The organism is Mycobacterium sp. 23 (assembly GCF_048287075.1).
Taxonomy (GTDB): domain Bacteria; phylum Actinomycetota; class Actinomycetes; order Mycobacteriales; family Mycobacteriaceae; genus Mycobacterium; species Mycobacterium gordonae_B.
This window is the reverse complement of record NZ_JBLVUX010000005.1, coordinates 1541289-2448491: the sequence shown is the minus strand read 5'-3', so window position 1 is coordinate 2448491 and position 907203 is coordinate 1541289. Positions and strand designations below refer to the sequence as shown.

Here is a 907203-nt window from a genome sequence, read left to right as displayed (position 1 = left end):
ATGTCGGCTACGCCGGGGTGTCGATGGACAAGGTGGCCGCAGTAGCTGGGGTCGGCACACAGACGGTGTATCGGCGCTGGCCGTCAAAGGCGCCCCTGGTGGCCGAAGCCGTCATGCAGCAATACCCGCCCGCCGACTTCACACTTCCCGACACCGGCGATTGCGTCGATGACCTACGAACCTGGATGCGCGAATACGCGGCGCGCACGGCAGCACCGGACAATGTCGCACTGATCCGGGCACTCGCCGCGGCGGCTGCTGAAGACCTCGACGATCGAGACAGCCTCTACCGGCAACTCACCGGTCGCGTTCACCACGCGGTGCAGGACCGGTTAACGAAAGGGATAGCTCTCGGTCAGATTCAGGCCAGCGCCGACATCGAGGCTGTGGCCGACGCCCTGATCGGAGCGATCCTGTATCGGATACTCAGTGCGACAACGCCCGTGAGCGAAACGCTCGATCGGTACGACGGGCTAATCGACACGCTGACAAGTGGACTCGCTCCCCGCTGACTGCGGGGCGCGGGCAGCTGTCAGACCTGCCCGTCACCGCCGTCATTACTGACCGCGTTGCCCCAGCCTGAGCCGCCGAAGCCTCCGACCCCGACAGTGCCGCCGTGACCTCCCGCGTTGGGGAAACCGCCATTGTTGGCACCGGGGCCACCCATCCCCCCACCGGCACCGGCTGTGCCGGCGCCCCCGGTGAAGGGGAACCCAAGGGTCTCGAGGCCGCCGCCCCCACCGCCGCCGCCGGTGCCGGTGCCGCCGTTCCCGGCCGCACCCCCGGCCGCAAATATGGCGGCGTAGGACGCGGAACCTCCGGTGCCGCCGGCTCCCGCGGCGCCGCCGGCGTACGCGGCGCCTCCGCCTCCGCCCCCGCCTCCGGCGCCGGCGGCTTGCAATACCGCGGTGCCGCCGGCGCCACCGCCGCCGCCCGTGCCTGACCCGCCGCCGGGTGCGCCGGCGCCGCCGCCGCCACCCAGGCCGCCAACTGCCTTGGCGACGACGTTGCCGCCGGTTTCGGTGGTGGCGGTGCCACCGGAGCCGCCGGTGCCGCCGATGCCGCCGATCCCGTCGCCGCCGGCGAAAGCCCCACCGCTACCGGCGTGGCCGCCGCTCCCGCCGGCGCCGCCACCACCCCCGCCGCCGGCCACGGCCGCAATGAGGCTGGCTGCGTCGTTCTTGGCGGTACCGCCGAGGCCGCCGGTGCCGCCCTTACCCCCGCCGCCGCCGGTGCCGTTGACTCCGCTGCCGCTGGTGTTACCGCCGGCCCCGCCGGCGCCACCGTGACCGCCCTGGCCGCCCTGGCCGGCGTAATCCTGAGCAAAGGAGCCGTCGTTCGAGCCGCCGGTGCCGCCGATACCCCCGGTCCCGCCGGTGCCGCCCGCGCCGCCGTTGCCGGCCTGCCCGTAATACCCTCCTCCGGGCGAGACCCCGGCGCCGCCGGCCCCGCCGGCACCGGCGGCACCACCATCGCCCCCGGCGCCCCCGGCTCCCGCGGTCAGGCCGCCGCTTCCGCCGCTGCCGCCGTGGCCGCCCACGCCGCCGTTGCCGCCGAGACCGCCCACCCCGCCGGTGCCGCCCAGCAGTGCCAGATTCGCGCCGCCGGCACCACCGTTTCCGCCCGCCCCACCCTGATAGCCGTTCCCGCCGGCGCCCCCGGGTGCGGCGTTGTTGACGCCGGCATCGCCGCCGCCGCCGCTGCCACCCGCGCCTCCGGCACCGCCGGCACCGCCGAACAGGGAGAACAACTGCCGGTTAGCCCCACCGGCGCCGCCATTTCCGCCATGGCCCCCAGGACCGTTGAAGATGTTCACCCCACCGCCTCCGCCCGCCCCGCCAGCCCCCGGCGCCCCGCCGCCGAGCAGCCCGTTGGCCCCTCCGGCACCGCCGCTTCCGCCGGAGCCGCCGAACAGCAGCAGGCCCTTTCCGCCGGCCCCGCCGTCACCGCCGTGGCCCCACAAGCCCGCCGATCCGCCGGCGCCACCCGCCTGCCCGGTTCCGCCGGAGCCCCCGTTGCCGCCGTTGCCGATCAGCCACCCGCCGTCGCCGCCCCGCTGTCCGGTCAGCGCGGCCCCATCGGCTCCGTTGCCGAACAGCGGGCGGCCCGTCAACATCTTGACCGGGTCGTAGTTGAACAACCCCGTGGCTTGGACCTGACCGACCAGGGTCGTCAACGGGTCCGCGACGGCTGCCGCATTGGCCGCCTCCGCGGTCGCGTATGCCCCAGCCCCCGACGTCAAGGCCCGGACGAATTGCTCGTGAAACAGCGCCGCCTGCGCGCTGAGCGCCTGGTACTGCTGGCCGTAGGCGCCGAACAACTGAGATATCGCAGCCGAAACCTCGTCCGCCCCCGCTGCCAACACCGCCGCCGTCGAGCCCGACGCCGCCGCCCTGGCGGCCTGCAGCGTCGTCCCGACGCTGGCCAAATCTCCTGCAGCCGAATCGATTAGCTCCGGTGCCACGTTCACAAACGACATGATGTCCAACCTCCCCTAGGACGAGGTGCCCTGTTGGAAGATGCCGGCGAGGTTGTGGCCGATGTTCTCTACGCCCGACACAAAGTTGTACGCAAGCCCGGCGCCCAGTTCGCCGACGTTGCCCATGCCTGATACGGCGTTGCCGAAGTTCATGAATCCTGAGGAAATCTGGCCTGTGACGTTGACGCCCGAGGTGCCAAAGTTCAAGAACGGGAACGGATTTGTGTTCTGGTAGCCCGAGACGAAATCGCCGCTGTTGGCAAAGCCGGAGCTGCCGCCGAGGCCTGTGTTGAAGAAGCCCGACGAGGGGGCGGCGGTGGTGTTGAAGAACCCGGGCGCTGCCGGAATGTTGATTTGCGCGATCGTGACAGGGTCCGTGGTGACGCTCGGGACGTCGATGGCCGGCGCGTCGAAGGGGAAGATGTTGACGCTCTGAATAACCACCGTCGGCGTGAGGGGGCCCGGGGGGATGGTGATTGTCGGCGTGTCGAAGCCGCCCAGGTTGATGGGCGGGACGGTGAAACTATTCGTCGAAATCACCGGTGTGTTGTAGCCCCCGGGCGCCCCAATGGTGATGATCGGGGCGTTGAACGACGTCAAACCGATCGTTGGCAGGTTGAAGGCGGAGATGAAACCATTGGAACCGAATTGGGTTATCTCGTTACCGCTGCTATTCATTGAAAAGTATTTTATTGGAACCCCCGGATCACCTATGAGGATCGGCGGGATAAAAACGTTCGTGAGGTTAATGTAGGTGCCGAGCCCGTCCAATTTCCCGAATGTCTGGGCCGGGTCGCCACCGACTTGGAAGTTCGCCGCGAGTGGAAGATACATGGACGGTAGTTGTACGAAGGGGAGGTTGAACTTCCCGATAGATATCGTCGGTGCGGTGAAACCGCCCACTGCTATCGGCGGTGTCTGGAACTGCGGAATGTGCACGCTCGGAAGGTTTATTCCCGGAATCGTTATTGTCGGCGCCGAGAACCCACCTATATGAAATGAGGGAATGGAGAACTGTGAGTTGTTGATGATCGAAGGTATGACCATCTTCGGCGCAAAAAATCCGCCGAGATGGGCGGACGGGATATGTATCGGGGGCAGGGTGACGGCGGGTACGCCGATCTGAACGTGCAGACTGCCCTGGAAATTGCCGGTATAGAACATGCCGTTGTTGAAGTTGCCCATGTTGAACATGCCGTTGTTGAAACTGCCGGTGTTCAATGCGCCGGTGTTGACGTTGCCGGAGTTGTAGGAACCGGTGTTGAAGCTGCCGATGTTGAAGTCGCCGGTGTTCACCCAGCCCGGGTTGAAAGATCCGGTGTTGTAGCTACCCGCGTTGTAAGCACCCGTGTTGACGGCACCCGAGTTGAAGATGCCCGTGTTGAGGTTTCCGGCGTTGAAGAAGCCGGTGCTGGCCAACCCCGAATTCCCGATGCCGGTGCTGAAGTCTCCCGAGTTGAAGAAGCCGAAGCTGCCCTTGCCCGAATTGAAGAATCCCACACTTCCGTCACCGGAATTGAACAGGCCAAAGCTGTTGACGCCCGTGTTGAGCTGGATGCCGACCTGATTGTTGCCGGTCAGGCCGATGCCGATGTTGTGGTCGCCTTTGTTGGCGATACCGATGTTGAAGTTGCCCAGGTTGGCGATGCCCTGGTTGTTGCTGCCCAGGTTTCCGAACAAGAAGTTGTGGCTGCCGACGTTCGCGGAGCCGACGTTTCCGTCGCCGATGTTTGCGGATCCGACGTTGGAATTACCGAAGTTCGCGTTGCCGATATTTCCAAAGCCGAAGTTTCCCATGCCCAGGTCGTTCATCCCGGCGTTCGCCAGGCCGAGGGCGAAGTCAAGTGACCTGGTGGACGCGGCGGGCAATGCGGCAGCTGATGCCGCCGCCGGCGATCCGGCGATCGGCAGCAACGCGGCAACAGCGCTCGAAGCGTCGGCGTAATAGCCCAGCATCGCGCCGACATCCTGGGCCCACATCTCCGCATAATCGGCCTCGACTGCTGCGATGGCCGGGAAGTTCAGACCGAACAGGTTTGTCCGCGCGAGCGATGACACCACCACACGGTTCAGTGCGATCAGGTCGGGGTGAACCGTCGCCGCCTGCACCTTCTCGAATGCCGCCACCATAGTTCGCGCGGCCGCGGCCGTCTCATCGGCTTGCGCGGAAACCGTGGTGAGCCAGCCGACATAAGGCGCGGCGGCCTTCATCATCGCCTGCGATGCCGCACCCTGATAGGACGCGCTGGTCAGCGTCGAGGTCACCCCGCCGAAAGACGTTGCGGCTGACCCTAATTCCGCGGCTAGATTGCCCCAAGCCTGCGCGGCGCCATACATCGGTTCGATCCCGGCACCGCCGAATATCTGGGCCGAGTTGATCTCCGGTGGCAACACTAGGAAGCTCATCGCCTCAAACCTTCCGTCTCCCAGCACTTTCGGCATTCAGGGTGGCGCGCGCACCGGCCGCGGTAAAGGGGTCGAAATACCCCATCGGCGGGACGGCCGGCCCGTGTGGGTATTTATTACGGTGGTCGGGAGTGGATCGCGCATAAGTGAGAGACTTCTGTCTACCGAATGGTTTTGGGAAGTGATGCCGTGGACGGTCTGGAGATGGCCACCGCCGAGCGCACGGACTTAGCTGATCTGCTGGAGACGTTGACGCCCGGGCAGTGGGAGGCACCGTCGCTGTGTCAGGGCTGGCGGGTACGGGACGTGGTCGCTCACGTCATGAGCTTTGACGGAGTCAGTCTTCACGGCATGTTTCGCCGCGCCATCCGCGGTCGGATTCTCCACATCAACCAGGCGGGTGTCGACGAACTCGCATCCCTCACTGCCGAACAGCTCCTGCACAGCCTGCGGGCTGGTCTCCGACCGCAGGGGCTGGCCACGATTCTCGGGGGCCGACTCGCCCTGCTGGACGTCACCATCCATCACCAGGACATCCGCCGTCCACTGGGTATGCCTCGGCAGATCCCGGCCGAACGGCTGCGGTGGGTCCTGGGGGCCTGCCTGTACAGTCCCGAACTGCCGGCGTGGCACCTCGCCCGGGGTTTACGCCTGACCGCGACGGACCTGGACTGGACTCACGGCTCGGGGCCGGAAGTCACCGGACCGGCAGAAGCTGTGCTGATGGCGATCACCGGTCGGCCGAGTGCCATCGGGGAGCTGGCCGGCCCGGGGCAACCGGTGCTGAACGCCCGGCTTGGGAATCGGGGGTGAGCGGCCTATCGGGCCAGGCGCAGAGTTGTGGCCCCGGCACTCGGGTGTTCGTGCCCGATTTGCTCTTCCAGCAGCCCCAATTCCATTGCCAGAAGCGTTAATTGGGGGCGGCGTCGGCGCCCGGTCTTGTCGCGGATCCGATCCAGGTGCGATCGCACCGTGCGCAGCGATATGACCAAGGTCTGGGCGATCTGCTGATCTGTGTTGCCGTGGGCAAGCAACGCCAGCAGCTCCAACTCGCGCCGGCTGAGCTTGTGGGGCGCACGGGCTTCTTTCGACGATGCGGCCGCCGGCGTCAGCCTGGGGGCCTCGGCGAGCCGATTGCGGTAACCCGCGGCGATCGCGCGGTATCCCGCGGCCGAGGCGGCATCGGCGGCCTCCTGGTACAGCGCGACGGCATCCTCCAAGTCGCCGCGGTAGGCAGCGAGGTCGGCCGCCGCGCCTACGGCCAGCGGATGGCGGTCCGGACCAAGAGTGGCGTTGACACAGTGCTCGGCCTCGGCTGCGGACCCGGCTGCCAGCAAGACAGGCACCACGGTGCTCACGACGAAGGGATCTTTAGCCAGCACGGGCACCTGTGCCAGCAACCTTCTCGCCACATCGGCAGCCCCCTGTGGGTCCCCGCCCCGGGCGGTCGCCAGTTCCACCCGGGTAGGGCCGCACATACGGTGCCACCAGCCGTCCCGTGGCCCGAGATCGTCCAGCAGCGCTTCGGCCTCGGACAGCCGGCCCTGCTGCAGCCGCACCCAGGCCAGGAGTTCGCGCCCGAGGAAGGACGACATCCCGGTGGGAACGGCTTCGGAGGCCTCGAGCACCGCCAGCGCGGCCGCCTCGGTTCGGTTGATGTCGCCCAGGAACCGTCCCGCCACGGCATCGACCAGCGAAGCCAGCACCTCCGGGGCCGGGCCGACGTTGAGCGCGCGGGCGCCGCTGCGGATCAGGCCGACTACCGACGACAGCTCGCCTGCCCGCATCGCCAAAGCCTTCTGCAGAACGCTGATGATGACGCCGGCGCCGAATTCCTCGGGCAGCCTCAGCCGCACAGCCTCCGCGATTCCACGGTCGATCACCGCAATACCCTCGTCGCGGCGGCCCAGCTCACACAGCGCTGCTCCGCGGTAGATCAACGCCGCGGCGCGGGCATGCTTGGCATCGGATTGCTCGGCCAGCGCCAGCGCGCGATCGGCGCAGGCCAGACCAGCCTCACCTTCGAGGTTCGAGTCGTGCCACATCGCCAGGCGCGCGTACAGCAAGGCCAGATCCGGCCCCGGCAAAGCGGTTTCGAGTATCAGACGCGCCCGCTCGAATGCATCGAGCGCGCCCTGCTGCTGGCCAAGAGCCAGCTGCACGGATCCGAGAACGATGAGAAGCTTTGCCGCCAAGCCGTTTCCGGCTCCTTCCAGCAGTTCCACGCCCTCTTCCAGTGGCGTGATCGCCGCCGCCGGATCCCCGCTGGCCAGCAGCATGCGACTCCGCTCGCACAGCAGATTGCCGCGCTCGACCGGATTGTCTACGTTTACCAACGCGTGGTCGTACAGTGCCGCCGCTTCGGCGAACGCCCCCGCCCGCGAGTTCATCTCAGCCGCCTGCGCGCACAGGGGCGCGGCGTCGGCCGCACGCCCGGCGGCCAGGAGATGACGGCTGCGCTCGATCACCGGCGCCGGCGGAACCGCCGCAGCGAGTGCGTCGGCGGCCCGGCTGTGCAGGGTTGTGGCTTCCCAGACCGGCACCGCGTCACGCACGGCCTCATGGGTGAGGGCGTGCCGAAACCGCACCCGTCCACGGTGAGCCGGGTCGGACTCCACCAACCGTGCGCGAGTCGCGGCGGTCAGCGCTGCCCACACCACCGAGGCCCGCAGCCCGGTCAGCTCCGACAGCAACCCGGGATCGAAGGTGTTTCCCAGCACCGCCGCGGCCATCACGACGCGCTGGTGTTCGGGCTCGAGGCGACCGAGTCGCCGCAAGACGCCGAGCGCCAGCGTGTTGGGCAGATGAAACCCGGAAAGCTCCGAGCACTGCCACCCGCCGTCGCGCCTGATGACATGTCCTGATCTGATCGCCGCTTCCAGCAACTCCTCCACGGCGTACGGCACACCCTCACTGCGGTGCACCAGCATGTCGACCAACTCGCTGCTGACCCGCTCGGCATCGAGGCGGGCGCACACCAGACGCTGGACATCGCCCCTGGCCAGCGGCGACAAATCCACCACGCCGGCCAGGCCGGCGCGCCGCCACCCGTCCAGCATCACCCGCACCGGGTGGGTCGCACCGCCCTCGTCGGAGCGGTCCGTCACCACCAACAGCAGCGGAAGCTTGCGGGTGCGCCGGGCAACGAAGTCGATCAGCGCGCGGGTCGATGCATCCGCCCAGTGCACGTCCTCGACCACCAACAGCGCACCCGACGGGGCCGCCACGGTGCGCAGCACCGTCACCACACCCTCGAAGAGCCGCAGCCGGATCGGGGCACCGAAAAGATCGTCCACCGGGGGCGCCCCGTCGGACAATTCCGGGACGATCGCGCCCACCGCACCGGCCGCCGGCCCGAGCTGTTCTCGAAACGCCGCCACATCGGCGGTGGCCAGGTAGCTGTCGATCGCTTCGGAGAAGGGCAGAAACGGCAGCGCGAGCTCCAGCTCCCGGCATCCACCCCACAGGGCGGCGCAGCCGCGCTCCTCGGCCCGGCGGCTGAGCTCGCGAGCCAGGCGCGTCTTGCCCATGCCGGCATCGCCGGCCAGCACCCGCACCCGGCCCGTTCCCCGTCGGGCATCGTCGAGTGTTTCCTCCAGCGCCGCAAGGTCTGCGTCCCTCGCGATAAGCGGGATCACCGGAGCCGACCAGACATGCCGCTGCGGCTCAGCATCGCGATGGTGTTGTGCATGCCAGGTCCCTTCGTCTCACTTCTGTCCCGAATGCGCAGTGCGGGTTGGCCAAGCTTTGACGACAGAGCGGGCTACCGATCCCAAGTCGCAGTTCAGGTAGCTCACATCATCGTGCGTCCGAATGTGGATATTCGGCACGAATTCAATAAGGGTGAAGGGAGGACCGGGACAGAGGGTCAGCGGGCTTAGCGAAACCACTGGAAGCCGCGAAAAGTGTCTGGAACTGCCAACTGTCGTCCCGTAGCAATACGTCGGCTCGTTGCAGGTGAATCATCGCGGCCTCATCGGCGGCGCGGCGGTGTTGCGCCGAACGCTGTGAGGGTGCGTCGTACCGACCCTTCGAGCAGATCTTCATCCAAGGGCCGATCCAGCAGGAGCAGCCGCACGTAAGTCGGGGCGACGAGGTACTCGATGAGCGTGTCGGGGTCGGTGTCGGGACCGAGTTCGCCCCGTTGCGCAGCACGCTCGACGATGACAGCAGCACCAGCGAAGCGCTTCTGCCAGAACGACTTTCGGGATTCCACCGAGCTGGGGTTGGCAGTGTCCAAAGCTGCCGCGGCGCGCAGGATCCGCTCGACTTCCGGCCGGCGCAGCAACTCGGAGATCTGCGACAGCAGGGCGCGGAGATCTTCTTCGAGGGTGCCGGTGTCCGGGACGGGATTGTCGGCTTCTGCCAGGTGGCCGACCGCGCCGGCCGCGAGGTCGGCAGGTGTCGGCCAGTGTCGGTAGACGGTGGTCTCCGCTACGCCCGCGGCGCGGGCAACGTTGGCGACGGTCAGGCCCTCATACCCGTGGGTGACGAGTTGCTCGAGCGCGGCGTCGAGCACGGCAGTGCGTACCCGCGCGGACCGGCCGCCGGTCCGGCGTTTCATCGCAGCGTCACCGCTGGGCACGCGACACCTCCCGGGGCCGGCCTTGACGTACGGACGAAATGAGCCTAGCGTGTCCTTAACGACAGAAAACTAGCGTTAAGGACAAAAGGTGCGTGGTGCCTCTCCGTTGCCGATCATCAGCGAGATTCGCGGCCGTACCGTGACGCGCGACGCGGTTCTGCGCTACGAGGACCGCCGAATCACCGCCGCGGCAAAGAAACTGGGGGTCAGCGTGCCGATTGGTGGCGATCTGGCCGAGCGCCGGGAGGCTTTCCTGCGGACCAAACTGGAGCTCGGCAGCGACGAGATACACCGCCTACTCCGCCGCGACGCGACGATTGCCGGCGCGATTGCCAAGGTGCAGGCACGGCTCAGTGGCCGGCGTCGATTCAGCGTCACGGACCTGTACGTGCCGGCCGGCTCGGCGACGCAATTCGTCGAGTTCTACTGGGACTGCGTACGGCGCAACGACGAAGCCGAATTGCTGCGCGCGTGTCCTGATCACTTCGTCCAGCGCATTGGGGCCGACGGGCGGCACGAGGTTCTCGAGACCAATGGGGGCAGTCCGCTCGCCGCGCTGTTTTTCATTGACTACGAGGATCTTTCGCACGTGGTGACCCCGGTCGATCGGGCCTTTCCCGGGCAGCTCGCCGGCGTTGCCTACGCCGACGGCATCCCAATCGGGGCGGTGCGCCACCAGTTCCGTGACACCGCTGACGGCTTCCATGCCCGCCTCACCGTCGAGTTCCCGCTGCCGACCTTGGGTCGCATGGTTGCCGGGCACCGCTGGCATCTGGCATGCGAGTTCTCCAACTGGATCGAAGCGGCATTCAAGTGAAAGCAAGAATCGAAATGGAACAGCGCGTCGAATTCCCCAGCGACGGAGAGACTTTGGTCGGTCGGCTATTTCGGCCCGACGATGCGACCGGTCCTTTGCCGACCGTGGTGGCCGCGGGCGGATGGTGCTACACCAAAGAAATCGTCCTACCCCATGTGGCCCGCATTGTTAACGAATCCTCGGTGCAGGTATTGACATTCGACTACGCCGGTGTCGGTGAGAGCTCGGGAGGGCGAAGGCAACACCTGGACCCGTGGCAGCAGATCTCCGACTACCGTAACGCCCTGACGTATGTGGAGTCCCGCGAGGACGTCAACCCCGACAAGCTCGGTGCGTTCGGCATCTCCTACAGCGGCGGCCACGTACTGATCCTTGCGGCGATCGATCCCAGGGTGAAAGCCGTGGTCAGCGTTGTGCCCGTGGTCGACGGCCACGCGACGATGAAGCGGGTTCACGGTGAGGCTCGATTCGCCGATTTCGAGGCCAAGATCCTCCATGCTCGTCGGCAGGCTCCGCTGGGCACAGATGACCGCATCGCCTTCGCCACTTTGACTCCGGCTGAGGAACTCTCGGTGTGGCCGTTCCCTCGGATCTACGAGGTGTTCAACCAGATCAAGGCCGATGAGGCCCCGTTGCATGAGCATTGGAGCACCACCGAGTCAGCCGAATTGCTGCTCAACTACAGCGTTTTCAATTTCCTGCCGCGAGTGCTCGACAAGAAGGTGATGATGATCGTCGCGGAGGGCGACAACATCACGGCGTGGGATCTGGAGATCGCCGCCTTCAACCAGGTCGCCTCGCCGTTCAAGAAACTCGCCGTCTTGCCGGCCGTCAGCCATATGAGCCTTTACGCCGAGCGCAGCGACACCAACATCGCCGCAGCGCATACCCGGGACTGGTTCGGCGAGCAGTTGTCCGAAGGCGGTCGTATCGGGTCCCTCGCGCCGGTCACCGGGCCCGACCTCTCGAAGCAGGACGCCCTGCTCGCTCAGTGCGGTCAGCTGACCGGCACTGAGCTGGCCGGACCGGCAGGAGGATGAGGTTCCAGCCGATCGGCCAGCCACGGCAGCGTTTCCGCAAAAGCCCCGGCCGCCGACGGCCAGTCGTGCTTGCCCGGCAATCCCATCACGCCGCACGAAATGCGGCTGCCCTGAGCGGCCTCACACAGCGCCTCGGCGGCGTCCTGCCCGACGCCGTCGCGACCGCCATCAGTACCAGGGACCGCGAACAGGCCGGATAGGCCGGTGTATGGGCCGTGGCGGCTGATCGCTGTCGCCGGGTCGAATCGCCAGTACGCCTCGGCGTCACCGCCGAACAACCGGTCGATCGTCTGTTCCCGCGTGCCCGAGTTAGGGCCGATGTCACCGCCGATGTCCACGAAGGCGCTGAACGTTTCGGGATGCATGACCGCCAAGTCGACGGCGCAGGTGCCGCCCGCGGAGAACCCGACGACGCCCCACTTCGGTTGAGCGCCCAGGCCGAACAGCTCGCCGATCTCGGGAATCACCTCGGACGTCAAATGCGCGGCGGCGTGCCCGCGCGGGCCGTCGACGCACTCGGTGTCGACGGTGAATCCGCCTGTGGCGTCCGCGAATACGGCGATCGGGGCGTTACCGTTGTGTGCCGCGGCGTAGGCATCGAGAGCTGTGGTGGCGTCACCGACGCGAATCCAATCGGCGGGGGTGCCGAACTCGCCGCCCAGCATCAGGATCGCCGGAAGCTGCTTTCCGCTGAACCACGCCGGAGGCAGGTAAACCCATTCGCGGCGATGTGAGAAGCCGGATATCCGACTGCTCGTGGTCACCGCCACAAGCTTTCCGCGTTGTAGCGCAGCATTTTTGCGCTGCATTTCGAAGGCTGTCCCGATGTGGACCTGACCCCGCAGTGGACGGTTGGTGAGTTGGCTCCACGCGGCATCAACGGTGGGGAAGTAGCCCAGCCAGCCGTTGATCGTCAGTCCCGCACTGAGCAGGCAGAACGACATCGCGAATACCGCCGCGTTGCGTCGCCAGCCGCTCGCACCCGACCAGCCCGCGACAACGGTGGCGGTGGCCAGCCCGAAGAGATAGACCCAGAGCCAGAGTTGCCATGGCGCGGGCTCACTGGCGATGCCAAGTGTCTCATACGTCCAGTGCGCCACCGCTACGGTTGCCGCTCCCGCGGTCACGCCGACCGCGAAAACTCGCCCACGCCACCCGATGGCATAGAGAAGCGCCGCCGTGGTCACGAATTGCACCACGGCGGGAATCAATCCGTGCATTAGCGAGGTGTACAGACCGAGAGTTTTACCCGCAGCCGAGCGTCGAAAACGTGGCACGCAGCACGCCGAGTTCGGCGATGGTCTTTTCGGCCTCGGCGGCGCTGTTTATCATGATGCCGATCGCCGATATCAGGTTTTTGTCGGCACGACTTGGGAAGGTGATACCTGTAGCGGGCGTGGCTCCTGGAGGGGGACGTGACGTCGATGTTCGACACAAGGAAACGACCGGCATGACCGCGTTGAGAACGGGTGAGGGGTTCCCCGACGTCGTCGTCACCGGGGTGGCGTCCACGACGTCCCTCGCGCCGGATGCCGAGGAGACCTGGCAGCAGCTGCTGCAGGGCAGCAGCGGAATTCGTAAATTGGACAAAGATTTCGTCACCGAATTCGACTCACCGATACGGATCGGCGGTCCGTTGCGCGAAGACCTGGACGAGCAATTCGGCCGCGTCGAACTGCGCCGGTTCGCGTTCATGCAGAAACTGTCCGCGGTGGTGAGCCGGCGGCTGTGGGAGCAGGCCGGGTCGCCCGAAGTCGATACCAATCGGCTGATGGTCTCGGTCGGTCTGGGCCTGGGCAGCACCGAGGACATTCCGCTCTGGCACAACATCTGGAAGGTCAAAGGCCTCAAGGCGATCTCACCGATCTCGGTGCAGAAGTACATGCCAAACGCGCCCGCCGCCGTGATCGGGCTCGACCGTGAGGCCAAGGCCGGCGTCGAGACGTCGGTGATGGCCGACGCGTCGGGTACCGCGGCCATCGCACAGGCCTGGCAGAACATCGTCCTCGGAGAGGCCGACATGGCGATCTGCGGCGGCGTGGAGACGGTTATCGAGGCCGTGCCGATGGCGACGTTCTGGCAACTGGGCATGCTGTCCACCAACAACGACGACCCGACCGGAGCCTGCCGGCCGTTCGACAGGCACCGCGACGGCATGGTGTTGGCGGAAGGCGGCGCGATGCTGCTGGTCGAAACCGAGGAGCATGCCAAGGCACGAGGCGCGCCCGTCCTGGCCCGGCTGATGGGTGCCGCCGTCACGTCGGACGGCTGCGACGCCGTGATGCCGGACCCGAGCGGCGAACGCGCCGGTGACGCGATTGCCCGCGCGATCTACCTGGCCGGACTGGCCCCGAGCGACATCGACCTCGTCAAGGCGCACGCCGTCGGCACCACGTTCGGGGATGCGGCCGAGGCGCGCGCCATCCGCCGGGCGCTGGGTGACCGCTCACCGGCGGTCTACGCGCCCAAGTCGGCGCTGGGCAATTCACTGGGTGCTGCCGGCGCGGTCGAGGCCGTGCTCACAGTCCAGGCTTTGCGTGACCAAATCGTGCCGCCCACTTTGAATTTCACCGAACCCGATCCTGAGATCGACCTCGATGTGGTGGCCGGTGAGGCACGTCGCGGGAATTACCGCTATGCCGTGGCGGAGTCGTTCGGCTTGGGCGGGAACAACGTCGCAGTGGTCTTCGGCGCGGCCTGAGTCAGGAGCGCACTTCGACGTCGTCGACTCTGGTGACGTCCTTGTCCTTCGGTCCGTGCGCACGCCCGATGTGCGCTTCTTCACGTATGCGCTTGACCATGTGCGGGTAGTGCAGCTCGAAAGCCGGTCGCTCCGAACGGATTCGGGGCAGCTCGTTGAAGTTGTGCCGCGGCGGCGGGCAACTGGTTGCCCACTCCAGCGAGTTGCCGTAACCCCACGGGTCGTCGACGGTCACCACTTCGCCGTAGCGCCAGCTCTTGAAGACGTTCCACACGAACGGGAACATCGACAGGCCCAGGATGAAGGCCCCGACGGTGGAGACGATATTCAGCGTCTGGAAATTGTCGGTCGGCAGATAATCGGCGTAGCGGCGCGGCATGCCCATGTCGCCCAGCCAGTGCTGCACCAGGAACGTGGTGTTGAACCCAATGAAGGTCAACCAGAAGTGCAGTTTGCCCAGCCGCTCGTCAAGGAGTCGACCCGTCATCTTCGGGAACCAGAAATACGTTCCGGCGTAGGTGGCGAACACGATGGTGCCGAACAGGACGTAATGGAAGTGGGCGACCACGAAATAGCTGTCCGTCACGTGGAAGTCCAGCGGCGGGCTGGCCAGCATCACTCCGGTCAGTCCGCCCAGCAGGAAGGTGAGCAGAAAGCCGATGGAGAAAAGCATCGGCGTCTCGAAGGTCAACTGGCCCTTCCACATGGTGCCGATCCAGTTGAAGAATTTGATTCCGGTTGGCACCGCGATCAGGTACGTCATGAACGAGAAGAACGGCAGCAGCACGGCTCCGGTGGCGAACATGTGGTGCGCCCACACCGCTACTGACAAGGCCGCGATCGACAGCGTCGCGTAAACCAGTGTGGTGTAACCGAAGATCGGCTTGCGTGAAAAGACCGGGAATATCTCGGTGACAATGCCGAAGAACGGCAAGGCCACGATGTAGACCTCCGGATGGCCGAAGAACCAGAACACGTGCTGCCACAGCAGAACTCCGCCATTGGCGGGGTCGTAGACGTGGGCGCCGAGGTGCCGGTCGGCGGCCAGCCCGAACAGCGCCGCCGTCAGCAGCGGGAACGCGATCAGCACCAGTACCGAGGTCACCAGGATGTTCCAGGTGAAGATCGGCATCCGGAACATCGTCATGCCTGGTGCGCGCATACACACGACGGTGGTGATCATGTTGACCGCGCCCAGGATGGTGCCCAGACCGGCGATGATCAGGCCGGTGATCCACAGATCGCCGCCGGCGCCGGGGGAGTGGACGGCGTCACTGAGCGGGGTGTAGGCGGTCCAGCCGAACTCCGCCGCGCCCCCGGGTGTGATGAAGCCCGCGAGCACGATCAGCCCGCCGAACAGGAACAGCCAGAACGACAGGGCGTTCAGGCGCGGGAACGCCACGTCGGGCGCACCGATCTGCAGCGGCAGCACGAGGTTGGCGAAGCCGAACACGATCGGGGTGGCATACAGCAGCAGCATGATCGTGCCGTGCATGGTGAAGAGCTGGTTGTATTGCTCGTTCGACAGGAACTGCAGGCCGGGCGCGGCCAGTTCGGCGCGCATCATCAGCGCCAGGAGGCCACCGATGAAGAACATCGTGAAGCAGGTGACGACGTACATGATGCCGATCAATTTGTGATCGGTGGTGGTGACGAGCTTGTAGATCAGGTTGCCCCTGGGGCCGAGCCGGGCCGGGAAGGGACGACGTGCGGTGAGCTGGGCAGCCTGCGGCTCCGCGATCGACATAGCGGTGCGGATTTCCGGCTTTTGCGGCCTCAAACATCGTGTTTGAACACGAACGTAACGGCTAGGCGGAACTGGTGACCACAATCGATCTCTACCTCGACCCCGTCTGCCCGTATTCCTGGGTGACCTCCCGGTGGCTGTTGGGCGCTGCCGAAAGAACGGGACGGCCGGTCGTGCTGCGTCAGATGAACCTGGCGGTTCTCAATGAGGGTAAGGACGCGGACGAAGCGCACCGGCGCATGTTCGAGCGCTCCCGACGTTTAGGACGCCTGTTCGCGGCGACCGCGGAGCGCTACGGGGCCGAGGCTTTCGCTCGCCTCTACGAGCCGGTCGGCGCCCGTCTGCACGTGCAGAAGGACGAGGTCACTCCGGGTGTGGTCGCCGATGTGCTCGACGGTCTGGGACTCGATGAATCACTGTCGGAGTCCCTCGGCGAGCCCGAGCACGACGAGGCGGTCAGGCGGGCGCATGCAGCCAGCCAGGACGCATTGGGCGACGAAGCAGGAAGCCCGATCATCGCGATCGACGGCCACGCGTTTTTTGGCCCCGTCCTGATTGGTGTGCCCGAAGCTGGTGAAGGCGTCGCACTCCTGGACGCGGTCGTGACCGCCGCCGGCGTTCCCGAGTTCGCCGTCCTACAGCGCCCGCACGGCTAGACACACCGGCGTGGGCATCGGCCCGGTCTTGCCCTAGACCCCAACCTGACACTTATTATTCGTCGGGTGTTCACCGGCGACCTGCGAAGCGTGCAATGGCGCTCTCAGGCGACCCGCCTCTGGGGGCCGACCGCCGTCGTGCTCATCGCCGCCGTGGTGATCGGCCTGCAGATCACGGCCACCGGAGCGGGGTTCGTGGGTCCGCTGCGCAGCCTGGCCGGCGACTATTTCGGCACGCCGACATCGGCCACCGTGCCGTGGGTCGGCCTAGGTGTGGCCATGGTCGGGCTATCCCGCCGGTACCGGGTCTGGTCGCTGTCGGTGGCGGTGGCGCTCGATGTCGTTCTCGCGGTGCTGAGGGTGGCGCGCGGCGGTGCCTGGACGGTCGGCAACGGTCCGCTGATCGTGCTCACCGGCTTGGCGGTGATCGTCGGATGGCGGCGCTGGGCCAGGGACGAACACTCCACGGCATTGCGGGGAGTCGCGTTCGGCCTCCTGCTCGTCATCGCCACCAAAGTCGGCGACAGCTGGTTGCGTATCACCGCGATCCTGCGGCCGGTGGTCCTGGACGAGTACGCACTGCTGGCCGATCACGCACTCGCACAACCCTCGTGGCTGCTGGGCCGGCTCCTGCACGCGGGCGGCCCTGTTATCAATGCGGCGTTTCACTGGGTGTACATCGAATTGCCCGTCGCGGCAATGGTGGTCGCGATCTATCAACTGCGCAACGTCAGCATCGGCGGCTGGCCGCGGCACTTTTTGATCCCGACATTCCTGGTGCTTGGCCTGATCGGGCCGCTGATCTACGTGTTCTTCCCGTTGGTCGGCCCGGACTTCGCTTTTGGAAGCGAGGGCCGGGGATTCGAAATCGGCGACTTCTGGCCGCACGCCGTGCCGCGGATCAATCTGTCCCCCAGAGCAATTGCCTTCGACGGATCGACTCCACGCAACTGCATGCCGTCGATGCACACGGCGTGGGCGCTGGCGGTGTTCCTGCACTCCCGCGGGGGACCACGCTGGCTGCGGATAGGCGGCGCACTGTGGCTGACGTGCACCGTCGCGGCGACCCTCGGCTTCGGGTACCACTACGGCGTCGATCTGCTGGCGGGCGGATTGCTCTGCCTGACGGTGGAATCGGCGCTACGGGAGCCGGTGCGCGACCGGATCGGGTGGCGAATAGGAATGACGGCTTTCGGAGCCGCGTTTCTGGCTGCGCTGCTGGTGTGTTGCCGGTACTTCGCGGCGGAAATGGCGCGCTACGCGGTGCCGTTCGGCGTGCTCATCATCGGCACGCTGGTGGCATTCAGCGCCGCGTTCTATGCGACGTACTTCGCCCGCCCGGCCCGACCAGCGAAGGACAGGAGCCTGCCGGTACCAGGCGTCTTCGCCGGGCAGGGCTCATCGGCTGTGTCCTGATACGCCGCAACGGAAAGGCGTTCATTCCGAGTCTGATTCGGTGAAGATGCCGCAGTCTTGTCGCGTATTGCACCGCAGTCCCAAAGGTCTTAGTGTCTTTACACACCATGAGCGATCTGTCACGGCCCAGCGACGAGCCCCCGGCACCCAGGCCGCCCGACGGCGACTGGCTGGGAACACCTTTCCTGAAGTTCACCCGAGAGGGCGCATTCGGAGTCTGCACGCTGGACCGGCCGGAAGCCCGCAACGCGATGACGCCGGCGATGTACTTCGGGATCAAATACGCGGTGAATCACGTCGGCAGCGATCCGGATCTGGCGGGCCTGCTCATCACCGGCACCGGCGATGTCTTCGCGCCCGGTGGCGACATGGGCGGGGGCGGCGGTGACAACTGGCTGACCTTCGGCTCAGCCCTCGGCATGGACGCTCTGCCGTTCGACACCCTGCGCCAATCCGCAAAGCCGGTGGTCGCCGCGGTCAACGGGCTCTGCCAGGGCGGGGGACTGCAGATCGCGCTGTGCGCCGACCTCGCCGTGGTCAGCGATCGCGCCACTTTCCGGGTGCCCGAGCTCTACCGCGGCATCGCCGACACCTATTACAGCCAGATGCTCGCACGGCTCATCGGACCGGTCCGCACCCGCGACCTGATGTTCACCGGACGCACCCTGTCCGCATCGGAGGCGCTGGATTGGGGGATGGTGGCGCGCGTTGTCCCGCACGTCGAGTTGGCTACGGCAGCAAGGGAAGTGCTCGCGCAGTGCTGCCGGACCGCTCCCGGCGCCCGCACGGTCATCAAGTCCAGTCTGGACAACTACCTGGGCCTCTACGACCGGATCGGGATGCAGTCCAGTCTCGGCTCCCCGGAGGCGATCGAGGGTTTCATGGCCTTCAAGGAACGCCGGTCGCCGAGCTGGGTGCACCCGGACTTACGGGTCGAGGGTCGGCTGTAGGGCGGCGATCACTTCGGCGGCGGCCCGCCGGCCGGCCTCGATCGCCCCATCCAGATAGCCGGGATGTCCACTGGCGGTTTCCGATCCACCCCAATGGATGTCGCCGACCGGACCACACGGCATCGGCACGAATCCCTCGGTGGTGCCGGGTTTCGGCAGCGCCACATAGCCGCCTTCGACGAATTCGTCGAGGTGCCAAGACTTCTCCTGCCAGTCGACCGGCTCCAGCACCTCCGGGCCGATGTGCGGCACCAGCGGCCTCAGCACGGCCTCGCGGCGCGCCGCGGCGTCCAGCGCGGACAGCTCTCGTGCGTCGGGACCGCCGACAAGCACGCACAGATGGCCCGGCCCGCCTGGCGCGGTGGTGTCGAAAACCGCGCTGCCCGGTCTGTCCAGGACAATGAACTCCCCGCCACCCCGTTCTCGCCAGAACGGCCGGCGATAGACCGCGACCGCCTTGTACACCGACCCCATATATGTGTTGTGCTGCAACGCAACCATATTCGAGGGCAGCGCGGGCTCGAACGTGATCCGGGAAGCCACCGGCGGCGGTGCCGTGACGATCACCTTGTCGGCCTTCACATCGCCCGACGCCGTGCGCACCAGCACCCGATCGCCACACACGATCGAGATCACCCGATGCCCGGTACGCACCCGCGGGCCCAACTCTGCCGCCAACCGCTCGACCAGTGCTCCGGCGCTTTCGACCAGCAACGATTCCTGGGCGCCGCCTTTGGTCCCCAGAATCGTCAACAGCCCTCCCTGATGACGAATCATGTCCGTGGCGGCGCGCACCGACAGCCGGTCGAGGTCCCCGGTCCACGAGATCAGGGCCACCACCTCGAGCAGTCGCCGAGCGGTGCGTCCCGGCACCCTGCTCAGCCAGCGGTCGAGGGTCGACGCGTTGAGTCTGGCCGGTGCTCCGAGCCGCGCCAGCACGCCGATCCCGGCCAGCGCCAAGGCCGAGACGAGCATCGAGGGCCCCAGTCGCGAGACCCGCCGCTGCCCGTCGATCACCGTGGGCAGGGTCGCGGTGTGCATCGGGAACATCGTCACGCCGAGTTCGGCGGCCAGCTCCGCGATCCGGTGGTGGTCGTGGCCGATCCACTGTCCACCCAGGTCGAAACGCGAACCCAGCGCACTGGTCCGGCCCAGCACGCGTCCGCCCACCCGATCGGCCGCTTCGAGGACGATCACGTCGATGTCCTGTCGATGCAGCTCACGCGCCGCGGTCAGTCCGGACAGTCCGGCGCCCACCACCACCACCGTCGACTCCCGCATCGGTACCTCCAAGTTCCATCCTAAGTCGGACAACCGACCAAATCAGTAAGCCACAGGTCGGTCATGCGGCGCAACGCGGGTCACCGCGCCCCTTTGACCGGCTGCGGGTCGGCGAACATCACCAGCATGTCTACGGCGCGTTCGAGATCATGCCGGGCCCGGGCGGCGTCGGTGCTGGCCACGTACTGCACGATCAGGCCGTCCAGCACTGCCAGCGTCAACCGGCCGAGCGTCGGGAAGTCCACGGCGCACCGCTCGCCGGCCGTCCGTGCAGCCTGCTCAAACAGCGTGCTGACCAGCTCGGTGTACCGGTCGTACTGCAACTGGGCCAGACCGCCCGCGCCTTCGGTGCGCACCGAATACATGGCCAGCTCATATTGCATGACCTGCAGTCCGATCTCACGCTCGACCAGCTTGCTCCAGAACATGGTCATGCTCTCCCGCAGCGCGTGCGCGACCCCGCGGTCAGGCTGCAGGCCGGGCTGCACGGCCGACACCACGTCGTCGATGACCGCCGTGATGACCGCGCGCAACAGCAGGTCCTTCGTCGGAAACACATAGTGCAACGTGCCGAGCGGGATGCCGGCCTCGGCCGCCACCGCGCGCAGAGTCGTGCCCGGAACCCCGACTTCGCTCAGTACCCGGACCGCGGCGGCCACGATCTCGTCCTGGCGCTGTTCCACCCGCACGTATGCCATGCACGGCTCCTTTCGTCATGGAGGTTCATAGTCGGACAACCGTCCGAAGTGTACGGCCGGGATCGGGGTCTGGCATCCAACTCCGTGACGGGGTGGAATAGGCGTGTGAAGCGACTCACTGGTGTGGACGCCCTGATGCTGTACACCGAGACACCCGAGATTCACATGCACACGCTGAAGATCGGCATCCTCGACGTGTCAAACATGGAGCGGGACTACGACTTTGAGATCTTCCGCGAGGTGGGTTACCAACGGCTGATGGCGCTCGAGCCGCTGCGGTACCAGTTGCTGGACATCCCGCTGAAGTTGCACCATCCCATGTGGCTGGTCAACGAGGACATCGACCTCGACTATCACGTACGCCGCGCGCGGGTGCCGGCGCCGGGCGGGCGACGAGAGCTCGACGAGTTGATCGGCCACATCGCGAGCACGCCGTTGCGCCGCGATCACCCGTTGTGGGAGATGTACGTCGCCGAGGGGCTGGCCGACAACCGGATTGCCATCATTCACAAGGTCCACCACGTACTGGCCGACGGCAAGGCTTCGGCTAACCAGATGGCTCAGGCGCTGTCGCCGCACCAGCCCGAACCCCGGCGGTTGCCGCGCGAACTGCCGACCCGCTCGCACCTGCTTAAGGAGGCCGCCAAAGATCACGCGGGCCTGATCCGCAAGCTGCCGCGCCTGCTCGGCGAGACGGCCTCGGGCATCTCCCGGGTGCGCCGCCGATCGAAGGAGCGGGGCCCCATCCCCGACCTGGCCCGCAACTTCGCCCCGCCGCCGTGCTTCATCAACCACCGGGTCAGTCCCGGGCGCCGTTTCGCCACCGCGCCGCTGGCGTTGGCCGACGTCAAGGAGACCAGCAAGCATCTCGGCGTCACGCTCAACGACGTCGTGCTGGCCACCGTGGCCGGGGCACTGCGCCGACTGCTGTTGCGCTACGACGGCCACGCCGATGTCCCGCTGATCGCCGGGGTGCCGGTGAGTTACAACCCGGCACCAGACCGCCTGGCGGGCAACGAGTTCACCTACATGACGCCGTCACTGCCGGTGCATGTCGAGGACCCGATGCAACGAGTCCGGCTGACGGCCATGGCAACCAGGATCGCGAAGGAGAACCACCAGCTGCTCGGCCCCACCGTGCTGCCCGCCTGGATGTCCTATCTGCCGACGGGGTTGGCGCCGCGCATCTTTCGCACCCAGGCCCGCCGCATGGAGTCGGCCAGCGTGATGAACCTGGTGGTGTCGAACGTGCCCGGGCCGCGCGAACGCGGCTGCATCGAGGGAGCCACACTCACCGAGATCTATTCGGTGGGGCCGATCGTCGCGGGCAGCGGCATGAACATCACCGTGTGGAGCTACGTCGACCAATTCGCCATCTCGGTGCTGACCGACGATCGCACCCTGGACGATCCGCATGAGGCTACCGATGCGCTGATCGACGCGTTCCGTGAATTGCGCAGCGCCGCCGGACTTTCCGAGGATCTCACACCGCTCGAGGCCAGCCTGCCGCTGGCCGCGGCGCTGGGTTGACGGCAATGGGCGGACAGGGCTGGCGCCGGCACGTCGTCATCCGGCTGATCGTCGCGGCACTCGTCGGCGCGGCGGCGGTGGTGCTGTTCGTGACCACGTCGGGATGGGCCTACGCACCGAGCGTGGGCTGGATCGCCGCGGCGTTGGTGTACCTGGTGTGGACGTGGATCGTCGTGCTGCCCATGGACGCCGAGAGCACGCGCGAACACGTGGTACCCGAGGACCCGCCGACCGGCTGGTTGATCGACGTGGTGATCCTGTCGGCGAGTGTGGCGAGCCTGGCCGGGGTGGCGCACCTGCTCACCGCCAGTTCCAAGGCGGGAGTGGAGAAGAACATCGCCGCGGGCACCGGGGTAGTCTGCATCGCCGTTGCCTGGTGCGTCGTCCATACCGTCTTCAGCATCCGCTACGCCGATGTCTATTACTCGAACTCGGCCAGTGGCATCGACTTCAGCGGCACCGAGCACCCCCGATTCCTGGATTTCTTCTATCTCGGATTCACCATCGGGATGACCTATCAGGTCTCGGACACCACGCTGCAGACCGGTCAGCTGCGCCGCATCGCGCTCGGCCAGGCGCTGCTGTCCTACCTGTTCGGTGCGGTTATTCTGGCTGTCACCATCAATCTGGTTGTCGGACTGAGTAATTCATGAAAGGAGGGCTCATGGCCGATCCCGGCCGGCGCGCACATCAGGAAGCCCGCAAGGCTCGCGTCATCGAGCACATGCAAAGCGAGAACGTGCAGGAGTGGGACCGCACGATGGCCACCTTCAGCCACCCCCGCTACGAGTTGCCCGACGGCACGGTGTTCGACGGCGCCGACGAGGTGATGCGGTACTGGATCGACGGGCGCGCGCTGGTACCCGACCAGACCAACGAACTGATCGAGCTCACCCACCTCGATGACGGGCAGGTCCAGATCGAGTTCTGGCTGCGCGGTACGCCGACCACGGCGACCGAGCCGTTCGAGGTCCGGCTGTGGGCCGTCTTCGGTTTCGATGAGTCCGACCTGATCACCGGGGAACGCGTATTCGTCGCTCCGCCGACCGCCGAGCAGCTCGCGGGATGAATGTTTCCCGCCGCTCCCCGAAGGGAACGAGGACGTGTGCCGAATAGTGAGGAGCAGTCGGGTCCGATCCGCAGCCTGATTCCCGCCCGTATCGACCGATTGCCCTGGTCGCCGTTTCACACCCGCATGGTGGTGGCGCTCGGCGTGGCGTGGATCCTGGACGGCTTGGAGATCACGGTGGCCAGTGCGGTGGCCGAGACGCTGACCGAACCGCAGACACTTCATCTGTCTTCGGCCGCCGTCGGGTTCGTCGCCACCGTCTACCTGGCCGGCGAGGTCGCCGGGGCGCTGTTCTTCGGCCGCCTGTCCGACAAGCTGGGGCGGCGCAACCTGTTCATGATCACCCTGGGCGTGTACCTGCTCGGCAGTGCACTCACGGCGGCGACGCTGGGCAACAGCGCGGCCTGGATCGCCTTCCTCTACCTGACGCGATTCATCGCCGGGATGGGCATCGGCGGGGAGTACGCGGCCATCAACTCGGCGATCGACGAGCTGATCCCGGCCCGCTTCCGGGGCCGCGTCGACATCGCGGTGAACGGGACCTACTGGGCCGGGGCGGTGTTGGGCACGCTGGGCACATTCGTCTTCCTGCGGGCCATCGAGCTGAGCCTGGGCTGGCGGTTGGCCTTCCTGATCGGCCCGGTCCTGGCGCTGGTCATTCTGCTGGTCCGGCGCAACCTGCCGGAGAGCCCGCGCTGGCAGGTGATGAACGGCCGCACCGAGGACGCCGAGCGCACCATCTCCCACATCGAGGAGGAGGTGCGGGCCACCGGTGCCTCCCTGCCGCCGGTCGACGAATCCACCGCGATCGAGTTGCGGCCCGCACAGGAGATCGGTTACCTCGCGTTGACGCGTGTGCTGTTCCGCGACTACCCGAGCCGCGCCGTACTGGGCGCCGTGCTGATGATCAGCCAGTCGTTCCTGTACAACGCGATCTTCTTCACCTACACCCTGGTGCTGGGCAAGTTCTACGGCGTGCCCTCAGCCTCGACACCGCTCTACCTCATCGCATTCGCGGTGGGTAATCTGCTCGGACCGCTGACCATCGGGCACTTCTTCGACACGATCGGCCGGCGCAAGATGATCGCCGGGACCTATCTGGCGTCGGGGCTGCTGCTGGCGCTCAGCGCGGCCCTGTTCCAGGCCGGTGTGCTGAACGCCATCACTCAGACCATCGCCTGGTGCGTCATCTTCTACATCGCCTCGGCCGGGGCGAGCGCGGCCTACCTCACCGTCAGCGAGATCTTCCCGCTCGAGGTGCGCGCCAAGGCGATCGCGGTGTTCTTCGCCATCGCACAGTGTTTCGGTGCGCTCGGGCCGGTCATCTACGGCGCACTCATCGGCGACGGCTCCAGGCCGCTGCTGCTGTTCCTGGGCTACCTGCTGGGCGCGGCGGTGATGATCGCCGGCGGCCTGGTGGCGTGGTTCCTCGCTGTCGACGCCGAAGGCAAATCCCTGGAGGACATCGCCACACCGCTGGCGGCCAGGTGAAGTCATACTGAGTATCCGGTTCCGATGACAGGAGAGGCAGGTCAGTGGTCTTTCGCGCAGACCAGGAGATAGGCCGCGATCTGGCTGCCGTGGACTGGGCGTCCACTCCGCTTGGGCCGGTTGAGGACTGGCCGCAGAGCCTGCGCACCGCCGTCGACATCCTGCTGTCGTCCCAGTTCTCCATGTGGATGGGCTGGGGGCCGGAACTCACCTTCTTCTGCAACGCGGCCTACCGCCGGGACACCTTGGGCCGCAAATACCCCTGGGCACTGGGCCGGCCCGCCAGCGAGGTCTGGGCCGAGATCTGGCCGGATATCACCCCGCGCGTGGAGCGCGTCCTTCGCGAGGGCGAGGCGACCTGGGACGAGGCATTGATGCTCATCCTGGGACGGTCCGGCTACCCGGAGGAGACCTACCACACGTTCTCCTACAGCCCGCTGCGCGACGACGACGCGCGCGTCGTCGGGCTGCTCTGCGTGGTCAGCGAGGACACCGATAGGGTCATCGCAGAGCGGCGCATGGCGACCCTGCGCGATCTGGGTTCGGACCCGAGTGTCATCCGCACCGAGCGGCAGATGCTCGATTTCGCCGCCGACCAGCTCAACAAGAACCCCTACGATCTCCCGTTCACCCTCACCTACCTGTTCGACGAGCAGGGCGACGCACAGCTGGCCGGAGCCAGTGGCATCGCCCCCGGTCATCCCGCGGCCCCGGAAACACTGCCGGGCGGCGGTGACTCGCTGTGGCCGACCGATAAGGCGGCGCAGGGCGACTGCGAGGTGATCGAACTCGACGGCCTCGCAATGAATCTGCCAACTGGCGCATGGCCCGAGCCACCGAGCCAGGCGCTGGCGGTGCCGCTGCTGCAGCAGGGTGGGCCGCCGGTCGGATTCCTGGTGGCGGGCCTCAACCGGTACCGCGAACTCGACGACGGCTATCGCGGATTCGTCGAACTGGTGGCCGGTTACCTCGCGACCGGGGTGAGCAGCGCGCGCAGCTACCAGGCTCAGCAGCGGCGCGCCGAAGAACTTGCCGAACTGGACCGCGCGAAGACCACCTTCTTCTCCAACATCAGCCACGAGTTCCGCACCCCGCTGACCCTGATCCAGGGGCCCGTCGACGAATTGCGGGCCCGGGCCGACGGTCTGGACGAGACCGCCCGCCAGGAACTGGAGTTGGTGCACCGCAACGGATTACGGCTGGCCAAGTTGGTCAACACGCTGCTGGACTTCTCGCGCATCGAGGCGGGCCGGATGCAGGCCCGGTTCGAGCCGGTCGACCTGGCGACCGTGACGGCCGATTTGGCCAGCGTGTTCCGCTCGGCGATCGACCAGGCCGGCCTGACGCTCACGGTGGACTGCCCGCCGCTGGACCAACCGGTTTACGTGGACCGCGGGATGTGGGAGAAGGTGGTACTCAACCTGCTCTCCAACGCGCTGAAGTTCACCTTCGAAGGCGAGATCACGGTGCGGGTCGCCCGCGACGACCGGCAGGTGGTGGTCACCTTCGCCGACACCGGGGTCGGTGTGTCGGCGGCCGAAATGCCGCGGCTGTTCGAACGTTTTCACCGCATCGAGACCACTCGCGCGCGATCCACCGAGGGCAGCGGCATCGGGCTGGCCCTGGTGCGGGAACTGGTCGGGTTGCACGGGGGCACCATCACGGCCGACAGCCGGGAGGGCGAGGGAACCACCTTCACCATCCGGTTGCCGTTCGGCACCGCGCATCTGCCGGCCGACGAGGTGGCCGAACCGCGCGACACCCGCATGGCTGCCAGCGCGGTCGCCGAGCCGTACGTGCAGGAGGCGTTGCGTTGGCTGCCGGACGAATCCGGCGCGGCGACAACAATTCTGGAGTCCCAGCCGGCCCAGGCCGGGGGCGGCGGCCCGCGGGTGCTGGTGGCCGACGACAACGTCGACATGCGCGCTTATCTGACGAACCTGCTGGGTGCGTCCGGGTATCAGGTGAGCGGCGTGGGTGACGGCGAGCAGGCGCTGGAGGCCATTCGCGCCCAGCTCCCCGATCTGGTGATCAGCGACGTGATGATGCCGAAGCTGGATGGTCTGCAATTGCTGGCCGCGCTGCGGGCCGATCAGCGCACGGCGGCACTGCCCGTGCTGCTGCTGTCGGCGCGGGCCGGCCAGGAAGCGTCCATCGAAGGCTTGTTGGCCGGCGCCGACGACTATCTGGTCAAGCCGTTCGCCGCCGCGGAACTGCTGGCGCGGGTGCGCGCCAACGTCGAGTTGGCGCGGATACGCAACTATCACGTCCGGTGGCGCACGGCGCTGGTGGACTCGCTGCAGGAAGCCTTCTTCGTCATCGACGAACAGGGCGCGGTCATCGAGGTCAACGCGGCTTTCGCCGATATCCTCGGCTACGGCCCCGAAGGACTGCCGTACGAAGCGCCCCACGCCTGGTGGCCGGACCCCGAAGTCGATGTCGTGGCCCGTCAGTTGGTCGAGGACGAGTTCGCCAAGTCGCTCGGCGAATCTGAGGGCAGCTTGAGCATTCCGGTCACCCACCGCGACGGGCACCGGTTGTGGATCGCGGCCAACTTCAACCATGCCCACGACCCCGATTCGGGACGCCGGGTCATGGTCGGGACCTTCCGCGACATCACGGCCGAGCACTATGCCGTACAGAGCCAGAGCGCGCTGGCCGAGCTCAATCAGCAACTCGTGCAAGCCGATACGCTCACCGACGCGCTGCAGGGTGCCGCCGAGGTGCTGCGCCGGGTGTGGCAGGCCCGGCGCGTTTTGGCGGTCACGTTCGCCAGCGCCACCGAGAGCGCGCCGCACGTGGTCTGCGCCGGAGAGCCCGCGCAGTGGGCCGACCTCTCGCCGCAACTGCGGCAGCAGATCGGGTCGCTGCGCGAGACGGATCTTCTGAGCACCGTCACCGTCGACGCCGGCGCGGCCGGCATCGCGTCGCAGCATCCCCGTGGCCTACTGGTCATCTGGGTCGAATTGTCCGAGCACCGCCGGTTCACCCGGGAAGACCAGACCCTGCTCGCGGTGCTGGCCGGCCGGCTCGGGCAGGGGCTGCAGCGCGTCTACCAACTGGACGAGCAACGGGAAACCGCTGTGGCACTGCAGCATGCGATGTTGGGGCCGGCGTCGCTGCCCGAGGGGTTCGCGGTGCGGTATCTGCCCGCCAGCCATCCACTGCAGGTGGGCGGCGACTGGTACGACGTCGTCGATCTCGACGACGATCGCGTCGCGTTGATCGTCGGCGACTGTGTCGGTCACGGCTTGGCGGCGGCCACCGTCATGGGTCAGCTGCGCAGCGCCTGCCGCGCGCTGCTGCTCGAGCACCCCAGCCCCGGCGCGGTGCTCACGGCCCTGGACCGCTTCGCCGCGCGACTGCCCGGCGCCCGCTGCACGACCGCATTCTGTGCGGTGCTGACTCAGCAGACGGGCGAACTGGTGTACTCCAGCGCCGGGCACCCGCCGCCGATCATGGTGTACGCGGACGGCAGCACGGTGCTGCTGGGCGAGGAACACGGGCTTCCCCTGGCGCTGCGCCCGAGTTGGCAGCGACTCGAAAGCCGCATCACGATGCCGCCGCGTGCCACGCTGTTGCTCTACACCGACGGTCTGGTGGAGCGGCGCGGGCACTCTCTCGACGACGGCATGACGCGGGCGGCCGACCTGGTGCAAAGTGGGCGATCGGAGGCGCTCGAAGAGGTGGCGGATCGGCTCATGTCCCAGTTGGAGCCCGGCGGCGGGTACCCCGACGACGTGGCGATGTTGCTCTACCGCCAGCCCGCGCCGTTCTCACTGGAATTCGTCGCCGATGCGAGCAACCTGGCCGATAGCCGAAATGCGCTGCGCGGCTGGCTGACCCGTGCGGGCGTCGAGCCGGATCAGATTCAGGACGTGCTCATCGCGACGGGTGAAGCCGTCGCCAACGCGATCGAGCACGGTCACCGCGACCAGCGGGTCGGCACCGTCTCGCTGCGTGCGACCGCGATCGTCGACCGGTTGCAGGTGACCATCAGCGATACCGGAGCCTGGAAGACGCCGGCCCATACTGCCGAATTCAGCCGCGGGCGTGGCATTTCCCTGATGCGAGTCCTGATGGAGGACTGCAGCATTGAATCCAGCGAAGCCGGCACGACCGTTTCCATGCATGCAAGGATCACGTGATGGCAACACCGCTCACCTTGAACACCGACCGCGGCTCCGACGGGGCGCACCGCTTGACCGCGGTCGGCGAGATCGACCTGAGCAACATCGAGGTGTTCAAGCGGGCCCTTTCCGACGCCAACGCCGGCACCCGCGACCCGATCACGATCGATCTCAGTGCCGTCAAGTACGTCGACAGTGCGGGCATCAACGCGCTGTTCGACCAGGCCGACGCGGTCGACCAATTACATGTGATCGTCCATCCTCTGCTCGTCCGTGTGCTCACCGTCAGTGGGTTCAGCAAGATCGCGAGTGTTGAGGCCGCGGCTAAGGCCGACGGCTGAACTGCATGTCGAGGCTGCGCAGGTAGGTCTGCAACCCGGCGTCCTGGACGGGAATCAGATGCGCCGGCGCGCCGGACTCGTTGTAGTGTGCGTGCCACATGCCGGGCGGCGTGGTGAACGCGCCGCCGGCCTGCCAGTCCACCCGGATCGGATCGGCGATCCGGCCACGGTCGTCGAGTTCGGTGCCCAGCAGCGTGTAGCACCCGGGCCGGGCGTCCAGGATCAGGTCCAGGGCGACCGACTGGTGGCGGTGCGGGCGCTGCTCCTGACCGGGCGGCAGCACACCGAACATCGCCCACAACACGTGCGTCAGCGTGAGCGTCTGCTCCTGCTCGGCGTTGGCCAGCAGCACGCTGACCCGGTTCTTCTCGTTGGCTCCCGGCTGCGAGGCGATGTGCTCGAGTTCGGCGATCACATCCGCGCCGCGGAACTTGGTCGGGCGGAAGCGGGGTTCGGACGCCCGGACGCCGAGGTGGCGAAGCAGCGGCTCGTCGTGCACCCAGTACATCGCCGCGTCGTCGTCGGCGTGGAAAGTCGCCTCGGCGCCGGCCGGCAAGGTCAGGAAATCGCCCTTCTCCCAACGCACCTGGTGGCCGTCAACAACGACGGCGCCGCGGCCGGACAGCACGTAGTACATCTGGGAAGTGGCGTTGGGGCAGGTGTCGATCCGCTCGCCCGCGCGGATCCGCACGAAGTTCGCGAGCAATGCCGGACTGGTCGCCGCGCCCGTGCTGATGCCGAGGTCGGCGGACAGGTCCAAGGGCACGACACCGGTCGGCTGGTCCAGGTAGATCTCCGGGCCGAACTGCACGATCGGCACCCGGGGTGTGTGGCCGGACCCGATGGGGTCGGCAGCCTGGGTGTATTCGAAATAGCGGGCGTCACGGGCCCACGTCGTTTCCAGGGTGGAAGTTTCGAGGGTGGAAGTCATGTCTATATCGTATCTATCTTGTATCTATGATGCAACCCGTTAGAGTTTCCGGTACTACGCAGGCGCAGAGGAGGGCCATGACGTTGGAAGTCACCAGCGGTCCCGGCGCGGCCAAGGATCGTGCGCTCGACTACGTCAAGGCCAAGGTGCTGACCGGGGAATTTCCCGGCGGGGAACTGATCAGCGAGGGGGAGGTAGCCTCCGCCCTGGGGATGTCGCGAACCCCGGTCCGCGAGGCGTTCCTGCAACTTGAGGCCGCCGGTCTGCTGCGGCTCTATCCGAAACGCGGGGCGCTGGTGGTGCCGGTCTCGCCGCGTGAGGTCCGCGCGGTCTTGCAGGCCCGGCTGGTGCTGGAAGAGTTCGCGGTTCGGGCGGTGATCGAGCGCGGTCCCGAGGCGTGTGCGGCTGTCTACGAACGGCTTTCGGCTCAGGTGCAGCGCCAGCGCGAGGCCGCGGCCGCCTCCGGACTGCACGAATTCCTGGAATCCGACCGTGCCTTTCATAACGCCACCCTGGAGGCCGCCGGCAACGACATCCTGGCCGGCTTCTACTCCACCCTGCGGGACCGGCAGATGCGGATGATCGGCGAATCGGCGCGCAATCCTCAGCGACTGGCCACCATCATCGAGCAACACGAAGGCATCGCCCGGGCACTTCGCGACGGGGACGGTGATGCCGCGCGAGCCGCGGTGCGGGCGCATCTGGCGGGCACCATGCGGGCACTGGGCCTGGCCAGCGAGGGGGAACTGTGAAGCAGCGTGTTGTCGTGGTGGGCGGTGGGTTGGCGGGCCTGGCCGCGACGGTGTGGCTGGCCGAGCTCGGCTACGCCGTCACGCTGGTGGAAGGCAACGGCAAGCTGGGCGGACGCACCATCGGCCTGACATCGGGGCACGGCGATGCGATCGAAAACGGGCAACACGTGCTGGCCGGCTCCTACGACTGCATCTTCCGCTACCTCGATTCGGTTGGCACGCGCCATCTTCTGAAGTTTCCCGACGAGTTCGGCGTGCGGTATCCCGGTGGGCACGTCGAGACGTTCGGTCTGCGCCCGCGTCATGCCCGCCGGATGTTCCTCGGTCAGGTACGGGGCCTGGGGATGGTGGATCTGCTGCGGGCCGCGCCGGCGTGGGCCCGGTTGATGCGTGACGTGGTGCGCTTCGACGATGCCCTGGACGACATCACCGTGGACGAGTGGTTCGACCGCCTCGGGTTTCCCGCCGCGGTCCGCCGAATCATGCTCAATTCCATGGTGATCGGCCTGCTGAACGAGCTACCCGAGTACGCGTCGGCGCATGCTTTCGCCGCTCTGTTGCGGACCGGCGCTGAGCGGGTGCGGCGCGGCGGCGGGACGGCCATGCGCATCGGCTATCCCACCGTCGACCTGGAAACCCTGTACCTCAACGGCGCTCGCCGCGTGATGGCCGAACGCGGGGTCCAGGTGCGGTTGCGGACCCGGGCGGTAGCGGTCGCGGTGGACGACGGTCGCGCGTCCGGGGTGCGGTTGGCCGACAGTTCGGTGATCGACGCCGACGCGGTGGTGCTGGCTGTGCCGTCCTGGAATCTGCGGTCGCTGCTGGACGAGGTGCCCGGGTCCGAGGACGTCCGGTTGGCGGCCAAGCAACTCGAGCCGATCCCGATCATGAACGCCTACGTGTTGCTGGACCGACCGCTGGGCACCGTGGCGCCGTGGGAATCGTTGCTGGACAGCGACATCGGCTGGGTCTTCGACCGCGACCGGATGCACGGGCCGCGCGGCGACGGCAACCATCTCTACGCGCTGACCACCTGCGCCGCCTACGACCTGATGACATTGAAGAACCCGGAGGTGGCGGATCGCCTGGTCGGCGCACTGCGCGCCAGCTACCCGGCCGCGCGCGAGGCCCGGGTCCTCGACGTCACCGTGGTGCCCTGGCCGAAGGCCACGTTCTCGTCCCGGGTCGGTATGTCGACCATCCGCCCCGGCAACCGCACGTCGTTGCCCAACCTGGTGCTGGCCGGTGACTGGACGCACAACGACTGGCCCACCACGATGGAGGGCGCTGCCCAAAGCGCCTCGTACGCAGTCGATCTCGTCCACGAGGTGCTGCGGTCCGGGAGTTGAGCGCAACCGGGCGCCCGCGGTATGAGATTCTGGGCCGCATGGCGAAGCTGCGGGGCCGACGGGTGGCCATCACCGGAGGGGCCCAGGGCATCGGCCGGGCGATCGGTGAGGCGCTGATCGCGGCGGGCGCCACGGTCGCCCTCGGCGACGTGCAGGAAGCCGCCGTCCGGCAGACCGCCACCGAGATCGGGGCCGAGGGCTATCACCTCGACGTGACCGACCCGGTGAGTTTCGAGGCCTTCCTGGACCAGTCCGCCGCGGATCTCGGCGGCCTCGACGTCCTGGTCAACAACGCGGGCATCATGCCGATCGGGCCGTTCCTGCAGGAGAACCCCAAAGTCACCAGGCGCACCATCGAGATCGACGTGCTGGGCGTGCTGACCGGCACCCGGCTGGCCGGTGCCCGCTTCGCCGGGCGCGGGTCGGGCCACATCGTCAACATCGCCTCGGTGATGGGCACCCTGGCCTCCCCGAACGCGGCCACCTACTGCGCGTCCAAGTACGCCGTCGTCGGGTTCAGCGAGGCGCTGCGCCAGGAGTGGCGGGGCAGCGGAGTCAAGGTGTCGGCCATCTGCCCGGGTTTCGTCCGGACCGAGTTGATCGCCGGGATGTCGGCGCCCGGACTGCTGGAGCGATTCCTGGTGGTCAACCCCGAGGACGTCGCCACCGCCGTGGTGGCCGAACTGGACAAGGGAGCTTCCCGCACGGTGTTCGTGCCCAAGTTGGTGGGTCTGGTTTCCCGCGGAACGGTCACGCTGCCGGCGCCCCTGGTGGACGCGGCCTTCCGGTTGTCGGGCGGTAACAAGGTCACCGCGGAGCTCGACCGCGAGCAGCGGGCCGCCTATCAGGCGCGTATCGAGGATCAGGAGTAGGCATGGGGGACAACGACACTCGGATCGAGCTGACCGGACTGCGGGGTGTGCCGGAAAGCGCACTCAGTCAGGCGCTGGTCGCGACGCTGCCGCGCAACGAAGCGCCCGCGCCGTGGGAGTGCCGCTGCTCGGCCCTGCTGTGGCTGGGCCGCGGCGGTCGCGCCGCCGCCTCGGTCCTGCCGCCGGCGCTGGCGGGCAGTCCGGCGCTGGTCACCCTCGGTGCGTTCGTCCGCTACACCGACACCCCGGTCGGCGCCTACGACGAGGTGCTCGGCATCGTCGGCTCGCGGAGCGGCCTGCGCCCCTGGGGCAATGTGGCCTTCATGTCGGTCGACTCCGAGACCAGCCTGGTCGGCGGCCGCACCAACTGGGCGATGCCGAAGACGCTGGCCCGCTTCGACGGGGAGTTGGCCGACGGCAACCTCATCACCGGCAGCAGCACCGATGAGCCGTCGTGGACGGTCAGCGCGACGCCGCGGATCAAGGGGCCGGCGCTGCCGTTGAAGGTCAAGGGCAGCGCGCGCCAGCAGTTCGCGGACGGTCGCATCGGCGACTCGCTGCTGACGTTCAACGGCCGGATCCGGCCGGCCCTGGTGACCGTCGGCGTCTCGTCGTCGGGCCCGCTGCCGACGTGGTTGCGTCCCGGACTGCACCTGGGCGCCTTCGTCGAAGAGGCGACCTTCACCCTCGGCGAACCGCGGTTCTGACGGCGGCGACCCGCTGCGCCCGGCTGCGCCGCGCTTGCGATCGCCGCGGTTTGCGGGCTAGTCCAGCTCGCCGTACTCGTCGAACCAGTGCGCAAGCTTGCCGCGCCGGCTGACGGCGCGCAGTCTGGCCTCGGCCGCGGCGCGGGTTTTGCTGGTGGTGATGATCAGCAGCTCGTCGCCGCTCTCGATGCGGGTATCGGGCTCCGGGACGAAGGTGTGGCCGTCGCGAATGATCAGGGTGATGACCGCCGGGTCGGGTAGCCGCAGTTCCAGGATGGTGACGTTGTGCAGCCGCGACGGCCGCTGCACCCGCATGGTCAGCAGTTCGGCGTCGAGCATGTCCAGCGGCGCGGCTTCCACCTGAATCTCGCGGGTCGCCTCGCGCGAAATCAGGCCCAGGACGCGGGCGATGGGCCGCAGGCTGGGGCCCTGGATCAGGGTGAACACCACGACCAGCACGAACACGATGTTGAGCAGCCGGGAGCTGCCCGGCACGCCTTCCACGATCGGAAAGGTCGCCAGCACGATCGGGACCGCGCCGCGCAGGCCTGCCCAGGACAGGAAAGCCTGATCGCGCCAGGGCGTTCGGAACCAGATCAGCGTTCCCACCACCGACAGCGGCCGCGCGACCAGCAGCAGCACCAGCCCGATCACGATCGCCGGGATCAGGTCAGCCGCCAGATCGCTCGGGTTGACCAGCAGCCCGAGCAGGACGAACAGGCCGATCTGGGCCAGCCACCCGACCCCTTCGGCGAAGGACCGGGTCGCCGAGCGGTGTGGCAGCCCCGAGTTCGCCAGGACTACCGCGGCCAGGTAAGCGGCGATGAAGCCACTGGCGTGGGCGTCACCGGCGGCGGCGAACGCCACCAGGCCCAGGCCGAACGTCGCGATGGGGTACAGGCCGGAGGCCGGCAACGCTATGCGCCGCAGTCCGAACGAGCCGAGGTAGCCGACCAGCAGCCCGATCACGGACCCGCCGAGCAGCTCGTACAGCAGGTCGGTGACGGCGCCCTCCGGTTTGAGCACGAAGGGCACCACGCTGAACATCAGGACCAGGATCACCCCGGGTGCGTCGTTGAACCCGGACTCGGCCTCCAGCAGTCCGGCCAGCCGCCGCGGCAACGGCAGCACCCGCAGCACCGAGAACACCGCCGCCGCGTCGGTCGAAGACACGATGGCACCGAGCAGCAGAGCGAGTTGCCAGTCGAAGTGCAGCAGCAGGTGCGCGCCCACGGCAGTGACCACCGTGCTGATGACGACGCCTACCGTGCCCAGCGCGGCCGCCGGCGCCAGGACCTTGCGGATGTCGCTGAACCTGGTGGTCAGACCGCCTTCCACCAGGATGACGGCCAGTGCCGCGATGCCCACGTTGCGGGACAGGATCACGTCGTCGAACTGCAGGCCCAACCCGTCCTCGCCGATGACGACACCGACCAGCAGGAACAACAACAGACTCGGGAAGCCCACGACGGTGGCCACGCGGGTACCGACGATGCTGGCCAGCAGCACGAGGCCGCCGACCGACACGGTCAGGTACAGCTGTTCCAGGGTCATGTGGTTCCACTTCAGACGAGGCGATGTGGTGCGGACGAGGCCGCCGGCATCGGCGTGCTGCCAGTAAATCAGCCCGCAGCCGACGGCCGCGCGTTGCACAGCGGGAAGTGCCGGGTGTCATGGCATACGCAAAGATGGTCGTGTGACCAAGCGGAAGTTGCGTATCGGGATTGCCGGCGCCGGCAATGTCGGCCGCTCGGTCGCGCAGGAATTGCTCGACGCCGGGCACAAGGTCCTGCTGATCGAGCGGCAGCGGCGCAACTTCGAGCCGTACAAGGTGCCCGACGCGGACTGGCTGAACGCGGATGCCTGCGAGATGTCGGCGCTTCAGGAGGCCGGCGCGCAGACGTGCGACGTGGTGATCGCGGCGACCGGAGACGACAAGGCCAACCTGGTGGTCGGGCTGCTGGCCAAGTCCGAGTTCGGCGTGCCCCGCGTGGTGGCCCGCATCAACGACGTCCGCAACGAGTGGCTGTTCGGCCAGGCGTGGGGGATCGACGTGTCGGTCTCGACGCCGGGTGCGATGGTCGCGGGGATCGAGGGCGCCATCGACGTGGGGCACCTGGTCCGTCTGATGGGGCTGCAGGAAGGCCGCACCGCGCTGACGAAACTGACGCTGCCCGACGACAACCCGGCGGTCGGCAAGCAGGTGGGCGAGCTGGGCCTCCCCAAGAACACCGCACTGGTCACCGTGGTGCGCGGCGGGGACGTGATCGTTCCCCGTGACGACGAGGTGCTCGAGGGCGGTGACGAGATGCTCTTCGTCGCAGACAATGCCCGCGAGCGCGCCCTGTGGGCCGCCATCAACCGGGTCAAGCCGAAACCCCGGATGCCGATGCGCCCCGACGCGTGGTGAGATGCCCGGATGTCGGTTGCCCTGCTGCGTGAGATGTTCGAGCGGATGGTGGTCGCCAAGAACGGCGACCTGATCGAGCACTACTACCACCCCGACTTCGTGATGTCCTCCGATGGACTGACGCAAGGCTTCGCCGATTTTCGCGACAGTCACCGCAAGCTCTATGCCACGTCTATCGCCTATTCGGTCGAGTACGACGAGCAGGCCTGGGTGGAGGCGGGCGACCGGATCGCCGGCCGGTGCTGGATCACCACGTCACGCCCCGGTGAGGAGCCGACGCGGATCGAGGTGATCCTGATCGCCACCTACCGCGACGGGCGGATCCACCGGATCTGGGAGACCACCTGGCCGAGTTGGCGGGGCGTAGACGCGTTGGAAACGTATTGAAAGCCAGCCTGATTCACGGTTTCGGCAGGCGCTGCATCAGTTCCGCGGCGGCGTGTCGTCCGCTGAGCAGGGCGCCGTGGACCGTCGCAGGATTGTCGGCTCCCACCGCCTCACCGGCCAGGTAGAGGCGGTCGCCGATCGGTTCCTGCAGCCGGCGCCGGTCGTCGAGACCCGAACCTGGTGCGTGGAAGGAATACGATCCCAACGCCAGCGGGTCGGTGGTCCAGCTCGACGACCGTACCTCGACGACATCGCTGCCGAACAGCTGCCGGGCTACGGGCTGGGCACTGGCCACCAAATCGGTTGGGGGAGTGGACTCTACGGTGCGACCGCGGGACCCGGGGTTGAACGCCAGGACGATCGGCCCGGCCGCGGCGGGCAGGGTGAACCACTGGGCCCACATCCCTTTCCCGGAGCCGTCGCCGGAACTCAGATATTCGTAGAAGGCGTTTTCGGTGTCCCAGGCTCTTTTCTGAAAACGGAAGTAGCTCTTGGACAGCACACCGAAGCCCAGCGCGTTCACCGCATGCGTATGTCCTTCGGGCAGCGGCGGATCGAAGGTGATGCTCGCGGCCTTCAGCACGCCGAGCGGCACGGTGACGATGGCCGCGGGCCCCTCGAAGGTATGGTCGCCCGCCCGGACCTGTACTGAATTCTGTTGGTGTGAAATTGAGTTGACGGTGGTGTTCAGTGTGATCGGAAGTCGGTCGGCCAACAGCCGCGGGATGGCGTCGTAGCCGCTGGTGATCACCGACTGCGGCCCGTCGGTGAACTTGCCCGAGTCGAAGGTGGTGGCCGAAAGCTGGCCCGCATCGGCGGCGTATTCGTCCTCGATCTCGGTGGTGACGTAGAAGTCCAGTTCGGCGCGCTCGCGGCCGGTGAGATCGCCGGCCTCGGCGGCAATGGCCGCGCCCAGCGAACCGCCGGTCGCCTCGTCCCGGGCGTCGGACACCAACCGGCTCCAGGTCTTCGGGTTGAACGTCATCGGCTGCAGCCGCGGATCGATCACCAACTTGGTCGAGTCGTCGTAGTCCGTGGACACGACGTCGGCATGCACCCGCTGCGCTAACTCGGTCAACGGGTTGTTCGTGGTCCCGTGTATCCAGGACGCGCCCATCTCGAGCGGCACCCCCCAATCGCGGGTGGTGTGTACCCGCCCGCCGATCCGGTCCCGGGCTTCGAGCACCCGCACCGGCCAGCCCGCGTCGGCGAGGCTGCGCGCGGCCCCCAGACCGGCCATTCCGGCACCGATGATCAGGACAGATCTGGTGTCCGGGGGCGCGGGGGAGTTCGGCGCCGTCGACCGCTGGGCCGGCCGGGTGGGTGTCGCGCACCCACCGGCCAACAGGGTCGTGGCCGCTAAAAACCCTCGGCGGGATAACTCCGGCACGGTTTCGCCGTTATCTGATCGTGTTCTGGTTTGTGACGGACCGCACATTACGGTCAGGTAAAGTCGCGGGCAACTGGATGGCGGCAACGGAGCCGTGACCAAGGCGGGAGCGGTGATGAGTGCTCGGATGACTACCCGTGAAAGATCGGTCCGGCAGTTGCCGGCCGAGTTGCCCGAGAGTCGTAGCGTCAAGGTTCGCGCAGCTGACGGCACCGTTCTGCATGCCGAGGTGTTCGGCCCGCCCGAGGGTTATCCCATCGTCCTGACGCACGGTTTCGTATGCGCCATCCGGGCGTGGTCGCACCAGATCGCCGACCTGGCCGGCGACTACCGCGTGATCGCCTTCGACCACCGCGGCCACGGCCGCAGCTCCGTGCCCCGCCGCGGCGGATACAGCCTCAAGCACCTTGCCTCCGACCTGGACTGCGTGCTGGATGCGACGCTGGCCCCGCACGAGCGTGCGCTGATAGCCGGGCACTCGATGGGCGGCATGACGATCCAGGCGTGGTCGGAACGCTATCGCCACAAGGTCCGGCGCCGCGCCGACGCTGTCGCGCTGATCAACACGGCCAGTGGCGACCTGCTGGACAAGATCAAGCTGTTGTCCGTGCCGCGCGGGTTTTCGCCGGCGCGGGTCGTGGCCGGGCGGACGCTGATCAGCGCGGTCGGCGGTCTGCCGCTGCCCGGAGCGGTCCGGATTCCCAGCCGGTACCTGGTGTCGATGATGGCGGTCGGCGCCGGCGCCGACCCGGCGGTCGTCGAGCTCGTCTACGAACTCTTCGCGCAGACCTCACCGATGGGCCGCGGCGGTTGCGCACGGATGCTCATCGAAGAGATCGGCTCGCGACACCTCAACCTCGAAGGCCTGACCGTGCCGACGCTGGTCATCGGCAGCGAACACGACCGGTTGACGCCGATCAGCCAGGCCCGCAAGCTCGCGCGCACCGCCCCCAACGTCGTCGACCTGGTCGAGCTGCCGGGCGGGCACTGCTCCATGCTGGAACAGCCCGACGCGGTGAACCGGCAGTTGCGCGGCCTGGCCGAAGCGGCCGTCGAGCGCCAGGCCCGCGTCACGCTGATCAGCTCATAGCAGAGCGGCGACCTCGGCGGCGGCCCGCTGGCCGGACCTGACCGCACCGTCGAAGTATCCGGTCCACTCGTCGGCGGTCTCGGTGCCCGCCCAGTGAATCGGGCCGACCGGCTCGCGAAGCAACCTGCCGTACTTGGTCCATGACCCCGGCGGCACTGCCGCGGTAGGTCCGCCCGGTGCGAATTCTTCTGTGCCCCAACGAAAATCGGTGTAGTCGAGCGGGCTGAGCGCTTCCTCGCCGTACAGCGAGGCGAAGCAGCGCAGCGCGTCCCGGCGGCGCTGGTCGGCCGGCAGCGAGTCGAAGGCGCGCGGGTCGACGAAGCCCAGCAGGACGCCGGGACCGTCCGCCTGCGGGCTGACGTCGAAGGTGATGAACACCGGTCCGTTGTCCAGCAGGGCCTGGCCGGAGAAGCCCTTGGCCCGCCAGAACGGTGTCTCGTAGGCCGCGTAGGCCTTGGTGAGCCTGCCCTGCGGCCAGTTCCGGGCGAGTTCGGTGTACTCGGGCGGCAGCGGGGGGCTGAACTCGATGGCGGCGCGGTGGGCGGGCGGAATGGCGACGATGACGAATCCGGCCTCAGCCTGGCCCTGGTCACAGGTGACCGTCACGCCCGACCCGTGCCGCTCGATACGCCGGACAGGGGCGTCCAGCACGACGCGGTCGCCGAGTTCGGCCGCCGCCCGATCGGCGATCTGCTGAGTGCCCCCCGGTATCAGGTCTTGCTGGGCACCGTTCTCGGTGTCGAGCAGGCGGTTGAGTCCGCCGGCCGCACGCACATACCGGGCGGCGTGCAGCATCGACACGTCGTCAGGTTCGCAGCCCCAGGTCACCCGGGTCATGATCGCCATCAGATCCCGCGACGATGCGGTGGCGCGCACCATGCCCAGCCACTGTCCGAGCGAGACGCCGTCGAGCTGGCGGGCCCGCTTGGCATGCCAGGGCGCCGCAATCGGCACGGTGCGCGAGATGCGCTCGAACTGCCACTGCAACCGGCCGATGTCGAGCAGTCCGACCAGCGAGAGCCGGGGAATGGTGCCGCTGTAGGCGCGGGCGGCGCCACGCCAGTGGATCACGTTCTTGCCGTCGTGGTAGGTCGGAACGGTGGGCAGCCCGAGCTCGCTGATCAGCTTGAGCACCGCGTCCTGGGTGGGGCCGACGAAGGAGCCGCCCCGGTCGATCGGCAGGCCGGCGACGCTGCCGCTGAACGAGCGGCCGCCGACCCGGTCGCGGCCCTCGAGCACCAGCACGTCATGGCCCTGTTGCGTCAGTTCCCGAGCTGCGGCGAGTCCGGCGAGGCCGGCGCCCACCACGACGATGTCGACATTCCAGGGTGGGTTCGGCACGTGCTCCAGTGAACAGCATCGGCCGCCGGTTACGTAGGGTGGCGGGCGATGAAGGTCTTCACAGCTTTGTACGGTCTTGCGGACGCGGCCGAGCGGGCGCGCGAGCTGCGCGAGGCCGGGGCAAGCGGTGTGGCCACCTTCGAAGGCCCGCACGACGTGTTCGCGCCGTTGACGCTGGCCGCCACGGTGGGTGGTCTGGACCTGATGACCAATGTCGCGATTGCGTTTCCGCGCAACCCGATTCACCTGGCGCACCAGGCCAACGACCACCAGCTGCTCAGCGAGGGCCGCTTTCATCTGGGGCTGGGCACGCAGATCCGCCCGCAGATCGAGAAGCGGTTCGGCGCGCAGTTCGACCGCCCGGTGCAGCGGATGACGGAGCTGATCGCGGCGCTGCGCGCGATCTTCGAGACGTGGAACTCCGGTACGCGCTTGGACTTTCGCGGTGATTTCTATCGTCACACGCTGATGACGCCGACGTTCAATCCCGGCCCGAACCCGTACGGCCCGCCGCCGATCTACGTAGGAGCGCTGGGACCGCGGCTGACCCGGGCCACCGCCGAGCACGCCGACGGCCTGCTGGTGATGCCGTTCGGTTCGAAGCGTTTCCTGCACGGCAGCACCATGCCCGCCGTGCGGGCCGGGCTGGAGGCCAGTGGCCGGAGCGACTTCAGGATCATCCCCGAAGTCATCGTCTCTGGAGACTCGCCGGAGGCGGTGGCGGGTACCCGGCGGTTGCTGTCGTTCTACGGGTCGACCCCGGCGTATCGGCCGGTGCTGGCGGCGCACGGCTGGGAGGACCTGCAGCCCGAGCTCAACGCGATGTCCAAGCAGGGTCGTTGGCAGGAGATGGGCTCGCTGATCACCGACGAGATGATGCACACCATCGCCGCGTGCGGCACGCCGGCACAGATCGCCGCGCATATCCGCGACCGTCTCGACGGCGTCTCGGACACGGTGTTCCTGTATCAGGCTGCGCCCATCGGCCTGTCCACGCTGGCCGAGATCATCGACGAGTTAGGGCGCGACGGTTAGCCAGTCGGCGAACCCGGACGGGTCGTGCCGGCCCAGCGCGCCGTGCTCGTAGAGACCCCAGCCCTCGACCGGGTCGCCGTCTCCGTCCCGGCAGACCGCCCGTCCGACATGGTCGATGACGCCGAAGCCCGAGCGGGCGATGATGCCGGGGTCAGTCATGTCGTAGGTCAGCCGCTCGGCGAACTTCTCGCCCTTCCAGAGGCCGTGCGTCCAGTCCGAGTCGCCGCCGTAGCCGCCGCCGACATGGATCGGCACCGGCAGCTTGGACTCCACGTCGAAGTGGACCGGGGTGCCGTCGGGCGCGGTCGCGTCGATGGTGGCACCGGTCGGGATCCGGGTGCCGGAGCGGTAGTGGATCTTGACCCGCGGCCAGCCCAGCTGCTCGACGCGGCCGTCGCGCCAGACCCGGGTGCAGTCGTTGAGCGAGCGGAACCCGTTGGGCTCCTCCTGGATGATCAGCACGATCGCGAAGTCCTCGAACGCAATCGGCACGTAGAGCCACCACATGCCCTCGAACGGCGGGTCAGCGGGCCGGCCGGCCGGCTCCGGCTCGCCGATCGGGCGGATGCCCCAGGACCGGTCGCGGCTACCGATCCAGACGGCGGGGTCGACGGTGATGTCTTGGCCGTCGATGCTCAGCTGTCCGCTCCAGCTGCCGAGCTGGGCGAACCGCTGGGCGTTGAGCGTGACCCGGTTGCCCGACCGCAGGATGTGCGGCTGCTCCTGGACCACGTCGAACAGCCCCTCCCAGGTGAGATCGGCTGCGATGCCTTCGGTTTCGTCCAGCACGATGCGCAGTTTGTGCAGTGGCTCGACGACTTCGATGCGGTAGCCGTTGACATGCTGGTTCAGCCGGTCCTGGTCGATGGCATCCGAAAGGTGCACCGCCGTCTGGGTTTCCCCGCGCCGGACGAGCAGGAACGCGTCCTTGACGCCCAGGTTCGGGTAGTAGCCGATACCCGTGATGACGAAGATGTCTCCGGTGCGGTCGTGGGCGTTGAAGTAGGAGCGGTCGTAGAAGTTGCGGTCGGACGAGCCGGGCCAGGCGATCGGCTGGGGAATCTGGTGTACCGGATACTCGTCTAGTGGGCCGAGTGATTGCGGCATTATTGCTCCTCTCCGATAAGACGTCTCATCAATCCGGCGTGATAGAAGAGCGTCTCCACGTCATCTGGTTTCTCCACTTCACCGAAGTGCACGCGCCGGGCGCCGGTGCGCATGAACACGCACGCCCACATGACACCGGAGTACACGTAGAACCAGTTCAGGTCGCTGAGTTCGACGCCGGTGAGTTGCTGATAGGTGGCCCGCACGTCCTCCTCGCGCATCACGCCGGGCAGGCCGGGCAGTGTCGCCAGCCCGGCGAGTTCCTGAAAGACCTTGTGCGCGAATATCATCCACGCCACGTCGAGTTCCCGGGGGCCGAGTGTCACCATCTCCCAGTCCAGTACCGCCACCGGCTGGAAATCCTGGTACAGTACGTTTCCCACTCGGGCGTCGCCCCAGTTGAGCACGGGCCGGCGCGCATCGGCGTCGGCCGGCCAATTGTCTTGCAGCCATTGGAAGGTGCGCTCCACCAAGGGGGACCGGCCGATGTCGGGGACCGCGAAGTCATACCACGATCTGACCCAGCCGAAGTGCTTGCGCAGCGCGGTTTCGCCGGTGAGATCCTCGGTCAGGAAGCCGAACGTGTTCTCGGCGTTGGGAATCGAATGCAGGGCGGCCAGCACGTTGACCGAGGCGTCTTGGAGCTTGCGCTGTTGTTCGGCGGGTGCGTCGGCGAACCAGTTGCCGCCGAACGTATATGGCATGACGTCGGGAGGTACCACGCCCTCGACGTAGTCCATCAGGAAGAACGGGGCTCCCAGCACGTCCCCGGTGTTCTCGATCCAGCGCACCCGGGGTACCGGTACGTCGGTCAGTTCGCCGACCTGCCGGATCACCTCGAACTGGTGGTCCAGTCGGTACGTCGGGAAGACGGGGACGTCCTGCGCGGTGGGCGCGACCCGGGCGACCAGTTTCTGTTCGTTGCCGTCCCAGCGTGCGGTCAGAATGAGAGTCTCGGACGACATGCCCGTCGAGTCCACGCCGCTTTCCACGGTCACCTCGGGCTTTACCGGCAGCTTCGTCGCCAACCATTCAGACATCAGGGCCGGGACGGTGGCGGTATCGCGGCTCGAGCGTTGCATGCGGCCCACATCTTCGAGAGCCGGTTCATTGGCCACGGGTACTTCCTTTGCGGGGTAATTACGATACGGTAGGTAGCGTTATGAAAGCAGACCCGTCCACCCTTGACAAGATCCCCGGCGCCGGGCGGCCGCGGGATCCACGCATTGACTCTGCCATCCTGGCGGCGACGGCGGAACTGCTTGTCAATATCGGCTATTCGAATCTGAGTCTGGCCGCGGTGGCGGAGCGGGCCGGAACGACGAAGTCGGCGCTGTACCGCAGGTGGTCGAGCAAGGCGGAATTGGTGCACGAGGCGGCCTTCCCGGTGGCGCCGACGGCGTTGGTTGCCCCGGCCGGCGATTTCGCCGCCGACATCCGGATGATGATCGAGGCCACCCGTGATGTGTTCACCACCCCGGTGGTGCGGGCTGCGCTGCCTGGTCTGGTGGCCGACATGACCGCCGATGCCGAGCTGAACGCGCGGGTGATGTCTCGTTTCGCCGGGCTGTTCGCCGCGGTGCGGATACGGCTACGCGAGGCAATCGAGCGCGGCGAGGCGCATCCCGACGTCGATCCGGACCGGCTGATCGAATTGATCGGAGGAGCCACCATGCTGCGGATGATGCTGTACCCCGACCAGAAGCTGGACGACGCCTGGGTGGAGCAGACCGCGGCCATCGTCGTGCACGGGGTGACCCGTTGACCGCCATCGTCACCGGTGCCAGTCGCGGTCTCGGGCGGGCGATCGCGCTCGCGCTGGCGGCCGACGGCGAGGCCGTGGCCGTCGTCGGGCGCACCGAGGCCGTCTGGGATGAGCGGTTGCCCGGGACCATCGGCGAGACCGTCGCCGACATCGAGGCGGCCGGCGGCCGGGCGGTTGCGATCCGGGCCGACCTGACCGAACATGACGACATCGTCCGGCTGGTCGACGAAGCGCGAGATGCTCTGGGACCCATCAACATTCTGATCAACAATGCCGCGTTCACCGCGCCGGGACGGCCGGGTGGCACGCCGCGGGCCAAGAAGGTTCCAGCGGACAAGGCCCGGTACCCGGGTTTCGTGAGCGTCCCATTGGCCGCCTACCGCCGGCATTTCGAGATCTCGGTGTTCGCCGCGTACGAATTGATGCAGCTGGTCAGCCCGGACATGATCAGTGCCGGGGGCGGTTCGATCGTCAACATCACCTCTATCGCATCGCGGCTGGGCGGGGGTCTGCCCGGATACGGTGGTTCCAAGGCGGCGCTGGAACACCTCACCGGTTGTGCCGCACTGGATCTCGTTGACCACAACATCGCGGTCAACGCACTGGCGCCGTCCAAGCCGATCATGACTCCCGGCCTGTCCTACTACGCCCACGGTTTCGACGACGAGAGCACCGCCGAGGAATTCGCGCAGGCGGCACTGCAACTCGCGCGGGTGAGCCCCAGCGTCGTGACCGGCCGCACGATAGGGCATCTGGAAGTGCTCGACGGGAGCTTCGCGCCGTTCATGGTGTAAGCGTTCAGGCGGCATGGTGGTAGGCGAGTCGGACGCCGATCGCGTCTTCGATCTCACTGACATCGAAGCGCTGGTATATCGGTGGCGCGACGGATCGGTACCGCGCGTCGGTGGGGGTGATGTATTCGGTGGTGTGTACACCGTTGTCGTCGTGCGCGGTGACGCGCCAGCCGGGTGATTCTTTGACGTAGTTGCAGCGTTCGCACAGGCCTTGGCCGTTGGTGGCGGTGGTGGGCCCGCCGTGGTGGGCGGGGGTGATGTGGTCGCGGTGGCGGATGGGGGCGTCGCAGTAGGGGGTGCGGCAGGTTTGGTCGCGCAGGTTGATGAATTCGGCCAGACCGCGGGGGAAGGTGCGGGCGCGTGATTCCATGGCAACCAGGGCGCCGGTGGTGGGGCTGGCGTAGAGGCGGCGCAGGGTGGCCAGGGAGTTCTTCTCGGCTAGCGCGGCGGTGAGCCATCGGCGGGCGACCTCGGCGGGGATGGGCCCGTAGCCCTCGAGCAGGGCGGGATCGGTGTCCCCGCCCAGGAGGGCCCGGTCGGAGATGACCACATTGAGGGCGATGGGGGCCGGGGTGGTGGCGGGGGTGGCGGTGATGCGCTCAATCAGAGTGTCGGCCATGACCTGGCCGCGACTGCGTCCGTCGAAGGTGGTGTCGGCGGCGCGGCGTAGTGCGGCGTAGACCCCGACGCCCTGGGCCACGGGCAGCAGGGCGCTGACCCAGGTCATGGTGTCCGGCGCCGGGCGGATGGTGACGGTGCGGTCGTGCACGGCCCGGGCGGCGCGATCGACGACGGCGCGCGCGTTCAGGCGGTAGGCGATCTTTCGGGCGGCGGCGGTGATCCGCTTGTCGCCCAGGCCCACCAGCGTGTCCATCTCGGCGCACAGTTCGCGGTCCAGCGTGCGGCGGTCCTCGACGTCCAGGCAGGCTGATTCCCGCACGATCAGGGTGGCCCGCCATTCGCTGAGCGCGCCGTGTTCCAACGCGGCCAGGGTGTGGGGCATCTCGTGCACCAAAGCTGTGGCGAACCCCAGGTGCCGGCCCCCGCGGGCCGGGGAATCGCGCCGGGCCAGGGCGACCTCGCTGGCCACCCCGCGGCCCCGCTTGGCCGCCGGCACTGCCGCGGCCGATTCCGCGGCACGCCGGACCGCATCCAGGGCGGCCGCCGCCCGCGCCTGCCCCGCGGCCGCGGCGGATTTCACCTGCTCCAACTCGGTGATGCGCGCGACCAGTTCGGCTTCGGTGGCACCCGGGTCCACCTGCGAGAACCGCAGCATATCGAACACATGTTCGAGCATACCTGAACCCGGGGACACGCGCCCGCGACTGGACCCGGGCAGCCCCGCGCCACTAGCCTTCGGCTATGGGGCGCAAGCCGCCAGGAAGCTGCCGCTGATGTTCGACAAGCCCACCACCCGGGTGGTGGCTCTGGTCGCTCTGCTGATGCTGGTCGCTGCCGCGCTGCGTGGGTATCTCCCGGCGCATCAAGGACGCCGCATTGCCGAGGAGGGGCCCAGCAAGACGGCGCTGATGTTTCTCGTCGCCGCCATCGCGGCCACGCTGGCGTTGCTGGCGTTCTCGATCATCGCCAGACTGCGCGACCCGCGCACGGCGGCGCCCAGTGCCGGTGCATTGCCCGACATGCTGGGCGGCGGTAGTGCCCGGCCGAGCTGGCGCGTGGTGCTGATCGCGCTGGGAGTGATCGCGGCCTGGCTCTTGGTCGCGATACTGATATCTCGGTTGTTCACCCCGCCCCAGATCGGTCTCGATGCGCCGCAACCAGATTCGGGTGCCACTCCGTCGGGCGCCGGACGCGCCCCGCAACCCAAACAGCCTGCGCGGCCAAGAGACAGCCCGGACATGTTGGGGTCGCTGCTGGCATTCGTGCCGGTGCTGCTGATGCTGTTCGTCGGCGGCTTCATCGTGTCGCGCCGGCGCCGGCCCACGGCGACAACAGGATTGGCAACCGATGTTCCCGCCGAATTGCCGTCGCCGGAGGTCGCTTCGGAGTCATTGGTGCGTGCCGCCGAAGTCGGGCTGGCCGAAATGGCGGACCTCAGCCGCGAACCGCGTGAGGCGATCATCGCCTGCTACGCGGCGATGGAACGTGAGCTCGCCAACGTCCCGGGAGCGGTGCCCCAGGAATTCGACACCCCCACCGAGGTGCTCGCCCGCGCTGTCGAACAGCGTGCGCTGCGAGCCGAAAACGCCGTCCAGCTGGTGAATCTTTTCGAAGAGGCGCGGTTCAGCCCGCACGTGATGGACGAAGAGCACCGCGAGACGGCGGTCCGCGTACTTGAACTGGTTCTGGACGAGATCGCTCCGCGATCCGGCAGGGCCGCATGAAAAGACTGATAGCACTTGGCATCTGCCTTATCGTGGGCATCGAGTTGCTGGGCCTGATATTGCAGGACCGCCGATACGTTCTGGTCGGCGCCGGCGTGGCCCTGGCCTTGGTGTTGCTCAACGTCCGCCGAGTGCTGGGCCATCCCAGTGAACCGGAAGCCGAAGCGGAGTCCGACGATCTCGGCGACTCGCTGCGTCGCTGGTTGTCGAACACCGAGACGATGATCCGGTGGTCGGATTCCAGCCGCAAGGACTGGGATCGTCACTTGCGCCCGATGCTGGCCCGCCGCTTCGAGCTCACCACCGGTCAACGACAGTCGAAGGATCCGGCGGCGTTTCGTGCGACCGGTGAAATGCTGTTCGGCCCAGACCTGTGGGAATGGGTTAATCCGAACAACGTCCGGCACGCCGATGGCGGCCAACCGGGACCGGGCCGCGCGGCGCTGGAGGAGATTCTGCGAAGGTTGGAGAAGGTATGACGATGGAGCACAGATGACGACCCCGGCGGCGATGCCAGTTGGTACGACCACCGCCCAGTGTGAGGCGGTCCTGGATGAGATCGAACGCATCGTGGTCGGGAAGCGCTCGGCCCTCACGCTCATCCTGACCGCCTTGCTGGCCCGTGGGCACGTCCTGATCGAGGATCTGCCCGGACTGGGCAAGACGCTGATAGCGCGGTCGTTCGCGTCGGCGCTGGGGCTGGAATTCACCCGAGTGCAGTTCACGCCCGACCTGTTGCCGGCCGACCTGCTCGGTTCGACGATCTACGACATGCAGTCGGGGCGTTTCGAATTCCGCCGGGGCCCGATCTTCACCAACCTGCTGCTCGGCGACGAGATCAACCGCACACCTCCCAAGACGCAGGCGGCACTGCTCGAGGCGATGGCCGAGGGGCAGGTCAGTATCGATGGTCAAACTCACAAGCTGCCAACGCCTTTCATCGTCCTGGCCACCGACAACCCGATCGAGTACGAGGGCACCTATCCGTTGCCGGAGGCCCAGTTGGACCGCTTCGCCATCCGGCTGGAACTGCGCTATCTCTCCGAACAGGACGAGGCGGCGATGCTGCGCCGGCGCCTGGACCGAGGTTCGGCGGAACCGGTGGTCAATCAGGTTGTCGACGCGACCGACCTGCTGGCCATGCGCGAGGCGGTCGAGCAGGTCACCGTGCACGAAGATGTGCTGCAGTATGTGGTGTCGCTGGCCACCGCGACGCGCCACCATCCTCAGGTCGCCGTCGGCGCCAGTCCGCGCGCCGAACTGGATCTGGTGCAACTCGCCCGTGCCCGCGCGCTGTTACTCGGCCGCGACTACGTGATCCCCGAAGACGTCAAGGCGCTCGCCGTTCCCGCTGTCGCCCATCGCATCACGCTCCGTCCGGAGATGTGGGTGCGCAAGATTCAGGGCGCCGACGTGGTCGGGGAATTGTTGCGGCGCCTACCCGTACCCCGCGCCGACCGCCCGCCCACGTGATCACGCAGCGCGACGTCGAGATCCGCTGGCGTGCATCCCCACTGACGTTGGCGATCGCCACCTGCGCCGGAGTGGCGCTGGCGGCCGCGGTGATGGGCGGACGGTGGCAGCTCGTCGCATTCGCGGCGCCGCTGCTCGGGGTGCTGTGTTCGCTCAGTTGGCAATCTCCGGTCCCGGCGGTCCGGGTGCACGCGGAGCCCGATGCGCAACGATGTTTCGAGAACGAGGAATCGCGGGTGCGGGTGTGGGTCACCACGGACGCCGGCCCGGCCGCCGTCGACCTCGCGGTCTCGGCCGTCGACGGGATGGAACTGGAGGAGATCGAAACCGATCCCCAAGCGAAAACGGTTGCCGCGGTGGCTAAGCGGTGGGGACGCTACCACCTGCGGGCCCGGGTCGACGTCGTTGCGCGTGGTGGGCTGCTCAAAGGGGTCGGAACCGCCGACGTCGCCGACATCATCGTGTTTCCGCTGACACCGCCGCAATCGACCTCGATCCCGCAGATCGAGTTGCTCGACCGGTTAGGAGCCCACCTCACCCGGCATATCGGACCTGGCGTCGAATACGCCGACATCCGTCTCTATGTTCCGGGTGATCAACTGCGCGCAGTGAATTGGGCGGTGAGCGCCCGGCGGGGACGACTGCACGTGACGCAGCGGCTGACCGACCGTGCCGCCGACGTGGTGGTGCTGATCGACACCTATCGCCAGCCGGCAGGGCCCGCGACCGCGGCCACCGAACGCGTCGTGCGCGGTGCTGCCCAGGTGGTGCAGACCGCGCTGCGCAACGGCGACCGGGCCGGCATCGTCGCCCTCGGCGGCAACCGACCCCGCTGGCTCGGCGCCGACATCGGTCAGCGCCAGTTCTACCGGGTGCTCGACACCGTGCTGGACGCCGGCGAGCGGTTCGAAACCACCACCGGCACCCTGGCTCCCCGCGCGGCAGTGCCCTCGGGTGCGATCGTCATCGCGTTCTCGACGCTGCTGGACACCGAATTCGCCCTGGCGCTCATCGATCTGCGCAAGCGCGGGCATGTCGTGGTGGCGGTGGACGTGCTGGAGAGCTCCCCGTTCGAGGGTGAGCATGACCCGCTGGTGGTCAAGATGTGGGCGCTGCAGCGTTCGGCGATGTACCGCGACATGGCCACCGTCGGCGTCGACGTGCTGTCCTGGCCGTCGGATCGCTCACTCGAACAGTCCATGGGCGCGCTCCCGGACCGCCGGGTACGCGTGCGGGGCAGGCGCTGACATGCTCGCCGCGTCCGGTACCCGGGTCTTCTCGGTGGCGTTCGGTCTGCTGATGGTGGCAGCGGCGGCCATCGGATCCCACGGGCTACCGCTGATGGTCGCCGCCGCGGCAGTGCTCGCCGTCGGGCTCGGAACGGTATTTCGTTCTGCCGCAACGATTGCCGTGTTGCTGGCAGTGACCGTCGTCGTGGCGTCGGACCCGTCGCACATTCTCGCGGCGCTCTCGGGACTGTGTGCCGCGGCCTACCTGGTGTGCCGGCACGCGTCGGGCGACGTCGTCACGGGCAGTTGGCCCACGATCGTCGCCGCCGTCGGCTTCACCTTCGCCGGACTGGTGGCGACGTCATTCCCGGTGCAGGTGCCCTGGTTGCCGTTGGTGGCGCCGGTCGCGGTGCTGGCGATTTATGTCCTGGCGACCCGCCCGTTTCTGAATTAGGGGAATTTGACGGAACCGCATAAAGCGGCCACCGGTTTCTTCTATGGTTCGTGCTGACGAAACGTGTCGGGCGCGAATCTCGGTAGCAGTGAGGCTGCGCCCTGTTCTGCGGAAGGGGTCGCCTGATGAGTTTCTTTATGTTGCCGCCGGAGATCAATTCACTGCGGATATTCACGGGTGCGGGTCCGGCGCCGATGCTGGAGGCCGCGACGGCGTGGGACGGTCTGGCGCAGGAACTGGCAACGGCCGCTCAGTCGTTCCAGGCAGTCACGTCCGGCTTGGCCGGTCAGGCCTGGCAGGGTGCCGCGGCAGAGCGGATGGTCGCGGCCGCCACCCCCTACGCCGGGTTGCTGAATGAATCGGCGTTACGGGCGTCCTCGGCGTCCTCGGCGGCCAAGGCGGTAGCGAGTGTGTTCGAGGCGGCACGGGCGGCCGTGGTGCATCCGCTCGCAGTTTCGGCGAATCGAAACGCGTTCGTGCGGTTGGTAATCAGTAATCTGTTCGGTCAGAATGCCCCGGCCATCGCGGCCGCCGAGAGTGTGTACGAGGAGTTCTGGGCCGCGGACGTGGCGGCGATGGTGAGCTATCACAGCGGCGCGTCGGCTGCGGCCGCTGCGTTGTCGTCGTGGGGCGATGCACTGGCTGGCCTGCCCGGGTTGGGTCAGGCAGCTGCCGCCGCGGCCACTATTCCCGACGTGAACACAGGTCTGGGCAACATCGGCTCGTGGAACTTCGGTGGCGGCAACAACGGATTCTTGAATCTGGGCAACGGGAACACCGGAAGCGTCAACGTAGGGGGCGGTAACCTCGGCAATCTGAACCTGGGCAGCGGCAACTTCGGGTCCTTCAACCTGGGCTTCGGAAACACGGGCTACACCAACCTCGGCCTCGGAAATGCGGGCCGACTGAACGTGGGATTCGGCCATTCCGGCAACGGCAACGCCGGTTTCGGGAATCTCGGAAACAGCAACCTCGGCGGTGGCAACCTCGGCACCCTGAACTTCGGCAATGGAAATCTGGGCTCGTTCAACCTGGGCAGCGGCAACCTGGGCTTGTCCAACATCGGTTTCGGCAACAACGGCAACTTGAACTTCGGCTTCGGGAACCATGGCAACAACAACATCGGGTTCGGGCTGACCGGAGACAACCAAATCGGTATCGGCGCGCTCAACTCCGGGACCGGCAATATCGGCTTCGGGAACTCGGGCAACAACAACGTCGGGTTCTTCAACTCCGGCAACGGCAACTCCGGCTTCTTCAACTCCGGTAACGGAAACTTCGGGTTCGGTAACGCAGGAGGCTTGAGCACCGGTTTCTGGAATGCGGGTGACACCAATACGGGCTTCGGCAACGCCGGTTTGCAGAACTTCGGGTTCGGAAATTCGGGGAATCTCAACGCGGGCATCGGAAATTCCGGCGGATTTAACATGGGCTCGGGGAACACCGGGGTCCACAACACCGGATCTTTCAACTCGGGAGACTTCAATACCGGTCAGTCGAACAGCGGTGGGCTCAACACCGGACTGGGTAATTCCGGCAACACCAACACCGGCCTGCTGAATTCAGGTGACTTCAACACCGGTGTCGGAAGTGCGATTACGCCGGCGGGAGCGACCGGTTCCGGTATCGGCAACACCGGATTCAACAGCTCCGGGTTCTACAACACGGCCAACTTCTCGTCCGGTTTCCAGAACTCCGACGCCGGCGTGGGAGCCACGTTGATGTCAGGTTTCAGTAACTCCGCCGCGAGTGCCGTCGGGTGGTACAACACCGGTCAGGACACGGTAGGAATCCTGAACTCCGGCAACCTCAGCGCAGGTATCTCCGTTGCCGGAGTGGGTAGCTCGGGTATCAGTATTCCCGGTAACTCGAGCTCTGGGTTCTTCCACCAGGGCAATAACCAATCCGGCATCTTCGGCCAGGCTGCGGCGCCCGCGGTCCTGCTCGGCCTCGGACCGCTGGCCCCGGTTCTGGCAGCGTTGCCTCAAGCGCCGGCACTGGGCCTTGCCCTGCCCGACGTCAACACCGGCTTGGGCAATCTGGGCGTCTGGAACCTGGGCGGCGGAAACATCGGCGACTTCAACCTGGGCATCGGCAACATCGGGAACGTCAACCTGGGCGGCGGAAACCTCGGCAATCTGAATCTGGGCAGTGGCAACTGGGGCTCCTACAACATCGGTAGCGGCAACGTCGGCAGCATCAACTTCGGCAGCGGCAACTATTTCGGGAATCTGAACTTCGGCGGCGGAAACTACGTCGGCAGCGGCAATTTCGGCTTCGGCAACCACTTCGGCGACGGAAACCTCGGCAACGGAAACTCGGGCAGCGGCAACATCGGCAGCGGAAATCTCGGCGCGTTCAACCTCGGCAGCGGGAACTTGGGATCGTCCAACTTCGGGTTCGGCAACAAGGGCAGCTTCAACTTCGGAATCGGGAACAACGGCAACAACAACATCGGCTTCGGACTCACCGGCGACAACCAGTTCGGCATCGGCGCGTTGAACACCGGCACCGGCAACGTCGGCTTCGGCAACTCCGGCAACAACAACGTCGGTTTCTTCAACTCCGGTGACGGGAACTTCGGCTTCTTCAACTCCGGCAACACCAACACCGGCTTCGGCAATGCCGGAAACGTCAATACCGGCTTCTGGAACGGGGGCGGGCTGAACACCGGCTTCGGCAATGGCGGGTTTACGAACGTCGGATTCAGCAACGGCGGCTTCGACAACGTCGGCGTCGGCAACGCCGGCACAAGCAACATGGGCTCCTTCAACGCGGGCTACGCCAATACCGGCGACTTCAACTCGGGCGGGATTTCCGGCGGGCTCGGGGCCAATACCGGATCGTTCAACGCCGGCTCGCTGAACACGGGGTTCGGCAACTCCGGCGACCTGAACACGGGGCTGTTCAACGCCGGCAACGTCAACACTGGTGTCGGCAGCGCGACCGATCAGGCCGGGACCGTGTCCGGATTCGGCCACGCCGCCGGAGCCACGAATGTCTCCGGGTTCAACAACTCGGGTGACTCCATATCAGGACTCCAAAACGTCAAACCCAGTGGCTTCCTGCCGATCTCGGGCATCAACAACAATGGCTCAGGTTTGGTCGGGTTCAACAACATCGGAGATTTCAACGTCGGATTCGGCAATACCGGATCATTCAATGCCGGGTTCAACATTTCGGGCAAGTTCAGCTCCGGCATCGGCATATCCGGCGACGCAAGTTCCGGCATCTCGAACTCGGGCAACGCCAGTTCCGGGTTCTACAACAAGGGCGACGACCAGTCCGGATTCTTCGACCAGACGTAAGTCAGTTCAGGAACGTTGCCGCGCGCTCAGCCACGTCCAGCACCGGCTGCGGGAAGATGCCGAGCAGCACCGTGACCAATGCGCAGACCGCGATGGCCGCCTTGCTCAGCACCCCGGGCGTCATGACATGCGGTGTGTCATCGGTGGGCTCGGTGAAGAACATCGAGACGATCACCCGCACATAGAAGTACGCGGCCACCCCGCTGGAGATCACACCGATCACCACCAGCGGCACGGCACCGCCCTCGGCGGCGGCCCTGAACACCGCGAACTTGCTGATGAAGCCACTGGTCAGCGGGATGCCGGCAAAGGCCAGCAGGAACATCGAAAGCATCACGCCCACGATGGGGGAGCGCTGACCCAGGCCGGCCCAGCGAGACAGGTCGGCGTCCTCGACGTCCTCGGAATTGCGTACCAGGCCCACGATCGCGAACGCGCCCACCGTGCTGAAGCTGTAGGCGATCAGATAGAACAAGGTGCCGGAAAGCCCGGCCGGGTTGTCGGCGATCACACCGGTGAGGATGAATCCGACGTGTGCCACCGACGAATACGCCAGCATCCGTTTGACATTCGTCTGGGTCACCGCGGTGATGGTGCCTACGGTCATGGTCAGGATCGCGATTCCCCACAGCACCGGACGCCAGTCGTGATGCAGCGGAGGCAGCGCGACGTAGACCACGCGCAGTAGCGCACCGAACGCCGCGACCTTGGTCGCCGCCGCCATGAAGCCGGTGATCGGGGTGGGTGCCCCCTGATACACGTCCGGAATCCACGAATGGAATGGGACGGCTCCCACCTTGAACAACAGACCGACCGACAGCAGCGCCACTCCGACCAGCGCCATGGACGTATCGCTGTCGCCCGCAAGCGAATCGCGGATCCCACCGAGTGTGAGCGTGCCGGTCGCGCCGTAGAGCAAGGCGACACCGTAGAGGAAGAAGGCCGACGAGAACGCGCCCAGCAGGAAGTACTTCAACGCCGATTCCTGCGACACCAGGCGGCGGTGCCGGGCCAGCCCGCACATCAGGTACAGCGGGAGCGAGAGTACTTCCAGCGCAACGAACATGGTCAGCAGGTCGTTGGACGCGGGAAACACCATCATGCCGCCAACCGAGAGGGTCAGCAGCGGGAAGAGCTCGGTCTGAGCCACACCGGCGCGTTCGGCTTCGTGCTCGACGTCGCTGCCTGGCACCGCGGAGGCTTGTGGGGTGAAGGAATCCAGTCCCGCGAATACCTTTTGCTTGGTGTCAACGGTTCGCTGGCTGCGCTCGGCGACGAAGATGACCGCCAGCACCGAGACCAGCACGATGGTGCCCTGCAGGAAGAGTGTCGGCCGGTCCACGGCCACCGCCCCGAGCACGGCACGGCGGCCCTCGGCCGGAACCGACTTCGCTACTGCCACAACGGCGACGAACGCGGCGGTCAACCCGGCGAGGGCCAGCACCAGCTGCGCGCCGTAGCGGAGCCGACGGGGGAGGAAGGCCTCGACCAGCACCCCGACGACCGCGATGCCGAAGACGATGAACATCGGGGACAGCAGGAAGTACTCGATGCTGGGGCTGGGCAGCGTCATTGGTGCGGTCCTTCGGCTTTACGGGGGACGGCGTTGATCGGAACCGTGGGTGCGGGATCGTGCTGACCGATGGTGGTCATGGTGCTCTCGACCGCCGGGTTGATGATGTCCAGCACCGGTTTGGGGTAGACGCCGAGCACGAACAACAGCGCGAGCAGCGGTGCGACGACGATCATCTCGCGTCCCACGAGATCACGGATCTTCTCGTTGCCCTTGGCGACCGGGCCGGTCATCACGCGCTGGTAGAGCCACAGCATGTAGATGGCCGCGAGCACCAGGGCCGTCACGCCGAAGGCCGCAGCCACCCAGTAGCGGTTGAAAGTGCCCAGCAACACCAGGAATTCGCTGATGAACGGCGCCAGGCCGGGCAGCGACAGGGTGGCCATGCAGGACACCAGGAAGGTGCCGGCCAGGATCGGGGCCACCTTCTGCACGCCTCCGTAATCGGCGATGTTGCGGCTGCCACCGCGGGAGACCAGGAACCCGGCGATCAGGAACACCGCGGCGGTGGAGATGCCGTGGTTGAGCATGTAGAGCGTCGAGCCGCTCTGCCCCTGGGTGGTCATCACGAAAATGCCGGCGATGATGAACCCGAAGTGGGAGATCGAGGTGTAGGCAATCAGCCGCATCATGTCGGTCTGGCCGATCGCCACAATGGCGCCGTAGATCACGCCGATGATGGCCAGCGTGACGATGGCGGGACGGAAATAGGTTGAGGCGTCCGGGAACAGCTGCAGGCAGTACCGCAGCATGCCGAAGGTGCCCACCTTGTCCATCACCGCGGTGATCAGCACCGCGGTCGCTGGAGTGGATTCGACGGCGGCGTCGGGCAGCCAGCGGTGCAGCGGCCACAGCGGGGCCTTGATCGCGAACGCGAACATGAAGCCCAGGAACAGGGCCTTGAACACCGCCGGGTCGACACCGGCGAGGCGGCCGGCCTTCACGTCGTCGACGATCCGGACGAAATCGAAGGTGCCGCCGCCGTGCTGGCTGGTGACCACGTAGAGGCCGATGACCGCGGCCAGCATGATCAACCCGCCGAACAGGTTGTACAGCAAGAATTTCACCGCGGCCCGCGAGCGCTCCTTGCCCTGTCCGAACCCGCCGATGAGGAAGTACATCGGGATGAGCATGGCCTCGAAGAAGACATAGAACAGCAGCACGTCCAGGGCGACCACGGAGATCAGCACCATCGACTCGATGGCCAGCGTCAGCGCGACATAGGCGTGCGGGCCGCGGGGATTGGTTTCTCCGCCGTCGTTCCAGCCGGCGACCAGCAGCAGCGGGATCAGCACGGTGGTCAGCACCACCAGGATCAGTGCGATGCCGTCCACGCCCAGGGAGTAACTGGCGCCGAAAGCCGGTATCCAGGTGCGCTTTTCGACGAACTGATAGGTGTCACCGCCGGGTTTGAACCCGACGGCCACCACCAGGGAAACGGCCAGCGTCGCGACGGCGACCACCAGGCCCGTCCACTTGGCGACCTGGCGCAGGCCCGGAGGCAACAGAATCACCAGCACCGCACCGGCCAACGGAACCAGCCAGAGCACACTCAGCCAGGGCACATTACTCACCACAAGTTCACCGCCAACAGCGCTCCGGCGACCAGGGCCGCACCCGCCAGCATCGACAGCGCGTAGTTGCGGGCGAAGCCGGTCTGCAAGCCCCGCAACCCGTTTGATGTCCGGCCGACCAGCGCGGCCAGTCCGTTGACCGACCCGTCCACGCCGGCGTTGTCGACGGCGACCAGCCTCTCCGTCAGGTGCGCACCCGGGCGCATGAAGACCTCCTCGTTGAAGGCATCGCCGTAAGCGTCGGCGCGTGCGGCCGTTGTCAGCACCGAAACCTGAGCCGGGGCGACCCGCGGAATCTCCGCCTTGCCGCCGTACATCCGGTAGGCCACCGCGATACCGACGACCACCACCCCCAGGGCGAGCGAGGTGCTGACCCAGGCCGGTACGGCGTGCGCGGTCTCCTCGTGCGCCCCGACGACGGGTTCCAGCCAGTTCTTGAGCGTCCCGCCGATGGCGAACAGGGCGCCGGAGAATACTGAACCGAACGCCAGGATGATCATCGGCCACGTCATCAGCGCCGGTGATTCGTGCGGATGGGAGCTTGGCGCCCAACGCTTCTGGCCGAAGAAGGTCATCAGCATCACGCGGGTCATGTAGAAGGCGGTGATGCCGGCGCCCAGCAGCGCGGCCCCGCCCAGCACGTAACCGCGGGCGCCGCCGGCGCCCAGCGCGGCTTCGATGATCGCGTCCTTGGAGAAGAATCCCGCGAACGGCGGCACGCCGATGATCGCCAGGTAGCCCAGGCCGAACGTCACGAACGTGACCGGCAGGGCCTTGCGCAGCCCGCCATAGCGGCGCATGTCCTGCTCTTCGTGCATCGCGTGAATGATCGACCCGGACCCGAGGAACAGCCCGGCCTTGAAGAAGCCGTGGGTGAGCAGGTGCATGATCGCGAACGCGTAACCGGCCGGGCCGAGGCCGGCGGCCAGCACCATATAGCCGATCTGGCTCATCGTGGACGCGGCCAGGGCGCGTTTGATGTCGTCCTTGGCGCAGCCGATGAACGCCCCCAGCATCAGGGTGACGGCGCCGACGACGACGACGGCCAGCTGAGCGCCGGGAGCCAGGTTGAACACCGGGTTGGACCGCACGATGAGGTACACACCGGCGGTCACCATGGTTGCCGCGTGGATCAGCGCCGACACCGGGGTGGGACCCTCCATCGCATCGCCCAACCAGGCCTGCAGCGGAACCTGGGCGGACTTGGCGCAGGCGCCCATCAGCAGCAGCAGGCCCATGGCGTTCAGCACGCCCTGGCTGGCCGCCGGTGCCCCGGCGAACACTCCCGCGTAGGACACCGTGCCGAAGGTGGCGAACATCAGGAACATCGCCAGGGCCAGGCCGGCGTCCCCGACCCGGTTCATCACGAACGCCTTCTTGGCCGCGGTGGCCGCCGACGGCTTGTGGTACCAGAAGCCGATCAGCAGGTAGGACGCCAGACCGACACCTTCCCAGCCGACGTAGAGCAGCACATAGTTGTCGGCCACCACCAGCAGCAGCATCGAGGCCAGGAACAGGTTGAGGTAGCCGAAAAACCTTCTGCGGTCTTCGTCTTCGGCCATGTAGGCGATCGAGTAGACGTGGATCAGTGACCCGACGCCGGAGATGAGCAGGATGAAGCACATCGACAGCTGGTCGATCTGCAGCCCGAAGTCGACCTGCAACTGGGCCACCGGCATCCAGGTGTAAACCGTCTGATGGATGACGCGGTCGTCGGCCGACCGGCCCAGCAGTTCCGTCAGCAGCGTGACGCCCACGCCGAACGCCGAGAGGGCGGCCAGCGTGCCGAGCCAGTGGCCCCACGCGTCGGTACGTCTACCGCCGAACAGCAGGATCGTGGCACCCGCCAGCGGCAGCGCCACCAGCAGCCAGGTGTAGTGGATCATCTTGGCGTTCTCAGCCTTTGAGTAGATTCGCGTCGTCGACCGACGCCGATTTGCGGGCACGGAAAATCGTCATGATGATGGCCAGCCCGATGACGACCTCGCACGCGGCGACCACCATGGTGAAGAACGCGATCATCTGTCCGTCGAGCTTGCCGTGCATCCTCGCGAACGTGACGAACGCCAGGTTGACGGCATTGAGCATCAACTCGACGCACATGAACATGACGATCGCGTTGCGCCGCAGCAGCACTCCGGAAGCCCCGATGGTGAACAGCAATGCCGAAAGGTAAAGGTAGTTGGCCGGATTCACGAGGCACCGCCCTTCACGGCTTCCGGTGAGGGTGTTTCCAGCCCGTCGGCCCCGCGGGTGCGCAGGATCTTGGAGACCGACAGGTCCGAGTAGGAGCCGTCGGGCAGCAGCGCTGCCACGTCGACGGCGTTGTGACGCGCGTAGACGCCCGGATTGGGCATCGGGGTGGCGTGACCGCCGGGCCGGAAGCGCTCTTCGGAGAGTTCGCGCTGGGTCTTGCGTCGCTCGAAGCGCTCCCGGTGCGCCAGGATCATCGCGCCCACCGCGGCGGTGATCAGCAGCGCGCTGGTCAGCTCGAACGCCCACAGGTAGCGCGAGAAGATAAGGGCCGCCAGCCCTTCCACGTTGCCGTTGGCGTTGGCGCCGGCCAGGCCGGAGAAGCCGCCGGTCGCGACGTTGCCGATGCCGGCGATCAACAGCACGCCGAACCCGACACCGGTGACCACCGCGGCCACCCGCTGTCCGCGCAGGGTCTCTTTGAGCGATTCCGCGGAGTCCACGCCGATCAGCATCAGCACGAACAGGAACAGCATCATCACCGCGCCGGTGTAGACCACCACCTGCACGACGCCCAGGAACAGCGCGTCCTGGGCCATGTAAAAGACCGCCAGGATGAGCATCGTCATCGCCAGGTACATGGCCGAGTAGACGGCGTTGACCGCCAGCACCACCCCGAGCGCGCCGATGACCGCCGCCGCGCCCAGCACCCAGAACATCACGGCTTCACCGGTGGAGGTGTGGGTCAGAGTTTCTGCTGCGAGGGTGACGATCATCGGGCGTCCTGGCTCTCGCGCAGGCCGTGGGCCGTCACGTTGCCCAGGTAGTAGTCCTTGTCGGTGGCGCCCTCGGCACGGGGGTGCGGTGGCGCGAGCATGTCTTGCAGCAGCGGCGCCAGCAGCCTGTCCTTTTCGTAGATCAGGTCCGCGCGGTTGTCGTCAGCCAACTCGTAGTCGTTGGTCATGGTCAGCGCCCGGGTGGGGCAGGCCTCGATGCACAGCCCGCACCCGATGCAGCGCAGGTAGTTGATCTGGTACACCCGGCCATAGCGTTCGCCGGGAGAGTAGCGGGCCTCTTCGGTGTTGTCCGCGCCTTCGACGTAGATCGCGTCGGCGGGGCAGGACCAGGCGCACAGCTCGCAGCCGATGCACTTCTCCAGGCCGTCCGGGTACCGGTTGAGCTGGTGACGGCCGTGATAGCGCGGGGCCACCGGGCCGGGCTTCTCCGGATACTCCTCGGTGATGTTCTTCTTGAACATCGACCCGAAGGTGACGCCGAATCCGGCAACGGGATCGATGAGGCGCTTGAAAATGTTAGCCACGTGCCTTCTCCTTGCTCGCACCTACCGGCCGCTCGAGGGTCTTGAGCGGCAGCGGCGGTGTCGGGAATGCCGGCTCGTCGGCTGAGCCGCTCGGGGTGAGGCTGACAACCTGCCTTCGGCGCTTGCGGGGGCTGGGCGCGCTGAACGGTTTTCGCAACGTGGCGATCAATGCCACGGCGAAGACCAGGCTGCACACCACCAGCAGGGTGGTCCAATGCGCGTAGCCCTGGTTGCGCAGCGTGCGGATCACCGCCGCGATCATGATCCACACCAGCGACACCGGGATCAGCAGCTTCCAGCCCAGCGACATGAACTGGTCGTAGCGGAACCGGGGCAGGCTGGCGCGCAGCCAGAAGTAGATGAACAGGAACGTCCACATCTTGAGGGTGAACCAGAGCACCGGCCACCAGCCGTGGTTCGCGCCCTCCCACATGTTCAGCGGCCACGGCGCGTGCCAGCCACCGAAGAACATGGCCGCGGCCAGCGAGGACACCGTGAACATGTTGACGTACTCGGCCAGCATGAAGATCGCGAACTTCAGCGACGAGTATTCGGTGTGGAAACCGGCGACCAACTCGCCCTCGGCTTCCGGAAGGTCGAACGGCGCCCGGTTAGTTTCGCCGACCATTGAGATGAGGTAGATCACGAACGACGGCAGCAGCAGGAACACGAACCACACCCGGTCCTGGGCGGCCACGATCTGCGACGTCGACATCGAGCCCGCGAACAGGAACACCGCCGCGAAGGACAATCCCATCGCCACCTCGTAGGAGATCACCTGTGCGGTGGAGCGCACCCCACCGAGTAGGGGATAGGTGGAGCCGGAAGCCCAGCCGCCCAACACGATTCCGTACACGCCGATGGCCGACATCCCCAGGATGAACAGCACCGCGACCGGAAGGTCGGTCAGCTGCAGAGGCGTCCAGTGACCGAACACCGACACCTCAGGTCCGAACGGGATGAACGAGAAGGCGGTGAACGCGGGAATCGCCGAGATGGCCGGCGCCGCGAAGTACACGAACCAGTCGATGCCCTTGGGGGTGATGCTCTCCTTGAGGGCCAGCTTGATGCCGTCGGCGAGGCTCTGCAGAGTGCCCCACGGTCCGGCCCGGTTTGGGCCCGGCCGCAGCTGCATCCAGCCCAGGATTTTGCGCTCGAGCAGGATCGCCACCAGCACGTTGAGCATCAGGAACACGAAGATGGCCAGCGCCTTGCCCAGCACCAGCCACCAGGGATCGTGTCCGAAGGCGGCCAAACTGTTCACTTTCCGACCCCGATCTTGACGACGGCGCCGCTGGTGACGCCGAGTTCCTGGTGCACCGCCGAGCCCGGGGAGTTCAGCGGCAGCCACACCACTCGGTCCGGCATGTCGGTCACGTTGAGCGGCAAGGTGATTGAGCCGCGGTCGGTGCTGACCGTCACCGACTCGCCGTCGGCGGCGCCGATCTCGGCGGCGGTACCGGCCGACAACCGCACGACGGGTGTGCGTGCGGTGCCCGCAAGATGCGGTTCGCCGTCCTGCCCGCGGCCCGCGTCCAGCAGCATGCGCCAGCCGGTCAGTACGGCCTGGCCCTGCTCGGGCTGTGCGCCGGCTTTGGCTTCGACGGTGGGGCTGGCGGCGTGCTTGCCATCCCAGGTGCCCAGTCCGGCCAGTTCTTCGCGTGCCGTTTCGACCGTCGCGCAGTTCAGTTGGATGCCCAACTCGTCGGCCAGCGTGTCGAGCACCCGGTGATCGGATTGGCCGGCCTGCAGCATGCTGCCCTTGAACGCTGGTTCGAAGGCGCGGTAGCGGCCCTCCCAGTTGACGAAGGCGCCGGCCTTCTGGGTGGTCGGGGCGACCGGGAACACGACGTCGGCCCGCTCGGTGACCGCGCTGTGCCGCAACTCCAGGCTGACCACGAACGGGGCCGCGTCCAGAGCGGCCAGCACCGCGTCCGGGTCGGCGAAGTCGCCGGCTTCGATGCCGCCCACCAACAGCGCGCCGAGAGTTCCGTCGGTGGCTGCGGCGAAGATCCCGTCGACGTCGCGGCCTGTTGCGGAAGGCAATTCGTCGACGTGCCAGGCGGCGGCGACCTCTGACCGGGCGGTGTCGTCGGCGACCGGACGGCCACCGGGCAGCAGTGCGGGCAGGGCACCCGCTTCCAGCGCGCCGCGTTCCCCGGCCCGCCGCGGCACCCAGGCCAGCCGGGCTCCGGTCGAGTCCGCCAACCGGGCCACCGCGGACAACCCGCCGGGCACGGTGGCCAGCCGCTCGCCGACCATGATCACCGCGCCGGTGGTGCTCAGCAGGTCGCCTACTTCGCCGGTGGCGAGGTCGTCCAGCGCCGCGGGCTCACCGCCGGGCGCCGTCTGCAGCAACTGGCCCGACATCTTCTCCAGCGCGCGGGTGGCGAACGGGGCGATCGCGTACACCGGTACGTTGTTCTTTCGCGCCGCCTTGCGCAGCCGCAGGAATACGATCGGCGATTCTTCTTCCGGTTCGAATCCGACCAGCAGCACCACCGGCGCCGACTCCAGGTCGGCATAGCTGACGCTCACCGGCCGGCCGGCGACGCGGGCCGCCAGGAAGTCGGCCTCCTCCGCGGACTGTGGGCGGGCACGGAAGTCGATGTCGTTGGTGTTCAAGACGATTCGCGCGAACTTGGCGTACGCGTAAGCGTCTTCCCAGGTGGCCCGGCCGCCGACCAGCACGCCGGTGCGGCCCCGTGCTGCCTCCAGGCCCTGCGTGGCGGCCACGATCGCGTGGGCCCACGAAGCCGGCGTGAGCTCTCCGTTGGAATCCCGGATCAGCGGGGTGGTGAGCACGTCCGGCTGGGTGGCGTAGTTGAACGCCCACCGGCCCTTGTCGCAGTTCCACTCTTCGTTGACTTCCGGGTCGTCGCCGGCCAGGCGGCGCGTCACCTTCCCGCGGCGATGGTCGGTGCGCTGGGAGCAACCGGATGCGCAGTGTTCGCACACGCTGGGGCTGGACACCAGGTCGAACGGGCGGGCCCGGAACCGGTATGACATGCCGGTGAGCGCGCCGACCGGGCAGACCTGCACGGTGTTGCCGGAAAAGTAGGAGTCGAACGGCTCGTTGGCGTAGATGCCGACCTGCTGCAGCGCGCCGCGCTCCTGCATGTCGATGAACGGGTCGCCGGCGATTTGGTTGGAGAACCGGGTGCAGCGGGCACACAGGATGCAACGCTCGCGGTCCAGCAGCACCTGTGCGGAGATGTTGATCGGTTTGGCGAAGGTGCGCTTGACGTCGGTGAAGCGAGATTCCGCACGGCCGTTGGACATTGCCTGGTTCTGCAGCGGGCACTCACCGCCCTTGTCGCACATCGGGCAGTCCAGCGGGTGGTTGATCAGCAGCAGTTCCATCACGCCGTGCTGCGCCTTGTCGGCGGCCGGAGACGTGAGCTGGGTGCGCACCACCATGTCGTCGGTGCAGACGATGGTGCATGACGCCATCGGCTTGCGCTGTCCCTCGACCTCGACCATGCACTGCCGGCACGCGCCCACCGGGTCGAGCAGCGGGTGGTCACAGAACCGTGGGATCTGGATGCCCATCAGCTCGGCCGCGCGAATGACCAGAGTTCCCTTCGGAACGCTGATTTCGGCGCCGTCGATGGTCAGCGTCACCATGTCCGGCGGCTTGACCTCGTCGCCGGTATCCGTCTTGGCCGCACTTGTCATTGCAGCGTCAGGCCTTTCCGTTCAACGTCGCTGGCTTGGAGGTCAGCATGGAATCTTTGGGGTCAAACGGGCACCCGCCGGTTTCGACGTGGGCGATGTATTCGTCGCGGAAATGCTGAATTGACGACATCACCGGGCTGGCCGCGCCATCTCCCAACGCACAGAACGACTTTCCGAGGATCGCATCGGAGATGTCCAGCAGCTTGTCCAGGTCTTCGCGGGTGCCCTGGCCGTTCTCCAGGCGGGCGTAGATCTTGTCCAGCCAGAAGGTGCCCTCGCGGCACGGCGTGCACTTGCCGCAGGACTCGTGCTTGTAGAACTCGGTCCAGCGGCGAACAGCCCGCACTACGCAGGTGGTTTCGTCGAAGATCTCCAGTGCCTTGGTGCCCAACATGGATCCCACAGCGCCGACGCCCTCGTAATCCAGCGGCACATCCAGGTGCTCGTCGGTGAGCAGGGGAGTCGACGAACCGCCCGGCGTCCAGAACTTGAGCCGGTGCCCGGCCCGGACGCCGCCGGCGTAGTCGAGCAGCTCGCGCAACGTAATACCGAGCGGGGCCTCGTACTGGCCGGGCCGGGTGACGTGCCCGGAGAGCGAATACAGCGTGAAGCCAGGCGATTTCTCGCTGCCCATCGACCGGAACCAGTCGACGCCGTTGAGGACGATGGACGGGACGCTGGCGATGGTCTCGACGTTGTTGATCACGGTGGGGCAGCCGTAGAGGCCGGCGACCGCGGGGAACGGCGGCCGCAGCCGGGGCTGGCCGCGGCGGCCTTCCAGCGAGTCGAGCAGGGCGGTCTCCTCGCCGCAGATGTAGGCGCCCGCGCCGGCGTGCACCACGAGCTCCAGGTCGTATCCGGAGCCACCGATGTCGCGGCCCAGATATCCGGCGGCGTAGGCCTCGGCCACCGCATTCTGCAACCGGCGCAGCACCGGCACCACCTCGCCGCGCACGTAGATGAACGCGTGGCTGGCCCGGATCGCGTAGGCGGCGATGATGACGCCTTCCACCAGCACGTGCGGAGTCGCCAGCATCAGCGGAATGTCTTTGCAGGTGCCGGGTTCGGACTCGTCGGCGTTGACCACCAGGTAGTGCGGCTTGGCCGCGGGCCCCTTGTCGCCCTGGGGAATGAACGACCACTTGGTGCCGGTCGAGAAGCCGGCCCCGCCACGGCCGCGCAGCCCTGAGTCCTTGACGGTGGCGATCACGTCGTCGGGATTCATGGCCAGGGCCTTTTTCATGGCCTGGTAGCCGTCATAGCGTTCGTAGGTCGCCAGCGACCAGGACTCAGGGTCGTCCCAGTAGCGGCTGATGACCGGGGTCAAAGGTGTTGTCATGCTTGGCCTTCCGGACCAGGGGGAGCCTGCATGTCGTTCTCCTTGGCCACCCGCAGCCCGGCCAGGGTGGCCGCGCCGGGCCCGCCCTGTCCCTCGTCGGGACGCTCATCGCGCAGACCGGCCAGGATGCGTGACGTCTCGCGGAACTTGCACAGCGGTGCGCCGCGGGTCGGCTTTGCGGGCTTCCCGGCGCGCAGCGAGTCGACGAGTTCGCGGGCGGACTCGACGGTCTGGTTGTCGTAGAACTCCCAGTTGACCATCATCACCGGCGCGTAGTCGCAGGCCGCGTTGCACTCGATGTGTTGCAGCGTGACGGCCCCGTCGTCGGTGGTCTCGTCATTGCCGATGCCGAGATGTCCTTTGAGGTCTTCGAATATCGCGTCGCCGCCCATCACCGCGCACAGCGTGTTGGTGCAGACGCCGACCAGATACTCGCCGGTGGGGCCGCGGCGGTACATCGTGTAGAAGCTGGCCACCGCCGAGACCTCCGCGCCGGTGAGGTCCAGTTGCTGGGCGCAGAACTCCATCCCGGCCGGGGTGATGTAGGAGTCCTCGCCCTGCACCAGGTGCAGCAACGGCAGCAGCGCCGACCGCTTGTTCGGGTACTTGGCGATGATCTCCTTGGCTTCCACCTCCAGCCGCGCGCGCACCTCGGTGGGATAGGACTCCGGCGCACCCTCCACCACGAACTGGCTGGGTTCCTCCGGTGGCGGGCCGAGCCGGAGGAAAACCCGCTCGCCGCTGCCTGATTCGCTCATCGGTCCACTCCGCCCATCACGGGGTCGATGCTGGCGACCGCGGTGATCAGGTCGGCCACCATGCCGCCCTCGCACATCGCGGCCACCGACTGCAGGTTGGTGAACGACGGGTCCCGGTAGTGCACCCGGTAGGGGCGGGTACCGCCGTCGCTGACCATGTGCACGCCCAGCTCGCCGCGCGGGGATTCTACGGCGACGTAGACCTGACCGGCCGGAACCCGGATGCCCTCGGTGACTAGCTTGAAGTGGTGGATCAGGGCCTCCATCGAGCTGCCCATGATCTTGGCGATGTGCTCCGGTGAGTTGCCCATGCCGTCTGGGCCCACGGAAAGGTCTGCGGGCCAGGCGATCTTACGGTCTTCGACCATCGTCGGGCCGGGCTTGAGCTTGTCCAGGCACTGCTCGACGATCTTGATCGACTCCCACATCTCATTGACGCGAATCATGTAGCGCCCGTACGCGTCACACGTGTCCTCGGTGATTACGTCGAACTCGTAGTTCTCGTAGCCGCAGTAGGGTTCGCTCTTGCGCAGGTCGTGCGGCAACCCCGTGGAGCGCAGGATCGGACCGGTGATGCCCAGCGCCATGCAACCGGTCAGATCCAGGTAACCGACATCCTCGGTGCGGGCCTTCCAGATTGCGTTCTCGTTGAGTAGTTCGCCCATCTGGCGCAACGGGATCCGCAACTCCTTGAGGGCGGCCGCGATGTCGTCGACACCGTTGGGCGGCAGGTCCTGGGCCAGGCCACCGGGACGGACGTAGGCGCTGTTCATGCGCAGGCCGGTGATCTTCTCGAAAAGGGTGAGCACGATCTCGCGGGCCCGGAAGCCGACGAACATCGGCGTCATCGCACCCAGTTCCATTCCGCCGGTGGCCAATGCGACCAGGTGCGAGGAGATGCGGTTGAGTTCCATCATCATCACCCGGATGACGTTGACCCGCTCCGGGATCTCGTCGGTGATGCCGAGCAGCTTCTCCACACCCAGGCAGTAGGCGGTCTCGTTGAAAAACGGTGCCAGGTAATCCATTCGGGTGACGAAGGTGACGCCCTGCGTCCAGTACCGGTATTCGAGGTTCTTCTCGATGCCGGTGTGCAGGTAGCCGATTCCGCACCGGGCCTCGGTGACCGTCTCGCCCTCGATCTCGAGGATCAGCCGCAGCACGCCGTGGGTGGACGGGTGCTGGGGTCCCATGTTGACGACGATGCGCTCGCCGGGATCGGCCTTGCGGGCGGCGTCGACGACCTTGTCCCAGTCCTGGCCGCCGGCGACGACGAGTGTCTCTGCTGGTGCGCTCATCAGTTATAGCCCCTGCGTTCGTCGGGCGGCGGGATCTGCGCGCCCTTGTACTCCACCGGGATGCCGCCCAGCGGATAGTCTTTGCGTTGCGGGTGCCCGTGCCAGTCGTCGGGCATCTCGATCCGGGTCAGCGACGGGTGGCCGTCGAAGATGATTCCGAAGAAGTCGTAGGTCTCGCGCTCGTGCCAGTCGTTGGTGGGGTAGACGTTGAACAGCGACGGGATGTGCGGATCACTATCGGGCGCAACGGCTTCCAGCCGCAGCCGACGGTTGTGCGTGATCGACTTCAGCGGATACACGGCGTGCAGTTCGCGCCCGGTCTCGTTGGGGTAGTGCACTCCGCTGACGCCCAGGCACAGCTCGAAGCGCAGTTCCGGCTCGTCCCGCAGCCGTTGGGCGACCTGCGGCAGCAGATCCCGGCGCACATAGAGGGTGAGCTCGTCGCGGTAGACCACGACCTTCTCGATCGCCTCGTTGAAGTCGAGGCCTTCGCGGTCCAGGGCCTCGGCGAGGCGGTCGGCGATGTCGTCGAAGTAACCGCCGTAGGGCCGCGGACTTTCGCCGGGCAGCGCGATCTCGCGCACCAGTCGTCCGTAGCCGGAGGTGTCGCCGGTGCCGCGCACGCCGAACATGCCGCGGCGGACGTTGATGACCTCTTGCCCTTCCGGCGGAATGTCGGCTCCCGGAGTCAGTGTCGCGCCCTGCGGGTCCTTGTCCGGTGAGCTCATCGCAGCAGTCCGCGCATCTCGATCGTCGGCCGGGCCGCCATGGCCGCCTCTTCGGCCTCGGCGATGGCCTTCTCGCGGTTGACCCCCAGCGGCATTTCCTGAATCTTCTCGTGCAGCTTGAGGATTGCGTACAACAGCATCTCGGGCCGGGGTGGGCAGCCGGGCAGGTAGATGTCCACCGGCACCACGTGGTCGACGCCCTGGACCACCGCGTAGTTGTTGAACATGCCGCCGGACGACGCGCAGACACCCATCGCCAGAACCCATTTCGGCTCGGCCATCTGGTCGTAGATCTGGCGCAGCACGGGCGCCATCTTCTGGCTGACCCGGCCCGCGACGATCATCAGATCCGCCTGCCGCGGCGTCGCCGAGAACCGCTCCATGCCGAATCGGGCGATGTCGAACCGCGGCCCGGCGGTAGCCATCATCTCGATCGCGCAGCAGGCCAACCCGAACGTCGCCGGCCACAGTGAGTTCTTGCGGACGTAGCCCGCAACTTTCTCAACTGTGGACAGCAGGATTCCGCCGGGTAACTGTTCTTCCAGTCCCACGTCCTACCTACCTCAATCCCACGTCAGGCCGCCGCGGCGCCACACATATGCGTAGGCCACGAAAACCGTGAGCATGAATATGACCATCTCGACGAGCGCGAAAGTCCCCAGCGAATCGAAGCTAACCGCCCACGGATAGAGGAACACAATTTCAATATCGAAGACGATGAACAACATTGCGGTCAGGTAATACTTGATCGGGAAGCGCTGCCCGCTCGCGGCGTGCGGCCCGCTGAACCCGGTTTCGGTGGGCTCGATCCCACACTCGTAGGCCTCGAGCTTCGATCGGTTGTATCGGCTGGGGCCGGTGATGCTGGCCAGGAATACCGAACCGATGGCGAAGGCCGCGGCAATGCCCGCCATCACCAATATGGGTATGTAGACGTTCACTTGCTCCACGTTTCCGTCGTTTGGGCTGTCGACAGCGGCCAAGCGGCGACCAGGTGTGACGAAACCGGACTGGGGTACCCCGACATGACCTTGAGCACAGCCTAGCCAGGAACGCCTCGGTGGTCGCGCCCACCCTGCCGATGCGTCAAATTCGCAGGTTGGGCACCGGTGTCAGCTGTTCTGGCCGGGGCTGCCGTTGCCGAATCCGTCCCAGCCGAGGCCGCCGGCGCCGCCGGTGCCGACGGTCCCGCCGTTGCCACCGCTGTTGCCTGCAGCATCACCATTGCCGCCGTCGCCTCCTATCCGGCCGATGCCGGGGTTGCCGTTGCCGGCTCCATACGACGAGGTGGAGAGGGCGCCGCCGCCACCACCGCAGCCGACGCCCGTGCTGCCCATCGCACCAGAGCCGCCGAAGAAGTACCCGGCATCACTGGAAGCGTCGCCGCCAGTACCGCCGAGGCCGCCCGCGGCGCTGGCATCGCCGCCTGCACCGCCGCCCCCGCCGCCGCCGCCGACAGCCCAGTCGAGGGTTACGCCATCGGAATCGAAAACGCCACCGCCGGCGCCGCCCCCGCCCCCTGCGCCGCCGACAGCGCCGCTGGTGCCGGTGGCAGCAGCACCGCCGCCACCGCCCCCGCCGCCGCTGCCGCCAAATCCGGTGATCGTCGAAAAGGCGCTCGTGGCGGTTCCCCCGGTTCCGCCACCGCCGGCGATGCCGCCGTTGCCGCCGAGGCCACTAGCACCGGCGCCGGTGCCGGCGTTCCCGCCGGTGCCGCCGGCGCCGCCGCCGCCCCCGCCGCCGCCATAGACGGGGCTTCCAATGAAGGCGACCGAGTTGCCGCCCCCGTCGCCGCCGTTGCCGCCGGTGCCGCCTGCACCTCCGTTGCCGTTGGTTCCGCCAGCCGTGGCGGCGCCGCCTTGACCGCCCATTCCGCCCTTGCCGCCGGTGCCACCTTGGCCGCCGACGCTTAGGTAGCTGCCGTCGCCTTTGGCGCCGGTGCCACCGTCGCCACCGTGTCCGCCGCTTCCGGCATTGCCCCCGACACTGCCGGCGCCAGTGGCGTTTCCGCCGTTTCCGCCGGCGCCGCCATCGCCGCCGGCTTTGCCCGCGTTGCCGGTGTTGCCGTTGCCGCCATTGCCGCCGTTGCCGCCGGTCCCGCCGCTGCCCGGGGTAGCGCCGGTGCCGACCGTACCGGCGTCGCCACCGTTGCCGCCTTTGCCGCCGGGGCCTCCAGCCCCGGAGTTGCCTCCGCCAGCGCCGCCGTCGCCGCCGTTGCCGCCGCTTCCGCCGTTGCCGGCGTTGCCGCCGATTCCGGAGCCGGTGGCGTTGCCGCCGCTGCCGCCGGCGCCACCGTTGCCCCCGGCGCCGCCACCGCCAGCGGAGTTGGTGCCGTTCGCACCAGCACCTCCGTTGCCGCCAGCGCCGCCGTTGCCGGTCCCGGAACCGAAGCCGCCGCCGCCGCCGTTGCCGCCGGCGCCGCCCCACCAGCCGCCGAACCCCGGCTGGCCGCCGGCGCCACCGTTACCGCCGGTGCCGCCAGTACCTGATGTCAAGGCGTTGCCGCCGAAGCCGCCGACTCCGCCTTGGCCGCCGAAGCCGCCCGAGGCTCCGCCGTTGCCTGCGTTACCGCCGCGCCCCCCGTCGCCGATCACGGCCGCGCCGCCGTTACCGCCGTTGCCACCAACACCGCCCTGAGCGGCGGTCGCGGTGCCGGTACCGCCGTTGCCTCCCGCGCCGCCGGTGCCGCCGTTACCCGACATGTTGGAGTTTCCGCCGGCGCCTCCGTTACCACCGTTACCTGCATAGCCGCTGGCCGCGCCGCCATTTCCGCCTTTGCCGCCGGCGCCTCCGTTGCCGACTTGTGCGGCGCCGCCGGCGCCGCCCGCCCCTCCGGCGCCGTTAGGGCTGCTATTGCCGCCAGTGCCGCCGCTGCCGCCATCACCGCCCGCGCCGCCGTCACCCAAAACCGTGGAGGCGCCGCCGTCGCCACCGCTGCCGCCGCTGCCGCTCCAAGCGCCGTTGCCGCCGTGGCCACCGGTGCCGCCGCTTCCGCCGTTGCCGGTGGCTGCGCTGCCCCCGGCGCCGCCGCTGCCGCCGTTGCCGCCGTTGCTGTTGCTGCCCGTCCCGCCGTTGCCGCCGTTGCCGCCAGTCCCCGCAGTCTCGGTGATGTCGCCGATGCCCGCAGCGCCGCCGTTGCCTCCCGTGCCGCCGTTGCCGCCTGGGCCTTGACCGGAGCCGCCGTTGCCGCCGACGCCCCCGGTGCCGCCTGCCCCGCCGGCGAGGCTTGAGAAGGTGCCGCCGGTGCCGGCCGTGCCGGCGTCGCCGCCGTCGCCGCCGTTACCGCCGTGGCCGGCGGGGTTGAAGCCGCTCCCAGCAGCGCCGTTGCCGCCGTTGCCGCCGTTGCCGCCGGCGCCGCTTGCGCCGTTGGTCCCGCCAGTGCCGGAGTTGCCGCCAGTGCCGCCGGTTCCGCCAACGCCGCCGCTGCCGCCAGCAGCGCTCGGAGTGGTGGCATCGCTGCCGGCACCGCCGTTGCCACCGGTCCCCCCGGCGCCGCCCTTGCCCCAAGTCGCCCCGCTGCCGGCGCTGCCACCTTTGCCGCCGTTGCCTCCGGCGCCGCCCTGGGGAGCAGATGTCCCGCCGGAGTCGGCGCCGCCATTGCCTCCGTTGCCCGCGGCACCGCCCGCGCCGCCGTTGCCGCCAAGGCTGCCGATGCCAGTGGCGGCCCCGCCGTTGCCGCCTTGACCGCCGGTGCCTCCGTTGTCGCCGGCGAAGCCCGGATTGCCGGCATTGCCAGTGCTGCCCGCGCCGCCGTTGCCGCCGTTACCGCCGTGGCCGCCGATGCCGCCGATGCCGGGCGTGCCGGCGTCGCCGCCACTGCCGCCGTTGCCGCCGGACGGGGCGGTCGTGCCGCCGGTGCCAGCGTCGATGCTGGCGTCGGCGCCGTTGCCGCCGTTGCCGCCGCTGCCCGCGTTGCCGCCGGTGCCTCCGCTGCCGCCGGCGCCACCGTTTCCGCCGCTACCGCCGATGCCGCCGGCTGCGCCGGTCGCGCCGTTGCCACCGCTGCCGCCGTTGCCGCCGTTGCCGACGGTTCCGCCGTTGCCACCGGCCCCGCCGCTGCCGCCATTCGCGCCGGGCACTACGGCGGTGAAGCCGTTGCCTCCGGCGCCGCCGTTGCCGCCGCTGGTGACCGCGCTGCCGGCGGAGCCGTCGGCGCCTTTGGTGCCGCCGCTGCCTCCGACCCCGGCTGCGCCGCCGGTTCCACCGGCCCCCCGGATGCCGGGGTTGCCGCCGTTGCCGCCGGCGCCCCCGTTGGGGTTCAACAGGGTGCCGGCCGCACCGGCTCCGCCGTCGGCGGGTGCCCCTGCGTTACCGCCCAGGCCGGCGGCGCCGCCGTTGCCGTTGATTCCCACGGTTCCATTCGGGGCGGCGCCGCCATTCCCGCCGGCCCCGCCGTTGCCGCCGCTGCCGCCGTTGCCGCCGGATCCACCGGCTTGGCCGGCACCGTCGTTTACTCCTGCCACCCCGGCTGCGCCGGCGACGCCTTTACCGCCGTTAGTGCCGTAGGCGCCGGCGCCACCAGCGCCGCCGTTACCGCCGTTACCGGAGATTGACCCGCCCTGGCCCCCGGCACCACCAGCTCCGCCGGCCCCACCAGCACCGCCGTTCATGCCGGAGTCGCCCGGGTTGACGCCGTTGCTGCCGGCTGTGCCAGTAGCGCCGCCGCCGCCGGCCCCGCCGTTACCGCCATTGCCGAACGACCCGCCGTTGCCGCCGGCACCACCGCTGCCACCGTTGCCGCCGTTAAGGCCAGCGATAGCGGGGGCCGCGAAGGCGCTGCCGCCGTTGCCGCCGTTGCCGCCGTTTCCGCCGCTGGTCACCGCCGTACCGTCCAGCCCGTCGATACCCATGCTGGCGCCAGTCCCGCCCGCGCCGCCCATGCCGACAGCCCCCGGGTTGCCACCGCTGCCGCCAGCTCCGCCGTTCTTGCCGCTGACGCCGTTGCCGCCGGCTCCACCGTTACCGCCGGTGCCGCCGTTTCCTGCGGAGCCGGCGTTGCCGCCTGCCCCGCCGCCGCCGCCCGCGCCTGATCCGGCAGCCGCGCCGCCGATACCGCCGTTACCGCCGCTTGCGCCGCCGCCGCCGTTGCCGCCAGTTCCGCCGTCAGCGGCCAGTTGGCCAGCCGTGAAGCTGGACCCGCCGTCGCCGGCGGTGCCGCCGTTGCCACCGGCGCCTCCGGCGGCGGCGGCGCCACCGCTTCCGCCGTTGCCTGACCCTGCGGCCGTGCCGCCGGCCCCGCCGTCCCCGCCTTTGCCGGCGACACCCCCGTTGCCGCCATTACCGCCAGTGCCGGCCGGACCGAGGCCGCCGGTGGAAATGTTGCCGCCGTTGCCACCGGCACCGCCAACCCCGCCGTCGCCGCCTTTGCCGGCGGCGCCACCGTTGCCGCCATTGCCCGAGCCAGCAGCACTCGTGGAGTTTCCACCGGCCCCTCCGGTGCCTCCTATTCCGCCGGTCCCGCCGGTACTCCCGTTTCCACCGTTGCCGGGGGCGATGCCGGTCCCGCCGCCCTGACCGATGAAACCAGCCCCGCCGGCTCCGCCCCCGCTGGCGGCGCCTCCGGTCCCGCCGTTTCCGGCCGTGCCGGTAACCGAGTTGCCACCGGCGCCACCGTCGCCACCGTTACCGCCGGTCCCGCCGGCGCCACCGGGCCCGCTGTTACCCATTGCGCCGCCGCCAATGCCGAAGTTGGGGCCGCCATAGCCACCTTGTCCGCCGGCACCGGCTGTACCGGCGATTCCGCCGTTGCCGCCGGCCCCGCCGGTGCCTGACGCCATGGCCGCGCCGCCAGCACCGGCTGTGCCGCCGGTGCCGCCGACTCCGCCGGTGCCACCGGTGCCGCCTGTGCCTCCCGGACGGCCGCTGGCCGCCTCGCCGCCAAAGCCGCCGAACCCAGCCGTGCCGGCGGATCCGCCGCTGCCGCCAGCCCCGCCGGCGCCGCCGTTACCTGTCCCCATGGCAGCGCCGCCGCTGCCGCCGGTGCCGCCTGCGCCGCCAGAGCCGCCTGCGCCGCCGGTTCCGCCGCTGCCCGCCGGCGCGCCGGCACTGGCCGTGGCTCCCTTGCCGGTGAAGCCGGCTTGGCCGCCTTGTCCGCCAAAGCCACCGGCCCCGCCGGCGCCGCCGTTGCCTGATCCTGTGGCCGTGCCGCCGGCTCCGCCGCTGCCGCCGGCGCCGCCCGTTCCCCCGGCCCCGCCGTTGCCGCCGTTCAAACCTGTACCGGCGCCGGCTGAGCCGCCGTCGCCGCCGAGTCCACCGCGGCCACCGCCGCCGCCGCGCCCGCCATTGCCACCGCTGCCTGGCCCATTGCCTTGGCCGCCGGCACCGCCGGCGCCACCGTCGGGACCGGTCCCACCGGGTCCGCCGTCCTGAGCGGTGCCGCCCGAGGTACCTGTCGTACCTACACCGCCGTTGCCGCCGTTGCCGCCGTTGCCGCCGTTGCCGACGGCACCACCGTTGCCGCCCGTGCCGCCTTTGCCGCCCACCGCCCCGAACGAGGTGGCATTGGAGCCGGTGCCGCCGTTGCCGCCGTTACCGGCCGGACCGGTGAGCGCCGTGCCAGCCTGGCCGTCGAGGCCTTTGGTGCCGCCGGTGCCGCCGATGCCTTGGTTGCCGCCGGTGCCGCCGGCCCCGATCAGGCCGGGGTTGCCGCCGTTGCCGCCGGCGCCGCCGTTGATGTAGGTGGCGTTTCCGGCTGCGCCGGTTCCGCCGTCGCCGGGGGCTCCGGCGTTGCCGCCTTTGCCGCCGGCGCCGCCGTCGCCGTTGGCGCCGAGGGTGCCGTGGGCGGCGGAGCCGCCGTCACCGCCGGTGCCGCCGTTACCGCCGGCTCCGCCGTTGCCGCCCGAGCCGCCGGCCTGTCCGGCGCCGTTATCGAGCCCAGCGGTTCCGGGGTTGCCGGTGATGCCGGCTCCGCCGTTGCCGCCGGCCGCGCCGGCGCCGCCTTTGCCGCCGGCCCCGCCGTTGCCGGAGACGGTGCCCCCGGAGCCGCCGGCCCCGCCGTGGCCGCCGGCCCCGCCGGCCATGCCCGGGTTGCCCGGGTCGCCGGCGGCCAGACCGTCGGGTCCGTTGGTGCCGGCGGCGCCGTTGCCGCCGGCACCCCCGGCCCCGCCGTTGCCGACCGAGCCACCGTTACCCCCTGCCCCGCCCGAACCGCCGTTAACACCGGGGGTGAGCGCGGTAAACCCGGCGCCGCCGGCGCCGCCGTTGCCGCCGGCGGTGATCGCGGCCCCGGGTCCACCGTCGGCGCCGTTGGTGCCGCCGCTACCGCCGATGCCGTGGTTGCCGCCGGTTCCGCCGGCCCCGAGGGTGCCGGGGTTGCCGCCGTTGCCGCCGGCCCCGCCGTTGACGTACAGGTCGGTGCCGGCGGCGCCGGCCCCGCCATCGCCGGGGGCCCCGGCGTTGCCGCCTTTGCCGCCGGCGCCGCCGTCGCCGTTGGCGCCGAGGGTGCCGTGGGCCGAGGAGCCGCCATCGCCGCCGGCCCCGCCCGCTCCACCGGCGCCGCCGTTGCCGCCCGAGCCGCCGGCTTGGCCGGCGCCGTTGTCGGCCCCGGCGGTTCCGGCTTTGCCGGTGATGCCGGCTCCGCCGTTGCCGCCGTCGGCGCCGGCGCCGCCGTTGCCGCCGGCCCCGCCGTTTCCGGACACGGCGCCGCCGGACCCGCCGGCCCCGCCTTTGCCGCCGGCCCCGCCGGCCATGCCCGGGCTGCCCGGGTCACCGGCCGCCAGGCCGTCGGGTCCGTTGATGCCGGCGGCGCCGTTGCCGCCGGCACCACCGGCCCCGCCGTTGCCGACCGAGCCGCCATTACCACCGGCGCCGCCGACACCGCCATTAGCGCCCGCACTCACCGCGTTGAAGCCGGCCCCGCCCGCGCCGCCGTTGCCGCCGGCGGTGACCGCGGCCCCGGACCCGCCGTCGAGGCCTTTGCTGCCGCCGGAGCCGCCGATACCCGGGTTGCCGCCGGCCCCGCCGGCGCCCACCGTGCCGGGGTTGCCGCCGTTGCCGCCGGCGCCGCCGTCGACGAATCCGGCCTCCCCGGCCGCGCCGGCCCCGCCGTCACCGGGGGTGCCGGCGTTACCGCCGCGCCCGCCTTGACCGCCGTCGCCGTTGACTCCGGCGGTGCCGTGCGCGGCCGCGCCGCCGTCTCCGCCGGTGCCGCCGGCCCCGCCCGCGCCGCCGTTACCGCCCGAGCCGCCGGTCTGGCCGGCGCCGGCGTCGATCCCGGCGGTCCCGGCCTTGCCGGACAAGCCGTCCCCGCCGTTGCCGCCGGGTGCGCCGGCCCCGCCTTTCCCGCCGGCCCCGCCGTTACCCGACACGCTGCCCCCGGCCCCGCCGGACCCGCCGTGCCCGCCAGCCCCGCCGGCGATACCGGGGGAGCCGGACTCACCCGGGTTCACCCCACTGGGACCGGAGGTGGCGGCGGCGCCGTTGCCGCCGACACCCCCAGCACCGCCATTGCCGACCGCACCCCCGTTGCCCCCGGTACCCCCCGCGCCGCCGTTGGCGCCCGCCGCGACCGCGTTGAACCCGGCCCCACCCGCGCCGCCGTTGCCGCCGCTAAGCACCGCCAGCCCGGCCGCCCCGTCGGCGCCGGCCAGCGCGCCCGCACCCCCGGGCGCCCCGCCATGCCCACCGGCGCCGACCGCGCCGGGGTTGCCGCCCTGACCGCCGGCCCCACCATTGATGAAGCTGGCCGTCCCGCCGGCGCCGGCGCCGCCGTCACCGGGGGACCCGGCGGCCCCGCCGGCCCCGCCGGCCCCGCCGTTACCGGCGACCCCCGCCTGCCCCAACAATCCGCCGCCCCCGCCGGCCCCGCCGGCCCCGCCGTGACCGCCGGCACCCCCATCAGCGCCCGACCCGCCCACACCGCCGCCGGCGCCGTTGTCGACCCCAGCCACCCCGGCCGCCCCGGCCACCCCACTACCACCGGCCCCGCCAGCCCCCCCGACCCCACCCAAACCCCCCGCGCCGCCATCCCCGACAAACACCCCACCGCGGCCACCGGCACCACCCATCCCGCCGTTGCCCGCATTGCCGCCACCGGTCCCCGAATCACCCGGATTGACCCCATTACCGCCCGCGCTGCCGTGCAGACCCGCACCACCGACCCCGCCCAAACCGCCATCACCGAACACCAACGCCTGCCCACCGGCACCGCCGACACCCCCGACCCCACCCAACGTCAGCGCAGCGCCCCCGGCACCCCCCGCCCCGCCGTTACCCATCAACCAGCCCCCCGCACCCCCAGTCCCGCCGGCCCCACCGGCCACCCCCGCACCCCCGGCCCCACCCGTGCCGATCAACCCCGCCGCACCCCCAGCACCCCCGGCCAACGGCGTGGTCCCGGTCGGGCTGTAACCCGCCCCACCATCGCCGAACCACAACCCGCCCGCACCACCAGTCGGATTGGCCGCCGTGCCCGCCGCCCCATTACCGATCAAAGCCCGGCCCAACAACAGCTCCGTCGGGAAATTCAAGATCGGATCCAAAACCTGACCAAACACACTGTTGATCCACCATTGACTCACCGTGTGCGTCGGCCCATACACCAACAACTGGAACAACCCAGCCACCGGAGACGCCGTAGCCGCTGCCGCCGACCCCTGCAGCCACGCCGCCGCACCGACCTCCGCCCCGGCATACTCGCTGGCCGCCGACCGCAACGCCGCCACGAACTGGTCCTGGTATTCGGCCGCCTGCGCCGCCAACGCCTGATACTCCCGCGCATGGGTACCGAACAAGGCCGCAATCGCCGCCGACACCTCATCGCCCGCGGCCACCGCCACCTGCGTCGTCGGCATCACCGCCGCCGCACTCCTGGCACTGACATCGGACCCAATCCGCGCCACATCCGCCGCCGCCTGCGAAACCAACTCCGGCGAAACACTCAAAAACGACATCGCCAGACCGCCTAGATTCCGCCCGCTCCGCCGGCGCCCGGAGCGCCGCCGCCACCGCCGGCGCCGCCGGTCTGACCGATGGGACCGCTACCTGCTTTACCGGTGCCACCGGTGACGCCTGTGTCGCCGGCGCCGCCCGTGGAGCCGGTGCCACCGTCACCGCCGTCACCGCCGTCACCGCCGTCGCCGCCGGTGCCACCGGTACCACTGCCGCCCGAGGTGGACCCGCCTTGCCCGCCGCTGCCGCCGGCACCAGCGAAGCCGCCCGTGCCGCCGTTGAAGCCGGAGCCGATCGCCGCGTCGCCGCCGGTTCCGCCCTTGCCGCCGTGACCGCCGTTGCCGCCGTGGCCGCCGACGGCTCCAGGGCCTTGAGCCAGGCCTCCGGCTCCGCCGGTACCACCGCCGCCGCCGAGACCGGCATTGCCGGGTGCGGCGGTCAACGTGCCGGCAGAGCCGCCGCCACCGACGCCGCCGGTTCCGCCGTTACCGCCAGTTCCGCCGAGGTTGCTGGCCAGGCCGCCGACGGATACGCCACCGGTGCCGCCGTTGCCGCCCCTGCCGCCGAATCCGCCTTGTTGACTGAACCCTGCCGGCGGGGTTCCGCCCGTGCCGCCATTCCCGCCGTCGCCACCCGTGCCGCCGGTTTCCACGAGGTCACCGGTGCCGCCGCTGCCGCCAGAGCCGCCATCACCGCCGGCGCCGGCGAAGAACCCTTGCGGGGCCGCTGCGCCGCCGTTGCCGCCGTTGCCGCCGTGACCGCCGGTGCCGCCCATGGGGCTTGCGTTGGTACCACCGGTGCCGGCCGTCCCGGCGTTGCCACCGGCGCCGCCGCGGCCGCCGCGGCCGCCGTCGCCGTTCGTCGCGTCGGAGCCGACGCCGCCGGTGCCGCCGTAACCGCCGGCGCCACTGGCGCCGTTTGTGCCGCCGGCACCGGAAGCGCCACCGTTGCCGCCACCACCGCCGGCTCCGCCCATGCCGCCGTCATGGCCCTGAGAGAAACCAAAGGTGGTGCCGTTGCCGCCGTCGCCGCCTTGTCCGCCAGTGCCGCCGGCCCCGCCGGTGCCCCACTTTCCGCCCGAGCCGGCCGCGCCGCCGTTGCCGCCTTTGCCTCCGGTGCCGCCCATGTTGGCGCCGGTTCCGGTGTCAGCGCCGCCGTGGCCGCCGTAGCCGCCGTACCCGCCGGCGCCGCCGTCGCCGCCGACACCGCCTGCGGCGCTACCGCCGCTGCCGCCTGCCCCGCCGGCACCGCCGGTGTCGCCGACGAGGCCGGGGTTGGCGATGTTGCCCATGCTTCCGGTGCCGCCGACGCCACCCCGGCCGCCGATGCCGCCGTTGCCCACGGTGAAGCCGATGCCCCGCGATCCGGCGTTGCCGCCGTTGCCACCAGCGCCGCCGGCTGGGGCGACTGCTCCGCCGGAGCCGGTGTCCTGGCCGCCCATACCACCGTTGCCGCCGTTGCCGCCGTTGCCGGCATTGCCGCCGATGCTGCCGTCCCCGTTGGCAGTCCCGCCGCTGCCGCCGGCACCGCCCGCACCGCCCGTGTCGCCGACCTTTCCGGGGCTGGCGACGTTGCAAGAGGTGCCGTCGCCGCCGTTGCCGCCGTTGCCACCGATGCCACCAGTGCCTGCCTTGGCGCCGGTGCCGGCCGTTCCGGCATCCCCACCGTTGCCGCCCTTGCCGCCGGCCGGGGCAACGGTGCCGCCGGTTCCGGTGTCAAAGCCGCCGTGGCCGCCAGTGCCACCGGTGCCGCCGTTGCCGGCCTGGCCGCCGACGCTGCCGATACCGGTGGCGTTGCCGCCGTTGCCGCCGGCCCCGCCAGCGCCGCCGGAGTCACCGGCAAGGCCGGCGCCACCGTCGTTGCCGTTGCTGCCCGGGCCTCCGGTGCCGCCCGTGCCACCGGTGCCGCCTTTGCCCGAGATGGCGCCGGTGCCGGCCGTGCCGGCGTCCCCGCCGTTGCCGCCCTGGCCGCCGGCCGGGGCGACGGTGCCACCGCCGCCGGCGTCTGGGCCGCCGACGCCGCCGGTGCCGCCTGCACCACCGTTGCCGGCGTTGCCGCCGGTGCCCGTCAGGCCGCCGGAGCCGCCGTTGCCGCCCTTGCCGCCGGCCCCGCCGCTGTACCCGGTGACGCCGGTGCCACCGGCGCTGCCGTTGCCGCCGGCCCCGCCGGTGCCGCCGGCCCCGCCGTTGCCCGCGAGCCCGGAGCTGCCGCCGCTACCACCGGTGCCCACGGTCCCGCCGGCGCCGGCATCACCGCCGGCCCCACCGGTTCCGCCCGTCGCGCCGGCCGCACCCACACCGGTAGACCCGGAACCTCCGTTGCCGCCGGCCCCGCCGTTGCCGCCCTGAGCGCCGGAACCGTTAGTGCCACCGCTGGAGGCGCCGCCGTTGCCACCGGCACCGCCGGCTCCACCCTGGCCGCCAGAACCACCGACGAAGCCCTTACCGAGCGCAGCGTTGCCGCCGCCCCCGCCCATGCCGCCCACGCCGCCGACGGCGCCGTTTCCGCCGGTGGCCCCCGCGCCGCTGGCGAAGCCGCCGTCTCCGCCGAGGCCGCCCGCCCCGCCCTTGCCGCCCCCGCCGGGCGCGACGCTCGAGGCCGGATCCCCGCTGCCGCCGGCACCGCCGGCGCCGGCTGCGCCACCGGCTCCACCCGTGTTGGAGGCGACGCCGCCGGTGCTCGCGCCTCCGGCGCCGCCGTTGCCGCCGGCGCCTCCAGCGCCGCCGGTGATGGTTGCGCCGAACGGCACGGTGATGTTTGCGCCGCTTCCGCCGGCGCCGCCCTGGCCGCCGGTGCCGCCGGTCTCGACGAGGTCGCCGACACCACCTGCGCCGCCGGCCCCGCCGTTGCCGCCGGCGCCGCCGGGTGTGCCGGTAGCGCTGAACAGCGCGCTGTTGTTGGCGCCGTTGCCGCCGATGCCGCCATTGCCGCCGTTGCCGCCGGCACCACCGACGGGGCTCAGGGCACCGCCGGTGCCGGCTGTTCCGGCGGCTCCGCCGTTGCCGCCGTTGCCACCGGTTCCGGGAGGTCCACCGGCGTAGGCGCCGACTCCGCCGTTGCCGCCGTTGCCGCCGTTGCCGCCGGCGCCGCTGGCGCCGTTGGTGCCGCCGGTTCCGGAGTTGCCGCCATTTCCGCCGATGCCGCCGGCGCCGCCGTTGCCGCCGTTGTCGCCGGCCGTGGTCCCGCCGCTTGTCCAGCTGTAGCCGGTGCTGCCGGTGCCACCGTTTCCGGCTTTGCCCCCGGCGCCGCCGTTGCCCCAGGTGACGGCGTTGCCCGCGATGCCGCCGTTGCCGCCGTCGCCGCCGGCGCCGCCGGCCGGGGCGGTGGTTCCGCCGGTTCCGGTGTCGGTGCCGCCGTTGCCGCCGTCGCCGCCGATGCCGCCGCTGCCCCCGTTGCCGCCGACGCTGCCGGTGCCGCTTGCCACGCCGCCGGTGCCGCCCGCACCGCCTCGGCCCCCGGTGTCGCCCGCGAGACCAGGACCGCCGGTGTTGCCGGTGCGCCCGGCGCCGCCGGTACCACCGTTGCCACCGGTCCCGCCACTGCCGGCGATATCGCCGGTGCCTGCTGAACCCGCGTTGCCGCCGTTGCCGCCGTTGCCGCCGGCCGGAGCGACGGTGCCGCCGGTGCCGGTGTCGAGGCCGCCGTTGCCGCCGTTGCCGCCTTGCCCACCGCTGCCGGCGTTGCCGCCGACACTGCCGGTACCGGTGGCATTGCCGCCGCGGCCGCCGACGCCGCCGTTGCCGCCGGCGTCACCGGCCAGGCCGGCGTTGCCGTTGTTGCCGGCGGTGCCGTTGCCGCCCGCGCCGCCGTTGCCGCCGGTGCCGCCGCTACCCGCGGTGGCTCCCGTGCCGGCCGCGCCGGCGTCGCCGCCGTTGCCGCCGTCGCCACCGCTGGGGGCGATACCGCCGCCGAGGAGCTTGTCGGCTCCACCGTTGCCGCCGCTGCCGCCGGCGCCACCGTCGCCGGCCCTGCCGCCAATACTGCCGGTGCCGGTCGCGGTACCACCGGCACCACCGGCGCCGCCCGCGCCACCGCTGTCACCGGCGAAGCCGCCGATTCCGGCGTTGCCGTTGCTGCCGGCTCCGCCGTTGCCGCCTTTGCCGCCGATGCCGCCGTTGCCCTTGGTGACCGCGACACCGGGCGTGCCGGCCGCTCCGCCGTTGCCGCCCGCGCCGCCGGCCGGGGCGGTGCTGCCGCCGGTGCCGGTGTCCGTGCCGCCGGCACCGCCGTTGCCGCCGGCTCCGCCGTCACCCGCGTTGCCGCCGATGCCGCCGAGGAAGACCGACCCGCCGCTGCCGCCGGCCCCGCCGGCCCCGCCTGCGTCACCGACGAAGCCGGGGTTGCCGGCATTACCGTCGCTGCCGGCACCGCCCTTCCCGCCGTTGCCGCCCTTGCTGGTGAAGTCGTTGAAGGTCCCGTTGCCCAACGCCCCGGCCTTGCCGCCGTTGCCCCCGGCACCACCGGCCGGGGCGGTGCCGCCGCCCGTGCCGGTGTCGACGCCGCCGGCACCACCATCGCCGCCGTTGCCGCCGTCGCCGCCTTGGCCGCCGAAGCCAACCCCGCGACCGCTGCCTGCGCTGCCGCCCTTGCCGCCGATGCCGCCGTTGCCGCCGGCGTGGCCGGCCTCTCCGGCGCCACCCGCGTTGCCGCTGCTGCCATCGCCCCCGGTCCCGCCGTTGCCGGCGGCGCCGGCGATGCCGTTGCGGGCAGAACCCTCGCCGGTGCCGCCGTTTCCGCCGTTTCCGCCGATGCCGCCTGCGCCGCCGTTCTGACCGCCGGTGCCGATGTCCGCGCCGCCCTTACCCCCGGCGCCGCCGACGCCACCGGTGCCGGCATTTCCGCCGTTGAGGCCGTTTCCGCCGGTGCCGCCGTTTCCGCCGTTTCCGCCGTCAAAGCCGACGCCGCCGGGATTGCCGGTCGCGCCGCTACCGCCGGCGCCGCCGTTGCCGCCGGCCCCGCCGATGCCGGTGATTCCTGCCCTGGAGCCAGTGCCGGCGACACCGGCGTTCCCACCGTTGCCACCCGCGCCGCCGGCCGGGCCGCCTGCAATGCCGGCGCCTCCGTTGCCGCCATTGCCGCCGGTGCCGCCGTTGCCCGACCAGCCGCCCCAACTGCCGACGCCGGTGGCGTTGCCGCCGTTGCCGCCGGCCCCGCCGTTGCCACCGGCGTCCCCGGCCAGACCAATGCCGCCGTTGTTGCCGTTGGTGCCGTTACCGCCGTCGCCGCCGGCGCCGCCGGTGCCGCCGAGTCCGGCGGCGGTCCCGACGCCGAACGCGCCGGCGTCGCCGCCGTTGCCGCCCTTGCCGCCGCTGGGCGCCATGCCCCCGCCAGGCAGTTTGTCGATACCGCCGTTGCCGCCGCGGCCGCCGGCGCCGCCGTTGCCCGCAATGCCGCCGACGCTGCCGGCGCCGCTCGCGTTACCCCCACTGCCGCCGGTGCCGCCGGTACCGCCGTCGGTGCCGTTACTGGAGCCGGAAAAGCCGCCGGTCAGACCGGCTCCTCCGGTGCCGCCGTCACCGCCGGCGCCGCCGGTACCGCCCTTGCCAGTGGTGAACCCGAACCCGGCCGTGCCGGCATCGCCGCCATTTCCACCGTTGCCCCCGGCTCCGGCGCCGGTCCCCGTGTCAGCACCACCGACGCCACCGGCGCCGCCACGGCCACCGTTGCCGGCGTTACCCCCGATACCGAGGTTGCCGGTGGCGTTGCCGCCGCTGCCGCCTCGGCCACCGTCGCCGCCGGTGTCACCGGCTAGGCCGGCATTGCCGTTGTTGCCGGCGCTTCCGGCACCGCCGCTACCGCCGTTGCCCGCGACGCCGCCGCTGCCGATCAGGCCGGCGTTGCCGCCGTCACCGCCGTTGCCGCCGCTGGGTGCAACCGACCCACCTGCCCCCAGGTCGATACCGCCGGCTCCGCCGTTCCCGCCATTGCCACCGGCACCGGCAGTACCTGCGCCGCCTGCGTTTCCGCCCTTGCCGCCGGCGCCGCCGTTGCCCCCGCTGGCGCCGACGCCACCGTCTGCGCCGTCGCCGCCGATTCCGCCCGCTCCGCCGTTGCCGACGGCTCCGCCGTTGCCGCCATTGCCGCCGGCACCGCCGTTGGCGCCCGGAGTGGTCGCGGTGAATCCGGCGCCGCCTGCGCCGCCGTTGCCGCCGGTGGTGACCACGACCCCGGCTCCGCCGTCGGTGCCCTTGGTGCCGCCGGTGCCGCCGGTGCCGGGGTTGCCGCCGCTGCCGCCGGCACCCAGGACGCCGGGATTGCCGCCGTTGCCGCCGGCGCCGCCGTTGATGAAGGTGGCCGTACCGGCGGCACCTGCTCCGCCGTCTCCGGGGGTGCCGGCGTTGCCGCCTTTGCCGCCGGCGCCGCCGTCGCCGTTGGCGCCGAGTGTGCCGTGGGCCGAGGCGCCGCCGTCCCCGCCCGTGCCGCCGGCTCCACCGGCGCCGCCGTTGCCGCCCGAGCCGCCGGTTTGGCCGGCGCCGGCATTGAATCCGGCGATGCCGGCCGCGCCGGTGACTCCGTCCCCGCCGTTGCCTCCGGGGGCACCGATGCCGCCGGCCCCGCCGGCCCCGCCGTTACCCGATACGGCGCCGCCCGTCCCGCCGGCCCCGCCTTTGCCGCCGGCTCCGCCCGCTATACCCGACGTTCCAGATTCGCCGGGGGTGGTCCCGCTGTTCCCGTTGTTGCCGGCGGCGCCGTTGCCGCCGGCACCCCCGGCGCCGCCGTTGCCGACGGCTCCGCCGTTGCCTCCGGCGCCGCCGTTGCCGCCGTTAGCGCCGGCGGTGACCGCGGCGTAGCCGTTGCCGCCGTTGCCGCCGTTGCCGCCGGCGGTGACTGCGGCCCCGGGTCCGCCGTCGAGGCCTTTGGTGCCGCCGGTGCCGCCGATGCCTTGGTTGCCGCCGGTGCCGCCGGCCCCGATCAGGCCGGGGTTGCCGCCGTTGCCGCCGGCGCCGCCGTTGATGTAGGTGGCGTTTCCGGCTGCGCCGGTTCCGCCGTCGGCGGGGGCTCCGGCGTTGCCGCCTTTGCCGCCGGCGCCGCCGTCACCATTGACACCCACGGTGCCGTGGGCGGAGGAGCCGCCATCCCCGCCACGTCCGCCGTTGCCGCCGGCTCCGCCGTTGCCGCCCGAGCCGCCGGCCTGTCCGGCGCCGTTATCGAGCCCAGCGGTTCCGGGGTTGCCGGTGATGCCGGCTCCGCCGTTGCCGCCGTCGGCCCCGGCGCCGCCTTTCCCGCCGGCCCCACCGTTACCGGAGATCGCGCCGCCGGAGCCGCCGGCCCCGCCGCGCCCGCCGGCCCCACCGGCCATGCCCGGGTTGCCCGGGTCGCCTGCGGCCAGCCCGTCGGGTCCGTTGGTGCCGGCGGCGCCGTTGCCGCCGGCACCCCCGGCCCCGCCGTTGCCGACCGAGCCTCCGTTACCGCCTGCCCCGCCGGCACCGCCGTCGGCGCCCGCGCTCACCGCGTTGAACCCGGCGCCGCCATTGCCGCCGTTGCCGCCGGCGGTGACCGCGGCCCCGGGTCCACCGTCGGCGCCGTTGGTGCCGCCGCTACCGCCGATGCCGGGGTTGCCGCCGGTGCCGCCGGCCCCGATCAGGCCGGGGTTGCCACCGTTGCCGCCGGCGCCACCGTTGACGAAGACTTCGGTGCCGGCCGCGCCTGCCCCGCCGTCGCCGGGGGCCCCGGCGTTGCCGCCTTTGCCGCCGGCGCCGCCGTCGCCGTTGGCGCCGAGGGTGCCGTGGGCCGAGGAGCCGCCATCGCCGCCGGCCCCGCCCGCTCCACCGGCGCCGCCGTTGCCGCCCGAGCCGCCGGCTTGGCCGGCGCCGTTGTCGGCCCCGGCGGTCCCGGCTTTGCCGGTGATGCCGGCGCCGCCGTTGCCGCCGTCAGCCCCGGCGCCGCCGTTGCCACCAGCGCCGCCGTTACCGGACACGGCGCCGCCGGACCCGCCGGCCCCGCCTTTGCCGCCGGCCCCGCCGGCCATGCCCGGGGTGCCCGCATCACCCGCCACCAGCCCGTCGGGACCGGCGGTGCCGGCGGCGCCGTTGCCGCCGGCACCACCGGCCCCGCCGTTGCCGACCGAACCGCCGTTACCCCCGGCGCCGCCGCTGCCACCGGAAACACCCGCGGCGACGGCGTTGAATCCGGCCCCGCCCGCGCCGCCGTTGCCGCCGGCAACGATCGCGGCCCCAGGCCCACCGTCGAGGCCTTTGCCGCCGCCGCTGCCCCCGATGCCGGCGTTGCCGCCGGCCCCGCCCGCCCCGATCAGGCCGGGGTTGCCGCCATTGCCGCCGGCGCCGCCGTTGACGAACAGGTCCGTACCGGCCGCACCCGCCCCGCCGTCGCCGGGGGACCCGGCGTTGCCGCCGCGGCCGCCGGCGCCGCCATCACCGTTGACCCCGACAATGCCGTGGGCGGCCGCGCCGCCGTCCCCGCCGGTCCCGCCGGCCCCGCCGGCTCCGCCGTTGCCGCCCGAGCCGCCGGCCTGTCCGGCACCGTTATCGAGTCCGGCGGTCCCAGCTTTGCCGCTGATGCCGGCCCCGCCATTACCCCCGGCCGCGCCGGCCCCGCCGGCCCCACCGGCCCCGCCGTTGCCGGACACCGTCCCGCCCAGACCGCCGGCCCCGCCGTGACCCCCCGCCCCACCGGCCATGCCGTGCGTGCCGGACTCACCGGGGTTCACCCCGCTGGGGCCAGAGGTGCCGGCGGCTCCGTTGCCGCCGGCACCCCCAGCGCCGCCATTGCCGACCGCACCCCCGTTACCCCCGGCGCCCCCGGCCCCGCCGCTGGCGCCCGCGGCGACCGCGCTGAACCCGGCCCCACCCGCACCGCCACTGCCGCCGCTGATCACCGCCAGCCCAGGGCCGCCGTCGGCGCCGGCAATCGCACCCGCGCCGCCGGCCGCACCGCCGTGCCCGCCGCCACCGGCCACCCCCGGGTTGCCGCCGTTACCGCCGGCTCCGCCGTTGACAAAGCTCGCCGTGCCGGCGGCACCGGCGCCGCCGTCGCCGGGCAACCCGGCCGCCCCACCGGACCCGCCGGCCCCGCCGTTACCGGCCACCCCGGCCTGGCCCAACAGCCCGCCCGCCCCGCCGGCCCCACCGGTGCCGCCGTCACCGCCCAGACCCCCGTCGGCACCGGAACCGCCTTGCCCACCAGCGCCGTTGTTCACCCCGGCCGCCCCCGCTGGGCCGGTCAGCCCGCTGCCGCCGGCCCCGCCGGCACCGCCCGCTCCGCCCACACCGCCCGAGCCGCCGTCGCCGACGAACACCCCGCCCCGGCCCCCGGCCCCGCCCATGCCGCCGTTTCCGGCGCCGCCGCCGTTGGTGCCCGAATCACCGGGGTTGACCCCGTTGTGCCCGGCCGTGCCGGACAGGCCGGCACCACCGAACCCGCCGATGCCGCCGTCGCCGAACACGTAGGCCTGCCCGCCGGCGCCGCCGACGCCCCCGACCCCGCCCAGAGTGACCGCCGCGCCCCCCGCGCCGCCGGCGCCGCCGTTACCCATCAACCAGCCCCCGGCGCCACCGCTGCCCCCGGCACCCCCGGCCACCCCGGCACCACCGGCCCCGCCCGTGCCGATCAACCCCGCCGCACCACCGGCCCCACCCGCCAACGGCGTGGTCCCGGTCGGGCTGTAACCCGCACCACCGTCCCCGAACCACAACCCGCCCGCACCACCCGTCGGGTTGGCCGCCGTGCCCGCCGCCCCGTTGCCGATCAAAGCCCGGCCCAACAACAACTCGGTGGGGAAGTTCAGGATCGGATCCAGAACCTGCCCGAACACACTGTTGATCCACCACTGACTCACCGTGTGCGTCGGCCCGTACACCAACAGCTGAAAGAGGCTGGCAACCGGAGACGCGGCCACCGCCGCCGCCGACCCCTGCAGCCACGCTGCGGCACCGACCTCCGCGCCGGCATACTCGCTGGCCGCCGACCGCAACGCCGTCACGAACTGGTCCTGGTAACTGGCCGCCTGCGCCGCCAGCGCCTGATAGTCCCGCGCATGGGTACCGAACAAGGCCGCAATCGCCGCCGACACCTCATCAGCCGCGGCGGCCGCCACCTGCGTCGTCGGCATCACCGCCGCCGCATTGCCGGCACTGACATCCGCACCGATCCGCGCCATATCCGAAGCCGCCTGGGTCACGGTCTCCGGCGACACACTGAGAAACGACATAGTCCGAAGACCCCCTGCACCCGAATTCACTTCTGCCCGTACGTCACTTCAGTCACACCCCGTGGGGTATCCAGAGAACGACGTTCTCCGATGAAACGATTTCGGTTGCCGGATCTTTAGGGCCGAAAGTCCCTCCAGCCGCGTCCGATAGTCCTGAGCCCGCTCCGTCGGGTGCGGTTGGCGATCCCGCTGGGCGAAATACGATTGATCTGCGCGACGGCCAGACGTGTGGAGCGCTTGTTGTTACTGTTACAAGGGGTCGCTGCTCACTTTTGCGAGGTCAGCGCGAGTATGCCGATGGCCGATCTGGGAGGACGGGGTCTGTGAGTTTCTTTACACTGCCGCCGGAAATCAACTCGTTGCGAATGTTCCTCGGTGCTGGAAGCGCACCGATGTTGCAGGCCGCGGCGGCGTGGGACGGACTGGCGGCTGAGTTGGGTACCGCAGCCCAATCGTTCGGTTCGGTGATCTCCAACTTGGCCGGACAAGCGTGGCAGGGTGCCGCGTCGGCAGCCATGGCGGCCGCGGCCGCCCCCTATGCGGGCTGGCTGGCTGCGGCCGCCGCGCAGTCTCAGGGTGCCGCCGGGCAGGCGCTGGCGGTGGTCAGTGCGTTCGAGGCTGCCCAGGCAGCCACCATTCACCCGGGTGCGGTGGACGCCAACCGGAACGCCTTCGTGAATCTGATCATGACCAATCTGTTCGGACAGAACGCGCCCGCGATCGCCCTTGCCGAGAGCATCTATGAAGAGATGTGGGCTCAGGACGTCAGCGCGATGGCCAGCTACTACTCCGGGGCGGCAGCCGCTGCCGCCCAGGTCGTGCCGTGGCAGTCGGTGCTGCAGAGTTTCCCGGCCCTGGCGGGCGGTATTGCCAGCGGCCTGAGCGGCGCCGCCGGCGGCGGCGGTGGTGGCGGCACCGCCGGTGCCGCGGGTGCGGGTGGCGGTGCGAGCGGCGGCGGAGGCGCCCCGCCTGGAACCACCGGTACTGAGGGCACGGCAGCCGCCGGCGGCGGCGGAGGCGGCGGAGTCGGCAGCGCAGACGGCGGACTGGCACCGGCGAGCTATACCGGCGGCGACGCGGGTGCTTACACCGGCGGCCCCGCCGCTGGAACCGACGTCGGCAGCGCGGCGGCGACCACCGCCAATCCCGGTGTGGCCAGTTCTGGTGTCGGCAGCTTCGGCATGATGCCGATGCCCATGCCCATGGGGGCAATGACCCGCAGCGCCGGTCTGCTCGGCGACGGACCCTCGATGCCGGTGCCCGCCAAGGCCGAGGAGAAGGAAGAAGAGGCCGCCGCTGTCGAGGAAGCCACCGCGGAAGCAGAAGTCACGGCCGAGGCGCCGGAGGCAGAAGTCCCGGCCATGAGCGTGCTGCCCACCGCGGTCCCCGACGCCGCGGCGGCGGCGGCTCCCGGCGAAGCGAAGCCGGCCGCGCAGCCGGCAGCGGGAGCATCCAGGATTCCGGCATCGGGATTCCGCGCGTCGGACGCAGTCACAGAGGAAGCCGAGGAATCGGTCGCCACGCTACGTCCGAAGATTGCCCCGGGCGAGTTTCGCCCCCGGGCCGAGGAAGAGGAAGAAGCGCGGGTCCAGATCCCCGGCGCTTGACGCGTCGCTAGTGCGCGGGGGCGCGCAGCAGGCTCAGCGCCGTGCGTCCCAGCACGATGGGGTCGAGCGGATGCGGCACCGCCGCCTCGGCGCGTGACCAGCTGGCCAGCCAGGCATCGTCCGGACGTCCGGTCAGCACCAGAATCGGGGGGCACGACGACAGCTCATCCTTGAGCTGCTTGGCGATACCCATGCCGCCGGTCGGCGCAGCCTCTCCGTCGAGGATGGCCAGGTCGATGCCGCCCTCGTCCATCGTGCGGATCACCATCGGGCCGGTGGCGACCTCGACGTAGCTCAGTTCGGGCAGGTCCGGGTGCAGCCGTTTACCCAGGGCCTGCTTCACCTGTTCGCGGGTGTGGACGTTGTCGCTGTAGACGAGGATGCGCAGCGGGCTGGAGTCGGGCACGGTGCAGATGTTAATTCACGCGGTCTGAGCCGGGTGCACGAAGACGGCTTCGGCGGACACCGTAACCGCGTTGGACATCACGCCGAGTTTGTTCCAGTCCAGGTCGAACCGGGATCGGTCAATCTGCGTCCGGCCCGAAACTCGTACCGACCCGTCGTCGAGTTCGGTGATCGTCACCGGGAGGGACACCGGTTCGGTAATGCCCTTGATGGTGAAGTGGGTGTGCAGTTCGGCGGACTTTCCGGTAGCCGGGTGCAGGGCGTTGACGACGACGGTGATCTGGCCGAAGCGTTCGACGTCGAAGAAGTCGGCCGAGCGCAGGTGCTTGTCGCGGCGTGCGATCCCGGTGTCCAGGGAGGCGACCTGGATGTCGATCCGGCCCGACACCTCGCTTTCGCCGGTGAGGCGGCCTTCGCCGCTGAACTCGGTGAAGGCGCCTTTGACGGGCATCAGGCCCCACATGTTGCGGATCTTGAAGGTGACCGCGGAGCGGTCGGGCACCAGAGCCCACGTCCCGGCGGATTCCGGGTCGGTGAGCAGAGTTTCCAGTGTGGTCATCGTGAGTCCCTGACTAGTAGGGGCGCGAGGTCTGCGGGGTCGAAGTACTCGTCTACGTGGTTGATAAGACCTTCTTTGTCCACCTTGATCACGATGCAAACCCGCATCGCGATCGATTGGCCGCCGTGGCCGGTGGCGTGCAACACGTGCTGCTGGACGAATCCGTTCTCGAATACCTGGCGGTCCAGGATTTCGTAGCCGCGCGTGGCGGTGGTCGAGAGGAACCAGTCGATGACGCGCAGTGCCCGCGGCTTGTCATCACAGGTGGTCGGGTCGCGGCGGCCGTCGGTGCGCCAGACGGCGATGTCGTCGCCCCACATCGAGGCGACGGTCTCCCGGTCGCCCTTCTCGATGGCGCTGAACAACCGGTCGGCAACCTCGGTGATCGTCATGAAGCGGGCTCCTTGTCATATCCGGCGGCGTCGTATCCGGGATGGGCGGCCGCCAGTCGATGTCGTACCAGCGTTCGCAGGCACGCGGCGACGTCGTCGCCACGGTCGTCGAGTTCGCCGGCGCGGATCGCTGCGGCCAGGGCGGGTTCGTCGGCGAAGCCGAGGCCGGTCAGGGCGGCGCGAACGTCGGTCTCGCCGGGGTTTTGCAGTTCGCGCTCGACCATGCGCAAGGCGTTCGCGGCCACTCGGGCGTGGAAATTTACCTGGCCGGTGGTGGCGTCGCGCACGTCGTTCTCCAGGAACTCAGCGACGGCGGCGACCAGTTCGGCCGCGGTGGGCCGGCCGTGTAGGTTCACGAATCCTCCAACAGCTCAAGCAGATCCCACTCGTTCTCACACACCCGGCGACCGATCGTCGCCAGCTCCACCGAACGGGTCTGCCCGCTCAGGTGGCGTTCGGCCTGATAACGGCAGATGACACCCCAGCGCAACGTGGCCAGCACCAGCCACCAGTGGAAGGCACTCCGGTCGACCGTCGTTGCACCGGCCTCCTCGTAGCAGCGCAGGAAGCTTTCGATGCTGCCCAGCCCGCCCGCCGCCCGGCTGGCAGGCGCGCCGAACCGCCATGCGCGCACGCAGAACCAGGCCAGGTCCTCGTAACGCTCGCCGACGTGCACCAGCTCCCAGTCCAGCACGGCGGCCAGGTCGGAGCCGTCGACAATCAGGTTGCCCATCCGGAAATCGCCGTGCACCAGCACGGTGGGCGACGGAGCGGGCCGGTGCGCGCTCAGCCAGCGGATCGTCCATTCGAAAGTCGCTGTGGTGTCGCCCATGTCGTCGAGCTGCTGGCGGGAATGCTCGACGGGGTCTTCGTGGGCGAGGTCGGGATCGCCGGCGTCGGCGCGATGAATCGCGGCCAGAGCGTGCGCGCACTGCCGCAGCAGCCGCTGCGGGTCGTCCAGCTGGCGGAAGATGCGCCGGACGATGGTCTCGCCCTTGATCTCCTCGCATATCAGAAATGGGTTGCCAAGCGCCGCAACGGAATTATCGGCAGTCAACACGTGCGGCACCGGTGCCCCGGCGGCCGCCGCGGCGGCCTGCACCCGGGCTTCCAGTTCCATGCCGGCGTGGATGTCGTCGGGTGGCCCGGTACGCAGAATGAGCGGTCTTCGATTGCTGCCGGTGACGGCGTCGAACGCCCAGGTGGTGCGGCTGGCGCCGCCGGTGAGCACCCGCAGGTTGTCGATCGCCACGCCGTCGCCCAATACCGGCTCGAGCAGCCCGGTCAAGCTTTCGGACAGTGTCATTTCTAGGTCACTTCTTGCCGAACTTGAACAGCCGCTGGGCAACCCGGCGGATCTGAATCTCCTCCGCACCCTCGGTGATCCGGTAGCGCCGGTGATGGCGGTAGATGTGTTCGAGTTGCTCGTGCCGGCTGTAACCGATGCCGCCGAGCACCTGCATGGCGCGGTCGGCCGCATCGCACACCAGCCGGTTGGCCCGGTAGTTGGCCATTGACACCTTGTCGGAGACCTCCATGTGGTGGTTGCGATCCAATTGGGTGGCGGCGTAATACACCAGCAGTCGCACCATCTGCGCCTCGGTCTGCAGTTCCACCAGCGGCCACTGCACCGCCTGGTTCACCGCCAGCGGCTTGCCGAAGACGTGACGTTCGCCGGCGTAGGCCACGGCGCGGTCGATGCAGTACTGGGCGGCGCCGAGGCTGCTGGCGGCCTGACGAATCCTGTTCTCGTGCAGGAAGGTCTGTCCCACTTCCAGTCCGCGGTCCACCTCGCCCAGGATCGCATTGTCGGGCACCCGGACGTCCTTGAGCTCAACCTCGGCATGGTCGGTGGGCATATTGAACGTCCACCAGTAGTACGGGATGGTGAAGCCGGGCGAGTCGCACGGCACCAGAAAGGCCGTGATGCCGCGCGCTTGGCCGGGTTCGCCTGAGGTGCGGGCGAACACCAGGTCGTGGGTGGCGCGATGGACGCCGGTGTTGAATCGCTTGGCGCCGTTGATCACCCAGTCGTCGCCGTCGCGGACGGCGGTGGTTTCCAGCCAGGTGGCATCCGAGCCGTGCTTGGGTTCGGTCAGCCCGAACGCCATCGACCGCTCCCCGGTGATCAGCGCCTCGGTCCATTCCTTCTTCTGCGCGTCGGTGCCGAACCGGTCCATCATGATCACCTGCGGGAAGTTGCCCACGATCGACGATTCGTCCTGCAGGTCGTTGTGCAGGCCAAGTCCCTTGTGTGCCAGATGCTCCCGGATGACCGCCATGTCGATGTTGGTGCCGTCGCGTCCGCCGAACTGCGACGGCAGCCCGTACCGCAGCCAGCCGGCCCGGTCGGCGCGCCTGCGCATCTCGCCGAGCAGGTCTTCCCATTCCCGGCGGGGGATGCCGCCGTTGTCCCAGTCGGTGCGGGCATTCTCGCGCCGATGGTCGAAGTACTGGATGTTCTCGCGTTCCAGCGGCTTGATCTCGGTTTCGATGAACTCGTCCATCTCCGCGAGCAGACCCGGAAGGTGTTCGGGCAGGCTGAAATCCACGTTGATCTCCTTTGTCTTGTCAAGCGCCGTACAGAGTCTTCTTCCAGATCCGCGACAGCAAGGCTATGGCGTCCTCGTCGGTGATCGTGACGCCCAGGTCGGGCTTGCCGACGAACACGGTGGTGAAGTTCTCGAAGAGCAGTGCGATGGCCGCCGCCGTGTGCTCCGGGTTGAGCTCGCTGCCGTGGCCCTGTTCCTGCGCGCGACGCACCGAGGCGGCCACGATGTCCATTCCGAATCGGCGGAATTCGTTCTGGACGTCGGCGAACCGTTGTTGGGTGGCGGCCAGCTGAGCCACCGCGATCATGATGCCGATGTTCTGCTTGAACATGGCCCAGTAGCCGGTGACCACGGAGGTGAAGAAGGCGTCGTCGTCCGGTGATCCGGGCAGCTGAACCCGCAAGCCGGACGGCTCGACGACGTCGTGCAGGAACGACTCCGCCAGGGCGGCCAGCAGATCTTCCTTGTCGGTGAAGTAGCGGTAGAACACCGCCGACGACTTGCCGGCGGCAGAGGTGATGTCGGCCAGGGTGGTCCCGTGAAAGCCCCGCTCGGCGAACAGCTTCCGCGCTGCGAGCTCGATGGCCTGGCGCGTCTGCTGGCCCTTGGCGCTGAGCACTTCTGCCGGCATCAGGTCCGCATCCGGTCTCCCGCGCGCAGCAGGGCGCTCGGCAGGTCATGTCCGACGGCCGCCTTGGCAACCTGCGCGGCGGCGATCGCGGCCGGCAGGCCCACGTCGACGTCGAATCCGCTGTCGGTCAGCAGGTACACCAGGTCCTCGGTCGCGATGTTGCCGGTCGCACCCGGCGCGAACGGGCAACCGCCCAGTCCACCCACCGAGGCGTCCAACCGGGTGACACCGGCCGCCACAGCGGCGTACGCGCTGGCCAGGCCGGCGCCGCGGGTGTTGTGGAAGTGTCCGCCCAGCGGTAGTTCCCCGATCACCGGATGTAGTTGCCGCACAAGCGAAGTCACCCGCCCCGGCGTGACCGTGCCGATGGTGTCGGCGATGCAGAAGCGGTCGGCACCCCGCTCGCGCGCCGCGGCGGCGATCTCCAGCACGCGGTGCAGGGGAGTGGGCCCGTCGAACGGGCAGTCCCACGCGGTGGCGACGATCACCTCGACGGCCGCATGGGCGTCGTGCGCGATGGCGACGATCTCGCTGATCTGCTCGGTGGCTTCGGCGCTGGACCGCCCGACATTGGCTTGGCTGAAGGCATCTGACGCGGCGACCACGTACTCGATGGATCGCAGCCCGGCGGCGATCGCACGCCGGGCTCCGTTCGGACTGGCCACCAGCGCGGAGAACTCGATGTCGGGGTAATTGTGCAGTTCGGCGGCGAGCTCGGCGGCATCGGCCATCGACGGTACCTTCGACGGCGACACGAAGGCGGTGGCCTCGACCTCGCGCACCCCGGTGGCGGCCACCGCGGCCAACAGTTCCAGCTTGGCCGACAACGGGATTGGCTTCTCGATCTGCAACCCGTCGCGCAGCGCCACCTCGCGGATGTCGACGTGGGTGCTCATATGACCTCCTCGGCCACCAACGACGCGACTTCGTCGGCCGTCTTGCCCAGCAGCCCGGTATAGACGTCGTCGTTGTGCTGCCCCGGGCGGGCGGGACCGGCATTGCGCACGCTGCCCGGCGATTCCGAGAGCACCGGCACGACGCCCGGACCGAGGACGTCGCGGCCCAGGCGTTCGTCGTGGTGCGGCACCAGCATGTCGCGGGCCCGTAACTGCGGGTCGTTCACCACCTCGGCGACCGTGTTGATCGGGCCGGCGATCACGCCTGCGGCGGAGAGTGTTTCGATGATCTCGGCGGGTGCGCGCTGGGCGGCCCAGGCGCCGATGATCTCGTCCAGCTCGTCCTGATTGCGTCCGCGGGCGCCGTGGGTGGCGAACCGGTCGTCGGTGACCAACTCCGGACGGTCCATCGCCTTGCACAACCGGGCGAACACGGTGTCCTGGTTCGCGGCGATCACCACCCACGAGCCGTCGGCGCTCTGATAGATGTTCGACGGCGCGATGCCCTCCAGCCGGGTACCCGACGGACCCCGCACCACACCGCCGACGTCGTAGTCCGGGATGGTGGATTCTTGTACCGCCAAACAGGATTCGGTCAGCGCGACGTCCACCACCTGGCCGTGCCCGGTGACACTGCGGCGGTGGAGCGCGGCCAGTGCGCCCTGGGCGCCGAACATGCCGGCCAGGGTGTCGCCCAGCGACAGCGCGAGCCGGGGTGGCGGGCCGCCGGGGAAGCCGTTGAGGTGTCGCAGGCCGCTGGCCGCCTCGGCGACCGACGCGTAGCCGGCCTTGCGGGCGTCGGGTCCGGTCTGGCCGTAGCCGGAGACGCGGACCACGATGATGCCGGGATTGCGTTCGCTGAGCACGTCGTAACCCAGGTTCCACTTCTCCAAGGTGCCGGGCCGGAAGTTCTCCACCACGATGTCGGACTTCTCGACGAGATCCAGGAACAGCTCGCGCCCCCGCGGCTTGCGCAGGTCGAGGGTGATGGCCCGCTTATTGCGGGCGTGCACGGTCCAGAAGACGCGATGGCCGTCCACTTCGGCCTGCCCCCAGGTCCGCAACGGGTCCGGCGCGCCCGGCGGTTCCACCTTGATGACGTCGGCGCCCATGTCTCCGAGCAGTCGCCCGACGAACGGGCCCGCGATCAGGGTGCCGAGTTCGAGCACCCGGATACCGTCGAGAGCACCGGTCACTGCGAGCCCACGAAATCGTGCCGGGTCAGCCAGTCGGTGACGATGTCCACCGCCTGGCGCAGCTTGTCCCGCTGGTCGGGTCCCGCGTAATAGTGTGTGGCGCCGGGGATTTCGTGCATCTCCTTGTCCGGGTGCCCGATCGCCTCGTAGAGCCGACGGGTGTGGCTGGGTGTGCATGCGTCGTCGCCCAGGTTACCGATCACCAGGGCAGGGATCGCGAGGTCCTTCCCGCACGCTACGCCGTCGCCCCGGGCCTCGTCATAGCTCCACTGCGACAGCCACCCGCGCAGCGTCGAGAACCGCGCCAGGCCGACCGGGCTCATGTTCACCACCTGGGGGTCGCCCAGGTAACAGGTGCCCGGCGTGCGCTCGTTCGGGTCGACGGTGGGATCCAGCCAGCGCGGGTCGGCCATGGTGCCGTGCACGACGAAGCAGAACTCGGCAACGTCGCTGCCAGGGAGGCCGCCGCGTTGCAGTTCGGCCAGCTTCTCGCGGACCCACGCGGTGATCCGGCGGTTGCGGTCGATCTGCGCCTGCCGGTAACGGGCCAGGAACTCCTCGCTGTAGGGCGGCTGATTGGGGTTGTCCGGGTTGTAGAGATCCAGCTCGGGGTCGCGCTTAGTCGGGTCGGCTTCGTCGAGTATCGACGCGTCCAGCCACTCGGTCAGGGTGCCGTGCCGGCTGATGTGCGCGGCCAGCAGCATGACGCCGTCGGCGGCCGGCAGTTCGAGCTGGGTCAGGTCGGGTCCGTCACCGGAGGGGCTGGCGGTGATGGTCGCATGCTGGGCCTGCTGCTGGTAGAACACCGACAGCGACCCGCCCCCGCTCCAGCCGGCGAGCACCACTTTGCGGTAGCCCAACCGGTTCTTGGCGTCCTTGATGCATTCGCCGAGATCCTCGACCACCTTCTCCATCAGCAGTGCGGAGTCGGTGCCGCGGAAACGGCTGTTGCAGTAGATGACATGATGCCCGGCGCGGGCCAGCGCGTTGATCATCGGCAGGTACGCGCCGCCACCGATCGGATGCATGAACACCAGCACGGTGTCCGACGGCCGGTCTTTCGGCTTCAGTAGATAGCTTTCCAGCACCGTGATTTCGGCCAGCCCGCCGTAGACGTCGCGGACGCCGGAATTGTTCTGGAAGGCAACGAGATACGGGATGCGCTCGTAGTCGTGTTTCATGAGTGCTGCCCCAGGTCGTGCGCCAGCACCTCGGCCGACGGGATCAGCCGGCGACGGGTGTCGATCGCGATCACCTGCCAGTCGACGCTGGAGTACTCGTCGAATTTGCGCCGGGCGCGTTCGCGTGCCTTCTCCGGTGCTCCGTGGTGAACCCCTTGCGGCGCGTGAGATATCAGGCCTGGTGGCATCGGGATACCGTAGAGCGAGCCGCCGTGAAAGAACGCGATTTCGTCGTAGTCGACGTTGCGGTGATACCAGGGCGTGCGTTCGGTGCCTGGGACGGTTTCGGCCGGTTTGGGCAGGAAGTTCATCACGTAGACGCCGGTCGCCTGCATGAACAGATGGACGGTCGGCGGCAGGTGCATGCTGTCGGAGGTGATGACGTTGTAGTCGGCGATGTTGAACGTGAACGCGAAGTTGTCGCCGCGCCAGCCTTCGACATCAATCGGATTGTGTTGGTAGTAAAGGGTCGTCGGGCCACCCTCATGGATCAGCCGGACTTCGTACTCGTTCCGGCCGTCGTCGTCGATCGGCGCCGGTTCCGGAATGACCGCCTGCGACGGATCGAAGGGGAAGTGCCGTCCCAACGGGCCGGGCGGCGGCACCCGGAACTCGTCGGTGGCCTCGATCATCAACATCGTGGTCTCGCTGTCCGGAATCTGGCGCCAGGTGGTCGCTTTCGGCAGGTACACCCAGTCCCCGGTGCGGTAGCGCAACGGCCCGAACTCGGTCTCCAGCAGGCCGGCGCCGTTGTGCACGAAGCACAGCAGGTCGCCGTCCACGTGGCGGGTGTAGAACGGCATCTCCTCGTGGCGCCGGCTCAGCAGCACCCGGCAGTCGGCGTTACTGAACATCAACAGCGGTCCGCCGTTGGCGTCGGTGGCGTCACTGGGTTTGAGCTGCTCGGCCAGGACGTCGACGGGGCGCAGTGGGCCGACGGCGCGGTAGGCGGTGGGGTCGTGGCGGCGGTAGATGTTGGCGGTGCGCCCGGTGAAGCCGCCGCGGCCCAGTTCGTCGTCTTTGAGGCCGTCGAGGTCGGCGTGAACACGGCGCGGTGTCCTGCCTTTACGCAAGTGGACAAACGATTCCATGAAGCGGCCTCCAGATAGCGTGCAGAAAGTAAAAGTGACATTACTTTCTGTTTTGCCCGTAGGCAAGAGGCGGGCGCCCGTGGGGCCGGATTTAGCGGACCCGCAGTACGACCTTGCCCTTGGCGGTGCGGTTTTCCAGCGACGCCACCGCTGCCGCCGCTTCTTCGAGCGGGAAGACCTCCGGCTGCGGGGCGCTCAGCTTGCCCGAGGTGAACAGCTCTTCCAGGGCCGCCCACTGCTCTTCGAGCGAGCCGGGGTGGCGGCCGGCCCAGGCGCCCCACCCCACGCCGACGACGTCAATGTTGTTGAGCAGCAACCTGTTTACCTTGACTGTCGGGATCTCGCCGCCGGTGAAACCGATCACCAGCAGCCGGCCGGCCGGAGCCAGTGAGCGCAGCGAATCGGTGAACCGGTCACCGCCGACGGGATCCACCACGATGTCGACACCGCGGCCACCGGTCAACTCCTTGACCGCGTCCTTGAATCCGTCGGCGAGCACCACGTCGGTCGCCCCGGCGGCCGTGGCGATCTGACCCTTCTCCTCGGAGCTGACCACGGCGATCACCCGCGATGCGCCGAGCGCCGGGGCCAGTCGCAGCGCCGACGTCCCGATTCCGCCGGCCGCCCCGTGCACCAGCACCGTCTCGCCGGGTTGCAAACGACCGCGGACCGCCAGCGAGAAGTACACGGTCAGGTCGTTGAACAGCACGCCCGCGCCGGCTTCGAAGCTGAGGTTGTCGGGCAGCTTGAACAGCCGGTCGGGCGCGAGCACCGCGACCTCGGCCATACCGCCGGTCAGCATTGTCAACCCGAGCACCCGGTCGCCGGCCTGGACGTGAGCGCCCTCCGGCGCCGAGCGCACCACCCCGGCGATCTCGGCGCCGAGGGTGAACGGCGGGTCCGGCCGGTACTGATACAGCCCCCGGGTGAGCAGTGCATCGGGGAAGGCCACCCCGGCGGCGTGCACATCGACCACCACACCGTCCCCGGTGGGTTCGTCGATTTCCGTCACCTCGATCGCTTCCGGACCATCCAGCCGAGTCACCCGTGCTGCGCGCATGCCGATCACCCTACTTCCGGCTCAGAAGCCACCCGCGACCCGTACGACGGCCCGGCCCGTGAAGGCCCCGGCACGCACCTGGTCGAGCACGCCGACCACATCTTTGACGTCAACGTCGGTGGTGACCGCGTTCAGGTGACGCGGCCGCAGCGAATCGCCCAACCGCGCCCACAGGTCGCGGCGCGGACCGATCGGCAGTTGCACCGAGTCGATGCCGAGCAGGGCGATGCCGCGCAGGATGAACGGCATCACCGTGGTGTGCAATGCCACGCCGCCGGTGAGTCCGCTGGCGGCGACCGCGCCGCGGTAGTCCACAGCGCTGAGCACGTCGGCCAGCGTCGCCCCGCCGACGCAATCCACCCCGGCTGCCCAGCGCGCCTTGGCCAGGGGCCGCGGCTTGGCGTCCGGATCGGCCGGCAACCGGCCGATAACCTCCGCAGCGCCAAGCCGTTTCAGTAGTTCCTCGGCCGGTGGCTTGCCGGTGGACGCCACCACCTGAAAGCCGGCAGCGGCCAGCAGGTCCACGCTCACGGTGCCGACGCCACCGGACGCACCGGTGACCACGACAGGCCCGTCTCCGGGCGTGATGCCCCAGTCGGTGAGGGCCTGCACGCTCATCGCCGCCGTGAAACCCGCGGTCCCGATCGCGGCACCGTCGCGCGGACTCAACGCTCCGAGCGCAACCACCTGGTCGGCGGGCAGTCGCGCGTACTCGGCGTATCCGCCGTGATGGCCGGTGCCGATCTGATAGCCGTGCGCCACCACCGCATCACCTACCGCGAAGTCCGGTGACTGGGAATCGACCACCTCGCCGGTGAGGTCGATGCCGGGCACCAACGGATAACTGCGCACCACGCCACCGCCCGGCGTCAACGCCAGCGCATCCTTGAAGTTGACGCTGGAATACAGAACGCGGATCGTCACTTCGCCGGGCGGCAGGTCGGTTTCGGATAGCGTCTGGACTGTCGTGGAAATCTGGTCGCCCTCTTGATGCGCCACCAGCGCGGGGAATTTCTGCATAGGACTCGACGCTAGCCTCAGTTATGGATTCCTTTCCACTTGGTCGTTTTTCGGTTGCCCGGGTCGGCTTCGGAGCGATGCAGCTTCCCGGGCCAGGAGTGTTCGGTCCGCCTCGCGACCGTGACGCGGCAGTAGCCGTGTTGCGGCGGGCAGTCGAACTCGGCGTCGACCACATCGACACCGCCCAGTTCTACGGGCCGGACGTCGCCAACGAGCTGATCAGGGAGGCGCTGCACCCGTACCCGGATAACCTGGCGCTGGTGAGCAAGGTCGGCGGACGCCGTGACGAGGCGGGCGCCTGGCTGCCGCTGGCCGATCCCGCCGCCCTGCGTGCCGACCTCGAAGCGAACCTTCGGACGCTGGGTGTCGACCAGCTGGCGGTGGTGAATCTGCGGTTGATGGACAGCGATGAGCCGGATGACCTGTTCGACGAACAGCTCTCGGTGATGATCACGGCCCGCGACGAAGGACTGATCGGCGGTATCGGGCTGAGCGAGATCACGCACCGGCATCTGCTGCACGCCCTGGAGCGCACCGAAATCGCCTGTGTGCAGAACGCTTTCAACCTCGTCGACCGGTCGTCGGCTGCGGTGCTGCAGGAGTGCACGGCACGCGGCATCGCGTTCGTGCCGTTCTTCCCCCTCGGTTCGGCCTTTTCGCCGTCGAATCCGGTGCTGGGTCACGAGCTGGTGCGCAGCGCCGCCGAGCGGCTGGGTCACACCCCGGCGCAGGTCGCGCTGGCCTGGACCCTCGGTGTGGCGCCCAATGTGCTGCTGATCCCGGGCACGTCGTCGGTCGGTCATCTGGAAGAGAACGTGGCCGTCAGGGACATCGAGCTCGACGACGAGCTGCGCGCGGAACTCGACGCGGTCGCCTAGCCTGGCGCCGAGCGTGACGTCAGGGCGCGAAAATCGCGAAAATCTCGCCCTCAGTTCACGTTCGGCGAAGAAAATCTGTCGCCAGCGACTCACCGTCGATGCCCGGAAAGCTTTCCAGGTTGTCGCTGAACATCTTCCCGACGAACGACGGCGCGAAAGGATAGTCCGAACCGAAGGTGATGTGACCGGGCTTGGCGAACGCCAGCAGCGAAGGCAGGGCCGCCGGGCTCGACGACAGCGCGGTATCAAAATAGAAGCAGGACAGTTCGTCCAGAATCTCGAACGGGTCCCGACCGGTTTCGGCGGTGATCGCCATGGCCATCCGGTAACTGGCGTATGGGACGAAGCCGCCCCCATGGCTGAGGATGAACCTGATGCCGGGATAACGCCGACGAATACCGTTGCGGACCAAAAGAAACGCCGCACGCGTGGTGTCGAGCAGGAAGTCGGTGGCCCACGGCGCGACGCCGGGCACCGTCGGGCCGGGTAGCTCGGCAGGGTGGATGAACACCACGGCCTGCCGTTCGTTCAGCGCGCTGAACAACGGGTCCTGCCCGTCTTCGCCCAGGTACACCCCCTCGTTGTTGGCGAGCAACACCACCCCGTCGGCCCGTAGCTCGTCCAGCGCACGCACCGTCTCGGCCACGGCCGCATCCAGGTGGGGCAGCGGCACCGTGGCGAACAAGCCGAACCGGGCCGACATCAGTTCGGCGCCATAGTCATTGATCTCTCGGGCCAGGGCCGCCGCCGATGCCGCGTCGGGAAGGAAGCTGGTACCCGGCGCGGACACCGAGAGGATGGCGGTGTCGACGCCGAGTTCCGTCATCGTCTGCAGCGATTCCTGCGGGCTCCATTGCGGCAGGTCGCGCCCGCCGGCACCGTCGATTCCCGCCTCCCGCAAGGCCGTACGGTAGAAATCCGGGATCATGTGGTGATGGGTGTCGACGCGCGGCACGGACAAGCTCCTCACCTGTAGCGTAGTGATCGCTACACTAATGTAGCAGGTGGTACGGAGGAGGGCGAAGTGCCTGACAAGGAGCCCAAGCGCAAACGCAGGGCCGACGGGGAGTTGTCGCGCGCTCGGATCCTGGACGCGGCAACCGAGATCGCGGCCGAGCGCGGTTATGAAGGGACCAGTATCGGCCTGGTCAGCGCGAAGTGCGGGCTGCCGGCCAGCTCAATCTATTGGCATTTCAAGGACAAAGACGACCTGATCGCCGCTGTCATCGAGCGCAGCTTCGGCACCTGGCTGGCCGCGTGGAACCTCGCGGAACCGACGGACACGTCCGATCCGCGGGAGCTGGTCGCCGGGCTCACCGAACAGACCGCCAAGGCTCTGCTGGAGGCGCCGGACTTCCTGCGACTCGGCCTGATGCTCGCCCTCGAGCGCCGCCCGGAAGAACCCCGTGCCAAGACGATGTTCATTCAGGTCAGGGCCCGCGCGTTCGACCAACTCAAGAACAACTTTCGGGCGGTCATGCCGAAGTTGACCGAGGCCAATGTGCACCAGCTCGCGACCTATGCGATGGCCGGCGCCGACGGCTTATTCATCGCCAGGGAACTCGGCGGTGACGCCGTCGACCTGATCGCGTTGTTCGAGCTGCACGGGCGGGCCATCTACGACCTCGCCCGCCAGCTCACTTGAGCTCGGCCGACGACAGGCCCAGCAGGCGGCGGGCCACCACCAGCTGCTGAATCTGTTGTGTCCCTTCGAAGATGTCCAGGATCTTGGAGTCGCGGCCCCACTTCTCCAGCAGCATCTGCTCGGAATATCCGGTGGTGCCGGCCAATTCGACGGTCTTCAGAGTGACGTCACTGGCCATCCGGCCCGCCTTGGCCTTGCTCATGGATGCTTCTTTGGAATTGGGGATGCTGTTGTCGGCCTGCCATGCCGCACGCAACGACAACAGGTAGGCGGCCTCCCAGTCCGATTCCATCCGCAGGAATTCCGCCGCGGCCGCGCTCTGCACGTGTGCGGGCCGGTCGTAGTCGATCTCGACCCCGGCGTCGGTGAGGATCTTGCGGATCTCCTCCAGCGCGGCGCGACCGATCCCGACGGCCATGGCGGCGACGATGGGACGGGTGTTGTCGAAGGTCTCCATGACACCCGAGAAGCCCTTGCCGACTTCGATTTCCGGGTTGCCCAGCAGGTTCTCCTTGGGGATGCGGGCGTTGTCGAAGCGAATCGCGGCGGTGTCCGAGCCCTTGATGCCGAGCTTGTGCTCGAGCCGCTCGACGGTGACCCCGGGGTGCTCCCGCGGCACGATGAACGACTTGATCGCCGCGCGGCCCTTCGACTTGTCCAGCGTGGCCCACACCACGATGTGGGTGGCGCGCGAACCGGCTGTGACGTAGATCTTTTCGCCGTTGATCACATATTCGTCGCCGTCGAGCTTCGCCGTAGTGGACACCGCGGCCGAGTCCGAGCCGAAGTCCGGTTCGGTGATAGCCATGGCGGCCCACACCTTACCCAGACGCTCCAGCTGCTCCTCGGTGGCCACCGCGGAGATCGCGGCGTTGCCAAGTCCCTGATAGGGGATGGACAGCATCATGGCCACGTCACCCCAGCTGGCCTCCAGGGTCTGCACGAGGGCGGCCATGTTGGCCCCGTTGTGGTTGTCTTCCTTCTTGTCGCTGCCCCGCAGCTCGCCGGCGCCCGCGAAGCTGAACGACTCCGACGCGCCCTCGAAAAGGTTGATCAGCGTGTCGAGTTCGACCGGGTAAGCGTGTTCCCGGAGGTCGTACTTGCGGGCGATGGGCCGCACCAATTCGGCGACGCCCTGGTGGGTCTTGGTGACTACCGCTTGCAACTTGCCGGGCAGTTCGAGATTGATTGCCATGATTGATCTTTCGCCTTTGAAATATACGAAGTCGTAAACGAGTTAGATGACCACTACACCTTCGGCGACGCCGATGGCCCGCAGATCGCGGTACCAGCGCTCGACCGGGTGTTCCTTGGTGAATCCGTGGCCGCCGAGCAGCTGCACGCCGTCGAGGCCGATCTGCATGCCCTTGTCGGATGCAAACCGCTTGGCCAGGGCCGCCTCCCGGGCGAACGGCAGACCCTGCTCGGCGCGCGACGCGCCACGCCAGGTGATCAGCCGCAGGCCGTCGAGTTCGATGGCGATGTTGGCGCACATGAAGGCGACGGCCTGACGCCGGGCGATCGGCTCGCCGAAGGCTTCGCGCTCCTTCACATACGGCACGACGTAGTCGAGCACCGCGTGCGAGGTGCCCACGGCCAGTGCCGCCCAGCCCAGCCGGGAAAGTGCGATCGCCTCGGAGTAGTCGTCGTCGGTGGCCGCCTCTTCACCCAGCCGGGCGTGCAACGGCACCGAAACACCGTTCAGCTCAACCTGTCCCAACGCGGCGGCGCGAATCCCCATGCTGGGGTCCGCCTTGACGGTCAGTCCCTGAGCGGAGGATTCGACGATGAACAGCGCCGGCTTGCCGTTGAGCTGTGCGCCGACGATGAACAATTCGGCATCGGCGGCGGCCGGCACCAGCGACTTCACTCCGTCGAGGCGGTAGCCGGACGGGGTGCGTACCGCGGTGGTCCGCAGCCGCGTCGGGTCGAACAGCGGGTGCGGCTCGGCGATGGCCACGCACGCCTGCGGGACGCTCTCGCCGGCGAACTCGCGCAGGTAGGTTGCCTGCTGATCGGCGCTGCCCCAATGCGTCAGCGCCGCAGCGACACCGCCGGGCGCCAGGATGGGCAGCGCCTGGCCCATGTCGCCGTAGGCCAGCGCCTCGGCCACCAGCACGTTCGTCACCGCCGAACGGTGTTCGGCGATGCCGTCGAAGTCCTCGGGGATGTTGATCGCGGTGATGCCCAGTTCGGCGGCCTTGGCGATCAGGCCGCCCGGGTAGGTCGCGGCCTCGTCGGCGTCGTGGGCGGCCGGGCGCAGGATCTCCGCGGCGAATTCCTCGACGGTCTCGACGATCATCTTCTGGTCGTCGTCGGGCGTGAGGTCGAAGTAGTTCTTGCCGCTCGACTTCAGCCGGGTGGGGGTGCCGCGCAGGCTCTGCACCCGCTTGAACTGGCGGCTGGCCGCGGCGGTGGTAGAGAACACCTGCTTGGTGCCGTAACGCAGTGTGCGGTTGAGCGGGTCGCGCAGCTTGTACTTGTCCAGGAACTCCTGGCCGACCAGCGGCGTCAGCAACGCGATGGCGATGTCGACGCCGGTGCGCTTGTGCGGTTTCATCCCGATGGTGGTCTGGGGGTCGCGGCGCTTCTTGGAGCGCGTGCCGGAAGCAGGAAGTGTGTCGGTCATATCAGCAGCCTCTGTCGTTGGGGCGATGCGAATAACCGTATCTTACTCCGGAGTAAGATAGATGGCACGTGTTAGCTAGTTCACAGCGGGCCGCAGCTGATTCAGCACGTCTTCGTGCAGCAGACCGTTGGTCGCGACGGCGCTCCCGCCGTGCGGACCGGTGGTGCCGTCCAGGCTGGTGAACCGCCCACCCGCCTCGTGCACCAGGACGTCGAGGGCGGCCAGATCCCAGACCGACACCTCGGGTTCGGCGGCGATGTCCACCGCTCCTTCAGCGAGCAGGCAGTACGACAGAAAGTCGCCGTAGGCCCGCACCCGCCAAACGGCGTCGGTCAGATCGATGAATCGTCCCCGCAACCCCTTCTCGGCCCAGCCGCTGAGACTGGAAAACGACAAGCTGGCCGAATCTAGTTGCGCCACAGCCGAAACCGATAGACGGCGAGGCGGGTCGCCGGCGACCGACGCGAAAGCGCCCTGTCCGCGCGCCGCCCACCACCGTCGCTGCAGTGCCGGCGCGCTCACCACCCCGACGACCGGGATGCCGTCGTCCAGCAACGCGATCAAGCTGGCCCACACCGGAACTCCGCGCACGAAATTCTTGGTGCCGTCGATCGGGTCGATGATCCACTGCCGTCCGTGCCAGCTGGTGGTGCCGCCGAATTCCTCGCCCAGGACGCTGTCCCCGGGCCGCCCGGCGGCGATCGCCTCGCGCAGTTGCGTCTCCACGGCTTCGTCGGCGTCGGTCACCGGCGTCAGGTCGGGTTTGGTGTCGACGCGTAGGTCGAGGGCGCCGAATCGGGCGCGGGTCAACTCGTCCGCCCGGTCGGCCAGTTCCAGCGCGAACTGCAGATCCGTCTGCTCCACCCCAGCAGTCCTACCATGGCGGGATGTGGGAATTCATGGTGCTGCTCCTCCTGGTGGCGGTGCTGGTGGTGTTTCTGGCGCCGCGGTTCATCCGTCCCGGCCCGCGCGGCGCCCTGGCCAGCGGCACGCTGCTGGTGACGGGTGTCAGCCCGCGCCCGGATGACATCACCGCCCAGGGCGAGCAGTTCGCCACCATCTCCGGCGTCATCAACGGGCCCACGGTCAACGAGCACGCCGTGTACCGGCGCATGGTCGTCGACGTCGACCAGTGGCCGGTGACCGGCCAGCAGTTTCCGGTGGTCTACTCGCCGAACAATCCGGACAACTGGAACTTCGCGCCGCCTGAGCCGACTGAGCCGACTGAGCCGCCTGAGCCGGCTGACTGAGCTGACCCCTCAGCCGACCGCCGGCGACGGCCACATCACCCGCAGCCGGCGTCCGTACCGGGGGACGACGATCGACGGTCGGGACACCTTCATCCCCGGCATCCCTGGCATCCCCAGCCCGGGCGCGGCGGGTTCTGCCGGTGCGGCAACGCTTGGCAGGGCGCCTTTGACCGGCACACCGGCCCAGCTCGCCGGCACCGACATCGATCCGATCGTGCCGGCGCGCGATAGTGTCGCGGTCACCTCGCCCAGGGCGGCGCCACCGCGCGCGACGGACGCGCTCAGTCGAGGCGCCGGGGTGACGACGGGCGTCTCCGCGGTCAGCGCGGGCAGAATGCCGAGATTGTGCTCGGCTCCGATGACACCGCATGCGGTCAGATCGAGCTTGGTGGCGCTACCGATCGTGGTGCCCACGACGCGGATCTCGTCGAACACGGTGGCATCGAGATAGAACAGCGACGACGGGTCGAGCGCGGTATACAGCGCCCGCAGCGACAGGTCACCGGCAGACTCCTCGGCGGCGGCTGGTGCCTGGGCGGCCGCGGTGGCCCGCTCAGGCGAGGTGAACGGCGTCAGCTCCGATGCCGCCGCGGAGCCGGCCGCGTAGCCGTGCATCGCGGCGGCGTCCTGCGCCCAGTACTCGGCGTACTGCGCCTCGGTGGCGGCGATCGCCGCGGTGTTCTGGCCGAAGAAGTTCGTCGCGATCAGCGCGGCCAGCGCAATGCGGTTGGCCGCCACCACCGGCGGGGGCACCGTCATCGCATGGGCCAGTTCGTAGGCGGCCGCCGCCGCCCGGGCCTGCATGGCCGTCTGTCGCGTCTGCCCGGCGGTGACCTGCAGCCAGCCGAGGTACGGGACGGCGGCTGCCGTCATCGCCGCCGACGCCGGCCCGTGCCAGTGCAACCCGGTGAGGGCGGAAAGCACCGAGTGACAGCTCTGGGCCGTGGTTTCAAGCTCAGCGGCCAGCGAGTCCCAGCTCTCCGCGGCCGCGAGCAACGGCCCCGATCCGGGGCCGCTGTACATCCGCCCGGAGTTCACCTCCGGCGGCAGGAAAGCGAAATCGATCATCCAGCAGCCGGCGGGCGAGCCATCACGGTAAGCCGGGCACCGTACCGCGGCGGCGACCCGGCGCCGCGCGCCGCTGTCGCCGACGCCAGCCCGGGATAGCCGGGGTATCCGGACACCACCGCGTCCTCGGTACCGGGAATCACGGTGAACCCGGCCGGCTCCAGCGCCGAGAACCGGCTCGTCGACGGTGCCGCCCAGCTCGCGGGCACCGACATCTGCCCGATCGTGCCGGCCCGGCTGAGAGTGGCGGTGACGCTGCCCAGACCCGCCGCGGCTCCCACCGGCGGCGGGGCCGCCGCAGCTGCCGGGGCGGCGTCGGCCGCCAGAGCCGCACCCGCCTTCGGAAGCACGCCCAGATTGTTCTCGGCGCCGATGACCCCGGCGGCGAACGCTTCCAGGTAGTACGTGGAGTTGATGGACGTGCCGACAGCCGCGATGACATCCAGGGCGGTCAGGTCGTCCGGGATGATCGACCCGGTGAGCGACTGCAACCCCTGGGTCGCCGCATCGATCAACTGAGACACCGGGTCTGACGCGGCAGCGCTCGCGTTGGCCTGGGCGACGGCCGCCTGTTGAGCGGTTACTCCGGCCTGGTTGGAGGTCTGCGCGGGGGAGGAGAACTGCGGCAGCAGCTGTGTCAGCGTCTGCGACGACGCGGCGTAGCCGTACATGGCGGCGGCGTCCTGGGCCCAGTAGTCGGCGTACTGCGCTTCGGTGGCGGCGATCGCCGCGGTGTTCTGGCCCAACAGGTTCGTCGCGACCAGGGAGCTGAGCTGAGTGCGGTTGGCCGCCACTGCCGGCGGCGGCACGGTCATCGCGTAGGCCTGCTCGAAGGTCGCGGCCGCGGATCTGGCCTGTGCCGCCGTCTGCTTCGTCTGTTCGGCGGTGCCCTGCAGCCAGCCCGCATAGTGGGCGGCAGCGGCGGTCATGGCCTGCGAGGCGGGGCCGCTCCACTGCCAGGTGGCCAGAGCGGTGAGCACCGCCTCGTACCCCGCTGCGGTGGTGGCGAGTTCGGCGGCCAGCGCGTCCCAGCTGCCGGCGGCGGTCAGGAACGAACTCGGGCCGGGGCCGGCGTACATCCTCGCCGAGTTGACCTCCGGGGGAAGAAAGGCGTAATCCATTGTGTCACTTCTCCTTCGTGGTGTACGCATGAACTACCAGACGGGTGCCGGACGGAACAGCATTTGATTCAGTCAGGTGTTTTCCGGCGGCGTGAACTAAACCTGCCAAGGCCGGCGACCAAAGTAAGGCGAATTCGGCAAATTCCTGGTGCCGTCAGCATGAATTCCGGTCAGATGAATTCAATATCGCGCCGGACGTGCGCGGCCCGGGCGATCACCCGTGGTTGTTGCCCAGCACGCCCCGCAACATTTCCGGATTGCGCAGGAACGGCGTGATGATGTCGACCGGCAGCGGAAAGACCACCGTGGAGTTCTGGTCGGCACCGAGCTCCAAAAGGGTTTGCAGGTAGCGTAATTGCAGTGAAGCCGGGCTCTTCGAAAGGGTTTCGGCGGCTTCCCGCAACTCCTCGGACGCCTGCAGTTCCCCGCGTGCGTTGATCACCTTGGCGCGGCGCTCGCGTTCGGCCTCGGCTTCGCGTGCCATCGCGCGTTGCATCGACTCGGGGATCTCGACGTCCTTGATCTCGACGACGCGGACCTGCACCCCCCACGGCTCGGTCATCTGCTCGATGATGGTGCGCAGGTCGCTGTTGAGGTCCTCGCGGTGTGCGAGCAGGGTGTCCAGGTCGGCGCGCCCCAGCAGTGAGCGCAGCGTGGTCTGCGCGATCTGTGAGGTAGCTACCGCGTAGTTCTCCACGGCCAGAATCGCTTTCAGCGGTTCGGTGACCGCGAACATCACCACCGCGTTCACCCGGGCCGGCACGTTGTCCCGGGTGATCACCTCCTGGGGCGGGATGGTCAGCGTCACGAGACGTTGATCGACACGGATCATCCTGTCCACCAGTGGAATAAGGAATCGCAGGCCGGGCTGGTAGAGGGGGCGCACGTGGCCCATCCGGAACACCACCCCCCGCTCGTACTCACGCAGCACCGCCAGGGACGGCACGGCGAGCACGGCCAGCACCACGATCACGACGGCAGTCACGCCCAGCGCCAGCCCGGTCATGTCCGGTCCTCCTTGCCTGCCCAGCCGCCCCAGCGGGTGGAGTAACGATCGATCGCGGCGGCCACCTGATCCTCGATCGCGGTGCGGTGCGGGAGGTGGTCCGGCGCGTTGGCCGGGGTGTTCCACAGGTGCCGGGCCAGCGGCAGGCCGAGCAACAGCACGACGGTCATGGTGCCGGCCAACACCAGCACCTCGGACAGCGAATGATTGGCGATCAATGTCGCCGACGGCAGCACGATACCGAATCCGGCTACGCTGCAGGCGATCCCGCGATGAAAGCGGCCCGCTTCCGAATGCGGCCACGGGTCCACCTCGTGGCTGATCTCCCGGCCGTGATCCGACGTGGTGCAGGTGGCCTTGACCGGACAACGGTTGCAGACCACCGGCGACGCGCGATAACGCATCACCCGGTGTTGGGGATCGAACGATGTCGGCCACAGCCATTGATCCTCTGGGCAAACCCAGGCGTCGTGGTCCGGCCGGTAGCTGAATTGGCCTGTGCGCCAAGCCGCGGCACGCGCCGAGGCGTGCCGTGCCATCGCGTCGAAACACCATCCGACGGCCAGCAGCATCAGCGAGTATCCGGCGATGAGCCACACCGAGGTAGCGGGCAAGGACACGGCTTCAGTCCTTCGCCGGTGTCTGAGCTGCTGCCGGTGTCTCGGTGTACAGCGGATTCTCCGGCAGCTCCTCCGTCGTGTTCCCGGCGCGAAAGTGGCGCAACGCCGTCCAGGCGATCCAGACGAACGGCAGCACCCCGCCGGCGATCAGGATGACATCGCCGGGCATCCGTAACCATTCGAGCACCGCATTGCCCGGCTTGGTGATGTAGCCGAGCGATCGGGCCTCGTAGTAGCCGTCGTTGACCGAATGGAACAGCTGCATGACACCCAGCGGCAGCAGGGTCACGAACACCATCCAGGCCAAGCCGATGTTCATGCACCAGAACGAGGTTCGCGCCAACCGCTCCGGCCACCTGTCGGCCGGGATCACGTAACGGAACGCGAACATCGCCAGCCCCACGGCGAGCATGCCGTATACGCCCATCATCGCGGCATGGCCGTGATTGGCTGTCAGCGCGGTCCCGATCTGATAGTAGGACACCACCGGAAGGTTGATCAGGAACCCGAAGATACCCGCCCCCAGGAAGTTCCAGAAACCGACTGCCACCAGGAACATCACCGCCCAACGGTGCGGGAAGGGATTGACGTCCCCGGACTGTTGGCGGGCGCCGAGCTGCAGGAAGGCCCACGCCTCGACGGTGAGAAAGGTCAGCGGGATCACCTCTGCGGCTGAGAAGAACGCGCCGAGTGCCATGTGCTCGACCGGAGTGCCGGAGAAGTACAGGTGGTGCATGGTGCCGATGACGCCCCCCGCGGAGTACAGGATGACGTCAAGGAATATGACGCCCAATGCAATCCGCTCGCGCACCACTCCCAAGAGGACGAACATGTAGGCGACCATCACGGTGGTGAACAGTTCGAGAAAGTCCTCGACCCACAGGTGCACCACCCAGAACCGCCAGAAGTCGGCGACGGTGTAGTGCGTGTCGCTGCCGGCGAGCAGGCCCACGGTGTAGAAGACCGGAATCGCCAGGCCGGAGAAGAAGAACAGCCAGGGCATGTTCATCTTCGACTCGCCCTTGAGCCGGGCGCGCATGCCCCGCCAGATGATCGCAATCCACACGAACATCCCGACGATCAGCAGCACCTGCCACAATCTCGGCAGGTCGAGATACTCCCACTGCTGGGAGAGTAGCCCGCCTTCGGGAATGATCCCGTAGATGGACAGCGCTTCGCTGATCAGCGAGCCGAACACCACCAGTGCCACCGCGCCCAGCAACACGTAGGCAAGCAAGGCCTGACGTTTCGGCTCGCGGCGGGCGATGAAGGGCACCAAGAAGATTCCGCCGGCCAGGAAGGCCGCGGCGGTCCAGAACAGTGCGAGTTGCAAATGCCAGGTGCGCGCCAGGTTGTACGGCAGCACACGGGCCAGGTCGATTCCGAAGAAGGTCGACAGGTCGGCCCGGTAGTGTTCGGCCGCCGCGCCCAACAGCGTCTGCGCCAAGAACAACACCGAGACCACCGCGAAGAACCAGATGCACGCCCGCTGTGCCGGAGTGAGGCTCACCTCGCCGGGTTGCCGGAACGACAGCGTGGGCGATTCGGCGCCGTGCCAGCCGACCTTCTGGCTCCAGCGCCCGTAGATCGCGAACATGACCCCGATGCCGCCCAACAGGGCGATGAGCGACAACGCCGACCACACGATCACCGCCGCGGTCGGACCGTTGTCCACGCGCTGTTCGGCCGGCCAGTTGTTGGTGTAGCTGTACTTGTGCCCGGGCCGTTCGGCGGCGGCGGCCCACGCGGTCCAGGCGAAGAAGGCGGTCAACTGCCGGATCTGGGTCTTGTCGGTGATAAGCCGGGGCAACAAGCCGTATCTGGTGGAGTTCTCGCCCAGGATGCCCGCGTAATGGCTCTGGATACGGTCGAACGCCACGGCCTGCTTGTTGGTGAACACCAGCGTCCCGGTCCCGGCGTCGTAGCGATTGGTGCGGAATTCAGTGACCACCCGCTGACGGGGCTCGGCCACGCCTTCGGCGCGGAACTGGTCCGCGACGTCGTCGGTGGCCATCCGCAGGTAGTCGGCGGTGTAGTCAGGTCCCAGGTAGGCGCCGTGGCCCAGCACCGAGCCGTACTCCATCAGGCCGCGAGCCTGGTAGAGCTCCTGCCCTTTGGTGATGTCGCCACCCGTGAACAGCACCTGGCCGGACTCGGTGACCACCTTGTCCGGCATCGGCATCGCCGCGGTGTAGGTCCGGTAGGCGAGGATTCCCATCACCAGGAAGCCGAAGATCATCACCAGCGCGACGCCCTGAAGCCAGCCTTTACCCACCAGTGGCTGCGACGGCGGCTGGGCGGACTGAGGAGAGGTCTCTTTGACGGCCATGGCAGCAACCCCCCGGTACGCGACGAAACTTCTGCCCGGGCGCTTGGTAAGACGCGTGTGGGCGCCCTCACCTATCAAAATGCGGCCGGTGCGGCGCTGGCAAGAGTCGACGCGGATCGCTTCGCTCTAGGGACCTAAGGCCCCGATCCGGGGACCTATGCCTCTGGGTTCCTGGCCCGCGCGTCAATAACGTTCGGGTTGGCCACGTTGATGCCAGGGTGATCGAGTGAAGGAGAGGCCGCGATGACCAGCCGCGAGTCGGGTCCCGCAGTCGTGGTGGGTATCGACGGTTCGAGGACGGCTCTGCACGCCGCCCTGTGGGCGATCGACGAGGCGGTCGCCCGGGACGTTCCACTGCGCCTGGTCTACGTCATCGAATCGCCACCGGTGTCGGGCGGTATCGCGGGACACCAGGCGGCCGCCCGCGCTGCGTTGTTCGACGCCCAGCAAGCCATCAGGGCGACGGGCAAAGAGGTCGTGGTCGAAACCGAAATTCTGTGGGGCCGGCCGCTGACCAAACTCATGCAGGAGTCGCGGACGGCGTCGATGATCTGCGTCGGGTCGATAGGGCGCAATCACGCGCACAGTGGTGAGGGCTCGGTGGCCGGGGCCCTGGCCGGATCCTCGCTGTGTCCGGTGGCGGTGATACACCGGTCGCACGACGGCACGACCGCACCCACGATCAGGCGGGTCGTCGCGGAAGCGGACAACGGAGCCGTATTGCGCCATGCGTTCCAGGAGGCCCGCCTTCGGGGCGTGCCATTGCGTGCGGTCTCGGTGCAGCGGCCTCACTCGGCGGACTCACCCGGCGACGGAAACCGCTTGGCACAAGCGCAGTTACACCGCAGGCTGACCCGCTGGACGCGGCTGTATCCCGATGTGCGGGTGGAGTCGGCCATCGTTCGGGGGCGCGAGGGCCGCTACATGGCTGACAATGAGGCGCCGGGTCAGCTCTTCGTCACCGACGCGCACGCCGCCCAGGTGCGCAGCGTGTACAACGCGGGGTCCTCGGTGTTGACCGTGCGCAGCGGCAACCTTTAGCAGCGACTTCGGGAGTGATGCCTTGGTAAGAGTCTTCCTGGTCGATGACCACGAAGTGGTGCGACGCGGCCTCATCGACCTCCTCGGTGCCGACCCCGAACTCGACGTCGTCGGCGAAGCCGGCTCGGTCGCCGAAGCAATGTCGCGGATTCCGGCGGCGGATCCGGATGTCGCGGTCCTCGACGTCCGGCTGCCCGACGGCAATGGCATCGAACTCTGCCGGGACCTGTTGTCACGCATGCCCGAACTCCGGTGCCTAATCCTGACGTCCTACACCTCCGACGAAGCGATGCTGGACGCCATCCTGGCCGGCGCCAGCGGTTACGTCGTCAAGGACATCAAGGGCATGGAACTGGCCCGAGCGGTCAAGGATGTGGGCGCCGGCCGGTCGTTGCTGGACAATCGGGCGGCCGCGGCCCTGATGTCCAAACTGCGCGACGCCACCGAGAAACAGGACCCGCTGTCGGGCCTCACCGAGCAGGAGCGCGCACTGCTGGCCCTGCTCAGCGAGGGCCTGACCAACAAGCAGATCGCCGATCGCATGTTCCTCGCCGAGAAGACGGTGAAGAACTACGTGTCCCGGTTACTGGCCAAACTGGGCATGGAGCGGCGCACCCAAGCCGCGGTATTCGCAACGGAATTGAAGCGCTCGCAGGGTGCCGGCCGATGACCGTCGGTGAGCCGGTCGAGACCGGTCCCGACGAGGTCGGTCTGCAACCATTCCGGCAAACCCTTTCCCAGTTGCGGTTGCGGGAACTGCTCGTCGAGGTGCAGGACCGGGTCGAACAGATCGTCGAGGGCCGTGACCGCCTTGACGGCCTGCTGGAGGCCATGCTGGTAGTCACCTCGGGACTGGAGCTCAACGCCACACTGCGTGCCATCGTGCACTCGGCGACGGAACTGGTCGACGCCCGCTACGGCGCCCTGGAAGTGCACGACGGCGAACAACGCGTGATGAACTTCGTCCACGAGGGCATCGACGAAGAGACGGTGCGCCGCATCGGCAACCTGCCCCAGGGCAAAGGCATCATCGGCCACTTCATCGATGAGCCGAAAGCGCTACGGCTGGACGATCTTTCGAAGCACCCGGCGTCGGTCGGATTTCCGCCGCATCATCCGCCGATGCGGACGTTCCTCGGGGTGCCCGTGCTGGTGCGCAATGAATCTTTTGGAACCCTGTACCTGACCGACAAAACCAACGGACAGCCGTTCACCGAAGACGATGAAGTGCTGGTGCAGGCCCTGGCGGCAGCGGCGGGTATCGCCATCGCCAATGCGCGACTGTATCAAGAGGCCAAGGAACGGCAGTCCTGGATCGAGGCCACCCGTGACATCGCCACCGAATTGTTGTCCGGCACGGAACCCGCTACCGTGTATCGCCTACTCGCCCAAGAGGCGATCAAACTGACCGCCGCGAATGCGGCCCTGGTCGCCGTCCCCCTCGACGAAAACGTCTCCCATACCGACGTCGCGGAACTGATGGTGATCGAGACGCTCGGCTCTGAAGTCGAAAATGTTGCGGGACAGACCATTCCCGTCGTCGGCACGGCGCTGGGAGAGGTGTTCATCAAAGGTATGCCACGCCAGATCGAACGGCTGGACACCGAGGGCCTGGCCGGCCTGAATGATGTCGGCCCGGCGTTGCTGCTACCGCTGCGGGCCACCGGCACCGTGGCGGGCGTGGTCGTCGTCCTGGGCCGAGGCGGTGCGGGATTCTTCACCAACGACCAACTCGAGATGATGGCCGCATTCGCCGACCAGGCCGCGCTGGCACTGCAGTTGGCGACGTCGCAACGGCAGATGCGTGAACTGGATGTGCTGACCGACCGCGACCGGATTGCGCGGGATCTGCACGACCATGTGATCCAGCGTCTGTTCGCGGTAGGCCTGTCCTTGCAGGCCGCGGTGCCCAGAGCCAGCGAACCGCAAGTGCAGCAGCGGCTTTCAGGTGCGATAGACGAGCTGCAAGGCGTCATCCAGGAGATCCGGACCACGATCTTCGACCTGCACGGAGCCTCGCAGGGCATCACCCGGCTGCGTCAGCGCATCGACGCGGCCGCCGGTCAGTTCGCCGACTCCGGGTTGCGGACCAGCGTGCAATACATCGGGCCGCTGTCGGTGGTCGACAGTGCACTGGCCGACCACGCCGAGGCCGTGGTGCGCGAGGCGGTCAGTAATGCCGTCCGGCACGCGAGAGCGACCGCGTTGACGGTGCGCGTCAGGGTCGACGACGACCTGTGCATCGAGGTCGGCGACGACGGTTGCGGGATGCCCGAGGAGTTCACCGGCAGCGGCCTGACCAACCTCAGGCGGCGCGCGGAAGAGGCCGGTGGCCAGTTCACCGTCGACACACCGGTTTCGGGTGGGACGCTGCTGCGATGGTCGGCACCGCTGGTTCAGTAGTCACTCGGGCCAGAGTCACTCGGGCCAGTCGACGACGCGGACCAGTCGGCGCCGCGGGGTGGCTGGCAACGGATCTGCGTTGATCGGGGCCCAACCCACCCGAAGCAGCATCTGGGGATAACCGCTGTCGCCGAACACGTCGGCGCGGACCGCGGCGCGGGTCTCCGCAATCTCCAAAGGCTCGGTGATGGGGCAGCACGCCAGACCCAGCGCCGTGGCGGTCAACAGCACGATGCTGGTCGTCTCCCCGGCCCGCAGTTGCGATAACCGATCGTCCTTCTCGGTACCCAGTGCCAGGATGACGCCGCAATCGTCGGCCGGTGAGATGCCGGTCGGCTGGGCCAGCCCCGGGCCCGCGAACAACCGTGCGGGGATCGGCGAGTGCGGGTCCGACGGCGGCGCGTTGCGCGCCGGCACTCCGGCCACCGCGCCGTATCGTCCGCTCCACGTGGTCAATTCGCGCATATAGGCGTCGTCGCTGGCATGGTCGGAAACGGCGCGCGCCACAATGCTTTTCATTCTCGCCAGCGAGTCGACCTGGCGGAGCATGACGCCGCTGCGCGCCGCGCGGGCGGCCATCTGCGCGATGTCGCCACCCGGTACCGGCCACGAACTGTAGGCGCGCCGGTCGGTCCGGCGCCGGGGGATGGCCGCTGCCAGGGCGATGTCGGACTGGTCCGGCGCCTGCGGAACCACTTCAATGGTGGCCAGGTGGCGCGGATCTGCGGGTTCGGGAAAGCGACTTACCCTGGCGTGCCAGCCCATTGACGCCAGTGCGACGACACAGTGATGCAGCGCGACGCCACAGCTGATGATCAGGTCCCGGCCATCGGGATCGGTGCTCTGCAGCTGCATGTCCGGTTCGGAGAACAGGTCCAGGCTTGCCGCGCCCACCCGCCACCGCCAGGGCTGCGTGTTGTGGATCGAAGGAGCACGGGTGGCCAGGGTGAGGACCGTTCGCAACGTGTCGGCGTCGGGGAATTGGGCGTTCATCGGGGCCGAGCCCTTCCTGTCCATGACTGTGGTCACGCTCTCCAGGATTGTCGGCACCGCGCGACCCGCGTCAGAGGACGAAGCCCCGGCAGCGTGGGACCTTTGGCCCTGCTCCCGGCACCGCTGACAGCGGATAGTGAAACTGAGAGTTGCACATAACTGGGAGGCGCTGATTCATGGATCACCTGACGACACTGGACGCAGGGTTCCTCAAGGCCGAGGATGCCGATCCGCGGGTCAGCCTGGCGATCGGGGGTCTTGCGGTCATCGAAGGGCCGGCGCCCGAGCAGAGTGAGTTGATCTCGGTTTTCGCGCAACGGATCCGGGGTTGCCCGCGGTTCGGTCAGCGCTTGCGACTGCACCCGTTGGACCTCGGTGCGCCGGAGTGGGTGGATGACCCCGGCTTCGACATCCAGCGCCACGTGCGCCGGGCCGCGCTGCCACATCCAGGTGACGACCGCGAGCTGCACCGGTTGATCGCCGACGTGATGGCACGGCGTCTGGACCGCGATCGGCCGCTGTGGGAGGTATGGGTCATCGAGGGACTCGCCGACGATCGCTGGGCGATGCTGACCAAACTGCACCACTGCATGGCGGACGGCATTGCCGCCACGCATATCCTCGCCGGTTTGTGCGACGACGGGGTCGGCAGTGTGTCTCATCGTGGGCCGTCGGCGGCCAGGAAGATCGTGAAAGAGCGCCCCGCGCAACGGACACCACTGCTGGGCGGTTTGGCGCAGGCGTCGGCCGCCCTGACTGCCGGTGTCGTCCGTGCCGTCCAGGGCGCCGGTGAGATCGCCGCGGGTCTGTTGATTCCGTCCGCATCTTCCCTGAACGGTCCGCTCAGCGATCAGCGCCGGTACGGCGGGGCGCGGGTGGCGATGGCCGACATCGAACTGATCGCCTCGACGTTCGACGTCACCGTCAATGACGTTGCGCTGGCGGCGATTACCGAGAGCTATCGCAATGTCATGGTGGAACGTGGGCTCAAGCCGCTGCGCGGCTCGTTGCGGACACTGGTGCCGGTGTCGGTGCGGTCGGCCGGTGCGGCCGGTGTGACCGACAACCGGGTGTCGTTGATGTTGCCGAATCTGCCGGTGGACGAGGAGAACCCGGTGGAGAGGCTGCGGACGGTGCACGACCGGTTGGGCCGGGCGAAGTCCAGTGGTCAGCGACAGGCGGGAAATGCGTTCTTGTCCTTGACGAATCGCATCCCGTTCGCGGTCAGTGCGTGGACCGTCGGGTTGTTGATGCGGCTGCCGCAGCGCGGTGTGGTCACGGTGGCCACCAATGTGCCGGGACCGCGTCGACCGCTGCGGATCATGGGCAGGCAGGTGACCGGGCTCTATCCGGTTCCGCCGCTGGCGATGGACCTGCGCACCGGTGTGGCGATGCTCAGTTACGCCGGCGACCTGTTCTTCGGAATTCTCACTGACTACAACGCGGTCGGGGACGTCGATCAACTCGCGCGCGGCATCGAGGCTGCGATCAGGCGGCTGGTGGCAATCAGCAAGCGCCGCAGGAACCCTCCGACCCGTGGGCCGCTGTCGTTGGTGGTCTGACGGTGCCGGCACGTGATCTGGTCGATCGCGCGGATGTCGAGGCATTGCTGTACCGGTTCTACGGCACGGCGTTACACGACGAGGTGCTGTACGACGCCTTCACGGAACTGAGAGCCGCCGGGCTGGACGGACACATCCCGACGATGAGCGACTTCTGGGAGACCGTGCTGTTTCGCGCGGGCCGCTACCAGGGCAGCGCATTGACTGTGCACCGGGACCTGCACAGCCGAACTCCGTTGACGGCAGGCCACTTTGTTCGCTGGTTGACCCTGTGGAACGAGGCCGTCGACGAACTCTACAACGGACCGGTGGCCGAGCACGCCAAGCTGCAGGCCGCCCGGATTGCCTGGTCGATGAACCGGAGGTTGAACGGTGCCGACGCGCGTGAGCTTGACGCGCTCCTCACGCGCTGAGTTCTCAGGAGGCGGTCGCGTTGTGGTCCGGTTCCGGACCGAACACGAAGCGGCGGCCGGTGATGTCATTCGGGGTGATGCGGACGAAGTTCGGCTTGGCCGTCGCCACCCACGGGTACAAGCCGGCCTTGTCCGCCTGCTGGATGTCGGCGTCGGCCTTCAACAGCTGCGCACGACCGCGCACGATCACACTCCAGCCTTCGGCGACATTATGGTCGTCGGCCTCGAAGATCACCGTGCGATTGGCGACGGCCGAGAAGAGTTTGGTGCCCTCGGCCGTCCGGAACAACACGGTCCGGTTCTGCACCACGAAATTGACCGGGAAGATCTCCGGTTCTCCGCCGAAGTTGGTCACCAACCGGCCGAGCGAGGCCGTGCCCAGCAGATCCCAGCTCTCGCTTTCGGACAGGACGGTGATCGGCTCATTGCTCATTGGCTCATCCTTTCGGAGTGTCTGGCGTGGGGCGGATTTCGAGCACGGCATGCAGGGGACGGCGTGGTGTCGGTGCGGGCACAGGTTCCATTGCCGGGGCGATGCCGACCCGGATCAACACCTGGGGCTCGCCGCGCCGGCCGATCAATTCCCGCACGATGTCTCGGCTCTCACTCGATTCGATCAGGTGGGTCAATGTGCAGGTCGCCATTCCGGCCATGGTGCATTCGAGTAGCACGCTAGAGAGTACTTCGCCGCAGCGCAGAACATCGGCTTTGGTGTCGGTGGGTGTCGACAACACGAGAATCTTCGACCAGTCGGTCGCGATCCCCGGGCGCCGATCCTGGTGGCCACGGACCGGGAACTCCCGGGCCACATCAACCCGCAGGCGTTCAGTGTCGGACGCCAGCGAGGACGGGGGCATGCCTTCCGATAGGGCGAATGGCGAAGTCCACCAGTCGAGTTCGGCATGATATGAAGCGTCGTCACGGCGCAGTTCCTCGCTCAGCTGCGATGCCTCGACGAGCCTGAGGCGCTGCTCGTCGGCGAGCACGTGCAGGGCGGCGACCTCGTCATCGAGCGCTTCGCGCAGCACCGGTTCGAAGTGGTCCCAGTACATGGGCCGGTCGAACGGCAGCCGATCGGTGTAGCGCTGCAGGATCGCTTCGGCCCGATTGCGATGTGCCGAGGTGACGAGATCGATCGGGTGGAATCGCAGGGTGGCCAGATGCCCGGGGTTGTTCGGGTCGGGCAACCGGGTGATGGTGGCCCGCCAGCCCGCCGCCGCCATGGCGACCTCGAGATGATGGAGTGTCGCGCCGCAGCTGATCAGTGCGCTACGCCCGGAATGGTCCGTGGCGGGAACGGTCCGGTTGCGATCGGCGAACAAGTGCACGGCGTCATGGTCGACGACCCAGCGCCACGGTTGACTGTTGTGGATGGACGGCGCCCGGCAGGCCAGCAAGACTGCGCTCTTGACGGTCTCGATGTCCACGCCAGGCACGTTACGGTCGGGCGGTGGCTTGGGGTAGGGACCTTGGTCATTCGGCGGCATGCCGTGTGTCACCGTTCCGGCAGCGACGTTCGACGGTGGAAAGTGATATCGCCGGTGATATCAACATCTTTCGGCTCTCGCGGCGATCCGGACTTGTCAGTGGCCCTCCATAGAATTGGGGCATGGCATCGAGTACGCGCGAGGAGATCATCGAGGTCTTCAACGCACTCGACACCGCCGTTGATCGCCTGTGTGACTTGACGTTCGACGCGTTGACCACCCCGGAGTTCCTGCGCGGGATGGAGCGCCTGGAAAAGGTGCACCGGCGGATGCGCACCCCCCAGCACGCGTTGATCAACCACCTCAAAACCCAAGCGACCGAGGAAGAACTCGGCGGTAAACTGCCCGCGGCGTTGGCTGAGCGGCTGCGGATCGCCAGAGCCGACGCCAACCGGCGCATCGCCGAAGCCGACGACCTCGGCCAGCGCCGGGCACTGACCGGGGAGCCGTTGGCGCCGTTGCTGACCGCGACCGCGCAGGCTCAACGCCGGGGCCTGATCGGCGACGCCCACATCAAGGTGATCCGCGACTTCATCGCCCACTTGCCCAGCACGGTGGATGTAGGGACCTGGGAGGCCGCCGAGAAAGACCTGGCCGGCAAGGCCTGTGACTTTCGCCCTGACCAGGTCGCCAAATACGCCCACGAACTGATGGCGCTGCTGCACCCCGACGGCGACTACACCGAAGAAGAACGCGCCCGCACACGCGGCCTGACCCTGGGCCCCCAGGAATACGACGGCATGTCGCGGATCAGCGGATTGATCACCCCGGAACTTCGGGCACTGCTCGAAGCCGCCTGGGCCAAACTCGCCGCCCCCGGCGCCGGCGTCCCGGACGGGGACACCGACAGCCGCAGCCAACCGCAGCGCAACCACGACGCCATGGTCACCGCGATCCGGGAACTGTTCGCCTCCGGCGAGTTGGGCACCCACAACGGCCTACCCGTCAGCATCATCGTCACCACCACCCTCAAAGACCTCGAGGCCGGGGCCGGCCGGGCCCGCACCGGCGGCGGCACCCGCATCCCGCTGCCCACCCTGATCGGCTGGGCCGCCACCGCCCACCACTATCTGGCGGTGTTCGACGGCGCCAAACCCCTGGCGCTGTTCCACGCCAAGCGGTTTGCCAACCTCGCCCAGCGACTGATGCTGCTGGCCAAAGACGGCGGCTGCACCCGGCCGGGCTGCGACGTCCCCGGCTACCACACCCAGGTGCACCATGCCAGCGGCTGGACCAACACCCACGTCACCGACATCCACGACCTCACCCTCGCCTGTGGGCCGGATAATCGCCTGGCCGAAAAAGGCTGGACCACCCGCAAAAACGCCAAAAGCGACACCGAATGGCTACCGCCCGCCCATCTGGATCACGGCCAACCGCGAATAAATACATTCCACCACCCAGAGAAACTGCTGGCACCGGATGACGACGAACCGAGTTGACCGCGCTTCGCAATGCGGCCCGCACCTGGCATCCTGAACGGATGGCAGGCAATGAGCTGGACCCCATCCGGGCTAGAAGCGCTCTGGCAGTGATCAAGCAGAACCCCGGCATCGTGCTCTTCGCGGTGTCACCGCTGATCGCGCTGGTGGCTGTCACCTGGTACTTCGCCGGTGCCGGCTGGGGAATCATCTTGGCCCTGGTGCTGCTGGTCGCCGGCGGCGCACTCGTTCTCCGCAAGCGCTGACACCACCGGTATGCGTTCCTGGTGGGGGTGGGGCACGCTCGAACAGGCCCTCACCGAGCAAGAGACCAAAGAACTGGTGGCACGGGTAGCGGCCATGTTGCCCGGTCACGACCTCACCGACCACCCGCCGCCCGACCCGAACGCGCTCGGGTTACCCAGCCCGCGCATCACCCCGCCGCAGTCCCTGGCCGCGTTGTGCTCCGCCCAGGTGGTGGACCGGGCCGGGCACGCGCGGGGCAAGGCTTTCCGCGACGTCGCACGCAATCTGCAGGGGCGCCTGGATCATTTGCCCGACCTGATCGTCCGACCGCGGCGCGAACAGGACGTGATCGACGTGCTGGATTGGTGTACCCGCGAAGGGATTCCGGCGATTCCCTACGGCGGAGGCAGCTCCGTCGTAGGCGGCGTTGAGCCCCGCTTCGACGGGCCCGCAATCACCCTCGATGTCAGCGCAATGAGCGCGGTGGTCGAGGTGGACCAGGTCAGCCGTGCCGCAAGGATCCAGGCCGGCGCGCTCGGTCCGTGGATCGAAGACCAGTTGCGCAAACACAACCTGACACTGCGGCATTTTCCGCAGTCCTTCGCGTTCTCCAGCCTCGGCGGCTGGTTGGCCACCCGCGCCGGTGGACATTTCGCCACCCTCTACACCCACATCGACGACCTGACCGAATCGGTGCGCGTGGTCACCCCGGCCGGCGTCAGCGAGTCGCGCCGGCTGCCCGGGTCGGGCGCGGGACCGTCCCCGGACCGGCTCTTCGTCGGCTCGGAGGGCACCCTCGGCGTCATTACCGAGGCATGGATGCGCCTGCAGTACCGCCCGCGCTGGCACGTCACCGCGTCGGTGGCCTTCGAGAGCTGGCCGGCCGCGGTCGCAGCCACCCGCACCGTCGCCCAAGCGGGTCTGTTTCCCGCGAACTGCCGGTTGCTCGATCCCGCGGAGGCATTCCTGAACGCCGGAGTGCCGGTGACCGGTGGCCTGCTGGTGCTGGCATTCGAGTCCGCCGACCATCCGATCGACCCCTGGCTGAACCGGGCCCTGGAGATCACCGCCGAACACGGCGGCACGGTCATCTCGCGGCGCAACCGCGAATCCGACAGTGAGAGAACAGAAGACGACGCGTCGACCAACTGGCGCTCGTCGTTCCTGCGCATGCCTTACCAGCGTGATGCCCTGGCGCGCCGCGGTGTCATCGCCGAGACATTCGAAACCGCTTGCACCTGGACCCAATTCGAGGATCTGCATAACGCGGTGACCCGCGCCGCCACGGACGCGATTCAGAAGGTCTGCGGCACCGGTGTAGTGACCTGCCGGTTCACCCACGTCTATCCCGACGGCCCGGCGCCGTACTACGGCATCTATGCCGCCGGCCGCTGGGGCGCCCTGGACGCGCAGTGGGACGAGATGAAATCCGCTGTCTCCGAAGCGATCAGCGCCACCGGAGGCACCATCACCCATCACCACGCGGTCGGTCGCGACCACCGCCCCTGGTACGACCGGCAGCGCCCCGACCCGTTCGCCAAGGCACTGCGCGCGGCCAAGCACGCGCTCGACCCGGCCGGCATCCTCAATCCCGGAGTGCTTGTCGGCTAGCGGCGGCCCGTGCTCAGCCGTGCCCGATGTGCAGCAGCCGAGCGAGGTTCGGCAGCTTGACCCGGGGGCGGCCATGCGGCTCACCGGCTGAGCGCTCGAACTGATCGATGACGTCCCAGTGGGCCGAGGTGATCACCTTGGGCTGCCGTTCGGTAAGCCAGTCCGAAATCCGGTCGGCGTGGTCGTCGGGGAACTCAGCCAAGGAAGCACCGGCCAGATCGGCGATCAGCGTGTCGACGGTCTCCTGGGAGTCGCTCTTGTTGGTGCCGATCACTCCGGTCGGCCCGCGCTTGATCCAGCCCACGACGTATTCGTTGCGACTGCCCTCGACGCGGCCCCCGGTGTTGGGAATGGTGCCGCGCTTCTCGTCGAACGGCAGCCCGGGGGTCGGCACACCGCGGTATCCGACCGAGCGGACGACCAACTGCACGGGGAGTTCCTCGCGCTCACCGGTGTCCTTGGCCGATACCCAACCGCTTTCGTCGGTGACCAGTTCGTTGCGGCCCAGCACGATGCTCTCGACGTGCTCGTCGCCCTTGATCTCGATCGGAGAGGTCAGGAACCGGAACACAATCCGTCGGTGGCCCGGACGCGGCTCGCGCTCCGTGTAGCCGCGCAGCACCTTGATGTTCTGTTTGGTGGTCTTGCCCGCGGCCTCGGCGTCCTCGTCGGTGATGCCCTCGAACTGGGTCGGGTCGACGATCACGTCGACCCCTTCGAGCTCGCCGAGTTCACGCAACTCCAGCGTGGTGAATGCCGTCTGCAGCGGACCGCGCCGGCCGATGATCACTACCTCTTCGACTCCGCGGGGGCGCAGCGACTCCAGCGCATGGTCGGCGATGTCGGTGAGCGCCAGCACGTCGGGGTCGGTAACCAGAATGCGGGCGACGTCGATCGCGACGTTGCCGTTGCCGACTACCAGGGCGCGGGCGCCCGACAAGTTCGGTGTCTTTTCCTCGAAGTGCGGGTGGGCGTTGTACCAGCCGACGAAGTCGACCGCGGAGATGCTGCCCGTCAGGTGCTCCCCAGGGATGTTGAGTGGCTTGTCCGACTGAGCGCCGACGGCGTAGATCACCGCGTCGTAGTGCTCGGCGAGTTCGTGCGCATGGACGTGTTCACCGACGGCGACGTTGCCGAAGAACCGGAAGCGGGGGTCGGTGGCCGTCTTCTCGAACTGTTTGCTGATCGACTTGATCTTCGGGTGGTCGGGTGCGACGCCGGAGCGCACGAGGCCCCACGGTGTGGGCAACATCTCGAGCATGTCGACGGCCACATCGATCTCGTCGGTGGTGTCGGCCGCCTTCAGCAGGGACGCGGCGGCAAAGAAGCCCGACGGCCCGGAGCCGACGATGGCGACGTGATAGGGACGCATGTAGAAGGATGCTAGACGGTGGTGCCGGTAACGTTGTCGCCTGTGGAACCTGACCGTCAAGCAGATATCGCCGCACTTGACTCCACCCTGACCACGGTGGAGAGGGTGCTTGACGTCGAAGGTCTGCGCACCCGCATCGAAAAACTCGAGCAGGAGGCGTCCGACCCCAACCTGTGGGACGACCAGGCGCGCGCGCAGAAAGTGACCAGCGAACTGTCCCATACCCAGGGCGAATTGCGCCGCGTCGAGGAGTTGCGGCAGCGGCTCGACGACCTGCCGGTGCTCTACGAACTGGCCGCCGAAGAAGAGGGGCCGGCGGCCGACGCGGCCCTGGTGGAAGCCGACGCCGAGCTCAAGGCGCTGCGCGCCGACATCGAGGCCACCGAAGTCCGCACTTTGCTGTCCGGCGAGTACGACGAACGTGAGGCATTGGTCACAATCCGCTCCGGTGCGGGCGGGGTCGACGCCGCGGACTGGGCCGAGATGCTGATGCGCATGTATATCCGCTGGGCAGAGCAGCACAAGTACCCCGTCGAGGTGTTCGACACGTCCTACGCCGAAGAGGCCGGCATCAAGAGCGCGACCTTCGCCGTGCACGCACCGTTCGCCTACGGAACCCTGTCGGTGGAACAGGGCACCCACCGCCTGGTGCGAATCAGCCCGTTCGACAACCAAAGTCGACGTCAGACGTCTTTCGCGGAGGTCGAGGTGCTGCCGGTGGTGGAGACCACCGACCACATCGAAATCCCCGAAGGCGACCTGCGCGTGGACGTCTACCGGTCCAGCGGTCCCGGGGGGCAGTCGGTGAACACCACCGACTCGGCGGTTCGTTTAACCCACATCCCGACGGGTATTGTCGTGACTTGCCAGAACGAAAAGTCGCAACTGCAGAACAAAGTTTCAGCGTTACGAGTGCTTCAGGCAAAGTTGTTGGAGCGCAAGCGTTCCGAAGAACGCGCGGAGCTGGACGCCTTGAAAGGCGACGGCGGCAGCTCCTGGGGAAACCAGATGCGGTCATACGTGCTGCACCCCTACCAGATGGTCAAGGATCTGCGCACCGAGTTTGAGGTGGGCAACCCGGCGGCCGTCCTGGACGGAGACATCGACGGATTCCTGGAAGCCGGAATCCGGTGGCGCAACAGAAAAGATGACGACTAATAACCTCGCTTTCCACGTGAAATACATCGCCTCCGCGGCGCAGCGGTGGCATGACTTCTGGCGTGGCCCGTTCGGTGAATGGATCATCACCAGGGGACTGCGTGTTGCCATGCTGGTCATTGCCGCGGTGCTGGCTGCGCGCTTTGTCAGCTGGGTAGCCCAGCGGATCTCCCGCCAACTCGACCTGGGCTTCGCCGAGAGTGACGCGCTGGTGCGCTCGGAGGCGACCAAACACCGTCAGGCCGTGGCCTCGGTGATCCGTTGGGTGTCGATCGTGATCATCGCGATCATGGTGATGATGCAGATCGCCGACGTGCTGCAGTTCTCGGTGGGTGGCCTGGTCGCACCGGCCACCGTCGTGGGCGCGGCCCTCGGCTTCGGCGCCCAGCAGCTGGTCAAGGATCTGCTGTCCGGGTTCTTCATCATCGTCGAGCGTCAGTACGGCTTCGGTGACCTGGTGAAGCTGACCATCCAGGGTTCGACGACGGACGCCACCGGCACCGTGGAGAACGTGACTCTGCGGGTGACCAGGTTGCGATCGGCCGATGGCGAGGTGTTCACCGTGCCCAACGGCCAGATCGTCAAGTCGGTCAATCTCTCCAAGGACTGGGCGCGTGCCGTCGTCGACATTCCGGTCTCGACGAACGCCGACCTGAACCGGGTCAACGAGGTTCTGCATCAGGAGTGCGAGAACGCCCAGAACAACCCGTTGCTGGGCGAGTTGCTGCTGGATTCGCCCACCGTGATGGGCGTGGAGAGCATCGCGGTCGACACCGTCACGCTGCGCCTGGTGGCCCGCACGCTGCCCGGAAAGCAGTTCGAGGCCGGCCGGCTGTTGCGGGTGCTGGTGATCCGCGCGCTGGCGCGCGCCGGGATCGTGACCGCGGCGGACGCGACGGTCGGAGTGGTCGACGACGCCGGGATGCCCGCGACCGACGAGGTGACCGACGCCGACACATCGGTGACGAAGCGATGAAACAGATCGGATTGAACCTGGTGCAGCGCGTCCGGGAGAGCCGGGAGCGGCGGACGCCCAGCCATCTGTTCGGCGGCCGGGTCCGCACGTCGACCGTGGTGCTGATCGTGGCGTTCTTCGCGCTGTGGTGGACCTACGCCACTTACCGTCCGCAACCGGAGCCGCCGCGCAGCAACACGCCGCCTGGCCAGGTGGTGCCGCCCGGGTTCGTGCCCGACCCCGGCTACACCTGGGTGCCACGCACCCGGGTGCAGCAGCAGCCTGTCACCACCACCCCCACGCCGACGCCGACCACGACGACGCCCCCGCCTCCTCCGCCGACCACCACGACGACCACACCAGGCCTGCCGTGCCTGCTGCCGCCGCCCTTCTGCCCGGCATCGACGACCCCGACCACACCGCCCGCCAACCAGCAACCGGGGCCAGGTTCCTCGCCTGTTCCGGGGCCCAGCTCACCGGCTCCGGCGCGCTGAGTTTCGCCCCCCGGCGAACCACCCCGCTACACTGGCGTGCCGTGATGATCACCCTGGAACATGTCACCAAGCAGTACAAATCGTCGGCACGTCCGGCCTTGGATGACATCAACGTCAAAATCGACAAGGGTGAGTTCGTTTTCCTCATCGGTCCGTCGGGCTCGGGCAAGTCCACGTTCATGCGGTTGTTGCTGGCCGCAGAGACCCCGACCACCGGTGACATCCGGGTCTCGAAGTTTCACGTCAACAAGCTGCGCGGGCGCAACGTGCCCAAGCTTCGCCAGGTGATGGGCTGCGTCTTCCAGGACTTCCGGTTGCTGCAACAGAAGACGGTGTACGACAACGTCGCCTTCGCGCTGGAGGTCATCGGCCGCCGCGGCGACGCGATCAACCGGGTGGTTCCGGAGGTGCTGGAGACGGTCGGCCTGTCGGGCAAAGCCAACCGGCTGCCGCACGAACTCTCCGGCGGCGAGCAGCAGCGGGTCGCCATCGCCCGCGCGTACGTCAACCGGCCGCTGGTGCTGCTGGCCGACGAGCCCACCGGCAACCTCGACCCAGACACCAGTAAGGACATCATGGATTTGTTGGAGCGCATCAATCGCAGCGGCACGACGGTGTTGATGGCCACCCACGACCACCACATCGTCGACGCGATGCGCCAGCGTGTGGTCGAGTTGTCACTGGGCAGGCTGGTTCGCGACGAACAGCGCGGCGTCTACGGGATGGATCGCTAAGTGCGCGTCGGATTCCTACTCAACGAGGTCGTCACCGGCCTTCGTCGCAACGTCACCATGACGATCGCGATGATCCTGACCACCGCGATCTCCATCGGCCTGTTCGGCGGCGGTCTGCTGGTGGTCCGGTTGGCCGACAACTCGCGGGCCATCTATCTCGACCGGGTCGAGACGCAGGTGTATCTCACCGAAGACGTGTCGGCCAACGACCCAACGTGCGGCGGCGACATCTGCAAGGCGCTGCGTAACAAGATCGAGAGTCGCCAAGACGTCAAGTCCGTGCGGTTCGTCAACCAGCAGGACGCCTACGCCGACGCGATCAAAAAATTCCCGGAGTTCAAGGACGTCGCCGGCAAGGACTCGTTTCCCGCGTCGTTCATCGTCAAGTTGAGCAACCCGGACCAGCACGCCGAGTTCGCCGCGGCGATGGAGGGCCAGCCCGGCGTGCGCGGCATCCTCAACGAGAAGCAGCTGATCGACCGGTTGTTCGCGGTGCTGGACGGATTGAGTAACGCCGCGTTCGCCGTCGCACTGGTACAGGCCATCGGCGCGATTCTGCTGATCGCCAACATGGTGCAGGTGGCCGCTTACACCCGTCGCACGGAGATCGGCATCATGCGTCTGGTCGGCGCCAGTCGGTGGTATACCCAGCTGCCGTTCCTGGTGGAGGCGGTGCTCGCCGCGACCATCGGTGTGGTGATCGCGATTCTGGGCTTGGTAGCGGTGCGGGCGTTGTTCCTGGAGGGGGCGCTGAGCCAGTTCTATCAAGCACATCTGATCGCCAAGGTCGACTACGCCGACATCGTCTACATCTCTCCGATCCTGCTGCTGCTCGGCGTCGCGATGTCGGGGTTGACGGCATACGCGACGCTGCGCCTCTACATACGGCGGTAGCGGTGGCCAAGAAGCCTCCCGGCCGACAAATCATCGCCAGCAACCGCAAGGCGCGGCACAACTACGCGATCCTCGAAGTGTTCGAGGCCGGCATCGCGCTGCAGGGCACCGAGGTCAAGAGTCTGCGCGAGGGGCACGCATCTCTGGTCGACGCGTTCGCCACCGTCGACGACGGCGAGATCTGGTTGCGCAACGTGCACATCCCGGAGTACCGGCACGGGAGCTGGACCAACCACGAGCCGCGGCGCAACCGCAAGCTGCTGCTGCACCGCCGCCAGATCGACACCCTGATCGGCAAGATCCGCGAGGGTAACTACGCGTTGGTGCCGCTGTCGATGTACTTCTCCGACGGCAAGGTCAAGGTCGAGCTGGCGCTGGGGCGTGGCAAGCAGGCGCACGACAAACGTCAGGACATGGCCAAGCGCGACGCTCAGCGTGAGGTGATCAGGGAACTCGGTCGCCGGGCCAAAGGCATGGGCTGATGACCGAAGACCCCGTCATCAGGGAGCTCTCGGCGGCGGTCGAGCGCAGCCCGGACGTGGTCGAACTGCGGGTGCACCTGGCCAGGTTGCTGGCGGACAAGGGGCGCTACGCCGAGGCCGTCGGACACTGCAGCGCCGCGCTCACTCACGATGCCGGCAATGCGGACGCGTTGAGCCTGCTGCAGCGTTGCAGCGCGGCGCTGTCGGGACCGGGACCGGCTGAGCCCCAGTTCGATTGGACGAGTGCCGAGCAACAGCTGGCGGACATCATCGAACCGGCATTCGTGGAGGGGGGCGGCGAGGACACCGCCGACGTCGTGCACGAAGGCGACTACGACGTGCTGCAACGCAGCACCGTGCGCCTGGCCGACGTCGCCGGCATGGCCGAAGTCAAACAGCAGCTTGAACTTTCACTGCTGGGGCCCATCCGCAGCCCCGACCTGATGAAGGCGTTCAAGATAACCGCCCGCGGTGGGCTGCTGCTGTACGGTCCGCCCGGATGCGGCAAAACCCATATCGCCAAAGCCATTTCGGGGGAGCTCGGCGCCGGCTTCTACCACGTGGGAATCGCGGACGTGCTGAGCCGCTGGCTGGGGGAGAGTGAACGCAGCATCCGCTCGGTCTTCGACGTTGCCCGCCGTAATGCACCCTGCGTGCTGTTCTTCGACGAAGTCGACGCGCTGGGTCACCGCCGTTCGGCACTCGGCGGCAACTCGGGGATACGTACGGTGGTCAACGCGCTGTTGGAGGAACTCGATTCGGCCGGTTCGGCGAACGACGGCGTGTACGTGCTGGGCGCCACCAATGCGCCTTGGGATGTCGACCCGGCGCTACGGCGCCCCGGACGTTTCGACCGGACCGTCTTCGTCGGGCTACCCGATGCCGAAGCCAGGGCCGGCATCGTCCGCTACCATCTGCGGGATCGGCCGGCGGCGGGCATCGACCTCAAGGCCGTGGCCGGACGCACCGAGGGATTCTCGGGTGCCGATCTGGCTCATGTCTGTGATAGCGCAACACAATTGGCGATGGCCGACTCGATGCGCAGCGGACAGGTGCGCCCCGTCTCGATGGCCGACGTCACCGCGTCGCTGGCGCAGATCCGTCCCAGCACCGGACCGTGGTTCGAGACCGCGCGCAACGTCGTCGAATTCGCCAACAGTGACGGCAGCTACGACGAGTTGGCAAAGTATTTGCGGCGCAGGAAAATTCGGTAATGACATCGGGCGCGGACCCGGTGGCCGAGGCCATCGTGGTCGCCGACGCGTACATCGAGTCGAAGAACTATCAGCGTGCGCGTGAGGTGCTGCGGCAGGTGCTGGCCGAACACCCCAACGATCCCGGGTTGTTGGCCCACAATGCCCGCGCCGAGTACCTGCTCGGCGACCATGCGCAGGCGGCTTCCAGCGCCTATGCCGCCCTGTCTGCCGCACCGCACGACGAACTTGCCATGCGGATCTACGCACTCGCGCTGGATGGGCAGGGGCGCGGTCCGGAAGCGGTGTGGATGGCCTGGCGAACGGTGACGCAGCACCCTTATGAGGTTCTGTCCCATCGCCTTTACGCCCGCGTACTGCAGAAGGCGCACCGGTACCACGACGCGCTGATCGAGGTCGACGAGGCGCTGCGGCTCTCGCCCGCCGATGTCGACACGCTGGTGCTGCGCGGCACCATCCTGCACGACCTCGGTTACATCGCAGAGTCCTCGGCCACCTACGAGCGGGTGTTGGCGCTTGATCCCGCCAATGCCGAGGCCCAGAACAATCTGGCCGTCAACCGGCTGCGCGGCGGAAAGTTCGGTCATGCGTTGCGCGGTTTCCTCGGAGCCGCGGGCAGCGACCCGACGCTGGGAAACCTGGTGCGCCGCAACATCGGTGCGGTCCTCGCGACGATCCTGCGCCGCGTCACCGTACTGGCGGTAATGGTGGGTATCTTATGCGCGTTCGTCGGCTCGTCCCACGGCCGCACGGATTTCCGCACCGTGATGATGCAGGTGCTGATCGTGATGGGCGTCGTGGTGCTGATCGGGAACTTCGTCTGGCTGCTGCGCGCGGTGCCGCGCCGGACTTTCGTTTCGGCTGCGCGCGGCCGCGCCGGAGTTGTCGCGCGCATCGTGCATGCGGCGCTGGCGGCGGTTGTGGGGGCGGGTGCGGTGGCCTTCGGCGGGCCCTGGGCAATCCCGGCGGGAGTATTGGTGGCCGTCAGCGGGCTGCTTATCGTGCGGTTCGGCCTGCTCGTCTAGGTACTATCCACCCATGGCCGACCGTCCCGTCACCCTGCTCGACAAGTCCGACGTCCTGGCGGGTCTGTTCGCCGTCTGGGATGACCTCGATGCCCTGCTGGCCGGGCTGTCGGAGGCGGATTGGGAGAAGCCGAGCGCGCTGGCCGGCTGGGACATCAAGGCGGTGGTGTCGCACATCATCGGCACCGAGTCGTTCCTGCAGGGCGTCAGTCCTCCCGAACCCGACATCGACGTCAAAGCGCTCGACCATGTGCGCAACGACATCGGGGTGATGAACGAGTGTTGGGTGCGCCACCTCGGTGGGGAACCGGGCGCGCAGGTGCTGGGGAAATACCGCGAGGTCACCGGTGCGCGCCGAAAAGTATTGGAGGCCATGACCGACGAGCAGTGGAACGCGGTGTCCTTCACCCCGGCCGGGCCGGACAGCTACGGACGGTTCATGCGGATTCGGGTGTTCGATTGCTGGATGCACGAACAGGACATCCGGATCGGTCTGCAACGACCGTCGTCGGACGAGGAACTGCTCGGACCGGCGTTGCGGTTGTCGCTGGACGAGGTCGAGACCTCGATGGGGTTCGTCGTGGGCAAACTGGCAAAAGCACCCGAAGGCTCGCGGGTCCTGTTCGACCTGACCGGCCCGCACGCGCGCCAGATACGGGTCAGCGTCAACGGCCGGGCGCAACTGGTCGACGACTTCGGTGACGCGGAGCCGACCGCGACGATCCGCGTCGACGCGTTGCAGTTCACCCGGCTTGCCGGCGGTCGCCCGTTATGCCCCGCACGCAGCCAGGACGTCGGGCTCGACGGTGATCGGGACGTGGCGGGACGCGTTGTCGAGCGAATCAACTTCGTTATTTGACAAAGCTTTTCGTCGCACGGAGCGAGGTGGATCACACCTGGGATATGGATGTTGACTCGTCGGCCGAGATGGGTAGCCGACAGTTACGGGCGCCATCGCGCCACCCACATCCGTAAGACTCAGGGAGGTCTACAGATAATGACTGCACCAGATACGACCAGACTGCTCGCGCAGCTCCGCACTCTGCTCGATCTGACGAATACCGAAATTCAGATTGCCGAAACCCGGGTGATTCAGGCTCGCACCGAGGCGGTACGCCGGGAGCTGAGCCAGAACGCCGAGCATGGCCGCGAGCGAGCCGAAGCCATCCAGGCGAGGATCCGGGACCTGGGCGGCTACCCGGACGTGATCGGCCCATTCCTCGGACGCGCTGCCGCGGCCGTCAAGGCGCTGACCGAGCAGGCCGAGCCGTTCGACGAGGCACTGCTGGGTGACCTGGCGCTGGAAGACCAGCTGCTGGACCGGGCCCGCTACACCAAGGCGCTGGCGATCGCTGCCAAGAACAAGGACGTCGAAAACCTGGCCGACCGCCTGATCACCGCGCACACCGCGACGGTGGAATGGCTGACTACGGTGCTTGCCGAGGACGCCCTCGGCGGTCCGGCAGCGCTGCGCCGCACCCCCGTGCAGGTGGCTGCCGGCACCGCGGTGAAGCTTGTCAACCTGCCAGTGACCTGGTCGGCACGCGGCATCGACCGCGCTGTCGAGAGCCTGCGCACCGCCGGTCCCGCGTTCCGCGAGCTCGTGGAGCGAGGCGGAAACGCCGGCGAGATCGCTGCCAAGGCGCTGTCGGCCTCGCAGAACGCCGCGTTGCGGGCCGCCGAGCGCGTCACCCGTAACGAGGGAGCCGACGGTGCCGCCGACGCGCTGCACGAGGGGCGTGAGACGGTAGGCGTCCTGGACGCCAGTGAGTTGCCGATCGCGAACTACGACGAGCTGAACATCAGTGACGCCGTCGCGGCGATCAAGGACCTGACCACTCCTCGCGACGTCCGCGTCATTATCGCCTACGAGGAGGCGCACAAGGATCGGCAGCGGATCGTCTCCGCCGCGCAGACCCGCGTCGCCGCCATCGCCAAGGAGGCCGTCGGCATCAGCTAGCACGATGTTTCGATCGAGTCCCCCGGGCCGCTAACCGGGGGGACTCGGTTGTCTGCGGCCGTTGCGGCCGATGCGGCCGTTGCGGTCGGGAAGATAAATGCGTTGCCGCTGGTTGATAGAGGCGTACCATGAGTTGTCCTGCCGGGGAACCGGCAGGGATGCACGAAGAAACAAAGACAAGGGGCTGAACGGTTTCGACTTCGCGCATCGAATCAAGGGAAGCGTGCCGGTGCAGGCAAGAGACCACCGTAAGCGTCGTTGCAACCATATAAGCGCCGATTCACATCAGCGCGACTACGCTCTCGCTGCCTAAGCGACAGCTAGTCTGTCGGACCGGGAACGCCCTCGCCCCGGACCCCGGCATCAGCTAGAGGGATCAACCGATGAGTTCGGTCGCGGGACTCATCGGGACACCAACAGCGACTGGGATCGTCATCCTGGCTAGTTCGCGTGACCAGGAGATCCGAGCAGAGACATAGCGGACTGCGCACGGAGAAGCCTTGAGGGAATGCCGTAGGACCCGGGTTCGATTCCCGGCAGCTCCACTGAAAGTAGCAGGTCAGACACTACGAAACAAGCTCCAAATCGTTATTCACCAGATTATTCACCACAGCGGCTAGAGTAAGCCGCATGGCTTCGATTCGCAGCAAGCAACGCGGCGACGGCACGTGGGCGCACCGCGTGTACTTCCGGTACGCCGACGGCACCCAGAGCTGCTACACCTTCGACACCGAGCAGATGGCCGAGGCGTTCAAGGCTGCGGTCAACCAGCTCGGCGCAGAGAAGGCGATTGCGCTGCACAGGCTGGAGCGTCAACAGCGGGCCAGTGGGGAGGCAATGACCGTCGCCGAGTGGGTCAAGCACTACATCGACCACCTGACGGGTATCGACAGGCGCACCATCGCCGACTACCGAGGCATTCTCCGCAAGGACATCACCCCTTCAATGGGTGCAATCCCACTGACTGAATTGTCACGTGACGACGTCGGACGTTGGGTGCAGGGAATGGAGCTGGCCGGATCAAGCGGCAAGACGATAGCCAACAAGCACGGAGGGCTACTGTCGCCGGCACTGGCCGCCGCAGTCGAGGCTGGGCACATCCCCAGCAACCCGGCATCCCGCACGCGACTGCCTACCTCAGTGCGCATGGAGATGGTGTTCCTGTCGCACGAACAGTTCAACAGACTGCTCGCCGAAATTCCTGAACAGTGGAAGCCCCTCACTGAGTTCCTTGTGACCTCTGGGGCGCGATGGTCGGAAGCGACCGCGCTATACCCGGGCGACGTCAACCGCACCCACAACACTGTGCGGATCTCCCGGGCGTGGAAGCGGCAGCCCTACCGAATCGGGACCACCAAGACCAAGCGTTCAAATCGAACCATCAACGTGCCGCCCGCCGTGCTCGACAAGCTCGACTATTCCGGTGACTACCTATTCACCAATCCTGGCCACGGTAACCGTGGAGCAGGCGGCCCGGTGCGCGCTCCGAACTTCCGCGCGAATGTTTGGTGGCCGGCCACCGCGCGGGCCAAGCTCATTCCCCGCCCCCGCATCCACGACCTGAGACACACGTGTGCTTCCTGGCTGATAGCGGCCGGGATGCCACTGCCGGTCATCCAAGCCCACCTCGGCCACGAATCAATCAAGACGACCGTCGACATGTATGGCCACTTGGACCGACGCAGCTTCCAGGCCGTCTCCGACGTCATGGACAAGCTGCTCGCTGGCCCCAGCGAATCATCCATACCCGACTGACGTCCTTTTGAATATAAGTCGGGCACTAGACCACATGCAGTACTGTCAACTGTCAAATAAGCGCTATTGGATACGTGTAGTATCGCGTAGCCGTTGACCAGCGGTTTTAAACGTGACCTAGCCGCCAAACATCCCGCAAAACACCTGTTACCAACGCACATCGAGAACTGACTAACGGGCCAGTTAAATTCTTGAAAACATTCATTGTCACGCATTCAAATACTCGCCAAAGCGCACATTGGACCATCCAACGATTCACCAGGAGGACACCCCTGTGGAGCGCCCCGGCGAAGACAACCCATCAACAGACCGCGTCATGGCCGCCCTCCATATCGCCCTGACCGCCGCCCCCGTCGACACCTGGGACGCCACCGAGACCGCTCAGGTCCTTGACACGGTCCGGCAAATCTCGGTTGACCGCCGCGGCCGGGTCATCCCCTTCCGTCGCCGCTAAAACCTCCTGGCCTTGCTGCGCTTCGCTCGATGCTCCCGCCGCCGCGCCACCTTCCACTGCATCTCCATCCTCCTTGTGTTCATCCACGCGGGCATATTCCCGCCGAAGCTCCTGCATCCGACTGAACCCACCAACCTCGGACTCCGCGAACAGGGCCACCTGCCGCGCCAACGCCACAGCGGCGTCAGTGAACCGCGCAGGGGCCAGAGATTCGGGGTTGCTCACGCGATGAGCCAGCAGCCAGAGGGCAACGAGTTGGGCAGCGCGCTCATCTTCCACTGCTTGGTGATGCCGATACTCTGCGTCCGCCAGCTCCGCTTGCGTCGAAGCGAGCCGGCCAATCATCACGTCGAGCTCAAGCTCTTTCGCCGTAGAAAGGCCCTCTGAGGACTGCTGCTCCTCGCGCAGCATTTCAATGCCAGCTCGGAGAATGGCGGCCTGCTGGTGCAGGGATTCGGTCGTTACGGGGAGCGGCGTGGGCTCACCGCCACCGAGGGTCGCGTCGACGCTTCCCTGCTGCCACTCCAGCGCGATTTCCAGGCGAGCCTTCGTGCCGGGGGAGTAGTTTGTTCGGCGGCCGTTCTCTACGTCACCTAGAGCGCGGGGAGTCATCCCGACCCGCTCGGCCAGTGCTTTTGTCGTTCGCATGCCCAGCTGCTCACGACGTTGCACCACCCGGCTGCCGAGGCGTTTCCCATCCAGACCTGTCATGGCGCTAATGGTGCAGGAAACAGAAAGAAACATCCAGATTGGCGAAACCGTTCCTAATGCCAAAAACCCGGAAACCCACGCCTGAAACTACAGGAACGTGGTTCCGCTTTGACCTGCGCAAATAGGTCTCAGAAGGACACGTTTCCGAACCATGCTTGACACAGTTCCTTTTCGTTCCTACTGTTGCCAACATGGAGCAGAACGACGATCCGGTTCGGACCGGAGCCACCATCAAAGCGCTCCGTGAGGCATACGGCTGGAAACTCGGAAAGTTCGCCGTCGCCTGCGGAACCACCCACCCGCACATGTCCAACATCGAGTCCGGGCGTAAGCGGTGCACACCCGAAATGGCCCGAAAGGTCGCTCAGGTCCTGGGTGTACCACTGGCCGCGATTACAACTTCCTTCCCAGTGGACGAGGTCGCCTGATGACCTCAGCCGTTGCCGTGATGGCCGCGGAGGATGCCCGCGTTCTTACCGACCGGATCAAGGTCGGCGTGGAAGCCGTCTGGGAGCTCATCACCCGTGCGTACACCGAACGGGCATGGGATGCCTTGGGCTACTCATCGTGGGACGACTACTGCACCCGCGAGTTCGGCACCACCCGGTTACGGCTGCCGCGCGAAGAACGTGCAGAGGTCGTTGCGTCGTTACGTGAATCCGGGCTGAGTATTCGGGCGATTGCATCGGCAACCAACGAGCCGGTCATGACTGTTCAGAATGAGCTGGCACGTGTACGAAGTCGTACACCTGAACCCGATGTCGAACCAGATCAGCTGGCCGACGACCTGATTGTCGCTGAGCAGCATCTGCCTCCGCTGCCCGAGAACTACATGAACATTCCGGGTGGGGTCACGCCGTCAACTCCCGGTCAGACGGATCGAATGGCGGAGGCGCTGGCGAAGGCGGGGTCAGCCGCACCAGTCGCTGATCCGCCCAAGCCAGTCACCGGACTGGATGGCAAGAAGTATCAGCCGGCCCGCCCGGCACCTAAGCCTTCGCAGGAGCCGGCCACCCCGCGTCGGCGGCCCTTGACCGACGCCGCCCGCGAAATCGGCTTGGACTTGAAGAACCTCACTTCGCGGATGGAAAGGCTTCTGGCAGACGACCGGTTCGCCAGAAACAAAGACGAGGTAGCTCCGCACTTGCGGCACTACCTCGTCGAAGCAATCAAGGTCTGCCAGGACCTCAATCACCAAATCAATCCGTAAGGAGTCTATCTCATGGCGCGCCCAATCAAACAGGTCATCAGCATCAGTAAGCCAACCGCGACTGTCGAAGACATTACGCCCGCGATGGCTGAACAGTGGCTCGGAAAGAACAAGGTCAACCGGCCGCTGCGCAACCGGAAGGTGATGCAGTTTAGCCGTGACATGAAGAACGGCAATTGGCGACTCACGGGCGAGGGAATTAAGTTTGGTCAATCCGGCAACCTACTCGACGGGCAGAACCGTTTGTGGGCCGTCATCGAATCTGGCTGCACCATCACCATGTTCGTGATGCGTGGCCTGGAGGACGACACTCAGGCGGTCATGGACAGCGGTACGGCTCGAACCGCGAGCGACAACCTTGGGATGGCCGGATACAAGAACTCCACCATCCTCGCCTCCATTGCCCGCCGCCGTATCACCACCACCGCGTTCAACGACGTAACCAACTCCGAAGTCCACGACTACGTAGACGCCAACTCCGACAACGCAATTCAGGCGGCTGAAATCGCCCGCAAGTACGCCAAGCGCTGCGACATCACTCCTTCCACCGTCGGGCTGGCGGCGTGGCGCATCGCGGAAGTCCACGACTGGTACACGGCGGAAGACTTCTTCTCGGCCGCCTCAGAGAAAGTCGGTCTGGCGCCGGGAGACCCCGTCTTGGCCATGACGGCGTTCTTCGCGGACAGTAAGCTTCGTCGCCGCAAGCTGGATTTGCGCACCCAACTGTCGGTCATTGTGCGTGCGTTCAACGCCCGAATTCAGGGCAAACCGCTTCGCGTTGTCAGGATTGCGTCACCCAGCGGCGGCGTCATCCCCATTCCTCCGGTGAGCCCGCGGTGAACAACGACCTCATCACTCAGTCCAGGCGCCGGTACCTCGCTGATAATCCGTTGCGGTTCAGCGAGCTTCCGACTATCAGCGGTGAAACCGGTAAGCCGACGGGCCAGAGCTGGACGTTCCCGAATATCGGCGATGTTCAAATCATCGGCGCGAAGCTGGGTATGGAGTACCTGGCCATCTGCCACGACGACGAAGCGGTTGAGGAGTGGATTCAAACCGCAATAGCAATCGTGAAAGACCCGGAGATGATGGGGATTCTGTTCGCCAACGTGTTCCGCGGCGTGAACATCATCATCGGCAAAATCATCGAAGAGGCCGGCGCGCGCGAGCAGATGCAGAAGATGGCGGTCGATGCCTGGCGGAAGAACTTCGGCGGTGACACGGCATGACCGAGCCCACCTACGAACTGGAAGCCGTTGTATCGGAACATCTCCCGGCCCGGTGGAAGCCGGAGTACGCGCGGCGGTGGCTCGTCAGCAGACTCAACCGTGGGGAGCTGCGCGGTGTGCGGTACGGCCGGTGGGACTGGCGGATGCGGGAGAGCGACATCGAGTTCATGCTGTCGCGCTACAGCAACACCGCTGACACCGTGGCTCCTGTCCCGGATTCGTCTCCCGCGTCGGTTGCCGATGGCCTGTCGGAGCGGTCTCGGCGGCGACTAAGGAGCGCGTGATGACCGCCATCCTGTCCGTGCTGTTCTGGCCACTGCATAAAGCGGTGGGGTTGTTCGACTACGACACCTATTACAAGGCCGCTGACGAATTGTGGCTCCGCACTTCGTCATCCAGGAAGGGGAAGCCATGATTGCCGGTTTGCAGGCGTTCGCGTTCGCTATCGCCGCCGCGGCGACGGTGAATGGGACGGTGTCGTGGTCAGCGGAGATGCTGTCGGATTCCAAAGCGTGGTGGGTGCTGGCGTTGGTGTGCCTGGGGGTGTTCCTGGCGTTGAAGCATGTGGAGGTCACCCGTCGGCGGCGGGAGGCGCGGCGCAGGGAGTGGATGCGGGATTACCGGGGTGCGTGGTTCGCGAGTTTTGAACGCCGGCAGCGGGTTATCGCAGCGAGGGAGGCGGGACGGTGATGCGGCTGGTTCATCGTCTCGACAATCCGTGCGTGTGTGGTCATGCGGTGTGGTTGCACACCAGTCACTGCCTGGCGCGGGTGCGGGTGCGTAGTCATCAACGGTGCCCGTCGGCGTGTGGGTGTGGGAAGTCGTTGCAGGAGTTGAAGAAATGAACTTGCTAGAACTCTTCATGGTTTACCTCGGGGCCAGCCTGGGTTCGTTCTTCGGGGTCGGTGCCTTCTTTTACCTGGGCTGGCGTGCGGCGCGGAAATATGCTGCGGTGCAGACTTTGTCGCAGCTCGGGGCGGAGCAGCGGAAAGCTGAGTCCGGGGAAGCGAAGCCGAAGACGCTGCGGTTGGTGACGGATGAGGGGTCGGCGTCGTGACCGCTCCGGAGACTCCTGACCTGCTGGCCGCGCTGCGGCACGAAAACGCTTACCTCCACAAGCTCCTCACTCGTCAGGGTCAAACGATTGACGAGTTCGCGGAGACGATTCTCGCGGCGATGCAGGCGGGGTTTGTGCCGGGGTTAACCACAGCACGAGACCTCACCAGTGGGGGAGCGGTATGAGCCTGTACAGCGCAGCGCGTGGTTTGTGGTGGGTGGCGTCTGAAGTGGTGGACGCAGCCCGACAGTTGTTGGAGTTCCGGTCCGACGAGCATTCCGAGCATGTGCATGTGGCGGTTGGCGCTGCCGGGAAGCGGGCAGGACAAGACCTCGCTGACGGGTTGGCCGAGTATGAGGCTGGGGTGGAATGCCTGGAAGCGCAGGCCTGCCCGGTTCATGGCCAGTGGTGTCAAACCCCTGGACCTGAGCCGTGGTGCCGACAAACCACCGAGTCTTCCGCTGCGCCGGGTGTGTCGCCTGTTGAGGCAGCGGACAAAGACCCCGGAGCCCACCCCCCGACCCGGGCTCCGGGGTCCCAACTTTCCCTGAGTGAGCTCGACTTTCGCCGCGCCGCGAACGTGGTGAGTGGTTACGCAGAGCAGTGCCGACGTGGTGACAACCGGGACACCTTCAGCCGGATAGCGACGGAGTTGTACGCCGCTGCAGACGCATTGAAGCACGCGACTCTCGGTCAGGACCCTGCTTCTGTTCATGACCGCACCATGAGGCAACGACACAACGAAGACCGCTGACTTTAGCTGGGACAGCTAACGAGAGGTACGGCAATGAAGTTCACCACGCCAGAAGGCTACGAGGTCGAGGTTGATATGCGCTTCGGGTTCCAGGTGCATAACCAAGATGGCACGTCGGCGCAGATAGTCCACCTGGAAAGTCCCCGGGTCCTAAATCCGCCGCCCATGGGTCCTGGCGGTCCTGGCGAACCCATACCTAAACCCAAGGCGGGTTGATACCACGTCTCAGCTTCCCTAACTAAATGCGGCTCCGGCTGCGGGAACAGCCGGAGCCTCTACACCAACAGAAAGGCAGTTCTGCAGTGAGTATCAAACATCCTACCCACCCCCGGCCGGTCCTCTACGTCCGAGCCCCACTGGACCTGAAACATGTTCGCGTCAACCCCATCCCCAACAGCCCCGGCCGCTACGCCGTCCACCTCGCTGAAATGAGTGACGCCAACTTGCATGTGACTGCTGCTGAGTGGGATGTCATTGATGCGAAGGTGCGGGCGGGGATTATCGCCGCGCAAACCCGGGCGGTCTCACTGTGAGCGACATCATCGGCGGCAAGTGGGAGCTGCGGGAACTGTTGGCGGTCACCTGGAACGACGAGATGGCGCAACGGTTCCCGAACGCTGAGCACCACTTCTGCCGCCAGGAAATGCGCCCCACCGAGACGGGCTTCGAGTCGTTCGACCCTCCCCATTGCATCGGCTGGCATTGCAACCGCTGCGGCGCCGCCACGAACAGCTTCGGGCACCACAAGTGCCCTGACAGACCGGAGGCGTCATGACTCTTCCTGGCTGGACTCGGACTCTCGCCCTGTGGCACCGCGCCGCGAACGCCCGCGCCCTTCAACAGCTTCCGACTATCACGTTAGGGCCGTACATGTCTGATGACGATGTGGAGTTCCACTCCGCCATGCTCGAACTCCACACGATGTTGGAGGAGTTGCATGACTTGTGTATTGAGTCGGGGGAGAAGCTGCGGGGCTGGGTGAACCTGACGGGTGCTCACCGGTTCGGCCTGGACCATCCGTGGCCGGCGGATGAAGCCGAAGCACTGCTGCAGGCATGGAGGGCAGCATGAGCGCCCCGGATTTGTCGAAGCTGTCGTCCCGGATGCGTTACGCCGCTGACGTGTTGGAGGAGTTCAACACCGACCACCCCAACCTCTACAACGCGGACGCCCCCTGGCGGCCCTCGGAACTACTCAGGGAAGCCGCGCATGTGGAGGCTGAGGAAGCCCTAGTGGAACAGTTGGCGCGGGAGTTGTTCGCGGCGCAACGCAGATGTTTCCCCGACCGCCCTGATTTGGAGGCGTGGGAGACGGCGTGGGGGTCGACGCGGCAGAACTGCATCAACCTCGCCGAGATGCTGGTGGAGTCCGGCTGGCACAAGGGGGCGGCGTGACTGTCACTGAGCCTTTTCCGTTGCGGGAAGCGCGTTTGGAGTTGCAGGACTACGACCTTCACCGCGACCTCTACGAACGCCGGGAACGAGTCCACTACCTGACACAGATGGGGAAGACGGCGGAGGAGATAGCCGAGGAACTGGGCCTGGCTTCCAGGAGCGTGGTGCGGCACCGCATCGCCCCACCAGCACCCCAACCCACACGACTCTATGACTCCTCCACCGTCACCGATGAGCGTGCCGCGGACTTGGAGGACGGCGCAGACCTTGCCCTACGCCTGGCCGCGGTGTTGCGGGATGAAGACCCGGCGTTGGTGTGGGGGAGCCTGATTCGTTTGGACCGGCGGAAGTTGCAGGAACTCTGCGTCATCGCCCTGTGTGCGATTCCGGTGCAGATGACCAGGGAGCAACTGTTGGGGTGGGTTCGGCCGTTGGCGGGGGAGGCGTCGTGAAGCTCGTTGGCCCCGGTAAGGAACAGGTATTCGACCTCGCCAAAGAGAAGCTGGGTGACCGGTTCAACGCGTGGCTGGTGACTCCCCGACCGGAATGGCATGGCCTGCATGACGGGACACCCCGGGGGTTGTTGGAGTCACAGTGCCCGACATGTGTGGACGAAGTACTGCGCGCTGTGGAGGGGATGCCTGATGGCGATTAGGACCAGGAAACCAAAGCTGGCAGGAATCCCCAGCAGATTCCGCGCCAAGATCGACTTTTGGGGGCCGCAGACGACCCGCGTTCCCACCCGTTGCTGGCTATTTACAGGAGCCAACTCGGGCGGCGACGACCCATACGGAGTCACGTGGGACGGACAGCGGAGGGTCAAGGCTCATCGCTTTACCTACCAGCACATGTTCGGGGAAATCCCAACTGGCCTTGTTATAGACCACCTCTGCAAGACACATCGGTGCGTCCGGCCGACACACCTTGAGGCCGTTACTTCTCGCGAGAACATTCTGCGTGGAGATGCACCTGGCCCGTCCGCTATTCGTACCAACCAGTGCAAGCGCGGCCACGAGTTCACTGCTGCGAACACCATCCAGCGTAGCGACGGATACCGCGAGTGCCGCACCTGTTCTAACGAAAAACACCGCGAAGGGAAGCGGCGGCGCAGGGCTGCCAGAAAGGAGGCGACGAATGGCAATTAGGACGCGTCGGCCGACTGGCATAGCACCCTGGCCTCTAGTTCTCATTGAAGGCGGAGAAAAGGTAGGAAAGTCCTACGCCGCAGCGCAATTCACCGCTTCCGACAGACTGGGGCAGTGCTACTGGCTGGACCTAGGGGAGGGTGCAGCCGATGAATACTCCCAGATTGAAGGTGCCAACTACCTGATTGTCGACCACGACGGGACGTGGCACGACATCATCGGCCAGGTCACCGAGATACACACCGCGGCCAAGGATTCAGACAAGCCGGTTCTGTTGGTCATCGACTCCATGACCGCCGAGTGGGAGATGCTGAAGGACTGGGCTTCGAAACGCGCTAGGGAGTCGAAGTTCGCCCAACGGAAACTCCGCGAGGACCCGAACGCTGAAATCAAGCCGTCGATGAATCTGTGGAACGACGCCGGCGACCGCCACCACCACCTGATGCGGCTCCTGATGACCTTCCCAGGCATTGTCGTAATGACCGCTAGGGGCAAGGAAGTCGCCGCCCTAGATGGGGATGGGAAGCCGATCCCGAACGCGAAAGAGTATCGGGTCGAAGGGCATAAGACACTTCCTTTTGATGCGTCGGTGTGGGTGCGGTTGTCTAGGGATGAGCCGCCCACGATGGTGGGCTGCCGCTCTGTTCATGCGGGGTTGCGGCCTGGGGTGGACAAGCCGCGCCGGTACCCCAGTTTCACTCTTGAGCACCTGATTTTTGAGGTGTTGAAGATTGACCCGAAAGCCGCGCAAGCCCGCGAACTGACGGATTTGGTCTCCGACGAAATCGCGTTGGCCAACCAAGCCCGGGCCGCGCTGGGGGACTTCCTGCGGCTGAAGAAACTCCCGTACAAGCCTGTCGCTGAACGGTTCTACGCCGAACAGGGGGAGGAGTTGGAGACAACCCTGGACCCGACTGCGGTGTTCAACTTCCTCGACACTTTGAAGAAGGAGGCGGCGTGAGCCGTATATACATCGCCGGCCCTATGAGCGGACTGCCCAACCACAACTACCCAGAATTTCATCTGGTTGCCGAGGCGCTACGCAAAGAAGGGCGGGAGGTGTTGTCGCCGCACGAGATTGATGGCGGCAGCACCGACCGTGGGTGGGTTTGGTATATGCGCGAGGCCCTGAAGATGCTGCTTTCCTGCGACGAGATAGTACTGCTCGACGGATGGCAACACAGCAGGGGCGCCCAAATCGAGAGAGGTCTAGCGGAGACCCTTGAGATGCCGGTCTCTGAATGGCTCCAACGGGGGGCGTCGTGACGGGTTTCTCTCCGCAGGTGCGGGCCATCATCACCGAACGCTCCGGCCGGTACTGCGAAATCGGTTTGAACGGCTGCACCGACCGAGCCGTCCACAAACACCACCGCCGCTGCCGCGGCATGGGGTCTACCAAGCGCCCTGAAACAAACCAGGCGGCAAATGGTTTAGATGCTTGCCTGCACTGCCATGAGTGGGTGGAATCCCACCGCCGGGAGGCGTATGAGTACGGCTGGCTGGTGCGGCAGACAGAAGAACCCCGCGACATCCCGGTGTTGTATCGCGGGACGTTGGTCCTGTTGGACGACTTCGGGAACCTCGAGGATTACCCGGGTAGTGGGGTAGTCGCATGAGTGGCGACCTGCGGCAACTACTTGAAGCTGCCATTGACCAACACCATCAGGCTGACGAGTGGGGTTACCCCGTCGAAGACTGCTGCTGCGGCAACGACCGCGACGGCACCGAAACGTGGGCAGCTCACCTGGCTTTCGTCATCTCCGACCTACTCATTGACCTTGCTGGGACCGGGCAGTTGCTCGCCAGCATCGACAGGCTTTACCGCGGCGGTACAGGACAGGAGACACCATGAGCAACCTCGTGGGCAGCATCTGGGACTCGAAGAAGGGAATGGCGCCGGTTGAGGTTCTGGCAGACCCTAGCCCTTCCAGTGCTATGCGGTGGCTACTCGTGAAGGGCGGTGGCCGCAGGAGACACATCACGTTGGACGGGTTGTCACGAAAATACGTCCGCCGCGTCGGACTGACAGAGGACGAAACAGTATGAGCGCGAACGAATACTGGATGGCTGACGCTGAATACGTAAGCGTTGGCCAGCACAGCGCATGGGTCATCGGCGAGGACGAGAACGCCGACTGGTGGGTGCCATACCGCGACGGGCGTGTGCCGTGGCGCACGGAATGGCTGTGGCAACGATTCAGCCGCTGGAATCCACTGCATTGGCTGCGCTACTGGAACTCGCGCCGCCGCAACCAGGTTGTTTTCCTGTTCGGGGGTCCGGGCGATGACTGATACCGAATCTGTTCTCCGGGGTGTTCTTGATGTTGTTCGCCGTGACGGCTGGAAACCCAACGGGTGGGGGCTGGTAGGGCCTTACTGTCTGCGGAGGGCGTTGGGGTGGGTTATTTCCCAACAAATCCCACCCTCGGAACGCGACGACGCGAACACCGCTGCACGCCAGGCCATCTCCCAAGCTATTGGGCAGCCGTTGGGCGCAATCATGTGCTGGGAGAGCGACAAAGGCCGCACACAGCGGGACGTCGAGGACGTGCTTGAGAAGGCGATTGCGGGGTTGCCGTGATTGCTTTCGATTCTCTCCCTGAACCCCCCGAACCCACTGAGGTGGACCGGTTGCGGGATGAGAACGCGGAGCTCGTGATTCGGGTCATGGAGTTGGAGACCGAAAACAGGGGCTTGTTGGAGGAGCTGGATGGGTTCCGGTGGGGTCAGGGCAGGGAGGCAAGCTGATGGACACCGTAGACGCAGTAGCGCGGGCGCTCGCGAACGCCATTTGGGGCGGCAGTCCTCTTGTTGAGGACGCTTTCGAGTCCTTGTCGGACGGCGAGCAGGACACGTATCGGAGCTGGGCGGCCCGGGCTGCTATCGACGCACTCGGACTCACCACGCAGGAGCAGTTGCTTCGCAACGGCCATACGGTGTGCTCCCGGCTGGTGTCTGGGTGGGTACGGAAGGACAACACCAATGAGTGACGACATCATCGCCCGCGCCGAAGCTGTGGAGCGGTGGCTGCCCGTAGTCGGTTTTGAGGATCGATATCAAGTCTCTGACCTGGGCCGTGTCTACAGCCTCATTACAGGCCAACTGCTCTCACTCCGTACCACCGACCGTGATGGACGTCCCAGGGTGTCGCTAACCGGCGGCGCCAAGGTGCGCACACGTCCAGTGCACAGGCTGGTCTTAGAAGCGTTCGTGGGGCCATGTCCGGATGGTATGGAGGGTTGCCACTCGAATGGCGATACCAGCGACAACAGGCTGGTTAATCTCCGCTGGGACACGAAGTCCGCCAACATGCAGGATTGCCTTGCGCATGGCCGACACGGCAAGCTCCGAAAGACTCACTGCCCCAAAGGACACCCGTACGCCGGCGACAACTTATATCAAAACAGCAACAGCCGAAAATGCCGGACCTGTCAAAACGCGCGGACCCGTGTAAAAGCCATCAAGCCGGGCGAGGAATTGAAACACGGAACGGTAACGACTTACACCCGCGGCTGTCGCTGCGATGACTGTAAGGGCGCTTCTGCCTTGGCGGCCCGCAGGCTGCGGGCGCGCAAAAGAGAGGCCGCACAGTGAGTTTCGACGATCTGATTTTGAAAGCTGAGCGCGTCCTGGAAGGCGTCACAGACGGGCCGTGGGTTGCCGAGTACTCGGGCGAGCAAGGCAACTGCGTTATTCCGCATGACGCCCAGTCCACGCGGGAAGCCGTCTGCACCACCCATCTGTACTACCAGGTGGCCGACGCCGAGTTCATCGCTGCTGCCCGCCAGCTTGTCCCTGAGTTGGTTGCCGAGCTGAAAACCACACGGGCGCAACTGCGGCAGGTCGGACGCCAGCTCGGCCTATTCCTCGAAAACGGCGAGCGGATCCGCGTCATCGTCGCGCTCGCAATCACCGACGACAAAACAGAGGAGAATTAATGACTGACCTCGTGCCATCTGAAGATATCGAGCGCATCGTTGGCGTGTCTCGGAAGCGCGATTTGCACTACGGGCGCGCGGTATCCGACGAGCAGACGGTTTACATCCTGCACTCAAAAGAGTGCCTAAATAGCGGCATTGACCTACGCGAGTGCCGATTCTCCATAGCCCTGGACCGCGGGATTGACCTACGCCGCTGGGATGGCTACGAGGATGTTGCGGTCGCACTCGGCGTGTGGGAGACGAAGTTGGTGCCGCTCACGGGGACAGAGGTGCGCAATGTCTGACGTCCTCCGCGCGAGACTCGCCGAAGCACTGCTGGCTCACACAGGCAAGCGGCATGTAGGTAGCGGCGCGATCTTCTGTACCGACGGCCCCGGCGGGCTTGTGCACGCCACATCACCAACGTGGCGGGAATGGGCTGAGCACACAGCCAACGCGCTGCTGTCTCTGGAAGGCGTCGCCATCGTGGCACTACCGGAGCCCGACGACACCGGCAGCGGCCAGGGCGGTGAGTTCGACGCATGGTGGGGCCGATACCCCGATAACGATCCTCACCACGCACCGCGTTGGGCCGGCTACGACGTGTGGGCAGAGCACGGCAAGGTCCACACCAGCGCGATTCACGAACACACGCCCGACCAGGCCCGCGCTCTCGCCGCTGTGCTCTTGGCCGCTGCTGACGCTGCGAAAGCGGCGGGCGGTGAACACGACCCAGAGTGTGAGCACAGGGGCCGTTACGACCGCTTCGAGGGCGTCGACTACTGCGCAGGCTGCGGGGCGGCGCAATCATGAGCGCGGAACCCTTGGTGACGGCGGGCTTAATGACAGACGTCCCGCCATGCATCTGCAGACGTGAGGTCGCCGCGTCGTGCGTTCATCACGGCCCGGCATGGATACGCATCTGCGAACGGCTGAGTGAGTTACGCGCTGCAGAGGCGGTGAAGCGGTGAGCTGCAAGCACTTCAGTTGCACCTGCCAGATCCAGGGCTGCGGCCTAACCCACCCCACGGACTGGACACCCGTCATGAAGGCCTCGATCAACGGTGTCGTTGTCGCCGGTGACGACCCCGCCGACTGCATCGCGCACTACCTACTCCGCCTTGGCTACCCAACCGACCGTCCGGAACACCTGCGCAAAGTTGCCGAGTCCATGGCGGCCAGGCGGCCGATCAACGCTGCAGAGGCGGTTACTGATGCCTGAGCAGAGCACGGACCTCAAGTCGATCATGCGGTCCCACCAACTCACCGTCGACATCTGCAACGACCCCGACCTCGACGGCGACGCAAAACTTTTCGCGATCCTCGTCGTCACACTCATGCACCAACGCCGCGTAGCCGGACGCAAAGACCTCAAGCGGCGCAGCATGTTCCAACAAATCGCGCAGCTATCCAACAAGCGCGACCCCAAATTTTGGATCCGCCGCGTCATCGAAAAAGACATCCCCCGCTACGAACCACCCCCCGCAGTCGACAAGGGCTGCCTCGCCCCGATGATCCAGCGGGAAGGACCCTGCGGCAAGAGAGCCATCATCAGCGGCTGGGATCGTGACCCCTACACCGGTGTAGCCACCCGATACGCGTTCTGCTCACGCCACCGCAACCACGCCGACGACTGGCGCATCAAACAGAACATCAAGCAGTGGATCGACAACGGCCAGCCCTCACCGCCACCCAACTCGGGTGGTGTCCTGAGACGCTACTTCGCCGCCGACTGGGACGCGCTCTACAAATGGGCCGCACCATATCTGACACCACTTGAGGGCGAGAAACCACCGACCTTGCCGAAGCCGAACCTGCGACTCATCACCGGAGGTGACAGTGCCTGAGCCGTACCAACCCCACCGCTGGCACTACGACCAACTCAACGGCTGGTGGGCGCACTGCTCCTGCGGCTTCAGTAGCGGTGCTTTCTTCCTACGCCGAGCTATGGAGAAACACGTCCGGGAAGCCACCGAGCGGGACTACCTCGAAGTGCAGATAGAGCGGGCTAGGAGGGGCGATGCCTGAGCCGTACTACACCGACGAGCAGGTCACTGCCGAGACTGACGACGAACGGCGACGCCGACAAGGGCGCGAGCGTCAGCGCCGTTGTCGTGCACGAAAACGTGGCGAACAGGTTCCCTGGCAGCCGCGTCCGCGTGGCTACAAGCAGACGCCGCAACATATTCAGAACCGTGCCGATGCAATCCGTGGTGAAAATCATTACGGGTGGCAAGGCGACGATGTATCCGAGCGCGGCGGGCGGGCGCGGGCATTGCGCGCATACCCCGACATAGGTCCATGTGAAAAATGCGGCGCGGCCAAGTCGGAACGCCACCATAAAGACGGCAACACGGCCAACAATAATCCGGCGAATATTGAAATCCTCTGCCGCCGCTGCCATATGACGGAAGACGGCCGCCTCGATGCGGTGCGACGAACCCCATATAAAGGGTGTGCGCTATGACGCTGTACTACCAAGATGAGCATGTTGAGCTACACCTAGGCGATTGCCTCGAAAACACCGAATGGCTGCATGCCGATGTGCTGGTGACAGACCCGCCGTATGGGATCGACTGGCGAGCGCCGAAGGGTTGGACCAACGCCTACGGCGGCGGCGGTCACCGTTCGAGTGGGAATGCAACATCTATCGAGCAGGACAAAGACACCAGCACCCGCGACCACGCCTTGGCCCTCTGGGGCGATAGACCGGCAGCGGTCTTCGGGGATTTACTGCGAGTAGCACCCGCCCGTGCTCGCCAGGTATGCATCTACGCTAAGCCATTCGACGCCGGTATTCGCGGGGCAACTGGGGGATTCCGCCGGGACGCCGAAGGCGTTTACCTCACAGGCAATTGGCCAATGGGCATCGGCGGTCGGTCGTCGGTGCTTCAGACCGCAGGATATATGGCCGGACCGCGAGGGGTTGCAACGCGCGCCGGGCATCCCCACGCGAAGCCGATTGACGTTCTTGAGCAACTGATTAACGCCTGCCCCGATGGAACTATCGCGGACCCGTTCGCCGGTTCTGGCTCCACTCTCGTCGCCGCCCGCAATCTCGGCCGACGCGCCATCGGCGTCGAAATCGAAGAACGCTACTGCGAAATCATCGCCAAGCGCCTTGACCAGATGTGCCTGGACTTCGGGAGCGGCGCATGAGCGGCAGGCAGTTATTCAGCGCGGCCTACCGTAATCACTACGACGAAATCTGCACTGTCGGCACACCTGACCCGTCGCTTGACCGAATCGCTTGCGTGGTTCGCCGCGCCAATCAGGACGACCCCGATACGCGATTCTTCATCGCCGAAACTGTGCAGGTGTGGCGTCAGTGGCACGCTATTAGGAACATAAGAGCAAAACTGACATGCCCATCGTGTCTCTACACCGAGCTAGTCAGCTTCAATGACTACCACCTCTGCCCCCACTGCGGCTGGTCCACCCGCGCAAGGGAATTTACCGCAGACAGCCCTGCTGGGCTTTTTCGGCAAGCCGCCGACTGCATCGCCGATTGGATCAACGGAGCGCCTTGCACCGACCCGGCCCTAGCGCGGTCATTGATAAACCGACTAGACGAGGCGGCTGCGGTGTTGGACTTCGGGAGCGGCGCATGACTGAGCCGTACTACACCGACGAGCAGGCCCGCGAGGAGCAGAGCGCCGGACTGCCGATGTCACTGTGCCCCGAACTCACCATGCAGGGCCACGGCACTGCCGTGATGACCCGCCACTACGCCGACGACGGACGCACAGTCGACTACATCACCGTCGACCATGCCGACCCGCACATCCGAATTTCCGACGAGTTTCTTGTTGAACTGTTTCAGACAGGCACCCACCCATACCGACCGGACATCCGTCTTGAAGTCCAGTACGAGCACAAATTCACTGAGTGCCGACTTGATGGGCGGTGCTTCAACAGCGCCCTACTGCACATAGACGGGCGCAATAGGCATGTGGTGTACCGCATCGGCGCATACGTCCCCGAAGACAACACCTGGCGGGCTTCATGGCCGGATTAGACCGCGAAGAACGTGCCCGCCGCTACAAAGCCCACTTGTGTGTGGACTGCGGCAACCAACCCCACAGCGCCGGAAGACCCCGATGTGGGCCATGCCATGTCGTTTATGTGGCCACACGACACGAACCACAACAGGAGGCAACCGGCTGATGCGTATCCGCACCACGCGTCCGACGTTCTGGCGGTCAAAGACGATTGCCCAACTCGACTGGACCACAAGGCTTGTCCTCAAGGGCCTGGAGTCGTATGTGGATGACAACGGGGTGGGTAAGGATTCGGTCCCGCTGATATGTGCGGACGTGTTCCCCTATGACCTTTCGCGAGACCCTAGCGAGACTCTCGCGAATGTCTCGCGAGGGTTAGAGAGGCTTGCTGCGGCGAATCTGATAGCCCGCTACGACGTCGACGGCGAGGCCCTGATTTACATCCGGCGCTGGAAGCAGCTTCAGAAAATCGACAGCCCCAACGCCGGCCGTTTTCCGCGCCCGGACGGAACGATGGAATACAAAGACACCGTTGATGAGACTGTTTGCGCAGGTCAAAGCCCATCACTGGTTAACGGTTCGCTGGACTCTAGCGAGGACTTAGCGAGGACCTCGCTAGAACCTCGCGAGGTTCCAGCCACTGTAGTAGAGGAGAAGGGGAGTAGGGGAGTAGAGGAATCTTCTTCTCTTACGTTGGTAGAGGGGGGTGCGGGGGGAGACCCGAAACTTCCCGTCGCGGCCAAAGCCGCTCCGGCACGGACGAACACACGAGGACTTCGTCTGCCTGAAGATTGGCGGCCGTCCAACAACACCATCGCGGCGATGAAAGCGGAATTCCCACACCTCGACCTCAAAGCCGTCCATGTTGAGTTCTGCGATTACTGGCGTGCCGTACCCGGGGCCAAGGGACGCAAGACCGACTGGGACGCCACTTGGCGCAACCGGGTCCGCGAAATCGCATCCCGGCACGCACCACGCAACGGGCACGCGCGCGCGCCAAGTGGCCAGGACGAGAAGGTCATGGATTTCCTCGCCTACGCCAACCGCCCATCACTACCGGAGATTGAACAATGACCGACTACCGCCAGACCGCAGCTCTCGCTTTGGCGAAGTGCGCCGCTTACGACCCGTGGTTCCCGAAAGCGTCCCAGGCTCTGGTGGATTCCTGGTCTGAGGCAATTGCGAAGTACAAGCTCGGGCAGTACGACGTGTTGGCCGGCGTGGCGAAGATGTACGCCGACAACGGCTCAGGGTTCCGTCCGCTGCCGAAGGACTTGACGGACGCGGCGCGGGCGGTGCGCCGTGAGCGTGGTGAGCGTGAGTCTGAGCAGGAGCGCCGAGCGCGGGAGGACCGCTACGACGCCGAGCTGGCCGAGCGTAATCAAAACCGCTTGGCCGCGCTCATCGCCCCCATCGCTGAATCGAAGGGCCTACCAGGGTGATTGATTGGCGAGGTTCCACGGACCAACAGCACGCACTCACCGTCCCTTGCCGTTTCTGTGGTGCTGCCCGGGGTGAGCGGTGTGTCCGTGACAGCCACCCCTTGCGGGCGTTCCCGGCTCATCAGGGACGTATCAAAGACGCCACGAAAGCGGCGAACACGAAAGGAAACACAAATGAGTGAAATGAACGAGGTTCAAGGACTGGTCTCTGGACTGCTCTCGGGCATGTCTGGCATATCCACTGATGCGGCGCAGAGGTCTTTCGGTGTGTTGCTTGAAAACACCTTCGGTCAATTGGGTGGCTTCATCGAGGACCTGCAGCGGCGTGTGGAAGCGCTGGAAGCACGCGCGGGCGACTGAGACGCCACGAAAGCAAAGGAGCAACAGTGAGCGCACCCACGAAATGGACTATCCGAAAGCACGACAACCTCTGGTACGTCTGGCGACCCGGCGAACGGAAGCCGGTTACCTCATTCGGGACTTTCGCCCAGGTGCTGTCCTGGCGGCCAGACTGCGAACGCTTCCTCCGAGGCTGGTGCCAATGCCGGTTTGAGTGCGCGCAATGAAGGGGCAGGCGGGGGCAGGAACCATGCCGAAGGAGCAAGGATGAGCTGGAAGCTGTTCGACGCGAGGTATCCGGGCCGTTGTGACGCCAATGGTTGCCGCTTCGAGCAAGGTGACCGCATCGGTTACGCCGACGGCTACGACCGGCCGCTGTGTGAATCCTGCTGGTGCGCAGACAAGGAAGAGACCACGCCGCCCCAGGTGTGCTCGAGCTGCTTCACCATCCACGCAGGGGAGTGCTTGTGAGGTTGTCTGCTCTACAGCGGGCTAATGCTGCGAGGAACGCGGGGGCGGCGAAGAAGGCTGCGGAGGCGCGGCGAGTGGCGGCGGAGCAGTCGATGGATTGGGACGCCGCGATTGCGCGCTTGAAAGCGATGTTGGACCGATTCGAGTCTGAGTGCCCTCAGGAGGCGTCGTGAGTGTCATGCCCATGCCCTTACCCACCGAACGGTCTAACGGGCGCTACACAGCGCCTAGGAGGCGCAAAACGGGGCCTTCCACGCTGGGCACGATGGACGACACGGCCGCCTGCACCCTCCGACCCGGCCTGCCGTGGGTTGCAGAACGGACCCCCAGCGATTTCCACCGGTCGCAAATGCGGGCGGTCTGCAACTCCTGCCCCATCCGCCGGAAGTGCGCCGAATACGCCGCCCGGGAGGCCTCGTCCGGGTTCTTCGCCGGGGTTTGGATACCGGACGGCCCACGCGGCAAGGAGATAGCGGTGGAACGGCTCAAGCGCATAGCAGGCGGTGAAGCGTGAACGACGAGGAGTTCGCCTACGACTTGGTGATGCCGTTCATCCCAGTGCAATCCAAAGGAGGCCCGTACGACGACGACGCGTTCGTCGCGGGATACGAGATGGGCTTACTCGATGCGCAACTCAGCGGCAGCACCTTCACCCAGGGGCACGCTATCCGGGCTGAGAACCAGCATCAGGCGGACTTGATTGCGATGCGGCACGGGTATGTCGCGGAATTCACCACCACGGAGGAAGCACCCGGCTGGGTGTGCATGAAAACCCGACGCGTGGCAGGAGGAACAGCATGAGCGACACCGACGTCGTGGCTCTCTCGGAGCGTTACGAGCACCTACTGAAGTCGCAGCGCACCGCGACTACGCCAGCAGAGCTGGCATGGATACGGATTCAGATGACCTTGGTCGAACTTCAAATGCGCACCTCTAGCACCGACTTCTTCACGAACCCGGAGGCCCTGTGACTGTGACAGCTACCCGCCCCGCCCTGTGTTTCACGGTTCGTTGTGATGACCGCCGGTATTGCGCGAACGGCACCCTCACCCTCACCGCCCGGGATGAGGCCCACGCCCACGATTTGGCGCGTGAACAGGGTTGGGAAATCACCCGGTACGGCGACACCGCCGTGTGCCCGGCCTGTTTGAACCGGCAGCACCCCAGGAGACACCCGTGAGCGACCACCGATGCTCAGCGGGCCGCGGTTGCCGCAACGCGGAAACCATCGACGACACGGGCCGGAAAACCCGTGCAGGGGCTGTCATCGCCGAACCCACAGGTTTGTGCCCCGCATGTACCAACAACGTCCGCAACGCCATCGAAGACCTCCCCGCCGACTACGTGGCCCTGCACATCTCATTGGGTGAAGCCACCGGCAGTAGCGGGGCGAAAGTGTCCTCCACCCCCACCCCACCGATTCCGATTGACGTCAACAAGTATTCGCTGATGACGGCGATTTCGGAGAACCTCGATAGGGCCGCGGAAATCGTTTCCGAAGCCCTGAACTGCAACCCGCCCGCGGGGAAGATTGCGCACCGCCTCCACCGCGCCGCCACCATGGTCTCCACCAACCTCCCGAAACTTCTTGACCGGGGAGCGGTGGAGTTGTGGGTGTGGGAGAAATGCGACCCGCGGTGCGGCGAAAAAGGCTGCCAAGCCGGCGAGCATTTACGCATCTCGCATCGCACCGGAATTGAAACAGGGTTCGTCCTGCGGGATTTGCACCGCCGCACCCGCGCCACCGTCGGAGAGTTCGACAAAGTCATCCGCATCGAAGCGCCGTGTGGGGAATGCGGCGCCCCGTCCCTGCAACAAAACCCTGCCACCGGAAACGTCACCTGCCGCGACTGCGGCCACGAATGGACCGAGGAACTCCTCGGCCTGGCCGGCCGGATGATTCGACGCCAACAACAGGAGAAACACGACATGGCTGTCAACGCCGAACTCGAACAACGCGCCAAACTCGCGGAGTGGCGGGCCGCGGAGTTGCAGTGGAAACTCACCCAAGCACTCCGGCTCATTGGCTGCCCCGACATCACCGAACAGCAATTCACCCAAGAACTGTTGGCGGCGCAGAAATGAACCAACACGTTCACGTCTACGCCGCCACCCGCGAAGAACGCCTCCTCCAGTTGGTGTTCTTCCTCTGGGCGCAACTACCCCCACACACCCAGGATGAGTTACGGGAGGACATCGAAGCCGAACACATGGGCTGGGCCATCCCCTGCTGGGAGCGCCGCAACCCCGACGACTGGCTCACCCTCACCGAACTCACCGCCGAGCTCGGCATGACCCCCTCCGGCATCCGCAACTGGCAAAACCGGTACGGGCTCACCCCCGTCAAAGGCCGCTATCGGTGGGGGGATGTGGAGGACACCCGCCGGAAACGCATCCTGCGGCGCCGGAAAGGCGCCGAAGCGGGATGACCGCCAGGTTTACGAATCGCCTGCATATCGGTAGCCAGCAAACAAGGGAGACATCGTGACCGAATACCTCGACATGCAGGGCCGAGTCCTGCTCGACGGCACTACGCAGCGCCAGATCGCACGCATGAGCCAGCCCGCGCGCTGCCTGCGATGCTTCAAGGTCTACGACCTGGGAACCGTTGTGATCACCGCACGCTATGCGGACTGCTCCGTCTGGCGAACGCCATGCTGCAATCAGGCTGTAGACGACCGGGGCGAAACGGGTTGGACTACCCGCCGCGACTACGAGCGGATCAAACTGGCCCCATGACCAACGCAACTGACCAGGCACTACACGAACTCGACACGTTCATCGGCGCGTGGATCGGGCCAGCCGCGCAACGCTACCTGTTCGACCCCCGCGAACGCGCCACCGCGAGGATTCGGGACGCCATCACCGCTATCGCGGCCGGGGAGAACCGGCCACCGCCGTGCGGGTTCGTCGTCTGCCGACGTGAGCATGTGACCCGCGAGCACCCGAACTACCGAGACCACAAATCAGGCTTCGTCTACGTGCCGATCAGCGCCGTATTCGAGAACCCCGTCCGCGCCGACTACACGCTCGAATCCTGCGCGGAACGTCAAGGGCACCACGTTATTTGCGAGATACAGGAGAGGCAACGATGAGCGACCACAGGTTTGAGATTGACGTGAAGTTCAGCATCTACGGCCAGGACTTCGACTGGTATGCCTCGCTGAACTGGAACAACCCGGGCGGATTAGACACCCGCATCGAGGAATGGTTTCTCAACTGCTACGCCAAAGCCCGCAGCGGCTACAACACCCTCGTTGAAATGCAGCGAGCAGAGGAATGCGAGCGCCGCGAACGCGAACAGCTAGCGCGCCTCAAAGCGAAGTACGAACCCGACGGCGGGCAAACCACTACCTGACAGAAGAACGGAGGATCGGCGTGGCTCACTTCCGATGCCGGAAATGCACAGTGTTGATCGACGGGCTTGGCTCGCCATGTCCGGCCTGCGGAACGCCGCAGCGCGTGCCGGTCACCTTCGCTGACGGACAGGTGCGATACCTGCCGCAGGGGATGAAACTGGCCGAGTTCGACGCATGGCTCAACCGGACATAGGAGGGGCTACTCGGCGTGATGATTGTTAAACGCCTCATCATCGACTGGCCTGCGGTCAAGGACACCTTTTGGGAAGGTCTGGCGAAGTACCCGCCACCCGAGGACCGCTGGCGGCACATCATCGAACACGCCGAGACCGCGAGCATGGATGACGTAGTTGCCGATGAGAGCCTATTCGCGTCATCCGACGACCCTTACGAAATCGCGCTCAAGCTGATGGTGTTCGGCGAATGCCAGGTTGTCTCAGGCTCTACGTAAAACGCTATCGGCCCTGCTTGCGTGACAAGCGATTGTGTTCATGGATACACTTTGAGCAAGTTCCGCCATGCCTAAAACGGGTAGGGCGGTTTTTTTGTGCGCCGAAAATCGAGGGATGTGACTCATGGCCGCGAGAACTTCGAAGCCCGCTGACGAGGCCGACGCCGAGGTTGGTGCGCCGCCTGCGCCGCCCGTGGAAGCGGCCCAGCCCGCCCCCGAACAGCCCGCCGATGGTGGCAACAGCGTCACCACGCGTGTGTGGGCGGCGAAAGGGCAGGTCCCGAAGGCGTCCGTTCTGCAGGCCGCTATCCAGTCGGTGCGTAACGCCATCCCCGTCGTCTACGAGCTGGACGCGCAAATCACCGGGGCGGAGAAGAAAGACAACGACGGCCAGCCCGGCACCGAGTTCGAGGTCACCATCACCTACACCCCCCGCGCGGTGGAGGGGAAGACCGACGAGGTGGATGTGGACAAGGTCATCCGGGGTTTGGATGTGCCGCGGACGTTCGACGGTATCGGCGGCGTTGAGGGTGACCCCGAATTCCATGACCGGAAGCCCGCCGAGTTCTGATGACCGCCCCCGGCGACCCGACACCGCAGGACGCTGCGATGGCTGAGTTGCGTGACGCCACTGAGGCTGAGCGCGCCGCCTACAACGCTCTCATCGCCGCACAAACCCGCCTGTACGCCGCGAGGGACGCTGTCGCGAAATACGCCCAACAGGGAACCATCACAGACAAAACAGGCGCTGTCGGTATCACCGGATAGCATCCAAATAAAAGGCCCCGGCGGCTGCGCCAACAGCCCCGGGGAGTGAGCCGAACTAGTTGAGGAGTTCGACTGATGGCCAAGCGTACCCCCACACGCCCATACCACGACCAGCTAGCCTTTGACCTGCGCGTCCAGACCTGTCTGGCGTGCCAGCGAGAGTTGGCAGGTTGGGACTTCCCCCAAAACAAAAAGCGAAAGCAAGGCCTAGCCGGATACTGCTATGCGTGCTGGCGGGAGAAGCAACGGGCCTACTACGCCAAATGGATACAGGACGCCGACTACCGAGAAAGCCGTAGAAACAAGTGGCGTAGGTGGCGGCAAAGCAACCCTGAAGCCGCCCGGGAAAACGGGCGGAAGTACAGATTAGCCAACCGCGATAAGTTGCGGGAGAGCTGCCGCGCATGGCGAAGGGAAAACCCCGAAGCTAATCGCGCATCGGTCAGGTTATGGAATCAGCGACACCCAGAGGCGGCAAGGTCCTACGAGGCACTTCGCAGGGCACGCCAAAGATCAAGCACAGTGGTCCCATTCTCTAGGGATGAACTAGCCCAACGTTGGGCTTACTACGGCAACAGGTGCTGGATATGCCGTGAAGCGGCGAGCGCTACCGATCACGTGAAGCCACTATCGAAAGGGGGCGCCCACATGCTTTGCAACCTGCGCCCCATCTGCAAACCGTGTAACTCCGCTAAGCACAACAAATGGCCATTTACACCGGAAATGATCGCCGGTCGTCGTGGCGCTTAGCTTCTTCACCCTCACCGCCAGATTGACCGCCGTGGTCGTTGACTACGTCGACATAGGGACACAGCCGGACCTCCAAGGCATCAGCGCGACAGTCGAATTTAGGCCACGGATAGGCACTGGAAAAATCGTGTGGGCATCCGGAGCAACGCCGCCGCAGGGCTTTGCGTTCGCACCGTTTAAGGCCCGATTCGACACAGACGGCGTCCTGCGCACAATCCAGAACACGCCCGTGAACGAAATCCAGACCGTGACCGTCACCGGCAACCCATTCACCCTCAGCTTCAACGGCAGCCCCTCAACCGCGAACCTGCCCGACACCGCAACCCCTGCGGCAGTCGAAACCGCCCTCGAAGGACTCTCCACCGTTGGCGCGTCAAACGTGAACGTCACCGGTCCCAATGGTGGACCTTATGACGTGACTTTCAATGATGCACTGGGTAACCAGGATGTCCCACTGATGAGTGCGACCAACGCAACGGTGACAGTGAAGCGCGCCGGCACCCTAGCGGCGGGTGTCGAACTCGTCGCCAATACATCGGACCTCGGACTAGGAACGTATGACCCTGCTACCGAAACCGGCGGGTTGGTGTACGACGTGATCCTGACGAACGTCCGCTTCAATAAGTCCGCCCAGGAGATACACCCCTTCGCGTTTGCCGCCCCCACTACAGGCGGTGGAACTGTCGACCTCGCCACCGTCGCGAAGCTGCCACCCAAACCACCCAACTGGTACCCCAACAACTAAGAAGGGGTCGCGATGCCAGCAAAGAACGAGCAGCAAGCTGAAATCGAACAACGCGGCAAGTTCTACTGGTCACATGGCCGCGGCGGGAAACTCATCGGCTGGGGAACCCCGGGGGATTTTGAAAGGTGCGTCAAACTCGTAGGCAAGCACCTACCCGAACGAATGGTCAAAGGCTACTGCGCGGAACGCCACAAAGAAGCCACCGGCTACTGGCCGGGCCACGCACCATCCGAACAAGGGGGAAAACACTAATGCTCATCCTCGGAATCATCCTGCTCATCATCGGCTACGTCCTACCCATCCCGGCGCTGGTCACCATCGGATGGATACTGCTCCTCGTCGGCGCCATCCTCTGGGCCATCGGCGCAGCAGGCCACCCCATCGCCGGCCGCCGCTACTGGTACTAACCCACATGGGTTGGGGCCACAGCCGCCGCTCCACCACAGTAAGAGACCAGCACCGCAGACAGCACCCACCCGAACGGTGCGCTGGCTGCGGTGCCACCAACGTGCCACTCATCCAGGACCACATCACCAACCTCGCAGCAGGCGGCATCGACTGCGTCCCCAATCTGCAATGGCTTTGTCACCCATGCCATGACGTGAAATCCGCCAAGGAACGCAGGACCGGGTACGAAGCCAAACAGCGCTACCGCAACCAACGCCGCCACCTACCCCAACGCCCACACCCAGGCGACTAGAACCGGTACCGGTCCCCAGTCACCGCAATGAACCTGCCGCGGCTGTAGAACGACACATGCTCCGCCACCGTGCCCTTCTCCTCCGGGGCGTGGACGAACACATGCAAACCCCGGCCCGACATCGACCGCTCCACCCACAACGCCGAACCACCAACCTCCTCCAGCACTGCGACAGCATCAGGATGCAGCGACCCATCAGGGCGAATCACATCATCCAGGTCATAGCAGCCCAGGCCCCCGCCGAGCATCACACCATGCGGCCCATGACACACAGTCCTGTACGCCGCCCACGTACGGGGATTGGTGGTGGATGCGTTGCGGCCGTTCAACTGGACCGGCTTCTTCCCGTCCCGTGCTGACCACCGCGCCAGCCTCGTCATCGCCTCAGGCAACGGTGGGCGCCGCGACAACCTCTTCCTGCATCGTTGACCACAACAAGCAGGACGACGACCACGCCCAGACCATGTGAACCCCCGCCCACACACCACACACTCCACCCCTACAGAATACCCCTCTGACCAGCACATTGTCACGATAACCACTGGTCAGACAGGGTTACAGGGTGCATAACCGCAGGTCAGGGGTGGGGGAGGACTCCCAACCGGCCCACTCCCGCGCCCTAGCGTCATAGCGCCTCGGGGTGGCTACGGGTTTGGAAGCCGCGGGGGTGCCAGAAAACCGCTGGTCGCACCTGCGTTTGTGCAGGTCACGTGAAATCGGCTGCCCTGGCGGCAGTTACGGCCCAGGAGGTCATCGATATGGCAGTGAGTAAGCCGCGCGGCCCGGTGCCGAAGCGTTCGGAGGACCGTCGTCGGGCGAATAAGCCTGAGTCACAGGGTGATGCGGTGACGGTGTCTGGTGCGGCGGGTGACCGGCCGGATGGGTTGGGGTTTGAGGCTCATCCGATTGTGCAGAAGCTGTGGGATGTGCTCGGCGAGTCCGCGGAGGCGAAGTTCTATTCGGCGGCGGATTGGCAGCGGGTGCGGCTCGAGCTGTATTTCGCTAGTTACACACTGTCTTCGGAGAAGATCAGTTCGATGGCGTGGGCTGCGGTGCAGTCGGGGTTGTCGGAGTTGCTGATTTCGCCGGCGGATAAGCGGCGGGCGGGTATTGAGTTGAAGCCGAAGACCGCGGATCCGGATGAGGAAGCTGCGGTTGTCCAGCTCGCCCAGTACCAAGCCAGTCTCGGCGCTTAGCCGCCTCGACACTCTCCCGGCGGAGCTTCCTGAGCTCACGTTGGGGTGGGAGGCGGCGAAGTGGTCGGCGAAGTACCTGCGTCAGCCGAACGGGCCGCGGGCTGGGCAGCGGTTTGTGTTCACAACGCGGCAGTTGCGGTTCCTGCTGCACTGGTACGCCCTTCACCCTGACGGGAGTTGGGTTTATCACCACGGTGCCCGACGTTTAGCGAAGGGGTCGGGGAAGTCGCCATTTGCGGCTGCTTTGGCGTTGATTGAGTTTTTGGCGCCGGTGCGGTTGAAGGATTTCGACCCAACTAGTCCGGGTGGGTGTGTGGGGCGGCCGGTGGCAATGCCGCTGGTGCAGATAGCAGCAGTTTCCGAAGACCAAACCGAGCACACGATGCGCATGGTTAGGGCCTTTGCAAAGAAGGGCTCGCGGCTGGTCTCGGATTACAACCTTGACCCGGGGCTGACGCGGTACAACAGCACGGATGGGCGTCTGCATGTGATGACGTCTTCAGCGAAGACCGCTGAGGGCGGTGAGGCGACGTTCATCGTCGGGGATGAGACGGAGTGGTGGCTCGGCAAGGACGGCGCCGAGTTCATGAACACCCTGGCGGACAACCTGGCGAAGTCGGGTTCGCGGATGTGCGAGACGAACAACGCGTGGAAGCCTGGGGCCGGTGGGGCGTGGAAGCCTGACGGTTCGGGTGGCAGTCAGGCCGAGGCGACGTGGGACACGTTCGTTAAGCAGGAGGAAGACCTGCTGGAGTTCGGGTCCACGAAGTCGGGGTCGTTGATGCTCTATGACGCGGTGATTGCGCCCCCGGACACGGATATGTCGGACCCGGCCTCTCTGGAGAAGGCGCTGCGGTTCGTTTACGCGGATTGTGAGTGGAAGACCGACCAGGAAATTCGGGCGATTATGACCCGCATCTGGCACCGGTCGTCTCGGGCTGATGATTCGAAGCGGAAGTATCTGAATTGGCCTACCGCATCGGAGGATGCGTGGTGTGACCCGCAGGCGTGGGCGAATCTCGCCGCCGATGGGGTTGATGGGCGGGAGTTACGCGAGCTCGTTGATGGTGAGCGGGTGGTGTTGTTCTTCGACGGCTCCAAAACCCGGGATGCGACAGCGTGTGTGGGGTGCTGCCTGTCGGATGGGCACATCTTCACGGTCGGGGTGTGGGAGCCGAAAGATGATGTGCCGGTGGACGCCCAACAGATCGACAACCGCCTGATTTCCTACTTCGAGCGGTTTGAGGTGGTCGGCTTCTTCTCCGATGTGCGGGAGTGGGAAGGGTTCGCGAAGGTCACCTGGCCGGAGCGGTGGAAAGACCAACTCGATGTGTGGGCGGTTCCGGGGGGGAAGATGCCGGAGCCGATTGCGTGGGATATGCGTTCGCATAGTAAGGATTTCGCGCTGGCCGCCGAACTGGTGGAAGCCGAAATCCTGGAGGGGGCTTTCGCCCACGACGGCAACCCCATCGTTGCGAGGCATGTGGGGAACGCCCGCCGGTATGAAACCCGCTGGAATGGGGCGATTTCGGTGAAGAAAGAGACACCGAACTCCCCGGACAAGATTGACGCCTGCGTGTGCGTGATTGGTGCCCGCATGGTGTATCGGCTGGCGTTGGCCGGCTCTGAACCTGATGAACCCAGTGAAGTTTACGTAGCCAAAAGGTGGTGATGAGTGGACCGTAGGAAGGTTATCGACGCGGTCCGCGAAATCCTGGCCGGTCCACGGTGCTTTGAACTGGAACGCTTGGAGCGTATCCATGACGCGTTGAAGCCGTGGACGCCTGATTCTGCGGCTAGGTATTTGGAGCGTGCCGGGGCCACGAAAGAGCCTGCGGTGGGCATGAAGTGGCGGTCGCAGACGAATTTCCTGCCTCTGGTGTTGGATGTGTTCTCCCAGTCGATGAAGGTCGACAACTATCTGGCGTCGGACACCAAGGAGACGGCGTCTCCGTGGAAGTGGTGGCAGCGGAACAAGTTCGATGCACGCCAGACGGGGGTTATCCGCTCGGTCCTGGAGTATGGGGTTGCGTATACGACGGTGTTGCCGTCGCTGAACCCTCAGGGCGGGCAGTCGGGGGCGTTTATTCGGGGGTTGTCGCCGCGGCAGATGACGTGCCTGTACGGGGAGCCGGTCGCGTGGACGCCCGGGGAGACGCCGGTCGATGATGACTGGCCGATTTTGGCTTTAGAGATTAAAGACACCGCGATTCGGTTGTATGACGAAGAGAACGTGTATTTCGTTGGGGCGAAGGTGGTGCCGCAGTCCGCTATGGGCTGGAAAGACCCGAACTATCTGGCGGTAAACAACTTCGAGTTCATCGAGGCCCGCCCGCACGGGGTGGGGGTGTGCCCGGTGGTGCGGTTCCGTGACCGGTGGTTGTTGGATGGTGAGGAGCAGTACGGCATCATCGAGCCGCTCATCAACATTCAGGCCCGCATCGATGACACGACCTACCAAATGTCGGTGGCGCAGTACTTTACGGCGTTCACCGAGCGGTGGGTGGCTGGGTGGAGACCGCAGAACGACGCTGAAGCGTTGGCGATGTCGGCCGGCGACGTCTGGTACTTCTCCAAAGCTGATGTGAAGGTCGGGCAGTTCCAGGCGGGTGACCCCAAGTCGTATCTAGACCCGCGGCAGTCCGCGATTCGGGACTTGGCGGCTATCGGCCAGGTGCCCGCGCAGAACCTGGGTCTCGATGCTTTGGTGAACATTTCCGAGGCGACCCTGGCGGGGCTGGAGACCGGCAAGGAACGCAAGTCGGCGGAGATTCAAACCTGTATGGGTGAGTCGTTTGAGCAGACGTTGCGGACGTGCGCCCACATCACCGGTGATGAGAAAGCCGCTCAGGACTTCCAGTCTGAGGTGAAGTGGCAGGACACCACTGCCCGGTCGATGGGCGAGCAGATGGACGCGTTGGTGAAGATGCGTCAGGGCCTGGATGTGCCTGAAGAGATGGCGTGGGAAGAGATTCCGGGCTGGACGAAGCAGAAGGTCGACCGGGCTAGGCAGCTTCGGAAGCATGAGGTTGCCCAAATGGATGTCACGGTGCCGCAAACCGGCCAGCCTGTCCCGGTTGGCCCGCCGGTGCCCCGGCCCGCGAACTAGCCGTTGACTCAGCCGGATTCGCAGCAACAGCGAACCCCGGCCGCTGTTGGGCCGGTCATTTACGGCGCGTACGGGCTACGGCAAGCCCAAGATGCGGCGCTGAGACCACTTTTGACGCGTATCCGGCAGCAGTTCCACCTGCGGGGTGTTCCGGTGACCGCGGAGCAGCGGGCGGCGATGGTGCCCTATCTGTGGCGGCCCATGACGAATGCCCGGATACGGACTTACACAGCCTCAGTGCAGTATCTACGCGGCCAGGGTGTGACTCAGGTTCCGGTGTTGCGGCCGTATGAGCAGCAGGCGGTGGAGAAGCTGCTTGCGGACACGGTGGAACGCGTCACGGTGGCGGGTGAGCCCATCACTGAGGACAACCGCACCGACGGTGTGGCGATTGAGCAGGCCCGGAAAGCGGTGTCTAGGGCGGCTTCCCGGCACGCGCAGCAACCCGCTAGGGAGACGGTGATAGCGGTCGCCGAACCGCCCCCGGAGGGTGTCGAGCAGGACAACGACCCGGTCGGGCCGATGGAAGGCCCGCAGAAGTTCCGGGACATGCTGGAGGAGAACCGGGGGTCTCGGTGGGCGCGGATGCTGACCGGGCCGACGTCATGCGCGTTCTGCGCCATGCTCGCCTCCCGCGGCCCCGTATACCGCACCTACCGCGGTGCCCGCGGCGAGAGAACCAAGGGCGGGACGACGGTCGCCGACACCCACGACGGGTGTGACTGTGTGTTCGTCCTCGTCACCGACTACACGACGTGGGAAGGGCAGCAAGCCCACCTAGCTTTGTCGGACCTCTGGTATGAGGCGACACCCAGACACTCGAATCACGAGGCTGTGAAAGCTTTTCGCCGGACGTGGGACAAGAAGGTCCGCGACGGCGAATCCGGCGACTACATCGCCGAAACAATGAAGCCCCCAGGCGGGGCCTAAAACCCCAGGAGGGTACGTGACACAACCCATCGAAGCTGCGGAGCAGCCGACAGCAGCTGCGCCTGCTGAACCGCAGACCCCCACCGAGCCCGCAGAGGATCAGAAAGGCCCGCGGTCCCCGGAGGACTACGAAGCCGAAATCCAGAAGCTGCGGCGCGAATCGGCGGGATACCGCACGAAACTTCGTGAGGCCGAACCCATCGTCAAGGCCCACCAGGAACGCGAAGAAGCCAACAAAACCGAACTGCAAAAGGCCCAGGAGGCTCTTGCGACCCGGGAGAGGGAGTTCGCGGACCTGCAAGTCGGGTACACCCGGCTGGAATTGGCGGCCATTCACAATGTGCCGCCGGATGATATCGACCTTATCGGCTCAGGTAGCCGCGAGGACATGGAAGCCAGAGCCGCCCGCATCGGCGCGCTCCACGCAGCCAACACGAAAACCCCTGCCCCGCCGTCTGACCGGCCCGTGGAGGGGTTACGGCCTGGTGCCTCCCCAGAGCCTCCGAAGCCGGAGGACGACAGCTATCCCACAGCGTGGGCGCCCGCCCACGTGAAGAACAACGTAAGGAGCCATTATGGCCAATGAGTGCATTCCGCTCTATCGGCCGGGTCTCGACATCACGGCCGTCACCACAGGAGCGGTGACCGGCAAGACGTTCGTCGACTACTCGGCTGCTCTGACTACCGGGCTGGTCTCGGTGAACACCGCTACCGCGGCGGGGAAGGTCGCAGGTGTCGCAGCCTACGACGCTGCTTCCGGCGCCCGCGTGGCCGTCATCCGCGGTAAGGGCCAGATTGTGCCCGTCACCGCCGGCGGCACCATCTCCGCCTTGGCTGAAGTTGAGGTCGGATCCGGCGGGAAGGCTGTCGCCTACTCCGCCGGCGTGAAGGTTGGCCGCGCCCTGTCCGCGGGCTCGAACAACAACGACGTCTTCATCGAGCTGTACTGAGAGGAGTTGACTGATGCCTACTTTCGAATACCCTCTCGGCAACCCGACAGTTTCGGGCACCACCATCAGCGTCGACACGATGCTGAACGAGCCGACCCGCATCACCCGCTACCTTTCGGACCTGACCCTGCGCGGGTACTGGGCCGACAAGGTGTTCACCCCCGGCGGGGGTGTCTCCGGCGGGGCGATTCTGTACACCCAGTTGACGCAAAACGAGTTGTTCGTGGCGTCCGGGCGGGATGTGCAGAACGTGGAGCCTGGCGCGGAGTTCCCGCTGGTGACGTTCGACCGTCCTACCCCGCTGGTGAAGCCGGTGGAGAAGTTCGGTGGGAAGTTCTTCGTCACCGACGAGGCTCGGGACCGCAACGACCCGTTGATGCTGCAGCAGGGTGCGCAGCGGTTGGCGAACACCATCAACCGGCGCATCCACACCAACGCTGTCGCTGAAATCGACGCCCAAATCACCGCTTTGGGTGGTTCGGCTCAGACCGCTACCGGTAACGACTGGTCGGCGGTGGTGACGGGTGGTTCGTCGCAAACCAACGCGACGGGCTGGCCGGCTGCCGACTTCGCGAAGGTGCAGCTGCTCGCCGACCAGAAGGAGCTGGGTGTCCAGTTCGACACCTGGATCCTGAACCCGGTGAACGCCAACGAGTTCAAGATTGCCTACGGCAACGAGTGGCGGGCGGTGCTCGAGGACAACGGAATCATGTTCGTGGTGACCAACCGTGTCACCGCGGGCACCGCGTATGTCATCGAGTCCGGTCAGGTCGGCCAGATGCGTTTGGAGAAGCCGCTCGGCACGGAGACGTGGCGTGAGCAGGCCACCCAGCGCACCTGGGTGCAGTCCGACGTGCGCCCGGTGTTCGTCATCACCAACCCCTACGGAATCGCGAAGGTGACGGGACTCTGATGCCGAAGCGGACAATCAAGACAGCGTTGGCAACCTACCGCGACAAGGACGGCAACGCAGGCGCGTTCGGGTTCCGCGGCGACGAGGTCGAGGTGCACCCGGATGATGTTGAGCGGTTCGATTCGCTCAACTCCCAGCCGGGTGGCGACGACGAGCATGAGCCGACTCGGTCGCAGGTCAGTTTGGTGTCCCCGGCCGCCGGTCCCGCAACAAGCGGGACGGGCTCGGGGCTCAACACCACCGTGACCGACGAGGATGTCGCCGACTCGACGGCCGGCGACGACACCAAGTCGCGGCGCAGGGGCAAGTAGCGGTGGACCCGTACGCCGAGCTGGCCGACCTCACCGCAAGGTTTCCGCGCGACTTGACCTCAGCTGAGGCCGACCGCGCTCCGACCTTGTTGGGTGATGCGTCGTTCTGGCTCGGCGTATGGGTTCCCGGTTTAGCCGAGGCTGTGGCATCGGATGAGCAGGTCGCTGAGGCGGCGAAACTGCTTGTCGTGGCGATGGTCAAACGTGCCCTGCTGGCGCAGATTCCGGACAATCCCGGGGTTCAGTCGATAACGCAAGGGGCGGGGCCGTACAACCAGTCGGTCACCTACCGCAACCCGGAGGGGAACCTGTACCTGTACGCCGGGGAGTTGGACAGCATCACAAGGTTGTTGCGGCCGTCGGCGGTCTCGTTGAGGTCCCCGGGACTATAGAGATGGGTTTCCTGCCCACCCCGTTCACCATTCAGCACGCCCCCTTCATCGGTGGGACCGGCGGGGGGGTGGATGACACGTCGGAGGGCTACCCGGATGCGGATGATTTCGGGGACCCGGTGGACCGGCCCGCCTACGGTTGGTACCCGGGTCAGGGGTCGGGTACCTCAGCGTCGTCCGCTTCGGATACGGGTGGCTCTGATTATGAGCGGCGGCTGATTTCGTACCGCATCGTGCAAGTTCCGGACGCATCGGTGTATGCGGTGCGGGACAAAGTCATCATGGACGGTGAGGAGTTCTTCGTCGCCGGTGATGTCATGAACTACAACACGGGTCCTTTCGGCTTCCAGCCGGGTGGGGAAGTGTTCGTGGAGCGGGTGATTGGGTGAAGCGTCACATCAGCGCCCATTTCGCGATTGACTTCCCGTCGAACAGTCCGGTGTGGCGGGAGATGCGTAACTCCGCGGGTATGGATGAGCATTGGGAGAAAGTCGGGCAGGAGACAGTGGCCCGGTGTAACGCGGATTTACATGCGGCGCAGGCGAAAAGGAACCAGCCTGCGGAGGATGGCTACGACTTCTCCATCAGTCACGGCACCCGCGCCCGCCTGCATGTGTTCCCGACGACCGCGCGTGCGATGGCGCACGAAGCTGTGAACCAAACGATTTTGAAGAACCTGCCCGTGGGTGCTGCCGCCGCGAAGGCCGGCGCCCCGAATCATGATGTGCCGCGGGAACTACAGCAACGCCGAAACAAGACAGTGCAGGCGCGGGACGCGGTCACGGGCCGGTTCACCCGAAACGACACCAAATGAGCACCATCCCAATCCTGGGGACGCCGTCGGCGTACCGGTTGACCCGCAACTACTTCCTCGCTGAATGCCCCCAACGGGGTTGGCCGACGAACATGTCCCAAAAGGTGCCGTCGCCGCTGCCCACAGGCCGACGCTTCTGGACCCTCGCCCGCATCAACACCATCAAGCCGAACCGGTTCACCAGCTCTCAACTTTTGCAGTTGCGGTATTACGACCCGAACGGGATGCGGGCGGAGCAGGTTGCGGATGAGGCGTTGGAGTTGTGGCTGGTGATGCCGTCGTTCGGGCTTGTGCAGGATGTGGAGCACGCCGGCGGCCCGGTGGAGCAGTCCGACCCCGATTACCCGGACTTGGAGCGGTATCTCATCACCGCCTGGGTCACGGTCATGAACAGTCAATTCGCATGAACCCGGACAACGTCCACGTGCTGCCTGTGAGCGACTTAATCGAGCACGATGAGGTCGGCGATGATTGCCCGTGCGGGCCGACTGTCGAACCCGTTGAACGGCAGGACGGCTCGTTCGGATGGTTGATCATTCACCACAGCCTGGACGGGCGAGAGCGTGGGTGATGTCGTCGAGTTCCGGCCTCAGCGGTATGAGCCGGAAACGACCAACCTGCTCTGCAAATGCGGCAGCGAGTGGTGGACAACGCACGTCGTCTTCAGTAACGACATGACCCGAGTTACAGGCTGGGCCGTTGGCGGAAACGGCACGGAACCGCGTTGCACTTCCTGCAACGAGCCAATCTATCGCTAAACCCAAGAACCCTCGGCAGCCTTCGCCCGACGGCTGCGTCAGGAAACGAACCCCGCTGAGGCGGGGTTTTTTTATGGAAGGAAATGCCCGTGGCTGCACCAACATTCACCGGGAACGTCAGCAACATCGTTCTGCCCTCGCCGAAGGATTTGCCGTCGGTGGGAGGCATCTACTGGGGGCCGCTGACCGCGGCTGTCCCGGACGCTGATTTCACCATCGCCAACACCATGAAGCACCTCGGTTTCGTCGGCGCCGACGGGTTCGACGACAAGGAAGACCGGTCGGTGAAGCCGATTTACGACTGGGGCGGTGACACCATCGCGAACCCGCAGGAGAACTTCGGGAAGACCGCGACGTTCACCCTCATGGAGTTCCTGAACGAGGATGTCGCGAAGTTCGTGTACCGGGCGGCGAATGTGACGGCGACGGCGGCGACCTCGACTCACGGCGACCAGCTGGCCATCAAGGTCACTTCTGACCGGTTGGACAACGGCACTCTGTTGGTGGACACGTTCGCCCCGGGTGGTAAGCGGGTGATGCAGTTCTTCCCGCTGGCCAACATCGAGTCGAAGGACACGATGAAGTGGGCGCGGACGGATGTGCTGGCTTCTCGGGTGACGGTGCGGTTCCTGCCGGACTCGACGGGCGCGTACTGCTACATCCGCACCGATAACGGGCTGCTGTCGGCGTGACCGCGGTAAAGAAGCGGGCGCCGGCCAAAGCGGCGGCGCCCGGTGATGCACCGAAGCGAACCCCGAAGCCTGGGGACAAGGACTACGACTGGTCCCAGGATTACCCGGGTGAAGAGGTGTTTGTGTTCACCGCCTCCGACGGCACCACCATCGGTTTGACCGTGCTTGGGCCGACGCGGAAACCGAAGCCCGGCAAGCTCGCCCGATTTGAGCGTGAAAACGTCAACGGCTCCGGCGGCATCAAAGTGCTGTGGTACTTCATCGAGCTCGTCTCCACGCCCGCATCGTTGCGGCTGCAGGAAGAGTTGGAGGAAGAGGACTACTCCGCTATGTGCCGTCAGTGGGCCGAGTTCGCGGGTATCGAGCTGGGGGAATAGTCGCCCTCATCGGGGTCCTTGCTGAGCATTGGGGTCCCGTTGGGGGCGATTTAGCCCGCGCCGGGTACGCGTGGGACGACGTCGGCGACCGGCTGCCGTTCACGCAGTTCGTTCAGATGATGGTGTACGCCCCACCCACCTCGGCGGTGTATTACGCCACGCACAAAGGGTGGGACCGGCTCACCTACAAGATGACCGACCTGATTGATGTCGTGAAGTGGATTGCGTGGACGAAAACTGAGGACGCGCAACACAACCGAAACCAACCCCCGCCTGAGTGGCGGCCGGGGGACCCGGTGCCGAATCAACAACCTGTCACAACGATCCGCGACTACATGCGGCTCGTCGGAATGGAGGGAGCAGACGATGACTAACACCCTCCAGAGGACTCCATGCCGGCGATAGCGGAGCTGTACGCCACGGTTCTCCCTGAAACGTCGAAGATTGCTGACGGCATCACGCGGGCGTTCCGTGAGGTGGACCCGAAAGCCGCTGAAGCTGGACGTCGTTGGGGGCGTGAGATTGAGCGCAACCTCGACAGCGTCAAGGTGGAGCTGAAAGCGGACACCGCGAAGGCGAAGGCTGAGATTGACGAGGCCGCGAAGGACCGCAAAGCCTCTGTGGAGGTGGATGCGGATACCGCGAAGGCTGAGGCGCAGATTGATGCTGTCGCGCGGGACCGTAAAGCGACGATTGAGGTTAACGCTGACACGTTGATGTCGTCGGTGCAGCGGGTGGGGTCGCAGTTCGGGCAGTCCCTGGTGAGTGCCGGGACGAGTGCGGCGCCGCGGGTGGGTAGTTCGCTGTCTGGGGCGATGGGCACCGTGGGTACGGCGTTGACTGCGGAGTTGGTGGCGGGTGCGGTGGCGGCTGCTGCGGGTGTGGCGGCGGCGTTGTCCGGTGTCGTCGGGTTGATACCGGCCGGTATTGCGGGCGCTGGCGGTGTGATTGGCACGTTGGTGACGAGCCTGGATGGGGTGAAAGACGCCTGGGATGCGGCGGGGAAGGCCGCGGATTCGGCGAACAAGGACCAGGAGGAGAAGGCGAAATCTGTTGCTTCGGCGCAGAAGTCGCTGAAGGATGCGGTGCGGGATGAGGCGAACGCGCAGAAGGATGTGGCGAACGCCCGCCGTGACGCCCGCCAGCAGCTGGAGGATTTGAATATTCAGTTGCGGGGCGGGGTCATTGATGAGCGCCAAGCCATCCTCGACGCCCAAGCCGCTCGGAGGGATTTGGCGACGGGCCGGTTCAGGGACTCCATCGAGTATGAGCAGGCCCGCCTTCGGGTGGAGCAGGCCGACCAGAGGTTGTTGGAGTCCCACGAACGTAACGTGCAGTTGCAGGACAAGGCGACGGAAGCCAACGCTAAGGGTGTTGAGCAGTCCGACCTTGTTGTGTCGGCGAATGAGCGGCTTATCAGGGCTCAGGAGCAGGTGGCTGCGGCGCAGTTGGCGGTGGCTGAGGCGCAGTCGAAGTCGTCGTCTAATGCTGACGCTTTCGCGCAGGCGATGGGGAAGATTTCCCCGCAGGCGCAGCAGTTCATCACCACCCTGCAAGGGTTGAAACCTGCGTGGGATGCGCTCAAGTTCAGTGTGCAGGACGCGTTCTTCGCCGGCTTGGGGCCTGAATTGCAGAGGCTGGCAACGCAATACATGCCGGTTTTGCAGGGGGCGATGACGAACCTTGCGGGGACGATGAACACCGCGTTCAAGGATGTTGGGGCGTGGCTGTCGAAGCCGGAGACGATGGCGTCGATTCAGCAGATTATCGCCAATATCGGTTCGTCATTTCAGATTTGGTCCCAATCGTTGGTTCCGTTCTCCCAAGCGTTCCTGACCATCACGCAGGTCGGTTCCGGGTTCCTGCCGCAGTTGGCGCAGATGATTACCGACGGGGCGAACGCGTTCAACAACTTCATCCAAGAGGCAGCGAAGTCGGGGGAGTTGCAGCAGTGGATGCAGACCGGCATCACCGCGCTGCGGGAAATGGTGAAGCTGGTACCGATTTTGGGCAAGATTTTCCTGGACTTCGCGCCTATCGGTATCCCGGTGTTGCAGACCATCGGGACGGTGTTGACGACGTTGGAGCCGCTGTTTCGTTGGCTGGGTCAGGCGGCCGGTGAGGGCCAGACGCAGATCAACAACTTCTGGAAGACGCTGGGCAATCTCGGGACGAAGGTCAGTGAACTTGTTCATGTGGTGTGGCCGCCTCTGAAGGCGATGCTCGACACCCTTGAGCAGACGTTTCACCGGGTGTTCGACAACGTCACGAAAGTCATTGAGACGGCGTGGAAAATCATAAAACCAATCTTCGACACGTTCGGCTCCGCGATTAAAGGCTTGGGCCTGGACACATTGGTGAAGACGCTGGGCGGGTTGCTGCCCGGCGGGTTCCCGAACGCCCCCACCACCCCGCCGGGTTCGGGCGGGTCGGGCGGATTGCCGTCTCTGCCAGCCATCGGCGGCAGCGTCGGGTCCACAGGTTTGGGTGGGTTGAACTGGGACGAGCTGGCGAAAGCCGAATCGGGTGGGAACTGGGGCAACCGGTCGAACCCGAAGTACATGGGCGGGTTGCAGTTCGACGAGCCGACGTGGAAGGCGTACCGGCCTGCTGGGGCGCCGGATAACCCGGCTGATGCCACGCGGGAGCAGCAGATTCAGGCCGGCATCAACGCCATTCAGGCCCGTGGTGGGCCGCAGGGGTTGTGGCCGCAGAACTGGGGCAAGCTCGGCTGGTCCCCGGGGATGATGGGGACCCCTTCCACGGTGCCGTCCGGGCAGGGCGTGGGAACGTTCTGGGCGCGGAACCCCGGGGCGCCGACGCAGGCGGGAACGTGGGGCGCGCTACCTGCCGCCCCGACCACTGCACTCCCCGGGGCGATGCCTTACGGGCTGCCGACGGGTGCGAACAGCGGCGGATACGGTGGTGGTGGGGCGCAGTTCCCCGACTGGGTGAACCAGATAGCTGCCGCGTTTGGAATCAAACCCTCCACCTACCCGGGGCATCAGGAAAGCGACCGCCACGAACCTGGCTACGCCCCCAATCCAGGGCACCAGAACCGGGCTATCGACTGGTCAGGTCCGACGGAGAACCTGCAGCGGTTCGCCGAATACCTTCTCTCTGTCCAGCAGGGCATGGAGCAGGTTATCTGGCAGAACCCTCAGACGGGGCAGCAGATCGGCATCGCCGGCGGGAAGGTCGCCCCCGCAGGGTATTACGCGGGCGACTTCGGCGGGCACACGACTCACGTCCACTCCCGCCAGTCCATGCCCATACCCCTTCCCGGCTCGGGAAACCTTTCGGCGCCGGGGTATTACCCGTCGGCGATGATGCCGACAATGGCGTCCCCGTACGGCATTTCAGCGGACGGCAGGATGCCGTTGGGCACCCAGAACTCCCCGATGTATGTGCAGCCGGCGAGCAACGATGCGGCGAAACAGTTGGGGCAGGATTTGCTGGGTGGAATCCTGGAAATCTTCGGCCTCGACGGGTTGATTGCGAATCCGCTTGGTACGCCGGTGTTTCAGGGGTTCAAGGGCATCATGTCGATGCTCACCGGCGGAGGCAAAGGTGGGGGCTTGCCGGCGTCGGCGTTCCAGGCGATGGGCGGGGACGGGGCGGCGTTGCCGCAACTCGGCGCGGGTGGGGACATGCTGGGCGGGTTGGCGTCGGCGGTGCTGGGGAATGTTCCCCAACCGTACGGGCCGCTGGGAACGCAAACCCCCGACGAGTTCGCCCCCGTCGCGTCGGGTATCCCCGGGATGTCTGCCCCAGGCAAGACGGTGGGTCCCGCGTCGAACCAGGTTGACCAGAGCATCAACTTCTTCGGCCCCGTCGGTAACCCGCAAGCCGTCGGGCAGGTCGCGACGGATCTGAATGTGCCGCGGGCGCGGCAGGCTGTGAAGGGCTTCTGATGCCGTCGAAACTGATTAAGCCGCAGGAACAGCATCTCCTCACTGATTGGGATTCAGCCCGCCGGTATTTGAAGATGCCGACGGAGACGACCCGCAACGTGTACTTCGGCCCGAACGGGCGCCGCTGGGACTTGTCCGGACGTAACAAGGGCCGGCAAGGTGCCCGGTTGGCTACCCATTTGCAGGGGGACTACCACCTCCCGATAGACCAGTTGTTCACTGAGGGCGCGTATCAGGTGGGGGCGATTTATGAGCGCACCAATATCCTGAAAAGGATCATCAATGTTGGTGTGACGTTGGGTTTTAACTGCTCTGAGTTGCAGTACCGGGCGATTGAGTCGAACTGGTGGGACTCCTGGCCGAAAGACACCCCCGGGTGGTGGGCGCGGCACACCCCGTTCTCCGGGTGGCGGTGGGCGCAAGTCATGTTAGCGAAGCACCCCGACACGGCGATGCCGGTCGACCCGACCGCGTTCGGGAACAACGGCTTCACGTGGGACATGCAGATCGTGGCCGCGAAACCGTGGTGGGCGAAACGGATGCTGTTCGACCAGTGGACCGCGGCGGCGGACAGCATCGCGTTGAACGGCACGGATGAGCACACATTCTCCATCGCGAACCGGGGAACGATGGAGGCGTGGCCGAAGTTCATGTACACCGGGCCGGGGAAGTGCTGGGTGCAGGACGGCATGAGCGACACCATGATTCCCCTCCCCACGTTGGCGGCGGCGGACGGGTACGTCACGGTGGACACCGACCCGTCGGAGCGGACGTTTAAGGGCTCGAATGATCCGATAGATAACGACTTTTACCGGTTCATCCGACAAGCCGGGATTGCGAATTTCATTCTGCATGACCTTGCTGACTTGGGCTTGCCTGTGTGGCGTCGTGCCAGGGGGATCCGTTTCCAGTGGCCCATCCCCCCGAGGACTGTGGCTCATTTGAAGGTCCGGCACACCGAGCCGGGTGGGCAGGTGTTGGTGTTTATGCCGCAGAGGTATGCCCGCCCCTCATGACGGTGGATGACCTGTTCCGCGGGCCGCTCGAGTTCACCAGGCACATGCCGCAGGTCATGCAGGACATGGTGGTCGGGGCGTTGGGGCGGCCTCTGCCGGCCACCGACCCTCTCGCCGCCTACCGGTACAACGAATCCCGCGCTAGGACGCTGCAGAATGCGTTCCGGCAGCGACCGTTGTTGCGGATGCAGGACAAGAATTTGGAGCACATCGCCCAAATCGGTGGGGAACGGTCCGTCCGTTTTGAGGAAATCGCTACCGACACAGGCGAAGCGGGGATTGTCTTACGCGGCGGCTCCGATTTGGCGGACTTTGTCCGTAACCAGGTGCGGCTCGAAGAAGACCTGCATTTGTCGATTGATATCAACCCCACCAGGTTGTCCTATCTCACTCGGTGGGGCGGGAAAATCACCACCATCAACTCCAAGCGTGACTCCTCCGGGATTCACACTGTCGAGTTGATCGCCTCCGCCCAGAGACAGCACTTAAAACACGTGCTCGTCGGAAGCACACCGTTCATGCCGCCGGAAGTGCAGCCCTTGTCCATGTGGATGCTGCCGGCTAACTGTAGGACTGCTTGCGCGTCAACGCTGTTCATTAACTTGTTGCGGCAGTACGAGCCGCACATGTCGATTTTGACGAACATCATGAACCCGTTCGGGTGGTTAAATCCGTTCGGTGTGGGGGCGGTGCAGAACATCAACCCCCTGTACTGGCCTATCCAGGTGCAGTTCGTCAACCCTCTTACTGACCAGTCGCGGACGACGGTGTTGACGGGGCAGTGGAACGACTTCCATTCGGCGACAGCCGACATCATGCGCGATGCCGGGGTGACCGCGCGGGCGTACACGGTGTTTAAAGAAGATGTTGACCATGCGCAGCCCGAACTGGCGGGGCTGCTGCCGGATGTTCCGTTGCGGTCCATCCCCATCGTCGGACCCTTGATTGGGATGGTGGACGCGTTCCTCGAGCGCACTGGGTTGGGGGACATCCCGGATGGTGCGACGGTGTCGGATCTTGTTCGGCCGGTACGCAACCACGTCCTCGTTGCGTTTGAGGACCACTCCGGTTATGCCGGCCCGACGGGGACGGCTGCGGATGGGGCTATCAACCTGTTCGCCTCCACCCTCGATGACCTCATTACCACAACGGTTTTCCCTGTCGTGGACGGTCATGTGGATGGGGTGGTGGACCCCGAGGTGGAGGTGGATCCCATCTTCAAAAGACTGTTCGGGGTTGCGCCTCCGGTGCCGTGGGCGGTGTACAGGGATGGGCAGCATTCGGGGATTATCGAGTCGAATTACACGCAGCACAAAGGCCCCGTCAAAACCATCATGACCGGCGGCCGCAGCCCGAAGCTTGTGAACGATTTGCAGACCTTCTTCATCAAGTACGGTCTGTCGCAGTTGCAGACATCCATCGTTGTTGGGTGGGGTGCGTCCACCGGTACCGCCCCCATCGGCTCCGGTTTGGAAGAGCTGTACCAAGGCCAGCTGGATAACAAACTCCTTGCGTGGCAACGCTACACAGACCCCATTGTCGCTTTCTATACGGGCGACATGGCGTATTTGGAGAGCTTCGAACGGGGTAACGCCGCCTACACCATCTCCGCCATCCTGACATTGAGGCAGGGGCGGCATAAAACTCGGGCGTTCCGGTCGTTCAAGACGTCCATCATGCAGTCCCAGCCGTACACGATTTACCACGACATCATGCTTGATGACCGGGTGGGTTTTGAGCAGGACGGCATCATCTACGTCGACCGCGCCCACGCCATCAAATACGAGTACGACCGGTCCAAGCCCATCACTTTCGTTGTGTCCGTGGGGGATGACTCGAAGAACGAAGACCCCTTCACCCAAGGCATCCACGCCCTGCAGGGGTTGGGTTCGGTCCTGTCCGCCGTCATCGGCGGCGACATGCTGTTTTAGCGAAAACGGGGTTTGGCCTGTGGATGTTGACGAAGCCGAGAAGGTGCGGGAGCTCATCACCGACATCGAGACCGCAGGTTTCGAGCTCGCCGAAGATTTGAAATACCCGGAAGGCCCACCGCCGCCAGGGCAGACGAAAGGCCCTGTGGCGCTGCTGAATCATCTGCATCCGGATTTGATGCCGCTGATTGTGTACCACCTGATTCGCTGCGGCTGGCGCAAAGACCATTCGAAGGCGCAGGTGAAGCGGCGGAAGGTGGTCGGCTCCCCCTACGGCGACCTGGTCGCCTACGTGCCTTTGACAGACCCCGATGAACCCATCATCGCCCCACCTTCTGAGCCGGCGAAGCCGTGGTCGGTGAAACCGACACTCAACGAGATAGACGAGAAGAGGAACTGATGACGCTGCCCATCGGATCCCGCCAGTATTTGGGGAGTTTCGACGCCACCATCCACGCCTACGGTGTCATCTCCGACCTGGACACCCCAGACATGGTGGAGTACAGCATTGAGGGGTTCGGGCCGAACGCGATGCTCGAGACGTCTGCCATCCAAGGCGAACAAGGCCCCCCCGGCAGTAACGCCCCACTGGGGCAGCGGATGTTCCCCATCCTGGACTCGATGGACGACCTCCCCCAGAACCTCACCGACGACGATGTGGATTTGGGGAAGTATTGGATTGTCCGGGTTTTCGATGAGGACAACAACGAAGTCGGCTCCAACTGGGCGATGTGGAACGGCGCCGACTTCGAAGTGTTCAAAATGGGGATGCCCGGGCAGGCCGGCCCCGTCCCCCGCATCACCCCCGTCTTTCACGTCGTCACCCAGGATGAGACGGATTCGTGGGCGAACTCCGACAAAGCCAACGGCTACCGGATAACGAAGACCGGGAGCAACGCGTCCCCGACGTGGACGGCGGAAATCAACCGCGAAATCATCCGCGGCCCCGCCGGGGTGGGGTCGGACTGGACGCTCTACACCTACGGCGACGAACAAGTCGGGGCGTTGCCGACGTGGGACGGCTCCAAATACAAGCCCGTCGTCCCTTCTCATGCGGTGCCGAAAGCGTTCTCCTACCCCGAAGGGCACTTCGCGAGTGTGGGGTTGGCCATCGGCACCCGAATCACCATCGGCACCTGCCTGATACCGCCGATTGATTGGGATGTCGTTCCGTGGGTGCAGGGCCGGTTCCGGCTGACCGGTATCGAACTCGACACCACCCCCTTCATCATCGGCGTGGAAGTCAGGTTGGGGAGCCCGACCGGTCAGGTTGTTGCTCGGGGGTACGGGAACATCACCGGCTATGTGAGTGTGGGGCCGCACTTTTCGACCGCGTTCACCCCGAACGACGCCATCACCCCCGACAATGGGCGGGCGGTCATCCCCGCCAACTCCACCGGGTCCGCCTCGACACTGTTTGTGAACGCCTACAACGACGGCGCCGCCGGCCTGTACTCCTTCGATGCGGGCGGCGCGCAGCTCGGCGCGCTGATGATTCCGGTCTAATGCCGACTGCAGGGGATCCGTTCCTCGGTGCGGGTGGGCTGCCCATCTCCCACTCCCCTTTGGAGCGGATCGGCTACTTCCCGAACCGGCCTGAAACGCCGTCTCTGGATGACTTGATTGACGCGGTGCAGCAGTGGGTGGCGGACTTCCTGTTCCCGGCCATCAGACGCTATACCGGCATCGATTTGTCCCCGTTCCTGCCGATCCTCAACAACGTCGTAGACAACCTGCAACTGCTGTTCGGGTTCCTCGACCAAGACACATCCACTTTCGACAAGGTCGCCGCCGGGGCGTACCTGATCGAGAACGTCCTGCAGTACACGGGCCTGATGGCCACGATTGAGCAAATCGGCACGTTCATCACCGGCATCGACGCCGCCACCGGCGGCATCATCTCCCAGTTCTTCGCCGACATCCGCTACATCATCGGCGACCCCCTCGGGTTGGGGACAGGCACAGTCATTATCGGGTCAAGCCCGTTCGACATCCCCATTTTGGCGCCGGTAGCAGACCTGGTGCAGCAGCTGATTGACGGACTGTTCCAGGCGCTCGGCGGCACCGGCCCGGGCACTGTTTCCTCAGTGGTGTCCTACCTGACGAGCGTGGTCGGGGATGTTTCCGGTCTGCTGTCGGACATCGCGGCGTTTGTCGCTGCGGTGGGCGGCGGGAACATGTCGGGCGCGGGAACAGCGTTGGCGGGTGTGGTTTCGGAGTTCAACGATTTGGCCTCAAACCTCACGGCGTTCCTCACCGCCACCGGGCAGGCGACGTGGGCGGCGTTGGGTGCCCTCATCAACTCGTTGATTGATTTCCTCACAACTGTTCCCGCGGAACTGATTTCAGGAACCCTGACCGGGGCGGTCGAAGTCGGTGGCCGCGCCATCGACGTTCTTGTTCAGCATCTGAACGCCGCCGGCCAGTACGACGCCGCCTACCTACTCGGGGAAATCGGTGACGCCGTCACCGTCGGCGGCACCGGCATCGCCACGACCATCACCGACGTCTTCGACCAGATACAAGCAGTCCTCGACGCCATCTTCCAGGCCATCAACGGCGGCCTGTCCACGGGAAACACTGTCGCCGCGGTCAAAGCAGCGTTGGAAGCCATCCCCGGCGCCAACATCCTCATCTCCGGGGCGAACACCCTGCCTAGTTATTTGACGAACATCGTCTCCACCGGCCTGTACGACGCCTCCGCCGGCTTCCAAAACCTCGCTACGTCGCTGTTGAAGAATTTGACCCCCACCGGGGGGAACATCGGCCAGTTCAACGCCGCCGGGTTGACGGGGGCATTCAACACCGCTGTCACTATCGGCGGCCAAGCTATCAGCAGTATCTTCAACGGCTCCGGTCAGTTCATCGGCGTCCTGAACTCCGCCGCCACCGGCGCATTGAATACCGCCGTCACAGTGGGCGGGACGTCCCTGTCCACTTTGTTCACGAACATCAATTCCTCTGGGCAGCTGCTCCTTTCAGGCGCTACGGGGGCCTTGAACACGGCTGTCACCATCGGTGGACAAGCAGTGAGTTCCTTGTTCAACGGGTCTGGGCAGTTCATCGGGGTCATCAACTCCGCCGCCACAGGAGCTTTGAACACCGCGGTGACGGTGGGTGGGGTTGCCCTCAACACCTTGTTCACCAACATCAACTCCTCCGGGCAGCTTCTCGGAGCTGGAATTACCGGGGCCATCAACACCGCTGCCACGGTGGCGGGCCAGACCGTCGGGACTATCCAGGCCAACGCCCAAGGACTCATCAACGGCATCAACAACGCTGCTGCGGGCCTACTTTCGGGTGGTAGCACCGCTCTGGCCGATGCGCAGACGAACCTGAACCTATTGCTGACTGCCCCGGCGCAGTTCTTGCAGGGACTGTCGGGTGTCTTTGGGATTACCCCGACGCAGGATGCTTACGCGGCGGCTGCGGCGGCTGCGGCGGCACAGGCGGCGAACCTTGCCCAGCAGCAGTCGGCGTTCAATGCGGTGTTCAATGTGTCCCCGGCGTCGGCGGGGAATGTAAGCGTCACCGTTGACTTCTCTGGCATGGCGAACGCCGCCAATATGTCTGGGGTTATGTCGCCAGGCACTAGCGGCATCGGGATTACCTCCGGTGCGGCGCAGCACCAAGGAACGTCTCCGTATGGGGCGAATCAATCTGAGGTGTTCCCCACCCAGACCGCCACTGAATATCAGGTAATCACCGCCACCCTAGGGCCTTTGAACTCGCTTCTCAGTGGGTTGGGGATTCAGACCGCAATTTGTGGGCGGGAAAATTCTTCTCGGACGACCCGGGTTGCCGTGCTGACCGCTAAGAACTCAAGCACTGGTGTGGCCAGGCTTCAGTTGGGGTGTTATGTGAGCGGCACGTTCACCCATTTTGCCTACTCTGCCGATTTACCAGGTTTGGCGTCCGGCGGTGTTGTGAGAGTTATTTTGGGAGACCCGTCATCGTCTAGTCAATATGCGATGCAGGTGTTGTATAACGGGACTCCGGCAATTACTTACACCGATTCTTCCCATATCTCGCAGCTGGGTGCTTCGTACCTTTATGTCGGCCTCGACATGCTCGCCGCTAACTCGACGACGCTGTCCCCGGCCATCCGCGCTGTCACCTACCAGGACAACCCCCCACCACCCGCCGCCTACCCGTTCAGCGGTCGCCCCGCCTCCAGTGTCGACGCCAAAGGTCGCCAGTACGCATCGAGCGACTGCGGGCGCATCGACCGCGACAACGGCGGCGCCTGGGAGAACATCTATCTCGGGCCGAAAGCCTTTGCCACCGAACCGCCCTCGTCGGGTTGGTCAACCACAACCCTCGGCTCTGCGTCATTCTCGGTATCCGAGGATGCCCGGAAGCTCACCCTTCCTTCTGCAGCTGGTGATAACTGGCGCGTGGAATACCGCACACCCGCAGCGACATCGAATTACACCATAACCGCCTATATCGAAGTGTCGGCCCTGGCGGGCAACTATTTCAATAGCGGCCTAGTGCTAAGAGATGGCAGCGGAAAACTTATTGACTTCGGTATCCATTGCGACAGCGCGCAGGGCGGATTCCACCTGAATGTTTTCAAGTGGAACTCGGCAACCAGTGCTAGCGCCAGCTATGTTCAGAAGAAAATCCCCGCCGATATTCTAGCTTTCCCGAACTGGCTGCGTGTCCGAGACGACGGAAGCAACCGCTATTTTGAGTATTCACTTAATGGTGTCGACTGGAATTTGGTCTACTCGGGTGGGCGTACAGATTTCCTCACGATGACTCAAATCGGTTGGGGTGGTAACAATTCCGGCGGCAATAGCGCCGTCGTCCGGCTGCGGTCACTTTCTGGAATTTAGTTAAGGATAAACATGACAGAACTTTCCGGGTTCAGTGCTGTCCAACCGGCGGCGAACGTCGCCCCCCAAGCACTGCAACTTCCCACCAGCCTCGCCGACGTCTGCACCTGTGAATCCAACTGCGGCGCATCGCAGATACTCAAAGGACTGGCGCAAATCGTCAAGAAGGGCCTGACGAACCTCATCGAGATTGACGTCCAGGCCGTCCCCACCCCCGAAGGCGTACAGGTCGCGGTAATCCCGTGGGACAAAGACGGTGTCGCCAAGAACGGTGTCGCCCTCCCCGGCGGGTATCTGGCGATTGACGGCACGAAGGTCGTCGGAATGTCCCCGAAGCAGCACGCCGAATGGCTGGGGATTCCGTGGGAAGAACCGGCGCCGGAGGTTGTGCCGGAGCCTGAGCCTGAGGTCCCCAGTGACCCCGCGGCGTAAGTGCCTGTACTGCGGCCACCACCGCCCCACCGTGCGCGAACGCGCCTTCAACGCCCTCGTCTCCGCGCTACGCCACCTGAAAGGGCGCTGATGGCACGCCGCACCGTCTACGGCAACGACTGGTCCTCCAACGGCTGGCCGATGGTCGACGAAGGCTCCTGCACATGGGTGATAGTCCCTGGAACCAACCCTCCTGTCAGCCTCCAAATCCAGAACGGGCAACCCCTGCAAATCCTGCGGGCCTTCGCAGCAGACTTCAACGCAGAAGTAGAGCCGCTACGGGACGCTGACTCGGCGTCCTGGACGGCAGGCAACTCAGTCGGCGACTCAAACCACCTGTCCGGCACCGCAATGGATTTGAACTGGGATTCACACCCGTTCCAGGTAGCCGACGCCGGGTTCAACCAGGCGAAGCTGGCGAAGGTACGGGAGCTGCTGAATTGGTATGAGGGCATCGTCTTCTGGGGCAACGACTGGACTTCACCCAAGGACGCTATGCATTTTCAGTTGGCGTCTCTCGCCAACGGCGGGAACATCAACACCTACGGCAACCCGTTCGTGGACGACTTCATCAGCCGCAAGATAGGCCCAGACGGCTCCTCCGCCCGCCGCGGCGCCATACCCCAGCAGCCTCAACCTTCTCCCGCCCCGGACGCTCGCGCCGCTGCTATCACCGCCCTCTACGACGCCGTCCCCGTCATTGACGAGGACCGCGCCGCGCAACTCATCGACCCCCTCATGGCCGGTTTGAAGCTGGCCGAGTGCAACACCGTCAACCGGATAGCGATGGCACTCGCCCAGTGGGGGCACGAGTCCGACGGGTTCAACACCACCGAGGAGTACGCGAAGAACGGCCGCTACGCCCCCTACATCGGGCGGACGTGGATACAAATCACCTGGCAGGCCAACTACGCCGCATTCGGAAGGTGGGCCGCACAGGAGGGTCTGATTGATGACCCGAACTACTTCGTGGACAACCCTGTTGCGTTGGCGGATTTGAAGTGGGCCGGCATCGGCCCAGCGTGGTTCTGGACCGTCGCCCGCCCCACCATCAACAGTCTCTGCGACAACAGAGACATCGTCGCAGTCACCCAGCTCATCAATGGCGGCCAGAACGGAATCACCGACCGCCGCAACCGATACCAACAGGCCCTCAGCGTGGGGGACCGGCTGCTGACTCTCATCGCATCCGAACCGGAGGAAGGCCCGCTCATGGCACTCACCGACGACGAACAGACCGAACTCCTGACCAAGGTCCGCTACATCTTCGACCAGCTCGGCCCCAAACACCCCGACTGGAGCGCAGATTCGTCGATGGGCGTCAGTATCAACGGCGACGAACTGACGCTGCGTGACGGCCTGGCCGCGATGGTGCGCAAGGTCGACTCACCCGAAGTCGCCATCGTGACATTCCAAACCGAGAAGCCCTGATGCCCCTTAAACTCGGCGACCGCAACGAAACGGTCCGCCGTTGGCGGCAGGTCATGGACGCCATGTTCCACGGCTACGGCCGCACCCTCGGCCCCCTTGACCCGAACACCGACGAGTACGGCCCCCGGGCTATGTCGTGGCAGAAGGAATATCAGTTCCGTACCGGACAGGCCCCGTCGAGGGAATCCGCCAGCGGCATTGTCTCGGACCAGGACCTGATTGACCTGAAAATCGTTCGCCCGCACCGCCCTATCTGGTGCTACTCCGCTCCCGGGTCGGGTGTTCCGTGGTGGGTGGGTCCGCCGTTCGACTTGGGCGAATGGTGCAAAGCGGTGCTGAACTTGAACCATCAGCCTGTCGGCTACCCCATCGGCGGGTACCTCGGCTTCATGGGCGGTGACCCGTCACTGTCCTACAACGACGTCATCGCCTCCGAAGATGCCGAACTGGAACGCCTCATCAGCCTCAACCCCGACCTGAACGACCCAAACGTGGAGTTCTGGTTCTTCTCCTACTCCCAGTCCGCGGAGGGCATGAAAAGGTCGGTGGCAAGGTTGTTCGGCGACGGCGGCCGGTACGCGCATCTCCGCCCACGCATCAACGGTGTCATCGCGTTCGGCGACCCCACCCGCAAGCCCGGACCCACGAAGGTTGGCAACAATCCCCCCGGTTCTGGCATCTCCGGGTGGCGTGCACCGGACTGGCTGGAAAACCTCACCTGGTCAATCACCAACCAGTCCCCGACACCGGACTTCTACGCGGCCTGCCAATCCAAGATTGCCCGCCTAGCGTACGAGGTGATTGTCCGCGCCGAAACCGAACTGCCGTTCGTCATCTACCTCGGACAAATCGCCATCCCCGCCCTACTGAACCTGATAGCCCCATTCGTCGGCAACCTCACCAGCCCGCTCGCGTTGCCTATCCTGTCCGGCGCCGCGGGACTCCCAGTAGGGGCCTTGGCGCCCATCGTCGGCGGCATCACCGGAAGCGGTGAACAACCCGACCCCGAGCTCATCAAAACACTGTCAGTTCAAGGGTTGCTGACCAGCATCCCTGACCTACTCGGCCTGTTGATGGCGCTACCAGGAATCGGCGTGCACGGGGACTACTACGCCCCGAAAGACGAGTTCGGCGGGCGCAGCGGGTTCGAGGTCGCCTGCGACATCGTGGCGTCTTTCCGGCGCTAACCACCATCGAAGGGAACGCCATGACCACCCCCGACTACTTCGCGCCCTCGTTCTGGCGCAGCACACTCAACCACATCATCTTCGGCGCCGCCACCAACGCCATGAACGCCTGGATATTGGGCGGTATCGGCTCGGTGGATAAAGACACCCACCTCAGCATCCCCGGATGGGGTGTGGCTGCCGCCGCGGGCGCGGGGGCCATTCTGGCGCTGCTGCTGTCGCTGCTCGGACAGACGCTCCCCGGCACACCGCCCGCCTCGTTCGTTCCCGCCGACAAGGTCAAGCCTACGCGCCGACGCAAGCCTCCCCAGAAGACGGTGACCACAGCCGACCTGTTGCAACCACCCCCCGATGCCTAGATTCCGGGCCGCCTCATCGAGGCTGCTCAACCGGTTCTGGGAAGTCCTCGACGCCGACAACATCGTCCTGTTCCAGGCGGTGTTCGGGGCCGCGTTCATCCTCTGCGGATTGAACGGCTTGTTCGTGTCCCACTTCCAAGCCCCCCTCACCCTGAAAGGGCAGATGGGGCAGACGTACGTCGCGCTGTGGTATGGGCTGCTCGTCCTCGGACCCCTGGCGTGCCTGGTGGGGAAGTCCCTGCACAACCGGCTCATCTACGCCGGCCACCTCCTGCAAATCACCGGAGACGTCACCGTCGCCCTCGTTCTGCTCGCCTACATCACCGGGACCGTCCAGTCTGAACCCATCGGGCACGGAGGGTTCGGCGCCTTCGGTGGGACAGCGTTCTTCGTCTCGGCGTTGTTGTTCATCACCCGCGACGTCCGGCGGTTGCGGGCTGTGGAGAAAAGCAAATGAACCTCGCCAGCATCATCACCGCCGCCGCCACCGGCCTGTTCAGTGGGGGCGTGGGCGTGGCCCTCATCAATGCCATCTTCAACCGCGGCGGGCAGAGGGCCACCGCGGCGAAAGACCTCGCCGAAGCCTCGAAGGTGGAATCCGAAGCGGCGAAAACGAAAGTTGAAACCCTCGCCCGGGACCACGGCCTCTGGCAGGAAGAAGCAGCGCAGGCTTACCAGCGGATAGCCGGGGAATGCGCAGCCTGCAACCGGCGCCTCAACGTCATCTCCAAAGCCTTCTACGAACTCCTCGACGACCTCAACGACCTCGACGGTGACGACCCCCGCACCCTGCGCTCCCAGGTCCGCTCAGCGGCCAGGAAAGCCCGGGCGGTGACAGCGGTGGACCTGTGAACCGGCCCCGGATACCGCAGGAGGAGCTGATGGTCATCGTCTCCGCATTCCTCGCCATGCTCGGGATTGTCGCGCTCAGTGTCGCAATCATGATTGTGTACGGAGCACTGCAACCCAACGCGTAACCCGCCCCGCACTTACCCCCCCGTCTAGCCTCACTGCTCCGAGGCTAGGCGGGGGCATTTGTCGTTTCCGGGGGGAACATCCCGCCCGTCATTTCCCCGCCAGGAACTCCGGAGAGACCTGAGCGTCCCGCAGCGCATTCACGATGCCCGCAATCATCCGCCGCTGCCCTTCGCTGGGGTTCTCTTGGAGAAGCCCTTCGACCATCCGAATTGCCAGTCCCAAACCGTCCGACAATCCCCGCTGGCGAGCCTGCGCTAGGTACTCGGCCATGCCCGCGTCAAGGTTTTCCAGCAGCCCGGGGTGGCGGCGTCGTATCTCTGCGATACGCGCAGGCTCCGGGATGCTCACCACGGCCACGGACCGCCAAGTAGTCCGTTACCGCCGCGGGGGCTAGTACCGGGGAGCAGCAAGCCGGGGCCGGCGAACCCTCCCGTGCCGATGAGGATGCCTGAATCGCCACCACGGCCCCCGTACCCAGCGAGAGGCGTGATAACGGGGACGCCATCTTCGATGCGCACCAGCGACCCTCCCGCTCCGCCAGTGCCGCCGTTTCCGAAGAAGAAGGAGCCCTGGCCACCCGCGCCGCCCATTGGGACGGGGTGTACCGACAGCGGGACTCCGCCGACGATGGTCAACTCGCCAGGCCCCGCGTTACCGCCCGCGCCGCCATTGCCCCACAACAGGCCGCCGTTTCCACCCCTGCCCCCGACAGCTCCGATGGCCGTGCTGTCACCACCCCTACCTCCGTTGCCCCACAACAACCCCCCGGCTCCGCCGTTGGTGCCGTTCCCTGCGGCGTCGGTGAACCCGTTGGCCCCGTCCCCAATCAGCGGCCGCCCCAGGAAGGTTTGGAAGGGGCTGTTGATGAAGTCCAGGAGCGGGTTCGCTGAAGCGGCCTCCGCCGACACGTACTGCCCGACGCTGCCATTCAACAAAGCGACGAACTGGTCGTGGAACGCCGCGACTTGAGCACTGGCGGCTTGGAACGCTTCGCCGTGCCCGGAGAACAGGGCGGCGATAGCGTGGGAGACCTCATCGGCTGCGGCGGTGACAACACCCGTTGTCGGGGCGCTCGCTTGGGCGACAGCCTGCCGGATGGACTCACCAACCCCAGCCAAGTCCGCTGCTGCCGCGGTGGCTGCTTCCGGGACGATTGTGAACGACACCTGGACCCCCTCAAACCCTTCGGCGCTTCAACAGCATGGTAGGCACGGCGACCTGCACGCAGGGCCGAAACCGGAGAATGTGCCTTGGTGAAACGTTCACCACACCTCCACGTTTATGCACGTCGCTGCACGCATTTAGACGGGGATGGAAGCCTAAAACCGCAGGTCGCGGAACGATAGACCCGAATTCGATTCCCGGCAGCTCCACCAAGAACAAGCAGGTCACAGCACTAAAGTACCACCGGAAATTCCTCTGTCAATCGTTTGTCAAAGAATGCCCATGTTAGGGTCTGCTCGATGGCATCGATTCGTGAGAGACCCCGCAAGGACGGCGTGACCTACGCCGTCCTGTACAAGATGGCTGACGGCCGCCAATCCTCGCTGCCCTTCGCCGATCGCAAACAAGCTGAGGCTTTCCGTCAGGCCGTCGAAGCCTACGGCGCCGAACGCGCCTGCCAGATGTACGACGTCCGGCCCGAGCCCCGCCGCCGCGACCGCACGCCCGAGACCACCGTTGCCGAATGGGTCACCCACCACATCGACCACCTCACTGGTGTCGACCCACGCACCGTCGAGGACTATCGAAGCTACCTGCGCACCGACATCGGACCCGGCGTCGGCGCGATCCCGCTCACACAACTGTCACGTGACGATGTGCGGCGCTGGGTGCAAGCACTCGAGCGATCCGGCGCCAGCGCGAAAACCATCGCCAACAAACACGCCCTACTCTCAACCGCACTCTCATCCGCCGTCACCGCCGGCCGCATCGGCGCCAACCCCGCCGCCGGCACCCGCCTGCCCCGCGGCGAACGCCAAGAAATGGTGTTCCTCACCCACGAAGACTTCGACACCCTGCTCGCCGAAATCCCCGACCACTGGAAGCCACTCGTTCGGTTCCTGGTGGCGTCCGGCTGCCGATGGGGAGAAGCCACCGCACTCAAACCCGGCGACGTCGACCGCAAGCGCAACACCGTGCGGATCTCCAAGGCTTGGCGCCGCGGCGGCGGCGGCTACCGCATCGGGCTACCGAAAACCCGCCGCTCAGTGCGAACCATCAACGTCCCCGCCACGGTCCTCGACAAGCTCGACTACACGGGGGAGTGGCTGTTCACCAACCCCGGCCGCGGTAACCGCGCCGTAGGCGGGCCCGTGCGGGCACCGAACTTCCGCGCCAACGTGTGGTGGCCAGCCATCAAACGAGCCTGGCCAGAGGTTGACGACCAAGGCAACCCGATCGCCAACCCGCTGCGGCCCCGCATCCACGACCTCCGCCACACCGCCGCGAGCTGGTTCATCCAAGACGGAAAACCCCTACCCGCCATCCAGCAGCACCTCGGACACGAAAGCATCAAAACGACCGTCGATGTCTACGGCCACCTCGACCGGCGCAGCGGCGAAGACCTCGCCGACTCCATGGGCAAGTGGCTCACCTAAGGACTTCGGAATCGGTTCGTCGGCGATTGCGTGACGACGTGCCACGGCGCGGGGTTCTTCGGCCGCACCGCCGGCGGAGAATCGCCCAGTTCCGGCTGCCACGCTTGAGCGCGCATCTGATCCGCGTCGGGCACACCATCAGGTTCCAAGCGCGGCGGCTGAAACACTCCGAACACACCAGCTTCTAGATCGCCGCGCATCAACGCTGAATGCTCCCGGTCGGCGCGCGCCGCCAACGCTGCTTCGTGACGGCGTCGGCGCTCCCGATCTTGGCGGCTCCGCCGTGCGCTCCTAGCCGCATAGGCCGCGAGCACCGCGACTACCGCGACGCCAGCGGCCATGATCCCGACACCCGCGACCGCCCGCCATCTCCCGTCTATCGAAAAGCCCAACGCGAGATTCCCGAAGATGAAGACGTACACCACTATGGCGAGCAGTTCCGGCGTCGAGAATCGCGTACGACGACGCCGATCAAACGGAGCGACCGGGGCCGGCGGGTCCGCAACCCTGTAAACAGTCCAACACCGACCGTCCCACCAACGCCAAGCCCGTGCGCCCGATGGATCCGGATACCAGCCTGGCGGTACCTGCCACGTCATAGACCTCGGACATTACGTGGCGCAGTGAGCCGCCGGAGCCGATTCACCGTCACCGGGTCGTACGACAGCGCAGCATCCGAAGCGAGCAGCTGGTTGAGCCGCTGGTAGTACCGGATCGGTATCATCCCGAGGTGGTCGCGGATGGTTTCTTCTTTCGCGCCCACGGTCTTCCAGAATTGGCGCTCCATCGCCAATATGGCCCGGTCGTGATCTGTCAGGCTATCCATAGCCAGTCTCCGTTCAGATGATGCTCAAGCTCGGCCACCTCAAACGGATCAAGGCTGGCCATGCGCGCACGCAACGTGGGGAGGTCCACCCACAATTCCTCGGCGAGTTCGGGTGGATTGCCGTCCGGGCACCACCGGTACGCGTCGATCAACGCCGCGATGGGGATTAGCCGGCGCGCCGCCAGCTCGGAGACGGTCCGCTCCTCTCGGGCCCGCGCTCTGGGCTCGTCCGGCACAGGGCCGCGCTCAAGGTGGATAAGTTCATGCGTGAGGGTGCAGCGGCGCCGGACTTGGTTGAGCTTCCTGCACAACCAGATCATGTGACCGATCTGGATCCCCCACACGCGGTCGGGGAGTTCCTGCTGACAAGAGATCGTGACATGCGGGTAGTGCTCTGCCGCATGCTTCCAGGGATGCCACCGTTGGCTCATGGGACCGAACGCTAAACGCGGCCACTGACAAGAAACCTACCGTGACCAGCAATTACACGAGTGTAATTAGCAAGTGGCCAGATCAGCGGGGGTAGGTTGCAGCGTGATCCGCTCCCAACCGGGGGTGGGTGCACCAACAGCGTGCAGCGCCGTGCGGGCAGCTGCTACAGCCCGCACGAAAGCAGACTCATCGCTGGCGTCGTCTAGAGACAAGTGAATGGTGATGGTCTTCTCGGCGAGATTGGCGCTGACATCGCCGTCGATACCGTCTGTGAGATCGGCGACCTGCTCCGCGAGAGCGTCGAGCATGGTTTCCATCTGTTCTGGTTTTGCGTCGTCGGCGAGGACCAGGTCGAGCTCGACCAAGTAGTGGCTAGTCGTCATCCTGCACCTCCCAGCACGTTTGCTTCCTAAACCAACTCTTCAGGTGTGCTAGATACATTCTGCCTGATGGTGTCAGGTGAATCGTCTTAATGTGCTCATCCTCGCACGGGCAGTACGCCTTGTAATACTTCCGCCCCTTCATCACCCGCCAGTTACGGGCCTCTATCTCCTGGATCACAGCTTCGAGGTCCTTATCCGGATGCGTCGGCCGGTTCGCTGGGACATCCTTGCGCCCCGTCACGACTCGCCGCCGGGGTAGTCATCTTCCTTCGGGTCATCCTCTTCACGGGCCGCCAGCCCAAAGTCCGACCAACTCAGCTCAGGGTCGTGCGATGCCAACTCAGGACGTCTGGACATAACACGGCGTGCTTCCGCCACGTGGTACTTATCCAACTCCTCCTGATGATGCGCCTCCCACTCCGCCGCGCGCTGCTCATCGCCCTCACGGTTCTTCCGTACCTTCTCGATATCCCAAGAAAACCCGATCTTGCTGATGCCACCCACGTTCTGTTCCACGATGCGCCACCACTCGGCTTTCCAGGGCTCTTCGCCATCTCGGAACTCGGGACCAGGATTCCACGGCGGTGTCCACGGGCGGCCCGTACCGCTGCGATTGTCATCGACCATCTGAAGCACTTCGACCAGCTCATTTGCCGCATCGTCAGGATCGATCTTCCGCCCTATCGCATACTCCAACTCAAGATTCAGCAGCCGCGCCCGCGCGACCATCCACTCATTGAAAATCTCTTCGAAAGACCGCGACCGGAAGGAAGACCAACGTGGTTGGCGGGACGCAATAGCGTCCTCCGGAATCCAGTCGGCGTCCTCGACTACGTCGTCAAGAGAGTTGACGCCTTGACGGTGCGCGAGTTCCGTCAGCCGAGATCGCTCGGCATCACTCGCAGCTAGCCACGCCGCCTCCTCCTCTGTCCTCAGATCCTCAGGCTTCTGCTCGATGACCAAGCGCCAGCGAAGACTATTCGTGCCACGGAAAGGTGGCACCTCAGCGAGCGGCGGCAGGGGAGACGGGACACGGAGCGGTGTTGGCTCACCGCCATCCAGGATTGCTCCGATGCTCCCCGGAGCCCATTTCAGCACCCTCTCCAAGTCTGCACCGGTACCGTCACGAAACTCTGAGTGCTTCCCGCCTTCAATCAGGCGAAGCGTCGCAGTGGATGGGCCGCCGGCCGCGTGGACATCCGCCTGGGTCATCTTGAGAGCTTTTCGCTGGGCCCGAACGAGCCGACCCAACCGCATCTCCGGGGTCTCACTAGTCATGGCAAAAGGCTCCCAAACGCAGACGCGACAGGTCTAGTTAGGTTTTGACAAGTCTAGCGCCAGTTCAGTCGCTAGAAACGCTACTTACGCGCTTGTCATTTCGCAGGTTGTCAGTACTTTTCAGCGATTTTGCTTGCGATACTAGCGATGGTTGTCTAGGGTTGTCGCTATGCCAGCGATAGAACCGCTAGGACCGATGATCCGAATCAAAGATCTCCGCCTAGCCCACGGATGGAGCCAGACAGATCTGGCGCAGCGCATCGCCGAATTCGGGGTTGAGGTCACCGACGCGGGGATCTCGAATGTCGAAAACGGAAACAAGAAGGCCAGCGACAGGCTTCTCACGGCTTGGGCCAAGGCCCTCGGCGTAGAGCCACTCAACGTCTGGCATGGGCCCCTGCGGCCGCCTGTGGAGCCGGCCAAGCCTCCGCGCACTCGCGCATGCGCCCCCACGACGGATCGCCGCACGGCATGAGCGCCGATCTGGTTCAAGCTGCCTCCGGCGGCTCGCCGTTTGACGCGATCCGCCGTGTCCGTGCCAACGGTTCGGAGTATTGGACCGCGCGCGACCTTTGCAACGTCGTCGAGTACGACACGTGGCGGAACTTCGCCGCGGCTATAGAGCGTGCCAAGTACGCCATCACGAACGCCGATCAGCCTCTGACCAGCCACGTTGTCGGCGCCAACAAACTGGTCGAACGTCCGCAGGGCGGCTCTATTACCCGGGAGGACTACGAGTTATCCCGATACGGCGCGTACATGGTCCTGATGAACGGCGACCCGCGTAAGCCGAAAATCGCTGAGGCACAGGCTTACTTCGCGATCAAGACGCGGCAGGCCGAGATCGCTCCGCGGCAGCAGGCCGAGTTGGTAACCAAGGCGGACCTCGCTCGCATGGTCCTGGAAATCGAAGAAGAGAAAGCCACCATCGCCGCGGCCCTCGAATCAGCCGCCCCAATGATCGCGTACCACGACCGCTACATCTCCAACGACGATGCCGTGCTGGTCGAGGTGTGGGGGGCGCAGTTCGGGCTGACCCGCCCCCAGGCGTTCGCCCTCCTGGTTGAGCACAAGATGATCTACCGCCGGCTGATCATGAAGCGGTACTCGAAGAAGCAGGGCCGCGTCGTTGACGAGTACGAGTACCGGGCCTACGCCCGGTACATCGACTGGTTCGACCTTCGACCGCAGCACGACGTTGCGCGCCACCATAACGGGCAGGTCCGCCAAACCCTCTATGTGCGGCAGGAATTCGCGCTGCAGATCGCAGACAAGCTTGGGTTGGGGGCCAAAAAATGAGTGATTTCATCCGGACTGATCCGGCACAGCCAAATCTGTTAGACGGCACTATCTACGCCTACGAACTCCGTGAAGGTGGTTGCTACATCACCGTTGCCGGCAATGACGAGACGCCGCTGATCCTGTCGACCGACCTGGAAGACATTCAGAGTCTGCGTGCGATTGCGGCCCACTATCCGCCCAACACGATGCCGGGATTCAGCTTCTATGCCGAGCCTGTTGAGGTCGCCGGCCAGAAAGCACAATCCGTCGTTGGGCTCGGGTCGGTGGGAGATACCGAGTACGCCTATGTCGGCGCAGGAGGGAAGGGTGTCTGCTACGGCGAAGTCCTTATGACGCGTGAACAACTGGGCACGTTGATCGGCGAACTCCGTGACATTCACGAATCAATGGGGCCCGCCTCATGAAGCACCCGTTGCCTGAGGCCGCCCGCCGTATCTGCGGCCAGAACCACGGCCTGCGTGATCCGGAGCGTTGGGTGGCGACGCAGCTGAAGCGGAAGCGGTTCCGAGGGCAGAAGATTGGCCGGGTCTGGTTCATGACGGATGCGGATATCGCCGCGGCGGAAGAGGCGCTGTACAACCGACCCGAACATCTTCCTGAGCCGGTGGAAGCAATGCCCACTGAGCCAGCCGCTACCACGATCGCTGACGGGTTGACCTCGCGCGGCCGGCGCCGGCTACGGAGCGCCTCATGACCGCCACGGCGTCCGAGGTGGTCACCGCGGCCTCTGTGTACTCCCGGCTGGACGCCAACACGCGGGAGCTGACCGCGTTGCGCCGGGAGAACCACCGGCTGCGCAGTGAGAAGGCGAATCTGCAGGCGTGTCTGGAGGCGGAGCGGGCTGAGGTTGCGCGGTTGCGTCGGGAGAACCAGCGGGTGTGCGCGGAACGCGACACCGCGAAAGCACTAGCCACCACAGGGGGAACGCGATGACCGAATCATCCGAGATGTACAGCGAGTTCGCGGTGTTCGTCGAAGGTGTTGGGGCCGTCGTTGGGGCCGTGTCGGCGCCCATATCGCCGATCATCAGCCCCGCCGTGGGCCCGGATAAGCCGACAGTGTTCGACCGACGCGACGACGCCGAACATCTCGCACGCCGGATCTGCACGGACTACGAGCGCATGGGGATGCCGCAGATGGCTCGGAAGGTCCGGGTTTTCGTCCGGACGGTGACGGTTACGCGTGGCGGCTGGTTGTTCGCGGCGACGGACGGGGCGTCGCGATGAGCAATGCGCCGATCGTGACGGTCTACACCAGCGGCCCGGGCTGTATGGCGTGTGTGCAGACGAAACGTCACATGGATCGCCGGGGGATCGCTTACACCGAAGTCGTCATCGGTGACGACGAATTGACGATGGAAGCGATCGCGTATCTGGGGTTTCGGACCGCACCGGTGGTGTGCGCGGCAACGAAATCCGGTGAGCAGGTTTGGGACGGGTACCGGCCGGATCGGATCGACCGGCTGACGATGGCGGTCGCGTCATGATCGGGACGCTGTTGCGCGCGGCCGGTGGTGCCGCCTCGTTCACTCTGGGCAGTTTGTGGCCGATGCGCTGGCCTGCGTTCCCGGTGGCGTTTTTCGACTTCGACATGTTCAACGAGCCGGCCGATGCGTTGTGGGCTGAGGCGCGGGAACGGTGTGCCCGGGAGGCGCGCGCCCTCGACGCGCAGGCGCGGGAGTTGGCGGCGCAGACCGCGATCCCGCCGCAGGTGGAAGACCCGACCGTCGTCGCCGCCAGGGCTGTCCTCGCGATGGTGTCGGGGGACATCACCGCCGCGGCCCGTTATCTCGACGACCTCTACAAGTGGGCCGCCGACCAGTTCGACCAGATCGCCGGGTTCACTGAAGCGTTCGGCATCACCCTCCCACTGACTTCTGCTGCCGAGCCGGAGCGTCCTGCGACAACGTTGCCCGCGGACCCCTCGCCAGCAGACGGCCCCGCGCTCGGCTCCCTCCCCCCAGAGGCCAGCGCGGGGCAACCAAACTTCACCCGTCGGAGCTCGAAGACGCCGCGTACGCGGTGCGCCGCCACATCACTGATCGTGTCGCACCTACTTCGGTGATCGGGGCCGAAGCGTGGACGCACCTGGCCGAAAAGCTGGAAGCCGCAGCGGTTTCCAAGTAGTAAGGCCCGCCCCCGGCGCACACCGGGGGACGGGCCAAGTGTCCACAACCAACCCCGCGAAAGGAATGTCATGGACAAACCAGAGGTTACCCGACCCGCGCAGCGCCGCAATTACGCGTGTTTGGGGATGTACGTCACACCCGATTCGCCGCCAACCGCCGTCGTCTACCGCGACGAACAGGGCCCGATGATCCGGACCAGCCCGTTCGGGCAGTCCGACGGCGTGCACCTGACCATGACGATCGAGCGTTGGCGGCAGTGGAACGCGATCGTGGAACAGGCGATCGCCGAGTCGGTGTCGCTGCGGCTGGCGGGGGCGTCGCTGTGAGGCCGCTCGTTCCTGTGCTGGTCGTCGGCGCCGGCATCGCGACCGTCGCCGCGGCGACCGGACTGGTCACCGGCATGGACACGGTTTTCGCCGTGGGCGCGGCCATCGGGTTCCTGTGCTTGGCCGCGACGGCGGGGATTAACTTCCGCTTCGAACGGTGGCGGGCCCGCCAGGAACGCGAGCATCCGGCCGACTGCTGGTGCACGGTGTCGTCCCGGTTCTACCTGGACCCGGTGTGTGCGCGATGAATCCTGAAGCGTTTCAGCAGTTCATCGACAACGTCCGTAAGTCCGGTTTGCCGGGCGCGGAGGTCATCATCGCGTTCGCGGCGGTCGCATCCGGGTTCACCCTTGCCCGCGTTGAGGGCGGCGAGCTGCAGGCGGTGCGCTCATGATCCGCCCGCGCACGCTGCTGCTGATGCTGTTCGGCGCGCTCATCGCCGCCGCAGCCTGCAACGCCCCAGCGCACGCCGATCCGGTTGCCCCGCAGGTCATCAACTACGCGCCGACGCCGAAAGGACAGTTCGCGTGATCGAAAATTGGAAACCTGTTCCTGAATGGGAAAAGTTGTACGAAGTTTCGGACCTGGGCAACGTACGCAGCTTGGATCGCTGGGTTAGAAACGGCGGCGGCGGGTTCCTGTACAGAGGCCGATTACTGCAGCCGTCTGTTGGCAAGAGAGGGTATCTGGTTGTCGGTCTAAGTGACGGAGCGGCCAGAACGAGGGCTGGCGTCAAAGTTCATCGACTTGTATTGGCGGCGTTCGTCGGACCGTTACCCGACGGAATGATGGGACTGCACCAGAACGGAAACAAGCTCGACAATCGGCTGACAAACCTGCGCTACGGCACCAACGCCGATAACCAGTACGACTCGATGCGGCACGGGACTCATCCTTGGGCAAGTAAGACGCATTGCCCTGCTGGGCATGAATATTCGGCGGAGAACCTCGTTGTCAGCACTCGGGGCGACGGTAGGGAATTCCGCGCGTGCAGGACGTGCCGGAGGAATCACGACGCGGCTCGCCGACTGGCTGCCGGGATGCGCCCGCGTCGTTTCAAGTCACGCGCACCGAAAGGCCAACTCGCATGAGCGACACCCTGCACTTCCCCGGCGATCACCGGAACTTCGATCCGGAGCACATTTACGGGCCGGATCTGTTCGGCGGCTGCTACCGCGCGTTCGACGCCGACTACCAGCCCGGCACCGACCAGACCGCGCTGCATCTGGTGCCGATCCCGCACGGCGTCATCCAAGAACGCGGCATCATCAAAGCCGTTGAGGCACAAGCCCAACGGGACATGTTCGAACGCATTGAGCACGTGTTCGGGACCGGTGCAGCATGACGACCACCGCGGTCGACACCGCCCGATTCCTCGCCCTCTGCACCGAATGCGGCGGCGGCCGCTGGGTCACCAGCCCGCGCGCCGCCGACCTCTGGGAGCGCCACCACACACACGACAGTGAATGCGGTGCAGCATGACCGCGGCCACCGAACGGTACAACCCCGCCCTGCGCGCCACCCGTCAACACCTAGCCCACTACGACCGCAACCGCGACGACCTCGACCAAGAACGCCGCGTCCGACACCTAGCACTCGTCGGCGCATCAGAAGTCGAAACAGCCGCCGTCACAGGACTATCCACGCAAACCGTCGGCCGCATCCGCAACCGACCGCCAGAACCAGACCGGCCAGAAGTCCCCGACGGACGCGTCACCGACGCACGCGCCGCCGAACTCGAAGACACCGCCGACCTCGCCCTGCACCTGGCGATGCTGCTCCGCGACGAAGACCCGAACCTCACTTGGGGGACCTTGTCGCAACTCCGACGCCGCCAACTGCAAGAACTCACCGTCATCGCCCTCGCGTCCATACCGATCGACATGACCCGGGACCAGTTACTCACCTGGGTTCACGACCTCCCCGCAGCAAGGACAGACATATGACCGCAGTCGCCCCCGCGCCCCGCTGGATCAACCCCACCTGCATCGAAGCCCTACACGCCAGCAACCGCGTCCGCACCGAACACGCAGCCCTACACACAGTCCCCGCCGCGCGGAAAGCCGTACGCGTCATGCGGAAATGGGCCGGGCACCCCGATACCCGCAAGCCTGCCGGCATGTTCAACCGCTACTACGAGGCGCTGAACGCCCGCGTCGACCACCCAGACGCAAGCCTCGCCGAAATCGCCGCCTGGCTCGGCCTGCGGAAAGACCAATACTCCGCCCGCTTACGCCGCGCCATCGCCTACGCCCAAAGCCTCGAGGCCAACGCATGACCGGCTTCCGACCCGGGGAACACGTTTGGTGGAAGACCACCGAATCGTCCGTACTCCGCGGCACCGTCCGCGAGGCCGCCGAACGGCCAGGCGTGCAACCCGACGGAGAAACAGACCTGCTCTACCTCGACGCCGAACAACTCCACCGGGCGTTCACCCCCGGTGTCTACCGGCCCGGGCAGCCCGGCTACATCGAACCCGGAACCCCCGACTGGCTGCAGGCGATCACCCCGTCGAAAGTCGCCGCGATCCTGGGTGTTTCACGCTGGGAGTCCCCGTACCGGCTATGGCACCGCATGAAGGGCTTGGTCGACCCGGAGCCGCCGAAAGACATCTTCGACATCGGCCACGACTTCGAGCCCGCCGCCGCGAACCGGTGGCGCCGCCACAATCCCGGATGGCGGCTCTCGCCCGGCGAGGTCCAGTTCGTCGATTACCCGGCCGGCTACCCGACAGTCTGCACCCTGGACCGGCGCGCCGTCCGCGGCCGCGGGCGCCGCGTAGTCGAGTTCAAAACAGCCCGGCATCTCGAAGAATGGGGCGACGACTTCACCGGCGAATGCCCCGAAGACTATGCCGCGCAATGCATGGCGCAGATGATGTTCACCGGCTGGCTCACGAACCCCGCCCACCTGCTGGTGTTGGGCCCGTACTTCAACGACCACATCTACACCATCGACTACGACCCCGAAGTCGCCGAATGGATCTGGTCGAAGTGCGGCGAATTCCACGAATCGCTAGCCGGGGACGAGCCACCCGATCTGGACGACAGCGTCGCCACCTACGAATGCGTCCGCCAACTACACCCCGACATCGACGGCAGCACAGCCGAAATCGACCCCGATCTGGCCATGGCCGTGCACAACGCCAACGACGACCACAAAGCGTCCGAAGCGCGCCTACGCGGCCTGAAAACCCGGTTGCTCGACCAGATGGGCAACGCCCAGCACGCCGTCAGCGGCCAGTTGAAAGTCGCGACCCGAAGCACACACGCCCGCGGCGGCGTCGCACTGAACCTCGCACGCAAACACCCCGCCATCCAAGCCCAGGAAATGAGGAGCAAAACAGCATGAGCAGCACCGACATCGCCATGATCGACGAAACCAGCACCGACATAGTGCCCGGCCAGGTCGGCTTCAACTCCGCGCAACGCGCCATGCTCGCCCAACTCGGACTGTCCGACGCCCCCGACGGCGACCTGATGCTGTTCTCCCACGTCTGCCAGAAGACCGGCCTCGACCCCTTCCGACGCGAGATCTACATGATCGGCCGCAACACCCAAGTCACCCGCTACGAGAAGGTCGACCCGAACGACCCGGAATCCAACCAGCGGAAAGTAACCCGCTACGAAACCGTCTACACCATCCAGACCGGCATCCAGGGATTCCGGAAGCGTGCCCGCGAGCTCGCGGAGGAAAAGGGAGACCAGCTCGGGTTCGACGGCCCGTACTGGTGCGGCGAAGACGGTGCGTGGAAGGAAGTGTGGCCCGAGACTGAGAAGCCGGTCGCCGCGAAGTACATCGTGTTCCGCAACGGCGAGCCGGTGCCGGCGGTCACGCACTTCGCCGAGTACGTGCAAACCGTCAAGGTCGACGGCAACACCGTTCCGAACTCGATGTGGTCGAAGATGCCACGCAACCAGATCGCGAAATGCGCCGAAGCGTTGGCGATTCAGCGCGCCTACCCCGATGAATTGTCCGGCGTTGTCCTCGAGGACGCCGCTCAGGTCATCGACAGCGACGGGCACGTCATCCGCGAAACGCAGCGGCCACCCGCCCGGGCCCGCGGCGCCGCCGCGCTGCGCGACCGCGCCAAAGCCGAAACGCTGTCCGGCACGCACGCAGCCGCCGCGGATGCCCCGGTCGAAGCCGAAACTGTCGAACCTGGGTCGGCTGAGACCAAGACCGCGCCCGACGACCAGATGAGCACCGCGACGCGCCGCAAGTGGCTGAACCGCATGTTCCAGCTACTCGGCGAAGGCGACTGCGGCGACAGGACCGACCAGCTCATCGTTATCGCCGCCCTGGCCGGTCTCCCGGTCGGAAGCCTTGAGCACCGCGACGGCATCGACGACGACCAGCTCCGGGCAGTCGTGAAAAAGCTCAACGAATACGACAAGAAAGGCCGGCTCGGCGCGGAGATCACCGAAATCTTGAACACCGCCACGTTGGCCGAAGCCAACACCGAAAGCGGCGAACAACAAACCCTCGACGGCACCAACTGAAAGGAACCATCATGGCCGAAAACAACGATCAAGCAACCGAATTCGCCACCCTGCTGCTCACACACGCCAAGGGCCGCGCCCACGACGAAGCCACGAAGAAACTCCGCGAAGCTGTCGAAGCCGTACAGCAGACCGGCAAAGCCGCCTCGGTAACCGTGAAGCTCGACATCAAGCCAGTCGACAAGATCCCCAACGCATTCCGTATCCAAGACTCGATCACCGCCAAGATCCCCGAAGACACCCGCACATCCATGTGGTTCGGCGACGACCAGGGCGGCCTGCACCGCAACGACCCGAACCAGCGATCCCTTTACGACGACGACGAACCCGCCGACAAGAAATCCGCCGCCGCCGGCCGCGACAACTAACCCCTCACCCAACCCCCTCTGGAAAGACCCCTCACCCAACCCCCTCTGGAAAGGCAACTCTGAACATGGCAAGCATCAGCGACGACACCGCAACCGAACTCGGCGTTATCAGCTACGACGGTCCAGCCGGGGCGATCGTCCGGACACCGCATGAGGCGCAGATCATCAACGGCCTGCTACCGCACCAGAAGCACGCGGTCGCCGTCACCGAAGAACACGGACTGCAGGTCACCGACATCGCAGTCGACCCCACCGAATTCCCGTTCCCCCTGCGGGTAAAAGGGGAGCGCACCGTCGCCGAACTCGAATCGTTCCTCGCGGAACTCGCCCGCCGACCCCTCGACCAGATCGGCGACACCGGAACCCTGTGGGGAAGCGCCAAGCGCGGCGTCCTCACCGCCATCTACAACGACCACAACACCAACGGCACCGACGCAGGCTGGCGCGACGACAAACTCACCATGAAACTCACCGCCGACGACGACTGGGCCGCATGGCACGCCATGTCCGGACGCCTCTACCCGCAAAACGAATTCGGCGACAAGATCGAAGAACTGCTCCACACCATCACCAGCCCCGACCAAGCCGAACTTCTCGAAGTCATCGACAGCATCCGCTCATCCACCAGCGGCGAATTCGAATCGAAAGTCGAACGCGCACACGGCGGCCTGAAACTCACCTACCGCGAAGACCACACCGTCACCGCCGGCAAAGGCCGCGAACTCGAAGTACCGCAGGTCATCATCCTCAACCTGCGCCCATGGGAAGGACACCCCGAGACCTACCCCGTCGAGGCCAAGTTCCGCACCCGCGTCACCAACGGCTCCCTCGGACTCGCGATCAAGCTGCAACCGACCGCCCAGATCCTCCGCGAAGCCTGGCACACCATCACCCAAGCCGTGACCGGGCAAACCGGCAAGCCCGTTCTCGCGGTCGCATGAGGTTCCGCGACATCCGCGCCGGTGTGACGGGCGGCAACCCCGTCCCGTCACACCTAGCCGCGGCCACCACACCCGCCCGCCCCAAATCCACCGCACTCAAACACCCACCCGCCTGGTACGGCGCCCGCATCCAAATGGCCCGCGACACAGCCAACCAACAACCCAAACGCTCACGCCGCCAACGACAAACCCGCAAACCCCGCGTCGGACGGTGGAAATGACCGACCAACTCGCACGTCATTCGGATGAAGGCAGGTGACTGATGCCGACGGGATACTGCCGCCAATGCTCCCGGCCGTTCGTTGATCTGCGTCACCGCCTGTGCGGCCGCTGCTATCAGCGGGCACGGAAGCGCGGGGAGATCCAGGGTTGGGTGGACGCCGCCCCGGTGCGGGCACACATCGAGGCGCTACATGCGGCGGGGTTAGGGCAGAGGCGCATCGCCGAGCTGGCCGGCCTCGATCGCTCCCAGGTGCGCAACATCTCCGTAGGCCGGCGCGCCCAAGACAAGACCTATGACGGGCCGGCCAAGTTCTGCCACCCTCGCACCGCCGCGGCCATCCTGTCCGTGCCTGTCCCTGAGCTGGACCCGAAGGCTGTTGAGTGGCGGGAGCTGCGGGCCGCGCTGAACCCCCGCCGGAAGCCGCGTCGGAAACCGAAGCAGCCCACCTGGGGTGAGCGGTACGCCGAGCTGAACCAGTTGGGTTACAGCGACATCGAGATCATGCGCAAGTTCGGTGTCAGCGCGCCGTCGATGCTGCGGCAGATGGACCGGTATGGACTCACCCCGCAACCTGCGCTAGTGGCCGAGGCTGTCATTCAGCGCAGTAAGCAGAGGGCATCGTGACCCTGTTCCCAGACTACGTTATCCCCGGCTGTGTGAACCCTGTCGCCGCGCAGGGGGAGCCGTGCGGGGACTGCAGGACCGCGTTCGGACCGATACTGCGCGAAACCGACGGCCCATCGCTGACCGCCCAGGACATCGCTGAGCGTGACCGGTACGTCCGCACCGCCTACGCCCTGCAATGCGAGGTGGCGTGGTGACCGCCACCGACTGCCGCGCCGGCCGCTGCTCCTGCGCCGCCATCGAAGACCGCCGCGTCGGCGGCACCACCGTCCGGCAACGCGCCCAGACCGGATACCGCGCACCGGACGGCCAAATCGTGTGGATGCTGCAGCCATCCAACGCCTGGGTATCGCCCGGCTGGGCGAAACACATCGAAGCCCTGCGCACCGCACCGAAAGTAACCCTCGGCTGGATCGACGGCTGGCTCGTCTACCGCACCCACCCCCACGAAGACGAACTACGCGACTACGCGTTCGGCCGGATCCGGTGGGAGCACAACGCTGAAACCACACCACCACTCTTCGAGGTGCCAGCATGACCAACATCCACTTCGCTGCCGCACTGTTCCCCCAGCACGCGAAGTCCGGCGCTGACGCGCTACTCACCGCGGCCGACAACGCCGCCGCGCAAACCCAACGCCTGCAACGCTTCCGCACCCAGGTCGCGGACCTGCTCGGCATCCCGGCCAACGCGGAGGATGCGTTCGTGCTCAACGAGATTGAGCACATGTGCCGGCGGGCAGAGGAATGCGAACACGACCATCGGGGGGTGCCGCGTGGGTGACAAGACCAGCATCGAATGGAGTGATGCGACGCTAAATCCGGTCACCGGATGCACGAAAGTCTCTGCGGGGTGCGATAACTGCTACGCCGAGACGTTCGCCGAACGGTGGCGCGGCACACCCGGCCACTACTATGAGAACGGCTTCGACGTCCAGCTCCGGCCGGACAAGCTCGAGCTGCCGTTGCGTTGGAAGCGTCCCCGCCGGATCTTCGTCAACAGCATGAGCGACCTGTTTCACGACCAGGTGCCGGACGACTACATCGCCCGCGTCTGGGGAGTGATGGCGTGGTCCCCGCACCACACCTATCAGATCCTGACCAAGCGCCACGCTCGGATGCGGTCACTGCTGAACAGCCGCGCGTTCAAGTCTGCCGTTGACGATGCCTGGTACGACCTCGGCAGGCGACTCAAGCTCAGCCGACCGGACGGCCCGGCGCACCCCTACGACCGCTGGCCGCTTCCGAATTGCTGGCTTGGTGTGAGCGCCGAGAATCAGCAGTGGGCTGACATTCGCATCCCCGCGCTGCTCGACACCCCTGCCGCGGTCCGGTTCGTCAGCGCCGAACCGCTGCTGGGGCCGATCGAACTTGAACAATGGCTTCACGATTCGAACTGCCTAGCCCCACAGCTCGGGGATATCGAGGACCACTGCATCTGCTCAGAGCCGCGTGAGGCGCACATCAACTGGGTCATCACCGGCGGCGAGTCCGGCCCCGGCGCCCGCCCCGCACACCCCGACTGGTTCCGGTCCATCCGCGACCAATGCCAAGCGGCCGGTGTGGCGTATTTGCACAAGCAGAACGGCGAGTTTCGGCGTTGGCGGCCAACCGATCCGCCTGGTCGGCTCCTATATGTGCACCGTGAGACTGGTGCCACCACCAGAGATCCATACGACAGCGACCAGCTTTCGGGGCTCTGGACTGCCATGTTCCGCGTCGGCAAGCACCGCGCCGGCCGCGAGCTGGACGGGCGGACCTGGGACCAATACCCACAGGCGGTGACGCATGGGTGAGAAGGAGAACCGTCGCCGAAATCAGCGGCGCCGCATCTTCTACCGCGACGGTTGGCAGGACGACCACGGCGACTGGTTTGCCATGTGCGCCGTGGGTTGCGGTGCGGTGCTGTCATTCCACAGCGCCGGCACCCGTCTCCGCGACAAGACCATCCCCGGCCGCCCGGACGGCAACATTGAGCTGGTTTGCAAGGCAGGGTGCAACCCGCAAGGGGCCTTGAAGATTCAGGTCCGCTGGCGTCGTCAGGCAGCCGCCAACGCCGCGAAGGCTGTGACGCATGGCTGACACCGTAGACGCAGTAGCGGCGCACCGCCCGTACGGCCTGGATTGCAAGTGCGGCAGGCCGATTAATTCCGACGCTGATTGGGCGCGGCACCTCATCGACGCACTCGGACTCACCGAGGAAACCAAGGGGATGGTCGCTTGCGAATGTGGCCACCCCCGAATCGACCACCGCCCAGCCGATCCGGGGCCGTTCCGGTGCTACGGGCGGCAAGGAAAGTGCGCCCGTAAGACGTGGAATCGGCGCCTGCAATTCCGGCTGGTGTCTGGGTGGGTGCGGAAGGGCAACACCAATGAGTGACGACATCATCGCCCGCGCCGAAGCCGCGCTGGAAGGCGTCACAGACGGGCCGTGGGTTGCCGAGTACTCGGGCGAGCAAGGCAACTGCGTTATTCCGCATGACGCCCAGTCCACGCGGGAAGCCGTCTGCACCACCCATCTGTACTACCAGGTGGCCGACGCCGAGTTCATCGCTGCTGCCCGCCAGCTCGTCCCTGAGTTGGTTGCCGAGCTGAAAACCACACGGGCGCAACTACGTCAGGTTGCGCGCCAACTCGGACTGTTCCTTGAAGACGGTGAGCGGAACCGCGTCATCGTCGCGCTCGCAATCACCGACGGCAAACCGGAAGGGAACGAAAATGTCTGAAGAGCCTAGCGACTTTCTTATTGACCCTTCTATGTGCCCCTGTGACGAGTGCTTAACAGGGCCAGAGAAACCGCCTGGACCTTCCGAAAGAGAGTGGACCGTCCACGTGCTCGGCCCTGACGACATCATGCCCGCCACCGACTACGCCGCCGCGGTGCGCCAGGCCAACGAGATCAACAAGACCGTCGAGGATGGCTTGCCGACTCGCACCGAATACCACCCGTTCGTGTGGGCCATCCCAGTTCGCCAGGGCTACTACGCCTATCCGCTGAAGCCCGGGGAGACATGCTGATGGGCTGCTCACATTTCAGTTGCACCTGCCAGATCCAGGGCTGCGGCCTGACCCACCCTGCGGACTGGACACCCGTCATGAAGGCCTCGATCAACGGTGTCGTTGTCGCCGGTGACGACCCCGCCGACTGCATCGCGCACTACCTGCTCCGCCTTGGCTACCCAACCGACCGTCCGGAACACCTGCGCAAAGTTGCCGAGTCCATGGCGGCCAGGCGGCCGATCAACGCTGCAGAGGCGGCCACCGATGCCTGAGCAGAGCACGGACCTCAAGTCGATCATGCGATCGCACCAACTCACTGTGGACATCTGCAACGACCCTGACCTTGATGGCGACGCGAAGCTGTTCGCGCTTCTAGTTGTGACGCTGCTCTACCAGCGCCGCGCGGCCGGCCGTAAAGACCTCAAGAGCCGCAGCATGTTTCAGCAGATCGCGAAAATGTGCAACAAGCGCGATCCAAACTTCTGGATCCGCCGCGTCATCCAAAAAGACATCCCCAGCTACGAACCGCCGCACCGATCGGAGCAAGGGTGCCTCGCTCCGATGATTCAACGAGAAGGCCCCTGCGGTAAACCGGCCATCGCTCACGGCTGGGATCGCGACCCTCTCACAGGGGCAGCCACCCCCTACGCGTTCTGCTCACGCCACCGCAACCACGCCGACGACTGGCGCATCAAACAGAACATCAAGCAGTGGATCGACAACGGCCGACCCTCACCGCCACCCAACTCGGGTGGTGTCCTGCGTCGCTACTTCGCCGCCGACTGGGACGCGCTCTATAAGTGGGCCGCACCGTATCTGACGCCGCTTGATGGCGAGAAGCCACCGACCTTGCCGAAGCCGAACCTGTCGCTAATCCGGGGCGGCAGCGCATGAGCACCAGCCTGTTTGACGCCCGTTATCCCGGACGCTGTGACGCGAACGGCTGCCGCATCGAAGAGGGCGACCGCATCGGATACGCCGACGGCTACGACAAGCCGTTGTGCGAATCCTGCTGGTGCGCCGACAAGGAAGAGACCGCGCCGCCCCAGGTGTGCGCTAGCTGCTTCACCGTCCACGCCGGGGAGTGCTGGTGAGCACCCGCGACGAGCAGAACGCGCGGTACCGGGCCGGGTTGTGCGTCGACTGCGGCGAGGTGGAGCACAGCGCAGGACGGCGGTGCGACAACTGCCATGACAAGTACCTCCGAAACCCGTTAGGAGACAACCAGAATGCATGACAACGACCCATTCGCACGCACACCATCAAAGCAGCAGCCGGACCACCCGTTCCTCACCCTCGCAGCGGCATGGCTCGTCGTGTTCAGCGCCGTCCTTGTCGCACTCTGGATCTGGTTCTGATGCAAGACGACATCATCGCTGCTGTCGCACAAGCCATCTGGCAGGCGGACCCGTTCAAGATGGGCGACCCCGACACTTGGACCGGCAGCGGGGAACAAGCCGACTACCTGGGCATGGCCCGGGCCGCCATCGCCGCGCTCGGATTGCAAGTGCAGTGGGGCTGGCAGCTCGGCGACAACACACCATCCGTCTACCCCAGCGAACAGCAAGCCCGCGACCGCGTCACCTACCTCGACACCGCGTTCCAGATCGGCACGGAACGCCACATCGTGCACCGCTACACCACCCCCTGGACCCGAGAGGACACCGGATAGTGGTCGACATCCCGAACACCCCTCTCACACAACGTATGCGGGCGCTGTGGCTGTACACCGAAGGTGATGAGACATGGGAGCAGTGGTATGCCCGTCACTGCATCGGCGGCACCAACGGGCGCGCGATCGCCGCCGTGCTGTTCGGCCGAGCGTTGCGGTACTGGCCCGATTTCTTCACCCCAGAAGACCAGCCGGCTCTGGCGGCATGGTCGGAAATCATCGACAAATGGCATCCGTTCATCACACCGGACGTAATCAAGCGCGCCGTCGACCAAGTACACGCGGACGGTGTCCAGCACCCATGCCCAGGGCACTTCACCCAAGCCGCCGAACGAATCATGGAGGCAGACGCTTCGTGACTACCCGCGAGTACGCCAAGAACCTGTTCTCCAAATGGATCGATGACGACTGGCTCGACCAGCCGCGCTTCGACAAGCTGTTCTGGGAAGCCCTCAACGGAACCCGATCCGTCAACCTGATCGGCGTCGCACCGATCAACTTCACCCGCTGGCGGCGCATGATGCGCGACGGCCCGCAGCTCGCCACCGACCTGGAACTGAAAGCGGCACTGATCCGCCTCGGCCGGCGCCGATACGTCTACGTCGACGAGAACACGGGGGAGTACCTGATCCGGTCGCGGATGCGCCGAGACGACCTCGACAAGCAGCCCACAAGCTTCCTGTCCGCGTTACGGATGATCGCCGTGTTGGACAGCCGCCGATTCGCTGTACCGCTGCGATCCGAACTTCAACGGCTGAGCCTGCCGGTCATTTCGACGGCCAAAAACGAGGCCGCAGCAAACAGGTTGCAGGACGCTTTGAAGCGGGCATGGGACGCCGCCCGTAGTCATCTCGACACCCTCGCGGAAGGGATGCCGGATCCCTTCCCGGATCCCTTCCTAGAAGACTTCCCTGAAGGGATACCTGTTCCCACCCCGAGTGGGATGCAGCGACCTGCGGAAACGCAAACCGCTCAGATCCCACCCGGGATGGGATCCCACATCCCACCAATTTCAGGTTCAGGTTCAGGTTCAGGTTCTTCCACCCTCGTAGGTGGTTACGTGGGGGAGGGCGCAAGCGAAACCCGGACCGGACACTCGGCAGCCGCGCCGGACTCAAACGAGCCCCCCTCGAATTGCCCCAAGCATCGAGACGACCCCGCCCCACCCGCGTGCGGGGCGTGCGGCCGACACAACGAGCGCCGCAAACGGTGGCTAGAGCAACGCGCCGACGAACTCGAAGCAGCGAAGCGCGCCGCAGCCGAAGCCGAAGCCGCCCGCCGCCGCGAAGCCGCCGAAGCAGCCGTCCAAGCCATCGCCGCCTGCGAGCTCTGCGGCCCTGACGGCTACCGCAGCGGCGTCGTCTGCGACCACGTCGACCGCACCGAAACCGCCCGCGCCGGCGCCGCCCTCGTTCGCGCGGCACTCGCCAAACCCAACCGCAACGACGACCAGGAGCACAGCGATGCCTGACGAAACCAGCGGCCCGGGCTATCCGACACCCGAACTCGAGCCACAGCCCGACCCGGAACGCGAAGCCAAGATCAACTCCGCCGTCGAACACCTACGCGCACTCAACGCGAAGCTCGAGGTTTTCCACGCTGCACGCCGCATCGCCGACAACCGCGCGCTGCTGTCCTCACGGGCGGTCGAGCAGATCCGCGCCCTGTACGCCGACTACGACACCAAACACCCCACGCAGGAAGGGCAACAGCAGTGAGCAAGAACTCCGGAGTCCCAGGCAAGACCGTCCCACAGCTCGCCAGGTCCATCGCCGCGGACAAACGCGGCGAACTGCGCGAGCTGCGCACCGACGCGGACCAACTCGGGCTGCTTGACGAGCGGCCGGGGAAGTCGGCGCGCGAGCGGAAGCGGCTCACGCGATGACCGCGCCGAATCCGGGCCCGTGCGTCTGCGACGACCTGCTGATCGCCGACGGCCAAGTCATCGGCACGTACCAGCATGAGCATGCTGAGTTTGAGCCGTACGCGTGCGCGGACTGCGACTGCGAAGGTTTCCGGCCACCCGGAAGTCACACAGAACCCGCCCAGAATCGAGCCCAGATCAACGGAGACGGCCAAACGCCCCCTCCCGCGGGTGATCGGCCACACCTGACCATCCCCGCCGTCCTCGACTTCAGCGCCGAACGCGTCCACGACACCGCCCAACACCTAGACCAAACCATCACCCAAATCCGCGGAACCTTCACCGACCCAGACGACCCCCTCGCCGTCTGCGCACTCGCCGACATGCTCGAAGCAACCTGGCCCGACCACGCCGACAACTGGGTCGCACTCGCCCTCGCCACACGCCGACTCATCGACGCCACAAACCACGCACGCCCCCGCCGGGCGGCAGCACTCGACGCCATCCGCCGAAAGGTCGAACGATGAGCACCGACAACGATCGCCCGCGAGGACTGATCGTCCTCCGCGACGACAACGGCGAAATAGCGGATTCGTACATGGCGGACTGCGCCTGCAACCACGCCTGGGAAACCCACCCAGACACGGGCTGCTCTGGCCTCGACAGCTACGGCTGCGAATGCGAATGCCCCGGCTACGAACCCAGCACAGCGCCGGAACTCGTGTGCGACGACTGCGGAACCTGGACCGGCGGCGGCGACTGCCACTGCCTAATGCCACGACAGGAAAGCAAAACATGAGCGCAGAAACACTCCAAGCCATCGAAACAGCGATCCGCGCACACATCGCCGACGCCAACGGCGACCTCGCCGCACTCACCGACTGGTTCATCTCCTACGGCGTCATGACCCAATCCGACGACTCACCAAACGGCATCTCCTACGTCACCGGATACGCAACCTCCGACGCATCACCCCAAGGCGCACTCGGCGTCGCAGCACTCGGAATCCGCTACCTCACCGACGACTTGGCAGGCCGCGCCGAATGACCACGCAGCTTCCCTACACCATCCGCTGCGACGACCGCCGCTACTGCGCCAACGGATCCATCACACTCCCCGCCGACACCCCACACGACGCACACCAGCAAGCCCGCCAACTCGGCTGGGAAATCACCGCGCTCGCCGACATCGCCATCTGCCCCGCCTGCACGAATCAGCAACACCCACGGAGAAACGCATGACCGCCATCAGACACCAATTACAATCACACTTCCCGATGATGCGGCAACGCCGGGTAAGCGGCTTCGACGACATCCTCGGACTCGTCACCGACCCCGACCGCGACTGGCAAGACCAAGCCGTCTGCGCCGAAACCGACCCAGACGCGTTCTTTCCCGAAAAAGGCGGCAGCACAAAAGAAGCCAAGAAAATCTGCCTCGGCTGCGACGTCAAAGACGAATGCCTGAAATACGCGCTCGACCACGACGAACGATTCGGCATCTGGGGCGGTTACAGCGAACGCGAGCGCCGCCGACTGCAACGCGGCGAAACCATCACCCCCACAACACGACACGGCGGCCACCAACCCAGCTACGCCTGCTACCAACGCGGCTGCAAAACCCCCGAATGCCACCAAGCGCGCCTCGCCTACGAACGCGACCTACGCGCCCGCAAGAAACAACAACTCACCGGCGGCGCCGCATGACCGAACCCTCAACACTGCGCTGCCTCGCAAGCCCCAACTGCCGGAACGCCGTCACCATCGACGGCCAGCGCCTCGGCGCCATGAACGAACAACCCCACACCCTCTGCCCGGCGTGCGACAAAGCCATCCACTCAGCAATCCGACAGCTACCCCGCGACTGGGCCGAACTCCGAGCCGCGCTCGGCGAACGCTCCACCACCACCGGCGCGAAAGTCAACTCCACACCAACCCCCGCCATGCCCATCAGCGCCCGCAAAGAAGCACTCATGGCCGCGATCGTCGACCTCACCGACCACGCCGCCGACATCGTCTCCGAACAACTCGACATCCAACGCGCCAGCGCACTACGCAAACCACCCGCCGACGCCGAAGAAGGATCAATCGCCTGGAACGCCGCCGAACACACCCAGGCTGAACCACAGAAAACCCTTGCCGCCGCGATCGCACTCATCGAACCCCACATCGAACTACTCGCCGCCGCACCTGAACAACCCACACTCGCCTGGCAATCGCCGAGCCGCTGCGCATTCCACGCCGCATGGATCGAATCAGCCGAACGCCAACTCGCACAATCGATGAAGATGCCCGGACTAGCCGACGCAGAACCCAAGACCATCCGGAAATTCCTGCGAACCAAATTCCGGCTCAAAGCGAAACACCCCGCCAAAGTGCGCGGCTACCTCGACGCGCTCAACGACGCCTACCGCAGCGCCGGCGGCTGCGAACACTGCGGCGGCTGGTGCAACGACGGCCAAGCCCGCGAAGTCATCGAACACACCGGCGCCGAAATCCTGCAGCAGCTCATCAACCTCCACCACCAGGCCCGCGCCGAACTCGGCCACACCCGCCTACGCCACCGCTACCCCATGCCCTGCCCTCGCTGCGGCGGCCGCGTCGGACGCGACGACGGCCAAACCATCGTCACCTGCGACGACCGCGACCAGTGCAAATCCTCATGGACAGAACGCGAATACCAATTCCTCGCCGGACTCATCACACGCGAAAGGTACGACATGGAAATCACCAAATACCTACTCGCCGAAGCATATGCACGCCTCGACGACATCCAACGCCGCCTAGGCAAACTCACACCAGCAGACCTCGCCCTACCCGGCGCCGGCGTGATCATCGCGGAAGCGATCCGCCAAGCCATCGACGGCCACAAAACACCCGAACAACGCGCCATCACCACCAACCGCAAAGCCACCGAACAACGCCAAGACGCCGAAGACACCTGGGCATGGGGCGGTAACGAAACCCGCTACCAACGCCCCAAACCACGCCCGAAGAAAGCCCGCCGCCCCGCCGGCCCCCCAATCCACCCCAGCTCGCTACTCACCGTCATCGACACCGACGAGACCGCCGCACTCAACGGCCGCCTGAAATGCCCCGACTGCAACCTGATCCACCCGGGCGACTGCGCATGACCACCCGCGCAGAAGCATGCCAAGCACTCGAGAACGCCATACGCGCCCTCGCGCAACACGCCCTCGACGCCGACGACATCGTCACCGACGCCGTCATCATCCTCGGAGCCCAATACATCGACGACGACGGCGACCGCATCGGACGCGTCGTCACCTTCCCCCGCCACGGATCACAACCCACCTACATCACCCTCGGACTCATCGACTCCGCACAAAACCTCATCCACAACGCAGAACGCGAAGCATGACTGACTTAACCGTCCGCCTGCATATCGGTAGCCAGCAAAAGGAGTTGAGATGGATCAATGCGGTTGGTGGGTTGGTCCCAACTGGAAGTGCGATGGAGAAACCGATGTGTGCGTGCTGCCCAGAGGGCACGAGCTTCCGCATAGGTGCTCATGTGGGGCAACCTTCGAGGGTTGCGGGTACCCGCCTGAGTATCGGAAATCGGAGGATATGACGCCATGACTAACGCAACTGACCTGGCCCTTCACGAACTCGACACGTTCATCGGCGCGTGGATCGGGCCAGCCGCGCAACGCTACCTGTTCGACCCCCGCGAACGGGCTGTCGGCCGAGTGCAGGACGCGATACGGGCGATCGCGGCCGGGGAGAACCGGCCACCACCGGCCGGGTATCTCGTCTGCCGCCGCGACCATGTGACCCGCGAGCACCCGAACTACCGCGACCACAAATCCGGCTTCGTGTACGTGCCGATCAGCGCCGTATTCGAGAACCCCGTCCGCGCCGACTGCACGCTCGAATCATGCGCGGAACGTCAAGGGCACCACGTCATCTGCGAGATACAGGAGTGGCAACGATGAGCTGGCGCAAGATCACTTGCCAGGAGCGCGACACCATTTTCCACGCCGAGCGGCCAGAGGAACTGCGCCCGCTGTCATCGTGCACCGACATGTCCGGTGAATTTCACAGTGAGCCACAAATGGACATCACCTGGGGCATTTACTCAACCGACACTCCGGTACTGCGCGAGACCCGGTATCCATCCCGCAATGGCGGTCCAGACCGGAAACCATGCGAGCACTGGCAGTTTCAGGACGACGGCTGGTGACGAGAAAACCACTACCTGACGCAAGAACGGAGGATTGGCATGAGCGACAAGAACCGGTGTCGTCCCGTTGAGGTTGACGGCGAAATGATCCGGGTGCGCGGTGATCGGGAGATGGACGACGCCGACCGGGCCGCACTAGCGGAGGTCGTCCGTGCGGCCAAACGACACCTCGAAGGTTGCACGGCGGTCAACGCAGACGGCCACCGCTGTGAACGCCGCGATGACCACGACACGCACACCCACCGGTTGCCGTGTGGCTGCACCGTCACATGGGCCGAGCAAACCACTACCTGACGTAAGAACTGATTATCGGGAGACACCTATGAATATTCCTGCAGCGGAACCGATTTCAGTGGTCACGAGGTACGGGGTATCGGCCGTAAGCGTGCGCTGCCCCTATTGCCGATCCACACACGCGCACAACGTACGAACAGCCAGCGACGCCACCAGATGCGCAGCGCCCTGCGGGAAAGGCGCGTACTACATCTACAAATCCCCACCACCGCACGAATATGACGACCACGTCCTATACCGGTTCTTCAGCGAAGATGGCGCACTGCTGTACGTCGGGATCACCAACAGCCCCCGCGACAGATTCAGCCAACACCGATCCACCGCGCCCTGGTGGAAAGAAGCCACCAACATCACACTCACCAGATACACCAACCGCAACGAACTGGCCGCCGCCGAAATCCAAGCCATCAAGACCGAAAACCCTAAATACAACCGCACACACACTCAACCCCCACCAGCACAGGCCAACAGGCCAATCCGGAAACTCAGAAGCAGCAACGCAAGACGCGGTGAACCGATATCCAATCAGGCCAACGCATTCCAAGCCCCGGATGCAATAGCATGCGACGGCTACCAGCCCCCGCAAGACAAACTCCCGCTAGCAGCAGCCAGGAAGACATGGGCGCTGCCATGCCCGGATTGCAACAGCTCGCCGGTCTATCAAGAACCTGACGGCCTGATCAAGTGCACCCACTGCGGCAACATGTGGCTCTACGACGAGTGGGCAGTCCTAGTCGGCATCAGACTCCCCCCGCTTCCGGAGTCGGCCGATGAATGACGACACCGAATTGAAGAAGAAACGTGGAATCACGAAGCGCCCTCGGCGGGCTATCAAACCGTGGCCATCCCCCGGCGAAAGCCGGGAAGAACGCGCATGGCACGTAGCACGCTCCTACCGCAACCTCGTCTTCCAAATCAGCCAAGGCCGCAGCGACGACCCAGCCGGCGACCTCCACCGACTCGACCGACACTGGGCCGAATACGGCATCCACCAACTCAACACCACCAACGCCGACCTACTCACCGAACCAGACAAATGGATGAACGCCCCAGACCTCGCCCACGCCATCGGCCGAACCCGCCGCGACATCTACAACTGGGCACGCCTCGGGCATATCGAACAACGCTGCGGACCCGACGGCGCGCCCGAATACAAAGTGGGATCGGTTCTCGAATACCAGAAGAAACTGCGGCAACGACGCATCGGAAACCGAGATGCGTGACAACACAGGTGTTAATTAGTACGCTTGGCCCTGTCTACCGCTGTGCCCAGACCCGGGCATAGCGGTTTTTTGGTGCACCCGAGAGGCTCGACATGGCCGCACTCACACGCCTATTCGCCTACGCCCGCGAACACCAAGAACAAGCCCGCACCGCAGGCAACGAACTCCGCGCCGAACAGTGGAACTCGATCCTCGACAAACTGATCGACCGCTGGGACTAGCCACGGAGTACTACGTCAGGGTATTCGGGCACGGGCCCGGAAAGGGGAAACACTGATGGTCACGCTCGGCATCGTCCTGCTGCTACTCGGCTACGTCTTCGGCGTCGCACCGCTCGTCACCATCGGCTGGATCCTGCTACTCGCAGGAGCAATCGCATGGGCACTCGGCGCCGCAGGCCGGCCCGTCTTCGGCCGCCGCAACTGGTACTAACCCGCATGCCACGTGCACCACGCCGCTGCCCAGGCGGCGCAGGCACGTGCACAGAACTAATCATCAACCGCCCATACTGCCCCGAACACACCCAAGCATGGGCAGGGCCGCGCACAGCCTCAAGCCGCATCACATCAACGCGGCAATGGCGCGAACTCGAACCCGAAATCCTGCGGCGCGACGGCTACGCCTGCCAGATCCGATACGCCGGCATCTGCACCGGATACGCCACCGTCGTCGACAAGATCACCCCCGCAGCTCGCCGGCCCGACCTCGCGTTCGTCGCATCCAACCTGCGCGCCGCCTGCGCCGACTGCAACGACGAGAAGGCACGCACCGCCGACCGCGGACGCGCCGAGCCGCCACGCATCACCACATAGACAACCGCGACTGATCATCGCGGTTAGAGCAGCCCCGCAACCTCCCGGTGCGGGGCTGCTCGCATAACCGGGAGAACAAATGCACACCACACCGTGTGCAGTCTGCGGTGCGCTATTCCAGCACAAACGTCAAGGCACCCAGTACTGCAGCAACCGATGCGGAGCCAAAGCGTCATACGAGCGCCGCAGGGACGCAGGCACATTCGCCAAGCCAACACACCAACGCACCTGCGTGGTATGCGGCAAGCAATGGCAGACCACCGCTCCAAACGCGAAGTACTGCTCACAGACCTGCCATTACGCCGTGCTTTACCCGGCAGACCGCAGAGCCAAGCAACCGCGGATGAGCGAGCGCGTCAAGGCAGCACGACGCAAGCAACGACGCGCCGCACGTGGAACCACAGGCAAGGGCGTGCTGTGGACGCAGGGACCGTGCAACAGGTGCGGGCAACCGTTCACATCGCGATCGTCTTCACGATGGCCCGGCAAGTATTGCTCAACCGAATGCAAGCACGCTGATATCTGGGACCGGCGACGCGCCCGCCTTGCCGCAGCAACAGACGCCGAATCCGAACCAGTGCAGCGATGGCGGATCTTCGACCGCGACCGCTACCGATGCCACCTGTGCGGCAGGAAGACCGACAAGACGAAGACCGTCCCGCATCCACACGCGCCCACCATCGACCATCTCATCCCCATCGCGCTCGGCGGCCGACACGAGCCAGCCAACTGCGCCTGCGCCTGCTTCCTCTGCAACAGCAGGAAGGCGGCGACCGGCGCAGGTGACCAGCTCGCGCTCATCGGCTGACCCCCATACCCCCCAGGGGTGGGAGGGATCCCCCGGGGGGTAGGGCGGCAGCCGCGCAGTTCTGCAACTTTCGCTGGTTACGGGTTGGGGAAAAAATTCGAATGCTGGCGGGGACAGCGCGTGAAACCGGTTGCCCTGCAAGGCTTTTCGGTACTTGACTTTTGTTGTGTTGCAACGCTTTTCGACTCTCCCGACATGGGAACCGCTTTTCCTGACATAGGAGCCTGTCATGCCCGGACCGCCTGCGAAGCATTCATCTGTGCGTGCTCGCCAGAACAAGACGAGTACCCGCGCGACGTTGACGAAGCCTGCGCAGGCCGATGGCGACGTCGCGAATGACGTGGATGAAGTGCAGGCGCCGCAGCTTCCGGGGACGATCGAGTGGTACCCAGACGTGTTGTCCTGGTGGGATGACATGTGGGCGTCGGAAGCGCGATCTGAATGGCTCGACGCCGACAGGCACTTGCTGATCGTTGGTGCGCGGGTCTATCAGATGATGCTTGACCCGGCGACTAAGGTGACGGCGGCTAAGGCACTGGCCAGTGAGTTCCGACAGATTATGGTGCAGTTCGGCCACACCGCGATGGCGCGGCGCACGCTGCAGTGGGAAGTTGCGAAGCCCGACGGTGCGGGCGATGCCAAAAAGCCCGCGAAGAAGGTGCCGGCCAAGAAGGCTGCCGGCAAGTCGGGCTCGGATCCGCGGTCGCGGTTCAGGGTTGTCGCTGGCGGCGGCTAGCGCCGCATGGACCTCGCGGTCCCGCCGATCGAACCGGAGGGGCAAGAGTTTCCGACACTGGGCGACCAGGTGTGCGCATTTCTCGAGGAACGCGCTTGTTACGGCCCCGGTGACCTCAAGGGGCAGGAACTCAAGCTAGATCCTGACCGGGTAGCGATCATCTACCGCGCCTATGAGGTTTGGCCGCTGGGCCATAACCGCGCTGGGCGTCGCCGGTGGAAGCGGATCGCGGTGTCGGTGCGGAAGGGTTTCGCGAAGACGGAGCTGATGGCGCTGATCGCCTACGCCGAGTTGCATCCGGAGTCGCCGGTGCGGTTCGACGGGTTCAACCGTGATGGCAGCCTGAGGCAGGGCCGCCCGGTATTCGACCCGTACATTCCGATGCTGGCGAACGCGAAGCTGCAGGTGTCCGAGTTGGCGTTCGGTGCGCTGAAGTACATCTGCGAGGAAGGCCCGGACGCCGACTTATTTGATTCGTCGCTGGAGCGGATCATTCGGCTTGATGGCCGTGGCCGCTCCGACGGCAAAGCTGTTCCGCTGGCGAATGCGCCGGACTCTAACGACGGCGGCCGCACGACGTGGCAGGGCTTCGATGAGACGCACCGGCTGTATTTGCCGTCGGAGCGCAACGCGGTGACGACGATGGAAGCGAACCTGGGTAAGCGGGTGGCGCAGGATCCGTGGTCGATGTCGACGACGACGGCGGGTGAGCCGGGGCAGAACTCGGTCGCGGAAACGGATCATTTCGAGGCTGAGGCGATGGCGCGCGGCGATATCAAGCGGCCGCGGATGTTCTACTTCCACCGGCAGGCGTCCGACCGGTGGGACATGGACAAGTTCGAGGACCGCGTTGAAGCGATCCGCGAAGCGTCCGGCCCCGAACTGGCGGCGCGCACCGACCTAGAGGATTTGGCGTCGCAGTGGGACATCCCCGGCGCCGATAAGCCGTATCTCGAGCGGGTGTGGTGTAACCGGTGGACACAGCAAGGTTTGCAGGCATTCAACCTGGGGCTATGGAAGGATTTGGCCCGCCCTGGGCAGCGGATCCCCCGCGGCGCCTACGTCACGGTCGGATTCGATGGTGCCCGGTTTCGGGACGCGACGGCGTTGGTGGTCACCGACGTCAAGACAGGTCTGCAGGAACTGGTGTTCCTGGCTGAGCAGCCACTGAACGACGACGATTGGGAAGTTGACGAGGCGGCGCTGACGGCGAAGTGGAATGAGATCCGCCGCACTTACAAGGTGTTGCTGTGTTACGGCGACCCTGCCTACTACACAGCGACGCTAGGTAGTTGGGCTGCGAAAGCGGGTGTCAATCTGCTCACGAAACAGCCTGTAGTGCAGGAGTTTTGGACGAACAAGCAGGACCGTATGGTTAAGGCGTTGCTCGGGTATGAGTCGGCCATCAACTCAGGCATTGTCACCTACTCCGATGTTGACTACTCGACTGGTGAGCAGACGAAACACGGCGACTTGACCAGGCACGTCGGCAATGCCGGTAAGAAGCTGCTGAACATGGTGGATCTGCAGACCGGGAAGAGGAAGTGGATCCTCGGGAAGTTGCACCGCGACCGCAAGTTCGATGCTGCGATGGCGGCGGTGTTGTCGTGGGAAGCGCGGATGGATGTGTTGCCGAAGTTGCCGAAGCCGAAGAAGCGAGTGATCGCGCGAATCAGATAGGAGGGTGTCGTGGCTGATCTGTCACCCTCGGAGTGGTTCGACAAGCTGAATTCGCGTTTCACGAAGGCGACGCGGCCTGAGTGGCAGGACCGTTTGTGCCGGCCGGTGGCGATCCGGCCGCGGAATGAAGTGCTGGACACTTTGTGGTCGTACAACGTGGGGGATGCTCCGCTGCCGCAGGTCGCCGAGGGCTATGAGGACGTATTTCGGGACGTGATGCGTACGGCGCGGTGCAATTACGCGCCGATGTGTGTGTCGGCGATGCTGGATCGGATGGAGTTGCAGGCGGTGTCGACGCTGATCGACTCCGACACCAACGCTGATGACATCGCCGCGCAGATCATGGATGAGTCCGGGTTCGCGGCGATGACGAAAGACCTGTTCGGCTACATGTTTTCGATGGGTGAAGCGTTCGCGATGGCGGTCGACAACCCGGGCGGCCTGCCGACGGCGTATGCGATCGATCCGCGGCGCTGCGTCGGTATCCCTGACCGCACGAACCCGATCCGGTTGCAGGCGGCGCTGGTCAAGGACTGGGATCCGGTTGACGAAGTGCAGAAGGGGCACCTGTTCCTGCCGGGGAAGCGGTACGACGCCTTGTTCAAGGACGGGAAGTGGACCGTCGACGACTCGAAGTTCGAGGAAATCAAGGGCATCGACGCGGTCGGCGGGATCCCGATCGTGCGGTTTGAGAACGCGCACGGGCTCGGCGAGTATGAGCGGCATCTGGATCTGTTGGACCGCATCAACGACATGACGCTGAAGCGGCTGATCATCGTGGCGTATCAGGCGTTTCGGCAGCGGGCGATCATCGGCGATGAAAACGACGACGACGATGACGACGACACCGCTGAGGCGCCGAACTGGGGCGACGGCGTCGACGGCGGCAGCCTGGACGCCCAGAAGTGGGAAGACCTGGCCAGCACTATTTTCCGGGCGGATCCGGGCGCGTTGTGGAAGGTTCCGGACGGGTTCAAGTTCTGGGAGTCTCAGGCGCTGGATCTGGGTTCGATCCTGAACGCCAAGCGCGATGACGTGAAGGAATTCGCGGCGGTCACGTCGACGCCGTTGCACCTGATTACCCCGGACGCGGCGAACGGCTCCGCGGAGGGCGCCGGGCTGATGCGTGAGTCGTCGACGTCGAAGGTTCGAGACCGCCGTACTCGGGTGACGCCGCAGATGAAGCTGTTGTGGCGGATCCTGTTTGGGTTCGCCGGCCAGCCTGACCGGGGTAAGCAGATGAAGCTGCACTGGGGGCCGATTGAGTTCCGGACGTTGGCTGAGAAGGCGTCGGCGTCGTCGCAGGCTGCGGATACGTTGTCGTTGGAGCAGCGGTGTGAGCGGATTTGGGAGATGTCGCCTGCGGAGACGCAGGAAAACATCGATCAGCGCGCGGCCGAGGCGATTCTGATTCCTGCGCCGCCGGGCCCGGCCAGCACCGGCCAGCAGCAGCCGTCGGCGCCGCCGGATGCGGGCCCGACCGGTGTCAGCGCCGCTTAACGCGCCCGCCCGGCCCGTCTCGTATCGAGAGGCGGTCGCGATGGCCGTGGCCGCCCGCCAGGCACGTAAGCCGCGCGAGAACGTCGAGCAGGTGCGCTCGCTGACCGCGGCGGGAGCCGAAGCCGCCATCACGGCACGGGAGCGCGCCGCAGCGCATGCACAGCAGGCCATCGCGGGGCTTTGGGCATCGGTGAACCCCTACAACCGCGACGATGTCACGGCGTTCGCGGGTCAGGCGGCCCGCATCATGGGCACCGCGCAGTCAGCCGCCGCCAGGGCCGCTGCGGTCACGCAGGCCAGGCAGTTGACTGCGATGGGTGTGAAAGCGTCCTCAGCGCAGCAGGTTCCGTTGGATGTACGGGCGCAGGGCGCGAAACTGGTCCGCGGCAGGATGGTGTTGCAGCGCCCCGACACGAAGGTCGACTACGCAGGCGACCGGGTGACGGTTGATGCGGAGAGCATGACCACCAGCAGCGTGTTTGAGCGCCCGGCGGCGGTGTACCGGTGGCTGATATCGCAAGGTGAAGGCGACGCGGCGGAACAGTCAATGCTCCGGATCCGGACGCTGGTCGATGACAACTTGATGTTGGCGCAACGGCTTGCCCAGCAGGAAGTTCTGGCCCGGGCAGCAGTCGATTTGGACAACCAGGGCGGCCGGGGCCGTCGGCGCCCGCAGATTGTCGGATACCGGCGGGTGATCCACCCCGAACTGTCACGCGGCGGCACGTGCGGCATGTGCATCGCGGCCAGCGACCGGATCTACAAGATCGGGACGTTGATGCCGATCCACGCGCACTGCTGGTGCACGATCGCCGCGATTACGGAGGAACACGACCCGGCCGACGACCTGAACGCCGTCGACCTTCGGGCGCTGTACAAGGATGCTGGCGGGAACACCGTCGCGCACCTGAAGCGCACTCGGTATCAGGTCGATGAGCACGGCGAGCTGGGGCCGGTTTTGGTGCCGCAGAAGAAGTACAAGCCACGAACCGCCCAGTCTAAGAAGAGGGCCGGCAAAAACACCGGTTCGGAGCTGGCGGGGCCGGAGTCGAAGGCCGATGTCGCGGCGCGTCACCTGCCGCTGCTGGAAAAGAACCTGGCCGATCTACGAGCCCGCGGACTCGCGGAGGATTCACCGCAGGTCACCTACCACCTGCAGCAGATCGCGAAGTTCAAAAAGGAACTCGCGCAAAGGTAACTGACTTCCGCCATCTTTCGGCGGTTGACCCGTCATGGGTTCCTATTTGTCCCGACAGGGGAGTGAAAGTTGTCTCAGCCAATCGCAGACCCAGCAGCACCCGATGCGCCGCAGACCGATCCGCAGCCGAGTGTAGATCCGCAGCCCGACAGGGGTTTCCCGGACAGCACGCCGATCGCGGAGATGACGTCGGAGCAGCAGGCCGCTTACTGGAAGTTCCACGACCGCCGCAAAAGCGACACGCTCAAGTCGTATGGCGGTATCACCCCGGAGCAGGCGAGGCAGAACGCGGAACGGCTTCAGGAGTTGGAACGCGAGCAGATGAGCGCCAGCGAGCGCGCTGTTACTGAGGCGCGTGAGCAGGCCGCCCGCGAGGCGGCTAACACTGCGTTGCAGCAGTGGGTTCCGGAACTGGCCAGCGAGATCGTCGGCCAGTTCGTCACCGATGAAGACCAGCGCGCGAGCGTGTTGGCCGGCATCGATCCGATGAGGTTCGTCAAGGACGGCAAGTTCGACAAGACCGCACTCATCGGGCATCTGACCGGGTTGTCGGCCGCCTTCGGCGGCGGCGGTGCCGGTGATCAACCCAGACAGTGGGGCCAATCAGGATCGCAACCCCCGGCGTCGTCCGGACGCGATGAAGGACTGGCCGAGGCACGTCGCCGCGGCTACATCAAGGACTAGGAGTAATCGATGTCGACTGACATTTCTGTGCGCTCCAGCTCTTACCAGGTCGAGGACCGTTCGTGGCTCGTCGGAACTCACGGCGTGGACATCACCCCTGGTATCACGCTGGACATCTCGAAGTTCACCAAGGCAACGCACTACGCCAACGGGTACATCCCGTCGGGCACGTTGCTGGGCAAGGTGACCAGTGGCGGCCTGTACGGGCCCTACGACGACGCCGCGAGCGACGGCCGTCAGGTCGCGGCCGGCATCCTGTTCAGTTCGGTGCGCGCCATCGACAACAACGGGACCACGCTGACCAAGGTCGGCGGCGCCCGATTCATCCACGGTGCGGTCAACACCGCGAAGCTCCCCACGAACTCGGGGATCGACGCGAACGGTAAGGCCGACCTGCCACTCATCGTGTGGCTGTGAGAGAGGACTAGATCATGGCAATCGTTTACGACGGTCCCATCTCGCCGGACGCGCTCACCACGTTCATCCGGAACGTGCCGGTGGAGTCGCAGTTGGCTCTGGTCAACCTGTTCCCCACCCGCTACGTCAGCAGCAACCGGATCGACTGGGCCGAGTTCGTCAAGACGAACCGCACCGCGGCTTACCGGTCCTTCGACGGCATCATCCACGTGTCGTCGCGTGACGCCGGCAGCGGCAAGTACGTTGAGCTGCTGCCGTTCTCGGACTCGCTGAACCGCGGCGAGTACGAGACGATCGCGACGGAGATCGCCCGCCTGGGCGGGACGAACCGGGCGGCGCAGGTTCAGGCGGCCTACAACGACGCGGAGCGTCTGGTGGGCACGATGAACAACCGGCGCGAGCTGGCGTGGGGCGACGTGCTCACCGACGGCAAGCTGACGATCAACGAGAACGGCTTCAACGGTGAGGCCGACTACGGTGTGCCGGCCAACCAGATCGTGTCCGCTGGCACGGTGTGGTCGGATCACACCAACGCGACTCCGCTGCAGGACTTGGACGCGTGGCAGGAAGTGCGGATCGCCAACGGCTACGGCCGGGCGGCCCAGATGGTCCTGTCGCGCACCGTGGTCGGGCACCTGCGCCGGAATAAGGAGATCATCGACGCGGTGTACGGGGCGACTCAGGGCCGCACGATGGTCAGCCTGGCTGACCTGAACACGGTGCTGGAATCCAACGACCTGCCGCGGGTTAGCCTGCAGTACGACACGTCGCTGAACGTGGAAGGCTCGAACACCCGCGTTCTGGCGTCGGACAAGGTCATCATCCTGCCGGAGAACCCGGGCGACGTGGGCGCGTTCTTCTACGGCCTGTCGGCTACCGCGCTCGAGCTGGCCCGGTCGAACCAGGCCGAGATGACGTTCGGCGACGCCGCCGGCATCGTCGGCGTCGTGGAGAAGGTGGGCCCCCCGTACCGGGAGTTCACGTTCGTCGACGCGGTCGGCATGCCGATCCTGACGAACGCCGGTCTGCTGACCGTGGCGGACGTGCTCTGATGGCTGAACTCGTTGCGCACGTGGCGTTGTTCGACCCGAAGGGCAACCTGGCGCAGTTCGCGCCGGGAGACGATGTGCCGGCGTGGGCGCGGAAGAAGCTCACCAACCCCGCGGTGTGGGACAGTGAGCCGGCTGAGGACGGCGGTTCCGGTGACGGGCCGCCGCCGCAGTCCGGGCGCGGGTCGAGCCGCGATGCCTGGGCGGCCTACGCGGAGGCGCACGGCGTCGACGCTGACGGCAAGGACCGTGACGAGATCATCGCGGCCTGCCAGGAAGCCGGTGTCGCGGTCGAATGACCACACCGGTGCCCGACGGTAAGTTCGCGACCATAGGGGATGTGACCAGCCGGTTCGAAGGGACGATCCCTTCGGACCGGCTGGACCGGGTCAAAACCCGCATCCTCGACGTCGAGTACGAGCTGATGGGCAAGGTTCCGTCGCTGCGTAAGCCGGTCGCCGACATCGACGCCGACTCCGCAGCGGCGGGCGACCCGGACCGCCGCAAGCGCGTCACAACCCTTGTCGTGGACAAGGTTCTGGACCTGTACCGGCACCCTGACCGCGGCGAGAACCAGTTGACTCGGACGACTCCGGATGTGACGACGAGCCGCACGTGGGCGCCGGACGCCACAAGGGGGCGGGTTGCGTTTACCGATGATGAACTGGATTCGGTGCGGCTGCGTAAGCAGCGGCGCAGCCGGTTCGGCACTGTCGGTGTGGCACCGTTCGCGCCGACGCGGCCGCCGCGGGTGTGGTAGTGGCCATCCCTGCGGATCTGATGACCGAGGACGCCCGCGCGGCGATCGCCGAACTGCTCGAGTGGCGCGGCCAGCCGATCGCGCTGACCCCGGCAGCCGGTGCGGTGACAGTGAAGCCCGGCGGCGGGAAGGACTACACCCCGGGCGCGGCGCGGCCGGCGCAGGTGTTCGCGAAGTTCAAAACGTCCGGACTGGATGGCGCTGAGCATTCCCAGACCGATCGGGGCACGGTGCGGAAGTTCCAGTTCGACCTGATCGGCGCCTATGACGCGGTGATCAGTGAGGGCGACACGTGGGAGGACGACGCCGCGAAATACGAAGTGCAGGTTGTCGACCGCACCCAGCCGTACCAGGTGAAAGCGACGGTGACGGGTTTCCTGAAGGTCGCTGGGCACAGCTTTGGCTAGAGCCTATGGTCGCCTGACGGAGTTGAATCGCGGCCTGATCAAGTTGCGCGGCAACGTGTCCGAGTTGAAAGACGACTACGAGCGGACCATCAACTCGGTTATGGGTTTGACCGCTGTCGACGGCACCGCGTACATGAAGCAGCACGCCCGCTGGCGCGATGACACCGGCAACCGTAAGGACCGGATTCCCGGGGCGGCCCGCGCCGGGTTGAAGGCGGTGCCGGAGCTGAAGGGATCTTACAAGTCGATCTGGTTCCTGCACGGTGTGGATTACGGGATTTGGTTGGAGATCAAGAACAACGGCAAGTGGCAGATCATCATGCCGGCTGTCGCGGAGATGGGTAAGCGGATGATGAAAAGCCTTCGCGGATCGCTGTCCCAGGTTCGGAAGAACGCCGGATAGATGGCGCGCGACGCGGTCTGGACGATGCTGAACACCGACGCCCAGCTCGCGACGCTCGGCGGCGCGGGGTTCAAAGCGATCGCGCAGTACTCCGAGGATCAGCGGCCGGAGGCGGCGGCGTTCATCGTGATCTGCTGGCGGAACACCGAATTCGCCGAAGAAATACAGGCCAACGGTCCCCGCCACTTCGACCTGTACGTCCATATCCCGGTGAAGGTGTCGACGGACTTCGTGCGGATCGAGAACATCATCGACCGCTGCGACGAACTGTTCAAGGCCGTCGAGGATGCGACGGATCCGGTCGTCGGCGACGACGGATGGCAACTGGACTATGTCGGGTTCGAGGGCCGCGGCCTGGATTTCGAGGACGAGGGCTACCAGACGATCTGTAAGTCGGCGTCGTATGTGGCGTTGGCCAGCAAGGTAATTGCGCCCTGAACGGGCGTGCAACGCAAAGGAAAGGGACCAGTGATGGCAGCAGGGCAACCGCGTAGCGGCGGCAGCACTCCACCGATCGAGTCGACCGAGGGCGCGGCGCCGGCGGTGTCGGAGGACGAGAAGGCGCAGGCGCAGGCGCAGGCCGCCGAGCAGGGCGAATCCGGCGACAGCGACGAGCGGTTCGTGCAGTACGTGGTTCCGCTGCGCGCCGCCGCGCAGGTGGTGTCGCGGCCCAGCGGGTTCCAGGGCGACGGCAGCCCGTCATCGCGGGTCGGTGTCGCATCCGCAGAAACCACCATCAGCCCGCAGCAGTGGAACGCCGTCGGTATCCCCGCGAGTGAGCCGCTGGTGTGGAACTTCGACAACAACTGGCGGATCCCGGTGTCGAAGCTCTCGAAGCTGCAGTTGAACTACCTGCTGGTCGATGACCGCAAGTACAACGGTGTGCGGTTCGAGTTGGTCGACGGCGCCGGCAACAAAGTCGACCAGTAGCCCGTGCAGCCGCAGTTCCTGGCGCCGCAGCCCGAAGCGACTGAGCGTGAGGGTGTCATCGAGGTCAGGTGTCAGGGCGGGCTGCATTTCAAGGTCGTCGACGGCGACACGATCGAAATCAAGTGCAAACACTGCAGTGACCGCGAGTCCGTTGTGCTGCACCGTATTTCAATGCATGACTTCAGCGTGCAGACGTTGAGGTTGAAAGAACTCAGAGGCCGTGGAGCCCGTTCCCCCCGAAAGGAAAACCCTTAAATGGTTGCATCACTTGGGAACCCGGACACCAAGCCTTACGGTCTTCACCGGCTCTGGATCACCGGCTACACCGACGTCGACGGCACGATCCTGGCTGACACCTCCTACCGGCTGCCGCTGGCGCGGACGCTGGCGTTCACCGAGAACGAGGACACCGACACCCTCGACGGCGACGACCGCGCCGCCGCGGCGATCCAGGGCAAGGGTTCCACCGTCTCGGGCACGCTCGAGGGCGGCGGCCTGGACCTGACCACGCTGGCGATCATCGCCGGCGCCCAGTTGATCGAATCCGGTGTCGGGCCGACGCTGAAGCGGACGGTCCGCAAGCGCGGCAGCGACCAGAGGCCCTACTGGCGGGTCGAGGGTCAGGTCATCTCCAACGGCGGCGGCGACAACGTCATCCGGATCTTCCGCTGCAAGGCGAACGGCAAGATCGCGCTCGACTCGAAGTACGGCGCGTTCATGGTCCCCAGCATCGACTTCATGGGGACGCCGATGCCCGGCGATGACTCCGACTACCTGTGGGAGATCGACTACAACGCGACGAAGACCACGCTGGGGTCGACGCCGTCGCCGAACCCGCTGCCGATTCCGATGAATCTGACGGTGGGCACGATCGCCGCGACCACGGTGGCGTTGTCGTGGACGGACATCCCGACCGCAGACGGCTACAAGGTGCAGCGGTCGACCGACTCCGGCGCCACCTGGACCGCCGTCACTTCCGGTGCTGGCGGCGAGCCGACCACGCCGAGCACCACCGTCACCGGACTCACCGCGGCCACGCCGTACCAGTTCCGCGTCGCGGCCGTGTTCGGATCCACCACCGGCGAGTACTGCACCCCGGTTTCTGCCACCACTGCCGCCAGCTAGCGGCTGTCGCTGCACCACCACATTTGAGCCCGTAGGAGGCCGTGATGACATCACCAATCGAGAAGCAGCAGAAGGTCACATCAGTCCCCGCCGCCGCGGTGCGGCGGGACTGGTGCTGCGGAAGCCTGGTCACGGGCCCGCATGTGGCCGGGTGCGCGTACGAGCCGAAGGGCCCGATCGACTACACCGCGCCAGTGCAGATCATGGAGCCGCCGGCCGCCGACCCCCAGCCGGGGTCGGCGCCGGCGGCTTCGCCTGCGTCTGAGCCGCCTCGGCAGCGGACGTACGGGTTCCGCAAGCGGCCGGAGTTCGATGTCGAACTGCCGTCCGGCTCGTTCGTGCGGGTCCGCCAGTTGACCATGACGCAGGTCATCGAAATTGGTGTGTTGAACATGAAGGACTCGTTCGCCGCCGAACTGTTCCAGGGCGTCGAAGACGACGGCGGGTTCTCCCAAGAGGCGGTGCTGAAAGCTGAGGAGGCGCTGCAGGATCCGGGCAGCCGCGAGAAACTGTTCGGCCCACTGAATCGGGTCATCGCGGCCGCCGTCGTCTGCCCCACGGTGGTGCTGGCCGGCCCGACGACCGACGAGCAGATGAACGTCGACGAAATCGACCTGGTCGACAAGCGGATCATCTTCGAATACGCCATGCCCGACGAGATGAAGACCGCTGCGTTGGAGGCGCAGCACGACGCACTCAAAAGGGTACGCCCGGAACAAGCCGCTGGTCTGGGAAGTGTGGGAGACGGCCAAGACATTCGGGAAGCTGCCGAGTGAAGTCGCGCTATTCGACTGCGAGCTAACCGAATTCAGCAAATTCTGCTTCAACCGTGATGTGGCCGCGTTCGGGCAGGCGGTGCAGACGAAGGTCCAGAAGGCGGCGACATCGAGTAATCCGGTGATCGCGCAGACACAACGTGAACGGGAATGGGAGAGGCTGATGGGCGGTGACATGAGCACGTCGGGTACCGGGTTCGCCGACCCGACCGAATCGGATTCCCCGTACGTGCGTGTCGTCGGCCAAAACCCAGACGACCCCGACGAAATCAGCGTCGACGGCTGGACGATCTGACGTGGCTGCCTCACTTGCCCAACGGTTTTGGCAGAAGGTATCCAAGGATGGCCCGACCATGCCGGGTATGGAGACCTGCTGCTGGGAGTGGACGGGATGCGCGCCGGAAGTCAGCGCGGGGTTCCGGTATGGGCAGATCAGGGCAGAGGGCAAGACAGCGTACGCGCACCGAGTCGCTTACCTGTTGCAGACCGGCGACGATCCGGGGCAGTTCGATGTTGACCACATTTGCCACAACACGTTGTGCGTCAGGGGAACTCATTTGCGGCTAGCGACGCGCTCGCAGAACAACCAGAACGTACGCGGCGCGCGCCGGGACAACCGTTCGTCCGGGGTGTTGGGGGTTTACTGGCACTCGAAGCTGTGCAAGTGGTACGCCCGCGTCGGCCACAACAACCAAGACCACTATCTCGGAGTCTTCGACTCGGTCGAAGCGGCTGAGTCGGCTGTCATCGCGAAGCGTTGTGAATTGTTTTCGCACAACGACAGAGACCGCCGAGAGTTGGCGATCATGGGCGAAAAGGCCAGCTAAATGGCAGATTACAACCTCGGCCGGGCACACGGCTCCATCCAGATCGATTACGACGGCAGCGGCGCGGACCGGGCCGCCGAAGGACTCGATAAGGTCATCGTTTCGTCGGAGAAGACTGATGCGTCGCTGACGAAAACCACTCGCACGCTTTCGGATACCGATAAGCAGTTGCAGACGTCGGGGAATTCGGCGAAGGCGTATGAGGCGCGGCTGAATGAGGTTCGGCAGGCCAGCGAGAATGTTGCTCAGGCTGAGCGTCAGCATCAGCAGGTTTTGCTGAACACGAAGTCCACGATGGACGATATCGATGCGTCGTATCGGCGGGTGGAGGAAGCGAAGAAGCGGCATGTTCGCGCCACGCGTGACGAGCGCGACGCGCACCGGGCGCTCAGTAGTGAGCTGAGCGTTGGGCATCGGGTGATGGGGGCGTTCCGGGATCTGATCCCTGACGTGAACTCGCATCTGACGCGACTGGGGAATACGCAGACTGATCTTGCGAATAAGTCCAACGCGTTGGCGAAGGTGCTCGGCATCGCTGGCAAGGCGGTGTCGGTACTAGGCCCGGAGGGCAGGGCCGCTGGTGTTGGCCTTGAAGTGCTTTCGAAGAGCGCATCGGGTGGTGCTGACAACTTTGAACAGCTCGGTTCGGCGGTGTCACGTAGCGGAGAGCATCTGCGGAACTTCATTCGCGACATCGCATCGTTTGAGGTCACGTTCGGCAAGATCGCCGGCCTGAGCTTGGCGCTGCCGTCGCTGGGTGGCCTGGCCGGGCTCGGTGGGGCGGCCGGTGTGCAGGGCATCATCGAAATCGTCGAAGCCGTACGGCAGTTGTCCGGCGTGCTCGGGTTGCTGCCCGCGGCGATCTCCGGGGCTGCGTTCTCGATCGGGACGCTGAAGCTCGCGTTCTACGGCGTCGGTGACGCGCTGAAGGACATGATGGACTCCGACCCCAAGAAGTTCTTGGAGGACATCGCGAACATGGCGCCGGCGGCGGCGCAGTCGATGCTGCAGATCGCGCAGTTCCGCGACATGTTCAAGGCCGGCGCGGGGGCCGTGCAGCAGTCGTTCTTCGAGAAGATCGCCGCCGATATTGCGCCGCTGATCCAAACGTGGTTCCCGACAGTGATTTCGGCGATGTCACAGGTCGCTGGTATCTTCGGGGACTTCGCGCGCCAGTTCGCCGGGATCTTGGCGCAGCCGCAGACGATGGCGGCGTTCACCGCGTTCATCGACAACATCAGCAACGGCCTGCGTGCGCTGCAGCCGGCGTTGGCGCCGATGGTGAGCATTTTCACCACTCTGACGCAGGTGGGTTCGTCGTTCTTCGAGCAGATCGGCGGCAACATTTCCCAGTTCGTCGGCCAGTTGGCGCAGATGGTGAACCAGGCCGCCGCGAGTGGCCGGTTGCAGGAGTGGATTCAGACCGGCATCAACGCGTTCGGGAATTTGGTGCGCATCGTGGAGAACGTCGGGTCGGCGTTTAACACGGTGATGACGATGGCTGATCGGTTCGGCGGCGGCGGACTGTTGGGCTGGCTGGACAAGGTGACAGCCGAGTTTGATCGGTGGACGCAGTCGGCTGAGGGGCAGTCGACGCTGACGAATTTCTTCCAGACGTTGCGGACGGCGACGGATGCGTTTGTGCCGATGCTGAAACCGCTGGTGCAGGGTTTGGCGTCGCTGGCTGAGGCGTTCGTCAAGCTCGGGATTGGGATTGCGCCCGGGTGGCAGACGTTCTTCGACTCGTTCCGCGATTCGATGGCGCAGCTCGGCCCGCAGATCGTAGGCATGGCGCCGGCGTTGAACACGTTCCTGACGGGTTTGGCGCAGTCGTTTTCGCAGTTGATGGCGCAGGTCGGGCCGCAGTTGCCGCAGATTTTCCAGACGTTGGCGAACGCGTTCGTCGCCTTGTTGCCGCAGTTGCCGCCGCTGGTCGACGCCTTTATTCGACTGGTGCAGAACGTAGGCCCGCAGTTGCCGACCCTGTTCCAGGCGGTCACCGACGCGCTTAACGCGATTATTCCGCTGATGCCGCAGATCATTGAACTGACCCGCGAATTCGTTTCGGTGATCACGAAACTCGTTGAGATCATCGGCACCGTCATCGACGGCATTCGCGGCTTGAACGACGCGCTGGGTAAGGATCTGCCGCAGGCGATCCGCGGGATCTGGGACGCGTTCACGAACTTCATGGGTGATTTGCCGAACAAGGCGATGGACTGGGGCAAGAACATTGTCCAGGGACTGATTCGCGGCATGCTCGACTCCGGCGGCCTGGGTGGGCTAGGTTCGGCGGCGAACTCGATCGTGGACCAGATCGCGCAGTGGTTCCAGCAGTCACCGGCCAAGGTGGGCCCGTTCTCCGGGTCTGGTTACACGAAGGTCCGTGGCCGGATGATGGTCGAGGACATGGCCGCCGGTATGGCGTCGGCTCAAGGGGCGGTGTCGGCGGCGGCCGCGGCGACGGCGGATGCGGCGGCGGGCGCGATGTCGGCCGGCACCGCCGGCGCGGCCGGAGCCGGGCGGCGCGCGGCGTACGCCGGCGGCGCTGAAGGTCTCGGCGGGGCGCTGCTGCCCGACAACATCGCCGGCGCCGACACCAGCATCCTGTCCGCTTATCTGCGGCGCCAGTTCCCCGAGAACCGCGGCCTGAAGGGGCTGGCGAAGGATCTCGGCGCGTTGGTGCAGAGTTTCCAGTCGGGCACGAATTTCCTGATGCAGTACGGCGTTCAGCAGGTGTTGCAGACGTTGACGTCGCTGCCGGGTGGTAATCAGCAGGCGTGGCGGAAGATGTCTCCGGAGGCGTTCGCCCGCCAGCAGACTGAGGATCTGATACGTAAGGCGGGGCAGCGGGGACCGTCGTGGAACGACGTTCTGGGCACCGGCGGCCCGGCAAGCGGTTTGGCGGGGAATTTGGCGCCGATCGACGTCACCGCGTCCTCGTCGAAGGAGCAGATTCAGCAGGCCATCATTGCGGCGGGGAAGGCGCGCGGCCTGGACGATGCGGCGATTCAGACGGCGCTGGCGGTCGCGGCCGCCGAATCCAGCTTCAACCCCACGATCTCCGGTGGCGTGCAGGGCAGCGCCGGTCTGGTGTCTGGGTTGTTCCAGCAGTCGCCGTCGTCGGGCTGGGGGACGTTGGATCAGGTCAACGACCCGAAGTATGCGATCAACGCGTTCTATGACGCGTTCACCAGGGAGTTAGCGAAGAACCCGGGTAATCCGCTGTTGGCGGCGGTGCTGACGCAGAACCCGCAGTTGGGGTCCGGCGCTCAGGGCTCGAAGTACATGCAGGACGTGATGAACCAGCTCGGGCTGGCGAAGCAGATCATGGGTCAGCAGCCGACGTGGCCGCAGGTTACCGGCGGCACCGGTGCCGGCCCGGCGCCCACCGTGCCGCCGATCGCAGTACCACCTACGACGCAGGGCGGGATCGGCTTGAATCCGGCGTCGCAGGCCACTCGGGTGCCAAACGCGCCGAACGTGGAGGCCGGTATCCGGGCGATCGGCGGCCTGCCCACCCTGTATCCGACCAGCGGCCCGAACGCCTACCAGGTGCCGCAGTGGGCGCAGGAGCTCGCTGCCGCGTTCAACCTGACTGCGTCGACGTACGCCACCGGTGGCAGCCTGCACCAGATGGGCTACGCGTTCGACTTCAACGACCCGGCCGTCCCGAACGGGCCGTCGGCTAACAAGGAAGCGTTCGCACAGTTCATCGCGAGCGTGCTGGGCCCGCAGACGCTGCAGTTGATCTATCGCGGCCAACGGGACTACGGCATCGCCAGCGGCCAAGACGTGTCTGGCAGTGGGTATTACGCGGGGGATCTGTCCGGCCACACCAATCACGTTCATTGGGGCACTGACGTTCCCGTCCTGTTGAACGGCCAGGTCCCGCCGGGGTCGATGGCTGGTGCTGCGACTGGGCTGGGTAACGCGAATCTGCTGCTGCCGTCGGGCAGGCAGCTCGATCAGCTTGTCGATCCCAGCGGCAAGACGATGACGATCAACCAGCAGCAGTTGCAAGCCTATTTGCAGGGCAACCCGGCGCTGGCGTCGCAGATCAACGCCGCGCAAACCCCCGGCGCCGGGGACCAGGCAGTGCTCGGCGCGCTCAACGGCATCGACACCACCATCGCCGGGCTGCGCGCCCAAGACGCGCTCGGGAACCAGAACCTCATCCAGTCGTTGCAGTCGACGCAGCAGCAGATCGCGCAGAACCAGGGGTTCGCGCAGGGCCCGAACGCGATGCAGACGTTCTCGTCGTTCATGGGTGGCGCGTCGAACGTGGTCAGCAGCGTCCTGCAGGCCGTCCAGGGCGGCCTCGACAGCCTGGCGGCGACCCAAGACATCGCCGACAGGCTCGTCTACGGCGTCCGCAATACCGAGGACGTCAACAAGATCATCGACAATGTGCAGAAGTACATCACGTTCGCCTCGCAGGTCGCCCAAGCGACCGGCAGCGTGTTGTCGATGATCGGCGGTCTAGTCGGCGCCGGCGGCTCGGGTGACCCCTCTGGTGGGTCGCAGGGGGCGGCGATGGCGTTGTCGGCGGCCGGGCAGATCGCGCAGATGATTTCGGGGATCCTGCAGGGCGTGAACGCGGCGATCGATTTCGGGCAGCAGGTGTATCGCATCGCGGGAACGTATGTGGGTCGGTTCTTGTCGCAGTTGACTGCTGGCGCGTTGGGGACGCCGTTGATGGGTGATGTTCGGTTCCTGCTGAACAAGAACACCGGGCAGTTGATCTCGTACTCGCAGGACAATCCGGGGAACCAGAACGTGCAGAACGTGCCGTCGTGGATGAACGGGTTGTACGACTTCAGAGGGGGTGGTAATGCGAATCCTGGTGTGGGTGAGTTGAATATCTACGCTGGCCCGGGCCAGTCGCCGTACGACATGATGTCTGAGGCGATGTGGCTGGTGAACACTGGCGCCACCGCCGGCGCCCTGGCCCCAGCCAACTTTTGACATGACGACGACATCCGCGATGGGGTCTCAAAATGATTGAAATGCGTTGGTGTGGAGAACAATACCCGGATTGGCATGCAGATAGTGAGGGCCGCGTCTACCGATGCGGGGTAGAGGTAAAGCCATACTCGATCGACAACGTGTTAGCGAACAGGTACGGGGTAAGCCAGCGCCTAATCAGCGGCATTGTGCGACGCGAAACGTGGATTTACGTCGCGGATGACGAACTGCTCGCGGTTTGGAAACGCGGTGTCCCCGATATCGTCAGCGCGGCGAATTTCTGAGATGTCGAAGAATCTGGTCCGCGGTCAGTGGCAGATCGGTGATCTGGTGATGGGCCCGGGCACCCAGTACGAGGTGATGCCGCCGAAGATCGGCTCCTACAACGTGCAGAGCCAGGACACCCAGATCCCGTTGTCGGACACGATGCTGTTCGGGCAGGACACATTTCAGGGTGGCACCCTGACGTTCAAGATCGGCGTGAAGGACAACGCCCCGGTCCGCTATATGCCGAACACGCTGCCTGCGGATTTGGTGACGAAGTCCTCGAAGCTGCTCGGCGTGCTGCAGGGGGAGTGGAAGGCCGACGAGGTCAAGCAGCAGTTCGGGGGGGCGAAGGCGCTGATCCACTGCGACCGCTACGGCGTGACGAAGCAGATTTGGGGTCGGCCGCGGAAATTCGAGTACACGCCGAAGACGCAGACGAGTCAGTGGCGGACGGTGAACGCGGAGTTCGTGCGGCTGGACACGTTGTGCCACGCCGATAGTGAGACGTTGGCGTCGCTGACGGTGGGCGCCGATCCGGTGTTCTACGCGACGGGTGGGGATGCTCCGGCGTGGTTCCGGGTGCTGCTGGTCGGGCCGCAGTCGCATCCGATCGTGAACGTCGGGAACAACGAGATCGAGCTGGATTTGGACATTCTGGCCGGTGTGACGGTCGAGGTCAGTTCGTATCCGTGGATGCGGCGTGTTGTCGACTCGAATGGTGTGAATTGGCGGAACAAGCTGATCGGGGCGACGAAGTACCTGGACCAGTTGCGGCTGCCGGCGGCGTCGCCGGTGGCGATGTCGTGGGAGGCGTCGTCGACCAGCTCGGCGAGTAAGTGCTTGGTGTTGTGGCGCGACGCCTACCACACCATCTGACCGAATCATTCACTGTCACTTGATTGTTGGGGTACTGGCATGGGTTTATCGAATTCTGCGATGGTTGACGGGGCGAACGGTATCCGCGCGAACCTGGGCGGCGCGCAACTGCACACCGAGAACCCGGGAACCGGGGGGGCGGCGAACAAGTCCAGCGCGGCGATGGAAGTGCCGTCCTGGACGACACCGACCGCCGACGGAGACTTCGGCCTGGCAGCGCCGATGGTGTTCGAAGGCGGCACACCCAACGGCCTCGTCACCTGGATCTCGCTGTGGTCCAACACATCCGGCTCCGGAGTATGGAAGGGCAACTTCGCGTTGACCGGTGACAACACGTTCGACTCCAACGGTGTGATCACCATCGAAACGTTCGACCTGAACGGCTCCGCCACCTAACATGACGTCAGCCACCGCTGCCGGCGACTACACCTTCACCGGCAGCGTCGCCGCGCGCCGCCCAGCCAACGCCCAGGCCACCGGCACCTTCGCCTGGGACGCGGACGTGGTCGGGATCAGCACCAAACACGCCGGCACATCCGGCAGCTTCACGTGGACGTTCATCGAATCGATCGCCGAGAACGGGGTGTTCCTGCCGACCGATGACCGTTGGCGCATCAGCGTTCAGGAGTCCCGCGGCACCCGCGAAATCGTCACCTACGACCTCAACGTCACCAAGCTGCGGATCACCCGTGCCCTGTCAGGCCCGTTCGATCTGCAATGCGACGTCAACCCGAACGACCCTTCGGCGGCCGGGATCTACTTCAAGCCGTGGCGGCAACTCGTCCACGTCGAGAAGATCATGCAGGGCAAACGCCGCCTCTGGGGCACCGGGATCGTGCAGCCCTCAGACATCGACGAGAACAGCGGCGTCCTTCAACTGAAAGCCAAGGGATTCTCCTGCTACCCCAAGGGAATCCCGTGGCTCGAAGATTTGAACTGGTTGGCGAACGACGTCTACCGGCCCGTCGTGGAAATCTGGCGGCACCTGCAGAACGACTTCCCGAACGGCGACCTGGGTGTCGAAATCTATCCGACGACCGCCGGCGTGGAGATGCTGCCCGGGTACGCGTTCGACGGTGACCTGCTGAACCTGAACTTCTTCGCCACGTTCGTCCGCCAAACCGACCGTCTCGACTGCGGCGACTACATCGATGCCCTGGCCCGCGACGTCCCCTTCGACTACGTCGAGCAGTCCGCGTGGAACGCCAACCGCACCGACGTGGTGAAGAAGATCAAGCTCGGCTACCCCCGGTTGGGGATGATTCAGGAGAATTTGGCGTTCATCCTGAACGAGAACGTGATTTCGGCGAAGCCGCACACCGAATCTCAGGTCGACTGGGTGTCCGACGTCGGCATCACCGGATACTTCCCGGGCCAGGAATACTCGGCGAGGTTGGCGAATGCGGATCCGGATCGGCTGCGCCGCTACCTCGATGAGGACACCGCGTTCATCGACTCCAACGAACGCTCCGCCGCCTGGGCCAACAGGCGTTTGGCGCGCCGGCAGACCCCGCCGTATTGGGAGACGATCACGATCCTGCCGAACCATCCGAACGCGCCGCTGGGTTCGTTCGATGTCGGAGACTCGATCATCGTCAAGGGCAGTATGCCGTGGGTCGGTGAGGTCGCCCAATTCCACAAGGTCATCGCGATCACCGTTGACACCGAAAAGGGTGTGGTGCAACTGGCTTTGAAGGCTGAGGGGGCGTTCAACTACGACCCGATCTTCTTCCCGTCCGGTGTTACGAACATCATCTTCAACTCGGCTTTTGACCTGAATTTGAACGGCTGGACTCCGACGGGGCCCGGCTGGGCGCACGACCCGGCGCAGGGCGCGAACCGGTTGGGGTCGGTAACGATCCACGCCGACGGCGCCCACCACGACCTGATGACGCAACCGTACGGCTTAGCGCCGTTCCAGATCTTCCCGATGGGGGTGTCAGTGAAATGCGCGAACGGCGTATCAGCAGGCGCGGCAATACAATTAGTTGCCCAGTTCTACGATGAGGACGACAACCCGATGTCGGCGTTCCTGGTGGGCGCGGTGAGCGGCAACGGGCAGATCCCGTGGACCAGGTTGGCCGGTAATCTGCTCGCCCCGACGGGGGCGGCGTCGGTGGCGATGCGTCTGCATGTCGACGCGGCGATGACCGCCGGCCAGGTGTGGTTCGACGACGCGAGCATCCAGATATGACGCGCCCCAATTTCGGCGGCCGCCAATACACCGGGTCGGAGTCTCGGGCACTCACGTCGATCGTCGACTCGCCGGGGATTGGGCAGGACACCGACTTCACGCGGTTGCTGCAGCAGCATGACGCGCAGATCAAATACCTTGCGGGCAACCAGAAGAAGCTGCAGCAGGGCGTCAACGAGGCCACGCAGAACCCGATTCAGCAGTTGCAGCAGTTCGTCGCCGACATCATCGTCCTGATGGGCGGCGGGCAGCTCGCCGAAGGGCTGCTCGACTTCGGTGACCTGCAATACATCCTGCCCACGTTGGGTGCGCTGTTCGGGCTGGGTGACGGCCCGTTCCCGCTTGATTTGTTCGAGGCGGCGCAGCGGTTCTTCCTCGGCTATGTCGTGCCGACGCGGCAGTTCACCGACGTCGTGAACAACATGATCGGCGCGTGGATGGGTGTGTTCGGCATCGACGCGAAGTTCGTCAAGGACACCAAAGCGTTGATCACCGCGATCGGGGATCTGTTCGACGGGATCGGTGGCCTGCTGCCGTCGATCAACGAACTGTTCAGCGTGCTCGGGATCACCGCCGCGGGCTTGGGGCCGTTGGGGCTGGTGCTCAAGCCGATCATCGACTTGTTCTCCGGTATCGACCTGGCCCGGTTCGGCAACGCGATCGAGTTCATCACCGACGCAATCGACCCGTGGATCGTGCAGTTGACCGCGATCATCAACTTCCTCAACGAAGTGATCCGCGTGCTCGGCGCCGGCGGGAATGTGCTGAATTCACCGCTGCCGGAACTGACCATCCCGTTCCGGAACCTGATGCAATTCCTGGGCAACGTCAGGTTGGGTATCGAGTCGTTCAACCCGATTGCTGCTGCGCAGCAATTCATTTCGCGGCTGCTGATCCCCGCCGGATCGATCAGCAACGTGCAACCGAACCTGCAACTCGATCCCGGGTTCGACGATTCAGAGTCGCTGGGCGACGAGGGGCCGGCGTGGACGCGGGAATACCCGGACCCGCTGATCACCGACCCCGACTTCGTGTGGGACCTGATCGGGCATACCGCCGACGGGTCGGCCACCGTGCGCGCGACCGGCACCGAACACGGCTTGCAGGGGTCAGTGGTTCCCGTTGAGCCGGGGCAGACGTTCGACCTGGCGGCGTGGGTGACGTGGGCCGGTGTCACCGCGACCGGGTCACCGTTCGCGCTGCAGGTGATGACCGACACCGGCACTATCACCGACATCGCGGCGATCGCATCACCGGGCGCGTCGGGCGGGTGGGCGCAGATCGCCGGCTCCTACACCGTGCCGTCCGGAGTCGAGACGATCCGGATCCGCCTGTGCGTCAAAGCATCCGCGACGGTGGGGCAGGTGTGGTTCGACGACGCCACGATCCGCCGCACATCTTTGATGCAGAAAGGCTTCATCTCCGGGCTGGTTGATGACCTGACGGAGATTTTCGCGAACTTCGCGGCGATGATCGACGGCATTTTGGGCACCGGCTACACGTTCGGGCAGGTTGTCACGTTCATCTCATCAGGGCTGTCGACCGCGGCCACGGTGGCCGACAACTTGGGTGCGATGCTGACAGAGCTCGGGCTGTCGACACTGTCGCAGTTGGGGTCGCTGATCGACAACCTCGACACCGGGTTAGCGGACGCGGCGGACACGATCAGCGACATCGGCGACGACATCACGGCGCTGCTCTCCGGCGCCGGCCAGGCCACAATGGCCGCGTTGGGTACGTTGATCTACCAGCTTGTCACGATGCTCAACCAGATCAGCGCCATCTTCAACGGCACCGTCGTCGAACCGATCAACACGACGGTGCAGCAGATCCAAACCTGGTACAACACCAACGTCGCCTACTTGGCGAACATCCCCAACACGGCTGTGCAAGGACTCGTCGGGTTCGGAACCAACATCGGCAACTCAGTCACCGCGCTCAGTGACGGTGTGTGGCAGGGGCTTCGGGCGTTCCTCGGCATCCCATCCGGCATCAGCCCGCCGCAGGTGTCCACGGCGGCGCAGCAGGTCCGTACGGACCTAAACAACGCCTCAGAAATCGCTGCAACGGCGGCCGCGTTCCAGGCGAAGCAATCCATCTCGAAGCAGTCGTACCTGTCGATCGACCCCTCCGCGGACCCCGTGTTCCCGCTGTCCAACATCAACGGCGCATCGCCGTCGACAGTGCCCGTGACTTCCGCCAAAAGCGTTATGGGCATCATCGGACTTCCGGACAACGGGTTGAAGAAATCTGTCGTGTGGCTTGGCGGTTCACTGACTGGGATCACCGGCGTCTACGTCAACATCTACAAGGTCAACACCACGACCGGAGAATTCACCCGCACCCACCAGTCGTCGAACATCATCGGTTCGCTGACCACCCCGCTCCCTGGCTACAGCTACGGATGGCAGTTCTACAACCTGCCGATGACTGACTTCTTCCCCACCCTGCAGGGTGAGTGGTACGTCGCCGAGATCCAGGTCACGGGGACGGGCACGTACAACATTGTCGGCGTCAGCAGCGCGTGGATGCCCACCCACACCGGTGTGTATCCGAAGGCACTGGGCGCGACGCGGGGTCCGGCCGGTCCGACATTCAAGTCGGCGGGAACCGGCATCAATTTGAATAGCCAAGCGGGCGGCACGAAGACCTGGACGCACAACATCGAATCCGATGCCGACTTCATCGTCCTTGTCGTGAATGCGCAAGGAACCACAGCGGTATCCGTCACGAATGTGAAGGTCGGTGGTGTCGCGGTAACGGCCGGGCCCGGCGTCAACTTTGTCACCGGGAGCCCGAACTCGTCGTGGCTTCTCATCTACTACCTGCAACTACCGCCGACCGGCAGCAACAAGACGGTGCAGCTCGACATTAGTGGTGGTGCAAGCGTCAACATCATCGCCAATTCGTTTACCTACTCGGGAGTTTCAAGTGTCGGGGCGAGCGGAACGACAAGTGGAAACTTCTTCGGAACACTCAGCCACTCCGTTCCCACTGCCGCTAACCAGACCGTTCTCCACGCCTTCGGAAACATCGGAACCCTCACCGCCTACAACGCGGCGAACGTGCGATGGAACACGGCGAACGCAACCAAGGTCGGCGATTTCCCCAGCACCGGCTCGAACGTCAACGTGACCGCATCGAACGCCTCAAGCGGTTTCGGGCACTGGGGATCCGCCTACCTGCAACTCAACGGTGTGGTACCTAGCCCGCCGAGCTCCATCGCCACCCCCGTCTATGACGCGAACGTGCCTTGGATCTCCCTGGCGGGCGGCGCCGGCCGATCCCAACACGTACCCGAGACAGCCGAGTTTGAGACCGCTGGCACGTTCACCTACAACGTGCCGTCCTGGGTGATCGACGGTGACTACATCGACGTCGTCCCCATCGGAGCAGGGGCGGGGGGCTCGTACTGCGGTCTTCTCAACTCAGCTGGACAACCGCCTGCACCGGGATACGAGGGCGGCGGTCCGGGGCAGTGGAACCCGATTCGTCTCCGCTATGGCGACGCCTATGACATTACCACTGGTACAACATCTTTCACCGTCAACATCGGCGCTGGCGGCGCTGGTGGGCCATACCCGGGGGAAACGCACGTACCAGCACACGGCAGTAACGGCGGCAACACCACGGTCGTCATTACCGGGCATCCGACGATCACCGCGAACGGCGGAACCGCAGACGGAAGCACTTCACCATCGTCGACGACCCGAGGTGGTTCGCCGGGCAACGTTGCGCATCAGGGAGTCACCTACTTCGGTGGAGCGGAAGCCATTAACCCAGGCGAGGCTGGCCACGGCCCAGGCGGTGGCGGCGCGCGCGGCGACTCCATCCACCGGCCCGCCATCATGCAATACCCCGCACTCAACCGTGACGTCAGCGGCGGGGCCGGTGCTCCCGGCGCCTGCTACATCACCGCAGTCCAAGACATATAGGAGAACGCACCCATGCCGATGCTGATCACCCCGAAAGCGCCTGTCGAGACGAAGGCATACAAGATTCCGGAAGACCTTCCGGACCTGGCGAAAGTGTGCACGCCACTCGGCTACACGCTCGCGAACAAGTGGTATCTCGACCCGTCGCCGTCAGCGCCTGATCACATCCTGTGTGCGGTCACGCTGCGCCCGACGAACGGCATCGCGACAGATCAGAACACGCTGAAAGCCACTGAGCAGGACTGCATCACGTGGGACGGCATCAACTTCGTCGTGAAACCGTACACGGAAGTCGCCGCGGTATACGACATCAAAGCCGCCCCGCCGGAACCCGACCCGGTCCCGCCGACGCCGCCCGCGCCGGAACCAGCACCCGAGCCGGAGCCCGCGCCCACACCTGAACCTGAGCCGGTGCTGGCCGAGCCGGAAGACCAGCCGCAGCCATGACGAGCTGCGCCGCCGCCGACGGATACAACCTCGGCCGCGCGCACGGCCGACTGGCCATCAACCCCATGCCAGCACCGGAAAGCCGGTGCATGCAATGCGGCTGCCCCCAACGTGACCACGTCCCACTGCGCTACGCCCTGCGCGTCCTCGCCCTGCACCTACTCCCCGCACGGATCTGCCGCTGGCTCCGGCCACTACGGCGCCACTGAAAGGACCCCACATGGCCGTTATCCCGTTCCCCCAACCAGAACCGGCCGACCAGCCGAAATCGTTGCCCCTGAACAACATCCTTGGGACGGTGCTGCTCGACGTCCTGGTCCAAGTGTGCGGTGACATGACCGTCGGCGACGCACTTCAGGAACTCTCGAAAGTGCCGCTGAAAGATGTGATGCGCGAACTGTTCGGTATCGGTGGCGAATAAATGGCGCGCCGCAATGTCTACGGAAACGACTGGTCCTCCAACGGATGGCCGATGGTCGATGAAGGCTCCTGCACCTGGGTAACCGTCCCCGGTACTGATGTCAGCCTCCAAATCCAGAACGGGCAACCTCTCCAAATCCTGCGGGCGTTCGCCGCTGACTTCAACGCAGAGGTTGAGCCGCTGCGCGACGCCGACTCGGCGTGTTGGACACCCGGAAACTCTGTCGCCGATTCCAACCACCTGTCCGGCACTGCAATGGACCTGAACTGGGAATCGCACCCGTTCCGGATCGCCGATGCCGGATTCGACGCGGCGAAACGCGCCAAGGTCCGAGCGTTGCTCGACTGGTACGAGGGCATGGTCTTCTGGGGCAACGACTGGACAAACCCCAAGGACGCCATGCACTTCCAGCTCGCGTCCCTCGCTAACGGCGGCAACATCAACACCTACGGCAACCCCGCCGTGGACGACTTCATCAAGCGAAAGATCCGCCCCGACGGCTTCTCAACCCGCCGCGGGATCGGGATACCGCAGCCGCAGCAGCCTCCGCCGGCGGCTCCGGACGCGCGCGCGGCCGCGATCACCGCCCTCTACGACGCCGTCCCCGTCATCGACGAGGACCGCGCCGCGCAACTCATCGACCCCATGATCGCCGGACTGGCACTCGCCGAATGCAACACCGTCAACCGCATCGCGATGGCACTCGCGCAGTGGGGCCACGAATCCGACGGCTTCGCCACCACCGAGGAATACGCCAAGGACGGCCGCTACGCCCCCTACATCGGCCGGACCTGGATCCAAATCACCTGGCAAGCCAACTACGCCGCATTCGGACGCTGGGCCGCCACGCAAGGGCTGATCGCGGATCCGAACTACTTCGTCGACAACCCCACCGCACTCGCTGACCTGAAATGGGCCGGCATCGGCGCCGCCTGGTACTGGACCGTCGCCCGCCCCACCATCAACAGTCTGTCCGACCAGGGCGACATCGTCGCCGTCACTCAACTCATCAACGGCGGGCAGAACGGAATTGCCGACCGCCGCACCAGATACCAGCAAGCACTGGGCGTCGGCGACCGGCTGCTCACCCTCATCGAACCCCGCACCAATCAACCGGCGGAAGGACCGCTCATGGCACTCACCGACGACGAACAGACCGAACTTCTCGCGAAGGTCCGCTACATCTTCGACCAACTCGGGCCCAAACACCCTGAATGGGGACCGGACTCGTCAATGGGCGTCTACCCCAACGGCGACGAAATGACCCTCCGTGACGGACTCGCCGAACTGAAGCGGAAAGTCGACTCACCGGAAGTCGCCATCGTGACGTTCCAGACTGAAGCGACGCCCTGATGCCGCTCCAACTGGGCGACCGCAACGAAACCGTCCGCCGCTGGCGGCAGGTCATGGACGCCATGTTCCACGGCTACGGCCGCACCCTCGGCCCGCTGGACCCCAACACCGACGAATACGGTCCCCGTGCCGTGTCGTGGCAGAAGGAATACCAATTCCGCACGGGACAGGCCCCGTCGAGGGAAGCCGCCAACGGCATTGTCTCCGACCAAGACTTGATTGACCTGAAAATCGTTCGCCCCCACCGGCCCATCTGGTGCTACTCAGCGCCTGGGTCTGGTGTTCCGTGGTGGGTGGGGCCGCCTTTCGACCTCGGCGAATGGTGCAAAGCGGTCTTGAACCTCAACCACCAGCCCGTCGGGTATCCAATCGGCGGGTACCTCGGCTTCATGGGCGGTGACCCGTCGCTGTCCTACAACGATGTCATCGCCGCCGAAGACGCTGAACTGGAACGCCTCATCAGCCTCAACCCCGACCTGAACGACCCGAACGTGGAGTTCTGGTTCTTCAGCTACTCCCAGTCCGCGGAAGGCATGAAACGGTCGGCCGCAAGGTTGTTCGGCGACGGCGGCCGGTATGCCCACCTGCGCCCGCGCATCAACGGCGTCATCGCATTCGGCGACCCCACCCGCAAGCCTGGGCCCACCAAGGTCGGCAACAGCCCTCCCGGTGCCGGGATATCCAACTGGACCGCCCCCGCATGGCTCGAGTCGCTGACGTGGTCGATCACCAATCAGTCCCCGACGCCGGACTTCTATGCGGCCTGCACGTCCAAGATTGCCCGCCTCGCGTACGAAGTGATTGTCCGCGCCGAGACCGAGCTGCCGTTCGTCATCTACCTCGGCCAGATCGCCATCCCCGCACTGCTGAACCTGATAGCACCGTTCGCCGGCAGCCTCACCAGTCCTCTGGCGCTGCCAATCCTGTCCGGCGCCGCAGGCCTACCCGTGGCTGCGCTCGCACCCATCGTCGGAGTCATCACGGGCAGCAGCGAACAACCCGACCCGGAACTGATCAAGACGCTCACGGTGCAGGGCTTGCTGACCAGCATCCCCGACCTGATCGGCCTGCTGGTCGCGCTGCCTGGCATCGGCGTCCACGGCGATTACTACGCCCCGAAAGACGAGTTCGGCGGCCGCAGCGGCTTCCAAGTCGGCTGCGACATCGTCGCCGGATTCCGCCGCTGACGAACTCTAAACCAGCTCTAAACCGCGACGAAGCGCGTTCGGGCCGCTGACCTGCGGGTACCTGACTACTCGAAAGGAACTGGGCATGGCCAACAGCGAGTTGTTCACCCTCACGTTCTGGCAAGCCACCATCGCCCGCATGGCCCACTACGCCGCCACGTTCGCACTCGCCGGCTGGGGCTTGGGCGCCGTCGGCTCAACCGACACCCCCGCACACCTGAGCGTCCCCTCCGCAGGCGTCGCGATCGCCGCCGGACTCGGCGCGCTATACGCACTGCTGATCTCCGTCGCCGGCGCCAAACTAACCCCCGGGGCAACCCCCCTCGGACTGCTGTTCCCCACACCGAGCCAGGTACTTGAGGTCCGCCAGCGGCCACGTACAGAGCACCGCGGCCACGTGCATACCGCCGTGGACCCGCCAGTGGGAAGCGCGCCAGCGACGACGTACGAGCTCCCGCCCTGGGCCAAAGACGACGCCACCTACCTCGACGTGAAAGCCAGCGGCGGCGGCGCAGGCGGCCGCGCCGACACACAGGACTCGATCGACCCGGCCGCATGACGTACCGCTACGTCGACGAGCGCGCGCTGCGCTACGGCCAGATCGCCCTGCTCGGCGAAGCCGTCGCCCGCGGACTGAACTACATCATGTCCCCGGCCGGCCAATTCGCAGCCATGAATCAAGTCGAAGACAGCGCCCCCCTCTGGGCGTGGGGAGCCATCTTCATCAGCCTCGGCGTCATCGGCTGGTTCGGCGAAGCACTCATGTCCGGAGCCGCACCCGTCCGCGGCCCCAACCCCCGCGCATGGGTGTCATTCCTCGCGCACCTGGCGTTGCTCTGCGTCTACGCCGCGATGACTCTCGGATCGTTCGTCACCGTCATGCAGCAACACCCCAGATACGGCTGGCTCAACACCTACGACCTTCTCGGGATGGCCGTCGCTAACTGGATCTTCGCCAGACGGCGGCGCCGCGATGCTTAGCGAAGACTGGCTGAAATACGTTCCCCAGCAGTGGGTCGGCATCTTGGCGCTGGTCATGTGCTTCGCCACGCTCACAACGCACCTGATCGAGAAGTACCCAACGATCGCGAAGATCCTCCCGCTCGGCACCTGGTGGCACGACCGCGTCAAACGGAAGCGCCGGACGAGCGAATACATAGCTGAGGACAACGAGGTCATCGCCAACCTGAGTGAACAGGTGGAGTTGCTGGCCAAGGACATGCGGGAGATGCGTGACGACCTGCGGTGTCTGCGCGCCTGGTCTGTCTACGACGCCCGCTGGCACCATCAAGCCGACATCGCCAGCGCCGAATGCGATTACGAGCTGCCCCGGCACTACGACTATTTCGAATTCGAGCGCATCTGGCGCGGCGACCCGCTCGCGGCCGCGCGCCTTTCCTTCCTCGAGGAAACGTTGGAGGGTCCGAAAGAATGAGCCGCATCATCGTGAAGTTGCAGCCCACCGACATCGCGTGGCTCGGTCTGATCGCTTACGTGCTCGGCGTCAACATGACGCTGCCCGAGCAGCTTTCGATGGCGATGGACCGCTATCTGAAATCGCATAGGTGGACGTTCGAGGCGGTGCTGTTCGCGGTCTACGCGCACCTATCGAACAAGGTTCCCGATAGGTTCGACCCGATCCATCTGCTGTTCGTCGTGCTCGTCAAGGCGCTGCGCCGACACCCACGCATCACCATCGTCGACGACTAGCCCCCGCACAAACGTAACGCCCCCGGCTTCGGCCGGGGGCGCTTTTCGTCGTTCTACGGCAACAGGGCTCCGCTGGCCCCCATCCGCCCGTTCGGGAAGATCCCGGGCAGCAAGTTCGGGATCCCGCCACCGACACCGCCCGGGCCGCCGATACCCGGCATAGAGGCCGGGAAACCCGCCTTCGCGTCCCCACCGGTCCCGCCGTCCCCACCTTGCCCGAACAACAACACCGCCGAGCCGCCGAAACCGCCCCAGCCGCCCATCCCATTACTCAAACCCACCCCACCGGTGCCGCCGGTCCCGCCGTTCCCGAACAGCCAGCCGCCCTGGCCGCCACTGCCGCCCGCGCCGGCGCGGAACTCCACCGGCGTCGGCACACCGTTCTTCACGATCACCACCTGACCGGACGGGCCGCCCGTGCCGCCCATACCGCCATTCCCGAACGTCCCGCCAGCACCACCCGAACCGCCCGAGCCGCCGATCCTCGTCGCGTCGCCGCCCCGGCCACCGTTGCCCCACAACAGCCCACCCGCCCCGCCCGCAGTGCCATTCCCGAACTTGTCGGTGTACCCGTTCGCGCCGTCACCGATCAACGGCCGCCCGAGCAGCGTCATCGTCGGAGTGTTGACGATGTCCAACAGCGCCTGCAAAGGGTTCGCCGCCGCGGCCTCAGCCGACACATACCGGCCCACACTCGCATTCAGCAGCCCCACGAACTGATCATGGAACGCCGCCACCTGAGCCGAAGCAGCCTGGAACGCCTGACCATGCGAGCTGAACATGGTAGCGATGGCCCCCGACACTTCGTCGGCCGCAGCCGCCACGATCCCCGTCGTCGGCGAACTCGCCGCCGCCGCCGCCTCACTGACCGCCGACCCAACCCGCGCCACATCCCGCGCCGCCGTCGAAACGAACTCCGGAACAATCCCGAACGACATTGTCTCTTCCCCCGGTTAGTGCTTGATTGGTTGAGTGGGCGACCAATGATCAGCCCCACGTCGGCTCCGCAACCGCGGCCGGTCCCCGAAAACAGCGCGCGCCATCAGGCTACGGTGATCATGATCCGCCCGGGCCAAAATCGCTGAACGCCTCCGCTGCCGCCGGTCCACCCACACCGCACACGAAACGATGAGCAGCGGAACGAAAACCCACGGATGCGCGACCAGCGCAGCGACCACCATCCACACCGACGGCACCGCGATCACCACGGTCGCCGCCGGGTGCCGCTCCGGCCACGACCCGGCGGTCTGGAACCCGCACCGCGGGCACTCGTGCACCGACATCTTTCCCATTGACATTGTCAAAGCAGCTCCGTGTTTCCGCATGTCGCGCTCTGCCTTTTCATGTCGCGAATCCGAATGACAGCGTTGTGTTTCAGCAGCTCAGATGCGGTGTACTGGGCATTTGCAGCGGGTTCGATTCCCGGCAGCTCCACCGAGAAATAGCTGGTCAGAGTCCGAGACTCTGGCCAGTTTCTTGCTCATCGCCTGTGGCTGACTAGCTCCCAGCAGAATCCATCGTGATCGGGGCTCTGGATAAAGTAGTGCTCGTGAATTGTCGCCTTGCTATCGGGTTGCTCGCCGCTGTGGCGGTGGTGCTCGCTGTCCCTACCCAGGGCCATGCCGATCCGCCAACGAAATGTCTGAGCAACACCCCCAAAGGCAAGCAGGTCTACGTGCCTTGCGACTTACTCAACGCCGGCGTGAATTTCCCGCCGGGGCAGCGTTGTCCTCTACCGCTCGAGCAGTACCCGAAAGATGTGCAGGACTGGTGTGGCGAAGGCCCGGGCCTTGCGAGTCCCACGCTGACCAGTCCTACGAGTCCGACGAGTCCTACAAGCCCGGCAACCCCTACCAGTCCGAAGGCTCCACCGACCACGACCGGTCCTGCGAGCACGACGAGTCCTACGAGCCCGAAGACTCCAACAAATACGACGAGTCCGTCAAGTCCGACCAGTCCGACCAGTCCGACGAGTCCGACCAGTCCTGCGAGTCCTGCGAGCCCGGGCGGTAGATCGTGAGCATCGACGCCGTCAAGACCCGGAAAACACCATATTGTGCGACGGCATCGCGGACGTGGGGATGGTGCGGCGACGCTATCGGTCGTTGCTGACTCCCACGACCGCAGGCGCAGCGGTTCCCGCGAAACCGTCGCGTGCTGTGTGGCAACGACATAAGCTCCGGCTAGGCGGACGGTGCCGGCTGGGCACGTGACCAGTTGCTTCAATGAGCGGAGCTGCTCGATGTCGTATGTCGTTGCGTTGCCCGAGGCGATGTCCGCCGCCGCCACGGACCTCGCCTCGATCGGCGAGGTGGTCGCGACGGCCGGCCGGGCCGCGGCGGGTGACACCACGGGGTTGCTCGCAGCTGCAGAGGATGAGGTGTCAGCGGCGATCGCGGCCGTGTTCTCCGCCCACGGCGCGGGATTTCAAGCTCTCAGCGAGCAGGCGGCGGCGTTTCATGAGCGGTTCGTCCAGACATTGTCCGGCGCAACCGGAGCGTATGCCGCCGCCGAGGCGGCCGGTGCTGCGCCATTAGCGGCCTTCGAGCAGGCGGCGGTCGCTATTCAGCGGCTTCCTGCCGAAGCGGCCACCGGATTCGCATCCCTATTTTCAGTGCGAAGTTCGCCGATCTTGCAGCTGCTGGCGAGCGACATTCCGCCGTTCTCGTGGATCGTGGGTAGCAACTCGCCGCCACCGCTACTGAATTTGCTACTGGGACAGACGGTTTCGCGTACCACGTACGAAGGGATGCAGGTCGTCCAGATCACGCCGGCTCATCCGACCGGCGAATACGTGGTTGCCTTGCACGGCGGCGGGTACATCATGCCGCCGACAGTCTTGCACTGGCTGAATTACTCGGTGAATTCCTACCTGACCGGCGCGACGTTCCAAGTGCCTATTTACCCGTTGATCCAGCAAGGCGGCACCGCCGGCACGGTGGTACCAGCGACGGCCAATTTCATCTCCTCGCAAATTGCTCAACACGGGTACCAGAACGTCAGCGTTCTCGGCGACTCCGCGGGCGGCAACCTCGCACTCGCGGCCGTCCAACACATGCTGCAGACGAACCCGCTCGGCCCCCTGCCGTCGTCCATGGTTCTACTGTCGCCGTGGCTGGACCTGACGCTTGGACGCGAGGTCGGCATGTGGTGGGGCGACAACCTTTCCGTTACCAACCCCATGGTTAGTCCGCTCTATGGATCACTTGCCGGACTACCGCCAACGTATGTCTATTCGGGTGGGCTGGATGTACTCGTAATCTCCGCTAATGCCCTCCAGCAGGCGGCCATTAGCCAGGGTGCCCCGTTCAGCTTCTTCACTGCGCCTTTCGAACATCACGACTGGGCTCTGGCGGATTGGCTGCGGTGGCCGCAGATCAACCGTGAACTCGGTATCGCGGCCTGATCGCTGGTCAGGCGAGGCGGACTACCGACGAAACCGTCAGCCCTACAAAGTCTTCTGGTCGACCGAGGCTCCGCCCGTCGGTGCTCTGTTTCCGCACGACCGTTGCCGGCGTTGTGCCCAGCGGGCCCGGAGCGCGCTTACGAACCGCAATTGTCGGTTGTCGCGCCCGGGCGCCCAAAGCCCGATCAGGACAGCACTGACGGCCACGAACACAGCGAGCACCAACAGCGAGGTATTCATAGCTTCGATGAAGGCGACCTTGCTGAACTCGGCCAGGCGGTCACCCGCGGGCCCTAGCCGCCGGGCAACTTCGAGGGCTTGCCCCACCGAAGTCGAGGCGGCGTCGCTGACCTGCTGGGGGAACCCGATCACCTTGGGAGCTAGCATCTTCGGATAGCTGGCGGCCAACATCGACCCGGCCAGCGCGATGCCGAGCGCGGCGCCGATTTCCCGCGTGGCGTCGTTGACCGCCGACGCGACCCCCTGCTTGTCGTCCGGAACAGTCGTCATGATGACCGACGTCGTCGGTGCGGTGCACAGGCCGATGCCGGTGCTCAGCACCAGCATGGGCCATGCGGCCCTCCAGTAGGTCGAGCCCAGCTCTACTCCGAGCAGGCAGACCAACCCGAACGCGATCAGCATCAGTCCAGAGAAAACCACCGCGCGCAGCCCGAGCCGGGGTAGGTACCAGAAGGACAGCAGTGACAGCACCAGCAGCGGTCCCATGATGGGAGTCAGCGCAAACGCGGTCTTGATAGGGCTGTAACCGAAGATCAGCTGCATGTACTGCATCAGCAGGAACATGTAGCCGAACATCGAAATGAAGAACACCGTGATGGTGGCGGCGCCGGTGGCGAACGCTGGAACCGCGAACAACCGCACGTCCAGTAGCGGATAACTCTGCCGCACCTCGACAAATCCGAAAGCGACGCCCATGGCCAAACCGGCGCCGATGCTGCCGAGGACCAACGGGTGAGTCCATCCGCGCGCCGGCGCCTCGAGGATGCCGAAGACGAGTGCCGCCACCGCGCCGCCGATGACGAAGGCACCCCGCCAATCCAGGGGCCGCGCCTCGGATTGCTTCGAGCTCGCGATCGTCAAAGTGAGGACGAACAAGGTCAACCCGCCGCCCGTGAAGGCCCAGAAAATGGAATGCCACGACCAGAAATGCAGCAGGGCCCCGGACCCAAGCATCCCGACGACCGCGCCGGCCCCGGCAACCCCGGCCCAGATGCCAACTGCCTTGTTGCGCTGATCCTTTGGATGAGCCGCCGTGATCAACGACAGGGTGGCGGGCATGATTAGCGCCGCGCCCACTCCGGCAGTCGCCCGGGCGAGGATGACGATCGTGGGGTCAGACCAGACCGCCGGCACTATCGATGCCAGGCCGAACACGGCGAGCCCCACCAACATGGCGCCGCGGCGTCCGTAACGGTCGCCGAGTGCTCCCGCCGGTAATAACAGGCAGGCCAGGACGAGGGTGTAGCTGTCCACGATCCAGGTGAGCTGAGTCTGGGTAGCCGACAGAGCGGTCGCCATGTCCGGAATGGCGGTGTTCAGCGCGACCATCGAGGACATCACCAACAACACACCGAGGGACGCCACGGTGAGTAACCAGCTCCGTGCGCGCACCGACAAATCGGCGAGCGCAAAATCGTCTACTTGACTTGGCCGCGCCTGCGTATCGACCACGCCCCACCCCCTCGGCGGATACGATCGAAATTTGAGACTCCCCGTCTATGAACGAGACTAACAGTCTCGTTCGGCGGTGACCACCGCGAGCTATCGCGGATCACAATCAAGGCCTCATTCGACGAACGCGGCGAGACCGGTGATCCTGCTGAGCTTTACACCTGTCCTGAAACGACCCTCCGGCGAGACCACCGGCGACCATCTGTCAGGGTGGTGAGCATGACTGCACAGAAGCCCGAGATCGATTTCCCCGGCGGGGAACCGCCCGCCGACCTGGTTATCACCGATGTCGTCGAGGGCGACGGAGCGGAGGCCGCCTCCGGTAATACCGTGGTGGTGCACTACGTCGGCGTGGCCCACTCCACCGGTGAGGAGTTCGACGCTTCCTATAACCGCGGTGAGCCGCTGACGTTCCGACTCGGCGTCGGCCAGGTCATCCAGGGCTGGGACCAGGGCGTGCAGGGCATGAAGGTCGGCGGTCGCCGGCAGCTGCTGATCCCCGCCCACCTCGCGTACGGCGACCGTGGCGCCGGTGGCGTCATCAAGCCCGGTGAGTCGCTGATCTTCGTGGTGGACCTGCTCGAGGTCAGGTAGCGACGCGCCGGTCCCTGCCTCGACCCGATCAGATCAGCCCGGGTATCAACGCTTTTCGCTCGGGCGGGTAGTCGGGAAACTTCTCCTGGTACCACTTGTGAGTGGCGAACGCCCGCGGGATCAGATTGCCTGCCGTGATCAGAAATATGATCACCCCGGCGAGCGACCAGGTCAGCAGGGAGAATCCGGCCCATGCGATCAGCTCGCCCAGATATGCCGGGCTGGTGACGAACCGAAACCCCCCGCCGTAGGGAATCTTGTACTCTGTCGCGCCCGGGTTCGCCTTGTCGCGCAGGTTGCGCACGATCGACTCCGACCGGACCAGTAGGACGAATCCGCCGAGGTAGACAATCAGCCCGATAAGAAACCGCGGATCGGTCAACCATTCGACGCCGTACTGGTGCTTGTAGTCGTGGCTGAAGAACGCGCCGTTGAGGTAGCCGTGCATCGTGGTGATCACCATTCCGAAGGCGAGCACGACGATGTTGAAGCTGCCGCGTTTGCCCGGCACCTGTCTGATCGACAACGGGAAGAACCAGCCGCGGTTGCCGTAGTGCATGAGCCAGATGGTCGCGAGTACGAGCGGCGTCGTGTCGAATCGGTGTGGCCCGGTGAGATAGAAGATCGCGAACACCACGGTGGCGGGTATCTCCATCAGCCACCAGCCGAGCTTCGGATTGAGATTCACCCCGCGCCCCGTTGCGCCGAATCGGCCGTAAGGACTCTGCTGGAACAATCCGCCGATGATCACCAACGCCGCGATGACCAGACCTATCGTCACCACGGTGTCGTAAGTGGTGTTGCCGGTGTACCAGTTCATCAAGCTCCCTTCGAGAGCCGACATCGTCGAGCATGTCGAGCAAGCGCCTGCCGCAGTAGAACAACTTCTATCAGCACGCGATCGGCAGAGCGTGCGAGGGACTGTCAGTGTCCGCTGCCTACGAGCAGAAGTCGCACGAATCCTCCTTTACGGGAGGCGGATTGGGTCCGTCCCACACATCGCTCGGCAGCTGCCCCCGGTAAGGGACGTTGCCGGCCGAGTTCCGGACCCAGTACCAGGTGTGGCAGACGTTCATGTCCCATCCGTAGGCCACTCCCGGGCCGGACGACATGTCGTAGCGGGAGTACACCATCGAGTCACCTGGACACCAGGTGTGCGGCGGTAAGGGGTCCCGCCTGCGCCGGAGCTGCCAGCCCTAATCCACAGCCGGTCAACACAGCGGATGCGAGTGCCGCGATTCGTCGGGCCATGTTCCGGTCTCTCTCGTGGTTGGTCACCACAGCGTGCGCCTGACGCCTTGCGGAACTCTTGCGCGGGCGCGGCGGCGCTATGTTGGTCGTAACGTCGCACGACACCCGAAGGAGCCATCGGTGGCTGTGGAGTTCCGTTGAACGGAGACCGACCCAACTGGGGCTGGGGGGACAAAGAGCCTGTGCCCATGTTCACCGAGGCCGAGATCCGATCGGCCTGCAAGGACTTCGGGCTGCAGGACATCGACACGGACAGCGTCATTGCGCAACTCAATGAGAACCGTCAGAGCGAGCGAGCTGCCGGGCGAGATCCAGGCGAAGGCGGACCGTCCGAACTTCGCCGCTGAACGAACATGAATTGACGCGTTGCATGTATCGTCCGAGCCCGCGGTGGGTAACTGCTTATTACACAGCGGTCCACTAGGCGGAGGCGGGTACACGATGAGCAGAGCTACTGTCAGTGCACAAAGCCATGCGGGAGACGTCAGATCCAAAGTTGCGCGGGTAGGCCTGATCGGCAAGGGATCGCTGTATGTGCTCTTGGGTTTCCTGGCGATCAAGGTCGCGATGGGTGACAGCTCCGCGGCCGGTGCCAGTAAGACCGGGGCGATCCAGACCGTCGCGCAAGCGCCGTTCGGCAAGTTCCTGCTGATCGCCTTGACGGTGGCTTTGATCGCACTGGTGGTGTGGAAATTCAGCCAGGCCGTCTCGGGTGACCCGATCGAAGGGTCGGACGGCAGCGATCGGGCCAAGTACGCGGGCAAGGGCGTTCTCTACAGTGGCGCGGCGCTCGCGTCGCTGTCTATTCTCATCGCGAACTGGGGCGGCGATGCCGGTGCGGTGCCAGGTGCCGGGGGAGGCGGTGGTGACGGCCAGCAGCATGCCGCCGGGGTGGTCATGGGTCTGCCCGGCGGCCGGTGGATCGTGCTGATCGTCGGTCTCGGCGCAATCGGCTTCGGTGGCTACGAAATCTACAAGCACACCATCAACTGCGGCTTCATGAAGCGCACCGGAGCGCTGAGCCGCGACAAGCGGAAGGTCATCGAGGCGCTGGGCCGGGCGGGCTACGTGGGTAGCGGCCTGGTGGCCATCGGTGTCGGCTTCTTCTTCGTCGTCGCAGGCCTCACCTTCGACCCGGAGAACGCCAAGGGATTGTCCGGGCTATTGGCCGAACTCGCCGGCCAGAGCTGGGGGCAGGTGGTCCTCTGGCTGATCGCCGTCGGCCTGTTTGCCTACGGTCTGTTCTCGTTCGCCGAGGCGCGTTACCGCCCCGCCACTTAGCGCGGATTGCAGACAAGCCTTTGCGCCGAAACCTATGCTGCGCGGATGAACGAGTTTCGCGCATCGGCAGCACCGGACCTACCGGGCGTCCCCTCTGTCGAAGGCTTGCTGCCCGGGCCCGATCAGCTGCTCGGCCGCCCCCGCGCGTTGCCGGTGGACTTGCTCGGCGAATTGCACGGTCCGCTGTTCTACGCGGACTTCGCCGGCGGCATCAGGAAGCTCTACGCGTGTTCGCTGGAGCTGGTCACCGAGCTTTGCGACGAGAGTCGCTTCGCCAAGAACCTCACCGCAACCCTCGCCCGAGTCAGACCGTTGGCCGGCGACGGCCTGTTCACGGCCTACCACGGCGAACCGAACTGGCAGCGGGCCCACGACGTGCTGCTACCGGGTTTCAGTTACGCGGGCTTGCGGCGGTATCACGACGCGATGCTCGACATCAACTGCAAACTGACCGACCGGTGGGACGCCACTGTCGGGGTTGGGCCGGTGGATGTGTCGAACGACTTGCAGAAGCTGGCCATGGACACCGTGGCGCTCGCCGGATTCGGTTCGCGATTCGACTCTTTCGAATGTCCGGGGCTGGCTCCGATTCCGCAGAGCTTCACGACGGCCATGGGGGAGTTGGGATCTGGCGCGACCACGCCTGTCTTCAACGAAGAACTGGCCACCTTGCACGCGTTCATGGACGGACTCATAGCGGAGCACCAATCCGGCGACAGTGAGTCTGAGGACCTGTTGGCGCTGATGCTGCAACAGGATTCGAGCGGCCAACCGGTGCTGGACACCGACAACATCCGCAACCAGATCATGACCTTCCTGATCGCCGGACAGCTCACCACGTCGGAGTTGATGCCCAACACGCTGTACAACATCATCAACGATCCGGCGGTGCTGCATCGCGTCCAGGCCGAAGTGGACACCGTATTCGGAACCGACGACGACTACCTGCCGCGTTACGACGACATCGGCAAGCTGACGTATCTGCGCCAGGCCATCGAGGAAACCTTGCGGCTGTCCCCGCCGGTGCTGCAATTCGACCGAATGGCTTTGGAAGACACCGTGATCGGCGGTAAGTACCCGATCAAGCGCGGTGAGGCGGTCACGGTTCTCACCGGCGCTTTGCACCGTCAGCCGGGGTGGGGTGACAACGTCGAACTGTTCGATCCCGACCGCTTCGCGCCCGAACGCTCGGCATCCAGGCCGACCGCGTTGTTCAAACCGTTCGGAACAGGGGCACGATCCTGCATCGGCCGCCAGTTCGCCCTGCACGAGGCGGCCATGGCGCTGGCCCGGGTCATCCATCGCTACCGCCTCATCGACGCCTATCACTATGTGCCGCAGTGGGAATCGCCGAACAGCCGCCGACCCGTCGGGTTCCGGCTCGATGTCCTGCGACGCACCCCGCAGGACCGCCAGGCCGATGTACCGGGCCGCGAAGCCGCGGCCGTGCAGAGCACAGCGCAGCAGCCAACGGCGATCACAGCCGGCACCAGGCTGGCCGTCCTGCACGGCTCCAACCTCGGCACGTGCCGTGCCCTGGCCCGCCAATTCGCGGACGATGCAACGGCATTGGGCTGTGTAGCGACGGTGGCGCCGCTCGACGACGCCGTCGGCGGGTTCCCCGAAGCCGAGGCCATCCTGATCATCGCCTCCTCGTACAACGGACAACCAACCGACGATGCGCGCGCCTTCCTTACCTGGCTGCTCGACGCCGACACCACCTTGGATCCGGCACCCAACGTCGCGGTTCTCGGTGTGGGTGACCACAACTGGGCCGACACCTACCAGGTGGTTCCACAACGCATCGACGAGCGCCTCGGCGAGCTGCAAGCCAATCGGTTGGTTCCGCGGGCGGCGGCCGACACCTCGGGGGACATCGTCGGCACGATCGAGGAGTTCGCCGCCGCGCTGTGGTCGTCCCTGACCGAACGCTTCGGTGACCCCGACGCCGCACCGCTGACGGACGCGGCCGAACCGCTCTACGAGTTGCGCCGGATCGTCGGCCCCGTGACGGCGGCGATGGACGCACGGTCGTCGGTGATCCCGATGACCGTCGTCGAAAGAACCGAACTGGTCAGCCCGGGGCTGGGACAAGCCAAAACCAATATCCGCGTTGAACTTCCGGACGGCGTCGATTATCAAACGGGCGACCATCTCACGGTGATGGCCGACAACCCGCCCGAGGTTGTCGACAGGGTGCTGACCCAACTCGACCTCGATCCCGGACTGCGGCTGGCGATCAACCCCCGGCGCAGCTCCAGACGGCTCATCGCGCTGGACCGAGAGGTCAGCGTCCGGGAACTGCTCACGCACTTCGTCGAATTGCAGAAACCGGTGACCAGCAGTCAATTGCGCAAGCTTGCGGCAGCCAACACCAGTCCTGCCGAAAGTCAGCGGCTCACCGAACTTGCCGATGATCCAGACGGCTGCCCGCTCAGCGTGATGGAATGTCTCGACGAATTCCCCGCCTGCGCTCTCACCGGTGCCGAACTCCTCGAACTGCTCGACCCCATGGTTCCCAGGCATTATTCGATCGCGTCGTCGTCACTGTTGTCACCACGCACAGTGGGGCTGATCGTCAGCGTCCTGGACGCACCGGCCCGCTCCGGGCACGGCCTGTTCAAAGGTGTCGCGTCCAACTACCTCGCGACCGTTCGGCCCGGACAGCTGATCCGGGCGCGCGTGGACCCGGCCCGGCAGGCGTTCCGCGCCGGTGCCGATCCGGCCAGGAACGTGATTCTGGTCAGCGCCGGTACCGGCGTCGCGCCTTTCTGCGGTTTCCTCGGTGATCGGCTGGCCGCAAAGAACGCCGGAACGCCGGTGGAGCCCGCGTTGTGCTTCTTCGGCGTACGTGACCCGGAGGTCGATTACATCTTCCGAGACCAGTTCGAGCAGGCCGAGGGACTCGGCATCGTCCAGATGCGACCGGCGTTTTCCCGGGCACCGCAGGACGGGGTTCGCTACGTACAGGACCGCATCGCCGCGGACGCCGACGACGTCTGGAACCTCTTGGGTGACCCGGGAAAGGACGCCCACGTCTACGTGTGCGGCGACGGCGCGCGGATGGCGCCGGCGGTGCGCGGGTCCTTCCTCGACATCTATCGGGCGCGGACGGGTGCTGATGATGGTCAGGCCCGCGACTGGCTGAACGGTCTCATCGAAACCGACCACTACGTCGAGGACGTCTGGGCCGGGTGACTGGAATCGTCAGGACGGCAGTTCCTCGATGAGTTCCTCGAGGAATTTGCCGGCCTCCCGTCCGGCTTCTTCGACGTCCCGCGCGGCGATCGCATCGATCAAGCCGCCGTGTCGGATCTCGCGGGGTTCGTGCGTCACGCTGGTGGCTGCGACGCTGGCTGCGACGACTTCGGTGAGCCCGCGGTAAAGCTCCGTCAGGACGGAGTTCCCGGATGCCTGCACCACGGCGAAGTGCAGGGCTGCATCGGCTGCAACGAAGGCGGCGCGATCTTCTCCGCATTCCAATTCATCGCGGCGCCGGAGCAATTGCCTGAGCGCGGCGACGTCTTCGTCGGTGCGCGCAGCGGCAGCCAGTCTCGCTGCCTCGACCTCCAGGCAGCGGCGCACCTGCAGTACCTCGCGTAGCTCGGACCCGCACAAGCGGCGCAGCGCCCCGGAGACTTCGCTGGTGGCGCGCACGTAGGTGCCGTCCCCCTGGCGCACTTCGAGGATCCCGGCGTGCGCCAGGGCGCGCACCGCCTCCCGCACGGTGTTGCGCCCCACACCCAGCGCCTGGGTGAGGCTCGGTTCATTGGGTATACGCGTTCCGACGGGCCATTCTCCGGAAGCTACGGACTGCCGCAGCTGATCGATGATCTGCTCGACCAGCCCTGTCCGGCGCGTTGTTGCCAATGGCACAGTATCCTCAATTCATCCAATCATGGGATGTATGACACACTAGCTGAGTGAGTGCGGAAGTGGCAGGAATATGCGCCGAAGCGGACGGCCGCGCAGCCACTGCCGAAGAGATCCATCCAGCCGTCCGGTTGGCGGGCGGTGGGCTACTGATCGCCGCGGTGGTCCTGACGGCGCTGAACCTGCGCCCCGCGCTCACCAGTGTGGGGCCGCTCCTGGGCGCGATGCGCGAATCGCTCGGCGCCTCGGCCACCTGGGCGGGCGTGCTCACCACGTTGCCCGGATTGTGTTTTGCCGCAGCGGGACTCGCTGCGCCCTGGCTGGCCCGCCGAGTCGGCTTGCAGCATGCGATCAGCGCCGCGTTGGCGATATTGACCGTCGGCCTGTTGCTGCGCGTACTCGGCGGTCCCTTCGTCGTCGTCGGGGGGACGGTGGTGGCCACCGCCGGCATCGCGTTGGTCAATGTGTTGATTCCGGTGGTGATCAAGGGGTCGTTCCCGGCTCAGATCGGGGTGATGACGGGTATCTACACCGCTGCCCTGCAGGGTGGCGGCGCGATGGGATCAGCGCTGACACCGCTGATGGAGTCCGCGTTCGGAAGTTGGCGTGGTGCGCTCGGCGGCTGGGCCGTCCTTGCGCTGCTGGCGCTCATCGCCTGGCTTTTCGGCGCCCGCAGAGTGAGTACCGTCGAGCTGCCGGCCCGCCCCACCGGCGGATCGCTGCTACGAAATCGCTTGGCATGGACGGTAACCCTGTTCTTCGGCTTCCAGTCCACACTCGCGTACATCATATTGGGCTGGCTGCCCGAAGTGTTCATCGACAGCGGTGTGCCGAAGGCGACCGCCGGGATGCTTGCCGGCCTCGTGTCGCTGATCGCCGTGCCGATCAGCATTTTCCTCGCGCCGATGGCCGCCCGATCCGGCAGCCAGAGCGGCTGGATCGTGGCGCTGGGCGTCATCGGACTCGTCGGCGTCATCGGCCTGCTGGTTGATCCGGCAGCGGCGCCGCTGTTGTGGAGTGTGCTCGTCGGCCTGGGCCTGAGCGTATTTTCGTTGGCGCTCACCGTGATTGCGCTACGCGCGCGCACCACCGAGGATACCGCTCAGTTGTCAGGGATGGCGCAGGGCTTCGGGTACCTGCTTGCCGGCATCGGGCCCTTCCTGTTCGGGGTGCTCCATGATGTCACCAGTGGGTGGACCGTGCCGTGGATCTTCGTCCTCGTGATCTATGTGCTGCAGATGACGATGGGCGCCCTGGCGGGCCGCAACCGCTACGTCTGATACCGACGGCAGGCGCCGCGATAGATTGCTCTTCGTGAGCGAAGACAGAGTCCGGGTGCGGATCGACGACAACGGTGTGGCAACGGCAACGATGGTGCGCGCCGACAAGCACAATGCGCTCGACCAGGCGATGTTCGAAGGCCTGGTGGATGCGGCAGAGCAGCTGGCAGCGGATACGTCGGTCCGCGCGGTCGTTCTGCACGGTGAGGGCAAGAGCTTCTGCTCGGGTCTGGACGTGGCGAGTTTCATGGGCGGCGATCGCGGCACGGGCGTGCTGTTGAGCCGGGACGAAGACCGGCCGGCGAACCTCGCCCAGCGGGTGAGCTACGACTGGTCTCTGGTACCCGCGCCCGTCATCGCCGCAATACATGGCAACTGCTTCGGTGGCGGTCTGCAGATCGCGCTCGGCGCAGACATCCGGATCGCCGCGCCGGACGCCAAGCTCAGCATCATGGAGATCAAGTGGGGACTCGTTCCCGACATGGGCATCACCCAGGCACTGCCGAGACTTCTGCCGATCGACGTCGCGAAAGAGTTGACGTTCACCGGCCGCATCGTTTCCGGCAGCGAGGGTTCCGAGCTCGGCCTGGTCACCCGGACGGACGCGGACCCGTTGGCGGCAGCCCTGGCACTCGCGAACGAGATCGCATCAAAGTCGCCGCATGCGATCCGTGCCGCGAAGCGCTTGTATGACGAAACCTGGGTCAGCAATGACCCCAGGGCTGCTCTCGCGCTCGAATCAGAGCTGCAGACCGGACTGATCGGCTCGCCCAACCAGATCGCTGCGGTAATGGCTGGAATGTCGGGGGAGCGCCCGGTTTTCGCCGACCCCGCCTAACGTCAGCCAGGCCCCATCCGCCGTCAGGGCTGACGCGCGACGATCACGGGGACTTTAGCCTTGTTGACCGCCGCCGCCCCGACCGATCCCAGCAACGTGCCGCGGAGCCTGCTGCAGCCGTGGCTGCCGACCACGAGCAGTTGCGCCCGTTTGGACGCCTCGATCAGGCACCGTGCCGGGTCGCCGATTTCGATGGTGCGGGTGATCGGTACATCTGGATAGCGTTCGTGCCACCCCGCCAGCCGTTCGGCAAGGCTCTCCTCTTCTTCGGACAGCTGAGCGTCCCATTTGGAGTCTTGGAAGGATGGCCTGGAGCTGGAAACCCAGGGTTCGGTCCAGGCGTGCAAAGCCATGAGGCCGACACCACGTCGGGCGGCTGCCGCTAATGCGATAGCCGTCGCCGCTTCCGAGGCCGGCGAGCCGTCGATGCCCACCAGCACCGGTGCCCGCGCGACATTGCCGATGTCGGTCTGGTCGTCATGGACCACGGCGACCGGGCAATGCGCGTGGTAAACCAACGCCGAACTCACCGACCCGAGGCCGCCCCGGGCAGACACGCCGCCATGTCCCCGGTAACCGACCACGACCATCTCCACGTGAGCGGACAGGTCGACAAGCGTCGGGATCGGGGCCGAATTGAGCACCTTCGTGTCGATCTGTAACGGACCGTACCCATCGGCGCTCGCCTCGGCGACCCGGACCGCCGCGTCGATGACATCGTCGGTCCGATCGCCCTGCCGCTGCCTACCGCCGGCCGCGAGCCACTCCGGTAGGGGAGCGTCGGAGAGATGGACCAGAGTCAGCGGCGCATTCTGCAGTGCCGCGTCACGGGCCGCCCAACGGACGGCGCCCAGTGCCGCTGCCGAGCCGTCAACGCATACCAAGAACGCGCCTCGTGGTGGTTGCCACATGTCCGCAGCATCACCGAGGGAGGCCGCGACCAGCAGGGCCGAAGAGACGCAAGCAGAGGGACCAAAGACACCGATCGAAATGCCGGCCATTGCCGATTTTCTCCGCATTCCACTAACGATTTGGCGACGCCAACGATAGATTTCGTAAAGGCGGGTGACTCGTCCGAGTCGGTTTGATGAGCGCGGCAGGCGGATCGATCTTGACTTCTGCCTGAAAAGAGTTGGGCCACAGGGGGATTGAGGGGGATTTGTCATGTCGTTGATGGTTGTGCCGGAGTGGGTTAGCGCCGCTGCAGCGGATGCGGCGGACGTCGCCTCGGCGATCGGTGCTGCCAACGCAGCCGCGGTAGCGCCGACGACCGGTCTGCTCGCTGCTGCCGAAGACGAGGTATCGGCGGCCATTGCGGATCTGTTCTCCGCTCACGGCGAGGGCTATCAGGCGCTGAGTGCCCAGGTCGCACGGTTTCACACCGAGTTCGTGCAGACCCTGACGAACGCCAGCGGCGCCTATGCCGCCGCCGAGGCCGCCAGTGCCGCGCCGCTGCAGACGTTCGAGCAGACCGTTACCCTCTTCCAGCGGGAGATCGCTCAGTTCCCCACCGGCGTCGCCGCGGGCGTCAACCGGATAGCCAACGAAGTCTTCACGACGATCTTCGGCGCGACGGCGGGTCCGCCCATTCCCGCTGGGCAGACGGGCACCTACACCGGCTCGCCGTCGTTGCTCACGAGATTCGAAGAGGCGTTGCTCTACCCGGTCAAGCCGCTGCTGAGTCTGTCGGGGCTGGACACCTACATCGCGACGCCCGGTAACCCCATATTGCAATTACTGGCCAGCGACGTTCCGCCGTTGTCCTGGTTCCTCGGCAATTCCCCGCCGCCGTTGTTGAATCTGCTGCTCGGGGAGACGGTCTCCTACAGCACCTACGACAATCCCACCGGCGGAACCATGAGCGTCGTGCACATCACGCCGGCCAATCCCACCGGCGAGCAGGTTGTCGCCATTCACGGGGGCGCCTTTATTTTCCCGCCGTCCTTCCTGCACTGGATTCACTATTCGGTGATGGCCTACCAAACCGGCGCCACCATTCAGGTGCCGATCTATCCGTTGCTTCAGCAAGGAGGTACGGCCGGGCTCGTCGTGCCGATGATGGCGAACTTTGTCGCAGCCCAAACCGCGCACTATGGCACGCCGTACGTCAGCGTTATCGGCGACTCCGCGGGCGGAAATCTCGCGCTGGCGGCCGTCCAGCAGATGGTGCTCAACGGTGCGCAGATGCCGTCGTCCATGGTCCTGCTGTCTCCCTGGCTCGACCTGTCCATGACCAACCCGAACATCGCGTTCGTCCAGGACCCGTTGCTGCCCGTCGGGCTGGCCCAGCAGTTCGGCAGACAATGGGCCGGCAACCTGCCCATCAACAATCCGTGGGTTAGCCCGATCAACGGATCGCTGGCCGGCCTCCCGCCGACGACGGTCTATACCGGCAATCTGGACATACTGTCCCCGGATGCATTGGTGCTGAAGGCAAATGCCGCGATCGCCAATGCGCCGTTAAACTTCGTTCTGGCCAACGGCCAAATTCACGACTGGCTCATTCTCACCCTGGACGGGCCCGCATACTGGCACCAGATCAATCAGGAACTCGGTATCGCGGCCTGATCGCGCATCGGGCTGTGCGGGGCACTCTTGTCCAATCGAGCGGCGGAACCCACCGATGACGGGCACTACCTCGTCATCGACGGTCGCAGGTGGCGCGCGACCGATCCGCTGATTCCCGAGGATCGCCGGCAGGAACTCGTCCGGATCTTGATGGCGTGGCGGCGAGAGGTGCGTCGTACCAAGGGAACGCCTGAAGAATCAACGGCCCGAGCGGGCGTGCATGCCGCGAAAGTCGCTCTCGGAGAACGTGGCTCACCGCCATGGTGGGAGGCGAGCGCGGAACAACGGCGCGCCCGATGGCAGGCCGAGGTGGGCGAGCCCCGCTGAGCCAGAGACTCAATCGGTGGTGCGACGGCCGACGCTGTAGAGCAGGGATCTTAACAGGAGCTCGAACGCTCGGTCGTCGTGCTTCTGCGTCAATCGCCCGAGAAGTACCGAACCCTGGACAAGCTCGGACAGCGCCGCGTACGTCTCCTGAGCCGTCTGCTCGTCGAGACCGGCACCGATCATGCTGGCGATCGCCTTCTCCGTTTCCTGTGCGCCGAGTCGGCGGGCCAACGGGCTGAGTGCCCCGCGAATGAGGATGAGATCCGTCAACACCGGATCGCCGAGGAACGTGTGTCGCACTCCCCGGGCGTGTGCCAGCAAAGACTCGCGCCAGTCGTCGGACTCGACGAAGGTGGGGAATCCTTTGCGGCGCAACGCCCGATCGGTCATGGCGTCGAGAAGCTCCGACTTGTTGCGGACATGCCAGTAGATGCTGGTGACTCCTACGCCCAGCGATTTGGCGACCAGGGGGATGCTCAGCTCGTCGACTGACGACTCGGCTGCTATCGCGAAGGCGGTATCCACGATGGTGTCTGCGGTCAGCGAGCCTCGCGCTCGTCGTTGTGGCGGCGCCTTCTGGCGCGGCGTTGCCATCTCAGCGGCGGGTCTGGCGGGTCACGATCGAGGGACCGGACAGGGGCGCTGGCACGAGTCCGGGTGGGGCGTCGATCACCGCGGGTATTGCGTTGACCGCCGCCATGGCCGTCGCCGCGACGCCAGGGTTCGTGGTGTCGCCCGGCGTCGGGTCGAGATGGAGGTCCAGGGTCATATTGGGCGAGCCTTCGACGCGGAACACCATTCCGCCTCGGCCGGGTTGTGCTGGGCGCGGCCAGGATTCGGGCCACGGCGTAGAGGTCACCGTGGCGAAGTACTGAACCGACACGACCGGTCGCTCGTCGTGAATCGCGGAGAGCTGCCAGCGGTGAGCGCAGATCGTGTCCTTCGGAATCACGCCGAGTGCGGTGTCGAGGTCGTGCGGAGCCAGGATCGTCTCCCAGTCCAGCGCCACCGCGTCGACGTCGACGCCGAGCGTGTCAGCAACGTAGCGCACCACGGGTTCCCAGTCGTTGTTCACCTTGCCGACCGCGATGCGGATAGGAATGTGGCCGTCCGGCTTTCCGAAACCCATTGACTCGTGCAGGACTTCCCATATCGGGTAGGCGAGGTCGAGGTCGAGCGCGTACTCGTCCATCCGGTACGAACTGACCACGCCGGCGCCCGCCAGTAAGGCTGTGGGCAGGTTCAGGCTCACGAAGCCCGGTTCGCAACCGGTCGCATAGAAGGTCGCGCCCCCCTTTTCCGCGGCTCGCTCTATCGGTTCGCGCCAATTCGCCGGGGCCGCTTCGGGATAGACCATCGGGATCGCGGAGATGGTGACGACGTTGATGCCGGCTTCCAGGTAGCCGACGATGTCGGCGATCACCTCGTCCTCGCGCCTGACAGCGGTCGCGCAGTACGCGACGCAATCCGGCTTCGCGTCCAGAACTTCAGTGACGTCGCCCGTCGCCGTGATGCCCACATCGGGACGCCCGCACAACTGACCAGCATCCGCGCCGATCTTCCCCGGCGAGGACACTTTGACCCCGACCAGGTCCAGTGCCGGGTCATCGATGATCGCGCGCAGCGCCACGCTGCCGGTCATGCCGGTGCCGACATGGACCACCCGCCGCCGGGCGGCTGTACTGCCACGAGGTTGAGCCACAGGCGTTGCCTCCCAAACGATGCCGCGATCGTCACCGATACTGTAGACGAATCCAGTAACCTTTACTAGTCAACTACTCGACAACAATCCGGCTCGTGCCGCATGGAGTGCGACGCTCACCGCCCGGGCGATGAGGGCTGCCGCCGGAGGTCAGGCCGCCGATCCCGTTGCCGGTCATTCCGGGGTCGGACGTGTCGGGTGTCGTCGAGGCGGTTGCGCCCGACGTGCACGAGTTCTCCGTCGGCGACGACGTCTTCGGCATGATCCGCTTTCCCAGCTTCGGTGACAGCGCGGCCTATGCGGAGTACGTCGCCGCGCCTGCCTCCGACCTGGCGCACAAGCCGGCCGGCATCGATCACGTCCATGCCGCAGCCGCGCCGATGTCGGGGCTGACCGCTTGGCAATTCCTGATCGATCTCGGCCACGACGAAACGAATCCGTTGCAGCCGCAGGTACATCGCCCGGTGCCCCTGGACGGCATGACCGTATTGGTCAACGGCGCCGCGGGTGGCGTCGGGCACATCGCCGTGCAGCTAGCGAAATATGAAGGGGCACAGGTGATCGCGGTGGCGTCGGGCACGCACGAGTCGTTTCTGAGCGACCTCGGCGCGTACGAGTTCATCGACTACACGAAGAACCGCCCGGAGGACGTCGCGCACGACGTCGATCTGGTCCTCGACACGCTCGGAGGGCCCGCCACCAGGCGCTTCCTGCCCGCAATAAAGCCTGGCGGCGCGTTGTTTCCAGTATTCCCAGGCTTTTCCGACGCCGCGACGGCTGCGGCGCGCCACATCACCGTCTCGATGACCCAGGTTCGCTCCAACGGTTCACAGCTCGCAGAGCTTGGGCGCCTGCTTGACGCGGGCACCGTCCGAGTGGCGATCGACAGCACTTACCGGCTGGCCGACGCTCGCGCCGCGCATGAGCGCGCCGAGCAGGGGCATGTGCGAGGCAAACTCGTGCTCACCGTCGCCTAGCTGTCCGGCTGAACGACCGCGGGCCGCCGGCCGCTACCAGAGCACGCCGTGCTCAGTCGACAGGATGAAGCCGTGGTTGCCTTCGGTCTGGCAGTGCACGGCCCCCTGCTTGTCGACCGCGCAGGCACCGCCCAGGGTCTGCACCCGGTATCCGGCGGGCAGCACGCCTAAGTTGCTGGTGAAAGTCTTTGTGTCCGAATGGCGGTACTCAGCGGGATGCATCGCGTCGGCGAAAGTTTGGTTGGTGCCGGGAGGGGCGTCGGCGGGCACCGCGTCGCAGCCGACCGGGCCGCCGTTGGGCGCGAGGCCGCAGGACCGCCCGTCCGGTGTGGTGAAGTAGACCCACGAGCGGTACGAGGTGGTATAGGTGCCCGGCGCGAGCGGATAGCCGTCGAGGTTGTCCGGTGGGCCGTTGTCATCACCGGGCGCGGCTCCTGCCGGCGCGACGGAGATCGCCATCGCGCTCAACATGGCCAACACCCCGAACCGCCATCGCCACATCCGATCACCCTATGTGTCCCGGACCTGGATGTGTGGCGACTTAGGGCCCGAAGTCCAGGGTCCTTAGTCTCTAATCGCGGCGTGTTCAGACGCCGATACTGGTGAGCCTGATGTGGGCAAACTTATTTCGGGCCGTTGCGGCCGTGTCGACGTTACTCGCGCTGGCGGGCTGCGGTTCGACGCCGAATAAGCCTGCGGTCGCGCCGTTCACGATCATCACCGGACCATCCGGCACCACCACCTCGCGGGACCCGAACGGCGCCGGCCTGCCGCCCATGAAGCACTTCCAGATCGGCGGTGACAGCTACGGACCGGTGCAGGACTGCCACGTCGTCGACGTCGCGGTGACCTGCACGGCGAGCTGGGACCAGCCCTATCAAGCGGATACCTACACCGGAGGTTTCACCGGCACCCTGTCGGGGATGACGATGACGGGGACGTGGACGACACGTCAGACCGGCCACGACGCGAAAGACCCGCGCTGCCGGTGGCAGACCGAGACGTCTGTGCCAACGACCTTCCAGTTCAGCTTGGACGGAACCGTGGTCGACCATTCCGGTCCGGGGCAATGGCGGACAACCCACAGCGGTAGTTGTTCGGGGGAGGAGTCCGGCACCAGTTCGGCCGCGGAGGGCGGTCCCAGCGCCTGGAAAGTGCTCGAATAGGTTACGCGTTGCCCAAGACGATGTTGTTGAACAGCATCGCCGCCCAGTAGGTCGCCAGCAGGGTCGACGCGAATCCCAGCAGCGCAAGGAAAATGGGCGGGGTCAGGATGAGCGCGCCCAGCTGGACGAGGAAGGTCCAGGGATTGTCGTCTGCGGCGGGCGCGGCCGACGCCAACACTTCGACGTTGGAAGCCTCCGCACTCGCGTAGGCATTCCCGCCCCCGGCGAGGTTGCGGGTGAACTGCTCATGGAATGCCGCCGCCTGCGCGGAGACTTGCTGGAATTCCTCGGCGTGCGAGCCGAACACGCCGGCGATTGCCGTCGACACCTCATCGCTGGCGGCGCTGGCGATGTTGGTTGTCGGCGCCGCAGCCCTCAGCTGGGCGAAATCCAGATCGGATCCGATGGCTGCCAAATCGTGTGATGCGGTGATGAGACTTTCCGGCGCGACCTGCATCTTCGGCAGCATATCCACGACGGCAAAGCCAGATATGGGTTTCCGGCAAACCGCTCCCTGAATGCTCGATCGCGACATAAGCTCCCGGCAATCGGGCGATCGAAGGGTGGAGCGGCGCTGTGTCATATGTTGTTGCGTTTCCCCAGCTGATGTCCGCCGCGGCCACCGACGTGTCTTCCATCGGTTCGGCGGTTGCGACCGCGAACCGGGGCGTGGCGGGTGCCACCACCGCGGTGCTGGCAGCCGCCGAGGACGAGGTGTCGGCGGCGATCGCCGCCCTGTTCTCGGCCCACGGCGAGGGCTACCAGGTTCTGAGCGCGCAAGTGGCCGTCTTTCAGGAGCGGTTCACGCAGGCGTTGACTGGCGCGGCCGGGGCATACGCCTCCGCTGAGGCGGCAAGCGCCGCGCCGTTGGCGGCTTTCGAGCAAGTGGTGCTCGGCGTTCAGCAGATCCCTGCGAACGTGGCCGCGGGGTTTGCGTCGCTGAGTTCGGTGCAGGGTTCTCCGCTGCTGGCGCTGATCGCCAGTGACGCGCCGCCCCTGTCGTGGTTCCTGGGTAACTCGCCGCCACCGCTGCTGAACGCACTGCTGGGGCAAACGGTCCAGTTCACCTCGTATGACGGGATGCGGGTCGTCCAGATCACGCCCGCCAACCCAACGGGCGAATACGTCGTCGCCCTGCACGGCGGCGCGTTCATCTTCCCGGCGTCGTTCTTCCACTGGATCAACTACTCGGTGACGGCCTACCAGACCGGCGCGACCTTCCAGGTGCCGATTTACCCGCTGCTGCAGGAAGGCGGCACCGCCGGGTGGGTAGTGCCTCGGACGGCGGGCCTGATCTCCTCGCTGATCACCCAACACGGGGTCCAGAACGTCAGCGTTGTCGGTGATTCCGCGGGCGGCAATCTCGCTCTGTCCTCCGTTCAGTACCTGGTCAGCCACGGCGCCCCGGTACCGGCGTCGATGGTGCTGCTGTCACCGTGGCTGGACGTCGGGGCCGGCGGCCTCGGCGCGGTCTGGGCGGGCGGCCTTTCCACGACAAACCCGATGGTGAGCCCGCTCTACGGGTCACTCGCCGGGCTTCCGCCGACCTATGTGTACTCCGGCGCGCTGGATCCACTCGTTCAACAGGCGGCCGTCCTGCAACAGGCAGCCATCGCTCAAGGGGCCCCGGTCAGCTTCATCCTGAACCAGACCGGGATTCACGACTTCATCCTGCTCACTCCGAGCGGTTGGCCGTACTGGCCGGGGATCAACCAGCAACTCGGCATCGCGGCCTGACTGCGATCTGCCTAAACGGTTGCCGCGCTCTTCGCATCGGAGGTCGCGGGCTCGCGCTCGCCCGACGAGATGTGAGCGGGCACCGGGTCGAACGCCGCGGGGTCGGCAAGGTACTCACGAAAGATGCGGGCCATCGTCGCGGCCTGGTAGCCGTCGACGAACCGGTGGTCCAGGTTGATCGTCAGCGGCAACACCGGACGGACGACGGGTTGACCGTCGCGAGCCAGCACCTTGTCGGTCACGGCACCTAGCAGGATCGTGATCGGCACGTGGCAGAAGTTCGGCACCGGGGCAGCGGCCGAATCGAGGCCGTAGGTGCCCACATTGCTGACGAGGATGGATCCGTACGGGCGGGCCTCGAGTCCGGTGAAGGGAAGGGGCAGCTGCAGACTCTCGGTGACGAATCCGACGCCCGCCATCAGAGGGCGCAGTAACAGCGGCGGCAGTCCCTTGACCATCGCCTTCATCTTCTTGAACTGCGGGTCGTTGTCGTGGCGGATGCGGCCCGCGCGGTCGGCCAGCTCCTTGGCGATTGCCCAGGGCGGCTTTTCATTGATGCGGCGCACGACGGTGCCCGACAGATCGGTCCTGGCGGCCTCAACCCCTGATACCGGATCGGTCCGCAGCGATACGACGAAGAAGCAATCGATGGTGGGAGAAGGCAAGAAACTGCCGAACACCACCCGGCCGTTCAGCCCCGGCAGGGCCTCGACGACCTTGCCCGCGGCCCGACCGACCAGGTCGACGGGCGTGATGTGCTGGCCGGTCGCTTGCCGAACCTGGTCGATGTAGTCGAGCAATTGACCGGCTTCGATGTCGATCGTGGCCGAGATCGTCGGGTCCGTCCGGGGACGCCAGGTCGCCATGGCGATCTTGCGCCAGACGGAGAACGGGATTGCTGACGGGGTCTCGGTCATCCTCTGAGAATCTGTGACCAGAGCCACACGCGGCCAGAGGACAAGGTCACCGGCCGGCGGGCCTTTCGGACGAAAGCTCCTCGCGACCGGCCTTAACCGGCTGCCTGCAGGGTGATATCGGAGAGCTCCGTGCGGCTCTGGCCGTTGGTGGAGCCGAGCGTGGAGATCCACACCAGCACATTCGACGTCTTCGTCTGGTTGGTCACCGTGATGCGGTTGCGTCCCGGTTCCAGTGACGTGGTCGGGGCGATTTCGGTGGTGTCGGCCAGCTTCGCGGGCTTTTCGGTGGGGGACGAGCGGATCTGCACCTGGGTCCCGGTGCTGGGCACGTCGAGGGTCACCACACTCAACGCGGTCGGTTCGGCCAGATGCAGCATCAGGCCCATTCCCTGGATGAACTTCGGGAACGGAACGGCGTCCGTGTAGGTCACGGTGGACCAACCGGTGTTGGGGTTGCCGTCGATCGCCAACTTGGCGTCCTGCGGGTTGTCGGGTGTGCCGTCGGGTGAGAACACCGTGGCGCTGATCGGCTTGACGACGGGGCCGGGGCGCGTCTCCTTGCTGAAGGCGTGTGTGAAATACAGCACGCCACCGGCGGTCAGCACCAGAACGGCGAGAACGGCAAGGGCAGCCAGGATCCAGACTTTCCTGCCTTTAGGCGACTTGTCGCTCGGCGCGATCGGAGCCGTCGGCGTCGGCGAAGGCACCTCGGGACGGGGACGCTTCGGGCGCGCGCCGGCCGAAAGGTTGACGATCTTGTCGGCGTCGAGGATCTCGCCGTCCCACATGCCGGTGACCTCGACCTCGTCCCCGTCGGTCAGCTGACCCGGGACGAGGTCGGTTTGTATCTCGACCGGCAGCAGAGCGGGCAGATCCTCGAGGGGCTCGTGTGGCACCACGTGCAGCGACAAGGTTCCGAGGTCGTCGACGCCGGCCCGACTGGATTGCACGGCGCGGGCGGTCCCGCTGACGATGAGACGTTCGAGGCGCTGGGTCGTCGGACGTTCGGCCGAGCGTGGGCTTTCGGTGGGACCCGCTTGCGACAACGCCCGGGCGAAATCCGCACACGTCGGGTATCGCTTGTTCGGGTCCTTGGCCAGTGCCTTGGCCAGGACGGCGTCCAGGTGCGCGAGTTCGGGCCGGCGCTCCGATATCCGCGGCGGCGGCGAATTGAGGTGGTGGCTGAGCACCACCGCGCGGTTCGAGTCTTGGAACGGCGGAGCTCCGGTGAGCAGGAAGAACGTGGTGGCAGCCAGCGCGTACTGGTCCGCTCGACCGTCCAGCGACTTGCCCAGGAGTTGCTCGGGGGCGACGTAGCTGATGGTCCCGACGGCGACGTTGGCCTCGGTGAGGTTGCTGACGTCGTCGATCTTGCGGGCGATGCCGAAGTCGGTCAGCAACACTCTGCGGCGGTGGCCGTCGGCAGCCGCCACCAGGATGTTCTCCGGCTTGACGTCCCGGTGGAGCAGACGGCGATCATGACCGAAGTCGAGGGCATCGGCCACCGCGGTCACGATTTCGGTCACATCCTGTTCGGGCATGCCGTCCGGGTAGCGATCCCGTACCAGCTGGCCGGCATCCATGCCGTCCACGTATTCCATTGAGATCCACAGCCGGCCGTTGAACTCACCGCGGTCCAGCACTCCGACGATGTGCGGGTGCCACAGTGTCGCGGCCAGTTCGGCTTCGCGTTTGAACCTCGCCTGAAACTCCTGGTCGGCGGTGGCGGCCAGGGACAGCACCTTCAGCGCGTCGTGACGAGGCAGACGCGGGTGCTGTGCGAGGTAGACCTCGCCCATCCCGCCAGTGCCGAGCAGCCGCTCGATCACGTAGCCAGCGAAGACCTCGCCGTTTTTGAACGGCATGCCCGAAAGCCTACAAACCGGCACGGCGGGGGAGCGAATTTCGCTCCCGAGCGACCGTGCCGGCCGGCGGCGATCACTCAGCGGGTGGCTTGCCCTCGGTCTGCTTGTGCAGCGTCTCGTTGGCGCTGCTCACGACGCTGCGGATGAACTCGTACTGGGTCTTGACGAGCTTGTCCGCCATGTCCAGGGCGGCGTCCACGATCGTGTTGCGTCGTGACGGGTGGTCGTCACCGTGTCCGGGTATCGAATCCTCGACGGTGCCGACGAACTTCCGTACCGCGTCGATCGCCGCTCGTTGTCCGGATTCGACCGATTTGAGGACTTCGTCAGACAGGCCGGCCGCTCTATCGGTCAGGTCTGCCGCGAGTTCGGCAACGGTCTTCTTCTCGGTGTCTGTGTCTGCCATGATGGCGCTCCTCCCGATTTGTGCAGTGCTCAGCATGCGCTTCGATCGGGCGGCTTCTGTAGGGCCAATGGTCCCTGTCCCAAGGGCTCATCGGCCGCAGTGGGATGCTCTGCCGCAGCGATTGGCATCGGTGCAGACGGGATGTGGCAATGGGCACGGTGTTCGGATGAAATGTCGGGGTGCGGTGTTGCGGGGCGCGGGCCGTGAATGGGAGATCGACGAGATCGACCTGGACCCGCCAAAGGCCGGTGAGGTGCTGGTGGAAGTGGCCGTCGCCGGGATCTGTCACTCCGATGACCACTACGCGACGGGCGACGGTGTGGCCGGTGAGCGCCTCGCGGCGATCATGCGGACACACGGAATTCCGGTGCCCGATCTGTACCCGATGCTGGGCGGGCACGAGGGCGCCGGCGTCGTCGTCGAGGTCGGCCCGGGCGTGCGGTCAGTCCAGCCCGGTGACCGGGTGGCGACGTCGTTCATCCCGGCCTGCGGGGTGTGCCGGTGGTGCTCCTGCGGTCTGAGTTACCTCTGCGACCTCGGGGCCGGCACGGTGTCGAAGGAGATGACGACCGATGGCACCCCGCGCCGGCACCTGGGCGGGGATGCGCTGACGGCGATGACCCAGCTGGGCACGTTTGCCGAGTACGTGGTGGCCGCGGAGTCGTCAGTGATCAAGATCGACGACGACATCCCCTTCCACGCGGGGTCTTTGGTGTCCTGCGGCGTCATGACCGGCTGGGGTTCGGCGACCGTCGGTGCCGGCACCGAGGCCGGTGACACCGTCGTGGTGATCGGTGTCGGTGGTGTCGGCATGAATGCGGTGCAGGGCGCGCGGGCCGTCGGGGCCAAATACATAATCGCGGTGGATCCCGTTGTTTTCAAACGTGATTCGGCGATCTCATTCGGCGCCACCCATGTCGTGGCGTCCGTCGGGGAGGCGGCGCCGCTGGTGCGGGAGCTGACCCGCGGCGTGATGGCCGACCGGGTGGTGCTGACTCCCGGTGTGATGCCAACCGAACTGCTGTCGCCGGCGATGATGTTGACGCGCAAGGGCGGCACCTGCGTGCTCACCGGACTCAGTCGCTATGAGGAGTTGCCGGTGCCGCTCGTGCTCAACGACATGGTGTTGTCGGCCAAGCAGCTCAAGGGAGTGCTGGGCGGCGGCATGAATCCGCGCGCGGGCATCCCGATGCTGTTGTCGATGTACCGCGAGGGCAGGCTAAAGCTCGACGAACTGGTCACCCGCCGTTACCGGCTCGAGCAGATCAACGAGGCGGTCGACGACATGCGGGAAGGCCGAAATATCCGGGGGCTGATCGACTTTCAGTGGTGAATCACGATGCTTCCACGGGCTTGGGGCGGCGCTTGTCCTCGTACATGGCGGCGTCGGCCCGGCTGAGCAGGTGGTGTAGTTCCTCGGGCGCCGACGCCAGAGCAACGCCGATAGAAGCGCCGATCGTCAGCCGGAGATCCGGGCTTATCGCAATCGGCTCGCGCAGCGACTGACGGATACGCTCTGCCACCAGGGCGGCGCCCGCGGCATCCGCCCCGGGCAGCAGCACGAAGAACTCGTCACCACCCAGCCGGACCGCAGGCGGGCTGTCCGCACCGGCGCGAATCACGACGTCGGCCCCGGCCCGGGTGACCTCGGCGATGCGCCGGGCCGCCTCCCGCAGCACACAGTCGCCGGCTTCGTGGCCGTACTTGTCGTTGACCGCCTTGAACCGGTCGAGGTCGATGAAGATGGCGGCCACCGGAGCCGCTGACGATGCCCCCGCCAGCATGTTCGCCATGACACTGCTCAGGTGGTGGCGGTTCGGCAGCCCGGTCAGCGGGTCGTGCATACCGAGGTGCGCCAACTGGGCCTGAGCACGGCTGAGCTGCGCCGATTCGATGTCATATGCCAGCAGTCGCGCCGCCCGCAGGTCGGCGTCTGTCCACGGCACACTCGAGCCGGTGACCTGCTGAAGCCAGGTGTCGAACGACTTGCGCGGATTCAGCAATCCAGTGGCGTGCGTGCGCGGATCTCCCAGCCAGCGGAGTTGTTGCAGACGGTCCCGCCGAAACCAGATCACGAAGTCGTCGGGCGCACTGAGCGCGACGAACAAACAGCCGGCCGCACCGAGATCGTCTGCCGTCTGCTGTTGCAAGCGATCGGAGGCCCAGGGCGAACCCGGCGACCTGGACGCGCGGATCTCGCTCGCGAGTCGTCGCACGGCCTCCTCGGCCGGCGCTGATCCGATCGAGCGGTACTGCCCGTCCACAGATGCGGCCGCGCTTTCCGCCTGGCAGAGCTCCAGCAGGTCTTCGGCAGCCGTCGTGAGGCCTTCGGGGATGGCCGGGGCCGCCTGCATCGCCGCCCGCAGGCGGTTGCGGATGGATTCCCGCCGGGCGGCATCGTTCAATCTGGAGATCTGTTCGGCCGCGGAGACCTGAAGCTTTGCCTGCAGGACCAGCAGTTCGCATGCGCGCCGCATGGAGCGCGAAAGCCATTGGGGCTTCTCGGATGTGCACGAGACGAGGCGGGTAAGCCGGCCCCCGTCAGCCATCGAGAACGACACGCTGGCCGCGGTGTCCATGTTGCGCATGAACTCGAGGTGGAACGGGGAAACACTGCGCAGCGCAGCGTGACTCAGGTCGAGGCTGGTGCCGGCCATCCGCGTCGAGGCGATCACGGCGACGTCGCCCTCATCGACGTCGGGGATGTAGCGCGACGCTTTGCGGGTGTAGATGTGACGGGCTTGCAGCGGGATGTCGCTCGCCGGGAAGTGGTGTCCGAGATAACGAACCAGTCCGGGAAGGCGATCCTCGGAGAGGATCTCCCCGTGCTCGTCTTCATGGAACCGGTAGACCATCGCCCGGTCGAAGCCGGTCAAGGCCCGGACGGCGCAAGCGACGGCCAACTCGATTTCGGGCACGCTCTTGGCTTCGCCGATCTCCTGCGACGCATACAGCACCGGAACGAGATTGGCCTGATCGTCCCCGCGCGATTTCTCGATCTCGATGACGATCTGTCCGGCCACCTGATGCAGGATCACATCGACCCTGCCATGGGACTCGGCCGCCAGGCGGACGCCGTACAGATCCGGGGAGGACGGCCGGTATCCGCTCTGCTCCATCGCCTGCTCGAGGCGCTGCAGTTCGTCCGCGGAGAAGATGCTCGTCAGCGGCGCGTCGAAGAGCTGATCCGGCGCGGCGCCGATCAAATTCTCGGTGTTGGCGCTCGCATAGTTGATGCGACGGTCTTGCAGGTCAGCGGCAATCAGCGCCCCATGGGCCTGAATCCGGCCGGACAGGTGCAGCTGCTCACTCGCGCAATCGGCCAAAGCCGGTGCGCTCGGGTGCGCTTCGCTGGTCATCCCGGACCTCGTGCCACTCTCGAAGGATAAATGTTCGGCTGACAGCAGTTAACCCTTCGCCGCAATTTGCACCGGAGCGGGCGCTTGGAGGTGCCGGTTTTCACGCGGGAACGGTTGTGACTCACGGGAAATGGCGAAGAAGCGGGCGCCGGCCGCAAAGGTGCCCCCGAATTCTTGCGTCAGTTGCCGGCCTCGATGGCGGCGACCTTCGCCGCCCCCTCAGATCCGGACAACCGCTGAAGGTCGATTCCGCCGGAGGCCTGGAACCCGTCGATACGGCGCTTGAGGTCGCCCGAGGACAGGTATGCGTAGAGGTTCTTGCCGGGGCACGACGTCTGCGCGAAATCTCGATGGCCCGCCAGCGTGGACGTGGAGAGCTTGTAAGTGCTCGCGGCCCAGGCGAATATCCGCGCCGCGCCGTCAACCTGCGTCTCTGGCACGACTTCCCGATCGAAGTCACCCTCGCAGATGACCAGGAAATGGCCGATCGTGTTGTAGTCGGTCGCGGTGTCACCCGCAATCTCGGGTCTGCGCAGTTCGTAGATGTTGCCGTTCCCGTCGACGCCGAAGTGGTACGCGATGTCGATCCAGCCCAGCGTGTCCTGGTGGTAACGCTGGTCCGCACGGAACCGGGCCGGAGCGTTGCGGTTGTCGCCCAGGGCCACGGCGGCGTGGTGCAGGGTCATGCGCGTAATCGTTTGGGGCGTACCTCCGGGGCGTGCGGGACGGGCGCCCCAGGCGTCGCGGCTGATCACCTGTAACGCGACGGGTCGCGCGGGATCCGCAGCCGTCCGGCCAACACACGCGCCGACTGAGGCCGTCAACCCCAGGCCGCCCGCCAGTGATAGCAGCCGGCGGCGGCTGACGCGATCCTCTTCGGCGGCCATGTGCTAATCCTGCTCGGTTCCCAGCAGCCGCAACGGGTGCAGTCCGTCCACCGCTCCGACGAACGGCGGATGGATGCTGTAGCCGAGCATGCGCTGGATGTCGTCGGACACCGTTCGGGCGATGTCGCGCGACACCGACAGGGTGAAGGCCTCCATCGGTCGCAGCCACGGCTGGCAGTACTGGGCGGTGACGGCCAGACGGTCGTGCGTGGACGTGTTCGCGCCCCCGCCATGCCACAGCGTGCCGACGAAGAAGACACAGGAACCGGCGGGCATCACGACCGGCAGAGCGGTGTCGTCCGGGCCGGGACGGCGCTTACCCCACCGGTGGCTGCCGGGTATCACCACGGTGGCGCCGTTGTCGGCCGTGAAGTCGTCGATCGCCCAGATCGTCGCTGCCGCAAGAGGTTCCCGCGGGCGCGGTATGGGATAGAAGCCGTCGTCGTGGTGCGGCAGCTGGGCTGACTCGCCCGGCTGAATGTTGATGGCCTGTAAGGCCGAAAGCAGATAGTTGGGCATCAGCAAGCGGTCCAGCACCGCCAGCACCCGGGGGTTATCGACGAGCCGGTCACACACCCTCGTCCGACTCAGCACGCTGTAGACGCGTTGCGTGCGCCTGCCTTCAAAGGAATTGCGTCCGGTATGTCCCAGCCACGGACGCACGGTTTCCCGGATCTCCCGGCACTGCTGTCCATCGAGCAGGTTCTCCCAGATGACGTAGCCGTCGCGGGCCAGGGTCGCCACGTCGGCTTCGACCACAGCGCTGTCGACGGTGCTTCCGCCGCTGGGCGTCCACTTGTATCGCTGCGCCAGGTCGCCTCGTAGATCTTCCAGCGTGGTGACGGACTCTTCGTCGGTGTTCATCTGGTCCGTGTCCTTCGGCTAGTGCTCATGACCACACTAAGCTGAAAACGCTCCATCCATATCCGTGAACGCGGGGAATAACGCTGGGAATCACGTGAACCGAAAGGTTGTCGCCCTCGCGACGCTCCTGGTTGCGGTCGTCGCGGGATGCTCGCACGACTCTGCAGCGCACACCGCGGTGAGCAACGGCGGCCAGGCAACGCCCGCTCCCGCCCACGTCCACGCACCGTCGCCGGCGCTGCCCGAAATGGCCGACGCGCCCGGCTTCGGCGCCGTCTCCAAGCTGGTCAACGACGCGATCGCGGCAGACAAATTGCCCGGCGCCGTGATCGAGATCGGGCACGGGGGCGCCGTCGCACTCCACCAGGCCTACGGCTTGCGCAAGCATGCCGGCGAAGCCGGCCTGGACGGCCTGCCGTCGCCGGCCGAGCCGATGACCGAGGACACGATTTTCGACCTGGCGTCACTGACGAAGAACCTGGTCACCGCCACCGCCGTCATGCAGCTCTATGAACAGGGCAAGGTGCGGTTCGACGATCCCGCCCAGCATTACCTGCCGGACTTCAACCCGGCGAACGACCCGCGGCGCGCCAAGGTGACGATCCGGATGTTGCTCACGCACACCTCGGGTGAACCGGGAGACGTCGAACTCAAAGATCCGTGGGGACTGAACGGCCCCGACAAGGCAGAAGGCCTGCGGCGCGCGCTGAGCACCCCGCTGCAGTCCGGCCCCGGCGACGGCTTCCGCTACTCCGACATCAACTTCATCCTCCTTGGTGCGCTGGTGGAAACGGCCAGCGGTGAGGCTCTCGATGTGTATGCGCAGCAACACATCTTCGACCCACTCGGAATGGACGACACCCGGTTCCTTCCTGCGGCCAGAGCGTGCGGGCCGCACGCGACGTACGGGTCCGCGATTGCCTGGGCACCCGGGGCGGGCCAGCTGCCGACCACCTGTCCGGCCGGCACGTGGAACACCGGCCTGCTGCCGCGCATCGCACCGACCGCACGGGACGAGGAAGGCAGAGCCGATCCCGGCAAGAACCCCGATCTCGATCACCTGCTTCGGGGCACGGTGCATGACACGACGGCGCGGCGGATGGGCGGGGTGGCCGGCCATGCCGGCGTGTTCTCCACGGCACACGATGTCAGCGTCTTCGCCCAGGCCCTGCTCGACCGTCTCGCCGGCCGCCCGAGCCAATTCCCGCTGCAGCAAGCGACTTTGGCGATGATGACCTCACCGCAGCAGCCGGGACACACGCCCCAGCAGGTCGAAGCGGCCGACCAGGCTGCCCGTAAGGCGCTCGCGCAGCGGCCGAGCAATACGCATTCGCTGCTCGCCGTGCGCTACCCGGCGATCGCGGGCCAGAACCTGCGTGGCTTCGGCTGGGACATTGACACCGGTCAGTCCGCGCCGCGGGGCGCGGTCTTTCCCGTCGGCAGCTTCGGCCACACCGGCTTCACCGGAACCTCGTTGTGGATGGACCCGGCCTCCGACACTTACATCGTGCTGCTGTCCAACTCGATTCACACCCGGGGCAGTCCACCGATGTCGAATCTGCGGGGAGAGGTGGCGACGGCTGCGGCGCGGGCTTTGGGCCTCTGAGCTCAGGGCCGCTCGAAGTGCTGGTAGTCGATCGGCGTGGTCCAGTCGCCGCCCCAGCGCCAGCCGTGATCCGTGAAGGCCCGCACCGCGGGGTCACCGCCGTGCAGAATCCCGGCGTCGGTGCGGTTGCGATCCAAATATATTGCCGCATTGTGTGGTTCGAAGGTGCCGTCGGCGTAGCGGCACGGGTTGAGGCGCGGATTGAGGTCGATCGCCCGGCCGTACGCGTGTTGGGCCCACCGGCCGGTGCCCGGGATGGCCCGGCAGTTGAATGCGGAGGTGTTGTTGTCCTCCATCGAGAGCTCGTCGTCGGCACCCGGATAGTGGTCGACAGTCTGCATCCGCTCGATGCGATAGCCCAGTCGGTAGAGCTGCTCGAAGATGTCGGTGACGTCCGCGACCAGGTCTTCCTGCACGACCAGCTCACCGATGTGCGTCTGGCCGTCAAAACCTATGTGGCGGGGACGGATTCGTCGTAGGTGCGCGGGTTCGACGGGGCAGCCCGGACGCCAGCTCGCCCCCAGATCCGCGGCGCTGACCGCCTCCGCCGCAGCCGTGGCCGGTGCCGCACTGGCCGACGATGACGGAGAAAGCGGCGCCGGAGTGACCGGATGCGGAGGCTCCGCAGGCGCGCACTGCACCACTGCGGCGAGCAGCGCGAGCAGGGTGAGCGCCCGCAGGCACGAAATCAACTGGGCCCGATCAGCAACGTCGGTACCCTGCAGGTGCCGTCCTTCACACTGACTACCCGCGTGCCGGGCTTGCGCCCGGGACGAACCTCGGAGACATCGAGGCCGGCCGCAGCCAGCCGCGCCCGCGCCGCATCGGCGTCCGGCACCCGCCAGGACAGACCCCACAGCTGGTCGGTGTGCGGCGGCAACGGCGCGTCACGCAGCGGTTGCGCGATCTCGACGGTGACGCCGCCGACCCGCATGAAGACCAGCCGCATGCCCCAGTCCGGGAAACTGCGGTCCAGCGCGAGACGCAGGCCGAGCCCGTCGCGGTACAGCGCGATCGCGGCGTCGGCGTCGGCGCTCTGCACGACTGCGTGGTCGATTCCGGTCACGACGGCGTCCGTGTCGCCGACCGGCACGGCCTCCGGCAGTCGATTCGGGAATTCGTGCTGGACCGCGATGATCAGCACGCCGCGGGTGTTGGATTGGGGGAGCAGCACGCTGCGCCAGTGCCGGACCATTCCGGTATCGGTGTCGATGCCCTGACCCGCTGAGACCGGTGGCGGCTCAAGTTCGTTGGCGATGAGCTGGGCGTGCGCGTCATCGAGATCCGCGCTGGCGAACGCGAGCCCGATAGGTCCGTCGCCGCGTCGGTCCAACTGCGCCGCGACCGTGCGTCCGAGAGGGCCGTCGCCGTGTTGCGAGATCAGCTCGAGGTAGGTGTTGTCGAGTCTGAACAATGCGTTGGCCGTGCCCCAGCCGGGATGTTCGCCGCGCCACGAAGGGCTGCGCGACAGCAGCGCGGCGTAGCGGCGCGTGGCGTCGCTGAGATCGCGGACGGCGACAATGACGTGGTCGAGGGCGTCGAACACGGACTCAGCATGCCGCATCGCGTCTCGCGGATCTGTTTGGGTCGCGGTTGCGTGGCTATCCCTGGTGGCATGCCGGACACAGCACGGGAACGCGCGGCCGAAGGTGATCGAACGGCGCAATTGAACGAGCAGATTGCCGAGGGGCACGAGTGGGCCACTGACGCGAAGCCGAACAGCACCGGCGACCTGCACAGCGACGCCGCGACCAAACATCGGCGGGTGGCGGGTAAGGGACGTTCCAAGGCTGAGTGCGCCAGGAACGAGGACCATGACTGAGCATTCCTGGACCGTGGAGGTCGGTGAAGCGGCCGAACCCGGCAGCGTCGGTGTGCCCCCGGTGCCGACCACCGTCTATGAGGGCGGGGAAGCCGGCGCGAAGCAGGCCTATGCCGACTCGACCGCGCAGGCGAGCACCATGAACTACCGCTACGTGCTGCTGCGTCATGTCGGTGAGGTCGTCGACTGCTGGGGAACGCCGCCGGCGGTCGGTTAACCCGGGGCGGTCAGCAGCAGTGCGCCGCCGACGCCCGCTTCCACGATGAAGTAGAACCAGTTGGGGTAGAACGGGGTCCTACCGTCGATGACGGCCGAGACGAGGCGACCGAGTGCCATGCCCGCCAATGCCAGTCCGACGGTGATCATGATCCCCGTTCGCGCCGGGCTCGGCTGGAAGGCCGCAAAGGTCAGCACACCCGCGATCGCCACACCGAAGCCGCCGTAGACGGCCCGCACCTCGGAGCGGGAGTCACGCGTGGGCAGGGTGATGCCGAACACCTGGATCATTCTGGCCGGCGCGGCCAACGCGTAAAGGCCCATGCCGAGAAAGAACACGGCGGCGAACGCGCTCACCGCTGTTGCCATTGCAGCCTCCTCGCCGCGGTTGCGGACCGGTGAATCACAGATCGACGATGGTGCCTGCTGTCGGGTCGACCTTCCCGTCGAGCAGCTCTAGGTAGGCCTGCTGGATCTCGTCCTCGCTCGAAATCCGGTCGATGCGAAGCCAATTCGAGGCCCAATCGGCGAACGGCGCCCATGACTCGGCGACGTTCTGGTCGAGTTTTGCGGCGCCCCAGTCGGCGCCGCGCTTCTGGATGCGGTCCGGGGCGAAGAAGAAGACGGGCTTAGGCCCGGCGAGATCGGTGCTGCCTTGCGCCATCTGTGTCCAGTGGGTCATGCCGACGGCGGAGCTGTGGGCGAGGCGGTCGCCGTAGCGGGCGTGCACGTCGGCGCGGACCGCGCCGTCACCGGAGATGTCGACGTACACCGCACGGTCGCCCGGCAACTCAGAGATGTTGTCGTACAGGTGAACTGAATCATAGACGTGGAGTCCTTCGACGAACGTCCGGTTGCCCGCCGACGTCAGGCCCACCACGTGGATGCCCTCGCGCTTGGCGAGCAGGTATGCCGCGATGATCGCGGTCTTCGACGAGGCGCTGGAGATCACGATGGTGTCCGCGCCGAAAAAACCCTCATCGGCGACGAAGTCATCGATGAGGAAGGACGTGAAGAAGAGCGGGAAGAACAGGATGTGCTCGGCTTCGCGGTCGGCCGAATAGACGGGATCGGTGGTGACGTCGCGGTAGCCCTGGTAGGCCGAGGGCAGCGGTAGCCGATGCGGCGCGGCGTCGATGAACCCTTTTTCGTTGATGCGGTCAGGGGTGATCAGCAGCTGGCTCGCGCACGGTAGGTAGCCGTAGACGCGCATACCCGGCGCCAGGTCGGGGTGTCGCGATTCCTCGACATGGGCGTAGCCCCAGACGTTCAGCTTGCCCCAGTCCGGGTCCGACGCAGGGAAGAAATCCCAGTACCGCATCGCTTCGCCGAAGACGGCGTAGGTGATGTTGTTCGACGTCAGCCCGAAGGACTCCACCCGCAGCAGGGCTTCGCCGTCAGCCGGTGTCGGGGCGTCGGCGGATGCGAACCGGGTCTGGTGCAGATCCTTGCGGAGTATTTCGAAGTCCATGGAACGAGAGCCTATGACGCTCTACGCGAGTCTGGTCAGTTCCTGTCGAACGCGCTTTTCGACGAGCAAGGGGATGAAATCCCGGATGGGGCTCGCGGCGAACCGGGAATGATGTTCGCGGACGGTCTCGTCGAGGAACGTGGCATTGACCTGGGGGAACTGCTCCATCAGGCGGCGCTCGATCTCAGCGATCCGGGTCTGCTCACTGATCCGTGCGCGCGGCGGCATGCAGAAAGGATTGCCTGGAAGGTGACGCTTCGTCAAACCGAAGATGAACGGTCGCCGGCGCCAAGCGCCTTCCCGGTAGCGTTATGACGGTGAGCGCACAAACGCTTCCTTTGAAACATGTTGGTAGCGTTGCGTTGAACGACTTAATCGGTATGTGCGGCGAGTCTGGTGACGGTGTGCCGTACCCATTCTGGCGGACCAGAAGGGAACCGTACTGGGGCGAGCTTGAACAGGCGTCGGTGCCCTTCGTGGAGCGGGTGCGTGGTGAGCTCCGGCACCTTCGCGAATGGGCGGAAACGTACCGGGACGCAGATATCTGGGTCGAGTGCCGCCTCAAGCCGTTCGCGCCGGGAATTTCCGCGGTTCGGCTGATCGCTCATCGGGCAGGCGAGGCTGGTTTCATCGCGGTGCAGCGTCCAGAAGCCGAAGTCGTTGACGTGTACCGACTTTCACCGCTGGATTTGGGAGCCGGGGTCGCGGGCCTGGCCGGGTTGGCGCAAGCGGGGAGGCGTCCGGCCATCCGCATTCCTGGCTTCCTGGAAAACTTCACCGGCCAGACCGCCGGGCTCAGGCGGGTAGCCGACTTCGACGACGACGACGGCGTCGTCGACGTCAACGTCCGTGACCGCACCACGGGTCCGGGCGTGGACACGATCGCAGAGTTCAACGACGTCAGCCTGATGGCTACCGTGCAGTCGCGGTGTGAACCGTCAGCGGTCCGGGGTGTGGACTGGACACGAGGAGTTGTCGTCTGGGTCCGGATCGAGGGGGACGGTGACTATGTGTACACACCGGACCGCAGCCGAGCAGTACCGGTGACGGCGCAGAGCCTGCGGACGCGGATCGACGAGCTCATCGCTGCCGATGTTGCCGTGCTGCGGCGGCGTCGCGGCCTCGTCTGAGGCGTGCCTCGCCCGCAGCCGCGGGGATTATTTGCCGACTTTGGCCAGCGTCCTCTTGGCTTGAAGACGCACTTCGCTGTCGGGGTCGTCCAGATACGGTTCGATTTTCGGACGCAACGACGCCGGCAGGTGTTTGATGACCCGCAGTGACCGAAGGATGTATGGCCGGACCGATGGGTCGTCGAGTCCATCAAGGGCGATGGGGAGGGCGTCCTCCGGGTCGGCGCGGAGCAACCACTCGATGACCGGCGCTCGGCCGGAGCCCAACGAACGGTCGGTAGCGACTTCGCGCATCCGTGCATAGTCCGTCGGCGCCGCAAGGTAGCTGAGCGCGTTGCCGATCGCACCCAGTGTCGTGGCCGGTGCGGGCGGCACCAGGTAGAGGCTGTCGAACAAGAGGGGCACCGCGTCCGTCCCCATCGCGTCGATCGTCGTCAAGGATCGGTACAGGCCGTTTCGGAACCGATGTAATTCGACGGGGTCGGTGAGGCCACTCTTTGTTTCGGTGTTCTGCAGCCAGTCGACGAGTACTGGGATGAGGCTCGGGTACCGTTCGTTGGTATTGATTAGATCAGCATTGGTTCTGAATGGCAGCTTGTTCCGTTTAGCCGTTTCAGTTATATCCGCGCTCAGACGTTCATGGGCGCGTGCCCATTCGGGTGTGGGAGGCATCAGTTGAGCGCCATTCGCAGCAGCTTCAATTTTCCACCGTCGATAAGCGCCTGGAGGTTGCTTGAGATCGTTGTTCGAGTGTCAACAATCAGCGTCATCGTGTAACCCTCCTGGCTCGCATAATCTAGCATGTCCTGTATCTGTTTCGTCTTGCCGATAGAGTTGACGTTTTTCACCTCGACCAGCTCCATAGCGGCGTCATCGATCCGGTCCGGAACTCTGACCCGGCCATTGATTTGAATTTCCGTCTTTGGCGCTTTGGGATCGATCCCGGCTTTCAGCTCACCGATCCGGCCCTTCAGGTTGTTCTTCAAGCCTTGCGTTCGTGCGCTCTTCAACTGCATCTGCAGGAACCTGACGAGCTTCTCGTTCTGGCTCGACGCGCGGGATCCCTCGAAAAACTCGGAGATTTTCTTGAATGCCTTCAGCCTTTTGACAGTCTGAATGACGTCTCTGATTTTCATGGCATAACGGGCTATGGTGGCGGCGGCCTTCCCGCCGGCGAGCGCGGCACCGGCTCCGAAGGAGACGAATGACGACAGGATGCCGATTGCGGCGGTAACGGCCAGGTCAATCGCAAGTGACTCCAGAATATCGGTAAGTTCATTGCGCAACTCGGTGAGATATTCACGATGGTTTGCGCACGCGTCTTTGAGTGCGCTGGCGAGACCGGTGTAATCCTGGATCAGCGAATCGAGTTCTTCGAGGTCCTCGACGATGATGTCGACCTCGTCGCCGTTGAGTTCGTCGAATTTCGCTGAAATCGCACTGATCTTGCCGGCGAAGCTCGCCGATTGATCCGATCCCAGTTTGGCCCAGGCGGCTTCTGCTCTTTGAAGTTTGTCGGTGTCGCCGTCGGGTACCGGGATGCCGATCTCTTCAAGCAGGCCGATGTTCTCCATCAAGCCGTCGCTGTTGCCCCCGCTTGCCCGCGGCATGTTGAGGCATGGCGCGATGAGCTCGCCGGGATCTGCCGGCGGGGGCATCGGCGCGCCGCCGTTGATATTCGAATCGGCCTCCGCGCCGGCATGATTTATCCCCGCTTGGCGCAGCACGCGACCGTAGTTGCGTACGGCTGCGGCCAGATCGCGGCCGAACCTCTCGATTTGACTGGCTTGCTCGTCATAGGCGTCGCCGAATTCTCTGCCGCGCTCGTCCTTGCCGGCCATGCCTTCGGTGCCGGATAGGTCAGCGGCAAGGGTCGACTGCGCCCGCTGCAGCGCCGAGGCAACGTCGAAAAGTGCGGTCGCTCCGTCGAAGTAACTCTGGGTGTTGATCCTGTCGACCACGGACTACCGCCCGAGCATGGCGCGATTGGCGGCCTTGGCCGCCGAATAGTTGTCATGGGCCCGCTGCGCCGCGGCCCGCATCTCCGCCATCTCCCCGTTGGCACGCGTAATCGTCTCCGACCATTGGGCATGCTTGTCCTGAAACGCACTACCCGTTGCCCCTTGCAGCGCCTCCTGGCACGGAGTCGCCACGTCGCTGTGCACTGTCTCGATCGCCGTCGTGACATCTCGAACGAGCCGCTCGATCCTGTCGGTCGTTTCCTGAAGCAGCTTGAGATCGACCGAATACTCGACCACAGAAGTCACCCCCCAGCCGTCACTCGACCTGATCTGACTGCACAAATGCGGCAGTGCTGCGACTGACGTGTTCACCGAGCCGATCCAGCTCCGTGGCCATCGACTGCAGCAGTGGCAGGAGATCGTTCCAGGCATCCGAATAGGCCTGTGCGGCATCGCCTTTCCACGTACCAAGCAGGTCGTGCACATCACGATCGACGGACCTGAGGTAGGCGGTCACCGTCTGCGACTGTTCCTGGGCAACCGCGCCCGCGCGCAGTGCCATTCCCGGATCGACGTAGAGCGGCCTGCTCACTAGAGGTACTCGCCGGTGAACAGGCGGTGCTTCGCTACCGCCGAACGGGGGGCGCCGAGGTCGAACGTGGACGTATTCGGGACTTCGTAGGGGAATACCATTTGAATGGCGATGTCACGGTGCTCGAGGTGGATCTCGATCAACTTGTCCGTCGATTCATCGCTGACCCTGCTAACGATGGCAAAAGATCTGATCGCCGGCGCGGAACGCGTCAAGGACCGGGCCAGTTCGTCGCGGCTGGACAGGCCGTGTGAGTCCTCAGCCATCACCACGGACTTGCCACCGTCGGCATCGACGGCAATGGCCGTCGGGTCCAACCCCCAGTTCCGTACCAAGTTGTTCGCCGCGATGTCGATGCACTCGTCCAGCAGCGCATCAAAATCGGCCTGACACTCGTCGCTGGCCGTTTCTCGCCACGACACACTCATCAGTTCTCCGCTCTGATCTCCTCGCGGGGCGGTCGACCGATGCCGGCCCGCCGTTGCCTGCTCCGCGAGCTTCCGAGCCAGCCCCCGCTGCGGATAGCTCCGTCCCACTGTGTAGTGGATCCTAACAAGGCGATGAGCCGATTTTCGGCGCCGATTTGTGCCCGGACCTGTCGGCCGGCCCCGACGGGATGTACCATTTGGTACATGATTACTGAGAGCGGCGTCGAGATCGCCGCACCTGCGAGTCTGGTGTGGGACGTGTTCAGCGACGTCGAGCGCTGGCCCGAATGGACCGCCTCGGTCACCGAGTTGATTGCTTTGGACGGCCCCGGTCTCGCCGTGGGAAAGCGGTTCCAGATCAAGCAACCAAAGCTGCCGAAGCTGGTGTGGGAAGTCACCGACGTCGTGCCGGGGGCGTCGTGGACCTGGGAGCAACGTTCGCCCGGCGGGGCCACGTCCGCTCTGCATTCGCTGACACCGATGGCCGGCGACCGGACGTCGGTGCGTCAGGTACTCGACCAACGGGGCCCGGTAGGCGCGCTCATTGCCCGGTTGATGATCCGCACCACCCGCCGGTATCTCGAGATGGAGGCTCAGGGACTCAAGGCCCGCAGCGAGCAACTGCGGCATTCACTTGGCCCGCACTCCTGACGCCGGGCGGCGCCGGCAGCTGCTCGATGCCGTGATCGACGAGTTCGCTTCCGGCGGCATCGGAGACCGGTCCCTGCGTGACGTGGCGGCCGCGGTCGGAACCAGTCACCGAATGCTGTTGCACCACTTCACGTCCCGCGATGAGTTGCTGCTGGCGATCGTCGCGGAGGTCGAACTCCGGCAGATGGCGGTGCTCGCCGAGTTGCCCACCGACCCGGCCGAGAGTTTCGCCGCGATGTGGGCCACCCTGTGCCGGCCCGAATTGCGTCCCTTCGAGCGGCTGTTCTTCGAGTGTTACTCCCGGGGCGCCCAGGGCGAGGAGCCGTTCGCCCGGATGGTGCCCGGGGCTGTCGACGACTGGCTGGCCGAAGCGGCGAGAGTCGCCGGAGCCGCCTACGACCCGGCGCTGGTGCGGCTCGGTCTTGCCGTCATTCGGGGACTACTGCTGGACCTGGTGGCCACCGACGACGACGCGGGCATCACCGGCGCCGTGCAGGCTTTTGCGGATCTGCTCCGGGCGCCGGGACTGAAATAGCGGACGCGCCGCGTTGCACCCCTTGTGAAAATTCGCTTCGGGGTCGGTCTGGGCTCGGACACCCCGCCCGATCACCTTGCCGCGATCATCGACCAGTTGGAGTCCAGTGGGGTTGACTCGCTCTGGTTCTCCGAGCTGGTCTATTCGCCGGCGGTCGATCCGATGGTCGGAATGGCTTACGCGTTGGCGCGGACCACGCGGTTGAAGGTGGGTACGTCGGTAGCGGTGTTACCGGGGCGCCACCCGGTGCTGGTGGCGAAACAGTTGGCATCGCTGGCAGCGCTGGCACCGAAACGGGTGCTTCCCGTCTTCGGGCTGCGCTCGGCGATCCCGGCTGAGCGTGAGGTCTTCGTGGTTCCTGACGGCGAGCGGGCGGCGGTGTTCGACGAGTCGCTGCGGATCCTGCGCGCGGTGTTGGCTGAGGATGCCGCCAGCTATCGCGGGAAGTTTTTCACGGTCACCGGGGCCGCGGTCGCGCCCCGGCCGTCGCCGCCGCTGGACATCTGGGTGGGCGGCTCGTCGCCCGCGGCATACCGGCGCATCGGTGAGCTGGCCGACGGCTGGCTCGGAAGCTTCCTCACTCCGGACGAAGCCCGGCAGGCGCGCGAGGCGATCGAACACGCCGCGGCGCAGGCAGGTCGGCATGTCGAACCCGACCATTTCGGCATCTCGTTGGCGGTGGCCGACAGTGAACTGCCCGCGGAACTGGCGGCGGCGGTACGCCGGCGTCGTCCGGATTGTGCCCCCGAGGAGCTGGTCGCCGCGGGCTGGGACCAGCTGCACAGGCAACTCGACGGCTATCTGGCAGCCGGGTTGACGAAGTTCGTTATCAGGCCGGTGGGTGCGCCGGCCGTGGACGGCTTCATCGACCGCTTCGTCACCGAGCTGCTGCCTCGCCAGAACTGAGCACGCTCGGGTGATTGATTCCTGAGTCTTTGTGGGTACAGCATCCGCATGGACCGCCCCGACACGATCATCGAGATTCATCGTGAACGCGTCCAGGACCAGACGGTCGAGATGTTCAGCGGTGACAAGCGCACCGAGTCCGTCGATGGCACGGGTTATTCAGCAACCGCCACTCTGGACCTCACGCTCGACCGGGTCTGGTTTATCGTCGACTCCCATGAGCGGCCGTGGCAGGAACAGGTCGACGGCGAAAACCGGGACCCATTACGGCATTTCGCGATCGATCTGGTGATCTTCGATTCGAGCATCGTCATCGATTCGGTGACCTGTATTCCGCTTGTCGAGCTTCCCCCGTCGACCATCACGATCCCGGACGGGCCGCGGGCCGGGGAATCTCGGGAGATCCCCTACAACGAGATCCCGCTGTTCGGGCGACTGATCATTCACGACCAGCTCGAGCGGCACGAGATCGAGCCGGGAAAGCAGACCATCGCGCTGAACTTCACCGCTCAGGATGCTCCGGTGCTGGTGGCCGGGCCGCCGGCCGACGAGTTCGCGGCCCGATTGTTCGGGCCGGACGTCGAACGCCGCGCCGACGGCACCACCGTGTTCACCGGACAGGACCCGCGGATCAGCTGGGAAATCGACTACGCCGAAGCGCACTGGATCACCCACAGCATCGCGGGCCAACTGCTGGTGAACATGGAGAAGCTGCAGCATCCCAGCCTGTCTGACGACGAGGCCAGAACCCGGGTGCTCGACTCGCTCGCGACGCAGATCGCCGACGCGGTCCGCCCGCAGCTGGCCGAGATGGGCGACAACGGCATTCAGAGCCTGCTGCCGACACCCCTGGACGTCGACTCGCACGCGGACGACGACAGCACGGTCAAGGCTCTCGACGCCGTCGTGCAACGCTTCGACGTCGGCGAGACCACCGAGGAGTCCATGGTGGTTCAGCTGCAGACACTGCGCGGGCTGCCCGCCGGTGAGCAGCTGCCGCACTCGATTCTGGCTGAAAACCCCAGTGAGAAAACGGGATTGGCCACCACCGGATGGGGCATTCTGCGCCAGGTGCGCGACACCGTGCGCAACAGTTTCGACCTCGACGAGACCGACTTCGACCCTGACGCGCCGTGTCTGTTGCGGGGGCCCAAGACCGTCAGCATCGGTGGCGAAGAGCGCAGCCTGGACTCACTGGACGCCGACATCCTGCCCCGCACCGGCGACGGCCGGCTGGTGGTCGACGGAACCGTCAGCGCCGAGACCAAACTCTACGACTTCAAGGCCAGCTTCAAGGTGACCTACGAGATGGGCCTTGACGAGATACCGCGCGACCCGAAGGTGGAAGAGAGCCGGCGCGCCAACTTCAAAACCGTCGAAAGTCTGGAAGAGGCACTGCAATCCGCGGGTGAGAAAAAGCGGGCCGGTGAGCTCAGCGGCGAGGAATACGAGGCGGAAGTCAAGCGGGTCAGTGAGCTCTTCGACGAACTCCCACGCACAGTCGGGGTGCGGCCTGCGCAGAATCCACCGGAGCCCGAAGTGAATCCGGACTTCAGCCTCACCGCGGCCGGAAAGGTGGCGACCGCGGCAGGCGCCGTGGCCGTCGCCGGCCTGATCGCGCTTCCGGTGACCGCCGCGGCGGGCGCGGCGGGCGTCGGGGTCGCCGGTGCGGGTGGCCTGCTGACCCTGGCGATCGCGCAGTACCTCACCACCGTGTTGACGATCGACTGGTTCGGCACCGGGCTCGGATCGCGTCAGGTCAAGAAGTCGCTCAACGACCAACCCGAGGGCACGTCCCTGCCGCCCATCGGCATACCGGTCGACGTCGATCTGAACCGCCAGCGGCTCGCGGTGTACTTCCGCCCGCTACCCGGCAAGTTGTGGGTGAAGTGTCTACAGGCGGAGGAATCCGAAGACGCTGAGCGCCTGGACATTCGGACCGTCGGCGGGGTTTGGCCCACCGACGGCCAGCCGTGGAAGCTGTCCAGCGACGACGCCGTGGCGTATGTCGATTCCGGAGAACTGGAACTCCTCGTGGAGCCGGATACGGCCGGGGCCAACGAACTACCCATCAGCGTTGCCACGGATGACGACGGACAGCCCTACTTGTGGGTCGAGGGAGATCCCGACCGGCTGCGCCGGCTACCGCGAGAATAGGTCCTCAGAACTTGGCCACGGCCCCGGCATCGACCGGCAGCGCCGCGCCGGTGATGTACTGCGACTCGTCGGAGGCGAGGAACAGCACGGCATTGCTGACGGCGCGAGCCTCGATCAACGGCTTGGGCAGCAGGTGGAACTGTCCGATGATCTCGCCTGCGTCCTGCACGGTGGGGTTCGGCAGGTCAGGTCTCAGTGTCCGGACGAACCAGTCGTTGTCGAGCATCGGCGTCAACACGTTGCCCGGGTGAATCGAGTTCACCCGGATCCACTGCGGTGCAAGCTCATTGGCCAGCGAGTTCATCAGACCGACGACGGCGTGTTTGGCGGAGGCGTAGTGGGCCATGTAACCGCCGCCGCGAATGCCCAGCATCGAGCTGATCAGGATGATCGAACCGCCGCCGTTGGTCATGTGCGGCAGTGCCACTTTGACGGTGTGCCACACCCCGGTCAGGTTGATGTCCATCATCGTCTGCCATGCCGATTCTTCGATCATCGCCGCGGGTGCGGGAACCCCGCTGATGCCGGCGTTGGCTACCACGATGTCGAGCGGGCCCAGCGCGTCCACCCCCTGTGCGACCGCGGCACGCAGACTTTCCACGTCCCGCACGTCGGCCTTGGCGGTGACGATGCGGCGGCCCGACTTCTCGACCAGGTCCGCGGTGTCGGCGAGGTCGCTGTCGGTGGCTCCCGGGTAGGCGACGCCGTCGATGTCCGCGCAGACGTCGACCGCGACGATGTCGGCGCCTTCCTCGGCCAACCGGATCGCGTGTTCGCGACCCTGGCCCCGTGCCGCGCCGGTGATCAATGCGACCTTGCCGGCGACTCTGCCGACCCTGGTGTCTGCCATAGCGATAGATCTTCCCATGGCGGCCGGGAGCGGCTCAGGCGTCGTCGATGCCGAAGATGTCGGCAAGTTGACGGCCGATGCCGTTGAGGCGGCTCTTGGTGGTGACGGCCACGGAGGTGCACGATGCACTCATGCGGCGCGCCACCGACATCGAGGCACCGGGATGACCGGACTGCGAGTCGGGTTCGCGGGAGTGGGGTCGCAGGGCGGCCCGATGGCGCGCCGGATCGTGGAGGACGGGTTTCAGACGACACTGTGGGCGCGCCGCCCCGAGTCGCTAGAGTCCTTTGAAGGTACCGGCGCCGTGGTTGCCGCCGATAAGCGTGCGCTCGGGGCCGCATCGGATGTGTTGTGCCTCTGCGTCATTGGTGATTCTGATGTCGACGAGGTGTTGCGTGGCGACGACGGCGCGCTCTCCGGAATGGCCGCCGAGGGGATCGTGGTGATTCACAGCACCGTCCATCCCGATACCTGCCGGCGTCTGCAGGCCGACTTCCCGCACCTGCATTTCGTCGACGCCCCGGTGTCGGGCGGCGGGCATATGGCCGCGGCGAAGGCGTTGCTGGTGATGGTCGGCGGCGACGACGACGCGGTCGAGCGCTGCCGGCCCGTGCTGGAGACGTTCGCGAATCCGCTTGTGCACCTTGGTGGCCTGGGTGCCGGCCAGGCGGCGAAGCTGTTGAACAACGCGCTGTTCAGCGCACACCTCGGGCTGGCCGCCAGCGTCTTCGCCGTCGCCGACGGACTCGGAGTGGACAAAGCAGCCCTCACCAGCGTCCTGTCCAAGGGGAGTGGCCGCAGCTACGCCGCCGAGGTGATCAGCGGCTCCGGGCACGACCTCTCGGTGATGGCGCAACTCGCCGGCGCCCTGCTCGCCAAGGATGTCGACATTCTCGCTGACCTGGTCGGTCGGGATTCCGCGGAAGTCGTCCGGGTGGCCACGAATACCATCGACGCCATGAATCTCGGCGCCCGGTGACGCCCGGTCCTCTTCCGGCCACCGCCCTGCAATTGTTGTTGGCGCGAGGCCGGTTCGTCGACCAATCCGGCAATCCGGTATCACCTCGGCTTCAAGCGTGACCTGCTGCGCGCGATCTTCACTTATCGTCTCGGGGATCTGACGCAACACCGCGTGCTGCTGCGGACCCGCGCGGCCGAAATGACCTTCGTCCGCGGAGACTCAGCAGCTGCTCGCCCCTTAAAGCGCAAATAAACCGCGAATTCGGGAAAACGCGAAATCACCGGTTCGGATGGCGTTATTCTCCGCTTCTGCGGCTTGGTATTCGGGGCCGTGACGTTTTCTTGTTTGGACCTATTCGGGCTGGTCGTACTCGGGAGATGTCATGTCATTTGTTGTTGTGTCGCCGTCAATGCTGGAAGCGGCGGTTTCGGAAATAACCGGTATCGGTTCGGCGCTCAGCGCGGCCAACACGGCCGCGGCGGGCGCGACCACCGACCTGGTGGCCGCCGCGGCCGACGAGGTCTCGGTGGGCATCGTTGCGCTATTCGGTTCGCACGCGGCGGAATATCGGGCGGTCAGTGCCCAGGCAGCGGCATTCCACGGTCAGTTTCTGCAGGCGTTGAATGCGGGAGCGGGCGCATACGCCAGCGCGGAGGTGGCCAGTGCCGCACCGCTGGACGGTCTGCAGCAGGTCCTGCTCAATCTCATCAACGCACCCGCACAGGGTCTTTTCGGGCGCCCGTTGATCGGTAACGGGGCCAACGGAGCACCGGGAACCGGCGCGGCAGGGGGAGCGGGCGGGTTGCTGTTCGGCAACGGCGGAGCAGGCGGTTCCGGCGCCGCGGGCCAGAACGGCGGGGCCGGCGGTGCCGCCGGTCTGTTCGGCGCCGGCGGAGCCGGCGGGGCGGGCGGTGGTGCCGTCGCCGGCGGGATCGGCGGCGCCGGAGGCGCCGGGGGCGCGGGCGGTTTGTTCTATGGCACCGGAGGCGCGGGTGGGGTCGGTGGCAGTGCCAGCCCCGGAGGCATCTTCGGCGTCGCCGGTGGGGCGGGTGGTGCCGGCGGTGTGGGCGGGCTCTTCGGCGGCTACGGCGGGGCCGGCGGGGCCGGCGGGGACGGCGGCCAGAACGGCAGCGGCGGGATTGGCGGTCAGGGTGGCGCCAGCCCGCTGTTCGGCAGCGGCGGCAACGGCGGCAACGGCGGCACCGCGGGCCTGGGTGGCGGCAACGGCGGGGCCGGCGGTACCGGTGGCGCGGCCGGTGCGTTGTACGGCACCGCCGGTGCGGGCGGCGCCGGCGGTGCCGGCAATGTCGTCGGCAACGGCGGCGCAGGAGGGGCCGGGGGGGCTGGTGCGTTGTTCGGCGACGGCGGCGCGGGTGGGGTCGGCGGCGGCACCCTCGCCGGCGCCGGCGGAGAAGGCGGGGTCGGCGGAGCGGGCGGTGTGTTCGGCGACGGTGGTGCCGGTGGTGCTGGTGGCGGCAGCAACGGCGGCATCGGCGGTGCCGGCGGCGCCGGCGGCGCGGGAATGCTCATCGGTGCCGGTGGCGCCGGTGGTGCCGGTGGCGGCAGTGTCGCGGCGGCCGGTGGGGTAGGTGGCGCCGGCGGCGCCGGCGGTGTGTTCGGCGACGGCGGGGCGGGCGGTGCCGGCGGCGCCAGCATCTCCTCAATCGGCGGCGTCGGTGGTGCCGGCGGTAACGGTGGGTTTGTGTTCGGCGCCGGCGGTGTGGGCGGCGGCGGCGGCGCCAGCTCAGCCACCGGAGGCAACGGTGGAGCAGGTGGCAACGCGTTCGGGTTCGGTGCCGGCGGGGCCGGAGGGGCGGGCGGCAGCGGCAACACCGGCAACGGCGGCGACGGCGGGGCCGGTGGCAGCACCATGTTCAGCGGTGCGGGCGGCGCCGGCGGCGCCGGTGGCTTCAGCGAAGCGGGCGCCGGCGGTGCTGGCGGTAGCGGTGGGTCCGGCGGCGTGCTGAACGGGGCCGGCGGGATAGGTGGCGCCGGCGGAGTGAGCGAAGCCGCGGCCGGCGGCAACGGCGGGGCGGGCGGCCAGGGCGCGCTGCTGATCGGCAGTGGCGGTGCCGGCGGCGCCGGCGGGCAAGGAAATGCCGGTGGTGCCGGCGCCGGGGCCGGCGGGTCGGGCGGCGCTGGTGGCAACGGTGCGCTCATCGGCAACGGCGGCAACGCCGGCGTCGGCGGGACCGGCGACACCACGGGCGACACCGGTGTCGGCGGCACCGGCGGGCTGCTGTTGGGCCTCGACGGATTCAACGCGGCGGCGAGCACCTCACCGCTGCATACGCTTCAGCAACAGGTACTGAATACGGTCAACGGGCCTTTCGAGACCCTGACCGGGCGGCCGTTGATCGGCAACGGCACGCCCGGCGCCGCGGGTAGCGGTGCCAACGGCACGCCCGGTGGGTGGTTGTTCGGCGACGGCGGGGCCGGCGGTTCCGGCGCGGCAAACATGTCCGGCGGTAACGGCGGTAACGCCGGGCCGTTCGGTGCGGGCGGCACCGGTGGGGCCGGCGGCGCCAGCACCACCACCGGACCCGGCGGGTTCGGCGGCAACGGTGGGTTCGGCGGCCTTTTCTACGGGGCCGGTGGTGCCGGTGGTACCGGCGGTAGCGCGGGCGCCACCGGTAGCGCGGGTGGCGCGGGCGGGTTCGGCGGCCAGGGCGGGTTGTTCGGCGGATACGGCGGGGCCGGTGGAGCGGGCGGAGTCGGCGGTGTCACAGGTGTCGGCGGGGCCGGCGGCCTCGGCGGTGCCAGCCCGCTGATCGGGACCGGCGGTGTCGGCGGGGCCGGCGGACTCGGCGGCACTACGAGCGGCTCGGGTGGAGCGGGCGGCGGCGGCGGTGCGGCCGGCGCTCTCTACGGTGGCGCCGGTGCCGGCGGCGCCGGCGGTGCCAGCAATGGCGCCCCTGGTGGAGCGGGCGGGGCAGGAGGCGCCGGCGGAGCCGCGGGCTTGATCGGTAACGGCGGGGCCGGCGGGCTCGGCGGCGGCAGCGTCAACGGCGTCGGCGGGATCGGCGGGAACGGTGGCTCGGGCGGGGTGTTCGGCAACGGCGGTATCGGCGGTACCGGCGGGGCCAGCAATGCCCTGTCGGGTGGTGCGGGCGGGGCCGGCGGGGCCGGCGTGCTGTTCGGCAACGGCGGAGCCGGCGGCGCCGGCGGCGCCAGTTCCTCGGGGGTCGGCGGCGCTGGTGGCGCCGGGGGTGACAGTGCGCGCCTGTTCGGTCGCGGCGGGGCCGGCGGGGCCGGCGGGGCCAGCGTCTTCACCGGCGGTGTCGGCGGGGCGGGCGGCAATGCGCTCGGGTTCGGTGACGGCGGATTCGGCGGGTCAGGAGGGGCGGGTGCGATCTTCGACGGTGGGGCCGGAGGGTCCGGCGGCAACGCCAGATGGCTCGGCAACGGCGGCGCCGGCGGGACCGGCGGAGTCACCGGCAACGGCACTGGCGGCGTGGGCGGGACCGGCGGCAACGCACTGTTCAGCGGTTCCGGCGGCGCCGGCGGGGCCGGGGGGCTCAGCCTCATTGGCATCGGCGGCAACGGCGGTAACGGCGGCTGGGCCGGGACATTCAACGGGATCGGAGGTGCCGGCGGTTCCGGCGGCGTGAGCGTCCTGTCGGTCAGCGGCGGCAACGGCGGCGCGGCGCCGGGGATCATCGGCTTCGGTGGCGCCGGAGGCGCGGGCGGCAACGCCCCCGAACTCACCGGCGTCAACGGAGTCGGCGGAACCGGCGGCGTGGGCGGCAGCGCCGGGCAGATCGGCAACGGCGGTAACGGCGGTAACGGCGGGGACACCGCCGCCCCCGGCGTTGTCGGGGCGGGCGGTCAGGGTGGCGCGGCCGGGCCGCGGATCGGTGCCAACGGTCTGAACGGGTCGCCCGGGCTGCTGAGCTAGAGTCGCGCCTGCCGCGAATTCACCTGTGCCGGTGCAGGAATCCGTGCAGGCTCGCCTGCACCAGCTCGTCGACGATCGCGTCGCGCGACGGTTGGTGGTCGCCGAAGAACGCCGAACGTAATGCGACCATGCCGACGATCATCGCCACCGTGGAGTGCGCCGGCAGCTCGGGACGGGCAGAACGCAGACCACGTAACTGCATGCCTTCGGTGCTGATCTTTCCGAGCACCGCGATGGCCGCCCGGATGTCGCCGATGCCGGCTTCGGCGATCTCTTCCTCACTGAAGGCCTCCGATGCGGCCAGGGTCAGCAGCAGGCCCCGATGTTCGACGATCACGTCGTAGAGCTGTCCGACGAAATGGCGTGCCAGTTCGTCTTCGTCGGTTTCCTCGGGTACCACTTGCTGCCAGGTCCGGCCGAACTCGTCGACGAAACTGGTGAAGGGAACGACCAGGGCTTCGCGGAAAAGGCCGGCCTTCGAACCGAAGTTGCGGAACAGCAGGTATTCGGTGACGCCGGCGGCCGCGGCGATCTCACGTGTGGTGGTGCTGCGATAGTCCTTGCGCGCGAACAACTCCCGGGCCGCGTCGAGTAGTAGCCGCCGCGGCTCGCCGCGGGCTCTGCGCGCTGCGGCCGGTCTCCGCTCAATTGGGCTCGAGGGCACGGTCTTTGACGATAGTCGCGCTTGACCACGACCTTAAGATAGTGTCCACTATTAATCGTGGGCGCAGTCATCATGCTCGGCACGCTGTTCGGGCTGATCGCCGTCATCTATGGCGTGGTCATCTACTTCGACCCCGAAGCCCGGCGATGAGCTCCGGGCTGACCCCGTTGCTGACAGGCGCCGTCATCTTCGGCTGGGGCAGCGGCATCGCTTTCACCGCGGCCGGCGTGTATCTGAGCATCCGTCGCCGTCGGCTGCATCCGCTGCTGCTGCTCTGCATCTCGGCGATCTCGTTCTCCTGGATCGAGGCGCCATACGACTGGGCGATGTACGCACAGTTCCCACCGGCTCTGCCGCGGATGCCGGCATGGTGGCCACTGAACATGACCTGGGGTGGGCTGCCGTCGTCGGTGCCCGTGGGCTACATCGGATACTTCGTGTTGCCGGCCACGATCGGGGCAGCGCTCGGGCGACGATTGAGCGCGCGGTTCGCGTGGAGCAGACCGATCACGCTTCTCACGGTCGGCCTCGTCGTCGGCTTCTGCTGGGCCTTCGTCTTCAACGCGTTCATCGGCGCTCGGCTCGGAGTCTTCTATTACGGCTATGTGATACCTGGACTCGCCGTCTTCGAAGGGACCAGGCATCAATACCCGATCTACGACTCGCTGGCGATGGGCGTGCAGATGATGGTGTTCACCTACCTGCTGGGGCGCACCGATTCCGAAGGCCGCAATGTCATCGAGTCATGGGCCGACCGGAAGACGACGGGGTCCCGGCAGTCCGCGCTGTTGTCCATCGTCGCGGTGGTGATCGTCGGAAACCTGATGTACGGGGCCGTATTCGCGCCCCACCTGGCGACCAAATTGGGCGGTTGGGTGACGTCGGGCTCTACCGAGCAGTTGTTCCCCGGCGTGCCGAACCAGCCCGCGCGGTGACCGGTCGCGTTGGTCACTTCTTCGACACAATGTCATAGCGGTCCTACCAGCCGGGATTAAAACAGCGCGACGATTGACTGCAGCCGACAGGGAGGCAGTGTTTCGATGCGAGCAGTTGTCCTGAGCGCGCTTGTCGCCGCGCTCTGTGTGTTGAACCCGCTGGCATCGCCCGCCCGCGCCGATCCGACGTCTACGTGCGGGGTGAATCTCAACGCGCCGCAGATCGAAACGGCGCTCGGCTCGTTGCCGGCGCTGCCGGAAGGCTCGGCGTGGGACCACAACGTCAAGAGCTTCGACCCGAGCAGCAACTACAACCCGTGCGCGACGCTGTCGACGGTCATCATCACCGTCGTCGGCGCTACCGGCAGTTCGCCCGACCTGGCGTTGTTGTTCCACAAAGGCAGCTATGCGGGCGTGGCCACGCTCAAGGCGTACGCGTTCACCTCCGTCAACGCGGCCAAGACGACAGATGACACCGTCGCCCTCGACTACAAGGACGGCAGGGAGGTCTGCACGGCCTGTCCGGGACCGATCACCACCGTGCGGTACCAGTGGCAGAACGACCACGTCGCGATGCTGGACCCGGCGCCCGCCTGGTGAGCGATGGGCCCCGAAGGCCCACGAGCGCGCGCATGTGTTCGCCGACACGCCGTGAATGCCGTACATTTGCGCGCCTTCGGCGGTCAGGAGTTACCCCGGCTTCCTCGAGTGGGCTAGCAACGGACAAGATGGAGAGCGGAATGCCCGCGCGAGCCGACGACGCCGGCTCGCTGAATGTGTTGAGGTCGACATCATGGACGTTCGCCGCTGGAATCTGCTGAGCCGTGGAACGCGTTGTAGCGCAGCATTTTTAGTGGTACTGGCGGCGGCCGTTTCGCCCTGGCAAGCGTCCGCCGCCCCGCGCCCCGCGGCGCCCGCGCTGGCCGCCGACCCGGCGCTGCTGGCCCGCGACCTGGTCGCCGATGAGCAGGCCCTGCGTGACCCGTCGTCGTCGGATGCCGTGTTGCAGGCAGCCGCGCTTCGTCAGCAGGCGGCCTACCGCGCCATCGGACGCCACCCCGAGTGGGAGCCGATCGTGCGGCCCGTCATTCCCGCATCGCTGACCGGGATCTACGACCTCAACGTCGACGCGCGACACCACCTGATGGCGCTGAACGCCGGGGAGGCCAAACCCACGCTGCCCGCGTGGCGTATCGACGCGCCCGTTCCGCTCGGCGAACTCGTCGGCGACTACCAGGCCGCCGCGGCAGCGAGCGGCGTCGACTGGAACTATCTGGCCGCGATCAACATGGTCGAAACCGACTTCGGCCGCATCAACGGTGTCAGCACTGCCGGCGCGCAAGGGCCGATGCAGTTCCTGCCGTCGACGTTCGCCGCGTACGCCGAGGGCGGCGACATCCACTCCCCGCGCGACAGCATCATGGCGGCAGGCCGGATGCTGGCCGCCAACGGCTTCGCCGGCAATCGGGACAGCGCCGTTTACAGCTACAACCACTCCAGCCACTACGTCGGAGCGGTCAAGGACTACGCCGCCGCGATCGCCGCCGACCCGGCCGTCCTTCCCGGCTATCACCGGTGGGATGTCTACTACCTGACCACCTCGGGTGACGTGCTGCTGCCCGTCGGGTACCTGGCCTCCGAGCGGATTCCGGTGGGCGACTACCTGGCCGCACACCCGCAGTGACCATGACAGGCGAATAGCCACGCACCGCGCCGCTGCGACGGACCGTCGCGGACGGCTCAACCGGGGGAAGGGATCATCATGCGAATCAATCTGGCCAGCATCCTCGTCGACGACCAGGACAAGGCGCTGCGTTTCTACACCGAGATTCTCGGCTTCGCGACCAAGGCCGACATCCCGATGGGTGGGGCCCGCTGGATCACCGTCGTGTCACCGGAAGACCCGAACGGCACCGAACTCGTCCTCGAGCCCGACGGGCATCCGGCGGTCAGGCCGTTCAAGGAGGCGCTGGTGGCCGACGGCATTCCCTTTACGTCGTTCGCCGTCGACGACACCCGGGCCGAATACGAGCGGTTGACGGGCCTCGGCGTGCGCTTCACTCAGGAACCGGTCGCCATGGGCCCGGTGATCACGGCCGTGCTCGACGACACCTGTGGAAACCTGATCCAGATCGCGCAACTGACGGGCTGACCCCCGAGCCGTCAGAACGACTTCACGTTCTCGATGCTGACGAACATGCCGTGGCCGGTGCCGTCATTGGTGAAGCGGGTGCCGTCGCTACTCGGAACGATCGTCCAGCCCAGAATGTGGTACGTCTGACCGTAGTTGAGCACCAGATCGTTTCTGCGGTGTCCCACCGGCGGCGAACAACACCAACCCCGCCAAAATGACTGCTGCGCGGACCATGTCGCCTCCTCGGCGCCGACCCTACTCTGATATCACCCGCGCTATCGCGTATCAGGCAGAGAATCCAGGACCCGCTTCGGGGGTCACATTGCGCGCGGTGATCTCTTCGCCGCAGTGGGCGCAGATCAGCCGTGGGTCCGCAACCTCGCCACAAGCCTGGTGTCGCAACACAATTGGCGGCCCATCCGGGTTCGGCAGGTGTTCGTCGCCCCACCGCATCAACACCACGACGGCGCCGAACAGATCGTGCCCCACCTCGGTGAGGCGATACTCGTAACGCTCCGGATCCTGCGAATAGCGCACCCGTTCAAGCAGACCCGCATCGACGAGCATTCGCAGGCGTGAGGATAACGTGGGCCGCGGGATGCTGAGATTGCGGGCGAGCTGGCCGAAGCGCTGCACCCCGAAAAACGCCTCGCGCAAAATCAGCAGCGTCCACCGTTCGCCGACCAACTCCAGCGCGCGGCCGACCGACTCTCCTTGGAAACGGTGGGACAGATCGGCGGCCGCCATAGTTCAGTCACTGTACCGGTTCAATAACTGAACCGCACGTGATAACTTGTCTGCACCGTCACCACCACCGGGAGCCGCCGATGAATCACGCAGAAACCCCCGAGGTCCTCGCGGAGAAGATCGCCCTGTCGGCCCGCGAGTCGGCATCCGAGATCGATCGGGAGCGCAGGCTGCCGCCCGAACTCGTCGCCCGTCTCAACGAGGCCGGCATGTTGCGCGCCACCATGCCGCGCGAGGTGGACGCGCTCGAACTGTCACCGCCGACGGCCCTGCGGTGTGCCGAGGCGATCGCGCGCGGCGACGCGGCCACAGGTTGGTGTGTGTCGATCGCGATCACCAGTGCGCTGCTGGTGGCCTACCTCCCGGATGCGCCCAGAGGCGAGATGTTCGGCGGCGGGAAGGGTGTCGCGGCCGGGGTGTGGGCGCCGCGGGGCAGGGCCAAGACGGTCGACGGCGGCGTGATCGTGTCGGGGCGCTGGCCGTTCTGCAGCGGAATCACGCACGCGGACATGCTGTTTGCGGGTTGTTTCGTCGATGAGGCCCGAGTGCCCGCTGTGGTCGCGCTGCCCAAAGAAGATCTGCGGGTCCTCGACAACTGGCACACCCTGGGCCTGCGCGGCACCGGCAGCCACGACACCGTCGCCGAAGAGGTCTTCGTCCCCGCCGACAGGGTGTTCTCGGTGTTCGACGGGCCGGCGGTGGACCGGCCGTTGTATCGATTCCCGGTGTTCGGGTTCTTCGCGCTGTCGGTCGCCGCGGCCGCGCTGGGCAATGCCCGCGCCGCGATCGACGACCTCGTCGAGTTGGCCGGTGGCAAGAAGGGACTGGGGTCGACGCGCACCCTGGCGGAGCGCCCGGCGACCCAAGCCGCGGTGGCAACGGCGGAGTCGGCACTGGCTGCGGCCCGCGCGCTGTACTACGAGGCAACCGAAACCGCCTGGCAGGCAAGCCAGGAACCCGAACCCGTATCCGTTGCCCTGCGCAGCCGGTTGCGCCTGGCGGCCACCCACGCCGCACGTACCTCGGCCGACGTGGTGCGCACCATGTACGACCTGGCGGGCGGCACCGCCATCTACGACACGTCGCCCCTGCAGCGCCGGTTCCGCGACGCGTTCACCGCCACCGCTCACTTCCAGGTGAACGAGGCATCCCGCGAACTGCCCGGTCGCCTGCTGCTCGACCAGCACGCCGACACCTCGATGCTGTGACGAAACTCGAAGTCGTCCTTCCGTTCTGGCTCGACCGGCCGGACCGCGAGGCATTGGAGATCGCGCGGACGGTGTCGGAATCCGGGTTCGATGCCCTCTGGGTCGGGGAGATGGCAACCTACGATGCGTTCGCTCTGGCGACCGCGATCGGGCTGCGCGCCTCGGAGTTGCCGCTGAAGATCGGACCATTGGCCGTCGGTGTGCGTGGCCCGGTGACTCTCGCACTCGGCGTCAGCACCGTGGCCTCCCTCACCGGCAACCGCGTCGACCTCGCCCTGGGAGCCTCCAGCCCGGCCATCGTGACCGGCTGGCACAACCGCGGCTGGGCCCACCACGTCCCCGTCATGAGGGAGACCATCGAATGCCTGCGGCCGATGCTCGCCGGCGAGCGTGTCAGCTACCACGGCCAGCACGTCAGCAGCAATGGTTTCCGGTTGCGCAACCCGGTTCCGGAGGCGCGAATCGCGTTGGGCGCGTTCGGTCCTGGCATGATCGCGCTGGCGGCACGACTTGCCGATGAAGTGGTGCTCAACCTCGCCTCGCCCGGGCGCGTGGCCCAGGTGCGTCGAGCCATCGACCGTGCCGCGGCGGGCCGCCCCGCCCCGCGGCTCACGGTCTGGGTGCCGGTCGCGCTCGATCCCGGTCCCGCCGCGCACGCGCAACTGGCCGGTCAGCTGGGCGTCTACCTGGCACCGCCCGGCTACGGAGAGATGTTCAGCGCGTTGGGTTTCGGCGAACTGGTGCAGCGGGCCCGCGCCGGTGCCTCCCGCCGCGATCTGGCGGCCGCCATCCCCGTCGAGCTGCTGGATACGGTGTGCGCCCTGGGGTCTGCGAACCGGATCGCGCAGCGTCTGCGCGAGTACCGGGAGGCGGGGGCCGACTGTGTCGCAGCGGTGCCAGGCACAGCAGAGGATGCCGGCGGCCGTCGGGTTCTCACCGCGTTGAGTCAGGAGATGCCATGACGCTCACCAATACCGTGTGCCGGCTGGCCGCCCGTCCGGTCGGACTGCCGAAGGTCTCCGATTGGCAGATCAACGATGAACCCGCCGCGGCTCCGGTGGAGGGCGAGTTCCTGGTGCAGGTCGAGTACCTGTCGGTCGATCCGGCAATGCGGACGTGGATGAATGCCGGCCGGTCGTACGTGCCGGCGGTGGAGATCGGCGAGGTGATGCGAGCCGGCGCCATCGGGCGGGTCATCGAGTCGCGGCACCCGGATTTCGCGGAGGGCGACGAAGTATTCGGAACGTTCGGGGTGCAGCGCTACGCGGTCTCCGACGGCCGCGACGTGACCCCCGTCGACACCACGCTGGCGCCCGCCCCGGTGCACCTCGGCGCGCTGGGCATCAGTGGTTTGACCGCCTATTTCGGGCTGCTCGACGTCGGTCGGCCGCAACCCGGCCAGACCGTCGTCGTCTCCGGCGCCGCCGGATCGGTAGGCAGCATCGCCGGTCAGATCGCCCGCATCAAAGGTTGCCGGGCTGTCGGCATCGCGGGCGGTGAGGACAAATGCCGCTGGCTGGTCGAGGAACTCGGCTTCGACGCCGCCATCGACTACAAGGCCGGCGATCTGCGCAGGCAGCTCAAGACACACGCGCCCGACGGCATCGATGTCTTCTTCGACAATGTCGGGGGAGCGACCCTGGAAGCGGCGCTGTCCCGGCTGGCCCGTGGCGCGCGCGTCGTCATCTGCGGCGCGATCTCGCAATACAACGCCAGCGAGGAGCTGCGCGGCCCGGCGAACTACATGCAGCTGTTGGTCGCACGCGCCTCGATGACCGGCTTCGTCATCTTCGACTATGCCGACCGTTACCGCGAAGGCGTTGTGCAGCTGGCGAATTGGCTGCGCACCGGCGAATTGCGCTCGCGGGAGCAGCTCATCGAAGGAGGCGTCGGCGACTTCCCCGAGGTCCTGCTGAAGCTGTTTCGCGGCGACAACACCGGCAAACTCATTCTGGCGCTCGGTTCGTAGCACCGACGGGTTTTGTTTGCCCTGCCAGCGGCTAGTTATCTTCCATGGGCAAATACCAGGTCGTGGTGGTCGGGACCGACGGGTCCGACACGTCTTTTCGTGCCGTTGACCGGGCGGCGAAAATCGCAGCGGAGTCGGGTGCCAAGTTGATCGTCGCGTCGGCATATCTGGATGAGGATCGGGGCGGCACCGATCCCGACCAGGCTCGCACCGTCGAGTATCGAACCCAGGGCAATGCCCCGGTCTACGACATGCTGCGGTCCGCCGCCGACCGGGCGAAAGAGGCCGGTGCCGCCGACGTCGAGGAGCGCGCGGTGGAAGGCGCTGCGGTGGACGCGCTGGTGCAACTGGCCGATGACGTCGACGCCGACCTGCTGGTGGTGGGCAACGTCGGGACCAATTCGATCGTCGGAAAGGTCATCGGTTCGGTTCCCAAAGCGGTCGAGCGTAAGGCGAAGACCGAGGTGTTAGTCGTCGAGACCGACGACTGAGTTTCCAAATCCGTTGTAGCTGCGGACAACTGGTAACCCGGCGCTCGTGGCGAACCCGGGCGGCGCGTCACAGACTGCCGACACCGCGTTGAGTACCTGCATCGCGGTGGCGACACTGGCGGAGCGGACGTGCTCGGCCATGGTCGCGGACCGGGTGAAGCTGGCCAGCGCGAAGAAGTGGGCTCGCATGGACGGGTCGCCCTCGATGGTCAGCGTCCACCCATGCTCGGGTTTGGGCCAATGCCCGGGATACTCGCCGCCCACCGTCCACAATGTCTCGATCTCGATGAGCGTCTGCCCGCCGCGCCGCCCGGACCACGTCCACCGCTGGCCGGCGGTGGTTCCGGCGCGCAGGAGGTGCTCGAAAATCTGATGGTCACTTTGGGCGGGCACCGCTTCCACCGCCGCGACCACCTCGTCGATGCCGGCGTTCAACTCGTCGGCAATAAACCAGACCTGCTCTTCGAAGATCGAGCTGTTGAAGGCCAGGAATTCGCTTGCGGTGGGACTTATCTGATCGACCGGCTGCCCAAAAGCCATGTTGTCGAACGTGATCGAGGTGCTCTCGTACACCGACCAGTCGGCGCGCTCCTGCAGGGTGACCTTGTCGATGGTGCGGCTCATGCCTGACAACGCCAGCGGCAGGACCCCCGACAGGTTGCCGGGATTGAGACCGCTGCCGTGCACCGAGGCATGACCCGCTCGGCAGGCCGCCGCCAACCGGTCCCGGTCGGCGGGCGGGAGGCGCCGCGGATGAAACAGGAACGCAGTGGTGGCAACGTTTTTCCCGCTTGCCAGTAGCGCGCACACCTCGTCGAGGTTCGCGTTGCGCGGCGTGTAAAGCACGCAGTCGGCGTCGAGAGCCAGAATCGCGTCGACGTCGGTGGTGGCGGTGACACCGATGGGATCGCGTCCCGCCAGGGTGCCGACGTCGACGCCGTCCTTGCCGGCGGAGTAGACCCGGGCACCGACGATACGCAGGTCGGGGCGGTGGTCGAGGACGGTGGTCAGCATTTCCTGGCCCACCGCGCCGGTGCCCCAGAGAATGATTCGGCGCATCTAGATGTTGAACCGGCCGGCGAACGCGCGCAACGGCAGGTCGGCACTGGTGAGCAGACCCGGAGGAGCGGCGACGACCGACCTGATCGAATTCAGCGCCGGCAGCCCGGTGACCGTCATGCCGATGGACGCGAAGTTGTCAGGGTTGGACAGATCGACGCCGGGCTTGGGGAAGATCATGTGCTTGTTGTAGATGCACGGGTCGCCCTTGATCTGAGTGATGTAGCACCCCTTGATATCCCAGCTGGGGTCGGTGTGCGGGGTCATCTGCCACTCCAGGTGCGTCTCCACCCTGGGCACGCCGTCCACCATGCCCTGGTACTTGATGTAGTTGCCACCCAGCGAACCCTTCGGCAGTGTGTACCAACCCAGGTCGACGTCCTTGGTGCAGGCGCCCAATTCGTAGTCGAATTTGACCTCGTCGAGCGTGAGGTCGAAGCAGTCGGCCATCATCAACACGCTGTCGGCGAAGACGCGCGTGTACTTCTCCAATTTGCCCGGGATGGACGGATCATCCACGGGCAGTCCGTAACCCACCTCGATCCAGGTGTCCTTGGAGTGGTGGCACGACACGTCGACCGACTCGATGGTGGTGACGTTCTCGATCTCGGCCACATCGGCGGAACAGACCACACCGAGGATCTGGTTGACTCCGGGGTTCATACCCGTCCCGTAGAACGTGGAGCCACCCTTGTGACAAGCCTCCGCCAGCAGCTGGGTGACGGGCTTGCCGGAGTGGTGCGGATGGTTGCGATCGCGGTGCCAACCGGTGATCCAGTCCGCCGTGGTGACGATATTGATTCCGGCCTCAAGGACTTTCACGTACAGATCCTCGTCGGGAAAGACGCCGTGGAAGGTCAGCACGTCAGGCTCGGCGGCGATGATCTCCTCGACGCTGCCGGTTGCCACGACGCCGCTGGGTGCCAACCCGACCAGTTCGCCGACATCGCGCCCGACCTTCTCCGGTGAGTAACAGTGCACCCCGATCAATTCCAGGTCGGGATGCGTCGCGATGCGCTTGATCATCTCGGAACCCACGTTGCCGGTGGCGACCTGGAAGACCTTGATCGGGGACGTCATGGTTGTGCCTTTCCGGAGTTGCTGAGTTCGGCGGCGCTGCCGCCCTTTCCATCGGGGTAGAACTTCTTGGCCCAGTTGCGGATCGCGGTGAACCCCTCGAACTCGGCGTTCGCGAGCGCCGGCGGGTCGGAATACCGCTGGTGCGCCCAGATGTGCACGTCCTGGGTGAACTGCCGGATGATCTCCTCACCGAACATGCGGGCCTTGGCTTCGGCGCGCTCGTCGTCCCTGCCGGGAACTCTGCCGATGTAAACCATGAAGCGGACGTCGGACGTCCGCTCGTCGACCGGGGTGATCGCCGAGATGGTGCGGTTGTCGACCATGCCCCAACTCCTGGTGACGGCTACCCCCAGGCCGCCGTTGATGGCCTCGACGCCACTCTTGACGTCCTCGATGCTCTGCTGGTCGTCGCCCTCGAAGGTGATGGTGAAGTCGACGTAGGACACCGGCTCGTCGAAGTCGTGCCGGGTGAAGATCGGCACGATCGGCGTGTTGTGCACGTACTTGAAGTGGGCGAAGTCGACGCCGTTCTCCAGCACGTACTGCGGATGCAACTCCAGGCCTTCGCGGAACAGTCGCTGCTGCGGGTAGTAATCGGCACGCCCGCGACCGTCGGCGAAGTCGGCGAAGATGTCGGGCGCCTCGAAAAACGGCGCCCGGCCTTCGATGTCGTGCCAGATGTAGACCGACTCGTTGCGCTCCACCACCGGGTAGGTGCGAATGCGGCGGCCCTTGTTGGGCCGGTCCTGATACGGGATGCAGACGTTGCGGCCCTGTTGACTCCACTGCCAGCCGTGAAAGGGGCACTGCAGCACGTCGTCGACGACCTTGCCGCCGTAGCCCAGATGCGCTCCGAGGTGCTCGCAGTACGCGTTCATCACGGTGAGCCGGCCGGAGTCGGCGCGCCAGGCCACCATTTCCTGGTCGAAGTACTTCATCGAGTGGACGTCGCCGATGCCGATCTCGTCGGACCACGCAACCTGGAACCAGCCGGTAGGTTTCATCGACAAAGGCGGCTTGGCCATGCACGCGGTCCTTTCCGTCCGATCATCAAGCACTCTATGAAAAAGTCATAGACGAGTCAACGAAACCTGTGCCGCCGCGTTAGGATTCCGGCATGGCAGTGGCGGACAGCGCGAATCGCAGGGCCAACAAGCGGGGCCTGGCGACGCGGGAGGCGATGCTGCAGGCCGCGGTGACCGCCCTGGCATCCGGAGACCCCGGAGCGGTTTCGGCGAACCGGATCGCCAAGCAGATCGGCGTCACCTGGGGCACCGTGCAATACCAGTTCGGGGACGCCGACGGATTCTGGGCCGCGGTGCTGCACCACACTGCGCAGCGGCGGGCCAACGTGTTTGCCAATCCCGACACCGGGGCGTCGTTGCAGGAGCGGGTCGCGGAGATCATCGACACGCTGTACGACGGCCTGACCGCCCCCGACTCGCGGGCGATCGAGAACCTGCGCGCGGCGCTGCCGCGGGAACCGGGCGAGCTCGACCGGCTCTACCCGCACACCGCCGCGGAATTGCGGTCGTGGGGGCAGGGCTGGCATGCGACCTGTCAGAAGGCCTTCGCCGATCTGCAGGTCGATCCGCAGCGGGTGCGCGAGATTGCCACGCTGATCCCCGGGGCGATGCGCGGCCTTGTCTCCGAACGGCAGCTCGGCAGCTACGCCGACCTCGACGAGGCGCGGCGGGGGTTGACCAACGCGATCGTGGCCTATCTGGCGGAGTCGGCCGCCCCGGTTCGTCGACCGTGTCGTCAGGGTGGAAATCTGGCCGATTCTCAACCCTGAGGTCACGCTCGGTGACTGGGACCGCCGGCCGAACGGCAGCAGGTTCAATTAGGAGGGTGTGGGGTACCAAAGCTGGTGTGAATGTCGTGGGTTCTGCAGCACGCGCTGTGCTCGGGCTGGTTCCGGGGCTCGTGTTGCTCTACCGCCGAACCGGCGCCGACGTGCCGTTCGGCGATCCGGTCCCGTCGCACGGGACCGAGATGGAAGGCTGGTTCTGGCGGCTCTCCGACCAGGACGAGGGACGGGTGGTGGTCGCCCTGTGCAGCGCCAACCGGCAGGCTGACGGCGACTGGTCCACGGCCGCGATAGCGCTGCATCCCGGCGGGGTGGTGCGCTCGGCCGCGGTCGACGGCGTCACGGCGAGTCAGGCGCGGTTCAGTGTGCAGGCGGAGTCTGGTGGCAATCTGATCGATGCCGGAGGCGAGCGGCTCCGGATGGTTCTCGGTGACACCGCAGTCGACCTGAAATTTCACGATGCCTATCAGTGGCCCAAACCGTTTGGCGGTGGCGGAGTTTTCTCGTCGGTGCCGTTTCTCAACCAGTACTGGCACCCTTATCGGCTGGGGGGCAGAGCATCCGGCACGGTGACCCATCAAGACCAGCGTTGGGAATTCACCGGTGCCAGGTTGTACTGCGAACGAAATTGGGGAGCCGGTTTCCCACTGCGTTGGTGGTGGGGACAGGCGCACGACTTCGGCGACGCCGACGTGTCGGTGGCGTTCTCCGGCGGTCTGCTCGAGCTGGGTCCGCTCAACCGCGATGTCACCGGAGTCGTTGTGCGACTGGGCGATCGAGTGATCCGGATTACTCCACCGGCACTGGTCTCTTCAAGCTGCGACGTCCACCGCTGGGACATCGATGCCCGCACCGTGCGGTACCGCGTCGAACTCGAGGGCCGCGGCACGCCGGACGGACCGCACGTGCTGCCCGTACCCCTGCCGGCCGAGCGCCGCAACATCGACACCGACTACGAATATCTGGCCGGCACGCTGCACTGCCGGGTGCGTGAATGGGGGCGTGTGATCTTCGAGGGCACTTCGACATTGGCCGGCCTCGAGGTCGGCAGCCGGCCTTCCTGATGAACGCAGCGACGAGCCGAATCAGGCGCAGCCCGGTACGCTGCAACGCCATGAGGCAGACGCGATGAGCGCGGGTCTGTTCGGCCTTCTCGACGACGTGGCGACGCTCGCGCGACTGACCGCCGGCTCGCTCAACGGCGTCGGGCCCGCCGCGGGACGGGCGACCGCGAAGGCCGCCGGTGTGGTCATCGACGACACGGCCGTGACGCCGCAGTTCGTCGACGGAATTTCCGCCGAGCGTGAGTTGCCGATCATCAAGCGGATCGCGCTCGGATCGCTGCGTAACAAGATCCTGTTCATCCTGCCCGGCGCGATGCTGCTCAGTCAGTTCGCGCCGTGGCTGCTCAGCCCGATCCTGATGCTCGGGGCGACGTATCTGTGTTACGAAGGCGCCGAGAAGGTTTGGAGCAGCCTGCGTGGGCACGGCGATGGCGACGAGCAGCCGGACAACGAGCGTCACGTGGTGGCGGGCGCGATCCGCACCGACTTCATCCTGTCCGCCGAGATCATGGTGATCGCGCTCAACGAAGTGGCCAGCCTGGCGTTCGTGCCGCGGCTGGTGATCCTGCTCATCGTTGCGCTGGTGATCACCGTCGCGGTCTACGGCGTCGTCGGGGGCATCGTGAAAATGGACGACGTCGGCCTGCATCTCGCCCAGACTTCGTCCCGCGTCGGCAGGGCGGTGGGCCGTGCTCTGGTGGCCGGGATGCCCAAACTGCTCTCGGTGCTGTCTGTGGTCGGAACGGTGGCGATGCTCTGGGTGGGCGGTCACATCCTGCTGATGGGCGCTGATCACCTCGGCTGGCACACGCCGTACGGGCTGGTGCACCACGCCGAGCATTGGGCGCATCACGCCGTGGCGGCGCTGGGCGGCGTCCTGGGTTGGTTGGTCAACACCGCGATGTCCGCGGTGGTCGGATCGGTGGTCGGAGCGCTCGTGCTGGCCGTCGTGGCCGCATTCCAACGGATTCGGCGCCCGCGCACCAAGGTTTAGCGTTTTTGCCGCCGCCCGTCCCAGAGCTGTTGGGTCTCCCGGCCGACCGACCGGTGATGGGTCTGCTGAAAGTTGCGGCCACCGCGGCGGAACGTCGCGACGACCGCGCCGGGCACCTCGGGCTCCAGTAGCGGCTCCGTGAGCCAGGTGCAGCGGCGTACGTGCACCAGATCGACGGCCACGGCGCCGTCGTCATCGTCACGGAAATACGGCCCGTCGAGCCGGCCGAGCCAGAACAGTCCGTCCGGGTCGCGTGTCCACACGAAGGAGCCGTCGGCCGCAGCGGCGAACCGGTCCACCCGACGGGCCAGACGTTCCTCTTCCGCCGGATTGGCCACCAGCTCTCCGAATCCGCACAGGCCCAACCGACGGGCGCGTTCGGACGTGGCGCGCGCGTCGATGGCGTTGCTGCGGGATCGCATCGGCGCGCGGTAGACATCGGCCATGCCGCCCATTGTGCGCGATATGCTCCTGACGATGTCCACGTTCAAGCGCTACCTCGCCATCCAGGCGATGGTGTTCGTATGCGGCATCGTCGGCCCGATCTTCTTGATCATCTTCTTCTCCGCACCAACGGATCCGCAGATGAAGTGGGCGTACTGGTGGGGACTGATCATCACCTACATCGACGTGATGATCGCGATCGGAATCACGGCGAGCACCCGGGAGAATATTCAGGTACCGCAGAAGGTTCGGTAGACACCGAAGTCCGTGGGCGCGGGTGATGCGTACCGCTGCAGCCCGGGCCGTTCGGTGTACGGCTGGCTGACCGCATCCAGCAGTCGACCGAACGGACCGAGGTCACCGTCGGTCGCCGCCGTCAGCGCTTCCTCGACGAGATGGTTACGCGGGATGTAAATCGGATTGACCCGGTCCATCGCGTCGGCGTCCGGTCCCAGAGCCCGCCAGCGCCGCGCCCACTCGTCGAAGCGGGCGGGATCGACGAACTGTCCCCGCGCCGGTTCGTCGTTGCCCCGGGCGGCCGAGGCGAGATGGCGGAAGAACGAGGTGAAGTCGACGTGGCTCTCCTGCAGCATGGGCAGCAACTCGTCGAGCAACGGCAACACGGCGTCGACGTCGGTGGCCACGCCGAGCTTGGCGTGCATACCCGAAAGCCACGCGGAGTGGTAGGCGTGGAACCCGTCAAAAGCGTGCTCTATCAGAGCAATTGACTCGTTGACATCATCGCCGAGCAACGGCAGCAACGTCTCGGCGAACCGGGCGAGGTTCCAGGCCGCGATCGTCGGCTGATTGCCGTAGGCGTAGCGGCCCCAGGCGTCGATCGAACTGAAAACGGTGTCCGGGTCGTAGGCCTCCATGAACGCGCACGGCCCGTAGTCGATACTCTCCCCGGAGATCGTCATGTTGTCGGTGTTCATCACCCCGTGGATGAACCCGACCATCATCCATCGCGCCACCAGTGACGCCTGCGCCGCGACGACGGCTTCGAACAGTGCGAGGTAGGGATTCTCGGCCTGTGCCGCCTCCGGATGGTGGCGACTGATGGCGTGGTCGGCCAGTCGACGCAGTAGACCGAGATCGCCTGTGGCGGAAGCGTATTGAAAACTACCCACCCGGAGATGACTGCTGGCCACGCGCACCAGCAGGGCACCGGGCAGCATCGTCTCGCGTGCCACCGGACGCCCGGTGGCGACCACCGCCAACGACCGGGTGGTAGGGATCTCCAGTGCGTGCATCGCTTCGCTGATGACGTATTCCCGCAGCATCGGGCCGATGGCCGCCAGGCCGTCGCCGCCGCGGGCGAACGGGGTGCGCCCGGAACCCTTCAGATGGAGATCGCGCAGCTGCCCTTCGGCGTCGGTGAGCTCGCCGAGCAGCAGGGCGCGCCCGTCTCCCAGCCGCGGCACGTAGCCGCCGAACTGATGCCCGGCGTAGGCCTGGGCTACCGGCGCGGCACCGGTGGGCACCAGGTTGCCCACCAGGAACCGCAGACCTTCCGGGCTGCGCAGCCAGCTCGCCTCCAGACCGAGCTCGCCGGCCAGCGGCTCGTTGAGCACCAGCAACCGTGCCTCGGGCGGCACTTCGGCCTGCCAGGGAACCGCCATCTCAGGCAGCTCGCCGGCGAAGCGGCCCTGCAGGTTGATGGTGATGTCGGGGGTAACGCTCACTTGTCACACACTACGGAGAATCAACCGTCCTCGTTGGTGGCCAAACCTTCCGGCGGGGGCGTGGAGTACGCCGGGTAGGCGGGTGGCGAGACGACGCTGTCGTCGCTGCTTTCGGTGGTCTCTTCCCGATCGTCCGGTGTTTCGGGGTGACTCATGTTGCTCCTAGCTGACGGCTTGCTTGATCAGGTCACGGGCGCGGTCGAGCATCGACGCGAACGGGCCGACCGCGAAGTTCAACTTGGCCGACTCCACCCCGGCGTGCGGCCGGGTCGGTGCAATGGCTTCGGCAAGCTTCACCGCGGTGCCCAGCCGCTTGAGTTCCTCGGGGCCCATGTCGGCCTGCAACTGTTCGAACTCTTCGAGTTCTTCATGCTCGGCATGGGCCAGCACGGCTTCCCGCAGTTTCGTCAACTCGTCGATGAACTCCTGCGAGGTGATCTCGAGCCCCTCGATCTTCGACAACTGCTCTTTGGCGGAGTGCTCTTCGGCCAGCAAACTGTCGACGACCGCGTCGCCCGAATCCACTTCGCGCCGCGCGCGCGGGTGCACGAACATCTCCTCGGCGGTCTCGTGCACCGCGAGAAGCTGACGCAGTTCGACGAACGGCTTCTCGCGGGCCTGCGGATCCGACGCGAGCAGCACCTGGTCGAACATGTCCTCGATCAGGTCGTGCTGGGCCTTGAGGAAAGCGATGACTTCTTCGGGTGTTTCAACAATCATTTCGGACATAGCGAATAAACCTCCGATGAGGGGGCTCGGAAAGAGCGGGCGGGGGGCTGTGCACCGCTGTTCGGCGCATACCCGGGCGACCGGGTGCTAAAACTCCGGCCGCCGTTCCACCAGGCGTTTCACTTCGTCCAGTTCGTAGGGCGCACGCAGCCCGAGGATGAGGTGTTCGGCCCCGGCTTCGACCAGTGACTTCATCAGGTCGGGGTCGGCGTGCTCGATCCACACGGTGCGTTCGATCTCGCGCGGGTCGCGTCCGACCTCATCACACCACCGATCGATGACCTCGTTCTTGGCCCGGATCGTGTCGGCGTCGCCGTAGCCGTTCCACATGTCGGCGTGTTGGGCCACCAGGCGCAGCGTGCGTCGTTCTCCGTTGCCGCCGATCAGGATGGGCAACCGGCCGAGCGGTCCCGGTTGCAAAACGGCAAGGCGCCGTCGGATGCGGGGCAGCGTCTCGGCGAGCAGGTCCAGTCGTTGAGCGGGCGTGCGCACCGGATAGCCGTATTCGATTTCGTCCCGGTCCATCCAGCCCGACCCGATGCCCAGCACCGCTCGGCCCTCCGACAAGTGGTCGAGGGTGCGGGCCATGTCGGCGAGCAGGTCGGGATTGCGGTAGCCGCACCCGGTGACCAGCATCCCGATCTGAGACACGTTCGGCGCGGTGACTGCCATCGCGGCCAGAATCTGCCAGCCCTCGAAGTGGGCTTCGTCGGGCCTGCCGTACAGCGGGGGGAAGAAGTGGTCCCATGTCCACAAACTGTCCACTCCGAGTTCGTCGACAGCCTGCCACGCCGCCCGCAGGTCCGCCATGGTCGTGTTCTGCGGATGTATCTGAACACCGATCTTCACCATCGGCTCGAAATCTACCGGTGCTGCTGAGCCTGCCGGGCAATCCGTTCGTCGTGAATCCGGACGAGTTCCCGGAACCCGAGCCGGTGGTATTTCGGTACCGGCTGGATTCCCCACACGTCGCGTGCGGTGTCCTTGCCGGCGACGCCCTCCGGCGGTCCGAGCGGCGGGTAGGGGTACTTGCACTCCAAAGTGTCATCGGAGTAGCGCACTTTCAGCAGTTCGCTGCAGATCTCGGTGAGACTCAGAGTCGGATATCCGTAGTAGACGGCCATGAAAGGCAACGTGAACGCACCCTCGATGACCAGCGCCACCAGGCACACCAGTACGGCGCGCTTGATCCACTTGTGCATGCGCGCGTAATAGGCAGTGGTGCCCGGGGGCAGGTCTTCGGTTCGGTCTGCTGTCTTGTGTTCAGCGGGTGAGGCCATCGTTCTGGTCCTATCAGTCGGAGAAGATTTCGCGGTTGACGGTGTGGAGGTAGGGGATGGCCAGAAAGGGTGTGATGTAGAAGATGTCGTACAGCCACCAGCCGATGACCGGGAACACGACACCGGCGTACCGCACATCGGCGTACATGGTCATGTTGAAGACGTAGGCCGTCCAGATCACCACGCCCATCCAGCAAGTGACCACCATCCACTGGTGTCCCCAGCGCTTCATCTGCAGGAAGCCGATGGCCGCCGCCACTCGCATCGAGAAGACGGTGAGGATAAGCCCTGCCACATAAGCCTTTTCGCCAGGGCCGGCGGCACCACCTACCCACAGCTCGTTGTAGTGCCAGAAGTAGCCGGCGTCGAACATGTTTCCCCAGCCGACCATCAGCACCCGGTTGATCAGAGTGTGGTTGGCGACCAGGTCCAGCGCCCAGCCGAGGCTGTTGAGGCAGCCGTCGATCAGAACGAGGTAACCGATCAGGGTGACGATCATGGGCCGCACCGCAAGGCCGGCGCGTAATGCCTGGCGCTGCAACCAGACTCCACGCATGAAGATAGGGAAGCCGATGACGCCCGGCGCCCACATACCCATCAGCGCGGCTCCGGCAATCATCCACTTGTCAGCCCGCCGCTGCGCGTCGCGGGACGCCTCCTCGTGGTCGGGGGGATCGGTGGCGGTTGAATTGCTCTGCAGCGATGGTTGATTCACAACTCCCACCAGCCACGCGCAAAGGACATGTACAGCTGGATGGCGAACATCACCAGCAGGTAGCCGTAAATGAACAGCTGAAAGACGATCAGCGCCCTCTTGCGTTTGTGCTCCTGTTCGTTCATGTCTCGCTCCTCTCAGTGCAGGCTGGCGGCCGCGATTTCACGCAGTCCCTCGGCGATGGCGCCGTCGGTGCTCAGCGGCGCGAGTATGCAGGCGTGCGCCGCGTCCGTCTCGGAAGCTCCCGATGCGATCAACTTCGCCGCGGTGACCAGAACCCGGGTGGACGGTGGCTCGAAATGGAAGATGTCGTCGGCCTGGCGGATAGCTATGGCACAGTGCACAAGTCGTTGTGCGACAGCCGCGTCGACACCCGATTCCGCGACGATGACGGCCGCTTCGCGGTCGGCCGGCAGATAGGACATGGGCAGCGTGGCGAAGCGTTGCCGAAACGACGGTTTGAGATCTTTGAGCGAGCTGCGGTAGGCGGGGTTGTAGGAGCAGACGAGCATGAATGAATCCGGCGCTTGGACGACTTCACCCGCGCGGTCCAGATAGAGAGCGCGGCGGTGATCCGTCAGCGAGTGCAGAATCGCCAGTGAATCGTGGCGGGCTTCCACGACCTCGTCGAGATAGCAGAGGGCGCCGTCCTTGACGGCTCTGGTCAGTGGACCGTCCGTCCACACCACATCACCTCCGGTCACCATGAACCTGCCGACCAGATCCGAACTCGTCAGATCGTCGTGGCAGCTGATGGTGACGACCGGCCGGCCGAGGAGTGCCGCCATGTGCTCCACCAACCGCGTCTTCCCGCAGCCGGTAGGTCCGGTGAGCATGAGCGGGATCATCTGCCGATACGCCTGCTGAAACAGCCGCACTTCGTTGCCGCTGGGTACGTAGCCGTCGGTCATGCGGCAACCAACTCACGATGAACATGTGCCAGCACGCGCGGAAGTTCCTCGACGCGCCGAATACGTTGCGAGCGAAGCGGACCGAACACCTCCGGCAGAGGGTCGACCCGGGTAGGCCCGACGCCCACGTAGTACACGGACACGCCCGCGTCGCCGGCCTCGTCAACCGCGTGCGCGACGTCGGCCCACGCGTAGCTGCCCTCGTAGCCCTCATCGGACATCAGACCGTCACCGAGCACGATGAGCAGGCGTCGTTCAGCGGGTTGCTCCAGCAGCCGGCTGGTCAGGTGACGTATGGGCGCGCCCAGCCTGGTGTAGCCGCCGGTCGTCAGGCCGGCGCCTCCCGGTGCAATGAACCGGCGCTCCGCAAAGTCCTTCAGGCAGCGCACTTCCACGTAATGACGGCTGTTTCCGGTGAACACGAAGATCCCGTGCCGTTCGCGCGCGTCGGTCATCGCCCGCGACAGTGCGTCGGCGCAGTCCAGCTCCAGCCGGAATGTGCGGCCACCATGCACGCCCAGGGACATACTCCCATCCAGGAGCAGCGCGGTGGCAACATCGCGACCGGCGGGTGCCAGCTCTCGAAAGATGGGGGGCGGGAATGCTTCTCCGGCCTTGGTGTCGACGTGATAGCGGACGTACGCGTCGACGTCGATATCGGATCCGTCTTCGCGGCCGTTGACCACGGCGCGATGGGTGTGTTCCTCGAACCACTTGCGAAGGTCGGCCGGGACGTGGTTGGGCCGGCGAACGGGCACCCCCTGCCTGCGCTCAACAACCGCCACATGGTCGGACAGAAAGCTCTTCGTCCAACAGTTCCACTCGGGGTAGGGGATGCCCTGTCTGCGTTCAGGACTGAACTCGAGATCGTTGTCGTCGGGTCTGCTGGGCGGCGGCAGGTTGGGATTGCGTACGCCGCCCTCGCCTCCGACCGGCACCGAGTAGGGACGGGGACGGCGCTTTTGCGTTGTGGTCCAAGGCATCCGGCCGCGCCGGCGCATGGCGGAGGCCCACCCGCGCTGCTCGAGGCGGGCAGCCGGCAGACTCCCGAGCAATGGGTGCTCGGGCAGTTCTGTTCGGGCACGCGCTAATTTGATGGCGCGGTCGAGCATGACGGCGGCGGCCGTGTCGGCCGCGATGATGTCTACATCGGGAATCGCACGCCTTGTGTCACACAACAGTCCGGGCCACCGGGAGGCGATCCATCCGAGTGCGACGCCTGCCTCGACGAGGGTCAGCGCGCGTCGTTCACGCGCCGACAACTCATGCAGACGGTAGGCGGCGATGCGTTCCTTCGACGGCGAACATTGCAGTGCCACTCCGCATGTCAACGTTCGACGGGTCCAGTGCGGGTCGGCCACGGGGTAGGGCACGTGCACAACGCGCAGGCCGGCGTCCAGTCCGAAGCCGCGCTTGGCGCCGGTGGTCAACCGCGCGTCTGCTCGGCGCCGTTCGCTCAAGGCGACAGCGGTCAGTGCGCAGCTGCGTTCGATCGAACCTGCGGTGGTCTCCACTTTTTCAGAAGGTGCCGATGTTGGAGAACATCCAGTACCAGAACCAGATGATCAGGCCGGTGCCGCCCCACGCGGCGACATACCGGAGAAGTTCCCACCACATGAATGACCTCCCTAGTCGGAGAAAATCTCCCGATTCACGGTGTGCAGATAGGGGATCGCCAGAAACGGCGTGATGTAGAAGATGTCGTAGAGCCACCACCCGATGACCGGGAGTACGACACCGGCGAAGCGCACGTCGGCGTACATGGTCATGTTGAAGACGTAGCCGATCCAGATCACCACACCCATCCAGCAGGTGACGACCAGCCACTGATGGCCCCAGCGCTTCATTTGGAGAAACCCGATCCCGGCGGCGATACGCATGGTGAACACCGTCAGGATCAGCCCGACTTCCCAGCCCTTTTCGCCCGGGCCCGCCGCACCGCCCACCCACAGTTCGTTGTAGTGCCAGAAGTAGCCGGCGTCGAACATGTTGCCCCAGCCGACCAGCAGTACCCGCCCCAGCAGGGTGTGGTTGCCGACCAGATCCAGCGCCCAGCCCACCGTATTGATGGCAGCGTCGATGATCACGAGGTAACCGATCAACGTGATGATGACGGGTCGAACCGACAGTCCCTGCCGTGCGGCGCGTCGTTGCAACCAGACTCCGCGCAGGAACAGCGGAAGGCCGAAAACGCCCAGTGCCGCAGTGCCTATCAGCAGGCTGCCGCATATGAGCCACCGGTCGGCCTGACGCTGCGCGACGCTGGACCGCTCGGCATGCTCGTCGAGGCTGAGTGCGCGATCGCTGCCGGCGCCGGAGCGCCCGGGCGCGCGCAGCTTCGGAATCAGACTTGAGGTCAGATTCAAGGTCCCTCCCGAGATGCGCCCGGAACGTCGGCTCCGACGGTCGCGTGGCGTGTCGAGCTTGGCACGCTTCACTGACTTGAGTCAATAACCCAGGCACGCCGTGGTGGCCGGACCCTAGATCGAAATCAGGCTGAGGGTCCGGGAGCGACCAAGCTCCACATCGTTCTTTTCACGTAGTCCTCGACCATGGCGTCGCGCACCGGCCAACCGGTCGTGGTGGTCAGCAACGCATACAGTCCGAGTAGGAAGAACACGGCACTGTTGATGGGGTTGACATCCGGATCGACTTCGCCGCGTTGTTGAGCGGCTTCGATTTCGTGTGCGACAGCAACGATGATCGGATGGTCCCGGCCCACTTCGGCGGGCGGGCGGGTCTGTGAAAAGTGCAGTGCAAGAAAATTTTTGAACAACGCGACGCCCAGACGACGCTCGAGTCCGACTATCAGACGGACGGACTCGTTCAGGGCGCCGGCAAGATCGTGCTCCGATTCCAGGAAGCGGGCGAACCTGTCGGCGATACGCTGCTCTTCACGCTGTTCGAGTTCCAGCAGCACATGTTCTTTGGTGGGGAAGTGAAAGAAAAAGGTGCCGTGTGCGACGCCGGCGGCGTCCACGATGGCGCCGACATCCGCGTCGGCCATGCCTGACCGCTTGAACTCCGCCACTGCGGCGCCCAGCAGCCGCTCTCTGGTCTGCTGACGCTTGGACTCGCGCGCCGAAAGTCCCTTGACCGCTGCCATATTCGCTCTTCTCGTCGCGGGATACTATCACTGATTTCAGTCAGTCAACGATACCTGCGCCGGGTTCCGCAGCGGGAAGCGCCAACGCAGCGCCAGCGACACGTACACCAAGGCCACCAGCACGGGCACTTCGATCAGAGGTCCGACTACACCGGCGAGGGCTTGCCCGGAGGTGGCGCCGTAGGTGGCGATCGCGACGGCGATGGCCAGTTCGAAGTTGTTGCCGGCGGCGGTGAAGGCCAGCGTCGTCGTGCGTTCGTAACCCAGGCCGAGCGCGGCGCCAAGGAGGTAGCCGCCGCCCCACATGATCGCGAAGTAAGCCAACAGCGGCAGCGCGATCCTGGCGACGTCCAGCGGTCGGTTGGTGATCTGTTCACCTTGCAGCGCAAAAAGAATCACGATGGTGAACAGCAGCCCGTAGAGTGCCCACGGGCCGACGATGGGCAGAAACCGCTCCTCGTACCAGTCGCGGCCCTTGGCGCGCTCGCCGAAGCGGCGCGAGAGGTAACCGGCCAACAGCGGGATCCCCAGGAAGATGAGAACGGATTTTGCGATCTGCCACGGAGACGTGGAGATCGAGGTCTGGGGCAGGCCCAGCCAGCCGGGCAACACCGACAGATAGAACCAGCCGAGCGCGGCGAACATCAGCACCTGGAAGACCGAGTTCAGTGCGACGAGCACGGCGGCGGCCTCGCGGTCACCACAGGCGAGGTCGTTCCAGATGATGACCATGGCGATGCAACGGGCGAGCCCTACGATGATCAGGCCGGTGCGGTACTCGGGCAGGTCGCCCAGCAGCAGCCAGGCGAGGGCGAACATCAGCGCCGGACCCAGGACCCAGTTCAGCAACAGGGAACTGACGAGCATTCTGCGGTCGGCGGTGACGGTGTCGAGGCGGTCGTAGCGCACCTTGGCCAGCACGGGGTACATCATGATCAGCAGACCCAGGGCGATCGGCAGCGAAATGCCGTTAATTGCAACCTTTTCCAACGCGGTGTTCAGCCCGGGTACCCCTCGGCCCAGTAGCAGACCGGCGGCCATAGCGATGCCGATCCACAGCGGCAGGAAGCGATCGAGGGTGGAGAGTTTGGCCACCACCGGTTCATGGGGTTGAGCTGGTGCTTTCGCGTCGGTCACGCTGTTGCTCCTGACATGGTTGAGCTGCGGACGGCGAGGGCTGCGGACAGGATGTGCACTGCCTCTGGAACGACGGCGTAGTACACCCACGAACCGCGGCGCTGCGATGTCAGCAATCCGGCGTCGCGCAGCACCTTGAGATGGTGAGAGATCGTGGGCTGCGAGACGCCCACACCCTCGGAGACCTCACAGACGCAGGCCTCCCCGCCGGCGCGGCTCGCGACCGCGCTGAACAGCTGGAGCCGGACCGGGTCGGCCAGCGCCTTGAGTTTCACGGCGAGCTCGGCCGCCTCCCTCGCCGACAGCGGTTCCGCCAGCAGCGGCGCGACTTCGCAGCCGCTGTCGGCGGCAAGCACACGGTATTTCGACACCCGTCGATATTGACAGGCATCGAATACCGGGGCAAGCCTGGGCGGGGTACGGCTCACCGGCTCTGCTGGCGCGGAATTCCACCACGTAACAGCTGATGGGTGGTGGCGGTGGAGGTTTTCAGCCACAGGCGCAGCAGGTGTCGGCGGCGCGCTGGATCGGCGGCGTCGGTGTAGGCCTCCCGCGAGTGCAAGACGATCGCGTTGTTGAGCAACTGAACATCTCCGGGCTCGAATCGCATCTCGATGTGGAAGGCCGGATCGTTGGCGATGGCCTCGACGAGATCCAAAGCCGCGCATTGATTCTCGGTGAGTCTCGGTGCGCCGGGGTGACGTTGGGAATCCCGGATGTACCACGCGATAAAGAACAGTCGCGGTGTCCCGCCGAGGTCGGTGATGGGCGGCAACTCGAAGAAAGCCGGCTCGCCGGCACCCTGCTCGTCGTTTCGGTCCCACGGCATCGTCTGGTACATGACCTCGACCAGATCCGGTGCGCGCTCGAGCATCTCGTTGTAGACGGCGTGCGCACTGACGATCCTGGATTCACCACCGGTCGCCGCCGGGTGCAGACACAGCAACCCGACGAGGTCGGAGCCGTCGCTGTGGAAATCCTGACGCAGATTCGTCCGGTACTTGCGCACGCCGGTGGCGGCGGACAGACGTTCATCCCGGATATGCGTGAGAACGCTGGCATCGCGGTCCTGGCCGACCGGCTCGCCGAGCAGCCGGCCCAGGCCGAGGTAGGCAACCTCGGTCTGGGACTCGGTGAGCTCGTCGATGGGGAACTGCCGTAGCCGCACGAAACCGGGCCCGTGGGTGAGCACTTCACTCCACTGTCGCGCGGCCGTGGCGAAGTGCCTTGCCAGATCTTCGATTTGACCGCCTCGGCCGTATGCGATCAGGGCCTGCCGGTCGGCGCGGGACAGCTCGAATGACCACTGCGTCTCGTCGGGGAAATCGCGGGGTGTCCACACCGAGGGCACGTCCGCGCCGACCGCGGACCTCATGACACGCTCGCCTGTGCGCCGCAGCAACGGGCCTCTTCTACCTCCGGCTCTGACGCGAAGAAGGTGTCCGAATCGGCCAGCTTGGTGTAGATCTCCCAGCGGTGTCCGCCCGGACCGTTGACCCATACCTTGTCTTGCTTGGCGAAACAGCATGTGGTGCCCAGCTCCTCCTCGGTGAAGAGTCCCTCGGTGGTCAGGCGAGCGATCTCGGCGTGTACCTGGTCGCTGGAGTCAACCTCCATCCCGAGGTGGTTGAGCGTGCCGCCTTGGCCGGGATTCTCCAGTAGAACCAGCTTCAGGGGCGGTTCTTCGATGGCGAAGTTGGCATAGCCCGACTTGACCTTGGCCGGCGCCGTGCCGAACAGCCTGGAGTAGAACGCGATGGCTTCGTCGATGTCATCGACGTTGAGCGCCAACTGGATACGGGACATAAGATGCCTCCTCAAACCTTTACGACATATGTCGAACTAACCGAACACTGCATAGCATGCCACTTTTTCGATATATGTCAAATGTTGTGGCATGATGAAGTCATGCCCAAAGCGCTGCCGGTGATCGACATCTCCGCGCCGGTGTGTTGTGCGCCGGTGGCGGCAGGTGTGATGAGCGATGACGACGCCCTGCAGGTCGCCCTGCGACTCAAGGCGCTGGCAGATCCGGCGCGAGTGAAGATCATGTCGCTGTTGTTCGGCAGCGCCAGCGACGGCTGCAATAGCGGGGAATTGGCAGCGGCGATCGGGGTGGGCGAGTCGACGGTCAGCCATCATCTGAACCAATTGCGAAATGCCGGCCTGGTGGAGTCGACCAGGAGTGGCACTAACGTCTACCATCGCCCGCACCGCGCCGCGGTGGCCGCCCTGGTGGGCGTCCTCGACCCGGATTGCTGTCCCTAGAACGATTTTCAGCGTCTCGCGGTATCGGGCAGTAGCTCGGCGATGAGGTCTTTGACACGCGCCTCGATCTGATCGCGGATTGGTCGCACCGCTTCCACGCCCTTGCCGGCGGGGTCCTCTAGAACCCAGTCGCGGTAGCTCTTGCCGGGAAAGAACGGGCAGGTGTCCCCGCAACCCATGGTGATCACCACGTCGGAGGCCTGCACCGCGTCGGTGGTCAGAATCTTCGGGTTCGCGCTGGAGATGTCGATGCCGACCTCGGCCATGGCCGCTACGGCGGCGGGATTGACCGCGTCGGCCGGCGTGCTGCCCGCCGAACGCACCTCGATGGCGTCACCGGCCAGCGCCGCGAGAAACCCGGCGGCCATCTGGGAGCGACCGGCGTTGTGGATACAGACGAACAACACCGAAGGTTTGGCGCCCATCGACATGCGTCTATATTGATAGGCATCGAATCAGCTGTCAATCCGACGGCGACGGCGGAGTCGGCTCACGCGTCCGCGATACTCGGTGAGTGATCGGTACTGGCATATGACGGATCGTCCGAAACTCACGGTGTACCTGCGCAACTTCAGTGACGACCCGAACCCCGACTGGAACACCACCCTCGATACCGCCCGGGCGATGGATGCCGCCGGGATCGACCGGGTGGTGGTGTCTGACCATGTGGTGTTCGGCGAGAACCTCGACGCGTACGCCGATCCGGCGGTGGGAGGCACCACGGGTGGCAGACAACCGACCGGCCCCGACGGCCAGTGGCTGGAACCCCTCATCCTGCTGACCGCGATCGCCGCGACCACCACGCGGATCAGGCTGGGAACGTCGGTGCTGCTGGCCGCGCTGCGACGGCCGGCCGTGCTGGCCAAGCAGTTGGCCACCATGGATGTGCTGTCCGGCGGACGGATCGATCTGGGTGTCGGAATCGGTTGGCAACGCGAGGAGTACCAGGCCGCCGGGTTGCCGTTCGAGCGTCGCGGTCGTCTGCTCGACCACACGCTGGAGGTGTGCCAAGCGCTGTGGACGCAGCGGCGGGGCGTCTACAGCTCGCCGGAGCTGTCGTTCGACGGCATTCATCAGATGCCAAAACCGATGCAGCCCGATGGAATTCCGATTTGGGTGAGTGGCACCGTCAATCCGGCCGTCGCCAAGCGGTTGAGCAGGTTCGGAATGCGCTGGATCCCGTGGGGCCCGGCGATCACCGATCTCCAAGGCGCGATACCGGCGATGAAGCGCGCGATCGCCGATACGGGTGCAGACCCGGATGGGCTTCGGGTGCAGGGTTCGGCGGTCCTGGTCAGAGGCGCCGATCGCCGGATCGATGTGGATGCCTCGGCGGCGGTGGTCCCGCGCATCGTGGCGGACGGCGCCACCGACATCCGCTTCTCGGGATCGGTGCCCTCCGATCCCGAACAGGCCCGGGAGATGCTGGCAGGCCTGGTCGGCGCCGTCCGCAAGGTCACCGACTGATCAGATCGCGGCGACCAGCTTGCTGTACTGCGGGCAGTAGGCCCGGACGGAGATGGCGACGAAGTCCTCGGCGTGGGCCGCGAAGTCCGGGCTGCTGGAACGGAATTGCGCGACCACCTCTTGCACCGTCATGCCCTGTGCGATGTTCTGGCACACCGTCTTGCCGTTGAAGACGGCGGCTTCGGGGTTGGCGAACTGGATGCCCTTGTCGTTGAGCGCGGCGATGTACCGGCTGTCCTGGTCAGCCGTGGACGAGACGGTGGTAGTGGCCGGTGCCGTGGTGGTCACCGGCGCGGCCGTGGTTCGCGTCGGCTCCGAGGCTGTCTCGGACGTGTTGTTCTTGTGCATCAACCAGCCCGCGACCACGATCACCACGGCCAGGGCCAGACAGATGAGCAGGACGGTGGCGGCCCGGGTCCACGCCGTGGTCCAGGACTGGTCGACGTCGGCATCTTCGGGGACGGCGGCGGGGTTCGCCCGGCTGCCGGGCGCCGACGCGCTGTCCTGAATGTCCGGCAGCTCGTTACCGCTTGACCACGCGAGGTTCGCCGACTCTGCCGTCTCGCCCGCGTTGTAGTCGGCGCCTCCGACCCGGTCGACCATGGGGGTCATGGTAGTCCGGGCGGACCGTCTCAGGTCAGGTGGCGGTTGCGCCAGCGGGACAGGCGACCGCTCGGAGACTGAATCGCGGCCATCACCGAGCTCATCGACGATGCCACCGACTTGGCGTGTTCCTGCGGGTGTGCGGTGGGAACCGCGGGCGCGTCGCCCACCCACCAGGTCGGCGACAACAACGCCGATGTCACCGGAATCGCCCGCTCGACGCTGGCCCGCCCCCACCGGTAGGCGCGGTCGATCGCGGTGGTGGACGGGGCGAGGTTGATCGGCGACAGGGTCGGCTCGAAGCGGACGAGGTGGTCGGCATAGGGCAGGTTGCGCAGCATCTGCAGCTGGATCGCCTGCAGGATCGGGGCCAGCCACAGATGTCGCGAATCCCATTGCGGGTGAAAGCAATCGAACGCCAGGTAGCAAGCGTTGCGGGTGCCGATCTTGCCGTCGCGCACGCGCTTCCAGGCCAGCTCCACGGGTACGTTACTGGCCGCGCCGCCGTCGACCAGCGCCGCGATATCCCGCTCGGCGAACAGGTCCTCGAGCAGTGGCAGCATCCGTGCGTCGCTCGTCTCGTGGTGCAGCACACCGGGAATCGCCGAGGAGAAGGACGCCGCGTCGAGGACGTCGAAGTCGAGTGCCGGATCGTCGCCGGAGATCACGATCGGTTTGACCACCCGCAGGTCGATGAACGCCGAGACCTGCCACATGCGGGCCGCCACCAATGGCCCGATTCCGATGGGGCGGAAGGGAAGTGAGCGAAGTTGTAAAGCCGCCAGCTCGGGGCGGCGAAACCGTGAGGGCAGCGCCGCGTACGGTTGCCGGCGGACTCCGGCGACCACGACGTCGAACGGAATCGCCAGATCCGACATCCGCATGCGCTCGCCGTCTTCTGTGCTGAGCAGGGCGTGCGCGAACTGGTCGAAACGCAGCGCGAACAGGCCGGCCATCCCGTGGCGGCGCCGCACCCGCTCGGGCCCGAGGATGGCGCGGTAGGACACCGTTTTGGCCCAGGCCACGTACTCCTCGATCGGCACCGGAAGTTCGCGGGCGACCAGGCTGCCGATGATCGACCCGAACGACGAGCCGATCATGTAGTCGGGCACCTGGCCGGCTTCCAACAGGCGCGCCATACCGCCGATGTAGACGAAGCCGGCGCCGCCACCGCCGCCGAGTACGGTGACGAGCTTCTTGTAGCCCACCTCGGCGTCGAGTTCGGCGGCCGAGAAGTCGTTGCGGTGGCGATCGATGAGTACCTGTCGCTGGTCTTCCTGGTCGTCGGCCAGGCCGGCCAACACCTCGCGTGCCGCCGTCAACGCCTTGACCTGGTCGGGTTCCTCGCGCAACGGAGCGAACAACGCATCGACGACCCTGGATCGCCACGGTCCGATTTCCGCGCCGACCGAGATGTCCCCACGGCCCCGGGTGCCGCCCGGGCCCGCCACCCCCGGTTCGAAGTCGGCCAGCCGGGCGAAGTTCAGGATGTAGCGCAGTCTGCGCAGTTGCTCGTCGCTGAGTACGTCAGGGTTGGCCAGGTGGTTGCGCACCAGCCGGTTTTCCATCTTCTGCAGCAGCAGGGCCGGGTCCGCCGACGGCAGGTCGACGGTGTCCAGGGCGGCATCGGTGGCTTTGGTCTCGTCGTCCTCGATGTCCTCGAGGGCCGGCACGAGGTCGAACGCGGGCGCTCGGTGACCCCTGCTGGCACCGAATCGGCCGCGGACTATGTCGGCGAACGGGATCTCCATGAGGAACCACCCTCTCATGGGTGGCTCCCGCTGGTGCCTACCGTCCGGGGACCGGGACCGTGGGCATGGCCGTGGTGCCGGGCCAGCAACCCAGCGGGCTGATGCCCTTGTTGATCGCGGCCGTGATGCAGTTCTGGACGACCACGTTGGGGTCGTTGCTGATAGAGCGCGACAGGATCTCGTTCGCCTTGGCCTGAGCCTCGGCCGTGCGCTGCGACTCCACCGCGATGGAGGTTTGCGCGCGCTGCTGGTTGAGCTGATTGATCTTGTCCTCGGTGCCCTGGTCGTACTGGATGGTGGGCACGTTGATGTCGAAGATGTCGACCTGTTCGCCCACATCCTTGCGCATCAGGTCAGCGGCGCGCTTGGCGAGATTGGGCAACGGCGAGACGTCGAGGTTCTGCGGGTCCAGCGGGTTGAACGCGGCGAACACCTCGTTGAGCGCCACGGACAGGTTCCGCTCGATCAGATTGACGCGCACGTTGTCGAATGTCTTGTACTGCTGGAAGAGTTCGGGCGCAGCGTGCTGTTTGAGCTGCCAGCGGATGCTGACGTCCGCCCAGGCGGTGGATTGATTGCCCAGTCGCACCATGATGCGCTCGTCGTGGTTGCCGTCTTTGACGTACTTGTCGATCTGCACCGCACCGTCCATCTGGTGGGTCATCTGCCACGGCCACTTGCCGTGAAATCCGTTGTTCAGACTCACCCCGGTGGGGCGGCCGAAGGTGGTGACGATCGCGATCTGCCGGGTACCGACGATGGTGAAACAACCCAGCAGGAAGAACAGGATTGCGGTCGCCAGCGCGCCGAACACCACCGTCCTGCGGCGGTTGCGGGCCTTGTCCTCCCGGCTGATCAGCCAGCCCAGCGCCGCAACGCCGGCCACGATGAGGCTCACGACGAACATCACGATCTGCCACGTCATCCCAGACTCCTTCTCCTGTGGTGTGGGAAGACTCTAAGCTGCCGCCATGGCCATCGATCGTGCCGCACTCATTGCGGGCAGTATCCGACTCGCGTCGGGGATCTCGTTCCTCGTCGACCCCATCAAGGCGAACAAGCTGTGGGGGGACCCGGACGACCAGACTGCGACGGCGCAACTGCTGTTACGGTCGATGGGCTACCGCGACGCGTTGATCGGCGGGCTGCTCGCCACATCGGCCTTGCGCGGCAAGAACACTCGCGGCTGGTTCCTGGCCTCCGGCGGCGCTGACGCGGCCGATCTGCTGGGTGGGCTGTCTGTGCATGGTCAGCTCAAGCGTTCCCAACAGATCATCGGGCTTGGCGGCGCGATTGTCGGTGTCGGAGTGGGACTTTGGGGTGCGGCGCGGCCTGGCAGGCGGGCACCTGAGCCACCCGCTGCCGTTTAGCCCCAGGGGCCGATGCCGCCGACCTTATCGATGCGGATGCGGGTGAGGAATCCCGGCGGTGCACCGGCCGGCGGGAACACGGCTGGGTCCGACAGGGTCTGCGCGAGTTCGCGCAACAGTTCCGGCGCACCGCCTTCGACAATGCGTGCCGTGCCGTTGATCGCGAGGTACGGCCGCATGTCGCCGTGCGGGTCGTCGGTCGAGACGATGGTGACCGCAACGCGGGGATCGTTGCGGACGTTGCGCACCTTCTTGTGTTCGGCCAGATGGGCGGTGACGAGTTCGTCTCCGTCCGGCGTCGACTGCAGCGCAACCCAGACCACACTCACCTGGGGGCTGCCGTCGGGATTGAGGGTCACCAGGGTGGCGTCGGCGCCCTTGCCGATCAGTTCACGTGCCGCGTCGTTGAGCTTCATGCGTTGTTCTACCGCCGCGGTCAGGAATTAATTCCCACCAGGAGGTCTTCATGTCAGAGTGGACGCGGCGAGAGGGAACGACATGCGCTACGGGGTTCTGACTTTTAGCACCGACGAGGGCATCAGGCCCGACGAGCTGGGCCGGGCGCTCGAGCAGCGCGGCTTTGACTCGCTGTTTCTCGCCGAGCACACCCACATCCCCGTCAACCATGACAGCCCTTTTCCCAGCGGTGGCCCGATTCCCCGGAAGTACTATCGACCGCTGGACCCGTTCGTGGCGTTGACCGCGGCGGCGGTCACCACCGAAACTCTGCTACTGGGCACTGGGATCGCTCTGGTCCCGGAGCGGGATCCGATCGTGACGGCCAAGGAAGTCGCGTCTTTGGACCTGTTGTCGGGCGGCCGATTCATCTTCGGTGTCGGCGTGGGATGGCTGCGCGAGGAGGTCGCCAACCACGGCGTCGATCCCGCGGTACGTGGTCGGGTCTCCGATGAACGGCTACGCGCGATGATCGAGATCTGGACACGGGAGGAGGCTGAATTCCACGGGAAGCACGTCGATTTCGACCCGATCTACAGTTGGCCGAAGCCGGTGAGCAAGCCTCATCCGCCGATTTACGTCGGCGGCGGTCCGGCGAGCTTCAAGCGGATCGCGGCACTGAACGCGGGGTGGATCGCGATAACCCCGTCGCCGGAGTTGCTGGCGGGGCCGCTCGAGGAGCTGCGTGCGATCGCCGGCCCCGACGTTCCGGTGACCGTCTGCCAGTGGGGTGACGCCACGGCCCAGACCCTGGAGGGTTATGGGCCGCTGGGGGTGGAGCGGGTTCTGCTCGGGCTGGAGACAGCGCCGCGTGAGGAGTCCTTGCGAAGCCTGGACGAGCTGGCCGGGATCGCTGGATTGGCTTGACGTTTCAGGCGAAGACGATGCGCAGCCGCTCCCAGCCACGCACCGTCGAGGTCGGCGCGAGCTTGAGGCTGTCGTAGTCGACGTTCCATTCGGGCCACCGGTTCAGTAGTTCGTCGAGGGCGACCCTGCCTTCCAGTCGGGCCAGGTTGGCTCCCAGGCAATAATGCACGCCCTTGCCGAAGGTGAGGTGCGAGATGTTGTCCCGGTGCAGGTCGAAAGTGTCAGGATCCTTGTAGCGCAACGGATCCCGATTCGCGGACCCGAAGAGAAGCAGGACGGCGCTGCCCGCCGGGACGGTGGTGCCGTAGGCCTCGAAATCGCGGATGGTGTAGCGCGCGACGTGCGGGCCGGTCGGCTCGAACCGCAGCGTCTCATCCACCGCGCGCGTCAACAGGGAACGATCCTGCTCGACTTCCCGACGCTGATCGGGATGCTCGGCGAGCACCTTGGCCAGCCAGCCGATCAGCCGGCCCGTGGTCTCGTTACCGGCCCCGGCGACGACCTGGGTGTAGTGCAGGACTTCCTTGCGGGTCAGCTTCCGCGTCACGCCACTCTCGTCCTCGAACTCGACATTGAGCAACGCGGTCATCAGATCGTCGGACGGGTTCTTGGCGCGCCAGTCCACATAGTCGGCGTAAATACGCCCGTCGGCAATCGAATCCGGGTCTGCCACCTTCATCGGTGTGCCGGGCTTGGTGCGCAGATTGGCGTCGTTGGCGTCGCGCACGCCGATCTGGTCGTCCTCGGGAATGCCCAGCAGCATGCCGATGACGCGCATCGGCATCATGGACGCCAGTTCGGCGATAACGTCGAATCCGTCCGAGCCGACCAGGGGATCCAGGCACCGGACGCAGTAGGCCCGGATCTGGTCCTCGATGGCGGCCATCCGGCGCGGAGTGAAGACCCGCGACATGACCCCGCGCAACATGGTGTGTGTCGGCGGGTCTTCGAACATCATCACACCCGGCGGCATGGGGAACTTGGACTGGATCAGCTCCAGGATGTCACTTCGACTGTTGGAGAACGTTTCCCAATCCGACAGCGCCTTCTCGACGTCGGCGTGCCGGGAGATCGCCCAGAAGTTGTAGCGCTCGTTGTAATACAGCGGTGCCTCGTCGCGCAGCCGGGCGAAGGTGGGGTAGGGATTGGCGGTGATGTTGACGTCATAGGGGTCGTAGTAGACGTCGGTGTCCGAAGTGATGGTCACGGCGGGTCCTTTCGCTACTTCAGGCAACTTCCCGCCTCCACGGGCCGGCGGTGATGTCGGCGCCTTCTTGCGTTAGTCGCACGGCGTGGCTAGGGCCCTGGCCACGCGCCGCGCCGGTGACGAACGCGACCTTGCCTGCTACTCGGCCGGGCATCGGCACCCTCCCCGTTGAGTAACCTGGTTACTCCCGGTACGGTAACCTCGTTACTGGGTCAGGGCAAGACTCGAGGCAAGAGGCGGACGTGGTTAGCGCTGAGGTCATGACCGAGGAGCCCGACCCCATCCTCGATGTCGTCGTCGAGATCCTGGAAATTGAGGGCTACGACGCCGTGCAACTCCGCGAAGTCGCCAAGCGTGCGCGCACCTCGCTGACCACCATCTACAAGCGGTACCCCACCAGGGACGCGTTGATTCTGGCCGCCCTGCAACGCTGGATGGACGAGAACCGGTATGCCGGTCTGGCCTCGCAGACACCTGAACCCGACGAATCCATATACGACGGCTTGATGAGGGTTTTCCGGACCATTTTCGAGCCCTGGGAACGCCATCCCGACATGTTGCGCGCCTACTTCCGCGCGCGGTCGGCGCCGGGTGGGCAACGTCTCGTCAGCCGCGGTGTGGATGCGGTGATACCGGCCGCGATGGCCGTGCTCGCAGGCGCGGAACCGGATCTGGTCGAGGAGCTGCCGCCGATCGTGTCCAACCTCGCATACGGTTTGGTCGCACGATTCGCCGCCGGAGAAATCCCGATCACCGAGATCCTGCCGACGCTGGACCGCGCCCTGTTCCGGCTGACCGCTAACGCGGCGAGAGGATGATCACCGGGATCTCCCGGTCCGTCCACCGCTGGTACTTCTCGAAGTCCGCGTAGAGATCGACCAACCGCGGCCACAACGCGGCGCGCTGCTCCGGCGAAGCGACATGCGCCGAAACCTCAAGATTGCGTTGCCCTTTCACGTGAATCCGGGTGTCGGGGTCGGCGACGAGGTTGAAGTACCACTGCGGATTCTTGGGATGGCCGCCCTGCGAGGCGACGATGACGAAGTCGTCCCCGTCGCGCATATAGAGCAGGGGAGTGGTGAACAGTTTTCCCGATTTGCGGCCGCGGTGCTCGAGAAGCAGGGTCGGCACCGGCTTGTCGAAGCCGGCGCCGATGCGCCACTTGTTGCCGATGCGGCCGTTGGTCATCTTGAAGACCGCGACGTGCGCCTTGGCCGAGTACTTGATGATCTTGGCCGTCGCCGGAGAGGCCAGGCCCTCGGGTTTTTCTTCGGGCAGCGAAAATTTCGGCATCTGGCTATCGGTCCCTTGGTTTACGACGCCTTGGCGTACCGGCGAACCAGTTGGCCTTCTCGGAACGTGCTGGAGTGGTCCCGGCCGTTCTTGTCGCGACCGAAAAAGGTCCACCTCGTCGATCCGGCCTGCGGGGTGCTGATCATCTTGACCTGGTAAGGGAGATGTTCGGAGTCCACCGTGCCAATGGTGTCACCTACCCGGATCTCCGATGGATGAATCTCGGGTGCATCGCACCAATTGTCTGTGGGCATGCACCCATCCTCCACTATGTGCGCAGGTGATCGTCGCCGATCCCTATTCATGGCCCGCGGTGGAAGTGCCTGGGTCGTGGCGTAGCGTCAGGCCCGAGCCTTTTCGTTGTCAGCGATGGTGACCAGTAGCCAGCTACGGGCCGTGCCTCAGGGCAATGCGATTCCTCCGTCGTCCCGCACCCGCGGGACGGACGATGCCGAGCATGAAGGAAGAGCCCCGGTGAGCACCGTCAACCCTTCGCTGGGGATGCGACGCCAGTCCACCCCGATACGTCTCACTCTGGCGAACGAGCTGGGCAATGACATCGACGGGGCCTGGTGGCCCCGGACCGACCGGATCGGCGTTGAGTTGCCGGAGCTCATCCTGGCGCTGCGGGCGCGACTTGGTGAGATCACGAACATCGCGGTCAACTGGCCGCCGCTGCAACGACCGCCCGACTTGAACTGGCAGGGCTGGCAGCACAAGCAGCAGCACGTGATGACGGTGACGGGTGCCGACGCGCTGGCCAACGTCCTGATCGTGCCGTACTCCACCAACGGCACCCTGGCGTTGATGATGCTGCGCCGGGCCGCCGACCTGCCCATCGCCACCGCCCACCGCGACACGGTGCCGTTCCAGACCGCAGGCTCGATCCTCTACGCGGCGCGCCAGCAACGCGCGACCACCTGAACGCGGGCCGGCCGGGCTCAGGTCACGTAATCGCCCCGAACGCGGCGGCGTCGCGGGCGAATTGCTCTGGCGCGTCGGGTCGGGCATCGGGGCCTTCGAGCCGGAACGAACTCGGTGCCAGCGGGCCGAACAGCAGCGCGCGCCGCAATTGCGGCCAGTTGTCCAGCTGCGGCTCCACTCCGGCCGCGCGGGCGAAGGTCAGGGCGACACGGTCCATGCGTGTCTTGCCGTCGCCGGCTTCGATCCGCTGGACGGGCTCGGTCGGAGCGGGGATCGCGCCGCCCCAGGTGTATGCGATCCACCGGGCCTGAAGCTCCAGCGGCACGAAGTAGCCGCCGGACTGATCCCACAGACCCACGAACGCCAACCCGGGCAGATCGGGGTGGAAGGTGTGGCGGTCGGCGTCGAAGGAGGTGGTGCCGGCGTTGAGCACCGCCTTGATGTCCTCATCGAGGAACGGCAGGCTCAGCCGGTAGCCGGTGCCGAACAGGATTGCGTCGAACTCCTCAGCATGTCCCTCGGCGAAGGTCACGCGCGATTCCGTGACCGATGTTATCCACGGCCGCACCGTGATTCGGCCCGCGGCGACCAGCGGCAGATACCCGTCGTTCAAGGTGAGACCGGCGACGGCGATCGACGGATCGGGTGCCGGTGCCCCGTAGTCCGCCGGGTTTCCGCCGGCATCGATCACTAATTGCTTTAATTGGCAGTCGAATTCGTCCGGCGGTAGCGATTCACCGGCCAAGGCGTGGTAGCGGGTGAACATCCGGTGGTCCGACGGCACACCGGCCACGAACTTGGGCAGGACGTAGCGCTGCCGTCGCTGCGTCACCGTCACCTGAGCGGCACCGCTTCGGGCGAGCTCCGTCGCGACCTCGAGGGCGCTGATCGCACCGCCGGCCACCAGCACACGCCTACCCTGGTAACGCGCAGGCCCGCGATAGTGATAGGTGGACGCGCAACCGAGAGTGCCGGAAAAAGCTTCCAGCCCAGGAACATTCGGGATAGCAGGCAGACGAAAGCGGCCGGGGGCCACGACGACGCGATCGAAACGTTCGTCAGTGCCGGAGTGGTCAAGCAGCCAGCCCTTGTTCACCTGTCGGAGCCGGTCGACACGCGTGCCGAACCGAATACGCGGCGTGACCTCGAACATGTCGGCGTAGCGGTGCAGGTAGGCAAGGACGTCGTGATTCGACGGGTAAGCCGGGCCGTCCTCGGGTGCCAGGTCGCCGAATGCGGTCATGATCCGGCTGCTGTTGGTGTGCATCGCCGGCCACACGCCGCTGCTGCCTTGCAGGCCTGCCCACTGGCCACCCAGCGTCGGCGCCTGTTCGAAGATGGTCGGGTCGAAGCCCTGCGCCAGTAGCCAGCGCGCCGCGACGAGCCCGCCGGGACCGGCCCCGATCACCGCCACGCTGTCTGGCACACAGGGAACTCTCGCACACCGCGCCCTCGGATCGCCGAGATTGCACCCTTGGTCGCGATTCGCACGCCGGCGCGACCCCTGCGGCAATCTCGGCGAACGGCGCTACTTGAAGCGCCCCAGCACCCGGCGCACCAGACCCTCGGACTCACCGGTCGGAGGCTGCCGGTTGACATACGGCCACGGCTGATTGCGCTCGGGCACCGACGACGCCCGGGCCTGCTTGAGCTGCATCCGCAGGTGCTGCCGCAACTCGTGCAGGTCGGGGTCGGTCCAACGGTTCTGTGCCTCAACGGGATCGGCGGTCAGGTCGTAAAGCTCCCACTGGTCGTCGATCGGGTCGGTGCGGTAGGCCTCGCCACCGATCCCGTTGGCCGCGAGATGCCGCACGCCGGGTTCGGTCCAGGTGGCCGGATCGTCGAAGGTGCGAACCAGCTTCCACACATGCCCCGACCCGCCGTCCTCGTCCGATACCCGCACGACCAGGCCCTCAAAGTTGGAAGCCACGTGCGCCGGAAGCTTGATGCGAAGCGGCGCAGGCGGATTCACGTCGCGGCCCAGTTGGCGGGACAGCGCGGAAGCGCCGGTGTCGCCTTCGAGCACATTGTCGCGGGTCATCAGGTAGACGGCGCGGTCCGCGTCGGCGGGCGCGCCGTCGACGACCGGCATCAGGTCGCGGCCGGGCAGCGGGTGAACCTCGGAGAATGACTCGGCTAGTTGTTTCGCCACCGCATCGACGTCGACGCCGGCCGCGCCCAGCAGCGTCGGCACCAGGTCGACATGCGAGGTCGGCGCCGCCACGCTGCGAGCCCCGGTCGCGTTCGCACCGATGCGGGCGATCACGAACGGCACCCGGGTGGCCTCGTCGTAGAGGTTGAACCATTTCTGGTGCAGCCCGCCGTGGGCTCCGAGCAGGTCACCGTGGTCGGAGGTGCGCACCAGCACCGCATTGTCGGAGCCGCCGTCGGTGACCGCCCGGCGCACCCGGTCGATCGGTGTGTCCACCTCGGCGTGCAGCCGGTAGTACAGGTCGCGGTAGCGCTGGGTGTTGCGCTTGTAGGACCGGCGGATTGCTGGTGACGGGCCGTACCCGGAGTAGTAGGCCTCGCGGAAGGCGATCTGCGCGGCCGGCTTGGTGGACAGGTCCTCATCCGCGGTGGGCGGCGGCGGCACCTGCGGCGGGTCCAGCGGGGAGGGCTGGATCGGGCTGCGCCGCACCCAGGCCGGGAACAACACGATGTCGTGTGGGTTGACGAAGCTGGCCACCAGCAAGAACGGGCGTTGGGCGGCCGCGTCGCCGGCACGCCGGCGGGCGTAGCGGTCTTCCAGCCAGGCAACCACCCGATCGGCGATCAGCGGGTCGCGGCGGTAGCCGCTGTTGGCGTTCCCGGCGCCGTGCGGCTCGGGGCCAACCCAGCCCGAGAAGCCGTAGGCATCGAGCCGGTCGGCGTCGAGGTAGCGCTGAACCGCTGCCTGGTCGACGACGCCGTCGTCGTCGTTGGTCGCCAGCGACCCGCCGGTTGCCGGGTCGTCGAGGTCGGCGTGCGAGATGTGCCACTTGCCGTCGTAATGGGTGTCGTATCCCGCCGCACGGAACCAGTTGCCCAGCGTCGGCACCTCGCCGGCGCGCAGCCAGCGCAGCCGCGAGTCGTCGAAGCGCTTGCCGATGCCGTCGGTCTGGGTGACCCCGTGCAGGTCGGGGTACTGGCCGGTGAAGATCGTCGGACGGCTCGGCACACAGGCCAGCGAGCCGGTGTAGTGCCGGGTGAAGTTCACGCCGTGCTCGTCGAACCAGCGCCGGCCGGCCAGCGTCTGCTGTCGCCAGGCCAGGAGTTCGTCCGACTCGTACGGCGGCACCGCCCGCTCTTCGTCGGTCATCACGATGACGATGTCGGGGCGGTCAGACATGCGCGTTCTCCATTCGTTGTGCCAGGCCCGCCAGCAGCGCATCGGACTGCTTGGCCAGGACCCGCAGCGCCACCCATTCGGCCATGCGGGCCGGCCGGCCGGTCCCGACCTCGACCGAGCTGATCAGGGCGACGGCGGTCTGGGCACCGACCGGGCGCAGCGTCCAGCGGTTGGCGACCCGGCGCAACCGGGCCGGCAGTCCTTCGATGTCGTAGGCGAGGGTCACGGGCGGATCGAAGTCGGTGATCCGCTCCACCAAGGTGTTCGGCCCCACCTGCACCCGGCGGGTGGTGCCCAGCGGCCCGCCGTCGGGCCCGTGATTGAGGATGCAGGAGTGGTCGACGCCGTCCGCCCAGGAACTCAGTGCTCCGAAGTCGGCGAGGACATCCCAAATCGCCTGCGGCTGCGCCGCTATGGTCCGACTGCGGCTGATATCTCCCACCCCGCCATCCAACACCATGACGCCAGTCCTGTCGGCCGATCGGGCCGAGCGCCGCGCGCACACCCGCTACCAGCGCTTTTTCACGCGCGTCCGCGATGAAGGGGAGGTCTGGTTGCTCCGTGGTGGGTGTCGCTACGGTAATGGGCGACTAGTCCGACACCGACCGGCACGAGAAGGCGGCAGAGCACGCAATGTATGACCAAGCGAATTTCGACGCGACGGATCCCGCCGACGTCGGCTCACGCATCGATCCGGTTCTGGCCCGCAGTTGGCTGTTGGTCAACGGTACGCACGCCGACCGATTCGAGGCGGCCTCGCACTCGCGCGCCGACATCGTGGTGTTCGACATCGAGGACGCGGTGGCGCCCAAAGACAAGGTGAGTGCCCGCGACAACGTGGTGCGGTGGTTGGGCGCCGACAAGAACGACTGGGTTCGGGTGAACGGCTTCGGCACGCCGTGGTGGGCCGACGACCTAGCGCGGTTGGCCGATACGCCGGTAGGCGGGGTGATGTTGGCTATGGTCGAATCGGTCGACCACGTCACCGAGACCGCCAAGCGCCTGCCTAATGTGCCGATCGTCGCGCTGGTGGAGACGGCCCGCGGACTGGAGCGCATCACCGAGATCGCGGCGGCGAAAGGCACCTTCCGGCTCGCGTTCGGCATCGGCGACTTCCGGCGTGACACCGGCTTCGGCGAAGAGCCGGCCACGCTGGCGTACGCGCGGTCGCGGTTCACCATCGCCGCCAAGGCGGCGGGCCTACCCAGCGCGATCGATGGCCCGACCATCGGCTCCAATCCGCTCAAGCTGATTGAGGCGACCGCGGTGTCCGTCGAGTTCGGTATGACCGGCAAGATCTGTCTGTCGCCGGACCAGTGTGCCGTCGTCAACGAGGGCCTGTCCCCGTCGCAGGACGAAATCGGTTGGGCGAAAGAGTTTTTCGCTGAGTTCGAGCGTGACGGGGGAGAGATCCGCAACGGATCGGACCTGCCCCGCATCGCCCGCGCCACCAAGATCCTCGATCTGGCCCGGTCGTACGGCATCGTCGCATCGGAATTCGAGGACGAACAGGTGCACTCGCCGGCCCCCTCCGACACCTACCACTACTGATCGATCGTGCCCGCGGTCCTCAGGTGAGAGGATCGTGGCATGCAGCTGGGATTGCATGCGCTGGGAATCGGGTCTGGCGCTGACCGGACGGTGATCGACGCCGTGGCCTCGGCGGCTGATGACCACGGGTTTGCCACGCTATGGGCCGGCGAACACGTAGTGATGGTGGACGACTCCACGTCCCGCTACCCGTACTCCGACAGCGGCGTGATTGCCGTTCCCGCGGAGGCGGATTGGCTGGATCCCATGATCGCGCTCAGCTTCGCCGCGGCCGCATCGTCGCGGATCCGGCTGGCGACCGGTGTGCTGCTGCTACCCGAGCACAACCCGGTGATCGTGGCCAAGCAGGCGGCGAGTCTGGACCGGCTCAGCGGCGGCCGGCTGACGCTGGGCATCGGCGTCGGGTGGTCCCGCGAGGAGTTCGAGGCGCTCGGGGTGCCGTTCGAAGGACGCGCTGCGCGCACCGCGGAATACATCGCCGCGATACGCACGCTGTGGCGCGAGGACGTCGCGTCGTTCAGTGGGCAGTTCGTCGCCTTCGGCTCGATCCGGGTTAATCCGAAACCTGTTGCCGGAAAGGGTATCCCGATTGTGGTCGGTGGCAACAGCGACGCCGCGCTGCGCCGCGTCGCCGCTTGGGGCGACGGCTGGTACGGCTTCAACCTCGACGGGGTCGACGCGGTTCGGGACCGGATCGGCCGGCTCGAGAAGTTGCTCGAGGAAGCGGGTCGTGACCGAGCGGGGGTGCGGGTCGCAGTGGCCCTGGCAGCGCCCCGGGCAGCTGATGCCGGTGCGTTGGCCGAGCTCGGCGTCGACGAGCTGGTACTGGTGCAGGCGCCACCGGACAGTGCCGACGCTGTGCCCGAATGGATTTCGACTCTGGCAAACGAATGGATTCAGTAGTCGTACTCGGCCAGCGGCGTCTCAGGTGCGCGCGGCGTGCCGTCCAGTGACGTGGCCGCCGGGACCATCTCGCTGGTGACCAGTCCGTGGCGGGCCGTCAGCTCGTCGATGATGGTGAAGCTGCGGGCGATCGCATCGGGGGTGTCGACCACGATGGTCATCAGCGGCACCTTGCGAGCGAGCTGAAACAGCCTGTCGCCGTGTGGTTTATGATCGCCATGAAAGCCCCAGATGCCGCGTAGCACGGTCGCTCCCCGGGCCGTGCGGGAGCGCATCAGTTGTTGCACGATCGCGCGGTGGATCGGCTGCCCGTCGTAATGGTCGTCGTCGCGTTCGCCGTCGGCGGTGTGCACCATCAGCTTCTGCCACAGCGTGCGTCCCTGGCTGTCGGTGGGCGGAAGCTCTTGAGGACGGGCGAACAATTCGCCGTCGCGCTTGCACAGCCGTACCCGCTCGATGGTCAGCAGCGGGTTGGGCAACACAGTGGCGAGTTCGGCGGCGGCGGCCGACACCTGCGGAGGCAGCCCGATGCCGATGATCATCTGCGGCACGTTGACGTTGCGGCCGAAGAACCTGGCCCGCTCTCGCTGACCGTGCGCGGTGCCGTCCACACCGAGAAGCACCGTGGCGCCGGCGAATCCGTGGCGGTACAGCAACTCGCAGACGGCCAGGTGGGCCGGTTTTCCGGCAACACGCACCTGCCGGCCGACGTAGATGGTCAGCTTGGCGGCGTCTCCGGTTCTGCTGTCGATCTCGCTGAGCGCGTCGGTGCCGCTGTCGCGGGTGATCAGGCGCGCGCGTTCGAGTGTGACCAGCCCATAGCCGGTCATGGCGGTGACGTCGTTGACGAGGTCACGGACCTTGGATTCGACGTCGACGGCGGCGATCGTCACCGGTGGGTCCTCGGACAGGCTGAGCGAAACGTCGCTGTGCAGGCCGCCGGTGGGCCCGAAGCTGGCGACTCCGCGCATCATCACGCTCGTCGCCACGCCGCGTGCCCCGAAGAGGTCCAGCATTTCGTCGGCCAGGAAGCGCCGCGGTTTGCCGACGGCGCGCTGCCGCTCGCCGAAATAGGCGGTGAGCTTCAGGCTCTTCTCGCTCATATCAGCCCCGCGATCCGTTGTCCCAGCAGCACCGCGCCCAGTCCGAGCAGAACGCTGACGGCGATGTTGGCGAACGCGGCCAGCAGCTGGCGTTCCTCGCCGAGGCGCTGAGTTTCCAGCATCCAGGTGGAGAAGGTGGTGTAGGCGCCCACGAACGCGGTGCCGATCAGCAGGGACACGTCCTTGGGCAGCGCCAGGCTGGTGAGGAACCCCAGCAGCGCCGCGCCGGTGATATTGACGGTCAGGGTGCCGTAGGGGAACGGGCGGCCTACCCGCCGAGCCACCGTGCGATCCACCAGAAACCGCGTCACCGAACCGATGCCGCCGATGAGCATGACTCCGAGCCAGACCAGGACCGTCGTCATCGGATGCGCACCCGGCGTACCAGGGCGGTGGCCAGGTATACCGCGACGAGTCCCAGCGCGATGCTGACGACGGTGTAGGTGGCGGCCAACACCCAGTGACTGTGTTCGACCATCTTGATGGTTTCGACCTGCATGGTGGAGAAAGTGGTTAAGCCACCGCACAATCCGGTGCCGAGCAGCGGGCGCCGATAGCTCGACAGGGGCAGCCGTTCCAGCAGTCGGGTGGTGAAGTAGCCCACCAGGAACGCGCCGAGGATGTTGACGACGAAGGTGGGCCAGGGCCAACGCCCGGGGTCGGGGACGGCCAGGGTGGCCAGGGTGGCTCGGGCCAGCGAACCGAGCGCACCGCCGGCGAAGATGGCCGCCAACTCGCGATAGTCAGGCCGTGCCACGGGCTGTTTCCTTCCGGTCTGCCAACTGTGCGCCTACGCAGCCTAAAACGTGTTGGGGCTTGCGGGCAGAATTGGTCACCATGGCCAACCCGCGAGCCGGTCAGCCGGCCCAGCCCGAAGACCTCGTCGACCTGCCGCACCTGGTGACGGCGTACTACACGATCACGCCCGACCCCGACGAAGTCGCACAACAGGTGGTGTTCGGCACCTCGGGTCATCGGGGTTCGGCGCTGAACGGTGCGTTCAACGAGGTGCACATCTTGGCGACCACCCAGGCGATCGTCGAGTACCGGGCGGCCCAGGGAACCACCGGGCCGTTGTTCATCGGCCGCGACACACATGGGTTGTCAGAGCCGGCCTGGGTGTCGGCGTTGGAGGTGCTCGCTGGCAACGACGTTGTGGCCGTTGTCGATTCGAGGGACCGCTATACGCCGACACCGGCGATAAGCCATGCCATCCTGACCTACAACCAGGGCCGCGCCGAGGGGCTGGCCGACGGGATTGTCGTCACGCCGTCACACAACCCGCCGGCGGACGGGGGCTTCAAGTACAACCCACCCAACGGCGGTCCCGCCGACAGTGCGGCGACCGGCTTGATTGCCAAGCGCGCCAACGAAATTCTGCGGGATTTGTCTTCGGTGCGGCGGGTGCCGTTGGCGCGGGCTCTGGGTCTGGTGCAGCGCCATGACTATCTGAGTGCCTATGTCGACGACCTGGTCAATGTGGTCGACATCGACGCGATCCGCGCGGCGGGTGTGTGCATCGGCGCGGATCCGTTGGGCGGGGCCAGCGTCGACTACTGGGCGGCTATCGCCGATCGGCACGGTCTGGACCTGACCGTGGTCAACCCGTTGGTCGACGCGACGTGGCGGTTCATGACGCTGGACCACGACGGCAAGATCCGGATGGATTGCAGCTCGCCGGACGCGATGGCGGGACTGATCGCCAACCGGGATCGGTACCAGATCGCCACCGGCAACGACGCCGACTCCGACCGGCACGGCATCGTCACTCCGGACGGGGGGTTGCTGAACCCGAACCACTATCTGGCGGTGGCGATCGACTATCTGTACACCCACCGGCCGTCGTGGCCTTCAGGAGTGGGCGTCGGCAAGACGGCGGTGAGTTCGTCGATCATCGACCGCGTGGTGGCCGGCATCGGCCGGGACCTGGTAGAGGTGCCGGTCGGATTCAAGTGGTTTGTCGACGGGCTGATCGGCGGCACCATCGGGTTCGGCGGTGAGGAGTCGGCGGGGGCGTCATTCCTGCGGCGCGACGGCTCGGTGTGGACCACCGACAAGGACGGGATCATCCTGGCGCTGCTGGCCTCGGAGATTCTGGCGGTGACGGGTCTGACGCCGTCGCAGCGGTATGCGCAGTTGACGGCGGCGTACGGGGCGCCGGTATACGCCCGGGTGGACGCGCCCGCCACCCGCGATCAGAAGGCCCGGCTGGCGCGGTTGTCAGCGTCGGAGGTGACCGCCACGTCGTTAGCGGGGGAGCCGATCGTGGCGAAGCTGACGGCGGCGCCGGGCAACGGTGCGCCGCTGGGTGGGCTGAAAGTGACCACGGCCAACGCGTGGTTCGCGGCGCGGCCGTCGGGGACAGAGGATGTGTACAAGATCTACGCCGAGTCGTTCCTCGGCGCGGAGCACCTGGCGGAAGTGCAGGCCGTGGCCCGGGAGCTGGTCAATTCCGTGATCGGGTAGCTTTTGGCGTCACATACGTCACACCAGTACCTTCTTTCAGGTGGTGGGATGTCTGCGGATTTGATATCGCCGGCGATATCACTGCGCTCAGCAGCGACTTTGAACGCGTGTGGCTGGTGGTGTAGCTTCGATGAGCACGACATCTTGGGGCTATGGCGCAGCTGGTAGCGCACCACACTGGCAGTGTGGGGGTCAGGGGTTCGAGTCCCCTTAGCTCCACCGAGAAATAGCAGGTCAGAGAGTTTCGCTGATTTTCCCGTCAACATAGCGGTCAACATCAGGCGTATTCTGCCTGCATGGCGACACTTCGACTGCGCACCCGCAAGGACGGTAGCTCCTATACGTCGGTGCTGTTCCGAGCCAATGGCAAGCAGTCGTCGCTGTCGTTCGACGACCACGTCAGGGCAGTCCGGTTTCAGGAATTGGTCAATCAGGTGGGCCCGGCCAAGGCCCTCGAGGTCATGGCTGTCACCGAACGTCAGGGCTTGTCGCTGACGGTCGAAGAATGGATCGACCATCACATTGACCACCTGACCGGCGTCGAGCCTGGGACCTTGCGCCGCTATCGGTCGTATCTAGCCAACGACATCGCGCCCGTGTTGGGTGTCATTCCGCTGGCGGCGTTGTCCCGTGACGACATCGCGCTGTGGGTGAATGCGATGTCGGAGGAAGGCGCGTCCGGCAAGACAATTGCTAACAAGCAGCGGTTCTTATCCGGGGCGATGAATGCTGCCGTTGCGGGCGGGCACATCGCTATGAATCCATGTCGTGGACTGCGGCTGCCTCGATGGGAGCGGCGGGAGATGGTGTTCCTGACCGAATCCGAGTTCGCCGTCCTTCGGAATGCTGTGACCGAGTATTGGCGGCCTCTGGTCACTTTCCTCGTTGCGTCCGGGGTTCGGTGGAGCGAGGCAACGGCATTGCGACCTGACGACGTTGACCGGGTGCAAGGCACTGTGCGGATATCCCGGGCCTGGAAGGCCGACGACGAGGGCGTCAGACTTGGACCTCCGAAGTCGGCTAAATCCGTGCGCACAATCAACGTCGCCGACAATGCCCTCGCGACGCTGGACTACTCCGGCTCGTGGCTCTTCACTAATCGGGTCGGGGACTATGTGCGCGCACAGGGCTTCACGCGGCGGGTGTGGGCCCCGGCTGTCAAGCGTGCGGCGCTTGGCAAGACACCTCGGATTCACGACCTGCGGCACACCTGTGCCTCGTGGATGATCGCTGACAACGTGCCGCTGGCTGTCGTACAGCAACATCTGGGACACGAGTCGATCGAGACGACCGTAGGGACGTACGGACATTTGGACCGGCGGAGCGCGCAGGCAGCCGCCAGTGCCATAAGCGCTCGGTTGGAGATTGGGCGTGCGTCGACCACGTGACGTCGCCTGTGCGGAAAATTGGTTCGCGAGCGATGTCGCGTTAAGCGAATCCAGGGCTTAGCGTAGATGCATGGAACTGTCGGCATCGATTGCGCTCTTGGGCAATCGATGTCATTCGGTTCGTGCAAGGACAGCTTGTCTCGCAACAGGTTTCATAAAGACACGGGATCCATCTTGACTGGGCCGCTGACATATGATCTTGCCGAGGCCGCCGAGCGAATCGGCGGCGTGTCGGAGAAATGGTTGGCCGCTCAACTGCGGGCGGGCAAGCTACAGGGGCGAAAAGTCGGTAGGAAGTGGCGGATGACCCTCGGCGACATCGAATCGGCGGTGGAAATGTTTCGTGTTGTGCCGCAAGATGTTTCGGCAGAGCAGTATCAGCCAGGCGAGGTGAAGTCGTCAGGCCTGACCCAAACCAGTCGTCGTCGCTTCGCGTCGTAGAAGCCAGTCGACGCACCGGGGGCTGCGCATGTTTTGATTTCGACATCAGAAACCCCGCCTTGCGGGCTTTGAGGGGACTGTGTGACTCAGCCCGCGTCGGCGTTCTGACTAAGTCGTTAGTCGGACGAGATTCGCACACTGAAGCGACATTCCCGTGCAGCTGCGCCCTCTGGCACCATTATCATTGATTCCTAGCAGGAGTTTGCACGTCCAACCCCGCGTACTTTGCCCACGATCGAAAATGACCGCCAACACTTCGCGTCGTTCCGTCGGTCCACTTTGAATGAGCGGCGCTCGCAATTGCCTGTCCCACATCCCGCGGCGAGCAACGCGGATTAGCCTCGATCGCGGCGAGGCCCTCCCGGCCGCCGGGCACACCGGCTAGCAGCTGTTGTAGATGGCCGGGGTTTACTTGCCCATCTTGCACGACTTCGGCGACGGCAAGCCGACATTTGCGATCCACCGATACACTGACCGCCCCGAGGGCTACCAAGGTGCCAAGGGCTTCCCGGTCTTTCGCGTGGCTGGGCATCTCAATCTCAACTTCTACCGAGAGCCGTTTCAACAATTCAATCGCGCGCCGGGGAGCGATATAGGGAACTCCTGCCCTCACACGCAATGGCGTCCGTTGGCCGAGTAAGCGGAGAGTCGGAGTAGATAAGCCCTCATTGGTCGGGGAATACTCGGTTCCCTGACGAATTACAAGACCCGCATACTCAAACCAGAATAGAAATGCTCGTGCGTACGCTATCCAAGAACTAGAAGCAACATCGACGGCGGGGAACGCGTTTGGTAGCTCTCTCGCAAAGCTATCGAGAGTTACTACATCGTCATTACGCTCAGCTAACGTCCGCAGAGTTGAATATGCGCGGTGCCTTCTGAGTGAGTCGGCAACGAGTCTCCGCATTGCAGACTCTCGGTCGCTTGAAGCTAGTACTTGCTCGACGAGTTTGACTCGATTCGGTTCCTGCGCAGTCACGCCGAGCAGCCGAAGTTCGCGGGACAGGTTAAAGATTGCACGGTCGCTGGTGCCGAGCTCAGTCTCAAGTCGTTGAACACTGATGTCCCCGCCCGCCGCGACCACTAAGGGAAGCAGCCTAGCAACACTACGGGGTGTCTGCCGAAGAATGTACGAGTCCTGAACAGGTATCCGTCCGGTATTGAGAAAGTCGCGAAAGGTGTCCCAATAGGTGTCGAGGCGGTCACCAACTTGGACCAATAGCCGCCGATCGACCAATGACTGAACTGGATCCGGGCCGAATCGTTCAGTAACTTCGCGGGCCGAAATTGGAGCATATCTCGCCACGTGGCGAACAACCTCGTGTTCTGTCGGGTTGAGTTCCGCCAGGTCAGCCGAAAATAGACCAACAACGTTCAGCGATTCGGCCAGCAATTGTTCCTGTGTAGCACCCTCTCTTAGTTCTTTGAGTACATGGTCTGCAAGTTTTTTCAGTAGCCACGGTAGTCCCTGGCTGTACACGCGTAAGCGTGACCTCAAATCAGGCAATAGGCGCGTGAGCGCTTGATCAGCTAGACGCTTGAGCAGCACCGTCACTTCGCTGGGTCCAAATGTATCGATTACGACGACCGAACCTGCCGACCGGATATCATCACGTAATTTATAGGGGTGGTTTTCCGTCCAGCCCACCAAGTCGGTTTTCCAAGCAAACCCCACAATGAGAGGACCATCAATTTCCCGACAGCTAAGTGCCAGGTCCCTGAACGTACGGGTCAGTTCAGCATTGCTGAAAACGTTTTCGAATTGGTCGAAAAATATCAATAGTGGGCGATCGGTTTCTAGCCACTTAGCTTCGATCAGTGTAGCGACAGCACTGTCGAGACTGGCCCAGCTAGCGTTACTCGGCAATTCAAGTATCCCCGCAGCGTGCGCTTCGGTACCAGTCTTCCGCAGGACCTCTACCACGTACCTAGGTTGATCAGCCGTTCTTGTATCGAGAACGATCCCTACCCCGCTAACTCGCCTGACAAGGTCTTGCATTTTAAGGGCTAGACTTGACTTGCCCCAACCTGATTGCGCATTTAGGACGACGATGCTCCCAGTCTCGGCGGTCAAAAACCCGCGCAGACGATCCACCGCAATGCGCCGACCAACAAAATACTTCGGCGACGCTGGCAACTGATACTCAAAATCAGAGGTCGATCCTGCAACTTGCGCTAGAAGCACATTCTCTGTCTGAGGAGTGAGCGAACTCACCGGAGGTGGGCCGCCACCTCCCACATCAAGAACCGAAAGCCCGGTTGAATATTCGGACGCGCGCATCAACTCGATTACCGAATTGGGGACTTCGCCTTCACTGCTCCACATCCCAACATTTAACGGAGTGCGTTCGACGGGATCCAAGACTATCGCAGCTGCAAAAACACCAGACTCCGTAATTACTACAGTGAAATCGCTAGTATCCGCAGTCGATGGAGGCTGCTGGACTATTAACCCAGCTTGCTTCAAGGCAGCAGCGATTGCATTACCGCTTAAGTATTGAAAATTGTTGTCGTTGCGGGTGATTTCTTGCGCCTTCTCTTCACCCTCCGGCGTCAGCCGTGGTAAAGCGCACATCAATCCGAATGCCTGCGGATCTTCGAAACGTTCAATTATCAGCTTGCCGTAGAAGTTTGTCAGCTCGGCAGCCCTGACATTTCGACTGAATGCCTTACATTCAGCGATCGCGGTACCGCGAGTGAGCTTGTGTTTTGCCTTGACGTCAAGCTCGATTCCGTCGGAGGTGACGTTGAGGTTCTGGGTTTGAGGTTCCTCAAAGCCGAACTGATTGGCCAGCAGATTCGCAATGAAGCGCTCGAACAACTCGCCTTTAGCCTTGTTTGTAGAGGAGGGCGGCAAGACGAGCACCTGTGCATCCTGGACTGCCAGTGACTTCATGCGGCTACCGTACGTGCTTCGTTTCAGCGGGACCACCAACGATCGACTACCTCAGCTCAGCTACATGCCTCTCCGACGCTTACACTCACGGGTTGGTTCCACATCTGATCGGCAGCATTGCTTCAGGGCTTTGAACGGACAGAACGCCGGGCAGAGTGTTTCCACGCGAGACTTTAGACATGCATCGATGTCCGCCCCCGCACGGATTTGCAGACGCTCGACCAGGCTGTGCTCCAGCGTTCGAGTCCATCTTCTACAACTCCAGTCCGCGATCGCTACGGTCGATGTGGCGGCCTGGGGTGGTGAGGTTGTCGATGTGAGCGGCGGCTTGGGCGATGGCACGCAGGCGGCCGAGGATCTGGGTGCGCTGGCGTAGTAGTTCGATGGCCTGGTCGCGCAGGGTGCTGGTTGCGTTGGTGGTGGCGAGGTGGTGTTCGGCGCGTTCGAGTGCGGTGCGTTGTTGCGGGTTTGGGTCGGGTTCGGGTGTGCCGAGTTGGTGGGCGGTGGTGGAGTTGTGGTGGAGCGCGGCGAGCAGGGTGTGGGCGGGTTGGTAGTGGTGGTCGGCGGCGGTGGTGATGAGGATGAGTTTGGTGTTGGTCGTCGCGGCGGCGTTGGTGAGCCAGTGCAGGTTTTCGGTGCTGAGGTGGTCGGCGTCGTCGATGACGATCAGGCTGCCCAGAGGAAGTTTCAGGGGCGTCTTGCCCAGTGTGGTGCGGGCGCTGTCGATGTGGCCGCTGGCGTCGGCGTAGGGGTGTTGGGCGGCGTAGTCGCGGGCTGCCGGGCTGGCGGTCAGGGCGAGCACGCCTTGGTCGTGGTGGTGTGCGGTAGCCACCAGCGCGGCCAAGGCACCGTGCTTGTCGGCGCCGGGGTGCAGGTGCAGTGCTTGCACGGTGTGGATGTTGGCGGTAATCGCGGTAACGACGCGGCGGTGGGTGTCGTCAAGATCGGCCACTGCGGTCTCGGGTGGGTAGTAGAGGGCTCCGGGGCTGACGGTGCTGGCGGCCTGCAGGAAGGCGACCTCGGCGCGTAATGCGTTGATGTCGGTGGCGAGATCGTAGGTGTGGGTGGGGCTTTGGGCTAGGGCGCGGGCCGCAGCAGCTTCGGCGCGGCAGAGTTGGTCGTCGAGGGTGCGAGCGTGTCGGCGGGCGTCGTTGAGCGTGGCGGTGTCGGCGGTGATGGCCTCGCTGCGGCGGGTGTGGATGTGGTGTTCGGTGACGATTCCTGCGGGGCCGCCGGCGGCGTCGAGCAGGGCAGTGCGGGCGTCGTCGAGGCGGGTGCGTGCGGTGGCCAGGGCAGCGTTGATGCGCTCGGTGTTGTGGGTGACCTGGTCGTGGTGGGCGCGGTAGCGCGCGACGGCGCCGTCATCGCCGCGGTGAGTCGCCGCGGTGATCACCGCGTCGAGCTGGTCGAGCAGCTGGGCGTGCAGCGCGGCGGCATCTTCGGCCTGCACCCACCGAGTGTGGGCGTGGGTCAGCGCCTCGTGCAGGGGCCGCTGGTGGTGGTAACGGCGGCCCAAGTCGGCGAGGTGGGCGGCGGCGGCGTGTTCGGCGGGTCCACCGCCCCCGCCGAGGATGGCTTTTTCCAGTTCGCGGACACGGCGATAGGCGGCGTCGCGCCGCGCGCGCAATGCCGGGATGTCGGTGGTCTGGGCCTGCTGAGCAGCCAGAGGCCGGTGGTGGGGGAGGTCGTCGAAGTCCAGACCGGCGAGGTCCTCCTCGGCAAAGCTGTAGGGGTAGTCATACGGGTCGGGTGGCGGCTCTGCGAGGTCCTCGTTGTGGCTGTAGTCGCCGGTGGCGTTGTCGAGGTCGAGATGGTCTCCCACCGCGGGATTGTGGGGGGCCTGGGCGGGGTGCGGAATATCGCGGTCGAGGGTGGCGGCGTGGTGGGTGAGCAGTTCGACGCGGTAGGTCAGCAGGCGCGCGTATTGGTCGGGGCGCAGCGGGTGCTCGGCGTTGATGTCGTGCAGGTGTTCGGAAGCGGCGGCGAGCAGATCAGCCGGGGGCCAGTCCGAGGCTGCCACCGCGGCGACTAGCGATGGCCAGGCGTGGTCGGTGATGATCGCTTCGGCGACGACGGTGCCGAACAGGGCGTGCAGCGCCGCGGTCCAGGCCGGTCGCAGGGTGGTGTCGGCGCGATCTAGCGATGGTGGTGCCAGGGTGCCGGCCAGGCGCCACCACAGGGCTGCGGCGGGCATTTCGGCGGGCAGGGGGCCGTGTCTGGTGATGGCCTCGCGCAGGAGGGTGTCGATGTCGGCGCCGGCGTGGGCGGCGTCGCCCAGGTGGGTGGCTAGGCGCGGCCAGAAGGGGTCCGCAGTGATGTTTCGGTCATGGTTTTCGGCGAGCTGGCGCCAGCGTGCGGCGTCGGTGTTGGCCCGAGTGAGGGCGGCGTCGAAGCGGGCGTTGATGAGGTGTTGGAAGACCTTGGAGCGGTTGGGGTGTTGTTCGGGGCCGGTGATGCGGGTGTCGGCGGGATCGACGCCGTGGGCGGCGCGAAAGACGGCGATTTCGGCCATCAGCGCGGTGCGTTGACCGAGCAGTGGGCGTGCCCAGGCCGGTGCGGTGGCAGGCTCCCACGCGCGGGCGGTGGCGCGTACGGCGTCGGCGAGTTCGGTGACCAGTTCGGCTCGCGCGGCGAGGTAGGGACCCCATTGGGGGTGGGTGTGTAGGGCTAGGGGTGTGGGGTGCAGCCAGCGCAGCGGGGCGGGTTGCGCCGCAGACGATTCGCCGCAGATAGGCAGGCGCCAGTCCAACACGGCGGCGGGGTCGATCACGTCACCGAGTCCGGTGGCCGCGGCTTCGTGCAGGGCGGCGACGGGGTCGGCTCCGCTCAGGGCGAGCAGGGCCAGGTTGCGGCGCAGCACCGGCCACCCGGGGGCCTCGGTGACACGGGTCCCCAGCCTGGCGGCGGCGGCGTCGATGGCGGCCATGGCGGTGGTGCCGGCGTGGTGTTCGGCGCCCGCTGAGAGCGCATCGGCGTACATGGCGGCGGCGTGGTGCAGGCGGGTGAACGGGTCGGTGTCGAGGGCGTGGGCGGTGTAGGCGGAGGTTTGGGCGCCGTCGCGGCCCAGGATGGCGGTGAGGATGTCGACGGCGGTCGGCGGGTGGGTGGCTTTGGGGGCCAGGATGCGGTGCGGGTCGGATTCTGCGGTGGAGCCGTAGAAGTGGTTTTCGGTGCGTCCGCGGGTGGCGGCGACGTAGAACTGTTGGCGGGTCAGCCGGTCGGAAATGACGGTGTGGCAGGTGCCTTCGATGGCGCGCCCGCCCGCGGTCATGCCTTGAGCGGCGTCGATGGTGCAGGCGTATCCGAGGGTGGTGTGGGTGGTGACGTAGTGGGCGGGTAGCCGTACCGGGGTGGCGGTGCCGCGCAGCGGGACGACGGTCAGCGAGCCGTCGTTGTGCACGGCGCGAATGGTCCAGCGGTGGCCGTTTTTGACCCAGCCGCCGCGGCTGGTGGTGGGTATCCAGCGGGCGTTTTTGCGGGTGGCGATGGTGTCGCCGGCTGAGGCGGTCAGGCCGTCGGCCAACGTGACGGTCGCCGAGGCTGATGGCGGGCTGGCGGCGGCGCTGGTAGCGGTGAGTCGGTCCAGGCGGGCACGTTCGTTGAGTTGGGCGACCAGCTCGTTGGTGGGAGCCAGCAGGATAGAGTCGCGGCCGGCGGCTCGGTCGGCGGCCCACGCGTGGTAGGCCATGTCCGCGGCGTGTTGGTCGGCGCCGACGTGGACACGCCCGTGGTCGATGTAGAAGCCGATGCCGGCGGGGTCGCCGGCGCGGATTGCGAGGCTGGCGGCGGCTTCGGCTTGCCCTGTTTGGGCGTGGGTGAAGCGTACGACGGTGCTCAAGGTGACCGCGTTGTGCCGGCCGGCCAGATCGCGCAGCACACCGCCGGCCGAAATCGATGCCAGTTGTTGGTCGTCGCCGATCAGGCGCACGCTGGCCCCTCGGGCCAGTGCATGAGTAATGACGGTGTCCAGGTCGGCAGTCGAGGCCATGCCGGCCTCATCGACGATCAGCAGCGTCTGCGCATTGATGGTGTCGAACCACCGGAGGGCGGGGTCGTCGTGGGGGGCTTGGGGTTGGTTTGCGCGGGTGCCGGTGAGCTGCACCAGTTTAGCGATGGTGTCGGTGCATGAGCCGAGGTCTTCGGCCAGAATTTCGGCCGCTCCGGCGGTGGGGGCCAGTCCGATGACGGTGCCGCCACTGCCCCGCCAGGCCGCGGCCAGGGCGGCCATCGCGGTGGTTTTCCCGGTGCCCGCCGGTGCCAGCGCGAGCTGCACACGTGCCCCGGAGGTGGCCATTTCGCGCACGAGTGCGGCCTGCCCATCGTTAAGGGGAAGGCCGGTGTTGGCGTGGGCTTCTAGCAGGGCCAGACCGATGCTGTCGGCGTCGACGACGCGGCCGTCGGTGCGAGCTGCAGCGGCCAGGATGCGCCGCTCGGCGGCCATGATGGCCTCGCTGCTGTAGAGGGTCGAGTCGTGACGGGTGTAGACGCTGGCGCCGTCAGCGCGGCGCAGGGCAGCAGGTTCGTTTTTGTCGGTGTCGGCGCGGCTGGTCAGAATCAGACTGTGCTCGCCGAGGGCGTCAGCGACGATGCGGTCGACGAGCTCGGGTCCGCCGGGGTGATCGGCGTAGCGCAGCTGGCGTTGGGCTTCGGCGCGCACATGGTTGATGGTCCAGGTGGCCCGATGCCCAGAGACGGTGTCGATGACGCGAGCGGCCTGCTGGTGCACCCAGGTGTCGGTGACGTTGATCTGTGGTGGCGGTGAGTGATTGGTGATCGCGGCGACCATGTTGCTCAGCGCGCGCTGGCTGCCCAGGACCTCAACGGCTTGCACGCGCCAGGTGTGGCGCTGCTCGGCCAGCGAGCGGGGTTCATGTTTGGCTTGGCGGGTTTGCAGGGTTGCTTGCTGGGTCAGGGCGAGCATCTCTACGGTGGTGGGTTCGCGGCCGTGTTCGGTCTGGAATTGTTTGGCCAGCTCGCCCACACGGTGGTCGATGGCGGCGCTGCGTGAGGAGTACTTCTCGAGTAATTCGGCCGGGATGCCGTCGATTTCACGGATCGGTCGTTTACCACGTTTGGCCCCGCGGGCGGTGAACCGCACCCGTAGTTTTTCGACCAGCAACGCTTCGATGCGGGTGTTGTAGAACTCCGAGGCCGCGACCGCGGCGCGGTGCAGGGTGGCGCCGTCCAGGGCCCGCCAGCGGCCTATTCCGTCGGGGCCAATGACGTGGACTTTGTTACTGAGGGCGGCGTGGGTGTGCAGGTTGGGATCCCCGGCGCGGGAGTCGCGGTGATCGAAGGCGGCCACGATCAGTCCGGCGGTGTCGACCTGGGCGATGCCACCGGCTCCCATGCGGGAAAAGGCGGCGTGCTTTTCGAGGAATCCGACGGTTTCAGCGACCGCCTGGTGGTGGCAGTCTTCGACCGCGGTGGAGATTGGCGGTGCGCCGATGGCCCACAGCGCGGAGACCGATTTGACCGGGGTAAAGGTGAGGTCGTAGCCGGCGATCGCGGTCGATGCGGCGCGGGAGTTGGCGGCGATGAACCCGGAGAGTTCCCGGGCGTCTGCCGGTGGGCGAGCGTAGGTTTCGGCGAACAATTCCTGTCCTACGGCGGTGCGCAGCCGGGCCCGGATATTGGGTTCGATGCTGGCCGAGGCGTCGGCGCCGATGGTGTGGTTGTAGTCGCGGTAGGTCTGGCGCAACCGGGTCAGGAAGCGGTTTTCGGTGCCGTGAACACCGAAGGGCCGGCCCAGCCGCGCGGCCATCCTGGCTCCGGCCGCACCGGCGCCCAGGGTGGTCAGAAGGCGGGTGATCTGTGCGGCGTTGGGGTGCAGGCCCTCCCCGAACAGCGCCTTCATCTGCGCTTCGCTGACCTGCGAACCAGCCGGCACGCCCCAGTATTTGGCGACCAGCGGATCGCAGGCGTAGCGGGCCAGCGGAGTGCCCAGTGCTGCCAGTCCGCGCCCCATCCACCGGCCCGGGGATTCGCCTTTTTCGCTGTAGTACTGCGCCAGGGTGGGGCGGCCACGCTCGGTGGCGTCAGAGGCGGCGACTTGGCGGATCAAATAGAGATAGCCGTCGCCGGCGGTCAATTTGTGTAAGCCCATCACTGCGTCATCACCTGAACCTGAAATTAGGGGCGGCAAACTCCCCAGATAACGGCCGTGACCGAACCGTGACCCTGAGTGCAAGAGGTGTGATGTTCGGCGGGAGAGAGAAGTTAGGGCACCCTAAGTGCCGTTCGGGTGGGCGGTGACGGGTCGGGTGCGAAGCCCGGTGATGGGTGCGGTGCGGAAAGATTCTTGGCTTGCGTTGCGGCGCTGGGGGGTTGGTGGGGCTTAGCGTGTGATCCATGGCGAACACAGTGATCAGCAAGCAGGCCCGCCGCGCAGCGCGGCAGGCCGCCAGCGCCGCCCAGGACGACGTGGTGCGCCGCACTCGGGCCAACGTCGAGGATTTGGGAAGGTACTTCTCCGCCCGCGAGCGCCTCGAGGCCGTCGACGGGTGGCTTGCAGCGCGCCAGCAGGTGTTGCGCGAGGACGCCGAGCGCCGCCGCGACGCGCAGCGTGTGGTGTGCGGGCAGGCGCTGGCCGCGATGCGCGATCGGAGGGAAAGTCTGCGTGAGATCGCGCGGATGGCCAAGCTCTCCGAAAAGCAAGCCCGCGAACTGATTCGGGAAGCCGAGGCCGCCGCATCGAATGCCACGCTGCCGGCCGCGGACGACGCGGCGGTACCGACGGTCGCCGACCGGGTGGTCGGTGCTGACGAGGCCAGCGAGGGGCTGGCGGTGACGACCGGAGACGCGATCCAAAGCGGTGCCGCTGTAAAGCCGCTGGCGCCGTCATCGGCGTTGGCCTAAGGCGGCGGGGTCGGTGGGCGCGGCGATGTTTTGACGGCTCGCGTTCTGCTGTGAGGCAAGTTGACTCGCCGCTCATCGAGCAGGGCTAGAGAGTCGGCGGCGGTCTCCGGATAAACCTGACGGGTGTCTCCGTGTAGTGTGGCCGCACTCGCAGCGGCAGCCGCATCGATGCGGTCATCCTTGCGACGACCCCCCCGGGAGAGCCTCCCCACCCGGGCGGTGGCGGCCGTCAGAATGTCCATAACAACCTCACCGCGAGCCAGCAGCCACAACGCCAAATGGTGCTCGAGTCCGTCGGCGTGCTCGATTGCCCAGGTTCGCTCCGGCCACGCCCTCGCTCAGCCGATCAGTCTCTGGTATTCGGCCACCGATGCCTCAATACACACGATGGATTCCAGTGAACGTCGCGACACCGAGATTGTCCGGAGGTAGTGATGGGTAGAGGTCGGCGTCGCAGTTTCGTGGTGACGGAGAAGCAGCAGAAGTTCGCCCGGCTGATCGCGCAGGGCGTGGGAAATGCCGAGGCGTGCCGCCGAGTCCGAGTCGCGCGGAGTACGGGGATTTATCGGCGGCACGGGCGTACGGTCCGCAATACCGCTGGTGAGCGGGTGCATCATCCACCTGTGCATCAGCTCGCGCCGCCACGCGCCGCGCCATCCCCGGTACCTGTCTTTGGCGGAGAGAACGACGATCGCTGATCTGTGACGCGAGAAGAAGACGGTCAGCCAGATCGCTCGCGAGATCGGCCGTTCACAGTCGACGGTGAGCCGACAATTGCGTCGCAACGCCGATAGTTCCGGGCGATATCGGCCTGGTACTGCCGATCAACTCGCCGTCAGACGCCTGGGACGGCCACGTGCACGTCGCCTGGCTACCGACCTCGCATTACGCCAAGTGGTGGAGGAATTGCTTGGTAAGCGTTGGAGCCCAGAACAGGTCGCCCACGAGCTGTACGTGAGGTTTCCCGAGGCGCCGCGGCGACGATTGTGTTGCGAGTCGATCTATCAAGCGATCTACGATCCTGACCTGCCCTTGACGCGGCCGGCCAAGCGTCGGCGACGCTACCCGGCGGCGAAGGGTGCAGGGGCTGCTGCGGGTCGCCCGGTTGTCGGGGATGACGATGATTGCTGACCGCCCATCAGAGGTGGAAGACCGTGTCCAGGAGGGGCATTGGGAGGGTGACTGCATCATGGGTGCGGGGAATCCGGTCGGCGATCGCCACGCTGGTTGAGCGCCGCACCCGCTACCTGATCCTGATCGGCGCTTTTGACGGGCGGCCCACTGCCGTGGCGATGCTCGACCACATCGCATCCGCGTTGTTGTTCTTGCCCCCGCCGTTGCGCCGCACGCTGACCTGGGACCGGGGCAAGGAACTCGCGCATCACCCGGAGATCACCGAACGCACCGGCACACGAGTGTTCTTCTGCGACGCGCACTCTCCGTGGCAGCGCGGCAGTAACGAGAACATGAACGGCCTGCTCCGCGACTACTTCCCCGAAGGCGTTGACCTCAGTCATATTTCGGCGCGAGAGCTGCGCCAGCTAGCCGACGAGGTCAACGACCGCCCCCCGCAAGACTCTGGACTGGGCCAGACCAAAGGATCTGCTCACCCACATCGCGATGACCGATTTGCCCATCTGAGTACCGTCGTTCGCTCGGACGCCGACCGGTCACGTTAGCGCTGAGCCGGGGAAGCCGCGACACGGGTGGATCTCATAGGTGAACACCCCGGCGACCACGCCCGGGTCGGCGTCCATGATCCGTCGGGTCTTGTCCGGGTCGGTGGCGAACAGGGCGAACCCGGCGGGTCCTTCGGGTGAGGTGACCGGGACGATCACCGGGGCGATGCCGGCGTCCATCAGACCCATGTTGCGTCTGCCGTGCGCCCAGATGATGGGGTCGACTTGCGGCTGCACCAACCGATCGGTGGCGAGCAGGATGACCATGGTGTACGCCTTCGATTGGTTGAGTCTGCCGAGCATGGCGTCGTCGTCCACCCACGGCAGTGCCGGCGCGCCGCGCAGAGCGGCGGCAAGACCGTTCAGATTCCACCCCGACGACACGGCGTCGCGCATTCCTTCCCAGCCGTCGCCGTGGCGGTCGAGGTGGCGATGGGTGAGGACCACTCTGGTGCGCTCTGGGGTGACGCTGTCGAAGGTGATCTCGACCTCGCTGGCCTTGGCGGGATCCGTTTCGAGTTCCCACGAGGTGCTGATGTCCCACGAGAACACCACGCGACTCGGCGGGTCGTAGGCGAGGATGCGTGCCCACGCACACGTGGACCCGTCGGTGCCGTGGTCGACGATCTGTCCACCGACCCACGGCTGGAACTCCATCCGCGCCAACGGAGCCCGCAGGATGTGCTTGTCGGCGTCCCACCAGGTGCCGATTCCGATCGTGAAAACCTCGAACGCACGCGTCAGCGGGGCGTCTACCGTCGCCTCGACGCTAGTGGACGTTCGCGCGGTGTCGGTTGCGGGATTCGAAGTCATTCGTCCTCCTCGGGTGGTTTGGGGGCCGACCGGCGGTCACCGTCGGCGGGCTGGTCGGACGTGGATTCGGCGGCGAGGCGGAAGGCAATGAGCGACTGCTGCCAGAAGTCGTTGAACCAGTCCCGGACCGCAGCCAGGGCGTCGGGCTGCACGGCGTAGATCCGCCGCGTGCCCACGGAGCGGACGGCGACAAGACCGACGTCCTTCAACACCTTCAGGTGCTGTGAGACCGCCGGTCGGCTCACCGGAAGGGCGTCGGCGATCGCGCCCACCGCGGCCGGCCGCTCACACAAGAAGGCGACGATTGATCGCCGAGTCGGGTCGGCCATCGCCTCCACCATCGCGGCTCGGTTCAACATTCCGTTCGTCGTCACTTACGTAAGTGTGAACGAACGGAGTGTTGGTGTCAATCGAAGTCCGGCCTCCGCGGAGCGACGTGGGGTGGGCCAGGAGCCGACTCGCCGAGCAGGTCCCCGAACCCGAACGCTCCCGGACACGACGTTGGCGTCGTCCCCACGACAGGACATCCGAGTCAACTGGTACCGGCCTCCGTTGCCACGCTGGGCTGGTCCGTGCGACGACTCGAGGAGGTGGTACCCGTGAACGGTGTGACATGGGTGCTCCCTCGAGGGGTCGCGGTCGGGCGATAGGTCGTCCGGGAGCGCCGATCACAAAGGACTCCCCGAAAGGTACGACCATGCACGTCACTTCTACTGTGCGCCACGACGACAGTCTCCTCGTCCTCCTCGTCGAGCGTTCCTTCGTTCTCGGCGAGATTCCCGGGATTTCTCTGGACGCCGGAATCGGCTGGCTCGACGCCTGTTCCATTGATCCTGCTGGGCCAGCAAGGTGGGTTGGAGCAGATGTATCCGCGGCTTCTGCCGCGGGTACAAGCGTCTGCCCGCGACGGATTCGCCACCGCTGCTGTCGAGCTGCCCGGCAGCGGAACACGGCCCCCGATCGCGGGATTCGAACAGGCCCGCGCGGACCTCCGTGCGGTGGTGACGGGCGGTGCAACGCCGGACGCCGAGCTGATCGATCGGCTGATCCTGCCGCTGGTGGACCGAGCAGTTCCGGAATGGCGGTCGGCGCTCGACACGCTGCTTGAGCTTCCCGAGCTGCGTGAACCGGTGGGCATCTCGGGTGGCTTCATTTCGATCGCGGTGCGGATGGCGCGCGTGATCAGCGGATCGCCGCGGCCAACTTGTTCGCCGGCAGCTTCGTCCCGCAATCCATCATCGCGGAGGCCCGCGAGATCACGATCCCGCTGCATGTCCTGCTTCAGTGGGACGACGCGGCCAATCACCGGCAGGTGTCGCTCGACCTGTTCGACGCATTCGGATCGGCGGAAAAGACGCTGGTCGCCAACATGGGCGGACACACCGGTGTTCCGCCCTGGGCAGCCAAGGAAGCCGGACGATTCTTCATTAGACACCTCCGCCCGTACGTTGGATAAGCGGGGAGTACTTCAGCGCCGATAGCGTTCCATTGAGTGGTGGCCTTCGCGCCGTCCCACCGAGCGATCGGAAAACCCAGTCCCGCGCGGAAAAATCTGACCGCGAGTTACTCGCGGTAGCGGCCGGCGCTCCACGATCACTACCTCCAGCTCAACCCGAACCTGCACCGGCGACACGGTCGTCGAGCACGAGCAACAAAAGTCTCCGGCAGCCCCCCAACCCGACTAACGTCCCACCCATACCTTTGCGACGTTCACTGGATTCCGCCCACCGACCCGACATCGCAGTTGGTGGCTGGGTCCAAGGCAGTAGCGGTGTGACTGGACTTGTGCGGATCGATGCCAATGACGATCATGGTTGCGGGTTCCCTTCATTGATGTGATGTGGGGAATCCGCGGCGGACAATCCGACTTCAAGTACCTTTCACAACAGCTCATGGTCATGCCTCTCTTCAGTCACGCCGCGAACGCAGACCGAAGGGGTGACACCCCCACCAGGGTCAACCCGCACTTGCGGGTGAGAGGAATTTCGCGAGTCATTCCTCCGGCCTGCTACGACACGCTGTGGGCTGGCAATCTCATTCGCCGTCCCGTGACACCCATGCAAGTCGGAATTACGTGGCGGCGGGTGAGGAATTACGTAACGTACAACCCCTCAAATCTGGGGAAAACGTGACCGCTGACAATTAAATGGTGGCGGTTCTTTTTTTATCACCCACTTTCATGCTCGCTGGTTGACCGGCGGTGATCAGACGCGCGATGGCCGCTAGGTCTTGCCGGTACGCCTTCATGGTGTGCGCGGAGGGCTTGCGAATCTGGCGATCAAGCAGAAAGCCGTTGAACCAATCGGGGTTTCGCTCAGATTCCGCCGGTCCCACGGCGGATCGCGTTTCGTCGCTGAGGGGAACCCGCGTGGTATCACGACCTTCCTATTTTGGCCGTGATTCGGCGAAGCCGGTGGTCGCTACTTACGTACTGCTACTGGTGAAGGCAAGCCGCGTTACGGGTTGTCCGGTTATCGCGGCGATGGTGTCGAAGTCTTTGTCGACGTGCAGGACGGTCAATCGTGCCAGCTCGGCGGTGGCCGCGATGACGAGATCGGGGATCGACGGCCCCCGGTGTTGGCCGCGATCGGCCAGCAGCAGCTGGACTTGCAATGCACGGTCTTCAATTTTCGGCGTCAGGTACTCGACTGGCATTGCAGCCAAGGGGGATTCGCGGAACTCTCGTCGAGCGACGTCACCGGACTGAGCCGAATACCCGATTTCTAGACGGGTCAGATTGCTGATGTGGACTAGTCCGCGCTCGATTCGATTGCTCCAGATTTCCGGCTCGTGGCTGTGCGCGAGGCGCGCCAGGGCCGATTTGTCGATCAGCCATGACGCTTCCGTCATTGCCAGGCCTGGTTCATCAGGTCGTCCTCGGCCAGGCCCGCAAGGTTGCGCCCCATCCGATGGAGGTCTTCGTGGGTGACCGACACACGTGGCGCGCGAGCGTCTTGAGCAAGGCGACGGCGAATGTACTCAACGCGCGATAAGCCCAACTCGGCAGCTCGCGCATCGAGCCCAGCGAGCACATCGTCAGGAACATCGCGGATCAGCACGTCGCTCACCACACCATGATATCACCCGATATCGGCGAGCAGGGGCGCTGACACGCAACTCGAGCATTTGACGGTCAGAAGCGCTGCAGCCAATACCGAGTTTGCGGACATTCGTTTGATCGAACGATTCTTTAAGCATGTCGATGAATGGCTAGCCGGGGCCGGTGAAGGCGCACAAGTCATCATCGTAAATAACACCCCGCCGGAAAACGTGATCGACCATGTCGTCGTGCGGTACACGCGGGACCCGGAGACGCCTCCGCTCGGCGTCATCGATAGCGAAACTGGAGGGGGTCGTGGTGAAGAAGACTCGCTGTCGGACCCAGACGATGATGGGCAACAGGACGGGGACCCAGGACAAGTCGAATGGAATAGGGCGATCCGCCCAGCCCGACCTAGCCCGAAGCGGCGGGGACAGATCACATGGACCAGTGCACGTGGTCCGGTCACGGGAAGCATTTCGATGAGGCCTATCACGAGCCACGAATCTGCAACGGGGTCGGGCAGGCTCACATCAAGCCAACGACACAAGAAAAGGGCGCGCTGTCGCCTGCGAAAGACGAAAGCTCCCAGGAAAGACGATGTCACGTATGGCCAGACATGTGCGAGTCGCACCTAACCAGGACGGCGACACTTATCTTTGTCAAAGCGCCGAGGCAACCATTTAAGGCTTTCGACACTTTCAGTATGGCGGTCGTCGCGGATAGTGGCAGTCGGTCAACGGTGGGTGGGGATGCAAAGCGCGATCAATCGAGATTCACTTCGAAAACCGGGATGATCCGGTCCGTTGATGCTTCGTAGTGGGCGAAACCATGCGCGCGCTGTTTGATGATCCCGAATATGAGTTCGCGTTCGGCGCGGGCCAGCTCTGCTGTGGTTGCGGCGGCGGCTGGATTGCCGCCTATTTCCACCGTCACATGTGGGTCGGCGCGAATATTGGCGACCCAGGCCGGGTTTGCATCTCTGCCTGCTGCCGAGCCAACAATGTACATCTTGCCGTCGATGTCGAAGTATCCGACCGGGTTGACACGCTCGGCGCCGGTTTTGGCACCGGTGCTGGTGAGTAGTAGCAGCGCGAAACCTTCGAACTGGCCGCCGACCTTCCCTTTGTTGGCCCGGAATTCGGCGATGTTTTTCTCGTTGAACGATCTCTCCGATTCCATAGCGTCGTTGCTGTCGTTGTTGCTCATTGGCCCTCCTTGGATGGTCTCGTTGCGCCTCTAATCATGTGATTGGTAGTGGGTCACCAATGGGCGTCCCAGGCGTCCGGAGAGACCAGGCAATGGCCGGTAGTCATTGCTCATCGGTCCCTGCGACCTGCGTCTTGGTGAAGTTCTGGTTGCTGGCCAGCCATTCGTAGAACGGCAGGTGACCGCCAAAGACGTTTTTGAGTGTGCCTTCGGCCACTGGGCGTCGCCAATCCCATTGCAGCATCGCCGCGATGACGGCCCAGTTGACGACGATCGCACCTGCTTGCGCTAAGCGCATGCAAGACGTTAGTTCGCTCATCATGTCCCAGCAGCCCGAGGCGTCGTAGACCGCGTACACGTCGTAGCCGGCGGCGAGTGCGGAGACGACTGGGAAGTACAGGCATACGTCGGTGGTGACGCCTGCCATGATCAGCTTTTTGCGTCCGGTATTTTCTACCGCGGCTTTAAACTCGGGGTCTTCCCAGGCGTTGATCCAGCCGGGCCGGGCGATGTAGGGGGCATCAGGGAACAACTCGAACAGTTCGGGCAGCAAGGGTCCGTTGGGCCCTTCGGCGTAGCTGGCCGTCAGCACGGTCGGGAGGTTGTGCACTTTGCCGATGTTGGCTAGCGCCAAGACGTTGGATCGGAACTGGTCGAGGCGGATGTCTTGCACGCCCAGCATGGTGCCGGTCTGATGATCGATCAGCAGCAGGGCGCAGTTGTCGGGGGTGAGGAACTCCAGGTAGCGCGAGTCGGTCATTGTTTCGTTTCTCCGGTGGGTCGGACGCTTGGTGACCGAGATAGCGGCCCCCCCAGCGATCTGCTTGGTGTGCGTATGGCGCGCCGATGTCATTACGGTGAGTTGATCACATCCATCCTCCCGAGGCGTCGATGGTGGCACCGGTGAGGTAAGAGGCGTCCGGGGAGAGCAGGAAGGCGACGACGGCAGCGATTTCGCCGGGTTGAGCCCAGCGGCCCAGTGCCACGGTGGATTCGGTGAAGGTGCGGATGTCGACGTCGGACAGCGCGGGGTGCACGTAGCGTTGGGTGTGTTCTGCTGCCATGTCGGTGGCGGTGCCGCCCGGGGCGATGGCGTTGATCGCGATGCCGCGTTCGGCCAGTTCGGGTGCCAGGTTGAGGGCCATCGCAGAGACCGCGGCCTTACTGGCCGCGTACAGGGTGTGTTGATAGACGGCGACGCGAGCGCTGATCGAGGCGGTCAGCGTGATTCGTCCGCCGGTGCTCATCGCCGCAGCGGCGGCCTGGGTGGCGAATAGCTGTCCGGCGACGTTGATCCGAAAGACGCGGTCGAAATCAGCGGGAGTGATTGAGCCCAGGGCGCCGAAGTGTTCGACGCCGGCGTTACTGGCCAGCAGGTCCAGCCCGCCGAACTCCGCAACCACCTGCGCCACCAGGTTGTGGGTTTGGGCGGCGTCGCTGACGTCGGCTTGAAACGCGGCGACCGGGTGGCCCTCGGCGCGCAGTTCGGTGACGAGCGCGTCTGCCGAGGCGGCGTCGTGGACGTAGTTGACTGCGACCGCAGCTCCCTCTGCGGCCAGTCGCCGCACGATGGCTGCGCCGATGCCGCGTCCTCCGCCGGTCACCAGGGCTCGTTTGCCCTCTAGCCTTCGGGGCTCTGCCATGACTGGACCCTCTCGTCACGCGGATGGGCGTATATCTCCGCGCCCCTAGTCGATCGACGCCGCCACCAAAGCCGTGCACGGCAACGCGCAGCTATCCAAGCCGCAATCGGCTGCCAGGCGGTGAGCTGGGGTCGTCGGTGGGTGTTGATTGCCTCGCAGACCCAGTGTAGTCCGCAAGTAGTTTGTGCGCGAACCAGATCTACGATCAATCTGTTCGACAGTGTCGGGCTGCACGATGAGGTTGGGCACTAACCTGTGACTCGGCTGGCGCGCCGATGAAAGGCGCGGCTCCGCACTCATGGTCGCAGGTGCGACGCAAGCTGCGAGCGCGGACTTACTAGCTTCCCCGGACCTTGGGCGACCGTCCCGAGCTTGCGCCATACACGGCGAAGGTCGGCGAGGTCGTGCTCAGTGAGATGATTAAGAAACAGCTGATTAATCAACGTTGTGATGGTGTCGTTGGCCTTGAGCAACACCTTCCACCCGCTGCCGGTGATACTGGCATATGCGCCGCGCCCGTCGATGCAGTCGGCGGAGTCTCGTCGGACAAGTCCCGCCGCTTCCAGGCGCCCGACCACGCCGGTTAGCCCCGAGCGGGTAATCATGACCTGCTCGGCGAGCTGACTCATCCGTAGCCGCTGCCCGTCGGCTAGCGCGATATGGCGCAGAACGTCATAACTCGTCAAAGCCAATCCGTGCTGGTCTTCGAGTTCCTGACTCATCGCGGCCATGATCAGCTTATGAGTGCGAAGCAGTCCGCCCCAGGCCTGACTATCACTGGCGGACAACATGTTCAGGTCGTCGGCTGATGGCATGCCTGATCACATTACGCGGAGCAGCGGCTCACGAGCGGCAAAGTGCGCGAATGGTTCAGCGCGGTATCGCACGCTGCAGGCCATTGACGTTCATTGGCCTCACGCGGCAGCTGGGCCTCGACTGCGCGTGAATCACTCACGGACGCTGATCCTTAACGCTTTCCGGCCTATGGACTAGGCGACCTCGTGGGGTTGCTCATTGGCGACCGCTGCCGTCGAGAACGCGATCGCCTGGGCCAACTCCGGCCTTGGGCTGTGACCAGCTCTTGTCGGCCTGAGCGCACCAGTAGTTGTTGTAGAACAGTCGGAATACGTCCTCGCTCGGAGGCGGGAAGTCTTTGGGCGGCAGCTCTCGGGCCGCGGCGGGCGTTCCCGATCCCTTGACGACCTGTTCAAATCCCGCGGGTGTGTAGGCGTTGAGCACATGGCAATCGGTCATCGAGGTGAACACATGCACGGTGTTTCGCGGTATCCAGAGAGAATCGCCGGGCCCGGCGGTGAAGCGATCGTCGCCGACAGTGAAGTCAATTTTTCCTTCGAGCACGTAAAACCACTCATCGATGAAAGCGTGGACGTGGGGGATCGGGCCTGATCCTTCCCGCATGTACTGCTCGATGAGCGAGAAGCTGCCGCCGCTGTCTTCGCCGTCGACCAAGATGTACCAGACGATGTCGATGAGCCAGTAGGCGGGCGCGTTAGCGCGGCTTTTGGCGAAGGGTGCGCTGACCTGGGGAATCATATCTATTTACCTCAATATCCAGTAGTGCCACTCGACAGGTTCGACGCGGCAGGTGTAACGGCGCCGCACAACAAGTTCGGCTGCGAATTAGTTTAGATCAGCATTCGTCGCTGTCCTTGAGAGACTCGGAGGTCAATAGATCTGTCTTCCGATGCCGGCCTCAGCGACGGCTCCCGGCCGGTCCCCCAGTGCATGGGGAAACGCTCGCGCGGGGCGCGCCGTCCGACATATCACGAGCCAACTCGCGACGAAACCTGGTAGTCCCGCCAGCCTAAATATCTGCCCTGCTGCGTCAGGGTCACACTCATCAGCTAGTGGGTCCGAATCCCACCCGATCCCACGCGCGTCAAGAGCACGGTAAGCCGAATTAGTGACTTGGCATTCCAGCGGCCATCAGCGGTTCCACGAGCATGACTGTCACACACTGCGGCGCCCCTGCCGAGGGAGTGAACAGTCCTGTACTTTTGAAATGCGACCGCTTCGAGCATCCGCGGCGACGCTCGGTATGAGATCTTCGGACCGAGCCTCGTCAGGTCCGGGGATGCAGCGGTGAGCCGCGTCTGACTCGCCGACCCGCCATTAGGGATTATGGTAGTCCTGATGCCGAACGTTAGCCTCGCTAAGACCGCCCAGCTGCCTGCCACTGATCGTGGGCGTCGCAGTCGCGCGGCCATTATCGACGCCGCAGCGACCATAATGTACCAACGGGGTGTAAGTGCCGCCAGCCTCGATGACGTACTGGCCGCCGCGGGCTGTGGCAAGTCGCAGCTCTACCACTACTTCACGGATCGCTCGGAACTGGTGCAGGCGGTGATCGACCGCCAGCTCGAACTCATTCTCGCCAACCAGCCCGCTTTGAACAAAGTCGACTCGTGGGCAGGTCTGAGGCGTTGGGCCGACCAGATCCTTGACAAACATCGAGTTCCTGGTGGACCTTTCGCCTGCCCGCTAGGCTCCATGGCTGCCGAATTAAAGAACGACGAGGCCTATTTGCCAGCCCTTGACGCCGCATTTGATCGCTGGGAATCGGCTCTGGCGGCGGGCTTGGAGAAGATGCGTGAGCGCGGTCAGCTTCGCAAAAGCGCCGACCCGCACCGCCTTGCTGCTGCGCTACTCGCAGCGTTGCAGGGTGGAATGCTGTCCGCACGCGTTCACAACGACATCACTCCGCTTGAAGACGCGGTCGACAATGCCTTGCTGGCGCTGCGCCATAAGGCGGCGGCGCCGCGAATTGTCAAGCGCTAATGCCGACACTGCTCGGAGCGCACGGCCCTCGTCGACGTGCTCTCAGACGGTCTCGAACCTGTCAATACGGCTGTCAACTCTTCAAGTCGAGCCATGCACTCGAGCCGACACTGGCAGCAGAGGTGCAAGGCTCTAGCCACTGCTCCACCTCGATCACAACAACGTCAGACTCCCGACGGCAATAAGCTGCATGGGTGATTGCGACTCGCCCGGCGAAGGGAAGCTGCCACGTGGGTACCGCAGTCTGGGACTCGATAGGCGTCATCATCGCACGCTCTGCGATGCGCTTGCCCGTTGCTGATCAATTTCTGGTGGTGTGGCAAAGATCTGCATGCCCCAACGTGGCGCCAGATCGATGAGGCGTGCTAGGTCTTCGGCGGTGGGTGCCACGGTTTGAGTGCTGCCGTCGGGCATGGGTGTCCCCGCGGCTGCGAAGTAGCTTTCCACCCCGGCGGGGGCGGCGATTACGAATGTGCGTGCAGGATAGGCTGTTTCATTCTTGAATTGGTGGATGACGCCCAAGGGGGCGGCGACGAAGTCGCCGGCGGTTGCGTCTACGCGGGTGCGGTTGGCGCCGACGTAGAAGGTCAGCTCGCCTTCCAGGATGTAAAAGCCTTCATATTCACGCTCATGCAGATGCGGTGGGGGACCCCCGCCGGGTGGCACAAAGAATTCGAACGCCGCGTAGGCGCCTCCTGTGTTGTTTGCGGCGGCCTTGATGATGTAACTGTCACCGGCCATCGTGTAGCTAGGGCCTGTGCCGGCGCGGGCAATATGTGCGGTGGGCACCGCCACGCTGCTCATGTCGATGACAGGCTCCTGCTCGCCGAGTTTGTCGACCCACGCCGCGAGTCGATCCAGCAGCATCGTGATGAACCGACGAGTGGGTTCATCATGCAGGCTGCCGTCATCGCTGAATTTGTTTTTGGCGCTGTCGATCAGCACCTCGGGCTGGTTGACGGGCAGCATGTCAAGGTAGGACAACACCTGTCGCAGATGGAGCTGGGCCCGCCCGGATCCGGATCTGCCGGTAGATGCGCCGATTAAAGCGACCGGTTTGCCGGCCAATACGTGCTGCCCGGGAGGGGCGCCGATTGGCGTTCGTGACAACCAGTCCAACGCGTTCTTGATAGGTGCTGAGTAGGAATGGTTGTACTCGGGGGTGGCGATCAGCAGCGCGTCGGCGGCGGCTACCCGTTGTGCCAACCGCGTCACGGCAGGCAACAAGCCGGCGCTTTCGGTGTCTTCGTCGAACATCGGCATCGCAGCGAGACTTTCGATCTCGATTGTCATGCGCGTCGGAGCCAGTTCTTGGGCAGCCACCAACGCGGCGGTGTTGTAGGAAGCGCGACGCAGGCTACCGGAGAGTGCTAGGACGCGAATATTGCTTTCTGTCATGGTGATTCACTCACTTCGGGGCTGATCTGAAACTCGTGGGCGGTGAGGACTTCCGCGAAGAAGTCGAGCATGCGTTGCCAGGAGCGTGAGTCGGCCTGGGGATCGAGAACGGCTTCGGGGGTCCGTTCGGCGCCCAGCGATCCTTCGCCGGTGAAACTGTGTTTGGCGCCGCTATAGATGCCGATTTCCCAGTCAGCCTGAGCGGTGCGCATCTCATCGCGAAATGCGGAGACCTTTTCGAACGGCACGACAGGATCGTCGTCACCGGTTAAGACGAGGACTTTGGCGAGCAGATCACCTGGGAACGCGGGAAGGGGTGTGTCCAGCTCGCCATGGAAGCTGACCACGCCGCGCACCGGTGCCTGGTCGCGGGCTAGCTCGAGTACTGCGTTGCCGCCGAAGCAGTAGCCGATCGCAGCAACCCTGCTTGCGTCACATTCCGGTTGAGCGCACAACGCGTCAAGCGCTGCCCGGATGCGCCGCCGCAGGTATCGGCGGTCCGATCGGAAGGGTGTGACGACGGGGCGAGGGCCGGCGTCGAGATCGGTGATCGGGTAACCGAATACGTCAGCGGCCATCGTCGCGTAGCCCGAGGCCGCCAGCTTGTGCACGCGGTCTCGAATTGAGTCGGTGATGCCCAACCAGGCCGGCACCACTAATACGCCGGGGCGCGGTTCGTCTGCTGCCGGCACAAAATAACCGCGGAGACTCTCTTCGCGGTCGTGGTAATCCACCGGTCGACCTGACGCTGTCGTTGTCATCGGGGCTCCTGAGTCCTCGCGGTCACGCCGGGGTGTGGTTGCGGCGTGGGGCGGCTGGCAGTAATCGCCGGGATCAATGGCCGAACGGGACGTGACGTGCGCTCGGTGACAGCGTGACCCACTTGGTCTGGGTGTATTCGGCCCAATTGACCCGCGCGCCGTATCGGCCGCCGTTTCCGGATAACTTCACGCCGCCGAACGGCACGTAGGCGGCGTCGTCGACGGGCTTGTCGTTGATGTGCACCATGCCTGATTCGATGGCCAGCCCGACACGGCTCGCGCGCTGCGGGGATCCGTAGACCGCCGCCGACAAGCCGTATGGGGTGTCATTGGCCTTATCGATCGCTTCTGCGTCGGTGTCGAAGGCGGTGACAGCGGCAATCGGGCCGAAAATCTCCTCTTCCCAAGCGCGCATTCCCGGCGCCACCCCGGACAAAATGGTGGGCGGGAAGAAGGGGCCCCGCTTGGAGCCGCCTAAATGCAATGTTGCACCTTTGCTGACGGCGTCGGCGACGATTTCCTGCATGCGGTCGACCGCGCCGGGCAGCGTCATGGGGCCATACGATGCCTCGGGGTTGGCCCACGGGTCGTCGACGACCAACTTGGTCGCTTCGGCGGCCAGTGCTTCGATATACCGGTCATGCAGCGCGCGGTGCACGAGATGTCGGCCCGCGGCCATGCAGACTTGGCCCGAAAAATAAAACGATGCGTACAAGGCGGCCGAAATCATCTCGTCGAAGTTCTCGACATCGTCGAGAACCACGAACGGATTCTTGCCGCTGCCGCTGATGGAGACGTGCTTGAGGGTTCGGCTGGCCGCTTCGGCGACTCGTTCACCGGTGGCGGTGGAGCCGGTGAAGTGCACCATCGAGATCAACGGGTCGGTTTCGAACGCTTCGGCGTCGGCGCCTTCAGCAGGGATGCAGTGGAAGAGATTCTCGGGGAATCCGGCTTCTTCCAGGACGCGTGCGAAGACGAACCCGCTGGACATGATGGCTGTCTTATGAGGTTTCAGCAGCACAGCGTTGCCGGTAGCCAAAGCCGGTGCCACGTAGCGGGCGCCCAGGGTGAGCGGAACATTTGACGGAGTGATACCTGCAGTGACCCCGAACGGAATCTGCAACGCGTAGCTGTGGCGGTTGTCGCGGTCGGCGAGGATCTCACCGTGGCTCTGGGTTGGGTACGACGCGGCCTCAAGGAACTCGTCGGCGAGGAATTCGATCTCGAATCGGGCTTTCGATCGTGGTGCGCCGACCTCGCGTACCACCCACTCTGTGTACTCCTCAGCAAAGCTGCGCATCACTTGTTCGGCGCGAATGAACAAGCGGCGCTTCTCTTCTGGCGGGACACGTACCCACTCACGTTGCGCTTGGGCGGCCATGCGGGCCGCTTTGGATACGGTTTCGGCCGATCCCAATCCGACGGTGGCAAGTACCGCACCGGTCGCTGGCTCGACGACGTCGACCCGGCTATCGCCCTTAACCCACCCGCCGCTGTAAATCGCACCGTCCAGCATGTGTAGGTCGAAGAGCCTGGGTGTCGTTGTGGGCGCAGGGGAGTCCATAACTGAGGACATATGTTCATCCATCCGTTTCGTAGTGTGATTATTTCTGTGGCGGTTTCAGTCGCGCGCGGCGAGCTGATGGGTGATAAACCCGAAGTTGGGTACCCGTCGTGCGTATAGGTCCGCGAGCGGGGCGGCGAACTCGCCGCCCCAGTCGCTCAGAATTTCGGCGATCACCATGTTTGCGTTGGCGATCTTCACTCCGGCTTGACTCATCCGCAACATTGCTGCAGACAGCGCGTGGTGGTTGAGCGTGCCCGAGGCATCCATGACGGCATATACGTCATAGCCGTCACTAACGGCCCCGAGTGCCGGGAATGTCAGGCACACGTCGGCCGTCACACCGGCCATGACAAGTTTGGTTCGGCCGGTGATACGTACAGCCTCGACAAAAGCGGGATCCTGCCAGGCGTTGATTTTCAACCGGTCGATGACGGGCGCGGTTGGCAGGGCGGCAAGCAATTCCGGGAACAGCGGACCATTAGCTCCGTCTGGGTTGCTGGTCGTCAAGATGACCGGTAGCCGAAATGCGGCCGCCGATTCCGCCAACCACAGCGTCTGATTCTTCAGTTGTAGCGCTTCGACATCGGTCAAACCGAAATTCATTGTGCCGACTTGGTGGTCGATCAGGAGCAGCGCGCAATTGTCGGCCGTCAGGGTCTCGAAGAAACGCTCAATCATCTGCTGCCCTCATCGTTGGTTGCGGGGCACGCCCCGTTGATCGCCGACGAGCGCCGGCAGGGTGTTCATGGACGAGCCACCCCGTTTCTGTGGTGCAGTTCCGTCAGCGTGTGCCACGGCCCTCATGTACCCAGCGTGTCAGGGCGCGGCGCTGTGCCGCCATTCCGAAAGAGTTGGGTAGCGCGGTGATCGATCGGGTGAAGGCCACCCTGTCCGAAAGTACGGAAAACACGGTGCCGGACGGCGCCCTCCTAGGGGTTGGCCGCGCACAGGGGTCAGCGCGCGGTCCCGTCTGACGAGCAGGAAAAGCGGATCAAGACCGCACCGACCCATACGGCGGCACCATCTGAACGCCCCAGTACCGACGCTGGCCACGCACCCGGTTCGGGGTGGAGCATCTTGCGCGGATGGATTCGCACGCCATCACCGGACGCGGGTAGACGAGTCGGCGTACCAGCGTGATCGGCGCGACCTCGCGCCGATGAACTCGTCACGGGTGTAGACGGCGACTGAATACCATGACGCGGCACCTTGCTGTCGGCTGTTCAGCTTTCGGTTGCCGTTGACAGATGTTGATTCCAGCCGACCCAAGCCCGCCGCCTGCGGCGAAGGTAAACGGGAATCATCAAATCTTCTCGCAATGTCATGTCTGGTGCTTTGAGATTGCGGTGGGGTGGTGAGTCATCCCCAGCCGATCCAGCCGCCGTGGACTTCGACCACGATCCCGCTGGTGAAGCTGGCATCAGGAGAGGCTAGGTACACATATGCGGCGGCGAGTTCTTCGGGTTGTCCGATTCGGCCGGTAGCGGACATTTTTGGTGCGGCGTGCGGGAATGCTTGAGCCGTTTGCGGAGTGTTCAGCGCCACCTGGAACGGTGTCCAGATGGCGCCAGGGGCAACGGCGTTGACTCTGATGCCGCGGGGCCCCAGGTTGAGCGCAAGGGCTTTCGTGAAGGCATCGATTGCTCCCTTAGTTGCTGCGTAGTCGACGAAGTTGGCGGCGCCGTAGACACCGCCGACGCTGGACGTCGAGATGATCGCGTCGCCCACCGTCATGTGAGCGAGCGCGGCCTGCGCCAAGTGGAAACACGCCAGGATGTTGACGTCAAAAACGCGCCTCAGTTGTGCCTCGTCAATGTCTTCGAATCGTTGCCGCTCGCGCCCGTAGGCGGCGTTGTTGACGAGTATGTTGAGGCCTCCCAGAGCATCGGTTGTCTCATCTACGGCGTGTCGACAACCGTGGCGTGTGGCCAGGTCGACCTTGAGTGCAACGCAACGGCGACCCTCCTGCTCGATCAACGTCTTGGTCGTTGCGGCGTCTTCGTCGGCGATGTTGTAGGCGATCGCCACGTCGGCGCCCTCTTTGGCGTAGGCGATCGCGACCGCGCGACCGATGCCGCTGTCGCCGCCGGTGATCAGCGCCACTTTGCCGTCCAGCTTTCCCGCTGCCCGGTAATGGGCGAGGTCACTGATCGGACGGGGCGTCATTTCGGCCTCGATGCCTCAATAGGGTTGTGGATCAGGTTGAAAAGTGTTGGGGTCGGTGGGGTATCGGTCATTTTGAGCGCTCATCGGTCTTCCTCTCGTCGGTCGAAGAGTGCTTGTCGCCGCGTGTCTGCGCGTCGCGCGGTATGTCGTGCGGTGTGTCACCAGGGGATCGGTGCTGCGTCGCGGAAGAATCCGCCCGAGGGGCCGTCGTCGGGCAAGTCCACCGCCCACATGACACTGGCGGCGCCATCCTGTATGGACCGTCCGCCGCCACCGCCCATGTCTGTGGCCACCCATCCGGGGCAGACGGCGTTGACAAGCACGTTGCGATTGCGCAGGTCGGCGGCGAGTTTGACGGTCAACATGTTTAATGCGGCTTTGGTAACGCTGTAGATCGGTGTGGCGCCGCTGCCGGCCGTTTCGGTGAACGAGCCAGCGCCGCTGGATACATTGACTACTTTCGCGCCGCGGCGCAGCAACGGCGCCAGCGCTTGGGTGATGCGCCAGGCGCCGAACAAGTTCACTTCGATGTCGCGGTGCGCGCGTGCCATGTCCACGTCAACCGCGTGATTGTCGTCGTCGTAGTCGACACCGGCGTTGTTGATCAGCACGTCGATGTGACCGACCTCGGCACGCAGGTGTTCGGCGGCTCGCCGGACACTGGCGTCGTCGGCGACATCGAGCGCACACACCAGCACACGTCCGGGCGGACCTGCCAAGCGCCGTGCGGCGTCCTTGCCTTTGGCGGTGTCACGAGCGCCAAGGACTACGGTGCAACCGCGGCGCGCCAGTTCGCTAGCCAGTTGTAGGCCGATGCCTCGATTTGCGCCCGTGACCACGGCGACGCGGTGATCAGCCATCAGTGTGCTCCGGTGAGGACTCGGTGAGCCCGGAGCGGTCCCCCGTCTCCCAGATCGGGGTGATGACGCAGCCCGACAACTTCCACCCCTGCTCCCTGCGCGCGAACTGATAGCGGTAACGACCGCCCAGTGCCCACTTGCGGGTGTGCTCGCCGTCGCTGCGGCAGTGCATTGCAGCAAAGTTGACCCAACAGGTGGCGCGGTCACCGTCGATGTCGATGACGTGGTTCGTCACGACATGCTCGATGCCGTCGATCAGGCGATGGTCGCTGCGGACACGCTCGATCAGCGCGGTGGGATTCGCGGGCAAGACCTCGCCATTTAGTGCCCTGTAGTCAAAGTGCACCCGCTCATCGAGTTGACGGACCGCGCCCACGTAGTCGCGGGTATCGATGCAGAGCAGAAATCGGTGCAGCACGTCGCGGATTGTTGTGAGAGCCTCAACATCGCCGCACGGCCTGCGTTCCGCTGCACTTGCAAGCTCGTTCATCATCGTCCCTTCAGTCGTCGAAGGTAGTGTGGCGGGCTGCCTGTTCCCACTGCCGCAGTTCAGCTTCGACCGCGTGCAGGTGCTCCAGGATGCTGTCGACGGCATCAGAACCCAAGGGCAGCCGCAGGGGGGTGCGTTCGGCGTCGAGGGCGGCCACGATAGCAGCGGCGGCCTTGGCCGGATCACCTGGTTGCGTGCCGCCGCCGGTGGTGACGTAGTCGCGGGTGGGTCCAACGGTAGCGGCGTATTCGGTGATCGGCTGGGACAGATAAGCCGCGTTCGCGCCGAACAGATTGGTGCGAAACGCCCCTGGCTCGACGATCAGGAACCGCACTCCAAAGTCGACTTCTAGGGCCAACGTTTCCGTCAGTCCTTCCAAAGCGAACTTGGTGGCGCAGTAAGCGCCGAATCCGGGGCCGGGCACCTGGCCCCCGACCGACGACATTTGCACCACGGCGCCGCCGCCGCGGGCGCGCATGTGCGGTAACGCCGCCCTGGTCAGCGCGGCCGGAGCGAAGAAGTGCAGCTCGAACAACTCCCGCAGCTCGGCATCGGTGGTCTCTTCCAGCGCTCCCACTTGGGTACGCCCGGCATTGTTCACCAACACATCAAGGCGCCCGTATCGGGCAACGGCGTCATTGAGCGCCGCCACCGCCGCCGCAGTGTCAGCGACATCCACTCGCAGCGGCTCGACCTGATCCGGATGGGCGGCGACAAGATCATCGAGGCGGTCTACGTGGCGGCCCGCGGCGATCACCACATCACCGGCGGCGACGGCTGCCGACGCCAGCTGCCGGCCAAAGCCGCTGGTGGCACCGGTAATAAACCACACTCGCTGCGCGACTGGTGCAGTCATCATCATCAACTCCTTTAACCTTCGGCGTCTCAACCCTGGGATCTACCATCGGCGTGTGAGCGGGTAGCCGTCCAATATCTTCTGTGATAACCATCGGATATGGACGTGCACGTGCGGGACTTGCGTTACTTCGTCACTGTCGCGGAGCTGTTGCACTTCACCCGTGCTGCCGAGGCGTTGTTCATCAGCCAGCCCGCCCTGTCGAAACAAATCCGTACCCTCGAAACCCAGCTGCGCGCACCGCTTTTCGTACGCACCAAGCGCACAGTCGAACTGACCGCCGCCGGTGCCGCGCTGCTGCCCCATGCCCAACACATGCTGGCTGTCTGGGCGGATGCCGAACAGGCCGTGGGCGCCGCCGCGGTCAACCAGGACGCCACCCTGGTCGTCGGATTTTCGACCAGCGTGGGGCGCGGCCTGCTGCCCGCTATTCGGGCTCGCCTAGCCAACCACGCCCCCCATGCCCAAGTACGGATGCGCCAAATCCCTTGGGGCGACCCCACCGGCGGTCTAATGACTTCGGGCCATCAGCGCACCGACGCCGCCTTCGTCTGGCTCCCTCTACCCCGGCCGGAGTCCTATCAGTGGCTGCAGGTGGCCACCGAAGCCCGCATGGTCGCCCTGCCCCCCAAGCACCGCCTCGCCGACCGCGACACCATTGCCTTCACCGACCTGCTCGACGAGCCCTTCATCGCCCTGCCGCCCTCAAGTGGAGTATTGCGCGATTACTGGCTGGCTCTCGAGGCCCGTGACGGGCGTCCCGTGCGCATCGGCGCCGAAGCCGCCAGCACTGACGAAACCGTCGAAGCACTCAACGCTGGGCTGGGCGTGTGCCTACTTGCCGCTGGCAATGTCCCACTGATCGACCGCGACGGCGTCATCATCCGCCCCGTCACCGGACTGAGCCCGAGTCAGCTCGTCCTCGCCTGGCGCCGCAACGATGACAGACCCCTACTGCAGGCTTTACGCCGGGCGCTAGCAGAAGCGAATCTGGCAACCCGGGACCCTCTGTCCCACCAGTAGAGACTCTGAGAAACCAAATCCGTTGTCAGTGTCGCGCTTACAGGAGCCAGTTATGGTCGGGAGGAACGAGAGCCGGCGATCGCCGTGCGGCTGCTGAGTAGCGGTTGTGCCGGTGCGGCCGCGACCGCACTGCAGTTGTTGACCGTGCGTTCGGCGGCCACGCGCAGCTGACGTCAAGTCCAACGCCCGACACCCGGTCTTGCACCGTAATGTACCCGCCGGTACGATCTCGATCAGGGTGGTACTACGGTGTACCACGGATGGGACGGCGAGTATGCGCGACGTGGTGCCAGTCGCACCGGTTCGGCACACTACGTCCACGGCGAAGTTGCCGCCCGCCCTGCCATGGCCCAAATCGTTAGCGGGAATTGGCTTTTCGATATCGCGTCCTTGGACGCTCCGCCAGGGGGTGCGCCGCTGCGGCAACGTTTTTACTCTTGATATTCCCGTGTTTGGCAACACCGTTGTGGTAGCCGACCCCCTGCTCGCCAAACAGGTGTTCGCGGCGAGCACCGACGATCTCGTTAATATTCAGCCGAACCTGAGTCGAGTGCTAGGGCCGGGATCGGTGTTCGCCCTTGACCGCCAGCAGCACCGCGACCGCCGCAAACTCCTGACACCACCGTTTCACGGCAGGAGCATCAAAAGCTACCAGCGGATCATCGAGGAAGAGACGCTGCGAGAAGCGTCGCGCTGGCCGATCGGACAGGAGTTCCGAACACTGGAGCCGATGAACCGGCTCACCCTGAACGTGATTTTGCGCGCCGTATTCGGAGCCCAAGGCACCGAATTCGAAGAACTGCGGCGGCTCGTTCCTGGATGGGTCACGCTGGCCTCCCGGCTGGTGCTATTGCCGCGGCCGTCGAGCGGTTTAGCCCGCTACGGCCCGTGGGGGCGCCTGGCGCTAGCACGGCGCCAGCTTGACGAAATCATCTATCGATTGATTGAGAAAGCCAGAGCTGCAACAGATCTCGGCGAACGCAGCGACATCCTTGCATTGCTGTTGCGCAGCCGCTGCGACGACGGCTCAGCGATGTCTGACGCGGAGATCTGCGACGAGTTGCTCACGTTAGTGGGCGCGGGCCATGAGACAACGGCTTCGACGCTGGCCTGGGCCTTTGAGCGGCTGCGTCGACACCCGGCAATCGCCACAGCACTGGCTGCCGAAGCCGCCGGCGAGGGCAATCAGCTGCGGCAGGCAACAATTTGTGAGGTCCAGCGTGCGCGCACGGTCATCGATATGGCGGGTCGGCGTGTGGTGACTGCGATGTTCGAACTTGGCCAATGGCGCGTGCCGCAAGATTATTCGATCCTGATCAGTATCGCCTCGCTGCATGGGAACACCCGTGCTTTCTGTGAGCCTGACCGATTCGACCCCGACCGTTTCATCGGCGATCGTCCTTTGAACTTTGCCTGGTTGCCGTTTGGTGGTGGAACCCGACGCTGCGTCGGCGCAACATTCGCCAACTTCGAGATGGATGTCGTGTTGCGAACGGTGTTGCGCCACTTCATTCTCGACGCGACGACCGACCCAGGCGAGAAAATGCACTCGCGCGGCGTCGCGTACACACCGAAAGACGGCGGGCGCATCGTGCTGCAGCGCCGCTGATGTGCGGAACCGGCACGGCGTTACGCGGGATAAAGGCAGATCTATCGCGCCCACACACCCGCAAGAGCCGCGCTCGGGCAACCGCGGCCGTGACATGGTGTTAGCAGTGAAATTCCGAATGACCGCAAGGAAACAGGATGAGTTGGGATATCCGGCGCAGAGATCGCGTCGCGGTAGTGACGATGACAACCAATCTCGTCAACGCGCAGAACCGCGCGTTCTTCGCCGACCTACACGAGGCCTTCGACACTCTGGAACGCGACCACGCTAGCTCGCCGGTGGTGCTTACCGGAAGCGGTACGCGGTTCTCCGCAGGTCTGGATTTGGGGGAGCACTTCCCGCTGTTCGCAGGTGATCGCGCGCCCGTCGCGTCGTGGTTCGAGCAATATCGAGCCACGAACATGCGCGTGTTTACCTATCCACGCCCGGTGGTGGCGGCGCTCAACGGGCACGCCTTCGCGGGCGGCTTGATCACGGCGGCCGTCTGCGATTACCGGGTCGCCATCAGCGAGGGTGCACGATTCGGTCTCAACGAGGTGCCGATCGGAATCCCCATGCCGGCAGTATACGTCCGAATGCTTACTCACGCGTGGGGCGAGCCAGTGGCGTCACGTACCAGCCTGCTTGGCGAAACCTTCTCTCCTGCAGAAGCTTACGCGCTGGGGATGGTTGATGAGTTGGTGCCGGCCCACGCGCTGCTTGATCGCGCCGTCGAAGTGGCTGAACGGACTCCCGAGGACTGTCTCGAGCAGTACGCCTTCACCAAGCGGGCCTGTCAGGCCGCTGCGCTGCGTGACATCACCGAACTCGCTGATTCACTCGATGAAGACCTTCCCGACTACATGACCGCCGCGCCGGCCCGTCGGGCGCATCGGCGCTACTGGCAGCAACTCAAAGGCCGTCCCCCGTCATGGTAAGTCGCGCCGCTGAGTCGACGCTGCCACCCTGGACGATTTGGCAACGCCGGCCGTTCCCCGACACCAACCTGCTGTTGATCGCCGGTCGTGAGCCGGCGCTGGTCGACAGTGGCTTTATCGGCCACGCCAAGCAGACGGTCGCCTGGGCCAGTGCGCACAGTCGGCGCATTCGATGGGTCGTCAACACCCACTGGCATTCAGATCATGTCGGTGCGAACGCGCTCCTTCAGGCGATGGGAGCGGCGATCGCCGCCAGCACTCCCGACGCTGATGCGCTCGCCCGACGCGACCCGGGATGCTGCCAGGCGGAATACCTCGACCAGCCGGTCAGCCCCTACGTCGTCGACATGTCCTTGGAGGACAACGCAATCCTCAGGCTTGGCGACTGCGACTGGCAAGTCATCCGCACGCCTGGGCATACGCCGGGGCACCTGTGTCTGTGGCAGCCCGACGAGCGGCTCCTGGTAACCGGTGACGCGCTCTCTGATTACGACGTTGGCTGGGTCAATCTGGCGTTGGACGGACCCGATGCAGCCGAAACCGCTCTCACCTCACTGCATCGCATGACTGATCTGCGTCCGCGGGTGCTGCTGCCAGCGCACGGGCCGATTCCGTCCGACACGAGCGCCGCCCTAGCCGCAGCGCGCCGCCGAGCCCAGCGCCTCATCGACGATCCCGAAAACGCGGTGTGGTACGGTGCTCGCCGAATCTTCGCGTTCGCGTTGATGATTCACGACGGGATCGCGGTCAACGCGGTCGAGTCTTATCTGCATAAACGGTTGTGGCTGGTTGATGCGGCGCGCCTCTTGCGGACCACGCCGGAAGCTTTCGCAGCCGAGCTGATCGAGGCCATGCTGGCAAGCTCTGCCATCGTCTGCCGCAACGGTCTCCTGTACGCCGCCGCCGAATACACCCCGGTCGAGATGTTGCCGGTGGGCGTGCCCTTTCCCCGCTCTTGGCCGCCGTGAGGCGAGCTCTACCGCGAAGCCGTGCCAGCCAAGTTGGAAGATCAAGCAGACTCACGTATCTCAGCGTGTGTTCGGGTGTGCTGGGCGAGAAATCATTCAGTCGCGCAGTCCGCGCATTGCCGCCAGAAGCCTAGCGCGGAAGTCTGGGTCCAGTTCCTCCTCGGTGATGCGGCCTAGCGCGCCCACCGTCGCCCGAAATTGCTCAAGATAATGTCGACAACCCTCGCAGTCACCCAGGTGCGCATCAAAGCGGGCGCGGCGTCGAGCGTCGAGCCCGTCGTCGAGGTATTCAGAGACAAGCTCCACTAGCTCATTGCAGTTCATAGGCTCGCGCGTCATGGTTGTCCTACAAGATAGTCCTCGAGGCGCTGCCGAACGACCGCCCGCCCACGATGCAGCAGCACGCGCTGATTGGCAAGGCTGATGTCCAGGAGTTGACAGACCTCATCGGAGTCGAAGCCCAGCACATCGCGTAGTGCGACTACCAGCTTTTGCCGCTGCGGGAGTTCACTGAGTCCCTCATTGACCACCTGCAGCAACTCGCCGCCGAGTAACGAACCCTCAGGCGTGAGGGGAAACGGCGATGGATGCTCTTTCCAGTGCCCCGGAGTCGCATCCTCCGGGCCTTCAAAGCGCGTCGGGTCAACCGTGTGTGCTCGCTCCGACTTCTCGCTTTCGCGGCTTTCCGCCACGCCGCGTCGTTTGGCGAGATTGACCAAAATGGAATACAGCCAGGTCCGCAACGCCGATCGACCCTCGAAGCGGTCAATCCCTTTGAGCACGGCAATCCATGTCTCTTGAACGACGTCTTCGGCGACCTCGCGACTGGGAACATATGATTGCGCGATTCGTAACATCGGGCCGGTGTGCTGGTCCACCAGCCTGGTGAACGCCCAGTGCTCGCGGCGACGCAGCGCGTCGAGCAGCTCTGTGTCGTCGGTGGCCTGTCTTGCCGTCATGGCCAGTGACCTCCGCTGCCGGTAGTGAATCGGTGACGGGTGTCGAAAGACATCCCAATGTGTACTGGACAGTACAGCATCAGGCGGTGTGTGACGGGCCCTGGCATGAGCGCGCTTCGGTAGGTACCAAAAGGCGGTGCCACTCGATGGGTAACCGCTGACGAGTTCTCTGGGACTGTTTGTGGCCGTGTACCTGCAGCTGCTGAGCCACGCCGCGCGTCGGGGCCATCGCCGTCGCATCTCCGTCGGCAGGACAGGCGGTATGCGTCGCCTTGAGGGTCGACGAGTCAATTCCGATCCTGCGGAGCGAAGATCGCTTTCCGGGATCGGATGAGACCCGCAAGCATCAACGCGACGTAGCTGTAGGGCATGACGATGATCGGTTGCCCAGTGGCGGCAAAGAATCGGGTGGCGGCGAATGCGTCGTGAAGCCCGATCCACAACAAGCAGAAGGCCAGGAACCACCAGGCCCACCGCTGGCCGGCGCGCAGCCCGAACCGTGCGACCACGCTGACCGCGACGGCCGCGGCCGCGACGTTGACACCGCCGACCGATCCGGTCAATTCGGCCCACTGCTGAGCACCGTTTCCTGCGGCCGCAAGTCTGTTGAAGGTAAAACCCAAGCTGCTCAGGCCGGTCGGCCACGGAGCATCAGGGCGTGCCACGCCGAGCTGCGTGGTCACAAAAGTGATCAATCCCGCGGTGAACGGGATGGCGCCGGCGGCGAAATTCAGACGCCAACCGGGCACCACCTGTGCGCTGTGTGACGTCGTCGCATCAACGGGACTGTGGTCAATGAAATCGCGGGGCTGGGACACGGACGCTCCTTAAGTGTTCGGTGTTCTCTTCGTTGAGTGCACCGCAGTACGCAATGCGTTACACGTCCCATCTGCCGGACAGATCCTGCTCGCATGAGCTGGCTCCGTACGAGGTTGGTCATGTCTTCTAAGTGCGGCAGCGTAGGGATGACGGTCAGCGGTGACGAACTGGGAGCCAGCCAACCGTGACCGCGAGGTCGAACTCGGTTGCGGCGCATGCCGCTAAACGTCGACGCGCACTACCCTGTCGATCTCCAACGCAAGGTCGTACCCCCAGGCGCTGGCTGGTGTGTGCACGCCGGGGGGCGCGTCACCGGCCAGGATGCGCCGCATGCAGGCGGCGGCGGCTTTGGCGGTGAAGATGTACGCGTCGGGACCGCGTAGCACCGCGGTGGTTTGAGCGCCGCCGGTGCCAGTTGCTCGTGCCCACACCGCACTGCGACCTTGGGCCAAAGCCTCGTCGGTGGGGCCCTCGGGCAGGCGGCGGGCCACCGCGCGTAGTAGCCCGCCGTGGGGAATGCCTATCATCATCCGTACCGGGGTGGGGAAAGCCATGTAGGTGTCATAGGACGGAGCCGCCGGAACCGAGGCCACCAGGTCTGCGCGCCACGGGTTAGTGACAACAGTGGTCAGACCATCACCGTCGCCGAAATCGACTTTCATGCGTGCCCGGCCGGCCCGGCAGGCGACGAGGGCGCCGCTGCGCCTGCGCACACCCGGGCGGCGCAGCGAGCCGAGCACTACTTCGGCCGTTCCGCGCGACACTGCGCCCACCGTCTTCAATGCCACTTCAACCCGAACCGGTGGGCCCACCAAGGTTTCCGCGACGTAGGCGGCGAGGCAGTCCGAGGCCACGATGCCATACCCGGCGCCGGGCATCACCAGGACGCCGGCTGCGCGCGCCCGGTCGTTCCAGGCCGCTGCTGCCAGGTGCTCGTCGACCTCGCCGGCGAGATCAAGATAGGCCACGCCCGCGTCCACACAGCGGCGCAGCAACGGCGCTTGGGTCCGTCCAAAAGGGCCGGCGCAGTTGAGCAACGCCTGCGTAGCGGATAGGTCGAGGTCGTCCAATCCGCCGATCCGCACGTCGAGGCCCAGCGGATCGGCGACCGCGCGAAGGGCGTCTTCGCGCCGCCCACTGAGCACCGGCTGCAAGCCTTGCTCGGCGAAGGTGCGCGCCACCAGGCGCCCGGTGTAGCCGGTGGCGCCGTAGAGCAGGATCACGGCCGCCGCCCGCTTTCGGCGATGCGGGCGAGGTTGTCGACCCAGCGCTGGTGCATGCGCCGCATCGCCGGCGCCAGGACCGGACTGAGCAGCTTCGAGGCTGCTCCGCGTTGGGTCTCCTCGGTGCGGATGTCGGTACCGCCGTCGCTGCGGGCGGTCAGTACCCAGGCGTGATGGCCACGTGAACCCAAGCCGCTGCCCGTCCAGGCGAGCCGCTCCTGGGGTTCGTATTCGGTGATTTCGGTAGTGACCGGCGCGCCGAACGTCACCCAGGAAAAGCGGCTGCCCAGCTCGACGCCGGGCCACGGGCCGCCGCGGGAACGCATCCGCTTGGCGTTGCCGTAGTAGTCGTGCCAGCGGTCAGGTCGCACCAGCCATGCCCAGACCGCCTCGGGTGCGGCGCGGCTGGCTCCGAGGTTGGTCTCATGGATCGCGGCGCCGGCCGGTTCGTGGCCCGCGGGCCACTGGACAGTGCTCATTTCGTGCTCCCTCCAAAACGATTCGTCACAGTTCCGATCCGCGGCACGATGAGCTTGACTGTCGCGCCGGGCGGCGGTAACCGGCCCAGCTCAATTCCGCTACAACCGGCCAGGGTGCCGGTGGACAAGAGTTCACCCGCATACACCGTCTCGCCGGCGCACGCGCGGTGGAGGCACGCCTGCAGCGAGTGCGCGAAGTCATCGGCGCGACCGTGGCACCACTGTTGGCCATTGACTTCCACGGTCCCCGACAGCGAAGCAATATCGTCAACCACGTCGTCGGCGGTGAGCACCTCATTAGACATGGCAGTGGCAAACGACTTGCACTTATTCACCGGGCCGAGCGGGCTGCCCCGCACTTCCTCCCATTGGGTGTCACGCAGTGAGATGTCGTTGAGCAACACGAGTCCGCCGATCGCGTCGCGGCAGGCGCTGACGGTGGCGTCGCGGACCTGATGGCAGACCACGAAGCCCAGTTCCAGTTCGAAGTCCAGATCGTGGCCGTACGGGGGCACCGGGATGGGTGTTCCGTCGGGAACCAGCGCGCAATGGTTGCCTTGGTAGAGCAGTGGGGTGTGAAGCATCATGGGCCGCACCCGCAACCGGGGGATTGGGCGGCCCGCGAGGCGCTCGTACACGCCGGCCACGCGGGCCGCGCGTGGCGCGTAGCGTGCCAGCATGCCTCGGGCGACACCCTCGGAATGACTCGGTGAGAGCAGGAAGGGCCGCAGCGAGCGCGCGGAAAACGGCAGCCGTGAGCTCAGATCGGGCGTAAAACGCTGCGACGCAACGTGCTTGGCCAGCTCGCGTACCGCCGCGCGGGCCGGGGCACCGGCAGCAAGAAACGTCACCACGTCGCTCGAACAGGCACTCAGCACCGCACGCAGCGATGGAGACACCTCGGGGCGGGCCAGCGCGTCCGCGATCGGCAACCACCGCTCACGCGGCTCATCCCACGCCGCGACGGTGTCCCCGCCGGATCCGCCGACCACGCGCAGCCTCATAGCTTGCGGCCTTGGCGGTGCCCCTCGTAGACCGCCTCGTAGGTGCCGCGGGGTGCGACGGCGTCACCGATGGCCTCGAACGAGACCTCGCGTTCCCGCAGCGGTTGTGCGAGTGCGTCCTGGGAGTGACGCGCGGTGGCCATCACGATCCAGTCGGCAGTGACCTGCCGGGTTGTGCCGCCGGTAGGGTCATGCACCAGCGACAGTGTCACCTGCTTGCCGTCGATGCCGGTGATCCAGTGGTCGCGCACCATTTCGACACCGGCGGCATACAACTGGGGGTAAATCCACTCAAGGTAGACGTCGAGGATCGTCTCCATCCCCACCATCGGCCACCGCGTTACCAGCGACACCTGCGCGCCGCGCTGCGCGAGCAGCACGGCGGTCAGAGGGGCCACCACATCGGACTGATCGTCAACGACCACGACAGTGCCGTCGGGTGTCACGCTGCCCTCAGCTACCTCATCCCAGCCCGCGGTGCGGCCGCTCTGCCACCCCGGCACCGGCTGCCCGGTCCAACCCTGGAAGCCGTCGCGGGCGGCGCGCGAGCCGGTAGCCAGCACCACATGGTCGGGCTGCAGCTCGGCCAGCAGCTCGTCAAGGAGAGCGCCATCCACACGCACCCCGGTACGTATTTGCGCGCCGTTGCCGACGGCCTGCTCACCCAGCCAGGTACCGATGCGTCCGTACTCGGCGCGGGTGGGCAGCCGCGACTGCAGTAGCGCGTGACCGCCGACCTGGTCGGCGGCCTCCACGACGGTGACGGTGTGCCCGCGTGCCGCTGCTACCCGCGCGTACTCGAGGCCTGCGGGACCCGCCCCGATGACGAGCGCGCGGCGCGGCGCGTCGGCGCGACGGAGCGTGCCTCGACCCCATGCTGCTTCGCGGCCCATCGCCGGGTTGTAGACACACTGCACGCGACGGCCCTGCATCGCAGTCTTCCAGCACAGGTTGGCCGCGACGCAGCGGCGGATATCCTTTGGCCGGCCTTGTTCGGCCTTGGTGACCCAGTCCGGGTCGGCAAAGAGCTGGCGCCCCAAGCACACCGCGTCGCCGTGGCCCTCGACCAATAGCTGCTCGGCCACCCGCGGCTCGGTGATGCGTCCCACCATCAGGACCGGCTTCCCCGACACCGCCTTGATCGGGGAGGCCAAGTCGCGCTCCCAGCCCTGCTCGAAATGCATCGGGGTGTGGATGAATGCGTGGTGGACCCCGGCGGACACCGACACGTAGTCCACGTCGCAACGCTTTTCAAGTTCGCGTACCACCTCGACCACGTCGGGCGTCTCAAGGTCACCCGGCCAAAATGACGTGGAGTTGATCCGGTATCCGAGGAACGGCTGGTCGCCGACCGCGGAGCGCATCGCGTCCAAACAGCGGACCGGGAATTGCAGCCGGCGCTCAAAATCCCCGCCCCATGCGTCGTCGCGGTGGTTGTAGAGCGGGGACAGGAACTGCCATGGCAGGTAACCATGGGAGAGGTGGAATTCGACGCCGTCCAGGCCTGCGGCGACCGCCCGCGCCGCCGCCGCACCGAAAGCGTCGATGATCTCTTCGATCTCGCCATCGTCCATGGCCTTCGGCGTCATCGCCCCGGGAGTTTCGCCCAGCGGGATCTGCGACGGTGCGCGCGAGAACCACTCCGCGTCCGGGTCAAAACGGGTGTCCTGCTTGAACGCCAGCATCGATCGAACCCCGGTGTGCAGCAACTGAATTGCGAGCTTGGCGCCCTCGGCATGCACGGCCTCGGCCACCCGGGCCAACGGCGGGATCGCGCGATTGTCATACAGCGAGCCCACCGTGAGCGGCGCGGCCAAAGAGGACGGGTGAACGTGGGTGGCGCCGATGATGATCAACCCCACCCCGCCAGCGGCACGTTCGCGGTAATACGCCACCGCCTGATCGGTGAAGCGCCCCGACCACGGATCGTCGACCCAGGTGGGACAGGTCGGTGGGAAGACGACGCGGTTACGGATCTGGCTGTGGCGAATCCTCCACGGCGACAGCAACCTCGGGAACCCGGACTCCTTGACGACCATCCAATAATCGTTTACGAAACCAATAAAAGTGTCAAGATATTGTTGGGCTCTATACTCTGGCGTGTGTCAGCCTCCGAAGGGCAGCTGCGTGGGACGCGTGCACGCGATGCCATCGTGGATGCCGCCCGCCGTCAATTCCTTGAGGTGGGTTTTCGCCGCGCCTCCATCGAGTCAATCTCTGCGGCCGCCGGAGTCTCCCGCCCGACTGTCTACGCGCACTTCGCCTCCAAACAGGAGGTGTTTCGCACCATTGTCGCGCAACTGCATGACGACCGCATCCGCGCCATGGCCGATGCCGCCGTCCCCGACGCGCCAATCGCCGATCAGCTCTACGCCGTCCTGTCGGCGCGCTTTGCGCCGTTCGTGGCCCTGACCGCCTCGTCGCCCTATGGTGCAGAGCTACTCGACGAGAACAGTCGCACCTGCGGGGACATCACCCGTGACTCGCGTCAACGCTCCACGCGGCTGCTGCGTGAGCTCTTGGCCAACGCTGATCGTGCCGGAACCATCAACCTGAGCGACGTCGGTCTCACACCAGCGACCGCCGCCGACGTCATCTACGACGCCGCCCGAGGCGCCAAAGAAGACGCAACACTGACCGTGCAGGCCTACCGGCGCCAACTGAGCCGGCTGGTCACCGTCCTCGCCCGCGGCCTGGGTGCCGGCCGCTAACCACTTCGTTTGTGCCATGCGAGCGTTGACCGCAAGTTGTTGGCGCTGCCGAGCATTCGAGTGATATAGAACGGGCGGCCGACCATCGCCGTCGGTCACACAGTCTGTATCGACACCCTGGCCGATCGACGCTCCCAAGCGGCACGCAGCGCCTCACCCAGCGTCCACGTGGCCGCACCCAGCAGAGCAATGTCTTTGATCAGAAAGCCGCCGGTGTCGGTGAGCAACGGAACATATACAGACGAATTCTCGACCACGCCTGGGGTAGTAAACAAGAAACTGAGCGTCGACAGGAAAAGGAAGACGGCGATGGCACTGCCGGTGGCCGCGGCCCAGGCCGAGACCGGCCGGCTCGCGATCAGTACGGCGGCGGCGATCTCGATAGTGCCCAGCGCACTGGACAACCCCTGAAGGCTGAAGATGTTGTACAGCCAGCTCATCAGGGGTTGGTTGTTGATGAACAGACTGATTGCCTGGGCCTCCTGAATCGTGAACTTCTGTAAGCCGATCCAGGCCAGCGGAATGCACAGTCCGTAGCGCAATATGACTCCGCCGAGAGTGCTGATGACATCAGCAGCTTTTGCCAGGGGTGCGTGCGGAGTGTGCATCAGAACTCCATCCAAGAGGTTCGGTGAAAACGGGTCACCGGTTAGTGACCGCCAGAGTGCAGAGCGTTACACCGGTGCCAGACCCACGCCTGCAGCTGCCTATGGCTTCGAAGCCGCCGTGATCTGGTCGCAGTGACTCCGGGCAGAGGAGGCCAGAAAGTCGCCATCGATCTACAGGCTGCGGCGTAAGCGTACTGCACGGTACACTTCTGCTTGACGCAGTCAGAACGGTCGCCGACTACTGCCCAACACGAGATGAGGCTCGAGTCCGACGTGACGACCTCTACACCGCCCGAAGGCGATTCGACCGCTTCTCCAACTGGCCGCGCCGAGAATGGCGCTCCTTCATCGGCGCCAACTGGCGAACACGTCGAGGGATATGGCTTTCCCGCGGCGTTATGGCGGGCACTGGAAAAGCGTCCTCCGCCGGGTCTTTTGCTGATCAGGTGGCGCAGTCCACTACGGGGTCCGTGGCTGACATCGGTGTTCGGACTCATTCTGTTGGTCGTATTGCCTGTCGTCATCTTGACCGGTCTGCTGTCATACATTGCTTATGGCCCCCAATTTGGCCAGGCCATCCCGTTCGACGTGGGCCTACTCAAGCTGCCTACCTTCGACTGGCCCACCAGGCCGAGCTGGCTGTACCGCCTGACACAGGGCCTGCACGTCGGACTGGGGCTGATCATCATTCCCGTAGTTCTCGCCAAGTTATGGTCTGTGATCCCACGCCTTTTCAGCTGGCCTCCGGCGCGATCAATCGCCGCCATCCTCGAGCGCGTCTCGCTGCTGATGCTGGTGGGCGGAATACTGTTCGAGATCGTCACCGGCGTGTTGAACATCCAGTACGACTACATCTTCGGTTTCAGCTTCTACACCGCCCACTACTTCGGGGCTTGGGTCTTCATCGCCGGTTTCGTTGCCCATGTCAGCATCAAGTTCAGCAAAATGATGACCGGTCTACGCTCACGATCGATGCGAAGCGTCCTGGCAACCTCGAGAATTGACACGGTCCCGGAACCGTCCGATGAGGACGGACTGGTGGCGCGAAATCCCGATCCGGCGACTCTGAGTCGCCGCGGCATGCTGGCCGTCGTCGCCGGTGGGAGCGCGCTTGTCGGAGTGCTGAGCGCGGGCCAGACTATCGGGGGAGTCATGCGTCGCGCGGCGGTGCTGCTGCCACGAGGACGTAGCTACGGCACGGGCCCAACTGATTTCCAGATCAACCGCACCGCAGTTGCCGCAGGGATCGATTCGAGGTTTACCGGAGCAGACTGGCATCTGCGACTCGTCGGCGTTGGCGATATAGCACTGGATCGCACGCAGCTGGCGGCGATGCCGCACCACACGGTGAAACTGCCGATCGCTTGTGTCGAAGGGTGGTCGACAACGCAGGAATGGACGGGGATCCGGCTCGGCGACCTCGCGGCGGCGGTCGGACTTCCACGGCCTGGTTCTGCACTCGTGTCATCGCTGGAACGTTTCGGAAGCTTCAATCACGCTGTGCTGCAAAGTAATCAAATCGTGGACCCGCGATCGCTTCTGGCGTTCCAAGTCAACGGCGCCGACCTTTCGCTTGACCACGGTTATCCGGCACGAATCATTGTTCCGGCTCTTCCTGGTGTGCATTGCACCAAGTGGGTGTCTTCTATCGACTTCCGGACGACATGATGCGTTACCTGCTAGGTGTGGGACGACGACTGTACGGTGAGCGATTGCTGCACCTCATCGTGTTGCTCTCCGCGCTGGCACTTGGGGGTTACGCAGTATCAATCCTCGGCCTCGAAGAACTTTTCAACCGGAGAGTTTGGTGGCAGTCGATCGCTGTCTGGTTCGCTGTCGCCATCATCGCTCATGACTTGGTCCTGTTTCCGCTTTACGCGATGGCGGAACGCCTGATCCCTGCGAGATCATTACCGAATGGGGCCGTTCGTCATCGCTCGGTACGCGATATTTTGATCGTCAATTACATCCGCTTACCCACCGTGGCAAGCGGGTTGATCCTCTTGCTCTTCCTGCCTGGCATCATCGAACAAGGGGCGTCGACATATCAGATGGCGACAGGGCTGACTCAGGCGCCGTACTTCTCGCGTTGGTTGTTGCTGACTGCCGGGTTCTACCTCGTGAGCGCAATCTGTTTCGTAGTGCGGGTAGCGCTGACCAAGCCGGTCGCCGGCGAGAACGTTGAGGGCGACGATGTTCGGGTGCCGGTAAGTGCCGACGGCCGGCGAACCGACAATCCGCAATGAATTCCTCACTTCGCGCACCAACACGAGCATGTCATGTCTTTCGACGCACAGAAGGTCGAGTACTTACCTAAGCTACCGAAATAAATTGTTGCACAGAATATCTCATCGTTTATATGAAAGCACCGAGTTGAGGAGAGGGTTCGCGGCGTCAGTCACCCAAAGTGTGTGCTGGGTCGCGACAGCAGCGCTTGGTCGACGTAGATGTCTAGCTTCTCGTTGTAGAACGCGACCATCCCGGCGATTTCCACGACGGAGATCGTAGGATGCCGATATGTCCAGGCCAGATCCGGGTGAAGACGCTCTCCGATCTCCACCGACCAATAGCCTGAGGTGATCCCCTTATACGGACAAATGGTCTGTGTTGGACTGGGCTTCAGATGCGAGAAGTCGATGTCGGTGCGGTCAATATAGTAGCGAGTAGGTAAACCCGTCTCGAAAAGTAGTACAGGACACTCGGTTTCCGCCAGTAGGACATCGTCGAGTTCGATTCTGACGTGACGGTGCGAGCGTAGCGCATCCACCCGGACATACGGGCTGCGCGGGTGGCCGATGAGCGGTTGGTCCTCCTCGAACCAGTCGAGCGCGTCCCAGTCGAAGCGGAAACTCCCCGCGAGCGGACCGGTATCGTAAAGGCGCGCAGCAGACTTAACCGTGCGGTTGCCGTCTGCCAGCGAGAACAGCCGCGAGGACCCTAGCTGGAGTTTCTGGGTGTGCTGCTCGTCGACCAGGCACAACGTGTCGACGTCCTCGATAGGCACGTAGTACTGCGGGTAATACGCCACCTCCCAGACGTAGTGGGCCGCCTTCGTGTCGAATACCAGGATCCCGTTGAAGTAGCCACGAACCCGGCGTGGGACCGGTTCGATGCGCCCACGGTCGGCCGCCATCTGAGGGTAGTCCCGGTGCGGATTAGTGGATTCTGGAATCATCACAGCTCCTTCGGCTGGCTGGGAATGGTCGTGACGCGTTGATGGCATGGCGCAGAACCTCGGTACTCGAGACCGAACCCGCCGATGAAATATTCGTTGGACCACCTAGCGTTTGAATGCTTCGGGGTGCATCGCGGCCACTCAAGCGAGGCTGTTTTCAGACGAGATAACGGGCCTCACTTCGCGTCGGCTCTTCTTTCTGTACGTAATGGTACAGTGCTGGTCCTGACCCACAACGCCTCGGCTCGACGAAGCCTGCCAAGCAGATGCTTCGTCGAGCCGAGGCGACGATCACGCTGACACGACAGGGAAGTCGATGTCGGTGTGGGCGACATTGTTGAAGTAGTTGGTCAGGACATTGAGCCCTACGTGGCCAATCACTTCGGCGATCTCAGCGTCGCTTGCGCCGGCGTGACGTACGGCGGCAAGGGCAGAGTCATCGATCTGTCCGCGGTGTTCGTTGACAGTCACAGCAAACGTGAGAAGTGCTGCGGTCTTCGCGTCGTCGGCGTCGCCCTTGCGCGCTGCGGCCACCTGCTCAGCGCTGAGGCCGGCGACCTTCTGCCCGAGGTAGGTGTGCGCCGACAAGCAGTAGGAGCACGCGTTGGATTGGGCGATCGCGATGGCCAATCGTTCGCGGGTGGACCTGTCGAGCGTGCCGCGGTCGAGGCCGCCTGCCAGGCCCAAATAGCCGTGCAGCAGCGCGGGGCTGTGTGCCATCGCGCGGGTCAGGTTGGGGACTGCGCCCATGGCTTTCTTGACCGCGGATAGGGCCGCTGCTTGGTCGGGAGCCGCAGTGGCGTCGGTTACGAGGGGCAGGTTGCTCATGATGTTCTCCTTCAGCGGGTGAATCTTTCGGGAACCGCGGCGCAGTTGGCGCAGCGGATACTGTGTAGTGACGATCGTGTCCGATTCCGTTACAGCCGCAGATGAAGGAGTTCGATACCGAGGTGGTGGTCGAAACGCGGACGGTTCCTGACGATCGGTGGAAAACCGAGGCCGATCTGATTACGGCGCTGAAAGCCGGCGATGCACAAGCATTTAGCGCCCTTGTCGAAACCCTGCACGCTCCGTTGGTGCGGATGGCCAGCGTCTATGTTCACGCAGCGATGGCCGAGGACGCAGTGCAAGATGCATGGCTCTCGGTGGTGCGGTCCATCGGTAAGTTCGAAGGTCGCGCGAGCCTCCGCACGTGGATCGTGCGCGTCGTCCTCAACCGTGTGCGCAGCCTCGCGCGGGGTCAGTTCAATACGGTGCCGTACGCGACGGCCGGGCCCGAAACCGACGTGCGGCCGTCGGTTGATCCGGATCGAATGGCCCATCCTGAACTCGGAGCACACTACTGGCGTGATGTGCCTGGCCGGTGGGACCTTTTACCCGAGCAGCGGCTGATGTCGGCGGAGGTTCGTGCGGTGGTACTTGATGGGCTGCGCAGGCTGCCGAGTGCTCAACGTGAGGTGGTGTCGATGCGTGACATCGAGGGCTGGTCGAGCGAGGAGACATGCGAGGCGCTCGGCATATCAGCGGCGAACCAACGTGTGTTGTTGCACAGAGGCCGCGCCGTACTACGCAACTTGCTGGAGGTGTACCTCGATGAGCGCTGACGACGCCTTCATCGCTAACGACTTGCGCATTGCCTGCGCGGACGCCGTCGCGTTGGTCACTGATTATCTCGAAACGGCCCTAGTGGCAACAGACTTGGCTCGCTTCGAGCAGCACACGAGCCTGTGCGAAGCGTGCAGAGTGTACGTAGACCAAATTCGACGGACGATATGGATTACGCGAGCGGCGCGGCAGGAGTCGATCGAGATCCGTCCCACCAACTTCGACGCGCTGATGGACGAGTTTCGCCGACATAGTCACGACTAGCGAATGACGGCATGCGCAACTCACCCGAGTCAGTTGGCGGCCTGGTATATACGGCAGAAGCGCCGATAGATGACCCATCTGTCGAAGCGCTACCGGAGCGATTGACGCGGTTGCCGACCGATCGGCGATTTGCGGCTGACGAATCCCAGCGGCAAACACGATTCTCACAGCAACGCTTGAGTGGTTCACGAGAGGCCGTCGGTCGGCCCCCGGGAAAGTTGCCGTCACCGGAAGGCGACTGAAACTTTGTGGGTGAAGTTGCTCGATGGTTGTAACGGGGCGGGGGTCTTTGATGTCTAATCTCTGCTCGTCGCAGTTGGGCGGCGAGTCCGAACAAATGAACGGAGAAAGAGATCCATGTCCACCCACTCGCGCGCCCTCGTCAACATTGCCGGGGCCAGCGGCTTCGCTCTCGACGGCTTTGATCCGGTCGCTTTTGTCACTGACAACGAGCCCGTCAACGGTGATCCGAGCATCACCGCCGAGCATCACGGCGCGCGCTACATGTTTGCCACCAGCGCACACCAGCAGATGTTCAACGCCAACCCGGACAGGTACGTCCCACAGTTTGGCGGCTTCTGCGCATTCGGGGTCTCGGTGGGCGCCCTGTTCCCGGCCGACATCATCAACACCTGGGAGGTGCGGGACGGCAAACTCACGGTGATCTTGAACGCAGGCCTCCGCAGCGAGTTCGATAAGGATTATGACGGCAACCTGGCCAAGGCCGACGGAAACTGGCCCGGCCTAGTCGGCGAGCACGGCAAGTAAGCAGAGGTAACATCTGGCCGGGCTTGGCGGACGTTCGACATGCGAGGGTCTGCGGTCCGCCAAGTCCAGCCCCAGATGTCCTTCGCTCGGCCGAAACGATGGTTGCCCATGAGACAGTTGCCCACGAGACGGTTTAGGGCACGGGATAGGCCGGTCGTAGTCCATCGGCGGCCATCGATAGCGCTACCGTCATTGCTTGACCTGTGTGTTTGGCTTCCAGTCATAATCGACGCCAAGTTTTGACAACACTCGCAGACATTGTAGGGAGCCATGGCATCGTTTCAGCAATCTCAGCCCGCGCGGCGCGCCAGTGCTGAGCGCACGCGGCGTCGGCTCATCGAGGCCGGACTGCGCATGGCGGAAGTCACCGGCTTGAATGACATGAGCGTCAATGCTGTAGTCCAATACGCAGGCGTCTCAAAGGGAACATTTTTCCACCATTTCAGCGATCGTGGGGCATACCTCGTGTCGCTGCACCGTCACTTCCACGACGCAATGTTCGAGCAGGTGCGGTCCGTGGCGACGACGTTGCCCGCCGGCCCGGACCGTCTTAACCGGATGGCTACGGTGTATCTGGATTACTGCCTCGAGAATCACGGAGTGCGCGCATTGATCCTAGAAGCCCGCGGTTCGCTGGCGATCCAGGATGAGGTGCGAGCGCGTTCGAAGCTCAGCGCAGCGTTCGTCGCGACGGACTTTGCCGCCATGGGCTGGCCGGAGCCCCAGCGAGCGGCCGATTTGTGGGTCGCCGCTGCCGGCGAGTGCGCCCTAATCGAGTTGGAGGCAGGCGGACCCGACCTCGCGACTCGTCGAACACTGCAATATGCGTTCACGCTTCCTCGGCAGGAATGAAGTTCACAGATCCCGGCAAGGCGCGTGCTCAAGACGGTCAACGTCGGAGTCCTCGCCAGAGCTCGCGCTCGCTGAACACATAGCCGGATCACTCCGGCGCAGCGCGGGAAACACCTCGGCAACAATCATCACCGGACCAAGCAACAGATTTTCTGGCCGCCGGGTGAACTGCGGGGCCCTTCGTTCGAAGAATACATGTCCGACGAACTGGACCGCCCACCCAGCTACAAACGTGGCCGCGAAACTCGTTACAGCATAGGCTGTTTCGCACTGGGTCGCCATGGCGTCCGCTATTCCGCAGGAGATCGTGCTAAAGGCGAGGAAGCCTATTCCGGCACGCACAGACCAGCGCGTTACCACCAACGAGGCCGCTGCTACTGCGACGGCCGCCCCGTTGATCAACGTGGCTGCGCCGTGATCAGACATCCGTACCAGGCTGAGCATGCCCAGCGCCGAGATTGCGATCATGGGAATACCGATTGCATGCAACGCCCGATTGGCCGGTGAACGGTGAATCGATTCGTACGACGCCATGATTCTGTTGAAGTCCGTCATTGCCGTTCCTGTACCGTTTCGGCGATGAATTGAGCGAACTCTGCAGCGAATCGGTCGGGTTCCTCCATAAAGGCAGAATGACCCGCGTTAAACTGCGTGACCCGCCTGCGGCGGAACGTCTCAGCGGCGGCTCTGGAACGACGCCACGACACAAATCGGTCTCGTTGGGCCCACGCCAGCCACACCGGCGCCGCCACGTGGGGTGCCAGCGCCCGGAGATCGGCGTCAGGCTCGCCAAAACCGCGCCACGCGTCGGCCAGCAGAGGCGCAGCGGCGCTCCCGGCGCTGATGATGTTGCGACGTTGCTCCTTGGCCGCCGCACGCGGTAGGACGAGGCATCGATAATAAAAGCCGAAAGCTGCTGGGAACCATTTGGCTTCGCGCGCGCCCGCTTCGAAGAACCAGGCCATCAGCGAGGTGGCCAGCCGAGCGGTCCGATCGACCGGCGCCAGTCCACCGGCATTGCATAGCACGACCGCCGCGAACGCCTCGGGCACGGTTGCGGCGGCAATAAGCGCCGCCGCACCACCGATCGAGTTGCCAACAACGATCGGACGCGTCAATTGGAGCCGATCCACGACCGCCAGTGCAAGTTCGGCGAAGTGCTGGGGGCGCATGGGTCGGCCGTCGTCGGGTGAGTGGCCGTGCCCCGGCCAATCGACTGCCACGATTTCGAAGTGGTTGCCTAGACGGGAAGCCATAGACGCGAAGTCTCCGCTGCCGTGACCTATCGCGTGCAGACACAACACTGGTACGCCGTGACCCCACCGCTTGATGGCTACGGATGAGCCACAGGCGTCGATGATCTCGACTGGGCGCGCTGCGCCCACGGCAGCTTTCAGAGCAATGCCGGCTGCGAGTCCTCCGGAAGCGGGCCGCGCGCACCTGACCGACTGCCGATTCATAAAAATTCCTTCCCACGCGTTCCCTAAGTGACCGACCAGTCGGTCACTATTCCAGGTCCCGCAAGCTCGCGCAACTGGCCCGCTCCTGCTTTCGGGTCACGCCGGGGACGCCTAAAGGCGGTTCGCGGGGTTAACTCTTCCCGCTCGACGAGGGCAGGGGCGAGGCTCCGCTGTCGCCGCCGACCACGTAGTCATGCAGCCATCTGCGTCGGGTCGAAAGTGGAAGGCTTTGGTCGCCGCGTCGAGTCGGCGCCTGAATAGCACTGCGGGTATTTCGAGCACGGAAGCGTAACGGTGCTCGGCTGCCTGCAACGCTGGGCAGCAGCAATCAGTAATGCAAAGTTCCGGCCTCGGGAGGATGGCAACAGCAACAACGAGTTGTACTGTTGAGTCTAGTCTCTGCTTGCCGTCGATCGTCTCCATCGAAAGGAACATATTGCCCTCTGTAGCAAAGGAACACGCCGCTGCTGCGCAGCAGAGCGGACACGTTGTCGCGACTCGGCCTCCGAGATGGTTAGCGGCCGCGCCGACAAACTATGTGACACTTCGTTACTCACGATGAGCTCTCTAGTGCGCCCGATCCGGCGTGACGACGTTGCCCAAATCAAGCGCATTGTCGAGGCGGTCGGTCTGTTCCCGTCGACGATGCTCGAGAAGATGATCGAGCCCTACTTCACACGACCCGACAATCGGCAGATCTGGATTGGACACCAAGCCGGTCAATTTCTTGCTGGCTTTGCGTTCTGCGAACCCGAACGAATGACAACCGGTACGTGGAATGTCCTCGCAATCGGTGTCCTGCCGCAGCTTCACGGGCGAGGCATTGGCGCTGAACTCATGGGTCATCTCGAGCGGTCTCTCGCCGATGCTGGTGAACGCATTCTGCTAGTCGAGACATCATCGCTTCCGGAGTTTGAGCGTGCCCGCCGCTTCTACCGCACGCTCAATTACACTGAGGAAGCACGCATTCGCGAGTTTTACGACGACGGCGACGACAAGATCGTCTTCTACAAGCGCCTCGGCTGACGCCCATCAACGGGTAACTGGAGTGACTCGGGACAGCTACGCTCTGTGACTCCGCCCCACCGCTTCCGGCCGCGAGGACGATTTGGATGCCTCGGCGCGGTCGACCTAGTCTGAGAACTCACCCTTACTATCGTGTGTCTCGCCAACACCGCCCCAGCGCGAAGCAATGTCCTTCGGCGTCACCGTCAGAGTTGTTGTTTACCGGCGTTAAAGTTGTCCAGTCGGCGGGAAACGACGTCCCACGCCACAACATTCCACCAAGCGTCCAAATACTCGGCTCGGCGGTTCTGATATCGCAGGTAGTAGGCGTGCTCCCACACATCGCAAGCCAGCAAACCGGGTCGACCGTAGAGCAAGACGCTGTCCTGGTTAGGAAGCGTGAGGATCTCCAGCTTCTTGGTGCCGGGGTTGATCACGAGAAATGCCCAGCCCGAACCGAATTGCTTGGCCGCGGCGGTCGCGAATTGCTCCTTGAATGCGTCAAGACCGCCGAAGTCGCGCTTGAGTGCGTCGGCCAAAGCACCTTGCGGTGTCGTGTCGCGCGGTGGCCCGATCACCTTCCAGAAGAACTGATGGTTGGCGTGTCCACCACCTTGTTCGCGCACGGTCTGGCGGATCTCGTCTGGCACCTCATCGAGGCGGCGGAGCAGATCTTCGATGATCAGTCCGTGCAACTGTGGGTACGGGGCGATCGCGGCGTTGAGTTTGTCGACATAAGTTTGGTGATGCTTGTTGTGGTGCAGCTCCATCGTGGCTGCATCAATGTAGGGTTCCAACGCGTCGTAGCCGTAGGGCAACGGGGGCAGGACGTACCCGGTGAAAGCATCGGCTTGCGTTCCGCTCGACATGGGGTGAACTCCGTTCGTTGACGTCGGATTCCCAAATTTTTTCTGCGCCTGCATCTGCACGGCCAGATCAAGCGTGCGCCTGATGCCGCCAACCTGCCAGTGCCCGGACGGTCACAGCTGACCCCATCGATCGGTCTAACCGCGCGCTATCCAAAAGTTGTAGAGGAGGACCGCTGTGCTGTTGCACAGCTGAGCCGCACCTTACAACCGAAACCGGAGCCGAGACTGTTATCCAACGACACTGCGCACAGCTCGGCGAATCCGGTGCTTCCTCCCAGCTGTAAAACGCTGCGGGACAACCCAGCACGGAACGCATAAGGCTTGTGGCCAGAGCGTGCGTTGTCACGACAGAAGCGGTCGCAGGGTCGGATCGACCCTGACGCTCAACAGCATTGGCCCGTCAGCGGCAAGGGCTTGCTCGAACGCGGAGCGCAGCCCCGCGTACTGTTCCACCCGGATGCCGGGTACGCCGAATCCTTCGGCCAGCTTGACCAGGTCTACGCCGGGTGTGTCCAATCCCGGCTGGTCATGACCAACGCCGAGGTAATCGCCGGATTCCTTGAGAACGGCGTAACCTGCGTTGTCGAGGACTACCACGACTATGCGCGCCTGATGTTGGGCTGCCGTCCATAAAGCCTGCAACGTGTAGAGCATCGCTCCGTCACCGGTTGCGCAAATGACGCGGCGGTCAGGTTGCGCAAGTTGCACCCCTACCGCGGTGGGCAAGCCATTGCCGATACCGCCCACGCCGGCGTAGAAGAAACCTTGTGGCACGGTGATCGGCATTCGCATGTGCATTGCCGAGGCGTGAGAAGACGCCTCCAACACCACGGCACCATCTTTTGGTCGAAGTTCTTCCAGTAGAGCGAATAAGGCGTGCGGTTGTATCGGATCCCCCGTAGCCGGGGTTGGCATGTTGGGTGTTGTCTGCGGCCAGGTGGCAGTCGTTTCCGGCACCGCCTGGGCCAGGGTCGTAAGCGCTAACTTGACGTTGCCCAGCACAGCGTCGCCTGCGGGCGCGCGGGCGGCCTCTTCGGGATCATCGGTGAACAGCAATAAGTCGCTATCTTCGGGCAGGACCGGACCCATGCCTCCCATGTCGAAGTCGAAAACCGCTGCGCCGACCACGACTAGCAAGTCGTGATCCTCAAGCCAATGACGGAGCAGTTCCCGGTCAAACACCAAAGCACCGCGAAAGAGTCGATGGTTCTCGGGAAAAGCCGCACGACTCGCGGCCGGCGCGCCGTACACGGCGGCACGCAACTTTTCGGCAAGCGCGACCATCTCATCCCACGCTCCCGCTCGGTCAATCGCGGCCCCAGCGATCAAACAGGGGTTTCTGGCGGCCGCGATACGCCCTGCGGCTGACGCCAATGCCTGCGGGTCAGGCGCAACGCGGGTAGAGACCCGACGAATGACGAGTGGCAACGGGTCTGCTTCGCGCTCCCAATCATCTACCGGCAGCACCAGAAAGACAGGCCCCTGCGGCTCTTGACAGGCGATGTGGATCGCGCGCTGGAAGGCGGCGGGAATGTCCTGCGCGCGTTGAGGTTCGTAGGACCACTTCACATACGGCTTAGGCAGGTCGCGGGCGTCCCGGTTGTAAAAGCCCGGCTCGTAAAGGCACATATCACGGCGCTGCTGACCACAGGTGATGATCAGCGGCGTCTTGTTGTGAAACGCTGTCTTGAGATTGCCCATCGCGTTGCCCACACCTGGTGCATTGTGCAGATTCACAACCACCGGCATACCCGTCACACCCGCATAGCCGTCAGCCATACTTACGACGGCCGCTTCTTGCAGACCTAGGTAGTAGGTGAAATCCGCCGGAAAGTCGGTGAGAAAAGGCAACTCGGTGAACCCAGGATTTCCGAAGAATGTCGTCACTCCGTGGGCTCGCAGCATGTCGTAGGTCCGCTGGCGCACCGTCGGCATCAGAGGTCTCCTCAAACTCACGGGTCCGTCAACCTAGCGCATGCCCGTCGAGATGGCGAGGCCATCACGCGAGCCAACGCGGGCAGCGCGTTGCCGCACTGTACTGATCAGTCTAAGCTACCGTAGCGTATCGGTGGAACGTCCGAACTTCGCGCGCACCACAGAGATATACCGTGTGTCATTGGCCCGACCCCGCAGCCCGATGCAGGATCGTCGGCTTGAGATCGAAAGGTAGGCTGTGACAGCTCTCGCCGCGCGGTCGGTCGCCATGGCAGATCGCCGCGTCGGCCATGCAACAAGCAACGCGAGCATCCACATGCGACCAGTTTCTGCAGTCGGGCATGTCAAAGGGCTACGGCGGACGGATGGATCGGAACGGTGCCGATGAACCGCCCGGCATGCTCGAACGTGCTTCGGTCGGCTGAACGCGCGGAGTGCCGGCCAAACCCGCGTACGGTGTGGCTTTCGGATCCGCACCGGCAGTCCTGCTGCCGTGTGGACCGCTGGCTCGACGAACATCTCAGCAGGCTCAATGACGCCGACGCCTCGGTCCCGCTCGAGAGCCAGTCGGGGAAAGGGTGACGTATCGATGGAGACCTACGATCTCGCGATCATCGGAACCGGTTCGGGCAACAGTATTTACAACGAACACTATGCGGCCAAGCGGGTGGCGATCTGCGAGCAGGGCACCTTCGGCGGTACGTGTCTGAACGTCGGGTGCATTCCGACCAAGATGTTCGTCTACGCCGCCGAGGTGGCCAAAACGATCCGGGGTGCGGCCCGGTATGGCGTGGATGCGCATATCGACGGGGTGCGCTGGACGGACATCGTGTCGCGGGTGTTTGGGCGGATCGATCCGATCGGGCCCAGCGGCGAAGACTACCGCCGGTCGGCTCCCAACATCGACGTCTACCGCAGCCATACGCGTTTCGGGCCGGTCGCTGCCGATGGGCGTTATCTGCTGCGTACGAACGTCGGCGAGGAGTTCACCGCCGACCAGGTGGTGATCGCCGCAGGTTCGCGACCGACGGTTCCGCCGGCAATCACCGCCTCCGGGCTCAGATACCACACCAGCGACACCATCATGCGGATACCCGCGCTGCCCGAGCACCTGGTCATTGTCGGAAGTGGTTTCGTAGCGGCCGAGTTCGCCCATGTCTTCTCCGCCCTAGGTTCACGCGTGACACTGGTGGTCCGTGGCAGTTGCCTGCTGCGGCACTGCGATGACACCATCTGCGAACGGTTCACCCGCGTGGTGGCGGACAAGTGGGAACTGCGGACCCACCGCAATGTCGTTGGCGGACAGAATCGGGACTCGGGTGTGTCGCTGCAACTCGACGACGGAAGCATCCTGGATGCGGACGCGTTGCTGGTCGCAACAGGGAGGGTGTCCAATGCCGACCTGCTGGACGCAGAGCAGGCCGGAGTCGCCCTCGAGTACGGCCGCGTCGTCGTCGACAAATTTCAACGGACCTCCGCCCATGGGATTTTCGCACTCGGCGACGTGTCTTCGCCGTTTCAGCTCAAGCATGTCGCCAACCACGAGGCCCGTGTCGTGCAGCGAAATTTGCTCTGCGACTGGGATGACACGGGGTCGATGGCCGTCACCGATCACCGGTTCGTTCCGTCGGCGGTGTTCACCGATCCCCAGTTAGCCAGCGTCGGATTGACCGAAAACCAAGCCGTGGCAAACGGGTTCGACATCTTGGTCAAGATCCAGGACTATGGCGCTATCGCCTACGGGTGGGCGATGGAGGACACCACCGGACTCGTCAAGCTGATCGCCGAGCGCAGCACCGGCCAGCTGTTAGGCGCGCACTTCATGGGCTACCAGGCGTCCTCGCTGATTCAGCCGCTGATCCAGGCGATGAGCTTCGGCCTCACCGCCCACGAGATGGCCCGCGGCCAGTACTGGATCCACCCCGCGCTGCCCGAAGTGGTGGAGAACGCCCTACTGGGGCTGAGCTGACTCCCTCCCGGCACCCTGGGCGAATCCTAAAGTCTTGGATTGAAGGTCGGCTCGACTGCGTCATTGTCCAGCGGCAGGATGGTAGAGCGGCGCCGGCGTGTGCTGGTAATCCTCTGCGAGGATTGACAAGCCGCGGGCTGGCATCGAGCCGACCCAATAGCGCAACGCTGCCAACAAGCTCCGTGCAGTAGGTCGAGAACTGCTGGGGGATGCTGCGGTTTCCACGCTCCGTCCGCGAGGCCGCAGTGCCATGAGGCGCTGACGTCTGGCAGGCCGCCTACACCGACTCGCCGCCGGCCCCGTCTTCACCCGAGGCGATGCTGTCACCACATCCTCAGGAATCAGGAGAAGTATTGCGAGGGCGCCTGGAAACCAACTCGGACTGCTCAATTCTCCGCCGGAACCGACGGACCTGTCCGGATGGGCAGGGTCAAGCCCGGTTGTCTGACGGTGGCGGGGGCTCAACGTACAGGCGATGGTGCAGGCAGTGTTTGTGGGAAAGGCTGAAGTGGTGGCTGAACAGCGAAGGGCCTCGGGAGCACGCCGTTTCCAACACAGAGCCGAAGTCTGTGAACACACCACCGCGCGCGACTTCGGCGATCAGAAGGTGGCCACGCGTAGTGGCGGCCTTGCGTCTTTGCGCGATGGGTTCGGCACCTCTAGCGGTGGGTACGCAACGAAGCCAGAAGTCTTGCCTTGCGGAAGGATTCCACGAAAGTTGTTAACACGAAGGTGTCAGTCTTCGCCGATCTACAGGGAGTTCGAGCCATGTCGCATTCTGGACGGTTGACAGGAAAGCGTGCGTTGGTAACCGGTGGCGGCCGGGGTATCGGTGCCGCGATCGCGCGACGCTTAGCAAGCGAGGGTGCACGAGTCGCGGTCAATTACGTGCGTGATGCGGCCTCTGCTGAGGCATTGATCCGTGAGCTGGGCGGGGGTGATCGGGCGCTTGCGGTCCAGGGCGACGTAAGCGATGCTGCCCAGACCGCTGATCTGGTTGCTCAGGTAGTGGCGGCGTTCGGCGGGTTAGACCTGTTGGCTAGCAACGCTGGTGTCGAGCATTTCGGGCCTTTGGAATCAATTACGCCGGTCGATGTAGATCGAGTGTTTCACGTCAATGTTGCAGGGCAGCTTTTCGCGACCCAGGCGGCGGTCGCGGCGATGACGCAGGGCGGCCGCATCTTGCTCACCTCGTCGATCAGCGCTCGGATTGCGGTGTATCAGCACACGCTGTACGCAGCCAGTAAGGCCGCGGTTTCAGCGATGGTGCTGAATCTGGCGCCAGAACTGGCCGAACGCGGCATCGGCATCAATGCGATCGCCCCAGGAGGTACGAACACCGACATGGCAGCCAAGCACGCCGCAAGCTACACACCGCCAGTGCTGCGCGACTTGGCGCCCGAGGTCGTCGTTAAGTCAATGAATTCGCTGGGCCGATGGGCCGAGCCAGCTGAAATTGCCTCGGTCGCAGCATTTTTGCTCTCGGATGACGCGTCATACATCACAGGAGCAACCATCGACGCCGCGGGCGGCTGGATGTAGGGCGCGGCTATCGCATCAAGCCGGGGCATCACGCTTGGCATCGAAGGACCACTACAGCCAGCGTCGCAGTGGTCCTTCGATCAGTCGTTGCCCGCGCTGGCGACGATGCAATGTCCGTACCACTAATGATGTGGCGGACAGGCGCGTTGACTGAGCTGGCCACGCGATGACGATCACGGAAAGCGCTGCCATAATTGGATATTGAGCAATGAGCTGGTCGGAGCTCCAGTAGGAAAGTAGGGTCAGTATCGAGCCCATCGCCGCAGGCAAGCTGAGCACTCCGACAATCAGCGCGATTCCTAACGTGGTTTCGAGTAGCGGAATCATTACCCCGAACAAGCCTGCGTTGTCGCGAAGCACCGATTCCGAGAGAGCTGTGAAGTAGTCGGGGACCCTGCTATTGGCCTTCGCGCCGTCGACAACGAGCAAGATGTCGGCGCGACCAAAGTGTGCGCGATATTTGAACCAGCCCTCGTGCAGCCATAAGATGCCTAGCGCCGCCCTTGCCGCGCCGAAGGCGATCCATGCCAACAGCGCGGCAGGGCGTGCCTGAGAACTCATGAGAGCGTGGCGGCCCCGAAGGATGCCTTGGCCTTGTCGCAGTGAATCACTACGGTGGTGTACTTCGATTCGTCGAGGCCGCTGAGCGGGAATGTCTGCGAACTCTTGTCGAAAGCGACGCTGGCGATCACCTTGCCCGCGGCGACGGCGCTCTCGTCAGTGCCATTAGCCAGGTAGATGTGCAAATCCGGCCCTTCGTCGGAGGAAAAGTTCGACAACACGATCTGGCCGTCGGTCACTGTGACTTTGCCCGCAACCTGCTTACCGTTGAGCCCGGTGAATGTGCCTGAACGCGACGCGGCAGACCCCTGGGGAGCCGTCACGCTCGACTGGGATGACGAGCTCGATTGGCCCCCTTTGCTCGAGGAACTGCATCCACTTAACAGCAGGGCTACCGACAACAGTGCTGCGGAGATGAGTGCGGTCAATCGCATCGTGAAGTCCTTTCGGTGAGCGCCATAACGACAGCAGCCTATATGTACTTATCGGTACAGGGAAGCTTGTCGCCGAAATATCCTGCAACCGTGTGGGTGTGTGTGTGACATCGGTCAGGGTTCCCAACCATCAGGGCTCGCGGGCTGGCGGCGACACCGTGCCGCGACAGCTGTGATGAACGCGTGCTGTGCGATTTCGGAGCTGCGGTGTCGCGGCGCGCGGTGATTGAACGACCAGTAGGTGTATGTGTGCCTGGGGCCGCACCGAGCACCATTCGATCAGGGAGGTCGGTTTTGGTCGGCGCTCCCTGGTCGCCTGCGCAAGCGTCGACGTCGAGGGCCTGATTGGGGCAGGGCCAGCAGCCGCAGCGCTATCGGTGGAAATGTTAGGACGGACAACATCCCCGCGCCTGCAATGGCGGTGGATGTCGACCGAGACAATAAACCCATCTGCAGACCAACTTGGGCGGCTGTGAGAAGAAATGGCAGCGAAGTTGCCTGCAACAGGGCAGACGCGAGCAACTGAGTTTTGGATAACTCCTGCCAGAACACGACGACAGGCAGACCCCGCACCGCCAACAGTGCTGCGAGGAACAGAGCCATTTCCGCCAGGGTCGCGGGCTGCTGTGTCAAGCCTTCCACGTCGAGCGCCATTCCGCTGCGGATGAAGTAGACCGGCACGAGTAGTCCAAAGGCGATCGCTTCGATCTTGATGCGATAGAGCGGGTGGGCACGTTGGGGTTCGGGGTCGACGGTACGGACCAGCACCCCGGCCAAGAATGCGCCGAGGATCGATTCGAAGCCCAGACGTGCTGCCGCGAAGGCGATTCCCGTCACCACCAACACGGTAAGACGAATCCGGATTTGGGCGCTGGTATCAGCGAGCCGTTGAATGAGAAAGACGATGCGCGAAGCATGTCTGGCACCTGCTAGAACTGTGCCGACTCCGCCGACAAGGGTCAAGAGCAAACCGAGAAGGAGCAGTCGTCCGATGAGGGGGGTCGGCGATCCGGCCACCCCTAACGAGAACGCCACTACTGCTGCAACTTCGCCGGCGGACGCGCATGACACGGTGATGACGCCTACAGGTTGGCGGGCCACCGCAGCGTCTGCCAAGACGGGCACTACAACTCCGAGCGAGGTCGCCAGCAGGGCTATACCGACCAGAAGGCTGCCCTGACCGATCCTCGCATCCATCGTTACCATCGTCGCGGCGCTGAGCAGCATCGAGATGAGCAACGACATCATCACCTTGGGTCCGATCCTCGTCCTGAAGCGACGCACGTCGACTTCGAAGCCGGCCAAGAACAGTAGGAACGACAATCCCAACGTTCCCAGCGTGTTTACCAGTTCATCCGGCCTGGCCCAGCCGAGCGCCGCAGGACCAATCAAGATACCGGCTAGCATTTCCAGGACCGGTCCGGGCAGTCGCAACTTACCGGTCATGGTGTAGACGAATGGCACGACGGCCCCGAAAGCCAAGACGACCACCAGATTGCTCGATATCACAGACCCTACCTATGGCCTAGGGCAGCGGAGCTTCCGCCGTCAAGGGGTGAATACCAGCCTCGGTATTCACGACTGATGCAAAATTTTGACTACCACAACAACATCTTCGACCGCGAGACACATTGTACTGGTAGGTACATTTAGGCCGGCTGGTGAAATCCGGCTCGCCAGTGCTCGGCAAAAAGGTGGTCGCGCATTAGTCCGATCGAGTCGGCGCTACATGAGTCTGACGATCAGGTACCTGCAGGCGGCTTACGAACTTCACCAGCGATGTTGTAAAGCCCCAATTCGGCGGTGGCATGTGTCGCCACGATCGCGTCAACGGGCCGCTTTCGGATGATGTGCCGGGTTGTCCAAAGTCCGTTCTGCTTGGGGTCAGCCTCTGGTGTGCCGCCGGGCGCCCCGGCGCCGAGAGCCCTGCCGATATGGGCCGTAGCGATCGGACCATTTAGCACTACGCGAAACAAGAGCTCATCGAATGCGGTTGGCTGTCCGACCTCGACCGGGCTGAGCAGGCCGAGCCGACGGCAATTATCGAGTCCGTCTCGAGTAGAACGCAAACGGAGTTGCGCAACCGCCATCGGTGGAGGACGCGTATCGAGTCGGCCAACGCGATCTTCGAGTTCCAAGAGAACGTCCTAAAGCGCCAACGGCGTCACTCCGCGCTCGGCATACGCACTCCGAGGGAGCTCGAACTGCTCCTACAATCCACCGACCCCGTGGCGTAAAACCAAGTATGACAACACCGTTGAGCGTGAGCGCGGGATAGACCAAATTCTCCGGGGAAACCAGGACAACCAATCGGATCGTAAGCCGCGACTTTGCCGAAGCTATCGCAGCTAATGGCAAACGATTCGCCCGGCATGATTGGGTACATCACCTGCGCGTCGGAGAGGCCTCTAGCTGCACGCCGCAGCATCAACACCCTCCGGATCCGAAAGGTCTGTATGAAAAATAGATTTCGCGGACTGCGGCATGCCCTACCGGGTGAGGTCCCGGGTCAATACTTTTCGACCCTGGTCGGCAAAATTCCTCTTCGCGTAATAGCTGACAAGATGCGCGACGTCGTTGGCCTTCGGCACTACGACCACTTCGAGGGCCTGGCAACCGCGAGACCGAGCCCAATCGCAGCTGTCGTCAATGAGCGCGGTCGCGACTCCCGATCCCCTTGAGGCCGGTGCGACGAACAGATCCTCAAGTTCAGCGATAGCACCATATTCAAGCCCGAAGCTAAGGGTTGTGATGGCAAAGCCAACGATGTCGTGCTGCCGGCCCGCCACGGCGACGCGGGCGGCATGGCTGTGCAGCAGAAAGGCCAGGTTGTCACGGAGCTGTGAAACCGGCGTCGCAAATCCGTCTTCGAGGTAGAAGGCGGCAGCCAAGGTCAGCAGGCGCGTAAGCTCGGTCGAGCCCGCCGCGCGGATGTCGAAACCAGTCATCATGCGCCTCGCAAGGGTGTATGCCAGTCATATCCGCTATCGCGGCTCTGCCCGCCGCGCAAAGATGCTGCTTGACAACGGTAGTGCAGTTCACTGTGTACTGCGTACTGTGGCGGGAAGGAGGGGCCATAGCGGCATTTTCGCCGCAGAGCAGGCAGACATCCTGACGCGCCAACGAAGCTGATCTGACAAGTTATTACTGCAATGCGAACCCAGTCAATGTACCAAAGAGTACACTTAATGTGCCACCCGAACACGAGCAAATCGACCGACGATGCGCCGTGAAACTTTCTCGCGCACTGATTTGTTGGCGTTTCTTGCGTCCGCCCTCCGCAAGATGCGGTCCAGTGCACTGCTGCGTCGCCACTACCACGCCCGACCTCACCGCGGTTGTGGGGCGGCTCCGATGAGCATCGGCACTCAAGGGACGGGTCATCAGAGCATTACACCTCCGGGTTGATCGGGTTAATTGCCCCGTCACAGCCCGGGTCGACCAAGCAGAACAATTCTGATCCGCGGGATTCGTTGTGCAACAGCGACTCCGACTGAAGGAAGGCGTGAATTGCAGTGAGCGTAGACCTGTCTCATTCGGGCTGCCATCGCAGGTCCGGATTGAATTCCCTATCTCGCAATGATCGTCTTCGTCACGATGTGTCGGCTGTCACGTCCATGTGGGAAGCCCACCGACTGCGCCTCGCAGTGTACCAAAGCGTACAGTACAACTATGACCGTGCCGAGCTTGAAAGGATACGGGCGACGTGACGTCACATCTCGCAGCAGTACTAGTTACCGGGGCAAATACGGGATTGGGTAGGGAAGTGGCGCGAACGCTCGCTCGCGTCGACGGCGTCGAGCGCGTCTACGTCAGCTGTCGATCTGAGGAAAAGGCATACAAGGCCGCCGATAACCTGGGCCGGATAGCCGGCAGGCAGATCTATCAACCGCTGATGATGGATCTCACTGAACTTAGGTCGGTGACCGCTGCGATCGACGGCCTCGATGACTTTGTGGACGGCATTATCATGAATGCTGGCGGAACCGGGGGGCCGACGCCGAACGCGCGGACGACCGCAGGCGTTACTCACATCTTCGCGGCAAACGTGTTGGGACATGCCGCTTTGCTAGAGGGGCTGATGCAGCGCGGGGCGTTCGGCGGCACTGCCGTACTCGTCGGCAGCGAGGCGGCCCGCGGTGCGCCGAAGCTGCGTATCCCGAGACCGATTTTCCACGTGGGCTCTGCCGCCGAGTATTCATCCGTTGCCGACGGTTCTTTCTGGTCGCGTGGCGGCAGCGTGATGTCGGCATATGCCGCGGTCAAGCATGTCGGCGCCCTCTATATGAGCGCAATGGCGCGACGGCACCCAGAGTCGCGTCTGCTCACCGTCAGTCCCGGCAACACGGCGGGCACCGACGTCCTCCGGGATATGACGCCGATCGTGCGGCTGTTGATGGGCGGGTTGCTCATGCCTTTTGTCCTGCCTGCGTTCGGCATCGCGCACACGCTTCAGACTGGGACCCAGCGGTTGATCCGAGGGCTGATTGACGACGCACTGCTCAGCGGCGGGTTCTACGCGAGCCCGGCCAGCGCCCTGACCGGACCGCTAACTGATCAAGCCAAGATTATGCCCGACTTCGCAGACGAAGCACGCCAGGACGCCGCGATGGAGGCGATACACCGTTTCCTTTCGCCCTCGCCCACGGCGTCAGGTGTTTAGCCCCTGGACGCATCTGGACTGCATGCCGTCGCGCGGCTACGGGCGCAACGCTCGAGCCGCGCTTGGCGGCAACACGTGGACGCCAAGGCGTCGATCAACTCATCGTCTGAGCTTGGGCTGCCACGCGACGGCGACGGTGCTGTGCGGCAGTTTCAGGAGGCGATAGGTGATCCCGGGCTGAGCGTAATACCCTGCGGCCGAGTCACAGGCCGGCGAGTCCATGGCCTCTTGGAACGGCTGCGAAACACATCGGCTCCGTCATCAAGGCCTCCATGCGCAGTTTGTTCACGGCGGGTACCGGCAGCCGCGCCTAAAGGCCCGTCGCTGATCGGTTCTCTCCGAGCAGTTTGCGGCGCATTCCGGCGCGGAAGGAGTCTCCGGTGAGGTGAGGGGAAGGACTTTTGCGCGACGAAGACTTGCAACGAATTCCTAATCGTTGCAGCATGAACCGTCCGCGCTGCCCCATTGGCACCCGGCTGCAACCCGCTACTCCGGCCGCATCACGCGTTCGACCAAGAGTTGTCTGTAACATCTGAAATTGTTGAAGTCTTTTCTCTCGCGTATTCACCAGACGCACGCGAAGCGCAGCCCGCAGCGATTTGTCGTTCCTGAGATTGACTCCTGAACGTACACACCAAGACTTACCACCCGAATCCCACGGCGGCGACGAAATCCATTGCGACTAATATAAAGTCGTGCCAGTCGTTCTCGGTCGGCACTGGCAGCGTTTCCACGCCATCATTAGGCGTTGGTCACGTACCGTCGAAGTCGGGAATCCCCGAGGCTTTGGTCGGACTCGAGCTTGGGATGTAGAAGGCCTATCGAACTGTGATATCCCCTTGCGCCAACGCGGCTTACCGTGCTGTTCCGGAATCGTTGTTCGACGCGGTCGTCCGTGCTCTGGCGGACTTCGATCGAATATCGCTGCGTCAGAACCGAAGTCCTAGACGTCGATGACGCGAAACAATACGGGAATGTAATCAGACGCGGCCGTGGGCAGCTGCCAGCTCGACCGCTCGCTCACGGGCTCTGTCGAAGCCACCGTCGGGATCAGGGGTCAGCAACGAAGGTTGAAATCGCAGCTCGTCGATTTCTGTCACCCCCGCCTCGTTGAGCCACGCGCGCAGATGGGTCGAGTGGTGGTCAACGCCGAACGATGAGGGAACGCCCTGAGCGTAGACGCCTGAGGTCAGCACAAGTGTTGCGTGCTTGTTCTTCAGAAGTCCGTAGTAACCGGTCTCTGGGTTGAGTCCCCACAGGAGGCCGGGCTGGTGTATCAGGTCAATATAATGCTTGAGGCGGTACGGGACGCCGCCGTTCCACATCGGCGCGGCAATTAGGTAGCGGTCGGCAGAAATGAATCTGGCTGCCACTGCCACGATTTGATCCCATGCCGTCTGCTGCTTGTCGTTCTGGTTTTGCTCAGTGATGACGTTCATCTTGGCTGCCACCTTATCGCCGTCGAACGCCGGGAGATCGGTCTCCCAGAGTTCAAGAATATCGATGTTCAGGTCCGGGTTGTTCACCCGCAACGCATTGAGGTACGTCTGGGCGATCTGAATAGACTTTGACGCGTTCTTGCGCGGGGAGGCTTGCAAGAAAAGTAGATTCGACAAGAGTTCAACTCCGTTTCGGGTGTCCAGGATGCTGCACGGCAGCCACCAACACTCTGCAAAGTAGGCATACCAGAAAAGTACCGAAAGGTACAGTCACCGGTTGACGCGCGAACGCGATCGAGCATCTACCAGCTCGCGGCAACAAGACGTACCATTCTGCTCATGAGCGATCGGCTGTATGGCATCCCGCGAGTCGATCCCACTGCAAGGCCGGGTGTGATGCGGCGCGCTATCGGCCGGTTCATGTCCACGCACACGGGATCAGCGATCCACCGCAGGCTCTTGGCGCCGCTCGACAACCGTCTAGTTCGGCTTACTCACGGACGCGCACATTTCGCGAAAGGAGCCATCCCCCTTGTCTTGGTTCGCACGACCGGAGCTAAGTCGGGATTGTCGCGAGACGTGATGCTCACCTACTTCACCGATGAAGACGACGTCATCGTGATTGCCTCGAATTACGGCCAGGCCAGCCACCCGAGCTGGTACCACAACTTGCTCAAGAATGCGCAGTGCCAGGTGTTCGCCGATGGCCGTCCCGACCGGGGCGGCGACTTCATCGCCCGCGCGGCCGAGGGAGAGGACCGTAACCGCTTATACGCGCTTGCTGAGCGATATACATCAAATTTTTCGGCGTATGCCGCGAACACCGACGGACTTCGCGCTATCCCTGTACTTCGGCTCACTCCGCAAAGTTCCTGACCCGTAGATGGTTTCGCGAGCACGGCGGGGAGTCGGTGTTTGACTCCGCGGTGTCGAGGCCCGTTGCCGGTTCCTCATTGTTCGGATCTGACTCGGGCATGTCCGTAACGCCGGTTGAGGGCCTCGGCGTATCGAGGGTGGCAGTATTCAAACTGGCTCCGGTGGCTCTGCAACGTGGCCATCCCGCGACACGACCGAGGAGCCAAGCCGTGGCGGGCGTACGGCCAGTCCAAGCTGGCCAATTTGCACTTCGCGGTCGAGCTTCATCGACGTCTGACGGCCGTGGGTCTACCGGTGTCCAGCTTGGTGGCGCACCCCGGGTTGTCCAACACCGATCTGCAGACCGTGAGCGCGGCTCAGAGCGGCGGCTTCTCGCAGCGGTTTTTCAAGAACCTCGCCGGGGCGGCGGGCATGTCCGCAGCGAACGGCGCACGTCCCTTGCTGCGGGCGGCGACCGACCCGAAGGCCCGCAGCGGGCAACTTTACGCTCCTCGTTTCGTTAACAACGGAGCCGCCGTGCACACCGTCCGCTGATGGGGCGATCGCTGAACCGGCGAGCCGCGACCACACGCTGGGAGGTCTCTGAGCGCGAAACAGGCAATCGACTTCGACATCCAGGCAACCGCTAGGACACAGCGATAGGCTCTCGAAACAAGCCACGCGTCGATGAGGCCAGGCGCGCAGATCACTTCGTCGCAGATGCCTAACGCTGAGGGACTTCCCAGCTCACTACACCGCGGACGGGTCTGCTGCACGAATAGGTGACATCTGAGTTGGCTTGCCCAGCAGGGGCAGGCTGGAAGGATGTGTTTGTGCCCAGGCCTTACCCCCAGGAGTTCCGCGACGATGTCGTCCGGGTCGCCCGCAACCGTGAAGACGGCGTGACGATCGAGCAGATCGCGACCGACTTTGGTGTCCACCCGATGACGCTGACCAAGTGGATGCGCCAGGCCGACATCGACGAGGGCACCAAGCCCGGCAAGACCACCGGAGAGTCCGGTGAGCTGCGCGATGCTCGGCGCCGGATCAGGCTCTTGGAGCAGGAAAACGAAGTCCTGCGCCGGGCCGCGGCCTACTTGTCGCAGGCCAACCTTCCGGGAAAAGGCTCTACCCGCTCGTGAAAGAGCTCGCCGCCGACGGGATTCCCGTGGCGGTGACGTGCCGGGTCCTCAAGCTCGCTCGCCAACCGTATTACCGCTGGTTGACCCAGCCGGTCGCCGCCGCCGAACTCGTCGAGGCCTACCGCGCCAACGCCTTATTCGATGCGCACCGTGACGATCCGGAATTCGGCTACCGCTACCTCGTTGATGAGGCCCGCGACGCCGGCCAGGCCATGGCCGAGCGGACGGCGTGGCGGATCTGTTCGGGCAATGGCTGGTGGAGCGCGTTCGGCAAGCGCAAACGCGGAAAGAACGGCAAATCCGGTCCACCCGTTCACGACGATTTGGTGGGCCGCGATTTTACCGCTGATGCACCAAATCGATTGTGGCTCAGCGATATCACCGAACACCACACCGGCGAGGGAAAGCTTTACGTGTGTGCGATCAAGGATGTGTTCTCCAATCGTATCGTCGGCTACAGCATCGACTCCCGGATGAAATCCCGTCTGGCCGTCCAGGCTCTCAGCAGTGCGGTGGCCCGTCGTGGTGAGGTCGCCGGCTGCATATTGCACAGCGACCGCGGATCTCAGTTCAGGTCAAGCAAATTCGTGCATATGCTGGGTCGCTACGAGATGGTCGGATCCATGGGCCGCGTCGGGGCGGCCGGTGACAACGCCGCCATGGAGAGCTTCTTTTCCTTGCTGCAGAAGAACGTCTTGAACCGCCGCCGCTGGGACACCCGCGAGCAACTGCGCATCGCGATCGTCACCTGGATCGAACGGACCTACCACCGCCGGCGTCGCCAAGCCGGCCTCGGCCGGTTGACCCCCGTCGAATTCGAAGCCATCATGACCACACCGGCCAGTCAGGCCGCGTGACCGAAACTGTCACCTGATCGTGCAGCAGACCCGACGTTTTCAATCACTCTCTGGGAGGAAGGTCGCATGCTCACTCACCAGGCTCCGATCAACAGGGCCGACATGTCACGGGTTCTTGCGGCGGCGTGATTCTGCGATACGGGCTCTAAACCGCTCTAACCCTGGTTCAAGGTCCGGTCGGTTCTTCTCGCTGACCGTGCTTGTCGGCCGATGGTGTTGCGGCGCAACTCGATTCTCCCCACGCTGCGGTGGGCGGAATGGTTTCACCCGCAGCTACTCTGCGCAGGATCTGCAGAAGAACTTGTGGAGCAACATCTTTGAACAGGCACGCCTTCGCCCCGGCAGCCAGGACGCGCTGAATTTGATGGTCGGTGGCACTAGTCGTCAGCACGAGAATGCAGGCAGTCGGATCAGCCGCCAGCACGCGACAGACAACTTGCAAACCGTCAAGATGAGGCATACGTAAGTCGAGGACCAGCACGTGAGGCCGATGGCACAGGTAAGCGGTCAATGCGCCTTCGCCGTCGCTGCTTTCAGCAACCACGTCGGTGCCCCCGAGAGTTTCGAGAATACTTCGCAGGCTCTGCCGAAAAGCTACGTGATCATCAGCGAGCACTACCCTTAAGCACGCGTCGGCGTTGTCTGCGATCATGGCGGCGGCAGCGGGTAACTAACCGAAACTCGCGTTCCGTGCGGCTGCACCCGCGTCACGGTGAGAACGCCGCCGCCAGTCGCTGCTCGCTCGCGCATTGCACGCAAGCCTCCTCGTTCCCTGGCCTGCGAAATGATGTCCTCGGCAATCCCGGTGCCATCATCGTCGACAGTGACGGTGAGTTGACCCTGGGTAGCGCCGACGTGGACGACGATGGTGCGCGCGTCAGCATATTTGAGGGCATTCTGCAGCGATTCTTGCACGATCCGATAAGCGGAATCTTCCAGCGCGGGTGTCAGATGCAGAAGGGGACCGTGGGACTGCAACTGGCAGTCGATTTGACCGGTGATAGCGCAGTTGTCGACTAAGCGTGTCAATGCGGCGATCAGCCCGTCAGCCTCTAACGTCACCGAGCGCAGTGCGAAGACGGAGCGACGCGCTTCGCTGACCCCGTCGGCTGCCAGCGCTTCGATCCTGCGGAGGAAAAGGTGGCGGTGCGAGTCCTCGTCAGAAAGCAGTGCTGCGCGGGCCTGCATCAATATTGCCGTGAATCCCTGCGCGAGTCCGTCGTGAATCTCGCCGGCCACCCGGCCACGTTCGACGTCGAGAGCGGCGGTGCGGGCGTCTTCGGCCAATCGGGTCAGGCGCACCGCGAGCACGGCTTGTTGAGCTAGGACCTGCGCTACCTCGAGTGTGTTTTCATCGAGAGATAATTCAGCCGATTTGTCGAAACACAACCCGAGGAACCCGATAGCGGTGCCGCGATAGATCATCGGCACGTCAGCGACGTACCGGTGGCCCAACGCGCGATGAAATTGCAGCGCCTCCGGCCAATCGATTGGCGAAGGGTTGTCGTAGTCCATCCACAACACCTTCTTGTCGACGGCCATTGCGCCCCAGGCCGGATCATCCGCTGTCGACCGGGGAGCGCGGAACGCAGCGCCCAAAGGATCGGTAGCGACGTTGACAACTGCACCACGCATAATGAACGCTTCAGCACTCAGCGTCTGCTTTGCGGCGTCATGGATAAACACCGCTCCGCTCACGGCGCCGGCAGCGTTGATCGCCTCCATCAGCACGGCGGTCAGAAAGTCGGATAAGCCCTCGCCGGACGCGAGCTGGGCGGTTGAGCGGGTCAACGCGGCATTGGCCTGGGCCAAGGTATCAGCTCGCTGGCGGGCGGCGCTTTCTCTCTCCCGCAGTACCACGGCCTCTCGCGCCTTCGCCGCGGCCTGTTCGAGCGCTGCCACCAAACCGAGCTGATTGGCCAGCGCGCGCAGCAACGCACTGGTCCGCCTGTCAAACACTGGGCTGTGCACGAAACCGAGGCCGAGAATGCCGATCGTTCGGTCACCGTGGCGAAGCGGCACCATGGCCAGCGCCTGGTGGCCCTGGGCGTAATGCCAGGCGTTGCTCGGCGGCCAGAGCCGCGGCGCCAGCGCGTCGAGTTCTTCGGCTACCAATTGGTCATCCGACAGTGCGACGCCGGACGGAAAGTCAGACCACTGGCACGTCTGCCGGCACATGGGGTGAGCCCGATCGCTCTGAGGGTCCACCGGCTCGCCGTCGAGGAAAAGCAGCGGCATGGTGAGGCCCCTGTCGGGCTCTTCCAGCATCAGGGCGCTGCATTGTGCCCCAGCAATGTCACCGATCTCTTTGACCATGCGGGCCATGAGCACGTCGGTCGTTTCCTCCACAGTGGCGTGACTTAACGATCGACTCAAGACCGCATTGGCGCGGGCCAATTCGGCGGCCTGCTCGGCCGCGATAGCGGCCTCGCGATCACGCTCGGCCAGACGGTTGACTTGGATGGCGAGTGCGACTTGCTTGCCGAGCGTTTCCCCCAGGGCAACCTCCCCGGTGCTGAAGGGCTGCTGCTCATCGCGGTGCAACGTGATTGCAGCGCAACTAACGCCGTTAACCATCAACGGCACGTTAAGTTCCCACGCCCACCCGCGGCTGCGGCAGAAGTTGTGTAGTGCTGGCGACGCGGTCGCCTTGGTATGGTGCACGACACTGGGCGAACTGCGCCGTCGGTAGTCAACGCCTAGGTGCGCAGGCGACACGGTGAACCCGGACGCCATCTCACGAACAGTGGTCAAGTCGTCGCCGTTGAGGCTGGGTAGCTCATCCGGCCCGTAGACGACGCCGTGGTCGAGCCAGAAGCGCAGAAAGATGGTATCGGCAGGGTGCTCGAAGTAACCCGCACCGGACGCATTAAGGGCCTCGGCGACAATGCGCAAGGCCTTCGAGATGAAACCTTCAAGGCCGTCGAGGCTAGCTGTCGCGTCAACCAGACGCTGCAAGGCGACGTTGGCAACTTCCAGTTCTGCCGCCCGCGCCTGCGTCGCGGCCTCACGTTCGCGCGTCACCGCCAGCTCACGCTCGTGCTTGCCCGCCCGGATGAGCTGCACTGCCAATGCGGCTTGGTGGCCAAGAGACTGCAGCAGATCAAGTTCGTCTTGCGTGAGTTCGCGACGCCGAAGAAATGCAACGCCAAGAAACCCGGCAAAGCGGTCGCCGTAATGGAGAGGTGTCACCAACACCGTCTGCGAGCCGAAGCGACGGTGATACTCGACTGTTCCCGGCCAGAAGTTCTGGGGCTCGCGGTCAAGGTCGAAGTAACGGGGCGTGCGACGATCGCGGAGCACCTCGAAGCATCCCGCGCCGCTGGCCTGAATTGTTGCCGGAAATTGGAATCGCTCGGGTTCATTCTTGGCCACGCCCGCGACGGTAAACAGCTCGTCCTTGGCCTCGTCGTACAGCACAAGCTGACTGCCGTCCGCGTGTAGCCGTGAGGTCACCTCGACTGACAACGCATCCGAAAGTGTATCGAGATCGGAGCCACTAGAGAGTCGAAAGAGCAGGGCATTGAGTGACGCGTCATTAGGCGCCGGCTCGGCGGAATGGCCGGCGCCCTCGGCGTCGGTCGCCTGATCCCGAGAATTGCGCCGTAACTGACCACGTCGTGCGACGCGAGCCATGATGATCGCCGCCGACTGGAGAATCTGCCTTTCCGACGCGTCGCAGCGACGAGAAGTAGTATCGTCGAATCGTACCCACCCCCAATAGTTTTCGTTGACTTGGATGGGGCAACAAACCACGTATGCCACTTTCGCTTCCTTCAGCACACCGCGAAGTGTTTTGTCGGGTAGATCGCCGATCAACGCATCCAGAGGGTGGTCACTGTGGATCGATGCGTCGATCCATGGACGCATGTCGAGTAACGCCAACGAGTTACCGAGAGGTGTTCGGTCCCGGGCACCCCATCCGGCTAGGAGTTGCGGACGCGGTCGTGCTGCCCCACCTTGGTCATTGAGTTCGATGACGCAGGCTGAGGAAAATTCGCCCGCGTCAGCGATTGCTGCCAGGGCGTTCTGCAACGCCTCTTCTGTCGCGTCAGCCTCGGTCAGGACCGTAACGGCATCGCCGATCGCTGACCGCATCTTTGCTTGACGAAGTCTTGCCGCAGACAAGTCGGACGCTTGGCTGCGCGTGGGGCATTCGGTCGTGCCGCGAGTAGTTCCCTCGAAGGCGGTCTGTCTCACCACCGACATGGTATGTGCGGTGGCACGAAAACGCTGCTGGTCTTGGACCAAGTCTGGTCGTTGGTTGCGCCTGCGCCTAGAACTAAAGGTGAGGCAGACCCCAAATTGTCTCGGGTAGCACCAACGGGTAGACAAGTCGGGCCCGGCAGGGGAGCTTTAGTGAACTTGATGGTACAGTCCGAGGGAGTGGACGATGTCGGGTGGGGGACGAGCACACCGTCGCTAGGTTGCGGTAGACCGGAACATGAGTAATAGCGCGGCTCGGATTGCGGTGTTGTTGGCTGACGACCACGAGGTGGTTAGAGCTGGCGTAGCTTTTATGGTCAATCGCCAAGCTGACATGGAAGTGGTCGCCGAAGCAGCTAATGGGCACGAGGCGGTCGAAATGTATGCGGCCCGGCGTCCCGACGTTGCTCTCATTGATCTGCGGATGCCTGGCGTTGACGGGGTGGAGTGTGTTAGCCGGATCCGCGAAATTGATGCAGACGCGCGCGTGGTGATCCTCACGACGTTCGATGCCGAAGCCGACATTCAACTCGCTCTGCAAGCCGGGGCCAAAGGCTTTCTGCTAAAGGATGTCGCAGAAATCGAGTTGGTGCAGGGCATTCGAAGGGCGGCCGCAGGTCAGATGTGCGTTTCGCCCGCGGTGGCCACCAAGCTGGCCGAGCGGCTTCAGCGTGCGCAGCCCACGGCCCGCGAACTCGACGTGCTCAGGTTGATGGCGGAAGGAAAAACCAATCGGGAGATTGCCGGCGCCTTATTCATTGCCGAGAGCACCGTTAAGTTGCACGCCAACAACCTGTTTGCGAAGTTGGGGGCATCGACACGTACGGAAGCGATGCGGATCGCAATCAGACGGGGGCTAGTCCGTTTTCCCGACTGAATGTGTCAACGGCGCGAACCTTGCGCGCCGGCGTCACCGTCATGATCGGACCGGACGGAAAGGACTTCCCTTGATGGAAATCGTCCGCCCGCGTCGAAAAGCTGCCCATCAAGCGCGCGTCGCTTGAGGGCTTCGGCGATACGGCAGATTGCCGCCCCGTGGTGATAGACCGCGTCGAGCGCCTCTTCGGGCAACTCGTGAGGTTGCAGTGGTGTCATGTCGTCAGAAGTGACGCGGATGTGCGGGCCCCAATGCATTCCGGCAACGTCAAAACCTCGGGTGCATTTCGGGAATGGGACCATGACGCAGCCCATTGCTGCCAGATTGGCCAGCATGGACAGCTGCGCCATTTCGCATCCGCCACCAACGTTTCCGTGCCCGCCGCCAGTAGTGAACACGCCGCAAGCCCTGCCCACCATGTCGTCGTAAAACCACGAGGGCTCGCACAGTTCATCGATGAACTTCTTCATCGGCCAGCTCATTCCGCGTTGGTGCACCGGCGACCCCAAGATCAGGCCGTCAAGGTCACGAAAATCGCTGCGGTGACAGCTTGTGACTTGGCGGAGTCGAACATCGGCACCGGCAGCGCGCGCTCCCCGGGCCAGATGTTGACCGGCATAGGCGCAATGCCCATCAGAGGTGTCATAAGCGACGAGCAGTTGAATCGACATCGAGCTCCTCTCTATCGTCCGCCAAGGCCAACCCGAAACGGTTTCGTCATCGGTCGCGAAGCGGCACGCTCAGGGAATACCCAACTGTCATGTAGGAAACCGTGACCCACTGATTGCGCAGTCCCACGATCGGAGGCTGCTACGTAGTCGGCGAGTAGGGCCGTGCACCGGGGCGGATTCATGCTCGAAGTACCGATCGGTACAGTACTAGTTCGCGACGATCAACGGCCAGCGGGTCTTGCGCATGGACCGAAAGGAGCTCCGATGCATCAATGCAGCGTCGACCCCAACTGCGTGCGACACTGTCCTGTAGGAGAGCAAGTCGGGATCCTCAGGACTGCGGAGTCGAACCCCAAGCGGTCGTTGTGCCTGCGATGGACTACTGGATGCGGACTCCGATGGCCAGCCCTGCTGACAGCAGTGGTAGGGCTCGGGCTGCTTCTGCAGCCTCTTCCCGAGGCCCAGGCTGCACAGTGTCCTAATGTCGCTCTCGTGTTCGCGCGCGGCACCTTCGAGCCACCGGGGATAGGTGTTACAGGGGAGGCATTTCTCGACGCCCTCAGGACGCGCCTTGGTGGCTTGACAGTGGAACCCTATGCTGTCGATTACCCTGCATCACTGGATTTTTGGCGTGTTGCCGAAGGGGTTGTTGATGCAAGCCATGAAGTCGTCACCCTGGCGTCAGACTGTCCCGCCACCAGGATTGTGATGGGTGGATACTCGCAAGGCGCCGCCGTAGCGGTCTACACCACAACGGATGCTGTCCCAGCAGGTTACGTGCTTCCGGACGGGCTCGCCGGACCCCTACCGTCAGGAGTCGCGCAGCACGTCGCCGTGGTAGCACTATTCGGCAAACCACGGGACTCGTTTGTGCAGCTAATAGACGGCGGCGCGCCGCCCCTGACGATCGGTAACCTATTTGCAGCTAAGACCATTGACTTGTGTGCCCCCGCAGACCCAGTGTGTTCGCCAACAGGCACCGATCGCGCCGCCCACCGTGCTTACCCCGTCAACGGGATGACGAACCAAGCCGCCGACTTTGCGGCGCAAAGGCTTAACGTCACTCGCTGAAAACATCAATGAGCACCAGTCGTCCCAGCGATATGGCCGCAAACCGCCGATCCAGATGGTCGGCAATAGTGATCCGGCGACGCGAGCTTGGGATACATCGTCTGTGTGCTATCTGGTACAGTCAAATCCCCTACGATAGCTGGGCCGATGCTTGTATGCGCAGGAGGGTCAGGTTTACGCAGCATGTCGTCATGACCAGACAGATTTTGGCCTCTGAATGTGATCTGGTTGACAGCCTTATCTTTTCGACGGGTGCATCGTTGGTCGTCAAGTCCGCGACAGACTTTGCGTAACTTGGGCCAAACAAGTGGAAAGATCGATGACAGCTGACCTCAGTATGATTGGCACGATTGACGTCATTTATCGAGCCGCTGCCCAAGGTACGCGCTGTTGGGTGCGTAATGATCGTGGACAGGTACGGGAGCTTCCAATGGCGCGCTTCATGGGCTCGTCTGAAATCGCCGCTTCTGATCGTATTGTTGACGAACACGTTATTGCGTGTTGCTCGCAGCACCCAACACTTGACTTGGGCTGTGGACCAGGACGATTCACGGCTTCGCTGCATCACCGCGGATCGCCTGCACTCGGCGTCGACATGTCAGTCGCTGCCATCGAGCTGACGCGTTCGCGAGGAGGAGCGGCAATTTGCACCGACCTTTTCGGTCCGCTTCCAGCCGAGAGGTGCTGGCAGCAGGTGCTTTTGGTCGACGGGAACATCGGCATCGGTGGCAACCCTGTCCGAGTGCTACAGCGCGCCGCCGAGATGCTCGCACCGCAAGGGATTGTCATTGTCGAAGTCGATCCTCGCCCCTTAGCAGTTAGCCATGAAATGTTGCGCTGGGAGACTACAGACCACACCAGTCCATGGTTTCGGTGGTCGCGAGTGGGGGCAGGTGCTCTTGGGACCGTAGCCGACGCCGCGGGACTCCTCGTGACTGACGTACGCAGCATTCACTCGCGGATGATCGCCGTGCTTGCCGCCGTGGGAAGCACCGTCAAACACTAATTTGCACGCGCTGGCTTTGCGGTGTTCTTCTCGCGGTCAAGAGGATTCGACCGTGTGATCCAAATCGGCTATTCCAGTGGATTCACAACTCACTAGCCGAACAAATCCGACGGGTTCGGTAAAGCCCTTAAGTGCCACCGTCTCGCGGCGCTGGGTCACGGTGGATAACATCTCTCGCACCGCGGGATCGCAGGCAAGCGCTTGCGACAGTACGATGTCCCCACCCGCGCTCTGACCTTGCAGGCGCGCCGTCATGTTCACCGTGGAGCCGAAATAGTCGAGGCGGTCATTCAACGTCACCACGACGCTCGGTCCGGCATGAACGCCGATCTTCAACACCAGCGGCTCGGCGCCGGATGCTGCCGCGACGATCCGGTGCTGCATAGCCAACGCCGCCCGTACCGCTTGTGCGGGGTCGTCGAAGGACGCCATCACGGCGTCGCCGATCGTTTTCACGACCGCGCCATCGTGGTCCCGTACGACCTCGGCGAGTAATGTGAAGTGCTCGCGAACTAGGTTGTAGGCAGTGGCGTCGCCGACGCGTTCGTAGAGTTCCGTGGAGCCTCGCAGGTCGGTAAACAGCAGTGCCACCTGGCTGATGCCTGCATCATCGCCCGGTCGCAGCGTTGCCTCGGCGAACAGATCGCGGAAGACTTGCAAGGAAAGCACTTCCGGTGCAGTAAGTGTCTCGCGTGTCCAGGTCCGTTCCTCGATCAGCGCTGCCAACTCGAAGCCAGCGTCGTTGACGAACGTCACGGTCCCGGGCCGGTCGGTCGGCTCAGATGTCGCAAGCAACTCTGCACCGGTTGCAGTGATGTGCAAACCGGGAAAGGCGCCCGCTTCATAATCGACTTCGACAGCGTGGCCAGGGTGCAATGTGCGCAGCCGATAGGAACCGGCTGGCAGGTCAACGGGAACGGTGCGGCGCTCTCCCGGGCGTAGCAGGACTTGCACAGCCACATGCTCGGTGCTCATCGGGCCGGACAGGCAGAAGTCGCCTTCTGGCAGGGGACGTACCGTCGGCGACGGTGTAAAGGTCAGCTCGACATTACGTTCGAAGTCGCGATCGTAGTCGATGTTGCACGATGAACAATGCGCGCCGTGGGGTAGCTCGGCGAGTGTCGGAACGCTGGCCTTGGCCCCACGGCAGTTCGGGCACAACAGATCCCACCTCATGCCGAGCAGTCCGGCCCGCACACCGGCGAGACAGGCCTCGGTCGCCGCTCGCGGCGGCACCCCCAACTCGCCGGCCAGAACCTTTGGCCGCAGCCTGGCGAGATCGGCCGCCATGGCATTCAGCACCCGCTCGACGAGGCGGTCGCCGAGTCCGTTCCCATACGGGCTACTGTCGATGTCGCGGGCCATCGCGGTGGCCCGTTCACGTGCGCTCGGAGGCATTACCGGCTCCCGAAGCACGAACGGGGTCAGCCGCTCGGGTTCGGCGGCGCCGTGCGCGAACGTGACTGCCTCCAGGATCCGCCTTTTCACGTTCTTCCCGGCCTGCACGGCAAGTCGTGTGCCGAACAGTCGCCCCGCCAAGTTCAGCGGCTCCCACTCCAGGGTATAAGACACACGCGAACCGCCTCGGCCGTCCGGCTCGACATCGAAGACCGGGCCAAAGCGGCGGAATGGTCCCTTGCTGAACACTCGCCGCTGGCGAAAGTGTCGACCCGCGATCCATTCGTAGGGTTTTTCTTCCCACTCCTGCGCGAAACCCGCGGCTTTGGCCCGTCCGCGGCGCAGGATCGTGCCGTTGGGTTGCGGTGTTTCCTCGAGGGTGTACGGCGGCAGACCTAGCGCCTCGTTGAACCGCTTCGTGTCGGCCAGGACCGGCCAGAGTTCATCTGGCGGTAGGTCGAATGTCCAGGCCCACGAGCGACGCATCGACTCAAACTTCACGCTGCCCCCACCTCTGTGCGGTGTCCAAATGAGCAGGTACCCTCCTCAGCAACAAACCGGACCAGCCGGTTTCGCGCAGCATGCACGCGCCATCCAGGTTCTTTACTACGGTTCTGGCCACTGTCTAAACTCCGCCTGAACCGCGATCTGACGGTTCCTCCTAAACCAACCATCAGACCAAAACGTCAGTGCCACAACGTTTATCGCGCGCTGAGCGCCCAGGAAAAGCAACGGGTGAGTGCGGTAGCACAGGCAGTGCCAATCGACCTGAGTATCCATGAATGTCCGACCGCGTTGAGAGAAGTATGTCCACCGGCTCGCATAACGCTTGTCAATCGTGGACGAATTCGGCAATGACTTGGGCTAGTTGGGGTCCGCGATCTTCTTGGAGGAAGTGCCCGGCCCCGGAGATAGTGACCGGAGCAATATTTTTCGCGCCCGGAATGTGCTCGCGAAGGACCGCGTCAGCTCCCCGAGTGATGGGATCCTGGTCAGAGAATGCGCACAGGAAAGGCCGCGTGAAGCGGCCAAGCGCCGCCATCGCCGCGAGATTGGCCGGCGCGGCGGGATCGTCGGGCGAGGTGGGAACCAGCATCGGAAATTGGCGCGCCCCAGCCTTAAAGGAGTCACCGGGAAACGGCGCGTCGTATGCTGCAATGACGTCGGGAGTCAGATTCGTCGTACAGCCGCCGTTGACGATCCTGCCTGCATCGAAAGACGGTGTTTCTTGACTGTAGCGCTGCCATGCCAGAAAGGCCTTGCCCCGTTGTTCCCCCGTCGGTAGAAACGTGTTTGCGGCAACCACACGGCTAAAACGCTCGGGCTCCTCGCCGACGATTCGCAGGCCGATCAATCCACCCCAGTCTTGGCCTACTAACGTGATTTCGTCCAAGCCGATTGTGTCGAGGGCTTCTTTAACCCAATTGACGTGCGCCAGGTACGTGTAGTCCGAACGCATCGCGGGCTTGTCACTGCGGCCAAATCCCACGAGGTCCAGCGCCACCGCCCGCAATCCTGCGTCGACCAACACCGGAATCATGTGTCGGTATAAATATGACCATGATGGTTCGCCGTGCAACAACAAGATGGCCGGAGCGCGCCGCGGACCCTCGTCGAGGTAGTGCATTCTCAACGCCACGCCGTCGCCGCGGTCGACCGCAACGTAGTGAGGTGCAAACTCGTAATCCGGCAGCCCCTCGAAACGAGAATTCGGCGTTCGCAGGACACGCATGGACAAACATCCTTTCACCATCGCGTCGCGGATCGACCGGCCTCGACGTCCCAGCTTCGCCTACCACAGACTGTACCGGAAAGTACATCATGAGACGCGCAGGTCGCTCAAGCTGATCCTGCAAGTCTTGGAAACCGCAGCCCGCGTGCAGGCGGCCAAGCACACCGTTACTGTGCTCGCCGCGCGACCACAGGAAGTCGCCAAGCGAACCCGAGTGCGCTCGACATCCGCAAAACGAACACATCACCACCCCGCGCGCCTGTTTCAGGGTGTCAAAGACCAAGGCAGTCATACGATTACGGGTCAACACCGGTGTTGTCGGCCGCTCCGTCAGGCTAGCTGATGCCGCTGGCGCCTGTTACTGTTGCCGCAAGTTGAATTCGCAGCCCGATAGTCTTTTCCCGGCGCTCTGTTAGTTTTGCTGGATTTGTTGCGACACCGTGAACCGATAGGGCGTTTCTTGTGACCTTGCGCAGCAAAGTCGGCTCTCGTCGCATCCACCGCCATACCTTAATCGACTGCGCGGGGGCGCAGCTGGATGTTCCCGCGCGCAGCTTAGCCATCGTAGTGAGAGTCGATGGAGAGGTTGACGCCGCGAACACCGAGATTGTCGATCGCGAGGTCCTGCGCTTCGCGCGACTCGGGTCTCCACTCATTGTGGATTACTGCCGTGTGCAATTTCTGGAGATCGCCGGATTCCGAGCCCTCCTGAAGCTCGCTGACTTCCGACGTAAATCCCGTCTACAATTTAGCGTCATCGCCGGTTCAGCGATGCAACCGCCGCTGCGGGTCATCACCGATCACGGCTTGCCCCTCGCGGCATCCGTTCCTGAAGCACTGCAGCAGATCAACGACACGACTGCGACGCACCGCGAGTCTTTGACTGGCATGGTAGGTCAACGACAGCGAGGCGACGCGGCCTCTTCTGCGCAGCCAGTTGGACTATGTTGCGAAGAACGCTCCGAGGGCTGGCGAGCCGCTATTCAAGCGTCGAGTGCAGCGGCAGTTCGGTGCCTAGCGCGACGCTTCTCCGACGGCAGTGATACGGAGATCGAATTGCATGCCGGGATGAGCAGGTCAGTGTCAACAACCTCGGCTAGCCAGAGCATAGGGTGACTGCGCTGATGGGGGAGCAAGACGACCGCGAGCGGGTTATTGACGCCGCCTTCGATCTTTGCGAGAGATACGGCTTCGAGGCTACAACTCTGTGCGCGATTTCCGCCGGCGCCGAAGTGGCACCAGAGCAGCTTGCGCGTCACTTCGCCTCCAAGGATGCGATCGTGATGTCCGTCGTTTATTCGGTCTTAGAACGCATCGCCGCAGCGCTCGGGCAGGTTAGGCCCACGGCCAGTCCAGAAATTGCTCTTCTGGTCGCCACCACCGAGGTCTTGACCGCAATTATCGATGGGCGAGGCGTGATTACGCGAGAACGGATGCTGGCGATGGCTCATGTCGTCGCAACGAGTCCTAGGCTTGTGAGGCAAGCGTCAGCAGCTCGGAAGGAAGTTTTAGGCTGGGCACTTGCTGACAGGATGGGTGTTTGTATTGCTGATCGGCGCGTGCGTCGCGCGGTGACGATTTGGTCAGCGATCGCGGCTGGCGCTTATTTGAGCCGCGTCACCACCCCTTCCCATTACGATCCGCTCCGGGACAATCGATTGTCAGAGAAAATGTTCGAGGAGCTGGCTGGTACCTTCGCCGAAGTGATGGGCGACGATGTATGACGCGACAGCGGCGCGCCGTAGAACGGTAAGTTGAACGCCCACGCCTAGCCCAGTAATACCGGTTCCGCTAAATGAAGCACGAGCTGTAGGCGGTGTCACGGCACAGCGGGCGGCGACATGTGGGCCGCGCAGCCAATTACGCTGGCGGTGGTGGGACAATTCGGTCTCGACGGGATCGCCGTGCCCTCGGCGTAGAATTACGAGATCGCGATAAAGGCCAGGCCGACGGGCGTCATGGGCCGCGGAGTACGGTTCTGCCTGCATCAGCACGTGTATGTGACTCGACATACTTCGTGCTGGGTGCCGAATGGCACTGTGGTCACGAATTAACCGATATCAATGACCGCGGTGACAGGTGTGGATTAAACGCAAAGACCTCAAAGGACTTACATGTCAACGGCAACCGAGAACGGACCAGCGGGCGGCAAGGTGGTTTCAGAGGGCGGTCGCAACACTATCTCTAAGTTCTGAAGGGTCATTGACCCACGGCGCGGTGACCTCGACCGCGCCGACTGCCTCAGCACCTTCCGCAGTGCGCACCTCTACGAGCCCCGGTCCGCAGCCCTCGTGGCGGCGCCATGGCCACCATGATCGCTGGCTGCCACCGCCTTTACCCTCGGCGTTGCGCTGGTCACTTGGAACACTAACGACGTTGACAACCTCTGCCTGTGCGGCGACGGGGTGAAGGCGGCAGGCGGGTGTCCCATCGCGGGCCTGCATCGCCAATCCGGTGGCCCTCAGCGGTCATTGGCCGTGGATCCTATGCGCTGAACGGCAAGTCGCCCCCGTACGGGTCTTTGCCGCCTGCCGAGAAGTTGGAGCGGCTGGGCCACGGCCGTTTTGGAGTCAGCGGCCGTCGCGGTCACTCGACAGCAGCCGAGGCCGCCGCCAGGACTTCGGCGGCTAGGTCCGGGTCGCTGGCGCGGGCGATGACGACGGCGCCGACGAGCATGCTGAACTGTTGCAACGCGGCGGTACGGCGCTCCTCGGGTGCACCGTCCATGGTTGCGGCGAGGGCGTTGACGGTGTCCTCGACGCCGCGGCTGAAAGCCGCTTTGATCTGAGTTGTTCCGCGGCCGACGTCCATACCGAGCGCCGGGACCGGGCAACCGTTTCCGGGGTTGTGGACGTGCGTGTCGGAGAGGTACACGTCCCGCCAAGCCTGCACCGCGCCCGGTCCACCAGTTCTGAGTATCTCGGTGAACGTCGCGAAGGCCGTCTGCAGCGCGGTTTCCACGAGAGCGTCCTTGCTGGCGAAGTGCTTGTAGAACCCCCCATGGGTCAAGCCGGCGTCCTTCATCACCTCTCCGACGCTGGCACCGTCGATGCCGCGCTCGCGTAGCAGCCGGGACGCACTGGCCACGATCCGGGCGTGGCTCTTGTCCTTCTCCGCCTGGGACATCCGCATGTCCATCGACTCCCGTCTGATTCGGCTTGACATTTTGGAGTATAGACATAATCCTTATTGGATTACTACCAACATCTAAAAGGAGACTGCGATGGCGATCAAGCCTACGATCCTGGTCACCGGGGCGACCGGAAAGACCGGCGGGGCCGTGGTGAATGCCCTGCTCGCCCAGGGATTCCCGGTCCGTGCCATGGTCCGCAGCCTTGACGGGCGCGCCGAGGCACTACGGGGGGTGGGCGCCGAGTTGGCGGTGGCCGACCTGTTCGACCCGGATCAGCTGGTCGCCGCCATGCGGGGCGCCCAGCGCGCCTACTTCATGGCGCCCTTCCATCCGCATGCCTTGCAGAGTGCCGTCGCCTTCGCCGTGAGCGCACGCTACGCCGGCCTGGAGTCGATCGTGCAGATGAGCCAATGGACCTCTCATCGCAGCCACCCGGTCAACTTCACGCGGCAGACCTGGCTGATGGACCGGGTGTTCGCCGACCTGCCAGGGATCGCCCACACGATAGTCAACCCCGGTATGTTCGCCGACAACTTCCTGCGCACCATCGACTTTGCCGCTCTGCTCGGCATCTATCCGGTCCTCAGCGGTGACGCGAAGGCGGCACCGGTCTCCAATGAGGACATCGCCCGCACTGTCGTCGCGGTCCTGCGGGATCCCGGCCGTCACGTCGGCAAGACCTACCGCCCGACCGGCCCGGAGCTGTTGTCCGGCAAGCAGATGGCCGCTGTGGTGGCCGAGGCGGTGGGCCACCGTGTCATCCCGGTGTCGCTGCCCTATTCGCTGTTTACCAAGGTCGCCCGCCAGCAGCGTGTCGACCCCCTATCGGCGAGTGTGTACCTGCGCTACATCGGCGGCGACATGAAAGCCGGGGTGTTCGAATTCGAAGGCGGCGTGACCGAGACCCTCCAAGAGCTGACCGGCGCACCGGCCGAGAGCTTCCTGGCGACGGCACGCCGCTATTCGGCGATGCCGTTCGCCCGCCAGACCGCGGCGAACCGACTCGCGGCGATGGCGAAATTCATGGCCGTCCCGTTCCTGCCGGGCTACAACCTGCGCCGTCTGGATCGTCAGTGGGACCTGCCCATTCCCCCCAATCCGACACTGGGGATCCAGGACGCCCGCTGGCGCGAGGAGCACACCGCCATGATGAATTCCCGCCCGCTGCAGTCTGTACCCGCTAGCTGACAACGGTGACCACGCGCAGCCGCACGCCGACTCAGTCGATCAGCATCAACGCCACGCCGCACAAAGTGTGGGAATTCCTCACCCGTATTGAGACCATCGCCACCTGGTACGACGCCTGGGAACCGTCCTGGTGACCTCAGCTGCCGGAAAGACCGGCCCCCACACCGCCATGGCCCTGCTAGACAAAGGATTTCCGGTGCGGGCGATGGTGCATCACGACGATGCACGCGCCGCGGAATTACGCGACCGCGGCGGGGTGCAACGACTCACGGGACGAGCACCGAAATCCATGGAGACCATCGCCCGGCGTTGCCCGACCACCATGCCGGGCACCACCCGCGGACTCTCCGGTATGGCCAGTGCGATAACCACGCTGACCAAAGCAATGCCCGCTCCCGCTCCTAACACCGACCGGTATCTGCGAATGTTCCAGGACGGCAAGGAGATCGAAACGCTGGCCGTCGACTCGCCGACCTGGCATGCCACCCACAATCCGGACCGTCAACTGGCGCGGTGACCGGCCATTTTCATCACGAACGAGGAGCAAGAACATGACCTACACCGAAACAGGCGTGCAGCAGACCGTAGAGCGGCTACTCGCCGAAGCCGATCTGACCGGCCCACTGTCCCCGGAGCAGCTGAATTTCCTTGACCAGTACCACATCGGTGGTATGGCCGCCGTCGACCGCACGATCGGCCCGATGCACCTGACGGCGGCCGATCGGGTGCTGGATATCGGATCGGGTTTCGGCGGACCGGCCCGGCGGATCGCCGAATCGACGGGGGCCAGCGTGCACGGCGTCGACATCACCGCAGGCTATGTCGACACCGCCACGACGCTGACCCGCCGGTGCGGTCTGCACGACCGAGTCACGTTCGAACACAACCCTATCGAGGATCACCACCCCCAACGGCCCTACACCGCCGCGATCAGCATGCACGTCTGCATGAACATCGCCGACAAGCCCCGCTGGTACCGCGCGATCGCCGACCGACTCTGCGACGGCGATCAGTTCGGGATCTGGGACGTCGTCCGCATCACCGATGGCCCCGTGACCTTTCCGATGCCCTGGTCGATCGATGGCACCGACAGCCACCTCGACTCTCCCGAACAGGTGCAGACGGCGATCACCGGCGCTGGATTCGAGACTCTGGAGTGGGTCGATGAGTCCGGATGGGTTCGCGACTGGGTCACCCAGACCTTCGGTGCGGGGCTGCACCCCGGCCCCGGCATCCCGATGGTCATCGACGACGGATTCACCCGCACCGTCAACTTCGGGGCCGCCTTGGCCGCTGGCACCCTCGGTGTCTATCGCGGCTGCTTCACCAAAACCACACCCTGACAACAACTCCGCCGATTCCCGTCCCCAAAACCACGAAAGAATCACGACGATGACTACCAACGCTGCCGAACCAGTCAAGATCACCACTCAAACCAAGTTTCTCGTGGTAGGAGCCACCGGACACGTCGGCTCGAAAATCGCCATCCTTCTGGCGGACAAAGGATTCGACGTCACCGCACTGGTGCGCAGTGACGGGGCCAAGATCCGCGACCCGTACCACGGTGTCATCCGTTACGTCACAGGCGACCTCGCCGACGATGCGTCAATGGCCAAAGCCGTCGAGGGGATCGACGTCGTTGTCTCAACGGCCAACGGTGTTGTTCCGCAGAAGAAATCCGACAATGCTGCCAGCGTCAACGACCACGCCCTGGGATTCATCGAGATCTGCGAGAAGGCGGACGTCCAGCGCTTCGTCCAATCGTCGACCCCGAGCTATCCGCGGGAGCAGCGAGTACCCGAGTTGGCCGGCAAGCGCCGGCTCGAGCAGCGCCTCCAACAATCGCCCATGCAATCAGTCATCGTGCGCAACGCCGCGTTCATGGACGTCTTCCTGGTATTCGGCGGCTTCAAAGGGGCCGTCGACTCCTCTGCTCACGCCACCGTGCTCCGCAACCACGGCTTCACCAAATTCTGGGGATCCCTGACCGGGAACCTGGCCGAGAAGTACGGCTTCTTTCTGGCTCCCGGCGGCGCCTCGCACGGCACCCCGATCATCGCTACCCGCGATGTCGCCGAGATGATTACCGGCGCCGCACTTTATACCGGCAGCGAGGACCTCCTCATCGAAGCCAACGGACCGCAATGGCTGACCTGGCGGCAGATCGCCGACACCATCGCCGCCACGACCGGACGCAGCAAGGTGCGGATCATCCCGCTGCCGGCTGGGGTGGCCTGGCTCAATCAGACCCTCGCCCGACCATTCTCCCCCTCAGCTGCGAACATTTTCGCGCTCATGGGGTTCGTCGCCGAGTACCAGCCGCACTGGGACTCCGCACCCGTCGTTGAGCAACTCGGTCTGCCCCCTCAGTGGACACTCGCCGACTACCTCGACCACAACTGCGGCGCTCCTGCCAAACGATGACCGACGACGCCAATGGCGAAGAGGCCCGGTTCCGCTACGTCAACGTGGCGCAGTGGACCGATCAGGCGGCCTTCAGTCACGCACAAAGCGGAATGATGCGGCGTTTCGCCGACGAGTCACTGGATCGCGTCGGGTACTGGAAAACGTTGGGCATCAACATGAATGCTGCGACCTTCCACCCCGCACGGCGCTTTTATCCCCCCGCGTCGAGACCTTCACCGACACAGGGGACCACCAATCGACGGTCGATGTAGCAACCGCGCTGCGCAACGGGGACACCGGCAACTTCGAGCCTCAGCTGAACATGCTCACCGACGACTTCCAACTCTGGGCGCTTGCCGGCCCCTTGCGGGGAAAGAATATCGGCCGACAGGCGGCCGCCGAGAACTACGGGCTCATCTCCGGAGCCGCGGACACCCACATCACCCTGGAACAACCATCCTCCACACTCTGCGCGGCAAACCGATGAGCGGTGACAACACGCACCCGGTGCGACGCTCAATGATCTTGAGGTGATGCCGGCGGGGGCTCGGCGACCTGTTTGATCGACCGAGCGGATTATGGATGTGTGAATAGCCATCTTTTTGCCGGGGGAGTCGGTAATCCGTTTGCGGCGAGGGTCGTCACCGATGGTGTGGTAGTGGAGGAACGCGCGCAATTGAGCGGGCAATGTGAGCAGCAGAATTCGTCGGCGCATGTGTTTGTGCTGCAATCGATCCCCGTGGCGTCTGCGCGGCAGGTGTGGGTGGATTCGAGTCGCGAGGGGAGCATGTCGGCGGGCCAGATGTCGATTATGCCGGCGGGACTTCCCATGTTGTGGGAGTGGCAGGGTCCTGTCCAGGCACTGCACGTCTCAGTAAATCCGCGTGTGGCTGACCTACTGGCGGCCGACCGTCTAGGGCGTTCATATGTCGAGGTGCCTGCTCTGTGTCTGTTCGATGACCGGTTTGTTCGCCATCTGCTGGAGCTGCTGCGTATGGAGGCCGTGGCCGGTGCCGAACCGCTGCGATCTCAACACCTCATTCAGCGGCTCTTACTGCGGGTCGGCATTGGTTCTCGCAGAACCATGAAGCCACCCACCGGGGCACTGCGGCCGGACGGCGTGCGCGCGGTGACCGACTGGATTGAAGAAAACCTCGCCGACCCCATCTCGGTCATCGACCTTGCTGCTTTGGCTGGTGTGGAAGCATCCTGGTTTACCCGTCTGTTTTCGCGGGCCGTCGGGTGCTCCCCGTATCGCTACGTGTTGGAACGCCGTGTCCTGCGCGCCCAGATCGCCCTGCGCAGTGGGATGTCAGTCGCTGCAACGGCATCGCTGTGCGGGTTTGCCGACCAAGCGCATCTGAGCCGCCATTTTCGTCGGCAAGTCGGCGCCACCCCGGCTGCCTGGGCTCGGATCTCGCGCAACTGAAGCGCGAAACGTACAAGATCGTGGTGACTGTCATCGGGTATCAAAAGTGAGTGAGATATGGCATGCGCGGTCTCACCCGATGTGGTGAGCCATCGTGTTTTCCGGTCATCGTGTTCCACAACTGCGGCGGTGATATGCCGTGAGCAAGCCGCTGGACGGCAAGGTCGCAGTCGTTACGGGGGGCTCGCGGGGCATCGGTCGGGCTATCGCGCTGCGGCTAGCCGGCGACGGTGCGCTGGTTGCTATCAACTACATGTCCAACGCCGCCGCGGCCGAGGCGGTGGTTGCCGCCATCGCGGCCGCGGGCGGTGAAGCCTTCACCGTGCAGGCCGACCTGAGCTCATACGCCGGTATCCGTGCGTTGTTTGACACCTTAGACGGCGAGCTGACCTCCCGCCGTGACGATTCTGGCTTCGACATCCTGATCAACAACGCCGGCACCGGCCGGGCAGGGACCCCATCGGACACGTCGGAAGCCGACTTCGACGCGGTCTTTGCCACAAATGTCAAAGGACCGTTCTTCGTTACTCAGGCCGCCATCCCACGCTTACGCGATGCTGGCCGAGTCGTGTTCATTTCTTCCGGGCGGTCGAAACGCCCGCTGGTGTCTACCGCCGCCTACTGCATGGCCAAGGCGGCAGTGGACACCTTGGCAGTCATGCTCGCCGCCGAGCTGGGCCCGCGTGGCATCACGGTTAACGCATTGGCACCAGGATGGACGGTGACCGAGTTGAGCTCAGAATTTCTCGGCGACCCGCACAATCAGCAGGCCATCTCGGAGATCAGCGCGTTGCGGCGGTTAGGACAAGCCGACGACGTAGCCGCCGTGGCCGCGTTCCTGGCTTCTGACCAGGCGGCCTGGATTACCGGCCAATACATTGAGGCAAGCGGTGGATTCGACTTGGTCGCCACCAGATGAGGAATCCGTAGTGCGCATCGGTGTCGTCAACGCTGGCAACATCGGTCGGACATTAGCGCAGGCGTGGCTTCGCGCGGGTCATGATCTCCTGCTCGCCAAGGACGGATGCCAACGCAAGCTCGACGATTTTATCGTCGACCATCCGATCGCACGTCGCGGCACACCGGCTCAAGCTGTCGCCTTCGGCGATGTCGTGCTGTTCTCGGTGTACTGGCCGCGGCTACCCGCCGTGCTATCGGCGACCGGTCCGATCGCCGGCAAAATCGTCATCGACACCATGAACCCGCTGCGGGTCGACGAGCATTTCCAGCACAGCCACGATCTCGAGTTCATGGCCCGCTCGTCGACGACCGAAAAGCTGCAACGCGAATTGCCCGACGCTCGGGTGGTGAAAGCGTTCAGCACCATGCCCTCACAACTTCTCGACATTCGGCTCTGGCATGACACGCCCACCCCGCCGCCGGTGTTTCTGGCCGGCGACGATACTGCAGCCAAAGCGGTCGTGGCCACGCTGGCCCGCGATGCTGGCTTCACAGCACTTGATACCGGGCACGCGGCGGCCGCCCGCAGCATCGAGCAGCTCGGGGTATTGACCCACCAGGTCGGGAAACACAACTTCGGCGGCGAATATCAGAACCTGGCGCCGGCGATACTGCGTGCCGGCCCGGCCGTTGCTATCGGGGCGAAATGACGACAGAAAAGGACGCACCGCGATGAGTGAACACGACCAAGGCGACGACTTGCCGGCGCGCATACGGCGCAGCATCGGTGAAAACAGCCCTTTCGGACTCCAGACGATCGTGCGGGCGAAGACCAGCAAGCCGCAGACAGACTCGCCGAGGTCCTGCGAGCCGTGGCCGTCCCGTCACGCGCGGAACCGGGCAATCTTCTATACACCGTCAGCCGCGGCGAAGACGGCCTCACCTTCTACCTCCATGATCGGTGGGCCTCGATCGCCGCGGTCGCCGAGCATGAACAAAGCGCGCACTTTCGTTCGTCCATCAAAGAATTCGGCGCTCTCATCGATCCGGGCTCTGCGGTAATTGATGTCCTGAAGATCATCGATAATTAACTAACCGTCAGCGGTGGGAGGAGAGAAATCGATGCGTTTGACCTACGAATTTGAGTGGACCGTCGCGGCCGAACAGCCCTCCGACATAGGTCGACTCGACAACGGCGTGCTTCACCACCATGTACTTCCCTCGGCACGGCTCATCGGTGACCGATTGAACGCAAACAGCGTTCACCCCGGCACCGACCTGTTCCGCCAACTCGATGACGGCTACGCCGCCATCGACGTGCGCGTCCTGATGCAAACCGACGACGGAGCACTCATCCACGTCGCGTACCAAGGCTTCGTCGAACCCACCGAGGCCTTCTTACAGGCCGTCCAATCGCTCACACCAACCGAATTCACCGACCAATCGATTCGCACCACCTGGACGCTGACCACCGGCGATCCGCGCTACAACTGGGTCAACCGTGCAGTCTTTATCGGCGAAGGCCGTCTACTCCCCGCCGGCGACAACCGACTGGGCATGCAGCACAAGGTATACCGAGCCGCATAGACGAGCTCAGAAGCGTGTCGGACTTTCCTCAGGCCCGTGACACGGGTGTTTTGGTGAGGCGCGAAACGAATGATGCTCATATCTCGGGAGCACAGGCCCTGCGGAGTGGGTGGCCCGATCAACCGCGTTGGGGCGGAAGAGTTTTCAGATCCTAGGATTGAGCCTCGGAGTACGGGCTGGGCTGCCTCGCCAGCCAGCGCGACAGATCCTCTACGTCGTCGCCGAGGTCGCGAGTACGAGCGAAATCGGCGCGATAGGAAGGCGGATCGGAGAACCAACGAAACATAGCTCTGCCGTCGTCATCGTCGCCGAATACATCGAGCGGCAGCTCAACGAATGTGGCAGATTCACCAAACCGCTGAGCCACCAGGTTGGCGATCTGCTCGCCGCTAACTTCGTCGCCGGCAATCTCCACCGGCGCAGCGGCGGAGTCGCGGCGAACCAGTAGAGTCGCGGCCACGCTACCGATGTCGCGAACCGAAATCATCTGCAGCGGAACGTTTCCGGGCATGGCCATGCTGAACGCCAGCTTGCCATCCTTTCTATCGATCATCTCCAACAGGTTCTCCATGAAGAACGCCGGCCGGATGATGTTCGCGGGCACCGCGCCGATCAGAAACTCCTCGACCCGCCTCTTGCTCTCGAAATGGGGCACCCCGGACTTGCGCTCGGCACCACCAACCGAGCTGTACACGAGAAATGGTAGTTGGGCGGCGTGCGCCGCCTCGACGATAACTTTGCCGTGCGCGACCTCACCGTCGACGCCGCGCGGTCCCAACAAGCTCGTCATCGCGAAAGCGGCTCCGGCGCCCTCGAAGGCACGCCGGATGGAGTCCGGCGCATCCAACTCGGCCTCAACGACTTCCACTCCACGTCCGGCCAGCGCCCGCGCTGCAGCGCTGTCGACGCTGCGCGTAAGAGCGCGGACAGCCATCCCACGATCGACCAATGCGTCCACCGTTGCCGAACCCTGCTGGCCGGTCGCTCCAATGACCACGATGGGATCTTTACTGGTATTCGTCATGAAATCCCCCGCTATTTGCGTCTTGGTATTCGGCTGAGATGGCGTCGTGAGCGAACGCACTGTCACTGGGTGCTGCCCGGTTTGAGGTTCGCAGCGACGGCGAGATGATCGACCTGCTCGGGATCGGCGATGCACGGAAACATGATCAGCTCGTCGCAGCCCGCCGCGCTGAAGGCGCCGATGGCTTCGACCACCTCATCGCGGCTCTTCATCGCCCCCGAGATCACGTGCTTGGCATACTCACCGCTGAAGCCGTAATAGTGACCCAGGTAGGTCCTCGCGGCCACGGCGGCACCATCCCCGAGCGCGAAATAGCCCAATGCGACCAGCCGAGGCGAACCGTCTCGACCCGCCTCCTTCTACGCAGTTCGCACTCCGCGCGCGGTCTGAGCGAATTGCTCCACGTCGCCACCACCAGAAATCCACCCGCCCCCGAACTCGACGACCCGTCGATTCGTGGCGTCCCCCCGCCCCGATCAGCAGCGGAGGCCCACCTTCGTGGCGAAATATGGCCCATCCAAGTCGATAGCAGCGGCAGCTGCGCTTGGACGTCGGCGCCACCGCGATAGCACTCCAGAAGAGTGCGCACTGCGAAGGAATGACGCAGATCACCGACCCTCGGATGCGGCTGGCCGGTGGTGGTATGGATTCCGGCGGGACCGAGCAGATCGGCGAAGGTGTAGTCGATCGTGTTGACCACCAATCGGCCGCTGGCCGAGACGAAAAACGCTGACCACCCCTCGGTGCCGGCGGTGTGCTCTCGCAGCTGGCTGTAATCGCGCAGCACCGCAATTGTGGTGTGGTGCAGCAAGATCTGCCTGGATTTGTCGTATTTCGAGTTAGCGATGCGCACCACACCGGCGTCGAGGTCGACATGATCACGGTCCAGGCGTGCTGCTTCGCCAGCCCATGAACCGGCAACAACGATGACTTGCCCAGCATCAGCCCCCTTGTCGCATACATAGATTCGAGCGTGTTGCTACCCGTTGATAACGGGCGGGGCCACTAAGACGACGTTGTCTCAGATCGTCGCGCACGGCCTCGGCATCCCAGCCGGCCTTGTCCCAGTAGGTGCAGGTCGTCGGGGGTGGTGTCCGTGTGACAGGTGGCAGCACCCGCGGTGTTCGGCGATGGTCGAGTTATTTTTTCGGTCCAAGCCTGAGACCATCGCTGAAACAATGGAGACGTTGCGCTGTGTTGACGCCGTCAACGCGCCGAACCGAAAACCGCAGGTGACGAATTGCACTGAAATCGATCGAGTAAGGTCAAAGGCCCAGCTAGTGGGGTTGACGAGGACCAGATCCAGGGGTTCGAGTCCCCTTAGCTCCACCCACAGAAACCCGAAGTCAGATGGCTTCGGGTTTTTTGCTGCGCCGAAGTTCGTGAGGTGAGCCTTCCAAACCGCTCCCCGCAACTCGATACGACAGGGTCGCGTTACGCTCAGATCGACCGATCGCCCAACGCAGGATCTACCGAAAGCCATGATGTCCGAGGAACAGACGAAAGACGTCCCGCCGGATCGCCTCTCCATTGATCCACGCAGCCCGTTCTATAGCGAAGAGGCCCTGAGCCGTGACGTGGGTATTCGCTTCAACGGCGTCGAGAAAACCAACGTTCACGAATACGACGTTGCCGAGGGTTGGGTGCGTGTTGAAGTTCCCACAGCCAAAGATCGCCGCGGAAATCCGATGGTCATCAAGCTGAGCGGTACGGTCGAACCGTATTTCCGCCTGGCGGAATAGCGCTACCGCCCCGTCCCGGCGACCACGACGTGCCGTGGATTGAAGCTCACGCCGCGTCCGGTGTGAACCTCCCCGGCGGGCGCGCTGCCGTCCCACGTCAGAGTTGCCTCACCGGACAGCTGAAGTGTTGTCCCGGTGTCGAAGTCGATGAACAGCAGAGCGGCGCTCGGGCGACGGCGATGTTGCCGAGACTGTTGAAGAGGTTGTTGCCGGCATAGTCGGGAAACCACAGCCCATCGTCGACGGGGGTCACGAAACCTGTTGGGCCACCGCGGTGGGAGGAGTCGGCCCCCGCCGTCGGATGTGACGTGCCCAGAAAGAACGTGTCAGCGCGTTGGATGAGCAGGCGGTCCTGTGCACGTAGGGTGGACCCGGCGAAGATCGGATTTCGTTGCGGCACAAGCGAACTGGAAGGTGTGGTGAGATTGCGCATCGTGATGTACTTCGGACAGTTGCCGAATGACTGGTCGACCTCGAGATCGAATCCTCCGGAGCGGCCGGCGCTCACCACGCCGTTGATGCGCCAACGACGCCGGGTGGCGAAGTCGATGACGATCATGCCGGCAAGCTGACCGCTGGGCATGTCGCTCAGCGGGTCCGCCGTGGGAAGGCGGCTGTCGACGTGCAGCGTGCCCGAGTCGATCGCCGACAGAAAGCCCGGCTCTCCGAACAGTGGTGAGCTCCACAGTGTGCCGCTGGGGTCGCGGGCGGTCACGACCGCCAGCCGCGCAGCACCTAGGAAATCCGCTGTTCCAGAACGGAGTTGGCCGCGACCCACCATCGCGGAAAGCCGTCCGGCCTGACTGCTCACACCGGCCTGCTTCTGAACGGCGAGCTCGCCGCTGTGGAATCCCACAGCCGCGCGCCGGCTTTCGTTCGTCCTCACAACGGATGCCGACCCGCGAAGGCGACTACTCGCTGAGTTGGCGTTGCCGTCAAACCCGGTGCGACGGCTGGGCCGAAGAGGTTCTGCGGCCGCAGGGCGGGGACGAGTTGGGACCCGACGGCTTCCGCCAATCCCGCTTCGTCGGCCTCGAACTCGACGGGCACGTCGACGGCGACCGCGAGATCCCAGCTGTGCACCAGGGTGGAGTAGGTGATGATCCCGATGGCCTGTTCGGCGGGCATCTCGCCAAGTACGGTCGCGACCGGAGACTGCCAGTCGGTGATGGTCGACCACGCGCGATGAGACCGCGCGATCGAGTGCTCGACGACCGCGAGCGGGGCCGCGCCGAGGATGTCGGAACCGCTGAAGAGCTCTTCCTCGGTGGGGCCGCCCTGTCCGTCGATGGCGGTGGCGAAGGCGTCGATCGACGCGACGGTGTGGCTGAGCAGGGACCGGACATTCCACCCCGTGCACGGGCTGGGGCGGTTCAGGTCGGCGGTTTCGAGATTAGCGGTCAGGCCGGCGAGGCGGCGATCGGCACGCTGGAGGAGGTTGAGTACGGTCACTGGGGATGTCCTAACGTTAACAATAATAGTTTGACGTTAGCCATCTTCGGCCGCCGGTCTAACGGTGTCAAGTTTTTGTTATCGTTAGGACATGGATCCCGAGTTGCGGCTCAAGCGCGCCCAAGCGGCCGGCTATTTTGTCGCGGGGGAGCCGCTGGCGGTGGACCTGGCGGACACGATCATCACGGTCCATGACCCACCCACCGACCTTCTGCCTGATGAGGCCGCCTGCCGAAGGTGGTGGGACCTGCAACGGGATCGCCTGCCTGAGGTCGCACCGCCGCCACCCCTGGCGCCAACGATCGAGTTGCGCCGCGCCGTCCGGGACATTCTCGACGCACAGCTGACGGGGGCCGCACCGAAAGCGGACGCAGTCGAGCTCGTTAACGACGTCGCCGCCCGGGCCGCCGCGACGCGACGGGTGGCGCGCTCACCCTCGGGATGGCGCGCCCTCACGCAATGGCGGGCCGCCACCGACCAACCCCACGACATCGCACTGGCGGTGGTCGCCGACAGCCTCATCGACCTGCTGGTGGGGCCCGCACGCGGGCGCCTGCGCCGGTGTCAGAACCCGGCCTGCAGCATGCTTTTCGTGGCCGCCGATGCCCGCCGGAAATTCTGCACCCAGAACATCTGCGCCAACCGGACCCGAGTTGCGCGGCACTATCGCCGCCACCGCTCCGACTAAGGTCGGAGTCATCCTGGGCCGTCGGGACCGCTCAGTTTGCCGATGGTTTGAATCTCGCTGTCCCGGTAAGGCTTTCCATCCGGCTGGAGCAGGTCCTGAAACCACGTCTCGGGATCCGTCTTGTACGGATGATCCCATGAGTCCCAGGGCAGGTAGGTCTGGGTCTTCCCGGCGACGAGACCCCAATTGATCGCACCTACGTTGTAGCGCTTGGCAATTGGCAATATTCCCTCGACGGTGCTGCCGACCGTCCGGGCCAGGTACTCGGTGCAGATCATTGGCCGCCCCAGCGGGGAGAGTTCGGCGATCCGAGCCTCAAATGCCGCTGGTCGGTCATAGCTGTGAAATGTGATCACATCGGAATTGTCCAGTTGTATGTTGGCAATTGTGCTGCGGCGGTTAGGGCTTCCCCACTCGCCTTGCCATACTCCACTCGTCAATGGCTGAATCGGATCCACCGAACGTGCCCAATCGAACGCCAGTGAGAGCAGGTCGGCGACCCGCTCCAGCTTGTCCTTCCGCTCGACCTTGCGGTACGCACGCGCTGGATTGTCGGGCTCATTCCACAGATCCCAAGCCAAAATGCGATCGTCGGAGCGGAATTGCTTCAACACTCCCGTGACGTAGTCGTGCAGCGTGCGGCGGTAGTCCAGATCGTCGAGGTGTTCAGCCCCCGGGCTTTGCACCCAGCCGGAGTTGTGCACGCCGGGCGTCGGCGCCCGCTGCGGACCCGGCTTCGGAAACGGATCCCAACACGAGTCGAAGAAGACGAATATCGGCTTGATGCGATGATTCGCCGCGATGGTGACAAACTCCGCCAGACGCATCCGGAAGCTCCAGGGATTCTGGGCCCAGAGCTGATCGTGCAGGAATACCCGCACCGTGTTGAGCTTGTGCTGCTGGGCCCAGCCGAGTTCGACATCGATGCGGTGCGGGTCGAAGGTGTCGGCCTGAAACATCTCGAGCTGATTGATGGCGTTCGAAGTGATGTAGTTGGCGCCGACGGGCCAGGCTTGCGCTTGATACCAACGGTTGGCTCGGTCAGCCGACCACCGGCTCTGCTGTGCGGCGGCGCGCGGCACGTGCGTCAGCGCAGACCCTGCCCCCAGCAGCACCGGTAACTTCAGCACAGTTCGACGCCGCACCTATTGACGATAGTTCCCCGACTGAGGTCATTGCGCGTCTTTGATCGATTTGCAACCGTTTGAGTTGCGCTGGCAGCGACGGGGTTACGGCGCCGATGCTTCCAGATCACTCACCCGAGCGCCCGGGCGCCTCCGGCAGCCCGGGTTCGGGTGATCGCCGGCCCCGCGAAGCCGGCGTCAGACGCTGCCCGGCGCACCGCCTCGCCGACCCTATCCGCGAGGTCGATCGGCACTAAGGCGATCACACAGCCCCCGAAGCCGCCGCCGGTCATCCGGGCACCCAGAGCCCCGGCATCGATGGCGGCATCGACGATCAGGTCGATGTGCGCGGTGGTGATTTCGAAATCGTCGCGCATCGAGGCGTGCGAGGCGCTCATGATCCGACCGGCTTGAGTGAAATCCGAATCACCTAGCGCAGCAACGAAGTCAAGCACCCGGCGGTTCTCGGTCAGCACATGACGGGCACGACGGGCGGCGACCGGGTCGGTCACCGCGGCCAAGGCCGACGGGCCGCGGTCTTGAACGTCGCGCAGTGATGACGCCTCCAGATCGGCAGCCGCCTTCTCGCAGGATGCGCGTCGGGCGGCATACTCCCCGCCGGCATGACGGTGGCGTGTGCGGGAGTCGATCAGCAACAGCGCGACGCCGGCAGTGTCGGGCTCGAATGCGACCGGTGTGACGGTGAGGCTGCGAAAATCGATCAGCAGCGCCGTGGCCGGTTCACCGAACAGCGATGCCAGCTGGTCAAGCAAACCCGTTGGCGCGCCGACATAGTCGTTTTCCGCCCGCTGCGCAAGGCGTGCCTGTTCCATTCGGTCGATGTGTGCATCGGCTGCCGACGCGATCGCGCCCAGGGCCGCACACTCCAGCGCAGCCGACGAAGACAGTCCCGACCCGATCGGCACGTCGCTGGTGATCGACATCGCGCCGCCGGGCACTGGGTGGCCGGCTTCACGCAGGGCCCACATCACCCCGGCGATGTAGCCGGCCCAGCCCTCGATGTAGCTGTCGGGGTCACCGGGTGCGGTGCCCAGCGGAATGCGCACGGAGCCGTCCGCGCGATCGCTGCTGACCGTGATCGCACGGCTGTGGTCGGGGGTGAAAGTGACGGTGGTGCGTTGCGGTAGCGCGATCGGCAGTGCAAAGCCGAGGTTGTAATCGGTGTGCTCCCCGATCAGGTTGATCCGACCGGGTGCGGCGAAACGGACCGTCATCCGAGTTCCCGCAGCCGCCGGACCACGCTTTCGGGCGTGACGTCGCTGATGAACGCGCCCATCGCGGACTCGGAGGCGGCTAAGTATTTGAGCTTGTTGGCGTCGCGTTGGATTGACACCAACTCGACGTGGAAGTAGCCGTCGGCCTGGGCGTCGGTCGCGGTGAACTGATGCAGGGCCGACATGTAGGGCAGCGGAGTGGGGGCATACATGCGGTCGAATCGCCCCAGCACATCGAGGTAGAGCTGCGCGAACCCGTCCAGTTCGTCGTCCTCAAGATCGACCAGACTGCGCACGAACCTGTTCGGGTAGAGGTGTACCTCAACGGGCCAGCGCGCAGCGAACGGCACGAATGCGGTGAAGTGCTCGGTGCGCGCCAACACGCGACTGCCATCGGCCACCTCGCGCGCCAACAGGTCAGCAAAGAGGTTGCCGCCGTAGCGCATCCGATGTTCACGCGCCTGCCCCAGCATCGTGGTGATGCGCGGCGTCAGAAACGGATAGCCGTAGATCTGACCGTGCGGATGGGTCAGCGTCACCCCGATTTCCTCGCCACGGTTTTCGAAGCAGAACACCTGCTCGATGCCCGGTTCGGCCATCAGTTCAGCAGTGCGGTGCCGCCACGCCTCGACAACCAACCGGGCATGGGCCGGCTCCAAACCCGCGAACGACCCGGAGTGTTCGCTGGAAAAACAGATCACCTCGCACCGGCCGTATCCGGGCGCGGACACAAAGCCGCCATCCGCAGGCGCCAGGATCGGCGCGGGACTTGACGCCAGGGTCGACCGTGCGGCGCCGGAGAGGCTCGGGAACTGGTTCTCGAAAACGACCACGTCATAGTCGGGGGCGGGCACCTCGCTGGTCAGTCCGGTCGGACCCGGACACAGCGGGCAATGGTCGGCGGGCGGCTTGTAGGGGCGGTCTTGGCGTAGCGCGGCGACGATCACCCACTGTCCGGTTGACCGGTCGAAGCGCAACTCCGACTGGTACCCGTCATGCTCGAGCAACGGCCGGCGATCCGGAACCGGCGCTGGACGGTGCCCGGGCAACGAGAAGAACAGCAAGTCACGGCCATCGGCCAGCTTTGCCCGCATCGGCGGTTCCACGACGTTGAAGGTTAGCTTGGCCGACGTGGATGATGCAGCCCCCGATGGCGTGTAGGTTCCGCCGCATCCTCGGTAAGCACGTCGTTGACGTCGATTTCTCGGGTCCCTCGGGGTCGATCTTGCTGCCGGACCAGGCTTTGTAAACGGCATCTGCACGCTCCTGGCAGTGTGGGGGTCACGGGTTCGCCAGGTTTCCCTGGACTTACCCAGTAACGATCGGGGTATCTAGCCGATATGGATCGCGATGCAGGGGCCGGCGTGCACACGGTGCTCGCCGACGCCGACGCCGCCCCGTATCGGTCGTTGCGGCAGCGGCCGGTGACACGGGCCGAGCGCTACGCGCTTGGCAAAAGTCTGCGTAAGCGCGTGCCGCGCAAGTCGCTGGCCGACTGGACGGCGCCTTCCAACCGTCCCGACCCCGTGGAACTGATCAACATCAGTCACCTGGGTAGGGACGACCGGCTGATCCCGATCCGGGTCGGCCGCATGGTCGACTCGCCGTACGGCTTTCTGCGCGGGTCCGCGGTGGTGATGGCCGAGGACGTCGCGCACCTGCCGGCAACTGGTATCTCACCCGTGGTGTGCGGCGACTCGCACTTCGGCAATTTCGGGTTCTATGCATCTCCTGAGCGGGATCTGGTGATCGACCTCAACGATTTCGACGAGGCTCACCCAGGCTGCTGGGAGTGGGACCTACGGCGGTTGGCCGCGAGCATCTGGGTGGCGGGGCGCCAGAACGGGACGTCGGAAGACGACTGCTGCGATGCGGTGCGGTCCTGTGTGGCGTCGTATCGTCACGAATTGCGGCGGCTTGCCGAATTGCCTTTGTTCACAAGATCTTTCATCAGGCTTGATGTTGACAGGCTGGCAGCCGAGACGTCAGGCCGGCTCAAGAAACAGGTCGTGAGGTCGGCGAAGCGGGCGCGCCACCGCACCGGCGACCGGGCGTTGCCGCGCTTCACCCACGAGGTGGATGGCGAGCGGAAAATTGTCGAGGAGCCACCTTTGATCACCCGGTTGTCCTCCGGTGAATCGGCGTCATTGGCCAAAGCCCTCGACGAGTATGTCGAAACCCTGCCGTCGTACTGGCGACGCGTGCTCGGTGGCTACACATTGGTCGACGTTGCACACAAGGTCGTCGGGGTGGGCAGTGTCGGCCTGCGTGCCTACGTGGCGCTGTTGGAAGGCTCATCGGAAAAGGACGTAATTTTCCTACAGCTCAAACAAGCTCGTCGATCGGTGCTTGCGCGCTACGTACACGGTGAATCGGCATGGCACGCGCACCAGGGGCAGCGGGTGGTGGAATACCAACAATCACTGCAGACGGTGAGCGATCCATTGCTGGGTTGGACCACGATCGACGGCTTGCAGTACTACGTGCGGCAGTTCCGAAACATGAAGGGAAGCATACCTTTAGAGGCGATTGATGCGGCCGCGCTGGCGGACTACGCCGGAGTGGTGGGTCAGCTTCTGGCCAAGGGGCACGCCAGGACAAGCGGCGCCTCGATGATTGCCGGTTACCTGGGGAGTTCCGGCCGGGTTGATAGGGCGCTGTGCACGTTCGCGCGGCGCTACGCTGATCAGACTGAAAAAGACCATGCAGCATTGGTCAGCGCTGTCGATCGAGGATTGCTGCCAGTTGAACGCGGGGTTTAGCCAGTTCGTCACGCGTCGGAGAGAACAGCGCGGGAATTGCGAAACCACTACACCGCCTGCGTGTTCCACATCGCGTCCAACCGGACGTGTGTCCACATGACATCCGTCCTCGGGTCTTACGTCCGAAGGCCGCGCACTTAGGGGTCCAAAGTCCCTGCCGCATTTCGCCTTCAGGCCCGATGATTGGCGTCCTAGAGACGGCGGCGGAGCCGTGGCGAGGAGCCTGGGTCGGTTTGAAAGACGGGTTTTCAAGTCGCGGTAGCAGTCGCGGTCTGGTGATACCACGGAAATTCAAGCAGATATGGCTGAAACGATGAAACAGTTCGTTCGCGCCGTCACCCGGCGACAATTCATGAATTACACGCACCGCCTCTGCCCGAAGAACCCGGTGTCGTGGACCAGTTCGGCGAAAGGGAGCAAATGTCCAATCGATCCGTCTCATACCAGCGTTAATTGCACCGCTAGTTAGAAACGCCAGGTGGGGCCACCGGTGGCAGGTTGTTGGCGAAACTGCCGAGACGTTCTCCGGAAGGCTCGCGCTGCCCTCGTCTTCGTCTTATTGGCGTCCATGGCAATACCGTCGTCCTCGCCCCGGATCTACTCCCTGGCCGGTGCCGAACGACAAGTCGAACGACGCATCCTTGCCGCGCATGCCGATGTCGCTGTTTTCTTCCGCCCCCTCGGTGGTGGATCGGAGTGGTCTTACAAACCCGACGACACATTCCACGCCGCCAGCACCATGAAGGTCCCCGTCATGATCGAACTCTTCCATCAGGCGAAACAAGGCAAGCTCGCCCTCGATGATCCGCTCCTCATCCACAATGAGTTTTTTTCGCTGGTCGATGGATCTGCCTTTTACCTTGATCCTGGCAACGATTCCGACGCCGACCTCTACAGGTCCGAAGGTCAGACCCGAACCCTTCGCGAACTGTGCGAACTGATGATTACGATGAGCAGCAATCTCGCAACAAATCTGCTTATCAAGAAGCTCGGCATAGAGAACATTCGCGCCATGGTTCATCTCCTCGGTGCGGACGGCATGAACGTGCTTCGCGGCGTCGAAGACAACAAGGCCTACGACTTGGGTCTCAACAACACCACGACTGCGCGCGGACTGCAGATCCTGTTCACCGCAATCGCCCAGGGTAGAGTCGTCGACCCCGACTCATCACACCAAATGGTAGAGATCCTCAAACGCCAGCACATAAACGACGGCATCCCTTCCGGCCTGGACCCCACCATCCCGGTCGCCCATAAGACCGGCACTCTAAAAGGAATTCACCACGATGCGGCAATCGTTTACGCGCGGCAACCCTTCGTACTGGTGATCCTCGTCCGCGGCATGACCACCGCTGAAGACAGCTCCGCTCTCATGGGCGGCATCACCCGCGCGTTTTACCGGGCTACTCAATAACGGTCCCGGCGGGAAATTGGGCCCGACTACGAGGGTCAAAAGGCACTATCTCCCTGACTCTTCGACCGCCGACACTGAGTAGCCAGGGTTGGAACGCTGGCGACAACTCGGGTCCGGGGTGAAGTCTCTCGAAACCGAGAAGGGCGGCAGCGAAGGAGATTTCGGTGGAGGACACGCCCGAAAGCCAAGGGAGAGGTGAAGACCCGGACGCCGCCATCAGACCTGCCGCGGTTACGCAGCCGAAGCGACGCCGCGCGCTCATAGCCGTGCTCGCGGTGACGACTGTAATCGCTCTGGTCGCCGCCGTGGTCGGCTTCGTCATGGCGTCCAGGCCAAGCGACGGGCGGATCGGAGTCTTCTCCAGGCGACCGGCCTTCGCCTGGCCGACGAAGCTCAGTCGATTTTGGCCCGTACCCGCCCTGGAACGGCCGTCACGGCCTTCCAAGGGCTGGTCACCGCGCAGCGACTTGCGCAAATGCCTGACGACGATCCGCTGCGCAGGGTCCTGGAGGACAACGCCCGGGCCCTGAAGATCATCGAGGCATCCTTTGCGCCACCCAATGAAGTCACCGCGGTCGCGTTCAGCCGCGACGGGCAACGGATTGTCGCAGGAGATGATTCGGGCGTGTCGATCTGGAACGCCGACACCGGCCTACTGGTTGGTGAGCGGACCCATCTCGACTATGTCCGGAGTGTGGTGGTCAGCCCGGACGGTACGCGGGCCGTCGCCCTCCTTCGGACCACCGCGCAGGTGTTGGACGTTCAGACCGGCCATCCGATCGGCGATCCGCTGAAGGTCAACGGTCCTGTTATGGCGTTCAGCCCGGACAATTCGCGAATAGCGTGCGGCGCCAAAGACGGCACCATTCAGATCTGGGATGTCAACACCGGCCGAACCGTCGGGAAGCCTCTAACAGGCCACCAGGACGCGGTGCTCGCCGTGGCGTACAGCCAGGACGGTAGCCGCATCGCCTCTGGCGGTGGGGACAAGACCCTGCGGGTGTGGGATGCGGTCACCGGCCAACCAATCGGTCAGCAGATGACCGGGGGCTCAATTCGCAGTGTGGCCTTCCACCCCGACGGCACGCGGATCGCCTCCGGCGACAGCGAGGGCACCATCCAGTTGTGAAACGCCGATGCGAGTAAGGCAGTCAGTCCACCGATGACCGGCCACACGAAGAACGTGTACAGCGTGGTGTTCAGCCCCGACGGCAAGCGAATCGTCTCCGGAGGGGAGGACGAGACCGTGCGGCTGTGGAATGCCGACACCGGCCAGCCCATCGGCCGCCCGTTCGCTGGCCACCAATGGAGCGTCGGGACCGTGGCGTTCAGTCCCGACGGCAAGCGGATCGTCTCCGGCAGCGGGGATAGGACCATCCGAACATGGAATGCTCAACCAGTCCCGCTGGTTGGCCAGACGCTGACCCCGCCCGGCTGGGTCCCGCTGTCCCCGGGCACGGTAGCGGAGGTCGTAGTGGCCGTCAGTCCCGACGGCACGTGGATCGCCTCCGGCGGTGACGGCATCGCACGATGGGACCCGGCCAATGGCCAACCCGTCGGCGTCCCGCTGACCGAGTACGGGCAATTCGTGGCATTGAGCCGCGACGGCACGAAGATTGCCGCGAGCGGTGATGGAAAGACATACGTGTTGGAGGTGGCCACCGGCCGACCCTTCGGCAGGCCGATAGAGAGCTGGGACGTGCGAAGGGTCGCCTTCAGCCCGGACGGTACGCGGCTCGCCTCGGGCGGTGGCGACAAGACCGTGCGGCTGTGGGACGTGGCGACCGGCCAACAAGTCGGAAACCCTATGTCAGGCCACAATTCCGATGTAAAGGGTGTTGCATTCAGCCCGGACGGCACGCGCATCGCTTCGGGCAGTACCGACGGAGTGCGTTTGTGGGACGTGGCGACCGGCCGGCAAATCGGTGACGTGATGAACGTCTCTGGCCCGGAAACGAGGGGTGTCGAGAGCGTCGTATTCAGCCCCGACGGCAGCCGGATCGCCTCGGGCGAGGTCCTGACCAGAGGCGACACGGTGCGCTTGTGGGACGCGGCCACCGGCAAACCCGTCGGCCGGCCGATGACTGCGAAAACGGTGACGAGCTACCCGGGCCTGGTTCTGTACAACATGAGCGTGGCGTTCAGCCCCGACGGCAAGCGCATCGCTTCTACTACGTGGGATCGCACCGTGCTGCTGTGGGACGCTGACACCGGACAACCCGTCGGCGCGCCGTTGCGAGGCCACACGGCGGACGTGACGAGCGTGGCATTCAGCCCCGACGGATCTTTCCTCGTGTCCGGTAGTGAGGACGGAACCGTGCGGCTGTGGCTCAACTATCCCGACGCGGCATCGGCAATGTGCGCCAAACTCTCCACGAACATGAGCCGCCGGCTGTGGCAGGCCTGGGTGTCACCCGATATCGACTACACCGAAGCCTGCCCGGGACTTCCGATCAAGAAGGAGTACGAGTGGTAGGTAGGCCGCTACAGTTCGTTGTTCGCATCCGGGTTTGCGCTGAGCGTAAACCATTGTCCGGTAACGGGTTTTAAGGCCGCGGCCGTGTAACGAGATGCTTTTCGCGCTACTACGGCAGTACACCTGGCCGTACCGAGGACTGATCGCGGTCCTTGTGTTGTATTTGTGCGCGGTGAACTGGCGCCCGCCAGGACCGCCGACGGCGAAACGTCCACCAGGGGAACAGATTTAGGTGGTGCGACGGCCCGGCACCGATGACGCCGCCGCCGGGCGTCGGGCTGAAAGCGGGCACCGTGCCACACGGGTGAAGGCGCCCGCCGCGAATGGACCTTCGTCCTCTTCTTTGGTGCCGAAGGTGCCTATCAAGTGTGGCCAGGAGCGCCTTATGGTGAGTCGGCTGATGGGCTGGACATTCGGGAGGGCTCGATGGCCGAGACCTCGTTTGAGCGCTACCCAGAGTGCGCCGCGCCACGGCGCCGTCGGGCCGGTCGCGCCGGCATCCTTGCCGCTGTGCTGGTCGTCGTGGTCTTCGCATCGATCGTGGCCGTCATCGTCTTGTCGCGCCGGTCCGCAGAAGAATCGACAGCCGCACCCGCCGGCCCCCTCGATGGCACTTTTATTGCTGAATTCGGCCCCCGGACTGACATCTTCGGCAACGCCTATCAAGGGAATGTGGTAACGGAAAATTTTGACGGGCCATGGTCAATCCGGTCGATGTGTCGAGCTAATGGCTGTCTGGCGACCGCATCTTATGGTCGGCAGAATTCCAAGTTGTCACGTTTGGTGTTCGACGAGATCGACGGACGATGGCTGGCGGTCGCGGTGGCACCAGGCACATGTGACACGGTCGGCACCGATGTCTGGGTGATATTTACGGTGCAACCCCGTCCCGATGGAACATTATCCGGTGAGTATCTCGAGGCCCCTCAAATCCAGTGCGGCGCCCCCGGCATTCGGGGATCGAGCCTGCCCGCGAAGCAGATCCTGACGTTTCGTCGTAGCGGGAACGTCGATTCGAACGTCCAGGTGGCGGACTCCGAGGCGCAACCACCGCGACTCCGGTCGCCGGCGCAAGGATTGCACGGTCAATATCTGGAGACAATGCAACAGATAACGGGCACCTATACCCTTAGTCATTCCGTTAAGACGTATTGTGTCCGCACCGGAGACCACTGCATAGGTCTCATCTACACCGCCCTCGACTTTACGCCGCTGGTCTTTGCCGGCAAAAAGTGGACCGTGAATCTTGAACGCGATATGAGATGTGCGAGTGGTGGCGCGGGGCGTTATACGGACTTCCGGGAATTCCCGTTGCCCCCTTTGCCCCAGGATCCGATTCCCATCCTCACGGGGCGCGCCCACCAGCAGGTGACCGGCGGTACCCCCTGCGACAGCGTCTACGACTTCGACGACAAATTCGAACGCACTGGAGAATGAATTGTGAAAAGCCTGGCCCTCTTCCCAAGCCTCGTTAGGCTGCAACGCCGACCCAACCGCCAACGCCCGCGGCTGGCCCGGATCCCGTTGCGCACCGGTGTGCTCGCGGTCATCGCAGCCGTCGTGTTCGCAATGGTCTTGGCTGGATGCCGGGGCTCTACCGGGGGCCAGGCTTCGACGGTGAGTTCCGCGCCGGCCGCGCCGTCGACAAGCAAGCCCGATCCCAATGGGGCAGGTCCTTACACCGTCGCGGCCACCATATCCGTCGAAGGCGGCGCGTTCGGCCTGGCGTTGGACCCGGGCACCCACACCATCTACGTCGCCAACGCTGACAACACCGTGTCGGTGATCGACGGGGCGACGCGCACTGTGACCGCTACCGTGCCTGTCGGCAAGAGCCCAGTCGACCTGGGGGTGGACTCGAACACCCACACCCTCTATGTCGCTAGCTTGGACAACACGGTGTCGGTGATCGACGAGGCGACCCGCACCGTGACCGCCACCATGCCCCTCGGCAACAGCCCTGTGGACTTAGCGGTGGACTCGAGCACCCACACCGTCTACGTCACAACCGGACGCATGTGCGGCAATGCAGGGTTCTGCTACGGCGACGGCACCGTTTCGGTCATTGACGGGGCGTCGCGAACCGTCGTCGGCACCATGTCCCTCGAAAAAGGTGACACAACCGACGTGGCGGTGGACCCGGGTACCCATGCCGTCTACATCAGCACGTTCGGCGGCGTGGCAGTGATCGACGGCGCGAAGCGCACCGTCACCGCGACCGTTCCCATCGAAGGTCCCCATCCGGACAACCTGGCAGTGGACCCGGCAACCCACACCGTCTACGGCACCGCGGGCGACGGCGTGTCGGTGATCGACGGGGCGACGCACACCGTCACCGCCACCGTGCCCTTGCACGTCGACAGCGGTTCGGTGCACTCGTACCCGTACGACCTCGCGGTGGACCCAGGCAGCCACACCGTCTACGTCACTTACGGCTACAACGACACATTGTCCGTGGTTGACGGATCGACGCGCACCGTCACCGCCACCATGCAGCTGCCCACCGGCAAGGAAACGCTGCACATGCTGGCGGTGGACCCGGGCACCCATGCTGTCTACGTCAGCAGCCCGGTTTACGGCGCCAACCAAGGCAGCGCCACGGTGCTGGTGATCGAACGTCGATAGGTTGTATCGGCGTGCGAAGCTCACCTGTTGCGCGTCCACCAGTCATACAAACCGGCGAGATCGGGTCCTTCGGCGATGCTGAGGAGCCGGTCGGAGTCCCGCGTCCACATGATGGATTTCGCTTCGGCATTGCCGTGCACCGGGCCGTAGACCTTGCCGCACACCATCCAGCCGGCAACCTTGTCGGGCGCGCGATTGTCACGCCAGGTCGCCGCGGCTGCGGGACCGGTTCCCTGCTGGCCAGGGCACGGTAGGAACCACCAATAGGCCTGGCGGCTGGCATTTTTTTCCGCCGAAAACGCCTTGACCAGCTTTTCGTCATCCGCGTAGAGCCTGTAATAGGCGTAGGTCGGGCCGCCAGGCAGGGAGTTGTCCCGACATTCAAGGGCGGCCAGGGCAAGCATCGACTGCGCCACTCCCGTAGGTGACGACTGATTGTTCGGCGACTGGCACGAGGCGGGGTCATAACCAGCTGGCAGCACGCTTCTCAGCTGTTCCTCGGGGCCGGCGCCGGCCGTGGGAGCGGCACCGATGGCGGTCGTCGCAACGGCTCCCATCACCGCAAGGGCTCGGATTGCCAAACACCGCAACGGATTAGATGCTTTCCCCAACTCATGACCCGTTCTCTAGGGAATCACGCCCTCCCAAGCGGTGGGACGATTTCGCTGCGTCGGGTTGCGGCGCGAGATGACGAAATCGGTTATCAATAGCCGCTATTCGGGACTGGATTAGCAGTTCTTCAGGCAATTGGTCAGGCACGAGAGCTGTGAGGAGGTGCGGCAGTAGACGTCCCCGCAACAGCGTTCGTAACAGGTGTCGCTGCAGCTACTACTCTCTTCACTGCAGGGCGGGTCGGGGTCAGGGTCGGCGATGGCTATCGGAGCAAATCCCAGCGCGGCCGCCGCGACGGACGCTGCGGCAAGTAATGAGCGAATCATAGGAGCGAATTTTCTCGATAAGGTGATGTCCCGCTAGGGCCTTTCGTCCCTGATGGGGCATCGGCGTCACCTTCGTCAGAAGCAAAATAGCCGTCCACCGGTCGTAAAGATTGGCAGGGGCGGGTTCCCATGGCAAGGGCGAGAACAAGTTTCGATTGGTTTGTCCACTCCATGGCGAGGTCCGCCCCGCGGACCTGGGCCGATATTGTGGTTAGCGAGTGAATCTGCTTGGTGGTCGGGGACTTATGGCACTACTTACGCAGCAGCACTGCGGCTTAATGTGCCGTCTATAAACTCCGGCACTTTCACCGATAGGGGTCCGCATGTCCTCCCCGCCGCCACCGCGAGAGTGGCAACAGGCACCCATAGCGGGAGGACTGCCACCCGACGACCCTTGGCCGCTGCCGCCAAAGCCACGAAAGGGCAAGGGCCTTGCGCTGACGGCCCTCCTGTTCGGCATCTTCGGTACTTGTCTGGGGCTGCTTCCCGTGGTCGGGATCATGGCCTTGCCGGTCGCCGTCGTGGGCCTTGTGTTCGGCATCATCGCGCTGGTCGGCGCGATCAGAGGAGTGCGCGCGGGCAGAGCCGGGGCCATTGCCGGCACATTGCTCTGCGTGCTGGCGCTGGTCCTCGGGAGCTTCTGGATCGTCGTCATCCTCAACTCTTTCAAGGACAGCCGCCCACCAATGGAGTCCATCACGGGCCAGGACACCGACGTGATTCTGCGCAATGATCTCGACGTCGAGTTGGGCCAATTTGTCACTGACAGCGATCCGGGCAAGCCCGGCAAAATGGTTGTGACCCTGCGCAACAAGAGCAACAGCAGCCAGTCCTTCAGCGTCGAAGTTGAAGCTCTTGACGCCAACGGAAATCGCATCGCAGACGACACCGCTTTCGTGGACATCCTGGCGCCTGGCGAAGCCGCCCAGAGGGACATGTTCGTTTTCGTCACGAGAGACAGGCGCGATGCGATGAAGAAGGCAAGCTTCAAGATCGTCGCGGCGTCGAAGTATGCACCGGTACCGCCGCCGGCGAAGTAAGAGATTTCAGATATGTTGCAATGCAATGCTTCACGGCGCTACCGCACCTCTACCCAGCCGTCTTTGTCGGTCGATGTGGCCACCGGCTAGTCTCACCTAACAGCGTGGCGATGGCAGGGACAGTGACGGTTCGGACGACGAACGTATCCAGCAGCCAGCCCGCTACCAATAATGAACCCGCTTGGATCATCATGCCGACGGGGCCGATCATCAAGCCGAACATGCTGGCGGCGACGATGATCCCCGCCGAGGTGATGACGGACCCGGTGTTGGCGACGGTGCGTAGGACGCCGACGTGGAGTTGTGATACGCCGACGGCGACAAGCAGGATAAAAGCCAAAGCGGTACGGGCCAGCCGATGTGGTGGCCGAACCCGTACTGGAACACGAGAACCCCGAATCCCAGGGCAGCGAATTAGTTCACACAACGGTGCCCAGCAGGTGCGCGGGGCGACCAGAGCGCGCAACAGCGGACTCAGGGTGTGAACTCCCGTCGCGAGTGCCTGCGCGCCCGAGTCGATCCCCTTCCGCGCCTGATCCCGGTGTCGCGCGCGCCGGAACCGATCCGGTCGGCGAGCAGCGCTAGAGACCGGAATGTGGCCTCAGCGGCTCACGGATGCAGGTGCCACTGACCGCAATCCGCGGCAAGGATGTCGTTGACGTCCACTTCTTGTCCTCCCACTTTCGGGCCTGGGTTCGACGCCGTACTCACCACGCGTTGGTAGAGGACCGCGGCGGGGTCGATCCTGCTACCGGACCAGGCTTTGGTCTGCCAGGCCCACCGATGGCCGGGGGTGCGCGAGTTTCCGATGACTCCGTCAGCGGCTGCCCACTGGCATACATCGATCCCGCCGTAGACACCGGTCCGCTGCACGCCCAGAACGGAGTTGATTCCGCGAAACCACTTCAGCGCCAGATTGTTCCAGGTGTCGTGGTTGATGTCCTCGTCGATGGTGAAGAAGATCGGGGCACTCTGACCGCCACCCGCCGCCGTGTGCAACTTCCAGGCGGTGCGGGCATCCTCGACGCCACCGGCGAACCCGCGCTTGAAGTCCGACGATGCCGTGCCGCCCGGCTTGCCGTACTGGTAGTTGCTGACGATCATCAGCCCGGCAGCGGTCAGCTGCTCGGCGTAGGACCGGGTGATCGGCTTGGCGCCGAAGGACGAGCCGGGACGCGACAGCGAGACATAGTTGATGACCCCGGAGTAGCCGGCGGCTTTGATGTGCTCGGCTGGAATCTGGTGCATGGCGAAGTCGATCAGTTTGGGTGCGGCGGCAGCCGTCGCAGGTGCCGTTGTCGAGGCCACGTATAAAGCCGGCAGCGTGGAGAAGGCGACGGCATAGCGCATGAAGTCACGACGAGCAACAGGGCGCGCTTGCCGTGTCCAAAGATTGATCGAGCAGTCCCGCATCGCGTGATGCTATGTATGTGACTGTCGGAGATAGAAGTGGCGTGTGTGACCTGATACCAAATCGGTCCGTGCGGTTAACCGGACAGAGTTGAAAAGGAGTGGACCGCTCGCGCGAGAGCTAGCCGGAGAGCGCTTCCCGCAGGCCCCGGGTTGCCAGTTCGTCCGCAAGTTCGTTGTCGTCGATACCTGCGTGCCCCTTCACCCAGAACCACTCGACGCGGTGCCGGGCGCAGGCTGCCTGGAGCCTCACCCACAGGTCGACGTTCTTCACCGGTTGCTTCGCGGCGGTCATCCAGCCGTTGCGCTCCCAGCCGAGAACCCACTTGGTGATGCCGTTCCGGACGTAGGTGCTGTCGGTGTAGAGGTGGACCTGCACCGCTCGGGTCAGTGCCTCCAGCGCCATGATCGGCGCCATCAGCTCCATCCGGTTGTTGCTCGTCAGGCCGGGTTCGCCGCCGTACATCTCGCGGACGTGGTGACGCTGGCGCAGCACGGCGCCCCACCCGCCGGGGCCGGGGTTGGGTCTGCACCCGCCGTCGGTGTGAATGACGACGATGTCCGGGGCGGTGTCGACCATGCGCCGAGGATAGGCAACGGCGATCGCTGGTATGCGTGCGACACGACGCACCTGCTGATCAACTCCGAAACACCCGCCTGAAGATATCGTCATTCACGAATGGCGCTATTTTTGAAGAAAGCTTCATAACCTAGGAGCCGACGCCCGTGTCTGATGACCGCCCACTCAACCGCCTGGAAAGACGGAAGAAGCGCACCCGTGCGGCGCTGATCGCAGCCGCGCAGGAGTTCATGGCGGCGGGCAAGCTCAACGTGCCGATCCAGGACATCAGTCAAGCCGCTGACGTCGGCGTCGGCTCGTTCTACAACCACTTCGAGACCAAAGAAGATCTCTTCGAAGCGGCCATCAATGAGGTCCTCGATGCGCACGGGGCGTTGCTTGACGCGCTGACGGAGTCGATTGACGATCCGGCCGAGAAATTTGCATTCAGTTTCCGGCTGACCGGGCGGATGTTTCCCCAGCCGGCGAGCCGTATCGTCCTCAACCACGGACTGGCCCTCATCACCGCCGACCGGGGTCTGGCGCCGCGCGCCCAGCGCGACATCGCCGCCGCGGCCGCAGCCGGCAGGCTCCACGTCGCGGATCCGAAACTGGCGATGGCCGTCACCGCCGGAGTGTTGCTGGGGCTGGGCGAACTGCTGCAGGCCGAACCTGAGCGTGACGCGGCACAGAACACCGACCGGGTCGCGGAAGACCTGCTGAGGATGTTCGGGATGTCGGCCGACGAGGCTCACCAATTGTGCTGCAAGCCATTAGATTTCGACGCGCTTGGCCAATTGGAGGCGGCGGTTCAGCCGTAGACGGCGCGCGCCGGACGGCTTTGGGACACCGTGTCGCAGAAGTCGCTCAGCGCGTCAACGGTTTCCTGTGGCGCCTCGAACGGCCAGAAGTGCCCGGTGTCGAACAGATGCAGGCCACTTCCAGGCGGCAGCATCTCCAACAGTGCTGAATCCGCGTAGAATTCGCGGGGCTGCAGCGGATCGTGGGCGCCCTGCAGCAGCAGCACCGGAGCCGTCCAGGACCGAATCAGCCGGGTGCGCCGGTCCACCCATTCCTGACGAAACGACGAGGAGTGGAAATAGCGGGGGACCGCGGTAGCGATTCCCGGGTAGCTGAACTCCGCGCAGGTGCGCAGCAGATCCCGTTCGGCGACCGGCCTTTCGGTGAGCCACGAGTACACGGTCAGGACGAAGCGGCGTGCCTCGGTGAGCATGGCCGGTGCCTCCGGCGACTGCATCAGTTGTTGTTGCGGGTGCAGACTTGGGTGCAAATGCCAGAAGTGTTGCTGCCCACGGCCGTAGCCGCGGATGCGGTCGCCCTGCGCCGCGACGAGGTGGTCACCGACGGGGCTGCCGCGGTCGTGGGTGATGAGGGTGAATTCGCCGACTTGCAGCGTGTCGAGCAGAGCGCCGAGCTGCTGCGCCACACCCTCTTGGCGGTAGTCGCCGCTGCGTTTGTCGGACTGACCGTAGCCCTTGAGGTCGATGGCCAGGCAGTGATAGCGGGGGCTGAGTGCCTCCAAGGCGTAGTGCCATTGCCACCACGAGTCCGGCAGTCCGTGCAGAAACACCACTGTGGGATCTGACGGCGTTCCGGATTCCACGACGTGCCAGCGGACCGTTTCGCTGTCGCCCGGGGCTTCGACGAAGCGGTGGACCACGCTCACATCGCCCAGTTGCTCGGCTTCACCGTCGTGACCGGGGCGGGGCGGTTCCTGTTCACCCAGGGCCGTGACGAGATCGTGCGCGGTCTGCACTGCGGCCGCGAGGCCGTCCTGCAGCTTGTCAGCCACCCGCCGCGGCGGCTCGGTATAGGTGAGTTCAGACGTCGTAGCTGACACAGGCGACCTCCGGTGAAAGGGGTAATGAAGATATCTTCAGTCACGAGGTAATCGGCAGTCAAGGCGTTTAATGAAGAAATCTTCAGAAGCTACGTCACGGCGCAAGCAGGGCAACCAGCAGATCGACACGGTCGGCGTCGAGGCCGGGGCGTAGCCGGCGAGTGCGGGACAGGCTGACCAATCCGTGCAACGCCGACCAGAGCACCTCGGTCAGGGTGTCCGCATCGCGGTGCTCGGCAATGGCCGCGACCACCTCGCGCAGTTCGGAGAAGGCCGCTGCCAATTCCGGCGGCGTGTCCTCGGCGGCGAAGTGCAGGGAGGTAGCCCGGGTGAACATCGCGTCGTAAAGGGCAGGGTTCTCCTGGGCGAAATCGACGTACCCGTGCGCAACCCGCCGCAGCGCGTCGGTAGTCGTGGCGGCGCCGGCGCGCGCGCCGCGCAGTTTCTCGGTGAGCTCACCGAACCCCTCGAGGGCGACGGCCTTCGCGAGTTCGTCCATGTTGGTGAAGTGCGAATACAGCACGGGTTGGCTGTATTCGATCTCGGACGACAGACGGCGCGTGGTGACGGCGTCCCACCCTTCGTTCTCGGCCAAACGGCGCGCGGTCGTCACGATCAGCTGCTGTCGCGCGGCTCGTTCACGGGTGCGACGGTCCTCGGCGGGCATGCGCAACAGTAGCATTGCTAGTTCCAATAGCACCGCTATTGACACGTGCGGCGGACGGGCTTAGCGTTGCTAGCATATCTAGCAGTGACCAAAGAAAGGCCTCGCATGTCCCTCGTTCAGTTCGCTCAACTTGCGGCGCTGATCGCCGTCGTCGCCAACGGTGCGGTTTACGGCACCGATGTGTTCTGCGCGATCGTGTTGCGGCCCGCCCTGGCCCAGGTTGACGACGAGGCGCTGTCGGCGGTCAGCGGTTTCGTGCACCGCTACGGTGACCGGCGAATGCCCGTGCCGGGGGTGGTGGGCGTCGTCGCTGCCGCCGCCAGCGCCGCAGTTGCCGCGGCCGCGGCGCACTGGGCCCAGGCGATCTCGGCCGGCGTGGCCGTAATGCTGTTGTTCGCCTGGCTGATGCTCTACCTCCGCGTCAGCGCGCCGATCAACCGGCAGCTCACCGCCGCCGCCGATCGGGGTCGGGTATTGCCGAATGTGCGCGTGCTGCAGGCAGATTGGGACCGGATCATCAATGCCCGCGCCCTATTGCAGGGGCTAGCGCTGGCCGCCTTGTGCCTCGCTCTGATCGCCTGACCCCGCGCCGAGGCGAACCCGGAAGGAATGGACCGATGACCACACGACCGAAAACCCTTGGGCGACTGCTGATGCGCGCCGCTCCGGTGATCAACGCGCCGGTGGCCGCAGTGGCCAGGTCACCGCGTTTCGCCGGACTGGTGAATCGAAACATCGCCATACTCAGTTACACCGGGCGGCGTTCCGGACGCAGCATCAGCATCCCCGTCGCATATCGCCGCACCGGTGACGAGGTCACCGTCAACGCCAACCTGCCCGAGACGAAAACGTGGTGGCGCAACTTCCTCGGTGACGGTGGCCCGGTCACACTGCAACTCAGGGGGATCGAGCGCACCGGTCATGCGGTGGCCACCCGTGACAGCGAGGGCCGGGTCACCGTTACGGTTCGGCTGACCGACACCGGAGGTCAGACGACAGCGTGACTCCCGATCGCGCGGGCGACCAGCTTGCCGTCCTGAAACACCTCCGCCTCCGAGGCGACGACGCGGCGACCGGCCTTCGTCGTCCGCGCCTTGCAGGTGAGAAGCGTCCCTGCGACCGCCGGCCGCAGGTACTGGATCATCAGGTCGAAATGCGGAGCCGCCCTCTCTTCATCGAGTGCGGAGTGAACCGCCAGTCCGGTGCTGGTGTCCAACAGGGCCGCAAGGAATCCGCCGTGGACGCTTCCGCGCTCGTTGCAGTGTTCGGCGCCTGGCAAGGCCTCCACGATCGCGTCCGGCCCTTGCGACGGCACGTAGCGGAAGCCGAGGAACTGGGCGAAATTACGCGTCATCGCCAAATCGTTTGCCTCACTTGCGTTGCTGACGCGTGGATTCCCGCACCGCTTCGGCCGCGTCGCGGAAGATCTGCCCGAAGTCAGGTACCCGGGCACGCGCGGCGGGCAGCGGGGCCGTCGGACGCTGCGTCTCGGCCAGGTCCAGAACCAGCCACGCGCCGAACTGGTGGGGTTGCACGCGCAGCAACAGGGTGTCCAATTCGTCTTCGAGCACCACGGGAACGGTCACGAATTCGCCCGGTTGCGCCTTGTCGAGGCGGCGGCGCACATCCGTGACATCGGCATCTTCGGCGAGGCGCCACCGAAGCTCCTGGCCGGTTCGGTGGGCCGGCGAATACAGCACGAGATATTTCCCCACGAGACGAAGCGTAAGGCCTGTTTCCGACGATGCGTCGCTCAGTCCAGCAAATTCCAGAACTCGGTCAGGGCCGCCGCGCCGCGCGCCGGGTCCTGCACCATCCACCAGTGCCCGAGGCCGTCAAGCACTGCGGTGCGGGCGCCGGCCCGCTCGGCCGCCCGGCGCCTGGTTTCTTCGCCGCCGATATACGGGTCGTCGGTCGCCAGCAACGACAGCCCGGGCCGGGCCGCGGCGTTCTCGAGGGCCCGTCCGGCTTCGGCCATCGCCGGCTGGGCGGCCGAGCGGTAGAGCGTCAGAATCGCCCGGCCCATGGCCGCGTCCTGTTCCCGCGCGATCGCCGTGGCGATGTCGGCCGGTATGCCGAGCGCACCCATCTGCGCGGCCCGGTCCTCGACGGTTCCACCCAGCATGGTGTCGACGAGTTGCTCACCGTCGCCGGGCGTCTGCCAGATCTGCGCCATGTCGTGCCAGACGTAATCCGGGTCGAACAGGCCGACGGCGTCGCTGGCCCAGCTGCGGACCAGCTCGGGCCGGTGCATCACCACATTCACCACGTGCCCACCACCCCAGTCGTGGCCGACCAGGTCGATCACGCCGCCGATGCGCTCCAATTCGCCCTCGAGCCAATCGCGATAGGCGACATAAGTCGCCGGTAAGTCCTCCGGCAGAGGTGCGCCGAATCCCGGCGGGGACAGCCGCACCACGTCGTCGCGTCCCAGCGCGTCGATCAACGGACCCCAGATCGCATCCGTCTCCGGATTGCCATGCACCAGAACAATCGACACGCTGCCTCCTTTTCCGAGTTCCGATTAGGTTTTACTCCGGAGTCGCATTAGTCTTGCGCGCGGTCCGTCATCCGACTCAGGAACACACCTATGCCTCTTCAGCCCACTCTGCGCCGCCCACATTCGACGCGCAGAGGTCGTACGCAGCGTATGAACTGCGTGACTGTTGGCCAGTGCTTCGACATCGACATCAGCCGTGACGCCGACGGATGGTTGATCCGGATACCCGAGGTGGACGGGATCGCCCGCGCCGCTCGCCGGTCGGCGGTCGAGCTCGCGGCGCGCCAGTGCATTGCACGCAAAACCGGCATTCCCATCGGTTACGTCGCCGTCTGGGTCGCCAACGAGAGCCGTTAGCCGGTCGCCGTTTCTGCCCGTCAGTGCGAGAAGACGGTCAGATCCCCGGGCTCGTTGTCGAGCACTTCGCGGTTGAAGATCATCATGTATCCGAAGTACAGGGCGCCCGTGCCCAGCAGGCCGGCCACGATGATCATCGGTACGACCGCGGAGGCGGGGGAGAGCAGGATGATCAGCGCGCAGATCGACCAGATCAGCGCCGCAACCGCGATCGGCAGCTCGAACCGCCCGATATCGAAAGCACCTTCCTGACGATCCAGTCGTTTGCGCACGACCAGGTACAGCACGACGATCATGCCGTAGGTCAGCGCCGGGAACACCGTCCCCGAGGTGATGAGCTCCAATAGCGCGTCGCCCGGCAATGCGGCCAGCACCGCCACGCCGATGACCACAGGCACGACGGTCGCCGGAATCGGCGTCTGAGTCCGGGAATTCACGCGTCGCATCAGCCGGTGGGCGGGGAAACGGTCGTCACGCGACATCGCGAAAATCATCCGTGAGCAACTGGTCAGCGTGACCATTCCGCCGCCGAAGAAGGCAATCGCAATGGCGACCAGGAAGATTCGCTCGGTCACCGTGCCGAGTTGATCGTGCATGATCATCGCCACCGGCGAACCGGCGGCCGAGACATGCGGGATGTCGTCGATGGCGACCGTCAACGCGATCAGGAACAGCAGGCCCAGCACGCTGGCCGCGGCCACCGACCCCACGATGGCACGCGGAACGCTGCGGAACGGGTCCTTGGCCTCCTCGGCCATATTGGCCGCGGAATCAAAGCCGACCAGCGTTCCCAGGCCCACGATCATGACGGCCATCAGGCCGCCGCCGAAGGCGAAGTAGTTCGGCGCCCCCTCAGTGATACCGCGGGACGTGAGGTTGCCGGCCGAGCCGTTTCCCGTCACCGACACGACAACGACGAGCGCGATGGCCAGCACCACCACGATGGACAACTCGATAGCCACCGCCGCCGAATTGATCAGCGCCACAATCCTTGTCGACGCAATCGCGAGTACAGCCTGGATCACCATCACCGTCACGGTGATCAGCCGCGCGGTACCTTCATCGGGCGCGATGTTGAACAACGGCATCAGGCATGTGCTTGACATCGCGCTGTCGATCGCCATCAGCCCGGTGATCAGGTAGCAGAAGGTCAGCCACCCGAAGAACCAGCCGATCTTCGGGTTGGCCAGGCGCGACCCCCACTGATAGGACGAGCCGCTGAGCGGGATGCGGGCGGCGAACTGTGCGATCACCAACGCGATCAACAGCTGCCCCACCGCGGCGACGATCCACGTCCAGATCCCCACCGGACCGGAGTTGCGCAACAGGTCGTCGTAGGTTCCGAAGATGCCCACCGCCACCGAGATGAAGGCGAACGAGACGGCGAACACCTGGAAGGAACCCAGGGTGCGTTTCAGTTCGGGCTCGTAACCGTATTCCTCGCTGAACTCAGTCATTGAGCCCCCGTATCTTCCTCAGATCTTGACGGTCAGCGGCCACACTTTCCAGATGTCTTCGCAGTATTCGGCGATGGCGCGGTCTGAGGAGAACTTGCCGCTGCGTGCGGTGTTGAGAATCGACATCTTCGTCCACGCGTCCCGGTCCTGCCAGGCCTGGCTCACGCGCTCCTGACATTCCACGTAGGACGCGAAGTCGGCACACACCAGAAAGGAGTCGTGGTAACGCAGGTTGTCGACCAGCGGCCGGAACACCTGGTGATCGCCATGCGAGAACGTCCCGCCCGCAATCAGGTCCAGTACCGCGCTGAGTTCTTCATTGCCGTCGATGTAATCCGCGGGCCGGTAGCCGCGCGCCTTGAGCGCTTCGACCTCGTCCACGGTCAGGCCGAACAGGAAGAAGTTCTCCGGGCCCGCCTCCTCGCGGATTTCGACGTTGGCCCCGTCCAGGGTGCCGACCGTCAGCGCGCCGTTGATCATGAACTTCATGTTGCCGGTGCCCGAGGCCTCCTTCCCCGCCGTGGAGATCTGCTCGGACACATTGGCCGCCGGATAGATCAGATGTGCGTTCTGCACGTTGAAGTTCGGGATGAACGCCACCTTCAGGAACTTGTTGACCTCCGGGTCGTTGTTGATGGTCTCGGCAACGGCGTTGATCAGCTTGATGATCCGCTTGGCCAGGAAGTACCCGGGTGCCGCCTTGCCACCGAAGATGAAGGCGCGCGGGGGAATCGACAGCCCGGGATTCTGCTTGAGCCGGTAGTAGAGCGCAACGATGTGCAATACGTTGAGGTGCTGACGCTTGTACTCGTGAATCCGCTTGACCTGGATATCGAAGATCCATTCCGGATTGAGTTCCACGCCCGTGGCCGACCGAACGAAAGAGGCCAGGCGCGCTTTGTTGTTGCGCTTGATGTCTCGCCACTGCTCCCGGAAGGACGAGTCATCGACGAACTGCTCCAGGCCACGCAGCCGGCCAAGATCGGTCAGCCACCCGTCGCCGATGGTGCGGTCGAGCAATTCGCGCAGCCCGGGATTGGCCAGCGCCAGAAAGCGGCGTGGCGTCACGCCGTTGGTCTTGTTGCTGAAGCGCTCTGGCCACATCTCGTAAAAGTCTTTCAGCACACTGTCTTTCAGCAGTTCGGAGTGCAGCGCGGCGACCCCGTTGACGGCATGGCTGCCGACCGTGGCCAGGTGTGCCATCCGGACGTTCCGGCCACCGTCCTCACTGATCAGCGACATCCGGCGGACCCGTTCGTGGTCACCGAGGAACCGGGTTCGGACTTCATCGAGGAACCGGCGGTTGATCTCGTAGATGATCTCGAGGTGACGGGGCAGCGACTCGCCGAACATCTCCAGCGGCCAGGTCTCCAGCGCCTCGGGCAGCAGCGTGTGGTTGGTGTAGGCGAACGTGGCAACGGTGATGTCCCACGCCTCCTCCCACTCCAGGTGGCGCTCGTCGATCAGCAGCCGCATCAATTCGGCGACCCCGATCGACGGGTGAGTATCGTTGAGCTGCAACGCAAATCGCTGAGGAAGTTCGCGCACCGACACGTCGGCCAGATCGTCCATGATGTGCAGCACGTGCTGCAGCGAACAGGACACGAAGAAATGCTGCTGCAGCAGTCGCAGGCGCTTGCCGGCCTCCGGCTCGTCGTTGGGGTAGAGCACCTTGGTGACCGTCTCGGAGGTGACCTCGTCCTCGACCGCCTTGTAGTAATCGCCGGTGTTGAACGCTTCCAGCGCGAACGACTTCACCGCCCGCGCACTCCACAGCGTCAGCACGTTGCAGGTGTTGACGCCGTAACCCTGGATGGGGGTGTCGTAGGCGACGCCCTTGAGCATCAGGCCCGGCACCCAGCGGGCGCGCTCGCGCCCAGAGTCGTCGGTGTAATGCTCGACGTAGCCGCCCCACTTGACCAGGTAATTGACGTCGGGTTTTGCTATCTCCCAAGGGTTTCCGCTGTCCAGCCAGTTGTCGGTCTGCTCGACCTGCCAACCGTCGTGGATCTCCTGATCGAAGATGCCGAACTCGTAGCGGATGCCGTAGCCGATCGCTGGGCGCTCCAGGGTGGCCAGCGAATCCAGGTAGCAGGCGGCCAGCCTGCCCAGACCGCCGTTGCCCAGACCGGGTTCCTCTTCGCAGGCCAGCACCTCGTCATAGTTCTGGCCCATCGCGGAGAGTGCTTGTTTGGCCGCTCTTTCCATGCGCAGGTTCAGCAAGTTGTTGCCGAGCTGAGGACCCATCAGGAACTCGGCCGACAGGTAGCAGGTCACCTTGCGGCCGAGATCGAGGGACACCTGCGTCGAGGCAACCCGGCGGTCCTGCATGCGATCACGCACTGCGAGCGCGAGCGCGCGGTAGTAATGCTCGGGCCGCAGCGCGGCCGCGGGGCGGCCGATCGAATACCGCAGATGATCGGTGATCGCACGTTGCAGCGCGGCGGCGCCCATGCCCGTCCGGGAGTGCTCGATCAGTTCGGCCCGCCCGGTGGCAGGAATCTCGTCGGAGGGTGTCTGATCAAGATCAGTCATGGTGGGTCCTATCCCTGGAAATCTCGCCGGCGCACGGGGGGAAACAGGCAAAGAGGCCTGCAGCGATGTTTGCACACCCGGCGCGGGAATGCCGTCCGAACACATGAACAGCTGGCTATGTACTCGTTATGCATTAGTCTCACGCTACGATGAAACAGATGGCCAAGAAGGCGGTGACTCCCGGGCCGCGCGACGAGCGCGGGGTGCTGCAGGCCCGAATCCTCAACTCCGCCAGGCAGGAATTCGCCACGCACGGCTGGGCTGGAACCACGATCCGGGCCGTCGCCCGCACCGCCGACGTAGACCCGGCGCTGGTGTATCACTACTTCGGCTCCAAGGAGCGCCTGCTGGACGCGGCGACGGACCCGCCGGCCAAATGGCTGGAAACGGTCGCGCAGACATGGGCCACGCCCCGCGGCGAGCTGGGCACCCGGCTGGTCCGCACCGTGCTCGGCGCTTGGGCAGACGACGAGATCGGTCCGGTCCTGCGCGCCGTGGTACTCACGGCCGCGCACGACGAGCGCACCCGGGAAAAGCTGCGCGCGGTGGTCGAGCGCAGCCTCATCGGTGGTTCGACGCTGGGTACCGACGAGACGGATCGGCTGCGGCGCAGCGGGTTGATCGCCAGTCAGCTAATCGGCTTCGCCCTGATCCGCTTCATCTGGAAAATCGAACCGGTGGCTTCGATGTCCGAAGAGGACGTGGTAGCCGCCGTCGCGCCCAACATTCAGCGGTACATCGACGGAGACGTCGTCGCCAGGCCGTCCAGCACCGGCGGCAGCGGTTCCTGATGGACAACGCAGAGGCGCTGAGTCGCGCGGGTGAGGGCGACGTAGAGTTCGGCGGCCCCGCGAGGGCCGTCGGCCAGGATCCGCTGCGGATCCACCACCAGAACGGCGTCGAACTCCAGCCCCTTGGTCGCTGACGGGAGCACCGCGCCGGGGACACCGGGTGGCCCGATCACCACGCTGGTGCCCTCGCGGGATCCCTCGTCACGCACGAAATCGTCTATGGCAGAAACTAATTGACTTTTATCTACCCGTCTTGACCACGGCCGGACGCCGCACGCGCGGACCGACTCGGGCGCCACGACGTCGGGTGCGAACTCGGCGAGCAACGCGGCGGCGACGGCCATGATCTCCGCCGGCGTGCGGTAGTTCACGGTCAGCGACCGGTAAATCCAGCGGCCGGGCACGTAGGGCCGCAGCATCGCATCCCAGGACGTCGCACCGGCCGCGGACCGTCGCTGCGCGAGATCGCCCACCACGGTGAAGGATCTGGCCGGGCAGCGACGCATCAAGACCCGCCAGTCCATTTCGGACAATTCCTGCGCTTCGTCGACCACCACGTGCCGATATGTCCAATTCCGTTCCACCGCAGCGCGTTCCGAGAGTTCACGCAGATCGCGTTCGACGAATCGGTCGGCCAGGTCCTCGCCGTAGAGCAGGTCCTGGGCGAGCAACTGGTCTTCGTCGTCCATCAGGTCTTCGCGACTGACCATCAGGTCCAGGACGCCGGCCGCATAGGCCGCCTCTTCGGCTTGTTCCTGTGCGGCGGTCTTTCTGGCGAGTTCCTCGGCCTCTTTGTTGACGCCCAGCAGATCCACCAGCTCGTCCAGCAGGGGCACATCGGACACCGTCCACGCGTCACCACTCTCGCGCCACAGCGCGGGATCGGCACCCGCCGCGCGCAGCCTCTCGGGCGACTCGTACAGCGCGGACAGCAGCGCGTCCGGGGTCAGGATCGGCCAGAGCTCATCAAGCGCGGCGGCGAACGCGGCGTTGTCCGCGAGTTCCTCGATCAGCTCCTCGCGAAGCTTCTCCCACGCGTTGCGGTCCGACCGGGTCAGCCAGCCGCGGCCGATCTTGCCGATCGCCCGCTCGGTCAAGACCCACGTGATGATGTCGGTGAACGCGGCGCGGGCCGCATTGTGCGACAGCCCGGTGGCGCGCGCCTCCTCCCTGGCCCACTGCGCCGTCTCGGCGTCGATACGCAGGGTGACATCGGACAGCTTGATCAGCAGTGGATCCTCCGGCAGCCGTTGGTAGTCGGCGATCGCGGCGGCGAGCACATCGAGGATCTGCAGTGAACCCTTGAGGCGCGCGGCGGTTGGCTCATCCTCGGCCGTGATGTGCAGACCGGGAACCAGATCGCCGACCGTCATGAACACCACGGTGGATTCGCCGAGTGAGGGCAGGACGCGGCTGATGTGGTCCAGGAATGCCGGATTGGGGCCGATGACGAGCACGCCGTGGCGTTCCATCCGCTCGCGCTGGGTGTAGAGCAGATAGGCGACGCGGTGCAGCGCAACCACCGTCTTGCCGGTGCCGGGACCGCCCTCGATCACCAGCACCCCGGAGTGGTCCAGACGGATGATGGCGTCCTGCTCGGCCTGGATGGTTGCCACGATGTCGCGCATCCCATCACCGCGGGGTGCGTTGATCGCGGCGAGCAGGGCTGCGTCGCTTGAGCTTTCGCGCTTGTCTCCGTCGTCCGCGCGGCCGAGCACCTCGTCGGTGAAGTCGACGACGCGACGCCCGCGGGTGTGGAACTGGCGGCGCCGCCGGATGTCCTCGGGGTTGGCTGCCGTCGCGGTGTAGAACGGACGCGCCGCCGGCGCGCGCCAATCGATCAGCACCGGTTCGTACTCGTTGTCCTGATCGAGCAGGCCGATGCGCCCGATATAGGACCGGTTGCCCGAAACACCGTCCAGCCGACCGAAACACAGCCCGTCGTCGGCGACGTCGAGGCGCTTCATCCGCCGCGCCAGCGCCCGCACTTCGACATCGCGATCCATCGGCGTTTCGCCGTCACCCCGCAAGGCGGCGCTGTACCTCGATTTCGCCTGCGCCCGTTCGGCGTCGAGCCGGGCATAGAGGCCGGTGACGTAGTCCTGTTCGAACCGCAGTTCGTCGTCGAAGCTGGTAGCTGACTCCCGCAATTCACCCCCCAATCCATGGACCCCGACCCACGCGGCGGCGTCCGGCCAGCAATTGTGCGGTATGACCCGGGCCTTGCCGCAAGCCCCGGGGGCCGTTATAAGGTGAAAAGGGCTTGAAAAGGCTTTGCGCGCAACCTCGTCGTCTGGAGTCCCCATGACCGGACCGCCGCCCGACAACCCGTACGGTGGCTATCAGCCACCCGGGGAATATCCGCCGTATCAGGGCGGCGGGTACCAGCCGCCACCGCCGCAAGGACCTTATGGCGGCTACCCACCCCCGTCGCCGCAGCCCTACGGTGGGTTCTCGCCGCAGGGGCCCTACGGGCAGCCGATCAAGCCCAACAATTACCTGGTGTGGTCCATCATCACGATCTTCCTGTGCATGATCCCGGGCATCGTGGCCACGGTGTATTCCAGCAAGGTCGACGGGCTGTGGGCACAGGGGCGATGGGCGGAGGCGAGCAGGTCCGCGAACACGGCCAAGACCTGGGCCATCGTGGGAACGGTCCTCGGTGGACTGCTCTGGTTGTCCTACCTGGGCAGGCTGGGCTCTCACGTCTCGTAGTCAGTCGCCGCCAGCCGGGCGATGGCGTCGGCCAGCGCGTCGGTGCTCAGCGGGGTGCCGGTAGCCAGCGGATGCAGCATGGCGCCGTCGAGAAACACCGCGATGGCGTCCGCGGCCCGCCGTCCGACCCGCGGCTCCAGCAGTGCGACGACGCCCTCGTTCCACACCCGGGCCAGGGGCCGCAATTCGTCCCGGTAACTCGCCGCCAGATACAACTCGTTGAGCGTCCGGTACCGGTCGTGGTCGGCCAGGTAGTCGGCGGTGAGCCGGGCCAGCACGGCCGGCAGGTCGGGGTCGGCGTCCAGTTCCTGCCGCCACTGCTCCAGGTGCTCGGCCGATGTGGTGGCGGCGTGCGCCAGGGCTGCTTCCCGCAGTTCGCCCAGGTCGCTGAAATAGTAGGTCGTCGACCCCACCGGGACGTCCGCCTCGGCTGCGACCAGGCGGTGTGTCAGCTGGCCGAGTCCGCGGCGGGCGATCACCCTGGTAGCCGCCTCAACGATCGCCTGACGGCGGCCGGCCGGGTCGCGCGGCCGGCGTTCGGGTGCGGTGCTCAATGCGCACCGCCGAGGTTGAGCGTTACGACCCCGCCGATGATCAGTCCGACACCGATCAGCTTCGCCGCCGACAGGGGTGAACCGAGAAACGCCACGGCGATGAACACGATCACGGCCGTCCCGATCGCAGACCACAACGCGTAGGCGACATCGGTCTGCATCCCGCGCGAGATGGACAGCGCCAGCAGGGCAAATGACACCGCGTAACCGGCCAGGCAGATGACGGTCGGCCACAGCCGGGTGAAACCCTCGGTGCTCTTGAGCAGGCTCGTCGCCGCTACCTCCGCGAAGATGGCGACCAACAGGTATAGATATGCCACGACACTCTCCCTCGTGTACAGATGTACATGTACAAATGTACACTACCGTCGTGGCGGGTCACCACCGGTCGGCGGTCAGTTTCCCCATCGGCCGAGGGCGGCCATCTGTTCCAGCAGGGTGATTCCACCGTCGCGGCGTTCGCGCAACACCTCGCCGGCCATCGTGTACGGGAGCGCCGCCTCGGGACTGCGTTGCGCCTGAGCGGCGATCGCGTCCATCAATGACTTCGCCATGGCCAGGCGTGGGTAGCGGGCATGGATGGCCGCGGCCGCCCGGTCGTCGATGAAGTCGGCGTTGCGGCCGAAATCGATCCCCACGCCGCCGTTGACCAGGTAGCAGATCGGCCCGCGGCGCTGGGCGATTCCGAATGAGCTGTGCAACGCAATCGCTTCCCACACCGCATCGATGACCGCACGTTCACAACCCTGCTCGGTCAGCAGGTTGGCCGCCAGGTCCGCGCCTTCGATCTCGAAGCGTTCCTTGCCGGCAGCGGCCGTGCCGGCGCCGAGATCGTGCAGGACACAGCCCAGGAACAGCGTCTCGCTGTCGAAATCCGAGCCGGGTTTCAAGCCTTCGTGTGCGGCGAGCAGCTCGCCGAAAAGGTAGCTGCGCACGCTGTGGTTGAAGACGGACTCCGATTCGGTTGATCGGGCTAATTCAATTGCAGCGCAGGCAACTTCAGAGCTCAGGAGTGATGGTACCGGTTGCATGAACACGACTGTACGAGCCGCGGCGGTGGCGGCGTGAGTGGCGCAGCAGACACCGATCCCACTATTTCGGCCATGTCGGGCCGCGACCGTAACGTGGGCGCCATGACAAACGACCTCAACCACCGCGTGGCCGGCTTGTCGCCGGCAGTTTTAAGCCTGTTCCGGTTGGTCTACGGCTTCCTCTTCGCCGGCTACGGCTCGATGATTCTCTTCGGCTGGCCGGTGCCATCGGGGCAACCCGTCGGGGTCGGCGACTGGCCGGGCTGGTATGCCGGCGTGATCGAACTGGTCACGGGGCTGTTGATCGCTGCGGGACTGTTTACCCGTGTCGCTGCCTTCGTGGCCTCCGGCCAGATGGCGGTCGCGTACTTCTGGATGCATCAACCGCTGGCGCTCTGGCCGATCAGCAATCCACCCGACGGCAACGGTGGAACTCCGGCGATATTGTTCTGCTTCGGCTTCCTGCTGCTGGTTTTCACAGGGCCCGGTCGGTACGCGGTGGGCGGTAGACGGTTGCGGCTCAGATGATTCCGCTGACGCGTTCGCTGCAGTAGGTCCGTTTGGGCTGAGGGAATGTGACGGTGCGCGCCCCCGATGGGCAGGCCGACGTGTCGACCGTATTGTCCAGCCGCGTGGTGATCCGCACCACGGTGCCGCCGGCGCCGCAGCTCACCGCGCGTATCGTCTCGCCGTTGTGATCGGACGAATAGCAATGGCTGACAAGCAGATTGGGTATGAAGCAGCGTCGCAAACCGTCGTGCTCAACGGATAGGTAGGAGCTGCTGTCGAGCTTGCCGTCCGGACAGTTGCCCGTGGAGTCCGCTTTTGCGGCGTATTCGAGCACCGCCTCGGGATTGCCGCAACTCTTGGACTTCCAGCGCTGCTTGTCCAGGATTTCGTTGGTGAAACAGTCGCCCACCGCCAGTCGGGTGCTCCGGCCGGCGGCCAGGGCCACCGTGCCGACGACGCCGAGGGCGCTCACGGCGAGCAACACGACACCCGCGACGATCAGGCCTGCGCCCGACTTGTGGGGTGGAGGCGGCAACGGCGGGTAGCCGCCACCGGGGTAGCCCGGGAATGCGGGCGGGTACCCGCCCGGTTGGCCGGGCAGGTGGCCCGGCGGGAACTGGGCCTGAATGCGCCGCGCCGAACGCCTTCGCAACCCGATGATCAGCAGCGTCACACCCATCGCGGTGCAGACGAGTGCGCCGAGAGCCCCCGCCGCCAGCACCGCTCCCTGCATCAGCTGTCCAGATTGGTGCTGGTAGTGAACTCTTCCCAGGCCGCGATCTCGGTCGCTCTGCGTTCGGCGATGTGGCGGTAGGAGAACAGCGCGTCCTCGCCGAGCAGCAGGAAGGCGGGTGGCTCGTCGGACTCGACTGCGGTGATGATCACCCCGGCCGCCTTGGCGGGGTCACCCGCCTGACTGCCGTGCATGGTGTCGTTCTCGATCCGGCGGCGCCCGGCGGTGTCGGCGTAATCGTCGATGACGGAAGAGGATTGGGTCAGCGAACGTCCGGCGAAATCCGTTCGGAAAGCGCCGGGTTCGACGACGGTGACCGAAATGCCCAGCGGCGCAAGCTCACCGTGCAATGCCCCGCTCATGCCTTCCACGGCCGCCTTGGCGGCCGAGTAGTAACCCGATCCGACCGGTGTCAGCTGCACGCCGATCGAGGAGATGTTCACGATCGCACCGGAGCGGCGCTCCCGCATGCCGGGTAGCACCGCCTTGATCATGGCGACGGCGCCGAAGAAGTGGGTTTCGAACAGGGCGCGCACATCTTTGTCGTCACCTTCTTCGATGGCGGCGCGATATCCGTAGCCGGCGTTGTTCACCAGGACGTCGATGCCGTCGAACCGATCCTGAGCCTGCTGGACGGCCGCGCCGACCTGTTCGGCGTCGGTGACATCGAGGGCCACGGCCAGCGTGCGCTCGGATGCGGTGTCAGCAAGGTCGGCGATTTTCGAGATGTCGCGTGCGGTGACGACGACGTTGTGGCCGGCGTCGATTACCGCCTCGGCGAGGGCTCGGCCCAGGCCGGTCGAACAACCCGTGATGAGCCAGGTGGACATCGGCGACCTTCCTTCCGGTCAGAGGCGTTAAAGCCAGTAGGCGGAACGGAATTTGCGAGTTGCGCTGACCGAACTAGAATCCCATCTTCCGGCATTTGACGTTCTGGTTCTGACAGTACATTCCGCTGCCGGTCCAATCCTTCGGTCCGGCCCCTTTCTCGGTGGCGTCGCGGTCGCGGGGATCGATGGTCAATCCGGGGATGACGATGAGCAGGTCGTCGATGATTTCGGGTACCGCATCATCCGGATCGGCGCGGGCTACGCCGGCGCTGCCCGCCAGGGCCGACATCGCGATCAGGACGGCCAACAGGGCGGAAGCGAACCTGTGACGTGTCATTGGTCGCCCTCCCTGCCGATTGGCGCGAACGGTCAACTGCGGAGTCTACTCGCGACACGGTTTGTCCAGCCTCCCGTCTTTGCATCGCGAACCAGCTACAAACGCGCAACAACTTCGAGTTGCTGCCTCGCGCAAACCCGGACAGTAATCCCGCCGTGCCTAGCGTGTAGGCCGTGATGCCGATTTCCGCGGTTGTTCGCCGTGCTGCGGTATTCGCTGTGTGCCTTCTGTTGGTGACGCCCGCTGCCGCGGCGACTGCGCAGCCCGGCGCCGAACCGGTGTCGGGCACGGGATCACCGGCCGACGGTGTCCTGCCCCCTGGCACACCCGCGCGGGTCAACACCCCCGATGGCTGGACGCTGGCCCTCGGTGCGAAAGACGAGAAACAGGTTCCCGTCGCGCCGCTGACCACCGCGGCGTCGTCGCGCGAATACCTGTCCAGCGGGGTGTTCGTCGCCTCGCTGCAGGGGCCGGAACCACCGCACGGCATCCTGGAAGTCGGCTATGAAATCGGCTGCGGCATCGACATGAGCACCGCCAACGGCGTCACCATGGCCAACGGCGGCGGTATCGCCCCGTCGCTCGGCGCGGAGTTGCCGTTGGGGCCGGGCCAGCCACCGGTGCTGCTGCCGCTGATCACCGGCTCGTACAACGGGGTGGTGAGCGTGGGCATGAAGCCCGGCTTCGTCGTCGTGGTCCCGGTCGTGCGAAAAGAGTTCAAGGGCCCGAACCCCTGGATCATGATCAGCGACTTCCACATCAAGATCGACGGATGCGTGGGACAGTCGTTCATCCGCTCGTACTCAACCTTGACCCGCATCACCGATGAATCTGACGTGGTGGTGTCCTACGTCGGCACAACCAAGGCCGTCTGAGACGCGCGCAGGGGTCAGCCGTCGAAGACCGGCCCGTCGAAACGTTCCAGAGTCACGAACTCGGAGACCGGCCGGCGGCGCAGTTTGGTCAGCTGGTGCCGTGGCTTTCCGAGCGGCACCAGCGCCGCGACCGCGTGCGAACCCGGAATTTCCAGCAGCTCGCGGACCGCGTCTTCGCGTGCAATCGCCATCGTGGTGATGGTGCCGCCATAGCCTTCGTAGCGGACGGCCAGCAGAATGCTCCACACCAGCGGGTACACCGAGGCTCCGCCGGCCAGTCCGGCGCGGTCCAACTCCTGATCCAAGGCGGCCACCACGTTCAGGTCGACGGAGACGACCAGGACGACGGGGGCGTTGATCATCGGCGCGATGAACGTCTCGGGAACCGCGGTGTCATCGATGACGTCTTGCGGCACCGCGGTGGGATGCACCGCATTCCAGGGGTTTTCACCGGCGGTCAGCTGGGCGAAATAGCGACGGGCGGCCGGTACCCCGAGTTCCGCGAGTCGCCGGCGGGTACCGGCGTCGCGCACCACCGTGATGTGCGAACCCTGCCGGTTGCCACCGCTGGGAGCAAACCTGGCATTGTCGAGGATGCGGTACAGGACGTCGTCAGGCAGTGGGTCGTCGGTGAATTCCCTTGCGGCGAAGGTGCTTCGCAGGACGTCATAGAACTCCATGGCCCCGCCGTTCCAGCCGGAAGGTGCGTTGGATGCCGGTCGGCTGGGTGGTGAGGGTGACTTCCACCGCGCCGGTAGGGCCAACGCTGTAGATCTCCTCGACGTCGGGCCCCTCCTGCCAGCGGCCCACCGGCTGGCGCCGCAGATCGTCACGGTCGCTCAGGGCCGGGTCGAACGGGAACAGGACCGGATCGTACGGTGTGACGTCGCCGTCGGGGCGCCCGTCGACCACGCGGCTGCACTCGACGAACCGGAAGTGCCCGATGTTGTGCGCCGCCCGGTACTTCCGGCTGACGACCAGCGGTGTGCGTCCGTCGGCGGGAAGCGCGGCGTCTTTGGGCACGATCGGGTCGAAGACCACGTCGGCGCCGGCGTGTGCCTCCCGGAAAACCCCGAAGTGCCGCGAAAAACGTTCGGAGAGAACGAAACCCGACTCCGTGTCCAGAAAGACGGCAAGTCCGATGGCGGTCGCGGCGAACGGGTGCGGTGAGCGCTTGACCCGCTTGTCGCCGAAGCTCGCGCGCAGCATCCGCGACACGATCGGGAAGCTGCCCGCGCCACCCACCACGTAGATACCCGCCACCTCCGACCACGGGACGTCTCTGCCGTCACCGACCGGGTCGTGCAGGACGCGCGAAAGAAGCTCCGTGGTCTTGTCGACGAGCGGTGCACACGCGGCGTACACATCGTCGATCGGGCAGGAGAACGGCGGGCGGTCAGCGCCGTCGACGACGCTCAGGTCCACCAGGAAACGCCGGGTCTGCGGACCGACCGCTTCCTTGCGCGTGGCGCACTCCTCCACGAGCAGTTCGTAGGCTGAATCCCACACGCCGGGCAGTTGTGAGTCGGCAAGCACCAACTGCGCGATCGCGTCGTCAAAGTCGTCACCGCCGAGCCGTTGAATTCCCTCGCTGACCACGACTTCGTTGACGTGCCCGGCCATTTTCAGCAGCGAGGCGTCGAACGTGCCACCGCCCAGGTCGTAAATCAACACGTATTCGCGTTTGGCGGTGATCGTGGAGCGGTACCGGTGGGCGTATTCCAGTCCCGCGGCGGACGGCTCGTTCAGCAGCGCGACGACCTCGAACCCCGCCGCGGCGAAAGCATCCAGAGTCATAAAGCGTTGAGCGCTAGACGAATTGGCAGGCACGCTGATGGCAGCTTGGACGGCCTCACCGCTGGCGGCGCCGGCATTCGAGCGCTCGATGAGATCGCTTTTCAGCTGGGCCAGAAACCCGGTGAGCAGATCGGTCAACCGGTATTCACGGCCGGCCAGCCGCACCATGGTCTGCGGCCCGGCGTCGTTGAGCAGACGCTTGAACGACCTGAGCACCTCCCAGCCGGGTTCGTGGCGCACCGCCGCCGCGTCCAGGCCGTAACGCAACTCGCCGCGGGGATCGGCCGCTATCAACGACGGCCACGTGTCGACGCCGTCGTAGGAGACGACCGGGTAATTGCCCCGGTCGACGATCGCTGCGACGGTGTGGGTGGTGCCGAAGTCGATACCGACTCTCATTCCGCACAATTCTAGGGCCCGGCAAGGCAGTTGGGCACCACCCCGCCACCAGCGCGCCGCGGCGGGTGCGGCGACGCGGCGCGGAATCGTTCCTGGCCAGCCCATACGCAAGTGTTTTCGGGAACGCAAGTTGGCGACCTAAGTCCCTAGTGCGACGGCGTGGGCGTTGCGCAAGCTGAACCGGCCGGCATTGCGCAAAGTAGAGGAAGCCGCCGATGGTTTCAGTTGAGTTGGAGAGGGTCACCAAGCCGCTGCGATCCGTCGGCGAGTTCTTCGCGATGTCACTGGACACGTTCGTGGCCATGTTCAAGCTGCCGTTTCCGTGGCGCGAATTCCTGCTGCAGAGCTGGTTCGTGGCACGGGTCTCGCTGATTCCGACGCTGCTGCTGACCATTCCGTTCACGGTGCTGGTGGTGTTCACCCTCAACATCCTGTTAGTGGAGTTCGGTGCCGCCGACTTCTCCGGCACCGGCGCAGCGACCGCCTCGGTGACCCAGATCGGCCCGGTGGTGACGGTTCTGGTCGTCGCCGGCACCGGGGCCACCGCCATGTGCGCCGATCTCGGTTCCCGCGCGATCCACGACGAGCTCAACGCATTACGGGTGATGGGCGTGGACCCCATTCGCCGGCTGGCGGCGCCCCGGGTGTTGGCTGCCACCGTTGTCGCGGTGTCCCTGGTGTCGCTGGTGACCCTGGTGGGTCTGGCCGGCTCGTTCGTCTTCTCGGTGTTCGTTCAGCACGTCACACCCGGGGCCTTCGCCGCCGGTCTGACCCTGATCACCCACCTGCCCGATCTGATCCTCGGCCTGGTCAAGGGTGCGCTGTTCGGGATGGCGGCGGCCTTGATCGCCTGCTACAAGGGCATTTCCGTGAGCAAGGGGCCGCAGGGCGTGGGCAACGCCGTCAACGAGACGGTCGTCTACTCTTTCATCGCCCTGTTCCTGATCAACATCGTCGCCACCGCGGTCTTCTATACGGGGCCGCAATGAACGTGGTGGCGAGCTGGAATCACGTTGGCGCCCAGGTGGCTTTCTACGCCCGGACATTCGCCGAGATGCGCACCGCCTTCCGGCGGTATGGCAGGGAGATGGTACGACTCGTCGCCCAGATGAGCATGGGCACCGGAGCGCTGGCAGTGATCGGCGGGACGGTGGTCATCGTCGGCTTCCTGACCCTCTCGACCGGAGCCGTGATCGCCGTTCAGGGCTACAACCAGCTGTCGGGCATCGGCGTGGAAGCGATGACCGGCTTCATCTCCGCCTACGTCAACGTCCGGATCATCGCCCCGGCGGTGGCCGGTGTGGGCCTGGCCGCCACCATCGGGGCCGGCTCCACCGCGCAGCTGGGGGCGATGAGCATCGCCGACGAAATCGACGCGCTGGAAGTCATGGCGGTCCGCTCGGTGGCCTACCTGGTCTCCACCCGGGTGGTGGCCGGTGTCGTCGTGGTCATCCCGCTGTACTGCGTGGCTGTGGTGTGCGCCTTTCAGGCCGCGCGATTCGGAACCACCAGGCTCTATGGACAGTCCACCGGCGTGTACGACCACTACTTCCACACCTTCCTCAACTCGATCGATCTGCTCTGGTCGTTCGTCACGGTGATCGTCGCGGCGATCGCAATCATGTTGGTGCACACCTATTACGGCTACACCGCACGCGGTGGTCCCGCCGGGGTGGGGGAGGCGGTGGGCCACTCCGTGCGCACTTCGTTGATCGTGTTGACCCTTGTGGTGCTTGCGATTTCGCTGTCCGTCCACGGCCAGTCCGGTCACTTCAACTTGTCGGGCTAGCGGGCGGATCGGAGTCGGCATGCAGGAGTCACGACCAGGGGGAATGCATCCCGCATGGTGGACCCTCATACTGCTCGTGTCGACGATCGGCGTCGTCGCGGCGACCTCGGCGCTGTTCAGTGGGTCGTTCAAATCCTATGTTCCGGTCACCTTGGTCTCGGACCGGGCCGGCCTGGTGATGGACCGCGGGGGCAAGGTCAAGATGCGCGGCGTGCAGGTGGGCCGGGTCGGCGCCGTCAGCACCGGCAAAGACGAGGTGCGCCTGCGGCTGGACATCTACCCGGCAGAGATCAGGCACATCCCGGCGAACGTGCGGGCCCGCATCAGGGCGACCACGCTGTTCAGCGCCAAATACGTCGACCTGGTCTACCCCAGTGACCCCAGCGGCCGACACCTGGCCGCGGGCGCTGCGATCAGGGTCGACAGCGTCGGCACCGAGGTCAACACGATGTTCGCGAACCTGGTCAAGGTGCTCAGCCAGATCGACCCGGCCAAATTGAACGGGGTGCTGTCGGCGCTGGCCGAAGGGCTGCGCGGACACGGGGCAGCCATCGGTCAGGGCATCACCGATGCCAATGAGGTGCTCCGGGCGGTCAACCCGCGCGCAGAGACGATCCGCGCCGACACCCGGGCGGCCGGCAGCGTCGCCGACACGTATAGTGCTGCGGCACAGGACATTCTGCGAACACTGGACACAGCCAGCGTCACCAGCTCGACCCTCTCCGACGCACCCGACCTGGATGCGTTGCTGACCAATGTCATCGGCCTGTCGCGCAGCGGAATCCAGGTTCTGGGAGCGAACCGGGACAACCTGATCAAAGCCGTGAACCTGCTGGAGCCCACCACCGGCCTGTTGATGAAGTACAACCCCGGACTGACGTGCATGCTGGTCGGCGCCAAGGTTGCCCTGGACACCGGTTACCTGGAAGCAACCGGAGGCGCGAACGGGTACTCACTGGTCATCGACAGCACTCCGCTGTTCGGCGCCGATCAATACCGCTATCCGCAGAACCTGCCGATCGTCGGGGCCAAGGGCGGTCCGGGCGGTAAACCGGGTTGCGGATCCCTGCCCGACGTGGCAGCGAATTGGCCGCTGCGCCAACTCATCACGAACACCGGCTGGGGAACGGGTCTGGACATCCGGCCCAACCCCGGCATCGCGTTCCCCGCCTACGCCGACTACCTCCCGGTGACCCGCGGGATCCCCGAGCCGCCCAGCATCCGCTACCCGGGCGGCCCGGCGCCCGGACCGATCCCGTATCCCGGGGCGCCGCCCTACGGCGCCGCGCAGTACGCCCCGGACGGAACACCGCTCTACCCGGGCCTACCGCCGGCGCCCCCGCCGGGTGCACCGCGCGAACCCGGGCCCGCGCCTCCGGGATCCGAACCGTTCGTGCCACCGGCGCCCGCTGAGGTGCAGCCCACCCCGAGCGGCCACTAGTACTCAGGAGCAGACCACGTGAGAATGACTGTGCTAGGGGCGATCTGGCGGCTCGCCGCTTTCATGGCCGTGTGCGTGCTGGGCCTGATTGCCATGCTGGCGATCTTCGCCGACCTGCGGTTCGGTAAAGAGAAGCAGTACCACGCGACGTTCAGCAACGTCTCCGGGCTGGAGGCCGACAACTTCGTGCGCATCGCCGGAGTCGAGGTCGGCCAGGTCAAGAAGATCTCGATCCAGGACGACGGCACCGCCCTGGTCGACTTCAGCGCTGACGATTCCGTGGTCCTTAACGAGGGCACCCGGGCGGTCATCCGGTACCAGAACCTGATCGGCGGGCGTTATCTCGCCCTGGAGGAAGGCCCGGGCGGCGCAAGGCAACTCACGCCGGGCGGCACGATTCCGCTGGCCCGGACCGCGCCCGCGCTGGACCTGGACGCGCTGATCGGCGGCTTCCGGCCGCTGTTCCACGCGCTGGATCCCAACCAGGTCAACGTGCTGTCCAGCGAACTGATAAAGGCATTCCAGGGTGAGGGCGCCACCATCAGCTCGGTCCTGGTGCGCACCGCGGCACTGACGAACACGCTTGCCGATCGGGACACGCTGATCGGGCAGGTCATCGGGAATTTGGACACCGTGCTCGGATCGCTGGGCGACCAGAGCACCCAGTTCGCCAAGGCCGTCGACGCGTTGGCGCAATTGCTCGCCACATTGGCCGACCGAAAGCAGGACATCAGCACCTCGCTGGCCTACAGCAACGCGGCGGCCGGCTCCGTCGCCGATCTGCTGGCACGGGGACGGCAGCCGCTCGGGAAAGCCCTGCACGAGTCGGACCGGATAGCGGGTCTCGCCCTGGACGACCACGACTACTTCGACGATCTACTCAACACGCTGCCCGATGCCTATCAGATGCTCAATCGCCAGGGCCTGCACGGCGACTTCTTCAGCTTCTATTTGTGCGACCTGATCTTGAAGGTGAACGGTAAAGGGGGGCAACCGGTTTACGTCAAGGTGATCGGTCAGCCGTCGGGGAGGTGCACGCCGCGATGAAGTATTTCTCCGAGCGCAATCCACTTGTCGTCGGCGCAGTCGGCGTGGTGGTCGTCGCCGCGGCGGTGGTGACCGCCCTGACGTACAGCAAGCTGCCGTTCTTCAAATCCGCCAAAGAGTATTCGGCCTACTTCGCCGAAGCGGGCGGGCTGTTGATCGGGACGGCGGTGCAGGTCTCGGGATACAAGGCGGGCAAGGTCGACAGCATCGCCCTGGACGGGCCCCGCGTGCTGGTCACCTTCGAGGTCGACAAGCACATCCGGCTCGGCGAACGCACCGAGGCATCCATCAAGACCAAAAGCCTGTTGGGCGCCAAGATCCTGGAGGTGACGCCCCGGGGCGACGGCCGGCTGCGCGGGCCGATTCCGCTCGAGCGCACCACATCGCCCTACCAGCTTCCCGACGCACTGGGGGATCTGGCGGCCACCATCAGCGGACTGGACACCAACCGCCTGTCCGAATCGCTGGGGGTGCTGGCCGACACCTTCTCTGACACCGCGCCCGACCTCAAGATCGCGCTGAGCGGCGTGGCCCGGTTCTCCGCGGTGCTGGCCGACCGGGACGCGCAACTGCGAAATCTGTTGTCCAACGCCAATAAAGCGACAACGGTGCTGGCCGGGCGCAGCGACCAGATTGTGCGTCTGGTTGCCGACAGCAATGCCGTCCTCACCCAATTGCGCAGCCAGAGCCGGGCCCTGGATCAGATATCCGGCAACATCGAGGCAGCGAGTCGTCAGGTCAAAGGCTTCATCGCCGAACACCGGCAGACGCTCAAACCGACGCTGGACAGACTCAATGCGGCGCTGGCGATCGTCGACCGCCGCAAGGAGCGGATTGCGCTGGCAATCAAGAAGTTCGACGACTACGCGCTGTCGCTGGGCGAGTCCATGTCCACCGGGCCGTGGTTCAACTTCTACATCGCGAACCTGATCCCCGGCCAGTTCATCCAGCCCTTCGTCGACGCGGCGTTCTCCGACCTGGGGCTGGACCCCAATGTGCTATTGCCCTCGCAACTCACGGACCCCGAAGTCGGTCAGCCCGGCACACCGGCGTTGCCGATGCCGTACCCGCGCACCGGCCAGGGCGGCGAGCCACGGTTGACCCTGCCGGACGCCATTACCGGTAACCCCGGCGATCCCCGCTACCCTTACCGCGAACCGCCGCCCGCACCACCGCCAGGCGGGCCGCCACCGGGACCACCGGCATTGGCGCCCGGTCAGACGTCCCCACCGCCGGTGCCGACGCACCCGCCGGTGTTCGTGCCGGCTCCGGGGGAACAGCGATGAACCGCAACGTCATTCGCCTCGGACTGGGTGCCGTCCTGGTGTTCACCCTGATCGCCGGAGTCGCGGCGGCCTGGCATGGCCTGGCGGCTTCCGGCAAGACCAGGGTGGTCGCCTACTTCCAGAACAGCAACGGCATCTTCGCCGGTGACGAGGTGCGCATCCTGGGGGTAGCCGTCGGCAAGATCGACACCATCGAACCCCAACCCCGACGCGTCAAGATCACCTTCTTCTACGACTCCAAGTACCAGGTGCCCGTCGACGCCAAAGCGGTGATCCTGTCGCCGTCACTCGTCACATCGCGGGCCATTCAGCTCACGCCGGCCTACACCGGCGGCCCGCAACTGCCCAACGACGCGGTTATCCCCCTGGAGCGCACCGCCGTACCGGTGGAGTGGGACGACCTGCGTTCGGATCTGGAAAGACTCGCGCAGATGCTGCAGCCCACCCGGCCCGGCAACGTCAGCCCCCTCGGCGCGGTCGTCAACACCGCGGCCGCCAACCTGCGGGGCCAGGGCGCGACCATCCGGGACACCCTTCTCAAGCTCTCCCAGGCTGTTTCTGCGATCGCCGACCACAGCAACGATCTCTTCAGCACGGTGCGCAACCTGTCGATCCTGGTTTCGGCGCTGCAGAGCAGCGCGGACCTGATGACGCGGCTCAACGAGAACCTCGCCGGGGTGACCGGACTGCTGGCCAACGATCCCAACGAAGTCGGCGGTGCCGTGGCTGCCCTTGCCGAGGTGACCCGTGACGTCACGGGATTCGTGGCTGAGAACCGGGAAGCGCTGGGCACTTCGGCCGACCAGCTCGCGTCGGTGTCCCAGGTACTCAACGCCAGTCTCGGCGACATCAAGCAGGCGCTGCACATCGCCCCGACCGAACTGCAGAACTTCATGAACATCTACCAGCCGGCTCAGGGCACGTTGAGCGGAGCGCCGGCGTTCAACAACTTCGCGAATCCCATCGCTTTTCTCTGCGGAGCCATCCAGGCGGCGTCGCGGCTGGGGTACCAGCAGTCGGCGAAGTTGTGTGTGCAGTACCTGGCGCCGATCATCAAGAACCGTCAGTACAACTTCCCGCCGCTGGGCGAGAACACCGTGGTCGGTGCCGCGGCGCGACCCAATGAGGTGACCTACAGCGAGGACTGGCTGCGGCCGGACTACGTTCCACCACAACCGAATACGTACTTCGGAGCCGGACTTGTGCCGTGGCCGGCCGAGATCCACGCCACCGATCCCGCCGACGGACTGCCGGGACTGCTGCTGCCGGAGGGGGGTAACCGATGATTCGCCGTGCGAGGGCAGCTCTGTTGTTGGGGGTGGTTGTGCTGGTTCTGGGTGGCTGCGGATGGCGCGGTCTCAATTCGTTGCCACTGCCGGGCAGTGTCGGAAACGGCGCCGGCTCGTTCATGATTCACGTCCAAATGCCCGACGTCGGGACCCTCGAGCAGAACTCCCGCGTCCAGGTTGGCGATGTCACCGTCGGCAACGTCACCAGGATCGAGCGCCAGTCCTGGCATGCGCTGCTCACCATCAGGCTCAACGGTGACGTCGACCTGCCGGCCAACGCGACCGCGACGATCGGACAGACCAGCCTGCTCGGTTCGCTGCACATCGAACTGGCACCGCCGACCGACGTCCCGCCGCAGGGCAAGCTGAGAGAGGGATCGCTGATCGCCCTGGCGTCGGCCGGCAGCTACCCGTCGACCGAGCAGACCCTGGCAGCTATCTCGTTGCTGCTCAACGGCGGTGGCATCGGCCAGATTCAGGACATCACCGAGTCGTTGAGCACGGCTCTGTCCGGGCGGGCCGACGACCTGCGCAGCCTGATCGGGCAGCTGGACCGGTTCACCGGCTCGGTGAACGATCAGACCGGTGACATTCTGGCCGCCACCGAACACCTGAACAACCTGGTCGGCCAGCTCGCCGAGCAGCGTCCGGTACTGGACCGCGCGCTTGCGACCATGCCGAATGCGCTTGCCACGCTCAACCAGGAGCGCCAGCAACTGGTCGAAGCCCTCGATCAGATCGGCAAGTTCAGCGCCCTGGCGGCCGACTCCGCCAACCAGACCAAGGACGCTCTGGTCAAGGAGCTGAAAGACCTGGGGCCGGTGCTGGAATCACTCGCCAGTGCCGGTCCGGCACTGACGCGCTCGCTGGGACTGCTGCCCACCTACCCCTTCCCGAAGGACACCATCAGCAAGTGGGCCCGCGGCGATTACGCGAACCTGACCGCGATCATCGACCTGACATTGAGCCGGCTCGACGCCTCCTTCCTCACCGGCACCCGGTTCGAGGGCAATCTGACCGAACTCGAACTACAGTGGGGCCGCACGATCGGTCAAATGCCCAGCCCGGCTACTGCCGGCAATCCCCTTGTGGCGCCTTACCATTGGGATCAGGGACCCTGATATGCCGCCGCTGACAAGGCGAATCCTGATCCAGCTGGCGATCTTCGGGGTGGTCGCGCTGGTGGGTGGCACCGTGATGGCCCTGGGTTACATGCAGTTGCCGGCGATGTTCGGCGTGGGACGCTACCAGGTCACCGTGGAGTTGCCGCAGGCCGCGGGTCTCTACGTCAGCGGGAACGTCACCTATCGCGGCACCGAGGTCGGCCGCGTCGAGAGCGTGCGGCTCACCGACACCGGTGTCGCGGCGGTGCTTTCGCTCAAATCGGGCGTCGACATCCCTTCGGATCTCGATGCTCAGGTGCACAGCCAGTCGGCGGTAGGGGAGCAGTACGTGGCGCTGTTGCCGCGCCGGGATTCCCGGCCGCTGCGCAACGGGGACGTGATCACCCGGGACCGTGTGTCGGTGCCGCCCGATCTGGACACCTTGCTGGACTCGGTCAACAGGGGTATGGAAGCGATCCCGCGTGACAACCTGAAAACCGTTGTGGATGAGTCTTTCACGGCCGTGGGTGGCCTGGGACCTGAGCTATCCAGGCTGGTGACGGGCACCAGCGCGTTGTCCAGTGACGCCCGCAAGAATCTGGGGCCGCTGCTCACGCTCATCGACCAATCCAGGCCGGTGCTGGACAGCCAGGCCGCGTCCCCGGACGCGGTAACGCAGTGGGCCGCCCATCTGTCCGACATCAGCTCGGGACTGCAGCGAAACGACGGCGCCCTGAAAGACGTGCTACGTGACGCGGGACCCGCGGCGATCGAGGTGCGCCGGCTGTTGGACCGGGTGAACCCGACGCTGCCGATCCTGCTGTCCAATCTGATCGGCGTCGGCCAGGTCGCCCTGACGTATCACGCCGGAATCGAACAGCTGCTGGTGCTGCTTCCCCAGGCCGTCGCGACCATTCAGGCCATCGGCGTCCCCAACCGAAACACCAAACAGGCCTACCGGGGGGCCTTCCTGAGTTTCAATCTGCGGCTCAACCTGCCACCGCCGTGCACCACCGGCTACCTGCCGGCCCAACAGCAGCGGGTGCCGTCCTGGGAGGATCACCCGGACCGGCCGCCGGGTGATCTGTACTGCCGCGTGCCGCAAGATTCGCCGAACAACGTTCGCGGCGTTCGCAATACACCGTGCGTAGCACAACCGGGCAAACGCGCGCCGACGGTCGCGATGTGTGAGAGCGATCAAACCTATGTACCGCTCAACGACGGCTACAACTGGAAGGGCGACCCGAACGCGACGCTGTCGGGTCAGCCCGTCCCGCAGCTGCCACCGCCGTTACCCGTCCCGGCCGCCGAATACGACCCCGCCACCGGCAGTTACGTCGGCCCCGACGGGCGCGTTTACACCCAGTCTGATCTGGCCATCGCCGGTGGGCAGCGCACCTGGCAGTCGATGCTGCTGCCGCCCGGCAGTTGATCGGGGTAGTCACGCACATCGGCCGAGCATTGTGGCAGCGGCACAACGGGATTAGATTCTGCCTGTATGGAGCCTCAATGGCGGCCGCTTCGGGAGCCGGCCGCCCGGCGCGTGTGGGAACAGGTGTTACGGCCGGTCGCTGCCCAATTACGCTCGGAAGCAACAGCACTGGCTGCGGAGATAGTTGAGCGGTACCAGGCCGTAGTACCCACGGTAGTGCCCGACCCACCGGCTGTGTCCGAGCAGCTGATCAGCGTCGAAGACAGTCTGCGCCAAGTGGCCCAGTGCATCGATACGGGCGACGACCCGCGCGGGCTCGAACTCACCCCATCCACCGTCGTCATCGCGCGCTCCGGGGTGCAGCGAGGGATACCTCTCAACGATCTTTTTCGATCCGTGCGTCTGGCGCACGAGAGAGCGTGGCAGTGGACGTTCAAACAGATCGTGACGAGGGCACCGACACCCGAACAGGCCGCGAGCCTCGAGCTTGTGAGCACCTTCTTCTTCGCCTATGCCGACGTGATTCTGCTCGAGGCCGAGCGCCACTACGAAATCGAGCGCGAAGCTTGGCTGCGAGGCACGGCTGCCGCGCGGGCAGCGGCGGTGGAAGACATCCTCGCCGGAACCGAAGTTGACCCTCAACGTGCTTCGAAACGCATGCGCTATGACATCAACCGCCACCACCTCGGTGTCCGCGCCTGGCTCGATAGCTCGAGTGACGACCCTGGGTTGCAGAGCACACTCACGGCGGCGCTGTGGCGGCTCATTGAGGCGCTGTCGGCGCAAAGTCCCATGATCCTTCCCGCTGGTTCGATGGCAATCACAGCCTGGCTCAGCCGGCCGCAGGCGTTCACCGCGGCCGAGCTGGCGTCCTTGGGCGATGACGCTCGATCCCCCGACGGGGTGTCGGTGGCGGTCGGTGAACCGGGATGGGGGATCGGCGGCTTCCGCCGCACCTATCTCGAAGCCTCGCATGCCCACCGACTCGCCTCGTTGCTGGGCGAGCGTGCCGCGGTCGTGACTCGCTACCGAGACGTCGCCGTCGCGGCGCTGGCCAGCGCGGACGACGAGCATGCCGTGGCATTCGTCAAGCGCGTCCTCGGACCGTTGGCCGTCGACGATGAAGCGACGTATCGGGTAGCCGCAACCCTGGCGGTCTACCTCGAGGAGAACCGCAGCCCGGGCAGGGCCGCGCAACGGCTCACCGTGCACCCCAACACCGTGAGCTACCGCGTTCACCAGGCGGAGCAACTCCTCGGCCGCCAGATCGACAACAACACCGTGGAGCTGTCGGTGGCCCTGGCGTTGCTGCCCGCGGTGCGGGGGCTCACCGAGCACGGTGGTTTTGTGACGGCAACACAAATGCGTTGGTGAACTCTGTCGCCCTGCCCCGAGCTTATGGCGCGACCGTTGCTTAGCGTCTTGCGGCATCGGTGAGCGTGCCGATCCGGGATGAGGAGGAGCAGATGCAAGCGCTACAGGAACTCGACGTCAACTACATGAACGGGTCCGACAATCCGTGGGTGCCGTTCACGCCACTGAGTGACCAGGTCTTCTTGAAGTACTGGAAGATCGATCCGGTGCGCGGCGAGCTCATCGTCTCGATGAAGATCCCCGCCGGGGCGGAGATGGGAGCCCACTATCACACCGGAATCGTTGTGGCGCATACCATTAGCGGAGCGTGGCGCTACCAGGAGAACGACTGGGTCGCGCGGGCCGGAGACACCCTGTACGAGGTAGCGGGCTCGTCGCATAGCCCCGAAAGCTTCGAGGACACCGAGATTTTTTTCGTCCTGATCGGGGAGTTGTTGTTTCTCGACGAGGACAACAGATCCTGTGGCAGGAAAACCACAAGACCAGCCTCGAGCGCTACCTTAACCACTGCGCTGAGAATGGCCTACCGGCAAGGGATCTGACTAGCTGGGGCGCCTAGCGGTCATCGCATCCCATTGACGCTGGACATCGCGTTCGGCCGGGGTAGGGATCAAGCCGGCGGGGGCGAACCGGGTCGAGTCCACCGAGTCGTCCTCGGTCACCGGGCGCCCCCCGCCGCGAATCATCCTGACTACCGCGATGATTGCGGCGACGACCACCACCACGACCACGGTGGCGAAAACGATCGACAGGGTGCCCTGAATGAAGGTGTTCCTGATGACCGCGTCGAGTTGATGAGCGTCCGTCGCAGATTTGAACGCCGTCTTGCCTGCCCGTCGTGCGGCTGAGTACTGGGCGAACTGGGTCCAGTAGCCGACGGCAGGGTCGGACGAGAAGATCTTCTGCCACGATGCGGTCAGCGTGACGGCGAGATCCCATAGCAGCGGAATGCCCGGGACCCAGGCCCATTTGAGCAGGCCCGTCTTGATTACGACCACGGTGACGACGGCCAGTGCGATCGCTGCGAGTAACTGGTTGGCGATGCCGAAGAGGGGAAACAGCGTGTTGACGCCCCCGAGCGGATCGGTCACTCCCATCAGCAGGATGCTGCCCCACAGTGCGACCACGGCGAGGCTGCAGACCCACACGCCGGGCCGCCAGCTTGGATTGCGCAGCTTGGCCAAGGGGCCGCCCAGGTTTCCCAGCGCGTCGGAAAGCATGAATCGATTGACGCGGGTGCCCGCATCGAGGGTGGTCAGGATGAACAGCGCCTCGAACATGATCGCGAAGTGATACCAGAACGACTTCATGCCAGCGCCGCCGAATACGCGGTGCAATATTTCGGACATTCCGAATGCGAGTGTCGGTGCGCCGCCGGTACGCGACACGATCGAGTGCTCGCCGACGCTTGCGGCGGTCCGGCTGATTTGGTCAGCGGTAGCCGGTGTCCCGGACAGGCCGAGTTTGTTGACGTAGTCCGCCGCGGTGGCCGCGGTGCCGCCGGTCTGCGCGAGCGGCGCGTTGAGAGTGAAGTACAGATGCTGGTTCAAAATCGACGCCGTGATCAGCGCCATGACTGCGACGAATGACTCGGTGATCATGCCGCCGTACCCGATCAGCCGCATCTGGCTTTCCTTCTCCAGCAACTTCGGCGTCGTCCCGGACGAGATGAGCGAGTGAAATCCGGACAGCGCGCCGCACGCGATCGTGATGAAGAGAAACGGGAACAGCGAGCCGGCGAACACCGGTCCGGTGCCGTTCGTGGCGAACCGCGAGACCGCGGGCGCCTGCATGACCGGGTGCGCGATACAGATGCCGACTGCGAGCAACCCGATGGCCCCGACCTTCATGAACGTGGACAAATAGTCACGCGGCGCCAGCAGCAGCCACACCGGCAGCACTGACGCGGCGAATCCGTAGACGATCAGGCACCAGCACAACGTGACCGGGGACAGGCTGAACCAGCTTGCCCCCCAAGATGTTTGTGCGATCCAGTTACCGGACGCGACAGCGGTCAGGAGCAGCGCGAAGCCGATCAGTGACACTTCGCCCACCCGGCCGGGACGCAGGAAACGCAAATAGCAGCCCATGAAGAGGGCGATTGGGATGGTCATCGCAATGGAGAAGACACCCCATGGGCTTTGGGCCAGGGCGCCCACCACGATCAGCGCCAGCACCGCGATCAGGATCACCATGATGACGAGCACTCCGACGAGGGCTGCGGCACCGCCGGTCGCGCCGAGCTCATCGCGAGCCATCTGCCCCAACGAACGACCACGCCGCCGCGTGGATATCCATAGGACCAGGTAGTCCTGCACGCAGCCGCCGAACACCGCGCCGAGGATGATCCAGATACTTCCGGGCAGATAACCCATCTGGGTGGCCAGTACCGGACCGACGAGGGGTCCGGCTCCGGCGATGGCGGCGAAGTGGTGTCCGAACAGCACCCGCCGGTCGGTCGGCACAAAGTCGGTGCCGTCATCGAGCACTTCAGCAGGCGTCGCATGGTCGTCGCGCGGGCGAACGATCTTCGACTCGATCATTCGCGCATAGAACCGGTATGCGATCACGTAGGTGCAGATGGCGGCGACCACGAACCAGACCGCGTTCACCGTCTCGCCTCTCGCGAACGCGATGATTGCCCAGGCGCTGGCACCGAGCACTGCGATGACTCCGAAGACGATCTTGTGCCGACTGCTGATCGGGGAGCGATCGACGATCGCGACGGGCGGTAGGTTGGGTTCGGTGCGGATGTAGCTGACGTCGCTGTCCACCCGGGCTCCCTTCCAGCGGCCGATAGCGACTGTGAATCTACCGACGCCTCTGCGGCGTGTCGCGTCGTGAGGTTCCCACTCGGCGCCGGACCAGCGGCGGGTCAGTACATGGCGCGCACGGCGTCGATGGTGTCGGCCTCAGCGGGGCTCTTGTCGTCGCGGTAGCGCAGCACCCGCGCGAACCGCAGAGCCACGCCGCCGGGATAGCGGCTCGAGCCCTGCACCCCGTCCAGGGCGATTTCGACCACCTGCTCGGGTCTGACCGCTACGACGTACCCGTCGGTGCCGGCGGTCGCCAGCTCGGTGAACCGCCGGGTCTGCCACTCCAGCATGGCGTCGGTCATCCCCTTGAAAGTCTTGCCGACCATGACGAAGCCGCCGGATTCCGGATCCCGGGCGCCGAGATGGATGTTGGACAGCTTGCCGCGGCGACGTCCCGAACCCCACTCCACGGCCAGCACAACCAGGTCCAGGGTGTGCACCGGCTTCACCTTCAGCCAGCCCGCCCCGCGCCGCCCCGCCTGATACGGGGCGTCCGGCGCCTTGGCCATCACACCCTCGTGACCTGCGGCCAGCGTCGCGTCCAGGAATCCGGCCGCGGCCGTGGCATCGGAGGTGACCAGCCGATCCACCCGGTGCTGTGTGGGCACCAGCGCGTCCAGCGCGGCGAGCCGCTCGGTGGTCGGCGCATCCAGCAGGTCGACTCCGTCGCGATGCAGGATGTCGAAGAAGAACACCGAGAGCGGCTGCTTGTCGCGCGCGGCAACCACATCCACCGATCGCCCGAATCGTGACGCGGTGACCTGGAAGCGGTGCGGCCTGTTGTCCGGGCGCAGCGCGATCGCCTCCCCGTCGGCGATCAGGTCGGACACGGGCAGGGCCAGCGTGGCCTCCACCACCTCGGGCAGCCGGGCGGTGACGTCATCGAGGCTGCGAGTGTAGACGGTGACATCGTCACCGCGGCGGTGGATCTGCACTCGCGCGCCGTCCAGCTTCGCTTCGAAAATCGTTGTGCCGTCGTGGCGTTCGAGCGCACCGGCGACATCGGTCGCGGTCTGCGCCAGCATCGGCCCGACCGGTCGGCCGACCTGCAGCGTGAAGGCGTCCAGTGATCCGCCGGTCAGGGCCGCCGCGGCAACGGCCGGCAGATCCCCGCCCAACATCGCCGCTCGTTGTATCGCGGCGGCGGGGAGTCCGGCGGCCCTGGCCACGGCGTCCGTCATGATGCCGATCAGCGCGCCCTGGCGCAGTTCGCCACCGAGCAGACGGACCAGGAAGGTCTGCTCGGATTCGGTTGCCGCGACGAACAGCCCGGTGAGCAGGGCGGCCCGCCGCGCCTGGGAACCCTTGCCCGCGACGGAGCCGATCTCGGTGAACGTGGCATCCACCTGCCCGACGGTGAGCGTGGCTTCCGGCGCGGGAGGAGGTAGCGAGCGCAACGCGGCCCAGCCGACGCCGATCTGGCGCTGTCGGAGCTCACCGGAGAGCCACGACACCACGGTCGCCACCAGTTCGGGATCGGCCGCGGCACCGCGCAGCAGGTCGGCGATGTGGGCCACCTTGGTCAGCCGCGACGAGGTGGCGCCCACATTAAGCGAAGTGCTTGCTACATCGACAAGGAGCACGTCTCGAGCTTGGCATGGCTCGGTGACAAGGTGTCCGAGCCGACCGGCTACCGTGACGGGTTAACGTTACAAATCTCAGTCAAAGTGACAACCCAGATATTGGAGGTTCGGGTGGAGATCAGCGGGAAGAAGGTCGTCGTCATCGGCGGCGCCTCGGGGATGGGACGTGCCAGCGCCGAACTTCTGCACCAGCGCGGTGCCCAGGTGGCGGTGCTCGACCGGGAGAGTTCGGACGGCAAGGCGGTAGCCGACGGGATCGACGGGAAGTTCTATCCGGTCGATGTCACCGACTTCGCCGGCACCGAGCAGGCGTTGCAGGCCGCGGTCGACGATCTCGGTGGCCTGCACGTCACCGTGACGACCGCCGGCGGTGGCATCGCCAAGCGGACCATGACCAAGTCCGGCCCGCACGACCTGGAGTCCTTCCAGTCCGTCATCGACCTGAACCTGATCGCAACGTTCAACATCAGCCGGCTGGCCGCCGCGCACATGGCCAAGAACGACCCCGAGGATGAGGAGCGTGGCGTCATCATCAACACCGCGTCCATCGCGGCGTTCGAGGGCCAGATCGGGCAGGTCGCCTACACCGCCGCCAAGGCCGGCATCGCGGGCATGTGCCTGACCATGGCGCGCGACCTCGGGTCGCTGGGGATCCGGGTGCTGGCGATCGCGCCGAGCCTGTTCGCCACGGGCCTGACCCAGGGCATCCCGGACGAGTTCGCCGCGGCGCTGACCAAGGACGCGGCGTTCCCGAAGCGTCTCGGCCGGCCCGAAGAGTACGCCAAGCTGGTCGCCGCCATCGTGGACAACCCGATGCTCAACGGCCAGTGCCTGCGGCTGGACGCGGGGCAGCGCTTCGCGCCCAAGTAGCACCCCGGCCGGGGCGGCTCCTCACGGCGCATTGAGTACACTCTTTAGGGAATCAGCAGCGCCGCGAGGAGGACCCGCATGGGTATCGCATTGACCGACGACCATCGCGAACTCGCCGAGGTGACCCGCGGGTTTCTGACCTCGCAGAAGGCGCGGGCGGCGGCGCGGTCGCTGCTCGACGCGCCGGAGGAGACGCGGCCGTCGTTCTGGCAGGGCTTGGCGGAACTGGGTTGGCTCGGCCTGCACATCGGCGAAGAGCACGGCGGGTCCGGCTACGGACTGCCCGAACTGGTGGTGGTGATCGAAGAACTCGGGCGGGCCGTCGCGCCGGGCCCGTTCGTGCCGACGGTGATCGCCTCAGCGGTGATCGCCCATGGCGGCACCGCCGATCAGCAGGCGCGGTTGCTGCCCGGACTGATCGACGGAACCGTCACCGCTGGCGTCGGTTTGGCTGGCGGCGTACGGGTTTCCGACGGTATCGCCGACGGCGAGGCCGGGGTGGTGCTCGGCGCCGGGCTGGCCGACGTGCTGTTGCTCGTCGCCGGTGACGACGTACTGGTACTGGACCGCGGACGGTCCGGCATCACCATCGAGGTGCCGGAGAACCTCGATCCGACGCGACGCTCCGGGCGCGTTCGCCTGCAGAACGTGAAGGTGACCGACGACGACATCCTGTCCGGCGCCGCCGCATCGGCGCTGGCCCGGGCGCGCATACTGCTGGCCGCCGAGGCCGTCGGCGGTGCGACCGACTGCGTCGAGTCGGCGGTGGAGTACGCCAAGGTGCGCAAGCAGTTCGGCCGCACCATCGCGACTTTCCAAGCGGTGAAACATCATTGCGCGAACATGCTGGTGGCCGCGGAGTCCGCGCTGGCCGCGGTGTGGGACGCCGCCCGGGCGGCCTCCGAGGACGAAGATCAGTTCCGGCTGGTCTCGGCAGTCGCCGCCACGCTGGCGTTCCCGGCCTACGCGCGCAATGCGGAACTCAACATCCAGGTGCACGGCGGCATCGGATTCACCTGGGAGCACGACGCACATCTGCATCTGCGGCGCGCTCTGGTGTCCTCGGCCCTGCTCGGCGGCGACGGGCCGGCCCGCGATGTCTTCGATCTCACCGCCGCCGGCGTCGTGCGGGAGAACAGTCTGGACCTCCCGCCGGAAGCCGAGGAACTGCGGACCCAAATCCGGGCCGACGCCGCCGAACTCGCCGCGCTGGAGAAGAAGGCCCAGCGCGACAAGCTGATCGAGACGGGCTACGTGATGCCGCACTGGCCCAAGCCGTGGGGCCGGGCCGCCGACGCGGTGGAGCAACTCGTCATCGAAGAGGAGTTCCGTGCGGCCGGCGTCAAACGCCCCGACTACGGCATTACGGGCTGGGTCATCCTCACCCTGATCCAGCACGGAACCGACTGGCAGATAGAACGATTCGTCGAGAAGGCGCTCCGAAAAGACGAGATCTGGTGCCAGCTGTTCTCCGAACCGGAGGCCGGCTCGGATGCGGCGTCGGTCAAGACCCGCGCCACCCGGGTGGACGGCGGGTGGAAGATCAACGGGCAGAAGGTCTGGACCAGTGGGGCGCAGTACTGTGCACGCGGCCTGGCCACCGTGCGCACCGACCCGGAGGCGCCCAAGCACGCCGGCATCACCACCGTGATTGTGGACATGAAGGCGCCCGAGGTCGAGGTGCGTCCGCTGCGCCAGATCACCGGCGGTGCGGAGTTCAACGAGGTGTTCTTCAATGACCTGTTCGTGCCCGACGAGGACGTCGTCGGCGCACCCAACTCCGGGTGGACGGTGGCGCGCGCCACGCTGGGCAACGAGCGGGTCAGCATCGGGGGCAGTGGCTCGTTCTACGAGGGGCTGGCCGGCGAATTGGTGAAGCAGGCGCAGCGTCGTGCAGATCAGTTGGCGGGCGCGGTGATTCGGGTCGGGACTTACCTGGCCGAGGAGAACGCGCTGCGGCTGCTGAACCTGCGCCGTGCGGCCCGCAGCGTGGAGGGGGCGGGCCCGGGGCCCGAAGGTAACGTCACCAAGCTGAAGCTGGCCGACCACATGATCGAGGGCGCCGCCATTTCGACGGCGCTGGCCGGTCCGGAGACGGCTCTGCTGGACGGACCCGCCGCGCTGGCCGGGCGGATGGTGATGGGCGCGCGCGGTATGGCGATTGCCGGTGGCACTTCAGAGGTCACCCGCAACCAGATCGCCGAGCGGATTCTCGGCATGCCGCGCGACCCGCTGATCAACTGAGGCGCGCGCCGAGCTGGCGAGGAGCACCGCGGCGGAGCACCGCGAGCAGAGCACCGCGAGCAGACGCAAAATCGCATCAAAATCCTAGATTTTGTGCGATTTTGCGTCTGCTCGCGCAACTAGGCGACGGGCGCGAATAGCGGGGCTCCGCTGGTGCCCCGCTCCGGGCGGATGGCGACAGGCATCCCGCACGTCACCGAATCCGGTTCGCAGTCAACGATATTGGCCGCGACACGGAGGCCGCTCTGCTCGGCCAGCTCGACCAGGGCGATCACGTACGGTGTCGGGATCTCCGGGTTATAGGGGTGGTGGTTGACGGTGTAGGTGAACACGGTCCCGTGGCCGGAGACAGGCTTGGCTGTCAGGGGCCCGCCGCAGTCGCGGCATTCGCCTGCGGCGGGATGAACCCAGCGTGCGCAGCTGTCGCAGTGCTCGACGAGCAACGGGGAAGTCGACACGACGAATACAGTACACTCATTTCGAACTGGTATTTGTTCGGGTCAACGGACGGTGCAGATGGACTACTTCGAAAAAGACGCGATCGTGTCCGGCATCGGTATCTCGCGTATCGGCCGTCGCACCGGCATTCCCGGGCGGGATCTGACCATGGAGGCGGTGCGGACCGCCATCGACGACGCCGGCCTGCGCTCGGCCGATATCGATGGCATCGCGACACTGGGCGACACTCCGGCGGCCGAGGTCAACGCCGAACTCCGGATCGACGCCGCCGACTGCGGCAGCGGGTTCGGCACCGGCGGTCTGCTGAGCCCGGTCATGTCCGCCTGCCGTGCCGTCGCCGAGCGGCGGGCACGCCATGTCGTGGTCTATCGCACCATCCAGATGTTGGGCGGCACCATTCTGCAGGACAAGGACGCCCCGGCACCACCGCTGGCGCGCATGTTCGATGCACCCGAGGGCGACCGTCCTGCCGTCGGCGCCATGGACGACATCAACGATCTGGTCGCCGCGCACGCCTACTCAGCGGCGAACTGGCTTGCCCTGAACTGTCGTCGGCACATGGAACTGTACGGCACCACCAAGGAGCAGCTGGGCTGGATCGCCCTCAACGGCCGCCGCAACGCCGTGCTGAATCCCCTTGCGGTATATCGGAATCCGATGACGATGGCGGACTATCTGGGCGCCCGTCCGGTGTCCACGCCGTTCGGCCTGCTGGATTGCGATGTGCCCATCGACGGTTCGATCGCCGTGGTGGTTTCCCATGCCGACTACGCCGCAGACTGCCCGCACCGTGCCGTGAAGGTCGAGGCCATCGGCGGCTCCGACGGTGCCGGCGGGTGGTTTCACCGCCCTGACTACCCGAAGATGGCGATGTCGGACGCGACGGCGCAGATGTGGTCGCGGACGGAATTGACACCCGCGGACCTCGATGTCGCTCAGCTGTACGACGGCTTCACCTACCTGACCCTCTCGTGGCTGGAAGCCCTCGGAGTGTGCGGCGACGGCGAGGCCGGGCCCTTCGTCGAGGGGGGTGCCCGCATCGCCCGAGACGGTGAGCTGCCGCTGAACACCTACGGCGGACAGCTCTCGGCCGGTCGCATGCACGGCTACTGGGCGCTGCATGAGGGCTGCCTGCAACTACGCGGCGAGGCCGGGGAGCGGCAGGTCGAGCGCCGCCCCGAGGTCGGCGTGGTGTCCGTCGGCGGCGGTCCGGTGGCAGGATGCATGCTGCTCACGTGCTGAGCCGGCAGTGACCGTCGAAGCGGATCAAGTCCGGGCGGACAAGCGGGCCGCAAAGATCGCCCGTCGTATCGAGGAGGACATCGTCCGGCGCGGCTGGGCAGTCGGGGAGTCGCTGGGCTCGGAAGCCGCTCTGCAGCAACGCTATGACGTGAGCCGGTCGGTGCTGCGCGAAGCCGTCCGCCTGGTCGAGCATCACCAAGTCGCCCGGATGCGGCGCGGACCCAACGGCGGCCTGCTCATCTGCGAGCCCGACGCCGGGCCGGCGACGCGTGCCGTCGTGATCTACCTCGAATATCGCGGCACCACCCTGGGCGATCTGCTCAACGCGCGGCTGGTGCTCGAGCCGCTGGCAGCGGCACTGGCCGCCGAACACATCGACGAAGCCGGAATCGCCCGGCTGCGATCGGTGCTGAGCGCCGAAGAACAGTGGCGTCCCGGCCGGCCCGCGCCGCCCGACGAATTCCACATCGCCCTGGCCGAGCAATCGAAAAACCCTGTGCTGCAACTGTTCATCGATGTCCTGACGAGACTGACGAAGCGCTATGCGCGCGCCTCGCGGACCGGGTCGGCGGCCGAAGCGGCCGATGCCGCCCACAAGATGCGCGGTGCGCACGCCGACATCGTCGCCGCCGTCACCGCCGGCGATTCCGCACGGGCCAAGACACTGAGCGAACGACACGTGGAGCGCGTGACGGCCTGGCTGGCCGAACACCGCGACCCGTCACTTCGCGGAAGGCCGGGCCGCAAGCGGCTCACCTCGGAAGCGCCGCGCGGCAAGCTCGCCGAAGTGCTGGCGGCCAACATCGCCGACGACATCGCCGCCAGCGGCTGGCACGTCGGGTCCGTGTTCGGTACCGAGACGGCGTTGCTGGAGCGCTACCGGGTGAGCCGGGCGGCACTGCGCGAAGCCGTGCGACTACTCGAGTATCACGAGGTCGCGCACATGCGCCGGGGTCCCGGCGGCGGGCTGGTCGTCGCCAGGCCGCGCGCCCAGGCGAGCATCGACACCATCGCGCTCTACCTGCAGTACCGCAAGCCGACCCGGGAAGACCTGCGTTGCGTGCGCGATGCCATCGAGATCGACAACGTGGCAAAGGTGGTTGCCCGTCGCTCCGATCCGGAGGTGGCGGATTTCCTGAACCCGCATGACTGGGCGAGTGCGGCCGGCAATGCCAGTGACGATGTGCGCACCGCCGCCGTTGAGGAGTTCCGCTTTCACGTCGGCCTGGCGCATCTGGCCGGGAATGCGCTGCTTGATCTTTTTCTGCGAATCATCGTCGAACTGTTCCGCCGGCATTGGTCCACGACCGGGCAGGCCCAGCTGACGCCCGCGGACACGATGGCCGTCGAGAACGCTCACTTGCGCATCCTGGAAGCGATCGACGCCGGTGATGACAGCCTCGCGCGCTACCGCATCCGGCGCCATCTGGACGCCGCCGCGTCATGGTGGCTGTAGACGCGACACGCTGAGCGGCAACGCCGCGCATAGCAAAGCCCTGGCCGGGGTACAGGAATACTCAAGTGATGGCGACACAAAGGCGTGCCGGCTGACGTTGGGTGGGAGTCTCTATGACTACGAGCATGGAGATCAGGCCCCTGGGCTCGACGAGGGGATTCGTGCATTCGGCGCTGTTCTTCCAAAGCGAACGGGAATATCTGGATTCTGTGGTGCGGTTCGCCGCCGACGGCTTCGCGCTCGACGAGCCGGTGCTGGCTGCGGTGCCGGGTGACAAGCTCGCGATGCTGGGACCGGCTCTCTACGGCGCCCGCGCCGGATCTGACGCCGAACTTCGGCTGACCGACATAAGCGAAGTAGCGCGCAACCCGGGCCGGTTCGCGGCAATGGAAAGTTCCTTTGCCGACAAACACGCCGATCGGACCGTCCGGATCGTGCGACAGCTCGTCTGGCCTGGGCGCACCGCGGACGAGTGTCTGGCCTGTATGGAGCACGAGTCGCTGATCAACGGCGTGCTGAAGAACCCGAACGTCATGGGGCTGTGCCTGTACGACGCGACCCACCTGCCCGACGATGTGCTGGCGGATGCCCGGCGCACCCACCCGATGCTGTGGCAGGGTGGATCGGCTTGCCCCAGTTCGGAATACGCGCCTGAGGATGTCCTGGCGCGCTGCAACCAGCCGCTTGATACGAACCCGGGCGCGGTGACGTACACGGTCCGCGGCAGCGCGGACCTGCGTCCGGCGCGGTCGTTCGCCGCCGACTATGCCGGCTGGGTCGGTCTGTCCAGAGACGGTCTGGACGACCTGCAAATGATCGCCACCGAACTCGCTACGAACAGCCTGCAGTACGCCGGGGGCTCCTGCCGGCTGGCCTTCTGGCGGCACAACGAGCACCTGGTGTGCGAGGCGCGCGACCGTGGGCGATTGAAAGACCGGTTCGTCGGACACAGGCGACCGAGTGCCCGCGGCACCGCCAGTCGCGGGCTCTTCCTGGTCAACGCGATGGCTGACCTGGTGCGCACACACACGAGCGCAGACGGCACCACCATTCAGGCGTACCTGAGGCTTGACCCCGCGCGGGACTGCTGACCGGTTGCGGTTACCGGGCTAATTGCGGTGGCTGCGTCTCCACCGGCACCGGCAGCGGCGCGGGAGTCGGGGCCTTCATGCAGCCGACGGACAGTAGGGCGTACCCGGCGAATATCGCGGCGCCGATAACGGCTTTCACCTTGGTTCTTGCGCTCATCGTTGAGCCCTCCTCAAGGATGCACCGGCAAATTTACGCCGATGTAAGAGTGTTACCTGTGTCACACTAGCTGGTCGGCCGCCGTCGCGGAATACCCAAAACGGAAGGCGAGTTGCGTTGCGGCACAACGACCTCGCACCCGACACGGGCCGGCCCGACCCGGGTTTGATCGAGTCCCGACCGAACGCTGCCGGTGTGTTCAGCCGAGCTGACCCGTACCTCCGCCCCCGACTTCAGGGGTCCGCACCGGATCCATCGTGTGACTGCAACCGACCGCGAACAAGGCGAACGCCGCAAGGATCAGGGCTCCCACCGCCTGGACGGTCCTCCGCTTGGTGCGCATTCATCTCGCCTTTCTCCCCCGTGCCGGGGCGCGCTTGACGTGACTGGCGCCTGCGATGCTATCGCCGCTCAGCGGTTAAGGAGAGGGTTTTCGGCGAATTGTGGAAAATCCCGAATGAATTCAATCGAATGGGGTGATCTGCCATTTTGGTTTTGGGGGTCCAAGCATTCATTCGGTACGTCAGCCCGCTGGGAACCGACTGCAGGTGCAGCGGTTCCCAGCGGGTTCCCCCGACGCTCGCAAGAACGTTTCTACTGAGTTTCAGGCGGGACCGGGTTGCCGATCGTGCCACCAACGGAACCTGCGGTTTGTGCTGTACAACCCGCCGTCGTCAGGGCGAAAGCGGCGGCCAGCACGGCAACCACCACCTTCACGGCCTGAATCCCCCGGCCAGATTTACGTACGTTCATCGGCTACCCCCTTCATTCGCTGATTTCCCCGGTTAGCGATTTGCACCGCTATCTGGATGCTAACTCCGGCAATGTGTATCGCGAGCTGTTTTGCCTTGAATCAGCGAATTTCGAATGAGATTCCGATATCGACAACTTATAAAATGCAGTTGCGCCGGGCGGCCCCGCCGTCTAATGTCTGCGCTCGTGCGTCCTTCACCGCGTGCCGTAGTAGCCAGCACCCGCAGCGGGGTCTGATCTAGACCGACCCCCCGCTGTGGGTCGGAAGCTACTACCGTCGGTCGCTCCTTCGAGCCAGAGAAGACCGGCACAATGACGAACCCGAAGACGAATCCCAGCCAGAACACCCACCGATTCCGCGAATCCGCTTCCGCCAATGCGTGGTTCGCTCACCACTTCGGGGTGGCATTGCCGCGCGGGTTGGGCGAACCCGGCGACGCCATGCCGTGGGAGCTTTTCGTCTCTGTCTACGGCCATACCGCCGGCCCGGTGCGTTTGGGGCACTGGTCGTGTACCGACGCCGAGCGGCCGGCCACTCGAATGGGTCCGCAGGCGCGCAACTTTCGTGCCGTGATCGCCGTCGGCGACCGCATCGGCACGTCGACAGCGGCGGCCGGTGGAGCAGTCGCGGCGCTTACCGCGATGTTGCACGGCCGCGGAATCCGCGTGGAGACGTTGAACTTTCACCAGATGTGCGCGGGAGGCGACACGGCGACCTTCGTGCGCGGTACCGATGGCGTGCGCACCGAATGGGCCATGGGGTGGGCTCAGGACTCCACCGAGTCCGCCTTGCGCGCGGTGGTTGCCTGCGCCAACCGACTTCGCGAGTGATCCTCGCCGCTACAGCGGGCGCAGGACGATGTGCATGCCATCCATCGGCACCGGCATGCCGCCATAGTCCCAGCGCGGCTTGTAGTCGGGCCGCGGCAGCTCCAACCGGTAGCGCCGAAGCAGGCGGTGCAGGATGGTCTTGACTTCGAGTTGACCGAACACCATGCCGATGCACTTGTGCGCACCACCGCCGAACGGAGTGAACGCGTACCGGTGCCGCTTGTGCTCATTGCGCGGTTCGGTGAACCGCTCGGGGTCGAACTTCATCGGGTCGGTCCAGATTTCGGGCAGTCGGTGATTCATCCCGGGGAACGCAGTGATGTTGGTGCCCTTGGGTAGGTAGTAGCCCAGCAGTTCGGTGTCGCGCACCGTGCGCCGCATCGCCCACTGGACCGGCGTCACCAATCGGATGGACTCGTTCATCACGAGGTCGAGGGATTCCAGCTTTTCCAGCGATTCGATGTCCAGCGGGCCATCACCGAGACGGTCCGATTCGTCACGGCAGCGCTGCTGCCACTCCGGGTGTGCGGCCAGGTGGTAGATCATCGTCGTGGCCGTCGAGGTGGAGGTGTCGTGCGCGGCCATCATCAGGAAGATCATGTGGTTGATGACGTCTTGGTCGGAAAACCGGTTGCCGTCCTCGTCCTCGGTCTGGCACAACACGGTCAGCAGGTCATTTCCTTCTTTGCCGCGGCGTTCCTTGACCCGCTCGGCGAAGTAGTTCTCCAGCAGTTCCCGCGCCTTGAGACCGCGCCACCAGGTGAACGGTGGGACGCCCGTGCGGATCACCGCGTTGCCGGCACGCGTGGTGGTGGTAAACGCCTTGTTGACCTTGGTCACCAGCTCCCGATCGGTGCCGGGTTCGTGGCCCATAAACACCATCGAAGCGATGTCGAGCGTCATCTCCTTCATCGCCGGATACAGCAGGAAGCGCGGGTCGTTCGTCGCCCAGTCATCGGAGATGACGTGCTGCACCACCTGGTCGATGTGCTCGAGGTAGCCGACCAGTCGGGAGCGGATGAACGCCTCCTGCATGATCCTCCGGTGAAACATGTGCTCTTCGAAGTCGAGCAGCATCAATCCGCGGTTGAAGAACGGCCCGATCACCGGGACCCAACCCTGCTGGGAGAAGTCTTTGTTGCGGTTGGAGTAGATCGCCTGGGCGGCGTCTGGTCCCAGGGCCGTGACGAAGGGCAGGAACGGCGAGTCGCCGAAGATCAGGGGGCCCCTGGTCTCGTAGAGAAACATCAGGTAGTCGGGCCCGCCACGCAGCATCTCGATCATGTGCCCCAGGATCGGCAGGCCTGCGTCCCCGACGATCGGTTTGAGACCACTGCCCGGGGGCGGGTCGGCGAGCTTTTTCTCCGGGAACTGGGTGTTGCGCAGCTTGCGCTCGACCAGTCCCATGCCGGGAAAGTTGTTGAACGACGGCGTGAACCGGCGCCTGGCCTGATCGAGGAGATAGTCGGGGGTGCTGATGGTCGTCGCCATTGACGCGCGCTCCTAACCGGTTGTGGTCACCGTCACTGATCCTCAATATTTCGGACGACTTGACGCCTGTCAAGTTTTCTTTTTGGATTGATGTGGTGCAAGGTCAGGATGTGATCACCAGTGAGTAGTCCAGCCGCCGACGAGGGGCAGGGGGCGCCGGTATCGCGCCGTCGTGGTGACAAACACCGGCAAGCGATCATGCAGGCGGTACGGGAGCTGCTGCAGGAGGTGCCGTTCTCGGAGCTGTCGGTCAGCGCCATCAGCCTCCGAGCCGGGGTGGCCCGCTCCGGCTTCTACTTCTACTTCGATTCCAAGTACTCGGTGCTCGCGCAGATCCTGGCCGAGGCGGCCGAAGAGCTCGAGGAACTGACGCAGTACTTCGCCCCGCGGCAGCCGGGGGAGTCTCCGGAGCAGTTCGCCAAACGAATGGTCGGCAGCGCCGCGGCGGTCTACGCCGACAACGACCCGGTCGTCAACGCCTGTAATGCCGCCCGCCACACGGACGTCGAGATCCAAGCGATTCTGGATCGGCAGTTCGACGTGGTGTTCCGGCAGATCGTCAGCGTGGTCGATGCGGAGATGAAGGCCGGCACCGCCCGGCCGATCAGTGATGACCTGCCCACGCTGATTCGCACCCTGGCCGGGACCACCGCGCTCACGTTGACGGGTGACCCGCTGCTGGTGGCGAGTGATCTCTCGCGGCGGGTAAAGGTTCTCGAGCAGATGTGGCTCAACGCGCTGTGGGGCGGCCCGGCGCGGTAGGTCCGGTACCGCCGGTATCGTTCCGACCATGGTGCAGAGCGGCTCCACGGAGTATTTCGCGGGAAAGCGGTGTTTCGTGACCGGCGCGGCCAGCGGCATCGGCCGGGCCACGGCGCTGCGGCTGGCCGCGCACGGCGCCGAACTGTATCTGACCGATCGCGACGGCGAAGGCCTGGCGCAAACCGTGGCGGACGCCCGCGCGCTCGGCGCGCAGGTGCCCGCGCACCGGGTGCTGGACATCTCGAAGTACGACGAAGTGGCCGCGTTCGCCGCCGACATCCATGCCGGGCATTCCAGCATGGACGTGGTGCTGAACATCGCCGGTGTGTCGGCCTGGGGGACGGTCGACCGGTTGAGCCACGAGCAGTGGAACAAGATGATTTCGATCAATCTGATGGGCCCGATCCACGTGATCGAATCCTTTGTTCCGCAGATGATCGCCGCGCGCAGGGGCGGGCACGTGGTCAACGTTTCGTCGGCGGCCGGAATCGTCGCGCTGCCATGGCATGCCGCATACAGTGCGAGCAAGTACGGACTGCGCGGACTGTCCGAGGTGCTGCGTTTCGACCTCGCCCGGCACCGCATCGCGGTGTCGGTGGTGGTGCCGGGCGCCGTGAAGACTCCCTTGGTCAACACCGTCGAAATCGCCGGCGTGGACCGGGAAGACCCGAAGGTGGCTCGCTGGGTGGACCGCTTCAGTGGCCACGCCGTGTCACCGGAACGGGCCGCCGAGAAAATCCTGGCCGGGGTCGCGAAGAAGCGCTACCTGATCTACACCTCGCAGGACATCAGGGCGCTCTATGCGTTCAAGCGGCTGGCCTGGTGGCCCTACAGCGTGGCGATGCGGCAGGTCAACACGATCTTCACGCGGGCATTGCGCCCGGCGCCCCCGCAATTGGAGCGTTAGGCCGCCATTCCCGGCTGTAGTGCCTGCAGCACAGGCACGTTCGCAGCCTCACGATTTCGGCTCTGCGGCGATTCTGACTTCCCGTTACGCGCCCTGACGATCTACCTTCTCAGTGGGGGCCGACACATCGGCGGAGGTTGGCGTGGACAGCGACGTCGCAAGGATTGTTGCCCGGCTCGACCAGCAGGCCGCCGCGATCAGTGATGCCCTCTGTGCCGCGGCTCAGGAAGATGTTCCGGAACTTCCCCGCGACGCCAGGATGAGTGAATTGATGCGCGCCGCAATGCGCGACCAGTTCCACACGATATTCCGCGCTCTGCTTCAGGACATCGACGTCAGCAGGATCGCGGTGCCCGCAACACATACCGAGTACGCCAGAACTCTTGCCCGCCGGGGTATTCCGATCAAATCGATGATGCGGGCTCACCGCCTCGGGCAGCGCCGTTTGGGCGAGGCGGTGTTCGCCGAACTACAGGCCGCCGGGATGGCGCCCGAAACCCAGTCCACCGTCGTGGAAACCCTCGCCAGGACGTTGTCGAAATACGTCGACGTGCTGTCACAGCAGGCCCTTGCGGCCTACCAGGGCGAGCACGAGCGACTGACGGCTCGGCACATCGCAACCGAAACCCAGATTCGGGGCGTGCTCGATGGACCCGAATCCTTTGACGTCGAGGCGGTTTCCGCGGCCATCAACTATCCGCTGAGCTGGGAACACCTCGCCCTCATCGTATGGTTTCCGCACGTGGACGCGGAACACGACCGGTTGGCCAGTGTGTGGGAGTTCCTTCGTGCGTTGGCGGTGGCCGCGGACACGACGGCACGCCCGCTGCTGGTTGGCGCCGGCCGGGCCGCTTGGTGGGTCTGGTTGCCCTACCGCTCGGTGCCAGGTGACGCCATCGTGAACATCCGCGAATTCGTCCGGCTACGAACGGATGTGCCCAACGTCGCGATCGGGGCGATGGGTTGCGGCGTCGAAGGATTCCGCCGATCTCATCGTCAGGCGCAGCGCGCGCGCAAGGCCGCGGAGGGCCGCATCGGTCAGCCGAGTGAGGTGGTCGCGGCGACCGATGCCGGCATCGTCTCCGCGGCGCTGCTGGACGTGGACCTCGAAGAGATCCGCGGATGGGTGACCGACGTCCTCGGCCCGTTGGCCTCCGATACCGACGACGACGCCCGTCTGCGTGAAATATTGCGGATCTATCTCCATTTCGGTCGGCCCTTCCGGGTCGCAGAAGAACTGCAGGTGCCTCTCGAGGCCGTCAGGGATGACGTGCAGCGAGCCGTCGCGAGACGTGGCCGTCCGATCGAGGACAAGCACGGCGTCGAACTCGCCCTGCGGGCCGCTCAGCGATATGGCGCCGCCGTCCTGAGGCCGCTTCACGACTGACAGGTCATGCGACCTCGAGGTCAGGACGGCATTTCCAGTTCCAGGCGCACCCCGAGCAGCCGGATGGGGCGGTCGAGTTCGAACAGGTCAAGGATGCGCAGGGCGGCCGCGGCAATGACGTCGGAGTCGATGGTCGGAGCGCCCAGTTTGCGGATCTTGGTGCGGGTGTAGAACGTCGCGGTCCGGACGGTGACCGCCACCCGCGTCACGATACGCCCTGAGGCGACGACGTCGTCCAACGCTCGTTGGGCCAATTCGGTTACCGCAGAATCCATTTCGGCACGATCGGTGAGGTCGCGCGGGAATGTGACGACGTGGCTGCGCGAACGCGGCACCCACGGCTGGGAGCTGACCTCGGTGTCGCCGCCACCCTTGGCGAGAAGCAGCAACCACAGCCCGGTGCGGGGGCCGAACGTCGACGTCAACAACTCGCCATCGGTACGGGCCAGCTGCCCCACCGTGCTGATATCAAGGGCGGCAAGCTTTTTCGCCGTCTTCGGGCCGACCCCCCAGAGCGCGTCGACGGGCCGGTCGGCCATCAGCGCCATCCAGTTGGCATCCGTGAGCTGGAAAACCCCGGCCGGTTTCGCGAAACCGGTGGCGACCTTGGCGCGTTGCTTGTTGTCGCTGATGCCGACCGAGCAGGACAGTCCGGTCTCCGCCGCGATGACGCTGCGGATGGTTTCGGCGACGTTGACGGGGTCACCCGGAGCCGCCACGTACGCCTCGTCCCAGCCCCATACCTCGACGGGATGGCCCAGGTCGCGCAGCAGGCCCATCACCTGCTCGGACGCCTCATCGTAGGCGGCCGGCTCGGAGGCGAGGAAGGTGGCGTCCGGACAACGGCGCGCTGCCGCGCGCAACGGCATGCCGGCATGCACCCCGAATTCGCGGGCCTCGTACGAGGCGCAGGTGACGACCTTGCGCGGTTCGGTCGGGTCGCCGCTGCCGCCGACGATGACCGGCAGCCCGACCAGTTCGGGGTGGCGGCGCAATTCGACCGAGGCGAGGAACTGGTCGAGGTCGACGTGCAGGACCCAGCGCGTCATGCCTGGGCTCAGCGTCCGCAGAGCTTGCGGGCCAGGCCGGCCCAGCCGTCGGCCAGTGTCTCCGGCGTGTGGCCGCCCTCGGTGATCTGGTGCTCGACATAGCCGATATCGAGCAGCGCCAGCAGCGCGTCGGTCTGGATGTCCAGGTCGCCGCTGGTGTGCGCGGCCTGCAACAGCACCCGCACATGGGTCCGCAGCACCAGGGCGGCGCCGACGTGTCGCATGTGCGGGTCCCGGCTGGCCGCGGACATCAGCTCGCGGTGGGCGTGCGCGAAGGCGATGCGTTCGCGGCCGAATGCGATCAGTCTCTCGAGAGGTGGCGCACCCGGACCCAACGGCGGCGGCCCGAAAAGGAATGCCTGCTGGCTGGCCTTTTCGTCTTCGTCGAGCAGCACCAGCATCAGGCCGGACCGGCTGCCGAACCGGCGGAACAGGGTTCCCTTGCCGACACCCGCGGCGGCGGCGATGTCGTCCATGGTGACCGCGTCGGCGCCACGTTGGGTGACCAGCTGACGCGCGGCCTCCAGCAGCAGCGCCCGGTTTCGCGCCGCGTCGCTTCGCTCCGGCAGCGGCTCCCCGGCCAGGTCTTCGTGCGCAGCGAGCCGCAATCCGCCTCGGTCCGCAATACCGCTCACTCCTGCACTTTATCGCGGCGGGAATAAAGCGGACTATAGTCCGTTTTAACGATGCAAGGATGGAGACCAACGAACGAAGGGAACGGACAGTGACAGGAATCAAGATCTTGGCCCTGGTGGGCAGCTTGCGTGCGGGATCGGTCAACCGGCAGATCGCCGAACTGGCGGCCGAGTTGGCACCCGAAGGGGTTACCGTCGCGGTGTTCGAAGGGCTGGGGGAGGTTCCCTTCTACAACGAGGACATCGACGATGCGATGAACGGCGAACTGGACCAGGCGCCGGCGCAGGTGGTGGCGTTGCGGGCCGCGGCCGCCGAGGCCGACGCCGCGCTGGTGGTCACCCCGGAGTACAACGGGTCCATCCCCGCCGTGGTGAAGAACGCGATCGACTGGCTGTCGCGGCCCTTCGGCAACGGCGCGTTGAAGGACAAGCCGCTGGCCGTGATCGGCGGCTCGCTGGGCCAGTACGGCGGGGTATGGGCGCACGACGAGACGCGTAAGTCGTTCGGCATCGCGGGTGCGCGGGTGAGCGACGCGATCAAGCTTTCGGTGCCGTTCCAGACGTTGGGCGGTAGCGCCCCGGCCGACAACGCGGAATTGTCGGGCAATGTGCGCGACGTGATCGGCAAGCTGGCCGCGGAGGTCGGCTGACCCGTTTGCATCGAGCCGGCCGCGCCCGGCTCAACCCTCTCGTCAAAGCCGCCGGCGGTCTCGCCGGCGGCTTTGCTGGTAGATGTCGGCCAGGTCGTGCGCGACGGAGTTGTCGGTGGCCGCTGATATACCTCTGTTCATGGGCGCCTGCATGTCGGATCAGATATACCAACGCGGCGATTTTGTGATCTGCGACACGCCGGGGCGACACGCCAGACGTGCCCTGCTACCTGGGAATTTCAGGAATGTTATTCAGAACATCTTGTATCTCTTCATGTTGTCACCCCCTAGGTGTAGTGTTTCGAGGACCAGCAGATCCCAGGTTCACCAAGTCCCGATCAGGTTCCGACCGACCAGGCGGGGCGTGATGAACTTCCCGGAATCGGACGGCGCAGCTCGAGCAGGGTCAGCTCGAAATCGGCGCCCTCCCGATGGGAATCTGGGGGCTCGCCGGGGCGCTGAATATAGCGCGGTTGTGCCAATCCAGTCGTTGCCAGTCTTATCAACCCCCTCATCCGCAAAGGAGCGGTACGCCCATGAGCATCACCGTCTACAGCAAGCCGGCCTGCGTGCAGTGCGTCGCCACCTACAAGGCGCTCGACAAGCAGGGCATCGACTACCAGAAAGTCGACATCACCCTGGACCCCGAGGCGCGCGACTACGTGATGGCGCTGGGCTACCTGCAGGCACCCGTCGTGGTGGCCGACAACGCACACTGGTCCGGTTTCCGGCCCGACCGCATCAAGGCGCTCGCCGAAACGGCGCTGAGTGCGTAGTTCGTAACCGGATAGATAGATAGAAGGAAGGGTTGCGGTGCCCGATGGACATCTCAGATATCGCGGGTACCAACCTGGTGTACTTCTCCTCCGTGTCGGAGAACACCCACCGCTTCGTGCAGAAGCTGGGTGTTCCCGCCACGCGGATACCGCTGCATGGCCGCATAGAGGTGGACGAACCGTACGTGCTGGTACTCCCCACGTACGGTGGCGGGCGGGCCACTCCGAACATCAATGACGGTGGCTACGTCCCCAAGCAGGTCATCGCCTTTCTGAACAATGAGCACAACCGCTCGCTGATCCGCGGCGTCATTGCTGCGGGCAACAACAACTTCGGTGCCGAATTCGCCTACGCGGGCAACGTGATCTCCCGCAAGTGCGGTGTTCCGTACCTCTACCGCTTCGAACTCATGGGTACCGAGGACGACGTGGCCGCCGTTCGCGCAGGCCTCGCTCAGTTCTGGGCTCAATATTGGAAGGAACAGACGTGCCACCAACCGTCACTGCAGAGCCTGTAACCGCCGGCGTGCACGGCTTGCCCGACGAGACGGACTACCACGCGCTCAATGCCAGGCTGAATCTGTACGACGCGGACGGCAAGATCCAGTTCGAGAAGGACGTGCTGGCCGCGCGCCAGTACTTCCTGGAGCACGTCAACCAGAACACGGTTTTCTTCCACAACCAGGACGAGAAGCTCGACTACCTGATTCGCGAGAATTACTACGAGCGTGAGGTTCTCGACCAGTACTCACGTAACTTCGTCAAGAGTCTGCTCGACCGCGCCTACGCCAAGAAGTTCCGCTTCCCGACCTTCCTGGGCGCATTCAAGTACTACACCTCATACACGCTGAAGACCTTCGACGGGAAGCGCTACCTGGAGCGTTTCGAGGACCGCGTCGTGATGGTCTCGCTCACCCTGGCCGCCGGAGACACCGGGCTGGCCGAGAAGCTGGTCGACGAGATCATCGACGGCCGGTTCCAGCCGGCCACCCCGACCTTCTTGAACTCGGGCAAGAAGCAGCGCGGCGAGCCGGTTTCGTGCTTCCTGCTGCGCATCGAGGACAACATGGAGTCGATCGGGCGATCCATCAACTCCGCGCTGCAGCTCTCCAAGCGTGGCGGGGGAGTCGCGTTGCTGCTCAGCAACATTCGTGAGCACGGCGCGCCGATCAAGAACATCGAGAACCAGTCCTCGGGTGTCATCCCGATCATGAAGTTGCTCGAGGACTCCTTCTCCTACGCCAACCAGCTGGGTGCCCGGCAGGGCGCCGGCGCGGTGTACCTCAACGCCCATCACCCCGACATCTACCGCTTCCTGGACACCAAGCGGGAGAACGCCGACGAGAAGATCCGGATCAAGACGCTGAGTCTGGGCGTGGTGATCCCGGACATCACCTTCGAACTGGCCAAGAAGAACGAGGACATGTACCTGTTCTCGCCGTACGACGTCGAACGGGTCTACGGCACGGCGTTCGCCGACATTTCGATCACCGAGAAGTACTACGAAATGGTCGACGACGGCCGCATCCGCAAGACCAAGATCAAAGCCCGCGAGTTCTTCCAGACACTGGCCGAGCTGCAGTTCGAGTCCGGTTACCCGTACATCATGTTCGAGGACACGGTGAACCGGGCCAACCCGATCGAGGGCAAGATCACCCACTCGAACCTGTGCTCGGAGATCCTGCAGGTGTCCACGCCGTCGTTGTTCAACGACGACTTGTCCTATGCCAAAGTGGGCAAAGACATTTCGTGCAACCTGGGGTCGCTGAACATCGCCAAGACGATGGACTCGCCGGACTTCGCACAGACCATCGAGGTGGCGATCCGCGCGCTGACCGCGGTGAGCGACCAGACCCACATCACCTCGGTACCGTCAATCGAGCAGGGCAACAACGACTCCCACGCGATCGGCCTGGGTCAGATGAACCTGCACGGCTACCTGGCTCGCGAGCAGATCTTCTACGGCTCCGAAGAAGGCGTCGACTTCACCAACATCTACTTCTATACGGTGCTCTACCACGCGCTGCGCGCCTCGAACCGCATCGCGATCGAACGCGGCACGCACTTCAAGGGTTTCGAGAGGTCCAAGTACGCCTCGGGCGAATTCTTCGACAAGTACACCGAGCAGGTCTGGGAGCCCGCCACCGATAAGGTGCGCCAGCTCTTTGCCGATGCCGGCATCCGCATCCCGACCCAGGAGGACTGGAAGCGGCTCAAGGAGTCGGTCCAGACGCACGGCATCTACAACCAGAACCTGCAGGCGGTGCCGCCCACCGGGTCGATCTCCTACATCAACCACTCGACGTCGTCGATCCACCCGATCGTGTCCAAGGTGGAGATCCGCAAGGAAGGCAAGATCGGCCGCGTCTACTACCCGGCGCCCTACATGACCAACGACAACCTGCAGTACTACCAGGACGCCTACGAGATCGGCTACGAGAAGATCATCGACACCTACGCCGCGGCCACCCAGCATGTGGACCAGGGGCTGTCGCTGACGCTGTTCTTCAAGGACACCGCCACCACGCGTGACGTGAACAAGGCGCAGATCTACGCGTGGCGCAAGGGCATCAAGACGCTGTACTACATCCGGCTGCGTCAGATGGCGCTGGAAGGGACCGAGGTCGAGGGCTGCGTGTCCTGCATGCTGTAGGGCAATTCGGGTCAGGGACTTCAGCCACCTGGGCCGCTCGTCGCGGCGAACCAAGCCGTGGTCACCGAGTGCGTCTGCGGGGGTGGGAAGTGCGCGTCGCCGGCTCCGAGCGGACCCACCTTGACCGTCCACAGCGGCTGGGATCGATCGATAGGCGTCGAAGCGTCGTCGGTTGCCACCAGGACGACGTCCTTGCCGCTGCATCCGTAGGCGCCGACCAGGCCGTCGTCGCGGCCACCCCAGGCGCCTCCGTTGCGGATTCGGCACTGCACACCGTCGTCCAGTAGCAGCGCGAACGGCTGTGGCAACGACACCGGTTGGATGGAAGGCGGCGGTTTGGTCGCGGTCACTCGGTGAAGTTCCTTTTTCCATGGATCGCCGACGCACAACAGGGTCGGTGCAGTCGATTTCCAGCAGACGTCGGCGCCCGCTGCTGACGGTGAGCATCGATAAATGCCGGGGTCGACCGCTGAGGGCGAGGCGTCACACATCTCGACGGTGCCGCTCACTTCTCCGGCCGTCACGTCGCGGTAGCCGTTGGCGGGTTGACCGTTGACGACCGCAACGACATTGATGACCTGGGTTTTGGCGGCCGCGGGCGCGGAAGCTGCAGCGCTGGGCGACCCCACCACCGAAGAACTCGGAGGCGTAGGGGTGTTAGAGGTCTGGCATGCGGTGACCGCGGCGGCGACTACGACACACGCGGATATGGTTGCGCGGCGTGGCGATCGGAGTTCACAGGCGACGAGGCGCGTTCGGTGCATCTGGTGATTCTGCGCTACGCGTCTTCCGGCCCGACAGTGAATCCCACGACGCTCAATGCGCGTGTCGCGTTGGCCAATTCACGCGCGGCTGGGCCGTGAGCAGCCGGTCTGCGCAGGTCAGCGGCTCCCAACCGGTAAGGTGCATGACGTGGTGAGAATGCCTCGACCCGCTTTACCCCACCCGAGCGCGAAGCCCGGTGTGAAAGTCGACGCGCGCAGCGAGCGTTGGCGCGAGCACCGCAAGAAGGTGCGCGCCGAGATCGTGGATGCCGCCTTCCGCGCCATCGACCGCCTCGGTCCGGAGTTGAGCGTGCGGGAGATCGCCGAGGAGGCCGGCACCGCGAAGCCGAAGATCTACCGCCACTTCACCGACAAGTCCGACCTCTTTCTGGCCATCGGGGAACGACTGCGCGACATGCTGTGGGCGGCGATTTTCCCGTCGATCAACCTGGCCACCGACTCGGCCCGCCAAGTGATAAACCGGGCCGTTGAAGAGTTCGTCACCCTGCTTGACCAGCACCCCAACGTCATGCGGGTCTTCATTCAGGGCAGTTCCAGCGCCCAGTCCAAGGCCACCGTCCGGACACTGAACGAGGGCCGCGAGATCACGCTGACCATCGCCGAGATGTTCAACAACGAGCTGCGCGACATGGAGCTCGACGCCGCCGCACTCGAGCTCGCCGCGTTTTCTGCGTTCGGGTGCGCCGCGTCGGCCACGGAATGGTGGCTGGGTCCCGAACCTGACAGCCCACGCTCGATGACCCGCGAGCAGTTCGTCAGCCAGCTGACAACCATCATGATGGGCGTCATCGTCGGCACCGCCGAAACGCTCGGCATCGCGATGGACCCCGACAAGCCGATCCACGATGCGCTGCCGGCCGCCCTGCCGTGAGCTGAGCCCCAGCAACGTTGACATCGTCCCGGGTTTCCATGACACTCGGATATATCCGATACCCCGGGTACTGGGTATCTGCGTCTCAATGAGCACGCCAGCCCTCTAGCGGCCACAACAGGAAAGATCACCATGACCGACGTCGTGACCTCGGCTACCGAATCCGCCGAGAAACCGCAGTCCCAGCCGACTCACACCCGCACCCTGATCATCGGGACCGGATTCTCCGGCCTCGGCATGGCCATTGCGCTGCAGAAGGAGGGCGTGGACTTCATCATCCTGGAAAAGGCCGATGATGTCGGCGGCACCTGGCGCGACAACAGCTACCCCGGCTGCGCATGCGACATCCCGTCGCATCTGTACTCGTTCTCCTTCGAGCCCAAGCCGGACTGGCGGAACCCGTTCTCATTCCAGCCCGAGATCTGGGACTACCTCAAGGGCGTCACCGAGAAGTACGGGCTGCGCCGCTACATCGAGTTCAACTCGCTGGTCGATCGCGCCTACTGGGACGACGACGAGTACCGCTGGCACGTGTTCACCGTCGACGGGCGGGAGTACGTGGCGCAATTCCTGGTCTCCGGAGCCGGCGCGTTGCACATCCCGTCGGTCCCGGAGATCGAGGGTCGCGACGAATTCGCCGGTGCCGCTTTCCATTCCGCGGAATGGGACCACAGCGTCGACCTGACCGGCAAACGGGTCGCGATCATCGGCACCGGTGCCAGCGCGATCCAGATCGTGCCGGAGATCGTCGGGCAGGTCGCCGAACTTCAGCTCTACCAGCGCACCCCGCCGTGGGTGGTGCCGCGGTCCAATCCCGACATTCCGCCGACGCTGCGCGCGGCCATGGAGAACGTGCCGGGACTGCGCGCGCTGACGCGACTGGCCATCTACTGGGGTCAGGAGGCCCTCGCCTTCGGCATGACCAAGCACCCCAACGCGCTGAAGTTCATCGAGGCGTACTGCAAGTGGAACATCCGACGCTCGGTAAAGGACCGCGAACTGCGTCGCAAGCTGACGCCGAAGTACCGGATCGGCTGCAAGCGGATCCTGAACTCGTCCACCTACTACCGTGCGGTGGCCGACCCGAAGACACAGCTGATCACCGAGGGCATCACGCGGATCACCCGCGACGGCATCGTCACCGCCGATGGCCGCGAGCACAAGGCGGACGTGATCGTGTACGCCACCGGCTTCCACGTCACCGACTCCTACACCTACGTCCAGATCAAAGGTCAGCGCGGTGAGGACCTGGTGGACCGGTGGAACCGGGAAGGCATCGGGGCCCACCGCGGCATCACCGTCGCCGACGTGCCGAACCTGTTCTTCCTGCTCGGGCCCAACACCGGACTGGGCCACAACTCGGTGGTCTTCATGATCGAATCGCAGATCCGCTACGTGGCCGACGCGATCGCCCAGTGCGACAAGAGGGGTGCACAGGCGCTGGCGCCGACCCGCGCAGCGCAGGACCGGTTCAACGCCGAACTGCAGGAGAAGCTGTCCGGATCGGTATGGAACAGCGGTGGCTGCAGCAGCTGGTACCTCGACGAGCACGGCAAGAACACCGTGCTGTGGGGCGGCTACACCTGGCAGTACTGGATGGCCACCCGGTCGGTGAAGCCCGAGGAGTACCAGTTCCTGGGAGCAGGCAAGAAGTCTCGCAAGTCAGTGGCGTGACAACTGCCGTTCCGTGCGGGGCGCACTGTCGGCAAACGACCGCAGGTTGCGGCTCACGATACGGTCCAGCAGCCGGTCGGGTAGCACCCGGCTGAGCCGCACCAGGATCGCGGCGTCGCGTCCGATGGTGTAGCGGGTGCGGGGACGAGATGCGGTGGCGGCTTTGGCAATAACTCGCGCGGCTTGTTCGGCCGGCACGCCGGTCTCGATGAACGACCGCGCCTGCGCCGTCACTGCCGCGTTGAGCTGGCCGTAGCGCTGCAGCTGTGCGGCGCTCATGGTCGCCGTGAGTTCCTCCGCCGTCGCGATCCCGCGCTCCGGCATCGCCGTCTTGACCGCGCCGGGTTCGACGACGACCACCTTGACCCCCAGTGCGGCGACCTCCCGCCGCAACGCATCACTGGCGGCCTCGAGGGCGAACTTCGAGCCCGCGTAGGCGCCGTAGGTCGGCAGCACCACCTTCCCGCCGACCGAGCTGATGTTCACCACGGTGCCTGAGCTGCGTAAGAGAGCGGGAAGCAGCGCCTGGGTGATCGCGATGTGGCCGAAAAGATTGACCTCGAACTGCCGGCGCCACTGCACCAGCGGAAGCGTCTCGACCGGTGAGTTGATCGCGATCCCGGCATTGTTGATCAGCGCACGCAGCGGGCGCGGGTCGCGCCCGACCCGATCGGCGATCGCAGCCACATCGGCATCGACGGTGATATCCAGGATGTGCGGCTCGATCCCGTCCGCGCGCAGCGCGTCGGCGTCGATATCCCGTCGCACTCCGGCCAAAACCTGAAATCCTCTGCGCGCCAGTTCTTTTGCGGTGGCCGCCCCCATGCCGGTGGACGCGCCGGTCACGACGATCAGTTCATTGCGTTGCTCGGATGATGTCACGGCGGCCTCCGTCGAGTCTGAGTATTTGAGTTGACGCTGTCATCTCAAACTAGCAGTTAAGTTGACGTTGTCAACTCAAGTGCGGCATATGCTCAGCGGGTGATGACACGAGCGGAGAGTGCGGCGGCCACGCGCCGGTCGCTGCTCGAAGCCGCGGGGGCGTTGCTCGACCGCGGGGGAGTCGAGGCAGTGACGCTGCGTGAGGTCGGCGCCCGTTCTGGTGTGTCCCGGTCAGCGGCCTATCGCCACTTCGAGGCCAAGGAATCTCTGCTCGCGGAGCTGGCGATGAATGCCCTCAACGAACTCGGTGATTCACTCGAGGTGCTGGCCGCCAGTGACGCTTCGCCCGAGGAGGCGTTGCGGTCCGCGCTGCTGTCGCTGATCAATCTCGGTCGCACGCGACCACATCTGTACCGCCTGATCTTCACGACGCCGCCGGCCGACATCGCCGCCGCGGCGCAGGCAGGGGAGCGCACGCAACATCTGTTCCTCGACATCGTTGGTCGCGTCACCGGCCCGCAACAGGCCAGGCGCTACGGCGCGCTCCTGCTGGCCAGCGCCCACGGGATCGCGGGCCTGGATCTGAGCGGCCATCTGGATCTGGACAAGTGGCACACCGACGCGGAGGAACTCGTCGACACGATGATCGCCATGCTCTCGGCCGCGACGGGAGATGAATGAGGGCCGGAAGTCGTTGCAGGGCAAGCCGGTTGCTGGGCGCACTGTGCGTGCCACTGCTGCTGATGACCGGTTGCGGTCATCCCGGCGGGGCACCGGAGGCGGGTTCGGCATCCGTGCCAACCGAGGGCAGTCGCCCCCCCGACGCGGGACTGCCGCAGGCGGCTGAACCGCGTGAAGCGCCGCCACCCGTTGCGGCCCCGGCGGGCCGGACTGTCGCGGTGGGCCGCGCGCCGGAAGGGATCGTCGTCGACGCGCGGACCCGGACCGTCGCCGTCGCCGTGCGCGATCCCGATGAGTTGGTGCTGCTCAACGCCGACTCGGGCGCCGTCACCGGCCGGGTGCCACTTCCGGGATCAGTCCGCCATCTGCAACTCGCCGCTCCCGGTGGTCCCGTGTTGGTGCCGGTGGAAACCGCCGACGTCTTGATCCGCGTCGACCTGCCGCAAGGTCAGGCGGGGCCGGCCATTCATACCGGGGCGCATCCACACGACGCGGCCGCCGCGTCCAACGGCACGGTCTTCGTCGCCAACGAACACGGCGGGACGGTGGCCGTCTTGCGCGGCGATCAGATCGTCAAAGTGTTCGCCGACAGTGTCCAGCCGGCCGGGACGGCGCCGGTGGGGACGTCGATGGGGGTGCTGGATGTGCGCAAGAACGACCTCACCGTCTACGACGCCGACCGCTTGACGATTGTCGGGTCCGCACCGGCCGGTGCGGGACCGACGCACCTGGTTGCCGACCGGCACGGGCGAATGATCGCCGCCGACACGCGTGGAGACGCGGTCCGGGTGTTCCTGCCGTTGCCCACGCCGCACGAGGTAGCTGTGGTGGCGCAGCCGGGCGGGCCGTACGGCATCGCCTACGACGGGACACATGACCGGCTCTGGGTTGCGTCGTCAGGAACCAACGAGGTCGTCGGGTACGACATGAGCGATGCGATTCCTCATAGGCTGCAACGCTTTCCGACGGTACAGAACCCGTACACCGTCGGCGTCGACGCCAAAACCGGTCGGCTGTTCGTGGCCGGGGTGACCGGTGGCGTGGTGCAGATCATCGACGCCGGCGCTTGAACCGGAGGCGGCGGGGTACCCGCTGGAATGCATTTCGTTCGCCGCGGTGAGGGCAAGCCACTGCTGCTCGTCCACGGACTCGGATCCAGTTGGCGCAACTGGGATCTGGTGTTGCCAACGTTGTCGGCGCAGCGGGAGGTGATCGCGGTGGATCTGCCGGGCTTCGGCGAGAGCGCGCCGATGGCGGGGCCGGTGACCATCGCGTCGCTGACCGACTCCGTGGAGGCGTTCATCGGGGAACACCGACTCGGCGATGTCGACATCGTGGGCAGTTCCATGGGTGCGCGCATGGTGCTGGAGATGGCCCGGCGCGGACATGGCGGCACGGTCGTGGCGCTGGATCCGGGCGGGTTCTGGACCGACGGCGAACTGAAGGCATTCGGCCTGACGGTCGGCGCTTCGATCGGGTTGGTGCGCCGCATCCAGCCGCTGTTGCCCGCGCTGACCCGTAGCCGCGCGGGGCGTACGGCCTTGCTGCTGCAGTTTTCGGCCAAGCCTTGGCGGTTGCCGGCCGGCCTGGTGTTGCAGGAACTGCGCAGTTTCACCCGGGCGACACGACTCGACGAGGCGCTGGACGCTCTGGTGCACGGGCCCAAGCAGCAGGGCGCGCCCGCTGGGTCATTGCGCGGCAGGGCGGTCATCGGGTGGGGTCGCAAGGACCGGGTGACGCTGCCCCGCCAGGCCCCGCGCGCCCAGCAACTCTTCCCGGACGCCACCGTGCACTGGTTCGGCGATTGCGGGCATTTTCCGCACTGGGACCAGCCCGAACAGGCCGCTGAGCTGATTTTGGCGACGACATAGCGACACGCCGCAAAACACAACTTATTGTGTTGCGCCGGCTTGTCGGACACCAGGGGTAGTGTTTGAGGCCTAAGCACGTCCGGCGCTGCCGGCAGCCAAATCGGCCTGGTGAAGTGGGGTTTCGGTGAGTGGAAATGCAAAGCTGATCGACCGCGTTTCGGCGATCAACTGGAACCGTCTGCAAGACGACAAAGACGCAGAGGTCTGGGACCGGTTGACCGGGAACTTCTGGCTGCCCGAGAAGGTGCCGGTGTCCAATGACATCCCGTCCTGGGGCACGCTGAAGCCCAGTGAGAAGCAGCTGACGATGCGCGTGTTCACCGGCCTGACGATGCTGGACACCATCCAGGGCACCGTCGGCGCGGTCAGCCTGATCCCCGACGCGCTGACTCCGCACGAAGAGGCGGTGTACACCAACATCGCGTTCATGGAGTCGGTGCACGCCAAGAGCTACAGCCAGATCTTCTCCACCCTGTGCTCGACCGCAGAGATCGACGACGCGTTCCGCTGGTCAGAGGAGAACCCGAACCTGCAGCGCAAGGCCGAGATCGTGCTGCAGTACTACCGCGGTGACGAACCGCTCAAGCGCAAGGTGGCCTCGACGCTGCTGGAGAGTTTCCTGTTCTACTCCGGGTTCTACCTGCCGATGTACTGGTCGAGCCGGGCCAAGCTGACCAACACCGCTGACATGATCCGGCTGATCATCCGCGACGAGGCCGTGCACGGCTACTACATCGGTTACAAGTACCAGCGCGGCTTGGCCCTGGAAGACGAGGCCAAGCGCGCCGAGCTCAAGGACTACACCTACGAGCTGCTGTTCGAGCTGTATGACAACGAGGTCGAGTACACCCAGGACCTCTATGACGAGGTCGGGCTGACCGAGGACGTCAAGAAGTTCCTGCGCTACAACGCCAACAAGGCGTTGATGAATCTCGGCTACGAGGCGCTGTTCCCGCGCGACGAGACCGACGTGAACCCGGCGATCCTGTCGGCGCTGTCACCGAACGCCGACGAGAACCACGACTTCTTCTCGGGTTCAGGGTCGTCGTATGTGATCGGCAAGGCCGTGGTGACTGAGGACGAGGACTGGGACTTCTAAAGCTGCCTGCTGCGACCGTCGGGCGCGCGCCAGCTAGCTTGCTACAGAAACGCACCGAATGTAATGAGATGCGCAAGCAGTAGCGGAAAGAACGGCGCCATAAGCGCTTGGTAGAGAGTTGGATACACCTCGTAAATCGGGCTGATCACGTCGATCCAGAGGCGCAACAGGGGGCCGGAGACATAAAGACCGGCAACCAGCGGTCCACCTATCAGGAACAACGGTAGTGCGCTGTACAGATAGCCCGGGTCGGTGAGGTAGAGCTGATTTAGTTGCCCCGCCAGGCCCGGTAACGAACTGCCGATAAATCCTATGCGGCGCACTGCCTCGCCCAAGTAGTAGAAAATGGTCGACGGGTCCGCGGCTGCCGTGGCGATCGTGTTCGTCACGGCAGTGACGGGTTGCAGCAGCGACGCGACGTTGGCCGCCTCGGCGAGGGCATACGAGCCCGCACTGGCGGTCAAGTGCTCCACGAACTGCTGATGAAATGTCGCCGCCTGCGCGGCGAGCTTCTGATAGTCCTCGGCATGACCAGAGAACAGGTGCGCGATGCTCGCCGACACCTCGTCGGCGGCCGCCGGCAGCAACGATTGGGTCGAGGATGCCGCCGTTAGATGGGCGGCATCGAGCGATGAAGCAATAGCGCCTAGATCCGTTGCCGCCGCGGCTATCTGTTCTGGCGCCGCGATTACCTGCCCCATTTCACTGCCCCTGCTCGTCGGACATTGGCAAACCGACGCGCAATGGTCGGTCGCACACCAACTAGCCTTGCAAGCAACGACTGGCCTGGCCTAAGTATTCGACTACCTAATCGGGCTGGCGCGGGCGCTGGAACCGCACTGTCAGGCGAGGTGACCGACCGGCTGCGGCACCCAGGTCTGCAGAACCTTCCGGCCGATCAACTGGCAGCCGTGGGTGCGCGCCAATTGTTTTGCGGCTGAGGTGAATTCCTGGTTGCTGACGACGATGCTGCGGGTGCAGCCGTGGTGGCGCGCGCCGGCCACCACTTCCTGGACGGCCGCGACGCCCACCGGTTTGGCGTACCGCTTGCACTGCACCGCCACATACCGGCCGTCTTTTTCGGCGATCAGGTCGACGCCGTAGTCGCCGACGGGCGGGGTGAACGTGACCTGCCAGCCCGCCCGGCCGAGGCGGGCGGCGACGTAGCTCTCGAACTCGGCACCGTCCATCGCGTCGATGTCTCGCAGACTCGTGACGCGTTCCGCGCGGCGCGGCCACTTCCGGTTGGCAAGCCACCCGACCAGCACCACGCACAGCAGCGCAAGGTAGAACGCCAGAACGCCGGCCGCCAGGCTGTGCCTGAGGATGCCGGCGACCACCGCGACAACCAATGGGATGGCAAGCAGGGCTGCCGTCATGCTGGGGTCATCGCGAAAACCGTGCGCACCAGGCGAGGATAGTGAAGCCCGCCGACAAGCCGGTCCCGGCTCGCACGTGTCAGGAACGACTTGCGGCCGGCTTCACCGGGATGAAGCCCCAATTCTCGAACCGGGCGTCACGGCCATGCTGGCTTCTCGAGCCGCTACCGGCCGGCTAATCGGGTCAATGCCGCTGCCGATATCGCCGACTGCGTACAACCCGGCCGCCACGTGTGCGCGTCGTGAACGAAGCGTGAATTGTCTGCTCAGCACGCCTTCGCAAGTGGCGTGCTCGACGTCGGTTTCGGGACACTGGGCGGGTGACGAAAGACCGTAACGATGGCGCCCACCCCAACTTCTTTCGCTCGGTGATCCGCTGGCTGCAGGCCGGCTATCCCGAAGGCGTGCCCGGGCCCGATCGGGTCCCGCTGTTCGCCCTGCTGCGCAGCACGCCTCTGACGTCCGACCAGCTCAAGGAAGTCATCGACAATCTCACCGCCAAGGGGTCGCCCGCGGTGGCTGACGGCGTGATCGACGGCAACGAGATCGCCGAACAGATCGCGGAATTGACCCACCACGACCCCGGCCCGGAAAACGTCCGGCGGGTGGCCGCCACGCTCGCCGCCGCCGGTTGGCCGCTGGCCGGCATCGACGTCAGCGAGGTGATCCCCGGGGACGAGGACGGCGAAGCGGCCGAAGAGGTGGCGGCGCGGCTGCGCGCCGCCCTTTGACGTTTACCGGGGTCGCTTACAAAGTCGAGATGTCGATGACGAAGCGGTAGCGCACGTCGCTGGCCAGCACCCGCTCGTAGGCCTCGTTGACGTAATCGGCTTCGATGACCTCGATTTCGGGCGTCACGTTGTGTTCGGCGCAGAAGTCGAGCATCTCCTGGGTCTCCGCGATCCCGCCGATGTTCGAACCGGACAGGCTGCGTCGTGCCGCCGCCAATGCGAACGCATGCACCTCCATGGGGTGCTCGGGAATGCCAAGCTCCACCATGGTGCCGTCGACGTCGAGCAGGTTCATGTACTGCCCGAGGTCGAGGTTCGCCGAGACAGTGTTGAGGATCAGGTCGAAGCTGCCGCGCAGCTTCTTGAAGGTGTCCGGGTCGGCGGTCGCGTAGTAATTGCTTGCGCCCAAACGCAATCCGTCTTCCATCTTCTTCAAGGACTGCGACAGCACGCTCACCTGGCAGCCCATCGCGGCGCCCAGCTTGACGCCCATGTGGCCCAGGCCGCCCAATCCGACGATGGCCAGCCGGGTGTCCTTCCCGGCTTTCCAATGCCGCAGCGGGGAGAACAGCGTGATGCCGGCGCACAGCAGCGGCGCCGCGGCGTCCAGTGGCAGCGACTCGGGGATGTGCACGACGAAGTTCTCGTCCACCACGACCGCTTGGCTGTAGCCGCCCTGGGTGGGGGTGCCGTCCTTGTCGGTGGAGTTGTAGGTGAAGGTGGCGCCTTTCTTGCAGTACTGCTCGAGGCCGGCCTTACAGCTGCTGCACTGACCGCAGGAGTTCACCATGCAGCCGACGCCGACGTGGTCGCCGACCTTGTGCTTGGTGACCTCGGAGCCGACGGCGGTGACCACGCCGGCGATCTCGTGGCCGGGCACCACCGGGTAGTTCGGTACGCCCCATTCGGCTTTGACGGTGTGGATGTCGGAGTGGCAGATTCCGGCGAACTTGATGTCGATGGCCACATCGTGCGGGCCGGGTTCGCGGCGTTCGATCGTGGTCTTGCTCAGCGGTTCGGTTGCCGACGTGGCGGCGTATGCGGAAACGGTGCTCATCATCATCCTCTGCGTCTGGTTGCTCTATAAAGGTTAGCTAAGGTAACGGTCTGCCCGCCAATCGCGGCGGCGTTGCGCTGGTCACTCTCAGTTGATCGGCGCGTTGATCCAACGCAGATCATTAACGATGCCCCGGGCGGCGATCATTCCCTCACCGGTCTGCCAGATCTCGTCGTTGACGATGAAGATCCGGTTGTCGCGGTTGGCGCCGAGCCGGCGCCAGGGGCCGCTGTCCAGGACAGTGGCCGCGCGGTCGGCGGCCGCGGGCCCGGCACACGACACATAGATGATGTCGGCGTCGGCAGCCGAGAAGTCGGGGTTTCTGGCCAGGTCGGTGTCGGTGGTGCCGAACTCCAGGTAGGGCTTGTCGGTGAACCGCTGCGCCGCGGGACGGTCCACGCCGACGGCGCTCAAGACGCTGGCGGGGAAGTTGTTGGACCCGTAGACGCGCAGCGTGCTCGTGGTCAGCTGCACCACCGACACCTGGAAGTGGGGCGCATCGTGCTTGGCGCCGATATCGGTCGCGCGCTGCCGAAAGCCGTTGATCAGCGCGTCGGCGGCGGCACCGCGCGAGGTAGCGGCGCCGACCCCGCGCAGATTGTCCTCCCAGGCAGGACCCGGGGCCGCGGTGAACACGGTCGGCGCGATCGCGGCGAGCTGCGGATACAGCGCCGGCGTCAGCGCCAAAGAGCCGAGGATCAGGTCCGGGTGGGCCGCCGCGACGGCCTTCAGATCCGGGGCGTTGCGCGGGCCGGCACCCGGCGCGTCGTGAATCACCTTGCCCAGGTAGGACGGCTGACTCGACGATCCGTCGGGCAGTGCCGCGGCGACGACCCGGGATTGCAGGCCGAGCGCGCACAGCGAGTCGAGCTGATCTCCGGAGAGGACCACGATCCGCTGGGGGTCGGCCGGCACCTGAACCTCGGCGGGGCCGGCCCCTGCCACATTGCGGGCGGGCCGCGGGGGACCGGGGTCGGGCGCGGCGGCATCCCGGGCGCACGACTCGTCGGGCTTGCGGTCGTTACCGAGCACCCCGGCGCCGGCGATCTGGGTGGTCGGCGTGACCAGTGACGACGTGGCCGCGGGTTTGTCCGAACCGCATGCGGATGTCAGGACCAGCGCGGCCGCCGCCACGGCGCTCAGACTGGTTCGGAAGCCGCCGGATTGCACGCGTCCGACGGTAACATCCGGCCTGCTCAGACCCCGCCGGTCGGGCGACTCGCGGGCGGGTGCCGAATCAAATACGACAGTTTGTAGGACCAGGCCTACCGGCAGGCTGAACGCGGGCTAAGATTCCACTCAGCACTGTATGTGCGCCCCTGTCCGGATGGATGTTTGGAGGATCTGTTGACAGCCGAAGCGCCCCCACGGGGAGAACTCGAGGCAGTCCGTCCCTACCCGGCTCGCACCGGACCCAGGGGCAACCTGATCTACAAGCTGATCACGACGACCGATCACAAGCTGATCGGCATCATGTACTGCGTCGTCTGCTTCATGTTCTTCTTCATCGGCGGCCTGCTGGCGTTGCTGATGAGAACCGAGCTGGCCGTTCCTGGCCTGCAGTTCCTGTCGAACGAGCAGTACAACCAGCTTTTCACCATGCACGGCGGCATCATGCTGCTGTTCTATGCCACCCCGATCGTGTTCGGCTTCGCCAACCTGGTGCTGCCGCTGCAGATCGGTGCGCCCGACGTGGCTTTCCCCCGGTTGAACGCGTTCTCGTTCTGGCTCTTCCTGTTCGGTGGGTTGATCGTGGCCGCCGGTTTCATCACCCCGGGCGGGGCCGCCGACTTCGGCTGGACCTTTTACACACCGCTCAGCGACGCCGTCCACACGCCCGGCGCGGGCGCGGACCTGTGGATCATGGGCATCATCGTCGGTGGTCTGGGCACCATCCTGGGCGCGGTCAACATGATCACCACCGTGGTGTGCATGCGCGCGCCGGGAATGACGATGTTCCGGATGCCGATCTTCACTTGGAACATCCTGGTGACCTCGGTGCTGGTGCTGATCGCCTTCCCGCTGCTGACCGCAGCTCTGTTCGGGCTGGCCGCCGACCGCCACCTGGGCGCGCACATTTACGACCCTGCCAACGGCGGGGTGTTGCTGTTCCAGCATCTGTTCTGGTTCTTCGGCCATCCGGAGGTCTACATCCTGGCGCTGCCGTTCTTCGGCGTCGTTTCGGAGATCTTCCCGGTGTTCTCGCGTAAGCCGATCTTCGGTTACACCACGCTGGTCTACGCGACGTTGTCCATCGCCGCGCTGTCGGTCGCCGTGTGGGCGCACCACATGTTCGCGACCGGTGCCGTGCTGCTGCCGTTCTTCTCGTTCATGACCTTCCTGATCGCGGTCCCGACCGGCATCAAGTTCTTCAACTGGGTTGGCACGATGTGGAAGGGGCAGTTGACGTTCGAGACGCCGATGCTGTTCTCGGTCGGTTTCGCGGTGACGTTCCTGCTCGGCGGTCTCAGCGGTGTGCTGCTGGCCAGCCCGCCGCTGGACTTTCACGTCACCGACAGCTACTTCGTGATCGCGCACTTCCACTACGTGCTGTTCGGCACCATCGTGTTCTCGACCTACGCGGGGATCTACTTCTGGTTCCCGAAGATGACCGGACGGCTGCTCGACGAGCGGCTGGGCAAGGTGCACTTCTGGTTGACGTTCATCGGGTTCCACACCACGTTCCTGGTGCAGCACTGGGTGGGCGACCAGGGCATGCCGCGTCGATACGCCGACTACCTGCCGACCGACAATTTCACCACGCTGAACATCATCTCCACCGTCGGCGCATACATCCTGGGCGTTTCAGTCCTGCCGTTCGTCTGGAACATCTTCAAGAGCTGGCGCTACGGCGAGGTGGTCACCGTCGACGACCCGTGGGGGTACGGCAACTCGCTGGAGTGGGCGACGAGCTGCCCGCCGCCGCGGCACAACTTCACCGAGCTGCCCCGGATCCGTTCGGAGCGCCCGGCTTTCGAGCTGCACTACCCGCACATGGTCGAGCGGCTGCGCGCCGAGGCCCATGTCGGGCGCAGTCACGGTCCCTCCGACGGCGATGTCACCAGAGCGGACGACGTCAGCGTCCGCACCTGATGACGGCCGGCGCGGGTGAGTAAGTCACCCCGGGTGTCGGTGCTGATCACGGTTACCGGCGTCGACCAACCCGGTGTGACGTCTGCACTGTTCGGCGTTCTCGCCCGGCACAAGGTTGAGCTACTCAACGTCGAACAGGTCGTGATACGCCGGCGACTGACGCTGGGCGTGTTGGTGTCCTGCCCGCTGGACCCGTCCGGCGGCGACCTCGAAGGCACCGCGTTGCGCGAGGACGTCGAAGCCGCGATCCGCGAGGTCGGGCTGGACGTCACGATCGAGCGCAGCGACGACCTGCCGGTCATCCGGGAGCCCTCGACCCACACCATCGTCGTGCTCGGCCGCCCAATCACCGCCGGTGCCTTCGGCGCGGTAGCCAGGGAAGTGGCCAAGCTGGGCGTCAACATCGACTTCATCCGCGGTGTCTCCGACTACCCGGTCACCGGGCTGGAGTTGCGGGTGTCGGTGCCGCCCGGCGCGTACGGCCCGCTGCAGAGCGCGCTGACCAAGGTCGCCGCCGACGAGCAGGTCGATGTGGCGCTCGAGGACTACGGTCTGGAATGGCGCACCAAGCGGCTGATTGTGTTCGACGTGGATTCGACGCTGGTGCAGGGCGAGGTCATCGAGATGCTGGCGGCCCGCGCCGGCGCCGAAGGCAAAGTCGCGGCGATCACCGAGGCCGCGATGCGCGGTGAACTGGACTTCGCGGAGTCCCTGGAACAGCGGGTGGCCACCTTGGCCGGCCTGCCCGCCTCGGTGATCGACGACGTCGCCGAGCAGCTGGAGCTGATGCCGGGCGCCCGGACCACGCTGCGGACGTTGCAGCGGTTGGGTTTTCGTTGCGGAGTGGTCTCCGGCGGGTTCCGGCGCATCATCGAGCCGCTGGCCGAGGAACTCAAGCTGGACTTCGTCGCCGCCAACGAGCTGGAGATCGTCGACGGCACCCTGACCGGGCGAGTGGTGGGAACGATCGTCGATCGGGCCGGCAAAGCCACCGCGCTGCGGGCTTTCGCCGCGCAGTACGGGGTACCGATGGAGCAGACCGTCGCGGTCGGCGACGGGGCCAACGACATCGACATGCTGGCGGCGGCGGGCATGGGTATCGCGTTCAACGCCAAGCCCGCGCTGCGTGAGGTTGCCGACGCTTCGCTGAGCCATCCGTACCTGGACACCGTGTTGTTTTTGCTGGGGGTGACCCGCGGCGAGATCGAAGCCGCCGACGCGGTCGACGGCGTGGTGCGCCGCGTCGAGATTCCTGCCGAATAGAGCTGCGCGAGCAGACACAAACCCGCGTCGGAGCGCGCGTTCCAGTGCGAGTTTCCGTCTGCTCGCGGTGCAGAGATGACCATCACCTGATAAATTCTTCAATTGTTAAATTGATGAATCCTTAGCGAGGTTAGGTGTCGGAGCCGCTGTACAAGTTGAAGGCCGAGTTCTTCAAGACGCTGGGGCACCCGGCGCGGGTCCGCATCCTGGAGCTGCTGTCGGAACGCGACCACACGGTCGCCGAACTCCTGCCCGAGGTCGGCCTGGAGTCCTCGAACCTGTCCCAGCAACTCGCGGTGCTGCGGCGGGCCGGGGTAGTGACGGCGCGCAAGGACGGCAACACGGTCATCTACTCGATCACCTCGCCGCTGATCGCCGAGCTGATGGCGGTCGCCCGACGGGTGCTGACCGGAATGCTGACCGGCCAGGTCGCCATGCTCGAGGACCTGCGCGCCGACGTCCCCACGGCTCGGCGGTAAGCGCCGATGAGCTGGATCGGCAGGATACTGCGTCTGGGCCGGGTTGCCGAACCCGCGGGCGAGCGGCCCGCATCGGGCGTCGCGCCGCCGACCGGCGTGTCCGGCTCGTTGCAGGTGCGCCACGTCGACGCGGGTTCGTGCAACGGCTGTGAAGTGGAGATCTCCGGGGTATTCGGCCCGGTGTACGACGCAGAACGGTTCGGCGCCCGGCTGGTCGCGTCGCCCCGGCATGCCGACGCGTTGTTGGTCACCGGCGTGGTGACCCGAAACATGGCGCAGCCGTTGCGCAATACCGTGGCAGCCACGCCGTTGCCCCGGGTGGTGATCGCCTGCGGGGACTGTGCGCTCAACCGCGGCGTGTTCGGTGACGCCTACGGGGTAGTCGGTGCGGTCGGTGACGTGATACCCGTCGACGTCGAGATCCCCGGTTGCCCGCCGTCACCCGATCAGGTGGTGGCGGCCCTGAGATCGGTGACGGGCAGGTGACGGCGACCCTGGCGCCCGCGGCTGCACCGGAGGACCTGCGCCGCAACGGTATCGGCGCAGCGTTGAGCGGGGTTGCGACCGCGGTGACCGGTATCGCAGGTGCGGGTTTGGGCGTGGCGGCCGTATTCGGTTCGTTGCCAACAGTGTGGCTGCCCTGGCTGCTGCCGCTGAGCGGTGTGGAACTCAGCGTCAACCGGTTGGGCGGGTTCTTCATGGCGTTGACCGGGGCGGTGGCCGTAGTCGTCGGCATTTACAGCATCGGATACCTGCACCGCGAGCGACTCGGCGTCGTCGCGCAGGTCACACTGCCGATGTTTGTCGCTGCGATGCTGCTGGTGCCCGCCGCCGGTTCGGTGAGCACCTTCCTGCTGGCCTGGGAACTGATGGCGGTCACCTCGTTGATCCTGCTGGCCTCCGGTCATGCCCGCGCCGAAGTACGCTCCGCCGCAGTGTATTACGCGGTGATGACGCAGCTGGGTTTCGCGGCGATAATGGTTGGTCTGATGGTGGCGGCCGCGGCGGCGGGCACCGACCGGTTCGCCGGCATCGCCGGTGTGCAAGCAGGGACGCGCAACGCGGTCTTCCTGTTGACGCTGCTGGGATTCGGCTCCAAAGCCGGCCTACTGCCGCTGCATGCGTGGTTGCCGCGCGCCCATCCGGAAGCGCCGAGTCCGGTTTCGGCGTTGATGAGTGCCGCCATGGTCAACCTCGGCATATACGGGATCATCAGGATTGACCTGCAGTTGCTGGGACCTGGCCCCCGGTGGTGGGGAGTCACGTTGCTCGGCATCGGGGCCGTCTCGGCCGTATACGGGGTGCTGCAGGCCTCGGTGGCCGCGGATCTCAAACGGCTGCTCGGGTATTCGACGATCGAGAACATGGGGCTGGTCATCCTGGCACTGGGCGCCGCCACTCTGCTGTCGGCTTGCGGCGCGGTTGCGGCCGCAGTGATCGCGATGACGGCGGCGCTGCTGCACCTGATCGCCCACGCCGCGTTCAAGAGCCTCGGGTTCATGGCCGCCGGTTCGGTGTTGGTGGCCACCGGTGAACGCGACCTCGACCGGATGGGTGGACTGGCCCGGCGGATGCCCCTCACAACAACGCTTTTCGGGATGGCCGCGCTCGGCGCGTCGGGGTTGCCGCTGGGCGCGGGATTCGTCAGCGAATGGCTGTTGGTGCAGTCGCTGATTCACGCACGGCCGGAACACAATTCGCTGCTCGGACTGGTGACACCGGTCGGCGTCGGCGCCGTGGCACTGACCACGGGGCTGGGTGTGGCGGCGATGGTCAAGGCATTCGGCACCGGCTTCCTGGCGCGAGCGCGCTCCGAGGGTGCCGAGCGGGCGCGCGAGGCGCCGGCCAGCATGATCATCGGCATGGCCGGTGCGGCCGTCGGCTGTGTCGTCCTGGCGGTGCTGCCATCGGTCGTCACCGCAGCCCTGCAATCGGTGCTGCCCAGCGTGCCGGCCGCCCGCGACGCCGATCTCCGTGGACTCGGTATCGTGTTGCGGCTGACCGGGATTCACGGCTCTATGTCGCCCGCCCTGCTGGCTGCGGCACTGGCCGGCGCGGTGCTGGTCGTCGTGGCGCTGGCCAGCTGGGGCGCACGGCACCGCCCCGAGCCGGTGACATCGCCGTTGTGGGCCTGCGGCGCAGACGGTCTGACGCCTCGGATGCAGTACACCGCAACATCATTCGCGCAACCGTTGCAACGGGTTTTCGATGACGTGCTGCGCCCGGATAGCGGTATCGAGGTGACGCACCTGGAGGAGACCCGTTACCACGTCGCGCGGATCGCCTACCGCACCAACGTCTCGGACGCCGTCGAAGACCGGGTCTACGCGCCGGTGCTGCGCACGGTCGCGAGGTGTGCACAGGCGGTCCGCCGGGCGCACAACGGGAGTGTGCATCTGTACCTGGCCTACGGCGTGCTCGGTGTGTTGATCGTTCTGGTGGTGGCGCGGTGAACGTCATGTCAGCGGTTGCCGGTGCGGCCCAGATCGGCGGTGTCATGGTGGGCGCACCGCTGATACTGGGGTTGATGCGCCAGGTCCGGGCCCGCTCGGAGGGGCGGTGCGGCGCGGGCGTTCTGCAGCCGTGGCGCGATCTGCGTAAGCAGCTGCGCAAGCAGCAGGTCACGCCGTCGGGCACCACGCTGGTCTTCGCGGTCGCGCCGGTTCTGCTCGCGGCCACCACGTTGCTGATCGCCGCGATCGTGCCGCTGGTGGCAACCGGCTCGCCGCTGGACCCTGTCGCCGACCTGTTCGCTGTGGTGGGTCTGCTCTTCCTGGGCACGGTGGCCCTGACGTTGGCGGGCATCGACACCGGCACGTCCTTCGGTGGCATGGGCGCCAGCCGCGAGATCACCATTGCCGCGCTGGTGGAGCCGACGATTCTGCTCGCCGTCTTTGCGCTGTCCATTCCCGCCCGCTCGGCCAACTTGGGCGCGATCGTCGGGTTCACCCTGGCCAACCCGGGCGAGGTGGTGTCGCTGGCGGGAATCCTGGCTTTCGTCGCGCTGGTGATCGTCGTGATCGCCGAAACCGGGCGATTGCCGGTGGACAATCCCGCCACGCACCTGGAATTGACCATGGTGCACGAGGCGATGGTGCTCGAATATGCCGGGCCCAAGCTGGCACTCGTCGAGTGGGCGAGCGCGATGCGCCTGACGGTGCTCCTGGCGTTGCTTGCGAATCTGTTTCTGCCGTGGGGGATTGCCGGCGATCAGCCCACCGCGCTCGGCGTCGGCATCGGCATAATCGCCATCAGCATCAAAGTCGCCCTTGCCGCCGTCGTTCTGGCCGGCGCTGAGGTGTTCATCGCCAAGTTGCGGCTCTTCCGCGTGCCGGAGTTGCTGGCCGGGTCTTTTCTGCTTGCTCTGCTCGCGGTGAGCTCAGCGAACTTCTTTGCGGCGCAGGGGTGATGCGATGACCAATCTCGACTATGCGGGAGTGCTCGATCTGGCGCCCGGTGGACTGGTGCTGACGGCGGTGCTGATCGTGTGGCGCCGCGACCTGCGTTCGATCGCGCGGTTGCTGGCGCTGCAGGGCGTGGCCCTGGCCGCGATTCCGGTCATTCTCGGTGTGCACGGCCGGGATTGGGAGCTGGTCGGCGTAGGGGCGGCCCTGTTCGTGCTGCGCGGCATAGTGCTGCCCGGATTGCTCGCGCATGCGCTGGGCGCCGAGGAACGCCAACAGCGCGAGGCCACACCGTTGGTCAACACCACCGCATCGCTGCTGATCGCCGCGGCGCTCACGGTGGTCGCCCTGGCGGTCACCCGCCCGGTGGTCGACCTGGACCCCGGCGCCGCCGTCAGTGTGGTCCCCGCGGGGCTGGCGGTGGTGTTGATCGCGATGTTCGTGATGGTCACTCGGCGCCACGCCATTTCTCAGGCCGCGGGTTTTCTGATGTTGGACAACGGGATTGCGGCCACCGCCTTCCTGTTGACGGCGGGGGTGCCACTGATCGTCGAACTCGGCGCGTCGCTGGATGTTCTGTTCGCCCTGATCGTGCTGGGGGTGCTGACCGGCCGATTGCGGCGCATGCTCGGCGGCGCCGACCTGGACCGGCTGCAGAGATTGCGGGATTGATGACAGGATCGATCACAGCGGGCCTGATTCTGGCGCCGATACTCGCGCCCGCGGTAGCCGCGATCGTCGCGCTGGCCGGTGGGTGGCGACGCTGGACCACGGCGCTCACCGTGGTGTCCGCGTTGGTTGTGCTGGGATCCGCAGCGGCACTGGGCGTCACGACCGGCGCCCAGCCGCGGCTGGCGCTGGGCGGGGTGTTGCGCACCGACGCGCTCTCGGTCACGATGCTGATCGTCATCGGCGTCGTCGGCACCCTGGCGACCTGGGCGAGCATCGGCTATATCGACGCCGAACTGGCTCACGGCCACACCGATCGGCGCGACGCCCGCTTGTACGGCGCCCTGACTCCGGCGTTCCTGGCGGCGATGGCGGTCGCGGTGTCGGCCAACAACATCGGGGTGATCTGGGTGGCCGTCGAAGCCACCACAGTGGTCACTGCGTTCCTGGTTGGCCACCGTCGCACCGCGACCGCGCTGGAAGCCACCTGGAAGTACGTGGTGATCTGTTCAGTGGGCATCGCCGTCGCGTTCCTGGGCACGGTCTTGTTGTACTTCGCCGCGCGTCATGCCGGCGCCGACGGGGCGAGCGCGCTGAACCTCGATGTCCTCGGCTCGCGCGCCGCACATCTGGACCCGGCAGTCACCCGGCTCGCCGGCGGGCTGCTGCTGATCGGGTACGGCGCGAAGGTCGGGCTGGTGCCGTTCCACGGGTGGCTGGCCGATGCGCACAGCCAGGCGCCGGCGCCGGTTTCGGCGCTGATGAGCGGAGTGCTGCTCTCCGTTGCCTTTTCGGTGCTGATCCGGCTGCGGACGATCATCGACGCCGCCGTAGGGCCAGGCTTCCTGCGGGCCGGACTGCTGACGGTGGGACTGGCCACCGTATTGATCGCCGCGCTATTGCTGACTGTCGCAACCGATCTCAAGCGGATGCTGGCCTACTCATCAATGGAGAACATGGGATTGATCGCGGTGGCGGCGGCCGTGGGCACCAAGCTGGCGATCGCGGCGCTGCTGTTGCACGTGCTGGCGCACGGCGTCGGTAAGACGGTGCTGTTCCTGGCCGGTGGGCAGTTGCAGGCCGCGCACGGCTCGACGGTGATCGACGACATCAGCGCCGTGCTGTCCCGCTCGCGCTTGATAGGCGTGTCATTCGCCGCTGGAGTTGTTGTCCTGCTTGGCTTGCCGCCGTTCGCCATGTTCGCCAGCGAGATCTCCATCGCGCGGTCGCTGGCGGACGCCCGGTTGTCCTGGGTGCTCGGCGCCGCGCTGCTGCTGATGGTCGTGGCGTTCGCGGCCCTGGTCAGCAACTCCCGGCGCATTCTGCTGGGAACGCCGGACGAGCATGCGCCGCCCATTGCGGTACCCACCGCGGTGGCAGGTGCTCTGGTGTGCGGCGTGGTGGCGTCGCTGGTGCTCGGTGTGACGGCGGGTCCGTTGACGGGATTGTTCAGTGCGGCCGCCAGCCAGTTCGGAGCCGGGTGATGGAGCGGCGTGAGGTCACCGGCGACGAACTCGCCCACGCGGTAGGGGAGTTGCTGGACAACGGGTTTCGCTTGGCGTTGGTGGCGGCTCACGATGACGGCGATGCGGTCCGGGTCGTGTATCTGCTCCTGGCCGGCGCGCCGGACCGCCGCGTCGAGCTCATCCTGACGACCGACGCAACCAGCCCGTCGGTGCCGTCGCTGGGGCATCTGTCGATTCCCGCGGGCCGCTTCGAGCGGGAGATGATGGACCTCTACGGGGTGAAGCCGGTCGGCCATCCGCAGCTGCGGCGGTTGGTCAGCCACGCGCACTGGCCGCAGGACTGGCATCCGATGCGGCGTGATGCCGGGCGGCCGCCGGAATTCGCTACGGTCGGCGCATTTCCGTTCGTGACCGTCGACGGCACCGGGGTCTACGAGATCCCGGTCGGACCGGTGCATGCCGGTCTGATCGAGCCCGGACACTTCCGGTTCTCGGTGATCGGTGAATCGGTGCTGCGGCTTAAGGCGCGACTGTGGTTCGTGCACAGGGGAATTGAAAAGCTCTTCGAAGGCCGGGCGGTCGCAGACGGTGTCGAGTTGGCCGAGCGGATAAGTGGCGACAGCGCCGCTGCTCACGCGCTTGCATACTGTCTGGCCGTGGAGGACGCGCTCGGCGTCGAAGTACCCGAGCCGGTGCACCGGTTGCGGGCCCTGCTGGTCGAACTCGAACGGCTCTACAACCACGCCACCGACCTGGGTGCACTCGCTAACGATGTCGGCTTCGCACTGGCCAACGCGCATGCTCAGCGGGTCCGCGAGTCGGTGCTGCGGATCAATCGTCGCCTCACCGGACACCGGCTGCTGCGTGGCGGGATACGGCCGGGAGGCGTTGTGCTCCAACAGCTCCCGGATCCCGCGGAATTGCGGGTGCTGGCCGCCGAGATTGCGGAGATCAGCGAGCTGACACTGGGCAACCCGGTGATCTACGACCGGTTCGCAGAGACCGCGGTGCTGCGTCGCGACGACGCCCGCGCCCTCGGTTGCCTGGGCTACGTCGCCCGCGCCAGCGGCATCAGCACCGACGCCCGCCGCGACCACCCGACTACCGACCTGCCGATCTCGACCGCGCACGGCGGCGAAGGCGACGTGCTGGCCCGCTACACGATGCGGCGCGACGAGTTCGCGGCGTCCACCGAGCTGATCGCGGCGTTGGTTGACCGGCACAGTGGGCCGTTGGAATATCGCGCACCGGTGCCCACGGCGGGGACCTCGGGAGTGGGGATCGTGGAAGGGTGGCGAGGCACCGTGGTCCACCGGGTCGAGGTGGACGCCGGGGTCGTCACCCGATGCAAGGTGGTCGACCCGTCCTGGTTCAACTGGCCCGCCCTGCCCGTCGCGATGGCGGACACGATCGTGCCGGACTTCCCGCTGGCCAATAAGAGCTTCAACCTCTCCTACGCCGGCAACGACCTCTGACTCGCGAACGGCCCCCCGCGAGCAGACGCAAAATCACCCGGGAGCGAATGCTCCACGGTGATTTTGCGTCTGCTCGCGAGGTAACGCGACCCGGCAGTGAAAGCGGGCACGCGGTACGGCACGATGGGCGGGTGCCCGAACCCGGCTCGCTCGAGGCCGATCCCGACCTGCTGATCGACTTCAGAAATGTGTCGCTGCGCCGCGGCGGTCGCACCCTGGTGGGCCCACTGGACTGGGCCGTCGAACTAGACGAACGCTGGGTGATCATCGGCCCAAACGGCGCAGGCAAGACCTCGCTACTGCGCATCGCGGCCGCCTCCGAGCACCCCACCAGCGGCACCGCCTTCGTGCTGGGGGAGCGGCTCGGCCGGGTCGACGTCAGCGAACTGCGGTCGCGGATCGGTCTGAGCTCCTCCTCGCTGGCACAGCGCATACCGTCCGACGAAGTCGTGCGCGACCTCGTGGTGTCGGCCGGCTACTCGGTGCTCGGTCGCTGGCGCGAGCAATACGAAGACGTCGACTACCGGCGCGCGGTCGACATGCTGGAAAGCCTGGGCGCCGAACATCTCGCCGAGCGCACCTACGGGACGCTGTCCGAAGGCGAACGCAAACGGGTGCTGATCGCGCGCGCGCTGATGACCGACCCGGAGCTGCTACTGCTCGACGAACCCGCGGCCGGCTTGGACCTGGGCGGCCGCGAGGAACTGGTGGCCCGGCTGGCCGATCTGGCCGCCGACCCCGACGCGCCGGCCCTGGTGCTGGTCACCCACCACGTCGAGGAAGTGCCACCGGGATTCAGCCATTGCCTGTTGCTGTCGGAGGGTCAGGCCGTCGCGTCGGGCCTGCTGCCCGACGTGCTGACCGCCGAGAACCTCTCCAAGGCGTTCGGACAGCGGATTGCGCTCGATGTGGTTGACGGCCGCTACTTCGCGCGCCGCGTGCGGACCCGTGCAGCTCATCGGAGAAGCTCATGAACGAACCGCAACTACCCCTGCCGGCCCGCCCGGCCGCCACCGTGATGCTGGTCCGCGACGCTCCCGGCGGCCTCAACATCTTCCTGATGCGACGGCACTCCGCGATGGAATTCGCACCGGGGGTCATCGTGTTTCCCGGTGGCGGGGTCGACGACCGCGACCGCAACGCCGATATCGCGTGGGCCGGCCCGCCGCCGGAGTGGTGGGCGCAGCGGTTCGGCATCGAGACCGACCTGGCGATCGCGCTGGTCTGCTCGGCGGCCCGCGAAACGTTCGAGGAATCGGGCGTGCTGTTCGCCGGACCGGCCGACGACCCCGACGGTATCGTCGGCGACGCCTCGGTCTACCGCGAGTCGCGGCACGCGCTGGCCGACCGCACGCTGTCCTTCGCCGACTTCCTGCGCCGAGAGAAGCTGGTGCTGCGCTCGGATCTGCTGCGGCCCTGGGCCAACTGGGTCACCCCGGAAGCCGAGCGCACGCGCCGCTACGACACCTACTTCTTCGTGGCGGCCCTGCCCGAGGGGCAGCGCGCCGACGGCGAGAACACCGAGTCCGACCTGTCCGGCTGGGCACTCCCGCAGGACGCCATCGCCGACTTCGAGGCCGGTCGCAATGTCCTGCTGCCGCCGACCTGGACCCAGCTGGACTCGCTGGCCGGCCGCAGCGTCGCCGAGGTGCTGGCCGTCGAACGCCAGATCGTGCCCATCCAGCCACTGCTGGAGAAGCGCGGCGACAACTGGGTCTTCGAGTTCTTCGACTCCGACCGCTACCACCGGGCGCGCGAGGCCGGCGGATCGATGCAGTGGCCGCTTTGAGTGAGTTCGTGAGCGTCGTGGTCAGCGACGGCTCCCAGGACGCCGGCCTGGCCATGCTGTTGCTGTCACGGCCACCTACCAACGCGATGACCCGGCAGGTCTACCGGGAGGTCGTCGCCGCGGCGGAGGAGTTGGGACGGCGCGACGACGTCGCCGCGGTGATCCTCTTCGGCGGGCACGAGATCTTCTCCGCCGGTGACGACATGCCCGAACTGCGGACATTGAACCCGGATGAGGCCGGCACCGCGGCCCGGGTGCGGCGCGAAGCCGTCGCCGCGGTCGCTGCGATCCCGAAGCCCACCGTGGCCGCGATCACCGGATACGCCCTGGGCGCCGGGCTCACACTGGCGCTGGCCGCCGACTGGCGGGTCGCCGGCGACAACGTGAAGTTCGGCGCCACCGAGATCCTGGCCGGCCTGGTGCCCGGAGGTGACGGCATGGCGCGCCTGACCCGCGCCGTCGGGCCGAGCAGGGCCAAAGAGCTGGTGTACAGCGGCCGGTTCTTCGATGCCGAGGAGGCGCTGGCGCTGGGCCTGATCGACGACATGGTGGCCCCCGACAACGTCTACGACGCCGCGGCGACGTGGGCGCGGCGCTTCCTGGACGGTCCGCGGCCGGCCCTGGCCGCCGCGAAAGCCGGCATCAACGCCGTGTACGAGGGTTCCCCGGCAGCCGAACGCCACGCCGCCGAAGATCGTCGCTACATCGAGGTTTTCGCCGCTGGTCAGGACGCTGACGCGAAAGCCGACAGCGACGGCGGTTAGGCTGCCCTGCATGACGAGGAGTTCTGAGATCCCCGCTTCCAACCCGCACGCCACCGCCGAGCAGGTGGAGGCGGCCCGGCACGACAGCAAGCTCGCCCAGGTGCTCTACCACGACTGGGAAGCCGAGAGCTACGACGACAAATGGTCGATCTCCTACGACCAGCGCTGCATCGACTACGCCCGCGGCCGCTTCGACGCGATCGTGCCCGACGAGGTGATCCGCGAGCTGCCGTACGACCGTGCGCTGGAACTCGGCTGCGGCACCGGCTTCTTCCTGCTCAACCTGATCCAGGCCGGGGTGGCGCGGCGCGGGTCCGTCACCGACCTGTCGCCCGGCATGGTCAAGGTCGCCACCCGCAACGGGCAGTCGCTGGGCCTGGACATCGACGGCCGGGTCGCCGACGCCGAGGGCATTCCGTACGACGACAACACCTTCGATCTGGTGGTCGGGCACGCCGTGCTGCACCACATTCCGGACGTCGAGCTGTCGCTGCGCGAGGTGCTGCGCGTGCTCAAGCCGGGCGGCCGGTTCGTGTTCGCCGGCGAGCCGACCACCGTCGGCAATGGCTACGCCCGGGCCCTGGCGGACCTGACATGGAACGTCACCATCCGCGCGGTGAAGCTGCCCGGGCTCGGGAGCTGGCGTCGCCCGCAGGAGGAGATCGACGAAAACTCGCGGGCCGCGGCCCTGGAATGGATCGTCGACCTGCACACCTTCGACCCCAAGGACCTAGAGCGGATGGCCGCCAACGCCGGCGCGGTCGACGTCAGAACCGCCAGCGAGGAGTTCACCGCCGCCATGCTCGGCTGGCCGGTCCGCACCTTCGAGTCGACGGTCCCGCCCGGAAAGCTGGGCTGGGGCTGGGCGAAGTTCGCCTTCAACGGCTGGAAGGCGCTGAGCTGGGTGGACGCCAACGTCTGGCGGCACGTCGCGCCGAAGGGCTGGTTCTACAACGTGATGGTCACCGGGGTCAAACCCTCCTGACGCTCTTCACCTGCGACGACGTCGGTTATCTGCGCTCGGAGTCGGGCACCGCGGCGCTGGCCGCCGTCGCCGAGTTCGAGTTGAGCGACACCACCCTGATCGCCGACATTGCCGCCGTGCGCCGGCGTTTCGGCGAGCGGGCTCCGGTGCTGGTGGAGACGACGCGGCTGCGTCGCCGGGCCGCCGACAAGCTCGGCGAACTGGGTGATGTGTCGCGGTGGCTGTTCACCGACGAAGCGCTGCAGCAGTCCACCGCCGCACGCGTCGCCCTGCACCGCGCGCGCCGGTTGGCCGGACGGGTCGTGCACGACGCGACCTGCTCGATCGGCACGGAACCGGCGGCCCTGCACGGCGTGGCCGAGCTGGTGATCGGCAGCGACATCGACCCGGTACGGCTGGCGATGGCGCGCCACAACCTGGGGCCCACGTCGGTTCTGTGCCGAGCCGATGCGCTGCATCCGGTCAGCCGCGACGCGGCCGTCATCGTCGATCCCGCGCGGCGCAGCGGCGGCCGACGCCGCTTCAGCCCGGCCGACTACCAGCCCGCCCTGGGCCCGTTGCTGCAGGCCTACCGTGGCCGGGACCTGGCGGTGAAGTGTTCTCCTGGAATCGATTTCGACGAACTCGGCCGACTCGGATTCGACGGGGAGATCGAGGTGACGTCTTACGGCGGCTCGGTCCGGGAGGCGTGTCTGTGGTCGGGCGCTCTGGCGGGAGCGCGCCGGCGCGCCAGCGTTTTGGACCGCGACGAACAGATCACCTCGGCCGATTCCGACGACTGCCCGGTCGGGCCGGCGGGCCGGTGGATCGTCGATCCCGACGGCGCCGTCGTCCGCGCCGGGCTGGTCCGGCACTACGGCGCCCGGCACGGATTGTGGCAACTCGACCCCGATATCGCCTACCTGTCCGGTGACCGGCTGCCGCCCGGAGTGCGTGGGTTCGAGGTCCTCGAGCAACTGGCCTTCGACGAACGGCGGTTGCGTCAGGCGCTGACGGCACTGGACTGTGGTGCAGCCGAAATCCTGGTGCGCGGCGTCCGGGTTGACCCTGACGCCCTGCGTCGGCGACTGCGGCTGCGGGGCGGTGCGGCGCTGTCGGTGGTGATCGCCCGGATCGGACGCAGCGGCGCGAAGAGCGCCAGCCATGCGGTGGCCTACGTTTGCCGTCCTTCTCGGTAACGCCGGGTACGCTGACGGCGATTACCTCATAGGGCGTACTCACGCCACTTTGGTGTGCAAGAACTGCAAGGACAGAAACGACGATGCGTTACCTGATAGCGGCCGTGATGTTGGCTGCTGCCGCCATGACGGGCTGGCCGGCCCATGCCGCACCGCCGTCGTGTGCGGCACTGGGTGGTTCGGTCGAGGCTGCGGAGAGCTGTCATATCCATCAATCCAGCGCCACCTACACGCTGGACATGACGTTTCCCGTCGACTATCCCGACCAGCAGGCGCTGACCGACTACATCACGCAGAACCGCGACGGCTTCGTCAACGTCGCGCAGAGTTCGGGCGGCCGGCGCGACCAGCCCTATCAGATGGACGCGACCAACGAACAACACAGCTCCGGACAGCCACCCCGCACCCGCAGCGTGGTGCTGAAGTTCTTCCAGGACCTCGGCGGAGCCCGCCCGTCCAACTGGTTCAAGGCGTTCAACTACAACCTGGGGACGAAACAGCCCATCACGTTCGACACGCTGTTCGCGCCCAACACCAACGCGCTGGACGCCATCTTCCCGATCGTCCAGCGCGAACTGGAACATCAGACCGGCCTGGGCGTGGCGATCTCGCTGGGCGCCGGCCATGACCCGACCAATTATCAGAACTTCGCCATCACCGACGACGCGCTGATCTTCTACTTCGCCCAGGGCGAGTTGCTGCCGTCCTTCGCCGGGGCCACTCAGGTCCAGGTGCCGCGGGCCTCGATCCCGCCGCTGGCGATCTAATGCCCGTTCACTCTGCGCCTGCGGCGACGAACTACGAGTAGCTCGCGCCATCAGCGCAGAGTCAACGGTCAGACTGGGTCGAAGGCATAGATCTGGCCGTCGCTGGTGGCGGCCACCACCCGCCGGTCCTTGCCCACCGCAACGCCCAGCGCCGACCCGGTGGCCGCCGGCAGCGGATAGCTGTTGACGGTGTGGCCGTCGCGCGGGTCGAAGACCAGCAGGGTCATGCCCGCGGCCACGGTGTAGCCGACGTCGCCGGCCACCGACGACGTCGAGAGTGGGGTGACGTCATCGCGTCGCCAGGCGGGTTCGGCATGGTCGCCTCTGTCGCGGAAGGCGGCCAGTCGGGTGTCGGGGCCGCCGCCGGAGACGATCAGCCCCTGCGGGGTGACGCTGGGCGGCGTCTGTGCCGTAAAGCCAAGCGGCACAGACCATTTCACCTTTCCGTCCGCGGCCTGCAAAGCCCACAGCCGTTGGTCGCGTCCGTTGACATAGACGGTGGTTCCGTCGGCCGACAAGACTGGACTGGCCAGCACCCCGGCACCGACGGCATCGCTGGTCCACTCGCGCGACAGCTGACCCCCGCGATACTTCAGGCCGATCAGCCCCGCGGCGGGCGCTCCCGGCTGCCAGACATTGACCACCACCGTCCCGCTCGTCGCCGAGAACGCGGGTGCGGCCGCTACCGGGCAACCCGCCCGCGCCGGCGCGCAATCGGCCAGCCCGCGGGTGGCATCGGCCGGGTCGACGCCGTCCACCAGGTCCAGTGCGGTGCCTACGACGGCGCCGCGGTGCGTGTCGAACACCAGCATCTGGCCCAGGTGCGTACTCACCAGCAGGTGGCCGTCGCCCAGGAACCGCGGAGTGGTCGGCATCCCGATCACCGGCTCCCGCCAGCGGGTCCACTGAGTCGGCGGGAATGAGATGATCGCCCCGGGCTGCCCGACGTAAAGGTTGTCGAAGCCGTCGAACAGCGGGCCACCGAAGCCGCCGCCCTGCACCAGCCGGGTGCACCAGCGTTGCCGGCCGTTATTGACTTCCCATTCCATGAACGAGCAGCCGCCGGGGGTCTGTGCGTTGAGCGCGAGGAAGCCGCGCGCTCCGAGCGCCGGTCCGGCCGCCAGGCTTCCCTTGGCCGAACGGGTCCATCGCAGCACCAGCTTGCCGGCCCCGGTGGTCGGGCTGTAGCTGCTGTTGGCCGCATCGCCGTACTGTGCCGGCCAGCCCAGCGCGGGCGCCGCGTCCACCCAGGAGTCGGTGTTGCCGCAACCGCCGAGCGCGAGGGTGAGGATGGTCACCAGGACAGGCGTCAGGAGACGTCGCGCGAGCACACGTGAGGGTATCGCGCGGCGCCTTGGGTAGGCTTGCGGCCCATGACGAGCATGTGGGGTGCTCCGCTCCATCGCAGGTGGCGCGGAGGGAGGCTCAGAGACCCGCGCCAGGCTAAATTCCTGACGCTGGCTTCGCTGAAATGGGTGCTGCGCAATAAGGCCTATACACCGTGGTATCTGGTGCGATATTGGCGGCTGCTGAAGTTCAAGCTGCAGAATCCGCACATCATCACCCGCGGCATGGTCTTCCTGGGCAAGGGCGTCGAGATCCACTGCACACCCGAGCTCGCGCAGCTGGAGATCGGGCGCTGGGTGCATATCGGGGACAAGAACACCATCCGGGCGCACGAGGGTTCGCTGCGGTTCGGCGACAAGGTCGTGCTGGGCCGCGACAACGTCATCAACTGCTACCTCGACATCGAGCTCGGCGACTCCGCGCTGATGGCCGACTGGTGCTACGTCTGCGACTTCGACCACCGGATGGACGACATCACGCTGCCCATCAAGGACCAGGGCATCATCAAGTCACCGGTGCGGATCGGGCCCGACACCTGGATCGGGGTGAAGGTGTCGGTGCTGCGGGGCACCGCAGTCGGGCGAGGTTGCGTGCTGGGTTCGCACGCGGTGGTCCGCGGCGTGATCCCGGACTATTCGATTGCGGTCGGCGCGCCGGCCAAGGTGGTCAAGAACCGCAAGTTGTCCTGGGAGACCTCGGCGGCGCAACGTGCCGAACTTGCTGCCGCGCTGGCTGACATCGAACGCAAGAAGGCCGCTCAATAGGGAAGGCTCGCTGACGGCCGCGACACTGACAGCACGCACACGACACACCGACGCGGGTGTACACAGCCTCAATCTCGACGGCCACGACGTGACGGTGACAACGGCTTACTCGGGGTGGTCATCGACCTTGAAGTCGAAGTTGACGTCGCCGCCGACCACCTCGGTGACGGTGACGTTGATGCCGTACTTGGAGCTGCCGTCGGTGAGTTGGCAGCGCAGCGTGGCGCCCTCGACCCCCTTCAGGTTGTCCGGGCAGGTCACCGCATCCGGCCGCTGACCGACCTGTTGGTAGAGCTTGTCGCTGATGATGTGGGCCACCTGGTCCTTGTCGACCGTCTCGACCATGTCGAATTTGACATCCTTGCCTTCGACGCTGGTGACGGTGACGTTGACGTTGTAGGTCTCGTCCTTGACTTTCATTTCGCAGTTCGTCTGCGCGCCCACCTTGGCCGGCAGGTCGTCCGGGCAGCTCACCGAGCTGGGCTTGTTGCCCTTCGCGTCGGTCATCTTGGTGATGATCTGGCCGGCGACGTCCTTCTTGCTGACCGTCTTGGGACCCGACGATCCGACCGAGCACGAGCAGGCCCCAGCGCTGGCCATCAGGCCGACGGCGGCCCCCGAGACCAACAGCGTCCGAACGAACCGAGCCATAGCGCCTCCCTGGCGTGTGCAGAACGTTGAGTCGGGGAGATGATTGCACGCCGAACAAAATCTGGGAAGCAATCCGGCGAAACGGTCTCTCGTCAGCTGATGTCGCGGTAGCGGCGCAAGGCCTCGGTCCGCTCGGCGGCGTGGTCGACGATCGGTTCCGGATACCCGTCCGGCCGCTGCCCCTTCGAGAGATGGACATCGTCGGTGTCCTTCAATTCGGGGACCCAACGACGAATGTAATCCCCTGCGGGATCGAACTTTTCGCCCTGCTTCGTCGGATTGAACACCCGGAAGTAGGGCGCCGCGTCGGTGCCGCAACCGGCGCTCCACTGCCAGCCGTGTTGATTATTGGCCATGTCGCCGTCCACCAGTTGCTCCAGAAACCAGCGGGCTCCCCACTGCCACGGCAAGTGCAGGTCTTTGACCAGGAAGGAGGCGACGATCATGCGCACCCGGTTGTGCATGAACCCGGTCTCGCGCAGTTGGCGCATCCCGGCGTCCACGAACGGATAGCCGGTCTCACCCGCCTTCCAGGCCTCGAACCGCTGTTTCGCCTGGGCGTCGGTGTCGGTCTCGATGGCGTCGAAATCGCGGTTCCAATTCCACCAGACGCTGTGCGGCCAGTGATGCACGACCGCGGCGTAGAAATCGCGGAATGCCAACTCCCGCAAGTAGGCCGAGTCGCCCTGGCGCCGTCGGTTGAGGTCGGCGACCATGGTTCGGGGGTGGATGGTGCCGAACTTGAGGTGCGCCGACATCCGGCTGGTGCCCGGCAGATCCGGCCGGTTGCGGTCGTCGGCGTAGCCTTTGACCCCGTCCTCGAGGAATGTCGCCCACTGCGAAAGTGCCGCTGCCTCACCGGCCGCGAGATCCAGCTCGACGCCGGGATCGGGGGCCTTCACCTGTTTACGGTTCTTGACCTCCGACGGGTCCAGCCAGCTCGCGGAATCGGCGCCGGTCGCGGCGGGGGAGCGCCAACCGGTTTCGCGCCACCTGCCGAAGAAGGGTGTGAACACCTTGTACGGGGTGCCGTCGTCCTTGGTGACCCGACCGGGCGAGACCAGGTACGGCGAGCCGGTGGCGACCAGCGGGACCGAGCCCAGCTCGTCGCGCACCAGCTCGTCGCGGCGCCGCCCGAACGGCGTGAAGTCCTCGGAGATGTGCACCGACGACGCGTCAATCGCTTTGGCCAGGGTGGGGATTCGCTCTTCGGGACGTCCGCGGGTCACCAGCAGCCGGCCGCCCAGATCGTCGTTCAGCCCGCGCAGTGAGTCGCCCAGAAACTGCAGGCGCCGTGGGCCCGACGAGGCTTCCAGCCGCGGATCGAGAACGAAACAGGCCAGCACCTCATCGTTCTCCGCGGCAGCCGCAAGCGCCGGATGATCCCCCAGACGCAGGTCGCGTCGAAACCACAACAATGCCTTCATTTTTCGTTCCCCCTTCAGCGGTTGAGCCCGTCAGCGATTGAGCCGCCACACACTCGTTGCCAGCACCGTGGCGAATCCACACCACAGTGGGTACGGCAGTAACGCCCACCCCTTACGCGGGTCGGCGTCGACGGCGCGGCGCACCAGATCGGCACTGCTGACGGTCAGCGCGGCGGCACCCACGGCGGAGGGACCCAACTTGTGGTAGCGGAAGAACAGCCAGCTCCAACCCGCGTTGATGGCCAGGTTGACCCCGAGCGCGGCGATGTAGCCGCGGGCTTCCTCGTCGCGCCCGTCTTCGCGGAACCGGTCGATGGTGTTCGCCGAGGTGACCGCGATATCGGTGTAGAGGCTGGTCCAGGCGATCGGGAAGGCGACTTTGGGTGGCTGGAAGCTCGGCTTGCGGAGTCGGTCGTACCAGCCGGGGGTGCGGTTCGGGCTGGCGACGCTGCCGGAGGCCGCCGCGGCGGTGACAGCAAGGGCGGTGCCGGCCAGAGTTGACTTATTCATGGTGTTTCCCTTCGGTTTCGGCGTGGGTAAGGTCAGCCGGCCACCAGATGCGGTCGCCGATGAGGGCGAACAGTGCGGGGATCACCAGGGTTCGGACGACGAAGGTGTCCAGCAGGATGCCCAGGCCCACGATGATGCCCAGTTGGGTCATCACGATCAGCGGCAATACGCCGAGGACGCAAAACACCGCCGCGAGAACGATTCCCGCGCTGGTGATGACACCGCCGGTGGCCGACACCGCGCGAACCATGCCGTCCCGCGCGCCGTGCCCGGCTGCCTCCTCTCGCGCACGGGTGACCAGGAAGATCGTGTAGTCCACTCCAAGCGCGGCCAGAAAGAGGAACGCGTACAGCGGTGCGATGTTGTCCAGCGCAGGGAATCCGAACACGTGGATGCTCGCCCAGCCGCCGAGGCCCAGCGCGGCCAGCGCACCCAGAATGGTCGCCGCCAATAGGGTGGGCGGGGCCAGGGCAGACCGCAGCAGCGCGTAGAGGACGACCAGGATCACCAGCAGAATCGCCGGTATCAACAGGACTCGATCGTGTACCGCGGCGTCTCGGGTGTCCAGTGCCTGGGCGTCCGGCCCGCCCACCAGTGCCTCGGGCGTCACCCCCCGGGTCGAATCTCGCAGCGCCGCAATGGTACTGAACGCTCGCGGGGAGGACGGCGCCGCATCGGTGACCACCGACCACTTGGTCAGACCGCTCCCCGAAGTGCCGGCCGGATTGGCCGAAACTACCCCCGGGGTGGCGGTGATGGCCTGTTGCACCTGCGGTGCCTTGTCGGTCGGCGCGATCACATCGGTCGGATTGGCCAGCCCCGCGGGAAAATGTTGGGCCACGATATCGAAGCCTGTCACCGAATCCGCTTTGACGCGAAACTGTTCCGTCTGGGACAAGCCGACGCGGGTACTGAGCAGACCGGTGGCCAGCACGCCCAGGAGAACAATCGTGACGGAGGCGACCAAGACCGGACGGCGCGATACGGCTTCGGCGACCCGGTGCCAGATGCCGGTTTCGGTTGCCTCGTGCTTCGTGTCATCGGGCTGAGGTACGAACGGCCAGAACAGCCGCCGTCCGCACACCGCCAGCAGCGGTGGCAGCAGCACCAGCACCGAGACGGCGGCAACCAACAGCCCGCACGCCGCCAGCGCTCCCAGGCTGCGGGTGCTGGGGGTGGACGCGAAGACCAGGGTGAGCAGCGCCAGCACTACGGTGGCGTTGCTGGCCACGATCGCCGGTCCGGCCATCCGGACCGCTCGGCGCAACGCGTCCCGGTGATCCCGGTGGCGCCGAAGTTCCTGCCGGTAACGCGAAATCAGCAGCAGCGCGTAGTTGGTGCCCGCACCGAACACCAACACGCTGGTGATGCCCGAAGTGGAACCGTCGAAGTTCAAACCGGTCAGCGACGCCACCGTGACACCGACGGCGCTGGCCAACCGGTCGGCGAAGCCGATCACCACCAGGGGCACCAGCCACAGCACCGGCGAGCGGTAGGTGGCGATCAGCAGCAACGCGACCACCGATGCGGTGACCGCCAGCAGGGTGATGTTGGCATTGCTGAAAGCGTTGGCGATGTCCGCCCCGAACGCCGGCCCACCGGTGACGTGTGCCGTCATTCCTGCGGGCAAGCCCTGGTTGGCGGCGGTGCGCAGCGCAGCCACTTCTTCGTTGAGCGGCAACCCGGACAGCTCGGCGCTGATCGGTACGACTCCGATCGCCGCCTTGCCGTCGCCGGACACCAGTACCGGCGCCCCGGGCGCACCGTCGTGGATAGTCGCCAGCATCCGGTCGCGGGCGCCTTCGCAGGCTTGCTTCAGGGCATCCGGGGCGCCGGATCCGTTCACCACCACGATCAGCGGCACCCGGTCACCACCGGGGAACTGGTTGGACAGCTTCTGCACCTTCGCCGAGTCAGAATCGGTAGGCACCGACAGCGGCGCCTGCCCCGCTGCGGCATTCCCGCCGACCAGTGCCATGAAACCGGCGGCCAGCACGAAGACGCCGAGCGCGAGCAGCCAGGAGCGGCGTCGGGTCAGGGTTGCGGCAAATCCGTCCCACACAGCACTAAGCATTTCAGTAACTGAAATATTAATCAACTGAAATTAGGGCCGAAAAACGATATGCTGCTCATCGGTATGCAACCCGACGAGCCGGCGTGCCACCGCGCAACCCTGGAATCGCAGATCACTGCTGATCTGCGGGAGTTGTCGTCTGAATCCGACCAGATCGGGCGGATCTTCGCAGTCTCCCACGATGTTCGGCCCACTGACTTTCGGGCACTGCTGCACATCATGGTTGCCGAGACCGCCGGCCAGCCCATGACGTCCGGGGACCTGAGTCAGCGAATGGGCCTGTCGGGCGCGGCGATCACCTACCTTGTCGACAGGTTGATCGACTCGGGTCACATACGTCGGGACTCTCATCCCGCTGATCGGCGCAAGGTGATCCTGCGCCACGCGGAGTCGGGCATGCACACCGCGCGGTCATTCTTCACTCCGCTCGGCCAGCACACCCATGACGCGATGGCCGACCTGCCCGACGCCGATCTGGCTGCTGCGCATCGGGTTTTCGACGCATTGCTGGTCGCGATGCGCCAGTTTCAGGCCGAACTGGGCCCCACCGATTCCTGAAACGCCCGCGGTAATCCGCGACGGGGTGCCACGGTGAAAGTCCGCCGGTGCCACTTGGCCAGGTGCCTGGGCGCCCACCAGTTGAGCCGGCCGAGCACGTGCATGAACGCCGGGACGAGAATCATGCGGATAACGGTGGCGTCTATCAGGATCGCGATCGTCAACCCGACGGCGAACATGCGCATGAACGAAACCCCGGCGGACATGAGGGCGGCGAACGAGATCGACATCAGCAGGGCCGCGGCGGTGACCACTCGACCCGTGCGGGCGATACCGAGAGCGACGCTTTCGTCGTTGTCGGCGTGGGTCTGCGTTGATGCGAGCCAGTATTCGCGGATCCGGGACAGCAGGAATACTTCGTAATCCATCGACAGGCCGAACGCGATGCAGAACATCAGCACCGGAACGTTCACCGCCAGCGTCCCGGTGGCAGTGGTACCGGCCGCCCCGAGGTGGCCTTCCTGGAAGATCCACACCAGCGCGCCGAACGTCGCCGTCAACGACAACATGTTGAGCAGGACGGCCTTGATCGGCAGCACCACGCTGCCGGACAGCAGGAACAACAACACCAGCATCACGACCGCGATGAAGCCGAATACCAGGGGCAATCGTGAGGTGATGCCGTGCACGCAGTCGCGATTCGTCTGCGCCAGACCGGTGACCAGAACCCGCTTGCCCGCGGGCAGTGCGACCTCATGCACACGGGCCAGTTGCTCCTCGGACTCTCGCGTATACAAGGCCGCGGTGCTGTCCACCGTGAGAAACGCTGCGCCGTCGGCCATTCCGGTCGGCGCCGACGGAGGTCCCTTGGGTTCCCCGGCGATGAAAGTGCCGGTCGGCGCCGACACCGACGAGACTTCGGGCACCCGCGACAACTCCGCGGCGTACGTGTCGATATCCGAGCGGCTCAGTCCTGCGGTGTCGGGGATCACGATCTTGACCCGCGTCGTGGAGTTCGACGGGAACTCCGATCGGATCCGGTCATTGGCCAACCGCGCCGATGACGTCGCGGGCAGCACGCGGTCGTCGGCATACCCCCACTTCACTCCGAGGAAGGGTGTGCCCAGCGCAAGCAGCAGCACGATTAGGATAAAACCCAACGGCATCGCTTGCCTGATAACGAATTTCGCCATGCGATACCAGAAGGTCTGTTCGAGCGGCGGGGCGGCCCGTTGCGGTAGACGCAGCAGCCGGCGCGCCAGGCGCCGCACGTCGAACGCATCGATGCGGTGGCCCAGTAACACCAGCGCGGCCGGTGTGATCGAGACGGCGGCGGCAGCGGCGAAGGCCACCACCGCGATGCCGGCATAGGCGAACGACTTGAGAAAGTACATCGGGAAGAAGATCATCCCGAGCAGCGCCAGCGCCACCGTCATCGCGGAGAAGAGCACGGTTCGGCCGGCGGTGGCCATGGTATGCACCACGGCCTCATCCGGTGGTACCCCGTCGCCCAGCTCGTCCCGATAGCGGCTGACGATCAGCAGGGTGTAGTCGATGGCCAGCGCGAATCCCAGTGCGACAGAGACGTTCAGTGCAAAGATCGACACGTCGGTGAACAGAGCGATCCCCCGTAGCGCGGCGAGTGAGCCCAGGATCGCGAACCCGCCCACCGCCACCGGCAGGGCGGCCGCCAACAGACCTCCGAACACCCATACCAGCGCAATGAAGCTCAGCGGGATGGCGATGACTTCCATTCGCAGCAAGTCGTTTTCGGTTTGTTTGTTGATCTGTGCGTAGACCATCGCCGACCCACCGGCTTGCACAGTGACCCCGTCACGTTCGCCGGCGAAGCGGTCCGCCAGTGCCTGGGCGTGTTTGGCGCTGGTGTTCTCGTCACCCTTGAGCGTGGCGATGATCATGGCCGTTTTGCCGTCGCCGCTGACCGTGCCCGGGGCGGGTTGGGGCTGCCAGGGCGAGGCGACCTGGGAAACGAAGGTCGATTCGGCGAGTTGTCGAGTCAGGTCGGTGCCCACCAGGTGCCCGGGACCCGCTTTTACGCCGTTCTCGGAGCTGACCAGCAGCACCAGTTCCATGTCACCCTGGTGAAAGGTGTCGGCGAGCAGCGTCGATGCCCGGGCCGATTCGGAGGTGGGATCGAGAAATCCTCCGCCGGAGAGACTGCCCGCGGCCGGGATGCCGAACACCGCGGCCGCGATCATCACTAGGACGGCAGCGGCAATCACCCGCCGCGGCGCGGCGACGGAGACTCGGGCAAGTTGCGCAAGCATGGTCCGTCCTCGTGATGACGTATCTCCAGCCAACCGAAGCAACGGTTAAGATTATTAAACATTAATCTAATGAAGCGACGGTTGCTAGCTGTAACGAGGCGGACGTGCCGCTGGTTCAACAGTATTGCGGCAACGAGTTGCCGTTTTCGGTTAACCGCCCAACTTCAGCGCTGTGACCAGCGTGTCTGGATCGGCGACCGTGACCGTCAACGCCGAATGATCCCGGAATCCGATAACCCTATTAATGCGCGGTTCGAAGTGAATGCACACGCCCGCCTTCGCGTTCGTTCCGAAGGTGAGTCCGTCGTCGGCCATCGACAGGCGCGGGCCGACGGCGGTCCACCATCGGTAGGGTCCGGTGACGTGCGCTTCGACCACGTCGGACAACGGCGCTTCGACGCGCCACGGCCCGTACCGGGCGGCGAAGCGGCCATCGTCGGTCAATGTCACACCCTGTTCGCCGGGCCAGCGGAAGGGGAGCCACAGCGGCGCCAGGCGTGGGTCGTAGTGGTAGGGGAAGTGTCGGGCGGTCTTCCCGGGTGAGTTCATCGCCCTACCGGACCAGTCCTGGCGCCTGACGCCGAGTGGCAAGGGCGTCCTCGATCAGTTGCAGCGCCTCGGGCACGGATCTCACCAGCGGTAAGCCGTGATCGCGGACCACCCTGATAACCGTGCGTAGGGCCGGGCCGCTGACGATGTTGCAGTACAAGCCGGCTGCTTGATGCTGATGATTGAAGGCGAGAAGTTGCTGGAATCCTTCGATGCCGAGGAAATCCAGTTGGCTGAGATCGACGATCAAAGGCGTGCACGCCTTGGTGAAACGTCGGACTTCCGCAGCGATCTGTGCGGCGTTCGACGCATCGATCCCGCCGTCGATGCGAACTACCGTCGCCAGACTTCGGGCGTATACGAACATCTGTGCCCCATCGCAATTCACGACGTAGCGGTAGCGGGGGCGTCGTTGGTCTTGGGAATCTGCAGCGTGCATCGGCAGGCCTGTCAAATTGTGGGTGAAACCGGTGGAACTCGATGTTCCAGAGTTCCGGGACTGTAGCTGCGGACTCAACTGACACCAGCCTAGACACAATCTGGCCGCTTGGTTCTTGCAGTGATGCGGGCAACACCGATGGGGGTCCGCAGGCGCTCGGTTCGCAGGGAGCTTAATTGATTTAAACATTCAGTAACTTAACAAAGTCGCACGATCCGAGTATGCTGAACGTGCCGAGGCTAGTGCCCGGGTGGTGGTTCAGCAGTGACGACGCCGGTCTGAGTTACTGGCTCAGTTGTGGGCGCCGAAAATTCGCGACACCATGGAACCGATGAGGGAAAGAGGCGACCTTGTTCAAGTCTATTGGAGCAGTGGTGGGGCAGGTCGCTGAAGCGGCCGGCATGGTCGTGGGGTACCGGCACAGCATCGAAGAGCCTGCTCACACCACCGAAAAGCTGACGCGCGACGTGGAGCTCCGCCACTACGGGGATCGGATCGCGGCCCAGACCACCGTCGTCGCTGATGAGGAATCGGCCCGCAATGTGGGGTTCCGACGGCTGGCACGCTACATCTTCGGGGCGAACAACGATCGCGAGAAGGTCGCAATGACGGCTCCGGTGGCACAGGAGTCGCGCAACAAGGGAGAGTGGGTGATCCAGTTCTTCATGCCCTCGGAAAAGACGATGCAGACACTGCCCTCGCCCGACGACGGTGATGTCGAGTTGGTGACCGTGCCGCCCTCTACGGTTGCGGTGCACAAGTTCACCGGCATCCCCAGCCGGCGCGCGGTCGCCTCTCACACCAAGCAGTTGATGGACACGCTGGGGGAGTTGGGATTCGAGGCGACGGACTCTCCGGCGGCCTGGTTCTATGACCCGCCCTGGACCGTTCCGGCGTTGCGCCGCAACGAAATCGCCGTGCCGGTCAAACCCAGGAGTGGAGTCTGAGCATGCTGACCGGTAGGGCCGGAGTTCCATGACGTCGCCGCGCCGCGACATGGCGTCGCGCAAGCTGCGTCATATCGACGCGTGCCTGGACGGCGACGTCACGTATCACGGGGTCACAACGGGCCTGGAACGTTACCGGTTGCCGTACAACGCGTTGACGCAGACCAGCCTTCACGACGTCGACCTGTCGACGGAGTTCCTCGGGGTCGGGCTACGGGCGCCGGTGCTGGTGGGCGCCATGACCGGAGGTGCCGAGTTGTCGGGCACCATCAACCGGAATCTGGCCACCGCCGCGCAACGACTGGGCGTCGGGATGATGCTCGGCTCCCAGCGGGTGATGCTGGAGAGTGCCCTGGGCGAGCAGGCCGCGCCCAGCTTCGCGGTGCGCGACGTGGCACCGGACGTGCTGCTGGTGGGCAATATCGGACTGTCGCAGTTCGTCAAGGACGCGATCCCTGAGATCATCCGGGCACTCGACCGGGTTGGGGCGAATGCGCTTGCGGTGCACACCAATCCGCTGCAGGAGGCGATGCAGGACAACGGTGACACCGACTTCGCCGGATCGCTGGACCGACTGCACGAGCTGACCCCGATGCTGGATTACCCCGTGCTGCTGAAGGAAGTGGGACACGGCATCGGCGCCACCGCGGTCGCCGATCTGCTTCGCCTGACCGGAGAGCCGCCGGTGGCGGCCATCGACGTCGCAGGGGCCGGCGGGACGTCGTGGTCGCGTGTCGAGCAGTTGGTCCGTTACGGCGAACTGCGCTATCCGGACCTGGCCGACTGGGGGATACCCACGGCGCAGGCGCTGCTCGAGGTTCGTGCGGCACTTCCGCGGATCCCGCTGGTCGCCTCCGGTGGGATCCGCACCGGTATGGACGCGGCCAAGGCCCTCGCCCTGGGCGCCGACGTGGTAGCAGTCGCCCGGCCGCTGCTGGCCGCCGCTATCGAGTCCGCCGATGCGGCAACGGAGTGGCTGCAAGGGTTTATCGACGAGCTGCGTATCTGTCTGCACGGTTGTGGTGCCGCCGATCTGCCGTCGCTGCGCAAGCTCGGCGCGCTACCCGTCGCCTAGGCGCACGCATGGCGGTGATTCTGGCTTACGGTTCGCCCGCGCTGGGTCATCTCTACCCGATGGCGGCTCTGTTGGGGGAGCTGACCGCGCGCGGCCACCAGGTTCACCTGCGAACGATGAGCAGCGAAGTCGCCGGCATGCGCGCGGCCGGCGTGCACGCAGCCGCCGTGGACCCGCGGATCGAGGCGATCGTCGGAGATGATTGGTTGGCGCACAACGCGTTAGGTGTGCTCAAGCGGTCCATCGACGTACTGTGCCGACGGGCTGTCTTCGAGGTCGATGATTTTCGAAGCGCGATCAGCGAGGCGAGGCCCGACGCGGTCATCGTCGATGCGAACTGTTGGGGCGCGATGTCGGCGGCTGACGTCGCCGGCTTGCCGTGGACGGTGTTCTCGCCGTTCACGCCATATCTGCGTTCGCAGTTCGCGCCACCGTTCGGGCCCGGGCTGCGGCCGCTGCCCGGCCTCATCGGGCGCGTCCGTGACGCGTCGATGCGGCCGTTCGTCAGATATCTGTTCGATCGGCCGATGTTGCCGCGGATCAACGCGCTTCGCGCCGATCTCGGAGCGCCGGCGATCCGTTCGGTGGACGAGTTGATGCGCCGGGCGCCGCTGCTGTTGGCGGTGGGCGGTGAGCCGTTCGAATATCCGCACCCCGATTGGCCGGAGTCGGTGCAGTTCATCGGAGCGTGCGTACCCCAACAGCCCGTGGGGACGGCGCCGGACTGGCTGGACGCCATCGACCGGCCCATCGTGCTGGTGAGCACCTCTTCGATCGCCCAGGGTGACGCGAAGTTGGGCCATGTTGCGCTGCAGGCGTTGGCTGACGAGCCGGTGCACGTCATTGCGACGTTTCCGGCGGGGGTTCCCGGCGGTCTGCCCCAGACGGCGAACTCGACGGTGTGTCAGTTCCTGGAGCATGGTCCGGTGCTCGAGCGGGCGGTGTGTGTCGTCACGCACGGCGGGATGGGCACCACGGTCAAGGCGCTCAACCGTGGCGTTCCGGTCTGCGTGGTGCCGTTCGCGCGGGACCAGGGCGAGGTTGCGCGCCGCGTCGAGGTTGCCGGCTGCGGCACCCGCTTATTGCCCAAGCGGCTCACTCCGGCACGGTTGCGGGCCGCGGTGCTGGGTGCGGCGACCATGACGGGTGGAGCTCGCCGAGTCGCCGCCGGATTCGCCGCGACGGGGGGAGTGGCCCGAGGTGTGGATCTGATCGAGCGGCGGTTGCTCTCAGCGCCTCGGCGCGCCGGACCGAGCCGCACCCTGCCGCCGCTTGCCGGCCGACGACGAACCCCGAGCGAGTTCCGCTGACTCCTCGTGCTGTTCGGGCACGGACAGTTCGTTCTCAAACGTGGCCATCGCCTCGATCATCGCCATGAACACCCGATGTGCCGCCACCAGGTCCTTGTCCGGCATGTCGGCCAGGGCCTCCCGGATATGTCCCCCGAGCGGGGTGAAGAACGTGTGCGCCAGCGTCATCCCGCGCGTCTCGTACCGCAGGAGCCACTTGCGGCGGTCCTCGGGGTCCGGCTCCCGGCGGATGTGGCCCGCCTCGATCATCCGGTCGACCAGGTAGGTGATGGCCGGCGGGGACACGTCCATGCGCTGCCGCAGTTGCGCCAGGGTCAGCGGGGTACCCGCGGTCTCAGCCACCATGATGTGCAGCAAGGCATGAAAATCGCTGTTGCTGACGTCGTTGACGCGCGCGTAGTGCCGCCCGACGCGATCAGAACGGGCGGTGATTGCGCGAATATCGGCCGAGAGCTGCCTCTCCAGTTCCGCCCGCCTCGGCGGCGGCTCGCCCGCGCCCCGCTTGCTCACTTACCCGCACCCCTTCGTCAACCATTCAGAGTACGGCGTGATCGCTCATTAGTGCTCAAGCCGGTCCCGCGACTTCATCTTTCCGTCGGGTCTCGACTCGCAGGATGTCGACGGGTCGTCAAGTGTCGCGGCGCAGGGCATCCGGCTTGTGTACCGCGTCTTTGCCGGTCTTGTCGCTGCGGACCTGGTACTGCGGGTCGTCTTCGGAAGCCCGAACGGTTCGCCCGGCCGCTTCGGTGTCCGACGTGATCTTGCGTTCCACCTTGCCTTTGACGGTGTTACCGTGGCTCTTCCACTCGACCTTGTCGCCCTTGCGCAGATTGTCGTCGCTCAATTGACTTCGCTTCCCTCACCCTAGATTTCCCATCGGGTACCCGCCGACTCTGGATCAGTAACGCGATCCAGGACAGCGCGGCGGCGGTGAAAGCGAGCGCCTGAGCGGTTCCGGTGCGGTTGGCAGGCAGGACTCCGCCGTCGACGTAACGGCCGATAAACCCGTTCTGGGGAAGGGCACCCATCCCGGCCCGGGCGCGGGCCCAATCTTCCAGTGACGTCAACGGGCACCGGAGATCAAGCGCCACAACGGCGGCGCCCCAGCACACGGTCGGAACGTGCAACCAGAATGTGCGCCGCCAGCGCAACGCCAGAAAGCCACCGCTCGGCAGGTAAGCCAGATAGGCGAAGTGCGCGGCCACAGTGGCAACGACAACGGCGAAATATCTTCTTTTCATCGCCGATTCAGCCTAGAGGACCGAACGGCGGTGCGTTGCTCAGCCGCCGCTGCGCAGGCGGTACCGGCGCTCGGCGTAAGCAAGGTCGTCGCGCCACAATCGGTTGGCGGCGTAGCGCATCAGCGGGGTCACCAGCGGGGCGACCGAAAGTGCCGCTTTGAACCCGGGCCGCTGCGAATGTGCGACGACCGCTTCGATCACGGCGACGCGGGGCTGCCCGTCGGGCCCCGGACCCACTGGGGTGGCATGGGTTTCGACGACGCTTCCGGCGCCCTCACCTTCGACGATGCGCATCACGATGGTGCGCGCGTCGGTGCAGGTGAATTCCGCGATGGTCGGCACCCCGAAGCGGCCAACCCGGAAGGTGACCGAGACGACGAACCGGTCGTCCTCCTCGGTCGGGGTGGTGAGCACCTCGAGTCGGGTGAACGAGTAGGGGTGGAACCAGCCGCCATGCCACGGGTCGAGGCGGTTGGCGATGATGTCCTGCGGTTCGGCGGTGCCTTCGACGCGGGCGACGGCGGGCAGCGTGGTCCCGGTGGGCCGCTCCGGGATCACCGGCACGTCCAGCGGCGTTTCGCCGCCGACGGCGTCGAGTCGCACCCAGGCCAGCACGCCGTCGTCGTAGCCGGGTAACGGAGCCCAACCCAGCTTGCACGACCGGCCGTCCAGGGCCAGCCCATGCCAGCGGCAGAACAACACACCGTCGGAAACCGTGCCGGTGGCCAGGTCCGCGCCCAGATGTGGGCAACCGGCCGGGCCGACCGTCAGATGGCCCAGTCGGTCACGCCAGGCGACGAGTTCGACACCGGCCACCCGGACGCCGAGTGGTCGAGTCGCGCGCACTGCGCTACTGGCCGCGAACACGTACCAGTTGCCGGTGGCACGGCGCCGCGACCTTTCCAGGGCGGCGTTGATGATCCCCGGCTGGGCCTGACCGTAGGTGGGACGCTGCTGCGTCCACGCCGCGCGCGGAACCAGTTGCAGCGGCCAGTCTTTGGGCCACCGCTCGCGGAACTGATCGCCGACGCTCATTTGCGCCCTCGGATTTGCCGCAGCGCCAGCGATCTCAGCAGCACCGATCGGCCGCGGGTGGGAACGGTGAACAAATCATGACCACTCACGCCCCATCGCGAGAGCAGCTGGTTGGCCGCCACCCAGCCGGTGGTGGCGGCGCGCTCCATCAACGCCACCGGCAGGTCCACCCGGATGCCGTCACCGGCCAGCACCAAGCCGGCCTGCGGCGTCGCCACGGTAGGTCGCCGGGTGTAGGTACCGGGCGTGAACAACGGGCAGTCACTTCGGCGCAGCACTCGTTCCTGAATCACGTTGGCGGCAGCGGTCTCCGGGTACAGCTTGTGCAGTTGCTCGATCGCGGCGTCGCTGGGTGTTGCGGAATCCATTGCATAGGAGTGTAATTCGACGACGGACCCACCGGTCTGGCGGGCCCAGGCGGCGGCCTCGGCCTCGTAGCGCTCCAGCACACTGATGTTGTCGAGCGGTGGGTGGCCCGCGGTACCCAGGAAGGGTGCCCGGTCGGATCTGACCGGGCGGTCCAGCCACAGCCGGTGCACCACGAACGACGGGGCGGAGCGCAACCGCCGAATCTGCGCGCGCCACAGGTCGTTACCGAGATCCCCCGACGCGGCCAGGACCTGTTGCAACCCGCCCACGTCGAGCGCCAGCACCACCGCGTCGGCGGACAGCGTGTCGCCGTCGGTGTGCACGCGGAATTCGTCGTCGACGGCGTCGACGCGCTGCACCGGCGTGTCGAGCCGGAACCGGACGCCGCGTTCGCTCAGGTAATCCCGCAACGGATTCCACAGGCTGACATCGAAATTGGCGTTGGCAACGTCGAAGATCAGTCCCTCGCTGGAGCCCAGGAAATAGATGTGGAACATGGTGGCCAGCTCACCGGCAGACAGCTGGGTCGGGTCGGCGAAGAAGCTGCGGGAGAACACCTCGAATGCCAGGTGACGCGCCGACTCCGGGAAATTGATGCTCTTCAGGAACGTTTCGGCGTCGATGTGATCCAGCTGGTGGTAGATCTCGGGAACCGAGACCGCCGCCAGCGGTGCCGACGCCCCGGCGTCGATGCGCATCAGGTCGGAAAGCCGGAAGGTCGGGCTGCGCAAGGCGAAAACCAGGGCGTTCCAGGGCGGCGTCCGGGGCAGGCCGCGGAAGGTGTCGCGCCGGCCGGCCCCGTCGATCAACGGGTAGTCGGTGACCGGTGTCAGCATGCGCAACTGCGGATCCACCCGACTCAACAGCGCCCGCAGGTTGTAGTACTGCCGGAAGAAGGCGTGGAACCCGCGGTTCATCGGCACCTCGGAACCCGGGCCGGCACCGTCGTGTTCGGTCCAGCCCCCGACCCGCCCGCCGAGGTAGGGCTCCTTCTCCACCACCTCGACGTCGACACCGCGTTCGGCGAGTCCGGTGGCGGCGGCCAGGCCGGCGATCCCGGCCCCGACGACCACGACGCGCGGACGCGAGGACAGTGAGGCGGCGTCGGCCAACCCGGGCGTTGCCGAGTGTCGTTCGCGGCGGCGGTCGGTCACAGCGGCACCTCCCCGATAAAGGTATGGACGATGTTTCGCTCCCAGCCTGACATGGTTTCGCCGCGCACCGAAGTGAATCCGGCATCGGACATGCGTTGGCGGAACCGCTGCGCCCCGTCGAAACTCAGCACGCTGCGCCACAAGTGTCGGTAGAGGGTGGTGCTGCGGGTCCGCAACCAACCCGACGGGATGATGATGGTCCAGCACACCGCGTGCCAAATCTTCACGGCGGCAGGGGAATCGCGCACGGAATACTCGTGCACCGCCAGCGTTCCGCCGGGCCGCAGCAGTCCTGCGAAGGCGCGCAGCTGCCCATCCGGGTCAGCGAGGTTGCGCAGCAGATAAGCCGCCAGGATGGCGTCGAACGGGCCGGTGATCCCGTGTTCACCGAGTTCTTCGATCGGGGTGTGCACGAACCGCACCGAAGCCGGCCACGACTTGGCGCGCGCGGCCTCCAGCATGCCGGCCGATGCGTCGACGGCGATGATCTCGGCTTCGGGAGCCGCTGCCAGCAGCGCGGCCGTGGATGCGCCGGTGCCGCAGCCGGCGTCCAGCAGTCGCAGGCCGCGCCCGTTGTCGGGCAAGCGCATGCGTTGCACCGAACGCCGCAGGTTCGTGTGATAGCCGGGGTTGGCGCCCACCAGTCGGTCGTAGGCGTCGGCGCCGACGTCGAACGCGTCCGGAACGTCGCCGCGAGCAAGGCCTGCTTTATCCATCATCACCGCCGTACACGTTGATACTCCCACAGCAACAGGACTCCCGTGACCAGCGCGAAGCCGAACAGGAAGTCCTCGACCGGAATGTCGAAGGGGAAGCGCAGCCCGCTGGTCTCCCGCTCGTCGTAGATGACCACCGGGGCGCTGAGCTTGGTCAGCCAGCCGTCGACGGGAACCTGAAATCCCAGCACGATCACCATCGACAGCCAGTAGGCGAGCTTGCGGAACAGTCCGGTGCGCAACACCGTGAACTCGAGCGCACACACCGCGAGAACCGAGACGACGGCCGGGACGGTGTAACCCAGTCCGGTCATCGGCGCCGGCTCCAGCCGAGGATGGTGCTCACCGCGCTGTAGGTGAGCAGCCCGCACACGGGGATCACCAGGAAGAACAGCACCTCCTCGATGGGTATGCGAGGCGGCAACTCGATGCCGGTGATGTATTTGCCGTTGTACCACCATATTCCGGCGGCGATCGCGATGGCATCCCACACCAGGAACACCGCCGCGAACGGCACCACGGAACGCAACAGGCGCCCGGGTTGGCGGTATACGCCCTTGCCGAATAGTTCCAGCGGCAGGGTGATCAACAGGCACAGACCCAGGACGATCAGATATTGCCAGTGATCGCTCACGCGGCACCGGATTTCCGGTGATCGGGCAGCGTCCGGCGGATGCGCCAGGCCTCGAACAGCGCGCTGCCGGCCACCTGGATGCGGCGCGCCTTGCCGACGGTGGCGCGGTGGCTGAACACGGCGAAGTCGCTGTCCTCGATGCGGTCCAGGATCTCGGAGTACAGCGTGAGCGCCGTTGCCACACACGGGCGTGAACGGGGTGCCAGCAACGGAATGCCTTGCGCGGCAAAGTCGTAGATCTCCCGGGTGATCTTGTGCTGCTCTGCCAGTGCGTCCCGGACCCGGGCATCGGTGCGCCGGTGCATGTGACACCACAGCATCAACTCGCGGTCCACACCGTGAGCCGCGAGTTCGTCGGCAGGCAGATATACCCGGTCACGCAACAGGTCCTCGTCGACGTCGCGCAGGAAGTTGGTCAATTGGAACGCGCGGCCCAGCGCTTCGGCGTACGGTGCCGCCTCGCCCGGGTCGGAGACCGTGCCCAGTACCGGAAGCACTTGCAGGCCAATGACTTCCGCTGACCCTCGCATGTAGCGGTTGAGGGCGGCGCGGTCGGGATAAGCGGTGACGGTCAGGTCCATGCGCATGGAGTCCAGGAAGTCCACGAACAGCTCCGCCGGAATGCGGTAGCGGTTGATCGTGTGGTCGACAGCCGTCAGCACCGGCTCGTCGCGGTGCACACCGCCGGCGAAGAAGCGGTCGGACAGCAGCTGCAGCCGATCGGCCCGCGCCGCGGCGTCCAGGGTCGGATTGAACTCATCGAGAATGTCGTCGGCGAGGCGGGCGAAGGCGTACAGCGCATGGATAGCCGGACGCTGGTCAGGGGCCAGCAACCTGGTCGCCAGGAAATAAGTGCGACCGTTCTGCGCCGCGATCTTGCGGCAGCTGCGATAGGCGTCGCGCAATGCGGGATCGTCGATGCCGGCGGCGTCCAGTTCGGTGCGGATCATGGCAGTGGGGCTTTCAGATCCAGGTGAATAGAAGAGCGGTCCGGAGTGCCGGTGACGCGGTCGGCGGCCAACCGCCCGGAGATCAGGGTGGTCGGCACGCCCACGCCCGGGGTGGTCGACGACCCGGCCAGCACCGCGTTGTCGATGCCGCGCACCAGGTTCGCGGGGCGGAAAGGTCCGGTCTGGGCGAAGGTGTGGGCCAGCGCGAACGGGGTGCCCGAGGTCATGCCGGCGCGGGCCCAGTCGGCCGGGGTGTCCACGTGCAGCACCTCGGCGCTCTCGCGCAGGTCCGGCAACAGTCGTTGCTCCACCGCATCTAGCATTGTCTGAGCGTATGGACCGGAGGTGGCCGACCAGTCGATACGGCCGCGGTCCAGGTTGGGCGCCGGTGCCAGCACGTAGAGCAGGTCACGCCCGGGTGGGGCGAGAGTTGGATCGCTGGCCGTCGGCCGGGTCACCAGGAGCGAGGGATCCCGCATAAGCCTGCCGTCGGTGATGATGTCGGTGAAAGTCTGATCCCATGCGTCGCCGAAAAGGATCGTGTGGTGGGCCGGCGGCGGTTCGATGGCGCGGCAACCCACATGCATGACGACCGCCGACGGGGCCGCGCGCAGCTTGAGCGGGCGCCGGGGCCGTCGGCCCAGCAGTTCGTACGTCAGCGGTAGCTCGGTGGTCAGAACCACAGCGTCGCACGCGATGCGGTCGCCCTCGGCGGTGATCACCGCGTTGACGCGCTCACCGCTGCGCTCCAGCGCGGTCACCGTCGATCCGTACCGGAACTGCACCCCGGCGTCTTGGGCTGCCGCGGCAAGCGCGTCGGGCAGGGCCCGCACACCGCCGCGGGGGAAGAACACGCCCGACACGGTGTCCATGTAGGCGATCACCGCGTACACGGCCAGCGCGTCCTGGGGAGCCACCCCGGCGTAGAGGGCCTGAAACGTGAACACCCGCAGCAGCCTCGGGTCGCTGATATACCGCTTGACCATGGTCTCCCAGCGGCGGAAGCCCCCGATTCCGGCGAGTCTGGCCAACTGCGGGGTGACCATCGACAGCGGCGAATCAAAATTGGCGCTGATGAAACCCGCGAACTCCGTCCGGTAGAGCTTGTCCAGCCAGTCGCGCAATGCGCGGTAGCCGGCGGCTTCCTGCGGCCCGGCGAATTCCCGCACCGAGGCGGCCATCCGCTCGGCGTCGGTGTGGACGTCAAGGGCCGCACCGTCGGCGAACATGGCCCGGTAGGCCGGGTCAACCGGCAGCAGGTCGAGTCGCTGCGCCAGGGACTCGCCGACGGCGGCGAATGCCTCGTCGATCAGGTCCGGCATGGTGATAACCGTAGGGCCGGTGTCGATCAGGTAGCCGCCGATATCGCGGCGACCCGCACGACCACCCGGCCACGGTTCACGCTCGACCACCGTGACTTCCCGCCCCCGGCCGGCCAGGTGCAGTGCCGCCGACAGGCCGGAGAGCCCCGCTCCCACCACGACCACCCGATCGGTGCGGCCCCCTACCGTACGCATCAGCATTCCTCCCGTGCGATCATGCGGCACGCCTTGTGCACACGCCGGCCATACTTGCAAGCGCGCCACTGATCGGGCCGTCGATTCCGCTGCTGTCCAGTGCTTTCTGGGCGATCTCAACGCGATCGGTGATGAGTTCCTCGATCCGCTGCACTGCGCCGGTCGCGAAGATCAGGGAGCGCCAGTGCTCCAGATCCTCCGCGGTGAGCTGGTCGCGGTCGACCAGTTCGCCGAACTGCCGTCGCGTCGAGGTGTCGGCAAGCTCGTAGGCCGCGACCATCAGGCTGGTGGCTTTGCGTTCGAGCAGGTCGCCACCGTTGGGCTTGCCGGTGGTGCCCGGGGACCCGAAGACGCCGAGGATGTCGTCGCGCAATTGGAAGGCTTCACCCACGGCGCTGCCGTATTCGCCGAGCCGTGCCAGGGTGTGCTCACTGCAGCCGGCCATCGCGGCGCCGATCTCCAGGGGGCGGCGCACCGTGTAGTTGCCGGACTTGAGCCGCGCCACGTTGAGCACGGCGTCCAGGGTGGGCAGCTTGCGGACATCGAGGGTGAGGTCGGCGAACTGGCCGACTGCCAGTTCGGTTCGCATCGCGTCGTAGCGCGGCCAGGCGCGATGCAGCTGATGACGGCTCAGCCCGCAGTCGCGCAGCATCTGTTCGGCCCAGATCAGGCAGAGATCACCGAGTAGCACCGCGGCTGATTCTCCGAACCGACGTGACGAGCCGGACAGACCGCGCTGGCGGTGCCAGCGCTCGAACTGGATGTGTGCGGCGGGCAGTCCGCGCCGCGATGGCGAGTCGTCCATCACATCGTCCTGCAGCAGTGCGAAAGCGTGCAGTAATTCTAAGCTGGCGGTGGCTGACAGTGCCGCGTCGCTAGGCGGCGCACCCGACAGCCAGCCCAGGTACATGAACGTCGACCGCAGGCATTTTCCGCCCTTGACGAACTCCATCAGGACTTCCCCTGCGGCGTCGACGCCACAATCACCCAGAGTGTCGTTGCAGCGGGCGGAGACGAACGCCTCCACCTCTTCCAGCACGGCCCGGCGCAGACTGCTTCGCCACTCGTCGAAGTTATCGGTGGCTGACAGTCCCGCTGGGTCTCTGCGTGCGGCTTCGGCGAGGGCTACCCGCGGGAACTCGCGCACATCTCCCACGACGGCTCCCTTGAGTTCGGCGTCGGCCGCTGTCATCGGACGGCTCGGATTCACGCGCTGGTACCCCCTTGACGAGATGCCAAACCGCGCGCTGGCGGCGGTGGCCGGGTCGGACGATTATCTTCATTTATTTAATCGTTAACTTAGTGAATGATTCTTTGGTTCGCCACTCGTGCGGGTCGGGCCCCGACTATTGAGCACACGTAGCAGAGCCGGCTTCGGTTCAACCGGTTTTCCTGTGAACAGAAGGGGAACCCGGCGCCGGTGAATGTTTCTGATCTTGTCGCCCTGCCGTTCCAGTGGGGTTCCGCCGCCCGGGGCAAGCGGTTCTTTCATCCGCTCGGCGTGGTTACAAGAGGTTCCTTGCAGCGCACCGCACCCGATGGCGAGGGTCTGCCGATCCCGTCCTCCGATGTGGTTGGCCGATTCTCCAAGGCGACCGGCACGCCGGCTCGCCTACCCGATCTCATCGGACTTGCCCTGCGGGTGGACTCCGGCGTCGGACCGTGGGACATCCTGCTGGTGTCGGCTGGATCCGGAGTGCTGACGCGTGCGGTCGCGCTTCGGCCCGTCGCCTCCTGGTCGGGCCATGACATGACCACACTGATGCCGCTGAGTTACCGCGGCAACAAATGGTGGCTGCGGGCCCGAATCGACACCGGAGTCCACGGGGCCGGCCTCTCCCTCGACGACGTCCGGCAGAAAGTGGAGGACGGCGGTGTCGACGTCGCGCTCGACCAGGCCTGTGGCAGCTCCGCATTCCGGGAACTGGGCCGGCTTTCGTTGACGAAGGTGGTCGAACTGCCACCCGGACAGGATGTCTCGTTCGATCCGGTGCTCAATACCGCGCCCGGGGTGAAGCTCTATCCGGGTTGACTGGCCGATCTGCGAGCGAGCGCCTATGCGCGCAGCCGTGACGGCAGGGAGGCACACGACAGCGGTGACCGGCGTTGACCACGTCGCGGGGCGTAGCCTCTCAGGACTCGCGTCCGAGCAGGTGTCGCAGCGCGGACTCGAGGTCGGGCCGGCGGAACGGGTGCCCCAGGTTGTTCAGCCGGGCCGGAGCGACCCGCTGATTCGCCAGCGCGAGTTCCCGTGCCCCCTGGGCGCCGAGCAGGACGCGTGGCCCCAGCGACGGCACCGGCAGGATGGCCGGGCGGTGCAGCACACGAGCGAGCGTGCGCGTGTAGTCGGTGTTCCGAACCGGTTGTGGCGCAACGGCGTTGATCGGTCCGGAGAGGTCCTCGTCCCACCAGCCCCGGTGATAGATGTCGATGAGGTCGTCGATCCCGATCCAGGAGAACCACTGCCGGCCGTCGCCGAGCCGGCCGCCCAGCCCGGCGCTGAACAGCGGCCGCATCAGCTGCAGCGTGCCCCCGGCGGGGGACTGGACGATGCCGGTGCGCACCTTCACCACCCGGGCTCCGGCCTGCTCGGCCGGCGCCGTGGCTGCCTCCCAGTCGGCCACCACGTCGGCGAGGAACCCGTCGCCGCGCTCGCTGTCTTCAGTGAGGGTCTCGTCGCCACGGTCGTAGCCGTAGAAACCGATCGCCGACGCCGAGATCAGCACCGGGGTTTTGCTGCGCGCCACCAGTTCGGCCAGCCGCCGGGTCGGCCCGATCCGGCTGTCCCGGATGGCTTTTCGATGCTTCTCGGTGAATCGTCCGGCGATCGAGGCACCCGCGAGGTGAACGACCGCGTCCACTCCGGACAGCAGGTCGGGGTCGGGGTCGTCGGTGTTCCACTGTCGCTCATCAGGACCGTGCGCCGTGCCGCGGACGAGTCGGATGACGCGGTGGCCTCCGGTACTGAGGAACGCCGACAGGGCGGTGCCGACCAGGCCCGACGAGCCCGTCACGGCGACCGTTGAGGCGGCCAGACCGTGCTCAACGGCCCTGTGGTGCGCGGCCAGATCGTCGGCCAACTGACGGTGCCGGTAGACGAACATCGGCCGCAGCGCCCGCTCGGGCACCGGCGTGTCCACCCGGTCGATGACGCGGGTCTGCTCGGCGCCGACTTCCTCGAAGTCGTGGGTGTGCCGCCAGTGTCCGATGATGCGCGGGGGCAGCGAAGCCAGACCGTCGCTGCTCAGGACGTCGACGAAACGTGTTGGCGGGTCATAGGAATCTGCCTGGTGCTGGGCCACCCACCGCAGGCCGCCGGGTAAGCCGAGGATGGCGCGGCCGTCCTTCAGCGAGTCGGCCTCGCTGACGAGCCGCATCGGCGACCACGGCGGTGAAAGCCTGGCGAAGGCGCCGGGTCGGGTGTGCCAGGCGAAAACCTCGTCGCGGGGTGCGTCGATCACGCTCGAATAGATCAGGCCCATGCGTGTGACGTTACCGACGAATGACACGGCGCGCCGGTGCGGCATTCTTGTCAGCATGGGTGTTCGCGACGGAATCGTTTCGCTGTTCGACGCCGTGCTGGACCGGGCGGTGGTGCCGGGCTATACCCGGATCGGCTATCGCCTGCGCACTCTCGAGTGGCCGGATGACCCACCGGCGGACGCCCTGCGTGGGGGCACCGCGCTGGTCACCGGCTCCAATCGCGGCCTCGGCAAAGCCATCGCCGCCGGTCTGGCCGGGCTGGGTGCGACCGTGCTGCTGACGGTGCGCGACGGGGCCAAAGGGGAGCAGGCGCGCGCGGAGATCCTCGCCGAGCACCCCGGTGCCGACCTTCGCGTCGAAGTGTGCGATATGTCGGACCTGGCCGCCGTGCGTGCGTTCGCCAAGGATCTGGCCGGGCGGATGGCCGGCCTGGACGTGCTGATCCACAACGCGGGACTGCTGCCGGCCGAGCGCACGGAGACCAGCGACGGCCACGAGATCACGTTGGCCACCCACGTGTTGGGTCCGCTGCTGCTGACCGAGGGCCTGTTGCCGTTGCTGCGCGCGTCCAGCGACCCGCGGGTGATCCTGATGTCGTCCGGCGGCATGTACACCCAGCAGTTGCCGGTCGAGGACCCCGAGTACCGGACGGGCCGATACCGCGGCGCCATCGCCTATGCCCGTAGCAAGCGGGTCCAGGTGGCGTTCACCCCGATCCTGGCCCGCCGGTGGGCGGGCATCCGGGTGTACTCGATGCACCCCGGGTGGGCGGACACCCCTGGCGTGGCATCCTCGCTGCCCGGGTTCCGGCGCATCACCGGGCCGTTGCTGCGCACGGCCGAGGAGGGCGCCGATACCGCGGTCTGGCTGGCCGCGACCAAACCGGCACCGCCGACGGGACTTTTCTGGCATGACCGACGGGCGCGCCCGCAGCACTACCTGCCGACGACCTGGTACAGCGACGACGAATTGCAGCGCATGTGGCGGTACTGCGCCGACGCGGTCGGGCTGGACTAGCGATCCGGCAGCGCGTGCTCGACGATCGGCCGCCGCGGCTGTGGTTGCCGCTCAAGGCGTTTGGCGGACAGATAGACCTGTGCCGTCTCGCGGGCCACGGTCCGCCAGTCGAAGTCTGACGTCAGCCGCTCACGGGCGGCGCGGGCCCGGCGCTGCGCCGCCGCGGGGTCGTCGAGCACGGCGCGGACCTTTTCGGCCAGGCCGGCAACGTCGCGGGGCGTGAACGACATTCCGGTGACGCCGTCGATCACGGCCTCGCCCAGGCCGCCGGTGTTGGACGTCACCAGCGGAATGCCGGCCGCGGCGGCCTCCAGCGCGGCCAGTCCGAACGGTTCGTAGTGGCTGGGCAGCACCGCGGCGTCGGCCCGGTGCAACGCGGCCAGCAGTTCGTCATGGTGGAGATGTCCGACGAAGCGGGTTGCCTTGCGCACCTTGTGTTTACGGGCTTGCTCGACGAGCCAGTCCTGCTGGGTGCCGTCGCCGGCGATGGTCAGGGTGGTGCCCGGGTGGGCACGTCTGATCCGGGGTAGGGCGGCGATGGCGTCGTGCACGCCCTTCTCGTATTCCAGCCGTCCGACGTAGAGAAGTTCGGCCGGCCCGGTGCGGGGGCGGCGTTCGCCGAACGGCCATCTGGCGGCGTCGATTCCGTTGCGTATCACGGTGGTCTCGGACAGGCCGGGGCCGAACAGTTCGGTGATCTCCTCCCGCATCGAGGCCGAACACGTGATGAGTGAATCGGATTCGCGGACCAGCCACGACTCCACGGCGTGCACCTGCCGGCTGATCGCCCCGCTGACCCAGCCGGAATGCCGGCCCGCCTCCGTCGCGTGAATCGTCGAAACGATTGGCACGTCGTAGAATTCGGCAAGGGCTAGGGCAGGGTGGGCCACCAGCCAATCGTGTGCGTGCACCACGTCGGGGCGCCACTGCCGTTTGTTGCCGGGGCTTTTGATGGACAGTCCGGCACGGATCATGGCATGGCCCATGGCCAGCGTCCAGGCCATCATGTCGGCGCCGAAGGCGAACTCGTGGGGATCCTGCGCGGCGGCGATCACCCGCACGCCGTCGTGGACCTCGTCGGAAGTCGGGTGGCTGCTGGGATCGGTGCCGGTGGGCCGGCGGGACAGCACGACGACTTCGTGGCCGGCCTCGGCGAGTGCGGTCGACAGGTGGTGGACGTGTCGGCCGAGGCCGCCGATGACGACCGGCGGGTACTCCCACGAGATCATCAGGATCTTCATGCGGGCGGGCTTCCGGGGTGGCGCGAGCGACCGCAGAATGCCGGGCGGTGCGGCGTGTTGGTGGCGACACGCGGGCGCTCGGCGGGGGGGTGGGGTGTGCGGTGGCGCGAGCGACCGCAAATTGTCAGGGGGTGCGGCGTGTCGGTGGCGACACGCGGGCGCTCGGCGGGGGGGTGGGGTGTGCGGTGGCGCGAGCGACCGCAAATTGTCAGGGGGTGCGGCGTGTCGGTGGCGACACGCGGGCGCTCGGCGGGGGGGTGGGGTGTGCGGTGGCGCGAGCGACCGCAAATTGTCAGGGGGTGCGGCGTGTCGGTGGCGACACGCGGGCGCTCGGCGGGGGCGCGGGGGGCGGCCGTGGACCAGGCGGTGATCACTTGGGGAGTCTCCGGGCGTCCAATGCGCCGAACAGGCCGTCGGCCCGGTTCCAGCCCTGCGCCAGTCGCTGCGCGGAGTCCCGGCGGCCCGACGCCAGGGCCCCGGCGATCTCCCGGGTGGCATGCGCGTGCAGGTGGGCGCGGTAGCGGGCGTAGTCGGCGGCGGAGTCCTTGCTGACCATGAACGGCCAGTCGCTGGACACGGTCAGCAGCGTCTCGCGCAGGATCTGGTCGGCGACGTGATCGCGCGGGATGGGCCCGTCCAGCGACGCCGTCTGGGCCAGCGCCTTGTCCACGGTGGTCAGCGCCGTGTCGACCACTTCGGAGTTGAGCTGAACCAGGTCGGCTACCTGCTCGCCGTTCCATACCTGCCAGTCTTTGCCGGAACCCCAAGAGCTGGGCGGCAATTCGACCGGTGAGCCGACGAACCCCGCCGACATCGCCTCGCGCAGCGTCCCCACCCGGACACCGGCCTCGGGCAGTGCGCGCAGCACGCGCGCCAGCCAGGTCGGGCCCTCATACCACCAGTGGCCGAACAGCTCGGTGTCGAACGCGGCCACCACGTGCGCGGGCCGGCCGATCCGCTCGGACTCGGACACCAGCCGGTTGCGCACCACCTCGACGAAGTCGGCGACGTGGATGTCGACCGCGCGGTCGGCGCGCTCGGGGTCATAGGGAGCCTTGCCGTCGGACCCCACGTTGCGGCCCGTGACGCGCGCCGGCTTGAGCCCGGTCAGGTGGTCATAGGTGTGGAAGTCCCGGTAGGCGGCGTGCCCGGGGTAGCCGGACTTGGGCGACCACACGCGGTAGCTGACCTGCAGGTCACGTCCGAATGCGACCACTCCGCTGGCGCCGACCGGGCGGCCCAGCGCCGTGTCGCCGTGCAGGGAAGGCCCGTCGACCATGAAGTGGCTGACCCCGGCCGCGGCATAGTCGTGCTCCATACCGGGGGCATAGGCGCACTCGGGCGCCCAGATCCCGGTGGGGCGGGCAGACATCCGCAGACGCGCGTCGGCCAGACCTTCGCGCAGCGCGAACTCCCGCAACCGGGGATTCAGCAGCGGCTGGAACGGGTGGGCCAGCGGTCCGCCGAGCAGCTCCACCGTGCCGGCGTCGATCAGGCCCCGCAGTAGTGGGCTGCCGCCGTGGCGCCACAGCGTGGCGAAGTCCTCGAGTGCCCGATCGGCCTCCTGGCATTCGCGAACGCCGAAGGCCCGCAACGCTTCCGGCGTGCAGGACAGATAGTCGGACGATTTCGACCGCGGCAGTGACCGCACGCTGGCAGCTTCGAAGGCGCGCAGCCGCCAGTTGGCCAGCCAGTGGTACATGCCGTCCAGGCAGTACGGGTCGTCGAGCTGCGCGTTGACCACCGGCGTCATGCCCAGGGTGAGCAGGCCGCCGCGATCCTCCTCGGCCAGCGCGCGCAGCACCCGGAACAGCGGCAGATAAGCGGCCGCCCACGACTGGTAGAGCCATTCCTCGCCGACCGGCCACCGACCGTGGTGCGCCAGCCAGGGCAGGTGGGTGTGCAGCACCAACGTGAACATGCCGGGTATCCGGGCGGATGAATCGGTCAACGGCGCACCGCGATCGCCACCAGATCCAGGCTGTCGTCAATGTCACAGTCGGACCGCTCGAGCAGGTCGAAGTCGGCGGTGGCCACCGCCGCGACGTCGGCCACCAACTCGGGCGACCAGGGCGCGTCGGCCACTGCCCGCTCGATCTGCGCGTCGATGATGGAGCCGCCGTGGCGGGCATCCATCTCCCGCAGTCGCGGCCCGTGGAACAGCCCGCTCATCGACACGTCGCTGAAACCGCCCTCGACCAGCAGTTGGGTGAGCTCGTCGGCGTTGAGTTCGCGGGTGTGGAACGGGTTGATCGGGGTGTCGCGGCCGGGGGAGAAGGTGATGCGATTCGGCGTCGACACCATCAGCACACCCCCGGGCGCAGCACCCGCGCGCACTCGCGGATGAACTGGCCCTGGTCCCACAGATGCTCGATGACCTGGAAGTTCACCACCACGTCCACGGATGCGTCGGGAAGCGGCAATTCGGTCAGGTTGGCGTGCAGCACCTGCACCCGGGGATAGCGGTGGCGGACGTGGGCGACCGCGGACTCGTCGTAGTCGACGGCTAACACCCTGGCGGCCAGCTCGGCGATCAGGTCCGCGCCGTAGCCCTCTCCGCAGCCGGCCTCCAGCACGTCACGGCCCGCGCACCGCGGCGCCAGGCGCTCGTAGACCACCTCGTGCCGGCGGAACCAGTAGTTCTCGATGTCGAGGTCGGGGATGGTGCGCTCGCCGGTCAGCGTCAACCCCGGATCGGCCGCGTGGTCGATCCGGTCCGGAGTATTGGGGACGATTGCGCTCATTGTTAAGGCAGGCTAATGCCTGGCCTCTGATTCGCGAACCGGACCGGGGAACAACGGGGAAGCCCAGGGCAATCGGCCCAGCAAGGACCCGCTATGGTGAGTGGGCAGACCGCGATAAGTTACCTGCTAGTAACATGGCCTATGCGGTCAAGAAACGCGTTACCGAGGTCCCGTAGTCGACGCTCCGGGACTCCTTCGAGGAGGACGAACCACACTCATGACGAACATCGTGGTCCTGATCAAGCAGGTTCCAGACACCTGGTCGGAGCGCAAGCTCTCCGACGGCGACTGGACGCTCGACCGCGAGGCCGCTGACGCGGTCCTGGACGAGATCAACGAGCGCGCTGTGGAAGAAGCGCTGCAGATCCGGGAGCGGGAGGGCGGCGACGGATCGGTCACCGTGCTGACCGCCGGTCCCGAGCGCGCCACCGAGGCGATCCGCAAAGCCCTGTCGATGGGCGCCGACAAGGCCGTCCACCTCAAGGACGACGGCTTGCACGGCTCGTGCGTGGTGCAGACCGCGTGGGCGCTGGCCCGTGCGCTGGGCACCATCGAGGGCACCGAGTTGGTGATCGCCGGAAACGAGTCCACTGACGGCTCTGGCGGCGCGGTGCCGGCGATCATCGCCGAGTACCTGGGCCTGCCTCAGCTCACTCACGTGCGCAAGCTGTCCGTCGAGGACGGCAAGATCACGGCCGAGCGCGAGACCGACGACGGCCTGTTCAGCCTCGAGGCCACGCTGCCCGCCGTGGTGAGCGTCAACGAGAAGATCAACGAGCCGCGCTTCCCGTCCTTCAAAGGCATCATGGCCGCCAAGAAGAAGGAAGTCACCGTGCTGACGCTGGCGGAGATCGGGGTCGAGGCCGACGAGGTGGGCCTGGCCAACGCCGGTTCGTCCGTGCTGTCGTCGACACCGAAGCCGCCGAAGACCGCAGGCGAGAAGGTCACCGACGAGGGCGAGGGCGGCAGCGAGATCGTCAAGTACCTGGTCGGCCAGAAGATCATCTGAGCCCAAACTCAACGTAGAGAGCGAATAACCCATGGCTGAAGTTCTGGTGCTCGTCGAGCACGCCGAAGGGGCCCTGAAGAAGGTCACTTCCGAATTGATCACCGCGGCACGTGCCCTTGGTGAGCCGGCTGCCGTCGTCGTCGGTGCGTCCGGTACCGCCGCACCGCTGGTGGACGGCCTCAAAGAGGCCGGCGCCGAGAAGATTTACGTCGCCGAGTCCGACGTGGCGGAGAACTACCTGATCACGCCGTACGTCGACGTGCTGGCATCGCTGGCCGAGTCCAACGCGCCCGCGGCGGTGCTGCTGGCCGCCAACGCCGACGGCAAGGAGATCGCCGGCCGGCTGGCCGCGCGCATCGGGTCGGGTCTGCTGGTCGACGTGGTCGAGGTGCGGGAGGGTAACAAGGCCCTGCACTCGATCTTCGGTGGCGCCTACACCGTCGAGTCGCAGGTCAACGGCGACACCCCGGTGATCACGGTGCGGGGCGGCGCCATCGACGCCGAGCCCAAGGCCGGCGCCGGTGAGCAGGTCAACGTCGAGGTTCCGGCCCCGGCGGAGAACGCGACGAAGATCACCTCGCGCGAGCCGGCCGTGGCCGGCGACCGCCCCGAGCTGACGGAGGCCAGCGTCGTGGTCTCCGGTGGCCGCGGCGTGGGCAGCGCGGAGAACTTCAGCGTGGTCGAGGAGCTGGCTGACTCGCTGGGTGCCGCTGTGGGTGCCTCGCGCGCCGCGGTGGACTCCGGCTACTACCCGGGGCAGTTCCAGGTGGGCCAGACCGGCAAGACGGTCTCGCCGCAGCTCTACATCGCACTGGGCATCTCCGGGGCTATCCAGCACCGGGCCGGCATGCAGACCTCGAAGACCATCGTCGCGGTGAACAAGGACGAAGAAGCGCCGATCTTCGAGATCGCCGACTACGGCGTGGTCGGAGACCTGTTCAAGGTCACCCCGCAGGTGACCGAGGGCGTCAAGGCCCGTAAGGGCTGATCTTCACGCGAACGGCCCCGCGGGTTTACCCGCGGGGCCGTTCGCGTCTCATTCGTCATCTGACGTGCATCGACACGTCAGCGGGCCGATGCCGGTTAGCTGACCGCCTGCGCCACGTTGGTGCCATGAGCATCGCATCCGTTCTCATACCCAGCGACAAGCCACGAGGCCCGGCGACACGGTCGTCGTCCGGACCGCACTATTCCCTGTTGCTGTCCACCGATCCGAGCCTCATCGAAGCGGCCCAGCGCCTGCGCTACGACGTGTTCAGCAGCACCCCCGGTTTCGCCCTGCCCACCGCCGCTGACGGCGGGGCCGGCCGCGATATCGACCGGTTCGACGAGTACTGCGACCACCTCCTGGTCCGCGACGACGACACCGGAGAACTGGTCGGTTGCTACCGCATGCTGCCCCCGGCCGGCGCCATCGCCGCAGGCGGCCTCTACACCGCAACCGAATTCGACGTCCGGGACTTCGACGCGCTGCGGCCGTCACTGGTGGAGATGGGGCGCGCGGTGGTGCGCGACGGCCACCGCAACGGCGGGGTGGTCCTACTGATGTGGGCGGGCATTCTGGCCTACCTGGATCGCTGCGACTACGACTACGTCACCGGCTGTGTCTCGGTGCCGGTCCAAACCGGCGGCGAGGCTGCCGGCAGCCAGATCCGCGGCGTGCGCGACTTCGTCCTCAGGCGGCACCCTTCGCGGTACCGGGTACGGCCGTACCGGCCGGTGTGCCTCGACGGCGTGGCTCTCGACGACATCGCGCCACCCGCACGGCCTACCGTCCCGCCGTTGATGCGCGGTTACCTGCGACTCGGCGCCCGGGCCTGCGGCGAACCCGCGCACGACCCGGACTTCGGCGTCGGCGACTTCTGCGTGCTGCTGGGCAAGAGTGACGCGGACACCCGCTATCTCAAGCGATTGCGGTCGGTGTCGGCCGCCGGCGAAATGGGCGGCGCGGCAATGGGGGGAGCGGCCCGGTGAATACATCGGGCGGGCACTCCTGGCTGCCCCGCGCATCGTGTGACGTCGGCTGTCTGGACGCCGCGGCGGTGTCTGGGCCGGCGGTGCGGTTGCGGGCCGCGTTGCGCATCACGCTGGTCCTGCTGCTGGCCCCCGGCCTGCCGTTGCTGGGCATCCCGCTGCCGGGCTCCACCCACCTTCAGCGCGCCTACTGCCGGTTGATGCTGCGCAGCCTCGGCGTGCGAATTTCAGTGTCAGGCAATCCAATTCGCAATCTGAGCGGAGTCCTGGTGGTGAGTAGCCACGTGTCGTGGCTGGATGTCTTCGCGATCGGCGCGGTGCTGCCGGGGTCATTCGTCGCGCGGGCCGACATGTTCACCGGCCCGGCGAGTGGCGTCGTCGCGCGGATCCTGAAGATCATCCCGATCGAGCGGAGCAGCCTGCGGCGGTTACCCGCCGTGGTGGACGCCGTCGCGCGGCGGCTGCGGGCCGGTCAGACGGTGGTGGCCTTCCCGGAAGGCACCACCTGGTGTGGCGTGGCCTTCGGCAGCTTCTACCCGGCCATGTTCCAGGCCGCGATCGACGCGGGCCGTCCGGTGCAGCCGCTGCGCCTGACCTACCACCACCTGGACGGGCGGATGTCGACCGCACCGGCCTACGTCGGCCGGGACACCCTGCTGAGCTCGGTCTACCGGGTGGTCTGTGCGCGCCGCACGGTGGCCCGGGTGCGGGTCGAGTCGCTGCAGCTACCGGGTGCCGACCGGCGCGCCCTGGCCCGGCGCTGCCAGTCCGCGGTGCGCTCGGGCGCTCCGGCGGCTCTGGACCACGCGCTGGTGGCCTGAAAGCTCCTCCGCGTCTCGGTGGACAATGGAGTTCGTCGAGCGCGGAGGTACCCATGAGTCGTTGGCCGAAGCCGGATGTCGCTGGTCCTGGGCAAGAGTCGGTGTGGGACTATCCCCGCCCGCCGCGGCTGGAAGACTTCAGCGGTTCGATCACGATCGAATTGGGTGGTCAGCAGATCGCGTCGACCCAGCGCGCCTGGCGGGTGCTGGAGACCAGTCACCCGCCGACCTACTACCTGCCCCGCGAGGCCTTCGCCGAGGGTGTGCTGCGGCCGGCCGCCGGTTCCTCGTGGTGTGAATGGAAGGGCCAGGCCAGCTACTTCGACCTGGTGACGCCCGCGCGGGTCGCTTCGCGCGCGGCCTGGACCTACGCGCGGCCCACCGCCGGGTTCACGCCCATCGCGAACGCGATCGCGGTGATGGCCGCGCAGGTGGACCGCTGCACCGTCAACGGCGAAGAGGTGATTCCGCAACCGGGCGGGTTCTACGGGGGTTGGATCACCAGCTGGATAGTCGGCCCGTTCAAGGGAATTCCGGGATCGATGGGTTGGTAGTCGGCGAATGGGAAACCTGGATCGATGACGTTCAGTGTGAATCGGTTCGTTGCCGCGTCCCCGGAGGCGGCGTGGGACCTGCTCGTCGACCTCGACGCCTGGCCGCGCTGGGGGCCGTCGATCAGCGGCGCCGAACTCGACCAGCCGGGGAGGCGCCTGGGTCCGGGTGTCACCGGCACGGTCCAGACGGCGCTGCTGGTCCGGCTGCCGTTCGTCGTCACCGACTTCCAACCCGGCAGGTGCTGGGTCTGGAAGGTGGCCGGGGTTCCGGCCACCTGGCACCGGGTGGATCCGGCGGACGGCGGCGCACGGGTCACCTTCGGGGTGCCGTGGTGGGCTCCCGCCTATCTGGCCGTGTGCGAGATCGCGCTACGCCGCATCGAGAAGCTGCTGACCTGATGGACTTACGGCGCGTCGTCTCCGAGGCGACGCTGCTGGGCTACCACCTCGTCCAGGTCCTTCAGCCTGCCCAGGCCCGCCATCGGTTGCGCCATCCGCCGGTTGCGTCCCAGCTCCTCTGTGTTGCGAGCCAGAAACCACCAGTAACCGCCGGTGAAAGGGCAGGCGTGCTCGCCGACCCGCTTGCTGGGCTGGTACCGGCAGCCGCCGCAGTAGTCGCTCATGCGGTTGATGTAGGCGCCGCCGGACGCATACGGCTTGGTCGCCATCAATCCGCCGTCGGCGTGCAACGACATGCCGACCACATTGGCCACCATCACCCAGTCGTAGCCGTCGACAAAGGATCGGTGGAACCAGTCGGTGACGGCGGCTGGGTCCCAACCCCGTTGCAGCGCATAGTTGGACAGCACCATCAAGCGCGGGATGTGGTGGACCCAGCCGTGGTCGCGCACCTGCGCCAGCACGTCGGAGAGGCAGTTCGCTTCCACCGCATCGGCGTCCAGTTCGGTGAACCAGGTCGGCAATGCGGATTTGGCATGTAAAGCGTTGCGGTGACGGTAGTTTCGCCCGAAATGCCAGTAGACATGCCAGATGTAGTCGCGCCAGCCGATCAGCTGGCGGATATATCCCTCGACGCTGCTGATCGGCGCGTCGCCGCTGCGGTAAGCGTCCTCGGCGGCGTAGGCGCAATCCAACGGGTCCAGCAGGCCCAGGTTCATCGGCGCCGAGAGCAGGCTGTGGGCCATGAAGCGGTCTCCGGTGAGCATGGCGTCCTCGTGCGGGCCGAAGTGCGGCAGCCGTTCGCGGACAAAGACTTTCAGCGCCTGCTGCGCTTCCGCCGCGGTGACGGCGAACTCCCGAGGGCCGTCGCGTCCGACGAACGACACCGCCCCGTCGCGCTCCCAGCGGTCCAGGTCGGCGCGGACCTGTTCGTCGATCTCGTCCTCTTCGGGCTGCCACGGCGGCGGAATGCCCAAGCCTTCAGCGTTCTTGGGGGCGGGCTCGCGATTGTCAGCGTCGAAATTCCACCTGCCCTCGACGGGCTGGTCACCGTCCATCAACAGGTCGAATCGGCGGCGAGCGCTGCGATAGAAGTTCTCCATGCGCAGGGTGCGCTGTGATTTCGCCCACTCGTCGAAATCCTCCCGGCTGGTGCAGAACCCCCGGGCGGGCAGCACGTCGACCGACGGCAGCGACCGGATGAACCGGTCGGCCGCCCACGAGGTGGGCTGGCACACGCTGACCGGCTCATTGAGCTGATCGAGTGCCTCCCGATAGCTGCTCGTCTGCAGAAACACGGCCTGCTCACCGAGTTCAGCTGCCCGGTGGCGCAGCGCCGAGAGCACCAGATGAGCCTTGCGCCGGTGGAAACGGCGACGCGCGAACACCGCCTGCGACTCGATGAGCAGCACCGGCTGGGCCGAATCGTCCAGAAAGTGGGGGCCGAGTTGATCGGCGAAGCACCACCGCCGGACGTCGGCGCTCATGCGGTCCCGCGCTTGGTCGGCAGTACGGTCAACTGTCCCCCTGTGGCAGTACTGAACACTTTGTTCACTACGTTAACAGGCGCTGGCCTTTCCGCTGTTCCGGCCGGAATCGTCGCAGGCGGTGCTGAACGGTCCTGCTCCTCATCCGGCCGTTCCGGCCGGAATCGTCGCAGGACGAGCCGGTATCGTGGGGCGGGTCATGGTCTACCTCGATCACGCCGCCACCACCCCGATGCACCCCGCCGCCATCGAGGCGATGACCGCTGTGCTGGGCACCGTGGGCAATGCGTCGTCGCTGCACACCACCGGTCGCACGGCGCGCCGGCGGATCGAGGAATCACGGGAACTGATCGCCGACAAACTCGGTGCGCGCCCCTCGGAAGTCATCTTCACCGCGGGCGGCACCGAAAGCGACAACCTGGCCGTCAAGGGCCTGTACTGGGCCCGTCGCGACGAGAACCCGAACCGCCGCCGCATCGTCACCAGCGAAGTCGAACACCACGCCGTACTGGACAGCGTCAACTGGCTCGTCGAGCACGAAGGCGCCGAAGTCAGCTGGCTGCCCACCGACTCCGACGGTTCGGTGTCGGCCGCCGACCTGCGCGAGGCGCTCGACGGCGGTGACGACGTGGCGCTGGTATCGGTGATGTGGGCCAACAACGAAGTCGGCACCATTCTGCCGACCGCCGAATTGGCAGCTGTGGCAGCCGAGTTCGGCGTCCCGATGCACTGCGACGCCGTGCAGGCGGTCGGGCAGCTGCCGGTCGACTTCGGTGCCAGCGGACTCTCGGCGATGAGCGTGACCGGGCACAAGTTCGGCGGCCCGCCCGGGGTGGGTGCGCTGTTGCTGCGCCGCACCGTCGCGTGTGTGCCGCTGCTGCACGGCGGTGGCCAGGAGCGCGACATCCGTTCAGGCACACCGGATGTCGCCGGTGCGGTGGGAATGGCCGCGGCGGCCCGCATTGCGGTGGACGGGCTGGAGGCCAACAGCACTCGGCTGCGGGCACTGCGGGACCGGCTGGTCGAGGGTGTGCTCGCGCAGATCGACGACGTCCGGGTCAACGGAGCCTCCGACCCACGGCGGCTCCCTGGCAACGCGCACTTCACCTTCCGCGGTTGCGAAGGCGACGCGCTGTTGATGCTGCTGGACGCCAACGGAATCGAGTGTTCGACCGGGTCGGCCTGTACCGCCGGGGTGGCGCAGCCGTCGCACGTGCTGATCGCGATGGGCGCCGACCCGGCCAGCGCCCGCGGATCGCTACGACTTTCCTTCGGGCACAACAGTGTTGACTCTGATGTCGACGCCGCGTTGCAGGTACTGCCCGGTGCTGTGGCCCGAGCGCGGCGTGCCGCCCTGGCCGCCGCGGGGTCGGCCCAGTGAGGGTTCTCGCCGCGATGAGCGGTGGGGTGGACTCGTCGGTGGCCGCCGCCCGCATGGTGGACGCCGGACACGACGTGGTCGGCGTGCATCTGGCGCTGTCGACCGCCCCGGGCACCTTGCGTACCGGATCACGCGGCTGCTGCTCCAAGGAGGACGCCTCCGATGCCCGCCGCGTCGCCGACGTCCTCGGAATACCTTTCTACGTATGGGATTTCGCGGAGAAGTTTCAGGCGGACGTCATCGAGGACTTCGTTTCCTCCTATGCGCGCGGGGAGACGCCGAATCCCTGCGTCCGCTGTAATCAGCAGATCAAGTTCTCGGCCCTGTCGGCGCGCGCGCTGGCGTTGGGTTTCGACCAGGTGGTCACCGGGCACTATGCGCGACTGTCCGGCGGACGGCTGCGCCGCGCCGTCGACCGCGACAAGGACCAGTCCTACGTGCTGGCCGTGCTGACCGCCGAGCAGTTGCGGCACGCGGCCTTCCCGATCGGCGACACCCCCAAGCCGCAGATCCGTGCCGAGGCGGCCCGGCGCGGACTGGCGGTCGCTGAAAAGCCGGACAGCCATGACATCTGCTTCATCCCGTCCGGCAACACCCAGGCCTTCCTCGGCGAGCGGATCGGCGTCCGGCGCGGGGCGGTGGTCGACAAGGACGGTGCGGTGCTCGCCGAACATGACGGCGTGCACGGCTTCACCATCGGTCAGCGCAAGGGTCTGGGCATCGCCGGGCCGGGCCCGGACGGTCGTCCCCGCTATGTGACGGCGATCGACGCCGATACCGCCACCGTGCACGTCGGCAGTGCGACCGAACTGGACGTCCACACACTGACCGGCCGCGCCCCGGTCTTCACTGGCGGGACGGCGCCCACGGGCCCGATCGAGGGCGCGGTGCAGGTGCGCGCACACGGCGAAATCGCCGACGCGGTAGCCGAATTGGTCGACGGTGAGCTGGTGGTGCAGTTGCGGGCGCCACTTCGCGGCGTGGCGCGCGGTCAGACGCTGGTGCTCTACCGTCCCGACCCCGAGGGCGACGAGGTGATCGGCAGCGCCACCATCGCCGGCACCGGGCAGGCCTAACTTCCCGGCACGTTGGCCGCCATGTTCGTCATGACGATCTCCGAGACCGATTCCGGGAAGCCGCAGAAGGTGACTTCCAGCAGGGCCACCGAGAGCACCCGGTAATCGCGACCGCACGAACCCGGCCGCATCCGTAGCGAATCGGTGCCGGCGTCCCACGAGTTGACGAACAACCAGCCCATCGAGCTGTCCGCACAACCCTTGACCGTGGACACCAGCCCGTCGAAGGCCCGCCGGGCGGTACCGGCGTCGTGGTAGCTCGCGGCACCCTCGGAGATCAGCCGACCATCGGGCGGGTCCTGAAAGGTCGTCTTGTGGAAGGCCTTGACGTCGGGGCCGAACGTGGCCGTCTCGGCGAACACGAACCGGCATTCTGCCGGCGCGGTCGTGGCGAGTTCCTCGATGTCCACCGGGTATCTGCCGTCCATCGAGGGAATGATCGTCAGATGCTCGCCGGCGCCGGTGATCGACCGCATCCGTGACTGGTCCAGCAGGACCGTACCGGCGTCGAGCACGCCCAGAGGGACGGCACCGAAGGCCGGCAGCGCCTCGCCGCTCACCACGCGAGTGCAGGCCGTCGCCAGCACCACCGCGCCGCACGCCAGGAGCAACCGCGTCGATCTCGCCATGTGCCGCCCTTCCGGTTCGAAATCTACCCGCGTCCAACAGTGCTAAACACCCCTGGTCGGAGGCCCATTGTGTGAGGTCGAATACGGTTGGCCGGTGAGTGGTTTCGCACAGGGCAGCGGCATCGGATCCTGGCCCGGCACCTCCGCGCGCCAGGCCGCCGAAGTCGTCGTCGGTGAACTGGCCGGAGCGCTGGCCCATCTCGTCGAGTTGCCGGCCCGCGGGGTGGGTGCCGACATGCTCGGGCGTGCCGCGGCCCTGCTGGTCGACGTGGCCCTGGACACCGTGCCGCGCGGCTACCGCATCGCCTCCCGTCCGGGTGCGGTGACGCGCCGGGCCGTCAGCATGCTGGACGAGGACATGGACGCGCTGGAGGAGGCGTGGGAGACCGCGGGCCTGCGGGGCGGGGACCGCGTGGTCAAGGTGCAGGCGCCAGGGCCGGTGACCCTGGCGGCGGGGCTGGAGCTGAGCAACGGTCACCGCGCGATCACCGACGCGGGGGCGCTGCGCGACCTGACCGCCTCGCTGGCCGAAGGGGTCGCCGCCCACCGCGCCGCGCTGTCGCGCCGGCTGGACACCCCGGTGGTGGTGCAGTTCGACGAACCGACGCTGCCGGCCGCGCTGGGCGGACGGCTGACCGGTGTCACCGCGCTGAGCCCGGTGCCCTCGCTCGACGAGGCGGTGGCCGAGACCCTGCTGACAACGTGCGTCGAGGTGGTCGGCGTCGATGTCATGCTGCACACCTGTGCTCCGGACCTCCCGTGGGACATGTTGGGGCGCACCGGGATTGACGCAGTATCGGTGGATGTCAACACGCTGCGCGCCGCCGAGCTGGATGGGATCGCGGCTTTCCTGGAGACGGGGCGCGCCGTGGTGCTGGGGGTGGTCGACAGCAGTGCGCCCGAGCGCCGGCCGTCGGTCGAAGAGGTGGCCACCAGGGTGGTCGGGGTGACCGACCGGCTTGGGTTCGGGCGTTCGTCCCTGCGTGGACGCGTCGGTGTCAGCCCCGCGTGCGGGTTGGCGGGCGCGACGCCCCAGTGGGCGCGCACCGCCATCGGGCTGGCCCGAGACGCCGCCGAGGCGTTCACCCGGGATCCCGACGCGATCTAGATCCTTGCGCAACCATTTGGTTGCTTTTCTGGGCCTGGCGTGATGGGGTAATACGCAACCAGGAGGTTGCGCATGGAGAGTGATCGGATCGAGAAGCAGGTCCTGCTGCGGGCGCCGCTGCAGCGGGTGTGGGCGGCGATCAGCGATGCGGAGCAGTTCGGACGCTGGTTCGGCGTCCGGTTCGACGGTCCGTTCGTCGAGGGCCGAGAGGTCACCGCGACAATTACGCCCACCGAGGTTGACGCCGACGTCGCAAAGCGTCAGGAGCCCCACGCCGGCGTCGCCAGCCGCTGGCAGATCGTCGCGGTGGAACCGCCCAGGCGGTTCGCCTACCGCTGGCCTATCGACCCCGACCGCGAGGACACCACGCTGGTGGAGTTCATCCTTGCCGAGGTTTCCGGCGGGGTATCGCTCACCATCGTCGAGTCGGGCTTCGACGCGATACCGGAGGCGCGCCGCGGTCCTTCCTTCGAGGCGAACTCCGAGGGCTGGGCGATTCAGACCGATTTGGTGCGCCGCTATCTGGATCTCGCATGACGGCCGTCGGCGCGCCGCTGTTCGATGCCCTCGGCGACGCCAACCGGCTGCGCATCGTGGTGCGGCTGTGCGAGGTGGGTCCGAGCTCGACAACCCAAGTGACACAGGCCATTCCGGTCACCCGGCAGGCGGCCAGCAAGCATCTGCAGCTGCTGGAGTCGGCGGGAGTGGTGAGCAGCTGCCGGCGCGGCCGCGAACGAGTGTGGACGGTGCGGACCGAGCCGCTGGCCCAGGCCGGCGACTATCTCGCCCAGTTGTCGCGGCGCTGGGACGCCGCGGTGGACCGGCTGCGCGCTTACGTGGAGGACTAGGGCCCGTTCGCCGACATTGCCGGGAGGGCTGTGATGTCGTCCCTGGCGCGACCATGACGGCAATGTCGGCGCGAGCGGATAGCCTGCCAAGGTGACGTCTCCCGAGGTGCTACGGCCCGAAGTGATGCGCGCATGGCAGGACCTGGCCGAGGAGGTACGCGAACACCAGTTCCGCTATTACGTGCGCGACGCGCCGGTCATCACCGACGCGGAATTCGACCAGCTGCTGCGCAAGCTGGAGGCGCTGGAGGCCGAGTACCCCGAGCTGCGCACACCCGACTCGCCCACCCAACTGGTCGGCGGCGCCGGGTTCGCGACGGAGTTCGAGGCGGCCGAGCACCTCGAGCGGATGCTGAGCCTTGACAACGCGTTCAGCGCCGAGGAACTGAGTGCCTGGGCGGCCAGGGTGCACGCCGAGGTCGGGGACGAGGCGCACTACCTGTGCGAACTCAAGATCGACGGCGTCGCATTGTCGTTGGTGTACCGGGACGGACGACTGGCGCGCGCGGCGACGCGGGGAGACGGCCGCACCGGCGAGGACGTCACCCTCAACGCGCGCACCATCGACGACGTGCCGCTGCGCCTGGCCCCCAGCGACGAATACCCGGTGCCCGATGTTCTCGAGGTGCGCGGCGAGGTCTTCTTCCGGGTCGACGACTTCGCCGCCCTGAACGCGAGCCTGGTAGAGGAGGGCAAGGCGCCGTTCGCCAATCCGCGCAACAGCGCCGCCGGCTCGCTGCGCCAGAAGGATCCCGCCGTGACCGCCCGCCGGAAGCTGCGGATGATCTGCCACGGGCTGGGGCACACCGAGGGTTTCCGGCCGGTCAGTCAGCATGCGGCCTACCTGGCGCTCAAGGAGTGGGGACTGCCGGTGTCCACGCACACCACCGTCGTCACCGGCCTGGCGTCGGTCCAGGAGCGCATCGAGTACTGGGGTGAACACCGCCACGAGGTGGACCACGAGATCGACGGTGTGGTGGTCAAGGTCGACGAGATGGCGTTGCAGCGCCGGCTGGGTTCCACATCGCGGGCCCCGCGCTGGGCGATCGCCTATAAGTACCCGCCGGAAGAGGCCCAGACCAAGTTGCTCGACATCCGGGTCAACGTCGGCCGCACGGGCCGGGTCACTCCGTTCGCGTTCATGACTCCGGTCAAGGTGGCGGGCTCGACGGTGGCGCAGGCCACGCTGCACAACGCCTCGGAGGTCAAACGCAAGGGCGTGCTGATCGGCGACACCGTGGTGATCCGCAAGGCCGGCGACGTGATCCCCGAGGTGCTGGGCCCCGTGGTCGACCTGCGCGACGGCTCGGAACACGAATTCGTCATGCCCACAACGTGTCCCGAGTGCGGCACCACCCTGGCGCCGGAGAAGGAGGGTGACGCCGACATCCGGTGCCCCAACGCCCGGGGTTGCCCGGCGCAGTTGCGCGAGCGCGTTTTCCATGTCGCCAGCCGGAACGCACTGGACATCGAGGTGCTTGGTTACGAGGCCGGGGCCGCGCTGCTGCAGTCCGGGGCGATCTCCGACGAAGGCGACCTGTTCAGTCTCACCGAAGAGGACCTGCTGAGCACCGAGCTGTTCCGGACCAAGGCCGGCGACCTGTCGGCCAACGGCCGGCGCCTGCTGGCCAACCTGGACAAAGCCAAGGCCGCGCCCCTGTGGCGGGTCCTGGTGGCGTTGTCGGTCCGTCATGTGGGGCCGACGGCGGCGCGCGCGCTGGCGGCCGCCTTCGGCAGCCTCGACGCGATTGCCGAGGCGACGACCGACCAGCTGGCCGCCGTCGAAGGGGTGGGCACCACCATCGCGGCCGCGGTCACCGACTGGTTCACCGTCGACTGGCACCGCGACATCGTCGACAAGTGGCGCGCCACCGGTGTACGGATGGCCGACGAGCAGGACGACAGCGTGCCCCGCACCCTGGCGGGGCTGAGCATCGTGGTGACCGGCTCGCTGGCCGGCTTCTCCCGCGACGATGCCAAGGAGGCGATCGTCAGCCGGGGTGGCAAGGCGGCCGGTTCGGTGTCGAAGAAGACCTCGTTCGTCGTGGTGGGGGACTCGCCCGGCTCGAAATACGACAAGGCCGTCGAACTCGGCGTGCCGGTCCTCGACGAGGACGGGTTCCGCAGATTGCTGGCCGAGGGACCGCCGGAAACCGAGCCCGAACCGGAGTGAATCGGTACGGTACTGGACCGTACTAGGGCCGGAGTCCTATCGTGGGCGCTATGGCGGGCACGGCGGAACTCCCCACGGACGCATCTCCGTGGTCGCCGCGTGAAGCCGAGCTGCTGGCTGTGACGTTGCAGCTGCTGGCCGAACACGGGTACGACGGGTTGACGGTGGACGCCGTCGCCAACACCGCCCGCGCCAGCAAGGCCACCGTCTATCGCCGCTGGCCCTCGAAAGCCCAACTGGTATTGGCGGCCTTCATCGAGGGTGTCTGCCAGGTCGCGGTGGCTCCCAACACCGGCTCACTGCGAGGCGACCTCGTCAAGATCGGCGAAACCATCTGCGAGCACGCAGCCCAACAGTCCAGCACCATCCGCGCGGTGCTCGTCGAAGTGTCGCGCCACCCGGCCCTGGCCGACGCAATGCAGCATCAGTTCCTGGATCAGCGAAAAGCGCTTATTCAGGGCGTATTACGGCAGGCGGTCGACCGGGGCGAAATCGCGGAGGCGGCCGTCACCGACGAGTTGTGGGATCTGCTGCCGGGGTACCTCATCTACCGTTCCATCATCCCGAACCGGCCGCCGGACAGCCGCACCGTGCGGGCCCTGGTGGACGGCTTCATCCTGCCCGGCCTGACCCGATCGGTCTGACACAGCCCGCCACCGGCGGTTAGCAAAGTGCACGCGCGCGTCTCTTGTGCAGTACGGTCCAGTACCGTACTGTCAAAGCCAGAGAACGTGCCGGCGCGCCGGTGGAATCGCCCGATCATCGAAAGGTCAACGGGTGAAAGGTGTTTCGCGGACATCCTGGTTCAGGAGGGGATGGATGGCGCTGGTCGCGGTCGTCGTCGTGGTGACCGCGGGATTTGCCATCTACCGCCTGCACGGCATGTTCAATGCCGGCAAGAGCGCGTCGGCCGGCCACGGCATCTCCAATGAGATCGTCCCGTTCAACCCCAAACACGTCGTTCTCGAGGTCTTCGGCGCCCCGGGGGCGACGGCCACCATCAACTACCTCGACGTCAACGCCCAGCCGCAGGAGGTCGTCAACGCCGTTCTGCCGTGGTCGTTCACCATCACGACCACCGAGCCGGCGGTCCTGGGAAACGTTGTGGCACAAGGCAGCGGTGACACCCTCTCGTGCCGGATCACCGTCAACGGCGACGTCAAGGACGAACGCACCGTCAACACACCCAACGCCTACACCTTCTGTTTGGACAAGTCCGGATGAGCAACGAGCAGCTGCCCCGAATTCCGCACACCATCCGCCGGCTCTCGGTGCCGATACTGCTGTTCTGGGTGGTGCTGGCCGGTGTCTCCAACGCGCTGGTGCCGCAACTGGAAGAGGTGGGCAAGACCCACAACGTGGCGCTGATCATGGCCGACGCGCCGTCGCTGCAGGCGACCAAGCGCATCGGCCAGAAGTTCCACGAGTTCGACACCGACAGCACCGCCATGGTGGTGCTGGAAGGTGATCAGCCGTTGGGGGCCGACGCCCACCGGTATTACGACACGCTGATCCGCAGGCTCGAGGCCGACCGCAAACATGTCGAGCACGTTCAGGACTTCTGGGGCGACACGCTGACCGCCGCCGGGTCGCAGAGCTCCGACGGCAAGGCCGCCTACGTGCAGCTGAATCTCGCCGGCAACCAGGGTTCGGCGCTGGCCAACGAATCCGTCGGCGCGGTAAGGGAAATCATCGAACACCTACCACCCCCGGCGGGTGTCAAAGCCTACGTGACCGGCGCGGCGCCAGTGATCTCGGATCAGTTCGACGTCGGAAGCAAGGGGACCGCGAAGGTCACCGGCATCACCGTCGGGGTGATCGCGTTGATGCTGCTCTTCGTCTACCGCTCCTTCTTGACCATGCTGCTGGTGCTGGTGACGGTCCTGATCGAGATGGCCGCGGCCCGCGGCATCGTCGCCTTCCTCGGCAACGCCGGCATCATCGGGTTGTCGACCTATGCAACCAACCTGCTCACCCTGTTGGTGATCGCCGCCGGGACCGACTACGCGATCTTCGTCGTCGGGCGCTACCAGGAAGCGCGCAGCGCAGGCGAAGACCGGGATACGGCCTACTACATCATGTTTCGCGGCACCGCCCACATCGTTCTCGGCTCGGGACTGACCGTGGCGGGTGCGGTGTTCTGTCTGAGTTTCACCCGGCTGCCGTACTTTCAAAGTCTGGGCATACCGGCGGCACTGGGCATCCTCGTCGCACTGGTCGCCGCGTTGACACTGGCCCCGGCCGTGCTGACCCTGGGCGCCCGGGTCGGCATCTTCGAACCCAAACGCGCGATGCGGACCCGCGGCTGGCGCCGAATCGGAACGGCCATCGTGCGCTGGCCGGGTCCGGTGCTGACGGTGGCGTGCGCCCTGGCCTTCATCGGCCTGCTCACCCTGCCCGGATACAAAACGAGCTACGACACCCGCCCCTACATGCCGGAGAGTGCGCCGGCCAACGTCGGATACGCCGCTGCCGAGCGGCATTTCTCGCGGGCCCGGCTGGAACCGGAATTGCTGATGCTCGAAAGCGACCACGACATGCGCACCCCGGCCGACATGCTGATCCTGGACAGGGTTGCCAAGGCGGTGTTCCACCTACCGGGCATCGCGCAGGTGCAGTCCATCACCAGGCCGTTGGGCACTCCGCTCAACCACACCTCGCTGGCGTTCCAGATCAGCGCGCAGAGCGCCAACCAGACCGAAAACCTGCGTTACCAACGAGATCGCGCCGACGACCTGCTACGCCAGGCCGGTGAGCTGTCGAAGGGCATCGACATCCTGCGCCAGCAGTACACCCTGCAGCAGGAACTTGCGGCCACCACGCACAGCGAGGCCCAGAGTTTCCGCGACACCGTCGCCATCATGAACGACCTGCGCGACAAGATCGCCAACTTCGACGACTTCTTCCGGCCCATTCGGAGCTACTTCTATTGGGAGAAGCACTGTTTCGATATCCCGGCCTGCTTCGCAATCAGGTCGGTGCTGGACGCCCTGGACGGGATCGACCAACTCACGTCACGGTTTGAGGACCTCACGTCCACCCTGGAGAAACTCGACGCGCTGCAGCCCAAACTGGTGGCTCTGATCCCGCAACAGATCGCCAGTCAGGAGACCAACCACGACCTGACGATGGCGAACTACGCCACGCTGTCCGGAATCTACGCGCAGACCGCCGCGGCCATCGAGAACTCGACGGCGCTGGGGCGTGCCTTCGACACCGCCAAGAACGACGACACCTTCTACCTGCCGCCGGAAGTCTTCAACAACCCCGACTTCAAACGGGGGCTCAAGCTCTTTCTCTCGCCCGACGGCAAGGCCGCGCGAATGATCATCACCCACGAAGGCGATCCCGCCACACCGGAAGGCATTTCCCATATTGAGCCGATCAGGAACGCCGCGCACGAGGCCGTGAAGGGCACGCCGATGGCCGAGGCGAAGTTCTATCTCGGCGGCACCGCGGCCACCTATTCGGACATCCAGGACGGCGCCAAGTACGACCTGATGATCGCCGGAATCGCCGCACTGAGCCTGATTCTGTTGATCATGATGATGCTGACCCGCAGCCTGGTCGCCGCGCTGGTGATCGTCGGCACGGTGGCGCTCTCGCTGGGCGCCTCGTTCGGGCTGTCAGTGTTGGTGTGGCAGTACATGTTCGGTATCAAGCTGTACTGGGTGGTGCTGGCGCTGGCGGTGATCCTGCTGCTGGCCGTGGGCTCGGATTACAACCTGCTGTTGATCTCCCGGTTCCGCGAAGAGATCGGGGCCGGTCTCAACACCGGAATCATCCGGGCGATGGCGGGATCAGGTTCCGTGGTCACCTCGGCGGGCCTGGTGTTCGCGGTCACCATGTGCGCCTTCCTGTTCAGCGGTTTTCAGGTGCTGGGTCAGATCGGGACCACCATCGGGCTGGGCCTGTTGTTCGACACGCTCATCGTGCGTTCGTTCATGACGCCGTCAATCGCGGCGCTGCTGGGGCGCTGGTTCTGGTGGCCGCAACGCGTGCGTCCGCGTCCGGCCAGCCAGATGCTGCGACCGTACGGCCCCCGGTCGGCGGTCCGGCAGCTGCTGCTGTGGGAGGACGACGATCCGGTGGTGAAACCCCAAGCGCACTAACGCAATCCGGTGTCGATTGCGCCGACGGCGAGCAGCTGTCGGGTTGCCGAGGCGGACAGCGGCCGGCGGAACAGGAAGCCCTGAGCCCGCACGCAGCCCTCCTTCAGCAGTGTCCGGGCCGCACCTTCGCTCTCGACGCCCTCGGCGACCACGTTCAGGTCGAGCGCCTCGGCCAGCCCCATGACGGCCCGGACGATGGCCAGATCGTCGGCGCTGACGTCGAGATCCCGGACGAATCCGCGGTCGATCTTCAGGGTGCTCACCGGCAGTGTCCTGAGCAGTCCCATGCCGCTGAACCCGGTGCCGAAGTCGTCGATGGCGATGTCGATGCCGAGGTCGGTGAGTGCGCTCAGCGTGGCCCGGGTGCTGGCCACGTCTCTGATGAGCATGCTCTCGGTGATCTCCAGCCCGATCGCCATGCCGGTGAGGCCGAACTTGCCGACGATCCTGCTGACCGTGTTCACCAGGTCCTGGGCGACGAGCTGGGCCGGGGAGACGTTGACGCGCAACATGGTATCGAGGCCGACGCCTTCGGACCGCCACTGTGACAGGTCGGCGCAGGCCGCGTTGAGCACCCACTTGCCCAATTCGCCGGCCAGGTTCAGCGATTCGGCGATGGGGATGAACACGTCGGGCAGCAGGAGTCCCCGGGTCGGGTGTTGCCAGCGAGCGAGCGCCTCGACCGCGAGGATCTTGCCGGTCAGCATGTCTATCTCGGGCAGGTAGAGCACCGTCAGCGCATCGGTTTCGATGGCGCCCGGCAGGTGCAGCTCGATGTCGGCGCGCATCTTGCGCCGGTTGATCACGTCGGTGGAGACGACACCGATCCGTTGCGCGCCAGTGCCTTTGGTGCATTGCAGTGCGTCGTCGGCGTGCCGGAGCAGGTCCAGGCTGGAGTCCTTCCCGGGGTCGCCGGTTGCGACGCCGACGCTCACCGTGCGGTTGAGCACCTCGCCGCCGATGGCGACGTGATCCGTCAGGCGGGAGCTCAGCCGCTCGGCCAGGCGCCTCGCCTCGGCGAGGTCCATCGTCACCGCCGGCACGACGACGAATTCGTCGCCGCCGATCCGGGCGATCAGGCCCTGCCCCTGTATTGCCGCACTGGTTTCGGTGGCGAAGTCGCGGATGAACGCATCGCCGGCGTCATGCCCGAGGTAGTCGTTGATCGCCTTGAGACGGTCGAGATTGAACACCAGCACCGTCACCGGGCCGGGCTGGCCCGCGGCCAGACGCCCGTCGAGGTGGTTCACCAGGGCGCGCCGGTTAGGCAAGGCAGTCAGATCGTCGTGGCTGGCTTGATAGCTCAACTGATTCTCGATGCTGATCCGAGCCTGAACCTGCGCCAGCATGGTGGCCACCACGGTCAGCGCGTTGATCTCGTCGTCGCTCCAGCTACGGTCGCCGTATTTGATGAAACCGAGTGTCCCGGTGGTGACATCGCCGGACAGCAGTGGAATTGAGGCCAGCGAGACGGCCGGAAGGCCGCTCGCTTCGGAGATGGTCTGCTGGTATTTCTCGTCCTGGGATTCGGGCCGCAGGATCACCGGTTCCTTGGCGTTCTCGGCGAGCGCGAACACCGGGTCGGCATCGGCGAAATAGATGGTGTGCAACGGGTCGGGGTCCGGAATGTGTGGTCGCGGCGGCCATTCGGCCACCAACACGGTGGCGCGGATGGTGTGGTCGTTGTGCCGCAGAAAGCTGACATCGACGTCGAGGTAACGAACGAGCTCAGCCAGGACCTCCGTAGTTTTCGCCATGGCGGTGCTGCTGGTGGCGCCCAGCAGCTTGGTGGCCACCGTGGTGATGATGGCGTGCAAACTGGCCGGTGAAGGGTGGCTCTGCATGTGGCGGCTATCGAGCTGGTTTGCTGAAATCGGTCCGATGCGAACCCTAACAGCACATTCGTCCAGCCCGGCAACATTTCGTATATTTGCCAGGTAATTCGCTCCGCGACCTGGATGGGAGTGGCGGGCCGACTCGGGCGTCCAGATTATGCTGATGAAATCCGTTGTGGCGCAATCGGTCGTGCCGTCTTCAGCGCAGCAGGGTGGCGACGATGCCGGCCAGGTAGCCCAGGCGGGCCACCTCCGACGGCCGGAATTCCGGACCCGGCCGGCCCAGCACCACGGCGGTGTGCGAGTCGCCGAGCGGGGCCGCGACCATCGTCGTGTCCATATCGCGCCAGGCCTGCGGCACCCATTCGGCGCTGCCGTCGAGCGTCAGGGCATGTTCGATCGGCAGCCAGGGTGCCGAATCGGCCCGTGTTTCGGGTGCACCGGTGCTGCCGGCCAGCCGCTGCACCTTGCCCTGGGTATCGCGCAGTACCGTGCACCAGCTCACCCGCAGGATCCGCGGCGCCTGGTCCGCCAGAACCTGCAGCCTGGACGCGTTGTCACCGGCGGCGGAGACGAGGTCGAGCAGTTCCAGCTCGCGGTGGGCCTCGAGCAGGCCGGTGTGCGGGCGCACGCTGTCCACGCGGACTCCGGGCAGCGATTCGGCTGCAGTGATCAGGGTGTCCGGCATTGCTCCCGGGGGCAGTTCGATCACCAGGTCGTCGATCGCGTATCCGGCGGCGCGCTCCACGACATCCAGCGACAGGATGTCGGCACCTACCGACCCGAGCGCGACGGCGAGCGACCCCAGACTGCCTGGTCGGTCGACCAACTCGATGCGCAACAGATACGACGGCACGGCCAACACTGTTGCACAGCAACGCGCGAGTGGCATGTCGGCAGGTGCCGCCGGACGGTCCCCCTACGCGAGCGTGAAGCCGTCTTCACGCTGGTAGGCGGGCGTGAAGCCAGCTTCACGCCCGCGGCACGTTAGGCTTTTCGCTCGTGTCCCAGATCTCCCGCGACGAGGTGGCCCACCTGGCCCGGCTGGCCCGGCTGGCATTGACCGAGACCGAGCTGGACAGTTTCGCCGGCCAGCTGGACGCCATCCTGAGCCACGTCAGCCAGATTCAGGCCGTCGACGTGACCGGCGTCGAAGCCACCGACAACCCGCTCAAGGACGTCAACGTGACTCGTCCGGACGAGCCGGCGCCCTGCCTGACTCAGCAGCAGGCGCTCGCCGCGGCGCCGGAGGCGGTCGACGGGCGCTTCGCGGTGCCGCAGATCCTGGGGGAGAGCCAGTGACAGACATCATCCGGCTCGACGCTGCCACCCTGGCGGCCAAGATCGCCGCCAAGGAATTGTCGTCGGTCGAGGTCACTCAGGCCTGTCTGGACCAGATCGAGGCGACCGACCACCGCTACGGCGCCTTCCTGCACGTCGCCGCCGAACAGGCGCTGGCGGCCGCTTCGGCGGTGGACGAGACGGTGGCTGCCGGCGAACGGCTCCCGTCAGCCCTGGCCGGGGTGCCGCTGGCGCTCAAGGACGTGTTCACCACGGCCGACATGCCGACGACCTGCGGCTCCAAGATCCTCGAAGGCTGGCAGTCGCCGTATGACGCCACGCTGACCGTGCGGTTGCGGGCGGCGGGCATCCCGATTCTGGGCAAAACCAATATGGACGAGTTCGCCATGGGCTCGTCGACGGAGAACTCCGCCTTCGGCCCGACCCGCAACCCCTGGGACGTCGAGCGCGTTCCCGGCGGTTCCGGCGGCGGCAGCGCGGCCGCCCTGGCGGCGTTTCAGGCGCCCCTGGCCATCGGCTCCGATACCGGTGGCTCCATCCGGCAGCCGGCGGCGCTGACCGCCACCGTCGGGGTCAAACCCACTTACGGCACGGTGTCGCGCTACGGGCTGATCGCCTGCGCGTCGTCGCTGGACCAGGGTGGGCCGTGCGCCCGCACCGTCCTGGACACCGCGTTGCTGCACGAGGTGATCGCCGGCCACGACTTCCGCGACTCCACCTCGATCGACGCGCAGGTGCCCGACGTCGTGGGCGCGGCTCGGGCGGGCGCGTCGGGCGACCTGACCGGCGTGCGCGTCGGCGTGGTACGCCAGCTGCACACCGGCGAGGGCTACCAGCCCGGGGTGCTGGCGTCGTTCGAGGCCGCCGTTGAGCAGCTCAAGTCGTTGGGTGCGCAGGTCAGCGAGGTCGACTGCCCGCATTTCGACTACTCGTTGCCGGCGTACTACCTGATCCTGCCGTCCGAGGTGTCGAGCAACCTGGCCCGCTTCGACGCGATGCGTTACGGCCTGCGCGTCGGCGACGACGGCACCCACAGCGCCGAAGAGGTCATGGCGATGACCCGGGCGGCCGGCTTCGGGCCGGAGGTCAAGCGGCGCATCATGATCGGCACCTACGCCCTGTCCGCCGGCTATTACGACGCCTATTACAACCAGGCGCAGAAAGTGCGCACGCTGATTGCCCGGGATCTCGACGAGGCGTACAAGTCGGTGGACGTGCTGGTGTCGCCGGCGACCCCGACCACCGCGTTCCGGCTGGGGGAGAAGGTCGACGACCCGCTGGCCATGTACCTGTTCGACCTGTGCACGCTCCCGCTGAACCTGGCCGGCCACTGCGGCATGTCGGTGCCGGCCGGGCTGTCACCGGATGACGGATTGCCGGTGGGCCTGCAGATCATGGCGCCCGCGCTGGCCGACGACCGGTTGTACCGTGTGGGCGCGGCTTACGAGGCCGCCCGCGGCGCCTTGCCGACCGCGATTTAGACCTGGCGAGCAGACGCAAAGTCGCATGAAACCCTAGGTTTCTATGCGATTTCGCGTCTGCTCGCGCCAGGTAGGGGGCCACAGGGCAAGATGAGGACATGCGGATCGGAGTTCTCACAGGCGGTGGTGACTGTCCCGGCCTCAACGCGGTCATCCGGGCGGTAGTACGCACCTGCGACGCCCGCTACGGCTCGTCGGTGGTCGGATTTCAGGACGGCTGGCGCGGGCTACTGGAGAACCGGCGCATGCAGCTGCGCAACGACGACCGCAACGACCGGTTGCTGGCCAAGGGCGGAACGATGCTGGGGACGGCCCGCGTGAACCCCGCCAAGTTGCGGGCCGGGCTCGATCAGGTCAAGCAGACCCTCGACGACAACGGCATCGACGTCCTCATCCCGATCGGCGGCGAGGGCACCCTGACGGCCGCGCACTGGCTCTCGGAAGAAAACGTCCCGGTGGTGGGCGTGCCCAAGACCATCGACAACGACATCGACTGCACCGACGTGACCTTCGGGCACGACACCGCGCTGACCGTGGCCACCGACGCCATCGACCGCTTGCACAGCACCGCCGAATCCCACCAGCGCGTCATGCTGGTCGAGGTCATGGGCCGCCATGCCGGGTGGATCGCGCTCAACGCCGGCCTCGCCTCCGGTGCACACATGACCCTGATCCCCGAGCAGCCCTTCGACGTCGAAGAAGTGTGCCGGCTGGTGAAGCGGCGCTTCCAGCGCGGCGATTCACACTTCATCTGCGTGGTCGCCGAAGGTGCCAAGCCGGTAGCCGGCTCGATCGCACTGCGCGAAGGCGGGCTCGATGAATTCGGCCACGAGAAGTTCACCGGTGTGGCCGCCCAGCTGGGGGCCGAGGTCGAAAAGCGCATCAACAAGGACGTCCGGGTAACCGTCCTGGGCCATGTCCAGCGGGGCGGGTCCCCGACCGCCTACGACCGGGTGCTGGCCACCCGGTTCGGGGTCAACGCGGCCGACGCGGCGCACGCGGGCGAATACGGGCAGATGGTGTCGCTGCGCGGGCAGGACATCGGGCGGGTGCCGCTGGCCGACGCCGTGCGTCAACTCAAGCTGGTGCCGGAGAGCCGCTACGACGACGCGGCCGCGTTCTTCGGCTGAGTCTGTTGGCTCAGCGGTAGTCCAGCCTTCACCTTTTGGCAGGTTTTTCGTTTTTAAGAATCGGCTATACGTCAAATATGAACAACCGCGGTCCGTATCGCGGAGTCCTTGAGCGGCCCGTTTCACCGGCCCGGACACAGGGTGGTCCGGATCGAGATCGGCGGGTGAACGGCGATAGCGGGGCCATCACGGTGCCCCAGCCGCTCCGCCGGGACACATCCGCGTCTCAGCCACCTGCACCACCGCAGCCCCGCCCGGACCGGTTCAGAGCGCCGGTCGCGTCCAACCCTTCGGTCCCTTCGGTCCGGGTTGCCCCACCTGTGCGCCGCGAGCGCGTTCCGGGCGGAACTGCCCTGGATGCGATTGAGCCCGAGGTGCCCGACCGTGGGGACTGGCGGAAGCTGGTCAGGCGGTATGTGGGCGTTGACCTGGGTCTGGGCCGCGAAGCTGCACGCGAGAACGCGCTGCGCGAAGAGATTTGCACCCCGGTCGGCGGGGCTTTCCCTATCGCGGTGCTCAACCTCAAAGGCGGCGTCGGCAAGACCGCCGTCGTCGAGGCGCTTGGGTCGACCTTCGCCAGTCTGCGCTCCGACCGCGTCATCGCCGTCGACGCCGACGCCGGCGACCTGGCGGACCGGCACGGAAGGCGGAACAGCCTGAGCATGGCCGAACTGCTGTCCGACCCGTCGGTGGCGCGTTATGCCGACGTGCGGGCGCACACATATATGAACAGCTCCGGCCTGGAGGTGCTCGGCCCCCCGGACTACGCCAACAGCCACTGGAGCATCGGCCGCCGGGATTTCGTCAAGGCCTACTCGATATTGCGCAGCCACTACTCGCTGGTGTTGGTGGATTGCCCCAAGACACTCAAGTCGGGCGTGATGGAGGCGGTGTTGCCGGAGTCGCGCGCCCTCGTGGTGGTCACCAGCACCTCGATTGATGCCGTGCAGAAGACTCATATCACGCTGGAATGGTTGCGCCACAACGGATATGGCAAGTTGCTCGAGTCCACCGTGCTTGCTGTGAACCATGTCGAGCGGACCAAGCTGAGCGCTTTGGCGGCGAAGGAACTCGAGTTGTTGTCGGCGCGGGTGGCGGCCACCGTGGTGCTGCCGTTCGACCGGCACGTGCACCGGGGGACGGAGATCGGGCTGGACCGGTTGAGCAAGGAGAGCCGGCGCTGCTATCTGGAGGTGGCCGCCGCGGTGGCTCGGACGTTCCCGAGGCGCTAGCCCGGCGACCCGCTTCGCCCGGCTCCGCCGCGCTCGCGATCCCCACTGGGTCGATGGTGGCGACCCGCTTCGCCCGGCTCCGCCGCGCTCGCGGTCCCCATTAGGATCAATTGCTATGACGGTTGCTGGTGCTGAGCTGCTCGAATACGACGAGGTCATCGAACGATTCGATCCGGTACTCGGACTCGAAGTCCATGTCGAGCTGTCAACAGCCACCAAGATGTTCTGCGGCTGCACCAACACTTTCGGCGGCGAGCCCAACACCCAGGTGTGCCCCGTCTGCCTCGGTCTACCCGGCTCGCTGCCGGTGCTCAACCGGGTCGCGGTCGAGTCGGCGATCCGCATCGGCCTGGCGCTGAACTGCGAGATCGTCGACTGGTGCCGGTTCGCCAGGAAGAACTACTTCTACCCGGACATGCCGAAGAACTACCAGATCTCCCAGTACGACGAGCCGATCGCCATCAACGGCTACCTCGAGGCGCCACTGGAGGACGGCACCACCTGGCGGGTGGAGATCGAGCGCGCTCACATGGAGGAGGACACCGGAAAGCTCACCCACATCGGGAGCGAAACGGGCCGAATCCACGGCGCGACGACGTCGCTGATCGACTACAACAGGGCCGGCGTACCGCTGATCGAGATCGTCACCAAGCCTATTGTCGGCGCCGGTGAGCGCGCCCCGCAGATCGCCCGCGCCTATGTGACGGCGCTGCGGGCCCTGTTGCGCGGGCTCGACGTATCCGACGTGCGGATGGATCAGGGTTCGATGCGGTGCGACGCGAACGTGTCGCTGATGCCCAAAGGCACCACCGAATTCGGCACCCGCACCGAGACCAAAAACGTCAACTCACTCAAGAGCGTCGAGGTTGCGGTCCGCTACGAAATGCAGCGTCAGGCCGGGGTTCTGCTGGCCGGCGGCTCGATCGTCCAGGAGACCAGGCACTTTCACGAGGCCGGCTACACCAGTCCCGGCCGCGCAAAGGAAACCGCCCAGGACTACCGCTACTTTCCCGAGCCCGACCTCGAACCCGTCGCGCCCAGCCGCGAGCTGGTCGAGCGGTTACGCCAGACCATCCCTGAGCTGCCGTGGCTGAGCCGCAAGAGAATTCAGGAGGAATGGGGTTTCTCCGACGAGGTGATGCGGGACCTCGTCAACGCGGGCGCCGTCGAACTGATCGCCGAGACCGTCAAGTACGGAGCGGCCAGCAAGGACGCCCGCTCGTGGTGGGGAAACTTCTTGCTGCAGAAGGCAAATGAGGCCGGCATTAGCCTGGAAGAACTGGCGATCACCCCGAAGCAGGTGGCCGAGGTGATCGCTCTGGTGGACCAGGGCAAGCTGTCCAACAAGCTGGCGCGCGAAGTCGTTGAGGGTGTGCTGGCAGGGGAAGGCGAGCCGGAAGCCGTGATGACGGCGCGCGGTCTGGCGCTGGTGCGCGACGATTCGCTCACCCAGGCCGCGGTGGATGAGGCGCTGGCCGCCAATCCCGATGTGGCAGAGAAGATTCGGGGAGGCAAGGTGGCCGCGGCGGGCGCGATCGTCGGTGCGGTGATGAAGGCCACCCGCGGGCAGGCCGACGCGGCGCGGGTGCGCGAGCTGGTACTGGCTGCCTGCGGCCAGGCCTGACGATCGGGTTATCGGCTTCAAGCGTGTCACCGATTGCGGCTGCCAAGTGACCGCTTAGGACTTCAGTAGGAAAAGACCGGAAAGAGTCCCGCGACGGCCGCGGCGCACTCATCATGGTGGAGTGATGGGTGAACCGTTCGACGACCTGATGTCGATGCTGGACTCTCCGGTGTTCATCGTGACCACGGCGGCCGACGGTATCCCGTCGGGCTGCCTGGTCGCCTTCGGCACCCAGACCAGTGTGCAGCCGCCCAGCTTCATGGTGGGCCTGCCTGCCGGCAGCGGCACCCACGAGGTGGGCAGCCGGTCCGAGTACGTCGCGGTGCACGTCGTGCCGCGCAGCCGGCAGGTGCTGGCTGAGCTGTTCGGGAATTGCCCGGACGACCCGTTTGCGCACTGCTCGTGGCGGGCGGGTCCGCTGGGAATGCCGATCCTTGACGACGCCGCCGCGTGGTTCGTAGGCCGGACGGTGAGCCGCAGCCCGGTCGCCGACCATGTGGCCTATCTGCTGGAGCCCGTCGCCACCTGGGCTCCCGAAAACGCCGACGAACTGCTGTACCTGTCGGACCTCGATGAGGAGTTCGAGCCGGGGCAGGAGGAGCAGCAGCGGCTCTACAGCGGTGAGCGGAACTCGGCGCAACCGAACTACGGCATGCGGTTCACCCTCAACGCGCCGTTTTAAAGGGCCGCGAGAAGACGCAAAAGCGCCATGGAGCATGCGCTCCCGGGCGCTTTTGTGTCTGCTCGCCAGGGACCGGTCAGGTCTTGTCGTCGTTGTTGCGCGGGAAGCCGCCGCCCTGCGGGAACAGCGGGAACACCACGTCGTCGAGCTTCTCAGCGTCGCCGGCGGTCTTGTTGACCGTCGCACCCCAGACGTTGCCGTCCGGCGACATCCGAAGCGCCCAGGCGTGCGCGTGCGTGTCCTTGCGGACCACGTCGGGCTCGCCGGTCACCGCACCGGTCTTCGGCGCCAGCCGCACCGCCACCGTCAGCTTGGTGTTGATCAGGTTCACCAGGACCGTGCCGTCCATCGCCGCGCAACCGGCGACGCCGGGCTTGTCCGGCCAGGTCCACACCGTGGAGACCTCGGATTTCTTGGTGATGCGCTGTAACCGGTCGGCGCCCGGCGTGCGGTCGGCGACGTACAGCGACCCGTCCACGGGGTCGATGCACATCCCCCCGCCCGAACCGATGCCCGACAACGCCGTCGTCGGGGGCGCCTGGCCGAGCGTGGTGGGCTGCTCGATGCGCAACACCTTGCCAGCCAGTGATCGGGGGTCGGCCGCCATCGCGGGGTTACCGGCGTCGCCGGTCATCACCACCAGGGTGGTGGGGGTAGTGAAGATCAGCGCGCCGGTATTGCCGGTGGCGCCTTTGGGGATTCCGGTCAGGATGTCTTTGGGGACGTCGCCTTCAGCGATACGGATGACGCGGTTGTCGGTGGGTGTGCTGACGTAGGCGTACATCAGCCGATCCTGCGAGAACGTGGGCGACAACACGATGTCCATCAGGCCGCCGTCGCCGGACGGGTCGACCGGGATGACCATCTTGACCTTGGGTTCGGCGCTGACGGAGATCTCCTTGACCGCGCCGGTGGTGCGCTCGGCGACCAGAGCGGTCTTGCTGTCGACGCCCATGATCAGGCCGCTCGTGCTTTCCAGGCACCCCTGCATCACCCCGGGCGCCGGGCACGCCTTGGGAAAGGGGGTGGGCGGCAACGGCGGCGGCGGGGGAGGCGTGGAGCTGGGCTGCGGCTTCAGTTCCGGGTTCGTCGTGAACGGCTGGGACTGGGCGTCGTTGAAACGGGCGCAGCCGCTGGACAGCAGCACCGCCGCAGACAGCGCAGCCAGCGCGCACCGAACCGACCGCCTCATCCGCATGACCGACAGGCTACGGAATCGGCGGTGAGGGCCGCCACCTGCTGCCGCCGCCAGGGCTTTCGCCGCGCAAATCCCCTGGTGTTGGCGATTGCCGCGAAGGGACGCCTTTCGTTCTCCAATAATTGCTGTGTGCTCGATCAGTGGCCGCGGCCACGGCTGTCGAGGCCGGACATGCGCTTGCGCACAGCGAACAAAGCAACAGCGGCAACGATGGTCTCGGGTTCGGTGGCGGCGGAAGAGGCGGGGTGTCCGGTACCGGGGCAGGAATGCGCGGCGGCAACGGCGGCAGCGGCGGTAGTAACTGAGGGGCTGGTGGGGCCGGGATTGGACCAACCGCGGATTTAACAGGCGGAAGCGCCGCTCAAATCCCAGCTTCCAGCAAAAAAGCCCTTACCCTGACACGAGTGACCAGTTCGAATGATTCGCATTGGCAGCGGCCGGACGGGCCCGCAGTGCCAACCTCCGGCCGTCCCGCCTCGGCAAGCCTGGTCGACCCCGAAGACGACCTGACACCCGCCGGCTACTCGGGCAACTTCGCCAACACCGGCACCACGACGATCATCCCGCCGTACGAACCTCAGACCGGCGGCTCGTCCTACAACCTATTGGACGCCCAGGAGCCGTTGCCGTACGTGCAGCCGCAACCGACCAGCAGGCAGATCCCCGCCGCTTCCCCACCCGTCGACTTCGACGAAGAAGACGAGCGGATGCGCGCCGCCGGGCGGCGCGGCACCCAGAACTTCGGCCTGCTGGTGCTGCGAGTCGGACTCGGGGCGGTGCTGATCGCGCACGGGCTGCAGAAGCTGTTCGGTTGGTGGGGCGGATCCGGCGTGAACGGATTCCGGAATTCGTTGCACGACATCGGCTTCCAGCACGCCGACGTCCTGGCCTACGTCAGCGCGGGCGGCGAGATCGTCGCCGGCGTGCTGCTGGTGCTGGGGTTGTTCACCCCGATCGCGGCCGCGGGAGCGCTGGCTTTCCTGCTCAACGGTCTGCTCGCATCCGCCTCGGCGCGTCCGCGCACCAACACCTTCACCTACTTCCTGCCGGACGGGCACGAATACCAGATCAGCCTGATCGTCATGGCCGTCGCCGTCATCTTGTCCGGTCCGGGGCGTTACGGCCTCGACGCGGGCCGGGGCTGGGCCCACCGGCCTTTCATCGGGTCCTTCGTGGCACTGCTGGCCGGTATCGCCGCCGGGATCGCCGTGTGGGTGCTGCTGAACGGCGTGAATCCGCTGGCCTGACGGGCCGCGCTTTTCGCACCTCGTCCGCGCGGATGAACTAGCGTGGAGGCGGCCCGTTCACGTGCTGCGCAGATCGGCGCGGTGTTGCATGACCCGATGGGGGGACACCGGTGAGCACACCCCGCGATTACAACCAGCCGCCCTGGCCGCAGCAGCCGCGGCGAGGGCCCGATCCGGGGCCGGCGGCCGGAACCCCCTGGTACCAGCAGCCGGTGGCTCGTCCGCCGTATCCGCCGGCCGGCCAGTACGGTGCGCCTGGCCAGTACGGCCGACCCGGCCAGTACGGACCGCCCGGCCAGTACGGACAGCCGCCCCAGTGGGGTCAGCCCGGTCCCACACCCTCGCCTGACACGTCAAAAGCGAAGGGCTCCAAGAGCAAACCCTTTCTGATTGCCGGTGCAGTCGCGGCGGTGCTGATTGTCGGGGTGGTTGTGGTGCTGTTGGTGTCATCGGGATTGAACCGGGACAGCAAAAAGGTCGCCGTGGCCGGAGTCCAGACCCAGGTCGAGCAGACCCTGGTGGACCGGATCACCGGGTACAGCTCCGGCGACATCTCCGACGTCAGGTGCAACGACGGTCGAGACCCGACGGTGAAGAAGGGCGGGAGTTTCACCTGTGACGTCACCGTGCGAGGTCAACGACGTCAGCTGAAGGTGACTTTTCAGGACGACAGCGGGACCTACTGGGTGGGCCTGCCCCAGCTCGAGGGTGGCAAATGAGGGCGTTCGTCCGGACCGTCGTCATATCGTGCGGTGCCATGCTGGTGCTGGCCGGCTGCGGCGGCGGAACAACGAGCATGGTGAGCGGGCGGGCGGTTTCCGGTCTCTACGACCCTGCCGCTGCGGGCGGCCTGCCGGTGAGTGAGGGCCCGAGTGGGCCGCGCAGCGATGCGCCGAAGCCGACCGGCACGGTGAAGAACACCGACAATGGCGAAATCGACCACCTGGCGATGCTCGCGCTCAATGACATCGAAGAATTTTGGCAGAACAACTGGCCGGTTGCGGCCAAGAAGCCGTTCAAGGCCGTCGGCACGGTGGTGTCCTACGATTCCACCGACCCGTCGAGCCCGATAGTGTGCCGCTCCAAGACTTACAAGGTCATCAACGCCGCCTATGCGTTCAATTGCAATCTCGTGCTGTGGGATCGGGGGCAACTGTTTCCCGCGGCCAAGAAGTACTTCGGCGATATGGCGGTGGTGGGAATTCTTGCCCACGAATTCGGGCACGCGCTGCAATTCAATGGGGGACTGGTCAACATCAGGACCACCCCGACTCTGGTCGAGGAGCAGCAGGCGGATTGTTTCGCGGGTGTCTATATCCGGTGGGTAGCCGAGGGCCACTCGTCACGGTTCACGGTGAACACCGGCGATGCGCTGAGCCATTTGATCGCCGGAATGCTCAAGACATCGGACCCGATCATGTCGGAGGCTGACTTCGAGCAAAGTGAAGACGATGCGCACGGGACCGGGCTCGATCGGGTCAGCGCATTCCAGATGGGATTCGACAGCGGGTCCGCCACCTGCGCCAAAATAGACATGAACGAAATCAAAGAACGCCGCGGCGACGAGCCGTTGGCGTTGCAGACCGACTCCTCGGGCGAAACCGACGCGGGAGAAGTGGCCATCGACAATGGCAGTGTGACCACGCTGATCGACATTTTGAATGCGGTCTTCACCCCGAAATCGCCGCCCACATTGTCGTTCAGCACCTCGACGTGTTCGGATGCCCAGGCCACTCAGGGCGCCTCGTACTGCCCGGCAACCAACACCATTACCGCTGACCTGCCCGCTCTGCAGCAAATCGGTAAGCCCGGCGGCCGGAAAGGAATGACCGACCCGCAGATGTTGCAAGGCGACAACACCGCGATGTCCATCGTCACCTCCCGATATGTGCTGGCTATTCAGCACGAACGGGGGCTACCCCTGGACACTCCCGTGAGCGCGGTGCGCACGGCGTGCCTGACCGGCGCCGCCCAGCGCAACATGGCTCAGCCGGTCAGCATCGCCTCGGGCAAGCAACTTGTGTTGACCGCCGGCGACCTGGACAAGGCAATCATCGGACTGCTGGTGAACGGCGTGGCTGCCAGTGATGTCAACGGTGCGAATATGCCGGCCGGCTTCACCCGCGTTCTCGCCTTCCGGGGCGGCGTTCTCAACAACATCGACGAGTGTTTCGACAGGATCGCCTGAGCCGGCGGTTTCAGCGGTAGGGGTTGGGCACCCGGCCCGCGCTGGCCTCGGTCAGCTGCGGGAGGGTCGCGAAGGTGACGGCAGGTAAGCGCAACTCCGAGCCGTTCTTCAGGTGCGCGCGCGCCCAGTTGCCCCGGTGGAACCGCAATCCGTCGATGTCCTCCCAGGCCACCGACTGGCTGCCCAACAGCGTGCGCGCGGTCACGCCGCGGTCGTCGGCGACCGTGCGGAACCGGATGATCAATGCGGACAACAACACCGGAATCACCAATATCGGGGCGGTGAACGGGAAGGCCGTCACCGGCACCAGCAGGCAGAGGGTCAAAAACCCGACGGCGATATGCGCCATCGGCGAGAGCTTGATGACTACGGGCGACTCGGTAACCACCCTCGCATCATTGCACCGCCTGCATCTCGGGTCGCTTTCGAGCGTGCCGACATGACTTCGGGCGTGCAACGGTGGCGGCTATCCGGCTTGTTTCCAGCCCACGATGCACATGCGATGCCGGCATCGCATACTCGATCCCAGGTGCCGGATTTGACGGTTGAGCAGTGCGAAGGCTACCGTCGGACGCTATGGAGTTCGGAATGCTCGTAGTAATTAGTCGGCGCGTTGGTGCCTGACTAGCTCTATCGAGCACCAACGCGACCCTCGTACAGCAGCTGAGCTGACGGGGGTTTTTTAATGCCCCGAGACGCCACATACGAAAAAACCGAAGAGGAAACAGTGAGCGCACCCACCAAGCCAGCGGCACCGGCCGCGACCCCCGCTTCTCAAGAGGCGGCCGAGATCGCCTCGGACGCCGGGAAAGCCACCGCGAAGCCGGCCACTGGCCAGCCGAAACGTATTGCGCCGCACCAACTTACCGGTGCGCAGGCGGTCATCCGGTCGCTGGAGGCATTGGGCGTCGACGTCATCTTCGGCATCCCGGGTGGCGCAGTATTGCCGGTGTACGACCCGCTGTTCGACTCCCAGCAGCTGCGCCACGTCCTGGTGCGTCACGAGCAGGGCGCCGGCCACGCCGCCAGCGGCTACGCCCACGCCACCGGCCGGGTCGGCGTGTGCATGGCGACGTCGGGTCCCGGGGCCACCAACCTGGTCACCCCGCTGGCCGACGCGCAGATGGACTCCATCCCCGTCGTCGCCATCACCGGTCAGGTCGGCCGGCAGCTGATCGGGACCGACGCCTTCCAGGAAGCCGACATCTCCGGCATCACGATGCCGATCACCAAGCACAACTTCCTGGTCCGCACCGGTGACGAGATCCCCCGGGTGATCGCCGAGGCCTTCCACATCGCGGCGTCCGGACGGCCGGGCGCGGTTCTCGTCGACATCCCGAAGGATGTGCTGCAAGGTCAGTGCACGTTCAGCTGGCCGCCGCGCATGGAACTGCCCGGCTACAAGCCGAACACCAAACCGCACAGCCGCCAGATCCGCGAGGCCGCCAAGCTGATCGCCGCCGCGAAGAAGCCGGTGCTCTACGTCGGCGGCGGCATCATCCGTGGCGAGGCGACCCAGGAGCTCCTGCACCTGGCCGAACTCACCGGCATCCCGGTGGTGACGACGCTGATGGCGCGCGGTGCATTCCCGGACAGCCACCGGCTGAACATGGGCATGCCCGGCATGCACGGCACCGTGGGTGCGGTGGCGGCGCTGCAGCGCAGCGACCTGCTGATCGCGCTGGGCACCCGCTTCGATGACCGGGTGACCGGCAAGCTCGAATCGTTCGCCCCGGAAGCCAAGGTCATCCACGCCGACATCGACCCCGCCGAGATCGGCAAGAACCGGCACGCCGACGTGCCGATCGTCGGTGACGTCAAGAACGTGATCACCGAACTGATCGAGATGCTGCGGCACTATGACACTCCCGGCAACCTCGACATCACGGACTGGTGGGAGTACCTGGAGGGCGTCCGCAAGACGTACCCGCTGAGCTACGACCCGCAGAGCGACGGCAGCCTGGGCCCGGAATTCGTGATCGAGAAGCTGGGCCAAATCGCGGGTCCGGACGCCATCTACGTGGCGGGCGTCGGCCAGCACCAGATGTGGGCGGCGCAGTTCATCAAGTACGAAAAGCCGCGCACCTGGCTGAATTCCGGAGGTTTGGGAACCATGGGCTTCGCCATCCCGGCGGCCATGGGAGCCAAGATCGCGCTGCCGGACACCGAGGTGTGGGCGATCGACGGCGACGGCTGCTTCCAGATGACCAACCAGGAGCTGGCCACCTGTGCCATCGAAGGCATCCCGATCAAGGTGGCGCTGATCAACAACGGCAACCTGGGCATGGTGCGGCAGTGGCAGACCCTCTTCTACGAAGAGCGGTATTCGCAGACCGACCTGGCCACCCACTCGCACCGCATCCCGGATTTCGTGAAGCTGGCCGAGGCGCTCGGTTGCGTCGGAATGCGCTGCGAGCGTGAGGAAGACGTCGAAGAGATGATCAACCGCGCGCGCGAGATCAACGACCGCCCGGTGGTGATCGACTTCATCGTCGGCGCCGACGCGCAGGTCTGGCCGATGGTCGCCGCGGGCACCAGCAACGACGAGATCCAGCACGCGCGCGGCATCCGTCCCCTTTTCGACGACATCACCGAAGGGCACGCGTAATGGTCAACGGATCGCCTAAGACGCACACACTTTCGGTCCTGGTCGAGGACAAGCCGGGTGTGCTCGCCCGCGTGGCGGCGCTGTTCTCGCGGCGCGGTTTCAACATCGAGTCCCTTGCTGTCGGTGCCACCGAGCAGAAGGACATGTCGCGGATGACCATCGTCGTCTCCGCCGAGGCGACACCGCTCGAGCAGATCACCAAGCAGCTCAACAAGCTGATCAACGTGATCAAGATCGTCGAGCAGGACGTCGACAACTCGGTGGACCGGGAACTGGCGCTGATCAAGGTGCGCGCCGACGCCGGTACCCGCAGCCAGGTCATCGAAGCCGTGAACCTGTTCCGCGCCAACGTGATCGACGTGTCGCCGGAGTCGCTGACCGTGGAGGCCACCGGCAACCGCGGCAAGCTGGAGGCGCTGTTGCGGGTATTGGAGCCGTTCGGTATCCGCGAGATCGTGCAGTCGGGTGTGGTGTCGATGGCCCGCGGGCCTCGCGGCATCGGCACCGCCAAGTAAGTTCTAGCTGTTTAACAAGAAGGAGTAATACCCGTGCCGCAGGCATTAGAGATGTTCTACGACGACGACGCAGATCTGTCGATCATCCAGGGCCGCAAGGTCGGCGTGATCGGTTACGGCAGCCAGGGCCACGCGCACTCGCTGAGCCTGCGTGACTCCGGCGTCGAGGTGAAGGTCGGGCTGAAAGAGGGCTCGAAGTCCCGTGCCAAGGTCGAGGAGCAGGGCCTCGAGGTCGACACCCCGGCCGAGGTGGCCAAGTGGGCCGACGTCATCATGCTGCTGGCCCCGGACACGGCGCAGGCCGAGATCTTCACCAACGACATCGAGCCCAACCTGAAGGCCGGTGACGCCCTGTTTTTCGGGCACGGGCTCAACATCCACTTCGGCCTGATCAAGCCGCCGGCCGACGTCACCGTCGCGATGGTCGCTCCCAAGGGCCCCGGCCACCTGGTGCGCCGTCAGTTCGTCGACGGCAAGGGCGTGCCGGCGCTGATCGCCGTCGAGCAGGACCCGACGGGCAACGGCCAGGCGCTGGCGTTGTCCTACGCCAAGGCCATCGGCGGCACCCGCGCCGGCGTCATCAAGACCACGTTCAAGGACGAGACCGAGACCGACCTGTTCGGTGAGCAGGCCGTGTTGTGTGGTGGCACTGAGGAATTGGTGAAGACCGGCTTCGACGTCATGGTCGAGGCGGGTTACCCGCCGGAGATGGCGTACTTCGAGGTGCTGCACGAGCTCAAGCTGATCGTCGACCTGATGTACGAGGGCGGCATCGCCCGGATGAACTACTCGGTGTCCGACACCGCGGAGTTCGGCGGCTACCTGTCGGGTCCGCGCGTCATCGACGCCGGCACCAAGGAGCGGATGCGGGAAATCCTGCGCGACATCCAGAATGGCGACTTCGTCAAGAAGTTGGTGGCCAACGTCGAGGGCGGCAACAAGCAGCTCGAGCAGTTGCGCAAGGAGAACGCCGAGCACCCTATCGAGGTCACCGGTAAGAAGCTGCGCGACCTGATGAGCTGGGTCGACCGGCCCATCACCGAAACGGCCTAATAGGCCGAGCAGACGCAAAAGCCCCTTGGAACGCGCGTTCCAAGGGGCTTTTGCGTCTCTTCGCGGGGCTGCCTCAGGCCGGCCTCGTCCAGACTGAATCCTGGCACACCTTCCGCGGCGTGTCGTGTGCGTGGGTTCAGTGTCGCGCGGGCATCAGGCGCTCAGCCGCCCGGCGGTCTGAACCACCCGGCGCGCCAGGTGATCGAGGGCGTCACCCGTGGCCGAGTCGAACTCGTTGATGTTGTCGTGCGTCGAAACCAGGCTCGCCCCATAGGGGTTGCCGTCGACGAACTTAGACGGGTCGGTGTATCCGGGCGGCACGATGATGCCGCCGAAGTGCATCAGCGTGACGTAGAGCGTCAACAGCGTGGTCTCCTGACCGCCGTGCAAAGTGTTCGAGGATGTGAAGCCGGCATACACCTTGTCGGCGAGCTTTCCTGCGGCCCACAGTCCGCCGAGCCCGTCCAGGAAGTCCCGCAACTGCGAAGCGACCGAACCGAAGCGGGTGGGGGAGCCGAAGATCACCGCGTCGGCCCACTCGATGTCCTCACCGGCTGCGGCCGGAAGATCCTTGGTCGCCTCGTAATTTGCCGTCCAGGCCGGGTTGTGCGCGAACGACGCCGGGTCGCGGGTTTCGGCGACGTGGCGGACCCGGACTTCGGCGCCCGCGGCTTCGGCCGCCGCGGCGACACGTTGCGCCATGGAGGTGCCGTGGCCCGTGGCGGAGTAGTAGATGATCGCGAGTTTCGTCATGGGCTCAGCTTAGGCAGCTCTTTGATGCCGAATTCGCGCCGCAACGCCGTGCGCGCGGCGTAATAGCCGCCCATGCCGTGCACCCCGGCGCCGGGCGGGGTGGCAGCCGAACACAGATAGGCCTTGGGAATCGGTGTGCTCCAAGGATTTAGCCGCGGCGTGGGGCCCAACGTCGCGCGTAGCACCGAGGCCCCGCCCACGGCGATGTCCCCCCCGACGTAGTTGGCGTTGTGCTCGGCCATCCGTGCGGCGGGCACACTGCGTACCGCCACCACTATGTCGCGGAACCCGGGAGCGAACCGCTCGACGACGGCGGTAACGGCCTCAGTTGCGTCCTCTGTCGATCCTGCCGGCACATGCGCGTACGTCCAGAACGGGCGGTGACCGTCGGCGTCGATCCGGCCGGGATCGACAAGGTGCGGCAGGGAGGCGAGCACCATCGGCATTGGCGCGTGACGTCCGGCGGCGATGTCGGCTTCGGCCCGCGCCATCTCCGGGCGCGTCCCTCCGAGATGCAGGGTCGGCGCCTGCTTGAGCCGCGGGTCCGTCCACGGGATCTCGTCGCTGAGGACGAAATCGACCTTGGCCGCTCCCGATCCGAATCGATAGTGCTGCAACGCTTTGGCGTAATTACCGGGAATCGTGTCGCGGTATACGCGCAGCAGTGTCGTCGGGGAGGTGTCGAAAATGGCCACACCTTCGGGCGGGGAGTCGACCTCTACACCCGACGTCAGTTCGCCCCCATGCGCACGCAGATCGGCGATCAGGGCGTCCGAGATCCGCTGGGTCCCGCCCACCGGTATCGGCCAGCCAACGGAATGGGCGAGTGTGGAGAGCATGAGCCCCGCACCCGCGGAGGCCAGCGAAGGTAACGGCGTAATCGCATGGGCGGCAACGCCGGTGAATAAAGCCTGGGCATCATCACCGCGCAACGCGGCCCACGCCGGGGTGCCCTGGGTCAGCAGGCGCAGCCCGAGGCGAACGACGGGGACCAATGACGTGGGCACCGAACGTTTGTCCCCTAGTAGGAACGCGACCACCGCATCGGAGTTCGACACCAGTGGGCCGAGGAAGCGCCGCCATGCCGCGCCGTCATCCAACTCGGCGCAAGTCCGCTCCAGGTCGCGATACGCGATCGCCGCCGGCCGGCCCGGCAGTGGGTTGGCATAGGAAATCTCCGGGACCGCCAAAACGACTCCGCGCGCGGACAGATCGAACTCGGCGAAGAACGGCGACGCATAGCCCAGTGGGTGCACCGCCGAGCAGATGTCGTGCAGCACTCCCGGGAATTCGACATCGGCCGCGCTGCGCGCTCCGCCGCCGAAGGTGGGCTGTGCCTCGAGGACCTGCACTTTCAATCCCGCGCGGGCACAGATGACGGCTGCGGCGAGCCCGTTGGGCCCGCTGCCGACGACGGTGACGTCCATCTGTGAATTACAGCCGACGAACGTCGTTCAAGGAAATCCCGCAACTACCGCAGGCCGGACGTGATGCACAACACCTCATCGAGGCTGGCGGTCGCGAACCCGGACGCGGCGGCTCGCCGGCCCAGTGCGGCGAGCGGATCGGGGTCATCGGCACGGAAACCCCCGGCGCGGTCGAGTCGGGCCGTGTCGAACATCGCCGGGCCGTGCGCCACGTGCCCGCCCAGCACATAGCGTCCGGCGCCGGGCGCTCGGCTCACCGTGTCCTCCGTCGCGCTGGCACCCCTCAGCGTGCTGGCATCGCCGAAGTTGATCGCCACCTGGAACACTCGTGGTTCGGCTTCGAGCACCGCGTTGAGTCGGGCGATGAAGTCTTCGGGTGCGTAGAATTGCCAGCCCTGTCCGAGGTGCAGCCAGAACCGTCCGTGGATCTGAGCGCGCAGGTAGGCGAGATGGGCGCCCGGCCCGCTGCCGGGGGCGGCATCGGTGAACTCGAGAAACCCATAGCGCTCAAGGAGGTTGGCCCGTTCCGCGGCTGACAGGCCGGCATCGATTACCAAGAACCGTCCGACCCGCGACACGTCGGTGCAGCAGTTCAGGAATGAGTTCAGGGTCAGATCGGTGCCGGCGGGATCCGGGCCGGCGACCAGGCTGACGCTGACCTCGGTGTCGCGCGGACCGGCAAAGAGGCTTTGCGCCAAGGCCTCCGGGTAACGAGAAGCCGCCTCGATCATCGGCGGCGCACACACGTCGAGGTTGGCCGCCATCCGTTTTCGGTCATCGGCGGGGATGTCAGGCCGGGCCAGCACCCGCCGCCAGAGCGCGAACGCGCGAGGCTTCTCGTTAATCCAGGACGCGCACACCGCCTGCTCGTCGAGCGCGCGCCAATGGTAGATATCGGCGGCGACGAAGACGATGTCGTCTTCGGGGTAGGGGATCTCGGCAGCGCGCTTGGCAAACATATAGCCAAGTTGATAGCGCTGCTGCCTGCAGTACCACCGCGCGATGGCATAGAGGGGCTCGGCCCGGCTCGGCCGGTATTCCCAAGCCTTCAGGTAACTGTGCTGTACCTCAGCCCACGGCTCGCCGAGTTCCGCCATCGACGCCGCGACCCGCAACAGCGAGTAGAAGACCTCTTCATCCCAACCCCCCATCTCGGCACGGCGCTCATACCACTTTCGCGCGTTGGCGTAATCGCTCATGCAGAAGTAACTCTGGGCGAGATAAAAGACGGACCGAGAATCGTTGGGACTGCGTTCGACCTCGGCAAGCAGCAGATCTCGGTCGCGGGCGTGCTTGCGATTCGGGTCGCTGTTGCGCGCGCCGAGTCGACGAGATTCGACGTGGTAGTCGCCGTCCAATCGGTCGTGGCGGAAGCTCACGTCGTCCGTCACGTACTCATGTACAACGCCTTCGTAGCGGACCGGCAGCCCGTCACGGAATAGCTGTGGTCGCCAAAAAGTGTTGGTGTCTGAGTCTCGGCACCGCAGCCAGGTGATGTCGGCGCCGAGTCCGCTGAAGTCGATCGTGCCTTCGATGGTGTCGTCGGCGTCCATGACCCAGATGTAGTCGCCATGGCCTTGGGCTAGGGTCAGAGCCTCAGACCGGTTGTGGCCGAAGTTGCGCCAGGGTCGTTCGTGAAGCTCTCCTGGGATGCCAAGTCGGGCCATCTGGTTGCGGACCAGGTCTTGGGTACCGTCGTCGGAGCCGGTGTCGACGATGACCCACGAACTGATGTGCGGGGCTACCACGTCAAGCACTTCGTGGACGATATGAGCCTCGTTGCGCACGATCATGTTGAGGCAGATCGCGGGGCGGGCGCGCACAGCGTCGGGCACGGCGAGATCCTAGCTCTGCGTGGGTGTGTCGCGGTTCAGTCGTGGGGCGACAGGATTCGGCGACGCCGTATTGAGGCACAACACCTCATCGAGGCTGGCGGTCGCGAACCCGGCCGCGGCGGCTCGGAAGCCAAGTGCGGCGAGCGGATCGCGGTCATCGGCACGGAAACCCCCGACGCGATCGAGCCGGGCGGTGTCGAACATCGCCGGGCCGTACGCCGCTTGCTCGCCGAGCACATAGCGTCCGGCGCCGGGTGCGCGGGAGACGATCTCGTCGGGCGCGCTCGCACCGATGAGTGTGTCCGCGTCGGCGAAGTTGACCGCCACCTGGTACACGTTCTCCTCGGCCTCGAATACGCTCGTCAGGCGGGTGATCAAGTGCTCCCGGGCGTAGAACTGCCCGCCGTGTCCCAGGTGCAGCCAGAACCGTCCGTAGATCTGGTCTCGGATCTGCGAAAGAAGGGCTCCCGCAGACTCTCCGGCGGTGATTGGACAGAACTCCAGAAACGGATACCGCTCCAGCAGTACCGCGCGATCGGCCACAGGCAGGCCGGCGTCGAGCACCAGAAAGCGTCCGATCCGCCACATGTCGGTGCAGCAGTTCAGAAGTGAGTTCAGGGTCACCTCAGTGCTTTTGATGCCGTCACGATCCGGCCCCGCGACCAGGCTGAGCACCACCTCGGCGTCGCGGCGGCGGCCCGGCAGGTGCAGCGCAAGCTCACCAGGGTAAGACGCGGCCGCTTCGAAAGTATTCGGGGCACTGTTGTCGCAGTTGTTGGTGATTCGCTGCCGATCGTCGTCGGGAATGGCGGGCTTGGCCAGGATGCGCCGCCAGAGTTCGATCGCCTCGGCGTGCTTGCCGATCCACGATGCGCAGACAGCCGCCTCGTCGAGCGCGCCCCAGGTGTAGGTATCCGCAGCGACAAGCAAGGTGTCCTCAGCGGGGAACGGGATCTCGGCGGCATGCTTGGCGAATAGATAGCCGAGCCGGTAACGCTCGTCGAGACGGTAGCGATAAGCGATGGCGTACAAGGGTTCCGCGCGAGTCGGCCGGAACTCCCAAGCCCGTAGGTAGGCGTCCTGTACTTCCGGCCAGGGCGCACCCATCGACCACATCGACTCCGCGACGCGGTACATCGATTGGTAGGTCTCCTCGGCCCACCCGCCCATGTCGACGCGGCGCTGATACCACGTGCGGGCATTCTCGAAATCGCCCAAGTCGAAGTAACTTTGCGCCAGATAGAATACCGACCGCGCATCATCGGGATTGCGTTCGATCTCGGCCAGCAGCAGGTCGCGGTCGCTCTCGAACTTCTGCTGCGGATTCTGGTTGCGCGCTCCGAGACGGCGAGAATCGATGTAGTAGTCACCTTCGAGGCGGTCGTGACTGAAATCGGAGTCCACCATGACGTATTCGTGGACCACGCCTTCGTAGCGGACCGGCAATCCGTCGCGAAAGAGGTTCGGCCGCCAGCAGATGTCAGAGGTTTCGCCGTACCGGAGTTGGTAGAGATCTTTGCCCAAGTGGCCGAAATCGAGGTTGCCTACCACCTTGTCGTCGGCGTCGAGGACCCAGATGTAGTCACCATGGCCCTGGGCGAGGTCCAACGCCTCGGACCGGTTGTGCCCGAAATCGCGCCACGGTCGCTCGTGGAGCTCACCGGGAATGCCAAGACGGGCCATGTGATCGCGGATGACGGCCTGGGTCCCGTCGTCGGAGCCGGTGTCCACGATCACCCATGCACTGATGTACTGCGCGATCTCGTCAAGGGTTTGTCGGATGATCGCCGCCTCGTTGCGGACGATCATGTTGACGCAGATCGCCGGGAGGACAGGGGAGGACACGGCCGGATCGTACTCAGCGGCGCCGGTTGTGGTTAAGGGATTGGCCCGAGTGATGTGCGGCAGCGGCTTCGCCGCGCTCGCGATCCCCGCGGGGTCTGATGGCGGGGGACCCGCTTCGCCCGGCTCCGCCGCGCTCGCGATCCCCGCGGGGTCCGATGGCGGGGACCCGCTTCGTCCGGCTTCGCCGCGCTCGCGATCCCCGCGGGGTCCGATGGCGGGGACCCGCTTCGCCCGGCTCCGCCGCGCTCGCGATCCCCGCGGGGTCCGATGGCGGGGACCCGCTTCGCCCGGCTCCGCCGCGCTCGCGATCCCCGACTACGCTGTCCGCGTGAACTTGCCTGTTGTATTGATCGCCGACAAACTCGCCCAATCGACCGTCGCCGCCCTGGGAGACCAGGTCGAGGTGCGCTGGGTAGACGGGCCAGACCGGGAAAAGCTGCTGGCCGCGGTGCCCGAGGCCGACGCACTGCTGGTCCGCTCGGCCACCACGGTCGACGCCGAGGTGCTCGCCGCGGCCCCCAAGCTCAAGATCGTCGCCCGCGCCGGGGTCGGACTGGACAACGTCGACGTCGACGCCGCCACCGCCCGTGGCGTGCTGGTGGTCAACGCCCCCACCTCCAACATTCACAGCGCCGCCGAACACGCGATCGCCCTGCTGCTGGCCGCGTCCCGCCAGATCCCAGCCGCCGACGCCACGCTGCGCGAGCACACCTGGAAGCGCTCCAAATTCTCGGGCACCGAGATCTTCGGCAAGACCGTCGGCGTGGTCGGCCTGGGCCGCATCGGCCAGCTGGTCGCCCAGCGGATCGCCGCCTTCGGCGCCCACCTGGTCGCCTATGACCCGTACGTGTCGCATGCCCGCGCCGCCCAGCTGGGCATCGAACTGCTGCCGTTGGACGAGCTGCTGGCCCGCGCCGACTTCATCTCGGTTCACCTGCCCAAGACGCCGGAGACGGCCGGGTTGATCGGCAAAGAGGCGCTGGCCAAGACCAAGCCCGGCGTCATCATCGTCAACGCGGCCCGCGGCGGCCTGATCGACGAAGCCGCCCTGGCCGAGGCCATCACCAGCGGCCACGTGCGCGGCGCGGGCCTGGACGTGTTCGCCACCGAACCCTGCACCGACAGCCCGCTGTTCGAGCTGCCCCAGGTGGTCGTCACACCGCACCTGGGCGCCTCGACCGCCGAGGCGCAGGACCGGGCCGGCACCGACGTCGCCGAGAGCGTGCGGCTTGCGCTGGCCGGCGAGTTCGTTCCGGACGCCGTCAACATCGGCGGCGGCGTGGTCAACGAGGAAGTGGCGCCGTGGCTGGACCTGGTGCGCAAGCTCGGCGTCCTGGCCTCAGCGTTGTCCGACGAGTTCCCCGCGTCGCTGTCGGTACAGGTGCGCGGAGAGCTTGCGGCCGAGGACGTAGAGGTGCTGAAGCTGTCGGCGCTGCGCGGTCTGTTCTCCGCCGTCATCGACGAGCCCGTCACCTTTGTGAACGCCCCGGCGCTGGCCGCCGAGCGCGGCGTCACCGCCGAGATCGGCAAGGCCACCGAAAGCCCAAACCACCGCAGCGTTGTGGACGTGCGCGCCGTCGGCGCCGACGGCTCGGTCGTCAACGTCGCGGGCACGCTGACCGGGCCACAGCTCGTCGAGAAGATCGTCCAGATCAACGGCCGCAGCTACGACCTGCGCGCCGAGGGCATCAACCTGGTGATCAACTATGCCGACCAACCCGGCGCCCTGGGCAAGATCGGGACGCTGCTCGGCGCGGCGGGGGTGAACATCCAGGCGGCGCAGCTGTCCGAGGACACCGAGGGCCCGAGCGCCACCGTCGTCCTGCGCCTCGACCAGGACGTGCCGGCCGACGTGCGCTCGGCGATCACCGAGTCGGTAGGCGCGAACAAGCTTGAAGTGGTTGATTTCTCGTGACGAAGCTCGCCGTCATCGCCGGCGACGGGATCGGCCCGGAAGTCATCGCCGAGGCCCTCAAGGTCCTCGACGCCGTCCTGCCCGGGGTGGAGAAAACCGAATACGACCTGGGCGCGCGGCGCTTCCACGCGACCGGCGAGGTGCTGCCGGAATCGGTGGTCCCCGAGTTGCGCCAGCACGACGCGATCCTGCTCGGTGCCATAGGTGACCCGTCGGTCCCCAGCGGCGTGCTGGAGCGGGGATTGTTGCTGCGCATGCGTTTCGAGCTCGACCACCACGTCAACCTGCGCCCGGCCCGGCTGTATCCGGGAGTGACCAGCCCGTTGGCCGGAAACCCCGACATCGACTTCGTCGTGGTGCGCGAAGGGACCGAGGGGCCGTACACCGGAAACGGCGGCGCGATCCGCGTCGGCACCCCCCACGAGGTGGCGACCGAGGTGAGTGTCAACACCGCGTTCGGCGTGCGCCGGGTGGTCAAAGACGCTTTCGAGCGGGCTCGTAAGCGCCGCAACCACCTCACCCTGGTGCACAAGACCAATGTGCTGACCTTCGCCGGGGGACTCTGGCTGCGGACCGTGCAGGAGATCGGCGAGCAGTATCCCGACGTCGAGGTCGCCTACCAGCACGTCGACGCGGCGACGATCTTCCTGGCCACCGACCCCGGACGATTCGACGTGATCGTCACCGACAACCTGTTCGGCGACATCATCACCGACCTGGCCGCGGCCGTGTGTGGCGGAATCGGCCTGGCCGCCAGCGGCAATATCGACGCGACGCGCACCAACCCGTCGATGTTCGAGCCGGTGCACGGCAGCGCTCCCGACATCGCCGGACAGGGCATCGCCGATCCCACCGCGGCGATCATGTCGGTGGCGTTGCTGCTGGCCCATCTAGGCGAGGACGAGGCGGCTGCCCGCGTCGACCGTGCGGTGGCGGCCTACCTGGCAACTCGCGGGGACGAACGGCCTCCCACCAGCGTTGTCGGCGAACGGATTGCAGCCGGGCTCTAGGCTGCCTGAGGGTCCAGGTCGGGCCGCTGGGTTCGCGCATCACTCGGCGAGGTGTGTCTGGCCTGTCGGCGCCCGGTATGCAGCGGCACGATCGGGAGTGCCAGCAAGGGAAACAGCCCGCAGACCGCGAACGCCAACGGATATCCCGCCAACTCGATCACCTCGCCGAACACCGGCGGTCCCGCTGCCGCGGCAATGGTCTGCGTGGTGTTCTGCGTCGCCATTGCCCGTCCGCTCCAGTGTCGGCCGGCGAATTCCGCAATAGCCGTGAAAGCCAAGCCGTTGTCGAGGCTGGTGATCACGGACGCGGCCACCATGAGCGGGACCGCGAATGGCGACTGCAGCAGATCCGTGAGTGCCGTAAACAGCAGGACGACGACAGCGGACGCCGCGATCCTGCGGATTGGCGAGGTGCGCGAGCCGATCCGGTCAGACCATCGACCGACGACGATGCGGCCCACTGCTCCGAGAAGCTGTGACACGCTGACGACGGCGCCCGCTGCTGCGACTGACCAACCGCGCGCCTCGATCAACCACACCAGCATGAACGTGAAGACCACTGTCTGCGGCACCATCAGCAGTGCTGATGCGAGATGGATGCGCCAAAGCACGGACGTACCGCGATAGGGACCGACGCTGGCATCTCGGCAAGCGTCCGTCGTCTCCGGCCAGGCGGGGTTGCGGACTGTGACGGCGCATAACAGGGCGGCCGAGCCGCAGAGCGTGGCACAGAAGACGAACGCGCTCGACAGACTCCGGTCACCGAGCTCCGGCAGAACCATAGCGGCCATGGCAACCCCGAGCGGCGGTGCGGTCTGGCGGATCCCCATCGCCAGGCCGCGTTGGTGCGGCGGAAACCAACCCGTCACCAGTGGACCGCTGGCAGTGTAGACACTGGCCGCAGACATGCCGCCGACGAATAGGCATAGTGCCTGCGGCCAACCGGAGGGTGGCACCGTTGCGGCGCCGAACGCGGCGCAAGCCGTCAACGCCAGACCCGTCGTCAGTACGGTTCGCTCGCCTGTCCGGTCCAGCAGATAACCCCAGCCGATGTGAGTCACCAGCATTCCGGCACCGGGTAGGGCAGACATTAGAGCGGCCCCGGCAAGGGAAACATCGTGTTCACGATCCAAGACGGGGATGAGGAAGGCGATTCCTTTGACAAACACCGTGGCACACAGGGTGGCCATAAGCGAGACACCCAGCATCACCCAGTGCCGTCTGCTGTTGTGTAATTCCGCTGGCACCGGCTGATGGTTACAGCAGTCCCCTTAAGTGACGGTTTACGCAGCGCAAACGCGGGCCTACAAACTCCGCTCAACCCGGCGGTGTCGTGGCAGTTTGGTCGTCTCGCCGCACACGACGGTCGCGCGGCCTACCTGGCAACTCGCGGGGACGAACGGCCTGCCACCAGCGTTGTCGGCGAACGGATTGCAGCCGGGCTCTAGTCTCCAGGCCCGGCGGCAGCACCCGGGTCGGCACCAGGGGCACCGCGGCCAGGGGGAACAGCGCGCACAGGCCCCAGGCCAGCGGGTAAGCGGCCGCGCTGATCAACGCACCGAACATCGGCGGTCCGGCCGCGGCCATCAACCGCTGCGTGGTGTTCTGGGTGCCCAGCGCGCGTCCACTCCAGTACGGTCCGGCGAATTCGGTGATGGCGGTGGCCTCCAGCCCGTTGTCGAGCACCGCCAGCACCGAGGCGGTGATCATCAACATCACGTCGAATCGGGAACCGACACGGTCGCTCAGGGCCAGCAGGAGCAGGGCCAGCGCGGCCGCGAGGGCGATGATGCGGACCGGGCGCATTCGCGAGCCGACGCGATCGGACCACCGACCGACCATGATGCGGCCGACCGCGCCGATCAGCTGCGAAATGGTCACCAGACCACCGGCTGCCGCGACCGACCAGTGATGCTCGTTGATCAGCCAGACGAGCATGAAGGTGACCGTCACCGTCTGCGGCATCATCAGCAACGCCGAGGCCGCGTGAATTCGCAACAACACGTTCGAACCGCGGTAGGGGCTGGCCAGTTCCGCGTGGGTGGCCGTGCGGCGGGATTTGCGTGGCGGGTCGACCACTCCGAAGACGCTGACCACCGCCGCGATGGCACACATCACCGCCGGGAACATCAAACCCGCGTGTGCGCCGTCCTCGGCCAGCTCGGGAATCACCAAGGCGCCCAGAGCGATTCCGAGCGGTTGGGCGGTCTGCCGGAAGCCCATCGCCAGGCCGCGCTGCTCGGGCGGAAACCAACCCGACACCAACCGGCCGCCGGCGGTGTTGCAACTGGCGGCGGCCATCCCGCCGAGGAACAGGAAAACGCCCATCAGCACCAGCGATTGAACCGAAGCGGCGGCGTAGGCCGCCAGCGCCGTCAAGGCCGAGCCGGCGGTCAACACGACGCGCTCGCCGACGCGGTCCAGCACATAGCCCCAGGCGACCAGGGTGACGACCATGCCCCAGCTGGGCATCGACGCCAGCAGCCCCGCCTGGGCGAGTGGCGTTCCGCGCGCCGCCTCCAACCGGGGGATCAGGAAGGCGATGCCGTTGATGAAGAGGAAAGAGCTGGTGGTCGCGACCAGCGAGACCGCCACGATCGACCAGCGTGCCACCGCACTGGCCGGATCCCGAGGCATTCGTTAATGCTTGCACAGCAACGGCGTCGTTCCGGTCGCCGCTGTGTCGTCGAGCCGGCAGATCTGGCGCGCGCCACTCGCACTTTCCCTGCAAATTTGCAGCCTGGGCGGACCAGATAGGCTCATCCGAATGCGCCTTGGACGAATCGCCAGCCCAGACGGTGTCGCTTTTGTCAGCATCGAAGGAGACCTGGACAGCCCCGACAGCCTGACGGTCCGCGAAATCGCCGAGCATCCGTTCGGCACACCGACCTTCACCGGCCGGTCCTGGCCACTGGCCGACGTCCGGTTGCTGGCCCCGATACTGGCCAGCAAGGTGGTCTGCATCGGCAAGAACTACGCCGACCACATCGCCGAGATGGGTGGCCAGGCCCCTGCCGACCCGGTGATCTTCCTCAAGCCCAACACCGCGATCATCGGACCCAACGTGCCGATTCGCCTGCCCGCCAACGCATCACCCGTGCACTTCGAGGGTGAGCTGGCGGTGGTGATCGGCCGGGCCTGCAAGGACGTCAGCGCCGCCCAAGCCGCCGACAACATCCTCGGTTACACCATCGGCAACGACGTCTCGGCCCGCGACCAGCAGAAATCCGACGGACAGTGGACCAGAGCCAAGGGGCACGACACGTTCTGTCCGGTCGGCCCGTGGATCGTCACGGATCTGGACCCCGGCGACCTGGCCCTGCGCACTGAGGTCAACGGTGAAGTCAAACAGGACGCCCGCACCTCGCTGATGATCCACGACGTCGGCGCCATCATCGAGTGGATCTCGGCGGTAATGACCCTGCTGCCAGGCGATCTCATTCTCACCGGAACCCCGGCGGGAGTCGGGCCGATCGAGGACGGCGACACCGTCTCGGTCGCCGTCGAGGGTATCGGCACTCTCACCAATCCCGTTGTCCGCAAAGGAAAGTCGTGACCAACGCAGAGCACGTCCGGGTTCGGTTCTGCCCGTCTCCCACCGGCATCCCGCACGTGGGGATGATCCGCACCGCGCTGTTCAACTGGGCCTACGCCCGGCACACCGGCGGCACCTTCGTCTTTCGCATCGAGGACACCGACGCCGAACGGGACAGCGAGGAAAGCTATCTGGCACTGCTCGACGCCCTGCGCTGGCTCGGGCTGGACTGGGACGAGGGACCCGAAGTGGGCGGACCCTACGCCCCGTACCGGCAGTCGCAACGCCGCGAGCTCTACCGCGACGTCGTGACACGGCTACTCGAGGCGGGCGAGGCCTACTACGCGTTCTCGACACCGGAAGAGGTGGAGGCCCGGCACGTGGCCGCCGGACGCAATCCCAAACTCGGCTACGACAACTTCGACCGTCAGCTGACCGACTCGCAGCGCGCGGCGTTTCTGGCAGAGGGGCGCCGGCCCGTGGTCCGGTTGCGGATGCCGGACACCGACCTCGCGTGGGAAGACCTGGTGCGCGGCACCACCACCTTCGCGGCGGGCACCGTGCCCGACTTCGCGTTGACCCGCGCCAGCGGGGATCCGTTGTACACCTTGGTCAATCCGTGCGACGACGCGTTGATGAAGATCACGCACGTGCTGCGCGGTGAGGACCTGCTGCCGTCGACCCCACGCCAGATCGCGTTGTATCAGGCCTTGATCCGGATCGGGGTTGCCGAGCGCATCCCGGAATTCGGTCACTTCCCGCCGGTATTGGGGGAGGGGACCAAGAAGCTGTCCAAGCGTGACCCGCAGTCGAACCTGTTCCTGCACCGCGACCGCGGGTTCATCCCCGAGGGTCTGTTGAATTACCTTGCGCTGCTTGGCTGGTCCATCGCGGACGACCACGACCTGTTCAGCCTCGACGAGATGGTCGCCGCTTTCGACGTGGTCAACGTCACCTCCAACCCGGCTCGCTTCGACCAGAAGAAGGCCGACGCCATCAACGCCGAGCACATCCGGCGGCTGGCCCTCGACGACTTCACCGCCCGGCTGCGCGACTACCTGGAAACCCACGGCCACCGAGTTGACTTGGAAGAGTCGGCGTTCAAGACCGTCGCCGAATTGGTGCAGACCCGCATCGTGGTGCTCGGGGACGCCTGGGAATTGCTGAAATTCTTCAACGACGACGAGTACGCCCTCGATCCCAAGGCCGCCGCCAAGGAGCTGGGTCCGGACGCCGCCCCGGTGCTCGACGCCGCCATCACGGCGCTCGACGGGATCACGGACTGGACGACGGAGCACATCGAAGGGGCGCTGAAAAGCGCTCTGATCGACGGGCTGGCGCTCAAGCCGCGCAAGGCCTTCGGACCGATCCGGGTGGCCGCCACGGGCACCACGATCAGCCCGCCGTTGTTCGAGTCACTGGAGCTGCTGGGCCGAGATCGCACCCTGGGCCGGTTGCGCTCGGCGCGCGCGCACGTCGCCACACAGTAGGCGTGCGTAGCGTGCCGCAAGTCTTTGGTAGTGTGCACTGCGGCTTCAAAGGCATAGGACGGCTGGATCCAGCGGTGCCAGGACGCGGGTAGCGAACCCGGGAAATGGGCTCTGACCAGCGGTTTTAAGTCTCGAATGGGGTATGGTGTAATTGGCAACACAGCTGATTCTGGTTCAGCCATTCTAGGTTCGAGTCCTGGTACCCCAGCAAAGCTCCGCCTGCTCGCGTGATTAGGTGGGGTATCCGGGTTGGGCTATGCTGACTGCTCGGATCATGTCCGGCCCCGTCGTCTAGCGGCCTAGGACGCCGCCCTCTCACGGCGGTAGCGTGGGTTCGAATCCCATCGGGGCTACAAAATCACTGAGCGCCGCCTTTGGGCGGCTGCATATCACTCAGCGCCGCCCTTTGCGGCCGGCGCCGTGGTACCACCCACCGGCATGCTGGGCAGACCCAGTTTGCGGTGATCCCACGACCGGCTGCGCCGGCCCACGATGCGCACCCCTACCCGCTTGTTCATCATCTGGTCCACGAACGGCTTCATGTCGTCGCTGTAGGGGCCCGTGTAGCGCTCCCACACGCTGACGCCGACGCGGTGCAGCGCGTCGGGGTCGTCGACGATCTCGGCGACGCCTTCGAACGACACTCCGCGCAAGGTGTCGTAGGTGTCGCCGTCCTCGAGCAGGAAGCTGACCCGCGGGTCGCGTTTCAGGTTCACCGCCTTCTGCGACTTGGCCTTGGTCTCCAGCCAGATCTCGCCGTCCACCACCGCGTACCACATCGCCGTCAGGTGCGGCTGTCCGTCGGGCCCGATGGTCGCCAGGGTTCCGGTGCGGCTGCTGTTGACGAAGTCGGTGATTTCGGCCTCGGACATGACGATGCTCGCGCGCTGATTCGTTCCCATGGCGTCAGTGTGTCAGGCGCCCATGCGTCGCCTCTGCACTGGTGGCGCCGAGCTTGCGCTCACGGTCGGCTCAAGCCTCCGTGAGTGACCCTGGACGCAATCTCGGCGCAGAAATTACAGCCGCCGCGTCAGCGCCTCAGCGGCGGCCAGAAGGTCGGCGGCCCACCGTGCGCCGGGTCGCCGCCCCATCCGGTCGATCGGCCCCGACACCGAGATGGCGGCGACCACCACGCCGCGCCCGTCACGCACCGGCGCCGAAACGCTTGCCACGCCCGGCTCGCGCTCGGCGACGCTTTGCGCCCAGCCACGTTTGCGGACTTCGGCGAGCACCCGGTCGGTGAACATCGCCTTGGGCAGCACCGCTTTCTGGGTAGCGGCGTCGGAAAAGGCCAGCAGCACCTTGGCCCCGGATCCGGCGGTCATCGGCAGCCGGGCGCCGACCGGGACCGTATCGCGAAGCCCCGCAGGTGGTTCCAGGGCGGCGATGCAGATTCGCGAAGTGCCCTCCCGGCGGTACAACTGGACGCTTTCCCCCGTGGTCTCCCGCAACTGAGGCAGCACCGAGGCGCTGGCGGCCAGCAGTGGGTCGCTGACGTACGACGCGAGTTCGGTGACGGCGGGCCCGAGACGCCACCGGCCGTCCTCGTCGCGGCCGGCCAGGCGGTGTACCTCCAGCGCGGCGGCCAGGCGGTAGGCGGTGGCCCTGGGCAGGCCGGTGCGTTCGCAGAGTTCGGCCAGCCCGCAGGGCGATTCCGCGATCGCGTGCAGGATGCCGACCGCTTTGTCCAGGACGCCGATGCCGCTATGCTGTCTCACAAGAAGATACTAGCGTCTCGCATCGTGAGATCACACTCCGGACCGATCGGCGAGCCGCGAACTGACGAATCGAGTTGAAGATGGCATCGCAGACGCACGACCCCGGCGCCGGCCGGCCGCGCACGTTGGCCGAGAAGGTCTGGGACGACCACGTTGTGGTGTCCGGCGGCGACGAGGCGCCGGACCTGATCTACATCGATCTGCACCTGGTGCACGAGGTCACCAGTCCGCAGGCGTTCGACGGCTTGCGACTGGCCGGCCGGCCGGTGCGGCGGACCGATCTGACGATCGCCACCGAAGACCACAACGTGCCGACCGTCGACATCGACAAGCCGATCGCCGACCCGGTGTCCCGCACGCAGGTCGAGACGCTGCGGCACAACTGCGCCGAATTCGGTGTCCGGCTACACCCGATGGGCGACATCGAACAGGGCATCGTGCATGTGGTCGGTCCGCAATTGGGTCTCACTCAACCCGGAATGACGATCGTGTGTGGGGATTCTCACACCTCCACCCACGGCGCATTCGGCGCAATCGCCATGGGCATCGGCACTTCTGAGGTCGAACATGTGCTCGCCACCCAGACGCTGGCGCTGCGCCCGTTCAAGACGATGGCGGTCAACGTCGACGGTGCATTGCCGCCGGGGGTCACGGCGAAGGACGTCATTCTGGCGCTGATCGCCAAGATCGGGACCGGCGGCGGCCAGGGTCACGTCATCGAATACCGCGGCAGCGCCATCGAATCGCTGTCCATGGAAGGCCGGATGACGATCTGCAACATGAGCATCGAGGCCGGCGCGCGGGCCGGCATGGTCGCCCCGGACGACACCACTTTTGAATTCTTACGCGGTCGGCCGCATGCGCCGACCGGTGCGGACTGGGACGCGGCGCTGGCCTATTGGCAGCAGCTGCGTACTGATCCCGGAGCGGTTTTCGATACCGAGGTGCACCTCGACTCGGCGTCCCTCACCCCGTTCGTCACCTGGGGAACCAACCCCGGACAGGGGGTGCCACTGGGTGCCACCGTGCCAGATCCGGAGTTGATGACCGATGACGCGCAGCGCCAGGCCGCCGAGAAAGCGTTGGCGTACATGGACCTTCAGCCGGGGATGGCGATGCGCGACATCGCGGTCGACACCGTCTTCGTGGGGTCGTGCACCAACGGCCGGATCGAGGATTTGCGGGTCGTGGCCGACGTTTTGCGTGGTCACAAGGTTGCCGACGGTGTGCGGATGCTTGTGGTTCCGGGTTCGATGCGGGTTCGCGCGCAGGCGGAAGCCGAAGGGCTCGGCGAGATTTTCACCGCCGCCGGCGCGGAATGGCGGCAGGCGGGTTGCTCGATGTGCCTGGGAATGAATCCCGATCAGCTTGCGCCCGGCGAGCGTTGCGCCGCGACGTCCAACCGCAATTTCGAAGGGCGGCAGGGCAAGGGTGGTCGCACGCACCTTGTTTCGCCGGCCGTCGCCGCAGCTACCGCGGTGCGCGGCAAGCTTTCCGCGCCGGCAGATTTGAACTAGCCGACTTGAATTCACATTGAGAATTAGGGGAACAGCATGGAAGCCTTTGACACCCACACCGGCATCGGCGTACCGCTGCGCCGGTCGAATGTCGATACCGATCAGATCATTCCCGCGGTCTACCTGAAGCGGGTAACCCGAACCGGTTTCGAGGATGGCTTGTTCGCGAGCTGGCGGTCGGATCCGTCATTCGTGCTCAACCTCAGCCCCTTTGACCGCGGGTCGGTTCTGGTCGCCGGACCGGATTTCGGCACCGGATCCTCGCGTGAGCACGCGGTCTGGGCGCTGATGGATTACGGATTCCGGGTGGTTATCTCGTCCCGGTTCGGCGACATCTTTCGCGGCAACGCCGGCAAGGCGGGGTTGTTGGCGGCCGAGGTCGACCAGGATGGTGTCGAACTTCTCTGGAAGCTGATCGAGCAGAGCCCAGGGCTGGAAATCACTGTCAATCTTCAAGATCGAAACGTCACCGCGGGAACGGCGGTGCTGCCGTTCAGGATTGACGATCACACCGCGTTCCGGCTGCTGAACGGACTCGACGATATAGCCCTTACGCTGCAGAAACTCGACGAAATCGAAGCTTTCGAGGCGGCCCGCCCGGCCTGGAAACCGCGCACTTTGCCGGCCTCCTGAAGCACGGAACGGCGCGGAATTTGCGCGCCGATCCGGGGGCATTTCGCGGTGGCGCCAGCGACCAAGGGCGGCAATCGGATTGCCGAAATGGCGACTTTCCGGCAGCAATAGCGGGCTGAAATTGCGCGTGGCTCTTGGCAATTTGCCAGTTGAGGGTTTACCGTAGTGCACTAGTCGGTTCCAAAAGAGGACCACTGGCCTCGGAGGGTTGGATGAATAAAGCAGAGCTCATAGATGTGCTCACACAGAAATTGGGCTCAGACCGTCGGCAGGCGACCGCCGCCGTCGAGAATGTCGTCGACACGATTGTGCGCGCGGTCCACAAGGGTGACAGCGTCACGATTACCGGTTTCGGCGTCTTCGAACAGCGTCGCCGCGCGGCTCGCGTAGCCCGCAACCCGCGCACCGGCGAAACGGTGAAAGTCAAGCCGACGTCTGTTCCGGCATTCCGTCCGGGAGCTCAGTTCAAAGCGGTTGTGGCTGGCGCACAAAAGCTCCCGGCCGAAGGACCCGCAGTGAAGCGCGGCGTGGTTGCCAGCGCGGCCAAGAAGACGACGGCCAAGAAGGCCCCCGCCAAGAAGGCCGCCACCAAGGCTCCGGCCAAGAAGGCTGCCACCAAGGCTCCGGCCAAGAAGGCTGCCACCAAGGCCCCGGCCGCGAAGAAGGCCGCGACCAAGGCTCCGGCCAAGAAGGCTGCCACGAAGGCTCCGGCCAAGAAGGCCGCCACCAAAGCCCCGGTCAAGAAGGCCGTGACCAAGGCTCCGGCCAAGAAGGCCGTCACCAAGGCTCCGGCCAAGAAGGCGGCGACCAAGGCTCCGGCCAAGAAGGCTCCGGCCAAGAAGGCTGCGAGCACACGGCGCGGCCGCAAGTAGTCAAATCAAGCAGATACCCTCCGGCGGGCAGCGATGCCCTCGGAGGGTATTCGCTTGTCAGGCGCGCACGTTGGCGGCCAGCGCGCCGCCGATGTGGTCGGCGGCGATCAGCCGGCCCGCCGACAGCGACAGCACCCAGGTGCTGCCTTTGAGGTTGCGCGACTTGTCGGGACGCACTCCGTCGCGTTCGCACCACCACGCGATCAGGTCCGGAATCACCTTCCCCTGCGTGCAGATCACGGGCGTTCCGGCCCGTTCGGCGATTTGCAGAACCCGCTGCCGGCCGCGCTTGGGGTTCTTGGCGTACGCCTCCTCGGTCAGGTTGGGCTCGTTGTGAATATCGACACCCAACTCGGCGGCCAGCGGTTCCACCGTCTGGTGGCACCGCACCCGATCGGCCGCGTACACCCGGTCGGCGCCGAATGCCAGCAACTGACCCACCAGCGCCTCGGCCTGGGCGCGGCCCTTCTTGTCCAACGGCCGTTTGGTGTCGTCGCCGCGATAGCGTGACTTGCTGCCCGCGGTACCGTGCCGCACCACCAACACGGTCTTGGTGTCCGGCGGCTGTTTGACGAACCGGCGCAGGACCTTTCGATCCGGCGCGTAGTCGAGCTTCTTCATGGCGTCGGCGACCGGCAGCCAGATCAACTCGTCGACCTCGTGTCCGGGGGCGAAGGTGCCTCCGGTGCTGCGCGCGGCCCAGTAGTGCACCCGCTTGATGCCCTGGTCGATCGGGTACGTGATGGTGGTCAGGCAACGGCCGAGATGGCTGTGGTGGCCGGTCTCCTCGAGCACCTCGCGTACGGCGGCGACCGCTGCGGTCTCGCCGGGGTCGACCTTGCCCTTGGGCAGCGACCAGTCGTCATACCGGGGTCGGTGAATGACGGCGATCTCGAGCGATTTCGTCGGGTTGCCCTTACCGGACCGCCACAACACCGCGCCGGCTGCGTAGACGACCCGGTCTCCGGGGCGTCGACGGTCCGACGAGTTCTGGATCGACACCTTCACTCCTGCAGGTCAATTCGGCCAGGTGGCTCATGCTGGTGGAGGTGGCCCCGGAGGACACCACTGGACTACGGGCTGCGGTGCCGTTCCATGAGCGAAGCCTGGTGGTCGCGGACGCTCTCGCCTTCCTGCGGCGACGCCGTCCACTGCCCGTCGGACCCGAGCTCCCAGCACCGGGTGGACGGGTCCAATGCGGACTCGAACAGCTCGTCGAGTTGCGCTGTCAAACGCGGGTCCTTGACCTGTGCCATGACCTCGACGCGGCGGTCCAGGTTGCGGTGCATCATGTCGGCGCTGCCGATCCAGAATTCGTCGATGGCGTTGAAATGCAGAATGCGCGAATGTTCCAGGAACCGGCCGAGAATCGAGCGGACTGTGATGTTTTCGGAAAGGCCTTCGGTGCCCGGGCGCAGCGCGCAGATACCGCGCACCACCACCTCGACCCGCACCCCGGCCTGCGATGCCCGATAGAGCGCGTCGATGACCTGCTCGTCGACCAGTGCGTTCATCTTGAGCCGGATCCGCGCGTCGTTGCCGCGACGATGGGCCTCGACCTCCCGTTCGACGCGCTCGATGATCCCGGTGCGGATGCCGTGCGGGGCCACTAACAGGTTGCGGTAGGTCAGCTTTCGCGAGTAACCGGTCAGCGTGTTGAAGAGGTCGGTCAGGTCCGCACCGATGTTGGGGTCGGCGGTCAGCAGGCCCACGTCCTCGTACAGTCGCGCCGTCTTGCCGTTGTAGTTGCCGGTTCCGACGTGGCAGTACCGTCGGATGATGGGACCTTCACGACGCACCACCAGGCAGGTCTTGCAGTGCGTCTTGAGTCCGACGAACCCGTAGACGACGTGCACGCCCGCCTGCTCAAGGGTTCGCGCCCAACGGATGTTGGCCTGCTCGTCGAAGCGCGCTTTGATCTCAACCATTGCCACAACTTGTTTTCCGGCTTCGGCGGCGTCGATCAATGCCCGCACGATCGGGGAATCCCCGGAGGTGCGGTAGAGCGTCTGTTTGATGGCAAGCACATTCGGATCTGCCGCAGCCTGTTCGACGAACCGCTGCACGCTCGTCGAGAACGAGTCGTAGGGATGGTGCACCAGCACGTCGCCTTCGCGCAGCGTGGCGAAGATGCTCTTGGGCGTCTCCCGCTCCGCGAAGGCGGGGTGGGTGGCGGGCACGAAGGCCCGGTCCTTCAGCGCCGGCCGGTCGATGCCGTAGATCTGCCACAGCGACGACAAATCCAGCAGCCCAGGCACTTCGATGACATCACCGGGATGCACGTCGAGCTCGCGCAGCAGCAGCTCCAGCATGCTCTCGGTCATGTCGTCGGATGCTTCGAGCCGTACCGGGGACCCGAACCGGCGTCGCGCCAGCTCCCGCTCCAGCGCCTGCAACAGGTCCTCGTCCCGGTCCTCTTCCACCTCGAAGTCGGCGTTGCGGGTGATCCGAAACGCATGGTGCTCCACGATTTCCATACCGGGGAAGAGCACCGGAAGGAAGGCCGCGATCAACTCCTCCATCGGCAGGAACCGCACGGCCACCTGGTCTTCGCCGTCGTCGTCCTTGGCGTCCAGTTCGACGAACCGGTCCACGTTGTCGGGCACCTTCACCCGCGCGAAATGCTGGGTGCCGTCCTCGGGCTGCTTGACGGTGATGGCCAGGTTCAGGCTCAGCCCGCTCACGAAGGGGAAGGGGTGGGCCGGGTCCACCGCCAACGGCGTGAGAACGGGGAAGACCTGCTCGTGGAAATAGGTCGACAAGCGCTCTTGCTCAGCCTCATCGAGGTCGGCCCACGTGACGATGTAGATGCCTTCCTCCTCGAGCGCGGGCAGTACCGAATCGAGGAACACGCGCGCCTGCCGGCTGGCGATCTGTTGGGTCTGCTCGCCGATGCGCCGCAGTTGCTCGCGCGGGGTCAGTCCGTCCGCGGAGCGCACCGACAGGCCCATCTCGTCGCGCCGCTTGAGACCCGCGACCCGGACCATGTAGAACTCGTCCAGGTTGGAGGCGAAGATGGCCAGGAACTTCGCGCGCTCGAGCAGCGGCATCGAATTGTCGTCGGCCAGTGCCAGCACGCGGGCGTTGAAGTCGAGCCAGCTCAGTTCCCGGTTGAGGTAGCGCTCTTCCGGCAGCGCGTCGATGATCGCCGCGGGAGTCGCGGCCGGAGGGGCCGTGGGAGCCGAGTCGCCAGGGTGCCAAGCGTGCTCGTCGGGACGTGCCTCTGCCTCTGGGGTGGCTTCGATTTCGGTCACCCTGCGATCATTGCCTATCACCCGGCGATGCGGCCAGCAGTCAGCAGAGATCCATGTGCCGTTGGGCTGGCATTCACCTGGCGGCCCGGTTCACCGCGCGGAGCGATGCGCGATGGCGCGTGCGGTCGCCGGGCCCACCCCGAGCTGGCGGGCGGCCGCCAGGTCGGCTGGTGTGTCGACGTCGCAACGCAGCCCGGGCCAGGCGCCGGTCAATTCGATCGCGCCCGAACGACGGTGTCGCGCTGCGGAATCCGGGCCGAATCGCGGGTCGAGCGAGGTCCCGAACGCGCACAGCACCGCGGTGCCGGTGCCCAGCCGGTCCGCGACGAAGCTGCGCTCGTGGTGTCGTGCCGCCGAGATGGCCTCGGTGAGCTCCTGGGTTTGCAACGCGGGCAGATCGCCCTGCAGGACAACAACATTCGGGACGTCGACCGCACCCGCTGCGGAGCTGACCGCGCTGTTCAGCGGGTCGGGATCGTCCGGCGCCGTCGGGTCCGCCAGCACCTGGGCGCCGAGCTCGGTGGCCGCGGCCGCGGCGACGTCGTCGGGCGTGATGACCGTGATCGAGTGCAACGAACTCACCCGGGTTGCCGCGGACAACGTGTCGACCAGCATGGCCAGGACCACACTCTCACGCGTCGGGGCCGAGAAGACCGGAGCCAGCCTGGTCTTGGCGGCGGCCAAACGCTTCACGGCGATGATCAGCCCGACATCCCCGTGTGCGCCGCCCATGTGAAACATCCTGCCAGCGCAACGCCGCGGAAGGTGACGGCGCCCGGTTCCTGGGACTAGTGTTTAGCGGCTGCCGTCGCCGTAACGGGGCACAGGGCTAGATATAAGGGGTGGTTGATGGCCGGCACGGGAACCGTCGCGGTGATGGGCGCGGGCGCATGGGGCACGGTGCTGGCCAAGGTGCTTGCCGATGCCGGGGGCGACGTCACGTTGTGGGCGCGGCGTGCGGATGTGGCCGACAAGATCAATAAAACCCGGTACAACCCCGACTACCTTCCGGGCACTCTGCTTCCGGCGGGCGTCCGCGCCACCAACGACGCGGAGGAGGCGCTGGCCGGCGTCACGACCGTGCTACTCGGGGTCCCGGCTCAGACCATGCGCGCCAATCTCGAGCAGTGGAACGGCATGTGGGCCGACGGCGCGACTCTGGTCAGCCTGGCCAAGGGGATCGAGCTGGGCACGTTGATGCGGATGAGCCAAGTGATCGTTTCGGTCACCGGAGTGGACGCATCCCAGGTCGCGGTGATCTCCGGACCGAACCTCGCCAGTGAGATCGCCGAGAGCCAGCCCGCCGCCACCGTCGTCGCGTGCAGCGACTCCGGACGTGCCGTGGCGTTGCAGCGGTTTTTGAACAGTGGCTACTTCCGTCCCTACACCAACTCCGATGTGGTGGGGACCGAGATCGGTGGCGCGTGCAAGAACGTCATCGCGTTGGCCTGCGGAATGGCGGTCGGGGTCGGGCTGGGGGAGAACACCGCGGCGGCCATCATCACTCGCGGGCTGGCCGAGATCATGCGACTGGGGCTGGCGCTGGGCGCCAAGGGCGCGACGTTGGCGGGGCTGGCCGGGGTGGGTGACCTGGTGGCCACCTGTACCTCTCCTTATTCGCGCAACCGTTCGCTGGGCGAGCGGCTGGGACGCGGCGACACCATGCATACGGCCCTGCACGGCAAGGACGGCCACGTCGTCGAGGGCGTCACCTCCTGCGAGTCGGTGCTGGCCCTGGCGTCCAGCTACGACGTCGAGATGCCACTGACGGACGCCGTGCACCGGGTCTGCCACAAGGGGCTGTCGGTCAACGACGCCATTGCTCTGCTACTGGGCCGCAGCACCAAGCCGGAGTGAATTGCAGTAGTCGCCGGCGGATCCTGCGCGATTTTGCAGTAGTCGGACCCGGATCGAATCCGCCCGCGTTGGCGTGACAATCAGCTACTAATAAGCGGCGGCAAGAAGCGTCGCCGCGCGAATGGCTGTATTCGATGACCGGTGCCTGTCGGGGAGCGTGGGGGAAGTCGGGCTGCGCGCGGACAGCGTGCCCCGGAGTTCGCGACTCATGACTGGGCCGTTTGACCCCTCCGGGTCGATTGGAGCTCCCTGATGTCGCCCTTCCTGATCGCTGCCCCCCAGGCTGTGAGCGCCGCGGCCGCCGACCTGGGAGCGATCGGGGAAGCGGTCCGGCAGGCGACCGCGGTGGCGGCGCCGACGGCGGCGATCCTGCCCGCGGCCGCCGATGAGGTGTCGGCGGCCATCGCGGCCTTATTCGGCACCGTCGGTCAGGAGTATCAAGCGGTCAGTGCACAGGCAGCGGAGTTCCACGCCCAATTCGTGAGGGCGCTGGCAGCGGCGAGCGGCTCTTACGCGGCTATGGAAGCGGCCAGTGCCGACGCCCTGGGCTCGCTGGAGGAGCAGGTCTTGGGTGCGATCAACGCGCCGGCGAATCTGCTTTTGGGGAGGCCTTTGATTGGTCCGGGGACCGACGGAGCGGAAGGTACCGGCGCAGCGGGCGGCCCCGGTGGGCTGCTGTGGGGGCGCGGCGGCAACGGCGGCTCGGGCGCGGCCGGGCATGCCGGTGGGGCCGGCGGCGCCGCCGGGTTGCTGGGTGTGGGCGGAGCCGGCGGTGCCGGCGGCGCGGGTGCCAACGGTGGAACAGGTGGCAGCGGCGGTTGGTTGTGGGGCAACGGCGGTGCCGGCGGCATGGGTGGGGTCGGCGGTAACGGAGGCACCGGCGGCAACGCGTTGCTCTTCGGTTCCGGTGGTGCCGGCGGGGCAGGCGGGACCGGCCTCGGCGGCTCGATCGGCACACCGGGCAGCCCAGGCAGCGCCGTGGCTGCCGGCGGCGTCGGTGGCGACGGCGGCAGCGGTGGCAGTGGGGGCACTGGTGGAGCGGGCGGGCGCGGTGGACTGATCCTGGGTGACGGCGGTGCCGGCGGCGTCGGTGGCTCGGGCGGCGCCGGCGGTGCCGGAGGATCCGGCGGAGCCGGCTGGACGGCGACCACCGCGGGCGCTGACGGAGGCGATGGCGGCGACAGCGGCACCGGCGGGTCGGGCGGTAACGGGGGTGCCGGCGGTGTCGCCGGGGCGAGCCGGAGTCTGTTCGGTCACGCAGGCGCCTATGGCTCCGGCGGCGCCGGCGGGGCTGGGGGTAGTTCGGGCGTGGCCGGTGACGGCGGGGCCGGTGGGGCGGGGAACGCGATGACCGCCGCCGGAGGTAAGGGCGGCATGGGTGGTGACACCGGCGGTGTGGGGGCCGGCGGAACCGGCGGCGCGGCCGCGGGCCCGAGAGCTGTTGCCGGGGCTGACGGCGCCGCGGGAGTCCTGATCGCCGGCGGCAACGGCGGTATGGGCGGCGCGGGCTTCACCGGGACCGCGGCGGGCGCCGATGGTGGGGCCGGCGGTGCCGGCGGCGCGGGTGGCAGCCACGGGAATGGCGGAGCCGGCGGGGCCGGCGGTGACGGAATAGCCGGGAACAGTGGAACGGCGGGCGCGGCGGCCGGTCAGTCCGGCGGCGACGGCGTGGATGGCGGGTCCGGTGGCGCCGGTGGTGCTGGTGGTGCGGCTGGCTCGGTGCGCGGTGATGGCGGTGCCGGTGGGGCCGGTGGGCACGGTGCGCGTGGTGGCGACGGCGGGGCCGGCGTCACCGGTACGAGCGCAACGGCGGCCGGTGCCGATGGCCAGGCCGGCGGCTCTGGCGGTAGTGGCGGTGCCGGCGGCGATGGCGGCAACGGCGGGGCCGGAGGTTCCTCGGCGCATGGAACTGCCGGCAAAGCGGGTGCCGGGGGCAATGCCGGTAGCGGCGGCAATGGCGCGACCCCGGGCGACGGTGGGGCCGGTGCTGCCGGTGACGCCAACCATCTGGCCGGCGGGGCTGGTGGTGCCGGTGGTGACACCGGGTTGGGTGGCAAGGCCGGCGTTGCCGGCACCGGCTTCAGCACGGGCGCAGACGGCGCGGACGGCTCCACACCCACTGGGATTCTGGGCGACGGCGGCAAGGGCGGGGCCGGGTTCAACGCCACGACACCGGGGGCGGACGGCGGCAAGGGTGGCGCCGGCGGCGCGGGCGGCAACTTCGGTAGCGGCGGGGCCGGTGGCGCGGGCGGGGATGGGGCGGCCGGTGGTAATGGCGCGGCCGGTGTCGCGGCAGGTGAGTCCGGTCGCGACGGCGTGGATGGCGGGTCTGGCGGCGCCGGTGGTGCTGGTGGTGCGGGTGGCTCGGACCGTGGCGACGGTGGCGCCGGTGGGGCCGGCGGGCAAGGTGCCCGTGGCGGTGACGGCGGTGCGGGGGTCAATGGCGCGGCCGCGACGACACCGGGCGCCGATGGGCAGGCCGGGGGTTCGGGCGGTAAGGGCGGCGCCGGGGGTGACGGCGGCAACGGCGGGGTGGGTGGTACTGCGGCACATGGCGTTTCGGGCACTACGGGCACCGGCGGTAATGCCGGCAACGGCGGTAACGGCGCGACCCCCGGTGATGGCGGAGCGGGTGCGGCCGGTAGTGCCACTCATCGTGACGGCGGCGCCGGCGGGCACGGTGGCAACACCGGAGTTGGCGGTGCGGCCGGCACCGGCGGTAGCGGACGCATAACCGGTAGCGACGGAACCGCGGGTTCCACGCCCGGCGGGATTCTGGGTAATGGCGGCAACGGTGGTGCCGGCTTTAGCGCCACGGCGTCGGGCGTGGACGGCGGCAAGGGTGGCGCCGGCGGTGCGGGCGGCAACTTCGGTAGTGGTGGGGCTGGGGGTGCCGGCGGCGACGGGGCCGCCGGGAGCAACGGCGCGGCTGGGACCAAGGCCGGTGATTCCGGCGGTGACGGGGTGGCCGGTGGCGCTGGTGGCGCCGGGGGCGATGGCGGCGCGGGTGGTTCGGTCCGCGGGGACGGTGGCGCCGGTGGGGCCGGCGGGCAGGGTGCGCGTGGCGGTGACGGCGGTGCGGGGGTCAATGGCGCAGCCGGGACGACGCCGGGCGCCGATGGGCAGGCCGGGGGTTCGGGCGGCAAGGGCGGCGCTGGCGGTAATGGCGGCAATGGCGGGGCCGGTGGTGCCTCGGCACATGGCATCGCCGGGACCACCGGTACCGGGGGTAACGCCGGGAGCGGCGGCAATGGCGCCACCCCAGGTGACGGCGGCGCCGGTGCGGCGGGCGGCTCACTGACCGGTAACGGCGGGGCCGGTGGGGCGGGCGGCGATACCGGGTTCGGCGGGGCCGGCGGACACGGCGGGAGTGGGCGGACGACGGGAAGTGATGGTGCGGACGGGGCCACACCGACCGGTGTGATGGGTAACGGTGGGGCCGGCGGGGCCGGGGCGCATGCCGCGGCTGCCGGGGTCAGCGGCGGTGACGGTGGCGCCGGCGGTAAGGGCGGAAACTTCGGCAACGGTGGCGCCGGTGGCGCCGGTGGAGACGGGGCAGCCGGCGCTGCCGGCGTCAACCCGACGCCGGTGGCCCCGGCGGCCAATGGGGACAACGGCACCGGCTATCCACAGTTGTTTAACCAGGCGACCCCGGGTACGAACGGGACAAGCGGCACCGTAGCCGGCCAAGCAGGAGGCACCGGCGGCAACGGCGGCGCATATGTGAGCACCAACGGGGCCGGCGTCGGGGCGGCCGCCGGCGACGGCGGCAACGGAGGACTCGGCGCCCCCGGCGGTAACGGTGGTAATGGCGGTGCCGCTGGTTCGCTGGGGTTGGGTCAGGCCACCGGAGTCAACGGTGGTGCCGGCGGCCGCGGCGGTGACGGCGTAGCCGGTCAGACCGGCGGCGCCGGGGGTGCCGGCGGGGCCGGCGGCGAAGGCGGTTCGATCCGCGGCAGCGGCGGTGCCGGGGGCGCCGGCGGCAAGGGCGGGGCCGGCGGCGCCGGGGCCGCGGGCGAGACCGGTGGTACCGGCGGCGCCGGAGGTAGCGCGAACTCCACGGACTTTCCCGTCCAAACCCAGGTCGGTCCCTCGACCGGCGGTGACGGCGGGGTCGGCGGTGCCGGTGGCACCGGCGGGGCGGGCGGCACCGGTGGCAAAGGTGGCGCCGGCGGCGTCGGCGGCGTTCACCACGGCACCGGATTCAGCGACGGCACGCACGGGATCGGCGGCGACGGCGGCACCGGCGGGACCGCGGGGGCCGGTGGCGACGGTGGCGTCGGCGGGGCCGGCGGCGACGCGGCCACCGCCGGAAAGGGTGGCACCGGCGGGCACGGCGGAGATGCCGGCGCAGTCGGTCTCGGCGGAGAGGGTGGCGACAGTGGTGGCGGTGCCACCGGCGCCAAGGGCCTCGCGGGCCAGCTCCCCGACGGAACCTCCGGTCATGGCGGGAAGGGCGGTGCCGGCGGCAACGCCACCGCGGCGCCCACCGGCGAGCCGCCGGGAGCCGGCGGAACCGGCGGGGCCGGTGGTGACGGCGGCAACCTGGGCAACGGCGGACAAGGCGGTACCGGTGGCACGGGTGCGAACGGCGTCCGCGGAATCGACGGCGTCAACCCCGGCGACTCCGGAACAGGGGGTGAGACCGGCGGCGCCGGCGGCGCCGGCGGCAAGGGCGGCCTCGGCGGGGCGATCCGGGGTGACGGCGGCACCGGCGGGCTCGGCGGCCACGGCGGCACCGGTGGTGACGGCGGGGACGGGGTCAACGGCGCTTCGGGAAGCGCACTCGGCCAAGCCGGCCAAGCCGGGGGTAATGGCGGCAATGGAGGAACCGGCGGGGCCGGCGGGGCCGGCGGAAACGCCGGCGGCGTCGCCGCCGGCGGGTCAGGCACCGCGGGCGTCAATGGCACCGGCGGCACCGGCGGCAACGGTGGCGCTGCCGGCAAGCCCGGTGACGGAGGTAACGGCCAGGTCGGCGGGTTTGGCCATGCGGAGGGTGGCCGCGGCGGCGACGGCGGTAATCCCGGCAACGTGGGCGCCGGAGGCGCCGGCGGTGACGTGGGCACCGGCGGGACCGGCGGCGGCAAAGGTACCAGCGGCCTTAGCGGCGCTGCGGTCACCAGCGGTGGCAACGGCGGCGACGGCGGTCTGGGCGGATACGCCGCTGGTCCGCAGGGTCTGGGTGGCGACGGCGGTGCTGGCGGCAACGGCGGGGCCGTCGGTAACGGCGGCAAAGGCGGCGACGGTGGCAAAGGCCTCGATGGCTCCTACGGGCAGAGCGGCGGGACGGGCGGTGCCGGCACCGCCGGCACCGACGGCGCCCAAGGCGGTAAAGGCGGAGCCGGCGGCAACGGCGGTTCGATCTCAGGTAACGGCGGCGCCGGCGGCGCCGGGGGAGCCGGTGGCGCGGGCGGCGGTGGCGGCGGTGGCGGCACCGGTGAGTCGGACACCACGTTCCCCTTCACCAACTCCGGCGGCCCGGGTGGGGCGGGCGGCGGCGGAGGTAACGCCGGGGCCGGCGGGGCCGGCGGCGCCGGCGGACAGGCCCTGGGGTCTGGAAACGGCGGGGCCGGTGGCGCCGGCGGAGCCGGGGGCATGGGTGGCAGCGGCGGATCCGGCGGCGACGGAGGCGCGGCCGGGGAATTTGCGATTGGCGCCTCAGGCGGTGCGGGCGGTACCGGCGGCGGTGCGGGCAAAGGCGGAGCCGGCGGCCTGGGCGGCGACGGCGGTGCGGCCCACGGGTCCGGCACCGGAGGTCTCGGCGGTAACGGTGGATTGGGCGGCTTCGGCGGGAACGCGGGCAATGGCGGCGCCGGTGGCCCTGAGGGCGGCAGCACCCAGGGCGGCAACGGTGGCGCAGGCGGCGCGGCGGGCGACGCGGGCGCCGGCGGCGGTGGCGGCCGCGGCGGCGATTCCGCTAAGGGTCTGGCCGGCGACGGCGGCAACGGCAGCGGCGGCGGCATAACCGGGCTTACCGGCGCCGGTGGCGCCGGTGGCGCCGACGGAGGAGCCCCGGGGGCAACCGGTAAGGGCGGTACCGGCGGTGCCGGTGGCGGCGGCGGCGATGGCGGAGACGGAAACCCGGCGGCCGGGCCGTCCGGCAACGGTGGCGCGGGCGGGAACGGCGGTTACGGCACTAACGGCGGCGGCAGGGGCGGCGCAGGCGGGGACGGCGGCGCAGTCGGCAGCGGCGGCAAAGGCGGGGACGGCGGCTTCGGCGTGCGTTCCGACGGCGCCGACGGCGGTGCCGGTGGCGATGGCGGTGCGATATCCGGCAACGGCGGCGATGGTGGCACCGGCGGCGGCGGTGCCAACGGCGGCGACGGGGGAGCAGGCGGCATCGCCGGCCCGCAGTCGGGCAACGGCGGCAACGGCGGCGCGGGCGGCTACGGCTTCGGCGTGGCCGGAGCCAACGGCGGCGACGGCGGCGCCGGCGGCAGGGCAGGGCTGTACGGCAACGGCGGCAACGGCGGTGACGGCGGAGCGGCCCTCGACGGAGCCAACGGCGCCGCAGGCGAGCCGTACAGCAATCCGGGCCAGGCCGGCACGGCAGGCGGCAATGGCGGCAACGGCGGGGCCGGCGGCGAGGGCGGTCTGGTCTCCGGAAGCGGCGGCAACGGCGGCATGGGCGGCAATGGTGGTAACGGCGGCAACGGCGGGGCCGGTGGACCCGGTAAGCCGGCCGGCTTCCTCAGCTCTGGCACCGACGGCGGTCCCGGCGCCAGCGGCGCGGTGGGCGGTAACGGCGGGACCGGCGGCGCGGGCGGTGCAGGTCACGGGGCAGGCAACGGTGGCGCCGGCGGGGCCGGAGGCATTGGCGGGCAGGGCGGCAACGGCGGTAGCGGCGGTGTCGGCGGCAACGGCACAGGGTTCCTCAGCGTGGACAACGGCCACGGCGGACCCGCCGGAAATGGCGCCAACGGCGGGGCCGGCGGCGCCGGCGGCGCGGGTGGCGCGGCCGACGGATCAGGCGATGGTGGTGCCGGCGGTGCCGCCGGTGCCGCGGGTTCCGGCGGTAACGGCGGTGTCGGCGGCGACGCCGGCGACGGATATGGGCCTCCCGCGGTCGGCGGAGGGATGGGCGGGGCCGCCGGTAACGGCGGCAACAGCGCCGTTGGCGGTGCCGGCGGCAGCGCCACCAATGGCGCCGGGGGCGTGGGCGGTGCCGGTGGTGCCGGCGGCGGTGGTGGTAGTGGCGGTAATGGCGGACGCGGTGGGTACTACGACGGGGGATCCGGCGGCTCTGCCGGGGACGGCGGTAACGGCGGTCATGGCGGCACCGCCAGCGCGGGCGGTGCCGGCGGTGCCGGCGGCAACTCGGTCTCAGGATCCGGCGGTGCCGGCGGTGCCGGCGCCGGTGGCGGCGTCGGCGGTAATGGTGGCTTCGGCGGTGCCGGTGGCCAATCCGTAGTCGGGAGTAAAGGTGGCGGCGGCGCCAATGGCGGTGGCGGCGGCGCCGGGGGCTCCGGCGGTGCCGGCGGCAGCGGCGTCATTGGCGGTGCGGGCGGTGCCGGCGGCTCGGGTTCGGCAGGCGGCGCCGGCGGCGGTGGGGGCAACGGCGGCAACAACTACGCGACAGAATCAGTTGCCGGTTTTGGCGGCAATGCCGGCAACGGCGGCGTCGGCGGTGGCGGCGGCTCGGGCGGAGCCGGTGGCTTTGGCATCACGCATGGGGGTGCCGGCGGTGCCGGCGGCTCGGCATCGAAGGGTGGCGCCGGTGGTAACGGCGGCAGCGGCGGCCAGAACTTCAGCGCGGGCACCGTCTCCCTCGGCGGTGATGGCGGCATCGGTGGCAACGCCGGCAACGCTGGCAACGGCGGCAGCGGCGGCAGCGGCGGGGACTCCGCCGTCGGTGCTGCTGGTAACGGCGGGAACGGCGGCGACGGCGGCTTGGGCGGCGCTAATGGCCACGGCGGTAGTGGCAGGGATGGCGGAAATACGGGTGCCCCGGGTAAGTCCGGCATCGGAGGTGACGGCGGTGCCGGCGGTGCCGGCGGCAATGGTGCGGCATCGGCCGGCCCGTCCGGTAGCGGCGGTGACGGAGGTGCGGGCGGTGCCGGCGGCACCGGCGGAGCCGATGGCGGTGGTGGCGGTGCCGGCGGTGATGGCGGGTCATTCGGAAACGGCGGAAACGGCGGGGCTGGTGGATTCGGCTCGGCCGGTGCTACCGGCACACACGGCCCGGACGCATACGGCTACGCCGGCTACGGAGGGTTCAACGGCGGGAATGGCGGCGCTGGCGGAGCCGGAGGCGCCGGCGGATCGGTATCCGGCGATGGGGGTGCCGGTGGGATCGGCGGCGTCGGCGGCAATGGCGGTGATGGCGGGGGCGGCGGCAACGGTGCCAGCGACTTCCAAGGCGGCATCATCAGGAACGGCGGAGCCGGCGGCGCCGGCGGCATCGGGGGCAACGGTGGTGTCGGCGGCGCCGGCGGAGATGCCCTCGGCGCCGGTACCGGCGGTGCCGGCGGCGCCGGCGGCGATGCGGGCAAGGGCGGGTCCGGCGGGGCCGGCGGTCTCGGTGGTTCGCTGCCGTCCAGCGCGGCCGGCGGTAATGGAGGCAACGCGGGCAACGGCGGAACTGGCGGAACCGGCGGTAACGGCGGTGACTCCGCGTCCGAGAAGGCCGGCGACGGTGGCAACGGTGGCGCCGGTGCGGTGGCCGGTTCAAGGGGCACCGGCGGTACCGGCAACCCAGATTATTCGGGCGCCAACGGAAGCCCCGGCATGGTCGGCGTCGGTGGTGCCGGCGGCGGCGGCGGTGCCGGCGGCACCGGCGATTCGCCCGCCAACGACGGGGTCGACGGTGCCCCCGGACCCGATGCCCCGTGACCGCCCGCCGGGTCGCCAAAAACGGCCTCCGGATCGCCGACCCGGTAGCCTCTCCAGGTTGTGACTGCCAGCAACCGCGTCCGCGTTGCCGTCGTATTCGGCGGGCGCAGCAATGAGCACGCCATCTCGTGCGTGTCGGCGGGCAGCATCCTGCGCAACCTGGACCCGGAGCGGTTCGACGTCGTCGCGATCGGTATCACGCCGGAAGGCTCCTGGGTGCTCACCGACGGCGACCCCGCCGCACTGTCGATCAACAACCGTCAACTGCCCGGGGTCAGTGCCGAGTCCGGCACCGAACTCGCCCTGCCGGCCAGCCCCCGGTCGGAGATTCTGGGCGCCGTCGACGTCGTGTTCCCGGTGCTGCACGGACCATACGGCGAGGACGGCACGATCCAGGGACTGCTCGAACTCGCCGGTGTCCCGTATGTCGGCGCCGGGGTGCTGGCCAGCGCCGCCGGCATGGACAAGGAGTTCACCAAGAAACTGCTCGCCGCCGAGGGACTCCCGGTCGGCGCCTACACGGTCCTGCGGCCGTCACAATCGACGCTGCACCCCGAGGAACGCGAACGGCTGGGCCTGCCGGTGTTCGTCAAGCCGGCACGGGGCGGCTCGTCGATCGGCGTCAGCCGGGTGGCCAGCTGGGACGATCTGCCCGCCGCAATCGCCGCGGCGCGCAGCCATGACCCGAAGGTCATCGTCGAAGCGGCGATCAACGGCCGCGAGCTGGAATGCGGTGTTCTCGAAATGCCCGACGGCACAATCGAAGCCAGCACGCTGGGGGAGATCCGGGTGGCCGGGGTGCGCGGACGCGAAGACGGCTTCTACGACTTCGAGACCAAGTACCTCGACGACGCAGCCGAATTGGACGTGCCCGCCAAGGTTGCCGACGACATCGCGGATACGTTGCGCCAGTTGGCGATTCGCGCGTTCGAGGCCATCGGCTGCCAGGGCCTGGCCCGGGTGGACTTCTTCCTCACCGACCACGGGCCCGTCATCAACGAGATCAACACCATGCCCGGGTTCACCACCATCTCGATGTACCCGCGGATGTGGGCGGCCAGCGGGGTGGACTACCCGACGCTGCTGGCCACCATGGTGGACACCGCCCTGGCCCGCGGCGTGGGTTTGCGGTAGTACCTCGTCGACGGCAGTCGGCAGCCGATCGGCGCCGCCACGACGGTGGCATCGGGCACCCATCTGGATCCGGACGTCAGACCCCGTCAATTTTGTTGTGGTAAAACCGGTTTGGCATTTCGGATCTGGTGTGCGAGCGGGGTCTTCAGGGTCCGCTCATCGAGTAATCGGGCTGTTTATGTTCTGGCTAATTCGCCGCTCGTCTATTACAGGAAACTTTGCTGGGAGTTGATGATCGTGTCTTCTTTTGTGGTTGTGGCACCGGAGTTCTTGTCGGCGGCGCTCTCGGACTTGGGTGTAGTCGGGTCTGGGGTCAGCGCTGCCGGGTCGGCGGCAGCGATGTCGACGACGGGACTGGCGGCGGCTGCTGGCGATGAGGTGTCTGCGGCGATCGCGGAACTATTCGGCGCGTTGGGCCGCGACTATCAGGCGGTCAGTGCCCAGGCGGCGGTCTTCCACGCGGATTTTATGAGGTCGCTGGCGGCGGCGGCGAGCGCTTACGGAGATGCGGAAGCGGCCGGTGTGTGGTCGCTGGAATCGTTGGGGCAACAGGCTTTTGGGGCGATCAATGCACCGACGGACTTGTTATTGGGCCGGCCGCTGATCGGGCCCGGAGCCGATGGAGCGGCGGGCTCGGGGGCCGCCGGTGGCGCCGGTGGACTTTTGTTCGGGAGGGGCGGTAACGGCGGGTCCGGGGCAGCGGGGCAGGCAGGTGGAGCCGGCGGTGCCGCTGGCTTGTTCGGTTCCGGCGGTAACGGGGGCGCCGGCGGGGCCGGTGCGTCGGGTGGCGCGGGCGGCAACGGGGGCTGGTTGTCCGGCAATGGGGGTGCCGGCGGCATGGGTGGGATCGGTGCTTCCGGTGGCGCCGGGGGGAATGCGTTGTTGGTCGGTTCTGGTGGTGCTGGCGGCATGGGCGGTTACGGTTCGGGTGGCGCGGCAGGGTCGGCCGGAGCACCGGGGACGGCGGTTGCCGCCGGGGGTACCGGTGGTTCGGGCGGCGACGGCGGCGCCGCCGGCAACGGTGGTGCCGGGGGCCGCGGCGGCATGGTGTTCGGCGACGGCGGAGCGGGCGGCGCCGGTGGGGTCGGTGGTGTCGGCGGTTCCGGCGGGGCCGGTGGCGCGGGGTGGGCGGCGACCGCCGCCGGTGCTAACGGTGGTGACGGTGGCGATAGCGGTACCGGCGGGCATGGCGGTAGCGGTGGTGCCGGAGGAGCCGGTGGGCAGGGTCACGGCTTGTTGGGACGCGCGGGCGTCAATGGTTCCGGGGGAACCGGAGGTGCCGGCGGTAACGCAGGGGCTGCCGGTAACGGTGGGGCCGGGGGTGCCGGAGACGCGCTGACCGCCGGTGGTGCCGGTGGTGGTGGAGGCGACACCGGCGGTGTCGGCGCCGGCGGGATGGGCGGTTCGGCGGGCGGCCCGGGTGCCGCCGCGGGCGCTGTTGGTGCGGCGGGGACATTGGTGGCCGGCGGCAACGGCGGGGCCGGCGGAGCCGGCTTCAGCGCTACTCAATCAGGCGAGTCAGGCACTGGCGGGGGTGCTGGTGGTGCGGGGGGTAGCCATGGCAACGGTGGTGCCGGGGGTGCCGGCGGCGACGGTGCGGCGGGTGCCGACGGCGCCGCCGGGGTGGCGGGGGCTGAGTCGGGCGGCAATGGTCGGGCCGGTGGTGCTGGTGGTGCCGGCGGGGCCGGGGGCGCTGGTGGGTCCATCACCGGGAGCGGCGGAGTCGGTGGGGCTGGTGGACACGGCGCGCGCGGTGGTGACGGCGGGGTCGGGGTCACTGGCGCGGATGCGAGCACGCCGGGTGGGGCGGGGCGTGATGGCGGTTCCGGTGGTGATGGCGGGCGCGGCGGTAACGGGGGTAATGGCGGGGCCGGGGGTGTGGCCGCTGATGGCACGGCCGCGGCTGCGGGTGCCGGCGGTAACGCTGGGAGCGGCGGCAACGGCGCCACCCCGGGTGATGGCGGCGCCGGTGCTGCCGGGGATGCCGATCATCGCCAAGGTGGGGCCGGCGGCAAGGGCGGTGACACCGGTGTGGGCGGCGGCGCGGGTATCGGGGGCAGCGGCAGCAGCCGCGGCGCCGACGGCTCTGCGGGTACTGGGCCGACCGGGGTGCTGGGCAACGGCGGTCATGGCGGCGACGGGTACAGCCCGACGACCGTCGGTGGCGGTGATGGCGGTGCTGGGGGTGCTGGTGGTGCGGGCGGTAGTCGCGGCGACGGTGGTGCCGGGGGTGCCGGCGGTAACGGTGCGGCGGGTGCCGACGGCGCCGCCGGGGTGGCGGGGGCTGAGTCGGGCGGCAATGGTCGGGCCGGTGGTGCTGGTGGTGCCGGCGGGGCCGGGGGCGCTGGCGGGTCGATCACCGGGAGCGGCGGAGTCGGTGGGGCTGGTGGACACGGCGCGCGCGGTGGTGACGGCGGGGTCGGGGTGACTGGTGCCGATGCGAGCACGCCGGGTGCGGCGGGCCGTGATGGCGGTTCCGGCGGTGATGGCGGGCGCGGCGGTAACGGGGGTAATGGCGGGGCCGGGGGTGTGGCCGCTGATGGCACGGCCGCGGCTGCGGGTGCCGGCGGTAACGCCGGGAGCGGCGGCAACGGCGCCACCCCGGGTGATGGCGGCGCCGGTGCGGCCGGCGGCTCACTGACCGGTCACGGCGGGGCCGGCGGGAAGGGCGGCGATACCGGCTTCGGCGGTAGAGGCGGACTGGGCGGGAGCGGTCTGACCGCTGGGACCGATGGTGCCGACGGGAACACACCGACCGGCGTGATGGGTAATGGCGGGAACGGCGGGGCCGGGGCGCATGCCGCGGCCGCCGGGGTCAGCGGCGGTGACGGAGGAGCCGGGGGTGCGGGCGGTAACCGGGGCAACGGCGGCGACGGTGGTGCCGGCGGCGATGGAGCCGTGGGCAAGACCGGCGACGATGCCGTCGCCGACGGCGACGCAGGCTTCCAGGGTGGGATCGGCGGGACCGGCGGGGTCGGCGGGGCCGGCGGCTTGGGCGGTTCGATCTCCGGCCATGGCGGTGACGGCGGTGCCGGTGGCAAAGGCGGAACCGGCGGAACCGGCGGCGCCGGTGCCAACGGTGCGGACGCGACCAACGCCGGTGGGCAGGGTCAGCAGGGTGGTGACGGCGGCAAAGGTGGCACTGGTGGCACCGGCGGCGCCGGCGGCAACGCGGGCGGGGTAGCCGCGGGCGGCTCCGGCGCGGCGGGCCTGAACGGCGTCGGCGGCGACGGGGGCACCGGCGGAACCTCGGGCAGCGCCGGTGACGGCGGTAAAGGCGGGACTGGTCTGCCCGACGGCGGGCGCGGGGGTGACGGCGGTGACCCGGGCGCGGGCGGTGACGGCGGCGTTGGCGGGGCGGCAGGTACCGGCGGTAGCGGCGGCGGCACTGGCCACACCGGCGCTACCGGCGCCACTGCCACCACCGGCGGCAACGGCGGGCGGGGCGGCGACGGTGCCCAGGGCGCCCCCGGCCAGGTCGGCGGCGCAGGTGGGGCCGGCGGTAACGGCGGGTCGGTCGGCAATGGCGGGACCGGCGGCACCGGCGGTAGCGGTGCGAACGGCGTAGCCGGCACTGACGGTGCGACTGCGGGCGCGTCCGGGGGCGAGGGAGGCACGGGTTGGGCCGGCGGTGTCGGTGGCGCCGGCGGCTTGGGCGGTTCGATCTCCGGCCATGGCGGAACCGGCGGGACCGGTGGTGTGGGCGGTACGGGCGGAGTCGGTGGGGCCGGGATCGACGGAGCGAATGCGTCCGCCCTGGGCGCCGACGGCGGCAATGGCGGTAACGGTGGTGCCGGCGGCACCGGCGGCACCGGCGGGACCGGTGGCGCCGGTGGCGGCGTTGCCCAGGGCGGTTCGGGTTCGGTGGGAGTCAACGGCACCGGCGGCGCCGGGGGCACCGGCGGCGCGGCCGGCACACCCGGTGACGGCGGGAACGGCGGCAACGGCGTCCCCGACGGTGGGCGCGGGGGTGACGGCGGCAACCCCGGAGCCGCGGGCAAGGGCGGATCCGGCGGAGATGCGGGCACCGGCGGCACCGGCGGCAGCAAGGGTGACGACGGCGGCATGGGTGCCGCCGTGACCAGCGGCGGCAACGGCGGCAACGGCGGCCAGGGCGGCACCGGCCCGACGGGAGCTCAAGGCGGGCAAGGCGGTCAGGGCGGTGCCGGCGGCAACGGCGGATCAGTCGGCAACGGCGGTAACGGCGGAGCAGGCGGAGCCGGCTCGAACGGCGCCACCGGCACCCAAGGCGGGACAGGCATTGCCGGAGGGACCGGAGGAGCCGGCGCCAGTGGCGGCGCCGGCGGTGCCGGAGGAATGGGTGGCGTGACCTCGGGGAACGGCGGCACCGGCGGTGCCGGTGGCACCGGCGGTAACGGCGGGGCCGGTGGCGCGGGCGGCAACGGCGAGTCGCACTACTTCTTCCAAGATGGCGACCCCGGCCAGATCGGCGGGACCGGTGGTGTCGGCGGGACCGGCGGTGCCGGCGGGGCCGGTGGAAAGGCTTTGGGATCGGGTGACGGCGGAGTTGGCGGATCCGGCGGCGCTGCCGGGCAAGGCGGTGTCGGCGGCGTCGGCGGTGTCGGCGGGGAAACCGGTGCTCCGGGGGTAGGCCAGTACGGCGGCGCCGGCGGCCAGGGCGGCACCGGCGGGGCCGGCGGAGTCGGCGGCCTCGGGGGCGTCGGCGGCGCGGCTGACGGGTCAGGCACGGGTGGAAACGGCGGGACTGCCGGTGCCGCCGGGTCCGGCGGCCAGGGTGGCACCGGCGGCAAGGGCGGCGGCTCAGGCGGAGTCAACTACAACGGTAACGGCGGAGTCGGCGGCACTGGTGGTGTCGGCGGGATCGGCGGTGCCGGCGGCAGCGGCGGCAACTCGGCCGATGGACTAGGCGGTGTCGGCGCCGACGGTGCCACCGGCGGCACAGGCGGAGCATTCGGCGGCGCGGGCGCAGCAGGCGGCGACGGCGCAAAGGCCGGGTCTTCGGGCGCGGCCGGTGCCGGTGGCGGCGGCGGTGCGGGCGGCGACGGCGGTCAAGGCGCCACAGTGTGGTCCGCAGCCGGTAACGGCGGCAACGGCGGCGTCGGCGCTGCCGGCGGCGGCGCCGGTGGGGTCGGTGGTGACGGCGGCAACGGCGGGTCGCTCGGAAACGGCGGCGACGGCGGAGCCGGTGGCCATGGCGTAGCGGGTGGGGTGAACGGCGGTGCCGGGGGGGCCGGCGGCAACGGCGGGCGAGTGGGCACCGGCGGCGACGGTGGTGCCGGGGGCAACGGCCTGGCCGGTGCCGCCGGTGCACACGGCATCGACGGGCAAGGTACCGCCGGCGGGTCCGGCACCGGCGGCGGGAACGGCGGGGCCGGCGGTGCCGGCGGCTCGGGTGGTTCGATATCTGGCAACGGCGGGGCTGGCGGCGCCGGCGGAAGCGGCGGGAATGGCGGTAACGGCGGCACCGGCGGCAACGGTGGCCCGGGGGACTTCGACGTCTTCCTTCAGGACGGCGGTTACGGAGGTAACGCCGGGGCCGGCGGCAACGGTGGCGCCGGCGGCACCGGCGGAACTGCTCTGGGATCCGGCAACGGTGGTGTCGGCGGGGTCGGCGGCACCGCAGGACAAGGCGGGGTCGGGGGTGATGGCGGGGCCGGTGCGACCCGGGTCGGGGCCTTGCAGCTCGCCCCCGGCGACGGCGGCGTCGGCGGTACCGGCGGCGCCGGCGGCGTCGCCGGCGCGGGCGGCACCGGCGGTACTGCTGCGGGGTCGGGCAATGGCGGCCACGGCGGCGGGGCCGGCCGCAGCGGGACCGGCGGCGCCGGGGGCAACGGTGGTGCCGGCGGGGACGACGACAACGGCGGCGGTGACGCCGGAGCCGGCGGTATCGCCGGCGACGGAGGTTCCGGCGGCAATGGTGCTGCCAGCGGCGCCGGCGGCCTGGCCTACGGGACGGGCGACGGCGGTGCTGGCGGGGCCGCCGGGGCGGGCGGCGACGGTGGTCATGGCGGCAATGGCGGCCGGGGCGGCGAGACCCTGCTTGGTGACGGCGGAGCGGGCGGGGCCGGTGGCAACGGCGGACACGCCGGCAACGGCGGCCTCGGCGCCCAGGGGGGCACGGCGCTGGGATCGGGCGATGGAGGTGCCGGCGGCGCTGCCGGCGCAGCGGGGAACGGCGGTGGTGGTGGCACCGGAGGTACCGGCGGAAACGCCACCCACGAGTCCGGGCAGACCAACGTGGGCGGTGTCGGCGGCAGCGGCGGTAGCGGCGGCGCCGCCGGTGCCGGCGGTAACGGTGGCTTCGGTGGCAATGCCATTTCGGGTGCCGGCGGCAATGGCGCCGGCGGCAGCAACGGCGGCACCGGGGGTGCCGGCGGTGCTGGTGGCTTCGCCGGTTCGGCAGGCGTTTTCAACAATGCCGGCGGTGCCGGCGGCGGCGGCGGTGCCGGCGGTGCTGGTGGCGACGCCGGCGACGGCGGCATCTCTACTTCCGGCCCCGGCGGCAACGGAGCCCACGGCGGCAACGGTGGCAGCGGCGGAAACCACGGCGACGGCGGTTCCGGCGATCCGACCGGGGCTCCCGGTGCGCCCGGCGGCGGCGGAGTCTTCGGCGCCGGCAGCTCCGGGGGTGCGGGCGTCCCCGTCGGTGTCCCGGGCACCGACGGCCACGACGGCGCTGCCGGCACGTGATGTCCACTGCCTGGTTCCCAAGGGCATTGCAGAAGCGTTGCGGCAGTCGGGATTCGGGTGTTGCAGACCAGCGTGGGCCAGCGGCTGGCGGCTAGCGAGCCGGTGCCGGGTCGATCGGCACCGCGGTGATGATGCGGTCAATGATGCGCGAAAGATCCTGAATCGGAACAGGTCCCGATCCGGTGGGCAGCGTGAGCGCCACATACACCGGACGGTCCACGGTGTACCAGGTGGTGGTGCCGGCATCCGTCGACCCCCGGTCACCTACCCGAAACCACTGGACCGTGTCGACGACCTGGATCGGGGAACCCACCACGAACTCGTCGGGGCGCTCCAGGCCACAGCGCATGATGACCGGCTCCGCGTTGTTGACCGACCGCCAGGCGCCGGCACTCTCGGGCGCCGGCTGGGCTATCTCGGCGCGCCGGAAACTCCCGAGTTGCTCGGGTAGCGCGTCGATCAACGCTTTGCAGGCGGGACTGGCGGCGTGCGGTGCCGCCACGGCAGGCAGCGTCACCAGTTGCTGCCGCGGGTGCCGGGTGGCCGCGAGCACCAGAATCGCCCCGATGGTCGCCACAGCCAGGACCAGGGCGGCGATCATGGCGGCGCGTGGCGGGCCGCCGGATTCGGCCGCGCCTGTCACCTGCCTGTCACCTGGCTATCTCCTCTGCGATCCGACGCACGGCCACGACTACACTGGCCCGGTCCACCCGAATGGGCTGAAACCCAACTTACCGCAGGTCGGACGGCCGTCCGGGGGGCGTCACACGGCCGGGGTGCGCAGAGATGAGGTGACGTGCGCGACGACGATGCGGGGGAGTCCCTGACACTGCGGCAGGTCGGCGAGTTCGCGGTGATCGAGCGGTTGGTGCGAGACCGTCGGCAGCCCGCCGCCGTCACGCTCGGTCCCGGCGACGACGGGGCGGTGGTATCGGGCAGCGATGGACGCACCGTGGTGTCGGTCGACATGTTGGTGCAGGATCGGCACTTTCGGCTGGACTGGTCGACGCCGTACGACGTCGGGCGCAAGGCGATTGCCCAGAACGCCGCCGACATCGAAGCGATGGGCGCCCGGCCCACCGCGTTCGTCGTGGGTTTCGGGGCGCCGGGCGACACCCCGGAGACACAGGCCGCTGCGCTGGTGGACGGCATGTGGGACGAGGCCCGCCGGGTCGGCGCCGGTATCGCGGGCGGTGACCTGGTCAGCTGTCCGCAGTGGGTGATATCGGTGACGGTGCTGGGAGATCTCGAGGGCCGCGCGCCGGTGTTGCGGTCCGGCGCGCGGCCCTGCTCGGTGCTGGCCGTCGCCGGTGATCTGGGACGGTCGGCTGCCGGATACGAGTTGTGGCGCAAGGGAGTTGAAGATTTTGACGGCCTTCGCCACCGGCACCTGGTGCCATTGCCACCGTATGGCGAGGGGGCGATGGCCGCGGCCGCCGGCGCTACGGCGATGATCGACGTCTCCGACGGCTTGGTGGCCGATCTGCGGCATGTCGCCGAGGCGTCGGGGGTGACCATCGACCTGTCCACCGAGGCGCTGGCCGTCGACCATGACGCGGTGTCGCGGGCGGCCGAGGCCGTCGGCGCCGATCCTTGGGAGTGGGTGCTCGGCGGCGGCGAAGATCATGCCCTGGCGGCGTGTTTCGCTGATGCGGCGCCGGCCGGTTGGCGGGTGATCGGGCGCGTTCTCGAGGGACCGGGCCGGGTGCTGGTCGACGGCAAGGAGTGGGAGGGATACGCGGGGTGGCAATCGTTCCAATAGGGTGGCGACGATGACCGTCTACGCGATCGCCCAGTTGCGGTTCACCGATCGAGCGTCCTATGACCGGTACCAGGCGGGATTCATGGACGTCTTCCGCCGCTATTCCGGAACAGTGCTCGCCGCCGACGAGTCGCCGGTGGTGGTCGAGGGGGATTGGGACCGCGAGAAGGTGGTGCTGATGTCGTTCCCCGACGAGACCGCCTTCGACGATTGGGCGCAATCACCGGATTATCAGGAGATTTCGCGGGACCGCCGGGCCGGTGCCGACACCGTGGTGCTGCTGGTCAAGGGTCTGTCATGACCGCGCGTCCGCTCAGTGAACTCGTCGAACAGGGCTGGTCGACGGCGCTGGAACCGGTGGCCGACCAGGTAAGCCGGATGGGGCAGTTCCTGCGGGACGAGATCGCGGCCGGTCGACGGTACCTGCCCGCCGGCCCGAACGTGTTGCGCGCCTTCACTTATCCTTTCGACGACGTCCGGGTGCTGATCGTGGGCCAGGACCCCTATCCGACGCCCGGCCACGCGGTGGGTCTGAGTTTCTCGGTGGCGCCGGACGTGCGCCCGCTGCCCCGCAGCCTGTCCAACATTTTCGACGAATACAGCGCCGACCTCGGTTTCCCGCAGCCCTCCAACGGCGACCTGACACCTTGGTCCCAGCGCGGTGTGATGTTGCTCAACCGGGTGCTCACCGTGCGTCCCAGCAATCCGGCGTCACACCGGGGCAAGGGTTGGGAAGCCGTGACGGAGTGCGCCATTCGCGCACTCGTCGGACGTGACCAGCCGCTGGTGGCGATCTTGTGGGGGCGCGACGCATCCACGCTCAAACCGATGCTGGCCGAAGGAAACTGCGTCGCCATCGAATCGCCGCACCCGTCGCCGCTGTCCGCCTCGCGTGGCTTCTTCGGGTCGCGGCCGTTCAGTCGCGCCAATGGACTGCTCACCGGAATGGGGGCCGACCCGATCGATTGGAAGCTGCCGTGACCGAGATGACCGCATTGCGGGCGCACCGCCGCGGCGGCCCGGAAGTGCTGACCGTCGAGTCGGCGCCGGTACCGGTCCCGGCGCCAGGCGAACTGCTGGTCGCCGTGCATGCCGCGGCCATCACGTTCGACGAGTTGACGTGGGAAGAGACGTGGACGCGCGACGGGGTCGATCGGACGCCGACGATCGTGTCGCACGAAGTGTCGGGCGTCGTCGCCGAAATCGGGCCGGGGGTTCGGGATTTCCAGCCCGGCGACGAGGTGTACGGACTGGTCGGATTCGACCGCGACGGCGCCGCAGCCGAATTCGTCGCCATGCCGGCGACCGACCTGGCGGCCAAACCGTCGACCGTGTCCCACCCGGTCGCGGCGGCGCTTCCGCTGGCCGGGCTCACCGCGCTGCAGGCTGTGGTCGACCACGCCGCGGTTCGTCCCGGCGAGAAGGTACTGGTTCACGGCGGTGCGGGGGGAGTGGGTGCTTTGACGGTCCAACTCGCGGCCCGGTTGGGAGCCGAGGTCACCGCGACCGTGCGCAGCGACACGCGCGAACTCGTCCGCGGGTTCGGTGCCCGGCACGTGATCGACACGCGCACAGACGATTTCGATGACGCGGGCGCGGCCTACGACGTCGTCATCGACACCGTGGGCGGTGAGACCCTGGACCGGTCGTTCGGCGTACTGCGCCGCGGTGGCCGCCTCGTCACCCTGAGCGCACCGCCGCCGCCGGGCAAGGACACCGAATTCGGCGTAACCGCAACGTTCTTCATCGTCATCGCCGACCGGCGCCAGCTCACCGAACTAGCTCAACTCGTCGACGGTGGCCGGCTGCACGTGGAGATCGCCCGCACCTTCCCGCTCGCGCAGGGCCGGGAGGCCTTCGAAAGCGGCAGCCGCCCCGGCCGGCGGGCCGGAAAGACCGTCCTCGTCGTCCGCGATTGACCCTGTCAGGATGAAGCCCGTGTACGACCTCGAGGACACCATCCGTCGGCGCCGGTCCAGCCGCATGTTCCTGCCCGACCCGGTGCCGCGACAGTTGGTCCAAGAGTCGCTGGAGCTGGCGATGCGTGCTCCTTCCAACTCCAATGTCCAGCCATGGCGAATGGTTTTCACCAGCGGCACCGCCAGAGACCGGTTGGTTTCGGCCCTGTTAGCCAAGGCCCGCGCCGAACCACCCCGGGTTCCGCAACTGCCACCGGCCTTTGCCCACCTGCGGCGCGAGCTGGGTGCGCAGGTCTACGGCTCCATGGGCATCGCCCGCGACGACGCGCCCGGGCGCCAGGAAGCGGTGCTGCGCAACTGGGAATTCTTCCGCGCCCCGCTCGGCGGGGTCGTGTTCATGCACGAGGACCTGGATGTCGTCGACAGCATGGGTGTCGGGATGTTCCTGCAGAACCTGTTGCTGGCGTTGACCGCTCGCGGCCTGGGCACCTGTGTTCAGGTGTCGATCGCCGGCTATCCCGAGATCGTCCGCGAGCAACTGGGCATCGGCGCGGACATGCGTATCCTGTGCGGCCTCGCGGTCGGCTACCCCGACCCGAACTTCCCGGCCAACTCGTTACGGATCGGCCGCGACAGCCTGGACAAGCACGTGGTGTTCCTCGACGAATGACCTAGCTCCCCGGGAAATTCACGTCCTTCGTCACGGCCTTCCACTCCTCGATAGACGCGGATAGCGCGGCAATCTTGTCTCGCATCGCTTTCAGCACGTCACGTCCCAGCAGCAGCCGCAACGGGGGATCGTCGAGTTCGGTCACCATCAGCACCGCCTCGGCGACCTTGCGCGGATCGCCCGGAAGATGGTCGGCGAACTGCTTGATCAGGTCCTTGCGCGCGGCGACGTCGGCGTAATCAGCGATCGGCGTGCCGGTTTCCTTCATCGATCGGGTCGCCCAGTCGGTGCGAAACGCGCCGGGTTCGATGGCGGTCACCTTGATCCCGAGCGGACGGACCTCGGTGGCCAGGGCTTCGGTCACCGCTTCCAGTGCGAACTTGGTCGACGAGTAATAGGCGTTGGGCGGGTTGGCTACCAGGCCGGTCATCGACGAGATGTTGACGATGTGCCCGGCGCGGCGGGCGCGCATCGCGGGCAGCACCGCCTTGATCATGTCGACCGCGCCGAAGTAGTTGACGTCGAACAGTTTCCGGACCTCCGCGTCCTCGCCCTCCTCCACCGCCGACAGATACCCGTGACCGGCGTTGTTGACCAGCACGTCGATCCCGCCGAAAGCCTGCTCGGCCGCGCCGACCGCGTCCGCGATCTGAGCGGCGTCGGTGACGTCCAGAGCCACCGCCAGAGCCCGATCACCGAATTCGTCCGCCAGGTCCTGCACGGCGTCGGCCCGCCGCGCGGTCACCACCACGCTGTGACCGGCTTGCAGAGCGCCACGGGCGATCTCGCGGCCGAAACCGGTGGAGCAGCCCGTCACCAACCACCGCGCCATCTCAGGCCGTCCCTTCCGGCAGGCGCCGCAGATACGCCGCTCGCCGGTCGGCCAGCTCCGCTGCCCGTTGTTCGGAGCTCACCCGCGGCAAATCAGGTACCTCGGCGTCCAGCCGGTCCAGCTTGACCACGCGCCCGTGCGCGCCGAGACCCGCGCGCGGTCCCGTCGCACCGAATTCCGCCATCCGCAGCGTCAGGATGGCTTCGCGCAGCCCGTCGGTGTCGATCCAATTCGCCACGCCCGGATCGACCGGCGAGATCACGTAGGTGTAGGTCCCGTCGTCGTTGGCCACCGACTGCGCCTTGTTGAGGCTGCCGGTGCGGTCGACGATGTCCAGCGTGGTGCCCCAGATATTGCTCAGCGGCACCGTGAAATATTCGGCGCCACCATCATTGAGGTCGACCACGAACGCCTCGTCGGGCGCCAGGTCAAACCGGCCCATGACGTAGAACTGGTTTCGCATCGCGCCGTCGGTGTCCGCGGACCAGGCCAGGTCGAACCGGTTGGCCGGCATCTTGTACACGCCGTGGCTGAGCTTGCCGGTGAAGTTCGCGAAGTATGCCATCATCGACGCCGTCGCCTCCGCTTGCTCGTCACGAGTGCGGGCCGGCGTCGCGGGTGGGCCGCCAAGGCGCTGTATCGCAAAGTGATTGGGATCGTCGCGAGCCCAGTCGAGCAGCACGTCGCGGATGTAGAACTCGTGCGCTTGCGGGGTGCTCTGTACGTGGTTGGGCCGGCCGCCCGCCGGGTCGGCGTCGACGGTGATGGTGAAGCTGCCGTCGGAGTCGACCTCCATGGTGCGGCCGTTGAGCACGTCGACGGTGCCCATGTGCGCGTCCCACAGGGTGAAGTAGTTCTCGGTCATCCGGTGCTCACCCACCCGCCCGTGGATCTCGTAGCGTTCGTCCCCGGAGATCGGTATCACCCGGTACACGCTGTCGGGATTGTCGATGCCCCAACGGGACCCAGGGATGCGCCGGCCGTCCACCGGATGGGCCAACCGGGTGATGCAGCTGACCTTGGGCCGCAGCTTGTCCTGGTTGGACGACCACACCGCCGCCGAGAACATCACCTCGGCGAAGGCGTCGTCGAACCGCTCGCGCATCGCCTCGGACGCCTTCGCGCGGCCCAGCCACGTCTGGGCGACGTCGTGGTAGACGGCCTTGACGGTGGGATGCTCGATCAACTCCAGCGCGGCCAGTTCCTGTTCGCGCTGGGACGCCGTGGACACCGGGTGGTCGGTCATGCGTTGCTCCTGTCTCGGAAACGCTTGTTGTACAACGTGAATCGTTCGTCGACCTGCTCGGGCCCCAGGCCGTATTCGGCCAGCCGGTAGGGCGGGCGGGACGCTTCGCGCGGGCGCACCCGCAGCCAGTGCCGCATGGCCTGCTGCGCCTGATCGGTCAGCGGCTCGCCGATGGACTCGTATACGCGCGCCACCTGTCCGATCGGATCGGCCACCGCGTCGTCGAACTGAATGTCGGTGACGCAGCCGGAGTCCCAACCGTCCCGTACCGTCATCGCCCGGTCGTTGCTCCATCCCATGCGTTGCAACCACTCCGCGCCGACCCGGTATCGGTCGACGGTGTCGGCGTGCATCGCATGCAACGTCGCGTTCAGGCTGGCTCCCGACGCGATCGTGGTCCGCGGGTCGCGGTGCATGTGGACCAGGTGCAGGCCGGGGAACCTGGCGCGCAACAGATCCAGATAACCCAGGTGGGCCGGCGATTTGAGCACCCAGCGCCGCCCCGGCACACCTCGGCGGCGCTTCTGCCACTGCAGAAACTGCAGCATGCGGTACAGGTAGTCGTAGGCGGGCGTGAAGTCCTGCTCGTCGAGCCAGGACCGGTAGTGCGGCAGATGTGCACCGGACTCGGGGACGTGTGAGAGGAAAGCGTCGGCCAGGAAGACGATCTCCTCCTCGGCTTCCCGCGCATACATCGGGTGGATGGTGAAGAGATCCGGCGCGAGTTCGCGCGACTTCGCTTCGCGCGCTTCGCTGATCGCGATGCGGGGGTCGGTACCGGTGAACGCCTCGTCGAGCTTCGGCGCGGCCTCGACCACCTCCCAGCCGTAAGCGCACAGGAAGCGCGGGTCGGCCGCCAGCAGTCGCTGCACCAGAGTCGTTCCGCTGCGCATCATTCCGACGACGACGATCGGGGTGGCGACCCGCTCGTCGAGGATTTCGGGATGCCGCCGGATCCACTCCTGCGTGCGCAGCCGCATCCGCAGGCTGTGCACGATCCCGGACCGCAGGATGTGGGTGCCGATCATGTTGAGGTCGGCACGCGCATAGTCGGCGAGCAGCACCCGCAGCGGACCTTCGAAATCGCCCGGGCCCCAATCGGTCAGCGACTCCTTGCGTTGCGCCTCGGCCAGCACCGCCGAGGCGTCGAACGGCGTCACCACTAGAACTTCAGATGCCGGCTGACATCGCCAACCTGATCGACGAACATGGTGCGGCTGTCGAACCACCAGGTGCCGTCGAGTCGGTGAAACGTGTCCTTGTAGTGCCCGGTCACTATCACCTGCAGCGGCAACTCGGGGGTGGCCTGCGTGACGCAGTAATACGACGTGCTGGTCGCGGTTCCGGCGGCGTCGTCGATGTGCAGCTGCACGTTGGTGGTGTTGTGTTTGGTCTTGGGCGTGCCGTCCTCGTAGATCCGGGTGGCCATTTCATACATCTGGCGCACCCGGGCGGCTCCGGCGAATACCGTCTCCGGCGGACCGTCCTCGACGCCGCAGATGCGGCCGTGCTCGAAGAGCCTCGCGACCCCGTCCAGGTCGCCGCCGTCCAGAAGTTGCGCGTAGGTGTAGATCAGGTTGGTGATGGCGATAGCGCTGTCACTCACGTGGAACCACCTCGGCTGTACTCCGTTGTTTACGCCAAACCCTCTGGTGACGTTACTTGGAGGCCGGGGCGGACCGGCAATCGCACTTCCGCTGCAGATTCACCGGGTGGCGAGCCGCGGCGAGCGAGGCCTCAGCCGCGGGTGACCTTGCCGGCCTTGATGCACGAGGTGCAGACGTTGAGGCGCTGCTTGTTGCCGCCGGGACGAGTCACGGCGTGCACGGTCTGAACGTTCGGGTTCCACCGGCGGCTGGTGCGGCGGTGGGAGTGCGACACCGACTTACCGAAGCCGGGGCCTTTCCCGCAGATATCGCACACAGCGGCCATGGTTCAAACTCCTCAAGTCTGTTGCTGGGGTCCGGTGACTCCGTGAACGGGTCCGGGAAACTGAGCCGGAATAGCCCAGGATAGCCCAGGGGAGTCCCAGGATACCGACTGTGGTCGGCAACCTCCAAAACGCCTCCCGGCGGCTGTCGCCCCGGCTGACTAGGCTCTTGCACGGTTACTCTGGCGCGCACCGGGGGCCCGGAACGTGCAATAAGGAGGTGGGGTCGGGTTGGTCACGTCGGATCGTCCGTTGGACGGCTTGGCCCTGCGCGACTGGGCGCACACCGCGGTCAGCGACCTGATCACCCACATCGACGAGATCAATCAGCTCAACGTGTTCCCGGTCGCCGACTCCGACACTGGCGCAAACATGCTGTTCACGATGCGTTCCGCGCTGGCGCAAGCCGACACGGAAGCCGATCGGGACACCGACGTGGCCCGGGTGGCCGCCGCGCTGTCGGCCGGGGCGGTCACCGGCGCGCGTGGCAATTCCGGGGTGATCCTGTCCCAGATTCTGCTGGGTATCGCCGAGGTGACCGCGGATGCGGCCGGCGACGCCGGCGGCGACCTGCCCGCCATGGACGCGGCAACGCTCGGTGCGGCGCTGTGGCGCGGGGTGGAGCTGGTGGTGGCTTCGATGGGGGGCGACGAGGTTCCGGGCACCATCGTTTCGGTGTTGCGGGCGGCGGCCACTGCCGTCGAGCAGTCCGCGGCGGCCGGCGACACGCTGCCCCGCGCGGTCATCGACGCGGGTGACGCGGCGGTGGTGGCCCTGGAGAAGACCACCGAGCAGCTCGACGTACTCGCCGACGCCGGCGTGGTCGACGCCGGCGGCCGGGGTCTGCTGGTCATGCTGGACTCACTGCGCTCGACCATCACCGGAAGCGCGCCCGCACGGTCCGTCTACGAGCCCTCGCCACAGTCGCGTCCCGCCGACACCGCCGCCCGGCGTCCGGCCCCGCAGTTCGAGGTGATGTACCTGCTGGCCGGCTGCGACGCGGCGGCGGCCGACACGCTGCGCGACCGGCTCGGCGAACTCGGCGATTCGGTCGCCCTCGCGGCGACCCCCTCGGACAGCTATTCGGTGCACGTCCACACCGACGACGCCGGCGCCGCCATCGAGGCCGGGGTCGCGGCGGGCCAACTGAGCCGGATCGTGGTCTCGGCGCTCAGTTCCGGCGCCACCGGCCTGCCTCCGGGCAGCTGGACCCGCGAGCGGGCGGTGCTGGCCGTCGTCGACGGGGACGGCGCCGACGAGTTGTTCGCCGGCGAGGGTGCCTGCGTGCTGCGGCCGGATGAGGGCACCGACATCACCGCCCACCAGCTGGTTCGTGCCGTGGTGGACACCGGCGCCGCCCAGGTGATGGTGCTGCCCAACGGGTACGTGGCCGCCGAGGAGCTGGTGGCGGGCTGCACCGCCGCGAACGGCTGGGGCGTGGACGTGGTGCCGGTGCCGACCGGGTCGATGGTGCAGGGGTTGGCCGCACTCGCCGTGCACGACCCCGACCGCCAGGCCGTCGACGACGGTTACTCGATGGCGCGAGCCGCCGGGGCGGCCCGGCACGGGTCGGTCCGCATCGCCACCGAGAACGCGTTGACCTGGGCGGGCACCTGCAAGCCGGGTGACGGCCTGGGCATCGCCGGCGACGAGGTGCTGATCGTGGCCGCCGATGTCGCCGCGGCGGCCATCGGCCTGCTGGATCTGCTGTTGGCGTCCGGCGGTGACCTGGTGACGGTGCTGACCGGGTCCGAACTCGCCGACTCCGACATCGCGGCGGTGGGCAGCGTCCTGGAACGGCACATGCATGACCGGCATCCGGGCAGCGAGCTGGTGGTCTACCGCACCGGGCATCGCGGCGACGTGCTGTTGATCGGGGTGGAGTAGTGGGCGTAGGGCTGGGTGATCGCCTCGACCTGGTCATCGGCGCGAAGTCCGCCGGCCCGCTGGACGACGTGTTCGGCATCAAAACCGTCGGCGACCTGCTGCGTCACTACCCGCGAAGCTACGTCGCACGCAACGGCACGCGCGGCATCGAGGACGAGCGGCCCGAGGAAGGCGAGCACATCACCATCGTCGACGTGATCACGGCCGCGTCGCCCGGCTGGATGAAGAAGCGGTCGCCGAACCAGAAACAGCGGAAATTCCTTCGGATCACCGTCGGATCCGGCCGCGGCAAGGTGACGGCGACGTTCTTCAACGCGGAATACATCATGAAGGACCTCACGGAAGGCACCAAGGTGATGCTTTCCGGCGAGGTGGGCTACTTCAAAGGAGCCATGCAGTTCACCCACCCGGACTACCTCATCCTCGACTCGCCACATGGAAGGACTCACGGCAGTAAATCCCTGCGCAGCATCGCCGACGCCTCCCGAAATTCCCGCGGCGAAGTGGCGATGGAGGAGTTTGAGCGTCCCTTCTACCCGATCTACCCGTCCAGCGCGAAATTGCAGACCTGGGACATCTATGCGTGCGTGCTCCAGGTCCTCGCCGTCTTGGATCCGGTGCACGAACCGCTGCCGGCGGACCTGCGGGCCCGCTACGACCTGATCGGTGAAGACGAAGCGCTGCGCGCCATCCACCTCTCCGACGTGGAATCGCTGCGCGACAAGGCCCGCCGCCGGCTGACTTTCGACGAGGCCGTCGGTCTGCAGTGGGCGCTGGTCGCCCGCCGGCACGGCGAGCTGTCCGAATCGGGACCGGCGGCGCCGCCGCGCCAAGACGGCCTGGCGGCGGAGTTGATGCACCGGCTGCCGTTCGAACTGACGAAAGGCCAGCGCGATGTCCTCGCGGTGGTGTCCGACGACTTGTCCGCGACCCGTCCGATGAACCGGCTGCTGCAGGGTGAGGTCGGTTCGGGCAAGACGATCGTCTCGGTGCTGGCCATGATGCAGATGGTCGACGCGGGTTATCAGTGTGCGTTGCTTGCGCCGACTGAAGTGCTTGCGGCGCAACATCTTCTGTCGATCAACAGCGTGCTGGGCCCGTTGGCGATGGGGGGTCAGCTGGGCGGGGACGACCGGGCAACCCGGGTGGCGCTGCTCACCGGGTCGATGACGGCCGGGCAGAAGAAGAAGGTCCGCGCCGAGATCGCGAGCGGCGAGGCGGGCATCGTCATCGGCACCCACGCGCTGTTGCAGGAGGCGGTGGAGTTTCACAAGCTGGGCCTGGTCGTGGTCGACGAGCAACACCGATTCGGTGTTGAACAGCGAGATCAGTTGCGCGCCAAGGCTCCCGCCGGAATCACCCCGCATCTGCTGGTGATGACGGCGACGCCGATACCGCGCACGGTCGCCCTCACCGTGTACGGCGACCTGGAGACGTCCACCCTGCGGGAGCTGCCGCGGGGACGTCAGCCGATCACCAGCAGCGTGATTTTCATGAAGGACAAGCCGGCATGGCTCGATCGGGCCTGGCAGCGGATCAGAGAAGAGGTTGCCGCCGGCCGCCAGGCATATGTGGTGACACCGCGGATCGACGAAACCGAGGCCGACGCCAAAAGTGAAGAGCGGCCTTCGGCGACAGCCGAGGGGACGTTCGCCCGGCTGCACGCCCGGGAACTGGCGGACCTGCGACTGGGTCTCATGCACGGACGGCTGCCGGCCGACGAGAAGGAAGACGCGATGACGGCGTTCCGTGCCGGCCAGATCGACGTGCTGGTGTGCACCACTGTCATCGAGGTGGGCGTCGACGTCCCCAACGCCACCGTGATGCTGGTGCTGGATGCCGACCGGTTCGGTATCAGCCAGTTGCACCAGCTGCGTGGGCGCATCGGTCGTGGGCAGCATCCCAGCCTGTGCCTGCTGGAGACCTGGAGCTCGGAGGGCTCGCAGGCCGGTAGGCGGTTGAAGGCCGTCGCCGCAACCATGGACGGATTCGCGCTCGCCGACCTGGACCTCAAGGAACGCAAAGAAGGAGATGTGCTGGGCCGCAACCAGTCCGGCCGGGCGATCACGCTGCGACTGCTGTCGCTGGCCGACCATCTGGAGTTGATCGAGGCCGCCCGCGAGTACTGTCTGGCCGCTTACGAGGAGAACCCCGCCAACCCCGACCTGGCCCTGGTGGCAGCGCCTTTCACCAACGCAGACCGCATCGAGTACCTGGACAAGTCGTGAGACCACGGATGTTGTGGTGGCTGGCCGCCGTCGCGGTGCTCGCCCTGGTGGTCGCCTATCAGGCGTTGGGATCGTCGGCGGCCCGCCATGCCGACGAATTCGCCGCCCGCGCAGACGTTCCCACCGTGGCGCCCGGCGCCGACGTGCTGGAGGGCATCGCCGTGGTCCCGATGCGACTGCACCGCTATGACTATCTGCGCTCGGCGTTCGGCGATGCCTGGACCGACGACAACGACGCCCCGGGCGGCCACAACGGTTGCGACACCCGCGACGACATCCTCAACCGCGACCTGGTGGACGTCACGCACGTCTACACCAAGCGCTGCCCCGAAGCGGTGGCCACCGGCATCCTGCACGACCCGTACACCAACTCCGTCATCGCGTTCCAGCGCGGCGCCAAGGTGGGCGAGGCGGTGCAGATCGACCATCTAGTGCCGCTGTCCTACGCCTGGGACATGGGCGCCAACGGCTGGCCGGTCGCGCAGCGGGTGCGCTTCGCCAACGATCCCGCCAACCTGCTGGCCGTACAGGGGCAGGCCAACCAGGACAAAGGTGATTCGCCGCCGGCGCTGTGGATGCCGCCCAACGCCGCATTCGCCTGTCAGTACGCGGTCCAGTTCATCGCGGTGCTGCGCGGTTATGCGCTGCCGGTGGACCAGGCCTCGGGTGACGTACTGCGCCGCGCCGCGACCACTTGCCCGGCCGGCTGAGCCGCCGAGCGTGAATTTCGCGACGCGACGCGCCGAGGCAGCGTCGTGTAAGTCACTCTCGGCGAAGCGAGGGTACTCAGGTGCCGGCGTAGGTCTCCGGGTCCGGACGAAGCCGGGTGCCGTCGTTCAGTCCGTTCAGCGCATTCATGTGCTCGGCGGCCAGCTCGAAGCCGAACACGTCCAGGTTGCCCGCGATGTGTTCGGCATTGGCCGAGCGGAACACGACCGAGTTGCCCAACTGCACGTTCCAGCGCAGCAGCACCTGCGACGCCGTCTTGCCGTATTCGCCGGCGATCGAGGTGACGGTCGCGTTGTCGGCCAACCGCCCCAGCGCCAGCGGGGTGTAGGCCTGTGTGACGATCTGGTGCCCCTCGTTCGCCTTGCGCACTTCCTCCTGGTTCAGCAGCGGGTGCAGCTCGATCTGGTTGACGGCCGGCGTGACGAACGTCAGGTCGATCACCATCTCCAGGTACTCCGCGGTGAAGTTGGACACGCCGATCGAGCGGGCATGTCCTTCACCGCGGGACTGGATCAGTCCTCCCCAGGAGTCCACGTACTTGCCCTGCGCCGGCGCCGGCCAGTGGATCAGGTAGAGGTCGACGTAGTCGAGACCGAGCCGCTCCAAACTGGCCTTGCAGGCGTCCTGGGCGAAGTTGAAGCCGTGGTTCTCCGTCGCGAGCTTGGTGGTGACGAAAAGCTCAGCTCGCGGGATACCGGAGGCGGCGATCGCACGACCCACCGCGGCCTCGTTGCCATAGGCAGCGGCCGTGTCGATGAGTCGGCAGCCCATCTCCAGCGCCGCCGACACCGCGCGTTCGGTCTCGTCCTCCGACAGTTCCGCGGTACCGAGGCCAAGCACCGGAATCGTGTTCTCGTCGTTGAGGGTTATTGAGGGAACCGCCGCGGCGCCCGACTCGCCAGTCACGTAATTTCACCTGCCTGTTTGAAGTGAATGCTCTCCGATCTCGGGACCACGATATTACTGAGCTATATAAGCCACCTAATCAACCCGCTGTGAGTGTCCGAATTCGCCGATATGGCCACGACGTACAGTTGGTCGCGGGGTACGCCGGAATCGGTGAGTCGTCTAGCGTCACGAAAGTTCTTGTAGGGAGCGGCCCATGACCAAAAGTCTGCCAGGCACGCAAGACCTCCATCCCGGGGCAACGGATGCGCCGACCGGGTGGTTGACACGCGTGCAGAACACCATCACCACCACTGGCATGAAAGTCATTCCGTGGATCCCGTCCGCCGCGAAACGGCTGCTGACGCGGGGCCGCTCGGTGATCATCGACGGCAACACCCTCGACCCGACGCTGCAGCTGATGCTGACCGGCATGCGCGCCGCCGGTATCGACGGCCTGGTGGTCGACGACGACCCGGGATCCTCCCGGACCCTGATGCACGACAGCATGGTGGCGCTCCCCGGACCGCAGATCCACGTCGAGGTCACCGAGATCTCGCTGCCCGGACCGGCCGGCGAGATCCGGGCCAGGCATTACCGTCCGCCCAACGGCGACAACGCGCCCCTGCTGGTCTTCTACCACGGCGGCGGATGGGTCATCGGTGACCTGGACACCCACGACGCGCTGTGCCGGTTGACCTGCCGCGACGCGGGTGCCCACGTGTTGTCCATCGACTACCGCCTGGCGCCGGAGCATCCGGCGCCGGCCGCGATCGAAGACGCCTACGCCGCTTTTCAGTGGGCCTGCGAGAACGCCGCCCAACTCGGCGCCGCTCCCGGGCTGGTCGCCGTCGGTGGCGACAGTGCGGGCGGGAACCTGGCAGCCGTCGTCAGCCAGCTGGCCCGCGACGCCGGCGGCCCGGTCCCGGTGCTGCAGTGGCTGATCTACCCGCGCACCGATTTCACGGTCAAGACCCGCTCGATGAGCCTGTTCGCGCGCGGATTCCTGCTGACCAAGCGCGACATGGACTGGTTCCAGGCGCAATACCTGCGCGGTTCCGGCATCGACACCACCGATCCGCGGCTGTCGCCGGCGCTGGCCGAATCGCTGTCCGGGCTGGCGCCCGCGCTGATCGCCGTTGCCGGATTCGACCCGTTGCGCGACGAGGGCGTGGACTATGCCACGGCCCTGCGGGCGGCCGGCACCGACGTCGACCTGCGCTACATGGGGTCGTTGACGCACGGGTTCGCCAATCTTTTCCAGCTGGGGGGCGACAGCGCCGTGGCGACGACCGAATTGATTTCGGCGTTGCGGGCGCACCTGAGCCGGTGCTGACCCGCCTCACCAGTGCCGTCGGTAGTCTAGAGGCGCCCGACTGCGGGTAAGTCAACGAAACGTGAGGATCTCGTGGCCGACAAACCCAAGCGCCCCGCCCGACTCGACCTGAAGTCCGGTGACGGCAAGTTCGGCAGGCTCATCCAGATCGGCGGCACCGCGATCGTGGTGATCTTCGCCGTCGTCCTGGTCTTCTACATCGTGACGAACAATCACAAGAAGACCCCGGTCAGCGGAGAGGGCGCCGTCCGCGTCACCTCCAGCAAGCTGGTCAGCGATAACGGCAAGCCGAAAGCCCTGGTCGCCTTCTACGAGGACTTTCTGTGTCCGGCGTGCGGCAACTTCGAGCGTGGCTTCGGGCCCACGGTCTCCAAGCTGATCGACATCGGCGCCATCGCCGCGGACTACTCCATGGTCACGATTCTTGACAGCCCGCGAACCCAGAACTACTCCTCGCGGGCCGCGGCCGCCGCTTACTGCGTGGCCGACGAGTCCATCGAAGCGTTCCGCCGGTTCCATTCGGCGCTGTACAGCAAGGACATCCAGCCCGAAGAGACCGGCACGAAATTCCCCGACAATGCGCGACTGATCGAGATCGCCCGCGAGGCTGGTGCGGCGGGCACGGTGCCGGACTGCATCAACAGTGGCAAGTACATCTCGAAGGTCACCGGCCTGGCAGCGGCCAGCAACATCCGCGCCACCCCGACGGTCCGGATCAACGGCGAGGAATACGATCCGTCGACACCCGAGGCCCTGGTCGCCAAGATCAGGGACATCGTCGGGAACATCCCCGGCATGGACGAGGCTTCGGCAGCGTCGAAGACCTAACCGATGTCAGTCGACGTTGTCGCCGAGGAATCCGGCGAACTGAAACCGACGGGCACGGGTGTGCCCGTGCTGAGCGCGTGGTGGGTGTTGATCGGCGGCGTGATCGGCCTGCTCTCCTCGATCACGCTGACCGTGGAAAAGATCGAGCTGCTGCGCAACGCCGCGTACGTGCCGACCTGCAACATCAACCCGATCTTGTCGTGCGGCTCGGTGATGGTGACCAAACAGGCGTCGGTGCTCGGCTTCCCCAACCCCCTGGTCGGCATCGCGGGCTTCACCGTGGTGGTGGTCACCGGGGTGCTGGCGGTAGCGAAAGTGCCACTGCCCCGGTGGTTTTGGACCGGCCTGGAGGTTGGGCTGGCGATCGGTGCGGTGTTCGTGCACTGGCTGATCTTCCAGAGCCTGTACCGGATCGGGGCCCTGTGTCCGTACTGCATGGTGGTGTGGGCGATGACCATCACGCTGTTGGTGGTGGTCGCGTCCATCCTGCTCCGTCCGACGCTGGACGACCGCGGCCTGTTGCGGTTCCTGTTCGGGTGGCGGTGGTCGTTCGTCACGTTCTGGTTCACCGCGGTCTTCCTGCTGATCCTGGTCCGCTTCTGGAACTATTGGTCAACACTCATCTGAGTTAGGGGTCAAGGGTGATCTCCAAAGTGCTGGTGGCCAATCGCGGCGAGATCGCGATCCGGGCGTTCCGCGCCGCTTACGAACTCGGCGTCGGCACCGTCGCCGTCTACTCCTACGAAGACCGCAACTCACTGCACCGGCTCAAGGCCGACGAGTCCTATCAGATCGGTGAGGTAGGGCACCCGGTGCGCGCGTACCTGTCGGTGGACGAGATCGTCGAGACGGCCCGCCGCTGCGGAGCGGACGCGGTTTACCCGGGCTACGGATTCCTCTCGGAGAACCCGGATCTGGCCGCGTCGTGCGCGGCAGCCGGTATCGCTTTCGTCGGCCCGGGCGCGGAAGTGCTTGAGCTGACCGGAAATAAGTCCCGGGCCATCGCGGCCGCACGGGAGGCGGGCCTGCCGGTGCTGGAGTCGTCGGCGCCGTCGTCGTCGGTGGACGAACTGGTGGCGGCCTCTGAAGCTATGCGGTTTCCGTTGTTCGTCAAGGCCGTTGCCGGCGGCGGCGGCCGTGGGATGCGCCGCGTCACCGACAGCGGGGCGCTGCCCGAGGCGATCGAAGCCGCCAGCCGGGAAGCCGAGTCGGCGTTCGGTGACCCGACGGTGTACCTGGAGCAGGCGGTGTTGCGTCCGCGCCACATCGAGGTGCAGATCCTGGCCGACACGCACGGCAACGTGATCCACCTCTACGAGCGCGACTGCAGCGTGCAGCGGCGCCACCAGAAGGTGATCGAGCTGGCACCGGCGCCGAACCTGTCGCCGGAACTGCGCGACAAGATGTGCGCGGACGCGGTCGCCTTCGCCCGCCACATCGGTTACAGCTGCGCGGGCACCGTCGAATTCCTGCTCGACGAGAGCGGCGACTACGTCTTCATCGAGATGAATCCGCGGATTCAGGTGGAGCACACCGTCACCGAGGAGATCACCGATGTCGACCTGGTCTCCAGCCAGCTGCGCATCGCCTCCGGCGAGACGCTCGAAGACCTCGGCCTGACCCAGGATGCCGTGCGGCCGCACGGTGCCGCCCTGCAGTGCCGCATCACCACCGAGGATCCGGCCAACGGTTTCCGCCCGGACACCGGCCGGATCAGCGCCCTGCGCACCCCCGGCGGGGCCGGCATCCGGCTGGACGGCAGCACCAACCTGGGTGCGGAGATCAGCGCGCACTTCGATTCCATGCTGGTCAAGCTCACCTGCCGGGGCCGGGATTTCCAGACCGCGGTCAACCGGGCACGACGCGCCATGGCGGAGTTCCGGATTCGCGGGGTGTCGACGAATATCCCTTTCCTGCAAGCGGTTCTGGACGACCCGGACTTCCAGGCCGGTCGCGTCACCACGTCGTTCATCGATGACCGGCCGCACCTACTGACCGCGCGCACCTCGGCGGACCGCGGCACCAAGATCCTCAACTATCTGGCCGACGTCACCGTCAACAAACCGCACGGCACCCGGCCGTCGAAGGTGTACCCGCAGGACAAGCTGCCCGATATCGACCGGGACACCCCGCCGCCGGCCGGTTCCAAGCAACGGCTGGTCGAGCTCGGCCCGGAGGGGTTCGCCCGATGGCTGCGGGAGTCACCGGCCGTCGGGGTGACCGACACGACGTTCCGTGACGCCCACCAGTCGCTGCTGGCGACCCGGGTACGCACCAGCGGATTGCTGATGGTGGCACCGCATCTCGCGCGGACCACGCCGCAACTGCTGTCGGTGGAGTGCTGGGGCGGTGCGACGTACGACGTGGCGCTGCGTTTCCTGAAAGAGGACCCGTGGGAGCGGTTGGCCGCCCTGCGCGAAACGATCCCCAACATCTGCCTGCAGATGCTGTTGCGGGGCCGCAACACCGTGGGATACACGCCGTATCCGGAGATCGTCACGTCGGCCTTCATCGAGGAGGCAACTGCCACCGGCATCGACATCTTCCGCATTTTCGACGCGCTCAACAATCTGGACTCGATGCGCCCGGCCATCGATGCGGTACGCGAAACCGGTTCCGCGATAGCCGAAGTCGCGATGTGCTACACCGGCGACCTGTCCGATCCGGGGGAGCGGCTGTACACCCTCGACTACTACCTGCGCTTGGCCGAGAGCATCGTGGAGGCCGGCGCGCATGTGCTGGCCATCAAGGACATGGCCGGCCTGCTGCGGGCACCGGCCGCGCACACCCTGGTCAGCGCTTTGCGCAGCCGGTTTGACCTGCCCGTGCACGTGCATACCCACGACACGCCCGGCGGCCAGCTCGGCAGTTATGTGGCGGCCTGGCAGGCGGGGGCCGACGCGGTCGACGGGGCGGCCGCGCCGATGGCGGGCACCACCAGTCAGCCGTCGCTGAGTTCGATCGTCGCCGCGGCGGCGCACACCGACTATGACACCGGCTTGTCGCTGGAGGCGGTGTGCGCGCTGGAGCCGTACTGGGAGGCGTTGCGAAAGGTGTACGCGCCCTTCGAGTCTGGGCTTCCGGGCCCGACCGGGCGGGTCTACCACCACGAGATTCCGGGTGGCCAGTTGTCGAACCTGCGCCAGCAGGCGATCGCGCTGGGGCTCGGTGACCGGTTCGAGGAGATCGAAGAGGCGTACGCGGGGGCCGACCGGGTGCTGGGACGGCTGATCAAGGTGACGCCGTCGTCGAAGGTGGTCGGCGACCTGGCGCTGGCGCTGGTCGGTTCGGGCCTGTCCGCCGACGAATTCGCCTCGGAGCCATCCCGTTTCGACATCCCCGACTCGGTGCTCGGTTTCCTGCGCGGCGAGCTGGGCGATCCGGTGGGTGGCTGGCCGGAGCCGCTGCGTGAGAAGGCGCTGGCCGGTCGGGCGCCGGCCAAGCCGGCGCCCGAGCTGACGGCCGATGACGAGAACGCGCTGTCCGCACCCGGCCCGAAACGGCAGGCGACGCTGAACCGACTGCTGTTTCCGGGCCCGACAAAGGATTTCGAGGAACACCGGGATATCTACGGCGATACTTCGCAGTTGTCCGCCAACCAGTTCTTCTACGGCCTGCGCCAAGGCGAAGAGCACCGGGTGAAGCTGGAGCGCGGCGTGGAGTTGTTGATCGGGCTCGAGGCGATCTCGGAACCCGACGAGCGCGCCATGCGGACCGTCATGTGCATCATCAACGGCCAACTGCGGCCGGTGCTGGTGCGCGACCGGAGTATCGCCAGTGCGGTACCGGCCGCCGAGAAAGCCGACCGCGGCAACCCGAATCATGTAGCGGCGCCGTTCGGCGGGGTGGTCACCGTCAGCGTGTCCGACGGCGACGAGGTGAGCGCCGGGCAGACCATCGCCACTATCGAGGCGATGAAGATGGAAGCCCCGATCACCGCGCCGCACGACGGCACCGTGGAACGCGTCGTGCTGTCGAGCACCGCGCAGGTGGAAGGTGGAGACCTGCTGGTGGTGCTGCGCTGACGCGTCGGCGACGATGCAGAGCGTTAGCGATGTGGGGGCACCGCCCGCTTGCGGGGGAGAGGAGCGGCGCAGATGCCTAGGCTCATCGGGGGCGTCGCCGGGGGCCGGCGGCTCACGGTTCCGCCGCGCGGGACGAGGCCGACCACCGATCGGGTGCGCGAGTCGCTGTTCAACATCCTCTCGGCGCGCCTGGACCTGACCGGCCTGGCCGTGCTCGATCTCTACGCGGGCTCCGGCGCACTGGGCCTGGAGGCACTGTCGCGCGGGGCCGCGTCGGCGGTGTTCGTGGAATCCGACCAGCGCACCGCGGCCGTCCTGGCGCGCAACGTCACCGCCGTCGGTCTGCCCGGCGCGGTGGTGCGCCGTGGCCCGGTGGCCGCCGTCCTGGCGGCGGGGGCGGCGTCACCGGTTGACCTGGTGCTGGCCGACCCGCCATACGACACCGAAACCGCCGATGTCGACGCGGTTCTGGCCGCGTTGGGCACCCATGGCTGGGTGCGGGAGGGGACCGTCGCGGTGGTGGAGCGCGGCGTCGGCAGCGCGCCGCTGACCTGGCCGCCGGGCTGGTCGGTGTGGCCGGAGCGGGTTTACGGCGACACTCGTCTGGAGCTGGCCGAGCATGAGTGACCTGCCCTGCTAGCGTCATCGGTTATGAGCGGCGCGGTATGCCCCGGGTCCTTCGACCCCGTGACGTTGGGCCACATCGACGTCTTCGAGCGCGCCGCCGCCCAGTTCGACGAGGTAGTGGTCGCGATCCTGGTCAACCCGGCCAAGAAGGGCATGTTCGACCTCGACGAGCGGATCGCGATGATCGAGGAGTCGACGGCGCACCTGCCCAACCTGCGGGTGGAATCCGGCCAGGGGTTGGTGGTCGACTTCGTCCGGTCCGTGGGGATGAACGCGATCGTGAAGGGTCTGCGCACCGGAACCGATTTCGAATACGAGCTGCAGATGGCGCAGATGAACAAGCATGTGGCCGGGGTGGACACGTTCTTTGTCGCGACCGCGCCGCGGTACTCGTTCGTCTCGTCGTCGCTGGCGAAAGAGGTCGCGATGCTGGGCGGCGACGTGACCGAGCTACTGCCCGAGCCGGTCAACCGCCGCATGCGGGAGCGGATAGCCCAGCGTTAGGCGCCGCACTGCCAATAGTTCTCGGCTCGGATGGTAGTTTCGCCGGACCAACGGTAGGCGGTCAATTTGCCGCCCTTCGCCGCGCTGAAGTCCACGCAGGCGCAGTGCGCCGTCCAGTCTCGGGCGTGTTGCGGGCTGCCGTTGCGCCAGTAGTGGCCGTAGAACGCCGGTACCGTCTGCGTGTAGGTGTAGGAGCGCTCTTCGGGTGAGACCTCGATGTCCGGCAGGTCGGGGTAGGGCGTGCCGTCTGCAGCGGTGAAAGTGTCTGCGATCTCCGCGATTTGGCGCACCGTGGTGGCGTTGCCGTCCCACCAGCGGATTCGCGCACTGCCGCGGAGGTGATTGTCCTTGTCCTTAAAGGGTGGCAGGTCGCGGGCCGTGAGGCTGATCTCGGGACCCTTGAGTAGCACTTCGACGGCCTCGTAGAGTTCGTGGCCTTTGGTGGCGGCGTCGACGAACTGGTGTGCGGCGTCGAAACGGTGCGAACCAAGTTGTCGTTCAACTGTTTTCATCGACTCGTCGTGCCAGCAGGCGTGTACCACGCGCAGATCGCCGAGGTCGAGCCACAGCGGGAGGGTCGCGAACCAGGCCACGTAGTGGGCCCGCTGGTCGTCGGTGAGCTGGTCGAGGAACTGCTGATGCTGGCGGGTGTTCTTGTCGCTGTGTTCCCGCAAGTGGCGCCCACTGCCGGACGGATGCTCGGTCGCGTACCCGATCGCGTTGAATTCGTGGTTGCCCATGACGATTTGAGCGCTGCCGTCGTCGACCATGGCCTTGACGATTTCGAGGACGCGCAGTTGCTCGCTGCCGCGGTCGACCAGGTCGCCGACGAAGATCGCCTGGCGCTGCGGATGCCGGAAGACGCCGTCCCCACCTTCGTACCCGAGCTCGATCAGCAGTGTCTGCAGAGCGGAAGCACAGCCGTGGATGTCGCCGATGATGTCGTAACCCTGCACGAACCGATCATCGCACTCGGCACCGACAGGGCCGGGTATAGCGCACCGGTCACCGGTTGCGTTACCGTCCTGCGCAGAGTTGCTTGACGGGATCGAGGACTGTCATGTCGGGAACCGTGCTGATCACCGGTGCTTTCGGTCTGGTGGGTACTGACACGGTCAGACGATTCGCGGCCGACGGGTGGCAGGTGGTCGCCACGGCGCATCGCAGAGCCTACGACGAGCTGCCGCCGCGGGTTGAAACGCGGTGGACCGACCTGACCGACCCCGCGCAGGTGCGGACGGTAGTTTCCGAGGTGTCGCCGGACGTGATAGTCCATCTGGCGGCGGTGATTCCGCCGCTGGTGTATCGCGATGCCGGTTTCGCGCGCAAGCTGAACGTCGGTGCCACAGCTGCATTGGTTCAGGCCGCGACGGATCAACCGAACCCGCCCCGCTTCCTGCATGCGTCCAGCACCGCGATATACGGCTCCCGAAATCCCCACCGTCATCCCGAGTTGATCACGTTGGACACTCCGATTCGGCCGTGCGAACTGTATGGCGGCCACAAACTCGAAGCCGAGCAACTCGTTCGGTCTTCGAATCTGGATTGGGTGGTGCTGCGGCTCGGGGGCGTACTGAGCACCGACCCGAGGGCCATGCCGGTAACCCGCGACATAATGTATTTCAGCAGTGCGCTGCCGTCGGACGGTCGCGTGCATTCCGTCGATACGCGCGATGTGGCAGCGGCGTTCGCGGCCGCAGCTCGCGACGACGTCGTCGGCGAAATATTTCTGATTGGAGGCGACGATTCGCACCTGCTGCGGCAGGGGGATATCGCGGCAGCGATGGCGGCTGCCCAGGGCATGCCCGGTCTGATGCCGCAAGGACGGCCCGGTGACCCCGACGACGATACCGGCTGGTTCCCCAACGCCGACTGGATGGATGTGGTGGCGGCGCAGAAGGCATTGCAGTTTCAGCACCATTCGTGGCCGGACATGCTGGCCGAGATGCGCGCGCAGACCGGTTGGAGGCGTTATCCGCGAAGGCTCGTCGTTCCGTTGGCCCGCCAGTTCATCAAACGGCAAGCGGCATACCGTAAATCGCCGGGGGAGTATGCCGATGCATGGACGGCACTGGGGGCGCGATTCGGCAACACGGCGCTGGACACCGCCCAAGCCTAGAAGACGATGGTCTGGTTGTTGTGCACGATGACGCGGTCCTGGCAGTGCCACAACACCGCACGCGACAGCACCGCGCGTTCCACGTCGGCCCCGACGCGCACCAGGTCTTCGACGGTGTCGGTGTGACTGACCCGCACCACGTCCTGTTCGATGATCGGGCCCTCGTCGAGAACCTCGGTGACGTAGTGCGCGGTGGCACCGACGAGTTTGACGCCGCGTTCCCGGGCGCGCTTGTAGGGCGCCGCTCCGATGAAGGCGGGCAGGAACGAGTGATGGATGTTGATCAGCGGACACCCGACACCCGACAGAAACCCCGGAGTCAGGATCTGCATGTAGCGGGCGAGGACCACCAGATCCACGTTGCCGCTGAGTAATTGCAGCTGCCGCTGCTCCGCCTCGGCACGCGTGTCACGGGTGGCGGGAATATGGAAGAACGGCACCCCGAACGGACGGACCTGCTCAGCCAGGTCGGGGTGATTCGCGATCACCATGGAGATGGACATCTGCAGTTCGCCACGGCGGTTGCGCCACAACAGGTCCAGCAGGCAGTGGTCGTCCTTGGAGGCCATGATGGCCACCCGCTTGGGTTTGGCGGCCTCGGTGAACCGGTAGTCGATTCCGAACTTTTCGGCTACGGCAGCGGCGAACTCGCGTTCTAACCCGTCGATGGCAGCGGTCAGGCCCGGCAGGTGAAAGATCGCCCGTTGCAGGAAAGTTCCGCCCTCCGGCGCCGTCGAATGCTGGTCCAGCGAGATGATGTTGGCCCCGGCCTGCGTGAGGAAAGTGCTTACCGCGGCAATGATTCCCGGTCGGTCGCTGCAGCGCAGCAACAACCGTCCAATGTCGGCGGGCTCGTTCGGTTTTGACACCCAGGTCCCTTTCGCCGTGAATTTCCGCAGGCCACGATACCGCTGCGGGTGGGCATCTCGGCAGCTATGGATCGTCTTCGTCGTCGTCGGGTGCGAAGAGTTTTTCGGGGTGGTGGAAGGTGTTGATGCGCGGTTGCCCGTGGTCCAAGTGGGCGGGCGGTAGCCATTCGGTGTCACTTTTGGCGTTTTTGCGGGTGGTCCAGCCTTTTTCGGCCAGGCGATTATCCGGACCGCAGGCGAGGGTGAGGTCGTGGATGTCGGTGACGTGGGTGTTCGTCCAGCCGCTGGCATGGTGCACCTGGGTGTGGTAGCCGGGGACGTCGCAGCCCGGCCGGGTGCAGCCGCCGTCTTTGGCCAGCAGCATCAGTCGCTGGGCCAGGTTGGCGAAGCGCTTGGCGTGGAACAGGGCCAGGGGTTTGGCGCCGTCGAAGACCGCCAGATAGTGGTGGGCGGTGGCGGCCCAGCCGATCAGGGTGGGCAGGGGGATGCGGGTGCCGCCGCCGGTGCGGGCCCGGCCGGCCCCGGCTTCGAGATCTTTGAGGGTGGTGGTGACGATGATGCTGACGGGTAGGCCGTTGTGGGTGCCCAGCTCGCCGGAGGCGAACAGCTCCCGGATCGCGGTGACCATCGCATCGTGGTTGCGTTGAGGTTGGCTGCGGGTGTCGGTGTCCCCGTCCGGGACGCCGGCGCCGGGGGCGGCGAGTTTGGCCCAGGCGGCTTCGAGCAGTGCCCGTAGTTCGGGGGTGATCAGGCCGCTGATGCGCGACATGCCGTCGTATTCCTGGGGGCCCAGGGTCAGGCCGCGTTTGCGGGCGCGTTCTTCTTCGGTGTAGTCGCCGTCGGGGTGCAGCAGCGTCATGAGTTCGTGGGCGTATTTGGCGACCTGGTCGGGGCGAAAGTCACAGGCCTTGCCGGCCAGGTCTTTTTCGGCGGCTTCCCAGGTGTCAACGTCGATGGTGGTGGGCAGGTGGGCGATGAAGTTGCGGATCACTTTGATGTGCGCGTCACCGATCAGACCTTCGCGTTGGGCGGCCGCGGTCGCGCCCAACAGTGGCCCTAATGGTTCGCCTGTCAACGCCCGTCGTTCGCCGAGGTCGTCGGCTTCGGCGATGCGCCGGTTGGCGTCGGCTTTGGTGATGCGCAGTCGGTCGGCGAGTGCGGCGGGGAGTTTGCCGCCGAGTTCTTCCTCGGTGGCTTGGGTGTTGAGCTGGTTGATCAGGGCGTGACGTACCGACCGCGAGCGGCGTTCCCGGCGTTCCTCGCGCTCGAGGGCCCGCAGCAGCTCGGGGGTGGTCAGCGCGTCAAAGCTCAACGCGCACAGCCGGTCCTGCACCTCGTCGGACGCGTCGAAGACCTCCACGATCTCCTCGCGCGTACTCGATGCCATGCCGCAATTCTACGAAGGACCACCGACAAGTCCGGATCGCCGCCAGCGCCGAAAGGTGTTGATATCACCGGCGATATCACTTTTCAGAACCTGGTGCCACTCATCTCAAGTTACTGATGTGACACCTGGGAACGGTCGGTAATCAGGCTGACTCAGTCACCCGAGGCGGGGTGACTCAGTGGCACCCCGCCCCGTGCCCGCCGTGCCCGCCGTGCCCATGCTCGGCCTCGGGCGAGCCACCCATCATGCGCAGCATGGGCATCCCGCCCGAGGTGAAGAACCGGGCCACCAGCATCGCGGCGATCACCAGGAAGATGATGTTCAGCCAGGTCGTGTAATTCCAGGTGATCCCGGCCGACATCACCATGGCATTGCGCTGACTGGGAATGAGACCCGCTGTGCCGAAGATCAATTCGACCAGATAACCGGCTACCACCATCGCGGCGTAAAAGGTGCCGAGCAGTGTCAGCATCATCCGGGTGCCGTAGTACTTACGGTAGATGTTCAGGATCGGCAGGATCAGCAGGTCGGCGAAGATGAACGCAATGACCCCGCCGAAGCTGATGCCGCCGTTCCACAACACCGCGGCGAGTGGCACGTTGCCGATCGAGCAGACAAACGACACGATCGCCACGAACGGCCCGACAATCGGCCCCCACACCACCGACCAGGTCGGGTGATTGGTCAAAAAGAATTCCTGCCAGAAGGTTTCGGGCACCCACGCCGCGATTGCGCCCGCGATGAGCAACCCGATGACCAGGTCACGCAAAATCGCCAGCCACTCCATGACGAACACGTGCGACACCGACGTGAACCCCCGCCCGGAGATCAGCCGGCTCCAGAACGAACCGTCACCCTGGATCGACATGTCCATGGCCGCATGGCCTTCCATCGAGCCGGCCACGCCTTTCTCGGCTTCCTCGCGTGCGGCGTCGATCAGCCGCTGGCGCACGAACAGCCGGAACAGCAGCGCCAGGACGATGATCATCAGCGGCCCGCCGACGAACTCGGCAGCGGTGAACTGCCAGCCCATCAGCAGCGCCAAGATGATGCCCAACTCCACCACCAGGTTGGTGGAGCCGATCTCGAACGCCATGGCGGCGGTGAAGTTGGCGCCCTTACGAAACAGCGACCTGGCCAGCGCCACCGCGGCATAGGAGCACGACGACGATGCCGCACCAAGTCCGGCCGCGACGGCCAGGGTCCGGGGCCGGTCGTCGCCCAGCAGTCCGACGATTGTCGAGCGACGCACCACCGCCTGTACGACCGCGGACAGTGCGAATCCCAGGATCAGCGCCCACAGGATCTCCCACGTCATCGAACCGGTCAGTGCCAGGGCATGCCCGAGGGCGCCGAGGGCTTTGTCTGCCATCAAGAACTCCGATCCTTCGGTTCAGTACCCGGAACATATACCCCGAGGGGGTATATGTCAATCGCGGGCGGGCCGCGGAATCCCGGCTTCCGGCCTCCGGGTCGGCGCAGGCCACTAAGCTTGGCGGTTCGTGCGCCGGGAGTGAGGCTCCGCACACCGGCGCAGCTGAGACGAGGAAACGATGAAATTACGCGTGAAGATGTCTGCGGCATCGGCTGCGATGCTGACGGTCACCGTGCTCTTGCTGGCCGGATGCGCTTCTGCCCCAAAGGAATCCGAGGGCCCACCCACCACCGGCACGACCACCGATTCGCCCCTGATGGCCGACATCCGGCAGTCGGTGGACGCGACCAAGGCGCTGACCAGCGCGCATCTGTCGGTCCGAACCAATGGTCAGGTCGACAGCATGCTCGGCATCACCAATGCCGACGTCGACGTCCGCGCCAACCCGCTCACCGCCAAAGGTTCGTGTACCTACAACGGCCAGGCTGACGTCCCGTTCCGGATCAAGGACGACGCCATCTCGGTCAAGTTGTTCGACGACTGGACCAACCTCGGTTCCGTGTCGGACCTCTCGGCCACCCGACTGCTGGATCCCGCCAACGGCGTGGCGAAAATGCTCTCCGGCATCACCAATCTGCAAGCGCAGGGCACCGAGGTGATCGACGGAATCAACACCAACAAGATCAACGGAACTCTGCCGGCCGACACCGTCAAGATCATCGATCCCGGTGCCAGGCAGTCCAGGCCGGCGACCGTGTGGATCGCGCAGGACGGATCGCATCGCCTGGTCCGGGCGAGCGTCGACCTGGGATCAGGCTCGGTTCAGGTCACCCTGTCCAAGTGGAACGAGCCGGTCAACGTCGATTAGTCGCGCCATCGCCGTCAGCAGCACCAGTCCTACCAGGACAACAGTGCCGATCTGAGCCACCGCCCACGACGAACCGAACAGCATCAGAACGGCGCCGAAGGCCCCGCCGGCCGCCGCGAGCGGCGCCATGACGCGCCGGATCGGCACCAGCGCGGCGACCAGGCACGGCGCGCCGCACGCCACCAGAACGGCGAATGCCGCCGGCACGCCGGAGGCGTCCACCGAACCGTGCAACAGGTACTGCCACACCGCAACGGTCACTCCGAGGCCGGCCAGAGCGGAACCCACCAACCCCAGCGCGACCGCCAATCCGGCGCCCACCCCGCGCCACATGCCGGCCAGGGCCGCAACCGTCACGACCGTCAAGGCGAGCAGAATCGCGTCGTGCTCCAGCGCGCCCCGGGCCGCCGCGGCCATCGCCGCCCCCCCGGCGACGGCGACCTCGCTGTCGAGAAGGCTGCCGTACTTGGTCGCGTTGCCGACCGCGCTTTCGATCTGGCCCACGCGCGACGCCGCGGACAGGTCCAGAACGGTCTGGTCGGAATACACCAGCAGCCGGGCGGCGGTGCCGTCGGCGGAGAACATGGTCTGACGTACGTGCTGGTAGGACGGATCGGCGAGCGCCTTGCGCGGCAGGTAGAACCCGCCCGCGCCGGTGTCGGCGAAGTCGATGCTGAGGTTCTTCAGGAACGCCGACAACTGAACGACCTGGGGAATGGTGGTCTCGATGGTCGTCTGCAGTGTCGGAACGAATGAGCGCAGCTGAGTGAGCGCCGACCGCATTTCGGCCACCGCGCGTGGCGTCCCGGCCAGGGCGTTGGTCGTGCGCGCCGACCCCGCCGCCAACCGGGTAGCGCCGTCGGAAAGCACCGTGACGTCGGCGATCACCCGATCGAACGGGTCGATCGCCTTCCGGGCGGCCGAGCACAGCATGTCCGCGGCACAATCCTGGACGCCGCCCATCCAGCCGCGTACCGGGTCGAGGTAGCCGGAGACCTCGGCGGCGGTGTCCTTGATATTCCGGGTGCCGGACACCACCGAGTTGATGGCTTGCTGCAACTGGGCGAGCCCGCCCACGCCTGCGCTCACGCTCGCTTCGAGCTCATTGACCGAACCCGAGACCTGGTCCAGCACCGAACCCAGGGTCTTGACCGCGGTGACCTGCGGCACGAACGAGGCGGCCTGACGATCCAGCTGATCGCTGAGCCTGCCCGCTGCCGAACTCAGCGAGGCGTCCGTCCACGGAACGCCGGCCGGCCAGGCCGCCGACTGCACCTTGCGGACACCGGGGATCTCCATCAGCCGCCGGCTGACGGCGTCGATGGCGATGAGCCCGGCCGGGTCGCGCAGGTCGTGGCTGGATCTGACCACGACGACATCGGGCAGGCGGTTGTCCGCCGTGAACTGCTTGCCGGCCCGGGCCGGGACATCGCCTACGCCCCAATGTATTCCGAGGACGGGCAAGGCGCAGACGGCCGATACCAGCGCGACGGCGACGACAGGATTGCGGACCGCACGACGCACCGGCGCCGGCAGCGCCCACGAACGGGCCGGCGGCGCTGCGGACTTCGTCGACAACGCCGGCAGCAACGTCAACGAAGCAGCAAGTGCGACAACGACACCCAGCGCGGCCAGGCCGACGGCGTGCACCCCAGGGGTCTGCGCGAGCAGCAGTGGGGCGGTGAGCAGCGTGACTCCCGCCGCCGGCGCCGCCAATACGGGCAGCATCGCGCGGTAGCCGTCCCGCTCGGCCGCGGTGAGCAGCAGCGCGGACGCGGCTATCGCCCCGGTCATCAGCACGGAGGCCACCGTCCAGCAGAACAACCCGACCAACGCCGCCAACGGCCATGCGACCGCCACGGACAGCGCGGCGGTCAGTGTCACGATCACAACCGACGAAAGCCCTGACCGCAGCAGGAACAGCGCGGCGACCAGCAGGGCCGCAGCCACGATCAGCGCCGCCTGCCACGGCGCCAGCCGCAGCCCGGTGCCGCGCGCGGCGGCGGGCACGGTGATGCGGGCGCGTAGTCCCGCGTTCGGCGGCAACTTGCGCACCAACGAGCGCGCCGCGTCGAGAGATTCGGCGGCCTTGGCGGTACCGGCCTGGCCTCGCAACCAGATCACCGCGGACCCCGTCCGCCCGTCGGGACTGGTTCCCAACGGAGCCATCAACGGGTCCGACCACCAGTCCAGGACCGATCCCACATGGGCGGTGTCGCCGCGCAGGGCGCGCACGGCGTCGTCGTAGTACTGCCGGTCGGCGTCTCCCAGCGGATCACGGCCGTCCAGCACCAGGTAGGCGATCGCGTCGGTGCCGGTACCCGGAAACGCTTGCGCGATATGGCTGTTGGCGGTGGCAATCGGCCCGTCGGAGGGCGGCGACGAAGTGCCGGCCATGGCGAGCGTGATGACGTTCGCGGCCACCGCCACCGCGACCCACGCCAGGACGACGACAAGCTTGGTGAGCGGCCTCGACACGATGATGCTAAACGTCCAAGCGGGCGAACTTGTCCTGCCGATACTGCTCGACACAGGCCGCCCGTCTGACCTTGCCGCTGGTGGTGATCGGGATTGAGCCCGGCGGCACCAGGACCAGATCCGCGGCGCTCAGACCATGCGAATTCGACAACGCCGAGTTGACTTCCCGCTTGATCTCGCCCAGCCGGTCCATCACCTCCCGGTCGGATTCACCGCGCTTGCGCAGTTCGATGATGGCGACCAGTTTCTCGGTGCTGCGCTCGCCCGGCACCGCGATGGCCGCGCACCGGCCACGGGTGATCTCCTGGATGGTCGCCTCGATGTCGTCGGGAGAGTGGTTGCGCCCGTAGACGATCAGCAGGTCCTTGATCCGGGCGATGATGAACATCTTGCCTTCGGAGAAGAATCCCGAGTCTCCCGTCCGCAGCCACGGACCTTCGGGCGTGCCGTCAGCGGGATTGAAAATTTTTGCGCCGAAGGTACTCTCGCTCTCCTGCGGCCGCTCCCAATAGCCGGTGGCGACGTTGGGGCCGTGCACCCAGATCTCACCGACCGTCCCCTCGGGACACTCGGTGCAGGTCTCGGGGTCGACGATCCGCACCTCGGGCGCATCCGGTATGAGGTAGCTCACCAGCGGTGTGCCGCTGCCGGCGGGGCACCGGACCGCCTGCCCGGCAGCCAGTTTCGCGGAGTCGAAGTTGACCAGCTCCGGCGGCTCACTGGGGCTGCCCGTCGCCACGAAGACCGTCGCCTCCGCGAGCCCGTATGACGGCCGGACCACCTTGTGTTGGAGATTGAAGCGCGCGAAGCGATCGGTGAAGCGTTTGAGGGCGGCCGGCTGTACCCGTTCACTTCCGCTGAGGATGGTGTGCACGTCGCCCAGATCGCGCCCCGCCATGTCCTCGTCGGAGACCTTGCGTGCGGCCACTTCATAGGCGAAGTTCGGCGCCGCCGAGAAGGCCCGGGAATTGTCGGCCAGCATGTGCATCCAGCGCGCCGGCCGCTGCAAAAATGCGACCGGGCTGGTGACCACCGCGGAGAATCCCGCCAGGATCGGCGTACAGATTCCGCCGACCAGACCCATGTCGTGATAGAAGGGCAGCCACGACACGATGGTGACCCCGGGCGGTGGCACGCCCCCATCGTCCGCGGCGAAGTAGCCGGCCATCAGCTGTTCGAAGTTGATCCGCAGATTGTCGTGGGTGATGACGACGCCGGCGGGCTCACGTGTCGATCCGGAGGTGTACTGCAGGTACGCGGTGGCCGGATGGTCTTCGGCGCCAGACCGGTTGGGAGAGTCCAGGTCCAGCCGGTCGATCTCGATGATCGACGGGGCGGGCGAGGCACTGTCCTGGGCCGAGACGCGCCGGGCCACATCGTCGATGACGGGGGACGTGGTGAGGACGGCGACCGGAGAGGCATCGCGCAGCACCGAATCGACGCGCTCGTCGCTGGCACCGCCCTGCGGCACCGACAGGGGAACGGCGATGCGCCCGGCCTGCATCGCGCCGAGGAACGCCACAATGTAATCCAGGCCTTGCGGCGCCAGGATCACCGCGCGGTCACCCGTCGAACCGACGCGGTTCAGCTCCCTCGCGACGTTGAGGGTGCGCCGGTACAGCTGTGCCCACGTCAGGGTCGTCGGTACGCCGTCCCAGTCCCGGTCGTAATCGATGTAGGTGAAAGCCGGGTCATTCGGTTGGATCCGGGCCCAGGTGCGCAGCACAGCTGGGAGGGAACGCGCATTCATAGGCAAGACGGTACCGGCGCGCCGCAGGTGCAGGCGCCGAATCGGATCGACGGGGCGGCCCGGCCGGCAATCCCCGCCGAACCGGCTGCAATCGGTGCTGGTCAGGGTCCCGGGCAACGCTGTCACCTGGGAATTGGCTGAGTTTAAGCACTCACGGCGGCTGCGGCGTCTAAGCTCGGCAGCCAAGACGGTGTCGAGGTCCCGTCAGCCCGGGGGTTTGCCAGACCGGTGCTGCACTATTCCGCTGCCCGTACCCCTATCCGGTGCTGCGTCGGGTCCGCGCCGGTTGAGCTGAGACGAGGTCGTAGAGCGATGGAAACACGCTTCACCCCCATTGCGGTGATCGGTATGGGCTGTCGGTTGCCCGGCGGGATCGACTCGCCCGAGAAGCTGTGGGAATCGGTGTTGCGCGGCGACGACCTGGTCACCGAGATTCCCGCCGACCGCTGGGACGCCGACGCCTACTACGACCCGGAGCCCGGGGTTCCCGGCCGCACGGTCTCGCGGTGGGGCGGTTTCATCGACGATGTGGCCGGCTTCGACGCCGAGTTCTTCGGGATCAGTGAGCGGGAGGCGACCTCGATCGACCCGCAACACCGGCTCCTGCTCGAGACCGCGTGGGAGACGATCGAGCACGCCGGTCTGGATCCGGCGTCGCTGGCCGGGTCCGCGACGGCGGTGTTCACCGGCCTGACGCACGAGGACTACCTGCTGCTCACCAAGGGTTCCGGCGCTCTGGCCAGCCCGTACGCGGTGACCGGACTGAACAACAGCGTGGCCTCCGGGCGCATCTCCCACGCGCTGGGCCTGCACGGTCCCGCGATGACCTTCGACACCGCGTGCTCCTCGGGTCTGATGGCCGTACACCTGGCCTGTCGCAGCCTGCACGAAGGCGAGAGCGATCTCGCGCTGGCCGGCGGTTGCGCGGTCCTGCTGGAGCCGGACGGCAGCGTGGCGACATCCGCGCAGGGCATGCTCTCGGCAACCGGTCGCTGTCATTCCTTCGACGTGGACGCGGACGGATTCGTGCGGTCCGAAGGCTGCGCCATGGTGCTGCTCAAGCGGCTGCCCGATGCGTTGCGCGACGGCGACCGCATCCTGGCCGTGGTGCGCGGGACGGCGACCAACCAGGACGGCCGGTCCGAGACGCTGACCATGCCGTCGGAGGACGCGCAGGTCGCGGTGTACCACAAGGCCCTGGCGGCGGCGGGCGTCGCCGCTGACTCGATCGGCGCGGTGGAGGCGCACGGTACCGGCACCCCGGTCGGTGACCCGATCGAATACCGCGGACTCACCCGGGTTTACGGCACCGACGGCAGCCGCTGCGCGCTGGGGTCGGTCAAGAGCAATATGGGCCACAGCGAGTCGGCGGCCGGCGCGGTCGGACTGATCAAGGCGATCCTGTCGCTGCGGCACGGCGTGCTGCCGCCGCTGCTGCATTTCAACCGGCTGCCCGACGACCTTGCCGCAATCGAAACGGGAATCTTTGTGCCGCAGGCGATCACGCCGTGGCCGGAAGGTGACGGGCCCCGACGCGTCGCGGTGTCGTCGTTCGGCATGTCGGGCACCAATGTGCACGCCATCGTCGAACAGGCCCCGGAACCGGAGCTGCCAGATGCCGCCGCGGCCCAGGGGCCGCTGGTGTACGCGGTCTCGTCCTCGTCGGCTGACGGTCTGCGTGCGAGCGCGCTGCGCCTAGCCGAATGGGTTGAGGCTCAAGCGGATTCGGTGACTCCGGCCGATCTCGGCTACACGTTGGCGCGGCGGCGGGCACACCGGCCGGTGCGCACCCTGGTGGTGGCCGACGGACTGACCGAACTCGCCCAGAGGTTGCGCGAGGTGGCCGACGGGGAGGACGCCCTGTATCAGGCTGCCGTGGCACACGACGACCGCGGGCCGGTGTGGGTGTTCTCCGGTCAGGGATCGCAGTGGGCGGCGATGGGCGCCGATCTGCTCGCCGGTGAACCCGTGTTCGCCGCCACCGTGGCCGAACTGGAGCCGCTCATCCAGCGCGAGTCCGGATTCTCGGTGACCGAGGCGATGACGGCGCCGCAGACGGTGACCGGGATCGACAAGGTGCAGCCGACGATCTTCGCCATCCAGGTAGCGCTGGCCGCCACCATGGAGCGTGCGTACGGCGTGCGTCCGGGCGCGGTCGTCGGGCACTCGATGGGCGAGACCGCCGCGGCCGTCGTCGCCGGCGCGCTGTCGTTGCAGGACGGTGCCCGGGTGATCTGCCGCCGCTCGAGGCTGATGGCCGGCATCGCCGGCTCGGGCGCCATGGCGTCGGTGGAACTGCCTGCCAAGCAAGTGAATTCGGAGCTGATGGCGCGCGGCATCGACGATGTCGCGGTGGCCGTGATGGCGTCGCCGCAATCCACGGTGATCGGGGGAGCCGCCGAGCAGGTGCGCGACCTCGTCGCCCGCTGGGAACAACGCGACGTGATGGCGCGCGAGGTCGCCGTGGACGTGGCATCGCACTCGCCGCAGGTCGACCCCATCCTCGACGAACTAGCCGCCGCGCTGGCCGATCTGGAGCCGAAAGAGCCGACGGTTCCGTACTACTCGGCCACCCAGTTCGACCCGCGCGAACGGCCGGTGTGCGACGCCGATTACTGGGTGGACAACCTGCGCAACACCGTGCAGTTCGCCGCGGCCATCCAGGCCGCGCTGGACGACGGCTTCCGGGTTTTCGCCGAGCTGTCGCCGCACCCGCTGCTGACCCATGCGGTGGATCAGAACGCCCGCAGTCTGGACATGACGGTGGCGGCGCTGGCCGCGATTCGTCGGGAACAGCCGCTGCCGCAAGGGCTTCGGGGCTTCCTGACCGATCTGCACAGCGCCGGTGCCGCGATCGATTTCTCCGTGCTGTTCCCCGCCGGGCAGTTGGTGGACGCGCCGTTACCCGCGTGGAGCCATCGGCATCTGTTCATCGACGCCGACGGCGGCGACGGCCGGACGCAGGGCGGCTGCACCATCACCGTGCACCCGCTGCTGGGTTCCCACGTCCGGCTGGCCGAGGAGCCGGAACGGCACGTGTGGCAGACCGACATCGGCACCGCGACCCTGGGCTGGCTCGAGGAGCACCAGGTGCGCAATGTGGCGGCGCTGCCCGGCGCCGCGTACTGCGAGATGGCGCTGGCCGCCGCGGCGGAGGTCTTCGGCGACACGGCCGGAACCTCTCCGGAAGCGCGCGACATCGTCTTCGAGCAGATGCTGCTGCTCGACGAGGAGACCCCGATCGACGCGGTTGCCACGGTGCAGGCACCCGGGGTCGTCGGCTTCGTGGTGGAGTCCGCGCAGGACGGGGAGACCATCCGGCACGCCACCGCATCGCTGTGCGCCGCCCAGGACGACTCGGTACCGCCCGGCTACGACATCGCCGCCCTGCTGGCTGCGCACCAGCACAGCGTGAAAGGCTCCGAACTGCGGGAGTCATTCGTGGAGCGGGGCGTCGCGCACGGTCCGGCGTTCAGCGGACTGTCCACCGCGCACACCACGGAATCCGGCGGCAACACCGTGCTGGCCGAGGTCGCGCTGCCGGCCTCGATCCGTTTCCAGCACGCCGCCTACCACGTGCATCCTGCGTTGCTGGACGCCTGCTTCCAGTCGGTGGCCGCCGGCGTCGGCAGTGCCGCCGGTGACGGTCTGCTGCTGCCGCTGGGTGTGCAGAGCCTGCGCGCCTACGGGCCACTGCGCGATGCCCGTTACTGCTACACCCGGGTGACCAGGGCGGACGCGACCGGCGGAGAGGCCGACCTCGACGTGCTCGACGAGCACGGCACGGTACTGCTGGCGGTGCGCGGGTTGCGGATGGGCACCGGCACCACCGCCGGTGGCGAACGGGACCGGGTACTGGGCGAGCGGCTGCTGACGTGCGAGTGGCAGCAACGGACGCTGCCGGAGGTCGACGCCGAAGAAGCAGGATCGTGGCTGCTGATCGACACTGCGCAGGCCGCCGAGATCTTGGTCGGCTCGTTGAACGATGCGCTGAAAACCCAAGGCGCGGAATGTTTCAGCCTGCAGCTGCCGGTCGGGACCGACGTGGAACCGTTGCGCGCCCAATTGCGCGCGCGCTCCTTCACCGGGGTGGTCGTCCTGTGTGGTCCGGTCGGAAGCGCACCCGGTGACGGTGGTCTGGAGCAGGGGCGGGAACAGGTGCGCCACCTGGTGCGCCTGGCCCGGGAACTGCCCGAGCTGGAAGGGGAACTGCCCCGACTCTTCGTGGTGACCAGGCAGGCCCAGTGGGTGTGTTCGGGCGACGACGTCAATCTCGAGCAGGCCGGACTGCGGGGGCTGCTGCGGGTGATCGGCAGCGAGCATCAGCTGTTGCGCACCACGCAGATCGACGTCGACGAGCACACCCAGGGTGAGCAGGTGGCCGCGCAACTGCTGAGTGGATCGCCGGAGGACGAGACCGCATGGCGTGGCGCTGAGTGGTACACCGCTCGGCTGTGCCCGGCGCCGTTGGTTCACGACGACCGCCGCACCAGGGTGATCGACCACGAGACGGACGGCATGCGTCTGCTGGTCCGCACCCCGGGTGATCTGCAATCGATGGAACTTGCGGCGTGCGAACGTGTTTCGCCCGGTCCGGGTCAGATCGAGGTGGCGGTCGCGATGTCGACCATCAACTTCGCCGATGTGCTGATCGCGTTCGGCAAGTTCCCCGTCGTCGACGACCGGGAGCCGCAGCCGGGCATGGACTTCGTCGGCGTGGTGACCGCCGTGGGCGAAGGCGTGGAGGGCCACCGCGTCGGTGACCGCGTTGCCGGCTTCTCCGAGGGCGGTTGCTGGCGCACCTATCTGACCTGCGACGCGAACTTGGCCATCACCCTGCCCGCGGGGCTCAGCGACGAGCAGGCGATCGCGTCGGCCACCGCGAACGCCACCGCGTGGTACGGGCTGAACGACCTGGCCGGCATCAAGGCCGGCGACAAGGTGCTGATCCACTCCGCGACCGGTGGCGTGGGCCAGGCGGCGCTGGCGATCGCGCGGCACGCCGGGGCCGAGATCTTCGCCACCGCCGGCAACGACTCAAAACGACAGATGTTGCGCGACATGGGTATTGAGCATGTCTACGACTCGCGTAGCGTCGAGTTCGCCGAGCAGATCCGGCGCGACACCGGTGGTTACGGTGTCGACATCGTGCTCAACTCGTTGACCGGTGCGGCGCAGCGGGCCGGGCTGGAGCTGCTGGCCTTCGGTGGGCGGTTCGTCGAGATCGGCAAGGCCGATGTGTACGGCAACACCCGGCTGGGGTTGTACCCGTTCCGGCGTGGCCTGACGTTCTACTACCTGGACCTGGCGCTGATGTCGGTGCTGCAACCGGAGCGGGTCCGGGAACTGCTCGAGACGGTGTTCAGGCTGACGGCCGAGGGCGTGCTGGTGGCGCCGCAGACCACGCACTACCCCTTGGCCGAGGCGGCGAACGCGGTGCGGGCGATGAGCAACGCCGAGCACACCGGCAAGTTGCTGCTGGACATGCCCCACACCGGGCGGGCCAGTGTGGTGGTGCCGCCGGATCAGGTCCCGGTGTTCCGCCGCGACGGCGCCTACATCATCACCGGCGGCGTGGGCGGCCTCGGCCTGTTCTTCGCTTCGAAGCTCGCTGCAGCCGGGTGCGGCCGGCTGGTGCTGACGGCACGTTCGCAGCCGAATCCCAAGGCGCGTCAGATGATCGAGCGACTGCGCAGGGCCGGGACCGACGTCGTGGTGGAGCTGGGGAACGTCGCCGAAGCGGACACCGCGGTGCGGCTGGTGGAGGCGGCGACCGCCACCGGGCTGCCGTTGCGCGGTGTGGTGCACTCGGCGGCGGTGGTGGAGGATGCCACGCTGACCAACATCACCGACGAGATCATCGACCGGGACTGGGCACCAAAGGTTTTCGGCACGTGGAGCCTGCACAAAGCCACCCTCGGGCAGCCGCTGGACTGGTTCTGCCTGTTCTCCTCGGGCGCGGCGTTGCTGGGGTCGCCCGGTCAGGGCGCCTACGCCGCGGCCAACAGCTGGCTTGACGGGTTCTCGTATTGGCGCCACGCCCAGGGTCTTCCGGTCACGACCATCGCGTGGGGCGCCTGGGCCGAGGTCGGTCGCGCCACCTTCCTGGCCGAAGGTGGCCAGCTGATGATCGCTCCGGACGAAGGCGCGTACGCCTTCGAGACGCTGCTGCGTTATGACCGCGCCTACACCGGTTACATCCCGATCATCGGCGCGCCCTGGCTGGACGACGTGGTCCGGCGTAGCCCGTTCGGTGAGATGTTCAAGTCCAGCGGGCAGAGCACGCGGGGTCCGAGCAAGTTCCGCGCCGAGCTGATGACGGTGCCACGGGATGAGTGGGCCGGGCGGCTGCGCCGCCTGATCACCGAGCAGGTCGGGGTGATCCTGCGGCGCACCGTGGACGCCGACCGGCCCTTCGTCGAGTACGGCATGGACTCACTGGGCATGCTCGAGATGCGCACGCATATCGAGACCGAGACCGGAATCCGGTTGAGCCCGAAGGTCATTGCCACGCACAACACCGCCCGGGCGCTGGCTGACCACCTGGCGGACACCCTCGCCGAGGAGCCTGCCGCCTAACTGGCGCGAGGTGGCGCGAGGTGGCGCGAGGTGGCGCGAGCTGGCGCGAGGTGGCGCGAGCTGGCGCGAGCAGACGCAAAATCGCACTATTTTGTACCGAAATGTGCGATTTTGCGTCTGCTCGCGCCGTGTGGGCGCGTTACTCGACCGCCCAGCCGTAGTCCGACGGCGCGGTGCACAACATCTCGCGGATGGCATCGAGTGAGTCCTTGCGCTGCGGCGAGTGGCCGTGGTTCTCGATCACCAGGTGATCGCCGGACATGCCGCACCCGTAGAAGTCCAGCGGCACGGTGATCGAGCAGTAGAACTGTCCGCGAAAGCCTTCCAGTTCGATGCCGGCCGGCATCCGCACGTCCGGCAGCGCGCTGACATCGGTGCAGAAGACGAGCGGCGGCAGACCGGCCGGTGTTCCCTCGAATGCCACGCCGAAGTTCAGCCCGGACTGCTGCACGACGCCATCGGCGATGTCGGACCGGAAGGTGGCGCCGATATCGGTGGCCAGGTCGACGATGTCGGTGTCCGGCCCGATCTCGGCGAGGTAGGTGGCCACCCCCACCAGGTTGGTGGCCTCGGTCGGAGCGACCGGGGGGCTCAGGAAATACCGCAGGTCGACGGGGTACACGTAGGGGATGGGTACGTGCGGCGTTTCCCGCAGCCGCCACTCGGTCATCAGGATCGCCGCCGCCACGACGGTGTTCACGCTCACCCGGTTCTCGTGCGCGAACTCCACCAGGTCGGCCGTCTCCTGCGCGGAAAGCCGGACCCGGGTGACCGGAACCGGTTGCGGGAGGCCAGGAGTCGCGACCAGGGTCGGCTTCACCGAGGGTGGCAGGTCGTAGGCGAACATCACCGGCAGGAAGCGTTCGACGCCGGTCATGCCGAGCTTCTTGACGCCCCGTTGTTCCAGCACGACTTCCAGCGGCTGCGGCGCGGGCTGCGGGTTGACCGGGCCCGGGTCGCCGGTGGTCACCACATCGGTGTAGCGGGAGAACAGCTCGTCGAAGAGGCCGGCGCCGTGGTGGCCGTCGGCAATGCTGTGATGGAGAAAGATGGTGAGCTCAGAAGCGTCGTCGTGCAGCGTCAAGCGCAGATTCAGTAAGGTCTGGGTTTGGTCCAGCGTGATCTCACGGACATCATCGGCCCTCTCCTGCACCACTATTCCGCTGTGCAGCATGTCGTCGGCGACCAGATTCCAGCCGCCGTCCGGACTCTGCTCGAGGTGGCTGGCCAGGATCGGGTGGGCATCGACGAGGGCGTCAAAAGCTTCCGACAGCGCATCGGCGTCGACCCGGCCGCGCAGTTCGACCGTGACGGCGGTGAAAACCTCGTACTGCGCGAATACTTCCTCGCTGCGGGACAACTTTCGGATCACCGATCCGGAAAACACGTGGAAATCCAGCCTTTCGTGTCAGTGCGTGCTGGCTCGTCGGTAGCCGATGGCCATGGGGACGGCGCAGACGCCGGCGATTCCGGCGCTCCACAGCAGCGTCGCGATCATCGGCGCCAGCACCGGGCCGCCGGCCGACAGCCCGCGCATCGCCGTGATCGCGTAGCTCACCGGCTGGTGCGCGACGACGGGCCGGATCCACTCCGGGTACTGATTCACCGGTAGCAGGCCGGTGGAGAAGAAGATCAACAGCAGCTGCCACAGCTCGACCGCCTCGACCACCAGGGTTTTGGACGTGAACAGCGCGATGGTGGTGGTGAGTGCGGCGAAGGCCATGCCGAGAATCACCGGGACGCCCAGCCACATCAGGGTGGCCAGCGCGCCGCCACGGAAGCGGAAGCCCAGGGCCACACCGGCGCCCAGCATCACGCCGGTGGTGACCAGAATCCGGATTGCCTCGGCGATGATCCGGGCCAGCGGTCCCGAGGCCCGGTGCACCGGCATCACCCACAGCCGGGTCAGCAGGCCGCTCTGCTGCTCGCGCATCAGGTCGATCGCGACGAACGCCGAACCGCTCACCGCCCCACCGAGCGCCAGCAGCGGCACGATGCTGTAGAGCGCGCTGTCGTGGGTCATGGCGTAGATCAGATTGCCCAGCACGATGTAGAGCACCAGCATGAAAGCGACCGGCAGCACCAGCGCCTCCATCACGGTGACCAGGTCGCGTCCCCACCGGGTGAGGATGCGCTGGGTCTGCACCAGCGTCTGCGTCAGCAGCAGCCGTGCCGAGCCGTCCGGCGCCCGCAGCGCGGTGGTCGCGGTCATGGGCGCCGGGACAGCACGAAGACCGACATGGGCACCAGGAACAACGCGAAACCGGCCAGCCACAACAGCGGCGGCGTCATGACCGACCACGTCACCGGCACGGGGGATTTCACCGTGTCGCCGGCCAGTGCGCGCAGCGCGATCACCAACTGGGAGATCGGCTGGTTGCGCACAATGGGCTGAATCCAGTGCGGAAACATCTTGAGCGGTTGCAGGCCCACCGACAGCAGCCCGAAGATCAGGATCGGCATGGTCAGCAGGGGCAGCATCGCATCGGGATTACGGCTGGCGGTGCCGATCAGGTCGGCGCCGAACGACAACAACACCCCGATCACGATCGCCAGCACGCAAAAGCCCGCGATGTACGGCGCGCCGTGATGGAACCGGAACCCGATCACGTGCGCGGCGATCAGCGACACGACCAGGCCCACACAGCACCGGTACACGCTGGCCGACACGCGCGCCAGCACCGGCGTCAACGGCGCGATCGGCATGGACCGGAACCGCCGGTTGACCCCGTGCAGGGAATCGGTGGCGGCCCGGAACGCCGACGAGATGGCCGCAAAGGCGATGGCCTGCAACGTGACCAGCGGCGTGATGTACTGCCCCAGGTTGCTGGCGATGCCGCTGCCGGGTCCGCCCACGTAGTGATTCCACGGGATGGAGAACGGGACGTAGAAGCCCACCGCGAAGGACAGCGAGGCGCCGATCGCGGTGATCAGTTCGCCGTTGCGCAGGGTCGGTGCGATGAAGCGGGTGGTCAGTACCCACCACTGCTGCAGCATCGACGGCTGCGACCGGCTCACCACGGCCGCGCTCACCGCACCGCCTCCGGGGTCAGGTGGCTCAGTGCCCGGGCTTCACTCGGATCGGCTGTCATGGACAGGAATACGTCGTCGAGGGACGGCCGGCGCAGCGCGATGTCGGCGGGTTCGAGGTGGGCGGCATTGAGCAGGCGCACGGCCTCGATCAGGGTGCCGGTGCCCTCGGCGGCCGGCATGATGATCCGGTCGGACTCGGCGGCCAGCACGGCCCGCTGGTGTTCGGGCAGCAGCGGGCCGAGCGCGGCGACCATCGCCGGCAGCTCCTTGACGTCGCGGGGCACGATTTCGCAGAAGGTGCCGCCGGCGCGGTGCTTGAGCTCGTTGGCGGTGCCTTCGGCGATGATGGTGCCGCGGTCGATCAGGATGATGCGGTCGCTCAGTGCATCGGCCTCCTCGAGGTACTGCGTGGTGAGCAGCGTGGCGATGCCCAGTTTCTTGAAGTTGCTCACCAGATCCCAAATAGCCTGTCGGCTGCGTGGATCCAGCCCCGTGGTGGGCTCGTCCAGGAACGCGACCAGCGGTTGCACCACCAGGCCGCAGGCGATGTCGATGCGGCGGCGCATGCCGCCCGAATAGGTGCTCACCCGGCGTTTGGCGGCCTGCACCAGGTCGAACTGCGCAAGCAGTTCGGCCGCGCGGTTGCGGGCGGCAGCCTTGGACAGACCGTAGAGGCGGCCGAACATCACCAGATTCTGCTCGCCGGAGAGCATGTCGTCGAGGGCGACCTGCTGCCCGGTGAGCATGATCGAGCGGCGCACTCCGGCCGCGTCGGAGACGACGTCGCGCCCGGCGACGCTCGCCGATCCCGTGGTCGGTCTCGTCAGCGTCGACAGAATGTCGACCATGGTCGTCTTGCCGGCGCCGTTGGGGCCGAGCAGACCGATCACCTCGCCGCGGCCGACCTCGAAACTGACGTCGTCGAGCGCCACCACCTGCCCAGAGCGGGTGCCGAACGTCTTGCCGACCCCCTTGACGACTACCGCTGCGTCACTTGACATTCCAGTCCCCTCAGTCAAAGCTCGACAGGTCCACCAGGGCGCCCGCCTCGGCCACGCCGGTCATCTCGCTGTCCAGCTGCTCGGCGGCGATACCCTCCTGGATCAGCTCGCTCAGTGACTCCGGGAAGGTTCGCGCCAGGGCCTGCACCGTGTCCGCCGTGATCCGCCGGGAGTCGTACCACCAGTCGAGATGGGTGGAGCCGGCGAACCGGTACACACGCACCTCGAGAGCGTGGCCGAGTCCCGGGATGGTCTCGCGCACCGGCATGGTTACGTCGGGCTCGAACTGCACCGGCGCGTCGACGGGCGGGAGCTCGGGAATCGTACCGGCATAGCGGAAGTGGATGTCCGGCGTGCGCTGGGCGCCGAAAGTGCGTCCGGTCGGCGCATAGAGGTAGCGCAGCAGCCCGTACCCGATGCCGTAGTGCGGCACGGCTTTCAGCGTGTTGTGCACGGCGTCGAGTTGCTCGACCACCGCCGAGCCTTCGCCGCCGGCGCAGGCCAGCGGCACCGGGTAATAAGTCGTGCACCAACCGGCGGTGCGGCGCAGGTCGACGTCCGGGCGCAGCACCGAGCGACCTTCGCCCTCGAGTTCGACGGCGACTACCCCCTCGCCGACCGTCCGGGCGATGGTGCGGCCCAGCGCGGCGAGCAGAATCTCCTGAATCGAGCGGCGGAACCGGCGCCGGGCGTCGTCGAGTTCGGAGGTCTGCCCGACGTCGAGGGTGCCCGACAGCTTGACCAGGTCGGCGCCGGTCGGCGGCGTCGCCGCCGGCTCCGCCAGCCAGCGGGTCACCTTGGCGGCGTTGTCGATCCAGAAGTGCCGGGTGTCCAGCGCCGCCGGATGCGTGGCGAGCGCTGCCATCCGCTGCGACCATTCCCGCCAGCCGGTGGCCGGCGGTTCCAGCGTGATCTCACCACCCGCCAGATGCTGGCCGAAGGCGATGACGATATCGCTGCCCAGGATCTGATGTGAGGCGGTGTCGGCGACCATTGCGTGCACGCCCAGCCCCAGGTAGTTCGGGCCGCCCGAGGGGTCGGTGATGTGCACCGCGATCAACGGCACGGTCGAATCGCTCTGCTCGGCAATCACTTCGGCCAGCACTGCGTAGGGCTCGCTGCCGTCGGTCACCGACCGGGTCACCAGGGCCGTGAAGTCCGCGGGCGGGCCGATGTGCTGTTCCCAGACGCCGTCGTTGTCGACCAGCCGCAGCCGCAGCGCGTCATGGTGGTTGGACACCGCGGTCAAAACCGTCCGGATGTCGTCCGGGCTGACCTTCGGGTCCAGTCGCAGGATCAGCGGCACCCGCCAGCGCCCACCGTCATGCAGTCCGTGTTCGAGGAAGTACGTGGTGTTCGGCAGCATCGCTGGGTTCGATTGCGGCTCAGGCGCTTTGGCCAGGCCGCTGGCGGCGAAGGCGGCATCCACGGCGGCGGTGAGCGACGCCAGCGTGGGGTGCTCGTAGAGATCCTGCGGGGTGATGCTCAAGCCTTCGTTCGAGGCGGTCATCGCGATGCTGATCGCCATCAGCGAATCACCGCCGAGGTCGAAGAAATTGGCGTTCGGGTCGATCGAGGGCACCCCGAGGCACTGCTGCCACACCCGTTGCAGGGTGATTGCGGTCTGCGTCGGGCCGCTCGCCTCGACGGGCACTTCGGTGTGGGGGCCGACCGCAGCACCGTTCACGGGTGCCGGCTCCCAGGCGGTGCGCTGCGGCTCGATCCAATGCCGTTGACGCGCAAACGGATAGCCGGGCAGCGAGACCAGCCGCGGCGGCACCGGGTGCCTGGGGGACCAGTCGACGTCCACACCGGCCGACCACAGTTCACCGAGTGCGCGCAGGAAGGTGTCGCGATCGTCGGCCTGCTGGATGGGGTGGCGCATCAGCCGGACGGAGCGGTTGCCGCCCGACCACCTCGGGTGCCGGATCGCCGAACCTGTCAGGCTGCCGCCGGGGCCGACTTCGACCAGGATCCGGTTCGGGACGGACAGTACCGTATCCAGCTCGTCGGCGAACCGGATGGTGGAACTGATCTGGCGGGTCCAGGTGTCCGGGTCGGTGGCCTGCTCGTCCGTCAGCCAGGTCCCGGTGAGGTTGCTCAGCAGCCGGGTATCGGGAGTCTTCAACTGCCGGCCACCCAGGAATTCCCGGAATTCAGCTAGCATGCCGTCCATCTGGCTGGTGTGGAAGGCGTGGGTGGCGCGCACCCGTCGCACCGGAACGCCGTGCTCGCCCAGACGTTGGGTGAAGGCGCGGATCGCGTCCTTGGGCCCGGCGACCACACAGTTGCCCGGGTCGTTGACCGCGGAGACCTCTGCCCCCGGTACCAGGTGCTGGGCGACATCGACCGGGCTGAGCGCGACCGCGACCATGGCGCCGGGGGGAGATTCGTGCATCAGCCGCGCGCGCAGCGACACCGTCTTGACCGCGGTCTGCAGATCGAAGACGCCGGCCAGCGTGGCCGCGATGTATTCGCCAGTGCTGTAACCGATGTAGGAGCCGGCGCGCACGCCGTAGCTGTCGACCAGCTTGGCCAGCGCGTACTCGACGGTGAACAGCGCGGGCTGGGAGCGGTCGATGCGCTCCAGATCGGCTGTGCTGCCGGCAAATATCGCCTCGTGCAGATCCAGGCCCAGTTCCGTCTGGAAGGCCGTGGCGCAGGCGTCGAAGTGTTCGGCGAAGACGGGTTCGGTGTCGTACAGCCCTTTTGCCATGCCGGGGTGCTGGGCGCCCTGGCCGGGGAACAGGAACACGACCTGGTCGGTGGTTGCGCTGTCGGAGGGGGACTCGCCGACGAAGACGTTGTCGTGCTCGGCGGCGCGCAGCAGGGTGACCGCCTGGGCCCGGTCGGCGGCGACGGCGGCCATGGTGACGTGGTGTCTGCGGCGGCCGGCCAGCGTGTGGGCGACGTCGGCGAGGGACGGGGCGTTCGGGCGCTCCAGCGCGGTGGCCAGGGCCGTCCGCGCCTCGCCGAGGGCTTCGGCGGTGCGCGCCGAGAGCAGCAACACCTGCGGCCCCTCGGGTGCGGACTGCGCCGCCACCTCCGGCGCCTCCTCGACCACCAAGTGGGCGTTGGTGCCGCCGATGCCGAACGAGCTCACCCCGGCCCGGCGGATACCGTCGGATTCCCAAGCGCCGTAGCGGCTTTGCACGGTGAACGGTGTCTCGTCGAGGTGCAGTTCCGGGTTGGGGCTGGTGTAGTGCAGGGTCGCCGGGATCGCCTTGTTCTTCAGACACAGGATGGTCTTGATGAGCGCCGCGATTCCGGCGGCGACTTCGAGGTGGCCGATGTTGGACTTGACCGAGCCGATCACACACGGTGCCGACCGCGGTTGCTCGGACGCCTCGAATGCCGTCCGCAATCCCTGGATTTCAATGGGGTCGCCCAACGGCGTTCCGGTGCCATGGGTTTCGACGTAGCCGATGGTCGAGGCGTCGACGTCGGAGACGGCGTGGGCTTCGGCGATGCAGTCCGCCTGCGCCGACGCGCTGGGTGCCGCGAAGCCCATTTTCGCCGAGCCGTCGTTGTTGATCGCCGATCCGCGGATGACGGCGTGGATCCGGTCGCCGGCGTCGAGGGCGGCCTGCAGCGGTTTGAGCACCACCAGGCCGACACCGCTGCCGAAGACGGTGCCGTCGGCGCGCACGTCGAAGGGCCGGCAGTGCCCGACCGCGGACAGCATCTGGCCCGGCGAATGCCAGTATCCGACATGGTGTGGGACGCAGAGGGATACGCCACCGGCCAGCGCCATGTCGCATTCGCCGGACAGCAGGCTCATGCAGGCCAGGTGCACCGCCACCAATGACGACGAGCACGCCGTCTGCACCGCGAGGCTGGGTCCGCGCAGGTTGAACTGGTGCGAGATCCGGGTGGCCAGAAAGTCCTTGTCGTTCTGCAGGAACATGCTGAGCTGGTCCCAGTTCAGGCCCTCGGCCAGCACGGCGTTCGGGTCCTGGTGCGACAGCAGGTTGTGCAGCAGATAGCCACTGGGAGAGCTGGTCCCGTACACGCCGATGGACCCGTCATAGCGGGCCGGATCGACACCGGCGTCTTCGAGTGCGTGCCAGGCGCACTGCAGGAACAACCGGTGCTGCGGGTCCAGGGACCGGGCGACCAGCGGCGGGAAGCCGAAGAAGTCGGCGTCGAACTCGTCGACGCCGTCGACGATCGGCGCGCGCCGGACGTAAGACGGGTTCGCCAATGCCTTATCGCTGATGCCGGCGTCGCGCAGTTGCTGCTCGGAGAGGGTGACGATGGATTCCTTGCCGCGCCGCAGGTTGTCCCAGAACGCCGACACGTTATTGGCGCCCGGGAACCGGCCGGCCATGCCGACCACCGCGATCGCGTTGTCGGGAATGCTCACTGGTTCGGTCCTCCATGTAGTTCAGAACGGTTGCGTCGCCGCTGTGCGGCTCCTTGTCGCGCCGCCGCGCGCTGCTGAGCGCGGTCGCGGACGGTGGTACTCGTTTCGGTGGCCGGTTCGGGGCTCGACAGCCCGAGTTGGCGCATCAGGTCGGCGGTCAGGTCGTGCAGCGTGGCACCCTGCAGCAGCAACGCCACCGGCGGCTCGGCGCCGAAGTCGGCGCGGGCGGTGTTGCGGATCCGCACGGCCATCAGCGAATCCATGCCGAGATCGAGCAATGGCAGGCCGGGGTCGACGGCGGATTTGTCCGCGTACCCCATCACCGCCGCGATCCGGGACCGCAGTAGGTCGGTCATCACGCGGGCGGCCTCGGCCGGGTCCAGCTCGTGCAGCGAGTCGGGTCCGGCCCAATCGTCTCCGCCCCCGGCGGCTTCCAGTTCCCGCACCACGGCCGAGAAGAAGTCGTGGTTGCGGATTTCGGGAAAGGCGATCAGTGCCCGGTCCGCGCGCAGGCGCGCGACACCGGTGTGGCTACGGTCGCTGGACAGCAACGATTCCATGGCCGCGAGTCCCTCGGCCGGCGTGATCGGGTCCAGCACGCTGCCGGCCAGGGTGCGGGCCATGCCGACATCCGACCACGGACCCCAGTTGATCACCGCGGCCGGCAGTCCGGCCGCCTTGCGTGCGGCGACCAGTGCGTCCAGCCACGCGTTCGCGCACGCGTAGGCACCCTGCCCGGGTGCGCCGAGCAGCGCGGCGGTCGAGGAGAAGCCGACCCACCAGTCCAGCGGGCGGCCTGCGCTGGCCTGGTGAAGCCGTTGTGCGCCAATGGCTTTCGGTGCCCAGACACGGTCGAGGCTGTCCTTGCTCATCGAGTACACCAGGGCGTCGTCGATCACGGCGGCCGAGTGCAGGATGCCGCGCAGCTGCCGGTCGCCGTCCTCGGCCGTCGCGACAAGTTGTTCCGCCACCCCGGGCGTCGCGACATCGCCGAGGACGACCACGATTTCGGCGCGGCCCTCCAGTTCGGCCAGGACCTTGCGTTGTTCCTCGCCGGGCTCGCTGCGGCCGTTGAGGACGACCCGGCCCGCGCCCCGGTCGACCAGCCAGCGCGCCACCACCAGGCCCAGGCCGCCGAGGCCGCCGGTGATGATGTAACTGGCACCAGGCCGCACGACCGGATTGGCCTGGGCGCCATCGAGGGTAGCCCGGGTGAGCTGTTCGACGTAGCGGTGCTCACCGCGGTGCGCGATGACGGTGGTGAGAAGGTCGGTGTCGGGCGCGCTGAGTTCGGCGGTCAACGCGCCGCTGCCTGCGTCGTCGAGATCGACCAAAGTGGCGCTCAATTCGGGATGCTCGTAGGCCAACACCCGGATCAGGCCTTTCAGCGCGCCGACCGAGGGTTGCCCGGCTTCACCGTCCGCGACCACCAGGCCGCCGCGGCTGACCAGCCACAGTCGCGGCGGTTCGCCGTGCCAGCCGCCGACGATGGCGCGGACCACGGTGCTGATCGACCAGACCAGATCGCGAGCCCCGGTCACGTCGGCGGCGTCCTCGACGAAGACGACGACACCGGCGGGTGGGTGTACGGGGTCGCCCGCGGTTTCGGCGAATGCGGCCAGCATCGCGGGTTCGTCGTCGAGATCCGCGGTGAGCACCCGGTGCTCTTCGGAGCGCCAAGCGGCGGCGAATTCCTCAGCGCGGGCCCGGGTCGCGTCGGTGGCCAGCAGCAGCCAACTGCCCGGTGCCGGCGTGGCGGCTTCGCCCCCGAGCGGCTGTTCCACCCATGCGGCTTCGAAGATCTTCTGCCCCAGCGGCAGTGGCACGCTGCGTCGCTCCACCGACCGCAGGAAGATGTCGTTGACCTCCGCGGTCACGTTGCCGGCGGCGTCCATCAGCACGATCCGGCCGAGCTTGCCGGTGCCGCCCGCGTCGAGGCTGGTGAGGGTCGCGCGGCAGCGGGCGTAGCGCCCGGGGTTGCCGTATACCCGCAGGCTTTCGAAAGAGACCGGCAAATAGGTGGATGCGCTGCCGGCCTCATCCGAAGGCATCGCCGCGGCGAGGCTCTGCAACGCGGCGTCCAGCAGGGCGGGATGGATGCGGTAACCGGGGTGTCGAGGCGCCTGGTCGGGCAGGGTGATCTCGGTTTCCACCGAGCCGTCCGACAACCGGTCGATCCGGGTCAGACCGGCGAAGGCCGGGCCGTAGTGCAGTCCCGCCTGGCGCAGCAGCGCGTAGAAGTCGGCCGGTGCCACCGAGGTCTGGGATTGTCCGGTGGCGGGCACCGGTCCGGGGCCGGCCTGCGTCGGCTCCACCTTGGCCAGGGCGTGCCGGGTCCAGTCACCACCGGATGTGCGGGAATGGATCTCGATGCGAATCTTGCTGTCGCCGTTGCGGATCAACTGTGTGGTCAGCTGGGTGTGCTTGTCCAGGGTGAGCATCTGCTCAACCTCGAGCTGGTTGACCGCCAGGCTGTCGACGGGTACTCCCAACCCGTCGCTGGCCGCGGCCAACGCGATCTCGGCGTACCCGGCGGCCGGCATGATGGGCTGTCCGAACACGCGGTGGTCGGCGAGCCAGCCGGAGACGTCGGTGCCGACGTCGGCCTGCCAGACGTGGTCACGGCTGGACGGCACCTCGACGTGCAGGCCCAGCAGCGGGTGGTGCAGCACCAGGTCGGCCATCGACGAACGGTCCTGCACCCAGAACTGCTCGTGCTGCCAGGCCGTGGTGGGGATATCGGCCAGCCGGCCGCCGGTACTGATCGGCGGGTTCTTGGCGACCTGCGCGAGCTGGGTGCGGAAGGTCACCGTGTCGTCGGTGTCGCGCGCCAGGGTGCCGACCGCGCGGTACTCAGGGCTGTCGAGGGTTTCGGTGATCGCTTGCGTCAGCAGCGGGTGGGCGCTGACCTCGATGAAGGTGTGATGCTGCTCGCCGGCCAGCGCGATGCCCTGCTGGAAATGCACCGGGTTGCGCATGTTGACGGCCCAGTGCTCCGCGTCGAAAAGGGCGGTGGTGTCGGTGCTTTCGTAGGTGGTGGAGATGATCGGGATGCTCGGGGTGCGCGGCTGCAGGTCGGCCAGTTCGGCGCGCATCGCCGGCTGCAACGCGTCCATGGCCGGATTGTGCGGGGCCACTTCAATATTGACCCGGCTGGCGAAGCGGTCCCGGGCCCGTACTCGGGTGATCAGTTCGTCGATCTGCCCGGTGGGCCCGGAGATCACGGTCTGGCGCGGTGAGTTGTAGATGCCCAGCGTCACCTGCGGATAGTCGGCGGTCAGCGCCTCGGTGGCCGCGGCGTCGAGTTCCAGCAGCGCCATGGCGCCCTGCCCGGACAACGGCGCCATCAACCGGGCGCGGGTCGCCGTCACCCGCAATCCCTCGGCGGGGGTGAGGGCTCCGGCGACCACCGCGGCGGCCACCTCGCCCATCGAGTGCCCGATCACCAGATCCGGCTCCACCCCGTAGGAACGCCACAATGCGGTCAGCGCCAACTGGATGCCGATCAGGCCCAACTGGATCTGCTCGATCCCCACCAGTTCCCGGCCCTCGGCCAGCACGTCCTGCAGCGAGAAACCCGCCTGCTCGACGAACACGGGCTCCAGTTCGGCGACGGCAGCGGCGAAACCCGGTTCGTCGGTGAGCAATTGGCGGCCCATGCCGGCCCACTGCGAGCCCCGCCCGGAGTAGACGAACACCGTGCCGGGACCGGATGCGCCGTTCTGGGGGCCGACCACACCCGGCGCCGGTTTGCCGGCGGCCAGCGCGCGCAGCCCGGCGACGGCCTGGGCGCGCTCGCGGGCCACCACGGCGCCGAACCGCGCGTGCCGGGCCCGGTGGTGGCTGAGGGTGTGCGCGACGTCGGCCAGGGACACGTCAGCGCCGTCCATCCAGTCCGCCAGCGCGCCCGCCGCGGCGGCCACCCGTTGCGGCGTCTTTCCGGATACCACCAGCGTCGACACCTCGGGGTCGTTGCCCGCGGGGGCCGCAACGACTTTCGGCGCCTGCTCGATCACCACATGCGAGTTGGTTCCGCTGAGCCCGAACGAGGACACGGCGGCGCGGCGCGGGCCGGAGGCGTCGGGCCACGGCGTGCCCTCGGTCGGCACGAACAGCCGGGTCGAGGACGCGTCGATGGCCGGGTTCCACCGGGTGAAGTGCAGGTTGCGTGGAATGTAGCCGTGTTCGACGGCCAGGATCGCCTTGATCAGCCCCGCGATTCCAGCCGCCGCTTCCAGGTGGCCGAGGTTGGTCTTCACCGCTCCGAGCGCGCAGCGGCCCTCGCCCCGTCCGTAGGTGGCCGACAGCGACTCGAACTCGATCGGGTCGCCCAAAATGGTGCCGGTGCCGTGCGCTTCGACGTAGTGCACGCTCTCGGCGGTCACCTCGGCCTGCTTGAGCGCGGTGGTGATGACGTCGCGCTGGGCCAAGGCGTTCGGCGCGGTCATGCCGTTGGACCGGCCGTCCTGGTTGATCGCCGATCCGCGGATCAGCGCCAGTACCCGGTCGCCGTCGCGGGTGGCGTCGGACAACCGTTTGAGCACCACCACGCCGCAGCCCTCGCCGCGGGTGAAGCCATCGGCCATGGCGTCGAAGGCCTTCGAGCGTCCGGTCGGCGACAGCGCCGACCACTTCGACACCGCGATCGCGGCGAACGGCGACAGCGCCAACTGCACCCCGCCCGCCAGTGCCACATCGCTTTCCCGCAACCGCAGCGACTGGCAGGCCAGGTGCACCGCGACCAGCGACGAGGAACATGCGGTGTCCACCGCGACCGCCGGGCCGCGCAGCCCGAGCAGGTAGGCGATGCGGCCCACGGCGGCGGCGTGCGGGGTGCCGGTGGACAGGTAGGCGTCGATCTCGGCGCGACGCTCGATGTTGACGATGGTGTAGTCCCACGTCGAGAGCCCCATAATCGCGGCGGTCCGGCTGCCGCTGAGCGAATCCGGTGCCAGTCCGGCGTGTTCCAGCGACTCCCAGGCCACCTCGAGCAGGACCCGGTGCTGCGGGTCCATCGCGGCGGCCTCGCGCGGGGTGATGCCGAAGAAATCCGCGTCGAATCCCGCGACGTCGTCGATGAACCCGCCCCACTTGGTGGTCATCTTGCCCGGGGTCTCCGGGTCGGGGTCGTAGAAGGCGTCGCCGTCCCAGCGGTCGGCGGGTACCTCCCGGATGGTGTCCCGGCCGTCCAGTAGCAGTTGCCAGAAGTCCTGCGGCCCATTGACATTGCCGGGCAGCCGGCAGCCCATGCCGATCACCGCGATCGGCTCGGCGACGTCGGTGGGAAATGCCGTGCCCGCACGCACCAGTTCACGCGCGAGGACTTCGCGGGCCTTGGGAGACATTTGGGCGGCGCGTTCGGCCAGACTCGTCATTACTCCGCGCCTTCCGTCGCCGCTTCCAGCTCACTGGCCGCAACCAGGTCAGACAGCAGATCCAGTTCCTCGTCCGATAATTCGGGCTCTTCCTCGGTGCTCCCGGCGTCGGTGGCTTCCGACTCGTAACCCAGCCGCTCACACAGGGCGCCGGCCAGGTCGGTGATGGTCGGGTAGGCCCAGACCAGGGCCACCGGCAGGGTGGTGCCCAGGCTCGCCTCCAACCGGTTGCGCAGTTCCAGGGCCATCAGGGAGTCCAGACCCAGCGACTCCATCGGCCGGTCGTGGTCGATCGGGTCGGTCGAGCGCAGCACCGCCCGGATCTCGTCGGCGATGGCCGTCGCGAGCCGGCCCGGGCGCTCGGCGGGATCGGTCGCGTCCAGTTCGGCGCGGATACGGCCACCGCCGGTGCGCTGCTCGAGGGTGATCGACTCCTGCAGGGTGGCGAACAGTGACGATCCCGCCGCGGCGGGGAAGGATTGAAACCACTGCCGCGCGTCGAGCGCGAACACACCGGTGCGGGCCCGGTCCGCCGACACCACCAGCTCCATCGCGGCCAGCCCCTGCGCCGGGGTGATCATCGAGACGCCCAAGTCGGCGAAGAACTGAGCCCGGCCCACCTCGGCCCAAGGGCCCCAGTTGATTCCGGTCGCGGGCAGCCCCAACGACCGGCGGTAGGCGACCAGTCCGTCGATCCAGGAGTTCGCTGAGGCGTAGGAGCCCTGACCCGGCGCGCCGACCAGTGCGGAGACCGACGAGAACGACACCCACCAGTCCAGGTCGGCATGCTTGGTCGCTTCGTGCAGCCACCAGCCGCCGGCCACCTTCGGGGCGAACACCCGCGCCGACGCCGAGTCGGAGATGTTGAGCACGATCTCGTCGGCCAGCACCATCGCGCTGTGCACCACGCCGGCCAGCCGGAAGCCGGCGTCGCCGACCGCGGCCACCAGGCGCCGCGAGGTTTCGGGGTCGGCGAGGTCGCCGGTCACCACCTCGACGCGGGCGCCCGCGCCGTTGAGGTCGTCGATCGCGGCCTGCACCTGTGCGCCGGGCGCCGAACGTCCGTTCAGCACAACGAGTCCCGCACCCTGTTCGGCGAGCCAGCGGGCGGTGACGAAGCCGAGACCGCCCAAGCCGCCGACGACCACATACCCGCCGTCCGGACGGACCAGGGGCAGGGCCGGCCGTGGCGCCAGTGCCGGGACGCTGCCGGTCTGCGGTATCGAGATGGCGACGCGGCCGGTGTGGTCGCCCGATCTCAGCAGCCGCAATGCCTCGTCCGCGTGATCGAGGGCGAACTCGGAGACCGGCAGCGGCGTCAAGCGGCCCGTGACGGCATGCCGCAGGACCTCTTCGAGGTAGCCGCGGTAGCGCGCGGGCTGCGGGCGCACGACCGCAAAGGACGCGTCGCGGGCCAGCCCGCTCAGATCGATCGCGCTGTCGGTCCGGCCCAGCTGGAGGAACCGACCACCCGGGGCGAGCAGCCGCAGGCCCGTCCGAATCGACTCTCCGGGAGACGAATTGAGAACGACGTCCACGGATTCCTCAGGTGCGGCGGTGAACACCTGAGCGCCCATCATGGTGGCGATGGCGGCGGCCGCCAGGTCCACACCGTCACCGCTGCGGTGAATCAGCACCTTCTCGCCGGCCGCAATCTGCCCGACCGTGCACAGCGCATGCCATGCCGTCAGATAGGGCAGCCCGAAGCCGGCCTCCTGCGTATCCGACAGAGTCTCGGGCACGGGTACGACGAGGTCGGCGCCGGTGGTCAGGTAGGAGCCGGTTGCGGTGGATCCGAATGCGATGACGCGCCGGCCGGTCTCCGGCCCGCGAACCACCACCCCGAGGCATTCGGCGACGTCGCCGTCGTCGTTCAGCAGAGCGGTGAGAACGCGGACCTCGACCTGGCCGTCGGCCGGTTCGGTGCGCCCGGCCGCGTACGCCTGCAGGCCGCCGTCGAGCGCGAACGCGCCGCCGGCATCGAGATCGACTGTGATGAAACGATTTTCCGGGATCAGCTCACCGGATAGCAGCGGCGTGGGCACCAGGCGGCTCACATACCGTTGCCCGGCGCGCAGTGCGACCTCGTCCTGAACTGAGACGTCCTGATCGGAGCCCGCCAGCAGTTCATCGACCAGACCCGCGAGCGGTTGCATGCCGTCCGGGTCGACGTCGACCAACGTGGTCTTCAGCTCGGGGTGCTCGAAATTCAGCACGCGGGCGATGCCGCGAAGTTGCGTCTGTGCCAGGGTGACCGACTCGGTGGGATCCAGCTGTTGCGCCCCGCGCGTCACGATCCACAACCGAGGGCTGTTGCGGGCACCCACGCGCGACACCGCCCGCACGATGTCTGCGACGCGCAGCGTGCGGGTGTGCGCCAGGTCGAGCTGGGTCTGGGTGGGCTCGGCTTCGTCAGACGCGCGGGGCGGGCAGACCAGCACGATGCCGTCCCACGTGGTGTCGCGCTGACCGATCGCGGCCCGCATGGCCTCGTCGTCGGAAACCACGTCGCACCGGCCGATGCGGCCGGTCAGCTCGGACCGCAGCCCGGCGGTCAGGTCATCGGAGCCGACCAGCAACAGCGCCGCGGGCGCGTCGGCCCCCGTCTCCAGCGCCGCGGGCCGCCATTCCACCGAGAACAGGCGATTGCCGAGTTCCCTTGCACCGCTGGGCGATCGCAGCACCGCCATCTCGACGCGGTCGATCTCCAGGACGGGGCGTTCGTCTTCGTCGAGCAACAGCACCCGGCCGGCCAACCGGTCCGGCGTGCCGGTCGGGGCGAGGGACGCGACCGCGGTCGCGCCGTTCACCACGTCGCCGTGCACCCGGACCCCGGCGAAGCCCACCGGCAGCACGATCGCCTGCTGGCCACCGGTGGTCAGCTCGGTGGCGGGCGCGGTGGCGCCGAGCGCCTGCATCGCGATGTCCATCATCACCGGATGCAGCAGAAACTTCCGGGCGCCGGCCTTCGCCGCAGCCGGCAATTGCACCCGCGCGTGAGCGGCGCCGGACGGCGACACCGACAACCCGACGATGCCCTGGAACGCCGGACCGTGCTGTTGCCCGGCGGCACGCAGCCGTTGATACAGCTCCCCGGGATCGAGCGCGGTCGCGCCTTCGGCGGATTCCGGCGGCTCCGGCGGGGCCGGCTCTGCGGGCACCAACGTGGCGGAGGCGTGTTTGATCCATCCGGAACTGGCGCTGCGAGTGCGGATTTCGACCCGGCAGGACTGTTCGTCGCCGGTGAGCGTGGTGGCGATCACCGTGCTGTCGGTGACGTGCATCAGCTGATCGAGGGTGAGTTCGCGGATCATCCAGGGCGCGCCGGCGAAGGTGTCGGTCGCCGCGGCCAGCGCGATGTCCGCATACGCGGCCCCGGGAAGCACGCACACGTCGTCCACGCAGTGGTCGCCCAGCCAGAGCAGATCGGGGCTGATCGCGCACTCCCACACGCGGGTGCCGTTGGTGGGGTCGTGCACGCCGACGCCGAGTAGGGGATGGCCGTGAGCTCCGGTGGTCGAGCCGGCGTCGATCCAGTGCCGGGTGTGCTGCCAGGGCGTGCCCGGCAGCAGCGGGTGCGGTTCGGGCGGGTGCGGTGTGTCGGGCGGGCGGGCGCCGTGCGTGGCGTTGAGGTTGCTGTGGAAAGTGACCGTGTCGTCAGTGTCGCGCTGCAGGGTGCCTAACACGCGCGCGCCCGCTTCGCCCAGGGTGTCGGTGATGGCGTAGGTGAGCAGCGGGTGCGGGCTGACTTCGATGAAGGTGTGCTGGTGCTGCGCGGCCAGGCTGATGGCCTGGTGAAACCGAACCGGGTTGCGCAGGTTGGCGGCCCAGTAGTCGGCGTCCAGCAGCGCCGGCGTCGGTCCCTGGATGGCGGTGGTCAGCATCGGGATAGCCGGCGCTTCAGGTGCGAGACCGGCCAGCGTGCAACGCAATTCGGGCAGAATCGGGTCGATGATGGGGTGGTGGGAGGCGACGTCGACGTCGATGCGCCGCGCCAGCAGGTCCTTGGCCGCGACCGCGGCGATCACCGCATCGACCTGATCCGGGGGTCCGGCGATCACCGACTGGCGCGGTGAGGCGTGCACCGCCAGGGTCAGCGCCGGATGGTCGGCGATCGCGGCCGCGGTGTCGGACGCGTCGAGTTCCAGCAGCGCCATCGCGCCCTGTCCGGCCAGTGCCGCCATCAGCCGCGAGCGGGTCGCGATCACCTTCAGCCCGTCGGCGGGGGAGAGCGCGCCGGCCACCACGGCCGCCGACACCTCACCCATCGAGTGCCCGATCACCGCGTCGGGTTTCACCCCGTAGTGCCGCCACAGCGCGGTGAGCGCGAGCTGAATGCCGACCAGCACCGGCTGGATGTTCTCGATGCCCACCACCTCGCGGCTGCCGGCCAGGGTCTGCTCCAGCGAAAAACCAACCTGCGCAAGGAAATCCGGCTCCAGGTCGGCGACGGCGGCGGCGAACGCGGGCTCGTCGGCCAGCAGTTGGCGGCCCATGCCGATCCACTGTGAACCCTGACCGGAGTAGACGAACACGGTGCCCGGCCCGACGGACCCGTCATTGCAGACCGGGTCGGCCGCCAGTGCGCGCAATCCCGCGACGGCTTGCGCCCGGTCCCGGGCCACCACGGTGCCGAACCTGACCTGCCGCGCGCGGTGGTGGTTGAGGGTGTGCGCGACGTCGGCCGGCGTCAAGTCGGCGCCCGGCCCTTCCCACCAGTCCGCCAGGGCCGCCGCGGTGGCCGCGACCCGCTGCGGGGTCTTGCCCGAGACCACCAGGGTGGAGACGGGCGGTTGCGGGGCAGGTTGCGGCGCAACCGGATCGGGTGCCTGCTCGAGCACCACATGCGCGTTGGTGCCACTGACACCGAACGAGGACACCCCGGCGCGGCGCGGGCGCTCGGTCCCCGGCCAGTCCATGCCCTCGGCGGCGATGGCGAGCCGGGACACCCCGTCGCTGACGTGCGGTGTCAGCTGCCGGAAGTTCAGGTGCCGGGGGATGTGCCGGTGGCCCAGTGCCAGCACGGTTTTGATGAATCCGGCGATGCCGGCCGCCGCCTCGAGGTGGCCCAGGTTGGTTTTCACCGAGCCCAACACCAGCGGTTGCCGGCCGTCGCGGTCGCTGAAAACCTTGCTCAGCGAGTCGAGTTCGATCGGGTCGCCCAGCGGCGTCCCGGTGCCGTGCGCCTCGACGTAGTCGATGTCGGCGGGCGCCAGCTTGGCCGAGGTCAGCGCTTTGCGCAGCAGCGCCTGCTGCGCGGGGCCGTTGGGCACCGTCACGCCGCTGCTGGCGCCGTCCTGGTTGACCGCCGAACCGCGGACCACGGCCATGATCCGGTTGCCATCGCGCTGCGCGTCGGCCAGCCGTTTGAGCACCACCATCCCGGCGCCCTCGCTGCGCACGTATCCGTCGGCGGTGGCGTCGAAGGTCTTGCACTGGCCCTCCGGGGACAACATGCCCCACCGTGAGCAGGCGATGCTCGGTCCCGGGCTCAGCAGCAGGTTGGTGCCGCCGACCAGCGCCATGTCGCTCTCCCGGGACCGCAGACTCTGCGACGCCAGGTGAATCGCCACCAGCGAGGACGAACAGGCGGTGTCGATGACGACCGCGGGCCCCTGTGCGCCAAGGAAATACGCCAGCCGGCCGGCGGTGAAGTTCAGCGCGTTGCCGGTCGGGATGTAGGCGTCGAGGTCCTCGGGCCGCAACTGGCCGGCCAGGGTGACCATGTAGTCGTATGAGGTGACGCCGACGAAGACGGACGTCTGGGTGCCGCGAATGGTGTGCGGCGCAACGCCGGAGTTCTCCAGCGACTCCCAGGCAACTTCGAGGAGCAACCGCTGTTGCGGGTCCATCGCCGCGGCCTCGCGCGGCGAGATGGCGAAGAACTCGGCGTCGAACTCCTCCGGTTGCCAGCCGGTGAGGAAGCCGCCCTCGCGACTGCAGATGGTGCCGGGCACGGTGTAGTCGTCGGTGTAGAAGGCGTCGGCGTCCCAGCGCTCATCGGGCACACGGATGATGCCACTGCGCCCGTCGCGCAACAGGTCCCAGAACTCGTCCGGGTTGCTCACACCGCCGGGGAAGCGGCAGCCGATGCCGATGACGGCGATCGGCTCGCTGTTGGCCGCTTCGGCGATCTCGAGGCGTGCGGTGAGATCGTCGATCTTGCGCAGCGCCTCGGTGATGATCGCCCGGCGGTCCGGTGTGGGGGCAGTCTGACTAGTCACAGCGGTCAGGTCAGCCTCTCCGAAAGTTGCCGCAGCAACTCGTCTTCGCTCAGGTCCTCGTAGTCGTCGGGTGGTCCCTCGGCCGCTTCCTCGGCCGCCAGGGCGAGTTCGGCGAACTCCGGCAGCACGGTGGCCAGGTAATCGGTCAGGCCGTACACCGTCGGATAGTCGAAAACGACCGAGGCGGGCAGGTATTCGCCGAGGGTGTCCGACAGCGCCCGCTGCAGCGTCACGCTCATCAGCGAGTCCATGCCCAGCTGGAAGAATCCGGTGGACGGATCGAGGATCTCGGTGGCCGGCATACCCATCACCGTCGCGGCCAGCAGTCCGACCTGGTCGAGCAGCATGTCGTGGCGATGGTGCGCGTCGGCAGCGCGCAACGCTTTGCGGAACTCGCTTTCCGGCAGCGCGACGCCTGTCTGCGCCGGCAGCAGGTCATCGACGATGCGCAGCGATCCACGGGTGCGGAAGGCCGCCGCCAGCAACGGCCAGTCGGCGGCGACGATCGCGGTGCGCACCGCTGCCCCCGGGGCCAGCACGGAAGACAGTGCACCGATGGCGGTTTCGTCGTCCATGGGCGTCAGCCCGGATTCGGCGCTGACCTGGCTGGCGTCCCGCTGCGCGTCGGCCAGCGACTTCCACAGTCCCCAGTCGACGACGGTCGCCGGTAGGCCCATGGTGCGCCGCGCATAGGCGAAGGTGTCCAGGAAGGTGCTGGTCGCGGTGTAGTGGGCGAGCCATCGGGAGCCGAGCAGGCCGGAGACGGAGGAGAACAGGACGAAGTGGCGCACCGGGTGATCGGTCAGATGGCACAGCGACAGCCGGTGCAGCAGCGCCGCGGCGTCGAGTTTGGGCCGGAACATGGCGGTGACGTCGTCCCCCGACATCTCGCTGAGCAGTACCGGCCCGCCGGCGAAGGCCGCGAGATAGATCCCTTCCAGCGGAGGTAGGTCGGCGCCGAACCGGTCGAACAACGCGCTCATCGCCGCGGGGTCGGTGGCGTCGGCGGCGACCTCGACGAGTTCTGTTCCGGCCGTACGCAATTCGTCGGCCAGCTGCTGCAGCGCGCCGGGTTTGCGGGCCACCGCGACGACGGTGGTGGCACCCATCCGGGCGAGCTGGCGGATCAGATGCGGCCCGATGTTGCCGGTGGCGCCGATGACCAGCTGACTGGTGTCGCCGCCGAGCTGTGCCGCCGGGGTGCCCGCGTCCTGCGGTCGCCGGTGCAACCGGGGGACGTGGCGAACCCCCGACCGGTACACCACCTGGTCCTCACCGTCGGCGAGTCCGGCGGCAGCCAGCACGTGCTGCGCGGCGAGCTCCGCGGGCATGGTGTCGTCGACGTCGATCAGGCCGCCCCAGATGTCGGGATGCTCCAGCGCCAGCGAACGGCCCAGGCCCCACAGCACCGCGTGGACGGGATTGGCCCGTTCGCCTTCGGCGACCGGCTGTGCGTTGCGGGTCATGACGAACAGCTTCTGCGACGAACCGCCTGCGACCATCGCGGCGACCAGCGCGCGGGCGGTGTCGAACATCCGGTAGGCCGCGGCGATGTCGAACAACTCACCGGCCACCGGCGGTGCGTAGAGCACGTTGTCCACGCCGTCCAGCGGAATGTCAACGGCGCCTTCGGTAATCACCCGGGCATCCGCGGCCTCGACCATGGCGTCGGCCAGTGTGGGTTCGGCCAACACCAGCCAGGAGGCGCCGCGGGTGATCTCGTCGGCGGGCGCGGGGCTCACCGGCCAGTCCAGCTGATGGATCCAGGCTTCGACGGTGCCGCCGGGAGGCTGAATCCGGTTGCGAATAGGACGTTCCGGGCTTACCACGTCCATGTCGATCCAGTGGTGGGTGTGCTGCCACGGGGTGGTGGGTATGGCCGGGTGCGGCTCGGGCGGGTGCGGGGGCTCCGCGGGGCGCACCGTGTAGAGGTTGGCGCGGAAGGTGACGGTGTCGTCGCTGTCGCGCTGCAGAGTGCCCACGGTCCGGTAGCCGGGCCCGGGCAGGGTTTCGGTGATGGCCTGGGTGAGCAGCGGGTGCGCGCTGATCTCGACGAAAGTATGGTGCTGTTCGGCCGCTGCGGTGATGGCCTGCTGGAAGCGCACCGGGTTGCGCATGTTCACGGCCCAGTGCTCGGCATCGAAAAGGGCCGTGGTGTCGTTGCTTTCGTAGGTGGTGGAGATGATGGGGATGTTCGGGCGGCGCGGCGCCAGGTCCGCCAGCTCCGCACGCATCGCCGGCTGCAGTGCGTCCATCGCCGGATTATGCGGGGCCACTTCGATATTCACCCGGCCGGCGAAGCGGTTCCGGGCACGCGCCGCGGCGATCAGGTCGTCGATCTGTTCGGTGGGACCGGAGATCACCGTCTGGCTGGGTGAGTTGTAGATGCCCAGTGTCACCTGCGGATAGTCGGCGATCAGCAGCTCGGTGGCCTCGGCGTCGAGCCCCAGCATGGCCATCCCGCCCTGCCCGGACAGCGGTGCCATCAGCCGGGACCGGGTGGCGGTGACCCGCAGGCCCTCTGCGGGCGTGAGCGCGCCGGCCACCACCGCGGCCGCCACTTCACCCATCGAGTGCCCGATCACCAGGTCGGGCCGCACGCCGTGGGAGCGCCACAGTTCGGTCAGCGCGAGTTGCATGCCGATCAAGCCCAGCTGGATCTGCTCGATGCCGACCAGTTCCCGGCCGTCGGCCAGCACGTCGCGCAGGGAGAAGCCGGCCTGCTGCACGAAGACCGGTTCCAACTCGGCCACCGCGTCCGCGAAAGCCGTTTCCTCAGCCAGCAATCGGCGTCCCATGCCGGCCCACTGCGAGCCGCGCCCGGAGTACACGAACACCACGCCCGGCCCGGGCGAATCCTGGCAGGGCACAACGCCCTGGGCATGTTGTCCTACCGCCAAAGCGCGCAAGCCGTCGACCGCCTGCTTACGGTCGCGGGCCACCACGGTCGCGACCTTGCCCTGCCGGGTGCGGTGGTGGTTGAGCGTATGGGCGACGTCGGCGACGGCAACCTCGGCGAGCTCCAACCAGTCGGCCAGCGCCCCGGCCGTGGCGGCCACCCGCTGCGGCGATTTGCCCGACACCAGCAACGTGGACACCCCGGCGTCCGACCCGGTCACCGGCGAGAGGTCGGGACCCTGCTCGATGACGACGTGCGCATTGGTGCCACCCAATCCGAACGAGGACACCGCCGCCCGGCGCGGACCCGCGGCGCCGGGCCAGATGGTGTTCTCGGTCGGCACGAAGAATCGGGTCGCCGCGGCGTCGATCGCCGGATTCCACTGCGAGAAATGCAGATTCGGTGGGATCTGGCTGTGCTGGACGGCCAGCACAGCCTTGATGAAACCGGCGATCCCGGCCGCGGCCTCGAGGTGGCCGAGATTGGTCTTGACGGCGCCCAGCGCGCACGCGCCCTCGCTCTGATCCTTGACCTGGCCGTAAGTCGCTGCCAGCGCCTCGAATTCGATCGGGTCGCCGAGCACCGTTCCGGTGCCGTGCGCCTCGACGTAGTTGACGGTCTCGGGCGCCACATCGCTGGACCGCAGCGCGTCCGCGATCACATCGCGCTGGGCGGCGGTGTTGGGTGCGGTGACACCGTTCGAGCGGCCGTCCTGGTTGACAGCGGAGCCGCGGACCACCGCGAGCACCCGGTCGCCGTCGCGCACCGCGTCGGTCAGTCGCTTGAGCACGACCACGCCGGCGCCTTCGCCGCGCACGAAACCGTCGGCGGCCGCATCGAAGCTGGCGCAGCGGCCCTGAGGGGATAGCAATCCCCATGCCGAGATGGCGATCTGGGTTTCCGGGCGCAGCGTGACGCTCACACCGCCGGCCAGCGCCACATCGGTCTCCCGCAGTCGCAGGCTCTGGCAGGCCAGGTGCACCGCCACCAGCGAGGACGAGCACGCCGTGTCCACCGCGACCGCGGGGCCGCGCAGCCCCAGCAGGTACGAGATGCGGCCCACGGTGATGCTGTGCGCATTCCCGGTTCCGGTGTAGGCGTCCACCGTGTCGGGGTTGGCGGCCAGCATGGACTGGTACTCGTTGAAGTACACGCCCATCATGACCCCGGCGCGGGTGCCGGACAGCGAATCCGTCGGTATCCCGGCGTGTTCGAGAGCTTCCCAGGCCACCTCCAGCAGCATCCGCTGCTGGGGATCCATCGCCGCGGCCTCGCGCGGCGTGATGCCGAAGAACTCCGCGTCGAAGCCGGCGATGTCGGGTACGAAGCCGCCCCACTTGGTGGTCATGTGCCCCGGCGTCAACGGGTCGGGGTCGTAGAATTCGTCGGCGTCCCAACGGTCGGCGGGCACCGGCGAGATCGCGTCGCGGCCCTGCACCAGCAGGTCCCAGAAGCTGTCCGGCCCCGCGACATCACCGGGAAACCGGCAGCCGATGCCGACCACCGCGATCGGCTCGGCCACCGCGATCCGGGAGATCTTCTCGAACTCGTTCGACAGGGCGGCGCGCTGCTGCGCGCTCATACCGGAGATCCGGCTGAAAGCCGTGCGCATCACGAGGGCCTTTCGGCCTCGGAAGATGTCGACTCGATGCGGTCGAAAAGGCTGTCCAACACACTGCCTGCCGACGCGGAAAGCGCCGCCATCTCGTCCTCGCCCGAATCCTGCTCGGGAGCAACCCGATTGGCCAGGTAGTTCGCCAGCGCCGCCACGGTCGGATGGTTGAACAGCATGGTCGCCGACAGTTCGATGCCCACCAACTGCTCGGCCTCGCGCCGAATCGCCATCGCCATCAGCGAATTGAGCCCGAGTTCGGCGAACGGACGGTCGCTGTCCAGGTCGGACTCGGGCAACCGGAGCTCGCGGGCGATGATGCCGCGCAGCCCGCTCTCGAACTGGTGGCGTATCTCCGGGGCGGAGAGCCCCGACCAGTCGCGGGCCGGGATCAGGTAGCTGTCCTGGATGGCCGACCCGTCCGACGTCGAGGGCACCGGCAGCACGACCGCCTGCGCGACGTCGTAGCCGTCGATGTGCTCCCACGCGGTGAACGCCTCCTCCGGCGTGATGTCGCGGGACCCCAGGCGGGCCAGTTCGTCGCTGACGATCCGCGCGTCGGCGGCGAACCCGAGGCCGCGCCAGGCCACCCAGTCCAGACTCACCGTGTGGCAACCCTGTTGGTGCCGGGACCGTGCCAATGCGTCCAGGTACGCGTTCGCCGCGGCGTAGGAACCCTGCCCGGGGATTCCGAATATCGTTGCGGCCGAGGAGGTCAGGAAGAAAAAGTCGACGCTGCCGGGCGGGAAGGCGTGGTGCAGCACCTGGCTGCCGCCGATCTTGGACCACGCCACCTCGCGTACGGCGTCTCCGGTCATGGCGGTCACCAGTTGGTCGTTGGTGACACCCGCCGCGTGGATGATCCCGCGGATCGGTGCGGCGCCGTCGGTGTCCCGCCGCTGCAGCAGGGCACGCAACTGGTCACCGCAGCCGATGTCGAGGGTGACGGCTTCGATTGCGACGCCGCGCATTTCCAGGGCGCGGATCGCGTCGATCTTGTGCCGCAGTCCCGCGTCCAGGGTGTCCGCGTCCCAGTCACGTCTCGGCGGCAACGGGGTACGGCCGGTCAACACCAGCCGCCGGGCGCCGCGGTCGGCCAGCCAGCCCGCCATCAGCAGGCCGAGCGCGCCCATCCCTCCGGTGATCAGGTACGCCGCATCGGGCCGGCACCGCACCGGCTTGCGCACCGGTTCGCCGCGCAACGCCGCCAGTGCGGGCGCCAGGACGGTGGTGTCCCGCAGCACCAGCACGGATTTGCTCGGACGCTGGATCAGGTCAGCGAGCGCGGAGTCGTCGGGCACCGCCGCCTCGGCCAGATCGACCAGTCCACCCCACAACTCGGGGTGCTCGGTGGCGATCACCCCGGCCAGGCCCCACAGGAAACTCTGACGCAGCGCCGACGGGCTCGCCGACTCGTAGACCTCGCGCGTGACGATCCACAACGTGACGGGATCGGTGCGCTGCGCCAGCGTGCGGACCGCAGCGCTGACTTCCGCGCACACCCGGACCGCGAAGTCGACGTCGGTCTCGGCGGCGTCGGTCTGGGATTCCGCGACATACAGCACGTACCGCGCGTCGGCAACGCCGCCCGGCCCGAAACCGTACTGCGCCAGGCCGTCCCGAAGAGCGCCCGCGTCGCCGAGGACCGCGAGGGTTCCGGGACCCAGCGCCTCGGTGGGATCAACGCGCGGTTGCCAGTCCAGCGTGTGCGCGAACGTCCGTGCGTCGGCATTCTCGGTGGCCGGCGTGGCGGCGAAGTCCAGCGCCCGATAACGCAGCGACTGCACTGACAGGAACGGCGTTTCGCCGGGCAGCCCGGCGGTGATGTCGACCGTGATTCCCTCGGCGTCGCGGCCGGTGTGGGTGATCAGCACTGAGCCGCGAGTTTTGGAGTCGTTGCCGCGCAGCCACACTCGTTCGATGCTCGCCGGAACGTACAGGCGGGCGTCGTCGACCTCGGACAGCGCGCCGACGATCACGGCGGCGTCCAGCAGCGGCCCGGTGGAACCGTCCGGCAGAGCGTCCGGTAGTTGGATCGCGGCGCGCACGCCGTTCGCGGTGCTCTCCCAGGCGTCGAGGGTCCACGTGAACGGCAGCCCGTCCACACCGCGCAGCGCGAGTTGTTCGGTGATGTCGGGCGGGTCGTCATTGAGGAGGCGCTGAGGCCGTGGCGCGACAACCGGTGCGGGCTCCGGCACCGACGCCGACAGCCGTGCCGTCACATGACGTGTCCAGCGGTCGGTGTCGGCGGGGCGCGAGGCCAGGCTGATCGACCGGTCGTCGGCCACCACCTGGATCAGCCGGGGCTGATCGGCGAAGACGGGCTGGTCGAACCGCACCGCGGACAGCGCCGGGTACCCCAGTTCGTCTGCCGCGCAGAGCAGTGTGCGCAGGACGATCGAGGCCGGAACCACCTCGACACCGTGGAACCGGTGCCGGCCGCGGTACGGCTTGGCCTCGGGTGCCAGGCGGGCTTGCCACAGGTGCGACGGCGGGCCACCGGACACGGCCGTGACCGTGCTGTGCCGGCCGAGCAGCGTTCCGGGCGACGGCGCCGCGATCACGGAGCCCGCGGCACGTCTGGGGTCGATCCAGTGCCGAGAATGCTGCCACGGCGTGCTGGGCAGCGGCGGGTGCGGTTCCGGCGGGTGCGGAGTGTGCGGTGGGTGTGCGGTGTGCGCCGTGTTGACGTTGGTGCGGAAGGTGATGGTGTCATCAGTGTCGCGCTGCAGCGTGCCGATGCTGGTGTACCGGGTGCCGTGCTGTGCGCTGTGCAGGGTGTCGATGACCGCCTGGGTGAGCAGCGGGTGGGCGCTGACCTCGATGAAGGTGTGATGCTGCTCGCCGGCCAGCGCGATGCCCTGCTGGAAGTGCACCGGGTTGCGCATGTTGACGGCCCAGTGCTCGGCATCGAAAACGGCGGTGGTGTCGGTGCTTTCGTAGGTGGTGGAGATGATCGGGATGCTCGGGGTGCGCGGCTGCAGGTCGGCCAGTTCGGCGCGCATCGCCGGCTGCAGCGCGTCCATGGCCGGATTGTGCGGGGCCACTTCGATATTGACCCGGCTGGCGAAGCGGTCCCGTGCCCGTACCTTCGCGATCAACTCGTCGATCTGCCCGGTGGGCCCGGAGATCACGGTCTGGCGCGGTGAGTTGTAGATGCCCAGCGTCACCTGCGGATAGTCGGCGATCAGCGCCTCGGTGGCCGCGGCGTCGAGTTCCAGCAGCGCCATGGCGCCCTGCCCGGACAACGGCGCCATCAACCGGGCGCGGGTCGCGGTCACCCGCAATCCTTCGGCGGGGGTGAGGGCTCCGGCGACCACCGCGGCGGCCACCTCGCCCATGGAATGCCCGATCACCAGGTCGGGCTCCACCCCGTAGGAACGCCACAACGCGGTCAGCGCCAACTGGATGCCGATCAGGCCCAACTGGATCTGCTCGATCCCCACCAGTTCCCGGCCCTCGGCCAGCACGTCCTGCAGCGAGAAACCCGCCTGCTCGACGAACACGGGCTCCAGTTCGGCGACGGCAGCGGCGAAACCCGGTTCGTCGGTGAGCAATTGGCGGCCCATGCCGGCCCACTGCGAGCCCCGCCCGGAGTAGACGAACACCGTGCCGGGACCGGATGCGCCGTTCTGGGGGCCGACCACGCCGGGTAGATGCTGCCCGGTGGCCAGTGCGCGCAAACCCGAGATTGCCTGCGCGCGGTCCCGGGCCACGACGGTGCCGAATTTGGCCTGCCGCGACCGGTGGTGATTGACGGTGTGGGCGACGTCGGCCAGGGAGACGCCGGCTCCGGCGCCGTCCATCCAATCCGCCAGCACTGCGGCGGTCGCGGCCACGCGTTGCGGGGTCTTGCCGGCCACGATCAACGTCCAGACGGCGGGTTCCGCGTCTTGCTCAGGCGGTGGGGCGACCTCCTGCCCCTGCTCGATCACGACGTGTGCGTTGGTCCCGCCGAAGCCGAACGACGACACGCCGGCTCGGCGCGGATGTCCCGTTTCCGGCCAATCAGTCTGACTGTCAACCACTTTCATCCGCAGATCGGCGAACGGGATGTGCGGGTTGGGGCTTTCGAAGCGCTGGTTCGGTGGGATCTGGCCGCGCTGCACCGCGAGGACGGCCTTGATGAACCCGGCGATTCCGGCCGCGGCCTCGGTGTGACCGAGGTTGGTCTTGACGGCGCCCAGCAGCAGGGGAGCCTCGGCGGGTCGCCCGCGACCCAGTACGGTGCCCAGGGCCCGGGCCTCGATCGGGTCGCCGAGCAGGGTGCCGGTGCCGTGTGCCTCGACGTAGTCCACTTCGGTGGGCCGCATGCCCGCATTCGCGTACGCGGCGCGCAACACGGCCATCTGCGCGGCCGGGTTGGGCGCCATCAATCCGTTGGACCGGCCGTCCTGGTTGACCGCCGAGCCGCAGATGACCGCGAGAACGCGGTCGCCGTCGCGCTGGGCGTCCGTCAACCGCTTGAGCACCACCACCCCGGCACCCTCGCCCCGGACGAACCCGTCGGCGGCGGCGTCGAAGGCGCGGCAGTGACCGGTCGGCGACAACGCGCCGACCTGATCGAAACCGCGAAAAACGGCCGGGGACAACAACAAATTGACGCCGGCCGCGATCGCCAGCTGTGAGTCCTGGGTGCGCAGGCTCTGACAGGCCAGGTGAATGGCCACCAAGGACGAGGAGCACGCGGTGTCCACCGCCACCGACGGCCCGCGCAGGTCGAGGAAATACGACAGGCGGTTGGCGATGATGCTCATGGCACCGCCGGTGTTGCTCCACCCGTCGATTTGCTGAAGGTCGGTGGCGGCGATCGCCCCGTATTCGCTCAAGCACGATCCTGCGAACACGCCCGTCTGCGAGCGGCGCAGGGAGTTGGGCGGAATCCCGGCGTGCTCCAACGCTTCCCAGGCCACTTCCAGCAGCAGCCGCTGCTGCGGGTCCATCTTGTCGGCTTCGCTGGGTGAGATCTCGAAGAACTCCGCGTCGAACGCATCGATGTCGGGCAGAAAAGAACCCCACCGGGTGGTGCGGGCCAACACGGCTCTGACTTCCGCGGAACCGTCGTCGAAGAGTTCCCACCGCTCGTCAGGGACCTTGCCGATGGAGGAACGCCGCTCACACAGGAAGTCCCACAACGCATCCGGCCCGGAAATCCCGCCGGGGAAGCGACACCCCATCCCGATCACCGCGATCGGCTCTTCCAGTGAATTGCGGCCCGGACGGTTGAGCGCGGCCGCTTCGGGCTCCGGTTCGGGGGCGGTGAGGTGGGCGGCCAGGTCGTTGATCGTCGGATGCTCCCAGAAGTCGATGGGTGAGACCGTCCTGCTGAGCAATTCGGTCAGTTCGCCGGACAGCACGACGGCATCGCGCGAGCTCACGCCGAGGTCGGCCAGCGACAGGTCGGGGTCGACCTCGTCGGGTCTGCATCCGATGTTGGTGACCAGATAGTCGACGAGCCAGTGGCGGAGGTCGGCCTCCCCGCTGATGCTCGCCGTCATACGCTCACGTCCAGCCGCTTGAAGCCGTCGCTCCGATAGCGCTCGACGCAGGCGGAACGCCGGATCTTGCCGCTGGTGGTGATGGGAATGGAGCCCGGAGACACCAGGACCAGGTCGGCGACCCGCAGGCTGTGTGACCGCGAGATCGCCGAGGTGACTTCGCGCTTGACCGAGCGGAGCTTGAGCATGGCGTCCTCGGCCGACGCGCCGCGGCGCTTCAGCTCGATGATGGCCACCAACTGCTCGGTGATGTCATCCGGAACCGAGATCGCGGCAACCCGGCCGCCGGTGATCTCCTGGATCGTCGCCTCGATGTCGTCGGGGTAGTGGTTGCGGCCGTCGACGATGAGCAGGTCCTTGATGCGGCCCATGATGAACAGCTCACCCTCGGACAAGACGCCCAGATCGCCGGTGCGCAGCCACGGTCCTTCCGGAGTACCCGGGGCCGGGTCGACGATGTGGGCGTTGAAGATGCGGTTGGTCTGCTCGGGCTTCTGCCAGTAGCCCAGGGCCACATGGTCGCCGTGCACCCAGATCTCGCCGACGTCGCCGGACATGTTTTCGACCATGGTCTCCGGGTCGACGATGCGCACCGCGGACGGGTCGGGGCACCCGTAGCTGATGAGTTCGGTGCCGACGGTGCCTTCCGGGCCACAGCGCTTGGCCTGACCGGCGGACAGGTGCTCGTAGTCGAACCGCACCGTCGTGGGCGCCGTTCCAGGTTCGGGTGCGGCCACGTACAGCGTGGCTTCGGCGAGTCCGTAAGACGGCCGGACCGCGGTGGGGCTCAGGTTGTATTTGGCAAACCGCTCGGTGAAGCGCTTGACGGTCGCCACATGGATCCGTTCGCTGCCGCTGACGATGCCGACGACGTCGCCCAGGTCGAGACCGGCCATGTCGTCGTCCGACGTTCGGCGCACAGCCAATTCGAAGGCGAAATTCGGTGCGGCGGAAAAGGGTGACGGGTTTGTGGCCAGCAGTTGCATCCAGCAGGCCGGGCGGCGCAGAAAGGCCATTGGGCTCAGCAACACCGCACTGCGTTCGGCGACCATCGGTGCACAGATTCCGAGGATCAGGCCCATATCGTGAAATAGCGGCAACCACGATACGACGGTTCCGTTGGGAATCTTGGCCAGGTCGCCGAAATAACCGTAGAGGCTCTGTGTCACATTCGCGATCACGTTTTTGTGCGACACGATGACGCCGGCCGGTGTGCGAGTGGATCCGGATGTGTATTGGAGATAGGCCGCCCCGCTGGCTGGCCGGGGGACCATTGACGGTTCTCGCGGCGAGTCCAAATCCAGCAGATCGACTTCGATGATGAAGGGCGCGGCCTGTCCGTTTTGCGCGGTTGCATATTTCGACACGTCACTCACCACGGACGAGGTGGTGAGAATGGCGACCGGCCGGGAGTCCCGCAAGACCGCGGAGACGCGGTCGTCGTGGATGCCGTACTGCGGTGTCGACAGCGGAACGGCGACGAATCCGGCCTGCAGCGCACCGAGGAATGCGATCACGTATTCCAGGCCCTGCGGGGCCAGAATCGCCACCCGGTCACCGGGTGCGCCGCACAGCGTGAGTTCGTCGGCGATGACGCAGGCCCGGCCGTAGACCTGCGACCAGGTCAGCGTCTCAGCAAAGCCGTTGGGATCCAATCCGTAATCGACGAACGTGTACGCCGCGGTATCGGCCTGTTGATCGGCCCGCTGTTTCAGCAAAGCGGGTAGGGACCCGTCAGTCACCGGCATCGCTTTACACTCCCGTTCGAACATTTGCCCTTGTGCACTATTGCGGCCTCGCTGCAATCCAAGCGAGGCCGCATAGCGGTGCGACCAGTGCCGCTAAACGGCACGTACGAGTTGCGTAGCCCGAGCTGACGATTATTTGCTTCCCCACCGAAGCACCACCGTGTGCCGCCGGATGATCGCCCCTGGACTAATTCCGCTCCCCTTACAACTAGTCGCGTGTGCAACGGTAATCATCTCTCGGTACGGGTGGGGGCATTATCGGAAAATCCACACGCTTCCCACAGGTCTCACAGAGGTCGCAGCTTGATAGCGCAAATGGCTGATCTGCGCTGAATCTTATTCACTCCTGCCTGGCGCTGTGGTTGATGTGACATGTGATACGCGGGTGGCGGATGTTGGCGTCGCGAGACCTGAGCCTGATGTTTCGGAGGCCACACTCGCCGGTTTTCTGGGACCAGCGTCCCGTTGTGACGAGAGTAACACCACTGGCGGAGGTGCTCGGCGACGTCTTTCCGATCCTTGCCCGCAGACGGCGGGTCCCGCTGGCCATCGAACCGGTACCGCGCGTCGATGCGATGGTTGCTGCCAGGCCGTGCGATCTTTGCCACGGGCGGACCGGCCGCGCCGGGACCAGTGGTCAGCACCGGCCGACGCCGGCAGTCGGCGAAACTCAGTCAGCCCACTCCAGGGTCCTGGTCTCGATGTCGTTGACCAGTTCCGGCAAATTGTTGTTCAGGTAGAAGTGGTCGCCAGTTAACACTCGCAGGGCGAACTCGGAGGTGGTTCGGTCGCCCCACGGCGCCATGTCGTCCCGGGTCGCGATCCAGTCCTTGTCGCCGATGTATGCGTAGATGGGACACGCCAGCCTGGTCTCCGGGGGGCTGTCGTAGCCGGCGATGGCACGTGCCGCCCGCAGGGTCGGCAGCACGCCCACCAGAAACTCCTCGTCGTTGAAGAATTCCGGATTCATACCGGTCATCTGCGCGACCAGGTTCAACATCTCGCTGTCGGACATCCCTTTGATCTGTTTGTAGCGAATGTGTCCGGGCGCCGAACAGGCCGACACAAAAAAAGCGAGCACGTTATAGCCGGCGGACTGGAAGCGTAACGCGACCTCGAATGCCAACATTCCGCCCATGCTGTGCCCGAAGAAGGCAACGGGAACATCGGGGCTGGCGGCCGGCTTCATCATCGCGAAAATTTCGTCGGCTAGGCCGGGAATGCTGGACAGCGGCGGCAGTCCGGCTCCGTCCCGTTGGCCGGGATACTGAACGGCGACGCGTTTGATATTGCCCGAAAATTCGCGGGAGAACGGAACGTAATCCTTCGCGGTCCCACCGGCGTGCGGGAAGATATACAGCGTGGGTTTATCGGAATTCTCACCTTTGTCGGTGTTGGCCGAACTCCCGTGCACCGCGCCAGCATAGCGTGGCTTCGGAAACAGGCTGATCGCTTTCGCGGCGACCGGGACGAGGCCGACCCTCGCCAATGCCCTGCCCCGCCCGGGCCTGCGGCGATACTCTGGTGGGCAAACCATGTGAGGACGGAGCGTCTGCGGCCGCCGGGGCCGGGCCGGTGAAAATTGAGGCCGACACACCGGCGTCATCACCACTGTCACAGACGTAACACCAGGCACACTGGTAACAACAAATAACGCCAGGAGGGTATGGCCGTGTACCGAGTCTTTGAAGCGCTGGACGAGTTGAGCGCCATTGTCGAAGAAGCCCGTGGCGTGCCCATGACGGCGGGCTGCGTTGTGCCGCGCGGCGATGTGCTGGAGCTGATCGACGACATCAAGGACGCGATCCCCGGCGAACTCGACGATGCCCAGGACGTGCTGGACGCGCGTGATTCGATGCTGCACGACGCGAAGTCGCACGCCGACTCGATGGTGTCCTCGGCGACGACCGAGTCCGAGTCGATGATCAACCATGCCCGCGCCGAGGCCGACCGGTTGCTGTCCGACGCGAAGGCCCAAGCCGACCGGATGGTCAGTGAGGCGCGTCAGCACAGTGAGCGGATGGTCGGCGAGGCGCGCGAAGAGGCCATGCGCATCGCGGCCTCGGCGAAGCGGGAGTACGAGGCCAGCGTCAGCCGCGCCAAGACCGAATGCGACCGGCTGATCGAGAACGGCAACATCTCCTATGAGAAGGCCGTGCAGGAAGGCATCAAGGAACAGCAGCGGTTGATATCGCAGAACGAGGTGGTTCAAGCCGCCCATGCCGAATCCACGCGGCTCATCGACACGGCGCACGCCGAGGCCGACCGGTTGCGCGGCGAATGCGACATCTACGTCGACAACAAGCTGGCCGAATTCGAGGAGTTCCTCAACGGCACGCTGCGCTCGGTCGGTCGGGGCCGTCACCAGCTGCGCACCGCAGCGGGCACGCACGACTACGTAACCCGGTAGTCCCCGACGCCATAACCGGTGGACCCGGGCGCTGCGCGCCGTAGGATTCCCCGTATGGCAAGGCAGCACGGCCAGACGGCGCAGCGACGCGCCATCACGCCGTTGACCATCGATGTCGCCCGATTGGGACGACGTCCGGGTTCCATGTTCGAGGTCCATGACACCGTGGACAGTCCGTTACGCATCGGGGTGGAGTTGATCGCCATCCAGCCCGGCGCGCCGCTGGACCTGGATCTGCGGGTGGAATCGGTGTCCGAAGGCGTGCTGGTGACGGGCACGGTGGAAGCGCCGACCGAAGGCGAGTGCTCCCGCTGCCTGTCACCGATCGAGGGCCGGGTGCAGGTGGGGCTGACGGAACTGTTCGCCTATCCGGACAGTGCCACGGAGGCCACCACCGAGGAAGACGAGGTGGGCCACGTCGTCGATCAGACTGTCGACCTCGAGCAGCCGATCATCGACGCCGTGGGCCTCGAGCTGCCCTTCTCTCCGGTGTGTTCGCCGGATTGCCCGGGGTTGTGTCCGCAGTGCGGGGTTTCGCTGGCTGCGGAGCCCGGACACCGGCATGAGCAGGTCGACCCGAGGTGGGCCAAGCTGGCCGGGATGCTGCCGGATCAGCACGACGGGGACACCGAAGAGCGGGGTGAGGAGTGAGCCTGTCGCGACAGACACTGCTTGATGCGCTCGGTGTCGACCTGCCCGAGGAACTGCTTTCGCTGGCACTGACGCACCGCAGCTACGCCTACGAGAACGGCGGGCTGCCCACCAACGAGCGCTTGGAGTTCCTCGGCGACGCGGTGCTGGGGCTGACCGTCACCGACGAGCTGTACCACCGGCATCCGGACCGTTCCGAGGGCGACCTGGCCAAACTGCGGGCCAGCGTCGTGAACACGCATGCGCTCGCCGACGTCGCGCGCAGCCTCACCGACGAGGGACTGGGCGCACACGTGCTGCTGGGCCGCGGTGAGGCGAACACCGGTGGCGCCGACAAGTCCAGCATCCTGGCCGACGGGATGGAATCGCTGCTGGGTGCGATTTACCTGGAGCACGGCATCGAGGTGGCGCGCGAGACCATCCTGCGGTTGTTCGGCCCGCTGTTGGACGCCGCTCCGACGCTGGGCGCCGGCCTGGACTGGAAGACCAGCCTGCAGGAGTTGACCGCGGCGCGGGCGCTGGGTCCGCCGTCGTACGTGGTGACCTCCACCGGCCCGGACCATGACAAGGAGTTCACCGCCGTCGTGGTGGTGATGGAGACCGAGTACGGGTCCGGGGTGGGGCGCTCCAAGAAAGAAGCCGAGCAGAAGGCGGCCTCGGCGGCGTACAAGGCGCTGGAGGCTTTGGAGGCACTGGACTCTGCGGGGAAGTCGTCCGCGTGAGGTGCGATGCCCGAACTACCTGAAGTCGAGGTGGTGCGGCGCGGCCTGCAGACCCATGTGGTGGGCAAGACGATCACGGGCGTCCGGGTTCACCACCCCCGCGCCGTCCGCCGGCACGAAGCCGGGCCCGCGGACCTCACCGGGCGCCTGCTCGACGCCCGCATCACCGGAACCGATCGCCGCGGTAAGTACCTGTGGCTGACGCTGAGCACCCCGGACACGGACGAGGCCGAGCCGGACACCGCGCTGGTCGTCCACCTGGGCATGAGCGGCCAGATGTTGCTGGGTGCGGTGCCGCGGGCCGAGCACGTCCGGATCTCTGCGTTGCTCGACGACGGCACGGTGCTGAGCTTCGCCGATCAGCGGACGTTCGGCGGATGGATGCTGGCCGACCTGGTGACCGTGGACGGCAGCGTGGTTCCCGAACCCGTCGCGCACCTGGCCCGGGATCCGCTCGATCCGCGATTCGACGCCCGAGCGGTGGTCGAGGTGTTGCGGCGCAAGTATTCCGAGATCAAACGGCAGCTGCTGGACCAGCAGGTGGTGTCGGGAATCGGCAACATATACGCCGATGAGGCGCTGTGGCGGGCCAAGGTCAACGGCGCGCGGATCGCCGCCACACTGTCCCGCCCCAAGCTGACGTCCGTGCTCGATGCGGCCGCCGAGGTGATGCGCGAGGCGCTGGCCAAGGGCGGTACATCGTTCGATTCGCTGTACGTCAATGTCAACGGTGAATCGGGCTACTTCGACCGTTCGCTGGACGCTTACGGCCGCGAGGGCGAGAACTGCCGGCGGTGCGGAGCGGTGATGCGCCGGGAGAAGTTCATGAACCGCTCGTCGTTCTACTGTCCGCGGTGCCAGCCGAGGCCGCGGCGTTGAGTCGCGGCCCGGCCGCCGCCCTGCAGCGCGGCGAGCGCCCGCGTGTTGCCGGTGACACGCCGTTGCGGCCGGCATCTTGCGGACGCTCGCGACCGGCGCGGCCCGGCCGCCGCCCTGCAGCGCGGCGAGCGCCCGCGTGTTGCCGGTGACACGCCGCTGCGGGCGGCATTTTGCGGACGCTCGCGACCGGCCAAACCCGGCCGCCGCCCTGCAGCGCGGCGAGCGCCCGCGTGTTGCCGGTGACACGCCGCTGCGGGCGGCATTTTGCGGACGCTCGCGACCGGCCAAACCACACCGCACAGTAAAAAGGGAGCCATGACGGAACTGTGGGTGGAGCGCACGGGCACACGCCGGTACACCGGGCACAACTCGCGGGGAGCGCAGGTGGTAATCGGCAGCGAGGACGTCGACGGCGTGTTCACCCCCGGGGAGCTGATGAAGATCGCACTGGCCGCCTGCAGCGGCATGTCCAGCGATCAGCCGCTGGCCCGCCGTCTCGGCGACGATTACCGGGCGGTGGTCAAAGTGTCCGGTGCCGCTGACCGGGACAACGAGATCTACCCCCTGCTCGAGGAGAAGCTCGAACTGGATCTCTCAGGTCTCACCGAGCAGGAGAAGGAGCGCCTGGTCACCGTCGTCAACCGGGCCATCGACGCGGTCTGCACCGTCGGGCGCACGCTGAAATCGGGCACCACCGTGACATTCGAGGTTGTCGATGCCTGAGGTGCGGTTGACCGCCTGGGTGCACGGCCATGTCCAGGGCGTGGGATTTCGCTGGTGGACCCGCTGCCGGGCGCTGGAGCAGGGCCTGACCGGATATGCGGCCAACCAGGCCGACGGCCGCGTGCTGGTGGTGGCCAACGGCCCGCGCGCGGGCGGCGAGCGGCTTCTCGAACTACTGCGGGGCGACAGCACGCCGGGCCGGGTGGACAAGGTGGTCGCCGACTGGTCGGAGCCGACGGAGCAGTTCAGCGGTTTCGTCGAGCGATAGCCGGGCTGGTGCCCATGGTGTCAGAGAGACTCGATTGGCCAGCGGTGTGAAAGTGGCCCGATCACCCACTGCTGACACGCCCCGAGCGAGCAGGGGTGCGGGCCCGCAGCGGTAATCTGGCCCCTCGTGTACCTCAAGAGTCTGACGCTGAAGGGCTTCAAGTCCTTCGCCGCGCCAACGACTCTGCGTTTCGAGCCGGGCATCACCGCCGTCGTAGGGCCCAACGGATCGGGCAAGTCCAACGTGGTCGATGCGCTGGCCTGGGTGATGGGGGAGCAGGGGGCCAAGACGCTACGCGGCGGGAAGATGGAAGACGTCATCTTCGCCGGTACCTCCTCGCGCGCGCCGCTGGGCCGCGCCGAGGTCACCGTCACCATCGACAACTCCGACAACGCGCTGCCGATCGATTACTCCGAGGTCTCGATCACCCGCCGGATGTTCCGCGACGGCGCCAGCGAGTACGAAATCAACGGCAGCAGTTGCCGTTTGATGGATGTGCAGGAGCTGTTGAGCGACTCCGGCATCGGCCGGGAGATGCACGTGATCGTCGGCCAGGGCAAGCTGGACGAAATCCTGCAGTCGCGTCCCGAGGACCGTCGGGCCTTCATCGAAGAGGCCGCGGGCGTGCTCAAGCACCGCAAGCGCAAGGAAAAGGCGCTGCGCAAACTCGACGCGATGGCCGCGAACCTGGCGCGCCTGTCCGATCTCACCACCGAGTTGCGGCGCCAGCTCAAACCGCTCGGCCGCCAGGCCGAGGTGGCTCGCCGGGCCCAGACCATCCAGGCCGATCTGCGCGACGCCCGCCTGCGGCTGGCCGCCGACGACCTGGTCAACCGCCGCTCCGAGCGGCAGGCGATCTTCGACACCGAGACCACGATGCGGCGCGAGCACGACGAGGCCGCCGCCCGGCTGTCGGTGGCGTCCGAGGAGCTGGCCGCGCACGAGTCGTCGCTGGCCGAGTTGTCTCAACGCGCCGAAGCGGTCCAGCAGACCTGGTTCCGGCTGTCGGCCCTGGCCGAACGCGTCGGCGCGACGGTGCGCATCGCCAGCGAACGTGCCCACCATCTCGACATCGAGCCGTCACGGACCAGCGACGCCGACCCCGATGCGCTGGAAGCCGAGGCCGAGCAGGTGGCGTTCTTCGAGGAGCAGCTGCTGGCCGAGCTGGCCGAAGCCCGCACCCGGTTGGATGCCGCCCGTGCCGAGCTGGCCGAGCGGGAGCGCCGTGCGGTGGAGGCCGACAAGGCGCACCTGGCGGCGGTTCGCGCGGAAGCCGACCGGCGGGAGGGTCTGGCGCGGCTGGCCGGTCAGGTCGAGACCATGCGGGCGCGGGTCGAGTCGATCGACGACAGCGTGGCGCGGTTGTCCGAGCGGATCGAACACGCCGCCGCCCGGGTGGAGCACACCCGCGCCGAGTTCGAGGGCGTGCAGAGCCGGGTCGGGGAGCTGGACCAGGGTGAGGTCGGCCTCGACGAGCACCACGAGCGGACGGTGGCCGCACTGCGGCTGACCGACGAACGGGTCACCGAACTGCAGGCCGCCGAACGTGCCGCCGAACGCCAGGTCGCGTCGCTGCGGGCTCGCATCGACGCGCTGTCGGTGAGCCTGGAACGCAAGGACGGCACCGCGTGGCTCGCCCGGAACCACAGCGCCGCAGGGCTTTTCGGTTCGGTCGCGGAACTGGTCAAGGTGCGGTCGGGTTACGAGGCCGCGCTGGCGACGGTACTGGGGTCGGCGGCCGACGGGCTGGCGGTCGACAGTCTGGGCGCCGCGCGCACCGCGGTCGCCGCGCTGAAACAGGCCGACGGCGGCCGCGCGGCGCTGGTGCTGGGTGACTGGCCGGCGCCGCCGCACCCGGCGATCGGTCTGCCGGGTGGCGCGGTGTGGGCGCTGGACCTGATCGAGGCGCCACCGCGGTTGCGCGGGGCGATGGTGGCCATGCTCTCCGGCGTTGCGGTCGTCGACGAACTGGGCGCGGCACTGGAGCTGGTCGCCAACCATCCTGCGCTGCGGGCGGTGACACTCGACGGCGACCTGGTGGGTGCGGGTTGGGTGAGCGGGGGATCCGACCGCAAAGTGTCGACGCTGGAGATCGCCTCGGAGATCGAGAAGGCGCGCGACGAGTTGGCGGCCGCCGAGTCGCAGGTAGCGCAGCTCAGCGCGGCGCTGTCCGGCGCGTTGACCGAGCAGTCCGCCCGCCAGGATGCCGCCGAGCACGCACTGGCCGCCCTCAACGAGTCCGACACGGCGATCTCGGCGATGTACGACCAGCTCGGCCGGCTGGGGCAGGAGGCCAGAACGGCCGAGGAGGAGTGGAACAGGCTGCTGGCGCAGCGCGAGGAGCTGGAAGCCGGCCGGACCCGGACACTCGAGGAGGTCGTCGAACTCGAGACCCGGTTACGCAACGCGCAGGAGACCGAGCACGTCGAGCAGGCCGAGCCGGTGGACCGGCAGGAGATCGCGGCTGCCGCGGACGCGGCACGCAGCTTCGAGGTCGAGGCCCGGCTGACCGTGCGCACCGCCGAGGAGCGCGCCAACGCGGTGCGGGGACGAGCCGACTCGCTGCGCCGCGCGGCGGCGGCCGAGCGCGAGGCGCGGATCAGGGCCGAACAAGCGGCGGCCGCCCGGCTGCGCGCCGCGGCGGTGGCTGCGGCGGTGGCCGAGTCCGGGCGGCTGCTCGCCCGGCGGCTCAGCCGCGTCGTCGACGCGGCTTCGCTGATGCGCGACGGGCTGGCTGCCGAGCGGCAGCAGCGGTCCACGGCCCTGACCGCGGTACGGGAAGAGACGAACCTGCTGAGCGCGCGGGTGGCCGCACTCACCGATTCGCTGCACCGCGACGAGGTGGCCAACGCGCAGGCGGCACTGCGGATCGAGCAGCTCGAGCAGATGGTGCTCGAGCAGTTCGGGATGGCGCCGGCCGACCTGATCGCCGAATACGGCCCGGACGTCCCGCTGCCGCCGACCGACCTGGAGATGGCCGAGTTCGAGCAGGCCAGGGAGCGGGGGGAGCAGGTGGTGGCCCCCGCTCCGATGCCGTTCGACCGCACGTCCCAGGAGCGCCGGGCCAAACGGGCCGAGCGTGAGCTCAACGAGCTCGGCAGGGTCAACCCGCTCGCCCTCGAGGAGTTTGCCGCCCTGGAGGAGCGGTACAACTTCCTGTCCACCCAGCTCGAGGACGTGAAGGCGGCCCGCAAGGATCTGCTGGACGTGGTCGCCGACGTCGACGCCCGGATCCTGCAGGTGTTCAGCGAGGCATTCGTCGACGTCGAGCGGGAATTCCAGATCGTGTTCACCGCCCTGTTCCCCGGCGGCGAGGGCCGGCTGCGGCTGACCCAGCCCGACGACATGCTCACCACCGGGATCGAGGTCGAGGCCCGCCCGCCCGGCAAGAAGGTCACCCGGTTGTCTTTGCTGTCCGGCGGCGAGAAGGCGTTGACCGCGGTGGCGATGCTGGTCGCCATCTTCCGGGCCCGCCCGTCGCCGTTCTACATCATGGACGAGGTTGAGGCGGCGCTCGACGACACCAACCTGCGCCGGTTGATCAGCCTGTTCGAGATGCTGCGGGACCGGTCGCAGCTGATCATCATCACCCACCAGAAGCCGACCATGGAGGTGGCCGACGCGCTGTACGGCGTGACGATGCAGGGCGACGGGATCACCGCCGTCATCTCGCAGCGCATTCGCGGTCAGCAGGTGGACCGGCTGGTGGCCAACTCTTCGTAGGTTGCCCGTAGCGTGGGGCTGACAGTCGCCACCCCGTAGTTCTGGGAAGGATTCATCAGCGTGTCGCAAGGTCTTTGGATCGCCATCGCGGTCATCGCCGCCCTGGTCATCATCGCCGCGCTGGTCTTCGGCCTGGTGCGCTACCGCAAGCGCCAGATCAAGTTGGCGCCCAAGGTCACGCCCGACGCGATCGACCGCTCCGGGGGCTACACCGCGTCCTCCGGCATCACGTTCAGCCAGACCCCGACGCTGCAACCAGAGCGGATCGACACCACCGGACTGCCCGCCGTCGGTGACGACGCCACCATTCCGCGCGACGCGCCCAAGCGACCCATCGCCGAGGTCCACCTTCCCGAACCGCTGGTCGAACCGGTGGCCGAACCCGAACCCGAGCTCGAGGCTGAACCGAAGCCCGAGCCCGAGCCGGCCCCCGAGCCCGAACCCGAAGCGCCGCAGATCGAAACGATCGAGCCCCCGGAAGGACGGCTGGAGCGGCTGCGCGGACGGCTGGCCCGGTCGCAGAACGCGCTGGGGCGCAGCATGCTGGGTCTGATCGGTGGCGGCGACCTCGACGAGGATTCCTGGCAGGACGTGGAGGACACCCTGCTGGTCGCGGATCTGGGCCCGGTGGTGACCGAAGCGGTGGTCTCGCAACTGCGAACCCGGCTGGCCAGCAGCAACGTTCGCACCGAAGCTGACGCGCGGGCGGTGCTGCGCGACGTGCTGATCAAGGAGCTGCATCCGGAGATGGACCGGTCGATCCGGGCGCTGCCGCACGCCGACCACCCGTCGGTGCTGCTCGTCGTCGGCGTCAACGGCACCGGAAAGACCACCACGGTCGGCAAACTGGCGCGCGTCCTGGTGGCCGACGGGCGCCGCGTGGTCCTCGGTGCGGCCGACACGTTCCGGGCCGCCGCGGCCGACCAGCTGCAAACCTGGGCCTCACGGGTCGGCGCGGAGGTGGTGCGCGGCGCCGAAGGCGCGGACCCGGCCTCGGTGGCGTTCGACGCCGTCGACAAAGGCATTGAGGCCGGCGCCGACGTCGTCCTCATCGACACCGCGGGCCGGCTGCACACCAAGGTCGGCCTGATGGACGAACTGGGCAAGGTAAAACGCGTGGTAACCCGCCGTGCCGCGGTGGATGAGGTGCTGCTGGTTCTGGACGCCACCATCGGGCAGAACGGGCTGGCTCAGGCCAAGGTGTTCGCCGAGGTCGTCGACATCACCGGCGCGGTACTGACCAAGCTGGACGGAACGGCCAAGGGCGGCATCGTGTTCCGCGTCCAGCAGGAACTGGGCGTGCCGGTGAAGCTGGTCGGGCTGGGCGAGGGTGCCGACGACCTGGCGCCGTTCGAACCGGCGGCATTCGTCGACGCGCTGCTGGGCTGAAAGCTCTTACACAGCAACTTTTACGTTAATCCTGACGAAACACGGCGGCTCCATTGCCGCAACAACTTATGCGCATGGTTCTCGTCAGGTCACCAGTCATCTTCTGGGGCCCTCCCAACGCTGACTGGAGGTGATAGCGAGTGAGTTTCCCTGTTATGGGCCAGCCCAATACCGGCGATACGGCCTGGATGTTGGCGAGTTCGGCACTCGTGCTGCTGATGACGCCGGGCCTGGCGTTCTTCTACGGCGGCATGGTTCGTGCCAAGAGCGTGCTCAACATGATCATGATGAGCATCAGCGCGATGGGCGTCGTGACGGTGTTGTGGGTGCTCTACGGCTATTCCATGGCATTCGGCAACGACACCGGCAACGTTGTCGGCAGCCCGACCGAATACTGGGGCCTCAAGGGGCTCATCGGTGGCAACGCGGTCGCGGCCGATGCGTCCAAAGGCGTCGCGGCGACTGACATCCCGCTGGCGGGCACGCTGCCGGTCACCGTATTCGTGGCCTTCCAGTTGATGTTCGCGATCATCACCGTCGCCCTGATCTCCGGCGCGGTCGCCGACCGGCTCAAGTTCAGTGCCTGGCTGGTGTTCTCCGGCCTGTGGGCCACGTTGGTGTACTTCCCGGTCGCGCACTGGGTGTTCGCGTTCGACGGGTTCGCCTCGGAGAAGGGCGGCTGGATCGCCAACAAGCTGCACGCGATCGACTTCGCGGGCGGAACCGCGGTGCACATCAACGCCGGTGTGGCCGGCCTCATGCTGGCGCTCGTCCTGGGCAAGCGCAAGGGCTGGCCGACGACGTTGTTCCGGCCGCACAACCTGCCGTTCGTGATGCTCGGCGCCGGTCTGCTGTGGTTTGGCTGGTACGGGTTCAACGCCGGTTCGGCGACCAGCTCCAACGGCGCCGCGGGGGCGACGTTCGTCACCACCACGATTGCCACTGCGGCCGCGATGCTCGCCTGGCTCCTCACCGAGCGCATCCGGGACGGCCACGCCACCACCCTGGGTGCCGCTTCGGGCATCGTCGCCGGACTGGTCGCGATCACTCCGTCCTGCTCATCGGTGAACGCGCTGGGCGCACTGATCATCGGCGCCGTCGCGGGCGTGCTGTGCGCGCTGGCCGTGGGGCTGAAGTTCAAGCTCGGCTTCGACGACTCGCTCGACGTCGTCGGCGTGCACCTGGTCGGCGGGCTGGCCGGCACCCTGATGGTGGGTCTGGTTGCCGCACCCGAAAGCGTCGCGATCAACGGCGTGACGGGCGTGTCCAAAGGACTGTTCTACGGCGGCGGATTCGACCAGCTCGAACGCCAGGCAGTGGGCGCGTTCGCGGTTCTGGCCTACTCCGGCGTCGTCACGCTGATCCTGGCGCTTATCCTGAAGTACACCATTGGGCTGCGGTTGGGAGCAGAGCAGGAATCGGCGGGCATCGATGAGTCGGAGCACGCTGAAAGCGGCTACGATTTCGCGGTCGCCAGCGGTTCGGTTCTTCCCCGTGCCAGCCTGCCGGACACCCCGAACGGCCTGCAGGCACGAGTGGCCGAGAAAGTTGAGGCGGAATAGAAATGAAGCTGATCACCGCGATCGTCAAGCCGTTCACCCTCGACGACGTCAAGACCAGCCTGGAGGACGCCGGCGTCCTGGGCATGACGGTCAGCGAAATCCAGGGCTATGGGCGGCAGAAGGGCCACACCGAGGTCTACCGGGGCGCTGAGTACTCGGTCGACTTCGTGCCCAAGGTCCGGATCGAGGTCGTCGTCGACGACTCCATCGTCGACAAGGTCGTGGACAGCATCGTCCGGGCGGCGCGAACGGGCAAGATCGGCGACGGCAAGGTGTGGGTCAGTCCCGTGGACACCATCGTGCGGGTGCGCACCGGTGAGCGCGGTTCTGACGCCCTGTGAGGTAGACCGACCTTGCTGAAGTCAGGCAGACGGGCCGGCCGGGTGTGACACCGAACCGGTCGGACCCCTCGCCCTCGGAATCAGAAGAAACGCAAGCAGGAAGCGCCGCTGCGGCAGTCGATCTGGCTGCCGCGCGGCGCCAACTGTTGTCTGACGGACTGCGCGGGATGAAGCCTACCGAGATGCGGCAGGCGATGCTGGACCTGCACGAAACCTGGCTCACCGCAAAGGCTTCGGAAATCGGCATCACCGACGACAGCGGCTTCGCGATCGTGGCGGTCGGCGGTCTGGGCCGCCGTGAGTTGTTGCCCTACTCAGACCTCGACCTGGTGCTGGTGCACGACGGCAAGCCGCCCGAAGCGCTAGGTCCGGTCGCGGACAAACTGTGGTACCCGTTGTGGGACGCCAACATTCGGCTCGACCACAGCGTTCGTACGGTGAGCGAGGCGCTGGCCACCGCCAACGCCGATCTGACCGCCGCCCTGGGCATGCTGGAAGCGCGGCACATCGCGGGTGCCGAGGCCCTGTCGACCGAACTGATCGACGGGATCAAACGTCAGTGGCGCAGCGGAATCCGTTCCCGCATGGACGAACTCGTCGAGATGACGCATGCCCGGTGGTTGCGGCTGGGCCGTATCGCCCACCGTGCCGAGCCGGATTTGAAGTCGGGTCGCGGCGGACTGCGCGACGTGCAGCTGCTCAACGCACTGGCCCTGGCGCAACTCATCGACCGCCACGGCATGTCTCGGGCCGACACCGCGGTCGGGTCGCTGGACGATGCCTACCTGACGTTGCTCGACGTCCGCACCGAACTGCATGTGGTGTCCCGCCGGGGCCGCGACCAGCTGCTGGCGCAATTCGCCGACGAGATCAGCGAGGCGCTGGGGGTCGGTGACCGGTTCGACCTGGCGCGCATGCTGTCCAGTGCCGGGCGAACCATCAGCTTCCATGCGGTCACCGGCCTGCGCACCGCCGTCAACGCGCTGCCCAAGCGGGGCCTCACCGCCCTGATGCGACGGCCCAAGCGGCGACCGCTGGACGAAGGCGTCGTCGAATACGCCGGTGAGATCGTGCTCGCTCGCGACGCCCGCCCCGAGAGCGACCCGGGGCTGGTGTTGCGGGTTGCCGCCGCCGCGGCGGATACCGGCGTCCCGATCGGCGCCGCCACCCTGAGCCGGCTGGACAGCGCGCCGCCGCTGCCGACGCCGTGGCCGCGCGAGGCGCTGGACGACCTGCTGGTGGTGCTGTTGGCCGGTCCCACCGCGGTGGCCACCATCGAGGCGCTGGACCGCACCGGGTTGTGGGGCCAGTTGCTGCCCGAGTGGGACGCGATCCGTGACCTGCCACCGCGCGATGTCTCGCACAAGTGGACCGTGGACCGTCACGTTGTGGAGTGCGCCGTGCACGCGGCGCCGCTGACCACCAATGTGGCGCGACCGGACCTGCTTGCCCTGGGCGCACTGCTGCACGACATCGGAAAAGGCCGCGGGATGGACCACTGCGTGCTGGGGGCCGACCTGGTGGTTCCGATCGGCCAGCGGCTCGGGTTGTCGCCGGCCGACGTCGACACGATCTCCAAGATGGTGCGTCACCACCTGCTGTTGCCCATCACGGCCACCCGTAGCGACCTGAACGACCCCAAGACCATCGAGGCGGTCTCCGAGGCGCTGGGCGGTGACCCGCAACTGCTCGAGCTCATGCACGCCCTGTCGGAGGCCGACTCCAAGGCGACCGGCCCGGGTGTGTGGAGTGACTGGAAGGCGTCGCTGGTCGAGGACCTGGTGCGTCGCTGCCGTATGGCGATGGCCGGCGAGGTGCTGCCGCAGGCGGAACCGACTGCGCCACATTACCTTTCGCTGGCCGAGCGGCAGGGCGTACACGTGGAGCTGCAACCGGGCGACGGGGAACGCCGGTGCGCGGTGATGGTGGCGCCCGACCAGCGCGGGCTGGTGTCCAAGGCCGCCGCCGTGCTGGCGCTGAACTCGCTGCGGGTGCATTCCGCGTCGGTGAACATTCACGAGGGAGTGGTGATCACCGAATTCGTGGTGTCCCCGCTGTTCGGGTCCCCGCCTGCCGCGGACCTGTTGCGGCAGCAGTTCGTCGGCGCCCTGCACGGCGACATCGACGTCTGCGCCATGCTCGAGAAGCGGGACAGCGAGGCCGCCCTGTCGGCCACCGCCCGCGCCGGGGAGGTGCAGGTGGGAGTGCCGGTCACCCGTTCCACCGCACCGCCGCGCATCCTCTGGCTGGACACCGACACCCCCGGTCAGCTGATTTTGGAAGTCCGCGCCATGGACCGGGTGGGTCTGCTGGCCCTGCTGGCCCGGGCGCTGGAGCGCGCCGAGACCGACATCCTGTGGGCCAAGGTCAACACGTTCGGGTCGACGGCAGCCGACGTGTTCTGCGTGGCGGTGCCGCCCGAGCTCAACGCGCGGGCCGCGGTGGAGAAGCACCTGCTGGCGGTGCTGGGCGCGCCGGCGGTCGTTCTGGAGGACGAGCCGGTCGGGGACTAGCTCTGCTCCGCGTTTAGCTGGCGCACGGCGTCGATCCTCGCTTTGAGCTGATCGCTGGTGGCCGCGGCGATCGGCGGCCCGCCGCAGCGTCGGCGCAGCTCGTTGTGGATCCAGCCGTGCGGCTTGCCGGTGCGGTGGTGAGCGACCGAAACCAGGGCGTTGAGTTCGCGGCGCAGCTCCCGCAGTTGCCCGTGGGTGGTCATCGTCGCTGCCGGAATACCGGTCTGTGCGCGTCGCTGCAGCTGCTCATCCTGGCGCCGATGCAGCAGCGCGCGCATCTGTTCGGCGTCGAGCAGGCCGGGAATGCCCAGGTAATCGGCCTCCTCGTCGCTGCCGGCGGGGGTGGCGGTGCCGAATGAGGAACCGTCGAAGATGACCTGATCCAGCTCGGCGTCGGCGCCCAGCGAGGTGAAGCCCTTCTCTTCGCCGGGTTCGTTCTGGGTCTTGGTGGCCGGGTCCTCGTCGAGCGGGTCGCCCTCGGATTCGCGGTGCGGTTTGCCCAGGACGTGGTTGCGCTGTGCCTCCAGCTCGCTGGCCAGTTGCAGCAGGTTGGGCACCGACGGCAGGAAGATGCTCGCCGTCTCACCCGCTCGGCGGGATCGCACGAACCGCCCGATCGCCTGGGCGAAGAACAGCGGCGTCGAGGCGCTGGTGGCGTAGATCCCGACCGACAGGCGCGGTACGTCGACCCCTTCGGAGACCATCCGCACGGCGACCAGCCACCGGCTGCTGCTGGCCGAGAACTCCGAGATGCGGGCCGACGACCCGGGGTCGTCGGACAGGACCACGGTGGGCGCCTCGCCGGTCAACTTGGTGAGCAGGGTCGCATAGGCGCGGGCCGCGGTTCGGTCGGAGGCGATTATCATCCCGCCCGCGTCGGGCACATGCTCACGCTTCTGGCGCAGCCGCTGGTCGGCCGCCGCGATCACCGCCGGCATCCATTCGCCGGCCGGGTCCAGGGCGGTGCGCCAGGCCCGCGCGGTCTGCTCGGCCGACAACGGTTCGCCCAGCCGAGCCTCATGCTCCTCGCCGGCGCTGTCCCGCCAGCGGGCCTGTCCGGAATAAGCCATGAACACCACCGGGCGGACCACGCCGTCGGCCAGGGCCTCGGCATAGCCGTAGGTGTGGTCGGCCTTGGATCGCATCAGGCCGTCGGCGTCGGGTTCGTAGTTCACGAACGGGATCGGACTGTCGTCGCTGCGGAATGGGGTCCCGGTCAGGGCGAGCCGGCGGGTGGCGTCGCCGAAGGCTTCCCGGATCGCGTCACCCCAGGTCTTCGCGTCGCCGCCGTGGTGGATCTCGTCGAAGATCACCAGCGTCTTGCGCTGTTCGGTGCGTACCCGGTGCAGGGTCGGGTGGGCAGCCACCTGGGCGTAGGTGACCACCACGCCGTGGTACTCCGGCGAGGTCTGCGGGTTGGAGTTGGAGAACTTCGGGTCCAGGGAGAGCCCCTGGCGTCCGGCGGCCTGCGCCCACTGGATCTTGAGGTGCTCGGTGGGCACGACGACGGTGAGCTGCTCGACGGCCCGGTGTGCGATCAGCTCGCCGGCGATCCGCAGGGCGAAGGCGGTCTTGCCGGCACCGGGTGTGGCCACGGCCAGGAAGTCCCGCGGCTCGGTTCCCAGGTACTTCACCAGGGCGCGACGCTGCCAGCCACGCAACGAGCGAGTGGTGTCGGCAGGGAAGTGGCTGACCGGCTGCAGCGACACATTCCCCCCATCGAACTCGGGCCTGGCGGCTCGGCCGCGCGCAATGGCGCAGTGGCTGTGAAATCTAGCACGGCAACGCTTTTCGGCGCTGCAACGACGTGGCCCGGGGCTCAGATTGGCTGGTCGCGGGTCTGTAGCCAGTCGTGGATCCGGGAGGCGACGTCGGGCCAGCCGGGTTCGAGCATCATGTTGTGGCCCATCGCGAAGAACTCCGGTTCGGTCCGGTAAGCGGCTGCCGTCGCCCGCACTTCCGCGGTGCTGACGAAGCCGTCCTGCTCGGCGCCCAGGACCAGCATCGGGGTGGTGACCAGTGCCGTCCGGACCCGCCGGATCATCGGGTCGAGCGCGGCCGCACGCAGGCTTTCGGGCCCGGCCTGCGATCTGCAGGCTTCGACGACGGCGTATGGCGTCTGCGCGCAGAACAGGTAGTCGCGCGCCATTGCCGGCGTGTCGACGAATTCGAGCAACGTGCCGCCGGCGAACGCCCGCAGGGCGATCAGCGGGTGCCGGCGCCACACACGCATCGCCAGTTTGAGAAAGCCCCTCGGGGGTACGGAGCCGACCAGCACGGCGGCCGGCGCGCGGCGGGTTTCCAGATACCGCTGCACGGCGAAACCGCCCAGTGAATGGCCGATCAGCACGGGTTGGCCACCCAGCGAATCGGCCACGGCGCGGACGTCGTCGACGTAGTCGGCCATGGAGCATCGGAGCAGCGCCTTGGGAGCGGTACTGGCGCCGTGGCCGCGCAGGCTCACCGCCGCCGCGCGATAGCCGGCGTCGGCGAAGTAGTCCAGGAAGTTCTCCCAGCACCACGCCCCGTGCCAGCCGCCGTGCACGAACAGCAGCGGTTGCGCGGTGCGCGAACCCTTCTCGACGACTTCCAGCACTACCGCGCACCCACTGGGACGGCGTCGCTCCGGCTCGTTGCCGTCGCCGCCCCCAGCCCGAGCAGCATGGCCAGCACAACCGGGAACTCGAGGTAGGCGTGATAGCTGGCGAACGCGGAGTACGCGGCTTTGCCGGAGGCGTAGTCGGTGACGAACACCACGGCCAGGGCCACACCGACGGCGGCTCCCAGCGTCCATGCCCTTGCGCCGGTCAGCCACGGAGCGCGGACCTCGAACGCCCGGGCCGCGTCGGGCGCGTAGCGGGGGAAGAAACCAACCCAGACGAAGTAGTGCATCGTCTGCAGGAAGGCGAACACGACGAGCAGCCGCACACCGGCCTCGGTCAGCACGGCTGCGGGCGGCGCGCTGGCCGCCACGATTGTCCGCGGATTCCCGGCGAACCCCGCCAGCGAGGAACTCGTCCCGCCCAGATGGCGGTCGAGAACACCGGAGAGCAGTACGGCGGGCACGACCAGAACCCACCCGATCTGCACGGACCGAAACCACCGGCGCAACGCCGGGGTGGGCAACCGGGCCGCCCACTCCCAGAGGAAGAACAGCGGCACCACATTGTGCAGATGAGACAGCACGACGAAGTGGTACGCGGGCCAGCTCAGCGAGGCGGCCGTGGCGAGCGCCAGCACCACCGCCGCCGCGATCAGCGACGGGCCTCGCAGCCCCGCCACACAGGCCGCGCCGAGCACCGCATAACCGACGACGATCTCCGCCAGCCGGGCCGGTTCGCCGACGACCATGCCCGCCAGCCGGCACAACACGATCACGGTGATCAGACCCAGTAGCCACCAGAGCAGCCGGCCGGACAGCACCGCCGCGAAACGTCCAGTGACGTAGCGCAATTCCAGCACGTTGTGCAAGACCCCGAACGCCATCAACCCCAGTACGGTAGTGGCCAGCGGTGCCCGCATCGCGACGGCCAGAGCCACCGCCGCGGCCCCGGCGAACACCCAGATCACCCGTAAAGTCATCGCGTGTCCCAACTGACCGCTTTCGTTGTCACGGTCGCGGTGGAATCGCTGTGGTACGTCGGCGGACTGGTGGGCATCGTCGGGCTGCGGTGGTGGTCGGCGCTGTTGCTGGCGATCGGTGTCAATGCCGTCACCCATCCGGTGGCGTGGTGGGTATTGGCGCCGGACCCCTCGCTGCCGGCGCTGGCGCTGACGGAGCTCGCGGTCACACTCGCCGAAGCGGTTGTGCTGGCGGTCGCCGTCCGGCGTGAACTGGGCACGCTGGCGCTGCTGAGCGTGGGCGCCAACGCCTCGTCGCTGCTCACCGGGTTGCTCCTCAACCGGTAGGCGGGCCCGGCGGAGGAGACGGCGGCTGTTGCGGCGGCCACCCCGGCGGAGGACCCATCGGGGGCGGGCCCCACTGTGGCGGAGGCGGCTTCGGTCGCCGGGAGCGGCGCACCAGGATCGCGACAACCACGATGGCCGCTAACACCACGACCAGCAGCAACACGACCACCAGCAGCACCGGAGACGACGACGATTTAGCAGGCGCCAGGTCTGCGAGCACAGTGACCACGGGGCAAAACTAACGCCTGTCAAGTTCAAATGAAAGGGTCGACGGGCTTGCGCCGAGACTGAAACCAGGCAGGGCCGCGCCGGCGTGTCGGCTGCGTCGTTGCAGTGTCGCGAGAGCACGGGGATGCGCCGGTCCGCGCCCCGACCATTAGGCTGGCGGTCGTGTTTGAATCGCTCTCCGACCGGTTGACCGGTGCCCTGGCGGGGTTGCGCGGCAAGGGCCGCCTGACCGACGCCGATATCGAGGCCACCACCCGCGAAATCCGGCTCGCGCTACTGGAAGCCGACGTCTCGCTGCCCGTCGTCCGGGCATTCGTCCACCGGATCAAGGAGCGCGCCCGCGGCCACGAGGTCTCCGGCGCCCTCAACCCGGCGCAGCAGGTCGTCAAGATCGTCAACGAGGAACTGATCGGCATCCTCGGTGGTGAGACACGTGAGATCGCCTACGCCAAGAACCCCCCGACGGTGATCATGCTCGCCGGTCTGCAGGGTTCCGGTAAGACGACGCTGGCCGGCAAACTCGCCTTCCGGCTCAAGAACCAGGGCCACACGCCGCTGCTGGTCGCTTGCGACCTGCAGCGCCCCGCCGCCGTCAACCAGCTGCAGGTCGTCGGCCAGCGGGCCGGGGTGCCGGTGTTCGCGCCGCACCCCGGAGCGTCACCCGAGTCCGGCCCGGGCGACCCGGTCGCGGTCGCCGCGGCGGGTATCGCCGAAGCCAAGGCCAAGCATTTCGACTTCGTCATCGTCGACACCGCCGGCCGCCTCGGCATCGACGAAGAGTTGATGGCCCAGGCCGCGGCCATCCGCGACGCCGTCAACCCCGACGAGACCCTCTTCGTCCTGGACGCGATGATCGGCCAGGACGCCGTCGCCACCGCCCAGGCCTTCGGCGAAGGCGTCGGCTTCACCGGTGTGGTGCTGACCAAGCTGGACGGCGACGCCCGTGGTGGCGCGGCCCTGTCGGTCCGCGAAGTGACCGGCGTACCAATACTTTTCGCCTCCACCGGCGAGAAATTCGAGGACTTCGACGTCTTCCACCCCGACCGGATGGCCAGCCGCATCCTGGGCATGGGCGACGTGCTGAGCCTGATCGAACAGGCCGAGCAGGTCTTCGACGCCCAACAGGCCGAGGCTGCCGCCGCCAAGATCGGCGCCGGTGAGCTGACGCTGGAGGACTTCCTCGAGCAGATGCTGGCCGTGCGCAAGATGGGCCCGATCGGCAACCTGCTCGGCATGCTGCCCGGCGGCGCGCAGATGAAGGACGCGCTGGCCGAGGTCGACGACAAGAGCCTTGACCGCATTCAGGCGATCATCCGCGGCATGACGCCGGCCGAGCGGGCCGACCCGAAGATCATCAACGCCTCGCGGCGGCTGCGCATCGCCAACGGCTCCGGCGTCACCGTCTCCGAGGTCAACCAGTTGGTCGACCGCTTTTTCGAAGCCCGCAAGATGATGTCCTCGATGCTCGGCGGCATGGGAATCCCCGGGCTGGGCCGTAAATCGGCGACGCGCAAATCACGCAGCTCGAAGGGCAAGAAGGGCAAGAAGGGCGCCCGCGGACCGACGCCGCCGAAGACGCGCAGCCCGTTCGGCGCGGGCATGCCCGGCATGCCGGCAGGGTTCCCGGACCTGTCGCAGATGCCGGAGGGCCTCAACGAACTGCCGCCCGGGCTGGCCGACTTCGACCTGTCCAAGCTGAAGTTCCCCGGCCAGAAGTAGCCGCGCAGTGCGGCTGCACGTGCGGGGGCTGGGCCTGCCCGGCGACGTCGTCACCGAACTGTGGATAGTCGACGGCCGCATCAGCGCCGAACCGGTGTCCGGCGCCGACACCGTCTTCGATGGCGGCTGGATCCTGCCGGGGCTGGTGGACGCTCACTGCCACGTCGGGCTCGGCGAGCACGGCCCCGTCGAACTCGACGAAGCGATCGCCCAGGCCGAAGCCGAACGTGACGCCGGGGCACTGTTGTTGCGCGACTGCGGCTCACCGATCGACACCCGCAGCCTCGACGACCACCACGACCTGCCCCGCATCATCCGCGCCGGACGGCACCTGGCCCGGCCCAAGCGCTACATCCCCGGTCTGGCCGCCGACATGGAAGACGAATCGCAGCTGCCGGACGCCGTCGCCGAGCAGGCCCGCCGCGGCGACGGGTGGATCAAGCTGGTCGGCGACTGGATCGACCGGGGGATCGGCGACCTGGCGCCGCTGTGGTCCGACGACGTCCTCAAAGCCGCGATCGACACCGCACACGCCCACGGTGCCCGCGTCACCGCGCACGTCTTCGGCGAGGACGCGCTGCCCGGCCTGATCAAGGCCGGGATCGACTGCATCGAACACGGCACCGGCCTCACCGACGAGACGATCGAGCTCATGGTCGAACACGGCACCGCGCTGGTGCCTACCTTGATCAACCTGGAGAACTTCCCGGGCATCGCCGATGCCGCGGTCCGTTACCCGAAGTACGCCGCGCACATGCGTGACCTCTACGACCGCGGCTATCCGCGGGTGGCCGCGGCGCGTGACGCCGGCGTCCCGGTCTACGCCGGCAGCGACGCCGGCGGCATGATCAGGCACGGGCGCATCGCCGACGAGGTCGACGCTCTACGCCGGATCGGCATGACCGCCGAGGAAGCGCTGGGGGCGGCATGCTGGGACGCCCGCCGCTGGCTGGGCCGGCCGGGTCTGGACCACGGCGCTTCGGCCGACCTGGTGTGCTACGCCGACGATCCCCGCCGGGGTCCCGACGTGCTGAATCAGCCGGACTTGGTGATCCTGCGCGGCACCGTGTTCCGGCCCGGACGATCCTAGATTTCGCTCAGTGTTAGCCGTGCGCTGCCACACCTGGCCGCGCCGAGATGGTTACCATCGCTAAATGGCGTTGGCCAGCGGCGCAACTTTTGCCGGTTACACCGTCGTACGCATGCTGAGATCGTCGGCGACGGGCGAGTTGTACCTGGCCCAGCGCCCGGATCTGCCGGGGTGGCGGATGCTGAAGGTGCTTCCGTTCACACTGTGGGCTGACGGCGACTTCCGCGCCCGGTTCCACCGCGAAAACGTGAGCGTCGCCAACCTCTATCACCTCAACATCGTCGAGGTGCACGAGCGCGGAGAGTTCGACGGACAGCTCTGGTTCGCAATGGATTACGTCGACGGCACCGACGCGGCCCAGTTGATGGCCGATCGTTTCCCCGCGGTACTGCCGGTCAGCGAGGTCGTCGCGATCATCACCGCCGCGGCCGCCGGCCTTGACTTCGCCCATCTGCGCGGCGTGCTGCACCGCGACGTCCGGCCCGCCAACCTGTTGCTGACTACCCCGGGCGCGGGTGAACCGCGAATCATGTTGTCCGACTTCGGGTTACAGCGCCCGCCGGGCGAGAGTGGGTATGCCGCCCCGGAGGAGTCGGCCGGCGCGGCCACCGACGGCCGCGCTGACCAGTACGCGCTGGCCGCCACCGCGGTGCATTTGTTCACCGGGGCGCCGCCGGCGCAACCGAAGCCCCCCAGGCTCAGCGAGGGGCGCCCGGACCTGGCCCGATTGGACGAGGTGCTCGCCAGGGCGCTGGCTGAAGACCCGGCGGATCGATTCGGCAGTTGCCGCGAGTTCGCCACGGCGCTTGCGGAACGAGCCGGGATCGTCGACCGCGAGGTGCCCGTCGCGCAACCGGCCGTCGAGCCAGCGTATGTCGTCGACTACCCGGCTTACGCCTGGCCGGAAGCCATTCCCCAACCGTCCGGCGCCGAACCGGCCGCCGGCCCCCCGAGGGGCTTGCTGCGGTCCGCGGCGGGTTCCGCGGCCCGGCGCCTCGACGCGTTCTCGACCGGTTCCCGGGGACCGAGGAGGTTCGGCCCGCGCCGGCTGATGATCGGCGCCGTCGCGCTGTTGTTGCTGGTCGGGTTGTTGGCAGCCGGCATCGCGATCGGGCGCCAAACCAGCGAACCTGCCCCGCAGGCCGGCGGTCCGGTGACCACCTCGAGCACCCCACCCGGCAGCACCCCGGCGGCCGCCCCGCTGCCACTGAACGGCACCTACCGGATCGAGGTGCAACGCTCCCGGCAGACCTTCGACACCAAGCCCACCCCGCAGCCGCCGGACGTCGAGACCTGGTGGGCGATCCGCTCGTCGTGCACCCCCACCCGCTGCCTGGCCGCGGCGACGCTGCTCAGCGACGGCGACCATACCCGGGAGAAGTCGCCGGACGTGCACCCGCTGCTCCTGGAGTTCATCGACGGCCAGTGGCGATCCCGGGCGGAGACCACAAAATTCTCCTGCGTCGGTCCCACCGGTCAGGCGAGCGCCCAGACCACCATCCAGGTGCTCACGCTGCAGCCGCAACCGGAGGGTGACCTCGTCGGGGAGATGGCCATCACCGTGAAGAGCAATGAATGCAGTCAGCTGGGCGGCCTCATCCGCATCCCCACCGTGGCCAGCCGCGACGGTGACATCCCACCCGCCGTGAACGTGCCCGACCCCGTGACGGTCACTCCGGCGACGACGCCCGCAACGACGGCGACGACGCAAACGCCGACGTCAAGGCCCTCGGGGCCGGGGGGTTGAACGACTCCGATAAAAAGATTGCGAGCGTTCACTCTCTATGTTAACTTCGAGCCAAGCCCATTCGACTTGGAGGAACAGTGACTTACGACGTGATCGTCCGCGACGGCCTGTGGTTCGACGGAACGGGTGCCAAACCCCAGATCCGGACGCTGGGCATCCGCGATGGCGTGGTGGCCACGGTCTCGGCCGGTCCGCTGGACGAGAGCGGCTGCCCCGAGGTGATCGATGCGGCGGGGAAGTGGATCGCGCCGGGATTCATCGACGTCCACACCCACTATGACGCCGAGATCCTGCTCGACCCGGGCCTGCGGGAATCGGTGCGGCACGGCATCACCACGTTGCTGCTGGGGAACTGCTCGCTGTCGACGGTCTACGCCAACTCCGAAGACGCCGCCGACCTGTTCAGCCGCGTCGAGGCGGTGCCGCGCGACTTCGTCTTGAAAACGCTGCAGGACAACAAGACCTGGTCCTCGCCCGCGGAGTACATCGCCGCTTTGGACGCCCTCCCGCTGGGGCCCAACGTGAGCTCGATGCTGGGCCACTCGGACCTGCGGGCCTCGGTGCTGGGTCTCGAGCGCGCCACCGACGAGACCGTGCGGCCCACCGACGCCGAGCTGGACAAGATGGCCCGGCTGCTCGACGAGGCGCTGGATGCCGGCATGCTCGGCATGTCCGGTATGGACGCGCCGATCGACAAGCTGGACGGCGACCGTTTCCGCTCGCGGGCGCTGCCGTCCACCTTCGCGACATGGCGCGAACGGCGCCGGCTGATCAAGGTGCTGCGCAAGCGCGGCCGCATCCTGCAGAGCGCTCCCAACGTCAACAGCCCGGTGTCTCCGCTGATGTTCTTCCTCACCAGCAGCCGGCTGCTCAACCGCAAAAAAGGAGTGCGGATGAGCATGCTGGTGTCGGCGGACGCCAAGTCGATGCCGCTGGGGGTGCACCTGTTCGGACGGGGTACCCGGTTGCTCAACAAGGTCCTGGGCGCCAGCGTGCGCTTCCAGCACCTGCCGGTGCCGTTCGAATTGTATTCCGACGGAATCGATCTGCCGGTCTTCGAGGAGTTCGGCGCCGGTACGGCCGCCCTGCACCTGCGTGATCAATTGCAGCGCAACGAGTTGCTGGCCGACGAGGAGTACCGCCGCCGGTTCCGCCGGCAGTTCGACCGCCGCAAGCTCGGGCCGTCGCTGTGGCACCGCGATTTCCACGACGCGGTGATCGTGGAGTGCCCCGATGAGTCGTTGATCGGCAAGAGTTTCGGCGCCATCGCCGACGAGCGGGGACTGCACCCACTGGACGCCTTCCTGGATATTCTCGTCGAGAACGGCGAACGCAATGTGCGGTGGACCACCACCGTCGCCAACCACCGGCCCAGGCAGCTCGACAAGCTGGCGGCTGACCCCAGCATCCACATGGGCTTCTCCGACGCCGGCGCACACCTGCGCAACATGGCCTTCTACAACTTTCCGCTGCGGCTGCTCAAACGTGTGCGAGACGCGCAGCAGGCCGGGCGGCCGTTCCTGACCCCCGAGCGAGCGATATACCGCCTGACCGCCGAAGTGGCGGAGTGGTTCGGGATCAACGCCGGCACGCTGCGCGAGGGTGACCGCGCCGACTTCGTGGTGATCGACCCCGCTCATCTGGACAGCTCGGTGGACTCCTACAACGAGGAGGCGGTGCCCTTCTACGGCGGCCTGCGGCGCATGGTCAATCGCAACGACGCGACCGTGATCGCCACGGGTGTGGGCGGTGCGGTGGTGTTCCGCAGCGGCGAGTTCCGCGAGGGCTTCGGTCAGACCCTGAAGTCGGGTCGCTACCTGCGCGCGGGTGAGCGGCGGCCGGCTTCGATGAGCCTGTCTGCCTGACATGGCACGGACCCAGCAGCAACGCCGGGAGGAGACGGTCGGCCGGCTCCTGCAGGCCTGTATCGACACCATCGTCGAGGTCGGATATGCCCGTGCCTCGGCCGCCCTGATCACCAAGAGGGCCGGAGTATCGGTGGGCGCCCTGTTCCGCCACTTCGAAACGATGGGCGATTTCATGGCGGCAACGGCGTCGGAGGTGCTGCGCCGCCAGTTAGAGACGTTCACCAAACAGGTCGCGGAGATACCGGCCGACCGGCCGGCGCTGGACGCGGCGCTGGCGATCCTGCGCGACATCACCTCCGGTTCGATCAATGCGGTGCTCTACGAGCTGATGGTCGCCGCGCGCACCGACGAGAAGCTCAAAGCCACGTTGCAACATGAGTTGTGGCAGTACCGGGCGAAGATGTACGACGCTGCGCGGGCAATGCCCGGGACGGAGAACATTCCCGAAGACACTCTTCCGGTACTGGTGGCATTGCTGACCAATGTCTTCGACGGCGCGGCCGTGGTGGAAGGCGTACTGCCGCAACCCGAGATCGCCGAGCGACGGATTCCGGTGTTGAGCGAGCTGATGACCGCGGTTTGGCGGCCACCGGCCTGACGCCGAGCAGACGCAAAGTCGCCCTGGAACACGTGTTCCAGGGCGACTTTGCGTCTGCTCGCGGGTGGTAGCCGGGTGGTGGGCGGGCCGCTATTTCTGCAGGGTGAACTGGTTGACGTCGATATAGCCGTCCCGGAAGAGCTGGGCGCAGCCGGTCAGGTAATGCATGTAGCGGTCGTACACCTCTTCGGACTGGAGTTCGACGGCCCGGTCCTTGTGTGCGGCGAGGGCTTCGGCCCACAGGTCGAGAGTCCGCGCGTAGTGCGGCCGCAGTGACTGGTTGCGGGTCAGCGTGAAACCCGCACCGGCGGAATGCTCTTCGACCATCTCGACGATCGGCGGGGCGCCGCCCGGAAAGATCTGGGTCTTGATGAAGTGGAAGAACCGGATCACCCGCAGGGTCAGGGGCAAGCCCCGGTCGGTCATCTGCTGCTTGGTGAAGCCGGTGATCGTGTGCAGCATCAGCACTCCGTCGGCGGGCAGGATCCGGTGAGCCTTCGCGAAGAAGTCGGCGTGCCGGTCGTGACCGAAGTGCTCGAAGGCGCCGATCGACACGATGCGGTCGACGGGTTCGTCGAACTGCTCCCAGCCCTGCAGCAGCACGCGCCTGGCGCGTGGGCTGTCCAACTGGTCGAACGACTTCTGCACGTACGCCGCCTGATTCTTCGACAGCGTCAGGCCGACGACGTTCACGTCGTACTGTTCGATGGCCCGGCGCAGGGTGGCGCCCCAGCCGCAGCCCACGTCCAGAAGTGTCATCCCGGGCTGCAGACCCAGTTTGCCCAGTGACAGGTCGATCTTGGCGATCTGCGCCTGTTCGAGCGTCATTTCGTCGCGCTCGAAGAACGCGCAGCTGTATGTCTGGGTCGGGTCCAGAAACAGCTGGAAAAACTCGTCAGACAGGTCGTAGTGCGCTTGCACGTCGTCAAAATGTGGCGTCAGGGCGTTAACCATAAGGCTGGTCAGCGTACGCCGGCACCGGACGCGCGGACCCGGAAAACGCGGCGTGATGCTTTGCTGTGACCGGAGCGTGCCCCGCTGTTACAACGAGCCGATACCGGCCTGCGGGCCGAGCGCGAAGCCCCAGTCGAACAGGCTGGCCGCCTGGTCCCAGTACGTCGGCCCGCCCTCTTTGACCAGCCCGTACATCATGGCGATCACCAGCCGGCGGCCACCACGGGCTGCCGCGCCGACGAAAGTCTTGCGCGCGGCGTTGGTGAATCCGGTCTTGCCGCCGATGGCGCCCGGATACCGGGCCAGCAGCTCATCCTGGTTCAGGATTGGTTGGTCCCCGTTCTCGCCGGGAAACATCGCCGACGGCTCGGCGGTGATGTTGGCGAAAGTCGGGTTGGCCATGGCCGCGCGGAAGATCACCGCGAGGTCGTGCGCCGTCGACCAGCCGGAGTCGTCGGGCCCGTCCAAACCGGAGGGCGTCGCCGCGTGGGTGTTCGACGCCCCCAGCGAGGCGGCCTTCGCGTTCATCTTGGCCACCGCGGCTTGTTGGCCGCCCAGCATGTCGGCCAGCGTGTTGGCGGCGTCGTTGCCCGACACCAGCAACAGACCGTCCAGCAGCTGGCGCGCGGTGTAAGTGTGCCCGACTTTGACCCCGACGCAGTTGCACTCCACCGCGGTGTCCGTCAGGTCCGCGACGACCGTGGTGTTCAGCGGCACCTCATCGAGTACGACCAGCGCCAGCAGCACCTTGATGGTGCTCGCCGGCGGGTGGGCGACGTTCTGCTCGCGTCCGGCCAGGACCTGACCGCTGTCCATGTCGGCGACGATCCAGGTCTGGGCGGGGCCGTCGGGGATCGGCATCGAACCCGCCGCCTGCTGAACGTCGGTGTCGGCGCCGGAAACCGGGGCCGCGCCGAGGAAGGTGACGCAGAGCAGCGCGGCGGCGATGGCCATGAGCTTTCGCATGGGCGCAGATTTTATCGCCTGCGGCCGCGGTGTTGAATCGAGACATGTTGAGCCTGGAAGAGATATCCGACCGTCTGGAGATCCAGCAGCTTCTCGTCGATTACTCGTCGGCGATCGACCAGCGCCGGTTCGACGACCTGGACAAGGTCTTCACTCCGGACGCGTACATCGACTACACGGCCCTGGGAGGAATCGCCGGCGAGTACCCCGAGGTCAAGAAGTGGCTGTCGGAGGTGCTGCCGAACTTCCCGGTGTACTCGCACATGCTGGGCAACTTCTCGGTCCGCATCGACGGTGACACCGCGTCGTCGCGGGTGATCTGCTTCAACCCGATGGTGCTGGGCGGGGAGAAGGACCAGATTCTGTTCTGCGGGTTGTGGTACGACGACGAGTTCGCGCGTACCTCCGAGGGCTGGCGGATGACCCGCCGCGTCGAGACCAAGACCTTCCAGAAGGTCATGTAGCCGGGCTTAGCCTCGGGTCGCTCCTCGCCGCGGGCGCCGAAATTGCCGGCAGGGCTGTGTCGCGGCCCCGGACACGACCATGGCGGCAATCTGGGCGCAGCAGCGCTCTCGCTTCGGGTCCAACGGTGGCGACCCGCAGCGCCCGGCTCCGCCGCGCTTGCGATCGCCACGGCAATTAACGCCGGGGCACCCGGTTCTGGCACAATGGGCCGCTGTCCGCCCCGCGATCACGATCGCCGGGTGGTCACACACGCGAGGCAAAACCGGACCCGGGCAACCCGCCCCGGTCGCTGAATTGCAGCGTGACACCACAGGAGAGTCGCTTAACCATGGCTGTGAAGATCAAGCTCACCCGTCTTGGCAAGATCCGCAATCCCCAGTACCGCATCGCCGTCGCCGACGCGCGCACCCGTCGCGACGGCCGCTCCATCGAGGTCATCGGCCGTTACCACCCGAAGGAAGAGCCGAGCCTGATCGAGATCGACTCCGAGCGCGCGCAGTACTGGCTCGGCGTCGGCGCCCAGCCCACCGAGCCCGTCCTCAAGCTGCTGAAGATCACCGGTGACTGGCAGAAGTTCAAGGGCCTGCCCGGCGCCGAGGGCCGCCTGAAGGTCAAGCCGGCCAAGCCCAGCAAGCTCGAGCTGTTCAACGCCGCGCTGGCAGCCGCCGACGGCGGGCCCACCACCGAGGCCACCAAGCCGAAGAAGAAGTCCGCGCCGAAGAAGGCCGCCAAGGGCGACGAGGCGGCTGCCGACGCACCGGCGGAGGCGCCGGCCGAAGGCACCGAGGCCGCCACCGAGACCGAGAGCTGATCGGCGCCATGAGCACCGTCGTGGTCGACGCCGTCGAACACCTGGTCCGTGGCATCGTCGACAACCCTGACGATGTCCGGGTCGATCTGGTGACCAGCCGTCGTGGGCGCACTGTCGAGGTTCACGTCCATCCTGACGACCTGGGCAAGGTGATCGGTCGGGGTGGCCGTACCGCCACCGCGCTGCGCACGCTGGTCGCCGGCATCGGTGGCCGCGGCATCCGCGTCGACGTGGTGGACACCGACCAGTAGCAGCGCTCACATGGAGCTGATCGTCGGGCGCGTGGCGAAAGCGCACGGCATCTCCGGCGAACTCGTCGTCGACGTCCGCACCGACGATCCCGACGTCCGGTTCGCGCCGGGCGCCACCTTGCGTGCCAGGAAGCCCCGCGACCCGGGTCCCGCGCGCGGCTACGTCGTCGAGAGTGCACGACCGCACGGGGCCCGGCTGCTGGTGCGCCTGGCAGGCGTCGATGACCGGGATGGCGCTGATGCGATGCGGGGCAGCTTGTTCGTCATCGATTCCGCAGAGCTGCCACCGATCGACGAGCCGGACACCTACTACGACCACCAGTTGGAAGGATTGCGGGTCCGCACCAGGGCGGGCCAGCAGATCGGCGTCGTCGCCGAAGTCCTGCACACGAACGGCGGTGAGTTGCTGTCGGTCAAGAGCGAATCCGGTGAAGTGCTGGTGCCCTTCGTAAGTGCGATCGTCACTTCGGTGTCGCTGGCTGACGGCACGCTCGAAATCGAACCGCCAGAAGGCCTGTTGGACCTGGGATGAGAATCGACGTCGTCACGATCTTCCCAGCGTACCTGCAGCCGTTGCGAGAATCGTTGCCGGGCAAAGCTATTGCGTCGGGTCTCGTCGACCTGCAGGTGCACGATCTGCGCCGGTGGACCTACGACGTGCATCATTCGGTGGACGACTCGCCCTACGGCGGGGGCCCCGGCATGGTGATGAAGGCGCCGGTCTGGGGCGAGGCGCTGGACGAAATCTGTTCGGAAGAAACGCTTCTGGTGGTTCCCAGCCCGGCCGGCGTGCTGTTCGACCAGACCACCGCGCAGCGGTGGAGCTCCGAGCGGCACCTGGTCTTCGCCTGCGGCCGCTACGAGGGCATCGACCAGCGCGTGGTCGAGGACTCCGCGCGCCGGATGCGGGTCGAAGAGGTGTCGATCGGTGACTACGTGTTGCCCGGCGGTGAGTCAGCGGCCCTGGTGATGATCGAGGCCGTGCTGCGCCTGATGACCGGAGTGTTAGGCAATCCCGCCTCGGCCCAACACGATTCGCACTCGCCGGCGCTGGACCGGCTGCTCGAGGGGCCCAGCTACACGCGCCCGCCGAGTTGGCGCGGCCTGGATGTCCCGGAAATTCTGCTGTCGGGCGACCACGCCCGAATCGCCGCGTGGCGCCGCGAGGTGTCCCTGCAGCGCACCCGCGACCGCCGCCCCGAGCTGCTGGACTGATTTCCCTCGCGAGCAGACGCAAACTCGCATGAAATCCGCCGATCCAGTGCGAGTTTGCGGCTGCTCGCGCCAGAACTAGATGCGGCCGTTGGGGAAGATTGTCTTGACGGCTTGGGTGATCGTCTCACGTGCCGTTGCGTCGTCGGAGGGCTGCAGCGACTCGATCACCATGATGTAGCGACGGTCTTTACCGATCACACCGGTCGACAGATGCATCCAGTCGGCGCCGATGCAACACATCCAACCCTGCTTCACCGCAACGGGTTCGGCATACAGCCCCTCAGGAATGCCGAATCGCTGGGGGTAGCCGTCGACTCCCGTCGGGGTCGACTTGGCCAGGTCGTTGACGATCAGCCGGGCCCGCTCCACGGGCAATCCGCCCGAGCCGTCGAGCAGCATTTCGTAGTAGCGGATCAGGTCGGGCGCCGAACTGATGGTGTTCCACCACCGCCCGTCGCTGGGCGGCGCCGTCGACGTCAGCCCGTACCGGCTCGCCACCTGCGTGATGATGGAGTCGCCGCCGTCCTGGCCCCAGAAACGCTCTGCCGCGCCGTCGTCGGACGACTGCAACATCACGTCCAGCGACTGGCGGTCGTCGGGGGAGAGCACTGACCTGCCTTCGGCCTCGCGCAGCAGCAGATCATCGGCGATGAACAGCTTGGCCACCGACGCCGTGGCGATGATCTGGCTGTTGCCGTTGGAGACCAGCTCGTGCGTGGCGCGGTCGAAGATCGCCACCGAGAGGGTCGCTCCGCTCGCCGCGGCCTGGTCGGTGGCCTGCTTGATGCGTGCCTGCACGCCGGCCAGCCCGCCCGCGGCCAGGGTCGTCGGCAGCGCCATCGGCTGTCCGGTCGGGGTGATGGAGCGCAGCAGCAGCTCGACCAGCTGCTGCTGAGGCTGTGGCTGGGGCTGAGCCGCGGTCCGGTCCGTCGAGTAGCTGAACGCCTTCGCGTGCACCGTCGCCTCGCAACCGGCGGCCACCACCAATGCCGCCGCCGCCAGGGCGGAAAGCAACGTCAGCGGCCGGGCTCGCATGGCACTCCTTCGGCATCCTCGGGCTTCTTCAAGGCATCCGTTCGGGGCGGGCCGCGGCGCATTTCCGAGTCAGCTGCCCCGGGAATCCGGCTCGGCGGGTCCTTGGCAAGGGTTCGGATCCGCGCGGTTCGACCCCAGCTATATGTACCACTTGCAGGCGGTTTAGGGCGGGCGCGAACCACTACAGTTTCCTGTGATTTTCACTGCATGCGCCCCGTCTGGCACAATTGGCCAGTTGTCTTTTAGCGGTTGTCGGCGGGCTGGGTGCCTACCGCCTGCTGAGAGGTACACCCAAGAAGCCCTAACCATCGGCTTGGTGACCGTCGCACGCCTGCGTGCGCGCGGCTCGCGAAGCCGCGACCCCGAGGAAGTGTCTTTCCAATGAACAGGCTGGACTTCGTCGACCAGGCGTCGCTGCGCGACGACATCCCCGCCTTCAACCCGGGCGACACCATCAACGTGCACGTCAAGGTGATCGAGGGCGCCAAGGAGCGCATCCAGGTCTTCAAGGGCGTGGTGATCCGTCGGCAGGGTGGCGGCATCCGCGAGACGTTCACCGTGCGCAAGGAGAGCTACGGCGTCGGTGTCGAGCGGACCTTCCCGGTCCACTCGCCGAACATCGACCACATCGAGGTGGTCACCCGTGGCGACGTCCGCCGCGCCAAGCTGTACTACCTGCGTGAGCTCCGCGGCAAGAAGGCCAAGATCAAGGAAAAGCGCTGACCGCGGTCGCGACCCGGCGTCCGCAGCCGTACGCCCTGTGCTGGCTACGCTGATCTCGTGACTGACACTGAGGATTCCCCTCCGGAGGACTCACCCTCGGAGCGCCAGCCGGACGCCGGCAAGTCGGAGTCGACCGTGCCGAAGACCGACACGTCGGGCGAGACCGACTCGGATCCCAAGCCGAAGGGCAAGAAGGAAAAGCCCGAGAAGCGTTCGACGCTGCGCGAGTTGACCACGCTCGCGGTCGTCGCGATCGTTCTCTACTACGTGATGCTGACGTTCGTCGCGCGTCCGTACCTGATTCCGTCCGAGTCGATGGAACCCACTCTGCACGGCTGCTCCACGTGTGTCGGTGACCGCATCATGGTCGACAAACTGACCTACCGGTTCAGCTCTCCGAAACCGGGTGACGTCATCGTCTTCAAGGGACCACCGTCGTGGAATGTCGGCTACAAGTCGATCCGTTCGTCCAACACCGCGCTGCGCTGGGCCCAGAACGTGCTGTCCTTCATCGGTTTCGTGCCGCCCGACGAGAACGACCTGGTCAAGCGGGTGATCGCGGTCGGTGGGCAGACGGTGGCCTGCCGCGCGGATACCGGCCTGACGGTCAACGGCAAGCCGGTGAAGGAGCCGTACCTGGACCCGTCCACCATGATGGCCGATCCGTCGGTCTATCCCTGCCTGGGCAGCGAGTTCGGCCCTGTCAAGGTGCCGGAGGGACGGCTGTGGGTTATGGGCGACAACCGGACCCACTCGGCGGATTCGCGCGCGCACTGCCCGATGCAGTGCACCGGTGACCCGACGGCGGGCACCGTGCCGGTCGCCAATGTCATCGGCAAGGCCAGGTTCATCGTGTGGCCGCCGAAGCGATGGGGTGGTGTGGGTTCGATTGACCCCCAGCAGGGTCAGTGACCATGGCCACCACCTGGCCGCCCCGCACGGTGATCCGCAAGTCCGGAGGGCTGCGCACCTTGGAATCGGCGCTCTACCGCAATGGTCTGGGCCCCGTCGCCGGAGTGGACGAAGTGGGCCGCGGGGCCTGCGCCGGGCCGCTGGTCGTGGCGGCCTGCGTGCTGGGCCCTGGACGGCTGGAAAGCCTTGCTGCTCTTGATGATTCGAAGAAGCTGACCGAAAAGGCCCGGGAGAAGCTGTTCCCGCTGATCCGCCGGTACGCGCTGGCCTATCACGTGGTGTTCATCCCGTCGACCGAGGTGGACCGCCGCGGTGTGCACGTGGCCAACATCGAGGGCATGCGGCGCGCGGTGGCCGGTCTGTCGTTGCGGCCGGGATACGTCCTGAGCGACGGCTTCCGGGTGCCCGGCCTGTCGGTTCCGTCGCTGCCGGTGATCGGTGGTGACGCGGCGGCCGCCTGCATCGCCGCGGCCAGCGTGCTGGCGAAAGTCAGCCGGGACAGGTTGATGGTCGCCATGGACGCCGAGCACCCCGGCTACGGTTTCGCCGACCACAAGGGCTACAGCACGCCCGCGCACAGCCGCGCGCTGGCCCAGCTGGGTCCGTGCCCGCAGCACCGGTATTCGTTCATCAACGTGCGGCGGGTCGCGACCGGCGGCACGGCCGAGTTCGTGGCCGAGTGCCCGAGCGATAGCGGCGATTTCCGTTGAGAGAAGATGGGGCAGCAGCTCCGGGAGAAGGACGTCTGAACTGATGAGTGCAGAGGATCTCGAGAAGTACGAAACCGAGATGGAGCTCTCGCTGTACCGCGAATACAAGGACATCGTCGGTCAGTTCAGCTATGTCGTGGAGACCGAGCGTCGCTTCTATCTCGCCAACAGCGTGGAGATGGTGCCGCGCAACGCCGACGGCGAAGTGTATTTCGAACTGCGGCTGGCCGACGCGTGGGTGTGGGACATGTACCGGCCGGCCCGCTTCGTCAAGCAGGTGCGGGTGGTCACGTTCAAAGACGTCAACATCGAAGAGGTCGAGAAGCCCGAACTGCGGCTGCCCGAATAGCGGTAAGGCTAGGACGCGTCCTCTTCGGAGTCCGGCAGGTTGCCGCGGGACTCGATGACCTTGCGGGCGACGTCGGCGAGCTTGATGTTCAGGCCCTGCGAGTGGCGGCGCAGCAGATCGAAGGCGTCGTCCTCGTTCATGTCGTGCAGCATCATCAGCATGCCGACAGCCTTGCCGATCTCCCGGTTGCTCAGCAGCCCCCGGCGCAGGCTGGTGGCGTCCTCCCCGTGCGCGATGGCGTTGATGGCGACGCTGGCGAAGGAGGCCAGCACCGCGGCCCGGCCCGCGGCCTCCGAGTCGAAGACGTTGGGCTTTTCGCTGAACAGGTTCAGTGCGGCGCCCTTGCGCTTGTCGATCAGCAGCCGGAACCCCATGGCACCGCGCACCGGTGTCTCCTCGACCAGGCGGGCGGCGAAATGTGGCCACTGGTTCGGCTTGGTCAGGTCCGGCTCGACCTGCGGCGTTTCTTCCTCGATCGCATCGATACAGGGGCCGTCACCGGAACGGCGTTCGAGGTCGTCGACACGGTGGGCGAGCCGCGAACTGGCGCCGACGGTGACGTAGCGGTCGTCGCGCTTGACCAGCAGGCTGGCGTGGTCACAACCCGGGACCACCAGGGTGGCGGCCACACAGATCGCGGCATACATCTGGGTCGCATCCGAACCCTGGTAGATGATCTCGGCAAGGGCGGCGAAAACCGTTGCCGGGTCAGCCGTGAGTGCACCCGGTGCTGCACTGGCGGCGGTGGTCTCGTCGGCCACGTCGCTTCCTCCCTTCGGCGCTGCTATGGCCGTAGAGTAGCGGGACCGCGCGCGGCCTCACACGCCGACGGCGCGTTCGAGATCTTTCAGAGACGTCTCCAGGTGACTCAGCATGCGTTGCAGGTGCGGCACACTGCCTCTGGCGCCGACAAGTCCGAAGTCGAGATTCTCGGCGTTGTGGGTCACCGTGATGTTCATCGCCTGACCGTCCAAGGTAATCGACAGCGGGTAGTTGCCGACCATCTGCGCCCCCCGCCAGTACAGCGGCTCCTTGGAACCGGGCACGTTGGAGATCACGATGTTGAACGGTGGCGGGGCGGTGCGGATGAAACCGGGGATGAGTCCGAGGAACAGGCCACCGGTCATGAAGGCGGACAGCGCGAGCTGCTGAACCTTGGGCAGCTTGTTGAACACCTCTTTCTGCTCGCTCATCGACGAGCTGATGCCTTGGATCCGCTTGCCCGCGTCTTCGATGTGGGTGTTCAGGTTGCACAACACGGTTCCCACCGAGTTGCCGCCGGTTTCGGCTTCGCCGTCCTTGCGAAGGCTCACCGGCACCATCGCGATCAGCGGAGTGTCCGGCAGCGCGTTCTGTTCGATCAGGTAGGTGCGGAGTGCACCGGCTGACATGGCCAGCACGACGTCGTTGAAGGACGCGTTGGCCGCGTCCTTCACCGCGAAGATCCGTTCCAGTGGCCACGACTGGGCGGCGATGCGGCGGGCGCCGCCGATCCGGACGTTGAACATCGTCTTGGGCGCCCGGAAGGGGAGCGTCAGCTGCTGTTCCAGTAGCGCCGCACGGGCCAGTGACAACGTGGACGGCGCGAGGGCGGCGGTCGATCGCACGGTGTCGGTCAGCGCATCCAGCGGCGACGACTTCTGACCGCCTCCGGGGCGATGGCGCGGCTTGAGCTCCCAGGGCACCCGCACCTCGTCGTCGTCCGGATTGTCGGTGAAAGCGCGTTGCATCAACCGCAAGGCGGACACGCCGTCCATCAGCGAATGGTGGAACTTGGTGTACACCGCGTAGCGCCCGTCGTTGAGGCCCTCCACCAGGTGCGCCTCCCACAGGGGCCGGTGGCGGTCGAGCAGGCTGCCGTGCAGGCGGGAGGCCAACTCGAGCAGCTCGCGGACCCGACCCGGCCGCGGCAGGGCCGAGCGCCGGAAGTGGTAGTCGAGCTCGACCTCGCGCTGATGCGACCACGCGAGGTTGGTGACCGGCCCGAAAAACGCCGGGTGCTTGCGGAACGTGGGTTGAACGTCGGTGCACCGCAGCATGGACTCGTAAGCCTCGGTCACGAAGTCGTCGTCGGCGCCTTCCGGCGGCTTGAACAGCTGCAGAGCGCCTACGTGCATGGGGTGTTCGCGGGATTCGCCGACCAGGAACATGGAGTCGGCCGGTGCTATCAGCTGCATGGTCCCTCTTTCGCCGGGGTGCCCGATGTGAACGCGCTATGAATAACCATCTGCCGCAGTTCGCACACATCTGTGACCTACGACTTTTTGCGTTTGGCCAGTGACGGCTCTGGGAAGTTTCGTTCAAATGGGAATTACTGTCGCCGTTACCGGCCCGACCGGAGAGATCGGCATCTCCGCCGTCACGGCCCTGGAGCGTGAGCCTGCGGTCAGCACAATCATCGGGATGGCACGCCGGCCGTTCGATCCGCTGTCGCGCGGTTGGACCAAGACGACCTACCTGCAGGGCGACATCCTGGACCGGGAGGCGGTCGACGCGCTGGTCGCCGACGCCGACGTGGTGGTCCACCTGGCCTTCATCGTCATGGGATCGCGGGAGGAGAGCGAACGGGTCAACCTGCAGGGCACCCGCAACGTCTTCGAGGCGACCGTGGCCGCGCAGCAGGCATCCGGTCAGCCGCGCCGTCTGGTCTACACCTCGTCGGTCGCGGCCTACGGCTACCACTCCGACAACCCGGTGCCGCTCACCGAGGACGTGCCCACCCGGGGTTCCGACGAGCACTACTATTCCGCGCAGAAATCAGCGTGCGAAGCGGTGCTCGCCGAGGTCACCGCGGATTCACCCCTGGACGTCTTCGTGCTGCGGCCCTGCATCGTCACCGGCCCCGAGGCACCCGCCCTGGCCGACGCGATGCCGTGGAACCAGCTACCCGCTCCGCTGCGCGCGGTGTCGAAGGTGCTGCAGAAACTCAAGCCGGTGATCCCGGATCCGGGTGTGCCGCTGCAACTGGTGCACCACGACGACGTCGCCGCCGCCATCGCGCTGGCGGCGGTGGCCCCCGCCCCGCCCGGTGCGTACAACATCGCCGGCAACGGGGTGGTGACGATCAGCGATGTCGCCAGGGCCCTGGGCGGACGGCCGGTGCGGGTTCCGGCAGCAGCGGCCTCGGCGGCCTCGGCGGCGATCTCCCACCTGCCGTTCGTCCCGTCGCTGCTGGAATGGCTGCACGTGGCACGCGCGTCGGTCGTGATGGACACCAGCCGGGCCCAGCGCGACCTCGGCTGGCACCCGACCCACACCTCGGCGGAGGCGCTGGAGTCGCTGGCGTCAGCGGTGTGACGCCGGCCTCCTGATCCCAGTGGAGGTACGTTGAGGCCGTGACAGCCGAGACTGCGGTGCCGGGCGGGAAGACCCGGTGCGGCACCTGACCGCGCGGCGGCGGGTCAAGCATCTGGCTGGCGCCCGGGAGACCACCCGTCAGGAGACCCTCGCCGTCGAGGAGCCGCTGGAGATCCGTCTCAACGGCGTGCCGACCACCGTCACCATGCGGACCCCGGGTTCGGATTTTGAACTCGCGCAAGGGTTTCTGCTCACCGAGGGGATCATCGCGCAGCGCGACGACGTGCTGGCGATCCGCTACTGCGAGGGCCGCGACGACGACGGTGTCAACAGCTACAACGTCCTGGATGTGACGCTGGCGCCCGGCGTCGAACCACCGAGTGTCGACGTCACGCGCAACTTCTACACCACCTCGTCCTGCGGGGTGTGTGGCAAGGCGTCGCTGGAGGCGGTGCGACTGATCAGCCGGCACGCGCCCGGAGACGATCCGGTGACCGTCCCCGCGGCTGCGCTGCGGGCGATGCCCGATCAGCTTCGGTCCGCGCAGAAGGTCTTCGCCGCGACCGGAGGTCTGCACGCCGCCGCCCTGTTCACGGCGGACGGGACCATGCTCACCGTGCGCGAGGACATCGGCCGGCACAATGCGGTCGACAAGGTCATCGGGTGGGCGTTGGAGCGCGGCCGGGTGCCGTTGGCCGCGACGGTGTTGCTGGTCAGCGGGCGGGCGTCGTTCGAATTGACGCAGAAGTCGCTGATGGCCGGCATTCCGGTGCTGGCCGCCGTCTCGGCGCCGTCATCGCTGGCCGTCGCGTTGGCCGAGGAGTCGGGGATCACGCTGGTGGCGTTCCTGCGGGAGCACTCGATGAACGTCTATAGCCGGGCGGACCGGGTTAAGTGACCCCCGGCGCGGGTAGCCGCTCGAAACCACACACGGGAGGAGACGGCCATGCTGCATGAAATGGTATTAGCCGCGCAGAGCAATCCCGAGGCCGCGGGCTTCATCCTGCGCGGTATCAAGGGGATCTTCGTCGCGATTGGCAGCGTCATCGCGGCCGTCATCTGCGCCGTGGTCGCGTCGATGAAGGGCCGCAGCGCCCTGTTCTGGGGGATCCTGGGGTTGTTCTTCAGCATCTTCACGCTGATCGTCGTCATCATCATCCCGAGCAAGAAGACCTAGATTTCGAGTTCTCCAGCGCGTGATCGAGGCTTGCTTGGGGATAGCTGCGTAACTGTGGACAACCGGTAGGCCCTTGCGCCTGCGGGCCTGTTGTGTGCCGGCCCGTGTCGCCGCCAACGTGCAGTTTGGGCGGCATGACGACCGAAAGAACCATGACGCGGGCCCAGCTGGGGGCGTGGGGCGAACAACTGGCCGCCGATCATCTGACCAGGCTCGGGCTGGCCGTCCTCGGCCGCAACTGGCGTTGCCGGTACGGCGAACTGGACCTGATTGCGTGCGACAGAGTCCGCCGCACAGTGGTTTTCGTCGAGGTCAAAACCCGCAGCGGGGACGGGTACGGCGGCCTCGCCGAGGCAGTGACCGGAGCAAAGGTGCGCCGGTTGCGTCGCCTGGCCGGGCTCTGGCTGGCCGGTCAGGATGAGCGCTGGGCAGTGATCCGCATCGACATGATCGGGATACGGATCGGTCGACGACCGGTGCCGGAGCTCACCCACCTGCAGGGCATCGGCTGATGGCACTCGGGCGTGCGTTCTCCGTCGGCGTGCGAGGGCTGGACGGCGAAACCGTGGAAATCGAAGCCGACATCTCTTCGGGGCTGCCGGGTGTGCACCTGGTGGGACTGCCGGACGCGGCGCTGCAGGAGTCCCGCGATCGGGTGCGGGCCGCGGTCGTCAACTGCGGCAACGACTGGCCGCAGGCCCGGCTGACGCTGGCACTGTCGCCGGCCACCTTGCCGAAGATGGGCTCGGTCTACGACATCGCCCTCGCCGCGGCAGTGCTGTCCGCGCAGCGGAAAAAGCCCTGGGACCGGCTGGAGAAGGCGGTGCTGTTGGGGGAGTTATCCCTGGACGGCCGGGTGCGGCCGGTGCGCGGGGTACTGCCCGCGGTGCTCGCCGCCAAGCGAGACGGCTGGCCGTCGGTCGTCGTCCCCGCCGACAACCTGGCCGAGGCCAGTCTGATCGACGGCATCGATGTCTGGGGTGTGCGCACGCTGCGGCAGCTGCGAGGTTGGCTCAGCGGATCGGCGGAATTGGAGCGACGGATCACCCCGTCGGCCGCCCTCGACGAGCCACCGGTGGATCTCGCCGATGTGGTCGGGCAGTCGCAGGCCCGCTTCGCCGTCGAGGTCGCCGCCGCGGGAGCGCATCACCTGATGCTCACCGGCCCGCCCGGGGTCGGCAAAACGATGCTCGCGCAACGGCTTCCAGGCTTGTTGCCGCCGCTGTCCGACACCGAGTCGCTGGAAGTGACCGCGATTCACTCTGTCGCGGGGTTGCTGTCAGCCGACACCCCGCTGCTGCGCAGGCCACCGTTTGTCGCACCCCACCACAGTTCCACCGTCGCGGCACTGGTCGGGGGCGGTTCGGGAATGGCCCGGCCGGGCGCGGTCAGCCGCGCACACCGCGGCGTGCTGTTCCTCGACGAGTGCGCGGAAATCAGCGTCAGCGTGTTGGAGGCACTGCGAACACCGTTGGAAGACGGCGAGATTCGCCTCGCCCGCCGGGACGGCGTGGCCTGCTACCCGGCGCGGTTCCAGCTGGTGCTGGCCGCCAACCCGTGCCCGTGTGCGCCGGCCGATCCGCAGGACTGCATCTGCGCGGGAGCGGTCAAGCGCCGCTATCTGGGCAAGCTCTCGGGTCCGCTGCTGGACCGGGTTGATCTGCGCGTGCAGATGAATCCGGTGCGGGCGGGCGCGTTCGGAGTCACCGCAGGGGAATCGACGGCGCAGGTACGCCAGCGGGTGACAGCGGCGCGGGACGCGGCCGCCGAAAGGTGGCGCCCGCACGGTTTCAGCACCAACGCCGAAGTCAGCGGGCCGTTACTGCGCCGCAAGTTCCGGCCCAGCAGCGCCGCGATGAAGCCGCTGCACCAGGCCCTGGACGACGGAGTGCTCAGCATCAGGGGGGTGGACCGCACGCTGCGGGTCGCGTGGAGCCTGTCCGATCTGGCCGGCCGTACCTCACCCGGGCTGCCCGAGGTCGCGACCGCACTGAGTTTCCGGCAGATGGGAGCACGGCGATGAACGACAACGCCACCATGCGGGCCTGGGCATACCTGTCGCGGGTGGCCGAACCGCCCTGCGCCGAGCTGGCCGACCTGGTCCAAGGCGTCGGGCCGCAGGAGGCCGCCGAGCGGGTCCGTCGCGGCCTGGTCGGCGACGAACTGTTGCGGCTGACCGCGGCGCGGCGCGAAATCGACCAGGCTGCAACAGATCTCGACGCGATTCTGCGCCGTGGCGGCCGGCTGGTCACTCCCGACGACGACGAGTGGCCAGTGCTCGCGTTCGCCGCGTTCGACGGCATCCGGTCCAGGAACACGATGCCGATGGTGCTGTGGGTCGCCGGCCCCGCGCGCCTGGATGAGGTGAGCACGCGCGCGGTCGCACTGGTGGGTACCCGGGCCGCGACGGCATACGGGGAACATGTCGCCCACGACCTGGCCACCGGTCTGGCGCAGCGTGATGTCGCGGTGGTGTCCGGCGGGGCCTACGGCATCGACGGGGCTGCTCACCGCGCGGCGCTGGCCGCGGATGGAGTCACCGTCGCGGTGCTGGCCTGCGGGCTCGACGTCCCCTACCCGGCGGGGCATTCCGCGCTGCTGCACCGCATCGGCCAACACGGTCTGGTGTGCACCGAATACCCGCCGGGCGTGCGCCCGGCGCGATTCCGGTTCCTGACCCGCAACCGCCTGGTGGCAGCGCTGTCCGGCGCGGCGGTGGTGGTGGAGGCGGGGTTGCGTAGTGGAGCCGCCAACACCGCCGCCTGGGCGCGATCGCTGGGCCGGGTCGTGGCGGCGGTACCCGGGCCGGTGACGTCGTCGGCGTCGGCGGGTTGTCATGTGCTGCTGCGCAGCGGTGCGGAGCTGGTCACCCGGTACGAGGAGATCGTTGAGTTGGTCGGCCGTATCGGCGAGCTCGCGCCCGACGAGCCGCGGCCCACCACAGCCTTGGACGGGCTGGACGAGGCCGAGCGTCGGGTCTACGAGGCGTTGCCCGGCCGGGGTGCGGCCGCGGTGGACCAGATCGCCGTCGCCGCCGGCCTACCCCCGGAACACGTGCTGGGGCCGCTGGCATTGCTGGAATTGACGGGCCTGGTCGAGTGTCGCGACGGTTGCTGGCGGATCGTGCGGAAACGGCGCGGCCAGGCTCGGCTCGTATAGTCGACGAGGGGTCAGATCACGACAGGAGGATCAGTGGCAGGCCGGCCTGTACAGGCTTTTGAAGTGGTCAGTACCGAGCAGCTCACCCCGCACATGATGCGGGTTGTGCTGGGCAGCAACAACTTCGACACGTTCGTGCCGAGCAAGTTCACCGATTCCTACGTCAAATTGGTGTTCGTCTCCCAGGACGTCGACGTAGCCGCGCTGCCGCAGCCGCTGACGATCGACAGCTTCGCCGAGCTGCCGCCGGAAAAGCGCCCGCCAGTGCGCACCATCACCGTTCGCCGCGTCGACGAAGACGCCGGCCAGATCACGGTGGATATCGCCGTGCACGGCGAGCACGGGGTCGCGGGGCAGTGGGCCGCCACTGCCCAGCCGGGCCAGCCGATCTACCTGATGGGACCCAGCGGCGCCTACAGCCCCGACCCGGCCGCCGACTGGCATCTGCTCGCCGGCGACGAGGCCGCGCTGCCGGCCATCGCGGTCGCGCTGGAAGCGCTGCCCGACTCCGCGGTCGGGATGGCATTCATCGAGGTGGCGGGTCCCGACGACGAGATACCGTTGACCGCCCCCGACGGCGTCGAGGTCAACTGGGTGTATCGCGGCGGGCGGGCGGACCTGGTGCCCGAAGAACGCGCCGGTGACCACGCGCCGCTGATCGAGGCGGTCACCACCGCCCGCTGGCTGCCCGGTCAGGTGCACGTCTTCATCCACGGCGAGGCGCAGGCCGTCATGCACAACCTGCGGCCCTACATCCGCAAGGAGCGCGGCGTCGACGCCCAGTGGGCGGCGTCGATCTCCGGCTACTGGCGGCGCGGCCGCACCGAAGAGACGTTCCGGCAGTGGAAGAAGGAACTGGCCGAGGCGGAATCCCCGGAGCGGTAGCGCCCGCGGATTCCGTCGGCTGGCATTCTCTAAGTCATGGCATTCGGCGACTATCAGCTCGAAATCTATTTCCAGGGCCTGGCCGGGGTTGCGCCCTCGCTTCCGATGTCCTTCGCCGAGCTGGAGGCCAGAGCCGAGATGGCGATGCCGCCGTCGGTCTGGTCCTACGTCACCGGGGGAGCCGGCGACGAGCGCACCCAGCGCGCCAATCGCGAGGCCTTCGACCGCTGGGGCCTGATGCCCCGCATGTTCGTCGGTGCCGCCGAACGCGACCTGTCGGTGCAGATGTTCGGCCTGACGCTGCCCTCGCCGCTGTTCATGGCGCCAATCGGGGTCATCGGACTGTGCGCCCAAGACGGCCACGGCGACCTGGCGACCGCACGCGCGGCGGCCCGTACCGGGGTGCCGATGGTCGTCTCGACCCTGACCGCCGACCCGCTGGAAGACGTCGCCGCGCAGTTCGGTGACACCCCCGGGTTCTTCCAGCTCTACACACCCAAGGACCGGGACCTGGCCGCCAGCCTCGTGCAGCGCGCCGAAGCCGCCGGCTACAAAGCCATCATCGTCACTCTGGACACCTGGATCCCCGGCTGGCGCCCGCGCGACCTCACCACGGCCAACTTCCCCCAACTGCGTGGCCACTGCCTGAGTAACTACACCAGCGACCCGGTGTTCCGCGCCGGCCTGCAACGGCCGCCGGAGGAAGACCCGCAGGGCACCGTGCTGGCCTGGGCGCAGACTTTCGGCAATCCGCTGAGCTGGGACGACCTCACCTGGCTGCGGTCGCTGACCGACCTGCCGATGATCATCAAGGGCATCTGCCACCCCGACGACGCCCGGCGCGCCATCGACGGCGGTGTCGACGGCATCTACTGCTCGACCCACGGCGGCCGGCAGGCCAACGGTGGGCTGCCGGCGCTGGACTGCCTGCCCGGCGTCGTCGAGGCGGCCGGCGGGCTGCCGGTGCTCTTCGACTCCGGTATCCGCAGTGGCGCCGACGTCGTCAAGGCGCTGGCCATGGGCGCCACCGCGGTCGGCGTCGGCCGGCCCTACGCCTACGGAATGGCACTGGGCGGGGTCGACGGCGTCGTTCACGTGCTGCGCATGCTGCTCGCCGAGGCCGACCTGACCATGGCCGTCGACGGCTATCCGGCGCTCAAAGATCTCACCCCGGACACGCTGCGGCGCGTCATCTGAAAGACCGCACCGCATCTGTCAGCGTGGGGGAGTGCAGGCGGTCCTCGACGAATTCGACGAATACCTGGAACTGCAGTGCGGCCGTTCGGCGCACACCCGCCGCGCCTACCTCGGCGACCTGCGGTCGCTGTTCGACTTTCTGGCCGAGCGCGGATCCGACCTGCAGACCCTGAGCCTGCCGGTGCTGCGGTCCTGGCTGGCCAGTGCCGCCGGCGCGGGGGCAGCCCGCACGACCCTGGCCCGCCGCACCTCCTCGGTGAAGGCCTTCACGGCGTGGGCGCTGCGCCGCGGCTTGCTCACCACCGATCCCGCCGCCCGGCTGCAAGTGCCCAAAGCCCACCGCACGCTGCCGTCGGTGCTGCGCCAGGATCAGGCGCTGGCCGCCATGACGGCCGCCAAATCGGGAGCAGAACAGGGCGACCCGCTGGCCCTGCGCGACCGCCTGATCGCGGAACTGCTGTACGCCACCGGAATCCGGGTCAGCGAACTGTGCGGCCTGGACGTCGACGACGTCGACACCGCGCACCGGGTGGTGCGGGTGCTCGGAAAGGGCAACAAGCAGCGCACCGCGCCGTTCGGGCAGCCCGCCGCCGAGGCGCTGCGGGCCTGGCTGTGCGACGGGCGTCCGGCGCTGGTTACCGCCGAGTCGGGGCCCGCGCTGCTGCTGGGCGCCCGCGGCCGCCGGCTCGACGTGCGGCAGGCACGCACGGTGGTGCACCAGACCGTCGCCGCGGTGGACGGCGCACCGGACATGGGTCCGCACGGGCTGCGGCACAGCGCGGCCACCCATCTGCTCGAAGGGGGAGCGGATCTGCGGGTGGTCCAGGAATTGCTCGGCCATTCCAGCCTGGCCACCACGCAGCTCTACACCCACGTCGCGGTCGCCCGGCTGCGGGCGGTGCATGACCAGGCGCACCCACGGGCCTGACCCGTCAGCGGCTTGAGCCGCACCGGCGTCGCCGCCAGCAGTCCCAGCGGGTCGACGTAGTCGGCGCGCGACGCCGGACCCCACATTGCGCCCCAGTGCAGACACGCCGCTATCGGGCAGCCGGCGTGCCCGGCCAGCAGCTCACCGATGACCGTCCCGGATGCCACCGCCTGACCGGCCCGCACCCTCGCGCGCACCGGCTGGTAGCTGGTATGCAGGCCGCCGGGGTGGCCCAGCGACACCACCGGCAGGCCGGCCAGCAGGCCGGCGAACACCACCGTCGCATCCGCCGCCGCGTACACCGGCTGGCCCGCAGCGCCCGCCAGGTCCACGCCGCGGTGCCCGGCCTGCCAGTTGGGCGACGGCGCGTCGAACACCCGCAACACCGCCGGCGCAGGACGCAGCGGCCACTGCAACCGCCCGCCGGAGGCGTCGGCCGGGGGCGCGTTGTGCAGCGCCCACAGCAGGGCCAGGACCAGAAAGAGCCATCGCACCCGCGTATCGCACCGCCGGCACCCGACGCCGGCCAGTCGCCCGGCCGGGCACTGTGGACGGGTCAGGCCCCTGTGGGCAGCGGGGAAAAGCACTCACCGCAACGGTGTAAACTCCACAACGCAGCTCGTGAAAGCGGGCTGACTTCGCGCGCCTGCATCGCGGCCCGGTACTTGAGGGACCCGCACCAGCATGCCGAGCGGTCCCGTAGCCCGGTCCAAAACCGGACGCGGGTTCGGCGACGCAGCAGACGCCAGGGCCCGGGCTCAACCGATTCCGGGCGACAACCGACATTGAAAGCTGGGCATTGCCATGGCTGTTGTGACCATGAAACAGCTGCTTGACAGCGGCACCCACTTCGGGCACCAGACCCGTCGCTGGAATCCCAAGATGAAGCGGTTCATCTTCACCGACCGCAACGGCATCTACATCATCGACCTGCAGCAGACGCTGACCTACATCGACAAGGCGTACGAGTTCGTCAAAGAGACGGTCGCCCACGGCGGCAGCGTCATGTTCGTTGGAACCAAGAAGCAGGCGCAGGAGTCCGTCGCGGCCGAGGCGACCCGCGTCGGCATGCCCTACGTGAACCAGCGCTGGCTGGGCGGCATGCTCACCAACTTCTCCACCGTGCACAAGCGGCTGCAGCGCCTCAAGGAACTCGAGGCGATGGAGCAGACCGGTGGCTTCGAGGGTCGCACCAAGAAGGAAATCCTGATGCTGACCCGCGAGAAGAACAAGCTGGAACGCAGCCTCGGTGGTATCCGCGACATGGCCAAGGTGCCGTCGGCGATCTGGGTCGTCGACACCAACAAGGAGCACATCGCCGTCGGCGAGGCACGCAAGCTCGGCATCCCGGTCATCGCGATCCTGGACACCAACTGCGACCCCGACGAGGTCGACTACCCGATCCCGGGTAACGACGACGCGATCCGCTCGGCCGCCCTGCTGACAAAGGTGATCGCCTCCGCGGTCGCCGAGGGCCTGCAGGCCCGCGCCGGGCTGGGCCGCGGCGACGGCAAGCCGGAGGCCGAAGCGGCGGAGCCGTTGCCGGAGTGGGAGCAGGAGCTGCTCGCCGGCGCCGCCGCCACCGCCGCGACCGAAGCGGCCGGCACCCCCGAACCCACTACAGACGCATCCTGAGATATCTCAAGAAAGGCTGAGCATTGGCGAATTTCACCGCTGCCGACGTCAAACGACTTCGGGAGCTGACCGGTGCTGGAATGCTCGACTGCAAGAACGCGCTGGCCGACTCGGACGGCGACTTCGATAAGGCGGTCGAGGCGCTGCGGATCAAGGGCGCCAAGGACGTCGGCAAGCGCGCCGAGCGCGCGACGGCCGAAGGTCTGGTCGCCGCCAAGCAGGGTGCGCTGATCGAGCTGAACTCCGAGACCGACTTCGTCGCCAAGAACGCGGAGTTCCAGGCACTGGCCGACCAGGTCGTCAACGCCGCTCTGGAGTCCAAGGCCGCCGACGTCGAGAGCCTCAAAGCAGCCAGCATCGGCGACAAGACCGTCGAGCAGGCCATCGCGGAGCTGTCGGCCAAGATCGGCGAGAAGCTGGAGCTGCGCCGGGTGCAGTACTTCGACGGAAACGTCGAAACCTACCTGCACAAGCGCGCCGCCGACCTGCCGCCGGCCGTCGGCGTGCTGGTCGAGTTCGAGGGCACCGATAACGACGCGGCCCACTCGGTCGCGCTGCAGATCGCCGCGCTCAAGGCGCGCTACCTGTCGCGCGACGACGTCCCCGAGGACGTGGTGGCCAGCGAGCGTCGCATCGCCGAGGAGACTGCCAAGGCCGAGGGCAAGCCGGAGCAGGCGCTGCCCAAGATCGTCGAGGGCCGCCTCAACGGCTTCTTCAAGGACTCGGTGCTGCTCGAGCAGCCGTCGGTGTCCGACAACAAGAAGTCGGTCAAGGCGCTGCTCGACGAGGCGGGCGTCACCGTGACGCGGTTCGTGCGCTTCGAGGTGGGTCAGGCCTAGCCCGACTCATGGCCCGGGTACACGCTTTCGGCGACGACGCGCTCGGCGACCTGGACGCTGTCGGTCTCGCCGACGCGATCCGGAGCGGCCGCGTGGACCGGGCCGAAGCCGTCGAGGCCGCCATCGCGCGCGCGGAGGCCGTAAACCCCGAGTTGAACGCCCTGGCCTTCCGGGCATTCGACGAGGCCAGGGCGGCAACCGGACGCTCCGGCGAAGGCTACTTCGCCGGAGTGCCGACGTTGATCAAGGACAACATCGACGTCGCCGGACAGCCGACGATGAGCGGCACCGACGCATGGCAGCCGCGCCCCGCGCGAGCTGACAGCGCTGTCACCAGGGTGGTGCTCGACACCGGGCTGATCTCGGTCGGCAAGACCCAGCTGTCGGAATTCGGGTTCAGCGCGGCGGCCGAACATCCGCGGCTGGGACCGGTCCGCAACCCGTGGAACACCGACCACACCGCCGGCGCGTCGTCCTCGGGTTCGGGGGCGTTCGTCGCCGCGGGCGTGGTGCCCATCGCGCATGCCAACGACGGCGGCGGGTCCATCCGGATTCCCGCGGCGTGCAACGGGCTGGTGGGCCTCAAGCCGTCCCGCGGACGGATGCCCCTGGACCCGCAGTATCGGCGCCTGCCGGTGGGCATCGTCGCCAACGGCGTGCTCACCCGCTCGGTGCGGGACACCGCGGCCTTCTACCGCGAGGCCGAGCGGCTGTGGCGCAACCCCAAGCTGCCGCCGATCGGCGATGTGACGGGACCGGGCACGCGGCGGCTGAAGATCGCCGCGGTGACCAGCTCGGTCCTCAGAGAGGCGAGTCCCGAGGTCAAGGACGCGACCCTGAAGTCGGCCGCACTGCTGGAGGAGCTGGGACACCACGTCGAGTACATCGACAACGACTGGGTGCCGGCCAGCTTCGTCGACGACTTCGTCCTGTACTGGGGTTTCCTTGCCTTCGCCCAGGTCGGCACCGGCCGCCGCCTGTTCGGCGACAGCTTCGACCGCACCAGGCTGGACAACCTGACGCTGGGACTGGCGCGCCATACCCGGCGCAACATCCACCGGCTTCCACTGGCCATCGCGCGGCTACGCGGGCTCAGGCGCCGCAGCGCCCGCTTCTTCGGCGACTACGACGTGCTGCTCACTCCGACGCTCGCCGAGGAAACACCCTCGGTCGGTTACCTGGCGCCCACCGACTATGACCAGGTCATCGATCGGCTGATCAACTGGGTCGCGTTCACGCCGCTACAGAATGTGACCGGTGAACCCGCGATCTCGTTGCCGCTGGCTGAGTCCGCCGACGGTCTGCCGGTGGGCATGATGCTGGCGGCCGACACCGGGCGCGAGGCACGGCTCCTGGAGTTGGCCTATGAGCTCGAAGAGGCCCGGCCGTGGGCCCGGATCCACCACTAGCTCAGTCGGATCCGAGCTGCTCCAGCATGCTTTTGAACTCGCGCTGCTGACTCTCGCTCAGCCTGCCCAGGATGCGGGCGTCCGCGGCGTGCACCACGGCCTCGGCCCGCCGCAGCAATTCCTGGCCGGCGCCGGTCAGCGACGCCGGCAAGGCACGGCCCGAGGACACCGACGCCGGTCGCGCCACTGCGCCGAGGTCTTCGAGTTTGCGCAGCACCGTATTCATGGCCTGGGGCGTGACACCGGCGTGGCGGGCGAGTTCGGCGCTCGACAGACCCGGCGTCATGGACAAAATGCGCAGGCACACGAATTCCGGCAGTGTGAGCCCGAGCGGGCTCAGCGCCGCGGTCACCTCGGGCCGCAGCGCGACCGTCACCCGGTACAGCAGATATCCCAGCGGCGCATCCTGGACCGAACCCATATCAGGGATATTGACATACACGCAGTCCAGCGGAAAGTCCGGCAACAAATGCGCGTTATTTCGCTAATTGCGCAATCTCATGTCAAATTGCGCATCGGTAAATGGGTGACCGGAGTTACGCGAGTGGGCCCGGCAGGAAGTGTGGCCCAAATCAATTTTGCGCCGTTTTCCCAGCTAGAAGGGCCGCTTGGGACGATTTGCGCGGCAATGGGTGTTTGCGGGGTGTTTGAGCCCGCGTATCACCGGCAATGCGAACCGAGTGCGGTTGAGTGCCCAACGCAGGACGCACGCCGCCTCGAACGACACCAACGGAGAGGATTCAGCGTGAAGTTCACCACCACCACTGCTAAGACTGCAATCGCTGCCGCGGGAATAGCGGCGGTAAGCCTGTTCGGTGCCGCGGCCGCCTCGGCCACCCCCGGTGTGCCCGAGGGACTCGGTACCCCCCAGACGCTGGTCGACGGCCCGCTGGTCACTGACTACACCGTCAGCAACCTGCAGCCCGCCGGCGTGACCATCCCCGGTTACACCCCGCAGGGTCAGCTGTGGCAGGCCGACATCAACGCCCGCGCGAACAGCGGCGTGGTGACACCCGTCGTGTCCAACTTCAACGCCCGCGCCGGTGAGCAGACCTACCGCGTGATCAGCGCGCCGGCCACCCCGCAGGGCCTCAGCCCCGCCCCGATCACCCAGGGCGGCACCTCCAACGGCAAGGTCTACTTCGACGTGACGGGTGCGGCGCCGACCGAGGTCGTCTACAACGACGGCATGCAGGACGTGCTGGTGTGGGACACCAACCCGGCGGGTGCCCCGGCTCCGAACTCGATTCCGGGTCAGCAGCCGAACGTCGGCCAGCCGAACACCATGCCCGGCCAGCCGAACGTCGGCCAGCCGAACACCATGCCCGGCCAGCCGAACCCCGGCCAGCCGAACCCGGCGCCCGGTATGGCTCCCAGTGCGCCTGTCCAGCAGAGCTAATCACAGCTGATCAGCATTGCCCCCTCCCCGCGCCACGGCCATGGCGCGGGGAGGTTGCTGTTCGGGCGCCGCAATGTGCCGCTATATGAGTTGTCTATGCGCGATCTGGGTATGCGCTCGCTATGACCCACAGCACAGACCACCGGCCCGGCGAAGTTGTCGACCAGGCGCAGCGATTCGCCGACGATGCGCGCGCAGCGATGCAGGAGAAGCGCGACAAGCAGGACGGCGGAGTGAGCGGCTGGGTGGCACAGCGCGCCGGCGACTGGGATCTGGATGGCCAGGACGAAGCCACCATGCACCGGCAGAAGTTCTTCTGGAACGCGCTGGTGGACTACTGGTTTCGGATGGAGATCGACGGCTGGGAAAACGTCGGACAGGCACCGGTGCTGCTGATCGGAATTCATTCGGGTGCCCCGTTTGTCTGGGACGCATGGACCGTCGGCCTGCAATGGTGGCGACGGTTCGGCCCCGACCGTCCGTTGCACGGCACCGCGCACGACGCGCTGATGGCCATTCCGGGCATCGGACGGTACTTCCGCTCCATGGGGGTGCTGCCCGCCGCACCGGACGCGATCGCGACCGCGCTGGCCGAAGGCCGCGATGTGGCGTTGTGGCCCGGGGGAGAAGTGGACTCGTTGCGTCCGTGGGCGGAGCGCGACTGCGCTAATCTGGCCGGCCGCAAGGGGTTTGTGAAAATGGCGATCCGCGCCGGAGTGCCCATCGTGCCGATCGCCACCGTTGGTGGGGCCGACGCCATGCCGGTGCTGATCCGAGGCGACCGGCTGTCGCGAATGTTGCGGCTGGACAAGCTACTACGGCTCAAGGTGTTCCCGGTGGCGATCTCACTGCCCTGGGGTATCGCACCGGCCGCGCTGCCGCAGTTGCCGTTACCCGCCAAGATCAGGACCCGATTCATGCCGCCGATCGAACTTGATCACGACCCCGAGCGCGCCGAGGACGAAGACTACGTCGACGCCAAGTATCGCGAGGTTGAGGACAGCATCCAGCGGGGAATGGACGCGCTGGCCCGCAAGCGGGCCCTCCCGGTGTTCGGCTGAGGGTCTACTGGGCGATCGAGTCGCGGTCGAGTCCGGACCACGCCGGATTGAGCACCGGCTCGCCGACGATCCACCGCGGCTGCGGCGGCGACACCGCCATGTACCCCACGCCTCGGACGGTGTCGACCATCGACTCGTGCTCGGTGCCCAGCTTGGCGCGCAGCCGTCGCACGTGCACGTCCACCGTGCGCACCCTGCCATTGCTTTCGTAGCCCCAGACCTCATGCATGAGGCGCGTCCGGCTGAACGCCCGGCCGGCATGCTGCACAAGGAAATTCAGCAGCCTGAACTCGGTCAGCGTGAGGCCCAGATCCTTGCCGTTCAGGGACACGGTGTAGCTGGCCGGGTGCAGGATCAGGTCGCCGAACTGCAGCGTGCCACCGATGGCTTTGCGCCGGCGCGTGATGGCCAGGCGCAGCCGCGCCTGCAACTCGGCGGCTTGGGCAGCAGGCAGGAGCACGTCGTCGAAGTTCCAATCGACGTCCACCTCGACGAAGTCGGCCGGTGCGACCACGGCCACGACGGCCAGCGCTGGTTGGTTGGCCGTCAGGTGCCGACAGGCCGAACGGGCGGCGATCAGGTCGTCACGGGCATCGATGATGGCGACATCCGCGCCGTCGGTCAGGCTGATGTCGCCCTCGCCCAGGGGTGCTGCCCGGACGGTCAGGGCGAAGGTGTCCAGGTCGGGCAGCGCGGACTGGAAGTCGGGCTGATTGGTAAGCAGCAGAACGTCCAACCGCCATCTCCCAACCTTCTGAGGGTGGTGCCCACAGTCGCACCGACTTTCCCCCGACCCCGGCTCGTTCGTCACCTCCGGTGGAGATGTGACCTGACAGAGGGTCGAATACCCCGTTCAGCGTGCGATTATTCCATTTTTGATACCGCTGGTATCGCAAAACGGCGAGTTCCCCGCAAAGTTCGATGGGCCCGGTCCGTGTGTACACAGACCGGGCCCATCCTTGAGACAAGCTCTACTGGTTGGACTTCTGGCGCTCCTCGGCCACCTCGGCGGCACCGCGAGCGGCCTCTGCCTGGGCTTCCTTCTTCGCCGCGTCGCGCTGGGCCTCCGCCTTGTCCTGCTGCGCTTCGCCCTCGTTGACCAGGTCACCACGACCGGTGACGGTGCCGATGGCCTCCTTGGCCTTGCCCTTGACGTCTTCGACGACGCCCTTGACCGCTTCGGCCGGGCCCGAGTTGCTGTCCGCCATGGTGTTCCTCTCATTGGTCGCCGCATCGGCGACGGTTGGTGTACAGCGGTGAATTCACCGATCGAAGAAACGACCGGCCTGCTTCATGGCGATGCGGGTCCTTCTTCTCAAGACCTCGTTCATCGCCGCGTGCTGCGGATTCCCGAACCGTCCCGCGGTCAAACATGAGCGGTCGGTTTGTGCACCCCGCCCACGCTGAAGCGGGACAATGAGGCAGGATGAGAGGCGCCGTTCCGGGGTGGTCACCGGGATGGCACTCTCATGCGAGGAGACTGATGACGGAGTCCAGGGAGCCCCAAGCCGCCGGCTCGGCGGCCCCGAGGACCAGCGCCAACGGCTCGTCGTCGAAGTACTCACGCGTGCTGCTCAAGCTCGGCGGCGAGATGTTCGGTGGAGGGCAGGTCGGGTTGGATCCCGACGTCGTCGCGCTGGTGGCCCGGCAGATCGCCGAGGTGGTGCGCAGCGGCGTTCAGGTCGCGGTGGTGATCGGTGGCGGCAACTTCTTCCGCGGTGCGCAGCTGCAACAGCGCGGCATGGAGCGCACCCGGTCGGACTACATGGGCATGCTCGGAACGGTGATGAACAGCCTTGCGCTGCAGGACTTCCTGGAGAAGGAAGGCATCGCCACCCGCGTTCAGACCGCGATCACAATGGGTCAGGTGGCCGAGCCGTACCTGCCGCTGCGGGCGGTGCGCCACCTGGAGAAGGGCCGGGTCGTGATCTTCGGCGCCGGTATGGGACTGCCCTACTTCTCCACCGACACCACCGCGGCACAGCGGGCGCTGGAGATCGGTGCGGACGTGGTGCTGATGGCCAAGGCGGTCGACGGCGTGTTCGCCGAGGACCCCAGGGAGAATCCCGAGGCCGAGTTGCTGACCGCCATCAGCCACCGGGAAGTGATCGACCGCGGCCTGCGGGTGGCCGATGCCACGGCCTTCAGTCTCTGTATGGACAATGGCATGCCGATTTTGGTGTTCAACTTGCTGACCGACGGCAATATCGCGCGGGCGGTGGCAGGTGAGAAAATCGGGACGCTGGTCACCACCTGACGGGAAGGACGCAGCCATGTGGGGGTATGCCCAGAACAGGAGCGGCGCACGTGATTGACGAGGCTCTCTTCGATGCCGAGGAGAAGATGGAAAAGGCCGTATCGGTGGCCCGGGACGACCTCTCCACCATCCGGACCGGTCGTGCCAACCCCGGCATGTTCTCCCGCATCGCCATCGACTACTACGGCGCGATGACCCCGATCACCCAGATGGCCAGCATCAATGTCCCCGAGGCACGGATGGTGGTCATCAAGCCGTACGAGGCCGGCCAGCTGAATGCCATCGAGGCGGCGATCCGCAACTCAGACCTGGGAGTGAACCCCACCAACGACGGCACGATCATCCGGGTGGCCATACCGCAGCTGACCGAGGAGCGTCGCCGCGAGCTGGTCAAGCAGGCAAAGGCCAAGGGCGAGGACGCCCGGGTGTCGGTGCGCAACATCCGCCGCAAGGCGATGGAGGAGTTGCATCGCATCCGCAAAGACGGCGAGGCCGGCGAGGATGAGGTCGGGCGCGCGGAGAAGGACCTGGAGAAGGCCACCCACCAGTACGTCGCCCAGATCGACGATCTGGTGAAGCACAAAGAAGGCGAGCTGCTGGAGGTCTAGCGACCACCCCGCAGCCCAGTCCCTTGAAGTCCGTGGCCACCACCGATGCCGGCAACCCGTCCGACGAACCGGGTGACGTCTCCATCCAACCGGTGAAGAAGACCTCCCGAGCCGGGCGCGATCTGCCGGCGGCAATCGCGGTGGGTGCCAGCATCGGCGCCGTGCTCATCGCGACGCTGCTGTGGTTTCCCCATGTCTGGGTGGTGTACTGCGCCCTGGCCACCGTGGTGGCCAGCCACGAGGTGGTGCGGCGGCTGCGCGAGGCCGGGTATCTGATTCCGGTCATTCCGCTGCTGATCGGCGGGCAGGCGACCGTCTGGCTGACCTGGCCGTATCGTGCCGTCGGGGCGCTGGCCGGCTTCGGAGGCATGGTCGTGGTCTGCATGATCTGGCGGCTGTTCATGCAGGAGAAGTCGGCCGGCGAGGATCAGGTGGCGGGCGCCGACGGTGTGCCGCCGGCGAGGAACTACCTGCGCGACGTCTCGGCCACCGTTTTTCTGTGCGTCTGGGTCCCGTTGTTCGCGTCGTTCGCGGCGATGCTCGTCTATGACCCCAAGCACGGCCCGGGATGGGTGTTCTGCATGATGATCGCCGTCGTGTGTTCGGACACCGGCGGGTACGCCGTGGGGGCCTTATTCGGCAAGCACCCGATGGTTCCGATGATCAGCCCGAAGAAGTCCTGGGAAGGGTTCGGCGGATCGCTGGTCTTCGGCATCACCGCGACGATCCTGACGGCAACCTTCCTCGCCGGCAAATTGTGGTGGGTCGGCGCGCTGCTGGGTTTGCTGTTCGTCCTCACCACCACGCTCGGCGACCTGATCGAATCCCAGGTGAAACGAGATCTGGGGATCAAGGACATGGGCCGGTTGCTGCCCGGCCACGGTGGTCTGATGGACCGCCTCGACGGCATCCTGCCGTCCGCGGTGGCGGCCTGGACCGTGCTGACGCTGTTGCCCTGAGATACTGGACCGGTCATGGTCCAGGAGTTGGTGTTCGAGGCGCCCCGCCGCGGCAAGCCGCCGCGGCACCTGGCTGACCTCGATGCGGCTGGCCGCGCGGACGCCGTCGCGGAACTGGGGCTGCCCGGGTTTCGGGCCAAGCAACTCGCCAACCAGTACTACGGCCGGCTGATCGCCGATCCGCATCAGATGACTGACCTCCCCGCGGCGGCGCGCGATGCTGTGGCGACGAACTTGTTCCCCGTGTTGCTCACCGCGGCGCGCGAGGTCACCTGCGATGCCGGCCAGACGCGAAAGACGTTGTGGCGGGCGGGCGACGGCGCCACCGTCGAGTCGGTGCTGATGCGTTACCCGCAGCGCAACACCGTGTGCATCTCCTCGCAGGCCGGTTGCGGCATGGCGTGCCCGTTCTGTGCCACCGGCCAGGGCGGGCTGACCCGCAACCTGTCGACGGCCGAGATCCTCGAGCAGGTGCGGGCTGCGGCGGTCGCCCTGCGCGACGACTTCGGCGACCGGTTGTCCAACGTGGTGTTCATGGGCATGGGGGAGCCGCTGGCCAACTATTCGCGGGTGGTGGCTGCGGTGCGACGCATCACCGAGGCGCCGCCGTCCGGCTTCGGGATTTCGGCGCGCTCGGTGACGGTGTCGACGGTGGGCCTGGCCCCGGCGATCCGCAAGCTGGCCGACGAGCGGCTGGGGGTGACGCTGGCGGTGTCGCTGCATACACCCGACGACGAGCTGCGTGACACGCTGGTGCCGGTCAACAACCGGTGGAAGGTCAGCGAGGTACTGGAGGCGGCCCGCTACTACGCCGACGTGACCGGCCGGCGGGTGTCGATCGAGTACGCGCTGATCCGCGACGTCAACGACGAGCCCTGGCGGGCCGACCTGCTGGGTAAGCTGCTGCATCGCGCGCTGGGCGCGCTGGCGCATGTGAACTTGATTCCGCTGAACCCCACCCCGGGCAGCGACTGGGACGCCAGCCCCAAGCCGGTGGAGCGGGAGTTCGTCAGACGCGTTCGCGCGCAGGGTGTTTCGTGCACGGTGCGGGATACCCGCGGCCGCGAGATCGCAGCGGCGTGCGGACAGCTGGCCGCCGGAGGCGGGTAGCTGGAGCGCGCGCCGTTCGGCCTGCGGTGCGGACAGCTGGCCGCCGGTGGCGGGTAGCTGGAGCGCGCGCCATTCGGCCTGCGCGTGCGGACAGCTGGCAGCCGAGGATTTGAACCTTTCCCCGGCGTCAATACGTCGTCATAGCAAAGCCGGCGAACAGAGGTGTGCCATGAAACTGCATTTCCCCCTGAAGATGTTGATCGCCGCTGTCGCGGTCGCCCTGACGCTCGGCCTGGCGGCCGCCCCGCGCGCAACGGCCGCGGACGACCGCTTGAACTTCACCGGGACCACCCTCAGCGGTGCCCCGTTCAACGGCGCCACCCTGCAGGGCAAGCCGGCGGTGCTGTGGTTCTGGACGCCGTTCTGCCCGTTCTGCAATGCCGAGGCCCCCAGCCTGAGCCAGGTGGCCGCAGCCAATCCAGGCGTCACGTTCGTCGGCATCGCGGCCCATTCGGACGTTGGCCAGATGCAGGGCTTCGTGTCGAAGTACGGCCTGAACTTCACCAATCTCAATGACGCGGACGGCGCGATCTGGGCGCGCTACAACGTGCCGTGGCAGCCCGCCTGGGTGTTCTACCGCCCCGACGGCTCCTCCACGTTTGTCAACAACACCACCTCGGCCATGTCGCAGCAGGATCTGCAGGGCCGGGTCGCCGCCCTGACGTCTTAAGGGTGAACCACGCGCTGATCGGCTTGGCCTTCGCCGCCGGACTGGTGGCCGCGCTGAATCCGTGTGGATTCGCCATGCTGCCCGCTTACCTGCTGCTGGTCGTACGCGCTCGCCCATCGGCAAGCCCGCTCTCGGCCGCCGGGCGGGCGCTGGCCGCGACGCTGGGAATGGCGCTCGGGTTCATGACGGTCTTCGGCGTGTTCGGCGTGCTGACCATCGCTGCGGCGTCCACGGTGCAGCGCTACCTGCCGTATGTGACGGTGGTGATCGGGGTTGCGCTGACCGTGCTCGGCGCCTGGTTGTTGTCGGGCCGGGAGTTGACCGGGCCGGCGCCTTTCGGCCCGCGCTGGGCGCCGACCGCGCGGCTGGGTTCCTTCTACGGATACGGCGTCAGCTACGCGATCGCCTCGTTGTCGTGCACGGTCGGACCTTTTCTGGCTGTCACCGGAGCCGGGCTGCGCAGCGGGTCGGCGCTCGACGGAGTGGCGGTCTACGGCGCCTACATCGCGGGGTTGACGCTGGTCGTCGGTGCACTGGCGATCCTGACAGCAACCGCCCGCTCGACGGTGGTCGCCAGGATGCGTGCGGTCCTGCCGTTCGTCAACCGGCTCAGCGGTGTCCTCTTGATCCTGGTGGGCGCCTATGTCAGCTATTACGGCGTGTACGAGGTGCGGCTGTTCGGCGCGAACGCCAGCCCGGAGGACGCGGTGATCGCCGCCGCGGGCCGCCTGCAGGGCACGGTCGCCGGTTGGGTGCACACTCACGGCGCCTGGCCCTGGGTGTTCGTGCTGGCGATCGCGCTGGTCGGCGCGCTGGCAGGCACCTGGCGCCGGAGGCGCCGTGGCCGTGACACCACAACTGGTTGTACATGACACCAAAGTAGTGTCATCATGACACTGTGGATTTGCAGCCGTACATCGACACCGTCCGCAACGAGCTGCATCTGGCCGCCTCGGCGGCCGGCGCAGAGGCGCAGGAGCTGGCCGAGCGGCTGACCGCTCCGCTGGAATCCGCGCTGCGGCTGGCGCTGCTGGAAGCCCTGTCGGCGGCCGGCGAGGAGATCACCGGCGAACTGGCCCCGGGTTCGGTCGAACTTCGACTGCGGGGCCGGGATCCGGAGTTCGTCGTCACCACGCCACCCGACAGCGTCGACGACGCCCCAAACGCCCCGCTGGTCCCGTCCTTCGACGACGACGATGACCACGGAGCCACCTGGCGGGTCACCCTCCGGCTACCGGAGCGGTTACGGGCCTCCGTGGAAGCGGCCGCCCGCCGCGACGGTGCCTCGCTGAACAGCTGGTTGGTACGGGCCGCGGCCACCGCGGCGGCGGGCGAACGGAACACCGCCCGGCCGCCCCTTCGCAATGCGCACCGCCTCACCGGCTGGGCGCGCTGAACACTCACCAAGGAGAAAGCAATGTCGTTATTCACCACCCCGGATCCGATCAGCGTCCGAGTCGAGGCCGGCGCGGGATCGGTCCGGCTCAGTGCGACCGAGCGCGCTGACACCGCCGTGCAGGTGCGCCCGGACGATGAAACCTGCGACGCCGACGTATGGGCTGCCGAGCACGTCCGCGTCGAGTTCCGTGACGGCCGGCTGACGGTCTCGACCCCCAGACGCGCGCGGCACCGCGCCGGGGCCGTGCAGATCGAGGTCGCACTGCCATCCCGGTCGCGCCTCTATGCGACGCTGGGATCAGCGGATCTGCACGCCGAGGGCGAGTACAGCGATGTGCGGCTCGCGACCGCCACCGGAGACGTGGAACTCGAGGCGGTACGCGGAAAGCTGAAGGCGACCAACGCATCTGGATCCCTGGCTGCCCAGGCGATCGAGGGCTATGCGTCGATCGCGACGTCCTCGGGTTCAGTGCGTGTGGAAAAGCTCGATGGCGAGCTGAAGTTCAAGGGCGCCAGCGGAACGCTGTCCATCGACGCCATGTGCGGTGCCGTGAAGTCACGCACCGCCTCGGGATCGGTGATCATCGAATCCGGCGTCCGGGGCGTCGTCGATGCGCACACCAGCAGCGGAGAAGTGGCCGTCGGCGTTCCGAAGGGCACCGCCGTCCGGTTCGACATCGTCACCGGGTCCGGTATGGTCACCAACCGGCTGCAACCGGCCGACGGACCCGAGGGCGATGACGAGACCCTCGTCCTGCAAGTCCGCAGCGGGTCCGGCGACGTTCACATACACCGGGACCCGGTCGCCGCGCCGGCTACCTGAGCCAGCCGCGCCGGCGACCCCAGATGTCGCGGACCAGCACGAACAGCGACAGCGCGGCGAACCCGATCAGAAACCAGTCCTCGACGTGGCCGACGTGGTTACCGCGCAGCATCGCCAGCAGGAAGATGACGACGAAGATCCCGACGGCATGCCACGTGCGGTAGTTGATACGGCTCCAACCCCAGCGCGCGGACGGCACCTCGGCCTCGTCGACGCCGGCGTACGGCTCCACCTCAGTACTGGCCACGGCGATCCCTCCGGTTGTCACTCGGACTGACACTGCCTGAACATTCTGGCACAGGCCGTTCGTCCGCGGTCAGGTCTCCACCCGAAGGGATCGCCGCGACGCAGCTGCCGCAGCTGTCACGCAGGCGGCATCAGCACCGTGTCGATCATGTAGACCTGCGCGTTCGCCGTCGACACACCGCCGCAGACCACGCCGGCGTTGTTGACCCGCAGGTTGTTACCCATGCCGGTGACCGTCACGTTGGCGCCCTGCAAGGTCTTGTGGGTGCCGATCACCCGGCTGGGGCTGGCCTGCCCGCTGACCACGTGGTAGGTCAGGATGCTGGTCAGCAGATTCGAGTCGGTCTTGAGCTGCTCGATGGTGGCCGGCGGCAGCTTGCCGAACGCGGCATCGGTCGGCGCGAACACCGTGTACTGACCGCTGTTGAGGGTGTCGACCAGGTTCACCTGCGGATTGAGCTGACCGGACAGCGCCGACGTCAGCGTGGTCAGCATCGGGTTGTTGGCCGCCGCCTCGGTGACGGGAACCATCGACATGCCCTGCACCGACGCGGGTCCGGTGGGGTTGGCCGCGGCGTAGTCCGCGCATCCCGGACCGACCAGGTCGCTGGCCGCCGCGGTCGGAGCCAGCGCAACGCCGCAGGACATCAGCGCCGCTGCGAAACCAGCTGCTGCCATTGAGGTTTTCGTCTTCATGATTAGTTGCTCCTCGTAGTTGAGTGCCGTGAGACCCCTGACATCAAGGCATTCGGAGCCAACGAATGTCCGGATGGGCGTCAGCCGTAAGTGAAGGAGAAAACCTGCAGCCCCTTGCTGGGGTGCACCTCGATGGTTCCCGACGACTGGCTGGGGTCGGCAACGATCTGATGCGACGTCGGCGGGCCGTCGACCGCCACGCTGGTGGGCTTGCCGTTGCGGGTCACCGTGAGCGTGCCGGTTCCGCCGACCACGACGTAGATGTCCTTGGCGTGGTAATTGAGCCTGATGGCCGAGTCGTCGCCGGTTGCCGTGGCGCCCTGGTAGTCCAGCGCCCAAGGGCCGCTCAGGGCGAAGCTGTCGGCGGCGAGGTTGGGCGGATAGCGGAACGTCTGGGCGCCCTCGTCGTACTCGCCGCCACCGCCGTAATTGACGGCCTTACCGACGGCGAAGTAGGTCTCGGCAGTGGTGATCGCTTTCGGCGTGAGGTCGGGCGCGCCGACGGGGCCGGGCAGCGTGACGCCGGGTCTGGCATCGGCGAGCAACTGCCTGATCAGCTGTTCGGTGTCGTCGTAGCCGCCCTCGCCGAACTTGAGATGCCGCACTGTGCCGTTGGCGTCGATCAGGTACTCGGCCGGCCAGTAGCGATTGCGGTAATTCGTCCACGTCGAGTAGTTGTTGTCCAGTGCCACAGGGTATTTGATCCCCAGATCGGCCGCGCCCTTGGCGACGTTCTCCGGCACCTTCTCGAACGCGTACTCCGGGGTATGGACACCGATGGCCTCGAGGCCGGCGTCCTTGTAGGCCTGATACCAGCCGACCACGTGCGGGATGGCCCGTTGGCAGTTGATGCACGAGTAGGCCCAGAAGTCGATCAGAACGACCTTGCCGCGCAACGATTTCAGTGCGATGGACTGGTTGCCCGGCGTGTTCAGCCAATTGGTGATGCCCCGCAGATCAGGTGCGGGGCCGCAGTTCTCGAGCTTGGTGCCGCCCTGGGTGCAGTTCGACAGGGCCATGTTCTGGTCGGTGACGATGCCACCGAGCTTCTCCTGAACCTGGCTGGATCCGCCGACCTTCTCCTGCAGGGATGCGGTGTAGTCGGGAATGGCGCGCTGCAGCACGGCCGGAAGGTCGAACACCAGCGCCACCGCCAGCAGTATCGTCACGATTCCCGCGCCGATCCGGATCTCACGCTGGCGTCGCCGAAACGCGCTGACCCGCTGCGCGATTCGTTGGCCGGCCAGCGCGAAGAACAGCAGCGGCAACGCGGCGCCGACGGCGAACGCGGCGGTGAGCACCACGGTTCCGGCGCCGATCTGCGCGGTCGCCCCGGCCACCACGATCGCCGCCAGGACCGGCCCCGCGCACGGCACGTACAGCACCCCCAGTGCCAGGCCGAGGCCGAAACCGTTTCCGCGCGTGGCGATCTGCTTCTGCGGGATGCGGGAGAAAGGCCGCTCGAGCAGCTGCTCGAAACGCGGGAAGATCAGACCGGCCCCGATGGCCACCAGCGCGACGAGCGCCACCCAGCGGATGGCGTCCTGCGGCAGGTGCAGTGCCGAGAGCAACGCCGAGCCGAGCAGCGTCACCACACTGAAACTGAGCACCAGGCCGCCGATCACCCGATAGGGGCGCGACGCCTCTGACCGGGTCGGTTTGGCTTTGACCGCGACCCCGACCGCGCCGGCAGCCGGCGCCTCGCGCGCGGTGCTGTTCGCACCCGAGAAAAAGATCACCGGCAGCACCGGCAGGATGCACGGTGAGATGCCGGTGATCAGACCGCCGAGAAAGCCGATCAGCGCCAAGGTCCACATGTCAGTTATTCGGCACGGCGGCGGTCCCGGATTGGTTCAACGCCAACGAAAAAGGCAGCCCACCTGGGGTGGGCTGCCTTCGTCCGGAGAGATGTCACTGACCAGGGGGCATCAGCACGGTGTCGATCATGTAAACCGTGGCGTTCGCGGTGTGCACCCCGCCGCACACCAGGCCCGAGGTGTTGACCTTCAGGTCGTTACCGGCCCCGGTCACCGTCACCTCGGCGCCCTGCAACGTCTTGTGGGTGCCGGCCACCTTGGCCGGGCTCGCCTGCCCGTTGACCACGTGGTAGGTCAAGATGCTGTTGAGCAGCTTGGCGTCGGTCTTGAGCTGGTCGAGGGTGGCCGCCGGCAGCTTGTCGAAGGCGGCGTTGGTGGGCGCGAACACGGTGTACTGCCCGCTGTTCAGCGTGTCCACCAGGTTCACCTGCGGGTTGAGCTTGCCCGACAACGCCGACGTCAGCGTGGTCAGCATCGGGTTGTTCGACGCCGCCGTCGCGACCGGGTCCTGCGCCATTCCGGCTACCGACCCGGGGCCGGTGGGGTTCTGCGCCGCGTATTCCGAGCAGCCGGGACCGATCAGGTCGGCGGCGGGGTCGGCCTTGGCGGACGACGGCGCCGAGCTCGGCGCGGCAGAGACGCTCGCGGAGGTTGCGCCGCTGCTGGTGCCCTGCGACGCAGGCTTGCTGCTGGAACATCCCGCGAGCCCCGTGATCGCGATCGCCGCGAGAGCCGCTGCTGCCACTGACCTGGCCTGAGTATTCATCACGTGTCAATTCCTTTGCTAGGGAACGCTTTTGTGGTGACGACGGACGCCGCCATTCGTGCCGTACATGAAGTCATTCGGAGTGAGGGCGATCACGGATGGGTGCGATTTCGAAAAGGGCGGCACAATAGGTGGGTGACTTTTTCGGGTGACGGGCAGGACGGGCAGGACGGGCAGGCTCCCGTCGAGCGGGTGCGCGTACTGGTGCTCGGCAGCACCGGCTCCATCGGTACCCAGGCCCTGGAGGTCATCGCCGCCAACCCCGACCGGTTCGAGATCGTCGGCCTGGCCGCCGGCGGCGGCAACCTCGACACGCTGCTGCGCCAACGTGCCGAGACCGGGGTCACCAACATCGCCGTCGCCGACGCTGCGGCCGCCGAGCGGGCCGGGGACATCCCGTTTCGCGGCCCCGACGCCGTCACCCGGTTGGTGCAGGAGACCGAGGCCGACGTCGTCCTCAACGCCCTGGTCGGTGCGCTCGGCCTGCGCCCGACGCTGGCCGCGCTGGAATCGGGCGCCCGGCTGGCCCTGGCCAACAAGGAGTCCCTGGTGGCCGGCGGCCCGCTGGTGCTGCGGGCGGCCCGGCCCGGTCAGATCGTGCCGGTGGACTCCGAGCACTCCGCGCTGGCGCAGTGCCTGCGCGGCGGGACGCCCGACGAGGTCGCCAAGCTGATCCTGACCGCCTCCGGGGGCCCGTTCCGGGGCTGGCCGGCCGCCGCCCTCGAGGACGTCACGCCCGAACAGGCCGGCGCGCATCCCACCTGGTCGATGGGCCCGATGAACACGCTGAACTCGGCGTCGCTGGTCAACAAGGGGCTCGAACTCATCGAGACCCACCTGCTGTTCGGCATTCCCTACGACCTGATCGAGGTCGTCGTCCATCCGCAGTCGATCATTCACTCGATGGTGACCTTCACCGACGGCTCCACGATCGCCCAGGCCAGCCCGCCGGACATGAAGCTGCCCATCTCCCTGGCCCTGGGCTGGCCGCACCGGGTGCCCGGAGCGGCCACCTGCTGCGACTTCTCCACCGCCTCTACCTGGGAATTCGAGCCGCTGGACAGCGAGGTGTTCCCGGCCGTGGAGCTGGCGCGTCAGGCCGGGGGAACCGGAGGCTGCATGACGGCCGTTTACAACGCGGCCAACGAAGAAGCGGCGGAAGCGTTCCTGAAAGGACGGATCCCATTTCCTGCCATCGTCGCCACCATTGCCGACGTGCTGCACGCTGCCGACCAATGGGCCGCGTCACCAGCTACCGTGGATGACGTACTCGAGGCGCAGCGCTGGGCCCGCGAGCGGGCTCAACAGGCGATGGCAACACCGGCGTCGGTCAGAGTCTCGGGCATGGCGTGAGAAAGGTCGTCACAGACAGATGATGTTCGTTATCGGCATTGTGCTGTTCGCACTCGCCATCCTCATCTCGGTCGCCCTGCACGAGTGCGGCCACATGTGGGCCGCCCGCGCCACCGGCATGAAGGTGCGTCGCTACTTCGTCGGTTTCGGCCCGACGCTGTGGTCCACCCAGCGGGGCGAGACTCAGTACGGCTTCAAGGCCATCCCGGCTGGCGGCTTCTGCGACATCGCCGGCATGACGCCGGTCGAGGAGCTGGCTCCCGACGAGCAGGACCGCGCGATGTACAAGCAGGCCACCTGGAAGCGGGTCGCGGTGCTGTTCGCCGGTCCGGGCATGAACTTCGTCATCTGCCTGGTGCTGCTCTACGCCATCGCGCTGGTCTGGGGCCTGCCCAACCTGCACCCGTCCGACAAGGCGATCGTCGGGGAAACCGGTTGTGTCGCTCAGGAAATCAGCCAGGGCAAGCTCGACAAGTGCGACGGTCCCGGACCCGCGGCGCTGGCGGGCCTCCGTCCCGGTGACGTCGTCGTGAAGGTCGGCGACACCCCGGTGAGCACGTTCGAGGACATGGCTACCGCGGTGCGCAAGATGCACGGCACGGTGCCGATCGTCGTCGACCGCGACGGCAAGACCATCACCACCAACGTCACCGTCGAGTCCACCCGCCGCTATGTCCCCACCGGGCAGAGCAACCAGCTGGAGCCGGCCAACGTCGGCGCCATCGGTGTCGGCGCTCCCCGCAACGAACCCACCCGGTACAACGTGCTGTCGGCCGCGCCGGCCACCGTGGTCTTCGCCGGCCAGTTGACCGTCGAGGTCGGCAAGTCGCTGGCCGCCATCCCGACCAAGGTCGGCGCGCTCTTCCACGCGATCGGCGGCGGGCAGCGCGACCCGCAGACGCCGATGAGCGTGGTCGGCGCCAGCATCGTCGGAGGCGACACCGTCGACCACGGACTGTGGGTCGCGTTCTGGTTCTTCCTGGCGCAGCTGAACCTGGTGCTGGGGGCCATCAACCTGCTGCCGTTACTGCCATTTGACGGCGGCCACATCGCGGTGGCGGTGTTCGAGAAGATCCGCAACGCCATCCGCACCGCCCGCGGCAAGGTGGCCGCGGCGCCGGTGAACTATCTCAAGCTGATGCCGGCGACCTACGTGGTGCTGATCTTCGTAGTCGGCTACATGCTGCTGACCGTCACCGCTGACCTGGTCAACCCGATCCGGCTCTTCCAGTAACAGAGAGAAGGCGAACAGACAGTGACCATTGGCCTGGGCATGCCGCAACCCCCGGCGCCCACGCTCGCTCCCCGGCGTGCCACTCGTCAGCTCATGGTCCGCGACGTCGGCGTCGGCAGCGACTACCCGATATCCGTGCAGTCGATGTGCACGACCAAGACCCACGACGTCAACTCGACGCTGCAGCAGATCGCGGAATTGACAGCGGCAGGCTGTGACATCGTCCGGGTGGCCTGCCCGCGGCAGGAGGACGCCGACGCGCTGGCCGAGATCGCCCGGCACAGCCAGATTCCGGTGATCGCCGACATTCATTTCCAGCCGAAGTACATCTTTGCCGCCATCGACGCCGGATGCGCCGCGGTGCGGGTGAACCCGGGCAATATCAAGGAGTTCGACGGCCGGGTCGGCGAAGTCGCCAAGGCGGCCGGCGCCGCGGGCATCCCGATCCGCATCGGTGTCAACGCGGGCTCGCTGGACAAGCGGTTCATGCAGAAGTACGGCAAGGCCACCCCGGAGGCGCTCGTCGAGTCGGCGCTGTGGGAGGCCTCGCTGTTCGAGGAGCACGGGTTCGGCAACATCAAGATCAGCGTCAAGCACAACGACCCGGTGGTGATGGTCGCCGCCTACGAGCAGTTGGCGGCCCAGTGTGACTACCCGCTGCACCTTGGCGTCACCGAGGCAGGCCCGGCGTTCCAGGGCACCATCAAGTCCGCGGTGGCCTTCGGAGCGCTGCTCTCGCGCGGCATCGGCGACACCATCCGGGTGTCGTTGTCGGCGCCGCCGGTGGAGGAAGTCAAGGTCGGCACCCAGATTCTGGAGTCGCTCAACCTGCGGCCGCGCAAGCTGGAGATCGTGTCGTGTCCGTCCTGCGGACGCGCCCAGGTCGACGTCTACACGCTGGCCAACGAGGTGAGCGCCGGTCTGGACGGTCTGGAGGTGCCGCTGCGGGTCGCGGTGATGGGCTGCGTGGTCAACGGGCCGGGCGAGGCCCGCGAAGCCGACCTCGGAGTGGCGTCGGGCAACGGCAAGGGGCAGATCTTCGTCAAGGGCGAGGTGATCAAGACCGTGCCCGAAGCGCAGATCGTCGAGACGCTGATCGAGGAAGCGATGCGGCTCGCCGAGGAAATGGGCCTGGAAACAGAAGACGATCCCGGGACGGCAGCGAGCGGTTCGCCTATTGTGACCGTAAGCTGATAGGGGCCAAGCGGGTAGGTTTTTAATGGCCCTCAGTTCGCACCACAGAGAGTTATGAGATGTCGGCTCCGCCCATCTTGCGCCTTGTCGGCGAGAGACGGGTTTCGGTGGTGCGCGACGCCGCTGCCGTGTGGCGGGTCCTGGGTGACAACCCGGTCGAATCCTGCATGGTGGCCGCGCGGGTCGCGGACTACGGCGTCGAACCCAATTCCATCGGCGGAGAACTCTGGACCCGGCGCGCCCCGGAGGAATCGCTGTGTTTCGCCGGTGCCAACCTGATCCCGCTGCGGGGCAATCTGATTGACCTCAATGCGTTCGCCGATGAAGCCAAGAGCACGGCTCGCCGGTGCTCGTCTCTCGTCGGCCGGGCCGACCTGGTGTTGCCGATGTGGCAGCGCCTCGAGTCCGCCTGGGGCCCGGCACGCGATGTGCGCGACCGGCAGCCGCTGATGGCGCTCGACAGTCATCCCAACTGCACGCTCGACCTCGAGGTGCGCCAGGTGCGGCCCGAGGAGATCGACGCCTACCTGGTCGCCGCCGTCGACATGTTCATCGGCGAGGTCGGGGTGGACCCCCGGCTGGGGGACGGTGGCCGCGGCTACCGGCGCCGGGTGGCCAGTCTGATCGCCGCCGGACGGGCCTGGGCGCGCTTCGAGCACGGACAGGTCATCTTCAAGGCCGAGGTGGGATCGCAGTCGCCGTCGGTCGGCCAGATCCAGGGAGTCTGGGTTCATCCGGAGCGGCGCGGCCTGGGCCTGGGCACCACCGGCACCGCGACGCTGGCCGCCGTGATCGTGGGCAGCGGACGCATCGCCAGCCTGTACGTCAACGACTTCAACACGGTGGCCCGGGCCGCCTACGCGCGCGTCGGGTTCAAAGAAGTCGGCACGTTCGCCACCGTGCTGCTGGATTAGTCGCGGGTTGGCGGTTCGTTTCCGCGAGTGGAACCGCACTGCGAAAATCGGCGCTCGAAATCGCAGCCTCGTTCCGCTCGCAATGGCATGCCGCGGATAACGGTCCGGTCTCGGTGTGTCGGCACCGACGCGGCGGCCACGGTCCATAACATCAGTACCGATGGTCACAATCTTCTCACGAACAACACTGGCAACATCCGTCGCAGGCCTGTTGCTGGCTCTGGTCGTACTGCCGGGCTGCACACCGAAGCCCGAAGGACCAGGCCCGGCCGCCGAGAGATTTCTGGCGGCGCTGTCCGTCGGTGACACCGCGACCGCCGCCCAGCTCAGCGACAACCCCAACGAGGCGCGCGAGGCGCTCAACGCCGCCTGGGCCGGCCTGCAGGCCACTCATCTGGACGCGCAGGTGCTGAGCTCGAAGTACGCCGAGGACACCGGGACCGTCGTGTACCGCTTCACCTGGCACCTGCCGAAGGACCGAACCTGGAGCTACGACGGGCAACTGAAGATGGCCCGCGACGAGGGGCACTGGCAGGTCCGTTGGGCCACCACCGGGCTGCACCCGAAGCTGGGGGAGCACCAGACGTTCGCGCTCCGCGCCGACCAGCCGCGGCGGGCCTCGGTGAACGAGCTGGGCGGCTCCGATGTGCTGGCGCCCGGTTACATCTACAACTACTCGCTGGACGCCACCAAGGCCGGACCCGACCTGATCGGGACGGCCCACGCCGTCATCGATGCGCTGCATCCGTTCAACGACACCCTTAACGATCCCCAGCTGCTCGCCGAAACGGCCAGCTCGGCGACCACGCCGATCGACCTGGCCACGCTGCTGCCCGACGACAGCAACCGGGTGTTCCCGGCCATCGGTCAGCTGCCCGGCGTCGTGATCACCCCGCACGCCGAGCTGTTGGCGACCGATCCGCACTTTGCGCCGGCGGTCATGGCCGAGGTCAAGAAGTCGGTCGTCGATCAACTCGACGGCCAGGCCGGATGGCGGATCGTCAGCACCAACCAGAACGGTGTCGACGTCGCGGTGCTGCACGAGGTCGAAGGCTCGCCCGCGCCGTCGGTGACGATCACCCTGGACCGGGCCGTGCAGAACGCCGCTCAGCATGCGGTGGACACCCGCGGCGGCAAAGCGATGCTGGTCGTGATCAAGCCCTCGACCGGCGAGATCCTGGCGGTCGCGCAGAACGCCGGCGCGGACGCCGAGGGCCTGCTGGCGACCACCGGCCTCTACCCACCCGGGTCGACCTTCAAGATGGTCACCGCGGGCGCCGCCGTCGAACGCGACATGGCCACCCCCAACACGATGGTCGGCTGCCCGGGGCACATCGACATCGGCCATCGCACCATTCCCAACTACGGCGGCTTCGATCTCGGCGTGGTGCCCATGTCCCGCGCCTTCGCCAGTTCCTGCAACACCACGTTCGCCGAACTGAGCGCCAAACTGCCACCGCGCGGACTGACCCAGGCCGCCACCCGCTACGGCATCGGGCTGGACTACCAGGTCGAGGGCATCACCACCGTGACCGGCTCGGTACCGCCGACGGTCGACCTGACCGAACGCACCGAGGACGGATTCGGCCAGGGCCGGGTGCTGGCCAGCCCGTTCGGCATGGCCCTGGTGGCGGCCACCGTTGCCGCCGGCAAAACGCCGGTACCGCAGTTGATCGCGGGCCGGCCGACCACCGTCGCCGGCGACAACACCCCGATCAGCCCGAAGATGGTCGATGCGCTGCGCCCGATGATGCGGCTGGTCGTCACCAACGGCACCGCCAAGGAGATCGCGGGCTGCGGCGAGATCTACGGCAAGACCGGGGAAGCCGAATTCGCGGGCGGGTCGCACTCCTGGTTCGCCGGGTACCGCGGTGACCTGGCCTTCGCCGCCCTGATCGTCGGCGGCGGCAGTTCCGAATACGCCGTTCGGATGACCAAAGTGATGTTCGACTCGCTGCCGCCGGGCTACCTGGCCTAACGCGATCGCCGACCCGCAACAGCGGTAAGTTGCGAAGGTGAGCATGACGGGGCCGGGCGGCGACATGGCGCCGATGCGGGTGTCGGACGCCGACCGCAACGGCACCATGCGCCGCCTGCAGAACGCCCTGGCGCTCGGCCTGATCAACATCGACGAATTCGAACAGCGCACCCGCCAGGTGTCCTACGCGCGCACCCGCGACGAATTGGACACGCTGGTGGGCGACCTGCCCGCGCCGGGGGCCATCGTCACCTCGGCGACCGACCGGGTGGAACTGCGGGGCTGGGCCGGCTCCCTGAAGCGCCACGGGGAGTGGACGGTGCCCACCCGGCTTTCCCTGGTGCGCCGGTTCGGGTCGATCGACCTGGACCTGACCAAGGCCCGCTTTGCGGGTCCGGTCGTGGTCATTGAAATCGACATGAAGTTCGGCTCGCTGAACCTGTGGCTGCCCGAAGGTGCCAGCGCGTCGATCGACAACGTCGAGGCCTACGTGGGCAGCGCCTCGGATCGCCGCAAGGACCCGCCGGCGGAGGGCAATCCGCACGTCGTCCTGAGCGGTCAGTTGGTGTTCGGCTCGGTGGTCATCCGGGGCCCGCGGCGGACGTTGTTGCGCCGTCCGCGGTTCTGAGTGGCGGGACGGTGAGCCGCCTGCGCTCGGCGGCACTACCGCCGCGGCATCGTTAAGCTAGCTGCCATGCCTGTTCGAACTGCGCTGTCTCCCGGCGTGCTGTCCCCGACGCTGCCGGTGCCCAAGTGGATCGCGCGCCCGGAATATGTCGGCAAGTCCACCGCCAAAGAGGGCTCCGAGCCGTGGGTGCAGGAACCCGAGGTCATCGAGAAGATGCGGGTGGCCGGTCAGATCGCGGCCCGGGCGCTCCAAGAGGCGGGCAAGGCCGTCGCACCGGGCGTCACGACCGACCGACTCGACCGCATCGCGCACGAGTACATGGTCGACAACGGCGCCTACCCCTCGACGCTGGGCTACAAGCATTTCCCCAAGTCGTGCTGCACCTCCCTGAACGAGGTGATCTGCCACGGCATCCCCGACTCGACGGTGATCGAGGACGGCGACATCGTCAACATCGACGTCACCGCCTACATCAACGGAGTGCACGGCGACACCAACGCGACGTTCCTGGCCGGTGACGTGTCCGAGGAGCACCGGCTGCTGGTCGAGCGGACCCGCGAGGCGACCATGCGGGCGATCAAGGCCGTCAAACCGGGACGGCAGTTGTCGGTGGTCGGCCGGGTGATCGAGTCGTATGCGAATCGGTTCGGCTACAACGTGGTTCGCGACTTCACCGGTCACGGCATCGGCACCACGTTCCACAACGGGCTGGTGGTGCTGCACTACGACCAGCCCGCTGTGGAGACGGTCATCCAGCCGGGGATGACGTTCACGATCGAGCCGATGATCAACCTGGGCGCGCTGGATTACGAGATCTGGGACGACGGCTGGACCGTGGTCACCCGGGACCGCAAGTGGACCGCGCAGTTCGAGCACACGCTGCTGGTCACCGACACCGGCGCCGAAATCCTCACCCTGCCGTGACCCCGGTGGCGCGAGCAGACGCAAAATCGCCCCTTTTCGGCACGAAAAGGGCGATTTTGCGTCTGCTCGCCGCACCACGGTGAGCGGGGCGCTGCTGGTTGCGGGCACCAGCTCGGATGCCGGGAAGTCCATGGTGGTCGCGGGGCTGTGCCGTCTGTTGGCGCGCCGCGGAGTTCAGGTCGCCCCGTTCAAAGCACAGAACATGTCCAACAATTCCGCCGTCACCGTCGAAGGCGGCGAGATCGGGCGCGCCCAGGCGATCCAGGCACGCGCGGCCGGCCTGGAGCCCAGCGTGCGGTTCAATCCAGTGCTGCTCAAACCGGGCAGCGATGGAACCTCGCAATTGGTTGTCCGCGGCAAAGCCACCGAGTACGTCAGTGCGGCAAGCTATTTCCGCCATCGCGACCAGGTGGCCGGCGTCGTACTCGACGAATTGCGGGGTTTGCGCCACGAATTCGACGCGGTGATCTGCGAGGGCGCCGGATCGCCCGCCGAAATCAACTTGAGGGCAACCGACATCGCGAACATGGGCTTGGCCAGGGCCGCGGATCTGCCGGTTGTGCTGGTCGGCGACATCGACCGCGGCGGCCTGCTGGCGCACCTGTTCGGGACGGTCGCGGTCCTCGACCGCGATGACCAGGCACTCATTGCGGGCTTTATCGTCAACAAGTTCCGCGGTGACCGCGCGCTGCTGGAGCCCGGTCTGGTGCAGCTGGCGGAACTGACCGGCCGGCCCACCTACGGGGTGCTGCCGTACAGCGAGCGACTCTGGCTCGACGCCGAGGACTCTCTTTCGGTCGTAGCGCACCGCGTGGTCGGCACCCCGGAACCGCCGCGCGGCGAGCAGTGGCTGAGAGTGGCGGCCGTCCGCCTGCCACGCATCTCGAATTCGACCGATGTCGAAGCTCTGGCTTGTGAACCCGGTGTCCTGGTGCGGTGGGTCACCGAGGCGGCCGATGTGGCCGACGCCGACCTGATCGTGCTACCGGGCAGCAAGGCCACCGTCGCCGATCTGTCCTGGCTGCGGGAACGCGGTCTGGCAGCGGGAATCGCCGACCACGCCGCGGCTGGTAGGCCGGTGTTGGGCATCTGCGGTGGCTTCCAGATGCTGTGCCGCAGCATCGACGACACGGTGGAGTCGCGGGCCGGAGCGGTGCGCGGCCTGGGGTTGTTGGACGCCGACATCGAGTTCGCCGCGGCCAAGACGCTGTGTCGCTGGCGAGAGCCGCTGGCCGGCTACGAGATTCACCACGGACAGCTGGCCCGTTGCGCCGAGACACCGTGGTTCGGGGCCGATTGCGAAACTGGGATCCGCCGCGGCGAGGTTTTCGGCACCCACTGGCACGGCCTGCTCGACAACGACGATTTCCGCCGGAGCTTTCTGAGCGGGGTCGCCGGCGCCGCCGGCCGCGACGGGTTCACGGTCGCCGACGACACGAATGTCGCTGCCCGCCGGGACGGCCAACTGGACCTGATCGCCGATCTACTGGCCACCCACCTCGACGTAGAGGCGGTGCTGGGTCTGCTCACCGGTCCGGCGCCGCGGCAACCTCATCTCGTCAGCGAGCTACGTTCCTAGCTGCCGCCGAAATGCCGGAGCTCAGCACCGCGTCGCATGAATTCAAATGCGCGCATTCGCTCCGTCTAATTTAGAAGTCCGTTCCACGAATTCGGATATCGGATAGTCGCATTTGTTGTAGCTTGACGGCTCGGGCTGAAATCTGGAGGCGGTATGGTGCGACCTTTGCACACCTGGACGATCCAAGCGCCGGGTGCGCCTGGTTGCTCCCGGGATTTGTCGTGAGCTTCCTGACCTTCCCGCCGGAGATCAACTCCGCGCGAATCTTCACTGGTGCCGGGCCGGGGCCGATGCTGGCCGCCGCGACGGCGTGGGGTGGTTTGTCCGACGAATTAGTCTCCGCTGCAGCGTCTTTCGACTCAGTCACGGTAGGGCTGGCGGGCGCCTGGCAGGGCCCGTCGGCGGCGGCGATGGCGAACGCCGCAGCCCCTTATGTGGGCTGGCTCAACGCGGCGGCGGCCGGGGCAGAGGAGATCGCCGGGCAGGCGCGGGTTGCCGCCGGAGCCTTCGAGGCGGCCAGGGCCGCGACGGTGCATCCCGCCGCCCTGGTGGCCCATCGAAGCCAATTGTTGTCACTCGTTTTCTCGAACTTGTTCGGGCAGAACGCGCCGGCCATCGCGGCGGCCGAAGCCGCCTATGAGCAAATGTGGGCGCAGGACGTGGCGGCGATGGCGGATTATTATTCGTCGGTTTCGGCCGCCGTTGCTCAATTGATGCCCTGGCAGAGTTCGCTGCAGGACCTGGCCGGCCGGGTCGCCGGGTTGCTGGGGATCGGAGGAAAAGCGTCGGCAGCCAGTCCCGTGGCGGACAGCAGCGCCGAACAGACCGCCGCCGCTGCCGCGCAGGGTGGCGCCGCTGCCGCCGGCGACCCGGTCGCGGCGCCGAGGCTTGCCGCCGCCCCGCTGGCCGCCGGCATCGGCAACCAAGGCAGTGGCAACAGCGGCAATGGCAACAGAGGCAACAACAACGTCGGCAACGGCAACCGAGGCGACGGCAACGGGGGCAGTGGCAACATCGGTTCGACCAACGGCGGCAGCGGCAACCGGGGCACCGGTAACGCCGGCGACGGCAACATCGGCGATAACAATGTCGGCAGTGGCAACACCGGTAACACCAATCAGGGCAACGGTAACCAGGGCAACGACAACAGGGGCGACGGCAACCGCGGCAACAGCAACGCCGGCAGCGGCAACACCGGCAGCGGCAACGTGGGCAACGGCAACCAGGGCAGCCTCAACGACGGAGACGGCAACAAGGGCGGCTCCAACAAGGGCAGCGGCAACAACGGCACCAGCAACCAGGGCAACGGCAACCAGGGCAGCACCAACGGCGGTGACGGCAATCGCGGCCTCTTCAACACCGGCAGCGGCAACACCGGCAACACCAACGCCGGCAACGGCAACACCGGCAACGCGAACGCGGGTGACGGCAACAACAACACCAGCGATATCACCCACGGCAACGCCGGCGACGGCAACCTGGGCGGCGGAAACGCCGGAGACGGCAACAAGGGCGGCAACAACCAGGGCAGCGGCAACATCGGCGACGCCAACATCGGCGATGGCAACCACGGCAACGGCAATCAGGGCAACGGCAACCTGGGTAACACCAATGCCGGAATCGGCAACGAAGGCAACAACAACGGCGGAAACGGCAACCTGGGCAACGGCAACACCGGCGACGCCAACAAGGGCGACAACAACTTCGGCAAGGGCAATCTGGGTAACACCAACGCCGGCGACGGCAACAAGGGCAACGCCAACGGCGGCTCGGGGAACCTGGGCGACCAGAATGTCGGCAACGGAAACAAGGGCTCCAACAACGCCGGCCAGGGCAACGCAGGCACCAACAACACCGGCGACGGGAACCTGGGCAGCGGCAACACCGGACTGGGCAACGCCGGTGACAACAACACCGGCGACGGGAACAAGGGCAACACCAACGCCGGGTTCGGCAACACCGGCAACAACAACCAGGGCAGCGGCAATCGGGGCAACGACAACCTCGGCAACGGCAACTTCGGCAACGCCAACACCGGCCTGGGTAACCGTGGCGACAACAACGCCGGAAACGGCAACCTGGGCAACGGAAATTCCGGCTTCGGCAACAAGGGCAACGGCAACCAGGGCTCCGGCAACCAGGGCAACAACAACGTCGGCCACGGCGACATCGGCAGTAACAACATCGGTAACGGCAACATCGGCAGCGGGAACGCCGGTAGCGGCAATCGTGGTTTCGGATTGGGGACCGGCGACAACAACCAGGGCAGCGGCAACCAGGGCAGCAACAACGTCGGCAGCGGCAACATCGGCAACGGCAACACCGGCAGCGGCAACCGCGGCATCGGGCTGGGGACCGGCGACAACAACCAGGGCAGCGGCAACCAGGGCAGCAACAACGTCGGCAACGGCAACATCGGCAACGGCAACGCCGGCAGCGGCAACACCGGCAGCGGCAACGCCGGGAGTGGCAACGCAGGCAGCAACAACCAGGGCAGCGGCAACTACGGCAGCGGCAACGCCGGAGATGGCAACCGCGGCAACGGCAATGCCGGCAGCGGCAACGTCGGCAACAACAACCCCGGAATGGGCAACACCGGCAGCGGCAACGAGGGCGGCGGCAACAACGGGACCGGAAACCAGGGTTGGGGCAACACCGGCACCAACAACATCGGCTTCGGCAACACCGGAAACAACAATTTCGGGCTCGGGCTCACCGGCGACAACCAGGTCGGCATCGGCCGTCTCAACTCGGGGTGGTTCAACCTCGGCCTGGGCAACTCCGGAAACTTCAATATCGGCTTCGGGAACTCCGGCAGCGGAAACATCGGCTTCGGAAACTCGGGCAACTACAACATCGGCTTCGGAAACGCCGGCAGCGGAAACCTGGGCTGGTGGAATGGCGGCAACGGCAACACGTTTGCGATGAACGCCGGCAACTTCAACACCGGACTCTGGAACGCGGGGAACCTGAACACCGGGCTGTGGAACTCCGGAAGCAACGACACCGGGTTGTACAACGCGGGCAGTACGAACACCGGTCTGTTCAACTCGGGCAGCACGAACACCGGAATGTACAACTCGGGCAGCACCAACAGCGGAAACTACAACTCCGGCAGCACGAACACCGGACGGTACAACTCAGGTGGCACCAACACCGGCAACTACAACTCGGGCGGCACCAACACCGGTGACTTCAATGCCGGCGGCACCAACACCGGCAACTACAACGCCGGTGGCACCAACACCGGCAACTACAACTCGGGCGGCACCAACACCGGGGATTTCAATGCCGGCGGCACCAACTACGGCAGCTACAACGCCGGTGGCACCAACACCGGCAACTTCAACTCGGGCGGCACGAACACCGGCGACTTCAACTCGGGCGGCACCAACGCGGGCTACTACAACTCCGGTGGCACCAACTCCGGCAATTACAACTCCGGTGGCACCAACACCGGCCACTACAACGCGGGCGGCACGAACACCGGTAACTACAACTCCGGTGGCACCAACACGGGCAACTACAACTCCGGTGGCACCAACACCGGTGACTACAACTCGGGTGGCACCAATACCGGTAACTACAACTCGGGCAACACCAACACGGGCAACCTTAATTCCGGCAACACCAATACGGGCAATCAGAACTCGGGCAACACGAACACCGGAAACCTCAACTCCGGCAACACCAATACCGGCAATCAGAACTCGGGCAACACCAACACCGGGAACCTGAACTCGGGCAACACCAACACCTACGGTGACGCAAGCCGGCCCGACGGCTACAACTCGGGCGACACCAACACCGGCAGCTACAACTCCGGGAACACCAACACCGGTAACTCCAACTCGGGCAACACCAATACCGGCGACCTCAACTCGGGCAGCACCAACACCGGTGCGCGCAACTCGGGCAACACGAACACCGGAAACCTCAACTCCGGGAACACCAACACCGGCAACGCCAACTCGGGCAACACCAACACCGGCAACTTCAACTCCGGTAACACCAACACCTACTTCAACCCCAGCTCGCCGGACGGATTCAACTCCGGCGACACCAACACCGGCAGCTACAACTCCGGTGACACCAACACCGGTTTCCGCAACTCGGGCAACACCAACACCGGCACCGGCAACTCCGGCAACACCAACTCCGGCGACTTCAACTCCGGCTTCACCAACACCGGCGACCGCAACTCCGGCAACACAAACACCGGCAACGCCAACTCCGGCAACACCAACACCGGCAACAACAACTCCGGCTTCACCGACACCGGCAACGGAAACTCGGGCAACACCAACAGATTCGACTTCAACTCCGGCAACACCAACACCGGCAACAACAACGCCGGCTTCACCAACACCGGTGACGGCAACAGCGGAAACACCAACACCGGGGCCAACAATTCGGGTAAGACCAACACCGGCACCGGCAACAGCGGCGATACGAACAGCGGAGCCAACAACTCCGGCAACACCAACACCGGCGACGGCAACAGCGGGAACACCAATAGCGGCGACAACAACGCGGGCAACACCAACACCGGCAACGGAAACCGCGGAAACACCAACACCGGCAACGACAACACCGGCAGCACCAACACGGGCGACAGGAACAGCGGTAACACCAACACCGGCAACGACAACTCCGGTAACACCAACACCGGTGACAGAAACTCCGGCAGCTGGAACGTCGGCAACGACAACACCGGCAACGGCGCGCCGGTCGGAGCCTCGGGGACCGGAAACGGCCTCGGCTCTTCCGGTTTCGGCAATACCGCGGCGTCGGGTACTTCCGGTTTCGGCAACGACCTGAGCAACGGCACATCGGGTGCCGGCAACGGCGGGCTGGGCGGTGGTAACTCGGGGCTCAACAACGGCGGCGTAGGCGGCGGAAACTCGGGAGTCGGCAACGGCGGTTTCGGCAGCTCGGGCAACTCCGGCAAAGACAACGGCGGCTTCGCCAACGGGGGCAACTCGGGCACGAACAACGCCAGCCCGGGCGGCGGCAACTCCGGCTCCGGCAACAACGTGGCCGGGGGCGGAAACTCCGGCAACCTCAACCGCGGCGTCGGCGGCGGTAACTCGGGTACCAACAACAGCGGTGCCGGTGGCGGCAACGCCGGTTCCAACAACTCGGGCAGCAACGGCAGCTCCGGCGAGGGCAACCAGGGCAGCGGCGGAAACTCCGGCTTCAGCAACAGCGGCTCCGCCGGACAATCCGGGACCGGCAACAGCGGCGGCGCCGGCAACTCCGGCACCAACAACAACGGTTCGCTCGGCAGCTCGGGACAGGCCAACAGCGGCGCCGGCGGCAACTCGGGGACCGGCAACAACGGCAGCGCCGGCAACTCCGGCAACGGCAATTCCGGCAGTGCCGGAAACTCGGGTTTCAGCAACAGTGGCGGCGGCGGTAATTCCGGCACCAACAACACCGGCGCCACGTTCGGCAGCTCGGGCGCCAACAACTTTGCCGCAGGCGGCAATTCGGGGACCAGCAACTCCGGCAGCGGCGGTAATTCCGGCACTGGCAACTCCGGCAGCGCCGGCAATTCCGGACTGAACAACCAAGGTAGCGGCGGCAACTCCGGCACCAGCAACACCGGCGCAACCTTCGGGAGCTCGGGGCTTAACAACTCAGCGGCCGGCGGCAGCTCGGGCACCGGCAACAACGGGTCCGCCGGCAACTCGGGCTTCAACAACAACGGCAGCGGTGGACAGTCCGGCACCGGCAACAACGGTGGCGCCGGCACCTCCGGTTCCGGCAACAACGCGGCAGGCGGCAGCTCCGGCTCCAATAACAACGGCACTGCGGGCAATTCGGGCACCGGGAACAACGGCAGCGCGGGCAACTCGGGCTCGGGCAACAACGGCAGCGCGGGCAGCTCGGGTGCCAACAACAACGCCATCAGCTTCGGCAGTTCCGGAACCGGGAACATCGCCGCCTCCGGTAGCTCCGGCTCAGGCAACTCCGGCAGCGGCGGAGACTCGGGCACCGACAACGCCGGCAGCGCGGGCAGCTCCGGCAACAACAACAACGGCACCGCAGGCAGCTCGGGCAGCGGCAACGTCGGCGGCGGCAACGCCGGTTCGGGCAACATCGGCTTCGGCAGCTCGGGCGGCACCAACATCGGCGCCGGCAGTTCCGGCACCAGCAACCCCGGGGCGGGCAACGCGGGCACCGGCAACGTCGGTGCCGGGACGTCCGGCATCAACAACCCCGGCACCGGCAGCTCTGGTAACCAGAACTTCGGCTTCGGCACGTCCGGCAACTACAACGCCGGCGCCGGGAACTCCGGCACTTTCAACCCGGGCGCGGGCAGTTCAGGCCTGTTCAACATCTACGCGGGCGACTCCGGCTATCTGGCGTCCGGACTGGGCAACTCGGGCCTGCTCACGCTGGGCGCCGGAAACTCCGGCGCCGTGACCCCGGGTGCCGGGAACTCGGGCTGGCTGCTGGCGGGGTTGGGGAATTCGGGAACGCTGAATCTGGGCTCGGCGCTGTCCGGCCTGACCAACCTCGGCGCCGCCAATTCGGGACTGCTCAATGCCGGCACGACCCTGTCGGGCTTCGTCAACGTCGGCGTCTACAACGCCGGTCTGCTGGACATCGGTTATCTGCCGCGGGCGCTCTATGTCGGCAATCTGGCATTCGAGGTTGCCACCTTCCTTCTCCGGCAACTGACGGGTCTGCTTCCCGGCGTGTAAACCAGGGCCATTGGGCGTAGTTTGGCGGGGTGTCCAGGATGATGACCACCCTCGACGGGTTCTCTGTGCACGTGGGGATCGCCGGTCCGGAAAAAGGCGTCGTGGTGGTGATACTCGGCGCCGAGCAACGCGCGGTGTCGGCCTACGACGCGATCTGCGAGCGACTGCACACCGCCTCGCTGCGAACGGTCGTCATCGCCGCGGACCCGCGCTTGACGGTCAAGTCGGTGATCGGCATCCTCGACGCTCTCGGGATCGGCTGGGCCGTGGTGGTGGGTGACCGGGACGGGGCCGAGCTGGCCTGGGAATTGGCGGCCACCCGACTGGGCCGGTTCGCCGGCCTGGTCGTCATCGATCGCGGGCACCCTGCGGTGGCCGGCGGCGACGGGGCGGTTCGCGACGACCAATGTCCGCCGGTGGAGATCGGCACCACCATGCTGGTGAGTTCACCCGCCGCGCGATCCGCGGCCCGCGACAGTCAACGGCTGGTGCTCTCCGACTACCGCGTCGTGGACCTGGCCGGTCGCCGCAACGCTCAGGAGTCGACAGCGCAGTTGGCCACCGAGATCGTGCTGCGCACCAGCGCCTGGTAGGCGCGGGGGTCAAGCCAAGTGCCACAACATGATTCGTCACGACTGCCGCTGACTGAACTGGTGCAGCTGGTGGGCACCGGCGACATCGACACGGTCATCGTCGCGTTCACCGACATGCAGGGCAGGCTGGCCGGCAAACGGGTGGCCGGCCGGTTCTTCGTCGACGAGGTGGCCGCGCACGGGGCTGAGTGCTGCAGCTATCTGGTGGCCGTCGACGTCGACCTCAACACCGTGCCCGGCTATGCCATGTCGAGCTGGGAAACCGGTTACGGCGACATGGTGATGACACCCGACCTGTCCACGTTGCGGCTGATGCCGTGGCTGCCTGGCACGGCGCTGGTGATCGCGGACCTGAGCTGGGCCGACGGCAGCCCGGTGGCCGTGTCGCCGCGCGCGATCCTGCGCCGCCAGCTGGACCGGCTGGCGGAGCGCGATCTGATCGCCGACGTCGCCACCGAGCTGGAGTTCATCGTGTTCGAACAGTCCTACCGTGCGGCGTGGGCCGGCGGCTACCGGGACCTGACACCGGCCAGCGATTACAACATCGACTACGCGATCATGGCGTCTTCGCGGATGGAGCCGCTGCTGCGCGATATCCGGCTGGGCATGCAGGGCGCGGGTCTGCGGGTCGAGGCCATCAAAGGCGAATGCAACAACGGACAGCAGGAAATCGGCTTCCGCTACGACGAGGCGCTGGTCACCTGCGACAACCACGCCATCTACAAGAACGGCGCCAAGGAGATTGCCGACCAGCACGGCAAGAGCCTGACGTTCATGGCCAAATACGATGAGCGCGAAGGCAACAGCTGCCACATTCACCTGTCGTTGCGCGGCCCGGATGACAGTGCGGCGTTCGCCGACGGCAGCGGCGGGATGTCGGCCACCTTCCGCAGCTTCGTTGCCGGACTGCTCGCCACGATTCGCGAACTCACATTGTTTTTCGCGCCGAACATCAACTCGTACAAGCGTTTTGCCGACGGCAGCTTCGCTCCGACGGCGGTGGCCTGGGGGATGGACAACCGTACCTGCGCGCTGCGCGTGGTGGGGCACGGGCGCAGTATCCGGGTGGAATGCCGGGTGCCGGGCGGCGACGTCAACCAGTATCTGGCGGTCGCCGCGTTGATCGCCGGCGGGCTGTACGGTATCGACCGGGGCCTCGAGCTTGGTGAGCCCTACGCGGGCAACGCCTACGACGCGCGGGATGTCCAGCGGCTGCCGGCCACGCTGGGCGAGGCTGCGACGCTGTTCGGGGATTCGGCGCTGGCGCGGGAGGCCTTCGGCGACGACGTGGTCGCGCACTATCTGAACAACGCGCACGTGGAACTGAAGGCGTTCAACGCCGCGGTCACCGACTGGGAGAGGATTCGTGGCTTTGAACGGCTTTAGCTTCGACGGTGGCGACCCGCCACGGGAGTCCCCGGTCGTGGGCCTGTCGATGTATCTCGAGCGGGTGCGCACGGGAGTCTGGGATATCCCTGCCGCCTACCTGCCTGCCGACTACTTCGAGGGCGTGACGCTGGCCGGTGGGATACCGGTGTTGCTGCCGCCGCAACCGGTGAACTCCGGGGCGGTGAACCGCCTGCTCGACAGCCTGGACGCGTTGGTGATCACCGGCGGCTACGACCTGGACCCCGCGGCCTACGGACAGCAACGGCACGAGAGCACCGACGAGCCCCGCACCGATCGCGACGCCTGGGAGTTCGCGTTGCTGCGCGCGGCGCTGGACCGGCGGTTGCCCGTGCTGGGCATCTGCCGCGGCGCCCAACTGCTCAACGTCGCGTTCGGCGGCACCTTGCACCAGCATCTGCCCGAGGTGATCGGTCACTCCGGCCATCGTGCGGGCAACGGTGTGTTCAGCCGGCTGCCGGTGCGCACGGTGCCCGGCACCAAGGTGGCGGCGGTGCTCGGCGAGACCGCCGACGTGCCGTGCTACCACCATCAGGCCATCGACACGGTGGGGGATCAACTGGTGGTCGGCGCGTGGGACACCGACGGCGTCGTCGAGGCGGTGGAGCTGCCCGGGGATGCGTTTGCCCTTGCCGTGCAATGGCATCCGGAGAAGTCGTTGGACGACCTGAGATTGTTCACCGCCCTGGTCGACGCCGCGCGATCGTACGCCGCGGCATGACCTCCACCCAGCTGGTCAATCCCGCCACCGAGGAGATACTGCGCTCTGTCGAGCACGTCGATGCCGCCGCCGTCGACGATGCGGTGGCCCGGGCGACCGCAGCGCAGCGGCGGTGGGCGCGGCTGGCGCCGGCCGAACGCGCCGCCGGGCTGCTCGCGTTCGCGGCCGCCGTCGACACGCACCTGGACGAGCTGGCCGCGCTGGAGGTGGCCAACTCCGGACACCCCATCGGCTCGGCGCGGTGGGAGGCGGGAAACGTACGCGATGTGCTGCGGTACTATGCCGCGGCCCCGGAACGGTTGTCCGGCAAGCAGATTCCCGTAGCCGGCGGCATCGACGTCACTTTCAACGAGCCGATGGGTGTGGTGGGGGTGATCACGCCGTGGAACTTCCCGATGGTGATCGCGACCTGGGGCATCGCGCCGGCGCTGGCCGCGGGCAACGCGGTGCTGGTCAAGCCCGCCGAGTGGACACCGCTGACCACCCTGCGGCTCGGTGAGCTGGCCGTCGAGGCGGGACTGGACGCGGACCTGTTGCAGGTGCTGCCGGGACAGGGCTCGGTGGTCGGGGAGCGGTTCGTCACCCACCCCGGCATCCGCAAGGTCGTGTTCACCGGATCGACCGCGGTGGGCAAGAAGGTGATGGCCGGTGCGGCGGCGCATGTCAAACGCGTGACGCTGGAACTGGGTGGCAAGAGCGCCAACATCGTGTTCGCCGACTGCGATCTGGAGCGGGCCGCCGCGACGGCGCCGGGCGGGGTGTTCGACAACGCCGGTCAGGACTGCTGTGCGCGCAGCCGAATCCTGGTGCAGCGCAGCGTCTACGACCGGTTCATGGAGCTGCTCGAACCGGCGGTGCATGCCGTGGCGGTCGGGGACCCCACCTCGGACCAGACCGAGATGGGCCCGCTGGTGTCGCGTGCCCACTGGAACAAGGTGGCTTCCTACGTTCCCCCGAATGCGCCTGTCGCGTTTCGCGGCACCGCGCCCACGGGTCCCGGATTCTGGTTCCCGCCAACGGTTCTCACCCCACAGCGCAACGACCGCAGCGTCACCGACGAGATCTTCGGGCCGGTCGTCACGGTCCTGGCCTTCGACGACGAGCACGATGCGGTCGCACTGGCCAACGACACCGAATACGGTCTGTCCGGTTCCATCTGGACCGACGACCTGTCGCGCGCCTTGCGTGTGTCGCGGGCGGTCGAAGCCGGCAACCTGTCGGTGAATTCGCATTCCTCGGTGCGCTACAACACCCCGTTCGGCGGGTTCAAACAATCCGGTGTGGGCCGTGAACTCGGGCCCGACGCCCCAATGCATTTCACCGAGACCAAGAACGTGTTCATCGCCATCAAGGAGGAGCAGTGATCGACCTGAGTCGGCGGCTGGCGGGCCGGGTGGCGGTCATCACCGGCGGCGGCAGCGGCATCGGCCTGGCCGCGGCGCGGCGCATGCACGCCGAGGGTGCGACCGTCGTGATCGGCGACATCGACGCCGAGGCCGGTGGTGCCGCCGCCGAGGAACTCTCCGGATTGTATGTGGCCGTTGATGTTTCCGACGAGGAGTCGGTGAACAAGCTGTTTGACGGCGCCGCACACGCCTGTGGGTCGATCGACATCGCATTCAACAACGCCGGCATCTCGCCGCCGGAGGACGACCTGATCGAGAGCACCGAACTCCCGGCGTGGCAGCACGTCCAGGACGTCAACCTGAAATCGGTGTACCTGTGCTGCCGGGCCGCGCTGCGGCACATGGTGCCCGCCGGCAAGGGGTCGATCATCAACACCGCGTCCTTCGTCGCGGTGCTGGGCTCGGCGACCTCGCAGATCTCCTACACCGCCTCCAAAGGCGGCGTGCTGGCCATGTCGCGGGAACTCGGCGTGCAGTTCGCCCGCCAGGGCATCCGCGTCAACGCGCTGTGCCCCGGCCCGGTCAACACACCGCTGCTGCAGGAGCTTTTCGCCAAGGACCCGGAACGGGCCGCCCGCCGGCTGGTGCACGTGCCGCTGGGGCGTTTCGCCGATCCTGACGAAATCGCCGCTGCCGTAGCATTTTTGGCCAGTGACGATGCGTCGTTCATCACCGCGTCGACGTTCCTGGTGGACGGCGGCATCAGTTCCGCCTACGTGACCCCGCTGTAGCGGCTCAGGAATAGACCAGCCGACCGTTGACGGCCAGGCCTCCGATCGTCCGCATCCGCCGGGCCGAGCAGTAGAGGTCGACGACGGCCGCCGTGGGCGGCTCCGCGGCGCCCCATTCCGGTGGCACCGACAGCCGGCCGATGGACATTCCCTTGCCCCAGGTCGCCCGGACCGGCGGCGGGGTCTTGCGCACCACCACCATGGCCGGACCCCTGCCGAGGAAGTTGAGCAGGTGCATCGGGAACTTGACCGGCACGGCAAGGCAACTCAACCTGGCCAGTGACGAAGACACCGCCGCAAGAGCGGTGCCGACGGACGTCAGCGGGGAGGCCGACAGGGACTGCAACACCTGCGGTATCGCGGAAATCAGTTGCGACCCGGCGGACATCATCTCGGGATCGCCGGCCGCACCGAGCTGGGCCGGTACCGGCAGGTCAAGGGCCAGCGGGCCGGAGGTGAACGGCGTCACCCGCGAGGCTTCGGCAGAGGCTTCTGCGTAGGTGTACATCGCCTCGACGTCGCGGGCCCACATCTGCTCGTAGCGCGCGTCCATCGCGGCGATGGTCTGGGTGTCCTGACTCAACGCGTTGCCGGCGGCCAGCGACGCCCGGTGGGACCGGTTGGCCGCGATCACCGGCGGGGGCACCACCGCGGCGTGGGCTTCCTGATAGGCGGTCGCGGCCGCCCGCGCGTGGCCGGCGGTCTGCCTGCTTTTCGCCGCCGCGGCGTTGAGCCACCCCAGGTAGGGAGTCGCGGCCTGGGTCATCGCGATGGCGGCCGTGCCCTGCCAGCCGCAGTTCAGCTTGGCGGTCACGCTTCGGAATCCGTCCGCCGCCTCGTCGAGCCCGTCGGCCACGTTGCTCCAGGCGGTGGCGGCGGCCAGCAGCGACTCGGCGCCGGGACCCGAATGCATGCGCGCCGAATGGACTTCCGGCGGCACCTGGCCGTAGTCCATCGCTACATCTCCCGCCCACGGAACATCCTCCGGGCAGCGATCACGGCCCGCAGTTCCACCATTTCGAACCTATCGCGGTGGAGATCGTACGATCGGGCAAACGAGATTTGAGTTTGATTAGAGCAATTCGATCAGCGGGATGGCCATCTCGGCCGGGGTCGCCGCACCGTGGAAGCCCACCAGGCGCGCTGATTCCGGCGGTTCGTGGCCGGTCGCCAGCACCGCCGACCCGCCGGTGCACACCACCACAACATCGCCGATCCGGGGTAGATGAGCGGGGCTGACCGGTCCGAACAGTCCCGCGGCGACGGCCTGGTCGCGGGTGTAGACGTCCGCGCGGCCGGCCAGGCGTTCTGACCAGGTGGCCACCACATCGGCGGTGGCGCCGGGCTCGGTGTGCAGATAGCGCACTCGCGGCTCGCCGGCGACCACCCTGATTCCGGCGGCCAGCAGCGGGTCGGCGTCCATGTCGATGCGGGCGTCCGCGGCGACATTCAGGCCGCCATGGTCGGCGGTCACCAGCAGCGCCGCGTTGGCGGGCAGCGACTCGGCCAGGCGGGTCAGCAGCGCATCGACGCGCGCCGCGGCCTCGTGCCACTCGGGTGACCCGACGCCGAATACGTGCGCCATGGTGTCCAGGTCTGCGGTGTAGCCGTAGACCAGTCCGGGTGTCGCGCGCAGTTCGTCGAGCAACCGCCCGGCGTAGTCGTCGTCGGCGTGCGTGGGTACGAACAGGGCGCCGTGGTAGGCGGCTTCGGTCAGTCCACTGCCGATGAACCATTCCGGCAGCAGGGCGCGGGCCTTGACCCCAGCATGCGTCAGGCGGTCGAACCACGTTGGGAGAGGCTGCCATTCGTCGACCGGCGGTTCGTCGCGCCACCTGATGTGGTTGAGCACTCGGTCGGTGCCCGGGATGTTGAGGGTGAAACCGAGGATGCCGTGCTGCCCGGGCAGGGCGCCGGTGCCCAGCGACACCAGGCTCGTCGGGGTGGTGGACGGAAAGGTGCAGGTCAATTCACGCAACCGTCCCGTGCCGCCGCTCAGCACGGAAGCCAGCAGCGGAGCGTCGTGCACGAGATCCGGCAGCAGGTGAAAGCCGAGCCCGTCGACCAGCACGAGCATGACCCGGTCGACGTCCCCGACCGACTCCACCAGGCCGAGCGTGTCTACCGCGCCGGATACGCCGAGCAGGGCCGCCGCGCTGGGCAGCACGTCGCAGATGGAACCGGGCACGAGGGCAAGTTTGACATGGAATCAGCTACCGAGACGATGGTTGGTCACCCGCAGCTGCCGGTCTGTGCTGTCGGCCAGCGCGCGCACCTGGTCGGGCTGCAACCTCCCGCACAACCGGCCCCAGTGCACGGCGACATCGTCGCCGGCCGCCACGTCCGGCACCGCGCAGTACCCGTCGGCCCACACGTCGAGGATCCGGGGGCAGGCTCGGCCAATGCGAGTGTTCGGCCGTCCCACACCAGCTGCCGGCACAGCACCTCGATCGCGTCACCGGAACGCGACAGGACGGTGCCCCAGGTGATCCGGCAACTGTCCAGCACGTGCAGCGGATGCTGATCCATTCCGCGCCCCAGGAAGCGCGTCCAGGGATATACACCGAAGACGTGGAAGCAGTGATTGCCGGCCGCCTCGTTCGCCAGGTCGGGGGTCAGATGCGACCAGTACCGGCCGGCCTGGGGGCCGATGATGGCCAGCAACGCCTCGAAGAACCGGGTACCGGGCAGCGCGGCACCGACACCGCCGCCGAGCCAATACGATTCGACCAACCGATAGTCCAGCGGATCGGTGATACCGGTCAGCCGCGACAACACCCGCAGATAGGGCCAGGCGCCGGAGAACCCGCGCGCCGCATGGAGCACATCCTCGACCGCGCCGTCGCGCAGGGTGCCACCCAGCGGGGGACCGCAGTAGCCGAGTGCGTTGGGCGCGTAGGCGTATCGGGCGAACATCTCGGCGCCGGCGGCATCCGTCACTTCGTGGCCGACCCCACCAGCTTGGCGGCGTCACGGTGCATGCGACCGAAGTTGTAGTAGGCCGCACACGCCCCCTCGGGGGACACCATGCAGGTGCCGATCGGTGTCTCCGGAGTGCATGCGGTACCGAAAACCTTGCACTCCCAGGGCTTGAGCACGCCCTTGAGCACTTCGCCGCACTGGCACGCCTTCGGGTCCGCGACCCGCACCCCGGGCATCGAGAATCGTTGTTCGGCATCGAATTCCGCGAAGTCGTCGTGCAGGCGCAGCGCGCTCTGCGAGATGAAACCGAGCCCGCGCCATTCGAAGTGCGGACGCAACGCGAACACGGTGCCCATCAGCTTCAGCGCGGCGGGGTTGCCGTGCTCCGGCACCACCCGCTTGTACTGGTTCTCCACCTCGCAACGGCCCTCGCGGATCTGCCGAAGCAGCATCGCGACCGATGCCAGGATGTCCAGTGGTTCGAAACCCGCCACCACCAACGGCTTTCGGTAGACGTCCGGGACGAACCGGTAGGGCCGGTTGCCGACCACCGTGGACACGTGGCCTGGGCCGATGAACCCGGACAGGCGCAGGTCCGGCGATTCCAGGATCGCCTTGATCGGCGGCACGATCGTGACGTGGTTGCAGAACACGCTGAAGTTGGACAACCGCAGCTCCCGTGCGCGCACCAGCGTCACCGCGGTGGACGGAGCGGTGGTTTCGAAGCCGATCGCGAAGAACACCACCTGGCGGTCGGGATTGTCGAGCGCGATCTTCAGCGCGTCCAAGGGGGAGTAGACGAACCGTACGTCGGCGCCTCGTGCTTTCGCGTCGAGCAGGCTGCCCGCCGAACCGGGTACCCGCATCATGTCGCCGAAGCAGGTGAAGATCACGCCGGGTTGGCCGGCCAGCCACATCGCGTCGTCGATGCGGCCCATCGGAATCACACAGACCGGGCAGCCCGGCCCGTGCACCAGTTCGACGTTGTCGGGCAACAGGTGTTCGATGCCGTGCCGGTAGATGGTATGGGTGTGCCCGCCGCACACTTCCATGAACTTGAAGTGCCCGGGACCGGTTCCGGCGAGATGTTCGATCGCCGTCAGCAGCGTGCGGGCCGCCGCGGGATCCCGGAATTCGTCGACGAATTTCATTGCGCCCCCTAGACGATCGCGGAAGAGTCGAAGGCTTCCAGCTCGGTGGTATAGGCCTCGCCGAGCTTCTTGATGGCCGCCAGCGTCAGCAGCGCCTCGGTCTCGTCGATCTTGGCCATCGCGAAGCCGACGTGCACCAGCACCCAGTCGTCGGGCTGCGGCGGGTCACCTTCCAACAGGCGCACGCTGATGGTGCGTTGCACGCCGCTGACGTCGACCTTGGCCAACTGGTTTGCCGGATCGGTGATTGCGACGATCCGGCCCGGAATACCCAGGCACATCGGCAGTCTCCTTTCTGGTTTCAGCAGATTCGGGGCAGCGGGTCACCGACCAGCATGTCGACGATCCGGGTGCCGCCGAATCCGGTTCGTAGCAGCACGCTTTCGCGCGGTTCGGTCACGATCTCCCCGACGTCGGCGGCATCGACTCCCAAGGGGTGCGAGCGCAGGGCTGCCAGACCCGCATCGGCTTCCCCGGCCGCGACGACGGCGATGAACTTTCCTTCGTTGGCGACATACAGCGGGTCGATGCCCAGGAGTTCACACGCCCCGTTGACCGTCGGCCGCACCGGCAGGCGTTGCTCGTCCAGCAACACCCCGAGCCCGCAGGACTGCGCGAGTTCGTTGCAGACGGTGCCCACTCCACCCCGCGTCGCGTCGCGCAACCACCGGGTGTTCGGCGCGGCGGCCATCAGCAGTTCGACGAGTGGGCTCAGTGACGCTGTGTCCGAGGCGATGTCGGCCTCGATGGCCAGGTCGCCCCGGGCCAGCAGAACGGCCATGCCGTGATCGCCCATCGGGCCCGACAGCAGCACTCTGTCGCCGGCCCGTACCGCGGTGGCCGTCAGGGTGCGCTCCGCGGGTATGACGCCGGCGCCGGTGGTGGTGATGAACACGCCGTCGGCCGCACCGTTGGGCACCACCTTGGTGTCACCGGTGACGATCTGCACACCGGCGTCGGCGGCCGCGGACGCCATGTCCGCCACGATCTCTCGCAGCTCCGCGATCGGGAAACCCTCTTCGAGTACGAACGCCGCCGAGATCCAGGACGGCACGGCGCCGGCCATCGCGAGGTCGTTGCAGGTGCCGTGCACGGCAAGGGCTCCGATCGAGCCGCCCGCAAACCGTCTGGGCTGCACGACGAATGAGTCGGTGGACATCGCGACCCGCTGACCGCCGGGCAGGGTGAGCACCGCGCCATCACCCAGCGACTCGAGCAGCGGGTTGCGAAAGGCATCCAGGAAGACGGCGTCCACCAGTGCCGCCGAGGCTTTGCCGCCGGCCCCGTGTGCCAGCGTGATGTGCTCGTCGAGCAAGCGGGGACGTCGCCTGCGGAACGTTTCGATGCGTTCGATCACCTGGCCCTCGGCGAACCGCGGTCCCGATGAAAGGTATTCGTCTGCCCTGTCTTTCATGCTACCCCCACCGTCTGATCACACTTGTCCTGAACTGCCAGCCAGAGCCGGTAACCGAGCAGGGCCTGGGCTTCCTGGATCCGGTGCACGCTCTGGGACGCAACGGTGAAGCAGGCGTCCACATCCGGGTTGCCGGCGAACGCGCCGCCGTCGTAGCCGGCGAATCCGACGGTGTACAGATCGCGTCGGCGGGCCTCGGCGAGCGCGGTGAGCAGGTTCGGTGAGTTGCCGCTGGTGGACATGGCAACCGCGATGTCGCCGGGCTGCGCCCGAGCGATCAGCTGCCGGGCGAACACCAACTCGAACCCGACGTCGTTGCCCAGCGCGGTGACGATGGCCTGGTCGGTGGTCAAAGACCAGGCGGGCAGGGGTTTTCCGGTGGGTGGCCGGGCGAACAAGCCCGCCAGCGTGGTGCAGTCGGTGCTGCTGCCGCCGTTGCCGAAGGTGAACATCCGTGCGCCCGCGCCGAAACGGCGGGCCAGTTCGGTTGCGGCCCGGGCCAGCAGGTCGGCATTGGCGGCCAGCGTGGCGCGCCGTACCGCAAGGCTCTCGGCGGCTTTGGCCCGGGCGGACGCGGCCAGGTCCGCCAACAGCGATTCGGGGTTGTCCTCCTGCGCGTCGATGAACGGGTACAGGAAGTCGGTGGGTTCGTGCTGCATGATCAGACCTCCTGTCCGGTGCGCGAAATCGCCGTTCCCGCATGCACCAGCACCAGGTCGCCGGTGGCGACCGGTCCGACCAGGGTGGTCAGCACCGTCTCGGTGCCCCGTGCCGTACGCACGGCGGCATGGTCGCGGTCCGTCGCGGCCAGCACCTCGCCGAGTCGTCCCTCGTCGCTGCAGGTGACGCAAACGTCCTCGGCGGCTTCTGTTTTCAACAGGCCGGGGTGTTCGAAACACACGTGCGTCAGTTCCCAGAGCAGGTGGTAGAACAACACGAAGCCGCCCATCGCGGGCACCCGGGGATCGGGATCGTCCGACCACAGCACATGATCGGCGGCGCCGGGCTCGGGCCGGGCGCCGCTGCCGATCCAGATCGTGGTGGCACCCCAGGCCGGGCTGCGAAGCATCACCGATCGCACGTCGGGATCGTCGGCGCGGGCGACCGCGATCACCAGGTCGCCGGGGCGTACCGAGATTCGCACCAGGTCCACCAGGTCCGGCCCGGTCAGCGCGACCGCCGGCAGCGCCCGCTTGCCCACGATCACCGGATGGACGAATTCGACCGCGATGTGCCCGGCATGCGGTTCCCACGACGGCGCGACCGACCACATGGTGGCGCCCGCCGCGAACCGCCTGGCGACGGTGAAAGCGGCTCCCGCCAGGTCGGCGGCCAGATCGGCGCCGAGTTCGCGATCCATGACGGTGCTCATCGGTGTTCCTCCGCTCGCGCGATCAGCATCGAGACCGCGGCCTGGCCCAGCGCCAGCCCGCCGTCGTTCGGCGGGACGAGACGGTGGGTCAGTACCTCGAAATCCCTGTCGTGCAGGCGGTTCAGACACTTTTCAAGTAGCAGCACGTTCTGAAACACGCCCCCGGTGAGGCCGACCAACCGGGTCGGCCCCGCCACCCGGCACACCAACTCGGCCACCGCATCGGCCACTGCCCGGTGAAAGCCCGCGGCCAGCGCTGCCGGTGGCACCCCATCGCGCAGCGCCGCCACCATCGCCCGCACCATCGGAGCCGGGTCGATCATCGCGTCCGCGCCGATAGCGCATTCCAGCGGCGCGGGGGCCGCCGCCGTCTGCGCCAGAGCCTCCAGTTCGACGGCGGCCTGTCCCTCGTAGTCGATCCGCTGCCGCACGCCCAACAGGGAGGCGACCGCATCGAACAACCGGCCCATGCTCGAGCACGGCACGCAAGCCGTGCCGGTGTCCAGAAGAGATCGCAGCAGCCGCAATTCACCGGTCGTGGCGGCGATGACGGGCGCCAGGTCGCCATCCCAGCCGATCCCGGCCTGCCGCAGCTGGGACAGGGCCATCCGCCAGGGATTGCGCACCGCCGCGTCGCCGCCGGGCAGCGGCACCGGGCGCAGCCGCCCGGACCGCCGGAACCGGTGACTGTCGCGGCCCAGGGTGAGAATCTCCCCGCCCCAGACCGTTCCGTCGCATCCGTAGCCGGTGCCGTCGAAGGCCACGCCGACGATCGGCTCGCCGAGTCGCCCGTGCTCGGCGAGCAGCGAGACGACGTGTGCGTGGTGGTGCTGGACGAGGTCCAGTGGCCGGCCCTCCCGGTGGCGTTCGGCCCAGGCGCGGGTGTGGTAGCCGGGGTGCAGATCGGCGGCCAGTCGTGCCGGGCGGCCGCGCATCTCGCTGAGTTGGCCCACCGCCTGCTCGAAGGCTCGCAGGGTCTCGTAGCGGGCCATGTCGCCGATGTGCCCGGACAGGTAGGCGCGCGAACCGTCGGTGAGGCAACAGGTGTTCTTCAATTCGCCGCCCACGGCCAGCACCGGGGGGCCGTCGATGCCGAGAGCGACGGGCAGCGGCGCATAGCCACGCGAACGCCGGATGGGTAGTTCACCCCCCTTGCGCACGCGCACCACCGAGTCGTCACAGGGCACGTGAATGGGCCGGTCGTGGTCGAGGACGGCGTCGCACAACCGCGGAAGGCGTCGCGCGGCATCCTCTTCGGTGAAGCAGATGGGCTCCTCGGACCGGTTGGCGCTGGTCATGACCAGGGCATCCAGCGGCCCGTCGAGCAGCAGATGATGAACGGGGGAGTAGGGCAGCATCAGGCCGATCAACGGATTGCCGGGCGCGACGGCCTCGGCCACCGGAGCGTCCGGCCGGCGGCGCAGCAACACGATCGGCCGCGCCGGACCGGTCAACACCGCGGCCTCGGTATCGTCGACGAACGCATACCGCCGCGCCACCGCCACGTCGCGCACCAGAACGGCAAAAGGTTTGCTGCCGCGTGACTTTCGGGCCCGTAGCCCGCGGACCGCCGATTCGTCATCGACCACACAGGCCAGGTGGTAGCCGCCGATACCCTTGACGGCGACCAGGGCTCCGTCAGCCAACGCCAGCCGGGTTGCCGCCGCGGCGCCGGGTCCCCGGGTGCGCCCGTCGGGCGAGTCGAACCACAACGAAGGTCCACAGTCCGGGCAGGCGATGGGCTGGGCGTGGAACCGCCGGTCGGTGGGGTCGTGGTACTCGGCGGCGCACCGTCGGCACATGGCGAAGCCCGACATGGTGGTGACGGGGCGGTCATAGGGCAGTGACCGGATGATCGTGAAGCGCGGGCCGCAGTTGGTGCAGCTGATGAACGGGTGCCGGTGGCGGCGGTCGCGCGGATCGAACATCTCGGCCAGACAGTCGTCGCACACCGCGACATCGGGTGGGATCGGTGTCGCCGGGCCGCGCACGGCCTGGCTGTCCACAATGCGGAACGCGGGTGCGGGGCCGTCGCGGACTCCGATGTCGGTCACCGACACGGAACCGACCCGGGACAGCGGAGGCGCTTGATCACGCAACCGGCGGGCGAACTCGTCCACCCGAGGGGACTCACCCTGCACTTCGAGAAACACCGCGCCCGAATCGTTTCCGACGAAGCCTGTCAACCCCAGCTCGGTCGCGAGGCGGTGTACGAACGGGCGGAAGCCGACCCCCTGAACCACGCCGGTCACCGTGATGCGTCGCCGTACGTCCTCGGGCCGGGTCAGGGGGGCGGTGGTCACCTCAGCTGCCCTCCGGAACGGGTCCCGAGCCCATCATCTGCAGGCCGGCCAGCGCCTGCTCGGCGCCGGCGCGGTCGGTCTTCTCCACGGCGAAGCCCATGTGGATGATCACCCAGTCGCCGGGCTCGAAGGTCTCCTCCGGCAGCATCCCGACGTTGACCTTGCGCTGGCGGCCGGTGACGTCGACGAGGGCCAGCTGTCCCTCGTAGCCCTCCAGCATCCCGATCACCTGGCCGGGAATCCCGAGACACATCAGCACTCCTGCTCCGCCGGCGCCGAATTCTGCAGCGCGGCAACGATTCTGTGCACCGCGCGGACCGCACGGGGCACCGCGGCGGCTACCGGTTCGCTCAGGCCCAGGTGCTCCTCGACGCTGCCGGCCTCGCAGCCGACGATCACGGTGTAGGGCGGGTTGCCGCCCAACGCCCGCAGGCTGGCGAACACGGTCTGCGGGTCCATGCTGTGCGCGTCCAAACCCGTTGCACCGCATTCGCCGTCGTGGTCGGCCTGGAAGACGTGCAACATGCCCGGCGTGCCGCGGCCGGGTATCGCGTCGACCAGGACGAGCGCGTCCCACGCGTCGAGCAGGTCGTAGGCCAGATGCATGCCTCCGATGCCGTAGTCGACGACGCGCACGTCATCGTGCCCGATCTCGGTGCCCGCCTGTACGACAAGCTGATGTGCCACCTCGGAGCCGAAGCCGTCGTCACCGAGGAAGATGTTGCCGACGCCGGCTACCAGGATTCGCGCTGTCACGGGCCGTCCCGCCCCTACATGCGCCGCAATCGCAGGTACCGCTTGGCATCCGGCAGCGAGGCCACACCCAGGCCCACCGCGGCCGCGACGACCAACGCGATCAGAGCGAGGAAAATCCAGCCTAAGACGTCCATGACGGGTTCCTTTCGGTGAGCGGTTCGATTTCGTCGGGGGAGAAGTACAGGTAGCGGCCATACCAGTCGTGCAGTTCGGCAGCCGGGTCGTCCTCCACCACCACGGCCACATGTTTGTTGCCCTCGACGTCCTCGTGCACCGACGTGACGCGCGCGGTCTTGCCGGCCACGAAGATGTCCTGCGCGTCGGCGTTGCGCCGCGGCCGAAGCACGACCCGGCTGCCCCGGGCGACCCGAACCCCGTGCACCAGGACGGCGTCGACCTCGGGGCGAACCGCGTTGTCGGCCACTGGATCCCACCAGTCGACCCCGTCGGGTATCTCGGGGACGAGCCCGGCCGCGCGGTGCGGGTCGCGCAGCACACCGTGCAGGCGGCCCATGTCCTCGGCCGACATCGCGTCACACCGGTCGATGATCTGTGCCGCCCGCGCATCGGTGGCGCGGGCCTGGGCTTTCTCTTCGTCGGTCATCGTCATCACGCGCAGCGTGAGGATCTCGTCGATCTCGGTGCAGTCGAAGAGTGCGGTGCCGCTCTGTTCGGCCACTTCGGGGTGGTCGTAGAGGATGATCGGCGAGATCAGCAACATGTCGTGTGCGCCCGGTGGCCCGGCCAGCACCGGGAAACACCGATGCTGGGTGCACCGCGAGGCCGCGCCGGCCGCGCCGGCCGGGGGCTCCAGCAGTGAAACGAACTCGCCGTCAACGGCTTCGGCGATCACATGGGTGCCGATCATCGAGCGCGCCAGGGCATCTTTCTTGTCGGTGGCGGGCGCCCCGGTATTGGCCAGGTGCACGGAGATCCGGAGCAGGTCGCCGTCGGGCTCGGCGGAGACGGTGAGCCGGCCCCGCACCTCGTGCCGCTGGCGAACCAGGCGGCCACCGTCGACCGCTTCGATATCGGTTGCGGGCGTGGCTGTTACGGGCAGTGTCCAGGGCGCGTCGTTGAGGGGCAGCGGGCCGAAACACGTTTCGCACTCCACCGCTTCGTCCCAGGTCAGCCATGACCCGGCCGGGGTGGTCAGTTCGTCGACCGCCTCGAAGCCGTCGGCGACCGCGCGTTGCGCGTGGCGGCGCTGCAGTTGCAGGAAACGCACCACCAGGGTGATCGCGCCGGCGGAGCGGACCAGGAACTGGGCTGCCAGGGCGTCGTCCTCGCCGTGTCCGTCCGCGGCCGCGCCCGGCGGGCCGAGTACGCCGAATTGCCAACGGGATTGATTCTTGCTGGATGTCCCGCGATAGGGGTACAGCAGGTAGCCCTCGTACAGCACGGCGTCGGCGACGGCGCGGGCCCGGTCCCGGCTCATGGTGTCACCTCCCGCTGCTCGGCGTCTGCCAGCAGTGCCGCCACCGCATGGTCGAGGTCCAGCAGCCCGCGCACCGACTTGTATCCGGCCAGCGCCGACACGGTCTCATGTCTCAGGCGGACCCATCCGGTGCTGGGGTAATGCAGGGCGATGAGGTCGCGCCAGACGCTGACCGGCATGTCGTAGCGGTCCTCGCAGTCCCACGAGACCTGTTGCACCGAGAACCCGCGCGGTGATGTCACGAAAATGGTTCCGCTGAACAGGAATTGCAGGGGCAGGGTGCCGTGGTCGAGCGCGTGCAGGTATTTCGCGGCCGCGACCTCGAAGTCGTACGTGCACTCCAGTGGCAACGCCACCGTGGTGGTGCCGGAGAATCCGGGCACCATGGCGCCACAGTGTTGCCACAGGAAGGTGCGCTGGGTGGTCGCCCAGCGGTCCCGGGTGCCGAACAGGTCGGTGAGGCCGGCCGCCTCCTCGTCGTTGTAGGGCCGGCGCAGGGGTTCGATGCGCACCTGGCAACGCAGCGCGATCGCGTGCACGGGATCGCGCGGGCTGGCCACGACGCGGACGCGCGCGGTCAGCATCGGTGTGACGGCATACGGTTCGGGTGCCACGTCCAGCACCGCGAAGGACACGTCCAGGTGTTCGGTCATGGCGGTGTCTGACGAGCGCGCGCCGCGATCCGCGCGAAGAAACCGTCGATGAAGTCCCGCGCCTCCTGCCCCCCGTCGAATCCGCGCCACAGCATGCGCAGCCGGCCGACGAACTCATAGCAGGCGTCGATCGGCACCAGGAACGTCTGCGGCACTCCGGTTTCGGGTACCCGCACCAGGAGTGCCTCGACGTCGTCGGCCAGCAGGTCAACGCGGCGATCGGCGGCCCGAACGGCGTTCCACATGTCCAGGTCCAGCTCGGACTCGCATGCCCCGGCCGGCCCGGGATAGAACGCGACGGTGCGGCCCAGCGCCGAGTTGGTGAAGAAGAACGCCACCCCGACGGGAATCTGCATCGCCTCCCAGGCGCGCCGGTCGAGCGCGAAATCGGGGAACGCCAGATACCGGTCGGGGACCGCGCGGTAGCGCAGTTCGGCGTGCGGGTCGGTGAACAGCAGGTAGCAGCCGCGGCAGACGCACATCAATTGCCGGCCCGCCACGTTGACCACGTGCTGGTGCTCGTCGGCTATCGACTCCGCACACATCTCGCATCGCTCCCCGGCCTGCTCTTGACGTCGCGGGCTGCTGATGCGGGACAACACGTCGTAGGGGCTGGTCATGCCGAAGCCTCCAGCATTTCGCGCGGCAGCGCCACCGACAGCGCCCCGTCCCGGGTCAGCAGCGGCAACGGCTCGAGGTGGCAGCCGGGGCCTGCCCCGGCCTGGGTGACGTCGAATTCCGTTCCACAGCGCGGGCATTGGAGTAGTTTTCGGTGCAGCTGCGCACCCGCCAGCGTGTCGTCACACACCGGGCAGCGGTCCCGGTAGGTCAGGAGCTGTTCGTCCACTCGGCACGCCAGCACCGTGGCGTCAGCGACTAGGAAGCCGGCGACCTCGCCGGGTGCCAGGTCGGCCAACTCCGGCACCGGATGCCACTCCGTGCCACCGTCAGGGCGCAGGTGCGCCAGAAGTGATTGTGCCGGAATGACATCGGTGCGCTCAGCGGGAACCACCTCGATGTCAACGATCTCCGGCGCGGCGGCCCTTATCGCGTCCTCCACCGCCAGCTCCAACGTGACCGCCGAGGAGGGACAGCTCTTGCAGCTGCCCTGAAAGCGCAGCCGCACCGTCCCGCCGGCGACCTCGAGCAGCTCGACGTCGCCGCCGTGCGAGCCCAGGTAGGGCCGTACCCGGTCCAGCGCGTCACCCACCCGGCGCCGCGCGTCGTGCGGATGCAGGCCGTGGACCAGGAGCAGGCTGGCCACCAGGTCGTCGGTGGCCAGCCGCTCGGCCAACTGCGGACCTGCCTGGGCCATGATCCGTTGCAGTCCGGCCCCGTACAGGCCGACCACCTCCCGGACCAGCTGCTGCGCGCGGTCATGGGCGGCGGGCCCGCTCGTCGCGCAGGAATCCAGGAGCGTCTGGATCCGATCACCCGCAGCGCGCCACTGTGTCTCGTCCGCAGGGGATTCCGGGCGATCCACCATCTCTCACTCCGTTGCGGGTGACTGGGTGGGGGTATGCAGTCTCTCCAGCGTCTTGCCCTTGCCCAGATACATGTGCACGCCGCAGGGCAGGCACGGATCGAAGCTGCGCACCGTGCGCATCACGTCGATGCCTTTGAAGTTCTCCCGGTCGTTCTCCTCGAAGATCGGCTGTCCCTGCACCGCGTCCTCGTAGGGGCCCGGCGTGCCGTAGCTGTCGCGCGGGTTGGCGTTCCACGGGGTGGGCGGATAGGGGTGGTAGTTGGCAATCTTGCCGTCGCGGATCACCATGTGGTGGCTCAGCACGCCGCGCACCGCCTCGGTGAAGCCGCAGCCGATGCCCTCGTCGGGAACCTCGAACTTCTCCCAGGTTTTCGTTCGGCCGGCGCGGATCTCGGCCAGCGCCTTCTCGGCGAAGTAGAGTCCGCACGCCGCCGCGTAGGCCTGGAAGTAGGTGCGCGCCCGGTTGCGTTCGAGGGTGTTGGAGCCGTGCCTGGGCACCTTCCACTCGAATTCCACCGGGCCCTTCAGCGCCGTCTTGGGCAGGTTGATCTTGACGCTGTTGCCGGTGGCCTTGACGTAGCCGATGTCGACCAGTCCGGCCAGCGCGGTCGACCACAACCGGGCCAGCGGGCCGCCGCCGGTGTCCAGCGCCAAGTGGTCCTTGCCGTCGAACCAGCGCGGTGACATCACCCAGCTGTAGTTGCCGCCGTCCATCTCGCGCTTCTGCGGATGCGGGTTGGTGTGCTGATTCCACGGGTGCCGCCGGTCGATCGGGTTGCCCAGCGGGTCAGTCTTGACGAACATCTCCTGGTCAGTCCAGTCGTCGTAATATGAACTGCCCAAAAGGATCCGGATGCCCAGGTTGATATCGACCAGGGAATGGGTGACCAGCTTGCCGTCGACGACGACGCCGGGGGTGACGTACATCGCATCACCCCAGCGCTCCATGTCCTTGTATTCGAAGTTGCACACCTCCGGGTCCTGGAACGAGCCCCAGCAACCCAGCAGGGTGCGGCGCAGACCGACCTTCTCGTAACCGGGCAGCGCCTCGTAGAAGAAGTCGAACAGGTCGTCGTGCATCGGGACGACCTTCTTCATGAACTCGACATAGCGCATCAACCGGGTCATGTAGTCGGTCATCAGCTGGATGGTGGCCACCGTGCCGACCCCGCCGGGGTACAGCGTGGAGGGATGCACGTGCCGCCCTTCCATGAGACAGAACATCTCCCGGGTCCAGCGGCTGACTTGCAGTGCCTCGCGGTAGAACTCACCGCTGAACGGGTTCAGCGAGCGCATGATGTCGGCGATCGTCTTGTACCCGTGCGCGTCGGCGTGCGGAGCCTGGGTCTTCTCCGCCTTGGCCAGCACACCGGGGTTGGTCTCGGCGACCATCTTCTCGCAGAAGTCCACGCCCACCAGGTTCTCCTGGAAGATGTTGTGGTCGAACATGTATTCCGCGGCCTCGCCCAGGTTGACGATCCATTCGCCGATGTGCGGCGGTTTGACGCCGTAGGCCATGTTCTGCGCGTAGCAGGAGCAGGTGGCGTGGTTGTCGCCGCAGATGCCGCAGATGCGGCTGGTGATGAAGTGGGCGTCGCGGGGGTCCTTGCCCTTCATGAAGATCGAGTAGCCGCGGAAGATCGACGACGTGCTGTGGCACTCCACGACTTCACGGTTCTCGAAGTCGATCTTGGTGTAGATGCCGAGGCTGCCGACGATCCGGGTGATGGGGTCCCAGGCCATCTCGACGAGCTGACCGGGTTCCCGCTTGGAAGTTGACGGTTCGGGAATGATGGTTGTCATAGCGAATACTGCTCTCCGCCCTGCGGGCTGTGTGGAAGGTGGGGCCGGCCGCGACCGGCCCGGCGCTCACCAGGTTCGGCGGGCTCCGGTGACCAGTTCGGTGCCCTTGTGGCGCCAGCGAGGTTCTTTGTCGACCGTCTTTGCGGTGATATGGCGCAGGCTTCGGATCACGGTCCCGTACAGACCCGATGCGGTGCTGGACAGCTTGCCGCCCGGCGGTTCGTCCATGAACGGCATGAACTTGTCCGGGAAGCCGGGCATGGTGCAGCCGATGCAGATGCCGCCGACGTTGGGGCAACCTCCGATGCCGTTGATCCAGCCTCGCTTGGGCACGTTGCACTTCACCACGGGGCCCCAACAGCCAAGTTTGACAATGCATTTCGGTGACCCGTATTCGGTGGCGAAGTCACCCTGCTCGTAGTAGCCGGCCCGGTCACAGCCTTCGTGCACGGTCTGGCCGAACAGCCACTTCGGGCGCAGTGCGTCGTCGAGCGGGATCATCGGCGCCTGGCCGGTGGCCATGTACAGCAGGTACGTCAGCGTCTCGGAAAGGTTGTCGGGATGGATCGGGCACCCGGGCACGCAGACGATCGGTATGCCGGCCTTGCTCTTCCAGTCCCAGCCGAGGTAGTCGGGGACTCCCATCGCCCCGGTCGGGTTACCCGCCATCGCGTGGATTCCGCCATAGGTGGCGCAGGTCCCGACGGCGACGATCGCGGTGGCCTTGGGCGCCAGCCGATCCAGCCACTCGCTGGTCGTCATCGGCTGGCCGGTGGCCGGGTCGTTGCCGAACCCGCACCAGTAGCCTTCGCTCTTGATCTGCTCGTTGGGGATGGATCCCTCGACGACCAGCACGAAGGGTTCCAGCTCACCCCGGTCGGCTTTGAAGAACCACGCGAGGAAGTCGTCGGCCCCTCCGCTGGGTCCGCATTCGAAGTCGATCAGCGGCCAGTGCACGGCGACTTGAGGAAGTCCGGGCAAGGCACCCAAGGCGATTTCTTCGACACTGGGCTGGGTGGCGGCAGTCAACGCCACCGAATCGCCGTCACAACTGAGGCCGGCGTTGATCCACAGAACGTGAATCAACGTTTGTTCTGCTTTGACTGCTGCTTCTGTTGGCATACTGCAGCTTTCCGGGGCCCGGGCTGCGGCCCCTACGCCGCCGGAGTCGACCGTCGGCCCACTTGCGCGGCGCTAATCTCAGGCCTACTCGCGCTGTCCGGCATTGTCAACGGTTCGTGGCCGGAATGGCGTTATACAGAGGTCGGTCGGGGGTTATCATGGCACCAAAACAGCTGTCGGGCTGCAAGATTCAGAATTAGTGCGAATGCTCGGCGCAGACGCTGCGGGCAAACTTATTGTCGTTCCCGTTATTTCTGTCATGCACATCGTTCGCAAGAAAAATCCGATGACGAAATACCGCCGTCCTGAGTCACTTTCATGACACATCCAGCGATGCCACCAGGAACTCGTTGCCGTGCAGTATCTGGACGTCCGAGCTTTCGCACCGTGGACACCAGATGGACCATTGCGAAGCAATTTCCGACCGACTGCCGCAGGCGGTGCAACGCACTTCGGCCGGGACGTGCTCAAGCTCCAGCTCGGCGTCGGGCATGCCCTCGGCATCGCGCACCAAAGTCCAACAGAAAGACAAGGATTCGGGCACCACTTGCCGGAGCGCGCCGACCCGCACCCGCACCCGCTCGACGTGGCGCCCCGCGGCGTGGGACTTGACCACCCCGGCGATCGCCTGGCACAGCGAGAGCTCATGCACCGTCGCGACATTAGCACTCCGAAAACCGCTGCGGGTCAGAACAACTGGCGGAAGAATCCGGTGACGTTGGCGCCGACATTGGCGATGCCGGTGATGAGGTCGGGGGTTTGGAAGTTGTTGATGCCGGTGTTGTAGAGGCCGGTGATGTAGGTGCCGGTGTTGAGGATGCCGGCGAGGTTTTGGCCGTAGTTTTGCCAGCCGCTGGTGAAGCCGGTGGTGATGGGGTCCAGGACGGCGGTGTTGAGGAAGCCGCTGGTTCCGTAGCCGGTGTTGAAGAAGCCGCTGCTGTTGCCGCCGCCGGTGTTGCCGAAGCCGCTGCTGGGGTGGGTGGTGGTGTTTCCGAGTCCGGAGAACTGCAGCAGTGTGTAGGTGTTGGTGTAGTCGACCAGGAAAGCCGAAGCCAATTCGTCCGGCACATAGGGGTTACCGGAGAACCACTGGATGCTCGTCCGCAGGGGGATGTCGAGGCTGAAGTTGATGCCGATGTTGTCCGCGCGCCAGAACAGGCCGATGTTTTGGTTGCCGGCGATGAAGGCGCCGGTGTTGAGGTTGCCGGTGTTGCCCAGGCCGGTGTTGGTGTTGCCGATGTTGTCGGCGCCGGTGTTGGTGTTGCCGATGTTGTGGGCGCCGGTGTTGTAGTTGCCGATGTTGAGGTGGCCGGTGTTGAAGGTGCCGATGTTGTGGTTGCCGAAGTTGTAGTTGCCGGGGTTGTAGTTGCCGGTGTTGTAGTTGCCGGTGTTGAAGGATCCGGTGTTGTGGTTGCCGGAGTTGAAGAAGCCGGTGTTGCCGGTGCCGGAGTTGAATAGGCCGGTGTTGCCGGTGCCGGAGTTCAAGCCGCCGAAGCCGATTTGGTTGTCGCCGGTCAGGCCGATGCCGATGTTGCCGGTGCCGGTGTTGGCTAGGCCGATGTTGTGGTTGCCGGTGTTGGCCAGGCCGAAGTTGAAGTCGCCGAGGTTGGCAAGGCCCCAGTTGTTGTTGCCGGTGTTGGCGCTGCCGAAGTTGTTCGAGCCCCAGTTGGCGTTGCCGATGTTGGTGCTGCCCAGGTTGCCGCTGCCGACGTTGGTGGAGCCTTCGTTGCCCAGGCCGAAGTTGAAGTTGCCCCAGTTGCCGTTGCCGACGTTGCCGCCGCCGAGGTTGCCCCAGCCCAGGTTGGCGGGGCTGGTGTAGGTGATGCCGAACAGGCCGGCCAGGTTGTGGCCGCTCATGCCGATGCCGGAGACGATGTCGAGGTTGGCGGGGTTGAGGGTGGAGAGGTCGCCGGCGTTGAACAGTCCGGAGATGGCGTTGCCGACGTTGCCCAGGCCGGAGGCGAATCCGTCGGAGTCGCTGGTGAAGTTGAGCAGGCCCGAGGTGCCGCTGCCGGAGTTGCCGAAGCCGGAGACGGCGCCGCCGAAGCCGTAGTTGAAGAAGCCCGAGGAGGGGGAGGTGGTGGCGTTGAAGAAGCCGGTGCCGGCGGGGATGGTGAACAAGGTGATGGAGTTGGAGACGGTGATGCCGGTGTCGCCGAGGATGGTTTGGGGCAGCGGGATGGTGGCGGAGAAGCCGGCGGTGCCGTTGTGGTCGGCGGTGTTGAAGAAGCCGTTGTTGTAGCTGCCGGTGTTGAAGGCGCCGGTGTTGAGGTCGCCGGGGTTGGCGATGCCGGTGTTGAGGTTTCCGGTGTTGTAGGCGCCGGTGTTGGAGTCACCGGCGTTGCCGAAGCCGGTGTTGAGGTTTCCGGAGTTGTTCCAGCCGGTGTTGTAGTCCCCGGAGTTGGCGAAGCCGCTGTTGGCTTGGCCGGAGTTGTACCAGCCGGTGTTGTACTGCCCGGAGTTGGCCCAGCCCCAGTTGCCGTCGCCGGTGTTGGCCATGCCGTAGTTGTGGTTGCCGGCGTTGAGTAGGCCGAAGTTGTAGGTGCCGGCGTTGAGCAGGCCGACGTTGGCTTGGCCGGCGTTGAGCAGGCCGACGTTGCTGGAGCCGGCCAGCAGCAGGCCGAGGTTGGAGTCGCCGGTGTTGAGTAGGCCGACGTTGGCGTTGCCGGCGTTGAACAGGCCGGTGTTGTTGGTGCCGGAGTTGAACAGGCCGGTGTTGCCGCTGCCGGAGTTCAGGCCGCCGATGCCGATCTGGTGGTCACCGGTCAGGCCGATGCCGATGTTGCCGGTGCCGGTGTTGGCCAGGCCGAAGTTGTAGTCGCCGGTGTTGGCCAGGCCGATGTTGTAGCTGCCGTTGTTGGCCCAGCCCAGGTTGAGGCTGCCCAGGTTGGCCAGCCCGAAGTTGTCCGAGCCCCAGTTGGCGATGCCCAGGGGGTTGGCGCTGCCCAGGTTGGCCACGGACAGGAAGTTGTGGTCGCCGATGTTGGCGGTGGCCAAGATGTTGTAGCTGCCCTGGTTGGCGTTGGAGAAGAAGTTCCAGGCGCCGATGTTGGCGTCGCCGAAGTAGTTGCGGTAGCCGATGTTGGCGTTGCCGGCGTTGTTGTGGCCGATGTTGGCGCTGCCCACGGCCCAGTTGCCGGTGTTGCCGCCGCCGGTGAGGAAGTCGCCGGTGTTGCCGCTGCTGGAGAAGGGGTTGAGGAAGGGGGGAGGAAGGAGAAGCCCAGGCCGTCGTAGTTGCCCAGGTTGCCATTGCCGTAGTTGAAGTTGCCGACGTTGCCGTTGCCGATGTTCCAGAACCCGACATCAGCGAAGCCGATGTTGTGGGGCAGGGCGGTGAAGATGTCGATACCGGACAGGTTGGCCCCGATGTTGCCGAACCCGGAGACCACCGCCAGGGCACCCTGACCCGCGTTGTAGATGCCCGAGACGCCGACTCCGGTGTTCAGTGCCCCCGAGAGCAGCCCGCCGATGTTGCCCAGCCCTGAGCTCAACCCGCTGCCCCCGGAGGCGATGTTGAACAATCCCGAACTGCCTGACCCGTAATTGCCGAACCCCGAGGAATTCCCCGCCCCGGTATTGAAAAACCCTGACGATTCCGACGTCGTGACATTCCCGAAACCCGGCGTACCCCCCACCGCGAACAACGTATGCACCGTCGTCTGCACCGTATACGGCATGTTGTAGTAGGCCTGAAGTTGTGCCTCGTAGAAATTAGGCGAGTTATAGGAGGCGAAAAATGTATTCTTATACATTGTCGTCTCGATGACCGAGTAATCCAGCGTGATCAGGCCTTGGCCGTTGCCGCGCCAGAAGAGGCCGTTGTTGCGGTCTCCGGAGATGAAGGCGCCGGTGTTCAGGGTGCCGGTGTTGGCGTATCCGGTGTTGATGTTGCCGGGGTTGTAGTCGCCGGTGTTGGTGTTGCCGACGTTGAAGCTGCCGGTGTTGTAGTCGCCGGGGTTGGCGAAGCCGGTGTTGTGATCGCCGGTGTTGTGTCCGCCGGTGTTGAAGCTGCCCGAGTTCCACCAACCCGAGTTGGCCACACCGGAATTGGCCCAGCCGGTGTTGTAGTTGCCGGAGTTGGTGAAGCCCCAGTTGCCGGTCCCGGAGTTCAGCCAGCCGGTGTTGCCGCTACCGGCGTTGAGGAACCCGTTGTTGCCGCTGCCGGAGTTGAACAACCCGGTGTTGGCGGTGCCCGAGTTCCAGCCGCCGAAGCCGAACTTGTTGTCCCCGGTCAACCCGATCCCGATGTTGCCGCTGCCGGTATTGGCCAACCCGATGTTGCCGTCTCCGGTATTGGCGAACCCGAAATTCAAACTCCCCGCATTGCCGCTGCCGATATTCAGACTGCCCAGGTTCCCCGAGCCGAAGTTCACACTGCCCAGGTTCCCGAAACCCAGATTCGACGACCCCAGATTGCCCCACCCGAAATTCAGACTCCCCAGATTCCCGCCACCCAGATTCGAATCCCCGGTACTACCGCTACCCACATTGAAATTCCCCAGATTCCCCCCACCCACATTGAACTGACCCACATCCCCCCAACCCACATTGAACCGACCCACATCCGCCAAACCGAAATTGATGACGAGGGTGCCCGCGTCGTCGAGCAGCGCGGGCAGCGCCCCGAACGAGGGAATCGCCGCGGCCACCGACGAGGCGCCGGAGTAGTAGCCGAACATGGTGGCGACGTTCTGCGCCCACATCTGCTCGTAGGTCGCTTCGGCGGCCGCGATCGCCGGCGCATTGAGGCCGAACCAGTTCGACGTCACCAACGACACGAACTGGGCACGGTTGGCCGCCACCAGTGCCGGGGGTACCGCACTCGTGAGCGCCGACTCGAACGCCTCCGCCGCGGCCCGTACCTGAGTCGCGGCCCCCTCGGCTCCGGCCGCCGCAGCCTGCAACCAGCCGGCGTAGGGGGCGGCGGCGGCCAGCATCGCGGAAGCGGCCGCACCCTGCCACGCACCGCCCACCAGACCCGACGTCGTCGACCCGAACGACGCCGCCGCCGCGCCGAGTTCGGCCGCCAGCCCGTCCCAGGCCTCTGCGACGGCGAACCACGGGCCCGACCCCGCGCCCCCGTAGATGAGCGCGGAGTTGATCTCCGGTGCCAACAGCGGAAAGTCCATGCCCAGCCCTTCGTGTCCTCGCCTGACCAGCACGTCCGCGGCCGAGCCGGGTGGCCCTGCCGCAACGGTGCAGACGGCGGTAGAAATTAGCAGCCTTTATGACGGTTTATGACCGTTTCCGGAGGATTAGCTTAACTTCCTCGACCCGCACCGTCGCCCCTGCCGATAATTGAAGAAAATTCAACAATTTCTGAACATTATTCAGAAACTCTGACATCGTCTGTGGCCGCATTGCGGATCCAGAAACGTGGACCTAGTGCTGGTGATCCGACGGTGGGCGGGGCACCGCCGTTAGCTGGCCGACCTGGTTTAGACTGGGATAGTTCGCCTGCGGGACAACAAGTTTCAGAGAAGTGTCGGGTCGGGGCATGCGGCGGAAATGCTGCCGAGCCTTCCGCCGGTGGATCCAAAAGATTCGCATTGCGGTCGATCCCAAGAATTGCTACATTCTTGCGTGAATTGCTGCAATGAAATGGCTCACGTTCATATACTCCGCGTGTTCGATTCGCCAGCAGCCAACCAAATGAGAGGGCCCCGGGCATGTCCTTCCTGTTTGCAGCACCCGACGTATTGGCAGCGGCGGCGAACGACGTGTCGAGGATCGGTTCGGTCCTCGGCGCAGCGAACGCCCAGGCGGTCGTCCCGACGGTGAATCTGCTGCCGGCGGCCGCGGACGAGGTCTCGGCGGCCATCGCGGCGCTGTTCGCCGACCACGCTGAGCAGTACCGCGCGGTGAGCGTCGAGGTGGAGCTGTTCAGGGAGCGGTTCGCCCAGCTTCTGGCGTCTGGGGGCAGCACCTACGCCGTCGCCGAGGCCGCGAACGGAAACCTGCTGCAGCAGATCGAGCAGGCCACCCTGGACCTGATCAACGCACCCAGTGAGCTCCTCACGGGACGCGCGCTGATCGGCGACGGCGCCGACGGCGCGGCCGGCACCGGGAGCCGTGGCGGCGACGGCGGATGGTTGTGGGGCAGCGGCGGCAACGGCGGATCCGGGGCGGCCGGGGCTAACGGCGGCGCGGGCGGATCGGCCGGCTTGTTCGGCCGGGGTGGAAATGGCGGGGCGGGCGGGGCGGCGGTCACCGCGGGCGGAGCCGGTGGCGCCGGCGGCGCTGGAGGCGCCAGTGGAATGCTCGGTGGCTTCAGCGGCGGGGCCGGCGGCGCCGGTGGGGCGGGTGCGGCCGGCGCTGCGGGTCAGGCCGGCGGTGCGGGCGGCGCGGGCGGAGCCGGCGGCGCCAACATGCAGGTGCTGTTCGGCCACGGCGGTGCCGGGGGCGTCGGCGGTACCGGAGGTGCGGGTGGAGTCGGCGTCACGGGTGACACGGGCAGTGGCGTCGCCGGCGGCGGGGGCAACGGCGGCATCGGTGGTGCCGGAGGCGCGGGCGGCGCCAACAATGCCCTGCTGTTCGGCTCGGCGGGCTCCGGCGCCACCGGAGGCGTCGGCGGGGCCGGCGGCACCGGAGGATTCGGCGGAACGAGCTTCGGGCCGGGGGTCGCCGGTGGAAGCGGCGGCGATGGCGGCAGCGCCGGAGCCGGTGGTGCCGGGGGAACTGCGAACTGGTTCGGCAACGGCGGCGGCGCGGCGGGCGGCGCAGGGATCGGTGGCGTCGGCGGCCAGGGCGGCGCCGGTGGCACCGGCGCTGCGAACCTCACGGCTGGAGCCACCGGATACAGCGGCGGGGCCGGCGGACACGGCGGTCAGGGCGGCTCGGCCGGTGCGGGCGGCATCAACGGCGCCGGCGGTATGGGCGGTAACGGCGGTGCCGGCGGCGTCGGGGGTGATGGCGCGACGGTGCTCGGCAGCGACGGCGGTGTCGGTGGTGCCGGCGGCCGCGGGGGTGACGCGGGCCTGGGCGGCGCGGCCGGTGCCGGTGCGGGTGCTGCGGGCACCGCTGGTCTCGCCGGAGACGGCGGTGCGGGCGGCCAGGGCGGTAAGGGTGGCGCGGGCGCCGACGGCGTCACCGCAGGCGGTGCGGGCTACGCCGGTGGCCACGGCGGCGTGGGGGGTCAGGGCGGCAATGCGGCGGCCGGAGGGACCAACGGCAGCGGCGGTGCCGGGGGTGCTGGCGGCAGCGGCGGCGACGGCGCCACAAATCAGACATCCACCGACCGCCATGCGGGCAACGGCGGTCGCGGCGGAGACGGAGGTGCCGGCGGTGACGGCGGGGCATCCGGCACCGGCGGACTGGGTGGTGTCGCGGGCGACGGAGGCCGCGGCGGCGACGCTGGTGACGGTGCCGCCGGCGCCGACAGCGGCTACAACGGCATCGGTGGCAACGGCGGCGGTGGGGGTACCGGTGGCGCCGGTGGCACCGGTGCGGCCGCCACCTCGCCCAGCGGTGTCGCGGGGAGCGGCGGAGCCGGTGGGGCCGGGGGTCAGGCCGGTGCCGGTGGCATCTCGAGCGGACTCGTCGGCGAAGGCGGCATCGGTGGCACAGGTGGGGACGGCGGCCGCGGCGGCGCCGGCGGCACCGGAGCCGACGGCGGACTCGGCGGTGTCGGCGGGACGGGCGGAGCCGCCGGCAGCGGGGGCGCCGGCGGCAGTGTCACCGCTGGTGAAGACGGCCTTGGTGGCTATGCCGGGAAGGGCGGCAGCGGCGGAACCGGCGGTCTGGGTGGTGACGGGGGAGCAGCTGGTGCCCAGGGCACCGGCGGCACCGGGGGCGCAGGCGGTGGCGGCGGCAAGGCCGGTGTCGGCGGCAGCGGATTGGCGCCCGCAGGCGTGGCGGCGGACGGCGGCGACGGCGGGGCCGGCGGCGCAGGCGGCCAGGGCGGCGCGGCAGACGTCGGTGGCATCAACGGCGCCGGCGGTACGGGTGGTGCGGGCGCGGACGGCGCCGACGGAGGCACACCCGGTGGCACCGAGAACGGGGGCTACGGAGGCAAGGGCGGCAACGGCGGCAACGGCGGCCTGGCGGGTGCCGGCCTCGGCGCCGCGGGTACCGGCGGTGACGGCGGCAACGCGGGCAACGGCGGAAACGGCGCCGACGGCGGCAGCGCCCCCGCCGACTATTACGGCGCCAACGGCGGTTATGCCGGTGACGGCGGTGATGGCGGTGTTGGCGGCAACGCCGGCGGAACCACCGCCCACAACGGCAACGGCGGCAGCGGCGGCGTCGGCGGCCGCGGCGGCAATGGCGCCAGGGGCATCCCCGACAACGGCATCGGCGCCCGCAGCGGCGGCATGGGTGGCGTCGGCGGCTTCGGCGGGGACGGCGGGGCCGCCGGCACCGGGGGAGTCGGTGGACTCGCGGGCAACGGTGGTCAAGGTGGCATCGGTGGCGACGGCGGTGCCGGGTCCGCCGGCCTGGACGGTACCGGCCACAACGGTGGGGCCGGCGGCGACGCCGGCAAGGGCGGAAACGGTGGCAACGCAGGCGGCGCAACCGGCGCCAACGGCAGCGGGGGTCACGGTGGGTCCGGCGGCGCCGGAGGCCGCGGTGGCTCGGGTGTCTCGGTGGACGGCGGCACCGCCGGTGCGGGTGGCCTGGGCGGTAACGGCGGTGTCGGCGGAGGCGGTGGTTGGGCCGGCACCGGCGGCAGCGGCGCAACGGCTGGTGCCGGCGGCAGTGGTGGCGTCGGCGGCGGCGGTGGCACCGGCGGCGACGGCGGCTACAACGGCGCCGCGGGCACCGGTGGGACGGCCGGGAAAGGTGGCGCCGGCGGTGCCGGCGGAGCGGCCAACGGCTCGGGCAACCTCGCCGGAACCGGAGGTGCCGGAGGTGCCGGAGGTGACGGTGGTGCGGGGGGCATCGCCAACGGATACAACGGTCAGGGCGGCATCGGCGGTACGAGCGGCGCCGGTGGTGCCGGTGGCACCGGTGGTGCGGGTGCACCCGGCGGAGTCGCCGGTGCCGGCGGCACCGGGGGCGCGGCGGGCAAGGGCGGTACCGGCGGGCAGTCGCTCGTCGGCGCCGACGGCTACAGCGGCTTCGGTGGCAAAGGCGGGGCTGGTGCGACTGGTGGCGTCGGAGGTATCGGCGGGGCGGCCGGTGCCGCTGGTCCCGGCGGTAGCGGCGGCACGGGTGGCGCCGGTGGCGGCGGTGGAACGGGCGGCGTCGCGCTCGGCCCGACCGGCGTGGCCGGCGGTGGCGGCACTGCCGGCGCCGGTGGTACCGGCGGGCAAGGCGGCGCGGCCGCGGCAGGCGGCGTGAACGGGGACGGCGGCACCGGCGGCGCCGGTGGGTCCGGCGGTGACGGCGGGGCTGCCGGGGCGTCCCAGAACGGCCGCTTCGGCGGCGACGGCGGTAACGGCGGCTGGGGCGGTGCGGCCGGTGCCGGCCAGGGCGCCGGCGGCATCGCCGGCGACGGCGGCAAGGGCGGCGCCGGGGGCAATGCCAGCGCGGGCGGCGCCGGCGCCGCCGGCACCGGCAACAACGGCGGCAACGGTGCTAACGGTGGTCAGGGGGGTGACGGCGGCAACGCCGGCGGTCCGACCGGTCGCAACGGCGATGGCGGAGCGGGCGGCGCGGCAGGTGACGGTGGCAAGGGCGGCACCGGCACGACCGATACGGGCAACGGGGCCGGTGCCGGTGGCCAGGGCGGCACCGGCGGTATCGGCGGCACCGGCGGCTCCGCCGGCACGGGTGGCAACGGCGGCACCGGTGGCGACGGCGGCGCCGGCGGCAAGGGTGGTGGCGGCGGCACCGGTGCCGACGCGCTGGCCGGCAGCGGTCATGCCGGGGGGAGCGGCGGCAACGCCGGACGCGGTGGCGCCGGCGGATATTCCGGCGGAGCCGACTCGGCCGGCAGCAACGGCAACGGCGGCCAAGGCGGTGACGGCGGTACCGGCGGCACGGGAGGTACCGGCGCCGCGGGCGTCAGCAGTAGCGGCCAGGTCGGCGGCGCCGGCGGCAAGGGTGGCGATGCGGGCGTCGGCGGTGGCAGCGGCGGTGGCGGAACCGCCGGTCACGCGGGCAGTGCCGGCACCGGTGGCACCGGAGGTGCGGGCGGCACCGGAGGGGCCGGCGCTGACAACGCCGTGGCGGCGGGCACCGGATATGGCGGTGGCGCCGGAGGTGCCGGCGGTCAGGGCGGCTCGGGCGTCTCGGGCGGCGCCAACGGTGCCGGCGGCCAGGGCGGTGACGGCGGCGCCGGCGGGCACGGCGGTGACGGCAAGGCAGGGGCCGCAACCGTCGGTCAGGCCGGCGGCGCCGGCGGTCGGGGAGGCGACGCCGGAGCCGGCGGCGCGGCGGGCACCGGCGCGGGTGCCGCGGCCCAGGCCGGTGCGGCGGGTACCGGAGGCATCGGTGGTGACGGTGGTGACGGTGGGTCCGGTGCTGCCAACAGCACCGCCGGCGGCGCCGGGTATGCCGGTGGCGCCGGGGGCGCGGGCGGTCAAGGTGGGTCGGCCGGCGTGGGCGGCACCAACGGCGGCGGCGGTCTGGGTGGTGACGGTGGCCGCGGTGGTACCGGTGCTGACGGTGTTGCGGGTGTGGGCACTGTCGGTCAGGACGGCGGTGCCGGTGGCAGAGGCGGTGACGCGGGTGCCGGCGGGGCGGCCGGCACCGGCGCGGGCGCGGCGGGCAGTGCGGGTCGCGCGGGCACCGGCGGTGCCGGTGGTGATGGTGCCGACGGTGGGTCCGGCGGCGCCAATACCGCGGCGGGCCAGGCCGGGTATGCCGGTGGCGCCGGGGGCGCCGGCGGTCAGGGCGGGTCGGCCGGCGTGGGCGGCACGAACGGCGGTGGCGGTCTGGGTGGTGACGGTGGCCGCGGTGGTGCCGGCGCTGCGGGCGCCGCGGGTGTGGGCACTGTCGGTCAGGACGGCGGTGCCGGTGGCAGAGGCGGTGACGCGGGTGCCGGCGGGGCGGCCGGCACCGGATCAGGCGCCGCGGGCAGTGCGGGTCGCGCGGGCACCGGCGGTGCCGGTGGTCAGGGTGGCGATGGTGGGACCGGCGGCGCCAACGCGCTCGCGGGGCAAGCCGGGTATGCGGGCGGCACCGGCGGCGCGGGCGGTCACGGCGGCGCGGCGGGTGCGGGTGGCGTGAATGGTGACGGCGGCCGGGGTGGCAGCGGCGGCACCGGAGGTGCGGGTGGCACCGGTGCCACCGTGACGGGCAGCGACGGAGGCACCGGCGGTACCGGTGGCCGGGGCGGCGACGCGGGCGCCGGTGGCACGGCCGGCAGTGGCGCCGGAGCGGCAGGTAGCAAGGGCCTTTCCGGCGACGGTGGTCGGGGCGGGCGCGGCGGCGACGGCGGCGTTGCCGGACGAGACGGCAACGGTAACGGCTACAGCGGCGGCACGGGTGGTGTCGGCGGTGCGGGCGGCAACGCCGGCGTCGGCGGCGGCAACGGCAGCGGCGGGGCCGGTGGCACCGGGGGTCAAGGCGGTGCCGGCGCCAATGGCCGACCGGACACCGGCGTCGGTGCCGACAACGGTGGCACCGGCGGGCGCGGCGGCACTGGTGGCACCGGCGGGGCGGCCGGCACCGGCGGCAGCGGCGGCGTCGCGGGGGCGGGTGGCGACGGCGGCCAAGGCGGGACCGGTGGCGTCGGCGGCACCAACAATCACGTCCTGAGTACCGCCGGCATGGGCGGCAACGGTGGCCAGGGCGGACAGGGTGCGGCCGACATCGGTGGCGGCGCCGGCAACGGCGGTGCCGGTGGTACCGGCGGTGCCGGCGGGCTCGACGCGAGCGGCGGCGGCGCGGGCGGTACCGCAGGGGACGGAGGCGCCGGTGGGAAGGGCGGCGCCGGCACGGTAGGCACGGCGCCAGGCACCGCGGGTTCGGTGGGCGGGCGCGGCGGCGCGGGTGGAACCGGCGGCCAGGGCGGCGCGGGCGGTGCCTACAACGGTGACGGCGGCGCGGGCGGCACGGGCGGCCAGGGCGGCACCGGCGGTGCCGGATACGCCGATGACGGCAGCAACGACGCCGGCGACGGCGGCGCCGGCGGGGCCGGTGGGATCGGTGGCACGGCCGGAGCGGCCGGCGCCGGGGCCGGATTGTCCGGCAACTCCGGCGCCGCCGGTACCGGGGGCCAGGGCGGTCAGGGTGGACAGGGCGGCGTGGCCGCCGCCGCGGGGACGGCCGGCGACGGCGGCACAGGCGGCGCCGGAGGCGCAGGCGGAAGCGGTGCCGACGGCCTGACCGGCACCGGCAAGAGCGGCAGCACCGGCGGTCAGGGCGGTCAGGGCGGCCAGGGTGGCAACGCCGGCGGTTTGAGCGGGACCAACGGCAACGGCGGCGCCGGCGGCACGGGCGGCCAAGGCGGTGTCGGCGGCTCGGGTACCGCCGACACCGGCCTGGGCGGCGGTGACGGCGGTCGAGGCGGTGACGGCGGAAATGGCGGTATCGGCGGCGCGGTGGGCGCTGGAGGCACCGGCGGTACCGTCGGCGCCGCGGGAACCGGCGGTGGTGGAGGCGCCGGCGCCAGCGGGGCCGCCAACATCACCGCCGGAATGATCGGCGGCGACGGCGGCGCCGGCGGCCAGGGCGGGCAGGGTGCGACCGGCACCACCCCTGCGCTAGGTGGCACGGGTGGCGCCGGCGGCAACGGCGGCGCCGACCTCAGCGGCAGTGGCACCGGCGGCCAGGGCGGCACCGGTGGAACCGGTGGCCAGGGCGGCACCGGAGCTGACAACAGCAGAAGCAATGGCTTCGGCTCCACTGGCGGCCAGGGCGGCGTCGGCGGCGCCGGTGGCCAGGGTGGAAACGCCGTCAGCGGCGGCACCAACGGCGCCGGCGGCGTGGGTGGTCAGGGCGGAACGGGCGGCACGGCCGGACAGGGCACCGCCGCAGACGGCAGCGGCAGGGGCGGTCTCGGTGGCGGCGGAGGAACCGGTGGTGTCGGCGGGACGGCGGGTACCGGTACCGGTGCTGCCGGAGCAGCGGGCGCCGGCGGCCAGGGCGGTACCGGCGGGGTCGGTGGCACCGGCGAGTACAGCAGCGGCACCGGCGGTCAGGGCGGTATCGGCGGTCAGGGCGGCATCGACACCGGTCTCGGCGGCGGCACCGGCGGCAAGGGCGGTACCGGTGGCCAGGGCGGGGAAAACCTGGGCAGCGGCGCGGGTGCGGGCGGCAAGGGCGGCACCGGAGGACAGGGTGGCGCCGACGTCCGAGGAGGCGCCGGTACGGGCGGCCAGGGCGGTACCGGCGGAACTGCCGGCGCCAACCCCAACGACTACGCCGGCGGTGGTGACGGCGGCGACGGCGGCACCGGTGGTCGTGGCGGCGACGGAGCAGCCGGGAGCAGGCACACCGGCGGCACCGGAGGTGCGGGTGGACAGGGCGGCACCGGTGCCAACGACTTCTCCGGAGGCGACGGCGGCGCCGGCGGCCAGGGCGGAACCGGCGGAAGCGCAGGGGATCACCTCAACGGCGGCACCGGTGGTACCGGAGGCCAGGGCGGCGTCGGCCTGCAAGGCGGTGCAGCCGGCACCGGTGGCAAGGGCGGCACCGGCGGCACCGGCGGCTTGAACGCCAGATTCGGCGACCCGGTCGGCAAGGGCGGGCAGGGCGGTCAGGGCGGTCAGGGCGGCGCCGACACCGGCGCCGGAGCCGGCGCCGGTGGTGTCGGTGGCACCGGTGGCATCGGCGGGGCTGACGAGGTGGGCGGCGTGGCCGGCACCGGTGGTGCGGGTGGTCAGGGTGGCCAGGGCGGCGACGGCCTCTCGCTCAACGTCGGAAGCGGCGCCGGCACCGGAGGAAAGGGCGGCACCGGTGGTGCCGGCGGCCTGGGTGGTGCCGGGGGCGCGGGGGTCGGCGGCGGCACCAACGGCGCCGGCGGCGAGGGCGGCACCGGTGGAACCGGCGGAACTGGCGGCAAGGGCGGCGGCCAGACCGGGGCGGGCGCCACGGCCGGAGCCGGTGGCCAAGGTGGGACCGGCGGAGCCGCGGGCGCGGGCGGCGCGGCCGGCAGCGGCGGCGGGTCGGCCGGTGCCGCGGGCGACGGTGGCAACGGCGGTGCGGGCGGAACCGGTGGTCAGGGTGGCCAGGGCCGGCAAGGAGCGAACGCCGGAGCCGGCGGTGCAGGCGGTAGCGGCGCCACGGGCGGTGCAGCGACCGGCACGGGCCACGTCGCAGGTGACGGCGGCGCGGGCGGCGTCGGCGGCGTCGGAGGCAACGCCGATTGGGACTCCATCGCCGGCACCGGCGGCACCGGCGGCACCGGTGGGTCCGGCGGGGCGGCGACAGGTGGCGCAGACGGTGGCGTCGGCGGCAAAGGCGGGACCGGCGGCGTCGGAGGTGTCGGCGGCACCGGAAACGCGCAGTTACGTCCGGGTGACACCGGTGGCACCGGCGGAGCCGGCGGCACCGGCGGTCAGGGCGGCAGTGCCGCCACCGGCGGCACCAACGGAGCCGGCGGCGCCGGGGGTACCGGTGGTCAGGGCGGTCAGGGCGGTACCGGTTATGCCGACGACGGCAACAATGTCGCCGGCAAGGGCGGGACCGGCGGCACCGGCGGAGTCGGCGGCACCGGCGGCCTGGCCGGCAGCGGCACCGGCGCGGCCGGCGGCGCCGGCGCCGCGGGAACCGGTGGTCAGGGCGGTCAGGGCGGCACCGGCGGTCGTACCACCCACGCCGGCAACAGCGCCGGAACGGGTGGCGTGGGCGGCCAGGGTGGCGTCGGTGGCCAGGGCGCAGACGGCCCGGCCGGCGGCGGCACCGGCTACCACGGCGGGCTCGGTGGCGGCGGCGGACTTGGCGGCGTAGGCGGCGCGAACACGGCAGGCGTCGGCGGGACCGGTGGCGCCGGCGGCAAGGGTGGCATCGGCGGCGACGCCGGTGACGGCACCGGCGGACAGGCCGGCGGCACCGGCGGCACGGGTGGTAGCGGCGGTGCGGGCGGCACCGGTGGCGTCGGATCCAGCGGTAAGTCCGGCAGTGCGGGTAGCAGCGGTGGTGTCGGGAACGTGGGAACCGGTCCGTCCGGCTCGACCGGCGGCACCGGCGGAACGGGTGGAACCTCAGGCAGCGGCGGCGCCGGGTCCAGTTAGCCCACGCGCTCCGTCGCCGGGGCCCACTTCTCTTCGATCCGTCCGTAACGCCACACCAACAGCGCGACGGCCCAGGTCAGGACGAACATCCCGACGACGACGAAACCCACCGTGTTCAGGTCCAGGCCGGCGATCCAGTCCCACAGGCCACCGCGCCAGCCGAGACGACCGGCGAACAGCCCCAGCAGCTCCACGGTGCCGATCAGCAGCGCCACCGCCACCGACAAGCCGGTGACGGTGAGGTTGTAGTAGATCTTGCGTACCGGGTTGGAGAACGCCCAGCCGTATGCGAAGTTCATGAAGGAGCCGTCGATCGTGTCCAGCAGACACATGCCGGCGGTGAACAGCACCGGGAGGCACAGGATGGCGTACCAGGGCAGCCCGGACGCCGCGCTGGTGCCCGCCAGCACCAACAGCGCGATCTCGGTGGCGGTGTCGAAGCCCAGACCGAACAGCAGCCCGAGCGGGTACATGTGCCAGGACTTGGTGATCGACTTGGTGAGGCGTCCGAGGAATCGGTTGATCAGGCCGCGATTGTCCAGTTGTTGTTCGAGCTCCGCCTCATCGAACTCGCCGTGGCGCAGGCCCCGGAACACCCGCACGATCCCGAGCAGCACCACGATGTTCATCAGGGCGATCAAGTACAGGAACCCGCCCGAGACGCTGGTTCCGATCAGCCCGGTATAGAAGTGCAGCCGCGACGAGTCGTCCTCGACGGGGCCGACGACGGCGCGCAACCCGGCTGCCAGCAGCAGCGCGAGGGTGAACACCACCGAAGAGTGGCCGAGGGAGAAGAAAAATCCGACGGCCAGGGGACGCTGGCCCTCGCTCATCAGCTTGCGGGTGGTGTTGTCGATGGCGGCGATGTGGTCGGCGTCGAACGCGTGCCGCAGCCCCAGGGTGTACGCGGTGAGTCCGATGCCCACGCCGAAAGCCTTGTGGCCCACACTCAGATGCGCCGGCTCCACCACCAGGATCAGGGTCAGCCATCCCACCAGATGCAGCGCCGCGATCACCGCCAGCATCAGGCCCAGCCGCCCCCACTCTGCGGGCGACAACGCCGTCCGCAGTCGCGACCACGGTGACTGCCGGTCGAGCCGGTCGCTGGCCATCCGAATCCTTCCCACCGACAGAGACGCGCTCAACTGTAGGTTCGCCCGAGATTTGGTTCCAACTGACTCGCAGGAGGGGGACGCGCCGGTGGAGCCCCACTGGCAATCCCGCGCCGGCGGCGCAACACTGAACGGGTGACGACAGAACCGGTGGGCCTGGACCCGGCGGCCGCCGAGCGGATCGGCGAACTGCTGCGCTCGCGCGGACTGCGGCGGATGGCCTCGCGGATCCAGGTTTTGGCGATCCTGGAACCGGTCAACGGGCACCTGTCGGTGGCCGAGATCCAGCACCGGTTGCCGGCGTGCCTGGCGCCGGGAGACCAGCCTCCCGACCTCGCGACGATCTACCGCACGGTCACCACCCTGGTCGATCAGGGCGTGCTGCACGCATTGACCCTCGACGGCGGCGTCACGACCTACGGCATGGCCACCGCGCCGCACCACCACGCCGTGTGCACCCAGTGCGGGGCGATCATCGAGGTGCCCGCCCGCAAGCTCAGTTCGGCGCTCGAACATGCGATGGCGGGTAGTTCGTTCGCGCTGTCCGAGCGGGCCGGGCTGACGCTGCACGGCCTGTGCCCGACCTGCCAGGAAAGCGTGCAGGACTATCTCGAGGGGGAGAGCGACTCCACCGATCCGCGACCCAAGGGCCGCCGCGGCTGAGTCAGCTCAGGCCCAGCAGTGCGTTCTCCACCACTTCGGCCAGGGCGGGATGGATCCAGTACTGGCCGCGGGCCATCTCATGGGCGGTGAGTCCGAAGCTCATCGCCTGGATCAGCGGCTGAATCAGCGACGACGCCTGATAGCCCATCAGGTGCGCGCCCAACAGCCGTCCGGTGCCGCGTTCGGCGATCAACTTGACGATGCCGGTGGTGTCCTCCATGGCCCACCCGTACGCGACGTCACCGTAGTCCTGGATCTTGACCGAGACGTCGAAACCCTGTGCCACCGCCTGATTTTCGGTCAATCCGACGCTGGCCAACTGGGGATCGGTGAACACCGCCGACGGCACGAACCGGTGATCGGTGACGGCCATCGACCCGGTGTCATCCCAGTCGCAGAGCAGGTTTCGCTGCACGACGCGTGCCTCGTGGTTGGCGACGTGCTTGAGCTGGTAGGGCGAAGAAACGTCGCCGAGTGCGAAAACGCCACGCGCGGAGGTTCGTTGGTACTCGTCGACGACGACGCGGCCGTTCTCGACGGCGATTCCGGCCTGCTCCGCGTCGAGCAGGTCGGCGTTGGACAACCGCCCGGTGGCGACCAGCAGCGCGTCCGCGTCCAGGGTGCTTCCGTCGTCGAGTTGCAGTGACACACCGGAACCGCGGTTCTGTCCGCCGACGACGTTGCGGTGGGTCCGCAGTTCCCACTTGCCTGACACGATGCGGGTGAACCGTTCGCAGATGGTGTCGTCACAGTGACGCAGGAGGCAACTGCCGCGCACCACCAGCGTCACCCGCGAACCCAGGGCGGAGAAGACGTGGGCGAATTCTGCTGCCACGAAGCCGCTTCCGACGATGACGAGGTGGTCGGGCAGATCAGGAATCCGCATGATGGTGTCGCTGGTGTGGTATCTGACACCCGAGGCGGTGATGGCCGGCGGAACCGTCGGCCGCGAGCCCGCGGCGATCACCACCTGGTCGGCGGTGAACTCCTCACCGTCTTCGGTGCGCAGCAGATAACGCCCGTCGGCGGCGACCGGCCCGAAACGCGTGTGGCTGCCGTAGACGTCGATGTTGGACGCCGAACGGCGGTAGTCCTCACCGCTGGGCCCGATCGGATCGATGCGCCCGAAGACCCGCGACACGATGTCGCTCCAGCGCACCCGGTCGATGTGGGCGTCGACGCCGTACCGGGCCGCGCCCTGGATCGTCTTGGCCACCTCGGCGGCGTAGACGAACATCTTCGTCGGGATGCACCCGACGTTCAGACAGGTGCCGCCGAAGACGCCCTGCTCGCAGATCGCCACCCGCTTGGACGCATAGTGCTCGTTGAGAATGCTGTTGCCCGAGCCGGTTCCGATGATCGCGAGATCGTAGGTCTCCATCCGATGCGTCACCCTTTCCCCGACCGGTTCTCGGGCGGGACCGAGGCGTCGGTGTCGTTGAGCCTGCTGAGGTGTTCGTCGAGCCAGCGGTCCAGATGGCGATAGGCTAGCTGACGCGGTTGGGAAAGCGACAGGAACACATCGTGTTTGGCATCCGGCACCGGAATGATGCTGGTGCGGTTGCCGATACAGCCGGCCCACCGCGCGATCTGGCCGACGTCGAGCACCGCGTCACCGCGCTGCAGGGCCGCCGGTTCGGCGCTCTCGGGCACGGTGTGGTCCGAACGCAGGATCAGGTTGGGCACCCCGACGTCGAGCCCCCGGTGCAGCCGGGCCTGGCCGCGACGTACCGCGTGCAGCCAGCCGAACGTTACCGGGAAGCCGCCCAACGGTTTCCACTGCAGGTTGTACTCGAACTCGCCGTGGTAGTCGCGGTGCAGGCTCGACCCGTACCCGCCGCTCCCGCTGGCCCGCGCGACGCCCTTGCTGCGCATGCGCGACAGCGCCGCGATGGTGGCCGAGGTGACTCCGAGGCGCAGGATCGCCGGGCCGTGCAGGTCGAGGAACGGGCTGTTGAGCACCAGGCCGCTGACACCGGCCTGCGCGGTCGCACCCTGGCGGCGCAGCCGGTCCAGCCACAGCGACAAGATCAGCCCACCCGCCGAATGTCCGTACATCAGCACCCTGGCATCGGACTGTTCGCGGATCAGGGCCAGCGCCCGGTTGAGCTCGTCGTCGTAGTGGGCCAGGTTGGTGGTGAAGTGCGGGGTCTGGTCCGCCCGGTGTGAACGGCCGCACTTACGCAAGTCCAGCGCGTAGAAGGTGAAGCCGCGATCGGCGAAGTGGTCGGCCAGCGCGGTGTGGAAGAAATAGTCGGTGTAGCCGTGCACGGCCAGCACCGCGTGGCCGGCCGCCGTTTGTGGGCCGCGGCGAACGAGCGTCGCGACGATCTCGCCCTCACCATCCGGGTCGGGCCCGAGCGGGATGGTGCACTGCCAGTAGCCCGGCAGGACGTCGGGCTCCCAGCCAGTCACGAGGCCAGCTTAAAGGTTGCCGCCCTGGCCGATGCGGTGGATTGGGTGGCCAACTCGTTCGGCGATAGCCTTGGGAACCGGCAGTCTCCCAGGAAAGGACAGCGATCGGCGTGGCACAGCAAGCCAGAACCGACGTCGTGCTGGTGGGTGCCGGAATCATGAGCGCCACCCTGGGCGTGTTGCTGCGGCGGCTGGAGCCTGGCTGGTCGATCACCGTGATCGAGCGCCTGGACGCCGTAGGCGCCGAGAGCAGCAGTCCGTGGAACAACGCCGGCACCGGCCATGCGGGGCTGTGCGAAATGAACTACACGCCGCAGCGCTCCGACGGCTCGATCGACATCACCAAGGCAGTGCTGGTCAACGAGCAGTTCCAGGTCACCCGGCAATTCTGGGCCTACGCGGCCGAAAACGGCATCCTCACCGATGTACCGGGATTCCTCAATCCGGTTCCGCACGTCAGTTTCGTGCGCGGGCCGGCCGGAGTCGACTATCTGCGGCGACGCCGTGAGGCGCTGGCGCGCAACCCGTTGTTCGCCGGCACCGAGCTGATCGTGGACCCCGGCGAGTTCGCGCGCCGGCTGCCGTTCATGGCCGCCAACCGCGATTTCACCGAACCGGTGGCCCTGAACTGGGCCGCCGACGGCACGGACGTCGACTTCGGCGCCCTGTCCCGACAGCTCATCGGCTATTGCGTAAAAGCCGGTGCCACCGTGTTGTTCGGCCACGAGGTGCGCGGTCTGTCACGTCGCGATGGTGGCTGGACGCTGACCGTCGGCAACCGGCGCACCGGGGAGAAGCGGAAAGTGGATGCCCGGTTCGTCTTCGTCGGCGCCGGCGGTGACGCGCTGCCGTTGCTGCAGAAGGCCGGTATCGAGGAGATTCGCGGCTTCGCCGGTTTCCCGATCGGCGGCCGTTTCGTGCGCACCGCCAACCCCGGGCTCACCGCCGCGCACCGGGCCAAGGTGTACGGCGCGCCGTCGCCGGGGGCCCCGCCACTGGGCGCGCTGCACCTTGACCTGCGGTTCGTCAACGGCCGGCCATGGCTGGTGTTCGGGCCTTACACCGGCTGGTCGCCGAAGTTCCTGAAGCACGGTCACGTCAGCGACCTGCCCCGCTCGATACGGCCGGACAATCTGCCGTCCATGCTGGGCGTCGGCGTGCGGGAGCTGACACTGCTGCGGTATCTGATCGCTCAACTGCGGCTGACCGATCCGGACCGGATGGCGGCGTTGCGTGAATTCGCCCCCAGCGCAGTGGATTCGGATTGGGAGCCGACGGTCGCCGGACAGCGGGTCCAGGTGATCCGGCGGACCCGGGGCAAGGGCGGGGCGCTGGAGTTCGGCACCACCATCGTGGGTGCGGCCGACGGCAGCATCGCCGGCCTGCTGGGCGGCTCGCCGGGTGCCTCGACCGCCGTCCCGGCGATGCTGGAGGTGCTGCAACGCTGTTTCGCCAACCGGTACCAGTCGTGGTTACCTACCCTCAAAGCGATCGTGCCGTCATTGGGAGCTGACTTGTCGGGTGAACCCGCGCTGTACGACGAGTTGAGGTCGTGGACCGATAAGACGCTGCACTTGAAGGCGGCATGAATGTCTGAAGCCTTGCGCCGCTCCTGGTTCAAAGACCTTGACGCGCGGACTCTTTACGAACTCCTGAAGCTGCGTGTCGAGGTGTTCGTGGTCGAACAGGCCTGCCCCTACCCGGAGTTGGACGGTCGCGACCTGCTCGCCGAGACCCGGCACTTCTGGCTGGAGTCGTCCGATGGAGAGGTGGTCTGCACGTTGCGGCTGATGGAGGAGCACGCCGGTGGTGAGAAGGCGTTCCGGATCGGCCGGGTGTGCACCAAGCGCAGTGCGCGCGGGCAGGGCCACGCCACCCGGCTGCTGCGCGCCGCGCTGGCCGAGGTGGGCGATTACCCGTGCCGCATCGACGCGCAGAAATACCTGACCGAGATGTACGCCCGGCACGGTTTCGTGCGCGACGGTGACGATTTCCTCGACGACGGGATTCCGCACGTGCCGATGCTCAGGCATGGTTCGGGGCCGGGCTCCTCCGCGGTAGGCGCGCGGTGAAGCCCTATCCGTTCAGCGCGATCGTCGGGCACGACCAGCTGCGGCTGGCGCTGCTGCTGTGCGCCGTGCGCCCCGAGATCGGCGGCGCCCTCATCCGCGGCGAGAAGGGCACCGCCAAGTCCACCGCCGTGCGGGGGCTGGCGGCCTTGCTGTCGGCGGGTCTGGTGGAGATGCCGTTGGGGGCCACCGAAGACCGGGTCGTCGGCTCGCTGGATCTGCAGCGGGTGCTGCGTGACGGAGAGCACGCCTTCTCCCCGGGCCTGCTGGCCCGCGCGCACGGCGGCGTCCTCTACGTCGACGAGGTGAACCTGCTGCACGACCATCTGGTCGACATCCTGCTCGATGCCGCCGCCATGGGCCGGGTGCACATCGAACGAGACGGCATCTCCCACACGCACGAGGCCCGGTTCGTCCTGATCGGGACCATGAACCCCGAAGAGGGTGAGCTGCGTCCGCAGCTGTTGGACCGGTTCGGTCTGACGGTCGACGTGCAGGCCTCGCGCGACGTCGATGTGCGGGTAGAGGTGATCCGCCAGCGGATGGCCTACGAAGCCGATCCCGACGCGTTCGCCCGCAAGTACGCCGACGCCGACGCCGAGCTGGCCGGCCGGATCGCCGCGGCCCGCGCCATGGTCGACGATGTGGTGTTGCCCCACAACGAGTTACGGCGTATCGCGGCGCTGTGTGCGGCTTTCGACGTCGACGGCATGCGGGCCGATCTGGTGGTGGCGCGCACCGCCGTCGCCCACGCCGCGTGGCGCGGCGCGCTCACGGTCGAGGAGCAGGACATCCGGGTGGCCGCGGAACTGGCGTTGCCGCACCGTCGCCGCCGCGATCCCTTCGACGATCACGGCATCGAGCGCGACCAGCTGGACGAAGCGCTGGCGCGGGCGGATGCGGAGTCCCAGGGCCAACCGGACCCCGACCCCGACCCGCCCGGCGGCGGTCAGTCCGCGGAAGAGTCGGTCCCCGAACAGAATTCGGGTGGGAACGGCGCGCCGGCCAGCCCTGGCGCGCCGCCCAGGCCCAGCGCGCCACCGTCGAAGGTGTTTCGCACCCGGGCTTTGACGGTGCCCGGGGTCGGTGAAGGCGCGCCCGGACGACGATCCCGCGCCCGCAACGCCTCCGGCAGCGTGGTGGCCGCCGCCGACCCCACCGACCCGGGTGCGCACGGGCTGCATCTGTTCGCCACCCTGCTGACGGCCGCCGAACACGCCGAGCGGGCCGGGCCGCTGCAGTTACAAACCAGCCACCTGCGCCGGGCCGTCCGTGAAGGACGTGAGGGCAACCTGGTTATCTTCGTGGTCGATGCCTCGGGCTCGATGGCCGCCCGCGACCGCATGGCCGCCGTCAGCGGCGCCGCCATGTCGCTACTGCGCGACGCCTACCAGCGGCGCGACAAGGTCGCCGTCATCACCTTCCGCCAGCAGGAGGCCAGGATCCTGCTGCCGCCGACGTCGTCGGCGCACATCGCCGGGCGGCGACTGGCCCGGTTCGACACCGGCGGCAGGACCCCGCTCGCCGAGGGCCTGCTGGCCGCGCGCGCACTGGTGATCCGGGAGAAGGTGCGCGACCGGGCGCGCCGTCCGCTGGTGGTGGTGCTGACCGACGGCCGCGCCACCGCCGGCCCGGACCCGTTGGTCCGCAGCAGGATTGCCGCCGAGAGGCTGGTGGCCGAAGGTGTTGCCGCCGTCGTCGTCGACTGCGAGACGTCGTATGTGCGGTTGGGTCTGGCCGGACAACTGGCCCGTCAGCTGGGTGCTCCGGTCATCCGCATGGAACAGCTGCACGCCGATCACCTGACCCGGGCCGTCCGCAGCGTGGCATGACAGGATAATCAGTTATGCCCCAAGGCAATCCGACTGGAGTCCCGAACGACGGCCTGACTACCCGGGCCCGGCGCAACACCCCCGTGCTGGCGGTGCACACCGGCGACGGCAAGGGCAAGTCGACGGCCGCGTTCGGAATGGCGTTGCGCGCCTGGAATGCCGGTATGAGTGTGGCGGTGTTTCAGTTCGTCAAGAGTGCGAAGTGGAAGGTGGGCGAGGAGTCGGCGTTTCGGGAACTCGGCCGCCTGCACGAAAGCACGGGCGTCGGTGGCGCGGTCGAGTGGCACAAGATGGGTTCGGGCTGGTCCTGGTCGCGCAAGGCCGGCAGCGAGGTTGACCACGCCGCGGCGGCCGCCGACGGCTGGGCCGAGATCCGCGGTCGCCTGCGCGAGCAGCGGCACGACTTCTACGTCCTCGACGAGTTCACCTATCCGATGAAGTGGGGCTGGGTCGACGTCGGCGAGGTCGTCGATGCGCTGCGGGCCCGGCCGGGTCAGCAGCATGTGGTGATCACCGGCCGCGACGCGCCGCCGCTGCTGGTCGATGCCGCCGACCTGGTGACCGAGATGGGCAAGGTGAAGCACCCGATGGACGCGGGCCGCAAGGGCCAGAAGGGCATCGAGTGGTGAGCCCGGCGCCCGCGGTCGTCATCGCCGCACCGGCATCGGGCAGTGGAAAGACCACGGTGGCAACGGGTTTGATCGGCGCGCTACGCCGGGCCGGGCACCGGGTGGCGCCCTTCAAGGTCGGCCCCGACTTCATCGACCCCGGCTACCACGCCCTGGCCGCCGGGCGGCCGGGCCGCAACCTCGACCCGGTGATGGTGGGGGACAAGCTGATCGGCCCGCTGTTCGGTCACGGCGCCCGCGGCGCGGACATCGCGGTGATCGAAGGGGTGATGGGCCTGTTCGACGGCCGGATCGGCCCGGACGCCACCGGCCCGGCCGCCGGATCCACCGCGCACGTCGCCGGCCTGCTGGGTGCGCCGGTGATCCTGGTGGTCGATGCCCGCGGGCAGAGCCACAGCATCGCCGCACTGCTGCACGGCTTTTCAACCTTCGACCCGCACACCCGGATCTGCGGGGTGATCCTCAACCGCGTCGGGACGGCCAGGCACGAGCTGGTGCTGCGGCAGGCGTGTGAGCAGGCCGGGGTAGCCGTGCTCGGGGCGATCCCGCGGACGGCCGAATTAGAGCTTCCGACAAGGTATCTGGGGCTCGTCACTGCCGTGGAGTACGGTCGCCACGCCGAGCGGGCGATCGAGGCGATGACGGAACTGGTGGCGCTCCACGTCGATCTGCCGGCGGTGGTGGCGGCGGCCGGCGGCCGGGTGGACGACCCGCCCTGGGACCCGTCGTCCGCGGTGAGCACGGTCGATGCGCACGTCCGCGTCGCCTTGGCGGCCGGCAAGGCGTTCACCTTCGGCTACGCCGAACACGCCGAGCTGCTGCGGGCCGCCGGCGCCCAGGTCGTCGAATTCGACCCGCTCAACGATGCCCTGCCCGAGGCGACGGACGCCGTGTTGCTGCCCGGGGGGTTTCCCGAGCAGTTCACCGCGGAACTGTCCGCCAACGACGTCGTCCGGCGTCAGATCGCCGCACTGGCTGCCACGGGGGCGCCTGTGCACGCCGAGTGCGCCGGGCTGATCTATCTGGCCGACGAACTCGACGGCTACCCGATGTGCGGTGTGCTGTCGGGGTCGGCGCGGTTCACCCAGCGGCTCACCCTGGGCTACCGGGACGCGGTGGCCGTCGCCGACTCGTCGATGTTCGCGGCCGGACAACGGGTGGTGGGCCACGAATTCCACCGGACCACGGTCACCTTCACCGACAGCTACCAGCCGGCCTGGGTCTACCGCGGCGGAGCCGTGGATCGCACCCCGGACGGCGCCGTCCGGGGCGGGGTGCACGCGTCGTATCTGCATACGCATCCCGCGGCGGTGCCCGATGCGGTGGCCCGCTTCGTCGCGCAGGCCGTCAAACCCCGGGGCTAGCGCGACATTAAGCTTGCCCGGTGACCGAGAGCCCCTATCTGGTGGGACTGCGACTGACCGGCCGAAAGGTCGTCGTCGTCGGCGGGGGAGGCGTCGCCCAGCGCCGGTTGCCGCTGCTGATCGCCAGCGGCGCCGACGTGCACGTGATCTCCCGCAGCGCCACCGCCGCGGTCGAGGCGATGGACGGGATCACCCTGTCGCTGCGCGAATACCGCGACGGCGACCTCGACGGCGCCTGGTACGCGTTGGCGGCCACCGACGAGCCCGAAGTGAACGCGGCGATCGTCGCCGAGGCCGAACGCCGTCACATCTTCTGCGTCCGCGCTGACATCGCGGTCGAGGGAACGGCGGTAACCCCGGCGTCCTTCAGCTACGCGGGACTGTCCGTGGGGGTGCTGGCCGGAGGGGAGCACCGGCGTTCGGCGGCCATCCGGTCGGCCATCCGGGAGGCCCTGCAACAGGGCCTCATCGCGGCCGAGAGCTCCGATGACGTCCTGCGCGGCAGCGTGGCGCTGGTCGGGGGCGGTCCGGGCGATCCCGAACTGATCACGGTTCGGGGCCGCCGGCTGCTCGCCCAGGCCGACGTGGTCGTCGCCGACCGGCTCGCTCCGCCCGAACTGCTGGCCGAGCTGTCCCCGCATGTCGAGGTGATCGACGCCGCCAAGATCCCGTACGGCCGGGCCATGGCCCAGGACGCGATCAATGAGGTGCTGATCGAGCGGGCCCGGGCCGGCAAGTTCGTGGTGCGTCTCAAAGGGGGCGATCCGTTCGTGTTCGCCCGGGGGTACGAGGAAGTCCTGGCATGTGCGGAAGCGGGGATTCCGGTGACCGTGGTGCCAGGTGTGACAAGTGCCATAGCCGTGCCCGCTCTGGCGGGCGTTCCGGTGACTCATCGGGCCACAAATCATGAATTTGTGGTGGTCAGCGGCCATTTGGCGCCCGATCATCCCGAATCGTTAGTGAATTGGGATGCTTTGGCAGCAATGTCAGGGACCATCGTTTTGCTGATGGCGGTCGAACGCATCGAACTTTTTGTGGCTGCGCTGTTAAAAGGCGGCCGACCTGGGGATACTCCGGTCATGGTGGTGCAACACGGAACGACGGCAGCGCAACAGACGTTGCGGGCGACCCTGGCGGACACGCCGGAAAAGGTCCGCGCGGAGGGTGTTCGACCTCCCGCGATCATCGTTATCGGGCCCGTCGCGGGCCTCGGCGACGCTCAGGGTTTAAACAATTCTTAAGATTACTGTAAGGTAACCCGCTATGACGGCTCTCAACGACTCAGAGCGGGCAGTCCACACTTGGACTGAGGGACGCTCAGAACGTTCGGCCCAGGAGCGTCCCACGCGAACAGTGGAGACCCCTTTGCAGCGCTTGAGCAGGTATTACCCGACGTGGCTACCCTCGCGGCGGTTCATCGCCGCGGTTATCGCCATCGGCGGCATGCAGCTGCTGGCCACCATGGACAGCACGGTCGCCATCGTCGCGCTTCCTAAGATTCAGAACGAGCTCAGCCTGTCCGACGCCGGTCGTAGCTGGGTGATCACCGCTTATGTGCTGACCTTCGGCGGGCTGATGCTGCTCGGCGGCCGGCTCGGCGACACCATCGGGCGTAAGCGCACCTTCATCGTCGGTGTCGCGCTGTTCACCATTTCCTCGGTGCTGTGCGCGGTGGCCTGGGACGAGGTGACGCTGGTCATCGCCCGGCTGTCGCAGGGCGTGGGCTCGGCTATCGCCTCGCCGACCGGCTTGGCGCTGGTGGCGACCACCTTCCCGAAGGGGCCGGCGCGTAACGCCGCGACGGCGGTCTTCGCGGCCATGACGGCGATCGGGTCCGTGATGGGCCTGGTGGTCGGTGGCGCGCTGACCGAGTTCTCGTGGCGGCTGGCGTTCATGGTCAACGTGCCGATCGGGCTGGTGATGATCTACCTGGCCCGCACCGCGCTGCGCGAAACCAACCGTGAGCGGATGAAGCTTGACGCGGCCGGGGCCATGCTCGCCACGCTGGCGTGCACCGCCGCCGTGTTCGCGTTCTCGGTGGGCCCGGAGAAGGGCTGGGTTTCGGTCACCACGATCGGTTCCGGTGTGGTGGCGGTGCTGGCGGCCATCGGGTTCGCCATCGTCGAGCGCACCGCGGAGAACCCCGTCATCCCATTCCAGCTGTTCCGCGACCGCAACCGGCTGGTCACCTTCATCGCGATCTTCCTGGCCGGCGGCGTCATGTTCACCCTGACGGTGTCCATCGGCCTGTATGTGCAGGACATCCTGGGCTACAGCGCGTTGCGCGCCGGCGTGGGCTTCATTCCGTTCGTCATCGCGATGGGCATCGGCCTGGGCATCTCGTCTCAGCTGGTCTCGCGGTTCTCACCGCGGGTGCTGACCATCGGCGGTGGCTGGCTGCTGCTGGGCGCCATGATCTACGGGTCGTTGTTCATGCACCGCGGTGCGTCCTACTTCCCGAACCTGGTGCTGCCGATCGTCGTCGGCGGGATCGGCATCGGCATGGTGGTCGTCCCGCTCACGCTGGCAGCCATCGCCGGCGTCGGATTCGACCAGATCGGCCCCGTGTCCGCGATGACGCTGATGCTGCAGAGTCTGGGCGGGCCGCTGGTGCTGGCCGTCATCCAGGCCGTCATCACGTCCCGCACGCTGTACCTGGGCGGCACGACCGGCCCCGTCAAGTTCATGAACGACATGCAGTTGCAGGCGCTGGACCACGGCTACACCTACGGGCTGCTGTGGATCGCCGGAGCGGCCGTGATCGTCGGTATCGCTGCGCTGTTCATCGGCTACACGCCCGAGCAGGTCGCGCACGCGCAAGAAGTCAAGGAAGCGATCGACGCCGGAGAGCTGTAGGTCGGCGCCCGTCGCGCCGAGCCTGTAAGTCTGGCGGCCCCTCCTCGCGCTTTCTCTGCGATTTTGCAGGCTCGGTGCCGGCTCCTGCTCGACGTGAGATCTGACACGCTCGGCCCCCAAGTAGGCTTGCCGCCTGTGATCACCAGGATGTCCGAGCTGTTCCTGCGCACTCTGCGCGACGACCCCGCCGACGCAGAGGTGCCCAGCCACAAACTGCTGATCCGCGCCGGATACGTCCGGCCCATCGCGCCCGGCCTCTACAGCTGGCTGCCTCTCGGCCTGAAGGTGCTGCGCAACATCGAGCGCATCGTCCGCGAGGAGATGAACGCGATCGGCGGCCAGGAGATCCTGTTCCCGGCCCTGCTGCCGCGCGCGCCCTACGAGACCACCAACCGGTGGACCGAATACGGCGACAGCGTCTTCCGGGTCCAGGACCGGCGCGGCAACGACTACATGCTGGGCCCCACCCACGAAGAGCTGTTCACCCTGACCGTCAAGGGCGAGTACAGCTCCTACAAGGACTTCCCGCTGACGCTCTACCAAATCCAGAACAAGTACCGCGACGAGGCGCGCCCGCGCGCCGGCATCCTGCGCGGCCGCGAGTTCGTCATGAAGGACTCGTACTCCTTCGACCTCGACGCCGCCGGCCTGAAGGCCTCCTACCATGCGCACCGCGAGGCTTACCAGCGGATCTTCGACCGGCTCGAGGTGCGCTACGTCATCGTCTCGGCCGTGTCGGGTGCGATGGGCGGCAGCGCGTCCGAAGAATTCCTGGCCGAGAGCCCGATCGGCGAGGACACCTTCGTCCGGTGTGTGGAATCGGGCTACGCCGCCAACGTCGAAGCCGTCATCACCGCCCGCCCCGACGCACAACCCACCGACGACAAGCCCCCGGCCGAGGTCCACGACACCGGTGACACCCCCACCATCGCCACCCTGGTCGCCTGGGCCAATGAGGCGCTGGACCGCACCGTGACCGCCGCCGACACCCTCAAGAACGTCCTGCTGAAGGTCCGCCAGCCCGGCGGCGACTGGGAACTGCTGGCCATCGGTGTGCCCGGTGACCGCGAGGTCGACGACAAGCGCCTCGGCGCGGCGCTGGAACCGGCCGAGTACGCGCTGATCGACGACGCGGACTTCGCGAAGTACCCGTTCCTGGTCAAGGGGTACATCGGCCCGAAAGCGCTGCGGGAGAACGACGTCCGCTACCTCGTCGACCCGCGGGTGGTGGACGGCACCAGTTGGATCACCGGCGCCGACGAGCCCGGGCGCCACGTGGTCGGCCTGGTCGCCGGTCGCGACTTCACCGCCGACGGCACCATCGAGGCGGCCGAGGTGCGCGAGGGCGACCCGTCACCGGACGGCGCCGGCCCGCTGGTGATGGCTCGCGGCATCGAGATCGGCCACATCTTCCAGCTCGGGCGCAAGTACACCGACGCGTTCAGTGCCGACGTGCTCGGCGAGGACGGCAAGCCGGTGCGGCTGACCATGGGGTCTTACGGCGTCGGAGTGTCGCGCCTGGTGGCCGTGGTCGCCGAACAGCACCACGATCAGCTGGGCTTGCGCTGGCCGGCTTCGATCAGCCCGTTCGGGGTGCATCTGGTGATGGCCAACAAGGACCCCGAGGCCCGGCTGGGCGCCGCCAAGCTGGCCGCCGACCTGGACAAGGTGGGTGTGGACGTGCTGCTGGATGACCGCCAGGCCTCACCCGGGGTGAAGTTCAAGGACGCCGAGCTGCTCGGCGTGCCCTGGGTCGTCGTGGTAGGCCGCGGCTGGGCCGACGGCCGGGTCGAGCTGCGCAACCGGTTCAGCGGGGAAACCAGCGAGCTGGCCGTCGGTGATTCGCTGACCAGCGACCTGGTCGCCGCCTTCAGCGGCTAGCGGCGATCGCAAGCGCGGTGTAGCCGGGCGCGGCGGGTCGCCGCCTTCAGCGGCTAGCGGCGATCGCAAGCGCGGTGTAGCCGGGCGCGGCGGGTCGCCGCCATCAGCGGCTGAGAATGGCCCGACCTATTCGTTCCCGCCCGGGAACGCCGTGGTGATCGGCCAGCCGCCCAGCACCTTGTTCCAGCGCGCGGCCAGCACCGCGCTCTGCGTCAGCGCCGTCGAGGCGAACGCCCGATCCTCGGCCGTCTCGGCATGCTCGACGACCGCTCGCCACGCCGTCGCGCCGTCGTTCTCCATGCGCGCCGCCAGCCGCGCCGCATCCGCCGGGCTGCCCACCGGCGACGGCAGCTGATACCCGGCGGCGGCCGGCGCCGGCGTGACCTTGCGGGCACTGAGCATCGCGATGACGTCGTCGCGGCGCTGGCGGTGCTGATTGAGCGCCTCCACCACCAGGTCGTTGACGCTGGGCGGCGACAGCGCCGACACGATGCCGTAGCCGTAGATGGTGCCGTGCTCGACGGCCAGCGCGTCGCTGAGCGCCGCGACGTCGGCGTCCTTGCCACCGCTCATATCGACGGGCCCCCCGGCACCAGCGCAACCTCGCACGACGCCGTGCACGACGCCGCGATCGAGGCGAGCAGTCCGGCCCGGTAGCCCGACGACGTCGACACCAGTCGATTGGCCTCCTCGGCCGACTTGCGCAGCGAATCGATCACGTCGGAAACCGGCGGTGGTGGCGGCGGCGGAGCCTCCGGCTCGGTCGGGCTGGGGGTCGCGCTGGAGCTGCTCGTTTCACTGGTCGAGGAGACGAGCTTGCCGGCGGCCCGCGCGATCTCGGTGGACAGCGCCCGGGCGTGCGCGGCGCGCTGGGTGGCGACGACGGTCAGCGCGGCCGCGATCTGTGGGGGGCTGCCGATCGCTCCGGCGGCCGCGGCGGCCAGCGCACTGTCGCGCCGGGCCTGGTCCAACGGGCCCACCAACTCCTCGACGGCGGGGGGCTTGGGCGCCGACTCGCCGCAGGCGGTTGCCGCCACCCCGAGTGCGGCGAGAGCGGCACCACCGGCGAGCACACGCCGCCTGCTGATGACGGGTACTGCTCTGGGCACGTCCCACATCCTGCCATCACCGGGCACCGCGACAGCGCCAGCCACGATGGCGTCAGGCCCCGGCAGAGAACCGGCTCGGCAACCGGAGAGTTGTTGAACGGGCGTCAATAGCGGATTCTGGCGTATCGTGGGTGGCTGGCTCTCTGAGTTCGCTGTGAAAGCCACGCTCAAGCGCATGACCGACAATTCAAGATGAGGAGCTCGCCGTGACCACCGGGCTACCTTCGCAGACGCAGGTGATCGAGCTGTTGACCGGAGAGTTCGCGCGCGCCGGTTACGAGATCGAAGACGTGGTCATCAACAGCCGCACGCGCCCACCGCGCATCACCGTGATCGCCGACGGCGACACCGCGCTGGACCTCGACACCATCGCCGCGCTGTCCCGAACCGCCTCCGATTTGCTGGACAGAGTGGACGGCGGCGACGCCGACGAATACATCCTCGAGGTCAGCTCTCCCGGCGTCGACCGCCCGCTGACCACCGAGAAACACTTCCGCCGGGCGCGGGGCCGCAAGGTGGACCTCGCGCTGGCAGATGGGTCGCAGTTGTCCGGCCGAATCGCCGAAGCCGGCAACGGCACGCTGTCGTTGGTGGTCCGCGCCGGCCGCGAGCTGGCGATACGGCAGATACCGATGACGGACGTCGTCAAAGCGGTTGTGCAGGTTGAGTTTTCGCCACCAGCCCGGGCGGAGCTGGAGCTGCTGGGTCAGGCACAGAGGACGGAGGCCGGAGCATGAACATCGACATGGCCGCACTCCACGCGATCGAGGTGGACCGGGGCATCTCGGTCAGCGAGCTGCTCGAGACGATCAAGTCCGCGCTGCTCACCGCCTACCGGCACACCGAGGGCCACCAGTCCGACGCCCGCATCGAGATCGACCGCAAGACCGGCGTGGTGCGGGTGATCGCCCGCGAGACCGACGAAGACGGCAACCTGATCAGCGAGTGGGACGACACCCCGGAGGGCTTCGGCCGCATCGCCGCCACCACCGCACGGCAGGTCATGCTGCAGCGTTTCCGCGACGCGGAGAACGAGCGCACCTTCGGCGAGTTCTCCACCCGCGAAGGCGAGATCGTCGCCGGGGTCATCCAGCGCGACAGCCGGGCCAACGCCCGTGGCCTGGTCGTTGTCCGGATAGGCACCGAGGCCAAGGCCTCCGAAGGCGTGATCCCGGCCGCCGAACAGGTGCCGGGCGAGAGCTACGAGCACGGCAACCGGCTGCGCTGCTACGTCGTCGGGGTCAGTCGCGGCTCGCGTGAACCGCTGATCACCCTCTCGCGCACCCACCCGAACCTGGTGCGCAAGCTGTTCTCGCTCGAGGTTCCCGAGATCGCCGACGGTTCGGTGGAGATCGTGGCGGTGGCCCGAGAGGCCGGCCACCGGTCCAAGATCGCCGTGGTATCCCGGGTGCCCGGTCTGAACGCCAAGGGCGCCTGCATCGGTCCGATGGGGCAGCGGGTCCGCAACGTGATGAGCGAGCTGTCCGGCGAGAAGATCGACATCATCGACTACGACGAGGACCCGGCCCGCTTCGTGGCCAACGCGTTGTCGCCGGCCAAGGTGGTGTCGGTGTCGGTGATCGACCCGAACGCCCGCGCCGCCCGGGTCGTGGTTCCCGACTTCCAGTTGTCCCTGGCCATCGGCAAGGAAGGGCAGAACGCCCGGCTCGCCGCCCGCCTCACGGGGTGGCGCATCGACATCCGGGGTGACGCGCCGGGCGGCTCCGAGGGCCAGCCTGACCAGGGGGCCAGCCATGGAATGGCCCACGAGCACTGAAGCGTGCCGCGGCGGCTCGGGGTGATCCGCAGTAGTCGGCTGCTGAATTGCCGCGCGAGCGGCCGCAGGGTGGTTCTGACCACTGGTCGGGTGACGCTAGACTGAGCCGTGATCCAGCGCGAGCCTTCGGCCTCGGCGCGCCAACGTCCGGAAACCCCCAGCGGACCGGTGCGGACGTGTGTCGGATGCCGGAGGCGAGAGTTGGCCGTCGAACTGCTTCGAGTGGTGGCTCGGTCTACCGGGAACGGCAACTACGCCGTAATCGTTGACACAGCCGGAAGCCTGCCGGGGCGAGGTGCGTGGTTGCATCCCGATCCGCAGTGCGCACAACAAGCGATCCGGCGGCGGGCTTTCACCCGCGCGCTGCGCATCACCGGTTCGCCGGACACATCCGCGGTGATCGAGCACGTCGAGTTCTCGGCGGCCCGCATCACCAACGGCAACAGAACAGGTAGCAACGAACATGAGCACACCGTGAAGTCCCGATGACCATGCGTCATAGCTAACCCCCGAGGCGCGGCCCACCGCTTGTCGCCTCATAGACAGGAGATGTAGTGGCAGGTAAGGCCCGCGTACACGAGTTGGCTAAGGAACTCGGTGTCACCAGCAAGCAAGTTCTCGCCCGACTGACCGAACAGGGCGAATTCGTCAAATCGGCATCATCCACGGTGGAAGCACCCGTGGCCAGGCGCCTCCGCGAGTCGTTCGGCGGCAGCAAGCCCGCCGCAGGCGGTGCGGCCAAGACCCAGGCAGGCCCTCCGGCCGGCGCGCAACCGGCGGCCAAGCCTGCCGAGAAGGTCGCCCCCTCGGCAACCGATGCGGCACTCGACCGCGCACTGGACAAGGCCGTCGGCAACGGCGCGCCCAGCAGCGCGCCCGCCAAACCGGCCGCTCCCGGCCGCCCGGCCCCCGCGGCCCCACCGGCGCCTCCGGCTGCCCCGTCGGCGCCGGCCGCCGCACCCGCGCCTGCTGCCCGGGCAAAGCCGGCCGCGCCGGCCCCGCCGACCCCCGGACCGGCGGCTGCCGCACCGGGACAGGCACCCGCACCGCAGGCCCCGCCGCAGCCGGGCGCGACGCCCGGGCCGCGTCCGGGCCCGATGCCCAAGCCCGGCGTCCGCACGCCCCGCGTCGGCAACAACCCGTTCTCCTCGGCACAGCCGGTGGACCGGCCGATTCCGCGTCCGCACCCGCAGGCTCCGCGCCCCGGCGCACCCCGCCCGGGCGCGCCGCGACCGGGTGGAGCTTCGCCCGGCAGCATGCCGCCGCGTCCCGGTGGCGCCTCCGGCGGGCCTCGTCCGCCGCGTACCGGCGCGCCCCGGCCCGGTGGTGCCCGCCCCGGTGGCGGCGGTCCCGGTGGCGGTGGCGGCGGCGGTAACTACCGCGGCGGCGGCGGTGTCGGCGCGGCACCCGGCGGTGGCGGCGGCTTCCGTGGTCGTCCCGGCGGCGGTGGCCCCGGGGGCGGTGGCGGCGGCGGCCGTCCCGGCCAGCGCGGGGGCGCGGCCGGTGCGTTCGGACGTCCCGGCGGCGCGCCCCGGCGTGGCCGCAAGTCCAAGCGGGCCAAACGCGCCGAATACGAGAACATGCAGGCCCCGGTCGTCGGCGGTGTGCGGTTGCCGCACGGCAACGGCGAGACCATCCGGCTGGCCCGCGGCGCATCGCTGAGCGACTTCGCCGACAAGATCAACGCCAACCCGGCCGCGCTGGTGCAGGCGCTGTTCAACCTCGGCGAGATGGTCACGGCCACCCAGTCGGTCGGCGACGAGACGCTCGAGCTGCTGGGCAGCGAGATGAACTACAACGTTCAGGTCGTCAGTCCCGAGGACGAGGACCGCGAGCTGCTGGAGTCCTTCGACCTCACCTACGGCGAAGACGAAGGCGGCGAAGAGGATCTGCAGACCCGTCCGCCAGTGGTCACCGTCATGGGTCACGTCGACCACGGCAAGACCCGCCTGCTGGACACCATTCGTAACGCCAGCGTCCGCGAGGGCGAGGCGGGTGGCATCACCCAGCACATCGGCGCCTACCAGGTCGGGGTCAACTTCGAGGGCAGCGAGCGGCTGATCACCTTCATCGACACCCCCGGTCACGAGGCGTTCACCGCCATGCGTGCCCGCGGTGCCAAGGCCACCGACATCGCCATCCTGGTGGTGGCGGCCGACGACGGCGTGATGCCGCAGACGGTGGAGGCCATCAACCACGCCCAGGCCGCCGACGTGCCGATCGTGGTGGCGGTCAACAAGATCGACAAGGAGGGCGCCGACCCGGCCAAGATCCGCGGCCAGCTCACCGAATACGGCCTGGTGGCCGAGGATTTCGGTGGCGACACGATGTTCGTCGACATCTCGGCCAAGCAGGGCACCAACATCGAGGCTCTGGAAGAAGCGGTGCTGCTGACCGCCGACGCCGCCCTGGACCTGCGGGCCAACCCCGACATGGAGGCTCAGGGTGTGGCCATCGAGGCGCACCTGGACCGCGGTCGCGGTCCGGTGGCCACCGTGCTGATTCAGCGCGGCACGTTGCGGGTGGGCGACTCGATCGTCGCCGGCGACGCCTACGGCCGCGTCCGCCGCATGGTCGACGAGCACGGCGAGGACGTCCACGAGGCGTTGCCGTCGCGTCCGGTGCAGGTCATCGGCTTCACGTCGGTGCCCGGCGCCGGTGACAACCTGCTGGTCGTCGACGAGGACCGGATCGCCCGCCAGATCGCCGACCGGCGCAGCGCCCGCAAGCGCAACGCGCTGGCCGCCCGCAGCCGCAAGCGGATCAGCCTGGAGGACCTGGACTCGGCGCTGAAGGAAACCAGCCAGCTGAACCTGATCCTCAAGGGCGACAACGCCGGTACCGTCGAGGCGCTGGAAGAGGCCCTGATGGGCATCGAGGTGGACGACGAGGTGGCGCTGCGCGTCATCGACCGCGGTGTCGGTGGCATCACCGAGACCAACGTCAACCTGGCGTCGGCATCGGATGCGATCATCATCGGCTTCAACGTGCGGGCCGAGGGCAAGGCGACGGAGCTGGCCAACCGCGAAGGCGTCGAGATCCGCTACTACTCGGTGATCTACCAGGCCATCGACGAGATCGAGAAGGCCCTGCGCGGCATGCTCAAGCCGATCTACGAGGAGAACCAGCTGGGCCGGGCGGAGATCCGCGCGATCTTCCGCTCTTCGAAGGTGGGCGTCATCGCCGGTTGCATGATCACGTCCGGGGTGGTGCGCCGCAACGCCAAGGCCCGACTGTTGCGGGACAACATCGTGGTGACCGAGAACCTCTCGATCAACTCGCTGCGGCGGGAGAAGGACGACGTCACCGAGGTCCGCGAGGGCTTCGAATGCGGTCTGACGCTGGGATATTCGGACATCAAGGAAGGCGACATCATCGAGTCCTTCGAGCTCGTGCAGAAGGAACGGTCATGACCGGGCCGGGGCGGCATGGCTGACCCCGCCCGGGCACGCCGGCTGGCCAAACGGATCAGCACGATCGTCGCTTCGGCGATCGAATACGAGATCAAGGATCCGGGGCTGGCCGGTGTGACCATCGTCGACACCAAGGTCACCAACGACCTGCACGACGCGACGGTCTACTACACCGTGATGGGCCGCACGCTGGACGAAGAGCCCGACTATCCCGGCGCCGCGGCGGCGCTGGACCGGGCCAGGGGCGTGCTGCGTACCAAAGTCGGGGCGGGCACCGGTGTGCGCTTCACCCCGACCCTGACGTTCACCCGCGACACGACGTCGGACACGGTGAACCGGATGGAAGAGTTGCTGGCCCGTGCCCGCGCGGCGGATGCTGATCTGGCGCGCGTACGGGTGGGTGCGAAACCGGCAGGGGAGGCCGACCCGTACCGTGAGAGTGGGTCGGCGGCCGAACCGTCGACCGCCGGGGGACTTGGCAATGCTGGTTTACCGAGCATCGAAGCTGAGGAAACCGATGACGATTATCAATCGCAAGATCGATCCGAAGATTGAGCTGACCGGCATGCCGCGCCTCAACGGCGCGCGCGTCGACGCAGCCGGCGCCGTGGAGCTGCTGTCGGCCGCGGAGTCGGTGGTCGTGGTCTGCCACGTCCACCCCGACGCCGACACGATCGGTGCCGGGCTGGCGCTGGGCGCGGTGCTCGACAGGTGCGGCAAGGACGTTGAGGTGAGTTTCGCCGCGCCCGCGGAACTGCCGGAGTCGCTGCGTTCGCTTCCCGGCTGCGACCTGCTGGTGCCGCCCGACGACGTGCGTCGTGACGTCGACCTGATGGTCACCGTCGACGTGCCGAGCATCCACCGGCTCGGCTCGCTGCAAGATCTGGCGACTCCCGGCCGGCAACTGCTGGTCATCGACCATCACGCGTCCAACGGACTGTTCGGCACCGCGAACTACGTGGACACGTCCGCGGATTCGACGACGATGATGATCGCCGAGATCCTCGACGCGTGGGGCAAACCGATCGACCGGGGGGTGGCGCACTGCATCTATGCCGGCTTGACCACCGACACCGGCTCGTTCCGCTGGGCCAGCTCGCGGGCGCTCCGGCTGGCCGCCCGGCTGGTCGACCTCGGGGTGGACAACTCCGCCGTCAGCCGGTCGCTGATGGACAGCCACCCGTACGCCTGGTTGCCGATGCTGTCGCGGGTGCTGGGCACCGCGGAGTTGTTGCCTGAGGCCGCCCGGGGCCGGGGACTGGTCTACGCGGTGGTCGACCATCACGAGTGGCTGAATTCCCGCTCGGAGGAAGTCGAGAGCGTGGTCGACATCGTGCGCACCACGCAGCAGGCCGAGGTGGCAGCGGTGTTCAAGGAAGTCGAACCGCGGCGGTGGTCGGTGTCGATGCGCGCCAAGACGATCGACCTGGCCACGGTGGCGATGGGGTTCGGCGGCGGCGGGCACCGGCTGGCGGCCGGTTATTCGACCAGCGGCTCGATCGACGACGTGGTGGCGGCACTGCGCGCGGCGCTCGACTAGCGGCCTTGCACGACGGCGGGCCCGGCCCCGGCCGGCCGGCGGCCGGGGGTCGGCAGATCGCGGCGTTGGCCCTGCCGGCCCTGGGTGTGCTGGCCGCCGAGCCGTTGTATCTGCTCTTCGATACCGCGGTGGTCGGGCGGCTCGGCGCGGTGGCGCTGGCCGGCCTGGCGGTCGGCAGCCTGGTGCTCGGCCTGGTCAGTACCCAGCTGACGTTCCTGTCCTACGGCACGACGGCCCGCGCGGCGCGCTTCTTCGGTGCGAGCGACCGCGCCGCGGCCGTCAACGAGGGTGTTCAGGCGACGTGGCTGGGATTGGGGCTCGGCGCGGCGATCGTCGTCGTGGTGCAGGCCGTGGCCGTGCCGGTGGTATCGGCGATCGGGTCGAGCGCCCAGATTGCGTCGGCGGCGCTGCCCTGGTTGCGGATCGCCATTCTCGGTGCCCCGGCGATCCTGGTCTCGCTGGCCGGCAACGGCTGGATGCGTGGCGTGCAGGACACCGTGCGGCCGCTGCGCTACGTGGTCGCGGGGTTTGTGGTCTCGGCGCTGCTGTGCCCGGTGTTGGTGTACGGCTGGCTCGGCCTGCCGAGGCTGGGTCTGTCCGGCTCAGCCGTGGCCAATCTCGTGGGGCAGTGGCTGGCCGCGCTGTTGTTCGGTGGCGCGCTGCTGGCCGAGCGGGCACCGCTGCGACCCGACCGTGCCGCGCTGCGGGCCCAACTGGTGATGGGGCGGGACCTGATCCTGCGCAGCATGGCCTTTCAGGTCTGCTTCGTCTCGGCCGCCGCGGTGGCGGCACGGTTCGGAGCCGCCGCGCTGGCCGCCCACCAGATTGTGTTGCAGCTCTGGACGTTTCTCGCACTGGTGCTCGATTCGCTGGCCATCGCCGCGCAGTCGCTGGTAGGGGCGGCGCTGGGGGCCGGTGACGCCGCGCATGCCAAGTGGGTCGCGTGGCGGGTGACGTGGTTTTCGCTGCTGGCGGCGGGCCTGCTGGCCGTCGCGTTCGCGGTGGGCTCCTCGGCGTTGCCGGACCTGTTCACCGACGACCGCTCCGTATTGGCCGCGATCGGGGTGCCGTGGTGGTTCATGGTGGCCCAATTACCCATCGCGGGAATCGTTTTCGCGTTGGACGGGGTGTTGCTGGGGGCCGGCGACGCCGCCTTTATGCGTACCGCCACCGTCGCCGCCGCGCTGCTGGGTTTCCTGCCGCTGATCTGGCTGTCGCTGGCGTACGGATGGGGGTTGACGGGAATCTGGTCCGGGCTGACAGCATTCATGGTGTTGCGGTTGGCCTTCGGTGGCTGGCGGGCGCTGTCGGGGCGCTGGGTGGTCACCGGGACTGGGTGATCCCGCTGGGGTTTCCCCGCCCCCCGCGAGATTGCCGCGGCGGTCGCGATTCAGCACCTTGTCGCAGCCCTGACGGCAATCTCGGCTCTGGCGCCCCCAAACCCCCGCGAGATTGCCGTGGCGGTCGCGATTCAGCACCTCATCGCAGCCCTGACGGCAATCTCGGCACCACACACCCGGGGCTACACTCACGCCGGTGAGGACCCGGACCCGGCGTCGCCCGTGGAGTGACTACGCACTGTTCCTCGTGCTGGTCGGACCCAATGTGGCCTTGTTGGCGTTGTTCATCTACCGGCCGCTGGCCGATAACATCCGGCTGTCGTTCTTCGACTGGAACATCTCCGATCCGCAGGCCGAATTCATCGGCCTGTCGAACTACGCGGAGTGGTTCACCCGGTCCGACACCGCGCGCATCGTGCTCAACACCACGGTGTTCACCGTGGCCGCGGTGGCCGGTTCGATGGTGCTGGGTCTGGCGCTGGCGATGCTGCTCGACCAACCGCTACGCGGCCGGAATGTGGTGCGCTCCACCATATTCGCCCCGTTCGTGATCTCCGGCGCGGCGGTGGGGCTGGCCGCCCAGTTCGTGTTCGACCCGCATTTCGGTCTGATCCAGGATCTGCTGCGCCGCGCCGGGTTCGGCGTGCCCGACTTCTACCAGGACGCGCATTGGGCCATGTTCATGATCACGGTCACCTATATCTGGAAGAACCTCGGCTACACGTTCGTCATCTACCTGGCCGCGCTGCAAGGGGTGCGCCGAGACCTGTTGGAAGCGGCCCAGATCGACGGTGCCGGCCGGTGGACCACGTTCCGCGCGGTCACTCTGCCCCAACTGCGTCCCACCACGTTCTTCCTGTCGATCACGGTGCTGATCAGCTCGCTGCAGGTCTTCGACGTCATCAACGTCATGACCCGCGGCGGTCCGGAGGGCACCGGCACCACCACCATGGTGTACCAGGTGTACGTCGAGACCTTCCGCAACTTCCGCGCCGGCTACGGCGCCGCGGTCGCCACCATCATGTTCCTGGTGCTGCTGGCCATCACCTATTACCAGGTGCGCGTGATGGACAGGGAGCAGCGCCAATGAGTGACGACCGCGCGCGCCCGGCGCGTCTGCTCGGCTACGCGGCCATGCTGATCGTGGTCGCGCTGATCGCCGGCCCGCTGACGTTCGTGTTCTTCACCTCCCTCAAAGAGCAGCCCGACGTCTACTCCCAGCCGACCACCTGGTGGCCGCCGCACTGGCATCCGCAGAACTACCGCACTGCCACGCAACAGATTCCGTTCTGGACGTATGTGCGCAACTCGGTGATCATCACCTCCGCGCTGGCCGCTGTGAAGTTCGTCTTGGGCGTGCTGAGCGCATTCGGCCTGGTATTCGTGCGCTTTCCCGGCCGCAATGTGGTGTTCCTGGTGATCATCGCCGCGCTGATGGTGCCCAACCAGATCACCGTGATCTCCAACTACGCGCTGATCTCGCAACTGGGACTGCGCAATACCTTTCCCGGCATCATCCTGCCGCTGGCCGGTGTGGCGTTCGGAACCTTTTTGATGCGCAACCACTTTCTTTCCCTGCCGACCGAGGTAATCGAAGCGGCCCGGATGGACGGCGCGCGCTGGTGGCAACTGCTGCTGCGGGTGGTGCTGCCGATGTCGGGGCCCACCATGGTGGCCTTCGGCATCATCACCGTCGTCAACGAATGGAACGAGTACCTGTGGCCGTTCCTGATGTCCGACGACGAGTCGGTGGCGCCGCTGCCGGTGGGCCTGACCTTCCTGCAGCAGGCCGAGGGGGTCACCAACTGGGGACCGGTGATGGCGGTGACGCTGTTGGCGATGCTGCCGATCCTGCTCATCTTCGTCGTGTTGCAGCGGCAGATGATCAAGGGCCTCACCTCGGGGGCGGTGAAGGGGTGAACCGCAGGCAGTTCCTGGCTCTGGCCGCCGCAGGTGCGACCGCCGGCTGCGCCGGCATGGGGGGCGGCGGCCCGGTGAAGTCGGGGAACGGCCCGATCACGTTCTGGTCCAATCACCCTGGCCTGTCCACCGCCGTGGAACGCGAGTTGATCGGCCGCTTCCAGCAGGAGTTCCCAGACCTGCAGGTCAAGCTGATCGATGCCGGCAAGGACTACGACGAGGTGGCGCAGAAGTTCAACGCTGCCCTCATCGGCGCCGACGTGCCCGATGTCGTTGTGCTGGATGACATCTGGTGGTTCCATTTCGCGCTGAGCGGTGTCCTTACACCGCTGGACGACCTGTTCCGGCGGGTGGGAGTGGACACCGCGGACTATGTGGACTCTTTGCTGGCCGACTACGAGTTCGGCGGTCACCACTACGCGCTTCCCTATGCGCGATCGACGCCGTTGTTCTACTACAACAGGGCGGTGTGGGAGCGGGCCGGGCTACCGGACCGCGGACCGGTCTCCTGGCCGGAGTTCGATGAGTGGGGTCCGCGGTTGCAGAGCGTCGTCCCCGCCGGGAACCTGGCGCACGGCTGGGCGAATTCGGAGGCCATTTCATGGACGTTCGAAGGGCCGAACTGGGCGTTCGGCGGTGCCTACTCCGACCAGTGGACGCTGAAGTTCACCGATCCGGCGACCATCGCGGCGGGGACCTTCCTGCGCGAGTCGATTCACGGCAAGCGGTATGCGGCGATCGCCAACAACGTCGCCAACGAGTTCGCCACCGGTATCCTGGCCTCCACGGTGGCGTCGACGGGCGCGCTCGTCGGCATCACCGCCGCCGCCCGGTTCGACTTCGGTGTGGCGCCGCTGCCGACCGGCCCGGGCGGGGCGCCCGCGTGTCCGACCGGCGGCGCCGGCCTGGCAATCCCGATGAAGTTGTCCGACGAACGAAAACTCAACGCGCTCAAATTCATTGCGTACATCACCAACCCGCGTAACACCGCCTATTTCAGTCAGCACACCGGCTATCTGGCGGTGCGCAAGTCGGCCGTCAACGATCCGAGTCAGCAGCAGTATCTGGCCGACAACCCGCGCGCGCGGGTGGCGTTCGATCAGCTGCCGCACACCCGCCCGCAGGACTACGCCCGCGTCTTCCTTCCGGGTGGTGATCGCGTCATCGCGGCCGGCCTGGAATCCGTCGGTCTGAAGGGGGCCGACGTCGGCGCCACCTTCAGCGGCATGCAGAAACAACTGCAGGTCATCTACAACCGGCAGATCAAACGCAAGCTGTCGGGATTCCGTCGCGGCTGACGGGCGGCGGTCAGGTGCCGCCGCCCTTGCCGCCGGTGCCGCCGCCGCCGCCGGTGCCGCCCATCGTGCCGCCGGATCCCGTGCCCAGGCCGCCGTTGTTGCCGAAGTGACCGGCCAAGATCTCCCACCCGTATCTGGCCGCGCCGCCCGTACCACCCTTCCCTCCGTTGCCGCCGACGCCGCCCGGCCGAGAGAGGTTGCCGCCGTTGCTGATTCCGTTTCCGCCACTGCCACCGGTTCCCCCGGTGCCGCCCGAGCCGCCCGGTCCGGAATTGCCGTCGCCGCCGTAGCCGCCATCACCCGCAACGCCGCCGTTGCCGGCCATATACGAGGCGGTGGCATTGCCGCCGTTTCCGCCGTTGCCGCCGACTCCGCCGGTGCCGCCGCCGCCCAGGTTGCCCTTGCCGCCGCGACCACCGGTGCCGCCCGCGCCGCCGTTGGAGTTGTTGCCAACCCCGCCGTTGCCGCCGTTTCCGCCGGTGCCGCCGTTGCCTCCGGTGGCGCCTTCGCCGCCGACGCCCCCGGCTCCGCCGTTGCCGGCGGTGGGGCTCGCCACACCCGTGGTGTCACCGTTGCCACCGTTGCCGCCCGCGCCGCCGCTGCCACCCTTGCCCTGCATGCCGTTGCCGCCGGTGGCGCCGGTGGTGGAACCGGCTCCGCCTGCGCCGCCGCTGCCACCCTTGCCCGCGGTGCCCCCGGCACCGCCGGTGCCTCCGTTGCCGGCCTGCGGGTTGACGCCGTTGGCCGATGTGCCGTTGCCGCCGGTACCACCGGTGCCGCCGTTGCCCCCGACGCCTCCCTGGCCACCGTTGCCGCCGGCGCCCTGGACACCGTTCTTGCCGCCGTTGAGGTTCACCGCTTTGCCGGCGGCTCCGCCGGTTCCGCCTTGGCCACCCTGACCGCCCTGGCCGCCGATTCCGCCGGTGCCTCCGTCGCTGCCGTTCGGGGTGCCGGTGCTGCCTGATGTGCCGGTTCCACCGGTCCCGCCGGTGCCTCCGTTGCCGCCGGCCCCGGCGGCGCCGCCGTTGCCGCCGTTGCCGTGGAACAACCCGCTGTTGCCGCCTGCCCCGCCGGCCCCGCCGGCGGATCCGTTGCCGCCGTCGCCGCCGGTGCCTCCGGCGGTGGTGCTGTTCGTTCCGGTGGTCCCGTTGGCGCCGTTGCCGCCGCGTCCGCCGTTGCCGCCGTTGCCGTCCAGGCCGCCGTTGCCGCCCTTACCTCCGGTGCCGCCGGCCAGGTTCGGGTTGTAGGAGTCCGCGCCGTTGCCGCCGTTTCCGCCGTTTCCGCCGCTGGTCGGTGTGAAGCCGTCGGCGCCCCGGACGCCGCCGGTGCTGCCGGTGCCGCCAGCACCACCGGTGCCGCCCGCGCCACGGATGCCGCCGGTACCGCCGGCGCCGCCATTGCCGTTGCCGCCGTTGGCGAAGCTGCCGTCGCCGCCGTTGCCACCGTTTCCGCCGACCCCGCCGTCACCGGCGTTGCCACCGTTGCCGCCGGCGCCCTGCTTGCCGGCCTGACCGGCAGTGGCGGTGCCCCCGGCCCCACCGTTGCCGCCGGCGCCGCCGTTCCCGCCGCGGCCGCCGTTGGTGCCATCGCCGCCGGTGCCGCCGCCGGCCTTGCCGGCGATGCCGTCGAAACCTTTGCCGCCGTCCCCGCCGTTACCGCCGTGCCCACCGGCCCCGCCGTCGCCACCGTTGCCGGCCAGGGCGCCGCCCTTACCGCCAGTGCCGCCGTTACCGCCCGCGCTGCCGCTGGTGGCGTCGGCGCCGGCGATCGCATCGGGACCGAACGTGCCGTTGCCACCCTTGCCACCGGTGCCGCCATTGCCATAAAGGCCACCGTTGCCGCCGGCGCCGCCGTCGCCGCCTTTGACGCCGGGGGAGACCGAGACCGATCCGGCGCCGCCGTTGCCGCCATCTCCGCCGCTGTGCGGGCTGTTGCCGGCCGCGCCGGTTGCCGCCTGGCCGAAGCGGCCACCGGCGCCACCGGCCCCACCGGCGCCGCCGGTGCCGGGATTGCCGCCGTTCCCACCGTTTCCGCCGTTTCCGCCGTTGATGTTCCAGGCGCCGTCGCCGCCGTTGCCGCCGTTGCCGGCGGCGCCGCCAATACCGCCGTCACCACCGGCGCCGCCGACGGCCTGACCGCCCGACGGGGTGAAGATCTTGTTCAGCCAGCCGCCCTCGTTGCCGGCGCCGCCGATGCCTCCGACGCCGCCGTTTCCACCGTTACCGCCGGCCACGCCCGTTTGACCCGCGGCGCCCTGGCCGCCGTTGCCACCGGCGCCACCTGCGCCGCCCTGGCCGCCGGCTCCGCCTACTCCGCCGGCGCCGAGCAGCTGTGAGCCCCGTCCGCCGATCCCGCCGGCGCCACCGGCACCGCCGGAGGTGCCCGACCCGCCGCCAACGCCGTTGCTGCCCGCGACGCCGGAGCCGCCGGTGCCGCCGGCCCCGCCATCGCCGTAGAGGAGTCCGCCGGTGCCGCCGTTGCCGCCGGCACCCCCGGGTGCGGTGAGGGCAGTACCGATTCCGCCGACACCGCCGGCGCCGCCGTGACCGAGCAGTACCGCGTTACCGCCTGCTCCGCCGTTGCCGCCGTCGACTCCGGCACCACCCGCCCCACCGTTGCCCCAGAGCCACCCGCCGGTGCCGCCGGTCCCACCCGCGCCACCCGCCCCGCCGGCGCCACCCGATCCGAGCAGCCTGGCCGCCCCGCCGGCACCTCCGAAGTGACCGGCCTCGGCCGAGCCCCCCGCCCCGCCGTTGCCCCACAACCAGCCGCCGGCCCCGCCGGTGCCGCCGGACCCGCCGACGCCACCTGCACCGCCCGAACCGAACAGTGTGGCAGCGCCGCCTGCGCCACCGGCGACGCCCGAGCCGCCTGTTCCGCCGTTGCCCCAGAGCCAACCACCGGTGCCGCCGGTCCCACCGGCGCCGCCCGCCCCGCCGACACCACCGGCCCCGCCGTTGCCGATCAGTCCGGCCGCCCCGCCGGCGCCCCCGTTCTGGCCGGCCGCACCCGAACCACCGGCACCGCCGTTGCCCCACAGAATCCCGCCGGCTCCGCCGGCCTGGCCGGTGCCCGCAGCCCCGTTGGCACCGTCGCCGATCAGGGGGCGGCCGAGGAGTACCTGCGTGGGCGCGTTCACCGCGCCCAGCACGCTCTGCTCGATGGCTTGCAGCGGCGCCGCGTTGACCGCCTCGGCGCTGGCGTAGGACCCGGCTCCGGCATTCATCAGCTGCACGAAAGTGCTGTGGAAGTTCGCGGCCTGCTCGCTGATCGCCTGATAGTGCTGCGCGTGATTGCCGAACAACGCGGCGATCGCGGCCGAGATCTCGTCTTCGGCCGCCGGTAGCACCGAGGTGGTGGGCAAGGCGGCGGCGATGTTGGCCTCGCTGATTGTCGATCCGATGCGCGCCAGATCCGAGGCCGCTGCCGAGATCCATTCCGGTGAGGTGGTGACGAATGACATGACAGTGCCTTTCTGGAGTCGTGGGACTGCAACGACCCGCGCGACAGGGAAGGAGGGGAGCGCCGTCTCCCGGTCGGCGCTCCTAAAAGATACGACAACACATCGGATGCGTCAATAGATACAATGCGTTTATGAATCAGATGGAATCTCGGAGTGCGCAGGGTCGGCGACAACCGCCGGCCGAGCGAACGCTCTCCGGAGTGCTCGAGCTGAATTCAGCGATGTGGGGAAGTGGGTACGGCGTCCAGCCAAAGAGACACCGCGACAACGAAACTGACGGCTACCACGGTCAAACCGGCGGCGGGCCAGATGCACATCACCGAGTGCCGGATCCCGGCAATCACCGAGCCGGTCGCGGCCACCAGCAACGCGATGACAATGCCGCCCGCTACAACGGCGACACCGAAGCCGGTCTGGGAGTAGAAGTGCTCGACGCCTGCGCTGTCGCAGTTGTCACTGCACCCGGGCAGTAGCAGCCACACCGCCGGTCCCAGCGCACCGACGACAGCCAGTCCGCTGGCCACGAACTGTGCGATGAACAGCACGACGGTGAGAACGACGTCCGCGGTCGAACGACGCCACGGAATCGGCTGCTGTGTCACCAGGTGGTCAACGCACTTGCGAACGTCCGCGCTGCAGGACGGCCTCACGGTTGGCAGCAATGTCATCGCCGCTGGTGCGGAACTGCCGTGCCGCAGCGGCTTCCAGCCACAGACCGCCGCCGATCTGGGCGTCGTCGATGTGGTGGTAGGACGCCAGCAGAGCCCGCACCGCATCCTGGTTGTTGCCGACGATGGAGGCCGCGACACCGCGCGCGGCGGGCAGCAGTTGGTCGTGCGGAACCACCTCGGTGACCAGCCCGGCGCGCAGCGCGTCGGCGGCCGAGAGGTAGTCGCCGGTCATGCTCATCCGGCGGGCCAGGCCCACGCCCACCTTCTGTGGCAGCCGCACGCTCAGGCCCCAGGTGGGCAGCAGCCCGACCCGGGCGTGCGTGTCGGCGAAGCGGGCCTGCTCGGAGGCGATCAGGATGTCGCAGTACAGCGCGAGCTCGAGACCGCCGGTGACCGCGGCGCCGTTGATGGCGCCGATCACCGGCTTGGTCAGCGCCGGCCACCGGGGAGAGATGTCCGGGAGGGCCGTCTGCCCGCCCAGTTCCTTGAGGTCGAGCCCGGCGCAGAACACCGGGTCGGCGCCGGTCACGATCACGACGTCGACGCCGTCGTCGGTCTCGGCGTCGGCCAGGGCACCGAAGAACTGGTCGCGCAGTGCGGCGGAGAGCGCGTTGCGGGACTGCGGACGGTTCAGCGTCAGGGTGCGCACCCGCTCGTCGGTGTCGATCAGCAGGATCTCGTCGGTCATGGCTATCACCGTAGCCAAGCCGATCCCGCGCTTATCGTGGAGACCATGTGCCGCAACATCACCGAACTGCGCGGGCTGGAGCCGCCCGCCACGCCCCAGGAGATCGCGGCCGCGGCCCGCCAGTATGTGCGCAAGGTCAGCGGGATCACCCACCCGTCCGCGGCCAACGCCGAGGCGTTCGAAGCCGCGGTAGCCGAGGTGACCGCCTCTACCGCCAGGCTGCTCGACGCGCTGCCGGCCCGGCGCCAGCCGCCCAAGACCGTTCCGCCGCTGCGCCGGCCCGAAGTAGTGGCCCGGCTGGCGAGACGAGAATGACAGGCGCTCAGACGACGGCGCTCAAAGAGTGGAGCGCCGCGGTGTGGGCACTGCTCGACGGGCGCCAGACCGTCCTGCTGCGCAAGGGCGGGATCGGCGAGAAGCGTTTCGAGGTGGCCGCGAGCGAGTTCCTGCTGTTTCCGACGGTGGCGCACAGCCACGCCCAGCGCGTCCGCCCCGAGCACCAGGAACTGCTCGCGGCTGCGGCCGGTGACAGCACCGAAGACCGGGTGACGGTGCGGGCCGCGGCGAAAGTCGTTGCCGCATATGCCGTTCACCAACCAGAGCGGTTAACCGAGATCGAAGACCTGCACATCTGGACCGCCGAGTCGGTACGCGCCGACCGCCTCGACTTCCGTCCCAAACATCGGCTCGCCGTGTTGGTCGTCTCGGCGATGCCGCTCGTCGAACCGGTGCGGCTGACCCGAACCCCGGAGTACGCCGGCTGCACCAGCTGGGTGCAACTGCCGACCGCACCGCGGCTGGCGGCGCCCGTGCACGCCGATGCCGAGTTAGCCGAGATCGCCGCCAGGGTCCGCGCCGCTGTCAGCTGACCGTGCGGGCAGCAACAACCGGGACTCACCGAAGTGCACCGAATGCGTCGCCGGCCTGAGTTGCCGTCCGGTCAGCACCGGCTCGCCGGTGCCGAGGTTGCGGGCGTAGCGCGGGAACCAGCTCCCGGAGATCAGAATCCGAATACGCGACCCGGCCGCGAACCGGTGCGCGATCGGGTCGAGTTCGATCCGGATGCTTCGCGACCCGTCGCCGAGCCGGCGGTACCCGTCGCTCACGTTGCGGGAGCGGCCCTTGACGTCCACCTCGCTGACCCTGACGAACAGGTCGACGTGCGGGTTGTCGGAGCTGTGCGCCAGTTCCAGGACCGGGCTGCCGTACACGAACAGGTCCTCGGTGAGGGTGGCCCCGGTGAAGCTGAGCACATCGTCGCGCTGGGCGAGCTCGGTGTCGTCGCGGTAGCCGCCCTTCGCCGACAGCAGCGGACCGCCGGTCGTCGGGGTCGGGTCGGCGGGGTCGTAGTGGAAGTTCGCCGGACGGGTCTTGGTCTCCGGCGGGGTGTCGCCCAGATGGCCGTAGGGCTGCAGGTAGAGCGCGTGCTCGGCGGTGGCGGGCGGCCAGTCGGGCAGGTGGCGCCAGCCCTGGCCGGTGACGAATACGTGCACCGGGCTCGGTCGGTCCAGGGCGGGCGCGTCGCCGAGATGGAAGTCCAGCCAATCCAGCGTTTCGCGGGTCGAGAGAGCCAGGCCTTTGGTGATCATCTGGACGTGCGTCCAGGGACCGATGGTCATCGCGACGTTCACTCCGCGCTGGGCGAGATGGCGGTACTGCTGCACCGTCTGTCCGACGAACAGGTCCTGCCAGCCGCCGAGCAGCAACACCGGAACCTCCGCCCGGTCCAGCGCGTCCGGAAATCGCAATCGCTCCCAGAACGGGTCGCCCGGTTCGGGCTTTTCGGCCCACGTCTCGAACCAGGGCGCACCCGAGCCGAGCAGGTCGCGCGCGGCCGCCCCGAACGGTACCGCCGCGGCGGCTCGCACCACTTTCCGCGGCGCCCGCAGGTGACGAATGCCGTGCCGGACGCGGCGGGGATCCTCCTGGCGGCTCACCATCTCGCTCCAGCCCAGAAAGTCGTTCGCGAATGTGCCGGTACCCCAGGTTGATTCGCGGAAGTCGTGCGGTCCCGCCGCGATCACCGCCGCGGCGAGCTCCGGCGGCGGATCGTTGAGCAGCGCCCACTGCGTGAAACCGAGATAGGACAACCCGATGGTGGCGAAGCGGCCGGTGAACCACGGTTGCTCACGCAGCCATTGCACCGTGTCGGCACCGTCGTCGGCCTCATTGATCATGGGTTCGAACTCGCCGGCCGACCCGAACGTGCCCCGAACGCTCTGCAGCACCACGTGATATCCGCGGGCGGCATACAACTTGGCGAAGGCCAGGGAGAAGGGCAGCTTGCGCCCGTACGGCCCCCGCACCAGCAACGTGCCGGATGGGCTGGACGTCCGGGGGGCGTAGTGGTCGGCAACGAGATGCAGGCCGTCGCGCATCGGGATCTCGACGTGGTTCACGGTGTAACGCGTGGTGGCTCGGGGCAGGCCGAACGCCGCGCCGATCGCGCCCAGGGCGGCCCTGCGACCGATACCGCCGTTCAGGGTCCGCTGCTTGAGTTGCTCACGCCGAAGCGATGTGATGCTCACACAGCCAGAGTAGGCAGGATCAGAACTTGTAGAACGGAGCGAGGTCGTTGGCCCGCTGCAGGTTGGTGGACGGGCAGTCGACGTCGGGCTCGGAGTAGACGGTCGAGTAGAACAGTGACTGCTGGATGACGCCGTAGCTGGTCTTGAACGTCACCATGCAGGAGATGTACCAGAAGCTGTTGTGGTAGGTCGGCTTCAGGGTCCAGTACTGGGCGGCGCGGTGGCCCTGGATGGTGGTTTCGACGGCGTCGGCGGGCAGCGTCTGGGCGTAGGTCCGCCAGACGATCGGCTCCACGGCCAGCTGGTAGTTGCCGGCGTCGAACTGGCAGCGCAGGCCTTCCTGTGGCTCAGGAGGCGAGAAAGCCAGGCCGAGGCGCTGCACCGCGTCGAACGGAATCTGCGTGCACGGATCGAAAGGGCTCGGATCGGACGTCGCCACGATCGGGCTCTTCATGGTGGTTTCCATCGGCTGGGCGGTCGACCGCAACTCGACCGGCCCGCGCGCCGTCGGAACCGGGGGAGCGTAGTGGAAACCGACGATCACCGCTGTGACCAGCGCACTCAACGCTGCGGCCAGACGCACCTTGGCGAACACGACACCCCCTGCTCCCGGCGATCCTCTTGCCGGGAGTGTACAAGTCGCTTCTACGCAGCCGTAAGCGAAACGAGTCAATCCACCGCGGATCGCTAGGGTGGTTAATCGTGGCGGGACATGAGCAGGCGAGCGGAGGACAGCCGACGCTGTGGGCTGTCTCGGATCTGCACACCGGTCACCTGGGAAATAAGCCCGTCACCGAGTCGCTGCACCCGTCGTCGCCGGACGACTGGCTGATCGTCTGTGGCGACGTCGCCGAACGCACCGACGAGATCCGCTGGGCGCTGGATCTGCTGCGGCGACGGTTCGCGAAGGTGATCTGGGTGCCGGGCAACCACGAACTGTGGACCACCAACAAGGACCCGCTGCAGATCTTCGGCCGCTCCCGCTACGACTACCTGGTCAACATGTGCGACGAGATGGGCGTCGTCACCCCTGAGCACCCGTTCCCGGTGTGGACCGAACGGGGCGGCCCGGCCACGATCGTGCCGATGTTCCTGCTGTACGACTACTCGTTCCTGCCGAACGGCGCCGCCACCAAGGCGGAAGGCCTGGCCATCGCCAAGGAACGCAACGTGGTGTGCACCGACGAGTTTCTGCTGTCCTGCGAGCCGTACGCCACCCGCGACGCCTGGTGCCGCGACCGGGTCGCCAAGACGAAAGCTCGCCTCGAACAGCTCGACTGGATGCAGCCGACCGTGCTGGTCAACCATTTCCCGCTGGTGCGTGACCCCTGCGACGCGCTGTTCTACCCGGAGTTCGCGCTGTGGTGCGGCACCACCAAGACCGCCGACTGGCACACCCGCTACAACGCGATCTGCTCGGTCTACGGGCACCTGCACATTCCGCGGACCACCTGGTACGACGACGTGCGGTTCGAGGAGGTGTCCGTGGGTTACCCCCGCGAGTGGCGCCGGCGGAAGCCGCACAGTTGGTTGCGTCAGGTGCTGCCCGACCCGCAGTACGCCCCCGGTTACCTCAACGACTTCGGCGGGCACTTCACCATCACCCCTGAGATGCGGGCGCAGCACGCCCAGTTCCAGGAACGCCTGCGGCAGCGGCAGTCCCGGTGACCGCGCGCACCCTGGTGTCGTCGCTGCTGCCCGGCACCCTGGTCGACGAGCTGGGTCATGCCGAGCTGTATTCGGACCCGCCGGACCTGGCACCGCTGCCCGAGGAGGAGCCGCTGATCGCCCGGTCGGTGGCCAAGCGCCGCAACGAATTCATCACCGTGCGGCACTGCGCCCGCGTCGCGCTCGGCGAGATCGGTGTCTCGCCGGTACCGATCCTCAAGGGCGACAAGGGCGAGCCGTGCTGGCCCGACGGCGTCGTCGGCAGTCTCACCCACTGCACCGGTTACCGGGGCGCGGTGGTGGGACGCGACGGGCCGGTGCGCTCGGTGGGTATCGACGCCGAACCTCACGATGTGCTCCCGAACGGCGTGCTGGACGCGATCAGCCTGCCGGCCGAGCGCACCGAAATCCCCGCGGCGCTGCCATCCGGGCTGCATTGGGACCGAATCCTGTTCTGCGCCAAGGAAGCAACATACAAAGCATGGTTTCCGCTGACCAAGCGCTGGCTGGGTTTCGAGGACGCGCACATCACGTTCACAGCTGATTCGCCGGGAGCGGGACGGTTCGTCTCCCGCATCCTGATCGATCCGGCCGCGCTTTCGGGTCCGCCGTTGACGTCGCTGACCGGGCGCTGGTCGGTCGAGCGCGGGCTGGTGCTCACCGCGATCGTGCTATGACCGGTGCCGGGCTCGTTGTCGTCGACAAACCCGCCGGGATGACCAGTCACGACGTGGTCGGGCGCTGCCGGCGGATCTTCGGCACCCGCCGGGTCGGTCACGCCGGGACGCTGGACCCGATGGCCACCGGAGTGCTGGTGCTCGGCATCGAGCGCGCCACCAAGATCCTCGGTCTGTTGACCGCGACGTCCAAGTCCTACGCGGCCACCATCCGGCTGGGCCAGTGCTCCTCCACCGATGACGCTGAAGGTGAACTGCTGCAGTCTGTTTCAGCTGGCCACGTCACCGATCAGCAGATCGGGGCGGCGCTGGACGGCCTGCGCGGCGACATCGAACAGGTGCCGTCGGCGGTCAGCGCCATCAAGGTCGCTGGCCGGCGCGCGTATCAGCTTGCCCGCGAAGGTCAGGCCGTCGAACTGCAGGCCCGGCCGGTGCGCATCGACCGGTTCGAAGTGCTGGCGACGCGGCGGGTGGAGGACCTGATCGACCTCGATGTGGAAGTCGACTGCTCGTCTGGCACCTACATCCGCGCGCTGGCCCGCGATCTCGGCGCTGCGCTGGGAGTCGGCGGTCATTTGACAGCCCTGCGCCGGACCCGGGTCGGGCGCTTCGACCTGAGCCACGCCGTGACGTTGGATGACCTGGCCGAGCGCCCGCGTCTGTCGCTGAGCCTGGACGAGGCCTGCCTGCTCATGTTCGCGCGCCGTGAGTTGACCGGCGAGGAGGTCGACGCCGCCGCCAACGGCCGGCCGCTGACACCCGCCGGGATCGACGGCGTGTACGCGGCCAGCGCGGCCGACGGCCGCGTGATCGCTTTATTGCGCGACGAGGCGCGTCGGACTAGATCGGTCGTGGTGATCCGCCCGTCTTATCTGTAATCGCTTTGGGGGTGTGTAGGACTGTTACCCGCGTGCGTTTGGGGGTCGGTTTCCTTTGTTGGGGACAGTGTTATCTGTAGTGGTGTCACCGACGTGTTGTGGGTTCGTGGCGGGAACCGGATCGGCCGGCTGGGCGTCTAAACGGGGTATGGATGCTGAGGAGCGCGAAGCCTTTGTGAATGATGGGTTGGATCCGGACGACACGAGCGTTGTTGCCGCGATTGATTTGGTGCGGTGGGAGTTGTCGTTGCTTCTCGGTCAGGACGATTGACTGCTGAGCTCGTCGGCGAGGGCCTGGACGCGGGTGTTGATGTCGTCGCGGATGATTCGCATGCGCTGGATGCCGTCGATACCGCGTAGGGAGGGTTCGTCGGTATCCCAGCGTTGAATGCGGGTGCCGGGGTGGTCGGCGAGGTGGGCTTGGCTGCCGACGATGATAACCAGGTCGGCATCGTCGATCATCTGGTCGGTCAGTTGGGTGGGCTGATGGTAGGTGATGTCGACGCCAACTTCGGCCAGCACCTGCGCTGAGAGAGCGTTGACCGCGGTCTTGGCGTGCGTGCCGGCCGAGGCGATGTGGATGTTGGGTGCGGAGAGGTGGCGCATGAGTCCGGCGGCCATGACGGATTTTCCGGCGTTACTTACGCAGACGAACAACACAGATATGTCAGCCATAATGGTTGTGTCCCTTGGGGTTTTCGTCGGCTAGTTGGTGACGGGCACGTTGAGTTGGGCCAGCAGCTGGTGGATGCGTTGGTCGATCTGGTCGCGGATCGGGCGGACAGCGTCGAGGCCTTGGCGGGCCGGGTCGGGCAGTTCCCAGTTTTCGTAGCGTTTTCCGGGGAAGATCGGGCAGGCGTCGCCGCAGCCCATGGTGATGACGACGTCGGCGGCTTGCACGATTTCGTCGGTCCAGGGTTTGGGGTATTCGCTGGTGATGTCGATGCCGACTTCACGCATGGCTTCGATGGCGGCGGGGTTGATCTCGCTGCCGGGTTCGGATCCGCCCGACCAGGCGAGCGCGTTGTCGCCGGCGTAGTGGGTGAAGAACCCGAGTGCCATTTGGGAGCGGCCGGCGTTGTGGGTGCAGAGGAACAGCACGGTGGGTTTGCCGTCGCTGATCTTGCCTTCGACCCGTGCGAGGGCGTGCAGGCGTTGGCGGGCGAATCGTTCGGCCAGCAGGGGCAGGAAGTTGGCAATGGTGGCGCGGCTGGCGAATTGGTCATACGAGGAGCCGAGATACCGTTCGATGGTTTCGGTGCCGAACGTGTCGGCGAACTCAGATTCCAGCCGGGTGGCGGCAGTTTTCAGCGCGAGTTGTTGGTCGATGGAAAGGTCACCGCGTAGCTGATGGGTCACGGGGCTGTCGGTCATGGTCGATCATTCCGTTCTCGTCGAGCCGGTGGTGGGCACGTGTTGGGAGGTGTGATGGTGGAACCGTTTCCGCAGGGCTAGCGAGACATAGACCAGGGCGACCAGTACCGGAACCTCGATGAGTGGGCCGACCACCCCGGCCAGGGCTTGGCCGGAGGTGGCCCCGTAGGTGGCTATCGCCACCGCGATGGCGAGTTCGAAGTTGTTGCCGGCGGCGGTGAATGCCAGCGTTGTTGTGCGCTCGTAGCCGAGATCCAGCAGCGTGCCGAGCAGGTAGCCCCCGCCCCACATGATCGCGAAGTAGGCCAACAATGGGAGGGCGATGCGGGCTACGTCCCACGGTTGGTGGGTGATCTGATCGCCTTGCAGGGCAAAGAGAATCACGATGGTGAACAGCAGCCCGTAGAGCGCCCACGGCCCGATCCGCGGCAGGAACTTCGACTCATACCACTGGCGGCCCTTCGTCTTTTCTCCGAGGCGCCGCGAGAGGTAGCCGGCGGCCAGTGGGATGCCGAGGAAGATGAGCACGGATTTGGCGATCTGCCAGGGTGAGGTGTCGATGGTGGTTTGTTGCAGGCCGAGCCAGCCGGGCAGCACCGTGAGGTAGAACCAGCCCAGCACGGCGAACATGATGACCTGGAAGATCGAGTTCAAGGCGACCAGGACGGCGGCGGCTTCACGGTCGCCGCAGGCCAGGTCGTTCCAGATGATGACCATGGCGATGCAGCGGGCCAGGCCGACGATGATCAGGCCGGTGCGGTATTCGGGCAGATCCGGTAGCAGCAGCCAGGCCAGGGCGAACATCAGCGCCGGGCCGAGCACCCAGTTCAACACCAGTGAGGAGAGCAGCAGTTTGCGGTCGCCGGTGACGGTGTCGAGGCGGTCGTAGCGGACTTTAGCCAGCACCGGATACATCATGATCAACAACCCGAGCGCGATCGGCAGTGAAATGCCGTCGATCTGAACCTTGTCCAGCGCGCTGTTCAGGCCGGGGATCCAGCGCCCCAGCAGCAGCCCGGCGACCATCGCCGCGCCGATCCAGACCGGCAGGAACCGATCCAGGGTGGAGAGCTTGCCGACCGGTGTCGACGTCGTGGCGGTGTCGGTCATGCCGGCACCCCAGCCGAGGTGCCGAGCAGGACGGTCAGGCTGGCCAGCGCGTCGGGCACGACCGCGTAGTACACCCACGACGCTCGACGCTCCGATGTCAGCAGGCCGGCGTCGCGCAGGACTTTGAGGTGATGGCTCACCGTGGGCTGGGAGACCTCCACCCCGACCGAGATGTCACAGACGCAGGCCTCGCCGCCGGCGTGGCTGGCGATCGCCGAAAACAGCTGCAGCCGCACCGGATCGGCCAGGGCTTTGAGCTTGACCACCATATCGATGGCCTCAGCTGCTGTGAGGGGTTCGCGCAGCAGGGCCCCGGGTGGGCAGCACGTCTCGTCGTCGACCTGGACCGGTGATTTCGACATACATCAATATTGATACTCATCGAATCCATCGTCAAGTCGGGTGGTCGATCGCGGAGGGCCCACCATCATGGCGATGGTGGGCCCTTGGTGCCGCGAGTTGGGTCAGCAGCAGGACGTGGTCTTGGCCGTTTCAGGCTCGGCCTCTGCGGCAGCGGTGCCGCCACAGCAGACGCCACCACCCTGGTCAGCCTCGCCGCCGGCGAGCAGCTGGGGACTGGTGCCGAACGTCTCGGAGTCGGCCAGCACGGTGTAGACCTCCCATTTCTCGCCGGCCGGGCCGGTGACCCAGACCTTGTCCTGGGTGGCAAAACAACAGGTGGTGCCGATCTCCTCGTCGGTGAACAGGCCTTCGCCGGTCAGTCGGGCGATCTCGGCGTGCACCTTCTCGCTGGACTCGACCTCGACACCGAGGTGGTTGATGGTGCCGCCCTTGCCGGGGTTTTCCAGCAGCACCAGCTTCAGTGCCGGCTCGGTCACCGCGAAGTTGGCGTAGCCGGGCTTCACCTTGGCCGGGGAAATGCCAAACAGTTTGGTGTAGAACGTGATCGCCTCGTCGAGATCGTCGACGTTGAGCGCTAACTGAACACGGGACATGATCCACCTCCACTGAGGATGAGACATATATCGAACTGACGCGTCCCGCTCAGAATGCCACCTTTTCGATATATGTCAAGAATTGTGGCAGGATGGTTGTCATGCCCAAAGCGTTGCCCGTGATCGACATGTCCGCCCCGGTGTGCTGCGCCCCGGTGGCCGCCGGGCCGCTCAGCGACGCCGATGCCCTGGAGGTGGCGATGCGGCTGAAGGCGCTGGCCGACCCGGTACGGGTGAAGATCATGTCGCTGATGTTCAGTTCGCGCCCCGGGGGGAGACCAGCGCGCATCTGGCCGCGGTGCTCGATCTGGCCGAATCCACCGTGAGTCATCACTTCGGGCAGCTGCGTAAGGCCGGGCTGGTGATCTCCGATCGGCGCGGCATGAACGTTTTTCACCGGGTGAAACCCGAAGCCCTGCAAGCCCTGTGCGTGGTGCTCGACCCGAACTGCTGCACGTAGCCCAAGGGGCGCTGTCGGGGTTGCTTTCGAGGGGTGCGGTCACCGTGGTGAATAGCCCCGCGGCGGGCCGTCACGAGTGGCGCGGCGAAGGGTCGGCGCAGTCGGCCGAGCAGAACCACCAATCCCGGCCGCCGTGGTGGCGGTGAGCGGGTGCGGTCGCCGGGTCGATACGCATGCCGCAGACCGGGTCACGCGGATAACGGGCCGCGGCCAGCGCGATCCGGTGCAGCGGGACCGCGGTGGTGATATTGCGCAGCACCGGCGCACCGATCGGTGTGGTGGGCAACCCGATCCCGGTGGCCGCCGGCACGATCGCGTCGGTCAGCACCGCGTCGCCGGCGCCGGCCAGGGCGGTGATGCGGGCGGCGATATTGACCGCATGCCCAAAGAAATCGCCGCCGCGGCCGATGGCGGGCCCGTGGTGGATGCCGGCCCGTATCGGCAGAAATCCGTCGGCAGCGGCCACCCGGTCGGCCAGGACGGTGATCGTGGCCATCATCTGGCTGGGGGTGGCGGCGGCCAGCATGACCGCATCCCCAATCGTCTTCACCACCTGCACCCCGGGCCCGAGGGCGGCGTGGGCGAGGTCGGCCAGCCGCGCCGCCAACTGGGCGGCCTCCCGATCGCCGCAGGCCTCGGTGAGCACGCTGTAGCCGGCCAAGTCGACGAAGGCCACCGTCACCTCCACCGTGGTGAAGTCAATGGTGGTGTCGGGCAACATCATTGGCCCCGCATCATCTGACGATCGCGGATGCGGCCGATCCACGGCAGGAAGCGGCCCACCGTAGCGGCGTAATCGGTGTAGGCGCGGCCATGGACCCGGCGCAGATAGGGTTCCTCCACCCCACGCACCTGCACCTCGATCCCTACGACCGCGATCACCAGCCCGGCGATCGCCACCAGGTTGCCCACCATCAGCGCCAGGCCGATCAAGGTGACCAGCAGCGCGGTGAAGATCGGGTTGCGCACCAGCGCGAACGGGCCGGTGGTGACCAGCTCGGTGGTTTCGGTGTCGTCGACCCCGATCCGCCACGACGCCCCCAACCCCAACTGCGCGACCAAGGTCAGCACGATCCCGCCGGCCACCACCACGACCCCGAACCCCTGCACCCATCCGCGGTCGAAAACGCCCAGGGCAGACAGGCCGGCCAGGGCGGCGGCCGGTGCCCCGACCCCCACCAGCAGATACCCCACATCGGCGACCGCCAGCGCCCACCACTCCAGCGTCGGCTCGGGGCGCCAACCGCGCCGGTTGCCGCTGTCACCGGTGCGGGCCAGCTGAATCCGGCGCCGCCACGCCCCGATCACCAGCATCAACACCACAAACAAGCCCAGCGCCGCATAGGCCATCGCGCACGCCCCCTTCCCGGCCGGCTTGACCAAACCCACCCCGGCATCGTTGCTTGGCGATGTTGCCCGGCTTGACCGATCAATGATGTGTGACGCTATCATCGTCGTGTGGCGATGAAAAGTGGTGTGGTCGAGGCCCCGGTGTGCGGGAGCTTGGATGCGGCGACGGCGTTGTTTCACAGCCTGTCCGATGGCACCCGGTTGGCGATCCTGCGGCGGCTGGCCGTGGGTGAGGCCCGGGTGGTGGATCTGACCGGCGAGCTGGGGTTGGCGCAGTCGACGGTGTCGGCGCATCTGGCCTGCCTGCGCGACTGCGGCCTGCTCGATTACCGGCCGCAGGGCCGGGCCTCGGTGTACCGGCTGGCCCGCCCGGAGCTGTTGGAGATGTTTCGCGCCGCCGAAGCGGTGCTGGAGGCCACCGGCAACGCGGTCGCGTTGTGCCCCAACTACGGCCACCCCACCACGCGGAAGAAGGCAACACGATGAGCGAAGCGTGCGGCTGCGGCAACGACCGCGACGAGGACGAACGCGAACCCGAACGGCTCTGGGAGGTCAGCGAACTACGCGCCGCCGCCGCGGCCGGGGTGCTGCTGCTGGCCGGCTACGTCGTGGGCTGGACCGACGGGCCGCGGCCGATCGAAATCGGCCTGTACGCGCTGGCGTTGGCGATCGGGGCTGCGACGTTCGTGCCCTCGACCGTGCGGCGGCTGGCCAAAGGCCAGATCGGGGTCGGCACGCTGATGACGATCGCCGCGGTCGGCGCGGTGATCCTCGGCGAGGTCGGCGAGGCCGCCATGCTGGCGTTCCTGTTCTCGATCAGCGAGGGGCTGGAAGAATACTCACTGGCCCGCACCCGCCGCGGCCTGCGCGCATTGCTGTCACTGGTGCCCGATCAGGCCACCGTCCTGCGCGACGGCACCGAAACGGTCGTTGCGCCCAACGAGTTGCGGGTCGGCGATCGGATGCTGGTCAAACCCGGCGAACGGGTCGCCACCGACGGCACCATCGTGTCGGGGCGCACCGCACTGGATGTTTCGGCGATCACCGGCGAATCCGTACCGGTGGAAGCCGGGCCCGGCGGTGAGGTGTTCGCCGGGTCGATCAACGGCACCGGCGTGCTGGAGGTCGAGGTCACCAGCACCGCCGCGGATAACTCCCTGGCCCGCATCGTGGCCATCGTGGAAGCCGAACAATCCCGTAAAGGTGAAGCCCAGCGCCTGGCCGACCGCATCGCCAAACCCCTCGTCCCGGCCATCATGATCGCCGCCGCCGCGATCGCTGCCATCGGGTCAATCCTGGGTGATCCGGTGGTGTGGATCGAACGCGCCCTGGTGGTACTGGTCGCCGCGTCGCCGTGCGCGCTGGCGATTTCGGTGCCGGTCACCGTGGTCGCGGCGATCGGCGCGGCCAGCAAGCTCGGTGTCCTGGTCAAAGGCGGCGCCGCGCTGGAAGCCCTCGGCGCGGTGCGCACCATCGCCCTGGATAAGACCGGCACCCTGACCGCCAACAAACCCACCGTCATCGACGTGGCCACCACCAACGGGGCCACCCGCGAACAGGTGCTCGACGTGGCGGCCGGGTTGGAGGCGCGCAGCGAACATCCCCTGGCCGCAGCGATCCTCGCCGCCACCGATGGCCCGGTCCGCCCGGCCGAGGATGTCGAAGCGGTCACCGGCGCCGGGCTCACCGGCCACCGTGACGGCCGCCGGCTGCGGCTCGGGAGACCCGGCTGGCTCGATGCCGGCCCGCTGGCCGACCAGGTCGCCGCGATGCAGGCCGGCGGCGCCACCGCGGTCCTCGTCGAAGACCACGACCACCTGATCGGCGCGATCGCGGTGCGTGACGAACTGCGCCCCGAAGCCGCCCACGTCGTCGCGGCGCTGCGCCGCGGCGGCTATCGGGTGGCGATGTTGACCGGCGACAACCCAGCGACCGCGACCGCCCTCGCTGAACAGGTCGGGATCGACACCGTGCATGCCGACCTGCGACCCGAAGACAAAGCCGCCCTGATCGCTCAACTGCGCCAACAACAATCGACCGCCATGGTCGGTGACGGCGTCAACGACGCTCCCGCCCTGGCGACTGCCGACCTGGGCATCGCCATGGGGGCGATGGGCACCGACGTGGCCATCGAAACCGCCGACGTCGCCCTCATGGGCGAAGACCTGCGCCACCTCACCCAAGCCCTCGATCACGCCCGCCGGGCCCGGCGCATCATGCTGCAAAACGTCGGACTCTCCTTGGGCTTGATCACCGTACTCATCCCGCTGGCCCTCACCGGAATATTGGGGTTGGCCGCCGTCGTCGCGGTGCACGAACTCGCCGAGATCGTCGTCATCGCCAACGGCGTCCGCGCTGGGCGCACCAAACCCCTCGACGAGGAGATCGCTGCCGCCCAGCCGGCCACCGCACCAGCGCCAACCGCAACGATCCGTTGACCGTCGCGCCCGAACACCGAAAAGATGGTGGTCAGGTGCTGTGGTGGGGTGCTGCCCCGGTCGAGCACGGCGTGCCAGCGTGCCTGGCCATGCAGGGTTGCATTCCGTACCTAGGTACAGGTTTATCGTCGAGCTATGGCGTTCGATGAACCCCCCGGCTGGGTGCCCGAGTCGTGTTCGTTACCGACGGCCGAGCAACCGCTGCGGGTGGCCGAGTTCGACCGGTTGTTCGGTCAAGCAGTGCTGGGTTGGGACCGACCCAGTGCCACCCGGTTGGACCTGGCCCTGGCCGCCGATGCCGAGGACGACGCCCGTGACCTGGCCGCGCGTGAAGTCGGCTGCTGCTCGTTCTTCGGCTTCGAGTTCGACTCGGACGGGTCGAATGTGGTCATGCGCATCGAGGTGCCGCCGTCGCGGGCCGAGGTGCTTGATGCCGTGACCGAGCGGGTCGCAGCAGCTGTGCGGGGCCCACGGTGAACGGGACGGGATTGCGCAGCGGGCAGGTCGCGGCCGCGGCGGGGGTGAACATTGACACGCTGCGCTATTACGAGCGCCGCGGTCTGCTGCGTGAGCCGCAACGGTCGCTGGGTGGGCATCGGCTGTATCCGCCGGAAACGGTCACCATGATGCGGGTGATCAAAGCCGCCCAGCGTTTGGGCTTCACCCTCGACGAAGTCGCCGAATTGTTGGCCGCCACCCGCCTCGGTGGCCGTTCTGATGTGGGGCTGCAGGCACGGGCCGCGGCCAAGCTGGCCGAGGTCGACGAGAAATTGGTCGAGCTGACCGCGGTGCGCGACACGCTGCGCGCCGCGCTGGCCGCCGGCTGTGACGATCTCCTGGCATGCGTCGAGAGTCCTTGCTGCCCACTGCCATTCACTACCGGGAACGATAGCGCGATGGGAGGTGGCACCCAGGGGTGCTGCAGCCCCTCAACGTCGGGCCCGATCGCCTAGGGTCACCGATCATGGTGGTGCGTTCAATCCTGTTATTCGTGCTGGCCGCGGTAGCCGAGATCGGCGGTGCGTGGCTGGTATGGCAAGGCGTCCGCGAACAACGCGGCTGGCTGTGGGCCGGGCTGGGAGTGATCGCGCTCGGCGTCTACGGGTTTGTCGCTACCCTGCAGCCCGACGCTCACTTCGGCCGGATTCTGGCGGCCTACGGTGGGGTGTTCGTCGCGGGATCGCTGGTCTGGGGCATGGCGCTGGATGGGTTTCGGCCCGATCGCTGGGATGTGATCGGGGCCCTGGTCTGCATGGCCGGGGTGGCGGTGATCATGTACGCACCCCGCGCACACTGACACCCTCTTCACGAGGCGGTGAGGCTGTGATCGAGTTCCTGCCGGACACGACCGGCAATGTCGTCGGGATCAGTTTTCGCGGCAAGCTGTACCGAGGGAGCTACCGCGACGTGCTCGCGCCGCGCATCGAGTCGTTGTTGGAGCGCTTCGCGTCACTGCGGGTGTTGATCCTCATCGACGAATCGTTTAGGGGCTGGAGTGTTCCCGCGGCGTGGGCCAACACGGTTTTCGACGTCAAGCACCGACGGGACTTCGACAAGATCGCCATGGTGGGTGCCCCGACATGGGAGGAATGGTGCGTAAAAGCACCCGCTACGTTGCTGCTGCGCGGCGAACTGCGGACTTTCCCCCGCAGTCAACTCAACCAGGCATGGGAGTGGCTGCACTCATAGCCACCCGTTCGTCGATTCGTCGACTCGGCCACTGCCTCACCTCAGACGACAGTCGACCGACGACGATTGCGGTTCCGCAGACGGGATCGTCGAACTGAGCTCTTCCAGAAATGGCTCGACGACACCAGGCAACGTCGAACGTCAATCCGCGGCATCCGGCGACGTGGGTGAACCATCCGGTGTGGCAGCCAATTTCGCTCGCACCGGCCGCTGCCACCTCGTCAGCGGGTTGCTCGGCAATCGCCGAACTCACCCACCAGCCGCCCTGGCCGAGCAGCAGCGACAACTCCCACCGCACAACAGCAACCGCCATCACCACCTGCTCGTCATCCGGATCAACACCCTCATCCACGAGCGCCGGGCGCTCCTCAGCATCCACACCCCATCGGACAGCCAACCCGCCGCTCCGGTTGCCGACCAGACCCGCACGGCAACGGTGACGCCACTACACATCCCCGCCACCCACGGCGGTCACCAGCGAGAACGTTGACTCGCGCCCGACCGCCGACCGAGAGTTCGAAAACACCGGCAACCGACCATCAAGGACATCCCTACAGATAACACTGTCGCTCACGATCAGAACCAATCCCTTACCCCGTCAGCGACAGTCAAGGACACCGCAATACGGCCAACAGGTAACCCCGCTCCTGTTTTGCCGGGCGCAGCTCGACCATTTCGCCGGGGTTGGGCTGCCGGTGTCATCCTTGCCGGGCGGTGCCGTGCTCACCGGTGGCGCCCAGGCGGTGGATTTCACCGTGGGCGGCGGCCAGGTCGTGTTTGAGCTGTTTGATTTCGGCTTTGAGTGCGCTGATGGTGGTTTCGTAGCCGCGTTTTTGGGTGCGCAGCTGTTCACGCAGCGCTGCGGTGACACTCGAGGGCGTCGCGGCGTTGTCGGGGGCCGCGGTGCTCAGCCGTGGCGCAGGAGTGTTGGCGGCGGCTTTGACCTCGGCCAGCAGGTCGGCGTGGTTGTAGATGGTCTTGCGGGAGACATCGGCGTAGCGGGCCAGGGCGTTGGGGTTGATGGTCAGGCCTTTGCGTTGCATTTCGCGCAGCGCCTTTTTGATCTTGGCGCGGGCTTGGTTGCGGCTCTTGGTCGAAGCACGGCGCAGCCCGTCGAGGGAACGGGGCATACTCACCGCCCGCCGGGGCGTGGGCGCGGTTGGCCGGCCTTGTCGAGAGCCGACTGGTGTGCCCCGCGGGTCTGGATCTGCAGCAGCGGCAACCGAGGCGCGGTCCCCGCGCCGGCCACCGATCCCTGCCCTGGTGTCTGCCCGGGTGTGTTGAGGCGATCGATGATGGCCTGCAGCGAGGCGATTTCGCGGCGCCGCTCGATGATCCAGATGTTGTCGTCGGTCAGCTCGCGTCCGGCGCGTGCCCGGTACTGCTCACGGCGGGTGGCGATCAGTGCTTCGGTGGCGGCCAATTGCGCACGCAACTCGCCCAGATGCGTGGCGTCGGTGGCGAAATGCCCGCACGATAGACAGGCGTTGCCCTTGTCGCAGGTCTTCAGCGGCGGCAGCAGACACACCCCGTTGGGTAGCACCCGGTCGGTGCGCGCGGCCAGCTGAGTCATCTCGTAGATGTCGTGCGGGGCGATATCCACCTCGGCGCCATGTGCACCGATCTTTTTGTGCTTGAGGAATTCTGCTTCGGCGGTGGCTGCCAGGGTGGCCGCATACCGGGCGGTCATCTCCGGGCTCTTATGCCCGAGGTAGCGCTGAACGACGTGAAACGGGACGCCGTCGTTGAGTAGCTCGGTGGCCCGGGTATGGCGCAGCCGATGGGTTTGGGTGAACCGCAGCGGCCGGCCCGCGTGATCGGTCATCGAGTGCATTGCGTCGAGCTTTTCCAGCATCGTGCGGTAGGTGGTGTAGGGCCGCGGCCGCTGGCCGCGGTATTGGTTTTTCAGCCCCAGAAACAGATACCGCGGATTCAGTTGCGGGTAGGTGGCTTTGAGCCAGTCTTGCTGTTCGGTGATGATGTCGACGACGGCCTGCTCCACCAGGATGGTCGGGATGACCCCGTCGACTTTGGTCTGCTGATAGCGCAGCCGGGCCACGAACGCCGCACTGTCGGGTTGGCTGCCCACGGGACGGTCGTGTCCGGGAATCGCCTCAAGCGGGTCGTGGTCGAGCATGAGGATTTCGGAGGCGCGCCGCCCGGTCAGCGCTTGCAGCAGCCACACCCGCGCGGCCTGCGGATCGCCCAGGCCCGGCAGGACGGTCAGATTCCCATCCGCCCGGGTCAGCACCACCTTGGCCTTGGCATCGGCGGCCAGCACGTCCAGGTAGGTCAGCATGCGCTGCAGATCCCCGGTCGAATACCAAGTCAGGTCGCGTTCACCGCGGCGCCGGCGCGGAGCGTTCAGCGGCGACCACAACGCGGTGTGGGTCAGCGTGGCTTGGCGCCACCGGGGGTTGCCGGTGGCGGTGGCCGCTTCGGCGGCGTGATCGTGCATGAACGTGTAGAACGCCTGGGTTTGGGCTTGCAGGCTGGCCACGGTGCCCGCGGTCAAACGGTGCGAGTGGGTGGCGGCCTGCGGGGAGCGCAGATACTCCAGGTAATCGACGAACACCTGCCGCAACCGATCGGGATCGGTACTGAACAGGGGGTCGTCGAGGTGGCCGTGGCTGCGGGTGAACCGGCCCAGCTGCGATCCCAGATTGCGGCACCGGTCGGTGACCGAGGACCAGGTCAGCAGATCGTAGGTCAAGGCGCTGCGCAGCCAGAACCGCAATCCTTCACGCAGCCAGGCCGGTTCGATGCCGCGCAGCCGGACCGTCTTGTCGTGGCTGGGTTCATGATCGCGTTGCGGAATCCGCGGATCAGCACGCAGATCCCAGATGTCATGCGACCACCACGGGGCCTCGGTGCAGCGCACCGCCACGCTCAGGTGCAGATGCTCGATCAGGTGGCCGATGTTGCGCCGCGAACCGGCCGAGGGCAACCGGTGGTTGCGCCGTTCAAACACCAGCGTGGCCTGCCGCATCATCTCGGTCGGGTCCAGCTCAGCGACGCTGACCGGCGAAGACCCGGTGCGACTGGTGTGCTCGGCGATTGCGCCCGGCAGCGCGCGGGCCAGCCAGCCCAGCAGCGACGGCTCGATCTTGCGCAGCTGTTGATCCCAGCACAGCCACACCCACCAGGCGATCTCCTGGCCGAAACGCACCGGCGCACCCATCGGTGTGTAGTCGCGTTCGGTCTCGGCGTATTCGGGGCGGCGGTACTGGCTTGCGAAGACGAACACCTCGTCAAACGGGGCGGTGGCGATCCGGTAGACCGAGCGCCGCCACGGTGTGGGAACCCGAGCCCACTGCGCTTCCCACGGGTGCGCGGCCCCCAGCGGTCCCGCCCCGGTCACCGCCGCCGGCGGATCAGTCGGAGGAATCATGGTGCACGCCTTTCCATCCGGCCACGTAGTTGCGCCACTGAGCCAGGGTGCGCATCTCGGCGTCCTCGGTGACCCACCCGTAGGTCGACAGCGTGGTCTGAATGTCGGCATGACCCAGCCGGCGCATCACCACATGCGGCGGGGCGCCCGAGAGCAGCAGCGCGGTGGCATGGGTGTGGCGCAGCCAGTGCGGCGTCCACTGCCGCGGCAGCGCAGGGCACCGATAGGTCAGGGAATCGACTTTGGCGTAGACGGTTTCGGGTCGCGTCGGGGCGAACCGCTGGCCACGGACCAGGTTGACGAACACAAAATGGGTGTCCAGATCCGGCACCACCAGATCGGCCCCGCGGTCCACCAGATGCCACACATATGCCGAATACAGTGCCTCCAGGTCATCCCCGATATAGATCCGGCGGGCCCGCAGCGTCTTACCGCGCACCCCGCGCGGATGGTCCTGGCGCGCGGCCACATCGATAAACGGTGTGCCCCCGGCGCCGATATGAAAATCCTGGTGCCGCAACGACAACGCCTCACCCAGGCGCATCCCGGTCTCGGCCAGCACCGCGAACAGCAACCGGTCCCGCAACCCCGAGTCCGGCCCCGACCACTGCTGCCCACTCTGGGTGGCGCAGCCGTCGAGGATCGCGCTGACCTGGGCGGGCAACAACACCGGTGTCGCCGCCCGGTTGCCGCGGCGCACCGTGTAGACCGGTCGGTCCTTGACCCGCGGCGACCCCACCCCGGCCAGCATCGGCACATACCGTGACCGGGAGCGCTTGCCGCGACTGATGAACAGCCGCTGATACGGCCCAGCCAGGCCGTGCGCATCGGCATGGAAGCGATAGCACGCCAGCACCGCCGCCGCCCGCAACTGCGTGCTCGCCGGACTCAGCCAGCCTTGCGGTGCTCCGATGCGCGCGGTGCCCGGCAGATCGCCGGTGCGCAGATAAGCCAGAAACTGGCCGAACAATCCCGTGGAGATCTCACGCCAATCCGTGCCGGTGTGTTCCAACACCGTCCACCACGCCGCCAACCCGGCCGCATACGCCTTGACGGTGTTCGGCGAGGCCTCATCATCGCGCAGAAACTGCAAGAACTCCTCAGCCGCCCTGACCGGCAGGCCATCGGCGCCCAGCACCGTGTAGGTGTCGGGCCGATCGGTCAGAGCAACCCGCTGTGTGCGTGACATCCCCCCGACCGCCCCCGACCGCTTCTCTAGGCCTGCCGGCGGGCCCGTTCAAACGGCACCACGATCTGCCCACCATCACCGGGCCCCTCGCCGTCGCCATCACCGGCACTCTTGACCCGGGCCACCCGAAGCCGAGCCCGCCCCGGGGCGTCACGCTGACCGGCCAACACATCGGCCATCAGATCCGCCGGGAAAATCAGGTTGTGCGCCATCAACGCCTCGGCCGACGCGGTGCCATAGCAGGCCTCGATCCATTTGCGCAGCAACCGCGGCCGCTCCGGCTTACGCGCATCCCAACCCGGCTCGGTCTTACCCCACGTGTGCCCGGTATCGGTGTTGATCCTGGTATACAGCTGCTTCTGCAATGTCTCCGCCCGCGCATTGTCGATCAGCTTCGACTCGCGCAAGTGCAAAATCAACGCCCCCAACGAGATCCGCCACTTCAACTTCACATCGACCAAATCGTTCAAAGTCGGGGCCACCGGAATCTCCGGTGCGATCGCCTCGGCCGGCGCCAACAACTCCGAGGCGAACCGGGAGGCCTCACGCTCCTCCGCATCGCTCACATCGCCATACCGGTGCAACACCAAATGCCCGATCTCATGGGCGATCGTCCAGCGCGTGCGCTCCCAGGAATCCAGTGCCCGCAACAACACCACCGGTCGCTCCCGGTAGGCACCGGTACGCGCCGAGCACCCCAAATGCTTCTCAGTCAACGCTCCGGCCGGATCCTCATCCTCACTGTCCCAGTCGACACTGCCCGAGATACGAGAATGCTTCATCCGCAACACCACTGGAACGCCGGCAGCCTCCAGCTCGTAGGTCAACGACTTGATCGGCACCCCCGGCTCCACGCCCAACCACTGGCGGGCCTGGGCCGCCGCGGTCACCACATCGGTACCCGCCGGCAGCGGCTCCAGACGCACCGCGGGCAACTTGGCCTGCCCGTTGAGCTGATCGAGCAGATCACCCACCACATTGGCGAACACCGCCAGGTACTCCTTCTCGGTGACCCTGGTGGATTTCGGTGCGCGAAACAGCAAGTCGTGAGCGAACACTCGCGATACCGGGGCAGTGGTGAAAAACGCCGCCGGGAACCGCAACAACGTCGCCAGCCGGTTGAACTCGGTAGCATCCAGCAGCGCGGTTTCGGCCTGCTCCAACCGGGTCTGCCGAGGCGAGCGCCACCCCATGTGATCCATCACCGCCGTGCCCGACAGTCGCCGCAACACCCGGGCCTGGCGGACCCGGACGCCGAACACCTCGACGGTTGTCATCGCCGACCACCTCGTCCCCGGTAGCCTCCGGCCGGTAGCACGCCATCGCCTAAGCCCCCGAATCCTCGCCCGCAGAAGGGTTTTCGGGCCACTGCTCGTCGAAGTCGCGGTCGTCCTCGTCGTCCTCGACGTCCTGCTGAGCAATCTCGGCCGCTGTCTTCGGTCGGATCGCCGCCGGCAGATCGACGAACGCCACAATCCGCTCGTCGGACGTGTCGATCTCCTCGACCATCGCCAGGATGCCTCCGGCCACCGACAACCGGCCCGGGGTCTCCCACCAGTACAGGACCAAATCCCAGTTCTGCCCGATCCCCGGCGGGCCCATCACCCGCTGCGACTCCGGCTCGTCGTCGTCGAGCACCATCTGCCGCCCCGGCTTCGGCGCCGGCATCGCCAACTGCTGCACCACCGCCCCGAGCGCCTCGGCCTCCTTCGGCGACATATGGCGCACCCGCGCGAACGCCATATCTGAATCGCCGAATCGCACCGAAACCCCCGGACCCGACGACATCTGCAGTGTCGAATCCGGCCCGCACGATGCGCTCCGCGACGGTGTGCGCGGCGGGTTGTCGAACCGAGAGCGCGCATCGATCGCGTTCATCGCCAACACCCTGGTCCGCACATCCGAACACAGCGTTCCGCCGTGCAACCTCATCGGATCGGGAAACTCTTCTGCCCACGAGGCCAAGGTCTTGTCGAACGCCAGCCCGATCTCGCCCAGCAGCATGGCCAACGCCACACGATGCTGGACCACCAGCCGCCTCAGCAACTCCAACGGAACCGCCATGGCAGAAATTCTGCATGGTTTTACCTACATCACCGGGTAGGCGCGCCGCGTGTCGGGGTGTCATTCTTGGTGCCTCGTCATAATCGAATTCTACATGTGTAAGACGTCAAATGCACTGCAAACACGGCACTTTCGCGCGATTCGCGTCACCAATTCGAGCTCCAAACCCGCACGTGGCCGCACCCCAGGCGGCGCGCGGAGCCTCAGCCCGATGGCGCATGGGCTGGCCGGCCGGAGCGCACCGCGCAAACACGTGTCGAGTGTGACCGATGGGGCGAATGTGACTCAGGAGGTAATCGGCGTGTCGCTCGGATCGGCAGCGGAAAGGCCGTGTGCACCTTACTGACGACCCACGCCACGGTCACAACCGGCCCGAGCGCCGCTGCCGGTCTGCGCCCGCGGTGAACGTTGACCACATGTGTACAACGCTGGGCCCGTCGCCTGGACGCCCTCTACATGTACCAGTCGTCACAACCAGCATCTATCGCGATCAACCCAAACCCTATTCCAGATAACCGGTAGACGTTGTAGCCCGGCACGGACTGAGGAGGAGCGGGCGCATCAGGCCCCGCCCGTCGACGTTGCAGTCCGGTGCCCTCCGGGTGCGCGCACCGATCCCGCAAACAGAACTTATCTTACAAACATACATGTATGATTCTGATCGACGAGATAGGTGCGCGAAAGGCTGGTTGCAGTGGCGACGGAGGTCGTTGGGCGGCGTACCCAGGCGGAGCGTAGCGCCGCAATGCGGACCCGTCTGCTCGACTCGACGGTCGAGTGTTTGGTTAACCATGGATACGCCGGAACGACCACACCACGCATCGTCGAGCTGGCTGGAGTGACCCGGGGAGCCCAGGTCCACCACTTCCGCTCAAAAGAAGACCTCGTGGTAGCCGCCATTGAACACCTGGCGCAGCAGCGTGCGCAGGCAGCCTTCCGCGAGCTCGGCCGGCTGCACGACACGTCTGATCGAGTGTCGGCGGTGCTGGAATTCCTCTGGGAGGTACACCAGGGGCCGCTTTTTACCGCCACCATGGAACTCTGGATCGCCGCCCGCACCGATAAAGCGCTAGCGCAACAGATCCAGCGCGTGGAACCGGTCGTGAACAGCGCCCTGATCGCGGCCATCGCCCAGGTGCTGCCCGAGTACTCGGCTCCGAAGGAACTCGTCAACCTGGTCTATACCGCAATGGACGCACTGCGCGGAATCCTTGTGGCAAGCTTCGTCGACCAAGATGTCGATCGTGCCCGGCGGCGCTGGAATCGCGCGTGCACCCATTTGCGGCTGATCGCAAGCGCGGCATTACCGCCGCTTGACTGACGGCCCGGCAGACGTGCTACCCGCGGTCACGGGGGTGCCCGGGCAAACCGTCCGCCTCCACTGAGGTTCAGCTTCTCATCACCATTCACGGCTTTCCGACGATCGACGTCGGCGTTGCAAAGATACAGACAAGAATGTATGTTTTGTTCCCAGGTCGGGTCAGCCGCATAAGGGAGCGAGATGTCGCAGAGGGTTTACGTCGTCGGCGTCGGCATGACGAAATTCGAAAAGCCTGGCGGGCGGGTCAACGACGATGGGTCACCGTGGGACTACCCAGACATGGCCCGCGAGTCCGGCAGCAACGCGCTCGCGGATGCCGGAATCGACTTCACCGAGGTCGAGCAGGGCTACGTCGGCTACGTCTACGGCGAGTCGACCTCGGGTCAGCGCGCGCTCTACGAGTTGGGCATGACCGGCATCCCGGTGTTCAACGTCAACAACAACTGCTCGACCGGATCCACCGCGCTCTACCTTGCCGCCCAGGCCATCCGGGGCGGGCAGGTGTCCTGCGCAATGGCGCTGGGCTTCGAGAAGATGAAACCCGGCTCGCTGGAGTCGAGCTACGACGACCGGGCGCAACCGATGGAGAAGCACATCCTGGCGATGGCGGAGATCTCCGAGGTGCGGTTCCCGCCGGCGCCGTGGATGTTCGGTGCCGCCGGGCGCGAACATATGACGCAATTCGGTTCCACAGCTGAGCATTTCGCTAAGATCGGCTATAAGAATCACAAGCACTCGACCAACAACCCCTACGCGCAGTTCCAGGACGAGTACACGCTCGACGACATCCTGTCCGCCCGGATGGTCTACGACCCGTTGACCAAGCTGCAGTGCTCGCCTACTTCGGACGGCTCGGGTGCGGCAATCCTGGCGTCCGAGGCATTCGTCGACGAGCACGATCTGGCGGGCGAGGCCGTCGAGATCGTCGGCCAGGCGATGACGACGGATTTTGCCAACAGTTTCGACGGCACCTGCAGGGCGCTCATCGGCCACCACATGAACGTCGCTGCGGCGCAGGCCGTCTACCAGCAAGCCGGCCTCGGACCGGATGACTTTCAGGTCATCGAGCTGCACGATTGCTTCTCGGCCAACGAGCTACTGCTGTACGAGGCTCTCGGGCTTTGCGCTCTTGGTGAGGCCCCCGAGTTGATCGACAACGGTGATAACACTTACGGCGGCCGCTGGGTGGTCAACCCGTCCGGAGGGCTGATCTCCAAGGGGCACCCATTGGGCGCCACCGGCCTGGCGCAGTGTGCCGAGCTGACCTGGCAGCTGCGCGGAACTGCCGCCGGGCGTCAGGTCGACAACGTCGAGGCGGCGCTGCAGCACAACATCGGACTCGGTGGCGCAGCCGTCGTCACCGCGTATCAGCGTGCCGAACGCTGATCGCACAACTACGAAAGAGGAGTATCGCTATGGGGCACATCGAAGCCAGCCGAATGTTGTCGGCCACTCCGGATGCGCTGTGGGCCATCGTTTCCGACCTCCCTAATTGGGACAAGTGGTTCACCGTCCATGAAAAGTGGACGAGCGACGTTCCAGAGACGATCGTCGTCGGCACTCCACTCACCGCCAAGATCGTCATGCTCGGCATGGCCAACAAGATCTCATGGACAGTCGAGAAGATTGATGCTCCAACGTCGTTCGCACTGTCAGGGACCGGCATGGCCGGCGTCAAGGCCCTTTTCGAGTTCACCCTGACTCCAGCGGGGAAGGGCGCCGAGTTCACCGTGGCGGGCGATTTCGAGGGCGCGCTGGTCAAAGGGGCTCTAGCCAAGGCGGTCGAGAAGGACGCCAAGAAGCAGCTGGACAAGTCGCTGGACCAACTCGACGCGCTGGCCTCAGCGGCGGTCTGAGGTGTCCGACGACGATTTGGCCTTCGACGACGAAGGTTTGAACAAATGGACCGATGAGGATCGGTTCGAGGTCAGCCGGGAGCGACTCGCCCAGTACGCTAAGGCGACCAATGACCCGATCGCGGCGCACCTCGCCGGGGACGTGGCCGCACCGGTGTTCGCGATCGTGCCGGTTTTCGAGTCGCTGCTGACCCCGACCGTCGACGTCGCACCGGTGGAGCTGATCCCGCGCGTGGTGCACGGCGAGCAGGACTTCCACTTCCATCGGCCGATCCGTCCGGGAGACGCGCTGGTGTCCCGCGGCAAGATGATCGGATACGAGGGAGTGAAAAAAGGAACTCGCGCAACGGTCTATCTCGAATGCCGCACTGAGGACGGCGAACTCGTCAACGAGCAATTCGTCACGTGCTTCTTCCGGGGCTATGTCTCCCCCAGGGACGTAGGTGAACTCGGTCCCAGCCATAAGTTTGACGACACACTGCACGGGCGTGCGCCGCTCGCCAAGGTCGTTTCGCGGATCGATACCGACCAGACTTTCAGGTATTCGGCAGCTGCCGGCGACCCGATGCCGATCCACCTGGATGAGGACGTCGCCAAGGACTCCGGCTTGCCCGGCATCATCGCCCACGGTCTGTGCACGATGGCAATCGCGTCCTGGGCGGTGCTCACCGAGGTTGCCGGATCGGATGTCAACCGCCTCAAGAGGTTTGCCGTGCGTTTCGCAAAGATGGTTTTCCCCGGCGACGAGTTGGAGACCCGGATCTGGCAGGCCGAACGTTCCGGCAACGCGACGACCTACGCGTTCGAGACGACACGGAGCGGGGAAGCGGGCGAGGAGTTCGCCATCACCGACGGCCTGGCCGTCATAGCCGATTAGAGGATCACAGGGAGTGGACGCATGGGAATTCTAGAAGGACGGGTCGCCGTCATCACCGGTGCTGGGCGCGGGATCGGCCGCGAGCACGCGCTGATGTTCGCCCGCGAAGGCGCCCGGGTGGTGGTAAACGACCTCGGTGTCAGCAATGCCGGCGAGGGAGCCGACGCCGGACCGGCGGGCGACGTTGTCGACGAGATCCTGGCCGCCGGCGGCAGGGCCGTCGCGGACACCGACGACGTTGCCACCTGGGACGGTGCGGCGCGGGTGGTCCAGCGAGCGATCGACGAGTTCGGCGGACTGGACATCTTGGTCAACAATGCCGGAATACTTCGTGACAGCTTCATAGCAGGGCTGGAGGAATCGCAGTGGGATGCGGTGCTGGCCGTTCACCTCAAGGGGCACGTCGCGATGCTGCACCATGCGGCTGCCTACTGGAAGGCGCAGAGCAAGTCCGGTAGTCGGCCCAATGCCGCCGTGGTCAATACCGCCTCGGGGTCGGGCCTGACGATCCCGAATGCGGGACAGGTGAATTACGGTGCGGCCAAGGCCGGAATCGCCGCGATGACCCTGGTGGCGGCAGAGGAGCTGGAGCGATACGGCGTGCGTGTCAACGCGATTGCGCCGATCGCCCGAACCCGACTCACTCTGGCCACGCCCGGGATGGGTGCGCTGATGGCCGAGCCGGAGGACGGGAAGCTAGACCTGTTCAGTCCGGCCAACATCTCGCCCCTGGTGACTTTCCTGGCATCGGACAAGTGTCCGCTCACCGGGAAGGTCTTCGCGGTACAGGGCGGCGCCATCTCCGAATTGGCTGGCTGGCATGACGTGAAAACCATTGAAACCGACGGTATCTGGCAGATCGATGACATTGCGGTGCGGCTGCCGTGATCGAATGGTCGGAATCCGACGATCTCATCCGCGATAGCGTCCGCGACTTCATCGATCGCGAGATCGCACCGAACCACGAAGGGCTGGAAAGCGGTGAGCTCTCGCCATACCCGATCGCGCGCAGACTCTTCCACGAGTTCGGCCTCGACGTGCTGGCGGCCGAGGCGGTCAAGACCATGCTGGACAAACAGCGCGCCAAGGCGACTGCGGTCGTCTCGGGTGAGGCCCGTCCGCGGGTGCGGACCGACTCGTCGGGCGAACTGGGAGACATCGGCGCCTCCGCGTCGATGGCCGCCGTGCTGGTGTCCGAAGTCGCCGGGGTCAGCCTTGGGCTGTTGAGCACGATCGGGGTGAGCATCGGGCTAGGCGCGGCCACCATCATGACCCGGGGCACGCTGGCCCAGAAGGAGCGCTGGCTTCCCGAGCTGATGACGTTGGAGAAAATCGCGTGTTGGGCAATCACCGAACCAGACGCCGGCTCAGATGCGTTCGGCGGCATGAAAACCTACGTCAAACGAGACGGCGCCGACTACATCCTCAACGGGCAGAAGACGTTCATCACCAATGGCCCGTCAGCCGACGTGCTGATCGTCTACGCGAAACTGGACGAGGGAGATCCGACGGTCGACCGGCGCAGCCGGCCGGTCCTGACGTTCGTGCTGGAGGCGGGCATGCCCGGCCTCACCCAGGGTAAGCCGTTCAAGAAGATGGGCATGATGTCCTCGCCCACCGGCGAATTGTTCTTCGACAGAGTCCGGCTTACCCCAGACCGGCTGCTCGGCGAGGCCGAGCAACATTCCGGCGGCGACGGACGCGAAAGCGCCCGCGCGAACTTCGCCGCCGAACGTGTGGGGGTCGCGCTGATGGCGTTAGGGATCATCAACGAATGCCGCAGGTTGTGCCTCGACTACGCCAAGACGCGCACCCTGTGGGGGCAGAACATCGGGCAGTTCCAGCTGATCCAGCTCAAGCTGGCCAAAATGGAAATTGCCCGGATCAACGTGCAAAACATGGTCTTTCAGACGTTGGAGAAGCTGCAGGCCGGCAAGATGCCGTCGCTGGCCGAGGCGTCGGCGATCAAGTTATATTCGTCGGAGGCCGCCACCGACGTCGCAATGGACGCTGTTCAGTTGTTCGGCGGCAACGGTTATATGGCGGAATACCGGGTCGAACAACTGGCCCGCGACGCCAAATCGCTGATGATCTACGCCGGCAGCAACGAGGTTCAGGTCACCCACATCGCCAAGGGTCTGCTAGCCGGATGATCCCGATCGCTGAAACCCGGACGGCATTTGGCGGTGTGGGAACCCGGGTTCTGTCGCTATCAGGCCGTGGGACACCGGTTGTGCTGCTGCACGGCTATGGGGATAGTGCCGATACATGGCGGCCGGTTCTGACGCGGTTGGCCGCGGCGGGCCGGCGTGCCGTCGCCGTGGACATGCCCGGGTTCGGCCAGGCCGAGGCGCGGGAGCCCGGGCCGCTGATGCCGCAGTTCGACACCTTCGTCGACGCGGTCCTCGACGTCACCGGGCCGGCCGTGCTGGTTGGCAACTCGCTGGGCGCCGCGACCGCGGTGCGAGCGGCCGCCCGCGGCGATGGCAAGGTCAAGGCACTTGTGGCGCTGGATGACCCTCTGAACGCCAGGCACTGTCTGGCCCGCGCGGCCCGCACGTGTGATCTGTCACCGGAATTCTGGTCGCGGCTGGGCCGCGTCCCGATGTCGTCGAGGGTGGTGCGATGGGTGACGGGCTACACGGTGTCCCGGGTGCTCTACGGGCCTGGGACCAAGGCGGATCCCGAAGTGATCCGATATTGGGTGCAGTTGGTCTCGAGGTCCGCCGACGTCGCGGCACTGGGACGAGACGCGTTCCGATACGCGCAGGAGGCGCTGGGCACCCACCGCGGATTGCGGGTCAGCTGCCCGACGGTGATAGTGCACGGAGCACGCGACCGCATCATCCCAACGCACTCGAGTCACATTCTGCACCAACAGATCTCGGGTAGCCACTTGGTGATCCTGCCGCACTCGGGACACTGCCCGCAGCTGGACGACCCGGACAAGATCGCCAAGCTCATCCTGGCCTTTTCGGATCGTGCCGCCTCGTTCGAGCCCGAATTCATCGGCAAACAAGCGGAGCGCAAGTGACTGTCGAGAAGTTGTCGCGTTACATCCGGAGCGCACGCGTGCTGCTGCGCAGCGAAGTCGTCGAACCGCTGCGCCCCGACCGGGTAGTGCGGTCGATGGCCGGCTTTCGCCGCTACGGGCCCTTCGCGGGTGTGGTGCACCATGCCGCCGCAAGGTATGGCGACGTGACGGCCATCCTCGACGAGCGCGGCGAACTGAGTTTCCGGCAGCTCGACGAGATGTCCAATGGGTTGGCTCGCGGACTGGCCGACATAGGAGTCGGGCCCGGCGACGTGATCGCGGCGCTGTGCCGAGACCATCGCGGCTTGGTACTGACCGTCGTGGCCGCTAATAAGGTGGGCGCACGAATTGTATTGATGAACAACGGCTTTGCCAAACCACAGTTCGCCGAAGTCGCGACCCGCGAAGGTGTGGACGTGGTAGTGCTGGACAGCGAGTTCGCTGACTTGCTCGATGCGATGCCGAGCGCGATACCGCGGATTCTTGCTTGGACCGACACCGCCGAAGCGGCGAAGGGTAACGGTGCCAGGACTATCGACGACCTTATGTTGGGCCGAGCGGTGACGCCAATGGCGTCACCGCCGAAGCCGGGCGGCATGGTGCTGCTGACCAGCGGAACCACCGGTAGCCCCAAGGGTGCGCCGCGGGACCGGGTCGGCCCTCTGCAATCGGCGCAGCTGCTCGACCGGATACCTTGGCCGTCACGCGAAACCTTCTGCGTCGCAGCACCGTTATTCCACGCGACGGGCTTGGCCGTCTGCACTCTCGGGCTCGCGCTGGGCAACCGGGTGATACTGCAACGCCGTTTCAACCCTGAAACGACCCTACGGCTCATCGCCTCGCACCGGGCGAGCACCGTCGTGTTGGTGCCGACGATGCTGCACCGCATAGTCGAACTGCGTCCCGAAGTGCTTGTAAAATATGACACGTCGTCGGTCAAGATCATGCTCGCCGCTGGGTCTTCGCTCTCGCCCGATCTGTGTAAGCGCACCACCGAGATTTTCGGTGACGTGCTATACAACGTGTACGGTTCGACCGAGGTATCGATCGCCACCGTGGCCACGCCACGCGAACTCCGAGATGCGCCCGGGACGGTCGGCCGGCCGCCCGTCGGCTGCACGGTCAGGCTCTACGACGACGACCGGCAGCTCATCAGCGAGCCAGGGGTCATCGGGACAATCTTCGTCTCCAGTGGACTGAGCTTCACCGGGTATACGGGCGGAGGCCACAAGGAGATCGTCGACGGTCTGCTGTGTAGCGGCGATGCCGGTCATTTCGACGAGAAGGGCCTGTGGTTTGTCGACGGTCGAGACGACGACATGATCGTCTCTGGTGGGGAGAATGTCTTTCCACTGGAGGTCGAGAACCTGCTTGTCGCTCGTGACGACATCGCCGAAGCGGCGGTTGTGGGAGTCGATGATCGCGACTTCGGGCAACGGCTGCGTGCCTTCATCGTGCCGGCACCTTCCTGCGACCGCGACGGTGAGGAAATCAAGGCCTACGTGAAAGCAAATCTGGCCCGTCACAAGGTCCCCCGCGACGTGGTCTTCGTCGACGAGCTGCCGCGCAACGCGACGGGCAAGCTGCTGCGAAACCGGTTGGCGGGGAGATAGCACAGGTGGGGCGAGTCGGGCCGGGAGAACAGCATGAAACGTAAGCCAGATCCAAGGGTTGTGGCCATCACCGGGGCCGCCCGGGGAATCGGGCTCGCGACCGCCAAGGCGTTCGCCGCCCGGGGCGCTCGCGTGGCCCTTGGCGACCTCGACTTGAGCCTGACCCGGAAATCGGCGGCCACTCTGCCGATTCCGGGGACCGCGCTGCAGCTCGACGTGACCGACCCGGATTCGTTCGCGGCCTTCCTCGCCGGCGCCGAGGCCGAACTCGGACCGGTCGACGTGCTGGTGAACAACGCGGGCGTCATGCTCACCGGCGACTTTCTCGAGGAGAAGCGGCGGACCGCCGAGGAAATGATCGCGGTCAACCTGGGCGGCGTCATCACCGGTGCGTGCCTGGCGGCCAGGACGTTCGCCGAGCGGGGCGGCGGTCAGATCGTGAACGTCGCTTCGATGGCGGGGGTCGCGGGTTTCCCCGGAGTCGCGACCTACTGCGCGACCAAGTTCGGTGTCGTCGGGTTCACGCTCGCGCTACGAGAAGAATTGGCGCCTAGCGGAATTGGGGTTGGCGCGGTGCTACCTGGAATCGTTCGTACCGAATTATCGGCAGGATTGAAGCTCTCGCCGCTCATCGAGAGGTTCGGTTCGGTGGGACCTTCGGACGTCGCCGAAGCTGTGCTGCATGCCGTTCGGTCCAATACGGCGCTGACGTACGCGCCACGGCGCCTGGGGTTGGTGCTGCGCGCCGCGAACGCGATTCCCGAGTCGTCGCGCCGGATTCTCTACCGCTGGGTCCATACCGAGCGGCTCTACCTCAACGTCGACCAGGCCACCCGGGACGTTTACCACGCCCGCGCGAACAGTGCTCGCGGCGCCTCGTGAACCATCTCGAGCAACTCACCGACCAGGCGCGTTGGAGATCCGCTGACGCCCGTGAGCTCGTGGCACCGTTCACCGGCGCGGTGTTGACGAGGATTCCGCAGTGCACTGCGCAAGATATCGAATTCGCCTTTGCCGAGGCGAAATACGCGCAGGCGGCGTGGGCCCGCCGCCCGGTGCCCGAACGCGTGGCGCTGATTAGGCGGTTCCTCGACCGGGTGCGAAAGGATCGAGCCCAACTCTGGGACATACTGCAAATCGAGGCTGGCAAGGCCCGAATCGATGCGTGCTCCGACTACGGCGAAGCGATCCTCAGCGGAAGCTGGTGCCTCCGCAACGCAGGGCGGCTGCTTCGGCCCGCCCGCCATGCCGGAGCGCTCCCGGGTTTGACCGCCGCCGCCGAGATCCGGGAGCCGAAGGGCGTGATTGTAATTATCGCACCGTGGAACGCGCCGATCGGGGTCGGTGGTGGCGACAGCATCCCAGCCTTGCTGGCGGGTAATGCGGTGATCCTCAAGCCGGACAACCAAACTGCACTGTCAACCTTATTTCTGCAGCGCGCGGCCATCGCGGCCGGAATCCCGTCGGGCATCTTCCAGGTGGTGCTAGGAGAACCCGACGAGATCGGTGACACGCTGCTCGCCGGCGCCGATTACGTGGCATTCACCGGGTCTACGGCGACCGGCAGAATGATCGCCGGCCGCGTAGGTGAGCGGATGATCGGCTGCTCGCTCGAACTGGGTGGCAAGAACCCGATGATCGTGCTGCCGGACGCAGACCTGAAGCGTGCGGCCTGCGCCGTGCCGCGGGCGAGTTTCGCCAACGCGGGCCAGGTGTGTTTGACGACCGAACGACTGTATGTCCACTCGTCGATATTCGAGCAATTCCTGCAGTTGGCCTGTCGCCAGACCCGGGCGATTCGGCTCGGTTCGGCGCTGGATTTCTCCTGCGACATGGGCGCGCTTACTACCCCGGCGGGTTTCGAGCGCACGAGTGACTACGTCGAGCAGGCCAAGGCATCGGGCGCGCGGGTCCACGCCGGCGGGCGGGCGCGACCAGACCTCGGGCCGTCGTTCTACGAACCTACGATCCTGTCGGAGGTCACCACCGCCGCGACTCTGCACACACAGGAGGTGTTCGGCCCGGTCGTCTCGGCGTACAGTTTCGACACCGTGGACGAGGCGATCGACCTGGCCAACGCCACGGACTACGGCCTTTCGGCGAGTGTGTGGACTAGTGACGCCAAGCAAGGCGTCAATCTGGCTACCCGGATTGCCGCCGGGGCGGTCAACATCAATGACGCGTATGTCGCGGCTTTCGCATCGCACGCGGCACCCGCGGGTGGGATCAAGGCGTCCGGACTGGGACGCCGGCATGGCGACACCGGATTGCATCGTTTCACCGAGCCGAAGACGATTGCGGTGCAGCGAGTGGTTTCGCCTGACAACAGGTTTCGCCTGCCCCGCAGTGTGCACGGGCGGCTGATGGGTGCGGCAATAGGCGGCCTGAGGTACCTGGCGCGATGAGATTCGCCCGCACCGCCGGCGCCCCGGCGCGCAGACCGGTTGCGCCGAGTTGCACACTGGGAGACAAGTCCACTCGAAAGGGGCAACGATGCCTGCCAAGAGTTCCAACAAGGTTTTCGTCGTCGGCGTAGGCATGACGAAATTCGAAAAGCCCGGCCGCCGCGAAGGCTGGGACTACCCGCAGATGGCCAAGGAGTCCGGCACCAAAGCCCTGCAGGACGCCGGCGTCGACTACACCGAGATCGAACACGGCTACGTCGGCTACGTGGCCGGCGATTCCACCTGCGGCCAGCGGGCCCTCTACGAACTCGGGATGACCGGCATCCCGATCGTCAACGTCAACAACAACTGCTCGACGGGATCCACCGCGCTGTACCTGGGAGCGCAGGCCATTCGCGGCGGACTGGCCGACTGCGTACTGGCGCTGGGCTTCGAGAAGATGCAGCCGGGAGCCCTGCAGGGCGGCGCCAACGACCGCGAATCGCCGCTGGGCCGCCACGTCAAGGCGCTGGCCGAGATCGACGAGTTCGCATTTCCGGTGGCGCCGTGGATGTTCGGCGCGGCCGGCCGCGAGCACATGAAGAAATACGGGACCACCGCCGAGCATTTCGCCAAGATCGGCTTCAAGAACCACAAGCATTCGGTGAACAACCCGTACGCCCAGTTCCAGGAGGAGTACACCCTCGAGGACATCCTGGCCGCGAAGATGATCTCCGACCCGCTCACCAAACTGCAGTGTTCGCCCACCTCCGACGGCTCGGCCGCGGTGGTGCTGGCCAGCGAGGACTACGTCGCCAAGCACGGGCTCGCCGGACAGGCCGTGGAGATCGTCGGGCAGTCGATGACCACCGACTTCGCCTCCACTTTCGACGGCAGTGCCCGCAACATCATCGGCTACGACATGAATGTCCAAGCCGCGCAACAGGTTTACCAGCAGTCCGGGCTAGGCCCCGACGACTTCCAGGTCATCGAACTGCACGACTGCTTCTCGGCCAACGAATTGTTGCTGTACGAGGCGCTGGGCCTGTGCGGCGAGGGTGAGGCGCCCAAGCTGATCGACGACAACCAGACCACTTACGGCGGACGCTGGGTGGTGAACCCCTCGGGCGGGCTCATCTCCAAGGGCCACCCGCTCGGCGCGACGGGGCTGGCGCAGTGCTCCGAGCTCACCTGGCAACTGCGGGGAACCGCCGACAAGCGCCAAGTGGACAATGTCACAGCCGCGCTGCAACACAACATCGGCCTAGGTGGCGCCGCCGTCGTCACCGCGTACCAGCGTGCCGAGCGCTGACCGTGATCGAATGGTCCGAAACCGATCTGATGGTGCGCGACACCGTCCGTCAGTTCGTCGATAAAGAGATCCGGCCCAACCTGGACGCCCTGGAAACCGGCGAAATGCCGCCGTATCCGATCGCGCGCAAGTTGTTCAGCCAGTTCGGCCTGGACGTGCTGGCCGCGGAATCGGTGAAGAAGATGCTCGACCGCGAGCGCACCGGGGCCGCCGAAAAACCAGATGGGGCAGGCGATTCCGACGGCATGGGCGTCCAGCCATCGATGATGGCCGTGGTGGTGTCCGAAATAGCGCGGGTCAGTATCGGATTGTTGAGCACCGCCTCGGTGAGCCTGGGACTGGGTGCGGCGACCATCATGAGCCGCGGCACCCTGGCGCAGAAGGAGCGCTGGCTGCCCGACCTGATGACGCTCAACAAGATCGCCGCGTGGGCCATCACCGAACCCGACTCCGGCTCGGATGCGTTCGGCGGTATGAAGACCTACGTCCGCCGCGACGGTCAGGACTACATCCTCAACGGTCAGAAGACGTTCATCACCAACGGTCCGTACGCCGACGTCCTGGTGGTCTACGCCAAGCTGGATGACGGTTCAGCCCAGGACAAACGCAACCGCCCGGTGCTGGTGTTCGTGCTTGACTCCGGGATGCCCGGCCTTACCCAGGGCAAGCCCTTCAAGAAGATGGGCATGATGTCCTCGCCGACGGGCGAGTTGTTCTTCGACAACGTGCGGCTGAGTCCGGACCGGTTGCTGGGCGAGAACGAAAACCCCAGCGACGGTGACGGCCGGGACAGCGCCCGCGCCAATTTCGCCGCCGAGCGCATCGGCATCGCGATGATGGCGCTGGGCATCATCAACGAATGCCACCGGCTGTGCGTGGACTACGCGAAGAGCCGCACGCTGTGGGGCAAGAACATCGGGCAGTTCCAGTTGATCCAGCTCAAGCTGGCGAAGATGGAGATCGCCCGAATGAACGTGCAGAACATGGTGTTTCACACCATCGAGCGCCAGCAGGCCGGCAAACCGCTGACGCTGGCCGAGGCGTCGGCCATCAAGCTCTACAGCTCCGAGGCCGCCACCGAGGTCGCGATGGACGCCGTGCAGTTGTTCGGCGGCAACGGCTATATGGCGGAGTACCGCGTGGAACAGCTTGCGCGCGACGCGAAGTCGCTGATGATCTACGCCGGCAGCAACGAGGTTCAGGTGACGCACATCGCCAGGGGCCTGCTGAGCAGCTAGCCCACCACCCAGATCGCCCGCGCGGCCGGGCTGCCCAACTCCACGGTGGCGGCGTCACCGTCGCCGGACGACACCGCCACCGAGATCATGCCGGCGAACTCGCGTCGCGTCAGAACCCGCAGCTGCGAGTCCAGGTTGATCCCGACGCTGTCGAAATAGCGCAGCATCTCGGGGTCGGCGTCCGAGATACGGGCCACCTTCCCGGTGTCTCCGTCGGTGCAGGCCCACAGCTGACGCGCCGGCGGCGTCGGTACCTGACCGTCGGTGGCCGGGATCGGGTCGCCGTGCGGGTCGCGGCGCGGGAAACCCAGCTTGGCATCGATGCGGGCCACCAGGCGATCCGACACCGCGTGCTCGAGCACCTCGGCCTCGTCGTGCACCTCGTCCCAGCCGTAGCCGAGTTCGTTGACCAGGAACGTCTCCAGTAGCCGGTGCCGGCGCACCATCCCCAGCGCGGCCCGCCGACCGGACTCGGTCAACGTCACCGCGCCGTACTTCTCGTGGTCCACCAGCCCCTGCTCGGCCAGCTTGCGGATGGACTCTGATGCTGTGCTGGCGGACACCCCGATCTTCTCGGCGAGCATCTTCGTGCTCACCTTCTGCGGAGCCCCGTCGGGAGACCACTCCTGGGCCGTCCAAATGACTTTCAAATAGTCCTGGGCAACTGGGGTGAGCCCACCAGGCTCGTCGTCAGCCCTCACAACCTCAAATCTTAGGCAATCCACGCCTAATCCGGCGCCCCGGCGGGCGGGTTGCGCCGACGATTAGGCTTGCGGTCGTGCAGCGGTGGCGCGGTCAGGACGAGATCCCCACGGACTGGGGCAGGTGTGTGCTGACCATAGGGGTCTTCGACGGTGTGCACCGTGGGCACGCCGAGCTGATCGCGCATGCCGTCAAAGCGGGTCGTGCCCGGGGCGTGCCGTCGGTCCTGATGACGTTCGATCCACACCCGATGGAAGTGGTGTACCCGGGCAGTCACCCCGCGCAGCTGACCACCCTGACCCGCCGCGCCGAACTCGTCGAGGACCTCGGCATCGACGTGTTCCTGGTGATGCCGTTCACCACCGACTTCATGAAGCTCACTCCGGACCGATACATCCACGAACTGCTGGTGGAGCACCTGCACGTCGTAGAGGTGGTGGTCGGGGAGAACTTCACCTTCGGCAAGAAGGCGGCCGGCAACGTCGAAAGCCTGCGTAAAGCCGGCGACCGCTTCGGGTTCGCGGTGGAGGCGATGTCGCTGCTGTCCGAGCACCACAGCAACGAGACCGTGACGTTCTCCTCCACCTACATACGGTCGTGCGTGGACGCCGGCGACGTGCTGGCGGCCACCGAGGCGCTGGGCCGCCCGCACCGCGTCGAGGGTGTCGTCGTACGCGGCTACGGCCGGGGCGCCGAGCTGGGGTTTCCCACCGCGAACGTGGCGCCGCCGATGTACTCGGCCATCCCCGCCGACGGCGTGTACGCGGCGTGGTTCACCGTGCTCGGCCACGGTCCGGTGACCGGCACCGTCATTCCCGGCGAGCGCTACCAGGCCGCGGTGTCCGTCGGCACCAACCCGACGTTCTCCGGTCGCACCCGCACCGTGGAGGCGTTTGTCCTGGACACCACCGCCGACCTGTACGGCCAGCATGTGGCGCTGGATTTCGTCGCCCGCATCCGTGGACAGCAGAAGTACGACTCGATCGACGACCTGGTGGAGGAGATCGGCCGGGACACCGAGCGCACCCGCGGGCTGCTGACCTAGCGCCCGACCCTGCTAGACTCCCCGACGACATCGGCGCGTGCTGCGGTTCGCGGTGGCCGCGCTGTGAAATTCCCTGATCGCGGACCTATTGATGGAGATATTTTCGTGGCGCTTACTGCCGAGCAGAAAAAAGAGATTCTGAAGTCCTACGGTCTGCACGAGACCGACACCGGGTCGCCGGAGGCGCAGATCGCGATGCTGACCAAGCGCATCGCCGACCTCACCGAGCACCTGAAGGTCCATAAGCACGACCACCACTCCCGCCGCGGCCTGCTGCTGCTGGTCGGACGCCGCAAGCGGCTGGTCAAGTACCTGACCCAGGTCGACGTGGAGCGCTACCGTTCGCTGATCGAGCGGCTGGGTCTGCGCCGCTGACCCGTGGCGCGTCAGGCGCCGTCATAGCGGCCGCCGTCGCGGCCGGCATCATCGGCGCAGTGACCGGGTGTTCGGCGGGGAAAAGTGGCTCCGACCTCAGCGAATTCACAGTGGGGGACTGTCTCAAGCTTGGTGGCACGGCCGCCCAGCCGGAGGCCGTCAAGGCGTCGTGCGCAAGCCCGGAGTCCAACTTCAAGGTCGTCGCCGTCGTGAAGGACCGGGCCCAGTGCCCGTCTGACGTCGATTCGTCGTACTCGACGCACAATGCGATCAGCGGCTCGGACAACACCGTGTGCCTGGACGTCGACTGGGTGATCGGTGGCTGCATGAGTGTGGATCCGCACCACATCGCCGATCCGTACCGTGTCGACTGCAACGACGCGTCGGTGCCCAACCGTCAGCGGGCCACCCAGATCCTCAAAGACCTCGACCCACCGGTCTCGGTGGATCAGTGCGCGAGCGGTCTGGGCTACGCCTACGCCCAGCGGCGGTTCGCCGTGTGCGTCGAGGACGTCAGCAGGGCACCCCGGAACTAGAGGTCGGGCGTGCGGGGCACCGGGTTTGATCATTACCGGGAGTTAGCCGGTGTAGAGTGAGGACGTTCTGGGCCGGTTCCGGCCCGAGCACCTTGGTGCGGTTCGCGCACTTCCGCGCGCATCGTTCCAGCGAGTCGCCATGCGAGTCACGGGAAGCAGCTCTGTATCGGGCGGTCTTCGGTAGTGGCTGCCGGGCTCCCAGGATCTGGGGCAGGTCGGCAGCTTCGATCGATGGCCGTAGCCGTATTCAGACACTGCTCCCTGGTTTGCTCGCGCATGCACCCGCGAAACAGCTGAATAACCAGAGAGGCCGCACTGACGTTATGTCTGCGACTGAAATCGAAGAAGGCGTCTTCGAGTCAACCGCCACCATCGACAACGGGAGCTTCGGCACCCGCACCATCCGGTTCGAGACCGGACGCCTCGCATTGCAGGCCGCCGGCTCGGTGGTCGCCTACCTAGACGAAGAGAACATGCTGCTGTCGGCGACCACCGCCAGCAAGAGCCCGAAGGAGCATTTCGACTTCTTCCCGCTGACCATCGATGTCGAAGAGCGGATGTACGCCGCGGGACGCATCCCGGGATCGTTCTTCCGTCGCGAGGGCCGGCCCTCCACCGACGCGATTCTGACCTGCCGGCTGATCGACCGGCCGCTGCGCCCGTCCTTCGTCGACGGCCTGCGCAATGAGATCCAGGTCGTCGTGACGGTCCTGAGCCTGGACCCCAACGACCTGTACGACGTCGTGGCGATCAACGCCGCGTCGGCGTCCACCCAGATCTCCGGCCTGCCGTTCTCCGGGCCGGTCGGCGCCGTCCGGGTGGCGCTGATCGACGGCACCTGGGTCGCGTTCCCCACCGTCGAGCAGCTCGAGCGGGCCGTGTTCGACATGGTGGTGGCCGGCCGCAAGGTCGACGGTGACGTCGCGATCATGATGGTCGAGGCCGAGGCCACCGACAAGGTCATCGAGCTCGTCGAGGGCGGCGCCCAGGCGCCGACCGAGACCGTCGTCGCCGAGGGCCTGGAGGCGGCAAAGCCGTTCATCGCCGCGCTGTGCACCGCGCAGCAGGAGCTGGCCGACGCGGCCGCGAAAGACACGCGCGAGTACCCGACGTTCCCCGATTACGAGGACGACGTCTATTACTCGGTGGCGTCGGTGGCCACCGACGAGCTGACCGAGGCGCTGTCCATCGGCGGCAAGGCCGAGCGCGACAAGCGGACCGACGAGATCAAGACCCAGGTCGTCGAGCGGCTGGCCGGCACCTACGAGGGCCGCGAGAAGGAGATCGGCGCCGCGTTCCGCTCGCTGACCAAGAAGCTGGTGCGCCAGCGCATCCTCACCGACCACTTCCGCATCGACGGCCGTGGCACCACCGACATCCGCGCGTTGTCGGCCGAGGTTTCCGTGGTGCCGCGGGCGCACGGCAGCGCGCTGTTCGAGCGCGGCGAGACCCAGATTCTGGGTGTGACCACCCTGGACATGGTCAAGATGGCCCAGCAGATCGACTCGCTCGGACCCGAGACGTCCAAGCGCTACATGCACCACTACAACTTCCCGCCGTTCTCCACCGGCGAGACCGGCCGGGTCGGCTCGCCCAAGCGGCGTGAGATCGGGCACGGCGCCCTGGCCGAGCGCGCCCTGATTCCGGTGCTGCCCAGCGTCGAGGAGTTCCCGTACGCGATCCGGCAGGTGTCGGAAGCTCTGGGCTCCAACGGTTCGACGTCGATGGGCTCGGTGTGCGCGTCGACGCTGGCGCTGCTCAACGCCGGGGTGCCGCTCAAGGCTCCGGTGGCGGGTATTGCGATGGGCCTGGTCTCCGACGATGTAGACGGCGAAACCCGCTACGTCACCCTGACCGACATCCTCGGCGCCGAGGACGCGTTCGGCGACATGGACTTCAAGTGCGCCGGCACCAAGGACATCGTCACCGCCCTGCAGCTCGACACCAAGCTCGACGGTATTCCTTCGAAGGTGCTGGCCGCCGCTCTCGCGCAGGCCAAAGACGCCCGGCTGACCATTCTCGAGGTGATGGCCGAGGCCATCGACCGGCCCGACGAGATGAGCCCGTACGCCCCCCGGGTCACCACCATCAAGGTGCCGGTGGACAAGATCGGCGAGGTCATCGGGCCCAAGGGCAAGGTCATCAACGCGATCACCGAGGAAACCGGCGCGCAGATCTCCATCGAGGACGACGGCACCGTGTTCGTCGGCGCCACCGACGGTCCGTCCGCGCAGGCCGCGATCGACCGCATCAACGCGATCGCGAACCCGCAGCTGCCGACGGTCGGGGAGCGGTTCCTCGGAACCGTGGTCAAGACAACCGATTTCGGTGCGTTCGTGTCACTGCTGCCCGGCCGGGACGGCCTGGTCCACATCTCCAAGCTGGGCAAGGGCAAGCGCATCGCGAAGGTCGAGGACGTGGTCAACGTCGGCGACAAGCTGCGCGTGGAGATCGCCGACATCGACAAGCGGGGCAAGATCTCGTTGGTCCTGACGGACGACGACAGCTCGGGTGCCGCCCCCGCCGACCCCGGAGCAGCGCCAGCAGCCGATGCCGCGACGGTCAGCAGCTGACACCGGGGGCGCCCTGGCCCCGTATAAGGAGGGCGTGCGTCGCACCACGCTGCCCGGTGGTCTGCGGGTCGTCACTGAGTACCTGCCCGCGGTGCGTTCGGCATCCGTCGGTGTCTGGGTCGGGGTGGGATCCCGCGACGAGGGCACCACGGTGGCCGGTGCGGCGCACTTCCTCGAGCATCTGCTGTTCAAGTCGACCCCGACTCGAACGGCGGTAGACATCGCGCAGGCGATGGACGCCGTCGGCGGTGAGCTCAACGCCTTCACCTCCAAGGAACACACCTGCTACTACGCGCATGTGCTGGACACCGATCTGGCGCTGGCCCTGGATCTGGTCGCCGATGTGGTGCTCAATGGCCGGTGCGCCGTCGACGACGTCGAACTGGAACGCGACGTGGTCCTCGAGGAGATCGCGATGCGCGACGACGACCCCGAGGATGCGCTGGCCGACATGTTCATGACGGCGATGTTCGGCGACCACCCGGTGGGACGCCCGGTGATCGGCAGCGTGCAATCGGTTTCGGCGATGTCGCGGGCCCAGCTGCACTCGTTCCATCTGCGCCGGTACACGCCGGAGCGGATGGTCGTGGCGGTGGCCGGCAACGTCGACCACGACGAGGTGGTCGGGTTGACGCGCGAGCACTTCGCGGCCCGCCTGGTTCGCGGGCGTCGCCCGGTGGCGCCGCGCAAGGGTGCCGGCCGGGTGGCCGGCGACCCGGGTCTGGTGCTGGTCAATCGAGATGCCGAGCAGACGCATGTGTCGCTGGGCGTGCGCACACCGGGGCGCGGCTGGGAGCACCGCTGGGCGATGTCGGTGCTGCACACGGCGCTGGGCGGCGGGCTGAGCTCACGGTTGTTCCAGGAGATCCGCGAGGCACGGGGCTTGGCGTACTCGGTTTACTCCTCGCTGGACATCTTCGCCGACAGCGGCGCGATGTCGGTATACGCGGCGTGCCTGCCCGAACGCTTTGCCGACGTCATGAAGATCACCACCGCGGTGCTGGAGTCGGTGGCCCGCGACGGCATCACCGAGGACGAATGCCGGATCGCCAAGGGGTCGCTGCGTGGCGGGCTGGTGCTGGGCCTGGAGGATTCCGGCTCCCGGATGAGCAGGATCGGGCGCAGCGAACTGAACTACGGCACCCACCGCACCATCGAGCACACCCTGCGTCAGATCGAGCGGGTCACCCTCGACGAGGTCAACGCGGTGGCCCGGCGCCTGCTGAACAAGCGCTACGGCGCCGCCGTCCTTGGCCCGTACAGCGCGAAACGATCGCTGCCCCAACAACTTCGAGCGATGGTAAGTTAACCCGATGGTTTTGGGTTTCTGGGACATTGCCGCGCCCATCGTGGGTGCGCCGATGGCCGGCGGCCCGGGCACGCCGGCGCTGGCCGCGGCAGTGTCCAACGCCGGCGGACTGGGCATGGTTGCCGGCGGCTACCTGAGCGCCGAGCAGTTTGCCGACGACATCGCCAAAGCGCGCGCCGCCACCACCGGACCGATCGGGGTCAACCTCTTCGTGCCCCAGCCCAGCGTCGCCGACTGGGTGCAGCTGGAGTACTACGCGGAGGACCTCGAAGAGGTCGCCGACCACTACCGCGTCGAAGTGGGTCACCCGGTGCACGGCGACGACGACGATTGGCGACGCAAGCTCGAGGTCGTCGCCGATGTGCGGCCGGAGATGGTGTCCTTCACCTTCGGTGCTCCGCCGCCGGATGTGATCAGGATGCTGAGCGCGCAGGGGCTGCTGGTGTCGGTCACGGTGACGTCGGCCTATGAGGCCGGGATCGCCATCGCGGCGGGGGCGGACAACCTGGTGGTACAGGGACCCGCCGCCGGTGGGCACCGGGGGACGTTCGCACCGGACATGGAGCCCGGCTCGGAGTCGCTGCACCAGTTGCTGGACCGGATCGGCAGCGCGCACGATGTGCCGCTGATCGCGGCCGGCGGGTTGGGCACCGTCGAACAGATCGCGGCGGTGCTGCGCCGGGGAGCGGTGGCAGCGCAGGTGGGTACCGCGCTGTTGCTTTCCGACGAGGCCGGCACGCACTCGGCTTACCGGGTCGCGTTGAAGAACCCGGAGTTCGACTCGACCGTCGTCACCCGGGCGTTCTCCGGCCGCTACGCGCGTGGCCTGGCCAACAACTTCACCCGCCTGCTCGATCACGTTGCGCCCCTTGGGTATCCGGAAGTCAACCAGATGACCAAGCCGATCCGGGCGGCCGCGATCGAGATGGAGGACCCGCACGGCACGAACCTGTGGGCGGGCGAGGCCTACCGGGAAGCCCGCGGCGGGCCGGCGGCCGACATCGTCACCGCCCTGGCGCCGTATATCCGCTGACCTGTTCGCTAACCCGCCAGCACGCCGGCCGGATCGGTGAACGGCAGGCCGAGGTCCTCGGCCACGTGGTCGGCCAGCAGCGCGCCGGCGTGTGTCGAAAGACCTTTGGCGAGAGCCGGATCCGAACGGCACGCCGCCCGCCAGCCCCGATCGGCCAACTTGCGCACATACGGCATGGTGGCGATGGTCAGCGCGTAGGTCGAGGTCTTGGGTACCGCGCTCGGCATATTGGCCACACAGTAGAACAGGGTGTCGTGCACCGCGAACGTCGGTTCGTCGTGGGTGGTCGGCCGGGAGTCCTCGAAGCAGCCGCCCTGGTCGATGGAGATGTCCACCAGCACTGCCCCTGGCTTCATCCGTGCCACAAGAGAATTCGGAATGAGGCTGGGTGCCTTCGCGCCCGGGACGAGCACCGCGCCGATGACCAGGTCGGCCCGCAAAACGGCGCCCTCCAACTCGTAGGCCGACGAGTAGCGGGTGCCGATGCGGCCGGCGAACTCCGCGTCCAGCAGTCGGAGCTTGTTGAGGTTGACGTCCAGCACCATGACGGAGGCGCCCATGCCGCTGGCGATGCGGGCGGCGTTGTAGCCGGCGGTGCCGCCGCCGATCACCACGACGTCGGCGGGTTTGACGCCGGGCACCCCACCCATCAGTGCGCCGCGTCCGCCCTGGGTCCGCATCAGGTGATAGGCGCCGACCTGGGCGGAGAGGCGGCCGGCCACCTCACTCATCGGAGCCAGCAGCGGCAGGCCGCCGTCGGCGGTCTGGACCGTCTCGTAGGCGATCGACGTGGCCCCGGAGGCGAGCAGCGCGTCGGTGCACGATCGCGAGGCGGCCAGGTGCAGATAGGTGAACAGGGTCTGCCCGGACCGCAGGTAGCCGTACTCGGCGGGCATCGGTTCCTTGACCTTGAGCACCAACTCGGCGGCCCACGCCTGTGCGGCGGTGTCGGCGAGCGCGGCACCGGCCGCCTTGAACTCGGCATCGGTGATCGCCGAACCCTCGCCGGCGCCGGCCTGCACCAGCACTTCATGACCGTGCTGAGCCAGGTCGGCGACTCCGGCCGGGGTGATGGCCACCCGGAATTCGTTGTTCTTGGTCTCGGTCGGAATGCCGATGCGCATGACCTCTAGTGTGTAGAAACTTCGGCACGCCCGCACGTCCCATGCGATCTTCCAAGCCAACTCAAACGTCGCGATTGATCGGGTGGCGGCTGGCTATGATCGGCCCATGAGTGAGCCATCCGCGACCGCCACAGTCCAGATCGACGCCAGCCCCGAGGCGGTGTATGGCCTGATCACCGACCTGCCCACGCTGGCAGCGCTGGCCGAAGAGGCGGTGTCGATGGAGTTGCGCAAGGGCGACGCGGTGGCCAAGGGCGCGGTGTTCGTCGGCCGCAACGAGAACGGCGGCAAACGTTGGACCACGAAATGCACGGTCACCGACGCCGAGCCGGGCCGGGTCTTCGCCTTCGACGTGCGCTCGGCGGCACTTCCGATCGCCCGCTGGCAGTACGACATCGCCGCGGCCGACGGCGGTTGCCGGGTCACCGAGAGCACCTGGGATCGCCGGCCCGGTTGGCTGCGCAAAGTAGCCGGCAGGATCACCGGGGTCGCCGACCGGAAGGCCCAAAACACCAAAAACATCGAACTGACGTTGGGGCGCCTCAAGCAGCGCGCCGAGAAAAGGTAGTACCGCGGGTATCGCATACTTGGGGTGTTTCAGTACACTTGCCACTCGAGGCAAGGGGGCCGTGATGAGCACAGTTGACGATCGGGCGGTGGGACCGCATTCCAGACAGTCGGACGCCACCGACCACGAACGTCTGGTTCTCGAAGCGCGCAACGTCGCGTTCGACTGGGCGGACCTGCCTTTTCACTACGTGCCCGGCCAGCCGATGGCCACCCACGTCCTCAACGTCCTGCACCTGCTGTTGCCCGCGGGTGAGGAGTTCTTCGTCGACGTGTTCAAGAAGACGCTGCCGCTGATCAAGGACGATCAACTGCGCCTCGACGTGCAGGGATTCATCGGCCAGGAGGCGATGCACTCCCAGGCGCACTCCGGAGTGCTGGCCCACTTCGACGCCCAAGGCATCGATCTGACGCCGTTCACCGACCAGGTGCGGTGGCTGTTCGGGAAACTGCTAGGGGAGAGGCCACAGCGCAGCGTGCGTCGGCAGCACAGCTGGTTGCTGGAGCAGGTTGCGTTCATCTCCGCGATCGAGCACTACA

The 907203-nt window shown here is 66.8% G+C and carries 875 protein-coding genes, 3 tRNA genes, 1 other RNA gene and 15 pseudogenes (2 of these 894 running past the window's edge); 549 read left to right on the top strand and 345 right to left on the bottom strand.

Features of this window, described 5'->3' with window-relative positions:
- Positions 1-98: pseudogene (locus ACNQS7_RS12600) on the top strand (helix-turn-helix domain-containing protein); its annotated part reaches 85 nt to the left of the window's first position; the annotation flags it as partial.
- Entirely contained in the window at positions 99-512 is a 414-nt protein-coding gene (locus ACNQS7_RS12595; protein ID WP_418015971.1) for a TetR-like C-terminal domain-containing protein, read from the top strand.
- Positions 513-532: 20 nt separating this feature from the next.
- On the opposite strand, the gene ACNQS7_RS12590 is transcribed toward ACNQS7_RS12595, so the two are convergent.
- Complete coding sequence (locus ACNQS7_RS12590; protein WP_418012804.1) at positions 533-2479, bottom strand: PE family protein; 1947 nt, start codon at positions 2477-2479, stop codon at positions 533-535.
- A 15-nt stretch (positions 2480-2494) separates the two neighbouring features.
- Positions 2495-4885, bottom strand: coding sequence for a PPE family protein (locus tag ACNQS7_RS12585; protein ID WP_418012803.1), 2391 nt, complete (start codon positions 4883-4885; stop codon positions 2495-2497).
- Between the two features lie 168 nt (positions 4886-5053).
- Here ACNQS7_RS12585 and ACNQS7_RS12580 point away from each other — a divergent pair, with 168 nt between their 5' ends.
- Positions 5054-5698, top strand: coding sequence for a maleylpyruvate isomerase family mycothiol-dependent enzyme (locus tag ACNQS7_RS12580; protein WP_418012802.1), 645 nt, complete (start codon positions 5054-5056; stop codon positions 5696-5698).
- Between the two features lie 5 nt (positions 5699-5703).
- Here the strand turns inward: ACNQS7_RS12580 and ACNQS7_RS12575 are convergent, their stop codons facing one another.
- Positions 5704-8523 carry an ATP-binding protein gene (locus tag ACNQS7_RS12575; RefSeq protein ID WP_418012801.1) on the bottom strand — a complete coding sequence of 940 codons (2820 nt, stop codon included), beginning with the start codon at positions 8521-8523 and terminating at the stop codon, positions 5704-5706.
- A gap of 335 nt (positions 8524-8858) precedes the next feature.
- On the bottom strand, positions 8859-9449 hold the full coding sequence (locus tag ACNQS7_RS12570) for a TetR/AcrR family transcriptional regulator (protein ID WP_418012800.1): 591 nt from the start codon (positions 9447-9449) through the stop codon (positions 8859-8861).
- A gap of 127 nt (positions 9450-9576) precedes the next feature.
- Here ACNQS7_RS12570 and ACNQS7_RS12565 point away from each other — a divergent pair, with 127 nt between their 5' ends.
- Both ACNQS7_RS12565 and ACNQS7_RS12560 read left to right on the top strand, forming a co-directional pair.
- Entirely contained in the window at positions 9577-10287 is a 711-nt protein-coding gene (locus tag ACNQS7_RS12565) for a hypothetical protein (protein WP_418012799.1), read from the top strand.
- 14 nt (positions 10288-10301) lie between these two features.
- Complete coding sequence (locus ACNQS7_RS12560) at positions 10302-11327, top strand: alpha/beta hydrolase (RefSeq protein WP_418012798.1); 1026 nt, start codon at positions 10302-10304, stop codon at positions 11325-11327.
- Here ACNQS7_RS12560 and ACNQS7_RS12555 read toward each other — a convergent pair.
- A complete protein-coding gene (locus ACNQS7_RS12555) occupies positions 11285-12547 on the bottom strand; it encodes an alpha/beta hydrolase (RefSeq protein WP_418012797.1) in 1263 nt (420 codons plus the stop codon). The two genes, ACNQS7_RS12560 and ACNQS7_RS12555, sit on opposite strands and share 43 nt — an antisense overlap.
- A gap of 25 nt (positions 12548-12572) precedes the next feature.
- Positions 12573-12779, bottom strand: a complete 207-nt coding sequence (locus ACNQS7_RS12550; protein ID WP_418012796.1) for a hypothetical protein — start codon at positions 12777-12779, stop codon at positions 12573-12575.
- On the opposite strand from ACNQS7_RS12550, the gene ACNQS7_RS12545 reads away from it, so the two are divergent.
- Entirely contained in the window at positions 12778-14028 is a 1251-nt protein-coding gene (locus ACNQS7_RS12545) for a KasA/KasB family beta-ketoacyl-ACP synthase (protein WP_418012795.1), read from the top strand. The genes ACNQS7_RS12550 and ACNQS7_RS12545 overlap by 2 nt on opposite strands.
- 1 nt (position 14029) lies before the next feature.
- Here ACNQS7_RS12545 and ctaD (ACNQS7_RS12540) read toward each other — a convergent pair whose 3' ends face one another.
- Positions 14030-15775, bottom strand: a complete 1746-nt coding sequence (gene ctaD / locus ACNQS7_RS12540) for a cytochrome c oxidase subunit I (protein ID WP_418012794.1) — start codon at positions 15773-15775, stop codon at positions 14030-14032.
- A 74-nt stretch (positions 15776-15849) separates the two neighbouring features.
- Between ctaD (ACNQS7_RS12540) and ACNQS7_RS12535 the strand changes: the two genes are divergently transcribed.
- From ACNQS7_RS12535 to ACNQS7_RS12525, 3 genes are all read left to right on the top strand, one after another.
- A complete protein-coding gene (locus tag ACNQS7_RS12535) occupies positions 15850-16431 on the top strand; it encodes a disulfide bond formation protein DsbA (protein WP_418012793.1) in 582 nt (193 codons plus the stop codon).
- A 66-nt stretch (positions 16432-16497) separates the two neighbouring features.
- Positions 16498-17847, top strand: a complete 1350-nt coding sequence (locus ACNQS7_RS12530; protein WP_418012792.1) for a DUF5933 domain-containing protein — start codon at positions 16498-16500, stop codon at positions 17845-17847.
- A gap of 107 nt (positions 17848-17954) precedes the next feature.
- Positions 17955-18797: an enoyl-CoA hydratase/isomerase family protein gene (locus ACNQS7_RS12525; protein ID WP_418012791.1), complete on the top strand. Its 843-nt coding sequence runs from the start codon at positions 17955-17957 to the stop codon at positions 18795-18797.
- Here ACNQS7_RS12525 and ACNQS7_RS12520 read toward each other — a convergent pair.
- Both ACNQS7_RS12520 and ACNQS7_RS12515 read right to left on the bottom strand, forming a co-directional pair.
- A complete protein-coding gene (locus ACNQS7_RS12520) occupies positions 18774-20078 on the bottom strand; it encodes a flavin monoamine oxidase family protein (RefSeq protein WP_418015970.1) in 1305 nt (434 codons plus the stop codon). The two genes, ACNQS7_RS12525 and ACNQS7_RS12520, sit on opposite strands and share 24 nt — an antisense overlap.
- Before the next feature lie 80 nt (positions 20079-20158).
- Positions 20159-20776, bottom strand: a complete 618-nt coding sequence (locus ACNQS7_RS12515; RefSeq protein WP_418012790.1) for a TetR/AcrR family transcriptional regulator — start codon at positions 20774-20776, stop codon at positions 20159-20161.
- A 105-nt stretch (positions 20777-20881) separates the two neighbouring features.
- On the opposite strand from ACNQS7_RS12515, the gene ACNQS7_RS12510 reads away from it, so the two are divergent.
- Genes ACNQS7_RS12510 through ACNQS7_RS12485 form a run of 6 tightly spaced genes read left to right on the top strand, consistent with a single transcriptional unit; the run spans position 20882 to position 29337 of the window.
- Positions 20882-22306, top strand: a complete 1425-nt coding sequence (locus ACNQS7_RS12510) for a WS/DGAT/MGAT family O-acyltransferase (RefSeq protein ID WP_418012789.1) — start codon at positions 20882-20884, stop codon at positions 22304-22306.
- A gap of 5 nt (positions 22307-22311) precedes the next feature.
- Positions 22312-22959 carry a DUF1345 domain-containing protein gene (locus tag ACNQS7_RS12505; protein ID WP_418012788.1) on the top strand — a complete coding sequence of 216 codons (648 nt, stop codon included), beginning with the start codon at positions 22312-22314 and terminating at the stop codon, positions 22957-22959.
- Positions 22960-22970: 11 nt separating this feature from the next.
- Entirely contained in the window at positions 22971-23375 is a 405-nt protein-coding gene (locus ACNQS7_RS12500; protein WP_418012787.1) for a hypothetical protein, read from the top strand.
- A gap of 36 nt (positions 23376-23411) precedes the next feature.
- Entirely contained in the window at positions 23412-24866 is a 1455-nt protein-coding gene (locus ACNQS7_RS12495) for an MFS transporter (RefSeq protein ID WP_418012786.1), read from the top strand.
- A 44-nt stretch (positions 24867-24910) separates the two neighbouring features.
- The gene (locus ACNQS7_RS12490; RefSeq protein WP_418012785.1) at positions 24911-29014 is read left to right on the top strand and encodes a SpoIIE family protein phosphatase; all 4104 of its coding nucleotides are present in this window, start codon (positions 24911-24913) and stop codon (positions 29012-29014) included.
- Positions 29014-29337: an STAS domain-containing protein gene (locus tag ACNQS7_RS12485; protein ID WP_418012784.1), complete on the top strand. Its 324-nt coding sequence runs from the start codon at positions 29014-29016 to the stop codon at positions 29335-29337. The genes ACNQS7_RS12490 and ACNQS7_RS12485 overlap by 1 nt, the downstream gene beginning before the upstream one ends.
- Here ACNQS7_RS12485 and ACNQS7_RS12480 read toward each other — a convergent pair.
- Complete coding sequence (locus ACNQS7_RS12480; protein WP_418012783.1) at positions 29321-30268, bottom strand: cupin domain-containing protein; 948 nt, start codon at positions 30266-30268, stop codon at positions 29321-29323. The genes ACNQS7_RS12485 and ACNQS7_RS12480 overlap by 17 nt on opposite strands.
- 77 nt (positions 30269-30345) lie before the next feature.
- Between ACNQS7_RS12480 and ACNQS7_RS12475 the strand changes: the two genes are divergently transcribed.
- The 4 genes from ACNQS7_RS12475 to ACNQS7_RS12460 are packed head-to-tail and all read left to right on the top strand — an operon-like array spanning position 30346 to position 33948.
- Positions 30346-31020 (top strand): GntR family transcriptional regulator, encoded by a 675-nt coding sequence (locus ACNQS7_RS12475; protein WP_418012782.1) that lies wholly within the window; start codon positions 30346-30348, stop codon positions 31018-31020.
- On the top strand, positions 31017-32369 hold the full coding sequence (gene hpnE, locus ACNQS7_RS12470) for a hydroxysqualene dehydroxylase HpnE (protein WP_418012781.1): 1353 nt from the start codon (positions 31017-31019) through the stop codon (positions 32367-32369). The genes ACNQS7_RS12475 and hpnE overlap by 4 nt, the downstream gene beginning before the upstream one ends.
- Before the next feature lie 38 nt (positions 32370-32407).
- Positions 32408-33241, top strand: coding sequence for an SDR family oxidoreductase (locus tag ACNQS7_RS12465; protein ID WP_418012780.1), 834 nt, complete (start codon positions 32408-32410; stop codon positions 33239-33241).
- 2 nt (positions 33242-33243) lie between these two features.
- Positions 33244-33948 (top strand): acetoacetate decarboxylase family protein, encoded by a 705-nt coding sequence (locus ACNQS7_RS12460; RefSeq protein ID WP_310784608.1) that lies wholly within the window; start codon positions 33244-33246, stop codon positions 33946-33948.
- A gap of 57 nt (positions 33949-34005) precedes the next feature.
- On the opposite strand, the gene ACNQS7_RS12455 is transcribed toward ACNQS7_RS12460, so the two are convergent.
- Entirely contained in the window at positions 34006-35502 is a 1497-nt protein-coding gene (locus tag ACNQS7_RS12455; RefSeq protein ID WP_055579787.1) for a potassium/proton antiporter, read from the bottom strand.
- A gap of 157 nt (positions 35503-35659) precedes the next feature.
- On the opposite strand from ACNQS7_RS12455, the gene ACNQS7_RS12450 reads away from it, so the two are divergent.
- Together ACNQS7_RS12450 and ACNQS7_RS12445 are read left to right on the top strand one after the other, a co-directional pair.
- Positions 35660-36358, top strand: coding sequence for a potassium channel family protein (locus ACNQS7_RS12450; protein WP_418015969.1), 699 nt, complete (start codon positions 35660-35662; stop codon positions 36356-36358).
- Between the two features lie 9 nt (positions 36359-36367).
- A complete protein-coding gene (locus tag ACNQS7_RS12445) occupies positions 36368-36745 on the top strand; it encodes a nuclear transport factor 2 family protein (protein WP_418012779.1) in 378 nt (125 codons plus the stop codon).
- A 13-nt stretch (positions 36746-36758) separates the two neighbouring features.
- Here ACNQS7_RS12445 and ACNQS7_RS12440 read toward each other — a convergent pair whose 3' ends face one another.
- Positions 36759-38135 carry a flavin monoamine oxidase family protein gene (locus ACNQS7_RS12440; RefSeq protein ID WP_418012778.1) on the bottom strand — a complete coding sequence of 459 codons (1377 nt, stop codon included), beginning with the start codon at positions 38133-38135 and terminating at the stop codon, positions 36759-36761.
- A 115-nt stretch (positions 38136-38250) separates the two neighbouring features.
- Between ACNQS7_RS12440 and ACNQS7_RS12435 the strand changes: the two genes are divergently transcribed.
- A complete protein-coding gene (locus ACNQS7_RS12435) occupies positions 38251-39225 on the top strand; it encodes an alpha/beta fold hydrolase (protein ID WP_418012777.1) in 975 nt (324 codons plus the stop codon).
- Here the strand turns inward: ACNQS7_RS12435 and ACNQS7_RS12430 are convergent.
- On the bottom strand, positions 39220-40566 hold the full coding sequence (locus ACNQS7_RS12430) for a flavin monoamine oxidase family protein (RefSeq protein ID WP_418012776.1): 1347 nt from the start codon (positions 40564-40566) through the stop codon (positions 39220-39222). The two genes, ACNQS7_RS12435 and ACNQS7_RS12430, sit on opposite strands and share 6 nt — an antisense overlap.
- A 48-nt stretch (positions 40567-40614) precedes the next feature.
- Between ACNQS7_RS12430 and ACNQS7_RS12425 the strand changes: the two genes are divergently transcribed.
- Positions 40615-41601, top strand: a complete 987-nt coding sequence (locus ACNQS7_RS12425; protein WP_418012775.1) for a TIGR03617 family F420-dependent LLM class oxidoreductase — start codon at positions 40615-40617, stop codon at positions 41599-41601.
- On the opposite strand, the gene ACNQS7_RS12420 is transcribed toward ACNQS7_RS12425, so the two are convergent.
- Both ACNQS7_RS12420 and ACNQS7_RS12415 read right to left on the bottom strand, forming a co-directional pair.
- Complete coding sequence (locus ACNQS7_RS12420) at positions 41584-42708, bottom strand: hypothetical protein (protein ID WP_418012774.1); 1125 nt, start codon at positions 42706-42708, stop codon at positions 41584-41586. The two genes, ACNQS7_RS12425 and ACNQS7_RS12420, sit on opposite strands and share 18 nt — an antisense overlap.
- On the bottom strand, positions 42708-43826 hold the full coding sequence (locus ACNQS7_RS12415; RefSeq protein ID WP_418012773.1) for a phosphotransferase family protein: 1119 nt from the start codon (positions 43824-43826) through the stop codon (positions 42708-42710). The genes ACNQS7_RS12420 and ACNQS7_RS12415 overlap by 1 nt, the downstream gene beginning before the upstream one ends.
- 44 nt (positions 43827-43870) lie before the next feature.
- Here ACNQS7_RS12415 and ACNQS7_RS12410 point away from each other — a divergent pair, with 44 nt between their 5' ends.
- Both ACNQS7_RS12410 and ACNQS7_RS12405 read left to right on the top strand, forming a co-directional pair.
- Positions 43871-44473, top strand: coding sequence for a TetR/AcrR family transcriptional regulator (locus ACNQS7_RS12410; RefSeq protein ID WP_310784624.1), 603 nt, complete (start codon positions 43871-43873; stop codon positions 44471-44473).
- Complete coding sequence (locus tag ACNQS7_RS12405; protein WP_418012772.1) at positions 44470-45267, top strand: SDR family NAD(P)-dependent oxidoreductase; 798 nt, start codon at positions 44470-44472, stop codon at positions 45265-45267. The genes ACNQS7_RS12410 and ACNQS7_RS12405 overlap by 4 nt, the downstream gene beginning before the upstream one ends.
- 4 nt (positions 45268-45271) lie before the next feature.
- Here ACNQS7_RS12405 and ACNQS7_RS12400 read toward each other — a convergent pair whose 3' ends face one another.
- Positions 45272-46543 carry a DUF222 domain-containing protein gene (locus ACNQS7_RS12400; RefSeq protein WP_418015968.1) on the bottom strand — a complete coding sequence of 424 codons (1272 nt, stop codon included), beginning with the start codon at positions 46541-46543 and terminating at the stop codon, positions 45272-45274.
- A gap of 118 nt (positions 46544-46661) precedes the next feature.
- Between ACNQS7_RS12400 and ACNQS7_RS12395 the strand changes: the two genes are divergently transcribed.
- The 6 genes from ACNQS7_RS12395 (at position 46662) to ACNQS7_RS12370 (ending at position 54076) form a co-directional block, all read left to right on the top strand.
- Positions 46662-47612 (top strand): DUF4129 domain-containing protein, encoded by a 951-nt coding sequence (locus ACNQS7_RS12395; protein WP_418012771.1) that lies wholly within the window; start codon positions 46662-46664, stop codon positions 47610-47612.
- A complete protein-coding gene (locus ACNQS7_RS12390; RefSeq protein WP_418012770.1) occupies positions 47609-48091 on the top strand; it encodes a hypothetical protein in 483 nt (160 codons plus the stop codon). The genes ACNQS7_RS12395 and ACNQS7_RS12390 overlap by 4 nt, the downstream gene beginning before the upstream one ends.
- A 31-nt stretch (positions 48092-48122) precedes the next feature.
- Positions 48123-49085, top strand: a complete 963-nt coding sequence (locus ACNQS7_RS12385; RefSeq protein WP_370530929.1) for an AAA family ATPase — start codon at positions 48123-48125, stop codon at positions 49083-49085.
- Positions 49082-50332 carry a DUF58 domain-containing protein gene (locus ACNQS7_RS12380; protein WP_418012769.1) on the top strand — a complete coding sequence of 417 codons (1251 nt, stop codon included), beginning with the start codon at positions 49082-49084 and terminating at the stop codon, positions 50330-50332. Before ACNQS7_RS12385 ends, ACNQS7_RS12380 begins: the two co-directional genes overlap by 4 nt.
- Before the next feature lies 1 nt (position 50333).
- A complete protein-coding gene (locus ACNQS7_RS12375) occupies positions 50334-50768 on the top strand; it encodes a hypothetical protein (RefSeq protein WP_418012768.1) in 435 nt (144 codons plus the stop codon).
- A 125-nt stretch (positions 50769-50893) separates the two neighbouring features.
- Positions 50894-54076, top strand: coding sequence for a PPE family protein (locus ACNQS7_RS12370; protein WP_418012767.1), 3183 nt, complete (start codon positions 50894-50896; stop codon positions 54074-54076).
- Between the two features lies 1 nt (position 54077).
- Here the strand turns inward: ACNQS7_RS12370 and nuoN are convergent, their stop codons facing one another.
- The 16 genes from nuoN to ACNQS7_RS12290 all read right to left on the bottom strand — a co-directional run bounded on the left by nuoN (position 54078) and on the right by ACNQS7_RS12290 (position 88594).
- The gene (nuoN, locus tag ACNQS7_RS12365) at positions 54078-55649 is read right to left on the bottom strand and encodes an NADH-quinone oxidoreductase subunit NuoN (RefSeq protein ID WP_418012766.1); all 1572 of its coding nucleotides are present in this window, start codon (positions 55647-55649) and stop codon (positions 54078-54080) included.
- On the bottom strand, positions 55646-57223 hold the full coding sequence (locus ACNQS7_RS12360; protein WP_418012765.1) for an NADH-quinone oxidoreductase subunit M: 1578 nt from the start codon (positions 57221-57223) through the stop codon (positions 55646-55648). The genes nuoN and ACNQS7_RS12360 overlap by 4 nt, the downstream gene beginning before the upstream one ends.
- Positions 57220-59109, bottom strand: coding sequence for an NADH-quinone oxidoreductase subunit L (nuoL, locus tag ACNQS7_RS12355; protein WP_418012764.1), 1890 nt, complete (start codon positions 59107-59109; stop codon positions 57220-57222). The genes ACNQS7_RS12360 and nuoL overlap by 4 nt, the downstream gene beginning before the upstream one ends.
- Positions 59110-59119: 10 nt before the next feature.
- A complete protein-coding gene (nuoK, locus tag ACNQS7_RS12350; RefSeq protein ID WP_055580875.1) occupies positions 59120-59419 on the bottom strand; it encodes an NADH-quinone oxidoreductase subunit NuoK in 300 nt (99 codons plus the stop codon).
- Positions 59416-60192, bottom strand: a complete 777-nt coding sequence (locus ACNQS7_RS12345) for an NADH-quinone oxidoreductase subunit J (protein WP_418012763.1) — start codon at positions 60190-60192, stop codon at positions 59416-59418. The genes nuoK and ACNQS7_RS12345 overlap by 4 nt, the downstream gene beginning before the upstream one ends.
- Positions 60189-60737, bottom strand: coding sequence for an NADH-quinone oxidoreductase subunit NuoI (gene nuoI, locus ACNQS7_RS12340; protein ID WP_269435191.1), 549 nt, complete (start codon positions 60735-60737; stop codon positions 60189-60191). Before nuoI ends, ACNQS7_RS12345 begins: the two co-directional genes overlap by 4 nt.
- Entirely contained in the window at positions 60730-61992 is a 1263-nt protein-coding gene (nuoH, locus tag ACNQS7_RS12335; protein ID WP_418015967.1) for an NADH-quinone oxidoreductase subunit NuoH, read from the bottom strand. Before nuoH ends, nuoI begins: the two co-directional genes overlap by 8 nt.
- A gap of 5 nt (positions 61993-61997) precedes the next feature.
- Positions 61998-64415 (bottom strand): NADH-quinone oxidoreductase subunit G, encoded by a 2418-nt coding sequence (locus ACNQS7_RS12330; RefSeq protein WP_418012762.1) that lies wholly within the window; start codon positions 64413-64415, stop codon positions 61998-62000.
- Positions 64416-64422: 7 nt separating this feature from the next.
- Positions 64423-65754 (bottom strand): NADH-quinone oxidoreductase subunit NuoF, encoded by a 1332-nt coding sequence (gene nuoF / locus ACNQS7_RS12325; protein ID WP_055580871.1) that lies wholly within the window; start codon positions 65752-65754, stop codon positions 64423-64425.
- Entirely contained in the window at positions 65751-66512 is a 762-nt protein-coding gene (gene nuoE / locus ACNQS7_RS12320; protein ID WP_418012761.1) for an NADH-quinone oxidoreductase subunit NuoE, read from the bottom strand. Before nuoE ends, nuoF begins: the two co-directional genes overlap by 4 nt.
- A complete protein-coding gene (gene nuoD, locus ACNQS7_RS12315; RefSeq protein ID WP_418012760.1) occupies positions 66509-67810 on the bottom strand; it encodes an NADH dehydrogenase (quinone) subunit D in 1302 nt (433 codons plus the stop codon). Before nuoD ends, nuoE begins: the two co-directional genes overlap by 4 nt.
- Positions 67810-68538, bottom strand: a complete 729-nt coding sequence (locus ACNQS7_RS12310) for an NADH-quinone oxidoreductase subunit C (protein ID WP_418012759.1) — start codon at positions 68536-68538, stop codon at positions 67810-67812. The genes nuoD and ACNQS7_RS12310 overlap by 1 nt, the downstream gene beginning before the upstream one ends.
- On the bottom strand, positions 68535-69089 hold the full coding sequence (locus ACNQS7_RS12305; protein ID WP_055580867.1) for a NuoB/complex I 20 kDa subunit family protein: 555 nt from the start codon (positions 69087-69089) through the stop codon (positions 68535-68537). Before ACNQS7_RS12305 ends, ACNQS7_RS12310 begins: the two co-directional genes overlap by 4 nt.
- Positions 69090-69101: 12 nt before the next feature.
- Complete coding sequence (locus ACNQS7_RS12300) at positions 69102-69479, bottom strand: NADH-quinone oxidoreductase subunit A (RefSeq protein ID WP_065043471.1); 378 nt, start codon at positions 69477-69479, stop codon at positions 69102-69104.
- A gap of 171 nt (positions 69480-69650) precedes the next feature.
- Complete coding sequence (locus tag ACNQS7_RS12295) at positions 69651-78428, bottom strand: PE family protein (RefSeq protein WP_418012758.1); 8778 nt, start codon at positions 78426-78428, stop codon at positions 69651-69653.
- An 11-nt stretch (positions 78429-78439) separates the two neighbouring features.
- Positions 78440-88594, bottom strand: a complete 10155-nt coding sequence (locus tag ACNQS7_RS12290) for a PE family protein (RefSeq protein WP_418012757.1) — start codon at positions 88592-88594, stop codon at positions 78440-78442.
- A 323-nt stretch (positions 88595-88917) separates the two neighbouring features.
- On the opposite strand from ACNQS7_RS12290, the gene ACNQS7_RS12285 reads away from it, so the two are divergent.
- Positions 88918-90201: a PPE family protein gene (locus ACNQS7_RS12285; RefSeq protein ID WP_418012756.1), complete on the top strand. Its 1284-nt coding sequence runs from the start codon at positions 88918-88920 to the stop codon at positions 90199-90201.
- A 7-nt stretch (positions 90202-90208) separates the two neighbouring features.
- On the opposite strand, the gene ACNQS7_RS12280 is transcribed toward ACNQS7_RS12285, so the two are convergent.
- The 13 genes from ACNQS7_RS12280 to ACNQS7_RS12220 all read right to left on the bottom strand — a co-directional run bounded on the left by ACNQS7_RS12280 (position 90209) and on the right by ACNQS7_RS12220 (position 101184).
- Positions 90209-90607, bottom strand: coding sequence for a response regulator transcription factor (locus ACNQS7_RS12280; RefSeq protein WP_055579880.1), 399 nt, complete (start codon positions 90605-90607; stop codon positions 90209-90211).
- Between the two features lie 15 nt (positions 90608-90622).
- Positions 90623-91165 carry a YceI family protein gene (locus tag ACNQS7_RS12275; protein ID WP_418012755.1) on the bottom strand — a complete coding sequence of 181 codons (543 nt, stop codon included), beginning with the start codon at positions 91163-91165 and terminating at the stop codon, positions 90623-90625.
- Entirely contained in the window at positions 91162-91557 is a 396-nt protein-coding gene (locus tag ACNQS7_RS12270) for a nuclear transport factor 2 family protein (protein ID WP_418012754.1), read from the bottom strand. The genes ACNQS7_RS12275 and ACNQS7_RS12270 overlap by 4 nt, the downstream gene beginning before the upstream one ends.
- A complete protein-coding gene (locus ACNQS7_RS12265) occupies positions 91554-91913 on the bottom strand; it encodes a DUF6285 domain-containing protein (protein WP_418012753.1) in 360 nt (119 codons plus the stop codon). Before ACNQS7_RS12265 ends, ACNQS7_RS12270 begins: the two co-directional genes overlap by 4 nt.
- On the bottom strand, positions 91910-92863 hold the full coding sequence (locus ACNQS7_RS12260; protein ID WP_418012752.1) for a phosphotransferase family protein: 954 nt from the start codon (positions 92861-92863) through the stop codon (positions 91910-91912). The genes ACNQS7_RS12265 and ACNQS7_RS12260 overlap by 4 nt, the downstream gene beginning before the upstream one ends.
- Before the next feature lie 7 nt (positions 92864-92870).
- A complete protein-coding gene (locus tag ACNQS7_RS12255) occupies positions 92871-94109 on the bottom strand; it encodes an acyl-CoA dehydrogenase family protein (protein WP_055579885.1) in 1239 nt (412 codons plus the stop codon).
- 19 nt (positions 94110-94128) lie between these two features.
- A complete protein-coding gene (locus ACNQS7_RS12250; RefSeq protein ID WP_418012751.1) occupies positions 94129-94740 on the bottom strand; it encodes a TetR/AcrR family transcriptional regulator in 612 nt (203 codons plus the stop codon).
- Positions 94740-95636 (bottom strand): hydroxymethylglutaryl-CoA lyase, encoded by an 897-nt coding sequence (locus ACNQS7_RS12245; protein ID WP_418012750.1) that lies wholly within the window; start codon positions 95634-95636, stop codon positions 94740-94742. The genes ACNQS7_RS12250 and ACNQS7_RS12245 overlap by 1 nt, the downstream gene beginning before the upstream one ends.
- Positions 95633-96832: a CaiB/BaiF CoA transferase family protein gene (locus tag ACNQS7_RS12240; RefSeq protein ID WP_418012749.1), complete on the bottom strand. Its 1200-nt coding sequence runs from the start codon at positions 96830-96832 to the stop codon at positions 95633-95635. Before ACNQS7_RS12240 ends, ACNQS7_RS12245 begins: the two co-directional genes overlap by 4 nt.
- The gene (locus ACNQS7_RS12235) at positions 96829-98013 is read right to left on the bottom strand and encodes an alpha/beta fold hydrolase (RefSeq protein ID WP_418012748.1); all 1185 of its coding nucleotides are present in this window, start codon (positions 98011-98013) and stop codon (positions 96829-96831) included. The genes ACNQS7_RS12240 and ACNQS7_RS12235 overlap by 4 nt, the downstream gene beginning before the upstream one ends.
- Complete coding sequence (locus ACNQS7_RS12230) at positions 98010-99104, bottom strand: homogentisate 1,2-dioxygenase (RefSeq protein ID WP_418012747.1); 1095 nt, start codon at positions 99102-99104, stop codon at positions 98010-98012. Before ACNQS7_RS12230 ends, ACNQS7_RS12235 begins: the two co-directional genes overlap by 4 nt.
- Before the next feature lie 91 nt (positions 99105-99195).
- A complete protein-coding gene (locus ACNQS7_RS12225; RefSeq protein ID WP_418012746.1) occupies positions 99196-100164 on the bottom strand; it encodes an NADPH:quinone oxidoreductase family protein in 969 nt (322 codons plus the stop codon).
- A 21-nt stretch (positions 100165-100185) separates the two neighbouring features.
- Positions 100186-101184 carry an acryloyl-CoA reductase gene (locus ACNQS7_RS12220; RefSeq protein WP_418012745.1) on the bottom strand — a complete coding sequence of 333 codons (999 nt, stop codon included), beginning with the start codon at positions 101182-101184 and terminating at the stop codon, positions 100186-100188.
- Between the two features lie 23 nt (positions 101185-101207).
- On the opposite strand from ACNQS7_RS12220, the gene ACNQS7_RS12215 reads away from it, so the two are divergent.
- Complete coding sequence (locus ACNQS7_RS12215) at positions 101208-102062, top strand: oxidoreductase (RefSeq protein ID WP_418012744.1); 855 nt, start codon at positions 101208-101210, stop codon at positions 102060-102062.
- 55 nt (positions 102063-102117) lie between these two features.
- On the opposite strand, the gene ACNQS7_RS12210 is transcribed toward ACNQS7_RS12215, so the two are convergent.
- On the bottom strand, positions 102118-103017 hold the full coding sequence (locus tag ACNQS7_RS12210) for an amidohydrolase family protein (protein ID WP_418012743.1): 900 nt from the start codon (positions 103015-103017) through the stop codon (positions 102118-102120).
- 69 nt (positions 103018-103086) lie between these two features.
- On the opposite strand from ACNQS7_RS12210, the gene ACNQS7_RS12205 reads away from it, so the two are divergent.
- Positions 103087-103707: a TetR/AcrR family transcriptional regulator gene (locus tag ACNQS7_RS12205; RefSeq protein ID WP_418012742.1), complete on the top strand. Its 621-nt coding sequence runs from the start codon at positions 103087-103089 to the stop codon at positions 103705-103707.
- Here ACNQS7_RS12205 and ACNQS7_RS12200 read toward each other — a convergent pair.
- The 3 genes from ACNQS7_RS12200 to hisN all read right to left on the bottom strand — a co-directional run bounded on the left by ACNQS7_RS12200 (position 103700) and on the right by hisN (position 107200).
- Positions 103700-104902 (bottom strand): acyl-CoA dehydrogenase family protein, encoded by a 1203-nt coding sequence (locus ACNQS7_RS12200; protein ID WP_418012741.1) that lies wholly within the window; start codon positions 104900-104902, stop codon positions 103700-103702. The genes ACNQS7_RS12205 and ACNQS7_RS12200 overlap by 8 nt on opposite strands.
- A 42-nt stretch (positions 104903-104944) precedes the next feature.
- Positions 104945-106336 carry an acyl-CoA dehydrogenase family protein gene (locus ACNQS7_RS12195; protein ID WP_418012740.1) on the bottom strand — a complete coding sequence of 464 codons (1392 nt, stop codon included), beginning with the start codon at positions 106334-106336 and terminating at the stop codon, positions 104945-104947.
- Between the two features lie 75 nt (positions 106337-106411).
- Positions 106412-107200, bottom strand: a complete 789-nt coding sequence (gene hisN, locus ACNQS7_RS12190) for a histidinol-phosphatase (RefSeq protein WP_418012738.1) — start codon at positions 107198-107200, stop codon at positions 106412-106414.
- 23 nt (positions 107201-107223) lie between these two features.
- Between hisN and ACNQS7_RS12185 the strand changes: the two genes are divergently transcribed.
- Complete coding sequence (locus ACNQS7_RS12185) at positions 107224-107586, top strand: hypothetical protein (protein ID WP_418012737.1); 363 nt, start codon at positions 107224-107226, stop codon at positions 107584-107586.
- Positions 107587-107595: 9 nt separating this feature from the next.
- Here the strand turns inward: ACNQS7_RS12185 and ACNQS7_RS12180 are convergent, their stop codons facing one another.
- From ACNQS7_RS12180 to ACNQS7_RS12160, 5 genes are all read right to left on the bottom strand, one after another.
- Positions 107596-108651: a PPE family protein gene (locus tag ACNQS7_RS12180; protein ID WP_418015966.1), complete on the bottom strand. Its 1056-nt coding sequence runs from the start codon at positions 108649-108651 to the stop codon at positions 107596-107598.
- Positions 108651-109775: a PPE family protein gene (locus ACNQS7_RS12175; RefSeq protein ID WP_418012736.1), complete on the bottom strand. Its 1125-nt coding sequence runs from the start codon at positions 109773-109775 to the stop codon at positions 108651-108653. The genes ACNQS7_RS12180 and ACNQS7_RS12175 overlap by 1 nt, the downstream gene beginning before the upstream one ends.
- A 214-nt stretch (positions 109776-109989) precedes the next feature.
- A complete protein-coding gene (locus ACNQS7_RS12170) occupies positions 109990-110781 on the bottom strand; it encodes a slipin family protein (protein WP_418012735.1) in 792 nt (263 codons plus the stop codon).
- A complete protein-coding gene (locus ACNQS7_RS12165; RefSeq protein WP_418012734.1) occupies positions 110778-111401 on the bottom strand; it encodes a hypothetical protein in 624 nt (207 codons plus the stop codon). Before ACNQS7_RS12165 ends, ACNQS7_RS12170 begins: the two co-directional genes overlap by 4 nt.
- A gap of 4 nt (positions 111402-111405) precedes the next feature.
- Positions 111406-113730, bottom strand: a complete 2325-nt coding sequence (locus tag ACNQS7_RS12160) for a nitric-oxide reductase large subunit (protein ID WP_418012733.1) — start codon at positions 113728-113730, stop codon at positions 111406-111408.
- 243 nt (positions 113731-113973) lie between these two features.
- Between ACNQS7_RS12160 and ACNQS7_RS12155 the strand changes: the two genes are divergently transcribed.
- From ACNQS7_RS12155 to ACNQS7_RS12145, 3 genes are read left to right on the top strand one after another with little or no spacing between them, the layout of a single operon-like run.
- Positions 113974-114771, top strand: a complete 798-nt coding sequence (locus ACNQS7_RS12155) for a universal stress protein (protein ID WP_418012732.1) — start codon at positions 113974-113976, stop codon at positions 114769-114771.
- 22 nt (positions 114772-114793) lie between these two features.
- The gene (gene dosR, locus ACNQS7_RS12150; RefSeq protein ID WP_310784716.1) at positions 114794-115441 is read left to right on the top strand and encodes a hypoxia response regulator transcription factor DosR/DevR; all 648 of its coding nucleotides are present in this window, start codon (positions 114794-114796) and stop codon (positions 115439-115441) included.
- Positions 115438-117174 carry a GAF domain-containing protein gene (locus ACNQS7_RS12145; RefSeq protein WP_418012731.1) on the top strand — a complete coding sequence of 579 codons (1737 nt, stop codon included), beginning with the start codon at positions 115438-115440 and terminating at the stop codon, positions 117172-117174. The genes dosR and ACNQS7_RS12145 overlap by 4 nt, the downstream gene beginning before the upstream one ends.
- 15 nt (positions 117175-117189) lie before the next feature.
- On the opposite strand, the gene ACNQS7_RS12140 is transcribed toward ACNQS7_RS12145, so the two are convergent.
- Positions 117190-118167, bottom strand: coding sequence for an Acg family FMN-binding oxidoreductase (locus ACNQS7_RS12140; RefSeq protein ID WP_418015965.1), 978 nt, complete (start codon positions 118165-118167; stop codon positions 117190-117192).
- Positions 118168-118343: 176 nt separating this feature from the next.
- Here ACNQS7_RS12140 and ACNQS7_RS12135 point away from each other — a divergent pair, with 176 nt between their 5' ends.
- Entirely contained in the window at positions 118344-119729 is a 1386-nt protein-coding gene (locus ACNQS7_RS12135) for a WS/DGAT/MGAT family O-acyltransferase (RefSeq protein ID WP_418012730.1), read from the top strand.
- Between the two features lie 2 nt (positions 119730-119731).
- Positions 119732-120142 (top strand): group III truncated hemoglobin, encoded by a 411-nt coding sequence (locus ACNQS7_RS12130; RefSeq protein WP_418012729.1) that lies wholly within the window; start codon positions 119732-119734, stop codon positions 120140-120142.
- 4 nt (positions 120143-120146) lie between these two features.
- Here the strand turns inward: ACNQS7_RS12130 and ACNQS7_RS12125 are convergent, their stop codons facing one another.
- Positions 120147-120575, bottom strand: a complete 429-nt coding sequence (locus ACNQS7_RS12125) for a pyridoxamine 5'-phosphate oxidase family protein (RefSeq protein ID WP_055579905.1) — start codon at positions 120573-120575, stop codon at positions 120147-120149.
- Positions 120576-120579: 4 nt separating this feature from the next.
- A complete protein-coding gene (locus tag ACNQS7_RS12120) occupies positions 120580-121563 on the bottom strand; it encodes an Acg family FMN-binding oxidoreductase (RefSeq protein ID WP_418015964.1) in 984 nt (327 codons plus the stop codon).
- A 188-nt stretch (positions 121564-121751) separates the two neighbouring features.
- Between ACNQS7_RS12120 and ACNQS7_RS12115 the strand changes: the two genes are divergently transcribed.
- From ACNQS7_RS12115 to ACNQS7_RS12105, 3 genes are read left to right on the top strand one after another with little or no spacing between them, the layout of a single operon-like run.
- Positions 121752-123071, top strand: coding sequence for an HNH endonuclease signature motif containing protein (locus ACNQS7_RS12115; protein ID WP_418012728.1), 1320 nt, complete (start codon positions 121752-121754; stop codon positions 123069-123071).
- A 41-nt stretch (positions 123072-123112) separates the two neighbouring features.
- Positions 123113-123316: a hypothetical protein gene (locus tag ACNQS7_RS12110; RefSeq protein ID WP_055579907.1), complete on the top strand. Its 204-nt coding sequence runs from the start codon at positions 123113-123115 to the stop codon at positions 123314-123316.
- A gap of 10 nt (positions 123317-123326) precedes the next feature.
- A complete protein-coding gene (locus ACNQS7_RS12105; RefSeq protein ID WP_418012727.1) occupies positions 123327-124907 on the top strand; it encodes an FAD-binding oxidoreductase in 1581 nt (526 codons plus the stop codon).
- Between the two features lie 13 nt (positions 124908-124920).
- On the opposite strand, the gene ACNQS7_RS12100 is transcribed toward ACNQS7_RS12105, so the two are convergent.
- Positions 124921-126279: an FAD-dependent oxidoreductase gene (locus ACNQS7_RS12100; protein WP_418012726.1), complete on the bottom strand. Its 1359-nt coding sequence runs from the start codon at positions 126277-126279 to the stop codon at positions 124921-124923.
- Positions 126280-126321: 42 nt separating this feature from the next.
- Here ACNQS7_RS12100 and prfB point away from each other — a divergent pair, with 42 nt between their 5' ends.
- The 12 genes from prfB to ACNQS7_RS12040 all read left to right on the top strand — a co-directional run bounded on the left by prfB (position 126322) and on the right by ACNQS7_RS12040 (position 136950).
- Positions 126322-127437 carry a peptide chain release factor 2 gene (prfB, locus tag ACNQS7_RS12095; RefSeq protein WP_055579910.1) on the top strand — a complete coding sequence of 372 codons (1116 nt, stop codon included), beginning with the start codon at positions 126322-126324 and terminating at the stop codon, positions 127435-127437.
- Positions 127427-128413: a mechanosensitive ion channel family protein gene (locus tag ACNQS7_RS12090; RefSeq protein ID WP_418012725.1), complete on the top strand. Its 987-nt coding sequence runs from the start codon at positions 127427-127429 to the stop codon at positions 128411-128413. Before prfB ends, ACNQS7_RS12090 begins: the two co-directional genes overlap by 11 nt.
- Positions 128410-128886 carry a hypothetical protein gene (locus tag ACNQS7_RS12085; protein ID WP_418012724.1) on the top strand — a complete coding sequence of 159 codons (477 nt, stop codon included), beginning with the start codon at positions 128410-128412 and terminating at the stop codon, positions 128884-128886. The genes ACNQS7_RS12090 and ACNQS7_RS12085 overlap by 4 nt, the downstream gene beginning before the upstream one ends.
- Before the next feature lie 44 nt (positions 128887-128930).
- Entirely contained in the window at positions 128931-129620 is a 690-nt protein-coding gene (gene ftsE, locus ACNQS7_RS12080; protein ID WP_055579925.1) for a cell division ATP-binding protein FtsE, read from the top strand.
- On the top strand, positions 129621-130514 hold the full coding sequence (gene ftsX, locus ACNQS7_RS12075) for a permease-like cell division protein FtsX (protein WP_310784734.1): 894 nt from the start codon (positions 129621-129623) through the stop codon (positions 130512-130514).
- 2 nt (positions 130515-130516) lie between these two features.
- Positions 130517-130996, top strand: a complete 480-nt coding sequence (smpB, locus tag ACNQS7_RS12070; protein WP_418012723.1) for an SsrA-binding protein SmpB — start codon at positions 130517-130519, stop codon at positions 130994-130996.
- Positions 130996-132210, top strand: a complete 1215-nt coding sequence (locus ACNQS7_RS12065; protein WP_418012722.1) for an AAA family ATPase — start codon at positions 130996-130998, stop codon at positions 132208-132210. Before smpB ends, ACNQS7_RS12065 begins: the two co-directional genes overlap by 1 nt.
- Positions 132210-133235, top strand: a complete 1026-nt coding sequence (locus ACNQS7_RS12060; protein WP_418012721.1) for a tetratricopeptide repeat protein — start codon at positions 132210-132212, stop codon at positions 133233-133235. Before ACNQS7_RS12065 ends, ACNQS7_RS12060 begins: the two co-directional genes overlap by 1 nt.
- Positions 133236-133248: 13 nt before the next feature.
- Positions 133249-134094 (top strand): maleylpyruvate isomerase family mycothiol-dependent enzyme, encoded by an 846-nt coding sequence (locus ACNQS7_RS12055; protein ID WP_418012720.1) that lies wholly within the window; start codon positions 133249-133251, stop codon positions 134092-134094.
- A 138-nt stretch (positions 134095-134232) separates the two neighbouring features.
- On the top strand, positions 134233-135195 hold the full coding sequence (locus ACNQS7_RS12050) for a ferritin-like domain-containing protein (RefSeq protein ID WP_418012719.1): 963 nt from the start codon (positions 134233-134235) through the stop codon (positions 135193-135195).
- Between the two features lie 180 nt (positions 135196-135375).
- Positions 135376-135743: a transfer-messenger RNA gene (gene ssrA, locus ACNQS7_RS12045) on the top strand.
- A gap of 82 nt (positions 135744-135825) precedes the next feature.
- Positions 135826-136950, top strand: coding sequence for a tyrosine-type recombinase/integrase (locus ACNQS7_RS12040; RefSeq protein ID WP_418012718.1), 1125 nt, complete (start codon positions 135826-135828; stop codon positions 136948-136950).
- A gap of 301 nt (positions 136951-137251) precedes the next feature.
- On the opposite strand, the gene ACNQS7_RS12035 is transcribed toward ACNQS7_RS12040, so the two are convergent.
- Positions 137252-138115: a helix-turn-helix transcriptional regulator gene (locus ACNQS7_RS12035; protein WP_418012717.1), complete on the bottom strand. Its 864-nt coding sequence runs from the start codon at positions 138113-138115 to the stop codon at positions 137252-137254.
- Between the two features lie 191 nt (positions 138116-138306).
- On the opposite strand from ACNQS7_RS12035, the gene ACNQS7_RS12030 reads away from it, so the two are divergent.
- The 51 genes from ACNQS7_RS12030 to ACNQS7_RS11780 all read left to right on the top strand — a co-directional run bounded on the left by ACNQS7_RS12030 (position 138307) and on the right by ACNQS7_RS11780 (position 161849).
- A complete protein-coding gene (locus tag ACNQS7_RS12030) occupies positions 138307-138543 on the top strand; it encodes a helix-turn-helix domain-containing protein (RefSeq protein WP_418012716.1) in 237 nt (78 codons plus the stop codon).
- Entirely contained in the window at positions 138543-139325 is a 783-nt protein-coding gene (locus tag ACNQS7_RS12025) for a hypothetical protein (RefSeq protein WP_418012715.1), read from the top strand. The genes ACNQS7_RS12030 and ACNQS7_RS12025 overlap by 1 nt, the downstream gene beginning before the upstream one ends.
- 12 nt (positions 139326-139337) lie before the next feature.
- Entirely contained in the window at positions 139338-140165 is an 828-nt protein-coding gene (locus ACNQS7_RS12020) for a hypothetical protein (RefSeq protein WP_418012714.1), read from the top strand.
- Positions 140162-140554: a hypothetical protein gene (locus tag ACNQS7_RS12015; RefSeq protein WP_418012713.1), complete on the top strand. Its 393-nt coding sequence runs from the start codon at positions 140162-140164 to the stop codon at positions 140552-140554. The genes ACNQS7_RS12020 and ACNQS7_RS12015 overlap by 4 nt, the downstream gene beginning before the upstream one ends.
- On the top strand, positions 140551-140838 hold the full coding sequence (locus ACNQS7_RS12010; protein WP_418012712.1) for a DNA-binding protein: 288 nt from the start codon (positions 140551-140553) through the stop codon (positions 140836-140838). The genes ACNQS7_RS12015 and ACNQS7_RS12010 overlap by 4 nt, the downstream gene beginning before the upstream one ends.
- Entirely contained in the window at positions 140838-140969 is a 132-nt protein-coding gene (locus ACNQS7_RS12005) for a hypothetical protein (protein ID WP_418012711.1), read from the top strand. The genes ACNQS7_RS12010 and ACNQS7_RS12005 overlap by 1 nt, the downstream gene beginning before the upstream one ends.
- Positions 140966-141244 carry a hypothetical protein gene (locus ACNQS7_RS12000; RefSeq protein ID WP_418012710.1) on the top strand — a complete coding sequence of 93 codons (279 nt, stop codon included), beginning with the start codon at positions 140966-140968 and terminating at the stop codon, positions 141242-141244. The genes ACNQS7_RS12005 and ACNQS7_RS12000 overlap by 4 nt, the downstream gene beginning before the upstream one ends.
- Before the next feature lie 103 nt (positions 141245-141347).
- On the top strand, positions 141348-141611 hold the full coding sequence (locus ACNQS7_RS11995; RefSeq protein WP_418012709.1) for a hypothetical protein: 264 nt from the start codon (positions 141348-141350) through the stop codon (positions 141609-141611).
- Positions 141608-141796, top strand: a complete 189-nt coding sequence (locus ACNQS7_RS11990; RefSeq protein WP_418012708.1) for a hypothetical protein — start codon at positions 141608-141610, stop codon at positions 141794-141796. The genes ACNQS7_RS11995 and ACNQS7_RS11990 overlap by 4 nt, the downstream gene beginning before the upstream one ends.
- 1098 nt (positions 141797-142894) lie before the next feature.
- Positions 142895-143140 carry a hypothetical protein gene (locus ACNQS7_RS11985; RefSeq protein ID WP_418012707.1) on the top strand — a complete coding sequence of 82 codons (246 nt, stop codon included), beginning with the start codon at positions 142895-142897 and terminating at the stop codon, positions 143138-143140.
- A gap of 95 nt (positions 143141-143235) precedes the next feature.
- Positions 143236-143436: a hypothetical protein gene (locus ACNQS7_RS11980; RefSeq protein ID WP_418012706.1), complete on the top strand. Its 201-nt coding sequence runs from the start codon at positions 143236-143238 to the stop codon at positions 143434-143436.
- Positions 143433-143759 (top strand): hypothetical protein, encoded by a 327-nt coding sequence (locus ACNQS7_RS11975; protein WP_418012705.1) that lies wholly within the window; start codon positions 143433-143435, stop codon positions 143757-143759. Before ACNQS7_RS11980 ends, ACNQS7_RS11975 begins: the two co-directional genes overlap by 4 nt.
- Positions 143756-144211, top strand: coding sequence for a hypothetical protein (locus tag ACNQS7_RS11970; protein ID WP_418012704.1), 456 nt, complete (start codon positions 143756-143758; stop codon positions 144209-144211). Before ACNQS7_RS11975 ends, ACNQS7_RS11970 begins: the two co-directional genes overlap by 4 nt.
- On the top strand, positions 144208-144414 hold the full coding sequence (locus ACNQS7_RS11965; protein WP_418016261.1) for a hypothetical protein: 207 nt from the start codon (positions 144208-144210) through the stop codon (positions 144412-144414). The genes ACNQS7_RS11970 and ACNQS7_RS11965 overlap by 4 nt, the downstream gene beginning before the upstream one ends.
- Complete coding sequence (locus tag ACNQS7_RS11960) at positions 144320-144904, top strand: HNH endonuclease signature motif containing protein (protein ID WP_418012703.1); 585 nt, start codon at positions 144320-144322, stop codon at positions 144902-144904. The genes ACNQS7_RS11965 and ACNQS7_RS11960 overlap by 95 nt, the downstream gene beginning before the upstream one ends.
- Positions 144894-145865, top strand: a complete 972-nt coding sequence (locus tag ACNQS7_RS11955) for an AAA family ATPase (protein ID WP_418012702.1) — start codon at positions 144894-144896, stop codon at positions 145863-145865. The genes ACNQS7_RS11960 and ACNQS7_RS11955 overlap by 11 nt, the downstream gene beginning before the upstream one ends.
- Entirely contained in the window at positions 145862-146170 is a 309-nt protein-coding gene (locus tag ACNQS7_RS11950; protein WP_418012701.1) for a DUF4406 domain-containing protein, read from the top strand. The genes ACNQS7_RS11955 and ACNQS7_RS11950 overlap by 4 nt, the downstream gene beginning before the upstream one ends.
- A 194-nt stretch (positions 146171-146364) precedes the next feature.
- Positions 146365-146520, top strand: a complete 156-nt coding sequence (locus tag ACNQS7_RS11945; protein ID WP_418012700.1) for a hypothetical protein — start codon at positions 146365-146367, stop codon at positions 146518-146520.
- Positions 146517-146756 carry a hypothetical protein gene (locus ACNQS7_RS11940; RefSeq protein ID WP_418012699.1) on the top strand — a complete coding sequence of 80 codons (240 nt, stop codon included), beginning with the start codon at positions 146517-146519 and terminating at the stop codon, positions 146754-146756. The genes ACNQS7_RS11945 and ACNQS7_RS11940 overlap by 4 nt, the downstream gene beginning before the upstream one ends.
- A gap of 190 nt (positions 146757-146946) precedes the next feature.
- Positions 146947-147195 (top strand): hypothetical protein, encoded by a 249-nt coding sequence (locus ACNQS7_RS11935; protein ID WP_418012698.1) that lies wholly within the window; start codon positions 146947-146949, stop codon positions 147193-147195.
- A 455-nt stretch (positions 147196-147650) separates the two neighbouring features.
- Positions 147651-147893, top strand: a complete 243-nt coding sequence (locus tag ACNQS7_RS11930) for a hypothetical protein (protein ID WP_418012697.1) — start codon at positions 147651-147653, stop codon at positions 147891-147893.
- Positions 147886-148497, top strand: a complete 612-nt coding sequence (locus ACNQS7_RS11925; RefSeq protein WP_418012696.1) for an NUMOD4 motif-containing HNH endonuclease — start codon at positions 147886-147888, stop codon at positions 148495-148497. Before ACNQS7_RS11930 ends, ACNQS7_RS11925 begins: the two co-directional genes overlap by 8 nt.
- A complete protein-coding gene (locus ACNQS7_RS11920) occupies positions 148494-148841 on the top strand; it encodes a hypothetical protein (protein WP_418012695.1) in 348 nt (115 codons plus the stop codon). Before ACNQS7_RS11925 ends, ACNQS7_RS11920 begins: the two co-directional genes overlap by 4 nt.
- Positions 148841-149128, top strand: coding sequence for a hypothetical protein (locus tag ACNQS7_RS11915; protein WP_122526676.1), 288 nt, complete (start codon positions 148841-148843; stop codon positions 149126-149128). The genes ACNQS7_RS11920 and ACNQS7_RS11915 overlap by 1 nt, the downstream gene beginning before the upstream one ends.
- Positions 149121-149636: a hypothetical protein gene (locus tag ACNQS7_RS11910; RefSeq protein ID WP_418012694.1), complete on the top strand. Its 516-nt coding sequence runs from the start codon at positions 149121-149123 to the stop codon at positions 149634-149636. The genes ACNQS7_RS11915 and ACNQS7_RS11910 overlap by 8 nt, the downstream gene beginning before the upstream one ends.
- Positions 149637-149790: 154 nt before the next feature.
- Positions 149791-150045 carry a hypothetical protein gene (locus ACNQS7_RS11905; protein WP_418012693.1) on the top strand — a complete coding sequence of 85 codons (255 nt, stop codon included), beginning with the start codon at positions 149791-149793 and terminating at the stop codon, positions 150043-150045.
- A complete protein-coding gene (locus tag ACNQS7_RS11900) occupies positions 150038-150670 on the top strand; it encodes a hypothetical protein (protein ID WP_418012692.1) in 633 nt (210 codons plus the stop codon). Before ACNQS7_RS11905 ends, ACNQS7_RS11900 begins: the two co-directional genes overlap by 8 nt.
- The gene (locus ACNQS7_RS11895) at positions 150663-150851 is read left to right on the top strand and encodes a hypothetical protein (protein WP_418012691.1); all 189 of its coding nucleotides are present in this window, start codon (positions 150663-150665) and stop codon (positions 150849-150851) included. Before ACNQS7_RS11900 ends, ACNQS7_RS11895 begins: the two co-directional genes overlap by 8 nt.
- A complete protein-coding gene (locus ACNQS7_RS11890; RefSeq protein WP_418012690.1) occupies positions 150844-151290 on the top strand; it encodes a hypothetical protein in 447 nt (148 codons plus the stop codon). The genes ACNQS7_RS11895 and ACNQS7_RS11890 overlap by 8 nt, the downstream gene beginning before the upstream one ends.
- On the top strand, positions 151287-151982 hold the full coding sequence (locus ACNQS7_RS11885; RefSeq protein ID WP_418012689.1) for a DNA-methyltransferase: 696 nt from the start codon (positions 151287-151289) through the stop codon (positions 151980-151982). Before ACNQS7_RS11890 ends, ACNQS7_RS11885 begins: the two co-directional genes overlap by 4 nt.
- Positions 151983-152430: 448 nt before the next feature.
- On the top strand, positions 152431-152841 hold the full coding sequence (locus tag ACNQS7_RS11880) for a hypothetical protein (protein WP_418012688.1): 411 nt from the start codon (positions 152431-152433) through the stop codon (positions 152839-152841).
- A gap of 148 nt (positions 152842-152989) precedes the next feature.
- Positions 152990-153898, top strand: a complete 909-nt coding sequence (locus ACNQS7_RS11875; RefSeq protein ID WP_418012687.1) for a hypothetical protein — start codon at positions 152990-152992, stop codon at positions 153896-153898.
- Positions 153895-154266, top strand: coding sequence for a hypothetical protein (locus ACNQS7_RS11870; RefSeq protein WP_418012686.1), 372 nt, complete (start codon positions 153895-153897; stop codon positions 154264-154266). The genes ACNQS7_RS11875 and ACNQS7_RS11870 overlap by 4 nt, the downstream gene beginning before the upstream one ends.
- 174 nt (positions 154267-154440) lie before the next feature.
- Positions 154441-154626 (top strand): hypothetical protein, encoded by a 186-nt coding sequence (locus ACNQS7_RS11865; protein ID WP_418012685.1) that lies wholly within the window; start codon positions 154441-154443, stop codon positions 154624-154626.
- A 246-nt stretch (positions 154627-154872) separates the two neighbouring features.
- Positions 154873-155076, top strand: a complete 204-nt coding sequence (locus ACNQS7_RS11860) for a hypothetical protein (protein WP_418012684.1) — start codon at positions 154873-154875, stop codon at positions 155074-155076.
- 178 nt (positions 155077-155254) lie between these two features.
- The gene (locus tag ACNQS7_RS11855; RefSeq protein ID WP_418015963.1) at positions 155255-155590 is read left to right on the top strand and encodes a WhiB family transcriptional regulator; all 336 of its coding nucleotides are present in this window, start codon (positions 155255-155257) and stop codon (positions 155588-155590) included.
- Positions 155587-155877, top strand: coding sequence for a hypothetical protein (locus ACNQS7_RS11850; RefSeq protein ID WP_418012683.1), 291 nt, complete (start codon positions 155587-155589; stop codon positions 155875-155877). The genes ACNQS7_RS11855 and ACNQS7_RS11850 overlap by 4 nt, the downstream gene beginning before the upstream one ends.
- On the top strand, positions 155874-156047 hold the full coding sequence (locus ACNQS7_RS11845; RefSeq protein ID WP_418012682.1) for a hypothetical protein: 174 nt from the start codon (positions 155874-155876) through the stop codon (positions 156045-156047). Before ACNQS7_RS11850 ends, ACNQS7_RS11845 begins: the two co-directional genes overlap by 4 nt.
- A 205-nt stretch (positions 156048-156252) precedes the next feature.
- The gene (locus ACNQS7_RS11840) at positions 156253-157161 is read left to right on the top strand and encodes a hypothetical protein (protein WP_418012681.1); all 909 of its coding nucleotides are present in this window, start codon (positions 156253-156255) and stop codon (positions 157159-157161) included.
- Positions 157158-157505 (top strand): hypothetical protein, encoded by a 348-nt coding sequence (locus tag ACNQS7_RS11835; protein WP_418012680.1) that lies wholly within the window; start codon positions 157158-157160, stop codon positions 157503-157505. The genes ACNQS7_RS11840 and ACNQS7_RS11835 overlap by 4 nt, the downstream gene beginning before the upstream one ends.
- Positions 157506-157560: 55 nt before the next feature.
- Complete coding sequence (locus ACNQS7_RS11830; protein WP_418012679.1) at positions 157561-157815, top strand: hypothetical protein; 255 nt, start codon at positions 157561-157563, stop codon at positions 157813-157815.
- A complete protein-coding gene (locus ACNQS7_RS11825) occupies positions 157812-158171 on the top strand; it encodes a hypothetical protein (RefSeq protein WP_418012678.1) in 360 nt (119 codons plus the stop codon). The genes ACNQS7_RS11830 and ACNQS7_RS11825 overlap by 4 nt, the downstream gene beginning before the upstream one ends.
- Positions 158168-158434, top strand: coding sequence for a hypothetical protein (locus ACNQS7_RS11820; protein WP_418012677.1), 267 nt, complete (start codon positions 158168-158170; stop codon positions 158432-158434). Before ACNQS7_RS11825 ends, ACNQS7_RS11820 begins: the two co-directional genes overlap by 4 nt.
- A 209-nt stretch (positions 158435-158643) precedes the next feature.
- Positions 158644-158886 (top strand): hypothetical protein, encoded by a 243-nt coding sequence (locus ACNQS7_RS11815; protein ID WP_418012676.1) that lies wholly within the window; start codon positions 158644-158646, stop codon positions 158884-158886.
- A 124-nt stretch (positions 158887-159010) separates the two neighbouring features.
- A complete protein-coding gene (locus tag ACNQS7_RS11810) occupies positions 159011-159457 on the top strand; it encodes a hypothetical protein (protein ID WP_418012675.1) in 447 nt (148 codons plus the stop codon).
- Complete coding sequence (locus ACNQS7_RS11805) at positions 159457-159654, top strand: hypothetical protein (RefSeq protein WP_418012674.1); 198 nt, start codon at positions 159457-159459, stop codon at positions 159652-159654. Before ACNQS7_RS11810 ends, ACNQS7_RS11805 begins: the two co-directional genes overlap by 1 nt.
- A gap of 75 nt (positions 159655-159729) precedes the next feature.
- On the top strand, positions 159730-160404 hold the full coding sequence (locus ACNQS7_RS11800) for an HNH endonuclease (protein WP_418012673.1): 675 nt from the start codon (positions 159730-159732) through the stop codon (positions 160402-160404).
- The gene (locus tag ACNQS7_RS11795) at positions 160394-161149 is read left to right on the top strand and encodes a hypothetical protein (RefSeq protein ID WP_418012672.1); all 756 of its coding nucleotides are present in this window, start codon (positions 160394-160396) and stop codon (positions 161147-161149) included. Before ACNQS7_RS11800 ends, ACNQS7_RS11795 begins: the two co-directional genes overlap by 11 nt.
- Positions 161150-161161: 12 nt before the next feature.
- The gene (locus ACNQS7_RS11790; protein ID WP_418012671.1) at positions 161162-161401 is read left to right on the top strand and encodes a hypothetical protein; all 240 of its coding nucleotides are present in this window, start codon (positions 161162-161164) and stop codon (positions 161399-161401) included.
- The gene (locus tag ACNQS7_RS11785) at positions 161401-161556 is read left to right on the top strand and encodes a hypothetical protein (protein WP_418012670.1); all 156 of its coding nucleotides are present in this window, start codon (positions 161401-161403) and stop codon (positions 161554-161556) included. The genes ACNQS7_RS11790 and ACNQS7_RS11785 overlap by 1 nt, the downstream gene beginning before the upstream one ends.
- Positions 161557-161561: 5 nt before the next feature.
- A complete protein-coding gene (locus ACNQS7_RS11780) occupies positions 161562-161849 on the top strand; it encodes an HNH endonuclease (RefSeq protein WP_418012669.1) in 288 nt (95 codons plus the stop codon).
- On the opposite strand, the gene ACNQS7_RS11775 is transcribed toward ACNQS7_RS11780, so the two are convergent.
- A complete protein-coding gene (locus ACNQS7_RS11775) occupies positions 161846-162016 on the bottom strand; it encodes a hypothetical protein (RefSeq protein ID WP_418012668.1) in 171 nt (56 codons plus the stop codon). The two genes, ACNQS7_RS11780 and ACNQS7_RS11775, sit on opposite strands and share 4 nt — an antisense overlap.
- 139 nt (positions 162017-162155) lie before the next feature.
- On the opposite strand from ACNQS7_RS11775, the gene ACNQS7_RS11770 reads away from it, so the two are divergent.
- The 29 genes from ACNQS7_RS11770 (at position 162156) to ACNQS7_RS11630 (ending at position 188379) form a co-directional block, all read left to right on the top strand.
- Complete coding sequence (locus tag ACNQS7_RS11770; protein WP_418012667.1) at positions 162156-162278, top strand: hypothetical protein; 123 nt, start codon at positions 162156-162158, stop codon at positions 162276-162278.
- A gap of 416 nt (positions 162279-162694) precedes the next feature.
- Positions 162695-163045, top strand: a complete 351-nt coding sequence (locus tag ACNQS7_RS11765) for a hypothetical protein (protein WP_418012666.1) — start codon at positions 162695-162697, stop codon at positions 163043-163045.
- A gap of 331 nt (positions 163046-163376) precedes the next feature.
- Positions 163377-164717, top strand: coding sequence for a terminase (locus ACNQS7_RS11760; RefSeq protein WP_418015962.1), 1341 nt, complete (start codon positions 163377-163379; stop codon positions 164715-164717).
- Positions 164718-164720: 3 nt separating this feature from the next.
- On the top strand, positions 164721-166154 hold the full coding sequence (locus ACNQS7_RS11755) for a phage portal protein (RefSeq protein WP_418012665.1): 1434 nt from the start codon (positions 164721-164723) through the stop codon (positions 166152-166154).
- A gap of 153 nt (positions 166155-166307) precedes the next feature.
- Positions 166308-167084, top strand: coding sequence for a hypothetical protein (locus ACNQS7_RS11750; RefSeq protein WP_418012664.1), 777 nt, complete (start codon positions 166308-166310; stop codon positions 167082-167084).
- A gap of 16 nt (positions 167085-167100) precedes the next feature.
- Positions 167101-167670: a hypothetical protein gene (locus tag ACNQS7_RS11745; protein WP_418012663.1), complete on the top strand. Its 570-nt coding sequence runs from the start codon at positions 167101-167103 to the stop codon at positions 167668-167670.
- Positions 167660-168034, top strand: a complete 375-nt coding sequence (locus ACNQS7_RS11740) for a hypothetical protein (protein ID WP_418012662.1) — start codon at positions 167660-167662, stop codon at positions 168032-168034. Before ACNQS7_RS11745 ends, ACNQS7_RS11740 begins: the two co-directional genes overlap by 11 nt.
- A gap of 13 nt (positions 168035-168047) precedes the next feature.
- Positions 168048-168947, top strand: coding sequence for a major capsid protein (locus ACNQS7_RS11735; RefSeq protein ID WP_418012661.1), 900 nt, complete (start codon positions 168048-168050; stop codon positions 168945-168947).
- Entirely contained in the window at positions 168947-169258 is a 312-nt protein-coding gene (locus ACNQS7_RS11730; protein ID WP_418012660.1) for a hypothetical protein, read from the top strand. Before ACNQS7_RS11735 ends, ACNQS7_RS11730 begins: the two co-directional genes overlap by 1 nt.
- A 2-nt stretch (positions 169259-169260) precedes the next feature.
- Positions 169261-169650, top strand: coding sequence for a Gp19/Gp15/Gp42 family protein (locus ACNQS7_RS11725; RefSeq protein WP_418012659.1), 390 nt, complete (start codon positions 169261-169263; stop codon positions 169648-169650).
- 2 nt (positions 169651-169652) lie between these two features.
- Positions 169653-170039, top strand: a complete 387-nt coding sequence (locus ACNQS7_RS11720; RefSeq protein ID WP_418012658.1) for a hypothetical protein — start codon at positions 169653-169655, stop codon at positions 170037-170039.
- Positions 170036-170464, top strand: a complete 429-nt coding sequence (locus tag ACNQS7_RS11715) for a hypothetical protein (RefSeq protein ID WP_418012657.1) — start codon at positions 170036-170038, stop codon at positions 170462-170464. Before ACNQS7_RS11720 ends, ACNQS7_RS11715 begins: the two co-directional genes overlap by 4 nt.
- Positions 170461-170871, top strand: coding sequence for a hypothetical protein (locus tag ACNQS7_RS11710; RefSeq protein WP_418012656.1), 411 nt, complete (start codon positions 170461-170463; stop codon positions 170869-170871). Before ACNQS7_RS11715 ends, ACNQS7_RS11710 begins: the two co-directional genes overlap by 4 nt.
- Before the next feature lie 440 nt (positions 170872-171311).
- The gene (locus tag ACNQS7_RS11705; protein WP_418012655.1) at positions 171312-171914 is read left to right on the top strand and encodes a hypothetical protein; all 603 of its coding nucleotides are present in this window, start codon (positions 171312-171314) and stop codon (positions 171912-171914) included.
- Positions 171911-172291 carry a hypothetical protein gene (locus ACNQS7_RS11700; RefSeq protein ID WP_418012654.1) on the top strand — a complete coding sequence of 127 codons (381 nt, stop codon included), beginning with the start codon at positions 171911-171913 and terminating at the stop codon, positions 172289-172291. Before ACNQS7_RS11705 ends, ACNQS7_RS11700 begins: the two co-directional genes overlap by 4 nt.
- A gap of 116 nt (positions 172292-172407) precedes the next feature.
- The gene (locus tag ACNQS7_RS11695; RefSeq protein WP_418012653.1) at positions 172408-172665 is read left to right on the top strand and encodes a DUF5361 domain-containing protein; all 258 of its coding nucleotides are present in this window, start codon (positions 172408-172410) and stop codon (positions 172663-172665) included.
- Positions 172666-172683: 18 nt separating this feature from the next.
- Positions 172684-176205, top strand: coding sequence for a transglycosylase family protein (locus tag ACNQS7_RS11690; RefSeq protein WP_418012652.1), 3522 nt, complete (start codon positions 172684-172686; stop codon positions 176203-176205).
- Complete coding sequence (locus tag ACNQS7_RS11685) at positions 176205-177221, top strand: hypothetical protein (protein ID WP_418012651.1); 1017 nt, start codon at positions 176205-176207, stop codon at positions 177219-177221. Before ACNQS7_RS11690 ends, ACNQS7_RS11685 begins: the two co-directional genes overlap by 1 nt.
- A 2-nt stretch (positions 177222-177223) precedes the next feature.
- Complete coding sequence (locus tag ACNQS7_RS11680; protein WP_418012650.1) at positions 177224-179152, top strand: hypothetical protein; 1929 nt, start codon at positions 177224-177226, stop codon at positions 179150-179152.
- A gap of 19 nt (positions 179153-179171) precedes the next feature.
- A complete protein-coding gene (locus tag ACNQS7_RS11675; protein WP_418012649.1) occupies positions 179172-179552 on the top strand; it encodes a hypothetical protein in 381 nt (126 codons plus the stop codon).
- Complete coding sequence (locus ACNQS7_RS11670; RefSeq protein ID WP_418012648.1) at positions 179552-180658, top strand: hypothetical protein; 1107 nt, start codon at positions 179552-179554, stop codon at positions 180656-180658. Before ACNQS7_RS11675 ends, ACNQS7_RS11670 begins: the two co-directional genes overlap by 1 nt.
- Positions 180658-183993 (top strand): beta strand repeat-containing protein, encoded by a 3336-nt coding sequence (locus tag ACNQS7_RS11665; RefSeq protein ID WP_418012647.1) that lies wholly within the window; start codon positions 180658-180660, stop codon positions 183991-183993. Before ACNQS7_RS11670 ends, ACNQS7_RS11665 begins: the two co-directional genes overlap by 1 nt.
- Positions 183994-184005: 12 nt before the next feature.
- Complete coding sequence (locus ACNQS7_RS11660) at positions 184006-184425, top strand: hypothetical protein (RefSeq protein WP_418012646.1); 420 nt, start codon at positions 184006-184008, stop codon at positions 184423-184425.
- A 90-nt stretch (positions 184426-184515) separates the two neighbouring features.
- Positions 184516-185856 carry a M15 family metallopeptidase gene (locus ACNQS7_RS11655; RefSeq protein ID WP_418012645.1) on the top strand — a complete coding sequence of 447 codons (1341 nt, stop codon included), beginning with the start codon at positions 184516-184518 and terminating at the stop codon, positions 185854-185856.
- A complete protein-coding gene (locus ACNQS7_RS11650) occupies positions 185856-187043 on the top strand; it encodes a peptidoglycan-binding protein (protein ID WP_418012644.1) in 1188 nt (395 codons plus the stop codon). Before ACNQS7_RS11655 ends, ACNQS7_RS11650 begins: the two co-directional genes overlap by 1 nt.
- A 20-nt stretch (positions 187044-187063) precedes the next feature.
- A complete protein-coding gene (locus tag ACNQS7_RS11645; RefSeq protein ID WP_418012643.1) occupies positions 187064-187402 on the top strand; it encodes a hypothetical protein in 339 nt (112 codons plus the stop codon).
- Positions 187395-187859: a hypothetical protein gene (locus ACNQS7_RS11640; protein ID WP_418012642.1), complete on the top strand. Its 465-nt coding sequence runs from the start codon at positions 187395-187397 to the stop codon at positions 187857-187859. Before ACNQS7_RS11645 ends, ACNQS7_RS11640 begins: the two co-directional genes overlap by 8 nt.
- Positions 187856-188254 carry a hypothetical protein gene (locus ACNQS7_RS11635; RefSeq protein WP_418012641.1) on the top strand — a complete coding sequence of 133 codons (399 nt, stop codon included), beginning with the start codon at positions 187856-187858 and terminating at the stop codon, positions 188252-188254. The genes ACNQS7_RS11640 and ACNQS7_RS11635 overlap by 4 nt, the downstream gene beginning before the upstream one ends.
- Positions 188251-188379, top strand: a complete 129-nt coding sequence (locus ACNQS7_RS11630; RefSeq protein ID WP_418012640.1) for a hypothetical protein — start codon at positions 188251-188253, stop codon at positions 188377-188379. The genes ACNQS7_RS11635 and ACNQS7_RS11630 overlap by 4 nt, the downstream gene beginning before the upstream one ends.
- Before the next feature lie 88 nt (positions 188380-188467).
- Here ACNQS7_RS11630 and ACNQS7_RS11625 read toward each other — a convergent pair whose 3' ends face one another.
- Positions 188468-188728, bottom strand: a complete 261-nt coding sequence (locus tag ACNQS7_RS11625; RefSeq protein ID WP_418012639.1) for a hypothetical protein — start codon at positions 188726-188728, stop codon at positions 188468-188470.
- Complete coding sequence (locus ACNQS7_RS11620; protein ID WP_418012638.1) at positions 188725-189546, bottom strand: PE family protein; 822 nt, start codon at positions 189544-189546, stop codon at positions 188725-188727. The genes ACNQS7_RS11625 and ACNQS7_RS11620 overlap by 4 nt, the downstream gene beginning before the upstream one ends.
- Positions 189547-189843: 297 nt before the next feature.
- Here ACNQS7_RS11620 and ACNQS7_RS11615 point away from each other — a divergent pair, with 297 nt between their 5' ends.
- Positions 189844-190980: a tyrosine-type recombinase/integrase gene (locus tag ACNQS7_RS11615; protein ID WP_418012637.1), complete on the top strand. Its 1137-nt coding sequence runs from the start codon at positions 189844-189846 to the stop codon at positions 190978-190980.
- Here ACNQS7_RS11615 and ACNQS7_RS11610 read toward each other — a convergent pair.
- The 5 genes from ACNQS7_RS11610 to ACNQS7_RS11590 all read right to left on the bottom strand — a co-directional run bounded on the left by ACNQS7_RS11610 (position 190977) and on the right by ACNQS7_RS11590 (position 193833).
- A complete protein-coding gene (locus tag ACNQS7_RS11610) occupies positions 190977-191579 on the bottom strand; it encodes a DUF2510 domain-containing protein (RefSeq protein ID WP_418012636.1) in 603 nt (200 codons plus the stop codon). The genes ACNQS7_RS11615 and ACNQS7_RS11610 overlap by 4 nt on opposite strands.
- A complete protein-coding gene (locus ACNQS7_RS11605; RefSeq protein ID WP_418012635.1) occupies positions 191576-191806 on the bottom strand; it encodes a DUF3263 domain-containing protein in 231 nt (76 codons plus the stop codon). Before ACNQS7_RS11605 ends, ACNQS7_RS11610 begins: the two co-directional genes overlap by 4 nt.
- The gene (locus tag ACNQS7_RS11600) at positions 191794-192237 is read right to left on the bottom strand and encodes an ImmA/IrrE family metallo-endopeptidase (RefSeq protein ID WP_418012634.1); all 444 of its coding nucleotides are present in this window, start codon (positions 192235-192237) and stop codon (positions 191794-191796) included. The genes ACNQS7_RS11605 and ACNQS7_RS11600 overlap by 13 nt, the downstream gene beginning before the upstream one ends.
- Before the next feature lie 66 nt (positions 192238-192303).
- Complete coding sequence (locus tag ACNQS7_RS11595; RefSeq protein WP_306237362.1) at positions 192304-192621, bottom strand: hypothetical protein; 318 nt, start codon at positions 192619-192621, stop codon at positions 192304-192306.
- Between the two features lie 237 nt (positions 192622-192858).
- Positions 192859-193833 (bottom strand): hypothetical protein, encoded by a 975-nt coding sequence (locus tag ACNQS7_RS11590; RefSeq protein ID WP_418012633.1) that lies wholly within the window; start codon positions 193831-193833, stop codon positions 192859-192861.
- Positions 193834-194068: 235 nt separating this feature from the next.
- Between ACNQS7_RS11590 and ACNQS7_RS11585 the strand changes: the two genes are divergently transcribed.
- The 83 genes and pseudogenes from ACNQS7_RS11585 (at position 194069) to ACNQS7_RS11175 (ending at position 248039) form a co-directional block, all read left to right on the top strand.
- On the top strand, positions 194069-194374 hold the full coding sequence (locus ACNQS7_RS11585; RefSeq protein WP_371934964.1) for a helix-turn-helix domain-containing protein: 306 nt from the start codon (positions 194069-194071) through the stop codon (positions 194372-194374).
- The gene (locus ACNQS7_RS11580; protein ID WP_306237360.1) at positions 194371-195198 is read left to right on the top strand and encodes a phage antirepressor KilAC domain-containing protein; all 828 of its coding nucleotides are present in this window, start codon (positions 194371-194373) and stop codon (positions 195196-195198) included. The genes ACNQS7_RS11585 and ACNQS7_RS11580 overlap by 4 nt, the downstream gene beginning before the upstream one ends.
- A complete protein-coding gene (locus ACNQS7_RS11575) occupies positions 195195-195605 on the top strand; it encodes a hypothetical protein (protein ID WP_418012632.1) in 411 nt (136 codons plus the stop codon). The genes ACNQS7_RS11580 and ACNQS7_RS11575 overlap by 4 nt, the downstream gene beginning before the upstream one ends.
- Positions 195602-195895, top strand: coding sequence for a hypothetical protein (locus ACNQS7_RS11570; protein ID WP_418012631.1), 294 nt, complete (start codon positions 195602-195604; stop codon positions 195893-195895). The genes ACNQS7_RS11575 and ACNQS7_RS11570 overlap by 4 nt, the downstream gene beginning before the upstream one ends.
- Entirely contained in the window at positions 195892-196134 is a 243-nt protein-coding gene (locus ACNQS7_RS11565; protein WP_418012630.1) for a hypothetical protein, read from the top strand. Before ACNQS7_RS11570 ends, ACNQS7_RS11565 begins: the two co-directional genes overlap by 4 nt.
- Positions 196131-196427, top strand: a complete 297-nt coding sequence (locus ACNQS7_RS11560) for a hypothetical protein (protein ID WP_418012629.1) — start codon at positions 196131-196133, stop codon at positions 196425-196427. Before ACNQS7_RS11565 ends, ACNQS7_RS11560 begins: the two co-directional genes overlap by 4 nt.
- Complete coding sequence (locus ACNQS7_RS11555; protein ID WP_418012628.1) at positions 196424-196687, top strand: glutaredoxin domain-containing protein; 264 nt, start codon at positions 196424-196426, stop codon at positions 196685-196687. The genes ACNQS7_RS11560 and ACNQS7_RS11555 overlap by 4 nt, the downstream gene beginning before the upstream one ends.
- Positions 196684-197265 (top strand): hypothetical protein, encoded by a 582-nt coding sequence (locus tag ACNQS7_RS11550; protein WP_418012627.1) that lies wholly within the window; start codon positions 196684-196686, stop codon positions 197263-197265. Before ACNQS7_RS11555 ends, ACNQS7_RS11550 begins: the two co-directional genes overlap by 4 nt.
- Before the next feature lie 132 nt (positions 197266-197397).
- Entirely contained in the window at positions 197398-197655 is a 258-nt protein-coding gene (locus ACNQS7_RS11545; protein WP_418012626.1) for a hypothetical protein, read from the top strand.
- A complete protein-coding gene (locus ACNQS7_RS11540) occupies positions 197652-197903 on the top strand; it encodes a hypothetical protein (protein ID WP_418012625.1) in 252 nt (83 codons plus the stop codon). The genes ACNQS7_RS11545 and ACNQS7_RS11540 overlap by 4 nt, the downstream gene beginning before the upstream one ends.
- Positions 197900-198049: a hypothetical protein gene (locus ACNQS7_RS11535; RefSeq protein ID WP_418012624.1), complete on the top strand. Its 150-nt coding sequence runs from the start codon at positions 197900-197902 to the stop codon at positions 198047-198049. Before ACNQS7_RS11540 ends, ACNQS7_RS11535 begins: the two co-directional genes overlap by 4 nt.
- Complete coding sequence (locus tag ACNQS7_RS11530; protein WP_418012623.1) at positions 198046-198186, top strand: hypothetical protein; 141 nt, start codon at positions 198046-198048, stop codon at positions 198184-198186. Before ACNQS7_RS11535 ends, ACNQS7_RS11530 begins: the two co-directional genes overlap by 4 nt.
- Entirely contained in the window at positions 198183-198746 is a 564-nt protein-coding gene (locus ACNQS7_RS11525; RefSeq protein WP_418012622.1) for an NUMOD4 motif-containing HNH endonuclease, read from the top strand. Before ACNQS7_RS11530 ends, ACNQS7_RS11525 begins: the two co-directional genes overlap by 4 nt.
- A complete protein-coding gene (locus tag ACNQS7_RS11520; protein WP_418012621.1) occupies positions 198743-199000 on the top strand; it encodes a hypothetical protein in 258 nt (85 codons plus the stop codon). The genes ACNQS7_RS11525 and ACNQS7_RS11520 overlap by 4 nt, the downstream gene beginning before the upstream one ends.
- A complete protein-coding gene (locus tag ACNQS7_RS11515; RefSeq protein WP_418012620.1) occupies positions 198997-199137 on the top strand; it encodes a hypothetical protein in 141 nt (46 codons plus the stop codon). Before ACNQS7_RS11520 ends, ACNQS7_RS11515 begins: the two co-directional genes overlap by 4 nt.
- A complete protein-coding gene (locus tag ACNQS7_RS11510; RefSeq protein ID WP_418012619.1) occupies positions 199134-199601 on the top strand; it encodes a hypothetical protein in 468 nt (155 codons plus the stop codon). The genes ACNQS7_RS11515 and ACNQS7_RS11510 overlap by 4 nt, the downstream gene beginning before the upstream one ends.
- Positions 199598-199933, top strand: coding sequence for a hypothetical protein (locus ACNQS7_RS11505; RefSeq protein WP_418012618.1), 336 nt, complete (start codon positions 199598-199600; stop codon positions 199931-199933). The genes ACNQS7_RS11510 and ACNQS7_RS11505 overlap by 4 nt, the downstream gene beginning before the upstream one ends.
- Positions 199930-201006 carry a YqaJ viral recombinase family protein gene (locus ACNQS7_RS11500; protein ID WP_418012617.1) on the top strand — a complete coding sequence of 359 codons (1077 nt, stop codon included), beginning with the start codon at positions 199930-199932 and terminating at the stop codon, positions 201004-201006. Before ACNQS7_RS11505 ends, ACNQS7_RS11500 begins: the two co-directional genes overlap by 4 nt.
- Complete coding sequence (locus tag ACNQS7_RS11495; protein ID WP_418012616.1) at positions 201003-202157, top strand: recombinase RecT; 1155 nt, start codon at positions 201003-201005, stop codon at positions 202155-202157. Before ACNQS7_RS11500 ends, ACNQS7_RS11495 begins: the two co-directional genes overlap by 4 nt.
- Before the next feature lie 11 nt (positions 202158-202168).
- Entirely contained in the window at positions 202169-202525 is a 357-nt protein-coding gene (locus ACNQS7_RS11490; protein WP_418012615.1) for a hypothetical protein, read from the top strand.
- Between the two features lie 65 nt (positions 202526-202590).
- Positions 202591-203466: a DUF2303 family protein gene (locus tag ACNQS7_RS11485; protein WP_418012614.1), complete on the top strand. Its 876-nt coding sequence runs from the start codon at positions 202591-202593 to the stop codon at positions 203464-203466.
- Between the two features lie 262 nt (positions 203467-203728).
- Entirely contained in the window at positions 203729-204313 is a 585-nt protein-coding gene (locus ACNQS7_RS11480) for a hypothetical protein (protein ID WP_418012613.1), read from the top strand.
- Complete coding sequence (locus ACNQS7_RS11475; RefSeq protein WP_418012612.1) at positions 204310-204510, top strand: hypothetical protein; 201 nt, start codon at positions 204310-204312, stop codon at positions 204508-204510. Before ACNQS7_RS11480 ends, ACNQS7_RS11475 begins: the two co-directional genes overlap by 4 nt.
- Positions 204507-204851, top strand: coding sequence for a hypothetical protein (locus tag ACNQS7_RS11470; protein ID WP_418012611.1), 345 nt, complete (start codon positions 204507-204509; stop codon positions 204849-204851). The genes ACNQS7_RS11475 and ACNQS7_RS11470 overlap by 4 nt, the downstream gene beginning before the upstream one ends.
- Positions 204848-205096, top strand: a complete 249-nt coding sequence (locus ACNQS7_RS11465; RefSeq protein ID WP_418012610.1) for a hypothetical protein — start codon at positions 204848-204850, stop codon at positions 205094-205096. Before ACNQS7_RS11470 ends, ACNQS7_RS11465 begins: the two co-directional genes overlap by 4 nt.
- A complete protein-coding gene (locus ACNQS7_RS11460; RefSeq protein WP_418012609.1) occupies positions 205089-206108 on the top strand; it encodes a DUF5131 family protein in 1020 nt (339 codons plus the stop codon). The genes ACNQS7_RS11465 and ACNQS7_RS11460 overlap by 8 nt, the downstream gene beginning before the upstream one ends.
- Positions 206101-206394: a hypothetical protein gene (locus ACNQS7_RS11455; protein WP_418012608.1), complete on the top strand. Its 294-nt coding sequence runs from the start codon at positions 206101-206103 to the stop codon at positions 206392-206394. The genes ACNQS7_RS11460 and ACNQS7_RS11455 overlap by 8 nt, the downstream gene beginning before the upstream one ends.
- A 290-nt stretch (positions 206395-206684) precedes the next feature.
- Positions 206685-207038, top strand: coding sequence for a hypothetical protein (locus ACNQS7_RS11450; RefSeq protein ID WP_418012607.1), 354 nt, complete (start codon positions 206685-206687; stop codon positions 207036-207038).
- Positions 207039-207144: 106 nt separating this feature from the next.
- A complete protein-coding gene (locus tag ACNQS7_RS11445) occupies positions 207145-207330 on the top strand; it encodes a hypothetical protein (protein ID WP_418012606.1) in 186 nt (61 codons plus the stop codon).
- Positions 207330-207584, top strand: coding sequence for a hypothetical protein (locus ACNQS7_RS11440; RefSeq protein WP_418012605.1), 255 nt, complete (start codon positions 207330-207332; stop codon positions 207582-207584). The genes ACNQS7_RS11445 and ACNQS7_RS11440 overlap by 1 nt, the downstream gene beginning before the upstream one ends.
- Complete coding sequence (locus tag ACNQS7_RS11435) at positions 207577-208206, top strand: hypothetical protein (protein WP_418012604.1); 630 nt, start codon at positions 207577-207579, stop codon at positions 208204-208206. Before ACNQS7_RS11440 ends, ACNQS7_RS11435 begins: the two co-directional genes overlap by 8 nt.
- Entirely contained in the window at positions 208203-208406 is a 204-nt protein-coding gene (locus tag ACNQS7_RS11430; protein WP_418012603.1) for a hypothetical protein, read from the top strand. The genes ACNQS7_RS11435 and ACNQS7_RS11430 overlap by 4 nt, the downstream gene beginning before the upstream one ends.
- 263 nt (positions 208407-208669) lie before the next feature.
- Positions 208670-208984, top strand: coding sequence for a hypothetical protein (locus ACNQS7_RS11425; RefSeq protein WP_418012602.1), 315 nt, complete (start codon positions 208670-208672; stop codon positions 208982-208984).
- Positions 208984-209343: a hypothetical protein gene (locus ACNQS7_RS11420; RefSeq protein WP_418012601.1), complete on the top strand. Its 360-nt coding sequence runs from the start codon at positions 208984-208986 to the stop codon at positions 209341-209343. The genes ACNQS7_RS11425 and ACNQS7_RS11420 overlap by 1 nt, the downstream gene beginning before the upstream one ends.
- A complete protein-coding gene (locus ACNQS7_RS11415; RefSeq protein WP_418012600.1) occupies positions 209340-210455 on the top strand; it encodes a hypothetical protein in 1116 nt (371 codons plus the stop codon). The genes ACNQS7_RS11420 and ACNQS7_RS11415 overlap by 4 nt, the downstream gene beginning before the upstream one ends.
- Complete coding sequence (locus ACNQS7_RS11410; RefSeq protein WP_418012599.1) at positions 210448-210702, top strand: hypothetical protein; 255 nt, start codon at positions 210448-210450, stop codon at positions 210700-210702. Before ACNQS7_RS11415 ends, ACNQS7_RS11410 begins: the two co-directional genes overlap by 8 nt.
- Positions 210699-210869: a hypothetical protein gene (locus ACNQS7_RS11405; RefSeq protein WP_156781236.1), complete on the top strand. Its 171-nt coding sequence runs from the start codon at positions 210699-210701 to the stop codon at positions 210867-210869. Before ACNQS7_RS11410 ends, ACNQS7_RS11405 begins: the two co-directional genes overlap by 4 nt.
- Positions 210866-211375: a hypothetical protein gene (locus tag ACNQS7_RS11400; protein WP_418012598.1), complete on the top strand. Its 510-nt coding sequence runs from the start codon at positions 210866-210868 to the stop codon at positions 211373-211375. Before ACNQS7_RS11405 ends, ACNQS7_RS11400 begins: the two co-directional genes overlap by 4 nt.
- Positions 211372-211647 (top strand): hypothetical protein, encoded by a 276-nt coding sequence (locus ACNQS7_RS11395; RefSeq protein WP_418012597.1) that lies wholly within the window; start codon positions 211372-211374, stop codon positions 211645-211647. Before ACNQS7_RS11400 ends, ACNQS7_RS11395 begins: the two co-directional genes overlap by 4 nt.
- Positions 211644-211895, top strand: coding sequence for a hypothetical protein (locus ACNQS7_RS11390; protein WP_418012596.1), 252 nt, complete (start codon positions 211644-211646; stop codon positions 211893-211895). Before ACNQS7_RS11395 ends, ACNQS7_RS11390 begins: the two co-directional genes overlap by 4 nt.
- On the top strand, positions 211892-212089 hold the full coding sequence (locus tag ACNQS7_RS11385; protein WP_418012595.1) for a hypothetical protein: 198 nt from the start codon (positions 211892-211894) through the stop codon (positions 212087-212089). The genes ACNQS7_RS11390 and ACNQS7_RS11385 overlap by 4 nt, the downstream gene beginning before the upstream one ends.
- Positions 212090-212124: 35 nt before the next feature.
- Positions 212125-212394, top strand: a pseudogene (locus ACNQS7_RS11380) (WhiB family transcriptional regulator); the annotation flags it as partial.
- A gap of 155 nt (positions 212395-212549) precedes the next feature.
- On the top strand, positions 212550-213980 hold the full coding sequence (locus ACNQS7_RS11375) for a hypothetical protein (protein ID WP_418012594.1): 1431 nt from the start codon (positions 212550-212552) through the stop codon (positions 213978-213980).
- Entirely contained in the window at positions 213977-214228 is a 252-nt protein-coding gene (locus ACNQS7_RS11370) for a hypothetical protein (RefSeq protein WP_418012593.1), read from the top strand. The genes ACNQS7_RS11375 and ACNQS7_RS11370 overlap by 4 nt, the downstream gene beginning before the upstream one ends.
- A gap of 216 nt (positions 214229-214444) precedes the next feature.
- Positions 214445-214804, top strand: coding sequence for a hypothetical protein (locus tag ACNQS7_RS11365; RefSeq protein WP_418012592.1), 360 nt, complete (start codon positions 214445-214447; stop codon positions 214802-214804).
- Entirely contained in the window at positions 214801-215052 is a 252-nt protein-coding gene (locus ACNQS7_RS11360; RefSeq protein WP_418012591.1) for a hypothetical protein, read from the top strand. Before ACNQS7_RS11365 ends, ACNQS7_RS11360 begins: the two co-directional genes overlap by 4 nt.
- Before the next feature lie 39 nt (positions 215053-215091).
- Positions 215092-215346 carry a hypothetical protein gene (locus ACNQS7_RS11355; protein WP_418016260.1) on the top strand — a complete coding sequence of 85 codons (255 nt, stop codon included), beginning with the start codon at positions 215092-215094 and terminating at the stop codon, positions 215344-215346.
- Positions 215273-216124, top strand: a complete 852-nt coding sequence (locus tag ACNQS7_RS11350; RefSeq protein WP_418012590.1) for a GIY-YIG nuclease family protein — start codon at positions 215273-215275, stop codon at positions 216122-216124. The genes ACNQS7_RS11355 and ACNQS7_RS11350 overlap by 74 nt, the downstream gene beginning before the upstream one ends.
- Positions 216117-216569 (top strand): hypothetical protein, encoded by a 453-nt coding sequence (locus ACNQS7_RS11345; RefSeq protein ID WP_418012589.1) that lies wholly within the window; start codon positions 216117-216119, stop codon positions 216567-216569. Before ACNQS7_RS11350 ends, ACNQS7_RS11345 begins: the two co-directional genes overlap by 8 nt.
- 92 nt (positions 216570-216661) lie before the next feature.
- Positions 216662-216790, top strand: a complete 129-nt coding sequence (locus ACNQS7_RS11340) for a hypothetical protein (RefSeq protein ID WP_418012588.1) — start codon at positions 216662-216664, stop codon at positions 216788-216790.
- A 55-nt stretch (positions 216791-216845) separates the two neighbouring features.
- Complete coding sequence (locus ACNQS7_RS11335) at positions 216846-217001, top strand: hypothetical protein (RefSeq protein ID WP_418012587.1); 156 nt, start codon at positions 216846-216848, stop codon at positions 216999-217001.
- 5 nt (positions 217002-217006) lie between these two features.
- Positions 217007-217381 carry an HNH endonuclease gene (locus tag ACNQS7_RS11330; protein WP_418012586.1) on the top strand — a complete coding sequence of 125 codons (375 nt, stop codon included), beginning with the start codon at positions 217007-217009 and terminating at the stop codon, positions 217379-217381.
- A gap of 343 nt (positions 217382-217724) precedes the next feature.
- Complete coding sequence (locus tag ACNQS7_RS11325) at positions 217725-218189, top strand: HNH endonuclease (RefSeq protein WP_418012585.1); 465 nt, start codon at positions 217725-217727, stop codon at positions 218187-218189.
- A gap of 229 nt (positions 218190-218418) precedes the next feature.
- The gene (locus tag ACNQS7_RS11320) at positions 218419-218925 is read left to right on the top strand and encodes a hypothetical protein (RefSeq protein ID WP_418012584.1); all 507 of its coding nucleotides are present in this window, start codon (positions 218419-218421) and stop codon (positions 218923-218925) included.
- A gap of 6 nt (positions 218926-218931) precedes the next feature.
- Positions 218932-220605 (top strand): terminase, encoded by a 1674-nt coding sequence (locus ACNQS7_RS11315; protein ID WP_418012583.1) that lies wholly within the window; start codon positions 218932-218934, stop codon positions 220603-220605.
- 9 nt (positions 220606-220614) lie between these two features.
- Positions 220615-222105, top strand: a complete 1491-nt coding sequence (locus ACNQS7_RS11310; RefSeq protein ID WP_418012582.1) for a phage portal protein — start codon at positions 220615-220617, stop codon at positions 222103-222105.
- 40 nt (positions 222106-222145) lie between these two features.
- Positions 222146-223303, top strand: a complete 1158-nt coding sequence (locus ACNQS7_RS11305; protein WP_418012581.1) for a hypothetical protein — start codon at positions 222146-222148, stop codon at positions 223301-223303.
- A 69-nt stretch (positions 223304-223372) separates the two neighbouring features.
- A complete protein-coding gene (locus tag ACNQS7_RS11300) occupies positions 223373-223987 on the top strand; it encodes a hypothetical protein (protein WP_418012580.1) in 615 nt (204 codons plus the stop codon).
- A 9-nt stretch (positions 223988-223996) separates the two neighbouring features.
- A complete protein-coding gene (locus ACNQS7_RS11295; RefSeq protein ID WP_418012579.1) occupies positions 223997-224404 on the top strand; it encodes a head decoration protein in 408 nt (135 codons plus the stop codon).
- Positions 224405-224418: 14 nt separating this feature from the next.
- Positions 224419-225456 (top strand): major capsid protein, encoded by a 1038-nt coding sequence (locus ACNQS7_RS11290; protein WP_418012578.1) that lies wholly within the window; start codon positions 224419-224421, stop codon positions 225454-225456.
- Positions 225456-225752, top strand: a complete 297-nt coding sequence (locus tag ACNQS7_RS11285; RefSeq protein WP_418012577.1) for a hypothetical protein — start codon at positions 225456-225458, stop codon at positions 225750-225752. The genes ACNQS7_RS11290 and ACNQS7_RS11285 overlap by 1 nt, the downstream gene beginning before the upstream one ends.
- A gap of 41 nt (positions 225753-225793) precedes the next feature.
- Complete coding sequence (locus ACNQS7_RS11280; RefSeq protein ID WP_418012576.1) at positions 225794-226213, top strand: hypothetical protein; 420 nt, start codon at positions 225794-225796, stop codon at positions 226211-226213.
- Positions 226213-226620 carry a hypothetical protein gene (locus ACNQS7_RS11275; protein ID WP_418012575.1) on the top strand — a complete coding sequence of 136 codons (408 nt, stop codon included), beginning with the start codon at positions 226213-226215 and terminating at the stop codon, positions 226618-226620. The genes ACNQS7_RS11280 and ACNQS7_RS11275 overlap by 1 nt, the downstream gene beginning before the upstream one ends.
- 22 nt (positions 226621-226642) lie before the next feature.
- Complete coding sequence (locus ACNQS7_RS11270; protein WP_418012574.1) at positions 226643-227023, top strand: hypothetical protein; 381 nt, start codon at positions 226643-226645, stop codon at positions 227021-227023.
- On the top strand, positions 227024-227461 hold the full coding sequence (locus tag ACNQS7_RS11265; RefSeq protein ID WP_273439298.1) for a hypothetical protein: 438 nt from the start codon (positions 227024-227026) through the stop codon (positions 227459-227461). It abuts the gene before it with no gap.
- A 33-nt stretch (positions 227462-227494) separates the two neighbouring features.
- Positions 227495-227953: a hypothetical protein gene (locus ACNQS7_RS11260; protein WP_273439296.1), complete on the top strand. Its 459-nt coding sequence runs from the start codon at positions 227495-227497 to the stop codon at positions 227951-227953.
- Between the two features lie 255 nt (positions 227954-228208).
- A complete protein-coding gene (locus ACNQS7_RS11255; RefSeq protein ID WP_418012573.1) occupies positions 228209-229078 on the top strand; it encodes a fibronectin type III domain-containing protein in 870 nt (289 codons plus the stop codon).
- Between the two features lie 44 nt (positions 229079-229122).
- On the top strand, positions 229123-229854 hold the full coding sequence (locus ACNQS7_RS11250; RefSeq protein WP_418012572.1) for a hypothetical protein: 732 nt from the start codon (positions 229123-229125) through the stop codon (positions 229852-229854).
- Positions 229855-229912: 58 nt separating this feature from the next.
- On the top strand, positions 229913-230149 hold the full coding sequence (locus ACNQS7_RS11245; RefSeq protein WP_418012571.1) for a hypothetical protein: 237 nt from the start codon (positions 229913-229915) through the stop codon (positions 230147-230149).
- A 58-nt stretch (positions 230150-230207) separates the two neighbouring features.
- Positions 230208-230681, top strand: a complete 474-nt coding sequence (locus ACNQS7_RS11240) for an HNH endonuclease signature motif containing protein (RefSeq protein ID WP_418012570.1) — start codon at positions 230208-230210, stop codon at positions 230679-230681.
- Positions 230682-235649, top strand: a complete 4968-nt coding sequence (locus ACNQS7_RS11235; protein ID WP_418012569.1) for a phage tail protein — start codon at positions 230682-230684, stop codon at positions 235647-235649.
- A gap of 285 nt (positions 235650-235934) precedes the next feature.
- Positions 235935-236792, top strand: a complete 858-nt coding sequence (locus ACNQS7_RS11230; RefSeq protein WP_418012568.1) for a hypothetical protein — start codon at positions 235935-235937, stop codon at positions 236790-236792.
- A 60-nt stretch (positions 236793-236852) separates the two neighbouring features.
- Positions 236853-237188: a hypothetical protein gene (locus ACNQS7_RS11225; RefSeq protein WP_418012567.1), complete on the top strand. Its 336-nt coding sequence runs from the start codon at positions 236853-236855 to the stop codon at positions 237186-237188.
- Position 237189: 1 nt separating this feature from the next.
- Entirely contained in the window at positions 237190-238986 is a 1797-nt protein-coding gene (locus tag ACNQS7_RS11220; RefSeq protein WP_418012566.1) for a hypothetical protein, read from the top strand.
- A complete protein-coding gene (locus tag ACNQS7_RS11215) occupies positions 238983-242921 on the top strand; it encodes a hypothetical protein (RefSeq protein WP_418012565.1) in 3939 nt (1312 codons plus the stop codon). The genes ACNQS7_RS11220 and ACNQS7_RS11215 overlap by 4 nt, the downstream gene beginning before the upstream one ends.
- Before the next feature lie 12 nt (positions 242922-242933).
- A complete protein-coding gene (locus tag ACNQS7_RS11210) occupies positions 242934-243368 on the top strand; it encodes a hypothetical protein (protein WP_418012564.1) in 435 nt (144 codons plus the stop codon).
- Positions 243369-243588: 220 nt separating this feature from the next.
- On the top strand, positions 243589-243789 hold the full coding sequence (locus ACNQS7_RS11205; protein WP_306275108.1) for a hypothetical protein: 201 nt from the start codon (positions 243589-243591) through the stop codon (positions 243787-243789).
- Positions 243790-245142, top strand: a complete 1353-nt coding sequence (locus ACNQS7_RS11200) for a M15 family metallopeptidase (RefSeq protein WP_306275107.1) — start codon at positions 243790-243792, stop codon at positions 245140-245142.
- Positions 245142-246329, top strand: coding sequence for a peptidoglycan-binding protein (locus ACNQS7_RS11195; protein WP_418012563.1), 1188 nt, complete (start codon positions 245142-245144; stop codon positions 246327-246329). The genes ACNQS7_RS11200 and ACNQS7_RS11195 overlap by 1 nt, the downstream gene beginning before the upstream one ends.
- A gap of 85 nt (positions 246330-246414) precedes the next feature.
- Positions 246415-246888 carry a hypothetical protein gene (locus ACNQS7_RS11190; protein WP_418012562.1) on the top strand — a complete coding sequence of 158 codons (474 nt, stop codon included), beginning with the start codon at positions 246415-246417 and terminating at the stop codon, positions 246886-246888.
- Positions 246885-247310 (top strand): hypothetical protein, encoded by a 426-nt coding sequence (locus ACNQS7_RS11185; protein WP_418012561.1) that lies wholly within the window; start codon positions 246885-246887, stop codon positions 247308-247310. Before ACNQS7_RS11190 ends, ACNQS7_RS11185 begins: the two co-directional genes overlap by 4 nt.
- A complete protein-coding gene (locus tag ACNQS7_RS11180) occupies positions 247303-247764 on the top strand; it encodes a hypothetical protein (RefSeq protein WP_418012560.1) in 462 nt (153 codons plus the stop codon). The genes ACNQS7_RS11185 and ACNQS7_RS11180 overlap by 8 nt, the downstream gene beginning before the upstream one ends.
- On the top strand, positions 247761-248039 hold the full coding sequence (locus tag ACNQS7_RS11175) for a hypothetical protein (RefSeq protein ID WP_418012559.1): 279 nt from the start codon (positions 247761-247763) through the stop codon (positions 248037-248039). Before ACNQS7_RS11180 ends, ACNQS7_RS11175 begins: the two co-directional genes overlap by 4 nt.
- A gap of 53 nt (positions 248040-248092) precedes the next feature.
- Here the strand turns inward: ACNQS7_RS11175 and ACNQS7_RS11170 are convergent, their stop codons facing one another.
- Positions 248093-248977: a PE family protein gene (locus tag ACNQS7_RS11170; protein WP_418012558.1), complete on the bottom strand. Its 885-nt coding sequence runs from the start codon at positions 248975-248977 to the stop codon at positions 248093-248095.
- 832 nt (positions 248978-249809) lie between these two features.
- Between ACNQS7_RS11170 and ACNQS7_RS11165 the strand changes: the two genes are divergently transcribed.
- Entirely contained in the window at positions 249810-250052 is a 243-nt protein-coding gene (locus ACNQS7_RS11165) for a hypothetical protein (protein WP_418012557.1), read from the top strand.
- Between the two features lie 229 nt (positions 250053-250281).
- Positions 250282-251445 (top strand): PE domain-containing protein, encoded by a 1164-nt coding sequence (locus ACNQS7_RS11160; protein WP_418012556.1) that lies wholly within the window; start codon positions 250282-250284, stop codon positions 251443-251445.
- Between the two features lie 42 nt (positions 251446-251487).
- On the opposite strand, the gene ACNQS7_RS11155 is transcribed toward ACNQS7_RS11160, so the two are convergent.
- Positions 251488-253050, bottom strand: coding sequence for an MFS transporter (locus ACNQS7_RS11155; RefSeq protein ID WP_418012555.1), 1563 nt, complete (start codon positions 253048-253050; stop codon positions 251488-251490).
- 306 nt (positions 253051-253356) lie between these two features.
- Here ACNQS7_RS11155 and ACNQS7_RS11150 point away from each other — a divergent pair, with 306 nt between their 5' ends.
- Positions 253357-253731: an FKBP-type peptidyl-prolyl cis-trans isomerase gene (locus ACNQS7_RS11150; RefSeq protein ID WP_418012554.1), complete on the top strand. Its 375-nt coding sequence runs from the start codon at positions 253357-253359 to the stop codon at positions 253729-253731.
- 28 nt (positions 253732-253759) lie between these two features.
- On the opposite strand, the gene ACNQS7_RS11145 is transcribed toward ACNQS7_RS11150, so the two are convergent.
- Complete coding sequence (locus ACNQS7_RS11145) at positions 253760-254551, bottom strand: 3-oxo-5-alpha-steroid 4-dehydrogenase (RefSeq protein ID WP_418012553.1); 792 nt, start codon at positions 254549-254551, stop codon at positions 253760-253762.
- Positions 254552-254669: 118 nt separating this feature from the next.
- Positions 254670-254864 carry a hypothetical protein gene (locus tag ACNQS7_RS11140; protein WP_310784757.1) on the bottom strand — a complete coding sequence of 65 codons (195 nt, stop codon included), beginning with the start codon at positions 254862-254864 and terminating at the stop codon, positions 254670-254672.
- 306 nt (positions 254865-255170) lie between these two features.
- On the opposite strand from ACNQS7_RS11140, the gene ACNQS7_RS11135 reads away from it, so the two are divergent.
- The 3 genes from ACNQS7_RS11135 to ACNQS7_RS11125 all read left to right on the top strand — a co-directional run bounded on the left by ACNQS7_RS11135 (position 255171) and on the right by ACNQS7_RS11125 (position 259461).
- Complete coding sequence (locus ACNQS7_RS11135; RefSeq protein ID WP_418012552.1) at positions 255171-255329, top strand: hypothetical protein; 159 nt, start codon at positions 255171-255173, stop codon at positions 255327-255329.
- A 94-nt stretch (positions 255330-255423) separates the two neighbouring features.
- Positions 255424-256263 (top strand): DUF1206 domain-containing protein, encoded by an 840-nt coding sequence (locus ACNQS7_RS11130; protein WP_418012551.1) that lies wholly within the window; start codon positions 255424-255426, stop codon positions 256261-256263.
- 45 nt (positions 256264-256308) lie between these two features.
- Positions 256309-259461 carry a cytochrome P450 gene (locus ACNQS7_RS11125; protein ID WP_418012550.1) on the top strand — a complete coding sequence of 1051 codons (3153 nt, stop codon included), beginning with the start codon at positions 256309-256311 and terminating at the stop codon, positions 259459-259461.
- Between the two features lie 9 nt (positions 259462-259470).
- Here ACNQS7_RS11125 and ACNQS7_RS11120 read toward each other — a convergent pair whose 3' ends face one another.
- The gene (locus ACNQS7_RS11120; RefSeq protein ID WP_418012549.1) at positions 259471-260139 is read right to left on the bottom strand and encodes a FadR/GntR family transcriptional regulator; all 669 of its coding nucleotides are present in this window, start codon (positions 260137-260139) and stop codon (positions 259471-259473) included.
- 47 nt (positions 260140-260186) lie between these two features.
- Between ACNQS7_RS11120 and ACNQS7_RS11115 the strand changes: the two genes are divergently transcribed.
- Positions 260187-261416: a CynX/NimT family MFS transporter gene (locus ACNQS7_RS11115; protein ID WP_418012548.1), complete on the top strand. Its 1230-nt coding sequence runs from the start codon at positions 260187-260189 to the stop codon at positions 261414-261416.
- A gap of 34 nt (positions 261417-261450) precedes the next feature.
- On the top strand, positions 261451-262254 hold the full coding sequence (locus tag ACNQS7_RS11110) for a crotonase/enoyl-CoA hydratase family protein (protein WP_418012547.1): 804 nt from the start codon (positions 261451-261453) through the stop codon (positions 262252-262254).
- Positions 262255-262277: 23 nt separating this feature from the next.
- On the opposite strand, the gene ACNQS7_RS11105 is transcribed toward ACNQS7_RS11110, so the two are convergent.
- Positions 262278-263165 carry a universal stress protein gene (locus ACNQS7_RS11105; RefSeq protein ID WP_418012546.1) on the bottom strand — a complete coding sequence of 296 codons (888 nt, stop codon included), beginning with the start codon at positions 263163-263165 and terminating at the stop codon, positions 262278-262280.
- A 253-nt stretch (positions 263166-263418) separates the two neighbouring features.
- Here ACNQS7_RS11105 and ACNQS7_RS11100 point away from each other — a divergent pair, with 253 nt between their 5' ends.
- Both ACNQS7_RS11100 and ACNQS7_RS11095 read left to right on the top strand, forming a co-directional pair.
- Entirely contained in the window at positions 263419-264822 is a 1404-nt protein-coding gene (locus ACNQS7_RS11100) for a PE domain-containing protein (protein ID WP_418012545.1), read from the top strand.
- A gap of 27 nt (positions 264823-264849) precedes the next feature.
- The gene (locus ACNQS7_RS11095) at positions 264850-265149 is read left to right on the top strand and encodes a hypothetical protein (RefSeq protein ID WP_418012544.1); all 300 of its coding nucleotides are present in this window, start codon (positions 264850-264852) and stop codon (positions 265147-265149) included.
- A gap of 9 nt (positions 265150-265158) precedes the next feature.
- Here the strand turns inward: ACNQS7_RS11095 and ACNQS7_RS11090 are convergent, their stop codons facing one another.
- Both ACNQS7_RS11090 and ACNQS7_RS11085 read right to left on the bottom strand, forming a co-directional pair.
- Entirely contained in the window at positions 265159-265743 is a 585-nt protein-coding gene (locus ACNQS7_RS11090; RefSeq protein WP_418012543.1) for a TetR/AcrR family transcriptional regulator, read from the bottom strand.
- 1 nt (position 265744) lies between these two features.
- Positions 265745-266662, bottom strand: a complete 918-nt coding sequence (locus ACNQS7_RS11085) for a dihydrodipicolinate reductase (RefSeq protein ID WP_418015961.1) — start codon at positions 266660-266662, stop codon at positions 265745-265747.
- Positions 266663-267018: 356 nt separating this feature from the next.
- Between ACNQS7_RS11085 and ACNQS7_RS11080 the strand changes: the two genes are divergently transcribed.
- On the top strand, positions 267019-267828 hold the full coding sequence (locus ACNQS7_RS11080; RefSeq protein ID WP_418012542.1) for an NADP-dependent oxidoreductase: 810 nt from the start codon (positions 267019-267021) through the stop codon (positions 267826-267828).
- A gap of 33 nt (positions 267829-267861) precedes the next feature.
- On the opposite strand, the gene ACNQS7_RS11075 is transcribed toward ACNQS7_RS11080, so the two are convergent.
- Positions 267862-268329, bottom strand: a complete 468-nt coding sequence (locus ACNQS7_RS11075) for a hypothetical protein (RefSeq protein WP_418012541.1) — start codon at positions 268327-268329, stop codon at positions 267862-267864.
- A 143-nt stretch (positions 268330-268472) separates the two neighbouring features.
- Between ACNQS7_RS11075 and ACNQS7_RS11070 the strand changes: the two genes are divergently transcribed.
- Positions 268473-268994, top strand: a complete 522-nt coding sequence (locus ACNQS7_RS11070) for a hypothetical protein (RefSeq protein WP_418012540.1) — start codon at positions 268473-268475, stop codon at positions 268992-268994.
- A gap of 1 nt (position 268995) precedes the next feature.
- Here the strand turns inward: ACNQS7_RS11070 and ACNQS7_RS11065 are convergent, their stop codons facing one another.
- A complete protein-coding gene (locus ACNQS7_RS11065) occupies positions 268996-269451 on the bottom strand; it encodes a PE family protein (protein WP_418012539.1) in 456 nt (151 codons plus the stop codon).
- A 149-nt stretch (positions 269452-269600) separates the two neighbouring features.
- On the opposite strand from ACNQS7_RS11065, the gene ACNQS7_RS11060 reads away from it, so the two are divergent.
- Entirely contained in the window at positions 269601-270731 is a 1131-nt protein-coding gene (locus ACNQS7_RS11060; protein ID WP_418015960.1) for a PE domain-containing protein, read from the top strand.
- A gap of 11 nt (positions 270732-270742) precedes the next feature.
- Here the strand turns inward: ACNQS7_RS11060 and ACNQS7_RS11055 are convergent, their stop codons facing one another.
- The 3 genes from ACNQS7_RS11055 to ACNQS7_RS11045 all read right to left on the bottom strand — a co-directional run bounded on the left by ACNQS7_RS11055 (position 270743) and on the right by ACNQS7_RS11045 (position 273919).
- Positions 270743-271648, bottom strand: a complete 906-nt coding sequence (locus ACNQS7_RS11055) for a 2-oxo acid dehydrogenase subunit E2 (protein WP_418012538.1) — start codon at positions 271646-271648, stop codon at positions 270743-270745.
- Positions 271649-271740: 92 nt separating this feature from the next.
- Positions 271741-273513, bottom strand: coding sequence for a serine/threonine-protein kinase (locus ACNQS7_RS11050; protein ID WP_418012537.1), 1773 nt, complete (start codon positions 273511-273513; stop codon positions 271741-271743).
- 73 nt (positions 273514-273586) lie between these two features.
- Positions 273587-273919: a hypothetical protein gene (locus tag ACNQS7_RS11045; RefSeq protein WP_418012536.1), complete on the bottom strand. Its 333-nt coding sequence runs from the start codon at positions 273917-273919 to the stop codon at positions 273587-273589.
- Positions 273920-274085: 166 nt separating this feature from the next.
- Between ACNQS7_RS11045 and ACNQS7_RS11040 the strand changes: the two genes are divergently transcribed.
- Positions 274086-275252: an NDMA-dependent alcohol dehydrogenase gene (locus tag ACNQS7_RS11040; RefSeq protein ID WP_418012535.1), complete on the top strand. Its 1167-nt coding sequence runs from the start codon at positions 274086-274088 to the stop codon at positions 275250-275252.
- Between the two features lies 1 nt (position 275253).
- Here the strand turns inward: ACNQS7_RS11040 and ACNQS7_RS11035 are convergent, their stop codons facing one another.
- The 3 genes from ACNQS7_RS11035 to ACNQS7_RS11025 form a co-directional block, all read right to left on the bottom strand.
- A complete protein-coding gene (locus ACNQS7_RS11035) occupies positions 275254-277278 on the bottom strand; it encodes a diguanylate cyclase (protein ID WP_418012534.1) in 2025 nt (674 codons plus the stop codon).
- 179 nt (positions 277279-277457) lie between these two features.
- A complete protein-coding gene (locus ACNQS7_RS11030; protein ID WP_418015959.1) occupies positions 277458-278033 on the bottom strand; it encodes an N-acetylmuramoyl-L-alanine amidase in 576 nt (191 codons plus the stop codon).
- 135 nt (positions 278034-278168) lie between these two features.
- Complete coding sequence (locus ACNQS7_RS11025; protein WP_418012533.1) at positions 278169-279029, bottom strand: phytanoyl-CoA dioxygenase family protein; 861 nt, start codon at positions 279027-279029, stop codon at positions 278169-278171.
- A gap of 94 nt (positions 279030-279123) precedes the next feature.
- Here ACNQS7_RS11025 and ACNQS7_RS11020 point away from each other — a divergent pair, with 94 nt between their 5' ends.
- Complete coding sequence (locus ACNQS7_RS11020; RefSeq protein WP_418012532.1) at positions 279124-280635, top strand: serine hydrolase domain-containing protein; 1512 nt, start codon at positions 279124-279126, stop codon at positions 280633-280635.
- A 2-nt stretch (positions 280636-280637) separates the two neighbouring features.
- On the opposite strand, the gene ACNQS7_RS11015 is transcribed toward ACNQS7_RS11020, so the two are convergent.
- Positions 280638-281324 carry a M15 family metallopeptidase gene (locus ACNQS7_RS11015; RefSeq protein WP_418015958.1) on the bottom strand — a complete coding sequence of 229 codons (687 nt, stop codon included), beginning with the start codon at positions 281322-281324 and terminating at the stop codon, positions 280638-280640.
- On the bottom strand, positions 281324-282181 hold the full coding sequence (locus tag ACNQS7_RS11010; protein WP_418012531.1) for a VOC family protein: 858 nt from the start codon (positions 282179-282181) through the stop codon (positions 281324-281326). The genes ACNQS7_RS11015 and ACNQS7_RS11010 overlap by 1 nt, the downstream gene beginning before the upstream one ends.
- Positions 282182-282250: 69 nt before the next feature.
- Between ACNQS7_RS11010 and ACNQS7_RS11005 the strand changes: the two genes are divergently transcribed.
- Positions 282251-282457 carry a hypothetical protein gene (locus ACNQS7_RS11005; RefSeq protein ID WP_418012530.1) on the top strand — a complete coding sequence of 69 codons (207 nt, stop codon included), beginning with the start codon at positions 282251-282253 and terminating at the stop codon, positions 282455-282457.
- A complete protein-coding gene (locus tag ACNQS7_RS11000; RefSeq protein ID WP_418012529.1) occupies positions 282450-282674 on the top strand; it encodes a hypothetical protein in 225 nt (74 codons plus the stop codon). The genes ACNQS7_RS11005 and ACNQS7_RS11000 overlap by 8 nt, the downstream gene beginning before the upstream one ends.
- Here ACNQS7_RS11000 and ACNQS7_RS10995 read toward each other — a convergent pair.
- From ACNQS7_RS10995 to ACNQS7_RS10985, 3 genes are read right to left on the bottom strand one after another with little or no spacing between them, the layout of a single operon-like run.
- Positions 282671-283042, bottom strand: a complete 372-nt coding sequence (locus ACNQS7_RS10995) for a DUF4345 domain-containing protein (protein ID WP_418012528.1) — start codon at positions 283040-283042, stop codon at positions 282671-282673. The two genes, ACNQS7_RS11000 and ACNQS7_RS10995, sit on opposite strands and share 4 nt — an antisense overlap.
- Positions 283043-283076: 34 nt before the next feature.
- Entirely contained in the window at positions 283077-284144 is a 1068-nt protein-coding gene (locus ACNQS7_RS10990; protein ID WP_418012527.1) for a DUF2855 family protein, read from the bottom strand.
- 21 nt (positions 284145-284165) lie between these two features.
- On the bottom strand, positions 284166-284372 hold the full coding sequence (locus ACNQS7_RS10985; RefSeq protein WP_418012526.1) for a three-helix bundle dimerization domain-containing protein: 207 nt from the start codon (positions 284370-284372) through the stop codon (positions 284166-284168).
- Positions 284373-284548: 176 nt separating this feature from the next.
- On the opposite strand from ACNQS7_RS10985, the gene ACNQS7_RS10980 reads away from it, so the two are divergent.
- Entirely contained in the window at positions 284549-285274 is a 726-nt protein-coding gene (locus ACNQS7_RS10980; protein WP_418012525.1) for a hypothetical protein, read from the top strand.
- A gap of 27 nt (positions 285275-285301) precedes the next feature.
- Here the strand turns inward: ACNQS7_RS10980 and ACNQS7_RS10975 are convergent, their stop codons facing one another.
- The 5 genes from ACNQS7_RS10975 to ACNQS7_RS10955 form a co-directional block, all read right to left on the bottom strand.
- The gene (locus tag ACNQS7_RS10975; RefSeq protein ID WP_418012524.1) at positions 285302-285694 is read right to left on the bottom strand and encodes a hypothetical protein; all 393 of its coding nucleotides are present in this window, start codon (positions 285692-285694) and stop codon (positions 285302-285304) included.
- 251 nt (positions 285695-285945) lie between these two features.
- Positions 285946-287235: a putative toxin gene (locus ACNQS7_RS10970; protein WP_418012523.1), complete on the bottom strand. Its 1290-nt coding sequence runs from the start codon at positions 287233-287235 to the stop codon at positions 285946-285948.
- A gap of 3 nt (positions 287236-287238) precedes the next feature.
- The gene (locus tag ACNQS7_RS10965) at positions 287239-287532 is read right to left on the bottom strand and encodes a WXG100 family type VII secretion target (RefSeq protein ID WP_310784827.1); all 294 of its coding nucleotides are present in this window, start codon (positions 287530-287532) and stop codon (positions 287239-287241) included.
- A gap of 19 nt (positions 287533-287551) precedes the next feature.
- Positions 287552-287827 (bottom strand): WXG100 family type VII secretion target, encoded by a 276-nt coding sequence (locus tag ACNQS7_RS10960; RefSeq protein ID WP_310784829.1) that lies wholly within the window; start codon positions 287825-287827, stop codon positions 287552-287554.
- Positions 287827-288255, bottom strand: a complete 429-nt coding sequence (locus ACNQS7_RS10955) for a hypothetical protein (protein ID WP_418012522.1) — start codon at positions 288253-288255, stop codon at positions 287827-287829. The genes ACNQS7_RS10960 and ACNQS7_RS10955 overlap by 1 nt, the downstream gene beginning before the upstream one ends.
- 204 nt (positions 288256-288459) lie before the next feature.
- Here ACNQS7_RS10955 and ACNQS7_RS10950 point away from each other — a divergent pair, with 204 nt between their 5' ends.
- The 4 genes from ACNQS7_RS10950 to ACNQS7_RS10935 are packed head-to-tail and all read left to right on the top strand — an operon-like array spanning position 288460 to position 292504.
- The gene (locus ACNQS7_RS10950) at positions 288460-288906 is read left to right on the top strand and encodes an SRPBCC family protein (protein ID WP_418012521.1); all 447 of its coding nucleotides are present in this window, start codon (positions 288460-288462) and stop codon (positions 288904-288906) included.
- On the top strand, positions 288890-289441 hold the full coding sequence (locus ACNQS7_RS10945) for a TetR/AcrR family transcriptional regulator (protein ID WP_418012520.1): 552 nt from the start codon (positions 288890-288892) through the stop codon (positions 289439-289441). The genes ACNQS7_RS10950 and ACNQS7_RS10945 overlap by 17 nt, the downstream gene beginning before the upstream one ends.
- A 24-nt stretch (positions 289442-289465) precedes the next feature.
- Positions 289466-290347, top strand: a complete 882-nt coding sequence (locus tag ACNQS7_RS10940) for a TIGR03854 family LLM class F420-dependent oxidoreductase (protein WP_418012519.1) — start codon at positions 289466-289468, stop codon at positions 290345-290347.
- Between the two features lie 48 nt (positions 290348-290395).
- Positions 290396-292504: a hypothetical protein gene (locus ACNQS7_RS10935; protein WP_418012518.1), complete on the top strand. Its 2109-nt coding sequence runs from the start codon at positions 290396-290398 to the stop codon at positions 292502-292504.
- A 4-nt stretch (positions 292505-292508) separates the two neighbouring features.
- Here ACNQS7_RS10935 and ACNQS7_RS10930 read toward each other — a convergent pair whose 3' ends face one another.
- On the bottom strand, positions 292509-293354 hold the full coding sequence (locus ACNQS7_RS10930; RefSeq protein WP_418012517.1) for a mycofactocin-coupled SDR family oxidoreductase: 846 nt from the start codon (positions 293352-293354) through the stop codon (positions 292509-292511).
- 163 nt (positions 293355-293517) lie between these two features.
- Between ACNQS7_RS10930 and ACNQS7_RS10925 the strand changes: the two genes are divergently transcribed.
- Complete coding sequence (locus tag ACNQS7_RS10925) at positions 293518-294333, top strand: NAD(P)-dependent oxidoreductase (RefSeq protein WP_418012516.1); 816 nt, start codon at positions 293518-293520, stop codon at positions 294331-294333.
- A 364-nt stretch (positions 294334-294697) separates the two neighbouring features.
- Complete coding sequence (locus tag ACNQS7_RS10920; RefSeq protein WP_418012515.1) at positions 294698-298213, top strand: PE family protein; 3516 nt, start codon at positions 294698-294700, stop codon at positions 298211-298213.
- Positions 298214-298232: 19 nt separating this feature from the next.
- On the opposite strand, the gene ACNQS7_RS10915 is transcribed toward ACNQS7_RS10920, so the two are convergent.
- On the bottom strand, positions 298233-298877 hold the full coding sequence (locus tag ACNQS7_RS10915; protein WP_418012514.1) for a TetR/AcrR family transcriptional regulator: 645 nt from the start codon (positions 298875-298877) through the stop codon (positions 298233-298235).
- A gap of 146 nt (positions 298878-299023) precedes the next feature.
- Between ACNQS7_RS10915 and ACNQS7_RS10910 the strand changes: the two genes are divergently transcribed.
- The 4 genes from ACNQS7_RS10910 to ACNQS7_RS10895 all read left to right on the top strand — a co-directional run bounded on the left by ACNQS7_RS10910 (position 299024) and on the right by ACNQS7_RS10895 (position 301964).
- Positions 299024-299812, top strand: a complete 789-nt coding sequence (locus ACNQS7_RS10910) for a spirocyclase AveC family protein (protein WP_418012513.1) — start codon at positions 299024-299026, stop codon at positions 299810-299812.
- A 105-nt stretch (positions 299813-299917) separates the two neighbouring features.
- Positions 299918-300412 (top strand): LppP/LprE family lipoprotein, encoded by a 495-nt coding sequence (locus tag ACNQS7_RS10905; RefSeq protein WP_418012512.1) that lies wholly within the window; start codon positions 299918-299920, stop codon positions 300410-300412.
- 193 nt (positions 300413-300605) lie between these two features.
- A complete protein-coding gene (locus ACNQS7_RS10900) occupies positions 300606-301496 on the top strand; it encodes a transglycosylase SLT domain-containing protein (RefSeq protein WP_418012511.1) in 891 nt (296 codons plus the stop codon).
- Positions 301497-301574: 78 nt separating this feature from the next.
- A complete protein-coding gene (locus tag ACNQS7_RS10895; protein ID WP_418012510.1) occupies positions 301575-301964 on the top strand; it encodes a VOC family protein in 390 nt (129 codons plus the stop codon).
- A gap of 11 nt (positions 301965-301975) precedes the next feature.
- Here ACNQS7_RS10895 and ACNQS7_RS10890 read toward each other — a convergent pair whose 3' ends face one another.
- Together ACNQS7_RS10890 and ACNQS7_RS10885 are read right to left on the bottom strand one after the other, a co-directional pair.
- On the bottom strand, positions 301976-302107 hold the full coding sequence (locus tag ACNQS7_RS10890) for a hypothetical protein (RefSeq protein ID WP_418012509.1): 132 nt from the start codon (positions 302105-302107) through the stop codon (positions 301976-301978).
- A gap of 124 nt (positions 302108-302231) precedes the next feature.
- Positions 302232-302693, bottom strand: coding sequence for a winged helix-turn-helix transcriptional regulator (locus ACNQS7_RS10885; RefSeq protein WP_418012508.1), 462 nt, complete (start codon positions 302691-302693; stop codon positions 302232-302234).
- 80 nt (positions 302694-302773) lie between these two features.
- On the opposite strand from ACNQS7_RS10885, the gene ACNQS7_RS10880 reads away from it, so the two are divergent.
- The 4 genes from ACNQS7_RS10880 to ACNQS7_RS10865 are packed head-to-tail and all read left to right on the top strand — an operon-like array spanning position 302774 to position 306361.
- Positions 302774-303901 (top strand): acyl-CoA dehydrogenase family protein, encoded by a 1128-nt coding sequence (locus ACNQS7_RS10880; protein WP_418012507.1) that lies wholly within the window; start codon positions 302774-302776, stop codon positions 303899-303901.
- Entirely contained in the window at positions 303898-304863 is a 966-nt protein-coding gene (locus ACNQS7_RS10875; protein ID WP_418012506.1) for an LLM class F420-dependent oxidoreductase, read from the top strand. Before ACNQS7_RS10880 ends, ACNQS7_RS10875 begins: the two co-directional genes overlap by 4 nt.
- Positions 304860-305870: an NADP-dependent oxidoreductase gene (locus ACNQS7_RS10870; RefSeq protein WP_418012505.1), complete on the top strand. Its 1011-nt coding sequence runs from the start codon at positions 304860-304862 to the stop codon at positions 305868-305870. The genes ACNQS7_RS10875 and ACNQS7_RS10870 overlap by 4 nt, the downstream gene beginning before the upstream one ends.
- Positions 305871-305914: 44 nt before the next feature.
- Positions 305915-306361, top strand: coding sequence for a universal stress protein (locus tag ACNQS7_RS10865; protein WP_418012504.1), 447 nt, complete (start codon positions 305915-305917; stop codon positions 306359-306361).
- Here the strand turns inward: ACNQS7_RS10865 and ACNQS7_RS10860 are convergent.
- From ACNQS7_RS10860 to ACNQS7_RS10850, 3 genes are read right to left on the bottom strand one after another with little or no spacing between them, the layout of a single operon-like run.
- Complete coding sequence (locus ACNQS7_RS10860; RefSeq protein WP_418012503.1) at positions 306338-307420, bottom strand: dihydrodipicolinate reductase; 1083 nt, start codon at positions 307418-307420, stop codon at positions 306338-306340. The genes ACNQS7_RS10865 and ACNQS7_RS10860 overlap by 24 nt on opposite strands.
- The gene (locus ACNQS7_RS10855) at positions 307421-308500 is read right to left on the bottom strand and encodes a dihydrodipicolinate reductase (RefSeq protein ID WP_418012502.1); all 1080 of its coding nucleotides are present in this window, start codon (positions 308498-308500) and stop codon (positions 307421-307423) included.
- Positions 308497-309525, bottom strand: a complete 1029-nt coding sequence (locus ACNQS7_RS10850) for a Rieske 2Fe-2S domain-containing protein (RefSeq protein WP_418012501.1) — start codon at positions 309523-309525, stop codon at positions 308497-308499. The genes ACNQS7_RS10855 and ACNQS7_RS10850 overlap by 4 nt, the downstream gene beginning before the upstream one ends.
- Before the next feature lie 92 nt (positions 309526-309617).
- Here ACNQS7_RS10850 and ACNQS7_RS10845 point away from each other — a divergent pair, with 92 nt between their 5' ends.
- The 3 genes from ACNQS7_RS10845 (at position 309618) to ACNQS7_RS10835 (ending at position 312368) form a co-directional block, all read left to right on the top strand.
- Positions 309618-310295 (top strand): TetR/AcrR family transcriptional regulator, encoded by a 678-nt coding sequence (locus ACNQS7_RS10845; RefSeq protein WP_418012500.1) that lies wholly within the window; start codon positions 309618-309620, stop codon positions 310293-310295.
- A gap of 77 nt (positions 310296-310372) precedes the next feature.
- Positions 310373-311374 (top strand): tocopherol cyclase family protein, encoded by a 1002-nt coding sequence (locus ACNQS7_RS10840; RefSeq protein WP_418012499.1) that lies wholly within the window; start codon positions 310373-310375, stop codon positions 311372-311374.
- Between the two features lie 64 nt (positions 311375-311438).
- Entirely contained in the window at positions 311439-312368 is a 930-nt protein-coding gene (locus ACNQS7_RS10835; RefSeq protein ID WP_418012498.1) for a DUF808 domain-containing protein, read from the top strand.
- On the opposite strand, the gene ACNQS7_RS10830 is transcribed toward ACNQS7_RS10835, so the two are convergent.
- Positions 312365-312814, bottom strand: coding sequence for a GAF domain-containing protein (locus ACNQS7_RS10830; RefSeq protein ID WP_418012497.1), 450 nt, complete (start codon positions 312812-312814; stop codon positions 312365-312367). The genes ACNQS7_RS10835 and ACNQS7_RS10830 overlap by 4 nt on opposite strands.
- 31 nt (positions 312815-312845) lie before the next feature.
- On the opposite strand from ACNQS7_RS10830, the gene ACNQS7_RS10825 reads away from it, so the two are divergent.
- Entirely contained in the window at positions 312846-313067 is a 222-nt protein-coding gene (locus ACNQS7_RS10825) for a hypothetical protein (protein ID WP_418012496.1), read from the top strand.
- Here the strand turns inward: ACNQS7_RS10825 and ACNQS7_RS10820 are convergent.
- The 15 genes and pseudogenes from ACNQS7_RS10820 to ACNQS7_RS10750 all read right to left on the bottom strand — a co-directional run bounded on the left by ACNQS7_RS10820 (position 313043) and on the right by ACNQS7_RS10750 (position 324181).
- The gene (locus ACNQS7_RS10820) at positions 313043-314497 is read right to left on the bottom strand and encodes a protein adenylyltransferase SelO (protein WP_418012495.1); all 1455 of its coding nucleotides are present in this window, start codon (positions 314495-314497) and stop codon (positions 313043-313045) included. The two genes, ACNQS7_RS10825 and ACNQS7_RS10820, sit on opposite strands and share 25 nt — an antisense overlap.
- Positions 314498-314517: 20 nt before the next feature.
- A complete protein-coding gene (locus tag ACNQS7_RS10815; RefSeq protein WP_310784887.1) occupies positions 314518-314652 on the bottom strand; it encodes a hypothetical protein in 135 nt (44 codons plus the stop codon).
- 7 nt (positions 314653-314659) lie between these two features.
- Entirely contained in the window at positions 314660-315226 is a 567-nt protein-coding gene (locus tag ACNQS7_RS10810; RefSeq protein WP_418012494.1) for a hemerythrin domain-containing protein, read from the bottom strand.
- A gap of 87 nt (positions 315227-315313) precedes the next feature.
- Positions 315314-316078, bottom strand: coding sequence for an LLM class F420-dependent oxidoreductase (locus tag ACNQS7_RS10805; protein WP_418012493.1), 765 nt, complete (start codon positions 316076-316078; stop codon positions 315314-315316).
- An 11-nt stretch (positions 316079-316089) separates the two neighbouring features.
- Entirely contained in the window at positions 316090-316506 is a 417-nt protein-coding gene (locus ACNQS7_RS10800) for a hypothetical protein (RefSeq protein ID WP_418012492.1), read from the bottom strand.
- A gap of 13 nt (positions 316507-316519) precedes the next feature.
- A complete protein-coding gene (locus ACNQS7_RS10795; protein ID WP_418012491.1) occupies positions 316520-317221 on the bottom strand; it encodes a hypothetical protein in 702 nt (233 codons plus the stop codon).
- Complete coding sequence (locus tag ACNQS7_RS10790; RefSeq protein WP_418012490.1) at positions 317218-317346, bottom strand: hypothetical protein; 129 nt, start codon at positions 317344-317346, stop codon at positions 317218-317220. The genes ACNQS7_RS10795 and ACNQS7_RS10790 overlap by 4 nt, the downstream gene beginning before the upstream one ends.
- A 12-nt stretch (positions 317347-317358) precedes the next feature.
- Positions 317359-318132, bottom strand: a complete 774-nt coding sequence (locus tag ACNQS7_RS10785) for a CbbQ/NirQ/NorQ/GpvN family protein (RefSeq protein WP_418012489.1) — start codon at positions 318130-318132, stop codon at positions 317359-317361.
- Positions 318129-319646 carry a nitric oxide reductase activation protein NorD gene (locus tag ACNQS7_RS10780; protein WP_418012488.1) on the bottom strand — a complete coding sequence of 506 codons (1518 nt, stop codon included), beginning with the start codon at positions 319644-319646 and terminating at the stop codon, positions 318129-318131. Before ACNQS7_RS10780 ends, ACNQS7_RS10785 begins: the two co-directional genes overlap by 4 nt.
- Before the next feature lie 114 nt (positions 319647-319760).
- A complete protein-coding gene (locus tag ACNQS7_RS10775; RefSeq protein ID WP_418015957.1) occupies positions 319761-320468 on the bottom strand; it encodes a hypothetical protein in 708 nt (235 codons plus the stop codon).
- A gap of 155 nt (positions 320469-320623) precedes the next feature.
- The gene (locus ACNQS7_RS10770; protein ID WP_418012487.1) at positions 320624-321238 is read right to left on the bottom strand and encodes a TetR/AcrR family transcriptional regulator; all 615 of its coding nucleotides are present in this window, start codon (positions 321236-321238) and stop codon (positions 320624-320626) included.
- A gap of 78 nt (positions 321239-321316) precedes the next feature.
- Positions 321317-322375: pseudogene (arsB, locus tag ACNQS7_RS10765) on the bottom strand (ACR3 family arsenite efflux transporter); the annotation flags it as partial.
- Positions 322372-322746: a metalloregulator ArsR/SmtB family transcription factor gene (locus tag ACNQS7_RS10760; protein WP_418012486.1), complete on the bottom strand. Its 375-nt coding sequence runs from the start codon at positions 322744-322746 to the stop codon at positions 322372-322374. The pseudogene arsB (ACNQS7_RS10765) and the gene ACNQS7_RS10760, both read right to left, overlap by 4 nt.
- A gap of 53 nt (positions 322747-322799) precedes the next feature.
- Positions 322800-323750, bottom strand: coding sequence for a TauD/TfdA family dioxygenase (locus ACNQS7_RS10755; RefSeq protein WP_418012485.1), 951 nt, complete (start codon positions 323748-323750; stop codon positions 322800-322802).
- Positions 323747-324181 (bottom strand): ArsI/CadI family heavy metal resistance metalloenzyme, encoded by a 435-nt coding sequence (locus ACNQS7_RS10750; RefSeq protein WP_418012484.1) that lies wholly within the window; start codon positions 324179-324181, stop codon positions 323747-323749. The genes ACNQS7_RS10755 and ACNQS7_RS10750 overlap by 4 nt, the downstream gene beginning before the upstream one ends.
- Positions 324182-324283: 102 nt before the next feature.
- Between ACNQS7_RS10750 and ACNQS7_RS10745 the strand changes: the two genes are divergently transcribed.
- Entirely contained in the window at positions 324284-324643 is a 360-nt protein-coding gene (locus ACNQS7_RS10745; protein WP_418012483.1) for an Rv2640c family ArsR-like transcriptional regulator, read from the top strand.
- An 8-nt stretch (positions 324644-324651) separates the two neighbouring features.
- On the opposite strand, the gene ACNQS7_RS10740 is transcribed toward ACNQS7_RS10745, so the two are convergent.
- Positions 324652-325068 (bottom strand): arsenate reductase ArsC, encoded by a 417-nt coding sequence (locus ACNQS7_RS10740; RefSeq protein WP_418015956.1) that lies wholly within the window; start codon positions 325066-325068, stop codon positions 324652-324654.
- 106 nt (positions 325069-325174) lie between these two features.
- Between ACNQS7_RS10740 and ACNQS7_RS10735 the strand changes: the two genes are divergently transcribed.
- On the top strand, positions 325175-326110 hold the full coding sequence (locus ACNQS7_RS10735; protein WP_418012482.1) for a TIGR03619 family F420-dependent LLM class oxidoreductase: 936 nt from the start codon (positions 325175-325177) through the stop codon (positions 326108-326110).
- Here the strand turns inward: ACNQS7_RS10735 and ACNQS7_RS10730 are convergent, their stop codons facing one another.
- The 3 genes from ACNQS7_RS10730 to ACNQS7_RS10720 are packed head-to-tail and all read right to left on the bottom strand — an operon-like array spanning position 326111 to position 329389.
- Entirely contained in the window at positions 326111-326713 is a 603-nt protein-coding gene (locus tag ACNQS7_RS10730) for a DUF732 domain-containing protein (protein ID WP_418012481.1), read from the bottom strand.
- A 29-nt stretch (positions 326714-326742) separates the two neighbouring features.
- Positions 326743-328464, bottom strand: coding sequence for a patatin-like phospholipase family protein (locus tag ACNQS7_RS10725; protein ID WP_418015955.1), 1722 nt, complete (start codon positions 328462-328464; stop codon positions 326743-326745).
- 37 nt (positions 328465-328501) lie between these two features.
- Positions 328502-329389, bottom strand: a complete 888-nt coding sequence (locus tag ACNQS7_RS10720; protein WP_418012480.1) for an SPFH domain-containing protein — start codon at positions 329387-329389, stop codon at positions 328502-328504.
- Positions 329390-329435: 46 nt separating this feature from the next.
- On the opposite strand from ACNQS7_RS10720, the gene ACNQS7_RS10715 reads away from it, so the two are divergent.
- The gene (locus ACNQS7_RS10715) at positions 329436-329834 is read left to right on the top strand and encodes a DUF4267 domain-containing protein (RefSeq protein ID WP_418012479.1); all 399 of its coding nucleotides are present in this window, start codon (positions 329436-329438) and stop codon (positions 329832-329834) included.
- Here the strand turns inward: ACNQS7_RS10715 and ACNQS7_RS10710 are convergent.
- On the bottom strand, positions 329831-330250 hold the full coding sequence (locus ACNQS7_RS10710) for a PPOX class F420-dependent oxidoreductase (protein WP_418012478.1): 420 nt from the start codon (positions 330248-330250) through the stop codon (positions 329831-329833). The two genes, ACNQS7_RS10715 and ACNQS7_RS10710, sit on opposite strands and share 4 nt — an antisense overlap.
- Before the next feature lie 82 nt (positions 330251-330332).
- Between ACNQS7_RS10710 and ACNQS7_RS10705 the strand changes: the two genes are divergently transcribed.
- Complete coding sequence (locus ACNQS7_RS10705) at positions 330333-331157, top strand: LLM class F420-dependent oxidoreductase (RefSeq protein ID WP_418012477.1); 825 nt, start codon at positions 330333-330335, stop codon at positions 331155-331157.
- A 4-nt stretch (positions 331158-331161) separates the two neighbouring features.
- On the opposite strand, the gene ACNQS7_RS10700 is transcribed toward ACNQS7_RS10705, so the two are convergent.
- Positions 331162-332364, bottom strand: coding sequence for a cytochrome P450 (locus tag ACNQS7_RS10700; protein ID WP_418012476.1), 1203 nt, complete (start codon positions 332362-332364; stop codon positions 331162-331164).
- A 46-nt stretch (positions 332365-332410) separates the two neighbouring features.
- A pseudogene (locus ACNQS7_RS10695) lies at positions 332411-332518 on the bottom strand (SDR family mycofactocin-dependent oxidoreductase); the annotation flags it as partial.
- Positions 332519-332624: 106 nt separating this feature from the next.
- Here ACNQS7_RS10695 and ACNQS7_RS10690 point away from each other — a divergent pair.
- Positions 332625-333182, top strand: a complete 558-nt coding sequence (locus ACNQS7_RS10690; RefSeq protein ID WP_418012475.1) for a TetR family transcriptional regulator — start codon at positions 332625-332627, stop codon at positions 333180-333182.
- Here ACNQS7_RS10690 and ACNQS7_RS10685 read toward each other — a convergent pair.
- Both ACNQS7_RS10685 and ACNQS7_RS10680 read right to left on the bottom strand, forming a co-directional pair.
- Positions 333163-333657 carry a nitroreductase family deazaflavin-dependent oxidoreductase gene (locus ACNQS7_RS10685; protein ID WP_418012474.1) on the bottom strand — a complete coding sequence of 165 codons (495 nt, stop codon included), beginning with the start codon at positions 333655-333657 and terminating at the stop codon, positions 333163-333165. The two genes, ACNQS7_RS10690 and ACNQS7_RS10685, sit on opposite strands and share 20 nt — an antisense overlap.
- 20 nt (positions 333658-333677) lie before the next feature.
- Complete coding sequence (locus tag ACNQS7_RS10680) at positions 333678-333911, bottom strand: hypothetical protein (protein ID WP_055580146.1); 234 nt, start codon at positions 333909-333911, stop codon at positions 333678-333680.
- A gap of 247 nt (positions 333912-334158) precedes the next feature.
- Between ACNQS7_RS10680 and ACNQS7_RS10675 the strand changes: the two genes are divergently transcribed.
- Positions 334159-334581: a DUF5994 family protein gene (locus tag ACNQS7_RS10675; protein WP_055580181.1), complete on the top strand. Its 423-nt coding sequence runs from the start codon at positions 334159-334161 to the stop codon at positions 334579-334581.
- Positions 334582-334603: 22 nt separating this feature from the next.
- Here the strand turns inward: ACNQS7_RS10675 and ACNQS7_RS10670 are convergent, their stop codons facing one another.
- From ACNQS7_RS10670 to ACNQS7_RS10660, 3 genes are all read right to left on the bottom strand, one after another.
- On the bottom strand, positions 334604-336007 hold the full coding sequence (locus ACNQS7_RS10670) for a flavin-containing monooxygenase (protein WP_418012473.1): 1404 nt from the start codon (positions 336005-336007) through the stop codon (positions 334604-334606).
- A gap of 102 nt (positions 336008-336109) precedes the next feature.
- Entirely contained in the window at positions 336110-337912 is a 1803-nt protein-coding gene (locus ACNQS7_RS10665) for a sulfatase-like hydrolase/transferase (protein ID WP_418012472.1), read from the bottom strand.
- Complete coding sequence (locus ACNQS7_RS10660; protein ID WP_418012471.1) at positions 337905-338372, bottom strand: SRPBCC family protein; 468 nt, start codon at positions 338370-338372, stop codon at positions 337905-337907. Before ACNQS7_RS10660 ends, ACNQS7_RS10665 begins: the two co-directional genes overlap by 8 nt.
- A gap of 173 nt (positions 338373-338545) precedes the next feature.
- On the opposite strand from ACNQS7_RS10660, the gene ACNQS7_RS10655 reads away from it, so the two are divergent.
- Both ACNQS7_RS10655 and ACNQS7_RS10650 read left to right on the top strand, forming a co-directional pair.
- Positions 338546-339463 (top strand): HpcH/HpaI aldolase/citrate lyase family protein, encoded by a 918-nt coding sequence (locus ACNQS7_RS10655; protein WP_055580142.1) that lies wholly within the window; start codon positions 338546-338548, stop codon positions 339461-339463.
- A 39-nt stretch (positions 339464-339502) separates the two neighbouring features.
- The gene (locus ACNQS7_RS10650; RefSeq protein WP_418012470.1) at positions 339503-340366 is read left to right on the top strand and encodes an LLM class F420-dependent oxidoreductase; all 864 of its coding nucleotides are present in this window, start codon (positions 339503-339505) and stop codon (positions 340364-340366) included.
- Here ACNQS7_RS10650 and ACNQS7_RS10645 read toward each other — a convergent pair.
- Genes ACNQS7_RS10645 through crcB (ACNQS7_RS10635) form a run of 3 tightly spaced genes read right to left on the bottom strand, consistent with a single transcriptional unit; the run spans position 340360 to position 342226 of the window.
- Positions 340360-341469, bottom strand: a complete 1110-nt coding sequence (locus ACNQS7_RS10645; protein WP_418012469.1) for a DUF190 domain-containing protein — start codon at positions 341467-341469, stop codon at positions 340360-340362. The two genes, ACNQS7_RS10650 and ACNQS7_RS10645, sit on opposite strands and share 7 nt — an antisense overlap.
- Complete coding sequence (gene crcB / locus ACNQS7_RS10640) at positions 341466-341834, bottom strand: fluoride efflux transporter CrcB (RefSeq protein ID WP_310784937.1); 369 nt, start codon at positions 341832-341834, stop codon at positions 341466-341468. The genes ACNQS7_RS10645 and crcB (ACNQS7_RS10640) overlap by 4 nt, the downstream gene beginning before the upstream one ends.
- Entirely contained in the window at positions 341831-342226 is a 396-nt protein-coding gene (gene crcB, locus ACNQS7_RS10635) for a fluoride efflux transporter CrcB (RefSeq protein ID WP_418012468.1), read from the bottom strand. Before crcB (ACNQS7_RS10635) ends, crcB (ACNQS7_RS10640) begins: the two co-directional genes overlap by 4 nt.
- 80 nt (positions 342227-342306) lie before the next feature.
- Between crcB (ACNQS7_RS10635) and pgm the strand changes: the two genes are divergently transcribed.
- The 4 genes from pgm (at position 342307) to ACNQS7_RS10615 (ending at position 345764) form a co-directional block, all read left to right on the top strand.
- Complete coding sequence (pgm, locus tag ACNQS7_RS10630; RefSeq protein WP_418012467.1) at positions 342307-343935, top strand: phosphoglucomutase (alpha-D-glucose-1,6-bisphosphate-dependent); 1629 nt, start codon at positions 342307-342309, stop codon at positions 343933-343935.
- A 146-nt stretch (positions 343936-344081) separates the two neighbouring features.
- Positions 344082-344154 (top strand) — tRNA-Ala (locus ACNQS7_RS10625).
- Positions 344155-344231: 77 nt separating this feature from the next.
- A complete protein-coding gene (locus ACNQS7_RS10620) occupies positions 344232-345323 on the top strand; it encodes a tyrosine-type recombinase/integrase (protein ID WP_033719368.1) in 1092 nt (363 codons plus the stop codon).
- 174 nt (positions 345324-345497) lie between these two features.
- Positions 345498-345764 carry a helix-turn-helix domain-containing protein gene (locus tag ACNQS7_RS10615; protein WP_033719434.1) on the top strand — a complete coding sequence of 89 codons (267 nt, stop codon included), beginning with the start codon at positions 345498-345500 and terminating at the stop codon, positions 345762-345764.
- A 181-nt stretch (positions 345765-345945) separates the two neighbouring features.
- Here the strand turns inward: ACNQS7_RS10615 and ACNQS7_RS10610 are convergent, their stop codons facing one another.
- The gene (locus ACNQS7_RS10610) at positions 345946-348660 is read right to left on the bottom strand and encodes a hypothetical protein (protein ID WP_131808357.1); all 2715 of its coding nucleotides are present in this window, start codon (positions 348658-348660) and stop codon (positions 345946-345948) included.
- 253 nt (positions 348661-348913) lie between these two features.
- The gene (mobF, locus tag ACNQS7_RS10605; RefSeq protein ID WP_033718006.1) at positions 348914-354766 is read right to left on the bottom strand and encodes a MobF family relaxase; all 5853 of its coding nucleotides are present in this window, start codon (positions 354764-354766) and stop codon (positions 348914-348916) included.
- Positions 354767-355011: 245 nt separating this feature from the next.
- Here mobF and ACNQS7_RS10600 point away from each other — a divergent pair, with 245 nt between their 5' ends.
- Positions 355012-355518 carry a hypothetical protein gene (locus ACNQS7_RS10600; RefSeq protein WP_050594517.1) on the top strand — a complete coding sequence of 169 codons (507 nt, stop codon included), beginning with the start codon at positions 355012-355014 and terminating at the stop codon, positions 355516-355518.
- On the opposite strand, the gene ACNQS7_RS10595 is transcribed toward ACNQS7_RS10600, so the two are convergent.
- The gene (locus ACNQS7_RS10595; protein WP_336242252.1) at positions 355515-355826 is read right to left on the bottom strand and encodes a hypothetical protein; all 312 of its coding nucleotides are present in this window, start codon (positions 355824-355826) and stop codon (positions 355515-355517) included. The genes ACNQS7_RS10600 and ACNQS7_RS10595 overlap by 4 nt on opposite strands.
- A 409-nt stretch (positions 355827-356235) precedes the next feature.
- Here ACNQS7_RS10595 and ACNQS7_RS10590 point away from each other — a divergent pair.
- A pseudogene (locus ACNQS7_RS10590) lies at positions 356236-356649 on the top strand (hypothetical protein); the annotation flags it as partial.
- 47 nt (positions 356650-356696) lie between these two features.
- Positions 356697-357197 (top strand): IS30 family transposase, encoded by a 501-nt coding sequence (locus tag ACNQS7_RS10585; protein ID WP_158006314.1) that lies wholly within the window; start codon positions 356697-356699, stop codon positions 357195-357197.
- Here the strand turns inward: ACNQS7_RS10585 and ACNQS7_RS10580 are convergent.
- Both ACNQS7_RS10580 and ACNQS7_RS10575 read right to left on the bottom strand, forming a co-directional pair.
- Positions 357189-358010 carry an SRPBCC family protein gene (locus tag ACNQS7_RS10580; protein ID WP_071321481.1) on the bottom strand — a complete coding sequence of 274 codons (822 nt, stop codon included), beginning with the start codon at positions 358008-358010 and terminating at the stop codon, positions 357189-357191. The two genes, ACNQS7_RS10585 and ACNQS7_RS10580, sit on opposite strands and share 9 nt — an antisense overlap.
- Complete coding sequence (locus ACNQS7_RS10575; RefSeq protein WP_306255285.1) at positions 358007-358384, bottom strand: ArsR/SmtB family transcription factor; 378 nt, start codon at positions 358382-358384, stop codon at positions 358007-358009. The genes ACNQS7_RS10580 and ACNQS7_RS10575 overlap by 4 nt, the downstream gene beginning before the upstream one ends.
- 323 nt (positions 358385-358707) lie before the next feature.
- On the opposite strand from ACNQS7_RS10575, the pseudogene ACNQS7_RS10570 reads away from it, so the two are divergent.
- Positions 358708-359466, top strand: a pseudogene (locus tag ACNQS7_RS10570) (alpha/beta hydrolase).
- A gap of 968 nt (positions 359467-360434) precedes the next feature.
- Here the strand turns inward: ACNQS7_RS10570 and ACNQS7_RS10565 are convergent.
- From ACNQS7_RS10565 to ACNQS7_RS10535, 7 genes are all read right to left on the bottom strand, one after another.
- A complete protein-coding gene (locus ACNQS7_RS10565; RefSeq protein ID WP_033718005.1) occupies positions 360435-360860 on the bottom strand; it encodes a PIN domain nuclease in 426 nt (141 codons plus the stop codon).
- A complete protein-coding gene (locus ACNQS7_RS10560; protein ID WP_033718008.1) occupies positions 360857-361078 on the bottom strand; it encodes a FitA-like ribbon-helix-helix domain-containing protein in 222 nt (73 codons plus the stop codon). The genes ACNQS7_RS10565 and ACNQS7_RS10560 overlap by 4 nt, the downstream gene beginning before the upstream one ends.
- Before the next feature lie 737 nt (positions 361079-361815).
- On the bottom strand, positions 361816-362259 hold the full coding sequence (locus ACNQS7_RS10555) for a nitroreductase/quinone reductase family protein (protein ID WP_071321479.1): 444 nt from the start codon (positions 362257-362259) through the stop codon (positions 361816-361818).
- Positions 362260-362362: 103 nt separating this feature from the next.
- Positions 362363-363112: an isochorismatase family protein gene (locus ACNQS7_RS10550; RefSeq protein ID WP_217809554.1), complete on the bottom strand. Its 750-nt coding sequence runs from the start codon at positions 363110-363112 to the stop codon at positions 362363-362365.
- Positions 363113-363125: 13 nt separating this feature from the next.
- Positions 363126-363902, bottom strand: a complete 777-nt coding sequence (locus tag ACNQS7_RS10545) for an SDR family NAD(P)-dependent oxidoreductase (RefSeq protein ID WP_033718003.1) — start codon at positions 363900-363902, stop codon at positions 363126-363128.
- Positions 363903-364198: 296 nt separating this feature from the next.
- Complete coding sequence (locus ACNQS7_RS10540; RefSeq protein WP_071321478.1) at positions 364199-364717, bottom strand: MarR family winged helix-turn-helix transcriptional regulator; 519 nt, start codon at positions 364715-364717, stop codon at positions 364199-364201.
- 196 nt (positions 364718-364913) lie between these two features.
- Positions 364914-365456, bottom strand: a complete 543-nt coding sequence (locus tag ACNQS7_RS10535; RefSeq protein WP_071321477.1) for a cupin domain-containing protein — start codon at positions 365454-365456, stop codon at positions 364914-364916.
- Between the two features lie 600 nt (positions 365457-366056).
- On the opposite strand from ACNQS7_RS10535, the gene ACNQS7_RS10530 reads away from it, so the two are divergent.
- The gene (locus ACNQS7_RS10530; RefSeq protein ID WP_071321541.1) at positions 366057-366701 is read left to right on the top strand and encodes a TetR/AcrR family transcriptional regulator; all 645 of its coding nucleotides are present in this window, start codon (positions 366057-366059) and stop codon (positions 366699-366701) included.
- A gap of 264 nt (positions 366702-366965) precedes the next feature.
- Here ACNQS7_RS10530 and ACNQS7_RS10525 read toward each other — a convergent pair whose 3' ends face one another.
- From ACNQS7_RS10525 to ACNQS7_RS10490, 8 genes are all read right to left on the bottom strand, one after another.
- Positions 366966-368099, bottom strand: coding sequence for an NAD(P)H-dependent oxidoreductase (locus ACNQS7_RS10525; protein ID WP_080691724.1), 1134 nt, complete (start codon positions 368097-368099; stop codon positions 366966-366968).
- Positions 368096-368860, bottom strand: a complete 765-nt coding sequence (locus tag ACNQS7_RS10520; protein ID WP_071321476.1) for a dienelactone hydrolase family protein — start codon at positions 368858-368860, stop codon at positions 368096-368098. The genes ACNQS7_RS10525 and ACNQS7_RS10520 overlap by 4 nt, the downstream gene beginning before the upstream one ends.
- 73 nt (positions 368861-368933) lie before the next feature.
- Positions 368934-370436, bottom strand: coding sequence for an aldehyde dehydrogenase family protein (locus tag ACNQS7_RS10515; RefSeq protein ID WP_158006312.1), 1503 nt, complete (start codon positions 370434-370436; stop codon positions 368934-368936).
- 45 nt (positions 370437-370481) lie between these two features.
- Positions 370482-371105 (bottom strand): isochorismatase family protein, encoded by a 624-nt coding sequence (locus tag ACNQS7_RS10510; RefSeq protein WP_033719519.1) that lies wholly within the window; start codon positions 371103-371105, stop codon positions 370482-370484.
- A gap of 681 nt (positions 371106-371786) precedes the next feature.
- A complete protein-coding gene (locus ACNQS7_RS10505; RefSeq protein WP_095785941.1) occupies positions 371787-372593 on the bottom strand; it encodes an SDR family oxidoreductase in 807 nt (268 codons plus the stop codon).
- Between the two features lie 158 nt (positions 372594-372751).
- Positions 372752-373453 (bottom strand): SDR family NAD(P)-dependent oxidoreductase, encoded by a 702-nt coding sequence (locus ACNQS7_RS10500; RefSeq protein WP_033719518.1) that lies wholly within the window; start codon positions 373451-373453, stop codon positions 372752-372754.
- Positions 373446-373943: a nuclear transport factor 2 family protein gene (locus ACNQS7_RS10495; RefSeq protein WP_170924394.1), complete on the bottom strand. Its 498-nt coding sequence runs from the start codon at positions 373941-373943 to the stop codon at positions 373446-373448. The genes ACNQS7_RS10500 and ACNQS7_RS10495 overlap by 8 nt, the downstream gene beginning before the upstream one ends.
- A 10-nt stretch (positions 373944-373953) precedes the next feature.
- Entirely contained in the window at positions 373954-374799 is an 846-nt protein-coding gene (locus tag ACNQS7_RS10490; RefSeq protein ID WP_033719535.1) for an SDR family NAD(P)-dependent oxidoreductase, read from the bottom strand.
- Between the two features lie 99 nt (positions 374800-374898).
- Here ACNQS7_RS10490 and ACNQS7_RS10485 point away from each other — a divergent pair, with 99 nt between their 5' ends.
- The 4 genes from ACNQS7_RS10485 to ACNQS7_RS10470 all read left to right on the top strand — a co-directional run bounded on the left by ACNQS7_RS10485 (position 374899) and on the right by ACNQS7_RS10470 (position 379316).
- A complete protein-coding gene (locus ACNQS7_RS10485; RefSeq protein ID WP_033719515.1) occupies positions 374899-375822 on the top strand; it encodes a LysR family transcriptional regulator in 924 nt (307 codons plus the stop codon).
- 274 nt (positions 375823-376096) lie between these two features.
- Entirely contained in the window at positions 376097-377431 is a 1335-nt protein-coding gene (locus ACNQS7_RS10480; protein WP_033719514.1) for a cytochrome P450, read from the top strand.
- Positions 377432-377568: 137 nt separating this feature from the next.
- Positions 377569-378348: an enoyl-CoA hydratase/isomerase family protein gene (locus ACNQS7_RS10475; RefSeq protein ID WP_033719513.1), complete on the top strand. Its 780-nt coding sequence runs from the start codon at positions 377569-377571 to the stop codon at positions 378346-378348.
- Positions 378349-378422: 74 nt separating this feature from the next.
- A complete protein-coding gene (locus ACNQS7_RS10470; RefSeq protein WP_306255277.1) occupies positions 378423-379316 on the top strand; it encodes an MBL fold metallo-hydrolase in 894 nt (297 codons plus the stop codon).
- Between the two features lie 96 nt (positions 379317-379412).
- Here the strand turns inward: ACNQS7_RS10470 and ACNQS7_RS10465 are convergent, their stop codons facing one another.
- The 7 genes from ACNQS7_RS10465 to ACNQS7_RS10435 form a co-directional block, all read right to left on the bottom strand.
- Positions 379413-379655 carry an anti-sigma factor family protein gene (locus tag ACNQS7_RS10465; RefSeq protein ID WP_225345394.1) on the bottom strand — a complete coding sequence of 81 codons (243 nt, stop codon included), beginning with the start codon at positions 379653-379655 and terminating at the stop codon, positions 379413-379415.
- Positions 379652-380275 carry an RNA polymerase sigma factor gene (locus ACNQS7_RS10460; RefSeq protein ID WP_033719511.1) on the bottom strand — a complete coding sequence of 208 codons (624 nt, stop codon included), beginning with the start codon at positions 380273-380275 and terminating at the stop codon, positions 379652-379654. Before ACNQS7_RS10460 ends, ACNQS7_RS10465 begins: the two co-directional genes overlap by 4 nt.
- Before the next feature lie 287 nt (positions 380276-380562).
- Positions 380563-381093 (bottom strand): hypothetical protein, encoded by a 531-nt coding sequence (locus ACNQS7_RS10455; RefSeq protein ID WP_129560190.1) that lies wholly within the window; start codon positions 381091-381093, stop codon positions 380563-380565.
- Positions 381094-381315: 222 nt separating this feature from the next.
- Positions 381316-382317, bottom strand: a complete 1002-nt coding sequence (locus tag ACNQS7_RS10450) for a saccharopine dehydrogenase family protein (protein WP_033719509.1) — start codon at positions 382315-382317, stop codon at positions 381316-381318.
- The gene (locus ACNQS7_RS10445; RefSeq protein WP_080691825.1) at positions 382314-382796 is read right to left on the bottom strand and encodes an SRPBCC domain-containing protein; all 483 of its coding nucleotides are present in this window, start codon (positions 382794-382796) and stop codon (positions 382314-382316) included. Before ACNQS7_RS10445 ends, ACNQS7_RS10450 begins: the two co-directional genes overlap by 4 nt.
- Entirely contained in the window at positions 382793-383800 is a 1008-nt protein-coding gene (locus ACNQS7_RS10440; RefSeq protein WP_075545910.1) for a fumarylacetoacetate hydrolase family protein, read from the bottom strand. Before ACNQS7_RS10440 ends, ACNQS7_RS10445 begins: the two co-directional genes overlap by 4 nt.
- Complete coding sequence (locus ACNQS7_RS10435) at positions 383797-385839, bottom strand: FAD-dependent oxidoreductase (RefSeq protein WP_033719508.1); 2043 nt, start codon at positions 385837-385839, stop codon at positions 383797-383799. Before ACNQS7_RS10435 ends, ACNQS7_RS10440 begins: the two co-directional genes overlap by 4 nt.
- 63 nt (positions 385840-385902) lie before the next feature.
- Here ACNQS7_RS10435 and ACNQS7_RS10430 point away from each other — a divergent pair, with 63 nt between their 5' ends.
- On the top strand, positions 385903-386511 hold the full coding sequence (locus ACNQS7_RS10430) for a TetR/AcrR family transcriptional regulator (RefSeq protein WP_033719507.1): 609 nt from the start codon (positions 385903-385905) through the stop codon (positions 386509-386511).
- A gap of 95 nt (positions 386512-386606) precedes the next feature.
- Here ACNQS7_RS10430 and ACNQS7_RS10425 read toward each other — a convergent pair whose 3' ends face one another.
- Positions 386607-387119, bottom strand: a complete 513-nt coding sequence (locus tag ACNQS7_RS10425; protein WP_033719506.1) for a YkgB family protein — start codon at positions 387117-387119, stop codon at positions 386607-386609.
- A gap of 408 nt (positions 387120-387527) precedes the next feature.
- On the opposite strand from ACNQS7_RS10425, the gene ACNQS7_RS10420 reads away from it, so the two are divergent.
- Together ACNQS7_RS10420 and ACNQS7_RS10415 are read left to right on the top strand one after the other, a co-directional pair.
- Positions 387528-388787, top strand: coding sequence for a molybdopterin-dependent oxidoreductase (locus ACNQS7_RS10420; RefSeq protein WP_236723054.1), 1260 nt, complete (start codon positions 387528-387530; stop codon positions 388785-388787).
- A gap of 44 nt (positions 388788-388831) precedes the next feature.
- Entirely contained in the window at positions 388832-389365 is a 534-nt protein-coding gene (locus ACNQS7_RS10415) for a hypothetical protein (RefSeq protein WP_306420368.1), read from the top strand.
- A 152-nt stretch (positions 389366-389517) separates the two neighbouring features.
- Here the strand turns inward: ACNQS7_RS10415 and ACNQS7_RS10410 are convergent, their stop codons facing one another.
- Positions 389518-390294, bottom strand: coding sequence for a DUF427 domain-containing protein (locus ACNQS7_RS10410; protein WP_033719530.1), 777 nt, complete (start codon positions 390292-390294; stop codon positions 389518-389520).
- 291 nt (positions 390295-390585) lie between these two features.
- Complete coding sequence (locus ACNQS7_RS10405; protein ID WP_033719505.1) at positions 390586-391122, bottom strand: carboxymuconolactone decarboxylase family protein; 537 nt, start codon at positions 391120-391122, stop codon at positions 390586-390588.
- A 101-nt stretch (positions 391123-391223) separates the two neighbouring features.
- Here ACNQS7_RS10405 and ACNQS7_RS10400 point away from each other — a divergent pair, with 101 nt between their 5' ends.
- The 4 genes from ACNQS7_RS10400 (at position 391224) to ACNQS7_RS10385 (ending at position 393783) form a co-directional block, all read left to right on the top strand.
- Positions 391224-391898, top strand: coding sequence for an RNA polymerase sigma factor (locus tag ACNQS7_RS10400; protein WP_225345393.1), 675 nt, complete (start codon positions 391224-391226; stop codon positions 391896-391898).
- Positions 391888-392163, top strand: a complete 276-nt coding sequence (locus tag ACNQS7_RS10395) for a zf-HC2 domain-containing protein (RefSeq protein WP_033719504.1) — start codon at positions 391888-391890, stop codon at positions 392161-392163. Before ACNQS7_RS10400 ends, ACNQS7_RS10395 begins: the two co-directional genes overlap by 11 nt.
- Before the next feature lie 357 nt (positions 392164-392520).
- Positions 392521-392931, top strand: coding sequence for a YHS domain-containing (seleno)protein (locus ACNQS7_RS10390; protein ID WP_050594578.1), 411 nt, complete (start codon positions 392521-392523; stop codon positions 392929-392931).
- A 270-nt stretch (positions 392932-393201) separates the two neighbouring features.
- Entirely contained in the window at positions 393202-393783 is a 582-nt protein-coding gene (locus ACNQS7_RS10385; RefSeq protein WP_050594270.1) for a TetR/AcrR family transcriptional regulator, read from the top strand.
- 3 nt (positions 393784-393786) lie between these two features.
- On the opposite strand, the gene ACNQS7_RS10380 is transcribed toward ACNQS7_RS10385, so the two are convergent.
- Both ACNQS7_RS10380 and ACNQS7_RS10375 read right to left on the bottom strand, forming a co-directional pair.
- Positions 393787-394338 carry an Mpo1-like protein gene (locus ACNQS7_RS10380; RefSeq protein WP_075545908.1) on the bottom strand — a complete coding sequence of 184 codons (552 nt, stop codon included), beginning with the start codon at positions 394336-394338 and terminating at the stop codon, positions 393787-393789.
- Positions 394335-395243 (bottom strand): alpha/beta fold hydrolase, encoded by a 909-nt coding sequence (locus tag ACNQS7_RS10375; RefSeq protein ID WP_080691824.1) that lies wholly within the window; start codon positions 395241-395243, stop codon positions 394335-394337. The genes ACNQS7_RS10380 and ACNQS7_RS10375 overlap by 4 nt, the downstream gene beginning before the upstream one ends.
- Positions 395244-395801: 558 nt before the next feature.
- On the opposite strand from ACNQS7_RS10375, the gene ACNQS7_RS10370 reads away from it, so the two are divergent.
- The gene (locus ACNQS7_RS10370; RefSeq protein WP_033719501.1) at positions 395802-396269 is read left to right on the top strand and encodes a GNAT family N-acetyltransferase; all 468 of its coding nucleotides are present in this window, start codon (positions 395802-395804) and stop codon (positions 396267-396269) included.
- Between the two features lie 185 nt (positions 396270-396454).
- Here ACNQS7_RS10370 and ACNQS7_RS10365 read toward each other — a convergent pair whose 3' ends face one another.
- Both ACNQS7_RS10365 and mdlC read right to left on the bottom strand, forming a co-directional pair.
- Positions 396455-397171: a superoxide dismutase gene (locus ACNQS7_RS10365; RefSeq protein ID WP_272896424.1), complete on the bottom strand. Its 717-nt coding sequence runs from the start codon at positions 397169-397171 to the stop codon at positions 396455-396457.
- A 288-nt stretch (positions 397172-397459) separates the two neighbouring features.
- Positions 397460-399052, bottom strand: coding sequence for a benzoylformate decarboxylase (gene mdlC / locus ACNQS7_RS10360; RefSeq protein ID WP_075545907.1), 1593 nt, complete (start codon positions 399050-399052; stop codon positions 397460-397462).
- 589 nt (positions 399053-399641) lie between these two features.
- Between mdlC and mtr (ACNQS7_RS10355) the strand changes: the two genes are divergently transcribed.
- Entirely contained in the window at positions 399642-401021 is a 1380-nt protein-coding gene (gene mtr, locus ACNQS7_RS10355; protein WP_033719500.1) for a mycothione reductase, read from the top strand.
- Positions 401022-401789: 768 nt separating this feature from the next.
- Entirely contained in the window at positions 401790-402563 is a 774-nt protein-coding gene (locus tag ACNQS7_RS10350; RefSeq protein WP_033719499.1) for an SDR family NAD(P)-dependent oxidoreductase, read from the top strand.
- Between the two features lie 51 nt (positions 402564-402614).
- Here ACNQS7_RS10350 and ACNQS7_RS10345 read toward each other — a convergent pair whose 3' ends face one another.
- The 4 genes from ACNQS7_RS10345 to ACNQS7_RS10330 form a co-directional block, all read right to left on the bottom strand.
- Positions 402615-403124, bottom strand: a complete 510-nt coding sequence (locus ACNQS7_RS10345) for a DoxX family membrane protein (RefSeq protein WP_075545906.1) — start codon at positions 403122-403124, stop codon at positions 402615-402617.
- Complete coding sequence (locus tag ACNQS7_RS10340) at positions 403121-403447, bottom strand: DM13 domain-containing protein (protein WP_241780184.1); 327 nt, start codon at positions 403445-403447, stop codon at positions 403121-403123. The genes ACNQS7_RS10345 and ACNQS7_RS10340 overlap by 4 nt, the downstream gene beginning before the upstream one ends.
- Before the next feature lie 390 nt (positions 403448-403837).
- Complete coding sequence (locus tag ACNQS7_RS10335; protein WP_075545905.1) at positions 403838-405067, bottom strand: cation:proton antiporter; 1230 nt, start codon at positions 405065-405067, stop codon at positions 403838-403840.
- Between the two features lie 980 nt (positions 405068-406047).
- Positions 406048-406506 carry a GNAT family N-acetyltransferase gene (locus tag ACNQS7_RS10330; RefSeq protein WP_033719524.1) on the bottom strand — a complete coding sequence of 153 codons (459 nt, stop codon included), beginning with the start codon at positions 406504-406506 and terminating at the stop codon, positions 406048-406050.
- Between the two features lie 758 nt (positions 406507-407264).
- Here ACNQS7_RS10330 and ACNQS7_RS10325 point away from each other — a divergent pair.
- On the top strand, positions 407265-408221 hold the full coding sequence (locus tag ACNQS7_RS10325) for an SDR family NAD(P)-dependent oxidoreductase (protein WP_033719497.1): 957 nt from the start codon (positions 407265-407267) through the stop codon (positions 408219-408221).
- Between the two features lie 980 nt (positions 408222-409201).
- Here ACNQS7_RS10325 and ACNQS7_RS10320 read toward each other — a convergent pair.
- Complete coding sequence (locus ACNQS7_RS10320) at positions 409202-409837, bottom strand: FMN-dependent NADH-azoreductase (protein WP_033719496.1); 636 nt, start codon at positions 409835-409837, stop codon at positions 409202-409204.
- Positions 409838-409999: 162 nt separating this feature from the next.
- Between ACNQS7_RS10320 and ACNQS7_RS10315 the strand changes: the two genes are divergently transcribed.
- The 3 genes from ACNQS7_RS10315 to ACNQS7_RS10305 all read left to right on the top strand — a co-directional run bounded on the left by ACNQS7_RS10315 (position 410000) and on the right by ACNQS7_RS10305 (position 412514).
- Positions 410000-410536 carry a nitroreductase/quinone reductase family protein gene (locus tag ACNQS7_RS10315; protein ID WP_033719495.1) on the top strand — a complete coding sequence of 179 codons (537 nt, stop codon included), beginning with the start codon at positions 410000-410002 and terminating at the stop codon, positions 410534-410536.
- A 174-nt stretch (positions 410537-410710) separates the two neighbouring features.
- The gene (locus tag ACNQS7_RS10310; RefSeq protein WP_050594573.1) at positions 410711-411070 is read left to right on the top strand and encodes a hypothetical protein; all 360 of its coding nucleotides are present in this window, start codon (positions 410711-410713) and stop codon (positions 411068-411070) included.
- Between the two features lie 278 nt (positions 411071-411348).
- Positions 411349-412514, top strand: a protein-coding gene (locus tag ACNQS7_RS10305; RefSeq protein ID WP_095764036.1) for an IS3 family transposase whose coding sequence is annotated in 2 segments (ribosomal slippage) — positions 411349-411633 and positions 411636-412514 — 1164 coding nt in all. Because the reading frame shifts where the segments join, the coding sequence is not laid out codon by codon here.
- Between the two features lie 166 nt (positions 412515-412680).
- Here ACNQS7_RS10305 and ACNQS7_RS10300 read toward each other — a convergent pair.
- Both ACNQS7_RS10300 and ACNQS7_RS10295 read right to left on the bottom strand, forming a co-directional pair.
- Entirely contained in the window at positions 412681-413166 is a 486-nt protein-coding gene (locus ACNQS7_RS10300) for a response regulator (RefSeq protein ID WP_080691821.1), read from the bottom strand.
- Positions 413163-416714, bottom strand: coding sequence for a GAF domain-containing protein (locus ACNQS7_RS10295; RefSeq protein WP_158006309.1), 3552 nt, complete (start codon positions 416712-416714; stop codon positions 413163-413165). The genes ACNQS7_RS10300 and ACNQS7_RS10295 overlap by 4 nt, the downstream gene beginning before the upstream one ends.
- Before the next feature lie 244 nt (positions 416715-416958).
- Here ACNQS7_RS10295 and ACNQS7_RS10290 point away from each other — a divergent pair, with 244 nt between their 5' ends.
- Positions 416959-417597, top strand: coding sequence for a response regulator (locus ACNQS7_RS10290; protein WP_033719492.1), 639 nt, complete (start codon positions 416959-416961; stop codon positions 417595-417597).
- 5 nt (positions 417598-417602) lie between these two features.
- Here ACNQS7_RS10290 and ACNQS7_RS10285 read toward each other — a convergent pair whose 3' ends face one another.
- Entirely contained in the window at positions 417603-418268 is a 666-nt protein-coding gene (locus ACNQS7_RS10285; RefSeq protein ID WP_080691819.1) for an NAD(P)H-dependent oxidoreductase, read from the bottom strand.
- Between the two features lie 420 nt (positions 418269-418688).
- On the opposite strand from ACNQS7_RS10285, the gene ACNQS7_RS10280 reads away from it, so the two are divergent.
- Both ACNQS7_RS10280 and ACNQS7_RS10275 read left to right on the top strand, forming a co-directional pair.
- Entirely contained in the window at positions 418689-419339 is a 651-nt protein-coding gene (locus ACNQS7_RS10280; RefSeq protein ID WP_370530926.1) for a cutinase family protein, read from the top strand.
- 319 nt (positions 419340-419658) lie between these two features.
- Positions 419659-420345, top strand: coding sequence for a class I SAM-dependent methyltransferase (locus ACNQS7_RS10275; protein WP_306454607.1), 687 nt, complete (start codon positions 419659-419661; stop codon positions 420343-420345).
- Between the two features lie 36 nt (positions 420346-420381).
- On the opposite strand, the gene ACNQS7_RS10270 is transcribed toward ACNQS7_RS10275, so the two are convergent.
- Both ACNQS7_RS10270 and ACNQS7_RS10265 read right to left on the bottom strand, forming a co-directional pair.
- Positions 420382-422244: an adenylate/guanylate cyclase domain-containing protein gene (locus tag ACNQS7_RS10270; protein WP_075545901.1), complete on the bottom strand. Its 1863-nt coding sequence runs from the start codon at positions 422242-422244 to the stop codon at positions 420382-420384.
- 331 nt (positions 422245-422575) lie between these two features.
- Positions 422576-423475 carry a haloalkane dehalogenase gene (locus ACNQS7_RS10265; RefSeq protein ID WP_033718000.1) on the bottom strand — a complete coding sequence of 300 codons (900 nt, stop codon included), beginning with the start codon at positions 423473-423475 and terminating at the stop codon, positions 422576-422578.
- 462 nt (positions 423476-423937) lie between these two features.
- Here ACNQS7_RS10265 and ACNQS7_RS10260 point away from each other — a divergent pair, with 462 nt between their 5' ends.
- Both ACNQS7_RS10260 and ACNQS7_RS10255 read left to right on the top strand, forming a co-directional pair.
- Positions 423938-424591 (top strand): STAS domain-containing protein, encoded by a 654-nt coding sequence (locus tag ACNQS7_RS10260; RefSeq protein ID WP_075545900.1) that lies wholly within the window; start codon positions 423938-423940, stop codon positions 424589-424591.
- 8 nt (positions 424592-424599) lie between these two features.
- Positions 424600-425199, top strand: a complete 600-nt coding sequence (locus ACNQS7_RS10255) for a TetR/AcrR family transcriptional regulator (protein ID WP_084251635.1) — start codon at positions 424600-424602, stop codon at positions 425197-425199.
- Between the two features lie 862 nt (positions 425200-426061).
- Here the strand turns inward: ACNQS7_RS10255 and ACNQS7_RS10250 are convergent.
- A complete protein-coding gene (locus ACNQS7_RS10250) occupies positions 426062-426640 on the bottom strand; it encodes a TetR/AcrR family transcriptional regulator (protein ID WP_080691729.1) in 579 nt (192 codons plus the stop codon).
- A 58-nt stretch (positions 426641-426698) separates the two neighbouring features.
- Between ACNQS7_RS10250 and ACNQS7_RS10245 the strand changes: the two genes are divergently transcribed.
- From ACNQS7_RS10245 to ACNQS7_RS10190, 12 genes and pseudogenes are all read left to right on the top strand, one after another.
- Positions 426699-427796 (top strand): NmrA family NAD(P)-binding protein, encoded by a 1098-nt coding sequence (locus ACNQS7_RS10245; RefSeq protein WP_033717997.1) that lies wholly within the window; start codon positions 426699-426701, stop codon positions 427794-427796.
- 5 nt (positions 427797-427801) lie between these two features.
- Positions 427802-427930: an SRPBCC family protein gene (locus ACNQS7_RS10240; protein WP_217809555.1), complete on the top strand. Its 129-nt coding sequence runs from the start codon at positions 427802-427804 to the stop codon at positions 427928-427930.
- On the top strand, positions 427927-428313 hold the full coding sequence (locus ACNQS7_RS10235; protein ID WP_033717995.1) for a hypothetical protein: 387 nt from the start codon (positions 427927-427929) through the stop codon (positions 428311-428313). The genes ACNQS7_RS10240 and ACNQS7_RS10235 overlap by 4 nt, the downstream gene beginning before the upstream one ends.
- Positions 428314-428347: 34 nt before the next feature.
- Entirely contained in the window at positions 428348-429139 is a 792-nt protein-coding gene (locus ACNQS7_RS10230) for an SAM-dependent methyltransferase (protein WP_033717994.1), read from the top strand.
- Positions 429140-429188: 49 nt separating this feature from the next.
- Positions 429189-430220, top strand: coding sequence for an SDR family oxidoreductase (locus ACNQS7_RS10225; RefSeq protein WP_033717992.1), 1032 nt, complete (start codon positions 429189-429191; stop codon positions 430218-430220).
- On the top strand, positions 430217-430474 hold the full coding sequence (locus tag ACNQS7_RS10220) for a hypothetical protein (RefSeq protein WP_033717990.1): 258 nt from the start codon (positions 430217-430219) through the stop codon (positions 430472-430474). The genes ACNQS7_RS10225 and ACNQS7_RS10220 overlap by 4 nt, the downstream gene beginning before the upstream one ends.
- Before the next feature lie 50 nt (positions 430475-430524).
- Complete coding sequence (locus ACNQS7_RS10215; protein WP_160937448.1) at positions 430525-430689, top strand: hypothetical protein; 165 nt, start codon at positions 430525-430527, stop codon at positions 430687-430689.
- 99 nt (positions 430690-430788) lie between these two features.
- Entirely contained in the window at positions 430789-431631 is an 843-nt protein-coding gene (locus ACNQS7_RS10210; protein ID WP_075545899.1) for an AraC family transcriptional regulator, read from the top strand.
- A 139-nt stretch (positions 431632-431770) separates the two neighbouring features.
- Entirely contained in the window at positions 431771-432550 is a 780-nt protein-coding gene (locus tag ACNQS7_RS10205) for an SDR family NAD(P)-dependent oxidoreductase (RefSeq protein ID WP_033717987.1), read from the top strand.
- Positions 432551-432560: 10 nt separating this feature from the next.
- The gene (locus ACNQS7_RS10200) at positions 432561-433241 is read left to right on the top strand and encodes an NADPH-dependent F420 reductase (protein ID WP_033717985.1); all 681 of its coding nucleotides are present in this window, start codon (positions 432561-432563) and stop codon (positions 433239-433241) included.
- Between the two features lie 141 nt (positions 433242-433382).
- Positions 433383-433622 (top strand): annotated as a pseudogene (locus ACNQS7_RS10195) (putative quinol monooxygenase); the annotation flags it as partial.
- 31 nt (positions 433623-433653) lie between these two features.
- On the top strand, positions 433654-434118 hold the full coding sequence (locus ACNQS7_RS10190) for a DUF3237 domain-containing protein (protein ID WP_075545898.1): 465 nt from the start codon (positions 433654-433656) through the stop codon (positions 434116-434118).
- 151 nt (positions 434119-434269) lie between these two features.
- On the opposite strand, the gene ACNQS7_RS10185 is transcribed toward ACNQS7_RS10190, so the two are convergent.
- The 3 genes from ACNQS7_RS10185 to ACNQS7_RS10175 are packed head-to-tail and all read right to left on the bottom strand — an operon-like array spanning position 434270 to position 436070.
- Positions 434270-435202: an NmrA family NAD(P)-binding protein gene (locus ACNQS7_RS10185; protein WP_080691692.1), complete on the bottom strand. Its 933-nt coding sequence runs from the start codon at positions 435200-435202 to the stop codon at positions 434270-434272.
- 2 nt (positions 435203-435204) lie between these two features.
- Positions 435205-435429 (bottom strand): hypothetical protein, encoded by a 225-nt coding sequence (locus ACNQS7_RS10180; protein WP_131808264.1) that lies wholly within the window; start codon positions 435427-435429, stop codon positions 435205-435207.
- Entirely contained in the window at positions 435366-436070 is a 705-nt protein-coding gene (locus ACNQS7_RS10175) for a tyrosine-type recombinase/integrase (protein ID WP_225345396.1), read from the bottom strand. The genes ACNQS7_RS10180 and ACNQS7_RS10175 overlap by 64 nt, the downstream gene beginning before the upstream one ends.
- A gap of 556 nt (positions 436071-436626) precedes the next feature.
- Here ACNQS7_RS10175 and ACNQS7_RS10170 point away from each other — a divergent pair.
- A complete protein-coding gene (locus ACNQS7_RS10170; RefSeq protein WP_418012466.1) occupies positions 436627-436884 on the top strand; it encodes a DUF3297 family protein in 258 nt (85 codons plus the stop codon).
- 97 nt (positions 436885-436981) lie between these two features.
- Here ACNQS7_RS10170 and ACNQS7_RS10165 read toward each other — a convergent pair whose 3' ends face one another.
- Both ACNQS7_RS10165 and ACNQS7_RS10160 read right to left on the bottom strand, forming a co-directional pair.
- Entirely contained in the window at positions 436982-437695 is a 714-nt protein-coding gene (locus ACNQS7_RS10165; RefSeq protein WP_418012465.1) for a pyridoxamine 5'-phosphate oxidase, read from the bottom strand.
- 71 nt (positions 437696-437766) lie between these two features.
- Positions 437767-438336 carry a TIGR03086 family metal-binding protein gene (locus ACNQS7_RS10160; RefSeq protein ID WP_418012464.1) on the bottom strand — a complete coding sequence of 190 codons (570 nt, stop codon included), beginning with the start codon at positions 438334-438336 and terminating at the stop codon, positions 437767-437769.
- A gap of 91 nt (positions 438337-438427) precedes the next feature.
- Between ACNQS7_RS10160 and ACNQS7_RS10155 the strand changes: the two genes are divergently transcribed.
- Positions 438428-439024 (top strand): CGNR zinc finger domain-containing protein, encoded by a 597-nt coding sequence (locus tag ACNQS7_RS10155; protein ID WP_418012463.1) that lies wholly within the window; start codon positions 438428-438430, stop codon positions 439022-439024.
- Positions 439025-439032: 8 nt separating this feature from the next.
- Here ACNQS7_RS10155 and ACNQS7_RS10150 read toward each other — a convergent pair whose 3' ends face one another.
- From ACNQS7_RS10150 to galT, 3 genes are all read right to left on the bottom strand, one after another.
- Positions 439033-440169 (bottom strand): 1,4-beta-xylanase, encoded by a 1137-nt coding sequence (locus ACNQS7_RS10150; protein ID WP_418012462.1) that lies wholly within the window; start codon positions 440167-440169, stop codon positions 439033-439035.
- 110 nt (positions 440170-440279) lie between these two features.
- Positions 440280-441383, bottom strand: a complete 1104-nt coding sequence (locus ACNQS7_RS10145; RefSeq protein WP_418012461.1) for a galactokinase — start codon at positions 441381-441383, stop codon at positions 440280-440282.
- Positions 441380-442477 carry a galactose-1-phosphate uridylyltransferase gene (gene galT / locus ACNQS7_RS10140; RefSeq protein WP_418015954.1) on the bottom strand — a complete coding sequence of 366 codons (1098 nt, stop codon included), beginning with the start codon at positions 442475-442477 and terminating at the stop codon, positions 441380-441382. The genes ACNQS7_RS10145 and galT overlap by 4 nt, the downstream gene beginning before the upstream one ends.
- 246 nt (positions 442478-442723) lie before the next feature.
- Between galT and ACNQS7_RS10135 the strand changes: the two genes are divergently transcribed.
- The 6 genes from ACNQS7_RS10135 to ACNQS7_RS10110 all read left to right on the top strand — a co-directional run bounded on the left by ACNQS7_RS10135 (position 442724) and on the right by ACNQS7_RS10110 (position 450660).
- Entirely contained in the window at positions 442724-444145 is a 1422-nt protein-coding gene (locus ACNQS7_RS10135; RefSeq protein WP_418012460.1) for a DUF2252 domain-containing protein, read from the top strand.
- 568 nt (positions 444146-444713) lie between these two features.
- Positions 444714-445559: a serine hydrolase gene (locus ACNQS7_RS10130; protein ID WP_418012459.1), complete on the top strand. Its 846-nt coding sequence runs from the start codon at positions 444714-444716 to the stop codon at positions 445557-445559.
- A 475-nt stretch (positions 445560-446034) separates the two neighbouring features.
- Positions 446035-446688, top strand: a complete 654-nt coding sequence (locus ACNQS7_RS10125; protein ID WP_418012458.1) for a WD40 repeat domain-containing protein — start codon at positions 446035-446037, stop codon at positions 446686-446688.
- Between the two features lie 33 nt (positions 446689-446721).
- Positions 446722-448035 (top strand): WD40 repeat domain-containing protein, encoded by a 1314-nt coding sequence (locus tag ACNQS7_RS10120; protein WP_418012457.1) that lies wholly within the window; start codon positions 446722-446724, stop codon positions 448033-448035.
- A gap of 426 nt (positions 448036-448461) precedes the next feature.
- Complete coding sequence (locus tag ACNQS7_RS10115; RefSeq protein ID WP_418012456.1) at positions 448462-449472, top strand: hypothetical protein; 1011 nt, start codon at positions 448462-448464, stop codon at positions 449470-449472.
- 180 nt (positions 449473-449652) lie between these two features.
- Positions 449653-450660 (top strand): YncE family protein, encoded by a 1008-nt coding sequence (locus ACNQS7_RS10110; RefSeq protein ID WP_418012455.1) that lies wholly within the window; start codon positions 449653-449655, stop codon positions 450658-450660.
- 20 nt (positions 450661-450680) lie between these two features.
- Here ACNQS7_RS10110 and ACNQS7_RS10105 read toward each other — a convergent pair whose 3' ends face one another.
- On the bottom strand, positions 450681-451076 hold the full coding sequence (locus ACNQS7_RS10105) for a hypothetical protein (protein ID WP_418012454.1): 396 nt from the start codon (positions 451074-451076) through the stop codon (positions 450681-450683).
- A gap of 845 nt (positions 451077-451921) precedes the next feature.
- Here ACNQS7_RS10105 and ACNQS7_RS10100 point away from each other — a divergent pair.
- Positions 451922-452638 carry a DUF4190 domain-containing protein gene (locus tag ACNQS7_RS10100; protein ID WP_418012453.1) on the top strand — a complete coding sequence of 239 codons (717 nt, stop codon included), beginning with the start codon at positions 451922-451924 and terminating at the stop codon, positions 452636-452638.
- A 49-nt stretch (positions 452639-452687) separates the two neighbouring features.
- Here ACNQS7_RS10100 and ACNQS7_RS10095 read toward each other — a convergent pair.
- From ACNQS7_RS10095 to rnhA, 3 genes and pseudogenes are all read right to left on the bottom strand, one after another.
- A pseudogene (locus ACNQS7_RS10095) lies at positions 452688-453049 on the bottom strand (MMPL family transporter); the annotation flags it as partial.
- A gap of 198 nt (positions 453050-453247) precedes the next feature.
- Complete coding sequence (locus tag ACNQS7_RS10090) at positions 453248-454051, bottom strand: DUF1906 domain-containing protein (RefSeq protein WP_310784981.1); 804 nt, start codon at positions 454049-454051, stop codon at positions 453248-453250.
- Positions 454052-454169: 118 nt separating this feature from the next.
- Positions 454170-454628 (bottom strand): ribonuclease HI, encoded by a 459-nt coding sequence (rnhA, locus tag ACNQS7_RS10085; protein WP_418012452.1) that lies wholly within the window; start codon positions 454626-454628, stop codon positions 454170-454172.
- A 146-nt stretch (positions 454629-454774) separates the two neighbouring features.
- Here rnhA and ACNQS7_RS10080 point away from each other — a divergent pair, with 146 nt between their 5' ends.
- On the top strand, positions 454775-455428 hold the full coding sequence (locus ACNQS7_RS10080; protein WP_418012451.1) for a TetR/AcrR family transcriptional regulator: 654 nt from the start codon (positions 454775-454777) through the stop codon (positions 455426-455428).
- Here the strand turns inward: ACNQS7_RS10080 and ACNQS7_RS10075 are convergent.
- Together ACNQS7_RS10075 and ACNQS7_RS10070 are read right to left on the bottom strand one after the other, a co-directional pair.
- Complete coding sequence (locus ACNQS7_RS10075; RefSeq protein WP_418012450.1) at positions 455419-456468, bottom strand: alpha/beta fold hydrolase; 1050 nt, start codon at positions 456466-456468, stop codon at positions 455419-455421. The genes ACNQS7_RS10080 and ACNQS7_RS10075 overlap by 10 nt on opposite strands.
- A gap of 94 nt (positions 456469-456562) precedes the next feature.
- Positions 456563-457135, bottom strand: a complete 573-nt coding sequence (locus ACNQS7_RS10070) for a TetR/AcrR family transcriptional regulator (RefSeq protein WP_418012449.1) — start codon at positions 457133-457135, stop codon at positions 456563-456565.
- A gap of 105 nt (positions 457136-457240) precedes the next feature.
- On the opposite strand from ACNQS7_RS10070, the gene ACNQS7_RS10065 reads away from it, so the two are divergent.
- Positions 457241-457717: a DUF1772 domain-containing protein gene (locus tag ACNQS7_RS10065; protein ID WP_418012448.1), complete on the top strand. Its 477-nt coding sequence runs from the start codon at positions 457241-457243 to the stop codon at positions 457715-457717.
- Positions 457718-457752: 35 nt separating this feature from the next.
- On the top strand, positions 457753-458139 hold the full coding sequence (locus tag ACNQS7_RS10060; protein WP_418012447.1) for a nitroreductase/quinone reductase family protein: 387 nt from the start codon (positions 457753-457755) through the stop codon (positions 458137-458139).
- On the opposite strand, the gene ACNQS7_RS10055 is transcribed toward ACNQS7_RS10060, so the two are convergent.
- The 3 genes from ACNQS7_RS10055 to ACNQS7_RS10045 are packed head-to-tail and all read right to left on the bottom strand — an operon-like array spanning position 458124 to position 459635.
- Positions 458124-458489 (bottom strand): PaaI family thioesterase, encoded by a 366-nt coding sequence (locus ACNQS7_RS10055; protein WP_418012446.1) that lies wholly within the window; start codon positions 458487-458489, stop codon positions 458124-458126. The two genes, ACNQS7_RS10060 and ACNQS7_RS10055, sit on opposite strands and share 16 nt — an antisense overlap.
- 16 nt (positions 458490-458505) lie before the next feature.
- Positions 458506-458850 carry a hypothetical protein gene (locus ACNQS7_RS10050; protein ID WP_055577441.1) on the bottom strand — a complete coding sequence of 115 codons (345 nt, stop codon included), beginning with the start codon at positions 458848-458850 and terminating at the stop codon, positions 458506-458508.
- Positions 458851-458888: 38 nt separating this feature from the next.
- Entirely contained in the window at positions 458889-459635 is a 747-nt protein-coding gene (locus tag ACNQS7_RS10045) for an alpha/beta fold hydrolase (protein WP_418012445.1), read from the bottom strand.
- 150 nt (positions 459636-459785) lie between these two features.
- Here ACNQS7_RS10045 and ACNQS7_RS10040 point away from each other — a divergent pair, with 150 nt between their 5' ends.
- Positions 459786-459992: a long chain fatty acid-CoA synthetase Faa4p gene (locus ACNQS7_RS10040; protein ID WP_310785000.1), complete on the top strand. Its 207-nt coding sequence runs from the start codon at positions 459786-459788 to the stop codon at positions 459990-459992.
- Positions 459993-460012: 20 nt separating this feature from the next.
- On the opposite strand, the gene ACNQS7_RS10035 is transcribed toward ACNQS7_RS10040, so the two are convergent.
- Together ACNQS7_RS10035 and ACNQS7_RS10030 are read right to left on the bottom strand one after the other, a co-directional pair.
- Positions 460013-461449 carry an APC family permease gene (locus ACNQS7_RS10035; RefSeq protein WP_418012444.1) on the bottom strand — a complete coding sequence of 479 codons (1437 nt, stop codon included), beginning with the start codon at positions 461447-461449 and terminating at the stop codon, positions 460013-460015.
- Between the two features lie 18 nt (positions 461450-461467).
- On the bottom strand, positions 461468-463903 hold the full coding sequence (locus ACNQS7_RS10030; RefSeq protein ID WP_418015953.1) for a glycogen/starch/alpha-glucan phosphorylase: 2436 nt from the start codon (positions 463901-463903) through the stop codon (positions 461468-461470).
- A 230-nt stretch (positions 463904-464133) separates the two neighbouring features.
- On the opposite strand from ACNQS7_RS10030, the gene ACNQS7_RS10025 reads away from it, so the two are divergent.
- The gene (locus ACNQS7_RS10025; RefSeq protein ID WP_418012443.1) at positions 464134-464775 is read left to right on the top strand and encodes a TetR/AcrR family transcriptional regulator; all 642 of its coding nucleotides are present in this window, start codon (positions 464134-464136) and stop codon (positions 464773-464775) included.
- Here the strand turns inward: ACNQS7_RS10025 and helR are convergent.
- On the bottom strand, positions 464712-467081 hold the full coding sequence (helR, locus tag ACNQS7_RS10020; RefSeq protein ID WP_418012442.1) for an RNA polymerase recycling motor ATPase HelR: 2370 nt from the start codon (positions 467079-467081) through the stop codon (positions 464712-464714). The genes ACNQS7_RS10025 and helR overlap by 64 nt on opposite strands.
- On the opposite strand from helR, the gene ACNQS7_RS10015 reads away from it, so the two are divergent.
- Positions 467080-467490 carry a CD225/dispanin family protein gene (locus ACNQS7_RS10015; protein WP_418012441.1) on the top strand — a complete coding sequence of 137 codons (411 nt, stop codon included), beginning with the start codon at positions 467080-467082 and terminating at the stop codon, positions 467488-467490. The genes helR and ACNQS7_RS10015 overlap by 2 nt on opposite strands.
- Here the strand turns inward: ACNQS7_RS10015 and ACNQS7_RS10010 are convergent.
- From ACNQS7_RS10010 to ACNQS7_RS10000, 3 genes are all read right to left on the bottom strand, one after another.
- Positions 467478-468044: a TetR/AcrR family transcriptional regulator gene (locus tag ACNQS7_RS10010; RefSeq protein WP_418012440.1), complete on the bottom strand. Its 567-nt coding sequence runs from the start codon at positions 468042-468044 to the stop codon at positions 467478-467480. The two genes, ACNQS7_RS10015 and ACNQS7_RS10010, sit on opposite strands and share 13 nt — an antisense overlap.
- The gene (locus ACNQS7_RS10005; RefSeq protein ID WP_418012439.1) at positions 468041-468364 is read right to left on the bottom strand and encodes a DMT family transporter; all 324 of its coding nucleotides are present in this window, start codon (positions 468362-468364) and stop codon (positions 468041-468043) included. Before ACNQS7_RS10005 ends, ACNQS7_RS10010 begins: the two co-directional genes overlap by 4 nt.
- Before the next feature lie 75 nt (positions 468365-468439).
- Positions 468440-469075: an HD domain-containing protein gene (locus tag ACNQS7_RS10000; protein ID WP_418012438.1), complete on the bottom strand. Its 636-nt coding sequence runs from the start codon at positions 469073-469075 to the stop codon at positions 468440-468442.
- A 102-nt stretch (positions 469076-469177) separates the two neighbouring features.
- On the opposite strand from ACNQS7_RS10000, the gene ACNQS7_RS09995 reads away from it, so the two are divergent.
- Positions 469178-469603: a DoxX family protein gene (locus ACNQS7_RS09995; protein ID WP_418012437.1), complete on the top strand. Its 426-nt coding sequence runs from the start codon at positions 469178-469180 to the stop codon at positions 469601-469603.
- On the opposite strand, the gene ACNQS7_RS09990 is transcribed toward ACNQS7_RS09995, so the two are convergent.
- From ACNQS7_RS09990 to ACNQS7_RS09980, 3 genes are all read right to left on the bottom strand, one after another.
- A complete protein-coding gene (locus ACNQS7_RS09990; protein WP_418012436.1) occupies positions 469596-470318 on the bottom strand; it encodes a hypothetical protein in 723 nt (240 codons plus the stop codon). The two genes, ACNQS7_RS09995 and ACNQS7_RS09990, sit on opposite strands and share 8 nt — an antisense overlap.
- A complete protein-coding gene (locus ACNQS7_RS09985) occupies positions 470318-471148 on the bottom strand; it encodes an oxidoreductase (protein WP_418012435.1) in 831 nt (276 codons plus the stop codon). Before ACNQS7_RS09985 ends, ACNQS7_RS09990 begins: the two co-directional genes overlap by 1 nt.
- A gap of 73 nt (positions 471149-471221) precedes the next feature.
- A complete protein-coding gene (locus ACNQS7_RS09980; RefSeq protein WP_418012434.1) occupies positions 471222-471485 on the bottom strand; it encodes a hypothetical protein in 264 nt (87 codons plus the stop codon).
- A 176-nt stretch (positions 471486-471661) separates the two neighbouring features.
- Between ACNQS7_RS09980 and ACNQS7_RS09975 the strand changes: the two genes are divergently transcribed.
- Positions 471662-472360 (top strand): MspA family porin, encoded by a 699-nt coding sequence (locus ACNQS7_RS09975; RefSeq protein WP_197419809.1) that lies wholly within the window; start codon positions 471662-471664, stop codon positions 472358-472360.
- Positions 472361-472374: 14 nt separating this feature from the next.
- On the opposite strand, the gene ACNQS7_RS09970 is transcribed toward ACNQS7_RS09975, so the two are convergent.
- Together ACNQS7_RS09970 and ACNQS7_RS09965 are read right to left on the bottom strand one after the other, a co-directional pair.
- A complete protein-coding gene (locus tag ACNQS7_RS09970) occupies positions 472375-473040 on the bottom strand; it encodes a nitroreductase family protein (protein WP_418012433.1) in 666 nt (221 codons plus the stop codon).
- Positions 473027-474556 carry an Hsp70 family protein gene (locus ACNQS7_RS09965; protein ID WP_418012432.1) on the bottom strand — a complete coding sequence of 510 codons (1530 nt, stop codon included), beginning with the start codon at positions 474554-474556 and terminating at the stop codon, positions 473027-473029. The genes ACNQS7_RS09970 and ACNQS7_RS09965 overlap by 14 nt, the downstream gene beginning before the upstream one ends.
- Before the next feature lie 215 nt (positions 474557-474771).
- On the opposite strand from ACNQS7_RS09965, the gene ACNQS7_RS09960 reads away from it, so the two are divergent.
- The 10 genes from ACNQS7_RS09960 (at position 474772) to ACNQS7_RS09915 (ending at position 485859) form a co-directional block, all read left to right on the top strand.
- Positions 474772-475545, top strand: a complete 774-nt coding sequence (locus tag ACNQS7_RS09960) for an MlaE family ABC transporter permease (RefSeq protein ID WP_055577452.1) — start codon at positions 474772-474774, stop codon at positions 475543-475545.
- Positions 475542-476345 carry an ABC transporter permease gene (locus ACNQS7_RS09955; RefSeq protein ID WP_310785031.1) on the top strand — a complete coding sequence of 268 codons (804 nt, stop codon included), beginning with the start codon at positions 475542-475544 and terminating at the stop codon, positions 476343-476345. Before ACNQS7_RS09960 ends, ACNQS7_RS09955 begins: the two co-directional genes overlap by 4 nt.
- A 19-nt stretch (positions 476346-476364) precedes the next feature.
- A complete protein-coding gene (locus ACNQS7_RS09950; protein WP_418012431.1) occupies positions 476365-477786 on the top strand; it encodes an MCE family protein in 1422 nt (473 codons plus the stop codon).
- Positions 477787-477810: 24 nt separating this feature from the next.
- Positions 477811-478833, top strand: a complete 1023-nt coding sequence (locus tag ACNQS7_RS09945; protein WP_418015952.1) for an MCE family protein — start codon at positions 477811-477813, stop codon at positions 478831-478833.
- Positions 478830-480119, top strand: coding sequence for an MCE family protein (locus ACNQS7_RS09940; RefSeq protein WP_310785037.1), 1290 nt, complete (start codon positions 478830-478832; stop codon positions 480117-480119). The genes ACNQS7_RS09945 and ACNQS7_RS09940 overlap by 4 nt, the downstream gene beginning before the upstream one ends.
- On the top strand, positions 480116-481405 hold the full coding sequence (locus ACNQS7_RS09935; protein ID WP_418012430.1) for an MCE family protein: 1290 nt from the start codon (positions 480116-480118) through the stop codon (positions 481403-481405). Before ACNQS7_RS09940 ends, ACNQS7_RS09935 begins: the two co-directional genes overlap by 4 nt.
- Positions 481402-482529 carry an MCE family protein gene (locus tag ACNQS7_RS09930; protein ID WP_418012429.1) on the top strand — a complete coding sequence of 376 codons (1128 nt, stop codon included), beginning with the start codon at positions 481402-481404 and terminating at the stop codon, positions 482527-482529. Before ACNQS7_RS09935 ends, ACNQS7_RS09930 begins: the two co-directional genes overlap by 4 nt.
- A gap of 1 nt (position 482530) precedes the next feature.
- Entirely contained in the window at positions 482531-483943 is a 1413-nt protein-coding gene (locus tag ACNQS7_RS09925; RefSeq protein ID WP_418012428.1) for an MCE family protein, read from the top strand.
- 234 nt (positions 483944-484177) lie between these two features.
- Positions 484178-485317, top strand: a complete 1140-nt coding sequence (locus ACNQS7_RS09920) for a PucR family transcriptional regulator (protein WP_418012427.1) — start codon at positions 484178-484180, stop codon at positions 485315-485317.
- A gap of 59 nt (positions 485318-485376) precedes the next feature.
- The gene (locus ACNQS7_RS09915) at positions 485377-485859 is read left to right on the top strand and encodes a 2,4'-dihydroxyacetophenone dioxygenase family protein (protein ID WP_418012426.1); all 483 of its coding nucleotides are present in this window, start codon (positions 485377-485379) and stop codon (positions 485857-485859) included.
- Here the strand turns inward: ACNQS7_RS09915 and ACNQS7_RS09910 are convergent, their stop codons facing one another.
- Positions 485860-488091, bottom strand: coding sequence for a carbon starvation CstA family protein (locus ACNQS7_RS09910; RefSeq protein WP_418012425.1), 2232 nt, complete (start codon positions 488089-488091; stop codon positions 485860-485862).
- A 101-nt stretch (positions 488092-488192) separates the two neighbouring features.
- A complete protein-coding gene (locus tag ACNQS7_RS09905; protein ID WP_418012424.1) occupies positions 488193-489716 on the bottom strand; it encodes an ATP-dependent DNA ligase in 1524 nt (507 codons plus the stop codon).
- Between the two features lie 111 nt (positions 489717-489827).
- Between ACNQS7_RS09905 and ACNQS7_RS09900 the strand changes: the two genes are divergently transcribed.
- Both ACNQS7_RS09900 and ACNQS7_RS09895 read left to right on the top strand, forming a co-directional pair.
- Positions 489828-490586 carry an SDR family NAD(P)-dependent oxidoreductase gene (locus tag ACNQS7_RS09900; RefSeq protein ID WP_055577462.1) on the top strand — a complete coding sequence of 253 codons (759 nt, stop codon included), beginning with the start codon at positions 489828-489830 and terminating at the stop codon, positions 490584-490586.
- A 78-nt stretch (positions 490587-490664) separates the two neighbouring features.
- Positions 490665-492830: an acyl-CoA dehydrogenase gene (locus ACNQS7_RS09895; RefSeq protein WP_418012423.1), complete on the top strand. Its 2166-nt coding sequence runs from the start codon at positions 490665-490667 to the stop codon at positions 492828-492830.
- A gap of 119 nt (positions 492831-492949) precedes the next feature.
- On the opposite strand, the gene ACNQS7_RS09890 is transcribed toward ACNQS7_RS09895, so the two are convergent.
- Complete coding sequence (locus tag ACNQS7_RS09890) at positions 492950-493288, bottom strand: Zn-ribbon domain-containing OB-fold protein (RefSeq protein ID WP_418012422.1); 339 nt, start codon at positions 493286-493288, stop codon at positions 492950-492952.
- A gap of 58 nt (positions 493289-493346) precedes the next feature.
- On the opposite strand from ACNQS7_RS09890, the gene ACNQS7_RS09885 reads away from it, so the two are divergent.
- The 3 genes from ACNQS7_RS09885 to ACNQS7_RS09875 all read left to right on the top strand — a co-directional run bounded on the left by ACNQS7_RS09885 (position 493347) and on the right by ACNQS7_RS09875 (position 497078).
- Positions 493347-494531, top strand: a complete 1185-nt coding sequence (locus tag ACNQS7_RS09885) for a thiolase family protein (RefSeq protein WP_418012421.1) — start codon at positions 493347-493349, stop codon at positions 494529-494531.
- 7 nt (positions 494532-494538) lie between these two features.
- Positions 494539-495987, top strand: coding sequence for a FadR/GntR family transcriptional regulator (locus ACNQS7_RS09880; protein WP_418012420.1), 1449 nt, complete (start codon positions 494539-494541; stop codon positions 495985-495987).
- A 113-nt stretch (positions 495988-496100) separates the two neighbouring features.
- Positions 496101-497078, top strand: a complete 978-nt coding sequence (locus ACNQS7_RS09875) for an anti-sigma factor RsbA family regulatory protein (RefSeq protein WP_418012419.1) — start codon at positions 496101-496103, stop codon at positions 497076-497078.
- Positions 497079-497088: 10 nt separating this feature from the next.
- Here the strand turns inward: ACNQS7_RS09875 and ACNQS7_RS09870 are convergent, their stop codons facing one another.
- Positions 497089-497235: a hypothetical protein gene (locus ACNQS7_RS09870; RefSeq protein WP_418012418.1), complete on the bottom strand. Its 147-nt coding sequence runs from the start codon at positions 497233-497235 to the stop codon at positions 497089-497091.
- A gap of 199 nt (positions 497236-497434) precedes the next feature.
- On the bottom strand, positions 497435-497578 hold the full coding sequence (locus ACNQS7_RS09865) for a hypothetical protein (RefSeq protein WP_418012417.1): 144 nt from the start codon (positions 497576-497578) through the stop codon (positions 497435-497437).
- A gap of 722 nt (positions 497579-498300) precedes the next feature.
- Here ACNQS7_RS09865 and ACNQS7_RS09860 point away from each other — a divergent pair.
- Positions 498301-498819, top strand: a complete 519-nt coding sequence (locus ACNQS7_RS09860; RefSeq protein ID WP_418012416.1) for a homocitrate synthase — start codon at positions 498301-498303, stop codon at positions 498817-498819.
- A gap of 9 nt (positions 498820-498828) precedes the next feature.
- Here ACNQS7_RS09860 and ACNQS7_RS09855 read toward each other — a convergent pair whose 3' ends face one another.
- On the bottom strand, positions 498829-500310 hold the full coding sequence (locus ACNQS7_RS09855; RefSeq protein ID WP_418012415.1) for a cytochrome P450: 1482 nt from the start codon (positions 500308-500310) through the stop codon (positions 498829-498831).
- Positions 500311-500430: 120 nt separating this feature from the next.
- Between ACNQS7_RS09855 and ACNQS7_RS09850 the strand changes: the two genes are divergently transcribed.
- From ACNQS7_RS09850 to ACNQS7_RS09840, 3 genes are all read left to right on the top strand, one after another.
- Complete coding sequence (locus ACNQS7_RS09850) at positions 500431-501072, top strand: TetR/AcrR family transcriptional regulator (protein ID WP_418012414.1); 642 nt, start codon at positions 500431-500433, stop codon at positions 501070-501072.
- A 28-nt stretch (positions 501073-501100) separates the two neighbouring features.
- Positions 501101-501979 carry an SDR family oxidoreductase gene (locus ACNQS7_RS09845; protein ID WP_418012413.1) on the top strand — a complete coding sequence of 293 codons (879 nt, stop codon included), beginning with the start codon at positions 501101-501103 and terminating at the stop codon, positions 501977-501979.
- Positions 501980-502121: 142 nt separating this feature from the next.
- Positions 502122-503366, top strand: a complete 1245-nt coding sequence (locus ACNQS7_RS09840) for a PucR family transcriptional regulator (RefSeq protein ID WP_418012412.1) — start codon at positions 502122-502124, stop codon at positions 503364-503366.
- 20 nt (positions 503367-503386) lie between these two features.
- Here the strand turns inward: ACNQS7_RS09840 and ACNQS7_RS09835 are convergent, their stop codons facing one another.
- Together ACNQS7_RS09835 and ACNQS7_RS09830 are read right to left on the bottom strand one after the other, a co-directional pair.
- Complete coding sequence (locus ACNQS7_RS09835; protein ID WP_418012411.1) at positions 503387-504415, bottom strand: DNA polymerase IV; 1029 nt, start codon at positions 504413-504415, stop codon at positions 503387-503389.
- A gap of 8 nt (positions 504416-504423) precedes the next feature.
- Positions 504424-505023, bottom strand: coding sequence for a helix-turn-helix domain-containing protein (locus ACNQS7_RS09830; protein ID WP_310786673.1), 600 nt, complete (start codon positions 505021-505023; stop codon positions 504424-504426).
- Positions 505024-505109: 86 nt separating this feature from the next.
- On the opposite strand from ACNQS7_RS09830, the gene ACNQS7_RS09825 reads away from it, so the two are divergent.
- The 4 genes from ACNQS7_RS09825 (at position 505110) to nrdE (ending at position 509129) form a co-directional block, all read left to right on the top strand.
- Entirely contained in the window at positions 505110-505700 is a 591-nt protein-coding gene (locus ACNQS7_RS09825; RefSeq protein ID WP_418012410.1) for an NAD(P)H-dependent oxidoreductase, read from the top strand.
- Positions 505701-506236: 536 nt separating this feature from the next.
- Positions 506237-506476 (top strand): redoxin NrdH, encoded by a 240-nt coding sequence (locus tag ACNQS7_RS09820; RefSeq protein WP_055577476.1) that lies wholly within the window; start codon positions 506237-506239, stop codon positions 506474-506476.
- 44 nt (positions 506477-506520) lie between these two features.
- Complete coding sequence (gene nrdI, locus ACNQS7_RS09815) at positions 506521-506994, top strand: class Ib ribonucleoside-diphosphate reductase assembly flavoprotein NrdI (protein WP_055577477.1); 474 nt, start codon at positions 506521-506523, stop codon at positions 506992-506994.
- Positions 506964-509129: a class 1b ribonucleoside-diphosphate reductase subunit alpha gene (nrdE, locus tag ACNQS7_RS09810; RefSeq protein ID WP_418012409.1), complete on the top strand. Its 2166-nt coding sequence runs from the start codon at positions 506964-506966 to the stop codon at positions 509127-509129. The genes nrdI and nrdE overlap by 31 nt, the downstream gene beginning before the upstream one ends.
- A 20-nt stretch (positions 509130-509149) precedes the next feature.
- Here nrdE and ACNQS7_RS09805 read toward each other — a convergent pair whose 3' ends face one another.
- Positions 509150-509758: a hypothetical protein gene (locus tag ACNQS7_RS09805; protein WP_418012408.1), complete on the bottom strand. Its 609-nt coding sequence runs from the start codon at positions 509756-509758 to the stop codon at positions 509150-509152.
- Between the two features lie 283 nt (positions 509759-510041).
- Between ACNQS7_RS09805 and ACNQS7_RS09800 the strand changes: the two genes are divergently transcribed.
- Both ACNQS7_RS09800 and ACNQS7_RS09795 read left to right on the top strand, forming a co-directional pair.
- Positions 510042-510785, top strand: a complete 744-nt coding sequence (locus tag ACNQS7_RS09800; protein ID WP_156452429.1) for a TetR/AcrR family transcriptional regulator — start codon at positions 510042-510044, stop codon at positions 510783-510785.
- 132 nt (positions 510786-510917) lie between these two features.
- Positions 510918-512459 (top strand): flavin-containing monooxygenase, encoded by a 1542-nt coding sequence (locus ACNQS7_RS09795; RefSeq protein WP_055577479.1) that lies wholly within the window; start codon positions 510918-510920, stop codon positions 512457-512459.
- Here the strand turns inward: ACNQS7_RS09795 and ACNQS7_RS09790 are convergent.
- A complete protein-coding gene (locus ACNQS7_RS09790) occupies positions 512448-513341 on the bottom strand; it encodes an SDR family oxidoreductase (protein WP_418012407.1) in 894 nt (297 codons plus the stop codon). The two genes, ACNQS7_RS09795 and ACNQS7_RS09790, sit on opposite strands and share 12 nt — an antisense overlap.
- 102 nt (positions 513342-513443) lie before the next feature.
- On the opposite strand from ACNQS7_RS09790, the gene ACNQS7_RS09785 reads away from it, so the two are divergent.
- The 4 genes from ACNQS7_RS09785 to nrdF all read left to right on the top strand — a co-directional run bounded on the left by ACNQS7_RS09785 (position 513444) and on the right by nrdF (position 516992).
- Entirely contained in the window at positions 513444-514022 is a 579-nt protein-coding gene (locus ACNQS7_RS09785; protein WP_418012406.1) for a TetR/AcrR family transcriptional regulator, read from the top strand.
- A 47-nt stretch (positions 514023-514069) separates the two neighbouring features.
- The gene (locus ACNQS7_RS09780) at positions 514070-515092 is read left to right on the top strand and encodes a YncE family protein (protein ID WP_418012405.1); all 1023 of its coding nucleotides are present in this window, start codon (positions 514070-514072) and stop codon (positions 515090-515092) included.
- Between the two features lie 27 nt (positions 515093-515119).
- Positions 515120-515893, top strand: coding sequence for an alpha/beta fold hydrolase (locus ACNQS7_RS09775; RefSeq protein ID WP_418012404.1), 774 nt, complete (start codon positions 515120-515122; stop codon positions 515891-515893).
- 124 nt (positions 515894-516017) lie between these two features.
- Positions 516018-516992, top strand: a complete 975-nt coding sequence (nrdF, locus tag ACNQS7_RS09770; protein WP_418012403.1) for a class 1b ribonucleoside-diphosphate reductase subunit beta — start codon at positions 516018-516020, stop codon at positions 516990-516992.
- Positions 516993-517033: 41 nt separating this feature from the next.
- Here nrdF and ACNQS7_RS09765 read toward each other — a convergent pair whose 3' ends face one another.
- Together ACNQS7_RS09765 and ACNQS7_RS09760 are read right to left on the bottom strand one after the other, a co-directional pair.
- The gene (locus tag ACNQS7_RS09765; RefSeq protein ID WP_418012402.1) at positions 517034-517693 is read right to left on the bottom strand and encodes a PE family protein; all 660 of its coding nucleotides are present in this window, start codon (positions 517691-517693) and stop codon (positions 517034-517036) included.
- Positions 517694-517834: 141 nt separating this feature from the next.
- Complete coding sequence (locus ACNQS7_RS09760) at positions 517835-518371, bottom strand: restriction endonuclease (protein ID WP_418012401.1); 537 nt, start codon at positions 518369-518371, stop codon at positions 517835-517837.
- Positions 518372-518691: 320 nt separating this feature from the next.
- Between ACNQS7_RS09760 and ACNQS7_RS09755 the strand changes: the two genes are divergently transcribed.
- Entirely contained in the window at positions 518692-519102 is a 411-nt protein-coding gene (locus tag ACNQS7_RS09755) for a DUF3349 domain-containing protein (protein ID WP_231752323.1), read from the top strand.
- 16 nt (positions 519103-519118) lie between these two features.
- Here the strand turns inward: ACNQS7_RS09755 and ACNQS7_RS09750 are convergent, their stop codons facing one another.
- Positions 519119-520159, bottom strand: a complete 1041-nt coding sequence (locus ACNQS7_RS09750; RefSeq protein WP_418012400.1) for an NAD(P)-dependent alcohol dehydrogenase — start codon at positions 520157-520159, stop codon at positions 519119-519121.
- A gap of 87 nt (positions 520160-520246) precedes the next feature.
- On the bottom strand, positions 520247-521329 hold the full coding sequence (locus tag ACNQS7_RS09745; RefSeq protein WP_418012399.1) for an iron-siderophore ABC transporter substrate-binding protein: 1083 nt from the start codon (positions 521327-521329) through the stop codon (positions 520247-520249).
- A gap of 177 nt (positions 521330-521506) precedes the next feature.
- On the opposite strand from ACNQS7_RS09745, the gene ctaD (ACNQS7_RS09740) reads away from it, so the two are divergent.
- The 15 genes from ctaD (ACNQS7_RS09740) (at position 521507) to ACNQS7_RS09670 (ending at position 537491) form a co-directional block, all read left to right on the top strand.
- Entirely contained in the window at positions 521507-523252 is a 1746-nt protein-coding gene (gene ctaD, locus ACNQS7_RS09740; protein ID WP_418012398.1) for a cytochrome c oxidase subunit I, read from the top strand.
- Between the two features lie 15 nt (positions 523253-523267).
- Positions 523268-524515 carry a phosphoserine phosphatase SerB gene (gene serB, locus ACNQS7_RS09735; RefSeq protein WP_418012397.1) on the top strand — a complete coding sequence of 416 codons (1248 nt, stop codon included), beginning with the start codon at positions 523268-523270 and terminating at the stop codon, positions 524513-524515.
- Between the two features lie 134 nt (positions 524516-524649).
- Complete coding sequence (locus ACNQS7_RS09730) at positions 524650-524994, top strand: metalloregulator ArsR/SmtB family transcription factor (protein WP_310785117.1); 345 nt, start codon at positions 524650-524652, stop codon at positions 524992-524994.
- Between the two features lie 6 nt (positions 524995-525000).
- Positions 525001-525480 (top strand): NADH-quinone oxidoreductase subunit B family protein, encoded by a 480-nt coding sequence (locus tag ACNQS7_RS09725; protein WP_418012396.1) that lies wholly within the window; start codon positions 525001-525003, stop codon positions 525478-525480.
- 50 nt (positions 525481-525530) lie between these two features.
- Positions 525531-527447 carry a proton-conducting transporter membrane subunit gene (locus ACNQS7_RS09720; protein ID WP_418015951.1) on the top strand — a complete coding sequence of 639 codons (1917 nt, stop codon included), beginning with the start codon at positions 525531-525533 and terminating at the stop codon, positions 527445-527447.
- Between the two features lie 5 nt (positions 527448-527452).
- Entirely contained in the window at positions 527453-528403 is a 951-nt protein-coding gene (locus ACNQS7_RS09715; RefSeq protein WP_418012395.1) for a respiratory chain complex I subunit 1 family protein, read from the top strand.
- A gap of 4 nt (positions 528404-528407) precedes the next feature.
- The gene (locus ACNQS7_RS09710) at positions 528408-529070 is read left to right on the top strand and encodes a hypothetical protein (RefSeq protein WP_418012394.1); all 663 of its coding nucleotides are present in this window, start codon (positions 528408-528410) and stop codon (positions 529068-529070) included.
- Positions 529070-530551 carry a proton-conducting transporter membrane subunit gene (locus tag ACNQS7_RS09705; RefSeq protein ID WP_418012393.1) on the top strand — a complete coding sequence of 494 codons (1482 nt, stop codon included), beginning with the start codon at positions 529070-529072 and terminating at the stop codon, positions 530549-530551. The genes ACNQS7_RS09710 and ACNQS7_RS09705 overlap by 1 nt, the downstream gene beginning before the upstream one ends.
- Positions 530551-532008 (top strand): NADH-quinone oxidoreductase subunit C, encoded by a 1458-nt coding sequence (locus ACNQS7_RS09700; RefSeq protein WP_418012392.1) that lies wholly within the window; start codon positions 530551-530553, stop codon positions 532006-532008. The genes ACNQS7_RS09705 and ACNQS7_RS09700 overlap by 1 nt, the downstream gene beginning before the upstream one ends.
- A 131-nt stretch (positions 532009-532139) precedes the next feature.
- Positions 532140-532982, top strand: a complete 843-nt coding sequence (locus ACNQS7_RS09695) for an ABC transporter ATP-binding protein (protein WP_055576421.1) — start codon at positions 532140-532142, stop codon at positions 532980-532982.
- Positions 532979-533797, top strand: coding sequence for an NUDIX hydrolase (locus ACNQS7_RS09690; RefSeq protein ID WP_418012391.1), 819 nt, complete (start codon positions 532979-532981; stop codon positions 533795-533797). Before ACNQS7_RS09695 ends, ACNQS7_RS09690 begins: the two co-directional genes overlap by 4 nt.
- The gene (locus ACNQS7_RS09685) at positions 533794-534561 is read left to right on the top strand and encodes an enoyl-CoA hydratase (protein ID WP_418012390.1); all 768 of its coding nucleotides are present in this window, start codon (positions 533794-533796) and stop codon (positions 534559-534561) included. The genes ACNQS7_RS09690 and ACNQS7_RS09685 overlap by 4 nt, the downstream gene beginning before the upstream one ends.
- Positions 534562-534571: 10 nt before the next feature.
- Positions 534572-535546: a class I SAM-dependent methyltransferase gene (locus ACNQS7_RS09680; protein WP_418012389.1), complete on the top strand. Its 975-nt coding sequence runs from the start codon at positions 534572-534574 to the stop codon at positions 535544-535546.
- Positions 535504-536724, top strand: a complete 1221-nt coding sequence (locus ACNQS7_RS09675; protein WP_418015949.1) for a THUMP-like domain-containing protein — start codon at positions 535504-535506, stop codon at positions 536722-536724. Before ACNQS7_RS09680 ends, ACNQS7_RS09675 begins: the two co-directional genes overlap by 43 nt.
- An 83-nt stretch (positions 536725-536807) precedes the next feature.
- Positions 536808-537491, top strand: coding sequence for an esterase (locus ACNQS7_RS09670; protein ID WP_418012388.1), 684 nt, complete (start codon positions 536808-536810; stop codon positions 537489-537491).
- A 68-nt stretch (positions 537492-537559) separates the two neighbouring features.
- Here the strand turns inward: ACNQS7_RS09670 and ACNQS7_RS09665 are convergent, their stop codons facing one another.
- Positions 537560-538834, bottom strand: a complete 1275-nt coding sequence (locus tag ACNQS7_RS09665; RefSeq protein WP_418015948.1) for a PQQ-binding-like beta-propeller repeat protein — start codon at positions 538832-538834, stop codon at positions 537560-537562.
- A 30-nt stretch (positions 538835-538864) separates the two neighbouring features.
- On the opposite strand from ACNQS7_RS09665, the gene ACNQS7_RS09660 reads away from it, so the two are divergent.
- On the top strand, positions 538865-539602 hold the full coding sequence (locus ACNQS7_RS09660; protein WP_310785136.1) for an acyltransferase: 738 nt from the start codon (positions 538865-538867) through the stop codon (positions 539600-539602).
- 105 nt (positions 539603-539707) lie between these two features.
- Here the strand turns inward: ACNQS7_RS09660 and ACNQS7_RS09655 are convergent, their stop codons facing one another.
- The 4 genes from ACNQS7_RS09655 to ACNQS7_RS09640 form a co-directional block, all read right to left on the bottom strand.
- Complete coding sequence (locus ACNQS7_RS09655; RefSeq protein ID WP_418012387.1) at positions 539708-540253, bottom strand: DUF4333 domain-containing protein; 546 nt, start codon at positions 540251-540253, stop codon at positions 539708-539710.
- 92 nt (positions 540254-540345) lie between these two features.
- Positions 540346-541680 carry a cryptochrome/photolyase family protein gene (locus tag ACNQS7_RS09650; protein WP_418012386.1) on the bottom strand — a complete coding sequence of 445 codons (1335 nt, stop codon included), beginning with the start codon at positions 541678-541680 and terminating at the stop codon, positions 540346-540348.
- Between the two features lie 30 nt (positions 541681-541710).
- A complete protein-coding gene (locus ACNQS7_RS09645) occupies positions 541711-542190 on the bottom strand; it encodes a TspO/MBR family protein (protein ID WP_418012385.1) in 480 nt (159 codons plus the stop codon).
- The gene (locus tag ACNQS7_RS09640) at positions 542183-544264 is read right to left on the bottom strand and encodes an MMPL family transporter (RefSeq protein ID WP_418012384.1); all 2082 of its coding nucleotides are present in this window, start codon (positions 544262-544264) and stop codon (positions 542183-542185) included. The genes ACNQS7_RS09645 and ACNQS7_RS09640 overlap by 8 nt, the downstream gene beginning before the upstream one ends.
- 48 nt (positions 544265-544312) lie before the next feature.
- On the opposite strand from ACNQS7_RS09640, the gene ACNQS7_RS09635 reads away from it, so the two are divergent.
- Positions 544313-544822: a MarR family winged helix-turn-helix transcriptional regulator gene (locus tag ACNQS7_RS09635; protein WP_418012383.1), complete on the top strand. Its 510-nt coding sequence runs from the start codon at positions 544313-544315 to the stop codon at positions 544820-544822.
- On the opposite strand, the gene ACNQS7_RS09630 is transcribed toward ACNQS7_RS09635, so the two are convergent.
- From ACNQS7_RS09630 to ACNQS7_RS09620, 3 genes are all read right to left on the bottom strand, one after another.
- Entirely contained in the window at positions 544792-547050 is a 2259-nt protein-coding gene (locus ACNQS7_RS09630; protein WP_418012382.1) for an MMPL family transporter, read from the bottom strand. The two genes, ACNQS7_RS09635 and ACNQS7_RS09630, sit on opposite strands and share 31 nt — an antisense overlap.
- A 150-nt stretch (positions 547051-547200) precedes the next feature.
- Positions 547201-547599: a hypothetical protein gene (locus ACNQS7_RS09625; protein ID WP_418012381.1), complete on the bottom strand. Its 399-nt coding sequence runs from the start codon at positions 547597-547599 to the stop codon at positions 547201-547203.
- A gap of 4 nt (positions 547600-547603) precedes the next feature.
- A complete protein-coding gene (locus ACNQS7_RS09620; protein WP_418012380.1) occupies positions 547604-547966 on the bottom strand; it encodes an STAS domain-containing protein in 363 nt (120 codons plus the stop codon).
- 422 nt (positions 547967-548388) lie between these two features.
- On the opposite strand from ACNQS7_RS09620, the gene ACNQS7_RS09615 reads away from it, so the two are divergent.
- From ACNQS7_RS09615 to ACNQS7_RS09605, 3 genes are read left to right on the top strand one after another with little or no spacing between them, the layout of a single operon-like run.
- The gene (locus tag ACNQS7_RS09615) at positions 548389-548985 is read left to right on the top strand and encodes an SOUL family heme-binding protein (RefSeq protein ID WP_418012379.1); all 597 of its coding nucleotides are present in this window, start codon (positions 548389-548391) and stop codon (positions 548983-548985) included.
- 28 nt (positions 548986-549013) lie between these two features.
- Positions 549014-550060: a type 2 isopentenyl-diphosphate Delta-isomerase gene (gene fni / locus ACNQS7_RS09610; protein WP_418012378.1), complete on the top strand. Its 1047-nt coding sequence runs from the start codon at positions 549014-549016 to the stop codon at positions 550058-550060.
- A gap of 8 nt (positions 550061-550068) precedes the next feature.
- A complete protein-coding gene (locus ACNQS7_RS09605) occupies positions 550069-551370 on the top strand; it encodes a glycosyltransferase (RefSeq protein ID WP_418012377.1) in 1302 nt (433 codons plus the stop codon).
- Here the strand turns inward: ACNQS7_RS09605 and ACNQS7_RS09600 are convergent.
- From ACNQS7_RS09600 to ACNQS7_RS09550, 11 genes are all read right to left on the bottom strand, one after another.
- Complete coding sequence (locus tag ACNQS7_RS09600) at positions 551290-551880, bottom strand: MarR family winged helix-turn-helix transcriptional regulator (RefSeq protein ID WP_418012376.1); 591 nt, start codon at positions 551878-551880, stop codon at positions 551290-551292. The genes ACNQS7_RS09605 and ACNQS7_RS09600 overlap by 81 nt on opposite strands.
- 118 nt (positions 551881-551998) lie before the next feature.
- Entirely contained in the window at positions 551999-552214 is a 216-nt protein-coding gene (locus ACNQS7_RS09595; protein WP_418012375.1) for a DUF2945 domain-containing protein, read from the bottom strand.
- Entirely contained in the window at positions 552159-552611 is a 453-nt protein-coding gene (locus tag ACNQS7_RS09590; RefSeq protein WP_418012374.1) for a DUF2784 domain-containing protein, read from the bottom strand. The genes ACNQS7_RS09595 and ACNQS7_RS09590 overlap by 56 nt, the downstream gene beginning before the upstream one ends.
- Positions 552612-552650: 39 nt before the next feature.
- Entirely contained in the window at positions 552651-553646 is a 996-nt protein-coding gene (locus ACNQS7_RS09585) for a DUF5914 domain-containing protein (RefSeq protein ID WP_418012373.1), read from the bottom strand.
- Complete coding sequence (locus tag ACNQS7_RS09580; protein WP_418012372.1) at positions 553643-555169, bottom strand: FAD-dependent oxidoreductase; 1527 nt, start codon at positions 555167-555169, stop codon at positions 553643-553645. The genes ACNQS7_RS09585 and ACNQS7_RS09580 overlap by 4 nt, the downstream gene beginning before the upstream one ends.
- Positions 555166-555885, bottom strand: a complete 720-nt coding sequence (locus ACNQS7_RS09575; protein ID WP_231752325.1) for a class I SAM-dependent methyltransferase — start codon at positions 555883-555885, stop codon at positions 555166-555168. Before ACNQS7_RS09575 ends, ACNQS7_RS09580 begins: the two co-directional genes overlap by 4 nt.
- A gap of 2 nt (positions 555886-555887) precedes the next feature.
- Positions 555888-556199 carry a lycopene cyclase domain-containing protein gene (locus ACNQS7_RS09570; protein ID WP_418012371.1) on the bottom strand — a complete coding sequence of 104 codons (312 nt, stop codon included), beginning with the start codon at positions 556197-556199 and terminating at the stop codon, positions 555888-555890.
- Positions 556196-556519: a lycopene cyclase domain-containing protein gene (locus tag ACNQS7_RS09565; RefSeq protein WP_418012370.1), complete on the bottom strand. Its 324-nt coding sequence runs from the start codon at positions 556517-556519 to the stop codon at positions 556196-556198. Before ACNQS7_RS09565 ends, ACNQS7_RS09570 begins: the two co-directional genes overlap by 4 nt.
- Positions 556516-557469 (bottom strand): phytoene/squalene synthase family protein, encoded by a 954-nt coding sequence (locus tag ACNQS7_RS09560; protein ID WP_418012369.1) that lies wholly within the window; start codon positions 557467-557469, stop codon positions 556516-556518. Before ACNQS7_RS09560 ends, ACNQS7_RS09565 begins: the two co-directional genes overlap by 4 nt.
- Positions 557466-558986, bottom strand: a complete 1521-nt coding sequence (gene crtI / locus ACNQS7_RS09555) for a phytoene desaturase family protein (RefSeq protein WP_418012368.1) — start codon at positions 558984-558986, stop codon at positions 557466-557468. The genes ACNQS7_RS09560 and crtI overlap by 4 nt, the downstream gene beginning before the upstream one ends.
- A 19-nt stretch (positions 558987-559005) precedes the next feature.
- Positions 559006-560196, bottom strand: a complete 1191-nt coding sequence (locus ACNQS7_RS09550) for a polyprenyl synthetase family protein (RefSeq protein ID WP_418012367.1) — start codon at positions 560194-560196, stop codon at positions 559006-559008.
- 210 nt (positions 560197-560406) lie between these two features.
- Between ACNQS7_RS09550 and ACNQS7_RS09545 the strand changes: the two are divergent.
- Positions 560407-561015, top strand: a pseudogene (locus ACNQS7_RS09545) (phosphodiesterase); the annotation flags it as partial.
- Positions 561016-561118: 103 nt separating this feature from the next.
- Here the strand turns inward: ACNQS7_RS09545 and ACNQS7_RS09540 are convergent.
- The gene (locus ACNQS7_RS09540) at positions 561119-562468 is read right to left on the bottom strand and encodes a TIGR01777 family oxidoreductase (protein WP_418012366.1); all 1350 of its coding nucleotides are present in this window, start codon (positions 562466-562468) and stop codon (positions 561119-561121) included.
- A 55-nt stretch (positions 562469-562523) separates the two neighbouring features.
- Between ACNQS7_RS09540 and ACNQS7_RS09535 the strand changes: the two genes are divergently transcribed.
- Positions 562524-563486 (top strand): SDR family NAD(P)-dependent oxidoreductase, encoded by a 963-nt coding sequence (locus tag ACNQS7_RS09535; protein WP_418012365.1) that lies wholly within the window; start codon positions 562524-562526, stop codon positions 563484-563486.
- Here ACNQS7_RS09535 and ACNQS7_RS09530 read toward each other — a convergent pair.
- From ACNQS7_RS09530 to ACNQS7_RS09520, 3 genes and pseudogenes are all read right to left on the bottom strand, one after another.
- The gene (locus ACNQS7_RS09530; RefSeq protein WP_418012364.1) at positions 563483-564727 is read right to left on the bottom strand and encodes a glycosyltransferase family 4 protein; all 1245 of its coding nucleotides are present in this window, start codon (positions 564725-564727) and stop codon (positions 563483-563485) included. The two genes, ACNQS7_RS09535 and ACNQS7_RS09530, sit on opposite strands and share 4 nt — an antisense overlap.
- Before the next feature lie 370 nt (positions 564728-565097).
- Positions 565098-566648: a 1,4-alpha-glucan branching protein domain-containing protein gene (locus ACNQS7_RS09525; RefSeq protein WP_418015947.1), complete on the bottom strand. Its 1551-nt coding sequence runs from the start codon at positions 566646-566648 to the stop codon at positions 565098-565100.
- Positions 566649-566674: 26 nt separating this feature from the next.
- A pseudogene (locus ACNQS7_RS09520) lies at positions 566675-567471 on the bottom strand (class I SAM-dependent methyltransferase).
- Between the two features lie 217 nt (positions 567472-567688).
- Here ACNQS7_RS09520 and ACNQS7_RS09515 point away from each other — a divergent pair.
- From ACNQS7_RS09515 to ACNQS7_RS09490, 6 genes are all read left to right on the top strand, one after another.
- Positions 567689-568480: an electron transfer flavoprotein subunit beta/FixA family protein gene (locus ACNQS7_RS09515; protein WP_055576448.1), complete on the top strand. Its 792-nt coding sequence runs from the start codon at positions 567689-567691 to the stop codon at positions 568478-568480.
- A gap of 31 nt (positions 568481-568511) precedes the next feature.
- The gene (locus ACNQS7_RS09510; protein WP_418012363.1) at positions 568512-569468 is read left to right on the top strand and encodes an electron transfer flavoprotein subunit alpha/FixB family protein; all 957 of its coding nucleotides are present in this window, start codon (positions 568512-568514) and stop codon (positions 569466-569468) included.
- 125 nt (positions 569469-569593) lie between these two features.
- A complete protein-coding gene (locus tag ACNQS7_RS09505; RefSeq protein ID WP_418012362.1) occupies positions 569594-570454 on the top strand; it encodes a GNAT family N-acetyltransferase in 861 nt (286 codons plus the stop codon).
- Positions 570451-571275: a lysophospholipid acyltransferase family protein gene (locus ACNQS7_RS09500; protein ID WP_418012361.1), complete on the top strand. Its 825-nt coding sequence runs from the start codon at positions 570451-570453 to the stop codon at positions 571273-571275. Before ACNQS7_RS09505 ends, ACNQS7_RS09500 begins: the two co-directional genes overlap by 4 nt.
- A gap of 53 nt (positions 571276-571328) precedes the next feature.
- Positions 571329-571829, top strand: coding sequence for a DUF427 domain-containing protein (locus ACNQS7_RS09495; protein ID WP_418012360.1), 501 nt, complete (start codon positions 571329-571331; stop codon positions 571827-571829).
- 24 nt (positions 571830-571853) lie between these two features.
- Positions 571854-572228: an SRPBCC family protein gene (locus ACNQS7_RS09490; RefSeq protein WP_418012359.1), complete on the top strand. Its 375-nt coding sequence runs from the start codon at positions 571854-571856 to the stop codon at positions 572226-572228.
- Positions 572229-572233: 5 nt separating this feature from the next.
- On the opposite strand, the gene ACNQS7_RS09485 is transcribed toward ACNQS7_RS09490, so the two are convergent.
- Entirely contained in the window at positions 572234-573715 is a 1482-nt protein-coding gene (locus tag ACNQS7_RS09485) for a cryptochrome/photolyase family protein (protein WP_418012358.1), read from the bottom strand.
- Positions 573716-573914: 199 nt separating this feature from the next.
- On the opposite strand from ACNQS7_RS09485, the gene ACNQS7_RS09480 reads away from it, so the two are divergent.
- Together ACNQS7_RS09480 and mnmA are read left to right on the top strand one after the other, a co-directional pair.
- A complete protein-coding gene (locus tag ACNQS7_RS09480; RefSeq protein WP_418012357.1) occupies positions 573915-575096 on the top strand; it encodes a cysteine desulfurase family protein in 1182 nt (393 codons plus the stop codon).
- Positions 575093-576172 carry a tRNA 2-thiouridine(34) synthase MnmA gene (gene mnmA, locus ACNQS7_RS09475; RefSeq protein WP_418012356.1) on the top strand — a complete coding sequence of 360 codons (1080 nt, stop codon included), beginning with the start codon at positions 575093-575095 and terminating at the stop codon, positions 576170-576172. Before ACNQS7_RS09480 ends, mnmA begins: the two co-directional genes overlap by 4 nt.
- Here mnmA and ACNQS7_RS09470 read toward each other — a convergent pair.
- On the bottom strand, positions 576169-576801 hold the full coding sequence (locus tag ACNQS7_RS09470) for a sensor domain-containing protein (protein ID WP_418012355.1): 633 nt from the start codon (positions 576799-576801) through the stop codon (positions 576169-576171). The two genes, mnmA and ACNQS7_RS09470, sit on opposite strands and share 4 nt — an antisense overlap.
- 94 nt (positions 576802-576895) lie before the next feature.
- On the opposite strand from ACNQS7_RS09470, the gene ACNQS7_RS09465 reads away from it, so the two are divergent.
- From ACNQS7_RS09465 to ACNQS7_RS09435, 7 genes are all read left to right on the top strand, one after another.
- Positions 576896-577909 carry a methionine synthase gene (locus tag ACNQS7_RS09465; protein WP_418012354.1) on the top strand — a complete coding sequence of 338 codons (1014 nt, stop codon included), beginning with the start codon at positions 576896-576898 and terminating at the stop codon, positions 577907-577909.
- A gap of 72 nt (positions 577910-577981) precedes the next feature.
- The gene (locus ACNQS7_RS09460) at positions 577982-578446 is read left to right on the top strand and encodes an SRPBCC family protein (RefSeq protein ID WP_418012353.1); all 465 of its coding nucleotides are present in this window, start codon (positions 577982-577984) and stop codon (positions 578444-578446) included.
- Positions 578443-578757 carry an ArsR/SmtB family transcription factor gene (locus tag ACNQS7_RS09455; RefSeq protein WP_418012352.1) on the top strand — a complete coding sequence of 105 codons (315 nt, stop codon included), beginning with the start codon at positions 578443-578445 and terminating at the stop codon, positions 578755-578757. Before ACNQS7_RS09460 ends, ACNQS7_RS09455 begins: the two co-directional genes overlap by 4 nt.
- 124 nt (positions 578758-578881) lie before the next feature.
- Complete coding sequence (gene ligA, locus ACNQS7_RS09450) at positions 578882-580930, top strand: NAD-dependent DNA ligase LigA (protein WP_418015946.1); 2049 nt, start codon at positions 578882-578884, stop codon at positions 580928-580930.
- A 50-nt stretch (positions 580931-580980) separates the two neighbouring features.
- Entirely contained in the window at positions 580981-581574 is a 594-nt protein-coding gene (locus ACNQS7_RS09445; RefSeq protein ID WP_418012351.1) for a TetR/AcrR family transcriptional regulator, read from the top strand.
- A 175-nt stretch (positions 581575-581749) separates the two neighbouring features.
- Positions 581750-582154, top strand: coding sequence for an MmpS family transport accessory protein (locus ACNQS7_RS09440; RefSeq protein ID WP_418012350.1), 405 nt, complete (start codon positions 581750-581752; stop codon positions 582152-582154).
- On the top strand, positions 582151-585042 hold the full coding sequence (locus ACNQS7_RS09435) for an RND family transporter (protein WP_418012349.1): 2892 nt from the start codon (positions 582151-582153) through the stop codon (positions 585040-585042). The genes ACNQS7_RS09440 and ACNQS7_RS09435 overlap by 4 nt, the downstream gene beginning before the upstream one ends.
- Here the strand turns inward: ACNQS7_RS09435 and ACNQS7_RS09430 are convergent.
- Positions 585039-586886 carry an EAL domain-containing protein gene (locus ACNQS7_RS09430; protein WP_418012348.1) on the bottom strand — a complete coding sequence of 616 codons (1848 nt, stop codon included), beginning with the start codon at positions 586884-586886 and terminating at the stop codon, positions 585039-585041. The genes ACNQS7_RS09435 and ACNQS7_RS09430 overlap by 4 nt on opposite strands.
- 190 nt (positions 586887-587076) lie before the next feature.
- A complete protein-coding gene (locus ACNQS7_RS09425) occupies positions 587077-587733 on the bottom strand; it encodes an amino acid-binding protein (protein WP_156452292.1) in 657 nt (218 codons plus the stop codon).
- A 146-nt stretch (positions 587734-587879) separates the two neighbouring features.
- Here ACNQS7_RS09425 and gatC point away from each other — a divergent pair, with 146 nt between their 5' ends.
- The 6 genes from gatC to ACNQS7_RS09395 all read left to right on the top strand — a co-directional run bounded on the left by gatC (position 587880) and on the right by ACNQS7_RS09395 (position 594328).
- Complete coding sequence (gene gatC / locus ACNQS7_RS09420) at positions 587880-588179, top strand: Asp-tRNA(Asn)/Glu-tRNA(Gln) amidotransferase subunit GatC (RefSeq protein ID WP_310785224.1); 300 nt, start codon at positions 587880-587882, stop codon at positions 588177-588179.
- Positions 588176-589660: an Asp-tRNA(Asn)/Glu-tRNA(Gln) amidotransferase subunit GatA gene (gene gatA / locus ACNQS7_RS09415; RefSeq protein ID WP_418012347.1), complete on the top strand. Its 1485-nt coding sequence runs from the start codon at positions 588176-588178 to the stop codon at positions 589658-589660. Before gatC ends, gatA begins: the two co-directional genes overlap by 4 nt.
- A gap of 98 nt (positions 589661-589758) precedes the next feature.
- Positions 589759-590790 (top strand): ATP-dependent 6-phosphofructokinase, encoded by a 1032-nt coding sequence (locus ACNQS7_RS09410; protein WP_055576467.1) that lies wholly within the window; start codon positions 589759-589761, stop codon positions 590788-590790.
- Between the two features lie 374 nt (positions 590791-591164).
- Complete coding sequence (locus ACNQS7_RS09405; RefSeq protein WP_418012346.1) at positions 591165-592022, top strand: MinD/ParA family ATP-binding protein; 858 nt, start codon at positions 591165-591167, stop codon at positions 592020-592022.
- A gap of 115 nt (positions 592023-592137) precedes the next feature.
- Positions 592138-593646: an Asp-tRNA(Asn)/Glu-tRNA(Gln) amidotransferase subunit GatB gene (gatB, locus tag ACNQS7_RS09400; RefSeq protein WP_418012345.1), complete on the top strand. Its 1509-nt coding sequence runs from the start codon at positions 592138-592140 to the stop codon at positions 593644-593646.
- A 124-nt stretch (positions 593647-593770) separates the two neighbouring features.
- A complete protein-coding gene (locus tag ACNQS7_RS09395; protein ID WP_418012344.1) occupies positions 593771-594328 on the top strand; it encodes a flavin reductase family protein in 558 nt (185 codons plus the stop codon).
- 76 nt (positions 594329-594404) lie between these two features.
- Here the strand turns inward: ACNQS7_RS09395 and ACNQS7_RS09390 are convergent, their stop codons facing one another.
- The gene (locus ACNQS7_RS09390) at positions 594405-595526 is read right to left on the bottom strand and encodes a PQQ-dependent sugar dehydrogenase (protein WP_418012343.1); all 1122 of its coding nucleotides are present in this window, start codon (positions 595524-595526) and stop codon (positions 594405-594407) included.
- 140 nt (positions 595527-595666) lie between these two features.
- On the opposite strand from ACNQS7_RS09390, the gene ACNQS7_RS09385 reads away from it, so the two are divergent.
- From ACNQS7_RS09385 to ACNQS7_RS09370, 4 genes are all read left to right on the top strand, one after another.
- Positions 595667-595831 (top strand): hypothetical protein, encoded by a 165-nt coding sequence (locus tag ACNQS7_RS09385; protein WP_418012342.1) that lies wholly within the window; start codon positions 595667-595669, stop codon positions 595829-595831.
- Positions 595832-595930: 99 nt separating this feature from the next.
- A complete protein-coding gene (locus ACNQS7_RS09380; RefSeq protein ID WP_418012341.1) occupies positions 595931-596773 on the top strand; it encodes a DoxX family membrane protein in 843 nt (280 codons plus the stop codon).
- Positions 596774-596883: 110 nt separating this feature from the next.
- Positions 596884-597492 carry a DUF4333 domain-containing protein gene (locus tag ACNQS7_RS09375; protein WP_418012340.1) on the top strand — a complete coding sequence of 203 codons (609 nt, stop codon included), beginning with the start codon at positions 596884-596886 and terminating at the stop codon, positions 597490-597492.
- Entirely contained in the window at positions 597489-598961 is a 1473-nt protein-coding gene (locus tag ACNQS7_RS09370) for a neutral zinc metallopeptidase (protein WP_418012339.1), read from the top strand. Before ACNQS7_RS09375 ends, ACNQS7_RS09370 begins: the two co-directional genes overlap by 4 nt.
- Positions 598962-598971: 10 nt before the next feature.
- On the opposite strand, the gene ACNQS7_RS09365 is transcribed toward ACNQS7_RS09370, so the two are convergent.
- A complete protein-coding gene (locus ACNQS7_RS09365) occupies positions 598972-599310 on the bottom strand; it encodes a PH domain-containing protein (RefSeq protein ID WP_396891083.1) in 339 nt (112 codons plus the stop codon).
- Between the two features lie 441 nt (positions 599311-599751).
- On the opposite strand from ACNQS7_RS09365, the gene ACNQS7_RS09360 reads away from it, so the two are divergent.
- From ACNQS7_RS09360 to ilvC, 3 genes are read left to right on the top strand one after another with little or no spacing between them, the layout of a single operon-like run.
- A complete protein-coding gene (locus tag ACNQS7_RS09360; protein WP_418015945.1) occupies positions 599752-601569 on the top strand; it encodes an acetolactate synthase large subunit in 1818 nt (605 codons plus the stop codon).
- The gene (gene ilvN / locus ACNQS7_RS09355; RefSeq protein ID WP_418012338.1) at positions 601569-602084 is read left to right on the top strand and encodes an acetolactate synthase small subunit; all 516 of its coding nucleotides are present in this window, start codon (positions 601569-601571) and stop codon (positions 602082-602084) included. Before ACNQS7_RS09360 ends, ilvN begins: the two co-directional genes overlap by 1 nt.
- Before the next feature lie 51 nt (positions 602085-602135).
- The gene (gene ilvC / locus ACNQS7_RS09350) at positions 602136-603137 is read left to right on the top strand and encodes a ketol-acid reductoisomerase (RefSeq protein WP_310786695.1); all 1002 of its coding nucleotides are present in this window, start codon (positions 602136-602138) and stop codon (positions 603135-603137) included.
- 153 nt (positions 603138-603290) lie between these two features.
- On the opposite strand, the gene wrbA is transcribed toward ilvC, so the two are convergent.
- Genes wrbA through ACNQS7_RS09330 form a run of 4 tightly spaced genes read right to left on the bottom strand, consistent with a single transcriptional unit; the run spans position 603291 to position 608997 of the window.
- On the bottom strand, positions 603291-603890 hold the full coding sequence (gene wrbA, locus ACNQS7_RS09345) for an NAD(P)H:quinone oxidoreductase (protein ID WP_418012337.1): 600 nt from the start codon (positions 603888-603890) through the stop codon (positions 603291-603293).
- Entirely contained in the window at positions 603887-605317 is a 1431-nt protein-coding gene (locus ACNQS7_RS09340; RefSeq protein ID WP_418012336.1) for a phytoene desaturase family protein, read from the bottom strand. The genes wrbA and ACNQS7_RS09340 overlap by 4 nt, the downstream gene beginning before the upstream one ends.
- 44 nt (positions 605318-605361) lie before the next feature.
- Positions 605362-607152 carry a glycosyltransferase gene (locus ACNQS7_RS09335; RefSeq protein ID WP_418012335.1) on the bottom strand — a complete coding sequence of 597 codons (1791 nt, stop codon included), beginning with the start codon at positions 607150-607152 and terminating at the stop codon, positions 605362-605364.
- Between the two features lie 9 nt (positions 607153-607161).
- A complete protein-coding gene (locus tag ACNQS7_RS09330) occupies positions 607162-608997 on the bottom strand; it encodes a glycosyltransferase (protein WP_418012334.1) in 1836 nt (611 codons plus the stop codon).
- Positions 608998-609325: 328 nt separating this feature from the next.
- Here ACNQS7_RS09330 and serA point away from each other — a divergent pair, with 328 nt between their 5' ends.
- Entirely contained in the window at positions 609326-610912 is a 1587-nt protein-coding gene (gene serA, locus ACNQS7_RS09325) for a phosphoglycerate dehydrogenase (RefSeq protein WP_418012333.1), read from the top strand.
- Entirely contained in the window at positions 610909-611922 is a 1014-nt protein-coding gene (locus ACNQS7_RS09320) for a 3-isopropylmalate dehydrogenase (RefSeq protein WP_418012332.1), read from the top strand. Before serA ends, ACNQS7_RS09320 begins: the two co-directional genes overlap by 4 nt.
- Here ACNQS7_RS09320 and ACNQS7_RS09315 read toward each other — a convergent pair.
- The gene (locus ACNQS7_RS09315; protein WP_418012331.1) at positions 611919-613169 is read right to left on the bottom strand and encodes an MFS transporter; all 1251 of its coding nucleotides are present in this window, start codon (positions 613167-613169) and stop codon (positions 611919-611921) included. The two genes, ACNQS7_RS09320 and ACNQS7_RS09315, sit on opposite strands and share 4 nt — an antisense overlap.
- Positions 613170-613239: 70 nt before the next feature.
- Complete coding sequence (locus ACNQS7_RS09310) at positions 613240-614559, bottom strand: MFS transporter (RefSeq protein WP_418012330.1); 1320 nt, start codon at positions 614557-614559, stop codon at positions 613240-613242.
- 130 nt (positions 614560-614689) lie between these two features.
- On the opposite strand from ACNQS7_RS09310, the gene ACNQS7_RS09305 reads away from it, so the two are divergent.
- The 4 genes from ACNQS7_RS09305 to ACNQS7_RS09290 all read left to right on the top strand — a co-directional run bounded on the left by ACNQS7_RS09305 (position 614690) and on the right by ACNQS7_RS09290 (position 617300).
- The gene (locus tag ACNQS7_RS09305; protein ID WP_418012329.1) at positions 614690-615478 is read left to right on the top strand and encodes a fumarylacetoacetate hydrolase family protein; all 789 of its coding nucleotides are present in this window, start codon (positions 614690-614692) and stop codon (positions 615476-615478) included.
- A complete protein-coding gene (gene gltX, locus ACNQS7_RS09300; protein ID WP_418012328.1) occupies positions 615475-616947 on the top strand; it encodes a glutamate--tRNA ligase in 1473 nt (490 codons plus the stop codon). The genes ACNQS7_RS09305 and gltX overlap by 4 nt, the downstream gene beginning before the upstream one ends.
- 136 nt (positions 616948-617083) lie before the next feature.
- A tRNA-Gln gene (locus tag ACNQS7_RS09295) sits at positions 617084-617155 on the top strand.
- A 72-nt stretch (positions 617156-617227) separates the two neighbouring features.
- Positions 617228-617300 (top strand) — tRNA-Glu (locus tag ACNQS7_RS09290).
- 36 nt (positions 617301-617336) lie between these two features.
- Here the strand turns inward: ACNQS7_RS09290 and ACNQS7_RS09285 are convergent.
- A complete protein-coding gene (locus ACNQS7_RS09285) occupies positions 617337-617849 on the bottom strand; it encodes a PPOX class F420-dependent oxidoreductase (protein WP_418012327.1) in 513 nt (170 codons plus the stop codon).
- 114 nt (positions 617850-617963) lie between these two features.
- Positions 617964-618665: an IclR family transcriptional regulator gene (locus ACNQS7_RS09280; RefSeq protein WP_055576487.1), complete on the bottom strand. Its 702-nt coding sequence runs from the start codon at positions 618663-618665 to the stop codon at positions 617964-617966.
- Between the two features lie 80 nt (positions 618666-618745).
- Here ACNQS7_RS09280 and leuC point away from each other — a divergent pair, with 80 nt between their 5' ends.
- The 3 genes from leuC to ACNQS7_RS09265 all read left to right on the top strand — a co-directional run bounded on the left by leuC (position 618746) and on the right by ACNQS7_RS09265 (position 621687).
- Positions 618746-620182 carry a 3-isopropylmalate dehydratase large subunit gene (leuC, locus tag ACNQS7_RS09275; RefSeq protein ID WP_418012326.1) on the top strand — a complete coding sequence of 479 codons (1437 nt, stop codon included), beginning with the start codon at positions 618746-618748 and terminating at the stop codon, positions 620180-620182.
- Between the two features lie 36 nt (positions 620183-620218).
- The gene (leuD, locus tag ACNQS7_RS09270) at positions 620219-620815 is read left to right on the top strand and encodes a 3-isopropylmalate dehydratase small subunit (RefSeq protein WP_055576489.1); all 597 of its coding nucleotides are present in this window, start codon (positions 620219-620221) and stop codon (positions 620813-620815) included.
- A 212-nt stretch (positions 620816-621027) separates the two neighbouring features.
- A complete protein-coding gene (locus ACNQS7_RS09265; protein ID WP_418012325.1) occupies positions 621028-621687 on the top strand; it encodes an HU family DNA-binding protein in 660 nt (219 codons plus the stop codon).
- A 57-nt stretch (positions 621688-621744) separates the two neighbouring features.
- Here ACNQS7_RS09265 and ACNQS7_RS09260 read toward each other — a convergent pair whose 3' ends face one another.
- The 3 genes from ACNQS7_RS09260 to cofC form a co-directional block, all read right to left on the bottom strand.
- Positions 621745-622689: an NUDIX hydrolase gene (locus ACNQS7_RS09260; RefSeq protein WP_310785275.1), complete on the bottom strand. Its 945-nt coding sequence runs from the start codon at positions 622687-622689 to the stop codon at positions 621745-621747.
- Between the two features lie 71 nt (positions 622690-622760).
- Positions 622761-624962 (bottom strand): RNA degradosome polyphosphate kinase, encoded by a 2202-nt coding sequence (locus ACNQS7_RS09255; protein WP_418012324.1) that lies wholly within the window; start codon positions 624960-624962, stop codon positions 622761-622763.
- A 69-nt stretch (positions 624963-625031) separates the two neighbouring features.
- Positions 625032-625673 (bottom strand): 2-phospho-L-lactate guanylyltransferase, encoded by a 642-nt coding sequence (cofC, locus tag ACNQS7_RS09250; protein ID WP_418012323.1) that lies wholly within the window; start codon positions 625671-625673, stop codon positions 625032-625034.
- A gap of 117 nt (positions 625674-625790) precedes the next feature.
- Here cofC and ACNQS7_RS09245 point away from each other — a divergent pair, with 117 nt between their 5' ends.
- From ACNQS7_RS09245 to ACNQS7_RS09230, 4 genes are all read left to right on the top strand, one after another.
- The gene (locus ACNQS7_RS09245; RefSeq protein ID WP_418012322.1) at positions 625791-626798 is read left to right on the top strand and encodes an NAD(P)H-dependent glycerol-3-phosphate dehydrogenase; all 1008 of its coding nucleotides are present in this window, start codon (positions 625791-625793) and stop codon (positions 626796-626798) included.
- A 252-nt stretch (positions 626799-627050) separates the two neighbouring features.
- Positions 627051-635630: a PE family protein gene (locus tag ACNQS7_RS09240; protein WP_418012321.1), complete on the top strand. Its 8580-nt coding sequence runs from the start codon at positions 627051-627053 to the stop codon at positions 635628-635630.
- Between the two features lie 60 nt (positions 635631-635690).
- Positions 635691-636764, top strand: a complete 1074-nt coding sequence (locus ACNQS7_RS09235) for a D-alanine--D-alanine ligase family protein (protein ID WP_418012320.1) — start codon at positions 635691-635693, stop codon at positions 636762-636764.
- Positions 636765-637001: 237 nt separating this feature from the next.
- On the top strand, positions 637002-643436 hold the full coding sequence (locus ACNQS7_RS09230; protein WP_418012319.1) for a PE family protein: 6435 nt from the start codon (positions 637002-637004) through the stop codon (positions 643434-643436).
- 91 nt (positions 643437-643527) lie between these two features.
- Here the strand turns inward: ACNQS7_RS09230 and ACNQS7_RS09225 are convergent, their stop codons facing one another.
- On the bottom strand, positions 643528-644037 hold the full coding sequence (locus tag ACNQS7_RS09225) for a DUF3515 domain-containing protein (protein WP_418015944.1): 510 nt from the start codon (positions 644035-644037) through the stop codon (positions 643528-643530).
- A 195-nt stretch (positions 644038-644232) separates the two neighbouring features.
- On the opposite strand from ACNQS7_RS09225, the gene ACNQS7_RS09220 reads away from it, so the two are divergent.
- The 5 genes from ACNQS7_RS09220 to ACNQS7_RS09200 are packed head-to-tail and all read left to right on the top strand — an operon-like array spanning position 644233 to position 647787.
- Positions 644233-645198: a thiamine-phosphate kinase gene (locus tag ACNQS7_RS09220; protein WP_418012318.1), complete on the top strand. Its 966-nt coding sequence runs from the start codon at positions 644233-644235 to the stop codon at positions 645196-645198.
- Positions 645199-645208: 10 nt separating this feature from the next.
- Positions 645209-645499 carry a DUF1330 domain-containing protein gene (locus ACNQS7_RS09215; RefSeq protein WP_418012317.1) on the top strand — a complete coding sequence of 97 codons (291 nt, stop codon included), beginning with the start codon at positions 645209-645211 and terminating at the stop codon, positions 645497-645499.
- On the top strand, positions 645496-646179 hold the full coding sequence (locus ACNQS7_RS09210; RefSeq protein WP_418012316.1) for a uracil-DNA glycosylase: 684 nt from the start codon (positions 645496-645498) through the stop codon (positions 646177-646179). The genes ACNQS7_RS09215 and ACNQS7_RS09210 overlap by 4 nt, the downstream gene beginning before the upstream one ends.
- Before the next feature lie 5 nt (positions 646180-646184).
- A complete protein-coding gene (locus ACNQS7_RS09205; RefSeq protein ID WP_418015942.1) occupies positions 646185-647117 on the top strand; it encodes an NADP-dependent oxidoreductase in 933 nt (310 codons plus the stop codon).
- A 10-nt stretch (positions 647118-647127) separates the two neighbouring features.
- Complete coding sequence (locus ACNQS7_RS09200) at positions 647128-647787, top strand: nitroreductase (protein ID WP_418012315.1); 660 nt, start codon at positions 647128-647130, stop codon at positions 647785-647787.
- Position 647788: 1 nt separating this feature from the next.
- Here the strand turns inward: ACNQS7_RS09200 and ACNQS7_RS09195 are convergent, their stop codons facing one another.
- The 5 genes from ACNQS7_RS09195 to rpmB all read right to left on the bottom strand — a co-directional run bounded on the left by ACNQS7_RS09195 (position 647789) and on the right by rpmB (position 651797).
- Positions 647789-648619 (bottom strand): oxidoreductase, encoded by an 831-nt coding sequence (locus tag ACNQS7_RS09195; protein ID WP_418012314.1) that lies wholly within the window; start codon positions 648617-648619, stop codon positions 647789-647791.
- Position 648620: 1 nt separating this feature from the next.
- Positions 648621-649865, bottom strand: coding sequence for a hypothetical protein (locus ACNQS7_RS09190; protein ID WP_418012313.1), 1245 nt, complete (start codon positions 649863-649865; stop codon positions 648621-648623).
- Positions 649862-651028, bottom strand: a complete 1167-nt coding sequence (locus ACNQS7_RS09185; protein WP_418012312.1) for a sulfotransferase family protein — start codon at positions 651026-651028, stop codon at positions 649862-649864. The genes ACNQS7_RS09190 and ACNQS7_RS09185 overlap by 4 nt, the downstream gene beginning before the upstream one ends.
- Positions 651028-651471, bottom strand: a complete 444-nt coding sequence (locus ACNQS7_RS09180) for a nuclear transport factor 2 family protein (RefSeq protein WP_310785303.1) — start codon at positions 651469-651471, stop codon at positions 651028-651030. Before ACNQS7_RS09180 ends, ACNQS7_RS09185 begins: the two co-directional genes overlap by 1 nt.
- Before the next feature lie 131 nt (positions 651472-651602).
- Entirely contained in the window at positions 651603-651797 is a 195-nt protein-coding gene (gene rpmB, locus ACNQS7_RS09175) for a 50S ribosomal protein L28 (RefSeq protein WP_036354526.1), read from the bottom strand.
- A gap of 229 nt (positions 651798-652026) precedes the next feature.
- Between rpmB and ACNQS7_RS09170 the strand changes: the two genes are divergently transcribed.
- The 3 genes from ACNQS7_RS09170 to ACNQS7_RS09160 are packed head-to-tail and all read left to right on the top strand — an operon-like array spanning position 652027 to position 656620.
- A complete protein-coding gene (locus tag ACNQS7_RS09170; protein ID WP_418012311.1) occupies positions 652027-653682 on the top strand; it encodes a DAK2 domain-containing protein in 1656 nt (551 codons plus the stop codon).
- The gene (gene recG, locus ACNQS7_RS09165; protein ID WP_418012310.1) at positions 653682-655910 is read left to right on the top strand and encodes an ATP-dependent DNA helicase RecG; all 2229 of its coding nucleotides are present in this window, start codon (positions 653682-653684) and stop codon (positions 655908-655910) included. Before ACNQS7_RS09170 ends, recG begins: the two co-directional genes overlap by 1 nt.
- An 8-nt stretch (positions 655911-655918) precedes the next feature.
- Positions 655919-656620 (top strand): HNH endonuclease family protein, encoded by a 702-nt coding sequence (locus ACNQS7_RS09160; protein ID WP_418015941.1) that lies wholly within the window; start codon positions 655919-655921, stop codon positions 656618-656620.
- 76 nt (positions 656621-656696) lie between these two features.
- Here ACNQS7_RS09160 and ACNQS7_RS09155 read toward each other — a convergent pair whose 3' ends face one another.
- Positions 656697-657545 carry an aldo/keto reductase gene (locus tag ACNQS7_RS09155; RefSeq protein ID WP_418012309.1) on the bottom strand — a complete coding sequence of 283 codons (849 nt, stop codon included), beginning with the start codon at positions 657543-657545 and terminating at the stop codon, positions 656697-656699.
- A 196-nt stretch (positions 657546-657741) separates the two neighbouring features.
- On the opposite strand from ACNQS7_RS09155, the gene ACNQS7_RS09150 reads away from it, so the two are divergent.
- The 6 genes from ACNQS7_RS09150 (at position 657742) to coaD (ending at position 664844) form a co-directional block, all read left to right on the top strand.
- The gene (locus ACNQS7_RS09150) at positions 657742-658860 is read left to right on the top strand and encodes an alpha/beta hydrolase (RefSeq protein ID WP_418012308.1); all 1119 of its coding nucleotides are present in this window, start codon (positions 657742-657744) and stop codon (positions 658858-658860) included.
- A gap of 72 nt (positions 658861-658932) precedes the next feature.
- Positions 658933-659688: a DsbA family protein gene (locus ACNQS7_RS09145; RefSeq protein ID WP_418012307.1), complete on the top strand. Its 756-nt coding sequence runs from the start codon at positions 658933-658935 to the stop codon at positions 659686-659688.
- 3 nt (positions 659689-659691) lie between these two features.
- Positions 659692-660315 carry a vitamin K epoxide reductase family protein gene (locus ACNQS7_RS09140; RefSeq protein ID WP_418012306.1) on the top strand — a complete coding sequence of 208 codons (624 nt, stop codon included), beginning with the start codon at positions 659692-659694 and terminating at the stop codon, positions 660313-660315.
- A 14-nt stretch (positions 660316-660329) separates the two neighbouring features.
- Positions 660330-663713 (top strand): pyruvate carboxylase, encoded by a 3384-nt coding sequence (locus tag ACNQS7_RS09135; RefSeq protein WP_418012305.1) that lies wholly within the window; start codon positions 660330-660332, stop codon positions 663711-663713.
- A 72-nt stretch (positions 663714-663785) separates the two neighbouring features.
- The gene (gene rsmD, locus ACNQS7_RS09130; protein WP_418012304.1) at positions 663786-664340 is read left to right on the top strand and encodes a 16S rRNA (guanine(966)-N(2))-methyltransferase RsmD; all 555 of its coding nucleotides are present in this window, start codon (positions 663786-663788) and stop codon (positions 664338-664340) included.
- Between the two features lie 24 nt (positions 664341-664364).
- Positions 664365-664844 (top strand): pantetheine-phosphate adenylyltransferase, encoded by a 480-nt coding sequence (gene coaD / locus ACNQS7_RS09125; protein WP_310785327.1) that lies wholly within the window; start codon positions 664365-664367, stop codon positions 664842-664844.
- Here the strand turns inward: coaD and ACNQS7_RS09120 are convergent.
- The gene (locus tag ACNQS7_RS09120) at positions 664841-665800 is read right to left on the bottom strand and encodes a metallophosphoesterase (RefSeq protein ID WP_418012303.1); all 960 of its coding nucleotides are present in this window, start codon (positions 665798-665800) and stop codon (positions 664841-664843) included. The two genes, coaD and ACNQS7_RS09120, sit on opposite strands and share 4 nt — an antisense overlap.
- Positions 665801-665904: 104 nt before the next feature.
- Between ACNQS7_RS09120 and ACNQS7_RS09115 the strand changes: the two genes are divergently transcribed.
- The gene (locus ACNQS7_RS09115; RefSeq protein WP_418012302.1) at positions 665905-666963 is read left to right on the top strand and encodes an NAD-dependent epimerase/dehydratase family protein; all 1059 of its coding nucleotides are present in this window, start codon (positions 665905-665907) and stop codon (positions 666961-666963) included.
- Here ACNQS7_RS09115 and purU read toward each other — a convergent pair.
- The 3 genes from purU to ACNQS7_RS09100 form a co-directional block, all read right to left on the bottom strand.
- Positions 666960-667832, bottom strand: coding sequence for a formyltetrahydrofolate deformylase (purU, locus tag ACNQS7_RS09110; protein WP_418012301.1), 873 nt, complete (start codon positions 667830-667832; stop codon positions 666960-666962). The two genes, ACNQS7_RS09115 and purU, sit on opposite strands and share 4 nt — an antisense overlap.
- A 64-nt stretch (positions 667833-667896) precedes the next feature.
- The gene (locus ACNQS7_RS09105; RefSeq protein ID WP_418012300.1) at positions 667897-669219 is read right to left on the bottom strand and encodes an HNH endonuclease signature motif containing protein; all 1323 of its coding nucleotides are present in this window, start codon (positions 669217-669219) and stop codon (positions 667897-667899) included.
- A 175-nt stretch (positions 669220-669394) separates the two neighbouring features.
- On the bottom strand, positions 669395-670591 hold the full coding sequence (locus ACNQS7_RS09100; protein WP_418012299.1) for a permease: 1197 nt from the start codon (positions 670589-670591) through the stop codon (positions 669395-669397).
- Positions 670592-670772: 181 nt separating this feature from the next.
- Between ACNQS7_RS09100 and ACNQS7_RS09095 the strand changes: the two genes are divergently transcribed.
- Positions 670773-671462, top strand: coding sequence for an LppX_LprAFG lipoprotein (locus tag ACNQS7_RS09095; RefSeq protein ID WP_418012298.1), 690 nt, complete (start codon positions 670773-670775; stop codon positions 671460-671462).
- Here ACNQS7_RS09095 and ACNQS7_RS09090 read toward each other — a convergent pair.
- Positions 671406-673940: an MMPL family transporter gene (locus tag ACNQS7_RS09090; protein ID WP_418012297.1), complete on the bottom strand. Its 2535-nt coding sequence runs from the start codon at positions 673938-673940 to the stop codon at positions 671406-671408. The genes ACNQS7_RS09095 and ACNQS7_RS09090 overlap by 57 nt on opposite strands.
- Positions 673941-673947: 7 nt before the next feature.
- Positions 673948-675690: an AMP-binding protein gene (locus ACNQS7_RS09085; RefSeq protein ID WP_418012296.1), complete on the bottom strand. Its 1743-nt coding sequence runs from the start codon at positions 675688-675690 to the stop codon at positions 673948-673950.
- 312 nt (positions 675691-676002) lie between these two features.
- Here ACNQS7_RS09085 and pks2 point away from each other — a divergent pair, with 312 nt between their 5' ends.
- Positions 676003-682269: a sulfolipid-1 biosynthesis phthioceranic/hydroxyphthioceranic acid synthase gene (gene pks2 / locus ACNQS7_RS09080; RefSeq protein ID WP_418012295.1), complete on the top strand. Its 6267-nt coding sequence runs from the start codon at positions 676003-676005 to the stop codon at positions 682267-682269.
- 139 nt (positions 682270-682408) lie between these two features.
- Here the strand turns inward: pks2 and ACNQS7_RS09075 are convergent, their stop codons facing one another.
- From ACNQS7_RS09075 to ACNQS7_RS09025, 11 genes are all read right to left on the bottom strand, one after another.
- Complete coding sequence (locus tag ACNQS7_RS09075) at positions 682409-683656, bottom strand: phthiocerol/phthiodiolone dimycocerosyl transferase (RefSeq protein ID WP_418012294.1); 1248 nt, start codon at positions 683654-683656, stop codon at positions 682409-682411.
- A gap of 21 nt (positions 683657-683677) precedes the next feature.
- A complete protein-coding gene (locus tag ACNQS7_RS09070) occupies positions 683678-684481 on the bottom strand; it encodes an ABC transporter permease (protein WP_310785354.1) in 804 nt (267 codons plus the stop codon).
- Positions 684478-685266: an ABC transporter permease gene (locus ACNQS7_RS09065; protein ID WP_418015940.1), complete on the bottom strand. Its 789-nt coding sequence runs from the start codon at positions 685264-685266 to the stop codon at positions 684478-684480. Before ACNQS7_RS09065 ends, ACNQS7_RS09070 begins: the two co-directional genes overlap by 4 nt.
- A 32-nt stretch (positions 685267-685298) precedes the next feature.
- Positions 685299-686303, bottom strand: a complete 1005-nt coding sequence (locus ACNQS7_RS09060; RefSeq protein WP_418012293.1) for an ATP-binding cassette domain-containing protein — start codon at positions 686301-686303, stop codon at positions 685299-685301.
- Between the two features lie 10 nt (positions 686304-686313).
- On the bottom strand, positions 686314-690669 hold the full coding sequence (locus tag ACNQS7_RS09055; protein ID WP_418012292.1) for a type I polyketide synthase: 4356 nt from the start codon (positions 690667-690669) through the stop codon (positions 686314-686316).
- Entirely contained in the window at positions 690666-696044 is a 5379-nt protein-coding gene (locus tag ACNQS7_RS09050; protein WP_418012291.1) for a type I polyketide synthase, read from the bottom strand. Before ACNQS7_RS09050 ends, ACNQS7_RS09055 begins: the two co-directional genes overlap by 4 nt.
- Positions 696044-702229, bottom strand: a complete 6186-nt coding sequence (locus ACNQS7_RS09045) for an SDR family NAD(P)-dependent oxidoreductase (RefSeq protein ID WP_418015939.1) — start codon at positions 702227-702229, stop codon at positions 696044-696046. Before ACNQS7_RS09045 ends, ACNQS7_RS09050 begins: the two co-directional genes overlap by 1 nt.
- A gap of 44 nt (positions 702230-702273) precedes the next feature.
- Positions 702274-706782, bottom strand: coding sequence for a type I polyketide synthase (locus ACNQS7_RS09040; RefSeq protein ID WP_418012290.1), 4509 nt, complete (start codon positions 706780-706782; stop codon positions 702274-702276).
- A complete protein-coding gene (locus ACNQS7_RS09035; protein WP_418012289.1) occupies positions 706779-712277 on the bottom strand; it encodes an acyltransferase domain-containing protein in 5499 nt (1832 codons plus the stop codon). The genes ACNQS7_RS09040 and ACNQS7_RS09035 overlap by 4 nt, the downstream gene beginning before the upstream one ends.
- Entirely contained in the window at positions 712274-714025 is a 1752-nt protein-coding gene (gene fadD26 / locus ACNQS7_RS09030) for a long-chain-fatty-acid--AMP ligase FAAL26/FadD26 (RefSeq protein ID WP_418012288.1), read from the bottom strand. Before fadD26 ends, ACNQS7_RS09035 begins: the two co-directional genes overlap by 4 nt.
- 670 nt (positions 714026-714695) lie before the next feature.
- Entirely contained in the window at positions 714696-715475 is a 780-nt protein-coding gene (locus ACNQS7_RS09025) for a thioesterase II family protein (protein ID WP_418015938.1), read from the bottom strand.
- A 222-nt stretch (positions 715476-715697) separates the two neighbouring features.
- On the opposite strand from ACNQS7_RS09025, the gene sepIVA reads away from it, so the two are divergent.
- The 11 genes from sepIVA (at position 715698) to ACNQS7_RS08970 (ending at position 729206) form a co-directional block, all read left to right on the top strand.
- Positions 715698-716435, top strand: a complete 738-nt coding sequence (gene sepIVA, locus ACNQS7_RS09020) for a cell division protein SepIVA (protein WP_055577592.1) — start codon at positions 715698-715700, stop codon at positions 716433-716435.
- Positions 716436-716489: 54 nt separating this feature from the next.
- Positions 716490-717086 (top strand): YceD family protein, encoded by a 597-nt coding sequence (locus ACNQS7_RS09015; RefSeq protein WP_418012287.1) that lies wholly within the window; start codon positions 716490-716492, stop codon positions 717084-717086.
- Complete coding sequence (gene rnc, locus ACNQS7_RS09010; RefSeq protein ID WP_418012286.1) at positions 717083-717808, top strand: ribonuclease III; 726 nt, start codon at positions 717083-717085, stop codon at positions 717806-717808. Before ACNQS7_RS09015 ends, rnc begins: the two co-directional genes overlap by 4 nt.
- A 6-nt stretch (positions 717809-717814) precedes the next feature.
- On the top strand, positions 717815-718687 hold the full coding sequence (gene mutM / locus ACNQS7_RS09005; RefSeq protein WP_418012285.1) for a DNA-formamidopyrimidine glycosylase: 873 nt from the start codon (positions 717815-717817) through the stop codon (positions 718685-718687).
- A gap of 315 nt (positions 718688-719002) precedes the next feature.
- Positions 719003-719410 carry an OsmC family protein gene (locus tag ACNQS7_RS09000; RefSeq protein ID WP_418012284.1) on the top strand — a complete coding sequence of 136 codons (408 nt, stop codon included), beginning with the start codon at positions 719003-719005 and terminating at the stop codon, positions 719408-719410.
- The gene (locus tag ACNQS7_RS08995) at positions 719397-719678 is read left to right on the top strand and encodes an acylphosphatase (RefSeq protein WP_418012283.1); all 282 of its coding nucleotides are present in this window, start codon (positions 719397-719399) and stop codon (positions 719676-719678) included. The genes ACNQS7_RS09000 and ACNQS7_RS08995 overlap by 14 nt, the downstream gene beginning before the upstream one ends.
- Positions 719679-719804: 126 nt before the next feature.
- Complete coding sequence (gene smc, locus ACNQS7_RS08990; RefSeq protein WP_418012282.1) at positions 719805-723401, top strand: chromosome segregation protein SMC; 3597 nt, start codon at positions 719805-719807, stop codon at positions 723399-723401.
- A gap of 60 nt (positions 723402-723461) precedes the next feature.
- Positions 723462-724790: a signal recognition particle-docking protein FtsY gene (gene ftsY, locus ACNQS7_RS08985; protein WP_418012281.1), complete on the top strand. Its 1329-nt coding sequence runs from the start codon at positions 723462-723464 to the stop codon at positions 724788-724790.
- Between the two features lie 155 nt (positions 724791-724945).
- A complete protein-coding gene (locus ACNQS7_RS08980) occupies positions 724946-726352 on the top strand; it encodes an ammonium transporter (protein ID WP_418015937.1) in 1407 nt (468 codons plus the stop codon).
- Between the two features lie 2 nt (positions 726353-726354).
- Positions 726355-726693 carry a nitrogen regulatory protein P-II gene (glnB, locus tag ACNQS7_RS08975; RefSeq protein ID WP_055577570.1) on the top strand — a complete coding sequence of 113 codons (339 nt, stop codon included), beginning with the start codon at positions 726355-726357 and terminating at the stop codon, positions 726691-726693.
- 44 nt (positions 726694-726737) lie between these two features.
- Positions 726738-729206, top strand: a complete 2469-nt coding sequence (locus ACNQS7_RS08970) for a [protein-PII] uridylyltransferase (RefSeq protein ID WP_418012280.1) — start codon at positions 726738-726740, stop codon at positions 729204-729206.
- Here ACNQS7_RS08970 and ACNQS7_RS08965 read toward each other — a convergent pair.
- From ACNQS7_RS08965 to ACNQS7_RS08955, 3 genes are all read right to left on the bottom strand, one after another.
- On the bottom strand, positions 729203-730909 hold the full coding sequence (locus tag ACNQS7_RS08965; protein ID WP_418015936.1) for a DEAD/DEAH box helicase: 1707 nt from the start codon (positions 730907-730909) through the stop codon (positions 729203-729205). The two genes, ACNQS7_RS08970 and ACNQS7_RS08965, sit on opposite strands and share 4 nt — an antisense overlap.
- Before the next feature lie 116 nt (positions 730910-731025).
- The gene (locus tag ACNQS7_RS08960; protein ID WP_418012279.1) at positions 731026-731802 is read right to left on the bottom strand and encodes an alpha/beta hydrolase; all 777 of its coding nucleotides are present in this window, start codon (positions 731800-731802) and stop codon (positions 731026-731028) included.
- Entirely contained in the window at positions 731802-732788 is a 987-nt protein-coding gene (locus ACNQS7_RS08955; protein ID WP_418012278.1) for a hypothetical protein, read from the bottom strand. Before ACNQS7_RS08955 ends, ACNQS7_RS08960 begins: the two co-directional genes overlap by 1 nt.
- A gap of 3 nt (positions 732789-732791) precedes the next feature.
- Between ACNQS7_RS08955 and ACNQS7_RS08950 the strand changes: the two genes are divergently transcribed.
- Entirely contained in the window at positions 732792-733115 is a 324-nt protein-coding gene (locus tag ACNQS7_RS08950; RefSeq protein WP_418012277.1) for a hypothetical protein, read from the top strand.
- Here ACNQS7_RS08950 and ACNQS7_RS08945 read toward each other — a convergent pair.
- Complete coding sequence (locus ACNQS7_RS08945) at positions 733105-733344, bottom strand: hypothetical protein (protein WP_418012276.1); 240 nt, start codon at positions 733342-733344, stop codon at positions 733105-733107. The two genes, ACNQS7_RS08950 and ACNQS7_RS08945, sit on opposite strands and share 11 nt — an antisense overlap.
- 161 nt (positions 733345-733505) lie before the next feature.
- Here ACNQS7_RS08945 and ffh point away from each other — a divergent pair, with 161 nt between their 5' ends.
- The 5 genes from ffh to ACNQS7_RS08920 all read left to right on the top strand — a co-directional run bounded on the left by ffh (position 733506) and on the right by ACNQS7_RS08920 (position 740365).
- Positions 733506-735062 (top strand): signal recognition particle protein, encoded by a 1557-nt coding sequence (gene ffh, locus ACNQS7_RS08940; protein WP_055577566.1) that lies wholly within the window; start codon positions 733506-733508, stop codon positions 735060-735062.
- Positions 735063-735069: 7 nt separating this feature from the next.
- Positions 735070-736152: an amidohydrolase family protein gene (locus ACNQS7_RS08935; RefSeq protein ID WP_418012275.1), complete on the top strand. Its 1083-nt coding sequence runs from the start codon at positions 735070-735072 to the stop codon at positions 736150-736152.
- Between the two features lie 64 nt (positions 736153-736216).
- A complete protein-coding gene (locus ACNQS7_RS08930; protein WP_418012274.1) occupies positions 736217-737899 on the top strand; it encodes a serine/threonine protein kinase in 1683 nt (560 codons plus the stop codon).
- A gap of 59 nt (positions 737900-737958) precedes the next feature.
- Entirely contained in the window at positions 737959-739764 is a 1806-nt protein-coding gene (locus ACNQS7_RS08925) for an N-acyl-D-amino-acid deacylase family protein (RefSeq protein ID WP_418015935.1), read from the top strand.
- A gap of 1 nt (position 739765) precedes the next feature.
- A complete protein-coding gene (locus tag ACNQS7_RS08920) occupies positions 739766-740365 on the top strand; it encodes a TetR/AcrR family transcriptional regulator (RefSeq protein ID WP_310785401.1) in 600 nt (199 codons plus the stop codon).
- A 90-nt stretch (positions 740366-740455) separates the two neighbouring features.
- Here ACNQS7_RS08920 and mmaA2 read toward each other — a convergent pair whose 3' ends face one another.
- Together mmaA2 and ACNQS7_RS08910 are read right to left on the bottom strand one after the other, a co-directional pair.
- Entirely contained in the window at positions 740456-741319 is an 864-nt protein-coding gene (gene mmaA2, locus ACNQS7_RS08915; RefSeq protein ID WP_418012273.1) for a cyclopropane mycolic acid synthase MmaA2, read from the bottom strand.
- Positions 741320-741406: 87 nt separating this feature from the next.
- Positions 741407-742285, bottom strand: a complete 879-nt coding sequence (locus ACNQS7_RS08910) for a D-alanyl-D-alanine carboxypeptidase family protein (protein WP_418012272.1) — start codon at positions 742283-742285, stop codon at positions 741407-741409.
- A gap of 44 nt (positions 742286-742329) precedes the next feature.
- Between ACNQS7_RS08910 and ACNQS7_RS08905 the strand changes: the two genes are divergently transcribed.
- From ACNQS7_RS08905 to trmD, 5 genes are all read left to right on the top strand, one after another.
- Positions 742330-742749 (top strand): nuclear transport factor 2 family protein, encoded by a 420-nt coding sequence (locus tag ACNQS7_RS08905; protein WP_418012271.1) that lies wholly within the window; start codon positions 742330-742332, stop codon positions 742747-742749.
- Positions 742750-743078: 329 nt separating this feature from the next.
- Positions 743079-743561, top strand: a complete 483-nt coding sequence (gene rpsP / locus ACNQS7_RS08900; RefSeq protein ID WP_418012270.1) for a 30S ribosomal protein S16 — start codon at positions 743079-743081, stop codon at positions 743559-743561.
- A gap of 8 nt (positions 743562-743569) precedes the next feature.
- Positions 743570-743812, top strand: a complete 243-nt coding sequence (locus ACNQS7_RS08895) for an RNA-binding protein (RefSeq protein ID WP_036354608.1) — start codon at positions 743570-743572, stop codon at positions 743810-743812.
- A 10-nt stretch (positions 743813-743822) separates the two neighbouring features.
- Positions 743823-744344, top strand: coding sequence for a ribosome maturation factor RimM (gene rimM / locus ACNQS7_RS08890; protein ID WP_418012269.1), 522 nt, complete (start codon positions 743823-743825; stop codon positions 744342-744344).
- On the top strand, positions 744341-745027 hold the full coding sequence (gene trmD / locus ACNQS7_RS08885) for a tRNA (guanosine(37)-N1)-methyltransferase TrmD (RefSeq protein ID WP_418012268.1): 687 nt from the start codon (positions 744341-744343) through the stop codon (positions 745025-745027). The genes rimM and trmD overlap by 4 nt, the downstream gene beginning before the upstream one ends.
- Before the next feature lie 75 nt (positions 745028-745102).
- Here the strand turns inward: trmD and ACNQS7_RS08880 are convergent, their stop codons facing one another.
- Entirely contained in the window at positions 745103-746062 is a 960-nt protein-coding gene (locus ACNQS7_RS08880; protein WP_418012267.1) for a hypothetical protein, read from the bottom strand.
- 381 nt (positions 746063-746443) lie between these two features.
- On the opposite strand from ACNQS7_RS08880, the gene rplS reads away from it, so the two are divergent.
- From rplS to ACNQS7_RS08860, 4 genes are read left to right on the top strand one after another with little or no spacing between them, the layout of a single operon-like run.
- The gene (gene rplS, locus ACNQS7_RS08875; protein ID WP_044510756.1) at positions 746444-746785 is read left to right on the top strand and encodes a 50S ribosomal protein L19; all 342 of its coding nucleotides are present in this window, start codon (positions 746444-746446) and stop codon (positions 746783-746785) included.
- A gap of 57 nt (positions 746786-746842) precedes the next feature.
- Positions 746843-747697, top strand: coding sequence for a signal peptidase I (gene lepB / locus ACNQS7_RS08870; RefSeq protein WP_418012266.1), 855 nt, complete (start codon positions 746843-746845; stop codon positions 747695-747697).
- A gap of 2 nt (positions 747698-747699) precedes the next feature.
- A complete protein-coding gene (locus ACNQS7_RS08865; RefSeq protein ID WP_418012265.1) occupies positions 747700-748407 on the top strand; it encodes a ribonuclease HII in 708 nt (235 codons plus the stop codon).
- A gap of 43 nt (positions 748408-748450) precedes the next feature.
- Positions 748451-748756, top strand: coding sequence for a DUF2469 domain-containing protein (locus ACNQS7_RS08860; protein ID WP_012393608.1), 306 nt, complete (start codon positions 748451-748453; stop codon positions 748754-748756).
- 8 nt (positions 748757-748764) lie between these two features.
- Here ACNQS7_RS08860 and ACNQS7_RS08855 read toward each other — a convergent pair whose 3' ends face one another.
- Both ACNQS7_RS08855 and ACNQS7_RS08850 read right to left on the bottom strand, forming a co-directional pair.
- Positions 748765-749517: a GAF and ANTAR domain-containing protein gene (locus ACNQS7_RS08855; protein ID WP_418012264.1), complete on the bottom strand. Its 753-nt coding sequence runs from the start codon at positions 749515-749517 to the stop codon at positions 748765-748767.
- Between the two features lie 57 nt (positions 749518-749574).
- Positions 749575-750933: a WS/DGAT/MGAT family O-acyltransferase gene (locus ACNQS7_RS08850; RefSeq protein WP_418012263.1), complete on the bottom strand. Its 1359-nt coding sequence runs from the start codon at positions 750931-750933 to the stop codon at positions 749575-749577.
- A gap of 127 nt (positions 750934-751060) precedes the next feature.
- Between ACNQS7_RS08850 and ACNQS7_RS08845 the strand changes: the two genes are divergently transcribed.
- The 9 genes from ACNQS7_RS08845 to ACNQS7_RS08805 all read left to right on the top strand — a co-directional run bounded on the left by ACNQS7_RS08845 (position 751061) and on the right by ACNQS7_RS08805 (position 759399).
- A complete protein-coding gene (locus ACNQS7_RS08845) occupies positions 751061-752053 on the top strand; it encodes an NAD-dependent epimerase/dehydratase family protein (protein ID WP_418012262.1) in 993 nt (330 codons plus the stop codon).
- Between the two features lie 76 nt (positions 752054-752129).
- Positions 752130-752951 (top strand): formate dehydrogenase accessory sulfurtransferase FdhD, encoded by an 822-nt coding sequence (gene fdhD, locus ACNQS7_RS08840; RefSeq protein WP_418012261.1) that lies wholly within the window; start codon positions 752130-752132, stop codon positions 752949-752951.
- Positions 752952-752999: 48 nt separating this feature from the next.
- A complete protein-coding gene (locus ACNQS7_RS08835; protein ID WP_065043784.1) occupies positions 753000-753230 on the top strand; it encodes a deoxyribodipyrimidine photolyase in 231 nt (76 codons plus the stop codon).
- 134 nt (positions 753231-753364) lie between these two features.
- Complete coding sequence (locus ACNQS7_RS08830) at positions 753365-753742, top strand: YraN family protein (RefSeq protein ID WP_418012260.1); 378 nt, start codon at positions 753365-753367, stop codon at positions 753740-753742.
- Positions 753742-755253 (top strand): YifB family Mg chelatase-like AAA ATPase, encoded by a 1512-nt coding sequence (locus ACNQS7_RS08825; RefSeq protein ID WP_418012259.1) that lies wholly within the window; start codon positions 753742-753744, stop codon positions 755251-755253. Before ACNQS7_RS08830 ends, ACNQS7_RS08825 begins: the two co-directional genes overlap by 1 nt.
- Positions 755250-756389 (top strand): DNA-processing protein DprA, encoded by a 1140-nt coding sequence (gene dprA / locus ACNQS7_RS08820; protein WP_418012258.1) that lies wholly within the window; start codon positions 755250-755252, stop codon positions 756387-756389. Before ACNQS7_RS08825 ends, dprA begins: the two co-directional genes overlap by 4 nt.
- Positions 756390-756422: 33 nt before the next feature.
- Positions 756423-757274, top strand: coding sequence for a siderophore-interacting protein (locus tag ACNQS7_RS08815; protein WP_418012257.1), 852 nt, complete (start codon positions 756423-756425; stop codon positions 757272-757274).
- A 36-nt stretch (positions 757275-757310) separates the two neighbouring features.
- Positions 757311-758471 (top strand): lactate 2-monooxygenase, encoded by a 1161-nt coding sequence (locus ACNQS7_RS08810; protein ID WP_418012256.1) that lies wholly within the window; start codon positions 757311-757313, stop codon positions 758469-758471.
- A gap of 31 nt (positions 758472-758502) precedes the next feature.
- Positions 758503-759399, top strand: a complete 897-nt coding sequence (locus tag ACNQS7_RS08805; protein WP_418012255.1) for a tyrosine recombinase XerC — start codon at positions 758503-758505, stop codon at positions 759397-759399.
- Here the strand turns inward: ACNQS7_RS08805 and ACNQS7_RS08800 are convergent.
- A complete protein-coding gene (locus ACNQS7_RS08800) occupies positions 759336-759893 on the bottom strand; it encodes a M23 family metallopeptidase (RefSeq protein ID WP_418012254.1) in 558 nt (185 codons plus the stop codon). The two genes, ACNQS7_RS08805 and ACNQS7_RS08800, sit on opposite strands and share 64 nt — an antisense overlap.
- Before the next feature lie 310 nt (positions 759894-760203).
- Between ACNQS7_RS08800 and rpsB the strand changes: the two genes are divergently transcribed.
- Genes rpsB through ACNQS7_RS08785 form a run of 3 tightly spaced genes read left to right on the top strand, consistent with a single transcriptional unit; the run spans position 760204 to position 763282 of the window.
- Positions 760204-761034, top strand: coding sequence for a 30S ribosomal protein S2 (gene rpsB / locus ACNQS7_RS08795; protein WP_055577542.1), 831 nt, complete (start codon positions 760204-760206; stop codon positions 761032-761034).
- Between the two features lie 23 nt (positions 761035-761057).
- Positions 761058-761873, top strand: coding sequence for a translation elongation factor Ts (gene tsf / locus ACNQS7_RS08790; protein ID WP_310785495.1), 816 nt, complete (start codon positions 761058-761060; stop codon positions 761871-761873).
- Between the two features lie 8 nt (positions 761874-761881).
- A complete protein-coding gene (locus ACNQS7_RS08785) occupies positions 761882-763282 on the top strand; it encodes an amidase (protein ID WP_418012253.1) in 1401 nt (466 codons plus the stop codon).
- 1 nt (position 763283) lies between these two features.
- Here the strand turns inward: ACNQS7_RS08785 and ACNQS7_RS08780 are convergent, their stop codons facing one another.
- Positions 763284-763703 (bottom strand): MarR family winged helix-turn-helix transcriptional regulator, encoded by a 420-nt coding sequence (locus ACNQS7_RS08780; protein WP_418012252.1) that lies wholly within the window; start codon positions 763701-763703, stop codon positions 763284-763286.
- A gap of 324 nt (positions 763704-764027) precedes the next feature.
- Here ACNQS7_RS08780 and ACNQS7_RS08775 point away from each other — a divergent pair, with 324 nt between their 5' ends.
- Positions 764028-764681 (top strand): DUF1942 domain-containing protein, encoded by a 654-nt coding sequence (locus tag ACNQS7_RS08775; RefSeq protein ID WP_418012251.1) that lies wholly within the window; start codon positions 764028-764030, stop codon positions 764679-764681.
- 122 nt (positions 764682-764803) lie between these two features.
- Positions 764804-765742, top strand: a complete 939-nt coding sequence (locus ACNQS7_RS08770) for a lysophospholipid acyltransferase family protein (protein WP_418012250.1) — start codon at positions 764804-764806, stop codon at positions 765740-765742.
- A gap of 4 nt (positions 765743-765746) precedes the next feature.
- Here the strand turns inward: ACNQS7_RS08770 and ACNQS7_RS08765 are convergent, their stop codons facing one another.
- Both ACNQS7_RS08765 and ACNQS7_RS08760 read right to left on the bottom strand, forming a co-directional pair.
- Positions 765747-766478 (bottom strand): winged helix-turn-helix domain-containing protein, encoded by a 732-nt coding sequence (locus ACNQS7_RS08765; protein ID WP_418012249.1) that lies wholly within the window; start codon positions 766476-766478, stop codon positions 765747-765749.
- Between the two features lie 235 nt (positions 766479-766713).
- Positions 766714-766950: a CsbD family protein gene (locus ACNQS7_RS08760; RefSeq protein WP_065043798.1), complete on the bottom strand. Its 237-nt coding sequence runs from the start codon at positions 766948-766950 to the stop codon at positions 766714-766716.
- A gap of 275 nt (positions 766951-767225) precedes the next feature.
- On the opposite strand from ACNQS7_RS08760, the gene pyrH reads away from it, so the two are divergent.
- The 8 genes from pyrH to ACNQS7_RS08720 all read left to right on the top strand — a co-directional run bounded on the left by pyrH (position 767226) and on the right by ACNQS7_RS08720 (position 773567).
- Positions 767226-767999 carry a UMP kinase gene (gene pyrH / locus ACNQS7_RS08755; RefSeq protein WP_065043799.1) on the top strand — a complete coding sequence of 258 codons (774 nt, stop codon included), beginning with the start codon at positions 767226-767228 and terminating at the stop codon, positions 767997-767999.
- A gap of 50 nt (positions 768000-768049) precedes the next feature.
- Positions 768050-768607: a ribosome recycling factor gene (gene frr / locus ACNQS7_RS08750; protein WP_055577586.1), complete on the top strand. Its 558-nt coding sequence runs from the start codon at positions 768050-768052 to the stop codon at positions 768605-768607.
- A 32-nt stretch (positions 768608-768639) separates the two neighbouring features.
- Entirely contained in the window at positions 768640-769566 is a 927-nt protein-coding gene (locus ACNQS7_RS08745; protein ID WP_418012248.1) for a phosphatidate cytidylyltransferase, read from the top strand.
- Positions 769567-769581: 15 nt separating this feature from the next.
- The gene (gene rlmN, locus ACNQS7_RS08740) at positions 769582-770676 is read left to right on the top strand and encodes a 23S rRNA (adenine(2503)-C(2))-methyltransferase RlmN (protein WP_418012247.1); all 1095 of its coding nucleotides are present in this window, start codon (positions 769582-769584) and stop codon (positions 770674-770676) included.
- Positions 770677-770845: 169 nt separating this feature from the next.
- A complete protein-coding gene (locus ACNQS7_RS08735; protein WP_418012246.1) occupies positions 770846-771346 on the top strand; it encodes a protein disulfide oxidoreductase in 501 nt (166 codons plus the stop codon).
- A gap of 2 nt (positions 771347-771348) precedes the next feature.
- On the top strand, positions 771349-772218 hold the full coding sequence (locus ACNQS7_RS08730; protein ID WP_418012245.1) for a cytochrome c biogenesis CcdA family protein: 870 nt from the start codon (positions 771349-771351) through the stop codon (positions 772216-772218).
- 26 nt (positions 772219-772244) lie between these two features.
- Positions 772245-772742, top strand: a complete 498-nt coding sequence (locus ACNQS7_RS08725; RefSeq protein WP_418012244.1) for a histidine kinase — start codon at positions 772245-772247, stop codon at positions 772740-772742.
- A 21-nt stretch (positions 772743-772763) separates the two neighbouring features.
- The gene (locus tag ACNQS7_RS08720) at positions 772764-773567 is read left to right on the top strand and encodes a DUF4097 family beta strand repeat-containing protein (RefSeq protein ID WP_418012243.1); all 804 of its coding nucleotides are present in this window, start codon (positions 772764-772766) and stop codon (positions 773565-773567) included.
- Here ACNQS7_RS08720 and ACNQS7_RS08715 read toward each other — a convergent pair.
- The 4 genes from ACNQS7_RS08715 to ACNQS7_RS08700 all read right to left on the bottom strand — a co-directional run bounded on the left by ACNQS7_RS08715 (position 773560) and on the right by ACNQS7_RS08700 (position 777095).
- Complete coding sequence (locus ACNQS7_RS08715; protein ID WP_418012242.1) at positions 773560-773814, bottom strand: DUF2631 domain-containing protein; 255 nt, start codon at positions 773812-773814, stop codon at positions 773560-773562. The genes ACNQS7_RS08720 and ACNQS7_RS08715 overlap by 8 nt on opposite strands.
- Positions 773815-773930: 116 nt before the next feature.
- Entirely contained in the window at positions 773931-774509 is a 579-nt protein-coding gene (locus tag ACNQS7_RS08710; protein ID WP_418012241.1) for a fasciclin domain-containing protein, read from the bottom strand.
- Positions 774510-774589: 80 nt separating this feature from the next.
- A complete protein-coding gene (locus tag ACNQS7_RS08705) occupies positions 774590-776326 on the bottom strand; it encodes a cytochrome c biogenesis protein DipZ (RefSeq protein ID WP_418012240.1) in 1737 nt (578 codons plus the stop codon).
- 94 nt (positions 776327-776420) lie between these two features.
- Positions 776421-777095 (bottom strand): fasciclin domain-containing protein, encoded by a 675-nt coding sequence (locus ACNQS7_RS08700; protein ID WP_055579263.1) that lies wholly within the window; start codon positions 777093-777095, stop codon positions 776421-776423.
- Between the two features lie 132 nt (positions 777096-777227).
- Here ACNQS7_RS08700 and dxr point away from each other — a divergent pair, with 132 nt between their 5' ends.
- The 14 genes and pseudogenes from dxr (at position 777228) to ACNQS7_RS08630 (ending at position 798467) form a co-directional block, all read left to right on the top strand.
- On the top strand, positions 777228-778445 hold the full coding sequence (gene dxr / locus ACNQS7_RS08695; RefSeq protein ID WP_418012239.1) for a 1-deoxy-D-xylulose-5-phosphate reductoisomerase: 1218 nt from the start codon (positions 777228-777230) through the stop codon (positions 778443-778445).
- Between the two features lie 19 nt (positions 778446-778464).
- Entirely contained in the window at positions 778465-779679 is a 1215-nt protein-coding gene (locus ACNQS7_RS08690; protein ID WP_418012238.1) for a M50 family metallopeptidase, read from the top strand.
- Between the two features lie 21 nt (positions 779680-779700).
- Positions 779701-780873 carry a flavodoxin-dependent (E)-4-hydroxy-3-methylbut-2-enyl-diphosphate synthase gene (ispG, locus tag ACNQS7_RS08685; RefSeq protein ID WP_055579260.1) on the top strand — a complete coding sequence of 391 codons (1173 nt, stop codon included), beginning with the start codon at positions 779701-779703 and terminating at the stop codon, positions 780871-780873.
- Between the two features lie 59 nt (positions 780874-780932).
- Positions 780933-781787: a GNAT family N-acetyltransferase gene (locus ACNQS7_RS08680; protein WP_418012237.1), complete on the top strand. Its 855-nt coding sequence runs from the start codon at positions 780933-780935 to the stop codon at positions 781785-781787.
- Positions 781788-781956: 169 nt separating this feature from the next.
- Entirely contained in the window at positions 781957-783765 is a 1809-nt protein-coding gene (locus ACNQS7_RS08675; RefSeq protein WP_418015934.1) for a penicillin-binding transpeptidase domain-containing protein, read from the top strand.
- Between the two features lie 43 nt (positions 783766-783808).
- Complete coding sequence (locus tag ACNQS7_RS08670) at positions 783809-784393, top strand: DUF1707 SHOCT-like domain-containing protein (protein WP_310786715.1); 585 nt, start codon at positions 783809-783811, stop codon at positions 784391-784393.
- Positions 784394-784459: 66 nt separating this feature from the next.
- On the top strand, positions 784460-785317 hold the full coding sequence (map, locus tag ACNQS7_RS08665) for a type I methionyl aminopeptidase (protein ID WP_418012236.1): 858 nt from the start codon (positions 784460-784462) through the stop codon (positions 785315-785317).
- Between the two features lie 79 nt (positions 785318-785396).
- Positions 785397-786896, top strand: coding sequence for a cobyric acid synthase (locus ACNQS7_RS08660; RefSeq protein WP_418012235.1), 1500 nt, complete (start codon positions 785397-785399; stop codon positions 786894-786896).
- A gap of 221 nt (positions 786897-787117) precedes the next feature.
- Positions 787118-791194: pseudogene (locus tag ACNQS7_RS08655) on the top strand (PPE family protein); the annotation flags it as partial.
- Positions 791195-793647: 2453 nt separating this feature from the next.
- Positions 793648-794202 carry an alpha/beta fold hydrolase gene (locus tag ACNQS7_RS08650; protein ID WP_418015933.1) on the top strand — a complete coding sequence of 185 codons (555 nt, stop codon included), beginning with the start codon at positions 793648-793650 and terminating at the stop codon, positions 794200-794202.
- 18 nt (positions 794203-794220) lie between these two features.
- Complete coding sequence (locus ACNQS7_RS08645) at positions 794221-795588, top strand: glutamine synthetase family protein (RefSeq protein ID WP_418012234.1); 1368 nt, start codon at positions 794221-794223, stop codon at positions 795586-795588.
- Positions 795569-796330 (top strand): gamma-glutamyl-gamma-aminobutyrate hydrolase family protein, encoded by a 762-nt coding sequence (locus tag ACNQS7_RS08640; RefSeq protein ID WP_418012233.1) that lies wholly within the window; start codon positions 795569-795571, stop codon positions 796328-796330. Before ACNQS7_RS08645 ends, ACNQS7_RS08640 begins: the two co-directional genes overlap by 20 nt.
- Positions 796327-797694 carry an aldehyde dehydrogenase family protein gene (locus tag ACNQS7_RS08635; RefSeq protein WP_418012232.1) on the top strand — a complete coding sequence of 456 codons (1368 nt, stop codon included), beginning with the start codon at positions 796327-796329 and terminating at the stop codon, positions 797692-797694. Before ACNQS7_RS08640 ends, ACNQS7_RS08635 begins: the two co-directional genes overlap by 4 nt.
- On the top strand, positions 797691-798467 hold the full coding sequence (locus ACNQS7_RS08630) for a 3-oxoacyl-ACP reductase (RefSeq protein WP_418012231.1): 777 nt from the start codon (positions 797691-797693) through the stop codon (positions 798465-798467). Before ACNQS7_RS08635 ends, ACNQS7_RS08630 begins: the two co-directional genes overlap by 4 nt.
- 4 nt (positions 798468-798471) lie before the next feature.
- On the opposite strand, the gene ACNQS7_RS08625 is transcribed toward ACNQS7_RS08630, so the two are convergent.
- From ACNQS7_RS08625 to ACNQS7_RS08520, 22 genes and pseudogenes are all read right to left on the bottom strand, one after another.
- On the bottom strand, positions 798472-799422 hold the full coding sequence (locus ACNQS7_RS08625) for a PPE family protein (protein WP_418012230.1): 951 nt from the start codon (positions 799420-799422) through the stop codon (positions 798472-798474).
- A 117-nt stretch (positions 799423-799539) separates the two neighbouring features.
- A complete protein-coding gene (locus ACNQS7_RS08620; RefSeq protein ID WP_418012229.1) occupies positions 799540-800655 on the bottom strand; it encodes an alkaline phosphatase family protein in 1116 nt (371 codons plus the stop codon).
- A 21-nt stretch (positions 800656-800676) separates the two neighbouring features.
- Positions 800677-801383 (bottom strand): annotated as a pseudogene (locus ACNQS7_RS08615) (DUF6390 family protein).
- A gap of 20 nt (positions 801384-801403) precedes the next feature.
- Positions 801404-802540, bottom strand: coding sequence for a hydrogenase formation protein HypD (gene hypD / locus ACNQS7_RS08610; RefSeq protein ID WP_418012228.1), 1137 nt, complete (start codon positions 802538-802540; stop codon positions 801404-801406).
- 8 nt (positions 802541-802548) lie between these two features.
- Positions 802549-802821 carry a HypC/HybG/HupF family hydrogenase formation chaperone gene (locus ACNQS7_RS08605; protein ID WP_418012227.1) on the bottom strand — a complete coding sequence of 91 codons (273 nt, stop codon included), beginning with the start codon at positions 802819-802821 and terminating at the stop codon, positions 802549-802551.
- 20 nt (positions 802822-802841) lie between these two features.
- Positions 802842-803954, bottom strand: coding sequence for a hydrogenase expression/formation protein HypE (hypE, locus tag ACNQS7_RS08600; RefSeq protein WP_418012226.1), 1113 nt, complete (start codon positions 803952-803954; stop codon positions 802842-802844).
- Positions 803951-804613 carry a D-sedoheptulose-7-phosphate isomerase gene (locus ACNQS7_RS08595; RefSeq protein ID WP_418012225.1) on the bottom strand — a complete coding sequence of 221 codons (663 nt, stop codon included), beginning with the start codon at positions 804611-804613 and terminating at the stop codon, positions 803951-803953. The genes hypE and ACNQS7_RS08595 overlap by 4 nt, the downstream gene beginning before the upstream one ends.
- A gap of 2 nt (positions 804614-804615) precedes the next feature.
- On the bottom strand, positions 804616-805326 hold the full coding sequence (locus ACNQS7_RS08590) for a HypC/HybG/HupF family hydrogenase formation chaperone (protein ID WP_418012224.1): 711 nt from the start codon (positions 805324-805326) through the stop codon (positions 804616-804618).
- Positions 805323-807629 carry a carbamoyltransferase HypF gene (gene hypF, locus ACNQS7_RS08585; RefSeq protein WP_418012223.1) on the bottom strand — a complete coding sequence of 769 codons (2307 nt, stop codon included), beginning with the start codon at positions 807627-807629 and terminating at the stop codon, positions 805323-805325. The genes ACNQS7_RS08590 and hypF overlap by 4 nt, the downstream gene beginning before the upstream one ends.
- A gap of 1 nt (position 807630) precedes the next feature.
- Positions 807631-807882: a HypC/HybG/HupF family hydrogenase formation chaperone gene (locus tag ACNQS7_RS08580; protein ID WP_418012222.1), complete on the bottom strand. Its 252-nt coding sequence runs from the start codon at positions 807880-807882 to the stop codon at positions 807631-807633.
- Entirely contained in the window at positions 807882-808385 is a 504-nt protein-coding gene (locus tag ACNQS7_RS08575; RefSeq protein ID WP_418012221.1) for a hydrogenase maturation protease, read from the bottom strand. The genes ACNQS7_RS08580 and ACNQS7_RS08575 overlap by 1 nt, the downstream gene beginning before the upstream one ends.
- A gap of 14 nt (positions 808386-808399) precedes the next feature.
- Positions 808400-808519 carry a DUF6893 family small protein gene (locus ACNQS7_RS08570; protein WP_371934961.1) on the bottom strand — a complete coding sequence of 40 codons (120 nt, stop codon included), beginning with the start codon at positions 808517-808519 and terminating at the stop codon, positions 808400-808402.
- Positions 808507-809823 carry a hypothetical protein gene (locus ACNQS7_RS08565; RefSeq protein WP_418012220.1) on the bottom strand — a complete coding sequence of 439 codons (1317 nt, stop codon included), beginning with the start codon at positions 809821-809823 and terminating at the stop codon, positions 808507-808509. The genes ACNQS7_RS08570 and ACNQS7_RS08565 overlap by 13 nt, the downstream gene beginning before the upstream one ends.
- Positions 809820-810476 carry a DUF6084 family protein gene (locus tag ACNQS7_RS08560; protein WP_418012219.1) on the bottom strand — a complete coding sequence of 219 codons (657 nt, stop codon included), beginning with the start codon at positions 810474-810476 and terminating at the stop codon, positions 809820-809822. The genes ACNQS7_RS08565 and ACNQS7_RS08560 overlap by 4 nt, the downstream gene beginning before the upstream one ends.
- Positions 810473-811096 (bottom strand): DUF5947 family protein, encoded by a 624-nt coding sequence (locus ACNQS7_RS08555; RefSeq protein WP_418012218.1) that lies wholly within the window; start codon positions 811094-811096, stop codon positions 810473-810475. Before ACNQS7_RS08555 ends, ACNQS7_RS08560 begins: the two co-directional genes overlap by 4 nt.
- Entirely contained in the window at positions 811093-811962 is an 870-nt protein-coding gene (locus ACNQS7_RS08550) for a NifU family protein (RefSeq protein WP_418012217.1), read from the bottom strand. Before ACNQS7_RS08550 ends, ACNQS7_RS08555 begins: the two co-directional genes overlap by 4 nt.
- A gap of 3 nt (positions 811963-811965) precedes the next feature.
- On the bottom strand, positions 811966-813765 hold the full coding sequence (locus ACNQS7_RS08545) for a nickel-dependent hydrogenase large subunit (RefSeq protein WP_418012216.1): 1800 nt from the start codon (positions 813763-813765) through the stop codon (positions 811966-811968).
- 66 nt (positions 813766-813831) lie between these two features.
- Entirely contained in the window at positions 813832-814887 is a 1056-nt protein-coding gene (locus ACNQS7_RS08540; protein ID WP_418012215.1) for a hydrogenase expression protein HypE, read from the bottom strand.
- A gap of 316 nt (positions 814888-815203) precedes the next feature.
- Positions 815204-815539 carry a hydrogenase maturation nickel metallochaperone HypA gene (locus ACNQS7_RS08535; protein ID WP_418012214.1) on the bottom strand — a complete coding sequence of 112 codons (336 nt, stop codon included), beginning with the start codon at positions 815537-815539 and terminating at the stop codon, positions 815204-815206.
- 35 nt (positions 815540-815574) lie between these two features.
- A complete protein-coding gene (locus ACNQS7_RS08530) occupies positions 815575-817503 on the bottom strand; it encodes a hypothetical protein (RefSeq protein ID WP_418015932.1) in 1929 nt (642 codons plus the stop codon).
- Between the two features lie 30 nt (positions 817504-817533).
- Positions 817534-817764, bottom strand: a pseudogene (locus tag ACNQS7_RS08525) (hypothetical protein); the annotation flags it as partial.
- A complete protein-coding gene (locus tag ACNQS7_RS08520; protein ID WP_418012213.1) occupies positions 817653-820016 on the bottom strand; it encodes a PPE family protein in 2364 nt (787 codons plus the stop codon). The gene ACNQS7_RS08520 and the pseudogene ACNQS7_RS08525, both read right to left, overlap by 112 nt.
- 540 nt (positions 820017-820556) lie before the next feature.
- On the opposite strand from ACNQS7_RS08520, the gene ACNQS7_RS08515 reads away from it, so the two are divergent.
- Positions 820557-829952 carry a PE family protein gene (locus ACNQS7_RS08515; RefSeq protein WP_418012212.1) on the top strand — a complete coding sequence of 3132 codons (9396 nt, stop codon included), beginning with the start codon at positions 820557-820559 and terminating at the stop codon, positions 829950-829952.
- Here the strand turns inward: ACNQS7_RS08515 and ACNQS7_RS08510 are convergent.
- Complete coding sequence (locus ACNQS7_RS08510) at positions 829949-831064, bottom strand: HoxN/HupN/NixA family nickel/cobalt transporter (protein WP_418012211.1); 1116 nt, start codon at positions 831062-831064, stop codon at positions 829949-829951. The two genes, ACNQS7_RS08515 and ACNQS7_RS08510, sit on opposite strands and share 4 nt — an antisense overlap.
- A gap of 135 nt (positions 831065-831199) precedes the next feature.
- Between ACNQS7_RS08510 and ACNQS7_RS08505 the strand changes: the two genes are divergently transcribed.
- Entirely contained in the window at positions 831200-831727 is a 528-nt protein-coding gene (locus ACNQS7_RS08505) for a Fur family transcriptional regulator (protein WP_418012210.1), read from the top strand.
- A 1-nt stretch (position 831728) separates the two neighbouring features.
- On the opposite strand, the gene mtr (ACNQS7_RS08500) is transcribed toward ACNQS7_RS08505, so the two are convergent.
- Together mtr (ACNQS7_RS08500) and ACNQS7_RS08495 are read right to left on the bottom strand one after the other, a co-directional pair.
- The gene (gene mtr, locus ACNQS7_RS08500; protein WP_418012209.1) at positions 831729-833108 is read right to left on the bottom strand and encodes a mycothione reductase; all 1380 of its coding nucleotides are present in this window, start codon (positions 833106-833108) and stop codon (positions 831729-831731) included.
- A gap of 8 nt (positions 833109-833116) precedes the next feature.
- The gene (locus tag ACNQS7_RS08495) at positions 833117-834142 is read right to left on the bottom strand and encodes an alpha/beta hydrolase (RefSeq protein WP_418012208.1); all 1026 of its coding nucleotides are present in this window, start codon (positions 834140-834142) and stop codon (positions 833117-833119) included.
- Between the two features lie 110 nt (positions 834143-834252).
- Here ACNQS7_RS08495 and mqo point away from each other — a divergent pair, with 110 nt between their 5' ends.
- The 8 genes from mqo to ACNQS7_RS08455 all read left to right on the top strand — a co-directional run bounded on the left by mqo (position 834253) and on the right by ACNQS7_RS08455 (position 844773).
- Positions 834253-835731 carry a malate dehydrogenase (quinone) gene (gene mqo / locus ACNQS7_RS08490; RefSeq protein WP_418012207.1) on the top strand — a complete coding sequence of 493 codons (1479 nt, stop codon included), beginning with the start codon at positions 834253-834255 and terminating at the stop codon, positions 835729-835731.
- Positions 835732-836214, top strand: a complete 483-nt coding sequence (locus ACNQS7_RS08485; RefSeq protein ID WP_418012206.1) for a GNAT family N-acetyltransferase — start codon at positions 835732-835734, stop codon at positions 836212-836214.
- On the top strand, positions 836211-838043 hold the full coding sequence (locus tag ACNQS7_RS08480; protein WP_418012205.1) for a magnesium chelatase subunit D family protein: 1833 nt from the start codon (positions 836211-836213) through the stop codon (positions 838041-838043). The genes ACNQS7_RS08485 and ACNQS7_RS08480 overlap by 4 nt, the downstream gene beginning before the upstream one ends.
- A 14-nt stretch (positions 838044-838057) precedes the next feature.
- Positions 838058-838672 (top strand): cob(I)yrinic acid a,c-diamide adenosyltransferase, encoded by a 615-nt coding sequence (cobO, locus tag ACNQS7_RS08475; protein ID WP_418012204.1) that lies wholly within the window; start codon positions 838058-838060, stop codon positions 838670-838672.
- Positions 838669-840036, top strand: coding sequence for a cobyrinate a,c-diamide synthase (locus ACNQS7_RS08470; protein WP_418012203.1), 1368 nt, complete (start codon positions 838669-838671; stop codon positions 840034-840036). The genes cobO and ACNQS7_RS08470 overlap by 4 nt, the downstream gene beginning before the upstream one ends.
- A gap of 20 nt (positions 840037-840056) precedes the next feature.
- Positions 840057-841277, top strand: a complete 1221-nt coding sequence (cobA, locus tag ACNQS7_RS08465; protein WP_418012202.1) for a uroporphyrinogen-III C-methyltransferase — start codon at positions 840057-840059, stop codon at positions 841275-841277.
- A 22-nt stretch (positions 841278-841299) separates the two neighbouring features.
- Positions 841300-842892 carry an MFS transporter gene (locus tag ACNQS7_RS08460; RefSeq protein ID WP_418012201.1) on the top strand — a complete coding sequence of 531 codons (1593 nt, stop codon included), beginning with the start codon at positions 841300-841302 and terminating at the stop codon, positions 842890-842892.
- A gap of 135 nt (positions 842893-843027) precedes the next feature.
- Positions 843028-844773, top strand: a complete 1746-nt coding sequence (locus ACNQS7_RS08455; protein ID WP_418012200.1) for a proline--tRNA ligase — start codon at positions 843028-843030, stop codon at positions 844771-844773.
- Between the two features lie 126 nt (positions 844774-844899).
- Here ACNQS7_RS08455 and ACNQS7_RS08450 read toward each other — a convergent pair whose 3' ends face one another.
- Positions 844900-845346, bottom strand: a complete 447-nt coding sequence (locus tag ACNQS7_RS08450; RefSeq protein ID WP_055581128.1) for a ferritin-like domain-containing protein — start codon at positions 845344-845346, stop codon at positions 844900-844902.
- Positions 845343-845882, bottom strand: coding sequence for a hypothetical protein (locus tag ACNQS7_RS08445; RefSeq protein WP_055581143.1), 540 nt, complete (start codon positions 845880-845882; stop codon positions 845343-845345). The genes ACNQS7_RS08450 and ACNQS7_RS08445 overlap by 4 nt, the downstream gene beginning before the upstream one ends.
- A 206-nt stretch (positions 845883-846088) precedes the next feature.
- Between ACNQS7_RS08445 and rimP the strand changes: the two genes are divergently transcribed.
- The 10 genes from rimP (at position 846089) to ACNQS7_RS08395 (ending at position 857170) form a co-directional block, all read left to right on the top strand.
- Positions 846089-846619 (top strand): ribosome maturation factor RimP, encoded by a 531-nt coding sequence (gene rimP, locus ACNQS7_RS08440; RefSeq protein WP_418012199.1) that lies wholly within the window; start codon positions 846089-846091, stop codon positions 846617-846619.
- Positions 846616-847659 carry a transcription termination factor NusA gene (nusA, locus tag ACNQS7_RS08435; RefSeq protein WP_418012198.1) on the top strand — a complete coding sequence of 348 codons (1044 nt, stop codon included), beginning with the start codon at positions 846616-846618 and terminating at the stop codon, positions 847657-847659. The genes rimP and nusA overlap by 4 nt, the downstream gene beginning before the upstream one ends.
- Positions 847660-847767: 108 nt before the next feature.
- A complete protein-coding gene (locus ACNQS7_RS08430) occupies positions 847768-848148 on the top strand; it encodes a YlxR family protein (RefSeq protein ID WP_396890980.1) in 381 nt (126 codons plus the stop codon).
- 65 nt (positions 848149-848213) lie between these two features.
- Positions 848214-851072, top strand: coding sequence for a translation initiation factor IF-2 (infB, locus tag ACNQS7_RS08425; RefSeq protein ID WP_418012197.1), 2859 nt, complete (start codon positions 848214-848216; stop codon positions 851070-851072).
- A gap of 15 nt (positions 851073-851087) precedes the next feature.
- A complete protein-coding gene (gene rbfA, locus ACNQS7_RS08420) occupies positions 851088-851627 on the top strand; it encodes a 30S ribosome-binding factor RbfA (protein WP_055581124.1) in 540 nt (179 codons plus the stop codon).
- Positions 851590-852612: a DHH family phosphoesterase gene (locus ACNQS7_RS08415; RefSeq protein ID WP_418012195.1), complete on the top strand. Its 1023-nt coding sequence runs from the start codon at positions 851590-851592 to the stop codon at positions 852610-852612. Before rbfA ends, ACNQS7_RS08415 begins: the two co-directional genes overlap by 38 nt.
- A 5-nt stretch (positions 852613-852617) precedes the next feature.
- A complete protein-coding gene (locus tag ACNQS7_RS08410; protein ID WP_418012194.1) occupies positions 852618-853952 on the top strand; it encodes an MATE family efflux transporter in 1335 nt (444 codons plus the stop codon).
- Positions 853953-854148: 196 nt separating this feature from the next.
- Positions 854149-855042 (top strand): carbohydrate ABC transporter permease, encoded by an 894-nt coding sequence (locus tag ACNQS7_RS08405; RefSeq protein WP_418012193.1) that lies wholly within the window; start codon positions 854149-854151, stop codon positions 855040-855042.
- Entirely contained in the window at positions 855039-855872 is an 834-nt protein-coding gene (locus ACNQS7_RS08400; RefSeq protein WP_418012192.1) for a carbohydrate ABC transporter permease, read from the top strand. Before ACNQS7_RS08405 ends, ACNQS7_RS08400 begins: the two co-directional genes overlap by 4 nt.
- The gene (locus ACNQS7_RS08395; protein WP_418012191.1) at positions 855869-857170 is read left to right on the top strand and encodes an ABC transporter substrate-binding protein; all 1302 of its coding nucleotides are present in this window, start codon (positions 855869-855871) and stop codon (positions 857168-857170) included. The genes ACNQS7_RS08400 and ACNQS7_RS08395 overlap by 4 nt, the downstream gene beginning before the upstream one ends.
- Before the next feature lie 10 nt (positions 857171-857180).
- Here ACNQS7_RS08395 and ACNQS7_RS08390 read toward each other — a convergent pair whose 3' ends face one another.
- The 3 genes from ACNQS7_RS08390 to ACNQS7_RS08380 all read right to left on the bottom strand — a co-directional run bounded on the left by ACNQS7_RS08390 (position 857181) and on the right by ACNQS7_RS08380 (position 861992).
- A complete protein-coding gene (locus ACNQS7_RS08390; RefSeq protein ID WP_418012190.1) occupies positions 857181-860633 on the bottom strand; it encodes a PE family protein in 3453 nt (1150 codons plus the stop codon).
- 215 nt (positions 860634-860848) lie between these two features.
- The gene (locus ACNQS7_RS08385; RefSeq protein WP_418012189.1) at positions 860849-861235 is read right to left on the bottom strand and encodes a hypothetical protein; all 387 of its coding nucleotides are present in this window, start codon (positions 861233-861235) and stop codon (positions 860849-860851) included.
- A 7-nt stretch (positions 861236-861242) separates the two neighbouring features.
- Positions 861243-861992 (bottom strand): enoyl-CoA hydratase, encoded by a 750-nt coding sequence (locus ACNQS7_RS08380; RefSeq protein ID WP_418012188.1) that lies wholly within the window; start codon positions 861990-861992, stop codon positions 861243-861245.
- Positions 861993-862037: 45 nt separating this feature from the next.
- Between ACNQS7_RS08380 and ACNQS7_RS08375 the strand changes: the two genes are divergently transcribed.
- Positions 862038-862307, top strand: coding sequence for a DUF2277 domain-containing protein (locus tag ACNQS7_RS08375; protein ID WP_418012187.1), 270 nt, complete (start codon positions 862038-862040; stop codon positions 862305-862307).
- Positions 862304-862861 (top strand): DUF1802 family protein, encoded by a 558-nt coding sequence (locus ACNQS7_RS08370; protein WP_418012186.1) that lies wholly within the window; start codon positions 862304-862306, stop codon positions 862859-862861. The genes ACNQS7_RS08375 and ACNQS7_RS08370 overlap by 4 nt, the downstream gene beginning before the upstream one ends.
- Here ACNQS7_RS08370 and ACNQS7_RS08365 read toward each other — a convergent pair.
- Together ACNQS7_RS08365 and ACNQS7_RS08360 are read right to left on the bottom strand one after the other, a co-directional pair.
- Positions 862820-864520: a CocE/NonD family hydrolase gene (locus ACNQS7_RS08365; protein WP_418012185.1), complete on the bottom strand. Its 1701-nt coding sequence runs from the start codon at positions 864518-864520 to the stop codon at positions 862820-862822. The genes ACNQS7_RS08370 and ACNQS7_RS08365 overlap by 42 nt on opposite strands.
- Before the next feature lie 19 nt (positions 864521-864539).
- A complete protein-coding gene (locus tag ACNQS7_RS08360; protein WP_418012184.1) occupies positions 864540-865115 on the bottom strand; it encodes a DUF3558 domain-containing protein in 576 nt (191 codons plus the stop codon).
- Between the two features lie 107 nt (positions 865116-865222).
- On the opposite strand from ACNQS7_RS08360, the gene ACNQS7_RS08355 reads away from it, so the two are divergent.
- From ACNQS7_RS08355 to truB, 3 genes are read left to right on the top strand one after another with little or no spacing between them, the layout of a single operon-like run.
- Positions 865223-866188 (top strand): metallophosphoesterase family protein, encoded by a 966-nt coding sequence (locus ACNQS7_RS08355; protein WP_418012183.1) that lies wholly within the window; start codon positions 865223-865225, stop codon positions 866186-866188.
- Positions 866185-866865: a 4'-phosphopantetheinyl transferase family protein gene (locus tag ACNQS7_RS08350; RefSeq protein WP_418012182.1), complete on the top strand. Its 681-nt coding sequence runs from the start codon at positions 866185-866187 to the stop codon at positions 866863-866865. Before ACNQS7_RS08355 ends, ACNQS7_RS08350 begins: the two co-directional genes overlap by 4 nt.
- Positions 866862-867743 (top strand): tRNA pseudouridine(55) synthase TruB, encoded by an 882-nt coding sequence (gene truB, locus ACNQS7_RS08345; protein WP_418012181.1) that lies wholly within the window; start codon positions 866862-866864, stop codon positions 867741-867743. Before ACNQS7_RS08350 ends, truB begins: the two co-directional genes overlap by 4 nt.
- 258 nt (positions 867744-868001) lie before the next feature.
- Here truB and ACNQS7_RS08340 read toward each other — a convergent pair whose 3' ends face one another.
- From ACNQS7_RS08340 to ACNQS7_RS08320, 5 genes and pseudogenes are all read right to left on the bottom strand, one after another.
- Positions 868002-868418 carry a low molecular weight phosphatase family protein gene (locus ACNQS7_RS08340; protein WP_120795212.1) on the bottom strand — a complete coding sequence of 139 codons (417 nt, stop codon included), beginning with the start codon at positions 868416-868418 and terminating at the stop codon, positions 868002-868004.
- Between the two features lie 30 nt (positions 868419-868448).
- The gene (locus ACNQS7_RS08335) at positions 868449-869117 is read right to left on the bottom strand and encodes an arsenate reductase ArsC (protein WP_133449264.1); all 669 of its coding nucleotides are present in this window, start codon (positions 869115-869117) and stop codon (positions 868449-868451) included.
- Positions 869118-869156: 39 nt separating this feature from the next.
- Positions 869157-870227 (bottom strand): annotated as a pseudogene (arsB, locus tag ACNQS7_RS08330) (ACR3 family arsenite efflux transporter); the annotation flags it as partial.
- On the bottom strand, positions 870224-870589 hold the full coding sequence (locus ACNQS7_RS08325) for an ArsR/SmtB family transcription factor (RefSeq protein ID WP_120795209.1): 366 nt from the start codon (positions 870587-870589) through the stop codon (positions 870224-870226). The gene ACNQS7_RS08325 and the pseudogene arsB (ACNQS7_RS08330), both read right to left, overlap by 4 nt.
- 102 nt (positions 870590-870691) lie before the next feature.
- Positions 870692-871183, bottom strand: coding sequence for an ArsI/CadI family heavy metal resistance metalloenzyme (locus tag ACNQS7_RS08320; protein ID WP_120795208.1), 492 nt, complete (start codon positions 871181-871183; stop codon positions 870692-870694).
- 101 nt (positions 871184-871284) lie between these two features.
- On the opposite strand from ACNQS7_RS08320, the pseudogene ACNQS7_RS08315 reads away from it, so the two are divergent.
- Positions 871285-871643 (top strand): annotated as a pseudogene (locus ACNQS7_RS08315) (Rv2640c family ArsR-like transcriptional regulator).
- A 70-nt stretch (positions 871644-871713) separates the two neighbouring features.
- On the opposite strand, the gene ACNQS7_RS08310 reads toward ACNQS7_RS08315, so the two are convergent.
- On the bottom strand, positions 871714-872367 hold the full coding sequence (locus tag ACNQS7_RS08310; RefSeq protein WP_133449262.1) for an adenylate/guanylate cyclase domain-containing protein: 654 nt from the start codon (positions 872365-872367) through the stop codon (positions 871714-871716).
- Entirely contained in the window at positions 872364-873032 is a 669-nt protein-coding gene (locus tag ACNQS7_RS08305; RefSeq protein ID WP_240743954.1) for a methyltransferase family protein, read from the bottom strand. The genes ACNQS7_RS08310 and ACNQS7_RS08305 overlap by 4 nt, the downstream gene beginning before the upstream one ends.
- Before the next feature lie 75 nt (positions 873033-873107).
- Between ACNQS7_RS08305 and ACNQS7_RS08300 the strand changes: the two genes are divergently transcribed.
- From ACNQS7_RS08300 to ACNQS7_RS08270, 7 genes are all read left to right on the top strand, one after another.
- Positions 873108-873479, top strand: coding sequence for an ArsR/SmtB family transcription factor (locus ACNQS7_RS08300; protein WP_133449308.1), 372 nt, complete (start codon positions 873108-873110; stop codon positions 873477-873479).
- Entirely contained in the window at positions 873476-875431 is a 1956-nt protein-coding gene (locus tag ACNQS7_RS08295) for a heavy metal translocating P-type ATPase (protein WP_240743953.1), read from the top strand. The genes ACNQS7_RS08300 and ACNQS7_RS08295 overlap by 4 nt, the downstream gene beginning before the upstream one ends.
- A 135-nt stretch (positions 875432-875566) precedes the next feature.
- On the top strand, positions 875567-875908 hold the full coding sequence (locus ACNQS7_RS08290) for a hypothetical protein (RefSeq protein WP_120795205.1): 342 nt from the start codon (positions 875567-875569) through the stop codon (positions 875906-875908).
- Positions 875905-876384: a MerR family transcriptional regulator gene (locus tag ACNQS7_RS08285; protein WP_133449261.1), complete on the top strand. Its 480-nt coding sequence runs from the start codon at positions 875905-875907 to the stop codon at positions 876382-876384. The genes ACNQS7_RS08290 and ACNQS7_RS08285 overlap by 4 nt, the downstream gene beginning before the upstream one ends.
- An 11-nt stretch (positions 876385-876395) precedes the next feature.
- Positions 876396-876728: a YnfA family protein gene (locus ACNQS7_RS08280; RefSeq protein ID WP_120795203.1), complete on the top strand. Its 333-nt coding sequence runs from the start codon at positions 876396-876398 to the stop codon at positions 876726-876728.
- A gap of 26 nt (positions 876729-876754) precedes the next feature.
- Positions 876755-877120, top strand: a complete 366-nt coding sequence (locus ACNQS7_RS08275) for an STAS/SEC14 domain-containing protein (protein WP_120795202.1) — start codon at positions 876755-876757, stop codon at positions 877118-877120.
- A 163-nt stretch (positions 877121-877283) separates the two neighbouring features.
- On the top strand, positions 877284-877610 hold the full coding sequence (locus ACNQS7_RS08270) for a hypothetical protein (protein ID WP_120795201.1): 327 nt from the start codon (positions 877284-877286) through the stop codon (positions 877608-877610).
- A 208-nt stretch (positions 877611-877818) separates the two neighbouring features.
- On the opposite strand, the gene ACNQS7_RS08265 is transcribed toward ACNQS7_RS08270, so the two are convergent.
- Genes ACNQS7_RS08265 through ACNQS7_RS08245 form a run of 5 tightly spaced genes read right to left on the bottom strand, consistent with a single transcriptional unit; the run spans position 877819 to position 883764 of the window.
- The gene (locus ACNQS7_RS08265; protein ID WP_120795200.1) at positions 877819-878250 is read right to left on the bottom strand and encodes a transposase; all 432 of its coding nucleotides are present in this window, start codon (positions 878248-878250) and stop codon (positions 877819-877821) included.
- Between the two features lie 2 nt (positions 878251-878252).
- Positions 878253-880508, bottom strand: coding sequence for a tyrosine-type recombinase/integrase (locus ACNQS7_RS08260; protein WP_205879846.1), 2256 nt, complete (start codon positions 880506-880508; stop codon positions 878253-878255).
- Positions 880495-881700 carry a tyrosine-type recombinase/integrase gene (locus ACNQS7_RS08255; protein ID WP_133449260.1) on the bottom strand — a complete coding sequence of 402 codons (1206 nt, stop codon included), beginning with the start codon at positions 881698-881700 and terminating at the stop codon, positions 880495-880497. Before ACNQS7_RS08255 ends, ACNQS7_RS08260 begins: the two co-directional genes overlap by 14 nt.
- Before the next feature lie 26 nt (positions 881701-881726).
- On the bottom strand, positions 881727-882977 hold the full coding sequence (locus ACNQS7_RS08250; RefSeq protein ID WP_120795196.1) for an ImmA/IrrE family metallo-endopeptidase: 1251 nt from the start codon (positions 882975-882977) through the stop codon (positions 881727-881729).
- 49 nt (positions 882978-883026) lie between these two features.
- The gene (locus ACNQS7_RS08245; RefSeq protein ID WP_011855061.1) at positions 883027-883764 is read right to left on the bottom strand and encodes a hypothetical protein; all 738 of its coding nucleotides are present in this window, start codon (positions 883762-883764) and stop codon (positions 883027-883029) included.
- Positions 883765-884509: 745 nt separating this feature from the next.
- Here ACNQS7_RS08245 and ACNQS7_RS08240 point away from each other — a divergent pair.
- The 12 genes from ACNQS7_RS08240 (at position 884510) to ACNQS7_RS08185 (ending at position 897399) form a co-directional block, all read left to right on the top strand.
- Positions 884510-885085 carry a TetR/AcrR family transcriptional regulator gene (locus tag ACNQS7_RS08240; protein ID WP_418015931.1) on the top strand — a complete coding sequence of 192 codons (576 nt, stop codon included), beginning with the start codon at positions 884510-884512 and terminating at the stop codon, positions 885083-885085.
- 180 nt (positions 885086-885265) lie between these two features.
- Positions 885266-886471 (top strand): lipid-transfer protein, encoded by a 1206-nt coding sequence (locus ACNQS7_RS08235; protein ID WP_418012180.1) that lies wholly within the window; start codon positions 885266-885268, stop codon positions 886469-886471.
- Positions 886472-886500: 29 nt separating this feature from the next.
- On the top strand, positions 886501-886941 hold the full coding sequence (locus ACNQS7_RS08230; RefSeq protein WP_418012179.1) for an SRPBCC family protein: 441 nt from the start codon (positions 886501-886503) through the stop codon (positions 886939-886941).
- A gap of 1 nt (position 886942) precedes the next feature.
- Entirely contained in the window at positions 886943-887818 is an 876-nt protein-coding gene (locus ACNQS7_RS08225) for a MaoC/PaaZ C-terminal domain-containing protein (RefSeq protein WP_418012178.1), read from the top strand.
- A 21-nt stretch (positions 887819-887839) separates the two neighbouring features.
- Positions 887840-888706, top strand: a complete 867-nt coding sequence (locus ACNQS7_RS08220) for an SDR family oxidoreductase (protein WP_418012177.1) — start codon at positions 887840-887842, stop codon at positions 888704-888706.
- Positions 888703-889971, top strand: coding sequence for an acyl-CoA dehydrogenase family protein (locus tag ACNQS7_RS08215; protein WP_418012176.1), 1269 nt, complete (start codon positions 888703-888705; stop codon positions 889969-889971). Before ACNQS7_RS08220 ends, ACNQS7_RS08215 begins: the two co-directional genes overlap by 4 nt.
- Complete coding sequence (locus ACNQS7_RS08210) at positions 889968-890852, top strand: alpha/beta fold hydrolase (protein WP_418012175.1); 885 nt, start codon at positions 889968-889970, stop codon at positions 890850-890852. Before ACNQS7_RS08215 ends, ACNQS7_RS08210 begins: the two co-directional genes overlap by 4 nt.
- Positions 890849-892465 carry an acyl-CoA synthetase gene (locus ACNQS7_RS08205; protein WP_418012174.1) on the top strand — a complete coding sequence of 539 codons (1617 nt, stop codon included), beginning with the start codon at positions 890849-890851 and terminating at the stop codon, positions 892463-892465. Before ACNQS7_RS08210 ends, ACNQS7_RS08205 begins: the two co-directional genes overlap by 4 nt.
- Positions 892466-892498: 33 nt before the next feature.
- On the top strand, positions 892499-893347 hold the full coding sequence (locus tag ACNQS7_RS08200) for an SDR family oxidoreductase (RefSeq protein WP_418012173.1): 849 nt from the start codon (positions 892499-892501) through the stop codon (positions 893345-893347).
- Positions 893344-894870 carry a succinic semialdehyde dehydrogenase gene (locus ACNQS7_RS08195; protein WP_418012172.1) on the top strand — a complete coding sequence of 509 codons (1527 nt, stop codon included), beginning with the start codon at positions 893344-893346 and terminating at the stop codon, positions 894868-894870. The genes ACNQS7_RS08200 and ACNQS7_RS08195 overlap by 4 nt, the downstream gene beginning before the upstream one ends.
- 88 nt (positions 894871-894958) lie before the next feature.
- Entirely contained in the window at positions 894959-896161 is a 1203-nt protein-coding gene (locus ACNQS7_RS08190) for a lipid-transfer protein (RefSeq protein ID WP_418012171.1), read from the top strand.
- A 2-nt stretch (positions 896162-896163) separates the two neighbouring features.
- Positions 896164-897399 carry an acyl-CoA dehydrogenase family protein gene (locus tag ACNQS7_RS08185; protein ID WP_418012170.1) on the top strand — a complete coding sequence of 412 codons (1236 nt, stop codon included), beginning with the start codon at positions 896164-896166 and terminating at the stop codon, positions 897397-897399.
- Here ACNQS7_RS08185 and mntR read toward each other — a convergent pair.
- Positions 897396-898100: a manganese-binding transcriptional regulator MntR gene (gene mntR, locus ACNQS7_RS08180; protein ID WP_418012169.1), complete on the bottom strand. Its 705-nt coding sequence runs from the start codon at positions 898098-898100 to the stop codon at positions 897396-897398. The genes ACNQS7_RS08185 and mntR overlap by 4 nt on opposite strands.
- 77 nt (positions 898101-898177) lie before the next feature.
- Here mntR and ACNQS7_RS08175 point away from each other — a divergent pair, with 77 nt between their 5' ends.
- From ACNQS7_RS08175 to ACNQS7_RS08150, 6 genes are all read left to right on the top strand, one after another.
- The gene (locus ACNQS7_RS08175; protein ID WP_418012168.1) at positions 898178-899146 is read left to right on the top strand and encodes a bifunctional riboflavin kinase/FAD synthetase; all 969 of its coding nucleotides are present in this window, start codon (positions 898178-898180) and stop codon (positions 899144-899146) included.
- 105 nt (positions 899147-899251) lie between these two features.
- Positions 899252-899521, top strand: a complete 270-nt coding sequence (rpsO, locus tag ACNQS7_RS08170) for a 30S ribosomal protein S15 (protein ID WP_055580898.1) — start codon at positions 899252-899254, stop codon at positions 899519-899521.
- A 23-nt stretch (positions 899522-899544) separates the two neighbouring features.
- Positions 899545-900057, top strand: coding sequence for an LppU family putative lipoprotein (gene lppU, locus ACNQS7_RS08165; protein ID WP_418015930.1), 513 nt, complete (start codon positions 899545-899547; stop codon positions 900055-900057).
- 323 nt (positions 900058-900380) lie between these two features.
- Positions 900381-902630 (top strand): polyribonucleotide nucleotidyltransferase, encoded by a 2250-nt coding sequence (locus ACNQS7_RS08160; RefSeq protein WP_418012167.1) that lies wholly within the window; start codon positions 900381-900383, stop codon positions 902628-902630.
- Positions 902608-903939, top strand: a complete 1332-nt coding sequence (locus tag ACNQS7_RS08155) for a M16 family metallopeptidase (protein WP_418012166.1) — start codon at positions 902608-902610, stop codon at positions 903937-903939. The genes ACNQS7_RS08160 and ACNQS7_RS08155 overlap by 23 nt, the downstream gene beginning before the upstream one ends.
- A 4-nt stretch (positions 903940-903943) precedes the next feature.
- On the top strand, positions 903944-904972 hold the full coding sequence (locus ACNQS7_RS08150) for a nitronate monooxygenase (RefSeq protein WP_418012165.1): 1029 nt from the start codon (positions 903944-903946) through the stop codon (positions 904970-904972).
- A gap of 8 nt (positions 904973-904980) precedes the next feature.
- Here the strand turns inward: ACNQS7_RS08150 and ald are convergent, their stop codons facing one another.
- Positions 904981-906096 (bottom strand): alanine dehydrogenase, encoded by a 1116-nt coding sequence (gene ald, locus ACNQS7_RS08145; RefSeq protein WP_418012164.1) that lies wholly within the window; start codon positions 906094-906096, stop codon positions 904981-904983.
- 106 nt (positions 906097-906202) lie between these two features.
- Between ald and ACNQS7_RS08140 the strand changes: the two genes are divergently transcribed.
- Together ACNQS7_RS08140 and ACNQS7_RS08135 are read left to right on the top strand one after the other, a co-directional pair.
- Positions 906203-906664, top strand: a complete 462-nt coding sequence (locus tag ACNQS7_RS08140) for an SRPBCC family protein (RefSeq protein WP_418012163.1) — start codon at positions 906203-906205, stop codon at positions 906662-906664.
- Between the two features lie 64 nt (positions 906665-906728).
- Positions 906729-907203 carry the 5' portion of a metal-dependent hydrolase gene (locus ACNQS7_RS08135; RefSeq protein WP_418012162.1) on the top strand. It continues 443 nt past the right edge of the window, so only the first 475 of its 918 coding nucleotides appear in the window; its start codon is at positions 906729-906731; its stop codon lies off the right edge, out of view.

What these genes read in the sequence shown, in the direction of transcription:
- ilvN (WP_418012338.1), top strand. Translation starts at nt 601,569, where the DNA reads ATGGTCAACGGATCGCCTAAGACGCACACACTTTCGGTCCTGGTCGAG.
- ACNQS7_RS10685 (WP_418012474.1), bottom strand. Translation starts at nt 333,657, where the DNA reads ATGCCGAAATTTTCGCTGCCCGAAGAAAAACCCGAGGGCCTGGCCTCT.
- ACNQS7_RS10790 (WP_418012490.1), bottom strand. Translation starts at nt 317,346, where the DNA reads ATGAACGAACAGGAGCACAAACGCAAGAGGGCGCTGATCGTCTTTCAG.
- ACNQS7_RS11235 (WP_418012569.1), top strand. Translation starts at nt 230,682, where the DNA reads ATGGCAGATTACAACCTCGGCCGGGCACACGGCTCCATCCAGATCGAT.
- ACNQS7_RS08400 (WP_418012192.1), top strand. Translation starts at nt 855,039, where the DNA reads ATGAGTGACGACCGCGCGCGCCCGGCGCGTCTGCTCGGCTACGCGGCC.
- ACNQS7_RS12515 (WP_418012790.1), bottom strand. Translation starts at nt 20,776, where the DNA reads ATGGCATACGTGCGGGTGGAACAGCGCCAGGACGAGATCGTGGCCGCC.
- ACNQS7_RS08565 (WP_418012220.1), bottom strand. Translation starts at nt 809,823, where the DNA reads ATGAGCCGGGACCGGGCCCGCGCCGTCGCCGACGCCGTGCTGTACGAG.
- ACNQS7_RS10975 (WP_418012524.1), bottom strand. Translation starts at nt 285,694, where the DNA reads ATGGGGACGGACGCGGTGCCCCTCTTGTTCGACAGCCTCTACCTGGTG.
- ACNQS7_RS11330 (WP_418012586.1), top strand. Translation starts at nt 217,007, where the DNA reads ATGCCACGTGCACCACGCCGCTGCCCAGGCGGCGCAGGCACGTGCACA.
- ACNQS7_RS11720 (WP_418012658.1), top strand. Translation starts at nt 169,653, where the DNA reads ATGGGTTTCCTGCCCACCCCGTTCACCATTCAGCACGCCCCCTTCATC.
- ACNQS7_RS09390 (WP_418012343.1), bottom strand. Translation starts at nt 595,526, where the DNA reads ATGCGGATGAGGCGGTCGGTTCGGTGCGCGCTGGCTGCGCTGTCTGCG.
- ACNQS7_RS08240 (WP_418015931.1), top strand. Translation starts at nt 884,510, where the DNA reads ATGCGGACCCGTCTGCTCGACTCGACGGTCGAGTGTTTGGTTAACCAT.
- ACNQS7_RS09430 (WP_418012348.1), bottom strand. Translation starts at nt 586,886, where the DNA reads ATGCAGAGCCACCCTTCACCGGCCAGTTTGCACGCCATCATCACCACG.
- ACNQS7_RS11360 (WP_418012591.1), top strand. Translation starts at nt 214,801, where the DNA reads ATGAGCTGGCGCAAGATCACTTGCCAGGAGCGCGACACCATTTTCCAC.
- ACNQS7_RS11585 (WP_371934964.1), top strand. Translation starts at nt 194,069, where the DNA reads ATGCCAGCGATAGAACCGCTAGGACCGATGATCCGAATCAAAGATCTC.
- ACNQS7_RS12480 (WP_418012783.1), bottom strand. Translation starts at nt 30,268, where the DNA reads ATGACTTCCACCCTCGAAACTTCCACCCTGGAAACGACGTGGGCCCGT.
- ACNQS7_RS08190 (WP_418012171.1), top strand. Translation starts at nt 894,959, where the DNA reads ATGCCTGCCAAGAGTTCCAACAAGGTTTTCGTCGTCGGCGTAGGCATG.
- ACNQS7_RS11530 (WP_418012623.1), top strand. Translation starts at nt 198,046, where the DNA reads ATGATCCGCCCGCGCACGCTGCTGCTGATGCTGTTCGGCGCGCTCATC.
- ACNQS7_RS09935 (WP_418012430.1), top strand. Translation starts at nt 480,116, where the DNA reads ATGAACCGCAACGTCATTCGCCTCGGACTGGGTGCCGTCCTGGTGTTC.
- ACNQS7_RS11515 (WP_418012620.1), top strand. Translation starts at nt 198,997, where the DNA reads ATGACGACCACCGCGGTCGACACCGCCCGATTCCTCGCCCTCTGCACC.
- ACNQS7_RS09015 (WP_418012287.1), top strand. Translation starts at nt 716,490, where the DNA reads ATGGCAAGGCAGCACGGCCAGACGGCGCAGCGACGCGCCATCACGCCG.
- ACNQS7_RS09370 (WP_418012339.1), top strand. Translation starts at nt 597,489, where the DNA reads ATGAGGGCGTTCGTCCGGACCGTCGTCATATCGTGCGGTGCCATGCTG.
- ACNQS7_RS10800 (WP_418012492.1), bottom strand. Translation starts at nt 316,506, where the DNA reads ATGGCCTCACCCGCTGAACACAAGACAGCAGACCGAACCGAAGACCTG.
- wrbA (WP_418012337.1), bottom strand. Translation starts at nt 603,890, where the DNA reads ATGACGAAACTCGCGATCATCTACTACTCCGCCACGGGCCACGGCACC.
- dprA (WP_418012258.1), top strand. Translation starts at nt 755,250, where the DNA reads ATGAACGACAACGCCACCATGCGGGCCTGGGCATACCTGTCGCGGGTG.
- ACNQS7_RS12550 (WP_418012796.1), bottom strand. Translation starts at nt 12,779, where the DNA reads ATGCCGGTCGTTTCCTTGTGTCGAACATCGACGTCACGTCCCCCTCCA.
- ACNQS7_RS10885 (WP_418012508.1), bottom strand. Translation starts at nt 302,693, where the DNA reads ATGGCGGCCGCCGATCTGTCCCACCGTTTCCAAGGAGAGTCGGTCGGC.
- ACNQS7_RS11220 (WP_418012566.1), top strand. Translation starts at nt 237,190, where the DNA reads ATGACGTCAGCCACCGCTGCCGGCGACTACACCTTCACCGGCAGCGTC.
- ACNQS7_RS11045 (WP_418012536.1), bottom strand. Translation starts at nt 273,919, where the DNA reads ATGGCAGACACAGACACCGAGAAGAAGACCGTTGCCGAACTCGCGGCA.
- ACNQS7_RS10225 (WP_033717992.1), top strand. Translation starts at nt 429,189, where the DNA reads ATGACTACCAACGCTGCCGAACCAGTCAAGATCACCACTCAAACCAAG.
- rimM (WP_418012269.1), top strand. Translation starts at nt 743,823, where the DNA reads ATGGAGCTGATCGTCGGGCGCGTGGCGAAAGCGCACGGCATCTCCGGC.
- ACNQS7_RS10275 (WP_306454607.1), top strand. Translation starts at nt 419,659, where the DNA reads ATGACAGCTGACCTCAGTATGATTGGCACGATTGACGTCATTTATCGA.
- ACNQS7_RS11955 (WP_418012702.1), top strand. Translation starts at nt 144,894, where the DNA reads ATGGCAATTAGGACGCGTCGGCCGACTGGCATAGCACCCTGGCCTCTA.
- ACNQS7_RS10730 (WP_418012481.1), bottom strand. Translation starts at nt 326,713, where the DNA reads ATGGTCGACCGGGTCGGAGGCGCCGACTACAACGCGGGCGAGACGGCA.
- ACNQS7_RS08155 (WP_418012166.1), top strand. Translation starts at nt 902,608, where the DNA reads ATGCCGCGACGGTCAGCAGCTGACACCGGGGGCGCCCTGGCCCCGTAT.
- mutM (WP_418012285.1), top strand. Translation starts at nt 717,815, where the DNA reads ATGCCCGAACTACCTGAAGTCGAGGTGGTGCGGCGCGGCCTGCAGACC.
- ACNQS7_RS08375 (WP_418012187.1), top strand. Translation starts at nt 862,038, where the DNA reads ATGTGCCGCAACATCACCGAACTGCGCGGGCTGGAGCCGCCCGCCACG.
- ACNQS7_RS09470 (WP_418012355.1), bottom strand. Translation starts at nt 576,801, where the DNA reads ATGGCGAGATCGACGCGGTTGCTCCTGGCGTGCGGCGCGGTGGTGCTG.
- ACNQS7_RS11660 (WP_418012646.1), top strand. Translation starts at nt 184,006, where the DNA reads ATGACAGAACTTTCCGGGTTCAGTGCTGTCCAACCGGCGGCGAACGTC.
- ACNQS7_RS11505 (WP_418012618.1), top strand. Translation starts at nt 199,598, where the DNA reads ATGACCGCAGTCGCCCCCGCGCCCCGCTGGATCAACCCCACCTGCATC.
- ACNQS7_RS09655 (WP_418012387.1), bottom strand. Translation starts at nt 540,253, where the DNA reads ATGGCTCGGTTCGTTCGGACGCTGTTGGTCTCGGGGGCCGCCGTCGGC.
- ACNQS7_RS12250 (WP_418012751.1), bottom strand. Translation starts at nt 94,740, where the DNA reads ATGCCGGCAGAAGTGCTCAGCGCCAAGGGCCAGCAGACGCGCCAGGCC.
- ACNQS7_RS08980 (WP_418015937.1), top strand. Translation starts at nt 724,946, where the DNA reads ATGGGCCAGCCCAATACCGGCGATACGGCCTGGATGTTGGCGAGTTCG.
- ACNQS7_RS11520 (WP_418012621.1), top strand. Translation starts at nt 198,743, where the DNA reads ATGAGCGACACCCTGCACTTCCCCGGCGATCACCGGAACTTCGATCCG.
- ACNQS7_RS11290 (WP_418012578.1), top strand. Translation starts at nt 224,419, where the DNA reads ATGGCAATCGTTTACGACGGTCCCATCTCGCCGGACGCGCTCACCACG.
- ACNQS7_RS11910 (WP_418012694.1), top strand. Translation starts at nt 149,121, where the DNA reads ATGTCTGACGTCCTCCGCGCGAGACTCGCCGAAGCACTGCTGGCTCAC.
- ACNQS7_RS09985 (WP_418012435.1), bottom strand. Translation starts at nt 471,148, where the DNA reads ATGTCCACCTGGCTCATCACGGGTTGTTCGACCGGCCTGGGCCGAGCC.
- crtI (WP_418012368.1), bottom strand. Translation starts at nt 558,986, where the DNA reads ATGCGTACGGTAGGGGGCCGCACCGATCGGGTGGTCGTGGTGGGAGCG.
- ACNQS7_RS08825 (WP_418012259.1), top strand. Translation starts at nt 753,742, where the DNA reads ATGGCACTCGGGCGTGCGTTCTCCGTCGGCGTGCGAGGGCTGGACGGC.
- ACNQS7_RS09710 (WP_418012394.1), top strand. Translation starts at nt 528,408, where the DNA reads ATGACCAATCTCGACTATGCGGGAGTGCTCGATCTGGCGCCCGGTGGA.
- helR (WP_418012442.1), bottom strand. Translation starts at nt 467,081, where the DNA reads ATGGGGACTCCAGACGACGAGGTTGCGCGCAAAGCCTTTTCAAGCCCT.
- ACNQS7_RS09715 (WP_418012395.1), top strand. Translation starts at nt 527,453, where the DNA reads ATGTCAGCGGTTGCCGGTGCGGCCCAGATCGGCGGTGTCATGGTGGGC.
- ACNQS7_RS11285 (WP_418012577.1), top strand. Translation starts at nt 225,456, where the DNA reads ATGGCTGAACTCGTTGCGCACGTGGCGTTGTTCGACCCGAAGGGCAAC.
- ACNQS7_RS10655 (WP_055580142.1), top strand. Translation starts at nt 338,546, where the DNA reads ATGTATGACCAAGCGAATTTCGACGCGACGGATCCCGCCGACGTCGGC.
- ACNQS7_RS10395 (WP_033719504.1), top strand. Translation starts at nt 391,888, where the DNA reads ATGAGCGCTGACGACGCCTTCATCGCTAACGACTTGCGCATTGCCTGC.
- ACNQS7_RS11615 (WP_418012637.1), top strand. Translation starts at nt 189,844, where the DNA reads ATGGCATCGATTCGTGAGAGACCCCGCAAGGACGGCGTGACCTACGCC.
- ACNQS7_RS10090 (WP_310784981.1), bottom strand. Translation starts at nt 454,051, where the DNA reads ATGCGGGACTGCTCGATCAATCTTTGGACACGGCAAGCGCGCCCTGTT.
- ACNQS7_RS10905 (WP_418012512.1), top strand. Translation starts at nt 299,918, where the DNA reads ATGCGAGCAGTTGTCCTGAGCGCGCTTGTCGCCGCGCTCTGTGTGTTG.
- ACNQS7_RS10720 (WP_418012480.1), bottom strand. Translation starts at nt 329,389, where the DNA reads ATGACGTGGCAGATCGTGATGTTCGTCGTGAGCCTCATCGTGGCCGGC.
- ACNQS7_RS09625 (WP_418012381.1), bottom strand. Translation starts at nt 547,599, where the DNA reads ATGAACTCACCCGGGAAGACCGCCCGACACTTCCCCTACCACTACGAC.
- ACNQS7_RS08325 (WP_120795209.1), bottom strand. Translation starts at nt 870,589, where the DNA reads ATGTCGAAATCACCGGTCCAGGTCGACGACGAGACGTGCTGCCCACCC.
- ACNQS7_RS08220 (WP_418012177.1), top strand. Translation starts at nt 887,840, where the DNA reads ATGGGAATTCTAGAAGGACGGGTCGCCGTCATCACCGGTGCTGGGCGC.
- ACNQS7_RS09485 (WP_418012358.1), bottom strand. Translation starts at nt 573,715, where the DNA reads ATGAGCGCCGACGTCCGGCGGTGGTGCTTCGCCGATCAACTCGGCCCC.
- mobF (WP_033718006.1), bottom strand. Translation starts at nt 354,766, where the DNA reads ATGGGCTTACACAAATTGACCGCCGGCGACGGCTATCTCTATTTGATC.
- ACNQS7_RS11545 (WP_418012626.1), top strand. Translation starts at nt 197,398, where the DNA reads ATGGACAAACCAGAGGTTACCCGACCCGCGCAGCGCCGCAATTACGCG.
- ACNQS7_RS09440 (WP_418012350.1), top strand. Translation starts at nt 581,750, where the DNA reads ATGGCGCTGGTCGCGGTCGTCGTCGTGGTGACCGCGGGATTTGCCATC.
- ACNQS7_RS10555 (WP_071321479.1), bottom strand. Translation starts at nt 362,259, where the DNA reads ATGAGCAACAACGACAGCAACGACGCTATGGAATCGGAGAGATCGTTC.
- ACNQS7_RS11925 (WP_418012696.1), top strand. Translation starts at nt 147,886, where the DNA reads ATGAGTGACGACATCATCGCCCGCGCCGAAGCTGTGGAGCGGTGGCTG.
- ACNQS7_RS08140 (WP_418012163.1), top strand. Translation starts at nt 906,203, where the DNA reads ATGAGTGAGCCATCCGCGACCGCCACAGTCCAGATCGACGCCAGCCCC.
- ACNQS7_RS12235 (WP_418012748.1), bottom strand. Translation starts at nt 98,013, where the DNA reads ATGAAACACGACTACGAGCGCATCCCGTATCTCGTTGCCTTCCAGAAC.
- rbfA (WP_055581124.1), top strand. Translation starts at nt 851,088, where the DNA reads ATGGCTGACCCCGCCCGGGCACGCCGGCTGGCCAAACGGATCAGCACG.
- ACNQS7_RS09965 (WP_418012432.1), bottom strand. Translation starts at nt 474,556, where the DNA reads ATGAGAGTCGGTATCGACTTCGGCACCACCCACACCGTCGCAGCGATC.
- ACNQS7_RS09940 (WP_310785037.1), top strand. Translation starts at nt 478,830, where the DNA reads ATGAAGTATTTCTCCGAGCGCAATCCACTTGTCGTCGGCGCAGTCGGC.
- pgm (WP_418012467.1), top strand. Translation starts at nt 342,307, where the DNA reads ATGGCCAACCCGCGAGCCGGTCAGCCGGCCCAGCCCGAAGACCTCGTC.
- ACNQS7_RS09845 (WP_418012413.1), top strand. Translation starts at nt 501,101, where the DNA reads ATGGTGCAGAGCGGCTCCACGGAGTATTTCGCGGGAAAGCGGTGTTTC.
- ACNQS7_RS12375 (WP_418012768.1), top strand. Translation starts at nt 50,334, where the DNA reads ATGCTCGCCGCGTCCGGTACCCGGGTCTTCTCGGTGGCGTTCGGTCTG.
- ACNQS7_RS11160 (WP_418012556.1), top strand. Translation starts at nt 250,282, where the DNA reads ATGTCGTATGTCGTTGCGTTGCCCGAGGCGATGTCCGCCGCCGCCACG.
- ACNQS7_RS09645 (WP_418012385.1), bottom strand. Translation starts at nt 542,190, where the DNA reads ATGAATAAGTCAACTCTGGCCGGCACCGCCCTTGCTGTCACCGCCGCG.
- nuoD (WP_418012760.1), bottom strand. Translation starts at nt 67,810, where the DNA reads ATGAGCGCACCAGCAGAGACACTCGTCGTCGCCGGCGGCCAGGACTGG.
- ACNQS7_RS11570 (WP_418012631.1), top strand. Translation starts at nt 195,602, where the DNA reads ATGAAGCACCCGTTGCCTGAGGCCGCCCGCCGTATCTGCGGCCAGAAC.
- hypD (WP_418012228.1), bottom strand. Translation starts at nt 802,540, where the DNA reads ATGAAATTCGTCGACGAATTCCGGGATCCCGCGGCGGCCCGCACGCTG.
- ACNQS7_RS11480 (WP_418012613.1), top strand. Translation starts at nt 203,729, where the DNA reads ATGCCGACGGGATACTGCCGCCAATGCTCCCGGCCGTTCGTTGATCTG.
- ACNQS7_RS11410 (WP_418012599.1), top strand. Translation starts at nt 210,448, where the DNA reads ATGCCTGACGAAACCAGCGGCCCGGGCTATCCGACACCCGAACTCGAG.
- ACNQS7_RS11205 (WP_306275108.1), top strand. Translation starts at nt 243,589, where the DNA reads ATGGCCGTTATCCCGTTCCCCCAACCAGAACCGGCCGACCAGCCGAAA.
- nuoL (WP_418012764.1), bottom strand. Translation starts at nt 59,109, where the DNA reads ATGATCCACTACACCTGGCTGCTGGTGGCGCTGCCGCTGGCGGGTGCC.
- ACNQS7_RS11295 (WP_418012579.1), top strand. Translation starts at nt 223,997, where the DNA reads ATGTCGACTGACATTTCTGTGCGCTCCAGCTCTTACCAGGTCGAGGAC.
- truB (WP_418012181.1), top strand. Translation starts at nt 866,862, where the DNA reads ATGACCGGTGCCGGGCTCGTTGTCGTCGACAAACCCGCCGGGATGACC.
- ACNQS7_RS11805 (WP_418012674.1), top strand. Translation starts at nt 159,457, where the DNA reads ATGACCGCCCCCGGCGACCCGACACCGCAGGACGCTGCGATGGCTGAG.
- ACNQS7_RS09970 (WP_418012433.1), bottom strand. Translation starts at nt 473,040, where the DNA reads ATGGAGTTCTATGACGTCCTGCGAAGCACCTTCGCCGCAAGGGAATTC.
- ACNQS7_RS08710 (WP_418012241.1), bottom strand. Translation starts at nt 774,509, where the DNA reads ATGAAGACGAAAACCTCAATGGCAGCAGCTGGTTTCGCAGCGGCGCTG.
- ACNQS7_RS12395 (WP_418012771.1), top strand. Translation starts at nt 46,662, where the DNA reads ATGTTCGACAAGCCCACCACCCGGGTGGTGGCTCTGGTCGCTCTGCTG.
- ACNQS7_RS11170 (WP_418012558.1), bottom strand. Translation starts at nt 248,977, where the DNA reads ATGTCGTTCGGGATTGTTCCGGAGTTCGTTTCGACGGCGGCGCGGGAT.
- ACNQS7_RS10285 (WP_080691819.1), bottom strand. Translation starts at nt 418,268, where the DNA reads ATGTCGATTCAACTGCTCGTCGCTTATGACACCTCTGATGGGCATTGC.
- ACNQS7_RS09105 (WP_418012300.1), bottom strand. Translation starts at nt 669,219, where the DNA reads ATGGCATCGAGTACGCGCGAGGAGATCGTGGAGGTCTTCGACGCGTCC.
- ACNQS7_RS11365 (WP_418012592.1), top strand. Translation starts at nt 214,445, where the DNA reads ATGACTAACGCAACTGACCTGGCCCTTCACGAACTCGACACGTTCATC.
- ACNQS7_RS11430 (WP_418012603.1), top strand. Translation starts at nt 208,203, where the DNA reads ATGAGCACCAGCCTGTTTGACGCCCGTTATCCCGGACGCTGTGACGCG.
- ACNQS7_RS10055 (WP_418012446.1), bottom strand. Translation starts at nt 458,489, where the DNA reads ATGACGCGTAATTTCGCCCAGTTCCTCGGCTTCCGCTACGTGCCGTCG.
- ACNQS7_RS12385 (WP_370530929.1), top strand. Translation starts at nt 48,123, where the DNA reads ATGCCAGTTGGTACGACCACCGCCCAGTGTGAGGCGGTCCTGGATGAG.
- ACNQS7_RS10925 (WP_418012516.1), top strand. Translation starts at nt 293,518, where the DNA reads ATGACCGGACTGCGAGTCGGGTTCGCGGGAGTGGGGTCGCAGGGCGGC.
- ACNQS7_RS11455 (WP_418012608.1), top strand. Translation starts at nt 206,101, where the DNA reads ATGGGTGAGAAGGAGAACCGTCGCCGAAATCAGCGGCGCCGCATCTTC.
- ACNQS7_RS09630 (WP_418012382.1), bottom strand. Translation starts at nt 547,050, where the DNA reads ATGCTTGCGCAACTTGCCCGAGTCTCCGTCGCCGCGCCGCGGCGGGTG.
- ACNQS7_RS08515 (WP_418012212.1), top strand. Translation starts at nt 820,557, where the DNA reads ATGTCCTTCCTGTTTGCAGCACCCGACGTATTGGCAGCGGCGGCGAAC.
- ACNQS7_RS10725 (WP_418015955.1), bottom strand. Translation starts at nt 328,464, where the DNA reads ATGGAGATCCCGTTCGCCGACATAGTCCGCGGCCGATTCGGTGCCAGC.
- nuoN (WP_418012766.1), bottom strand. Translation starts at nt 55,649, where the DNA reads ATGACGCTGCCCAGCCCCAGCATCGAGTACTTCCTGCTGTCCCCGATG.
- ACNQS7_RS10215 (WP_160937448.1), top strand. Translation starts at nt 430,525, where the DNA reads ATGCTCACCGACGACTTCCAACTCTGGGCGCTTGCCGGCCCCTTGCGG.
- ACNQS7_RS08770 (WP_418012250.1), top strand. Translation starts at nt 764,804, where the DNA reads ATGACCCACAGCACAGACCACCGGCCCGGCGAAGTTGTCGACCAGGCG.
- ACNQS7_RS10255 (WP_084251635.1), top strand. Translation starts at nt 424,600, where the DNA reads ATGGGGGAGCAAGACGACCGCGAGCGGGTTATTGACGCCGCCTTCGAT.
- ACNQS7_RS11825 (WP_418012678.1), top strand. Translation starts at nt 157,812, where the DNA reads ATGACCAACGCAACTGACCAGGCACTACACGAACTCGACACGTTCATC.
- ACNQS7_RS09765 (WP_418012402.1), bottom strand. Translation starts at nt 517,693, where the DNA reads ATGGGGCAGGTAATCGCGGCGCCAGAACAGATAGCCGCGGCGGCAACG.
- ACNQS7_RS12035 (WP_418012717.1), bottom strand. Translation starts at nt 138,115, where the DNA reads ATGACAGGTCTGGATGGGAAACGCCTCGGCAGCCGGGTGGTGCAACGT.
- ACNQS7_RS12160 (WP_418012733.1), bottom strand. Translation starts at nt 113,730, where the DNA reads ATGGCCGTCAAAGAGACCTCTCCTCAGTCCGCCCAGCCGCCGTCGCAG.
- ACNQS7_RS10545 (WP_033718003.1), bottom strand. Translation starts at nt 363,902, where the DNA reads ATGGCAGAGCCCCGAAGGCTAGAGGGCAAACGAGCCCTGGTGACCGGC.
- ACNQS7_RS09050 (WP_418012291.1), bottom strand. Translation starts at nt 696,044, where the DNA reads ATGACGAGTCTGGCCGAACGCGCCGCCCAAATGTCTCCCAAGGCCCGC.
- ACNQS7_RS11885 (WP_418012689.1), top strand. Translation starts at nt 151,287, where the DNA reads ATGACGCTGTACTACCAAGATGAGCATGTTGAGCTACACCTAGGCGAT.
- ACNQS7_RS12020 (WP_418012714.1), top strand. Translation starts at nt 139,338, where the DNA reads ATGGCGCGCCCAATCAAACAGGTCATCAGCATCAGTAAGCCAACCGCG.
- galT (WP_418015954.1), bottom strand. Translation starts at nt 442,477, where the DNA reads ATGCGGGCAAAGCTGGCCGATGGCCGTGACTTGCTGTTCTTCTCGTTG.
- ACNQS7_RS09305 (WP_418012329.1), top strand. Translation starts at nt 614,690, where the DNA reads ATGCGCCTTGGACGAATCGCCAGCCCAGACGGTGTCGCTTTTGTCAGC.
- ACNQS7_RS09955 (WP_310785031.1), top strand. Translation starts at nt 475,542, where the DNA reads ATGAACGTGGTGGCGAGCTGGAATCACGTTGGCGCCCAGGTGGCTTTC.
- ACNQS7_RS10895 (WP_418012510.1), top strand. Translation starts at nt 301,575, where the DNA reads ATGCGAATCAATCTGGCCAGCATCCTCGTCGACGACCAGGACAAGGCG.
- ACNQS7_RS11130 (WP_418012551.1), top strand. Translation starts at nt 255,424, where the DNA reads ATGAGCAGAGCTACTGTCAGTGCACAAAGCCATGCGGGAGACGTCAGA.
- cofC (WP_418012323.1), bottom strand. Translation starts at nt 625,673, where the DNA reads ATGGGCGGCGCACACGGGGATGTCGGGCTGATCATCGCCGTGAAGCGT.
- ACNQS7_RS08450 (WP_055581128.1), bottom strand. Translation starts at nt 845,346, where the DNA reads ATGAGCGGTGGCAAGGACGCCGACGTCGCGGCGCTCAGCGACGCGCTG.
- ACNQS7_RS12505 (WP_418012788.1), top strand. Translation starts at nt 22,312, where the DNA reads ATGGGCGGACAGGGCTGGCGCCGGCACGTCGTCATCCGGCTGATCGTC.
- ACNQS7_RS12105 (WP_418012727.1), top strand. Translation starts at nt 123,327, where the DNA reads ATGCGTTCCTGGTGGGGGTGGGGCACGCTCGAACAGGCCCTCACCGAG.
- ACNQS7_RS08510 (WP_418012211.1), bottom strand. Translation starts at nt 831,064, where the DNA reads ATGGCCAGCGACCGGCTCGACCGGCAGTCACCGTGGTCGCGACTGCGG.
- ACNQS7_RS10130 (WP_418012459.1), top strand. Translation starts at nt 444,714, where the DNA reads ATGGCAATACCGTCGTCCTCGCCCCGGATCTACTCCCTGGCCGGTGCC.
- ACNQS7_RS11075 (WP_418012541.1), bottom strand. Translation starts at nt 268,329, where the DNA reads ATGTGGCGATGGCGGTTCGGGGTGTTGGCCATGTTGAGCGCGATGGCG.
- ACNQS7_RS11975 (WP_418012705.1), top strand. Translation starts at nt 143,433, where the DNA reads ATGAGCGCCCCGGATTTGTCGAAGCTGTCGTCCCGGATGCGTTACGCC.
- ACNQS7_RS10480 (WP_033719514.1), top strand. Translation starts at nt 376,097, where the DNA reads ATGCGCGACGTGGTGCCAGTCGCACCGGTTCGGCACACTACGTCCACG.
- rnhA (WP_418012452.1), bottom strand. Translation starts at nt 454,628, where the DNA reads ATGGTCGACACCGCCCCGGACATCGTCGTCATTCACACCGACGGCGGG.
- ACNQS7_RS12260 (WP_418012752.1), bottom strand. Translation starts at nt 92,863, where the DNA reads ATGACACTGTCCGAAAGCTTGACCGGGCTGCTCGAGCCGGTATTGGGC.
- ACNQS7_RS08895 (WP_036354608.1), top strand. Translation starts at nt 743,570, where the DNA reads ATGAGCACCGTCGTGGTCGACGCCGTCGAACACCTGGTCCGTGGCATC.
- ACNQS7_RS10750 (WP_418012484.1), bottom strand. Translation starts at nt 324,181, where the DNA reads ATGTCCCGTATCCAGTTGGCGCTCAACGTCGATGACATCGACGAAGCC.
- ACNQS7_RS11105 (WP_418012546.1), bottom strand. Translation starts at nt 263,165, where the DNA reads ATGTGGCAACCACCACGAGGCGCGTTCTTGGTATGCGTTGACGGCTCG.
- ACNQS7_RS09605 (WP_418012377.1), top strand. Translation starts at nt 550,069, where the DNA reads ATGGCGGTGATTCTGGCTTACGGTTCGCCCGCGCTGGGTCATCTCTAC.
- ACNQS7_RS12590 (WP_418012804.1), bottom strand. Translation starts at nt 2,479, where the DNA reads ATGTCGTTTGTGAACGTGGCACCGGAGCTAATCGATTCGGCTGCAGGA.
- ACNQS7_RS08785 (WP_418012253.1), top strand. Translation starts at nt 761,882, where the DNA reads ATGGCCCGGGTACACGCTTTCGGCGACGACGCGCTCGGCGACCTGGAC.
- ACNQS7_RS08235 (WP_418012180.1), top strand. Translation starts at nt 885,266, where the DNA reads ATGTCGCAGAGGGTTTACGTCGTCGGCGTCGGCATGACGAAATTCGAA.
- rlmN (WP_418012247.1), top strand. Translation starts at nt 769,582, where the DNA reads ATGGTCCAGGAGTTGGTGTTCGAGGCGCCCCGCCGCGGCAAGCCGCCG.
- ACNQS7_RS11845 (WP_418012682.1), top strand. Translation starts at nt 155,874, where the DNA reads ATGAGCGACACCGACGTCGTGGCTCTCTCGGAGCGTTACGAGCACCTA.
- ACNQS7_RS12295 (WP_418012758.1), bottom strand. Translation starts at nt 78,428, where the DNA reads ATGTCGTTTTTGAGTGTTTCGCCGGAGTTGGTTTCGCAGGCGGCGGCG.
- ACNQS7_RS09995 (WP_418012437.1), top strand. Translation starts at nt 469,178, where the DNA reads ATGACAAACGACCTCAACCACCGCGTGGCCGGCTTGTCGCCGGCAGTT.
- ACNQS7_RS11580 (WP_306237360.1), top strand. Translation starts at nt 194,371, where the DNA reads ATGAGCGCCGATCTGGTTCAAGCTGCCTCCGGCGGCTCGCCGTTTGAC.
- ACNQS7_RS11665 (WP_418012647.1), top strand. Translation starts at nt 180,658, where the DNA reads ATGCCGACTGCAGGGGATCCGTTCCTCGGTGCGGGTGGGCTGCCCATC.
- ACNQS7_RS09725 (WP_418012396.1), top strand. Translation starts at nt 525,001, where the DNA reads ATGAGCTGGATCGGCAGGATACTGCGTCTGGGCCGGGTTGCCGAACCC.
- ACNQS7_RS09680 (WP_418012389.1), top strand. Translation starts at nt 534,572, where the DNA reads ATGACGAGGAGTTCTGAGATCCCCGCTTCCAACCCGCACGCCACCGCC.
- ACNQS7_RS11980 (WP_418012706.1), top strand. Translation starts at nt 143,236, where the DNA reads ATGTCTGATGACGATGTGGAGTTCCACTCCGCCATGCTCGAACTCCAC.
- ACNQS7_RS10540 (WP_071321478.1), bottom strand. Translation starts at nt 364,717, where the DNA reads ATGCCATCAGCCGACGACCTGAACATGTTGTCCGCCAGTGATAGTCAG.
- ACNQS7_RS09820 (WP_055577476.1), top strand. Translation starts at nt 506,237, where the DNA reads ATGAGCATCACCGTCTACAGCAAGCCGGCCTGCGTGCAGTGCGTCGCC.
- ilvC (WP_310786695.1), top strand. Translation starts at nt 602,136, where the DNA reads ATGTTCTACGACGACGACGCAGATCTGTCGATCATCCAGGGCCGCAAG.
- ACNQS7_RS10315 (WP_033719495.1), top strand. Translation starts at nt 410,000, where the DNA reads ATGAGCGATCGGCTGTATGGCATCCCGCGAGTCGATCCCACTGCAAGG.
- ACNQS7_RS11900 (WP_418012692.1), top strand. Translation starts at nt 150,038, where the DNA reads ATGCCTGAGCAGAGCACGGACCTCAAGTCGATCATGCGGTCCCACCAA.
- ACNQS7_RS08550 (WP_418012217.1), bottom strand. Translation starts at nt 811,962, where the DNA reads ATGGTGGATCGCCCGGAATCCCCTGCGGACGAGACACAGTGGCGCGCT.
- ACNQS7_RS11595 (WP_306237362.1), bottom strand. Translation starts at nt 192,621, where the DNA reads ATGACGACTAGCCACTACTTGGTCGAGCTCGACCTGGTCCTCGCCGAC.
- ACNQS7_RS08265 (WP_120795200.1), bottom strand. Translation starts at nt 878,250, where the DNA reads ATGCCCCGTTCCCTCGACGGGCTGCGCCGTGCTTCGACCAAGAGCCGC.
- ACNQS7_RS11940 (WP_418012699.1), top strand. Translation starts at nt 146,517, where the DNA reads ATGAGTGGCGACCTGCGGCAACTACTTGAAGCTGCCATTGACCAACAC.
- ACNQS7_RS12215 (WP_418012744.1), top strand. Translation starts at nt 101,208, where the DNA reads ATGGATTCCTTTCCACTTGGTCGTTTTTCGGTTGCCCGGGTCGGCTTC.
- ACNQS7_RS09225 (WP_418015944.1), bottom strand. Translation starts at nt 644,037, where the DNA reads ATGATCGCCGCCCTGGTCCTGGCTGTGGCGACCATCGGGGCGATTCTG.
- ACNQS7_RS11690 (WP_418012652.1), top strand. Translation starts at nt 172,684, where the DNA reads ATGCCGGCGATAGCGGAGCTGTACGCCACGGTTCTCCCTGAAACGTCG.
- ACNQS7_RS11210 (WP_418012564.1), top strand. Translation starts at nt 242,934, where the DNA reads ATGCCGATGCTGATCACCCCGAAAGCGCCTGTCGAGACGAAGGCATAC.
- ACNQS7_RS11345 (WP_418012589.1), top strand. Translation starts at nt 216,117, where the DNA reads ATGAATGACGACACCGAATTGAAGAAGAAACGTGGAATCACGAAGCGC.
- ACNQS7_RS09060 (WP_418012293.1), bottom strand. Translation starts at nt 686,303, where the DNA reads ATGTCAAGTGACGCAGCGGTAGTCGTCAAGGGGGTCGGCAAGACGTTC.
- ACNQS7_RS08290 (WP_120795205.1), top strand. Translation starts at nt 875,567, where the DNA reads ATGGCGTTCGATGAACCCCCCGGCTGGGTGCCCGAGTCGTGTTCGTTA.
- ACNQS7_RS10445 (WP_080691825.1), bottom strand. Translation starts at nt 382,796, where the DNA reads ATGAGCACTGTCCAGTGGCCCGCGGGCCACGAACCGGCCGGCGCCGCG.
- ACNQS7_RS11865 (WP_418012685.1), top strand. Translation starts at nt 154,441, where the DNA reads ATGAGTGAAATGAACGAGGTTCAAGGACTGGTCTCTGGACTGCTCTCG.
- ACNQS7_RS10425 (WP_033719506.1), bottom strand. Translation starts at nt 387,119, where the DNA reads ATGCACACTCCGCACGCACCCCTGGCAAAAGCTGCTGATGTCATCAGC.
- ACNQS7_RS11240 (WP_418012570.1), top strand. Translation starts at nt 230,208, where the DNA reads ATGCCGGGTATGGAGACCTGCTGCTGGGAGTGGACGGGATGCGCGCCG.
- ACNQS7_RS10505 (WP_095785941.1), bottom strand. Translation starts at nt 372,593, where the DNA reads ATGACGCCCCGTCCGATCAGTGACCTCGCCCATTACCGGGCAGCGGGA.
- ACNQS7_RS08880 (WP_418012267.1), bottom strand. Translation starts at nt 746,062, where the DNA reads ATGCGAGCCCGGCCGCTGACGTTGCTTTCCGCCCTGGCGGCGGCGGCA.
- ACNQS7_RS10680 (WP_055580146.1), bottom strand. Translation starts at nt 333,911, where the DNA reads ATGCCCACAGACAATTGGTGCGATGCACCCGAGATTCATCCATCGGAG.
- ACNQS7_RS10070 (WP_418012449.1), bottom strand. Translation starts at nt 457,135, where the DNA reads ATGCCCGCCGAGGACCGTCGCACCCGTGAACGAGCCGCGCGACAGCAG.
- ACNQS7_RS11325 (WP_418012585.1), top strand. Translation starts at nt 217,725, where the DNA reads ATGAGCGAGCGCGTCAAGGCAGCACGACGCAAGCAACGACGCGCCGCA.
- cobO (WP_418012204.1), top strand. Translation starts at nt 838,058, where the DNA reads ATGCCCCAAGGCAATCCGACTGGAGTCCCGAACGACGGCCTGACTACC.
- mtr (WP_033719500.1), top strand. Translation starts at nt 399,642, where the DNA reads ATGGAGACCTACGATCTCGCGATCATCGGAACCGGTTCGGGCAACAGT.
- ACNQS7_RS09705 (WP_418012393.1), top strand. Translation starts at nt 529,070, where the DNA reads ATGACAGGATCGATCACAGCGGGCCTGATTCTGGCGCCGATACTCGCG.
- ACNQS7_RS10610 (WP_131808357.1), bottom strand. Translation starts at nt 348,660, where the DNA reads ATGAAGTCACTGGCAGTCCAGGATGCACAGGTGCTCGTCTTGCCGCCC.
- ACNQS7_RS10900 (WP_418012511.1), top strand. Translation starts at nt 300,606, where the DNA reads ATGGACGTTCGCCGCTGGAATCTGCTGAGCCGTGGAACGCGTTGTAGC.
- ACNQS7_RS10250 (WP_080691729.1), bottom strand. Translation starts at nt 426,640, where the DNA reads ATGTCAAGCCGAATCAGACGGGAGTCGATGGACATGCGGATGTCCCAG.
- ACNQS7_RS12000 (WP_418012710.1), top strand. Translation starts at nt 140,966, where the DNA reads ATGATTGCCGGTTTGCAGGCGTTCGCGTTCGCTATCGCCGCCGCGGCG.
- ACNQS7_RS11600 (WP_418012634.1), bottom strand. Translation starts at nt 192,237, where the DNA reads ATGAGCCAACGGTGGCATCCCTGGAAGCATGCGGCAGAGCACTACCCG.
- ctaD (WP_418012794.1), bottom strand. Translation starts at nt 15,775, where the DNA reads ATGTCGATCGCGGAGCCGCAGGCTGCCCAGCTCACCGCACGTCGTCCC.
- ACNQS7_RS09930 (WP_418012429.1), top strand. Translation starts at nt 481,402, where the DNA reads ATGATTCGCCGTGCGAGGGCAGCTCTGTTGTTGGGGGTGGTTGTGCTG.
- ACNQS7_RS09540 (WP_418012366.1), bottom strand. Translation starts at nt 562,468, where the DNA reads ATGGGCCTGATCTATTCGAGCGTGATCGACGCACCCCGCGACGAGGTT.
- ACNQS7_RS08830 (WP_418012260.1), top strand. Translation starts at nt 753,365, where the DNA reads ATGACGACCGAAAGAACCATGACGCGGGCCCAGCTGGGGGCGTGGGGC.
- ACNQS7_RS10410 (WP_033719530.1), bottom strand. Translation starts at nt 390,294, where the DNA reads ATGATTCCAGAATCCACTAATCCGCACCGGGACTACCCTCAGATGGCG.
- ACNQS7_RS11255 (WP_418012573.1), top strand. Translation starts at nt 228,209, where the DNA reads ATGGTTGCATCACTTGGGAACCCGGACACCAAGCCTTACGGTCTTCAC.
- ACNQS7_RS11375 (WP_418012594.1), top strand. Translation starts at nt 212,550, where the DNA reads ATGACCGAACCCTCAACACTGCGCTGCCTCGCAAGCCCCAACTGCCGG.
- ACNQS7_RS08570 (WP_371934961.1), bottom strand. Translation starts at nt 808,519, where the DNA reads ATGGACGTCTTAGGCTGGATTTTCCTCGCTCTGATCGCGTTGGTCGTC.
- ACNQS7_RS11935 (WP_418012698.1), top strand. Translation starts at nt 146,947, where the DNA reads ATGAGCGCGAACGAATACTGGATGGCTGACGCTGAATACGTAAGCGTT.
- ACNQS7_RS12560 (WP_418012798.1), top strand. Translation starts at nt 10,302, where the DNA reads ATGGAACAGCGCGTCGAATTCCCCAGCGACGGAGAGACTTTGGTCGGT.
- ACNQS7_RS10170 (WP_418012466.1), top strand. Translation starts at nt 436,627, where the DNA reads ATGTCCGAGGAACAGACGAAAGACGTCCCGCCGGATCGCCTCTCCATT.
- ACNQS7_RS09460 (WP_418012353.1), top strand. Translation starts at nt 577,982, where the DNA reads ATGGAGAGTGATCGGATCGAGAAGCAGGTCCTGCTGCGGGCGCCGCTG.
- ACNQS7_RS10860 (WP_418012503.1), bottom strand. Translation starts at nt 307,420, where the DNA reads ATGCGCCGAATCATTCTCTGGGGCACCGGCGCGGTGGGCCAGGAAATG.
- ACNQS7_RS10910 (WP_418012513.1), top strand. Translation starts at nt 299,024, where the DNA reads ATGAGCTCCGGGCTGACCCCGTTGCTGACAGGCGCCGTCATCTTCGGC.
- ACNQS7_RS08835 (WP_065043784.1), top strand. Translation starts at nt 753,000, where the DNA reads ATGCTGCATGAAATGGTATTAGCCGCGCAGAGCAATCCCGAGGCCGCG.
- ACNQS7_RS09065 (WP_418015940.1), bottom strand. Translation starts at nt 685,266, where the DNA reads ATGCTGCAGCAGTGGTGGGTACTGACCACCCGCTTCATCGCACCGACC.
- ACNQS7_RS11560 (WP_418012629.1), top strand. Translation starts at nt 196,131, where the DNA reads ATGACCGAATCATCCGAGATGTACAGCGAGTTCGCGGTGTTCGTCGAA.
- ACNQS7_RS09240 (WP_418012321.1), top strand. Translation starts at nt 627,051, where the DNA reads ATGTCGCCCTTCCTGATCGCTGCCCCCCAGGCTGTGAGCGCCGCGGCC.
- ACNQS7_RS12425 (WP_418012775.1), top strand. Translation starts at nt 40,615, where the DNA reads ATGAAGGTCTTCACAGCTTTGTACGGTCTTGCGGACGCGGCCGAGCGG.
- ACNQS7_RS11050 (WP_418012537.1), bottom strand. Translation starts at nt 273,513, where the DNA reads ATGCCGTTCAAAAACGGCGAGGTCTTCGCTGGCTACGTGATCGAGCGG.
- nusA (WP_418012198.1), top strand. Translation starts at nt 846,616, where the DNA reads ATGAACATCGACATGGCCGCACTCCACGCGATCGAGGTGGACCGGGGC.
- ACNQS7_RS11510 (WP_418012619.1), top strand. Translation starts at nt 199,134, where the DNA reads ATGACCGCGGCCACCGAACGGTACAACCCCGCCCTGCGCGCCACCCGT.
- ACNQS7_RS10435 (WP_033719508.1), bottom strand. Translation starts at nt 385,839, where the DNA reads ATGGTCGTCAAGGAGTCCGGGTTCCCGAGGTTGCTGTCGCCGTGGAGG.
- ACNQS7_RS12525 (WP_418012791.1), top strand. Translation starts at nt 17,955, where the DNA reads ATGAGCGATCTGTCACGGCCCAGCGACGAGCCCCCGGCACCCAGGCCG.
- ACNQS7_RS10385 (WP_050594270.1), top strand. Translation starts at nt 393,202, where the DNA reads ATGGCATCGTTTCAGCAATCTCAGCCCGCGCGGCGCGCCAGTGCTGAG.
- ACNQS7_RS12370 (WP_418012767.1), top strand. Translation starts at nt 50,894, where the DNA reads ATGAGTTTCTTTATGTTGCCGCCGGAGATCAATTCACTGCGGATATTC.
- ACNQS7_RS09575 (WP_231752325.1), bottom strand. Translation starts at nt 555,885, where the DNA reads ATGGATAAAGCAGGCCTTGCTCGCGGCGACGTTCCGGACGCGTTCGAC.
- ACNQS7_RS11450 (WP_418012607.1), top strand. Translation starts at nt 206,685, where the DNA reads ATGAGTGACGACATCATCGCCCGCGCCGAAGCCGCGCTGGAAGGCGTC.
- ACNQS7_RS11780 (WP_418012669.1), top strand. Translation starts at nt 161,562, where the DNA reads ATGGGTTGGGGCCACAGCCGCCGCTCCACCACAGTAAGAGACCAGCAC.
- ACNQS7_RS09670 (WP_418012388.1), top strand. Translation starts at nt 536,808, where the DNA reads ATGCGTTACCTGATAGCGGCCGTGATGTTGGCTGCTGCCGCCATGACG.
- ACNQS7_RS11605 (WP_418012635.1), bottom strand. Translation starts at nt 191,806, where the DNA reads ATGGATAGCCTGACAGATCACGACCGGGCCATATTGGCGATGGAGCGC.
- ACNQS7_RS10565 (WP_033718005.1), bottom strand. Translation starts at nt 360,860, where the DNA reads ATGACGGAAGCGTCATGGCTGATCGACAAATCGGCCCTGGCGCGCCTC.
- ACNQS7_RS11060 (WP_418015960.1), top strand. Translation starts at nt 269,601, where the DNA reads ATGTCCGCCGCGGCCACCGACGTGTCTTCCATCGGTTCGGCGGTTGCG.
- ACNQS7_RS11485 (WP_418012614.1), top strand. Translation starts at nt 202,591, where the DNA reads ATGGCAAGCATCAGCGACGACACCGCAACCGAACTCGGCGTTATCAGC.
- nrdI (WP_055577477.1), top strand. Translation starts at nt 506,521, where the DNA reads ATGGACATCTCAGATATCGCGGGTACCAACCTGGTGTACTTCTCCTCC.
- ACNQS7_RS10930 (WP_418012517.1), bottom strand. Translation starts at nt 293,354, where the DNA reads ATGGCAGACACCAGGGTCGGCAGAGTCGCCGGCAAGGTCGCATTGATC.
- ACNQS7_RS10620 (WP_033719368.1), top strand. Translation starts at nt 344,232, where the DNA reads ATGGCGACACTTCGACTGCGCACCCGCAAGGACGGTAGCTCCTATACG.
- ACNQS7_RS11915 (WP_122526676.1), top strand. Translation starts at nt 148,841, where the DNA reads ATGACTGACCTCGTGCCATCTGAAGATATCGAGCGCATCGTTGGCGTG.
- ACNQS7_RS12065 (WP_418012722.1), top strand. Translation starts at nt 130,996, where the DNA reads ATGACCGAAGACCCCGTCATCAGGGAGCTCTCGGCGGCGGTCGAGCGC.
- ACNQS7_RS09480 (WP_418012357.1), top strand. Translation starts at nt 573,915, where the DNA reads ATGGTCTACCTCGATCACGCCGCCACCACCCCGATGCACCCCGCCGCC.
- ACNQS7_RS09215 (WP_418012317.1), top strand. Translation starts at nt 645,209, where the DNA reads ATGACCGTCTACGCGATCGCCCAGTTGCGGTTCACCGATCGAGCGTCC.
- ACNQS7_RS11100 (WP_418012545.1), top strand. Translation starts at nt 263,419, where the DNA reads ATGTCGTTGATGGTTGTGCCGGAGTGGGTTAGCGCCGCTGCAGCGGAT.
- ACNQS7_RS10490 (WP_033719535.1), bottom strand. Translation starts at nt 374,799, where the DNA reads ATGACTGCACCAGTCGCGCAGCGAGTGTGGTTTATTACCGGTGCCACC.
- ACNQS7_RS08160 (WP_418012167.1), top strand. Translation starts at nt 900,381, where the DNA reads ATGTCTGCGACTGAAATCGAAGAAGGCGTCTTCGAGTCAACCGCCACC.
- ACNQS7_RS10770 (WP_418012487.1), bottom strand. Translation starts at nt 321,238, where the DNA reads ATGGCAGCGGTCAAGGGACTTTCGGCGCGCGAGTCCAAGCGTCAGCAG.
- ACNQS7_RS12555 (WP_418012797.1), bottom strand. Translation starts at nt 12,547, where the DNA reads ATGCACGGATTGATTCCCGCCGTGGTGCAATTCGTGACCACGGCGGCG.
- ACNQS7_RS12520 (WP_418015970.1), bottom strand. Translation starts at nt 20,078, where the DNA reads ATGCGGGAGTCGACGGTGGTGGTGGTGGGCGCCGGACTGTCCGGACTG.
- ACNQS7_RS10495 (WP_170924394.1), bottom strand. Translation starts at nt 373,943, where the DNA reads ATGAACGAGCTTGCAAGTGCAGCGGAACGCAGGCCGTGCGGCGATGTT.
- ACNQS7_RS10265 (WP_033718000.1), bottom strand. Translation starts at nt 423,475, where the DNA reads ATGCGTGTCCTGCGAACGCCGAATTCTCGTTTCGAGGGGCTGCCGGAT.
- ACNQS7_RS11190 (WP_418012562.1), top strand. Translation starts at nt 246,415, where the DNA reads ATGGCCAACAGCGAGTTGTTCACCCTCACGTTCTGGCAAGCCACCATC.
- ligA (WP_418015946.1), top strand. Translation starts at nt 578,882, where the DNA reads ATGCGCGCATGGCAGGACCTGGCCGAGGAGGTACGCGAACACCAGTTC.
- ACNQS7_RS11880 (WP_418012688.1), top strand. Translation starts at nt 152,431, where the DNA reads ATGACTGAGCCGTACTACACCGACGAGCAGGCCCGCGAGGAGCAGAGC.
- ACNQS7_RS09515 (WP_055576448.1), top strand. Translation starts at nt 567,689, where the DNA reads ATGACGAACATCGTGGTCCTGATCAAGCAGGTTCCAGACACCTGGTCG.
- ACNQS7_RS11490 (WP_418012615.1), top strand. Translation starts at nt 202,169, where the DNA reads ATGGCCGAAAACAACGATCAAGCAACCGAATTCGCCACCCTGCTGCTC.
- ACNQS7_RS10135 (WP_418012460.1), top strand. Translation starts at nt 442,724, where the DNA reads ATGGATCGCGATGCAGGGGCCGGCGTGCACACGGTGCTCGCCGACGCC.
- ACNQS7_RS11930 (WP_418012697.1), top strand. Translation starts at nt 147,651, where the DNA reads ATGGACACCGTAGACGCAGTAGCGCGGGCGCTCGCGAACGCCATTTGG.
- ACNQS7_RS10100 (WP_418012453.1), top strand. Translation starts at nt 451,922, where the DNA reads ATGTCCTCCCCGCCGCCACCGCGAGAGTGGCAACAGGCACCCATAGCG.
- ACNQS7_RS11355 (WP_418016260.1), top strand. Translation starts at nt 215,092, where the DNA reads ATGAGCGACAAGAACCGGTGTCGTCCCGTTGAGGTTGACGGCGAAATG.
- ACNQS7_RS11550 (WP_418012627.1), top strand. Translation starts at nt 196,684, where the DNA reads ATGATCGGGACGCTGTTGCGCGCGGCCGGTGGTGCCGCCTCGTTCACT.
- ACNQS7_RS10000 (WP_418012438.1), bottom strand. Translation starts at nt 469,075, where the DNA reads ATGCAACCGGTACCATCACTCCTGAGCTCTGAAGTTGCCTGCGCTGCA.
- ACNQS7_RS11870 (WP_418012686.1), top strand. Translation starts at nt 153,895, where the DNA reads ATGACCGACTACCGCCAGACCGCAGCTCTCGCTTTGGCGAAGTGCGCC.
- ACNQS7_RS08625 (WP_418012230.1), bottom strand. Translation starts at nt 799,422, where the DNA reads ATGGACTACGGCCAGGTGCCGCCGGAAGTCCATTCGGCGCGCATGCAT.
- ACNQS7_RS11065 (WP_418012539.1), bottom strand. Translation starts at nt 269,451, where the DNA reads ATGCAGGTCGCGCCGGAAAGTCTCATCACCGCATCACACGATTTGGCA.
- ACNQS7_RS09210 (WP_418012316.1), top strand. Translation starts at nt 645,496, where the DNA reads ATGACCGCGCGTCCGCTCAGTGAACTCGTCGAACAGGGCTGGTCGACG.
- ACNQS7_RS12005 (WP_418012711.1), top strand. Translation starts at nt 140,838, where the DNA reads ATGACCGCCATCCTGTCCGTGCTGTTCTGGCCACTGCATAAAGCGGTG.
- ACNQS7_RS10535 (WP_071321477.1), bottom strand. Translation starts at nt 365,456, where the DNA reads ATGATTCCCCAGGTCAGCGCACCCTTCGCCAAAAGCCGCGCTAACGCG.
- ACNQS7_RS10990 (WP_418012527.1), bottom strand. Translation starts at nt 284,144, where the DNA reads ATGGACTTCGAAATACTCCGCAAGGATCTGCACCAGACCCGGTTCGCA.
- ACNQS7_RS10015 (WP_418012441.1), top strand. Translation starts at nt 467,080, where the DNA reads ATGACCGGACCGCCGCCCGACAACCCGTACGGTGGCTATCAGCCACCC.
- ACNQS7_RS10550 (WP_217809554.1), bottom strand. Translation starts at nt 363,112, where the DNA reads ATGACATCGGCGCGCCATACGCACACCAAGCAGATCGCTGGGGGGGCC.
- map (WP_418012236.1), top strand. Translation starts at nt 784,460, where the DNA reads ATGCCTGTTCGAACTGCGCTGTCTCCCGGCGTGCTGTCCCCGACGCTG.
- ACNQS7_RS08845 (WP_418012262.1), top strand. Translation starts at nt 751,061, where the DNA reads ATGGGAATTACTGTCGCCGTTACCGGCCCGACCGGAGAGATCGGCATC.
- ACNQS7_RS12010 (WP_418012712.1), top strand. Translation starts at nt 140,551, where the DNA reads ATGACCGAGCCCACCTACGAACTGGAAGCCGTTGTATCGGAACATCTC.
- ACNQS7_RS10035 (WP_418012444.1), bottom strand. Translation starts at nt 461,449, where the DNA reads ATGACTGAGTTCAGCGAGGAATACGGTTACGAGCCCGAACTGAAACGC.
- ACNQS7_RS09585 (WP_418012373.1), bottom strand. Translation starts at nt 553,646, where the DNA reads ATGAGCGTCGGCGATCAGTTCCGCGAGCGGTGGCCCAAAGACTGGCCG.
- ACNQS7_RS09760 (WP_418012401.1), bottom strand. Translation starts at nt 518,371, where the DNA reads ATGACGGCAGCCCTGCTTGCCATCCCATTGGTTGTCGCGGTGGTCGCC.
- ACNQS7_RS12445 (WP_418012779.1), top strand. Translation starts at nt 36,368, where the DNA reads ATGTCGGTTGCCCTGCTGCGTGAGATGTTCGAGCGGATGGTGGTCGCC.
- ACNQS7_RS09990 (WP_418012436.1), bottom strand. Translation starts at nt 470,318, where the DNA reads ATGCAGGGAGCGGTGCTGGCGGCGGGGGCTCTCGGCGCACTCGTCTGC.
- ACNQS7_RS12175 (WP_418012736.1), bottom strand. Translation starts at nt 109,775, where the DNA reads ATGGATTACGCCTTTCTTCCCCCGGAGGTCAACTCGGCGAGGATGTAC.
- coaD (WP_310785327.1), top strand. Translation starts at nt 664,365, where the DNA reads ATGAGCGGCGCGGTATGCCCCGGGTCCTTCGACCCCGTGACGTTGGGC.
- ACNQS7_RS12545 (WP_418012795.1), top strand. Translation starts at nt 12,778, where the DNA reads ATGACCGCGTTGAGAACGGGTGAGGGGTTCCCCGACGTCGTCGTCACC.
- ACNQS7_RS11740 (WP_418012662.1), top strand. Translation starts at nt 167,660, where the DNA reads ATGGCCAATGAGTGCATTCCGCTCTATCGGCCGGGTCTCGACATCACG.
- pyrH (WP_065043799.1), top strand. Translation starts at nt 767,226, where the DNA reads ATGACGGAGTCCAGGGAGCCCCAAGCCGCCGGCTCGGCGGCCCCGAGG.
- ACNQS7_RS11385 (WP_418012595.1), top strand. Translation starts at nt 211,892, where the DNA reads ATGACCACGCAGCTTCCCTACACCATCCGCTGCGACGACCGCCGCTAC.
- ACNQS7_RS09205 (WP_418015942.1), top strand. Translation starts at nt 646,185, where the DNA reads ATGACCGCATTGCGGGCGCACCGCCGCGGCGGCCCGGAAGTGCTGACC.
- ACNQS7_RS09115 (WP_418012302.1), top strand. Translation starts at nt 665,905, where the DNA reads ATGTCGGGAACCGTGCTGATCACCGGTGCTTTCGGTCTGGTGGGTACT.
- ACNQS7_RS10510 (WP_033719519.1), bottom strand. Translation starts at nt 371,105, where the DNA reads ATGATTGAGCGTTTCTTCGAGACCCTGACGGCCGACAATTGCGCGCTG.
- ACNQS7_RS11670 (WP_418012648.1), top strand. Translation starts at nt 179,552, where the DNA reads ATGACGCTGCCCATCGGATCCCGCCAGTATTTGGGGAGTTTCGACGCC.
- fni (WP_418012378.1), top strand. Translation starts at nt 549,014, where the DNA reads ATGACGTCGCCGCGCCGCGACATGGCGTCGCGCAAGCTGCGTCATATC.
- ACNQS7_RS09825 (WP_418012410.1), top strand. Translation starts at nt 505,110, where the DNA reads ATGGAGACCAACGAACGAAGGGAACGGACAGTGACAGGAATCAAGATC.
- ACNQS7_RS08910 (WP_418012272.1), bottom strand. Translation starts at nt 742,285, where the DNA reads ATGCGAAAGCTCATGGCCATCGCCGCCGCGCTGCTCTGCGTCACCTTC.
- ACNQS7_RS10040 (WP_310785000.1), top strand. Translation starts at nt 459,786, where the DNA reads ATGAACTGCGTGACTGTTGGCCAGTGCTTCGACATCGACATCAGCCGT.
- ACNQS7_RS09945 (WP_418015952.1), top strand. Translation starts at nt 477,811, where the DNA reads ATGACTGTGCTAGGGGCGATCTGGCGGCTCGCCGCTTTCATGGCCGTG.
- ACNQS7_RS12400 (WP_418015968.1), bottom strand. Translation starts at nt 46,543, where the DNA reads ATGCTGCGGTTCTCGCAGGTGGACCCGGGTGCCACCGAAGCCGAACTG.
- ACNQS7_RS10740 (WP_418015956.1), bottom strand. Translation starts at nt 325,068, where the DNA reads ATGGGCGCCAAACCTTCGGTGTTGTTCGTCTGTATCCACAACGCCGGT.
- ACNQS7_RS12390 (WP_418012770.1), top strand. Translation starts at nt 47,609, where the DNA reads ATGAAAAGACTGATAGCACTTGGCATCTGCCTTATCGTGGGCATCGAG.
- mtr (WP_418012209.1), bottom strand. Translation starts at nt 833,108, where the DNA reads ATGGAGACCTACGATCTCGCGATCATCGGAACCGGCTCGGGCAACAGC.
- ACNQS7_RS10370 (WP_033719501.1), top strand. Translation starts at nt 395,802, where the DNA reads ATGAGCTCTCTAGTGCGCCCGATCCGGCGTGACGACGTTGCCCAAATC.
- hypE (WP_418012226.1), bottom strand. Translation starts at nt 803,954, where the DNA reads ATGAAAGACAGGGCAGACGAATACCTTTCATCGGGACCGCGGTTCGCC.
- ACNQS7_RS10935 (WP_418012518.1), top strand. Translation starts at nt 290,396, where the DNA reads ATGGACCGCCCCGACACGATCATCGAGATTCATCGTGAACGCGTCCAG.
- ACNQS7_RS10710 (WP_418012478.1), bottom strand. Translation starts at nt 330,250, where the DNA reads ATGAAGCTCAACGACGCGGCACGTGAACTGATCGGCAAGGGCGCCGAC.
- ACNQS7_RS12500 (WP_418012787.1), top strand. Translation starts at nt 22,971, where the DNA reads ATGGCCGATCCCGGCCGGCGCGCACATCAGGAAGCCCGCAAGGCTCGC.
- ACNQS7_RS10805 (WP_418012493.1), bottom strand. Translation starts at nt 316,078, where the DNA reads ATGGTGAAGATCGGTGTTCAGATACATCCGCAGAACACGACCATGGCG.
- ACNQS7_RS10880 (WP_418012507.1), top strand. Translation starts at nt 302,774, where the DNA reads ATGAATCACGCAGAAACCCCCGAGGTCCTCGCGGAGAAGATCGCCCTG.
- ACNQS7_RS08580 (WP_418012222.1), bottom strand. Translation starts at nt 807,882, where the DNA reads ATGTGTCTCGGGATTCCCGGCCAGGTGATCGGGATGCTGGAGGGCTAC.
- ACNQS7_RS12460 (WP_310784608.1), top strand. Translation starts at nt 33,244, where the DNA reads ATGGGGGACAACGACACTCGGATCGAGCTGACCGGACTGCGGGGTGTG.
- ACNQS7_RS11695 (WP_418012653.1), top strand. Translation starts at nt 172,408, where the DNA reads ATGATGGTGTACGCCCCACCCACCTCGGCGGTGTATTACGCCACGCAC.
- ACNQS7_RS12085 (WP_418012724.1), top strand. Translation starts at nt 128,410, where the DNA reads ATGAAACAGATCGGATTGAACCTGGTGCAGCGCGTCCGGGAGAGCCGG.
- ACNQS7_RS11185 (WP_418012561.1), top strand. Translation starts at nt 246,885, where the DNA reads ATGACGTACCGCTACGTCGACGAGCGCGCGCTGCGCTACGGCCAGATC.
- ACNQS7_RS10465 (WP_225345394.1), bottom strand. Translation starts at nt 379,655, where the DNA reads ATGACGCGCGAGCCTATGAACTGCAATGAGCTAGTGGAGCTTGTCTCT.
- ACNQS7_RS11785 (WP_418012670.1), top strand. Translation starts at nt 161,401, where the DNA reads ATGCTCATCCTCGGAATCATCCTGCTCATCATCGGCTACGTCCTACCC.
- ACNQS7_RS10115 (WP_418012456.1), top strand. Translation starts at nt 448,462, where the DNA reads ATGGCCGAGACCTCGTTTGAGCGCTACCCAGAGTGCGCCGCGCCACGG.
- ACNQS7_RS12135 (WP_418012730.1), top strand. Translation starts at nt 118,344, where the DNA reads ATGGATCACCTGACGACACTGGACGCAGGGTTCCTCAAGGCCGAGGAT.
- ACNQS7_RS10405 (WP_033719505.1), bottom strand. Translation starts at nt 391,122, where the DNA reads ATGAGCAACCTGCCCCTCGTAACCGACGCCACTGCGGCTCCCGACCAA.
- ACNQS7_RS10995 (WP_418012528.1), bottom strand. Translation starts at nt 283,042, where the DNA reads ATGGCAACAGCGGTGAGCGCGTTCGCCGCCGTGTTCTTTCTCGGCATG.
- ACNQS7_RS11440 (WP_418012605.1), top strand. Translation starts at nt 207,330, where the DNA reads ATGGGCTGCTCACATTTCAGTTGCACCTGCCAGATCCAGGGCTGCGGC.
- ACNQS7_RS11055 (WP_418012538.1), bottom strand. Translation starts at nt 271,648, where the DNA reads ATGACCGAGACCCCGTCAGCAATCCCGTTCTCCGTCTGGCGCAAGATC.
- ACNQS7_RS12170 (WP_418012735.1), bottom strand. Translation starts at nt 110,781, where the DNA reads ATGACCGGGCTGGCGCTGGGCGTGACTGCCGTCGTGATCGTGGTGCTG.
- mmaA2 (WP_418012273.1), bottom strand. Translation starts at nt 741,319, where the DNA reads ATGGTTAACGCCCTGACGCCACATTTTGACGACGTGCAAGCGCACTAC.
- leuC (WP_418012326.1), top strand. Translation starts at nt 618,746, where the DNA reads ATGGCATCGCAGACGCACGACCCCGGCGCCGGCCGGCCGCGCACGTTG.
- ACNQS7_RS09340 (WP_418012336.1), bottom strand. Translation starts at nt 605,317, where the DNA reads ATGGACGTCACCGTCGTCGGCAGCGGGCCCAACGGGCTCGCCGCAGCC.
- ACNQS7_RS10375 (WP_080691824.1), bottom strand. Translation starts at nt 395,243, where the DNA reads ATGAATCGGCAGTCGGTCAGGTGCGCGCGGCCCGCTTCCGGAGGACTC.
- ACNQS7_RS10145 (WP_418012461.1), bottom strand. Translation starts at nt 441,383, where the DNA reads ATGACGGTCCGTTTCGCCGCACCCGGTCGGATCAACCTGATCGGGGAG.
- ACNQS7_RS08300 (WP_133449308.1), top strand. Translation starts at nt 873,108, where the DNA reads ATGAAAAGTGGTGTGGTCGAGGCCCCGGTGTGCGGGAGCTTGGATGCG.
- ACNQS7_RS11005 (WP_418012530.1), top strand. Translation starts at nt 282,251, where the DNA reads ATGCCGGACACAGCACGGGAACGCGCGGCCGAAGGTGATCGAACGGCG.
- ACNQS7_RS08200 (WP_418012173.1), top strand. Translation starts at nt 892,499, where the DNA reads ATGAAACGTAAGCCAGATCCAAGGGTTGTGGCCATCACCGGGGCCGCC.
- ACNQS7_RS11315 (WP_418012583.1), top strand. Translation starts at nt 218,932, where the DNA reads ATGGACCTCGCGGTCCCGCCGATCGAACCGGAGGGGCAAGAGTTTCCG.
- ACNQS7_RS10815 (WP_310784887.1), bottom strand. Translation starts at nt 314,652, where the DNA reads ATGAGTCACCCCGAAACACCGGACGATCGGGAAGAGACCACCGAAAGC.
- ACNQS7_RS11435 (WP_418012604.1), top strand. Translation starts at nt 207,577, where the DNA reads ATGCCTGAGCAGAGCACGGACCTCAAGTCGATCATGCGATCGCACCAA.
- ACNQS7_RS12570 (WP_418012800.1), bottom strand. Translation starts at nt 9,449, where the DNA reads ATGAAACGCCGGACCGGCGGCCGGTCCGCGCGGGTACGCACTGCCGTG.
- leuD (WP_055576489.1), top strand. Translation starts at nt 620,219, where the DNA reads ATGGAAGCCTTTGACACCCACACCGGCATCGGCGTACCGCTGCGCCGG.
- ACNQS7_RS09410 (WP_055576467.1), top strand. Translation starts at nt 589,759, where the DNA reads ATGCGGATCGGAGTTCTCACAGGCGGTGGTGACTGTCCCGGCCTCAAC.
- ACNQS7_RS11400 (WP_418012598.1), top strand. Translation starts at nt 210,866, where the DNA reads ATGACCGCGCCGAATCCGGGCCCGTGCGTCTGCGACGACCTGCTGATC.
- ACNQS7_RS12580 (WP_418012802.1), top strand. Translation starts at nt 5,054, where the DNA reads ATGGTTTTGGGAAGTGATGCCGTGGACGGTCTGGAGATGGCCACCGCC.
- ACNQS7_RS10440 (WP_075545910.1), bottom strand. Translation starts at nt 383,800, where the DNA reads ATGAGGCTGCGCGTGGTCGGCGGATCCGGCGGGGACACCGTCGCGGCG.
- mdlC (WP_075545907.1), bottom strand. Translation starts at nt 399,052, where the DNA reads ATGCCGACGGTGCGCCAGCGGACCTACGACATGCTGCGAGCCCACGGA.
- ftsE (WP_055579925.1), top strand. Translation starts at nt 128,931, where the DNA reads ATGATCACCCTGGAACATGTCACCAAGCAGTACAAATCGTCGGCACGT.
- ACNQS7_RS10220 (WP_033717990.1), top strand. Translation starts at nt 430,217, where the DNA reads ATGACCGACGACGCCAATGGCGAAGAGGCCCGGTTCCGCTACGTCAAC.
- ACNQS7_RS08635 (WP_418012232.1), top strand. Translation starts at nt 796,327, where the DNA reads ATGACCTCCACCCAGCTGGTCAATCCCGCCACCGAGGAGATACTGCGC.
- ACNQS7_RS12195 (WP_418012740.1), bottom strand. Translation starts at nt 106,336, where the DNA reads ATGACCGACACACTTCCTGCTTCCGGCACGCGCTCCAAGAAGCGCCGC.
- ACNQS7_RS11610 (WP_418012636.1), bottom strand. Translation starts at nt 191,579, where the DNA reads ATGACGTGGCAGGTACCGCCAGGCTGGTATCCGGATCCATCGGGCGCA.
- ACNQS7_RS10735 (WP_418012482.1), top strand. Translation starts at nt 325,175, where the DNA reads ATGACGGATCGTCCGAAACTCACGGTGTACCTGCGCAACTTCAGTGAC.
- ACNQS7_RS09530 (WP_418012364.1), bottom strand. Translation starts at nt 564,727, where the DNA reads ATGAAGATCCTGATGATCTCGTGGGAGTACCCGCCGGTCGTCATCGGC.
- ACNQS7_RS11150 (WP_418012554.1), top strand. Translation starts at nt 253,357, where the DNA reads ATGACTGCACAGAAGCCCGAGATCGATTTCCCCGGCGGGGAACCGCCC.
- ACNQS7_RS11175 (WP_418012559.1), top strand. Translation starts at nt 247,761, where the DNA reads ATGAGCCGCATCATCGTGAAGTTGCAGCCCACCGACATCGCGTGGCTC.
- ACNQS7_RS08210 (WP_418012175.1), top strand. Translation starts at nt 889,968, where the DNA reads ATGATCCCGATCGCTGAAACCCGGACGGCATTTGGCGGTGTGGGAACC.
- ACNQS7_RS10955 (WP_418012522.1), bottom strand. Translation starts at nt 288,255, where the DNA reads ATGAGTGTGTCGTGGCGAGAAACGGCCAGCGACGAGTGTCAGGCCGAT.
- ACNQS7_RS11760 (WP_418015962.1), top strand. Translation starts at nt 163,377, where the DNA reads ATGCCGCTGGTGCAGATAGCAGCAGTTTCCGAAGACCAAACCGAGCAC.
- ACNQS7_RS08680 (WP_418012237.1), top strand. Translation starts at nt 780,933, where the DNA reads ATGTCGGCTCCGCCCATCTTGCGCCTTGTCGGCGAGAGACGGGTTTCG.
- ACNQS7_RS12030 (WP_418012716.1), top strand. Translation starts at nt 138,307, where the DNA reads ATGGAGCAGAACGACGATCCGGTTCGGACCGGAGCCACCATCAAAGCG.
- ACNQS7_RS09435 (WP_418012349.1), top strand. Translation starts at nt 582,151, where the DNA reads ATGAGCAACGAGCAGCTGCCCCGAATTCCGCACACCATCCGCCGGCTC.
- ACNQS7_RS11590 (WP_418012633.1), bottom strand. Translation starts at nt 193,833, where the DNA reads ATGACCCAGGCGGATGTCCACGCGGCCGGCGGCCCATCCACTGCGACG.
- ACNQS7_RS11260 (WP_273439296.1), top strand. Translation starts at nt 227,495, where the DNA reads ATGGCAGCAGGGCAACCGCGTAGCGGCGGCAGCACTCCACCGATCGAG.
- ACNQS7_RS10030 (WP_418015953.1), bottom strand. Translation starts at nt 463,903, where the DNA reads ATGGGCGCCGCCGCGCTGCAACGTGCGATCACCGATCATCTGCGGTAT.
- ACNQS7_RS10380 (WP_075545908.1), bottom strand. Translation starts at nt 394,338, where the DNA reads ATGACGGACTTCAACAGAATCATGGCGTCGTACGAATCGATTCACCGT.
- ACNQS7_RS09395 (WP_418012344.1), top strand. Translation starts at nt 593,771, where the DNA reads ATGGGTGAACCGTTCGACGACCTGATGTCGATGCTGGACTCTCCGGTG.
- ACNQS7_RS10705 (WP_418012477.1), top strand. Translation starts at nt 330,333, where the DNA reads ATGCGCTACGGGGTTCTGACTTTTAGCACCGACGAGGGCATCAGGCCC.
- ACNQS7_RS10835 (WP_418012498.1), top strand. Translation starts at nt 311,439, where the DNA reads ATGAGCGCGGGTCTGTTCGGCCTTCTCGACGACGTGGCGACGCTCGCG.
- ACNQS7_RS09100 (WP_418012299.1), bottom strand. Translation starts at nt 670,591, where the DNA reads ATGGCAGACAAAGCCCTCGGCGCCCTCGGGCATGCCCTGGCACTGACC.
- ACNQS7_RS09975 (WP_197419809.1), top strand. Translation starts at nt 471,662, where the DNA reads ATGCCGATTTCCGCGGTTGTTCGCCGTGCTGCGGTATTCGCTGTGTGC.
- ACNQS7_RS10155 (WP_418012463.1), top strand. Translation starts at nt 438,428, where the DNA reads ATGGATCCCGAGTTGCGGCTCAAGCGCGCCCAAGCGGCCGGCTATTTT.
- ACNQS7_RS09525 (WP_418015947.1), bottom strand. Translation starts at nt 566,648, where the DNA reads ATGTTCACGTTGGTGCTGCACACCCACCTGCCCTGGCTGGCGCACCAC.
- ACNQS7_RS10850 (WP_418012501.1), bottom strand. Translation starts at nt 309,525, where the DNA reads ATGGCCAAGCCGCCTTTGTCGATGAAACCTACCGGCTGGTTCCAGGTT.
- ACNQS7_RS08370 (WP_418012186.1), top strand. Translation starts at nt 862,304, where the DNA reads ATGACAGGCGCTCAGACGACGGCGCTCAAAGAGTGGAGCGCCGCGGTG.
- ACNQS7_RS10485 (WP_033719515.1), top strand. Translation starts at nt 374,899, where the DNA reads ATGGACGTGCACGTGCGGGACTTGCGTTACTTCGTCACTGTCGCGGAG.
- ACNQS7_RS09635 (WP_418012383.1), top strand. Translation starts at nt 544,313, where the DNA reads ATGCTGCTCATCGGTATGCAACCCGACGAGCCGGCGTGCCACCGCGCA.
- ACNQS7_RS09195 (WP_418012314.1), bottom strand. Translation starts at nt 648,619, where the DNA reads ATGGCGCGGTGGTTGGTGACGGGCTGCTCCACCGGTTTCGGCCGCGAG.
- ACNQS7_RS11685 (WP_418012651.1), top strand. Translation starts at nt 176,205, where the DNA reads ATGCCGTCGAAACTGATTAAGCCGCAGGAACAGCATCTCCTCACTGAT.
- ACNQS7_RS09035 (WP_418012289.1), bottom strand. Translation starts at nt 712,277, where the DNA reads ATGACGGCGAGCATCAGCGGGGAGGCCGACCTCCGCCACTGGCTCGTC.
- ACNQS7_RS09885 (WP_418012421.1), top strand. Translation starts at nt 493,347, where the DNA reads ATGGACTACTTCGAAAAAGACGCGATCGTGTCCGGCATCGGTATCTCG.
- ACNQS7_RS12585 (WP_418012803.1), bottom strand. Translation starts at nt 4,885, where the DNA reads ATGAGCTTCCTAGTGTTGCCACCGGAGATCAACTCGGCCCAGATATTC.
- ACNQS7_RS11890 (WP_418012690.1), top strand. Translation starts at nt 150,844, where the DNA reads ATGCCTGAGCCGTACTACACCGACGAGCAGGTCACTGCCGAGACTGAC.
- ACNQS7_RS12025 (WP_418012715.1), top strand. Translation starts at nt 138,543, where the DNA reads ATGACCTCAGCCGTTGCCGTGATGGCCGCGGAGGATGCCCGCGTTCTT.
- ACNQS7_RS11650 (WP_418012644.1), top strand. Translation starts at nt 185,856, where the DNA reads ATGCCCCTTAAACTCGGCGACCGCAACGAAACGGTCCGCCGTTGGCGG.
- ACNQS7_RS12485 (WP_418012784.1), top strand. Translation starts at nt 29,014, where the DNA reads ATGGCAACACCGCTCACCTTGAACACCGACCGCGGCTCCGACGGGGCG.
- ACNQS7_RS09245 (WP_418012322.1), top strand. Translation starts at nt 625,791, where the DNA reads ATGGCCGGCACGGGAACCGTCGCGGTGATGGGCGCGGGCGCATGGGGC.
- ACNQS7_RS08310 (WP_133449262.1), bottom strand. Translation starts at nt 872,367, where the DNA reads ATGATGTTGCCCGACACCACCATTGACTTCACCACGGTGGAGGTGACG.
- ACNQS7_RS10460 (WP_033719511.1), bottom strand. Translation starts at nt 380,275, where the DNA reads ATGACGGCAAGACAGGCCACCGACGACACAGAGCTGCTCGACGCGCTG.
- ACNQS7_RS11710 (WP_418012656.1), top strand. Translation starts at nt 170,461, where the DNA reads ATGAGCACCATCCCAATCCTGGGGACGCCGTCGGCGTACCGGTTGACC.
- ACNQS7_RS12275 (WP_418012755.1), bottom strand. Translation starts at nt 91,165, where the DNA reads ATGACCACACTGGAAACTCTGCTCACCGACCCGGAATCCGCCGGGACG.
- ACNQS7_RS09570 (WP_418012371.1), bottom strand. Translation starts at nt 556,199, where the DNA reads ATGACCGGACTGGGTTACACCGTCCCGGCCGTCGTCTCGGTTCTCGCG.
- ACNQS7_RS12040 (WP_418012718.1), top strand. Translation starts at nt 135,826, where the DNA reads ATGGCTTCGATTCGCAGCAAGCAACGCGGCGACGGCACGTGGGCGCAC.
- ACNQS7_RS10830 (WP_418012497.1), bottom strand. Translation starts at nt 312,814, where the DNA reads ATGGCCGATGTCTACCGCGCGCCGATGCGATCCCGCAGCAACGCCATC.
- ACNQS7_RS08705 (WP_418012240.1), bottom strand. Translation starts at nt 776,326, where the DNA reads ATGTGGACCTTGGCGCTGATCGGCTTTCTCGGCGGTCTGATCACCGGC.
- ACNQS7_RS09870 (WP_418012418.1), bottom strand. Translation starts at nt 497,235, where the DNA reads ATGAGCGCAAGAACCAAGGTGAAAGCCGTTATCGGCGCCGCGATATTC.
- ACNQS7_RS10530 (WP_071321541.1), top strand. Translation starts at nt 366,057, where the DNA reads ATGCCGAACGTTAGCCTCGCTAAGACCGCCCAGCTGCCTGCCACTGAT.
- ACNQS7_RS09750 (WP_418012400.1), bottom strand. Translation starts at nt 520,159, where the DNA reads ATGAGCACCGTTTCCGCATACGCCGCCACGTCGGCAACCGAACCGCTG.
- ACNQS7_RS11565 (WP_418012630.1), top strand. Translation starts at nt 195,892, where the DNA reads ATGACCGCCACGGCGTCCGAGGTGGTCACCGCGGCCTCTGTGTACTCC.
- ACNQS7_RS10600 (WP_050594517.1), top strand. Translation starts at nt 355,012, where the DNA reads ATGGCGAACACAGTGATCAGCAAGCAGGCCCGCCGCGCAGCGCGGCAG.
- ACNQS7_RS11960 (WP_418012703.1), top strand. Translation starts at nt 144,320, where the DNA reads ATGACGGGACACCCCGGGGGTTGTTGGAGTCACAGTGCCCGACATGTG.
- ACNQS7_RS11575 (WP_418012632.1), top strand. Translation starts at nt 195,195, where the DNA reads ATGAGTGATTTCATCCGGACTGATCCGGCACAGCCAAATCTGTTAGAC.
- ACNQS7_RS09535 (WP_418012365.1), top strand. Translation starts at nt 562,524, where the DNA reads ATGGGTGTTCGCGACGGAATCGTTTCGCTGTTCGACGCCGTGCTGGAC.
- ACNQS7_RS12200 (WP_418012741.1), bottom strand. Translation starts at nt 104,902, where the DNA reads ATGGCAATCAATCTCGAACTGCCCGGCAAGTTGCAAGCGGTAGTCACC.
- ACNQS7_RS08920 (WP_310785401.1), top strand. Translation starts at nt 739,766, where the DNA reads ATGGCACGGACCCAGCAGCAACGCCGGGAGGAGACGGTCGGCCGGCTC.
- ACNQS7_RS10580 (WP_071321481.1), bottom strand. Translation starts at nt 358,010, where the DNA reads ATGACTTCGAATCCCGCAACCGACACCGCGCGAACGTCCACTAGCGTC.
- ACNQS7_RS10745 (WP_418012483.1), top strand. Translation starts at nt 324,284, where the DNA reads ATGCCCAAAGCGCTGCCGGTGATCGACATCTCCGCGCCGGTGTGTTGT.
- ACNQS7_RS12435 (WP_418012777.1), top strand. Translation starts at nt 38,251, where the DNA reads ATGAGTGCTCGGATGACTACCCGTGAAAGATCGGTCCGGCAGTTGCCG.
- ACNQS7_RS12220 (WP_418012745.1), bottom strand. Translation starts at nt 101,184, where the DNA reads ATGCAGAAATTCCCCGCGCTGGTGGCGCATCAAGAGGGCGACCAGATT.
- ACNQS7_RS10125 (WP_418012458.1), top strand. Translation starts at nt 446,035, where the DNA reads ATGCCTGACGACGATCCGCTGCGCAGGGTCCTGGAGGACAACGCCCGG.
- ACNQS7_RS11035 (WP_418012534.1), bottom strand. Translation starts at nt 277,278, where the DNA reads ATGACCAGCGAAGCGCACCCGAGCGCACCGGCTTTGGCCGATTGCGCG.
- ACNQS7_RS10025 (WP_418012443.1), top strand. Translation starts at nt 464,134, where the DNA reads ATGAAACAGATGGCCAAGAAGGCGGTGACTCCCGGGCCGCGCGACGAG.
- ACNQS7_RS11215 (WP_418012565.1), top strand. Translation starts at nt 238,983, where the DNA reads ATGACGCGCCCCAATTTCGGCGGCCGCCAATACACCGGGTCGGAGTCT.
- ACNQS7_RS12090 (WP_418012725.1), top strand. Translation starts at nt 127,427, where the DNA reads ATGACGACTAATAACCTCGCTTTCCACGTGAAATACATCGCCTCCGCG.
- ACNQS7_RS09855 (WP_418012415.1), bottom strand. Translation starts at nt 500,310, where the DNA reads ATGGCGACGACCATCAGCACCCCCGACTATCTCCTCGATCAGGCCAGG.
- ACNQS7_RS10845 (WP_418012500.1), top strand. Translation starts at nt 309,618, where the DNA reads ATGGCAGTGGCGGACAGCGCGAATCGCAGGGCCAACAAGCGGGGCCTG.
- rpmB (WP_036354526.1), bottom strand. Translation starts at nt 651,797, where the DNA reads ATGGCCGCTGTGTGCGATATCTGCGGGAAAGGCCCCGGCTTCGGTAAG.
- ACNQS7_RS12100 (WP_418012726.1), bottom strand. Translation starts at nt 126,279, where the DNA reads ATGCGTCCCTATCACGTCGCCATCGTCGGCTCCGGGCCGTCGGGCTTC.
- ACNQS7_RS10645 (WP_418012469.1), bottom strand. Translation starts at nt 341,469, where the DNA reads ATGAGCGAGAAGAGCCTGAAGCTCACCGCCTATTTCGGCGAGCGGCAG.
- ACNQS7_RS10715 (WP_418012479.1), top strand. Translation starts at nt 329,436, where the DNA reads ATGGCCATCGATCGTGCCGCACTCATTGCGGGCAGTATCCGACTCGCG.
- ACNQS7_RS10190 (WP_075545898.1), top strand. Translation starts at nt 433,654, where the DNA reads ATGCGTTTGACCTACGAATTTGAGTGGACCGTCGCGGCCGAACAGCCC.
- ACNQS7_RS08150 (WP_418012165.1), top strand. Translation starts at nt 903,944, where the DNA reads ATGGTTTTGGGTTTCTGGGACATTGCCGCGCCCATCGTGGGTGCGCCG.
- ACNQS7_RS08595 (WP_418012225.1), bottom strand. Translation starts at nt 804,613, where the DNA reads ATGCAGCACGAACCCACCGACTTCCTGTACCCGTTCATCGACGCGCAG.
- ACNQS7_RS08335 (WP_133449264.1), bottom strand. Translation starts at nt 869,117, where the DNA reads ATGACCGACAGCCCCGTGACCCATCAGCTACGCGGTGACCTTTCCATC.
- ACNQS7_RS09495 (WP_418012360.1), top strand. Translation starts at nt 571,329, where the DNA reads ATGAGTCGTTGGCCGAAGCCGGATGTCGCTGGTCCTGGGCAAGAGTCG.
- ACNQS7_RS09775 (WP_418012404.1), top strand. Translation starts at nt 515,120, where the DNA reads ATGCATTTCGTTCGCCGCGGTGAGGGCAAGCCACTGCTGCTCGTCCAC.
- ACNQS7_RS12345 (WP_418012763.1), bottom strand. Translation starts at nt 60,192, where the DNA reads ATGATCGTCACCCTCGCAGCAGAAACTCTGACCCACACCTCCACCGGT.
- ACNQS7_RS12155 (WP_418012732.1), top strand. Translation starts at nt 113,974, where the DNA reads ATGACCAGCCGCGAGTCGGGTCCCGCAGTCGTGGTGGGTATCGACGGT.
- ACNQS7_RS11855 (WP_418015963.1), top strand. Translation starts at nt 155,255, where the DNA reads ATGCCCATGCCCTTACCCACCGAACGGTCTAACGGGCGCTACACAGCG.
- ACNQS7_RS12230 (WP_418012747.1), bottom strand. Translation starts at nt 99,104, where the DNA reads ATGGAATCGTTTGTCCACTTGCGTAAAGGCAGGACACCGCGCCGTGTT.
- ACNQS7_RS10950 (WP_418012521.1), top strand. Translation starts at nt 288,460, where the DNA reads ATGATTACTGAGAGCGGCGTCGAGATCGCCGCACCTGCGAGTCTGGTG.
- nuoE (WP_418012761.1), bottom strand. Translation starts at nt 66,512, where the DNA reads ATGAGCGAATCAGGCAGCGGCGAGCGGGTTTTCCTCCGGCTCGGCCCG.
- ACNQS7_RS08955 (WP_418012278.1), bottom strand. Translation starts at nt 732,788, where the DNA reads ATGACTTTACGGGTGATCTGGGTGTTCGCCGGGGCCGCGGCGGTGGCT.
- ACNQS7_RS11790 (WP_418012671.1), top strand. Translation starts at nt 161,162, where the DNA reads ATGCCAGCAAAGAACGAGCAGCAAGCTGAAATCGAACAACGCGGCAAG.
- ACNQS7_RS12145 (WP_418012731.1), top strand. Translation starts at nt 115,438, where the DNA reads ATGACCGTCGGTGAGCCGGTCGAGACCGGTCCCGACGAGGTCGGTCTG.
- ACNQS7_RS08690 (WP_418012238.1), top strand. Translation starts at nt 778,465, where the DNA reads ATGATGTTCGTTATCGGCATTGTGCTGTTCGCACTCGCCATCCTCATC.
- ACNQS7_RS10755 (WP_418012485.1), bottom strand. Translation starts at nt 323,750, where the DNA reads ATGAGGTCCGCGGTCGGCGCGGACGTGCCCTCGGTGTGGACACCCCGC.
- ACNQS7_RS10515 (WP_158006312.1), bottom strand. Translation starts at nt 370,436, where the DNA reads ATGTCCTCAGTTATGGACTCCCCTGCGCCCACAACGACACCCAGGCTC.
- ACNQS7_RS11495 (WP_418012616.1), top strand. Translation starts at nt 201,003, where the DNA reads ATGAGCAGCACCGACATCGCCATGATCGACGAAACCAGCACCGACATA.
- ACNQS7_RS11335 (WP_418012587.1), top strand. Translation starts at nt 216,846, where the DNA reads ATGGTCACGCTCGGCATCGTCCTGCTGCTACTCGGCTACGTCTTCGGC.
- ACNQS7_RS08540 (WP_418012215.1), bottom strand. Translation starts at nt 814,887, where the DNA reads ATGCCAACAGAAGCAGCAGTCAAAGCAGAACAAACGTTGATTCACGTT.
- ACNQS7_RS11875 (WP_418012687.1), top strand. Translation starts at nt 152,990, where the DNA reads ATGCGTATCCGCACCACGCGTCCGACGTTCTGGCGGTCAAAGACGATT.
- ACNQS7_RS09505 (WP_418012362.1), top strand. Translation starts at nt 569,594, where the DNA reads ATGAGCATCGCATCCGTTCTCATACCCAGCGACAAGCCACGAGGCCCG.
- ACNQS7_RS09620 (WP_418012380.1), bottom strand. Translation starts at nt 547,966, where the DNA reads ATGTTCGTATACGCCCGAAGTCTGGCGACGGTAGTTCGCATCGACGGC.
- ACNQS7_RS08545 (WP_418012216.1), bottom strand. Translation starts at nt 813,765, where the DNA reads ATGACAACCATCATTCCCGAACCGTCAACTTCCAAGCGGGAACCCGGT.
- ACNQS7_RS09085 (WP_418012296.1), bottom strand. Translation starts at nt 675,690, where the DNA reads ATGAATGCGCGTTCCCTCCCAGCTGTGCTGCGCACCTGGGCCCGGATC.
- ACNQS7_RS09650 (WP_418012386.1), bottom strand. Translation starts at nt 541,680, where the DNA reads ATGAAGGCATTGTTGTGGTTTCGACGCGACCTGCGTCTGGGGGATCAT.
- ACNQS7_RS11655 (WP_418012645.1), top strand. Translation starts at nt 184,516, where the DNA reads ATGGCACGCCGCACCGTCTACGGCAACGACTGGTCCTCCAACGGCTGG.
- ACNQS7_RS11820 (WP_418012677.1), top strand. Translation starts at nt 158,168, where the DNA reads ATGAGCGACCACAGGTTTGAGATTGACGTGAAGTTCAGCATCTACGGC.
- crcB (WP_310784937.1), bottom strand. Translation starts at nt 341,834, where the DNA reads ATGACGACGGTCCTGGTCTGGCTCGGAGTCATGCTCATCGGCGGCATC.
- ACNQS7_RS10920 (WP_418012515.1), top strand. Translation starts at nt 294,698, where the DNA reads ATGTCATTTGTTGTTGTGTCGCCGTCAATGCTGGAAGCGGCGGTTTCG.
- ACNQS7_RS11040 (WP_418012535.1), top strand. Translation starts at nt 274,086, where the DNA reads ATGAAATGTCGGGGTGCGGTGTTGCGGGGCGCGGGCCGTGAATGGGAG.
- ACNQS7_RS12245 (WP_418012750.1), bottom strand. Translation starts at nt 95,636, where the DNA reads ATGAGCACCCACGTCGACATCCGCGAGGTGGCGCTGCGCGACGGGTTG.
- ACNQS7_RS09095 (WP_418012298.1), top strand. Translation starts at nt 670,773, where the DNA reads ATGAAATTACGCGTGAAGATGTCTGCGGCATCGGCTGCGATGCTGACG.
- ACNQS7_RS09660 (WP_310785136.1), top strand. Translation starts at nt 538,865, where the DNA reads ATGACGAGCATGTGGGGTGCTCCGCTCCATCGCAGGTGGCGCGGAGGG.
- ACNQS7_RS08390 (WP_418012190.1), bottom strand. Translation starts at nt 860,633, where the DNA reads ATGTCATTCGTCACCACCTCACCGGAATGGATCTCGGCAGCGGCCTCG.
- ACNQS7_RS11635 (WP_418012641.1), top strand. Translation starts at nt 187,856, where the DNA reads ATGAACCTCGCCAGCATCATCACCGCCGCCGCCACCGGCCTGTTCAGT.
- ACNQS7_RS12410 (WP_310784624.1), top strand. Translation starts at nt 43,871, where the DNA reads ATGAAAGCAGACCCGTCCACCCTTGACAAGATCCCCGGCGCCGGGCGG.
- ACNQS7_RS11180 (WP_418012560.1), top strand. Translation starts at nt 247,303, where the DNA reads ATGCTTAGCGAAGACTGGCTGAAATACGTTCCCCAGCAGTGGGTCGGC.
- ACNQS7_RS12330 (WP_418012762.1), bottom strand. Translation starts at nt 64,415, where the DNA reads ATGACAAGTGCGGCCAAGACGGATACCGGCGACGAGGTCAAGCCGCCG.
- ACNQS7_RS12310 (WP_418012759.1), bottom strand. Translation starts at nt 68,538, where the DNA reads ATGAGCTCACCGGACAAGGACCCGCAGGGCGCGACACTGACTCCGGGA.
- ACNQS7_RS09700 (WP_418012392.1), top strand. Translation starts at nt 530,551, where the DNA reads ATGGAGCGGCGTGAGGTCACCGGCGACGAACTCGCCCACGCGGTAGGG.
- ACNQS7_RS10300 (WP_080691821.1), bottom strand. Translation starts at nt 413,166, where the DNA reads ATGATCGCAGACAACGCCGACGCGTGCTTAAGGGTAGTGCTCGCTGAT.
- ACNQS7_RS11265 (WP_273439298.1), top strand. Translation starts at nt 227,024, where the DNA reads ATGGCGCGCGACGCGGTCTGGACGATGCTGAACACCGACGCCCAGCTC.
- ACNQS7_RS11395 (WP_418012597.1), top strand. Translation starts at nt 211,372, where the DNA reads ATGAGCACCGACAACGATCGCCCGCGAGGACTGATCGTCCTCCGCGAC.
- ACNQS7_RS08520 (WP_418012213.1), bottom strand. Translation starts at nt 820,016, where the DNA reads ATGGACTTTCCGCTGTTGGCACCGGAGATCAACTCCGCGCTCATCTAC.
- ACNQS7_RS12475 (WP_418012782.1), top strand. Translation starts at nt 30,346, where the DNA reads ATGACGTTGGAAGTCACCAGCGGTCCCGGCGCGGCCAAGGATCGTGCG.
- ACNQS7_RS08810 (WP_418012256.1), top strand. Translation starts at nt 757,311, where the DNA reads ATGGCATTCGGCGACTATCAGCTCGAAATCTATTTCCAGGGCCTGGCC.
- ACNQS7_RS09980 (WP_418012434.1), bottom strand. Translation starts at nt 471,485, where the DNA reads ATGACACGTCACAGGTTCGCTTCCGCCCTGTTGGCCGTCCTGATCGCG.
- ACNQS7_RS11145 (WP_418012553.1), bottom strand. Translation starts at nt 254,551, where the DNA reads ATGAACTGGTACACCGGCAACACCACTTACGACACCGTGGTGACGATA.
- ACNQS7_RS09000 (WP_418012284.1), top strand. Translation starts at nt 719,003, where the DNA reads ATGACGGAACTGTGGGTGGAGCGCACGGGCACACGCCGGTACACCGGG.
- ACNQS7_RS10865 (WP_418012504.1), top strand. Translation starts at nt 305,915, where the DNA reads ATGGGCAAATACCAGGTCGTGGTGGTCGGGACCGACGGGTCCGACACG.
- ACNQS7_RS09560 (WP_418012369.1), bottom strand. Translation starts at nt 557,469, where the DNA reads ATGATCCGCACCGAACTGGACGCCGCCGGCATCGACGATCCCGCATTG.
- ACNQS7_RS10230 (WP_033717994.1), top strand. Translation starts at nt 428,348, where the DNA reads ATGACCTACACCGAAACAGGCGTGCAGCAGACCGTAGAGCGGCTACTC.
- ACNQS7_RS10065 (WP_418012448.1), top strand. Translation starts at nt 457,241, where the DNA reads ATGTCCCTCGTTCAGTTCGCTCAACTTGCGGCGCTGATCGCCGTCGTC.
- ACNQS7_RS09365 (WP_396891083.1), bottom strand. Translation starts at nt 599,310, where the DNA reads ATGGCGCATATCGCCGTCGGGTTTTTGACCCTCTGCCTGCTGGTGCCG.
- ACNQS7_RS10665 (WP_418012472.1), bottom strand. Translation starts at nt 337,912, where the DNA reads ATGTCTGACCGCCCCGACATCGTCATCGTGATGACCGACGAAGAGCGG.
- ACNQS7_RS11340 (WP_418012588.1), top strand. Translation starts at nt 216,662, where the DNA reads ATGGCCGCACTCACACGCCTATTCGCCTACGCCCGCGAACACCAAGAA.
- ACNQS7_RS12290 (WP_418012757.1), bottom strand. Translation starts at nt 88,594, where the DNA reads ATGTCGTTTCTCAGTGTGTCGCCGGAGACCGTGACCCAGGCGGCTTCG.
- ACNQS7_RS09160 (WP_418015941.1), top strand. Translation starts at nt 655,919, where the DNA reads ATGTTGTGGTGGCTGGCCGCCGTCGCGGTGCTCGCCCTGGTGGTCGCC.
- ACNQS7_RS09190 (WP_418012313.1), bottom strand. Translation starts at nt 649,865, where the DNA reads ATGACCGACCACCCGGTGTCCACGGCGTCCCAGCGCGAACAGGAACTG.
- ACNQS7_RS09590 (WP_418012374.1), bottom strand. Translation starts at nt 552,611, where the DNA reads ATGAAAAGAAGATATTTCGCCGTTGTCGTTGCCACTGTGGCCGCGCAC.
- ACNQS7_RS08320 (WP_120795208.1), bottom strand. Translation starts at nt 871,183, where the DNA reads ATGTCCCGTGTTCAGTTAGCGCTCAACGTCGACGATCTCGACGAGGCG.
- pks2 (WP_418012295.1), top strand. Translation starts at nt 676,003, where the DNA reads ATGGAAACACGCTTCACCCCCATTGCGGTGATCGGTATGGGCTGTCGG.
- ACNQS7_RS11350 (WP_418012590.1), top strand. Translation starts at nt 215,273, where the DNA reads ATGACCACGACACGCACACCCACCGGTTGCCGTGTGGCTGCACCGTCA.
- ACNQS7_RS08905 (WP_418012271.1), top strand. Translation starts at nt 742,330, where the DNA reads ATGTTGAGCCTGGAAGAGATATCCGACCGTCTGGAGATCCAGCAGCTT.
- ACNQS7_RS11195 (WP_418012563.1), top strand. Translation starts at nt 245,142, where the DNA reads ATGCCGCTCCAACTGGGCGACCGCAACGAAACCGTCCGCCGCTGGCGG.
- ACNQS7_RS11465 (WP_418012610.1), top strand. Translation starts at nt 204,848, where the DNA reads ATGACCAACATCCACTTCGCTGCCGCACTGTTCCCCCAGCACGCGAAG.
- trmD (WP_418012268.1), top strand. Translation starts at nt 744,341, where the DNA reads ATGAGAATCGACGTCGTCACGATCTTCCCAGCGTACCTGCAGCCGTTG.
- ACNQS7_RS09875 (WP_418012419.1), top strand. Translation starts at nt 496,101, where the DNA reads ATGACTACGAGCATGGAGATCAGGCCCCTGGGCTCGACGAGGGGATTC.
- ACNQS7_RS11140 (WP_310784757.1), bottom strand. Translation starts at nt 254,864, where the DNA reads ATGGTGTACTCCCGCTACGACATGTCGTCCGGCCCGGGAGTGGCCTAC.
- ACNQS7_RS12465 (WP_418012780.1), top strand. Translation starts at nt 32,408, where the DNA reads ATGGCGAAGCTGCGGGGCCGACGGGTGGCCATCACCGGAGGGGCCCAG.
- ACNQS7_RS12455 (WP_055579787.1), bottom strand. Translation starts at nt 35,502, where the DNA reads ATGACCCTGGAACAGCTGTACCTGACCGTGTCGGTCGGCGGCCTCGTG.
- ACNQS7_RS11535 (WP_418012624.1), top strand. Translation starts at nt 197,900, where the DNA reads ATGAATCCTGAAGCGTTTCAGCAGTTCATCGACAACGTCCGTAAGTCC.
- rpsB (WP_055577542.1), top strand. Translation starts at nt 760,204, where the DNA reads ATGGCTGTTGTGACCATGAAACAGCTGCTTGACAGCGGCACCCACTTC.
- ACNQS7_RS10690 (WP_418012475.1), top strand. Translation starts at nt 332,625, where the DNA reads ATGACCGAGGAGCCCGACCCCATCCTCGATGTCGTCGTCGAGATCCTG.
- ACNQS7_RS08860 (WP_012393608.1), top strand. Translation starts at nt 748,451, where the DNA reads ATGAGTGCAGAGGATCTCGAGAAGTACGAAACCGAGATGGAGCTCTCG.
- ACNQS7_RS11735 (WP_418012661.1), top strand. Translation starts at nt 168,048, where the DNA reads ATGCCTACTTTCGAATACCCTCTCGGCAACCCGACAGTTTCGGGCACC.
- ACNQS7_RS09445 (WP_418012351.1), top strand. Translation starts at nt 580,981, where the DNA reads ATGGCGGGCACGGCGGAACTCCCCACGGACGCATCTCCGTGGTCGCCG.
- ACNQS7_RS10365 (WP_272896424.1), bottom strand. Translation starts at nt 397,171, where the DNA reads ATGCAGGCGCAGAAAAAATTTGGGAATCCGACGTCAACGAACGGAGTT.
- ACNQS7_RS11645 (WP_418012643.1), top strand. Translation starts at nt 187,064, where the DNA reads ATGACCACCCCCGACTACTTCGCGCCCTCGTTCTGGCGCAGCACACTC.
- ACNQS7_RS09925 (WP_418012428.1), top strand. Translation starts at nt 482,531, where the DNA reads ATGCCGCCGCTGACAAGGCGAATCCTGATCCAGCTGGCGATCTTCGGG.
- ACNQS7_RS09960 (WP_055577452.1), top strand. Translation starts at nt 474,772, where the DNA reads ATGGTTTCAGTTGAGTTGGAGAGGGTCACCAAGCCGCTGCGATCCGTC.
- ACNQS7_RS12420 (WP_418012774.1), bottom strand. Translation starts at nt 42,708, where the DNA reads ATGCCGCAATCACTCGGCCCACTAGACGAGTATCCGGTACACCAGATT.
- ACNQS7_RS10350 (WP_033719499.1), top strand. Translation starts at nt 401,790, where the DNA reads ATGTCGCATTCTGGACGGTTGACAGGAAAGCGTGCGTTGGTAACCGGT.
- ACNQS7_RS11500 (WP_418012617.1), top strand. Translation starts at nt 199,930, where the DNA reads ATGACCGGCTTCCGACCCGGGGAACACGTTTGGTGGAAGACCACCGAA.
- ACNQS7_RS11425 (WP_418012602.1), top strand. Translation starts at nt 208,670, where the DNA reads ATGCAAGACGACATCATCGCTGCTGTCGCACAAGCCATCTGGCAGGCG.
- ACNQS7_RS08255 (WP_133449260.1), bottom strand. Translation starts at nt 881,700, where the DNA reads ATGTCACGCACACAGCGGGTTGCTCTGACCGATCGGCCCGACACCTAC.
- ACNQS7_RS08590 (WP_418012224.1), bottom strand. Translation starts at nt 805,326, where the DNA reads ATGAGCACCGTCATGGATCGCGAACTCGGCGCCGATCTGGCCGCCGAC.
- ACNQS7_RS10785 (WP_418012489.1), bottom strand. Translation starts at nt 318,132, where the DNA reads ATGACCGACGGCTACGTACCCAGCGGCAACGAAGTGCGGCTGTTTCAG.
- rplS (WP_044510756.1), top strand. Translation starts at nt 746,444, where the DNA reads ATGAACAGGCTGGACTTCGTCGACCAGGCGTCGCTGCGCGACGACATC.
- ACNQS7_RS10525 (WP_080691724.1), bottom strand. Translation starts at nt 368,099, where the DNA reads ATGACAGAAAGCAATATTCGCGTCCTAGCACTCTCCGGTAGCCTGCGT.
- ACNQS7_RS09865 (WP_418012417.1), bottom strand. Translation starts at nt 497,578, where the DNA reads ATGCGCACCAAGCGGAGGACCGTCCAGGCGGTGGGAGCCCTGATCCTT.
- ACNQS7_RS12050 (WP_418012719.1), top strand. Translation starts at nt 134,233, where the DNA reads ATGACTGCACCAGATACGACCAGACTGCTCGCGCAGCTCCGCACTCTG.
- ACNQS7_RS12115 (WP_418012728.1), top strand. Translation starts at nt 121,752, where the DNA reads ATGGCATCGAGTACGCGCGAGGAGATCATCGAGGTCTTCAACGCACTC.
- ACNQS7_RS11730 (WP_418012660.1), top strand. Translation starts at nt 168,947, where the DNA reads ATGCCGAAGCGGACAATCAAGACAGCGTTGGCAACCTACCGCGACAAG.
- ACNQS7_RS08720 (WP_418012243.1), top strand. Translation starts at nt 772,764, where the DNA reads ATGTCGTTATTCACCACCCCGGATCCGATCAGCGTCCGAGTCGAGGCC.
- ACNQS7_RS11555 (WP_418012628.1), top strand. Translation starts at nt 196,424, where the DNA reads ATGAGCAATGCGCCGATCGTGACGGTCTACACCAGCGGCCCGGGCTGT.
- ACNQS7_RS10660 (WP_418012471.1), bottom strand. Translation starts at nt 338,372, where the DNA reads ATGGTGTTGGATGGCGGGGTGGGAGATATCAGCCGCAGTCGGACCATA.
- ACNQS7_RS09310 (WP_418012330.1), bottom strand. Translation starts at nt 614,559, where the DNA reads ATGCCTCGGGATCCGGCCAGTGCGGTGGCACGCTGGTCGATCGTGGCG.
- ACNQS7_RS09690 (WP_418012391.1), top strand. Translation starts at nt 532,979, where the DNA reads ATGAACGAACCGCAACTACCCCTGCCGGCCCGCCCGGCCGCCACCGTG.
- glnB (WP_055577570.1), top strand. Translation starts at nt 726,355, where the DNA reads ATGAAGCTGATCACCGCGATCGTCAAGCCGTTCACCCTCGACGACGTC.
- ACNQS7_RS11320 (WP_418012584.1), top strand. Translation starts at nt 218,419, where the DNA reads ATGCCCGGACCGCCTGCGAAGCATTCATCTGTGCGTGCTCGCCAGAAC.
- ACNQS7_RS12270 (WP_418012754.1), bottom strand. Translation starts at nt 91,557, where the DNA reads ATGACGATCACCGAGGTTGCCGACCGGTTGTTCAGCGCCATCGAGAAG.
- ACNQS7_RS08340 (WP_120795212.1), bottom strand. Translation starts at nt 868,418, where the DNA reads ATGGCTGACATATCTGTGTTGTTCGTCTGCGTAAGTAACGCCGGAAAA.
- ACNQS7_RS10245 (WP_033717997.1), top strand. Translation starts at nt 426,699, where the DNA reads ATGGCGATCAAGCCTACGATCCTGGTCACCGGGGCGACCGGAAAGACC.
- ACNQS7_RS10390 (WP_050594578.1), top strand. Translation starts at nt 392,521, where the DNA reads ATGTCCACCCACTCGCGCGCCCTCGTCAACATTGCCGGGGCCAGCGGC.
- ACNQS7_RS08280 (WP_120795203.1), top strand. Translation starts at nt 876,396, where the DNA reads ATGGTGGTGCGTTCAATCCTGTTATTCGTGCTGGCCGCGGTAGCCGAG.
- ACNQS7_RS08760 (WP_065043798.1), bottom strand. Translation starts at nt 766,950, where the DNA reads ATGGCGGACAGCAACTCGGGCCCGGCCGAAGCGGTCAAGGGCGTCGTC.
- ACNQS7_RS08250 (WP_120795196.1), bottom strand. Translation starts at nt 882,977, where the DNA reads ATGACAACCGTCGAGGTGTTCGGCGTCCGGGTCCGCCAGGCCCGGGTG.
- ACNQS7_RS09265 (WP_418012325.1), top strand. Translation starts at nt 621,028, where the DNA reads ATGAATAAAGCAGAGCTCATAGATGTGCTCACACAGAAATTGGGCTCA.
- ACNQS7_RS09285 (WP_418012327.1), bottom strand. Translation starts at nt 617,849, where the DNA reads ATGGGAACGAATCAGCGCGCGAGCATCGTCATGTCCGAGGCCGAAATC.
- ACNQS7_RS10675 (WP_055580181.1), top strand. Translation starts at nt 334,159, where the DNA reads ATGCGACGCCAGTCCACCCCGATACGTCTCACTCTGGCGAACGAGCTG.
- ACNQS7_RS11000 (WP_418012529.1), top strand. Translation starts at nt 282,450, where the DNA reads ATGACTGAGCATTCCTGGACCGTGGAGGTCGGTGAAGCGGCCGAACCC.
- ACNQS7_RS08930 (WP_418012274.1), top strand. Translation starts at nt 736,217, where the DNA reads ATGGCGTTGGCCAGCGGCGCAACTTTTGCCGGTTACACCGTCGTACGC.
- ACNQS7_RS11025 (WP_418012533.1), bottom strand. Translation starts at nt 279,029, where the DNA reads ATGAACACCGACGAAGAGTCCGTCACCACGCTGGAAGATCTACGAGGC.
- ACNQS7_RS10810 (WP_418012494.1), bottom strand. Translation starts at nt 315,226, where the DNA reads ATGTCCGAAATGATTGTTGAAACACCCGAAGAAGTCATCGCTTTCCTC.
- ACNQS7_RS10825 (WP_418012496.1), top strand. Translation starts at nt 312,846, where the DNA reads ATGTCCACGTTCAAGCGCTACCTCGCCATCCAGGCGATGGTGTTCGTA.
- ACNQS7_RS09835 (WP_418012411.1), bottom strand. Translation starts at nt 504,415, where the DNA reads ATGACGCGCTGGGTCCTGCACGTCGACCTCGACCAGTTCCTCGCCTCG.
- ACNQS7_RS12060 (WP_418012721.1), top strand. Translation starts at nt 132,210, where the DNA reads ATGACATCGGGCGCGGACCCGGTGGCCGAGGCCATCGTGGTCGCCGAC.
- ACNQS7_RS10290 (WP_033719492.1), top strand. Translation starts at nt 416,959, where the DNA reads ATGAGTAATAGCGCGGCTCGGATTGCGGTGTTGTTGGCTGACGACCAC.
- ACNQS7_RS09070 (WP_310785354.1), bottom strand. Translation starts at nt 684,481, where the DNA reads ATGACCGCGACCACCGCGCTGCGGGCGCCGGACGGCTCGGCACGGCTG.
- ACNQS7_RS08780 (WP_418012252.1), bottom strand. Translation starts at nt 763,703, where the DNA reads ATGGGTTCGGTCCAGGATGCGCCGCTGGGATATCTGCTGTACCGGGTG.
- ACNQS7_RS11090 (WP_418012543.1), bottom strand. Translation starts at nt 265,743, where the DNA reads ATGGCAACGCCGCGCCAGAAGGCGCCGCCACAACGACGAGCGCGAGGC.
- rsmD (WP_418012304.1), top strand. Translation starts at nt 663,786, where the DNA reads ATGCCTAGGCTCATCGGGGGCGTCGCCGGGGGCCGGCGGCTCACGGTT.
- ACNQS7_RS08865 (WP_418012265.1), top strand. Translation starts at nt 747,700, where the DNA reads ATGGCCACCACCTGGCCGCCCCGCACGGTGATCCGCAAGTCCGGAGGG.
- ACNQS7_RS11810 (WP_418012675.1), top strand. Translation starts at nt 159,011, where the DNA reads ATGGCCGCGAGAACTTCGAAGCCCGCTGACGAGGCCGACGCCGAGGTT.
- ACNQS7_RS10120 (WP_418012457.1), top strand. Translation starts at nt 446,722, where the DNA reads ATGACCGGCCACACGAAGAACGTGTACAGCGTGGTGTTCAGCCCCGAC.
- ACNQS7_RS11225 (WP_418012567.1), top strand. Translation starts at nt 236,853, where the DNA reads ATGGTTGACGGGGCGAACGGTATCCGCGCGAACCTGGGCGGCGCGCAA.
- ACNQS7_RS11200 (WP_306275107.1), top strand. Translation starts at nt 243,790, where the DNA reads ATGGCGCGCCGCAATGTCTACGGAAACGACTGGTCCTCCAACGGATGG.
- ACNQS7_RS11230 (WP_418012568.1), top strand. Translation starts at nt 235,935, where the DNA reads ATGTCGAAGAATCTGGTCCGCGGTCAGTGGCAGATCGGTGATCTGGTG.
- ACNQS7_RS08380 (WP_418012188.1), bottom strand. Translation starts at nt 861,992, where the DNA reads ATGACCGACGAGATCCTGCTGATCGACACCGACGAGCGGGTGCGCACC.
- ACNQS7_RS12185 (WP_418012737.1), top strand. Translation starts at nt 107,224, where the DNA reads ATGTGGGAATTCATGGTGCTGCTCCTCCTGGTGGCGGTGCTGGTGGTG.
- nuoF (WP_055580871.1), bottom strand. Translation starts at nt 65,754, where the DNA reads ATGACAACACCTTTGACCCCGGTCATCAGCCGCTACTGGGACGACCCT.
- ACNQS7_RS09795 (WP_055577479.1), top strand. Translation starts at nt 510,918, where the DNA reads ATGACCGACGTCGTGACCTCGGCTACCGAATCCGCCGAGAAACCGCAG.
- ACNQS7_RS10060 (WP_418012447.1), top strand. Translation starts at nt 457,753, where the DNA reads ATGACCACACGACCGAAAACCCTTGGGCGACTGCTGATGCGCGCCGCT.
- ACNQS7_RS08670 (WP_310786715.1), top strand. Translation starts at nt 783,809, where the DNA reads ATGACGGGGCCGGGCGGCGACATGGCGCCGATGCGGGTGTCGGACGCC.
- ACNQS7_RS09200 (WP_418012315.1), top strand. Translation starts at nt 647,128, where the DNA reads ATGAAGCCCGTGTACGACCTCGAGGACACCATCCGTCGGCGCCGGTCC.
- ACNQS7_RS10650 (WP_418012470.1), top strand. Translation starts at nt 339,503, where the DNA reads ATGCAGCTGGGATTGCATGCGCTGGGAATCGGGTCTGGCGCTGACCGG.
- ACNQS7_RS09455 (WP_418012352.1), top strand. Translation starts at nt 578,443, where the DNA reads ATGACGGCCGTCGGCGCGCCGCTGTTCGATGCCCTCGGCGACGCCAAC.
- ACNQS7_RS11835 (WP_418012680.1), top strand. Translation starts at nt 157,158, where the DNA reads ATGAACCAACACGTTCACGTCTACGCCGCCACCCGCGAAGAACGCCTC.
- ACNQS7_RS08230 (WP_418012179.1), top strand. Translation starts at nt 886,501, where the DNA reads ATGGGGCACATCGAAGCCAGCCGAATGTTGTCGGCCACTCCGGATGCG.
- ACNQS7_RS08605 (WP_418012227.1), bottom strand. Translation starts at nt 802,821, where the DNA reads ATGTGCCTGGGTATTCCGGGCCGGATCGTCGCAATCACCGATCCGGCA.
- ACNQS7_RS11250 (WP_418012572.1), top strand. Translation starts at nt 229,123, where the DNA reads ATGACATCACCAATCGAGAAGCAGCAGAAGGTCACATCAGTCCCCGCC.
- ACNQS7_RS11860 (WP_418012684.1), top strand. Translation starts at nt 154,873, where the DNA reads ATGAGCTGGAAGCTGTTCGACGCGAGGTATCCGGGCCGTTGTGACGCC.
- ACNQS7_RS08460 (WP_418012201.1), top strand. Translation starts at nt 841,300, where the DNA reads ATGACGGCTCTCAACGACTCAGAGCGGGCAGTCCACACTTGGACTGAG.
- ACNQS7_RS10855 (WP_418012502.1), bottom strand. Translation starts at nt 308,500, where the DNA reads ATGACGTCCCCGATCAAGGTCTTCCAGGTCGCCACCGGCAACGTGGGT.
- gatB (WP_418012345.1), top strand. Translation starts at nt 592,138, where the DNA reads ATGACGGTTGCTGGTGCTGAGCTGCTCGAATACGACGAGGTCATCGAA.
- ACNQS7_RS10400 (WP_225345393.1), top strand. Translation starts at nt 391,224, where the DNA reads ATGAAGGAGTTCGATACCGAGGTGGTGGTCGAAACGCGGACGGTTCCT.
- ACNQS7_RS12110 (WP_055579907.1), top strand. Translation starts at nt 123,113, where the DNA reads ATGGCAGGCAATGAGCTGGACCCCATCCGGGCTAGAAGCGCTCTGGCA.
- ACNQS7_RS12125 (WP_055579905.1), bottom strand. Translation starts at nt 120,575, where the DNA reads ATGAGCAATGAGCCGATCACCGTCCTGTCCGAAAGCGAGAGCTGGGAT.
- ACNQS7_RS09895 (WP_418012423.1), top strand. Translation starts at nt 490,665, where the DNA reads ATGGGTATCGCATTGACCGACGACCATCGCGAACTCGCCGAGGTGACC.
- ACNQS7_RS12055 (WP_418012720.1), top strand. Translation starts at nt 133,249, where the DNA reads ATGGCCGACCGTCCCGTCACCCTGCTCGACAAGTCCGACGTCCTGGCG.
- ACNQS7_RS10520 (WP_071321476.1), bottom strand. Translation starts at nt 368,860, where the DNA reads ATGACAACGACAGCGTCAGGTCGACCGGTGGATTACCACGACCGCGAA.
- ACNQS7_RS11125 (WP_418012550.1), top strand. Translation starts at nt 256,309, where the DNA reads ATGAACGAGTTTCGCGCATCGGCAGCACCGGACCTACCGGGCGTCCCC.
- ACNQS7_RS09150 (WP_418012308.1), top strand. Translation starts at nt 657,742, where the DNA reads ATGACCAAAAGTCTGCCAGGCACGCAAGACCTCCATCCCGGGGCAACG.
- ACNQS7_RS08650 (WP_418015933.1), top strand. Translation starts at nt 793,648, where the DNA reads ATGATGACCACCCTCGACGGGTTCTCTGTGCACGTGGGGATCGCCGGT.
- ACNQS7_RS10330 (WP_033719524.1), bottom strand. Translation starts at nt 406,506, where the DNA reads ATGACTGGTTTCGACATCCGCGCGGCGGGCTCGACCGAGCTTACGCGC.
- ACNQS7_RS08415 (WP_418012195.1), top strand. Translation starts at nt 851,590, where the DNA reads ATGACGATTATCAATCGCAAGATCGATCCGAAGATTGAGCTGACCGGC.
- ACNQS7_RS10985 (WP_418012526.1), bottom strand. Translation starts at nt 284,372, where the DNA reads ATGCCGCCGCGCGCACGGATCAGTGAGCAGACCCGGATCGCTGAGATC.
- ACNQS7_RS09510 (WP_418012363.1), top strand. Translation starts at nt 568,512, where the DNA reads ATGGCTGAAGTTCTGGTGCTCGTCGAGCACGCCGAAGGGGCCCTGAAG.
- ACNQS7_RS09490 (WP_418012359.1), top strand. Translation starts at nt 571,854, where the DNA reads ATGACGTTCAGTGTGAATCGGTTCGTTGCCGCGTCCCCGGAGGCGGCG.
- ACNQS7_RS10500 (WP_033719518.1), bottom strand. Translation starts at nt 373,453, where the DNA reads ATGGCTGATCACCGCGTCGCCGTGGTCACGGGCGCAAATCGAGGCATC.
- ACNQS7_RS10870 (WP_418012505.1), top strand. Translation starts at nt 304,860, where the DNA reads ATGACGCTCACCAATACCGTGTGCCGGCTGGCCGCCCGTCCGGTCGGA.
- ACNQS7_RS11135 (WP_418012552.1), top strand. Translation starts at nt 255,171, where the DNA reads ATGTTCACCGAGGCCGAGATCCGATCGGCCTGCAAGGACTTCGGGCTG.
- ACNQS7_RS12140 (WP_418015965.1), bottom strand. Translation starts at nt 118,167, where the DNA reads ATGAACGCCCAATTCCCCGACGCCGACACGTTGCGAACGGTCCTCACC.
- ACNQS7_RS11305 (WP_418012581.1), top strand. Translation starts at nt 222,146, where the DNA reads ATGGCCGTGGCCGCCCGCCAGGCACGTAAGCCGCGCGAGAACGTCGAG.
- ACNQS7_RS11370 (WP_418012593.1), top strand. Translation starts at nt 213,977, where the DNA reads ATGACCACCCGCGCAGAAGCATGCCAAGCACTCGAGAACGCCATACGC.
- ACNQS7_RS09640 (WP_418012384.1), bottom strand. Translation starts at nt 544,264, where the DNA reads ATGCTTAGTGCTGTGTGGGACGGATTTGCCGCAACCCTGACCCGACGC.
- ACNQS7_RS09785 (WP_418012406.1), top strand. Translation starts at nt 513,444, where the DNA reads ATGACACGAGCGGAGAGTGCGGCGGCCACGCGCCGGTCGCTGCTCGAA.
- ACNQS7_RS11800 (WP_418012673.1), top strand. Translation starts at nt 159,730, where the DNA reads ATGGCCAAGCGTACCCCCACACGCCCATACCACGACCAGCTAGCCTTT.
- ACNQS7_RS12225 (WP_418012746.1), bottom strand. Translation starts at nt 100,164, where the DNA reads ATGCGCGCAGCACGGGTGACTCGGCTGGATGGTCCGGAAGCGATCGAG.
- ACNQS7_RS08295 (WP_240743953.1), top strand. Translation starts at nt 873,476, where the DNA reads ATGAGCGAAGCGTGCGGCTGCGGCAACGACCGCGACGAGGACGAACGC.
- rpsP (WP_418012270.1), top strand. Translation starts at nt 743,079, where the DNA reads ATGGCTGTGAAGATCAAGCTCACCCGTCTTGGCAAGATCCGCAATCCC.
- ACNQS7_RS08485 (WP_418012206.1), top strand. Translation starts at nt 835,732, where the DNA reads ATGTCTGAAGCCTTGCGCCGCTCCTGGTTCAAAGACCTTGACGCGCGG.
- ACNQS7_RS10345 (WP_075545906.1), bottom strand. Translation starts at nt 403,124, where the DNA reads ATGAGTTCTCAGGCACGCCCTGCCGCGCTGTTGGCATGGATCGCCTTC.
- ACNQS7_RS10475 (WP_033719513.1), top strand. Translation starts at nt 377,569, where the DNA reads ATGAGTTGGGATATCCGGCGCAGAGATCGCGTCGCGGTAGTGACGATG.
- ald (WP_418012164.1), bottom strand. Translation starts at nt 906,096, where the DNA reads ATGCGCATCGGCATTCCGACCGAGACCAAGAACAACGAATTCCGGGTG.
- ACNQS7_RS09950 (WP_418012431.1), top strand. Translation starts at nt 476,365, where the DNA reads ATGCAGGAGTCACGACCAGGGGGAATGCATCCCGCATGGTGGACCCTC.
- ACNQS7_RS11640 (WP_418012642.1), top strand. Translation starts at nt 187,395, where the DNA reads ATGCCTAGATTCCGGGCCGCCTCATCGAGGCTGCTCAACCGGTTCTGG.
- ACNQS7_RS08560 (WP_418012219.1), bottom strand. Translation starts at nt 810,476, where the DNA reads ATGACCGAACACCTGGACGTGTCCTTCGCGGTGCTGGACGTGGCACCC.
- ACNQS7_RS11390 (WP_418012596.1), top strand. Translation starts at nt 211,644, where the DNA reads ATGAGCGCAGAAACACTCCAAGCCATCGAAACAGCGATCCGCGCACAC.
- ACNQS7_RS09140 (WP_418012306.1), top strand. Translation starts at nt 659,692, where the DNA reads ATGTCAGTCGACGTTGTCGCCGAGGAATCCGGCGAACTGAAACCGACG.
- ACNQS7_RS08850 (WP_418012263.1), bottom strand. Translation starts at nt 750,933, where the DNA reads ATGCAGCTGATAGCACCGGCCGACTCCATGTTCCTGGTCGGCGAATCC.
- ACNQS7_RS08735 (WP_418012246.1), top strand. Translation starts at nt 770,846, where the DNA reads ATGAAACTGCATTTCCCCCTGAAGATGTTGATCGCCGCTGTCGCGGTC.
- ACNQS7_RS08555 (WP_418012218.1), bottom strand. Translation starts at nt 811,096, where the DNA reads ATGACCAGCCCCTACGACGTGTTGTCCCGCATCAGCAGCCCGCGACGT.
- ACNQS7_RS09860 (WP_418012416.1), top strand. Translation starts at nt 498,301, where the DNA reads ATGACGAACCCGAAGACGAATCCCAGCCAGAACACCCACCGATTCCGC.
- ACNQS7_RS08245 (WP_011855061.1), bottom strand. Translation starts at nt 883,764, where the DNA reads ATGGCGGTTCCGTTGGAGTTGCTGAGGCGGCTGGTGGTCCAGCATCGT.
- fadD26 (WP_418012288.1), bottom strand. Translation starts at nt 714,025, where the DNA reads ATGCCGGTGACTGACGGGTCCCTACCCGCTTTGCTGAAACAGCGGGCC.